Source organism: Maritalea mobilis (genome assembly GCF_004363175.1).
GTDB lineage: Bacteria > Pseudomonadota > Alphaproteobacteria > Rhizobiales > Devosiaceae > Maritalea > Maritalea mobilis.
On the sequence record NZ_SNYR01000001.1, the window covers coordinates 346,029 to 1,268,774 of the forward strand.

Here is a 922,746-nt window from a genome sequence, read left to right on the forward strand (position 1 = left end):
TTTGTCTAGTCGCACAGCAGATGTGCTCGACTTTAAAAATCAGGGCACCGCAAAAGTACGCGTTCAATATGTTGGTCGCGCACCAATCCAAGGCGATGATACACGCTTCTTGATGGCGAGCATCAACACGCCAACTGAAATGGAACGGAACAGCGGCACACGTTTGGCCTTTGCAAATTCAGACAATTTGCAATCCATCCAAACCGCAGCGCTTGCGCCACAAGCTGTGCCTACGCCACCGTCACGCACCAACCTAGGTGCCTTGCAGAGTGGGGCAAACGGCTTGGCTAACGATAATGCATATGACTCCTTGTTCTCATCCTACGCTGATACATCTGGCGTGGTGAATGGCGCACATGCAGCGGCTAACGCGATGGCAGGCCAAAATAATGGTTTGAAGCAATGGCAGCAAAGCATGGATTTGGATGCCCGCACGATCAACAAAACCCTTGGGTTTGAAACTGATCCAAACGCGGCCCATGAACTGGCAGTTGAATTCGCACAAATCGCAGCCGTGCGTACCGTGCCAGGCACCCAAAATGGTCGCCAAGGCTATGGTGTGCTGGTGGAAACATTGCGTCCCGGCGTCACAAAACAAGATTTGCTAGAATTGACCCGTAGTCTTGGCCTAGACGAATTCCTCCTATATGAATAAGGCAATGGCGCCAATCAGTTGGCGCCAATTCATTGCCGATTAGGGGAGGTGAGCAGCATGTTATTCAAGAAGACCCTCACGCATATAAGTGTCATTGGGGCGATCTTAGCATGTCTAATCAGTTCGGCACTTGCTCAAGTTGAATTTGAAAGCCGCGCCAAGTTCGCCATTTTGATGGACTATGAATCTGGCACGGTTCTCTATCAAAAAAATGCTGATGAACCCATGGAGCCTGCCTCCATGGCAAAGCTTATGACCATCGCAGTGGTGTTTGAGCGGCTGAAGTCTGGCCAACTCGAACTCAGCGATGAGTTCTTCATTTCAGAAAAAGCATGGCGCGAAGGCGGGGCGAGTTCCGGCGGGTCAACCATGTTTGCAGAGCTGAACTCAAAAGTTAGCGTCGAAAATCTGGTGAAATCCGTCATCATCCAATCAGGAAATGACGCCAGCATTGCGCTGGCTGAAGGCATTGGCGGCACGGAAGACAGTTTCGTACGTGTGATGAACGAACTTGCTGCAGATATCGGCTTGGAGAATTCCAATTTCGAAAACTCGACAGGTTTGCCAGATGAGAACATGCTGGTGACCGCCAGAGATCTGGCCAATCTAGGCCGTTACATCATCAAGAATTTCCCCGAATATTACGACATTTTCGCGCAAGAGGCTTTCGAGTGGAACGGCATCAACCAGCGCAATCGCAACACATTGCTGGACGACGGTATTGGCGTTGATGGCCTGAAAACCGGCCACACAGAAGCCTCAGGCTATGGCATCGTTGCCTCCACCACCGAAGGCGGTCGCCGCTTGGTTGCTGTGTTGCACGGCATGGAAAGCATGAGCGAACGGCGCGAAGAAGCTCGTAAATTGATCACATGGGGCACCCGCACATTTGAAAAGCTGGAAACCTTTAAAGATGGTGAGATTGTCGGCGAAGTCGGCGTATACGGCGGGGAAATCCCTAAAGTTGGCCTGATCGGCGATGGCGCAATTGATCTTTACGTACCTAAAGGTTCTCGCCGCTGCTTGAATGCGCGCATTGTGTATCAAGGTCCGATCATGCCGCCTGTGGATCGCGGTCAATATTTGGCTGATCTACATGTATATTGTGACGAGAATCTGATTCAAAAAACACCACTCTATGCAGTAGAGACGGTTGAACAGGGCGATTTGGTGCGCCAGGCAACTGATGCGTTGAAGGAGCTGACCTTAGGCTGGCTCAACTAGAAAGACATTATGCAAGCGCGATTTATTACATTTGAAGGCGGTGAGGGGGTTGGGAAATCAACCCAAATTCAACGCCTTGTGGCCAACCTCAACAAACGTGGGGTGGAAGCAGTGCGTACGCGCGAACCCGGCGGCACGCCACGGGCAGAGGCCATTCGATCATTCCTGCTGCAAGGCAAATCAGAAGAATGGGGACCGAGCGCAGAGGCCATTCTGTTTGCCGCCGCACGTCTTGATCATGTCAATTCAATGATCCGCCCAAATCTGGAAAGCGACAAATGGGTGCTTTCGGATCGATTTCACGATTCAACCCGCGCTTATCAAGGCTTGAATGGTGGCGTGCCCACCAAATTGATCAGCGCGCTTGAGCAATTGGCACTGGATGGCACCACGCCAGATATGACCATTCTGATCGATATGGACCCGGAACTGGCTTTTGAACGCGTGCGCAAACGCGCCGCTGAAGATGGCTTAGACCTGCCGCCAGACCGCTATGAAAAAGAAAATTTGGACTGGCACCGCCAATTGCGCCAAAACTTTCTCGATATTGCAAAGCGCGAGCATGAGCGCTTTGTGGTGATCGATGGCGACAAATCGGCCAATGATTTGGAAACCGCAATTTGGGAAGCGGTTGAAAACCGCTATGCCAGCGAGTTAGATCAATAAATGGCAGAGCAGGAGCTAGAGCTACAAGCGGATCAATTGTCCAATGCGCCATTGCCAGAACAATCGGCGCAGCTATTGGGGCATAAATCTCAATTTGACCAGCTCTTGCGTGCTTATGACGATCACAAACTGCATCATGCATTTCTGATTGCAGGCCCAAAAGGCATCGGCAAATCCACATTTGCATATCATGTAGCGCGAAATCTTTTTGCAAAGTCAGGCGATGAGCCACTGGCCCGCATAGAAGAACAAATGCGCCAAGGCTCTTATCCAAACCTGAAAGTTATTCGCCGCCAAAAGAACGCCAAAACTGGCAAGTTCGCTGCACAAATTTCGGTGAACGACATTCGGGAAGCTGTGAAATTCTTCCAAACCAGCGCAGCACGTTCTGGCGTACGGGTTTGTATCGTCGATTGTGTCGATGATCTAAATGCCAACGCGGCGAACGCTTTACTTAAAACGCTGGAAGAACCGCCGCAAAACGCGATCTTCTTGTTGGTGACCCACAGGGTCGGTGGCGTGCTGCCCACCATTCGCTCGCGCTGCAATTTGCTGCCGCTTAAGCCAATCGACAATAGCGAGGTGCAGGCGGTGATTGAGCAATCCGGCATCTTGCTGGATGGGGAAGAGCTGTCGCAAATTCTAGCGATCGCAAAAGGACGCCCCCGCAAGGCATTTGAAGCGCTTGAGGTGGCGGACAATCCCGCCTTGCGCGCGCTATTTGCTTGGCTTGAAGCACCTGATCAACATGGTGATAGCGCCATGCTGGAATTGGCGGCCGCATTGGCTGATCCAAAAGCGGAACAAGCTTGGCAATTGGGCATGGAAATGATCGACAATCATGTCGCCGCAATCGCCAAATATTTAAGCGCGCAAAAAGCGCCGCGTTCGCTGCTTGCCAAAGCCTTGAGTGTGTGGGAAAAGACGCAGGAATTGGTGGCTGAACAAGCCATTTTCAATCTCGACAAGAAACAAACCATCACAATGGTGCTCGAACATATTCGCATGTTAAATCAAGCGGCCATGATCAACGAGCATCAAACAGTTTAGACCAAAAAGACCAAGAGCTTATGAGCGACAAATCCTATTATGTGACCACCGCAATCCATTATCCAAACGGCGTGCCGCACATTGGCCATGCCTATGAGATGGCGGGCGCTGATGCAATGGCACGGTTTAAACGCCTTGATGGGTATGATGTGAAATTCTTGACCGGCACAGATGAGCACGGCATCAAAATGGCACAAACAGCCGCGGCAAAGGGCATTACGCCCAAGCAACTTGCAGATGAAAACTCTGCGCAGTTCCTCCGCTTGGCTGACGCGCTAAACTTGTCAAATGATGACTTTATCCGCACCACCGAAGAGCGCCACAAAAAGGCATCGCAAGCCATTTGGCAACGCATGCAGGAAAAGGGCGACATCTATGAAGATGTTTATGCTGGTTGGTACTCCGTACGCGACGAAGCCTATTATGACGAGAGCGAACTGACCGTAGCCGAAGACGGCAGCAAAATCTCACCGCAGGGCACACCAGTGGAATGGGTGGAAGAAAAAAGCTTCTTCTTCCGTCTGTCTGCCTATGGTGACAAGCTGCTTGAATTTTATGAGGCGCATCCAGAATTTATCGGCCCCAAAGCCCGCCGCAACGAAATCACAGCTTTCGTCAAATCTGGCCTGCGGGATCTTTCCATTTCACGGACCACATTTGATTGGGGCATTCCGGTGCCCAACGCGCCAGAACATGTGATGTATGTTTGGGTCGACGCGCTCACAAACTATATCACCGCGCTTGGCTATCCCGATGTGGATAGCGAAGACTTCAAAAAGTTCTGGCCTGCAGATGTGCACGTGATCGGCAAAGACATTACCCGCTTCCACGCCATCTACTGGCCTGCATTCCTGATGAGTGCCGATATTGACGTGCCGAAAAAAGTCTATGCTCATGGCTTTTTGACCGTGGATGGTCAAAAAATGTCGAAGAGCTTGGGCAATGTGATCGACCCGTTTGAACTGATCGAAGAATTTGGTTCGGATGCCACACGGTTCTATTTCTTGCGCGAAGTGAATTTCGGCAATGATGGCGATTATAGCCACGAAAAATGCGTAAACCGCTGCAACGCAGACTTGGCCAATGATTTCGGCAACTTGGCACAGCGTTCCTTGTCCATGATTGCTAAAAACTGTGAAGGCAAAGTGCCAACACCTGGCGAGTTGACCGCTGACGATAAAGCCTTGCTGGACAGCATCGCGCCAGCTTTGGAGAAAGCGCGGGCAGCAATAGACGAATGTCTGCTGCATGACGCTGTTGACGCGATTTGGTCAAAAGTGGGCGAGGCGAACCGTTACTTTGCCAATCAAGAGCCTTGGGCGCTAAAGAAAACCGATCCTGAACGTATGGAAACCGTACTTTATGTAACGGCTGAAGCCATTCGTCAGCTAGCGATTGTAGCCCAACCGTTCACCCCAATTGGTGCAGGTAAGTTCTTGGATGTGCTAAACATTCCGGCTGATAAACGTCAGTTTGCCAACATTTCTGAGGCAGATAAGTTGCAACCCGGCGCTGAATTGCCAGCTCCAAGCCCAGTTTTCAAACGGTTCGAACATCAGGCGAAAGAAGACTAAATGCTTGTCGATAGCCATTGCCATTTAGACTTTGACGCGCTTCAGGCCGACATTGATGGCGTGATGGCGCGCGCAAAAGAAGCGGGCGTGGAGCGGATGGTTACCATTTCCACCCGCGTCAAAAAGTTTGATCAAATCAAAGCCATAGCGGAAAAATATCCGCACGTATTTTGTTCGGTCGGCACCCATCCGCACAATGCAGATGAAGAGCTGGATATTACTGTTGAGCAATTGGTTGAGCTATCCGCATATGAAAAATGCGTAGCGATCGGCGAAGCTGGTCTCGATTATTTCTATGATAATGCGCCGCGCGAAGCGCAGGAAATCGGCTTTCGCCGCCATATCGAAGCAGCACGCATCACGCAATTGCCACTGGTGATTCACACCCGTGATGCGGAAGAAGACACCGCCCGCATCTTGTCGGAAGAAACAGAGAAGGGGGCCTTCCCCTTTGTTTTGCATTGCTTTTCTTCCGGTGAAGAATTGGCACTGCATGGCATCGAGTTGGGCGGCTATGTCTCTTTCTCAGGCATTGCCACGTTCAAATCTGCCGCATCAATCGTTGAAACTGCAAAAAAACTGCCACTTGATCGTATCTTGGTGGAAACAGACGCTCCTTATTTGGCGCCTGTACCGCATCGGGGCAAATCAAATGAACCCGCTTTTGTGCGGCACACAGCCGAATTTCTGGCACAAGCATTAGAGCAAGACTTTGATGCGTTTGCCAAACAAACCACTGAAAACTTTGATCTCCTCTTCAATAAGGCGGTAAAGTGACCCAACAAAATAAGCCAAAAATTGTCGCAACAATTCTCGGCTGTGGGTCTTCCGGCGGCGTACCACGCGTGGGCGGCAATTGGGGCGATTGTGATCCAAACAATCCCAAAAACCGCCGTCGTCGCTGCTCCTTATTGTTGCAAGGCTATTATGAAGAAGGTGGTCCATCCACCAATGTGTTGATCGACACAGGATGCGACATGCGCGAGCAATTGCTGGACACTGGCATTTCCAGCCTTGACGCTGTGTTTTACACCCACGAACATGCAGACCATTGCCACGGCATTGATGATTTGCGCGTGCTCGCGCTGAATGACCGCAAGCGGGTCGAAGTCTATTCTTCAAAATCTGCATTTGCACGCATCAAATCAGCCTTCGGCTACTGCTTCACCGCACCGCCAGGCAGCCCATATCCGCCAATTTTGAATGCAAATGAGCTGGAAGCTGGCAGCAGCGTCACCATCACAGGCGAGGGCGCACCCATCCGCCTCACCGCATTTGATCAGGTGCATGGCAATATCCATTCACTCGGTTTCCGCATAGGCAACCTGGCCTATTCCTGCGACGTGTCAGACATTCCAAAATCTTCATATAAAGCGCTAGAAGGCTTGGATTGCTGGATTATCGATGCGCTGAGATATTCAACACACCCAAGCCACTTCAATCTGGAAGAAGCGCTTTCATGGGTGGATTATATGAAGCCAAAACGTGCTGTTTTGACAAATATGCATATCGATTTGGACTATCAAACTGTTCTAAACGAGACACCGTCACACGTCGAACCGGCCTATGATGGCATGAAAATTGAGATCAAAACTGACTAATATCCGCGTGAAAAGCAGCTAAAAGCCGTTCTTGTTTTTGAAACCCGAAACGCTGGTAAATCATTGCCGCGTCGCTATTTTCTTCGGCCTCAATCCAAATTTGATATGACGATGACTGCGTCATCACCCAATTCATGGCCGCACAGATCAACGCCCGGCAATAACCGTGACCGCGATGATTATCGCGCGTTTCAACATGCTGAAACCGCGCAACGTCACCACATAAGAAAATGCCCAGATCAGCAACCAGCTTGCCTGATTTAAAAACACCAAACCATTTCCCATGGTCCTGCATGCAAAGGCTTTGCAAATGGATTAAACGACGTTTGATGACTGAAATATCATTGCTGGAAACATCCGAACCCAACATCTCGATCTGCAACTCAAGCACTTTCTGCCAATCTGAGTGATTGACTATAGCGCGAATTTCACCGTCAACTTGTCGAGCATCCAAGTTTGATTGATCGCGCAACAAAAATCCGTTGCTGAAATCAAACTCAACACCGGTGCGCTGCCAGCGCTGATAATCTTCAGCATCCAAATCAACGTCGCAATCCCAGATCAAAGCGAGGTGACGAATTTCATCTGCCATGAATGCGCAATAGTGCTCGAGAATGGAATCCAACGACAAAAAATTGTCCGAACAGACAATGCCAAAATTTCCCCAATGGAAATCAGGATCATCAGGACTCCGCACAAACCCACCAAAAGGAGCAACACAGCGCACCATGTTATCAGGCAGCAAGTGTAGGTCGCTAGAAAGGATATTAGAGTGAATGTAAGCCATGGGAGATGCTAAAATCATATATCACGCAACCACAAGACCCACCTTATATATCAATAAATGTTCCATAATATATATTATATGAATTTTGTATATTTGTAGGCTTGTGTATATGTCTTACGATTGCACGGCAATTTCAGACAATCAAAGGCATCGCTTGTTCTCTTCCAACCGATATGATCAATATACCCAAAAACTTGGTGACCCAATATGTCTTTCCTGAGCGACACAGCGCATCTGTTTGTCATTGAATTGAGCTACAAAGTTGAGCTGGATAACATCGAGCCTCATTTAGCTGCACATCGCAACTTTCTGGATCAATTTTATGCTGATGGAAGTTTTCTCGCATCTGGTGCGAAAGTTCCACGCGATGGCGGTATTATTCTCGCGACTGCTTCATCAAAGGAAGCCGTACAAACGATCATTGAACAAGACCCGTTCTACACGCACCAACTCGCTGACTATAAAATAACCGAATTTGTCCCATCCAAAACAGCAGATTGCCTCAAATGAAACCTTCCCGCGACATTCAAACGCTCATCGATATTATGGCTCGCTTGCGTGATCCTGATGGCGGCTGCCCTTGGGATTTGGAGCAGAATTTCGACACGATCAAGCCACACACAATCGAAGAAGCATATGAAGTTGCTGAAGCTATCGAAAATAAAGATTTTGATGAGCTGCGCGATGAACTCGGCGATTTGCTGTTCCAGCCAATCTACTATGCGCAAATGGCGCAGGAAGAAAACAAATTCGATTTCGGCGACGTTGTTTATGGCATTTCTGCCAAACTGATCCGCCGGCACCCCCATGTGTTTGGCGATATAGACACATCTGACCCCGTTGAGGTGAAACGCGTCTGGGATGGCATTAAAGCGCAAGAACGGGCTGAAAAAGCAGCACGGCAAGGTGCAAATGAAGCCCCAAAAGGTTATTTAGACGACATTCCGCGGGGGCAACCTGCCCTTATGCGGGCCGATAAGCTGGCCAAACGCGCAGCACGCATCGGATTTGATTTTACAGGGCCAGAGCAAGCCGCAGAAAAACTGCATGAGGAGCTGGCCGAACTTCAGGACGAGATGGCTACAGACGCCCCAAAAGAGCGCCTACATGAAGAGTTAGGCGACCTATTGTTTGCCGTGGCCTCCCTCGCCCGCAAGCTGAACATCGATCCCGAAACAGCCTTGCAAGATGCAAACGCGAAATTTGTCCGCAGGTTCAAACACATAGAAAAAGGCGTGGCGGAACAAGGCCAGAAGCTGGATGAAACGGACTTCGAAACCCTGCAAAACCTTTGGGACGAAGCAAGATTGGCCGATAAACGGAAGTAGAGAACTGCGCCTAGTGCATCAGCACATAGGCGCCAAATTCTTCTAAAAAGCCAGACATTTTGTTCTTTGGAATCCGGACTTCATATACTGTCGACAACTCATCTTCGCTCGGAAACTGATTTGTCACTTCACCGTTTTCAAACAGCCAATGCGCCTTCCCGGCAGCTTCATGCGGCAGGATAACCCGTTGAATTCGGCTGGTTTTTGCCAGTGTATCTTCAATCAACGCAATCAAATCATCGATATTTTGCCCGGTAACGGCCGAGACTTCGACAACTGGCACCTCGCTGCGGTGTTGCGCCCGTGCTTGTACCAATTGTTCTTCGCTGGCTTGGTCAATCTTGTTCCAAACTTCGATAAACGGCACATCCTTTGGCGTCACGCCCAATTCCTTCAGCACATCTTCAACATCTTGCGCTTGTGCCAAATGATCGGGGTTGGAAATGTCGCGAACATGCAGCACCAGATGGGCATCAGTCACTTCTTCCAGCGTAGACCGGAACGCAGCCACAAGATCCGTTGGCAAATCCGCGATAAAACCAACAGTGTCTGAAAACACGACTTCACGCTTATGCGGCAAAATCCGACGGCGTACTGTTGTGTCCAATGTGGCAAACAACATGTCTGCCTCTTTCGCACTTGCGCCAGTCAAACAATTGAACAGGGTCGATTTGCCAGCATTGGTGTAGCCTACCAAAGAGATAATTGGATGCGGCACCACTTTGCGGGCTTTGCGCTGCTCAGTGCGGGTTTTCTTCACCTTATCCAGCCGTTGGGTCAAAAGCGTAATGCGCTCTTGCAATTGCCGGCGGTCAGCCTCGATCTGTGTTTCCCCTGGGCCACCAACAAAGCCCAAACCACCACGCTGCCGTTCCAAGTGGGTCCATGAACGCACCAAACGGCCTTTTTGATAGTTGAGGTGGGCAAGTTCCACTTGCAGCACCCCTTCCCGCGTTGCAGCGCGCTCGCCAAAAATTTCAAGGATAAGTGCCGTCCGGTCCAACACTTTTGCGCCGGTTTGTTTTTCCAAATTGCGCTGTTGAATGGGCGAAAGTTGGCAATCAAGCAGTAAAAGCTTGATTTTGTCTTCCTTCACCGTCGCGGCAATATTTTCGACATGCCCACCACCAATAAAGGTTGCTGGCTTAATCTCCCGCACGGAAACAACGCTCGAATGCACAATCTCAAGATTGATCGCAGCCGCAAGACCTTCAAATTCGGCCTGCCGCGCATCTATTGTCCGTCGATTGGGTTGTCGTGTGATATCTGGCGTAACCAGCATTGCACGTGTTGCTGCAGCGCGCCGATCAATGAATGATTTCGGGCCGCGCGCAAACTCAACACCTTCCTGCTGATCAGTCAGGTGTTCGTCTTTTGATTTACTCAACTCTTTACCTGTTGATCTTAGTTTTTGTCCGTATTTTCTGGATCAAAAAGCTGAACAGGCGCACCAGGCATGATGGTCGAGATTGCATGTTTGTAAACGAGCTGCGATTGCGCTTCACGTCTTAGCAACAAGCAAAAATTGTCAAACCAGGTGATGACACCTTGCAGCTTCACCCCGTTCACCAGAAACACTGTTACGGGGATTTTGTTCTTACGCACATTGTTGAGAAAAGAATCTTGCAGATTTTGGCTTTTATCGTTGGGCATTTGGGCCTCTTTTTTAAACGGTGCTAACGCGCAACTCAAAGTCAGTACCGTGATTGATGCCACTTTTTAAGGATGATACGCACCTTTAAAATGGTCTATATGTTCTAATGCCACGCATTACTACTCGTTGCGGCACGTGCTTTTATTACGGGCTACTGCCGCAGCAAATTTGCGATTGCTGCAAAGATGATCAAAATTTCAACTCGCCCTGCAAATGCAAATATAGTCATAAGTATAAGGGCTTGTCTACTGTGTTCCACATCGTTGGCCAGGCCAAACTCCACCAAAGAGGCAATTGAATTCAAGCTGCCCACCGCCAAAGAGAAGGCTGCCGCAAAATCATAGCCCATGGCAGAAAACGCCATCAGCGCTATGCTGAGCGACAAAATGAACAGGAAGAAATAGCTCCAAACTGCTTTCACATTTTTCGCATCAAGGCTTTTGCCACCAATTTTAATATTGGCCAAAACAGCGTGTGGAAAAACCAATTGCCGGGCCTGATTGATGGATTGCTCCAACATTGTGCCCAGCCGGTGCAACGAGATACCACCCGCCGTCGAATAGGTCGTTGCACCACCAATGGCCAGCATCCATGCAAGGGTAAGCGGCACCCCGCTCCCCAAATTTTCATTGTGCAAAATGCCAGTCGTGGTCATCAAAGCCGCAACGTCAAAAAAGTTCGCCAGCAATGTTGGATGATTTCCCGCACCAAACAGCACAGACTGGAAGGCAAAAAGCAAAATGGCGGTGATGCACACCAAGGCCACAAGTGCCATGCTCTCACGATGTTCTTTCAACAAATCAAACCGCCGATTCACAACCGTTTTATGCCAAATGATTGACGTGCCCCCAATCAACATAAAAATGATCAACGTGATCTCAGCGCTGTAATTGTTGAAAATCGAACCGCCAGAGAGCGTTGGCAAAAATCCGTTGGTCGACATGCTCGCCAGCGACGCCAGCATGGCAGTGAGCGGCCGCACCCCTTGCATCAAAAGCAGCAAGAAACAGGTGAAGGTTAGCGTTGCGTATGGCACAGCGATTTCAGCAAATGTGCGCAACAATTTAGGGCTTCCACTGGTGTTGCCGTGCAGCACAAACCGCAAATCGCGGTTCGGCAATCCACCAACCTGAAACGGCGCAAGGATGTAAATAATCATCACGAGGGTCAAAAAACCGCCATACCAGCCCAGAATGCCCCGATAAGCCGCCATCGCGCTGCTGATGCTATTCTCCGGCCTGTGAGTGACACCTAGTGTGGTGGCCGCCGAAACAGAATCTGCGACCGCCAAATCCAACATCTGCCCTTCAATGATCAGGAACGGCAACGTCCCCACAAAGCAAAGGGCCAGCCACACAATCACGGACAGCAAAAACATCTCGCCACGACGCAATCTTTGCACTTTCTGATAAAGCGCCAAAATCAGGCCGCCAGACAGCAGGAACAAGGCAACAGCGATCAATGCAAAACCTTCAACGGCCACCCAATCGCCGCCAAGCGCCGCCACAATAAGCGGCACCATCAGGCAAAGCGATAGGCCCAGAACGATAATGGCGGCAAATACGATGATGGTTTGCATGGGCTGCTTACTGGCGCGAGGTCAGCTCCCTAGAAGAAGTCGATGCTGACGCGGAACATTTGTTCCACTTTGCGCACCGATTTCGCTAGAGCGAACACAATCACCAAATCACCCGCTTCAATGCGTGTGTCCCCATTGGGCATATGCACTTCGCCGCCACGGATAATCGCGCCAATGCGCACCCCTTCCCCAAACTTAAATTCTTTAAGGGGGTTGCCTACAAGCGGTGAGGTTTCTAGCGCTTCGGCCTCAAGCAATTCTGCCGCGCCATTGTAAAGCGAATAAACGCCGCGAATGCGCCCCCGCCGCACATGGCGCAGAATTTTTGACACGGTGGCCGCACGCGGGTTCAAAAACGCATCAACGTTCAACCGACGGGCAAAGCGCGGATATTGAGCCTGATTGACCAAAGCAATGGTGGTGGCCCCACCCATCTCGCTGGCCAAGACACACGACAAGATATTCGTTTCATCATCATTGGTAAGGCCAAGGAACATTTGGCACTGCTCAATGCCCACTTCCCGCATGATCTCGTCATTCAGCGTAGAGCCATAAACAACAATGGATTTCTCAAGATTTTCTGCGGCTTGCTGCGCTTTTTCCCGGTTGGTTTCAATCAACCGCACAGAAATGCCATCCCGGCTCTCTTCCAATCGACGCGCAACATATTGACCCACATTGCCCGCCCCAGCGATCACCACCTTGTCAGGCAATTCTTCCTTACGGCCAAACATGGACAAAACGCGGTTCACTTGATCTTTCGCCACGCTCACAATGGCCTCATCGCCAGCCATCATAAAATCATTGGATTTCAGCGCCAGCATTTCGCCATCTCGAATCACGCCCATCACCATAGCCTGAAGGTTTGGGAACAATTCAGTCAGTTGATGCAATGGCGTATCGATAATCGCGCAATCTTCGGCCACCGGCACGCTGAGCACCAAAACCTGATCATCATCAAACGACACAATGTCGCTCGCACCGGGATAAGCCATGCGCTGCAAAATCAACTCACCGACCTCGACTTCGGGTGAAATAATCACATCAATCGGCAGATGGTCACGGGCAAATAGATTAGAAAATTCGGAACGGAGATAGTTCTGCGCCCGAATCCGTGCAATGCGGATCGGCACATCAAAAATAGAGTGTGCCACTTGGCAGGCGGTCATATTGACCTCGTCCACCTGCGTCACCGCAATCAGCATATCGGCTTCGCGCGCGCCCGCTTGCGCCAAAATTTCAGGGTGTGACCCGTGGCCGTGAATGCCACGCGCGTCAAGCGTATCCCGCACCCGCTGCACCAACTCCGCATTGCTGTCGATAACAGTGACTTCAATGCCTTCTTGCGACAAACGCTCGGCAATGCCGTAGCCAACTTGCCCTGCACCGGAAATGATCACGCGCATAGAATAGCCCTTTTGCTCATTCAGCTTGCCTATGTGTGCCGCGATGCGCGGCAAAATACAAGCCCCAGCGAAAAAGCATATAGATTAGGCGATCACAATCCCAATGATTTTAGTTTGCGGTGCAGCGCACTTCGCTCCATGCCCACAAATTCTGCGGTTTTTGAGATGTTACCACCAAAGCGTTCAATCTGTGCGGTCAAATATTGCCGTTCAAAAACCTCACGCGCTTCACGCAAAGGCAACGACATTAGGTGCGCGCTCGATTCGTCATCACCAACGGTTGGCAGCACTTCGCCAATATCATTCGGCAACATGGTGGCGGTAATCTCACCATTCTCAGGCAAATTATCCCGATGCAAAATAATCAACCGTTCCAGTGAGTTACGCAATTGCCGCGCATTACCAGGCCATTCCTGCGCCTGCAGCACGGCCATCGCATCATCTGCCACAGTCAAGCTTTTCATATTGTGACTTTGGGCAATAATATGCAGCAATTGCTTCACAAGCGGCGGAATATCTTCACGCCTCTCTTTCAAAGCAGGCACATTCAGCGGAATAACAGCTAAACGGTGGAACAAATCACTGCGGAACCGCTGCGCTTCAACCATCTGCTTGATGTTTGACGAGCAAGATGAAATCACCCGCACATCCACCTTCACATCATGTTCGCCATTCACCCGTTGAAACTTGTTTTCAACCAGAGCACGCAACAAATTGGTTTGAATGTCTGATGGCAAGAATTCAATTTCGGACAAGAATAGTGTGCCGCCATGAGCGCGTTCAAAAGCGCCACTCACAATGGTTTTGCCACCATCGCTCAGCACCTCTTTGCCAAACAAGGTTTCTGCCATCTCTTCCACATTGAGCATGGCGAGTTTTACCTCGATAAACGGCCCTTCCCCACGGTGTGACTGATCATGCAACTGACGCGCACAAAGCCCTTTGCCTGTGCCTGCTGGCCCAGCAAAAAATACACGCGAGTTAGTCGGCGCGCAGCGTTCAATTTGGGTGCGAATGTTCGCCAAGGCGGAAGATTGCCCCACAAGCTGCGTATGCGCCACGCCAGAACGCTGGCGCAAATCTTCCACTTCAGATTTAAGTCGATCCGTCTCCATGGCCCGTTTGGCCACCAGCAACAACCGATCCATCTTGAAGGGCTTTTCAATATAGTCATACGCGCCGCGACGAATGGCCGAAACGGCTGTTTCCACATTGCCGTGACCAGAAATCATCACCACAGGCAAATCGCTGTGCCGCTCCATCAGCGCATCGAGCAATTGCAACCCGTCCAAACGCGAACCTTGCATCCAAATATCTAGAAACACCAAATTCGGCCGACGGCCTTCAATCGCCTGCAATGCCGAGTCAGCATCGTGCGCTACGCGTGTTTCATATCCTTCATCTTCCAAAATACCCGCAATAAGCTCGCGAATATCCTCCTCATCATCCACGATGAGCACATCCAGTGCCATTAGGCTGTTCCCTTCAGTTTTTGATCAGTTGGTTCGGTTTGACCAATGACAAGCGGTTTGTTCGTTTTTTCAGGCGAGTTTGTGGCAAGAGCGTTGCTTTGATCACCTTTTTGCATTTTTGGCAGCGTAAAGGCAAAAACAGCTCCCACGCGCCCATGTTCATCAGGGGCCGCATCAAACAGTTCAACGCGCCCATTATGCTGTTCTACAATCTTGGAGACGATGGCGAGGCCAAGTCCAGTGCCCTTTTCACGCGTCGTGTTATAGGGCTCCAGCAGGCGCATGCGGTTTTCTTTTGGCCACCCTTTGCCATTGTCGCTAACCGTGACCTGATATTCGTCGCCCAAATCCTTCACCCCGACATAGATCGTCGGGTCTTGAATATCGCCGATTTCACCTTCGATGGATTCGGCAGCATTTTTGATCAAATTGGTCAAAACCTGAGACATCAATCGATCATCAAACTGCGCCAGCAGGTCACCATCTGGAATTTTGGTGTGTAACGCGATTTCAGGATGCCGCACCCCTTCGCTAAACACTGCCTGTCGCACCGTTTCGCCCAAATCTGCCTGCGCAAAGCTGGCAGACGGCATGCGGGCAAATGTGGAGAATTCATCCACCATCCGACCAATGTCGCCCACTTGCCGAACGATTGTGTTGGTGCATTTGTCAAACACCTCATAATCATCGGCAAGTTTGTCTTTATACCGCCGCCGCAAACGCTCGGCTGACAGCTGAATAGGTGTAAGCGGGTTCTTGATCTCGTGTGCAATCCGCCGCGCCACATCGGCCCAAACACTGGTTCGCTGCGCCGCAATCAAGTCCGAAATATCATCCAGCGTAATCACATAGCCTTTTGAACTATCAATCGTGCCCTCACGCGTAATCCGCACCTGATATGTCCGCTCTTCACCCTGACGGTTTTTCAAAACAATCTGTTCTTGAATTTGTCCCGTCTTATTGCTCTGCGCCTGATCAAAAATTTCGCCCAGCTCAAGCGCAATATCCCGCAAAGACGCGCCAATCAGCTCTTTCTCATCGGATTCAAAGATCGACGATGCGCGCCCGTTCACAATGGACACATGCCCTTCCGGGTCGAGGCCAATAATACCTGCAGAAACCCCTTCAAGCACTGCCTCGGTAAACTGACGGCGCTGGTCGATGGTTTCGTTGGCCGAAATCAGCGCCCCATGCTGCTCGGACAATTGCGATGTCATGCGGTTAAAACGTGCAGAGAGATCGCGCATATCCCCTGTTGTGCCTTTGGTCGGCACCCGCACATTCAAGTCGCCTGTTGAAATGCGGTTGGACGCAATCATCAAATTCCGGATAGGCGCAACTAGGCGGTTAGCCAAATAGATGCCGACCCAAACCGCGGCCAAAAGCACAACAATCGCCAAGCCAATATACATGATGGCAAAAGTGATCTGGAACACGACTCGGTTCGATTCATATTCCCGATATTCATTCACATTCTGCTCGGACAAGCGCATATATTCCAGCACTTCAGGGTCAACGCCCCGCGCCACAAACAAATAATGATTGGGATAATTGTCCAGCTTGATCACGCCGCCCACAAAAGAGAATTTCTGCCCCGGGCGGATCAATTCAATCGTCTGCTCATCAACGCCGACCAACAGATTTTCCGGTAGTTGCGGCGGTGTTGTCACCACACTGATTTGAGCACGTTCCACAATTTCCTGATTACCATCAAGAATGTAGACATATGGCAGCGAGCGGATTTGCGCCAAAGTGGTCAAAATCCGCCGATAATTCTCACGGTTTTCATCAAATACATCTGAAACACGCTCTAGCTCGCCAGAAATGCCGATAATATCGTTGCGCAACACATTGGCATGTTCCTGCAAATAGGATTGAGCAACCTGCTGCGAACTCTCCACCATTGCGCGTGAACGTTCGGAAAACCAATGGTCCAACCCCTGATTCAGCGCAAAGGTCGCAATCATCGCAACGATAAATGCCGGCACGGCCGCGGCCAATGCAAACATGCCAACCAGGCGCACATGCAAGCCGGAACCCGCTTGCTTTGAAACACGGGCGCGGATCAGCAAAAAGCCTTCGGTGATCAGCAATGCAATCACCAAAACAACCAACACCGCATTGACCAACCAGATGATCGCCCAAACATTTGGCTCTGGCTCAATAGAAGTGGCGCCTGTGAGAATCATGAAGGAGGCCACGGCACTCACAACAGAGGCCAACACCAAAACCACACCAAAAATGCGCAGCGCACTATTCTGCCGCAGCGACAATTGCTTGATTTTTGGGTGGGTAGTTTCGTTCACAACCAGCGACCTAAGCGTTACAAATTGATCAATAAGTTCATGCGCATTAGCGCACCAATGCGTTTAAACTGTGACATATTTATCAATAAGTTGGCGCAAAAGCCCCGGCGAGGCAATAGGCTTGTGGCAAAAATGTTACAGCGACTTAGCGCCCATTGCCATGTTTTGTGACCTGAATGTCATGCGCTTGAATCTTTTTGCGCAAGGTGTTTCGATTTAAACCGAGCAAATCAGAAGCGCGAATTTGATTTCCATTACAATTGTTTAAAGCAATTTCTAAAAGTGGAACTTCAATTTCGTCAATGATGCGCTGGTAAAGGCCATTTGCAGGCAGCTCTGGCTGGGCTTTGCTGAACAATTGCAACAAATACCGCTCCACCATACCACTCAAATCATCGGCTGCAACCGCCTGCGCCTTGATCGGAGTGGATATTTCACCCACACTCAATTCTTGTCGCACACTCTCAGCAGAGATGATTTCATCGGGATAAAGCGCAACAAATCGCTGCACCAGATTCTCCAGCTCCCGCACATTGCCCGGCCAACTATGTTGCCGCAGCACATCAAGCGCTTCTTTCTCAAAAGCTTTAACCGGCTCGCCATTTGAAGCGAATTTCTGCGCAAAATGTTGGGCAAGGTCAGCCACATCATCGCGACGCTCGCGCAATGCAGGCATATGCAATTGCACCACATTCAAACGATAATACAGATCTTCGCGGAACAAGCCTTGCCGGATCATCTGCTGCAAATCGCGGTGCGTCGCCGCCACAATGCGCACATCTGTTTCAATCGTATCGCGCCCGCCCACACGGGTAAACTCACCCTCTTGCAACACACGCAGCAAGCGTGTCTGCGCTGCCATGGGCATATCGCCAATCTCATCCAGAAACAGCGTGCCACCCGCGGCCCGCTCAAAATGGCCAATAGACCGCCCATGCGCCCCGGTGAACGCACCTTTTTCGTGACCAAACAGTTCAGATTCAATCAAATCTTGCGGAATAGCCGCCATATTGATCGCGTTAAATGGTCCGCCTTTGCGCTTGCCAAAATCATGCAACGCCCGCGCCACAACTTCTTTACCCGTGCCGCTTTCGCCAGAAATCATCACCGTCAAATCGGTCTGAATCAGCCGGGCCATGGTCCGATACACCTCTTGCATCGGTGCAGAGCGCCCCACCAACGGCATTTCTTCGTCTTTCGGCGCCGCCTCAGCCAAATCCTTCTTCCGTTGACTGTCTCGCTCCGCCAGAGCTTTGGCGACAGTGGCAGTCAATTCAGAGAGATCAAAAGGTTTTGGCAAATATTCAAATGCACCTGCTTCACTGGCGCGTACAGCGGTCATAAAGGTATTTTGCGCACTCATGACAATGATCGGCAAATCTGGCCGCGCTTTTTTGATCCTCGGCAACAAATCAAATGCACTGCCATCAGGCATCATCACATCCGTGATCAGCAAATCTCCCTCACCGCGCGAAATATGGTTCCACATGGTCGATAAATTGCTCATGGGAAACACTTCATAATCAGCGCGGGTGAGCGCCTGGCTCAGCACCATCCGGATCGAGGCATCATCATCTGCCACCAAAATTGTGCGCTCACTCATGTGTCGCTCCTTTTTTCGCCCGTTTCGGCTTCGCAATTGGCAGCAAGGTGCGCATTATCGTGCGCCCGCCATGGCTATCCGCATCCACAATGCCACCATGCACGCCGACCAGTTTGGCGACCAGCGCAAGCCCCAAGCCACCGCCGGTCTGCTTGGAGGTGACAAAGGGATCAAAAATATGCGGCAGAATGTCTTCAGCAATCCCACCGCCATTATCTTCAACGCAAATCTCCAACGGCAGAGACATGCGATTGCCTGATCCCGGAATGCCGATAGAAATGCCAGGGCGATACGCAGTGCGCACCACAATCTCGCCCTTGTCGCGCCCAGCAATGGCTTCTGCTGCGTTCTTGAAAAGGTTGAGATAAATCTGCACCAACTGGTCCCAATTGCCCAAAACTGGCGGCAACGATGGGTCAAAATGCTTGGAGATGGTCATGCCCTTGGCAAAGCCATTTTGGGCAATCATCTCCACATGGTTTAGCACTTCGTGGATATTGACCGAACTGAACTCTGGCTGACGCTCATCGCCAAATTCTTCCATGCGGTCGACAAGCTTAACGATGCGCCCCACTTCTTCCTGCACCAAGCGCGCCAAGGGACGATCCTTTTCATCCGCCGATTGCTCCAGCAACTGCGCCGCACCTTTAATACCGGACAGCGGGTTCTTAATTTCATGTGCCAGCATGGCCGCCAAACCGATGACAGATCGTGCAGCCCCCCGGGCAGTCAGTTGCTTATCGATCTTATCGGCCATGGTGCGCTCAATAAGCGTCAACACCGTCAGGCTCGCATCATTCGCCATGGGCGTTGCGTGCGCATCCACCAAACGCTCTTCAGGCATATTGATGTTGGAAATAGGAATCCTATGTTCGCGCGACCCAGCATCGCGACCGCGCACACGATCAAGCAAATTAAGTAAGGGCGAAGACGGCGCAACCAGATCATCCACCAATTGCCGCCGCAAACGGCTTTCGGAGGTCGAGAAAAAATCCTGCGCCGCATAATTGGCCATAATGATTTTATTGTTCGCATCACAAATCAAAATCGGGTGCGCAATGGCTTGAAATGCCGCGTGGGCTAACTCGATGGATGTGGGGCTCATGCCGCCCTCGCCTCAAGTTGATTGAAAATGTCTGTCAAGATTTTCGGCACTTCAGCGCTCTCGCCAGCCGTCAGCAACCGTTTGCGCAATGGCCCATCAATCACAGCGCCATCCTCAATCAACGCATCAAGATACCACCCCAAATGCTTGCGCGCGCAGCGCACACCAAGATGTTCGCCATATTCGTCGATCATCATCTCATAATGCTCTAAAATCAGGCTCAACAGCGCATCGCCTTCCGGCGCCGCCTTTGGTTCACGTCCGGCTAACGCATCGCCAATTTGACCCACAAGCCATGGTTTGCCTTGCGCGCCACGTCCAATCATCACCGCATTAGCACCAGATTCGGCCAATGCCTGCTCCGCAGCTTGCAAATCCACAATGTCACCATTCACCACAACGGGCAGGTCCACTGCATCCACAACCTCACGCACAGGTGTCCAACGCGCCTTACCTTTATAAAATTGCTGCCGTGTACGCCCATGAATGGTGACCATTTGCACGCCGCACTCTTCCGCAGCTTTGGCCAATTGTGGCGCATTCAAACATTCATCATTCCAGCCAAGGCGCATCTTTAGGGTGACCGGCTGGCTTGTCGCGCCAACAACGGCCTCGATAATTTCAACGGCTTTATCGGGCGCACGCATCAACGCAGATCCTGCATATCCATTGGTCACACGCTTGCTGGGGCAGCCCATATTGATATCAATAATGTCTGCGCCGGCATCCTCTGCCACCTTGGCTCCCTCGGCCAGCCAATGCGGTTCACAGCCTGCAAGCTGCACAATATGCGGCAATTTTTCAGGCCGCCCAAGCCGCCGCGCCATATCTTTATGACCATTGGCCAGCGCAGCACTGGCAATCATTTCCGAAACAACCATGCCCGCGCCAAAACGCGCCGCAATTGTACGAAAGCTTTTATCTGTTATGCCAGACAAAGGCGCCAAAAACGCATTGTTGGGCATCAAATGGTCGCCAATTTGAATAGGTTTTAGCATTTTCGCACAATTTTTAAGCATTTTATCTTTCTGCTTATTTTATGAACAGTTTTCGATGAAATTGCAACTATTTTGCTGTTTTTCCGGGCATAAGCGACAAATAGGCTGAAAGAAGAACGGCAAACCGTTCGCCCCTTGCCTATCAAATCAATGCCAGCTAAACCCAAATTCATCGAATAATGGGATCAAATATGACACGCCAAAACCAAAAGGTTGCCGTTATCATTGTTGCTGCAGGTGCAGGTCGCCGCATGGGCGAGACCAGCGTGCCGAAGCAATATCATATGTTGGGCGGTGTGCCTGTTTTGTCGCGCACAATCAAGACATTTCTGGACGCGCCTACAATTGACCAGGTTTTGCCCATTATCAGCGCCGAACATCAGCACTTGTTTGACGCCCTAAATTTGCAAAGCGCCAAATTATTGTCACCCACCTATGGTGGTGCCGAACGGCAAGCTTCCGTGCTCAATGGGTTGCAGACATTGGCAAACTCAAATCATGCGCCGGATATTGTACTGATCCACGATGCGGCACGTCCCTTTGTCTCAGCAAACCTGATCGCTGCAACAATAGATGCCGCTGCTCAATTTGGCGGTGCGCTGCCCGCTCTGCAGGTAACAGACACGCTGAAACAGGCAAGTGCAGAACAGATGGTGACCCACACCCCAGATCGCACCACCCATTATTTGGCGCAAACACCGCAGGCTTTCCGATTTAAAGATATTTTGGACGCGCATCAGAAAGCGGCAACCGCCGACAATTTGTTCACCGATGATGCATCTATTGCAGAATGGGCCGATCTTCCCGTCAAAATCGTACCGGGCGAGCCAAACAATTTCAAAATCACCATAGCTGAGGATTTCAAGCGTGCGGAAATGGCATTAACAACCCCAATGGAAACGCGCGTTGGTACTGGCTTTGACGTGCACGCCTTTGAACCCGGCGACCATGTAACACTGGGCGGCATCCAAATCCCCCACAGCGCCAAGTTGAAAGGCCATTCCGATGCAGATGTGGCCTTGCACACGATCACTGACGCGCTTTATGGCGCCATGGCCGATGGCGATATTGGCCAACATTTCCCGCCAAGTGAAATGGAATGGCATCAGGCAGATTCAGCCATTTTCTTGGAACATGCAGTCTCCCGTTTACAGCAGCGTGGTGGCCGTTTGGTACATTTAGATTTGACACTGATCTGCGAAGCCCCCAAAATTGGGCCGCACTGCCAACCAATGCGAGAACGCATTGCGCAGATTGCTGATGTTTCAATATCCCGAGTTTCTGTGAAGGCCACAACAACAGAACAGCTTGGGTTTACAGGTCGCAAGGAAGGTATTGCGGCGCAAGCGGCGGTCACTATTGAGGTGCCAGTAAAGGATTAGCTTATGCTTGAAGATGATGTGCTTCATTTGGCGCAAATCACCATTGAGCAATTGATTTCAAAACAAGCCACCATTGCAACGGCAGAAAGCTGCACCGGCGGTCTTATCGCAGGCGCACTCACATCCGTGCCCGGCTCTTCAGCGGCCGTGTTCGGCGGCTATGTCACCTATTCAAATGAGGCGAAAACCCAAATGTTGGGCGTGCCTGTACATTTGATCGAAGAAGTCGGTGCCGTTTCAAAAGAAGTTGCCTGCGCCATGGCTGAAGGCGCCCAACGCATTTCAGGCGCTACGTTGTCAGTTGCGGTGACTGGCATTGCAGGGCCCGGCGGCGGCACAGCTGAAAAGCCAGTAGGATTGGTGCATTTTGCCTGCGCCGACGAAGATGGCTCTTGCCACATCGTGCGCAATTTCAAAGAAATGGAACGGGATGAAGTGCGCGAAGAAACTGTTCGCGTTGCGCTCACGCTGGTCTTAGCGCGACTAGACCAACGTCAATTGCCGTAAAGCTCGCCCGCGCGCTTGACAAAAGCATCCATGATTTCTTCCTGCTTGGTGGCGAACAATGGCTCCGCCACCGCAGCAATCAAGCGGTTTGATAGCTTAAAATCCACATTGAACTGAATGTGGGTGCCCTCGCCCTCTGGCAAAAACGCCCACACAGAATTCAAATGCGAAAATGGCCCGTCAACGGCAGTCGCCGTGATCCGCATATTCGCACGATCAAGCTCCACCCGGCTTTCATAATCTTGCGAAATTGGCCCAAAGCTGATGCCCATACGCGCATAGCAATCATATTCGGAACTGCCGGGCCGCACCTGCATGTTAGAACAATTGGGTACAAAGCTCGGATACCGGCGCAAATCAGCCACTAGGTCAAACATTTGCTCTGGCGTATAAGGCACATGTCGATCGAATGCGATCTTAGTCATAAATCAGCTTACTTTTTGGCTTCACGCGCCTTGCGCAGCTTTTCAAAATCATCGCCCGCATGGTGTGATGACCGTGTCAGTGGTGAGGACGACACCATCAAAAAGCCCTTCGTATAAGCAATACGCTCAAACGCCTTAAATTCATCAGGTGTAACAAAGCGGTGCACTTTGTGGTGCTTGCGGGTCGGCTGTAAATATTGGCCAATGGTCAAAAAGTCCACATCAGCAACGCGCAAATCATCCATCAATTGAAGCACTTCATTCCGCTCTTCACCCAAACCAACCATAATGCCGGATTTGGTGAACATTTGCGGGTCAATTTCTTTGACCTTTTGCAACAAACGAATGGAGTGGAAATAACGTGCACCAGGACGCACCGTTAGATAGTTCGATGGCACCGTTTCCAAATTGTGGTTGAACACGTCCGGCTTCGCCGCCACCACTTTTTCCAACGCGCCCTCTTTGCGCAAAAAGTCAGGCGTTAGAATTTCAATCGTGGTTTTGGGTGAGGCTTCGCGCACCGCTTGGATCACATCCACAAAATGCTGCGCACCGCCATCAATCAAATCATCGCGGTCAACCGAGGTGATCACCACATGGTTCAATCCAAGGGTTTTCACCGTGTTGGCCACATTTTCAGGTTCGCGCGGGTCAAGTTGGGTGGGCAAGCCTGTGCGCACATTGCAGAAGGCACAAGCGCGCGTACAAATTTCGCCCATAATCATCATAGTGGCGTGCTTCTTGTCCCAACATTCGCCAATGTTTGGGCAACCAGCCTCTTCGCAAACCGTGACGATCGAATTGTCTTTTACGATTTTACGGGTTTCATTATAGCCCTTGGACCCCGGCGCTTTCACCCGGATCCATTCTGGCTTTCGCAACACCTCATTGTCTGGCTTATGCGCTTTTTCCGGGTGCCGCACATCCGCTTTTGCCCGTTTTGTCGTATCCAGCAATGTAACCATGATAATTCCTTAAACCCGTTTGGCTCTTATTTTTTGAGCCGTTGTTCATGCCCTATATATTGAGGGCGCGATCATAGGCGTCAAGTACGCTCTCTTTCATCATTTCGGACAATGTGGGGTGTGGGAAGATTGTATGCATCAATTCTTCCTCTGTGGTCTCCAAATTCATCGCCACCACAAAACCTTGAATGAGTTCAGTCACTTCCGCGCCAACCATATGCGCGCCCAGCAATTCACCGGTCTTCGCGTCAAAAATGGTTTTCACCAAACCGTCAGGTTCACCCAAAGCGATCGCCTTGCCATTGCCCACAAATGGGAACCGACCAACACGAATCTCGCGGCCAGTTTTCTTCGCGGCATCTTCAGTCAAACCAACTGAGGCAACTTGCGGCTCACAATATGTACAGCCCGGAATTTGGTTCTTTTCCATTGGGTGCACATCCATGCCTGCAATTTTCTCAACGCAAAGCACACCTTCGTGCTCCGCTTTGTGCGCCAACATGGGCGGGCCTGCCACATCGCCAATGGCGTAAACGCCATTCACATTGGTTTTGCAATAACCGTCGGTGACGATAAAGCCCTTGTCGGTTTTCACGCCAAGTTCTTCCAAGCCGATATTTTCAACATTGGCCTGCACACCGACAGCAGAAATCAGCTTTTCAGCTTCAATGGTTTCTTTCCGCCCATCTTTCAGCTCAATATGCGCTTTCACGCCATCTTTGCCATTTTCAACTTTCGCCACCTTGGCTTCAGTCAAAATCTTGATGCCACGCTTTTCAAAGCGTTTGCGGGCGTGCGCTGAAATCTCTTTGTCTTCAACGGGCATAATCTGTGGCATCAATTCAACCACAGTCACTTCTGCCCCCATTGAGGCGTAAAAGCTCGCAAATTCGATACCGATAGCACCAGACCCCATAACCAAAAGCGATTTTGGCATCTCTTCAGGCACAAGCGCTTCAAAATAAGTCCAGATATTTTTGCCATCCGGCTCAATGCCCGGCAAAATACGCGGGCGCGCGCCAGTGGCCACAATAATGTGCTTGGCTTTGTAAGTCCCATGCGGCAAAACGCCTTTTGGCGCCGGAACGCTTGGCTCCATCACCTTCTTGCTGGAAGGGCCAACTTCAACTTCGCCGCCCTTTTTCAGCTTGGCTTCGCCCCAAATAATGTCGATCTTGTTTTTCTTCATCAAGAAAGACACACCATTGTTCATCCGCGCCGCAATTTGGCGTGAGCGTTTCACAACATCTGAAATTTCAAAGCCAAATTCGGTGGCCTTCAAGCCATAATCTTTTGCATGGCCCATGTGAGAATAAATCTCAGCACTGCGCAACAATGCCTTGGTGGGGATACACCCCCAGTTCGAACAGATCCCGGCCATATGCTCACGTTCAACAACGCCAACCTTCATGCCAAGTTGCGCCGCACGAATAGCGGCCACATAACCACCAGGCCCACCGCCAATAACGATCAGATCATATTGATTTGCCGATTGAGTTGCCATGCATATTGCCTTTCATCAAAGCTTTTTAAGAGGCCAAGATTTCGCTCACCACAGGGATAAGCGCCTCGCCCAGTTTTTTTGTATTTTCTTGATCTAGGTGAAACCCATCCATCGGATCTGGGCTCACATGTTTCGCCGCATCAAAAAACGGGACATCGTTTTCATCTGCCACCAACCGGTATGCATCAGCATATTGCCGGGATAGACTCGAAGCGCCTTGCATCACATGGTTCGCAAACCGATCGCCGCCACGTTCAGCAAGCGGCGGGGATACGACCAAAATCTCTGGCACCTTGTGATTGGCTTTGTATGGAAATGTTTTGACGATCGAAATCAAGCGCCCAATACCAGCTGCCGATCCCGCAGCATTTCCGCAAATGTGCGGGCGCATATCGTTGGTGCCCAACATCATAATTACCAGATCTAGCGGTTCGTGAGTGGCCAGAATGCTCGGCAGCAACTTAGCACCATTTCGTTCAGACGCAGCCGAATAATCATCAAAAACCGTCGTACGACCATTCAAGCCTTCAGCAATCATTTGCACAGGCATATTGAGGCCGTTAGCCAAAACACTTGGCCATCGTGTCTCCAACGGATGCCGCGTCTGCGTCGCCGCATCATATCCCCATGTCAATGAATCGCCGAAGGCGAGAATGTTTTTCATTATTTTCCTAACTTGGCCTTAAGCCAACATCATCACCGGATTTTCAATCAGTGATTTGAACACACCGAGCACTTCCGCGCCCAATGCGCCATCCACTGAACGGTGATCGCAAGACAAGGTCACTGTCATAAAGTTGCCAACTGTGATCTCACCATTTTCAACAACAACACGCTCTTCACCTGCGCCGATGGCCAAGATCGTGCCATGTGGTGGATTGATCACGGCTGAGAAGTGGCTGATGCCATACATGCCTAGGTTCGAAACTGCAGTTGAACCGCCTTGATACTCATGCGGCGCAAGCTTTTTCGTTTTGGCCCGCTTGGCGAAATCTTTCACTTCTTCTGAAATTTGGCGCAGGCTCTTCTGCTCGGCTTTCTTCACAACTGGTGTGAACAAGCCGCCCGGCACAGCCACGGCAACAGCAACGTCAGAATGGTGATGCAACAAGGTGCTTTCACCCGCCCAAGTGGCGTTGGCTGTCGGGATTTGCTGCAAGGCAATCGCCCAGGCTTTAACAATGAAATCATTCACTGAAAGCTTGAACTCAGGCTTGCCGTTCTCATCTTTTTTCGCCTGCGCATTAATGTTGGCGCGTGCTTCCAAAAGATTGTCGAGCTTGCAGTCCATAGACAGATAGAAATGCGGCACTGTTTGCTTGGCTTCCGTCAAGCGCGCTGCAATGGTTTTGCGCATGCCATCGTTCGGCACAGCATCATATGTGCCTTCTTCATAAAGAGCAGTCACTTGTGCGTCAGACATGCCAGTCGCCAATTGAGCGCCCTTCTGTGCGGCAGCAGGTGCTGCTTGCGGAATGCCCTCACGCAATACTTTTTCAATGTCGCGCTTCACAACGCGGCCTTTAGGGCCAGAGCCAACCACAACACCAAGATCGATGCTGTTTTCCTTCGCCAAACGGCGGGCCAAAGGTGAGGCAAATTGGCGCTCGCCTTCTTTTTTCGACGCAGCTTGTGGCGCAGGTGCAGCCTCAGCCTTTGGTTCAGGCTTAGCTTCTTCCTTCGCAGCAGGCTTTTCCTCTGCTTTGGCTTCTGGCTTGTCCTCTTTTGGTGCAGCAGAAGCTGAGCCAGCATCTGACGGAATATCGTCAGCGCTTTCGCCTTCTTCCAGCAAAACCGCAATCACGCTATTGACCTTCACCCCTTGGCTGCCTTCTTCAACAAGAATTTTGCCAACGGTGCCTTCGTCAATGCTTTCCACTTCCATAGTGGCCTTGTCGGTTTCGATTTCCGCAATCACATCGCCCGCGGAAACCGTATCACCCTCTTTCACCAACCATTTCGCCAAATTGCCTTCTTCCATGGTGGGCGAAAGCGCGGGCATCGTAATATTGATTGTCATCCCAATTACTCCCTAAACTTGGCGATATGTTACAGCGTTCACAGCTTCGATCACTTCTTTCGCAGAAGGCAAAGCCAATTTCTCAAGATTTGCCGCATATGGCATCGGCACATCTTTACCTGTCACGCGCATCACTGGCGCATCCAGATAATCAAATGCCTCATCCATCAAGCGTGCCGCAATTTCAGAACCGATTGAACCTTGCGGCCAACCTTCTTCAACGGTGACGCAACGGCCCGTTTTCTTCACAGATTCAACAACTGTGGGCATGTCGAGCGGACGCAATGTGCGCAAATCAATCAATTCAACATCAATGCCAGATTCAACCAGTTTCTCAGTTGCTTCCGTTGCATAGCGCATACCCATGGAGTGCGACACGATGGTGACATCTGCACCTTCACGCACCACTTTGGCTTTGCCCAAAGGCACAGTCCAATCGGCAAGCTTCGGCACGTCAAATGATTGACCATACAAAAGCTCATTCTCAAGGAACACAACTGGGTTTGGATTGCGGATTGCCGACTTCAGCAAGCCTTTGGCGTCCGCTGCTGAATATGGCGACACCACAATCAAACCAGGAATGTGGGCATACCATGCTGAAAAATCTTGGCTGTGCTGCGCACCAACCCGTGCTGCTGGCCCGTTCGGCCCGCGGAACACGATTGGCGACGTCACCTGACCACCAGACATATAATGTGTTTTTGCTGCAGAGTTGATGATCTGGTCAATCGCCTGCATCGCGAAGTTGAAGGTCATAAATTCAACAATCGGCTTCAAGCCTGCAAATGCGGCACCAACACCAAGACCGGCGAAACCATGCTCGGTGATCGGCGTATCGATAACACGCTTAGCGCCAAACTCTTGCAACAAACCTTGGGTCACTTTGTAAGCACCCTGATATTCAGCAACTTCTTCGCCCATCACGAACACGTCGCCATCGGCACGCATTTCTTCAGCCATTGCGTCGCGCAAGGCTTCACGAACGGTGGTGGACACCATTTCAGTGCCTTCAGGAATTTCTGAATCTGCTTTTGCTTCAAAAACAGGCGCAGCCGGAACTGACGGTTGCTCTTGCTCACTTGGGCCAGATTCTTCAGGATTTTCCTGCTTAGGCTCTTCGCTGGCGGCTGGTGCAGAAGTGTCGACTTTAATATCGTCTGCGCTTTCGCCTTCTTCGATCAACACAGCAATCACTGTGTTCACTTTGACGTTTTGCGCGCCCTCTTCCACGACAATTTTGCCCACAACGCCTTCATCTACGGCTTCAACTTCCATGGTGGCTTTGTCGGTTTCAATCTCGGCGATCACATCACCGGCAGAAACGGTGTCGCCTTCTTTCACGAGCCATTTGGCCAAATTGCCTTCTTCCATCGTCGGCGACAATGCAGGCATCAAAATTTCTACTGACATCTTATCTCTCCTGATTTCGCTGACTTATACGGTGATCTCTGTGTAGAGCTCATCTGCATCGGGCTCCGGATCATTGGTGGCAAAATCGGCTGCTTCAGAAACAATTGCCCGAACATCTTTATCCATGTCCTTAAGCTCTTCTTCTGTGGCCCACTCATTTTCAAGCAAGCGTGCTTTCACCTGCTCAATCGGGTCACGCTCAGACCGCATGGACTGCACTTCGTCCTTAGAGCGATATTTCGCTGGGTCAGACATTGAGTGACCGCGATAGCGATAAGTGAGCATTTCAAGAATGTAAGGCCCATTGCCTTCGCGTGCATGCTGAATGGCGCGCTCTGCTGCATCACGCACCATGCGCACATCCATGCCGTCTACCTGCTCACCGGGAATGCCGAAGGATTCGCCGCGCTTCGACAAATCAGTTGTCGATGCCGCGCGCTCAAGGCTGGTGCCCATCGCATATTTATTGTTCTCGATAATGTAGACAACAGGCAAGTTCCAAAGCTTCGCCATGTTGAAGCTCTCATAAACTTGGCCCTGGTTCGCAGCGCCATCGCCGAAATAAGTCAGGCTCACTGTATCTTCTTCGCGGTATTTCGCCGCGAATGCCAAACCTGTGCCCAAACTCACCTGCGCACCCACAATGCCGTTGCCGCCATAAAAGCGCTCTTCATTGGAGAACATGTGCATGGAGCCGCCCTTGCCTTTTGACAAGCCGCCCTTGCGGCCAGTCAATTCAGCCATCACCGCTTTTGGATCCAAGCCAACAATCAACATGTGGCCGTGGTCACGATAACCAGTGATTGAGGCATCGCCTTTTTTAGACGCCATGTGAACACCAGTCACAACAGCCTCTTGCCCAATATAAAGGTGACAGAAGCCACCAATCAGGCCCATGCCGTACATTTGACCCGCTTTTTCCTCGAAACGTCGGATCAACAACATCTCTTTATAAGCGTAAAGCTCTTCTTCTTTGGTGAAAGCGGGCATATTGCCCTTTGTGCTGGCTTTGGCCGCCGCATCGGTCTTTTTAGGCATAGAAATCTCCATCTGGACCCGATTGTTCCGTCTTTGAACAGCATTCTAGTTTGGGTGAAACGCAAAACAAAGCATTCATAAACAGGCCAAAAACAACCTTAAGCTTTGTTTTTACTAGCAAATTTTAGATAACCAAATTCAGGTTAATAGTGTAATTTAACTTGATTTCAGTTATTCTTACTCAACTGGGATCAAAATATCATTGGGATTGCTCCACCCAAGCAATCCGCGCGCACGCTCGCTTAGCATATCAGGATCGAGCCGATCAGCAACCAACAATGAGTTGCGATTCTTGGCGGTCTCAATACGAGCATCCAACAATTGGCTTTGGGTGGTCAGCAAAGCTTTGCGCTCAACAAGCTCTTTTTGAGATTCAACACCATATTGGCCAATCAATGCATGGTGGGCCAAATAGCCCTGAAAGGCCAGCAAAGCGGCGGTGATGAGCAATTTATTAGCGATGGAAGGCTTTTTAAGGCGGGTGGGCATAACAACCTATAAATACGCAAAACTACACTGCGTTGGACTATACCAAACAAGCCGTTAACACCTTCTTTCAAAAACAAAAAAGGGGCACCACATTGGCACCCCTTCAAAATACTCTATTTGAAACGCTGATTAGCCTTTCAAAATGCCCTTCCCGGCATAAGCAGCAGAATAGCCTAGCTGCTCTTCAATGCGGATAAGCTGGTTATATTTCGCCAACCGATCTGACCGCGCCAAAGAACCAGTTTTGATCTGGCCACAACCAAGCGCAACCGCCAAATCAGCAATGGTGGCATCCTCAGTTTCGCCTGAACGGTGCGACATAACTGAGGTATAGTTAGCTTTGTGTGCCATTTCCACAGCATTGATGGTTTCGGTCAATGTACCGATTTGGTTGACCTTCACCAAGATAGAGTTGCCAACGCCCATTTTAATGCCAGACGCCAAACGCTCAGAATTGGTCACGAACAAATCATCGCCCACCAACTGGCACTTGCTGCCAATCTTGTCAGTCAATGCTTTCCAGCCGTCCCAATCATCTTCAGCCATGCCATCTTCGATGGAGATGATTGGATAATTGCCAACCAAGTTGGCCAAATAATCAACCATTTCGCCAGCGTCGAGCACTCTGCCCTCGCCTTTCAACTGATATTTGTCGTCCTTGAAATATTCGGTCGATGCACAATCAAGCGCCAGATATACATCTTCGCCTGGCTTGTAGCCTGCCTTTTCAATCGACTGCATGATGAAATCAAGCGCAGCGGTGGTTGAAGAAAGGTTTGGCGCAAAGCCACCCTCGTCACCCACATTGGTGTTGTGGCCTTCGTCGCTCAAACCTTTTTTAAGCGTATGGAACACCTCAGTACCAATGCGCACAGCATCTGCGATGCTTTCAGCGCCAACTGGCATAATCATAAATTCTTGCACATCGATTGGGTTATCCGCGTGCTCGCCACCATTGATAATGTTCATCATGGGCACAGGCAGCAAATGCGCGTTTGATCCGCCAACATAGCGATAAAGAGGCAGTGCAGAAGATTCCGCAGCCGCCTTGGCCACAGCCAATGAAACGCCCAAAATCGCGTTTGCACCCAATTTGGATTTATTGCTGGTGCCATCCAAATCGATCATCACTTGGTCGATTGAACGTTGATCCAACGCATCCATGCCCTGAATTTCATTGAAGATGTGTGTGTTAACAGCATCAACAGCCTTCATCACACCCTTGCCTTTATAGGCGTCACCGCCATCGCGCAATTCAACTGCCTCATGCGCACCAGTAGACGCGCCAGACGGCACAGCAGCACGGCCGAAGCTGCCATCATCCAAAATCACATCAACTTCAACAGTTGGGTTGCCGCGGCTATCAAAAATCTGACGGCCCGTTACATCAATAATGGCAGACATGAATTACTCCTCAAAAGTGGTGATTTGGCCGCTTTCTTACCGCTTATTCATGACGATGCAAAGTCTGTTTCAATTAAGTTTGGTCTTAAAAAGCAAAAGGCGGCGCTTCATGCGCCGCCAAATCAATACATTTCAGAATTTATTTGCCGCCCTCAACTGGCCCGCCAGCGTCTTTCCAATCGTTGAAGCCGCCAATATTGGTCACAGATTTAAACCCCATATCTTTGAGGGTTTTGCCAGCAAGTGCAGCCTGGCCGCCAGCACCGCATAGCAAATAAAGGTCAGTCTCTTTGGTTAGCCGATCATCGTAGAAGGGTGAATTTTCATCGGCAGCGAACTCGATAAAGCCGCGTGGGATCCGCAGTGCACCCTCAACAGTGCCACTTTTTTCGATCTCTCCGCTGTCGCGCACATCCACAAACACAGCATCGGGATGCGCATGGCAAATCTTTGCCTGCGACGCATCAATCCGTTCAACCACTGCATTTGCCTCATCTAGATAATTTTGAGCCGTTTTCATATGTACCTCTCCTGTCAATTGACCTTGCTTTTGCAAATTCTCTTGAAGCTGAAACGCAATTAAGGGTGGTTTTGTTTCACCACAGCCAAAATAAAAGGCCGCATAAAGCGGCCTAGTCTTCTTTATCTAGCTTTTGCTGATCGAGCTTTTTCTGCGAAAGCTTTTCTTGTGCTTCGTGCAGCTTTTTCACGCTCTTGGTTTGCCCATGTTTATGGCGATTGGCAGAGGCGAGCTTTTCTTTTTCTTCTCGCTGTTTGTTTTTGCGGGCCTGCCGCAAATTTACAATCTCTGCCATCTTTCACCTAAACCAAGCGGCTCTGCTCAAGTGCAGCATGCACAAATGAACGGAACAAAGGATGCGGCTCAAACGGACGTGATTTCAATTCCGGGTGGAATTGTACGCCGATGAACCATGGGTGATCCGTGCGCTCCACAATCTCAGGCAACTCACCATCTGGTGAAAGACCGGAGAACAGAAGCCCATTAGATTCAAGCACCTTGCGATAGTCCATATTGACTTCCCAACGGTGACGGTGGCGCTCAGAAATACGAGTTGAACCGTAAATATCTGCCACGCGAGACCCACGCACCAATTGAGCATCAAACGCACCGAGACGCATCGTGCCGCCCAAATCGCCTTCTTGGGTGCGCTTTTCAAGGGCATTGCCCTTCATCCATTCGGTCATCAAGCCAACAACCGGCTCTTTTGCCGGGCCAAACTCAGTTGACGACGCATTTTTGATACCCGCTGTGTTTCGCGCGGCTTCAACACAAGCCATTTGCATGCCGAAACAAATGCCGAAATAGGGAACGTCACGAATGCGGGCAAACTTCGCTGCGGCAATCTTACCTTCCGCACCGCGCTCACCAAACGCACCCGGCACCAAAATGCCATGCACACCTTCAAGGTAAGGCGACGGATCATCCTGCTCAAACAGTTCCGCATTCACCCATTGCACATTCACTTTGACCTGGTTGGCAATGCCACCATGCACCAAAGCTTCGTTCAATGATTTATAGGCATCGAGCAATTCTGTATATTTGCCCACCACCGCAATGGTCACTTCCCCATCTGGGTTGTGAATACGGTTGGAAATTTCACGCCAATTGCTCATGTCAGGCGCTGGCGCATCTTCAATGCCGAACGCAGCCAAAACTTCAGTGTCCAAGCCCTCATCATGATAGGCGATCGGCACGTCATAAATGCTCTTCACGTCAAGCGCCTGAATAACAGCACTTTCACGCACATTACAGAACAAGGAAAGCTTGCGCCGTTCACTCTGCGGAATCTCACGATCACACCGCACCAGCAAAATATCTGGCTGGATACCAATCGAGCGCAACTCTTTCACAGAGTGCTGCGTTGGTTTGGTTTTCAACTCACCAGCACTTGGAATATACGGCATCAATGTCAGATGCATATAAACCGCATCGCCACGCGGCAATTCATTGCCCAATTGGCGAATGCTTTCGAAAAATGGCAGCGCTTCAATATCGCCCACCGTGCCGCCAATTTCGCACAGCACAAAATCGAAATCATCATTATCTGCCAAAACGAAATTCTTAATCTCGTCTGTCACATGCGGGATCACTTGGACCGTGGCGCCCAAATAGTCGCCGCGACGTTCCCGTGCGATAATGTTTTGATAAATCCGACCTGTGGTGATGTTATCCTGCTGGTTTGCCGACCGTCCGGTAAACCGCTCATAGTGCCCAAGATCGAGGTCCGTTTCTGCCCCATCATCGGTGACGAAAACTTCACCATGCTGATAAGGGGACATGGTGCCCGGGTCCACGTTGAGATAGGGGTCTAGCTTTTTCAAACGCACCTTATAGCCGCGCGCCTGAAGCGCTGCGCCAAGTGCGGCCGATGCCAACCCTTTACCCAAAGAGGAAACCACGCCACCAGTGATGAATATATACCGTGCCATGGGCCTTTACCTTACATCTGAACGGCTTTGATTCGAAGCCGAAAATTGCACATATCCAAAAAAAGACGGGGGATAAAACCCCCCGTCTAATTCATTCCAAATTTTTCAACAGCTTACTGAGAAGGTGTCTCAGCTGGCTCCTCTGGTGCCGGCTCATCTGCGGTCGGCACTGGCAGGTCGAGATCGTTCTCTTGCGCTGGCGTGTCGCCCTGCAAATTGTTCAATGCGTCAAGCACTGTCACGTCGCCTTCAGTTTGGTCGGTTGCCCGGTCCAAAATGCTGTCTGCACGGTTGTCCAACTGTCCCAAAACAGTCAGGCCAATTGACGTGGCGAAAAATAGCGCCGCCAAAATGCCTGTTGTCCGGGTCAAAAGGTTGGCTGATGAACGTGCGGACATAAAGCCCCCGCCGCCACCGCCGCCGCCCATGCCGAGCGCGCCGCCTTCAGAGCGTTGCATCAAAATTACTGCAATTAGCGCCACCACAATAAAGAGGTGAGCTACGATCAAAACTGTTTCCATGGTGAAAACACTTATCTGTTGAATGTCAAATCAGCGTGCGTTCTACACATTATGACACCAATTGGCTAGACAAAATTGGCGTTTTTTTGACCCGACTTAGATTAAAGCGCGGCAACAATACCCAAAAAGCTATCTGCTTTAAGGCTTGCGCCCCCAACCAAAGCCCCGTCCACATCTTGTGTATGCAGCAATGCATTGGCGTTTTCTGGCTTCACTGAGCCACCATAAAGAATTTCAACTGTGTTGCCGCGCTCGCCATATTTATCCACCAGCGTCTTGCGCAACGCCACATGCATTTCCGCAACATCATCAACAGAAGCAGTTTTTCCGGTGCCAATCGCCCAGATTGGTTCGTAGGCGATGGCAATCTCACCATCTTTGCTCAAGCTGTCCGGGGTCGAATCGGCAATTTGCTGCGTCACAAAACCAATGGCTTCACCCTTTTCACGCTGCTGGAGTGTTTCACCACAACACACAATGGGCTTTAACCCCTGCCCCAACGCCGCTTCCGCTTTCGCCTTCACCGCTTCATTGCTTTCATGATGGCCTTCACGGCGTTCCGAGTGGCCCACAATCACAAAGCTGCCGCCAATTTCTGCAATCATCTCTGCGCTAATGTCGCCGGTGTAGGCGCCATTCTTTTCGCTATGGCAGTCCTGCGCGCCGATGTTCAGATCATCGCCAGCCAGCGCCTTGGCACCTGGCAGCAATGTGGCTGGTGGGCAAATCAAAAATGTGCCTTTATCCGCATAATGGCCAACTTTGGCGGCGATCAGTTCAATTTCCTTAAGCGACGCCTGCAAACCGTTCATTTTCCAATTGCCAGCGATCAATTTTTTGTTTTTTTGTGTCATGACGACCTTTCCAAGAACCAAAATTAAGTTTAACCCCAGATTCAACTCATTCAACGTCTTGCGATTTTTGGTACACCCTGTCTATTATGCGCCGCTCGTGACCGGGGTTCTGAAACAGCAAACAAATAAACGGATAGACTATGCTTGATACCTTTAAACGCTACTCGAACACATGGGTGGCTAAGATTCTGATGGCCCTTCTTATTTTGAGCTTTGGCTTGTTCGGTATCGCAAATGTCTTCACAAATCTAGGCTCCAGCTCGGTTGCCCGTGTAGGCAATCAGTCTATATCGGCTGTGGAATTTGATCGCGCTTACCGCCAGCAATTGAACAACATCACCCGCCAAACCGGCCGCCAGCCTTCACCTGAAGAAGCAATGGCGTTCGGCATTCCGGGTTCTGTGCTCAATCAATTGGCGTCAAATGCAGCGCTGGATCAAATGGTTGCCGACTATGGCATTGGCGCATCAGATGAAATGGTGTCTGAAATGATCGCGCAAGATCCAAACTTTGCGACCACGCTGGGCGTGTTCGACCGTGCGCAGTTCACTCAAATGCTGCGCCAGAACGGCTTCACCGAAAGCGAATATATCGATGCGCAGGCTGAATCAGTGCAGCGCTCGCAAGTTATTCGTGGTCTGTTTGGCGGCGCAATGGCCCCTGCCACCATCTTGCAAATTTCAAATCGCGTTCAAAACGATACCCGCACAATCGATTATTTCACCATTTCGACCAATGTGCTGGACACAATTGAAGCGCCGACAGAAGAGCAGCTCACAACCTATCTTGAGCAAAACCAAGCTCAATATCGCGCTGAAGCAAAAAAGAAGATTGATGTTTTGGTGCTGACCCCAGAAAGCTTGGCCCGCTCATTGGAAGCAAGCGAAGAAGAATTGCGCGCCGAATATGAAGCCGCAGGCGATCAACTCACAACGGCGGAAACACGCAACGTGACGCTATGGCGCCTGAATGACGATGCGCAAGCTGCAACACTTGTGCAGGGCATCGCACAAGGTCAGTCACTTGATCAAATCCTCGCGGTCAATAATTTCGGCATTTCCGCCACCCCATTGGGTCAAATCACGCGCGACCAAATTGAAGATGAAGCAATCGCAATTGCCGCGTTTGATGGTGACAAAGGCTTGACCATTGCTGACGCCGCAACAGGCAAAGTTGCGGTGATGGTGCGCAATATCGTGCCTGAAACACAATTGTCTTTCGAGGAAGCTCAGGAACAATTGCTGGCCCGCGTTAATGCTAAAAAGGCGCGTGATCAAATTCTCGATAAGATTGACGAGATTGAAGAGCAACGCGCCACATTGCGCCCCATCAGTGAAATTGCTGCCGAAGTGGGCCTTGAAACGCAAACAATCGAAATCACCCAGTCTGGCGTTGGCTTGAATGAAGTGAATGACCTGCCAGCAGAAGGCCAAGAACGTTTACTCACCGCCATCAACAATGCCGAGCAAGATGCCTTGTTGCCAGCGGTGACCATCGGTGCAAATGCCATGGCCTGGTTCGATTTGTTGGAAGAAACAACCGCACGCGACCTCACTTTGGAAGAAGTGCGTGAAGAGCTTGAAACCGCATGGCTAGAAACCCAACGCGCTCAAGCGCTGGCAGAAAAAGCGGATGCTTTGGTGGCACAAATCAATGATGGCACAGCCATCTTTGATGTTGCCTCTGAAGTTGGCCAGATCGCGCAACCTTCTCTGCCCCTCACCCGTCGCGGTGACGGCTCATTCATCACCGCAAATGTAGCGTCTGCTGCATTCTCTGGCGGTGAAGGCCATGCAGACGCGGTGCGCTTGTCAGACGGCACATATTTGGTGTTCCAGGTGACTGGCATCACCGCCGCTGAACCAAGCGACATTGAGCAAGATAATCTTATCGCACTGTCTGACAGTGTTGCCGATGATCTTTACCAGCAATTCATCACCGCACGTCGGGATGATTTGGGCGTAAGCATCAACCAAGGCACACTCAACCAGATCCTGTCTCTCGACCAATAAAGTAGGGCAAAAAAATGCAAAATACTGACTATGCCGCCTTCGCTTCAATCTATGAAAAAGGCGGCAGTCAGATTATGTGGCGTCGCATCGTTGCGGATTTGGAAACCCCAATCGGCACCTACCTAAAGCTGGCGGCGGGACGTAAAAACACATTTTTGCTTGAATCTGTGCATGGTGGCGCCACCCGTGGGCGCTATTCCATGATCGGCATGGAACCTGATTTGCTGTTCCGCATTGATCGCGGCCAAGCCACAATCAACCGCAATCCCAAATTCGCACCAGACGACTTTGAACCCATGTCTGGCAAACCGTTGGATGCCTTGCGTGAGATTCTGGCTGAATCCGCGCTGGAAATCCCCATGGATTTGCCGCCAATGTCAGCCGGTATCTTCGGCTATCTCGGCTATGACATGGTACGCGAGATGGAAGATATTCCCGACACAAAAGACGATACAATCGGCGCGCCCGACGCGCTCCTGATGCGTCCGTCTATTCTCGCTGTCTTCGACACCATTAAAGACGAGCTTTATTTCGCCACCCCCGTGCGGCCACAAGATGATGTGAGCGCAAAAATGGCGTTTGAGGCGGCCAACACTCGGCTAGACGATGCAACACAGCGTCTAAACGAGCCTGTACAGCGCGGCGGCACCGAAGATCAAAGCGCGGAATTGGATTTCCAATCCAACACGTCACCAGAACAATTCAAAGAAATGGTGGCACAGGCGAAAGAATATATCGTTGCAGGCGATATTTTTCAGGTTGTGCTGTCCCAGCGGTTCACCGCAGACTTCACATTGCCACCTGTCGCCTTCTATCGCGCCTTGCGCCGCACCAATCCGTCACCCTACATGTATTTCCTCGACTTTGAAGGCTTCGCCATTGCTGGCTCTAGCCCGGAAATTCTTGTGCGTGTACAAGACGAAAAAGTCTCCATTCGCCCCATCGCAGGCACCCGCAAACGCGGTGCAACGCAAGAACGAGACCGCGAATTGGCGGATGAGTTGTTGAACGACCCAAAAGAGCTGGCAGAACATTTGATGCTGCTCGATTTGGGCCGTAATGATGTGGGCCGCGTGGCTGAAATCGGAACTGTAGAAGTCACCGACAGCTTCTTCCTCGAATATTATTCCCACGTCATGCACATTGTCTCGAACGTTGAAGGCAAGCTGAAAAAAGGCTTGGACAATATCGATGCCCTATGCGGCGGCTTTCCAGCAGGCACCGTTTCCGGCGCGCCGAAAGTCCGCGCCATGGAAATTATCGACGAGCTGGAAAAACACCGCCGCGGCATCTATGCAGGCTGTGTTGGCTATTTCAGCGCCGATGGCTGGATGGACACCTGCATCGTCTTGCGTACCGCCGTCATCAAAGACGGCAAAATCCACGTACAGGCTGGCGCAGGCATTGTGGCAGACAGCGATCCAAAACTTGAACAGCTTGAATGTGAAAACAAAGCGCGTGCGCTGGTCAGCGCGGCTCACGAAGCCCTGCGCTATGCAGATGAAGCGGAGATCGGCCAATGAGCAAGATTCTTGTGATCGATAACTATGACAGCTTCACCTACAATCTGGTGCATCTGATCGGCTCGGTTGACCCCAATATTGAAGTTTTCCGCAACGACAAAATCACTACCGACGAGATCGCGGAGAAGGCGCCAAAAGCCATCATTCTCTCACCAGGTCCCAAAACACCGAATGAGGCAGGCATCTGCCTTGAAGTTGTTGAACGGTTTGGTGGCGAAATTCCAATTTTCGGTGTTTGCCTTGGTCACCAGTCCATCGGCCAAGTTTTCGGCGCAGATGTGGTGCGTGCACCAAAACTGATGCACGGCAAGACCAGCAAGGTGCGTCACAATGGCGAAGGCCTGTTCAAGGGATTAAACCAAGATGGCGTGGTGGCGACCAGATATCACTCCCTCACCCTTGACCCGGAAACCATTGGCGATAATCTTGAAGTCACCGCAAAATCAGACGATGGCATGATAATGGCTGTAGCCCACAAAATCCTGCCCATTCATTCGGTGCAATTCCACCCGGAAAGCATCGCATCAGAAAGCGGTGCGCAAATGATCAGCAATTTCTTGGAAATTGCAGATGCGTTCAACAAGAGTGCCGAGCGAGGTTAAAATGACGATTAAACCCATTTTGAACAAACTTGCTGATGCTCAAGATTTGACCATGGATGAAATGCGCCAAGCGATGAATGTCATCATGTCCGGCGATGCAACCCCGTCCCAAATCGGCGCCTTTCTGATGGGCCTCCGGGTCAAAGGCGAAACCGTGGAAGAAATCGCGGGTGCTGTGTCGATCCTCAGGGAAAAAATGACCCGCGTGGACGCGCCCGAAAACGCCATTGATATCGTCGGCACTGGCGGCGATGGCGTGGGCACCTACAATATTTCGACCGCCGCCTCAATCATCGTGGCCGCCAGCGGCACGCCTGTGGCAAAACACGGCAACAAGGCCCTCTCCTCACGCTCTGGCAGCTCAGAGGCGCTGCAAATGCTTGGTGTGGAGCTTGATCTTAAAGCCAACCAGATTGGCGATTGCATCAAGCAAGCGGGCATTGGCTTTATGTTCGCCCCAAACCACCATGCCGCCATGCGTTTTGTTGGCCCATCACGCCAAGAAATGGGCGTGCGCACGCTGTTCAACATTTTGGGTCCGCAATCTAACCCCGCTGGCGTAAAGCAATATCTGCTTGGCGTTTATGACAAACAATGGGTGCGTCCGGTTGCCGATGCATTGCTGAAAAACGGCGCCACTTCTGCTTGGGTCGTGCATGGCAGCGATGGCCTAGACGAACTCACCACAACGGGCCACTCCTACGTGGCCGAAATCAAAGATGGCAAGGTGCGTGAATTTGAGGTCAGCCCAGAAGATGGCGGCCTGCCTGTCGCTGATCTCAATGATTTGTTGGGTGGCACACCAGAAGAAAATGCCGAAGCCATGCGCAAATTGTTCGATGGTGAAAAATCCGCCTATCGCGACATTGCCCTATTCAACGCCGCCGCCGCCTTTATTGTGACCGGACAAGCTTCTGATCTGAAAGCTGGCGTGGCACTTGCTGCAGAATTAGTCGATAGCGGTAAGGTCAAAGAAAAATTGGCCGAGCTGGTCAAAGTGTCAAACGGAGTGGCGCAATCGTGAGCGTAGATATTCTTAAAAAAATCGAACTCTATAAGCGCGAAGAAATTGCCGCCGCTGAAGCACAAACATCGCTTGCCGACATCGAGGCCATCGCGAAGATGCAATCTGCGCCTCGCGGCTTTCTTTCTGCGCTCAAAGCCAAAAAACAAGCCAATGAAATCGGCCTGATTGCAGAAATCAAAAAAGCTAGCCCTTCCAAGGGCTTGATCCGAGAAGATTTCAACCCACCAGCGCACGCCGAAGCCTATAAAGCTGGCGGTGCCGCGTGCCTGTCGATCTTGACTGACACGCCTTCATTTCAAGGCTCACCAGACTTCATGATTGAAGCCCGCGCAGCGGTTGATCTACCCGTATTGCGCAAAGACTTTATGTTTGAGCCCTATCAGATTGCCGAAGCCCGCGCATGGGGCGCCGACTGCATCCTGATCATCATGGCCGCACTCAATGACGATGATGCGTTGCGCCTAACTGAAGAAGCCCTCGATTGGGGCATGGACGCGCTAATTGAAGTGCACGACGCTGAAGAGCTGGACCGCGCGCTCAAGCTGCCTTCCAAATTTATCGGCATCAACAACCGCAATTTGCGCACCTTCGAAACCACTTTGGACACCACCATCGAACTGGCCAAAAATGTGCCGGACGATTGCTTGCTGGTCAGCGAAAGTGGCATCTTCACCCACGCAGATGTGCAAATGTTGGGCGAGAAAGCCAATGTCAGCACTTTCTTGGTGGGCGAAAGCCTGATGCGCCACGATGATGTGGAAGCAGCCACGCGCGCCCTGCTGACCGGAGCACAATAATGGCCAAAGATCGCCTCACGCACTTAAATGAGCAAGGCGAGGCCAATATGGTCGATGTGAGCGGCAAAGCCCCCACCAAGCGGATCGCAACCGCCCAATCTTCTATCACCATGGCACAAGCTGCATTTGATGCAGTCAATCAAGGCGATCTGAAAAAAGGCGATGCCCTCGGCACTGCCCGTTTGGCGGGCATAATGGCCGCGAAGAAAACATCAGACCTGATCCCGCTCTGCCATCCGCTTATGCTCAATAAGGTCGAGGTGGAGATCACCCCCGCTGAAAACGCACCACGGTTCGACATCAAAGCCACCGTGTCGGTTGAAGGCAAAACTGGGGTAGAAATGGAAGCGCTCACGGCAGCCAGCATTGCCGCCCTCACTCTTTACGATATGGCTAAAGCACTCGACAAATCCATGGTGATCGGCCCAACCGAATTGGTGGCCAAAAGTGGCGGCAAATCCGGCGACTATCAACGGAGCTGACATGCAAAATCTCAAGCCTGTGGATGAGGCCCTCGCTGATATCCTGAAGCGCGTTTCCCCAACAACATCTGAAAAGATCAATCTGAGCGATGCACTAGATCGTACGCTTGCCGAACCAGTGATCGCCCTCACCAGCCAGCCGCCGTTTAATGGCTCCGCCATGGACGGCTATGCCCTCAAATCGACTGACGGACAAAGCGGTACAAAGCTCAAAAATATCGGCATCGCCGCCGCAGGCACGCCATTCACGCGTCCGCTGCAGTCCGGAGAATGCGCCCGCATCTATACTGGTGGCGAATTGCCCAAAGGCACAGACAGCGTCATCATGCAGGAAAAAGTGACCGTCGACGGTGATATGATCACCCTGAATGATGATGTGCAGGAAGGGCAAAATGTCCGCTGGAAAGGCAATGATTTTGCAAAAGACCAAACCATCGTTTTTCCCGGCAAGTGCCTCAATCCATTCGATCTGTCACTGATTGCCGCCGCGGGTCATCCGCACGTGCATGTCTATCAAAAGCCACGCGTCCACCTGCTCGCGACAGGCGACGAGTTGGTGCAGCCAGGTCAACCGCTTGAACCAGGCCAAATCTATGCTTCCAACGGCTTCGGCCTCACGCCGCTGTTCGAACAAGCTGGCGCAACGGTAAAAGATTTCGGCGTCGCCATTGATGAACAAGACAAGCTCGAAACCAAATTGCGCGAAGCCTTAAAAGATGAGCCGGAAATTCTAGTCACTACTGGCGGTGCAAGCGTTGGCGACAAAGACTATATGCTGCCCGCGCTCAAAGCCATCGGCGCAGAACTCGATTTCTGGCGCATCGCTGTGCGCCCGGGCAAACCGCTCATGTTTGGCAAATTAGGGAAAACCCTAATTTTTGGCCTTCCCGGCAATCCAGTCTCTGCTTTGGTCACCGCCACCGTTTTTGTGCAACCTGCACTTCGCGCATTTCTAGGCCAAAACCCGGAAGCGCCACTGATCACATTGCCGTTAAGTGCTGAACTGCCAAAGAATGGCCCACGCCAATTCTACCGACGTGCACGCCTCGTCAAAGATGAAGGCCAATTGTCAGTCGACCCGATTGCGCAAACGGATAGTGCCCATCTCTCCTCGATGAGCCAATGCGACGGATTTATTGTGCAAGCAGCATTCGCTGACACTCAGGAAAGCGGAAGTCTTGTGCAGTTTCTACCCATGCCATGGGCAATGCGTTCGCTTGCTTAGCTTTGCTTCACCAAACCCAGCTTGACTGAAGGTTTCACTTCATCTGCTCTAATCGCTCGACCACGCCCAAGCTCTTTGGCGCGATAAAGGGCTTGGTCTGCACTACGGATCACCATGTCCGCAGTTTTCCCATCATCTGGCCACCACGCCACACCAACACTTGCGCCGACATAAAGCTCATGATCTTCAAATGAAATTTCCTGACAAATCTGCTCAATGATATTGTCGCACAACAGCATGATTTGGTCTTTTTCAACCACACCGCACAGCAGCGCAATAAATTCGTCACCACCAAGTCTTGCCACAAGGCCACGATCACCAATCGCAGTCTCAATGCGCTGGGCCACAATCCGCAAAACTTCATCGCCAGCCTGGTGTCCATACGTGTCATTCACCGGTTTAAAGCGATCCAAATCGATACAGAGCACCGCACATTTACCCATGCGATCCTCGCCAATTTCAGCCTGCAACCGCCGGTCAAACAGCGCCCGGTTCGACAATCCGGTCAAACTATCATGCTCCGCCAAAAAGCGATTGCGCGCTTCCGCTTGGCGCGTGCGATAGACAAGCCGTGCATAAGCAATGGTAATGCCCAACATCACCAGCGAAATCGTCGCCAGCATCGCACCAAGAGCCGGCATAGAATTTTTCCAAATGCCATCTGAAGGCAGGCTAGAAATCCAGCTCACATAAATGGCAGGGCCAACCCGGCTAGAACTATAGGCAATCGCCTTTTCCATATTCGCTGGCGCGTTAGACGAAATTGCCAAGCCATTTAGTTCAATCTCTGTCGAATATTCAGCGATACGTTCTGGCGTAAATTTACGAAATGCTACCAGCACTTGTGGCGATCCATCGGGCAAGGTGAGCTCCCCGTCCGGCACCACCGCCTGCGCAACGGCAATGCCATAGATCCCATCGATTTTGCGCAAGTCAGATACAAAAAGCGGGGTTTCACCATTTACAGGATTGCCGTCGAACCAAAACTCGCCGCCCTCACCTGAACGCAATTCGAAATAGCTCATTTGCGCTTTCGCCACCAAATCTCTGGTCTGCGATAAAAACGATTCCGCCCGCACACTGGTCACAAACTTTTTGCCATCCGCGTGTAAACGCAAGGAAAAATCAGTTGCGACCAAAGCCGACCGATCAATGCCATATTCATTCGGAAACCAGCCCAACAAAGCATCTTCGAAAAACGACATGTCTAGTTCTTCGCCTGTAGCGGCCACGGTTTCATCCCACCACGCCACTTCTGAAAGGCGCTGTGCAACATCGTGCACCTCTCGGTCGATAAGGTTCGTCACCGCCCGCTTGTCTGCGGCAAGTTTTAACTCATTGGCCGCTTTGCTCGACACATTCAGCACGAACAGGCTGGAAATAACAAACGCGATCACCAAAATGATAAAGGCAGAAAAAATTGCACCTACGGAAAAAACAATGCGGCTTGGGCGTCTCGGTGTCACGCGAACCTCTGAGAAAAATTGAATATGTCCCCATATTCGCCTCAGCTCTTTGCATTTGCATTAACGCGACCAACTGAATGATTGCAGGGTTAACAGAGCGCAAAAACACTCATTCCTGTTTTCAATACCCCAACAATTTCAGATAATTTTATAATTTACAAAATTGCTAGTTGCGAACGCTTCTCAATTGCATTATAGCTTGATTAAAGACCAAATATCCAAATGAGAGTCGCACAAAATGCATTCCTTGCTAAAAGTTTTGACCACCCTCGCCGTCACTGCCAGCATGACGTTGGGCGCGCACGCCCAAGACAAATTCAAAGCTGTGACCACATTTACCGTTATCGCCGACATGGCAAAAAACGTGGCTGGCGACACAGCAGAAGTTGTGTCCATCACCAAGCCGGGCGCGGAAATCCATAACTATCAGCCTACACCGAAAGACATCATCAAAGCGCAAGATGCGGATCTGGTCATTTGGAACGGCCTGAACTTGGAACTTTGGTTCGAGCAATTTTTCGAAAACCTACGCGATGTTCCAAGCGTGGTGGTGACTGACGGCATTGAGCCGATGGGCATTGCCTCCGGCCCCTATTCCGGCAAGCCAAACCCACATGCGTGGATGTCGCCAACGGACGCGAAAATCTATGTCGACAATATCGCCAAAGCTTTTGCGGAACATGACCCGGATAATGCAGCCATTTACCTTGAAAACGCTGAGAATTACAAAGCGGAAATCGACAGTGTCATTGCCCCCATCCGTGAAAAGCTGAACGCAATTCCGGAGAATGAGCGCTGGTTGGTCACATCCGAAGGTGCCTTTAGCTATCTCGCGCGCGACTTTGGCATGAAAGAACTGTATCTATGGCCAATCAATGCTGACCAGCAAGGCACACCACAGCAGGTGCGCGCCGTGATTGACAATGTACGCGAAAACAATATCCGCGCTGTCTTTTCCGAAAGCACCGTGTCAGATGCCCCTGCCAAACAAGTAGAGCGCGAAACTGACGCAAAATATGGCGGCATCCTTTACGTAGATTCATTGACTGATCAGGGCGGCGAAGTCCCAACCTATCTGGATTTGCTGCGCGTCACCACCAGCACTATTGCTGAAGGTCTTTCCCAATGAATGATATGACCGCACTTGCCGATGGTGGCATTAAAGTCAGCAATGTCACCGTCACCTATCGCAATGGCCACACGGCCCTGAAGGATGCTAGCTTCCAAATTCCGCGTGGCACAATCACCGCGCTTGTGGGCGTCAACGGTTCAGGCAAATCCACCTTGTTTAAAGCCATTATGGGCTTTGTGCCGGTGGCCGAAGGCAGCGTGAAACTCCTTGGCATAAGCGTTGAAGAAGCCCTGCGCAAAAATCTCGTAGCCTATGTGCCGCAAAGCGAAGATGTCGACTGGGATTTCCCCGTGCTGGTTGAAGATGTGGTCATGATGGGCCGCTACGGCAAAATGGGCTTTTTCCGCATCCCCTCAAAACGCGACAAAGAGCTGGTGGACCAAGCCCTTGATCGCGTTAATATGGCGAAATATCGAAAACGTCAGATTGGCGAACTATCTGGCGGCCAGAAAAAGCGGGTCTTTTTGGCTCGCGCTTTGGCGCAAGAAGGCGAAGTGATCTTGCTGGACGAACCCTTTACCGGCGTCGACGTAAAAACGGAAGACACCATCATCCAGCTCATGCGCGACCTGCGCGATGAAGGCAAAGTCATGCTGGTCTCCACTCACAATTTGGGCTCTGTGCCCGAATTTTGTGATCGCACTGTGCTCATCAAAGGCACAGTGCTTGATTTTGGCTTGACCGAAGAGACCTTTACCCAAGCAAATTTGGAAAAAACCTTCGGCGGCGTCCTGCGCCACTTTGTACTGGGCGGCTCTGATTTGCATGATGATGAAGACACCCGCCAATTCGCGGTCATCACTGATGACGAGCGCCCATTGGTGCTTTATGGCGAACATGACAGCATGGAAACCCAAACCAAGTCGGACAAATCCAATGATTGACCTATTGTTGGAACCCTTTTCTTACGGCTATATGCGCAACGCCATCTGGGTCACCGGATTGGTTGGCGCCGTATGCGCTTTCCTGAGCGCCTATTTGATGCTCAAAGGCTGGTCGCTGATTGGTGACGCCTTGTCCCACTCCATCGTGCCCGGTGTGGCAGGCGCATACATGTTGGGCCTGCCCTTTTCCATCGGCGCTTTTTTCTCTGGCGGTTTGGCCGCCGCAGCAATGCTGTTTCTAAATCAGCGCACCAAATTGCGCGAAGATGCAATTATTGGCCTGATTTTCACATCGTTCTTCGGCCTTGGCCTCTTTATGGTTTCGCTATCGCCGACATCTGTGAACATTCAGACCATCGTGCTCGGCAATGTGCTGGCCATCACCCCGACGGATACACTGCAATTGGTGATCATTTCCGCGATCACACTCATTGTTCTCGGGGCGAAATGGAAAGATTTTCTCGCTGTTTTCTTTGATGAAGACCATGCCCGCTCCATCGGTCTACGCCCAAATCTGCTCAAAGTGATCTTCTTCACCCTGTTGAGCGCTGCCACTGTGGCGGCGCTGCAAACCGTTGGCGCGTTTTTGGTGATCGCCATGGTGGTCACCCCCGGCGCAACTGCCTATTTGCTGACAGATCGTTTCCCCGTGCTGATTTGGCTTAGCATCGCCATTGGTGCACTCACCTCAATCATTGGGGCCTACTCAAGCTATTTCTTGGACGGCGCAACAGGCGGCATCATCGTTGTGTTGCAAACCCTGTGCTTTCTCACAGCCTTTGTGTTTGCCCCCAAACACGGCCTTCGCGCCCAACGTGCGCGGCGCATGGCGGAGGTAAGCTAAGATGGAATGGATTGAAACTAGCCTTCTGGCCTTCCAATTTCCCTTTATGCAACGCGCCTTTGTGATTGCCATATTGGTGGCCATTCCCGCCGCATTATTGTCCTGCTTCCTTGTCCTTAAAGGCTGGTCCCTGATGGGCGATGCCATTGCCCATGGCGTTCTTCCGGGCATCGTTATCGCCTATATCTTGGCGATTCCGCTCGCCATCGGCGCTTTTGTCGCTGGCATGGTGTGCGCATTAGGCACTGGCTATCTCAAAGAAAATAGCCGCGTGAAGGAAGACACGATTATGGGCGTTGTCTTTTCCGGCATGTTTGCGCTTGGCTTGGTGCTGTACACCAAAATCGAAACGGATGTGCACCTTGATCACATTCTGTTCGGCAACATGCTCGGCACCAGCAATTCGGATATCTTGGAAACCGGCATCATCGCCCTGATCTTGACTGTATTGGTTATTGCCCGCTGGAGAGACCTGAAGCTTTATGTGTTTGATCCGCAACATGCCGCCGCCATCGGCCTTCCCGTGCGTTGGCTGCATTATGGATTGCTCGCCGCAATTTCCCTAATCGTGGTCGCAGCACTCAAAGCCGTAGGCATTATTCTGGCCATTGCTATTCTCATCGCACCAGGCGCCATCGCCTATCTGCTTACGCGGAAGTTGGGGCCAATGCTGATCATTGCAACCATCGTGGCAGTGTTCAGCGCCTTCACTGGTGTTTTGATCAGTTTCCATTTGGACAGTGCACCAGCCCCCACAATTGTGCTGATTATGACCATCTTGTTCATTCTGGCTTTCTTTTTCTCACCAGCCGCACAAAAGGCCAAGCAGGTCACCAGTTGAAAAAATAAGGGGGCAAATGCCCCCTTCAGTTTATAGCCCAATATCCCGACGGATATGTGCGCTCAAATCTTCAACATTTCGACGAGCTATGCGACGTTTAATTGCCGCATTGTTGGCTTGACGCCGGTTGAAGATTTGGCGCCAAGCCAAACCTAATCGTTCGAAATAAGTCAGTGTTAAAGCGTATTGTTTTTTCATTTTTTCCAGACAAACGCGCAGCCGCGTTCGCTCCCCAAAATTGGAGTTGACAAAATGCACGCGGACACGCGGAAACCCGCGCAAAAGCGCACGATTAAAGCTGAGTCCTTGGGCGCAAAGGCACCTAAGAAGGGTTGGAGTTTATAAAGTTGACAGCGAGGACGCGGTCATGACGTCCTCGAAAGAACGTCGGTTATTTAGAAACCGGCGTGAAACGCGCCGGGGAGGTTCGAAGGATATGATTAAGGTTCATATTAGTCCCCTTTGCTGGTTGCGGCGTCGTGGTTCCCGAAAAGGGTGACACCTCAGTTAAACTTACACTATCGCCTATAAGTGGTTCGCATTCATCTGTCCATACAGGGTGCGACAATTTGTACATATAGGCAAATGGAGTTGCAATAATGCAACAATAGACACACTCACCGTCAAAACATAAGCCACGGATATAAATAAGTAATTTTGAATTCATCCAATGACACTTGCGGAACATAAAAAGAACAGCTATGGTTGTTCAACATTTGTTCCGATTCTAAAAAAGGAAGTCCAATGCTGACCCGCAAGCAACATGAGCTGTTGATGTTTATTCATGAACGGATGAAAGAAAGCGGCGTTCCCCCATCATTTGATGAGATGAAAGACGCGTTGGACCTCAAATCAAAATCCGGCATTCACCGCCTTATTACCGCACTGGAAGAACGCGGTTTCATCCGCCGTTTGCCAAATCGGGCACGGGCGATGGAAGTTGTTCGTTTGCCAGACAGCATGAACCCTTCACTAGGCGGCAAAAAAGCCAAGTTTGAGCCGAGCGTAATCGAAGGCAATTTGGGCAAATCGCCCGAACCCAAGCCCAGCGCCTCAAGCGCACATGATGATGGACAGATGCCTGTTCATATCCCGGTTATGGGCCGCATTGCCGCTGGTGTGCCGATTGAGGCCATTCAGACACAATCCCACACCATTGCCGTACCGCCGGAAATGCTTGCAGGTGGCGAGCACTATGCGCTGGAAGTGCGCGGCGACTCGATGATCGATGCCGGCATTTTTGATGGCGACACGGTATTGATCAAAAAGCAGCAAACCGCCACCAATGGCGAAATTGTTGTTGCTTTGGTTGATGGTGAAGAAGCAACCCTGAAGCGCCTGCGCAAAAAAGGCAACTCTGTCGCGTTGGAAGCTGCCAACCCCGCCTATGAAACCCGCATTTTCGGGCCAGACCAAGTGTCTGTTCAAGGGCGACTTGTGGGTCTGTTCCGCAAATATTAAATTTCAACCGTTGGTGCAGATCAGTCGTTGCGAATACGCCATGTGCGTTTCGCATCCTTGATCACATGCTCAATTCGAATATTGGGCGCATCGGCGGCTGATCTGCTGTCATGTATATAAATAGCTGCGGCACCCCATCGGCGCACATCCCAGTGGCGGACAAACGACACACTTCGCTTACAACTTTGATAAAGCGAATCCTGCTCAACTATCAAATCCACGAGCCCGCAATCTTCTAACACTGCAGCCTTATCGCGGGCAAACAACACTTTGATGCCCCTCACCTCTGCGATACACCCGCGATCATCGCAATTGCCCGCAATCTCCTGTGCTTCCAAATCCACGCCCAGCCACTCCGCCCAAACACGCGTCGTGAAATTATTGCCAATCCGGTCAATCTGTGCCCATTCGCCCCTATCCTGTTTTACAAAAGCAGATCGGGTTTGATCCGAAATAAGAATGTCTGGCGTTACCGCTTGTCCAAAAATGCTAATCATCAAAGCTGCCAAAATGGGCGGCACAAAACGCCAGACATTCGGTACAATTAAAAACAACATCAAAGCCACACCACAAAGCGGCAAAACCCATCCCGCAACTGGAGGCACATAAGTCCACTCACCGCCAAGTTCGGTGAAAAAGATCGCTATCGCCACCACCTGTTCAATGCCCCACCCGGCAACCCACAAAAACGGTAGCTCCAGCCCCAATGGCATCAACAAACAGGCCGCGATTAGTGTCGGCAACACCAGAAAACCAACCAAGGGCACGGCAACTAGATTGGCAAACAAACCAAAAGGTGCGAATTGACTGAAATGCACAGCCGCAATCGGTGCAGTAGCCAAGCCAGCAATCAGGCTTGTCAGGCTTAATCCACTCAAAAATTTTGCCCATCTCGGCCAAATTCGATCATTACGTCTAAAGCTCTTGCTCCATTCATATGCCCCGACCAATGCCGCCACGGCAGCAAAAGAAAGCTGGAAACCCGGCTTAAACAATTCGTTGGGATACACAAAGATAATCAGCAAACATACAAGCGCGACATTGCGCAAAGTAATGGCCCGACGCCCGACCAGCACGGCAATAAAAGCCACGATAAGCATGATCGTCGCCCGCTGTGTGGCAATGTTCGCACCAGAAATGCCGAGATAAAACAGCGCCGCGGCCATCGCAGCAACAGCCGCAATCGCCTTGGCTGGCACATTGTGCGGCACAAATGGCAAGGCAAGCACAAATCGCAAGGCAAAAAATGCACCGCCCGCCACCAAGCTCAAATGCAAACCCGAGATCGCCAACAAATGCGCCAAGCCACTCACGGCAATTTCATCGCGTAAAACCGGATCAAGCGCCGACTGGTCGCCTATGATCAATGCCCGCGCAATCGCGGCATCCTGCGCATTCATTCCTGCGGAAAATCGCTCCCCGATCCGCGCCCTTAAATCAAAGATGGCGGTTTGGAGGTCATCCCACAATGTCGGATCACCAGGCCGAACGCTAACCGGATCAAGCGTGCTGCCATAAGCACCGATACCACCAAAATAAGCATGAAATTGCGCATCATAGGCGCCGGGATAGGATGGCTTGGGCACCGGAATAAAGCGCGCGCGCACTGAAACCACATCCCCCATAGCTAAGACCACATCGCCTAAATGCTTTTCCGAAATTGTTAGTCGAACAAACCGGACATTATCCAAAGCGCGTGGACGCAAATCATTTAGTCGCAAAACAATACGCCGACCTCCATCAGGACGCATTTCCAATTCGGTGATGTGCCCTTCAATTTGCCCAGCAGTTGGAAAAGCCAGCATCTCAGTGCCGCGCATCAATGCAGTCGCGCTCATCAAACTGATGCCCATCAGCACAAAGGCAGAAACATAGGCGATATTTCGCCCAATCCAGTTTCTCATCATCAGTGACAGCGTAAAAAGCACAATAGTTAGAATGCCATACAGCCAAAATGGCGGCTCTAGCGGCAGCAAGCTATAAATGCAAATGCCCAATATCATCGCAAATGGCAGCAAAACGACCCGCCGACGCATAAAAATGGCGGCGTCGACAACGGGCCGAGCGACGGCAATGTCACCCGATTGAAATCTAACTTGGCTATCCTTAGCGCTTAACCCAAAATATGGCGGCTGCTTCCGGATAAAAAATGGCTTTAACTCAGTATCTTTAAGTGTCACGCAACATCCCGATCTTGCGCAAATCGTCACCTATGGTACACAGGCAAGCAAAATTCTCCAACTTTTCCAAAATGAGTGTTTCATGAGCGAACAGATCATCACCCGCTTTGCCCCGTCTCCAACTGGCTTCTTGCACATTGGCAATGCCCGCACGGCCCTTTTCAACTGGGCTTTGGCGAAATCCATGGGCGGTCAAATGCTGTTGCGCATTGAAGATACGGACAAGGAACGCTCAACCGAACCAGCCATCCGCGCCATTATCGATGGCTTGGATTGGATGGGATTGGATTATGATGGCGAACCTATCATGCAATCTGAAAATCTGGAGCGGCACAAAGAAATCGCCCAGCAATTGCTGGATAGCGGCCACGCCTATAAATGCTATTGCACCCCAGAAGAGCTGGAAGAAATGCGCGAGAAAGCCCGCGCCGAAGGCCGCAATGCATTTTATGACCGTCGTTGGCGCGACAAAACTGACGCAGACGCTCCTGCTGGCCAGCCATTTGTGGTGCGCATAAAAGCACCGCTTGAAGGCGAAATCGTCATCGATGATAAAGTGCAAGGCAAAGTCACCTTCAAAGCTGAAAACCTAGATGATTTCATCATCTTGCGGTCAGACGGTTCGCCAATCTATCAATTGGCTGTGGTCGTCGACGACCATGATATGGGCGTCACCCACATTTTGCGCGGTGACGATCACCTCACCAACTCTGCCCGCCAAACCATCATTTATAATGCATTGGGCTGGAACGTACCGGTGATGGCACATACACCGCTTATTCATGGCCCTGATGGTGCAAAACTGTCCAAACGCCACGGCGCGTTGGGCGTAAGTGAATATCGCAAAATGGGGTATCTGCCAGAAACAATCCGTAACTATTTCGCGCGCTTGGGCTGGTCACATGGCGACGAAGAAATCTTCAGCTCAGAACAGTTTATTGAGTGGTTCTCATTTGAAGGCCTCAACAAAGCTGGCGCCCGCATGGATTTTGCCAAACTGGAAAATCTCAATGCGCACTATATCAAAGAGGCAGACGATCAGCGCCTGTTCGATTTGATGGTAGGTTTGGCAGAAGAGCTTGGTTTCGAAGTGCAAAAAGCTGGCCTTCTTGCGCACGAGCAAACTGTGCTTCAGGCCTTACCCCTTTTGAAACCTCGCGCCAAAACTGTGTTAGACTTGATCACAGGCGCCGAGTTCATTTTCGCGCAACGGCCACTGCAATTTGAAGAGAAGGCAGAAAAGGCCCTCGATCCAGAGTCAGTAGAAATGCTACGTGCCTTGCAGCCCGCTCTTGAAGCCATTGAAAGCTGGGACCACGACACGATCAATGAAGTGATGCGCAATTTCGCGGAAGAAAAAGAACTGAAATTTGGCAAGGTAGCGCAACCTCTGCGTGCAGCGCTAACAGCCAAAGCCGCATCACCCGGGTGCTTTGATGTGCTGGAATTGTTCGGCAAAGACGAAAGCATTTCACGCTTAAAAGAGACGACTAAGGTATAAATACCTAGGGTATCGGAACTTTCCCTATCGGTAACTTGCTAAACGGGAACAAATCCGATACCTCAATCCCAACCCAACTCTTGGGTAGACGGGTTTGACGTTAGTGGGGACGTACAACTTTAGTCATTTTTGAATCTTGAAGGAGGCCTATTCATGACCGATCGGATTGCAAAATTAGAGCTAAATGGCGAAAGCTATGAGTTCCCAGTATTGTCAGGATCTGTTGGACCCGACGTAATCGATATCCGCACTTTGTATGCCAAAACCGGGCATTTCACATTTGACCCTGGCTACACATCAACTGGCTCAACTGAGTCAGCCATCACCTACATTGATGGTGGCCAAGGCACATTGCTTTATCGCGGCTATCCAATTGAACAATTGGCAGAAAAATCAAGCTTCTTGGAAGTGTCCTATCTTCTGCTGAATGGTGACTTGCCGAGCAAAGCAGAATTTGCGGAATTTGAAGAAAAGATCACACGCCACACAATGCTTCATGAGCAGATGGTGAAATTCTTCGAAGGCTTCCGTCGCGACGCTCACCCAATGGCCATCATTTGTGGTGCCGTTGGTGCAATGTCTGCGTTCTACCATGACTCAACTGATATCACAGACCCACAGCAGCGCGTTATCGCATCACACCGTTTGATCGCGAAAATGCCTACAATCGCGGCTTGGGCCTATAAATATTCAGTTGGTCAGCCATTCATCTACCCACGTAATGATTTGGGTTTCGCCGCCAACTTCTTGCGCATGTGCTTTGCTGTGCCGGCAGAAGAATATGTGGTGTCCCCAACCATGGCACGCGCGATGGATCGTATCTTCACGCTCCACGCCGATCACGAGCAAAACGCGTCAACATCAACTGTGCGTTTGGCTGGTTCTTCACATGCAAATCCATTTGCATGTATCGCAGCTGGTGTTGCTTCGCTTTGGGGCCCTGCACACGGCGGCGCCAACGAAGCATGCTTGAACATGTTGCGTGAAATTGGCTCTGTGGATCGCATTCCTGAATTTATTGAACGCGCCAAAGACAAGAACGATCCGTTCCGTCTAATGGGCTTCGGTCACCGCGTTTATAAAAACTTCGATCCACGCGCGAAAGTGATGCAGCAAACTGCACACGAAGTGCTTTCTGAGCTTGGTGTTGAAAACAACCCAACATTGCAAGTTGCCCAAGAGCTTGAGCGGATTGCGTTGGAAGATGAATATTTCATCGAGAAGAAGCTCTATCCAAACGTAGACTTCTATTCAGGCATCATCTTGGATGCGATCGGCTTCCCGACATCTATGTTCACTGCAATCTTCGCATTGGCTCGGACCGTTGGCTGGATTTCACAGTGGAAAGAAATGATCGACGATCCAAAACAGAAAATCGGTCGTCCTCGCCAGCTTTACACTGGCGCGACATCTCGCGATTACACGGATATTTCAGAGCGCTAAGCGCCTTAAATATAAGAAAGTATCCGTTCTACCGGATTTTGACGGGGCGCTTCTGGCGCCCCTTCTTTCATTAGAGCCCGAATTTCTTCAAATCCCGCACGCTGTGCTGCCCGGGCATCTTCTCGATCAGCCAAATTTTTAGCGGCCTGCAGCAAATCATCGGTCCGCGCTTCAGTGCCTACAATTTCAGGCACAATTTCTCGCTGCAACAAAATGTTCGGCAACCCAACCAATGGACGACCTACCTGTTCATAATGGGCACCAAGTTTCTTATCTGCCACGTAAAAAAGAATGTGCGGCACGTCAGCGAATGCCAGTTCCAATGTCACGGTGCCGCTCACCGCTAAAGCCACCTGCGCATGCGTTAAGGCTTGTTCGAAAGCACTTCGCCCACTGGAAATCGAAATCTTATGATTGCGCACCTGCCGCTCAAGTCGCTTGCGCAAATGCTCGACGGTGATCAGGTCAGCATTTTCGAACTGCTGCAGTTTGGAGTGTGCCGTCAACAAAGCATCCAAATTACGGTCAATCTCACCCGCACGAGAACCAGGCAACAGCAACAGGTTTTCTCTATTCGTTGATCCAGCAAGTTCAGCCAAATGTTCTGCACTATGACCGACATAGCTGCATTTTGGCCCTTCTAAATCTGCAAAAACCTTCGGTTCGAATGGCAGAACAGACAAAATCTCATTATATAGGGGCTTGATCTTCTGCGCCCGCTCCGGCCGCCAAGCCCAAACTGACGGCGCGACATACAACACAATCGGCATATCCGGCAGCGCCTTGCGCACTCCAGCTGCAACACGTTGGGAGAATTCTTGAGAATCGACCAGCAACACCAAATCTGGTTTCTGCCTCACAATGGCATCCACGGTCTGCTTCAAGCGCCACAGCAAGAGCGGTAGTCGCAAATAAACATCGCGCCAGCCCATAACCGCCAAGTCCGACATGGCGAACAAAGACTTCAGGCCTGCCGCTTCAAGCGCAGGTCCCGCCACACCAGATAAGTCGAGCGATTTATGGGCCTTTAACCCCTGTACTAGGCCCGCTGCTAACTTGTCGCCGGAGCTTTCCCCTGCCACCACAAACAGCCGCATCACTGAGCTCCTATGATACGGACACCAGTTTTATGACAAAGTGCATCCAACTCGTCTTGGTCGAGCACCAAAGTTGCACCAGCCTCCACCAGAATGGTAGAAATGCCAACCTCGGCAGCAAGTTCAACGGTTCGACGTCCAATAGTCGGCAAATCACCAACACCAGTCTGCTGCGGTTTCTTCGCCTTCACCAAAGTCAGTTCACCCACAAATGGCGTATGCGTCGCAAGTGCCTTCACGCGATGCAACAACGCATCCGTACCCGCAATATCTTCGCCCACAACAGGCTGAACGCCAGCAAAGACGAGCGATTGGCCTAAATCGGTTTCACCAAACTTTCGTGTCGCTGTAAGCAACTTACTGTAAATTTCGGAGTTCACATCCGCTTCTTGGCCGAACAAATGGCCCTCAGCGGCAAGCAAACGTGCCGCAAATTCATGCACACCGATTGGACGCGCACCAATCAATTGCGCAACAACACCAAACAAGATTTCTAAGCCAAGATCACTTGTATCTCGCGCCACTTCCGGCAGTGCGGAATGTAAGCTGGCCACCATCTTGTCGCGACGCTCAGGCGAAAGATCAACACGCCCGGCCACGCTAATAAGCTCTGGCGCGGCCTGTTTTGTCATCGAAATGGCAGCTCCAAGATCATCAAGATCAAACAAAGGCAGTTCAGGCCAAGCTTTCCGACAAAGGGCAAAGCCAGCAACGCTGTCAGAACCAAACTCTTGCTGCGCCGCCTCATAGGCGGCACGCGCCAAGGCGCCCTCGCCCAAAAGCAACGCCAGCTTAATCATGATCCTAAATCGACGCCATTTTTCGGCATACAGATCGCACGCTCGGAAGGTTTGCGCACAAACGCAACCACATCTTCAACCAGCTTATGCCCTTCAAAAAGCTCCGCCGCGTCTTCAACGCGCTCACGCAATGTGCCTTCATTGGAGAAGATCATGCGATAAGCCGCACGCAGCGTGTGGATTTCTTCGCGGTCAAAATTGCGTCGCTTCAACCCAACAAGGTTCAATCCCCCCAGATAAGCGCGGTTTCCAAGAACTGAGCCATAAGGAATAACATCATTCTCGACCATGCTCATCGCGCCAACAAAGGCGTGCGCCCCAATGCGCACAAATTGGTGCACTCCACTCAAGCCACCAACGATTGCATATTCATCAACCAGGCAGTGTCCGGCCAACGTAGATTGGTTGACCATAATAACGTGATCTCCCAAATGACAATCATGCGCCACATGGGCACCAGCCATCAGTAACACATGGTCGCCAATGCGGGTTTCAAGTCCACCGCCCGAAGTTCCAGGGTTGATCGTCACATGCTCACGAATGGTGCAATAATCACCAATAACAAGGCAGCTTTCTTCACCTGAATATTTCAGATCCTGCGGCCGATGCCCAATTGAAGCAAATGGGAAAATCTCTGCATTGCAGCCGATAGTCGTACGGCCTTTAACAACAACATGCGAATGCAAAATCGAATCTGCACCAATCTTTATGTCGCCTTCAAGCACACAAAATGGGCCGATAACGACATTCTCGCCAAGTTCAACATCGGCCGAAACCAACGCTGTGGGATGTATTTGGGTCATTTTACTCGTCACGTACGATCATTGCGCCAACTTCGGCTTCTGCGACAACAACGCCATTCACCATAGCGCGCGCCTCATAACGGCCAACTGTGCGGCGGCGATGCGCTTTTTTGATGTGATATTCCAAAACATCACCAGGCCCGGCTGGTTTGCGGAACTTAGCTTTATCGATTGTCAGCAAAAAGACTGAGTGTTTTTGGCCAGATTTTTGTTCTTCGGCGATCACAATCGCACCGGCTGTCTGCGCCATGCCCTCAATGATCAAAACGCCAGGAAACACTGGCGCCCCGGGAAAGTGCCCTTGAAACATCGGCTCGTTAAACGTGATGTTTTTGATGCCAATGGCCGAATTGTCTCCATCAATTTCAACAATCTTATCAACCATCAAAAAGGGATAGCGGTGCGGCAAGCACTCCAAAACCCGATTAATATCCAATGATGACAATTCTTTATCAGACATGCCCAACCTCAAACTCAACGCGTCACTCGCGCCCCATCATTTTCAGCTTCGCCTGCATGCGACGCCATTGCTTAACGTCCACCGCAGGATTCCCAGCCAACACAGTATCCGCCTTTTGCGATTTAGATACAATCGAACAGGCCATAACCACGCATCTATCCCCCAGTTTTGCCTTATTGACAATAGATGCACGGCCCCCAAACAATACATTGTCACCAATTTCTGATGAACCTGCAAATCCTGACTTTGCCGCAATCTGACAATTTCGTCCAATTTTTGTGTTGTGCCCCACCTGCACCAAATTATCGATCTTGGTGTTCTCACCGATAATCGTATCGTCCAACGTGCCACGATCTACGCAAGTGTTAGCGCCGATCTCCACACCATTTTGAAGGATCACACGCCCCAATTGTGGAATTTTTTGTGGACCTGCAGCACGCGGAAGAAATCCAAAGCCTTCGGTGCCAATTCGTGCGCCAGAATGGATAACCGCACCATCACCGATATGTGCCGCTTGGATCGACACATTGTCACCAATGATCACATTGTGCCCAATCGTCACCCCGCGCCCGATCATTGTATTAGGGCCAATAACAACATTGTCGCCGATCTCTACATCAGCGCCAAAATATACATTCGGACTCAGATGGGCGCCATTGCCCAAAATGTCTGGCGAAATCGCTGCGCAATAGCCGAGCAACCGAATACCATCTGCATAGAGAAAATCAAGAATTTTAGTAAAAACCTGATACGGATCAGAACACTCAATGAAGGTACAAACCTTCTCAGCTGATGGCTTAGGACGTTCGAAATCGGACGAAACAAAGACAACGCCATCCTCGCATTGTGTCGCAAGCTTGCCGTAACGTGCATCAGAGATAAAACCAATCTCATTGGGCTTTAGATACGGCACCGTGCCCGCGCCAGCAATAATGGTATCTGCCACCTCTTTCCCAAGCTGGTCAGCCAAAGCCTCTTCGCCAACGTGCCTCAACGCATCGGCTAAGCTCATACCATCACGCTTAGAATAAAACCGCGGATCGACCATTAGCTACCCCTTAAACAAAAAGGACCGCAGACTTTCGCCGCGATCCTTTAAATTTCGCTCGTCCAGTTTTAATTAAAACAGGGTCGAGATGGTCAATGCAAATACTTGCGTCTGGTCAGCTGTGTCTTTGTCGATCACATGTGCAAAGTCACCACGCAACGGACCGAATGGGCTATCCCAAATCACACTTGCACCAACAGAAGTACGTGTCTGAACTCCAATACCATCAACGATCAAACCTGGATCAATGCTGTTGTGTCCAAGATAGGCGGCGTCAGCCCAAACTGCGCCTTTCAAGCCATAGCTTTCAGGAAGAACTGGAATTGGGAATTCCACTTCAGCTGAGAGTGCCAAATATTCTGTGACGCCAAGTGCGTTACCACCACCTTGAGGTCCAAGCCCGCGAGAAGAGAAGCCGCGAATTAGATTTGGCCCAGCCACGAACGTTTCAGTTGGGTTCACATAACCACCACCAAGTTCGTTGATAATACCAGCTTGACCTTTAAGGCTGCCAATCACGCCTGCATCAGGCAAAATCGGCATATAATAGCTGCCCTTAATCTCTGATTTTAGCAGATTGAAATCAACACCAACATATTGCTGGCTCACATTGATCGCAAAGCCTTCAGTTGGCGAGCGCACATTGTCAACATCTGTATAGGTAAGGTTGTAACCAATAAATGCTTTTGTAGCAGCACCACCTAGAGAGGTAATGTAAGTCGGAGCATCTACAGGGTTTGTACCGGTACCATCCTGATAGGTCGTATGGTCGATACCAATAAACGCATTAGCCTGAAGCTTATCAACTACTGGCGCACCTACACGCAACTGGAAGCCTGTGCTTTGTGTGCCGTAGTTGTAGTACTTACCTTCGTCCACCTGACGCTGATAGGCATCAACACCTGCTGAGATCTTCAGCCCCATAAAGCGTGGTTCGGTAAATGAGAAATCATATGTCCGAGTACCTTGAGTAGCACCCAATGAAATCCGCAAATCCTGACCACGACCCAAGAAGTTACGTTCAGTCAAAGACAATTCACCACCAACACCTGCACCTGGTGAGTAGTTTGCACCTAGAGCGTAGTTACCAGTTGATTTCTCTTCAACGACCACGTTCACGATTACTTTGTCCGAAGCGCTGCCTTGCTCAACGGAAACATTCACGACGGAGAAGAACCCAAGGCCCATCAACGCTTCGCGGCCAGATGCCAAGAAGGTACGGTTGAACGGATCGCCTTCAGCAAATTCAAACTCACGACGGATCACAAAATCACGTGTACGGGTGTTACCGAAAATATTGATACGTTCAACGTAAAGGCGTGCACCCTCGTCAACCAAATAGGTCACGTTGAATGTGTTATTTTCAATGTTACGGTCAATGCGTGGGCGAACCTCAGCGAAGCTATAGCCCATATTTGCCGCATCCTTAGCCATCTCTGATGCACTCTGCTGCAAGTGACGCAACGAATAGCGACGACCTTCTTGCGTACGCACAGCACCAGTCAAGCTATCTGGGTTCAAGCCAGAAATACTTGTTTCAACATTGATTTGACCGAATTCATAACGCTGACCTTCATCAATTGTGAAATTGATGAAATATGCGTTCCGCTCTGCGTCGAACTCAGCAACAGCAGAAAGCACCTGCGCATCAGGATAACCACGGTTCGCGTAATAAAGACGGATAAGCTCACGGTCGACGTTCAATTTATCTTCGTCATAAACATCATCGCGGAACAAGAAGCTCAACAAATGAGATTCGCGTGTCTTAATCGCAGCCTTCAATTGACTATCACCAATTGAGTTGTTGCCAGTAAAGCGGATCGCAGCAATGCCTGCGCGGTCACCTTCATTAATGGCAAAAGTCACTTTAACGCGTGAATTGTCTTGAACTTCTGAGCGCGCAGTTACAGTCGCATTGTCGAAACCGGCCTGATCGTATGCCAACTCGATGCTGCGAATATCCTGCTCAAGCGCTGCTTCAGTATAAACGCCACGTGAAGACAAGTTCACCATGTCCGAAAGCTGCGCATCAGAGAACTTTTGGTTCCCTTCAAACAAAACGCTAGAAATGATCGGGTTTTCAGAAACCTGAACATTCAAGGTGTTGCCCGACATGAACACTTTAACAGATGAGAACAAGCCACTTTGATAAAGAGAATCAATAGATTCATCAATCAAACGGCTAGATGCCACCTGTCCTTGGCGCACAGCCAAGAACGAAATAACAGTGCTGTCATCAACCCGTTGGTTGCCCGTCACTGAAATACGAGAAACTGTTTGTGCTTGTGCGGCTTGAACGCCCACCACTTCATTGAATGCACTTGGCATCAATGGTGCGCCAAATATCAAGAAAAGTCCCAGAATGAAACTCGGCAAAAGCTTTGCACGTACGATCATGTTTCTTGCAGCCTTTCTGCATTTGCGCAACAGACACGGCAAAACACCCGCCCCTCGCGACACTAACTCCATCATCCGTTTTACTATTTATTATCCCAAACGCAAGCCCAAATCATACTTTGAGTTACCAAAAGATTGTTGGAAGTGTCCATTTGCAACACTTTGTAATCTTTTGATTTCAAATATGCTTTGACGGATATGACCGCGTTTGCATGCCCTTTTAGAAGATATCGTTGACCAGTGTAAACACCATCAATGACATAACGACAAAGAGCCCAATGCGAAATCCAATTTCCTGTATTTCCCGACTCAAAGGCCGTCCGCGCACCGCTTCAATCGCGTAATATACAAGATGCCCGCCATCCAGCAAAGGAATGGGGAAAAGGTTGAAAATCCCGATATTTAGGGACAATAGCGCGGTTAAGCTGATCAAGGAAAATATCCCGAGCGTTGCCGCCTCACCGCTGATCTTGGCAATCTTTACTGGGCCACCCAGCTGCTCCACATCGCCACGGCCAACCAACAATTCGCCTAAAAACCGGAATGATCGGTCAATAATAAAGACGATTTCTTCAAATGTGATTCCAATCGCCTCAATCGGCCCAGGCCGCACAAAGCGGACATCCTGCCGCGTTGCATCTCGGGAAATCCCTAAAAAGCCGATCTCTGCCATATTGCCGAGTCGATCTTCCTGCATGCGGCTGCCTGTGGTCACAGGCACTTCAACCTGACGACCATTACGCTCAACCAAAAACGGCAATTCACGATTCGGACTGGTGGAGATGATCTTTTGCGCATCAGCAAAGCTCCGCACCTGATAACCATCGACCGCCAAAATCACATCATCGACCATCAATTCAGACTGTGCGGCAGGAGTATCCGGCGAAATGCCATCAATACGCGCTTCAATCGTGTAGCGTCCGAGGCCAAGCAACATGCCGTAAAGGATAACGAAAGTGAAAAGAATGTTCGCCGCTGGCCCGGCGGCAACAATCGCAATGCGCTGCCAAACATTCTTATAATAAAACAGCCGACTGCGTTCTTCAGGCGGAATATGCTCTAACGATTCACTGTCCGGCGCGCTGGCGGCATTCATATCGCCAACAAATTTCACATATCCACCCAAGGGAACTGCCGAAATCTTCCAGCGTGTGCCGTGCTTGTCATTCCAACCCACCAATTCCGGGCCAAAGCCGATAGAGAAACTCTCAATCGCGACATCGTTCCACCGGGCAACGAGGTAGTGGCCCATTTCGTGAACGAAAACGATCACAACAAGAACAATCAAAAACGGAATCAGAATACCGAGCAAACCAGCCATGATGACCTTTTCTAAAGTTGCGCTACCAGATCAACACGCCTTGAGCGACTTGGTCTGATGCAGCATGTATGACGCCGATGAGGAAAAGCAAGATCCCGCCAAAGGTGAAACTATCAATACGGTCCAAAATACCGCCATGGCCGGGAATAATGTCGCCACTATCCTTGATCATAAAGCGTCGTTTCAATGCGCTTTCAACCAGATCGCCAAGCTGTGCGACGACGCTCAAAACGGCAGCAATCAAAATGCCAATCCAAAATGGGCTATCTGTCGCCATCAACCAAACGATCAAACCACCGATGGTGCCGAAAGCTAAGCCGCCAAATGCACCGGACCAGGTCTTAGAGGGCGAAATTTCTGGCGAAAGCTTCACACCGCCTAAGATGCGGCCAACAAAGAACGCGCCGCTATCGGTTAGCCAGATGACAGAAGCCAAAAACACGGTGGCCCAAATACCATTCACAGTGTCGCCACGAAGCGCCAAAATGCAAATGGCCGCCACACCGAAAAAGATTGCGCCAGCAGCATAGTAAGGCAAACGCCACTGCCGCCAATCCACAGAAAGGATAGCCAACAAGGCGCCAAGGAAAAAGAAAATCAAACTCGCCGTGAAACCTGCAATCGGATAGGTCACCGCACCAACGGCCAAAAGCCCCATGATCAGATAGGTGAAACGGTTCATCTTGCCCTGCCCCACCATGCGCGCCCATTCGTGATAGGCAAGAGCAACAGCAACCGCCACCAATACTGCGACAGCAATTTGTCCGTAAATAATTGCCGCAGCCACAATCGGGATCAGCAAAAAGGCAGACATCAAACGCTGGCGCAAATCACTCCAGTTTGGCCCGGATTTTTGTGTGTTCTCGTCACTCATCCGTCCACGCCCCCGAACCGACGCTTACGACCAGAAAATTCTTCCATGATCCGAACAAAAATATCACGATTAAACTCTGGCCAAAATTCGTCGAAAAATACGAACTCGGCGTAGGCCGCCTGCCAAAGTAAAAAGTTAGACAAGCGAACTTCACCGCTAGATCGGAAAATCAAATCAGGATCAGGCATTTGCGCGGTATAAAGCTTTTCAGCAATCGCAGCTTCGTCAATGTCCTCAGGCGAAATTTTACCGCTCTGAACATCTTGCGCCAGCGCACGCACCGCATCGGTGATCTCTTGCCGTCCGCCATAATTGAACGCCACATTAAGCTGCAATCCGGTGCAATGCGCTGTGCGGCTTTCTGCTTGCTCAATCATTTGCAGAATGGGTTTAGACAGGCCTTCGCGCCGCCCTAAAATCCGAACCCGAACATTATGTGCGACAAATTTGGAAATGTCCGAAGCCACAAAGCGCTTCATCAGCCCCAAAATCGCATTGATCTCGTCAGCAGGCCGGGCCCAATTTTCAGAAGAGAAGCTGAAAATAGTGAGATACTCGATCTCAAATTCAACCGCGCAGGCCACAAGGCGCCGCAACGCCTCAACACCAGCCCTGTGCCCTTCATTGCGAGGCTTACCTTGGCTGGTTGCCCACCGGCCATTGCCATCCATAATCACGCCGAGATGCTGCGGCAAAACCGCAAACTCAGGCGCTACAGATGAAACGATGGCCGGTTCGTTGGACATATTGATGCAATCTAAACTTGCATGATGTCGGCTTCTTTAGTCGCCAACATTTTATCTACTTCAGCCACTGCATTATCAGTCAGCTTTTGAACTTCATCAGACTGTTGGTGCATCTCGTCTTTGCCGATATCGCCATCTTTTTCTGCCTTCTTCAGCGCATCCATGCCATCACGACGAATATGACGGATCGCCACTTTCGCGTTCTCTGCATATTGGTGTGCCACTTTAGTCAATTCGCGGCGGCGCTCTTCATTCAATTCAGGCAGTGCCACGCGGATAATTGTGCCTTCCGCCATTGGGTTAAGACCCAATGATGATTCACGGATTGCTTTTTCCACCGCCTGGGTCATGCCTTTGTCCCAAACTTGAACTGAAAGCATGCGCGCCTCAGGCACAGAAACGGTCGCCACTTGGTTCATTGGCATTTTTGAACCATAGGCATCCACCATGATCGGATCCAAAAGGCTGGTTGTGGCGCGCCCTGTGCGCAAGCCAGCAAACTCGTCTTTCAGCGCAGCAAGCGACTTTTTCATCCGCTCGTCGAGATTTTGCAAAGAAAATTCACTCATGTCCTAATCCTTTGATTTTGGCGATTATCCAACCCGAGTGGATAACCCCTTCCCCTCAATAATGGCCTGAACGCCGCCCGCGACATCCAAAGCATACACAAAAATTGGCAATTTGTTGTCACGCGCCAAAGCAAATGCAGCCATATCCATAACTTTTAAGTCGCGTGAGATCACTTCGTCATAAGAAATCTCATCAAAACGCTTGGCATCAGGGTTGGTTGCTGGGTCGGCATCATAAACGCCATCCACCTTTGTGCCTTTAAACAAAGCGTCACATTCCAGCTCAACCGCTTTCAATGCGGCTGCTGTATCTGTCGTGAAAAATGGATTGCCGGTACCGCCTGAACAAATGGCGATTCCGCCTTCTTCAAGGGTTTTGCGGGCTTCACGAGCTGTAAAATGATCTGCGACATCAGGCATGACCAAGTTTGAGAACACGCGTGCGTTGCCGCCCAAACGGCGAATCGCATCGCCTAGAGCCAGACAGTTGATCACCGTGGCCAACATGCCCATATGGTCGCCCACCACCCGGTCAGCACCACCAGCAGCCACAGACATGCCGCGGAAAATATTTCCGCCGCCCACCACAATGGCTACTTCATATCCATTTTGAGAGAGATCGACGAGTTGGCCAGCAACTTCGTCAAGAAAGCGGGATTCAATCCCAAAAGATTCGTCTCCGGCGAGCGCTTCGCCGGAGACTTTAATCAAGATGCGTTTAAGCGATTGAGAGGCCATTGCCACCCTAACCTAGTCTAGAGTTGGGAACTTTTAAAAAAGATTCTTGTTCCAGAACAGGTTATTAGTTACCAGCCGCGGCTGCAACCTCGGCGGCGAAATCGCTCTCTTCTTTTTCAATGCCTTCGCCAATTGCGAAACGCACAAAATCAACCAACTCAACAGGAGCGCCAGCTTCTTTTTCAGCGTTTTTCACAACGTCAGCAATTTTGGTTTCGCCATCGATAACGAATGTTTGTGACAACAAGCAAACTTCTTCGAAGTATTTGCGCATGCGGCCATCAACCATTTTCTCAACGATTTCAGCAGGCTTACCAGAACCAGCAGCTTGTTCAGCAAAAACAGCACGCTCACGGTCAACAACTTCTTGGTCCAAACCTTCTGGCGCAATTGCCAAAGGATTTGTAGCAGCAATGTGCATCGCGATTTGACGGCCAACGCTTTCAAGTGCGGCTGCATTGCCTGAAGTTTTGAAACCAACCAAAATGCCAATGCCGCCAAGACCGTCAACAACTGCGTTGTGCACGTAGCTGCAAACAATGCCTTCTTCTACAGAAACTGTAGCTGAACGACGCAAAGTCATGTTTTCACCGATTTTGGCAACAGCATTTGTTACTTCATCAGCGATTGAGTGTGATTTGCCAGGGTAAGTCGCAGCAGCCAATGTTTCAACATTTTCGCCTTGGTCCAAAGCAACCTTAGCAATTTCGCTTACCAAGTTTTGGAATTCTGCGTTGCGTGCAACAAAGTCAGTTTCTGAGTTCACTTCAACAACAGCACCTTTAGTGCCTGAAGTTACAACGCCAACCAAACCTTCAGCCGCTACGCGACCAGCTTTTTTTGCAGCTTTTGCCAAGCCTTTTGTGCGCAACCAATCAACGGCGGCTTCCAAGTCACCATTGGTTTCGTTCAACGCTTTTTTGCAGTCCATCATGCCCACGCCGGTCTGCTCGCGCAATTCTTTCACAAGTGCAGCTGTGATCGCCATTTTAAATCTCCTATGTTGCCAGCCCTATTTCGGGCTGGCCCAATCGAAAGTGTCGTGTTTAACCTGTAAACACGCAGATTTTATGAAGCTAATTAAGCGCCCAATTCTTTGGCTTGGTCGATCCAGCCATCGCGCTCAATGCGGCCTTTAAAGTTCAAACGCTCGTCAACATTTGCAATGTCTTCAGCGCTGAAGTTTGCGATCTGTGCGAAAGTGTAAATGCCCAAGTCATTCAACTTTTGCTCCAAAACCGGACCAACACCTGAGATTTTTTTCAAATCGTCAGCGTCTGCTTCTGGCTTGTCGAACAATGGTGTTGTGTCGCCAGCTTCTTCAGCAGGTGCTTCCGCGGCAGATTCTTCAGCAGCAGGTGCTTCTTCCAAAGCAGGCTCTTTAACGTCAACCGCAGCGCCCAAATCTTCGCCGAAAGCAACTGAAGAACGTGAAATACCGTCCAAAGCAGCTTTTGAAACCAATGAGCAGTAAAGCTCAATCGCGCGTGCCGCATCATCGTTACCAGGAATTGGCAAATCAACAGCTTCTGGATCACAGTTCGTATCTGCAATCGCGATCACTGGAATGCCCAAACGACGAGCTTCATTCAACGCCAAAGATTCTTTGTTGGTGTCGATCACGAACAACAAGTTAGGCACGTTGCCCATGTCTTTGATGCCGCCCAAATCACGCTCAAGACGCTCACGCTCGCGAGAACGCTGCAACCGCTCTTTCTTGGTCAAGCCCTGCATGCCTTCAGATTCTTGATCTTCAAGTTCACGCAAACGAGCAATTGACTTAGAAATGGTCTGCCAGTTGGTCAGCATGCCGCCCAACCAACGTGAGTTCACATAATATTGTGCTGATTGACGCGCAGCCTCTGCAACAACTGGTGCAGCTTGGCGCTTCGTGCCAACAAACAATACGCGACCGCCTTCAGCCACAGTGTCAGACACCATTTGCAATGCTTTATACAAAGCAGGCACAGTTTGTGCCAAATCGATGATGTGAATGTCGTTCCGCACACCAAAAATGTATTGTTCCATTTTTGGATTCCAGCGGTGTTTTTGGTGTCCGAAGTGTACGCCAGCTTCGAGTAATTGGCGCATAGAAAAATCAGGAAGTGCCATCGGCCTTCTCTCCTTTTAACCGGTTGTAACCTCCGCAAAGAGCTGCAACATATTTTGTCACCGGATGGCGGCCTCAACGGGCAGCCGTCTTTGCGTGCGAATTAATGAGCGCGGACTTACAGCAATCCCGCCCCATTGGCAATAGCTAATTGGCTATATGCGGCCAAACCGGCCCATTTCCCTGAAATACGCGTAATTGCCACCATAATTAGTTGTTCGGCCCAGCACTCACCCGCGCATCGGCCACCCCAGGCAGCACTTTAAGCGAACTGGCCAGTTCTGGCGTTAAGCGATAACCGCCGGGCAACTCGATCTCAAATTCATAATTGTGATCTTGATCCATCACCACAATCGCCACCTGCCCCTCACCGCCGCGCTGCAATTGCTTGGTCAAGTGCGGAATGCATTCCTTGTTGGTGAGGTGCAGCACCAACTTATTGGCCATTTTGGCAATCGCCCGTTCAATCGGGTGAAGATTGATCAGCCGCAACCGCACCCCATCCGGCTGCGCGTCGGCTTCAACTTCCACCACGATGGAGTTGCCCACCGTCAACACATCGTCAAACCGATCAAGCTGCTCGGAAAACACGAGACACTCATATGTGCCAGTAGGATCAGATAAAGTCATGATCGACATATTGGAACCCTTGCGGGTCTTTCTGTCATTCCGCGACGCGATCGTGCCCGCCATGCGCCCAGCACTCGCTCCATTGCGCGCCGCTTTTTCAAATGCGAGCCAGGTTTGTGCATAGCCTTCTGTGTAGATCGATTGATACTCATCCAGCGGGTGTGCCGAGAGATAGAAGCCGATTGCAGAAAATTCACGCTGCAATCGCTCAGAGTGACTCCAGCTTTTCACATTCTTCGCAGGCTTAATCGGCTCCGGCGCAGATGCAGTAAACATATCCACAATGCCTTCATTGCGGTTGCTGGTGGCCCGTTGCGCCGTGCTCAACACTGTTTCAGTAAGTGACGCCACTTCCTCACGGGTAAAACCAAGATCATCAAACGCCCCCGCATGGGTCAGCGTTTCAAATGCCCGACGGTTCACAATTTTCGGATCAATCCGCTCAGCAAAGTCCGCAAGATCTGTAAAAGGCTGATTGCCACGCACAGCAACAATATGCTCGGCCACATTTCGGCCAACGCCCTTCACCGCACAAAGGCTATAATGAATATTATTGCCTTCCACAGTGAAAATCACTTCAGATTTATTCACACATGGCGGCTTCACTTCGATCTTCAAACGCTGGGCTTCGCGTTTGAAATCGTTCAGCTTATCCGTGTTGCCCATATCGAGCGTCATCGACGCGGCCAAAAACTCTTTCGGATAATGCGCTTTCAAATAGCCCGTTTGATAGGACACTAAGGCATAAGCAGCCGCGTGCGATTTGTTAAAACCGTAGTTCGCAAACTTCGCCACAAGTTCAAAGATATTGTCGGCCTGGGCTTTAATCAGCCCATTCTTCACAGCACCTTCGATAAAGCGGACCTTTTGCTTGTCCATCTCCGCTTTAATCTTTTTACCCATCGCCCGGCGCAGCAAATCCGCTTCACCAAGTGAGTAGCCAGAAAGCACCTGCGCAATCTGCATCACCTGTTCCTGGTAAACGATAATCCCATAAGTTTCTTTTAGAATATCGGTCAGGCTGTCATGCAGATAATCGGGCGTTTCACGACCGTGTTTACGGGCACAGAAGGTGGGAATATTGTCCATCGGACCCGGACGATATAGCGCCACAATCGCGATAATATCTTCAAACCGGTCAGGCTTTAGGTCCAGCAGCGCCCGGCGCATACCTGGACTTTCCACCTGGAACACACCAACTGTTTCGCCCTTGGCATAAAGATCATAAGTCTTTTCATCTTCAATCGAGATGTTCTCGATGGAAAAATCGCCGCCCTCCCGGTTGATCAGTCGCTCGGCATATTCAATAACCGTCAGTGTTTTCAAACCAAGAAAGTCAAATTTGACCAGCCCTGCTTCTTCCACCACCTTCATATTATATTGCGACACCGGCATATCAGACCGAGGATCGCGATAAAGCGGCACCAATTGCTGTAGCGGCCTGTCGCCGATAACGATACCCGCCGCGTGTGTAGAAGCGTGTCGGTAAAGCCCTTCAAGCTTTTTGCCCATCTCCAGCAACTGCGCCACAGTTTCATCTTCGTCGCGCATGGCCTGCAAACGAGGTTCACCATCAATCGCTTCGGTCAATGTCACCGGATTGGCTGGGTTTGAAGGCACCAGCTTAGAGATACGATCCACCTGCGGATAAGGCATCTGCAACACACGGCCCACATCGCGCAACACAGCGCGCGCTTGCAGCGTACCGAAGGTAATGATCTGCGCCACCTGCTCAGCACCATATTTGCGCTGAACATATTGAATCACTTCTTCGCGGCGCTCCTGACAAAAGTCGATATCAAAGTCGGGCATGGATACCCGCTCTGGGTTCAAGAACCGTTCGAAAAGCAAAGCATAGCGCAACGGATCAAGGTTGGTGATGGTCAGCGCATACGCCACCAGCGAGCCCGCACCAGAACCCCGGCCCGGCCCCACTGAAATGCCATGTTCTTTCGCCCATTTGATAAAGTCCGCAACGATCAGGAAGTAACCGGGGAACTTCATGTTCTTAATCACGTTCAGCTCAAATTCAAGCCGTTCGCGATATTCTTCGGCGGTCATACCCGGCGCAGGTCCGTCTCGCTCCATAATGCGATCAAGACCTTCATGCGCCTGCCGGGAAAGCTCCTGCGCTTCAGCTTCCACCGCTTCGTCAGAGCTCATGCCTTCCGGCGCCGCAAAATTCGGCAGAATTGGCGCTCGCTTTGTCGGGCGGAATGTGACCCGCTGCGCGATCTCCAATGTATTGGCAATCGCTTCTGGCAAATCCGCAAACAACGCGCACATCTCTTGGCGAGATTTGAAATAATGCTGATCTGACAATTTGCGGCGCTCGGTTTGCGCCACCACACTGCCCTCAGCAATCGCCATCAAGGCGTCATGTGATTCAAAATCGTCGCTCTTTGGAAAAAATGGCTCATTGGTCGCCACAATCGGCACGTCATTGGCATACGCATAGTCGAGCAATTGCGGCTCACTAAGCGCCTGTTGTTCCATGCCATGCCGTTGCAACTCGATATATAGCCGATCGCCAAAAATGCGTCGCAAATTATCAAGGCGCGCAATCGCTTGCTGATCATATCCTTGTGCCAACAGCGGATCGATCCCGCCTTCCAAGCCACCTGTCAGGCAAATCAAGCCTTCATGCAAACCCTCGTCAAACCATGCAATCGGCGCTTTCAAAGCTGTCGCATCGCCAACCAGATAAGCGCGAGACACGATTTCGGAGAGGTTTTGAAACCCCTCTTCGCTCTGTGCAATCAGCACCACAGATTCCTTGGCGAATTTCTTGCGCTCTTTGCCCGGCATATCTGAAGGCGGTTCAAACTCAAGCGGCAGTTCGCAGCCTACGATCGGCTGCAACCCCTTTTCCCGCGCCAGTTCGGAGAATTGCAATGCCCCGAACAAATTTCCCGTGTCCGCAACACCCAACCCAACTTGACCATCATTTACGGCCAAATCGATCAGCTTCTTTAGCTGAATAGCCCCTTCCAGCAAGGAGTAGGAAGAATGGGCATGTAAGTGGATGAAGTCTGGTGTCGCGCTCATAGCCATATCTTATGCATAAAGCGCCCATGAAGGCCAAGCGGCCATATAAGATGTTCACAGGCGCGTGCATCAAAGCTTAAAGACCACCCAATTTGGTCAACACATCCATCCACATCAAAGTTGCGGCACTGAAGCCAGCCAAAGCGAAAAGAGCCATCACATCTTTAATCAGAACAAACATTGCAACCTCCTATGTTTCTTATTTGTTCTTATATATTCTCTTTTTGTTCTCGTCTAGTGTGCATATGCCTGTGCAGAACCTGTTGATGGTTTTATGGTTAATGTGCACAGGCTGTGAATTGCCTGTGCAAAGCTGTGGATGAATGTGGATAAGTTTGGCGCAGCGGTAAAAAACGCCTGCCGAATTCAGACCAACTTAGAGCGTGGTCGGCACCACCGCACCACCATCAAGGGTCACCACGCGATCTGCACGCCGTGCAATATCGTGGTTGTGCGTAGCAATAAGCCCCGCCGCTCCATGGTCCTTAATCGAACGTGCCAGCAGTTCAAAAACGTGTCCGCTCGTATCAGGGTCCAAATTGCCTGTAGGCTCATCTGCAAGAATAAGGCCCGGATTGTTAGCCATCGCCCTCGCAATCGCCACACGTTGTTGCTCACCACCAGAAAGCTGCGCTGGGCGATGATCGCCCCGCTCCTTCAAACCCATATGGTTCAGCAAATCTTCAGCACGCGTCTTTGCCGCCGCTTGATCTACCCCAGCAATCAATTGCGGGATCATAATATTTTCATTGGCCGAAAATTCAGGCAGCAGATGGTGGAACTGGTAGATATAGCCAACATTTTGCCGCCGCAACAATGTGCGCGCCCGATCATTCAAGCTATGAGCTTCCGTGCCACAAATGGTCACTTCACCTTGCTGCGGGCGCTCCAACAGGCCACACACATGCAACAATGTTGATTTACCGGCACCAGAAGGCGCCACCAGCGCCACGATCTCGCCTGCAGCAATATCAAGCGCCACATCAACCAAAATATCCAGCCGTGCTTCGCGCTCTAAATAGTGCCGATGCACATTTTTCAGCGATAATTTCAAATCAGCCATACCGCAATGCCTCAACTGGATCATATTGTGCCGCACGCCATGCCGGATAAAGTGACGCCGCAAAGCTCAGCAACAAAGCCAATGTCACCACAAAGGCCACTTCAAATGGGTCGGTTTTTGACGGCAGTGACGAAAGGAAAAACACCTCGGGCGGAAACAACGTCACGCCGATGGTTTCTGAAATCCACGCCCGAATTGCTTCCGCATTCGCCGCCAAAACCAAACCGGCGATCAAACCAATAAAGGTGCCCGCAAAGCCGATGGCTGTGCCCGTCATGCAGAAAATCCGCATGATAGATGCCCGGGTGGCCCCCATCGTGCGCAAAATCGCAATATCTGTGTTCTTTTCCTTCACCAGCATCACCAGCGAGGAAATAATATTGAACACCGCCACCAAAATAATCATGGAAAGGATCACGAACATCACAACCCGCTCCACCTGCAACGCCGAGAAGAACGTTTCATTCCGCCGTTGCCAATCAGAGAGGATCATTGGCCGCTCCGCCGCCGCCTGCACGGGCTCGCGCATAGTGTGAATATCGTCCGGATCATCAAGGAAAATCTCAAGGCCAGTCACCGAATAAATCCGCTCATAGGATTCATCGATCTGCTCGTCCGTGGCATCAAGCGGCAATGGTTCCAAACCATCTTTCAGCTCATCGCGAAACAGTTTGAAATAATTCTGCGCTAGCTGCAGCGGCATATAAACGAAATAACTGTCAAACTCGACCATGCCCAATTCAAACACCACATCCACCGGATAGGTGCGAATTTGCGGCGCGGTGCCAAAGGGCGTCACGGTCCCTTCCGGCGTGATGATGGTCACGCTATCGCCAACCGAAACGCCTAGATTTTGCGCCAACCGCATGCCAATGGCCACGCCTTTACCTTCATCCCAGCCATTAAAGCCGCCCAAAACGGCAGATTCAGCGAATAGAGGCATCTTTTTCAAGTCGCGCTCATTGATCCCGCGCACGGCAACACCAGTTGATCGGCCAATGCCGGAGGCAAGCGCCTGCCCTTCAGCAAAGGCAATCACCGCTTCAACGCCGTCTACACCCTCAATTTTAGGGATGATGCTCTCATAATCCTCGAACTGCTCTTCCAGTGGAAACGCAGTGAAGTGACCATTTAAGCCAAGGATTTTGTCTAAAAGTTCTGCGCGAAACCCGTTCATCACAGACATAACCACAATCAATGTGGCCACGCCGATGGCGATACCCGTAAGCGTCAACGCCGCAATCACCGAGATAAAGGCCTCTTGGCGGCGCGCGCGGAGATAACGCCACGCCACCATAAATTCAAACCGCGAAAATGGGCGGTTTTGCAGGTTCTGCGTGGCGTCACTCATAAATTAAACGTCCTGTCTACGTTCCGGCACAATGCGCTCGAGAAGAAAATCAACTGCTTGTTCAAGCGAAACATTTGTCCGTTCGCCAGTTTTGCGATTCTTGATCTCAACTTCGTTATTTTTAAGGCCGCGCGGTCCAACAATCATCTGATACGGCAAGCCAATCAAATCTGCAGTCGCAAATTTGCCGCCAGCGCCCATGTCACGATCATCATACAGCACTTCAATGCCAGCATTCTCAAGCTGCTTGTAAAGCCCATCGCATGTGGACGCACACTCTTCGTCGCCCGCCTTCAAATTGATAAGCGCCAATTCAAACGGCGCAACGGAAACAGGCCAGATAATGCCATCATCATCATGGCTCGCTTCAATAATTGCAGGCACAAGCCGGGTCAGACCAATGCCGTATGACCCCATATGCACAGGAACTTCCTGCCCATTTGCGTCCGCAACAGTTGCGCCCATCGGCTCAGAATATTTTGTGCCAAAATAAAAGACCTGGCCAACTTCAATTCCACGCGCCTCGATACGGCGATCTTCCGGCACTTCCGATTGGAACTTGTCCATATCGATCATATCTTCTGTCGCGGCATACATGGTGGTCCAGTCCCTCACATAAGAAGTCAGGTCACCATCAAAATCGACATCTTTTGGTGGAATCGGTTGATCCAACAACGCTTTATCGCAGAACACGCCGCTTTCGCCTGTATCCGCCAACACGATAAATTCATGGCTCAAATCACCGCCAATTGGCCCTGTTTCAGCCTGCATCGGCACAGCCGTCAGCCCCATGCGGTAATAAGTGCGCAAATAGGCCACAAACATCCGATGATAAGATTTCACCGCTTCTTCCTTCGTCAAATCGAACGAATAAGCGTCTTTCATCAAAAATTCCCGGCTCCGCATCGTGCCAAAGCGCGGACGAATTTCGTCACGGAACTTCCATTGAATGTGATAAAGATTCAATGGCAAGTCTTTGTAGGACTTCACATTTGACCGGAAGATTGAAGTGATCATCTCTTCATTGGTCGGGCCATAAAGCATGTCGCGCTCGTGCCGATCCTGAATGCGCAGCATTTCCTTGCCATATGCATCATAACGGCCGCTCTCGCGCCACAAATCAGCAGGCTGCAAAGTAGGCATCAACAACTCAATCGCACCCGCACGATCTTGTTCTTGTTCAATGATGTTTTGCACCTTGCGCAACACGCGATAGCCCAACGGCAACCATGCATAAAGGCCACTCGCCTCCTGTTTCAGCATTGCGGCCCGCAGCATAAGGCGGTGCGACACAATTTCAGCTTCCTTAGGTGTTTCTTTCAAAACAGGCAGAAAATATTTTGACAGGCGCATGATCTATTCTTGCTTTCGTTCGACTCGTCAAATGGGATTGTTGCGGGCAACAAAACGCCATAAGTGGCGCAGATGCAAGGGTTTTCAGTTCAATTTTTCCCAATCCAACCGCTGCGTAAACCAAAATTCCAATTTTTCAGAGTTTGACGCTAAAAACCGGGTGACAGGACCATTTTAAGTTGTTAGGGTCCATTCCCAATAAGAGGGCCTGCGACAATATGGCGGCCCCGTATACGCTGACAAGGTCTAGGGAGGAACGTTGGCCTCGCTTTAATTAGCTTGAGTAAGTCCAACGATTTGTCGCGAAACTAATAAACAGGGCTCCGGCCCTGTTTTTTATTGATTTCAAAGCCTTACAACAATTACTTCCAGTAATACTGCAAGCCAGGCTGCGCCAAAATCCATTGGGTCAGCATCAACAAGCCAAACGCGATCACGGTGGACGCCAGCATCTTTTTCAACAGATGCGGCTTAACCGGCGCTGCCGCTTCAGAGCCTTTATCAACGGCCAGGTCCTGCTCCACATGCGAATGATTGCCGATGGGCAGCGCCACAAAAAAGCACAGCCACCACAAAACGAAGTAAAGCGCGATAGAAGAAACAAGACCCATTTGACCTACACCTTATGGACAAAAACTTTGACGATGGGCTTCTTACCCCAAAATTGATTGACTTCCGAGCGGACAGCACGTCGCACCGCCTCACCCAGCACCTCAATGGCACCGCGCTTCTTCGCAGGCATGGAACGGATCACCCCATCAATGGCCTTTTCCACCACAATGTTGAAATCTTCGTCCTCATCCTCAAGCTGCGGCAAGCCATAAAGCTCAACCATCGGCGCATCTCGCAATTGGCCTTTGCCATCAATCACCATTGAAATGGCAATAACGCCACCAAAGCTAAGTTTGCGCCGCTCACGCACGCCGCTTTCCTCCGGCATGCACAAAATATCACCATCCAAATATAAGCGACCAGACGGCACTTCATCCTTCAAGCGCTGTGGCGCTGGGTAAAGTACGGCCATATCGCCATTGCGGATCGATAAAATATCTTGAATGCCAGCTTCGCGTCCCAATTCAGCCTGCGCCTCCAAGTGCGCCGCTTCACCGTGCACAGGCACCAAAACATTCGGCTTCAGCCAATCATACAGCTGCCGCAACTCATCGCGCCGCGGGTGGCCAGACACATGCACCAAAGCATCCTTGTCGCTGATTACTTTCACACCCTGATTGATCAGCATGTTTTGAATGTCCAAAACATCCTTCTCATTGCCAGGAATAGCCTTGGAAGAGAAAATAACCTGATCACCCTTATTCAAGGTCAACACCGGGTGATCATCTCGCGCGATCCGTGCAATTGCAGCGCGAGATTCCCCTTGCGAGCCAGTACAAATCAAACAAACCTTCTCGCGCGGCAAATAGCCAAATGCATCTTGATCCAAAAAGGGTTCAATCCCGTCAAATAGGCCAAGATCACGCGCAATCTCTGACGTGCGGTGAATGGCACGACCAGAAGCCACCACATGGCGGCCCGCCTTTTGCGCAGCACGGGCGATTGAAATCATTCGACCAACATTCGAGGCAAAAATCGTCACCGCCACACGGTTCGGCGCATCAGCGATTAGCTTTTCCAAGCTCTCTGCCACATCGCCCTCACCCGGGCTTACACCGTCACGCACTGCATTGGTGCTATCGCACACCAACGCCAATGGCGCATCCATTTCACCGATCTCACGCAGCCGTTTTTCATCTGTTGGCGCATTGCCAACAGGCGACGGATCTAACTTCCAGTCCCCCGTATGCAACACACGGCCTGCTGGCGTTTCAATATAAAGCGCAGAGCTTTCAGGAATAGAGTGCGCCACATTGATCAGTTCAACCTTAAATGGCCCCAGCTGAAGCGTTGCGCCCTGTTGAACCACATTCACTGGCACCTGATAGCCAAAATTATTGGCTTTGCCTTTTGCCTTCAGCATTTCAGCCGCGAAAGGCGATGCATAAACATCGCACTCAAGCATCGGCCAAAGGTCCATCACCCCGCCATAATGGTCTTCATGGGCGTGGGTCAGCACCATGCCGACAATATTTTCAACTTCATCTTCTAAAAACCGCACATCAGGCATCACCAGCTCAATGCCCGGCAGGTCTGGCCCACCAAAGGTCAAGCCACAATCAACGATCAACCATTTGCGGTTTTCAGGCGCGCCAAAGCCATAAAGACCGAAATTCATGCCGATCTCGCCAACGCCGCCTAAAGGTACAAAAACCAACTGGTCCTGCATAAAACTAAACTTCCGTTATAAATTGAATATTTCGCCTGCGGTGACGATGCGCTGCCGACCCATATGGTCAACAATCAACCCGCCTGTCGGGTCCACCCCTTCAAGCCGCGCTTCGTAACTCTCCGCATTGGCATTAATCCGCATGACTTCGCCCATCTTATATGCATGGGCCAGCCAGTCGGCTCGAATTTGTGCAAAATTGCGCCCGCCTTCCCATTGGGAAATCCGCTGCGCCACTGCATCTGATAAAAAAGCGAAAAAATGCGCAGTGGAGGTGTTCAGCCCCAATGCTGCAAAATCACTTGCCGGATGGTTAGATTGATCTGGGTGAAAGCTCAAATTCACCCCCATGCCAATCACCACAAAACGGCTTTGCCCTTTCATGCCACCTTCCAGCAACAATCCGGCACATTTCTTCCCATTGATCATAAGATCATTGGGCCATTTGACTTCAATTTGAAGTCCGGTCACGCCCTGAGCCTCAGCAATTTGGCTCACCGCGTCACGCAAGGCCAAAGCCAACACAAAGGAAAGCTGCGCCACATGCTCTGCTGGTGCCGGATCAATCAGCAATAAAGACGCGTATAGATTGCCTTTGGGCGAATGCCAAAAGCGGCCTCGCCGCCCTTTGCCGTCCACCTGCTCATCGGCCACAAGCCAAACGGGGCCAGCGGCCCCGTTTAAAGCATCTTGCATCAATGTCGCGCTGGTGGAGCCTATGCTCGGCACATGCCGCAATGCATAGCCATCCAAGCGCGCGCGTTCACCTAACGAAACCACTAAAAGAGACTACCCGCCGCAGTTTGAGCCCATTGGGTCAATGGCACACCAAGTGTCAAATAGTAGGTCACGATCAAGAACCCGGCCAAAGCGATAATCACGCGCAAAGCCAAGGCTGAATCGTCAAATTGATGCACAACTTCGTCGAAATACATCACCTTGATCACACGCAGATAATAGAACGCACTCACCGCACTGGCCAAAACGCCAATCACCGCAAGAATGAACAATTGCGCTTCAATCGCTGCTAGGAACACTTGCCACTTCGCAAAGAAGCCAGCCAATGGTGGCAACCCGATCAAAGAGAACATGATAATAGCAATGCCTGCCGCCACGAATGGACGCGACTGCGCCAAGCCAGCCAAATCATCAATCTGCTCCACATATCCTTCGTCATTCTTCAAGGCGAGGATACAGGCGAATAAACCAAGGGTCATGGTGAGGTAAATCGCCATATAAACGGCAACGCCTTCCACCCCGATTTGCGAACCTGCTGAAAGGCCGACCAAAGCAAAGCCCACATGGCCGATTGAAGAATAAGCGATCAGTCGCTTAATGTTCTTCTGGCCAATGGCTGCAAACGCCGCCAACACCATGGAAGCAATCGAGATGAAGATCACGATTTGCTGCCAATCGCGCGCAATTGGTTCGAATGTGTCGAACACAACGCGGACAAACAAGGCCATCGCCGCCACTTTCGGCGCAGATGCGAAAAACGCCGTCACAGGTGTCGGTACACCTTGATAAACGTCCGGTGTCCACATGTGAAATGGCACAGCAGAAATCTTAAAGGCCAAGCCTGCCATCACAAACACCAAGCCAACGATCAAGCCAAGTGACGGTTCACCTAATGAAATGGCGCGGGCGATCTCATCCAACTGCGTATGGCCAGTAAAGCCGTAAACCATGGAAGAGCCGTAAAGCAACATGCCGGAAGACAAGGCGCCAAGTACGAAATATTTCAAGCCAGCTTCTGTCGCTTTGCTTGAATCGCGCTTGAAGGCAGCGATCACGTAAAGTGACAAAGATTGCAATTCAAGGCCGACATACAATGAGATCAAATCATTGGCTGAAATCATCATCAACATGCCGAGCGTCGCCAGCACCACCAGCACTGGATATTCGAACTTGTTGAGCTTGTGCTCATCCGCGCTGGACACTGAAATCGCCAATGCAAACGCTGAGCCGATCAGCACTAGAACCTTCATGAACCGGGCAAATGAGTCCTGTACAAACGCACCGTTGAACAATACGCCATCCGCAGGGTGCGCCACTTCAAGCAATGCGGTTAGCGCCAAAAGCGCCATTGCAATGCCAAGCACAACTTGGTTGGCGTTTTTGGATGAGGTGAACACCCCAACCATCAGCAGCACGATCGCCCCGATCGCCAGCATCAATTCAGGAAAGGCTGGCGCAAGATCTGCAAAAGAAGTCAAATCAGAATTCATTATATCCCCCTAGTGCGCAACTTCGGCAAGGGCGCCGATTTGCCCCAGGCTCATTTGATATTGGTTGACCAACTGCTCAACAGACGCGGCGGTCGCATCCAGAATTGGCGCTGGATAGAAACCGAAAAAGATAGTGAGGATGATCAAAGGTACAATCACCGCCATTTCGCGCGGGCTCATATCCAAGATCGCCTTCAAATTCTCTTTTTCCAACACGCCGAAAATCACCCGACGATAGAGCCACAACGCGTAACCTGCGGAGAAGATCACCCCAAAGGCTGCGCCAAACGCCACCCAAGTGTTCACTTGGAAAATGCCCATCAAGGTCAAGAATTCGCCCACAAAGCCACTTGTGCCCGGCAAACCAACATTGGCCATGGTGAACACCATAAAGGCAAAGGCATATTTCGGCATGCGCTCCACAAGGCCGCCATAAGCATCAATCTGACGGGTGTGCATACGGTCGTAAATCACACCGACACAAAGGAACAAAGCGCCTGAAACAATACCGTGCGAGATCATTTGGAAGATCGCGCCCTGAATGCCCAGCATATTGCCGGCGAAAATACCCATGGTCACATAGCCCATGTGCGCAACAGAAGAATAAGCAATCAGCTTCTTAATATCTTCCTGCACCAAGGCCACCAACGAAGTGATGATGATCGCCGCGACAGAAAGGAAGAACACGAAGTTCGAGAAATAAGCAGATGCTTCTGGGAACATCGGCAATGAGAACCGCAAGAAGCCGTAGCCGCCCATTTTCAGCAAGATCGCAGCCAAGATCACGGAACCAGCAGTTGGCGCTTCCACGTGCGCTTCTGGCAACCAACGGTGGAATGGCCACATTGGCATTTTCACTGCCAGCGATGCGAAGAAGGCCAGCCATAACCAATATTGCGACTCTGAGGAGAACTTGAACTGCAGCAGTTTCGCAATGTCCAACGTGCCCGCTTGCCAATACATGGCCATAACAGCCAACAACATCAGCACAGAACCAATAAAGGTATAGAAGAAGAACTTATAGCTCGCCTGAATACGCTTCTTGCCGCCCCAAATCCCGATAATCAGGAACATTGGGATCAAGCCGCCTTCAAAGAACACATAGAACATCGCCAAATCAAGCGTGGCAAACACACCGATCATCAAAAATTCGAGGATAAGGAAGGCAACGAAATATTCGCGTACCCGGTTTTGCACTGACTCCCAACTGGCCAACACACACATTGGCATCAATAGGCCGGTCAAAACGATGAACAGGATGGAAATCCCGTCAACGCCCATGCGGTAGCCGATCACGTCATCGCCAATCCAGCTATAGTTTTGTACAAACTGGAAGCCAGGATTTGATGAATCAAACATCGCCCACATCACCAAGGAGAACACAAAGGTCACCAATGTGGTCGCCAAGGCAATCCGACGCATATTGTTTTTGGCCAGATCATCATTGCCCGGCACGATCAGTAGGAAAAAGACACCAACCAACGGCAGGAAGGTCAGAATCGTAAGGATGTTGTTATTTATAATATTCATCCGAGTAGGCCCCCTGCAGCAATCGCCCAGGTAATCAGTGCAGCCACGCCAATCAGCATGGCCAATGCATAGTGGTAAAGATAGCCAGATTGCAGTTTCACAACCTGATTGGTCACGTCTTTAACGCGTCGCGCCAAACCGCCAACAATGATGCCATCCACAAACCAGTCATCGAACCCGCGCCACAACACACGACCAAGCCATTTGGCCGGACGAACAAAGATGAAGTCATAGAGTTCATCAAAGTACCATTTGTTGAGCAGGAAGGCATAAAGACCGGAATGCTCTTTTGCCAATGCCTTCGGCAATTCTGGCTTGGCGATATAGAACCACCACGCCATGATAAAGCCCAAGATCATCGCAAAGGTTGCAGATAGTTTCACCCAAGTTGGAACATGGTGCGCTGCATCAATGATTTCCGCATCCACAACAACTGAGCCTTGGAAGAAGGCTTGAACATGCTCAGCATGGCCAAAGAAGCTATCATAGAACACGATACCTGAAAGCACTGCGCCAACCGCCAAAACATAGAGCGGGATCAGCATCACATTCGGGCTTTCATGTGCATGGTCAAACACTTCTTTTGACGCACGTGTTTTGCCGTGGAAGGTCAAATGCACCAAGCGCCATGAATAGAAGCTTGTGAACAAGGCTGCGATCACTAGAAGATAGAACGCGAAGTTCCCTGCTTCAGTATGCGCGCCATAAGCGGCTTCGATAATGGCGTCTTTAGAGAAGAAGCCAGCGAAACCAAGGTTCGGCAACGCATCAGACACAAGATGGAATGGCAAGCCAACGCCGGTCAGCGCCAAGGTACCGATCATCATCATCCAATAGGTCACAGGCACTTTGTTCTTAATGCCGCCCATTTTGCGCATATCTTGCTCGTGATGCATGGCATGGATCACAGAACCAGCACCTAAGAACAACAAGGCTTTAAAGAAAGCGTGCGTGAACAAGTGGAACACACCAGCTGAATAAGCCCCTACCCCAAGCGCCACAAACATATAGCCAAGCTGAGAACAGGTTGAATAAGCAATCACGCGCTTAATGTCGTTCTGCACCAAACCAACTGTCGCTGCGAAGAATGCGGTGATTGCGCCGATCACAGTCACAACTGTCAGTGCCGTTGGCGAAGCTTCGAACATAGGTGACAAACGTGCCACCATGAATACACCAGCAGTCACCATTGTCGCCGCGTGGATCAAGGCAGACACAGGTGTCGGGCCTTCCATCGCATCTGGCAACCAAGTGTGCAGCAAGAACTGAGCTGATTTACCCATCGCGCCGAGGAACAACAGCAAGCAAATCACAGTCATCGCATCCCATTGTCCCCAAAGGAAATTGATGGTCTGCCCGTCCATGTCAGCCACATGCGCAAATGCAGTGTCAAAATCAATTGAGCCAAGCATCATCACCGCAGCAAAAATGCCGAGGATGAAACCAAAGTCACCCACGCGGTTGACGATAAAGGCTTTCATCGCCGCCGCATTGGCGCTTGGCTTTTTGTACCAGAAGCCAATCAACAAGTAAGACGCCAAGCCAACGCCTTCCCAGCCAAAGAACATTTGCAGGAAGTTGTCAGCAGTCACCAGCATCAACATGGCGAACGTAAACAAAGACAAATAAGCAAAGAAGCGTGCGCGGTGCGGATCTTCATGCATATAGCCGATTGAATAAAGGTGTACCAAAGAAGATACCGTGGTCACCACCACCAACATAACAGCAGTCAATGTGTCGACACGGATCATCCAGTAAAGGTCAAGCCCAGCAGTGTCGATCCAGCGGAACAAGGTCACCTTAACCGCTTCCGCCGCCATGAACCCATGGTCAGCAGCAGCTTCAGCACCATGCGCCGCTTCGGCACCGTGCTCACCGCCGCCGCCGGTCATGATGCCAACAAACACCACCCAAGACAGCAAAGCCGCCGTCATCAACAACCCGGTTGTGATGATTTCTGCAGCTTTATGCCCGATGGAGCGGCCAAACAGCCCAGCAACCAATGCCCCAATCAACGGGAGAAAGAGAATGGCAGAATAAATCATCCGATTAGCCCTTCATCACGTTGACATCGTCCACCGCGATAGAGCCGCGGTTACGATAGAACACCACAAGGATCGCCAAGCCAATCGCCGCTTCCGCCGCCGCAACGGTCAGGATCATCAGCGCGAACACTTGGCCAGCCAAGTCTTGCAGGTGGGCACTAAAGGCCACAAAATTGATATTAACTGCCAAAAGGATCAATTCCACTGACATGAGAATGATGATCACATTCTTCCGATTCAGAAATATGCCAAATACGCCAAGCGTAAATAAAATGGCCGCCACGGTCAGAAAATGACCAAGTCCGATATCCGGTATCATTTAGGCCCCCAATTAAATCCCTTTGCCGCTTTCGACGCTGACCACTTCGACAGCATCTTCGCGTTTGCGCGCAACCTGCGCATTAATATCCTGCCGCTTCACATTCGGCTTGTGCTTCAATGTCAAAACGATCGCCCCGATCATCGCCACCAACAAAATCAAGCCAGCAGCTTCGAACAGATAGACATATCGTGTGTAAAGAAGATTGCCCAAAGCTTCGGTGTTCGACATGCCTTCGACAAATGGCACCGCGCTTGACGTTGCCACTTCGGGCGAAATCACAAACGATCCGGCCACCATGATCAGCTCGATCAGCAAAATGCCGCCAATCAATGCCCCGATGGGCGCATATTGCAAAATGCCCTGCCGTAATTCGGCAAAGTCAATATCGAGCATCATCACCACGAACAGGAACAACACCATCACCGCGCCCACATAAACAACGATCAGCAATAGCGCCAGGAACTCAGCCCCAGCCAGCATAAAAATGCCTGCGCCATTCACAAAAGCGAGGATCAAAAACAAAACTGAGTGCACCGGGTTCCGCGATGAAATCACCATCACTGCGGAGATGATCGCCACCGTTGCAAACAAATAGAAAAATGCAAGTTGAAGGGTCATATCATCCAGCTCCTAGCGATATGGCGCGTCAGCAGCGAGATTGGCAGCAATCTCACGTTCCCAACGGTCACCATTTTCCAAAAGCTTCTCCTTGTCGAAATAAAGCTCTTCGCGGGTTTCAGTCGCAAATTCAAAGTTTGGCCCTTCCACAATCGCATCCACGGGACACGCCTCTTGGCAAAAGCCACAATAAATACATTTCACCATATCGATGTCATAACGCACCGTGCGACGTGTGCCATCATTCTGGCGTGGGCCAGCTTCAATGGTGATCGCTTGTGCCGGGCAAATCGCTTCACACAATTTGCAGGCAATGCAACGCTCTTCCCCATTGGGATAGCGGCGCAACGCGTGCTCGCCACGAAAACGTGGGCTAACCGGGCCTTTTTCAAACGGATAGTTGATGGTCGGCTTTGGTTTGAAGAAATAGCGCATTGCCAAAAAGAATGTCGAAACAAACTCTCTCAGCAACAGCGAGTTGAGAAACTGAATTGCTCGCATTGGTCGTTTCTCCTTAAGCCATACCGCCGTGCCAACCCCAGCCAGTCAGCTGGAGCACAAAAGCAACGGCAAAAATCATTACGATGGAAATCGGCAAGAACACTTTCCAGCCCAAACGCATCAATTGGTCATAGCGGTAGCGCGGCACAAAAGCCTTCACCATCGCGAACATGAAGAACACCAAGCAGGTTTTCAACACGAACCAAACTGCACCAGGAATCCAGTTCAGCGGCGCCACATCAATTGGAGGTAACCAGCCGCCCATAAATAGGATCGTGGTCAACGCACACATCAACACAATGGCCACATACTCGCCCAACATGAACATCATGTAAGGGGTTGAGCCATATTCCACCATGAAACCCGCCACCAATTCAGATTCAGCTTCCGGCAAATCGAATGGAGGACGGTTTGTTTCGGCCAGGGCCGAGATGAAAAAGATGATGAACATTGGGAACAAAGGCAGCCAGAACCAGTTGAGGAAAGACAACCAAGGCACGCCCAACATGTGCGCCAAGCCCATCTCTTTTTGTGCAATCACAATGTCAGTCAGGTTCAAAGATCCAACACAAAGCAACACGGTGATGATCACAAAACCGATGGATACTTCGTAAGACACCATTTGCGCAGCAGAGCGCAAAGCACCCAAGAACGGATATTTGGAGTTGGATGCCCAACCACCCATGATTACGCCGTAAACGCCAAGTGATGAGATCGCCAATATGTACAAAATGCCCACATTGATGTCGGCCATTGCCCATCCTTCATCAATTGGCACAACGGCCCATGCCGCCAGCGACACCAAAACGGTCACGAACGGCGCCAGCAAAAATACAACTTTGTCAGAGCCAGCAGGAATAAGCGGCTCTTTAAAAACGAATTTCAAAAGGTCAGCAAAGCTTTGCAGCAAACCGAATGCACCAACCACGTTGGGGCCACGCCGGATTTGCACTGCTGCCCAAACTTTACGGTCAGCCAGCAGCACATAGGCCACAAACACCAGCAAAGTTACCAGCAGCAAGAGCGCTTTCCAAATAAACCCGATCTGTTCGCCCAACCCCAAAAAGGGTACGCCGAGCAAATAATCAAGTGATGGGAGTAACCAATCCATAATCTAGCCCCTACTCCGCAGCTTCTTTAACTTGCCCAAGCGCCAATTGCGAACATTCAGCCATCACTTTAGAGGCCCGTGCAATCGGGTTGGTCAAATAGAAATCGTCAATCGGTGATACCAAAGCACCAGCTTTGATTTTCGCTGGCACCTTCGCCAGTTTCGCCACATCAGCAGCCTTTGTTTCCACTGGGCCTTCAACAACGGCCAAATGCGGAACTTCTGCAAACATTGCGGCGCGCAACTGGTTGAGATTGTCGAATGGCAATGTGGCACCCAAATGTGCGCTCAATGCCCTCAAAATCGCCCAATCTTCCTTGGCTTCGCCCGGCCCAAACACAGCGCGGTTGGTGCGCTGCACTGTGCCTGCTGTGTTCACATAGGTCACGCTTTTCTCTGTGTAAGCAGAGCCCGGCAAAATCACGTCTGCCGCATGGGCACCGCGATCACCGTGTGAACCGATATAAACAACAAAGCTGTTCTCAAAGGCGCTCAAATCGTAATTGTCAGCGCCCAACAAGAACACAACGTCCAATTCGCCTTTTTTGCCTGCTGCCTGCATCTTGGCCGCATCCATGCCGCCACGCTCAGGCACAAAGCCAACGTCCAAACCGCCAACACGGCCCGCTGCATTGTGCAACACCGCAAAGCCGTTCCAATCGTCGCTCAACGCGCCATTGTCAGATGCGATTTGTGCGCTCAAGGCCAAAACATCTTTCGCAGTTGTGCCGCTCAATGCGCCTTCACCCACAATGATCATTGGGCGTTTGGCTTTGCTCAACACTTTTGCAAATTTGTCATCACCCGCTGCCAAAGCCGCCAAGGCTTCAGTACCAGTGCCCAGATAGGCATAATCATATTTCAAATCAGCATTTTCGCCGATCACCGCGATTGGCGTGCCGTTTTGGCGCCAAGCTTTGCGGATACGCGCATTCAAAACAGAAGCTTCTTTGCGTGGGTCGCTGCCCACGATCAAAATCGCATCTGCTTCTTCAATGCCGGTAATGCCCGCATTCATGATGTAGCTTGCGCGACCTTTAGAAGGTTCGATTGCCGAACCAACTGGACGACAGTCGAAGCTTTTTGACCCAACAGCGCTCAACAGCGCCTTAAGCGCATACATCTCTTCAGCACCAGCAAGATCACCGGCCAAAGCGCCGATCTTCGCTGGATCAGCTTTTTTCACCGCACGCGCAATAGTCGCAAACGCATCATTCCAATCAGAAGCCTGCAATTTGCGGTTCTTTTTCACGTAAACCTTGTCGAGGCGTTGTGATTTCAAACCGTCCCAAATGAAGCGTGTTTTGTCTGAAATCCACTCTTCATTGATCGCTTCGTTTACACGTGGCATCACGCGCATCACTTCGCGACCACGGCTATCAACACGAATGTTGGAGCCAACCGCGTCCATCACATCAACGCTTTCGGTCTTGTTCAATTCCCATGGCCGCGCCTGGAAGGCATAAGGCTTAGAGGTCAACGCGCCAACTGGGCAAAGGTCAATCACATTACCTTGCAACTCAGATGTCATTGCCTGCTCAAGATAAGTGGTGATTTCTGCATCTTCACCACGACCGATCAAACCAAGCTCAGAAATGCCAGCCACTTCGGTGGTGAACCGCACACAACGTGTACAGTGGATACAGCGGGTCATAATGGTTTTCACCAATGGCCCGATATATTTGTCTTCCACCGCGCGCTTATTTTCTTGATAGCGCGAGCTGTCCATGCCGTAAGCCATGGCTTGGTCTTGCAAATCACACTCGCCGCCCTGGTCACAAATCGGACAATCAAGCGGGTGGTTGATCAGCAAAAATTCCATCACGCCTTCGCGTGCCTTTTTCACCATTGGTGTATTGGTGAACACTTCCGGCGCTTCCCCATTTGGGCCGGGGCGCAAATCGCGCACACTCATGGCGCAAGAAGCCGCAGGCTTTGGCGGGCCGCCCTTCACTTCAACAAGGCACATGCGGCAGTTGCCTGCCACTGAAAGCCGTTCGTGATAACAAAAACGTGGAATTTCGGCACCAGCTTCCTCACACGCTTGCATCAGCGTGTAGTGATCTGGAACCTCAATTTCATTACCGTCTACTTTAATATTGGCCATGCTCTTGCCGCCTTATTCCGCTGCAACAGAAGGCACAGCACCTTCTGCTTTCGCATTGTGCGTATATTGATCAATCCGCGCTTCAATTACCGGACGGAAATTGCGGATCAAACCTTGAATTGGCCATGCAGCCGCATCGCCCAACGCACAGATTGTGTGTCCTTCAACCTGCTTGGTCACTTCAAACAGCATGTCGATTTCACGTTTTTGCGCTTCACCGCGCACCATGCGTTCCATCACACGATACATCCAGCCTGTGCCTTCCCGACAAGGTGTGCACTGGCCACAGCTCTCATGTTTGTAGAAGTAAGAAAGCCGCGCAATCGCTGCGATAATGTCGGTGCTCTTATCCATCACGATCACCGCTGCGGTGCCCAATGAAGAGCCAACTTCGCGCAAACCGTCAAAATCCATCACCGCGTCGCGCATTTTTTCACCCGGCACACAAGGCACAGATGAACCGCCAGGAATAACCGCCAGCAAATTATCCCAACCACCGCGGATACCGCCGCAATGCTTGTCGATCAACTCACCGAAAGTGATGCCCATTTCTTCTTCAAATGTCGCTGGCGTGTTCACATGGCCAGATACACAGAAAAGCTTAGAGCCTGTGTTGTTCTCGCGGCCCAAACCAGCGAACCAAGATCCGCCGCGCCGCAAAATTTCCGGCACAACAGCGATAGATTCAACATTGTTCACCGTGGTTGGACAGCCATAAAGGCCCATACCCGCTGGGAATGGAGGCTTCAAACGGGGCTGGCCTTTTTTGCCTTCAAGGCTTTCCAGCAAAGCAGTTTCTTCACCGCAAATATAGGCCCCTGCACCGTGGTGCACCACAATGTCAAAGTCCCAACCATGTACGTTATTTTTGCCGATCAATTTGGCTTCATATGCCTGATCAACAGCAGCCTGCAAACGCTCGCGCTCGCGAATAAATTCACCACGCACATAAATAAAGGCGTGATGTGCATCCATGGCGCGGCCAGCCAACAAACACCCTTCAACAAGGTGATGCGGGTCATGGCGCATAATTTCGCGGTCTTTACAGGTGCCCGGCTCAGATTCGTCAGCATTCACCACCAAATAGTGAGGGCGACCATCATTTTGCTTGGGCATAAAGCTCCATTTAAGGCCAGTCGGGAAGCCAGCGCCCCCACGACCGCGCAAACCAGAACCCTTCACTTCATCAGTGATCCAGTCGCGTCCCTTATCAATAAAGCTTTTGGTTTGTGACCAAGAGCCGCGCTTTTTCGCGCCTTCAAGGCTCCAATCACCTAAACCATAGAGGTTGGTAAAAATGCGGTCTTTATCTGTAAGCATTATCGACGCCCCCGCATGAATGCATAAAACAACACCAATCCGATTGCCGCGCTAACAACAATTCCGAAAAAGCCACTTGTGAGAAAGGCAGCAAAAAACGCAATCAAGCGGATCGCGATATAAGTGCCCACCATGAAGGCAATCGCCAACATGATGTTATTCGCATTTAACTCTATGCCCATGAAACGTTCAGCCATTAGCGTGGATCCTTACCAAAGACTTTGCGATATTCTTCCGCGCCGCCTTTTGCCAATGCTTTGGCTTGCGCTTTCCAATCATCGCGTTCAATCCGGCCTTTAAAGCTCAGGCGATCATCCACTTCGGCAATTTGCTTTTTAGTCAGCTTTGCCACTTGTGCATAAGTTGTGATGCCCAAATCATTCAATTTGCCTTCAAGCACAGGGCCAACACCAGAGATCAGTTTCAGATCATCTTTTTGGCCTTCAGGTGCATCAAACAATGGTGCCTTCATCCGCGCGTCATCAGCCTTGGCAGCAGCTTTCTTCGCTGTCTTGCTTGGCTTTTTCACATCTGCGCCCGGCTCTTCTGCTTTTTCTTTCGCAGTTGGTTTAGGTGCAGATGCCTTCGTCGCGCTCTTTGTGGCTGGCTTACGTGCCGCAGGCTTTTTCGCCGGCACATCAGTCAACGTCACATGGCCACCTTCCGGTGCCGCAAATTGACGATCAATCTGCGGGCCGGTTTTAACCTCTTTGCCCGCTTCAAACTCGTCAATCATTTCTTCGAAACGTTCAGGGGTCAAATCTTCATAAGTGTCTTTAAACACCATGACCATTGGCGCATTCACACATGCGCCCAAACACTCAACCTCTTCCCATGAAAGCGTGCCCGCTTCATTGGTTTCAAACGGCTGCGCATTGATCTTGCTTTTGCAAACTTTGATCAAATCGCCAGAACCGCGCAACATACAAGGTGTGGTGCCACACACTTGGATATGCGCTTTGGTGCCAACAGGCTTCAACTGAAATTGAGTATAGAAGGTCGCAACTTCCAAAACGCGGATATAAGGCATCTCAAGCATGTCAGCGACATGCTCAATCGCAGCCTTAGTCACCCAACCATCTTGCTCCTGCGCCCGCATCAACAGCGGAATAACAGCAGATTGCTGGCGGCCTTTTGGATATTTCGCAATGGTTTGCTTAGCCCACTTTTTATTGTCGGCATTAAACGCAAATTCTTGCGGTTGAATGTGATCTTCTGCGAGACGACGAACAGACATTAGCGATCCACCTCGCCAAAAACGATATCAAGAGTACCAATAATGGCTGACACGTCAGCCAACATGTGACCACGGCTCAAAAAGTCCATGGCCGACATATGCGCAAATCCGGGCGCACGAATTTTACAGCGATATGGCTTATTGCTGCCGTCAGACACCAGATAAACGCCAAACTCGCCTTTGGGTGCTTCCACTGCCGCATAAACTTCGCCTTCAGGCACTTTGTAGCCCTCAGTGTAAAGTTTAAAGTGGTGGATCAACCCTTCCATTGATTGCTTCATCTCACCGCGCTTCGGTGGCACAATCTTGCCATCAACCGAAGAAATTGGGCCTTGCCCATCCGGTGAACGCAACAAATCAATACATTGCTTCATGATCTTTACGGACTGGCGCATTTCTTCCATGCGTACCAAATAACGGTCATAGCAGTCGCCATTCTTACCAATCGCAATGTCGAACTCCAGCTCGTCATAGCACTCGTAAGGTTGGCTCTTGCGCAAATCCCATTTCGCACCGGAACCGCGCACCATCACGCCAGAAAAGCCCCATGCCCACGCATCTTCAAGCTTCACGGTGGCGATATCCACGTTCCGCTGTTTGAAAATACGGTTATCAGTCAACAGGCCTTCAATATCGTCCAGCACGTCCAAAAATGGGTCGCACCATGCTTCAATATCGTCGATCAGTTCAGGCGCTAGATCTTGGTGCACACCACCGGGACGCACATAAGCTGCGTGCATGCGTGCGCCACAGGCACGCTCATAAAAAATCATCAGCTTTTCGCGCTCTTCAAAGCCCCACAATGGCGGCGTCAGCGCACCAACGTCCATCGCTTGGGTGGTCACGTTCAGCAAATGGTTCAAAATCCGGCCAATTTCCGAATAAAGCACGCGGATCAATTGGCCACGCTTTGGCACTGTAATGCCCAGCAAGCGTTCAACAGCCAAGGCAAAAGCATGCTCTTGGTTCATCGGCGCCACATAGTCCAAGCGATCGAAATATGGCACAGCCTGCAAATAGGTTTTGTGCTCAATCAGCTTTTCAGTGCCGCGGTGCAACAAGCCCACATGCGGGTCAACCCGCTCAACAACTTCGCCGTCCAACTCAAGCACCAAACGCAGAACGCCATGTGCTGCCGGGTGCTGAGGACCAAAGTTGATGTTAAAATTTCTAAGTTGCGCTTCGCTCATAATACGATCCTCAACCTTGTGCCTTTTCATCACCAGGCAGCACATAATCTGTGCCTTCCCAAGGTGACAAATAGTCAAATGAGCGGAATTCTTGCGTCAGCTTCACTGGCTCATACACAACGCGCTGCAACTCTTCATTGTAACGCACTTCAACAAAGCCGGTCAGCGGGAAGTCTTTGCGCAAAGGGAACCCTTCAAAACCGTAATCGGTCAACAACCGACGAAGATCAGGGTGATTGACGAACAAAATGCCATACATGTCGTAGGCTTCACGCTCGAACCAATCAGCACCCGGATACACTTCACAAATTGAAGGTACAGGGGTGTCCTCATCTGTTTTTAGCTTCACACGAATACGCAAATTCTGTGTTGGGCTCAAAAAGTGATAAACCACATCAAAACGATCAACACGCTGTGGGTAATCCACACCGCAAATATCGATGATGCAGCTAAATTGACACTGATTGTCGTCACGCAGCAAACGCGCCACTTCAACAATTGAATCGGTGGTCACATTCAGGGTCAGTTCCCCAAAGCTGCTCTCAACCGATTGCACTGCTTCTGGCAGCTTCGCGCTGATATATTCGCCAAGTTCTGAAAGGGAAGAATCCATTTGCCCCCTACCCCTTATCGCTCAATTGTGCCGGTACGACGCAGCTTCTTTTGCAAAAGCAATACGCCATAAAGCAACGCTTCTGCTGTTGGAGGGCAACCAGGCACATAAATATCTACCGGCACCACGCGGTCACAACCGCGCACAACAGAATATGAATAGTGATAATAACCGCCGCCATTGGCGCAAGAGCCCATGGAAATCACATAGCGCGGTTCTGGCATTTGGTCATAAACCTTGCGCAAAGCTGGCGCCATTTTGTTCGTCAGCGTACCCGCAACGATCATCACGTCAGATTGACGTGGGGATGCCCGCGGCGCAAAACCAAACCGTTCCGCATCATAGCGCGGCATAGACATCTGCATCATTTCAACAGCGCAGCATGCCAAACCAAATGTCATCCACATTAACGAGCCAGTCCGCGCCCAATTGATCAAATCATCGGTCGCGGTTACCAAAAAGCCCTTATCAGCCAACTGGTCGTTCACATCTAGGAAAAACGGATCATCTGCCCCAATCGGCTTGCCGGTCTTGGGGTCGATAATACCTTTTGGCTGCGGCGCAACCAAAGTTGAATTATTTTCTAATCCCATTCCAACGCCCCTTTGCGCCATTCATAGATAAAGCCAATGGTCAAAACGCCCAAGAAAATCATCATGGCCCAGAAGCCGAACCAACCCACATCCTTAAACGCAACCGCCCAAGGGAAGAGGAAGGCGACCTCAAGGTCAAAAATGATGAACAAGATGGCGACAAGATAGAAGCGAATGTCGAACTTCATCCGCGCATCATCAAATGCTTCAAAACCACATTCATAGGCAGATACCTTTTCAGGATCTGGCCGCTTAATGGCAATAATGAATGGGGCAACCAAAAGCGCCAAACCGATCACTGCGGACAATCCAACAAAAATGATCACTGGCAGATACTGAGAGAGCAATTCGGTCATAATTGCTTTGCCTTTTTTGACAGCTGAAACTCAGCCAAAGAATTTGTTCCAAGTCAGACTCACCGAAATGAGCCGAAACTTTGATTTGGTACGGCTTACGCCAACGCCCTAACGGTTTCAAGGGCTTTAGCTTGAAATTTTTAAATTATCTCCCCAATCAAACCAAATTAGGCAGACAGCGTAAATAGTTTAAAAAACTTGATTTTTTAACTCATAAAAAAAAGAGCGCTCCTTTCGGAACGCTCCTTCAAACACTTTGTTGTGTGCATTCAACCTAGTTGAAGTACCAACGTGCTTTCGCATCAATTGCGTGGCTTGAAGTGCCCATGTCTGTGAATGACCAATTGTATTCAGAACCAATGGTCACGTCGTCAGATACGGCAAACTCGATACCAGCACCAGCGATACCAACAGCATCGCCGAAGTGATGGCCGATACCACCAACACCGTAAAGCAACACATCGTCAGATACCAAGTAACCCGCACGACCGGTTAGGTCATACTGAGCGCCATAATATGTGCCGCCATCATAGTTAGCTTGCGCTGAAACTTCGAAACCAAACACCATCTGGTCGAACTGTGTGTTCATACCAGCAAGAGCACCAATGCCCCAAACGTCTGATGCTGCATTTACATAAGCGCCGTTCACACCAGCATAAAAACGATTCCAGTCAAAACCAGGATCAGAATATGCAGGCTGTGCAGGTGCTGGTGTATAATCAATCACAGGGTCCGCAGCGGACGCGCCTGCCGTCATTGCTGCAGTTGCAAGTGCAGCAAGGGAAATTTTCTTCAAAATGCTCATAATTGCCTCCATGGCTCTCTTAAGCGTTACTCTCGGCATATGGGTTCCAATTTCCAAAACGCAACAGCAGAACATAAAGTTCCATCGCATTTTTAAAAATTTGCGCGCAAATTTAAGCGCAAAGGTTCCCTGATCACCTACGACTCAAACTTATAGGCAAAAGATGACCGTATTTAGTCTGAAATGTGGCAAAAGAGATTCATGGATAACAAAGTGTAAAAATGCCACACCGCTAAAAACGGTGTGACAAAACTGCGTAATGAAAAACGAGCGGGATTAGTTAAAGTACCATCTCATTTTGGCGTCAAACACGTGGCCTGTGGTGCCACCACCATCAGTAATATACGTATATTCACCGCCGAATGTCACATTGTCATGTACGGCAAATTCAATACCGCCACCAATGCCTGCAAACGTGCTACCGCTGTCATTGAATACAACGCCACCAGAAGCATAAATAAGAGCCTCAGGCGCTACAAGGTAACCCGCACGGCCAAATACGTCATACAACGCACCAGAATATGCTCCGCCGTTGTAATAGGCGGTACCCTGCACTTCCAAACCAAATACCCAATCACCAGACTGCATGTTCAGGCCGGCAAGCCCGCCAACACCTACATATTGAGTGCCATCGTTCATACCGCCTGCGCTTAGACCGATATAAAAACGATCCCAGTCAAATGTTGAAGAAGTCACAACCGGTGCAGGTTGTGTGTAGATAATTGGATCGGCTGCACTGGCAGCAGCAACCCCGGTGGCAATCATGGTCGTTGCCAGCAAAACAGATTTATACATTTTAGCCTCACCCTTTTATTAACTAAACGTAAAATTACGCTTGAGTTTAAAAAGAGTCAAATGACGAACGGGCTAATCCAACCAAAGCATCTGCTGCGGAAGTTATGTAAACCGACATTTTAAGGAAAAATGGCGGGAGTGACGGGACTCGAACCCGCGACCTCTGGCGTGACAGGCCAGCGCTCTAACCAACTGAGCTACACCCCCTTTAAAGAGAAAGTTCTCGTCAAAGAGTGCGCGTGGTTTAAAACTGATTAGCACCTTCTGTCAAGCGCCATTTTCAATCTTTATGACATTGTTTTCAAAGAGAAATAATTTCTTTTATCCAACTTTGTCGAACCACGACTTGGTACCAAAATGGTGGGCGGTGAGAGACTCGAACTCCCGACATCTTCGGTGTAAACGAAGCGCTCTACCAACTGAGCTAACCGCCCCCCGTTTGGTGATGCATCGTTTAGTGTGTTCTTTCGCGCTCGTCAACAAAAAAGGTCTCGATTTTCACCGAGACCTTCAAAAAAATGCAAAAAAATTTGCTTAGACTAGTTCACAGCGTCTTTGAGCTGCTTACCAGGCTTGAATTTTGGTACATTTGTCGCTGGGATATCAATTTCAGCGCCAGTAGCTGGGTTACGGCCTTTTGTGGCTTTACGGTGAGAAACCGCAAATGTGCCAAAGCCAACCAAGCGAACTTCGTTGCCATCTTTCAATGTGCCTGTAATCGCCTCAAAAACAGCGTCTACTGCGCTTGCGGCGTCTGCTTTAGTCAAACCAGCTTTTTCCGCTGTTGCAGCGACCAAATCATTTTTGTTCATTAGTCCATCCTCATTTTTTGGCCCGACTTACTTTTGTCAGGCAATACGCATGAACCTTTTGACGATTCTTTGGCAAACGCAAGGAAATCCGGCGATTTCCGAGGGTTTTTAGGCAAAAAAAGAGCGGAAAAGTCGCCTTTCCCGCTCCAAATCACTGAAATTGTGGAAAACCCTAGTGTGCAACCACTGAAGAGCCCTCGCCTTTTTCGGCTTCTTTGCTGGCCGCATAGGCCTCAAAGTCCCACTCAATCGGCTCTGGCACTTCAACCAGAGCGTGTTTGAGAACCTCTTCCATTTGCTTCACAGGAACAATTTCAAGCCCCTCTTTCACAATGTCAGGCACCTCTGTCAGGTCGCGCACATTTTCTTCGGGAATCAGTACTTTTTTGATTCCCCCGCGCAACGCAGCCAAAAGCTTCTCTTTAAGCCCACCAATTGGCAGCACACGGCCTCGCAAGGTGATTTCACCCGTCATCGCCACATCGTGACGCACCGGAATGCCTGTCATTACGGAAACGATGGCTGTTGCCATGCCAATACCGGCTGAAGGGCCGTCTTTTGGCGTTGCCCCTTCTGGCACGTGCACGTGAATGTCACGCGAATCAAATTTCGGCGGTTCAATGCCGAAATCAACAGCACGAGACCGCACATAGGTGGCCGCAGCTGAAATTGATTCTTTCATCACGTCCTTCAAGTTGCCAGTCACGGTCATTTTGCCTTTACCGTGGGTCATTACCCCCTCAATGGTTAGCATTTCGCCGCCAACTTGGGTCCAGGCAAGGCCTGTCACCACGCCAACTTGAGGATCAAGCTCAATTTCACCATAGCGATGCTTTGGTGGGCCCAAATATTCTTCGATCTTTTCCACATCGAGCATGATGGACTTCTTTTTCTCATCCATCATCAATTCGGTCACCGCTTTACGCATCAGATTCGCAACTTCGCGCTTCAAATTACGCACACCAGCTTCTCGTGTGTACCGACGAATCAAAAATTCGAGGCCTTTATCTGGCAATGCGATCTCTGACGTTTCCAAACCGTGCTCTTTAATGGCTTCAGGAATCAAATGCTGACGGGCAATTTCCATCTTTTCGATTTCTGTGTAGCCAGACAGACGGATAATCTCCATCCGGTCGAGCAATGGGCCCGGAATGTTCAGCGTGTTGGCTGTGGTGATGAACATCACATCAGACAAATCAAAATCCACTTCCAGATAATGATCTGAGAAGCTGTTATTTTGTTCTGGGTCCAACACTTCCAGCAAAGCGGAACTTGGGTCACCGCGGAAATCCATCCCCATCTTGTCGATCTCATCGAGCAAGAACATTGGGTTAGATTTGCCAACCTTCTTCATAGACTGAATCACTTTGCCCGGCATCGAACCAATATAGGTCCGACGGTGGCCACGAATCTCAGCTTCGTCGCGCACACCACCCAAAGACATGCGGGCAAATTCCCGCCCGGTGGCCTTCGCAATGGATTTACCAAGTGAGGTTTTACCCACACCTGGAGGGCCAACAAGACAAAGAATCGGACCTTTCAGCTTGCCCGTGCGGCTTTGCACAGCAAGATATTCAATGATCCGCTCTTTAACTTTCTCAAGACCATAGTGATCGTGATCCAACACCTCTTGTGAGAAGTTCAGATCGCGCTTGATCTTTGATTTTTTGCCCCAAGGCAAACCAAGCAACCAATCAAGATAGTTGCGCACAACCGTCGCTTCGGCAGACATCGGGCTCATGGCTTTAAGCTTTTTCAGCTCTGCCTTGGCCTTGTCCTTCGCCTCTTTCGACAATTTGGTCTTTTTGATCCGCTCTTCAAGCTCTGTCAGCTCGTCCGCGCCATCTTCAGAATCACCCAGCTCTTTCTGAATGGCCTTCATTTGCTCATTCAAATAATATTCACGCTGAGTTTTCTCCATCTGCCGCTTCACGCGGGTGCGGATACGTTTTTCAACTTGCAGAACACCAATTTCGCCTTCCATCAGTTCCAAAACGCGCTCTAAGCGCCCCGGCACTGATGTAATCGACAAAATATCCTGCTTGTCTTGGATCTTCACAGCCAAATGTGAGGCGATTGTATCGGCAAGTTTCGAATGTTCCTCAATCTGCGATACCGCGCCCACCACTTCTGGCGACACTTTTTTGTTCAGCTTGACGTAATTTTCAAACTCATTCACCGCAGAGCGTGCCAAGGCTTCCGCCTCAACTTCGTCATGCTCTTCGGTTTCCATCGCTGTCGCTTTGGCTTCGTAATATTCGTCAGTACGTACAAATTCTTCGATGCTGGCGCGTGACAAGCCTTCAATCAAAACCTTCACAGTGCCATCCGGCAATTTCAGCAATTGCAGCACAGAGGCAATGGTGCCCACGTCAAACACGTCTTCTGGTGAAGGGTCGTCTTCTTGCGCATTCTTTTGGGTCACAACAAGAATGTTCTTGTCGTCACGCATCACTTCTTCAAGTGCTTTTACAGATTTTTCGCGTCCCACAAATAGCGGCACAATCATGCCTGGGAAGGCCACGATGTCGCGCAAAGGCAAAACGGGATAAACCCGGCTTTCGCCTGGAGCCAAATCAAGTTCAGTTGTCTTGGATTCGGACATAAAAATTCCTTTCATCAACCAGAATTGATTTCCCAAATAAAGCGGCGAAACCAACCCTGTTCTGGACCGACAATGGGTCACGCAAATGGCCACGCCCATGCACGGACGCACCAAGACTCATTGAAACTATTAGATAGGAAGTTTTGGCGGCCCTACAAGTGCTTTGCAGGGCCAAATCACAAAACTTTACGCGCCGGCTTCCAGCTCTTCTTCTTTGCGGTCAGCATAGATATAGAGGGGACGTGCGTCCTTATCCTCAACCACATCTTCGCTGATCACAACTTCTTCCACGCCTTCTAGCGATGGAAGGTCATACATAGTGTCGAGCAAAATGCCTTCCATGATGGAACGCAAACCACGAGCACCTGTTTTCCGCTCAATCGCTTGGCGAGCAATCGCTGCAAGCGCATCGTCATGGAAGGTCAGTTCAACATCTTCCATCTGGAACAAGCGCTGATATTGGCGAACGAGCGCGTTCTTCGGCTCTGTCAAAATCTGAACAAGGGCACCCTCGTCCAAATCTTCCAATGTTGCGATCACAGGCAAACGGCCAATAAATTCTGGGATCAAACCGAACTTCACCAAATCTTCTGGCTCAACTTCAGCAAACACTTCACCCAAACGACGATCTTTCGGATCGCTCACTTCGGCATCAAAACCAATTGAGCTGTGCTCACCACGCTCAGCAATAACTTTTTCAAGCCCCGCAAAAGCACCACCCACAATGAACAGGATGTTCGTTGTGTCCACTTGCAGGAACTCCTGCTGCGGGTGCTTACGTCCACCTTGCGGCGGCACACTTGCCACGGTGCCTTCCATGATTTTCAACAAAGCCTGTTGAACACCCTCGCCTGAAACGTCACGAGTGATGGATGGGTTGTCAGACTTCCGAGAAATCTTGTCCACCTCATCGATATAAACGATACCGCGCTGCGCTTTCTCAACATTGTAGTCAGAAGCCTGCAACAGCTTGAGGATGATGTTTTCTACGTCTTCACCCACATAACCGGCTTCAGTCAAAGTGGTGGCGTCAGCCATGGTGAACGGTACATCAATGATGCGCGCCAATGTTTGCGCCAAATAGGTTTTACCGCAACCAGTTGGACCAATCAGCAAAATGTTGGACTTGGCCAACTCAATGTCCTGATTTTTCGTCGCATGGTTCAAGCGCTTATAATGGTTGTGCACCGCCACTGACAAAACGCGTTTTGCCCGGGCTTGCCCAATCACATAATCGTCAAGCACTTCGCAGATTTCTGCCGGTGCCATCACGCCATCTGAGGACTTCACCGTAGAAGATTTATTCTCTTCACGGATGATATCCATGCAAAGCTCAACACACTCATCGCAGATGAAAACGGTAGGTCCGGCAATTAGCTTGCGCACTTCATGCTGGGATTTACCGCAGAATGAGCAGTAAAGCGTATTTTTTGAGCTGTCGCCGTTACCGTTATCTTTTGTCATTAAAGCACTCCTGAATGTGCATTTTTAGCAGCATATTTTTAAAACGCTATCACTTGCAAATAAACAAACCGTAAGCGTTTTTGATACCTTAGCTTTTCTCATCTTAACGCGCAAATTGCGGAAATAGGCACCAAATGTGTCATTTTTCCGCCATTTGCAGCAAAGCGCGCGCCCTATTCGCCGGGCACCGCGCGCTTTTCGTAAACTTTATCAACAAGGCCGAAATCTTTCGCGTCTTGGGCAGACATGAAATTGTCACGCTCCAAAGCCCGCTCAATTGTTTCGTAATCTTGGCCTGTGTGCTTCACATAGATCTCATTCAAGCGCCGCTTGAGGTTCTCTGTGTGCTTGGCATGGATCAAAATGTCCGTCGCTGTGCCCTGATAACCGCCAGAAGGCTGGTGCACCATCACAGAAGCATTCGGCAACACGCCGCGCATGCCCTCGTCGCCAGCTGCCAACAACAATGACCCCATTGAAGCCGCCTGACCTACACACAAGGTAGAGATTTTCGGGCGGATAAACTGCATGGTGTCATAAATTGACAATCCAGCTGTCACAACACCGCCAGGCGAGTTGATATACATTGCAATCTCTTTCTTGGGGTTTTCACTCTCCAAGAACAAAAGCTGCGCCACAATCAAAGACGCCATATTGTCTTCAACCGGTCCGGTCACAAAGATAATGCGCTCACGCAACAAGCGTGAGAAAATATCAAAAGAACGCTCCCCACGGTTGCTTTGCTCTACAACCATTGGCACCAGCGTGTTGGTCAACATATCCATCGGATCTTTCATACGTTCCACCTTCTTTGCAATCGAATCGGTTATTTCGATCAGATATGATCCTGTCTTAACTTAGCGTAAAGCCGGGAGATAGGCCCAAAAACCAAGTCATTCAAGTCACGGTTAATTTATTCGCTCACCGCCATCAGCGCATTTGGCAGCTGCGCCACAATGTCTGAAGCAATTAAACCTTCTTTTCCAAATTGTTGCGCACACATCCCATGTATATAGGTGCCCGCACATGCCGCTTCAAATCCGCCCATGCCGCGTGCCAGCATGCCGCCAATTATCCCCGATAAAACATCGCCTGAACCCGCCGTTGCCAGAATGGCCGGCGCATTTGCATTGATCACTGCACGTCCATCGGGCGAACCGATTACCGTGTCAGCCCCTTTTAAAAGAACTTGCGCACCGCTCAACTCAGCAGCCATGCGCACTTTTTGCACCTTGTTCGCGCCCGCAGCAACTGTACCAAACAGACGCTCAAACTCACCACCATGCGGTGTCAGCACAACATTGTTGCCACCATATTTATGAATATGGTCGAACAATGACTTTGGATCACTTGAAAATGCGGTCAGGGCGTCAGCATCTAACACACATGCGCGCTTGGCCGCAATGGTCGTCAAAACCTGATCGCGCAATTGTGCACTGGCGCCAGCCCCCGGCCCCAAGATCACGCAATTATACCGCTCATCAGCCAACAACTCGTCAATGGGCGCGGGCTTTAGCATAATTTCGGTCACATGCGCCGCTTGCGCTGTAAGGCCTGCCTGCTCCCCAAATAAGGACACAAGGCCCGCACCCGCTCTCAACGCCGCCATTGCACTCAACCGAGCAGCGCCGCCCCTCAGTTCATCACCTGAGAGCACCAAACAGTGGCCACGACTATATTTATGGCCTCCTGCTTCATATGGCGGCACAGTCCAAAGGTCGGGACCATTGCGCCAAATTGAGGGTTTGATTTTGGCCAACACATTTTCGGCAATCCCGATTTGCCCCAAATGCACATCGCCACAATTGCTCATACCGGGCAGCAAAAAATGTCCGGGTTTCAACCGAAAGAAGCTCACACTCGCCAGCGCCCGCACCGCAGTGCCGCGCACTTCACCCGTTTCACCGTCAATGCCACTCGGTACATCCACCGCTACAATAGGCTTGTTAGTGCGGTTCAGTCGTTTAATTAGTTCGGCGTACGTACCAATAATATCTCGATCTAATCCCGCGCCGAATAACGCATCAACAAGCAAATCACTTTCGCCCAACACATCATTCACGGGGCTGTCGTCTTTGCCCCACAAATCCAAATGCTTTTGCGCCGCTTCGCCCAGCTTATCGCGCGCGCCTAAAAATGTTAGTTTGACAGACCAACCTGCATCACGCAGCAAGCGACCAACCACAAACCCGTCACCGCCATTATTGCCCGGCCCGCAAACAATGCCCACGCTACATTTTTGAAAATGTGTGGTGATGTAATCCGCAACAACTTGCCCGGCATTTTGCATCAGCTCAAATTCGGGCACACCCTGCTGAATGGTCAAGCGATCCGCTTCACTCATCTGTTTTGGCGTCAGCAATATTGAATGTGATTCTCGTGTCATGACCTCAGTCTGACACAGCACATGGATAAATTTCTATCCCAAACAACAAGTAAGGGTTTCGCGGTATTCGCCCCACAAAACCCAAAGTCAATTAGGCCGCAGCGTGCACGCCACCAGATTTCCGAGACCAGGCCAGCGCAATCGCAGTTACGCCATTGCTCAACAGCTCAACGGCCAACATCACGCCCAGCGCAACGACGGCTGAACCTGGGAAATTGCTGAGAATCATCAGCCCCAGCAAAATTGAAATAATGCCAGAGACGATGACAGCCCATTTCAACGCACTGTCATGCACACGAAAACCCACAATGAGTTTAAAGATTCCCGAAACGAGAAACATCAAACCCAAAACAACGGTCAATGTGATGATGCCAGCCAGCGGATTCATCACCAAACTGATTCCGGCTAGCAGAGCGACAACACCCAATAGGATTGTCCAAAGGCGCCCGCCCCATTCTTCTTCGCGAAATGCATTGATAATCTGCGCAACGCCAATCACCAAAAACGACCATCCGGCCAAAAGCTCTGCAGCCAACGTCGCGCCAAATGGATTAAGCAACGCCAAAATACCTGCCAATACAGATAGGCAGCCCAAAACAAACAAAATCATCCAATTTTTTGATAGATCTGACATGATTACCTCCCCTGAATTATGCCAAACACCTATCACAACATAAGATATGCTGAATTTTGCACACTTTTAATAAAATCATCGAGAAACAAAAAAAGGCCGCCCGAAGGCGACCTTAATTCAATCAACTAAATCTCGAAGGAGATTTTAGTCGTGGTTGTGTGGCTCGAGGTCTTCCTCTTCGCTCTCTTCAACCAACTTGATCAATTCGTCTTTGGTGACTTTCTTGTCAGTCACTTCAGCCAATTCAATCACGTAATCAACAACTTTATCTTCGAAGATCGGTGCGCGAAGACCAGCCAAAGCTTGCTGGTTGTTGCGGAAATAGTCATATACCTGCTGCTCTTGGCCAGGATATTTCTGAACTTCCGCGATCAAAGCACGTTGGTGCTCTTCTTCGGTCACTTCGATTTCGTTTTTGTTGCCGATTTCAGCAATCACAAGGCCCAAACGCACCCGACGGTCAGCAATGCCGCGATATTCTTCGCGTGCTTTCTCTTCGGTTGTGCCCTCATCTTCAAAGCTGCGACCATGATGCTCAATATCGTGCATCACGCGATCCCAAATGCCTTTGAACTCAAGGTCAACCAACTGCTCAGGCACATCAAATTTGTGCGCATCGTCCAAAGCGTCCAAAACTTCACGCTTTACACGACGACGGGTCAAACCGTCCAACTGGCCTTTAAGCTGATCTGTGATCATCTCACGAAGCTGCGCGATTGATTCAAGACCCAATGTTTTGGCGAACTCGTCATCAATCTCAACTTTAGCAGGTGTTTCCACCTCAAAAACTTCCACATCAAATGTAGCGTCTTTGCCAGCCAAGTTTTCAGCGCGATAGTCCTCAGGGAACTTCACTTCAACAACTTTTTTGTCGCCTTTTTTCAAGCCAACAAGTTGCTCTTCAAAGCCTGGGATAAACTGGCCAGAACCAATCACCAATGGTGTTGAATCTGATTGACCACCGTCAAATGGCTCGCCGTCAACTTTGCCCAAGAAAGACATTGTTACACGGTCGCCATTTTCCACTTTGCCGTCTTTGGCTTCAAATGGACGATTTTGGTCGATAACTGCATTGAATTGCTCGTCGACTTCTTTTTCGTCAACTTCAACAACTGGACGTTCAATTTTGATTTTCTTGAAGTCCATCAATTCAACATTTGGCAAAATTTCATATGCCACAGTGAAGTCCAAATCAGACTCACCTTCGAAAACTTTGTTCAAAACAGCTTCGTCTTCGCCAAAGTCAATTTCTGGCTGCGCAGCTGCTTTTTCGTCGCGTTCGTTCAAGGTAGACTGAACAGAGCTGTTCACGCTCTCTTGAATCACGTCACCCATTACAGAACGGCCATAAACTTTTTTCAAATGCGCAAAAGGAACTTTGCCAGGACGGAACCCTTTAATGTTCACTTGGCCTTTAAGTTCATTCAATTTGGCATCGAGCTTTTCGTTGAGCTCAGAAGCCGGAATGCTCATTTCAAGCTTACGCTTCAGCCCTTCATTGAGGGTTTCAGAAACCTGCATGCGGAAAATCCCGTTCTTTAATTCGATCGATCAGTGCTCGCTGGGGATGATGGTGCGGGTGGAGGGACTTGAACCCCCACGCCTGCGGCACCAGAACCTAAATCTGGCGTGTCTACCAATTTCACCACACCCGCTAAAATTATTCCCTCAGCGATGAAGTCGGCGCTGGGTCTAACCCAATTGCAAACAACAGTCAAAGCACTTTCGTGATTTTTTTGCCCTAAATATGGAAAAACTGTCATTTTTTCCAATTTACCCCCAAATTCTGGGCCGAATGGCAGCGTAAATTTATTCGATGAGCAAAAAACCCCTCACGCACGCGCTGCCTAAAAAAGCGGCAATTTGCCTAAAAATTAGGCATTTCATAAAAATTACCCCTGCCCCATTTTTGCGCAAATCAACTTAAACTGCTGATTTTGTTGCTCTTTGCCATGCGCGCCAAAACTGGCACGCCTCATGCATTGTATATCGCAAACGAACCAGCCTTATGGAGAATAGGTCTCGTGAAAAAAATTGAAGCTATTGTGAAGCCATTTAAGCTCGATGAGGTCAAAGAGGCCCTTCAGGACGCTGGCTTTCAGGGGATTACAGTTACCGAGGTAAAGGGCTTTGGCCGTCAAAAGGGCCATACAGAGCTTTATCGCGGCGCAGAATATGTGGTGGATTTTCTGCCTAAAGTGAAAATCGAGATCGTGGTTGCGGACCATATGGCTGAAGAAGCTGTCGAAGCCATTCGCAACGCGGCGCAAACCGGCCGCATCGGCGACGGTAAGATTTTCGTTTCCACCATCGACCAAGCCATTCGGATTCGTACCGGTGAAACCGGCGACGACGCCATCTAAATAAACAAACCTGTCAAACAACAAACCCAGTCAAGGGAAATTAGGATAGATCAAATGACTTCTGCTAATGACATTTTGAAAAGAATTAAAGACGAAGACGTTCAGTTCGTTGATTTGCGCTTCACCGATCCACGGGGCAAGCTGCAACACGTGACAATGGACGTGTCCGCTGTTGATGAAGACATGTTTGAAGATGGCGTAATGTTTGACGGCTCATCAATCGGTGGCTGGAAAGCCATCAACGAGTCAGACATGGTTTTGATGCCAGACAATGAAACTGTGCACATTGACCCATTCTTTGGCCAATCAACACTCGCGATCAATTGCGACATTCTTGAGCCTGCCTCATACGAAGCATACAACCGCGACCCACGCACAACAGCCAAAAAAGCCGAAGCATATGTAAAATCTTCCGGCATTGGTGACACTGTTGTTGTTGGTCCAGAGCCTGAATTCTTCATCTTTGACGATGTTCGCTTTAAAGCTGATCCATACAACACAAGCTTCCAGCTTGATAACATTGAGTTGCCAACCAACACTGACACTCAATATGAAGCTGGCAACATGGGTCACCATATCGGCCAGAAAAAAGGCTACTTCCCTGTTCCTCCTTTGGACAGCGCGCAAGACATGCGTTCAGAAATGCTGACCGTTTTGAAAGAAATGGGCGTAACTGTTGAAAAGCACCACCACGAAGTGGCGTCTGCTCAGCACGAATTGGGGATCAAGTTTGACACATTGACCCGCATTGCTGACCAAGTGCAAATCTACAAATATGGCGTGCACCAAGTTGCTCAAGCTTACGGCAAAACTGCAACCTTTATGCCAAAGCCAGTTTATGGCGATAACGGCACAGGCATGCACTGCCACTTGTCAATCTGGAAAGATGGCAAACCAAACTTTGCTGGCGATGGCTATGCAGGCTTGTCAGAGCAGTGCTTGCACTTCATTGGCGGCATCATCAAGCACGCTAAAGCAACAAATGCCTTCACAAACCCATCAACCAACTCTTACAAGCGTTTGGTTCCAGGTTTTGAAGCACCAGTATTGTTGGCTTACTCAGCGCGTAACCGTTCAGCCTCTTGCCGTATTCCGTTTGGTTCCTCACCAAAAGCCAAGCGTGTTGAAGTGCGTTACCCAGATCCAATGGCCAACCCATACTTGGCATTCTCAGCCTTGTTGATGGCTGGCCTTGACGGCATCAAAAACAAAATCAATCCAGGCGATCCAATGGATAAAGATTTGTATGAATTGCCAGCTGAAGAGTTGAAAGAAATCCCAACTGTAGCGTCTTCATTGCGTGAAGCTTTGGAAGCGTTGGACGCAGACCGCGACTTCTTGAAAGCCGGTGGCGTGTTTGATGACGATCAGATCGATTCCTACATCGCATTGAAGATGGAAGAAGTGATCCGCTTCGAACATACACCTCACCCAGTTGAGTTTGATATGTATTATTCCGCTTAGGAATTCACTCCTATCCCCTAGGTAGCAATACCTAAAACTTAGGGCGCCATTTCGGCGCCCTCTTTTTTTGTGCTCAAATCAGAAGCAGCGTGAAGCCTATTCAACGGTGCGCGGCGCAATCTTGCTGCCATCCTCAATCGCAGCTGAAGGATAAAGCACCACGTCATCACCTGCACTCAGCCCGCTTTCCACTTGCGTTAGAACGCCATCGCTCTGACCAACTTCAATCGCTGTCAATCGTGCAACGCCTTCATTGGCCACAAATACTGACCATTGCCCATTCTCCTTGAACAAGGCGCTTGCAGGCACCAACAAAACATCGTTCGCCTGCCAAACAATAATGCCCACTTCCAAGCGGTATCCATGGCCAAGCGCCAAACGTTCCTCAGCAGGCGTCAACAGCTCAATCTCAACCTGAACCCGCTGCTCTTCCACACCCAGCGCAGAATATTTGGTTGCCCCAAACGGATGCACCCGCTTCACTTTGCCCTGCAAATCATTGGGTCCGCCCCAATCCCGCAACACAACCGGGTCACCTTCATCCACTTGCACAGCATCCGATGAAATCAATTCAGCGATCACTTCCAGATCAGCCGAAACATCTCCGATCTCCATAATCGGCGCGCCCGCAGGTAATGTCGTGGCGCTCTCCTGCAACACCTGCAAAATGCGCCCATTGATGGGGGAAAAAAGCGGAATATCATCTGCTTGCGCTAAATCATCCGGACCATTTAGCCCCAAATCATCACGCCCATTTATGCTCGCCTGCGCATTAGCCAATTCAGCTTCGCGCATCGCAATCGCCGCCTCTGCGGTTTCTCGGTTGGCACGGCTCGCGCGTAGATTACCCTCCGCACGCTCCAAAGCAGCTTCGCTTTCCACACCACGTTCTGAAAGGGAACGGGTTCGGCTATAGGCTGCTTCGGCCAGCTCTTCACTCGCCATAGCCGCATTCAAATTCGCTTCCGCAACACGCACCGCTGCTCGTGCCACATCAACCGCTGCCAAAGCCTGTTCGCGCGTACGGCTGTCTAACACAGCCGGGTTGGTGGGCCGCATTTTGGCGACTATGGTTTTGCCCTTGGTCACCTCATCACCAGCATGCATTTCAACCCGCAGCAGTCGGCCAGCCACTGGCGTGGAAACAATATAAGTTTCGCTCACCAGCGTGCGCCCTTCCTCGTCAATGGTCACTGCAAGGTCACCCCGATGCACCTGCCCCAAATCCACTTCGGTTGGCTTTGGCATCAAAGTCAGCGCAATCGTGGCGGAAACCGCAGCAAGCCCGACAATGATAAATAGATTTCGAGAAATTTTTGCACGTTTTGGCATGGTCGTTACTCTCTTGTCTTAAGGGCTAAAGTGATGTCAGCGCGCCCTAAATCGCGCCACACCAGCCAGCCGGAAGCGAAGGCAGCGGCCACCACAACGGCAACCGCCACGCCATAAGCTTTCGGCGCATAAACAACTGGAATTTGATAAAGGTCTGTAGAAAAACCGGCGGCGATCAATGCGGTCAAACTATTGCCCAGCAAAATGCCAACGGGCAACGCCACCAAAGTGACCACGCCCAATTCGCCCAACAGCACAAAGGCTGTCTCCCCGCGATAAAAGCCCATGACCCGCAAGCTGGCGAGATCTCTCGCCCGTTCGTCCTGCGCCACCCGCGCCACATTGTAAATAATGCCGAAGGTGATCGCGAAGGCCATGAACCCCATAATAAAGCGGGAAAACCCCGCCCCTTGGTTCATAATTTCCTGAAACGCCTGCTCTGCTTCTCGGCGCAAGCTCACACCTGCAACCATGGGCATGCCCTTAAGCGCGGCATAAACCGAATCTTGCGCCCCATCTTCGATGGCAATATAGGCACCCGAAACCCGGTTCGGTTCATTCATCAGCCGATTCAGCGCCGCAATATTCATATAAGCGGGCGAACCGATCAGACTTTCGGCAATGCCAGCAACCTGCGTGGTCACCACCATTTGGCTGCCCTCTCTTATATCGATGGTCAGCGCATCGCCAATCCCCACTTGCAACATGTCCGCAAGCGGTTTCGATAGCACAATACCTTTGTCCGGCAGCCGAATTGGCCTCACTTGAGAATCAAGCGCACGAAACAACTGCCCGTCGGGCGACAGCCCAGTGATTGCGCCAGAATGCTCATGGCGCCCATTGCGCAGCACCACCGCAACATTGCGCACCGGCTTTGCTAAGGTCACCCCACGCAATCGATCCAGCTCAAATAGCGTCTTCACGGGCGCATTGGTCACAAAGCTCACCGTCGCATCCGAACGGTCGATCACATTGAATGTCCGGTCCAATACTGTGTCAAAACCTTCATAAATGATCAGCATAGAGAGGCTCAGCGCCATCCCTGCCGCAATGCCAGCAACCGCGCCCAGCATCCGCCAGGGCTGCCGTACCAACCGCCGCACCACCATGCGTGAGGGTTGATCAAGAAATGCCATCAGCCAAGCACCAAATTGCCCAGCCTTGGAAAAATCAGGCGGCGCAGCCGGACGCATAGCCGCCGCAGGCGTCAGTTTAAACACCCGCCGTAGGGCAAACGCTCCTCCCAATGTCGCAACGCCTACGCTAGTCAAAATGCCCGAGGCAAAAGACGCTGGCTCCAACCGGAAAAGCAAAAATGGCAATTTATAGTAAGTAGTGTAAACCGGAACCGTCACCCGCCCGAGCACCACGCCAAGCAAACAGCCAAACAGAGCCCCAGCCAACGCGATAATCGCCACCAATTGCAAATAGTGAATGCTCACTTCAGTGTCGGTATAGCCAAACGCCTTCATCAAGCCAATTTCTTCACGCTCCGACTGGATCGTCCGGCTGGTGACAATATAAAGCAAAAACGCCGCCACCAGCATAAAGACGGGCGGCACATTCTTTGCGGAAATCTCCAACCCTGCAATTTCTTCTGATAGGAACCGATCAGAGGGATGATCTTTCAGGCCATAAGCGCCCGGTGAACCATATGGTTCCAAAACACGATCCACCTCGTCCAAAACAGCCTCAACAACCGCCCCACGCAGCAAAGTCATCAACACCTGATTGAACGCCCCCTCCAAATCCAATGCCGCTGCCAGCGCTGGACGGCCTATCCAAATCACACCAAACCGTTCATCATCGGGAATCATTTCGCCCGGCGCGGCGTAATAAATAAATTCTGGCGATTGCGCCGTGCCCACCACATCAAATGTGCGCCGCGTCCCGTTTAGCGTCACGCTGATCTGATCGCCGGGCAAAATATTGTGCGCGGTGGCAAAACTGTCCAACAATACAATTTCTTCGGCCTTGTTCGCGTCTGGCTTCCGTCCCGCCGTCAGTCGAATTTCATTGAGATGCCGCAACTCATGTGTAGGCAGAGAGAGTATCTGCGCCGAAACCGGAATGTCCCGACTTTCAACATCGATAAGCCCCATGCCCGTCAGTCGGGTCTGCACATTCGCGACACCGGGAATATCCTGCAATTGATGCGCAATATGCTCCGGCGCGCGCGCCACCGGCGCAAAGATTTGCGCAAATTGGTGCCGCTCATAATAAGCGTCGCGCGTCTGCGTCAGCGATGCAACAAATCCAGTCATCATCACCTGCAGCGCCACGCCAATGCCGATCACCAGCATGATCGCCAGCGCCTGCCCCTTAATCCGCCAAAGATCGCGGGTTAATTTGGCATGCAGCGGCCTCACCACTCAATCTCCTCGGCAGCCAGGCGTTTTTCATTCATCACCACTTCGCGAATGGCACCATCAGCAAAATGGATCACCCGATCCGCCATGGCCGCTGTCGCCGCCGCGTGGGTGATGATCAAAACGGTTGTCCCCAAACGCTCATTCACATCCTGCAACACCCGCAACACCGCCCGGCCAGTCGCGCTGTCCAACGCCCCGGTGGGTTCATCACAAAACAAAACGTCCGGTTGTTTGGCCACAGCACGGGCAATTGCCACTCGCTGCTGCTCACCGCCAGAAAGTTGCGCTGGAAAGTGGTCAAGCCGCTTGCCCAATCCCACCAGATGCAGCGCTTCATCCGGGTCCATTGGATTGTCGGCAATCTCCGTCACCAGTTCCACATTTTCGCGCGCAGTCAGGCTGGGCATTAAATTGTAGAACTGAAACACAAATCCAACATGGTTTCGGCGATATCGGGTCAATTGCCGATCATTCATTTCGGTCAAACATTGCTGGCCAAACCATGCTTCACCGCTGCTCGCAGTGTCTAAACCGCCTAGAATGTTCAAAAAGGTAGATTTGCCGCTGCCAGATGGTCCCAGCAGCACATCAATTTCGCTACGGCCAATCTCAAGGTCGACGCCACGCAACGCATGCACAGCCGTGCGGCCCTCACCATATGTTTTGGTGAGCCCTTTCATCAGATAAGCTCGGTCTATATCGGGTTGCGTAAAATCTGCCATGCCCCACCATAGAATCTTTTTGCATGGGCGAATTGACCGATATCAACTCGCCAATCATGGCAACAGCAGATCACAATCCTGTCATCGCGCCAAGTCACCTGAAACCATATTGTTGCACAACTCGTTTCATATACACTCGACACAATCAAAGGAGCTCGCCTGATGAAAAACGCCCTCACCCTTGCCCTGCTTGCCAGCGCACTTTCCGCGCCCGCATTGGCCCAAAATGATGCGGCATATGGCGGCCCTAAAAATGTGCCAGAGTTTCAACCCGCCTTTGAAAACCAAACCCGCGCGCCCATTCTGCAAAGCGATGTAGCCTTGCAAGTGGAAAATGTAGCGCAAGGCCTCAGCAACCCATGGGGCATCGCCGTGCTTCCTGATGGGGGCTATTTGGTCACCGAACGCGAAGGCCGCTTGCGCCTGATCACACCAGAAGGCGAACTCGTCAAAGCCCCCATTGAAGGCGTGCCCGCGGTCCATAATGTGCGCCAAGGCGGCTTGCTTGATGTGGCTTTGGCGGAAGATTTTTCTGAAAGTCGGGTGATTTTCGTCACCTATTCAAAACCAATGGAGGGCAACAAATCCGTCACCGCAGCCGCCCGCGCTGTTTTGTCGGAGGATATGACCAGCCTCACTGAGGTGCAGGATATCTTTGTGCAAAATCCGCCTTCCCCAACACCAATGCATTATGGCAGCCGCATTATCCCGCATAATGGCTATGCCTACATCACCACCGGGGAACATTCATCCCAGCAAGAACGTGTGTTTGCGCAGGATTTAGACAAAACCTACGGCAAGATCATCCGCGTAACATTGGACGGCAAAGCGCCAGAGGATAACCCTTTCTTCGGCCAGAAAGACGCCATCGACACGATTTACGCCCTTGGCGTGCGCAATGTCCAAGGCGCAGCCCTGCGGCCTGATAGCGATGAAATCTGGCTGTTAAGCCACGGTCCAAAAGGCGGCGACGAACTCAATAAATTGGAAGCTGGTGCCAATTATGGCTGGCCAGTGGTCAGTTATGGCGAAACCTATGGCGGTCGGCCCATTGGCAGCGGTGGACCACGCGCGCAAGGCTTCGTCGAACCCCGCTATTATTGGGACCCGGTGATCGCCCCCGGCGGCTTCGCCTTTAAAACTGGCGAAGAACTGTCTAATTGGAACGGCAACATCATCGCCTCGTCGCTCAATCCCGGCGGCATCGTCCGCCTCACTATGGATGGCGACAACGTAACAGGTGAAGAACGACTCCTGCCCGAACTCGGCCGCGTCCGCGACATTGAGATCGATAAGGATGGCTCCATCCTCGCCCTCACAGATTCAGGCAATGGCCGCGTGGTCAGGATTACCGCGCAGGATTAAACCAAGAAAAAAGGCCGGGGAAATCCCCGGCCTTCGCAATTCTTCAATGCGCCAAATTTAGTGCGCAACATTCACATTCGCAGCTTGCAATTGGCTCAATGCAGCAGACGACCGAAGCGCCGTATCGCGATCAATTTCAGCAAAATTCAGCACTTCATTGGTTAGGTAACCGAACCGTGCCATTTGCTGCGCATGTACTTCCAAAACTGAACGCGCATAAGCTGGCGTAAGCCCTTGTTTCCAAGGATCGCTTGAAGCTTTCTTGCCTTCAATGCCGAGTGTTTTGATCGCTTCGTCAGCCGCTTTTTTCAGTTCTTTCTCGTCAACACCAAGCCGCATATGGTCCGCAATGCGTTTAAATTGTCCATGTGGGTCAGCCAGCAAATCTTCAAACCGCACAGTCATATCCTGCGGCAATCCAGCCTCAGTCCAGCTCTTCACATTTTCAGACCAAGATCCCCAAGGCTCCATCGCATTTTGCTTGGTGGTTGGTTGGCGATATTCACTGGTTGCCAGCAATTTAATCGCATCCAACGGCTTGCGTTTGCCTGCATAAGCAAATGCCATCACCAAATTAAGCGGATTGCGCATCAAATAGATCGATCCGCCAGACACTTTAGTGTTGATGCTTGGCTCACCATAAAACTCCGCGCGCACCGCGTGGGTTTTGATAAAAGGCAAACCGGGATATTTCTTTGACAAATAGTCGTGAATTTTTGGCCGCGCCGCCGCAATTTCGGTTTCGCTCAGCTCTGTTGGCTCTTTGCCAATCACCTCACGGTAAAACCAAACATCTGTGTCCCACGGCACATCGCGATTGAGATATTCAAGGCTCGCCGGATCATTCGGACGATAGCCTTTGATTTTCGCAACCTGCTGCAAAAACGAACGGACCGCCAAATCGCCACTATGGGGATAAGACGCAATCCAGAATAATGGCCGAGCCTTGCGTTCACTCATATTCACTCACTCTAAATCAAATTATTGCAGCGCGTTTTACGCGCCTTTCACCATGCGGACAACCCTGCCCGCATGGGTTCGGTTAAAAATAATGGTTTACCCAACCATCTCATCCAAATCTTTTTCACGCAATCGGTCGAAAAATGGCTCCGGGCTATCCACTTCAAAAAGCCGCAACCGTGCGTCAATTTCAAAAAAGCGCGTGCCAATGGCGCGTACAAAATGGCGGTCGTGGGAAATCACCAAAGCGCTCGGCTCCCGCTCCACTATTTCCCGCTCCAATTGCTCACGACCATGAATATCAAGATGGTTCGTTGGTTCGTCTAACAAATAGAAGTTCGGCTCCGTCAATCGCAGCGCCAACAGCAGCAATCGCGTACGTTGCCCAAACGAAAGTTGCCCTATCGGCTGACTTTGCTGCTCATAAATATACCCAATATTGGCCAACATCCCTTTGGCTCGCTGATCCCCCACATCAAAGTGCTCCGTGATGTAGCTCAATGGCGATTGCTTGGCAGGCAGCATATCTAAATTCTGATCAGCATAGGCCACCACATTGGAGGGCGTGGTCCATATGCCCGGCACCTCTTCACCATCAAGCGCCCGCTTCACCGCTTTAATAAACTGCGTTTTCCCGCGGCCATTTTCTGCCAAAACAACAATGCGATCACCTTGATAGTGAAACAGCTTTTCAATCGAAAACAATCTGCGATCATCTGGCGTGGCCACCACGAAATTTTCAAAGCTCATCGCCACCTTGGCATGCGATCCGCGATTGGCCAGTGTCACATCACCATGCCGATCCTTATGCAAATCAGCGATACTGCCTTCAATTTTGGCCGCACGTTCTTTGAGTTGCTTGGCCTTGGTTTGCAGCAGATCTGACCCGCTATTGGTGCCGATGTTAAACAGTTTGGCCGCATTTGCGCGCAGGCGGTTGATTTCTTTTTGGTCTCGCTCCGCCTTGTCGCGCGCAGCTTGGTCCAATTCTTCAAGTGCAATCCGCGCATGAGAATAGGATACATCAAATTCCTGACATTCCCCCGGGCGCAAAAACAAAGTCTTATTGGTCACACTGTCCAAAAACGCACGGTCGTGACTGGTGAGTACTGTCACCACTTTGCCGCTCATCGCTTTCAGCACCCGTTCCACCAGATAGATTTTTTCCAAATCCAAATGGTTCGTTGGTTCATCCAACACCAAAATATCTGGCTCGCCCGCAAACAGTTTGGCCAACATCACCAATCGACGCCAACCACCGGAAAGCGACGAAAGAACCATTTCGCCATATTCATAAGGCACGCCCATATCATTCAGCGCCACATCGGCCCGCCACGCCTCAAAATCCTGCTCCTCGGGCGCAATGGCACTCAACACATAGTCACGCGCTGTCATGGGCAGACAGTCTTCCGGCAATTCTTGCGGCATATAGCCAATCTTTGCCCCACGAGAGGTGATGATTTGGCCGCTATGTGGCTCCAGCTCGCCCACAATTTGCCGCAGCAATGTGGTTTTGCCCTGGCCATTGCCAGCCACAAGCCCAAGGCAGTCGCCTTTATTGAGGGTCAAATCTAGATTTTGAAAAAGCGTTTCGCGCGCAACTGCAGAGATCGATTGAAATTGTAAAACAGTCATAATCTTCGTCACTTAATTGGCCAACGGCCATAAAATTCTGCGCCCCATGAAGAAGCGCGATCAAAGCGAGTCACAAAGATTGTTCGACCAATGCGCCCGCCCTACCCCAAATATTGAAGCAGGGCCCAACGTGGTCCGTGTGTTAAACGAAAATGGCGTGCCAAGCCAACGTCCTCCAAAAGCGATATTGCTTTTGTGAGCCTAATCAGATGTCAAAGCCTTGGCAAGATCACACAAAAAAGAAAATAAGCGCCAGCGCGACGGAAACAAAATGGCGCGGCATTTGGATATGGGCAAGTCGGTACGCAAAACTATTAAATCCGACTTGCGCCATCCAATTGGATATCGTCTCGGCAAAAGGTCCGGTTACGCTGGTTTTTGCTTTGACAATCATACGGGTACTCCAAACTCATCGACCGTATGTGGAGATTTTTATCAGCACGTTGTTAAAAAAGTGCTGACGCGCCAGAAAGATTTTATCAATAATTTCCGCACTTTAGCGCCGCATAAAGTTAAACAAACCTTTACCAATCAACCTCAATTCAATGGCTTCAAGCACTTACCAGTTTCATTCTGAAACGTCGCGCTGCAATCCATGCAATTTTCAGCATGTAAAAGATTCTTCGATAAATTTATTTTTCACGTAATTTCTAAAAATCGTCGATAAGTCGCGCAATCCGGTTATTTTCCGGGCCAAGTGATTGACCGCCCCCTAATCCCCGCAAATATGGTAATCAGAGCACTAGAGATGATTCGAGGCGGTAGCAAATGAACGATAGCGACGATCTGTTTTCAGCATTTGGCGGCGGCGAAGAGCCCAAAAAGACGACCAGCGCCAGCACTGAGAGCACATCTGCGCCTAAAAGCAGTGCGCCACTCCCCAGTGCCTCTAAAGAAGACAAATCTTATGGCGCCCAAGACATTGAAGTCTTGGAAGGCTTGGAGCCTGTGCGCCGCCGTCCCGGCATGTATATTGGCGGCACAGACATTAATGCCCTGCACCATCTGTTTGCTGAAATCATCGACAACTCGATGGACGAAGCCATTGCCGGCCACGCATCCCGCATTGAAGTGCATTTGGATGCCGAAGGCTATTTGGCCATTACCGACAATGGTCGCGGTATTCCGGTTGAGGAACACCCGAAGTTCCCCGGTCGCTCTACGCTAGAAATCATTATGACCACGCTGCACGCGGGCGGTAAGTTTGACTCAAAGGCTTACGAAACCTCCGGCGGTTTGCACGGTGTGGGTGTATCTGTGGTGAACGCCCTTTCTGACGATCTGATCGTAGAAGTCGCCCGCGACCAAACACTTTATGTGCAAAAGTTCTCGCGCGGCCATGCGGTCACTGGCATTGAGAATATGGGCCAAGTGCGCAATCGGCGCGGCACCACCATCAAATTCCACCCTGATGCCCAAATCTTTGGCGACAAAGCGAGGTTCGCGCCCAAGCGCATCTTTGAAATGTCACAAGCCAAGGCCTATCTGTTTGCTGGCGTTGAAATTCGCTGGTCTTGCGATCCTGAATTGGTTGAAGGCACAGACGTGCCGCCCAAAAAGTCATTGCACTTCCCCAATGGTCTTAAAGACTATGTGGAACACCGCATTGATGGCCGCACGCGCATTGTAGAAGAAATTTTTGCCGGACGCGCAGGCACACCGGGCAAACATGGCGCCGTTGAATGGGCAATCGCCTTCACTATCGGCGACAACTTTGTTGCATCTTACTGTAACACCGTGCCAACCCAAGATGGCGGCACTCACGAAGCAGGCTTGCGCGCAGCCATGTTGCGCGGCTTGAAAGCTTATGCCGAACTAACAGGCAACAAACGCGCGTCAATTCTGACAGCCGAAGACGTGCTGTCAAACTGTTGCGCCGTTCTCTCTGCCTTTATTCGAGAGCCAGAGTTTGTTGGCCAAACAAAAGACAAACTCTCAACCACTGAAGCGACAAAGATCGTTGAAAACGCCGTGCGCGACTCGTTCGACCATTGGTTGGCGGCCTCGCCAAACCAATCCAGCAAATTGCTGGAATGGAGCATTGAACGCGCCGAAGAACGTTTGCGCCGCCGTAAAGAAAAAGAAATCGACCGCAAAAGCGCGACCCGCCGTTTGCGTTTGCCCGGCAAACTTGCCGACTGTTCGCAAGGCGCAGCGCAAGGCGCCGAAATCTTTATCGTTGAGGGTGACTCAGCGGGCGGCAGCGCCAAGCAAGCACGCAATCGGTCTAACCAGGCCGTGCTGCCCCTTCGCGGCAAAATCCTCAATGTTGCGGGCGCAACCCGCGACAAGGTCACCGCTAACCAGCAAATCGCAGACATTGCACAGGCGCTAGGTTGCGGCACCCGCGAAAAATATCGCAGCGAAGATTTGCGCTACGACAAAATCATTATCATGACCGATGCGGACGTGGACGGCGCCCACATTGCTGCTTTGTTGATGACCTTCTTCTTCCAAGAAATGCCGGATCTGGTGCGCGAAGGCCATTTGTTCCTCGCCGTGCCGCCACTTTATCGCATCACCCAAGGCGCAAAAACTTTGTATGCCAAAGATGATGCCCACAAAGATAAATTGATGGCGGAAGAGTTTACTGGACGTGGCAAAGTTGAAATCACCCGATTTAAAGGCTTGGGCGAAATGCCGTTCCAGCATCTTAAAGAAACCACAATGAAACCGGGGTCTCGCACCCTCTTGCGCATTGATGTTGCAAGCCAATTTGATGAGACTAAAGACAGTATCGAACGTCTTATGGGCAACAAACCTGAGCTTCGTTTTCAGTTCATCCAAGAAAACGCAGCCTTTGTTGACGACCTCGATATTTAGGCTTTCCCCTCAATTCATCTTCAGTTCAGCCGGGGTTCGTTAAGAAAGATTCCCAATAACCCATTGACTTAACGGTTATTGTCGTTATGGTCTCGTGCGCGGGGCCACTAAACAAAACATGACCAACACAACTGGCTAAGTGGACGTATTTACTTGAGCGAACATTTTTCAAAACTTGGATTGAGCCAATCCGTTGTTAATGCTGTGTCTGATGCAGGCTACAGCCAACCAACGGATATTCAGCAAAAAGCAATTCCGCATATCTTGGAAAAACGAGATATTGTCGGCATTGCACAAACAGGTACAGGCAAAACAGCTTCGTTTGTATTGCCCATGTTGACCCTGCTGGAAAAAGGCCGGGCACGCGCCCGCATGCCGCGCACATTGATTTTAGAACCAACGCGCGAGCTCGCAGCTCAAGTTCATGAAAACTTTGAGAAATACGGCAAGAACCACAAACTGACCGTGGCCTTGTTGATTGGTGGCGTTTCCTTTGAAGAGCAGAATAAAAAGCTGGACCGTGGCGCAGACGTTTTGATCGCGACACCGGGCCGCTTGCTTGACCATTTTGAACGTGGTCGCCTGTTGATGACAGGTGTGGACATTTTCGTGATCGACGAAGCTGACCGCATGCTAGACATGGGCTTTGTGCCAGACATTGAGCGCATCAGCGCCCTGTTGCCAAAGCGTCGTCAAACCCTGCTATTCTCCGCAACCATGCCGGATGAAATTGCAAAATTGACCCATAAATTCTTGACCAATCCTGAGCGCGTGGAAGTGGCACGGCAAAATTCAACTGCCGAAACCATCACCCAAAAAGCGATCAAAGTTGGCTCAAAGCCGTTTGAAAAACGCGCAGCATTGCGCGCGCAAATCAATGCGGCAAAAGAACTGAACAACGCCATCATCTTCTGCAATCGCAAACGCGACATCGCCACCCTCACCCGTTCGCTCGAACGGCACGGGTTTAACGCTGGCGCATTGCATGGGGATATGGACCAGAAAAGCCGCATGGCCACATTGGATGGCTTTAAAGCTGGCACCATCAAAATTTTGGTGGCCAGTGATGTGGCTGCACGTGGTTTGGACATTCCTGAAGTGAGCCATGTTTATAACTTCGACGTACCAACACATGCCGAAGATTATGTGCACAGAATCGGTCGTACCGGTCGCGCTGGCCGTACGGGTGAAGCCGTTAGCCTTGTAACAAAGGCTGATGAGAAATATCTCAGCGCAATCGAAAAGCTGATCGAAAAAACGATTCCAATCGAAAATTTCGAACAAGAAGAATCAGCACAATCTAATTCTGATAAGTCGAAAAGCGAAAAGCCTCGGCGCAATCGCGGCCAAAAGAAGCAAGCCGCTGAAAACGCCGAAAAAAATCAGAAAAGCGCCTCGACAGAATCAGAAAAACCATCAAAGAATAACCGCAAAAAGCGTTCTGGAAATGACAACCAGGACCGGGTGCCATTTGGTCAATCAGATCAGGTGCCTGCCTTCTTGCTAAGGCCTGTTCGACGCGCAAGTTAACGGCGTTTTTAACGCAAAATTTATAGATCGCGCATTACAAACAGGGTGTGGGTAAATAAGCTTTGGGGAAATTGCATCAAATTGCAATTAACGCAAAGTCTGGTTCGGAATTAGATATGCTTGTATCTGAACATGATTATCAGCGTACTCTTGAGTACTCTTTTGCCGCTTTGGGCATGCTCAAGCGCGCGAAGATTCCGCCCTACCCGCACTTCTACGAACTTTGTTACACTTACGCATCCGGCATTAACGAGCAGCTCAACGAGCGGCTAAACATGCTGTTGGGCGAAGACAACACGCTTTCCATGGAAAATGTGTTGCAAGTCTATCGCGAGTTCTTTGACAATCCGTCAGATCTTGAATCACGTTTGACCAGCGTGTCGCAAGAAATGTCATCTAAAATTGACGCGGTTAATCGCGCCATGGATGACGCAATCGACACTGCCGAAGGTTATTCTGGTTCTTTGGATCAAGCTGAGCAGCAATTGCTTGGTGCGATTGACCAAGAAGCCCTGCGCATCTTGGCAAATAAGCTTTTAGCCGAAACCCACAAAATGCAGGAAGCCAACAAAAACCTCGAAGAAAAGCTCAAAGTGTCTAAGCAAGACATTTCCAGCTTGAAACGAGATTTGGACACGGCCCGCCGTGAAACCATGTTGGATCCGCTGACCAAAATTGCGAACCGCAAAAGCTTTGACCAACGCCTTAAGCAAGTCCTTGAAATCAGCAAGAAAACAGGCACAACCTTCTGCTTGTTGATGATGGATATCGACCATTTCAAAGCCTTCAACGACAATTATGGCCACCAAACTGGTGACCAAGTTTTGCGTCTTGTGGCCATGACATTGAAGTCAAATCTGAAAGGTCGCGATCATGCTTCTCGCTTTGGCGGTGAAGAGTTTGCTGCGATTTTGCCAGATACAGATATTCGTGGCGCTCGCTTGATTGCAGAAAAAATTCGTAAGGCTGTGCACGCCAAAGAATTGCTGAAGCGCTCAACAAACGAAAAGCTGGGCCGCATCACCGTTTCCATCGGTGCCGCGCAATATCGTCACGAAGAATCAATTCCAGAATTGATCGAACGCGCAGACGGTTGCTTGTACACAGCAAAACGCACTGGCCGTAACCGTGTAGTTTGCGAAACTGATGATGAGTTCCGCAAACCAAAAGTGGCGTAAGCCCTTAAAATTTCAAGAAAATTCTAGCGCTATTCCGCAGAAGCACGCGCTTCTGCCAAGGCTTTCAAATCTGCTGGCTCCAGCATAACGCTTTCGCCACACCCGCATGAACCTGTTTGGTTCGGGTTTTTAAAGGTGAATTCGGACCCAAGAAGCTCTTCCTTAAAGTCCATTTCCGTGCCCAGCAAAAACATGGTGGCTTTTGGGTCGACAAAAACTTCGACCCCATGCTCGCTCACATGGTCATCGCCAGGCGTTTTTTCTTTCACATAATCAAGGGTGTAGGCCATGCCAGCACAGCCAGCATTTTTCACACCCACGCGCACACCAATCACATCATCATCGCCCGATTGCGCAATAATGCTCTTCACCTCGTCGGCGGCGCGCTCTGTGATGCTCATGATTTTTAATGCCATTCTTACCACCAATTCAGGGCGACCATCGCCTCTTCTGACATGCGAGATTGATCCCAAGGCGGATCAAACACCATGTTGACCTTAACATCCTGCACACCTTCAACTGAGGCGACAGCATTTTCAACCCAGATGGGCATTTCGCCAGCAACGGGGCATCCTGGTGCGGTCAACGTCATATCGATCGTAATGTTCCGATTGTCGTCCAGATCTACTTTATAGATCAATCCGAGCTCATAAATATCGACCGGAATTTCCGGATCGTAAACTGTTTTCAGCGCACCAACAATATTTTCGGTCAGCTTCTCTAACTCTTCAGGAGAGAGATTCGAGCTCTCAGCAGAAATTGTTGCCGCGTTTGGGCTGAGCTGTTCTGCTTGTGCCATTTCAGTTTCACTCATGATCTTCTCCTAACCAAAGAATGTTTGCGCCTTGCCAATCGCGGCAACAAGCGCATCAACATCATCTTTCCCATTATATAGGGCGAATGAGGCACGACATGTAGAGGTCACGCCAAATCTTTTCAGCAAAGGCTGCGCACAATGGCTGCCGGCCCGCACCGCAACGCCATAGCGATCTAAAATGGTCGATAAATCATGCGCATGCACATTTTCGATAGCAAAGGAGAAAATCGCCCCTTTGCCCGGCGCATCGCCAATCAACCGCAAAGCGTTGATTTTCAATAGCTCTTGCCGCGCGTAGTCGCCAATTTCATCTTCATACGCTTTGATCTTATCGCGGCCAATGCTTTCAATATAATCGATTGCGGCGCCCAAACCAATGGCTTGCACAATCGGCGGCGTCCCCGCTTCAAACCGATGTGGCGGCTCAGCATAGGTCACATTGTCTTCAAACACGTCAGCAATCATTTCGCCGCCGCCCTGAAATGGCCGAGTGTCCAGCAAACGATCATATTTACCGTAAAGCACGCCAATGCCAGTTGGGCCATAAAGCTTGTGCCCGGTGGCCACATAGAAATCTACGTCCAAATCCTGCACATCAACAGGCAGGTGCACCGCCCCCTGCGAGCCATCCACCATCACCGGAATGTTGCGTGCGTGGGCAATTTCGGTCACTTTTTTGATGGGCACGATGGTCCCCATCACATTGGACATATGAGTTATGGCCACCATTTTGGTGCGATCGCTGATCGCGGCCTCAAAATCATCTAGGTCAAAGCTGCCATCTTCAGCCACATCAACCCATTTGATCACCGCACCTTGTCGCTCACGCAGAAAATGCCATGGCACGATATTGGAATGGTGCTCCATCTTTGTGATGATGATCTCATCACCTTCACCAATCTTTGGCCCCGCAAAGCTTTGTGCCACTAAATTGATCGCTTCAGTGGCAGACCGGGTGAACACAATTTCTTCCACCCGCTCAGCATTGAAAAACTTCTGCACCTTTGCCCGCGCATCCTCAAATGCTTCAGTCGCGCGGTTGGACAATGTGTGTAACCCACGGTGAACATTGGCATATTCGTGCGCATAGGCATGCTGAATGCGCTCAAGCACCTGATTAGGCTTTTGCGCAGATGCACCACTATCCAGATAAACAAGCCGATGCCCATTCACCTCTTCCTTTAAAATCGGAAAGTCTTCACGAATTTTGCCAAGGTCCAGCATAATTACTCCGCTGCCGCCAACCACGCATCAACGCGGTTTTCCAATTTGGCGTGCACTTGCTCATTTTCAATTTCGTCGAACAATTCGGCCAAGAAGGCTTTGATCAACATTGATTCAGCGTCCGCACGCGAAATGCCGCGGCTCATCAAATAGAACAAATGGTTCTCATCCAATTCGCCACAGGTCGCCCCGTGCGCGCACAGCACATCATCAGCAAAAATCTCAAGCTCTGGCTTCACCAAAACTTCGGCACGCTCTGACAACAGCAAACCTTGGCACATCATCTGCGCATCAGTTTTCTGTGCATCCGGCGCCACAATAATTTTGCCTTGGAAGATCGCCTTCGCACGATCCCGCACGATAGATTTAAAGCTCTCAGTGCTGGTGGTGTTTGGCACGCCATGGTTCACATTCAATGTGATGTCGCCATGCTGTTGGCCAACCAATAGATTCAGCCCGCCAAAGTCCGCATGCGCACCCTCGCCTTTAAAATCGGCTTTAATGTCTGTGCGGCCCAGCTGGAAATTAGAGTGCGTCACCAATGTCCGCAAATTGGCATCTTCATGCAAATCATAGCGGTTTTGCACGAACTGGCGCGCATATTTTGCATTTTGGTCAAGCTGAATGTGCAGCAAGTTGCTTTCCGCCGCCACGTCCATCGCAAAGTCAGCAAAGCGCAATCCGCTTTCATTGCTGCCTTCAAATGTCTCGATGATTGCCGCTTCAACGCCCTTGGCTGTGCGTACATTCACCTTGCTTGCCGCAACACTGTTGGCGCCATCATGCACTTGTGCAATGTGGATTGGTGTTTCAATTGATTTTGAAATCACAATCTCAATTTGGCTCTGCGCAAAACCATCCATCAAATTGATGATTTGATCGTGCCCAACAGTTCTGGCCACGTCAGCAGATTTAATCTCTACACCATCAATCGTGTCGGCATGCACCAAAGCACCATTCACCAGCACAATGCGCGAGAAGTCTTCAAACTGTTCGCTTGGCAAACCATCATTTGCTTTTGCCAAATTTGCTGGCACCTCACGCAACAAAGTGCGCAAGTCGGTATAGTGATATTCTTCAATGCGACGTGTCGGCAAACCATTCGCCGTCAGCGCCGCTTTTGCGTCTGCAGCACCAGCTGCTTGCAACAAATCCGCAAGCTGGTTTTCTGCATCCGTCAATTTCACAACATGTTGTTCCATGAATTTTGCTCCAGCGTTGGATTAAGCAGCAGTGCCGTCAAATTCGGCATAGCCTTTTTTCTCAAGCTCAAGCGCCAATTCGCGGTCACCGCTTTCCACAACACGACCATCAGAGAACACGTGCACACGATCAGGCACGATATAGTTCAACAAACGCTGATAGTGGGTGATCACAAGCATGGAGCGGTTTGCGTCACGCAAATGGTTCACGCCTTCAGAAACGATCTTCAACGCATCAATGTCGAGGCCTGAGTCTGTTTCGTCCAACACGCAAAGCGAAGGCTGCATCAATGCCATTTGCAGGATTTCCGCACGCTTCTTCTCACCGCCAGAAAAGCCAACATTCAATGGACGCTTCAGCATATCTTGGTTGATTTCCAACTGCGCAGACGCATCTTTAACAAGCTTCATGAATTCAGGAATTTTCAGTTCATCTTCGCCGCGTGTTTTCCGCTGCGCATTCAAAGCCGCTTTCAAGAATGTCATTGTGGCCACGCCAGGAATTTCAATCGGATATTGGAACGCCAGGAACAAGCCAGCAGCAGCACGCTCGTCTGCTTCCATTTCCAGCAAGTCTTTGCCCATGAACAAAATTTCGCCTTCGGTGACTTCGTAGCCATCTTTGCCCGCCAACACATATGAAAGTGTTGATTTGCCAGAGCCGTTACGGCCCATAATCGCGTGCACTTCGCCAGCCGGCAGGGTCAAATCAACCCCTTTCAGGATTTGCTTGTCTTCCTCTTCCACTTTCACATGGAGATTTTTGATTTCCAGAATTGGCGTTGTCATTTCAGTTCCTCAGTTCTCGCCCCGCAAGTTGGGCGCTTATGCGTCAATTTCAAAAGGCTTCGCTCACCACATATAGGTGATCACCAGCCAAACACTCAGAGCGGCAATTACACCTGCAATCCCGCCAATAATTTTATAGCCTTCGGGTTCTTCCGCTTTCACGCGGCCCGCCACCACATAGCCCATGCCAAGCCCGGCAATAATGGCGATGATGATCGTGCTCCAGCCCATTAGCCCACACTGCCTTCAAGGCTGATGCCAATCAGCTTTTGGCTTTCCGCCATAAATTCCATCGGCAAATGTTGCAGCACTTCGCGCACAAACCCGTTCACGATCAGCGCCACTGCCTCTTCTTCATTCAGGCCGCGTTGCTGACAATAAAACATCTGATCATCTGAGATTTTCGATGTGGTCGCTTCGTGTTCAAACACAGCGCTTGAATTACGGCTCTCAATGTACGGCACTGTGTGTGCACCACATTTATCGCCAATCAACAGGCTGTCACACTGGGTAAAGTTCCGTGCGCCAGTTGCTTTCGCATGGGCAGAAACTTGGCCACGATATGTGTTTTGTGAAACACCTGCCGAAATGCCTTTAGAAATAATCCGAGAAGATGTGTTCTTGCCCAAATGGATCATTTTGGTGCCGCTATCCACTTGCTGGTGGCCATTCGAAATCGCAATCGAATAGAATTCACCAACTGAATTGTCTCCACGCAAAATGCAGCTTGGATATTTCCAAGTGATGGCAGAACCGGTTTCAACCTGTGTCCAAGAAATCTTAGAATTCTTGCCGCGACAATCGCCGCGCTTGGTCACAAAGTTATAAATGCCGCCCTTGCCGTCTTTATCGCCTGGGTACCAGTTTTGAACGGTCGAATATTTGATCTCAGCATCATCCAACGCCACCAGTTCAACCACAGCAGCGTGCAACTGGTTCTCATCGCGCATTGGGGCCGTACAGCCTTCCAAATAGCTCACATAAGAGCCTTCATCAGCAATGATCAATGTGCGTTCAAACTGACCCGTTTTTTCTTCGTTGATGCGGAAGTAAGTTGATAGTTCCATCGGGCAACGCACGCCTTTTGGAATATAAACAAATGACCCGTCAGAGAACACGGCCGCATTCAATGTTGCGTAGAAATTGTCAGAGGTCGGAACAACCGAGCCAAGATATTTCTTCACCAATTCTGGGTGTTCTTTCACCGCTTCTGAGATCGAGCAGAAGATCACGCCAGCTTTGGCCAACTCTTCTTTAAAGGTCGTCACAACAGATACGCTGTCAAACACCGCATCAACAGCCACTTTCGCGCCTTCAACACCAGCCAACACAGCTTGTTCAGAAAGCGGGATGCCCAGCTTCTCATATGTGGCCAACAATTCAGGATCAACTTCATCAAGGCTTTTCGGCCCCGGTGTCGATTTTGGTGCGGCATAATAATAAAGGTCTTGGAAGTCGATTTCAGGATAATCGACACGCGCCCAGCTTGGCTCTTCCATTTGCTGCCAACGGCGGAAAGCTTCTAAACGCCATTCCAACATCCATTCTGGCTCATCCTTTTTGGCCGAAATGAAGCGTACAATATCTTCATTCAAACCCTTAGGGGCCAATTCCATTTCGATATCGGTCTTAAAGCCATACTTATATTTATCAACGTCAATTTCCTTGACCTGATCAATAGTTTCCTTAACCGCAGCCATTTCGAGACCTCTCTTTCATCATCCCATCAAACAGCGCGCGCGTTTGGATGCGCACTGTCTTTAAACTTCTCCGCAATCTGCGCACTGGCAGATAGAAATGCTTCAATATCATCTGGCGTGCTGTTCCAACCTACGCTCAGGCGTAACGCACAATCCGCCAAGTCTGGATCAACATGCATGGCACTCAACACATGTGAGCGCGACACTTTGCCTGATGAACAGGCAGACCCAGCTGAAAGCGCAATCCGCGCCAGATCATATTGAATCATTGAAATATTGTTCTTGATGCCCGGCAGCGCAAACGCGCTGGCCATGCCAGAACGGGGCGCATCTGCGCCAAAAAACACAACTTGCGGAAACAGCGCCTTCAAGCCCTCTTCCGCCTTCGCCACCAAATCCTGTGGCATTTGGGCAAAATTCTCTTTTGCCTGTGCAGCGGCAACGCCAAATGCAGCAATCAGCGCAGCAGATTCGGTGCCGCCGCGGCGCCCCTGCTCTTGTCCACCACCGGGGATCAGGCGCACATCATCAACGCGCGGCTTCAAAATCAATGCGCCAACACCAGCCGGACCACCAATTTTGTGCGCTGATACACTATAAAAATCTGCGCGAGATGGATCGAAATAAAACTCGACCTTGCCCGCCCCTTGGGCACCATCCACCAGCAGATAATGTTCCTTGTCGAACAGCAGCTCGCCAATCTCTTCAATGGGCTGCACCACGCTGGTTTCATTGTTCACTTGCTGCACAGCCACCAAAACGCGCTCATCTGCCGCATCAGCAGCAGCCAATTGCGCCTCAAGTGCAGCAAGGTCCAAAAGTCCATTTTCAAGCATTGGAATAAAGTCAAACGGCACTCCGGCGCTTTCAACTGCGCGGATCACCGCCATATGCTCGCCTGCGCCAACCAAAATCCGTTGGACTTTCTGGCTGCGGGCCAAGCCCCAAATCGCATGGGTCAGGCTTTCCGTAGCGGACCCTGTAAACACCACCCGTCCCCGCGCTGTGCCGCACAACAGCGCCACTTGGTCGCGGGCTTCTTCAATGATCGCACGCAGCTTGCGTCCATTCTCATGCACGGAAGAAGGATTGCCCGGAATCGCTAAAACATCCACCAACGCATCGCGCGCCGCAGGCAACAAAGGTGCCGAAGCGCTATGGTCTAGATATGTCACCGCGTTCCGCGTCATTGAAAAATTCACTCTTTTTCAGGGCCACAGGCCGATTCAGCCAAACAGTTCTTGAATTTTGCGCGCGACAATAGGTAAAAGAAGCGCACAATTATTGACTGTTGGGCGAAAAACTAGTTTTGAATAATTCTAAACTGGTTTTTCGCACTCACGTTTTAGGTAGCGTGCTGACATTCGTCAACCCTTTTCGCCGAACAATCCCTGCATTCGGCAAAAGCTTTTGGTTTTGAGTGGGGAAAGAAGGTCTCGTGTATGCCTGAAGTATTCTTTAATGGTCCCGCTGGTCGCCTTGAAGGGCGCTACCAACCCGCAAAAGACCCAAATGCGCCGATCGCAGTTGTGCTGCATCCGCATCCGGAATTTGGCGGCACCATGAACAACCAAATTGTTTATAATCTTTTTTACATGTTCGCCAAACGCGGCTTTTCTGTGCTGCGCTTCAATTCTCGCGGCGTTGGTCGGTCTCAAGGCTCGTTTGACCATGGTGTTGGCGAATTGTCTGATGCCGCTGCTGCGCTTGATTGGTTGCAAACCTTGAATAAGGAAAGCCCTGGCGTTTGGATCGCTGGCTTTTCGTTCGGTGCATGGATTGGCATGCAGCTTTTGATGCGCCGTCCAGAAGTGGAAGGCTTTATCTCTGTTGCGCCACCAGAAAATCTTTATGACTTTGCTTTCTTGGCTCCTTGCCCATCTTCTGGCCTGATCATTCATGGCGAAAAAGACCGCGTGGCACCACCAGAAGCAGTTCAAAAGCTTGTTGATAAGTTGCAACAGCAAAAAGGCATCACAGTGGAACAAAAGATCGTTGAAGGAGCTAACCACTTCTTCGAAGATCGCATTGATCCATTGATCGAAGAATGCGCCGAATACCTCGATCGTCGGCGTGAAGAAATCGCCCAAGGCGGTGGCCGTTAGCAAACCTGCGCGGCAAAATATAAAAAAAATAAAAGGAAAAGCTTATGACCTACAAATCCGACTTTTTGCGCACGCTAGAAGAGCGCGGATTTTTGTATCAGCTTTCTGATGCAGAAGGCCTAGACAAGAAACTGTGTGAAGGTCCGGTAACAGGTTATATTGGCTTTGACGCAACCGCAAAGAGCCTGCACGTGGGTAACCTCGTGCAGATCATGCTGCTCTATTGGCTGCAAAAAACAGGCAACAAGCCTCTTGTTTTGATGGGCGGCGGCACCTCCATGGTGGGCGACCCGACAGGCAAAGACGAAATGCGCCAAATGATGACGCCTGAAATCATTGAAGGCAATAAATCAAGCATTCGCGAGATCTTTGCCAATGTGCTGGACTTTGGTGATGGCCCGACAGATGCGACTATGCTCGACAATGCTGAGTGGCTTCTAAAGCTCAACTACATTGATTTTCTGCGTGATGTAGGTGCCAAAATCTCCATCAACCAAATGCTGACACGCGAAGCCGTGAAGCAACGTTTGGATCGCGAACAATCTTTGAGCTTCTTGGAGTTCAACTACATGATTTTGCAAGGCTACGACTTTGCTGAAATCAACAAGCGTTATGGCTGCACCCTGCAAATGGGCGGCTCAGACCAGTGGGGCAACATCCTTTCTGGTGTGGATTTGGCACGTCGATTGAACGGTGCAGAATGTTTTGCGGTCACCACACCACTCATCACCAAATCTGATGGCTCAAAAATGGGTAAATCGGTTGCAGGTGCTGTGTGGCTCCGGGCGGACATGCTGTCGGTTTATGACTACTGGCAGTTCTGGCGCAACACAGGCGACGCGGATGTTGGCAAATTCGCCAGATTGTTCACAACCCTCCCCTTGGATGAAATCGCCCGCTGGGAAGGCTTGGAAGGCAATGAGCTGAACGAAGTCAAAAAGCAATTGGCCATCGCCGCCACCGCCATGATCCACGGTCAAGAAGCCGCAGAAGAAGCCGCTGAAACAGCGCGCCGTACGTTCGAAGAAGGCGCAATTGATCTAACGCTACCCACTGTGGAAGTGACCAAAGCTGAGTTCAACGAAGGCTTGGGCATCTTAAATGCCTTCGTCACTGCTGGCCTCGCCGGATCAAACGGCGAAGCACGCCGCCTGATCAAATCAGGCGCCCTCAAGGTGAATGACGAAAAGGTCGATGATGAACGCGCCACACTGGGCGAAGGTCAACTTCTGCCTGAAGGCGTCATCAAACTATCAGCCGGCAAAAAGCGGCATATCCTGCTTAAGCCTGCCGAATAGGCACATCGCAATAACTAAAGAAAAGCCCGGCCATCGCGCCGGGCTTTTTTGGAGCTAATTCTGCACCTGTTCCAACGCACGCTCAGCTTCAGGATCGCCCTTCGCTTTAAATTCGAAGATCTGGCGGAAAACACCCGGGGCCAGAATTGAAGCTGGATTGATCGAGAATTGCGGATCATCCAGCGGTCCACGCACCGCAAATGTAACCCCAATAAGCCCTTCGCCATCACGGCCACCCAAAATCGCCCCAAGCAGCGGCAGCTTCTGGAAGATATTGTTCAAACCGAACAGCGGGATGTAGGTGCCCACCAAATCATATTGGCGACTGCCTGTATAAATATTGCCCCGCAATGTGCCACCAATTGTGCCGCCATCAAGCGCCCCCTTGGTCACGGTAATCACGCCATCACCGCCGGTGAACTCAATTTCAGCCTTGCGGAAACGCAATTGGTTTTGCCGCTCAATCAGCTTTCGGCTGTCCCGGTGGTTACCCAAAACCAGCGCAACCTTTTCCTCGTCCGCAATCGCAAACTCATTAAGCGTAAAGCCGCCAGAGATTCGCCCAGCCTTATCGTTGATGTTCAGCACAAGGCTGCCCACACCATTCAACAAACGCGGATAAATACCGATAAAGCGCAACAACGTTCCCAAATCATTGGATGCCGCCACCATAGACCGACCGGATTGCAGCGGATTGGTCGTAATCGACACTGATTTATCATTGCCGAACGAAGATTGCATATTCACCGTGCGGAAATCTGCCCCGCGGAACACAAACCGCCCTTTGGTGTTAAACGCAGTCGTTTTGTAAAAGCCCAAGGCCCGATCCAGCGAAATATCAATATCGATGATTTGATCTTCCGCATTCGAAGTGGCCGCAGAAGTGCCTTGATCCAACCCGAGGAAGCGCCGCAGCATGGGCTTCAAATCAAGCTGTTCGCCCGAAAGATTGACCTTAAAGCCCCCCTTGACCGGCGACAAAGACACTCTTGCCTTATCGCCTGGGTTCAGTTGGAAGGTAGACATTTCAGCATTGGTCAGTCCGTCCTCAAAATCATATTCAAGGCCACCTGCAATCCGCACATTGCCGAAGCGTAAATCAATTTGCGGCACATCTACATGATCTTCAGCCAACCGCAATTCAGCGTTCAATTGGCCAGCAACGCCCGCCTTTTTAGAAACACCAAGTTCCGAGAATTTCAGCGCCGCATTGGTCAAATCCACAGCGACCTGAATGTCGTCACCCACCGGGCGGCCAACAACGCGGATTGGCCCAGTCACAAATTGTGACACATCAAAGCCAAGCTTCTTCCGTTCTTTCTCGGTCAAAGTGGCGGACGCAGTGATCACCGGATCGCTTTCATCCTCAGCCTCAATCCGCAAATCGGCCAGCACATCATCAACGCGTACGCGGCCTGATGCCTGATAACCTTCTTGCGAGGCTGTAAACTGCAGATCCCCCTCGCTAACCGCATAGCCTTCAATCGGCACATCGCTCGCAAAGTCCTGCACGCTGCCATTCAACGTATAATCAAGGCCCTCCGGCTTGCCGTCACCAAACTGCGAAATCGTCGCAATCACATTGATGTCGGCCGCGCCAGTCAAATCCTCTGGCTTATATTCAAGATCAAAATCTTCCAGCAAATTCAGCGGCTCTTTGGAAGCAATGGCAATCAAAGTGCTCACATCACCTTCAAGGTCACCTGAAATCTCGAACACCTGATCCTTAGGGAAAGTATTGCGGTTCAAATAGGCCGCATTGGTGATCTCCACCTGCCCCGCCGCATCGCTTACCAGTCCACGGTCAAAGCCCATTTCTATAAAATGGTCTTTCACTTTAATGGTCGTGGTGCCCACAATATCAATCGTTGGAAAACCCGGCAGCGGCAGCAAAGAAACATCTTGCGCCGTCCCCAAAATGGTCAGACCGTCTTTTGGGATGGGCTTATCTTCACCCTTTTCACCAATGGTCCCCACCGGAAAATCAAACCGCATCTTCGCGGTGTTCAGCCGACCATCGGAAACATTTTCCACAAACCATTCTCGCGCTTCCCGCGCCAGAAAATACGGCCATAGCCGCTTCAAACTGTCCGCATCCATGCCGCGGGCCACCATGGCCAAGTCAAGCCCAATGCCCGCCTGCAAGACATCAACCCGGCCATCCGCCTGCAAACTATATTCGCCAGTATTGATCGTCACCTTATCAATGCCAATCGCGCCATAAACAGGCGCAGACCAGCCATTGAATAGAATGTTCGGAATCACCTTCTCAGGCGCATCCATATCGTTCGGATGCAAATAGACATTGGCCAGTTGCATGCCGATGCCAACCGTTGGTCCGTAAAGCTCGTCCAAACCGAGCGCAAATTCGCCTGAAATATCAGCGTAGCTTTGCCCCACTTCAATGCGTGTCGGCGACAGGAAATAACGGCTCTCGCGCGGCTTCCATTCCACTTGCGCCACTTCGGATTGCACGGGAAAAACATCACTCTCAACCGCCGCCAATGTGCCGCTCACATCCACATCAAACTGGCCGAGATAAACGCCCTTATCGTCAAAATTCACGTCAAAATCGAGCTTTGATCCGCCTTTCAGCGCAAACACGCCATCTTGATCATCCAAAAATGGCATCAGCAATGCCAAATCTAAATTCTCAAAGCTGCCACTCACGCGACGTTCTTGCCCGGCTTCCATGGTCCAGAAAAAACTGCCCGACGTGCGGCGACCTGCTGCGCTGAAGCGCGAGAACATGGAAACGCCATTGTCATAGGCCAGCAACTCAAGCTCAACATAATCAAGCGAGCGATATAGCTGATAAATCCGGTCAAGCACATCAATGCGCCCACCGCTGACAGTCAGCTTGCGATAGGCCCCATCTGCTGTGTTTTCCGCAAACAGCGCAAGCAATCCTTCCAACCCATTCACGGCCTCAATGGCCCATGCATTGTCAGACTTGACCTTGAGCGCCTCATCGCCCGAGCGCAGGCTAAGCCCTTCATCACCCACGGTAACGTTCAGGCCAGATTGGCTGCCCACCTGCAGGCGAACCGTTGGCGTGTCACCCACGCTTTCTTCATCAAATTCAAGGTTGGCTAGGTTGACCCCGTTAAAGTCCTGCACCAATTGCACATGCGGCTCACGCACCTCCACCTCAATAGCAGGACGACCGGAAAGCCACGCAGGCATAAACCAGCGTAAATCCACATTTTCAGCCACAAATTGCGCACCAGATTGCTCGTGCCAAACCCGCAATTTATTGAGGTTAAGTGCCGGTATCCAACCTTCACGCAGGGTCAGGCCAGCCTTCTGGAAATCTGCCGCATAGCCCTCAGGCAATTGCTCTTCAATTTTTTGGGCAACCAAACCATGTACACCGGGAAAAGACACAACGTTCAACGCGAGAACGATCACAGTCACCGCAATAAGCGCCACAAATGCCCCGGAGAAATGCACCCGCTTGCGCTTGTGTAAGGGCCTTGTGTCTTTGGGTGGTTTCGCGCGTTTTTTAGTTTGTCTCATTAATGGCTTTTATGCTGCGGGTTGAATTGTCTCAGCTACAATGGCAAATGATTGAGCAGGCTAGTTTTTGGCTCATAAGTCTCAAAATGGGCTGATCTGTGGCCAAACTGAATCTTCTTGTCCTTTCACAAAGGAATTATCTTATGGCTGAACTCCAAATTGGCGATAAAGCGCCCGATTTTACCAATGCCACCGAATCGCAAGATTTTACCCTGTCAGAGCATAAGGGTAAAAACATAGTGCTATTTTTCTACCCAAAAGATGATACGCCGGGCTGCACGGTGGAAAACATCGACTTTACAGCACTTTTGCCAGAGTTCGAAAAACACAACACCGTGCTTGTGGGCTGTTCAGCTGATCCTGTCGCCAAACATGCAAAATTCCGCGCGAAGCATGATTTGAAAATCATTCTTTTGTCCGATGAAGAGCACCAAACCATGGAAGCCTATGGCGCATGGGGCGAAAAGAAAATGTACGGCAAAACCTTTATGGGCATTAAGCGCACCACATTTCTGATCGATGAGAATGGGAACATTGCCCATATCTGGCGCAACGTCCGCGCCAAGGGCCACGCCGAAAAAGTGCTGGAAAAAGTGGTCGAACTCAAAAATGACTAACGGCCTATTCGAAAGCGCAGTCGCCATTGTTGCCGAACCAGATTTGGAACGTAAAACCGATCTGGCCATGGAAACAGCGCGCAAATGGCTAAAACGGCAAATGGGCAAGGGCCGCTTTGATGAAGCGTCTCTGCCTGAAGTTCCGGGCCGGCCAGATAAGCCTGAGCTGCTGCCTCCCGGCAAAATGCCCAAACGTAATTTGCGCACGCCAGAAGGCCGCAAAGCTCATGTGCACGCCCTTGCCCATATCGAGCTTGGCGCGGTTGATCTCACCTGGGACCTCGTGGCACGCGGCTGCGGCCATAATTTGCCCCGTTCATTCTTGGACAATTGGGTTCAGGTCGGTTTGGAAGAGGCCAAGCATTTCCGCATGCTGTCTACACGCTTGCAAGAGCTGGACAGTTTTTACGGCGCCTTCCCCGCCCATGATGGGCTTTGGCAATCTTGCGCTGAAACCGCCCATGATTTACTGGCACGTCTAGCCATCATCCCTTTGGTGCTTGAAGCACGCGGGTTGGACATTACCCCGGTAATGATCGAGCGCACGCAAGCGATTGGCGATGAGGCCACCGCGAAAATCTTGCAAACTATCTATAATGATGAAAAGCGACATGTGGCGTTTGGTGCGAAATGGTTTCGCTATCAATGCGACATTGAACATAAGCAGCCCATCCCGACATTTCAAAATCTGGTGCGGCAGCATTTCCGCGGTGCGCTCAAGCCACCATTTAATGATAAGGCTCGGGCCGCCGCGGGCCTAACTCCAAGTTTTTACAAGCCAATTGCCCCCATTATCGGATAGTTAACCATAATCGCCCATTCTGAAGCTCAGAAGAGAATCGAGCGCTAAAGAATGGGCGGAACAAGTGAGTGCAACGCGTACCTTTTCGGGCAGAGTAAATGGTCCTTCAGGCCAGGTCCGGGCAAAATCAGACTTTGATCGCTGGTGGGTTTATGCCCTTATCGGCATTTTGTTTTCCGGCAATATCGCCTTTGCGATCACGCTTTATTTGTCGCCTGAATTTGCGGCCACGCGTGACGCACAATCTGCACAAACCATCTCCGCCTATGAAACACGCATCGCCACGTTGCGAGCGGAGCTAGACCGATTGCATTCGCGCCAATATGCAAAAGCGGGCGACATCAATCTCCAATTGCAAGATTTGCTGGCCCAGCAAGAACAAATTCTCGAGCAGCATGATTTTGTGCGCTCAATTGCCAAAAAGGCAAAAGCCGCAGGCATCGCCGTGCCCGTTCCCGCAGCAGCGGAACCAATTAAAAGCAGCGCCTTGGGCTATGCGCCGTCAAATAGCAGCAGCACAGATATTCACGCCATCATTGAAGATCTTCAAATGATGAAAGAGGACACAATTTCAGCCCTCACCGCCTTAGGCAACGAAGCTGAAAAATCCACTTCGAAAATCGTTAGCGAACTGTCTCGTGTGGGTCTAAACCCGCGCTTTGAAGATGACGCAGTGGGCGGTCCGCTCTTGCCACCGACCATGGGTGAAAACCTGTCAGATCAAATGCAAGCTGCAAACTTTGCTTTGGATGCCTTGTCACGGTTTGAGCAAGCTCGTGAACAAATTCACAGCGCGCCCATCTTCCGCCCGCTGCCCAATTCATACGGCTACAGCTCGCGTTATGGCAACCGCCGCGACCCGTTCACAGGGCGTTCTGCCTTCCATTCCGGCTTGGATTTCCGCGCACCAACAGGTGCCAAAGTGTCTGCACTTGGTGTCGGCAAAGTCACCTTTGCAGGGCGCAAAGGCGGTTATGGCAATGCAGTGGAGGTCACCCATGTAAATGGCTTGGTGTCCCGCTATGCGCATCTATCCAAGATCAAAGTGAAAAAGGGTCAGCGGGTCACCCGCGCCACCATCATTGGGTTGGTTGGCAGCACAGGCCGCAGCACAGGTCCGCATCTACATCTGGAAGTACGCAAAAATGATCGGCCGATTGATCCGTCGAACTTCATCAATGTGGGTAATAAATTAAAGGGCCTCATTTGAGGCCCTCTTCTTTTCGTCTATAGCGCTTATTCTTCGTCAGACTTGCCAACCCGTTGGGCCAGCGCCGCTTCCATAAACGCGTCCAGATTGCCGTCCAGCACATCGCTTGGCGCTGTGCTTTCAACACTGGTGCGCAAATCCTTCACCATCTGATAGGGCTGCAACACATAAGAGCGAATTTGATGCCCCCATCCAATCTCTGACTTTTGCGCAGATTCGGCATTTGCCTCTTCTTCACGGCGCTGCAGTTCGGCCTCATAAAGGCGCGCGCGCAACATGTCCCAAGCGGTAGCCCGGTTCTTATGTTGCGAACGGTCATTTTGACATTGCACCACAATCCCCGTTGCAATGTGGGTAATCCGCACCGCGCTGTCTGTGGTGTTCACGTGCTGACCACCTGCGCCTGACGCGCGATATGTGTCAATCCGCACATCAGATTCGGCCACTTCAATATCGATAGAATCGTCAATAACCGGATAAACCCAAATCGAAGAAAAGCTGGTGTGGCGACGCGCCTGGCTGTCAAACGGTGAAATCCGCACCAAACGGTGCACGCCACTTTCAGTTTTCAACCAGCCATAGGCATTGTGGCCTTTGATCAAAATCGTAGCGGATTTGATGCCGGCTTCTTCGCCGTCATGCACTTCCATCACTTCAACTTTGTGGCCTTGCCGTTCAGCCCAGCGGGTATACATGCGCAAAAGCATGTTGGCCCAGTCTTGGCTTTCAGTGCCGCCCGCGCCGGCATGCACTTCCAAATAGCAATCATTGGCATCCGCCTCGCCAGAGAGCAAGGTTTCAACCTGCATGCGATCAGTTTGGGTTTTAAGACCAATCAAGGCTTTTTCAGCCTCTTCCACAACCTCATTGTCGCCTTCCATTTCCCCCAACTCGATCAAATCGATATTGTCGGTCAATGTGGCTTGCAATTCGGTAATGGATTTAATTTGCCCTTCGAGATATTGGCGATCGCGCATCACTTCTTGCGCTTTTTGCGGATCATTCCAAAATTCAGGGTCTTCTGCTCGTTGATTGAGCTCATCTAAGCGGGATTGTGCAGTATCCCAGTCAAAGATGCCTCCTCAGCAGGCTCATCGCCTGCTCAATTTCATCAACAACACTTTGTATTTCTGCGCGCATAATCACTCACACTTTTTGCTCTGGCCTGTGATCTAGCTGATCCGCCAGTTTGCATCAAGTCTCCATGCTGCTATTCGATTAGAACAGGCCGCCGCGTCCAGCGTTAAAGTCTTGCGAGCCGCCTTCAAGATCGGTGAACACATCTGAGTCCACGCCAATCACAGAAGTGATCAGGTTTGGCCCTGTCCCCGGCTTAAACGCTTCCACAATCGCACCATCGCCACCACCTGCAATTTTCACCCCGGTTTTCGGATCGATCCAAATCGGTGTCATCCCTGCAGGAATGTTGAATGGGGTTGGCGGTTTGCCCTTCATCGCTTCAGCCATAAAGTCGCGGAAAATCGGCGCAGCCAGTTCACCACCAGTCGCATTCCGGCCCATATCGCGCGGCGTGTCGTACCCAACATAAATGCCAACGGCCATTTCTGGTGTAAAGCCAACAAACCAAGCATCTTTATAGTCGTCAGTCGTGCCAGTCTTGCCAGCCACTGGGCGACCCAACGCACGGATACGCGTCCCCGTACCGCGCTGCACCACACCTTCCATCATGGAGGTGATTTGATAGGCGGTCATTGGGTCCAAAACCTGCTCACGATTGTCGATCACCAATGGCTCAGCTTGGTTCTGCCAGTCTTCAACTTCACACCCGTCACATATCCGCTCATCATGTTTGAACACAGTATTGCCGTAACGGTCTTGCACCCGGTCAATCAATGTCGGGTTAATCTTGCGGCCACCATTCGCAATCGTCGCGTAAGCCGCAGTCATGCGCAGCACGGTGGTTTCACCCGCCCCGAGTGACATCGCCAAATAAGGTGGCAAATTGTCGTGAATGCCAAACAGGCGCGAATATTCTGACACCAAGGGCATGCCAATGTCCTGCGCCAAACGCACGGTCATAACGTTCCGCGAGCGCTCAATACCGCGCCGAAGAGTCTGCGGCCCATAAAATTCGCGCGAATAGTTATCCGGCTGATAGCTTGTGCCGTCCGCATTCTTAATGGAAAGCGGCGCATCCAAAACCACCGAAGCCGGTGTATAGCCATTGTCCAACGCGGCCGCATATACGATCGGCTTAAAAGAAGAACCCGGTTGCCGCTGCGCCTGTGTCGCGCGGTTAAATTCGCTATCGTCAAATGAGAAGCCACCAACCAGCGCCAGCACACGGCCAGTACGTGGATCCATCGCCACCAAGCCGCCTTGCACTTCTGGCGGCTGACGCATTTGATAAACGCCTTCCTTGTCAGGCACTTGCTCCACATAGATCACGTCGCCAATGTTCAACACTTGTGAAAGTGGTTTCGCGATCCATTTCTGTTCAGGCCCCGGCAATTGGCCAGTTTCACGCTCGGTAACAACATTGCCTTGCAAGTCACGCCCAGGCTGCAAACCAACAACAGCGGAATTTTGCTCAAGCTCAATCACAACACCAAGCCGCCATTCAGGCACATCGCTCAGCGCATCGATATCGGCCAAGTCATCGCCCCAATCATCGTCCAATTCGATGGTCGCAACTGGCCCGCGATAACCTTTTGTTTGGTCAAATTGTACCAAGCCATTCATTAGCGCATTCCGCGCATAGGCCTGCAATTTCGGGTCCATCGTGGTGCGCACAGAAAGGCCACCACCATAAAGCTGGTCTTCCCCGTAAATCCGCGCCAAACGCCGCCGCACTTCTTCCGCAAAATATTCAGCAGAATATACCTGCGCACCAGAAGTTCGTGGGAACACGTTCAACGGCTCCTGCTTAGAACTCGCAGCTTCTTCAGCGGTGATATAGCCCTCGGCTTCCATTCGGTCGATCACATAGTTACGGCGCTCAATCGCCGCTTTTGGATAGCGAATGGGATGATAGTTTGCCGGGCCTTTCGGCAAAGCGGCAATATAAGCAGCTTCAGCGATGGTCAGCTCATAAAGCGCTTTATCGAAATAGTTCAGCGCTGCAGCTGAAACCCCATATGAATTGAGCCCCAAGAAAATCTCATTGAGATAAAGCTCCATGATCTTATCTTTGGAGAACGTTTGCTCAATTCGAATGGCCAGCAAAGCTTCTTTGATCTTACGGTCCCAAGTTTGGTCAAGCGTCAGCAAGAAGTTCCGCGCCACCTGTTGGGTAATGGTCGACGCACCAACCAGAGGACCGCCAGAACCATCAATCTTTTTCTGAATGTTATCGCGCGCTGCACGCAAAATACCGTCAAACGCTAAACCGCCGTGAGAATAGAAGTCTTTATCTTCAACCGCCACAAACGCATTCACCACCAAAGGTGGAATGGTTTCAATCGGTTGGAACAAACGCCGCTCACGCGCATATTCGCCCAACAAAGAGCCATCTGCTGCGTGCACACGTGTTGTCACCGGGGGCTGATAGTCTTTCAGCACCGTATAGTCAGGCAAGTCCTGCGAGATCATCCAAAGGAAATAGCCAACGCCGGCCAACGCAACCAGCCCGGTGAAAAAACCGAACGCAAAAAGCCAGCTTAAAATTCTCAGCATCTATTCAAACCCAGTCTGTTAACCCCACAGACCACATGGCCTGTAAACCTTGTCACTCACTTGCCGCTATCGCCTGAAACAACGGCAAAACTGTGATCGCAAGGGCTTTAATCAGTTTTGCGCTTCCGCGTCAAAATATTTAACAATTCCTTGCGCCAGTGATTTTGCCGCCCTGCTCTGCCAATCTGCCTTGGCCAGATTTTCCATGTCCAATCCGTTAGACAAAAAGCCTAGCTCAAGCAGAATTGATGGGACTTCAGGTGACTGCAGCACAAAAAAGTCAGCTCGCCGCAGCGGATAAGGCCGCATGGGCAACTGCCCTTCAATGTCATTCACAATAGAGCGCGCCGCCAAAAAGCTCTGGCGTCTGGTTTCGCGGCGCATCAAATCAACAAGAATATTGACCACTTGATCATCATCCTTCGGCGCGTCAAAACCAGCGATCAAATCAACCTTGTTTTCGCCTTCAGCCAACACCTTGTCCAAAACGTCTGTAGCGTCTTCGTCCCGAGTATAAACGCTAGCGCCGCGCACATTTGGGTCATCAAAACTATCAGCATGCAGCGAGATCATCAGGCTCGCTTTGTTCTCGCGGGCCAAATCAACCCGTTCATTCAGGCTCAAAAACTCGTCTCCGGTGCGTGTCATCGCCACGTCAAACCGACCGGTGGCCAACAGTTCTTCTTGCACACGCTTGGCAAATTCAAGCACCACATGCTTTTCTTCCAAGCCATTCGCTGCCCGCGCGCCACCATCAATGCCGCCATGCCCCGGATCAAGCAAAATTAGCGGGCGGACTTCCACAGCACTCGGTAAAGGTCCTGTCTCAGCAGGTGTTTCAGGTTCCGCCACGTCAACTTCGCCGCCTTCCGCCTGATTGGCTTGTCCAGTCAAAAGCGCCTTAGATTGCGCCACCGCCTGGTCAAAAACGGCGCGTTCACCCTCAGAGATTTCAACGACTAAACGCGCTGGCTGTTCGCCCACAGCTTCCAACATTTGAATGTCAGACACTTGAACAGGCTTGTTCAAAAACAAAACCAAACGCGCCCGGCCATCATCTACCATGCCAATGGCAGTTTCGCTCACAAGTCCGTCGGTTTTCAACTCGGTTGGCGCCCCATCGGCCAACCCTTCCACGCCCAGCTCGACCACAAGGCGATCAGGCTGATCAATTGGAAAAGTCGCATAGCCAGCAGCGGCACTCAGATCAACAACCAAACGGGTTTTATCCGGGCCAACGGCCAACCTTGCATCTAAGATTTCTATGCCTTCTTGCGCATTGGCAACGCTGGTCGCGCCAAGGTGCAAAATCACGAGCAACATTAATGTGGCGATATTTCGTGCAAGTTGCATTCTAAATGTCATGACTTCTTTAATGGGCCTTACAACAGCTAATAGTTGATTCGTGGCAGCTTGGGGTCATTTGCGGCGACACATGCATAAATAATTGTCATCCGTTGCTTGATTTCAACGCATTTGCGCCAACATAAATTAGGCGCAAATAAACATATTTGTTGCTAAAATTGACGTTCGAGATTAAACACTAACAATCAGCAGGAATAATGTCCTCGATTCTTGCCCTATAAAATGACCCTCAAACTGGTCAAAATTTTGTCAGTTCAATCAATTGAATGACAATTAAGGGCAATAGAACCGACAGCATTTGCTGACAACGAGATTTCGGCCGAAGCGGCCATATAGGCGAACCGCCAACAACTGCGATTTGCCACTCAAATGAAAGTAGACGTGATGAGGTTAAATCAGTTGCATTGCATAAAGGGCCCAATTGCCCCGCACGCAATCGCACAAACCCCAGCGTCTTCAAATGCCAATCTCTTGCGTGAGCATACATCCGCAAGAAAATCTTACATTTTCGCATCGCAACGGCTCACTCTGTTCAGAACAGACAAGCAGCGCTTATCCGCGCCCGGCCTGCGTATGCGTGGAGCTTTAATATATGCCAACGAAAAGAATGCTGGTGGATGCAATCCACCCGGAAGAAACACGAGTAGTCGTCACTAACGGGAACCGTTTAGAAGAATTTGATTTTGAATCGGCAACACGCCGGCAATTAAGAGGCAATATCTATCTCGCCAAAGTTACGCGGGTAGAACCATCATTGCAGGCTGCCTTTGTTGATTATGGCGGCAATCGCCACGGTTTCTTGGCTTTTTCTGAAATCCACCCTGATTATTATCAGATCCCATTGGCGGATCGTGAAGCCCTTTTGGCTGAGGAAGAAGAAGAGGTCAGAGAAGATCTTTCTGAATCTGATCAGCCAGCCATGCTGAAGGCCAAGCCTGAAGAAAGCGTGTCAGAGGAAGCCGAAAGCAACGGTGAAGGCGAAGATGAAGCCACAGCCAGCGCTGAAGATGAGAATGGCGAAGGCGAACAGTTCGACGAAGTCGGCAGCGAAGATGCTCTTGAAGAAGTGCCTGAGCGTAAACGCAAAAAGCCGCGCACCTATAAAATTCAAGAAGTGATCAAACGCCGCCAAGTGCTTTTGGTGCAAGTGGTGAAAGAAGAGCGCGGCAATAAAGGCGCAGCCCTCACCACTTATTTGTCACTTGCAGGCCGTTATTCTGTGTTGATGCCAAACACTGCGCGTGGCGGCGGCATTTCCCGCAAAATCACCAACGCAGCTGACCGCAAGCGTCTAAAGCAAATCGCTGGCGAATTGGACGTGCAAAAAGGCATGGGCGTTATTTTGCGCACTGCTGGTGCAAGCCGCACCAAAGCCGAAATCAAACGCGACTTTGAATATCTGCTTCGCCTTTGGGAAAATGTGCGTAGCCTCACTTTGGAATCCACGGCCCCCTGCCTCGTTTATGAGGAGGGCAGCCTGATCAAGCGCTCAATTCGTGACCTTTACAATAAAGAGATCACTGAAGTGCTGGTGTCTGGCGACGATGCTTATCGTGAAGCCAAAGACTTTATGCGCATGATCATGCCGTCGCATGCCAAAAATGTGCAGCCTTTTAAGGATGAACAGCCGATCTTCTCCAAATTCAATGTGGAAGAACAGCTCGATTCCATGTTCTCACCAAAGGTCAATCTGCCATCTGGCGGTTATTTGGTGATCAATCCAACTGAGGCGCTTGTTTCGGTGGATGTGAACTCAGGTAAAGCCACAAAAGAACACAATATCGAAGATACCGCATTGCAAACCAACCTTGAGGCTGCTGCCGAACTGGCGCGCCAACTGCGCTTGCGCGACATGGCTGGTCTTGTGGTGATCGATTTCATCGATATGGAAGAAAAGCGCAACATCCGCAATGTGGAGCGCAAGCTGAAAGACAGCTTGAAAAACGATCGCGCCCGCATTCAGGTTGGCCGCATCTCCCATTTCGGCCTGCTCGAAATGTCACGTCAGCGCATTCGCTTTGGTGTGCTTGAAAGCTCCACCAATGCCTGCCCAACATGTAACGGCACAGGCCTTGTGCGTTCCGTTGAAAGCCTTGCCTTGATGGTCATGCGCGCCATTGAAGATCAGGTGATGCGCCGCCCAGGCCAAGCCATCAATGTTAAAGTGGCTTCTGAGGTTGCCCTTTACATTTTGAATGCAAAGCGCCCTGCTCTGTCCATTTTGGAACAGCGCTACAATCTTGCGATTTCCATCACGGCAGAACCGCATATGCATGGTGACCAGTTCACCATCGAAAAAGGCGATCCATACGACAATGGCGAACCACGCATCACCAATCATGTGAAAGTGGATTCAGCCCCAGTTATTGACCTTGATGAGGAAGACGAAGAAGAGAGCAAGGAAGAAAAGCCATCTCGTCGTCGTAAGCGTCGCCGGGGCAAAGGCCGTGATCGTGACGAAAACAACGCGTCAAACGATCAGCAGTCTAAAGATCAAGACACAGCTGAAGCTGCAGAAGAAGGCAGCAACGACAATGCACCAGCAGGTGATGGCGATGGTGACGAGCAGCCGAAAAAGCGCCGTCGTCGTGGTCGCCGCGGTGGTCGTCGCAACCGTCGCAACCAAGATAATGAAAATGGCTCAACTGAAAATGAGCAGGTTGCGAAGGACGAAAATGCAGCGGATCAAGCTGACAAGTCTGAAGCACCAGCAAGTTTCGACCAGGAAGCCGTTGAAGCGGTTGAAGAAACCGTCACACGCGTGAAAGATCCTGCCGACGCAAAGCCAGGCGAAACCAAAGAAGCCGCATTGGCTGATGCTAAGGTTGAAAGCACTGCGGAAGCTTTGGATGATGAAGATGCCAAAGCAGCGCCAAAACCAAAGCGCCGCCCGCGTCGCAAAAAGGCTGATGCAGAGGACACCGCAACTGAAGCTAAATCAGACGATTCTGCCGCTGATAAAGACGCTGCAGAAGCTGAAGAAAAGCCAAAACGTCGCCGTGCCCCACGCAAGCGCGTGAAAAAGGACGAAGACGTCGCCACCAAGCCAGAAGCTGAAGCCGTAACGCCGCCGGAAGTTCGCGAAGAGCCTAAGCAGGAACCAGCTGAAAAGCCGAAGAAAGAAAAGCCTCAAGAAGATGGCATTATCGTCACTTCAACTTCCAGCAAGGAAGATGAGGACAAAAGCAAAGATAAAGCGAAAAAAGGCTGGTGGCAGCGCGGCTTCTTCTAAACCGCGCCACACAAAAGAATAATCAAACAGACAATGGTCGGCTCAAAAAGCCGGCCATTTTTTCTATCGCTTGCACCAAAACATCATGGTCTCCAGCATAAGAAAACCGAACAAATTTTTGGCCATTCACCCGATCAAAGTCCACGCCCGGCGTTGCCGCAACTCCAGCTTCTTGCAACAAAGCCTTGCAAAACGCCACGCTATCTTCTGCCAGTCCTTCAATGCCCACATAGGCATAAAATGCACCATCCGACATGCGCGCATCTTTAAAGCCCATCTCACTCAACGCCTCCACCAACAGCATGCCATTGCGCACATATTTCGATTTCTGAGAATCGTAATAGTCACGACAATCAAGTGCGACAGTGCCTGCCACCTGCGACAGACTAGGAGCAGAAATAAACATATTTTGCGCCAACATCTCCGTTTGGCGCACCATATCATCGGGCAAAACCAGCCATCCCAAGCGCCATCCGGTCATGCAATAATATTTGGAAAAGCTATTTATGATCAGCGCATTATCACTCAATTCTAATGCACTGGTCTCCGGCAATCCGTGGCTCAGGCTATGATAAATTTCATCTGAGATAAACCGCACGCCTAAATCATCACACGCATTGAGAATGCGCGCCAAATCTTCCCGTTCAATCATCGCCCCTGTTGGGTTTGCAGGCGATGCCAACAACAAGCCATCAAACGGATTAGCTTTATTCGCGGCGCGAATATCATCCGCATCCAATCGCCAACCATTCGCTGCATGAATTTCAATCTCCACCGGCTCAAATCCCAAGCTGGAGATAATATTGAGGTATGCCGGATAACCCGGCCGCGTCACCGCAATTTTGCTACCCTTCTCAAATCCAGATAAAAACGCCAACACAAATCCAGCACTTGAGCCGTTGGTGATCAAAATATTGTCAGGATTCACTTTGGCATTGTGCTGTGCATTATAATATTCGCTCAGCTTCTGCCGCAGGCTCAATTCGCCCTTTGCTGGCGTGTAGCGTTGCGGGTCTGTCGCCGCACTTTGCTGCACGGCAGCAATCACCTCTGGCGCAGGTGCCGCGCCCGGTTCGCCCACTTCCAAATGGCAAATTTCTCGCCCTTCCGCTTCCAAAGATTTGGCCATCGCCAAGATCTCCATGGCAAAAAATGGCTGTAAATGCTTGAGCTGCGCGATCTCTGTCATCAAATTGTCCAACTGTTCGCGTTTTTGTGAGGTGAACGGCCCGTGTCAACTGACAGAAATGCCGTTATAGTTGCGCTAACAATGTCAGTGATTCATGGTTTCAGTAAAGGCTTAAACATGCCAAAGCACGTCCAGTTGCTCGCAGTTCTCACAGCACTCCTGCTGGCACTTGCGCCCATCAGCGCCCATGCCCAGCAAATTCGGCTGATCACAGACGCTGAAACCCAAACCATGATCGAAGATTTCGCGCGCCCGCTGCTGAAGGCCGCGGGCATCAATCCACGCAACGTATCCGTCAACATCGTCAACGACCGTCGCTTCAATGCCTTCGTGGTTGAAAGCGGCGATATGTATATTAATTACGGCACCATCCTTGATTCAGCGACCCCAAACGAGCTGAAAGCCGTTTTGGCCCACGAAATAGGCCACCTGGCTGGCGGCCATCTGCGCCGTTTGCGTGAGCAGGCTCAGGTTGCCGGGCAATTACAAGCCATTTCCATGGTGCTCGGCATCGGCGTCCTCGCCGCCGCATCGGGCAATGATCAATCTGGTGAAGTCGGCAAAATGGTTTCTGCCTTCATCATGGGCTCCAGCTCTGCCGCGCGCAACAATTTCATGGCCTATCGTCAGTCTGAGGAAAGCGCAGCCGACGCTGCCGCCCTCAAATTCTTGGAACGCACAAAGCAAAGTGCAACTGGCCTCACCGAAGTACTCAACCGCTTGCAACGCAATCAATCCAGCAGCGCTGGTGCCGCAGGCTATTTGCGCACCCATCCGCTGGCCGAAGACCGCTTGAACCAAACGCAAAACCGCGCCGCAGGCAGTCCCTTCCGCAACAAACGCGATTCCGCAGCCGACATTCAGCGCCTTGAAATGGTGAAAGCCAAACTTACTGGTTATTTGGAACGCACCCAAACCGTATTAAACCGCTATCCCAACAGCGATAAATCACTCCCTGCCCGCTATGCCCGCGCCATCGCTGGCTATCGTGCTGGCGCCGGCCCTGCTGCGGTGAAACAAATGGCAGCGCTCGCTTCCGCCAATCCAAGCAATCCCAATTTGCAGGAATTGCTGGGCCAAATGCTGTTTGAAACTGGCCAGGCTACGGCGGCATTGCAGCCCCTCGCCCGTGCGGTGAAGCTCGCCCCTAACGAAATTGAATATCGCTTGATTTACGGAGCTGCCTTATCAGACACTGGCCGCGCGAAAGATTTGAATGAAGCCATCATTCAATTGTCCCGCGCCACCCAAATGGATAGCGGCTCTGCCCGCGCATTTTCGCTGCTGTCTCGCGCCTATGGTCGCGCTGGCCGCACTGGCGAGGCCGATCTGGCCGCAGCCGAAGCCGCATTTTTGCGCCGCGACATGCGCCTCGCTCGCGGGTTGGCGAAAAAAGCACAACAAAATTTGCCGCAAGGCAGCCCCGCTTGGTTACGCGCTGATGACATTTTGGCGCTAAGCTAATCTCAATTCCTATCAAACTGGACCTAGTATTTATGAATCTCTTTTCCTCTATCGCAAAATTGCCGCTCGTTGCTTTGGGCTTTGTGGCATTTATGCTGCCCGCTCAAGCCCAAAATCTGGGTGACATGACCAAAGACGATCTAAGCGCTTTGATCGAGCAGATTGTTGATGAAAAAATCGAAAATCTGTTGGCAGACACGCCAAAAGCATCCGCTGCACAAGGCCGTTTTGGCAATGCAGTTGAAGATTATTTGATGTCCAACCCGCAATTGCTCGAGCGTATGTCCGTTGCCTTGCAGACACAGGCGCAAGAAGCCGAAATCGCCCAAACCCGCGACACATTGATGGCCCTTGGCGATCGCGTTCATAATGATGCCGACCAAGTTGTGCTCGGCAATCCAGACGGCGATGTCACCATCGTTGAATTTTTCGACTACAATTGTGGCTATTGCCGCCAAGCTGTTGCCAACATGATGCAATTGCTTGAGGAAGACAAAAATGTACGCTTCATCTTGCGTGAGTTCCCAATTTTGAGCCAAGGCTCAGCCGACGCGGCACGCGTGGCTACCATTGTGAACCGCAATAAAGATGTGAGCTATATGGAGTTCCACACCAAGCTTTTCCAATCTCGTGGTCAGGTAGACAAGGCTCGCGCTTTGGAAGTGGCCGCTGAATTGGGCATGAACCCAGTTGAGGTGGAACTGCAGATGCAAGACCAGTCGGTTACCCAAGCCATTGGCCGCACTTACCAATTGGCAGATGCGCTGTCTATCAGCTCCACGCCAAACTACATTATCGGCAATGAAGTCGTGCGCGGCGCTGAAAGTTTTGAGGGTCTAAAACGTCGTGTTGATAATATGCGCGAATGTGGTGAAACCACCTGCCCATAGTAAATTGAAGAAATTTTGATGGCGCCATTTGGCGCCATCTTTTTATCTAGTTATGGGCCCATTGTCGGAAATTGCAGGCGAGCGACACAAAAACGCAACAAATTCAGGCGTGATCGGTGTAAAACTGAGAGTAATCTTTGCCTTTTCATTTGTTTTCATATAGTGCAAGCTCCTGCACGGGAGATAAAAAGGTATAACCCGCAAAATGACGAAACAAATTCATATACTCAACGGCCCAAATCTTAATTTGTTGGGCGAGCGTGAAGGCAGCATTTATGGCCATGTCACATTGGCTGACATTGAGCAAAATTGCCGCGAAGAATGTGCGCGTTTGGGGTATGAACTTGTATTTGCACAAACAAATCACGAAGGCGAACTGGTTGAATTGATCCAGAAGGCAGGTAAATCTGCAGCTGGTATCATCATCAATCCTGCTGCCTACACCCACACATCAGTGGCTATTCATGACGCGATCCGCGCCATCAATATCCCTGTAGTTGAGGTGCATTTGTCCAACATTTTTGCGCGGGAAAGCTTCCGTCATCATTCATATGTGTCCCCGGTTGCCCTGGGCACTATTTGCGGTTTTGGCCCGGCGGGTTACATTTTGGCCCTCGGTGCTTTAACATCACCCATTCCAGAATAACAAAATTGGAGAGCCCCTTAAATGAGTAAAGGTTCACAAGTTGATCGCGATCTGATCCGTACGATTGCTGAATTGCTGAACGAACAGAACTTGGCTGAAGTTGAACTTGAGCATGATGATTTTCGTGTTCGTGTCACCCGCAGCCACGCTCAAGAGGTGGTTCACATGCCAAGCTATGCTGGTGCGCCTATGGCCGCTCCGGTTGCTGCTGCGCCTGCGGCCCCTGCTGCTGCAACGCCTGCGCCTGCCGCAGCTGATGCATCTGCTGCTGACGATATTGGTTCGAACCCAGGCACATTGACCTCACCAATGGTTGGCACAGCCTATATGGCGCCTGAGCCAGGTGCAGCCAAATTTGTTGAAGTGGGCACCAAGGTCACTGAAGGCCAAACCATTTTGATCATCGAAGCGATGAAAACAATGAACCAAATTCCGGCACACCGCGCAGGCACAGTCACCAAAATCTTGGTGGAAGATGCGCAGCCAGTTGAATTTGGTGAACCTCTTGTGGTGATCGAGTAACCCAGATGCCCATGTTTAAAAAAGTTCTCATTGCTAACCGAGGCGAAATCGCCCTGCGTATTTTGCGGGCGTGTAAAGAGCTCGGCATTTCAACTGTGGCAGTTCACTCCACAGCAGATGCTGATGCGATGCATGTGCGCCTGGCCGATGAAAGCGTTTGTATTGGCCCGGCTTCTGCCACTCATTCATATTTGAACATCCCGTCCATCTTGGCGGCATGTGAAATCACCGGCGCGGATGCAGTGCATCCCGGTTATGGCTTCTTGTCTGAAAATGCGCGCTTTGCACGCATTTTGGAAGAGCACAACATCACCTTTATTGGCCCTTCTGCGCACCATATTGAAATTATGGGCGACAAAATTCAGGCCAAACAAACCGCTAAAGATTTGGGCATTCCAGTGGTGCCTGGTTCTGATGGCGGCGTCACAAGTGATGTGGAAGCACGTCGCATTGCCGCTGAAATCGGCTATCCAGTGATCATCAAGGCTGCCTCAGGCGGCGGTGGTCGCGGCATGAAAGTGGCCAAGTCTGAAGCCGATATTGGCACAGCTTTGTCAACTGCACGTTCTGAAGCCAAAGCTGCTTTTGGTGATGATGCGGTTTATATCGAAAAATATCTCGGCAAGCCACGTCACATCGAAATTCAAGTATTGGGCGATGGCCAAGGCGGCGCCATCCACTTGGGTGACCGGGATTGCTCTTTGCAGCGCCGGCACCAAAAAGTGTGGGAAGAAGCCACCTCACCTGCGGTTACGCCTGAGCAACGCGCTGAAATTGGCGGCATTGTTGCCGATGCGATTGCCAAGATGAAATATTCTGGCGCGGGCACCATTGAGTTTCTCTATGAAGATGGCGAGTTCTATTTCATTGAAATGAACACCCGCTTGCAAGTGGAACACCCGGTGACCGAGCGGATCACCAACATGGATTTGGTTTATGAGCAAATCCGCATTGCCGCTGGCCACCCAATTTCTGTTAAGCAAGAAGACGTGACCTTTTGGGGCCACGCCATCGAGGTGCGGATCAACGCAGAAGATCCTGAAACATTTGCACCATCTCCGGGCACAATTTCATTCTACCACCCTGCAGGTGGCGTGGGTGTGCGTGTTGATTCTGGTGTTTATCAGGGCTACAAAATCCCGCCTTATTACGATAGCTTGATCGGCAAGCTCATCGTACATGGCCGCACGCGCGAAGAATGCTTGCAGCGTTTGCGCCGTGCATTGGGCGAGTTTGTGGTGGATGGGGTTAAAACAACCCTGCCGCTCTTCCGTCGCTTGATCGAAGAAGAAGATGTGATCACGGGCAATTACGATATTCATTGGCTCGAAAAATATCTCGGCATGAAATAATTTAAGGGCCCTTCGGGGCCCTTTCTTTTGAGACTTATGCAAAACGATTCTGAACCATATGACATCACGCTGACGCCGGATATGCTGCTGGGGGCCTATGCCCACGGCATTTTCCCTATGGCTGAAAGCGCGGAAAGCCCGGACCTATTTTGGGTCGACCCAGAATTGCGGGGCATTATTCCGCTTGATGGCCTGCATATTTCAAAGTCTTTACGCAAAACATTGAAAAAACAGGATTATGAGGTCCGGCTTGATCATGATTTTGATTTGGTGATCTCTCATTGTGCCGCCCCCATGCGTGGCCGCGAAGAAACCTGGATCAACCCTGAAATCAAAAAGCTCTATGGCGCACTGTTCAAACGCGGCTTTTGCCACACAGTAGAAATTTGGCGCGACGACCAGATTATTGGCGGTCTCTACGGAATTGCCCTTGGCGGCGCGTTCTTCGGTGAAAGCATGTTTCACCGCGCCACCAATGGGTCAAAAATTGCACTAGTTGAACTGGTCAATCATCTCAATGCCAAGGGCTTTGTGCTGCTGGATACGCAATTCACCACGCCGCACCTCGAAACCTTGGGCGCAATCGAAATTACGCGCGAGCAATATCACGCGCGCTTAGCAGAAGCCCTGCAAACACGCGCAGAGTTCTAGCGCCACCCATTCTCGTGCGGCGCATAGAATTTCCGAACATGTTGGAGAAGATGTGTTTAGCGCTCGCTTGGCGGCGGTACGTCAGAGCTTTGTTTGCAATCCACCAACCAAATGTCATAAACCGAATGGTCCACGGCATTAAGCGCTGGGCTATCTGCAAACATCCACCCTGTGAAAATGCGGGTCACGCTCTGTTTTAGTGAAACTTGGTCAACTTCCAAAAACACAGATGTGCGTTGTGTTTCATTTGGTGGCCGAGAATAGCAAGCGCGTGGTGTGATTTGCAAAGCACCAAACTGCACCGTCTCGTCAATATATACATCAAAGGTGATGATCCGGCCTGTCACCTTATCAAGGCCAGCCAAAGCAACCACAGGGTTTGCAACAGGGGCAGCAAAGGCCGCATTGGCCCCTGCCCAACCGAGCATGACAAAACACAATGAAAGAAGAATGCGCCGCATCATATTTGCCCAATAAACCCCAAATGTGGCTTATTCTGGAGACCAAGCATCATAATCGCCAGTCACATCCGGACGGCTCTGATCATTCAGCATGCTGCCTTTTGGACGATAGGCATGTGCTGTGCCAGTCATGTTGGGCTTATGTGGCAATTCCCAAGAGCGGGCATCATATTTTTTATCAACTGGCGTGATGTCGGTGCGGTGATGCATCCAACCGTGCCAACCAGATGGAATGCGAGAAGCTTCGGCCGGACCATTATAAAGAACCCAGCGACGGTCGCCTTTTTTGGATTTGAAATAACGGTTGCCCGCTTCATCTTCACCAACAAATTGGCCATGCAAAGCTGTGTGAAGCCGTGTGCCCAATGTTTGGCCGTGCCACCAAATAAACAATTCCGCCAAAAACTGTTTCATGTCCGTTCCAATCGCCACAATCTGTGATGTTTCGTTGCCAAGCATTTAGCACCTAACATTGGCCAAGCCTAGTGCGCAAAACCCTTTTGGCGCAAAAAATCAGCATATTGTGGCGATTTAAGCGCAAATTCCAATGCCGCGCAAAAAGAACAGCCAATCAATAAAAAGCAGAATTCAAAATCCGGTCCACATCAGACTGAATGGAGTTAATCTGCGCCATATGTTGTGCCTCAGCCATCGAATCGGCGCCAAATTTGGAACTATTGGCAAATTCAGCATCCACCCGTTGCAACAGATTGGGCACCACATATCGACTTCCGTTCAATTCCATAGGGAATTCGGACGCCAATATCCAAGTGATGTAATCAAACAGCTTGGCACTAGATATAGGTTTACCCAACACAGCATGGGCCCCTAGCCTAATGGCTTTGTTGAACCGGCCTTTCCGCACCACACTCATCATCACGATAATAGGGATCAGACACACAGGATATAGGCGCTGATCGCGAAACTGATCGAGAAAATATTCGCCAACCGGGCGTTCATCGCCCCAATCCACCAACACTATATCTGGTGGTGTCGCCAGAATCGATTCGGCTGCCCGTTCCGCACTCGCAAAAACACGTAAACTGCGCACGCCAGAGGCGCTAAGCATTGATCGATAAAGGATTTGCATGTGTCGCGCAGGCTCTACGACAACAATGTTGGCTTCTTTGGCGTGAAATGACTTTTGATCGAATTGAAATGACATGAAAAAAAATCCAAAAAAACGCAAATACACTCCAAAATTATGCCCTTGACAGCATTTGCGTAAAAGTTGGGTGGCTTCCTAATCGGATCAATCCGCAAGCAGTTTTGCGTGTGAACTTCTTCACATTTCATTCATCATATGCAGAGTTTTGCTGATTTTTTCGTAAGATAGGCCCGTCTTTTCAGCTTGTTCGCTAGCCGAACCATATGGGCAAAATTTGCCGAATCTAGTCAAAAAGCCCGAATCGCACCTGCCACAACTTATCCCCATTGTTCACATAATATATACCAGATATGGGCCATATTTAGCTCACCAACCACTAGTGGTGGTAATTTTTGAAAAAATTTGCCTTGAACAAATTTGGGAAAAATGTAGGTTCAAAAATGCAAATTGAGTATCCGTATGATGACCAATCGCCCACCCCGTGTCGCCCCAATAATGCTTGGCGCGACGCCGAAAAAGGTGGCCACCATTTAGGAATGACCTTCGCGCCTCACCAAGCGCAACCAAGGTTTAAATGGCACCAGATTGGCTCCACATTCGAAAACTTTATTGCATCCAAAGCCCGGTTTCACACTGGCAAGAAAGCCAGGCGGGCAGCGGATAAAAAAAGGCGAACAAGCCTAGTGAGAACGGCTCGTATCTCACACCTAACAGGAACGCGAACAACAGAAACTGAAAACCAACATTGGTTTGATCGGACACTATTTGTGTCCATAATTTTGGGGGCATACTCGAATGCGCATTAAGCGGCACTACACCAAAAAAGGCCAATCGGCCTATGCTGGCATTGAATTTCGCAAGGCCACGAGCGAAATCAAAAATCCCGATGGGTCCATCGTGTTCCGCCTGGAAAATATTGATGTTCCAGCGTCTTGGTCACAGGTAGCAGCTGATATTATTGCGCAGAAATATTTCCGCAAAGCGGGCGTGGCTAAAGTCCTCAAAAAAGTAGAAGAAAACAGCGTTCCATCTTGGTTGTGGCGCTCAGTGCCGGATGAAAAGGCACTTGAAAAGCTGCCTGAAGAAGAACGGTTCGGTTCAGAAATTGATAGCCGCCAAGTTTTCGACCGTTTGGCAGGCACATGGACATATTGGGGCTGGAAAGGCGGCTACTTCGATGATGAAGAAGATGCCCGCGCCTTCTTTGATGAGCTTTGCTACATGCTCGCCACCCAAAAATGCGCGCCAAACTCTCCACAATGGTTCAACACTGGTCTGCATTGGGCCTATGGCATCGATGGTCCGGGCCAAGGCCACCATTATGTAGATCCATTCACAGGCAAATTGGTTCGCTCTGAATCAGCATATGAGCACCCCCAGCCTCATGCGTGCTTCATTCAGTCTGTTGAAGATGATTTGGTGAATGACAACGGCATTATGGACCTTTGGGTGCGTGAAGCCCGCTTGTTCAAATATGGCTCAGGCACAGGCTCAAACTTCTCTTCTTTGCGCGGCTCAGGCGAAGGCCTTTCTGGCGGCGGCAAATCTTCTGGCCTGATGTCTTTCTTGAAAATTGGTGACCGCGCAGCGGGCGCCATCAAGTCTGGTGGCACCACACGCCGTGCGGCGAAAATGGTGGTTGTCGATATCGACCACCCAGATATTGAAGAATATATCAATTGGAAGGTGAAAGAGGAGCAAAAGGTTGCCGCCCTCGTCACCGGGTCAAAAACCGTTTCCAAGCATATGAAAGCCATCATGAAGGCCTGCGTGAATTGCGAAGGCGCTGGCAATGATTGCTTTGATGTGCAGAAAAACCCTGCCCTTAAGCGCGAAGTGCGCGCGGCAAAAAAAGCACTCGTGCCTGAAAACTACATTCAGCGCGTGATCCAGTTCGCCCAGCAAGGCTACACTGATCTTGAATTCCCTGTATATGACACAGACTGGGATTCAGAGGCTTACTTGACCGTTGCAGGACAAAACTCAAACAACTCAATCCGCGTGACAGATGGTTTCTTGAACGCAGTTGAGGAAGATAAAGATTGGGATCTTGTTGGCCGCATCACCAAAAAGCCAACGAAAACCCTGAAAGCCCGCGATTTGTGGGATAGCGTTGGCTATGCCGCTTGGGCTTGTGCCGACCCCGGCATTCAATACCACACCACCATTAACGACTGGCACACATGCCCAGCATCTGGTGACATTCGCGCGTCGAACCCATGTTCAGAATATATGTTCCTGGACGACACTGCCTGTAACTTGGCCTCATTGAACCTGCTTCAATACCGCGCCAAAGACGGTCAGTTCATGATCGAAGCGTTCGAACATTCTGTGCGCTTGTGGACCATTGTGCTCGAAGTCTCTGTGATGATGGCGCAGTTCCCATCTAAAGCCATTGCTGAGCGTTCTTACGAGTTCCGCACCTTGGGTCTTGGCTATGCCAATATTGGTGGCCTGTTGATGACATCTGGCATTGGCTATGACTCAGATGAAGGCCGCGCCATCGGCGGTGCCATCACAGCGATCTTGACTGGTGTGTCTTACGCAACATCAGCGGAAATGGCGAAAGAATTGGGCCCATTCCCAAGCTACAAGCCAAACGCAAAGCACATGCTGCGCGTTATCCGCAACCACCGCAATGCGGCCCACGGCAATGATAATGGCTATGAAAAGCTGTCTATCAACCCTGTTCCATTGGATCATGCCAACTGCCCAGATTCACGCTTGGTCGACCATGCGAAAAAAGCATGGGACGATGCGTTGAAACTCGGCGAAAAGCACGGCTACCGCAACGCACAGGTTTCTGTGATTGCCCCAACCGGCACCATCGGTTTGGTGATGGATTGTGACACAACCGGCATTGAGCCAGACTTTGCCTTGGTTAAGTTCAAAAAGCTCGCTGGCGGTGGTTACTTCAAAATCATCAACCGCGCTGTGCCTGAAGCCTTGCGCACACTTGGCTACTCAGAAGATCAGATCGCTGAGATCGAAGTGTATGCAGTGGGCCACGGCAATTTGAACCAAGCCCCAGGCATCAACCCAACCACATTGAAAGCCAAAGGCTTCACTGATGAGAAGGTTGAAGCGATCAATGCGGGCCTTGGCAGCGCGTTCGACGTGAAATTTGCCTTCAATAAATGGAGCTTGGGCGAAGAGTTCTGCAAAAATGAGCTTGGCTTCACTGATGAGCAGCTCAATGACATGAACTTTGACATGCTCGCAGCGCTTGGCTTCTCCAAGAAAGAAATTGATGCCGCCAACATCCACGTTTGTGGCGCCATGACCCTTGAAGGTGCACCGCACTTGAAAGAAGAACATTACAATGTGTTCGATTGTGCCAACCCATGTGGCCGGATCGGCAAACGCTTCTTGAGCGTTGAAAGCCATATCCGCATGATGGCAGCCGCACAGCCTTTCATCTCTGGCGCGATTTCAAAAACCATCAACATGCCAAACTCGGCAACGGTGGAAGAGTGTAAAGAAAGCTACATGCTCTCTTGGAAACTCGCTTTGAAAGCCAATGCCTTGTACCGCGATGGTTCGAAACTCAGCCAGCCTTTGAACGCGCAATTGCTTGCCGATGATGAGGATGATGAAGATGGTTTGGACGCAACAGAAGAATTGATCGCAAAATCACCTGTAGAGCGCACTGCTGCCATTGCTGAAAAAGTGGCCGAACGCGTTGTAGAGCGTGTGGTTGAGCGGGTTCGCGAGCAAGAGAAATTGCCAACACGCCGCAAGGGCTACACCCAAAAGGCCAAAGTTGGCGGTCACACCCTCTTCTTGCGCACTGGCGAATATGAAGATGGCCGCTTGGGCGAAATCTTCCTTGATATGAACAAGGAAGGCTCAACCCTGCGCGCATTGATCAACAACTTCGCGATCTCTGTGTCTCTTGGCCTGCAATATGGCGTGCCGCTTGAAGAATATGTTGAAGCCTTTGTCTTCACCAAATTCGAACCAGCAGGCTTTGTGCAAGGCAACGACTCGATCAAGAGCTCAACTTCAATTCTCGACTATGTGTTCCGTGAATTGGCGATCTCTTACCTCGACCGTAGCGATTTGGCCCATGTCACCCCAGACAATGGCGGCAGCAGCGCAGCCAGCCAAGACGGCGGTGAAAATGTGGCGGCAGATCAATATGTGTCCAAAGGCCTCACCCGTGGCCGCGTGAAGGATAAAACCTTGATGCTCGTCACCACCGAAACCGCGGTCAGCACCAACAAAGTGCAAGCCATGCAAACCAGCGCCGCCACCATGATGAAGGCCACAACAGCCCTCAAGCAAGAGGTGGAACAGGAGTTGGGCAAAGTTGAAGAGGCAGCCCCTGCCCCAACAGCCGACACCAACACCCAACGCGCTCAGGCCCGCATGAAAGGCTACGAAGGCGAAGCCTGCCCCGAATGCGCAAACTTCACCCTGGTCCGCAACGGCACCTGCCTAAAGTGTGACACTTGCGGAAGCACTACAGGTTGTAGCTAAGAAACAACGAAGCCCGGGCAGAAATGCTCGGGCTTTTCTATTCTGATTGCCAATTATAAAATCGAGGAATCCTTTGGAGGCTACGTTCATCTGTGGACTATGAATTAGAACTCCCAACAGACAAGCGAGAGCAACTCGAAATGCTTGAAGGCATTCTTATTGAGCGAGCGACCGGTTCATATCCAGACAACAAGGTTTATCAGGCGCTAAGGCGCCCTTTTTTAGGCGACCAAGCTTTTAAGGAAAGACTACCGCAATTCGTTAGAACGCACCGAACGCTTGATGCATTCTGGGGATGGATTAAGCTTCAAGCGGACACTTATGCAGAACGACGCACTTTGATTTCTAACGGTTTCAACAAAATAGTTGAATACATCGAGAACGGTCACACAGAGCCATCGGATTCACCAATTAATCTTGCACTATCTGCACTGTCTATCCAAGAAGTAAAATCTCTATGGGACAAAGCAATCCAAAGACGGGAAAGCGATCCGGAAGGCGCAATCACAATAGCAAGGACTTTGGTTGAAAGCGTATGCAAACAGATTCTAGAACAATATGAGGTAAGTTATTCAGACAAGGATGAACTACCAAAGCTTTATCGCAAAACCGCACATCAGCTTAATCTTTCGCCGGAACAACACACAGAAGAGATATTCAAATCAATTCTAAGTGGAGCCTTCACGATGGTAAACGGTCTCGGCACATTACGGAACAAACTTTCGGATTCCCATGGCAGAGCAGGTTTTAAAGCATCCGTAAAGCCTTCAAAGCGACATGCCACGCTAGCCGTAAACCTAGCAGGAACAATAAGATCATTCTTAGTAGAAACCTATTTGAACAATAAAGATCAATAACCACTCATTGAACGCGGCAATGATTGAATCAAAACACCAAAAGCCCACGCGACAAAGATAAGCACATTGCGTGATAGCCGTCCTGCCTATGATAGGTTACCCTAGGGATCCAATTAAGCACAAATCAAGGCATGAACGCTTCTATGTGAGGAAACGTGAATTGGACCACCGGATCAAGTCCGGTGGCGACGGAAGTGGCTGGATTAAGTCTTATAAAACAGACGTTTAAATAGAGAAAGAGTTTCTACTTACCCGATGCTTCGCCTCCTCCGCCGTCATTGCAAGACTTGATCTTGCAATCCATTTGAGGGCAACCACAAAGCACCTAACCCAAGAAAACTGGCGCTCTATACCGCAATCTCATCAAACAAGTCGCGCCACTCGGCATTAAACGCTTCGATCAGTTCCACTTTCCACCGACGAGACCACCCTTTGATGGCCTTTTCACGCTGAATTGCAGCTGAAATATTGTCATGCCCTTCGAAATAAACAAGGCGTTTGAGACGATAAGAGCGGGTAAAGCCCGCAACATCCCCCTGACGATGCTCCCAAACCCGCCGCACCAAATTATTGGTCACGCCCACATAAAGCGTGCCATTCAATTTGTTCGTCATGATGTAAACCCAGCCACCCATAGCGCTAGATTTGAGCTCAAATGGACCACCGGATCAAGTCCGGTGGTGACGATGGAGGATAGCGCTGCCGTGGAAGAAACCACGCCCAGCCTCAAATCCCGTCAAAACTTTATTGTTCGCCAATAACGTCTCCTCCGCCACCGTCATTGCAAGGCTCGACCTTGCAATCCATTTGAGGACAACCACAAAGCACTTAGACAGTAGCCACGAGCAACCTCATCAAAAGCAGTTTTTCGCTACCAAAGCACAATCATAAATTGAAACTTCACCTCACAGCATTTCAATTCTCGCGAAAATTACATCACGTAACACACTGAATTATCGATAAAATTAGGACAAAAACCCAATTAGCCACTCAAAATCCAACCAATTACCTTGAGCAAACTTATCCCCGCCCCCGCAACCCATGATAAAATGGCGCCATCTTCTGCCCCATGCGGTTATTGACGGATAACGGGGTATATCTGTTTTCGCGGAATATTCTGCGGCCATTAAACAGATGAAAGAAGAAGTGGTTGATGGGCCGGACGCGGCGCATCGCGCACCTGTTTGGTTGTGCCCAACACCGAGGGCAATCCATTTATTGGATGGGAATAAAGGGTCAGCAGCCCAAGCCAATCAGGAAAGCGACAAACGCCACTGGCGCGAGGCAGTTTTGGTCTCATTCATTGCGCTACATAGCGAGCCTGAATCTGCCTCGTGCCCCGCAAACCATCGTTCCCTGAGTGCGCAAGTTCGTCAGGCACATCCGCGCGCTTGCATGAACTCAAGAATGGAGTACCAACAACCGGCGGGGGTAGTAAGCGCAGCGAGCGACGGCGGCAAGAAAAAATTCCGGGGGCACCGGGGACGGACACGCAATGTCCGGTGGCGGCAAAAACAATCTTCGCGGGTGCCGAGCCAGACCGTCGAAAGCACAGCGGGCGATAGCGAAAAGCACCGCCCACCCACAAATTCAACCCGCAGAAGCCAAAGCCTATTTCTTTTTCTTCTTCGCCTTTTTAGGCTTCTCGGCAGTCCCATCTTCGTCGTCAAAGCCATCATCAGCGGCGTCAGGGTCCACATCCCGCACAACTTCGATTTTGACCTTGGCCAAAACGCCAGCCAAACCGCCCAACAACGCCAACCAAGGCGCGGCGAGCACAACAACACCGCCCACAACCACGCTGCCAGTCAGCGGCACTTCGATCATCACATCATCATTGGAGGAACGAACCCGCAATTTGCGCACATTGCCATCGGAAATCAGCCGCGTGATCTCTTCCACCAGCTTGTGGCCAGCCACTTCAACTTCCTCGGTGAAGGTTTCCCAACTGCCTTTTTGCTCGTTGGACTTTTTGCCGTTTTCATCAACCATCATCTGGTCTCCTAGAATGTCTAACACCCTAGATGTGGGCACAAATCCCACCTAAACAAGCACTGACAAGGCAATAAAATGCAAAAAGCCGCCTTGAAACAAGACGGCTTCGCACTAACCAGATCGGCTTAAACAAGCATTATTGCTTATCTTCAGGCCGAATATCTTTGTAATCTTTGGTGGCTGGCTTGCCGCGGAACGTGACCCAGAAGAAGTTCAGCACATAGGTGCCAGCGGTTTGGAAAACGCCCTCTTCCGCCAAGCGACGACCAGAAGTGCGCATCGGCAATTTAAAGGTCCACTTAACCGGACCAATTTTAGAAAGCCGCACCGCAATGTCGGTGTCTTCGCCATAAAATGAGATCGACGTATCATAACCGCCAGCCTTCAACCAGGCGCTGCGGCGGATCACAAAGTTGCCGCCCTGGATCATGGAGCCGACTTTAAGCACAAAGCGGTTCAGCAGATAAACGAGATAGGAAATGCCATAGAACATACGCACAAGGAACTGGTTCCAAAGCGACAAATCATAATAGATATAAGGGCCGCTCAACCCGACCAACTCTGGCTTTTTTTCAAAGGTAGAGATCACCGTCTCGATCCAACCTTCAGGCAACTCAGTGTCCGCATCAATATTGGCCACCAATTCGGCAGTTGAGGCATTGAAGCCAGCACGGCGGGCATAAACGAGGCCCTTTTCAAACTCATCGACCACGGTCACACCTTCAAAGCTTTCCGCAATCTCTTTTGTGCGGTCGGTCGAGGCGTTATTGACCACGATAATTTCGCACGCCACGCCAGAGTCCTTCACGCGCTTCACCACGGATTCAACGCAGCGCCCGATCAGCCGCTCTTCATTATAAGCGGGAATAACAAAAGCCAGTTGCATGTGTGCTCCTTTGTGGGCGCCAATTTTGCGCCATGCAGCAAATTAAATCTGTGTTGCGCGGTTGCATTACACCATTTTGCGCTCAGGTCAAACAACCATGCAGTGGAAATCGCTATATGCCCTGAAAATCCGATGCAAACACGTCACACGATCCCAAAAATCTTGTGTCATTTTATCTGCCAATATTTTCGCCAATTCTGGCCAACGGCAAAAGATCATGGAATACTCAATTAATCGGAGGGGAATATGGCGAAAAACGAAAACAAGACCCAAGCCACCTCACAAGATGTGGTTGAATATCTGAACACCATTGAGGACGACCAAAAGCGTGCAGATGCGTTCAAGGTCAAAGATTTGATGACGCGCCTTTCTAGCCATCCGGCGAAAATGTGGGGCAGCTCCATCATCGGTTTCGGCACCTATCATTATAAATATGACAGTGGCCGCGAAGGTGATTTTTTGCGTGTTGGCTTTGCGCCGCGCAAGGCGAACCTGGTGCTTTATATCATGAGCGGCTTCAGCACATATGAATCTTTACTTGAAGAACTCGGCAAACATAAAACTGGCAAAAGTTGTCTTTACATCAAACGCTTGAGCGATATTGATGACTCAATTTTAGAAGAAATCATCACCCAGTCACTCGCCTATATGGCAGAAAAATATCCGGAATAATTATGCCCACAATCACCGTTTCAGAACAATTTGACTGCGCGCCAGAATTGGCTTTTACCACCCTGGCAGACTTCCCAAATTATCCCGATTTTATCGAGGCGATCATCAGCACGAAATTACTGTCAGAACAAACAACTGGGCTCAGCACAAGATTCAGCGAAACACGGATTATGATGGGCCGTGAAGCGACGGAAGAAATGGAAGTGATCGAGTTCACTGCCCCGTCAAAATTTGTGCTTTATAGCTTCGCCCATGGCACCGAATATCACAGCACCCACACTTTTGAGCCAAATGAAAATGGCACAAAAGTCACGCTCGAGTTTCGAGCCAAGCCTAAAACATTGATGGCCAAAATTTTGAGTGGATTATTTTCCCGTATGATCGGGCAAGTGGCAGATATGCTGCAAAAGGATTTACGCGATGCCAAAATTGAAGCGGAAAAACGCGCTGCTACGTAGCGTGGAAATTTTTTGGCCGTCACAAACCAACACATGAGGGCTGCAAAGGGGGAGGTGTTGGAAAGCGACGGCCATTTTGCAATCATGGGCTGAATGACTGCTCTCCAACATATGGGCATCAGATTAGACCAATTAAAGGCCGTCACACTTTTGTGATCAAAAAATATTCAAAAGCTGTACATGCCCCCAAATGGTGCTAGTTTTAATAATGAATAGAAGAACATAGAGGTCCCACATGAAAATCATTCAACCGCCTAGCCTCCCCTTCAAAAAGTTCGATAAGGCAGATCTGGCCGTTGAATATGTGAAGACCATCTATAAACGCAACACGCAGTTTATTCGCGATGCCGTGAAAAGACTTAATGACGGGCATTTGCCGGAAGGTCATGTGCGGGCCACATACCCATTGGCAAGAGTGCGCAACACCAGCTTTCAAAAGGTTGATTCTCACCTGCCGTTTGGCTTTTTGCATTCTCCCGGCATATATGAGACCACCCTTTCTGACCCGGAATTGTTCACCCATTATCTGACCGATCAGTTTTCACTGCTGCTGAAAAATCATAGCTGCGAAATTGAGGTGGGCGAATCTGAAACGCCCATCCCCGTGCATTTCGCCTTGGAACCAGCCGACACGCTAGATGGTGATACATTCAACGCGCTCAATATCCCGCTGCGCGATTTGTTTGACGTGCCTGATTTGACACATACCGATGATGAGATCGCCAATGGCACCTTCATTCCACCGCAAGGTGGCCCATACCCTCTGGCAGCGTTCACAGCGCCGCGCGTAGATTATTCGCTGCACCGCCTTGCGCATTACACGGCGACACGGCCCGAGCATTTCCAAAATTTCGTGCTGTTCACCAATTACGGCTTCTACATTGAAGAATTTTGCCGCACCGCCCATCAATGGATGGAAGAAGGTCACCCGGACTATGACGCATTCGTTGAGCCCGGCAATGTGATCACCACAAACTCGCGCCTAGACGGACAAACAGTAGGTGTAACGCCCCCGCGCGAACCACAAATGCCCGCCTATCACCTGAAAGCGAAAAATGGCAGCGGCATCACCATGGTCAATATCGGCGTTGGGCCATCTAACGCGAAAACCATCACTGATCATATTGCCGTTCTGCGGCCCCACGCATGGTTGATGCTGGGCCATTGCGCCGGCCTACGCAATTCGCAGGCCTTAGGCGACTATGTGCTGGCCCACGCTTATGTGCGCGAAGATCACGTGCTGGACGCGGATTTGCCGCTATCGGTGCCAATCCCGGCGCTGGCGGAAGTGCAAGTGGCTTTAGAAGAAGCTGTGGCGGAAATCACCAACCTGTCCGGGCAAGATCGCAAGCGCATCATGCGGACAGGCACAGTAGCAACATTCGACAACCGAAATTGGGAACTACGCGACCAAACCGAAATTGCCCAACGGCTATCCCAATCTCGCGCCATTGCATTGGATATGGAAAGCGCAACCATCGCCGCCAACGGCTTCCGCTTCCGCGTGCCATACGGCACCTTGCTTTGCGTGTCAGACAAACCGCTGCATGGCGAATTGAAGCTGCCGGGCATGGCCAGCGATTTCTATCGCAAGCAGGTGTCGAAACACCTTCAAATCGGCATTCGGGCGATGGAAATATTAAAAAAGCAGCCTGCGCATGCCATCCATTCGCGCAAGCTGCGGTCTTTTGCGGAAACAGCTTTTCAATAAGCCGTCACAAGACGGGGATTATTCCCCGTCTTGCTGCAATCCAATGGCTTCTGAAACAGCAACTGCGGTCATGTTCACGATGCCGCGGCTGGTGACAGATGGAGCCAAAATATGCGCTGGTTGCGCTGTGCCCATCAGGATCGGCCCAACTGCAAGTGCTTCATTAAATTCCTTGATTAAGGTCATTGAAATATTGGCACTTTCAAGGTTTGGGAAAATCAGCAAATTCGCCTCACCTTGCAGCTCACTGTTTGGAATATAGCGCTCGCGGAGCAGTGAATTCAAAGCCACATCGCCCTGCATTTCACCTTCAACCACAAGGTCCGGCGCCTTCTGCTTCAGCAGGCGATAAACTTCGCGCATTTTCTCTGAGCTCTCGCCATCGCGCGACCCAAAGTTGGAATAAGACATCAAGGCTGTCTTTGGCTCCAAATTAAACCGCTTCAAATGGTCTTGCGCCTGCATAGCGATTTCAACCAACTCTTCAGCACATGGGTTCATGGACACATAGGTGTCAGCAAAGAAGAACACACCCTGCTGCAAAATCAGCATGGACAATGCAGAAACGTCAGAAGATGCCGAATCTAGGCCAATGATGGATTTGATGTCGCGCACATGTTTAATGTAGCGCCCTTGCAAACCGCAAATCAGCGCGTCGGCGTCGCCACGCTTAACCGCCAAAGCGCCAATTACCGTGGTGTTGGTCCGCACAATGGTCCGCGCTGTGTCAGGCGTCACGCCTGAGCGCCCTACCAGTGAATGGAACTCGTCAACATAGTCACGATAGCGAGGATCATCTTCTGGGTTGATAACTTCAAAATCCTGTCCCGGACGCAGGTGCAAACCGAACTTTTCAATTCGGTTTTCAATTACAGATGGGCGGCCAATCAAAATTGGCTTGGCAATACCATCTTCCAAGATCACCTGGGTGGCCCGCAACACGCGCTCATCTTCACCATCGGCAAACACAACACGTTTCGGATCGGACTTAGCGCGCTCGATAATCGGCTTCATCACCATGCCAGAACGGAACACAAAGCGTGTCAGGCGGAACTTATAAGCCTCAAAATCTTCGATTGGACGTGTCGCGACGCCGCTTTCCATCGCTGCTTTGGCAACTGCAGGCGCAATGCGCAAAATAAGCCGCTGATCAAATGGGTTCGGGATCAAATAATCCGGACCAAATGTAGCGTCAGTGCCCGAGGTGCTGGCTTCCAAAGCAGGCTCATGCGCCAGTTTGGCGATGGCATGCACCGCGGCCATTTTCATTTCTTCATTGATCGCTGTGGCACCAACATCAAGTGCACCGCGGAAAATAAACGGGAAGCAGAGAACGTTATTCACTTGGTTCGGATAGTCAGACCGCCCTGTGCAGATCATCGCGTCTGGACGTGCTTCACGCGCCAATTCAGGCATGATTTCTGGCGTTGGGTTGGCTAAAGCCATGATCAATGGATTAGGCGCCATCTTGGCAAGCATTTCAGGCTTCAACACACCCGCAGCGGAAAGCCCAATAAAGATGTCAGCATCTTCCATCACTTCGGCTGTTTTGGTGAGATCGGTCTCCTGCGCAAAAGATGCACGCCAACGGTCAACATCATCCTTGCGCTTGTTGGTCACCAAACCATCACGGTCCGCCACCCAGATATTCTCGCGCTTAGCGCCGAGGCTTATCAGAAGATTCAAGCAGGCAATGGCCGCAGCCCCTGCCCCTGACGTGACAATTTTCACGTCCTCAATCTTCTTTTTCGCCAGACGCAGCCCATTGATGACCGCCGCCGCAACAATGATTGCAGTGCCGTGCTGATCATCATGGAACACAGGGATCTGCATGCGTTCACGCAGCTTCTCCTCAACCTCAAAGCAATCTGGGGCTTTGATGTCTTCCAAATTGATGCCGCCAAATGTTGGCTCAAGCGGCGCAATCACATCGACCAGTTTCGCCGGGTCGTTCTCATTCACCTCAATATCGAACACATCGATACCAGCGAATTTTTTGAACAGAACCGCTTTACCTTCCATCACTGGCTTTGACGCAAGCGCGCCAATTGAGCCAAGGCCAAGCACCGCAGTACCGTTTGAAATTACGGCCACCAAGTTACCTTTGGAGGTATAATCTGCCGCAAGGTTTGGATCTTTTTCAATCTCCTCACAAGGCGCCGCAACACCAGGCGAATAGGCTAGCGCCAAATCGCGTTGGTTCCCCAACGGTTTTGTCGCTGTAATCTCCAGCTTGCCGGGCTTTGGCCATTTGTGGAAGTGAAGCGCTGCATCGCGCAAAGATTGTTGGGTTTCGTCAGAATCCTGAGCCATCTAAGTCCCTTTCGTTCACCGGTTCTGGTGTGCCACCAAATGCAGCAAAAGAAAAGTGCAACTTATTCAGATTCTGCCAAGAAGTGGAAATTCAAACCAAATTTAAGCAACGTTTGTATCGCGCGCGGCATCCACATCGTCATCTGCGTCATCATCGAACACAACAAGGTCATCATCGAAATCATCGATTAGCTTGACCTCTTCATTGTTCATGCGTTCAGCAAGCGCGAGATAGGACTCAATTGGAAGCGCTGGCGCAAACAAGAAGCCTTGAGCTTGGCGGATGCCTTTTGCCCGCAAATAGAGCGCCTGCTCTTCGGTTTCAACGCCTTCCGCAATGATCTCAGTTTGCAGCTCATTGGCCATGCCAATCAACGCGTCGACAACTGGCACCGGCACATTGCGGTGACGGATCAACTCCACGAACACCCGGTCAATCTTGACGATATCAATACCAAGCTTCTGAATATAAGCGAGGTTTGAGTGCCCTGTGCCCGCATCGTCCAACGCCACTTTGGCACCAAGCTCGTGCAGGTCGTCGATAATCGAATTCACGCCTTCCATGTTGGAAAGCGGCTGACGTTCGGTAATCTCAAACACCAATTGAGAATAACGCACTTCCGTGCCGCCAAAAATGGCCTGCACATCCTCAACAATTGAGCCATCACGGAAATGACGTTCAAACAAGTTGATGCCGATTTTCAAATGTGAGTGGCGGGCACACAAATCTTCCAAATCGTCGCGCACTTGCTCCATCAAAGACAAAGTCATTGGAATGGCAAGGCCAGACAATTCCGCATATTCAATGAAAGCCCCCGGTGAAATGATTTCACCATTTGGCTTTTCCCAACGGATCAACACCTCACAACCCGCAATTTGACCTGTCTGCAAGTCAATAACCGGCTGATAGCGCGGGCGCAATTCGCCCGCTTGAATGGCACGTTCCAAATCGAATGTTGGCGCTTGAGACCGCCGCACATATTGGATGCACAACCACAAGAACACACAGCTTGTGAGACAAGCCACAATCGTGAAGCCAATCTTCAAATCCGCATAATCAGCACGCACCACATCCATAGGCACCGCAGCGCTAAGCTTAATCGGCACATTTTGGGCCACCTGCTCCACATACAAAAAGTCACTCGTGCGCCGTGGATGATTGTAATAGGCCTCTGGGTCACCAAACTCGACAATCGCGAGCCCCGTGGTGAGCGCATAACGAGTCATGAGCGCACCGCGAATGGAGTTATTCTCCTCCACCAGCAAATGCACATTGATCGGCACGAAAGCCGACACTTCGCGCCCCGGCCGCACCTTAATGCTTACCTTGATCAAAGGCTGTTCGCTGTCTTCAATCCGCACAATGGTCATTTCCTGCGGACCGCTGGGCATGGTCATAGTGGGCGTGATAGACGAATATTTGAAATCGTCACCATAAGCAGAGCAGAGCACATTGCCGTCAGGCGAATTCACCACCAATTGACGCAACAAATAGTTCGCACGCATTTGCTGCGCTGCGCCTTGCAAAAAGGTTGGCGTGCAAAGGGATGGACTGCGTGTAACGATGGCATTGAGCGAAGCAAGCGCTTTGTTCACACTGCCTTGAGTTTCATTAATGATGGAACTGACCTGCGCGCGCAGCGATTTGCTTTCACGCATGCGCACATATTCATCCAACATGAAATCAACGGTCAATATCGGGGCGAACGCCAACAAGGCGCACAAAATCATCAGAAAGTTTGAGAACTTGGCTTTCACTGTCGCCTGCCCCGCAAATTAAGCCACTCCGCCAACATAGCCCACCGCCCTTAACACAGGATTAACCACATTAACAGCAAAACGGCGCCCCAAGGAGCGCCGTTTAATTAGCTAATATACTGAAAGAATTACTCTTTCGGAAGATTTAGGCGAATGTGCAACTCGCGCAATTGGCGGGCAGATACGGAAGATGGAGCATCCATCAACAAATCTTCTGCTTGCTGATTCATCGGGAACGCTGTCACTTCACGCAGATTCTCTTCGCCGCACAACAACATCACAATCCGGTCGATACCTGGCGCAATGCCACCGTGTGGGGGTGCGCCATATTCCATCGCCCGCAACATGCCGCCGAACTTTTCATAAAGAATGCTCTCATCATAACCAGCGATATCGAACGCTTTCTTCATGATTTCTGGACGGTGGTTCCGGATCGCGCCAGAGCTCAACTCGAAGCCGTTACACACAATGTCATACTGATAAGCATTGATGGTCAGTGGATCTTGGTTTTCCAACGCTTCAAGGCCACCTTGCGGCATGGAGAATGGGTTGTGAGAGAAATCAACTTTCTTCTCATCTTCGTTCCACTCGAACATTGGGAAATCAACAATCCAGCACAGCTCAAAACGATCTTTATCGATCAAATCGAGCTCTTGGCCAGCACGAGTACGGGCAGCGCCTGCAAAGCTAACGAATTTCGACGGTACACCGCATACAAAGAAGACGGAATCGCCATCTTTCAAACCAAGCTGATCGCGAATGGCAGCAGTGCGCTCTTCACCGATATTTTTGGCAATTGGGCCCGCGCCCTCACCATCACGGAAGAAGATATAGCCAAGGCCCGGCTGACCTTCGCCCTGTGCCCACTTGTTCATGCGGTCACAGAATGCGCGCGAACCACCAGTTGGTGCCGGGATTGCCCAAACTTCAACCTTCGGATCATTTGCAATTTGGTTGGCGAAAATGCCAAAGCCTGAACCAGCAAAATGCTCAGTTACGCTTTGCATTTCAATCGGGTTCCGCAAGTCTGGCTTGTCGTTACCATATTTGCGCATAGATTCCGCATATGGAATGCGGGGGAATTCTTGAGTGACTGGCTTGCCTTCACCAAATTCCTCAAACACACCGCGCAACACCGGCTCGATGGCTTGGAACACATCTTCCTGCTCCACAAAGCTCATCTCGATATCAAGCTGATAGAACTCGCCCGGTGAACGGTCAGCGCGCGCATCTTCATCGCGGAAACATGCCGCAATTTGGAAATAACGGTCAAAACCAGAAATCATCAGCAATTGCTTGAACTGCTGTGGCGCTTGCGGCAGAGCGTAGAACTTGCCTGGGTGCAAACGTGAAGGCACCAAGAAGTCCCGCGCACCTTCAGGGCTAGACGCAGTCAAAATTGGAGTTTGATATTCGGTGAAGCCTTGGCCAACCATCGTGTTGCGCAAATAAGAAATGATCTTAGACCGCATCACAATATTGTTGTGCAACCGCTCACGGCGCAAATCCAAGAAGCGATATTTCAAACGGATATCTTCCGGATATTCCTGATCGCCAAACACCGGCATTGGCAATTCTTTAGATGCGCCAAGCACTTCCATATCGCGGATATAGATTTCAACTTCACCAGTAGAGAGGTCTTTATTCACGGCTTCTGGCGCACGAGCTTTCACATCGCCATCAACGCGGATCACGAACTCAGAACGCACTTTTTCAGCCAGCCCAAACGCATCAGAATCAGGGTCGACCACACATTGGGTGATCCCGTAATGGTCGCGCAAATCGATGAACAACAAGCCGCCATGGTCGCGGATGCGGTGCACCCAACCTGACAGACGAACTTTCTCGTCCACATGATCTTTATTTAATTCAGCACAAGTGTGGCTACGATATAGATGCATCTATTCCAATCCCGCAAAATTCTAGGGCTTTTTGGGGGCGAAAAGCGCATGCCACGCCCGATTTGTCAAGCATCTGATACGTTTTTCATTCTGCTCTTGCAAGTCTGACCCATTTCCAGCCATTATTGGGCCAACACTTCGCATCGCAAAACAGCGCAAAAACAGCAGATTCAATAACAGAAAGCATTTATGCACATTATTACGACCACCTCTGAACTGGCCAAATTTTGTCAGGCCGCCGCTGCACACCCTTTCGTTACCGTTGATACAGAGTTTTTGCGCGAAACAACCTATTGGCCCAAACTTTGCCTTGTGCAAATGGCAACGCCCGACGAAGCCGTTATTGTTGATCCAATTGACACCGACATTGATTTGACACCTATGTTTGAACTGTTCGCCAATGAAGAAGTGGTGAAAGTTTTTCACGCGGCAAAGCAAGATGTCGAGATTTTTGTCAATCTCTCCGGTGAAGCACCAAAATCATTGTTTGATACGCAAGTCGCCGCCGCTGTATGTGGCTTCGGCGATAGCATTTCTTACGACAATATGGTCCGCCAGATTACAGGCGCACAAGTGGACAAAAGCTCCCGCTTCACAAACTGGTCTCACCGCCCACTTACCGACAAACAATTGCATTATGCCTTGGGGGATGTCACTCATTTGCGCGACTGCTATTTGCATATTGTGGCGGAGCTGGACAAGCGCGACCGCTGGGACTGGATCAATGACGAAATGAAAGCATTGATGCAGCCAGAAAACTACATCGTGCTGCCAGAAAATGCGTGGAAGCGCATGAAAATGAAGGTCAATCGCCCACGCGACTTTGCCCTTTTGAAAATGCTGGCTGAATGGCGTGAGGAAAAAGCGCAAAAGCAGAATGTGCCGCGCGGCCGCGTGCTAAAAGATGAAGCTCTGTTTGAACTGTCGCAGCAGCAGCCTACAAATCCCAAAGCATTTGACCGCCTGCGCGCCTTTTCAAAAGGCTTTGGCCGCTCCAGCACAGCAAATGAGTTGATCAAGCTGGTAGAAGTGGCACAAAAACTCGACAAAGCCGACCTGCCAAAAATTCCACGCAAGCCGAACGGCCCCTCACCCAAAGGCGCAATTGGCGATTTACTGCGGGTATTGCTTAAGGCGGTCAGCGAGCAGGAAGGCGTGGCCCCACGCATCATCGCCACAAGTGACGATATTGATTCAATCGTGTTGGATGATGATGCAGACGTGCCAGCGCTGAAGGGCTGGCGCGCCAACGTGTTTGGCGAAAAAGCCTTGGCCATCAAACATGGCAAAATGGCCCTTGGCGCCACCAAAGCTGGCATTGTGCCTGTGAAAGTGACGTTAGAAGACGACGAATAAAACCGTCAAATAATGCGAATGTCAGCTTGCCGATTCAACAAGTCGGCCAGCTGATCAAACCGCCGCATCATTTTCTCAGCCGCCAAAAATTCCATTCCCTTTGGAATGCACAAATATAGCTTGTCATCGTCAATGTCCCAATCAAGCTGATTGAGAACACCAGGCATTGCGGCTGAAAGCAAATAGGCTACGCGATAAGTGGCGGCGACCAAAATCGCATGGTCCTGATCTTCATCACGGCATAAGTTGAGAATTTCCTCATGCCCCAATTTCTTGGGCTTCAATCCATTATAACGCGCCGCTAAGACTGTGGCGATGTAAGCGCGATCGGCATGATCTAGCCCCACGAAGGAACCAAGGGTCACCAAATCCACCGCTTGCGCACCACGATAGTCAGGATGCCCCCGCCACGACACATCAGACAATAAGCAAGACGCTTCACGCAACCGCACTAAGCTGGTGGTTTCTTTAATTTGTGCAGTTTCAATAAGCTTGGTGGTGAAGGCGGATAAATCAGCACTGTGGGCAGGCGCACGCGATCGCAACAATGCATATTCACGGCATGCCAAAAGCAGCGGATCAGCGCGCTGGTCGTCATCGCTGAGCTGACCAAACAAATAGCCCTCGCGCAAACCAAGCGCGGAAAACTTTACCGAGGAAAATGCACCAATTTCCAACACCGCTTTGAGCGCTGCAGCGCCAAAAGGCAGCAAGGTGCGGCGGTTGGAAGACAGCACTTGGGCTTCGTCTGGAATTTCACCCTTCTTAGCCTGCTTCAACACATAATCGCAAAGCGCCAACATATCGTCAGCTTCTACACGGTAGCCCTGCACCATTGACAGCGGATAGCTATTGGTGACCTGATGCAAACGCGCCAAGGCCCGCCATGTGCCACCAATCGCCACAAATTCTGGCAAGTGCTGCGCCTTGATCAATTCAGAAGCGGCGAGCTTTTCGCAAGCAATCTCATAGGCTTTTGACGCGTTGTTATCGCTATCATCCTGCAACCGGATGGCGCCTAACTTGTAAGTTTCACCGCCAAATACGCGATCTAGATCAATGCCAGCCAATTCTAAGCTGCCGCCGCCAAAGTCGCCGAGAAGGCCACGCTGATTGGGCATGCCAGCCAAAGTCCCAAGGGCCGCATAGTGCGCTTCTTCTTCACCAGAAAGAATCTGCACCTCAACGCCCATAATCTCCTGCACCGCAGTGATAAACTCGCCACCATTATCTGCATCTCGCGTGGCGGCAGTGGCCAACACATAAAGCGTTTCGACCTTGGTGAGTGAACACACCATTGCAAAACGACGCATGCCGTTTAATGCGCGTTCCACCCCTTCAGGGTTTAACTCGCCGCTTTGCGCCATGCCGCGCCCAAGACCGCAGGCAACTTTTTCGTTGTAAAGTGGCGTTAAAGCCCGCACATGGCGCTCATAGATCACCAAACGCACCGAGTTGGACCCAATGTCCAACACGGCTATGGGATCGTCGCTGCCAATTCGCCCCTGTGCAGCGGGACGACGCAGTGCATTAACAAAGCTTTTGATCAATCATCTTCCTCATCATGACGACCATCTTGAGACAGCGCGCTACCCCGACCTGAAAGCGAAGGATTATTCATGAAATATTCTTGCGCGTTAAAGATCGGTTCGCCCTCTTGCGGCTCAATCCGCCGTGAGGTGCCATCTGGCAACACCTCCCAGCTTTGCTGATTGTCATTGATGTTGGCAACCATAATCCGGTCTAGCACCTGCTTATGAACGGTTTTATTGAATAATGGCACCATGGTTTCCACACGACCATCCAAATTACGCGGCATAAGATCGGCAGAAGAAATGAATACGGCGGCCTTGCGCGAAGGCATTTCGTGCCCCTGCCCAAAGCAATAAATGCGTGAATGTTCGAGGAAACGCCCAACGATGGACTTCACCCGAATATTGTCTGAGAAGCCCGGAATACCAGGACGTAAGCAACAAATGCCACGCACAACAAGCTCAACTTCAACCCCTGCCTGTGAGGCCGCGTAAAGCGCATCAATAATGCGTGGATCGACCAGCGAGTTCATTTTGAACCAAATGGTTGCTGGCTTACCTTCCTTAGCAAACTCGATTTCCGCATCAATATGCTTCAACAATGTGTCGCGCAGTGACATGGGCGATACAGAGATACACTCAAGCCCAGACGGACGAGCATAACCCGTGACGAAGTTGAACACCCGCGCTACATCGCGCGTGATGGCCGCATTGGAAGTGAAATAGGATAGATCGGTATAAATTTTCGCGGTGATTGGGTGATAGTTACCCGTACCGATATGGCAGTAAGAAACCAGCTTACCCTTCTTCTCGCGCCGCACAACCTGACTCAGCTTCGCGTGCGTTTTCCAATCGATAAAGCCGAACACCACCTGCACGCCTGCGCGTTCCAAATCTCGCGCCCAGCGAATATTGGCTTCTTCATCAAACCGCGCTTTCAACTCGACCAAAGCGGTAACGGATTTGCCTGCCTCAGCAGCTTGAATAAGCGCCTTGACGATTGGACTGTCATTTGACGTGCGGTAAAGCGTTTGCTTGATGGCCACCACATCCGGATCAGACGCGGCCTGCTTCAAAAATTGCGCAACAATATCAAAGCTTTCATAGGGGTGATGCACCACAATATCTTTTTGCTTAATCGCAGCAAAACAATCACCATTATGGTCGCGCACCCGCTCTGGGAAACGCGCATTGAAAGGCTGAAATTTCAGTTTTGGCCGCTCAATATCACAAAGCTTGGACGCATCCGAAAGCGCCAAGAAACCTTCAACTTCAAACGTATCTTCAATGCCCACATGCAGCTCATCCGCAATGCGGCGGCGCAAGGCGCGTGGCATAGAACGTTCAATTTCAAGACGGATCACCTGCCCGCGCCGACGTTGTTTCAACGCAGACTCAAACTCCACCACCAAATCGGCGGCTTCATCGTCAATCTCCATCTCGCTATCCCGAATAACGCGAAACGCACCTGCACCAACTACGTCATAGCCCGGGAACATGCGCTCAAAGAACAAATTGATCAGCGTTTCAATCGTCACCATTTCGATGCGAGAACCAGTGGTCAAATCCTGCGGTAAAAAGACAAACCGCTCCATATTTTGCGGCACACGCACCAAGGCAGTTAGCGTGTGATCCGCCCCCGGCTGCTGCAATTCAAATGCAAGCGAGAAACCAAGGTTAGGAATGAAGGGGAATGGATGCGCAGGGTCAACCGCCATCGGCGTCAGCACCGGGAAGATTTCTTCTTGAAACAACTCTTCCAAATACGCCAATTGCTGCGGCCCGAGATCATTTACATCAAGCAAGATGATCTCCTGCTCGGCCAACTCATTTCGAATCGCGCGCCAGCTATCTTGCTGCTCAAGATGCAAATGCTGGGCAAGCGCAGCAATTTCTTCCAACTGCTCAGAAGCCGTCATGCCATCATCGCTCAATCGGGTCACGCCCGCCCGCAGCTGGCCTTTAAGACCCGCCACACGAACCATGAAAAATTCATCTAAGTTGCTGGCCGAAATGGACACAAAGCGCAGACGTTCCAAAAGCGGATGATTCTTGTTTCCCGCCTCTTCCAACACGCGCATGTTGAACTGCAACCACGAAACCTCTCGGTTCACAAAGCGCGCTGGGCTTTGTGACAAAATCTCAATATCGGGGGCTTCGCTGTTTGGCGTTTCCGCCAAATCCATGATCTCGTCCATACTTCACTTCCAAACTGTGCCACGCAACATGTGGCTTGCTCAAACGCACATGCGCAGCAAGCACTCACAAGGGCTTAAAGTGATTATATGGCAATTGTGTAACAGATTTATTGATTGTAAAGCTGCGCCAATGCTTCAGCCGCCAATCGCTTCGAAATTGGCTTATGCCGCTCTAGCGACATTTGGTCCATCAATTCAACCAATGCCACCACATGCGCCGGCGACCGCTCCATTCGCGACAGAAGATATGGAATAAGGCCCGGATCAATCTGGATCTGCCGATCATCAAACAATTTGACAAAAAGCTGCGCCAAATGGGCATCGTCCAACGGGGAAATCTCAAGATTGAGCGCCAATCGCAAGCGCGAGCGCACATCTTGCGTTTCTAAATCCCACTGATCTAGGGGGCGATCCGCTGTCATCAACAAGGGGAGTTGCGACCGCATAGCCTGATTGAGCAAGTTAAATAAAGGCGTCTCACCCATCCAAAGGCTGTGACAATCCTCAACCAGCAAAGGCCCATGCATCATTTGCGGCCAGTCCTCATCCATATCTGGCTTGAGCACCTGCGCGCCGCTTTGCCCCACCCAAATGCTGGCTAAATGGGTCTTACCAGACTTTTCTGGCCCGATCAGCAATGTGGTCGCACCCGGCCATTCGCGCATGCCCATCAAATATTCATAGGCCTGCAAATTGCCAGCACTCACCACAAAATCATCTTCACCCAGTGCCGTTTCAAACGGCAAATCAAGCACCAATTGCTGGGTGGAAGCCTTATCTGCACTCATTCATGCAACCCTTACGCCTGCTTCTCAGCGGTTTCGGCTTCGCCAGTCAAATCCTGCTTAGCCTGCTGCATTTCAGCTTCTGTTTTGGCTTGGTAAAGCGAGCTTTCCAAATATTTGCGCACGGCATAGCGCACCAAAACGCCTGTCACCGCCGCCAACGGCACTGCCAGCAACACACCAACTGCACCGAACAGCAAAGCAAAGGCAAACAATGCGAACATCAACCACACCGCGTGAACACCAATCGAGCGCCCCACCAGTTTTGGATATAGAATATTGCCCTCAATAAACTGGCCAAACATGAAAATGCCGAACACGAGTGCAATCATGGTCCAATCCGGCCAAAACTGCACAATGGCAACGCCGATCGACAGCACAAAGCCAATCAAAAAGCCCACATAAGGTACAAAAGAAAACAAGCCAGCGGCCAACCCAATAGCCAGACCAAAGTTCAACCCAACAAGCGTCAAACCAGTGGCATAAAACGCTGCAAGAATAAGCACCACGCTGGATTGCCCGCGCACAAAACCGGCCATTGCTTGGTTGATCTCAACAAACACATCGCGGATTTCATCGCGATAAGCGCGTGGCAACAATTCGTCGCCGCGCTTGATCATATTGTCCCAATCCAACAGCAAATAGAAGGCCACGACAGGCGTCACGATCAGCAAGCCCACAACGTTCAAAATCGCCAAACCGCTTTGCATCACGCGGTTGAGCACACCAATGGCAAAGCCAACGCCTTGGCCCAAGAAATTAGAGATATTGTTTTCAATCTCAGCCAACTGCTCATCACCAATCCACTCGCGTAGGGATGGCGCATATTCTGATGCCAATTGTTGCAAGCTTTGCACATAACCCGGCAAACGCTCGGCCAAGCCGACCAACTGCCCCAAAATGCTCGGCACAAGGAACAGGAATGCACCAACAAACAGCAAAACGCAGAGCAGCATGATGACAAAAGTCGCCCATAGCCGCGAAAATTTCATCCGTTCGAGAAAGTCTGCCGCTGGGTCGAGCATATAGGCCAAAACCATGCCCGCAATGAACGGCAGCAATATGCCGCGAAACACCCACAAAAACAAAATTGTCACCGCCAAGATGACAAGCCAAGTTTTTATTTGGTTTTGTAGTGTCATTCCCCACTCCTACACTTGCGCGAACGCCCGCAATTCTTTATCAGCGCTGTTAAAGCGTTTGCGGCCCCGTTGCAAGAAGCTGCACCCAATGCCCCAACGCAAAATTCGCATCACTTATGTGCGACGTCACGTTGCCACACATATGGGGAATGGACCAGCCCAATGCCAGATGACACCAAGAAAAACACAAATTCACTCTCTTATGCAGATGCAGGTGTGGATATCGATGCGGGCAACGCCCTTGTTGATCGCATCAAGCCGGTTGTAAAATCAACCGCCCGCCCCGGCTCTGACACAGAAATTGGCGGGTTTGGTGGCCTGTTCGATTTGAAAGCCGCAGGCTTTAAAGACCCCATTTTGGTGGCAGCAAATGATGGCGTGGGCACCAAGCTCAAAATCGCCATCGATAGCGGCATCCACAACACAGTAGGCATCGATCTGGTGGCCATGTGCGTCAATGATTTGATCGTGCAAGGCGCGGAGCCGCTCTTCTTCCTCGACTATTACGCCACCGGCCAATTGGACAATGATGTCGCCGCCGCTGTGATTGAAGGCATCGCCGCAGGCTGTCGCGACGCGAACTGCGCGCTTATCGGCGGCGAAACCGCTGAAATGCCGGGCATGTACGCCAAAGGCGACTACGATCTGGCAGGCTTTTGCGTGGGCGCTGCAGAGCGCGGCAACATGTTGCCCACCAACGATATTGCAGCAGGCGATTTGTTGATCGGATTGCGCTCTTCCGGCGTTCACTCCAACGGCTATTCGCTGGTGCGCAAAATCGTTGAACTGAGCGGCCTTAATTGGGACAGCCCTGCACCATTTGAAGATGGCGTGACACTTGGCGAAGCGCTGCTGCGGCCAACACGCATTTATGTGCGCCAGGTTTTGGCAGCGCTAAAAGCAGGCCATAAAATCAAAGCCCTCGCCCACATTACAGGCGGCGGGTTCACCGAAAACATTCCGCGCGTATTGCCAGAAACGTTGGCGGCGAACATTGATCGCTCGTCCATCGAAGCACCAGCCGTGTTTGGCTGGCTCGCCAACACAGGCGGCGTTAAAACCAACGAAATGATGCGCACATTCAACTGTGGCGTTGGCATGGTGCTGGTAGCCAGCAAAGATGAGGCTGACGCCTTGATCGAAGCCCTACAGCAGGAAGGCGAAGACCCAATCATCTTGGGTGACCTGATTGAGCGCAAAAGCGATGCCGTTGAATATCATGGTGAGCTGGCCCTATGAGCGGGAAAACCAAAGTCGCCATTTTGATTTCTGGTCGCGGCTCGAATATGAAAAGCTTGATTCAAGCTGCAAAAGATAGCGACTATCCCGCTGAAATTATTGGCGTATTCTCAAACCGCGCAGACGCGGCGGGTCTTGACTACGCCAAAGAACATGGAATCCAAACTGCTGTCATTTCCCATAAAGATTTTGATAGCCGCGAGGCTTTCTGTGATGCACTTGATGCACAACTTGAAGCATGGGGCACGGAGTTTATCTGCCTTGCAGGCTATATGCGCATCCATTCAAATGCATTTGCGGAAAAATGGTTGGGCAAGATGCTAAACATTCACCCGTCCCTTCTTCCTTTATTCAAAGGCTTGAAGCCACAGCAACAAGCGCTTGATGCTGGCGTGAAAGTTTCCGGTGCGACAGTGCACGAAGTGACCCCGGAACTCGACGCGGGCCCATCCGTTATGCAAGGCGTGGTGCCGGTGCTTGAGGATGATGATGCGGACAGCTTGGCCGCGCGCATTCTGACGGTGGAACATGAAATCTACCCCAAGGCGCTAAAATATTTCTTAGAAAAACGCCGCAACACTGACCAAAACCTTGCAGCGCAACAAACGCTGATCTGGCCGCAATAGGAGCAAAGCATATGACCAAAACCGTCCTTATCACTGGCGCAAATCGCGGTATCGGATTGGAACTGGTCAAACGCTATCTGCAAGAAGCGGATTGGCAGGTGATCGCCACCTGCCGCCAACCTGAAAATGCTGTTGAACTGAAACAGCTTGTTGCAAGCTCCTCAAATCGCTTGAAAATTCTGCCTCTTGAAGTCACGGACAGTGCATCTGTGCTGCGCCTAAGCAATGAGTTGAAAGATGCAACCATCGACGTACTGATCAACAATGCGGGCATTTATAATGATAAAGGCCAAAAGTTCGGCGCAATCAATTTTGATAATTGGGCAGAAGCTTTCAACGTCAATACCTTAGGCCCCATGCGGGTGACTGAAGCATTGTTCGACACGTTGAAGCGTGCAAAGCTTGCAAAAATCATCACCATATCCAGCCAAATGGGCGCCCTTGGCCGCAAAGCCACAGGCAGCTTCGCCTATCGCAGTTCAAAAGCTGCAGTGAACAAGGCGATGCAGACCTTGGCTTACGAATTAGAGCAGGAAGATATGATGGTCGCCCTGTTCCACCCCGGCTGGGTGCAAACCGACATGGGCGGCAGCGAAGCTGAGATCACACCAGAAGAAAGCGCTGCTGGCATTTTCAACACAATTGACCAGCTTTCAAAAGCGGACAATGGCAAATTCTTCAAATGGAATGGCGAAATTCACCCTTGGTAATGATCACTCAAATTGATCTGATCATTGTGAAAAACGGTTCGACCGTTCGAATTTGCTGGGCTAGATTGGGCGCCTGTTAAATTTCAAGAAAGCAGAAATTATGCGCCTCACGGATTGGCTGATCGTTATTGCCCTTGGCACTGTTTGGGGCGGCTCATTTCTGTTCAACGCGATTATGGTGCAAGAAATCAATCCGATCACCATTTCATTTGGCCGCGTGTTCTTTGCCGCCTTGCTATGTTGGGCCGTGTTTTTTGCACTGGGCAAACGGATCAAGCTAGATGGCAAAACACTTTTGGGCCTGATCACCCTCGGCATTGTAAACTTCGCCATTCCTTTCGCTCTGTTCCCACTAGCCCAAAAAAGCGTATCCGTCGGCGTTTCCGGCATCACCAATGCGCTCACCCCCATTATGGTGGTGATTGTTTCTCAATTCTGGCCCGGCGGCGAAAAGGCAACATTTAGCAAGTCGCTTGGCGTTTTGGCAGGCTTTTCAGGCGTCACCATTCTTGCCATCCCCGCGCTTCAACAAGGTGGCCACAGCGAACTATGGGCAATTGGACTAATCATTCTGGCCACGCTTTGCTACGGTATTTCAATGAATATTGTGCGCTCTTATCACCATATCGATTCGACGCTCACCACCTGCATTGCCCTCACCGGCGCATCATTGGCGCTACTGCCCTTCATGTTGACCATTGAAGGCATCCCGCACATCACCAAAGCACAAACATGGTGGTCGATCGGCTATATCTCGATCATCGCAACGGCGATACCGTTTTTGATTGTTTACAAGCTGGTGGAACGTGTGGGCGCGACCAACTTTTCCACCGCCACCTTTGTGGCGCCAGTTTCCGCACTGATCTTAGGATTTTTGGTGCTGGGCGAGCCGATTCTACCCGTACATTTGTTCGGCATGCTTGCGATCTTTATCGGCATTTTGATGATTGATGGACGGCTTTTTCTGCTGCTTAAGCGACCAAAACCGACGCTCTAAAGCTTCATCTCCATCAAGATCTCAAACACGCCGTCGGGCGCATATTCCGATTGCTGTCTGGCAGTTTCAACAAATCCCAGTGATTGATAGAAACCGATCGCCCGTCTATTCGGCTCATAAACTTCCAAGTGAACCAGCTCAGCATTAGGAAATGCCTCAAGCCCTTCGCCAAAAAGAGATTTTCCTACACCTATGCCGTGAAATGCAGGCTGGACGTAAAGTCTAGCTAAACGAACAGTGCCCGGCGCGATCTCTCGCAGCAGCGCTTGGCCGACAATGGCGTCACCGCTCCACGCCAATAAGGAAACGATTTCAGGGCTTTCCGCTTCCTTTTGCAATTGCGCATCGGTGAGCCAAAGTTCAACAAACTCCTCAACACGCGCAACGCCAACAAAACTGTCATAAGTCGCGTGCCAAACCTCGCGCAAACACACGCGAAGTGCGTCAGAATCTTCAACTCTGCATGGCCGAATGGTAATTTCTTGTCCCATATGCTCAGTTTAGATCAAACAAGCATTTTGCCAAGCTACAAGGTACGCACCATGCGAAACTCATACAGCTCGTCATCGGCAAACTCATCGCGTAACCGCTCCGATATAGAGAAATCATGCTTTTGGTAAAAGGCCACGGCGCGCGCATTCACTTCATATACCTCCAAACTGGCTTGAAGACCGTGGGGAAATGAAGACAAAGCAGCCGTAAGCAACTGATCTCCCAGCCCTTTGCCATAATAGGCAGCGCGCAAATATAGCCGTTTGAGATGCACATGCCCTTCACCTTCATCAGTAGCCAAAGCATGTCCAACGATCCGATCACCATCAACCACCACAAACGACGCGTCTGCAGCAGAGTTTACTTCACTCTCTAGCTTCTCCGGCGTGTGCCACATTTTGGTGAGCTGATCGACACGTTGGGCGCCCAAAAATCACGCATAGGTCTCATGCCATGCATCATACAACATTGACTTGAGCGCTGGCACATCGTCGTAATTTGTTGATCGAACAATAATCATCTTCACCTCAAATCGTGTGACGCACCAGATTAGGTTGGCGGACGCTTTCGACCTCCCACCATTCCTTTTTCAACTGGGCACGGCTTTTAGGGATATTCTGATCCAACAACGTGATGGATTGGATTCGGTCAGAGCGAAAAGCACGAAAATCCTGCCGCATTTCACACCAACATAAAAGCAGCCGCTTAAAATCGAAATAACCGAGTGAAATCGGCCAAACCCTTCGGGACGTGCGCGTGCCATCCTCTTTCACATAGTCTAGATCAACGATCTTGCCGCTACGCAAAGCCTGTCTCAACTCACCAGAACTCACAGCGCCTTCATATTTGTTTGTGGTGCCCACGGGCGCATAAAGCGAAACGTCATAAAATTCGTCGCGCAAATGGTCTGGCAATACAGCGGCCACCTTCGCAACAATATCGCGTGCGGCCATCTGCTGATCTTTATCGCCATGAGATTCCACCCATCGCGCACCTAAGATCAGCGTTTCCAACTCTAACGAGTTAAAAATAAGTGGCGGCAGATCGAGGCCATCTTCGAGCACATAGCCAACGCCTGCCTCCCCCTTTATCGGCACACCAACCGATTCAAGTGAAACCATATCTCGGTAGATAGTGCGTGCTGTGACCTCTAATTCTTCCGCAATCTGCCGCGCAGAAATTGGTTGGCCTTTGGCACGACGCAATATTTGAACAATTTGCAGCAAACGGTCAGCGCGACGCATTTTATCTCTCCATGCTGACATAACGCTGTCAGTAGCGTGTCAGTATTTTGCCCTTCATTCAAGCCAAATGAAGGAATGTCAAATGACCATTAAATTTTTCCAACCTCCGGTTGCTCCCGGCACCGCATTCTTAAGCCCTTTCTGCGCGAAGCTCGATATGTTGCTGCAAATCTCCGGACTGCCGTTTGAACGGCACGTTGAAGGCGACCCACGCCAAGGACCGAAGCAAAAAGTCCCCTTTATCGAAGATAATGGCAGCCGCATCGGCGACACCTTCTTTATCGAGCGGCATTTGCGGGAAACACAAGGCTTTGATTCTCTTCAGCATCTGAGTGCCACTGAACGCGCCATCGGCAATATGATCATGGCCACAGTGGAAGAGAAACTATATTGGGTGCTTGTTTATGGCCGCTGGCAAAGCCCCGCAAACGCGCAAGTGATGAAGGATATTTTCTTCGGTGAAATTCCAGACAAAGCGATGCGCGATGAAATGGCAAATGGTGCGGAAACAATGATGCGGCAAACACTTTATGGCCAAGGCATGGGCCGCCATTCAGAAGCAGAGGTGCTCGAAATCGGCATGCAGATCATTGACGATCTAAGCACAATTTTGGCGGAAAGCGATTACTTCTTTGGGACAACGCCAACATCTATTGATGCAAGTGTTTTCGGTGCGTTGGTGAATTTTGTGCATGGACCGATCCAAACGCCAATCGCAAACCATATTGGCAACAAGCCAAATCTTGTCAGCTATATGGACCGTATTTCACACCAATATTTCCCGAACATTCAGAAGCAAGCCGCCTAAAGTGCTGGGGCGGGCAGACCGCCCCAGACCAACTAGCCCTGCATCGGCACGGTAGGCGAAGACACATCGATCATCTGGCCGTTTGGGTCTTCAATCAACATGCGCTCCTGCCCGTAAGGCATGGCAGTTGGTGGTGAAATCACTTTCGCGCCAATTTTTTGCGCGGCGTCATGTGCAATATGCACATCCTCAACAACGAAATTCAAAATGCCGCCAGTCCCTCGCGCTGACATCCCCTCCGGCACGATTGGATTGTTTGCGTCCAATATGGCCAACTCAATCACTGGACCGTCTTGCGGGGTAAGAATGATAAACCAATCGCTGTCGAAATGGCGCTTCAAGCTCAGAATATCAGTATAGAATTTGGCAGTCGCCTCAACGTTTTGCGCCAGCATTGTGTAAAAAACACGGTTCACAGCATTCATAAAAACACCTCAATTATAAAACTTTGGTCATTTTAATGCTGGGCGGCTCATCGTTTGGCATTGGATCCGGCCCAGCTTCAAAAAAGCCTATAGCTTTATAAAACTGAATGGCAGTGACATTTTTTTGAAGAACGTTGAGCTCGACATGCACCGTGTCGGGAAAAGCCTCAATGGCCGCGTCAAGCAAAGTCGTGCCGATACCGTGACGCTGAGCATCTTCGAGCACATAGAGGTAACCGATCAAAACTGACCGATTTTCGCGCGGCAATGCATAGCAATGCCCCACAATTTCATTTTCTATCAATGCGAGAATATTGGCCGCGTTCTTATCGGCGATGCGCTCTTTAAAATTGCGCGGTGCCAACCACATCGCGCAAATCTCATTGAGTTTGTCTTGCGGCATCAAACCTTTATAGCTTTCACGCCAAGACCGACGCATCATGTTGCTCAAAGCTTGTGCGTCTGCAAGTCGGGCGTCGCGGATCGAAAATGGAATTAGATCCGCGACCACTGATTAAAGCCCTAATTTCGACTTCAAAATCTCGTTCACCGCTTGCGGGTTGGCTTTGCCTTGTGAAGCTTTCATCACCTGACCAACAAACCAGCCCATCAATTTTGGATTTTGCTGCGCCTTGGCAACCTGATCTGGGTTTGCGGCGATGATCTCATCGACGATCTTCTCAATCGCACCAGTGTCGGTCACCTGCTTCATGCCGCGCTCTTCAACCAATGTGGCTGGATCACCACCTTCGGTCCACACGATCTCAAACAGATCTTTTGCGATCTTGCCGGAAATATCGCCCTTAGCGATCAAATCAACAATGCCGCCCAACTGATCGGCACTCACAGGGCTGGTGGAAATGTCGAGACCTTCTTTGTTCAAACGGCCAAACAACTCGTTGATCACCCAGTTCGCTGCCAATTTGCCATCACGCCCGTCAGCCACTTTCTCGTAGAAATCTGCCGATGTGCGATCAGCCACCAAAACGCTTGCGTCATATGGCGTTAGGCCAAGCTCTTCTACAAAACGATGGCGTTTCTCGTCTGGCAATTCAGGCAAAGTTGCTTTGATTTCTTCAACAAAGGCATCGTCAAATTCAAGTGGCAACAAATCTGGTTCTGGGAAATAGCGATAATCCTGCGCATCTTCCTTAGAGCGCATGGAGCGAGTTTCCCCGGTTTTCGGATCGAACAAGCGTGTTTCTTGGTCAACAACGCCGCCATCTTCCAAAATATCAATTTGACGGCGGGCTTCATATTCAATTGCCTGACCAGCAAAGCGAACAGAGTTCACATTTTTGATCTCGCAACGTGTGCCAAACTCTCCGCCGGGACGACGCACAGAAACGTTGATGTCTGCCCGCAAGGAGCCCTGCTCCATATTGCCGTCACATGTGCCCAAATAACGCATAATGGTGCGCAGCTTATTGATGTAAGCCTTGGCTTCGTCAGATGAGCGTAAATCAGGTTTAGACACAATCTCCATCAGCGCCACACCAGCACGATTGAGGTCAACAAAGCTCATGCTTGGGTGCTGGTCGTGCATCAACTTGCCCGCATCAGTTTCCAAATGCAGTCGCTCAATACCGATTTCAACTTCACCATCTTCGCCCATATCGAGCAGAACTTTGCCCTCGCCCACAATTGGGTCGAGATATTGCGAAATCTGATAGCCAGGAGGCTGATCAGGATAGAAATAGTTTTTACGGTCAAAAATAGAGCGTTTGTTGATTTGCGCTTTAAGGCCAAGACCTGTGCGCACAGCCTGCCGCACACATTCTTCGTTGATCACTGGCAACATGCCCGGCATCCCTGCATCAACAAAGCTCACATTTTGGTTGGGAGGCTGGCCAAATTCAGTTGAAGAGCCTGAAAATAGCTTTGATTCAGAAGTCACTTGTGCGTGTACTTCCAAGCCCAAAACCATTTCCCAATCACCTGTAGCACCGCTGATAAATTTCTTCGGATCGGGCGTGCGTGTATCAACAATTGTCATTTTTCTTCTCTTGGCTTGATGTCGCGATCGGGTCTTCGCGCTGTCGCTTGCTTTATTCTTGGCTGCGGCGGGCGGCAATGACGCCCTTTTCAAAGTTCACATTCCAATCAATGAGGGTCCGCCAAATCAATTCAGCCTGGTCCTCATCCAAATTCTTCTCCAAAGCGCGGTTACGCACTTTTTCAATCACCGCTTCAATTCGCTTAGGATCAAAAGCTTCGTGCGGGTCCGTTTTGATCGCAGCCATGCGCGTCACATATCCATGACGTTCGGCAAAAAGCGCAATCAATTGCTGGTCCAGCCGATCAATCTCGGCGCGCACATCTTCCTTGGTCTGACATTCTTTAGGCGTCTTCATCAATTCGCTCAATCTGATCCATTTTCGCTTTAAAGATGAGGCGCGCCAGATTAAGGCACGCCAACGATTTGGATTAAAGCAAATAACCCCAATTGTCTATTGCTGTGACTGGCTTTTTCAGCCCAATTTTATGGGTTTTCCGCTGGGGTCACCACGCGAAAACCAATATGCGCATCATTATAAGAAGGCCCATCCTCATAATGCTTATAGGCAGATCGCGCCACAAAGGGATTTGATCCCCACCAACCGCCTTTTTCGGCTTTCTTGCTGCCGGTTTCCGGGCCTGTTGGGTCGTTTGTTGGGCTGCTGGCATAATAGCCTTCACCCAACCAATCCTGCACCCATTCCATCACATTGCCCGACATGTTCAACGCGCCAATCCAGCTTGCACCTTCAACATATTGCCCAACAGGCGCAGTTCCGGTTTGGCCAACAATGTGCGCATTTTCTTCAATCCACTCATTGCCCCATGGGAAAACGCGGCTTTGCGGTCCGCGGGCGGCATATTCCCACTCAGCCTCGGTTGGCAATCGACCACCCCGCCAAGTGGCATAGGCCTCTGCCTCATAAAAAGTGATGCAAGCGCGCGGATGATCCGGCGCGTCAGATGAGTCGCACGGCAATGGCAAAATGCCGATATATTGTCCCGAAAGCCATTGCTTGCCCGCTTCACTCCAATAGTCTGGCTGCTCATAGCCGCCAGCTGCCACAAATGCCGCAAAATCTGCATTGCTGACTTCTGTTCGATCAATCCAATAATCATTGGTCAAGCAAACATGATGCGCTGGCACTTCAAACTTTTGCGCGGCATCCGCAGCCCAATCAGGCGCTTCTAAGGTTTCAGCTTGTGCTTTCAACACATCAACATCTGTGCCCATTTGAAAGCATCCTGCCGGCACAAATAGTTGCGTCACCCCGGCTTCGTCACGCCGCTCGGAACCAGCTTCTATTGCCCATGCGCCTGGTGCCATCGCCAGAGCATATAGGAAAATTATCCCACTTAATTTGAAGCACTCATTCATGTCCCTCTCCCCACTTTTTCTTCAATTTTAGGCTGCTAAATGCGCGTTGGAAAGCACAATTGGATGTGGCCGAATTGCCGCACAAGGCAGTCAATTGATCTGAAGGCAGAATTTCAACTGGACCAATTCAACCAAATCATTGTTTTATCTAGCTTCATTCCGAACCTACGGAGTTTTGATGCAACAACTGTCGGAAACCCGCTAAGGACCTGCCAACAGCGCAGGTCTAAAACGAACAAAAAGACATCATGCGCATTGGCTGATGGCTTTACGGGTGAGTTGTGTCCTGCATTGCGGGGCCAAGACCGACAGAACATCAATGGATATTTCAAAAGAAGAACAACGTATTCTGCACCATTTGGCGCAAGGCGGCGTGCTGCGGGTTAAAAAGAACGAACATAAAAAAGTGACCAAGGTTGAATGCTTTACCCGTGAAGGGTGGAAATATGAGGCCATCAACATTCCGCTATTTCAAAAAATGAAGCGGCGAAAATGCATCGCCTCCTCAAGCGGCAAACCCTATCGCATAACCCGGCGCGGACTGGAACTGGTGCGCAGCCAATATGATAATCGATAAACAAAAAAGGGCGGCCCTGTGCCGCCCTATTCATTGATAAAGCTTTTAGCCGTTGGTTTTGGGCGACGGCCGAAGAGCCGCCTCATCAACCAACTCAAACGGCTCAGCGCTAAACATGGCATCCAGCCCAACGCCCAGCGCTTTTGACAAATTGAGTGCCAATTCAATGGTCGGGTTAAACTGCTGACGTTCAATATAACCAATGGTTTGCGGATGAACATTGATCAGCTCGGCCAATTGTTGTCGCGAAAGCCCCCGCTCCACCCGCAGCATCTTCACGCGGTTGTAAAAATTGACCTGCTTGCTGCTCATAGATCATCCTCAACTGACAAATCGGTAGATGCACCCAGCGTCCAGCTCAAGACAATATGCTGCGCCGTTGCGACCACCACCCAAACGGGCAAAGCCACCGCCACATAGATGGCAAACGCTAAATCAACATCGCCGATAGAAATAAAGATTGCAGGCGCGAATGCCAGCGCAAAAGCCATAATGATCACGGACAGACCATGCGAACGTGCCTTTGCCTCTTGGTAGACTTGCTCCATCCGCTCATCAAAGTGCTTAAACACCGCGCGATTAACCTGAATAACCATTGCGACTTCTGACAGCCAAGCGCATAAGGCGGCCACAGGCAACATCAGCATATAAGGCAACATCGGCCAACCTTTGTCAGACGCAAAGGCAATGAAGCCTGTTGCAACACCTATGCTGACCGCACCGAGAATAAATGCGATGGACGTGATCCGCCGCGCCCACGGATTTTGAAGCCCTTCAGCCAGATGAGAATCTGCCAAGCGCTCAATAAAGCCGACATAGCCTACCGCGGAAAGAAATTTAAAGTCGCGAGACCGTTTTTCATATTTCGGATAATTATACATTGCGCAGCTCCAGTAGCGTGTAATTTCAGCAATACATAGCATATATGCTACATTTTGCAAATTACAAGCTACAAAGCTAAAATTTTATCCCGGTACAACGTGAATACCGAACTTAGAAATGATCGCGGCCAACTGACTTTCGGAGACCTTCATGTTCCGAATGCCCGAAAGCGCCGTAATATCGATAGAATCGAGGTTTGCACCCTGGAGGTTGGCATTTTCAAAATTGGTCCGATCATGCAACACATTGGCCAAATCGCTCTCGCTTAGATCGGCACTATAAAAACTGCTGTTTGACAGGTCTGCCCCCATCAAACGAGATCTCACGATTTTGCAATCATCGAAATTTAGCTCATTGAGCTTGGCGTAATCCAACTGACAATCTTCAAACCGCACATCGCGCAACATCTTGTTGTTGCCCACCTCGCGGCCCAAAATGGCGCGACGCAAATCAATGCCCATCATTTTGCAATCGGCAAACCGCACTTCAAAAAGCTTAGTGCCCATAAAACTGGCATTGGACAAATTGCACTGTTCAAATTGAACATCTCGCATTTCCACCCGCTCAAAACTAATGCCCTTGTGCGACGTGCTGTTGAAGAAGCGGCAGTTCTCAAAGGTCACATTGTCGAACTTGGCAGACTTAAGCTGCGCCGTTGAGAGATCACAATTGATAAAGCTGGCATCAACAAACTCAGCTTCGCTGACGTCCGTTTCATCGAAGATGCAATCTTCAAACTTGGCGCCAGTAAAATCTTCATCCACAAGATTGAGCTGAAAAAGAAGGCACGCCTGAATGGGCGTGCCTGCATCAATTCGATCCAACAGATCGGACTTGGATATTTGTTCGTGTGCCAAACTTACCACCACTGAGCTGGTGTAAAGTCCTCACCGTGAGACTTTTCGATCACCCGACCTGCCGCAAACAAGGTCTCTTCGTCGAAGGGTTTGCCGATCAACTGCAAGCCCAAGGGCAGGCCCTGGCCGTCTTTACCCGCAGGCACAGCAATACCCGGCAATCCAGCCATGTTCACGGTCACTGTAAAAATGTCGTTGAGGTACATTTTGATCGGATCTTTGGCCATTTCCTGATCAGCAACGCCGAAGGCCGCAGAAGGTGTGGCAGGTGTCAAAATCGCATCAACACCCTCATTAAAGACATCTTCAAAGTCTTTCTTGATCAAGGTGCGTACCTTTTGCGCCCGCAAATAATAGGCATCATAATAGCCAGCGGAAAGCGCATAAGTGCCGATCATCACACGACGTTGCACTTCGCGACCAAAGCCTTCTGCCCGAGTTTGCTCATACATGTCGGTGATGTCTTTGCCAGCAACACGTAGGCCATATTTCACGCCATCAAAGCGCGCCAAGTTGGAAGAAGCTTCCGCAGGAGCGACGATATAATAGGCTGGCAGCGCATAATTTGTATGCGGCAAGGAGATGTCTTTGATGGTCGCGCCTTCGGCTTTCAACCACTCAAGACCCTGATGCCAAAGCTTTTCGATCTCTTCTGGCATGCCATCAACGCGATATTCTTTAGGCACACCAATCGTGAGCCCCTTCACACCGCGCTCAACAGCCGCTGCAAAGTCTGGCACTGCCAAATCAACAGATGTGCTGTCTTTCGGGTCAAAGCCCGCCATTGAGGTCATCAAATGCGCGCAATCTTCAACAGTGCGGGCAATTGGACCTGCCTGGTCAAGCGACGATGCAAATGCCACAACGCCCCAACGTGAGCAACGGCCATAAGTTGGCTTGATGCCCACAGTACCAGTGAAAGCTGCTGGCTGACGGATAGAACCACCAGTATCAGTAGCCGTTGCGCCGGCGCATAGCCAACCTGCAACCGCAGCTGCAGAACCACCTGACGAACCACCTGGCACCAAATCCTTATTGTCGCCTTCGGCGCGCCAAGGATTGATTACCGGACCGTAATATGAGGTTTCGTTCGACGACCCCATGGCAAACTCATCCATATTGAGTTTGCCCAACATCACCGCCCCATCATTCCAAAGATTTTGCGTCACGGTGCTTTCATATTCAGGCTTGAACCCATCCAAAATATGGCTGGCCGCTTGGCTGTGTACGCCTTTGGTGCAGAACAAATCTTTAATGCCCAACGGCACACCTTCAAGCGCACCGCCCTCGCCTTTGGCCAAACGCGCATCGCTTTGCTCTGCCATATCCAGCGCTTGTTCGCTGGTGACCGCCACATAGGCGTTTAAAGCCTCAGCTTTTTCAATCGCATATAGATAAGATGCGGTGACTTCTTTTGAAGTGAAGTCTTTGTTTTTCAAGCCCTTCGCAGTTTCAGCAAGGCTCAATTTTGTCAGTTCAGTCGTCATGAAACTATTCCATTATCAGCGCACTTGGTGCGCATTTGGCATCTGCACGGGAGGATGTTGCCCAAAAGGCCTATTCAACAACCTTCGGCACCATGAAGAAATCGTCTTCACTCAATGGTGCATTTGCCACAATTTTTTCCGGATACCCGCCATCTGTCACCTTATCTTCGCGGCGACGCAACGCCATTGGTGCAACAGACGTCATAGGCTCAACGCCTTCAACATCAACTTCAGACAATTGATCGACAAAGCCCAAAATCACATTGAGCTCTTCTTGCAGCTTCTCAACGTCATTTTCTTCAATCTTAATGCGGGCAAGACGACCGATGCGTCTTACAGTATCGGCATCAACCGACATGGCATTCTCCTGAGATAGAAATTAGATCGTCCGCTTTTAGCAACGAGATGACATTCCCGCAACCGAAGAACGCTGAAAAATCACATGTTGCGCACCTATGCGCCATAAAGAAAGGGCCGCAACGCAATTTGCGCTACGGCCCAACCGTTTTCGCGGTGAGGAAAACCCATATTTTATTGCTCTACACGCACGGCAAAGGTGGCCGTGCCGATAATGTTTCCTTTGTCGTCACGCACAGGCACGCTGACTTGGCTCTGAACGGCACCTGTTGAGTCGTCCAGCTCGATTTCGCCAATATCCACGCCGCCGCTGTTAAATGGTATTTGCCATTTCTCTTCATCCCCCTGCCAATAGTCAGAGGTCACAGCACTTTGGCCCACATTCAGACCCTTGGCATCAACAACAAAAATCTCAGTCAGAACGCCTTGGCTGTTATCTTGCACAGACTTCAGATAGTTCGACAGTGGGCGTGACATCAGATCATCGATCAAGGGCTTTGCATCTGCATCGACCTCTGCCCGCCACTGCGCATCCAGCGCATCGATCTGATCTTGGCTATAATCACCGGTCACTTCATTTTGCTGCAAAACAGAAGCCCAAACAGCTTCACTGTTCACAACCTCAGCAACAGGACCGGCCACAACTTCATTCAATAAATTCTCATAATCATTCGCCAGTGCCCCCGGCACAGAAGTAAGTGCAATTAGGCTGAATGATAAAATTAAACCACGCATCATTTTCCTCCTGTTAAATGATGCAAACAGCCTGAACTTTGCCCATTAATAAAACTCAAAAAGCCCATAAAATCCGGCAATTTTCATACTTACTGGTTATCAGTTAGTTACAAAATGTGTTCGAGTTTTTACGGGTAAGATCAGGGCTTGAAATGCACGCCAAAGGTGGCAACGCCGACGATATTGTTTTGATCATTCCGAACCGGCACACTGATTTGTGTTTGTATCATATTGGTCGACTCATCAAACTCGAGAGCGCTGATGTGAATACGCTCTCGTTCAAATGGCACCTGCCACTTGTCTTCATCCCCCTGCCAATAGTCAGAGCTTAGGGCACTCTGCGCCACATTAAGCCCATAGGCATCCATGACGATGATCTCAGTGATGACACCACCGCTATTTTCCTGAATTTGCTTGAGGTAAGTGGAAAGCTCACGGTTCAGCATTTCACGAATGAGTGGTTGTTCTTTCGCTTTCAGCTCAACACGCCACTGCGCATCCAACGCGTCTATCTCTTGTTGCGACAAATCAGCGTTCCGCTCGTTCTGGCTTACGATGGCGGACAATAGCGGTTTCTGGCTAACCACAACAGCAATCGGTCCGGCAACAATTTCATTGAGAAGCTGCTCATAAGCCTCTCCTTCGGCAAGGCTGATCTGCACGGCGCCGAGCAAAAACAACATCGCCGCGAAAAATGCCCTAAGCTTTGCAAGATTCGCCCTGATCATACATCCAGTCTATAATTTTTAGATCTCTACCGCATAGCCCGGTTCTAAAATTTGTGCTGGACTTTCCCCAACAGCGCAAACAAACCGTTCAAACAGTTCTTCATCCGGCGTGGGAATGGCCAACAGATAATGTCGCGGCTGAACCGTCAGTGACTTTTTAGATTTTACTTCCTTAAAACTCTTGATGATTTCATCCCGCGTGTCCGCAGCAATGATGATGATTGCATCTACAACCCATTCAGCAGGCAGAACGCCCACCTCAAACCCATCAATGACCACAATGATCCGTTCGGCCCCAGCCCGGTCAATCAGCAGGAAGTTCTCTCCCTGCACAAACGTATCTGTGGCAAATTCATCCTGGTCCAGTTTTCGCTTTGGTTTTGGCGCAGGCAATTGCCCTGTGAATCGCTCAAACGGCGCTTGCACATCCAACTCCAAAGCCAAGCACTTCGCCGTATCGGCTTTGCCAATATCAACCTGTTTGAAATTTTCGGTGTTTTTTGCGATCAAAAAATGCTCTAAGCCCGTTTCGAGACGCAGAACCTTTTCACCAAGCCAAGTTAAACGCATACTATAAAAACCCTTTTAGTATATGAAAATGCTAATACAGATTTGCGGCTGGTGCAATCCAACTTAAGAGTGAAATAATGAGCGACGACCTGCAACCCGACCTGCCAAAGCGTGGCCGCCTTATGGGGCTTGACCTTGGCACCAAAACAATTGGCGTCGCCATTTCCGACGGTGTGCAATATACGGCGACGCCCCATTCTACCATTAAGCGAAAGAAATTCACGCAGGACGCTGAACAGCTTCTCGCGATTATCGCAGATAATGAAGTGGTGGGCATCGTGCTTGGCCTTCCGCTCAATATGGATGGCAGCGAAGGGCCGCGGGCACAATCTACCCGTGCCTTCCAGCGCAATCTTTCACAAAAGACTGATCTGCAAATCGCCTATTGGGACGAACGCCTGTCCACCAGCGCGGTAACCCGCACCATGCTAGAAGCAGACATCTCACGAGCTAAACAGGCTGAAGTTGTGGATAAATTGGCCGCCAGCTATATCCTTCAGGGCTATCTGGACAGCAAACGCAACGGATAAACTCTGCGTTGGATTATACAATTTCCAATTGCCATCTCACTTGTGTGTTGCCGCGCATTGGGTTATGCCCGGTAAACCGATTTGGAATGGCAGGCAAATGACTCCCAACTCGCGCACCGCAAAGAACAACGCGTCGGGCACCAACGCGCCCACTCAACACCATTTTTCTCAAAAACATCTCTTGGGCATATCCCACCTCAATCCAGTGGAAATCACTGAACTGCTCGACCGGGCAGAAGCCATGGTGGATATTTCTCGACAACCCAAAAAGGCGAAACACAGCCTGAAGGGCCGCACCCAAATCAATTTGTTTTTCGAAAATTCCACCCGCACCCAGTCTAGCTTCGAGATCGCTGGCAAGCGGTTGGGCGCAGATGTGCTCAACATGGCGGTGCAAACCTCTTCAGTGAAAAAGGGCGAAACCCTTATTGATACGGCCGCGACGCTAAACGCGATGCAGCCAGATGTGATCGTGGTGCGCCACGCAGCCTCCGGTGCGGTGGAACTCTTGTCGCAAAAAGTGGCCTGCTCCGTGGTCAATGCCGGTGATGGCACCCATGAGCACCCGACCCAAGCCCTATTGGATGCGCTGACCATTCGCCGCAATAAAGGACGCCTGAACGGCCTGACCGTTGCAATCTGCGGTGATGTTGCTAACTCCCGTGTCGCACGCTCTAACCTGCTGCTTCTGGGCGCAATGAACGCCCGCACCCGTGTGGTTGGCCCCAAGAACATGTTGCCCCGTGGCGTGGAGCATATGGCGGCAGAAGTCTTCACCGATATGGAGGAAGGCTTAAAGGATGCTGACGTGGTGATGATGCTGCGGCTGCAGCATGAACGTGCTTCGGGCAAGATGATCCCGTCAGTTCGTGAGTTCTATCACTTCTATGGCCTGGATGAGCGCAAATTGGCTTTTGCCAAAGAGGATGCAATTGTGATGCATCCCGGCCCGATGAACCGTGGCGTTGAAATTGCCCCCACAATTGCTGATGGTCCCCGCTCAGTGATTACCGAACAGGTTGAAATGGGCGTCGCCGTGAGGATGGCCGTTTTAGAGGCGCTTTTGACCAATGGCGAGGCTGTATGATGAAGAATGAACTGATCATCACCAATGCCCGCTTGGTCGACCCTGCAACGGGCAAAGATGAACTGGGCGCGATTTGGCTGAAAAACGGCAAAATCAAAGACGTGCATTGGGGCAACGCACCAGAAGCGCCGGAAGGTGTGGAAACACGCGATGCGCAAGGCAATATTATCGCACCTGGCTTGGTCGATACGCGCGTATTTACCGGTGAGCCCGGCCATGAATATCGCGAAACGCTGGAAAGCGCTTCAAATGCCGCCGCTGCAGGTGGTGTGACCTCTTTCCTTTTGATGCCAGACACAAGCCCTGTGATTGATGATGGCGCGTTGGTTGACTTCATCATTCGGCGTGCAGATGCCACCTCAAAGGTGAAGATTTTGCCATCTGCGGCCATATCAAAAGGTCTTGAAGGCAAAGATTTGACGGAGTTTGGGCTGTTGAAGGCAGCAGGCGCAAAGGCCTTTACCGATGGCAATAGCTCCATCCAAAGCACATCCATGCTGAAAAACGCCTTCACCTACGCCAAAAATTTCGAAATGCCGATCATCCATCATGTGGCCGACAGCGAGCTAATTGGCGATGGCGTGATGAATGCGGGCATTCTTTCAACGGGGCTTGGCCTTAAAGGCATTCCCCATGAGGCAGAAACCATTCCGCTCGCGCGTGACCTGCAATTGGCGGACATGACGGGCGTGCGTTATCACGCCGCGCAAATCTCATGTGGCAAAGCGGCAGAGATGATCGCCTATGCCAAGCAGCGCAACCAGCACATCAGCGCAGGCATTTCGATCAACCATCTGTGCTTAAATGAAAATGATATCGGCTCCTACCGTACCTATTTTAAGCTCACCCCACCGCTGCGGGCTGAAGATGAGCGGCAAAAAATGGTTGAAGGCTTGCGAGACGGTACAATCGACATTTTGCACTCCGCCCACGATCCACAGGACACGGAAGGCAAACGCCGCCCCTTCGCGGAAGCGACAGACGGTGCGATTGGCCTTGAAACGTTACTCGCTGCATCCCTGCGGTTGGTACATGAGGAGCAAATCAGCCTGACTGCTTTGCTGAAAACCATGACCTACAATCCAGCGCAGCTACTGGGCATTGACGCTGGACGACTGAGCAAAGGCGCCCCTGCGGATTTGATTGAGATTGACCTCAACTATCCTTGGGTCGTGTCTGAAAAAGACTTCAAATCCCGCGCACAAAATACAGCCTTTGAACATGCGCGCCTGTTCGGTAAGGTGATGACCACTTGGGTCAATGGCCAAATCGTATTTGAGCAATCCTGATCGCGACAACAAATAGAGTGAAACCAATATGGACTATGTAAATCTGATCTTGGCCGCAGTGGCGGGCTATCTGCTTGGGTCAATTCCATTTGGTTTGGTGCTGACCAAAATTGCCGGGCTTGGCGACATTCGCAATATTGGCTCCGGCAATATTGGCGCGACCAATGTGTTGCGCACTGGCCGCAAAGACTTGGCTGTCCTCACTCTTATTGGTGATGCTGGCAAAGGCGGATTGGCCGTACTCCTGGCCAGCTATTTCCTTGGCGAACAAGCAGCCTTGGTTGCTGGTGTCGCGGCATTTGCTGGCCATGTGTGGCCCGTTTGGCTTGGCTTCAAAGGCGGCAAAGGCGTTGCCACCTATATTGGCACCTTGCTGGCGCTCAACTGGATCGTTTGCCTTTTGTTTTGCGCCACTTGGCTGATTGTTGCCTTGCTGCGTCGCTACTCATCCTTAGCAGCCCTAACTGCTGCGGCTGCAAGCCCGGTTTTTGCCTATATTTGGTCTGGCGTTGCCTTAAGCGCCACTTGTGCCATACTCTCGCTTATTCTTTACTACCGACATAAAGACAATATTTTAAGATTACTCGATGGCACAGAAACCAAAATTGGTGGCGAAAAGGCCGCCAAAAGCGAAGGCTAGTCCTCACCTCATCTGGTGGCGTTGATGGATAGAAACGCCACCACCAATGATCAGCAATTATTTGACTGGCTGCGCCTAATCCGGTCCGACAATGTCGGCCCTGCCATGTTTAAGCGGCTTATCAACCGGTTTGGCTCCGCCGGTAACGCACTGGATGCACTTCCTGACCTGATAAAAGGCGCAAACACTAAACGCGCCATAAGGCTAGCGCCCCCCGATCAAATTGAAGATGAAATTGAACGCACCCATAAATTCGGTGCGAAATTCATCACCCTTATTGATCCTGCCTACCCCGAACCACTTAAGCAAATCAGTGACGCACCGCCGCTATTGACCATTTTGGGCAATCCAGCGCATTTCACCGCACCAACCATCGGCGTGGTGGGTGCGCGCAATGCCAGCGCTGCAGGCACACGAATGACCCAGCAGATTGCCCAACAGTTGGGCGAAGCAGGCTATGTGATCGCCTCCGGCCTTGCAAAAGGAATTGATGCCGCTGCGCATCACGCCGCGCTTAAAACGGGCACAATAGCGGTTTTCGCAGGTGGCATCGATCATATCTACCCGGAGAGCAATATTGAGTTGGCCCGAGATATTTTGCGGCATAAAGGCATTTTAGTGTCTGAACGCGCATTTGGCAGTGTGCCAAGAGCGCAAGACTTTCCACGGCGCAATCGAATTGTGTCGGGCCTATCCTTGGGCATTGTGGTGATTGAAGCAGCCATTCGCTCAGGCTCGTTGATTACGGCACGTATGGCATTGGAGCAAAACCGGGAAGTGATGGCCCTGCCCGGGTTTCCACTGGACCCACGCGCCGAAGGCGGCAACAAGCTGATCCGAGAGGGAGCCGTTCTGGTGCGTCATGCCGACGATATTTTGCAAGAAATGCAGCAAATGCCCAAGCTGAGCCAGCAAAGCTTTTTGCAAGAAGATGAGTTTGACCAAACATTCACCCCCAACCCACAACCCGCCAATGCAACCGAAACAGTGCTCAATGCGTTGAGCACAACACCAACACCAATTGATGATATAGTGCGACATACGGACCTACCCGTCGCCATCGTCTCGACTGTGTTATTGGATTTAGAAATTGCCGGGCGCTTAGAACGATCAGCAGGACAATTGGTGGCATTGCGCCCTTAAAAACTGATCCAAAGCGCCCAATATTGCGAATAAACAAAGCGGCACTTTTTGTTTGGTCATTGACAATTGGACCAAAGCAAGACCATGTTGCCGCCGATTTGACGTTAGGATCTTAAGGACCAATTGAATGAAGCTGGTGATCGTCGAAAGCCCTGCAAAAGCAAAAACCATCAATAAATATCTGGGCAAAGACTATGAGGTTTTGGCCTCGTTCGGCCACGTGCGCGACCTGCCATCTAAAGATGGGTCAGTTGATCCTGACGACGATTTTGCCATGAAATGGGAAGTCGACGCGGCGTCAAAAAAACGTCTCACCGAAATCACCAAGGCCACTAAGGCCGCAGATGAACTGATTCTCGCAACTGACCCTGACCGCGAAGGTGAAGCCATTTCGTGGCACGTTTTGGAAGTGCTGAAACAGAAAAAAGCGTTGAAAGACAAAAAGGTCAGCCGCGTTGTATTCAACGCCATCACCAAAAAAGCGATTTTGGACGCGATGCAAAAGCCGCGCGAATTGGACACGCCGTTGGTGGATGCCTATTTGGCACGCCGTGCACTTGACTATTTGGTGGGCTTCACCCTGTCGCCCGTTTTGTGGCGTAAGCTGCCCGGCTCTCGCTCGGCTGGCCGTGTGCAATCGGTTGCCCTGCGCTTGGTTTGCGAGCGTGAGGAAGAAATCGAAAAGTTCAAACCGCAAGAATATTGGAGTGTGATCAGCACCCTCAATCAAGGCGGCAAAGATTTCGAAACACGCCTTTATGCTCTGAATGGCAAAAAGACAGACAAGCTGGACATTGCGACCGAAGAGCAAGCGGCCTCTATCCGCGATGCAATCAATGCGGGCAGCCTGACGGTTAAATCTGTCGAGAAAAAGCCGACAAAGCGCAATCCATATGCGCCGTTCACCACCTCAACCATGCAGCAAGATGCGTCAAGCCGCTTGGGCTTTTCACCATCGCGCACCATGCAGGTGGCGCAGCGTCTATATGAAGCAGGCTTGATCACCTATATGCGTACAGACGGCGTGCAGATCGCCCCTGAAGCGATCAATGCGACCCGCGCCCAAATCGAAAAAGATTTCGGGGCTAATTATGTGCCAGAAAAGCCGCGCATTTATCAGTCTAAAGCCAAAAATGCGCAAGAAGCGCACGAAGCGATCCGCCCAACTGATCTTTCGCGCACGCCCAAAGATGCAAAGAATTTGGAAGCCGATCAGGCCAAGCTTTACGATCTGGTGTGGAAGCGCACCATGGCCAGCCAAATGCGCGCCGCTGAGATGGAACGCACAACAGCAGATATTGAGCTGAACGGCGCAAAAGACCAAATCACATTGCGGGCGGTTGGCTCTGTCACCACATTCCCAGGCTTTATGTCGCTTTATGGAGTGTCCACCACAGATAAAGACGATGAAAACAGCCGCGAATTGCCGCCTTTGGCCGAAGGTGACAATCCTGCGCTGAAAAAGTGTGACATTGAACAACATTTCACTCAGCCCCCAGCGCGCTTTACCGAAGCGAGCTTGATCAAAAAGATGGAAGAGCTGGGCATTGGCCGCCCATCAACTTACGCGGCGACCTTGGGTGTTTTGCAAGACCGTGACTATATCCGGCTGGAAAAGCGTGCCTTGATCCCAGAAGATCGCGGCCGCTTGGTTACGGCCTTCCTGCAAAGCTTCTTCGAACGCTATGTCGAATATGGCTTCACCGCCAATTTGGAAGAACAGCTCGATGGGATTTCAGCGGGCGAAATCAACTACAAAACCGTGCTCAATGATTTCTGGCGCGACTTTAATGCCCATGTGACTGAGATTAAAGATCTGCGCGTCTCAGAAGTTCTTGATGCGCTGAACGCTTTGTTGGGTGACCACATCTTCCCACCAAAAGAAGATGGCAGCGATCCGCGCAAATGCCCGGATTGCGAAACAGGTCAGTTGTCGCTCAAAGTGGGCCGCTATGGCGCCTTTATCGGCTGTTCCAACTATCCAGAGTGTAACCACACCCGCCAACTCGGCGAAAGCGCAACCGGCGAAGCTGGCGGCGCGGATGGCACTGGCGTTATTGGCCAGCACCCAGACTATGGCGTGGACATCGAATTGAAAAAAGGCCGCTTTGGCCCCTATCTCGAGATGGAACTGGATGGCGAGAAAAAACGTTCTGGCCTTCCAAAGGGCTGGTCGCCTGAAAGCATTGATTTGGACAAGGCAGTCAAATTGATTTCCTTGCCACGCGATGTGGGTGAACATCCCGAAACAGGCAAAATGATCACAGCAGGCCTTGGCCGCTATGGCCCGTTTGTGCTGCATGATGGCACCTATGCGAACCTCTCCGATATTGAAGAAGTGTTCAGCGTGGGACTTAACCGAGCTGTTTCCGTTTTGGCTGAAAAAGCCAGCAAAGGCGGACGGCGCGGCGCGGCGCAAACATTGAAAGAGTTGGGCGACCATCCGGATGGTGGCGCAGTGACCGTGAAAGATGGCCGCTATGGCCCCTATGTCAATCATGGCAAGGTGAACGCGACGCTGCCGAAAGACACTGATCCACAATCAGTGACCATGGAACAAGCGCTAGAGCTGATTGCAGCCAAAGCTGCCAAAGGACCGGCAAAGAAACGCAAGGCACCCGCCAAAAAGAAAGCACCAGCAAAGAAAAAGGCTGCTGCGAAATCGTAAAGGACTAAAATGGCTCGGAAAGATAAAACGTCACGCCTAAAACAATCTCCCGAGGCGCGGCAAAAAACCAATTTCCGCGCTAAACAAAACCGCGATGGCACCATGCCAACGCGCGAAGAGGTTGTGGACTACATTGTTCGCTTTCCAAACCATGCGAGCAAGCGTGACCTAGCAAAAGCCTTTGGAATTCGCGGTGAAGACCGCATCATCTTCAAAGCTCTACTCAAAGAGATGGAAGAAGATGGCCTGCTGACACGGGACAAGAAGAAATATCACCCCGTGGCGGAACTGCCTTCTGTCACCGTGATTGAAATTCCACTAGATGCCGATCCTGAGCATATGATCGGCTATCCCGCCAAATGGGACGGCGACCAGGAAAGCCGCCCAAAGGTTTTGATCTCACTCGATAAGAAAAATCGCGCGGTGCCCGCACCGGGTGACCGTGTGCTGGCGCGTATTGACCGCGACGAGAACAAAGACCCGATTTACACCGCCCGCCCCATGAAGGTGCTGGACAAGCCGAAGAAGGCCTTGATCGGCATTGTTCGGAAAACAGACAAAGGCGCACGCCTTGTGCCTGTGGACCGCAAAGGCAAGGAAATGCAAATCCATGCCGGCGATTTGGGCGATGCCAAAGAAGGCGACTTGGTTGAGGTCGAACAATTTGTTTCGGGCCGCCTTATGGTGCCCCGCGCTCGTGTGAGCAGCATTATTGGTAACCCCAAAAGCGAAAAAGCCATCAGCCTGATCGCGCTGCACAATCACGATATCCCCTACCGCTTTCCAAAGTCGGTTTTGGACGAAGCCGAAGCGCAGCAAGCTGCTGGACTTGAAGGTCGCGAGGATTGGCGCCAGCTGCCGATTGTGACAATCGACCCTGCAGATGCAAAAGACCATGATGATGCGGTTTACGCCGAAGCTGATGACGACCCTGCCAATGAAGGCGGCTTTTTGATTTATATCGCCATCGCCGATGTCGCCAACTATGTGCGGCCAGAATCGGCCATGGACAAAGAAGCGCTTATTCGCGGCAATTCGGTCTATTTCCCCGACCAAGTTGTGCCAATGCTGCCGGAGCGGATTTCCAACAATCTGTGCTCACTGGTCGAAGGTGAAAACCGCGCAGCAATGGGCCTGATCATTAAGATCGACAAGGATGGCGAAAAGCTCAACCACAGCTTCCACCGCGTGTTGATGCGCTCGGCGGCCAAGCTCAGCTACCAGCAAGCGCAAACCGCCATCGATGGCCATCCAGACGAAAAAACTGAGCCTTTGTTGGAGCCAATCCTCAAACCGCTTTTCGCGGCCTATGCCGCATTGGAAAAAGCGCAAAAGGTGCGCTCGCCCCTCGCCCTTGATTTGCCAGAACGTCGCATTCGGCTAAATGATGAAGGCTTGGTGCAGGACGTATATGTGCCAGAACGGCTGACAGCCCACCGCCTGATTGAAGAAATGATGATTCAGGCCAACGTGGCAGCGGCTGAAACGCTGGAAGCAAAAAAATCTGCATTGCTTTATCGTGTGCACGATGCGCCTTCACAGCAGAAACTGATTGGCCTGAAAGAATCGCTGGCCAGCCTCAACATTAATTTGTCCGTTGGGGAAAATGTGAAACCCATGCACTTCAATAAAGTGCTGGCGCAAGCGGCAGACACCGAAAACCCACATATGGTCAATGAGTTGGTGCTACGCTCGCAAGCTCAGGCAGAATATACCCATGAGAATTATGGGCATTTTGGTCTGAACTTGCGCCGCTACGCCCACTTCACCTCGCCGATTCGACGCTATGCCGATCTGATCGTGCACCGCGCCCTGATCACCGCCCTTGGCTTTGGTGATGACGGGCTGAAGCCTGGCATGGAAAGCAAGCTGGCGGGCATTGGCGAGCAAATCTCCATGACCGAGCGCCGCGCCATGTTGGCCGAGCGCGAAACAAGTGATCGCTTGCTGGCATACTTCCTCGCAGATCAACTCGGCGCACGCTTCAATGGTCGAATTTCAGGCGTTATTGGGGCGGGACTATTTGTCCGATTGGATAAAACCGGCGCAGATGGTTTTATACCTGCTTCAACGCTTGGCACCGACTATTTCGTTCATGATGAGTCGCAACAAGCACTGATAGGGGAACGCACAGGAGAACGGTTCCGCATTGGCGATCAAGTTGAGGTTCGGTTGATGGAAGCTGAGCCTTTGGCTGGGTCTTTGCGCTTTGAAATGCTTTCAAAGGGCGAAAAGACCAAGCCAATCGGTCGTGGCCGTCCCAAACGTTCTTTTGGTAAAAAATCCAAAGGCTTTGCCCGCAGACGCGGCAGAGGGAGTGCAAAATGAGTTTAGAGATGACCACCGCCGCCAAACCAAAACGATCGATTTGGTCGGCCATGAAAAACGGCATGAAGTGCAAATGCCCCAAATGCGGCGAAGGCAAATTGTTTCGGTCCTATTTGAAAGTGAACGATACGTGCCCGAATTGCGGTGAAGATTTGCACCATCACCGCGCAGATGATGCCCCGCCATATATCACCATGGCGATTGTCGGCCACATCATTGTGGGTGCCATCCTGCACATCGAAATGGCGTATGAATGGGAACCGATGATGTATCTCTACGTCTTCGTACCCATGGCATTGCTCTCATCACTTGCGATGTTGCCTTCCATCAAAGGCGGCGTGGTAGCCATTCAATGGGCAACCTATTTGCATGGGTTTGATCCAAACCACACTGACGAGATTGACGGCCGCTAGGCCTAAATTGAATTCCACACCAGCGCTTATTTTATGAGCGCTGGCGTCTCCCATTTCACATTGCCCTCAATTCCCCATTTGCAAGCACACCTTGCACTGTTATTGCTAGTGTAACGGCTGGAATGTGTCACACACGCCAAGCCTGAACAGAGCCAACATTTCATTGGGCACCCATGAGCGAGCAAAACCTAACCTTCCGCCTCCCCGGTTCTACCGATGCTGCCGATATTATGCGCATTCATAAAATGGGTTTGGATACTGGCCATGCCTCTTTCCGCGATACGCCGATTGGCTGGACAGAATTTGAACGTGCCTATTTAGACGAGCGCAGCGCCGCACTCGTTGTGACTGACGGCGACAATGTGTTGGGCTGGGCAACAGTGGTGCCAAGCTCTCAGCGCGCTGTTTATGCAGGTGTAGGCGAAATCTCGATCTATCTAGACAGCGGGGCCCAAGGCCAAGGCGTGGGCAGCGCGTTGATGCAGGCAATTATCGACGCGGCAGAGCAAAAGGGATTTTGGACACTTTTTGCCCATATATTCCCACAAAACCAAGCCAGCATTGCCCTGCACAGCAAGTTTGGCTTTGACACGATAGGTCGGCGCAAAGCCATTGGCAAAATGACCTACGGACCAATGGCAGGCAAATGGCGCGATGTAATGCTGATGGAAAGACGAAGCCGCACCGTGGGGCTGGATTGAGCGGCCACACAAATAATTGTGCTTTGAACTTGACTTTTTAGCGGAAATGCATAGTTTGCGGCCAACGGAACGATGACAGATCGCCGCGCATGTTTGCGTGGCCTTTTAATTTGGGAATGTAGGCATGGCCAAGTCCAACACTGTAAAAATCAAGCTGGTTTCAACAGCTGATACAGGTTACTTCTATGTAGCCAAGAAAAATTCACGCACAATGACTGAGAAACTGACTTTGAAAAAGTACGATCCGGTTGTGCGCAAGCACGTTGAATTCAAGGAATCAAAAATCAAGTAAATTGATTTGAAGTTCTGAAAAACAAAAACCCGCCTGAAAAGGCGGGTTTTTTGTTGGGCGATCCAGCTCGGCCAGAAGAGGCCACTCTTAAACCGAGCCGGAACTGCCCCCTCGCAGGATCCCAGGAAGTTGCGGCGGACCTGAGCAATTATCTGCGAGGCAAACCACTCATCAGATGAATGGTGCCCTTCGCAAATACGATGCACAGCCCGGTTTTCCAAGCAAATTTTACAAAAATGGAATATAAAGACTAGATTAACTTAAAGACTTAACCTTAACGCCCCTAATTAAGGTTAAGTCTTTGTCTTAACGCATAAAATTTAAATCAAATGCGTCAAGAATTTTAGCCTATGCCGCGTCGTAAACAGTGCGGTTGCGTCCTTCCCGCTTGGCGCGGTAAAGCGAAATATCAGCGCGCTTCATCAGCGCTTCTGGCGTGTCATGCTCATTTTCATAAATCGACAAGCCAATGCTCACCGTGATGGTGAGTGGCGCAACAAGCTCGGTTTCAAACTCTTCATTGCTAATGGATTGGCGCACGCGTTCGGCCACGATTTGCGCTTGGTTCAAATCCGTATCCGGCATCATCACGACAAACTCTTCGCCGCCATAACGAGACGCCAAATCGACACCACGAATGCTGCGCTGCAACCGCAAGGCAAACTCTTTCAACACTGCGTCGCCCACCGCGTGGCCGTGTGTATCGTTCACAGCTTTGAAATAGTCGATATCGAGCATCATAAGCGACAAATTGCGTTCATGCTCTTTGGATTTCTCCAATTGCACAGCCAAATGCCGATCAAAATAACGTCGATTATAGAGCCCTGTTAGCTCGTCAATCACCGCCATCGCCACAGTGGACGACAAGTTCTTGCGCAATTCAGCAGAATAGCGATGACGACGAATTTGCGTACGTACGCGCGCCGCCAATTCGTTGCGCTCAACTGGGCGCAAAATGAAGTCGTTCACCCCAAGTTCCAGCCCGCGCACAACCCGCGGCTTATCCGGCCCGTCAGCTACCAAGATAATCGGCATATTGCGGGTTTTCTCAAGCGTGCGGATTTGCGAGCAAACGCGTAATGGATCAATATCCGGCAGGGACATGGAAACGATCACCAACTCAAAATTATGCTCGGCAAGCACCATCGGCGCATCTTCCGGACGAGTTAGGATCATTACATCATGTTCGCGATCAAGCACGTCATGCAGCCGCTCTGCCGCGCGCGCATCGCTTTCAACCAACAGCAATTTGCCGCCAGTTGCGTCAATCCGCTGGGTCATGCCCACAATATCTTCAATCGCGATAGATTGGCCGGTCAGCGCCCGCGAATGAAGCTCATCAGTGAGGTTTTTCAGCCGCGCCAAGCTTTTCACCCGCGCCATCAACTGCACATCATCTACAGGTTTGGTGAGAAAATCATCAGCGCCCGATTCCAAACCTTTTACGCGATCAGAAGGTTGATCAAGCGCCGTAACCATCACAATCGGAATATGCTGGGTTTTTGGATTTGCCTTGAGTCGGCGACAGGTTTCAAACCCGTCCATTTCTGGCATCATCACATCGAGCAGAACGATATCAACCTCGCCCTGGTTGCAAATCTCAATGGCGTCACGCCCACTTGTTGCTTCCAGCACATCAAAATATTCAGCCGTTAAACGTGCGGCCAACAATTTGATGTTTGTTGGAATGTCATCTACCACCAATACACGTGCGGTCATAATACTCGTCCCGTACTCACCTACTCACATTGGGTGCGCAACTATTTGCCTGGCCCAATAAAACTCTCAATCGTCTCCAGAAAATGGGGTAATGAAATTGGTTTGGAAATGTAGCCTTCACATCCCCCTTCCAAAATACGCTCTTCATCACCTTTCATCGCAAATGCGGTCACCGCGATCACAGGAATTGAGCGCAAAGCCTCGTCTTCCTTGATCCACTTGGTCACCACAAGGCCTGAAACCTCCGGTAATTGGATGTCCATCAAAATCAAATCTGGATGGTGCGCCTTGGCTAAATCCAACGCTTCCATCCCGTTGCGGGTCTGGATCGTGCGATAGCCACGCGACTCCAACAAATCGTTGAAAAGCTTCATATTCAGCTCGTTATCCTCAACGATCATTACCGTCTTTGCCATAAAGTCCCCAAATCTTTGCGAAACGCTTTTGCCCTTCCTTGATAAAAGCGTATAACAAGAAAACCTTACGAAAGACGTAATGAAAGCCGCATCATGATGAAATCTAGCCCCGAAAAAATCCAATATATCGCCGATGCGTGCTTGAACCATCTTATTGCAGAACCTGAACTTTTAGCGCATTTCATGACAGAAACAGGCACCTCGCCAGACGATATGCGCAGCGCCGATCCAACCACCCTCGCCGCTGGCTTGGTGGACTTCTTTGCACAAAATGAATCTGCCCTTTTATCCATGTGCGCCAATGCGCGACTAACACCTGAAGAGGTGATGCGCGCCTTTTACACATTGAATGGCCATGAAGGATAAGGTGACCCCAACAATATGCCGCGATTGCGGATATTTGGAGCAAGAGCGCAATATCTCACGATGCCCCAAATGCCGATCCGTGCGCATCATCAGCCATCCCGAACTGTTGGAGCTGGACATCGCCCATGTGGATTGTGACAGCTTTTACGCGGCGGTGGAAAAACGCGATAATCCTGAGCTTTTAGACAAACCACTTATCGTCGGCGGGCGAGAACGTGGCGTAGTATCAACCTGTTGCTATATCGCACGCATGAGCGGCGTGCGCTCAGCAATGCCCATTTTCCAAGCCAAACGCCTGTGCCCCAACGCTGTTTTCATGCCGCCAAACATGGCCAAATATGTCGCGGTGAGCAAGGAGATCAAAGCTAAGTTTCAAGCGCTTACGCCCCTTGTGGAACCGCTGAGCATTGACGAAGCTTTTCTGGACCTCTCCGGCACCCAATTGCTGCACAAGGCGGCACCAATTGAAGTGCTCACTCAATTGGCCAACGATGTTGAACGCGATATTGGCGTGACCATTTCAATCGGGCTGTCGCACAATAAGTTTCTCGCAAAAATTGCGTCAGAAATCGATAAACCACGCGGCTTGGCGCTTATTGGCAAAGAGGAAACCCGGGATTTCCTCGCTAAGCAAAAAGTTACGGTGATTTACGGTATTGGCAAAAAATTCGGCCAACGGCTTGAGAGTGACGGCATCACCCATATTGGACAGTTACAAGAAATGGGCCTAAAAGATCTGGCAGGCCGATATGGCGAAATCGGTGCCCGACTCTTTTATCTGTCGCAAGGCGAAGATAAGCGGAAAATCAAATCCACGCGCGGCGTTAAATCTGTTTCAAATGAAACAACTTTTTTCAAAGATATCACAGACTTTGACGAACTTTCTAACATATTGCTTAAACTAAGCGAGAAAGTTTCAGCTCGGCTGAAAAAGAGCAATTTGGCAGGTGACACGGTGACGTTGAAACTAAAAACCGCAGGCTTTGCCACCCGCACCCGCTCTCGCCAATTGATTGAACCAACTCAGCTTGCTCATGTTATTTTCGAAATGGGCATGTCGCTCTTGAAAAAAGAAGTTGGCATGACTGCATTTCGTCTGCTGGGTATTGGCGTTTCCGGGCTGGCAGCGCCCACCAGCACAGAAGACCCGCACGATCTTTTAGACCCCAATGTGGCCCGCAAAGCCAAGGCTGAACGGGCCATGGATAAGATACGAGAAAAATTTGGCGACGACGCCCTATTGCGTGGGCGCATGATGCGCGCCAAATATGAAAAAGAACAACGCAAACAAGATTCGCAAAAGGACAAGTCCGATGAGCGCCATTGAACAAAAATTGCAGGAAATGGGTCATAGCCTACCCGCGCCGAAAGCACCATTGGCCAGCTATTTGCCCGTTAAACGCAGTGGCAACACGCTTTATATTTCAGGGCAACTGCCCCTGAATGAAGAAGGGTTGATAACGGGCCGCCTTGGCGACGATATCAGCGTAGAACAAGGTCAAAACGCCGCTCAGATTTGCGCCTTGAACATTCTGGGCCAAATCAAATCTGCCGCGAATGTGCCGCTGGAAGATATTGCACAGTTTGTAAAATTGTCGATTTTTGTGGCCAGCACGCCAGAATTCACAGATCAACATTTGGTGGCCAACGGCGCTTCCAATTTGATTGGTGATCTGTTCGGCGAAAAAGGCCGCCATGCACGCGCAGCAGTTGGCGTACCTTCGCTACCATTGGGAGCGTGCGTAGAAATCGAAGCCATTATCGAAATCGCGTCCTAATCAAATGCTCAAACAAATTTTCGCACAGCCGATTGCACATCGGGGCCTTCATGATGTCAAAAATGGCATCATTGAAAACTCTAAAGCCGCCTTTACGTCGGCCATTGCCAATCGTTATGCAATCGAATGTGATCTTCAACTCACTGGCGACGAACAAGCAATTGTTTTTCATGATGAAAAGCTGAGCCGCTTGACCGAGCAAAAGGGAATGGTTGCGGACATCAGCATGGGCCAAGCTTGCCATATTCCGCTAAAAAACAGTGCTGATGAGGACCGCATTATGTCCTTCACACAAATGCTGGATTATGTGGATGGACGCGTGCCGCTGGTGGTTGAATTAAAAAGCCAAGGCCAACGCAACGCAGCACTGGCACGTGCGGCCCATGAAGCGGCGAAAGATTATCTGGGCGTGCTGTGCTTTAAGAGCTTTGACCCTGATCTGATCCACCAATTGCACCGTTTAAGAGATAAATGGCCAAAGGGAATTGTTTTGGAGCGGGAAACACCACATGGTGGAACGGCTTGGACCGGCTTTGTGCTGCGGCATTTGTTGCATTTGCCTTTATCACGCCCGGACTTTCTCTCCTGCGATGCCAACAGCTTGGACTTGCCAGCTGTTCGCGCCTATCGCGCCACAGGCCGAAAGGTGATGAGCTGGACAATCAACAGCGCCGAGCGCTTAGAAAAAGCAAAAGCTGGTGCTGATCAAATTGTGTTTGAAAGCATCAACCCGGTAACCGGCGCACCAGCGAAAGCAGCCGCATAAGGAGCAAAGCGTCAATTGAGTTCAATTGTGCTGAAAACCAATGCACGCATCGCCGAAATAGGCGCTGAGGCGTGGGACCAATTGGCAGGGCCAGACAACCCTTTCAATTCCTACGCCTTTTTGTCTGCTTTGGAGGAAAGCGGCTGCGTGGCTGCACATACGGGTTGGCAGCCTCAGCACCTTAGCGTCGAAACAGAAACTGGCGAAATTCTGGGCGTGACGCCTGCCTATCTCAAAGGCCATTCGCAAGGCGAATATGTATTCGATCACGCCTGGGCCGACGCCTTTGAACGTGCTGGCGGCAGTTACTATCCGAAATTACAAATTTCGATTCCCTTCACCCCAGCCAGCGCGCCCAAACTACTCACGAAGCCCGAGGCAGAATTAGACGTAAAATCCATCCTGATCGACGGGCTGGAACGCGCCTGCGAACAACTCAATCTTTCTTCTGCCCATGCCACTTTTCTTGGCGATGATGAGGTGGAATTATTTCAATCCCACCAATGGCTTGAACGCCATGATCGGCAATATCATTGGCACAATCAGGGCTATGAACACTTTGATGATTTCTTGGCGCAATTGGCGTCACGTAAGCGCAAAGCCATCAAAAAAGAACGGCGCACCGTTGCCGATCATAATCTGCGCATTGAATGGCTGAGCGGCAGCGACATTCAAGAACATCATTGGGACGCGTTTTTTGCCTTTTATATGGATACAGGCAGCCGCAAATGGGGTCGCCCCTATCTCAATCGCAATTTCTTCTCGCTGATTGGTGAAAGCATGGGCGATAGAATCGTGTTGATGCTCGCCCATAATGGCACCGAATATGTAGCGGGCACCCTTAACCTAGTTGGGCAAGACACTTTGTTTGGTCGCTACTGGGGCTGCAACCAGCACATTCCAAATTTGCACTTTGAGCTTTGTTATTATCAAGCCATTGATTTCGCCATCGAAAACAAGCTGGCCACGGTTGAGGCTGGCGCCCAAGGCGAACATAAAATTGCCCGCGGTTATGAACCGGTGACCACAAGATCTGCCCACTTTATCGCCAATCCGAATTTCCGCGAGGCGGTGAAGGATTATCTGGATGAAGAGCGCCGCTATGTGGCTAAGGACCAAGAGCTGTTGAAAGAAGTGACGCCGTTCAAGAAAGGCTAAGCGCAAAGCTTCACTTGTGATATAACCTAAGTTTGCCACATTCTTCGGCATGATAACATTTTTGTGACAAGCAGCTCGGGGCACAAAATGAATTTAGTTTATTTTCTTGGACTTATTTTTCAGGCAGCGCTGGTTTTCACAGCCTCCACCCTTTTATTCGATATTTTGCACTTCTTTCTGCACAAATGGGAAAATTCTCGCTTCGCCCTGCTCCGCGAGTTTTCGCGCTGGCACGATGTGCACCATAAATTTCTCGACAAAGAAATGAAGGTGAACCCAAGCTGGGCCAAAGCCAATTTGTGGTGCCATTTGGTGCCCGAGTTTATCGTCTCAATTCTCGGCACAATGGTTTTTGTGATGTGGTTCGATTGGATTGCGGTGCTCTTTGTGGCCTTGATTCACACAGGCCTGTTTGCGCTGCGCGTTAAAGACAATGGCCGCGACATCAACCACACAGATATGGACCGCTTGAACGGTCAGCGCGGATTTGTTTTTGTCACCCCAACTTATCACGCCCTGCACCATGTGCATCCACACCAGTTCTTCTCTTCATTCCTCAGTCTTTTTGACGTGTTGTTTGGCACCAACTGCCCAATTAAGGGGCGCCGCTTTTTGGTCACAGGGGCTTCTGGCGCCTATGGTCAAGCCCTCACCCAGCGGCTGGAAAAGCTAGGCGCGATTATAGAAACGGCAAAGTTTGGTGAAGATTACGAGATCGATCACTATGATCGCCTTGGCGAAAAGCTGCAAAAGGCAGATGTGCTGGTGTTGGCGCACGGCGCAAAAACCGACGAATGCTGGACGGCGAATTACACCAGCTTTGTTGATCTGATCGAAAAATTCCGAGTGATCGGCAAAGACCGCCTCACCCCACCAGAAATTTGGGCAGTTGGCTCAGAAATCGAATTACATGGCGACATGGGCATTGAAGCGCTTAAACCATATGCAGCATCAAAACGTGCATTTGCGGCACGTGCCCGCGAATTTTACACCAGCCCAGACCTCACCTATCGCCATATTGTGCCTGCCGCGTTCACTTCACGCATGGGCAAAGGCCTTATGTCAGCCGATGTAGCGGCCGCTCTTTCACTCTTCCTGATCAAGCGCGGCTTCACTTATGTTCCTGTCACTTACACAACGTTGGCGGTGTGGAATTATATCCGTTTTCGGTTTATACCTTGGCCAAAATCCGTGCGCAAAGCACCCATCATCAGCAATAAGAGTGCCTGATTTATGAGCTACGATCCCGAAAACATTTTCACCAAAATCATCGCTGGCGACATTCCAAGCCACAAGGTCTATGAAGACGATGTGTGCATTTCCATCATGGACATTATGCCAGAAGCGCCAGGCCATGTGTTGGTGGTGCCGAAAAACGGATCACGCAACCTGCTTGATGCAGACCCGGCGGCATTGGCTGAGGTGATTAAACGGGTGCAAAAAATTGGCAATGCTGTGAAAACAGCAATGAACGCTGACGGCATTTTGTTGCGTCAATCAAGCGAAGAAGCTGCAGGACAAACGGTGTTTCACCTGCATTTCCACCTGATCCCCTGCCACAGTGATGTGGCGCGACGTGATCATGTGAGCGGCACAACAGCCAACGAAGAGTTGGCAGCCAATTGCGAGAAAATCAAAGCTGCACTTTAAGTGAGTTTGCCACCTAGAATGAAGAAGGCCGGGCATTTGCCCGGCCTTTATTTTATTCGCTTTCCAGCGTCGATTTAGGACCACGCTTTGTGGCCTTCGGCACCCGCGTGCTCGACGCTTTCTTGGTGCCGCTGGACTTAGCGGTTGTCTTTTTCGCCGCAGTTTTACGTGGTGCCTTTTTACCTGACTTTGGGCCAGTAATGGCTTTTGGCCGCGCGGGTTGTGGGGGCAAGAAGGTCAGCTTCAGCATGTCCTCTTTCCTATCTACGCCCACTTGCACAGTGCCGCCATTCTGCAACTTGCCGAACAAGACTTCGTCCGCCAATGGCTTCTTGATGTGCTCTTGGATAACGCGTCCCAATGGCCGTGCACCCATCAACTCATCATAACCGCGTGTGGCAATCCATTCATTGGCCTCTGGGGTCAATTCAATGGTCACGCCGCGTTCGCCCAATTGCGCTTCAAGCTGCAGCACAAATTTGTCAACCACCAAAGACACAACATTCGTTTGCAGTGGTGCAAAGGAAATGGTCGCATCCAAACGGTTGCGGAATTCTGGCGTGAACAAGCGCTTAAGCGCCTCTTCGTCATCACCCGTGCGCCGCTCCTGCGTGAAGCCCATTGGGGCTTTTGACATTTCAGAAGCACCCGCATTTGAAGTCATGATCAAAATCACATTGCGGAAATTGACCTGCTTACCATTATGGTCGGTCAATTGGCCGTGATCCATCACCTGCAACAAAATGTTGAACAGGTCTGGATGAGCCTTCTCGATCTCGTCAAGCAACACCACACAATGCGGGTTCTGATCGACGCCATCAGTGAGCAAACCGCCTTGGTCAAAGCCAACATATCCCGGAGGCGCACCAATCAAACGGGAAACGGTGTGCCGCTCCATATATTCGGACATATCAAAGCGCAGCAGCTCAAGCCCAAGCGTATCTGCCAATTGCTTGGCCACTTCGGTTTTGCCGACACCCGTTGGCCCGGTGAACAGATAAGACCCGATGGGCTTTTCTGGCTCACGCAAGCCGGCCCGCGCCAACTTAATGGCAGACGACAGTGCCGTGATCGCAGCGTCCTGACCAAACACAACCCGCTTGAGGTTATCTTCAAGATTGGAGAGCACTTCCGCATCTGATTTGGAGACAGATTTCGGCGGAATCCGCGCCATCGTCGCGATGGTGGCTTCCACATCTTCCGTGTCGATCACGCTTTTGCGCTCCGCCAATGGCTTCAAGCGTTGCGCCGCGCCACTTTCGTCAATCACGTCAATCGCCTTATCCGGCAATTTCCGGTCATTGATATAACGGGCAGAAAGCTCAACCGCCGTCTGAATGGCGTCGCTGGTATATTCCACCTCGTGATATTTTTCGAAATAAGGCTTTAGCCCTTTCATAATATCAATGGCCTCAGAAACGCTTGGCTCCACAACATCAATCTTTTGGAAACGACGCACCAAAGCACGGTCTTTCTCAAAGAATTGGCGGAACTCTTTATAAGTTGTGGACCCAATGCACCGCACTGCCCCAGATGCCAAAGCAGGCTTCAGCAAGTTCGACGCATCAAGCGCACCACTGGATGTGGCCCCAGCACCGATAATGGTGTGGATTTCGTCGATAAACAGCACCGAATTCTCTTCAGCTTCCAATGCTTTCATCACCGCTTTCAAGCGCTCTTCAAAATCGCCACGATAGCGTGTGCCCGCCAACAATGCGCCCATATCTAGAGCGTAAATGGTGGCGTCTTTCAATACTTCTGGCACTTCTTTATCAACGATCCGCTTGGCCAAACCTTCGGCAATCGCTGTTTTACCAACGCCAGGATCCCCCACATAAATGGGGTTGTTTTTCGAACGGCGACAAAGCACCTGAATGGTCCGGTCCAGCTCAGCTTTCCGGCCAATCAGCACATCGATTTTGCCATCCTGCGCCTTCTTATTCAGATTAACGCAGAATTCGTCCAATGGCGACGAGCCTGCTTGTGCAGCGCCCTCTTCTTCAGCTTCTGCGCCACGCACAGGCCGGGTTTCGGTGATGCCTGATTTGGTGATGCCGTGAGAGATATAATTCACCGCGTCCAAACGGGTCATATCTTGCTGCTCAAGGAAATAGGCGGCATGGCTTTCACGCTCCGCGAAAATGGCCACCAGCACATTGGCACCAGTCACCTCATCACGACCAGATGATTGCACATGGATCACTGCGCGCTGCACCACACGCTGAAAAGCGGCGGTGGGCGTCGGGTCCAGATCCGTATCGGTGATCAAGCCGTTCAGCTCTTCATCCAAAAATTCTTCCAAATCGCGGCGCAATATCTCGCGATCCACATCGCATGCGTCCAGCACAGCAATGGCGTCGCTATCATCGATCAATGACAGCAGCAAATGCTCCAAAGTTGCCATTTCGTGGGTGCGATCCCGTGCAAAGGTCATGGCATTGTGCAGTGCACGTTCTAATCCGCGGGAAAATGAGGGCATAAGTGCCTCCTATTGCTTTTCCATTACACATTGTAATGGATGCTGGTGTTTACGCGCGGCATCCATAACGCGCGTTACCTTGGTTTCAGCCACTTCATATGGAAAAACGCCACACTCCCCCACACCATTATTATGCACATGCATGGTAATGGTCACCGCTTCTTCTTGGCTTTTGTGAAACACCTGTTGCAGCACAGCAATCACAAACTCCATCGGCGTGTAATCATCATTCAACAAAAGCACGCGATAAAGGCTGGGCCGCTGGGTCTTGGTGCGGGTTTTTGTGGCCACCCCAATCCCTGAATCCTCGTCGCCTTCATCTTTTTTCGCCATGGCAAATACCTTTGCTGAGCCGGCGCTCAATTTGGGCATCTGTTCATTGGTCATATTCAAGTGCTTCTCCGTTTTCGTTTGTCGGGTTCAAACCAAATCACCGACACTCCATTATGTAGACAATTTTGTCCCAATGTTAAGGGCAAAACGCGTCAAATCGGTGATCAGTTTAGTCTCATTTTTGTGAACACAACGCCCTTGAAAAATTTTCTTTCAAATTTTTCGACAATTTTACTCATTCGTAAGGGTGCCCCTCCTATATTCGGATCTTGAGTTGAGTTTTTAGTTTCGCGTACAGCCCGATTGTATTCAGGGCTGAATGAGTTGGAGTACAGAGTGGTTTTCCAGTCTGATCAGCACTTGTCATTTTTGACCTTAAAGCGCCTCCTATTTGTGGTGGCGCTTTTTGCTGTTTCACTTTTTTCCGTAATCGACGGTCATTCCGCAAACCTGCGCAAATATGCCGGGATCGTTGTGGACGCCAAAACCGGCAAGACCCTTTATTCTTATGCCGCAGATTCAAAGCGCTATCCCGCTTCTGTGGCAAAGGTCATGACACTTTATATTGTGTTTGAAGAGCTTGAGGCTGGTCGCCTTACGCTTAATTCAAAACTCAAAGTGTCTAAATATGCCGCAAGCGCCGTACCATCCAAGCTATATTTGAAGCCCGGCACATCAATCACCGTGTCTGATGCGATCCAAGCTTTGGTGACCAAGTCAGCCAACGATGTGGCCCGTGTGGTCGCCGAAAATATTTCTGGCTCTGTGCCAAAATTTGCTGACCGGATGACCAAAACAGCGCGCGCTTTGGGCATGAGCAGCACAACCTATAAAAATCCGTCGGGTTTGCCAGATTCACGTCAGGTTACCACCGTGCGCGACCAAGCGCGCTTGGGCATGGCGATTTTCCAGCATTATCCGCAATATTTCAAATATTTCAAAACTTCTGCGTTCCGCTATCGCGGCAACACATATGGTAACCACAACCGTTTGCTGCGCTCTGTTAAAGGCGTAGACGGCATTAAAACTGGCTATATTAACGCAGCAGGCTTCAACCTGTTGACCTCTGCCCGCTTGAACAATCGTCACGTGATTGTGGCTGGCTTTGGCTTCAACACAGGTGGCGAGCGCAATGCCAAAGTGGCATCACTCGTGAACAAATATCTGCCAAAAGCACATCGCGGCGACTATTGGCGCCAGGCAAGCATTGCCCGGCCAACAGGCGCTGGCGGCATTATTCGCATGGCATCAAACCCTGTTTCTGTGGCCATTAAAGGCACTCCGCCTTCACGCCCTGCAGCATTGGGCGGCGGTGAATTGCTCACCCCACCAGCGGTGATGGCTTTGGCCGACACCAACACCAGCAAACCGGCCGTGCCAACACCACCAACATTGAGCACGCCACAAGCTGAAACAGTGCAAGTGGCCAGCATCGAACCTGTAAATGTGGCTGCCCCTGCACCAGCCCCACCAAATCGTCCAATTGACCTTTTGATGGGTGACGGCGCTCAACCGCTTGGCGTGATTAAAGTAGCAGCACCGATTGAACTGCGCAGCCCGCAGGCACCTGCGCCTGCACCTCAGCCAGTGGCACAGCAACAGCCACAGCGTAAGTCTTTGTCATCACTGACACCGCTTGATCTGTTCGGCAATTTGATCAATGGCGGTCCATCTACCCAGCAGCCTGTGAGGCTTGTGCCACCTGCTTCTGTGGGCAATGACATCACAAGCTCGGTGACCAAAACAGCCGCAATTGATAGCTGGAGCCTGCAACTCGGCGCCGCATCAAGCGCAAATGAGGCCAATGAAATTTTGGCCAATGCAACCCAACAAGTTGATGGCTTGAAAGATCTGCGGTCTGCAGTTCAGCCCATCACCACAAATGGCCAAGCCTATTTCCGGGCACGTGTTATGGGGTTCACCAATCAAGAAGAGGCGATTCAAACCTGCCAAGCGCTTAAATCAAAAGACATAAAATGCTTGGCCCTACCGGGGTAAAAAACGACACCGCTTGAGTAAGTAGTATGGAGTAACTCAATGCAAAATGATGATAGCTTGAAGAATTTGGCAGCGTTCACGCCAAAATCGCCACTGGCATCAGACGACTACAAATTGCGGCGCGCCACCCTGTTGGGCCTTGCGCAGCAAATGGTCGAAAAAAATGCGCGTAAATCTGTCGGGGAATTGTTGAACTCTGTGCTGGCCTTATCGTCACGCACACGCCGCATTCTAAAACCAACAGTTACTATTGAATTGGATGTCTTCTCGCCAAATGGCAATCGCGCGATTTTGTGGGACTATAAAGCCAAAGAGCTAAACGACTAAACGCCCCAACTCAACTGTTGGCAATATGCTCAAAAACGGGTTGCTCCAACACCCGTTTTTGCCACTCTTCTCTCCGCGCCCTGCGCTCTTCCAGCCGCTCCCGAACGGGCAAATTAAGCGCATCAACCAAATGCCGATATTCCTGCCGCGCGCTCACCTGCGCCACGCCACCGCCAGGCAGCAGATCATCGCCCAAAGCGTCAAATACCGTTAGCCCAGACGAAAACAATGAGCGAAATGCCACGCGCTCTGCGATGCCATCGGCCATACGACACCCCAAACGCCGCGCAATATGTTCAATTGCCATCTGCACATTCCGCATATTGCGCGAAGCCAGTGTCGCAATGCGGTTGCGCACAATCACCCAATCAATGGTGCGGCCATCAATCGCCAAGCGCTCCTTACGCGCCTGCTGCACCAAGCGGGCATAATGATTGACCTTGCGGATTTCCAACGAAACTGGGTTGATGTCCGCCAATACGTCCAAATCAATCAAACTGTCGTTCACCGGGGTGATCAACGTATCCGCCAAAGCATGGCTCAGCCGCGTCAAATGTGTATCAAAGCCCGGCGTATCGATAATCAGAAAGTCAACTCGTCCCTCAACTTCGCCCACCGCTTGCCGAAACAGCGCAAACTCAATCCGCTCGCGCTCAGCCTTGCTGTCATTCTTCGCGTTTGGCAGATGATAATGGGTTGAATGAGGAATTGTGAGCTGATGCACACGCGCCCAATGGCGGCGGTTCTTCACATAATGGGTCAAGGTTTGCTGCCGACTATCCGTGTCGATTGTCGCCACCTTATAGCCTTGATAAAGCAAATAAACGGCCAGATGAAAAGCGGTGGTGGTCTTTCCAGATCCCCCCTTTTCATTCCCCAACACAATCACATGTGCGCCAGAGCGTTCGGCCATAAACGAGTCACCTCTTCCCTTTTCGGAGACAAGAGTGCGTCAGAACAAAAACTGGCGCAAGCCACCAGATTTGTTAAATCAATTTTTACCTTAACATAAAGGGTAAACCAAGGGGTTAAAGAAGCCCCAGCGCATCTAACTCTGCAGCCAACTCCGGCGGCAAATCTTCACCATCACTTTGCGAAACATCCTGCGGCGCATCTTCTGGCTTTAAGTAACGCCAGCCCTGAAACGGCCGTTTAGGCCGTGGCACGGTGCGATAAATCTCAGGATCCATCACAATATCACAGCAGGATTTGCCTTCATGGTCAGTCGCTTCAACCAAATCGACAATGCGCTGCCGAGCAGAAATCTTGCCACTCATCACCCAATAGATTGAGCCGCCATCCAACAATTCTTCCTTGCGCTTGGGTGACATACGCGTGCGATGCACATGCAACCCATCACGGCGGCCACGCCCCGTTTCACGCAAAAAATCACGATGGGCAATCAGCTCATCGACTGTTTTAACACCAACACAAAGCTTAATCAGATGAATCATAGAAATTAGTTTGTCGCCCTGCTGCGCAAAAGGCAATCGCTTAGGCAGCATTATACCAGACATAAATAAGGGTGCGCCGATCTGCCGGTACGCACCCTAGAAGAATTCCAAATTCAGCGCTTTGCTATGCGCTGACCAGTACGGATACAAGGAGCCCAACTGACAACAGACTAACAAAAGTCCAGCTAGCGGCCCGCCAACATACAGCCTTTGATTGGCTACGCATGTCGCCTCCTATAATTGTTAACCCTCACCCGCTGATAGCGATCAGCGAGACCTTTAGAGTTAATCAAATCTTACCAAACTGGCAAGTGCAAAATATGCATAGCACCTTTGTGTGGATGAAATAGTGGACAATTCGGTTAATTGCCCCTGCTTGCAAGGGTTAGAACAAATTGAAGGCCAGCGCAGCAATGTAAAGAAATGCCATAAAGCCCACAACATCGGTGACCGTTGTTACAAAAGCACTTGAGGCGATGGCCGGGTCGATCTTCAATTTATCCAGCGCCAACGGGATCAAAATGCCCGAAAGCCCAGCTGCAATCATATTAATCACCATCGCTGCACCGATCACCAGCCCAAGCAATGGACTTGCAAACCAAATCGAAGCCACCAGACCAATCACAATGGCAAACACAACACCGTTGACCACGCCCACCAAAAACTCACGCGTGATCAGCCGCCGCACATTATAACTGTCCAATTCACGCGTGGAGAGCGCACGCACAGCAACCGTCATGGTTTGTGTGCCGGCATTGCCCCCCATTGACGCCACGATCGGCATCAGCACCGCCAAGGCCACCATTTGCTGAATAGTTGCATCGAACATGCCAATAACAAGCGAAGCGAGAATGGCGGTCACCAGATTAACGCCCAGCCAAGTGAGACGCGACCGCACCGCATTCCACACATTGCCGGAAATTTCTTCATTACCCACACCAGCAAGGCGCTTAATGTCTTCGCCCGCCTCTTCCTGAATCACGTCAACAATGTCGTCAACGGTCAACACACCCACCAAACGGCGGGTTTCGTCGACAACCGCAACTTCAACCAAGTCATAACGCTCAAACACGCGTGCAGCTTCTTCTTGGTCTTCTTCTGCTTCCACCTCAATGATGGTGGAATTCATAATGTCTTTGATGACCGCAGGCCGTTTCGCCCGCAACATCCGATCCAGCGCTAGTGTGCCAAGCAGATTGTAACTCGGGTCCACCACATAGATCTGGTGGAAATCGTCAGGCAAATCATCAGCCTCACGCATATAGTCAATGGTCTGCCCCACCGTCCAAAAAGGCGGAATGGCAATAAACTCGGTCTGCATGCGCCGACCGGCAGTTTCTTCCGGGAAATCAAGCGAACGCTTTAGCGCCAACCGCTCAAATGTGGGCAAGGCGTCAAGAATTTCTTCGCGGTCTTCCCCCTGAATATCTTCAAGAATATAAACAGCATCATCGCTATCAAGCTCTTGCACACCGCGCGCAATGTCGGTGTTGGGCAAAAGCTCCATCAGCTCCAAGCGAACCGCGTCGTCAACTTCAGTCAGCGCCGAATAATCAAACAACTCGCCCAAAAGGCTGATCAGTTCAAATCGATCTGCTGGGGAAATGGCTTCCAGCACATCGCCGACGTCAGACGCGTGCAACGGCGCCATATAACGCGCAACTTCGTTTTCGTCTTTCATGGCGATCAGATCAACGATCTGATCAATCCAATCCCGATTCAGCCGATCATCTTCATCCCGTAAAGGTGGAATCGCATCCAATTCTGCATCGTCTGTCCAATGTGCTTGTTCTGCATTCGACATATGTGCCTCCTAAGATGTGATACGGGGTGCGCTTGCAACTGTGTTAGCGAATTCGCAGCCAAAAGGCCACCGAATTGTGGCAATTTGAGGCATAACTACCGCCCCTATATGACAAATTTATCGTCAGCCAAGAGCTTCATCCTCCTCTGTCGCTCACAAACGTCTCACACCAAAGTGATAAATTTGCCCGTAAGCGTTATTTCTCTTTTCTCCACCAATTCGACACAAAGGGGACAGCAGATTTTCTGCGGAACAACTTTGTTTAAAATCTCATTGGAGGAAAACATGTCTAAAGCAAAAACCGCCACAAGCCTTATCGTAGCAAGCGCTGTAACCGCTGCTGTTGCTTCAGCTGCTTCTGTTGCCCCTGCACACGCAGAAGGTGACATGGAAAAATGCTTCGGCGTTTCACTTGCAGGCAAAAACGACTGTGCAGCAGGCCCAGGCACTTCTTGCGCCGGCACATCTAAAGTAGACTACCAAGGCAATGCTTGGACTTTGGTGCCAGCTGGTCTTTGCGAAAACACAGAGTTCTGGGCGAAAGTTCTTCCTGGCGATCGCGCAGGTTCATTGGAAGCGCTTGAGCGCGACATGTCTTAATTGAAGACAACACTACTCTTCCATTCTCGCGCGGGGGCATGCCCCCGCGCAATTAAAGGAGAAGCACCGTGACAAAAGCGCAAACACCCGAAATCGGCGTTGGTTTTAAACCAGAACATTTCGCCAATATCGCCAACGACAAACCAAATCTCAGTTTTTTTGAAGTGCACGCAGAAAATTATATGGGCGATGGTGGCCCTCCCCATGCCATGCTGCGCGCACTTGATGAAAATTACGATCTCTCCATCCATGGCGTTGGCCTTTCCATCGGCAGCGACGGCCCCCTAGACCGCCCGCACCTGATGCGCCTCAAAAAGCTAGTTGACCGTTATCAGCCAAAGCTGGTTTCAGAGCATTTGGCATGGTCCAGCCATGATACTGAGCGCAACATGTTGTTTCTCAACGATTTGCTGCCCATCCCCTATACCCAACGCACACTTAATCGCGTGGTGGAGCATGTTGATCAAATTCAGGAAACGCTTGGCCGCACACTATTGATGGAGAACCCGTCTACTTATGTTGCGTTCAGCGAAACAGAGATGGATGAAATCAGCTTCATCACTGAAATGCAAAAGCGCACGGACTGTCGGCTGATTCTGGATGTGAACAATGTTCATATCTCGGCCAACAATCAAAAGCTTGATGCATACCAATATCTAGATCGCTTCCCGTTGCATGCGGTGGGAGAAATTCACCTCGCCGGGCACGCCACCGACACTGACGATGATGACGCGCCATTGCTGATCGATAGCCACGACCGCCCGGTTGCGCCGCCAGTGTGGGATCTCTATCGCTATGTAGTGAAAAAGGTGGGCATACGCCCCACCTTGATCGAGTGGGACAATGATGTGCCGGATTGGCCAACACTTTACGCCGAAGCTGTTGCAGCGCGAGAAACCATGCTAACGCAAACTGGGGAGACATCTGCCCATGCGCTCGCCTAATTTCCGCAACGACCAGACAAGCTTTGCTAGGGCCTTATTCCACCCGGATGAGGAAAGTCCTGCAAACCTTGTTGACCCCAGCGGTGCACATGCACCCAAGCGGTTCGGCGTTTATCGCAATAATGTGGTGGTGAGCTTGATCGACAATCTCGCCAGCACGTTCCCTGCATGCCATTCGCTTGTGGGCGAAGAATTCTTCCGAGCACTGGCCCGGGAATATGCGCTCAATTTTCCGCCGAGCTCACCGCTTATGATCTATTATGGCGACGAATTTTCCCAATTTCTGAACCAGTTCAAACCCGCGCAACAAGTGCCCTTTTTGGCCGACATTGCGGATATAGAATATAAACGCGTCAAATCTTATCACGCTGCGGACGGGCAACGCTTTAACCCCGCCTCAATCGCCGATGCACCCCAAGATACTCTGGATAGCGCCAAACTTAAGCTGCATCCGAGCTTTTATTGGTCTTTATCTCGTTTTCCAGCATATCAAATCTATGCACGTGCCCAAGCGGGCAAAACCTTAGAGGGCATAAGTTTTGATGAAGCGGAGATCACATTAATTTGCCGACCAGAATGGGACGTACAAACGCAATCTATTTCCCCCAACAATAAGACAGCTTTGACGGCACTTGCCGCCGGTTTTTCACTGTCCACCAGCGTTGAGATTGCGCAGAAATCTGATCCCGAATTTGATTTGCAAGCCCTTTTAACCCAACTATTGGCCATCGGCGCCATTGAACGATTTAAGTTTAAATCAGGAGCAACAAAATGATTGCCACCATCTTTGGAGAATTTAAGCCCTTACGCCGTTTCGGCATCCCCATTTATGTCGTCCTGTCCGCCGTTTTGCTGGCCATACGTTTCTTCGTGGCCACACCCTACTGGAACTCTGGCTGGACCAAATGGGCGTCCTTCCCCACCCAAATCAATTCTGGTGCCAAATATTTGTTCAGTCAGGAATATAAACTACATATTTTAGGCACTGCATATGACATGCCATTCCCCGAATTATTGGCTTATTTCGCTGCACTTGGCGAAGTTGTGTTGCCCGTCCTGCTGGTCATCGGCCTCTTCTCACGCTTTGCCGGCCTTGGGCTCTTGGCCATGACCTGCGTGATCCAGCTCGTTTACCCTGGCGCATGGGCACTGCATGCCCAATGGGGCCTCGCCGCCCTAACCATCTTCATTTGCGGCCCTGGCATCTTCTCACTCGATGCAGGCATTCGCAAACTGATCAAAGCTTAGCCACTGGCGCATAGGGAACTTTCTCAACCTCGTCATCAATCGGGGTTGAGTTTTCCCCAAGGTAAATTTCGTACCAAAGAACATCAAACCCCATCAAATTAATATTGATACGCTCTAACAAGGTAAGCTTGCCAAATCGCCTCTTTGCGGTTTCCAGATCACCAAACGGATCATGCACAATTATGGCGTTTTGTCCCACAGGCACATTCTTCTGATCCCAATAATTAAATTGAGATTCTTTAGCCGCGAAATCGTAAATATCGGGCCGGTCTAGATAGTAAGACAATTGTCCGGCACTCACATAAAGAGTGCCACCAACTGACTCTACATTGAACTCGTTCTGATAATGCTCAACTTTGGGCGCAACCTGTTCCCACCCATACATACGGCCAACTTCCAGCCCATTAGCTCCGAAATAATATTCAACTGGCACCAACGCATATGTCACCAATCCATAAGCAATAAACGTAAAACTCGTCAGCACATGTGCCCAGATCAACCAACCCCATCGCAAATAAAGCAGCATAAATATGATCATCAACGCGTATGCCAAATCGCTCCAATACCAGTGGACGGTGCCACGCGCCGCAAAGATCACAAATATACTAAGAGAAATGAGAATTGTTATTTGAGCAAGGCGTACTCCCAAAGCTGCAAAGGTGCTGTCGTAGCGCCGTGGCCAAAAAATTCCAATGAGTGGAATTAAAAGGAATACGCCAAAATAAAGCGCGGTTGAAAAAAGATAACGTGCAAATGTGCCCGCATTTATGCCCTCAAACGCTTTCAACTCATACCGATCGCTTAAATGCAGTTGGAAAGACGCCCAATCATTTTGCAAATTCCAGATCAACACAGGTGCCATACATGCAAATGTAAGCACGCCCGCAAAATAGATATGTTTTTGCTTCAGCATGGGGCGCAATTGACTGCTCAGCAACACCACCAAAGCAACGGAAACACCCAAAAACGCGGCAGCATATTTGGTTAGCCCCGCCAATCCAAGCAGTAGCGCCGCTAAATACAGCCCTTTTACGTCTGTGCCGTTATCTTCTGCGAAGCGAGCAAAATAATCCGTGAAACAGTAAGCAGCGGCGATGCAAAGAAACAGCATCAGATGGTCGTGATAAACAATTGTCGTCCACACAAACAATGTGGGAGACGCAAGAAACACGACCAGCATAATCAGGAAGCTTTGCTTTGAATTTTGCGGAAAAAGACGTTGCGCAAAGAGCCACATAACATAAGTCGTGCCTGCAAAGCTGAGCAGAGCAGGAAGGCGAAGGCCAAACACATTTGTGCCAAATATGCGGTCACTAACGCCCAAAATCCACGCATTCAATGGTGGATGGTCAAAATATGACCAATCAAAATGCTGTCCCCAAAGCCAATAATAGGCCTCATCCGCTGCCACTTTGGTGAAGAATGTAAAGCCAAGCTTTAAAACGAGCAAAAGCCCCACAAAAAAGATCAGCGCCTTTACCGGTAAAAACCGATAGTCGCGATTCTGAATAGATGCCCCTGCCACAACTGCCCCCACATACAAAAAAACCTGCCCGAAGGCAGGTTCTTTTAAAACAATTTGGTGCGGTCGAGAAGACTCGAACTTCCACGGGTGTTACCCCACAGCGACCTCAACGCTGCGCGTCTACCAATTCCGCCACGACCGCATAAATGTCTTTAGCGCGCCACCATTTATCAAATGGCCTTAACACGCACAAGCTCTATTTGTCGTTTTTTTTGACTAAGGCTGTTTTGTGACTTTTTCCAACACTTCAATCGAGAGCTGGCCCTCATCAATCTTGATTTCGCCAATCGCCACAAGCGTTTTGTTGGCGTAGATTTTTAAGGGATCATATTCTGTTGCGTCCAATTCAATCACCGCACCACGGCCCATGCGCAGCAAATGGTGGATAGGCATTTTGGTTGCCCCCAACTCCACAGTGATATCAACATCAATGGATTTTAACGCGTCCATGTCATTTGGCCTCAAGCGACAGAATCAAGTCATTGCACGCGCCATGTTTATGGCATAAACCAAGTGCAACGCAATTCACCATGCATCGGGCATGGTTATCGAAGTCTTAACAAAATTTAAATTTGCCGCACTTTATGTCTCAAAATTCAACAGTTTTTCGCCAGGATGGGCACCCAACCCAATGGGAAATTTCCGATCAATTGATTGAATATCCCGAAGCTTTGGCACGGATGAAAGCCCATGTTGACCAATTGGCGCGCGGCGAAGCGGAAGAATTGGTGTGGCTGCTGGAGCACCCCCCGCTTTACACCGCAGGGACATCTGCAAAACCAGAAGATTTAACCGATCCGGACATGCTGCCGGTGTTCGATGCGGGACGCGGCGGGCAATATACCTATCACGGTCCTGGCCAACGGGTCGTGTATCTCATGCTCGACCTGAAACAGCGTGGTCGCGATGTGCGCGCCTTTGTGCGGGCAATGGAGCAATTGGTGATCGATACGCTAGCGGACTTCAACATTGAAGGCAAACAGGTCGACGGACGTGTGGGCGTTTGGGTAAAACGCCCCGAAAAGGGCTTTAACAAAGAAGACAAAATTGCCGCCATTGGCGTGCGCGTCTCCCGCTGGACCAGCTTTCACGGCATTTCTATCAATTTAAACCCTGACTTGAATGATTATAGCGGCATTGTGCCGTGTGGCATTTCTGATCAGGGTGTCACCAGTTTTGAAGATTTGGGCCAGCTTGTTTCGATGCCGGAACTCGACAGTGCCCTTAAGAAGAATTTTGAGCGTATTTTTGGCCCAACCGTGCGGGTTTAGCCCCCGCTTATACTGGCCAGATTTCAACCAATTGTGCTAAAGCTGAACAAAGACAGCCCAACCACCAGCCAAAGGTGACCAAATGAACACCGAAGATATGAAAAAGCTCGCCACAAGCGGCACCATTTTTAATCTCGATCGGATGATTGCACCAAAAATCATCAAATTGCTTTATTTGCTTGGCCTAGGCACCATCGTCCTTTGGTCAATCAACCATCTGTTCGCCACTTTTGCCGATTCCTTTGGGTCAGGCCTTTGGGGCATTCTGGAAGTAGGCATCTTTGGCCTTGGCGCCTTTGTGGCCTTGCGTGTGTTGTGCGAAACTTTGCTCGTTTTCTTCAAGAAAAACGAAAAGCTGATCGAAATTCAGCAACCTGCGCGTCCAGCTCTCTCTATCTTCGATGACGTAAAAGACGCTTTGGAAGAGCTTGCAGAAGATGATGTGAATGAAGCTTATGAGGCATTGCCCAAAAGCGAGCCTGCTGCGCCGAAAGCCAAAACCAGCACCCGCGCCGCACGCAGCACCACAACAAGCCGCAGCTCTGCAACAAAATCATCAACACGCAAAGCGCCAGCAAAACGCAAAACAACAGCCAAACGCCCAGCAACGGCGAAGAAGGCAACTGATACGCCAAAAAGCTAAGCGCTTTACAATTTCGAAAATGATGATGGGTTCATGCTAAATCAGCATGAACCCATTTTTATTTATCGCAATATCTCCCTGTCCTTTGGGGTCCAATCGACTGCAAATTTGGATAAGATAGCCAAAACAATCCAACTAAGGGTCCAAGCACATATGTCTGCCTTTGAGTTCGCCCCACCTCAGTTCACCGAAAAAGACGTAACAGAGATGCTGAAAGCCAAATATGGCATCAGCGGCACATTGCGCGCACTTGAAAGCGAGCGCGATCAAAACTTTGCAGTGAGCACGGACCAAGGCAATTATGTGTTCAAAATTGCCAATGCGGGCGAAGATTTGGACTTCTTGGACCTACAGAACGACAGCTTGACCTTCTTGAAAAATGCTGGATTTGAGGGTTGTCCAGAATTGGTGCTTACCAATGAGAACGAGCAAATGTTCGTGGCGCAAAAGGATGGACAAGATTACCACATCCGCCTGCTGACTTTCTTGGATGGCGATCTCTATTCGCAAAAGCCAGTTTCGTTAGACCGCCTTGCAGACCTCGGCCGTTTTATGGGCAAATTCTCAAAGGCCTTTAGCGGTTTTTATCGCCCTGCCGCGCACCGACCGGACTTTATTTGGAATTTGGACAATGCCTTGGCAGCGGAGGAATATTTCCCCTCCATCGCCAATCCAGCGCATCGTGAGCGTGCCGAGCAACTCTTCGCCCATTATCGCGCGGAAACTGCACCGAAGTTGCAACATTTGCGCATGGCAGTGATCCACCAAGACGCCAATGACAATAATCTAGTGATCGACCCTACGGATGAAAGCAAAGTCACCGGCCTCATCGATTTTGGCGATATGTGCCACGGACGGCAAATCAATGAACTAGCCGTAACAATGGCCTATGCGCTGATGGATCAAGTTGATCTTTTTGCCGCATCAAAAGCGCTAGTTAGCAATTATTGCGCTGAATTTCCGCTGTTCGCAGAAGAGCTGGATGTGCTGTTTGACCTGATCCGCATGCGCCTCACCGTCAGCGTAGCTATGTCCTCTCACCAGATCAAGGCTCATCCAGAAAATGAATATTTGCTGGTGTCGCAAAAGCCCGCCTTGGAGCTGCTTGATCGTCTGGACGATATTGACCCCCGCTTTATGACTGCCCTGTTCCGCCATTCAGCGGGACTGGACGCTGTGGATCATGCAAGTCACATCATCGCGTTTCTCGAGCAAAATCAATCCAACAGTGCTTCGCTGTTCAAGCCAGACTTCAAATATGAAGCGCGATTTATCATCCCGGCTGATGGCAGCGACACGACGATCCCACCTTTCAGCGATAAGGCTTTTAACACTTGGTTCGACGACAAGTGCGCCAAAGAAGAGGCCCGGTTTGGCATTGGCCGCTATGGCGAAGACCGCACTGTTTATCAAACCGATGCCTTCGCCTCCAAACTGTCAAAAGAACGCCGCACCATTCATATGGGCGTCGACGTGTTTGTGCATGCGGACGAACCGCTGCACGCGCCAATGGCGGGCGAAGTCTTTGCCGTGCATGACAATGCGTTTGAGCTGGATTATGGCCCGACACTCATTCTGAAGCATGAAACCGATAAAGGTGTGCCATTCTATTCGCTTTACGGCCACCTCTCCCGCTCTATCTTTGATCTGCACCATGTGGGCGACAAGATCGAGAAAGGCCAATTGATCGGCCATATTGGCGATTGGGACGTGAATGGCGGTTGGTATCCGCATTTGCATTTCCAGATCATGACCTCAATGTTGAGCCAATCCACCAATTTCAACGGCGTAGCACACAAAAGCATGTGGGATGTGTGGCAGCAAATCTGCCCCAACCCGAATCTTTTAATGAACCAGGCTCCACAAACCTTTGAAATTGACGAGCAAACACCAGACAAGCTGATGCAGCGCCGCGCTGATTTACTCGGCCCCTCATTGAGCGTTTCTTACAAGAAAAAGCTCAAAATGGTGTCCGGTAAAGGCGTTCATTTATACGACCACACGGGCCGCGCGTTCCTCGATTGCGTCAACAACATCACCCATATCGGCCATTGTCACCCGCATCTGGTAGAGGCAATTTCGCGGCAAGCGGCAATTCTCAACACCAATACACGCTATCTGAGCGAGTTGGTGCTTGATTTTGCGGAACGCATCACTTCAAAAATGCCAGACCATCTTTCGGTCGCCTATTTCGTCAATTCCGGCACCGAAGCCAACGAATTGGCGCTGCGGATTGCGCGACAAGCCACCGGCCAGAAAGATACGATTGTTTTGGATTGGGCTTATCACGGCAACTCGCAAGGTGCTGTTGATGTCAGCCCTTATAAATTCAAGCGCAAAGGTGGCTTCCCACAGCCAGATTTCACCCATATTGCCGAATTCCCCGATCCCTTCCGCGGCCCCTATCGCTATGGCGACAATGATGCGGGCGCTAAATATGCGGAAGATGTGAAACGACGCATCGCGGAAATTAAAGCCAAAACGGGCAATGGCGCGGCAGCATTCATCGCTGAAAGCATTTCAGGCGTTGGCGGCCAAGTCGCCTACCCTGAAGGCTACTTCAAAACAGTTTATGAGGCTGTACGGGCCGAAGGCGGCGTGTGCATTGCTGATGAAGTGCAATGTGGCTTTGGCCGTGTGGGCGAGCATTTTTGGGCATATGAGTTGCAAGACGTGGTGCCCGACATTGTGGTGATGGGCAAACCCATCGGCAACGGCCATCCCCTCGCGGCTGTGGTGACCACGAAAGAATTGGCCAACAAGTTCAACACGGGCATGGAGTATTTCAATAGCTTTGGCGGTAACCCCGTATCTATGGCTGTGGGCATGGCGGTGATGGATGTGATTGAAAATGAAGGCCTTCAGGCACATGCCAAAGAGCTTGGTAATTACATTTTGGGCCGCTGGCATGAAATCAAAGACAAATATGATCTGGTCGGCGACGTACGCGGACACGGCCTGTTTCTGGGCATGGAGCTGATTGAAGATGAGCAATTGACCCCGGCCACAGAAAAAGCTGGCGCCATTGTCAACGCCTTGCGCGACCGCTCCATTTTGTTCTCAACCGATGGCCCACTGGACAATGTGCTGAAATTCAAGCCCCCTATGGTGTTTAGCCGCGAAAATGCCGATTTTATGTGCGATCAGCTTGATGAAGTGATTGGCGCATTCTCCTAATGCTTGACGTAGGATTTGAGTGCGGTAGAAAGCCCATTCAAATCCTATTAAAGGCCGAACGGATGAACCAGAACCCAACCATTGGACTTGTGAGCCTTGGCTGCCCAAAGGCGCTCGTCGATTCAGAACGCATTTTGACCACCCTGCGGGCGCAGGGGTACAATTTCTCGCACTCCTATGAGGGTGCGGATTTGGTGATCGTCAACACATGCGGCTTTTTGGACAGCGCCAAAGCCGAAAGCCTTGAGGCCATCGGCGAAGCTATCAATGAAAATGGCAAAGTGGTCGTTACTGGCTGCTTAGGCACCGAAGAGCAATTGATCCGCGACACACACCCAAAAGTGCTCGCCGTCTCCGGCCCACATCAATATGAAGCGGTGGTGGAAGCGGTGCATGAAAATCTGCCGCCCGTGCACAAGCCATTCGAAGACCTTGTGCCAGCAGATGGATTGCGCCTAACGCCGCGCCATTATGCCTATCTGAAGATTTCGGAAGGCTGTTCCAACCGCTGCACCTTCTGCATCATTCCGTCTATCCGCGGCGATTTGCAGTCGCGTCCGGTAGCCAGCGTGCTTTATGAAGCCGAACGGCTGGTGAAAGCGGGCGTGAAAGAAATCATGGTGATTTCACAAGACACAAGCGCTTACGGCCAAGACATTAAATATGCCACCTCCCGCTTTCATAAGCGAGATGTGGAAGCGCGGTTCCACAATCTCTGCGAAGAGCTGGGCGAATTGGATGCATGGGTGCGCTTGCACTATGTTTACCCCTATCCGCATGTGGACAAGACCATCCCGCTGATGGCCGAAGGCAAAATCTTGCCGTACCTCGACATTCCATTCCAGCACGCAGCGCCAAATGTGCTTAAAGCCATGCGCCGCCCGGCCAATCAGGTCAAAACCGCAGATCGTATCAAACACTGGCGCGACATCTGCCCTGATCTCGCGATCCGGTCCACCTTCATCGTGGGCTTCCCGGGTGAAACGGAAGACGACTTCGAGCAATTGCTGGATTGGCTGGACGAAACCCAAATTGATCGCTTGGGGGCATTCCAATATGAGCCTGTGACTGGCGCCGTGGCCAATGAGATTGAAGGCGCTGTGCCCGACGAAATCAAGCAAGATCGCTATGATCGCTTGATGGTGAAAGCACAAGCCATTTCCGCAGAGCGGTTGCGCCAGAAAGTTGGCCGCGAGATTGACGTGCTGATCGACGATGTCGCACCGGAAGATAACCGCGCCCTCGGCCGAAGCCAATGGGATGCACCAGATATTGATGGCCAAGTGTTTATCGACGATGTTCAAGGCGTAAAGCCCGGCGACATGGTGAAGGTCAAACTGGTCGATAGCGACGAGTATGATTTGTTCGGCGAGCCTACACAGCCTGAATTTGTGGCGAAACCTGCAGCCGAATAATGCATCAGGAATTCAAATGGCAGCTCAAGTCGGGTGAAATCACACTGGGGCGCGATCCCCTTGTGATGGGCATTCTCAACGTCACGCCCGACAGCTTTTCTGACGGGGGTGACTTCACCGACCGTGAGAAGATTATCGCACAAGCCCAAAAGATGGTCGCCGAAGGCGCACATATTCTGGACATTGGCGGCGAGAGCACCCGCCCCGGCTCAGAAGCTGTGGCCGCACAAGAAGAGCTCGACCGCGTATTGCCAGCCATTGATGCTCTCAAAGAATCAGGCATCACAGCCCCCATCTCTATCGACAGCTATAAAGCCATTGTGGGCCAGCAAGCCATGGAAGCCGGAGCTGAGACCATCAATGATGTATGGGGCTTTCAGCGCGATCCAGAACTGGCCGACGTCGCTGCCCACTATGGTTGCCCAGCCATTTTGATGCACTGGGACCCTGACCGAGATCGCGAAAAAGACCTGATCGGCGAGATGAATCGTTTCTTTGAGAAGAGCCTGCAAATCGCTGAAAAAGCTGGCATTTCCAAGTCGCAAATCGCTTTGGACCCCGGCTTCGGCTTTGCCAAAAACTTTGACGAAAATTACGAGTTGCTGCGCCGGGTAGATGAGCTACATGCTCTTGGCTATCCGCTGCTGATTGGTACGTCTCGCAAATCCATGTTCGGCAAATTGCTGGGCAATACCCCAAAAGAACGGGTTGCGGCCACCACCGCCTCTACGGTACTTGCATATGAAAAAGGCGCGCATATATTCCGCGTGCACGATGTGCGCGAGAATCTCGACGCACTGCAAGTCGCCAAGGCCATGCTCTATGGCCCGCCACCGCCAAAGGACGTTTAATATGGTTCGCACTGACCGTATCGAAGATAAGATCATCCTCTCCGACCTCGCCTTTTATGGCTATCACGGGGTGATGATGGAAGAAAACACATTGGGCCAGCGCTTTCGCATTGACCTTGAATGTGGCGTGGACTTGCGCGAACCAGGCAAAAGCGATGATGTGGAAACAACCATCTCCTATGCCGACATTTTTGAATTGCTGCATGAAGCCATCACCGAAACCCGCTTCAAACTGATTGAAGCGCTGGGCCAACATATTGTTGATCGGCTGTTTGAGGCCTTCCCGACAATCGAATGGATCAAAGTGCGCGTGCGCAAGCCAGAGGCACCGATTCCCGTTGTATCTGGCGAATTCGCCATCGAAATCGTTCGAGACCGGGAGACAGCATAATGGCACGTGCTTGGCTGGCCCTTGGGGCAAATATTGGCCGTCCGCGCGCCCAATTGAAGGAAGCGCTACGCCGACTGGATGCGCACCCGGACATTCACATCATCAAGAAATCGACCATCATCGAGACCGACCCTTGGGGCAAAACCGATCAAAATCCATTTCTGAACATGGCGATTGAGATTGAAACATCGCTCGGCCCCGAAGGGTTGTTGGATGCTGGCTTGATGATTGAAGAAGCCATGGGCCGCAAACGCGACGAAAAATGGGGCCCTCGCCTCATCGACATCGATGTGATCGCCTATGGCCGGAAAGTTATCCAAACGGAACGCTTGTCCATTCCGCATCCCTATGCCCACGAACGCAGCTTCGTGACTGATCCACTGGAAGAAATCGAGCCTGCTATTGTGGAATGGCTGCGCGAGCATGCAGCTAAATCACAAAGCTAGATCAGATGGTTAGCTGATTTTTCGGAATCAGAATTTTAGATTCAACACTAATCTCTCCGCCGTCACCCCAAGACTTGATCTTGGGGGCCAATTCACATATCCGCTCGAAGAAGCGCTGAGGTTTTCCTCACATACCTTTCGATAAGCGGAAGGCTCAAATGGATTGCAAGATCAAGTCTTGCAATGACGTGGTGGTTAGTGGCGATGTGGTGCTTCTAAAATTTGGGTATTGGTCCCGGCTCAAGGCCGGGACGGCCACAAGGGGTTTGGCCTACTTATGAGTTCGGCTGCCCCGGACTTGATCCGGGCCAATCTTCAAAATAAAATTTAAATCAAAGACTTAGTTAAACATCCAGACTCAAAAGTTCAAACAAGCGGACAGCGGCATCATAGTCTTGCCGCTTAAAGGCGCGCATGGCCATGGCTTGATCATCTTCGCCCCATTGGCTGGCCTGATAATCTTCATCCACATAGGCAGCGGCCCACACTTGCTCAGTCTCAAAGTGCCCTTCGCGCAGGCCAATCGCCAACAAGGCAGAGCCTGTGATCGCGGTGATTGACATGGCGGCAAAGGCCGAGAACAAGCCGTAGCGCTGCACGAGCTTGTCAATTTTCTGCAGACTTTCTGCGGGCTGCGCCACATGCATCACGCCGCCAGCCAGTTCAAACTTGGCACCATGTTCACTCTCAAACACATCCAGTGGCGCATCCCAATGCTCGCGCTGTAGATCGACCAAGCTTTCCGGCCCTTCAGCGCGGTAAAACAGCAAGTCGTTGCCAGCATATTTCAGCAGTTCAGCGCGCACGGCATCCAAATGCTCGTCCCCACTCTCAACAATGGTGTTGCACAGCCGAGTTAGCGGCATTTTTGCGGGGTCGATCTTCTCTTCCGACGCAGCCCACTCATCAGCCACTTGCTGAGCCAGTGTCGCATCAGGAAATCCTACAGTCTTCTTGCCGGGCGTTTTGATCGGCTTGCCATCGAGCAACACCCGATGCTGCCCATCCTGCTCGTCTGTTGAGACGTTTTTATAGAAACGCTTGGGCAATGGCTGCTTCGCATGTTCCTGCGCGCGCCCATAGCCATCTTTGATATGTGCTTCCGCTTCTTCTAAAATTTCCCGCATTAGCCAATCAGTCCATCAATCGCTTCGTCAATATGCTCATATTTATCGATCACAATATCGGCGCCATGCTCCAGCAAATCCGCTTTATCGTGATAGCCCCACGCCACGCCAATCGCCTTCACATTTGCAGCCTTGGCCATTTGCATGTCAAAGCGCGTGTCCCCCACCATCACGGTGCGGTTAACTTCAACACCCGTTTCATTGATCGCATTGTGCAACATGCCCGGATGCGGCTTTGACGGGTTATTGTCCGCCGCCTGCAGCGTCACAAAATGATGGCCGAAATCATGATTGTCGAACAGGCGATGCACGCCGCGCAAATGTTTGCCGGTGGCGATTCCCAACAAGGTCGTATCCTGCGCGCCCAATCGGTGGATCGCGTCATAAGCACCGTCATAAATATGCTCAATATGCGGCTCGTCGGTCACCTTGCCAAAGAAATAGTCGCGATAATGCCCGGCAAGTTGATCGACCATCGCGTCATCAGGCTCTTCCAACAAATGACCGATGGCGGTTTCCAGCTTCAAACCAATGCCATGGCGCACCGCTTCTGGTGTCGGCAAAGCCAGCTTTTCCTTGTCGAAGGCATATAGCGCCGCATCAATAATAATATGGGCACTGTCAACAATGGTGCCATCTACGTCAAAAACAACAAGCCTCATAATTTCTCCGCCTTCGCCCGCAATCCTTCGTCTGGCAATGTTTCATCATACGCAATAGCTGCCTGAATCAACTCGTTCAGCCCCGGCTGATCTAGATCAGACAGTTTGCGTATCTTCACATGCCGCATGCTTTTGCCTGTACCTTCCAACAGCTTGTGCTGGTCGGCCAACTTGCTGCCCATGTAAAACTGAATATTGACGTGCTGCTTCTGCCCGCAAACTGAAATCAACGTAGAATTGCCAACGAAGGATGGGAACCCCCAACGTCTCATCTTGCCAAGGTTTGGTACCTGTTCCAACACCCAGTCATAGCTGGCTTGCGCCAACAATTTGACCTCATCTTCCAGTTTTTCAAAATGCGAGAGATCAGCCATCAATCTTCATCCAGTTCCTCATCATTCGGGTCATATTGTGCCGCATTGAAACCGAACAAATCAAATGTCTGCTGCATATGCGCAGGCAATGGTGCGGTAATGTCCAACCGATGGCCATTTGGCAGAGGAAGTGCCAACCGACGGGCATGCAAATGCAAACCTTCGCCAATTCCTTCTGGCTTTTCCCAGTTTTCAATGGAGAAATAGCGCGGATCATTGATGATCGGCGTTTTCATTTGCGCCATATGCACCCGCAATTGGTGCGTACGGCCAGTGACAGGCTTCAAGGTGACCCAAGCCACGCGCGTGGCGGCATCATCGGTTACAGAATAATGGGTGATGGAGTGCTGCGCGCCCTCTTCGCCCTGCTGCACCACATGCATTTGCTCGCCATCTTCAGTGGCACGACGTGCCAAGAAGCAAGAGATTTTGCCTTGCTTTGGCGTCGGCATATGCGCCGTAACCGCCCAATAAATTTTACGCGCTGACCGCGAACGGAAAATCTTGCCGAAATGCGATGCGGCAGATCGGGTTTTCGCCACGAGCAAGCAGCCAGATGTATCCCGGTCCAACCGGTGCACCAAGCGCGGCTTTTCGCCCTTTTTGTTGGGGATGCTTTCGAGCATTTTGTCCAAATGCCTTTTGGTGCCCGTACCGCCTTGCACCGCAAGGCCGTGTGGCTTATTCAACACCAAAATCTGATCATCTTCATAAAGCGTAATGTCGCGTAAGAACTGCACGTCTTTTTCATTGATCGGCTTTGGCTTGCTCGGCTTCACCCCAGCATCGGCAATCGGCGGCACCCGCACAGTCTGGCCCGTTTCCAAACGCTGATTGGCCTTCACACGGCCTTTATCCACCCGCACTTCGCCTTTGCGAATAATCCGGTTGAGGCGCGAAAACGGCAATTCAGGGAAATGGATGGAAAACCAGCGGTCCAGCCGCATGCCATCTTCTTCCTGCGTCACTTTTCGATGTTGAACACCACTCATATTGCACTCCCGCGCACCAACGCCATCGCCGCAAACAAAGCCGCGATGGACAAAATAACTGACAAGCCCACATAAAGCAGCGCAGACATGGTCTGCCCCCGCTCATAAAGGCTGATAAAATCTAGCGAAAAGGCCGAAAAGGTGGTGAACCCGCCACAAAAGCCCGTAGCCACCAGCAAACGCGCTGAGTGTGACCAGTCCGGCGTATGCCGCGCCAACAACGCGATCACCAGCCCCATGATAAAGGAGCCAACAATGTTCACCGCCAAGGTTGCAAATGGCCACCCAGTTAGCCCTAAGCGCATGATCAACTGACCAATGCCAAATCGCCCCATGGCCCCAAAAGCGCCACCTAAACCAACCAAAATGTAGGACATGACTGTCCTTCCCGCTTCAAAAAAGATTTAGAGCTAGCTTTTGCCCGTTTGTCGCTTCAAACGCAAGCGTTTGAAATAGTCTATGCGCTTTTGCAAATCTCGCTCAAATCCACGCTCAACTGGCTCATAGAATGTCTGCCGCCCCAATTTCTCCGGGAAATATTCCTGCCCTGAAAATGCGTCCGGCGCATCATGGTCATATTGATAGCCGTCGCCATAGCCTTCTGACTTCATCAATTTGGTCGGCGCATTCAAAATCACTTTGGGTGGCGTGGGTGATCCGGTGGTCTTCGCCACGCGCATCGCATTGTTATAGGCATTATAAACCGCATTGGATTTCGGCGCGAGTGCGAGGTAAACAGCAGCCTGCGCCAACGCCAGTTCGCCTTCCGGCGTGCCCAACATGTGAAACGCATCCCGCGCCGCCACACATTGTGGCAAGGCTTGAGGGTCGGCCAAGCCAATATCCTCAACCGCCATGCGAATAAGCCGCCGCGCGATAAACATCGGGTCTTCCCCCGCCACCAGCATCCGCGACAAATAATAAAGCGCCGCGTCAGGATCTGACCCGCGAATGGTCTTATGCAACGCCGAAATCAAATTGTAATGACCGTCTTGTCCTTTGTCATAAACAGGCGCACGCCGCTGCACCAAAGCCTCAAGTGCCTTCTGGTCCAGCACTTCATCTTCGCCAGTAGCCGCATAAACCTCTTCTAACAGGCCCAACAGCGCTCTGCCGTCGCCATCCGCCATCTCGTACAATGCGCGCCGCGCTTCGGCGTCTAGCGGCGCTTTACGGGCTTCCAGCTCTTCAGCGCGAGCAATCAGCTGCTCCGCCGCTTCATGCGTGTGCGATTTAAAACTCAATACCTGCGCACGAGACAAAAGCGCCGCATTGAGTTCAAAAGAAGGGTTTTCCGTTGTAGCGCCAACGAGCACAATGGTGCCATCTTCCATCACCGGCAAAAAACTATCCTGCTGCGCCCGGTTAAACCGATGGATTTCATCCACGAACAGCAAAGTCTTTTTGCCATTGGCCCGCATCTGTTTGGCAAGCTCAAATGTTTTTTTGAGATCGGCTACGCCAGAAAAAATCGCCGAAATTTGATGGAAATGATAATCTACCTGATCAGCCAAGAGCCGCGCAACGGTGGTTTTGCCAGACCCTGGCGGTCCCCAAAAAATCAACGAACCCAAGCGGCCCGCTTTGATCATGCGCGTCAAAACGCCGTCATCGCCCAGCAAATGGTCTTGCCCCACAACTTCTTCCAAAGTTTTGGGGCGCAACCGATCCGCTAAAGGTCGATCTTCAAATTGTTCATTGGGCGTCGAAGGTACATCTCCGCCAAACAAATCCGACATAGACTATCCGCTGACAAACGAGTTTATAACCCGATTACCACGCTGAATGGTCAAACGCCAGCCGCGCGCGCCCTCGCCCACAAGCTCTTGGAAACGATCTAGTGAGAGATTCTGCTCGCCATTAAGCGAACGGATCACATCCCCCGGCCGCAAGCCAATGCGTTGGGCTGGAGAACCACGCTGCACCTGCAACACCAAAACACCTTCAAGATTTGCTGGCAGATCAAGTTCATCACGATAATAGCCATTCAATTGCACCAGCACCGCGCCGGTGAAGCGTGAGTTACCTTTTACCGTGATCTGACGAATCTCCGCGTCACGATCAACCTCTTGCAACGGCAAACGGAGCTCCATTTCCTGCCCACGGCGCAACACCAACAAATTGGCTTCGCCACCAACCGGTTTTGTCGACAAGCGGAAGTCAAATGCTTCGGGATCTTCAACCATGCGATCATCAAGCATCAAAATCACGTCGCCCGAGCGCAAGCCAGCCGCATCCGCAGGCCCATTTGGATAGACCTCAGTCACCAACGCCCCACGATTGCGCGGCAGACCAACTGAGCGGGCAATATCACCCGTAACTTCTTGCAAACGCGCACCCAACCAAGGCCGCACCAGTTCGCCACCATTTTGCGCCGCATTCAGAATGAACTGCGCCATGCTGGACGGGATGGCAAAGCCAATGCCGTTCGACCCGCCGGAGCGGGAGAAAATGGCTGTGTTGATACCGACCAACTTGCCATCCATATCAACCAAAGCGCCGCCTGAATTGCCCGGATTAATGGCCGCATCAGTTTGAATAAAGAATTGGAAATCACTCACACCAACGCCTGTACGGGCCAAAGCGGAAACAATGCCGCTCGTTACCGTTTGCCCAACGCCAAAGGGGTTGCCAATAGCCAGCACCAAATCACCGACCAGTAAGTTTTCCGAATCTGCAAACTCAAGCGCCTGGAACCGCTCACCATTCGCATCTTTGATCTGCAGCACCGCCAAATCAGTCTTTTTATCCGCAAGCATCAATTCCGTATGATATTCGCGACCGTCAGCAAAACTCACACGAATATCGTCAGCGCCATCTACCACATGGAAGTTGGTAAGGATTGTGCCATCAGCCTGCACCACAACACCAGAGCCAAGCGATTGGCTTTTGCGCGGGCGTCGCTCAAAAAAAGGACTGTCATCGCCAAAGAACCGCTGGAAAAACGGATCATCAAACATTGAGTCGCGCTGAACCGTCATTTTCGTTGCATAGACATTCACCACTGACGGCGAAGCCTTTTGCACCACAGGCGCATAGCTCAATTGCACCTGCGCCCTATTTTGCGGCACTTCACGCGCTTCTTGTGCCGCTACAGGCACACTCAGAGCAAAAAGGCTGAGCAAAATAATGAAAATGCGACGGTGCAACATGGAATAAACTCCTCGAGCTTTGGCGTGTCGGTCCTGATCTTAAAACGCAATAAGGCAGATATAAGATCAAATTTGCATCAGACAAAACAAAAGCGCCCCCAAAAAGGGAGCGCTTTAAAACTTTCGCAATTGAAAGCTGAAACTTACGCTGCGTCTGCGTCTTCAGCTTCAACACGCTCAGCAGTTGGGCCAGAATCGGCACCTTTTGCTGATGGATCACGATCTACCAATTCGATCACAGCAACTGGCGCGTTGTCGCCGTGGCGGAAACCGGCTTTCAACACGCGGGTGTAACCACCCTGACGCTCTTGATAACGTGGACCCAATACGTCGAACAATTTCTTAGCCATTGCTTCATCACCAAGGCGAGAAGCGGCAAGACGACGTGAATTCAAATCACCTTTTTTGGCCAATGTGATGAGTTTCTCAACAATTGGACGAAGGTCTTTGGCTTTAGGCAAAGTTGTAACGATCTGCTCGTGCTTGATCAAAGCAGCGGCCATGTTCGCAAACATCGCTTTACGATGGCTTGCTGTCCGGTTCAACTTGCGACCAGCTTTACGGTGGCGCATTCTATTCTCCTGTCAACTCAATGCGGGACGTTAAAGATCAATAATGATCTTCAAAACGCTTCGCGAGATCTTCAATGTTTTCAGGCGGCCAGTTGGCTACATCCATACCAAGATGCAAGCCCATTTGCGCCAGAACTTCTTTGATTTCATTTAGTGATTTACGGCCAAAGTTCGGCGTGCGCAACATCTCCGCTTCCGACTTCTGGATCAAATCACCAATGTAAACGATATTGTCGTTCTTCAAGCAGTTTGCTGAACGAACAGACAATTCAAGCTCGTCAACTTTCTTGAGCAAGGCTGGGTTGAACGCCAATTCAGGGATGGCATCCTCAACAACCTCTTTTTCAGGCTCTTCAAAGTTCACGAACACATTCAATTGATCCTGCAAGATACGCGCAGCAAAAGCCACTGCATCTTCAGGTGAAACCGCACCATTGGTTTCCACTGTCAGGTTCAGCTTGTCATAGTCAAGCACCTGACCTTCACGTGTGTTCTCAACTTTGTAAGAAACACGCTTAATTGGCGAAAACAGCGAATCCACTGCAACATGACCAATTGGCGCATCTTCAGGACGATTGCGATCAGCCGGCACATAGCCTTTGCCTGTACCAACGGTGAACTCCATGTTGATTTCCGCACCATCATCAAGGTGGCACAAAACCAATTCTGGGTTCAAAATCTCGATATCGCCTGTTGTTTCAATGTCGCCAGCGAGAACCGCACCCGGACCTTTTTTGGTCAACGAAAGACGCTTTGGTCCCTCTTCTTCCATCCGAATAGCGATGTCTTTAACATTGAGCACCATATCGGTCACATCTTCGCGCACACCTGCAACGGATGAGAACTCGTGCAACACACCATCAATTTGAATGGCAGTCACAGCAGCACCCTGCAGCGAAGACAGCAAAACACGACGCAAAGCATTGCCCAAAGTCAAGCCAAAGCCTCTTTCCAAAGGCTCGGCCACAATGGTGGCAACGCGCGCCGGGTCATTTCCCGGTACAATGTCCAGCTTTGTCGGCTTAATCAATTCCTGCCAGTTTTTCTGGATCATTATAGTTTAACCCTTTCCCATATGCGACACATCCGCCAATGGTCGCATTGAAATGTAAGAACCTATTGAGTTGCCCAATCGATTAATTGGCCAAAACGGGCAATTCCCAATAAACTACACGCGACGCCGTTTGCGTGGACGACAGCCGTTGTGTGGAATGGAGGTTACGTCACGAATGCTTGTGACTGTAAAACCAGCGGCCTGCAACGCACGCAGAGCTGATTCACGACCAGAACCTGGGCCACAAACTTCAACTTCCAAAGTTTTCATGCCGTGCTCTTGGGCTTTCTTTGCAGCGTCTTCTGCAGCGACCTGAGCAGCATATGGAGTTGATTTACGTGAGCCTTTAAAGCCCATGGTACCAGCAGACGACCAAGCAATGGCGTTGCCTTGTACATCTGTGATGGTAATCATGGTGTTGTTAAAAGTAGAATTTACGTGAGCAACACCGGAAGTAATATTTTTTCGTTCGCGACGGCGAACACGAGCTTCTTTAGCCATTCTTTTTCCTTAAAGCGATCTCAACGCCACTGCACTGTTAAGCGGTGGCTCCACCGAACAAAAGGCACTTCAAACTGAAGCGCCTTTCAAACTTACTTTTTCTTACCTGCGATAGGCTTCGCAGGGCCTTTACGTGTACGCGCATTATTGTGCGTATTTTGACCACGTACAGGAAGACCACGACGATGACGCAAACCGCGATAGTTGCCCAAATCCATCAAGCGCTTGATGTTCATAGCAACAGAGCGACGCAAGTCACCTTCTACAATGTAGTCACCGTCAATTGTTTCACGAATCTGAATTACTTCTGCATCAGAAAGTTCGTTCACACGACGCTCACGCGCAATGCCAACCTTCTCACAGATTTCAGACGCTTTTTTTGCACCAATCCCATGGATATACTGAAGCGCGATTTCTACACGCTTGTTTGTTGGGATATTGACGCCAGCAATACGAGCCACGTCCCTGATCTCCTTAGTTAATGCAAATCTTTGTTGATCTGCGCCCAAACAACAACAAACGACCGGACCCCGATCCCTTGCTTTTTTCAAGAAACCGAACCCAGTCTTTCGCATTGCGTATGACTAAGCGCGGTTCATAACCGAGTTTTGGGCTATAAGTCAACACGCTTATAAGCCCAAAAGCTCCAATTTTTATTCAGCGTTAAGTGCTGACATAATTGAGGCTGTGACTTCATCGATTCCAGCCATGCCGTCAACACTTTTCAGCAGACCTTTGGCGGAATAATACTCAACCAGCGGTGCGGTCAATTCTTCATAGACCTTCAAGCGGTTGCGCAATACTTCTTCATTGTCATCAGCACGTGCGCCGCCATTTTCTTGGGCACGCTTAAGAATGCGACCCACCAAAATATCGGCAGCAGCGCGAATCTCAACAACCGCGTCCAACGCGATGCCCTTCTCGTCCAACAATTCATCAAGCGCTTCGGCTTGACCTGTTGTGCGTGGAAAACCATCCAAAATGAAGCCGTTGGCACAGTCTGCCTGATCAATGCGATCTGAAATGATGCCAACAACAATCTCGTCTGGCACCAAGTCACCGCGTGCGATCATATCTTTGACCTGCAAGCCAAGCTCAGTTTCTGCTGCGATAGCGGCACGCAACATGTCACCAGTAGACAATTGCGGAATACCAAACTTCTCGATCAAGAACTGTGCTTGTGTCCCCTTACCCGCACCTGGCGGGCCCAACAAAATCAGCCTCATTTTTTCCGACGTCCTCCCAAACGAGATTTCTTCACCAAACCTTCATATTGCTGGGCAATCAAATGGCTTTGTACTTGTGAAATCGTATCCAGTGTAACGGTCACCATAATGAGGAGCGATGTGCCGCCTAAGAAGGCAGAAACGCCAAGGCTAGACACCAACACCTCTGGGATCAATGCGACCGCAGTCAAATAGATTGCGCCCACCAATGTGATCCGCGTCAACACATAGTCGATGTGCTGAGCAGTCCGCTCACCCGGACGGATCCCCGGAATAAAGCCGCCTGACTTTTTCAAATTGTCAGCCGTTTCGGTCGGGTTAAATACGATCGAGGTATAATAGAACGCAAAGAAGAAAATCAAAAACGCGAACAGCGCCAAATAGAGCGGCTGGCCACGGCCAAGCACAGCTGACACCGTGGTCAACCAAACTGGCGCGTTACCCTGCGCTGCAAACCCAGCCATAGTGGCAGGCAACAACAGCAATGATGACGCAAAAATAACTGGAATAACGCCGGCTGTGTTCAGCTTCAATGGAAGGTGAGATGTGTCCCCCTGGAACATCTTATTGCCCACTTGGCGCTTAGGATATTGCACCAATAGCCGTCGCTGTGCCCGTTCAAAGAACACAATCACCGCAATCACGACGATAGCCAGAACCAACAAGCCCACAACACCAAGTGTTGGCAGCGCACCTGTACGGCTCAATTCGAGCGTTTGCGCAATCGCTGTTGGCAATGTTGCCACAATACCGGCGAAAATGATCAGGGAGATACCATTACCAACGCCACGCGCGGTCACTTGCTCACCCAACCACATCAAGAACATTGTGCCACCCACAAGGGTGATCACAGTTGAAAGACGGAAGAACCAACCTGGATTGGTCACAACGCCTTCACTGGCCTCAAGCCCGACAGCAATGCCGTAAGCCTGCAACGCACAGAACACCACAGCCAAATAGCGGGTGTACTGGTTGATCTTACGACGCCCCTGCTCGCCTTCTTTCTTGAGTTGCTCAAGACGTGTGCTTGCAGTTGTCAAAACCTGAATAACGATCGATGCCGTAATGTAAGGAATAAGGTTCAGTGCAAAAATCGCCATCCGCTCAACCGCACCACCGGCAAACATGTTAAACATGCCGAAAATGCCGTTTTGCGCCCGATCGAAAGTGGCCGCAAACGCGTCACCATCAATACCAGGAATGGGAATAAAAGTACCGAACCGATAGACCAAAAGCGCACCCAGGGTAAACAGGATGCGCTGTTGAAGGTCTTTTGCCTTGGCAAAGGTCGAAAAATTCAAATTTCGGGCAAGTTGTTCTGCTGCCGAAGCCATAAACCTTAATCCTCAATAAATGAGAAGAAGCGGCGAATTACTCCGCCGCCGCTGGAAGATCGATTTTGCCGCCAGCAGCTTCAACAGCTGCTTGGGCACCTTTTGACGCGTGGTCAACTTTAAAGGTCACTTTAGACGCTTTAAATTCGCCGCCAGCGATCAAACGTACACCGTCTTTCGCACGACGAATAACGCCGGCTTCAACAAGTGCTTTCGCATCGATCACGCCTTTAGCGTCAAGTTTGCCTGAATCAATCGCTGTTTGAATGCGATCAAGACGAACGGCATTGAACTTCTTCGCAAACGGATTGTTAAACCCGCGCTTAGGCATTTGCTGGATCAAGTTAGTCTGCTCACCACGGAACCCATTCACGGATACACCTGAGCGTGACTTTTGACCCTTTACACCGCGGCCACCGGTTTTGCCTTTACCAGAAGCAATACCACGACCAATGCGTGTGCGATTCTTTGTGGCACCTTTATTGTCGGCCAACTCATTCAGTCGCATGACAAAACCCTTTTATTACTTCTCGTCGACAACGCGTACGAGATGCGAGACTTTTTTGATCATCCCACGCACAGCTGGAGTATCTTCCAATGTGCGACGACGATGCATTTTGTTCAAACCAAGACCAACAAGCGTTGCGCGCTGGTCTTGTGTCCGGCGGATCGGGCTACCAATCTGCTCAACTGTTACTGTTTTTTCAGCCATTTCTCAACTCCGTAAACGTCAGTGGCGCAAATTATGCGCTCACCTGTTCGCCAACGTCAGATTCACGGCGACGACCTTGAATTTCAGAAACCTTCAAACCACGACGCGCAGCTACTGAGCGTGGGCTATCCAGATTTTTCAAGGCATCAAATGTTGCCCGAACCATGTTATATGGGTTTGCTGAACCTTGTGATTTAGCCACAATATCCGCAATGCCAAGTGTTTCAAATACCGCACGCATCGGACCACCAGCAATAATACCAGTACCCGCAGGTGCTGCACGCAAGAACACTTTACCCGCACCGTGGCGACCTGCCACATCGTGGTGCAATGTACGTGCTTCGCGCAAAGGCACACGGATCATTTGACGTTTGGCTTGCTCAGTTGCCTTACGGATCGCTTCAGGCACTTCACGCGCCTTACCATGACCGAAACCAACACGGCCTTTTTGATCACCAACCACAACAAGTGCAGCAAAGCCGAAACGACGGCCGCCTTTCACCACTTTCGCCACGCGATTGATGTGGACCAGGCGATCAACAAATTCGCTATCGCGCTCTTGATTGTCTCTCATCGTCTCAACCAGTTCTCTTTAAATTCAATTTCGTTTTGGCCATCGCGTTCATTTAGAAGCGAAGCCCGCCCTCACGTGCAGCATCAGCCAATGCTTTCACGCGGCCGTGATACAGATATTCACCACGATCGAAGATAACTTCGCCAACGCCAGCTTTCACAGCACGCGCGGCAACAAGTTTGCCCACTTCCTGTGCAGCTTCTTGGTTGCTGCCATTTTCAATCTTCAGCTCTTTGTCCAATGTTGACGCAGCAGCCAATGTGTGGCCGGTCGTGTCATCAATAACTTGAGCATAGATGTTCTTGCCAGAACGGAAAACCGACAAACGCGGACGACCATTTGCGCGCAAACGAATTGCACGACGTACTCTCGCCTTGCGGCGGTCTTTGCTAGAGATATTCGCCATCTTATTGCGCCCTTACTTCTTCTTACCTTCTTTGCGGAAGATATATTCGTCCTCGTAACGGATACCTTTGCCTTTGTAGGGCTCTGGTGGCCGGTACTCACGGATATTGGCAGCAACCTGCCCAACCGCTTGCTTATCAATGCCTGAAACAATAATTTCAGTCGGCTGTGGCGCTTCAAGCTTAATGCCTTCTGGAGCCTTGAAAATCACATCATGTGAAAAGCCAAGGGCCAATTTAAGGTCATTACCTTGCATTTGCGCACGATAACCAACACCGTTAATTGCCAGCTTCTTTGAAAAACCTTCTTTCACACCGGTGACAATGTTATCCACCAATGTGCGTGACATTCCCCATGCAGAACGCGCTTGTTTGCTATCGTTCACAGGATCGACCTTGACACCCTCGTCGGTCATTTCAACTGTCACCAAGTCGACCAAATCAACAGACAATTCGCCCTTAGGGCCCTTTGCCTTAACAGTCTGGCCGTCGATTGTGACCGTCACACCATCTAAAAGGGCGACTGGTTTCTTGCCAATACGCGACATGTTCTTTTGCCTTTTCGGTTCAAACCGTAGCTTATAGTGAGTTCAGTGTGTTTAACGCCTTAGAAGACGCGGCACAACACTTCACCACCAACGTTATTTTGACGTGCTTCATGGTCAGCCATCACACCTTTAGGTGTTGAAACGATGGAAACCCCGAGGCCGTTCGCAACTTGTGGAATGTTCTTCACAGAAGCGTACACACGACGACCTGGCTTCGAAACACGTTGGATTTCGCGGATCACAGGCTGATTGTCGAGATATTTCAACTCAACATTATACTCAGCAGAGCCGTTTTCAAATTCGGTCACGCTATAGCCACGAATAAAGCCCTCAGACTTCAATACGTCCAAAACACGTGCCCGCAATTTAGATGCAGGTGTTGTAACAGTAGTCCGGTTACGCATTTGGGCATTCCGGATACGTGTCAACATATCACCAAGCGGATCAGTAAAACTCATCGCTTATGTCTCCTTACCAGCTCGACTTAACGAGGCCAGGAATCTTACCTTGGTTGCCCAGTTCACGTAGCGAAATACGTGACATTTTGAGCTTACGGTAAAAGCCACGTGGCCGACCTGTAACTTCACAACGATTGCGTACACGAACAGCTGCACTGTTGCGTGGCAATTCAGCCAACTTCAATGTTGCAGCGAAACGTTCTTCAATAGGAAGAGAACGATCGTCAACAATCGCCTTGAGAGCAGCACGCTTGGCAGCATATTTGTCTGCCAAACGACGCTTTTTCTCATTATTTTCTACGGCGCTTTTCTTTGCCATCTTCTTTGATCCTTATTCGATCGTCTCGTTCGTCACTACTGACGGAACGGGAAGTTAAAGCCTTTAAGAAGCGCCAGGGCTTCTTCATCGGTGTTTGCAGTGGTGCACACAATGATGTCCATACCCCACATTTGATCAACTTGGTCATAATTGATCTCTGGGAATACGATGTGCTCTTTAATGCCCATTGCAAAGTTGCCGCGGCCGTCAAAGCTCTTCGGGTTCAAGCCACGAAAGTCCCGAACGCGAGGCAAAGCAATGTTCACCAAACGATCAACAAATTCGTACATACGTGTTTTGCGCAAAGTCACTTTAACGCCCAATGGCATTTCTTCACGAACTTTAAAGCCCGCAATTGACTTCTTGGCATACGTAATAACAGGCTTTTGACCAGCGATTGCTTCCATGTCAGCCAAGGCGGATTTAACCTTCTTGGTGTCATTTACAGCTTCGCCAACACCCATGTTCAAAACCACTTTATCCAACTTAGGGATTTCCATGTGGTTTTGGTAATTGAACTGGTCAGTCAAGCCAGCGCGCACTACATCTTTATAGTGTGTGCGTAGACGTGGGACGTAATTCTCAGCCATCGATCACATCTCCTGAGCGCTTAGCAACGCGCTTCTTTTCGCCATCCTTGATCACAAAACCAACGCGAGTTGCTTTGTTTTCTTTAGGATCAACCAATGCAATGTTTGACAAGTGAATTGGCGCTTCTTTGTTAAAGATGCCGCCTTCGCTTGTTTGTGTTGCACGCTGATGGCGTTTAACCAAATTAACACCCTGAACAACGGCGCGGTTGTCAGCTGGCGCAACGCTCAAAACTTCACCAGTTTTGCCCTTATCGCGGCCAGTCAAAACGATAACCTTGTCGCCCTTTTTAATTTTGGCAGCCATGGTTACAGCACCTCCGGCGCAAGTGAGACAATCTTCATGTGGTTCTTTGAGCGCAATTCACGAGGAACTGGTCCAAAGATACGTGTGCCGATTGGCTCTTTATTGTTGTTCACCAAAACCGCTGCGTTGCGGTCAAAACGGATCACGGTACCATCAGGGCGGCGAATATCTTTCGCTGTACGCACAACAACTGCACGCATCACTTGACCCTTCTTAACGCGGCCACGCGGAATAGCTTCTTTAACGGACACAACAATGATGTCACCAACAGAAGCGTACTTACGCTTAGAACCGCCCAGCACCTTGATGCACATAACACGACGTGCACCGGAATTATCCGCGACATCGAGATTCGTCTGCATCTGAATCATGACTGGCTGCCTTCTATACTTTGGTTGATTCTACACAACCGATTTTCAACATTCATTCCGATATTCGAAAGCTCTTTACGAAGCTTGAATAACGGCCCATCTTTTATTTTTAGAAATTGGAGCACATTCTTGAATTTGAACGATATCACCAATTTTGGCCGCATTCGCTTCGTCATGCGCCTGATATTTTTTTGAACGACGAACTGTCTTTTTCAAAAGTGGGTGCGTGAAACGACGTTCAACACGTACCACAACAGTTTTCTCGTTCTTGTCAGAGACCACAGTCCCTTGCAATATACGCTTTGGCATCAAAACGCTCCTACTGGCCTGCTACGCTTTTTTCGCGCAGGATGGTCTTAATCCGAGCAATGTCGCGGCGAACTTGCCGAACACGCGCGGTATTTTCAAGCTGCTGGGTTGCGCGCTGAAAACGCAGATTGAACTGCTCTTTTTTCAAATCAACCAACTCTTGCTTTAGCTCGTCTGCGGTTTTAGCCCGCACTTCACTCGCATTCATGAGACGTGCCCCTTAGTCCGCAATACGGGTAACAACCCGTGTTTTGATCGGCAATTTCATCGCAGCCAAGCGCAAAGCTTCGCGTGCAACTTCGTCCGACACACCATCAATTTCAAACATGACCCGACCTGGCTTAACCCGTGCGGCCCAATAATCTGGTGAACCCTTACCTTTACCCATCCGAACTTCTGTAGGCTTAGAGCTTACAGGTACGTCTGGGAATACGCGGATCCAAACACGACCGGCACGTTTCATGTGACGGGTCATTGCACGACGTGCAGCTTCGATCTGGCGTGATGTAATACGCTCAGGCTCTTGAGCTTTAAGGCCATGTGACCCAAAGTTCAATGTAAAACCACCTTTGGCTGCACCGTGGATGCGGCCTTTGTGCATTTTACGGAATTTTGTACGTTTAGGTTGCAGCATGATAAGTTAACTCCTTAGCCTGCAGCCTGCTGACGACGCGGACGCTGAGGCTTCTTGTCGCCACCACCGCTCGCTTCAATCGCACGACGCTCGTGTGCCATTGGGTCATGTTCCAAGATTTCGCCTTTGGAAATCCAAACTTTGATCCCGATGATCCCGAATGTTGTTTCAGCTTCCGCAGTACCGTAATCAATGTCAGCACGCAAAGTGTGCAAAGAAACACGGCCTTCACGGTACCATTCAGTCCGCGCAATATCCGCGCCGCCCAAACGACCAGCAACGTTAACCCGGATACCTTCAGCGCCCATACGCATTGCAGTTTGCACTGCACGCTTCATGGCACGACGGAAAGAAACACGACGCTCAAGCTGCTGTGCAATGCCTTGGGCTACAAGGTTTGCATCTGTCTCAGGCTTGCGAACTTCAACAATGTTGATGTGCACTTCTGAGTCAGTGAACTTGCGGATCTTGTTACGGATTTTTTCAATGTCCGCACCTTTTTTACCGATCACAATGCCAGGACGTGCTGTGTGAATAGACACGCGACATTTACGGTGTGGGCGTTCAATGACGATTTTAGAAACCGCAGCTTGCTTAAGTTCTTTCTCAAGCATTTTGCGGATTTTCAAATCTTCCTGCAACAAGCTGCCATATTCGCCTTTATTGGCAAACCAGCGGCTGTCCCATGTCCGGTTAACACCAAGACGGAAACCGATTGGATTAATCTTGTGACCCATTATGCGGCCTCCTCGACTTCACGAACTACGATGGTCAAATGTGAGAAAGGCTTCAAAATCTTACCCACACGGCCACGAGCCCGCGGACGGAAACGCTTCATAACCAATGACTTGCCGACATATGCTTCAGCAACGATCAACGCGTCTGTATCCAGACCGTGATTGTTCTCAGCATTGGCAATGGCGCTTTCCAATGTCTTTTTCACATCTTTAGCAATGCGCTTTTGAGAAAAGGTCAACTCGGCCAAAGCCTTCTCAACCTTTTTACCCCGGATAGCGCTTGCAACGAGGTTCAGCTTCTGAGGGCTCGTGCGCAACATGCGCAAAACGGCCCGCGCCTCATTGTCTTTAAGCGTACGCTCACGCTTTGGCTTACCCATTGTTATTTCCTCTTCGCCTTTTTGTCGGCGCCGTGGCCATAATAGGTACGAGTTGGTGCAAATTCACCGAACTTGTGACCAATCATTTCCTCAGTTACGAGAACTGGTACGTGCTTCTGGCCGTTGTAAACACCAAAGTTGAGGCCCACAAATTGTGGCAAAATCGTTGAGCGACGGCTCCAGATTTTGATCACTTCGTGACGGCCGGACTCACGGACTTTTTCCGCTTTTTTGATCAGATATCCGTCAACAAACGGACCTTTCCAAACAGAACGTGCCATAGTGACCTACCTGCCCTTTTTCTGATGACGAGAACGAACAATAAATTTGTCCGTCGATTTATTAGAGCGAGTACGCTTGCCCTTAGTTGGCTTACCCCAAGGTGTCACTGGGTGACGACCACCAGAAGTACGCCCTTCACCACCACCGTGTGGGTGATCGATCGGGTTCATGGCAACACCACGAACTTGAGGACGTTTGCCCAACCAACGCTTACGACCAGCTTTACCCAAATTGGTGTTTGAGTGGTCTGCGTTAGACACCGCACCAACAGTTGCCATGCAAGAGCCTGGTACCAAGCGAGTTTCACCTGAGTTCAACCGCAAGATTGCCATGCCTTGGTCACGTCCAACATATTGAACATAAGTACCAGCAGAACGTGCAATCTGACCGCCTTTAAGAGGCTTCATCTCAACGTTGTGCACAATGGTACCCACTGGCATTTTTTCCAATGGCATCGCGTTACCTGGCTTCACGTCAACATTGTTGCGTGAGGCAACCACTTTGTCACCCGCAGCCAAACGCTGTGGCGCCAAAATGTAGGCTTGCTCGCCATCTTCATAATTTACAAGCGCGATGAAAGCTGTGCGGTTTGGATCATATTCCAAACGCTCAACCGTGCCGACTACGTCATATTTACGACGCTTAAAGTCAACAATACGGTAAGCACGCTTAACACCACCGCCCTGACGACGCATAGTGATACGGCCAGAGTTGTTGCGACCGCCCTTGCTTGTCAGACCTTCAGTCAACTTCTTGACTGGACCGCCCTTCCAAAGTTCTGAACGGTCAATACCGATCAGCGCACGTTGGCCTGGCGAGGTTGGATTATATTGCTTCAAAGCCATTTTCTAATCTTTCCTGCCTATAGTCCGGTCGCAATGTCAATTGACTGACCTTCAGCCAATGTCACAATTGCCTTTTTCACGTCTTTGCGCTGACCGATACGGCCGCGGAAACGCTTTTCCTTGCCTTTGCGGACCAATGTGTTGACGGCTTTCACTTTAACAGAGAACAAACCTTCAACCGCTGCCTTGATTTCAGGCTTGGTCGCATCAATCGCAACGTCAAACACAACTTGGTTATGCTCAGACGCATAGGTGGACTTTTCAGTCACAACCGGATTGCGAATAATATCGTATGCTTTCACCATGCTCATGAGAAACGAGCCTCCAAGCTTTCCAAAGCATCTTTGGTCAACACCAATTTGGTGCGACGCAAAATGTCATAAACATTAATGCCTTGTGATGGCAGCACGTCGATGTGACCAATGTTCCGCGCAGCAAGCGCAAAGTTTTGATCCAACTCAGAACCACCAATGATCAATGCATTGTCCCAGCCCAATTCACCAAACGTCTTCTTCAACTGAGCCGTTTTAGCTTCTTTGGCTTCGGCTTTATCCAAAATCACCAAATCGCCTGATTTAGCTTTTGAAGACAAAGCATGCTTAAGGGCCAAGGCGCGTACTTTTTTCGGCAACTCAATCGCGTGTGAGCGAGGAGTAGGACCGAATGCACGACCACCACCACGGAAAATTGGAACCTTACGGTTACCGTGGCGAGCGCCGCCAGAACCTTTTTGGCGAACAAATTTCTTTGTTGTGCCACGGATTTCTGCGCGGTTTTTCACATCGTGCGTACCAGCCATCTTTTTCAGCTGCTGATAACGAACCATGCGGTGCAAAATATCTGCACGAGGCTCAAGACCGAATACGTCTTCTGACAAAGTCACTTTACCAGCAGATTTGCCATCAAGAGAAATAACTGAAAGTTCCATTATTCAGCACTCCCTTCCGCTTGAGCTGCTTCAGCTACTTTGAAAGAACCTGGTGTTGGAGCGTCAGCTGATGCTGGCTTCTTCACCGCATCGCGAACCATAATCCAGCCACCTTTTGAACCTGGTACAGAACCTTGAACCATGATCAAGCCACGCTCTACGTCAACTTTAACCACTTTCAAGTTCTGGGTTGTTGTGCGAACGGCACCAAGATGACCAGCCATCTTTTTGCCTTTAAACACTTTACCAGGATCTTGACACTGACCTGTCGAACCATGCGCACGGTGAGAGATAGAAACACCGTGAGTTGCACGCATACCGCCAAAGTTGTGACGCTTCATGGCACCGGCAAAACCTTTACCGATAGATGTGCCTGATACATCCACAAATTGGCCAACATGGAAGTGATCAGCCAACATTTCGGCGCCAACTTCAATCATGTTGTCTTCGGAAACGCGGAATTCCGCAACTTTCCGTTTTGGTTCAACTTTTGCTACCGCAAAGTGCCCACGGGCTGCTTTGCTCACATTTTTAACTTTGGCTGTACCAGCACCCAATTGTAGGGCTGTATAACCATTTTTGTCCGCCGTCCGCTGAGCGACAACTTGGCAGTTCTGAAGACCAAGAACCGTTACAGGGACATCTCTGCCCTCTTCTGTAAAGATCCGGGTCATGCCCAGCTTCTGTGCGATCACACCTGAACGCATCGGTTTACACCTTTTCTAAAGTTCTAAAGTTTGATCTCGACGTCCACACCGGCCGCCAAGTCCAACTTCATAAGCGCATCCACTGTCTGTGGAGTTGGCTCCACAATGTCCAAAAGACGCTTGTGAGTCCGAATTTCAAATTGCTCGCGGCTCTTCTTATCGATGTGCGGCGAACGGTTGACAGTGTATTTCTCAATTCGTGTAGGCAAAGGGATTGGGCCACGAACCTGAGCGCCTGTGCGCTTGGCTGTGTTCACAATCTCATGCGTTGAGCTATCGAGTACTCGATGATCGAACGCTTTCAGCCGAATACGAATGTTTTGACCATTCATGTCGATGTTTCCCGAAAAAGACGCTGCGGCGCTCTATAAGAACGCCGCAAAGCGCTTGTAAAATTTACTACTCGATGATTTTGGCAACCACGCCGGCGCCCACTGTGCGGCCACCTTCGCGGATAGCGAAGCGCAACTGCTCTTCCATAGCGATCGGCACGATCAACTCAACATTGACCTCAACACGGTCACCAGGCATCACCATTTCTGTACCTTCTGGCAAAGTCACAACGCCAGTCACGTCAGTTGTACGGAAGTAGAACTGTGGACGGTAGTTGGTGAAGAATGGTGTGTGACGACCACCTTCGTCTTTGGTCAAAATGTACGCCTCACCAACAAATTTGGTGTGAGGTGTTACTGAACCTGGCTTACACAAAACCTGACCACGCTCAACTTGCTCACGGTCAACACCACGGATCAACGCACCAATGTTGTCACCTGCTTCACCGCTATCAAGCAGCTTGCGGAACATTTCAACACCAGTAACAGTGGTTTTTTGTGTGTCTTTAATGCCAACGATCTCAACTTCTTCGCCAACATTGATCACGCCACGCTCAACACGACCGGTAACAACTGTACCACGGCCTGAGATTGAGAATACGTCTTCAATTGGCATCAAGAATGGCTGATCTTTTGGACGTGCTGGTGTTGGAACATATTCGTCAACAGCAGCCATCAACTCAAGAATCTTGTTCTTGCCGATTTCGTCGTCACGACCTTCCAAAGCAGCCAAAGCAGAGCCCGCTACAATCGGAATATCGTCGCCTGGGAATTCGTAAGAAGAAAGAAGTTCACGAACTTCCATTTCAACCAATTCCAAAAGCTCTTCGTCGTCAACTTGGTCAACTTTGTTCAAGAAAACAACCAACGCTGGAACACCAACCTGACGGGCCAACAAAATGTGCTCACGTGTCTGTGGCATTGGGCCATCAGCTGCGTTCACAACCAAGATGCCGCCATCCATTTGAGCCGCACCAGTGATCATGTTTTTCACATAGTCAGCGTGGCCTGGGCAATCAACGTGTGCGTAGTGACGGTTTTCTGTCTCATACTCAACGTGTGCTGTTGAAATGGTGATACCACGGGCTTTTTCTTCAGGTGCCTTATCGATCTCATCAAAGGCTGTGCCTTTACCACCAGTCGCCTCTGACAATACTTTCGTAATCGCCGCGGTCAATGTGGTCTTACCATGGTCAACGTGACCAATAGTCCCAATGTTTACGTGCGGTTTCGTCCGCTCAAACTTTTCCTTCGCCATGCGTATAATCTCCGTTCGCTTAGCATCCGGCTAATTATTTAAACACGGGACAGGCCCCTGCCGGAATTCGTTGCGTCTATTAACCCAAATTTTGCAAAGACAAAAGCCCTAATTTACAACTTATTCATTGCTAAGTGGCATTCCGCCAACTTTGCTTGATTTTAAAGAGTTTTTTACTTGTAACGACCAATCCGCTCGATCAAAAAGTCGAAGAATTGATCGCGGTCCACATCATAGGCCCATTGGGCGTTCGCGTCCTTGCCGGTTACCCCCCAAAAGTCAACGGCCGTATGGCCTCGCGTCAACTCGCTTTGGGTTTCAATTGCGATGTGACACGCCTTCAATTTAAACAGTTCTGGCTTCAGCATCCAAGCAACGGTGCACGGGTCATGTAATGGCCCGCCCTCCGCGCTATACTTTGCTGCATCATATTGGCCGAAAAATTCGAGCATGCCGGCACAAGATTTTGCAACTTCGCTGCCCAAAGCATTAAGCCGATCAACAATTTCAGGGCTGGTCATCACTTTATGGGTCACATCCAAACCGAACATGACGATGGGCCGACCGCATTTCATCACAATATCAGCCGCATGGGGATCAACATAAATGTTAAACTCTGCCGATGGCGTAACATTACCCGCCTCAAAGGACGCGCCACCCATAATAGCAATCTGCTTGATTTTGGCTGCAATATCAGGCGCCTTCTTCAACGCCATGGCCAAGTTGGTCATCGGCCCGGTGATCACCATCTCCACGCTGTCGTCTTGGGCATCCCGCAGTGTATCAATGATAAAATCGACACCATGTTTGCTCCGTTCAGGCAGGCTCGGCTCGAAAAACGCAATGCCATCAATGCCTGTCTCACCGTGTACATATTCGGCTGTAAACAAAGGCTCAACCATTGGCCCCAAACAACCAGCAAACACCGGCACATCTTTGCGGCCAGCCATTTCAACCAAGATGCGGCAGTTAACTTCCGTGCGTGCCAATGGCACGTTGCCGCCAACAGCGACAACTCCGAGCACATTAAGTTCCGGCGCATTCAGCGCCAGAAACAGCATCAAAGCATCGTCTTGGCCGGGATCACAATCGATAATTACAGGGCGTTTATTTGTCATAATTCATTCTCCATTGCCCCGGAACATGCGCGGCGATGAATGTATGGTCAAGCCACATTTTCACTCTCCCCCAGCAAAGACAAACAGCAAATGGGCGATCAACCTAATGAAGCTGACCGCCTACTTTTTTAGCCACTTAGCTATTTACTCAGCCATCTTCTCCACGGCTGCGCCAAGCTCGTTCAACACATAGGCAAGCCACCGCTCGGCCCCATCTGCTGTATCAAACCGACGGTTAGCCCAATCGGCAATCAACTTCGGATCTCGCTTGGGATCTGCCAAAAAGGCGGTGCCCTGTGCCAAAACAAGCTGATGCGCATCGATGGTGACGTGGGACAATGCAGATTTCGCCGCAACATCATCCGCCGCGCCTGCAACATCGCTGTCAGCAAATTGGCCTGCCAAATATCCTGCCAAAGCAGCATATTTTTCAGTTGCTTCTGCAGTCATTTCAACCTCGTTTGCAGTCAACTTTGTTGAACCCAGTGCGGGCATTGTTGGAAATGAGGTTAGAAGAAAACAACCACCATGACCATCAGCTTCAATCACTGTGCGAAAACGATCTGAATTGACAATGTTGTTTAAACTGGCAGGCCGATAGGCAACACGCCCAACAATGGCTGCCGCAACAAAATTATCAACACGTCGCTCACCGTGATTTGCATTGTTGGCCCAATTATTGACGGCAACACGCACTCCGGCCAACCCAGTAGTAATGGCCAATTCCGCAGTTTGCTGATCAGTGTAGGTACTCGCATTTTGGATATTGGGCGAGTTGTTCAACCGATTAACCAATTGCGCGTCAGCGAGACCAACGTGCCGGGCAATCGTATGCCCGCCCGCTAGCTCTTGTGCATTCAACCAACCCACGCCAAATGGGTTTGGCAAACATTGCGCCTGCGCCATGGGCACAAGCAGAGCGAGCATCAAAATGCTCAATTTCAATCGCATGAAATATTTCATATTTCTTTCCTTTATGTTTGGGGAGAAAGCGGGGTGTGCGCCACGCGCACCCCGCCCTGCACAGCAATCGCATCGCGTTAGATCAGGGGAGGAATCTAACTTTCAGATGCCGATCTGCCGTTGCGTCTCGTGCTATGCTTGTTGGAACAAATTCTGCTCAGTGAAATTCAACGTGATGTCAGTAACGCCATCAAATTCCACCTTGTAAGCGTGCGATGTTTCCTCAATATCGATCACATCGCCTTCGCTATATTTGGCGGACATGATGTAATATTCAGGATGCGGCGTGAACACATAATCAATGTTCGGCAGCAACTGCACCGACACAGCAGGCTTACGGTTCATTGCAATGCCCAATGCCAAATCCATTTGGGCAGAACTTGCTGCCGCATTTGTTGGAATTTTGTCATCAGAATTGGCTGCAATGATGCCCGAAGTGGTGTTGCCCGGCACACCATCAAAATAAGGCGCACCATTGGGGAATGTCCCGTCATAGCTCACATTCACGAGGTTGGTGTCATCCACCTTCACCGGAATTTGCGTTGCCGTTTGGAACTTGCGCGGGCTGGCGCTTGAACCTTCTTGCTGCAAATAACCAGCATTGATCGAATAATCGATAAACCAGGTAAAACGTGATTTGCTCGGGTTGCTCGCGCTACCACCAGCAGCTGAACCCACAATCCAAGCAAGGGAAATCGGATCAGTTGATGGCTTAGACGTCACCGGCATTTTTTGAAACAACACAAATGTTTGCAAAAGCGAATTTTGGTTGTTCACATTCAACGTATATTGAGTGCCGAGAGAGGTAGGATCATTAGACATAATAGTCTCCTAAAAGGTTGCCGCTTCAGTGTGGGCCGACCATCGACTCACTGTTCTAAAGCGTTCCTTTTCGCGACATTTCCAACAGCCCGGAGATCCTAGGGAAAGCATCAAATTCGTCCATATCTCTCCCTCAATCTCCCCGAAAATTAGATAAAATTGATAGGAAAATATTCTTATTCGCCGCTTGACTTTAATTTGCGCTCATGGTTTAAAAGGGAACCTTTTTAGAACAAAACAAGAACATATTTCTTCAAAAATTTTATACTTAACGGGAGGGCACTATGCTGCTTGGCTATGCACGCGTTTCAACCGGAGAGCAAAATGTGGAGCTGCAAATTTCAGCACTTAAAAACATTGGTTGTGATCGTATTTTTCTAGATCAAGGCATCTCTGGCGCTAAGATTTCTCGCCCTTCCCTCGACCAAATGTTGAATGGATTACATCGCGGCGACAAAGTTGTTGTCTGGCGTCTAGATCGCCTTTCCCGCTCACTTTCAGACCTGTTGCGCATTGTCAAAGAGTTGGACGAAATGGGCGCCGGATTTCAATCGTTATCAGAACAAATTGATACATCAACACCAGCAGGCACACTGATGTTTCACATGCTGGGGGCGCTGGCAGAGTTTGAGCGCGCCCTGATATCAGAACGCACAAAGGCGGGCATGCGTGTTGCCCATATGCGGGGAAAAACACTTGGCCGCCCCCCTTCTCTAACGCCTACTCAAATCGCACTGATGCAACAATTGGTTAGCGAGGGACAACCTATGCATAAAATTGCTCAGCAATTCGGGGTGAGCCGTTCAACAATTTACCGCGCGATTGCAAAGCATCACGCGGCAAATGAGAATTACGCCAACAAAACTGGCGGTATTTTTGATCGTTAGTGACTTACATGCAGTTTTTGCATTTTGTGGCGTAAGGAATAACGCTTAGGCGTTCATCCGAAATATCATCACCACATTCAACGCAAACGCCAAAAGTACCATTTTCAATGCGGGTCAAGGCATGCTCGATTTGCTCCAACTCGGCTTTGCCCGCATTGCCTAAGCCTTCCAGCATCTCATCATCTTCGCGTTCAACAGCACGCTCACTTGTGTCTGGATTAGGCTCATCGTCCAATTGGTCTTCAATATTGTGCAACCGGACATCCAATTCTTTTTGCCGGTCCAACAAACGTTGTTTGTAGATCTCAATATCTCGCATAGATCACCTCTTATTTGGTTCACTATTATATTGCATCAAACGACTTGCGCCAAATTGATCTGGCGCAAGTCAAACATTTATCGGGCGGCAATCGGCAAAAACATGCCAAACCGGTATCCGCGATTGCGTTGCACAGAGTACAGCACGGCCAAAGTGAGTATGAACATCAAAACATCACCCACTGGAGATGCAACCCAAACGCCCCATTCGCCCATAAAACGCGGCATAATCAGCAACAACGGCAAGCCAAACAAATAATTGCGTGAAAGGCTCAATATCGCCGCGCGTTTCGCATCACCAATCGCTTGGAAATAGCCGGATAACACATTGATTGGTGCGCCGATGAAATAGAACATCACCAAAATCGGCAAAATCCGCGCCACTTGGGCAATCATCGCCGCATCATCAACAAACACATCAGCAATGGCAGAGGCCTGTGTGATGAAAATGATTTCGAGCACCAGCGCATAGAAAAAGGCAACTGATAGCGCCACGCGAATGCTTGTGTTCACCCGCAACGGCAATTGCCCACCATAATTATTGCCAACGATAGACTGAAAAGCCATGGACACGCCCAATAAAGGCATGAAGGAGAAGGTCATCAACCGAGTGATAATCCCGTACGCACCAACCATTTCCTCATAATTATTGGCGTCCACCACTTTCAGCATAGCAACCACTGCCCCAGCAACCAACGAGATGGATAGATAATTCAGGCTGAGCGGTGCGCCCAACGCCAAATTTTCTTTAGCCAAATCCATAAAGGTTGCGCGTGGCGGAATGTTAAAGCCGAGCTTTGAGTTGCCGCGCATGCGATACCCCATCAACAAGGCCAAGGCCAACAATTGCGCTGCAACAGTGCCCCAGGCAGAGCCAGCAACACCCCAGTCCAAAATACCGATAAAGACATAGTTGAACCCGATATTGAACAGCGTAACGCCAGTGGACATGATCGCCATTGCCGCCATTTTACCCTCACTGCGAAGGGCATCAAATTGCACCGATAGAATAAACATCAAAGGCGATGTGAACATGAGAATGGACATATAGGTCCACGCCATGCGAGCAAGTTCATCATTGCCTTCGGTGACCCATGCCACAAGCTGCGCGCCACCGAAAATGAAGAACACCATTAAAATGGCGGCAAGGCCAACACCGAGCAGATTTGCCACGGCAAAGCTTTGCGCGGCACCATGCAAATCATGGGCACCAAATCGGCGCGCCACGATCGACGCGAAACCATTGGAGATCATATTGCTCAACGCAATGATCAACATTTGCACCGGGAACATCATGGTCACAGCGGTGAGCGCCGCCGCGCCCACATAGACGCCAAGAAAATAGGCATCCACAAGATTGAACAGGCCATTCACCGCCATAATCATTACAATCGGCGCGGCAGTTGAGAGAAACAACTTGCCCATCGGCTCAGTCAAATATTTATTATCTTCAACAGCTTGCGCAGTCATTTGGAATCACTTTCTTCTGTAGAAGGCGCCAAAGACGGGTCGAACACCACCGCAGAAATCTGCATAATGTGTTCACGCAAGCCTTTGGGCCAATCAGCAATAATATTGACAAATTCATCTTCTTCCGCGGCGAACAGCGCGCGAATTGCATCTTCATAATTGGGCATGTCACCAGCGACAGCGGTCATCAAACGATAGGTGGATTGCTGCGCACTACGCTGTGCTGCCATCGGGTCAGCAGCCTTCATCGCTTCACCAACAAGTCGGCGCAACGTCACAGACGCCCCGCCGCGTTGCTGCGTCAGCCATTCCCAATGTTTCGGCAATAAGGTCACTTCCTTGCTCACCACGCCAAGCTTAGGCCGCCCCGGCTTTTTCACCTTGGCTTTTGGTGGCAATGGCTTTTTCTGTTGCTCCAAGCGCGCATACACATCTTCCATGCTACCGCGAAGATCCACCTCAATTGGACGAGACTCCTTATGATCAAAGATCAAGATCATATCGTTGGGGTTCTCGTCATGATGACGCTTCACCTCGTGCACCACTTCTGCAAACGGCCCACTGGCAACCAAGTGCGATCCAACAAAGGCCGCACATGGCAGATCAGGCGAATAATACATTTCAAATTCCTTTCGTTGGCGCAGTTTTTACCCGGGTAATTTTAAAGAGTCAATATTACCCGGGTAAAATTTTAAAATGCAAAAAAGAAGGCCGCAAATGCGGCCTTCAATTCAAAAACATACGTAATTTTAGCTATTTAGCGCTTTGACCAGTTTGGGCAATGAATGATCATAACGATAATCCAGCGAAAAATGATCATCCGGAAATTCTTCATATCCATGTTCAATGCCGCGTGCTTCAAGCTGCTTATGCATCTGCCGTGCCGTATAAACCATATTGAACCGATCCCGGTCTCCAGACTCAATCCAAAGCATTTTGAGCTTCTTCAGATTGTCTCCATATTGATCGAGCATCACCAGCGGATCATAAGCCTTCCACGCCGCCCACTTGGCCTCATCTAGTTCGCATGTGTGCAAATCAACCGGCAAGCTCACCCCGCAATAAGCGGCTGGGTCAGGATTATAGCTTGCGCCCATCGCCAACAGCATCAGCGCGTGAATATCATCCGATTTGTAATGCGGACCTTTCTCAAAATTCTTCAGAAACGTCTCAAAGTTCATATCATGCGGTGCCAGCGCCCGCAGTGCTTTCGGCATATCGGGCAAATAAACCCAATCAAACCCCATATCTGCGGAATAGACACCTGCAGCAGACCAGACATCGGGATATTTCATGGCATGATACATCGCGCCATAGCCACCTGATGAACGACCAAACAGGCCGCGGCGGCCCTCACCGCCACAACCAAATTTTCCCTCAATGGCCGGCAACATATCTTCGATCAAAAAATCTTCCCAGCGGCCCAAAGCTTTGGAATTGACATATTGATTGCCACCCAGCCCAGTAAAGCCATCAGGCATAGCCACAACGACGGGTGGCAATATGCCCTCTGCAATCAACCGATCCAATCGATGGGGCAAACTTTCACCAAAATTGCGCCAATTGGCATGGGCCAAGCCACTGCCAGTAAAACCGGCTAAATCCACCAAGAGCGGCAAGTCTTTTCCATCATGTCCATATGGCACATACACCAGCACATCCCGATGATCTGCATCACCAATCATATTCTCCGCCAAAGCAGCAGACTGGATGTTCAGGCGAAAAAATTGACCGTCAGGTGTTGTTTTATTGTAGGGCATAAAAAAACCTTGGATTAGAGGATCATTGCGACGATCCTACCGATCCAAGGTCAAACTTCAACCAAGCGCTGGCTGTTAGCTCACAATTTTCAAAGTTTGCTTTGATCGCTCCATAGCTGAGATGCTGGTTACCACGCGGTTCCGGCCTTTGGCCTTAGCATAAAACAACCTATTATCTGCCTTCGCAAACACTTCTGCTGGCGTTAGACCCGCTGTGGCATGGGCGACGCCAATGCTGGCCGTCATTTCCAACCCCTGCGCCAGGCTAGACCATTCAAACTGTTCAATCGAACCGCGCAACCGCTCGCAAACATTGTAGATCTGCGCCGGAGTGGATCCGTTGAGGATCAAGGCAAATTCCTCGCCACCAATCCGGCAAATCAAATCTGTCGCCCGGCAACCATTGACCAAACACTTTGCCACCTGCCGCAACACATCATCGCCAAGCACATGAGAAAACGCGTCATTGACCGCTTTGAAGTGGTCCAAATCAACCACAGCAATCGCATATTTCGTATTGGGTTGATTTTTCAGCATTTCCATATGCTGATCAAATGCGCGGCGGTTGGCCAAACCAGTCAGCGGATCAGTCAACGCTTCTTCTTTGAGCCGTTCCATATTGCTCGAAGCATCTTGCAGCAGATTCTTCACCCGCTCCATTTCGCGGTTCAATTCGTCAACTTTGCCCTGCCAATGGCCTTTTTCAACCGAACGTTTACGGAATTCATTGTGGAATTTCTTTTGCATCTCAAGCGCAGATTTATAATCACCCGCTGCTTCATAGGCATTGCCCAACCGCCGAACAGCGTTGGCATAATTGTCTGCTGATGAAATATCCTTAGCCACCTCGATGGCCCGTTTGCCAGCCTCTAGCGCCGCCTCAACATTGCCGCGCTTCAACTCAAAATCACTTACAGTGTAATGCAAATGCACCCAGTTGCCCGGCGTTGCGATTTCTTCAAGGCTATACCAGTGTTCAATCCACTTTTCGCCTTCTTCAAACCGACCAAACTCAGCCATAAACTCTGCAAGGTTGGCCGCACCAACCATTTCAACCCGTTTATTGCCAAACTGCTTTGCCAGCTCAATCGCGTGCTCAGTCTGCTCTGAACCCTTTTGCATATAAGCGCGGTGGGCCTCTTTATCACCCTGCTCCAGTTTTGCTTCACCAATACGGGTGTTCAACAGCCCCAAATGCATCATCAATGTGGCATAGACGCGCTTTAGATCGTATCGATCAGCAATCATCATTGCTTCGTCCAGCATCTTCGCTGCGGCATCAAAATTGTCGGCAAAGATCATCGCAATGGCTTGAAGGTCCATTGCCTTGAGCAAAACGTCAGCTTGATCTGGGCTGGTCGCCATGGAAATGGCGCGAGAAGCTTCTTGATAGCTCTCAGAATCCAACCCCATTTCAATCAGCACATTGGCATAAACCGCCCGCGCGCGCGCTTCGCGCACCTGGTCGCCGCGTTTTACAACGCGCTGCAAAATGCGCTGCACATATTCGATTGCTTCCTCAGAACGGCCAAGCCAGCCTAGCGCCATCGAACATTGAATGCCCGCATCACAAAATGCATCCTCATGCGCACCGTCGGCTGCCATAGCAAAAGCCTGCTGCGCCAAACGCAACGCATTCTTAAAATCGCCAGTTTGGCCATACTCGAGCGCTTCCTCGAGTATTTTTTCGATTTCAGCTTGAGTTGTGGTTTCTGCACTCATGCGACACTACTCCAAATTCACTCCCACAAGTGTATCGCATGTCAATAAACAACTGCTTAAAATACACCCATTGGCCCGGTTGCTTATCCGCGCTTGTTTATTTTTGCCTCGGAGAAGTAAGCCAAGTTTGTCCATGATTAGTGAAGCCAATTGTTAAAAATAGAGATACTGCAAAGACGCGCCGATTTATTTCATATAAAACAATTACTTGCCAGTTATGCACAGACGCAGCTAAAAGCCGCGTTGAGCAAATTCAGCAACACCAAAAATTAACCCAAAGCTAAATCAGTTTGTGTCGGCTAAGCCGTAGCCGCATCTTCCGCAGGTTTTGCAGCGGCCTGACAAGCCTGTCCTCGCCCGCTGGTTTTAGCGCGATAAAGCGCTTCATCTGCGCTGCGGATCACGGTCTTAGCCGTCATCGCATCATCAGGCCACCATGCGACACCAATGCTGGCGCCCACTGCGGCCCGGCCATTGTCGAAAATCACATCTTCACAAACACTATCGATCAGCGTGTCGCACAACATCATCACGCTCGCCTCATCCAGGCCATCGCGCAACAATATGATAAATTCATCGCCGCCCACGCGCGCGGCCATGCCTTTATCGCCAATGGTATCGGCAATGCGTTGCGCCACTGTGCGGATAACCGCGTCACCAGCTTGGTGGCCATAGGTATCGTTCACCGCTTTGAACTTATCCAAGTCCATGCACAAAATAGCGCAGCGATCCAAAGCGCCCTCTGCAATGATCTCATCCAAAGCGTTGTCGAACTGCAATCGGTTTGGCAAACCCGTCAGCGCATCATGCTGGGCGAGAAAGCGGTTCTTCTCCTCACTCTTTTGCACCTGATGCGCCACCCGGCCATATAGCAAGGCAATCAAACCAAAACCCAAAGCAATCGCCCCAAAGATCGTCAGCAGAACAGGCAAAACCTGTGTCCAAATGGTTTGCGAAGGCTGCGCAACTGACCATGTTGCCGACATTGGCACATCCGCTGTGCCGCCAACATGCAACATGGTGGCACCCGCCGGAGCTTGGCCTGTGGGCTGAATTTTAAAGTCTTTCAGCCCCAACTGTTCAGAAATTGCCGCAAACAACTCCTCATCTAATGAGTGGAATGTAAGCAACATCTTCGGGTTGCCATCAGGAATCGACAATTCAAAATCGGGCACAATAGCTTGCACCACAACAATGCCAACCTCCCCTTCAACAATACGGAAGTCTGCAGAATAGAGCGGGGTTTGATCGTAAACAGGATCACCAAATGTCGCAAAGCCATTGCCACGCACTTTGCGCGCAGCGAAATATTTCGCCTTTGCGATTTCAACAAGATCTCGTTGCGTCGCCACAAAGGTTTGCGCATCCCGTGCATCAAACTGCTCGCCTTCAAAAAGCGAAATCTCTGGCTCGCCATTTTCGTCAATCACTGCGGCATGGGGAACATAATTGTCTTCCCAAAACCACTCACCCATTTCAAATTCGACAAATTCAGGGTCAGGATTGTCGCTATAAAGCTCTGCAACCGCCTCGTCCCAATAAGAAACCTCCGACTGAATGGAGGCACTTTGTTGAATTTGCAGCACAACCTCATTGCGCACCAAATGGCTCTCGCCTTCCCACTGCACATTGTTGGCCACATTCCCGGCAACCTGCAAAATATAGAAGTTGGAAAAAGCAAACGCCAAGATGATCAAAGCACTGATGACATAAATGCCAACCGCTAGATTAAATTTCTGCATCAATTTACTGAACATAGCTCGCCCCACCCCCAATTTCGCGAACTATAAACGCTCATTATTGAAGGTTTGGCTAAACAGCTTGGTTGTTAAAGGCTTAATATTAGCTGGACCAGCAAGCCTTCAATTTCTAGCGTGCGTCTGTCTGAGCTGCTGTCGGCTGCCCCAAATTCACATATACTGCCAGCAAGCAATTCACCGCATATCCAACCAGCAATAGCCGGCCAATATTGGCAATAAACAAGGCCAGGGCCAACGTGCGTAACATTTCTCCATTGGCCGCATTTTCGAATGCAAAAAACCGTTCGTGAATTTGCGTTACAATAAGAGCCGTTAAAACCAGCGCCGCACCCATGCTGATGGCGCCTCGCGCAAGCACTGCCTTCAAATCCGCTTCCTGCATGCCATACCACGCCAACAAAAGCGCTAAGAACCCGAACTGGGTCAGCGGCACAAAGTAAAATGTCGGCCCGCTGAAAATAAAGTAAGATTTATATCCTGCAACTGCAGTTACGGGGTCAAATATATGGTTTGGGATCATGGCTATGGCTTCATAAAGGTTTCCAAAGAACCAATAAGCCCCCAACAACAAAGCGATCAGCACCAGCTTCTTCACATTTCTCGTAATCATCTAAATTTCCTCTTTTCAATAGCTTCAATAGATAGTAAATTTATCTTATGAATCAAGATAATCAAAAATCAAGACAAATTGCAGTATTGAATTTATTGCGCCAGGGGCAGGATTCCGCTGCTAAATTGGACGCAGAATTCATTCAATTGCTCAATGTGAATGAAACAGATGGGCGCTTACTCAACTTGCTCCAGCTTAACGGCAGGCAAACTGCTGGTGAATTGGCAACCAAATCCGGATTAACAACCGGCGCCATCACAACAGCATTGGATCGCCTTGAAAAAGCAAACTATGTGCAACGCGAACGGGACGTAAAAGATCGCAGAAAAGTTTTCGTGGAACTGACCCCGCTCGCCCTTAACATTGGCGGACAAATTTATGGCCCTATAGGCAGCGCCACACTGGCCCATTTGGAAAGCTTTTCAGAAGATCAACTGCAAACAATTGAAAAGTTTCTACACCTGTTTGATGCGGTCAACGCGAAAGGCGCAGAAATCTTGAAAGACGCACGTTGGAACGACCCAAATGACAAAATAAAGGCAACTGAACAATTCAACCAAAAGTTCAACGAAAGCTGACGCGTTCAAAAGACAATTTGTAAGGGAAAACAAGATTTGGAGCGGGTAGCGGGAATCGAACCCGCATATTCAGCTTGGAAGGCTGCTGCACTACCATTGTGCTATACCCGCACTCAAGCTGAATGGTGGAGGGGACTGGATTCGAACCAGTGTAGCCTAAGGCGCCAGATTTACAGTCTGGTGGTATTAACCACTCACCCACCCCTCCAAGCATTTCAGCACTCTTGAAGAAGAGTCTTGTCAATTTCGTGACGAAACCAACGGCGCGAGTTATGGTCACCAAGCCCGCTTCTGTCAACACCCAATATGTTGTTTTTTTGTGCTTCTTTGCACTTATATGATTTTTTCTCACTTCGCGACATTGCCAAAGCGCATTTGTTGCTAGACCGAGCCCCACAAAATCGCTAGGCAATGTGCATGACACAGAAAAAACGATTTGCGCCAAAGCACCCTGTAAGACGAGCCAAAAAACGCCTGCCCGTTGATGACGGTCAGCTATATATTTATGGCTTGCACCCCGTAATGGCTGCCCTCGCCAATGAGGAACGGGTCAAACACACGCTGTTTGCAACCCCAAATGCTATTTCAAAGCTTGAAGAAGCTGGTGCGCAAATCAATGTCAAAGTGAAAGACGTTACGCCGAAAAAGCTCGACGAAATGCTGGGCAGCGATGCCGTGCACCAAGGCATGGCATTGCATGTGAAGCCGGTCGAACGCGGCGCGCTGAATGATTTGAGCGAAAAATCCCTAGTGGTGGTACTCGATCAAATCACCGACCCGCACAATGTGGGCGCCATTTTGCGCACCGCATGCGCCTTTGGGGCCGATGCGGTGATCACCACCATGCGATTCGCACCGCAGGAAACGGGCGTTTTGGCGAAATCAGCATCTGGCGCACTTGATTATACCTCACTGATCGAAGTGAAAAATTTGGGCAACGCCATCGAAGCGTTGAAAAACCACGGCTTCACCTGTTTGGGCTTCGATTCGGAGGCTGAAGTCGCCCTCACCCCAAGCATGAAGTCGGATAAACTCGCCATCGTGCTGGGTGCAGAGCATAAAGGCCTGCGGCAACGTACCCGTGAATTGTGCACGCAGATGGTGAAATTGGACATGCCAGGGCCAATCAAATCACTGAACGTGTCTAACGCAGCGGCGATTGCCTTGTTTGCAGCAACGCAAGGCAAATAAGCACCACGCGCCAAAGCAAAAAAGTCACACAGAAATATTGTATTACACAATTTTCTTCAGGCTTTGATTCAAGAAAGCTACTCACCACCGCTCAAATTGAGCCGTGTGGGAATTTTATTCGCAATCGCCCAGAAACCAAATTTCTTTTTGATCAGGAACAGCAGCCAAATAATCGACACCAAAGTCGATAGCATTGTGGCTGTGGCAGCGCCGACAATCCCGAATGAAGGCACCAGCAATATGTTCAGCGCCAAGTTCAATATCACAGTGATGACCAACACGAGAGACATTTCCTTCTGTCCGCCCGTCATCGCCAAGCAAAACTTGGCTGCAGCCGTATAGCTTTGCAGTAGCACGCCAAAGGCCAGAATGATCATCGGCACATATGCGCCTTGATAAACTGGCCCAAAAATACCGAGCAGCAAGGTGCCACCAAGCAGCAGCACAAGGAATCCAGCCAAGGTTGGCCAGAAGGCAAGGCTGGCAAAATGATGGGTCAAACGCTTCACCTTGTCTAAATCATCCCGCCCAAAGGCTGCCGCAATCGGCTTGCCCGCGCTTGCACTGATTGCAAAGGTCACAAAGCTCAACAACGCGGCAATTTTGGTGCCGACAAAATAAATTGCGAGTTCATCAGGCGTTGAGTAAAACTTCAAAACCAGAATGTCAGTGTTGGCCAACAATAGATTATAGGCTTCGACAGCCGTCAGCGGCAAAGCGGTCAGCAACCAAACCCGGCGCATATCGGACGCTTCAACGTCCTGCTTAGCAGCATCCACCGGCTTCGTCCGCAAAAAGCTCCATTGCCACACAAGTGGCAGCAGCAGCGCAGCGATCGAGATATAAACCAAATGAACCGCATTTAGCGTCCAACCGCTTAAAATCAGCGCCGCAACGCCAATCAGGATAAGAATCGGACGAAACAGGAATGCAGGGGCATAAGCCACCACATTCCGCCCAAACCCGCGCGCAATGCCCTTCCCCACTTCGGTGAGCGTAAACAAGGGAATACAAAATGCACCAATCAACAGTGCTGGACGGTAAATCGGTTCAACAAGAGTGTCTGGCGCAACAAAACTCGCCACAAACATCAGTACCGCTGCGCCAAAGGCAACCAAAAGACCAACAATGGCCGCATAGCGGGTGAAGCCCCGCAACTGGTTATTTTGTTGCTTGTCCTGATAGGTCGAAACAAATTTGGTGGCGGCAACCGGCAAACCAATGCCTGAGAACGTGCCCAGCAGCACAATTACCGTCCAAACGAAAACATAAACACCATATTGGGCAGGCTCGACCAGGCGCGCCAACGCCACATGAGACAGAAAGCCAATGCCTGCGCCGCCCAACCGCACGCCCAAAGTCGCAATGGATGCAAATCCGGAGGTTCCCCGGAGTTTAGAATAGGCCTGCGCGAGTGCCAATAAACTGCCCTTTAACTGACCTTCCGGTCTTTTTCTTTTTCATCATGGTCAAATTGAGAATCAAGCTCACCCTCTTTGCCCATGCTGATATAATGCTGGTCATCGCGCCGCGATGGCAAGACACGACGCTCCGGGCGCCCTTGCTTGAACCACTTGGTGCGGCGCAGAAAACGCCCTCCCAGCGCAAAATACTCTAAAAATGCGGGACGCAAATCATCCCAAACAAAGCTATCCGACACTTCACGCCCACGCAAACAACGCAGCAAATGTTTGAAAGATTGCGACAATGCGAACAACGGGAAATAGCGGTTAGGACGCTCATCATCTTCCATATAATGGATAAGTGACAACATCAGATTGCGGCCAACAATTTGCGGCGCATATTCCGCGTTAAAGATACGCCCCTCTTCGGGCACATGCACATCCAAAAGCATAGCAGGGAAATCTACCCCAAGCGCCAAAGGCAATGGCATTGAGCCCCAAGGCCGCGCATTCACCTCAAGCAGCACCCATTCGCCGCTTTCAGCAGAACGCCGGAATTCATACATGGCCACGCCGTTTAGAGCCACAGCATCCGTTAGACGCGTCACAGCATCCAACATGCCCGGATCAAGCGGCTCGCTGATCCGCACGGAACTTGACCCACCGCCAGGCTTTTCAGTCAAACGACGATGCTGGAAAGCAGCGATAATTTGCCCTTTACGTGCCGCAACGGAAACGCCCAAGCCTTCGGCAGCGCCAGCGGCGGGGAAAATTTGCTCTACAAAATAACTATTGTCGTCCTCGATGGCCGTCAAAGCTTCAACCAAAGTCTCGCGATCTTTAACAGCGATCACATCGCCACGCATTTCCAAATTATGCGCAGAGTATGAACGACGCGCTTTCAGCATCATCGGCAAACCATATTGTGCAATCAATTGGTCAGCATCAGAATACCCACCAATCGCCTCACCCTTTGCCACAGGCACATCAAGCTTCTCAGCGAGTTCACGCGTTTCGATCTTGTCGAAAAATTGTGCCATGGCCAAATCGCCAGGATGCGCAATGCGCACACCGCTCAAGCTGTCCCGTTGCGCATAGAGCGGCAACAGCGAGCGTTCGCAACACGGCACAACCAAATCATAATGATGCGTTTCTTGCAGGCCCTGAATGGAGCTGAGCCAGCTTTTGGTCCAGCTGCCTACACGCGGCAGATAATGCACCTTCTTGATGTAACGAGACGCAAGCGCAGGCGCGTGCCAATCAAACGGCGCAGCATGCACTTCAACGCCCAAACGTCCAAGTGAACGGGCACTAGCCAAAAAAGAGCGCATATCATCGCCAATCAGCAAAACGCGGAGATTGCTTTTGATCTGATTTTTATTTGTCTCTACCCGCGACACAATGCACTCCTTCAGCTGCGCGGAACTCATTCCCGCACAGACAAATTAAATAAACAATAAGAACAGTGGCTTGCTCTTTATGCTGCCATTTTGGTCAGAACGCCAAAACAGTTACAATTTACATATTCGAATTATCGAACGCACCAATTATTGATAAATAAGGTTAAGACGCCAAAGCCTTGTGCATAAGCTTGAATGCACTGCTCACACAAATGTGAAGTGCACACAAAACAGCACTATAGCCGCGTGGAAGGTCGAATAATCAATGTAGGGAGAAAATGGTGCCGGTTGAGAGACTTGAACTCCCGACCCACTGATTACAAATCAGTTGCTCTACCAACTGAGCTAAACCGGCTCCGGGGCGCTTGCTAGCACCCAATTTTGATTTGCGCAAGACTGATTTTTCAAAAAATATTCGAAATTTACGAAGTCACAGAGAAACAATGTCTTTTTCGCGCAATCAGGCTTCCACATTCTATAGGTTATATGCAATCAATAGTGCAAACAGCATCGGCAAGGGTTGCGGGCGTGACGAGAGAGAAATTCGAAAAAATCTGCTTTATTTCTAATGGCTCTGACCAGTCAAAAGCAGCACTGCAAGAACTTGTGGTTCTTTACGGCAATTGCGATTTCAAAGATGCAGACATTATTGTTGCCCTAGGCGGCGACGGCTTGATGCTCGAAACACTGCATAAAGTGATGGACCGAGACATTCCAGTTTATGGCATGAATTTTGGCTCAATCGGCTTTTTGATGAATGAGTTTCGCGCCGAGGATCTGCGCGATCGCTTACACGCTGCTGAACAGACTGACATTCACCCTCTGCGCATGCGCGTCACCACCAAAGACGGTGAAACCCACGAGGCTTTGGCTCTCAATGAGGTCTCGCTGCTGCGGGCCTCTTATCAGGCTGCAAAGTTGCAAATCCTGATTGATGGCAAGTCCCGCTTAGATGAATTGGTGTGCGATGGCATTTTGGTGGCCACACCGGCAGGCTCTACCGCCTACAACCTTTCCGCACACGGCCCAATCTTGCCCATCGATTCGCCATTGCTTGCCCTCACCCCGATTTCCCCATTCCGCCCGCGCCGTTGGCGGGGTGCCATTTTGCCAAATCGGGCAGAAGTGACGCTGATTCCACGCGAAGTCGAAAAACGTCCTGTGAATGCAGTGGCCGACAGCAAGCCCTTTAAGCGGATCACCAAAGTATCGATCAAGGAAGACCGTACCCACAAAGTGACACTATTGTTCGATCCAGGGCATAGCCTGGATGAACGGGTGCTCAACGAACAATTTGGATATTAGGCTCTAGGCGGCAGGCAGCGCCAAAGCTTCGCCCCGTAAGCGCGTGATGGAAAGGCGCGCCTCATTTGGCGCTCGGTCACAGAATGTTGCCATGACACCACGCGCCGCATTGCGGGCCAGCGTTACATTCATCTCATTGAGATAGGCAAAGATTGGCTCTAAGCTCTCCGGCAGGTCGCCCTCATGCTCGTCAATCAAGGCAGTGATCAATTGCGACACCACAAAATGCCGTGCGGCTTGGTCATGGGCTAAATCATGGCTACGCGAAACGGTCACCAACCGACAAATCAAATTGCTCAGCGGCGCATCAAATCCGCACTTGATAAACAGGGCATACATGCCGCGTCGTGACCCTTTGACCAACAAGGCAACAGCCTTGTGCGCAGGCATCCGCGCCAATTGACCCAAGCAAGACGCGAAGAACTGATTCCGCCCAAACAGATAGGACTGGATGAGCAAGCGCGGCGTCAAACGTCCGCTTTCAATCAAAGCCTCCACATAAGCATGTGCACTTTGATCAGCAATATCATCACCAATATGTGTGGTGGCATCATCCACAAGATCACGCATGAGGCGCTTCAACCGCGCAGGTTGAATGGCGCCTTTTACATAACGTGCCGCAGACAAGTCCGCCGCAATCTGTTCGGTCAGCAAATAGCGGCCGGCTGCTGGTAAATCTGCATTGTCCAACAAAGCCCCGCGCAACTCCGCATCATCTGCCCAACGGTCGCAAAGCTCTAACAGGCTCGCTTCTGACAGTTGATCAGCATTTTCACAAATCAGCTTTAGATCAACGGCGCGATTCTTCTTGGCCAAAAGCGTTGCAACAAGTTTCGGCGACAAGTTTTGCCGCCCTGCAATGGACAATAAAACCGGCTCATCACCAGATTTCACCAAAATATGGAGATCAGCCTCTTTCAGCACAGGCGAATATTGCACCACTGCCGTGGCAATAATCGGATCGTCTTGCGCCAGCGCAAACATAACCGGACGTGGTGCATAAGAGGAGCGCAGCAACTCATAAGCAAGCGCGGCCCGCACCTTCACACTTGTATCATCAAGAAAGCTCAGCACCGCTGCATAAAGGGCCGCATGTTCATCTGCGGGCCCGTCATGCTCCAAATAAGCACGCGCCGCAATGCGCGCCGCCTGCCCGCGATCATCCGCGTGAGGAGACTGAGAAAGATCAAGATAATCTTGATAACCAAGCACGCAACTTACCCTTAATTACTCACAAACTGGGCCTAGCCTAGCGTGCAAGAATTAAAGAAGCGTTCACCATAAATATGGCGGCAAATTTCCGGAGTTATTTTTTGTAAATCGAGCTGAAAAAGCTTTGATTGCTGGTGCTTTGCTCTGGTCCGCCAGTTTGGTAACTGTTGGAAGGCACGCCCGTTGGTCGATATAACGATTCGAACGGATTGACCAAACTCGCGGGCTGGCGCACCGAAAATGGCCCGCGACTTTCAAGCGCCATTTGCTGCGCGGCAAATTGTGTTGCAGCAGCCTGATCACCATTTTCCGGCGCATGATGCCGCACCAAAACCTGATAAACCTCTTTAATGGTTCGCGCCTGATCGCCTCGATAAAAAATCGGTTTGTTGGCCTTCGCTTGCGGGCCAAAATGATCAGCTGCGATTGCATTTGGCTGCTCAAGCCCCAAACGGAAAAGCTTCTCAGCGCCACCTGCCCCCAAAAAGTGAGCAATGTAAAGCTCGCCCGGGCTGGGCATACGACCAAATTTCTCTTTGAGATAATCCCCATTACGCCGGGTGAACGCCGCGGCTAAGTCTGCCGCCATTTCGGGGTCTTCCCGCAGCGCCAAAATCCCGGCCTTTTCGCCAGGGTTGATCACCTCATAACCACGATCCGTGCGAGCAATCTTAGAGGATAAATGACCATAACCAAGCTTTGGCCCCTCTTCCTTGATCACCTCAAGCCACGTGCCTTCTAAAAATTGGAACAGGCCAACAGCGGACGATGTGGCCGCTTTTGCTTCAGGATCAAGCGAGCTTTCGCGCATTGCCGTTTGCAGCAAATAGCCAAAATCCACACCATTCTTGTCCCCGGCACGCGTTAGCGCACGGGTCAATTCTGGTGGCAGGCTATTTGGATCAATTTTGGGCAAAGCACGCTCCATTGCCAATGTTTTACAGCAATTTAACTATAGCAAACTTTGCCCGAATTGCCCAATTATTCGTGCCAATAGCTCATTACATCACGTAAATTTGGCCGATCCCGCTCCTGAGGAGCAACTTCGGCGGTGCCCATATGCACAAAGCCAACAAATTGCTCGCCCTCTTGCGCACCCAACATGGTTGCCGCGTCTTGATCGAAGCTGAACCAACGCGTCACCCAATGGGCCGCATAGCCATGGGCATGCGCCGCGTGCACCAGATTAAAGCAAACGCACCCTGCGGATAGGATTTGCTCAAGCTCCGGCACCTTAGGATGCGCTTGTGGCTTGGCCAGCACGCCAATGGTCACAGGCGCTGGCAAAAAGCGCTTGCGCTCCACATCAAGCACCTCATCGTCCGCTTCAGGGTGCTTGGCTTTCCAAATCTCGGCAAGCTTCTCCCCAACCACTTCGCGCATATCACCTTGATAAACGACCAACCGCCAAGGCGCGATCTTGCCATGGTCAGGCACGCGAATGCCAATTTCCATAATCTGATCAAGCTCAGCAACGGTTGGGCCTGGTGTGGTGAGAAAGGGCGCAGTCACAGAACGACGTGTTTTCAAATAGTCGATAAGCGCGTCTTGATGCGGCATGGGCAAATCCTTCAAATCTGGACATTTTATAAACCAATTGCACTTATGTCATAGCTATTGCACATTCAAAATATGCATTGCCAAAATTTGAACCAAATCTAAGCTAAAGTGCACTTATGGTCACCTTGAAACGCCCTCACCTTGCCTTGGCTGCATCAATTTTGATGGCCGCAAGCCTTTTTGCCCCTCATCACGCAGCGTTCGCGCAGGAGGTTGCCCCCGTGCCACCACCGCGCCCAGCGGAGCTGACAGATGGTGAACCAGAAACACCAACGGCAGAACCAAGCGATTCGACACCAGACCAACCCGTGGTGCAGCCAACGCCCAAACCGGGCAAACCGCAACCGGTGACCATTTCAGCAAAAGTGGCTGAAGAAGGTGACATTATCCCCCAAGGCATTGTTTGGCGCGTGTTCAGCACCACGCCGAATGACCAAGGCGAATTGGATTTGCTCGACAAGAGCGAAGAAACACCCGCCGTGTTCAGCCTTTCCCCCGGCCAATATGTGGTACACGCTGCCTATGGCCTTGCCCAAGCATCTGACACGGTGACTGTTGAACCCGGCCCAAATCAGATTGACATCATTCTTGATGTGGGCGGCCTCAAACTCAACGCCTCGATTTCTGGTGATATCAACATTCCAGATCGCTTCCTGCGCTTTAATGTGCACACGCGTGATGCTGAAGGCCAATCTGTTCTGGTGGCCCGTGCAGTCCAGCCAGACCAAACATTGCATTTGAACTCCGGCACTTATTCGGTCACCTCCTATTTCGGTAATGTAAACGCCACCGCCAAAGCAGATTTACAAGTGAAGCCCGGTCAACTGACCGAAGCAACGCTTTACCACAAGGCGGCACAGGTAACGTTTAAGCTGGTTTCTGAGCCCGGCGGCGAAGCCATCGCCGACACGAGCTGGATTGTAAAAACCCAATCAGGCGAAACAGTCTATGAAGAAGCAACAGCCTTCCCCGCCACTGTGTTGGCGCAAGGCGAGTATATCCTGCTGGCCCGCTTGGGTGATCGCGTATTCAACCGGGAGTTCGAAGTTTTGCCCGGCCTACCGCGCGAAATTGAAATCATCACCCAGTAATCTAATTGCATAAAGCGCGCGTAGATATTCCAAACATCGGAGATATCTATGCGCAAGCTTTTGCTGATCATCACAACATTTCTGTCCTTTGCTGCGACCAGCGTTTCTGCCTCGGCGCAACAATTCCCCAATATCGACACCAAGGATTTGAACGGGCGCAGCCTTAGCCTGCCTGCTGATTTTAACGCTGAACGCTCTTTATTGCTCATCGCGTTTGAGCAAGAGCAACAACTCCAAATCAACACATGGCTACCTTTTGCAGAGCAGTTGGAAAATGCAGGGCAAGCTAAGTTTTATGAGTTGCCCGTCCTGCCGTCAGCCTTGCGCCTGATGGGCGGCATGATTGAAAATGGCATGCGCTCAGGCATTCCATCACAAGCAACACGCGCGAAAACCCTAACGCTTTACACCAATGTAACGCGCTTTCGCAAAAATCTCGGACTGGGTGGAAAAAATGAAATTTATGCCGTGGTGATTGATCGGCAAGGCCGCATTCTAGCGGTGCAAAGCGGCGCATATTCTTCAGCCAAAGCCAAGCAAATACGCGCCGCTCTATAATCTATTTCAAGTCAGGAGGTGTGGCTTCCGCCGCCAAAGCAGCAACCGCTTCTTCAACGCTCACCACCTTCTGGCCTTTTTCACCAAGACGGCGAACAGAAACGGTGCCTTCTTCTGCTTCGCGTTCGCCCAGCACCAAAATTGCAGGCACTTTTTGGGTTGAATGCTCACGCACCTTATAGTTGATTTTTTCATTGCGGAAATCGGTCTCAACCCGAAGGCCAGCCGCTTTCAGCTTCTCAACAACCTTCATGGCCGCAGGATCAACATCAGAAATAATGGTCGCAACAACAACTTGTGTCGGTGCCAACCACATGGGCATACGGCCCGCATGGTTCTCGATCAAAATGCCGATAAAGCGTTCCAAAGTGCCCAACACAGCGCGGTGCAACATGACCGGGCGTTGGCGCGAACCATCTTCTGCGATGTAAGACGCGTCCAACCGTTCCGGCAACACAAAGTCGAGCTGCAAGGTGCCACACTGCCAAGAACGGCCAATGGCATCTTTCAAATGGAACTCAAGCTTCGGCCCATAAAATGCGCCCTCGCCTTCGGCAACTTCAAACTCGCGGCCAGTTGCCCGCAAGGCATCGCCCAAGCCTTTTTCAGCCTGATCCCAAGTCTCGTCGCTACCTGCCCGCATGTCAGGACGTGTCGCCAACAAGATTTTGACCTCGGTAAAGCCCAAATCCTGATAAACGGAATCAAGCAACGCGCAGAAAGCCTCAGTTTCAGAGGTGATCTGATCTTCACGACAGAACACATGGCCATCATCCTGGGTCATTTGCCGCACGCGCATCAAACCATGCAATGCACCATGCGCTTCGTTCCGGTGGCAACAGCCAAACTCAGCAAAGCGCAATGGCAAATCGCGATAAGATTTAATACCCTGATTGAAAACCTGAATATGCGCTGGGCAGTTCATCGGCTTCAACGCCATCAATTTGGAATCAGGCGCCACATCCAACTGTTCAGCATCAGAGGCAAATTCCAAATCTGGCACCACAAACATGTCCTCGCGGAACTTGCTCCAGTGGCCAGACTTTTCCCACAATTTGCTGTCCATCAGCTGCGGGGTTTTGATCTCTTTATAGCCAGCAGCATTCACCTTGCGGCGAATATAGCTTTCCATCTGATTATAGATATTGAAGCCTTTTGGATGCCAGAAAACTGACCCCTGCGCCTCTTCCTGCAAATGGAACAGGTCAAGCTCTTTACCCAATTTGCGGTGATCGCGCTTTTCAGCTTCTTCGATCATGTGCAAATAGGCTTTAAGCTGCTTTGGGTTGGCCCAAGCAGTGCCATAAATGCGCGATAGCATCTTATTGTTGCTATCACCGCGCCAATAGGCACCCGCCACCTTGGTCAGTTTAAACGCCACGCCAATATCTTTGGTGCTGCGCATGTGAGGACCACGGCACAAGTCAAACCATTGACCCTGCTTATAAATTTTCAGGTCTTCATCACCGGGAATGGCGTCGATCAACTCAACTTTATAATCTTCGCCCTTCGCCGCAAAAACGCGTTTGGCTTCCTCGCGGTCCCAAACTTCCTTGGTGAACTCCGCACCGCGCTCGATAATTTGAGCCATTTTCTTCTCAATGGCTTCAAAATCTTGCTCGGTAAAATGCTGATCACGTGCAAAGTCGTAATAAAAGCCATTTTCAATCACTGGGCCGATGGTCACTTGAGTGTCCGGCCACAGCTCTTGCACGGCCTCAGCCAACACGTGAGCACAATCGTGGCGGATCAATTCCAGCGCAGCTTCATCGTCACGTTGCACAAATTCAATTGCGCAGTCCTCGTTCAATGGATCAGACAAATCAGCCAATTCGCCATTGATCCGCATCGCAACGGTTTTCTTCGCCAATGACTTAGAAATGGAGTCTACGATGGTGGTGCCGGTGGTACCCCGAGTATACTCTCGAACTGCACCATCAGGAAACGACACATTGACCATGATCTTTTCTCCACTTCATCTAGTCAAATTGCCACCCCACACAATTGTGGCGTGATCCGTCAAAGAGGTTGCTTTAGCATGTTTTGAAATTATTTCCAGCGCCCAAACCGCCAAGGGGCATACCATTTTGCCTTTTTTGGCAAAGTTTCTGGCACTGGATCAAAACCATCCGTGCCCCCGGGGCGACAGCGGTAGATCCGCGCTGCCCCCATCCAACCCCCAGGCCAAAAGCCATATTGCTTGATCGCCAACAGCGTAAATTCGGAGCAAGATGGGGCATGGCGGCACGTTCGGCCCATAAAAGCCGACAGCGTATAGCGATAAAGAGTGATCAACCCGATCGCCAGCCAGCGAAAGGGAAAATCAATGATCCGACCAATTAGCCGTAAAATGCTCATGCGCTTTTCGCTTGCAACTCAATCTGGTCGAGCGCATCACAAATCGCCTCAAACACCAACATCACAGACGCATGGCGTTGCGGGAAGTCTTTGACTGGCTCCAGATATTTCAAATCTTCGAACCGTCCAGTCGGCGGCGGGCCGTCCGCTTTTAGCATGGCTTGCATTTGCGTGCGCACAAGCCGCAACCCATCCGCCGTCGCGCCCACAATATTGTGCGCCACGATAGAAGCCGATGTCTGCCCCAACGCACATGTCGCCACCTCATGGCCATATGCCGACACAGTTCCATCTTCCATCTTCAAATCAATCTCGATGGTGGAGCCGCAAACCCGCGAATGCCGGCGTGCGCTGGCATCTGGCGTGTCTAATCGCGGCAAATCAGGCAAATTGCCTGCATATTCGAGAATTTTTTGATTGTAGATATCGCCAAACGACATTGTGAACTCATCTGGTACGGGAGAAGACTTGTTTCTTTTTAGATAAGCATCATATAGTGCAGGTCAATCAAAACCAAGCCAGTGCCCGGAATTTCACTTTGGCGTGTGAAATGGCAATCCGTTCAGTCTCTGGCTCCGTATAATAGGTCGACGCCATCAGGAGATGATCATGGATGCGACCGTTAAACCCATAAAAAATGACATAAGAGAAGCAAAGCCTGTTGTTCGCCCTACCCGCGAAGAAGCAGAGCAAGCCGTGCGCACCTTGCTGGCGTGGGCTGGTGAAGATGTAACCCGCGAAGGCTTGTTGGAAACCCCTAAGCGGGTAGCCAAAGCCTATGAAGAATTCTTCGAGGGCTACAATCTAGACGCAAAAGAAGTGCTCAACAAAACCTTCCGTGATGTGGGCGGCTATGACGATATGGTGCTGGTGAAGGACATTCCGTTCTTTTCACACTGCGAACACCATATGGTGCCGTTCGTGGGCAAAGCACACATTGCTTATCTACCAACAGACAGCGTTGTCGGCCTATCCAAACTGGGTCGTGTGACCGATGTATTTGCCAAGCGTTTTCAAACACAAGAAAACCTAACCCAGCAAATCATTGACGCCATCAATGATAATCTAAATCCGCGCGGCGCCGCCGTGATGCTGGAAGCAGAACATATGTGCATGTCGCTCCGCGGCGTGAAAAAACATGGCGCGACCACCCTCACCCAACGCTTTACGGGTGTATTTGCAGAAGAACCAAAAGAGCAAGATCGCTTTTTCCATCTGCTCGCCCTGCAAAAATAACCACATTCGATATAGAAATCCTCATAGGCGCATTCTATAAAGCGCCTATGAGCAATTTGATCGATCCCAAATCCATTTCAAAAACTGAACTCGAAGTTGGCGAAATTTTCGCCCCGCGCTTTGATGAGCATGGTCTGATTCTCGCCGTCGTCACCGATGCGGAGAGTGACGCCATATTGATGGCGGCCTATATGAATGAGGAAGCTCTGCGCCTCACCTTCGACACAGGTTACGTTCACTTTTTCTCTCGCTCTCGCAATAGCTTATGGAAAAAAGGCGAATCATCAGGCGAACTGCTGAACTTCGTTGAAATGCGGGTAGATTGCGATCAAGATATTTTGCAGGTCCGCGCCACCCAGTCAGGTTCAGGCGCCGCGTGCCACACAGGCCGTAAAACCTGTTTCTATCGCGCTGTCGAAAAATCAGGTGATGGATTTGCCGTAAAAGATCTTGGCATCAATCCGCTATTCGACCCGAAAGAGCGTTACAGCAAAAGCTAAAACAGCCGCCGCTCCAACCACGCCACAGCAAAGAACCCAGTGATGAAGCCTGCTATATGTGCTTCCCAAGCCACTGATGCGCCATCCATACCCATCAATTGGGGAAACAGCCCAAAGAGCAAATTGACGCCCATCCATACCACGGTGAATCCAACCGCCCGCTGATCTTTCAGCAATTCCGCAGGCGTCGCCAAGCGGCGCCCCAAAATACGGACCTCGCCTGTTTCCTCGTCCACGGCTTTCAATAGCGGTTGATACATAAAGCGTAGCGCGCCGCCCATAAGTGCCGAAACCGCACCAGAGGCGCCGATAAGAATCGCAACAGAATTGAAGTGCACGATCAAATAGCCGATTACCCCGCCAATCAGCCCCAAGCCAAAGACAACACCAAAGCCATATGGCCCATAACGCCGCGCAATCGGTGTGCCAAAAACAGCAAGCCAGAGCATGTTAAATGTCAGGTGCATCCAGTCCGCATGCAGAAAGCCATGTGTGAACGGAGTCCAGAACAAAGCACCAATTCCCCCGGGCATTTCAGGGGCATATTGAAGCCGGATCGGCGCAAAGCCAAAAGTTAAGAAAAAGCGGTAAAGTGACTCATCGGTCAGAATAACCTGCGCGCAAAAATGAATCAGCACCATCAAAACAATGAGGGCCGTAACGATCGGCGGCAAATTCACAATTGGTGCATTTTTGCCTGTTTCCTGCGGGTTTTGCTGATTCTCAGGATTATTCATGTCGACTCCAAATGGTGTAACTCCCCGTTTATGCCCGCAATTTTCGAATTTTTCCACACCTTGCCCACCGCGTTAACCTTAATAAAGGTTTAAGGGCGATTTTTCTGATTGATTGAGGCACATTGAGCCCAACTTGCAAATCAATAAATCGGGCGTCGAATTTCTCACCGAAATAACGGCGAACCAGTGGGGCGAAAACAAGACCATGCAGAAGCTAAGCACGCGCACACTATATAATTACTGGAACAATCTCCGGGGTACCCGCAGCGCACCCGAGCGTCGCGATGTGGACCCTACTAAGATTCGTCATGCGCTGGCCAACACCTTTATCCTCGAAGCTGATAAATTGGGCACTGGTTTTAACTTCCGTTTGGCTGGTTCTCACATTTGTTCTGCATATAATCGTGAGCTGAAAACCCGTCCCTTCCTTGATTTGTGGCGCCGCAAAGATCGCGACGCGATTGAAACTTTGATTAAGGCTGTGACAGATGATCACGCCGCTGCCTTGGTCACCTTCACAGGCACCAGCCAGCACAATCATCCGCTGACCTTTGAAAGCATCTTGCTGCCGTTGCGTCACAATGGCGCCACCAACACCCGCATCATCGGGGCAATCACTGCCATTGATGAGCCCTATTGGTTCGGCACTCACCCGATCATGGATCAAAAGATCACTGGCCTACGTTTGATCTGGCCTGACGATCACCCAACTGATCTGTCTGGTCGTGACATGCAGGCAGAAGTTGCGCCAGAAAACGATCTGGTGGATCTAAAAGAGAATTATGGCGGTTCTGTATCCGTGTTCGGTCGCTCAGCCCGGCGTTATGCCCATTTGGCGGTGATTGACGGGGGCAAACAATAAGGCCTGCGTTCTATTTTTTGAACAATTTCAACTTACTTACATTCGGTTAACTTAAAAACGATAAGGTTTACACACAGTCATCTGTTTGTGGATAATCTTGTGAGTATGTTGAACGCGACCGCACAAAAATTTGAGCCTCATGCAGCACCCAGCTTCGATGCCACACGCTTTCAAAGCGTGAAGGTCTCATTGCTTGGTCGCTATATGCTTGAAGATCGTCGCGAATTTCCATGCCAGATTATTGAGATGTCCCCGGGCGATGCCCATGTCATCGCCCCAGCCAGTGGCAAAGTTGGCGAAAAAATCATCGCTTACCTCGATCATGTGGGTCGCGTAGAAGGCACAATCATCGATTTGATCGATGGCGGCTTTCATATGGAAGTGAATGTGTCCCCTCGCAAACGCGACAGCATTGCCGCGCAGCTGACCTGGTTCGCCAATAAGGACATTCTCAACCTGCCCGAAGATCGTCGTCACGATCGTCAGGTGCCCGACATTCGTCACTCCAGCATTATTCTTGATGATGGCCGCAAATATAATTGCAAGATCATCGATATTTCATTGTCTGGTGCTGCAATTGAAATTGACGTGCGCCCACAAATGGGCACACCCGTAACGCTTGGCCGCATGCGCGCACGCGTTGTCCGCCATTTCGACAATGGCATCGCGGTTGAATTCTCTTCTGTTCAGGAAGTTTTCTCAGTGGTGCAACGGAATTTGCACACAAACTAAAGTTGTCTTTTACATTTTCAGATCGACACAAGCCCCGCAGCGCCCGCTGACCGGGGCTTTTTCATGCTTAACAGCAGCTGAATCCATTGTATCAATCTTGATTTAAAACCCGACATTTTTTTTCGCTAGGGCGAAAAGTCTCTTCTTCATTCTGGTCTCTGTCAGGGAGATTTGAAATGAAGAACTTTTACGCCACCGCGCGAAAACTATTGTTGGCCATCAGCACATTGCCTGCCTTTTTGGCAGCACCTGCTTTGGCCGTTAGCACCAACGAAGCCTTTGTGTTGGATGTCAAAGAAACCTCAATCCCAATGGGTCATGCCCAATTTTGCGAAACACGTCCTGCAGAATGCGGACAGAACGCAAATTTGGTGTCTTATGAAAATCTGACCCAAGCCAAGTGGGATGAGCTTTTGCAGATTAACGCCCATTGGAACAATGCTATTCGCCCCATCAACGATATTGATTTGTATCAGACTGAAGAGTTCTGGACCTATCCGCGCGAATATGGCGATTGTGAAGATTATGTTTTGGCCAAACGCCGCAGCCTAATTGAGCGCGGCTGGGCGCCAAGCACCCTTTTGATCACTGTGGTGAAGCAAGCAAATGGCGAAGGCCATGCAGTGCTCACCGTGCGCACAGACCGTGGCGACCTGATTTTAGACAATCAGGAAGGCCTTATCAAAGTCTGGAGCGAAACAAACTACACCTACATTAAGCGTCAATCTCAGCAGCACCAAGGCCGCTGGATGGAGCTTGCAGACAATCGCGGGATCATCCTCGCGTCACGCTAATTCGGCCACCCTTCCAACCCCTGACACTCTCGGCCGAATAGAAGGGTCAGCTTCCCCGAGCTGGCCCTTCGCCTATTCCGACCTAATGCGCGCGCAATTCACGCGCGAAGTGCTGGGCCCGTTCAATATAGCGTTCAGCTTGATCAATCCGCTCCGCCATTGAGCTTGGCGCTAACGTCTTTTTCACACGACCAGGCTGTCCCAATACAACAGAAAAGGGAGGCACTTTCGTGCCTTCAGTAACAATAGCGCCGGCCCCGATTATGCTACCTTCGCCAATAATGGCCCCATTCATCACAATTGCGCCCATACCCACCAAAACACCCTTTTCCAGTGTGCAACCGTGAACAATTGCGGAGTGACCAACCGTACAATAATCACCGATGATAGCAGGAAAGCCAGGGTCACAGTGTACGACAGCATTGTCCTGCACATTGCTGCCCTCACCTATTGTGATTGCGTCGGCATCCCCGCGCAAAACAGCACCAAACCAAATGCTGGATTGTTTGTCCGCAGTAACATTGCCAATGACTGCAGCATTAGGCGCAACAAAAATGGACTGCAATTTGGCCGCCACGTCCCCTAAATCGTAGAGCGGCCCCATTTCTTTAAGCTCCGATAACGCTCAAAAACACGCTGAGTGCCAACAGACCGGTGATAAAACTCCAGCCAAAGGCAATAAATGCCGAAAGCAAAACGCCGCTCATTGAAATTGAGCTTTGGCCTTCGCTGCGCCACCCCAATTGCAACATAATCATCGGGCCACACAAAAAGCTCATCGCCAAATGGCCAAGCGCACCAAGATAGTTTGCACCATCAAAGCGCAACATTGCGGCTTGCTTAAAAATCATTTGGTAGAGATAGGTGCCAACCCCGGCAACGGCCAACCCCACAGCAACGATGTAAAGTGCAATCAAAAACTCAATGGCCATAGCTTCCCCGCTTGCATTTCGGCTTTGCATTAACGTTTTATTAAACATATTTCCCCCTACATCGAAAGTCACGTCCCAACATTGCGAATGGTTAATGCCGAAGGCAGGAAGTTGACCCAGAAAAAAGCCCGAAAAAGATCGAAGAAACAAAACGTTATCATGAACACCCTGTTCCTGATGGCCCTATTGTCGATAATTGGGTTGGGGATAATTTACGCCATCGAGGCGCTAAAACCCGAAAAGGCGACCATTGACCCAAATTATGTGGCCGAAAAACGAGCCCTCACTTTGGGATTTGGCGAAATTTTTGTGCCGCAAAATTGGATTGCATCCAGCATCGATGATGAACAGCGCGCGCTTGAAAATTTAAGCCTGCTCATTCCGGTGCAATTGCAAGACCAGGTGGCAGAAGTGCCCGTGGATTTGGTGCCCGCCAGTCGCACCACGCCAAGTGCCTATTTGCTTGATGCGCTTTACATTCACCGCTTTTCATCCGATCCAGCACAATATGCGCATGGCCTTGTGGGCCGCACATTGAAAGATGGTGAAGGCTATGAAAATGAATCTGTTTGGTACGATCCGCTAAGGCCACAACCCTTTGTCGCCAAGTGCGTTGCGCCACTTGATGAAACGGTTCAAACCCCAAACTGTCTGGAAACAAAATTAGTGACCAAGCGTGTTGCCGCCGTCATCAAATTTCCGGAGCAATATTTGCCCCAATGGAAGGCATTTGACGCACAAATGCGCGCCAAATTAGAGCTTATGACAAAGGCTGATTAGCCAGTCACTTCTTCCAAATCAATGTCCAAAATGGCCATTTGGAAGTTGAAAGAGCGTTCGCCCTCATCTTCATCAAGATAAAGCACGCCAATAAATTCTTCGCCGAGATAAACCTCTGCAGAATCATCCTTTTTCGGGCGCGCGCGCACCTGCAATTGCGGATTGCCAAATTTGGCCTGCAGATATTTTTGCAGGTTCATCAATTCATCTTTTGTCATTATGCACTCCGCATCTGTTTAAATTTTTTCGCAAGATAGCCAGATTTGCCTTGGTCTCAAGTGATGGACTGGCTTTTTTCCAAACTATCCTCACCTTCCACAAAAATGTGGAATTGCTTGCGCCATTCTTTATCGATCATACGCCATAATGACAAATGAGTGGTCATTTGCCCATTGGTTTCTGGCACGCGAAAGGCAATGCAATAGCTGTCTTGTAGCCCCTGCTCACACCACATGAGCCGCGCTTTTTTCACCAATAAGCCAGTAGAATGCATCTGACTTGCAAATTGTTCCCCAGTCAGCTGATTGCCTTCTGGATCAAAGCTCACAAAATCCGCCGCAAACGCTGCATCATCATAGGCTTTGGCCGTGGCCAAAACTTCTTGCTCACGCGACCAAACCAAATTTGCCGCGTCCATATGTTCGCCTAAATCCATGATAAACTTAATTCGGTTCGTCGATCAGCATTTGGTCCATGCGCAAGGCCGGCTCAGCGCAACCTGCTTCGCCTACCACTTTGGCGGGCACGCCAGCCACAGTCATGCAGGTAGGCACATCTTTCAGCACCACTGAACCTGCGGCCACCCGGGCGCAATTGCCAATTTTGATATTGCCCAAAATCTTCGCCCCGGCACCAATCATCACACCAGAACCAATTTTCGGATGGCGGTCGCCATCTTCCTTGCCTGTACCACCCAGCGTCACCGCATGGAGAATAGAGACATTATCGCCCACAACCGCCGTTTCACCAATCACAAGACCCGTAGCATGGTCCACCATAATGCCTGCGCCAATCCGAGCGGCAGGGTGAATATCAACTTGAAACACTTGCGACACACGGCTTTGCAGATATTTCGCAAAATCTTTGCGCCCTGCGTTCCATAGCTCATGGAAAAAGCGATAGGTTTGAATGGCCTGAAAGCCCTTGAAATAAAGCAAAGGCTCAATCGCCCTATTGGTGGCAGGATCACGTTCTAACGTTGCTGCCAAATCAGTACGGAAATAGTTCGCCAATTCAGGTTTCGCCTGCAACATATCGTCAAACGCACGACGAATAATCGCCGCTGACATGTCCGCATGCTCCAACAACTCAGAAAGGCGATAGGCCATCGCCTCTTCCAAACTATTGTGGTTCAACACATTGGAAATCACGAAATTCGAGAATGCAGGCTCATCGGCCATAATTTGCCGCGCTTCAGCACAAACGTCATGCCAAACCGGATCGACAATTCTTGGTTTCTGATCACGCTTGATGTTGCCAGCCATAGCTTAATCCAATTCTATGTATAAACCTGATTTTTTACCCTGCTGGGTAAACGCGTTTGAAGAAGTCTAGCACACCTTCTTTAAACTGTTTATCCCCAGTCGCGCGCATGTGATCACGCCCTTCAATCACAAGGCTTTCGCCCTGCTCCATAAGTGCGGCCAAAGGCTCTGGCCGACCGCCAACTTCATCGTCGCTGCCCACAGCCACCAAAACCGGCACTTCGATTTTAGAAACATCTTCTTCAGAAATTTTCTGCCGCGAGCTGCCCATGCAGGCTGCAAGTGCCTTTAGGTCGCTCTTAGTATGTTCAGCAAAAATGCGGAAGGTGCGCCCAGTGCGGTCTTTCACCTCTTCCAGAGTTGGCGTCAACAGCGCATCAACAATGGTTGTGGAATTGCTCATGCCAACAGTCATTCGTTCGCCCAATCCGCCAAAAACGGCGCATGCAATCTTGTCCGGCGCCGTCATCGACACATAGGCGGAAATCCGCGCGCCCATGGAATAGCCCATAATCGCGACTTGTTTCACGCCGAGATAATCAATCAGATTGATTGAGTCTTTTGCCATTTCGCTGGAAGGATAAGCGGCAGTGTCATAAATTTTTTCTGATTTGCCGTGACCGCGATTGTCGATGGTCACAACGCGATAGCCCGCTTCAACCAGCGCATCCACCCAACCAGTGTCCACCCAGTTCACTTTGCCATTGGAGGCAAAACCGTGCACCAGCAGCACAGTTGGGCCTTCGCCATAAATCGAAAAGGCAATTTCATAGCCTTCAGAGTTAAAAGTTGGCATCCCGCATCTATCCCTGTTCAACAAACCAAAACTTTGCACTTTCTAATGGTGTTTGCTCTGGTTTTTTCCATTTGTCTCGGTTAATGTCCGCCACACTTAACCTCTCGCATTCAATTGGGCAATGAGTCGATAAGACAATGGCAAATCAAATCACACCACATTTTCAAAACAGCATGGGCGTCGCTAAAATCGAAATCGGCACCAAAGAGTTTAAATGCATTGGTGCGCTCCCGCCTTATGATCACCCACATGTTTATCTCGACATGGGTGACGAGAATGAAATTGTATGCCCTTACTGCTCAACACATTATGTATTTAATGCTGAGTTGGATAAAGCAGCCGCCTCTCCTGCAGAAGCTGCATACAACAAAAAGTCTGCCTAACTTTTAAACATCAGAGCTGGAGTGCCACATGGCCAACAGCCAAAAAACCATCGCCGTTGCCGGGGCTGGCATTGCTGGCCTCACGCTGGCTATTGCGCTGGCCAAATTTGGCTTTCGCGTTGTGGTGGCTGAAAAACAAGCCTCACCAAGTGAATTTGGCGCAGGCTTGCAAATCAGCCCAAATGCACGCCGAGTCATCAATGCACTCGGCCTTGATGAGGATTTCGCAGCAAACAGCTTCGCGCCCGAAGCCATCGACATTTATCCGCACAAGTTCGATGCGCCAATCAATTCAGTCCAATTGGGCGAATTTGCCACCAAACGCTATGATGGCTTTTCTTATGCCGTGGCGCACCGCGCCGACCTTTTAAACTGCCTTTATCGCGCTGCGAAGAAGTTCGCCAATATCGACATGCATTTCGGCATTGAAGATATTGACGCCACCCAGACCGCTGACAGTGTTTCGATCTTGCTGAAAGACCAACGCGGCACCCCGTTTCCGGTAACCGCCCGCGCCCTCATCGGCGCTGATGGTGTTCGGTCTCAAACCCGGATTGACCATATCAACGGCAAAAAACCAAAATTTACCGGTTATGTCGCCTGGCGTGCTTTGGCCTCGATTGATCATGTCGCAAAATTCTTGCCGACCAATCATACCTCCCTGTTCTGGGGACCTGATTATCATGTTGTGCTCTATCCGCTGCCACATCAGCAAAGTGTCAACATTGCGCTTTTCTCAACGCATAAGCACAAATCCATCACACACGAGGAAGAATTAAAGCTCAATCCAAACAAGCTTTCCATCAAAGAAAACAGTACATTATCGCCCATTCTAGACTCACTTTATGATGAGTTCACCCCGTGGCCTCTGTTCGGGATCACCTGCGATCAATGGTACAAAGGCAATGTTGCGCTGATTGGCGATGCAGCACACGCCATGCTGCCCTTTCAAGCGCAAGGCGCAGCCATGGGCATGGAAGATGCCGGTTTGCTTGCTGTGTTGTTGGCTGCAGAGCCAGACAACGCAAAGGCCTTTGCGCAATATCAACAACTGCGCAAACCGCGCGTCGATAAAGTGCAAAGCCAATCAGCCAAAAACGGAAAGATATTCCATATGCGCCCACCTCAGGCATGGGCGCGGAACTTTGTCGTTGCGCGCCAGTCCCCTGACGCGCAACTCAAACGGTTGGATTGGATCTATAGTCACGACCCATTTGAGGGCATGCTATAAGGCTGGGCCAAACTTGCCTGCTGAATAATCCTGAAAAGCGTGATAAATCTCGTTCTTTGTATTCATCACAAAGGGTCCGCCCTTCGCAATCGGCTCATCCAGCGCTTGGCCTGTGGCCAGCACAAAGCGTCCGCCAGTATCGCTGTGCACTTCCACTGCGTCACCTGCTTTGCTCAGCTCAATCAAGCTGCCTTCCCCATAAAGCGCTGTGGTCCCATCTGCATCCAAAATGCTGACGGTGCCTTCCACCACCAAAATGAAGCCCTGACGTCCATTAAGTGGCTCTGCAAATGTGCCGCCGGAAAGCAATTCCACATCAAGGATAAACGGCCGCGTTTCCCGATCCAGAAAATGCCCCTTTGTGCCTTGGCTGGTTTCGCCAGCAATCACACGCAGGCTAGTTTTCTCACGTTTCTCCACTTCCAGCTTGGAAATGTCGAGATTGGTATATTCGGGCTGATCCGATTTTTGGGAGGCCGGCAAATTCAACCAAAATTGCAAGCCAGACAAATCTTCATCGCCTTCCACGCGTGGCATTTCCGAGTGGATAATACCCCCAGCAGCCTTCATCCATTGCACACCACCCGGCCCCACTTCCGCGGTGTTGCCGATATTGTCGCGGTGGCCCATAAAGCCACTTAGCATCAAGGTGATGGTTTCAAACCCACGGTGTGGATGCGGCGGAAAACCGGGAATTGGCCCTTTAGGGCTTTCCACTTTAAACCAGTCCAGCATCAAGAAAGGGTTGATCACATCAATATCGGGCGTGCCGATATAGCGGTGCACCATAATCCCTTCACCTTCTTGTACATAATGGCCACGACTCGTTTTTACTGCATGTTTTAAATTGGACGTCATATTCGCCTCCATTTTCTGTACCAGCGAAAATAGGCGCATTTTGATTTACAAAAATAGCGGTAATGGCAAAGGATTGTTCACGCTCTTGAACCTAATAGGGAGATTTCTACCCTCGGGTGGTTCAATATTGACTTGCGTTCCCTATATCCAACATGTCTATTGACGCAAAATACCCGCCTAAAGGAACATCATGACAGCAGCAAAGAATTCAAAGCTGGCACTGGCCTTCATTCTGATCACTGTTCTCATCGATATTATCGGGCTGGGCATCATCATTCCTGTGCTCCCGCATCTTATTGAAGAACTGACTGGTGGTACAGTGGCAGAAGCTGCCGTTTATGGCGGCTTTTTGCTGTTTGTTTATGCGTTGATGCAATTTATCTTTTCACCCATTCTCGGCAATCTGAGCGATCGCTTTGGTCGTCGGCCTGTATTGCTCTTGTCGCTATTGGGTCTAACGCTAGATTATATGTTGATGGGCTTCGCCCCCACCATTATCTGGCTGTTTGTCGGACGCGTTCTATCCGGCATTATGGGCGCGGCTGTCTCCACCGCCACTGCCTATATTGCCGACATTTCCACCCGCGAAAAACGCGCACAGAATTTCGGCCTTATCGGCGCGGCCTTTGGCGCAGGCTTTATCATTGGCCCTGTAGTGGGCGGGCAACTGGGCGAATTCGGCCCCCGCGTGCCCTTCTTCGCGGCAGCGGGTCTTGCCTTCGTCAATTTGATTTTCGGCTATTTCGTTCTGCCCGAAAGCCTCAATATGCGGAAGCGTCGGCGCTTTGAGATCAAACGCGCCAACCCGCTTGGCACGCTCATGTCCCTGCGCAAATTTCCGTTTGTGCTGTCCTTTATCGCTGTGCTGTTCTTCTTCTCGCTGGCCGCACAAACCTACCCCAGCATCTGGAACTTCTTCACCATCGAACGGTTCGACTGGTCGCCATCGCAAGTAGGTTATTCTTTGGGTGCATTTGGCATCATGTTTGCGATTGTGCAGGCCATCATCATCCGCCCCTCCATGAAATGGTTTGGCGAAGTCAAAACCGTCATGATCGGCATGAGCTTTGCAGTCTTCGCCTTCTTTGGCATGGCCTTTATCGACACGCCATTGGGGCTTTACACATTCCTTGCCATGGGCGCCATGGGTGGCTTGGTCGTGCCTGGCCTTACCGGTCTTATGGCCAACCGTGTGGATGATAACGCGCAAGGCGAGCTGCAAGGTGGCATTAACGCGGTCAATTCGATCACATCGATCATTGGCCCCTTAGCCGCCACACAGCTCTTTTCGTTTTTCACCACCTCGCCCAAAGCCTTCACCTATTTCCCAGGTGTGCCCTTCTTCGCGGCTGGCATCGCGGTGACGCTGGGTGCAGCATGGTTTGTGGTAACATCAATTCGCGCGGGGTTGCTGCTGCGGCGTAAAGCCCATTATGGCCAATCCGCCGCCACAAACGAACCCGACGAATAACCTTATTTCCCAGCCCAAATGTCGTAAATGGCGTTGGCCACCATCAAATCGAGATGAGCGCCGCCGCCATTTTTAAACAGCGTGATATCATCATCACCTGCCCGTAAAGTGCAGTCGGGCTGTACCATGTCGTAATAGTCAGCCAGCACATCCGCCGCGCTGATCACGCCACGGGCAATAGGATCTTTCAACTCACCAATATGATCGATTGTCGTCTCACGACTATCGACAAACAGTTTCGCTTTTTGCATCAAAGCATCGTCTGCTTCGCGCATCCCATCCTTGAAAGCACCGATCAAATCGAAATGCGTGCCCGGCTTGGCCCACTCGCCCTTGATAAAGGGCTCCCGCGCCATTGTCGCGCTAGTCACAATATCAGCTTTACCAACCGCAACGGCCAAATCTTCCACCGCTTCACACTGCTTTTTCTCTGCCAGTTCCTGCGCATTTGCATGGGTCCGGCTCCAAATTTGAATGCGCTCAAGATCGGGGAAAATCTCGCGATAAGCATCAACAAGTGATTCCGCCACCACGCCAGAGCCAACCACCAACAAGTTGCGCGATGTCTTACGTGCCAACAAGCGTGCGCCCAACACAGAATCAGCCGCCGTTTTCCATTTGGTCACCAGAGCTCCATCAATCAACGCTTTGACTTGACCAGCTTCATCGTCGAACAAGATCACCACACCATGAATGGTTGGGATTGCAGGTTCGCGCTGTGCATTTTTCGGATAAACCGTCACCGCTTTCATCGCCAATCCCAGATCATCAATCCAGGCTGCACGGTTCAGCATGGTGGAATTATCTTCCTCACGATTCAAAAACAAATCGCCCAGTCGCGCCTTGCTGCGCTTGTGCCCATCAAAAATTGCATCCGCAATGCTGGTCCAGCGCAACTGATCTTCAACTTCATTCCGGTCGACAAATGGAATTGACATATTGATCCCCTTTTTTGCCCATAGTGCAAAATTGCTGGATCAAATTCAAAGCGGATGCGTCGATTTTCGACCATTTGCACGATAATGTCGTAGAAATTACATAAAGAAGCGGCTAAGTCCGAGCCAGTGAATGGAGTAAATCTATGAAAATCGCAGTTATTGGCGTGGGTTATGTGGGCTTGGTGTCTGGTGTGTGTTTGGCCGAAGTAGGCCATGATGTGACCTGTGTTGATCTGGACGCGCAAAAGATCGACAAGCTAAACCAAAATATCGTGCCGATCTTCGAGCCGGGCCTAAGCGAGATGGTCGCCACCAACCGCGAAACGGGCCGACTGCACTTCACGACAGACTTGGAAGACGCGTTGAAAGGTGCTGAAGCTGCCTTTATCGCCGTGGGCACTCCATCACGCGAAAGAGATGGCCATGCTGATTTAAGCTATATCTACGCCGCCGCGAAAAGCATCGCGGAGAAAGCAGCGAAGCCTCTCGTGATCATCAACAAGTCCACTGTACCCGTCGGCACTGGCGATGAGGTTGAAGAGATCGTCAAATCAACACGGCCCGACTTACAATTCGATATTGTGTCTAACCCCGAATTTCTGCGCGAGGGCGCGGCCATCAAAGACTTTATGGCACCTGATCGAATCGTGGTCGGCGTGGAAAGCGAGCATGCGCAAAAGGTGTTGGCTGAGATTTACGCGCCCTTTGCGCAAAAGAACTATCCCATTCTTTATGTGAACCGCCGCACCAGCGAACTCACCAAATATGCCGCCAACTCCTTTTTGGCGCTCAAACTAGCTTACATCAATGAAGTGGCTGAACTGTGCGAAGTGGTTGGTGCGGATATTAAAGGCGTGTCCAAAGGCATTGGCCTTGATCCGCGTATCGGCGAAAAGTTCCTTAATGCTGGTCCCGGCTATGGCGGCTCCTGCTTCCCAAAGGACACGCTGGCACTTGTGCGCACTGCTCAAGATCATGAACGCCCGCTGCGCCTTATAGAGATGATCGTGTCGATCAACGAATATCGCAAACGCGCCATGTCCCGCAAAATCGCGCAGATGTGCGAGAATGAGGTCAAAGGCAAGAAGATCGCCATTTTGGGCCTTACCTTTAAACCCAACACCGACGATATGCGCGAGGCCCCCTCCATTTCCATCATTCAGGGCCTGCAAGATATGGGGGCCGAGATTTATGCCTATGATCCTGAAGGCATGGAAAATGCAAAGCATATCCTTAAAGACGTGACCTTTTGCGACAGCGCCCTCGCTTGCATTGACCAAGCAGATGCAATGGTGATCGTGACGGAATGGGACGAGTTCCGCGACTTGCCTTTTGCCGAGATCAAAAAGAAAATGCGCAAACCCGTTCTCGTGGATCTGCGCAATCTTTATGATGGTCAACCCCTCAAAGCTGAGGGCTTTGATTATCAATGTGTCGGCCGTCCGCTCGAAACAGTGATGTCCTAGGACCGTCCAAACTCATCTTCGAGGCGGATAATATCGTCTTCACCGAAATATGAGCCGGTTTGCACCTCAATCAGCTCGAGCATAATCTTACCCGGATTGGCCAAACGGTGCACTTCACCTTGTGGAATGTAGACCGACTGGTTCTCACCCAGCATCTGCACCTTATCGCCAACGGTCACTTCTGCAGTGCCCGTCACCACAACCCAGTGCTCTGCCCGGTGATGGTGTTTTTGCAAGCTCAGTTGCTTACCCGGTTTCACAAACAAACGCTTCACCTGAAAACGCTCGCCCATCACAAGCGAAGAATATCCGCCCCACGGGCGATAGCTGGTTTTGTGGGTTTCCGTCAGCGCTTGGGTCTCTTCACGCCCTTTAAGGCGCTTCACAATATCCCCGACACGCTGTGCTTCATTCAGATTGCCGACAAAAACGGCATCTTCACTCACCACAACAGCAACATTTTCCAACCCATGTACGGCCACATGCCCAGCATCAGAATAAACAAGGCTGTTTTTGGTGTCAGACAAGGTCACCTCACCGCGCGCAACATTGCCGCCCGCATCGCCCTCGCCCACTTTCCACACGGCATCCCAACTGCCGAGGTCAGACCAAGAAAATGCGCTCGGCACCACAACAGCACGATCCGTCTTCTCAAAAATCGCATAATCGACCGAAATGTCCGGCGCTTGCTCGAAGCAATCTTTATCAAGCCGCACAAAGTCCAGATCACTTGCCGCCTTTGCAACTGCATCACTCACCGCCGCATGGGTCTCTGGTGCCAACTGTTCACATTCCGCAACAAACCCATCCCGCGGCATCATAAAGGTACCGGAGTTCCAATAGTAACCGCCAGCGTGCAGCATCTCCTGCGCCCGCTCAAGCTGCGGCTTTTCCACAAACTCGGCAACCTTATGCCCACCATTGGCCAAACCATCGCCCTGTTTGATATAACCATAGCCCGTTGCTGGTTCTGTTGGCGTGATGCCAAAAGTTACCAGCGCACCATCCTGCGCACAGTTTGCGGCCAACTTCACCGCTTCTTGATAGCCTGCATCGGCTTTCACCTTATGGTCAGATGCCAGCACATAGATCAGCTGATCTTCTTCATCTTGCTGCTTCAAATAAAGCGCAGCGGCCAAAATGGCGGCCGTGGTGTTCCGTGCCGCTGGTTCCAGCAAAATTGCACCAAGCTCAATACCCATTTCTTGCGCTTGTTCCGCCACCAGAAACCGATATTCGTCATTGGTCACAATAATCGGCGCTGCGAACTGATCAGAATCAGCCACCCGCTGCAATGTTTCTTGAAACAGACTGTCCTGCCCCGCCAGCGCCAAAAATTGCTTGGGCCGAGACGACCGCGAAATCGGCCATAACCGCGTGCCGCGCCCGCCAGCCATAATCACTGGAACAATTTTTGAAAGCTGATCAACCATAAGGATTTCCCGTTGGTAGGGGTAAACATTGTCGAATAAAGTCAAGACACTATACGGAAGCAACATGACGATCAATCGCCACACCAGCCCATTTCCCCAATGGCGGCGATTCCCATTTGCAATGTGATTTTTTTTCGACTATGAAAATGCCACTCTCGGGGTCACCCGACGCTGCGGACGTGGTGAAATTGGTAAACACAAGGGACTTAAAATCCCTCGCCCTAACCGGCTTACGGGTTCAAGTCCCGTCGTCCGCACCAAAACTTTCTCCCCCCTCCCCGAATTAGATTAAACCCCAATCAAAGCCCCGCCCAATAGGCGTAAAAAGTCGACTCAACGATTTTTCCCGTTTTACGCCGTCTATTCTCATTGAGCGATGTGTGGCGGCCATTCAAAAAGTAGGAATTTTTCACTTCGGGCAATAGTTCATTTACAAAGCTATAAAGGCTGTCCTCGAGCCGAAATGCAGCAAAATAATCGCGCAACTTATCCTGCCACGCACGGATGTTCGGATGGTCAAATGCTGCGAAAAGCAGCATTCTGAAAACCAGCCCTTTTTTGAAATAGTCAACAGACAAAGCCTCATTGAATAAAGGCATATGGGCACTCCATCCCATAAAATGGAATTTGTTCTGCCCATATTTCACAAGCCCATAGCCATAGTCGAAATCCTGATATTTTGGGTCAGCGATGTAATCGACGATCAAATTTATCTTCGCCTGATATGCCTTCGGCAATTTGCCGAACAAATGCGCAAAAATAAAAATGTCATGAACCAGCGGCAGGTCGAACGCCCCATTTTCATAAAGAGCCGGATTAACAAGCCGCTTCGAACGATAGGACTTGGGTATGGAAAAGCCTTCTGGCTCTACATAAATATCGAATTTGAGCGGCGAATTGGCGACAAAATCATGAAGCGTATCGATCCGATCCAACACTATTTGACAGATGGTCTCATCTTCATCGCCGCCTATTAGAAGATAACCGGCCACAATGTAGCGCGCCAAAGCGCCATAGACTTCAGTGTCCCCACTATCGCGAACAAAATCGAGATAGCGCATCCGCAATTCCGTTGAGAGAATATCCTTGCTCTTCACGCCGAAGGACAGAAGTTTGCCAAAACAATTCTCAAAGCACGCATCACTGCTGCCGAGGATGGTTGCCATATCCACTGTTTTGGGAATTTTGCTCTTCCAATAGGAGATTTCTGGCAGCGCGAGAAGGTTTGCATAGTTTTCTTCAAATTCTGCGCTGGTCTCGTCGCCCTCAAGTTTGAACAGCAAATTTCGGATGGTGACACCACAATTGCGTTTCAAGAACGCAAGCTGCTGCTCGCGCTCTATTTCATTGTGAATGTGGGTGTCACTTGGTGCCAACTCGCTTTATAGCCTTTAACTTGATCAATGCCCGCTCCCGCGCGACAGTTAACTGCATCAAAAACAGCACAAGCGCGACAGTCAAGAGCGCCATCGCGGCGATAAAGCTAAATGAGATATAGGCCGTAAGGTCTGGCTCTACATGGTCGCCGAGGAAAATCAGAATAACCACGATGCACACCAATATTGCGGTCATCACGCAAAGGCGGCTCGACCACATAATATAATGAATGCGGCGCACATCGCGGGCGCAACCGGCATCCCAATCTTCATCAGACTTGAGCTGATCGACCGCCCGCGAAAGATGGGTGCCCAGAACGTTCAGCAAGCCGCCAATAGCAGCCAACAAAAAGACAGGCGCGAAAGAAAGTTGAATTTCTTCCGCGATTGACGACGTTGAAACAAGCGTTTCCATAGATAAAGCTGTGTCCACTCAGAAAATTGATTAGTCGCCCACACCATCGCGGATAGGCGGCGCGTATGACACATCCATATCCCATGGGAAGTAAATCCAAGTGTCCTGTGAAACTTCGGTGACAAAGCTGTTCACCAAATCCCGCGCCAATGGCTTGGCATATACGGTGGAGAAATGCGCATTTGGCAACATGGCCTGCACAGCGCGGCCAGTTTTACCTGTGTCCACCAGATCATCAATGATCAGCACGCGACCTGTTTTATCGAGATCGATAATCTCTTGGCAGATCGGCTTTACCACCTGCAAATCGCCCTGATCTTTATAATCATATGATTTAACAGACACGCTTTCGATCACGCGGATGCCTAGCTCACGCGCGATAATCGCTGCAGGCACAAGGCCGCCACGGGTGATGCAAACGATGGCGTCAAACGGCTCTTCATTCATCAAGCGCCAAGCCAAAGCGCGGCTGTCGCGGTGAAATTGATCCCAAGAAACCGGAAATGATTTATTCTGCGGTTCGGTCATATTGTGGGTCCCTGTCCCTTTTTTGCTTTCTCAAACAGATCGTCCACAATCGCCTGAGCCTCGTGGCGCACCTGCTCCAATATTTTTTCATCGCTAGAGCGCATAACAATCTGGGTCATATAATCTTTAGACCCCAATTGCGGATAAGAGCCAATTTTTACCGTTTGGTATGAAGATTGCAATGCTGCAAGCGGTGCAGAAAGCACACCTTCCCCAACTTGTGAGTTCACAAACACCGAATATTGCGGCACGCCGGTCTTCAATGTTGGCGCAATGCTCTCCAACATGGCCTGCAAAATCTTCGGCACACCCGCCATCACAAACACATTCTCGATCTGAATGCCCGGCGCACCCGACACCGGATTGTCGATCAACTCACCACCTTCAGGTATCCGCGCCATGCGTAAACGACCTTCGGTCATCTCGTAATCCACAAACCGCGCCTGCATCGCATCAATTGCGCGTTGGTCGACGTTCAACTCAACACCAAACGCTTTCGCCACTGCATCGGCGGTAATGTCGTCATGTGTTGGCCCAATGCCACCGCTGGTGAACACATAATCATATTTGGCCCGCAATGCGTTGATGGCCGCAACGATCTCGTCAATCTCGTCCGCCACAATGCGAGCTTCGCAAAGATCAATGCTCAGATCGGCGCAAAAATCAGCCACCGTGCCAATATTTTTATCTTTGGTGCGGCCAGAAAGAATTTCATCGCCCACCACAAGCATGGCGGCGGTTACAGCTTTGGGTTGGTCTTGTTTTGTCATCATGTCTTTGAAATAAAGGATCGAACTTGAATTGCAACTTATTTCAACGTTTGGACCACTCAATTGGATTTCCCTTCCCCGCTACTGCACGGCACGCTGATCAAACGCTACAAACGGTTCTTGGCCGATATTCGCTTGGATGATGGTGAGATCATCACAGCCCACTGCGCCAATCCCGGTGCCATGTTGGGGTTGAAAGAGTCGGGCCTGCCTGTTTGGCTGTCTAAATCCAACAATCCAAAACGCAAGCTGCAATATTCTTGGGAACTCACCGAAGTGAACGGCCATCTGGTGGGCATCAACACGGCACTGCCGAACCGCATCGTGGCCGAAGCTCTGCTCAACAAGCAGATCAAAGAGCTTGCTGCATATGATCACATTCGCCCTGAGGTCAAATATGGCGAAAAATCCCGCATCGATTTTCTGCTCACAGGCGAAGGCCTGCCTGACTGCTATGTGGAAGTGAAAAACGTACACTTGCTGCGCGAAGGTTCGCTTGCAGAATTTCCAGACAGCAAAACCGCGCGCGGCGTTAAACATCTGGGTGAACTTGGCAATATGGTTGCCGCGGGCCACCGCGCAATAAACCTTTATCTGGTCCAGCGCACAGATTGCACCCAGTTCAGTTTCGCAGCTGATTTAGATCCGGCCTATGCCCAAGCGGCTGAAAATGCCTTGAATGCGGGCGTTGAATTTCTATGTTATGATTGCACGATCGATCAGAACCAAATATGCCTCCACCAACCTCTTCCAATTTTACCTGTGAAGCGGTAGGTTCAGCGCAAATACGAGGATTAAAAAGAGCATTCCATGGTCACCTATACCCAAGCAAAACCCGATCAAAAACGCACACCCGGCATCATTCCGCTGCATGGTGAAGAAGGTTTTGAGGGCATGCGCAAAGCAGGCAATCTGGCCGCCCAAGCGTTGGATATGCTTTATGAATATGCCCAACCTGGCATCACCACCGCTGAGCTCGACCGTCGCGCATTTGAATTTGCGATGGACAACAATGCTGTGCCCGCCACGCTAAATTATCGCGGCTACCGCCATTCCATCTGCACCAGCATCAACCATGTGGTGTGCCACGGCATTCCAAACGAAAAACCACTGAAAAATGGCGACATCGTCAATATCGACATCACATTGATCGTTGATGGTTGGCATGGCGACACCTCCCGCATGTATCCAATTGGCGATGTATCTCGCAAAGCAGAGCGCTTGATCGAAGTGACTTACGAAAGCCTTTTCCGTGCGTTGGACGTCGCCAAGCCCGGCAAAACAACAGGCGACATTGGCCACGCCATTCAAAGCTTTGCCGAAGCAGAACGTTGTGGCGTGGTGCGCGACTTTGTGGGTCACGGCCTTGGCCGCTTGTTCCATGACGAACCAAACATCTTGCATTTTGGCGACCCCGGCACTGGCCCTGAGCTGAAAGCTGGCATGATTTTCACCATCGAGCCGATGATCAATTTGGGCCGTCCAGACGTAAAAATCTTGGGCGATGGCTGGACTGCAGTCACCAGAGACCGCACCCTATCTGCCCAGTGCGAACATTCAATCGGCATCACAGAACATGGCTGCGAAATCTTCACCCAGTCGCCCAATGGTTTGTTCAACCCACTCGAAGCGCAGCGGTAAATGAGCGACGCAGACGAGTCTCAAGCCGATCAGCCAGCCCAAGGCAAAAAGCCCAAGCTGCATTATCACGGCCACCGCGACCGTCTGCGCCAACGTTTCGAACGTGATCTCGGCTCATCCTTCGAAGATTATGAATTGCTGGAACTCTTGCTTTTCCGCATTCTGCCGCGCCGCGACACCAAACCCATCGCCAAGCAATTAATCACCCGCTTTGGCAGCTTTTCCCAAGTCCTCGCCGCTCCAGCCAATTTGCTGCAAGAAATTGATGGCATTGGCCCCACAGCGGCCATGGACATTAAAATCATGCTCGCCGCCGCAAAACGTTATTCAAAAGATGCTTTGCCCGAACGGCCAATCCTCAATTCGTGGGATGCGCTGCTCGACTATTGCAAATCAGAAATGGCCTTTGAGGATAAAGAACAGTTCCGCCTGCTCTTTTTAGACAAGCGCAACAAACTGATCGCCGACGAAGTGCAACAAATCGGCACGGTGGACCACACACCGGTCTATCCACGCGAAGTCATCAAACGCTGTCTGGAACTCTCCGCGACCGCAATGATCCTCGTGCACAATCACCCCTCCGGTGATCCAACCCCGTCCAACGCCGACATCCAAATGACCCGCGCCATCGCCGACATCGCCAAGCCCCTCGGCATCACCCTGCACGATCACATCATCATCGCCAAAGATGGCCATAGTTCATTACGCGCGCTGAAACTATTTTAGCCCCACTCCCCGCCATCCCGGCCCTGAGCCGGGATAAAACCGACCCCGGATCAAGTCCGGGGCGGCCAAGTCGCAGCAAACAACCAACCCCACCCGTCATTGCAAGACTTGATCTTGCAATCCATTTGCGACGTCAAAATCCACAAGTACTAGATGTAAAATCACGTCCGCTTCCACAAGCGGACAAATCAAATGGATTCCCGGATCAAGTCCGGGAATGACGCTGTGCGTTTACGCCAAATTCTTTGCAGGAAAATCACGAGCGCTAGTCAACACTGCGCAAAGCAATGCTAGGCGGTGCACCATCCACCCACTCTGTGCTCAGTGCGCACGGAGATTGTAGGAGGCGTGCCGCAGCCCCTATTCAACATAGGGGCAAGGCGCGCCGACGCCAAAGCTCGACGCGCAATGGGCACAGACCTAGCCGAAGTTTTGGAGGACGGGGAATGTCTCCAACAACCAAAAACTAATCCGCGTAAAATCACCCGTCAGGAACAACACACCAGTAATGATCAAAAACACGCCCATCACCTTCTCAACGGTGCCAAGGTGCTTCTTGAAATTCTGGAAGAAACTCATAAACGGCCGAATGGCCAATGCGGCAGCAAAAAACGGCAAGCCTAGCCCAGCGGAGTAAACTGCCAATAGCCCAGCACCTTGCCACGCGGTTTCAGATGTGCCCGCTATTGGCAAAATCGCGGCCAGGATCGGCCCGATACATGGTGTCCAACCAAGGGCGAAGGCCAAACCAAGCCCATAGCCCCCAAGGGGACCAGTGGCCGTTGTCGGCCCGCTCATCCGCGCTTGCCTATAAAGCAGGCCGATACGCAGCAAGCCGAGGAAATGCAAACCCATCACAATGATCACGATGCCCGCCAGCGGCACCAGCCAATCCAGCGCGGAACGCAAGGCGCTGCCCAGGAAGGTGGCCGACGCGCCCATAAGAATAAAGACGGTTGAAAAGCCCAAGATGAAGAACAGCGATGTGGTCACTGTTTTCCACCAGACTTTGCTGCCCGTGTTGCTTTCATCTTGCAGCTGCTCGAATGTCGTGCCCGCCATATAAGAGAGATAAGGCGGCACCAGCGGCAGCACGCAGGGTGACAAAAAGCTCAAAACACCTGCGCCAAATACAACTGGTAAACTGATGGAAAGCATCACAACATCCTTGCTTGTTTTGCAACGCGCCTCTTTTGAACCCGTCAAAAGCCAAAAGCAAGCGACCAGATGTCGCTCTAACGCAATTGTGAGAACAGGTGAAGATTCATCCTTTGGGCAATTGGCATTTGATAACCATTGTGCTAACCCCGCTTACATATCCCAAAATATAGCTGGCTAAAGATCAGGGGAGCCCCCAAATGAGCCAATTGCCAATCAAAATTGCACCTTCAATTCTTTCTGCTGATTTTGCCCGTCTGGGCGACGAAGTCCGCGCCATTGATGAAGGCGGCGCCGAATGGGTGCATGTGGATGTGATGGACGGTCACTTTGTGCCCAACATCACCATTGGTCCAATGATTGTGGAGGCCATTCGCCCTGTCACCAAGAAAATCTTGGACGTGCATTTGATGATCGCGCCAGCTGATCCTTATCTTGAAGCTTTTGCCAAGGCTGGGTCTGACATTATCACGGTGCATGCCGAAGCTGGCCCGCACCTTGATCGTTCCCTTCAGGCCATCAAGTCTATGGGCAAAAAAGCCGGTGTTTCTCTCAATCCTTCTACCCCTGTCTCTGCGATTGAGAATGTAATTGACCGGTTGGATTTGATCCTTATTATGAGTGTCAATCCGGGCTTTGGTGGCCAATCATTCATTCCTCAAGCGATCGAAAAAATCAAACAAGCCAAAGCTCTGATCGGCGATCGCCCCATTGATCTTGAGGTTGATGGCGGTGTTACCGCAAACAATGCGGAAGAAATCGCCCGTGCAGGCGCCAATGCCCTCGTCGCTGGCTCTGCAATCTACAAAGGAAATGACCCTGCCACTTATGCGCCGCGTATCAACGAAATCCGTCGCGCTGCCGAATTAGGTTTGCGACGCCACACATAACCGCAAACCATAAAGGTCCCAATTTATGTCTATGCGAAACTGGCTCTTCTTTGTTTTCTTCTCCCAACCTGTCGCACTAGGCGCTTGGCTTCCCCGCATTCCTGAGGTGCAAGAAAAACTTGCCCTCAGCCCTGCTGAACTTGCAATCGCCCTTATCGGCGCCCCCATCGGTACTTTGTCGTCCCTGCTGGTGGCTGGTCGCATTGGCGATTGGCTCGGCGCCCAAAAAACAATGCTGATTTTCTACCCATTGTTCTTTTTGGCGATGACCCTCCCCTTCCTCGCCAACTCCCAGCTCACTTTGATGCTCTCATTGGCCGTCATGGGGTCCACACTGTCTATTCTCGAACTCGGCATGAATGTGTCTGCTGACCTTTATGAAAAGCAACGCAAAAAGCTGGTGATGAGCCGCGCCCACGGCCTTTGGAGCTTTGGCTTGATGACGGGCACAATCGTTGGCTCAGCATCAGCAGCTTTGCGCCTCGATCCATTTTTGATGGAAGTGGCAATTTTCGCTGTTCTTATCCTGCCAAGCCTCTATGCGGTGAAACAGGTTAATCTGGATCAGCCAGCCCCAGCTGCCGCAGGAAACACCGGAAAAATGGGCTTCACCATGCCCCACATCCTGCTGCTGGGCATCTGCTTGTTCACCTTCGGCACCACATTGACCGAAGGCGCGGTGGCCGATTGGGCGGCGATCTTTATGCGCGACATTCATGGCGCTTCCCATGGCTTTGCGGGCTTGTCCCTCACCTTCTTCACCATGTCCGTGGCATTGACACGCCTGACTGGTGATAAGCTGCGCGAGCATTTCTCCACCACAGATCTGGCCCGCACATTGGCCATTATCGGCGTGTTGGGTCTTGGGGTGATTTACATTGCCCCCAATGCCATCATCGCCATGTTGGGCTTTGCCATGCTGGGCAGCGGTGTTGCCCTCGGCTTCCCGCTGGCGGTCACAGCAGCGGCCAACGCGCCAGGCAAAAGCTCTGCATCCAACGTGGCCGTGCTCTCTTTCTTGGCGCTTACCGGCTTTTTGGTCGGCCCAATTTCCATTGGTTTTGTCGCTGAAGTCACCAACATTAAGATCGGCTTGATGGTCATCACGCCAATGTTGGCGGTCAGCGCCGTGCTTGCCAGCACGCTAAAACCTTCTTCCTCCCACACTGAAACGAGTGAAAGTCAAACCACATGATCCCCCGTTATTCACGCGATGAAATGGTGTCCATCTGGTCACCAGAATCCAAATTCCGCATTTGGTTCGAAATCGAAGCCCATGCCGCATCTGCGCAAGCCAAACTCGGCATCGTGCCAGAAGAAGCAGCCAAAATCGTTTGGGAAAAAGGCGAAAACGCCCAGTTCGACGTTGAGCGGATTGATGAAATCGAGCGCGAAGTTAAACATGACGTGATCGCATTTCTCACCCACTTGGCAGAGATTGTTGGCCCCGAAGCCCGCTTTGTGCACCAGGGTATGACCTCTTCTGACGTGTTGGACACTTGCCTTTCCGTGCAATTGACCCGCGCTGCAGACTTGCTGCTGGCCGATATGGACAAGCTGCTCGCCGCCCTTAAAAAGCGCGCCTATGAGCAAAAAGACACCATCACCATCGGCCGCTCACACGGCATCCACGCTGAGCCAACCACCTTCGGTGTAAAATTGGCGCAAGCCTATGCTGAATTTGACCGCTGCAAAAAGCGCCTCGAAATCGCCCGTGAAGAAATCGCAACTTGTGCCATTTCTGGCGCAGTCGGCACCTTCGCCAACATCGACCCTTCCGTTGAGCAATATGTGGCGGAAAAGCTGGGCTTGGCCATCGAGCCGGTTTCCACACAGGTCATCCCACGCGACCGTCACGCTATGTTCTTCGCCGTTTTGGGCGTGGTGGCGTCATCTATCGAGCGTTTGGCCACCGAAGTGCGTCATTTGCAGCGCACCGAAGTGTTGGAAGCAGAAGAATTCTTCTCCAAAGGCCAAAAAGGCTCGTCTGCGATGCCGCACAAGCGTAACCCAGTATTGACTGAAAACCTCACAGGTTTGGCCCGCATCGTGCGCGGCATGGTCACCCCGGCACTGGAAAACGTTGCCCTTTGGCACGAACGTGACATCTCGCACTCTTCAGTTGAACGCATGATCGGCCCAGACGCGACCGTCACTCTGGACTTCGCGTTGGCACGTTTGACCAATGTGGTGGAAAATCTGGTGGTCTACCCAGAAAACATGAAAGCCAATATGGACAAGCTGGGCGGCTTGCACAATTCTCAACGCGTTTTGTTGGCTCTCACCCAAGCTGGCCTGTCTCGCGAAGATAGCTACCGCGCCGTTCAACGCAACGCCATGAAAGTATGGCGCGGCGAAGGCGAATTTGCTGCTTTCTTGAAGGCAGACGAAGAAGTGTCCAAAGCCCTGAGTGATGCCCAAATCGACGATATGTTTGATGATGGCTACCACCTCAAACATGTTGATACGATTTTCGCCCGAGTCTTCGGCGAATAAACAGTCAAAAGCCCGGCATTTTTGCCGGGCTTTTCTTTGATCAGCACTTTTGATCTTTCCATCTCAAAATATGATAAGCAGGCGAGACCTGCATATAAGTTATTGCAAAATAACGTCTTTTAAAATCAAAATACATTCAATAAATTGATTTTGATTTATTTTTCGCTCCGTATGAAAAATGTGCCTGCTTGACCAAAGTCAGCGGCGCTGTCCTAATCGCGCCAGTTTTTGATATGATGCGCGGAACACCTCTATGCCCGTAAAAGATTTCTTCCTTGCCTTGCTCGTTGTGGCCATTTGGGGCTTCAATTTTGTCGCCATCAAGGTGGGCGTAAATGACATTCCGCCGCTCATGCTCAATGCTATGCGATTTTCACTAGTTGTGATCCCATGGGTCTTTTTCATCAAAAAGCCCAATATTGGCTGGAGCTACATTATCGGCTTCGGCATGTTTTTAGGCGTCATCCAATTCGGTTTGCTGTTCACCGCCATGAAATGGGGCATGAGCGCCTCTCTGTCCTCCATCGTTTTGCAATTGCAGGCTTTCTTCACCATTCTATTTGCGTTTTTGCTGTTGGGAGAAAAACCCAAAAGCTGGCAGATCATGGGCGCCTTTGTCGCCTTTTCCGGCATCGGCATCATCGCAGCAGAGCGCTATACCGGCGGTGCGCTTGTGCCGTTCCTCATGTGCGTTGCCGCTGCCTCCTCTTGGGGCGTGGCCAACATCATCACCAAAAAGGCCGGGCAAGTTGATATGCTCAATTTTGTAGTTTGGGGCAGCTTAATCCCGCCCATTCCGCTTCTGATCTTGTCGCTAATGCTTGAAGATCATGCCGCCATCTGGGCCGTGTTTACCAACCCGCAGCCGCTGTCCATCGCCGCCGCCTTCTATTTGGCCTATCCAACCACCATTTTGGGCTTCGGCATTTGGAACCAGTTGCTCAAAAAGCACCCCGCCAGCCTCGTCGCCCCATTTTCGCTTATGGTGCCTGTGTTCGGCGTCCTGTCCGGCACAATATTCTTGGGCGAGAGCATGAGCAGCGCCGCCATCCTTGGCGGCACCATCATCTTGTTGGGGCTGATGCTGAATGTTTTTGGCGGTCGCCTGTTTATCAAACGCGCGTCAGCTTAGGCTGCCAACGCGTCAAACCGATCAGCAAACCCGCGCATCATATCGGCCCATGCATTTGGAGATTCGAACTTCTCTTTCATCTCTGCTGCCCGCGCGCCATAATTTTCAAGCAAGCGGTGGGTCAAAGTCACCTCAGTCATGTCGCCTTTGCTTTCGAAGGTCACATAGACCTCCGTGTCCAGCGCCTCATCACGCGCCCAATCGGCAGTGAGCTGCCAACACAACAGCAGATGATCACCCCGCTCAAAGCTTTTCACAAAGCCCCAATCGGCTTCATTGCCTAGCCCATCATGCTCATACCAGCGTCCCTGCGGTGTCAGCTCCACAACCACATCCTGCACTTCATTTTGCAGAATAGAATGGCTTTTCGGCCACCAACTGCCCATCCGCGTCACAAACACATCAAATGCTTTTCCTGCATCTGCAGGCACCATCACTTTTTTCGAAACGCTCATAGTCTCAGTCATTTTCATCCTCCCTGAATTCCTGCTGATAATTGGCCAAAGCCTCATCCCAAAATTCATTCATCCAGCGCCGAAGCCCAGCCAGCCCACGCTGATCCGCAAAATAGATCTGCCGAGTGCCTTCTCTTTTGGCGCCCACCAATCCCGCCTGCAGCAACACTTTTAGATGTTGTGACACGGCGGGCCGGCTCACCGGCAACTGATCAGCCAACGGCTGGACATGGCTGGGGTGCTTCGCCACCAGTTCAAATATTTGCCGCCGCGTCGGATCGGCCAACGCATCCCATGCTTGCTGTTCCATCACCACACCTTAAGTTAGTCATTACTTACGGTAAGTAAATACTTACAGAGAGTCAAGAATTGAAATTTTGATCGACTTTTCCCTTGCACCACCCAGCAAAAATCGGCATCACACTCATATGAAGATCGCAGAAGCAGATATATTGATTGTGCCCGGTTTGGGCGGCGCCAGCGCTGACCACTGGCAAACAAATTGGGTCAAAAAAATGCCCACAGCTCGGCTTGTGGAGCAGGAAAACTGGACCAATCCAGACCCTGAAAAATGGTCAGATAAGCTGCATCATGCCATTGTGATGAGCACTCGCCCTGTTGTGCTGGTTGGCCATTCGCTGGGCGTGCACACCATTTCCCGCACCGCGCAAAAGCTAACCGACACCAAAGTGGCAGGCGCCTTTTTGGTGACGCCGCCGGATGTTGAAAACAACAAGAATGTGTCGAAGAAATCAAAGCGCTTCGCGCCCATCGTGCAAGACCCTATGCCCTTCCCCTCGCTGCTGATCGGATCAAGCAATGATCCATTTTGCGAAGTGGAAGCCGCAGCACAAATGGCCGCAGCTTGGGGTTCTGTTTTCAACGACGCAGGCGAAATTGGTCACGTCAATCCAAAGTCCGGCTTTGGCCCCTGGCCAGAAGGTCTCATGGCCTTCGCCAATTTGATGCGCCGCATCTAAAACCTGCTATCCAGCACTGTGCGACGGCCACACCGGGTGGTGACGGTCAATCTTAAAGCTATGGCTGTGCACAATCTCGTCATGCTTGTGCGGATGGGTATGCGGCTCCGGCCCCTCCCAACCTTCATGATCGTGCTGATGATGGTCTCCATGAAAATGCACGTGGTCGTGATAAACTTCATCATGCCTATGCGTCATAGGCGCATAGCTCTCTTTCGGCCAAAACAGCTTTGCCACAATCAAGGCTAGAAGGCTCAGCCCCGCAAAGGCATAAAGCGTTGCGCCCATGCCCAAAGCGCTGGGCAAAAAGCCCGCCATCGGATAGGCCAGCAACCAACATGCGTGCGACAATGCAAATTGCGCCGCAAGCAATTTGGGCAAATCTTCTTCATTGGCAGAGCGTTTAAACACCCGGCCAGCAGGTGTTTGCACCAGACTATAGCCGAGCCCAAGAAAAGGCCAAACCAACAACAGCAACATATAGCTGAGCCCACTAAACATCAGCGCTGTGATCAGCACGCCAGCCAGCAAAACAAACGCCCCGGCAAACATCACCCGGCGGTCGCCAAATCTTTGCGCCAGTTTTGGCACCAAAAACGCGGCGATAAGCGAGCCACTGCCAAATGCCGCCATGGCAAATGCAAGCTCGCTTTCGCCCAATCCCAATTGTTCACGCACCAGCATCACACTATTGACGATCACCATCGCCCCGGCAAAGGCCACCAGAAAATAAAGCGCAAACACGCCCCGCAATCTCGGGGTCTTGATGTAAATCTGAAAGCCCTGTGTCAGTTTGCGTTTCAGTGAATCTTTCACATTGTCCAGCGCCAATGGTGGCACAGTCGCCCTGGCGACCAACACAGCGGAAATCAAAAACGCCACACCATTGGCCACAAAGAAACTCTCAAAACTCACAAACACCAGCAGCAGCGCCGCTATGGTCGGGCTGAGCAAATTCTCCAAATCATACGCCATGCGCGACAGGCTGAGTGCCTTGGTATAATCCTCGTCTTTTTCAAACAGTTGCGGAATGACCGACTGGAATGTGGGCGTAAAACCCGCCGACGCGGCATTAAGCACAAACATCAGCAGATAAATCTGCCAAATCTCAGTCACAAAGGGCAGTGCCAGCACGCAGAGCGCCCGCACCACATCCAGCGCAATCAGCACCTGCTTGCGCAATTGTCCGGGGATAATCGCGCTAATTACCGGCGCGATGAAAATGTAAGCGATCATTTTAAGGGTCAGCGCCGTGCCCAACACTTGGCCTGCCGCTTCGCCTGCCAATTCATAGGCCAATAGCGCCAGCGCAATGGTGGTCAGCCCTGTTCCCGCAAGCGCGATCACCTGCGCCGCATAAAGTTTGCGGTAATCTGAATGTTTCAACACGCCAAGTGAAAATTGCATACGCTCTCCCCTTATGGCGCACAGATTTTCATGTTCGCAGCCAAAAGAAAAGGCCCGAACCAAAGGTTCGAGCCTTTTAAAAAAATCGACAGTGAAAAAGCTTAGATCGCTTCTTTCACTTGCGCATCAGCTTTAACGTATAGCTCGCGCATTTTCTCGCGCAATTCTTCTTCAGAAACATTCACGCCAGCCGCTTTAAAATCACCGCTCACTTTGCGGTAAACATCTTCGTCGCCCGCTTCTTCGAAATCTGAAGCCACAACTTCGCCCACATAGGCGTTCACGTCCGCATCGTCGGTTTTACCCAAAAGGCCAGCCGCCCAAAGCCCCAACAATTTGTTGCGACGCGCTTCAATTCTAAACTTCAGCGCTTCGTCGTGAGCATATTTGGCTTCTTCTGCCTTTTCGCGATCGTCAAATCCGGCCATCTTGGTCTCCGTGAAATAAACGGGGTTGCCCCCTAACAAAATCTCTTCCCCCGAGATAATGGCAAAAGGGGCGAAAATCAACGATTCTGCACAGCCAACCCGCCGGAAAGTGCAATTTCGCGGCATTTGGCCGCCCAAATGGCCCAATTATCTTGTCCACAGCTTCCAAATCCCACAAAGAATGCGGTAATAATTCATTAAAGGCTTGCATTTTACCCCCAAAAAGGGACATGAAGCAGCCATACATTACATTTCAGGAATCGTGGGTATTAACATGAGCCGTCGGCGTCGCCTCTACGAAGGCAAAGCGAAAGTTCTCTATGAAGGTCCAGAACCTGGCACTTTGATCCAGCATTTCAAAGATGATGCTACCGCTGGCAACGGCGCGAAGCATGAAGTGATTGATGGCAAAGGCGTGTTGAACAACCGCATTTCCGAATTCATCTTTACCCACCTGAACGATTTGGGCATCCCAACTCACTTTATTAAGCGCCTCAATATGCGCGAGCAATTGATCCGCGAAGTTGAGATTATTCCGCTTGAAGTGGTTGTGCGCAATGTAGCCGCTGGCTCAATCTGCACACGCTTGGGGCTGGAAAGCGGCACCCGCCTGCCCCGTTCGATCATCGAGTTTTACTATAAAGAAGATAAGCTCAACGACCCGATCGTGGCAGAAGAACACATCACAGCTTTTGGCTGGGCCAACCCGCAAGAGCTTGATGACATTATGTCCATGGCCGTCCGCATCAACGACTTTTTGTGCGGCATGTTCATGGCAGCAGGCATCCAGTTGGTTGATTTCAAAATCGAAATGGGCCGACTTTATGAAGAAGACACAATGCGCATTGTTTTGGCCGATGAAATTTCACCAGACAGCTGCCGCTTGTGGGATGTGAAAACCCAGAACAAACTGGATAAAGACCGTTTCCGCCAAGATTTGGGTGGCCTGGTAGACGCTTATCGCGAAGTCGCGCAGCGCTTGGGCATCCTTTCTGAGGCCGATAATGCGTTGGCCACCGGCCCGCGCCTTGTTCAATAATCAAAGATTGAGACGAAGATAAATGCACGCACGCATATTTGTAACACTGAAAAATGGCGTACTAGACCCACAGGGCCAAGCAATTGAGGGCTCCTTGTCCAGCTTGGGCTTTGAAGGCGTAGACGCAGTTCGCCAAGGCAAAATCTTTGACGTGAAGTTGGACGAAACTGATCACGAAGCCGCAAAAGAAAAACTTGCGCAAATGTGCGAAAAGCTTCTGGCCAATACCGTGATTGAGAATTATTCCATCGAGATCGTGGACTAATTAACCACCAATTTTTTACCAATTGCGGCCACATTGTGGGAACAATGTGGCATCTGGTGCGTTGGATAATCAAATAAAAACGTCACAACAATATGATAGGGACGGCACATACCTTTTATGGCCGAGCGAGTAAATTATTATGATTAAACGACTTTCGCTAACAGCAGCCTTTTTCCTTGCGTTGGCCATCATGGCGGGAGCCTACGGCACTGTGCCGGTTGCCTAAGTAAAAATCTGGCGATATTTTGCCACAAATATGAATTTCTTAAGGGGGCCTCGTGCCCCCTTTATAGTTAATAAAATAAATAAAATTTTACGCTTTGAGCAGAATAATTAACCTCACCAATCAATAACCTACCGCTAACAAGCTGTATCCGTTCCTTTATTTACCTATTCGCGCTATAAACCCGCAACTATACTTTGCGAGGGTGGACAAATATGGCAAACGCGAAACGAATGGACTGGGTAGACGCGGCCAAGGGGATTTCAATCCTTTTGGTGGTCATGATGCATTCAACTTTGGGCGTGGGGCAGGATGCAGGCCAAATCGGCTTTATGCATTATGCAGTGACCTACTCTGCCCCCTTCCGTATGCCTGAGTTCTTTTTGATCTCTGGCCTATTTCTCTCATATGTGATTGGCCGTAGCTGGGGCAAATATGCGGACCGCCGTGTGGTCCACTATCTCTATTTCTACGCGCTATGGGCCGTTATCCAGCTCTTCTTCAAAACAATCATCGCATCTGGTGATGTTGCAGGCTTCATCTCAGGCCTGTTCTTTGCGATTTTTGAGCCCTATTCCATCTTGTGGTTCATTTACATGCTGGCCTTCTTCTCAGCGGCCACAAAATGGCTCTACAACAACAGCGTACCGCATTGGCTGGTTTTGACGGTCACAGCAATCCTACAAATGCTGCCTTCTCAAGAAGGTACAATCATCGGCTATTTTGCGGATTATTTCGTCTTCTTCTATGCGGGCTATGCTTTCGCACCACAAATCTTCAAGCTAGCAAGCTGGGCGCAGAAAAACGCAATGCTTGCCATTCTCGGCCTCGTGGTTTGGGCAGGTGTCAATTTCGGTCTTGTGTTCTGGCCAAGTGCAGACATGCAGCCAGACCATGTAACCGCGGGTTACGCATCATTGCCCGGCATTCATTTGATCTTGGCCTTCGCTGGTGCCACTGCGATCTGTGTGTTCTCTGCCCTATTGGCAAAGTTCAACATGGCAAAGCCTCTGGCATGGATTGGCGAACGGTCTTTGGCGGTCTATGTGGCCTTCGTTATCCCGATGGCAATCTTCCGCACCATCCTGTTTAAGCTTGGCATCATTTCGGATGTTGGCGTGATGAGCCTGTTGGTGATTATCGTTGCCGCCACGTCCTCATTGATCGCCTACGAGATCGTGCAAAAAATCGGCTTTGGCAAATTTTTGTACGAACGACCAGAATGGGCAAAACTCGAGGCAGGCCGGGAAAAACCTGACCAAGCGATCAAAAACAGTGCTCCGGCTGAATAGTTTTTGAAAAAATCGAATATTTCTTTGAAAAAAGCGGCGCGAGACCTCTCGCGCCTCTTGCTTTTTGGGGGCTTTTTGAACCATTAAGAGCCAAACCCAACCGCATCTTTTAAGCGCCCGTAGCGCAGATGCAAATTGTGCCTTTGCACACCGAAAAGGAATCACGCTCATGAAGTCTGCAGTGATTGTCTTCCCCGGCCTCAACCGCGACAGAGACATGATCGCCGCACTTGAAAAAGTGACGGGAGAAAAACCACATCTAGCTTGGCACGGCGATAGCGACTTGCCAGACGTTGATTTGGTTGTGGTCCCCGGCGGTTTCTCATATGGCGACTATCTGCGTGCTGGCGCCATCGCAGCCCGCTCACCCATGCTTCAGCGGGTGAAAGAACATGCGGATCGTGGCGGGTTGACTTTGGGCGTATGCAACGGCTTCCAAATCCTCACCGAAACTGGTCTCCTGCCCGGCGCATTGATGCGGAATCGGGATTTGAAGTTTTTGTGCAAAGTGATTCATTTAAAAGCAGAAAACACAACTTCGCCTTTCACCACTGCCTATAAGGGCCACGAGGCATTCCCATGCCCCATCGCGCACCATGATGGCAATTACTTCATCGATCAGGATGGGTTGAAAGCGCTTGAAGATAACGGCCAGATCGCCTTCCGCTATTGCGATGAAAACGGCAATGTCACCCTTGAAGCCAACCCGAACGGCTCGATTGAAAACATTGCGGGCATCACCAACAAGCAAGGCAATGTGTTGGGCATGATGCCTCACCCAGAAAACCTTATCGAAGCAGCCCATGGCGGCATTGAAGGCCGCTACATCTTTGACAGCTTAGTGGCAGCGGTGGCGTAAATGTTGAAAAATCAAAATATCGAAATCACCCCCGAATTGATCGCCAGCCATGGCCTCAATGAAGAAGAATACGCCAAAATCCTTGAGCTGATTGGCCGCGAACCAACTTACACTGAGTTGGGCATTTTCTCTGCCATGTGGAACGAGCACTGCTCTTACAAATCCTCTAAGAAATGGCTGAAAACCCTGCCAACAACTGGCGACCGCGTTATCCACGGGCCAGGCGAAAATGCGGGCGTTGTAGATATTGATGATGGCCAGGCCGTGGTCTTCAAAATGGAAAGCCACAACCATCCATCATACATCGAGCCATACCAAGGCGCAGCCACAGGGGTTGGCGGCATTTTGCGTGACGTTTTCACCATGGGCGCACGTCCCATCGCTGCGATGAACGCCCTACGCTTTGGCGCACCTGATCACGAAAAAACCCGCCACCTTGTGTCCGGCGTTGTGGCCGGCGTTGGCGGCTATGGCAACTCTTTCGGCGTGCCCACCGTTGGCGGCGAAGTTGAGTTTGACCCACGTTACAATGGCAACATCTTGGTCAATGCCTTTGCTGCGGGCCTTGCGGATGCAGACAAAATCTTCCTTTGTGCGGCCAAAGGCGTTGGCTTGCCCATCGTTTATCTTGGCGCCAAAACCGGCCGCGATGGCGTGGGCGGTGCAACAATGGCTTCTGCCGAATTTGGCGACGACATTGATGAAAAACGCCCCACCGTGCAGGTGGGTGACCCGTTCACCGAAAAATGCCTGCTCGAAGCCTGCTTGGAGCTGATGCAAACTGGGGCGGTGATCGCCATTCAGGACATGGGGGCCGCTGGCCTCACCTGCTCTGCCGTGGAAATGGGCGCGCAAGGCAATCTCGGCGTTGAGCTTTATCTTGATGATGTCCCAACCCGCGAAGAAGCGATGACAGCTTACGAAATGATGCTGTCTGAAAGCCAAGAACGCATGTTGATGGTGCTTGATCCTGAAAAAGAAGATGTGGCCAAAGCCATCTTCCACAAATGGGATCTCGACTTCGCCATCGTTGGCAAGACAACTGACGATCTGCGCTTCCGCGTGATCCATGAAGGCACCGAAGTGGCCAACTTGCCGATTAAAGACCTAGGCGACGAAGCCCCTGAATATGACCGTCCGCGGTCCGCTTATCCGGCCCCGTCAGCTCTCGGCGAAATCGACGGCAATATCGATGTTGCGCAAGCCCTGTTGACCCTGGTGGGCAACGCCAACGGCGCATCACGCCGCTGGGTTTGGGAGCAATATGACCATCTTATCCAAGGCAATTCAGTGCAAGTGCCCGGCGGCGACGCTGGCGTGGTGCGTGTGGAAGGTGCCGACGGCAAAAAAGCCCTCGCTTTTTCCGTCGACGTGACCCCCCGCTATTGCGAAGCAAACCCGCGCGAAGGCGGCAAACAGGCCGTGGCTGAATGCTGGCGCAACCTCTCTGCCGTTGGCGCACTGCCCTTGGCCGCAACCGACAATCTGAATTTCGGCAATCCTGAAAAGCCAGAAATTATGGAGCAGTTCTCACAAGCTATTCTCGGCATTGGCGATGCCTGCCGCGCGCTTGAGTTCCCAATCGTGTCGGGCAACGTCTCGCTCTACAACGAAACAAACGGCATTGGCATTTTGCCAACCCCGGCCATTGGCGGTGTTGGCCTGCTGAAAGACTGGGCAAAAATGATGACTCTTTCCTTCAAAGAAGAAGGCGAAGTGATTCTTTTGATTGGCGAAAAAGGCACCCACCTTGGCCAATCCGCCCTGCTGCGCGATTGCTTCAACCGCATCGAAGGCGATGCCCCTGCTGTCGATCTTGAGAAAGAAGCCAAGCATGGTGCGTTGATCCGTAATCTCATTGATCAGCAACAGCTTACCGCCTGCCACGATTTGTCAGATGGTGGCCTTGTGGTTGCACTGGCGGAGATGGCCATGAAGGGCAAAATCGGCGCGCAGCTTGAGCTTTCAAATGATCTGGGTGAATTGTTCGGCGAAGATCAAGCCCGCTATATCGTGACGGTAAAATCTGATAATCTTGAGTCGGTTCTGGCCGCTGCCAAGGCGCAAAATGTGCCGGTGACCCAATTGGGCACCGTAGGTGGCGATAAGCTGGAAGCAAAAGATATATTTGCCGTATCTGTTGCGGAACTCAGCGATTTCCATGAAAGCTGGTTCCCAGACTATATGGCAGCAGAAGCGGCGCAATAGCCGCCTGATTGGAGATTGTTGTTTATGTCTATTGGTACCGCTGAAATCGAACGTTTGATCACTGAGGCCATTCCTGGCGCAGAAGTGAATGCGGATACAGATGACGGCCATCACTATACCGCTGTTGTTGTGGCAGAAGCCTTCCGCGGCAAATCCCGCGTGCAACAGCACCAAATGGTCAATGCAGCGCTGAAACAAGTGCTGGATAGCGGCGAACTTCACGCCCTTGCCTTGAAAACAAACGCACCGGAATAAGTCCGGTGCGGTCCATTCTCTTTGATGTGGATGGCGTTGTCATCCACTCCCTTTTTCACCAAGATCCTGCGCGCATCCGTAGCTGGAAGCAGCACCTGCATATGGATTTCGGAATTGAAGTCGAAACCTTCAAATCCTTTTTCCGTAACCATTATAGTGGGGTCGTGACAGGCGAACGCTCAATCGTTTCGGCACTTGATGAGTTTTTGCCAAGCATCGGCGCGGACCATGTCAACAGCCTCGACCTGCTTGAATATTGGTTCAAAAACGACATGGCTATAAACCGCCAATTGCTCAACGGCATCAAGCAGCTCAAGCAAAAAGCAGACGTCAAAATCTACCTCGCCACCAACCAAGAGCACCTCCGCGCCTTTTATATGTGGCATGATTTAAAACTGAGCCATATCTTCGATGATATGTTCTACGCCGCACGCCTCGGCGCCGCCAAACCTGATCCAGCCTTTTTCCAAAAAGTAGATCACTTGCTTGGCCCACAAAGCGAGGCGCCACTATTTTTTGACGATGGCCAGAAAAACGTGGATGCTGGCCTTACACAGGGCTGGGATTCGGTTCTGTTCGAAACTGAAGCAGATTTTTTCAATCACCCTTGGGTGAATAAATTTTTGAAATGAAACGGGATCGCTCTTCACGCCACTTCTCCTGCGCAAGATTTCCCATGTTAAGCTAAAAGCCCCCTGGTTGAACTAACCAAAAGAAATACCCGAGAGCGGTTTTTCCAATTACACCGCCGGATAGGCGAACTACTCGATTATCCGCAAGATGCAATCGATTTCTATATCGAACAACGACAGCAACGCCTCGCCAAAAAGCAAGGGTAACCTTCTGCTGCAAAATAGAAATTTCGATTATTCTTTGACGATAGGCAAAAAAACGTAGATGCTGTTAGCCATGAGGGGATGAATCGCCCCAATTCAATACTGAAAATTCTTTTTAAACACCTTTTGGTGAAAACACATTTGGAGCGATGACGGTAAGAATTGTCCCAATTGCCGACAGTCACTGGCCCTTACTGCCCGACATTCATCGGGCAGCCATTCTCGCTGTTTCTGACGAATATTACGATCAGACCGCCCGTGAAAGCTGGGCATTTGGCCTCATTCCCGAGGGGTATAAACATTCTGCCGATGATGGCGAAGTGTTTCATGTTGCCCTAGATGAGCAAGATCAACCCATCGGCTTTTGTGGCTATCGTGGCTATGAAATGACTGCACTTTTTGTGCATCCCAAGCATCAGCACAAGGGAGTTGCCACCGCGCTTTATAACAAAGCCATCGATGAAATGCTCAAAGGTCGACCTGAAAAGATTGTGCTAACCTCAAGCTACCCTGCAGTTGGCTTTTATGAGAAACAGGGTTTCATCTTGCTGCAAGAGCGCGAGGAAATTACCCGTGGCGGCGAGTTCATTCCTGTTTTTGACATGGAAGCCCCAATTGATCGCCCCCCGCATGAAGGGCGCGAGTTGGATTTGATGCTCGCGGGCAGCAAGAAAATCGCCTATTTTGGCGATAAAGACCCAGAGCTTAAGTTCCAGCCGTTCGTGCTCTCTGGCCGCATCCATCGCTATGTGTGGCAGGAGCGCGCCGAAGATTTGGCGCAACTCATCAAGGAAACAGGGCAAGTCGACATCAACCCGGTGGCGCCCGTCATTTATTATTTGCCTCAATATGAAGCCGAGAAAAATCGGCTTGTCGCGCTGCTACACAAACATATGATCGACGGCGAATATGACGAACAAGATGAGCGCGAAATGGGCGATCTTCTCGGCTATCCAACCTATGCGGTGAAAGCCTTTTTAGAGCGCATGCGCGCCATGCGACAAAATTGATGAGACTGATCCTCGACATTTAATCACGACTGTCCTATTTAGGCAGCAGGTTCACCTTGTCGGGCCTTAACCCCGAATATAAAGGAAAGCATTATGAGCGACATCAACGCATTTATCGACGAACAAGTAAAAAACAATGACGTGTTCCTGTTCATGAAGGGCACTCCAGATTTCCCACAATGTGGTTTTTCCGGCCAAGTGGCACAAATCTTGAATTATTTGGAAGTCGAATATGCCAGCGCCAACGTGCTTGAAAGCGACGAGTTGCGCGAAGGCATCAAGCAATATTCAAACTGGCCAACCATTCCACAGCTCTATGTGAAGGGCGAATTTGTGGGCGGCTGCGACATTATCCGTGAAATGGCGCAAGAAGGCGAGTTGCAACAGCTTTTCGCTGACAATGGCATCAAAGCCAAACAGGCCAGCTAATGTCTCGCATTTGGAACGTCTATCTTTCAGGCGAAATCCATACTGATTGGCGCGAAGAGATTGAGAAGGGCTGCGAAGCGGCGGACCTTCCAGTGGAATTCTCTTCGCCGGTCACCGATCATGGCGCGTCAGACGATTGCGGCGTTGCCATTATGGGCGGCGAGCCAAACAAATTTTGGCACGACCATAAGGGCGCCAAGCTCAACGCCATCCGCACCCGCACGCTATTGGGCGAAGCGGACATTGTGGTGGTGCGTTTCGGCGATAAATATAAGCAATGGAACGCTGCGTTCGACGCGGGGTTCGCCGCGGCACTCGGCCTCCCCTTAATTGTGATGCATGGGGATGACCATCAACACGCACTCAAAGAGGTCGATGCGGCAGCACTTGCTGTGATTGAAACACCTGATCAAGTGGTTCAAATCCTTGATTATGTGATCAACGGCAAACTACCTGCCTAACAAATCGCACCCTGACGGAAATCCACCGTCAGGGCTTGCCAATTGGTCAAACCTCCCGCATCAATATCGCATTATCATTTTTTGTGATTTATCCGATGCGTTTAAAACTTAATCCCAACACCAATTATATCGAATTTGTGCTACTGGCTGCCACTTTGATGGCGCTGAATGCGGTCGCCATTGACATTATGCTGCCCGCCCTCCCCGAAATTGCGATATCACTGGGCGCAATCGGCGACAATCAGCAGCAATTGGTGATCACCTATTATTTGATTGGTTTTGGCCTCAGCCAACTCTTTTACGGCCCCCTGTCCGATGCGATTGGCCGCCGCAACACTGCCTTTATCGGCATTTTGATCTTCTTCGTGCCCGTCGCGCTCGCTTCCTTCGTCACCGATTTCAATTCGTTGCTTGCCCTGCGCCTGGTGCAAGGGCTCGGCGCAGGCGCATCTCGCGTTATCGCCTTTGCCGTGGTGCGCGATGTGTTTGAGGGCAAAAAGCTGGCCAAAACCATGTCGCTTATCGTCATGGTGTTTATGGCCATGCCCATCATTGCCCCCAGCTTAGGCCAAGTGCTCATTCTGTTTCTGCCGTGGCAAAGTGTATTTGCCTTTATGGCCATCATGGCCGTCATCGCTTTGGTGTGGGTGTTTCTCCGCTTGCCCGAAACATTGTCGATTGAAAACACCCGTGCGTTCCGCCCCAAAATCATTTTGGAAGGCTTTCGCATTGTGTTCACCACACCATCATCGCTACTGTTCGGTTGGGCACAGGCACTGCTTCTTGGCGCAATTATCGGCTTTCTCGGCACCTCACCACAAATCTATCTCGAGATTTATGATCTCGGCCCCATTTATCCGCTGATGATCGCCCTCACCGCCTCCAACCTTGCAGTTGCCTCTTTTGTCAATTCACGCTTGGTGGATCGATATTCGGTTGAAAAGGTTGCATTTGCCGCCAGCGCGACTTTCGCCATCTTGGGAGCCGTGTGGCTCACATTTTCCCTCACCATGGGCGTATTGCCCCTTTGGCTCTTGGTGCTGCTGCACCAACCGCTCAATTTCTGCTTCGGCCTCGCTGGCGTAAATCAAAACAGCCTCGCTATGATGCCCATGAAGCGCGTTGCTGGCACCGCAGCCTCAGTGCTCGGCTTCATCTCCAGCGCGGGCGGTGCCGTTATAGGTGCAATCATTGGCAGTTTCTACAACGACACAGTCGCGCCCATCGCAGCCGGCTTCATGATTGTCGGCATCTTGTCATGCTTGGCCAGCCTTTGGGGCGCAAAGCTGAAACCTGCTATGCCCCAACCCACCAGCGTGCCAGTAAAATAATCAAAGGCAGCGTGAAAAACGAAATGGCAGTCTGCACCGTGGCGATGGACGCATAAAGCTCTGCATCACCGCCCATCTTTTTCGCCAGCACATAGCCGTTCATGGCCGTCGGCACGCCTGCGCTTATCATCAAAATGATCAATGCGTCACCTGTCACGCCAAACAGCACGGCAAAGCCAAACATAATCAACGGCACCAAAATCAGCTTACCCACCACAGCAACGCCAACAACTGGGCTTGGCTTCAGCGCAGCCCGCAAGCTAAGCCCTGCCCCAAGCGCCAATAGTGAAATACCCAATGCCGCCCGGCCCAATAGGTCCAGAAAAGTCAGCACCGGATCCCAAACAGGAATATTCGCGAAATTGACGACCATGCCGACAACGCAGCCCCATAGAATCGGATTACGAGAAATCTGCTTCAACACATTGAAATAGCTAAATTTATACTCTTCTGAGAAGACCGATAAAACTGTCACATTCACCAATTGAAGCGCGGGCACCAACGCCACAAACGCCACAGCGATAACGGCCAAGCCCGGCTCGCCGAAAAACTTAAGCACCAGCGCCATAGCAATAAAGCCATGCCAACGGGTCACCGTTTGAAACAACGTCGTATATTGCGGCCGCCGCAAATTCATCACATTGCGGAAAAACGGATAGAGCGCCAACATAAAGGCAGATATCGTCACGATCATGCCCAGCAGCACCATCAAAATTTTATCAAATTCAATGGTGCTCAAATCCGTATTGATAAGGGTGCTGGCCAGCAGCGAGGGAAACAATATCCAAAAGCAAAGCTCATCCACCACCTGCCATTTGCTCGCCTCAACAAAGTTGAACCGTCGCAGCAAAAAGCCAAGCACGATAATGGCAAAAACAGGCAAGATACTTTCAAAAACAGCTAGCATGGGCACTCCTATTGCCCAAACAAGGGCTCCATCTGTGCCTAAGCCGCTTTCCCGCGCCGGTCAACCAATTGGTCAAACCTATTGCGCTTTTTTCCATCAACTGGCATGATTAAGCTCTAGTTTTTCAAAAATCTGCTGTTTCGCGATTCCTCCCAAATCTTCGCACGGCCCAAACCTAATTCAGGTGCCCAATGAAAATTGCAAAATTGAACCCATCCGTAAACCGGATCGAGTTTATCGGTCTGGCAGCGCTCATCATGGCGTTGAACGCGTTGGCGATTGACGTGATGTTGCCCGCTTTGCCCATGATTGGCGACGCCATGAATGTGGAAGCGGAAAATCACAGGCAATTCATTGTCACCTTCTTTTTGATTGGGTTTGGCTTTTCGCAGCTCTTTTTTGGCCCCCTTTGCGATGCCATTGGCCGCCGCGCGACTTTCCTTGTCGGTGTCGCCATCTATATCGCCGCCGCAATTGGCGGCGCGATGACGACTGAGCTGAACGCCATGTTGGCCATGCGCGTTATTCAAGGCTTGGGCGCTGGCGCTTCTCGGGTTGTAGCCCTTTCTATGGTGCGCGATTGTTTTGGCGGCCGCGCCATGGCTGAAGTCATGTCATTGATCATGATGGTCTTTATGATCATGCCTGTGCTGGCGCCAACGTTCGGCCAGCTGATTATTATGTTTGGCCCTTGGCAATATATCTATTTCGCCATGGCCCTCATCGCCATTGCTGCGGCAGCGTGGACCATTCTGCGCCTACCAGAAACACTGGCCGAAGAAAACCGGCGCGCCTTCCGCCCCAAAATCATTATTGAGGGTTTTGCGATTGTGTTTTCAAACCGCCCTGCTTTGGCATACGGCTTGGCCAACATGGTTGCACTTGGTGCTTTGTTTGGCTTTTTGGCCCCCTCACAGCAAATCTATGGCGAGCTATATGGTCTTGGCCCGTGGTTCCCCGCCGCATTTGCTGCAATCGCCACGGTGATGTCCCTTGCCTCATTCATCAACTCTCGGTTGGTGGGCCGTTTTGGCATGCGAAAATTGTCTCACAGCGCACTCATTGGCTTCATCTCACTAAGTCTGCTTTGGTCAATCCTTGCCTATCTTAATGCCCTGCCCCTTTGGGCATTTATGGCAATTCAAGCGCCGGTGATGTTCCTATTCGGCCTGATGGGCACCAACTTCAACTCCTTATCTATGGAGCCGTTGGGCCGCGTGGCAGGCACAGCAGCGTCTGTGTTCGGCTTTTTGCAGACCGTGGGCGGCGCATTGTTAGGCACCTTTATTGGTCAAGCCTACAATGGTTCCGTGCTTCCAATTGCGCTGGGCTACGTCATCTTAGGCAGCGTCAGCCTATGCTTTGTGTTAATTGCCGAACGTGGAAAATTGTTCAAAGCGCAATTTGATCCAATAAGCTGATCGCTATCAGGTTTATGTTGCGGTGCTCTGGGCAATCAAAATTTTTGATTTGCCCATTTTCAAACATACGCGCACATTGTGTGCTCAAATTTCTTGCGAGAGACCTATGACCAGCAATGCCGCTTCACACAATGCCACCCCAATGCGCACACCGCTCGCAATCATCATTGTAGCGGGTTGTCTTATCGCCATGATGTCATTTGGCGTGCGCTCTACGGCTGGCTTGTTCACCCTGCCGCTCACGTCAGAGTTTGGCTGGTCGCGCGAAACTTGGGGCCTTGCCTTTGCGGTGCAAAACTTGGTCTGGGGTTTGATCCAGCCTGTCGCTGGCGGCTTTGCTGATCGGCACGGCACGGCCAAAACATTGTGTATCGGCACGGTGATCTACGCCGCAGGCGTGCTGCTGCTGGCCTATGGTGGCACAGAGCTCACCTTGTTTCTCGGCGCAGGCCTCTTGATGGGTCTAGGCATCGGCATTGCGTCATTTGCCGTAGTGATGGCTGCCTTCGGTCGCGCCGTTCCGGCAGAAAAGCGCAGCTTTGTCTTCGGCATCGCCACCGCGGCCTCCTCCGCTGGTCAGTTTGTATTTGCCCCCATTGGCCAACAATTGATCAATGGCTTTGGCTGGCAAAATGCACTGCTGATTTTCGCGATCACCCTGTTGGCCATTATCCCGCTCTCTTTCTTCCTGCGTGGTAAAACCGAACATCAGGACGATGATGGACGCGATATGCCGCTGTTTGAAACACTGCGTGAAGCGTTCAAATATCGCTCATATGTGTTGCTGGTGGCCGGTTTCTTCGTTTGCGGCTTCCATTTGGCGTTCGTCACGGTGCACATGCCTGCCTATCTCGTGCAATGCGGTCTCAGCCCCACCGTAGGCAGTTGGGCATTGGCTTTGATCGGCCTGTTCAACATTATTGGTTCATTGGCCGCTGGCTATCTGGCTGGCCGCTTGCCCAAACAATTCCTGCTGGCCAGCATTTATCTCAGCCGCGTGGTGATCACAGGCCTGTTCCTCCTGTTGCCCATTTCAGAATGGACCACCTATATTTTCGCCGCGATCACAGGCCTCTTGTGGTTGGCCACAGTGCCACCTACCGCTGCTTTGGTCACCAACTTCTTCGGCCCGAAATATATGGGCATGCTGTACGGCTTTGCCTTCTTGTCCCACCAAATTGGCTCATTCTTCGGCGTGTGGCTGGGCGGCGTTAGCTTCGACCTGACAGGCAATTATGATCTGGTTTGGTATTTGGGCATGATGATCGGCTTGCTGTCAGCCGCATTGCACTTGCCGATTAGAGAAAAGCGCGCTGCACATTTCGCCGTTATTGCACCCGGCCAATAAGCTGCGCGTTCGCGTTAGGAAAAATCGAAAAGCTTTGGATCCAGCAAATGGCTGGCATTCACATTCTGTAGGGCCGCAAACATGCGGTCCTTCCGCCCGGGTGACTTGCGCTCCATATCCGCAAGCATCTGCTTCATCATTTGCCGCTGCAACCCATCCTGCGAACCGCACAGATCGCAAGGAATAATGGGAAATAGCATGCCATCAGCAAATTTTTGCAAGTCCTGCTCTTCGCAAAGCGATAATGGCCGCAGCACCGCCAAATCCCCCTCATCATTGATGAGTTTCGGCGGCATGGTCGCCATTTTCCCGCCAAAGAACATATTGAGCAGAAAAGTCTCCAGCACATCATCACGATGATGTCCCAACACCACGGCTGAACACCCCTCTTCCCGCGCAATGCGATAAAGGTGCCCACGGCGTAAACGCGAGCAAAGCGCACAATAGGTGTTGCCCTCTGGCACCTTGTCCGTCACCACTGAATAGGTGTCGCGATATTCAATACGGTGCGCCACACCGAGGCTTTCCAGATAGTTTGGCAAGATCTCTTTCGGAAAGTTCGGCTGCCCTTGGTCCAAGTTGCAGGCCAAAATGTCCTGCTTCAGCACCCCACGCGCTTGCAATTCCAGCAAAATCGCCAACAATCCATAGGAATCTTTACCGCCCGAAAGTGCCACCAACCAACGACCACTCACCTCATGCATATGATAGGTGTTGAGCGCCGTCTCCACCTGCCGCAACAAACGCTTGCGCAATTTGCCAAACTCAACAGATTTCGGCATATCCGCAAATAAATTTTGAATGGGTGTGGTGGCTTGATCCATCGGTGCGCTCACTGGTTCGCGTTGCCCCGACATAGCTTTTTTCACCGCAACAATAAAGTGATTTACGCGTTTTCCTGCGCTTTGCGCTGCGCTTCCGCCTTCAGCTTTTCACGCTCTTTAATCTGCGCCATTGAACGCCAAAACACCACATACACTGCAAAATCGCTGGTGAAGCTCACAAACTCATGCGGCACATCGGCTTCAATTGGCACAATATCGCCAATTTGCACCTCATGGCGCTGCCCGGCGATGGAAATATCTGCCCGGCCACGTATGCCCATATAGATGATGTTCACGCCCGGTGGAGCGGGATAAGTACCTGTTTTTGGGGTATAAAGCTGCACTGAAAGTGTGTCAGCCGAAAATGCGGGCGCAAACCAAACACCGTTCGGCCACTTGCGCGTGGCCGGCCCGGGAAGTCTTTCCAGCAAGTCATCAAATTTGACACGCATCGTGTTGCACCCATCGCTAGGCTAAATATTTTAACATCGCCATAGTGGCAAAAAACAAAAAATAAGCGGTTAATTATACACCAATCGGTCAAATCTATCATAAATGCAGTTAATAAATTCGTGATATCGCACAAAATCAATTGCAGCACTTCACATGTTTGAATCTAATTATATGCAAACATTGGGAGGTGTTTTATGTTTCGATCTTTCTTTCCCGCACCAAAATTGTTCTTCGGCAGCGCCGCAGTGTGGGCTGCACTGTGCTTTTTGATTTGGTTCACCATCGGCCCCGCACTCCAAAGCGTCATCAGCTTAGACCCCATCCTCACCCCAAATCAGGGCGATGATCCCACACCATTTCTGACCAATCAGAAGGTTTGGCTTTATCAATATGTCATTATGGGTACATATCTATTCTGTGTGCCTTGGTACTTCATTGATCGACATAGATATTACTGGTGGTCGGTTTTGGGTTCAGCAACCATAGTTCTAATGCTATTTGCCAATGTGCAAGTGCAAGCATGGTTGAATGATTGGTATGGCGACTTCTTCAATTTATTGCAAACAGCTCTCACCAATCCTGGCAGCATCGCACCAGAAGACTATTGGGGAAATCTAATCTTCGTTGCCTACGTAGCCGCACCAAACGTTTTGCTAATTGTTTCAATCAACTTCTTCACCAGCCACTACGTCTTCCGTTGGCGCACAGCAATGAACTTCTATTACATGAGTTTCTGGCCACATCTACGCCACGTAGAAGGCGCTTCGCAGCGTATCCAAGAAGACGCCATGCGATTTGCCGATGGGGTAGAATCGCTAGGAGTTAACTTCGTTTATGCATTGATGACACTGGCGGTCTTTTTGCCAATTCTTTGGGGGCTTTCAGAGCAAATTACTGCACTTCCTTTAGTTGGTGAAATACCGGGCTCTTTGGTTTGGGTCGCGCTATTGTCAGCTTCATTCGGCACGGTGGTGCTCGCCGCGGTTGGCATTAAGCTACCGGGTTTGGAGTTTAACAACCAGAAAGTGGAAGCTGCGTATCGTAAGGAGTTAGTTTACGCAGAAGACCATGAAGACCGCGCTCAACCACAAACGGTCAAAGAATTGTACTTAGATGTGCAGAAGAACTATTTCAGGCTGTTTTTCCACTATCTCTACTTCAATCTGGTGCGCTCAACATATAATCAAGCGTCAAACTTCATTACATTGATTGCACTAGGCCCGTCCATTTTAGCGGGTGCCATCACGCTTGGCATATATCAACAAGTAGCAAACGCCTTTGGGCGCGTGGAAAGCTCACTTCAATATCTCGTGGACTCATGGCCAGCAATCATCAAACTGATGTCTGTTTACAAACGTCTACGCAAATTTGAAGCGGAAATTCCTAAAGGTTCACCGCTGCCGGAATCTCCAGTTTGATGGAGCGTAAAACCCAAACAAAAAAGGCCGCCCAAATGGGCGGCCTTTTCTTTGATTTTCGTCTCGACTTAACGAGAGTAAAATTCAACAACCAAGTTTGGTTCCATTTGAACCGGATATGGCACGTCTGACAATGTTGGTACACGTGTCAAAGATGCAGTCATCTTTGAGTGGTCAGCGTCCACATAGTCTGGCACATCGCGCTCAGCCAATTGTGTTGCTTCCAAAACAATAGCCAACTGCTTTGATTTTTCGCGGATTTCAACCACATCGCCAACTTTCAAGCGGTATGATGGAATGTTCACGCGCTGGCCGTTCACCAACACATGGCCGTGGTTTACGAACTGACGTGCCGCAAAAACGGTTGGCACGAACTTGGCGCGGTAAACAACAGCGTCCAAACGTTGCTCAAGCAAACCGATCAACAATTCACCGGTGTCACCTTTCAAACGTGTCGCTTCGTTATATACGCGCTTAAATGATTTCTCAGTCAGGTTACCGTAGTAGCCTTTAAGCTTCTGTTTGGCGCGCAACTGCAAACCAAAGTCAGAAAGCTTGCCGCGACGACGCTGACCGTGCTGGCCTGGGCCATATTCACGACGGTTTACAGGGCTTTTTGGACGGCCCCAGATATTTTCGCCCAAGCGGCGGTCAATTTTATATTTCTCAGAATGGCGTTTAGACATCGCTCGTCCTTCTATAATCGTTTTGAATGACTGCGCCCTCCTCTGCTCCGCCTCTATAAATAGAGTCAAAACCGACAGACCTTGCGAAAAACACGCTTGCTGCGGATAAACCGCGCATGAAAACCGAAGATCCCGGGTGCACAATTGATTGAAACAACCAATTGATCGCGCTGAAGTAGATCAGAGCTTGAAAAAAGTCAACCGCAAAACCCGCCGAATTCTGGGCTTTTGGCGATAATTTCAATCTTTTTTCGCCTGCCCCCTTCAAAAAGCGCTTGCATTACCCATTTAGTGTGTTACAAATCTAATACACTAGATGAGTGAGACACGATGAACAATTGGAATGAAACACAGCCGATATTTGTTCAAATCAGAGAACGACTAACCGACATGATTTTAACGGCGTCGGTTAAAGAAGGCGAAGCACTACCCTCTGTGCGGCAGATTGCGACAGACTTGTCGGTCAACCCGCTCACGGTCACCAAAGCCTACCAATCTCTTGTTGATTTGGGCGTTATCGAAAAAAGAAGAGGCTTGGGCATGTTTGTTGCTGAAGGCGCGCGCAAGGAGCTTTTGGCGCATGAACGCGAGGCATTTTTGAAAAATGAATGGCCGCGCATTGTGAAACAAATCAAAGCATTGGACCTCGATTTCGAGGAACTGATGCGCCACGCTGATCAATAGAGGCAAGTTATGAACGAGATTGCTAAGCCCCTCATTGAAGCCCGCAATTTGCGCAAGAGCTTCAACAAAAAAGAAATATTGCACGGACTGAACTTCACCATTCCAAAGGGCCGGATTGTGGGCCTAGTGGGGCACAATGGTGCCGGCAAAACAACAACACTTAACGCGATTTTGGGCCTGACCGATTGTGAAGGCGATATCAGCGTTTTGGGCAAAAACCCATATCAACACCGCGCAGAATTGATGAACGACATTGCGTTTATCTCAGATGTGGCCAGCTTGCCACGTTTTTTAAAAGTGCGCGAACTGTTTGATTTGATTGAAGATATTCACCCCAACTTTTCCAGGGAGAAGGCAAATGGATTTCTTGAGGGCACAGACATCCGCGCTAATGCAAAGATCAAGGCTTTATCAAAAGGTATGGTCGCTCAGCTGCACCTTGCTGTCGTCATGGCGATCGATGCTTCGCTTTTAGTTTTGGACGAGCCAACACTTGGCTTGGACATCACCTACCGCAAGCGTTTCTATAAACGCTTGTTGGAAGATTACATGCATGAAGAGCGCACATTGTTGATCACCACCCACCAGGTGGACGAAATCGAATTTATGCTCTCCGACATCATGTTCATCAAAGATGGTCAGATTGTTCTTGATTGTCCGATGGAAGACATGAGCGAGCGTTACCGCCAATTGGTGACCGACGAGAAAGACGTAGAGGCGCTCAACGCGCTGAAGCCGATTTATGTCGAGCAGAAATTCGGCCAAACCATCATGGTGTTTGACGGCGTTGCCGCCGATCAGTTGGCGCCATATGGCAAGGTCAGCACCCCAACCATTTCAGATTTATTTGTTGCGCTGATGCAGCGTGAAGATACCCGTCATGGAGAAATCATATGAGACCCTATATTGCGCTCGTTAAACGGGAATTTTTAGAACATCGCGGGGCATTTCTCATCGCACCAGCGGTTATTACGCTATTGGTCATCTTTGTTTTCGCGTCTGCCATTGTTTTGGGCCGTAGCGATATTCAAGCCGAATTCACAATCATGGATTCTAAGGCCACCCTGTTCACCGCATTTTATGCTGTGTCTATCGTGCTTTGGACCATCTATTTGATGATCGCTCTGTTCTTCTATTACGCAGATTCATTCAGCGCTGACCGGAAGAATAATGGCCTGCTATTTTGGAAAAGCATGCCACAATCAGACCTGAAGATTCTCGGTTCGAAGGTTCTGGCTGGCGGCACCATCTTCCCTATGGCCATTGGCGCATGGATTTTGATTGCTGGTGTCATGGCATATCTGTTCTCAATCTGGATTGCGGGCTTTGTGCCGGGCGTCAACACAGCTGATCCGCTCAGCTTTTTGAACAGCTATTTCCAGATGAGCATTTCAGCAGCGATTTTCATCTTCCTATCCCTTTTGTGGTATGCCCCATTCTTTGCTTGGGTGGCCATGCTCTCAACAGTGTTCAAGCGTTGGAGCATTCCATTAGCTTTCGTGGTGCCTGGCTTGTTGATCTTGGCTGAACGCATCTTCCGCATCGGCGAAGAAAACTTCCAAAGCCACATCGGCAATTTCATTGCCTATCGCATTGAAAATATGTTCGCCAACGAAGCATTGTTGGAAGACATCGCGACCCAAGAAAGCTTCAATGGTGCAAGCTTCGTGTTCGCCATGCTGAACCAATTGAACTGGCCACACCTGTTCCTTGGTTTGGTGATCACAGCAGGCTTTGTTTACGCTGCAAGTGAATATCGTCGCCGCTTGATTGAAGCCTAATCGAGCCACCGACATCTAAAAGAAAAGGACGCCTATTCGGCGTCCTTTTTTTGTTGTTTTTGCTGTTCGCGATGTAAATTGGGACGTTCATGTCGCCGATCCAGCGCCGCGATAATTCCCCGGAATGTGCGCACTTCCTGCACATTAAATTTCGCCCGGCCCAACATGGAACGAATATTGTTCACCATTGAGGGCCGCTTGTCGGCCACCTTAAAATAGTTGGACCGATCCAACGCCTCTTCCAAATGTTCGTAAAGCCCAACCAACTGTTCGCGCGGTGCAGCTTCGCCCACATCGCCAGTGAATGGCAAATCCTCTGCCCCGTTCAATGCGCGCCGCCACTCATAGGCCAACACCAGCACAGCTTGGGCAATGTTGAGCGAGGCAAAAGCGGGTTCAACGGGCAGAGTCACAATCGAGTCACACAGAGCAACTTCTTCATTGTTAAGACCCCAACGTTCGCGGCCAAACAAAATGCCAGCTTTCTGGCCAGATGCGATATGCGGCACCATATGGTTCGCCGCCTCATCCGGGCCAATAACTGGCTTAAACATGTCTCGAGAGCGCGCCGTGGTGGCATAAACAAGGCTGAGGTCAGAAATGGCATCTTCCACCCGGTCAAACACTTGCACCCGGTCAATCACATGGTCTGCCTTTGAAGCGGCGCCACGAGCCCGTTCGCTTGGCCAGCCATCGCGCGGGTTCACAATGCGCAAATCCCACAAGCCGAAATTGGCCATAGCGCGGGCCGCCGTGCCAATATTCTCGCCCAATTGCGGTTCACACAAAATCACTGCCGGGGTGGGCTTCAGCTCGATTTGTTTCGAACTATCCGTACCTGCCATGGTCCATTCCTTTAAATAAGTCGCAGACACATAGGGCAGACCAGAACGAAAAATCAAGACCTATGCGCGCGCCATTCATCCTCTAAAATGGCATAGATATACATGTGGTCCCATTCGCCCTTGAAAATCTCATGCTCACGGAAATCGCCTTCCCGGCGCATTTTCAGCTTTTCCATCAACCGCCAAGAGGCAATGTTGGCGGCAGAACAGCGGGCGCTAATCCGATGCAGATTGAACTGATCAAACGCCGCATCCATAAAGGCGCGGGTCGCTTCATAAGCATATCCCTTGCCGTGGAACTTTGGCGAAAACACATAGCCAAGCTCGCCCTGCCGCCATTCCTCATGATGATAGAACAGCAAAACCTCGCCGATCACCTCGCCGGTTTCTTTCAACTCAACCGCCAAAAACAAAGGCTCACCACCCGGTGTCATTTCCACCAAGGCAACACGTTTTTCAATCGCCTCTTTCATCGCAGCTTCATCGCGCGGCTCATAGGGCAAATAGCGGCAAACTTCAGGATCGGAATGAATGGGAAACAAATCATCAAAATCATCATGGCGCACCCGGCGCAAAATCAAGCGATCTGTTTCCAAGGGTAAATCAAAAATTTTCATATCAGATTGAGTTGTTTCGCAATTTCGTGAATTGATTCAACCCTGAAACTGGGCCAAACTATTTAAATGGAAGCAAAAGACATTCGCGCGGAATGTGCGTGCGGTCAAGCAAAATTGGTTTTATCAGGCCCGCCGAAAACGGTGATGTTGTGCGCCTGCCGTGATTGCCAAAAATCTACAGGCAGCGACCATTCAACCTTGGGCATGTGGGCCGATGCGCAAATCACCTTTATTGGTGACAGCGTGTTTTACGCAAAGGAAGCAGAGAGCGGCGCCACCATCGCCCGCCATCGCTGCCCCAATTGCGGCACACCATTGTTCGGCATTTCATCGCGCCTTGCTGGCCACCAGCTCATCCCGTTAGGGCTGCTGGGAGAGCAGGCCAATCAGTTCGCGCCTAAATCCATGATTTTCGCGCGCTCCAAATATGAGTGGGACCACACAAGCGATGGGCTGGCGCAATATACCACCTATCGAGACAGCTAAATTCATTCAGGGGGGAATGAACATGGAACAGACCGGACAGTGCCATTGCGGCCAAGTCACCTTCAAAGTCACCGGCGAGCCGCTGCGCATGGCATCTTGCCACTGCAATGCCTGCCGCCGCATTTCTGGCACCGGCCACCTGTCACAAGCTTTTTACAAAAAAGCACAAGTTGAAATTCACGGTGAAACCAAAACCCACCAATCCCTGTCAGATGCTGGCACCACCCGCACCCGCCATTTCTGCCCAGAATGTGGCTCCCGCCTCTTTTCAGAAAACTCAAAACTGCCAGACAATCTGGGGGTTGCCGTGGGCGCGTTCGACAATTCAGATTGGTTCAAACCGCAAATCGCGCTTTACACAGCCGAACGCCCCGCTTGGGACTATATGGACCCAGAGCTAAAAACCGCGGATCACATGACATGAGCGAAGAACGCGAAGCCCTCGCCAACCGCATCCGCGACATTATTGGCGATGATCCAAACGTGACCGAGAAAAAAATGTTTGGCGGCATCGCCTTCATGCTCAATGGCAACATGCTGGTCGGCCCGCATAAGGATGGCACTTTGATGGTGCGCGTGGGGCCAGATCTTTATGACGAAGCCCTCGCCCGCCCCGGCGCAGGTTTGATGGATTTTACAGGCAAACCCATGAAAGGCTTCGTCAACGTGTCCGGCGAAGCCATTGCCTCAGATCAAAATCTGGCCGAATGGATCGCCCTCGCCACACGCTTTGTTGGAGCTTTGCCTGCGAAATAGCAGCCTAAACTTCGCCTTGATATTCGCCACGGGCCGGATAGTTCTTTTCGACGACGAAATCGATTGCCCCCAGCAACTCTTTGAAGTTCGGGCGCACAAAGGGCATGGTTTGGATCGAGCTGAAATAAAGGCTCATATCCGGCGAAATCAAAAACAATCCAGGCTCTGAAAATAGCTCTGGTTCTTCCACGCCAATTGACGTCATCCCGCGCGATTGAGAGATGAACAATCCCCACTTTTTCGCCTCCGCAAGTGAAAGGCCATAGCCAATGCGCAAGTTCTTGGCATCAATTTTATCCGCCATTTGCCGCGCACGATCCTCTTCATCCGAACTGATCGCCACAACAGAAATGCCGCGCTTGTCAAACTCTGGTACCAGCCGCTCAAGCTCCTTCAAATAGGTCGCACAAATCGGGCAATGAAACCCGCGGTAAAAGCAAATCAACGTGCCGCGCTCTGATTGTTCGGCCGAAAGCTGAAAGGCATCATAATCCAATGTGGCAACAGTCAAATCATGCGTTTTTTGTCGAGGAAATAGCATTTTGTGCTCCTAAAATTGACTTGAACACATCAATATCAGGACGTAAAGTTGCTTTGGTCTGATTTTTCCAACCAAAAAGCCAGTATGTCAAAAATTGATCGCCTAACAACACTCATTGAGACATTCCGCATTTCCGCCAGCCTATCTGCGCCAGCGCAAGCCAATCTTTTTGCATTGGAAGATAAACAATCAGGTCGGGTGATGCTTTACCTCCACCCACAAGGTACCGACCATCTTATTAAAAACGGCAATCCATTGTTTGCGCTCTATATTGAGTTTAACCAACTCGCTCCCGCCCTTGCCGCCGCGTTGCCGCAAGGCATGTCGCTGGAAGTCGACAATAATCAAGACATGGCCCATCTGGTGCATCTCATCACCAACGAAGTAAAAAGCGATAGATGTGGGGCAAAAGCGGTGATTGCCCGATATGGCGAAATTCTGCTGGTGCGTTTGTTGAGGCATCAGTTGGAAAATGGCCAGGCCAAACCCAGCTTTTTAGCTGGTCTGGCCGACGATCGTATCAGCCGTGCCCTGGTGGCGATACACGAAAAACCTGAAAAGCTCTGGAACAATGACGCGCTTGCGCAGGAAGCTGGACTATCGCCGAGCCGATTCAAGCAACTTTTCGCACAACTGGTCTGCGAAACACCCGGCAGTTATTTGCGCAGATGGCGCCTGATGCTGGCCAAAACAGAAATTGAACGCGGCGAGCGCATAGACAAAGTCGCCCGCAAATACGGCTATCGCGCGCCGGACGCTTTTTCACGCGCCTATTTAAAAGAATATGGTTTGCGCCCCAAGCGCACGGCAAAGCCTACGATTCAATAAACCGCACTTTGCCAATATAAGGCAGATTGCGGTTGCGCTGGGCATAATCAATGCCATAGCCCACCACAAATTCATCCGGAATTTCAAAACCGGTCCAGCTTGCGCTAATATCCACTTCACGGCGCGAGGGCTTATCCAGCAAGGCACAAACATCCAGCCGTTTTGGCTGGCGCGATTCCAGCATGTGCAACACATGGTTGAGCGTGTGGCCGGTGTCGACAATATCTTCCACCACCAACACATCGCGGCCTTCAATTTCGCCACGCAAATCTTTCAAAATCCGCACTTCCCGTGAAGATTCGGTGCTGTTGCCATAGGAGGAGGTTTCCAAAAAATCCACCTCGACGGGTAAATCCAGCTCACGCACTAAATCGGAAATAAAAACAAACGAACCGCGCAACAATCCCACAACAACCAACTTGTCCGTATCCGCATATTTCGCGGAGATTTCCTCGGCCAATTCTTCCACCCGTGCCGCGATGGATTTTGCCGAAATCATTTGGTCGATAACGTAGTTTGAATGGTCCATATGCCCTCACCTTCGCACGCAATTTAAACAGACCAATCGCCGCTGTCATCATCCCATTGCGCCGATCCACAAGCGGAACGCAATTTGCCGCACAGTTAAATGATTGCACATATTGCCCAAATCGCTAATCTGGCCGGATACTTAGCGTGAGAAAGACCATGACAGATCAAAAAGTTAAATCCGGAAAATGCGCGTGTGGCGCGGTCACTTTCAAGGTGAAAGCGCCAGACACTTATGGCGCCTGCCATTGCGAAATGTGTCGCCGTTGGTGCGGCGGGCTCTGGATGGGTGTTGTGTGCGACGAGATTGTGGAAATCGATGGCCCGGTGGAAGAATGGAAATCATCAAACATCGCCAGCCGTGGCTTCTGCAGTTCCTGCGGATCATCCGTTTGGCACAAGCCAAAACAATCGCAAAATTTCACCTTCGGCCAAGGCCTATTTGACGATCAAAAGGGCTGGACCCTCAGCCGCGAAATTTGCACAGATGATCAACCCGATCACTATGCCTTGGCAGATAAAGGCCAAAAAGCCTTCACTGGATGGGGCACCCTAATGGCCGTACTCACCGGCCGCCTACCCAAATAACCAAAATAGCGCGCGGCATTCCTGCCGCGCCATTCTCTCGCCCTCACACCCACCGTGCCCAGCACCCAACTGTTACCTGGCACTAAACAATCTCAAAAACCACCATCACACCCTTTAAAATAACTTTCTGGTCAGTTATATTTTACCCTACTGACCCTCATGGTGTGACTTTGATGAGCAACATTTTCTATCAACAATATGGCGATCCGCATGGAGCACCGCTTATTTATTGCCACGGCAGCCCCGGCAGTCATCTGGAAGCCATGCGCATTGATAAAATTGCCTGCGAAAAGCAGATTTCGATTATCGCGTTTGATCGCCCTGGATTGGGCAAAAGCAAATTTCGAAAACTCAATCAATTGACTGAAGAGGCTAACCTTGTTGAACAATTGGCAGACCATCTCCGCCTCAAGAAATTTGGCGTCGTTGGCCTATCCGGTGGTGCATCAACAGCTTTGGCCACTGCCCATCACATGCCCACTCGCCTCACCTTCTGTGCCAGCATGGTCGGCTGGGCACCGATTCATGATCAGCCTGCGTTGCAACAACAACTCGCCCCCGCGGATCGCTTTTTCCTGCGCCTCTCCGCCCATATGCCGTGGGCATTTAATTTGGGTTTCGCCTTTCTTGGCCATCGCCTGAAGGGCAAAAAAGAATCCCTGATCAATATGATAGGCAGCTCTCTTAGCGAAATAGATAAGGCCGCGCTGCAGCAGGATCAGTTTGCAGATTTCTTTTTGCAAGATTTACGCCTCGCCTTTGCGCAAGGCTCTAAAGGCCCCGCACAAGATGCCTATCTACGCTACAAACCGTGGGGATTTGACCTCACAGGCATTGCCTGCCCCGTGCACATTTACGCCGCGGCAGAGGATAAATTCGTGCCGCTAGCCTTTGCCCATGCAGTGCATGAATCAATTCCACAGAGCGATCTCACCATTTGGGAAAATACCGGCCACCTCACCGCCTTCGAAAAATTCAATCAGGTGGCCGATCATTTTTTGCAGTCGATCAACGACCAAAGATAAGCGTGGCGTTGACCCCGCCAAACCCAAATCCATTCGACAAAACATAGTCGATTTTGCGCAAAACTGGCCCATCATTGGCCAACTCATATTGCGCGGCGGGATCAATCGGCTGATCAATATTAAGCCCCGGCGGCACAGTTTGTGTGGCAAGCGCCATCAGAGAATAAACCGCTTCAATCGCCCCAGCAGCCCCCAGCAAATGGCCAATCGATGCCTTGGTGGAATTCACCGCCAGGCTTTTGCCACGGTCACCAAACACACTATGGATCGCCGCGATTTCGGCTTCATCGCCCACTGGCGTTGAGGTGCTGTGCGCGTTCACATAATCGATCTGATCCGGCACCAAATCTGCATCCTTAAACGCCAGTTTCATTGAACGCACGCCACCTTCGCCACCTGGGGCCAGCGCCGTTAAATGATAGGCATCGGCACAAGTGCCATAACCATGCACTTTGCCGATAATGGTTGCACCGCGTGCTTTGGCGTGGCTTTCCCGTTCCAACACCAGCGTCGCTGCGCCTTCGGAAAGCACAAAACCTGCATGATTTTCATCAAAAGGTCGGGATGCCTGCTCCGGCTCATCATTATATTTGGTGCACAAGGCCCGCGCGGCGGCAAAACCACCAATCGCCACAGGGTCAACACAAGCATCTGCACCACCGCAAACCACAACATCTGCATCACCAGCACGCAACAGCCGCACACCATCACCTATGGCTTGGGCGGAAGCGGCACACGCCGTGATCGGCGAACCGATGGTCCCCTTAAATCCATAACGTATGGAAATATGCCCTGCCGCCATGTTGCCGAGGAAAGATGGTACCGTGAAGGGTGAAAGCCGCCTCGGCCCTTTTTCCGCAATCACGCTAGACGCATTGGTCATCGCTGGAAAACCACCCACGCCCGTGGCAATAATCGTGGCGGTGCGCTCCTTCGCAGTTTCACTGTCTGGCGCCCAACCTGATTGAAGCAACGCCTCTTCTGTCGCGGCCATTGAATATTGGATAAACAAATCCATCTTTTTCAAATCTTTGCTGTCCACATAATCGAGCGGATCAAAGCCCTGCGGGTCATCTTCTTTACGCGGCACCAGCCCAGCCACTTTGGCGGCATAATCTGTCACGTCAAACCGGTCATTGCGCACAATGCCGCTTCTGCCAGCTAATAAACGCTCCCAATTGGTTTGCACGCCAACGCCCAGCGGCGTCACCGCCCCCATACCCGTCACCACAATCGGATCATCATTCTTCGCTTGCATATAGCTCTCCATCTTTGTGTATATACACAAATGCACATCCAATTATGCGCACTTTTCCCGTTGCTGACCGAAGTCAGCCATTTGTTCCGTTCAGCGAGCGTCCAACTCTTTCAGCAGACCAACCCACAATTTCTCATTAGCCACTTACATGTGTATATACACATTCAGACTTAAAAAATATGGCTACAATTTGGCCACCCGCTTCAACACATTCAGCGCAGCATCCAGTTCCTCACGGCTCACCACGTCCAAAATCGCATCTTGCGCCGCCTGCCAATGCGGCACCATTTCTTCGAACAAGGCCTGCCCTTTTGCGGTGAGGCTATAGATAACGCCATTGCCTTTATCTGCTGCCCGCTTTTGCACCACGCCCTTCTTTTCCAAAAGCGAAAGGTTGCGCGACAAGGTAGAGCGCTCAATAGCCAGATAGTCAGCCAGCGCCGAAACGGAATCATGCTCCGCTCCAGCCAGAGATGCGATCAGTGAGAATTGCTCGGTGGTGATCTCAAATCGCCCCAAGCGGCGCGAAAAGTTGCGCGTCATCATGCGCGAGGCTGCACGTGTATTGCGCAGCACACATCTTTCCATTTCCAAGATCGCTTTTTCATTCATATTCACTTCATGCCGTGTATTTACACATCAGTCAAGCGCATTTGATCATGCCATTTGTGCACCAATCAGTCTTTGCCTTTTCCCCCACAAATGCTATAGGGGCGCTGAACACCCGTCTTAAGCAAGGCGGGCCTCCCAACTTTTAGCTTTGCGGAGTTCTCATGAGCAAAATTAAGGTAACCAATCCTGTCGTCGAACTCGACGGCGACGAGATGACACGGATCATCTGGCAATTCATTAAAGACAAATTGATCCACCCCTATCTCGACATTGATCTCGAATATTACGATTTGGGCATTGAGGCGCGGGACGCGACCGATGACCAAATCACTGTAGACGCTGCAAACGCCATCAAAAAGCACGGCGTTGGCGTTAAATGTGCCACCATTACGCCTGATGAAGACCGGGTTGAAGAGTTCGGCTTGAAGCGTATGTACCGCTCGCCAAACGGCACCATCCGTAACATTTTGGGTGGCGTTATCTTCCGCGAGCCAATCATCTGCCGCAACGTGCCACGCTTGGTTCCAGGCTGGACACAGCCAATCATCGTTGGCCGCCACGCATTTGGTGACCAATATCGCGCGACAGACTTCAAATTCCCAGGCAAAGGCAAATTGTCTGTGAAATTTGTGGGTGAAGACGGCACAGAAATCGAACATGAAGTGTTTGACGCACCAAGCTCAGGCGTGGCCATGGCCATGTACAACTTGGACGATTCAATCCGCGATTTCGCCCGTGCCAGCATGAACTATGCGCTTAACCGCAAAGTGCCTTGCTACTTGTCCACCAAAAACACCATTTTGAAAGCCTATGATGGCCGCTTTAAAGACCTCTTCCAAGAAGTCTATGAAGCCGAATTTAAAGAAAAATTCGAAGAAGCCAAAATCTGGTACGAGCACCGCTTGATCGACGACATGGTTGCATCTGCGCTTAAATGGTCTGGCGGCTATGTTTGGGCCTGTAAAAACTATGATGGCGACGTACAGTCAGACACAGTGGCACAAGGCTTTGGTTCACTTGGCTTGATGACTTCTGTTTTGATGTCACCAGATGGCAAAACCGTTGAAGCTGAAGCGGCCCACGGCACAGTGACACGTCACTACCGTCAGCACCAAAAAGGTGAAGCCACTTCAACCAACTCAACAGCGTCTATCTTCGCGTGGACACGTGGCCTCGCCCACCGTGCGAAATTGGATGACAATGAAGCTTTGGCAAACTTTGCTGCAACTTTGGAAAAAACCGTTGTGGACACCATCGAAGGTGGCCAAATGACCAAAGATTTGGCTTTGTTGGTTGGCCCAGATCAAGAATGGCTCTCAACAATTGGTTTCTTGGAAGCCATCGACGAGAACCTGCAAAAAGCCATGAGCAAATAGAGCAATCTAGCTCATATATTGATTCAAGAAAGGCCGCGAAGCATTTGTCTTCGCGGTCTTTTCCATTTCTGAGATTTTGTCACAAAAATTTCTTATCAAATCTCGCCACATTCCCTTGTATGAACGATTATCTGCCCAATATGTGGAGGGCATTCGAACACAAGGTGAATTTATGTTTCGTCCCTCCCATACAACCATTGCCAAAAAATCCAATATTACCCAAACCACGCACTTAGCCGCACTCGGCTTGGCCATTGGCGCTTTCATTGTTGCCAGCCAGCCCGCATTCGCGCAAGAAACGCGCAAATATGACTTTAAAGATTTTTCGATGGTCACCGTTTCTGAATCTGTTGACGCCTACATTACATATGGCGACAGCTTCACCGTCACCGCTGAAGCGAAAGACGCAAAAACCCTCGAAACACTTGTTGTCGAGCAAGATGGCAATGCCCTCAAAATCGACCGCAAAGAAGAAGGCATTTTCAAAAGCCTGACTGACTGGTTCAGCGGCCCTTCCCCCAAAGTCCGCATCCAAATGCCAACCATCACCGATGCACATGTTTCCGCAGGCTCTGATCTTTATATTGAAGGTTTCGAGTTGGACCGTTTGAGCCTGCACAGCAGCGCTGGTGCTGATTTCCACGGCAAGGATTTGGCCGTAAAATCAATCAAAGCCCGCGCGTCCGCTGGCGGCGATGTTGAACTGTCTGGCACATGCGAAAATGCCGACCTTCAAGCCAGCGCTGGCTCTGATCTCGATGCGCGCAACATGGAATGCGCAACCGTTGAAATCTCCGCGTCGTCGGGCAGCGACATAAGCGCTTTCGCCAGCACCAAAGTGACTGCAGATGCCAGCTCAGGCGCAGATGTGACCATTTACGGCTCACCGGCAGAGACACGCAACAACACCTCAAGTGGCGGTGAAGTCACCGTCCATTAGAATAATCAGGGCGCTGCATCTCAGCGCCCTTTTCTTTTTCCTCTTCGCCCTATTTTGCCCGCAAAGCACGCCGATGTTGCAGCAAAAAAATATTGGAGGTTCCATGCGCAAAAGATATTGGGTCGTTTTAGGGTTTATTGGTGCGGTCACTGGCCTGTGGGCATGGAATAGCTCGCTGATTGCAGGCCCATCCTCAAATGGGAAACTTGAATTTATCGCCCATCGCGGCCTGCACCAAACCTTCCATCGTGAAGGCCTCACCAACCAAACCTGCACAGCCGAGCGCATATTACCGCCCAGCCATGATTATCTAGAGAACACACCAGAATCTACCAATGCAGCCATCGAGATGGGCGCAGATATTGTCGAGATCGACATCGCCCCAACGATGGACAATAAACTGGCCGTTTTCCACGACTGGACATTAGATTGCCGCACCAATGGCACTGGTCCGATCCGAGACAAAATGATGGCAGATCTGCGCCAACTCGATGTGGGCTATGGCTACACCGCAGACGACGGAAAAACCTTCCCCTTCCGCGGCAAATTTGTTGGCCAACTCTATGAGCTAAGTGAGTTTATCGAGCGCGTTCAGCCATCAGACGCCAAATTGCTGATCAATTTCAAAAGTGACGATCCTGAAGAAGCAAAATTGCTGCTCGACTATTTTGAAAATGATCCGAAGCTCAATCAAATGACCATTGCTGTTTATGGCGGCGCACGCCCCGTTGCCGAAACAATTGCCAAAAGGCCAGACCTCGGCGGCTATAGCAAACAAGACACCAAGGCCTGCCTCTTGAAATATATTGCTCTCGGTTGGTCAGGCCATGTGCCGGAAGAGTGCCACAACAAATGGGTCTCAGTTCCAGCCAACATCGCCCCCGCCATGTGGGGTTGGCCCCATCGCCTCACCCAAAGGCTTGCCGAGCATAATTCACGGCTGGTCTTGCTTGGTCCCATGGACCTAACCGACATTAAATCAGGCACCAGCGGCATCGATCAGCTTGAACAGTTGGGCTATATTCCCGAAAATTTCGACGGATATATTTGGACCAATCGGCTTGAGGTAATCAAACCAGCCCTGGACGCGCGGTAAAGCGCTGCAATCTATAACAGAATAGTTTGCACTCGCCCATTTGCAGGTTGGCGTAAGCCAGCTACACTGGTCAAATCTAAGCCGCCAACCTGCTGAAAGTGCTCTTTATGTTTGCGTCCAAATTCTTCTTTTTGTTCAAGCAATTGCTTTCTGAAATTTGGATCAGGCTCACCGCATTTTCCCTTCTGGCAATCATCACCGCATTGGCAGCCATTCTGCTGCGCCCCATTTTGCCAGAGGCTTGGATTTGGGAGCTTGGCGCAAAATCTGTTGAGCCCATTCTCAACATCATCGCCTCATCCATGCTGGCGGTCTCCACCTTTTCTTTGGGCATCATGGCCAATGCGATGAACGGCGCCGCCCAGTCCACCACGCCCCGTGCCACCCAATTACTGCTGCGCGATAAAACCTCTCAAAATGTGCTCACCACATTTCTGGGGTCTTTCATCTTCGCCCTAGTCGGCATCATCGCACTCCATATGGGCGTTTATGACCAAGGTGGTCGCATTGTACTATTGGCCATGACCCTGCTGATCTTGGTGATCATCTTCACCTCGTTCATTCGGTGGATCGACTTACTTCGCGTGTTTGGCCGCATCCCTGACACGCTAAACCGGGTTGAAAAGGCCACACTTTCCACCCTCGAAAATTGGCAAATTGATCCCCATTTAGGCTGCAATCCATTTCGGGAGGACGAACTAAAGACAGCTGATTGGATGCCCATCTATGCGTCCCAACCGCAATTTGTGCAGCATGTCGATTTGAACGCCCTGAATGAGCTCGCTGAAGAGCACGAAGCACGCATCTTTCTCACGGCTCAGCCCGGCGCATTCGCCTGCCCCACCTTGCCTTTGGCTTGGAGTTCCGCCCAATTGGAGGAAGAAGACATAGAGAAAGTGCAGCGCACATTCCATTTAGCCAATGAGCGCACATTCGCCCAAGACCCAGAGTTCGGATTTGTCGTATTGGCAGAAACAGCCACGCGCGCCCTATCTAAAGCCATCAATGACCCCGGCACCGCAATGGATTGCCTCAATCGCGGCCTGCGCATTCTGCTGCACATCACGCCCGCAGAAATCGATACGCCCAAATATGAGCATCTATGGATTGCACCTGTCCCGCTCAGTCAAATCCTGCACACATTGCTCGTCCCAGTGATGCGCGATGGCGGCGAAATATTCGATGTTCAACAGACAATCTTGCAATGCATGGAAAATCTTATTGCCGCGAACAAAGATTTATTTGCTGAACCGCTACAGCCCATCATCGAAAAGCATCTGAGCTATATCGAAACGGGTCCGTTGCTCGCTGATGACAAAGGCGCGCTTAAAGACAGGCTAAGCAATTTGCTGATCAGCTAATCGCAAAAAGGCCGCCCTGGCGGCCCTTTCAAATTGCTTCACCAACAAATTTTAATTGGCCAGTTTAGCGCGAACAGCATCAATAGCATCTTGCGCTTTATCTGCGTTCGGTCCGCCACCTTGCGCCATGTCAGGGCGACCACCGCCCCCTTTGCCGCCAAGTGTCTCCACAGCGATTTTCACAAAATCAACCGCGCTCAGCTTGTCTTTCAAATCATCAGTCACGCCCACAGCAACGCCAACTTTGCCATCGTCACCGATGCCAACAATGGCCACAACGCCTGATTTGATCTGATCTTTGCCCTGGTCCACCAGTCCGCGCAATTCTTTGCTTGGCAAGCCTTCAGCAACCCGACCCATAAAGTTGATATCACCAACTTTTTCGATCTCACTGCCGCCACCTGCGCCGCCGCCCATGGCCAATTTCTGCCGTGCATCTGCCAATTGCTTTTCAAGCTGTTTGCGCTCTTCAATCAACGCATCAACGCGGGTCACAACATCCTTTGGCGCAACTTTCAGGCGATCCGCGATTTGGCGCACCCGTGCTTCTTGCTCTGCAAAATATGCCCGTGCTGCATCACCAGTCAGCGCCTCAATCCGGCGCACGCCAGAAGCCACCGCGCTTTCACCCACAACAGCCACCACGCCAATCTCGCCAGTGGCCCGCACATGGGTGCCGCCGCAAAGCTCCATTGAATAGGCTTTGTTTGATTTATTGTCATTGAGCGGCTTGCCCATGGAAACAACGCGCACTTCGTCGCCATATTTCTCGCCAAACAGCGCCATCGCGCCCGCCTCAATGGCATCATCAACGGCCATCAAACGGGTCTCAACAGGGCTATTTTGCAAAATAACCGCATTGGCCATTTGCTCAATTTTCTGCATTTCTTCAGCGCCCACCGCTTTGGTGTGCGAAAAGTCAAAACGCAAGCGATCTGGCGAAACCATCGAGCCCTTTTGCGCCACATGGTCACCCAATGTTTCGCGCAAAGCCTCGTGCAACAAGTGAGTTGCTGAGTGATTGGCCCGGATAGACTGACGGCGCGTATCATTGACACTCAGATGCAACGCATCACCCACCTTCACAGTGCCCTCGTCAACTTTGGCATGGTGCGCAAATACGCCCGCACTTTTCGTGGTGTTAGAAATTGTAGCAGCAACGCCTTCTTCAAAAGCGCGGCCCGTGTCACCAACCTGACCACCACTCTCGCCATAAAACGGGGTCTGGTTAAACACCAAAATGCCGCTCTCACCAGCTGCCAATTGTTCAACCTGCTCGCCATCTTTCACAATGGCCACAACTTCACCATCAGCTTGCTCAGTTTCATAGCCGAGAAACTCTGTGGTGCCTTTCTGGTCAGCAATCGCAAACCAAACGGCCTCAGATGCAGCATCGCCAGAACCTGACCAGTTTTTCCGTGCTTCGGCCTTTTGTGCAGCCATCGCATCGTCAAAGCCCTTTTGGTCCACACCAATGCCGCGTTGACGCAACGCATCTTGGGTCAAATCCAGGGGGAAACCATAAGTGTCATAAAGCTTAAATGCAGTCGCCCCATCAAGGGTTGCGCCCTCACTCAACTCATTGGTTTCATCTTCAAGAATTTGCAGGCCGCGGCTCAAGGTTTTGAGGAAGCGTTCTTCTTCAAGTTTGATCGTTTCTTTGATCATCGCCTCGCCGCGCGACAGTTCAGGATAAGCCTGCGCCATCTCACGCACCAAGCTACCTACAAGCTTGTTGATCACTGGCTCATTGGCACCCAACAAAGTCGCGTGGCGCATGGCACGGCGCATGATCCGCCGCAACACATAGCCGCGTCCTTCATTAGACGGCAAAACACCTTCAGAAATCAAAAATGACATGGACCGCAAATGGTCAGCAATCACGCGGCGGCTTTGATCGCCCTTGTCACCAATATCCGTATTTGTCACATCCGCGACGCTGGCCAACAAGGCTTTAAACATATCGGTTTGATAATTGTCATGTGTGCCTTGCAACACGGCCGCAATCCGCTCAAGGCCCATGCCGGTATCAATCGAAGGGCGTGGCAAATCTGTGCGGTCGCCATTGGCGTGCTGTTCATATTGCATGAACACCAAATTCCAGATCTCAATAAAGCGGTCGCCATCTTCTTCAGGGCTTCCCGGCGGGCCACCCCAGATGTGATCGCCATGATCATAAAAGATTTCAGAAGATGGACCACAAGGCCCCGTGTCACCCATCATCCAGAAATTGTCATTTGTGGAGATGCGAATAATCCGATCATCAGTGAGACCAGCAATCTTCTTCCAAAGATCAAATGCTTCATCGTCTTCATGATAAACTGTGACCAGCAATTTATCCTTCGGCAAAGCAAATTCCTTGTGCACCATCTGCCAAGCATGTTCGATAGCTTGTTCTTTGAAATAATCGCCGAATGAAAAGTTGCCCAACATTTCAAAGAAGGTGTGGTGACGTGCGGTAAAACCTACATTGTCCAAATCATTGTGCTTGCCACCCGCGCGCACACATTTCTGCGCGCTCGTTGCGCGTTTATAATCGCGCTTCTCTACCCCAGTGAACACGTTTTTAAACGGCACCATACCGGAATTCACAAACATCAAGGTTGGATCATTGCGCGGCACCAATGGCGCGCTTTCGACCAACTCATGATCATGTGAACTGAAGTAATCAAGAAATTTGGATCGAATGTCGTTTACGCTGGTCATAAATCTATGTCGGCCTTGCACAAATAGTCAGAACTTCAGGCGGTTTTACACGCCACAACTCCACCTGTCCAGCAATTGAATAGCCCATGGAATTAAGAGGCATAGAAAAGAAAAAGGCGCCGAAAATATTCGGCGCCTATAAGGTCAGCAAGGATTATTTATTCCAACAATTATTTGTCGGAATCTTCGACAATCTCAACGCTATCATCAGCCTCAATTTTGTCTGGTTGCGGTGGGGCAATCATATTCTCAGTCAAAAGCCCGGCGCTCTCACGCACACCACTTTCAATCTCAAATGCAATCTGCGGATTGTCTTTTAGGAACTGGCGCGCATTTTCACGTCCCTGCCCCAAGCGTTGGCTATCATAAGAGAACCAAGAGCCAGATTTCTCAACCAAGCCAGCTTTTACACCCAAATCGAGCAGCTCACCGGTTTTGGAAATGCCTTCGCCATAAATAATATCAAACTCAACCTGACGGAATGGAGGGGCAAGCTTGTTCTTCACCACTTTCACGCGAGTTTGGTTGCCCACCACTTCGTCACGATCCTTAATCGCGCCAATGCGGCGAATGTCCAAACGAACAGATGAGTAAAACTTCAGCGCATTACCGCCAGTAGTGGTTTCTGGCGAACCAAACATCACACCAATCTTCATCCGGATTTGGTTGATGAAAATCACCATAGTTTTTGAGCGAGAAATAGACGCGGTCAATTTGCGCATCGCTTGGCTCATCAAGCGCGCTTGCAAACCAGGCAAGCTGTCGCCCATTTCGCCTTCCAATTCGGCCTTAGGTGTCAATGCGGCAACCGAGTCAACAACCAACAAATCGATCGCACCTGAACGCACCAATGTGTCGGCAATCTCTAGCGCTTGCTCACCAGCATCCGGCTGAGAGATGAGTAAATCATCAATATTCACGCCAAGCTTACGGGCATAAACCGGGTCCAATGCATGTTCCGCATCCACAAAGGCACAAATGCCACCAGCCTTTTGCGCTTCCGCAATGGCGTGCAAGGTCAATGTGGTTTTACCAGAACTTTCAGGACCAAAAACTTCAACAATACGGCCACGGGGCAAACCGCCGATACCCAACGCAATATCCAAACCAAGCGACCCAGTAGAGATTGATTCCACTTCAACAGCAGAATTTTCTCCAAGGCGCATAATTGAGCCTTTACCGAAATTTCGCTCAATTTGAGAGAGCGCGGCTTCAAGTGCCTTATTCTTATCCATAGATCCCCCTTCGACCACGCGAAGTTGTGAATTAGCCATTTGCCTTCTCCTTATTCCAAAGTCCGCTGGCCCATGCAAATTTATTCGGGTCCGGGGAAAAATATAATTTGTACTATATTTGTTCTCATATTTTGCGAATTTTGTCAATAAGGATAAGTCGCTGTATTATATGCATTTTTGAGATTTGTTCTTTTTTTGATCTAAAAACACATGCAAATTAACCATGTGCGTTAGTTACAATCAGTCGCAACTTTAAATTGTCAGCCTGCCCTGAAAAAGGAATCACCCACTAAGTGGTGCGGATCATTCCCCTTCTTCCGGGTCATCGCTTTCGCCTTCCAGCACCGCCCGCACCTTCGCGGCCAGTTGTTTTAGAGAGAATGGCTTCGGCAAGAAGTCGACGCTCACATCGTCCTCAAGCCCCTTGCGCACATTTTCTTCGGCATAGCCGGAAACAAAGATCACCTTAATGTCCGGATAGCGCTGACGCATTTCGCCCAATAATGTCGGGCCGTCCATTTCCGGCATCACCACATCAGAAATCAACAGTTCGATCTCGCCGTCAATTTCTTCCAGCACTTCCAGTGCTTCCACGCCACTATCGGCCTCATGCACAACATAGCCCGCAGAAGCCAAAGCTCGCGCAGAGAAGGCCCGCACGCTGTCTTCATCTTCAACGATCAAAATGCGCTCTTTGCCTGTCAAATCACGCGCTTTTTGCACTGAAGCGCGCTCTGCCGCTTCGCCCGCCACATGGGCATATTTCGGCAGGAAGATGCGGAATGTTGTGCCTTTGCCCAACTCACTATCCGCATAAATAAAGCCGCCTGTTTGCTTCACAATGCCATAAACGGTGGAAAGCCCAAGCCCTGTGCCCTTGCCAATATCTTTGGTGGTGAAGAATGGCTCGAATATCTTCGCCATCACCTCTTGGGTCATGCCCGTGCCAGTGTCTTCCACTTCGATCAACACATAGTCTGCCGCGGGCATACCGCGATAATTAAAGGTCGCCGCTTCCGCCTCAGCCACATTGCGGGTGCGAATTTTAACAGACCCACCATCTGGCATAGCGTCACGCGCATTCACCACCAGATTGATCACCACCTGCTCAAGCTGCACATGGTCTGCCCGCACAGCCCAAAGCTCTGCCGCATGGTCAACACTCAGGCTGATGCTGTCGCCAATCAAGCGTTTAAACAGCACGGTCAGATCGTCCACCAAAAGCGAGACTTCCAACACCTCAAGCCGCAAGGTTTGACGACGTGAGAAGGCCAGCAACTGCCGCACCAAGCCAGCAGCCCGGTTGGCGTTTTGCTTGATTTCCATCGTATCCTTAAAGGACGGATCGTTAGGCCGCAGATTAAGCAACAACAGGTCAGAGAAGCCAATAATGGCCGTCAGAATATTGTTCAAATCGTGAGCAATACCACCGGCCAGCTGGCCCACGGCTTGCATTTTTTGGCTTTGCGCAAATTGCTGCTCAAGCACCCGTTGTTGCGTGGTGTCCAGCGCATAAACAATGGCACTTTCGCCCTGCTCATCAGGATCTTCAATACCAGAAATATAAAGCCGAACGCTGCGCTCATTATCGCTTTTCAGCACCGCATCCACCGGCTCAATGGTCGAATGGTTGGCATTGGCCTGTTGCAATGCGGTCACCAAATTGGCCTTGGCATCATCCGCAACAAAGTCAAACAATGGCAAATGATCCGTTGCCCGTTCGCCGCGCTCATTGTCGAAAGTGCGCATAAATGGCGCGTTGGTGCGCAAAATGCGACCTTCTGAATCCAAAGCGGCAATCGCAAATGGCGTATCATTGAAGAAGCGCGAGAATTTGACCTCCGCCGTGCGCAATTCTTCAGAGAGGTCCGCGCCTTTAGATCGATCCAACACCAAAGTGCGGGTTTCACCTAAATCGCCTTCGGCCAACCGAGCCGCACGGTGCAACAAACGCACAGGCAAGTTGGTGCCGTCACGCTTGACGAAATCAATATCGATAATTTCGGTTTTGATCTGTCCGTCGGCCGAGCCGCCAAGCAACAAGCCAGACCCGTCGCCGCGCACAATTTCGGAAAGATGGATTGACCCCGTATCAAATTCGGCAAGGTCATAGCCAAGCCAATTGGCCAATGTGGCGTTCAAATATTGAATCTGCCCACTGCCATTAGTGGAAAAGAAACCGGCAGGCGCATGGTCGAGATAATCAATCGCCCGTTGCAATTCCAAAAAGATGTTTTCCTGCTTGGCCCGGTCGCGAGAAATATCTTCTACGCTCCACATCACCAACGCTTTGCCGCCCGCCTGATCGATGGCTGGCAAAGACTGCACGCGCACGCGATACCAGATCGGCATATCCGGGTTTTCACCGGTCAGTGTGGTGGTGAGGCGAATATCTTCAACACTGCGCCGCCCCTCTTGAGCGGCACGGGACAAGCGATAAATCGGCTCTGCCGCCTCTGGCGCACTGGCAAACAGACGTGGCACACTGGCCAACGCCGTGCGGTCCAACCCAGCCACCAATTCGCCATAGGCCGCATTGGCATAAACAATGCGCCCATCGCGATCAGAAACCACCGCGCCATAATCAAGGCTGTCCACAATCGCATTTTGCAGCGCAGGGCCATCATCATGATGAGACAGCCGAAACAGGCCTGCGGCCAAACCGAACAGGCTGAACACGCCCAGAACGGCCAAAAGCCCGAGCACCAGCATCAAAATGTCAGCTGAAATTTGATCTCCGTAAAAAGCATAGACAACTGCAAGACCGATGAAAAACAGCGTCAACACAACAACGCGCCAAAGGCCAGGGTTGCCCATGGACCGTTTAACGGCTGGTTGCGGATATGTGTCCTCTTGAAGCGGGGTCACCGCCATAGTCTATGCCCTCTCACACTACTCTAAATTTGGCGTTGAGAATCACCAAAATTAACCCTTCATAAATCTTTGCGCCAATTGCGTCCAACCACAAGTGAATGAGGGGAATTATTTGGCTTTTTGCCCGGTGAGATGCAAATTTATGACGTTTTTGCGCTCCAAGAGCGTACGCGGCGCAAACGCATCACATATCCGATCACTTCCGCCACCGCTTTAAAGTGCTCCGAGGGGATGGGGTCTTCAATTTCAACACTGGCATGCAGCGCCCGCGCCAATGGCGGGTTTTCAACAATCGGCACGTCGTTTTCGGTGGCAATTTCACGAATTTTCAGCGCCACCTTGTCCACGCCTTTGGCAAGGCAAATAGGCGCAGGCATGCCCTTCTCATACTTCAGTGCCACCGCATAGTGAGTCGGGTTGGTGATGATCACGCTGGCATCGGGAATATTCTGCATCATGCGTTGACGCCCGCGCTCAGCCCGAATTTGCCGCAACTTGGCTTTGACCTTCGGGTCACCTTCCATTTGCTTATATTCGTCGCGCACTTCCTTGATGGTCATCTTTTGTTTTTCAAACCATTTGTTGCGCTGATACATAAAATCGAGCCCCGCCACCACGGTCACAACCGCCAGCGTTGCCAATATGATTTTGATGCCCAATTCTTGAAAAGTCAGCATCAGCGTTGCCGGGTCTGCCGTCACCAAGGTATCCAGCCGATCACGCTCCGGCCAAATCACCAAAAACATGATGATCGACACGATCGAAAGTTTCGCGAGGCCTTTCGCAAAATTCACCAAAGCATCTTTAGAAAAGAGCCGTTTTGCCCCGCTCAGCGGCGACACTTTCGACCATTTTGGCTTTAACGGATCAAGCGACCATACGGGTCGGTGTTGCACCAGATTTGCTGCCAAGGCAAAGCCCGCCAAAATCAACAATGGCACCAGCGCCACCAACAGCACAGTACCCGCCAGCTCATACCAAAAGCCTGCAAAGCCAGATTCGCCAATCTCATATTGGTCGGCATTGGCCATCACATTTTTCAGCATACGCGTCAGCGTGCCGGCGGTGATTGGGGCCATCAGTGAGAAGATCAGGGCTGTGCCCAGCATCATAAACCAAGTGGTAAGCTCTTGGCTTTTCGCCACATCCCCTCGTTTGTGCGCGTCCTGCAGCTTTTTCTCGGAGGGGTCCTCGGTTTTCTCGGACTTATCCGGTTCGTCAGCCATTATCTCACTCCAACAAGCGCTGCAAAATAGGTTTCAAGATGCTCGATATAGAGCGCCATCATCACACTCAGCAGCAGCGCAAACATCAACAAGCCAAGGCCAATATTGGCCGGCATGGCGATAAAGAACACCTGCAATTGCGGCATCAAACGGGCCAAAAGCCCCAAGCCGAAATAGAACACCAAGCCAAAAACGATAAAGGGCGCGGCCATCTGCACCCCAACCACAAAGCTGGACGAAATAATTTTCAGCGCCATGGTGCCTGCATCTTCCAACAAAATCGGTGCGCCGGGCGCAAATATCTCATAGCTGCGATAAATCGCGGCCAACACCAAATGGTGCAAATCCATCGAAAAGATCAGCGTTACGCCAAGCACCGCGATGAAGTTACCAAAAATCGCCCCCTGCAAACCGCCCTGCGTTGGGTCAGATGTTTGCGCGAAGGACAAACCGGTTTGAAACGCAATGGTCGACCCGGCCACCTGCGCTGCGGAGGTCAACAATCTTGCTGTGCCCCCCAGCACAAACCCCACCGCCAATTCAGAGGCCAAAAGGGCGATAATCGGGTAGAACGCCAAGTTGCCCTGCGGATAAGTCGGCGAGATCAGCGGGTACATGATAAATGTAAAAGTCAGCGCCAGCGCCAATCGCATCCGAACCGAAAGTCGGCTGGAGGAAAAGCCCGGCATCAGCATGATCAATGTGCCCAGCCGCGCAAATATCAAGAAATAAAGTAAAACCGTTTGGGGCAGCCAGTTGACGCTAAAGCTCATGGCGCTAACCGCCAGTGATGATCAAATCAACCACCCGATCCATATAGCCCGCCATTTGCGCGCCCATAAACGGCAGCAGCAGCAGCATGGTGATAAAGATCGCCAAGATTTTTGGCACAAACACCAAAGTCATCTCTTGGATTTGCGTCAAAGCCTGAAACAGCGCAATCACAACGCCCACCACAAGGCCAACAATCATCAGCGGCGCCGATACATAGATCAACGTCCAAATGCCGTCTTGTGCAACGTCTAGAACTTGCGCGCCGGTCAACAACGCCTCCTAAATCATGCCACCTAAGCAAGCTTAGATTGGCATTTGCATGATTGATTCATAAGCAGTGATCACCCGATCACGAATCGTCACCACTGTTTCCATAGCAATTTCAGTTTCGGAGATCGCGGTCACCACATCAACCACGTTTGACTCGCCATTCACAAGATCCATGGCCTTTTGGTCGGCCACACGCCCTGTTTCCACCACATCGGTCAGGCTTTGCGTCAGCATTTCGCCAAAGTTTGGCCCCTCATGTGTTTTTGCTGCCAGTTGGGCACTTTGCTGGCCCGTGTTGCCCAATTGGGCTGCACTGGCATAAGCGTTAGACGCTGCTGCAAATGGTACGCTCATAAAAATTCCCCAATTTTAGTTGGCTTTTGCGGCGCGCCATTCCCCAATTTTGCACCGCTCAGCCCTTCCCCTATCCGCGAAGAATGTCCAATGTGCCGCCCAGCATTTGCCGGGTCACGGTCACCACATTCAAATTCGCTTCATATGTGCGCTGGGCTTCCCGCATATCCATGGTTTCCACCAGGCTATTCACGTTTGGATACAGCACATAGCCACGATCATCCGCTGCCGGGTGCCCCGGCTCATAGCGTGATTGAAAATCACTTTGGTCATAAGCCACGCGGCCAATCTTCACTTCATTGGCCATCAGTTCATTATTATAAACCGCCTCAAAGGTCGGCACTTTGCGCCGATATGGGTCTGCCCCCGGCTCTTTCGCTGCTGAGCTGGAGTTGGCCATGTTTTCAGCGATAATCCGCATCCGTGCAGACTGCGCATGCAGCCCTGTTGCGGCAATTTTCAGCGAATTCATAAAATCAGAAGACATCACTCACCTCGTCAAATTACTGCTTGCCCAATGCGGTTCTGATCAACCGCAAAGAGCGTTTGTAGACGGCGGTTGCCGCTTGATAGTCCATCTGGTTGCTGGAGACTTTCATCATCTCATCTTCCAACACCACACCATTGCCTTCTGGCGTAATTTCAAAATTGTTCATTTGCCGCGCGCCGAATCCGTCTGCGCCTTGCCCCACCACTGAAAAGTGATTCACATTCGTCACCCGCGTCGACACGCTGGTCATCTTCAAATCAGCCTGATGCTGCGCAAAATCGAACTTTTTCAGGTCACGCCCGCGATAATCTGGTGTATCAGCGTTGGCGATGTTCTCTGCTAACAATGTTTGCCGCGTTTGGTGCCACTTCATTTTCTGCGTCAACGCATCAAATAAAGGCAACTTTGCAATCGACATACTAACCTCATCTTAGTGCTAGGCAGATATTGCCGGGCAAATAGTTAACGTCGCGTTAATAATCTTTGCAATTTTCAATAAATGCCATCAATCAGCGTGCCAAAATGTGTCATTCGCCGAATGTAGGCTTGCACTAGGCAGTTTTTGCCATATCATTTTTTTGAGTGTTTAAATTCGATCACCACATTTTGACCAGATAGGTCGCATATGCCACACAGCAATAAAGACGAACATAGAGGCTATAATGGGTTTTTTAACTGAACTTTTGGGTGAAGATTTGGGCAATATTGCCATTGTTATTGGCGGTCTTTTCATCACAATTCTGGCCATCATTTTGGTGGTGTGGCTGATCAAAATTGGCTTCCGCGCCAGCCGCGATGGCACCCGCAGCAAATTGCGCCGCTTGGCCGTGCTGCAATCTGCGCCGGTAGACAATAAGCGCCAATTGGTGATCGTGCGCCGTGACGATGTTGAGCATCTGGTGATGATCGGCGGCCCAAATGATGTGGTGATTGAAAGCGGCTTTCAAAATCCGAATGAAGTTGATCAACGCCCAGCTGCCGCCAAAACCGAAATGCCTGAAAGTGAATCCATGAAGGCGCAATTGGAACCAAATGAGGGCCTGAAACCAGCCGCCCCTATTGTTGCTAAACCACGCGCCAGTGGCCCGTCGCGCACCACACCCGTTTCCCCGCTGGAAGACCGGATGGAACCGCAGGTTAATCCGCCGAGCGAAACCAAAGGCGGCAACGTGACGCCAATGCCAAACCTCGCCCCGATTGAAAAGCTGCAAGAGCTGGCCAAATCTAACCCGAGTGCGGGCACAAACACGTTGAAATATCCCGGCCTTTTGCGCAGCGGCAACAAGCAAAAAGACGTGGATAGCCCGGTTTCAGACAACAAAAACCAAGACGCAAATGCCGACTCAGTTAAATTGGCGAATGAAGATGCTCCGAAAAGCGAGCATGAAGGAGCCGATTCAGCGTCTGAACATGGAAAAGACAAAGCCAAGCAAGACTAAATTGCGCCCTGCGCTGGCTGGCACACCGCCAGCGCAATTATTTACGGCTGAACGTCTTAAATCCTTCGCTTGGTTTAGCGCAAAATCGTTCAGCTTCTGCTTTGTTATTTTGATGCTGGGGGCGCTGTTTGTGTTCCCCAGTTTCGCCCAAGACATTTCAATCGACTTTCAAGACCAAACAACGCTCACTGAGCGCGCGGTACAACTGATCGGGATCATCACGATCCTGTCCTTGGCCCCGTCTATTCTGGTGATGGTCACCTCATTCACCCGCATTGTCGTCGTTTTGTCTTTGTTGCGTACCGCAATCGGCCTGCAAACCGCACCACCAAACTCAGTGATGATTTCACTGGCCTTGTTCCTCACGGCCTTTGTGATGGCCCCCACCCTGCAACAATCCTATGACCAAGGCATCGCGCCTTTGGTTGCTGGCGATTTGTTGCTGGAAGAGGCGCTACCAGAGGCCATGGCGCCGTTGCACGAATTTATGCGCGCGCATGTGCGGGATAAAGATGTACAGCTGTTTCTGGACCTAACGGAAACGCCGATCCCAGAAAATCCCGAGGAACTGGACATCACTATTTTGGTGCCTGCATTTATGATTTCTGAATTGCGGCGGGCGTTTGAGATTGGTTTTTTGCTGTTTGTGCCCTTCATCGTCATCGACATGGTGGTCGCCTCGGTGCTCATGTCCATGGGTATGATGATGCTGCCGCCTATCGTGATCTCATTGCCGTTTAAGCTGATTTTCTTTGTGCTCGTCGATGGCTGGAACTTGGTCGCAGGCTCACTGATCCGAAGTTATCTCGGTTAAAGCACATCCTGATCCGGCGCCAACGCGCCTTCTGTGCCGTATCGCTCTTTATATGCCGCAAGGAATGAGTTCAGCGAATCCACATCCGCAATCTCTTTCGCCAGTGCTTTAAACTCCTTCGTGCCAAACGCGGTTTTGCTGGTCACAAATTCAAACACTGGCCACTCAGGCGTGGACGACATGCGACCAGAGAATTTCGCCCGCAACCGTGTCAGTCCAATCTCATCATTGCCCAGCGTATAGGCAACAGCTGCCTTCACCAAATCATTGCGCACACTTGTTGGCAACGATCCCGCATCTGTGTACTGATCAGCATAAATACGCTCAATCAACTCACCAGCCTCGCGATAGCGGCGCCCCGCCCAATGGGCATCAACCTCAAGCAACCGGGCGTCAAATCCTTCAATATTGCGCAAAATATCAACCGCCAGCTCATCACGGCCCGCATCGATCAAAGCCTTAGCTTCCAAAATCCGACGCTGCCGTTCTAACTGTGGCACCAAATTGGCCAAACGGGTTTTATAAAGCGCTTTAAGCGCCAAGTCTGCCCGCCGATTAGCAATATGGATCACCGCAAGGTCCGCCGCAATCTTCGCGCGTGCTACACCTTCCAAGCGATTATCAATCTGATAATCCAGCAACTCCGCCGCCTGATCCAACAAATCAACCCGCACCAAACGCCGCGCCAAATTACGGATCATTTCGTCGCCCTTAGCGCCCGCAGGCGTCAATTTACGGAAATCATAATAAAGGCCAAGCGCCCGCACAGGCTCAAGCCGATCAGCTTCGCCGTTCAAAAACAGATCTTCAAAAATCTGCTTTGACAGCTCAAAATGCCGCGTCTCCTGTGGCGTATCTTGGTGCACCACCTGCATCCGCTCAAGCGTTTCAAACCCACCACGATAATCATGGTTTTTGAACTGCAAGCGCCCATAAAGCTCTTGAATATTCGCGCCAAGCTCGCCGCCACGCCATGTCAGCGATTGAATGGACAGCGTCTGCACCGCTTTGTCCAAATCAATATTACCCTGCTTTTCCAGCACCAATAATGTGCGATAAACCGCCTCGGCATAGGTGGGCCGAATATCCATATTCAGCACTGAACCATAGGTCTCCAACGCATCAGCATAACGTTGGTCCACCTCGTCCACACGCCCGGCCAGCAGGTCATAGCGGCTTAGATTTTCTTTATCGAGCGAACTGAAATCAATACCGCCCAAATAGCGGATCGCCGCTGCGGAATCACCCATTTCAACGGCAGACCGCGCTGCCGCAAAGTAAAACTCATTGGCAATCCAAGTCGGATAAGCTTCCACCGCCTGCTCGGCCAGCAACGCATCATTGCGGGCAATGTCATATTCGCCCCGGTTGGCCCGCGCAATCGTCCGCCACATCACCGCATCCGGCTCGTCGACAAACTCGTCTTCCAATAAAATTTCCAGCGCATCATCATGGCGCCCTGCCAACACATTTGCGGCCGCCTGCACCATCTTGCCTTCTTCCACCAATTGCGGTCGCTTGGTGTCTTTTTCCCAAACCCGCAGCACGCCCAAGGCTTCATGGGTCAAACGATTGGCCAGATAATATCGGGCCAATTCAACCCGCGCACTCTCTTTCGCATTGCCCTCTGCTTCCGCAGCCCGCACCTGAATTTCTTCGCGCTTTTCAATGAAGTTGTCCGGGCGAACAGTCTCGATCGCGCTCAGGTCGATATAGCCAATGCGGTCACGAGCATCCACCAGCACTTCGCGGTTCACATCTGTGGCGGAAGACAACATCAGTTTCTCCTCCGCATCGATCACCACTTCCGAGCCTTCAATCTGCAAAATCACTTCAGAGTGATATGGCTTGATTACCAAACCATGCACCGCACGCAGCGCTTTGAAATCAACATATTCCAAGTCGCGAACAATCGCCCGTGAAGGTGGATAGGCCGTCACAACTTGCAACAAATCGCCAACATTCGGATCACGCAATTGGTGCACCCGCCCAGGTCGCAGCAGGTCAGCCACCAACACGGTGCGCCCATCACTTTGGCGTTGTTGGGTAAGCGACATTGGCTCGGTCGGCGCAATCAAAATATCGCCCAGCGACAAAACCCATGAGCGCCCTTCTGACCCCAAAGTCGCCAGCCGATCCGCATTCATGGTCATTTGAACAATTTGGGTTTCCCCGGCCGTATCTACTTTAATGTCTTGCGTGATGCCACCCAGCAAATCCGTGTCCGCTGGTGGATCAATCGCCACATGGGTGTCGAACACCATCCAAACCGTGTCACCGCGCTTGAATACGGCAGCAGGCGTATCCTGTTCAAATGGGAAAATGAGCCGAACCGTGCCACCAATTTTGTTCACAAAAGGCGTGATGCGAGTTTGGCGTGACAAGGTTGGCGTTTTCCGCAACAGTGGGTCAATCTCATCCTGTGTCGTCGTCACACGTTCATTGTCAGCAATCTCTTCTGCAACTTGTTCCGGCGCGATGTCGGTAATGGGCACGCCCACATCTTCACGGGTCGAAAAGTCCAAATCCAACGTATAGTTGCGGCTATTTTCTTTAAAAAAGCGCGGCTCAACCTTGTCGGTCAGCTTAAAGCTCACCCGCAACCCGTCACGGGTGATCTCTTTTTCAACGCTTTCAATTTCTTCCGGCAATTCCGATTGAATGGGATAAAGATCAACGTCCACAGGCCATTCAAATTTCAACACCCCGCCTTCAGCGGTGCGCTCCCAGCTACCCTCTGTGTCGATGGTCCACTCAAATTTCACGCGTGTAAATGTCGGATGCCGACCAACACGCAAAATGGCGCTTGGCTTGGTTTCCCGCGCAATCCGCTCCTTGCGCCGCTGCTCTGCCAGCTTTGCCGCTTGCTCTGCCCGCAGCGCCAGTTCCGCCACCACATCTTCGGGCAATGAGGGGTCTAACCCCTGCCAATCACGAGGAATAAAATCGATAAACAGCCGCTCACCCGCTTCAATACGGTTGATGCGATAATCCTGCTTCAAGCCGAAGCGAATGCCTTTAAAGTCCGGGTCCACCCGCGCCACGGCAACATAGTCGCCCAACTGCTCGGTCACGTCCGGCAATTGCACATTGATAGGTTGAGAGAACTCAATGCTCATCACCCCGCCATTGGTGGAAATGGAGTAAGAGGGCAAATTAAGACGATCGACAAATTTCAAGATAATCCGGCCATAGCCTGGCTGGCCTTGCGCAACCACTTCTAAACGCTGGGATTCTTGCTGATTTTGCGCCATCGCCGCTGGCGGCAAAATAGACGCAGCAATCCCGCCTGCAAGCGTGGACGCAACCAACGCTTGGCACAACGCTTTTTGCATGGCTTTAAACAACACCATTTGCGGGATGGGCCTCTTTACGATCAATCGTTCAGATCAATCTAGCGTCTAGCGATTAACACTTTACTTACCACATGCCGGAAAGCGGGCTATTGGCCTACAATTTGAGGCAGAGCATCGTCCTGTGCAGGCACAGTTTCCATCTGCTGCAAATTCGGGTTGGCGAGGTTGATGGTCAGGGCCTCTGCCTTTTCTGCATCCATCGCCGCCAAAATTGACGCCATTTTGCGTGGGTTCATGCGCTCTACCATGCGCACCAGCACAAGCATATCCAATCGGTCGAAAATCCGCGCCGCATCATTGGGCTTCATGTTTTCATACATGGAGACGAGCGAGCCAAATTGCTCATCCTCCAGCCCTTCTTTGCGGTCAACAAGTTGCTGAATACGGGCTTCGATCTCTTTCAGCTCCGCTGCCCGTGTTTCCAGCCGCTTTTCCGCTGCCCGCACAATATCTTCTTGCACTTTCAATTGCGCTTCCAGCGCATCAAGCTCTTTGCGCCGTTCACTCAGTCTGGCCAAAATGGCGCGTTCCGTGTCGGCCAAACCATCGGCATCTTCCCAAGAAACAATGTCACCATCTTTCTTGATCATGATCGGCGCTGCGTCTTGCGGCTTCTCTTCCTGTGCGGCCAATTCTTCCGGGCTCATCTGGGCATCATCCGCCAAGCTGTTCCCCGTGGAATCTTGGGTCATATCCTCTTGCACTTGCGCATCTTGTGGCTGTTCAGGCGCTTCTTGCGCGCTCACCATTTGCGCCCCGCTCAGGCTGTAGCCTTCGCCAGAAACAATGCCGAGAAATTTGAACAGAAACAACGCACCAGCAGCAACCATAACCACTGGCAACAAGCGGATTGAATTCATGCCGCTTCCCCTTTAGAGCGGGTGTATTTATCTAATTGTGACAAAGCATTACGCGCTTTTGGCACAGGGCGCTCGCCAACTGGAACATGTGGTGCAGGCGCCGCCTGTGGTGGCAACGTCACACCGCCACGCTGCGCTTCTGCATCACGTGCAGTTTTCGCAATCTGGCTGATTTTGAACAGCAAATCTTGTCCGTCTTGCACTTGCTGACCCATCTGAGTGGAAAAGCCTTCCGCTTCTTGCATACGGCTGCGCAATTGGGCGTCAGTTTCTGCAGCAGTGAGCTTCAAGCCCTGAATAGCCCCATTGGCCATATCGGTGGCGCGCACCAAATCGGTGATCATAGCCCGCAAAGCGTCGCGGTCGGCATGTAGCCGCTTCAAACGCACATTCAGCACATAGCAATAGCCAATGGTCAGCACCAACAAAATGGCAACCGCACCTTCAACAATCAAACCAAAAGCCATTTTAGTCTCTCCCCTGCTCGTCCATTGCTTCAAACACCGACATTGTCACTTTTGGCGGGTTCAGCGGACGGGTTACGCGTACCGATACATTTTTGCCAATATGGCCCATTTGCGCTTCGGTTAAGGTCACATTGCCACAACGCAGCGAAACCGGATCATTTGGTGTGCGTTCAAACATCAGCGTGTCACCCGCTGAAATGTTCATGGCGTGGGACAATGGAATTTCCCACTCATGCAACACCGCTTCCAACTCAGTTTCCGCGGCAAAAATCTCAGATGCCAAATGACCTTCCCAAATCGGGTCACGGCCAAATTTTTCACCCATGAACATTTGCAGCAATTGTTCACGGATCGGCTCGATAGTTGCATAAGGCAGCAAAATCTCAACTTTGCCGCCGCGATCATCCATATCGATGCGCAACTCAATCAAAATGGCGGCATTGGCAGGCCGGGCAATCGCAGCAAAGCGCGGATTGGTCTCCATACGCTCAACTTTAAAGGTCACTGGCGTCAGCGGCTCAAATGCCTTCATCATATCATCGAGGATCAACTCGATCATGCGCTGGGTCAGCCCCATCTCAATGGTGGTATAGGGGCGCCCCTCAACCCGAATGGTGTTGTTGCCACGGCGGCCGCCCAACAGCACATCAATCATGGAATAGATGAGGTTACTTTCAACCGTCATCAAGCCAAAGTTGTCCCACTCTTCCGCCTTCAGCACAGTCAAAATCGCTGGCAATGGCACAGAGTTCAAATAGTCGCCAAAGCGCACGGAAGTGATGCTATCCAGCGAGACTTCTACGTTGTCAGACGTGAAGTTGCGCAGTGAAGTTGTGGTCAACCGCACTAAGCGGTCGAACACAATCTCCAACATAGGCAAACGTTCATAAGATACGAGCGCCGAATTGATCAGCGCTTGCACCCCAGACATATCGCCTTCGCTCAGATCCGCCTGATCAAAGCCTAAAAGATTGTCGATTTCGTCCTGATTGAGGATACGGTCAGCGTGGGAATCCCCATCACCGTCGCCGCCCCCTTCGATCATCGCAGCCCATTCTGATGCCATATCGTCATCATTTTTGGACTGCTCTTCGTCCAGGGCGCTCATCAGATCGTCGTTTTCATCTGCCATGACGTAACCTTATTGAACCAGAATTTCTTTAAACAAAATGCTGTCCACTTGCGCGGGGAACACCGCCAAATTCACCCGACGGCGCAATTCTTCCTTCAACCGATAAATCCCTTCAGACCCCTCAAGGTCTGAGCGGCGCAATTCGCGCAAATAAACCTGAAATGTGTCCAACACCCGCGGCATACGCGGTTCCACAATTTCAATCAGCGCTTCATCAGAAAGCTCAAGCGCAATGGCGAGCTTTAAAAACACTTCATCATTGTCAGCATCATCACTCAAATTCACAGTGATTGTGGGCAAATCGTAAAACACCGCTTCACGTACATCTTGAAGTTCGGGCTTCTCGCTATCGCCACCTGCAAATAGAAAGAAATAGGCTGCACCACCTGCCGCCGCCAGCAAAACAACAGCAGCGCCAATAATCACCATTAAGGGCAGTTTCTTTTTGCCTTCGCCTTCTTCCCCGGCTTCGGGGTCGACATTTGCGTCTTCGTTGGCCATGCCAAACCTCAATTATCCAAGAATCATAGGCGATGCGCCCACATTGCCTATATATACAGAGGTAAGGGCGAGAAGGTTAACGAAGAGTTACTTTTTGCATTTTGCGGCAATTTTTGCCCGGTAAATTTTGCCACCCAGCAAACACTCACTTACCCATTTGATGAAAATTTTAATCAAAATCCATATAAATCAATAAGTTAGAAAACTGGCACGATCTTCGCATTGTATTTGGCAGGCCCGCTAGCTTGGGGAAGTTAAACGGCCAAATGTTAAATTGGGGAGACAGGTGCCATGGAAAACGCACAGCTCATCGGCTTATCAAGGCAAATTGCCCTGCAACGTCAAATGGACGTTGTGGCCAACAATATGGCCAATATGAATACAGCCGGTTACAAAAATATGGACATTCTTTTCGAAGAATATGTCATGCCGGTCGCCCGTCATAAAGATTTTGAGATGATGGACCAGCCGCTTTCTTACACGCAGGATTGGGCCACCATTCACGATTTTGCCTCCGGCAGCATCACGCAAACAGGCAACCCATTGGATGTGGCCATTCAAGGCGACGGGTTCTTTGTTATCGATACGCCAGGCGGCGAGCGCTACACCCGCAACGGTTCATTTCAGCTTAATGAGCTTGGTCAGCTGGTCACCTCAGAAGGCTACAATGTGCTGGCTGACGGTGGCTTCGTAACCTTCGGCCCGGAAGAAACAGGCATCGCCATCACCGAAGATGGCCGGGTCACCTCTTCCGCTGGCGACAAAGGTATTTTGCGGATCGCAGAATTTGATGATCCACAAAGCCTGCGCCGCGAAGGCGACACCATGTTTTCTGGCGAAAATCCAATTTTCGACAACCCATCCCGGTTGGTCCATATGGCCATTGAGCGGTCTAACGTTTCTGGCGTTTCTGAAATGACCGAAATGATCCGCGTAACCAAAGCATATGAATCCATCGCCAGTCTCCAACAGCGTCAAGATGAATTGCGCCGCAGTGCCATTCAAAAACTTGGCGACACAAGAGCTTAAGTGAAAGCGAAAGGAACAGAATAATGAAGGCACTCTATATCGCTTCCACAGGCATGTCAGCGCAAGAGCGGAACGTTGAAGTTATCTCCAACAACATCGCCAACATGCGCACCACTGGCTATAAGCGCCAGCGGGCTGACTTCCAGGATTTGCTATATCAGGTTTATCGCCGCGCAGGTTCGCAAACCTCTGCCGCTGGCACCCAATTGCCAACAGGCGTTGAAATCGGTTCTGGTGTTAAAACCGGCGCCACACCGCGGATCATGAGCCAAGGTAACATTCAGCCAACTGAAAAAGAGTTGGACATCGCCATCCGTGGTGAAGGCTTCTTCTCCGTAACCCTGCCAGATGGCCGCACAGGTTACACCCGTGACGGTTCATTCGAACGGGACTCAAACGGCCAGATGGTCACCATCGAAGGTTATTTGGTTCAGCCAGGCATCAACATTCCGGCCAACTCCCGCGCCGTTTCAATCTCAGCTGACGGCACAGTTCAAGCCTTTTTGGACAATGAGTCAGCCCCAACTACCCTGGGTCAAATCCAATTGAGCCGCTTTGCCAACAAAGCGGGTTTGGAAAGCATCGGGGACAACACCTATGTTGAAACCGCCGCCTCTGGCCCAGCACAAAACGGCGTCGCCAACCAAGATGGTTTCGGCAACATGCTGCAAAAGCACTTGGAACTGGCCAACGTAAACGCTGTGACTGAAATTGCTGATTTGATCGCCGCCCAGCGCGCATATGAAATGAATGCGCGTGTGATTTCGGGTGCCGACCAAATGCTGCAAGCCACATCGCAGATCCGCTAGGGGTAGGTTGAGATCATGTTCAAATCTCTTAGCAAATCTGTTCTGGCCCTCACCGCCGCACTTATGGCGCAAAGCGCATTGGCCATGCCAGTGCTTAAACCTTCTGTGTTGGTGGATACAAAAGTGGTCACCGTGGGCGACATGTTCAACAATGCTGGTGTGCATGCTGAAACACCTTTGTTCCGCAGCCCCGCGCCCGGCACGGTTGGCGCTGTGCCCCTCACCTCCATTCACTTGGCCGCGCAGCGGGCAGGCTTTGCCAATTACGACACTGCAGGTCTTTCCCAAGTTCGGGTTGAACGCGCAGGCGTTAAAGTTGACGCGGGCTACATCAACCAGCTCGTCAATGAAGAATTGATGGCGCGTGAATTACTTCTGGAAGGTGAAACAGCTCAAGTTCGGTTGAATGCAGCGCTCAACACCATCTTTGCAGACAGCGCATCCGACAATCCTGTGATGGTGCTGGACTTTGAAGTTGGTCCAAACACCCGCACATTCGCCGCCCGCTTGGCCTTGGCTGGTCACAGCCAGCCGCTGCAATTGAATGGCCGGATCGACATCATGGTCGAAGCACCCTTCTTGACCCAAACCAAGGGCAAAGGCGAAATCTTGCAGTTGAGCGACATTGAAATGCGCCCAGCTTCTGAACAATTGGTGCGCTCACAAGGCGTTCTGCACATTGAAGAACTGGTGGGCAAAAGCCTAACCCGCGCCCTGCGCGGCGGCAGCCCGCTTCGTGTCGCTGATGTGACCGAGCCAGATCTAATTAGCCGCAACGAACTTGTGACCCTTTATTTCCAAAAAGGCGCACTCACCCTCACTGTGAAGGCAAAGGCCATGCAATCTGCAGCCCTTAACGAGCCTGTCACCGTTCTCAATCTGATGTCCAATAAGCCAATTCAGGGCATCGTCACTGGCGCCGGCGCTGTGACCATTTCAAATGGTCCCGCCAAAGTCGCGACAGTTAACTAGGAGCAACCAAAATGAAACTGCTTCAAATCATCACTTTGATCGCACTTGGCGCATCACTCACCGCATGTACAACGGCCAATCGAATTGCAAATATCGGCAAGGCACCATCATTGACTGCCATTGAAAACCCGCAGGCAAAAGCAGGCTATAAGCCAGTGTCTATGCCTATGCCAGAACCTGAAAAAGTGGCCTACCAGCCAAACTCATTGTTCATCTCTGGCAAGCGCGGCTTTTTCAAAGATCAACGCGCCAGCAAAGTGGGCGATATCCTTACTGTGGACGTTACCATCGCGGACAAAGCCCAAATCGCCAACAAAACATCTCGCTCACGCACCAGCACAAATGATGCAGGCGCAGGCGGAGTGGTTGGCTCCATCTTCAACTCAGTGGTGCCAGACGTTTCTGCCAATGGCGCAATCGAGTTGAGCTCTGGCTCTGCTGACACAGGCGACGGCTCTGTAAACCGTTCTGAAACTTTGGACACATCTGTGGCCGCGGTGGTGGTGCAGGTTTTGCCAAACGGCAACTTGGTCATCGAAGGTCGGCAGGAAGTTCGGGTGAATTTCGAAGTCCGCGACTTGATCATCGCTGGCGTGGTTCGCCCAGAAGATATCGGTGCCAACAACACCATTCCTTCCGAGAAAATTGCACAGGCCCGCATCTCATATGGCGGCCGCGGACAAATCACCGATGTGCAGCAGCCACGCTATGGCCAGCAATTTATGGACGCCATTCTCCCCTTCTAAGGCACCATAAAATCGGCTGATCGCTTCCCCAATTTGCGGTCAGCCCTTCCCCAAAGGGCGCGACTTTCCCCAATTTGGTCGCGCCCTTTTTGTTTTTAACGCTTGGCTTATTTCTTGCCAAAATTGGCGGCATTGAAAATCACCACACCTGCGATCACTGCCGCGCCCCCAAGCAAAACCAAAAGCGTCAGTTGCTCTTGCAGGAAAGTCGCTGCCAACAGCGCACCAACCAGGGCAATCACCGGACCAATTTGACTCAGATAAACCGGACCGCCGCGTTTTTGCAGCACAAAGTAAAAGCCAAAGCCCGCCGCAAAGCACAAAATCTGCGCCCCCATCACCAAATATCCAGCGCTGGACACATCCGCCGCCGACCATGAACCCGTCACAAAAGCAAACCCATAGCTATAAAGTCCGGCCGTGATCAGCATCCATGGCGCCAACAATAAGGGCGCAACGCCAGTTGGCCAAAAGCGCGACCGGAAAATATTGCCGAATGCCAAGAACACGGGGCCAAACAGGCTTATCGCGATCCACAATGGCGCAATACTCGTGTCGGTCAATTTGCCCAAAGCCAGCAAAATTCCGCCAGTCAGGGCCATGCCGACACCTAAAATCTTGCCAAGCGAAAAGCGATCATCCCCAATCGCAACCGCAATGAAGAAGGTGAGTACTGGCGCAAAAGCTGTGGCAAAGGCGATAAAGCCCGCGCCCACATGCCGGACAGCAAAGAAAAACATCAGGTTTGGCACCACAAAAAACAGGCCAGAGATAAAATTATAACGCCAATCCGACAGGTCAAATTGCGCCCATTGCCCCAAAGATCTTGTAATAATCAACAACAGCAAACCACCACCCAGCGCGGTATGTGCGAGATAAATTGATGGTGTCCATCCCGTATTGATTGCCACTTTGCCCAACACAGCAGTAAGCCCCATAAAAAAGCCAACAATCAGCAAAAGCACCAGCATGCCGAGGTCGAACTGCTGCCAAAACGTCACCTTTGGGGACGAGTTAAGATTGGCGGTTGGATTTTGCGACAGGTTAGCCATACTCATATTCCGTTTGAATTCAAATTTATCTTACCATAAAGTATCTTGATATTAAGATAAAGGCTTAAATATGGATCGCGCTGCTCACGCTGCTAAACAATGGCAAAAAGAACGCCCAGAACTTGACACCATTCCCATGGAAACCCTTGGGCGCATTGCCGAATTGGCGCTGCGCGCGCAACGTGATCACATTGATCCCCTGTTCGCAAAATTTGGATTGCAACCTGGCGAATTTGACGTTTTGGCCACACTAAGACGCGCCGGCGCCCCACACGCCCTCTCGCCCACCGCCCTTTATGAGGCCACAATGGTCTCCTCCGGCGGCATGACCAATCGTATCGATAAGTTAGAAAAAGCGGAACTTATCGAACGTCGCCCCAATCCCAATGACCGGCGCTCAAATCTTGTAGCCCTCACGGCCAAAGGCAAATCCTTGATTGATGAGATTGTCCCCAAACATATCGACAATGAAGCCCGCCTGCTGGCAAGCCTCTCCTCTGAAGAAGTCTCCCAACTCAATGCCCTGACCCAAAAAATGCTCGGCCATATCGTAAATCTTGAAAAATCATAGAAACACAGACTACGAAACCGTGGATACGGCGAAGCAAACAAACGCAAATATGCCATAACAAAAATGGCGTGCACATTGTGCACGCCGTGTTCAAATGGATAGTTCAAGCAATCTTATTTTAGTTAAATCGCGCTTTCGCCCGTTCAAATGCGTTGGAAATATTATCCCACGCTTGGTCGAAACCGCCTTTCATATCTTGCCAAGCATCGTCGCTCGCATCGCGCAACTCATCCAATTTGGACTGAGCGTCATCGCGCTTGGCGCACATTTGGTCCAATTCTTTTTCCTGCTCGATCTTGCGATCTGCATCTGCTTCATCCAGCTCAGCCTTCTTTTTGCGGATTTCCGCATCCCATTGATCAAGCTTCGCTTTTGCTTTCTGGATATAATGATCTTTTTCAGACATGTGAGCCTCTGTTCGTTGCGCGCTTCAACTTGGCACAGCGCCAAACTGCAAACGCGATTTCACAACAGATCAACGCAAAAGGGCGTCATTCAGTTCCGCACATCGTTTCGAGAAATGGAATTTTGGCTATTTCAAAAAATGCCGTTTTTGCGACAGCTCAGCCAACAAAGGATCAATATGATCGCCAAAATCATCCGCCCGCATTGATCGAATTTGCTTGAGCACGCCCATGGCATGATCCGCGGTAAACCGCTCCAAAAAGCTTTTAGCTTCCGGGTCATGGTGCCACAAATTAGAAAGGCGGCGGTTGATATATTCTTCCACCATATATTGCTGGCGCTGGATCGATTGACCGAAAGTGCCGAGGTTCCACGCCATCTTCAAAGCGAAAATATCCACCCCTGCCCGATTGGCGCCAGACAGGCCAAAACGCTGCATATATTGCCGCGATTTAATCTCAAATCGCTCGGGCGCATAATCAGCAGTTACATCCTGCCAGCCCCGCATTTTCAATTGCGCCACAAGGCCAGATGGTGTCGTCCGCTCCCGGAACTTCATGCCGAACCGGCCAGAATCGGCCAAAATCTTCAACACGAGATCAGAGCAGGAAAGCCACTCTTTGATCTGCTTAGCATTTTGATTGTCTTTTGGCCCACGGCCAAAGCCAACAAAACGGCGCAAGCTATATTTAGATTCAATATAGCGCCAAGCACTCATCATGCTTTCCGCACCAAAAAATGTATCTGGCGAGCGCAAATCCGGACAGCGCAACACCATAAAGTCGCGATAACGCTTTTTGCTGTCGTAGCAAAGGTCAATCACCGGCACAAAGCGTACGCCACCAGGGTGGAGCATATCGGTGTAATAGCCCTTCACCGCGCGGGGATAGGCTTCAACTGCCGTCAGCTCTGAACCAACCAGCGCACAATGGGTGAATTTCCGGGAAGATTTGAACGCATCAAAATCAAATGCATGCTGAAAAGTAACGTTCACGCGACTTTTCGGGCCGCGTGAGCGATAAAAAACCACATCATATGGTTGAGAAATGGGCCAGCTTTCTGGCGATATGGCTTGAGGTTGCGTCACAGCCGCCATCGGCTGCTGCCCCTCCACCTTTCGCCCAGCATGTGCTGTCATAGCGCCAACCCTCAATTACCACGCTCAACTCAATATCTTTGTGCCAACTCAAAACTGCCGTCAACACGTCAGATAAGACACTTATCTAGTTTGTCCTATCTTTTATATATAAGTCAAATCAAGCGATTAAAAGACACGCTTAATCGTCGCGGTAAACTTTTTCGCGCCGTTCATGCTTTTCTTGCGCTTCAAGCGACAAGGTTGCAATTGGCCGTGCGTCCAACCGGGCCAAGCCAATCGGCTCCCCAGTCTCTTCGCAATAGCCATAAGAACCATCATCAACCCGCTTCAGCGCAGCATCAATTTTAGAGATCAATTTGCGCTGACGGTCCCGCGTCCGCAATTCAAGCGCCCGATCGCTTTCTGAAGATGCACGGTCAGCAATATCAGGATGGTTTTGGCTTTCTTCCTGCAAGGCGTCCAATGTTTCCTTGCTCTCGCGCAAAATATCATTTTTCCACGCCAACAGCTTGCGGCGAAAATAGGCCAACTGTTTTGGATTCATGAACTCTTCGTCCTCGCTCGGACGATAGTTGTCAAATTCCTGCGCTTCCATATCTGGTGCAGTAATTTCGCGTTCCAAGTCCATAGACATTGAGTCTTACTCCCTCAACTAATGTGGGCCATATATAGTCGCCAATGGCCTAGGCGGCAAGCCGCTAATTGCATAGCCCTCTAGTCAATTATGATGACGGTAAGATGACGCGGACTTATCCACAAATTTGAAGGAATTTCGGCATTAGAGCCGATCAAGTTTGGCCAGTTCTACTTGAACACGCAGTTCAATGTCGTCGATCACCTCTTGCAAGGCAGGATCATCAACATTGGGCGCATTTTTCAGCATCTTGAGCATATTGTTGAGCCGCGCCTCACTTACACGCCCCACCAACAGGTCAGTTTTAAGGCGCTCCAACCCGTCTAAAAGCTGGTGCCCGCGCTTAATGCTCTTCTTTTTGGCCAGCACTGGATCTTCAACACTTTGCAATGCCAGCAGCGCATCAACACTGCCCACATCTTCAACAGTCGCATGGTGACGCACTTGCTGCGTGGTGTTGTCATCACTCACGGCAAATTTTTGCCCAGCAGGTTGCCCTTTAGCGGCCTTTTTCGGCGCAGTGCGGCTGGTTCTGTTGGTGTCTGTAATGCGCATTTAAAAACCTAAAACAATCCAGTCGGCAATTTCTGCCCAACCTTTACCATCCAAATCAGATGATGGGCACTATTTACCTACAAAATCTATCATTTTCCAGCACAAAACAAAAGAACCCACACGCCCGATCTAATTTTATTCAATTAAATCATAAATTTAGCCCAACACATCCGAAGTTGGCACAGATTTCGCATTTATGTTGGCAGACCGTGCCCGATTGGGGAATGGGGCCGGACAGAAATGGGGAAAATGATGAAAGCAATTTTTGCAATCGCGACAAAATGGGGAACAATCGGGCTAGCGCTACTTTTGCTCTGCGCGCCAACCCAAGCCGCTCGCATTAAAGATATTGTCAATATTGAAGGCGTGCGCGAAAACCAATTGGTTGGCTATGGCCTAGTTGTTGGCCTCAATGGCACGGGCGATGGGCTCAACAATGCGCCCTTCACCCGCCAAAGCCTGACTGCCATGCTGGAGCGCATGGGTGTCAACACCCGCGGCACCAATATGCGCACGGCGAACGTTGCCGCCGTTATGGTCACCGCCAACCTACCAGCCTTCTCCACCCAAGGTTCACGCCTAGACGTTTCGGTTTCCGCCTTGGGCGATGCCAAAAGCCTACAAGGCGGCACATTGCTGGTCACCCCATTGATGGGCGCTGATGGCGAAGTTTACGCCATTGCACAAGGCCCCATCGCGATCAACGGCTTCCAAGCCGAAGGCGATGGCGCAACTGTTATTTCCGGTGTCCCCACTACCGGACGGATTTCTGATGGCGCATTGATCGAACGTGAAGTTGATTTTGATCTTGGCGCCCGCCGCGCAGTGCGCCTAGCTTTGCGCAATCCAGATTTCACAACGGCTCGTCGTATTGCCCTCGCCATCAACAATTTGATTGGCATGCCAACAGCCGTACCGCTAGACAACGCCACAGTAAACCTCACACTGCCCCGTGGCTTTAATGGCAATATTGTCGATCTGATCACTGATATTGAGCAATTGGTCATTACCCCGGACCTGCCTGCCAAAATTGTGATTGATGAAAATTCCGGCATTGTGGTGATGGGGCGCAATGTACGCGTTTCAACTGTGGCCATCGCGCAATCAAACCTCACCGTCACCATCACCGAAGACCCACAAGTAGATCAGCCAAACCCACTCACCAACGGCCAAACCGTAGTGGTGCCGCGCACTGAAATTCAGGTCGATCAAGTAGACAGCAGTCTCGCCACATTGAATGAAACGGTCACCTTGCAAGAACTCGTTGATGGTCTGAATGCGCTGGGCATTTCACCACGGGATTTGATCTCGATCTTGCAAGCCATCAAAGCCGCTGGCGCTCTGCAAGCTGAAATTGAGGTGATCTAATGTCGAACGTTTATTACCCAGTTCAAAAACCACACAACATGACCGACGCCCAATTCGCGTCTTTGAAAGAAAAGTCTGTTGAACTAGAAGGCGTGTTTCTCAACACGCTGATGAGTGAAATGACCAAAGCCTCCGACACAGAAGACATGTTTGGCGGCGGCTATGCCGAAGAAACATGGCGCGGCATGCTTGGCGAAGAATATGCGAAAAACATGGCCGGCAATGGCGGCATTGGTCTCGCAGACGATATTTTGCGCGATCTTATTCTCTCACAACAATCAATCAACTTGCCGCAACCAGCGGCCCAGCCGAACCCGGCCTTAGTAGCAGGAGCGTATCAACAATGACCCCACATCAGTTAAGAGCACAAACATTGGCCAAAAATCCTGCAATGCCTTTGCCCGGCACGCCGGAAGAAGTTTGTGCGGATGCGCATGAAACGCTGACAAAGCTCGTGGACATCATGAATAATGAGACCACATTGCTGCGTGCAGGCCGTCTATTGGAGGCCAGCGAGCTGGCTGCTCCTAAGGCTGAGCTTGCACAAAAATATGTCGGCCTTGCCCGCGCCATTCAACACAATGCCAAATTGTTGAAAGAAACCGCGCCGCATTTGCTGATGGAATTGCAAAAGCACCAAACAGCCCTCGCCACCCAGATGGCAGAAAATATGCGCGTGCTGGCCACGGCAAAAACTTTGTCTGAAGAGATCATCGGCGATGTCGCTGCACAACTCGGCCAAGCGCAAAAGCCAAAAACCTATGGCGGCAATGGTGCGCACGGGCAGAAGGCGCAGAGTTTACAAGGCGTCTCTATTAACAAGACAAGTTAGTTCAAATTATATTTAAATAACATCATTCCAAATTACTTATACGCAATCTCTCTTCTCCATGATGCAATGAGGCAAGAAATGCCGAGAATTTTCATGGAGAAGAGCCGTGACCGTCAGAATAGAATCTGCCGCCGGTTTTCAAGGCGGCGCAGCCCTTAGTGGCAACGCACGCCCTCAACAGGATTATAAGTCGCAGGATGCGGCGAGTACTAAAGCGCAGGTTGGCAGCGAACAAGCAGCGCCACCTTCGAACCCGCAACGCGTTAATCCAGTTGCCGACGACGGGCTGCCAGACATCCCAAAACTAGTGGGACCAGCAGCACCAGCAAGTTTATTATTTGAAGCCTCTCTCGCTGCGAACGCGGAAGAGGGTGAGCCAGGACATATTGATTTTCCACGGATGATCAATCGCCGTTGGGTCCCCTCACCTGATCTGCTGCGCGCATTGGAGACGATTAAAGGCTAAGTGTTTGTAAAATCGCTGTTAACCATGCCAATTAAACAGCGGTTTACCATAGGAATTCCTCAGGCTGCCCGATTAAGGTTTAGTTCACTTGATCGGTGGTTTATGGGGATATCGCGGGAAGTGGCGGTCAAAGAAATGACTTAAACTTTTCATTTGAAACGCGGGCCAGGAAGGCCCGTTTGTAAGCCAGAATGGAGTATTTAGTATCATGGCTATTCAACTATCAGCTGCAGTACGTCAGAACCTCACCGCCCTTCAAGGCACTGCTGATCTTCTCAGCAAAACACAGAACCGCCTTTCAACTGGTTTGAAAGTTAACTCTGCGTTGGACAATCCAGGTTCTTTCTTCACAGCACAATCTTTGAACTCACGCGCTTCTGACCTTTCATCTTTGTTGGATGACCAAGGCCAGGCTGTTCAAACTTTGAAAGCTGCTGACGAAGGTATTCAAGCGATCACCAAGCTCGCAGAAGCGGCAAAGGCGAAAGCAAACCAAGCATTGCAGTCATCTTCAACAGCTGACCGTCGTAAGTTTGCTGGCGAATATAACGAACTTCTCAACCAGATCGAAACACTTGCTAAAGACTCTGGCTACTCAGGCAAAAACCTGTTGGCAGGTACAGGCAACGACGTTTCAGTGGTCTTCAACGAAGATGGCACATCTAAGTTGGACATCTCTGCGGTTGATTACACAGACACATCAGCAGCTCTTGGCCTTTCTGACTTGACCGTTGGCACAAGCGGCACTTTGAGCATTGCAGAATCTGACCTAGAAGGTGGCGACGAAGCAGGCGACACACTCACAGTAACTGTTGGTGGTTCATCTGTTGGTTCAATCGACTATGGTGCAGGCACCACTTCTGAAGAAGTTATCACTGCTTTGAATGCTATCGACGGCATCACAGCATCAACAGATGGTACAACCATCTCGATCACTTCTGAAAACGGTGACATCGTTATCGACGACACTGACACAACTGCTGACCTTGCAACACAAACAGGTTCAGGATTTGTTGCTGGCTCATTCGATAGTGACACTTCAATCAATGCCACTTTGGATTCATTGACATCTGCTTTGGGCACATTGCGGTCACAAGCTTCAACATTCGGTACAAACTTGACAGTTGTTGAAAACCGTCAAGACTTTACCAAGTCAATGATCAACACACTTTCTGAAGGTGCGGGCAAACTGACTTTGGCCGATACCAACGAAGAAGGCGCGAACTTGTTGGCGTTGCAAACACGTCAAACATTGGCATCTACTTCATTGTCTTTCGCTTCACAAGCAGACCAAAACGTATTGCGTTTGCTGTAAGAAGATCAGACAAATCCTTTTCGGAAAGACGGGCTTCGGCCCGTCTTTTTTTATGCTTTTTTTCTCATTAATCGTTCATTAGGCATATTCGTTCATTTTCGAGGTGTTCCAGGAAGGAACTTGAGTACCTAGAAAAGGAAGTAATATGAGTATCCAACTCTCTTCAGCTGTTCGGCAAAACCTTTTGTCGTTGCAAAACACAGCTGACCTTATGTCAAAAACCCAAAACCGTCTTGCAACTGGCCTTAAAGTCAACTCTGCGCTCGACAATCCGGGTTCATTCTTCACTGCTTCTTCGTTGAACAACCGTGCTGGCGATTTGACCAATCTTTTGGACGATATGGGCCAGTCCGTTCAAACACTTAAAGCAGCTGATGAAGGCATTCAATCGATCACGAAACTTGTGGAAGCTGCGAAAGGTAAAGCCAACCAAGCTTTGCAATCCTCTTCAACTGCCGATCGTCGCAAATTTGCTACTGAGTACAATGAGCTTTTGACCCAGATCGAAGACTTGGCGAAAGATGCCGGCTATTCTGGCAAAAACCTTTTGGCAGGCACCGGCAACGACTTGTCGGTAATCTTCAATGAAGACGGCACCTCATCTTTGAGTGTTTCTGCTGTTGACTACACTGACACTTCAGGCGCACTAGGGCTTTCAGACCTTACTATCGGCACAAGCGGCACATTGAGCATTGCTGAATCCGACCTTGAAGGTGGTGACGAAGCAGGCGACACACTCACAGTAACTGTTGGTGGTTCATCTGTTGGTTCAATCGACTATGGCGCTGGCACAACTTCTGAAGACGTGATCACAGCTTTGAACGCAATTGATGGTGTTACCGCCTCCACCGACGGGACCACAATTTCGATCACATCCGAAAATGGTGACATTGTCATTGACGACACCGACACAACAGCTGACCTAGCCACCCAAACTGGTTCGGGCTATGTTGCCGGTTCATTCGACAGCGACACCTCAATCAACGACTCTTTGACAGCGTTGAATACTGCCTTGAACACATTGCGGTCTCAGGCGTCTACATTCGGTACAAACCTGACTGTGGTCGAAAACCGTCAAAACTTCACAACTCGTTTGGTCAACACTTTGGAAGAAGGTGCAGGCAAATTAACATTGGCTGACACCAACGAAGAAGGCGCGAACTTGCTGGCGTTGCAAACACGTCAACAGCTCTCCTCTACGTCACTTTCTTTCGCCTCTCAGGCAGATCAGAACGTGTTGCGTTTGTTCTAAGGATAAAGAATTTAGTATTGCGTACTTTATCGCAATGGGCGGTGTGCGGATCATGCACCGCCCATTTTTTATTATTATATAGTCACTTACCCTTTTCATTAACCGCTCATTAACCGCCTGAAACATAATGTAACCGCGTCCAGAATGGACATTTCGGGGGATAATCAGAAGATTATATGAGTAACATCCAGCTTTCCTCGGCGGTTCGGCAAAATCTATTGTCGCTACAATCTACCGCTGACATGATGTCAAAAACGCAAAATCGCCTCGCCACCGGCTTGAAGGTGAATTCGGCGTTGGACAATCCAAGCTCTTTTTTCACCGCATCGGCGCTTAACAATAGATCCAATGACCTTGGTGGCCTTTTGGATGATATGGGTCAATCCATCCAGACCCTAAAAGCAGCAGATGAAGGCATTAAGTCTATCACCAAGCTTGTGGAGGCGGCTAAAGGCAAAGCCAATCAGGCCTTACAATCGTCAAGCACAGCTGATCGCTCAAAATTTGCCACAGAATATAACGAACTGCTCGGCCAGATTGAACAACTCGCCAAAGACGCGGGCTACAATGGCAAGAATTTGCTCGCAGGCACCGGCAACGATTTGGACGTTGTGTTCAATGAGGACGGCAGGAGCAAGCTTGATATTAGCGCTGTGAACTATACAGATGTAGCATCAAGTCTCGGGCTTGTTGAGCAAGTTGACGGTCCAACGACACCAAGCGTGCCGGGATCTGTCACAATTTCGGCCGCAGATCTTCACGCAGCAGCAACTGGATTCACTGGCAACGACATATATATAACTGACGACGCATACACAACTGACGTCACCCCTTATCCTGGGCTGGATCTCAATGCCGGTGCAAGTGCGAATGATACCGCCAGCAATGTCGAAACAGAAATCAATTCCGCTGGTATCGCAGGGCTCTCAGCGTCCTTCGATTCTGGAAGTGGCCAGCTGACAATCTCATTTGAAGACCACGACATTCGCGTGCTTTCGAGAGTTAGTGGTGGCCCACCCTCGCCATATGGATTTGACGAGACGTCCTCAAACTACGCACCAAGCGTTGCTGGCTCGACCATGTTTGAGACAGACGAGATCATTAATGCTGAACTGGACAAGCTCAATACCGCACTGAACACATTGCGCTCACAAGCATCGACTTTCGGCACAAATTTGACCGTTGTTGAAAACCGTCAGAATTTCACAAAGTCCTTGATCAACACTTTGCAAGAAGGTGCGGGCAAACTCACACTTGCGGACACCAATGAAGAGGGTGCGAACTTACTCGCATTGCAAACGCGCCAACAATTGTCTTCAACATCCCTCTCCTTCGCCTCTCAGGCAGACCAGAACGTGCTTCGACTATTCTAATAAGTTGAAAAATATAGAAGATTTATTAGGCGAGCCTCGGCTCGCCTTTTTTATTGCCTGAACTATTTTTCGCATTTTGCAACAAAATCCGCATTTTGCACGGCCAGTTAAACTTCGATTAACCATGTTCCGGCATGATCATAAGTGCCCCAGAATCGGGCCTTAGAAACCATGAAGGAATAGAACTTTGACTATGATCCACTTGTCCGCTGCAGTGCGGCAAAACCTACTTTCACTGCAAGGCACAGCAGACTTGATGTCGAAAACGCAAAACCGTTTGGCAACAGGTCTTAAAGTTAACTCTGCGCTGGATAACCCAAACTCATTCTTTACCGCATCTGCATTGAACAACCGCGCTTCTGATCTAAGTGGGCTGTTGGATGATATGGGCCAGGGCGTTCAAACCCTTAAGGCAGCTGATGATGGCATTCAAGCCATCACAAAACTTGTTGAAGCAGCTAAAGGTAAAGCCAACCAAGCGCTGCAATCCAACAAGATTGAAGATCGCCGCCGCTTCGCCCAAGAATATAACGACCTTCTGACCCAGATCGAAGACTTGGCGAAAGATGCTGGTTATAAGGGCAAAAACTTGCTTGCGGGTGCCGGCAACGATTTGTCTGTTATCTTCAACGAAGACGGCACTTCCTCCATCACCATTGATGCTGTTGATTACACAGATACTTCAGGCGCACTTGGCCTTGCGGACCTCACCGTAGGTACCAGCGGCACGTTGAGCATTGCCGAATCAGATCTTGAAGGTGGCGACGAAGCAGGTGATACATTGACTGTAACAGTTGGTGGTTCAAATGTTGCAACAATCGATTATGGTGCTGGCACAACTGCTGAAGATGTCATCACTGCTCTTAATGCGATTGACGGCGTGGAAGCATCCACGGACGGCACAACAATTTCAATTACATCCGCAGCCGGCGACATCGTAATTGACGATACCGATACAACAGCTGACCTAGCTACACAAACTGGCTCTGGTTACGTTGAAGGCACCTTCGACACCGACACGTCAATCAGTGCATCACTAGACACATTGAGCACTGCATTATCAACATTGCGCTCACAAGCATCCACATTCGGTACCAACCTCACCGTGGTTGAAAACCGTCAGAACTTCACAAAGCGTTTGATCAACACTTTGGAAGAAGGTGCAGGCAAGCTCACCCTTGCTGACACCAATGAGGAAGGCGCGAACTTGCTGGCGTTGCAGACACGTCAACAATTGGCATCAACCTCGCTCTCCTTCGCCTCGCAGGCGGACCAAGCGGTGCTGCGTCTGTTCGGTTAAGACGCAACATAAATCAGCTCATCGAGCTATTTCTTCAAAGAAGGCGTCGAATTTTTCGGCGCCTTTTTTATTTATCCATCACGAATAGGCAATTTTTGCCGCGCAAACTGTGGAAAATCGCACCAACCGACCCAATTTGAACCATTCTGTTAATATGCGTTAACCTTTCGGTAAGGTTAACAATTCATTGTCATCAAGAATCGTGGCAAGACTCTATTAACAACTCCAGGAAGGATGGTTCGCGATGAAAGATATCACCCTATCACAGTCCGTACGGCAGAACCTTTTGTCGCTACAGCGCACAGCGGATCTAATGGGCCGCACCCAGAATCGCTTGGCTACTGGCCTTAAGGTCAATTCAGCGCTCGATAATCCGAACTCATTCTTTACATCTCAGGGTCTAAACAGCCGCGCTACAGATTTGGGTAGCCTGCTCGATTCCATGGGCCAAGGCGTACAAACCTTGAAGGCTGCTGATACGGGTATCACCAACATCGTGAATTTGGTTGAAGCTGCAAAGGCAAAAGCCAACCAAGCCAACCAAACCAATAAAATTGAAGACCGTCGCGTTTTCGCCAATGAATATAATAGCTTGCTGCAACAAATCGAAGATTTGGCACGCGATGCTGGCTATAATGGCAAAAACCTTCTTGCAGGCCCTGGCAATGATTTGGCCGTTGTCTTTAATGAAGACAGCACCTCAAAGCTGATCATCGAAGCTATCGATCTGACAGACACAACAACCTTTTTGGGCCTAAGCGATCTCACCACCGGCACCTCCTCCACCGGCACGGTCACAGAGGCAAACCTTATCGCTGGCCGCGAGGCGGGTGACACTTTGACCCTGACCATTGGTTCAGAAACCTACACCATTGAATATGAAGCCACCACCACGGCGGCAGACATCATCAATGCCTTGGACGCTATTCCCGATGTGACAGCCTCTTCCGATGGCACAACAGTCACCATCACCACAGCAGGCGGCAACTTCACGCTGGACGATACGAACACAACAAGTGACATGGCCACCGTAACCGGCACAGGCTATGTGCAAGGCTCTTTTGATACTGAATCTTTGGTCAATGCCGTGTTGAACGACATCACGGAGTCTCTGAATTTGCTGCGTGATCAGGCGTCAACCTTCGGCACCAATTTGACCGTAGTGGAAAACCGCACCAATTTTACCAAACAAATGATTTCCACTTTGGCCACTGGTGCGGATATGCTGACTTTGGCCGATACCAATGAAGAAGGCGCGAACCTATTGGCGTTGCAGACCCGTCAGCAATTGTCCTCCACCGCCCTTTCAATGGCATCGCAGGCAGATCAGAACGTTTTAAGACTCTTCCAGTAAGATCAAACTTAAAGCGTTCCGCGTAACCTTTAAGAGGACGAGATGGCCCTAAAAGTTGAATTGAAGCCGAAAGAGCGGCTTATTGTCGGCGATTGTGTGATCACCAATTCGGATCAGCGCACACGGCTATATGTCTCAGGCAGATCCCCGATTCTGCGCGAAAAGGACATTATGAGGGTGGAGGAAGCCTCCTCCCCGGCAAAACGCGTCTATTTTGCTGTGCAATTAATGTATCTTGATGATGACGTTGATAAAGTTCAGGACGAATATTTCATTCTTGTCAATGACTTAGTAAAAGCAGCTCCATCAATGACTGCAATTGTTGATGAGATTAATAATGAGATATTAACTGGTTCGCTTTATAAAGCCTTGAAGAAAGCCAAAAAACTGATCGAATACGAACGGGAGCTGATCGGCGATGCAACAACAGGCGGCTTTGGCGTACCAACAGACAGCCAAGAAAACAGCTAGTCCACGCGAACTGGAAGCCTCATTGCTTTCCAAGTCGGCTGCACAATTGCAGCGTATTCGTGATGATTGGGACAATAAAAAGCCAGAGTTAGACGGTGCGCTGACCTATAACCGCAAATTGTGGACAGTGTTCATGACTTCGGTGACCAGCGATGAGAACCCTTTGCCAACATTGATCAAGCAAAATGTTGCCAATTTGGGCATCTTCGTGATGAACCACACCATGTCGACTTTGGCTAATCCCGAGGCGCGCAAACTTGATGTGCTGATCAACATCAACAAAGAATTGGCTGCTGGCCTGCGCACTCAACAAAATCAGGATGAAGCCCCTAAAGGCACTCATCCCGCTCTGTAATTCACTTCACTTATTCTTTTGTGCGCCGCCACATCATCAAATAGGCGGCGCCAAAGCCAATTTCCGCTAAATTGGCAAACCAAATCCCAATTCCAGCATATCCACGGGCAAATTCATAAATGCCCATACCGGCCATCAACAACATCATGCTGCCAAAGCTGATGGAAATGATGCCCTGTACAGGCTTATCCTCAATATTCCGCGTCAAAAATGACACGAGGCCTAATCCAAAAAACAACACGCCTGCACGTTTCGCCAAGAAATCCCCAATTGCGTGAGGTTCCAAGGCAAAAAGCCAATAAATCAATGGGGGATAAAAGATCATCAGGGCGCTTAAGGTGAAAAACAACAGCGCCGCTGCAATGGAAATCTTTTTAAACATAGGTCAAACTCAACTTTGCTCAATTTTTTGAAGCAAAGCCGAGTTTGGCCACCCTTGCAAATCCAATTTAACTTTGCGGTCACAATGCCGCAGCGGTCAAAATTATGCCGCTAGCTCATATAGTTGACCATGCTCAACCGATTGAGAATGGAAGCTGTTTGATAGCTGGCTTCCATCCGCGTTTTCAGTTGCATGATTTGCATGGCAACTTCTTCCATGGAAACAGTTTCAATTTCTGCCAGCATATTTTCCAATGCAGCCTTTTGCTGCCCATGCCGCTCTGAAATGCGATGCGCTGTGGTCTTGGCCAAACCAAGCTCCATTTGCACCACTTCGATAGACCCTTGCTCTGAATTGTGGGTTTCCGCCAAACGCTCGCGCACCGCGCCATTCATGGCTTCATAGCGCTCGGTTGCCTTCGGATCAGATGGTGAAAAGCCTTCAGCAGCAAACACAGCGAGAGACTGCATCAATTTGGCAAAGCCATTCTCATTGGCCTGCACCCCATAATTGACGCGAGTATTCTCATCCACGCGCGCCTGAGAAGTTAAGCGCGGATTTGTTGCGCTTTCACCTTGATACCAGATCACGGTGTCCGCATCGGTGGCGGGCACCAGTGCTGTGGCGCTGTCATATGGTGGGCCATCAACGCGCATCGGTGCATCGCCATTGGCGTTGAAAAAGCTGTCTGCTGCTGCAAAAGAAGATGCCGCAGTCAGTTTGGTTTCAGCAAAATGCCCCAACCGCTCATTCAAAGCCGCCTGCATATTTGCGGCCGTATCCGCAATGCTACCGCCAATCTGAAACTCATCCGGGCTTTGCGGCGTGCCTGCAACAGCTTTCAGTTCAAGCGTAAAACTGGTGCCATCGGGCAAGTCCAAGCCAATCATAATGCGTTCATTATCAGCAGGTTGGCTTGTGAACTCGATTGTAGCACTTGGCGGCGCACCTGTCGGTCCAGTCAGTGTTGTTGAACCACCATCGGAAGAAAGACTATCTAGCTTAAAGCCAAAGGGATGCGTGCCATCTTCAGCGATGGTAACAGTTGTGCCAACAACCCCATTGGTCAACCGACCTAGACCGGAAGCGCCCAAATCAGCCTCACGACGTTGCGCCATGATCGTGCGGAAACCATCCTTGCCATCCGCGCCATTCATCAAAGCGTCAAAGCTTGCAACCGGATCATTCTCAGTTGCGTTGCCCGCCAATAGATGCCGGCCATTCAAGTCAGAATTTAGTAGGTCGATCACCTCTTTCATCCTGTTTTCTGCCAAATATTGCGCGGCAGTCATGTTCACACCATTGATCTCAAACGATCCTTGCTGTGCGGATGAACGGGTTTCGTCCTCAATCTGATCAATACGTGAAATCACATCGTCCAAAAAGTTGAGCCGAATATCTACATTGTCCAAATTGTGCTGATAAGTTTGCAACGCACTTGTGCGGGCCCGGAGGGTCATGTCCACAACCCGGTCAGCGCCCAGGTCAGACAATGTTTGCGCCCGTTCGCCAGTGGCCAATTGCTGGTTCAGCACATCCAACTGATTGCGCATATCAGAGATGGCGCGATAGCTGAATTTTGCGGGAAATAGCGAGTTATTTACGATCATATCTCAATCCCCTTAAAACGCCTGCATCAGACGGTCGAGCAGTTCTTGCGCAATGGTCATCACCCGAGCATTGGCCGCATAAGCATTTTGCAGTTCCAAAAGCTTGCCCATTTCTTTGTCAATATCCACGCCATAGGCATCTTCCGCCCGCATTTCCAAAGTCTGGATAAGCTTGCCCTGATGGTTGTGCGCCTGCTTTGTGGTGGCAATGTCATTGCCCTGATAATTGAGCGCTTGCCGCACAATCTCTTCCACATTGCCATTCAAGCGGAATGCACCCTGCCCTTGCGCCGCACTTTCAGCGCGGAAGGTCATGGAGTTAAGCCGATCAACCAAATAGTTGGGCCTATCAGCATCGCCAATTGGCGTCAGTGGAGATGTGGAATGTTGCACCAACAGGCTATTATCAGCCACCACATCTTGGTTGACCATCATGCGCAGCGCAAAGCCGCGTTTCTGAGGCGAGCCATCCAAAGAATTGGTGAAAGCACCTGTGTTGTCCATAAATAGCGACATGCCCAAGCCGCCATCTTGCGTGCCTGTGGCCGTGGTTTGCACCACCATGGAATGAATGTCTGAATTGTTTGGCGCGCCATCATCCATAATGCGCAACACATCGCCGGACGGGTTGGACACGGTTACATCAGGCCCCAGCGCCGCGTTCAAAGCGGTTGCCACCGCGCCAATACCACCCGAGAAATCAAGACCAATGGTGCGCACGCCGCTCTCGTCCGTGCTGTCCATCGGCAGTTTGCTCGGGTCGTCCACACGCACCACGCGCACAGTTTCGGGCGTGCCACCAACTTCATATTTCACAGTGAAGCTGTTGCCCGGCAACATCGCGCCAAGATCAGCCTCAAAACCATCTGCACCACCGGCTGCAACCGCCGTGCCATCTGTGTCGATTGTGGACATGGCTTGCGCCAAGCCAGCAGCAATCTCATCCAATTGATCTTGCGCCGTCACCAAGCGGTTATCGCGCAAATCCAACAAAGACGAAATGCGACCAGAGGTCAGCAAATCATGGGCAACAACATCAATTTCCAAATTGGCAGGCGTCACCAATTTCAACGAACCTACGCCATTCAAAGCGGGGTCCGGGTCATATAGCGAGGTCGGTGATAGGCTACCGGCATTCTCGAATTTGAAAGTGGAGTGCTTCTCGCCATCCAACAATCCGACGCCAGTTTTGGTCATCACATTGATGGTGCCATTGTCATTATATTGCACATTAATGTCGATCAGCTCGCTCACCTGCGCCAACAGGCGATCACGATCATCCATAATGCTCAAACGTGTGTCGTCAATTTTGGTCGTGTCCATCAACTCTTGGTTGATCTTAGACAACAATTCCAAATTCTGGTTGAGGTCCGACACATGTGTGAAAATCTGGCTTTCTGCCTCCTGCCGCATGCCCTGCACAGATCGAGAAAGAAAATTCAGAGATTCCGCCATGGTTTGCGCCCGGTCCACCACATCGGCGCGGGTCACAAAATCTTCCGGGCTGGTCGCTAATTCCTGCAGCGCGCCCTTAAAATTCGCAAGTTGGGTATCAAGGGAATTGATATCGCCGGGCTTGCCCAAAAGCAGCTCAAGCCGCCCCAAAAACTCGGCACGCACATCCAGCGCGCCCATGCGGCTGGTCTCGCGCTGGGTTTGCGTTTCAAGCGCCTGCACATAGGCCCGTTGAATTTGCGCCACCCGCACATTGGAGCTGGTGCCGCGGAAATTATCAATCAGCGCAACGCTTTGTCGGTGATAGCCAGGCGTTCCCGAATTGGCAACGTTTCGCGACACAATGTCCAGACTACGCTGGTTTACATTCAATCCCGATAAAGCATTACTCAATGTTACAGAAAGGCCCATAGGTCACCCTTTAGCGCATCAATTTAAAATGGGCGGCGGTTAAACCGCCCCAGCTCAATTATCTCACCATGTTCAATGCTTCTTGCAGCATCTCATCCGAGCTGGTCACAATCCGTGTACCCGCCGAATAGGCTTGCTGCGTCACAATCAATTTGGTGAATTCTTCAGAAATATCGGTGTTCGACTGTTCCAGCGCAGCGCCGGTCACATTGCCATCAATATCCAAGATTGGCGTACCGGATTCTGAGGTCGCTGAATAAAGCCCGCCATCATAGCGCTTCAACTCGTTCGGCGCGTTAAAGCTGGCTGTCACCACTTGGGCTAATTCCACCTTTTTACCGTTGGAATAGTTGGCAACAATCCGGCCTTCCCGGTTCACTTCAACCGACACAAATTCACCAGCCGGATAACCATTTTGCGACAGCTTGGTCACTTCGGTCGTGCCGTTTGGATCAGCAAATTGTGTCACGCCGTTGCTGCCATGCTGCAAAGTCACGTCACCAATATTGATGCCATCAATGGTAAGACCTGTCAGGTTCACAGATGAAATTGTTGGTGACAACGAACCGTTGGTGCCGAACACATAATCTGTGCCCACATTCTGCCATTGCGGGTCGGTGCCAGTGGCATCCGCGTCAGACTGATAGAACAAGTTCCAAGTGTCTTGGCCACCATTGGCAAATGAATCTGTTTTCGCCCAGCGCAACTGCACGTTCGCTGGCGCACCGTTTTCCGCATAAACGGTGATCGCACCACCCGCAATCGAGTCTGCTAGGAATTTGTCGCTTTCGTTGGCCGTTACAAAGCCACCGCCGCCCGTGGTCGGATCATCGGTATAATCAGCAGAGTCCAAAAGTTCAGAGTTCGCGTTTACAGGGTCATAACCCGCATTCTTAGGCAATTGCGGCAGGTTCAACTGATAATTAAACACCGCAGTCCGCTGCGCAGGCAAAAAGGCGTTATCGAGCTGAATAACTTCTGGCACAGACCCGGCCACGTTCCCCGTCACGCTGTCAATCGGCAGCCCCTTAAGGAAGGCGTTTGAACCATTGACCAGATACCCCTCTTTATCTACGTCAAAGTCGCCACGGCGCGTGTAAAAATCTGTGCCGCCAAACACCGCATTGCCGTCATTGGTGCCGATTTTTTGCTCAACCACAAAAAAGCCATCGCCATTGATCGCCATATAGGTGTTCCGGCCCGCAGTGGTCACATCACCCTGCAAATCGTTTGTTGCCCGCGACAGCGCCATCACCGCGCCAGCAACCTGGCGGCTAACTGGTGCATCGGGGATCAAATCAACAAAGTCGGTTTCAATCCGTTTATAAGCCGTGGTTTGCGAGTTGGCGATATTGCCCGAGATATGCTCCAACGCAAAAGACTGAGCTTGTAGCCCGGTTACTGCAGTGGATAGCGCCCCATAGATACCCATTTATTTCTCCTTACTGTCGATGCGGACATCGAAATCCACCTGAAGCAATGCAAAAGGGATGCCAATTTTTAAACCATTGATTTTATTGATATTTACAATTCACTAACCATAAATATGGCGACCAAACCGGAATCTTTTACCAGCTTAGGGGCAATTTTTGCCCAGCCGCATCAAAATTGCCGAACCGCCATGCGCATCAGTGACTTGAGCACAATTACGAAACCCGCTAAGACCGGATGAACAACAGTGGAAACCAAAAGATGATTTTCAATTCGCCAGATGAGTTTTTGAATGCGCCGCGCAAATGCATCACTGCATTTGGCATGTCTGGCGTGGGCAAAACCCATTTCGCCAACAAGTTGCGCGATCAGAACTGGTTCCACTATTCCGTCGATTACCGCATTGGCACCCGCTATATGGGCGAGCACATTGTTGATAATTTCAAACAATGCGCCATGAAGGACCCGTTTTTGGCCAATCTGCTGCGCACCGACAGCATTTTTATTGGCTCAAACATCACCTTCAACAATTTGTCGCCCCTCTCCACCTATCTTGGAAAGCCGGGCAACCCAGAATTGGGCGGCATCCCGTTTGACGAATATAAGCGCCGCCAAGCACAGCATCGCCAGGCTGAAATCTCTGCCATGCTGGATACCCCATACTTCATAGACCGCGCCAAGCGCCTCTATGGCTATGATCATTTCATTGCCGATAGCTCAGGCTCATTCTGTGAAGTGATCGACCTTGATGACCCGCAAGATCCCGTCTTAGAAGCTGTAACAGGTTCGTCCGCGCTGCTCTATATTCGCGGCACAGAAGAAGACGAAGAAAAACTGATTGCGCGTTTCAAAAAAGCGCCAAAGCCGATGTATTACGCGCCGAAATTGCTCGACCAGAAATGGCAGCAATACAAGCAAGAGAATAAAATCGTCCATGATCAGGATGTCGATCCAGACGCCTTTATGATCTGGGTGTTCTCCACTGCTCTGCGCCACCGCTTGCCCCTTTATCAGCAAATCGCTGACCAGCATGGCTACGTCATCGAAGCCGCTGATTTGGCCACTATGCGAGATATGGAAGATTTTGATGCGATGATGGCGGCCGCCATCACAAATCGCAACAAAGCTTGATCAATCTCTCATTACCGCCTAAACCAAAAACCCTCTTAAATCTCTAATCGGAGTACTCCAATGCCCATCAAGATTCCTAATCATTTGCCCGCGCGTCAAATTTTGGAAGAAGAGGGCATTATGGTGATGGACGAGTCCCGCGCCACCACGCAGGACATTCGCCCGCTGCAAATCGGCTTACTCAATCTGATGCCCAATAAAGAGCGCACAGAAACCCAGTTTGCCCGCCTTATCGGCGCAACGCCCTTGCAGGTTGATTTGACCCTTGTGCGCATTTCAAACCACCAATCCAAAAATGTAGCGCAGGATCACCTTGAAGCCTTCTATAAGACTTGGGACGAAGTGAAAGATCGCAAGTTTGACGGCTTTATCGTCACTGGCGCGCCGATCGCCCATCTCGAATTCAAAGATGTTGGCTATTGGGATGAAATGGTTGACATTATGAACTGGACGCGCACCAATGTGCACACCACCATGTTTGTATGCTGGGGCGCTCAAGCAGCGCTGCACCATTTCCACAATGTCCAGCGCTTCCGTCGTCCGAAAAAGGCCTTCGGCGTTTACCGCCATCAAGCGGCAACCCACGCCTCGCCTTATCTCTTGGGCTTCTCAGACGATTTCGCGATCCCTGTGTCTCGCATCAACGATATTGACCATGCCTCTGTGCCGAATAATTTGGAAGTGCTGATCAATTCAAAAGAAGTTGGCCTTTGCCTCCTTAACGATCCTGATCACCGTCAGCTCTTCATGCTGAACCATTTGGAATATGACCATAAATCACTGGTGGAAGAATATTTACGAGACAAAGAAGCCGGCCTCGACACGCCACCACCCGTCAACACGTTCCCAAATGATGACATTACCCAAGAGCCCCTAAACCGCTGGCGCTCTCACGCCTATTTGCTGTTCGGCAATTGGATCAATCAAATGTATCAAACCACCGAATACGACCTAAACAAAATCGGCACCAAATAAGCTGAATCAAATCTCGAAACATGAGAGCCAAGCATTTGTTTTAACAGCATTTGCTTGGCTCTTTTCTTGCCGCCACCGGTCGCTATCGCTCCCGTCCCCGGCACCCCCGGCTCTTTTCTTGCCGCCACCGGTCGCTATCGCTCCCGTTCCCGGCACCCCGGCTCTTTTTCGCCGCCACCGCTCGCTGCGCTCCCGTCCCCGGCACCCCCGCCATTGGCAGCCCGAGTTAAAGTTGGAACATCCCGCCCCCAACGTCATTACCGGGCTTGACCCGGTAATCCATACAGCGCCAGCCATCTGTGCCCCACGTCCCGCCACCCTCGCGTCATTGCAAGACTTGATCTTGCAATCCATTTCACGACAACACACAGCACGAAGCCAACTCTTTTCCCGTTTGCCATCCCACCCCGCCGCCCCGGACTTGATCCGGGGCCACACAACCTCAGGCACGAAACACTCATCACGCACACCGCCACCAAAAACCAAATCCACCCACCCCCTTGCAAATATATCTACTAGATATATATAAGACCCAGTTTTGCTTTTGGAGAAACCTTATGAAACGGCTTTGGTTTATCGCCATCCCCCTCATTTTGATGATAGGCGGCGCCCTTCTCATCCTGATTATGCTGCAACCCGCACTGCCTGCCCCATCAGGCCCACACCTCGTCGGCTATCAACGCACCAACATTGAACAGGGCGACCGCTGGGTGGATGTACAAATCTTCTACCCTGCGACAGAAAAGAGCGACCAGCAGCCACCTGCAATGCCCAAAACCCTCGCCGCCCAAATGGCGAAAAGCTTTGGTGCGCCAGAGGCTGCGATGCAAGATGATCGACCGCTCCCCGCCTATATCGGCGCCAAAGCCGTTGCCGGGTCGCATCCCGTGATCATCTTCAACCATGGCCATGGCATGTACGCAGGGCAAAACAGTCATCAAGTGATGGAATTGGCCAGCCAAGGCTATGTCGTCATGGCCATCAGCCATCCGGGGCACAGCCTTGTTGCCTTTAAAGGCGATGAGCCAACCCTCAAGTCTGAAGATGTCGCCAACTACCCACCGGAAGTGGCGAAAGCTCTGCTCACCCGCCAAGCCGAAGGCTATGACGCTTTGCGCCAAACCAATTCGATGGACGAGTGGACAACCACCATGCACGCGCTCGAAACCGAAGCCTTTGGTGAGATTAGCGGCCAGTTCCAAGATTGGATCGACAATAACAAACTTGTGCTGGACCAACTCCCAGCACTGCAATCTGGCGCCATCTCCACCACCGTCGCAGGCACGCTAGACCTCGACAATATTGGCTATTTCGGCCACTCATTCGGTGGTGCGGTGGCTACCCACATGAATATGCAAGATGATCGCGTCAGCGCTTCTTACAGCATGGACGGCCCGGCCTTCACTTGGTCAATTGCGGAAAATCCCGCTGGCGCATTCTGCTTCGCTTATGGCAATGCCAATGATCAAGCGGGCGTAAAGTCAGATATGTCATGGGTGAACCAACAAATCGCCAAATCCACCAACGGGTGCGAACTGGTATTTGATGGCGCAGCCCACATGAATTTCAGCGATTTGAATGAAATCTCATTCCTGAAATTCTTCGGTATGTTGGGGCCAGTTGACCATCAGGTGATGCGCAACAGCCTCAATCAATCCCTTGTTGAGTTCTTCAATTCCACCTTGCGCAATCAAGGCGAATTGACCCAAGTTGAGGGCACCGAACTCATGCAACATAAAAGCTGATGCAAGATAAGATCATTCTTGGCCTGTTGGCCTTCCAAGACGCCACATTATACGATCTGAAAAAGACGATGGAGCAGTCCACTGCGATGTTTTACAACACATCCTTCGGCTCCATCCACCCGGCCCTGCAAAAGCTGGAGCGGGCAAATCTGGTCACGGTGCACGAGGAGGCCAACGGCAAACGCGTGCGCAAAGTCTATTCACGCACGGCAAAAGGTGCAAAAGCCTTTCAAGATTGGATCAGCGAACCCGTCGCCGTCTTCAAAACCAAAGACGAAAGCATGCTGCGCCTCTTCTATTTCGGCCACATAGAAGGCGATGTCGCCCCGCACGTCCAGCTCTATATCGACGAAGCCGATCAATGGATCGCCGCACTGGAAACCATGCTCCATGCCCAAGACCTCTCAAAAGTCCCCGCCCAGTTCCAAAAAATGGCCTTCTTCCAACTCGCCACCATGCGCTACGGCCTCGATGTGATCAAATTCAGCAAAAGCTGGTACCAGCAATTGCTGAAAGACTACAAAGCCCAGGGGTTCGAGTAAACGCGCCTCTCCAGATTATGCTTGTGACCGCCCCAGACCTGATCCGGGGCCAACCTCAGTGTTCCTTGGCAACTTGATCCCGGCTCAAGGCCGGGATGGCCGAGCGGCAACGGCAGTTATGGCAGTGTTGCCCCGGAGCTTCCTCATGCGGCAGTTTTGCAGGAAGGCATCTCCCACCGTCATTGCAAGACTTGATCTTGCAATCCATTTCACGACAACCCACGGCACGAAAGAGCCTATTCAACGCCAACGCCGCCTCCCCCAACGTCACCCTCGGGCTTGACCCGAGGGTCCATGAAGAGTTGCAACATTGGGAGCACGCGCCAAGTGCACGCTAACAGCGACAAGCGAAGCAGCGGCATGGATTAGCCCGACAATGAAGCTGAGAATAACAGAACGCTAGCCCTCAATGGGGATCTAGAACGGAACAACAAACGCCCACCCCCATGGCCGCCCCGGACCTGATCCGGGACCAATTCTCCACCAACGCCGGAACTCTAAGCCCCTCGCCGCACCTTCACCTGCCGGATCAATTCCACCGCTTCAGCAGGCGGCTTCTGCTCCACCCGCAAATAATCCGACCCATCGCGATTGCGGGTCAGCAAGCCCAATCCAACCATCATCCGCCGCAACAGTGCAGCATCACCAAAGCTGTGCACCTGATCCAGCCTCGCATTCACCTCGCGCTCATGCAAATGCTTACCTTTGGGCAGCACCGCCCAAAACAACCAAATGCAAGTCTCCTGCACTCGTCGGCGCGAGGGCCAGCGGTGCATCACCCCATCCGCATCAATATGCTGCAAACAGCGCGACACCAGCGCATGATCAATCTGCGCAGTATCCACCCCATCAGCCAATTGCTGCCCAGACTTATGCGCCGCCCGCATATGTTGGAAATTGCGAAATCCCGCCGCCCGCGCCAGCATATTCATCAAGCTGAGATGGCTCGGCACCGCCTGATCCTCACTCAATTGCTTGGCTAAACTGCGAGAAAATTGAGAAATATCCGCTGCATAAAGCGGAATAGATTGCTTTGACATTTTACATTCCTAGCTGCCGCATCGAATGTCGTTGGTCGCTGACTTAACGACGCGGCATTGAATATAAAACCCAAATGCATTGCGTGAATTAAAGCAGATTTAGCACTCCAAACCCGGAGCAGCGACGCCTTGGTGTTCTGCCAACCATGATTTCTTCATATTCAATTACCGACGAAAACTCAATAACCATTAGGATTGAAATTGGAATGTTAATAATTGCCGCATGACGCTCGCCCACCAGTCAACATTTTATTGACTGAATTTCAACGAGGACATATTTCTTGCAAGAACTACAACAATTACTCCGGATATTTGATGACTTTTGATTTTAGTCTAAAGCGATTTTTATTAGTTTATTTCTTGGTGTTTTCGGCGCTTTGTTTTGCATCATATTTAATGACATTTTCCGCACTAAAGACGATTGCCGCAGTAAACTACCTTCTCTTAATCGCCGCAGCAGCTGCTGCATTTGACACTGGCTACCGCTGGATTAATTCAAAAAGTTCGCCAATAGATAGTGACAGCTGGACGCAGGCGAAAAAGATGACTTTAGTCGAGATTTTTGCATCCCTTCCTATCTTGGCCATACAGTTATTATTGTTTCTAATCCTAACTGGTCCGCACGAAATCAGCGGCTTTCCACCTATTTACGCCATTGTTGGCATTATACTCGCGGCACTTAGCCTAGCTTTTTTCTATCTGATCAGCATGGCCGCGAAACGTTTTAGCTTTAATCAAGGTGCTAAGTTTACACACTCTCGCCGCACAGGCCAAAACAAGTGAATCAAATCACGAAGCTTTACGCCCAACCCCTTGCCCCATAAAATAAAATCCCTACCTTAAGGGGAGCATTTGAGTTGAGGAATCCTGCCTGATGGCAAATTGGACCGATGAGACCCGCATCGCCCTGGATAATATGCGCGACAGCGTCACTGGCCTGTTTGTGCCCACAATTCGGCTGGGGGTCACGGGCCTATCCCGCGCGGGCAAAACCGTGTTCATCACCTCCATGATTCAAAATCTGATCGAGGGCGACAATCTTTCGCTGTTCGCGCCGCTGGCCGAAGGGCGGCTTATTGGCGCGCAGCTCAGCCCGCATCCTAATGCCGCCATGCCGCGCTTTGCTTATGAGGAGCATTTGAAAGCCCTCAAGGGAGAAGATCGCCATTGGCCACAATCTACCCGGCAGATTTCACAGGTGCGGCTCACCCTCAAATTCCAGCCAGACCATTGGGCCACCGCGTGGGCGGGACCGCGCGAAGTGCATCTGGATATTGTCGATTACCCCGGCGAATGGCTGCTCGATCTGCCGCTGCTCGACAAAAGCTATCGCGAATGGTCGGACGATGCGTTGCAAAAGGCCCACGCCCCCGCCCGCGCCAATATCGCCGAGGAATGGCTGAACCTCACCTTGAAGGCCGATGCCGCCGCCCCGCTGGATGAAGAGCTGGCCACGCGCCTCTCCAACGCCTTTAAAGCCTATTTGCAGGCCTGCCGCGCTGATGAGCATGCCTTGAGCGCTCTGCCGCCCGGCCGCTTCCTCATGCCCGGCGATATGGATGGCTCTCCCGCGCTCACCTTTGCGCCGCTGCCTGCGCCAGAGGCCACGCCGAAAAGCGACAGTCTTTATGCGCAAATGGAGCGCCGCTATGAGGCGTACAAAAACATCGTGGTGCGCCCCTTCTTCCGCGATCATTTCGCCCGGCTTGATCGTCAGATCATTCTGGTCGATGCGCTCACCGCGCTCAATGCCGGCAGTGATGCGGTGACGGACTTGGAAAAGGCCCTCAGCGAAATTTTGACCTGTTTTAAAACCGGCAACAATCCGCTCTGGACCCGCTTTTTCTCCACCCATATCGACAAGATCCTGTTCGCCGCCACCAAGGCCGACCATATGCCCCACACCAACCACGATCGGTTGGGCGAGGTGCTGGGCCTGCTGGTCAAAGGCGCGCGCCAACGTGCCCATTATCAGGGCGCAGAAACCCAGTCCATGGCCCTCGCCGCCATCCGCGCCACCCATGAGGGGGAAGTGGAACATGAAGGCAAAATGCTCAAAACCATCATCGGCACGCCGCAAAAAGACGAAAGCCTGGGCGACAAAACCTACGACGGCAAAAGCGAAATCGCTCTATATCCCGGCAACTTACCGGAAAACCCGGATTCAATTTTTGAGGATGAGCAAAGCTATAAGGGCAAGCTGAAATTCCTCCGCTTCCGCCCACCCGTGCTCGACAATGCCGCGCGGCAAAAATCCGGCCTGCCGCACATTCGGCTAGACCGCGCCCTCGATTTCCTCTTGGGAGATAAATTGCAATGACCGATCCATTCGCCGTCGACCTATCCCCTAAGGACGAGAAGAAAAAGCCCGAAAAAGACGAGCTGGGCCCGCTCGCCTTTGAGGTCGATCAGGCCATCAATGTCAGCACTGAGATTGATCCGGAGGCAGACCTCGCCATCGCGCCAAAGCGCTCCTTTTGGCCGCGCCTGTTCTGGGGCAGCCTCAGCCTGCTGGTCTCCCTCGGCATCAGCCTGACGCTCGAGCGGCTGGTGCGTGATCTGTTCAACGCCTATCCCGCCCTTGGCTATGTCGGCCTTGGCCTTGTGGCGCTGATGGTTCTGGCCCTGTTGGGCCTGATCATCCGTGAGTTTCTCGGCCTCCGCCGCCTCAAAACCCTCGCCAAACTGAAGCACGAAGCCAGCGCCGCCCACACCGGCAAAAACCTGCCCGAAGCGCAAAAGGCGGTGCAGCAACTTCGCGCCATTTATGAGGGCAACCCAGCCATGGCCCGGCAATTGGCCGAGTTTGACCGCCACGCCAAAGACATTCTGGATGGCGATCAATTGCTTGAATTTGCCGAGCGCACCCTGCTCGTCCCGCTCGACGAAAAGGCCAAAGCCATCATTGCCAATTCGGCCCAGCGCATTTCGTTGGTCACCGCGGTCAGTCCACGCGCCTTTTTCGACATCATGTTCGTGCTCTATGAAGCTGCACGACTCACCCGCCGCATTGCCCAGCTTTATGGCGCCCGCCCGTCCTTTTTCGGCTTTATTGAAATGTCGAAATCGGTTATGGCCCATCTGGCGCTCACTGGCGGCATTGCCTTGGGCGATAGCGTGGTGCAGCAATTGCTGGGACACGGCCTCGCGGCACGCCTCTCCGCCAAGCTGGGCGAAGGGGTGATCAATGGCTTGATGACCGTACGCGTCGGCATCGCCGCCATCGCCGTGATCCGCCCGCTGCCCTATATGCTGAAAAAAGGCCCCGCGGTCAGCGATTTCCTCCCCGCCCTCACCAAGCTGGCGAAAGATCAGGATCAGACCAAAGGCCAATAGGCACAGTACCCTTTTGCCGCTTTTGCGCTTGACTGGTTGGACCAGTGCGCCTACTCAAAATCAATGAGCATCTTTGTCAAACATCGCGCTTTTTTGCGCTCGCCCTATTTCATGCTGATCCTCATGGCCATCGCCATGCAGCTCAGCTTTGCCTCTTGGCAAAATTTCCTCAACAATTTTGCCCACGACAAGGCCGCCTTCACTGGCGCCGATATGGGCCTGTTGCAATCCATTCGGGAAATTCCGGGCTTCCTCGCCTTCACCGCGGTGTTTGTGTTGCTTCTGCTACGTGAGCAAACCTTTGCCCTGATTTCGCTGGCCCTTCTGGGCTTGGGCGTTGCCGTCACAGGCTATTTCCCCACGCTGACGGGCCTTTTGATCACCACCTTCATCATGTCCGTGGGCTTCCATTATTATGAGACGATGAACCAGTCTTTGCAGCTGCAATGGCTGCCAAAAGAAACCGCCCCGCGCCAATTGGGCGTCATTCTCGCGGTCGGTTCTTTCGGACAATTGATCGTGTTCGGCCTGATCATCTGGCTCTATCAATGGGCCAAGCTGCCATATACGGCCTTGTTCGCCATTTTCGGCGGCCTCACGCTGGCGCTGGTGGCCTTTATGGTGTTTTGGTTCCCGCAATTTAAGGAAGAAGTGCCGCAGATCAAAAAGATCGTGCTGCGCAAACGCTATTGGCTTTATTACGCGCTCACCTTCATGTCCGGCGCCCGCCGCCAAATCTTTGTGGTGTTCGCTGCCTGGATGATGGTGGAAAAATTCGGCTTTGAGGTGCACGAGGTCTCTATCCTCTTCCTCATCAATGTGGCGTTCAACATGTATTTCGCGCCCAAAATCGGCGCGGCCATCATCCGCTTTGGCGAACGTACCGCCCTCACCATTGAATATATCGGCCTGATTTTGGTGTTCACCGCCTATGCGTTCGTGAATGACCCGATCCTCGGCGCCAGCCTTTATGTGATCGACCATTTCTTCTTCGCGCTGGCGATTGCGCTGAAAACATATTTCCAAAAAATCGCCGACCCCCGCGACATGGCCCCCACCGCCTCCGTCGCCTTCACCATCAACCACATCGCCGCCGTGGTCATCCCGGTGGTGTTTGGGCTGATTTGGATCACCAACCCTGCGGCAGTGTTCCTTGCTGGGGCGGGCTTTGCGTTTATTTCGCTGGTGTTGGCCCGGTTGATCCCACGTCATCCGATGGAAGGGCATGAGACGGTGTTGGGGAAGAAGGCGGTTGCTGTTGGGGAGTGATAGGTTAGTCGCCTAAATGCGCTTTACCAATCATATATGTAACAAACGATGCACAAGCGCCAAGCATAAACAATGCGTCAGATTCATCAACTTTTGCAGCGGCATCTTCTATGAGCGCGTGACGGATACCTCTTTCGTCACAAGTGAACCCATAGATCTTGTCAAAGCCTATTTTTAAGGACGGATGAAGATGGCCACGCTTATCCAGTTCAGCTAGCGCAGGACCAAGGGTTTTAGCGTTTGGCACCAATTTTCGAGCAACGGACTCTACTGCAGAAATTGACTCTCTAATTGAATCTGACCATTTGCCTTTGGTAAGGTTTTCGCCAGCAGAACTTAGATGCCGTTTGGCACCATGGAATCCCCCTTCCGAAAGCTTGGTATGCGCTGCCAATATAACCTTACCCTCTTCCACAGAGGCGACTGGCACAATCGCTAGACCGCTATCGTCAACACGATAAGCGGCAAACGATTCTCGAAGTTCTTTGTCAATTGCTGGCGGCACCCACTTAGGGCAATTGGGGGCTTTTAACAGAGCTTCGCAAAACCCTAGGCAGTCGGAATATGATTCACCATAAATCTTAGACTTAATAAACTCATGAACTTCGTGACGTTGGGTTGGGCATTCATCAGCAGGAAGTTCATAATATATCGACCAAATATAGCTCAAAATATTGTTCCATTCGTAGGTCAAACTCGACGTAGAAATGTGCCCTGTGAACTCAATGTTCTCATAAAATCTTTTCCACAACCTGCTCTGCAAGCCTCGTGACACCTCCCTCAATTTTAGTTGTGAGGGCAATGGTGCGATGCCCTCAGCCTGCTCAAATGCAAGGCTTGTGCGATCAGTTTTAATGTCCGCGTTCATAAGCATTCCCAGTATTATTTATGGAGGCACAATTTGCAAAGGTAACTACATCAATGCGCAAAGGCAATTGCAACGGTTGGCTAGACGCGATGTTGCTCACGCCTGGATACCCGCCTTCCTGGATTCCCGCCTTCGCGGGAATGACGGTGGTGGGGGCGTGGGGGCTGAGGAAAGCAACTGGTGCGCAGGGGCGTTGCGACCATTGTGCCATACGGGCAGCGTTGGTGGTTGCGAGCACCCTTCCCCCTCCCGTCATCCTCGGGCCAGCCTGCGCGGCGCGAGCGCACAAATAAGCCCCCGGGGATCCAGTTAAGCGCAAATCAAGGCATGAGCGCTTTTGTGTACATCATGGCCAGCCAGAGAAACGGCACATTATATGTAGGCGTGACCAATGATCTGGTGCGGCGCGTGTGGGAGCATCGCGAAGGTCAGGTGGATGGTTTCACCAAGCAACACGATGTGAAAATACTCGTCCATTTCGAGCAGCACGACAATTTCGAAAGTGCCATCACGCGCGAGAAGGCGCTGAAAAAGTGGAACCGCAAATGGAAGCTGAAACTCATTGAAAAGGGCAATCCTAATTGGAATGACCTTTATGATGAGGTGAGCCGATAGTCCCATCTGGATTCCCGACATTTTCTCCTCACGCCGGAGGGCTTGGCAGGAATGACGGCGGTGGATGCGGGCAGCCTTTCCCCTTCCCGACGTCACCCTCGGGCTTGACCCGAGGGTCCATGATGAGCTGGCCACACAGGAAATGGGCGTGTCCCCCCCCAAAAAAACTGTTGAATACTGCTTGTGTAGAGATGCGGAACTGAAAGCGAAGCAGATGTTAGCGCACCTTGCGGCAAGTGGAACGGCATCATGGATACTCGGGTCAAGCCCGAATATGACGACTGATGTGTGGTCGCAAAATTTGCAATAAAAACAACTTTAGATTGATACAGGATATCACGCGCAAACATTCAGTTCCGCAACCTATTACAATCAACCCACTGAAAAAAGTAATAATTCCACTCACCAAAACCACCCCATCCACCAAAAGCCGCAATCACAACTGACAAACTTATCCGCACCCCCAAAACCCGTGGTAAAATGGCGCCATCTTCTGCCCCATGCGGTTGTTGACGGACAACGGGGTATATCTGTTTCCCTGTCGAGCAATCGGCAGGATGTCGCGCATCGACGCAAGCAAAGCGATCGCATTCATCCCTGTGCCGGGCCAGCCTGTCCGGTGAGAGGAAAATGCGAGCGAAGCGACCGCTATCGGCCCTCCCATTATGGCGGGGGTGCCGGGGACGGGAGCGTAGCGACCGGTGGCGGTAATAAACAGACGTATGAAGAAGCGGTTGGTGGGCCGGACGCGGCGCACCGCGCCTTTGATTTGATTGCGTCCGACACCGAGGGCGGGCCCGTCCGGTGCAACGCATCGGGATGGCCGGGACTATTGGGTAAGCACCCCGCATAATCAGATCAAAACGCGAAAAACACCGCTGGCGCGAGACGTGAACGGTCTCAATTCTCTGCGCAACCACGAGCCCCGAAACGTCTCGTGCCCCGCAAACCTTGTCTCCTGAATGCCCGCCGCATGTCAGGCGCTTTGGTGTGTCTGCGCGAATGTGGGCGGGAAGTGGAAAATTGATCCCGGCTCAAGGCCGGGATGGCCACGAGAGGAAGTGTAGACGATCAAGAAAAGATGCTTGAGCAAAGCACCAACCACCCTCACCGCGTCATTGCAAGACCAGCCCGTCCGGCGTGAGGACCAATAATGCCTTGCAATCCATTTGAGTTGTCGGCTTGTAGAAGCATGTGTGAGTCAATCGCCACCGCTTCAGCAAGTCGACAAGTGAAATGGACCCCAAGATCAAGTCTTGGGGTGACGGCGTCGGGTGTGGCCGATGTCGAGGAAAGCGCTGGTGCGGGGCACCAATCGGCGGGGGTGCCGGGGACGGGAGCGCAGCGACCGGTGGCGGCGAGAAAAAAGCCGGGTGCACCGGGGACAGGAGCCAGCCTGCGCGGCGTAAGCACTGCAAAAAGCGCACGACAGCGTCGCGCATAAAAAATGCCCCCAACAAGCGCAAACGCAGGGGGCACCTAAACAAGGCTTGGGCGGCCAGCCCGGCGCACTTTTGCGCCGCGCCCGCGCAAGTTAGCTGATCGGTGCTAAGCACCGATCAGCGCTCAACCGTGAGCGAAAACTATGCCACCTCTGCGTCAGGCTTCGCGCTCGGCGCCAGAGAAACCTTCAACCCGTCGAGCTCTTCGCTCATCAGGATTTGACAAGAAAGGCGAGAATTGTCCTCAACATCGGGAACCGTGTCGAGCATATCTTCTTCCTCGTCCGTGGCGGGGTGCAGCTTGCTTTGCCATTCGGGATCAACGAACACATGGCAAGTTGCACACGCACAGGCGCCACCGCATTCGGCTTTGATGGGCAAGCCCCAATCCCGGATCACTTCCATGACGCGCCAGCCTTCCAGCGCTTCCAGCTCATGTTCCTTGCCATTATGGTCGGTGACGTAAATATGCATTATTTCACCCCAAGCTTCTTCTGCAATTTGGTGGATGATGTGGTGTATTGGAACACAACTTTTTCATCCGGGGAAATGATCTTCTTGGCCGCCTGCGCCATCAGCGCCGCTTCGTGGAAGCCAGAAAGGATCAGTTTCAATTTGCCAGGATAATAGTTGATGTCGCCAATTGCAAAAATGCCCTCTTCCGATGTGGCGAACTTTTCAGTGTCCACATTGATCAGGTTTTCATGCAAATTGAGGCCCCAATTGGCCACAGGGCCAAGCTTCATGGTCAGGCCAAAGAACGGCATCAAACGGGTAGCTGGCAGGCTTTTTTCGCCGTCAGCATTTTTGATGTTCACGGCGCTGATCTGGCCATTTTCGCCTTCAAGCGAAGCGATTTGGCCCAGCTCAAAGTTGATTTTGCCTTCGTCCACCAAGGCGCGCATTTTGTTCACACTGTCGGTGTGGGCGCGGAAGCTATCGCGACGGTGCACAAGCGTCAGGCTTTTGGCCAAGGGCGCAAGGTTCAAGGTCCAATCCAGCGCGCTGTCGCCACCGCCAACAATCACGATGTCATGATCGCGGAAATCATCCATTTTGCGCACAGCATAGAAAACAGACTGGTTTTCATATTCTTCAATATTCGGCACAGGAGGACGCTTCGGCTGGAACGAACCACCACCCGCAGCAATCACCACAACCTTACAACGGAAGGTTTCACCCGCATCAGTTTTCACGAGGAAGTCGCCATTATCCTGCCGCTCAATCTCATTGACCATGCGGTTATAATGGTAGGTCGGGCCAAATGGCTCCGCCTGCTTCAACAAATTATCAGTCAGCTCTTGCCCGGAAATTTCGGGAAAGGCTGGAATGTCATAGATCGGCTTTTCAGGATAAAGCTCAGCGCATTGGCCGCCCGGCTTGTCCAGAATGTCAATCAAATGGCATTTGATGTCCAGAAGGCCCAGTTCAAACACCGCAAAAAGTCCAACAGGACCCGCACCGACAATCACCACATCGGTGACGATCTCTTGTTCGCTCATTTATTCACTCACTTCGTGTCTTATTCCAGGCGCTGGACCGCCTGCGGTTTAAAGGGTGCTGGACCACCCCAAAAAGATTATTTCACCCGCCGCAAGAAAGGGCGTGTGCCCGCGGGCACCTCAATGTCGCGGCCTGTGGGCTGCATAAACACTGAAACACCAGCAATCGCATCGTTTTCTAGTGCGTTTCGCGTTGGTCCGTCAACAACCACAAGGCTGTCAAAGCCGCAACGGCGCAAAAACTGCACTTGGTCTGTCAAAATATCGCCACGTGCACGCAACTCGCCCTCAAAGCCATATCGCTCACGCAACAGGCGGGCAGATGAATATCCGCGACCATCGCCGAACTTTGGAAACTCAACCGAAATCGCAGAAAAACGGCTCGCTTCGTCACCGATCAAATGCACATCGTCGCCCGGCTCAACAATCAAGCCAATGGCGCCATTGCTGGCCAAAACCCGCTCCTTATGCTCAAGATAGAGCGCAAACGGCACAAAAACATGATCGAGATCAATCAAGGCCTCATCTTCTGCAAGATCACGCCATTGATCTTCAACAAATTGACCGTCTTTAAAAAGCGTATTCATGCCCTGTCCCTTGGCCTGCGGCTTTGCGATTTTGCCGCTTACATCAAAATGAATTCCACATTCGGTTTTGTCGCGCCCGCGCCAGCGACCAGAGCGAGGGTCTTCCCCCTCCTTCACCATCGAGGTACACGGCGCACAACCGATAGACAAATAGCCGACATTAAACAAGGGATGCGGTGGCAAATCATGTTCGGCGCGATAGGCCTTCACATCCTCAAAATCCCAATAGGCCAACGGGTTGACCTTGATGCGTTCATCGCTGGTCAATTCAAAGTGCGGCAACACCCCGCGATCGCTGGTTTGGAAGCGCTTGCGCCCGGTCACCCAGCCGCCATAGGCTTTCAACGCTGCGTCGAGCGGTTCAGTTTTACGGATATGGCAGCAGCTATCAGGATCGGTTTGCCAAAGGTCGCCCTTCGGGTCAAAACGTGCCAAATCGCTGGTGTCTGGCTCCAAAAAGCGCACATTGGTCAGGCCCAAATGCTGCTTCATGGTTTCCACATATTCAAGCGTTTCAGGGAAATGCTTGCCCGTTTCCAAAAACAGCACTTCCTGATGCGGATTGATCTGCGCCACCATGTGCAGCAACACAGAAGAATCTGCGCCGAAAGAAGAGACCATCGCGATGGGGTGCGAGGTCAATTCTTCCAGCGCATGGCGCAACACGCTCAGCGCGTCACGCTCATCAAACATGCCGTTCAAGGCAACCAATTGCAGATCGCTCAGGCGCTCCTTCGGGGTAAACGCTGCAGCGGCGTTGGAACTAGCCATAAAGCGCCTCCTTAAAGGGGGCCTCACCCAAACGACGGAACGCGTCAATAAAGGGCTCATCCGCATTTTCGCGTTTGGCCATATACACATCGAGCAGCTTTTCAAGCGCATCCGGCACTTGATCACCCGTCACACCACGGCCCAAAATATTGCCAACAGAGGCGTGTTCAGTGGCGTCACCGCCCACTGTGATCTGATAAAGCTCCGTGCCTTTTTTCTCCACGCCCAGCACACCAATATGGCCCACATGGTGGTGACCACAGGCGTTGATGCAGCCGGAGATTTTGACTTTCAGTTCGCCAAATTCGTTTTCACGATCCGCAAAGCGCTTGGCAATATCCTGCGCAATCGGAATTGAACGGGCGTTGGCCAAGGCGCAATAATCAAGACCCGGGCAAGCGATAATGTCAGAAATCAAACCCGCATTGCCTTCGGCCAAGCCGATCTCAACCAAACGGTCATAGATGGCCCGTACATCAGACTTTTTCACATGCGGCAGCACCAGATTTTGCTCGTGACTCACACGCAGCTCATCAAAGCTATAGTCACGCGCCAACTCAGCAATCGCGTCCATCTGCTCATCGGTCGCGTCACCAGGCACCTCGCCCACCGATTTCAAGGAAATGGTAATGGACGTGTAGCCAGGCTGGCGATGCTTAAACAGGTTGCGCTTCAAAAACTTCGCATATTGCGGATTCTCCAACGCATGACGCTCGGCATCCAAAACATCCTCTGCATCCGCGGCGAATGGCGGTGCGGCGAAATAAGTTGAAATCCGGTCCAGCTCTTCCTGTGGCAGGGTCAATACCCCGTCCTTCAGTTGCGCAAACTCGGCTTCAACTTCTTCGCGGATTTGCTCAATGCCGGTTTCGTGCACCAAAATCTTGATCCGCGCTTTATATTTGTTGTCGCGACGACCATGCAGATTATAGACCCGCAAAATTGCTTCCAAATAGGCCAGCAAATCTTCGTGCGGCACAAAATCATTGATTTCCTTGGCAACCATCGGCGTACGGCCCAAACCGCCGCCCACAAACACGCGCCAGCCAACCTGACCGCCCTGCTCATTGGCCATCAAACCAATATCGTGAAACTTCACGGCAGCACGATCCTGCGGCGCGCCAGTGATGGCGATTTTGAATTTGCGCGGCAAGAATGAAAATTCAGGATGTAGGCTCGACCATTGACGAATGATCTCAGCTACTGGGCGCGGATCGATGATTTCATCGTGGGCGGCGCCAGCAAACTGGTCCGTCGTCACATTGCGAATGCAGTTGCCCGAAGTTTGAATGGCGTGCATTTCAACTTCTGCCAATTCCTCAAGAATTTTTGGCACATCCTGCAATTTCGGCCAATTATATTGAATATTCTGCCGCGTGGTGAAGTGGCCATAGCCACGGTCATAGGTGCGGGCAATGTGCGCCAATTTATGCATCTGGCGGGAGTTCAGCGTGCCATATGGCACTGCAACCCGCAGCATATAGGCGTGCAATTGCAGATAAAGTCCATTCATCAAACGCAGCGGGCGAAACTGATCTTCGGTCAATTCCCCAGCAACACGGCGCTTTACCTGATCTGAAAACTGGGCGGTACGCTCGCGCACAAAGGCGGCGTCAAATTCATCATAGCGATACATAATCAGCCTCACTCAAATGCTGGCGGCCATAGGTGCCGACCGTTGGGCCATTGGCGCGAATTTGCTCGCGCAAGCGGTTGGTCTGCACCAACTGATTGTCGTGCTTTTCAACCGGAATGGCTTCAAGGCTCACCACCTTGTCCTTCTTGGTTGCCGCCGCCAAAATCTCATCAACTTCTGGCGCTTTATCGTCAAAAATTTGCGCTTGCTGCAAATCCATGCCCCAGCGGTCTTCGCCGTAAAAATATACGACGGCGCCGGACAAAAGCTCGTTGCCTGTAATTACTTTCATTGCCCCACCTATGCCACTTGCAATGTTTGAGGCAGTTGCGCCTCAAATTGTTGCCAATTGCCACTGGCAATCGCTTCACCGATGAAAACGATCGCTGGCCCTTCGGCCAATTGTTCTTTCAATTGTTCAGCGTCCGCCAATGTGCCCAAATGACGAGTGCTGTTTTCACGGCCCGCATTCACCACAACACCCACTGGCGTTGAACCTGCCAACCCGTGGGCGATCAAATCATTGGCCACATCTGCCAAGATCGACTTGCCCATATAAATGCCTAATGAAATGCCGGACTTCGCCAAGCTGGCCCAATGGGTCACCACTTGATTGTCTGCGCCATGCGCTGTTGCGAACACGATGCCTGAAGAAACATTGCGCAATGTAACAGCGGTTTCGCTGTCTGCCGCCGCAGCCAAAGCCGAGGTGATGCCTGGCACAATGTCAAAATCCACATTGTTTGCCCGCAAATGCGCGATTTCCTCGCCTGCGCGACCAAAAATCATCGGATCGCCAGACTTCAACCGCACCACGCGCTTGCCCTGCTTGGCCAAATCGACAAGCATCTGATTGATGCGCTTTTGCGTGAAGGAGTGACGGCCCTTGGCCTTACCAACTGCAAAACGTTCCGCATCGCGGCGGCCCATCTCCACAATGGCGTCTGGCACCAATTGGTCATGCACAATCACGTCTGCGCTTTGCAACACGCGCTGCGCGCGAAGCGTTAGCAAATCTTCCGCACCCGGACCTGCGCCAACCAAGTGCACAAAGCCCTGCCCTTCGGCACGCGCTTGCATCAACCAGTCCGCAAACAAGTGCGCGTCCTGATCCTGATCACCAGCCACCAGCCGCTCATATTTCGGCGAGGCCAGCAAATCTTGATAGAACTTGCGGCGCTGATCACCCGAATGAATCGTTTGCTCAACTTTCTCGCGTAAGCCACCAGTAAATTTCACGATTTTCCCCAAAGACAGCGGCAACAAGGCCTCAATTTTAGCCCGCACCAACCGCGCCATCACAGGCGCTTCGCCCTCAGATGAAATCGCAACGGACAAAGGAGCACGATCCACAATGGCCGGGGTGTAAAAATCGCACTCGTCTGGCTTGTCCACCACATTCAACGGAATGCCGTGCGCCCGCGCTGCCTCTTTGGCCAAATCCGCATCTGGCCCTTCATCACCGGAAAACACCATGGCTGCGCCTTCAAGCAAATCCTCGGTGAAAGGTTGCTCCAGCACAGTGATATCCAAGCCGCCGAAATCAGCAAAAATTTTACGGGCCACCACAATGGTGTGGGCATCAGTTTTGGCCGCCAACCGAGCTTTCGCCAAGGCTTCTGGGCCGCCACCTGCAATCACAATTTTTTTGCCCCGTACCTTCATAGATACTGGGAAAATGCCGAGTTTGGTCATCATCGCGCCTCGTCTAAGTTGTTACACAAAATAATCGAGGGGCGAACCATTGCCAAGCTACTGAAATAAAATAGCTTTTTTATTTCCCCATTCACAGGGAAAAAGAGAAAACCGAACCCAAAAAGAAAGGGGCGGTGAGTAAATTAAACTCACAACCCGCCCCTTTGATAGAATTTTTGCGCCAAATGGCGAATTCTGGAATGAAATTCTAAGGCTAAACTAAGCCTGATTTTCTGGTACGTGCACGACCAAACCGTCCATTTCGTCGCTCACCTTAATCTGGCAAGACAGGCGCGAACGGTCATTCACGTCAAAAGCAAAATCGAGCATATCTTCTTCCATCATGGAAGGTCCGCCCGTTACACTCACCCATTCTGGATCCACATAAACGTGGCATGTGGCACAGGTGCATGCGCCGCCACATTCAGCAACAATACCCGGCACCGCATTGCGGATCGCATTTTCCATGACGGTTGAGCCATTTTCAGCTTCAACTTCATGTTTGGTGCCATTGGCTTCAACATAGGTGATTTTTGCCATGAAATTATCCCTTATCTCTGATCAGTGGCCATATAGCGCCCCTAAGCGCCCATGACAACCACAACAAAGAGAGAAGATGTGCGGCTATTCGCCCAAAATTTGGTCGATAAACTCAAGAGCAACGCGAACAGCATCACCCAATTGAGCGTAAATTTCGCCCATTTGCGTTCCATTTTGCCGAAGTTCTTGCTCAGCAGAACGGCTTAACTCGGCAATGGAAGTAGCCCCAACTCCAAGGGCGGCAGACCGCATGCCATGAATGGTGATTTCAAGATTCGGCAAGCTTTTCGCTTTCGCCCAGTCTGGTTCAAATTTGCGCAATTGTTTGCGGTAGAGCTGCAATATATCGTTTTCGAGATTTTTGTTGCCCATTGTCTGGCGCGCCAAAAACGCCAAATCGATGGCACGTGGACGCCCTTCATCAACAGAAAAGCCAACTCCATCACGATCAATTGCAAGCCCGGCCATCGGCCTATACTCCTTGTGAACTCAAACTATCCACAACATATCAAACAAGGTTGAATCAAGCTTTAAAGCCCGTAAGAAGCCGAAAAATTGATACAAATTGAAATTGAAGGCCGCTTGCACGTTAACTAATTTTTAATAAAAATGTCTCGATCACCTTCAATTGGTGTATAAAGGCATGATACCAACGTTCGGCGGCGTTGGGTACTGTGGCCCGAAATGCATTATATTTTAATGCTTTATTAAGTTCTGGAGGACGCTCCAGTTGTGTTCATTATGCACAAAACTTGCCTCAGCTCACCCTAAGTTCGCCGGGCATTGTGCGGACGCAAAAGGTAGTATTGAGTATGGCAAAGAATAAAAACTCCTCTAATGATCCAGCCACGCTGGCTTTCTCAGCAGTGGAAAGTGCATTGGAATCTTCATCTGATTCAGATGTAAAATCCAGTAAAGCACCAAGCTTGGATAAAGCCACCTCATCGTCAGAAGAAAAGCGCGGGCGCTCAAAACGCGCCAGTGAAAGCCGCTCTCGTTCAGCCGAGCGGATCGCTAGTCGCGCAGCTTCTGTGGCCAATGATGACCGATCCACTGCCGCAGGCATTCTATATTCCATGCAGTCCAAGCCTTCGACAACGCCATACTGGTTGGCGGCTTTGGCCTCTATTTGCTGGATGGTGATCATCGGTACACTTGGCTATATGCGTTTTGGCGCAGATTTGGCCAACACCGAATTCACAGCACTTGTCCAAACACCCGACTTTGCGGGCTTTTCTGCCCTGTTCTTGATCCCAGTGCTGGCCTTTTTTGCCATCGCGTTGATTGTGCGCCGCGCTCAAGATTTGCGCTTGGCCGCCTCTTCCATGACCCAAGCCGCCTTGCGCCTTGCGGAACCTGAATCAACAGCGACAGCGCAAATCACAACCGTGGGCCAAGCTGTGCGCCGCGAAGTGAACGCCATTGGCGACGGGCTGGAACGTGCGCTTTCTCGCGCAGGTGAGCTGGAAGTGATGGTCCACAATGAAGTGAACTCACTTGAACGCACCTATGCGGACAATGAGTTGCGCATGCGTGCCCTGATCGAAGAACTGGCCAACCAACGCAATGCCGTGGTGACCAACTCTGAGCGCGTACGCGAAGCTATTTCTGACGCCCATTCTGGCTTTGCCCAGCAATTGGACGAAGTTGGCTCATCATTTGTGGACAAAATGCGCACAACTGGCGGCGACATCACTCAATCTATCGCAGGCCAAGGCGACCAGATCACTGGCGCGCTTAAAGAACAATCAGACCGCTTTGCCAACACCATCGACAATCGCCGCACGGACCTTGTGGCAGCGTTGGACGACAGCACAGACAAGCTGAACATTGTGGTGGACGAACGCACCGCCGCCATGGCCTCTGCCCTGGCTGAGCAAAGCGCACAGTTTGACGAAACATTGGCGCAGCGTGCAGACGAATTGGCCAACAAAGTTGCCTCGCGCACTGAGCAGTTGGACAGCACCTTGTCTGCTCACAGCGACAGCTTTGACCAAACGCTGGCTAATCGCACAGACCAACTGAATAGCACTCTTTCTGCGCACAGCGAGAGCTTCGATCAGACTTTGGCCATGCGGTCAGACGAATTGTCTGAAAAAGTTGCGATGCGCACAGAAGAATTGGGCTCGACCCTTTCTGAACAAAATGCGCGCTTCGACAAAACTTTGGTGGAACGCACCGAGCAACTTTCAAGCGAAGTGGCAGACCGCACCGCTCGCCTCAACCAAGTGTTGAGCGCCCGTGCAACCAATTTCAGCGAAACGCTAGACACCAAGCGTGACGAGTTGGACAATCTGCTTAATGAACGCACCACCTATATGCTGGATGCCTTTGGCGAGCGCCACACGAATCTGGCCGCAACCATTGAAGAGCGTACAAACGCCCTTAATGACGTGTTGGCCCGTGGTTCCAGCAGCTTTAGCGAAAATGTGGACGAGCGCATTGCCCGCCTCACCCGTTCGCTTGAAGATGGCACATCTGAATTCTCCAGCATTATTGAAGAACGCACCAACCAGCTTTCTGGCGTTTTGCGTGCGTCTAGCGAATCTGTGCTCGTTGATCTCAACTTGCGCGGCGAAGAGATCGCCTCAAACATGGAAAATGTTGGCTCCAACCTCGCCTCCAAGATTTTGCAAAACGCAGAATATGCGCAGCGCACTTTGGCTGACTTTGGCTCAGGCGTGGATGAAAGCATCTCCATTCAAACCAACAATTTGGAAAGCGCAGTGCAATCTGCCCTGCTCCAATTGGGTGGCACGCTGGACGAACGCGCTGCCGAAGCCCGCGAGTTGTTGGCCAATGCTGGACAAGACACCATTTCGCAGCTCACCAGCCGTGTAGATGAAGTGGCCGTTATTTTGGACAGCCGCCTCCACTCCATGGATGAAATCATGAGTGAAAAAGGCGAACGTTTGATCAAAACGCTCAATGAAAATGAGCAAGGGTTCAAACAACACGCCCAGTCACTGGAAAGCACCATCAATCAGCGCACTTCTGAGTTCAACACTGTGCTGCAAACCAGCGCCGCTGACCTTGATGCGACCATGAAAAACCGCACCAAAGAGTTGGGCACAACCTTTGAAAAATCCGGTCAATTGTTCCGCGACAGCATTGATGAAAGCTTGCGCGATGTGAACGAAACCATGGAAACACGCACCAACCACGTTTCTCAAATGATTGAGGAACAAGTGGCCCGCGTGAACGACAATTTGGGCAACCAAATTGATGCGGCGATTGCACGTTTGTCTGACGCCGAAACTGGCGTTGCGGGCAAAGTGACCGACGCTGTATCCAATATAGAGGCCAGCACCGAGACCTTGGCTGGTCGCGTGGAAAGCGCTGTGAGCAGCTCTGCAGGCCTGTTTGAAAAAGCAACCAGCGAGCTAGATCAAACCATCGGCAGCCGCCTTTCTGCGACAGAGCAACGTTTGTCTGCAGCGGCAAACAATATCTCAACCTCGATGCAAGAGCGTGCACTGGAAGCCGAAGAACGCATTACAGCGGCAACACAAAGCTTGTCCGATGCGATGGAAGCCCGCGCCCGTGGCAGCGAAGAGCGGATCGCAGCAGCAACGCAAAACCTCTCCTCTTCTGTGGAAGAACGTACACGCGCTGCCGAAGAGCGGATCACCGGCGCAACCGAAGGTCTTTCAAGCTCTATCGAAGCCCGTGTGGCCGAGAGCGAAGAGCGCATGGCACTTTCAACCGAGCACTTGTCTCGCACCATCGAAGACAAATTGGGCACATTGCCTGATGCAATTGCACAACGTGCAAATGAAACTGCTACCCGCTTGAGCGAAATGAACTCTGCCTTCTCTGAAAGCTTCAACAAAGCACTTGGCAATATTGATAGTGGCGCAAACCAGATCACCGCTGCATTGGATGAAAAACTCACTGGCTTGACCAGCGACATTTCATCTGACGTGGAACGCACTGCCTCACGCATGGATCTGGTGATCCGCGGCGCGATGGAGCAATTGCGTGGCGCCTCTACTGCGATGGAAGAATTGGTGTCCGTACGTGCGGTAAACACCGCTGAAGAGCTAAGCGACAAAGCACGCGCCATGAACCAAGTTGTGGCCGTACAGTCTGACACCCTCGCGAAACTGATCGACAAGAAAACTGCTGACATTGAAGAGCGCATGCAAAAGCAGCAAAATCTGTTGCGCAACGCATTGGAGCAAAATGCACGCGGTGCCGAAGAGATCATGGCGCACTCAACTTCACGTATAGAAGAAGATGTGACCCGCGCCTTGGCCAAGCTGAACGATTCCAACATGCTGTTGCAGCAAGTTTTGGAAACCTCAACCAGCAACTTGGCAACGCTAGAAGATGGCGTGGCAAAACACACTGCCCGCTATTCAGACGCCGTGCGCGATGCCCTTGCAGGCACCGACGACGCTGGTCGCTTGATGGGCGAGCATGTGAATGCGTTGCAAGGCACCATTCATGGCCTGTTGCAAGAGGTTGGCGAAATCAAGCATGTGCTTGATGGTCAAGCCGCAGGCTTCACCAATGCAGCCAAAGAACTCACCGACGCGTCAGTTGTTACTGTGGACACAATTGAAGGCGGCCGCACCGCAATGGATGCCTTGGTGGCTGGCTTTACCAAGCGTGCCGAAGAAATTGATGCCCGCTTGCGCACCTTCGCTAAATCCTTGTCTGACACAGTGAGTGAAACTGAATCTCGGATCGCTGAGACCCAAGATAATCTGACACAAACTGTGAGCAGCGCGTCCAACACTGTTTCAACAAATCTACGCGATTTGACTGAGACTGCCGGCGTGGAAAGCCAGCGTGCAACAACAGCATTGCAACAAGCACAGAAGTCACTCATCGACGAAATGCAGCAATCAATCCAATCTGCTGTTGAACGGTTCAACGAAACATCAACTGCGATGCGCCTGACTGCAAAAGAATTGAGCGAAGAGCTGAGCTCAACCCGTTCAGAATTGCAACGCGGCGTGATGGAATTGCCGGAGGAAACAAAGGCAAGTGCAGCAGCAATGCGCCAAGTGGTAGCAGAGCAAATTGAAGCCTTGGAAGAGTTGAACAAAATTGTGAACGCGCAACCTGTTGCGCCACGCCCTGCCCCGAAAGCGGCAGCCGCGGCCCCAACAATTGAACAACGCCCAACGCCAAAACCTGAAGCACCACGCACAGCAAGCACCTTGCAAAGCCAAGAAGCGCCACGGCGTGCAGAACAGCCTTTGAGCCCTGCCCGCACCGAAGCGCCACGGCCAGCAGCAACAAGCCAGCCTGTGCAGCAGCAAGATGACCGCTTTGACGATGATATCTCATCAGAGCAATTGGCCGCGCTTTTGGAAAAGCAGATTGAAGAGCAAGATGCCCGCGCAGCAGAAGCTGAGCGCAAACGTGCGGCACAAACACCTGCCCCTGCACAAACGGCTGCAAAAACAGCCCAGCAGGACGAAGAAGGCAGCTGGGTTCGCAGCTTGTTGCGCAACGCTTCAGCCAACCAGCAGGCCAGCAGCGCCCGCCGCGGTGGCAACTTGAAAAACCTCACATCAGAGATGATTGAGGCTGTGGATCACAAAACATTGGTTGATGCTTGGCGGCGTTACCAGAATGGCGAAAGCGGCGTGTTCTCTCGTCGTCTTTACACCCTGGCAGGCCAAAGCATTTTTGACGATGTACGCAAAGCATTGAAGCAAGACCAAGAGTTTGCTGGCACCGCCAAAGACTTTATGGGCGAGTTTGAACAGCTCTTGCGTGATGCAGCTAGCGGCGTTGACCCTGTGCGGGACACACAAGCCTTGCTGACATCTGATCGCGGCAAGATCTACACAATGTTGGCACATGCCCAAGGTCGCTTGAACTAGCCGCCACAACATAACGAACAAATAAAAAAGGCGCTCCAAATTCTGGGGCGCCTTTTTTGATTGTTAGTTTCTGGTGCGAGAAGCATTAAGCCTCGCTGCGAGGATTGACCAGCACAAGCGAAACAAAGATCAACGCGCCGCCAAGCCCCGCCAAAATGGCTGACAACATAAATGTCGGCGCCCCGAAGTTGGAAAAGACAAAGCCGAACAATACAATGAATGTGGCCAGCGTAGCCTGTGATACCACTTGAACGAGGCTTTGCGCCTCAGCAGCGAACTTCTCCGCCGTCCAGTTGGCAACAAAATTCAGCGTACCCAAATAGGTGATGCCGAAGCTGACCGCATGCAGCATTTGCAGCAAGAAGAAGCCCCAAACCGGCACATCAAAGCTCATGCCGACCCAGCGCAACACGGTGATACCAGCGGCGAAAATCAGCAAATGACGTGCAGAGAACCGCTTGGCAATGCGGGCAAACACAAAGAAGGTTAGAATTTCAGCAGCAGAGCCAATGGCCCATAGCGGCCCAATGATGGTTGAAGGCAGACCTGCCCGGTCCCACAAAATAGAACCAAACGCGTAAAGCGGCCCGTGCGATGCAACGATAAAGGCCGAGCCGAGAATGGCCAAAGCAAACCAAGGACGGAATGCATCCTTAATCTCCTGCGCCTGCAAAGGATGTGGCGGGGCAACAACAACTTCTGGCCCAAGCTTCTCATCTTCTGGCGCTTCTGAGCGGAATTTGGGCAATTGCAGCGACATCAGCCCGCGAATAAGACAGAAGCTGACAAATAGCGGCAAGAAGATACCCACACCTGAAAGATTGAGCATCCAGCCCGAAAATAGGTTGGCTGCCACATAACCCACAGTGCCCCACACTCGGATCATGGCAAAATCCAAATTACGCCGCCGCGCCATCCGCACAGTGGCTGCATCAGTTACCGGCGCGCCAACCATGAAGGGCAGCACCGTCAGGGTCCAACAAAACAGGATGGCCCAAAACCCTTGCGCGAAAAACAAGGTGATCGACGCAAATCCAGACAGCAAGCTGGCCGCAATGATCACTTGCCGCCAATCACTTGCTTTGTCAGCAATACGCCCCACAAAGATATTGATCAACACCATCATCCAAATGGGGGCGGAATTGACAAAGCCCACATCGGAATCTGACAAACCTTGCGATTTCAACCACAAAGGTAGAAACGGCACGGCAATACCGACCGCTAGAAATTTAAAGGCATAAAAGCTAGATGCACGCCCTCGATGGGATAAGAGCGCCTCGCGCATAGAATATAGCATAGGGAACAACCTTTTGGATTTGACCCAATTAGGGTGCGCTGATTTGCAGCAACTGACAAGTCCAAAGGTATGTTTTTGGTTTTAGGACGGAAAATGCCGAATTATGCCGCCTGCTCATGGCCGCTAAGCGTTGGCACCAGATAATCACGGAACATGGTGGCGCAAACTTGCCAGCTATATTTTAGCGCATGGGCGCGTGCATCTTCACGTTTCAAAGTCAGTGCTTTTGTCACCGCAATAGCCAAATCGTCTTCCATCACCCCGGCTTTAGGATCAGTCAACACATCAATTGGCCCCATCACCGGATAGGCCGCAACAGGCAAACCGCATGCCATCGCTTCCAGCATCACATTGCCAAATGTGTCGGTTTTAGATGGGAAAACAAAAACATCTGCGCTTTGATAATGAGCGGTAAGCTCTGCCCCCTGCTTGCGGTCCACAAAAACCGCGTCAGGATATTTAGCTTCAAGTTCTGCCTTTTGAGGGCCGTCGCCCACCACAATTTTGGTGCCCGGCACATCTAACTTCAAAAAGGCTTCCACATTCTTTTCAACCGCCACCCGACCAACACAAACCAAATGCGGCCCCGGCAAATCTTGGAAGAGCGTTTTTGGCCCAGGCGCAAATCGCGTTGAATCAACACCTCTGGTCCATTCAACAACATGTTGAAAATCTTTATCTTTTAAATCTTCCACCACAGAGCGCGTGGGCGCCAACGTGTGCGCTGCTGCATCGTGAAACCAACGCAAATAGGCATAGGACCATTCACACGGCACAGGCAATCTGGCCGCGACATATTCTGGAAAACGGGTGTGGTAACTCGTGGTGAATGCCAAATGATGGCTGGTGCAATAATGCCGAGCCAACAGACCAAGCGGGCCTTCAGTGGCGATATGAATATGCTGTGGCGCATAGTTTTCAATGATTTCGCCTATTGCCCCCAATGAGGCCAGAGATAAGCGAATTTCCGGATAGGTAGGCATGGGCATGGTCCAAAACCGTTCCGGCGTCAGGTAATCAACGTCATAACCAATTGTCCGAAGCTCTTGCCCCACCTTATCTAAACAGCGAACAACGCCGTTTACCTGTGGGTGCCAAGCATCAGTGACAATTAGTATGCGTGTCATGCGGCTTCACGCGTCTTTTTTCGACGCGCCTCTTGATTAGGGGTTGTGGCCATATCGGTCCAACGGATCAGCTCAAACTGTCCATCATGATTTTCAACGATCGCGGTGCAGCTTTCCACCCAATCGCCAGTATTGATATAACGCGTGCCATAAGTGTCATGCATGTCAGCATGATGAATGTGGCCGCAAATAACGCCGTCGACGCCAGTTTCTTTTGCTTCGTGGGCCAGCGCTTCTTCATAGCGACCAATAAAGCTCACGGCATTTTTAACCTTGTGCTTGGCCCAGGCAGAAAGCGACCAGTAATTTAGGCCCAATTTGCGGCGCACCCAATTGACCAAAATATTGATCCGCAGCGCCGAATTGTAAGCCCAGTCACCCACATGCGCCAACCATTTGGCGTGGCGCACCACCACGTCAAACTGGTCGCCATGGATCACCAAATATTGCTTGCCATCTGCTGCATGGTGGATCACGCGATCCACAATCTCGATGTCGCCGAAATGCGTGCCCAAATAGTCGCGCAAAAATTCGTCATGATTGCCCGGCAAATAAACAATGCGCGCGCCTTTGCGGGCTTTGCGCAGTAGTTTTTGCGCCAAAAGGTTGTAGCTATCGGGCCAATACCAAGATTTTTGCAAGCGCCATCCATCAATAATGTCGCCGACCAAATAAATCGTCTCAGCATCATAAGCGCGCAAGAAATTTATCAATTGTTCCACCCGGATGGTCCGCATGCCCAAATGGACATCGGAAATAAACAAGGCCTTTACATGCCGGGTTTCTTGTTGTTGCATCATCATTTCTTACGCTCGCATTGTCTTTGCGCCTGACTTTCTAACCCGATTCAGGCGTCACTTTTGTGACACCTTACCGCGTTGAACAGATCTGGGCAAAGTCTGTTATTGGACCAGCATCGCTTTCATGCCCACAATCCGGCCATAACTACGCTTAATCATCTCAGCAAAAGCAGGGTCACGCTCTGCTTCGCTCACCAATAGATTGATAATCTTGTTGGGCAATTCAAGGCTTGGCTCGCGCGTATTGGAAAACAGCAAGATATCATTGCCCGCCCGCACCGCTGCAATCACCGCTTCGTCAAAGCCATAGAGCTTGGTGATGGCGCCCATTTCCATATCATCGGAAACAACCACGCCGTTAAAGCCCAACCCCTGCCGCAGCACGCCATTAATCGCCACAGACGAGAGGCTGGCCGGATAATCATTCTTGCCCGCTTCAGCAAAGCTCTTGTGATAGAGATGCCCCACCATCACCATTTGCGCCAGATTTTGGCTGATCAGCTTTTTGTATGGCACATATTCAGTATCGCGCCAGCTCTGTGTAATGTCTGCAAAGCCCAAATGGCTGTCAGCTTGGCTGGAACCATGCCCCGGGAAATGCTTGAGCGAGGTCAACACACCGGCAGACTTGTGTCCGCGCACAAAGGCAGCGCCATATTCGGCGACCTTCTCAGGATCAGCTGAATAGGAACGGCCAAACTTGGCAATGATCGGATTATTGCGGTTTACATTCACATCAACCACAGGGCCAAAATTGACATTGAACCCAAGCGCCGCAAGCCGACGACCCAAATTTTCATAGAGTGCTTGTGCTGCACTTGCATTCATTGAATTGGCAACATCTTGCGCGCTGGCAATTTCGGCAAAGCCTACAGATTTGGTCAGACGTTCAACCTGCCCGCCCTCTTGGTCGATGCTGATCAGCAACGGCAGATTTGCTGGTGCAACAGATTGCCAGTCCGCATTTTTGCTTTTGACCATATCGGTGGAGGCAACATTATATTTGAGGTAAAGCACCCCGCCGATCTTGCCCTCTTTCACTAGGCTTTTGACGCCATTGTGCCATTTGCCGGAACTTTGGTCGCCCTGAAAGCCGATCATCACCATCTGACCAGCCATATCACGAAGGGATTGAGCCATTGCTGGCACACTAAAATGGGCAACGAACATTGCCGCAATAATCAATAAACGCATGTAAACCGCTCTGAGAATCAAAAACCTATAAATGCCGGAGGAATATGCCTTAAATAGGGCTTCTAAACCGCATCTTTTTGCTGAGGAGCGTTATAGCTTGTCAGCAAGTAACAGAATTCTTTCCGATCAAGCGGACGACCAAACAGATAGCCCTGCCCGATATGGCACCCCGCGCGATGCAGCAATCGCGCCTGCTCTTCAGTTTCAATGCCCTCAGCAACAACTTTCTTGTCCATATGTTTGGACAAAGACACCACAGCATTGATGATCGCCATGGATTGCTGGTCTTCGGGCAAATTGCGCACGAAGGCTTGGTCGATCTTGATCTTATTGACCGGCAACTTGCTCAAATAGCTGAGAGACGAATAGCCTGTGCCGAAATCATCCAGCGCAATGCCAACGCCCCGCTCAATAATACTATCTAGAATACCGATGGTCTTATCTTGTTTCGACACGAAAACACTTTCCGTGATTTCAATATCCAAGCGAGATGGATCAAGCCCAGTTTCCTTGAGCGCATAATCAATATCGCCAAGCACATCGCCATATTCGAACTGCACTGCAGATACGTTCACCGCGATACGACCGCCCGCGCTGGATTTAGCCGCATCCATGCAGGATTGCAACAACACCCAACGGCCAATCTCAATGATCATGCCGCTATCTTCAGCCACAGAGATAAAGCGGTCTGGCCGTACAAAACCCAATTCAGGATGGCGCCAGCGCACCAAGGATTCAGCGCCAATAATCTTGTTGGTCGCCAGATCAACCTGCGGCTGATATTGCAAGAACAACTGACCATTAGCCACTGCATCTAGCAAGGCAACTTCGATCGATTGACGGTCCCGCACCCGCTCGCTCAATTCGCTACGGTAGGCAAAATAGCTATTGCCTGGCATGGACTTAGCTTCGGAGTGCGCCATGTCCACATGGGTCAATAATTGCTCAGCAAAATAACCAGAATTTGCAGTATCCGTCATGCCCAAGCTGGCGCCGATCAAGGCCCGGTGCGCGCCAATCGCATAGGGCGCAACAATCGCGTTCAACACATTGTTTGCAAATGGCGCGAGCTCTTCTTCCTGCAAAATATGCGGATAAACCGCTGCAAAACGGTCGCCACCCAACCGGGTCACACTATAAAGGCCCAACTGCCCCAACCGCTTCACCACTTGCTTGAGCAATTGGTCACCAATGCTGATGCCCAGCGTATCGTTGATGTTTTTAAACCGATCCAAATCAAGCAACAACAGCGTCATATCGCGCGGCTTGTCGGACTTTGGTCGACAATAACGCCCCAACTCTTCCACTAGTTTTTGGCGTGAAAAAGCACCCGTCAAAGTGTCATAGTTCGCCAAATAGGACAGACGCTTTTCATGGTTCAACCGTTCGGTCACATCGCGGAATGTGAGACAAGCCACCTGCTCGCCCGGCCCATCACCCGCATCAATACGTGACACTGTGACCGAATATTCAAGCGCCATGGCCCGACCCGGATAGCCCTTATCCGCATAAATGCCGTTTTCAAACATATGCAGGCTGGACACTTTGGACGGAATACCTTCCATCACCCGATGCCGCAGCAGGCGCACTGTTTCTTTGTAAAGTATGCCCGGCAAAACCTGAGCCTTTTTACCCGCAAGCCCATGACGAGCTTGCAAAAGCTCTTCCGCAGGCGCACTGGCTGACAGAATGCGTTCCTGCCCATCAATGATGATCACGCCGTCAAAATTATCTTCAACAACACGGTCCAAAATCGCCTGCATGCGCACATTGGCTTGGCTGGCCTGCTCCAACTCATTACGCCGCGACGTCAATTCACTCAAAATGTAAGATAAGATAATGGCAAACGTCACCGCATGGGCGGGTGACGTATTCATCAAATAATTCAACTGCCATTGCGCAATAAAGGCCGCCCCCTCAACCAGCACAAAGCCACAGGCGTAAACCATTGCCATCCACATGAGCGAACATGATTTGCGCGGCAACAATGTTGCGAGAAGAAAAAGGATAACCAACACCAATCCGGGCCAGCTGCCGAAATGGGTTAGCCGATTTCCATCCAAACGACTTTCAGCCCCCAACGCCAATAGTGCCACACCCGGTATGTGCCCATATTTAGGCACCAACACAATATCACCCAGCTCAACAGCAGTTGCGCCCACCAACGCTGTTTTGCCAGTCAATCGTAGTGGATCAACGCGCCGTTCAATCAAATCAATCGCGGAAATAACATCTATTTGGGACAGATCCAGACCAAAGTTGACCCAGAAGGTTTCATTCACCTCAGACGCCTCAAATTGAGTGAGCGCCAAAGGCAAGCTCATCAAATTGCGTCCACCAACATTGGCACCACTTTCAATTTTGCGAATTTTGCCGTCGCTATCTGGCCGAACATTCACCACAACAGGGTCGCCATGCTCTAGAAAACTCGGAATGGGCAACGCGGTTGACAGACGGACTTCGTCGTTCCGGTCGCGCACAAGCTGATTGAAGCTCGCAAGATATGTGAAGCCGCCCGCCCGCTCCAACGCTTCCGCCAAGCGATTATCGTCTATGGCATTTGAATTTTGCGACAGGTCGATATCAAGTGCGATTTCATCAACCTGATAATCTACAAGTCGATCAATAATATCTGCGTGCACTCGCCGTGGCCATGGCCACTGCCCTACGGCATCAAGACTTTTTGGATCAATTGCAACAATGACAAATTTCTCAGAAACCGGCTGGGAAATTGCGGAATACCGATATTCACGGAAATAGCGATCAAACGGCGCAAAACCGCCTGACCAGTCAACGAGGACGGCCAAGGCGGTTACGACAGCCAATATAACAATTTTACCCAGCGATCGCTTCATATTGCCCCAAAGCAAGTCCTTCCAGTCGCCCATTGCCAAAATTGGAATGCAATACAGCGACTTAATCTCGCCCTATCACACCATCAATTGGTTGCTATTCACTTTACACGCAATAAAAAGGCCACTTTAGTAAAGTGGCCTTCAACGTGATCAAATGTGTTGGGAAAGGCTAACGCCCTTCCCCCTTTCCATTGCCTCCGGCATTTCCGTTTCCGTTGCCATTTCCGCCAGCGTTGCTGTTACCGCTGCCACCGTTGGAATTTTCACCGCTACCAGAGTTGCTATTGCCACTATTGCCTGAGTTGCCACCAGCGTTACCATTTCCACCGGCATTGCTGTTGCCACTATTGCCCGAGTTGCCGCCAGCGTTACCATTGCCGCCGGCGTTGCTGTTGCCACTATTGCCCGGTGTAACGCCCACAACGTCATTCTTCTTTTGCTGACCAGGTGCTTGAACAGGCTTATTCGCCAAGCCCAGCTTCGCTTTGAGTTCAGCGCTATTCGCGGCGATTGGCTTATTTGTGTTCATGCTAATCATCGGTTCAACTGGGCCACGTCCATCAACTTCAATGACATGCTCAACACCGGCTTGACGTGCGGCCTTCTGGCCCGGCTTCACATCAACTTTGATCTTGCGCTCAACATCTTGCACTTCAACACGACCACGTTGAACCTGTACTTCGGCTGCCGCACCATTTTTCTCCGCCTTCACGGTGAATTTTGTGCCCTTCACGACAGCGGTCAGCAATGGCGCTTTCACCGCAAAATGCTGCACATTCTGCTTTTCAACATCTACAGTAATTTCACCAAAATCCTGCTCAACGACGGTGTTCAGTTGACCCACACGATCTTTAATCCGAATGCGTGTATCACCACGCACATCAATGGATTCTTTGCCGCGTGTGAAAATAACCCGTGCGCGAGGAGAGGTCTGAATAGCATTGGAGCTGTCCACCACATGACCACGGAAAATTTGCTGCCATTCGCCATTTTCATAAACGAACACACCACCACGTAACTTACTCGCCACCCACTCTTCTGCCATGGCGTTGCCGATTGCAAAAAGCGCGGAAAACAAAGTTATCCCGAAAAGAAGTTTGGCCATTTTGGTCATAAATGCTGCCCCTATATCCAATCACGCCAACTTACGTTCAGTGCATTCCAATGCCGTTAAAGCCCTTGTATAAGTTCCAAGCACGGTTAACGGCATGTGAAATTGCATATTGGCTGACTTACTAAAGCCCTAGGCCTCCAGTTACGTCTTTAACTTTATCGGTAACCGAACCGACGACACCTTTGCTGCTGGAGCCGCCACCTGAACCACCGCTACCGCTTGATCCAGATCCACTGCTGCCAGATCCACCGGCGCCAGAGCCACTGCCGCCTGAACCGCTGCTCCCAGCACTGCTTCCGCCGCTGCTACCAGCACCACTTGACGCGCCACTGCTAGAGGAACCGCTGCCAACGTCTGGAATGCTACCACTACCGCCCGTGCCAATATCCGGCACACCACCGACATCACTAGGAGCACCGCCATTGCCCACATTTACCGGCACTTTGCCACCACTTGCGCTCGCACCCGCACTAACAGCGTCTGATCCAGTGTCCCGGCCATCGCTAATGCCCAGCTTCTGTTTCAGCTCAGCGCTATTGTTTGCAACAGGCTGGTTGGAATTCATGCTGATAAAGGGTTCAACCTTGCCACGGCCCTTAACTTCAATCACAGCACTAACGCCAGCTTCACGACCTGCGCGTTGGCCAGATTTCACGTCGACTTTAACTTTGAGTTGGTTGTCTTGCACTTCAACACGGCCACGGCGCACAATCACTTCTGCTGCAGCGCCAGAGCGATCTGACTTCACCGTAAAGCGCGTACCCTTAACCACGGCGGTCAGCAATGGTGCTTTAACCGCAAAGTGCTGAACATTCTTCTTTTCAACGTCAACGTTGATTTCACCGAAATCTTGCTCAATCACAGTGTTGAGCGCGCCTACACGATCTTTGATCCGAATCCGCGTATCACCGCGCACATCAATGGATTCCTTGCCACGGGTAAACACCACGCGCGCGCCCGGCGCGGTTTGAATGGCGTTTGAGCTGTCCACACGATGACCACGGAAAATTTGCTGCCATTCTGCATTTTCATACATGAATACAGCGCCGCGCATTTTGCTGGCCACCCACTCCTCAGCCCACACAACAGAAGTGAATAGTCCCAAAAACACACTCGAGGTCAGGATTAGTAATTTTAGAAGTTTGCCCATTATTGCGCCCCATTTGTCTCACCTCGCCACCTTAGGTAGTGCCCAGCAAACAAGGAGTTAATGCAATTATTTAATGAGACTTGTGGTTAATTTGCGCTGACAAATTAGATAAAATGCAAAATAGCGCTGCACGATATTCTTCGCGCAGCGCTATTTGTAGATTTATGGTGCAAAAACTTAGCGGTTTTCACGATTTTCAATCAAATCATCAACAACTGACGGATCAGCCAATGTTGATGTGTCGCCCAATGAACCGAAATCATTTTCCGCAACTTTGCGCAAAATACGGCGCATAATTTTGCCAGAACGTGTTTTCGGCAAGCCTGGTGCAAATTGAATAAGGTCCGGAGACGCGATTGGGCCAATTTCTTTACGCACCCAATTGCGCAGCTCTTTCTTCAACTCATCGCTTGGCTCTTCACCAGACATCAAGGTCACATAGCAATAAACGCCCTGCCCCTTAACATCGTGTGGATAGCCGACAACAGCGGCTTCAGACACTTTGTCATGCGCAACCAGCGAGCTTTCAATTTCCGCTGTGCCCATGCGGTGGCCAGAAACGTTCAACACGTCGTCCACCCGGCCCGTGATCCAATAATAGCCATCTTCATCGCGGCGACAGCCATCACCTGTGAAATAATAGCCTTTATAGGTCTCAAAATAGGTCGAAACAAAGCGCTTGTGATCGCCATAAACTGTGCGCATTTGGCCCGGCCAGCTGTCTTTAATGCACAACACGCCTTCAGTTTTGGTGTCAGTCTGCACATTGCCTTCCTGATCCAAAATCTCTGGCTGAATGCCGTAAAATGGCTTTGTGGCAGAACCTGGTTTGGTTGGTGTCGCGCCAGGCAATGGCGTGATCATGAAACCACCAGTTTCAGTTTGCCACCACGTATCCACAATCGCGCATTTTCCACGGCCAACATGCTTGTTGTACCATTCCCAAGCTTCCGGGTTAATCGGCTCACCAACTGACCCAAGAATACGCAATGACGAAAGATCAGCACCGTCAACAAAATTGTCACCAGCGCCCATCAAGGCGCGAATGGCTGTTGGTGCTGTGTAGAAAATATTGACTTTGTGCTTGTCGCAAACTTGCCAGAAGCGTGAGGCATCTGGATAGTTTGGCACACCTTCAAACATCAATGTGGTCGCGCCGTTGGCCAATGGACCATAAAGAATGTAGGAGTGACCTGTGACCCAGCCCACATCAGCCGTACACCAATAAATGTCGCCTTGCTTATAATCGAAGGTCACTTCGTGCGTGAATGAGGCGTAAACCAAATAGCCGCCAGTTGTGTGCAACACGCCTTTTGGTGTGCCCGTTGAACCGGACGTGTAAAGAATGAACAGCGGATCTTCAGCATTCATGCGCTCTGGCTTACAGAACTCATCAATGCCTGTAGCAGCTTCGTGCCACCACACATCGCGGCCACCCTTCATTTTGATGTCGTTGCCGGTGTTTTCCACCACCAAAACTTTTTCAACGCCATGCGCGTGCTTCAACGCTTCATCAACATTGTGCTTCAACGGCACAGTACGTCCACCGCGACGACCTTCGTCAGCAGTGATCACGACAGCGCTGTCACAATCGTTGATGCGGCCAGCCAAAGCTTCCGGCGAAAAGCCACCAAACACAACAGAGTGCACAGCACCAATGCGGGTACACGCCAACATGGCATAAGCGGCTTCCGGGATCATGGGCAGATAGATGGTGACGCGGTCACCCTTTTTGACGCCCAAATCTTTCAACACATTGGCGAAACGGCAAACGCGACGGTGCAACTGGGCATAAGTAATATGCTCGTCAGTGCCCGGCTCATCACCTTCCCAGATGATGGCGGTTTCGTCTGCGCGGTCTTTCAAGTGACGGTCGATACAGTTGACCGACACGTTCAGCTCACCGTCTTCAAACCATTTGATCGACACATCTGGATATTCAAATGTCGTGTTTTTGATTTTGGTCGGCTCTGTCATCCAATCGATGCGCTTGGCCTGCTCTTTCCAAAACCCTTCAGGATCGTTCACTGACTGGGCATAAAGCGCGTCATACTGATCCTTTGTTGTCAAAGTGCGAGAGACAATATCTTCAGGTGGTTGGTAAATGTCCGAACTCATTGGACGGTTCCTCCTCGATCAATCCAATCATAAAGAGACCGTTGCCGACCTCCATTTGAATACGGTCAACACACATTCAAATTGAATATGTGAGTTGTCCCCACAACACCGTGATAAAAGGGCTAATGGTTGCAGCGCGTTCGGTCAATATCACCAGTCCAATTTTAGACCTGTTTTTTCTCATTTCTTTGACACAATTCCCCTTCTGTTCAACACTTTTAAAGAAGATTGCCCCAAACTGCCGCCACATATTTTGGGGGATGGAGCTATGAGCGAGGCAAAAACGCCAAATTTTGGGCCCGCACGCAAAGACGAAATTGAATGGGTGCTCAACACTGTGCACCGTGCCATTGATGAGTCTGAATTTTACTGCGACGAATTCAAACAGCACGAGCGCGAGCGGATGAACATCCACTTCCTCACCGCACTTTGGGAATATGACCCGCATCACCTGTTTGTGCTGCGCAAGGGCGATGAGAAAGTCGGCATCATGATCTCCGGCCCCGATAATGGCGTGGTTTTCCTTTATTGGTCCTACATTATCCCAGAGCATCGGGCATCCACCATCGCCATCAAGGGCAACAAAGCCTTTTTGCAAATGTTCGACAATGGCCATTGGCACAAGCTGGTGACCTTCACCCGCACCACCAACGAAAAAGCCAATCTGATCTTGGCCCGCTATGGCTGGACTGAGGTTGCCCAGCTCAACAAACATATTTTCGGCGAAGATTATAAAATCTTTGAAATCCCCATGGAAAAAACAGTGCCCGGATACAAACCGTTCCGCGTGCCAGGACGGCTTGAGCGACTGAAGCGCAAATTGCTGGGGCCATTTGGTAAAGCCGCATGATCAAACAATGGCTTGAAATAGCGGCACTGCCGCGAGTGTGCAAACGCTGTTTGAAAACCGCATTGATTGTGGGCACGCTGTTGATGCTCATCAATTATTTTGATCGGCTTTTTACCGGCAATCTTTCCGGCATGGATATTTTTAAAATCGCGCTCACTTTCTGTGTGCCCTATCTGGTGTGCACCAGTGCTTCAGTTGGTGCAATTTTGGAAAGCCGCGGCAAATCCGAACATCGCGCCAAATAAATCACAAAACCCCATTGTGTTAAGCGCCTAATCGTCCCATCTTATCCCAAAATATGCACGCGATTGGAACAATAAGCCGCGCTGCCAATTGGGAATAATATGGACATTATCAGCAGCTTATCCCTGGCCACAGCCATCTATCTGAGCATCGTTTTCGGTGTGACCTTGCGGATTCTCGCGCGCAAACATATTTCCAGCTCTGCCCGCTTGGCGTGGTTCATCGTGGTGGTCACCCTGCCCCTTGCTGGCATCGTGCTCTATACGCTGTTGGGCGAAGTGCATATCTCCCAACGGCTGCGCGAGAAAAAGGCACGCATGCTGAAGCAGCTTAAGCAGATTGATCAATCCAAACTGCAAGGGAATCCAGAACCCTATAAAAATGTACCGCAGCGCTATCACGCTATTTTTGAATATGCCCAGACCATCAATAATTTCCCACTTTCTGGCGGCAACAAGGCCGAGTTACTGAAAGATGCGGAAGAGACGCGGGCACGCATCATCGAAGATATCGATAATGCCAAACATCATGTGCACCTGCTTTATTATATCTGGCTGACAGACTATACGGGCACCGCAATTGCCGAGGCGGTGATCCGCGCAGCCCAACGCGGCGTGACCTGCCGGGTGATGGCAGATGCTATTGGCTCACGGGTATTGCTCAATTCACCCCTGTGGGTAGAGATGCAACGCGCCGGCGTACAAACCGAAACGGCGATGCCATTTGAAAGCATGATCGCGACCCACTTGCTGAACCGGTTCGACCTGCGCAACCACCGGAAGATCACCATCATCGATGGCAAAATTGCCTATTGCGGCAGCCAAAACTGTGCAGACCCTGAGTTCCGCCCCAAAGCCAAATACGCCCCGTGGATCGACATTATGGCGCGGCTGGAAGGGCCAGTGGTCAATCAAACCCAATTGCTGTTCGCCAGTGACTGGATGAGCCGCCGATCTGAAGCCAACTTAAACGAGTTCGAACTGAATGCAGACCCGGTGCCCGATGGCTTTGTGGCGCAGGTGAACGGCAATGGCCCAACAGAACGCCGTGGCGCAGCGGCCCATTTGTTCGCCACGCTGATTGCCTCTGCCGATGAAGAAATCAACATCACCACCCCCTATTTTGTGCCGGACATAATTGTGCTGAACGCCCTGTGCGCCGCCGCAATACGTGGCGTGAAGATCACTATGATCGTACCCAGAAAAAACGATAGCTGGATCGTGGCCGCCGCCGCCAAATCCTTTTATCCAGAAGTGTTGGCGGCTGGCGTGCGGGTGCATGAGTATGTAGGCGGGTTGTTGCACGCAAAGTGCCTGACAATTGACGGACGGATCACCATGATCGGCTCGTCGAACCTGGATTTGCGCAGCTTTGACTTAAATTACGAAAACAACACCATCATCTATGATGAAACCTTCACCGAAGCGGTGAATGAGCGCCAACAACAATATCTGAAAAGCGCGATTGAGGTGCAATTGGAAGAAGTGCGCGAGTGGCGGTTGCCCGTGCGCATTTGGCACAATGTGATCGGCACCTTAGGGCCAGTGCTCTAGCTTAGTCGCTTGGCCCCTTCTTGCGCAGATTATTGATCATGCGCCCCACATTCGCTTTCACATCGCGGGCCAAGAACAATGTTTCGCCCACCAGGCGCGGGATAAACCAATGGGCATAGTTCATCACTGGCGGCACAGTGGTCACTGCCCCTGCCTTGCCAACCATGCCATTTTTAAACTGGTGCAGCCCCAAAAAGCCGTCCGTACCGCCCAGATCGTACCACTTAATGCGCGGCTGTTTGCTCAACCAACACATAATGTGCCAGTGCATAAAATAGCCTGCCTGCATAGGCAGAGCTTTGTCGTTGGTGGCACCGTAAAGATAAACCGCGGTATCGCCGCCCACAAAAATAATGCCGCCCGCAACAGCCTCTTCCTCATGATAAACCATGAAGATTTCTGGCCGAATTGATGGATCAATATTGTCCATCAAATGATTGAGTGAATCATAGGCCGAATAGTCTGGAAACTGCTTACGCGCTGTCATGGCCTCATAAAGCGCATTGAACTCTGACATGCGATCAGGCCCAACATGCTCAAAGCGCAGCTCATTCTTCTCAGAATTGCGCAAATGCTTACGCCATTTCTGATTAAAGCTCGCGCGCATCTCGTCTTCAGAAATGCCCACATTGACAAAATAGCGATTTGGAAAAGGCAGCCCTGCCCCTTTTTTGAATCCAATCTGCTTCAAATAATCAAAGGCACGATTTTCTTCAAATGGCACTGCGCGCGGCAAAATGGAAAGCATCAAACGCCGCTTTACCGCATATTCCTCAACAAGATAATCAACAATGGCTTGATAGTCGCTCGCAGCACTCGGCAACCCATTGTCGACAAGAATGGGGCCCCATTTGCACACGGCGAGACCACCAAGTCCCATCGGGGCCGTTTTGTGCATGACCAAGCAGCCACCAACTAGGCGATCGCCAGCGAAAAACTGCAACCGGTCCAACGCCATGGCAGGCCACCGCTCAGCGGCAAACACGTCAAGTTGCTCTTGGCAAACATCGTCATATTGGTGCGCCTGCGCATCCCAATCTTTGGCGCTGAGCGCTTCAACGCGCAACGCCTGTCCGTTTGCCTGCTGCATAGCGTCTAAAGTCAATGCAATGTCACCCATCAATCGATCTCACCAAGTCGAAACGTCGCTTTTATATGGATGAAACCAAACAAACGCGACGTTTTTGCTTCAACTTAGTTAAAACACGACAAGTGATAACAATTCGTAAGGCGAGGAAGGGTTTGGCCTTAAGCCCCTTCAAGCTCAATATGGCGTTGCTCTGCCCATTGCGCATATTCTTTCATGCTCAATAGCGAAGCAGCATCCTCATCAACCACCACAACCGCATGCTGATGCAACTGCAGCGCAGAAGCCGGACAAGCCGCAGAAACCGGGCCTTCCACGCATCCACGCACGGCTTCAGCCTTATTGGGGCCAGTGGCCAACAGCATCACTTCTTTTGCATCAAGAATGGTCCCAATACCTGTGGTGATGGCGTCAGTTGGCTGAAACTCATCTGCATCAAAATAACGTGAGTTGGCCTCAATCGTTGATTTGGTGAGCGTTTTCACCCGGGTGCGCGACGCCAAGCTCGACAAAGGTTCATTGAATCCAATATGGCCGTTTACCCCAATGCCCAGCAATTGGAGGTCAATGCCCCCCGCTTCAGCAATAGCCGCCTCATAGCGAGCACATTCGGCATTTGGATCTTCCGCTGCGCCGTTAGGCACATGAGTTTTGGCTTGATCAATGTTGACATGATCAAACAGCTTATCATTCATAAAATAGCGATAGCTTTGCGGGTGATCCCCGGCCAAACCGATATATTCATCCAAGTTAAAGCTGGTGACCTGATCAAAGCTCACTTCGCCCTTTTGATTGGCTTGGATCAAGCGCTGATAAAGCGCCACAGGTGACGAGCCGGTGGCCAAGCCCAAAACAGATTTAGGCTGACGCTTAAGCTGACCTACAAAATATTCACACGCAAAATCAGCAACGGCCTCGGCATTTTCAAGAATGACCAAACGCACCTTATTCTCCACTCATTTGATTTTAATGCGGCGCTACTCCGCCCGCATTTCGGTTGCAAACACATAACGGTCTCCACGATAGTAAGACCGTGTAAATTCCATTGCAGCACCCGCTTGATCAAATGAGCGACGTTCAATATCGAGAACGGCGTCGCCTTCTTTCACACCCAAATATCCAGCCAATTCAGCCGTACAGTTCACCGCCCGCAAGCTTTGTTGCGCTTTAACAGGTCGGTAGCCCCCGGCCTGAAGCAACTCATAAAGTGAGTCCCCTTCAGACACATGGTCTGCATTGATGATGGATGTTGGAAAATAGGCCAACTCATAGGCCATAATCGCACTATCCGCATATCGAATACGCCGGAAGCACGACACCAAAGTATCAAAGGAAACGCCAAGCGCCATCGCCACATCTGGCTGCGGCAACACAACGCCTTTAAAGACCAGCTTTGAACTCGGCTCCATACCGCGATTGCGAATATCTTCAGAAAAGCCGTTCAAAAACGCCAAGGATTTTTCAATTGAACGCGGACGGTTGCGCGGCACATAAGTGCCCAAGCCCCGCTTTTGCACCAATTGGCCATCAGACAATAAAGGCTTAAACGCGCTCCGAATGGTCACGCGGGACAAACCCAATTTGTCAGATAATTCGCGTTCTGCCGGCAAAAAATCACCCGGCCCTAAAACGCCACGCTCAATCGCATCACGCAAACCTTCAGTGAGCACACCATAACGGGCGCCCGGACGCGTTAATGCCGATTTCAGATGATCTATAAGCTGAGTTGGATCATGCTCTTGCGTTGCCACTTCGTCCACTCTATCCCCCCACAATGCACCAGTTGCATCTTGTTCGATTATTTATAATCTGGCGCATGTTCAATTTGTCCATAAACAAAGAAGACTCGGCAACACAGGATGCTGCCCAACAAAGATACCAATAAAATACCTATGCCGTCAATTTGAAACTGCGCCTCAATTGACGAAAGCCAACAAGCGCAAGTTTAGCCATAAATTTGCACATTGAAAGCTGATATTGAAGGGCTTCGCTCAATAAGCTGATGCTTATCCTAAGATTTTGCCGAGCCGCCTGACCAAAAGATTGGTACGGTACCTGTCCACAAAATACGCGCAGCCTTATCCGTCACATTGCGCCAGCTATGTTGGCGTGTGGAGCGGAAATGCAGGCTATCGCCCACCCCAAGCACAACAGATTCCCCCTCAACATCTGTCGTCACTTCGCCTTCTAGAATGTAAATAATCTCTTCGCCCTCATGGCTCACAGTCTCAGACTGATAGCCAGCTGGCACAGTGATAATAAAGGAAGAAAGTGTGTTGCCCGCAAAGTCCGCGCCCAAACGTTCATATTTCAGCGACGAATCATCAACCGAAAAACTCTCGCGCTCACCTGCTTTGGTGGTGCCGCGAATAACGGCGGGTGAGGAAATGAAATATTCCATCTCCACATCAAGGCTGCGCGAAATCAGAGACAAGGCCCCCAAGGATGGTGTTGCCTGATCGCGCTCCACTTGGCTCAAAAAGCCCACCGACAGGTTTGCCGCTTCACCCAAAGCCTTCAATGTCATGTTCAATTTGCGCCGCCGTTCCCGGATAAGCGCGCCAATCAAAGGCTGAGCATTTTGCGACTCTAAAGATTTGGATGAGGCTTTCGTCATATTTTCGGTTACCTATCGAAAAATTTTTGATATAACAAAACTTGTTTTACCAACGTTTGAGACCCGTCTTATTAAAGGCGATTCTCAGTTCTCAAAGGCTTTACATAAAGCCTCGCTTAAAAATCACATTGTGCCACTGAATACTAGGAAAAAATCCGAATATTCAGACGGCAATATCTATAGAGTACCATTTAATCATGCAAGAATTGGCAAGAATCATCTCAGAACCCGCCGCTGAAGACAAATTGTTCGAGCTGCTCGAACAAGAAGTACAAGACAAGGTCGGCGCTAAACTTGTCACCTTGATGTGGCTTGATTTTGAAGCAGGTCGCGCGCGTCGAATCTATACCAATCGTCCAGATCTATACCCAACTGACGACAGTAAACCGATCACCATCAACCCTTGGCATGAACATGTGATCATCAACAAAAATACTTTTGTTGCCAATAGTTTGGATGAAATGGATGAACAGTTTGCAGATAAAGATTTCTTTTCTGCCCATGGCTGCTCTTCTGTTTTGAACATGCCCGTTGTCATCAATGGCAAAACTGTTGGCTCGCTCAACTTGTTGCATGAAGACAATCACTTCACCGAAGAGCGGATCAAGCGCACACAAGAGCTTGTTCTCACCTCAATGCTTTGTATTATGCTTCAACAGTCTAAACTCAACTCATAACGGACCTTTGGCGCAATATGCAGCTGGAAAACATTGTTGAAGCAACCGTAATTTGGGGCACCAATTACGGTTCGGCGTTTATCATCTCCCTGATTGTTGTCATCGCTGGCTGGATTTTATCCGGCTGGCTCTCACGCATGATCGTGACCATGTTGCCCCGCAACAGGGCCTTTGACGACACAATCGCCCCCATGGTCGGTCAGATCGTGCGCTATCTGGTGATTGTGATCGCCATCGTGATTGCGCTCAGCGGGTTAGGCGTGCAAACCGCTTCAATTCTAGCTGTGCTCGGTGCGGCCGGCTTGGCCATCGCCCTCGCCTTGCAAGGCACCCTATCTAACATCGCGGCGGGCGTGATGCTGTTGTGGCTCCGCCCGTTTAGCGTCAATGACTATATTGAAGCTGACGGCATCAATGGCGTTGTGCGCGAAGTGGGCCTGTTCGCGACGCGGTTGCGCACATTGGATGGCAAGTTTCTCTTTGCACCAAACTCGAAAATCTGGGACGCAACCATCGTCAATTACAATCGCGAGCTGACGCGGCGTGTGGAATTCAATGTGGGCATTGCTTACAATGCTGATATTGCAAAAGCCCGCGCGGCCTTGTTGGAAATTGCCAAAGATGATGAGCGCGTGCTGAAAACGCCGGAACCTGTGGTCTATGTGATGAGCCTTGGCGCAAGTTCAGTGGATTTGCAATTGCGCTGCTGGACCAAAACTGAGGACTATTGGGAAACCGCAACATCATTCAATGAGAAGGGCAAAATGGCCCTTGATAAAGTTGGTGTTGAAATTCCATTCCCGCACGTGCAACTTGTGGCAGCAGAGGGCGTCAATGTTGCGGCGCTGGAAGTGCAAAACTCACAAAAATAGGATCGGCTCATGTCCCCCACCATCACCTGGCGCCAAACCCAAACCATTCCGGCACTCGGGTTAGGCTGTTGGGCCATTGGTGGCCCCTATTGGGCAGACGCTATTCCGCTGGGCCTTGGCAAAACGGATGAGGCCACAGCGCTCGACGCGCTCAAAACTGCACTAGACTGCGGCATCGCCTATTTCGATGTGGCTGACGTTTATGGCGCGGGCCATGCGGAAGTGCTGTTGGGCAAAGCCTTGGCCGGGCGCGACGATGTGATCATCGCCACCAAATTTGGCCATAAATTTGATGAGACCAGCAAACAGGTCCAAGGCCGCGCGACGAGCGCCGACGATATTCGCGAAGCCGTGCACAATTCTCTGCACCGCTTAAACCGCGATAAGATCGACCTTTATGAACTGCATTTGGAAGGCCTAAAGGCCGAAGAAGCAGATCAAATCGCTGACACGCTGGATGCACTGGTGGCGGAAGGCACCATCGGCCAATATGGCTGGGTGACGGACCATGTTAGCGATGTGCAAAACTGGTCCGGGCGCGATCATTTCGGGGCAGTGCAGCACGAATTTAACCTGCTGCACCCAGCAAATGGGTTACGCGCAGCCTGCGCCGAACAAAAGCTGCTGTCCGTTTGCCGCGCGCCATTTGCGATGGGCCTGCTGAGCCACCAAATCAACCACGCCAACAGCTTTGGCGATGCGGATGGCCTGCCGGAACATCTGGCCCACTATCTTCAAAGCGAAGACCCGCAGCATAAGCTGGCACAAATTCATGATTTGCTGCGCACAGATGGACGCACAATCGCGCAGGGCGCGCTCGGCTGGATTTGGGCGACAGATAGCAACGCGCTGCCCATTCCCGGGTTCCACACCGCAGATCATGTGAAAGAAAATGCAAAGGCCCTAGAGCTTGGACCTTTGCCCACAGATGTGGTGGACGCGCTGAACGCCCTCACCTAGTTATTTCTCAATGCCCATATAGGCTTGATCGCCCCAAAGGGCTTCCACCCGCTGGTTGCGTCCACAAGTGAAGCGATAGAAATTATAGCGCACCGGATTCTTCTTGTAATAATCCTGATGATAATCCTCCGCCTCATAAAACCGATCATCTGAGAAAATCTGCGTCATAATCGATTGATCCAACGCGCTTTCTGCAGCAGTTCTTGAGGCTAAGGCTGCGGCTTCCTGATCAGCGGTGCGGGTAAAAATCGCGGTGCGGTAGCTGTCGCCACGGTCGCAGAATTGGCCGTCCTCATCCACCGGATCAATGGTGCGCCACAAAATATCGACCAACTCGCGATAGCTCACTTTCTCATTGTCAAAGGTAATTTCCACTGCTTCATAATGGCCCGTGCCGCCTGCGGTCACTTGCTTGTAGGTCGGATTTTCCACTGTGCCGCCAATATAGCCAGACACCGCCTCAATCACGCCATCCACTTTTTCAAAGTCAGCTTCAACGCACCAAAAGCACCCGCCAGCAAACACCGCTTTTTCTTCAGCGGCCTGGGCAGCGCCAACGCTCAACAGGCTGGCCAATGCAATATAAGTCAATGCACGCATCTTCATCTCCTTTAATCTGACAACGAAAATGGTGCAGCTAAAGTTCACTTACAAATCAATTAGGATTGATCAAAATGTCAAAAAGGCGCTGAAACATGTTCAGCGCCTTTACGTATGAGTCAAACAGGCGGTCCCCCCGCACCTTCCCTATGAGTCAATTAGCCAGCCATGGCACCTTGTGCAGATGCGCCCCGCTCAACCAACAAACGGTTATAGGCGTTCAAATATGCACGAGCTGAGGCCACCAATGTGTCCGGCTCAGCGGTACGGCCAGAGGCAATTTTGCCATCCATTTCCAAACGCACATGGGCGTTCGCCTGCGCGTCGGTCCCGCCGGTTACCGCGTCCACGCCGTAAAGCACCAAATGCGGATCTGCGCCAACAGCTTCTTTAATCGCATTGAAAATCGCGTCTACAGAACCGGTGCCTGTTACGCTGACAGACTTTTGATCCCCCTCAATCGACAAGACCAAATCACACTGGTGCGCACCGCCAGTGGAGGTGCTGACACTCATGGAAACAAGCTTGATCTTATCTTCAACTGAGCCCATCTCATCGTCGACCAAGGCAACCAAATCCTCGTCATAGACGTGCTTTTTACGGTCAGCCAATTCTTTGAACCGTTGGAACGCTTCTTGGAACGCGTTGTCGCCCAACTCATAACCCAACTCTTTCAGCTTTTCCTTGAACGCGTGGCGGCCAGAGTGCTTGCCCATCACCAATGACGTGGCTTTGATGCCGACGCTTTCCGGCGTCATGATCTCGTAAGTCTCTGCGTTCTTCAACATGCCATCTTGGTGGATGCCACTTTCGTGCGCAAACGCGTTTTTGCCCACAATTGCCTTATTGAATTGCACATTGAAGTTAGACGCCGCAGCCACAATTTTCGATGCGCGGGCCAAATGAGTCGAGTCGATCTCTGTGTGATAAGGCAATGTATCGCCGCGGGTTTTTATCGCCATCACAATTTCTTCAAGCGCTGCGTTGCCTGCCCGTTCGCCCAAACCATTGATGGTACACTCAACCTGCCGCGCACCCGCTTGCACGCCAGCCAAAGAGTTGGCCACAGCCAAACCCAAATCATTGTGACAATGGGTGGAGAAAATCGCCTTATCCGAATTCGGCACGGTCTCGATCAAGGTTTTGATCATGTTGTAATATTCGTCCGGCACCGCATAGCCCACAGTGTCCGGAATATTGATGGTGGTGGCACCAGCATTGATGGCAGCTTCCACACATTTCGCCAAAAAGTCGATCGGCGTACGGGTCGCGTCCATGCCCGACCATTCCACATCGTCAATCAAATTGCGGGCTTGGGTCACCGTTTTGGTGACAATTTCCAAAACCTCATCTTGCGTCTTGCGCATTTGGTGCGCCAAGTGAATTGGAGAGGTGGAAACAAAGGTGTGAATGCGCCCACGATTGGCAAAGCGAACCGCCTCTGCAGCGCGATCAATATCTGCTGGAATGGCACGCGCCAAACCTGCAATAACTGAGTTCTTCGACCGGCGAGAAATCTCAGCCACTGCTTCAAAGTCGCCATTTGAGGCAATCGGGAAACCAGCCTCAATGATGTCGACGCCCATATCATCCAACAATTCGGCCACCTGAAGTTTTTCCTCAAACGTCATGGTGGCGCCGGGCGACTGCTCACCGTCGCGCAATGTGGTGTCGAAAATAAAGACTTGGTCGGTGTTCGTATTTTGGTTCTGTTCGCTCATTTTTCAAAAACTTCTCTATAGACAGGGCGCATCGCCCAAATTGACCTTTGGTGTGCAAAATTCCCCTAAATACCCGTTCTCCCTGATGAGAACCGTCGGTACTCAGGGGCTAATAAGGAGTAGGTCTAGAGATAGTTTTTGCGCGCGCAGCAAAAGGCCGTCTGCCAAGAGGCGACGGTCAGAATATTCAGTGCTGTGCAACATACGGGTCATAGCCTACCCAAAACTGTCTAACGCAAACAAATTCAAATCAGGTGGAAACCTTAACCAAGCTTGCCAGCGATTTCTAGACATTTTTGCCCAAAATCGACCAGCTGCTTGAAATTAACTCAATAAATCAAGCTCGCCTTGCGCATTGATCACCACATGCCCACCCAATCCAGCATGAACCATTTGACCATTCTCAAACTTCACTTGCGCTTCAATAAAGCTTGGACGCCCCATTTCCTTGCCTTGGCGCACAATAAAATCCGTCTGCCCTTCGCCAAACTTTCCATGATCAGCCAAATGGCCAATCATGCAAGACACGGCTGAACCGGTTGCCGGATCTTCCCCCAGACCGTTCAGATCAACAAAGCAGCGCGCTGCATAATCGTTGCCGTCTTCAGCTGGAGTTGGGCAATACAAAAACACGCCATTTACACCCAGATTGAACATTTCTGCCCAACCCCGCCTTTGAATGCGCACTTCCTTGAGCACAGAAGCATCTTGCACTGGCACAATCAAAAACGGCACACTGACGGAGTAAACGCCCGGCTGCATGCCATCAAAGCCAATATGATGCGGTAGCAATCCCAGATGTGATGCGATTAGATCCGAGCTTGGCGCTTCGGCGACTTTCTCAGGCAAGCGCGGCAGGCCAAATCGGGCATGACCAGATTTTTTGCCTGTAGGCGTCATCACAGATACAACGGTCCCCACCTTTTCGGCCAACCGCACAGCACTTGTATTGTGGCGCAAGCCAAGCGCCACAGAAGCACCGATTGTGGGGTGGCCCGCAAATGGCAACTCGCCGCGCGGCGTGAAAATCCGCACAGCCGCCAAATGGCGCACCGATTGCGGCTTATGGACAAAAATGGTCTCTGACAGATTAAATTCGCGCGTGATTTTCAGCATGGTTTCATCCGGCATGCCATCAGCCTCGAACACGATGGCCAACGGATTGCCCGCAAATCGCTCCTTGGTGAACACATCTGCGATCATAAATGGATATTTCATGCTAACCCCAAAATTGCATAAACAAATCAATCAAATTAGTTGCAGTTTACACCTTCACACCTAATGAAGTTTGAACTTTTGGACAAAAAAAGGGGCGCCGAGGCGCCCCTAAGTTAGCTCTGGGAGAGCTAGGGTTTAACTATTTAAAAGCTTAGTTTTTCGCTTTGTCTACCAAAGCGCCAGCTTTAATCCATGGCATCATATCGCGAAGTTTCTCACCAACTTCTTCGATCTGGTGCGCGTCATTGTTGCGACGTGTTGCTTTAAAGCTAGGCTGACCAGCTTTACATTCCAACATCCAATCGCGCGTAAAGCGGCCAGATTGAATATCTTCAAGCACACGCTTCATCTCGGCTTTTGTTTCAGAAGTCACAATGCGTGGCCCTGTTACATATTCGCCGTACTCAGCTGTATTAGAGATTGAATAGTTCATGTTGGCAATGCCGCCCTGATAAATCAGGTCTACAATCAACTTCACTTCGTGCAAGCACTCGAAATAAGCCATTTCTGGCGCATAACCAGCTTCCACCAATGTTTCAAAGCCCGCGCGGATCAATTCAACCAAACCGCCGCACAAAACAGCCTGCTCACCGAACAAATCGGTTTCACATTCTTCTTTAAAGGTGGTCTCAATGATACCAGAGCGACCGCCGCCAACGCCAGAAGCGTAAGCCAAAGCAACATCTTGCGCATTGCCTGTCGCATCATGGTGGATCGCCACAAGACATGGCACACCGCCACCTTTTTCAAATTCGCCACGCACAGTGTGACCTGGGCCCTTTGGCGCAACCATGATCACATCAACAGTGTCTTTCGGCTCAATCAAACCATAATGCACGTTCAAGCCGTGTGCAAAGGCAATCGCAGCGCCATCACGGATATTTGGTGCAATTTCGTTGTTGTAGATGTCTGCTTGCAACTCATCAGGGGTTGCCATCATCATCACATCGGCCCAAGCGGCGATTTCCGCTACGCTCATGACCTTAAGCCCGTCAGCTTCAACTTTTTTTGCAGTTGAAGAGCCCTCACGCAGGCCAATAGCAATGTCAGTGACGCCAGAATCTTTCAGGTTCAGTGCATGCGCACGGCCCTGGCTACCATAACCAATAATGGCAACTTTTTTGTTCTTGATCAGATTAAGATCAGCGTCTTGATCGTAATAAACACGCATAATTGCGTTTCCCCTTAATTTATCTTTGGTTCTTTACCTGCGTGGGGCAGATTGATTGTCATTAAGCGCCGTACAATTTCAAAAACTGTTCGGTCGCCCGTTTTGCGTCCCGGATAACGTCTTGATCTGAAAGCTCAAACTCGTCACCCAAAAGAAGCCGAATTTGAACATCCCTCAGCACAAGGCCGAAAAATGTACGAAACGCCTCCTCCTCATCGTCAAAGCGAAGCAAGCCTGCGCCCCGCCCTGCCTTTAACAAAGGCTTCAACCGTTTGCCCACCGCAAAGCGGCCATTGGTCAAAACCGTATGTCCCAAGTTGCTTAGCGGCCCAGCATGGGTAATCGCCAAACGGTTCAGCGCCACCGAAATGTCGCCGGAAATAACTTTGAGCCAGTCATAAGCAAACCGTTCCAAATTGGCTTGCAATGCCTCAATGCTCATGCGCTGTGGCCCCAACGGCACCGGACGAACTTTAGCTGCTTGCCATTGCACAATGGCCGTCAACAATCCATCACGGTCGCCAAACCACTTATAAAGCGACTCTTTTGAACAGCGTGCGCGCCGCGCAACACCTGTCATGGTCAATTTGTCACCAACTTCAACCAACAAAGACAGCGCAATATCCAGCACATCCTGCTGGCGTTGCGTCAGTTCTTCATCACCCAATTTAATGGCAGCAGACAATTTCACCTCCATCAATCGGTCGCGAACCACCGCGCCCGAATGCGCTCAAACCTGAAGGCCCAACCTGCCTTTTCTCGCTCGAGTCGCTCAATTTGATAAGGAACCGTACCGTACGGTTCGGTAAATGTCAATAAAAAGTTACACTGCAATTTCAGCACAAAAGACTCTAATGAGCCAATAAACGCTAAGTTGTTTGATAAATTGAATTTTCCTGCTTAACTGCATGCAGAAAATATCGGCCGATACGCCATCACATCAACCCCTTTGCGAGGAAAAACATGGCAACCGACGACAAAGTTAAAGGCCCCGCCTCCTACTTCCCTTCCATCGAAAAGAAGTATGGTCAGCCAATTGACCATTGGTTGGACTTGATTGCTAATCGACCAGACGAAAAACATATGGAAACGGTGAACTGGCTTAAGCAAGAACATGGGTTGGGCCACGGCCATGCCAACGCCTTAGTCGCCTATCACCGAAAAAATTAGGGGCGCCGAAGCGCCCCTAAATTCATCAAGCTCTCATTGAGTTACGCTTTATCCAGCGCCTGCTCAATGTCAGCAATAATGTCGTCAACATGCTCGATGCCAACTGAAATACGTACGAGATCGCGAGAAACACCAGCGGCCTTCAACTCATCATCATTCAACTGACGGTGAGTGGTTGACGCTGGGTGACAGGCCAGTGATTTCGCATCGCCAATATTCACCAAACGCAAGATCATTTGCAGCGCATCGATAAAGCGCGCGCCAGCTTCTTGGCCGCCTTTAATGCCAAAGCTCAAAATGCCGGACGCCTTGCCACCAGAGATTTTGTTGGCCAAATCATTGTAAGGCGAAGATTTCAAGCCCGCATAATTGACCCACTCTACCTTGTCATGTGCTTCAAGATATTCGGCCACTTTCTGAGCATTTTCACAATGGCGCTCCATGCGCAGACCTAGAGTTTCCAAACCTTGCAAAATCTGGAAAGCATTCATTGGCGAAATAGCAGCGCCCATATTGCGCAATGGCACAACCCGGGCACGGCCAATATAGGCTGCAGGCCCAAGCGCCTCAGTGTAGACAACGCCGTGATAAGAAGGATCAGGCTCGTTCAACACAGCAAAACGCTTCTTGTCCGCGGCCCAGTCAAACTTGCCGCTGTCAACAATAATGCCGCCAACTGACGTACCGTGACCGCCAATATATTTGGTCAATGAATGCACAACAATGTCGGCACCATGCTCAATTGGACGACATAGGAATGGCGTACCCACTGTGTTATCAACGATCAATGGCACGCCGTGGTCGTGAGCGATCTTGGCCAGTTTCTCAATGTCGACCACATTGCCCGCTGGGTTGCCGATGCTTTCGCAGAAAACGGCTTTGGTTTTCTCATCAAACAGCTTTTCGATGCCGTCAAAGCTCGCATCCACCATGCGCACATCAATGCCTTGGCGCGGAAAGCTATGCTCAAACAAATTGTAAGTGCCGCCATAAAGCTGGCTAACGGAAACAACATTGTCGCCCGCGCTGGCAATGGTTTGAATGGCATATGTGATCGCAGCCATACCAGAGGCCAAAGCCAAACCAGCAATGCCGCCTTCCATTTCCGCCACACGCTGCTCAAGCACCGCTGTCGTCGGGTTCATGATCCGGGTGTAAATATTACCTTCGACTTTCAAGTCGAACAGATCCGCACCATGTTGCGTATCATCAAAAGTGTAGCTGGTGGTCTGGTAGATCGGCACAGCCGCAGCCTTGGTCGTGGCTTCAGATTCATAGCCATGATGCAGGGCAAGTGATTCAAGTTTCATAATATTTTCCCGATATTCGACAGAGTTCGGCGCATCTTATCATTTGATAAGAATCCGCAAAGATGCAAAAGGGAAAATAGAGTCTAATTCCGAGCGCTTTTGTAAAAAAACTATGCCACGCCCTGAGCAGAAAGCTGCCCATTTTGTGTGTGCAGCAAACTCATCAATTTATGCTGCGGCATAGGACGGGCAAAATGGAAGCCCTGATAATATTGGCAACCCAAGCCATCAAGCACATGCAAATGATCGCTGGAGCTGATGCCTTGCGCCACCACTTTCAAATCCAAGCCTTGCGCCAATTCAACAATTTTTCGCACCAAAATGCGGCTTTGCGTTGAAAAACGCAGATCGCAAATCAATTCAGAATCAAGCTTAACCACATCAACCGGCAATTGATGCAAATGGTTGAAGTTGGAAATGCGGCCGCCAAAATCGTCCAATGTGATGGTGAACCCAAAACCGCTCAGCTGATCCAACATGCGCTCCGCTTGATCCAAATGGTCATGAAGCACATTCTCAGAAATCTCAAACGAAACACGGTTCGGCGAAATCCCCTTCTTATGGGTGATCTCCATCAAGGAATTCACCACATGCGGCTCGATCAAATCCGCTGATGAAAGGTTGAAATTCAACCGCAAATATTTGGGCCAATGAAGCATGCAGTCCGTGGCCTTTTCGAACAGTGCCAAGGTCAACTTGTTCATCAACCCCATGGCCTCAGCCACTGGGATAAAGCGATCCGGCAATATCTCCACGCCATCTGGCCGATGCCAACGTGCCAAGGCTTCAACTGACGTGATGTTAGAATTGGTGGCGCTCACCATCGGCTGGAATACCATCTCCATCTCATCAACAAATTGGCTATCGCGTAAGCCCTGAGCAATCTCGGCAGAATCGCGCGTAATCCGCTCGTGCTTATCTTCAAACAACAGCGCATGGCCGATATGGTAGGTTTTGGCATAATAAAGTGTATGGTCTGCCCGTTCGAACAATTGTTCCGGCGAATCTGCATCCACACGTGCCCGTGCAAAGCCCAGTGACGCCGACAATTTCACCTGAACACCCGTTTTCAGCACAAACGGCACCTTAAGCGCCGCACAAATGGCACGGCCAAGTGCGATAATTTCGTGTTCAGACATTTTTCTCAACGTGATCAGCGCAAATTCGTCACCGCCAACACGGGCAACAAACACTTCATCGCCCAAAAACTCAGATAAACGACGCGACACCTTGCGCAGCAGATCATCGCCGGCCGGATGGCCATAAATATCATTGATCGGCTTAAACCCGTCCAAATCGATAAGGCCCAGAATAAGCGAAGTCTGATCATTACTTGGGAAATTGGAGCGCAGATAATGAAAGAAGCCCCGCCGATTGTCCAAATCAGTCAGCACATCTTTAAAGGCCAGCTTACGCATTTCTTTGGCTTGGCTCTTGGCCTCAGCCTGCGTTTTATAAAGCCGCGTTTGTTGCGAGATAAATGTTTCGAAATCTGAACCAAAGCTTTGCGTGACGACACCAAGAACAGCCACAACAAAGATGAAGTGCAGCGCCAAAACGGAAAACACATCCGCGCTGGAGAACCAGGAGAATACGGCCAAAGGCACACCTACACATAAGGCAAGCATCAACACCGCTTGTCGCAAATAAGCCAAGCAGAACAAGGCGCCCAATAGCGAGATAAATACAAAAAAGCTCACCTCCTGGTGAGCGGTCATTGTGTTCTGGGACATGGCCCATATGGCCCAGCTAGAAAACAATCCGCCTAATATGCCCGCAGAATAAATGATGGATTGCAGGCTTTTGCGCACGTGCTCGAAATCGTATTTTTCTTCGTCATAACGCAGCCAATGCACAATACGCCACAAGCACAATACGCCAAGAATGGCCGCGCCAGACATGACAGACCAATCAAAGCCAACTGAAAGCCGATGTTGTGCAACAACCAAAACAGCAGAAAAACCAAGCAGATAAACAAAAGGCAAGCGATAGCGCAGCATACGCAGTTGCGCGCGCATCAAAGGCTCATTTGACCCATCAATGCTCAATGCACCTCTTAACCCTTTTGCTATGAACCCAAGCAAGCTCTTCCCCACCCATAATCTTTGAAAGCGCCACATTTCGAGATTCGATCAAAGAATAGATTGAATTGTTCGGATCAATTTGAGCTAAAAACGCTCAATTCAGAAAAATGAAAAACCCCAAATTTGATTAAAAAGTTAAACACATAAGTGTAACCAATTAACTAACTGAATTATCAGACAAAATTGAATACAAAAAAACCGGCACATTTGGGTGCCGGTTTCTACTTAGGTAAATTACCCTTTAACTATGCATCGAGATAGCGCGAGCGCAAATGCTGTTTGAACACATCAACATTAAGCACTGAACCTGTGGCATCGTTCACCATTTCATCCATTGAAACTGATGACGCCCGCAAATGCACGTTCTCCCGCAGCCAACCAAAGATTTGAGTGAAGTCACCTGCCCGCACTTCGCTGTCCCAATTTGATAGCTGCCCCTGCAACGCTTGGAACAATTGTGCCGCCGTCATCGCGCCGATTGTGTAGGTCGGGAAATATCCTAATGCACCGCCCGACCAATGAATATCCTGCATGCACCCATTGCCCACACAATCAGGCCGCACGCCGATATTTTTCTCCATCTCATCGTCCCAATATCCGGGCAAATCTGCAACCTGCAAATCACCGCTCAACAAGGCTTTTTCAATGCGATAACGCAGCATCACATGCAGCGGATAGGTCACTTCGTCTGCATCCACCCGGATCAGTCCGCGTTTCACCTGCAATATTGAGCGTTTGAAATTTTCCATTTCCCACGCGTCACCGCTTACCCCAAATGCTTCACGCACTTTAGGCAGAGCAAAAGCCAAGAAAGAATCTGAACGACAAAGCTGCATATCCAAGAAAAGCGACTGGCTCTCATGCATACTCATGCCGCGCGCTTGGCCAACAGGTTGGCCGCGCCAATCTGCTGGCAGGCCGATCTCATACATGGCATGGCCAGTTTCGTGCAAAACGCCATAAAGGCTGGTGGAAAAGGCTTTTTCGTTATAGCGCGTGGTCAAGCGCACATCGCCCGGCACACCACCACAGAACGGGTGCGCCGACACATCAATGCGGCCATGATTAAAGTCAAAGCCCAATGCCTCCATAAAGCGACGCCCCAGCGCTTCCTGTGCGCCAACAGGCGTTTCCCCATCAAGCGGCTTCACCTGCCGATGGGTCGATTGGAACTCGATCACCTCATTCAAGAAATCGGGCAAAAACGCGCCAAGCTCATCAAAATATTGATCAACTTTTGTGGTGCGCATGCCTGGATCAAACGTGTCCAGCTGCGCATCATAGGCGCTAAGGCCCAGTGCCTCAGCCTTTGCATCGGCAGCCTGACGCACCAGCACCAGCAAGGGCTCCAATTTGGCGGCGAAGCTATCAAAATCGTTTTCTGGCCGCGCCTGCTGCCACACATGGGTGGTTTCTGACTGCGCTTTGCTGAGAGCATGTACCAAATCATTCGGCACGGCATTGGCGTGCAAATAAATGCGCTCCATCTCTTTAAGGTTGGCGGCATCCCAACCTTCCAACTTCTCTTCTTTTGCTTGCGCAATTAGATCGCCCAAATCTGGCGCAGTATATTTTTCGTGGGCAACGGCGGCCAATGCAGCCAATTGCTCGCCCCGCACATCTGAAGAGCCTTTTGGCATAAAGGTTTCTGCATCCCAACTCAGCATGGATGATGCGCCTTCAATGGCGGAAATTTGTGCAAAACGTTTCTTTAACTCAGCATAGGCAGCCATGCCCGTCTCCCCAATATATTTGAAAAACATCACGCCGGCAGGACAAGGCGCGATTTGGGCAAAGACTAACGCTATGTTTTGCGCCAAAGCAAGCACCAAACCAAAACAAAAGGGGCCGCACCATGTGCGACCCCTATGCCCGATGCATATTTGATTTGGGTTAGTGCGCCATCAAAACGGGCACTTCAGCCTTGCTCAACACTTCGCGGGTTGCGCCCCCAAGCACCCACTCGCGGAACCGTGAATGGCCATAGCCACCCATGACCAACATATCTGCATCGATCCGGCCAACTTCATTCAACAAAGCTGCCGCTGCGTCTGACCATCCATTGATGTTGCGCACCTCAACATTGACCCCGTGGCGATCCAAATGCCGTGCAATATCTGCACCTGGTTCAATGCCACGCTCTTCAGGCGCTTCATCATCACTGACAATCGCCACAGTAACCTGATCTGCCTTTTGCAAAAATGGCACCGCATCAGCCACCGCACGTGCTGTTTCCTTAGAATTGCGCCACCCGAGAACAATGTTCTTATAAGGGCCATCACTAGCCGGAATAGCAGGCGGCACAAACAAACAACCGCGACCAGAATTAAACAGAACATGTTCAAAAATTTCAGGCTTTTCAGAATAATGTTTGTAAGGACGTGTCGCCACAAACAAATCCGCCAGCCGCGCTTCATTGGCAATGGTTTGCCCCATAAAGGAAGGCGTTGCACTTACACGACGCAAATCAGAGCGGAACTCGTGCTTAGCAAAGCGCATATCCAACTCTTTTTCATATTTATCGCCTTGGGCTTCAGCTTCCTGCTGCAACTCAGCCGCCACTTGCCCTACGGAAAACACACCGTCACCAGCGCTCACAACATCTGGAATTTCAACACACAACAAGCCTGTCAAAAACGCATCATGCCGTTGTGCAATTGGCTCGGCATAGGACAGACGAACCTCATCTTCTTTTGACCCATCTAAATAAACCAATACGTCTTTGATCATGTTGACCTCCTGTGTCTGATCATTCCCATGCGCCTATTGTGCGCCCTTTTCTCCCCCTCTTGCCTTGATCTGCATCAAGATATGCAAGAGGGCGAAAATGATGGGCACCTGAGAAGAAAAATTAGTCCTTCTTATATTTGGGGCCACTCTTCTCACGCGCAGTTTTCAGCGCTTCGCCCCACCATACAAGATCATCAAGCAAGTCATTTGCCTTCGGGGCAATGATGTCATCGATTTCTGACATGTCTTTATCGTCGCCCATCGGGCTGACCTTCATAAACTCGCCGCCGCCAATATGCACAGCTTCACGGATCGATGCCATCTGCAACTCGCCGACAATATTGCGCAAATGCTGCACTGCACGCGATGCGCCAACACCGCCATAGCCAACAAAGGCCGCAGGCTTGCGCACCCATTCAAGGTAAGCTTGATCAAGTGCGTTCTTCAACACGCCAGAGATAGAGTGGTTATATTCGGCAACAACGAAAATAAAGCCATCATATTTGGCCAGCTTTTGCTGCCATTGCACGGCGCGCGCATCCTCAGATGGCACCCAAAGGTTGGTGGCTTTCTCATTGAAAAATGGCAAATCAAAATCGCACAGATCAATCAGATCTGCTTCAATGCCCTCATGCGCTTTGGCCTTGTCCAAAATCCAGTTCGCGGGCTTTTCCGCAAACCGACTGTCGCGCGTGGTGGACATGATGATCCCAATCTTGAGCATAAATTTCTCCTTTGTTTGAAAAATGCAGGGCCGACAAAGCGGCTCACTGCATCAACGGCGTCAAAGGAGAAACGGTTGCCCGCAAATTGGGTTCCGTGATCAAAAAACTGTTATTTGCCCAAGGCCTGATTGTACTGCCGCACAGCTTCAGCAAAGCCCATCAACAGGGCATCAGCGGTGATGCCATGGCCGATGGAAACCTCGTGCAACTCCGGCAACATTTCTTTAAAGGCTGGCAAATTCTCAAGAGTCAAATCGTGCCCAGCATTGATGCCCAACCCAGCAGCTTGGGCGGCCTGCGCGGTGACACGCATGCGATGCAAATGATGGTCACCTTCTGGCGTGCCATAGCTTGCACCATAAGGGCCGGTATAAATTTCAATGCGATCCGCACCAATCTCCGCTGCATCTGGCGGCACGCTCGGATCTTCATCCACAAACAAGGAGACACGAATGCCCGCATCTTTCATCCGCTTGATGGCGGGCACCAAAAGATTATGCGCACCGCGTACATCCCAGCCATGGTCAGATGTAGCTTGATCCGGCGCATCAGGCACAAAGGTCACCTGATCCGGCATATTGGCCAACACCAAATCCAAAAACTCATCGTCCGGATAGCCTTCAATATTGAACTCTTTATCCGGATATTCGTTCTTTACCAAAGCCGCCAATTCGGGCACGTCCGAACGGCGAATATGCCGCTCATCTGGCCGTGGGTGCACAGTTATGCCATCCGCACCTGCGTCCAAAACCACGCGCCCCATGCCCACAACGCTGGGCCAAGGCAAATCACGTTGGTTGCGCAACAAGGCAACCTTGTTCAAATTCACAGAAAGCGCGGTCATAGCAGCTCCAAAATCCGGCAAGGACTCAAATTGTTCCAACCAATCGGTAAGGCAATTTGCAAAAACTGGCAACCTCACTAAAGGCCAATTGCAACAGTGAAGTGACGATAAAACTTATTGTTCCCGCTCATCATATTTTCGGCGGGCCACATTCACCTCTGGCTCATTCGCAATCGCCCAATCCGCCAGCGACATGAGCGGGATAAATAAGGATTTGCCCAAATCGGTCAGCTCATATTCAACAGTGGGTGGTCGCGTATCAAACACGGTGCGGGTGACCAACCCGTCACGCTCCAACCCGCGCAAAGTGACCGTCAGCATACGCTGGGAAATCACCTCAATATTGCGCAAAATCTCTCGGAAACGCTGTGGCCCCTGCCCCAAACAAAGCACCACCAAAACGGTCCATTTATCGCCAATCCGATCCAGAGTTTGTCGCACCGGACAAGTGCCCAGATAATCGGTTTGTTTCCACGCCGCATTCAACGCTCTAATGGCTTCTTGCTGCGCTTCAAATTCTTGTTCGTCCAACATGGTGGTTACCTCAAGGTGCCTTCTGGCGAAAAAAGTGCCTTCTTTCGCCCGCTACTAATCTGGTTATATATAGCAGTTCCTTTTCGTAACCAAGGAACGATAAATGACCACGACCATCACAATATTGAACGCCCTAAGCGCCCAAGCCAGCCCGCTGGTAGGCCAAGCGCTGAACAAAAACTACAAAGTTCGCGCCTTCGCGCGAAAAACGGAAAAGCTAAACAATAGATTTGGCGAAAACCCAAACCTGACCAAAGGTCACGCGGACCTAAATGACCTTAACAGCCTGATTACTGCCTTTGACGGGGCAGACGGTGCATTTGTACATTTGCCCATACCGCAAAGCCCAGAGCAACCTGGCCTGTGGCTGCAAAACATCATCGCCGCCACACGGCAAAGCAAACTGCCGCACCTCGTGTTCAGCACCTCCGGCCCCACCGGATCGCGATATGCATCGACACCAATGATCGACGGCACAAGCGCCGCAAAATCAGCAATAGAGGCCGCAAATTTGCCTGTGACCATTCTGATGCCCACCATCTATTTGGAAAATATGCAGGTGCCGCCCTTCGTGCCGCAACTGCACAGCGACGGTATTCTCACCTACCCGCCACTGCCCGCGGATATGAAGATTGCCTTCACATCACATGTGGACCAAGCACGCTATGCCCTCGCTGCATTTGAAAAGCCAAATCTGATTGGCGAAACCATTGAAATTGCCTCTAAACCAATGCTGAACGGAGCAGAACTCGCACAGATTTTCTCAACTGCGCTGGGCCAACCCGTCAAGTTCGAGCCGCTGACACCCGAACAATTCGGCACCCAGATCGGCGAACTGTTCCAAAGCCCTGAGGTAGGCCAAGGGCTGACCGGCTTATATCAATCCATCAGTGCCCTCGGCAAAAACGGCATGGCGATTGATGTAGCAGCGCTGGAAGAAAAATTCGGCATTGAGCTTCCCAGCATCGCTGATCAAATCGCCAACTGGTAAGATTTTGGAGGGCGGCCTTGCGCTGCCCCCTCCATTTTATTCAAATTAACGGACCGATTAAGCCCGATCTGATTTGCATGCCCTACGATGGCTTTTTATAAACAGGGCTCTATCCCTGTCGAAGAAGCTAAAATATCTATGTCCTATCCCCGCATTATTTTCATGCGCCATGGCGAGACCGAATGGAATCTCGCTGGCCGCGCTCAAGGTCACCTCAATTCACCCCTCACAGAAAAAGGCCGAGCCCAAGCGCAAAAGCTGGGTGAAATTCTCAAACGTGAGTTGGGCACACCGAATGGCTTCACACAAATGGTCAGCCCGATTGGCCGCACTTTAGAGACCGCAGAAAACATCAAAAAGCATTTCGCTTTTGATCCGACGCCTGTTGATTTGCTCAAGGAAATTGATCTTGGCAAGCTGAGCGGTCTGAACCGCCCCGAAATGGAAGAACAATTCCCCGAGCATATGGATGGCAAGCCGGATTATGACTGGTATTTCGGCGCACCGGGTGGCGAGACCATGGATGATATGCGCAAGCGCGCAACCCAATGGCTCGATAGCTTGACCGGACCCACCATCGCCGTGGCCCACGGCCAAATCGGCAAAGTGATGCGCGGCATTTATCTTGGCCTGACCGATGAACAGATATTGCGCCTGAAAGAGCCGCAAGGCGTTGTGCATGTGCTGGAGAATGGCACAGAGACCATCTGGACATAAAAAAGGCGGCTCTAAGCCGCCTTTTCTTTGACTATATCGAAGAACCTACATACCTTCTTTGCCGCGCGAAATCGCGGTGAGGCCAGTGCGCACCACTTCCACAAGACCCAAAGGCTGCATCAGTGAGATAAACTGCTCAACCTTTGATGGGCGGCCTGTGATCTCAAAGACAAAACTGTCGATCGATGCATCTACAACATTCGCGCGGAATGCTTCAGCCAAACGCAATGTTTCCACTCGGTTTTCGCCTTTGCCCGCCACTTTGATCAGCGCCAATTCGCGCTCCAGCGACTCGCCCTCAGCGGTCAAATCATGCACGCGATGCACAGGCACCAAACGCTCTAATTGCAGCTTGATCTGCGCCAAAACCTTTGGCGTCGCCACAGTAACGATGGTGATGCGTGACCGATGCCGATCATGCTCCGTTTCTGAAACCGTCAAACTATCAATGTTAAACCCGCGGGCAGAGAAAAGCCCAACAACACGGGCCAGAACGCCCGGCTCGTTATCAACAAGAACGGTCAGTGTGTGACGCTCAACGCTTTGGCTGCGTTCCAAATCCCAACTTGGCTTAAACAAGGACCTTCCCCTTCTCATCAATAATGTTGCCGATATCTGCCGTATCCGGCAAAATCATCTCGTGGTGCGCCTTGCCCGATGGGATCATCGGCAAGCAGTTCTCTTCTTTCGTCACCCGGCAATCAAACAAAACAGGCTTATCGATCTCGATCATCTCCATGATCTTGTCGTCCAGCTCTTTGGGGTCATCGCACATGATGCCATAGGCCCCGAACGCTTCCGCCATCTTCACAAAGTCTGGCAAGCTGTCTGAATAAGAGTTGGAATATCGACCACCATGCAGCAATTCCTGCCACTGGCGCACCATGCCCATATACTCATTGTTCAAAATGAAAATCTTGATCGGCAATCCATATTGAACCGCAGTCGACATTTCCTGCATGGTCATTTGAACGCTGGCCTCGCCCGCAATATCAATCACCAACGCATCGCGGTGCGCCACCTGCACGCCAACAGCCGCAGGCAAGCCATAGCCCATGGTGCCCAAACCACCTGATGTCATCCAACGATTTGGTTGATTAAAGTGGAAATGCTGTGCCGCCCACATCTGGTGCTGACCAACCTCGGTGGTGATGTAAACATCACGTTCCTTGGTCAATTCATAAAGGCGCTCAATTGCATATTGCGGCTTGATCACATCATCAGATTTTTCATAGCGCAATGACTTAACTTCGCGCCATTTATCAATCTGCTGCAACCAAGGCTGAATATCGTCAGTGCGCGGCGCATTGGTCTTTGACCGCCACAACCGCACCATCTCTTCCAACACATGGCTACAATCGCCAACGATTGGCAAATCAACAACGATGTTTTTGTTGATCGATGATGGATCAATATCGATGTGAATTTTGCGCGAGTTTGGCGAGAACGCATCAATACGCCCCGTAATCCGGTCATCAAAACGTGCGCCAACACAAATCATCAAATCGCAATCATGCATCGCCATATTGGCTTCATAAGTGCCGTGCATGCCCAACATGCCGAGCCATTGCTCGCCATCTGCCGGATAGGCGCCAAGGCCCATCAAGGTGGATGTCACTGGAAAACCAGTCAGCTCTGCAATTTCGCGCAGTGATTTCGTGGCTTCGTCACCTGAGTTGATCACGCCGCCGCCTGTGTAAAATACGGGGCGTTCCGCCTTCAACATCATATCCACGGCGATTTTAATCGCGTCCAATTCACCTTCCATCTGCGGCTTGTAAGTTGGGTGGCTGGTGATGTTTGGATTGGCGTAGCTGCCAAGGGCAAACTGCACATCCTTTGGAATGTCGATCACCACAGGACCGGGCCGTCCTGAAGTCGCCACATAAAAGGCTTCGTGCAAAATGCGCGGCAAATCTTCAACCGACTTCACCAAATAATTGTGCTTGGTGCAGTTACGGGTGATGCCAACCGTGTCACACTCTTGAAACGCATCAGAGCCAATCAAAGGCGTGGGCACCTGCCCGGTGATGCAGACCATAGGGATAGAATCGAGAAGCGCGTCGGTGAGGCCAGTCACCGCATTGGTTGCGCCGGGACCAGAAGTCACCAGCACCACGCCGCATTTACCGGTTGAACGGGCATAGCCTTCTGCAGCGTGGGTTGCCCCTTGCTCGTGCCGCACAAGAATATGCTCGACTTTGTCGTTTTGGAAAATTGCGTCATATATTGGCAGCACTGCGCCACCAGGGTAGCCGAAAATATGCTCAACCCCCTGATCAACAAGTGCCTGAATGACCATTTCTGCCCCGGTCATTTGCTCAGCCATAGCTCTTCTTTCTCCTCAAGCCCTATGCAATTCTTTCAAATCGCGCTTTGCCAGCTAACTTCATCACAAAGTTGTTTGGCCATAAAAAAAGGCCCCTTTTGGGACCTTGACATGCACCGACACTCACGAACCTCACTTAGATGTTCGCGCCGCCGGTGCCAATAATCACGAGTACGAGTGCCTGATGCATCTTCTGCTCAATTTAATTAGTGTTGGCGTTATTGGTAGAATGACAAGATTCATTGGTCAAGTACCAATTTGCCCACAACCGTCCACTTCGCTTTGATTGAAATTCATTCCATCCCCACTTGACCGTACGATCTAAATTGAAAAGACTGCGCCAAAACATTCCTTCCTTGATCTCAAAATCAGAAAGATCGGCCATGAGCAATTTCAATTTGGACAATGTCACCTCTCACATTGAACAGGATTTCGACAACAGCGTTAACCGCTTGATCGAATGGCTGAAAATCCCATCAGTCTCCACTGACCCTGCCTATAATGACGATGTGCGCAAAGCGGCAGATTGGATGATGAACGAGCTTGATGGCATGGGCTTTGAGATCAAACTGATCGAAACCGATGGCCACCCTGTTGTGTTCGCTGAGCGCAAAGCCTCTAACAAAGATGCAAAGACCATTCTTTATTACGGCCACTATGACGTGCAGCCGGGCGATCCGTTCGAACTGTGGGACACAGCTCCATTTGAACCCACCATCGTCGACAGTATGCACGGCAAAAAGCTCGTCGCCCGTGGCGCTGAGGACGATAAGGGCCAAGTGATGACCTTCATTGAGGCGTTCCGCGCCTTTATCGCCACCCATGATGATTTGCCCTGCAACATCAAAATCATGCTGGAAGGTGAAGAAGAAACCGGCAGCCCAAGCCTTGATAAGTTTTTGAAACAAAATAAAGACATTTTGGCCGCTGATGTGTGCGTTGTGTGCGACACCGCCATGTGGGACATCAACACCCCGGCCATCACCTATTCTTTGCGCGGCTTGATCGATGCAGAAATCAGCATCAAAGGCCCAAGCCGTGATTTGCATTCAGGCATGTATGGCGGCGCGGTGATCAACCCCTTGCACGCCCTTTCAAACATTGTGGCGCAGCTTCACGATGAAAATGGTAAAATCCAAATTCCACACTTCTATGAAGGTGCACCGGAATTGGAAGAAGCCGAACGCGCCGCACTATCTGCGCTCAACTTTGATGATGCAGAGTTTTTGGGCGAGATTGGCTTGAAAAACACCGCAGGTGAAGACGGCTATTCAACCATCGAACGCATCTATGCGCGCCCAAGCTGCGACGTGAACGGCATGTGGGGCGGCTACATTGGCGAGGGCCATAAAACGGTTATCGCGTCTGAAGCGCATGTTAAACTGTCCTGCCGCTTGGTGGGCGACCAAGACCCAGCCAAAATTTTGCCCAATATCGAGAAGTTCTTCGCTGATCGTTTGCCAGCAGATTTCACCATGACCTTCAAAAATCACGGCGCGGCCTATGCCTTGAAACTGCCAATCGACAGCCCTTACCTCAAAGCAGCGCAAAAAGGCTTGGAAGTTGAATATCAGCGCGAGGCCAAAATGATTGGCATGGGCGGCTCCATTCCTGCCGTGGGTGCCATTAAAAACATGCTCGGCCTTGAAAGCGTAATGGTTGGCTTTGGCTTGTCTGACGACAATATCCACAGCCCGAACGAGAAATATGAACTCACTTGCCTGCGCCGTGGCATCCGCTCACACGCTGCAATTTTGTTGGAACTGGCAAAGGTATAAAGTGAACGCATCTGAACAAATATATGCGGTGCCCGCCGACCATCCCCCCATGGCAAAAGTGGGTGACTTTATGGATCATATCGGCACCGCAGCCTTTGAGGGCAAGACACTATTGGTCTTGCCCAAATCGGCAATAGACCCCACCTTTTTTGACCTACGGTCTGGGCTGGCGGGCGAAGTCACGCAGAAGCTGGTGAATTACCAACTTAAATGCGCGATCATCGGCGACTTTCAGGCGGAAATAGAACAGTCCAACGCCCTGCGTGATTATATTTACGAATGTAATCAGGGCCATGATATTCAATTTGTTGGGCACCAAGACGAGATCAAGTTTTAATGACCGAATTGAGCAAATCAGAACAGCGCGTGGACGCGGTGCTCCGCGCCCACAATCTGGCGACCGAAATTGTGCGGCTGGACGACAATGCCCACACGGCGCAGCAAGCGGCAGATGCCTTGGGCATCGAAGTGGCGCAAATTGTGAAATCTTTGGTGTTTCGTGGCGCGGAAAGCGACAAGGCCTATTTGCTGTTGGTCTCCGGTGCCAACCGTGTACATGAAAAGCGCACTGGTCGCCTGATTGGCGAAAAGCTAGGCCGCGCCGACGCAGACTTTGTGCGCGAACACACAGGTTTTGCCATTGGTGGCGTGTCACCATTGGGCGCAACAGGGCAAGTCGATATTTATATTGATGAAACCCTGTTCCAGTTCGATGAGGTTTGGGCCGCCGCTGGTCACCCAAAATCAGTATTTCCCACCAGCGCAGCGGAACTGACCACCCTCACCGCCGCTCAAAAAATCAATGTGCTTTGATATGAAAAAACTGTCCCTAACCATCGCCGCGCTCGCAATATCTGCAAACCCAGCGGCGGCGCAAAGCCTCTCTGCCAATTATTTGTCGAACTTCTTCGCGCCAATCCAAGAAAGATCTATCGCGGAAAACCGCGAATATTGCGGCTATTTCGGCCTGAATGCGGCAGGCAAATTGATCGCCACAAAGCCAAAGCGCGGCCGTGCGGACAGTTGCAGCGCCGACCCCAGCGACGAGATGGTAGAAGTGATTGCCTCGTACCACACTCATGGCAGCTTCCACATTGATGCGGATTCCGAAACGCCATCCTCTGACGATTTGGAAGCCGATATGTATGAAGAGATCGATGGCTATGTGGCAACACCAGGCGGCCGCATTTGGAAAAATGATTGGGACCGTGGCCGCGCCATTCTTCTGTGTGACCGCAACTGCACCGTGTCTGACCCAGATTATGACAGCCAAGCCTTCCCACCCGTCAACAATAGCTACACGCTAGACGGCCTCTATAACCGGGACAATATGGACTATTAATCCGGCTGACGCTGACGCAACAAATAAAGACCAAGAGCACTGATCAGCGCCAACGCGCCTGCGCTCGGCCATAGCGCCGCCAAGCCAAACTGGTCAATATACCAACCGCTCAACGCCGGGGCCGCGCCAAAACCGAAGCCAATTGCCAACCCCACCGATCCTGCCAACCGCCCCCGCATATTGCGCGGGCTTTCATTGGCAATGTGGGCGTTAGTGTTGGTGACTGATAGCACTTCACCTGCCGTATAGATCGTGGCGCAAATCAACAGCAGCATAAAATGGTTGGAAATGCCAATAAGGCCAAAACCGACAGCATAAAGCATACCGGCTAGTATCAGATTGCTGAGGGTCCGGTTATTGTTGGTCAGCCGCGCCAAAATCGGCGTAAACACCAGCACAGCAATGCCGTTGGCCATCAACAACCAACCGTAAAGTTTGGCGCCATCTTCACCGAAAAATGCATCCATTTGCAGCGGCAGCGCAACAGTGATTTGGCCATAAACAAGGTTTATGCCGATCATGCAAAGTGTGAAGAGCAGCAAGCTGGGCCGTGTTAGCAAATAACGCCACACCGAACCTTCCACTGACTTTTCTTTTTCTATTTCATCATCGCCTGACCGATCAAACCGTGCAGGCAAAAACAGCGCAACAATGATGATCGCGATGAGCGTCGTTGTGGCATCACCCCAAAACATAAAGCGGAAATAGTCCGCGAAAAGCAGCCCACCAATGGCGGGGCCGAAGGCATAGCCGACATTCCAGCCATAATAGCTGACCGCGTAAACCAGCTTGCGATTTTTGGGCGTAGAAAAATCCGCCTGCCACGCTTGCATGGCGGGCACCATGGTGCCGTGGGCCAAGCTGATGAAAAACAGAAAGCCGATCAGGGCGACGCTTTCCGCAAAGAATCCTGTCGTGAAGGTAATGATCGCTTCAATAGAAAGTGCGGTGATATAAACAGGCTTTGGGCCAAATTTATCCGTCAGCCAACCGCCCAACATTTGCCCGGGAAACTGTGCGGAGAACACGCCATAAACAATCAATCCTGTCGCCGTGGCGGAAAAACCGAGCTTTTGCGACAGCATCAGCGCCATGAACGGGAACACAAATGCGCCCGTGGCAATGACAAAATTGGCAAAGCCAAAAATATAGGCTGGGCGCGGGATCGCCCGCAATTTGTGAACCAACATATGCTTGCGCTAATCCCTAAAGCCGCACGGGCGGGCTTGAATTATCTAACTTTCCCACCATCAAACACGGTGCCGGCTGGCACGCTGTGATAGGTAATAAAAATATTGTCGCCCAACCCAAGCGCCTCACCCAAAGTTGTCGCAGCGACACTTAACAGCTTATCGATCTCGTCTGGCGTGCTGTGACCATAGCAAAACAATTGGCCGATGGGCGGATGCGTTTGATCTGGCTGGGCAGTTGCTGCCAGATCCCCTTCGACATAAAGGTCCGGCGCAATATCCTGCCACGTGGCCCACACATGTTTGGGGTCACAGCCACAAACATCGGCAAGCGCAAGGCACACTTTTTTCAACGCAGCGGAGATTTTGGCCGGGTCTTTTTGCGGCAATCCGCTCATTCTTAAAACGGGCATAACTCATCCTCCCTCAAGCAAATGGATCAACCCAACGCCAATCTGCCATGCGATTGCGGAACCAGGTCCGCTGACGCTTGGCATATTGCCGGGTCGCAGTGATGGCCTTTTCGGTCGCCTCCTCAAGGCTCATTTCCCCCACCATAACAGCCATCAATTCAGGCACGCCAATGGCGCGCATTGCGGGCAAGCTTGGGTCGAGATCAAGCGCTTTAATCGCTCTCACTTCATCCATGGCCGCGCCCTCCATCATCAGTTCAAACCGCTTGGCAATGCGGCCGCGCAACAATTCGCGTTCTGGATTGAGCACGATTTTTTCCACGTCCCAACCTTCAATCAAGCTAGGGGCATTGTCATCATCTTGCCAATCAGCTAAAGAGCGATTTGTGGCCTCCATCACAGAAATGGCACGGGCCACACGCTGCGGATCCGGCGCTTGCAATCGCGCCGCCATTTTCGGGTCTTTGTCCGCAATATAAGCAGCCCGCTCACCCTCATCCATGGGTTGAATCACTGCTTCAACTTCTTGAATCACTTCTTGAGGAATTTCAGGTATCTGGGCGAATCCATTTATCAAGGCATCAAAATAAAGCCCTGTGCCGCCAACAAAAATCAGGTTCTGGCCAGATTGTGCTGCATCGACCACAAGGGGCGCCACATCATCAAGCCACGCGCCCGTTGAATAGCGAACCGCCGGGGGCACGTGTCCGAACAATTTATGCTCAGCTTGGGCCAATTCCTCAGCAGACGGCCTTGCGGTAAGCACATTTAAAACATCATATACCTGCATTGAATCTGTGTTCACGATCAACGCGTCATCAGCCTGTGCACGCTGGATGGCATATGCCGTCTTGCCGCTGGCCGTTGGACCCGCTATCAACAATGCACGTTGCATATTCACCCTCGTCAACCAAATGCAGGAACGTAAATGTCCGTTTTAGTGCTTTCCACCAATCCCGCCAACCCCGAACTCGATGGCAATCTGATCGAGCAGGTAAAAAACGACATTGGCGGCCAAATGAATTGGCTGCAAAAAGACGTGGGGTGCGAACTGATCGGCTTCAAAGCGAAGGACGGTTTTGAAACTGCCCAAGCCGCATTTGCTGATGCCGCAGTGGACGTGAATGTGGTGAGCGATGAAAAGCGCCGCAAACAGCTTTTGATCGCCGATATGGACAGCACCATGATCAATGAGGAATGCATTGACGAATTGGGCGACGCGCTGGGCATTAAAGCCGAAATCGCGGAAATCACCGCCCGCGCCATGCGCGGCGAGCTGGATTTCGAAGCCGCACTGGATGAGCGGGTTAAACTGCTGAAAGGCTTGCCTCTAGATCGGATTAAAGAAGTGCGGCGCGAACAAATCAGCTATGCCCCTGGCGGTCGCGCACTGGTGCAAACCATGCGCGCTTACGGCGCCTATACGGCATTGGTCTCCGGCGGCTTCACTTTGTTCGCCGACTATTTCGCGAAACGCATCGGCTTTGATGAAGCCACAGCCAATGTGCTTGAGTTTGAAAATGACACGCTGACCGGCACCGTGGCTCGCCCTATTGTGGGGCAAGACACCAAATTGGAAAAATTGCAAAGCCTCGCCAAAACCCATGAGTTGGAATTGAGCCAAACCATGGCCGTCGGCGATGGGGCGAATGACCTTAAAATGATCAAAGCGGCAGGCATGGGCGTGGCTATCCACGCCAAGCCTGTGGTGGCGGCTGAAGCACAATATCGCTTCAACCATTCCGACCTTACGGGCCTATTGTTCTTGCAGGGTTTCGCCGAAGAAGATTTCGTCCGCTAAGCCTATTTATTCAAACGAATAGCCACAAAACGGCGATTGCCAATCGGGTCTGCGATTTTAAAGAGCACCACTTCGCGCCCGGTTTCGATTGCCGTGCCCAACAAGCCACGCAATTCTGCCGCGGTGAAGATGGGTTGCTGATTTACCTCAACAATGCGATGGCCCGCGCGAATACCCTTTTCCTCGGCATCGCTTTGCGGTAGGGCTTTGACAATCAGCACCCCATCCGCATCATCGGGCAAACCGAACGTTTCGCGATTGTCTGGGCTTAAATCTTCAAACTCAAAGCCAAGCATGTCGCTCAACCCTTCCGGGCGAGGATCAAGCGGAATATCTTCTAAACCAGAAAGTGGATTTTCCTGTTCCAGCAAACCAAGCTCAATCTCAAATGTTTGCACTTTTCCGCGCCGTTCAACTTCAACTTTAACACGTTTGCCAACATCCGTTTCGGCCACAAAACGGGGTAAATCGCGCATACGTTCAATCATGCGCCCGTCAAATTTCAGGATCAAATCGCCTTCTTTCAACACGTCGATGGAAGGGCCAGCGGGATCAACTGAAAGCACCAAAGCGCCAAACGTGTTGGGGCGACCAAGGCTCAAAGCAATATCTTCTGACACATCTTGAATGCCGATCCCGAGCCAGCCGCGGCGGGTTTCACCAAATTCAATCAATTGACGGATAACGGGTTTTGCCAAATTGATCGGAATTGAAAAGCCAATGCCCAAAGACCCACCCGTGCGGGAAATAATGGCGGTGTTGATGCCAATCACCTCGCCATCCACATTGAACAGTGGACCACCAGAATTACCTTGATTGATCGCCGCATCGGTTTGAATGAAATTGTCATAAGGGCCAGAATTAATGTCACGGTTGCGTGCGGAAACAATGCCCGCGCTGATCGAGCCACCAAGGCCAAACGGGTTGCCAATAGCCATCACCCAATCGCCAATCTCAGCTCGCTCAGAATCCCCAAACCGCACATAAGGCAGCTGGCGGTTTGTCTCAACTTTGAGCACAGCAATATCCGTTTTCTGGTCCACCCCAAGTATGCGAGCCCGCAAGCGCGACCCGTCAACAAAAGAGGCCCAAATCTCGGTTGCGCCTTCAATCACGTGATAGTTGGTGACAATGGTGCCTGCGGCATCGATCACAAAGCCGGAGCCAAGTGATCGGCTCTCTTGCTGCTCATCATGCTCAAAATCAGGCTCTTGAAAGCGATCGAACAAATCTTGCAAAGGCGAGTTGTCCGGCAGTTCCGGAAATTCAAAGCCCAAATCGCGCCGCGCCATGCGCGTGGTTGAAATATTCACCACAGCGGGCTGCAACTCTTTCACCAGTGGTGCGAAAGAAACGGGGCCTTTGGCAGAAGCAAATAGCGTGGACACAGCCATAAAAAAAACAGCAAACGCGAACAGCGTTGCCGTTTTCAATGTGAGATTTGATTCACGCATATGGCCCTCCCTGCCAATCATTTGGCGCTTGCGGAAGCCAATGGGGCCAATCCCCTATCCCGCTCGCAACCAGAACACCACAATAAAGCCTATGATCGCGGTTGTAAGCCCAATCACGCGAATTTGTGCTTCAGGAGTGGCTAACATCAGCGCGATTGCGCGCTTCATTTGCTGTGGAAAGGCTGCATAAAGCAGCCCTTCCAAGCACACGGCCAAAGCCAGAGCAATGAAAAGATCTTTCATTATTGCCCCGTTGGCGCACTTTCAGTTGGTGCATCTGCGGCAGTTTCCGCAGGTGCAGTTTGTTGCGGTGCAGCAGCTGGCGCATTGCCAGAAGGCGCAATGCTGTCAGAGCTGAAATAGCGGAAGAATTCTGAATCCGGGCTCAACACCATTGTTGTGCCTTCAGATTGCAGCGCATTCCGATAAGACTGCATAGAACGATAGAATTCAAAGAATTCAGGATCGCGGCTAAATGCCTCCGCAAAAATATTGTTCCGCTGCGCATCACCTTCACCGCGAAGAATGTCAGCATCCCGCTGGGCGGTCGCCACAATCTCAACAGCTTGACGGTCAGCTTGCGCCCGTAAGGTTTGCGCCAACTCTTGACCACGTGCACGCAAGCGCGCCGCTTCAGCCAAACGTTCGGCCTTCATCCGGTCAAAGGTTTGTTGCGAAACTTCTGCGGTCAAGTCAGTCCGGATAATCCGCACGTCAACAACATCAAGGCCAATGGCTTCAAGGTCAGTTGACACTTGAGACTGCACTTCACGCATCATAGACGCACGTTCTTCAGACAGCGCATCTTCAAACTGGCGCAAACCATAAACGTCACGCAATGCGTTTTCCAAACGTGTGTCGATCCGCTGTTCAGCAGTTGAGATCGAACCAAACACAGTTTCACGAAAACGGCGAGGATCAACAATGCGGTAAGTGATGAAAGCATCAACCACATAGAATTTACCGCCCGAAACCTGAACCCGCAGATCTTCCTTCTCATACCGCAAAATACGATCATCAATGATCTGCACTGTTTCGATGAAATCTGTTGGCAGTTTGAAGTTCAAACCTGGATCAGTTTCCACCCGCACAATCTCACCAAAGCGCAGAACGATGGCCTGTTGACGCTCGTTCAACACAAAGATTGAGGAGAAAAACAAATAGATCGCCACGATCGCGACGACGATCGAAATAATTGCACGATTACCCATGATTATCTCCCCGCGTTCGCGTTGTTACGGCTTTGCACTTCAGGCAATGGCAGGTAAGGCACAACGCCAGAGCCACCTTCAAGGATGACTTTTTCTGAACGGCCCAACACATTTTCCATTGTCTCAAGGAACAAGCGTTTACGTGTTACTTCTGGTGCTTTGGCATATTCGTCATAAACAGAGATAAAGCGTGCTGCCTCACCCTCTGCCTGCTTGACGACGCGGTCTTTATAAGCCGCGGCTTCTTCGCGCAACTGCGCAGCTTCACCACGGGCTTGGCCCAAGCGTGTGTTGGCATATTGACGCGCTTCTTCTTGGAAACGGTCTTCATCCTGCTCGGCCCGCTGCACTTCATCAAAAGCATCAGACACTTCATTAGGTGGCGCCGCATCCTCGATGGAAATACCGGCAATATTGATGCCCGCACCATACTCATCCAAAATGCTTTGCGTGATCTGCTCAACTTCAACAGCAATTTCTGTACGTCTGTCGCGGAACACGTCTTGCGCAGGACGACGGCCCACAACTTCACGCATCGCGCTTTCAGCCACACGACGGATCACGCCATCTGGGTCACGCACATTAAACAAATAGGCTGAAGGATCAGAAATCCGCCACAAAACAGAAAAGCCAACATCAACAATGTTCTGGTCGCCTGTTAGCATCAAACCTTCACTGAACTGGCCAGAGCGCGCAGAGCGAATGGAGCCAATCCGAGTTTGGTTTTGCGTGGTGGTGACTTTTTCAACTGTTTCAATTGGCCAGAAGTGGAAGTGCAAACCAGGCTGCGAAAACTCTTGCTTGGGTTGACCAAACAAAAGCTCAACGCCCACTTCCTGCGCTTGGATGGTATAAATGCTTTGGTAAAGCCAGAAGGCCAACAAAAGCGCAATAACACCCAAAATGCCCCAACGACCACCAGGCATACCGCCTTTAAATTGGTCACGGCTTTGCTTAAATAGATCTTCAATGTTCGGACCGCTTGGTCGACGTGGCCCACCGCCACCGCCGGAACCGCCGCCACCGCTAGGGCCCTGCCCCCACGGTCCGCCACTATTGTTTTCATTCCAAGGCATCTCTTACCCTTCAGTTTGCATAGATATGTTTCAACTATATAGGAAACCTATAGCTTTCAATCAATCGCCGCCCAAAATTAGTTTTGGCGCTCATATGTCGCGATATAGTAGCTTTCGGTATCTCGTTCATGTGGTTCAAAGGCCGGACGGTCTACTTCAACCCAGCTTTGGTCGATCTTTGGGAAAACTGTATCCCCTTCCGGCGCTGCGTCAATGTGGGTGATGTAAAGCCGATCCGCTTTATCAATGGTGGCCGCATAAATTTCGCCGCCGCCAATAATCATCACTTCATCCACCTTATCAGCCACCGCAATCTGCTTGGCGTGATCTATTGCCGCATCAAGATCATTGATCACCAAAACGCCATCTGGCTGATACCCCTCGCGCCGTGTCACCAAAATATTGGTGCGCCCGGGCAAAGGTCGCCCCACTGTTTCAAATTGCTTGCGCCCCATCACCATCGGCTTGCCCATGGTCGTGGCTTTGAAAAATTTGAAATCAGACGGCAAATACCAAGGCATGTCCCCATCTGCGCCAATAATGTGATTGCGCGGCACAGCGGCAATCAAGGCAACTTTTACATCGTCAATCTGGGTCATGCTTGCTCATCCTGGGGTAAATATTTGAACCATTTGCGCGCCAACGCATCCTCAATTTGAATATCATGATGCCGGGCAAACAATAAAAGTTAAGCAAACACATCTGCCAGCTCATCCTCCATTGCCTCACGCACATTTTCCATGCTGCGCGACGCATCCAACCGACCACGTTGAGTTATACGCAAATATTCTGCATTTAGCTCACCTAGTTCCTCACCAATTTTAATCAAATACCAATCATCATCCCGCTTGATGTTACATCTTTGCGCGTAAGTATCTGAAACTTTAGCAATCTTGCGGGTTAATTCGGCGAGACCAATCTCACTCATACGGCGATGGGTGCTTTAATGCTGGGGTGTGGGTCATATCCCTCGAACGCAAAATCCTCATAGGCAAAATCAAAGATAGAGGTGCGTTCTTCATTCATGACCAGCTTGGGCAATGGCCGCGGCGCACGAGTCAATTGCAACCGCACCTGATCAAAATGGTTGTGATAGATATGCGCATCGCCAAAGGAATGAACAAATTCACCCACCTTCAGCCCGGTCACCTGCGCCACCATGTGGGTCAGCAAGGAATAGGACGCGATGTTAAACGGCACGCCCAAAAATATATCCGCAGACCGCTGATAAAGCTGGCAAGACAATTTGCCATCCGCCACGAAAAACTGGAACAGGCAGTGACAAGGCGGCAAAGCCATATTGTCCACTTCCGCTGGGTTCCACGCGGTCACAATATGTCGCCGAGAATTGGGATTGTTTTTAATGCCTTCAATCAGATTGCTGATCTGATCAATGCTTTCGCCATTTGGCGCCGGCCAAGATCGCCATTGCGACCCATAAACCGGACCAAGATCACCATTTTCGTCAGCCCATTCATCCCAGATGCGGACTTTATTGTCCTGTAAATATTTGATGTTGGTCTCGCCCATCAAAAACCACAAAAGCTCATGAATGATTGAGCGCAAATGAAGTTTCTTCGTGGTGATCAGCGGAAAGCCTTTTTCAAGGTCAAACCGCATTTGATAACCAAACACACCGCGTGTACCGGTCCCCGTACGGTCGCCCCGGTCCACGCCATTTTCCATCACATGGGACAATAGGTCTAAATAAGCTTGCATAGCGCCGATAATAAGCGATTCTCTTTGCCCTGTATGGCAAAATCGGCGCTTTTGCCCACCTTCGCTATTGGCTCAATTTCGGCCAGTTTGCATCCGCCTGCTTAATATAGCCGGGAATATCCTCAAACCACATTTTTTGCACTTGCTTATTGAAGTTCAAATAGAGCTTGCCGTTCTCAATGTGCCATGCCTCCGGGTCACCCTTAGCCAAATAGCCTTTGGCCGCTGCAAACGCGCAATGGCCGCCATATTGCGGTGCATATTTTTCAGGGTTGGCAGCAAAGGCTGCGCGATTATCTTCGCTGGCAAAGCGCCAAACCGCACCGGCATGTTCCAACGTGATGTCCGCACTGCCGGGCACAGCCTGCCCTTCGGTGAAATAGGCAACACAGTCATACCCACCCACAGCCGTGCCGGGCACAAGTCCGGTAAAGATTTTTGCTGTAGATGACTGGGCCATTGCCGGACAAATCGCGAAAAAACTCGCCCCAGCCAATGCCAAACCTAAAACTTGCCGACGATCCATCTGTCCTATTCCCTTCACCGAATAAAAATCTGATGACCCGACATTAGAAGCAGTCCATTTCACGTACCAATCACAAAAAGGCGAGAGAGAGTGATCACATGCACTCAATTGTGTGTGCAATCTGGCTTTGCTATGCTTGATGTTTGAAAATGGAGTGTCTCATGCCGCGTTTGCCGACAATCGTCGCACTTTTTGCTGTGGTTACCATTTCTGAGGTTACCGCAAATGAGCGGCCGAGCGTCGTTTCCATGCTCGACACCGAAAACGTGCTGGGGCTTGTTGCCGAAAAAGCACCCTCACCGCCGACACTCATTCTTGCACAAAATAATACTGAGGCTGAACCGAACAAAGCCACGCCCAAAAAATCGGACAACAGAAACCTCCCCCCGCCTGTCCTCAAAAAAAGCGATGAAGACTTAGGCGAGCCGGTTCATGATGTCCGAAAAGATGTTTCCTACCTTCCAATTGAACAATTGGAAGCCCTGCACAAAAGGCGGAAAAACCCCGACATGCAGTCCATGGACCCAGCGGCAGTGGAAAAAGAATATGACAAGCTTTACCGAAAACTTCAGTCCGAACGAAAAGCACTCACCAAAACGGCATTAGAATTAAAACCAGGTCGAGCAAGAACCGAAACGTTGGAGCAAGCTTACAGATTGTCGGATCGCTTGAACAAGCTCAATCGGCCAACCTCAGCAAAACCCGGCGAATTCCCGGGCTGGCGGCCAGTCTCTGACCCGTTAGATAATTTGTACGACTATTCAGGTTCCGTTGATTTTGAAATTCGAAGGGCGGGAAAGACCATCAATTCTGCGGATAAGCATGCCGCCATTCGTGAACTCAAAAAGCTTCATGATCACGTCAAATACGCAAAAGAAAAACTATTAGATGTTGATCAAATGACTCGTGACTTCATTGACACCGGTATATTTGAACGTGTCTACGGCCAGCAAAATGCCAAAGCATTCTTGACATGATCGAAAGGCAAAAGGCCCAGGAGCGCAAACTCGAAAGCTACATTCGCGACTATGAAAAAGCCTTAGAAAGAAAATGGCCAACACCGCAAGAACCAGTCGAAAAACCACAATCTCTCGTCCCAGAGATTGAAGCGCTGCCAAACGTAATTGATATGACGCCAGAAATCTTGGTGGTACCCTGCAACGACGCAAATAGTTGTTAAGCAAAGTCGTTAGCCCGCAGATCGTATCGCCAAAACGGATTAAACTCCCATAATCAAAAACGGCGCCCTTATGAGGCGCCGTCTTAAAAATAAATGCTGTGTCGAATAGCTTATGAGAAGACGGAAAGCTTGCCCGCTTTTTTCGCGCACAAATAATAGAATGTCAGGCGTTCTTTCATCCGGTCTGCCTTCATTTCTGTCGCAACTTCGGCGATGATCGCATCAAGCTTGTCGTCGCTGTCTGAAAGGCCAAGCTTCTTTTTCAAGAAGTTTTCACGCACTGTTTTCAACTCTTCTGGATCAGAGGTCGACACATAAGCGCTGTCCCGCTTAGACAAAACCAAACGATAGGTTTTTGCCATATTCTCAACGATGGCAGCATCTGCGCCCGCGTCATATTTTTGGATTTCTTCTAAATGTTTGCTCATTGGTCGTTCCTCTCTTGAACCAGTTGCCGCAAATCCAAGCCCCCCGCCTGAATAATCGGAATCTGCATGCAAAACATTTCCACAGCTTAACAGAAGTGTAAAGTCTGTTTACCGCTTTGCACCCCTTTGCAATCACAAAAAAAGCACCTATATAGAGGGTGCTGGCAACAGCTATGGCGATAAATGGAAATCGTAATAAACCATTCGGACCCGGGGGCGGTACCCGGCGCCTCCACCAAATATTTCAGCAAGGCTTATGTGGCCGTTAGAACGCTGAAACATGGGGGCGAAATAGGATCGACGAGGGTGTAAAGGGTTGTCTTTCGCTCGGCATGGTACCACCGTATCGGACCATTATGATAGTTGCAAATGACAACTTCGCTGAGGCACGTCTAGCTGCGTAATGCGGTTCGACACCTCGAATTAAAGCCCTTTTCCTCTAGCAAGGACTAGGCGGGGTCCGCAGGCACCTGGCAACAGAAGCCTGCATTTATTCCCTCAAATATTTATATCATCAAGGTTCCATCCCCTTGCATTTCATGGCAAATTAAGTCTGTTATGCAGCACTAGAGATTCTAGACAACAAAAAGGTGCGCCCAAATGGCAGAAGACCTCATTCGGTACGATATTTTGGCACAAGAAGCATTGCGCGGCGTTGTGCGCAAAGTGCTCAGCGAAGTGGCCAAAACGGGGTTGCCAGGTGAACATCACTTCTTCATTTCATTTGTGACAACTGCACCGGGCGTGCGCATTTCGCAGCGTTTGCTGGACCAGTATAAAAATGAAATGACCATTGTGCTGCAAAACCAATATTGGGATTTAAAAACCACTGATACGGGTTTTGAAGTTGGCCTTTCCTTTGATGGTCAGCCCGAAATTCTTGTGGTGCCTTATTCAGCCATTAAAGGCTTTTTCGACCCATCTGTGCAGTTTGGCCTGCAATTTGATGTGGTTGACGAAAATGGCGAAAGCCAAGAAGACCTTGAAGATTTGCCAACAACCGAGTTGGCCGCAGACAATGGCGCCCCAGCTGAAGCAGACGCCAAAGCGGAAGATGAAGCGCCCCTTGAAGATAAGGGCGATGAGGAAGGCGAAAATGTCGTCAGCCTCGATTCATTCCGCAAGAAAACCTAACTTTATCCACCCATGAAAAAACGCTCCATCACCATTGCAGGGCACCGCACCAGCGTTGCCCTTGAGCCGGAGTTTTGGACGTTTATTGAAAAAATGGCCGCTGAGCAGCAATTGTCGCTGGCCGATTTTATTGCACAAATTGATGAAACCCGCGCGCAAACCAACTTGGCTTCCGCACTGCGCCTTGCTGTGCTGAACTGGCTGGAACAGCAAGTGCCCCAACTTTCAGATCAAAGCTAGTTCAAGCCCTCAGTAAGATCCAGCGGCGCTTGCTGCTGCAAATCCTGCAAATAAAGCGCATTCGGGTCGAAATAAATCGGCTCACCCGTGTCCGGATCATAGGCGATTGGCTCATCAGCATTTAAATCAAGCGGCGGTGTTTCCGTGCTGTTTTGTGGCTGCTGTTGCTGACGCGCAGCTTCTTCCGCAGCGCGACGTTCAGCCTCTGCTTGTGCTTTGGCAGCCTCTTCGCGCGCCAACCGCGCAGCTTGTTCAGCCATACGACGCTGCTGTTCCTCCGCTTGCGCCCTTGCGCGTGCTTCCTGCTCAGCTCTTAGCCGTTCTAACTCTTCCACTTCCAACTCAAAAGCGCGCATTTGAATGGCGTCAGCCATGGGGCCAACATCAACGCTCACTTCAGGTTCGAACAATTTGCCTTCAATACGATAGGCAATTTGCGCCGCGTTTTCACTCAACACATTGCCATCACCAAAGGCTTGCGTGGGGGTCAACACCCAGTCTCCATCCAAGCCGAACTGCGCCAAATCTAAGGTCATGTCCCCAAACAGACGGGCCTGCGCATCCTCCACCGAGAAATTGCGCAACAACATCTTGCCGCCCGCAATGGAAAAGACACCTTCCGCCTCTGGCGCTCGCATTTGCCCTTCATCCAGCAAATCATCAATTTGCGCCTTAAAGGCTGCAGGCTCCAATTCGGTCAAATTGTCCATGGCACCAATCTGTGTAAACGCATCGCTGTTCACACCATTGATGGACAAATCTGACACGGAGAAGCTGCCCTCGCCGCCCAATGACGCAGCCATCTCAGCGAAATCGGCACCACGTGTGGAATAACGACCAGCCCCATCAACAAAGCCAGAGATTGTGGTGGCCGCAGGGCCGACCAAAAGTTCGCTCAACGCAACACCATCCAACCGGAAACGCCCATTAAGCTGCTTTTGACTCTCGCTTCCATAGCAACAAAGGGTCGCATCAAGGCCAATTTCACCTTCGCCTCGCGCACCCAACAGATTACGGATACGATTTTCATTGGCCGTCCAGCTCAAATCAAAACTCACTCCAGTGAGGAATGGACGCTCATTTGCCATGATCATCGGCGTTTCAATGCCAATACGCCCCCGATGCTTGCGCGCACGGTCAGCAATATTGAATGGACCATCCGGCCACACCTGCGCATCACTATTGAGCAGTGAGGTTGGCCCGCCAAGATATTGCGCCAAACCATCAATGCTCAAACGCGATACCCGAAGATCACCGCTAAACACAGCGTTCTCGCTCAAGCGGCTCATGGCAATTTGCCCGGTGACATCCTCATCTTCAGCGCGGACTTTGATTTCAGACAGCTCAAACTTTTCTGTGCCGGTAAACTTAAGCGCAGCATTGCCTGTAAGCGCGGGCAAAAATAGGCCGTTGAGCCCGACTAGGCTCGACACGCCCTCAATGTCCGTCACATCCCCCTCCAGCGTGCCACGGCCGCGCAAATTGGATAGGTCAGAGACAATCAAAGAGCCTTTATAGCTCAAATCCGTTGCCCCAGCTTCATAGCCAATTTCCGCTTCAATTGAATTGGACAATGTGCCCTGATATTCAAAGGATAATTGCGCGGGTGTGTTCTCAGAGAACCCATCGCCATCAAGCAATAGGCTGTTAAATAGCGCTGGGCCATGCCGAGCTGAAATAAACACGGCACCCACCGATGGCGCGGTTGTGGCGTTGAAAATGCCTTCGCCCAGATCAAACGCCGCTTCTAGTTTCAGATCAGCATTCACCGCTTCCATGGAGATTTTTTGTGTGCCGCTCTCGGGCGCCATCAACTCCACATCATATCGCGCAGGTCGGTTCGCCCGCAAAATATCGGTCAGTTTGGGGTGCATGCCCCCCGGCCAAACCGCTGCCCAGCGGTCAATATTCGCGCGCGGCAGCACATCAAATCGTGCCGTGCCCCAAAGCTGTGGCGCAGCCAAGGTGCCGGCTAGTGTGCCGGAGGATTGCACTGAAATGCCCGCCATATCATTGGCGGTGAAATCATCAACTTCGATACCAGAATTCGACCATTTGCCACTTAGCGTTGCGTCGCGCACAGGCATATCAGACACAACAAGCTGATCAGCTTTGAACTTAAACCGCCCCAGCGGAAAGGTTTGGCTGAACTTCTGATCGCGCCCAAATTCTGGCAAAAAGGCCAAAAGACGCTCGGTGCTTTGCGCACCAAATTGTCCCAACTCGGCATTGACCACCAAGCGGCGCGCTTTTTCTTCGCGCCAATCAATCACAAAATCGAGCGTGTCATCGTCTAAACGGAAATCTTCTGCGGCAATGTTCACCCCACTCGAGGACAACCGCAAACGCCCCTCACCTTGCGCTGTGGCGCCAAACAGCGGGTTGTCATCCGTAAAGCTGCGCCATCCACGCGCCAACGCGTCCAACCGATCAGAGGCGAATTTGTAGGTGCCTTCAAATGAGGCATTGCCCTGGGCCTCAATCAACTCACCAGTCAATGTCAGCGAGCTATCGCCTGCCAAACGGGTGGAGAAAGTTTCCACATACCATTTATCATTGGAGACGCTGAGATCAGCAGACACATTGCGCAGAGCGAAATCACCTAGCCCTAACTCGCCAATATCTACCTGCACTTCGCCCGTTGCCACATCCAGATTTGGCGGCGGCGGCAAATCAATCAGCAAATCAACCAATGCATAAGGATCAGCAGTGCGATCCCGCAACGCATCTTGCGGCACCAATGGCACCACACCGCCGGAGATTAACGCCTTCAAATGGCGCTCTGTCCCCAATTGCAAGCTCGCATTGCCCACAAGTCGCGTGCCCGCTCGGTTCTCGTCTGGCACCAAGTTGAATTCTTCAACACTCAACTCGTCGGCGGTCAGACTAAGCTTTGCTTTTAAGGTCAAATCACCGCGCACATCATTTTCATCACGACGCTGCGGCACCACACGCAAATTGGCGTCACCCGCAAATTGCGCCTGCCCATCACCAGTAGAGAGCAAACCTTCACTTGTTAGGGAAAACCGACGGTCCGCTGGCGCAACATAACTGTTCAAGCGCATCTGCCCGCCAGCATTCAGTTCAGAACTGGTCATGCGCAGCGTATAATTTTGCCCATCAAAATTGCCGCTCGCATCCAGCGCAAATGGCCCGCGCAGCCCCGCAGCGCTTAAATTGCCATTGATCTGCTGCATGCGCCAAGTTTCGCCAGAGCGTTGATCCGCCAAAACAACTTCAGCATTGCTTAACACCGCATCCTCAATAGACACATTGCCCTGAGGCACATCTTGCGGCAGCTGGATGGGCATGCGCCACTGCCCCTGCTCATCAATGGTGAGGTGCAGTTTTAAGCCATCAAGATTGAGCTGTTGCACCGCATAGATGTCGCGCAAAAACTCCATAAGGTTGAGATGCGCATCGGCCCGATCCACCTCGAGCAATGGGGTCTCAGCATCGCCAACAACAATGTCAGAGATTACCATCTGCGGCTGCGGCAAAAGCGTGAACGACAAGTCACCACGAATCGCCACATCGGTGCCCAATGCTTCAGCAGCAATGGCCTCAACCCGATCTCGATACACATTCCAATCATAAAAGCGCGGCACAACAAATGCCGCTGCCATCACCAGAATGAGCAATATGCCAATAGCAATGTAAACGCGATTTAACACGAGAAATTCAAACCCATCTCAATAGTTGTCAAAAGGTTAAATCTTTCGGCGCGCCACGTCACGCCCTCAATTAAAGATTTCCGCGCAAAAATTTGGTCTCATTCAGTTATTTCATGTCTCAAGCCTTGCCCTTACCCAGAGTTAAGGCTTATCAACTAAAATCATATTCGAATTGCGTTGGGAGAGAGTACACCACAAAAATGGCCAAAAATGCCCGCCTGATTTATCGTGTCGTTCAAAAATGGGTGCAGCCGCACCTGGCAGCATTTCAGGCCGCGCAACAGCCAAAATTGTGGTTGCTGGCATTGGCCGCAGGCGTCGCCGGCGGTGCTGTCGCCATTCTCTTCCGTTCCGCCATCGGCTTTTTCCAATATTTGTGGATTCAAAACGCGTCCGAACTCTATATGGAGCGGCTGGCGGCACTGCCTTGGTATTATGTGATCCTCGGCCCCGTCACCGGGGGCGTGATTGTTGGCATCATCATGTTTTTCTGGCGGCGGGAAGCGCGACCCGGCGGCGTTGCTGACGTGATCGAAGCTCGCGCCCATGATGGCAAAAAGCTTTCCTTCCGCAACTCACTTGTGGCGAGCACCATTTCCGCCATTTCACTAGGCTTCGGCGCCAGCGCTGGCCGTGAAGGTCCGGTGGTTTATTTCGCCGCGTCTGCGTCTAAATCCCTATTCCGCTTCTTTGAACTGCCGCCCTCATCCCGTCGCATTATGCTGGGCTGTGGCGTGGCAGCGGCGATCTCAGCGTCCTTTAACGCCCCAATCGCTGGCGTGCTGTTCGCCCATGAAGTGATTTTGGGCCATTTTGCTATGTCCGCCTTTGTGCCCATCGTGATTGCCGCAGTGATCGCCTCTGTCATGTCCCGCGCATGGTTTGGCGACAACCCAGCATTTCTGGTGCCAGACTTTCAAATCACCTCTTATTGGGAAATTCCCGCTTTTGCCCTACTCGGCCTTACTTGCGCGGCAGTGGCCATTGCGTTTCAAACCTCACTGATCGGCACAGACTGGGTGGCCCGCCATTTCCGCATTCGCGATTATTTCCGCCCGGCCATTGGCGGATTTCTGATCGGGATTATCGCTCTAGCCTTCCCGCAAGTGCTTGGCGTTGGCTATGAAGCAACAAACGCGGCGCTGACCAATCAGATGGGCCTTTGGACCATGCTGTCACTGATCATCGCCAAAACGGCGGCAACGGCCATCACCTTGGCATCGCGCTTCGGCGGCGGTATCTTCTCGCCCGCGCTCTATCTTGGCGCGATGACAGGCGGTGCATTCGGCCTAATAGCGGCGAATGTATTCCCGGAACTCGCCTCATCCGAAGCGCTTTATTCGATTATCGGCATGGGCGCCGTAGCCGCTGCGGTGTTGGGCGCGCCAATTTCCACCACCGTGATGATTTTTGAACTAACCGGCGGCTTCGCCTTCTCCATTGCGCTTTTGTTTGCTGTGTCGATTGCTACCGGCCTTACTCAAGCGGTGATGGGGCGTTCGTTCTTCTATTGGCAACTCTATACGCGCGGCATCATGTTAGAAGAAGGGCCGCACGCCCACCTCGTCAAATATTATCGCGTGCGCGATTTCATGTCCGCCTATGTCAAAACGGATGACGAACCACCATTTGATATTCTTTCTGGCAAGCCATGGTTGAAAACGGGCGACACGCTGGAAACCGCACTCCGCGCATTTGATGCAACGGATGAGTCACGCCTGCCCGTCATGGATGGATCGGGCAAGCGCATGAAGCAAGTGGGTTGGGTAACCCATGTGAAAGCTCTGTCGAGCTTCAACAAAGCATTGGTGGAACAAAGCCGCGAAGAACACCTTTAAAGGGCGGATTGCTCACCTTGTGGCAAAGCAGCTTCATCATATTGCGCCGCAAATTCCGCACTCGGAGGAATGGGCTGGATCACATCAATCATAATCCCATTTGGGGTTGCGGTGATAAAGTGGCGTTGGCCAAAATCTTCGCTTTTAATGTCCAACAACAATGGCAGCTTCGCTTCCTTCAGTCGCTCATATTGCGCATCCACATCTTCCACCTCAAAATTGAGGATAAGACCACGGGTTTTCGCCTGTGCAGGCCGTGGCACGGTGGGGTGATTATATTGTAGCACAGCCAAATTGGTGCTCGGCACCAGCTCTGATTGCAAATGCACATACCAATCGCTTTCAAAGCGCGGCACAAAACCAAAATGCTGCGTGAAAAACGCCACTGTTTGCGCCACATCTTCTACCATGATCACCGGATAATATGAAGTTGTTTTCATCTCTTTTCTCCCAATCAAAAATAACATACACTGTGTATGTATATTTCAATTAACATACAGGCTGTATGCATGCAAACAAATAATCGCAGATCGAATAAAGAACGGTCCGAGACCACCCGTGCGCAATTGATTGCAGCGGCTCGAAAACTATTTATTTCAGAGGGTTACGCAGAAACAGGCACCCCAGCTATTGTGAAAAAAGCTGAGGTGACGCGGGGCGCGCTTTACCACCATTTCAAGGATAAAGCCGACCTATTGCGCGCCATATTGGTGATGGAATCAGAAGAAATTGCCAAAGAGATCGCCAAGGCAGACCTCGACATCAATGATCCTCTTGCCTCACTGATCAATGGCACCGAAGCCTATTTCCGCGCCATGAAGGTGCCGGGCCGCACCAAACTATTGCTCGACATTGGCCCGGCCTTTTTGGGCACAGAGGAAATGGCACAAATTGATGGGGAGAATGCGCAGCAAGAACTGATTGCTGGCCTTAAAGCAGCCTTTGATCAAAAAGGCACGCCAACAACGCACTTAAATGCAACGGCGGATTTGTTGTCGGCTGCATTTGATCAGGCTGCCCGCGCCATTGCCGATGGCGCGGATGAACAGCACTATAATGCCGCCATGCGGCAATTGGTGATCGGGGTGGTGAATGGGGCTGGCGCCGTTTAGGACGCCACCCGCACCACCACGGCACCAACTTTATGGCCACCATCAACAAGACGGTGCGCATCGGCAATTTTTTCAAAGGGGAAGCTGGTATCGATTACCGGTTTCAACACGCCCTGCTCTGCCAAGCTCATCAGATGGGCATACATTTCGTCGCCCATCACTTCTTTCTCAGAATCCGAGGTGAGCATAACCGCGCGTTTATTGGTCATCACTTTGATCATTTCAATCGCGCTCGAAAAGATCACCACCAAAGTTTTGCCGCCAGCCTTGAGCAAATGCGAAACTTTGGCAAATGGGGCGTTGCCCACATTGTCCATCACAAAATCAAACTTTTGGGCGGTGGCTTTGAAATCTTCTTTGGTGTAATCAATCACATGATCCGCACCTAGAGATTTGACCAGCTCAACATTTTTGCCGGAACAGACACCCGTCACCGTTGCGCCCATATGTTTGGCAATTTGCACCGCCGCCACACCAACAGCGCCAGACGCACCATTGACCAGCACATTATCACCGGCCTTCAAGCCACCTTCTTTGAAATAGCCCATCGCTGTGCTGCCACCAAAGAGCACGGAAACAGCTTCTTCATGGCTAAGGCTTGATGGCTTGGCAACCAACGCGCCCTCCTTGCCCGCCAGAATATATTCCGCGTGGGCACCAAGGCGAAAACCGTTGGAACCAACAACTTCCTGCCCGACTTCAAAGCCAGAAACATTGGCGCCAACTTCTTCAACGATGCCGGAAAATTGTAATCCGAAAATCGGGTATTTCGGCTTAAACAGCCCCATCGCCATCCGCGTCATCAGACCCAGCCCTTTTGGTACCCGCAGCGCACGGATGCGCACATCAGCAATGTCCACCGTGCTTGCCATCACCTTGACCAACACTTCGTCAACGCCTGGCGTCGGTTTGTCCACTTCTTCGATTTTCAAATTCTCGGCTGGCCCATAGGCATGGCAAACTGCGGCTTTCATCATTTCCCCCAATGGCAATAATATAACTTACAAATTCAAGTGGGCACGCGATTCAAATATTCAAGTCAATCCAAAGCTTTAAATTCATCTTTTAACTGCCGCACCCTCGCTTTGAGCGACGCTGGCCCTGCCTCAAGCGCCATATTGAGCTTTTGCCTTAAGCGATTCAATTGACTCTCATTTTCGATATGAAGCCGCACATCAGCATCCAGCGCCCAAACCTGCACCAATGTCTTCTTATCGTCCGAAAGCACAGGCAATGCAGCCGCAACTTTTTTGCGATTGATTTGCTCAACATCCAAATATTGAACGGACTGAAGCGCGTGTAACTTCGGTTCCCAATGAGCATAGTGATCCGCAGCATCAAACATGGCTTCAACCACATTAGCCGGAATCTCTTTGCTACATTCCAGCGCGCCCTTCACCAGCCACGTCGCTCCGGTTTGAAACATTACATTGTCATGGGCAAAATAATCAGTAAGCGACAAAAAGTCACCCGCCTCAGCCGCGGCCAATCCCTGTTTCAATGGCGCAATTTGCTTGCCATCAAACGCCAACAAAGCTTGAATCAATGGATTCATCACACTCTCCAACCGATTCAAACTTAACCGCTTTTCCCACAAAGAAAAGCCCGAGCGTTTCCGCCCGGGCCCACTGTGCAAATTTTGGTAAAATTTACATCTTGCCGATGGAGAAGAACAAGGTTTCACCTGAGTGATCGTCAACACCATCATTGTCTGTCATCGCGAACCCTTCGCCTGACGCGTCGATGGCAAAGCTTTCGATCTTGTCGAGCACAAAGCCGTTCAACGCTTTCATCTCAGGCAAGAAATCGTGCACTTCTGTTTTCTCAACCAAGGGCAGTTCACCACCCAAAGGCGCGGCCTGCATTTGGTCCATTGAAATGGCATAAAGCTTCTTGATCTTCGCATTGTCAGCCAACTGATTGTCACGCTCTACAACATAAATCATGTCGCCATGTGCCGTGATTTCAGAAAGGCCAACCCAGCCTTTTTCACCCTGATCCAACGGGTAACGCACGGCACCCCATTCGCCAGTGGCAGGCGTGTAAGAAACGAGCTTCACTTCGCCTTTGGCATCGTCAGCCCATTCCCGCTGAATGGCGATCCAAAGCACCATTTCATCGCCTTCGCCAACCGCAGTTATGCCTTCGGCGCCAAAGCGTTTTTCAACGGCCAACAATTCAGCTGGGAATGCGATCTCTTCCTTGATCTCACCTTCGCTGTTCACGTGGTAAAGCGCATGTGGTGTCAACCGATCCGTACGGCCTTCAGAGGCAAGCCAGAAACCACCATCACCATCAAGGGTGATCCCTTCAAGGTCCAGCTTTTGGGCAGGTGCGCCATCACGCGTCACGCCGATACGACGCACAATTTTGGCAGGCGATTGGGTTGCATCAATCTCATAGATTGAAGGCTGCGACCGCAAGAAGCTGTCATTCACGGCATAAAGCTTGCCGGCAACCTCTGCATCGGCCACAAGGCCAGAAAGCGCTGTCCAACCTATTGGGCGGTCGCCATCCATTTCTGAGATGATTTGTGGGTAAGCTGGTGTTTCAGCATTGCGCGCATAAATCATGACGTGCGAACCTGCGCCACCATCTTCGCGCAGATCAACTTCGTTGGCCGTTGCCAACAAGTTTTTAGATGGAATGGCTACTGCACCTTCAGGGCCAATGCCGGAGGGCAAGGCTTGGATAAACTCAGGCTCAGCGCCAGTGTCTTTATAAACCAACACCAAAGAAGCACGTTCCAACAACACGAAGATCAATGTGTCATCGCCAAACTTAGCCACTTCCAAACCTTCCGGTTCAGAACCTTTGTTGCCTGAGCGTTTTTCTGGGTAGTGGCCCAAACGTGCCACCAGATGGTCCACGCTCATGCCTGAATCCCAAACGATTGAGCCGTCTTTATTCCAAATGGTGAAGCCGCGTGAGCCACCTTCATAATCGCCTTCATTGGCGGTGACAAAGCGGTCATTATCCAACCATTTCACAGTGTCAGGCTCGCGCACAACAGCGTCCAAGCTGCCGTCAAACGTAAAGGCACGTTCTTCTTCCGTGTCCACATTGGCCAAATCAACGGCACCTGCGGAGAAGTGGTTTTTCACCTCGCCAGTCGCGCCATCAAGAACAACAAGATGGTTATTTTCCTGCATGGTCACAACCAGTTCGCCTGCCATGTTGAAATCAACAAATTCAGGCTCAGGGTCAGAACCGCCAACTTCAGCCAAACCTGTCAAATCCACTTTGATCTGGCTGTCGCAATCCAGTACACCGTCTGCCACTTTAAACAAGGACACAAAGCCTGCAGGCTCTTGCGGGAGCACGCCATCATTCAAATCTTCATCACGCTCATTCTCAATGGCCACCGCAAGCATCGACCCGTCTTTTGACGCCGCGATTGAATCTGGCTGGCCGCCAAGATCACAAGTGGCCACAATTTCCTGGCTCATAGCATTGATCACAGCCACATGGCCTGAAGGCGCGGTGTAGCTCTCAGATGTATTCACACCAGCAAAAACATGCTCACCAATTACAGTGACGGAGGTTGGTTCGCCATCCAGCGCCAAAAAGCCTTTGGCTTCGGTGCTGCCATCTTCAGCAAGGCCAATAAAGCCAATGCCGCCGGCTGGGCTGTCAGAATAGACAAGCCATGAACCATCTTCGCTGGCGGCGATGATTTCTGATGATGTTTCTTCAGCTTCAGGTGCATTTTGCGCCACTGGAAAGCTGTTTACCCGATCGAAATATGGGCTGGCCATTGCAGCCATGGGCCCGAAGCTCACACTTGAAAGCGCAGCTAGGCTGATTGTTTTGAAAAGCGACATAAGTCTCCCCTTGCGTTTAAGTCGTCCGCTTTTCGCTTAGGGAGTTGCCACGACAGTCGCGTGACAAATTTGTTGCACAAATTTGACATTGCACAGCTCAAGCGTCACAAGGCTTTTTGGTTCTCGACATATACAAGAAAGTATGTCTCCCCTATAAAGAACAAAAAGAGATTCGAAACGGACCGAATGACCGATAGACCAGCAAAACCTCAAGGTTTAGGCGCTGGCCCGATCACTTCTCAATTGGGCGCGCGAACACCGCAATATTTAGATGGCTTAAACCCCGAGCAGCACGATGCCATTGTGTCTGTGGATGGGCCATTGCTGGTGTTGGCTGGCGCGGGCACAGGCAAAACGCGGGTGTTGACCACACGCATTGCCCACATCTTGCACACGCGCCGTGCCCGGGCGCATGAAATTTTGGCCGTAACTTTCACCAACAAAGCCGCCCGCGAGATGAAAGAGCGGATTGGCAAATTTGTGGGGGGCGCCATTGAAGGCATGCCCTGGCTCGGCACGTTCCACTCCATCGGCGCCCGTATCTTGCGCCGCCATGCCGAGCTGGTGGGCCTCAAGTCCGATTTCACTATTCTCGACACAGACGATCAGATCCGCCTGCTCAAGCAATTGCTGCAAGCCGAAAATGTGGATGAGAAACGCTGGCCAGCCCGGCAGCTGGCACACGTGATCGACGGGTGGAAAAACAAAGGTCTCCAACCCAGCCAACTTTCCGAAGCCGATGCGGGTGTTTTTGCCGATGGCAAAGCGGTGAAAATCTATCAGCAATATCAAGCGCGCCTTAAGGTGCTGAACGCAGCAGACTTTGGCGATTTGCTGCTGGAAGGCATTCGCCTGTTTAAAGAGAACCCCACCGTTCTGGCCGAATATCATCAGCGCTTCAAATATATGCTGGTGGACGAATATCAGGATACCAACGTAGCGCAATATTTGTGGTTGCGCCTGTTGGCCCAAACCAATGAACACCGCGACACCGCCAATGTGTGCGTGGTGGGCGACGACGACCAATCTATTTATGGCTGGCGTGGCGCCGAAGTAGACAATATTTTGCGCTTCGAAAAAGACTTTCCCGGCGCAAAAGTGATCCGGCTGGAGCGCAATTATCGCTCCACCTCAAAAATCCTGAAAGCCGCCTCGCACTTGATTGCCCACAATGAAGATCGCTTGGGCAAAACATTGCAAACCGATGTCGGCGAAGAAGGCGAACCAATCGCAGTCACGTCCGTATGGGATTCGGAAGAAGAAGCGCGCAATATCGGCGAAGATATTGAACAGTTGCAGCGCCAAGGCCACAAGCTCAATTCAATGGCAATCTTGGTGCGCGCCTCGTTCCAAATGCGCGAATTTGAAGATCGCTTCATCACACTGGGCTTGAACTATCGCGTCATCGGTGGCCCACGCTTCTACGAGCGCAAGGAAATCCGCGATGCCCTCGCTTATTTGCGCATTGTGACTCAGCCCGCAGATGATTTAGCGTTTGAACGGATCGTCAATGTGCCCAAGCGCGGTTTGGGCGATGCCACCATCCGCTTGCTGCATGATGCCGCCCGCGCAGCCAATGTGCCGCTGGTGCAGGCCACCCGCGAGCTGATCGAAACCGACGAGCTGAAGCCAAAACAGCGCTCCACCCTGCGCGGGCTATTGAGCCAATTTGATGAATGGGCCATGCGGTTGCAAACCCTGCCCCATTCTGAAGTGGCGGAAGCGATTTTGGATGAAAGCGGCTACACCCAGATGTGGCAGAACGACAAATCTGCCGATGCGCCGGGGCGGCTGGAAAACCTCAAAGAACTCATCCGCTCTATGGAAGAGTTCGAAACGCTGGGCGGCTTTTTGGAACATATCGCCTTGGTGATGGATCGAGACAGCGCCGATGCGGACGATGCCGTTTCCATCATGACCCTGCACGCTGCCAAAGGCTTGGAGTTCGACACCGTGTTCCTGCCCGGTTGGGAAGAAGGCTTGTTCCCGCACCAGCGGGCATTGGATGAAGCCGGAAAATCTGGCCTTGAGGAAGAACGTCGCCTCGCCTATGTGGGCATCACCCGCGCACGCAAACGCGCCAAACTGAGCCTAGCGCAAAACAGACGTATTCACGGCCTGTGGCAATCGGCTATTCCGTCACGGTTCCTCGATGAATTGCCTGCCGACGTGGTGGAGGTGAAAGACACCGGCTCCTCTTATGGCGGCATCAATTATGGTGGCCGCGACCAAGCCACTAAATTTGATCGGCGCGATCCGTTTGAAAGCGTTTATGAAACACCGGGTTGGCAACGCGCCCAGCGGCAACATAAATCGCGCAGCTTTGACCGCGGCCCAACCATTGAGGGCGAATTGGTGGCCCGTTCAACCAACACCGCCTCTTCATCTCGCTATAAGGTGGGCGACAAGGTGCTGCACCTTAAATTCGGCGAAGGCACCGTGGCCGCCGTCGATGGCAACAAACTCAGCATTGACTTTGCTTCCGTTGGCCGCAAGAAAGTGCTGGAAAGCTTTATTCAAAAACCGTGAGACCTTAATCCATGTCACTGAACCAGATCAGCGTGCCCCTAACCAAAGAAGAAGCCTATAAGCTGGTCGATGCGGTCAGTGAGCTGGAAGATATGGCACTTTCTGCCGTTGCCTATGAAGGTCCAGACGGCGAGCATTGGGTGTTTGAGGCCACATGTGATGAAAAGCCGGACATTGAAAAGTTCAACGCGCTGGCCAAGCAGGTGTTGGGCGATGATGTTGAATTTGAAGTCGCCCCAGTACCCGAAAAAGATTGGGTCGCCCATTCGCTGGAAGGCCTAAAGCCCGTTGAGGCTGGCGGTTTTTTTGTGCATGGCTCACATGATGATGCGCCAAGCGATCAGAACGTGATCCCGATCAAAATTGATGCAGGCCAAGCCTTTGGCACTGGACATCACGAAACCACATCCGGCTGCCTCGCGGCGCTTGATCTCTATTTGCAAGAAAATAAGCCGGCAGCCATTTTGGATTTGGGCACAGGTACGGGCATTCTGGCCATCGCTGCGGCCAAACGCACCGAATTGAATATTCTGGCCACTGACATTGACCCAAAGGCGGTTGAAGTCACCATCGAAAATGCTGAGATCAATGGCGTGTTGGATCAAATCATCGCCGAAACGGCGGACGGGTTTGATCACCCCATCTTTGCCGAGCATGGCCCCTTTGATCTGATCATGGCCAATATTTTGGCTGGGCCGCTGATTGAGTTGGCACCGCAATTGGTGGAACAGGCCAAACCGGGCGCCACCATCATTTTGGCAGGTCTACTAACGCGACAAGCAGAAGATGTGATTGCAGCCTATACCGCACAAAAAACAACCCTCCTCGCGCAGAGCGAGAAGGGTGATTGGTCTATTCTAACACTGAAAGCCAGCTAAGCTGGCTTTTAGGCTTCTTAGAAGCCGTTTGTGTGGTCGTATGAACCAAGAAGGTTGCGGTAAGATTGTGTCGCCACAAACTTCTGCTCTTCGCGGTGGTCATAAAAACCACGTGTGTTGGATACTGCGCTCACAATATTACGGAAAAAGCTTTTTTTCTCAGACATTTTAAACACCTAGCTCTATTTGGGCCTGTGCCCAGTTATTATTTATAGTCGCGACCGTTTGCGTTAAGGAACTGTGCGATTTGGCGCTCGGCTTGCTTTGAACGTGCAGCCACCATCGCGTCAAACATATTACGGAAAAGACCTGCTTTATGTGTCATCGTATTTCTCCTTTGCAAATCGGATGCACCCACTTGCATCTCGCGATCTGTTGACACAATGTAGCGCAGCAAAAAAATTTTAGTAGACCCTGCTTTCGCACTACAGCCATGCAAAAAAAGCATGGCTGCGCCCATTTCAGCAGCCTCCTATGCACGCTTTATCAAAGGACAGTGGTGACCATGTCAGCCAATGCAAAAACAAACAGATTTCAAACGTTCGAAGAGCGCACCAACCCCGACCTTGTTGCGCCGCGCGTAAATGCCCTTCGGGATCAGCTTAAAGCAAACAATATTGATGCCTTTTTAGTGCCGCGCGCCGATGCCCATCGCGGTGAGAATGTGCCGGCAGGCGATGAGCGCTTGGCCTATATCTCTAGCTTCACCGGCTCAGCGGGCACCGCAATTGTTGGGACTGAAAAAGCCGCACTTGTCGTGGATGGACGCTACACATTGCAGGCCCCAAAGCAGACTGACACCAATATCTTCGAAATAGTTGATCTATCCCCAACGGCAACGGCAGACTGGCTGATCGCCAATCTGAAAAAGGGCAACAAAGTCGGCTATGATGGCTGGCTGCATACCCCGAAAGAAATCGAAACACTTGATGCCAAGCTGGCAAAAGCAGGCATTGAATTGGTGGAGGTCAGCAACATGGTTGATGCGATCTGGGAAGATCGCCCCGCCCCGCCGACCAACGATATTTATACATTGGACGATGCCCAAACCGGCAAATCTGCTGCGGACAAACTCACCGAGTTGCAAAAGCAAATGGCAGAAAAAAATGCCGACTATTTGGTGCTGACCCTGCCCGAATCCACAAACTGGTTGCTGAACATTCGCGGCAGCGATATTTCCAACACGCCAGTCAGCCTTGGCTTTGCCATCGTGCCACAACAAGGCGTCACCCGCTGCTTTGTCCAGCCAGAAAAGATCAATCCAGTCATCCAAGCTGAATTGAGTGACGTGACGGTGCTGGAACCCATTGAAGAGCTTGAAGAAGCCCTCACCTCCACCACAACAGATGCTGTTTGGTTTGACGATGCAACAGCACCGATCAAGTTGGTGAATATTGCCAAATCTGTTGGTGCGACCATCATCAACGACAAAGATCCAATCGTGATTGCTAAAGCGCGTAAAAACCCTGCCGAAGTAGAGGGCATGAAAGCCGCTCAAACTTCAGACGCAGTCGCCATGGTGCGCTTCCTGTCCTGGTTGGATGCAGAAGCGCCGAAAGGCAAGCTCACCGAAACAGAGATTGTGGAGAAGCTGGAAGATTGTCGCCGCCAATCCAACGAGCTGCTCGACATCAGCTTTGAAACCATTTCCGGCTCCGGGCCAAATGGCGCGATCGTGCACTACCGGGTCACCGAAAACACAAATCGCACCCTCAACCCCGGAGAACTGATGCTGGTAGATAGCGGTGGCCAATATCGCAATGGCACCACAGACATCACCCGCACCATGACCACTGGCGACACAACGCCAGATCAGCGCAAGCATTTCACATTGGTGCTTAAAGGCATGATCGCCCTCAGCCGCGTCCATTTCCACAAAGGCGCAACTGGCGCACATTTGGATGTTCTAGCACGCCAATTCCTTTGGAATGAAGGATTGAATTACGCGCATGGCACGGGTCACGGCGTAGGCGCGCTATTGGGCGTGCATGAGGGGCCATGCGGCATCTCCGGCATCAATCACAATGTGCTGGAAGAAGGCAATATTCTCTCAAACGAGCCAGGCTTCTACCTTGAAGGTGAATATGGCATCCGCATTGAAAATCTGATCATGGTCGTGCCGAGCGAAAAGAACGACAAGTTCTTGAAGTTTGAAACCCTCACCTACACGCCAATCGATCTGCGCCTCATCGATAAGGACCTGATGACACCAGAAGAAATTGAATGGCTCAATGATTATCACCAGCAATGCTATGACTTGATTGCTGACCGTCTTGAAGATGACAAGAAAGAATGGTTGAAGCAGGCAACGCGCGCCATTTAACACCAATATCAAGGCACGCATAATTCTCCGCAACGGACCTTTCTATGCGTGCCTTATTCGAAATTTTCAGCATCTTCCTCAAACTGGGCCTCACCTCCTTCGGCGGCCCAGTTGCCCACTTGGGCTATTTCCGCACTGAATTTGTGGGCAAACGCAAATGGCTAGATGATGCGCAATATGCGGACTTGGTGGCGCTGTGTCAGTTTCTGCCCGGCCCTGCCAGCTCGCAAGTCGGCTTCGCCATCGGAATACAGCGCGGTGGCATCATGGGCGGCATTGCAGCATTCCTTGGATTCACGCTACCGTCTATCCTCCTCCTGTTAGGCTTTGCAGCCATTATCCCGGTGCTTCAGGGCGACATGGGACAAGGTCTTATTCGCGGACTGAAACTGATCGCCGTGGCGATTGTCGCCCACGCGGTGCTGGGTATGGCCCAAAGCCTCGCCAACACCACACGCAAGGCAGCGATTGCTGTAGGCGCGTTGATCCTTTGCGTATTGCTCACTGGCTTTGTGGGACAAATCTTTGCCATCATACTCGGCGCAATCATCGGCTATCTGATTTTGAAAGCACCTGTGCCTACGACAGAAAGCAATAAAGTCGAAACGCGCTTCGCGTCACGTCACGCAATCGCAATCGCCAGCTTTTTCATCTTGCTTATTGCCTTGCCGCTTCTCGCCGCGAGCACGAACCAAACCTCATTCGCACTGGCCGATATTTTCTACCGTGCTGGGGCCTTAGTGTTTGGCGGCGGCCATGTGGTGTTGCCGCTGCTGCAAGCTGAAATGGTTCCAAACCTGATGGATCAAAATCTGTTTTTGGCCGGCTATGGCGCTACACAAGCGCTGCCCGGCCCGATCTTCTCATTTGCCAGCTATTTGGGGGCAATGGCCAGCGACACACCACTACTTGGTGTATTGATTGGCGCCACAGCAATCTTCGTCCCGGGCTTTTTGCTCACCTATGGCACCCTGCCGATCTGGCAAGGACTACGGACCAACCAAATCGCCCGCAAAGCATTGCTCGGCACCAATGCGGCGGTGGTCGGCCTGCTCGCCGCAGCGCTTATCAATCCCATTGCGACACAAGCCCTTACTCAACCAATAGATTGGGCTATTGCCGTGATCGGATTTGCAATCCTATGGCAGCTAAAATGGCCAGCATGGATGCTGGTGTTAGCTGGCGGCGCGACTGGTGTATTGCTCGCCCTTATTGGGCTTTATTAAGCTGCGTTTCGCGCAAATAGAGATAAAGCGGCAACCCTAGCGACAGGCCGACAAACGAACAGGCTGGCAAAATCAGCCACCAGATTCGAACGCCTTGCTCTCGCGAATCCCAAAATGACCAAACCCAAAACAGCGCAATGCACAGCAATACATCCGTGCTGAACCCAGCAGCAAGCCCGTTGGCCATAAACAGGCTCTGGAAATATTGGCCGACATCAAAACCGGTTTGGGCAAAATAGGGTCCGAAAAACAGCCACGGCAAAACAGTGCCCAGCACCATCATCACGATATAGAAATTTGCTTTGCTCATAAGGACTTATCCCAAGGAGTAGAATCAATCCTAGAATAGACCAAATACGCTCCGCAGTGCCACGACGGAGATAACGCCCACAACCACGACGGCCCAAAGCGGGAGGCGAAACGCCACCAAAAGCGTAATCAGTGCAGCCAAGCTTTCAGCCGGACCAGTGGCCAAGATGGTCGGTGCGATTACCGCCATTAACACGGCAGCGGGCACTGCCTCCAAGGCAGCGCGCGCACGCCCTTCAATGGTGAAAAACCGTACAATCACCAAACCCGCCACACGGGTGAAATAAGTCACGATCCCCATGCCAAGAATGGTGGCCAGAACCATTGGGTCAACGCTAAACACTTCAGCCACGGTCCAACGCTCCCTTATATTCTTCAGGGTCAGCTGTGAATGCACCCACCAACATGCCGGCCACCGCGCCTGCCGCGATATACCACGCACCGTCCACATAAGTTTTGGTGAGGATCGCAGCAGCCCCGCTGGCCGCTAGCACCATGGCAGTGCTCTTACCTTTCCAGAACCCCACAATCAGGCCGATAAAAATCGCCGGAAAGGCAAAATCCAACCCATATTGCGCCGGATCGAGATCGACAAACATTTTGCCCAGCAACGCGCCGAAGGCCGTCATCAATACCCAATTGAGATAGAATGGCGTCACCAGCCCCATATAGAACGCAAAGCTGAGATGCTGCTTGCGCCCACGATGTTCAGACAAGGCCCAAATCTCATCCGCCAAAAACATATAGGCGATCATCTGCTTGCCCCACCCCATATGCCGGGTTTTGAGACCCAATGAGGCGCTCATCAAAATATGACGCACATTCACCAGCAACGCCGAAAAGATGATCGCGGCCCAAGGCACCGGGCTGGCCCAAAAATCAATGGCCACAAATTGCGACCCGCCCGCAAACACCACAGCGCTCATTAAACCGACTTCCAAAGGGCTCAGGCCCTTTTGCGCGGCCAAGCCGCCAAACACCAATGAGATTGGCACCATGGCCACCAAGAGCGGCGCAATATGCTTGATTCCGGCAATATAATCGCTTTCGCGCAGAGGCATTTCGCCACTGATCTCACTCATTCATCTATCCATTCTAAGCGATATTGCGGTAGGCCCCGGGGGCAACACCAATGCGTTTTTTAAAGTGGCGATTAAGATGGCTTTGATCGTAAAAGCCGCAATCTATGGCCACATCAGCTGGCTCGTGGCCCAGCGCCAATTGCGCCCGCGCCTGCCGCACACGCACATCGGTCAAAAATGAATGCGGCGTTTGCCCCATATGTTTGGCGAAAACCCGAACCAGATAGCTTTTGGACATGCCAGACAAGGCGCACAATTGATCCAGATCCACATCTTGATCGAAATGCGCTTGCATATAATCGCACATATCCCGCACCGCTTTGGGCGCGCGCCCCACAATTGGCTCTTTGCGCCAACTGCCATAGCGACCAATCACCTCGCCCAACGCCAGATAGATCGCTTCATCCTTTTCCAACGGATCAAGGCTTTGTTCCAACTGTTGATGCAAGCGCACAAGATGCCCGGCCAATGCCGTATCTTGCACCATCAAATCTTGGAAAAACAAACTGCCGCTCGGCGCCGCGCCGGGCAAATCCCGCGCGATTTCATGCATCAATTCCACCGAAGGATAAAGCATGCGATAGCTGTACCCGCCTTCCAGCGGCCGACCATCATGCACTTCTTCAGGGTTGATCATAAAAACCGACCCAGCACCGCCAATAGATTCACTGCCCTTCAGCTTATGTTGCTGCTGGCCAGAAACGATGGCCCCAATCACAAATGTATCGTGGGTGTGCGGCGCATAACGGTGAGTGCGGAAGGTGGCGGTGAGGCATTCCAAATCGCAATGTCGCGCCTCGCGCCAAAATTTGGCGCGCTCACCTCGGGATAAATCCACCGATGTTGCGTGTTCTTGCGATTGTAAATCCATAGCCACAGCCTAAATGATCAAGGCCGCAAGTCTTGGACAAAATTGACACTCTGTCTAATGAAAATTCTTTATGACAGGATAAATCGGTTGCGTTCCAAATCCGCCAATTTGAAATTCTTCTTGCCTTTTGGCAGCAATTTATGGCCTTCAGCCTCAAGCAATTTCTTCTGGTTTTCCGGCCCACCCGGCGCTTTTTCATTCAGCGCGCCAGCTTTTTTGACAGTGCGCCACCAAGCCATCCCAACTTCGCCCGTTTGCTCACGCAACTCTTCGGCGGCTTTGCTGGCAATATTCATAAAAATGCCAGTGGTGAGCGGACAGGTCACAAATCCATTATGCTTTTTCGCCAAATAATCGCGCAGATCATCGGCCAGCATAAATTGGCCCTCTGGCACGCGCGCCATCAAATCATAAATTTCGCGCGGCGTCGAAATCACCATTGGCGCGCCTTCCGGTCCCCAATGGGTGCCTGCGGGCAGCGGATTCACTTGCACGACATATTTCGGATCGTTCAAATAGTCCAATGCCGCCCGCGCCATGGTCTAGAGCCCTTCAATCAGTTCAAACCAACCATCTTCATCCATGGTGGTCACGCCTAAATCTTGCGCTTTTTTCAGCTTGGAGCCTGCCCCCGGCCCGGCCACCAGAATATCCGTTTTGCCCGACACAGAACCAGACACTTTCGCGCCCAACCGCTCGGCCATCGCCTTGGCTTCTGAACGGGACATTTTTTCCAAACTGCCGGTGAACACAATCGTTTTGCCCGCAACGGGACTTTCATCAGCGCTTGCCACCTCATAAGTCTTAGGATTGACCTGTTCGAGCAATTTATCAAGCGCTTGCACATTCTGTTCATTGGCGAAGAAATCAACCAGTGAATTCACCACGGTTTCGCCAATGCCATCGATGGCAATAAAACTTTCCCGCGCGGCGTGGTCGCCAGCGGCAGCGTCGCGTGCTGCTTTTTCAAAATCTACAAAATTGCCAAAATTGCGGGCAAACATGGCCGCTGTGGTTTCGCCCACATGGCGAATGCCCAACGCGAAGATAAACCGATCCAACTCTGGCGTGCGTGTCTCGTCGATGGCTTCGAAGAGCTTACGCACTGAGGTGCTGCCCCAGCCTTCCTGATCTTTCAGCTTTTGCAACGCCGCTTCGTCGCGTTCCTGCAGCGTAAAAATATCAGCTGGGGTTTTTACTCGGCCTTCTTCAAAAAAGGCAGCAACCTGCTTGGCCCCAAGCCCATCAATATCCATCGCATTGCGCGACACAAAGTGCTTGAGATGCTCCACCGCCTGTGCCGAACAGATCAGACCACCCGTGCAGCGCCGCACCGCGTCGAGCTTGCCTGTCTTTTCGTTCACTTCACGTACCGCAGGCGATCCACAAACCGGACAGGTTTCCGGCATTTCAAACTTATGCGCATCATCCGGGCGATGATCGAGCACAGGCCCCAGCACTTGCGGGATCACGTCTCCCGCCCGCTGAATGGTCACCATATCGCCGATCAAAACGCCCTTGCGCTCAATCTCATCTTCATTGTGCAAGGTGGCATTGGACACGACCACGCCGCCTACAGTCACCGGCTCCAACTTCGCCACCGGCGTAAGTGCCCCCGTGCGACCCACCTGAATTTCAATATCATTGAGGCGCGTCACCGCTTTTTCTGCCGGAAACTTAAACGCAATGGCCCAGCGCGGCGCACGGGCCACAAAGCCCCACCGCTGCTGCAAATCCAAGCGATTGAGCTTATAAACCACACCATCAATGTCATATCCGAGCAAAGCCCGCTCTTCGCCGATCATGGTGTGATGCGCAATCATTTCTTCAACGCTGGTCACCAGCTTCATCATTGGATTGATCTTGAAGCCCCATGCGCCCAGTTTTTGCACCACATCAAACTGTGTTTCTGCGGGCAAGGCGGACACATCGCCCCAAGCATAGGCAAAGAAATTCAAATTACGCGATGCGGTGACCCGAGAATCCAGTTGGCGCAGTGAGCCAGCGGCTGTATTGCGCGGATTGACGTATGTGTCTTTCCCCTGCGCTTCGAGCTCTTTATTCAAGCGCTCAAACTCAGCGTGAGACATATAAACTTCGCCACGCACCTCAAACACATCCGGCACATCGTCGCCTTCAAGCTTATTGGGAATGTCAGCGATAGTTTTCAAATTCTCGGTGATGTCCTCACCTTCGGTGCCGTCGCCCCGCGTCGCGCCCTGCACAAACACACCATTTTCATAGCGTAGCGAGGCGGAAAGCCCGTCGATTTTTGGCTCCGCCGTAAAGCCCAACTCCAACCCCGCATCGCGGGCAAAATAGCGTTTGGCCCGATCAACGAATTCGGCCAAATCTTCGTCCGAAAATGCATTACCCAGCGAAAGCATCGGCACGCGGTGGGTTACTTTTTTAAAGCCATCGGCGACTTGAAAGCCAACGCGGTTGGTCGGGCTGTCCTGCCGTATCAGGTTGGGAAAACGTTCCTCAATCTCATCATTGCGGCGGCGCAGCGCATCATATTCTGCATCAGAGACTTCCGGCGCATCCTGCTGGTGATAGCGTTCATCATGATAGGCAATGGCTTCCGCCAAATGCGCCAACTCTTCCATGGCTTCTTGCCGGGTTAGCTCCTCAACGGGCTTTTTGTCGCTCACGCCACCACCTCATCACGCAATCTATTGGCCGCAGCGCGGGCCTCATCTGTAATTTCTGACCCCGCCAACATACGGGCAATTTCTTCGCGGCGTGCCGCTTCATCCAAAGGCCGCACATGAGTACGGGTCAGGCTGCCCTCGTCCACCACCTGCTTTTCAATCAGCAAATGCTGGCTGGCCCGCGCCGCCACCTGCGGCGCATGGGTCACGCACAAAACCTGTACCTTTTCGGAAAGTCGCGCCAAGCGCTTGCCAATGGCATCTGCCACCGCACCACCAACGCCTGTGTCAATTTCATCGAAAATCAAAACTGGCGCCGAGCCCTTATCCGCCAACACGACCTTCAGAGCGAGCAAGAAGCGTGAGAGTTCACCACCAGATGCAACTTTCATCATCGGCCCGGGATTGGTCCCTGGGTTGGTCTGCACATGAAACTCGACAATATCGAAGCCATTTGCGCTAACCCGGCTTTCATCCACCTTCTGATCCACCAAAAACCGCGCTTGCCCCAACTTCAAATCCGGCAGCTCAGCCTCAACCGCTATAATCAAATCTTGCGCCGTAGCGGTGCGCGCTTCGCTTAACGCAATGGCTGCACCACGATAATCCGCTTCGGCCTTCGCAAGCGCCTCACGCAGCTGGGTCAAATCTTCGTCGCCGCGTTCTAAATCCTGAATGGCTTTTTGAAATTTAGACAAAACATCGGGCAGCTCATCAACGGTGCATTGGTGCTTACGCGCCGCCGCACGCAACGCAAACAAACGTTCTTCAGCCCGTTCAAGTTCAAGCGGATCAAACTCCATTTGACGCTTAATATCTTCAAGCGCTTCAGATGTGCGATCAAGCGACACCAATGCTGCATCAATATTCTCAATAACACCGGCGAAAAGATTGTGCTCACCATCGCCCTTGCGCATCAATTGCCGCATCAATCCGGCCAATGCTGTCGATGGTGCAGATGGCCCGTTGATCACTTCATCCGCATCGCGCACTTCGTCGGCCGCCTTTTCAAGCTCCATCAATCGTTGACGCTGAACTGCGAGCTCTTCCTCCTCGCCCTTCTCCGTGTTCAACTCTTCAAGCTCAGCCACAACGTGGCGTGCATAATCTTCGTCCGCCCGCGCCTTCTCCACCGCCGCTTCCTGGCGGTTTAAGGCATCCTGAGCCGCTGTTAGCGCTTTATAGGTAGCATGTGTAGCCTCAAGCAGCTTCCGGTGCCCACCGAATGCGTCTAGCAAATGTCTGTGGGTGGTTGGATCGACCAAGGCCCGATCGTCATGCTGACCATGAATTTCAATCAGCAATTGCCCAATCTTTTGCATCAGCTTGGCAGAAATCGGTTGATCATTCACAAAGCCACGGGTGCGACCGTCACCATATTGAACGCGGCGCAAAATAATTTCACCATCGCTCATCAGCTCATTTTCTTTGAGCATTTCCATCACGGGGTGGTCCAATGGCAATTCAACACTGGCCACAACTTGGCCGCGCTCAGTGCCTTTGCGGACCAAACCATTATCTCCACGCCCGCCAAGGGCCAAAGAAAGCGAATCAAGAAGAATGGATTTACCAGCGCCCGTTTCACCAGTAAGGGCGGTCATACCGCCCTCTAATGGCAAATCAAGCTGATCGATCAGAACAATATTTTGTATCGAAATGGCTGATAGCATGCCCAATTAACCCATATTTAGGCCGCAAAGGCAGATATGGATTAGCCGTTCAGCGACCCTGCCAACCAGCTACCCTCATTCACCTCAGGGGCCAAACCCTGCTTTTGCAGCAGTTTATACGCATCCTGATACCATTCGCTAGAGGGATAGTTATGTCCCAGAACAGCAGCAGCGGTTTGCGCCTCTTGCACCAGTCCTAACGCCATATAGGCTTCGGTCAAGCGCAGCAGAGCTTCTTCCACATGTGTTGAGGTCTGATGATCTTCCACAACGGTCCGGAAACGGTTGATCGCACCAGTATATTGCTTATTGCCAAGATAATAACGACCAACAGACATTTCCTTGCCGGCCAACTGGTCTTGAGCGATCAAGATACGCTCTTTCGCATCTTTGGCGTAACGGCTGTCCGGATAATTGTTGATGATAGACTGGAACGTCGCAATCGCATCCTGCGCAGTTTGCTGATCACGGGTCAAATCTTTAATCTGGTTATATTGAGACGCACCTTTCAGATACATCGCATAAGGCGCTTCTGACGACGAAGGATAAAGCGCCAAGAAACGATCCGCAGCCAAAATTGTGCGGTCATAATCACCCAGCCGGAAGTGAATAAATGTGGTCATCATCCGCGAGCGTTCGGTGAACTCAGAATATGGATGCTGACGCTCAAGCTTCTCAAAAGTCGTCAAAGCAGATTTGAAGCGATCACGCTCCACAAAATCAATGCCTTCATCATAAAGCGTTTCCGCTGGAATGATTTCTTCTTCGGTGATTTTGGGTTTACCGAAAAGGCTCATGCCCCCACAGCCAGCAAGAGTTGTCGCCAAAACGCCAACCAACGCTGCGCGCATCAATGTTTTTGCAACGCCATTTTGAAGGTTTGCAATACCCATAGTTAAAAGCCTTTATCAACCGAAACCCACACTCATCAGCACGATGTAGGGGCAAAAATGAACGAAACTAAGGCAAGATACAAGTTGAATGTACCAAATCAACCCACGGAACGAATATAGCCGCGCAATTCTAAGCCTTCTGGCAATTCTTCCAATGCATCAAATTCAAGCGGTAAGTCACTCGCGGACACGATGTCATAATTTTGCTCACTGGCAAAAAGAGAGTTCAACACCAAGGCGTTCAACCCATGACCACCTTTGTACGAGCGAAACTTGCCATAAATGGGCATACCTGCCAGCGCAAGATCACCAACGGCATCCAGCAATTTGTGGCGAACAAACTCATCCTCGAAGCGCAAACCGTCTTGATTGAGGATTTTCCCCTCATCCACCGCAATCGAGTTTTCTAAAGAGGAACCCAAGGCATAGCCAGCCTGACGCAACACTTTTGCATCTTTAATAAATCCAAATGTGCGCGCATTAGATACATCGTTGACATAACGCTTAGGTGACCAATCAAAAATCATCCGTTGGCGACCGATAACGTCACTCTCAAAATCAATCTCAACGTCAAATGCGCGTCCGTTATAAGGCTCGAGTGCAGCAAATGCATCATTTGAGCGAACAGTTACACTGCGTTTGATTTTGATGAACTTCTTCTCAGCAGGTTGCGTTTCAATCCCTGCATTGATGATTGCCTCAACATATTTGCGGGCACTACCATCTAACACCGGACATTCGCTACTTTCGACGGTGATCAACACATTGTCGATTCCCATACCGGAAAGCGCAGAAACCATATGCTCAATCATGGAGACCGTGCCAGCATCGCCTAAATCGACTGCGGTGCACAAATAAGTGCGGGACACGCGATTATGCTGCAAAGGAATGACTTCGGAGAACCGATCATCATCGAACTTACGACGAATTCTATATCCGCTATCCACAGCAGCGGGCTCAATTGTCAAACTAGCCGGCTTACCATTGTGAACACCAATACCCGCAAAGCTCAATACGCGCCCTACGGTGCACTGCTTGGTTGCAAATCTATTCATCTACTACTCCGGCTTATTGGGTCTAATATCCCAGCCTTTTTTTAAAACTTGATAAACAAAAAAAACCCGAGACGAAAGTCGCCTCGGGTGCTTTTTTATTATTATGCCCTTAAAACTATCCGTGGCGTTTTAAGAAACTTGGAATTTCCAACTGCTCTTTTTGCGCTGTAGGCTGAGCTGTTGGACGTCCAGTTTGGTCCAGCTGACCCTGCGCACCCATTGGCTTAGAAGGCCGTTGTGGGCTGGCTTCCACGGCATTGCGGGCCATGGCATCATCAGCTTTTTTCTCGTCAAACTCTTCTTTGCCTTGCAAGCCAACATTGCTGGCCAAGCGACGGAACAAAGCCCGTGCGTTGCGCGGTTCTTTTTGCTCGTCTTGTTGCGCATGGGCAACGCTTTCTTGCGCCACACGAGGCAACTCGTCAGTGCGTGGCATGCGACGCGGGGCGACTCGCTCAGCGCTTTGCGGCACATATGTTGGGCGAGGCTCAACGTCACGTGGCTTCGGCTCATCGTCCAACTGCGCAAGAGGTTCTGCGCTTGGACGGTAAGGTTCAACCATCACATCTTCTTTTTGCGGTGCTTGGTGATTTGGCTTTGCACCCAAAGCTTCATTCACCGCCTTTTGCATGGCCATATCCAACTCATCGGCTGGGGCAGCTTCTGCTTTTGGCGCTTCTTGTTGCGGCGCAGCAGACTTAACTTCATGCTGAGGCTTTGGCGCAGCAGTCGGTGCTTCACGGTTTACGCGAATGGCACGCTCTGCATTTGGCTCAACTGGATCCATGGCTTGCACCATCGCTGCATCGGTACCTGTGGCCACAACTGACACGCGGATTTGACCGTCAAGGCTGTCATCAAATGTAGCACCAAGGATGATGTTCGCGTCTGAATCCACTTCTTCACGAATGCGGCTTGCGGCCTCATCCACTTCATAAAGGGTCAGGTCAGAACCACCGGTGATCGAAATCAACAGGCCACGTGCACCTTGCATGGAGATATCGTCCAGCAATGGGTTTGCAATCGCAGCTTCAGCGGCGTGACGCGCACGATCTTCACCTTCAGCTTCGCCTGTGCCCATCATGGCTTTACCCATGCCGCGCATCACTGCACGAACGTCAGCAAAGTCGAGGTTGATCAAGCCCTCTTTCACCATCAAATCGGTGATACAGGCCACACCTGAGAACAACACTTCGTCAGCCATTGAGAAGGCATCAGCGAAGGTGGTTTTCTCATTGGCCACACGGAAAAGATTTTGGTTCGGGATCACGATGAGCGTATCGACATGGCGGTGCAACTCATCAATGCCATCCTCGGCCAAACGCATACGGCGTGCGCCTTCAAATTGGAATGGCTTGGTCACAACACCAACAGTCAAAATGCCCTGTTCGCGGGCCGCGCGGGCCACGACAGGCGCCGCGCCAGTGCCAGTGCCACCGCCCATACCGGCAGTGATGAAGCACATGTGCGAACCGTTTAAGTGATCTGTAATTTCGTCAATTGTCTCTTCAGCGGCCGCACGCCCCACTTCGGGGTGTGAGCCAGCGCCGAGACCTTCGGTGACGCCGACACCAAGCTGCACAACGCGCTCTGCCTTAGACAGGGCGAGGGCTTGGGCGTCTGTGTTGGCCACAACGAATTCGACCCCTTCTAGGCCCGAATCGATCATGTTGTTCACCGCATTGCCGCCGGCACCGCCAACGCCAAACACAGTGATGCGTGGCTTAAGTTCTTGAATATCTGGAATTTGAAGTTTGATGCTCATTTCTGGCCCCATTGTGCTCCGTTGGGTATAAAATTACTGCCAGAACGTTAAGCACTCCCTAACAATTGCATCATTTTTGTTAACTTTGATGCATTTTGCGTCAATGCGTGACCGGGTGAGCAAGAAATTGTTTAGCATAACAAAGCGTTAAAGCGCAGTTTTAAGCTCCACACGATCAAAACTTTTTTGAAATGAGAATTTCGCGGTGAATCAGAAGCTGGATTTCAGCCAATGACCAATATGTTTGAACCAGCCAAATTTACCGCCCTCACCCGCGCTCGCTTTTTGCTCAACAAATTCAAGCTCACAAACTTGCGGATAAATCAGCATGCCCACCACAGTGGAAAATGCAGGCCCTTTCGCCACCGTTGGCAATTTGGAAACACCCAATGGCCGACCCTGGCGCACATTGCGGGCCAAAACCCGGCGGGCAATCTCGGGCAAACCAGTCAACTCGCTGCCGCCGCCCGTTAACACAAATCGACGTCCACACACATCCATCATGCCCGTGGCCACCATGCGGTCACGCAAAATCGTCAAAATGTCTTCCACTTGTGGACGCACGATGCGGGTTAATGTGGTGCGCGGAATTTGCGTTGGCGCTTCATCTTGGGTCGCCCCAACGGGTTGGATCGGCACCAAATCGCGCTCATCAGTTTGGCCAGGCAATACAGAGGTGAATAATGTTTTCAACCGTTCTGCATCTTCAAAGCTCACTGAAAGCTGACGCGCAATCTCATGTGTGATGGACTGACCACCAACTGAAATTGAATCGGCGTAAACCAGATATCCGTCCTTAAACACGCTCAAAGTGGTCGTGGCACCGCCAAAATCAACAATCGCAACACCAAGCTGCGCTTCATCGTCCACCAAACAAGCCAAACCGCTGGCATAAGGCGTCGCCATAAAAGCTTCCACTTGCAAATGGCAGCGGTTTAAAACCAACTCAATATTGCGCATGGAAAGCGTTTCGGCGCTCACCACCGCAACATCAACACCGAGCATATCGCCCACCATGCCGCGCGGGTCTTGGATGCCTTTATGACCATCCAGCGAATAGCCGATGGGCAGCGCGTGCAGCACAGACCGCTCGTCACGGATCGACCGTTCATTCACCGTTTGCAAAACCTTGGCCAAATCGCGCGGCTCAACTTCGTGCCCATCAAGTGACACAGTTGCGGCGAATGTTTCTGAACTCAATCGTCCCGCAGAAACATTGACGATGAGCGATTGAACCGTCACCCCGGCATTGCGCTCAGCCATGCCGACAACAGAACGTACAGCATGCTCCGCTGCGTCCAAATCTGTGATGATGCCTTTATTGACGCCCTGTGACGGACCGAAGGCGAAGCCCAATACTTCCGCCTGATGTGTACGGCCGCGCAGTGCTTTACCTTCAGGTTGTGGCGTTAAACGCGCAATAATGCAGCAAATCTTGGTGGAGCCAATATCCAAAACGGTCACCAAGCTGGCCTTGCCCGGTTGAACCGGTTTCAGCCGTGCCGTCATTGCCTCTGAGATCATTGCGCGTTGGCCTCATCCTGATCGGTTGCAGTGCGGTCAACGGGCCGCACGGCGATAAAATCTTTTAAACGAAAATCTAAAATCTCAATGTCACGCGCCAACAATTGCTTTTCTGCATCCAGCTTCACAATCTGGGCCAGCGCTTGGTCAACATCATGCTCAGGCAGCATGATGCGCAAGCCGGTGTCATAGATCAGATCCCAGCGACGATCGCCAATGCGGCTGGCGGCCAGCAAATCCTGCTGCAAAAGCGCATAAGGCTGCAGCGCTGCAATCAAATTAGCAGCATCGTCAGCGGCACCATCGCCAATAAAGAGTGGCAGGCCATCAATTCCCCCCTGCTCAAGGCTGACCAATTTGTCGCCTTTCGCGTCGATTGCAAAGCTAACCCCATCAATGCGCCACACAGCGATAGGTGTTTTTTCCACCAACTCGATGTTCAGCGAATTTGGATAGATCTTGCGGATGGTGGCACTTTCGATGGACGGCAAAGCCTCAATGCGCTGGCGTGCTGCCTCCGCATCAAAATTCACCAGCGAAATATTGCCTTGCAGGCCAATTGCCTCAAACAAATCCGATTCTTTGGTTAGGCCATAGCCAGAAAGCGAGACTTCCGACACTGCCAACCCTGCTTGTGCAAACAAGCCAGAAGCGCGCTCAGTCAAAACGGTGACGCCATTGGCGATGTGGCTGCGGTTGATCATGCCAACGCCCAGCAACAAAACAACAAGAATAAGAGCAACCAGCTGCACGCCCAAACGCTTATGCAGCACCCATGCCCGTTGCCCCCGCGCAACCAACTGATTGGTTTTGCGCAATGCAGGCAAATTATGCATCGGAGCGGGCAAAGCAAGGGTGCGCGCTTGAGGCTTTCTTATCTGTCGCAAGAGGCGTCCTCCAAAATCCAGCGGACCAGTTCTTCAAAATCATGCCCGGCATGGGCAGCCATTTCAGGCACAAGCGATGTTGGTGTCATGCCCGGCTGCGTGTTGATTTCAAGGCAAATCAAATCGCCTTCTTCGCCGCCATGCATGGATAAACGGAAGTCTGTGCGGGTTACCCCTTTGCACCCCAAACTCTCATGTGCCTTTAGGGCCAGTTTCTGCGCAGTTTGGTAAATATTCGGTGAAACCTCGGCCGGGAAAATATGCTTTGACCCACCCTGTGCATATTTTGCTTCGTAATTATAAAAATTGAGGTCAGTCACAACTTCAGTAACCGCAAGCGCCACACCGCCCATCACCGCGCATGTCAGCTCGCGGCCAGCGATATAACGCTCCACCATCAATTCTTCACCGCTCTTCCAATCGGTGCGCAAAATTTCTTGCGGTGGATGCTCGGTGCCCTGCTTAACGATAAACACGCCAACACTGGACCCATCCGCCACGGGCTTAATAACATACGGTGGTTCCATTTGGTGCTTGCGCGCCACCTCATCTCGCGAGGCCACAAAATGGTCTGTAACGGGAATGCCATTGGCTTTGAAAAACACTTTCGACAAATGCTTATTCATGGCGATAGACGAGGCAGATACCCCTGAATGGGTGTAAGGAATGCCCATAATTTCGAGCAAACCCTGCACCGTTCCATCTTCACCAAAACGGCCATGCAGCGCGTTAAAGGCCACATCAGGCTTCAATTCTTCCAACACATGGCCAAGATCGCGATCAACATCGACACGGGAGACTTGGTAACCACAGCGCTCAAGCGCGTCTGCACACGCCTTGCCGGAGGAAAGCGAAACTTCACGCTCGCTTGCCCAACCGCCCATCAACACAGCTACATGTTTGGTCATGCTTACACCTGCCCGGTGAACACATCACCATCTAGAAATTCTTTGACCTCATTGCCCGGCACAAAATGTCCCATACGGCGAATTTCCCAGCGCAATTCAATGCCAGAATTTTCCCGCACACGATTGCGCACCGTCTCACCCAATGTTTCGATGTCATGCGCGGTCGCTTCGCCCAAATTCAGCAAGAAATTGCAGTGCTTTTCAGACACTTGCGCATCACCAACCTTAAGGCCACGACAACCAGCTGCATCCACCAATTTCCAAGATGAATGCCCATCAGGATTTTTAAAGGTCGAACCGCCAGTGCGTGCCCGTGTAGGTTGAGAACCTTCACGCGTTTCCGTGATTTCCTTCATCCGCGCTTTAATGTCTTCTGGGTCGCCCGCAAAGCCTTGGTAAACAGCTTCGGTGAACACCACACCGCGTGGGCCATTATTCTTGCGATATTTATAGGCCATATCCGCATTTGTCAGCGTCACAATCTCGCCGTCACGGTCAACGCCGCGTAGCTCAACCATACGATCTTTGGTTTCCGTGCCATAGCAGCCTGCATTCATGTAAAGCGCACCCCCAATGCCACCCGGAATGCCGCGATAAAAGGTCAAGCCATCAATGCCATTGTCCGCGGCAGCGGTTGCCACTTTCACATCGGGCAATGCCGCGCCGACGCGCAATTTATGGTCGCCCAATGCTTCAACCTTGCCGAACCCCTTGGCCGACAAGCGCAACACGACCCCATCAAGTCCACCATCGCGCACCAAAAGGTTAGAGCCCAAACCAATCACGGTCAGCTTGATGTCTTTCGGCAGATTTTTTAAAAACAGCTGCAAATCGGCTTCGTCCGCAGGCTGAAAATAAAGCTGCGCCGGGCCACCCACGCGAAACCAGGTAATCTCGCTCAAAGGCTGGTTGGGAATAAGTTTGCCACGAATGTCATTTGTCCATTCGCCAAGTTGGGGCAATAGATCTGGAAAGCTCATAATTACTTCTCACCAATATAAGTGTTGAGTTCATCGGGCAGGTTTGCTGCCCATTGTGTGATGTTGCCTGCCCCCAGACACACCACATAATCATCTGGCTTCACGCGCTCAGAAAGCACTTTTGCCAAATGTTCGGGCCCTTCCAAAATGCGGGCATCGCGATGGCCTTTCGCCCGCATACGCTCAACAAGCGTTTCATTGGAAACCCCTTCTCGCGGCTGCTCACCCGCTGCAAACACTGGCGCGACAAGCACTGTGTTTGCATCGTTAAAACAACCCGCAAATTCTTCAAACAAATCATCTAACCGCGAATAGCGGTGCGGCTGCATCACCGCGATCACATCGCCCTTGGCGGCGCTGCGCGCAGCCGTCAACACGGACGAAATTTCCACCGGGTGGTGGGCATAATCATCAATGATCCGCACATCATTCACCACGCCTGTGGTGGTGAACCGACGCTTCACGCCGGAAAAGCCCATCAGACCCTTGCGAATATCTTCGGGCGACACGCCCAACCGATTGGCCACTGCAATGGCAGCCGTTGCATTCAACGCGTTGTAAATGCCCGGCATTGGCAGCTCCAGCCCATCAATCTGGGTTTCACCACCTTGAATGCGGTGACGGATCACCACATCAAAAACATTGTGCCCATTTTCAACGCGCACATTTTTCAGCAACACGTCAGACTGTGGATTTTGCCCATAAGTGATCACACGCCGATCTGTAATCTCACCCACCAGCGCCTGCACCACCGGGTGGTCCAAACACATCACGGCGAAACCATAAAACGGCACATTTTCCACAAAATGGATGAATGCCTTTTTCACTTCTTCAAACGAGCCATAATGGTCCAGATGTTCGGGGTCCACATTGGTCACCACCGCCACATCCGCGGGCAATTTCACAAAGGTGCCGTCACTCTCATCAGCCTCAACCACCATCCATTCGCCATCGCCCAAACGCGCATTGGTGCCATAGGCATTGATGATCCCGCCATTGATCACTGTCGGGTCCATATTGCCCGCTTCCAAAAGCGTTGAAACAAGCGATGTTGTGGTTGTTTTGCCGTGGGTACCCCCAATGGCGATCGCGTTTTTAAACCGCATAATCTCGGCCAGCATTTCGGCGCGCCGCACAATCGGCAGCGCCCGCGCACGGGCTTCCATCAATTCGGGATTGTCCTTCTTGATCGCCGATGAGATCACCACAACAGCGGCATCTTTCAGGTTCTCGGCCCGCTGGCCAATCTCAACCTCAATGCCTTTTTCTTGCAAGCGCATCACGTTTGGATTTTGGTTCAAATCCGAACCGCGCACTTTATAGCCTTGGTTGTGCAACACTTCGGCAATGCCGCTCATCCCGATCCCGCCAATGCCCACAAAGTGCACTGGACCAATATTTTGTGGCATCTTCATCAATGCTCTCCCTTATCCGGCTTTTGCCGTTTGTTCTGTGAGATCGGCCAAACGCTGAACCGCGTCAGGCATGCCGATTTTCTTGGCGTTTGATGCCATTTCTTGCAATCGCTCAGGATAGGCCAAAAGCTCGGTGATCTTTGTGGCAAGTGAATGCGGTGAAAGTGCGGCTTGCTCCATCACCACCCCGCCGCCAGAAGCTTCCATGCGCTTGGCGTTATTGAGCTGGTCCTGATCGATGGAACCCGGCAATGGCACATAAATGCCCGGGCGGCCAATGGCGCCCATTTCTGAAACGGTCAACGCCCCAGCACGGCAAATCACCAAATGCGATTTTGAAAGCAAGCGCGGCAAATCTTTAAAGAACGGCGCCGCCTCAACGCTCACCCGACCCTGCGCATAAACTTCCGCCATGCGCTGCAAATCCTCTTCGCGACATTGCTGCACCAACTTTAGGCGGGAGCGCAATTCTTCTGGCAAGGCGGTGATGGCACCGGGCAGCATCTGTGAAAACACTTGCGCCCCTTGCGACCCGCCAAAAACAGTGATGCGCACATCATGATCTGCACCCAAAGGCGGAAACGGCTCATCCGCCACATTAAGCACCATGTCGCGAACCGGATTGCCCGTCAGTACAATCTTGCTGGCATAAGGTTCCGCATATTTGGTGTCATCAAAGCCCAAAGCCAGCTTTTCAGCAAAGCGCACCAGCGCGCGGTTGGCGCGACCCAGCACTGAATTGGCTTCATGCAAAACGCCGGGAATGCCCAACATAGATGCAGCTAAAAACGGAGGGAAAGTGGGATAACCGCCAAAGCCAACGATGGCATCCGGGTCAATCCGCTTCAGTTCCTTATGCGCCTTGCGCACACCGCCCAAAATTTTAAGACCCGCTTTGAATGCTTTAACTGGATGGCGCAAATTTGGCGTGGCCGCCGGCACAATAATGGTTTCCACAGCAGGAAAATCGCCGCCATAGTTTTTGGCCCGCGCATCGGTCATCAAATAAACCGTGTGCCCGCGCCTTAAAAGTTCTTCAGCTAGGGCTTGAGCGGGAAACAAATGCCCGCCTGTGCCACCAGCCACCATCACAAATTTGCTCATAATGCTTCTTGCCGAACCGTCAGCCGAGAGATCGGCAAACCTGACGGAATGGTCTCCTGTGGTTTTCTGCGGGTTAGGCCTATCAAAAGCCCCATACCAAAAGCAACGGCAATCATCGATGTGCCACCATAAGATACGAAAGGCAATGTCATGCCTTTAGGTGGAATAAGGTTCAAATTCACCGCCAAATTAATCGCTGACTGCACACCAAACTGAATGGCCAACGCACTCACCGCCAACCGCGCAAACAAATTACTTTGTTGCTGCGCCAGCAAAAGCGAGCGCACCACGATAAAAGCAATCAAGCTCACCAAGACCAAGCAGAACAAAATGCCAAATTCACCCGCCGCGGCTGAAAACACAAAGTCAGCATGCGCATCCGGCAACGAACGATTGGCCACGCCCTCACCCGGGCCCAAGCCAAACCAGCCGCCTTCGAGCAACGACTGCAAAGCCTTCTCGACCTGATAGTTGTCGCCAGTTTCTGGATTGAAGAAGGCATCGAAACGCCGTGTCACGTGCGGGAAGAAAAAGTATGCCCCAGTGATCGCCGCCATGGCCAAGCCACCCAGCATAAAGATCAACCACCAGCTAATGCCGGAAATGAACAACAGGCCAGCCCACGTAAACACCACCAAAGCCGTTTGCCCAATATCGGGCTGCAACAGCAAAATGCCGACAATGATCACCAGCAACATAATGGTCATGGAATGACCGGGCACATCTTGCAATCGCATTTTTTCTGAGATCAGCCACGCTGCGATCACCGCAAAGGCAGGTTTTACGAATTCAATTGGCTGAAACGAAAAGCCGCCAACAGCAATCCAGCGTTGCGAACCCTTGGCTTCATAGCCGACCAACAATGTGCCCGCCAACGCAACCAACCCAAACGCCAACACCAGCAAGGCAGCCTGTCGTGCCATGCGGGGCGTTAAAAAACTGCCCATCACCATCACAATGGTTGCGGGCAGCAAAAAGAAGATGTGTCGCACAATAAAGTGCCATTCGCTCAGCCCAAGCCGGGACGCCACTGCCGGGCTGGCAGCGAAGGACATGATCACCCCTGCCCCCATCAACGCAAAAAACGCAGCAAGTAGCGGACGATCAACCGTCCACCACCACTCTGCCAAGGGGGTTTTACGCTCTCGTGAAAACTCGCGGGAAAACATCAAATGCCATCACCAAATCAGTTCAAATTCTTTAGGTGAATAAAATTACACCAAAAGTGGTTACCAACTCGCAACCATTTGCCGTTTGGTAAAGAAAATGATGACGTTTTTGCTTAACGAAGCTTTAATGAGCTCAAGCCGATCATCGCCAACACAAAGGCAATAATCCAAAAACGGATCACAATCTGGCTTTCGGTCCATCCCAAATGTTCAAAATGGTGATGGATCGGTGCCATCTTAAAGATGCGTTTGCCCGTGGTTTTGAAGGAAATCACCTGCACAATCACAGACACGGTTTCCAAAACAAACAGACCACCAATAATCGCCAGCACAATCTCGTGCTTGGTGGCCACTGCAATGGCGCCCAACATACCGCCCAAAGCCAATGAGCCTGTGTCGCCCATAAAGATGGAGGCCGGCGGCGCGTTAAACCATAAGAAGCCCAAACCTGCCCCAATCAATGCCCCGCACAACACGGCCAATTCACCGGTGCCAGGCACAAAATTGATCAAAAGATAATTGGAGAAAATCTCGTTACCCACGAGATAAGCGATAAGGCCGAAGGAACCAGCCGCAATCATCACCGGCACGATGGCCAAGCCATCCAATCCGTCGGTCAAGTTTACCGAATTGCCCGCAGCCACAATCACAAATGCCCCAAAGATCACAAAGAACCAGCCAAGATCGAGCATAAAGTCTTTTATGAAGGGGAAAGCCAATGAGGTTGAGAAAGGAGACTCGCCCAATTGCGCCACAAAGAAGCAGGCAATCCCGGAGATTGCGGCTTCAAGCGCAAGGCGCTGTCTGCCCCCAAAGCCATTATTGGTGGCCTTAGACACTTTCAAATAATCATCATAAAAACCGATGGCACCGAAGCCAACGGTAACGCCTAGAACAATCCAAACATATGGGTTGGTCAAGTTGGCCCAGAGCAATGTAGATGCAGTGAGCGCCAGCAAAATCATCAAGCCGCCCATGGTTGGCGTGCCTTTTTTGGTGATCAAATGACTGGCTGGCCCATCTTCACGGATTGGCTGACCATGCCCTTGCCGCGTCCGCAACATATTGATCAATTGCGGGCCAAACAAAAACACAAAAAACATCGCTGTGATGGTGGCGCCGCCTGTGCGGAATGTCAGATAGCGAAACACATTAAGTGGCGCGAACACATCGCCAAACTGCTGCAAGAAATAAAACATGTTTCGGCTTTTACCCTTCTTTTGCGCTTACTCTTTGGTCGGCGGCCACTTCTCGCGGCACGCCTGAACCAGCGCCCCCAATCCAATCCCGTTCGACCCTTTGACCATAACTAAGTCGCCCGGCGCAAGCCAATTTGCCAGTTTTGGTAAAAGCGTGTCGCGGTTTTCCAACCATTCCACAACCAGATCATCGCGCACATCTTCAAACAAGTGCGCCATCATCGGCCCAACAAAATAGCATTGCTCTGGCGCCAGTTGCTTCAATGGTTCGGCCAATGACCGATGCAAATCCGGCGCTTGCGCGCCCAATTCCAACATGTCACCCAAAATCACGCATGTGCGTCCCTGGTGCTGATTTCGCGACAATGTATCTAGTGCAGCCAGCATGGACGTGGGGTTGGCATTATAGCTTTCATCCACCAATGTTGCCGTGCCTTCTTCCAGCTCCAGCGTGATGATTTCACCCCGTCCCGGTGGCGCAACATAGTGCTGAATGGCGGCCAACAATGCATCTGCGTCTAACTCAAGCGCGCGACCAATCAGATAAGCCGATGCTGCATTTGGCAATGCATGCGCGCCCAATTGCGGCACCAGCAATTGCCCATTTTCAGCGTCAAATTCAAAATCACAGCCAATCTGCCCGTCTGCCAGAACAGGGGCGGACAAATGCATATCAGCCATTTCTGCAAAACCATAAGTGGTGACATTTTCATGTCCCAACCCGGCGGCGCGGCCTTTCAGATAGGCCACATAATCATGGTCCGCCCCCAAAAACACATGTCCGCCCGGCAACAGGCCTTCAAATATCTCTGCCTTGGCATCGGCAATGCCATAAAGATCTTTGAAATTTTCCAGATGCGCTGGGGCGATACGCGTGATCACCGCCATATGCGGGCTCACCATGTTCACAAGCGGCCGAATTTCATCGGCATGGCTCATGCCCAATTCAAACACGGCAAATTCCGTGTCAGCCGGCATACGCGCCAGCATAAGCGGCACGCCCCAATGGTTGTTGAAGGATTTGATGGAAAAGTGGGTTTTGCCAAATTGCTGCAATGTAATGCGGATCGCCTCTTTGGTGGAGGTTTTGCCCACACTTCCCGTTACAGCAATCACTTTGCCCTGCATGCGTTGGCGCGCCGCCACGCCCAAACGTTCTAGACCTAACAGCGCATCATCAACCACGATTAGCCGGGACAAATCGGGATGCGCATCAGCAAACGCGTCGCTAACCAATGCCGCGCCAGCACCTTGCTCCAGTGCTTTCGCCACAAAATCATGGCCATCAAAGCGATCTCCTTTGATAGCGACAAACAAATCATTTTCGCTGATGGTGCGGCTATCGATAGATATGCCGTTTATCGCCGCGTCGGCATCGAGTCCCACCGCACGACCATCGGTCGCGCGGCAAATCTCGTCAATGGTCCACAATGCGGTCACTTTGATCCAATGGCCTTTAGAATGACATCATGGTCTGAGAAATCATGTTTCTCGGTGCCAATGATCTGATAGTCCTCATGGCCTTTACCAGCCACCAAGAGCACATCGCCCTCGCCCATCATTTCAAGCCCCATTTCTATGGCTTTTTTGCGATCCGGCACATCTTTACATTCCGGTGCGGCTTTCAACACCTCATCGCGGATCGCCTGCGGATCTTCTGTGCGGGGGTTATCATCGGTCAAAATCGCAACGTCTGCATGCTCAACTGCAATCTTGCCCATGGGACCACGTTTGCCTTTGTCGCGATCGCCACCACAACCAAACACCACAATCAATTTGCCCTTCACGAATGGGCGCAAACTTTCAAGCGCTGTTTGCAGCGCGTCAGGTGTATGCGAATAATCCACATAGGCCGCGCCGCCATTATGTTCTGCAACTTTTTCCAAGCGGCCTTTTGCACCTTCAAGCTTTTCAAGGCTTAACAAAGCATCATGCTTATCCACGCCCGTGGCCACCGCCATGGCGAACGCAACCAAAGCATTGCTCACTTGGAATTTGCCTGCCAATGGCAGCAAAAATTCAACATCTTCGCCCACCAAGCGGCCTTTAACCCGCTGGCCATAACCTTCTGGCTCAATGGAGAACACTTCAAAATAAGCGCCATTTTCACCAACGGTAAGAATGGTGCCATTGCGCTCCAACCCGGCCATCATAAATGGCATGGCTTCATCATCATCCATATTGATGACGCAGGTGCACCCGTCAGTCAAAAGATCGCGGAACAAACGCAATTTCGCGTCATGATAGGCTTCCATAGTCTCATGGTAATCTAAGTGATCGCGGGTCAAATTGGTGAACCCGGCAACACGAAACTTCATGCCATCTAGCCGACGCTGATCCAACCCATGGCTGGACGCCTCAAGAGCAATATGGTCGATGCCCTCTTTTTTGAGCTGGTGCAGCTCCTTGTGCAATTGCATCGGCCCCGGTGTGGTCAACTCACCAACAATATGCTTGTCGCGGGTCACAATACCCAACGTGCCGACTGACGCAGCATTTAGATGATTGTCGATCCAGATTTGGCGCAGGAAGGACACAACTGAGGTTTTGCCATTAGTGCCCGTCACGGCCACAGGATAGGCTGGCTGCGGCTCGTTCACCCGCCGCGCTGCCCGCGCAAATGCGGCCCGCACATCATTGACCAGATAGATCGGCACGCCCGGATTATATTCAAGGCCCCGGTCTGTCACGATGGCGATGGCACCTAAGCGCACCACATCTTTCACAAATTCATTGCCGTGAAACTTTTCACCCGGCAGGGCAAAAAAGGCATCGCCTTTTTTCACGTCGCGGGAATCTGAGGTAATCCCTTCAACATCAAGATCCATAAACTCTTGAGAGCTTTCTGCTCCAACCAAAAGCTTCTTAATGGAAAAACTCATATTTCCCCCAACTTACGCAACTCAGCCGGTACCAGCTGAGCGTCTAATTCTGGATCGTTGTTTGGCATAACACCCAGCATAGGCGCAACCTTTTCCACAATCCTATGTGTCACATCGCCCGCATTCCATGCTGCGGTGCGGCCGCTACGTTCATTTTCCCGCTTCGGCTCATCCACCATGATCACCATCGCATAGCGCGGCGCGTCCATTGGAAACGCTGAAGCAAATATAGCAAGGCTTTTTTCCTTGGAATAGCGGCCATCAACCACCTTTTCCGCCGTACCGGTTTTGCCGCCTAGGCGGAAACCATCAGGATCAGCACGACGGCCAGAACCATATAGAGCATTATGACGCATCAAATAACGCATATAATCGCTGGTGCGCTCGCTCACCACTTGGTTAGAACTGGAAAGCGCGGTGATCTGATCTCGCGGAAACAATGTAGGTTCCACCAAATGCCCGCCATTTACCAACGCAGAAAAGGCAGTCGCCAATTGCAATGGCGTGGCCGAAAAACCATGGCCAAAGGACGCCGTGGCCGCCGCGACTTCAGAAAATTGCGGGGCAATTTGCGAGGCAGTCCGCTCAGGCAATTCAATTGGTGGCGCGCCCTCAAAACCCATTCTGGTCAAAAAGGCACGGTAATTATCCTTGCCCATCGCCTGCATCATTTTGATGGTACCGATGTTGGAGGAATATTGATAAACCTCCGGCACGCTCAACACGCGCTTTTGCCCGTGAAAGTCGCCAATAGAATAGCGGCCAAACCGCACCGGCTTTGTGGCGTCAAATTTGTCCGTAATTTGCACCCGGCCGCTATCCAGCGCACCAGCTGCAGTGATGGTTTTGATGGTAGAACCCAACTCAAACTTACCCGCGGTGATGCGGTTAATCCGCCCCTCTTCCAGCGCCGTGGCTGGTTCGTTCGGGTCAAAGTCTGGCAGTGACACTAAGGCGACAATCTCGCCCGTGCGCACATCCATCATCACGCCTGCTGCCGCAATCGCCTGATAACGCTCCAACGCATCTTCAAGCTGATTGTGCATGATGTGCTGCACCCGCAAGTCAATCGAAAGATTTACCGGCTGCAAATTGCGTGCACGGGCCAAGCCCAACTCTTGCAGCAACGCCACATCGCGCCCATCCAAATAGCGCTCAATGCCAGCAATGCCCACATTGTCGACATTCACCGCGCCCAAAATGTGCGAGGCAACATTGCCGCCCGGATAAAAGCGACGGCTTTCAGTCACAAAATCCACGCCGGGAATGCCAAGGCGTAAGATGCGCTCTTTTTGCTGTGGGGTCAGCTCACGCTGCAACCACACGAAACCTTCGTCGCCATCCAACCGCTCGCGCAAAAGCTTTTTGTCCATGTAGGGCAGTTCTGCGCTCAGCGCATCCACCGCCTCATCCACATCCACAATCCGGCGCGGCTCAGCAAAAAGACTAGGCACCTGAATATCAACTGCGAGTTGTTGGCCATTCCGGTCCAAAATTTCTGGGCGGGTTGCTGTCAGCGCTGGGCGCTCGTGACCCGCATTATTTTCCGCCACTTCGGTGTTGGCAATATTGATCAATCGCGCACCCACGACACCAAACAACAAAAGGGCCACAATCAGCGAAAGCCGAATGCGGCTTTGCGTCATATGTCCACGCGCTTTGCGTGCCCCTTCAAGGGTGATGGTAGAGCTATGTGTGGTGGCATAATCGCTCATGGACGGCGCTCCGGTGGGGTAATGCTTGGCAATTCAGACATTTCATTTGGGTCAACACCTGCCTCAAGCGACAGCAGCAAAGCTTCCAACCCGTCAGTGTCCGGCCCAGAAGGCCGCATTGGAATATCTTCAATGCGCTGATATTGCTCGGTCTTGATCGGCTCCAAACCCAATACAGCGGCATGGCGCTCAACAATCGGCTGCAAGCGCCCCGGCTGGTTCAAATAAGCCCAATCCGCCTTCAATGTGCTCAGCTCCTGCGTTTTACGCGCAATTTCATCTTCCAAAGCAGAAACCTGCACGCTCAAATCTTCCGCGTGATATTTCTGGCCATACACAAAAATCAGCGCGCAAAAGCTGGTAACCAGCAAGCCGAGATTGATCCAACGCATCACGTCTTCGCCCCCACTTCCTGTTTTTTTGCCATGCCGGGCACACCTAAACCATCCATGCTGAAAGCGCGTGCAGGCACTTCATTGCGCGTTGCATAACGCAATGTGGCCGAACGGGCGCGCGGATTGCGATTCAACTCTTCTTTCGACGGTCGGATGGGCTTGGAAATATCATCCCAACATTGCGGCGCCTCTTCTGACATGGGCAAATGCCGCGACTGTTGCGCCTGCGGCTTGAAGAACCGCTTCACAATCCGATCTTCCATCGAATGGAATGTCACAACCGCAAGCTTGCCCCCCGCAGGCAAAATCGCCTCTGCATCGTAAAGCCCGTGCACAAGTTGATTATATTCGGCATTCACCGCAATGCGCAGTGCTTGAAAAGTCTTGGTCGCCGGATGAGCTTTGCCTGGCTTGCCCTTACCCAAGGTTTTCTCGATCAAATTCGCCAACTGCAAAGTGGTCGTCAGCGGCGCTTCTTCACGTGCAGCCAAAATGGCTTTAGCCACCGCTCGCGCCCGCTTTTCTTCGCCAAATCCGAAAATCAAATCGGAAAGTTCGCGCTCTTCCAGCCCATTGACCATATCTGCCGCGGTCGCGCCAGCTTGCTCCATGCGCATATCCAAAGGCCCGTCACGCATAAAAGAAAAGCCGCGCTCGCCTTGGTCGAGCTGCATGGAACTCACACCAATATCGAGCACAATTGCATCAACATCACTAATGTCCGCTTCAGCAAGCAAAGTCGCCATTTGGCCAAATTGACCCGGCAAAAATTGAAATTTATCGTCAAAGTCCGCCTTCAACGCATCAACAAATGGCGCAACGCTTGGGTCACGATCAATGCCAATCACCCGTGCACCAGCCTCAAGAAAACAACGCGAATATCCGCCAGCACCAAATGTGCCGTCAACAATCTGCCTCCCTTCAACGGGCGCAAGACCTTCGATAACTTCTTGAATAAGAACAGGAATATGCGACTGATCTGACGACATATTTTGTGCGTCCTGATGTTGAACCATCAGTTGTGATACTCCTGTTGAACCAAATACGCGGCGCAGCACCACCCAAGGCGCTTTCGACTTTATCCGCAAAATATAGCTAACCGAGCCTTAAGATTAGGTTTCAAATTCGCGCATATTTCGTTTTTTGGAGAGTAATTGTCAGTTGGTCTATAAGCCGGATTCTGTAAGGCAGAAAAATCTGCGTGGCAGCCATTCATCTGAGCCATCTGTTGCCAGAGGGCTTATGCAACCAACCCGGATGACTGATCTGGAAACCGATCCGCACAAGCAAGCTTGTACTATGCCATCCCTATTTGGTTTTGCTCCCGGTGGGGTTTACCATGCCGAACCTGTTGCCAGCTCCGCGGTGCGCTCTTACCGCACCCTTTCACCCTTACCGCGCTAAACGCGGCGGTTTGCTTTCTGTGGCACTTTCCCTAAGGTCGCCCTCGCCGGACGTTATCCGGCACCGTGTCTCCATGGAGTCCGGACTTTCCTCTCCTAAAAGGAGCGACTGCCCGACCAACTGACCCGCCTTCAATAGGCACGCAATGTCCAACGGTCAAGCACAATGCCGAAAGAAACGCCCCCTAGGCGGAATTGGCCTGCCGACTTTCCAAAATCTGATCATAGGCATGGTTGATAGCCGCCATTTTTTTAGACGTAAGCTGCACCAATTCAGCAGGCACACCCTTGGCCAAAAGCCGATCCGGATGATGTTCCGACACCAATTTGCGGTAAGCTTTGCGCAACTCATCATCGTCAATATCGCGATCTACGCCGAGCACAAAATATGGGTCACTATCCCCGGCCACCATGTGCCGAGCGCTCAAGCGATCAAACTCGTCCTCGGTAAAGCCGAATATGACGCCCACTGTTTCCAGATAAGCCAGCTCATCCTCATGGATCAGCCCATCCGCCTCAGCAATGTGGAACAATCCGTCTAGCACGTGCTCCAGCGTTTCAGGACTATCCTGAAACAGCCGCGCCACACGCCGCGCATAGGTTTCAAATCCCGCCACATCTTGCTGGGCAAGGTCAAACACACGTGCCACCTGCTTTTCAGCACCCGCAGGGATTTCTACATTTTCTCGAAAAGCGCGGATTTCATCAGCGGTCACCACGCCATCGGCGGCCGCCATTTTGGCAGAGAGTGCCACTAAGGAAAGAGTAAAAGCAGCTTCCTTGCCGCCCAACAGCCACGTCTCAGGGTCCAGCAACGAGGCAAGCGAACCCGCCAACCCCGTGCGTTCTGAAAAGGAACCAATTTTTTGCGCTATCACTGTCCAAACAGACATTTTACCCTCCCGCAGCCAACTGGTTGCCAGATATAGGCGACATTATGTCCGATTCCAGACATTAAAACGAGAATTAGCCTCTTGAAATTTCCGGCCGCCGCCCCAATAGACGCGCCAAAGCATAGACCAAAGGCGACCTATTCATGGTATAAAAGTGAAATTCAGTGACCCCACGGTCCACCAATTCTGTCACTTGCTCTGCCGCAACTGCCGCGGCAACCAGCGCATGGGTCTCTGGATCATCCTCCAAACCCGCAAACCGCTCGGCAATCCAATTGGGGATGGTGGCACCGCAGCGACCTGCAAAATTGGCAATCTGCGTGAAATTATGAATGGGCTGAATGCCCGCCACAATCGGCGCTTCAATACCTGCATTGCGCGCCCGATCCACAAAGCGCAGATAAAGCTCATTATCAAAGAACATCTGGGTGATGGCGCGGCTGGCACCCGCATCAATTTTGCGCTTCAAATTTTCAAATTCGGCATACCAGTCCGGGCTTTGCGGATGCTTTTCTGGATAGCAGGCCACTGAAATATCAAAATTGCCAATGGTGCGAATGCCTGCCACCAAATCAGCAGCATTGCGATAGCCCTCAGGATGCGGCTGAAACGGTTGCCCCACCCCTTCTGGCGGATCACCACGCAAAGCTACAATGCGCGATACGCCCGCATCTTTATAACCGCGCACCACATCATTCACTTCTTCTTTACTTGCGCCCACGCAAGTCAAATGCGCTGCAGCCTTCACGCCGCTTTCTTTCTCAATGCGCGAGACCATTTTGGTCGTGCGGTCCCGCGTGGTGCCGCCTGCACCATAGGTCACGGAAACAAAGCGCGGCGACAAGGGCGCCAGGCGCTCAAGTGTTTCCCAAAACCGCGCTTCCATCTTGTCGGTTTTTGGCGGGAAAAATTCAAAGGAAAGATCAAGTTTCGCCAAATCCTTATCGGATTGGCGAGACAAACGGTCTGGAGTAGAGAAAATAGGTGTATCGCTCATAATCAAATCAATTCTTATGTGTGTCTGTTAGGTGCCAAATGCACACTGTTAGTCCGTCGTCTGGGCCAGGATGCGGGATCTCCCGCGCCTGCATCACATCCAATCGCGCGCTGCGCGCCCAGGCCTGCATTTGAACATGGGAAAGGCCCAGGCGACGATGCGCCTGCTCTTCCCGCAAAAACTCCAATTTATGGGGCATAAAGTCGACCACCATGATCGCCCCGCCGGGCTTCAGCGCCATGCGCGCATTGTGCAGCGCAATGCCCGGATCATCAAAATGGTGCAGCACTTGATGCAGCATCACAAAATCCGCACTGTCGCGATATTCTGACAAATCGCCAATATCGGCCAAACGCACCTGCACATTCTTCTGACCAGATTTTTCAAACTTGGTGCGGGCAACCGAAATCATCTCGCGGCTGGCATCAAGCCCAATCCCTTTGCTGAATTGATCGGCCAACAATTCAAGCATACGCCCGGTGCCCGTGCCCAAATCCAAGAAGGTTTCAAAATGCTGACCAGCGAGCAATTGCGCAATGCTTGCCTCAACCGCCTCATCCGGCGCGTGCAAAGTGCGCAAACGGTCCCAATCCTTCGCCACTTTGGCGAAAAAGGTTGCCGCTCTGGCCTGGTGATCACGCCGCACAGCGGCCAAACGCTCCCGGTCTGCCACCAACATTTCATCTGATGGATCAAGACGGCCCAAAATGTGCTGCACCAAAGCAGCAGAGCCCAATTCATCCGAAAGCCTGAAAAAGGCCCACGCGCCTTCTGCATGTCGCGTAATGAGGCCCGATTCGGTCAATAATCGCAGATGTCGAGACACGCGCGGCTGGCTTTGGTCTAAAATCTCAGTTAAATCTTTTACAGAAAGTTCACCCTCTGACAAAAGGGCAAGAAGCCTCAGCCGCGTAAACTCGCCCGCAGACCTCAAGATTTCCACCATTTCGCGCAGATTCGCCACAGCCACCTCACATGATATAAAGGTTTCTTTATATCCTAAATACAGAATTTGGCAATGAAATAGGTTAAAGCGGTGAAGGTAATTTTATTGCCGCCTAAATGAAGCAAAGCCTTCAATTAAAACAACAATTAAATAAGAGTCGTTAAAAAGATGACAAACGAACGTCACAGTACGGCAAATAACTCGTCAAATGATCGCGATAAAATGTGCGTGATTCTTAGTGCCCTTGCGGATCCGGTAAGATTGTCAATTGTGGAACAATTGGCAGAAAAAGGTGAATTGCCTGTAGGCGCGATCTCTTCGCCCCACAGCATTACGGCACCAGCCATCTCACGTCACTTGCGTGTTTTGGAATCTGCAGGTGTAATCGAACGCCGAATTGATCGGCAATGGCGGATTTGCTCTCTACAAAAACCCACCATCCAAAAAGTTATTGATTGGGCTCAAAACCTGATCAACTAACTGCAATCAGCTTTACGCCGCAGCTTTAGGCAACTCGCCTATTTTGCTGTGGGCGGCGAAAGCTGTGTGCCCGCCACATCTCAAAAATCTCACGCGCATCATGAAACGAAAGTGTTTCATAGCGTGCTGAGGCGAGTTGCAAATCATCGGTACCCAGCTTGTCACGCCATGGCACAACGGCGATGGCCTTGGCGAAGCTTTCTGGCGTCATATCCAATGCCCGTGCGGCAACGGTGAAGGCGCCAATATCCTGTGCGGCAAACCATTTCACCATTACTTCAGGCTGAATACGCAGCATAAAGGCGATGGCAGCGGCAGTATGGTGGCCATAGGAGAAGCGACAAAAGCGCTCCAAGGCCTTCATATCAAGCTTGCGCCGATCGCTAAGCGCTTTCACTTGGCCCCAGGCAACGGTCCACTCTGTTGCGTTAAAGCCCACGCGCTCTTTAATTTTATTCACCACCACATTTTTCGCATCATCCACATTGGCACGATCAACACGCATATGGGTGCGCGCCAAGTTGGTGAACACACGCTTGCTGGCATCATCCAGCGTGGCGTAAATTGAACGCCAATCCACATCTTTGCGGTAAGCCAACTGCCCGGCAATAGACTCATCTTTTTCCGCACGACGGATCAACACCGGACCTGTTTCAGGCCCAATCTCAGCATTGTGGTTTTCCATCAATTTAACGATGGTTTCTTTTTCTGCATGATCGCAGATCGAGCTGCTCACACGGTCAGCAACAGCAACACGCCCCGCAATCGCAGATCGATGCCCCTCTGATTGCGATTCAATAATCTCAATCAAATCATCGTCCGAAAGCACGCTTGAAAACTCAAGCAATGGCGTGGCCACTTCAACCTCGTCATGGGCGAGTTTGATCACAACTGTTCCCGGCGCACGTGACAGTGGAGCCAAAATTTGGGCCACCTCGGCGCGGGCTTCAGATTCAACCATTTCCGCTAATTGGCACAGCACTTCGTCATATTGCGCGATCTGCTCATCATCGCAACGGTCCACCACATGGCTAAACAGCTTAGCCATATTCCGGATCAATTGCTCGCACTCGGCCTTATTCGGCTCGCTGGTGAGCGCCCGAAAATTCGAAAATGCAGTCCCCTTGGAATGATCAAGTTCCATTGCTACCTCCTTCAGCGCTTTTGCGCCATTCAACGCAATCTACATGAGGCTAGTTAAAGTAAATGCTGGCGTTTCACATAAAGTTTGCGGCAAATTTTATGCTTTGACGTAAGGTCTGATTAACCAAAAAAGCGCCACCTACGGTTGAGGCGACGCTTCAAAAACTCAATTATGAGTTGTGTAAAACGAGGTTTATTAGCCTTTCAAAGCGTTACGAACCCCATTGCCATAATCAGGATGGACCTGATCAAAAAGCGCCAATTGGCGATCAATGATCTCTTGCGGCACCCCGCCCATTGCATCAGCAATGTTTGAAAATAGGCGTTGCTTTTGCCCTTCATCAAACAATTCAAACAGTGCACGTGGCTGTGAAAAATCATCATTGCCATCGCGGTGATTGTGCCGATCGGCATCACCACTCAGTGGCAAAGCTGGCTCTTTATATTCCGGCGCTTCTTTCGCAGACTCATCAATTGAGTTCGGCTCATAATAAGCATCCACATGCCCGGTTTTCTGGCCCATAAAGTTCATCTGCCCATCTTTATGGTAGTGATGAACACCATTTTTCGGCTGGTTCACTGGCAATGCTTCATAATGCGTACCCAAGCGATAGCGGTGCGCATCTGCATAAGAGAAGATACGTGCTTGCAGCATTTTGTCTGGTGAGAAGCCAATACCCGGCACCACATTTGATGGTGAGAAAGCAGCTTGCTCAATCTCAGCAAAATAGTTTTCCGCGTTGCGGTTCAGCTCCATCACGCCAATATCAATTGGTGGGAAGTCCGCATGTGGCCACACCTTCGTCAAGTCAAACGGATTATGCTCAAAGCTCGCCGCTTGATCTTCGGTCATGATCTGCACTTGAACTTTCCAGCGTGGATAATGGCCAGCTTCAATGGTGCCAAACAATGCCTCTTGATAGGTTTCACGGCTTTCGCCAACAACCTGTTTCGCCTCTTCATTGGTGAAGTGCGCATGGCCTTGCTCGGTTTTGAAGTGGAACTTCACCCAAACGCGTTCACCCTTCTCATTCCACAAAGAATAAGTGTGCGACCCATAGCCATTCATGTACATAGGTGCAGTCGGCAACCCACGATCAGACATCAAAATGGTGACCTGGTGCAAGCTTTCAGGTGAAAGTGACCAAAAATCCCACATCGCTTTAGGCGACCGCAAATTGGTTTTCGGGTGACGCTTTTGCGTGTGAATAAAGTCAGGGAATTTATAGGGGTCACGCACAAAGAACACAGGCGTGTTGTTGCCCACCAAATCCCAGTTGCCTTCTTCCGTATAGAATTTCAGCGCAAAGCCACGTACGTCACGTTCAGCATCCGCTGCACCCAACTCGCCAGCCACTGTCGAAAAGCGCGCCAGCATTTGTGTTTCTGTTCCAGGCTGCAACACTTTGGCAGAGGTGTATTTTGAAATGTCGCCGGTGATTTTTAGTGTACCAAAAGCACCCCACCCTTTCGCGTGCACAACCCGCTCTGGGATACGCTCGCGGTTCTGGTGAGCCAGCTTTTCAATCAATTGATAATCTTGCAACAGCAGCGGGCCGCGAGGACCAGCGCTCAATGAGTTTTGGTTATCCGAAATCGGCGCACCCGCCGTAGTGGTCAATGTTTTCTTGCTCATATCGCTCCCTTTCGTTCACTAAATTAAAGCTAATTGCGCAATGGCTAGAATTCAAATTGATTAAATTTTCAATTATGATAAGTTTTTCTTATGAGCGGAATGACCCTTAAACAAATGCGCTACGCACTGGCGGTGCAAAAATATGGCCATTTCGGCAGCGCAGCCGAAAAGTGTCATGTGACCCAGCCTGCATTGTCTCAGCAAATTCAGACATTGGAAACGCAATGCGGCAAAAAAATATTTGAACGGCTGGGCAAACGGGTGATCCCTACCCGCTTTGGCGAAGTGTTTTTGCTTGAGGCGGGCCGCATTGTGGCGCAGGTGGATGCATTGGAAGAAGCAGCGCACGAAGCCCGCTTTGGTCTCAGCGCACCGATCCGGGGTGCCCTCATCCCCACCATTGCGCCATATTTCCTGCCACACCTGCTGACAACATTGGCAGAGAACTTCCCAACACAGCTCTTCAATCTGGGTGAAATGCAAACCGAAATGCTGTTGGCGCAACTGGCCGATGGTGAGCTGGATTTCGGCATTATCGGCACCAAACCGCCGCTAGAACGGTTCGAAGCGCAACCGCTGTTCGACGACCCATTTGTTTTGGCCGCCGCGCGCCACAAAAACCTACAAGATCCGGTCGATCTCAACTTGATGCAAAATGAGGAGTTGTTGCTGCTGTCAGAAGGTCATTGCTTCCGCGATCAGGCGATTGAAGCGTGCAGCCTGGATCCAAATCCTCGCAATAAAGACCAAAGCTTTGCAGCGACCTCGCTCGCAACCATCGTTGAGTTGGTGGCCAAAGGGTTTGGCGTCACCTTGCTGCCAGCCATGTGCCTCGCCCGCGAAATCCGCAGCGATGCTATTGCCCTGCACGAGCTAAAGTCACCCGGCGCCCATCGCACCATCTCCATGGTGTGGCGACGCACCTCGGCGCAAAAACAGCAATTGCGTCAAATCGCAACCCTCGCGGCAGCACTGGCCGGACCGTGCCTGACTATGCCTTCGCGGGTTGATAAAGTTGCTGCGGCCACACCCGCACCTTAATCTCATCGCCCTTGCGCACAAGGCCCGGGCGCTCGACCCAAGCCACAAGGCCACGCAACTCTGCCGCGGCTTTCACAAAGCCAAGCTCAATATCGTCACGACCATCATAATCAGCCTGTAACGCGGCCCCGGCAATTTTGCACGGCGCATTATAGCCATCAATCCGCAACACTGCGCCGGATGGGAAAAAGAACTGCGTCCGCGATGGAATTTGTGAGAATTGTGGCAAACCGCTGATCAACATGTTCGCGCCAATCCGCCCTGCATCAAAATGATCGACATCCAGCCGTTCAGCAATAATCGCGACTTCTTCAACGGACAAAAGCGACACCTGTCGCTCATTGCGCATATCAGTGCCGCGCTTATACCAAGGCTCACGCCCGCCAGATTTACGCGTCAGTCCCGCATGGTGATCGCCGACAATCCCCTCATAAGTCAGCTCCAACTCAGGCACTGACTTTGAGATGAAATCATCCCCCGCCGCCAAAAACAAATCTGCAAGTTCTGCGGTGAATTTTTGGGCGGGGATCTGTGTCATGCAGGGACCTTTTTGCGTGCCCGCGCAGCCTCACGCTGTCGGGTGAATGAATCATAGGTGAAGACCGCCAAGGATATCCAAATAAGCACAAAACTAAAGAGGCGCGCTTCATTTAGCGGCTCGCCCAACAGCCAAACCGCAAACACAAAATGCATGGATGGCGCGATATATTGGAAAATACCAATCGTGGTCATCCGCAGGCGTTTCGCACCAAAGGAAAACAAGATCAATGGCCCAGCGGTCAAAGGCCCGCTCATAAACAGCAAGAACCAGATGAAAAGACCAGCATCCGCAGTCGCCATTGGATAAGCAGGGCCCATATAGGCCAGCAAAATGATGGCGAAAGGCATGATCATTAGCGTTTCAATCAACAAGCCCGGCGCTGCGCCCACATCAACGGTTTTGCGGAAATAGCCATAAAAGGCAAAACTGGCAGCCAAAGCCAAGGAAATCCACGGCACACCGCCAAGGCCAATGGCCTGCACACCCACGGCAACGGCAGCAATGGCAATTGCGACGGTTTGAAACTTATTCTGGCGCTCACCCAACAGCACCATGCCAATCGCCACATTTGCCAATGGCGTGATGAAATAGCCAAAGCTAACGGAAAGCACATTCTCCGTACCTGTGGCGCCAACAAAAATGGCCCAGTTGATGGAAATGGCAACAGTAGATGCTGCCAGCCACACCATTGTTTTGCGTGATTTAAATACGGTTTTGATCTCATCAAGCCGCTTCACCACCAGCAAGAAAATGGCCACCATCAGGGCAGACCACAACACCCGATGCGCCACCACAATATAAGGGCTCACATCTCCCAATAGTCGGAAAAACAGCGGAAACACGCCCCATGACGTGTATGCCGATAAGGCAGCAAGTGCGCCGAGTTGGGTTTGGCGAACGGAATCATCAGTGCTCATTATCGGGCCTTTCATCTTGATGAAGGCACCGATTACACCTTTTTGACTGGTTTGACCAATCAAACTGATAAATGAGGTCGATCACATAAAGCGATGGATTCATCAAAGCGTGGCGAGATACGCACTCAGCAAATCATTGAACTGTTCAGGCTCTTCCAGATTTGGCAGATGGCCCGTTTGCTCAATCAATTTCGCCTCTGCCAGCGGCACCTCTTGCGCAATCATAGCATTGAGCTTTTCATGATAGGCTGAATCGCAAGTGCCCGCGATCAACAGGAAGGGCATCTTGATTTCATGCAACCGAGAATATGTCTCTGGCCGCGCCACTTTTTGATTCAAGGGTGGATGTTTCAGCCGCAAACTATTCATATCTAAAAACAAATCACGCAACGCACCCTGCACCCGCCCTTCTTCTGCGCGTGCACCATCCAGCCAAACGCGCGCTTCAAACTGGTTGAGCGCATCAAGATCATCGCCCGCTTCCAACTTTTGATAATGCGCGTCAATTTCATTTTCCTGCGCATCAAGCCCAATCATCGGCATCCCCGTAAAAGCAGAAGCAACAAGCACTAGGCCCGCCACCCGGTCTGGATGCGTAAGCGCAAAAGCAGAGGCAAGTCCGCCCCCCATCGAGCATCCCACCAGCACCGCGCGTTCAATGCGAAAATGATCAAGCACCGCCAGCAGATCATCAATGTCCGAGCAAGGCACATCCTCAGATATACTCTGGCCATATCCGCGCTGATCATAGGCGATGGCGTGGATACCCAAATCCATCGCTTCAATCTGCGGCAGCCACATGCGGTGATCCGCCACCCCGGCATGTAAAAACACAACTGGCGCGCCATGGCCTTGCTCAACACCAACGATTTGCGTGCCATTCAATTCGATCTTGAACTCTGCCATCTGAAGGCCCCTATCTGCATCCAAATTTGCGATTTTAAGATGAAACACAAAAGGTGTATCATGCGTTCTACCTTGCGCACCTTAACGCTAAAAGGAAAGGGCAAAAGGATGAAACCGACAATCACTTGGTTATTGGTTGCCAACGGCACCGAAGCGAAAATCTTCGAAAACACCGGCCCGAACAAGGGGCTGACGGCGCTTTCAGATCACGGCAAACAACGTGAAGCGCTGAAAACCAGCGACATTGTCGCCAATGATCGCGGGCGGACATTTTCTTCCGCAGGCGATGGGCGCAGCGCCATGGAGCAGCAAACTGATCCAGACGACGTGGAACATCAGCGCTTTTCAAAAGAAGTGGCTGAACATCTCAATAAGGCCGCTCAAGAAAAAAAGTTCGACCGCTTGATCATCGCAGCGCCGCCGCAAAGCCTTGGTGAAATGCGACAGCACTTCAACAAGCATTTGCAGGAAAAACTGGAAGATGATGTGCCGAAAGATTTGACCAACATCCCAACGGCTGACCTGCCCGACTATTTCAAAAATATGGTCGTGTTTTAAGGGCAGCCCAAACAAAAACGCCCCGCACATGCGGGGCGTCTTCATTGACTCCACTTATCCGGTTTATCGGGTAAGCGGCTTATAAGTCACGCGTTTTGGGTTCACAGCGTCTGGACCCAAACGGCGGATTTTGTCTGCTTCATAATCAGCAAAGTTGCCCTCAAACCATTCCACATGGCTGTCGCCTTCAAATGCGAGCATGTGTGTAGCCAACCGGTCAAGGAACATCCGGTCGTGAGAGATGATCACGGCGCAACCTGCAAACTCCTCCAACGCTTCTTCAAGCGCGGCCAAAGTTTCTGTGTCCAAATCGTTGGTCGGTTCGTCGAGCAGCAACACGTTCGCACCAGATTTCAGCATTTTGGCCAAGTGCACGCGGTTGCGTTGACCGCCTGACAAATTGCCAACCTTCTGCTGCTGGTCACCACCGCGGAAGTTAAAGGCTGAGGTGTAAGCCCGGCTGTTCATCTCACGCTTGCCGAGTGTGATGATGTCGTTGCCTTCTGAAATCTCTTCCCAAACGGTCTTGTTGGCATCCAAAGCATCGCGGCTCTGATCCACATAACCCAGTTTAACAGTGTCACCAATGGTCACGCTGCCTTCATCCGGCTGCTCTTGCCCTGTCAACATTTTAAACAATGTCGATTTACCCGCGCCGTTCGGCCCGATCACGCCCACAATACCACCAGCCGGCAGGTTGAAGCTCAAATCATCAATCAACAAGCGATCTTCAAAGCCCTTTTTCAAGCCTTCAACATTAATCACCAAGTCACCCAAACGTGGGCCAGGTGGCACAATGATTTGCGCTTTGTTGGACTGAGTCCGCGCTTCGTTGGCCTTCACCAACTCATCATAAGCTTTAATACGCGCTTTCGACTTGGCCTGACGCGCCTTAGGAGACGCGGCAATCCACTCTTGCTCGCTTTGCAACACGCGTTGACGCGCTGCATCTTCTGCAGCCTCTTGCTTAAAGCGCTTCGCTTTTTGGCCAAGGTAAGCAGAATAATTGCCCTCATAAGGAATGCCACGACCACGGTCGAGTTCCAAAATCCAGCCCGTTACATTGTCCAGGAAATAACGGTCGTGGGTGATGATCAACACAGCACCCGGAAACTCACGCAAATGCTTTTCAAGCCATGCCGTGGTTTCCGCATCCAAATGGTTGGTCGGTTCGTCGAGCAGCAACAAGTCAGGCGCAGAAAGCAGCAATTGGCAAAGCGCCACACGACGCTTTTCACCACCAGACAAGTTCTCAACATTGGCGTCACCCGGCGGGCAGCGCAGCGCTTCCATCGCCATTTCAACTTTTGAATCAAGATCCCAAAGATTTTCCGCATCTATTTGATCTTGCAGGCGAGCGCCCTCTTCGGCGGTCTCGTCAGAATAGTTCATCATCAATTCGTTATAACGCTCGATAATGTCCTGCTTCTCTTTCACGCCAAGCATCACATTGCCGCGCACATCCAAGTTTGGATCAAGCTGCGGCTCCTGTGGCAAATAGCCGACTTTGGCCCCCTCAGCCACCCAAGCTTCGCCCTGAAACTCAGTGTCGATACCAGCCATGATTTTAAGAAGGGTAGATTTACCCGCCCCGTTTGGCCCCAAAACACCAATTTTGGCGTCGGGATAAAAGCTCAGATGAATGTTGTCCAACACCTTCTTGCCACCGGCATAAGTTTTGGACATGCCATGCATGTGATAGATAAATTGACGCGCCATATTGCGAACCTCAAATAATAAATGTCTTGCCCATGCGTTTAAGAGATTGGGGCCAAAGACGCAACCACAGAAGCAGGATTTTCGCGTGTTCTGCCCGGAAAGCCGCTATACAGGCAAACCAGTCAGCGGCTTCACCACGCGGATTGCAAGGTTAGATTGAATTTTGGCCACATGTGGCAAGCGTGACAAGCGCGTGCGGTGCAACCGCTCAAAATGCTCCGCATCTTCACACACAAGCCGCAACAAATAGTCTGACGCGCCAGCCACCAGCGACGCTTCCAAAATCTCTGGCGCGGAACGCACGGCCTCTTCAAATTCAACCAATGTGGCTTCACTTTGATTGGTCAGGCTCACCTCCACATAGAACAACATGCCAAATCCCAAAATATCGGGATCAAGATGGGCATGATAACCAGAGATCAGCCCCCGCTCCTCCAGAAGCTTCACCCGACGATGACACGCAGAGGTTGAAAGCCCCACAAGGTCACCCAATTCCTGCATCGATATCCGACAATCTGCCTGCAACGACCGAATAATTCGCTTATCCAACTGATCAAGGGAAAAAATACGAATACCTCCCGATTAATTCGTAAAATTTTTAACTAAGCTAATAGTTCAGACACAAAATTGCAATTTTTTCCGGCAGCATCTGAATTATACTTTCAGCGAATTTTCGAATGCGGAGGGAGTCTTCAATGAAAATCGGTGTACCCAAAGAAATCAAAAACCATGAATATCGCGTTGGTTTGACACCAGAGAGCGTGGCAGAATTGATCGCAAATGGCCATGAACTCTATGTCGAGACCAACGCGGGCGCTGGCATTGGCGCAGCCAATGATGTTTACGAACAAGCAGGCGCGAAAATCCTGAACACGGCCAAAGAAGTGTTCGATATTGCCGACATGATCGTCAAAGTCAAAGAGCCCCAAGCCAATGAGCGCGCTATGCTCAAGCCGGGCCAAATTCTCTACACATATTTGCACCTGGCACCCGATCCAGAGCAAACCAAAGATTTGGTTGAAAGCGGCGCAGTGTGCATCGCTTATGAAACCGTAACAGACAATGCTGGTGGCTTGCCCTTGCTTAAGCCTATGAGCCAAGTTGCTGGTCGTATGTCGATCCAAGCTGGCGCTGCCGCATTGGAGAAGGCCCACGGCGGCCGCGGCGTTTTGATGGGCGGCGTGCCCGGCGTTGCACCTGCTAAAGTGGTTGTTGTTGGCGGCGGCGTTGTTGGTTTCAACGCAGCACAAATGGCCGTTGGCATGCACGCAGACGTGACAATTTTGGACCGCAACCCAGCGCAACTTGAACGCTTGTCCAACCATTTCGAAGCCAGCGCCAAAGTGGTTTACTCCACAAAGGCAGCGCTTGAAGATTTGGTGAAAGAAGCTGATTTGGTGATCGGCGCTGTTTTGGTGCCCGGTGCTGCTGCGCCTAAATTGGTGAACCGCGAAATGCTGAAAACCATGCAGCCCGGCGCTGTGTTGGTTGACGTGGCGATTGACCAAGGCGGCTGCTTTGAAACATCAAAAGCAACCACCCACGCAGACCCAACCTACATCATTGACGATGTAGTGCATTATTGCGTGGCCAACATGCCAGGCGCTGTTGCCCGCACATCAACTTACGCGTTGAACAATGCCACATTGCACCACGCTGTGCAGATCGCCAACAAAGGTTGGAAGCAAGCGTTGAAAGATGATGCGCACCTGAAAAACGGCCTCAATGTATGTGATGGCAAAGTGACCTGTGCCCCAGTGGCCCGCGATCTTGGCTATGACTATGTGAGCGCTGACACATTCTTGAACTAAGAATTTGCACATTGAGAAGTTTCAAAGCCGCGCGGATTATTCTGTGCGGCTTTTTATTTGATTGATCCAGCAAAGGCATTGTTTCGTAATTCTGAACAAAGCCGCTAAATTTGGCTAATTGGACACAAGGTCAATTTTACGACCCTGTAAATTAGACCAATAGGTCAATTGACACTGTTCAACTTTTTTAGCTTAATTTAGCCATACTGAGGCAATTTGTTTGAAAGGGTAATATAATGGATATGCTCAACGCTATGCAGACTTTTGTCGCCGTTGCTGAAAATCACGGGATTACCGCTGCCTCAGAAAAGCTGGGCTGTTCTAAAGCCATCGTATCACGCACCCTAAGCCTTTTGGAAGAACGGCTGGACGTGCGCCTCCTCAACCGCACCACGCGCCGCGTGTCACTCACCGAAGCAGGCAATGAATATTTGGAACATTGCCGCAATATTCTTGAGCAAAATGCTGAGATTGAAAGCCGCTTCGCCGAAAAAAGTCTCGAGCCACAGGGCCGCTTGCGCATCGCCGTGCCCGTAACCTTCGGGTCGCAATATGTCGCCCCACTGCTGCCTAAATTTTTGGAGCGGCACAAAAAAGTGCAGGTCGATTTGCACATGTCAGACCGCTATGTGGACATTATCGAAGAAGGCATGGACTTGGCCATCCGCATTGGTGCCACCGGGTCTGACTCCCTGATTGTCCGCAAATTTGCCGAGACCCATCACCAATTGGCCGCCTCGCCGGAGCTGATTGAGCGGATGGGCGGCAAGCCCAAAGATGTGTCAGACCTAAAAAACTGGCCGTCGATCACTTATTCGCTTCGGCAAAATGCGCCGGCATGGCAAAACTTCCGCGTGGCGCCAGATAGCATCCGCACCAGCACCAACAATGGCGACACCATCGTCACCTTAGCTGAACAAGGCGTGGGCTATTGCTATCTGCCAACCTTTATTCTGACGCCCGCTTTGGAGCTTGGCAGCTTGGTGCCGATGCTTGAAAATGAAGCCAACGACACGACACCGCTTTACGTGCTTTATCCGCACCGACGTCGGCTGCCGCTCAAAACTCGAGTCTTTATCGACTTTATGGTCGAGAATTTTTCAGACCTCTAACATACAAAAAAGGTCAGCCGTCCAGAGCTGACCTTTCTTCGCTTAATGGCTGATCAAGCCAAACCTTTATTCAAAAAAGGTCGCGATCTCTTCCAATGGCTTTTTCTCGGTCGCATGACGCGGAATTTTTGCATCTTCATCCGGATACCCCACCACAAGCAAAATATAAGGCTTGTCCGCTTTTGGCCGCTCACAAATCTCATTGAGAAAGCTCATAGGGTTTGGCGTATGCGTCAGCGTCGCTAGCCCCGCCTTATGCAGCGCCACCAGCAAAAAGCCCGTGGCAATCGACACAGATTCAGGCACATAATAATTCTTATATTTATTGCCATCCGCGCCAATGCTGCGGCGTTCGCCAAAAATAGCGATCAACCAAGGTGCTTTTTCCAAGAAGGGTTTGGAGGCGTCAGTGCCAATAGGTTTCAGCGCTTTCAGCCATTCCTCCCCGGCCCGCCCTTCGTAAAAGGTCTTTTCTTCAATCTCTGCTTCTTCGCGAATGCGCCGCTTCATCTCTGCATCGCCAATCACAGCAAAATGCCATGGCTGATGGTTCGCGCCATTTGGGGCGGTGCCCGCGGCCTTCAAACAAGTTTCGATAATATCGCGTGGCACTGGACGATCCGAAAACTCACGCACCGTATGCCGCTTTTTTATGTCCTCATAAAAGGCCTGCGCCGCCGCGCACATTTCTGCCTCTGGCAGTTCCTTATAATCCGGCAAATCAATGGGTTCAAAATCTTGCCCAAACTGCTGATCGACCATATTCCCTCCCACAGAATTTTGTATTGTCTATCATTATTGTCAGACAATATAAAAGAACGAGCCAAATTGTCAAGCGATACACCCTGCACCGCCTAGTTTTGTGTCGCCAACTCGCGCTTAAAGTGACTACTGGGCAGCGCCTGCACCATTTCGCCCGCGTTCAGAATGTGCTGTTGCATCGCGGCCCCTGCTTCCTGAGCTTGGCCAGACACCATATATTTAACAATGTCACGATGGTCTTGATTGGTGCGGAACACAGATTGCTGATCCACCAACACACGAAATTGCAGCCAATAGATGGACGTTTCAAACTGCAAAATCACGCTTTTCAAATATTCATTATCAGCCAAATCCGCCAGATAATGGTGAAACTCCGTGTTGAGTTGTGAAAACAAAGTGAGGTCGCGATCAGTCTCCGCCGCATCCATGCGACGCTGCAGATCAAGCACTTCTGTTGGCGAGGTATGCACATGCGGCGTAGCCAAGGCCACCCCCAACGCTTCCAACGTTGCCCGCAACACATAAAGATCATGCACCTGCTTGCGGGTAAATTGGCGCACACTCACGCCACGGTGCCGTTCTGAAATCAAAAGGCCAGCTGCAATGAGGCGTTGAAATCCTTCGCGCACTGTCGATCGGCTCACCCCAAGATTTTGGGTAAACTCGGCTTCGACCAACCGCATGCCCGGCGCCAAGCGCCCAGTACGTACGGCATCCGTAATCATGTCCACAACAGATTCAACGCTGGATTCTGACACACATCCCCCAATTTTTGGCTCCCACCCTTTCACGCTAAAAAGAAAGGGTTCTCTTTGCAACCAAATTGCATTGCAATTCCTGCATTTTCAAAAGAATTTTTCAGTATAAATGCGGAATTTATGCGCTATATTGTCAGACAATATAGTCTAGCAAGCACAATGCCAAGGGGGGGAGAAAAATGGCGTGGATCAAAACGATTCCATTTGAGGAAGCAACGGGACGGCTAAAGCAGCTCTATCAAAGGGTCACTGGGCCTAACAATAATGTCGACAACATCATGATGATGCATTCGCTGCGCCCCCATTCCATGGAAGGCCATATGGCGATCTACAAATATGTGCTGCACCATGCCAACAACACCATTCCCAAATGGTTTTTGGAGTGTATCGGCACCTATGTCAGCTATCTGAACAAGTGCAACTATTGCTTTGAACATCACTTTGTTGGCCTCAAGCGCAATCTAAAAGACGACGAACGAGCGGACGCGATTAAAGCCGCCATCGAGCGTCACGACATCTCAAGTGCCCCGCTGTCCCATCAGGAACTCGCCGCACTCGCCTACGCGCAGAAGCTCAATAATCAACCCGGCGAAATGGTAGAAGCCGACGTCGCCGCTTTGCGCGACGCTGGATATGATGATGGCGAAATATTAGAAATCAATCAGGTCACTGCCTATTTCGGCTATGCCAACCGCACAGTCCTCGGCCTAGGCTGCTCCACCGATGGCGACATTATCGGCCTGTCACCCAACAATTCCGCCGACCCGGATGATTGGAACCATAGTTAGAGCAAAGCCCAGTACACTCGCTTACGTCATCCTCGGGCTTGACCCGAGGATCCAAGCAGCAATTATTCAAGACGTATATAGCTGGCCATTTTTCCGCAGATAGCCCCACCTAGATTCCCCCCCACGCGGGAATGACAGGACGCAGAGTCGCAAGTCAAACAAAGCCTAAAACCGCGCAATCCCATTCGGTGCCCGCGCATAAAGCTGCAATCCGGCCTCTTCCGCCTTATCTAGCGCCAACGCCGTCGGCGCCGAAATGGACAGTAAAGCCCCCACACCATGCCGCGCCGCCTTCTCAACAATTTCAAAAGAACAGCGACTGGAAACCATCAAAAACCCGTCAGGAAACGCCTCACCGACCAACGCCGCGCGTGCCCGCGCGCCCAAGAGCTTATCCACTGCATTGTGACGCCCCACATCCTCACGGACAGCAACGATGTCGCATTCCAGCGACACCCAAGCTGCCCCATGCACGGAATGGGTTTGCTGATTAAGCTCCTGATGCGACGAAAAAGCAGCCATTGCCTTCTCCATCACCTCCTTAGCGGGCGTCACTGCACCCACTTTGGGCAATTTCGCCAAAAACTGATCCGCATTGTCCAGCCCGCAAAGCCCGCACCCAGATGCACCAACCAGATGCCGTCGCCGTTGGGTTAAGTCCAACCGCTCCAGCCGCGCCTGATCGATCTCCATATGCAAATCAATGCCCAGCACGTTTGGCTCGGCCCGCACCGATTTGATCTCGGACGCATCTGACACAACCCGTTCGCTGACGGAAAACCCATAGGCAAAGTCGGTTAAATCCTGTGGGCTGGCCAGCATCACCGCATAATTGCGCTGGCGATAGACCAAGGCCAGCGGGCATTCATTCGCCAATTGCCATTGATCACGCGTGCCATCAATGTCGATATCGACGGCCCGCGCCACCTCTTGCTCTTTGTCCGCCACTATTCCGCAGGCTCTTTCGGCGCATCCATCAATTGGCGCAAGCTTGGCGTTTCCAACTCATATTGCTCCTGCCAATCGGACTTATGGTTGGCCGGGTTCACCTCAACCGCGGTCACCTTATATTCCGGGCAATTGGTCGCCCAGTCGGAATTCTCCGTGGTGATCACATTCGCACCCGTCTCCGGATGGTGGAACGTGGTATAAACCACACCCGGTGCCATCCGCTCCGACACAACCGCCCGCAAGCTGGTTTCGCCCTTACGCGACCGCAAAGACACCCAATGGCCATCACGAATGCCGCGCGCTTCCGCATCGCTAGGGTGGATTTCCAACACATCCTCGCCCCACCAATCAATATTGGAGGTGCGGCGCGTTTGCGCGCCCACATTATACTGGCTCAAAATTCGCCCTGTGGTGAGGATCAGTGGGAATTTGCGGTTGGTTTTCTCCGTCGTCGGCACATATTCGGTGACCACAAAGGCCCCTTTGCCGCGCACAAAGCCATCCACATGCATGATCGATGTACCATCCGGCGCATCATCATTCACCGGCCATTGCAACGAGCCGTCGCGGTCCAGCCGTTCAAAGCTCACTCCGGCGAACGTCGGCGTCAACGCTGCGATCTCGTCCATGATTTCACTGGCACTGGCATAGTTCATTTCCGCATAGCCCATTTCATTGGCCAGCCGCTGCGTCACTTCCCATTCTTCCAATCCGGTGGCCGATTTCATCACGGGGCGCACCCGGTTGATCCGCCGCTCGGCATTGATGAACGTCCCGTCCTTTTCCAAAAAGCTGGTACCCGGCAAAAACACATGCGCGAAACGCGCTGTCTCATTCAAAAACAAATCCTGCACGATCAGCATATCCAGCGAGCGCAACGCTTCCTCCACATGCTGGGTATTTGGATCAGACTGGGCGATGTCCTCGCCCTGCACATACATGCCTTTATAATGGCCCGCGATAGCTTCATCGAACATATTGGGAATGCGATAGCCAGGCACACCATCCAGCTCACGCTGCCATGCCTGCTCAAAGCTGCCGCGCACCTCTTCATTGTCCACGCCGCGATAGCCGGAAAATTCATGCGGGAACGAGCCCATATCGCAAGAGCCCTGCACATTGTTCTGGCCGCGCAGCGGGTTCACGCCCACGCCGCGCACGCCAATATTGCCAGTGGCCATCGCCAAATTCGCCATGCCCATCACCATGGTCGAGCCTTGGCTGTGTTCGGTGACGCCCAAGCCATAATAGATGGCCGCCTTGCCGCCCGTGGCATAAAGCCGAGCCGCAGCACGAATAGCTTCCGCGTCAACGCCGCACTCCGCCGCAACGCTTTCTGGCGAGTTGATCTCATCCGTGATGAAGTCAAACCATTCCTTGTAGCTCTGCAAATCGCAGCGCTCATCCACAAAGCTTTGATCCATCAAGCCCTCAGTGGCCACCACATGCGCGATTGCATTCACCACGGCAACATTGGTGCCTGGCTTCAACGGCAAATGATAGTCCGCTTCAATATGAGCAGACCGGACCAAATCAATCTTGCGCGGATCAATCACAATCAGCTTTGCGCCTTGGCGCAACCGACGCTTCATTTGCGAGGCAAAAACCGGATGGGCATCGGTCGGGTTGGCCCCGATCACCATGATCACATCGGCCTCTTTCACCGAGTCAAAATCCTGCGTCCCGGCAGACGTACCAAAGGTCTGCTTCAGGCCATAGCCGGTGGGCGAATGACAAACGCGCGCGCATGTATCCACATTATTGTTGCCAAAGGCGGTGCGGATCATTTTTTGCACCACCCACACTTCTTCCGCAGTGCAGCGCGATGACGTGATACCGCCAATGGACTTTCGCCCGTATTTCTCTTGCGCCTTCTTCAAGCCATCGGCTGCAAATTTAATCGCCTCATCCCAGCTCACTTCGCGCCACGGATCAGTGATCTTGTCGCGAATCATAGGTTGCGTGATGCGATCCTTATGGGTGGCATAGCCCCAGGCAAAACGCCCCTTCACGCAGGAATGGCCATGATTGGCCTTGCCATCTTTGTAAGGCACCATGCGGATCACCTGATCGCCGCGCATCTCCGCCTTGAACGAACAGCCCACACCGCAATAGGCGCAGGTGGTCAACACAGTGCGGTTCGGCACCCCATGGTCGATCACAGCCTTTTCTTCCAACGTTGCTGTCGGACAAGCCTGCACACAAGCGCCGCAAGACACACATTCAGAGGAAAAGAAATCTTCCGTGCCCAACGCCACCTTGCTGTCGAACGCCCGTCCGGAAATGGTCAATGCCAAAGTGCCCTGCACCTCGTCACACGCCCGCACGCAGCGCGAACACACAATGCATTTGCTTGGGTCAAAAGTGAAATAAGGATTGCTCTCATCCTTCGGCGCATCAAAATGATTTGCGCCCTCATAGCCATAGCGCACATCGCGCAGTCCAACCTCGCCCGCCATATCCTGCAATTCGCAATCGCCATTGGCGGCGCAGGTCAAGCAGTCCAACGGATGGTCAGAGATATAAAGCTCCATCACCCCGCGACGCAGCTTTTCCAAGCGCGGCGTTTGGGTGGAAATGCTCATGCCTTCAGCCACAGGCGTGGTGCAACTGGCTGGGGTGCCTTTGCGCCCCTCAATCTCCACCAAACATAGGCGACACGAGCCAAACGAATTCATGCTGTCTGTGGCGCAGAGTTTGGGAATATCCAACCCCACCGTCGCCGCCGCGCGCATCACGCTGGTGCCTTCAGGCACACTCACCTCAAACCCGTCAATGGTCACCAACACGTGCTTGTCGGATTTAGAAGCTGGGGTGCCGAAATCTTTCTCTTTCAGGATCGCCATTTGATCCTCCTATTCTGCTGCACGGACAGCATGGTCCGGCTCAAAATCGTCTGGGAAATGCTTTTTCGCGCTCATCACGGGGATCGGGGTCATCCCTCCCATGGCGCACAAAGAGCCATCCACCATCAGTTCGCAAAGGTCATCGAGCAGCACCATATTTTGCGCCCAATCCTCGCCTTTGGCAATGCGCTCCATAACTTCGGTGCCACGCACCGCGCCCACCCGACATGGCGTGCACTTGCCACAGCTTTCCTCAGCGCAAAATTCAAAGGCGTAATGTGCCTGCTCGCGCAGATTGACCTGGTCATCAAAAACCACCAGTCCACCATGGCCAACACCGGCCCCATGTTCGGCCAGCGTCTCATAATCCATTGGCAGGTCCAACAGATCTTCCGGCAAATATGCGCCCAACGGCCCACCGATCTGCACAGCGCGGAACGGGCGCCCGCTGCGGGTGCCGCCGCCAAAATCTTCGATCAATGTGCGGAGGGAAAGGCCAAAGGCTTTCTCCACCAAACCACCATGGGCAATATTGCCCGCCAGTTGAAACGCCAAAGTGCCTTTAGATTTGCCCATGCCATAATCAGCATAGAACTGACCGCCCTTCGCCAAAATAATTGGCACGCTGCAGAGGGAAATCACATTGTGCACAAGGGTCGGCTTGCCGAACAAGCCTTCCAATGCTGGCAGCGGTGGCTTGGCCCGCACCTGTCCACGCTTGCCTTCCAAACTCTCGAGCAGCGAGGTCTCTTCCCCGCAAATATAAGCACCCGCACCAACAAAGACTTCGAGGTCAAACGCATGATTCGACCCCAGAACATTCTCGCCCAACAGATTGTTTTCACGGGCAATTTCGATGGCTTGATTCAATACTTTAAGTGCCACCGGATATTCCGAGCGCAGATAGATATAGCCTTTGGTGGCACCCACGCCCAACCCAGCGATCGCCATCCCTTCGATCAGGCAAAACGGGTCGCCTTCCATAATCATCCGGTCAGCAAAAGTGCCGCTATCGCCTTCGTCGGCATTGCAGACGATATATTTCTGGTCGGCTTCAGCTTCGCTCACGGTCTTCCATTTGATGCCCGCCGGAAAGCCTGCGCCGCCGCGCCCACGTAGGCCGGATAGCATCACTTCGCCGACAATTTCCTCGCGGCTCAATTCGATTGCCCGCTTCAACCCAGCCAAGCCACCTTGCGCCGCATAGGCATCCAAATCCAACGGATCAATGATGCCGCAACGCGCAAAGGTTAGTCGCTCTTGCTTCGCCAGAAATGAATGTGCATCGACCTCGCCAATGCAGCTTTGATGATCCGCTTTGGTCAAAAAGTCCGCCTCAAACAGAGAAGATACATCGCTCTCATCTACATTGGCAAAGCCAATCCGCTTGCCGCCCTGCTCAACTTCAACCAGCGGCTCCAACCAGTGCATCCCGCGCGAGCCATTGCGCACCATTTGCACTGAGGCATCGCGCTTTTGCGCTTCGGCCAAAATCGCCTCGGCCACCTCGTCGGCGCCAAGGGCAACAGCCGCGCTATCTAAAGGCACATAAATCTTGATCATGCTATGCCTCCACCCGCTTGGCGATTTTATCTGCGTCAGCTTTGCCCACCAATTTGCCATTCACCTCTGCCGCGGGCGACACCGAGCAAAGCCCCAAGCAATAAACCGGCTCAATCGTCAGTTCTCGCGCCAAATCCGTCTCGCCCAGCTTCAGGGCAAAGCGTTCTTCCAGCGCGGCAACCAATTCACGCGACCCCATCGACTGGCAACTCTCCGCCACGCACACGCGCACATGGTTGGCGCCCGCCCGCTGGTCGCGGAAATCAGCATAAAAGCTGATCACGCCTTTCACTTCTGCTTTGGTGATGTTGAAAAGCTCTGCCGCCACGGGCACCACATCTTCAGGCAAGTAGCCCATTTCAGCCTGCACTGCGTGCATCGCCGAAATCAGCCCACCTGTTTCGCCCACAAAAGGCGCAATAATTTTATGCAACTTGTCTGTCATGGCGCTAGCTTCCCCCTCCCGCGTGCAACCGTCAAGCGGTCCGCGCGTCAAACTTTTGTTCAGGGCAGCTAAATTGCTGTGCCTCATGTGCCCCAAATCATTTTAAACTTAAAATAACATGAGACACATGACAATTATACATCTGAATGAGATCTCATCCAAATAACGGATGATTGACTGCACCTATCCATAGCGCACAAGGCCAAGCCGATCCCGTTGCGAGAACCGAATAGTCAGCAAAACCGCCACAACGGCCAAGCCCAATGCCATGCCGGCCCAAACACCAATGCCGCGCCATTCAAACACGAAGCCAAGCAGATAACCGACAGGAATGCCCACGACCCAATAGCCAAATAGAGCAATCGCCATTGGCACCTTTGTATCAGAGAGCCCACGCAAGGAAGCGGCGGCCATCACCTGCCCGCCATCCACCAATTGGAAGACGCCTGCAATCATGATGTAGGTCACCGCAAAATTGAACGCGGCCACATTCTCCGGATCAGCCGGATTCAAGAAGAACTGAACAAAAAAGCCCGGGAACAAGATATACAACATGCAAGTGAACACCATAAAGCCAACGCCCATGGCAATGCTGGTCCAGCCGGAAATCATCACCCCGATGGGTGAACGCCGCCCGTGGCAAATGCCAACGCGAACTGTCGTTGCTTGGCTAATGCCAAGCGGCACCATGAATGAAATCGCCGTGATTTGCAGCGCAATCGCATGTGCGGCCAGTTCAGGCTTGCTCAACCAGCCCATCATAAAGGCTGCAACAGAGAACATGCCAACTTCTGCCATCAACATAAAGCCGATGGGCACACCCACACGAATGACTTCAAAGAAACGCTGCCAATCTGGCTTCCAAAACCGTTGCAACAAATTGTAATCTTTGAACCGTTTGAGCGCGAGCGCATAGATCAGCGCAAACAAGAAAGTTGCACTATGCACAATCACTGTCGAGATGCCCGCCCCCAAAAGCTCTAAACGCGGCAAGCCAAAATTACCGAACATCAAGCCATAATTGCCAATGATGTTGAGTACGATGCCCACCAATGTCGCAAGCAGAACAACCAAGGTAATATTGTGGGCCGCCAAGAACGAACGCATCACTGCAAACAGCAGGAAGGGATAAAACTGGAATGCCCCGACACGCGCATAGGTCTCAGCCAAGGCTGCAATATCCGGCTCTTGTCCTAGCAACAAAAAGATATGATCAATTTGCAGCATCAAGGGAATAACGAGGGTGCTGAATGCAATACACACCCAAAAACCCTGCCTCACAGTGCGGCGCACAGAGACTTCATCGCCCTCGCCAATGGCTTTCGCCATCATAGGAGAAACCGCCGTCACCAGCCCCATGCCAAAAATCAAAAAGAAGAACATGAAAGAGTGCGCCAACGCGCCCGCACCCAAAAATTCTGGCCCCAACCAGCCCATCATAATCACATCTGATGTGCTCAACCCAATTTGCGCCAATTGTGCCAACACCAATGGCCACGCCAACTTAAACGTCGCGCGCGCCTCTTCTAACCACATATTGCCCGTGCCCTGGGCATTTTCCATTTGTGCCACAGCTAAATCCTTCGATCATTTAGTTCTGGATCGCCTGAGAGGCGCAAATCGCGCGTGAGGCCAGAAATCAGTATGCCTGAAAATCTGTCAGCCGGATTTAGATTTGGCAAGATATATGATGGAAAATTTTGACCAATTGGCCATTTCCAAGGCTCAGAAATAAAAATGGTGACCTTTTAGCCACCATTTCGAGCCTTACCGCAGCGACCGCGATCACCCAACGCCGACGCGCCCCACTCTCCTTCGTCACCACCGGGCTTGACCCGGTGGTCCATGTAGCATTCGCTTTTTGGCGAACAAGGCTGTGGCTTTGACCAATGCCCGTTTCCGCGTGCCAAAACTTCGCCACTCGGCCAGCCACAAATAGATTACCGGATCAAGTCCGGTAATGACGTGGGTGTGTTTTGGCAGGCAATGCCATTTTTAAGTTACACGACACAGCAAGAATTCATTGGGCAGAACGCTCAACCTGCATATCCAATTCAATCAGCCCTCACTCCTTGCGGTGCGCCGTCCGGCACTCTTTAAAATAGCCTCTGCTACTTTTTGGACAACCGAACAAAACTTTCCTATCGTGTTCGTACACCGCTAACCAATGATCTATCGCCATCAGGAAATTTACAGATATGAGGCTACCTTCACCGCATAGGGCCCAAAGAATGTTTCTATTAGCTCTGTTTTCTATAAATATATTTCTTTTACCCCAATGGGCAAAAAGCGAAGAAGCAAACAATCAAGTGGCAAACATTTTCTTGGAGAAGTATCTAGAATACGCTCTTAACCCGGCAGACGATAACAAGAAGCGGATTGTCAAATTCAAAGCAGATTTATTGCCCCCAAAGCTAGTCCCAATTCCACAAAAATCAATTACACCAAATATAGAGGACGTTTTAGGTTATGTAGCGGGCTTGAGCGTTCTAAGTCGTCATTTTCAGCCTCGATCACCACTCAAGGATCGACAAATCAAAGTATTTAGCGCCGAAGAATTTATCGAATTCCTACTAGATAAAAACAAACCGCATTCCAGCGCCAACGGAATAATAGTTGTTAATGTAGGCAACATTGAAGAATTAAGGGTGATAATATATCGCAACGTTCAGTCCCTAAGCAAACCTGCGCTCATGAACCAAATTAAAGAATTCGAAGATTCGATAACCAAGGGCACGCCATATTGCAAAACAGTTAGAAAAATGACGCCAAAAGGCACAGAAATTGTCAATGTGTTTATATACATTCAGACTGAAGCAAACTTTGGAAAGTGTTTTAACTCCAGCATATTTGAAGCCTTTGGGCTCAATAAACGCAACAAAAAACACAACTCCATCCTTGACCATTCAAATCAGCGCAGGCGCCCTAGTGAATTTGATTGGATGCTATGGAGTTTTCATAACAACCCGCTAATAAAACACGGCATGACAAGAGCTGAGGTCTTTGCTGTTGCTGATCAAATTCTCAGCCACTCCGAATAGAATTTGAGAGGCAGAAATCCTACATATTCGGATAATTCGGCCCCTCACCGCCTTGCGGGGTGGTCCACACAATATTGCGGGCTGGGTCTTTGATGTCACAGGTTTTGCAGTGAACGCAGTTTTGCGCGTTGATTACAAATTTCGAGCCAGACCCGTCATTTTGCTCAACCACTTCATAAACCCCAGCCGGGCAATAGCGTTGTGATGGCTCATCATATTCCGGCAGTGTTTTTTCAATTGGCACTGACGGGTCTTTAAGCTTCAAATGGCAAGGCTGCTCTTCCGCGTGGTTGGTGAACGAAAAGCTCACATTGGTCAGCCGATCAAAGCTCAATTCTCCATCCGGTTTCGGATAGGTCAATTTAGGATAATCCGCTGCTTTGCCCGTGGCTTCTGCATCAGAAACACCATGACATTGCGTACCCAAAAGCGGCTTGCCGAACAAAGACGCCCACCACATATCCATGCCAGAAAGCATCACACCCAAAGGCCCTTTTTTGGCCAGCGGTTTCACATTGCGCACTTTGTCGATGTCTTTGAAAATCGGGCCGGTCCGCACTTCGGTTTCGTAGGCAGTCAACTCGTCGCCCGCGCGCCCAGCCGCCAAAGCCTCAACCACCGCGTCAGCAGCCGCAATGCCAGAAAGCATCGCATTATGATTGCCCTTAAGCCGTGCAAAATTGAGCGTGCCCGCAGCGCATCCCAAAAGCGCCCCACCCGGGAACACCATTTTCGGCAAAGATTGAACGCCACCGCCAGAAATAACCCGCGCGCCATAAGCGGTACGGCGACCACCTTTCAGCAGCTCAGCCACATGCGGATGATGCTTGAATTTTTGGAATTCACCATAAGGGAACAGGTGCGGATTTTTGTAATCCAGATGCACCACAAACCCGACATAAACCTGATTATCTTCCAAATGATAGATAAAGGAGCCACCGCCCGCGTCCTTGTCCAGCGGCCAACCCATAGAGTGTTCCACATGCCCAAGCTTGTGCTTGGCGGGATCAATCTCCCAAATTTCTTTCATGCCCAGACCATATTTTTGATGGTCGGCATCTTTCGCCAAATCAAATTTCTCAATCAATTGCTGCGACAGAGACCCGCGCGCACCTTCTGAGAAAAAGACATATTTGCCGCGCAATTCCATGCCCGGCTCATAGTTCGGCCCCGGCGTACCATCCGGATTCAGGCCAAATTCGCCGGCCACAACGCCAGCCACTTCGCCATTTTCACCATAAACAAGTTCAGACGCGGCAAAGCCCGGGAACACCTCAACGCCAATCGCTTCAGCCTGCTCTGCCAACCAACGGCATACATTGCCCATAGAAACGATATAGCAGCCCTTATTGCTCAAAAGCGGCGGCATAAAAGCGTGAGGGATGGTGTTTTTGCCTGTCTCAGAAAACACATGAAACTCGTCTGTGCCGACCGCCGTTTTGATCGGCGCGTCTTTTTCCTGCCAATCAGGGATTAATTCATTTAGGCCGGACACATCCAAAATCGCGCCAGACAGAATGTGCGCGCCAACTTCAGAGCCTTTTTCCAGCACCACAACAGAAACATCGTCGCCCGCTTTTTGCTTGATGCGAATGGCCGCCGAAAGCCCTGCGGGCCCTGCGCCAATAATCACCACATCATATTCCATCGCTTCGCGTTCGATCTCTGCCATGCTGTTCCCCTAAAACCTTATGCCTGAAGGTTGTGCGCAACGCGCATTATTTAAAACTTAAAGCAAGTCATACCGCAAACAAACCGGGCTGCCAATTGACCCTTTTGCATAAACAAATGCGTAAAACGCATTGGCAGCCCTATTTTTGCTAAACTTTAGCAGCGGTGATCATGATCTCTACATCAAAATCAGGTGTCGCCAACTTGCTTTCCCCGCAAGCGCGCGCAGGTGGGTTGGCCGGATCAATCCACGCATCCCAAACCGCATTCATTTCATTGAAATGCTTCATGTCTGAAAGCCAGATTTCAGCCTTCAACACATTTGATTTTGACGTCCCAGATTCCGCCAACAAACGGTCAATCTTATCCAAGATGCTTTTGGTTTGCTCTTCAATGCTTGCAGCAGGCGTGCCCACTTGGCCAGCCAGATAGACCATATTTTCAAAGATAACAGCTTGGCTCATGCGTGAACCGGGTTCAATGCGTTTAATGCTCATTTTTTCTTCCTTTTAGTGTTCAAATCGTGCTGGGGACAAACTGTCCACCAGCCATTGCTCTGCAAATTCAGGCAAATCAATTTCCATCAATTGGCAAGCCGCCAATTCCGACAGGGCAGCCGACGTTTGAATGCCATATCCACCTTGCCCTGCAAGCCAGAAAAAGCCGTTTTGGTCCGCTGAATAGCCAGAAATGGGCGTGCCATCAGGCGGAAACACGCGCAGCCCGGCCCAGCTATGCTCCAGCCGTGTCACTTCAAAATTCATCATCTCTTCAAAGCGAAACAGCCCCTCAGCCAACACCATATCGTCCACAAAGACATCATGTGGCTCGACCAGATCTTCATCCGCTGGCGACACCAAAAACTGCCCCGCGTCAGGCTTCATATACCAGGTTTCCCCAGCATCAATCAGCATTGGCCAATGCATGGATTGCCCTGGCATGGGTGACGCCAACACACCGATGGAACGGCGTTTAGGCTGCAACCCTACCGGGCGCACGCCGCAGCGTTCCGCCACCACATCGCCCCATGCACCAGCGGCATTGACGATTTTATCGGCCTCCACAGAGCCGGATTTTGTTTCCAACACCCAATGGCCAGATTGGTTTGAGCCAGACAGCACCTCGCTATCCGTTCGCACCTCACCGCCATGTTTCTTGATCTGTTTCAGCCAGCCTTGGTGCAACGCTGCAACGTCTAAATCTTTCGCATTTGGCTCATGTGCCGCAGCCACCAACTGATCTTTATCGAGCAGCGGCACCATTTCAATTGCCTGCTCCACGCTGATGGGCACCAGCCCCTCACCCGCATCCAGCAATTCATCCAAATGCGGCTTATGCGCCTCATTGGCCACAAACAAAATGCCGCGATCACCCAAAACGGAATAATCAAAAATATCCTTAGGCGGATTTTGGAAATAGCGGAACGACGCCCGGCTCAACGCTCGGATGGTGTCATTGCCATAATTTTGCACGAAAATCGCAGCTGAACGGCCCGTGCTGTGCACCCCTGGCCGATCTTCTGATTCGAGCAGAACAATTTTCAACCCACGCAGCGCCAATTGCGCACCGATGCCTGCCGCCGCAATGCCTGCGCCAACAATGGCTACATCATACTTTTCTGCCAATTTTAAAACTGTCCCTTGATTGGATTTGCACTAAATCCCACCGATGGCCGCACCATGGCATCAAAAAGCCGCAAAGGCCACCGTGAATTTGCGTCTTTTCACCCTGTGATCAACGCCCAACGGCATAGCCTTGCATTTGCCGCGGGTTGGCCGCCGCCCGCAAAAAGCCACCGCTGGTTTGTGCCGCAGTCATCCGGCCAATTGACCAGTCACTTTCAGCAATAACTTGGTGACCTTTCGCCCGCAAAAACTCAATGGTTTTTTGCCCGAAGCGCGTTTCCACTTCCAAATGCCCCGCATCCGCCTCACGTGGATAAAAACTCGAGGTGAAATGGTTTGTGAAGAATCCCGGCGCATCAATATTTTCCTGCAAATTCAGGCCAAAATGCACATGGCGTAGGAAGAAATGCAGCGACCATTGGTCCTGCTGGTCCCCACCCGGCGTGCCGAAAATCAGCTCCGGCTTGCCATCCTTCAAAGCCATATTGACTGAGAGCGTTGTCCGCGGCCGCCGCTTTGGCGCCAAGGCACTCGGCGCTTTTTCATCCAGCCAATACATTTGCGCCCGATTGGTCAGGCAAAAGCCCAAGCCCTCCACAACAGGCGAACTTTGCAGCCAGCCACCACTTGGCGTGGCGGTCACCATATTGCCCCAACGATCGATAATATCCAGATGGCAGGTATCGCCCTTTACGCTACCTTTCTCGCCCAACTCCTGATGGTCAAACTTGGCCACCGTCGGCTCGCCCATGTTGGTATTGTTGCGCCCTTCTTGGGTTTGCCCTTTTGGCCGATCAATCGTGAAGGGCTCACTGTCGCCAATTTGCCCTGCCGTTGCGCGCATGGCGGCCATATCCCCAATCAATTGCCGCCGCGCATCATTGTAGCTGTCGCTCAGCAACACATCCATGGGCACATCAACAAAGTCCGGATCGCCATAATATGCCTCGCGGTCAGCAAAGGCCAACTTGCTGGCTTCGGTCACCAAATGCACAAATTGCGGATCGCGCTCATCCAACGCATCCAGATCAAACCCCTTGAGCAAAGCCAATTGCTGCAACAGCGCTGGTCCCTGCGTCCACGGCTCCGCCTTCAGCACTTCATAGCCACCATAATCATAGCTAAGTGGTGCCTCATAGCTGGCCTGCCAATTGGCCATATCATCAGCAGTCAACACACCCTTGTGTGGACTGCCAGAAGTATCCATCAATTCATTATTGGCAAAGAAATCGCCAATGGTTTCAGCCACAAAACCGCGATACCAAGCGTCCCGCGCCTTATCAATTTGCGCCTCACGCCCGCTCACCGCCTTCGATTCCTCAACTATCCGCCGATAGGTCGCCGCCAATTGCGGGTTGGCAAATTTGCCGCTCAAACCCGGCATCTTGCCGTTTGGCAAATAGATGGCGGCAGAGCTTTTCCAATGCTCCGTGAATAGATCTTTCACCTTACCAATCGTGCCCACAATATTGGGCACCAGCGGAATCCCCGCCTCCGCATAATGAATGGCATAGCTCAACACATCTTCCACGCTCATGGTGCCATAATCGCGCAGCACCATCATCCACGCGTCAAACGCCCCCGGCACAACCGCAGACAAAAGGCCCGAGCCGGGCATAATTTCAAAGCCTTCATTGCGATAATGGGCAATGGTCGCCTTTTCCGGCGCCACACCTTGCCCGCACACCACCTGCGGCGCTTCACCTGCCTTGGCGATAATCATCGGCACTTCACCGCCCGGCCCGTTTAGATGCGGCTCCACCACTTGCAAGGTAAATCCAGTGGCCACGGCGGCATCAAATGCATTGCCGCCACGTTCCAGCACAGCCATGCCAACGGCACTGGCAATCCAGTGGGTGCTGGCCACAACGCCAAAATCACCCCGAATTTCCGGTCGAGTTGTAAATGCTTGCACGCCTAGCCTCCCTGCCGCCGCAATTATGCTTGATTCAATCAATTGGTTGCACCAATATTGACAGCAATACAGGCTGCGTCAACACGGCAAATATATGATTTTGGGGGGCTAATTGCGGTTTCGCTCTTTCCGATTGTGAATTAAGCACATGCAAACATTGCATTTCATCCCATTTGCGCTAAAAATCATAAAAACCAATTGAAAGCGGGGAATAATTTGGCAAGCTCACCAAAGCCCGACATGCAGGAAACCGCCCAAAAACCAGCGCCAGAACGCGCTTATGAAGCGGTGATCGCAAAAATTCGCGTCATGATTGAAGAGAAAAATCTCGGCCCGGGAGATACCCTACCGCCGGAACGGCAATTGGCCGAAATCTTCAATGTTTCCCGCCATTCCCTGCGTGAAGCGATCCGTGTTTTACAGGAAAAAGGCGTGCTCGCCGCCCGCCAAGGCAGCGGCAACTACATCCAATCCGCCACCCGCGGCGATTTGATGCGCACCCTCGCCGTTTCCACCAACACCGGTTCCCGCCGCGCTCTGGAAATCTTCCAACTGCGCGAAATCATGGAGCCGCAACTCGCCGCCCTCGCCGCTGAAATGGGTGAAGCACGGCATATTGAAATGCTGGAATCGATCTTGGAAAAGCAAGGGCAAACGACAGACGGTATTGAGCTTCGAAAGCTCGACCACGAGTTCCACGAAACCCTAGCCGCCGCAACCGGCAATGCCACCCTTTACGAACTGGCCCAAAACATCAACCGCTCGCTTCTCCCCCCAAAAACCAAAATCTACGACAACCGCGAACGCCAAGTGATTTCACTCGAAGGCCACCGCAAGATTTTGGACGCCATCAAAAACAAAGATGTCGAAGGCGCCAAAGCCGAAATGCGCGCCCATATCGCACGGGTAAAATCGACGGTTTTTTAGTGTCCCGCTATAGCCGCCTCATGGCCGTCCCGGACCTGATCCGGGACCACCTTTGATCCCGGCTCAAGGCCGGGAATGTGCAAGAGAGTTTATCAAATTCCGAACAAACGACTGGTAATCGGCACCACTTTCACAAAACCCACCCACGTCATTGCAAGACTTGATCTTGCAATCCATTTGAGGGCAACGGCCCGACACCTAAAGCATTTGTACTGAGAACTGTCCGTCCAATCCCATCGCCCCTGCGCCGCAGCCGACGTGAAATGGACCCCAAGATCAAGTCTTGGGGTGACGGCGGGAGTCGCAGGTGCCTCACCACAAAGCACCCGGTCATTCCCGCGCAGGCGGGAATCCAGACCGGTTTCTCCACATGGCAAATCATCGGCGTTATGCGTTTTGAGTTACCCCAAATAACCCCGATAATCACTCACGAGCAAATGCGTTGGCGCTTCATCTTCTTCAATCTCAGCAAACCGCCCAATCGACTCGCGGAAAATATTGTCCGTCTCATCATCATTAACGGTCGACACTTCGCCAATCAGCACATCGCCGCCCTCGCCCCAAAAGGCATGCCAATCGCCCGGCATCAGGGTAACGCTTTCGCCCGGTGCAAATTTCAGCTTTTCGCCCGGCTCAAAAGGCCGTTCAATGCCATCACACAACACCACACCGCCGCGATCTTCGGCAAAATTGCCCTCGTCGTCGGAGCCGAACAGTTCGATCACCATGGTCGCGCCGCCGCGATTGATGATATCTTCGGCTTTGATCACATGGGTGTGCATGGGCGAAAGCTGGTCCTGCCGGGAAATCAGCAGCTTTTCCGCATAACACATGCCGCCACCGCGCTGCAGGTCCGCCAAGCGGCCATTGCGCAGGGTGAACAAAAACAGGCCCATTTCATCAAAACGGCCCGCACCATAATCGGTAATATCCCAACCACACCGCGCATCGATCAATGCCCGCGCCTTGCCAGCATTGGCCTTAAATTCTTCTGGTGTCCAATAAGCGAACGGCGGTAACACAAAGCCAAAAGACCGGATCATCTCATCGGCTTCAGCCATAATTTCATTAATGCGAGAACGTTTCATCATGCACTCTTTGGGACAAATAGAGACAAAAAAGGTGAGGCTTTAGTCATAAAGCCCCACCTCAAATTTTCCAAGTCCCGAATGTGCTTAAACGACTTCTCGCAAATGCCGTACCGGACGCCCCCGCACAATATTTTGCGCCACGCTCACAATCGCATCGGCATTGATGCCATAATGAGCATAGAGATCAGCAATCGTCCCCGTTTGCCCAAAATGCTCCACACCTAGCGGCACGGTGCGATGGCCAGCCACAGCGCCCAGCCAGCCCAACGTGGCCGGATGCCCGTCTGTCACGGTGATGATTGTGCAATGAGGTGGCAATTGCGCCAACAGCCGATCTATATGCGATTGCGCATTGGCCTGCCCGCGCCGCCGTGCCCGTTGCGCTGCGGTCCAACCCGCGTTCAGCCGGTCGGCTGAGGTGCAAGCCAGCACGCCAATGTCGCGGCGATCTTCGCCGATACGGCCGGCGGCTTCGATCACTTCTGGCGCCACCACGCCTTGATAGGCAATCACAATCTCTGCATTTGACCCAGGCTCACGCATCCAATAAGCCCCGTCGATCACGCCCTGCTTGAACGCGTCATCCTTGCGCCATTGCGGTTGCTCAATCGGGTTGGTCGACAGGCGCAGATAGACCGAGCCGCCCGTTTCATCGCGCAGCCATGTGCGCTCGTCCGGATCGCCCTCGCCATCGCGCTGCATATAGTCGAAGGCCCAATGCATAATGGCCGATAATTCATCCACATAGGCAGGCTCAAACGCGGCCAGCCCATCTTGGCTCATGCCGATCAATTGCGTGCCGATGGATTGGTGTGCACCACCTTCCGGGGCCAGCGTCACGCCCGAGGGCGTGCCCACAATCATAAAGCGGCTATCCTGATAACAGGCATAATTGAGCGCATCCAACCCCCGCGCCACAAACGGATCATAAACCGCACCAATGGGCAGCAAGCGCTCGCCAAACACAGAGTGAGACAGCCCCGCCGCGCCCAGCAGCAAGAACAAATTCATCTCGGCAATGCCCAGCTCAATATGTTGGCCATCAGGCGAAAACGCCCATTTCTGCGCTGACGGAATTCGTTGATCCTTAAACTCGTCATTGAGTTCATTGCGGGCAAACAGGCCCTTGCGGTTCACCCACCCGCTCAAATTGGTCGTCACCGTCACATCGGGCGATGTGGTCACAATCCGCTCCGACAAGGTTGGGTTATTCTTGGCAATCTCATCCAAAATCTTGCCAAATCCGGCTTGACTGGCAATCTCCCGATCAGCCAATTCAACGGGCGCCCCCACCTCAACCGAAGGCGCAGAAAAGCGGCGCGTGCCTTTAGCAAAAAACGGCACCTGATCCAAGAATTTCTGGGCTGCCGCCGCGTCCTTCACAAGTGAGAATTTTTCCCATTCTTCGCCATCGGCCACACCCATCTGGCGCTTAAATTCATCCATCTGGGTTGGCGTCATCAACCCACCATGATTGTCCTTATGCCCCGCCAAAGGCGTGCTCCAACCCTTAATGGTGTAGGAGATGAATACGGTTGGCCGATCATGATCAATGCTCTCAAAAGCTTCCACCAAGCTTTCCACGCACTGGCCGCCCAGATTGTTCATCAGCTCGGCCAATTCGTCGTCGGAATAGCTTTCAATCAGCTTGGTCACATCGCCTTGGTCGCCAATCTCATCCAGCAAACGGGCACGCCACGCTTTACCGCCCTGATAGGTCAGCGCCGAATAAAGCTGGTTCGGGCAGTTATCGATCCACTCTTTCAGCTTGTCGCCGCCGGGTTGCTCAAACGCAGCGCGCTGCTTCACGCCATATTTCAGGCGCACAACCTCCCAGCCAAACGCTTCAAAAATCGGCTCCAGCCGCTTCCACAAGCCTTCGCGGATCACCCCATCCAGGCTTTGGCGGTTATAATCGATGATCCACCACACATTGCGCAGATCATGTTTCCAGCCTTCTTGAAGGCATTCAAAAATATTGCCTTCATCCATTTCCGCATCGCCCACCAGCGCCAACATTTTGCCCATTGGCTTTTCAGCGGCCCATTTTTTGTGCTGGATATAATCCTGAATCATCGAGGCAAAGGCCGTGATGCCGACGCCCAACCCAACGGACCCAGTGGAGAAATCCACATCATCAATATCCTTGGTGCGGCTGGGGTAAGATTGCACCCCGCCAAAGCCACGGAAATTCTTCATCCGGTCCAACTCTTGATTGCCCATCAAATATTGGATCGCATGGAATATGGGCGAGGCATGCGGCTTCACCGCCACCCGATCTTCGGGCTTAAGCACACTAAAATAGAGCGCAGTCATGATCGACACGATCGAGGCAGACGACGCCTGATGTCCGCCAATCTTGATCTGCTGGTCACCTTTCGGGCGGATATGGTTGGCATGATGCACCATCCAGCACGCCAACCACAAAATCTGCCCTTCCAGCTCTTTCAGCTGCTCTATTTTCTTGCTCATCGCCCCACTCCCTCTGATCTTGCTTACGCAACCTGCGCTTTTGCTGCTGGCAAAGCCTGCTCCAAATCGGCCCAGATGTCTTCAACCTCTTCAAGGCCGACAGACAAGCGCACCAACCCTTCAGAAATGCCATGCTCTGCACGCTCTTCTGGCGTGTAGGTTGAATGGGTCATGGACGCCGGGTGCTGGATCAAGGTTTCCGCATCCCCAAGGCTCACCGCCCGCTGGATCATATCCAAACGATTCATGGTAGAAATACCGGCGTGCATACCGCCAATCAGCTCAAAAGCAATCATACCCCCAAAATCGGCCATTTGCTTTTTCGCCAGCTCATGCTGCTCAAAGCTCGGCAAGCCGGGGAAATAAACTTTGGAAATCATCGGGTGCTGTTCCAAACGCTGGGCAATTTCCATCGCGCTCGCACAATGGCGGTCCATGCGCAATTGCAAGGTTTTCAACCCACGCATAATCAGCATCGCGTTGAACGGCGCCATTACCGCTCCGGTCATATCCTTCATGCCCACCAGACGAATTTGATCAATATCTTCTTTACGGCCCGCAATCAGCCCGGCGATCACATCTCCATGGCCGCCCAAATATTTGGTGGCCGAATGCAGCACCAAATCCGCACCATGTTCAATCGGGCGGGTCAGGTAAGGCGTTGAATAAGTGTTGTCGACAATCACCTTGGCATCAAATTCATGCGCGATGGCGCTCACCGCTTCAATATCCACTAGGCGCATATTCGGATTGGCCGGAGTTTCGAAATAAACCACTTTGGTTTTGCCGCTGATCGCCTTGGCCACATTTTGCGGGTCGGTCATATCCACATGGGTGATCTCGACGCCAAACTTCTGCAGCCCGTGGCGCATATAGGCGAAGGTGCAGCCATAAAGCGTCGTGTCGACAATGATCTCATCGCCCGGCGCCACAAAGGTCCAAAGCGCGGAGGTCACTGAGCCCATGCCTGACGCATTGGCCAGCGCGGCTTCCGCACCTTCCAGCACCGCCATGCGCTGTTCCAGCAAATCATTGGTGGGGTTGGAGATGCGCGAATAAACATGGCCCTCACGATCACCAGCAAAAATTTCCCCGCCATGCTCCGCTGTTGGAAAGGCGAAGGTCGAGGTCAAGTGCAGAGGAGGTGTAAGCGCACCACCCTCATCTTGCGGGTCATAGGCATGGTGAATGGCTTTAGTAGCAAAACCTTGATTTTTATTATTGTGGGTCATGTCGCGCACCTCCAATTGCTGTGGCGGACCGAAAGGTCCTCTCTTACCCAAAAGAATAAAAGAAATGCCGCGCAATGTTCTGGCAAACTTGACCCCGAAATGATATATTTTAGCAATATTATGCCAATGAATAGCGATTTTATGGACAAAATTGATCAAAGAATCATTCGCGAACTGCAGCGCGACGGTCGACTGACCAATCAGGAACTGGCCGAACGGGTCAACCTTTCCCCCTCGCCCTGCCTGCGTCGTCTGCGCAATCTAGAGCAGCAGGGCATCATTCGCGGCTACAGCGCCATCGTCGATCAAAAACGCTACGGCCTCCCCGTCACCGTGTTCGTCCGCATCAAATTGCAGCACCACACAGAACAAGGCGTCAGCGCATTCGAAACCGCCATCAAAAACATCGATGAAATCTTAGAAGCCCACTTGATGACAGGCGATTGGGACTACCTCTTGCGTGTGATCGTCGCCAGCCTGGAAGACTATGAACGCTTCACCCGCCAATCCATCCACCGCATTCCCGGTGTTGCTGGCATTGAAACCAGCTTTGCCTACGGCGAAGTAAAACGCACCAATCTGTTCCCGGCAATTTAGTCTCTGTACGTCACCTATCGACCATGCTGCAATCGCAGCAAACGGAGGTGGATTTTGGACAAGGCCTTAAACATCGCCGCATAAATCGGCTCGCGGGTTGGCGTGCAACAAGTCGCATAAAGCGTCCCCAATTTTGCACCCACCGCTTCAAGCTGCACAATAAAAGCCGCGGCATCGTCGGGCGCCATAGTTTCCAGCGCCAATTGATCACGCCCCAGTCGCTCCACTTCTTCGATCAAGCCCGTCATCTTTTCACCGCGCTTGTTCAAGCAACATGTTTTTTGCAGCTCCACCAATTCAATTTTGCAAACCTGAATTTGCTCTTCAATCAGTTGTTTCTGCTTGTCCGAGTCACTCATAAATCCGCCTCGCCATTCCGCGCAAAATCATATTGATGCGGCTTACAGCTGCTGTAAGGTCAACATGGAAGATTTAAAAAACTACTGCTTGACCTTCCAGTAAATGGAAGGGTTATTGAGCAAGAATAAACATGAAAGGACGATCCTCAATGACAAAGTTTAACGTACCAGACATGACTTGCGGACATTGCGAAGCCACCGTGCGGAAAGCAATTGGAGAAATTGACGGCACCGCAGACGTGAAGGTTGATTTAAGCGCCAACAAAATTGACGTGACATCAACAGCGGCTAATGATGACATTCTGGCGGCCTTGGACAAGGCGGGCTATCCGTCTAGCATCGCGTCTTAAGTCCAAATCCGTATATGCAACTACCCATCGGCTACAATGAACAATTGGTCACGCCAAAGTCGCGTCGACAAACGGCGGCGCATTGGTCTTTTATTGCAAATCAAAAAGGCGAAGCCATCATTTTACCCGATGGGTGCTGCGACATTATTTTGCGCTTCACCTTAGATCAGCAAAATCAACCGACAAACCTTACGCCCATCATCACCGGGCCAGCCACATCGCCATATCATGTAGAATATATGCCCGGCGATGGCTGGGCAGGATTGCGGATCTATCCCGCGAACGCCCGCACCCTTTGGGGTGCAAAATTGGGCACTGCGCAAGATCGTATTTTACAAGGCGAAGCGGCAATCGCCCATTTGCCTTACCTTGCAAAGTTGCTGCAAAACTTGCAGCCCAACAGCGATATCCATACCGCCCTTTTGGCTCTGCCACCACTGCAAAATACCGATAATGATCGGCATCTGGTCCACAATCTGATCGATTTAATCCATGTTAGCGGCGGCCAAATCAGCATCAATCAATTGGCACAGAATACGGATCATTCACCCCGCCACATCTTGCGCACCTTCCGCAATATGGTGGGCCTTTCCGCAAAGCTTTATGCCCGCATTGTCCAATTTCATCGCGCACTCAATCTCGTGCAAAAAACAGATCTTTCAAACGCCGAAATCGCGGCAGAATGCGGTTATGCAGATCAAGCCCATATGATCCGCGCGTTCCAAAAGTTCGGCGGCTTTTCACCAAGCCGCATCCCAGTGAACCTATCTTTGCCGGGCCTACCCGTTATCTAAATTATTCACCTCAGCAGGTCCGATTTGTTCAATCCGAACACCAAGCAGCACGCTAATGTCTGCCGGCAAATCGGAGAACAAAATGAAATTTGGCTACACCATCATCTATGTGAAAAACGTGCTAGAAACGGTCGCATTTTACGAACAAGCATTTGGCCTCTCTAGGCGCTTCATTCACGAGAGCAATCTCTATGCTGAAATGGAAACTGGCGATACAGCCCTCACCTTTGCGGGCGAAGAAGCTGCTGAATTATCCGGCCTAGCCGTCGCGCCAAACCGGAAAGACAATCTCAGCGCAGGCTGGGAAATTTGCTTGGTGTGCGAGAATGTGGCAACCGCCTACAGCCACGCCATCAACAATGGCGCAACACCACTTTTGCCGCCGGAAGAAAAGCCCTGGAACCAAACTGTGTCTTACGTAAAAGACCTGAACGGTTGCCTTGTTGAAATTGCCTCACCAGTGAGAAAATAAAATGACCCCAGACATCAAAACTGCCATCACCGAAAAAGTGAATGAGCTGATTTTAGACATTTGCCCTGATGCTGGCTTCACCAGCAAATATGGCGGCACGCTGATCGAGGCCGTGGCGGGCGATCCAAAAACTGCCGTGGGCGGTCTATTTTTTTATGAAGACCATGCCTCTTTTGAATTTTCAAAAGGCGCAGACCTTGTTGACCCGAACGGACATTTGGAAGGCAAAGGCAAATTTCGACGCCATCTGAAGTTGAAAACTGCAGAAGATATTAAGGAAAAACAACTGCGCAACTTTTTACAGCAAGTTTTTTAACACCATTTGCAGACCATTTTAAATACTGATATTAGAAGAACACCTGTTCCTCTAGCACCAGTATTTCTATGTCCCTTATATCGCTGTCACCGGCGCGGAGATCTGCTGCGCCGCTTTTTCTCTATCTGTTCTTGACCGCCGCAATCGGGGTGCTTTCCTTCCCCATTCGCGCGCTATTTGTCACCCAAACCTTGGGCGGCTCTACCTTTGAAAACGGGCTATCCTTCGCCGTCCCAGCCGTCATCTCGCTGTTCGTATTACCCATAATCGGCGACTTTTCCGACCGTATGGGCGAACGGCGCATCATCATCACGGTTGGCTTCATGGTGTTGGCGATCAGCTATGTGCTCACCGCTGTTGCCACCACCGCTTGGTTCGTGCTCATTCTGGTCTGCATCGCAATTCCCTTTATGTCAGCCGCCAACGCCCAGTTTTTCGCTTGGGCACAGGAGCGTGAAACCCAGAGATTTGGAGACAAAGCAACGGAAAGCGGCGAGCTGCGCATCGGCTTTATCGCAGGCTGGGTGGTCGGCCCGGCCATCGCTGGCCTGTTGCTTACCTACGGCCTAACTTATCGCGATATCTTCCTCATTCAGGCTGTTGGCTATGTGATCATGGGGGTCGCCATTTGGCTCTTTGCCCGCGTTGTAATCACCAAACCTAAGGAAAAAGGTGACCGTTTTAGCTGGTTGCGTTGGCGCGATGTGCCACGCAATTTGCTCTATATCGCTCTGTTTGTCGCGCTGGTCTTGTCTGGCGATATTGTGCGCCTCGCAAATTTGGCACTTTTCATTGACGCGAACATCTCAAAAGACCCGGTGGACCTAACCATTGCCTTCGCCGCAACGCCAGTTGTTGAAGTCCCCGCAACCGCGCTTTGCATCTATTTGGCAAAACGTTGGAACCGCAAATCCGTGTTGGGCATTGGCTTTGCCGCCGCTATGTTGCATTTCGGCTTGTTCCCGTTCGTGCAAACATTGGAGCAAGTGGTCGCCCTGCAAGCGCTTTATGCGTTCATCCCGGCATCAGCCCTTGGCGTAGGCATTGCCTATGCCCAAAAATGCGCGCCTGAGCGCATGGGCTTCGCCACCTCAGTCATTTTCTCCGGCCAATCCCTTGCCATCCTGCTGGGCGGTTCCATCGCCACATTTGGAGGATTGTTTTTGTCGATTGAAATGACCTATTTTGTTCCTCTTTTCTTCATCCTGATTTCAGGATTAGTCTGGTGGAAAATGGAGGAACTTTAATGTCGATTGAAATCAGAAATGCGCGAGATATTGACCCGCAGGCGCTACATGCTGCCATGCTGGACGCTTTTTCTGATTATGACATTCCGTTGCAGCCAACGCTGGATCAATTCATGGGCATGCTGACCCAACGGCAATTTGATCCGGCACTCTCCTCCATCGCTTTTGATGGCAAACAAGTGCTCGCCTTTTGGTTTATCGGCACCCATGATCACCGCGCCCATCTGATCGCCAGCGGCACCCGCATCGCAGATCGCGGCAAAGGTTTGGCCAAGCAAATCGCCGCCCGCTCTGAGGCAGAAATCATCAAGGCTGGTTTTAAACTCCTCCAGTTTGAATGCCTCACCAGCAACCAACGCGCCTTGGGGCTATATCAAAAACAGGGCCATGAGATTCATCGCGAATTTGACTGCTTTGTCATGGAGATAGGCGATTGGGCGGAATCAGAGTGTGAAATCAAAAAAGTGGACTGGGCAACCATTGCCCCGCACACTGAAGCGCTGCGTGATGTGATGCCTTCTTGGCAGAATGAGGATTTTGCGGTCGCCGCAGCGCCGGATGCAACCTGCATCGCCGCATTTCAAGCAGAGCAACTGATTGGCTACATCGCCGTTGCCCCAAGCGGCGCGATCTATCAATTGGCGGTTACTAAAAACCATCGACGCAAACATGTTGGCCGGGCACTTCTGCACAATGCAGCAACTGCCATCAACAAACCCAAACTCGCCTTCATCAACATCGACACATCGGATGCAGAAACCATCAGCTTTCTCACCCATTTGGGCGCGCAAAAAACCGTCAGCCAATATGAGTTGATCAAACGCTTTTAGCGTTCCATCGCGCCTTTGCCCGCAATGATGTGATCGCGAAATTTCGCGATCCGATTGATCCGCGTTTCAGATTTTTTCGCGCCGTTCAAATTGATCGCATAACTCTTCTGCCGCCCCGGCGTCAGATTATGAAAAGCCTCCGCCAATTCCGGATCGCTATCCAGCGCATCAATCATCTCTTCCGGCAAATCAATTTCACGCTCAACCTTTGGCGGTTTCAACCCTTTTTCAGCCGCATCCATCAGTTCTGAAATATAGGCCCGAATGGTCGGCTCCAGCTCAGCCACCTGTTCATTTGCCGTGAATTTAATCACACTCGGCGTTTGTGAATTGGGCCCATTTGGCACCAACACACCCTCAGGGTCCTTCAACAGCCCGGCATTAAAAAAAGATAGGCGAAAATCGTTTCGCAGCGCTCCGAACAACACAATGTTTCGATCATTGTGCATGTAACAAGGGTGCGCCCATTTCACATGCTCTTCCAGCGCCATATCTTGGCAAATCCGGCGCAGATGGTTCAACCCATCAATCCATGTCCGCGTCACGCAATTGGGGGTATTGAACTTGTCGCAACGGCCACACCCTTTGGTGAAGAAGTCTTCAACATCTGTGATCATCATTGGCCGGTCCTCCACTTTCAACGTTGGCAATATTATGCCGCCGCCTGCATTATTGCAGCCTCAATCCGCATATGCCAGAGATGGCGTTTGCATTTCCCTAATTTCTCAAATTTATTGCCCAAACCTTCGGCCTACAGATAACATCTCATCCAAATTTGTTGGACAACATCATGTGCAAAATCAAGATCATCGAACATATCAGCCTAGATGGCGTTATCCAGTCTCCCGGCAGCGCAGATGAAGATCGTTCGGGCGACTTCCAATTTGGCGGCTGGTCCACCCGGTTCAGCGATCCCTCCCTCGGGGACGTCATCTTTAAAGCCCATCGAGAACCGTTCGAACTGCTTTTAGGGCGCGGCGTATATGACATTTGGGCCGCCTATTGGCCAAAGCAGCAAAATGACTTTGCCGCGACTTTCAACAAGGTCACCAAACATGTGGTCACCCATCGCCCGGAAAGTTTGACATGGGGGCCAGCAAAAGCCATCAGCGCTGATGTGGTGAATGCAGTGCAGGCGCTCAAAACGAGCAATGGTCCGGACCTTATTTGTTGGGGCAGTTCTTCACTCACACCCACATTACTAGCCAATGAACTTGCCGATGAAATCACCTTGATCACCTACCCAATTTTGCTGGGCACCGGCAAAAAATTCTTCGCCGAAGGCACCCCACCATGCCAGTTAGAACTGGTCACAAGCCTGCAACTTCCATCAGGTATCATGGTGAAAACATTCAAGGCAGCCGGCCCTATTCAATTCGAACAATAGGCAAATGGCTGGCTACAAAAGTGGCGCAGAAATGCAAAATTTGGAGGAAATGGTGGGCCCGGTAGGACTCGAACCTACGACCAGACCGTTATGAGCGGTCGGCTCTAACCAACTGAGCTACAGGCCCAACCCGAAATGCTCATAGCAAGCAGTGTAAGCAATTGAAAGAGATTTTTGCGCTGCCAACAGTATTTGTCAGTTTTGGTTTTAGGGAATACCCTAAGATTAGCCAATTACCAGTTGATCATATAGGTAAGTACGCATATCGTTAAACTCAAATTGTTGCACGATTCCATATCTATGGAACTAGGCAGCAGCATCTGCTGTCATAAATGATCCTGCGCAACAATCAAGCTAGTACTTAAAAAAATAAGAGCAAAAAGCTCAGTTGAGGGAACAATGACGTTACAAGCGTTCGATTTGGAGGGAAAATCCCCCAATAAGTCTGATTTGGACACTGATCAAACTTCCGTCTTTCTTAAAGCCATTGCCCATGAGGGGCGCTTGTCGATTCTTTGCCGTTTGGCACAAGGCGAAGCCTCAGTTTCTGACTTGGAAGATCTTCTGAATGCGCGGCAAGCTGCCGTTTCGCAACAATTGGCACGGCTTCGGCAAGAAGGTTTGGTCAACACCCGCCGTCAAGGCAAAGCCATCTACTATTCGCTGGAAAAACAGCCTATTCGCGACAATATCGAAAGTTTGTTCAGAACTTTTTGCACTGAGTAAACCTTCCCCTGTGACAATGCGGCCAATTGTGGCGGTCCTTTCATAGCTGTTATGAAGGGGCATATTTTGTTGCGGAGGTATGCAGATGAAAAAACTTACTCTTGCCCTTGCGGGTCTCTTGGCACTCAGCGCACCTGCGTTCGCTGATGGCGATGCGGATAAAGGCGAAAACGTATTTAAAAAGTGCAAGGCCTGCCACATGGTTGGCGAAGACGCCAAGAACCGCGTTGGCCCTGCGCTGAACAATATCTTTGGTGCTGTCGCTGGCTCTCACGACTTTAAATATTCAGACGCGATGATCGCTAAAGGCGAAGAAGGTCTCGTGTGGACCGCTGAAACGTTGGACGCATATTTGGAAAATCCACGCGCGTACATCAAAGGCACAAAGATGTCGTTTGCGGGTCTGAAAAAAGAAAAAGACCGTGAAAATGTGATCGCATATTTGATGCAGTTCTCACCAGATTACGATCCAGAAGCGGGTGAAGAAGCAGAAGAAGCTGAATCACAATAGCACCCAATTGATGCCGCAAAAGCGTCGCAAATTGTTGGCAGGGTCGGTCCATCTTTAATTGGAGATGGAAAATGTATAAAGCGATCCTGCCAATCACAGCTGCACTCACACTTGCAGCCCTTGCCACCCCTGCCGCATTCGCGGACGATAAAAAATATACTTCAACCATCAATATTTCTGGCGTTGGCGAAGTCACGGCTGCGCCTGATATGGCGATTGTCACGTCGGGTGTTGTCACCGATGGTGAAACGGCCCGCGATGCCCTCACCGCAAACACAGAAGCCATGACCGCGTTGGTGAATGTGCTGAAAGAGGCTGGCGTTGAAGATAAAGATATTCAAACATCAGGCTTTTCCGTCCATCCCAATTATGTCCACACCGACAAGCGCGACGAAAATGGCTATCAATTACCACCCAAAATCTCTGGCTACCGTGTGTCAAACAATGTCACCGTGCGCATCAAAGATTTGGATAATGTAGGCGCTGTTTTGGATTCAGCCGTCACAGTTGGCGCCAATACCATCAATGGCATCAGCTTTGCGGTGTCTGACACCAAAGAGCTGCTGCAAGAAGCCCGCAAGCGCGCCATGGAAAACGCAATGGCGACAGCAAAAATCTACACAGATACCGCTGGCGTTGAATTGGGCAATGTGATGAACATTTCTGAAAATCAGCATTATTCACCTGCCCCGATGATGAAAAGCCGCGGCGCGATGATGGCCATGGCTGAATCAGATATGGCCGTACCTGTTGAAGCTGGTGAAATGAATTATTCTGTCACCGTTAATGTTCAGTGGGAAATTGAACAAGCTGACGACAGCGAATAGCTAATTTTAGGCGCGCGTCAAACTCTGGCGCGCGCTTTTATTTATCCGCTGATGGCCTTCAAAATCATTCTAGTTCCAACAATCAGCAAATAAACGGTCAACACCCGTTTCAGCCAAACGTCAGAAAGCCGATGCGCAATCGCGGCCCCCACAGGCGCAAATAAAATGGCACCTAATGCCAAGGCCAAAAAGGCGGGCAGATAAACATAGCCAAGCGCAAAATCAGGCACACCTGCCTGCCCCCATCCCGACAGCACAAAGCCTAAAGCACCCGGCAACGCGATGAACACGCCAAGGGCAGAACTTGTGCCCACCGCCTGATGCACCTTGCGCCCAAGCGCCGCCATGGTCGGCACACTAAGCGAGCCGCCACCAATGCCCATCAATGAAGAAATATAACCGATAACTGCCGCACTTACGCGGTGGGTCATGGCTGAATCCGACAAATGCTCCATCAGCTTTTTCTGAATCGGCACCACCGAGTTGATGGCAATCAGAATAGCCATAATTCCAAAAATCAGCCGCATCACGAGCGACGAATAAAACCCAGCGCTAATGCCGCCGATGAAAGAGGCAGCAACCATAAATGGCGCCCACAACTTCAACAGCTCAAACGACACTGCACCCTTGCGGTGGTGTGCCAATGCGCTTGATGTGCCAGTGGGGATAATCACTGCTAGAGACGTGGCCACAGCGACATGCAAAATCACCGTTTCGCTCATGCCGCTGGCAGCGAAGATGGTGGTCATCACTGGCACCATCACAATGCCACCACCAACACCAAGCAAACCTGCAATAAGCCCCGCAGCTACACCAGCCAGCGCCAGTGCACCATATTCGAAAATCAAAGATGTCAGAAATTCCATAAAGGTCTCGGCCCTATTTGCTCATCGCCGTGCGCAGCATATCTACAATAATTTCGCGCTCTCTTTGCGGGCGTGAGCAGGTATCGTCAAGCGCGGTCTTGTCGCCCTTACCTTTTTTGTGGGGGTTAGCCCCTGCTTCCAGCAAAAGCGATACGATATTGACGCTGCACCAGCTTGCTGCATTTTGCAGCGGCAATCGCCCATCACTATTTGCTGCATTGGGGTCAGCCCCGGCTTTCAGCAGCACAAGTGTGACCTCCGCGCCGCCCTTGGGCCCTGCCGCGATATAAATCAACGGGCCTGCCGTCTCAGAAACAAAGTTGGGGTCAGCCCCTTCCTCGATCATCCGCTTAACCTTCAGCGCATCATTATCGCGCACGGCTTGCACAAGTTCAGGAGGCTTGCCAGGGCGTTCAGCGCAAGCTGAGATCAGGGCCAAAAATGGCAAAAACATCAGCAGCTTCAATAGGCCCATTCGGCTTTTCATGGCATCACTCTGTTTGTGTCGCACCCACATGCACTGGTGGCGATGGGCGCGCATATTCAACAACATAGTCGATAACTCTTGACGCAAGGTCAAGTCCCGTCGCGCTTTCAATCCCCTCAAGCCCCGGCGATGCATTCACTTCCATCACCACAGGGCCACTTTCCGTGCGCATCAAATCCACCGCGGCAAAACGCAACCCAAGCGTTTTCGCCGCCCGCGCCGCCATCTGCCGCTCTAGTTTGGTGATCTTCACTTTTTTTGCAGAGCCGCCTTGATGATAGTTGGCGCGGAAGTCCCCCTTCTTTGCCGTGCGGCGCACCGCAGCGATCACCTTTTTGCCCAGCACCATGATCCGCAAGTCAGATTGATCTTGCGTGTCCAAAAACGGCTGAATAAGCAGCTTCTCATCAAGATCGTCAAACGCGTCCAAAAGGCTTTTGGCCATGGTGCGATCTGGTGCCAACAGCACCCCGCGTCCGCCTTCGCTTTTGCGGCTTTTGAGCACGTAAGGGCCTTCCCCCGCTTTGCTCACCATGGCGCGGCCATCACGGCCGTTAAACGCGCTCAACGTCAACGGCACCTCAATGCCGGCCTTCGCCATATATTGATAGCTCCACAGCTTATCCCGCGCCGCAGCGATGGAAGACGCACCATTGAGCACATAGCTGCCCAACAATTCAAACTGCCGCACCACAGCCAACCCATGCTGGGTGATCGGCGCACCAATACGTGGGATCACCGCGTCATAGCGTGGCAATGGCTCATCACGCTGATAAATGGTCGGGCTAAGCGCATCCACATGCACAGTACACCGCGCAATATCCACCAGATCGACCTGATGCCCCTTTTTCTCAATCGCCTCAACCAGGCGCTGCGTAGAATAAGCGTTGGGCGCGCAGGTCAATATGCCGATATTTAGGGTTTTGCTGGCGCTTTCTTCTAGATGGTGACCATAAAAGTCACCCTCTGGCACGCCATTGATACATGCCCCAAAAGGGTCCACCACAATCCGCCCTTCCATGGCAGTGCGGCCCAGCAACATGCGATAATTCATGGTTTCGCGGTTGGTCAGGCTCAATTCAATTGGCCAACTCTGCCCCGCCAGATGCAAATCCACCTGCACAAATGGGCGCATTTCTGCCATCCCGTTTGAGGAAATCACTTCGCGATAATCAATCAGCGGTGCATTGCACCATACATGCAGTTTGGGATCGTCAGCCAAAGGCTGAACGCCAAAATGAATGTGGGTTACCCCATCAATTTCGATTTCTTCAAATGCAAAGCTGTGCAGGGCCGATGTGCGGGCACCTGTGTCAACTTTGGCCAATATAGCCGGCAAGCCAATATCGGGCATGCCAATCCACTCTTCCCAACCAACAGAAATTTTGGGCTTCGCGGTTTCTGCCATATACGCGCCTCATAAGTGGGTTTCGCAAGGTGAAGCGAGTCGCAATTTGACGCGCTTTCAAACCCACTTAAACAAAATCACCGCGCTTCTACAATGCGATAAGTGCATCGGCGCGCGCCACTCACAATATGGCTCTCGCGCACGACATCCACCTCATCGCCCAAAACTTGACGAAACAGGTTCAATTCTGACCGACAAAAGCCTTGGCACTTCGTCGCCGCCACACAAATTGGGCAATGATTTTCGTGCAGAAAAAACCCGCCATCGCAAGGCTCAACCTCGGTCATATAGCCTTCGCGCTCGCGCAATTCTGCCAGCGCTTTCACCTTGCCGTGCAAGGTTGGCTCTGCTTGGATCTGCTTATGATATTGTTGAAAAGCGCGCTGCTCACGCGCAGAAATCAGCTTTTCAATGCCTTCTTCGCCATAAAGATCTTCAATTGATCCCAGCAATTCCATGGTCAGGTCCGAGTGGCGATCTGGAAAGCGGCTATGGCCTATGGCGGTCAGTTTCCAATATTTCTTGGGCCGCCCTACCGATTCGCGACGGTCTTCACCCACAACCAAGCCCTGCTCCAGCAATTTTTCCATGTGCTGACGCACAGCAACAGGCGTGGTGCCCACGGCTTCAGCCAAATGCACAGCAGTTTGTCCACCGCGCGATTTTAACAAATAGAGCAAGCGCTCTATGGTTTTTTCATCAGATTGTTTCATGCGTTTTCCATCCGTCTTGCGGATTTAATAAAAAAAGGTTTGACTTGTCAAATCACCTTTCTAATATAAAGAAAGTTTTTTCTTATCAAATAATGCAGCGCAAATTATGACCGACCAAACCACGCCCCCAATAGAGGATAAAGTACGCTTTAGAGACGTGCTGACTGAGGGCCGTGCTCTGCTCACACTCACCTTGGTGGTGGCCATTGGTTCCCATGCGGTCAATATGTTTGCAGTGCGCACCGTGTTGCCCACAATTGTGGAAGATATTGGCGGCGCAAAAATCTTGTTTTGGTCTGCAGCGCTGTTTTCGCTCATGGCGATTTTAGGTGGCATGCTCACCATCAACCTCAAATCACGTATTGGCGCGCGCCTAAGCTTTTATCTGGCCGCTGCGCTCCTGATCATAGGGTCGGCCTTTGGCGGCTTCGCACCCACTTTTGAAATCGTGATTTTAGGCCGCGGCATTCAGGGCTTTGCCGAAGGCATTCTGGTGTCGCTCTCCTATATGGTGCTGGCCGAAACATATAAGGGTAATTTGATGACCCGCATGATCGGCATTTTGGCGATTGTGTGGGCCGTTGCCGCTGCCATTGGCCCAATGGCTGCGGGGATATTGGAACATTTCTTCACGTGGCGCGGCACATTTCTCGTCAATTTTGTCGTCGGCCTAGCCATCGCCATCCAAGCTTATTTCGCGGTGTCCAACACCGCTAAAGCGCAAAAATCCGCCAAGCCGGATTTCCGCGTCCTGCTCCCGCTCATCACAGCCGTCACCATATTGTGCTTTATCGGGCAACTCACGCACCCGCTTGCGATTGCAGGCTTGCTGGTCGCTGCCGCATTTCTGATCTTCATCGGCTTGCGGGCTGAACGGCACAGCAAAAGCCGCATGTTGCCCGTGCGCTTGTTCGATCCGCGCAGTCCCGTCGCCATCGCCTATATGGTCACCATCATGATCAGCACCTTCGTCACGGCACACACGCTTTATAACGTGGCCTACGTGCAGACCCTTTGGCAGATAGATTTGACCCTTGCAGGTTATATGACAGCCCTGCCCGCTGCATTTTGGTCCGTCGGCTCTTGGTCTGTCGCCAGCGTTTCGACTTACGCCGCCCAGCGCCGATGGATTATGGCAGGGTTATACGCCATTTGGCTCAGCGTGGCTCTTTCCGCTGTGGCCCTCAATTTTGCCAGCCTGCCCCTATTCCTGCTTTCCCTGACCCTTTTGGGTCTGGGGTTAGGCTGGCAGAACATCTTCATTGAAAAAATCTCCGTGCAATTTGTGCGCGGGCGAGAGCGCGACCGGGCCGCCGCCATGCTGCCCCCTATGGATAATGCGGCGTCTGCCTTTGGCGCTGCATTGGCTGGCTTGGTCGCTCTCAATCTTTCATTGATCAATCCTGATGCCCCCAATGGCTTGTTCTCCGCAAATGAGGTACAATCCTATGCACCATTAATGTCGGCGTTGTTCTTTGTGTTGCTCACGCCAATTTTGGTCCTGCCGCATATCCTGCCGAAAACGCCACCGCGCAAAATCACTTAGGTTTAGTCTTATGCTCACCACTGCTGATACAGATTCAAAAGCTGGCATTTTCTCAGCCGCATTTTTGCCCATCACATTGATGAACATTCTGGTGGTCACCTCCCACGCGGTAAATGGCTTCATCACCTCTGTCATCGCCCCCTCCATCGTGGTGGATTTAGGCGGCCGCGAACTGATGTTTTGGCTGTTCGCCCTGTTTCAGGTCGGGTCCATTTGCGCGGGCGTTATGGCGGGAAATTTCAAAATTAGATTTGGCGCAAAACCCATCTTTCTCAGCTCCGCGCTGCTTCTGGCGTTTGGCTCAGTGCTCGGCGGCATCGCCAACAATCTCGCCTTGGTCATCCTTGCCCGCGGCCTGCAAGGCATTGCCGAAGGCATGCTGATCTCGCTGGTCTATGTGGTGATTGCCGACCATTTACCCTCACGCCTGCTGCCCCGCATCTTTGCGCTTTCCTCCACATTGTGGGCGCTCGCCGCGGCTGCCACCCCGCTCTTTGCTGGGCTGCTGACAGAGTTCGTGTCGTGGCGCATTGCGTTTCTGTTCAATCTGCCACTCGTGGTGATTTTGATTTTCTTGTCTTATTTCGCCTTGCCCAAAACCGAACCACAAAGTGATGCGAAGCCCTTTCCGCTCAAGCGCCTATTGCTGCTGGTCACCGCCTTGCTGATCACGGGCTTTGCCGGGCAAATCACCAACATTGCATGGTTGGGCCTGATCATCCTCACCTCAACCATCTTGCTGGTGGGCTTTGGTGCGCTCGATCAAAAAGCGGTTGAACGGTTTATGCCGCCAAACCTATTTTCGTTGAAATCCAATATGGGCCGCAGCTTTGCTATGCTCGGCCTGTTCACCATCGGCGCATCTGGCCGCACCGTCTATATGGTGGCATTGCTCCAATCGATCTGGCTGATGTCGCCCATGATGGCAGGCTATGCCACCGCCACATTGGCCATGACATGGACACTCGCCGCATGGGTGGCCAACCGCATTGAAGACGTGAAGCGCCGCATTGCCTTCATCCGCGCAGGCGCAAGCTTTATCTTTGTCGGCGGCGTTATCTCCGCCTATGGCATTTGGATCATGGATTTGTGGTTGGTGATTGGCGGCATGATGCTCACTGGTATGGGCTATGGATCTTCAAGTCCGCTGATCCGGCAAACCATCATCACCCAAGCACCAACAGAACATAAAACCATCGCCTCCGGCGCCATGGCACCGGTTCAATTCACGGGCGCTGTGTTCGGCGCGGCCATTGCGGGCTTCTGCGCGCTGGCATTTGGTCTGTTCGATGGCGCACAAGGGGATATGGTGCTCACCTCAAGCGCAGCGCAACAAGCTGGCGCTGCCTTATTGTTGGCGTTCACCATCTTCCCCGCCCTTTGCATTTTGATCAGTTTGGGCCTGTCAAAAGTTCCTGACCATGCCGAACATGAACAGGCAAATTCAGAAGCGCTTGCCTAGATAATCTGCAATTGAAGTCGCGGCGAAAAAGATCACCATAAAAGAGAAAATGGCATATGGGTTGAAACGCCCATCAATGAAAAACACCAAACCGCCAAAAATTGCCGCTGCGATCACTGCATATAAAAGACGGTTCAACAAATGATGTTTGAAAGTCCGTTTGTCTGGTCCGCGATGTGAAGGATCAGACATTTTCGCCGCCATCAAAAAGCGACTTGCCGCGCTCGCGAATGATCTGCTCACCTTTAGCCAAGGTGGCTTTCTCCGCCATTTCGGCACTGGTCAATTTGTCTGCACGGATAAATTGCACGGCGTCCAAGTCGCCATTTTCGTGAGTGCGTTCAATCCGACCGCACAATTGATATTCTTGCCCAGCACGCATCTCAATCGCCACAATGCGCAAGCCATCAACAGTGGTTTCACCCAAAATCTTCGGGCCAGTTTCACCCTTGCTGCCGCCACCAAATAGCTTTTTAAAAAAGGACATGTCGCACTCCAAAACCTGATTTGGTTCGCTTATAGCACGGCTTTTCCTTTGGCCAAACCGTCACATGCGCAACATTAACCCGGTGCTAACCTTCACCCTTTAGGACAGGGCCCACAGTCATTCGGCTGTGGTTCACAATCTGATTCAAGAAATCTAGCCAACTTATTGAAGTTAGATTCTTATTGGCTTTCGAAGCGGAATTTCCGCCTGATTTGCAAATCGTCTAGATCAGACATTCATTTGCAAATTCCTGCCGACCAATTCAATTAACACTTGGATTCAATAAACCCAAATAAGCAATTATTTCTGAATCGCTTTTGCCATTTCACCTGCCATCAATTGCCAGATAATGAGAACTGATTCCGTTCAAACCACAGCACAGAATTTTCGCGAGTCATTTCAGAATCTTAGCCGAAAACAACCGCATCTTGATCCGCGCTGTGTTGATTATTGTCGCAAATAACGGGGCATTTTACAGCGCGCGCAACCTGTGAATATGTCTTTCCACTGCTTTGGCACTCAGCTTAAACCCGTGCCCCACATGAAAATGTGTGCTGCCCATCGCCAACAATTGCTCCAGCGCGTTGGCCACTTCAAGCGGCTCTTCTTCAAAGGGGGGACGTTGTGGTCGATCCACTGGCAACAATCCACCAAGTGCATAACCACTCGCCAACAGATCACTCACAAAGGCTTGCCCATCATCCAGCAAAACGGAAATTGATCCGGGCGTATGCCCCGGTGTAAAGATCACCTTTCCATCCAAACCATAGGGCCGCAAGTCTAGCTCGTCATGGTCATGCATCACAATGTCAGGCGTGAAATATGTGTAAGGCTCAAGCGGCAGTCCACGACGATAGAGATAGCGCCCCACCCATCCGGTCGGACACAATTTCATCTTCGCCTCACCCGCACAATATTTCGCTTCTGCTTGGTGGATCACCACAGGTGCACCACTCAGCTCACGCAGCTTGGCGGCATTGCCCGCATGGTCCACATGCCCGTGGGTCACCACAATCAATTTGAGGTCATCCCACCCCAATCCCAATTTCTTGAGTTGGGTGCCAACTTTCTCTTCCGTGCCCATCAGGCCCGTATCCACCAGCACCGCACCCTTCGCAGTTTGCAGCAGAAAAGCGTTGATCATGCCGAGCGGCAAAATGGGCACACGTTGCAATTTATATGTCATATCCATCTCCATTTGCTGCCATTTAAGCAGGCGAAAATGGGCTGACAATCCGTTACAAAATTGTACCCTATGGCCTTTGCAGGCCACAGCTATTAAGCTAACGCACAATGATAAATGGCAAGGTGAGACCATGAAAATCGATCCCCCGGAATTATATGCGGATGATGTGCTCAGCTGTCCCGTTGCGGCAGCCGTGCAAACATTCTCCGGCAAATGGAAGCCAATTTTGCTGCACATGTTGGCAGAACGCAAAATGCACTTTGCGCAGATTTCCCGCGCCCTGCCCAAAGCCAGCAAAAAAGTTCTCACCGAGCAATTGCGTGAGTTGGAAGCTGACGGGCTGATCACTCGCACACCAACAGATGAGCGCCGCGTGCGCGTGATTTACGCCATGTCCGAAAATGGCAAGCAGCTCGCCCCCATCCTGTTGCAACTTTACCGCTGGGAAAAGTTGCGTCGCGTGGAAGAGTTGAACGAAGCCGCTTAGGCTTTCACCTCACAAAGGCTGGCCAACGCAACCTCTTTCAAATGCGCCACATATTCGTCCTGCGTCCAGCCGCATTCATGGCGCAATTGCGCCCAGTTGCGCACGGACAGCAAGGTCCACAATAAATCAGTTGCCTTCGCTTCATCCAACCGCGTGCTAAGCTGCCCATCACGCGCTAAGTCGCGCACCGCCGCGGCACAACCATGGCGCACCGCCTGCATGCGGTCTTCCCATGCAGCGCGCGCCTCTTCATCGCTGTCCATCATCGCCATCAGCGCTTTGCCAATGCCATAAATCTCCGGGATGTAGTTCCCCCAAACTTCAACCCAGGCATCCAGCCGCTCCAAACCTGTTTCCGCCGTCCGGCTTTTTTGCAACCGCGCATCCACATCGTTCTTTTCATCCAAATAACGCGTGGCCGCGATCAACAAATCTACGCGCTTGGGAAAATGAAGATACACCGCTTGCCGGCTGATCCCTGCCGCCTTGGCAATATCAGATATACGCACCGCCCCGCCTGCGCCGCTTTCAAGCAACTCAATGGCAGACTGTAAAATGCGCGCACGCGTGCCGCGCCCGTCACTTGACATAATGTCAATCTCCTATTAATTGACACGATGTAAAGTTTACATCGTGTAAAGTCACTCTTATCTAAAGCATAGGAACACAAAATGAAAGTCATTATCTTCGGTGCCACAGGCACCATAGGTCGATTAGTGGTTGAACAGGCACTCGCAGCAGGCCATCAAGTCACGGCCTTTGCCCGCAATCCGCAAAATCTTGATCTTCAGCATCAATCCCTCACCCGCTATGCAGGCGATGCCTCAAACGCTGCAGACGTCGCCGATGCCATAAAAGGCCATGAAACAGTGATCATCACTTTGGGTTCCGGCATGTCGCGCAAAAGCCGCATCCGATCTCTCGGCACAGCCAACATCATTGCAGCCATGAAGCAACATGGCATTGACCGCTTGATCTGCCAATCCACCCTTGGTGCACATGAAAGCTGGGAGAACCTCAATTTCTTCTGGAAACGCATCATGTTTGGCGCCTTGCTCGCCCCTGTCTTTAAAGACCATGAGCGGCAAGAAGCCTTGGTGCGCGATAGCGGTTTAGATTGGACCATCATACGCCCAAGCGCATTTACACAAGACCCAGCCACCGGAAAGTTCAAAACCGCTTTCGGCCCGGAAGAACGCAGACTTACCCTAAAAATCAGCCGCGCAGACGTCGCCGCCTTTATCAAAGATCAAATTGTCGGCTCAGATTTTAATCGCCGCGCCGTTGCCATCTCCAATTAAGGAACAAATTAGCGGCAGCAAATATCGCACGTAACTTGCCAAATCGCCGACCACGCTATACCACTTAACAAACTGCTAATTTCGATTATTGGGGGAATCTGAAATGCGAAGCATCCTCAGACTGTGCACACTCATCATGTTGCTGTTGGTTCCAGCAACGTCTTTCGCGGGCGTACTTGCGCCAACCTATGTGCCAGTTGATGAAACTAAATTTTCAATCGGCCTGCGTTTTGAATTTGGTGATGTGGTCAAGCCAAGCGTTGTGGGTGCTGTGCGCAAAACCCATACAGATGTGGATAATCAAGTCACTGGTGCCCAATTCGACGTTGCCGTGCCATTTGGCCCAGACCAAAACTTTGCCCCCACCCTGCGGCTCTTGGGCATTTATGGCAATACAGACATTCAGGGCCTAGCTGGTGTTGGATTTGATTTCAGCGAAAACCAAGGCATTCTTGCCGTTGGCGCGCAAATCAAACATCTTGAAGGCGGCGTGCATGTCGATTTTGGCGGCGGTTTCGCCCCTTATGTTGGCTTGTCCACCTATGGCGGCCCACCAGAACGCGGAGTCACGCCATAACAATTGGCGACTTCATTTCAGCTTAATTTGCAATCGGGCGAACCAAGCATTCGCCCGGTTCATTTTCAAGGGGTGAAGATTTGAGCGAATTTGGCCAACAAATTCTATATTATCTTTCGCTAGATCAAACGCATTGGATTCTCATAATCGCGTTGGTCCTTTTCTTTCTTCCCCTTGAACGTATATTCCCAAAAGTTACCCGAAATGTAGCCCTGTCGCGCCTGCTGGTTGTGCTGGGGTTGGCCATTTGCACCCAAGCCACAATATGGCTCATCAAGACATATTTTTATGTCGATCTCATCAGCCTGTTTCTAAATCTGCAAATCTTCAGCATCGCAAAGACAGATATGCCAACTGCAGCAATCTATGTGATCTGCTTTTTGCTGCTCGACCTCACCGTCTATATTTATCACGTCCTGTCGCACAAAATCTTGCCACTTTGGAAACTACATTCCATCCACCATGCCGATGAAACTGTAGATGCCTCCACAGGCGTGCTGCATCATCCGTTTGAAACGATTGGCAGTTTTCTGCTCACGCTGCTTGTTGCGATTATTTTTGGGTTTCCGGTACTCTCGCTCATCGTCTATGCAGCCTTCGGTACCCTGCATAATATGTTCGCCCATGCCAACATCACCTTGCCCACCGCAATTGATCGCGTGCTGCGACTGGTGATTGTCACACCCGATATGCATCGCACACATCATTCCATTGATATGCGTGAAGGCAACTCCAATTTCGGCCAGGTCTTTTCTTTTTGGGATCGCCTATTCGGCACTTATATCGCTGCGCCCCAAACAGGCGAGGCAAACCTGGTCATGGGCCTGCCAGAGCGCGAAAAACCAAAGTCCTTTACCTTGCACGGTTTGCTGCTACATCCCTTTGCAGGTCTATATGCGCAACGAAGCAAGAAATCACCAAAAGGCAGCAAACGCGCTTAATCTATTCGCGGCCACGCTTAAAACATGTCGTGTTAGGAAACGCGGGCAACCAATCCTCTCGCCGTTCTGTCCATAATTCATATTCAGGCACAAACTGGCTTGGCGCATCCAACGCCCCCAAATGCACCTCAATTTCATCACCGGTTTTCGCAAACACAGACGACCCACATTTGGGGCAAAAATGCCGACCCTCAAATTGATTGCTTTCGCCCATCACCGTGACTGAACTCGCCGGATAGACCGCCGCCGCGTAAAACAAGGCCCCATGATGTTTGCGACAATCCATGCAATGGCAAATGCCCACCCGATCAGGCTGTCCCTGCGCAACAAACCGCACATTGCCACACGCACATCCGCCTTCATATTGGTTCACTGCAATCTCCCTTTGCCTGCTTGACCCTCACGCAACGTGATAGTGCATCAACACCATCTCAAACTGAATAGGAGATGTAAAATGCACCCCACTTTACCAGATGTACCGCAAGAATTTATGGGCGAGCCGCAGCAACTCGGCCAGTTCAATCAATTCGATTTATACCCCATGCCATCATACATTCAGTTGACCACGCCTAACCCCGAGGAAACAGCCAATTGGTTCGTCAAAACCCTAGGCTTCGGCATCATGTTCGCCAACCAGCCAGATCCCGAAGCGCCCCCAATGTTGGTCCATCTGCGCCGAAGAAAATATCAAGATGTGTTGTTGGTCCCCGGCGATCCACAGCCCACCGCAATCACCTACGATGCCTCAGGCGAACTCAACGCCCTAGCGCAGCGCATCGAAGAAAACTGGCAACATAGCGGCATCACCACCGAAGGACTGGCACCACCAATGCTCAGTGTTACTGATCCCGACGGCAACAAATTCACCTTTTTCGACAAACCAAGCGAAGAAGCACAGCAACGTTTCCACAATCTGTTCGACCAAACTTAGGCCAAACCAAACAAAGCCAAGGCGCACCCCGCGCCTTGGCTTCATCTAGTCACAACAGACGAACAGCAAATCTAAACTTTTGACAATTGCACCGGCTTGCTTGGCGCCCTCACGATGATCTTTTTGGCTTCCAGATCAAGCTGAACTGCTTTCAGCCACCAACCTGCGGTCTTTCCCTCGGGAAATAATGTATCCGGCAGCAATGGCAGCAAAGCTTGCTTTGCATCGGGCACTTTCATGCCGGGCATTTCCGCGGGCAAAACAGCCAACAAAGCCTCACGCATGGCCATATATTTATCCCGACTAACCCGCTCCGTGTAACCGGGCTTGTTCACGTTCTCAATTTCAATTTTATCATCAGACATCAAGTGTTCCCCCGGTTTCAAACTTGGGCGTTTTGAACCCCATCGCCACCCAAGCGGCCAGCAACTTGCCGTAAAACTTCACGGAATGGGTTTTAAGATTGGGCACATCATTTGGAACGGCGGACGCATCGTCTAAATCGCCAACCATGGTGCGCAACTCCACTTTTGGACGTTCATTTTCAGGCCACAGATCAAGATAGATGCTCAACCAGTGCCCGCCTTTCATTTCCATAAAGATTGGCGTATTGCAGCAGCTTGCCACCACCCGGCGGGTGCCCGCTTCGGCGCTCAGCCGAAAGTCTTTCAACTGATCCGCTCCCGCTAAGATGCACACGCGATCTTTCCGAAAATCGGCACAGCCAGTTGCACCATAGCTGGTCAGCATATCGGTGAGACCAGGCAAACTCTGCAAGCGCTGCGCCGCTGCCCGACAACTGGTGCATAAACATTCAGACACGAGAAATGGCTCACCCTGCACTTCCAACTTCACCTGCCCACATTTGCAATTCAATTGCGTCGAATTGGACATATTGCCTCCCATTATCCCTGATTAAAAAGTCGTTTGATGTAACGTGAAAGATGGTCGAGCGCTTCACGCGCCAGCGCGGGGTCATTGCCCGCTTTCGCCAAAACAAAACCACCTTGAATAACCGTCTGCGTGTGCCGCGCCAAACTTGCAGCAGTCCAATCATCGGCAGTGCCATATTGCTCTATGGCTGCCTCAATATCCGCTTCCAGTGTCGCCGCATGGCCGAAAATACTTTTGCCACAGGCATTGCGAATATCGGGACAAACATCGTGCACCTCCTGCGCCATGGTCCCCACAAGGCAGGTGAAAGCCCAGAGCTCTCCCTCAATAATCGATTTGCGAAAGTCGACATAAGCCAACACCCGGTCCAACGGGTCTTCATGCTGGTGATAAGGCGCAGTTTCAAAAAAGGCAGAGGTGGTTTCCGCCCAAAACTCCGCTGCCGCAACACCCAACGCATCCTTATTCTCAAAGTGATGAAAAAACGCGCCCTTGGTCACGTCCGCCGCTTTGCACACATCCGCCACCGTGGTCGCCGCAAATCCCTTTGCGCGGATCACATCCCGCGCCGCTTCTAACAATCGAGTGCGCGCTTCCCCGCGCTCAGGTGCAAACTTGGTTGGTCGTGGCATTCAAAATACATACCACGCGGTATGTATTTGTCAAATCATAAGGCAAGACACAAAAAAGGCGCCCATTAGGAGCGCCTTTTAAAATCTTTTCTCTAAAGCAAGATGCCTTAGCTATCCAAGAAGCTACGCAATTTGCGGCTGCGGCTTGGGTGTTTCAGCTTGCGCAAAGCCTTCGCCTCGATCTGACGAATACGTTCACGCGTCACGCTGAACTGCTGGCCAACTTCTTCAAGCGTGTGGTCAGTGTTCATGCCGATGCCGAAACGCATCCGCAACACACGCTCTTCACGCGGTGTAAGTGAGGCCAAAACCCGTGTTGTGGTTTCACGCAGGTTAGATTGGATCGCAGAGTCGATCGGCTGCACCGCGTTTGAATCCGGAATGAAATCACCCAAATTGCTGTCTTCTTCGTCGCCAATTGGCGTTTCCAAAGAAATCGGCTCTTTCGCGATTTTCAGCACTTTGCGCACCTTATCCAAAGGCATTTGCAGCTTTTCGCTCAATTCCTCTGGTGTCGGCTCCCGGCCAATCTCGTGCAACATCTGGCGTGATGTCCGAACGATCTTGTTGATCGTCTCGATCATATGCACCGGAATACGGATCGTGCGCGCTTGGTCAGCAATTGACCGTGTAATCGCCTGACGAATCCACCATGTGGCATAAGTCGAGAATTTATAGCCCCGGCGATATTCAAACTTATCAACCGCCTTCATCAAGCCGATATTGCCCTCTTGAATAAGATCCAAGAATTGCAAACCACGGTTGGTATATTTCTTCGCAATCGAAATCACGAGGCGCAAGTTCGCTTCAACCATTTCTTTCTTCGCAATGGCGGCTTCGCGCTCACCCTTTTGCACCTTATGTACAATCTTACGATATTCAGAAATGTCCATGCCGGTTTCAGTGGCAAGGTTTTTAATTTCTTCACGCAACTCTTCAATCATGTCGCGCTCAGCAACGGCAAAGTTTGTCCAGCCTGGCTTTGGCAATGTTGAAATGGTGTCCACCCAATCAGGTGCCAATTCATTGCCATGATATTCCGTCAAAAAGTCTTCACGCGCGATGCCATAGCTTTCCGCCAAACGCAGCAAGCGGCCCTCAATGCGCACCAAGCCTTTATTGATGTCATAAAGCTGTTCAACCAATGCCTCGATACGACCATTGTGCAAGGAAAGTGATTTCACTTCCGTGATCACTTCTGCCTTCAGTTCGTTCAACTTTTTCAACTGCTTGTCTGAAAGGGTGCTCGAGGCAAGTTTTTGCTCAACTTGCTCATCATGCAACTTGCGCAATTTTGCGTAAGTGCTGGCGATCAAGTCAAATGTTTCAACAACTTGCGGCTTCAGCTCAGCTTCCATGGCTGACAATGAGAGATTGTTCTCAAACTCATCATCATCGTCATCGTCGCCGCCTTCGCCCTCTTCATCAGACTCGCCTTCAGCTTTCGCTTCGTCGGCAGGCTTGTTGTTTTCGCCCTCACCCGGAATGGTCGGCTCTTCTTTTGCGTCTGGGCCAGCATATGTGGCTTCCAAATCGATAATGTCGCGCAGCAAAATTTCGCCTTCGGCCAGCTGCTCGCGCCAAATAATAATCGCTTGGAAGGTCAACGGGCTTTCGCAAAGCCCCTCAATCATGGTCTCACGACCAGCCTCGATACGCTTTGCAATCGCAATCTCGCCTTCACGAGACAGCAATTCCACGGTGCCCATTTCGCGCAGATACATGCGCACAGGGTCATCTGTGCGGTCAGAGCCTTCGCGGGCATTTGATTTAGAGGCAACAGCCGTACCAGTGGCAACGGTCAATTCCGTGCTGCTGCTGGATTCTTTTTCAGCTTCGCGCTCTTCGGCTTCATCTTCTTCGATCACGGAGATGCCCATCTCGGAAAGCATCGCCATTACATCTTCAATCTGCTCTGAAGAAACCTGATCCGAAGGCAAAACCTCATTCAGTTCTTCATATGTCACATAGCCGCGCTTTTTCGCAGCGCGAATCATTTTCTTGACTGATGATGCGGAAAGATCGAGGAGCGGCCCATCTTGAGATTCTGAGCTTGTTTCCTGCTTCTCGTTTTCCTTAGCCTTAGTCGCCATTCAATGTTCTCCTGAACGCGGGGACGGCAAAATTGCCTGCAATTTTCTCGCTCCGAACAAGGTACGGATATTTGCTTCACCCTAGCGAATATCCAAATCTCATTTCACATTCGTTACCATGGGGAGCATTTGAACGCCAAATACGCGAAAACCGCCGAGCGAACCCCCACCTTTTCGAAAAAAGCTTAGAGACCTCGCATCGAGCGCCCAGATAACGAACCAAATCCCTCAATCAGAGCTTCCGTGCCATCAACACTGGAAATCTGGTTCTGTATGTCGCGTAGCCGTTCATAAGATTCTTCACTTGGGTCATTTCCAAGTGCCAATTCGGCCGCTTTCAGTTCTTTATTTAATCGAACTGATTTATAATGCAAGGCCAAAGCGTGATTTAAGCCGATTTCGGCATCACTTTTGTCCGCTTTTTGGTCCACTTGCCAAATGCCTTGGCGGCGTACTTGTTCCGTAATGGTATTGAGCGCATCAATCATGCCGCGTTGCTCAATCTGTTCTTGCAATGCTTTCGCGCTAATACTTGGATCCCTCGCCACAGCATTCACCAACATATCCAGCAACTGCCCTGCCACTTGGCTGGTCAGCTCCAAATTGGCCAAATCTTCCAAATGCTGCTCCGCCAATTCAGGATGATTGATCAACCCGAGCAAAATCACCGCCTCACGCGGATGTATGGCCCCAACGCTGGTGCTTTTCAGCCGCTGCATCAGGCTCGAGCTAGGGGCATAACTCTTGCGACCATTGGTTTTGATAGAACCATAATCAGAGCGCCCACCCCCGCCGCCACGACGGAATTGCGGTTTGCCCTGTGGCCGGAAAAAGCGATAAAGCATGTCGTTAAACGCTTGGCCATAATGCTTTTTCACGGATTGATCGACAATCTCGTTCGCCAAGCCGCGCAACCGTGATTCAAGTTCAGCGCGAGCCTCTGGTGTTTCCACATTGGCGTTTTGGGTTTCTCGGTTCCAAATCGCTTGCGACAAAGGCACCGCACTCGAAAGCAATGCCTCAAATCCCTTGCGCCCTTCCGCCTTGATCAAATCATCAGGGTCCACGCCCTCCGGCAGCGTCACAATCTTGGCACTTTGCCCCGGCTTCAACATCGGTAGCATCACATCCATAGAGCGCCCGGCAGCACGCTGGCCCGCCCCATCACCGTCAAAACACAAGATCGGCGTGGGCGCCATCTTCCACAATAGCCCCAAATGCTCATCCGTCAGCGCTGTACCCAAAGGCGCCACGGCGCCGTTGAACCCCGCCTGCACACAGGCGATCACATCCATATAGCCTTCAACCACAACAAGCGGTTTGCCATCATGCGCGGCCTGTCGCGCCATTTGGCCGTTATAAAGCGTGCGCCGTTTGTGAAAGAGCTCTGTTTCTGGCGAGTTGAGATATTTCGCCCGCGCTTCTGGCGACATGGCACGTCCGCCAAACGCTACCACACGTCCACGAAAATCCTGAATTGGAAACATGAGCCGGTTGCGAAAACGATCGAACGGCACGGCGATATCATCACCAGCCACCAGCAAGCCACAGGCAATCATTTGCTGTGCGGTCACTTGGTTCTGTGCCAAAAATTCCTTCAACCCGTTCCGGCTGTCCGGCGCAAAACCCAATCGAAATTGTTCTTGAATTTTCGGCGCCACACCACGCTCATTTAGATAGCCACGCGCCCGCGCGCCAACATTGGCCGCCAGCGCCTGCTCAAAATATTGCGTGGCCAATTCCATCACATCATAAAGGCTATTGCGTTTTTTCTGCTGCGCTTCTTGCTGCGGGTCACGCGCAGGCATTTGCACGCCCGCCTGCCCTGCTAAACGCTCCACCGCTTCAGGAAAGCTTAAGCCGCCTTTTTCCACCAGAAATCGGAAATGGTCGCCCGTTACCCCGCAACCAAAACAGTGATAAATGCCTTTGCGATCATCCGCGTGGAAGCTGGGTGTCTTTTCCCCATGGAAGGGACAGCAGGCCCAAAAATCCCCCCGCCCCGGCTGAGACTTGCGCTTGTCCCAGGTCACAAATTCGCCCACCACCTGAGAAATATTCAGGCGGTCGCGAATTTCATCCAAAAATTGATCGTTAAAGCGCATATTGTCCCATCAATTAAACCACAGGGCAAACATGCCCCCTTGGCCACCCGTCAATTCTGAAAAGCGTTCCAGCACATCTATATCAACCACGCGCCCCCGTTCCATATATGGGGCAAAGGCAGCGCCATGCACCATCAAAAACAGATCAAGATCACCCGGCGCGGTCAAAAATTTGTTGATATTGATTCCCACTGGCTCCCCGCCATGGCCTTCGACCCGCCAAAATGGCACCAGCGCATCGCCTGCCAAAACCGCCTCAAGTTCGTTCAGCACATCCTGCCAACCGGCGGCCACTTCCGCCGTCACCGGAATGCCAAATGCTGATTGCTGGTCTGGGTTGGGCAACCATTCCGCCTGATCATCCTCTTCCAGCGCCACCAAGCGCCAAAACTCCTTATTAGCCGCAATCATCCCTTGAAAATGCCCAAGTGCCTTTTGCGTTCGCGCCTGATCAGCAGGGCCATGCAGCGCATTGATGATGACGGCGATGGTATCAATAATATTGTCATCGCCGAAAATCGGGTCACGATGCACCATGCCCAATTCGCGCATTCGCGCCACGCCTTCAGTCACTTTTGTCATGGCCGGCGTCGGATCGACAGATAGCACCATCTCCGCCATGCCTTGCAACACATGGGTGTAGGCCAGTAACCAGCGACCATCCGCCCGATCAAATTGCACAATCGGCATTTGCCCTTCTTCCGGCTCAGGCACGTTTAACGCCGCTCCTAAAAAGGCACGAAGTCCCTCATCCGGAGCGCGTTTTCCGTCCGCATCCACATCAAACCAGATGTCATCCAGATTGATCACCAGAGCAAACTCATCTTCACCCAGATTTTCCAAATGCCCCTGCGCGGTCGCCAATTTATCTGCAGCGCCAACCAACGCATTTTCAATGAAAGCAGGGTCAAATTTGGCATTCGGGTTTAACCGCAATTGCGTTGTACCACCCGGCACCAAGGGCAAACGCCCAGAATAATTATTGTAGCGCACCTGCAAAATATGCTCGACCGCCTGCAATGTATTCAACGCGCCAAGCACAAATTTTTTCCGGTCACTCTCTGGTTGCTGCGCCGCAAATTCCAGTCCTGCAGCCAGCCCGTCAGTTTTAATCACTTCGCTCAATGGCGAGGGTGAAAGCTCCTGCGCGGACAAAGGTGAGCTCATCAGCCCCAAGCCCAAAACCATACCGAAAAACAAATGTCGCATTATCGTCTCCCTGCGGAATAAGCCGCCCGCGCAATGAATATAAATATTGAGAAAGCCATCTAAAAGCCAAAGGCGCAGAAAAGCAATTGCGTCCACCGCTTTTGCGGTCAGATATGCTCCGCCAAAAGCACTTGTTCAAAATGGACAACGTCACCGTCAAAACCAAAAGCCTCGCCGCCATTTTGGTCGACGCGGCTCACGCCAAAGCCACACTTTTCCAGCACCCGCACGGAACCAGCATTGGAGGATAAAGCATGAGCGGTTGCCACATCAAATCCATCCTCTTTTAGCTTGTCCAGCGCCTGTTGCACCATCTGCGTGGCTAAGCCTTTGCCCGCGTGGCCCTCGCCCACGCGATAACCAATATCGGCCCGCTCGCCATCATAGATCAAATTGATCCGCCCGATCACTTCATCCTGCTCCAGCACCACAAAATAGGCGCCTTGCCCGGTTTCAGCTTCATGGCAAAGAACGTTCACCGCATCCAACATGCCTTGATCCGTCAGCATTTTCAGCGGACGCGGCGGCACATATTGCGCAAAATAATCAGCATTGCCGCGCTCAAAGCGCAGCAATGCCGGCACATGATCAACATGAATTGGGGTCAGCTTAAACGTGGCAGCCGTCATTTACCCGTTCAACTTCGCCTTCACAGTTTTTGAGGCTTGGCCAAAGTCGATACGACCCGGATATTTTGCTTTCAAAACACCCACCACTTTGCCCATATCTTTCAGGCTTTCAGCGCCCGTTTCCGCAATCGCAGAATCGATCGCTTTTTCCACTTCTTCGTCGCTCAAAGGCTTAGGCAAAAAGTCTTGAATCACTTCAATCTCAGCCCGCTCTTGTGCGGCCAATTCTTCACGGTCATTTTCCGCATAAACAGCCGCAGATTCTTCGCGCTGCTTCACCATTTTTTGCAAAATCTGCAAAATTTCAGCGTCGTCGACGGCCTCTTTGCCTTTGCCCCGCGCTTCGATATCCCGGTCTTTAATTGCCGCGTTGATCAGGCGCAATGTGCCCATCCGGCGGCTGTCACGGTTTTTCAAGGCTTGCTTAAGGGCTTGGTTGATTTGGTCTCGCATGAAGCATCATCTTTAGCTGTTAAAACAAGGCTTGAGTTATACCTAAGGCTAACCCGTCTGCCAATGCCTGTTTATAAAAACATCTAAGTCATTGAATTTGTGTGATTAAATCTTTCACGGAATCAGTTGATTTTCTGCGCTTGCTCCCTTAGTGTCCATCCGATCCAGACCAAAAAGGTGCCCATGCGTGCAGCCACGTCTCAGCTGCCCTAAAGTCGCACCCAAAAGGTGGATCGGTTACATTCATAGATCAAAGGGAATGGCCGAAATGTCGGGTTGGCAAGAAACCAAAGCAACAGCGCTGCTTATCTTTCAAGATGGAACAATTGTCGAAGGCCATGGCCTTGGCGCAACGGGTCACGCCGTGGGCGAAGTGTGTTTTAACACCGCCATCACAGGCTATCAGGAAATTCTGACAGATCTGTCCTATGCTGGGCAAATCATCACCTTCACCTTCCCGCACATCGGCAATATCGGTGCCAATGCGGAAGATGTGGAAACAGTGAAAATGGCGTCCGCTCCCGGCGCACGCGGTTGTGTGCTAAAAGCCGACATCACCAACCCATCAAACTACCGTTCTGCCGAACATTTGAACGACTGGCTGAAAGCCAACAACATTATCGGCATTTCTGGGGTCGACACCCGCGCCCTCACCGCCATGATCCGCGATAAAGGTTTTGCCAACGCCATCATCGCGCATAATCCAGAAGGCAATTTCGACATTGATGTGCTTAAGGCTGAAGCGGCAAAGTTCGCTGGCCTGGAAAATCTCGATTTGGCCAAAACCGTATCCACAGCTCAGACCTATAAATGGAATGAAAAAACGTGGCAGTGGGACGAAGGCGTATCTGCTTTGGAAAATGCAGAACATCACATCGTCGCCATCGATTATGGTGCCAAATCAAACATTTTGCGCTGCTTGGTGGATGAAAATGCAGCGGTGACCGTGGTCAACGCGCAAACACCTGCCAAAGACATTCTGGCGCTCAACCCTGATGGCATTTTCCTCTCCAACGGCCCGGGTGATCCGGCAGCCACTGGTGAATATGCGGTGCCCATCATCCAAGAACTGATCGAAAGCGGCTTGCCAATTTTCGGTATCTGCCTCGGCCACCAATTGCTGGGTCTCGCTTTGGGCGCAAAAACCAAAAAAATGCACCAAGGCCACCACGGCGCCAACCACCCAGTTCAGGATTTGACCACCACCAAAGTGGAAATCACTTCCATGAACCATGGCTTCGCGGTTGATGCAGATACCTTGCCAGCAAATGTCACAGAAACCCACAAATCATTGTTTGACGGGTCAAACTGCGGCTTGATGGTCAATGATAAGCCGATCTTCTCTGTGCAATATCACCCAGAAGCATCGCCGGGCCCACACGATAGCCACTATCTGTTCGGCCGTTTTATGGACAATGTGAAATCACACAAACAAGCCGCTTAACGGCAGCTTTTTGGTCGCCACAGCGACAAGACATGTTTGGGCGAGCGGGATCTAAGCCATCCCCTCGCCCAATTTTTTAGGCAATAGCGCCGCGATACGCGCCAGAATAACATCTGCCACCCACTCAGCGCCTTTGCGGAACCGCCATTCAAATGCCCATGAAAAGATAAAGGCTGCGACACCCGTTGCCGCGATGGCGATTGCCAAACTCGTTGCAAAACCCAGTTCAGGCGTTAAAGCATTCAGCAGCAAATATCCCAGATTTTCGTGCAGCAAATACCATGAATAGCTCACCAACCCAATTTGCGTGAGGCTTGGCGTCACCAATGGAATATGCGGCAATCGCCATCTTTAGCTTTTGTTAAGCTTAATCCTTAAACTTTTATCAACCAATCGTGTCGCAAGCCTGCACATTCCCGGTTTCATATCCCCGCGAAAACCATTCCATCCGTTGGGCAGACGTGCCGTGGCTAAATGTTTTGGGCACCGCAAAGCCTTGTGTGCGTATTTGCAGCGTATCGTCGCCAATTTGCTCAGCCGCGTTCAGCGCCTCGCGAATATCGCCCCGCTCCAGCAAATTCTGTTCGCCCACATATTTGGCCCAAATCCCCGCATAGCAATCAGCTTGCAGCTCAATCCGCACGGAATAGGCATTTTCCTCTTCTTGTGCCAAAGCTCCCCGCAGGCGGTTAAACTCCGGCAAGGTGCCAATTAATTGCTGCACATGGTGGCCAACTTCGTGCGCCAAAACATAGGCTTGGGCAAAATCGCCCCCCGCACCATATTGGTCACGCAACTGCCGATAAAAATCTGGATCGAGATAAATCTTCTGGTCTGCCGGACAATAAAACGGCCCGGTGCGAGCGCTGGCAACGCCACAAGGCGAGCTGGTTTGGCCATCAAACAACACCAGCTTTGGCGGCACATAAGTCAGATTGCTTTGCTCAAAAACCATCGTCCACAGATCTTCGGTTTCCGCCAAATTTACAGCCACAAAATCGAGCAATTCGTCCTGCCCCGCATTGGGCATTGGCAAATTGTCGCTTGGTCGCTGGCTATAGGTGCTGCCGCCTGAAACATCGCCACTCAACAAGCTGAGCGGGTTGATGCCCATCATCCACGCGATGCCAAGCACCACCAGCAGCATCACAAGGCCACCGCCGCCGCCCTTCGCCGCACGACCACGTGGCATGGGAATGCGCATACGCGGGCCAGAAGCTCCACGGCTTCTGCCAGAACGCCCACGCCGATCTTCAACATTGCTGCTCCGCCGCCGACCACGCCATTTCATAATTTTTATCCCCTGATTAACCGGTTCATTTAATTGCCACTTTTTCTTTGCCCTGTCCACTTATCCACCGGGCCAGATTTAATTTTTGACCAAATTGTCAAAAATCATACATCATTCCGTCATCGAAACGTCAAAGGCACCCGGCAAGAAGGCTCCAGTTTCGATGTGTTTACTTCGCTATTCCATGGAGGGAATAATGTCACACTTTAACTCAATTTCTCGCCGCGCGTTCCTTGCAGGCGCGGCGGGTGCCGGCACCTTGATTGCCATGCATCCATTCTCTGCAATGGCCAACAATGCGCAAGCCCATTTGCGCTTGATGGAAACGACAGATATTCACGTCGCCATTCATCCTTACGATTATTATGCTGACCGCCCCAACGACTCGATGGGTTTGGCCCGCACAGCAAAATTGATTGAAGACATCCGCGCCGAAGCCACCAACTCCATGTTGGTTGACAATGGTGATTTAATCCAAGGCAACCCGATGGGCGACTATGTGGCCTATGAGCGGGGCTTTAAAGAGGGTGATTTGCACCCAATGATCGCCGCCATGAACACCTTGGGCTATGATGTGGCCACCGTCGGCAACCACGAATTTAACTATGGCCTGCCGTTCCTTGAAAAAGCTTTGGCCGGGTCAAACTTCCCATTCGTCTGTGCCAACGTTGTGATGGGCACCGTGTTGGGCGAAGACCCAACCAAAGACAAAACATTGCTGCCGCCATTCAAAATTCTTGAAAAAGAAGTGATGGACGGCACGGGTGAAAAGCACACCATCAAAGTCGGCTTTATCGGCTTTTTGCCGCCGCAAATCATGGTCTGGGACTTCCAGCACCTGAACGGCAAAGTGATGACCCGCGACATCGTGAAAACCGCCGAAGCCTATGTGCCTTTGATGAAAGAACAAGGCGCTGACTTGATCGTTGCTTTGTCTCACTCGGGCATTAGCGGCGAAACCCAAACCGACATGATGGGCAACGCCTCGCTTTATCTTGCTGGCGTTGAAGGCATCGATGTTGTGTTCACAGGTCACCACCATAATGTGTTCCCAAGTTCACAATATGATGGCATCGAAGGCGTAGACACTGCCAAAGGCACTCTGCAAGGCAAGCCTTCTGTTATGCCTGGTTTCTGGGGCTCACATATGGGCTTGATCGATCTGTTGATTGAGAAGAGCGGCAATGAGTGGAAGATCATCTCGCACACGTCAGAAGCCCGTCCGATCTATGAGCGTGTTGAGCGCGAAGTGAAGCCATTGGTCGAATCTGTGCCAGCCGTTCTGGCATCTGTGCAAAAAACCCACGATGAAACGCTTGAATATGTGCGGACAGCTGTAGGCGAAACCGAAGCAAAATTGCATTCATATTTTGCCCTAGTTGCCGATGATCCATCTGTGCAAATCGTTTCTCAAGCCCAGCTTTGGTACACCGAGCAAATGATGCGCGGCACCGAGTGGGAGGGCTTGCCGATCCTCTCCGCAGCCGCACCATTTAAAGCTGGCGGTCGTGGCGGCCCGGATTATTACACTGACGTGCCAGTTGGCCCAGTCGCCATCAAAAACGTGGCCGACCTTTACCTTTATCCAAACACTGTGCGTGCGGTGTTGATTGATGGCCGTGGCGTTAAAGAATGGCTTGAGCGTTCAGCTGGCATCTTCAATCAGGTGGAAAAGGGCTCTGCGGATCAGCAGCTCATCAATTTGGATTTCCCATCCTACAACTTTGATGTGATTGATGGCGTAACCTACAAAATCGATATTTCACAGCCATCGAAATATCCACCACGTGGCGGCGACGCGATCAATCCTGATGCCTCACGCATCGTCGATCTACGCTATAATGGCGAACCGATCGACATGGACCAAAAGTTCGTTGTGGCCACCAACAATTACCGCGCATCAGGCGGCGGCAGCTTCCCGGGCCTAGGCGACGATGTGATCATCTTTGTTGGTCCAGATACCAACCGCGACGTGATCGTGCGTTATATTGTTGAAAAAGGCACCATCAATCCAAAGGCCGACAATAACTGGTCTTTGGCACCTTTGGAAAACACCACCGTGCTGTTCGAAACAGGGCCTAAAGCCAAAGAACATGTGGCTGATGTTACCGAGGTGAAAGTGGAATATGTGGGCGAAGCTGAAAGCGGCTTCGGCACCTACCGCATCACACTTTAAGCAAACTCCCTGACCTTGCTTATGGGCGGCGCTTTTCGGGCGCCGCCTTTTATTCACAAAATGTTGAACTGCGCCACCCTCCCCGCGCCCATCCAATCGCCATAATTCTGCGTAACAATGGCATCATTGCTAGGGAGGCAAACATGACATTTTCTAGACGAGACTTTTTACGCACCGGTGCAATTGTGGCGGGCGGCATTACATTTATTCCATTCAAAGCATTCGCCGATGGACACAGCATGCACGAATTTAAAACGGACAATGGCATGATCAAAGTGCATCCAATCAACCACGCATCCGTGATTTTGGAAACGCCTGAAGGCGTAATCTACGTGGATACAGTGGGCGATCCGGCACAATATGCAGACTTGCCAAAGCCTGATCTTATCCTCATCACCCACGAACATGGTGACCACTATAACGCCGACACTTTGGCAGCGCTGAAAAGCGATGAAACACCGCTGATCACCAATCCGGCTGTGTTCGACATGCTGCCAGACAACCTTAAAACCAATGCCACACAAATCGGCAATGGCGGCACCACAAGCTTTAAGGCTGTGAATATTGAAGCCATCCCGGCTTACAACACCACGGAAGAACGCAAAAACTTCCATCCAAAAGGCCGCGACAATGGCTATGTGCTCACCCTGGATGGCTTCCGCCTCTATATTTCCGGTGACACAGAAGACATCCCAGAAATGCGAGCTTTGGAAGATATTGATCTTGCCTTTGTGTGCATGAACCTGCCCTTCACCATGGACGCAAATGCCGCTGCTTCTGCTGTGGCAGAGTTCAAACCCAAAGTGGTTTATCCCTACCATTATCGCGGCCGCGACGGTGGCACCCAAGACCCAGCCGAATTTGCCAAACTGGTTGGCGAAGCCGCTGAAGTTAAAATGGGTGATTGGTACTAAATCCAATTTTCTTCAACTCGCTCCAAACCGTGCACAGCCCTTGCTGTGCGCGGTTTTTTGTTTAATCCACAAATCAAAACCAACAACTTCCCAAACTTGACGCTTTATTTTTGTTCACGTATTGTTCTTATTGAGCTGATTTGATTTTTCAAAAAAACAGAAAGAACATCTTATGATCGAAGGAAGCTGCTGTTGCGGCGCGGTGAAGTTTGAGCTGAAAAACAAACCGTCCATGCTGGGCACCTGCCATTGCTCTCGCTGCCGCAAGGTTGGGGCCAGTGCCATCATCTTTGTCAAAAAAGAAGATTTGGTATGGGTGCAAGGCAAAGACCAAGTGGCAACCTACAAGCCAGAAGCGCCTTATAAATATGAGCGCAATTTCTGCAAATATTGCGGCACGTCACTGGGCGAAATTCTTTCAAATGACGATAGCTTCCCCATTGCTGCCAATGCAATCGACAGCGAGCTTGATCTGAAAAACCAAATGCACGAATTCGTCGCCGAAAAACCATCATGGTATGAAATATGCGATGAAGCCGCGCAAAATATGGAGCACCCTGCTTAAGCAGCGTGCCCCAACATCTAAAGGCTGATTTGCGCCACCACCGGATAATGGTCCGATATTTGATAATATTTCGGACCATCATCACCAATCTGGCGCAAAATATTCGCATCTTTCACCCATTGGCCATGGCCGTTTCGGCTATAAAGAATGTGGTCAATCCACACCCGATGATAGGTGTGATTGAAAATCGGATCAGCAAAAGAAGTCGTTGAATTGTCCTCAAAGTTCAACCGCTTCTTGTCTTTATCGCTCAACCGATCAAACAAGGCATTGCCCAACGCCAAATCCGGGTGCCACACAGAACCCATCAGCGTTTCAATCCCGCTGGCTTTCAGCTTCATTTCGCTTGTGTCAAATCCCGGCCCATCATTGATGTCGCCACACACAATCAGCGGAATATCTTTGGTTACATCGTCCCGCAGATAACCATCCAAAAATTCCATGCGAAATTGTCGACATTGCGCCAACAGCCGCTCGCGATTGGCATCTGCCATCGCCCACCAACGCGACCATTCATGCGCCGAGAATATCCCCTTGCTTTTAAGGTGCAGCCCCACCACACGGAAAATTTCACCATCCGCCAGCTTAAATTCAGCATAGGCAGGCCGCCGTTCAAACCGAAACCATTCAGGGATTTTGTCGGTGCCAATATCCATCCAAAAGGGTTCGCTTGCCTCAAAGATCGCCCCATTATTTTCATCCATGCTGTCAAAAATCCGCATGGGCGTTTGAGCGTCAAATTTATTGCCGTCTACGCGCACGGCAATGCCAACACATTGTGATGAACTCCACATATCCGTGCGGCCCGGTCCATTGATCGATTTTGAGCTTTGGATAAAACATTGCCACTCGCCCAGTGCCAATTCATCAAACAAAAGCTGCAATTCTTCCGTCTTGTTAGGCCCTTCAACAATCACCATCAAATCCGCATCAATATGCGCAAGCCCTAAGGCGATATCGGCCTTGCGTTTGGCGATGGTCACTTTCTTGTCGCGGTCAGCAAAGTCATCATCATCTTTAAAAACGCTCGGGGCACCATTACTGCCACCGGTAAAAAGATTATTCAGCCATTCCATATTCCATACGGCAAATTTAATCTCAGCCATGAGATCCCTCCCTGCCAAAGTAAAAATAAAAAACGCACACTAAAATAAAGGCGCATGTTACCAGAAAAATGACGGGGTTAAATAAGGTCCGATGCGGAGGGCGCACCGGACCTTTACGCTCAAACTCTAGGAAGGAGAGTGAAATCTAAAGTGAGCAAATCTCAGAACGGGTGAGAAACCGCTTTTCGCGGCCATTATCAAGCGAGAACATGCCGCCACGGCCCGGCACCACATCGATGATCAAATTTGTGTGCTTCCACGCCTCATATTGATCGCCACCAATATAAAATGGTGCACCACCAATCTCGCCCAACAGCACATCATTATCGCTGATCATCAGATCACCTTGCGCATAGCACATGGGCGATGATCCATCGCAACACCCGCCCGATTGATGAAACATAATCGGGCCGTGATCGCGTTTAATCTCTTCAATCAGCTCCAGCGCTTCAGCGGTTGCCGTCACTTTCTGCTCTGCCATCTTGCACCTCGCAAAAAGGGGGCTGATCGCTCAGCCCCACTTTGTTCGATCAAAAGAAGCCAAGCTTTTGTGGCGCGTAGCTCACCAGCATATTTTTGGTCTGCTGATAATGATCAAGCATTTTGAGATGGTTCTCTCGACCAATGCCAGATTGCTTATAGCCACCAAACGCCGCATGAGCTGGGTAAGCGTGGTAACAATTGGTCCACACGCGACCCGCCTGAATGGCGCGGCCAAAGCGATAGCAAGTGTTCGCATCGCGGCTCCACACGCCAGCACCAAGGCCATAAAGCGTGTCATTGGCAATGGAAAGCGCCTCATCATTGTCCTTAAAGGTGGTCACAGATACAACAGGCCCAAAAATCTCTTCTTGGAAAATGCGCATCTTATTGTCGCCTTTAAACACCGTCGGCTGAACGTAATACCCGTTTTCCAAGTCACCGCCCAAATGCGCCTGCGCGCCACCGGCAAGCACTTCCGCGCCTTCTTGGCGACCAATATCGAGATATGACAAGATTTTCTCGAGCTGTTCAGAAGACGCCTGCGCGCCAATCATGGTGGCCGAATCCAGCGGATTGCCCTGCACAATCGCGTTCACCCGCTTCAGCGCCCGCTCCATAAATTCATCATAAATGTCTTCATGGATCAGCGCGCGGCTTGGGCAAGTGCACACTTCGCCTTGGTTCAGCGCAAACATCACAAAGCCTTCAATCGCCTTGTCGAAATAATCATCATCTTCGCGCGTTACGTCTTTAAAGAAGATGTTCGGTGATTTGCCGCCCAATTCCAGGGTCACGGGAATAAGGTTCTGGCTGGCATATTGCATGATCAAGCGGCCAGTTGTGGTTTCACCCGTAAAGGCAATCTTCGCAATGCGCTTGCTGGTGGCCAATGGTTTGCCGGCTTCAAGGCCAAACCCGTTCACCACATTCACCACCCCTTTCGGCAACACATCCGCAATCAATTCCATCAGGATCAAAATGGACGCTGGTGTTTGCTCGGCCGGTTTCAGCACCACGCAGTTACCCGCCGCCAAAGCTGGCGCCAATTTCCATGTCGCCATCAAAATCGGGAAGTTCCACGGAATGATCTGGCCCACAACGCCCAATGGCTCGTGGAAGTGATAGGCAATCGTGTCATTGTCGATTTCAGCAATCGAGCCTTCTTGCGCCCGGATCACGCCGCCAAAATAGCGGAAATGGTCAATCGCCAAAGGCAAATCCGCTGCTGTTGTTTCGCGGATCGGCTTGCCATTGTCCCAAGTTTCAGCTTCGGCCAACAGATCAAGATTTGCTTCCATAATGTCAGCAATCTTGTTCAACATCACAGCGCGCTCAGCTTGGCTTGTGCGGCCCCAGGCATCCTTTGCCGCATGGGCAGCATCCAGCGCGGCTTCAACATCTGCCTCGTTAGACCGGGCAACTTCGCACAGCACTTGGCCATTCACTGGCGATGTGTTCTCAAAATATTTGCCAGATTTCGGCTCAACAAACTCACCATTGATGAAGTTGCCATATTTCGCCTTGTAAATACGCGATGCAGACTTGGAAATATCAATCTTGTTCATTCTATCCTCCTCTATGCCCTTTCTCCCAAAAGGGGTGAAGGCCAGCATGTATCGCCCGCAAATAAAGGTCAGCCCATCCGCAACAATGCACACCCACAATCTGTCTCACTTTCGCGACAGATCGGGCCACAAATCGCCCTGAACGGCACGACACGGCATTTACCCCCCTATTGCGGGTCACACTCTTCTGCTAATCTTCCCTTGGGAGGACTTTGATAATGGCAACATCGCGTTCGCATGCGGAATATGTCCGTTCAATTGTCGAAAAAGATCATAACGCCACACAATCCAGCTTGGCTGCGTCTTGGCGTCGGTCCATGCTGCATTATGGCCTAACGCCAGAACAAAGATTGCGTGCCGAGCAAGTCTCCAGCACCCAATTGGGCGAAGCCCTTGGTCAGCTCGATTTTCTGATGCATGTGGCCCGTCCCACCCTTGAAAAGCTGTTTCAAACCGTCAGCCAATCAGGCTGCTGCGTTGTCTTGTCCGATATGGATGGGGTCATCCTCAACGCCCACTCCCAAGCTGGCGACGATATGATGTTCAACCAATGGGGTCTCACCAAAGGCGCTATTTGGAGCGAAGCCAACCAAGGCACCAACGGCATCGGCACCTGCGCGGCTGAGCAACGCCCGGTGGTCATCCACCGCGACCAGCATTTCAAAAGCCAAAACACCATGATGAGCTGCATGGGTGCACCTGTCTTCGATAATGAAGGCAAAATGATCGCGGTGCTCGACATTTCAAGCTGCCGCAACGACATGACCAGCGGCATCGCACATGTGTTTGGCAAAGTGGTGGCCGACACGGCTCAACGCATCGAGCAAGACTATTTCCGCGCTACCTATAAGGACGCCCGCGTCATCATCGCCCCAACCGAAGATTTGTCTGCCACAGCGCTGTTTGCGGTCGATCAGGATGATCTCGTTATCGGCGCAAACCGCCACGCCCGCCGCGCCTTCGGCGTTGATCAGGCCATGCTGGCCGACCCAACACCCATCAGCGACATTGTGCACACCAGCGACGCCCGCACCAATCTGCAAAGCGCCGAAAAGTCAGAATTCCGCCGCGCCCTCGCCCGCACCAAAGGCAATGTCTCCCTCGCCGCCAAAGACCTAGGCATCAGCCGCGCCACCATGTACCGCCGCATGCAGAAGCTTGGGCTGACGAGTAATTAGGTGGCACTCGGATGTTCGCCAGTGAGCCAATACTTCCAGCATTGTTAAATGTGTCATGTGTCCAATTCGGCTGAAAGGTCAAAATTGCGCAACATGTAAAGATAGAACTAACCGCCACCCCCAACTTGCATTTCGGCCACACTGAAAGCGGATTGATTAGAGAATACATATTCAATGGAAATAGATCATTTGGTAGGAGCCCCGTGAAAAATTTGATAACGTTTTTGGATACCCCTGCGAACTCTCACGCAAAAGAATCTATCTTAATGCACAGGCTATTCTTGGACGTCAAAACGAGCGCGGCGAGACACGGTTACTACCTAAACACGTACTTTGATACAGTGGATCATGACGGCTTTGATGTCATATTCGACGATCAGGATAACCTGATAAAAACGCAGCTAAAGTCCGTCCGCTCAGATGCCAAAACGCGACAATGGAAAATCAGAAAGAGTGTGATGAGACCGGCACTAGAGGTTGCCGAGGACCTAGGTTTTGAGTTTTCTCCCGAAGGAGTTGGTGTAGGTGGCGGCGCATTGCTCATGAGATATGGAGAAGAGAACAATGAAATTGTGGCGCAATACTATTATACCGATGCCTATATAATGTCAGCCTTCCAATGCAATTTAATCCAATACAATCACAGCGCTAGCAAAAAGGCTATACAATCATGTCTCACGAAATTGCATCAAGACTCTGGATCGGGAATGCTAACGGTTCCAAAGCCAGCCTTTTTGAAGGTCAAGGATACGGACAGTCTCCTAGCACTCATGCAATTGCATGGGCCAATCAGTTCTTCTTGGTCGGAAAATCTCGTTGCACTCAGTTCTTATATAAATGGTCACAGAAAGCTGGATGACCTACCTTCTCCTCCGACGAAATTGAGAGAGCACATTTGGAATGAAATCGTAATGTTAATCGATCAACGAAAATTGACCCACGGTGCGTTTGATCAGGATTAGAAATTGGAAACGCTAACAGTCTTTGTTGAGAATGTAGTCCTTGATTTGAGCGATTGAAATGGACGCTTTTGTCTGGCAGCAGCATTAGATCGCATATCAATCAACCTCTATCCAACTGCAACGACAGTCCCATTTGAAGGAACATTCACAAACCACATCAACGCCCTTTCTGATGCAATATGTCTCAACTCTGCACCAAAAACTGCTTTTCCACACACCGAGTCTCAAATCTGAGACAGTTTGAGACATAAATCTCACTCCACGCCAATCTGCAGTTCAATATCGTTTGTGTCAGCTTCCGGCCCATCCCAACGATGATAAACTTCGCGGCAATCATCGATCATGGTGAGGCCATTTTGTTTGATATAGCCCATCATCGGGTCATACCCCTTCGCGGCCAAATCTTTAATCGGCCCCGCATAATGGCTGGTCACTGCCGAAATCTGTTCATAGGCATGAATGGTCAGATCACCTTCATAGGCTTCCGCATTGGCAATCGGCAATGCAATGGTCAGGGTAAAAGGTATGCTCATATCTTGAGACATATTTGTATATTGAAACACGGTCGGCCCAACCACTTGCAGTCCAAACCGTGCCACCGCATCCGCGATCAACGCATTTGCCTGTTCCGCTTTTTCCGGAATGGTTGAAATGGTCGCCTCATTCACCACGCAAATGGCTTTAAACGCCTCAATCTTTTGCACCTTCATGCCGCCGCTCCTGTTCAATGCAAAATGGCCATATCCATTGCGATTGCCCGCAACTTCGATTACCACTTTATTGAACTCAACCCTGCCCACAAGCCAATTCAGGTCTTTCCATGCCGCAGCTCTCCATTCGCCCCGCCATTCGTGACGATATTGCAACAATTTTGGCCCTCTCCATCGGCGGCAACGCCCCCGGCCGAGCCATTATTGATGATGCGGATGACGCACAGAATGATGAATATCAGCGCGCTTTCGACCTGATAGAGCAAGACCCGAACAATCTGTTTTTCATCGCAGAATTGGCGGGTGAAAAAGTGGGCTGCATGCAAATCAATTTGTTGCAAGGCTTGGCCGGCCGCGGTCGCAAACGTGCCCAATTGGAAGGCGTGCACATTCGCGCAGATCATCGCGGCAAAGGCTTGGGCGGTGAAATGATTGAGTGGGCCATTGCCTTCGCCAAATCAAAAGGCGCTGGCATGGTGCAACTCACCTCGTCAAAAAATCGACCAGATGCCCACCGTTTTTATGAACGCTTGGGCTTTGATCGCTCGCATGAAGGTTTTAAATTGTCGCTCTGATTGCGCTTTATTTTAAAGGATTGTGTTGATGAAACTTTTGGTCTCCCACGCTTCACCCTATGCCCGCAAATGCCGCGTCACCGCGCTTGAAAAGGGCATCACGAACCTTGAAGAAGTGCATGTTAGCCCGCTAGATGAGCCGGAAAAATTGAACCATCTCAATCCACTAGGCAAAATTCCCTGCTTGATCTATGGCGAAAACAAAACCTTGTTCGACAGCCCGGTGATCTGCGCTTATTTCGATGAAATGGGCGAAGGCCCACGCCTCATGCCTAAAGAAGGCGAAGCCCATTGGGCCATGCGCCGCCATGAAGCATTGTTCGATGGGCTGCTGGACAGTGCGTTGGGCATCGTTGTGGATTTGCGCAAACCTGAACAGCAACAATCAGAACAATGGCAGCAACGCTGGGGATGCGCTATTGATCGGGCCTTGTCCCAAGGCCAAAACGAGCTGGACAAAATCGAAGGTGACATCTCCGCTGCGCAAATCGCGTTGGGCTGTGCCATCGGCTATCTAGAGTTTCGCCTCGGCAAACATGATTGGCTCGCCCCTTACCCCTATTTGCGCGAATGGTATGAGACGTTTAACCAGCGCCCCTCCATGCAAGCCACCTTGCCGAAGTAAATATAGATGACCCGCGGCCAAGCCACCCTGATTGGGGCGAGCACCATCATCAATTTCGCGTTTCTCACGCTGTTCACCGCAGCAAGCGGTGCTGTGCCGCCATTTCAATTGTCGGCAATGGCCTTCACCGTGGGCGCATTGGTTGGCGCGGTCAACTGGGTTAAAAACCCCAGCGCCATCAAACAACTCCGGCAACCGGCACTGGTTTGGTTGATCGGGGTCACAGGCCTATTTGGCTATCACTTCTTTTATTTCACCGCCTTGCGCAATGCACCGCCAGTGGAAGCAGCATTGATCAATTATCTCTGGCCGTTGCTGATCGTTGTCTTTTCTGCCCTGCTGCCGGGCGAAAAGTTGAAGCCGCATCACATTGTTGGCGCCCTGCTTGGGCTTGGCGGCGCCATTCTGATCGTCACCAAAGCCAAAGGCATCACTGTCGCGCCAGAACATGCCTTTGGGTATTTGATGGGCCTTTGCGCGGCCTTGGCCTGGTCCAGCTATTCTGTGCTGTCGCGCCGCGTTGCCCACGTGCCCACCAACGCCGTCACCGGTTTTTGCGCCGCCACTGCCCTTTTATCTTTGATCTGCCATTTGGTTTGGGAACAAACGGTGTGGCCGGAAGATCTTGGCCAATGGCTTGCCATTTTGGGCATGGGCCTCGGCCCGCTGGGCTCTGCCTTTTACACATGGGACATCGGCATGAAAAAAGGCGACATCCAATTGCTTGGCGCTGGCGCTTATATGGTGCCCCTTTTGGCCACGTTGATTATGATCGCCTTTGGCTTCAGCCAACTCACCTGGGTGGTGGGCGTAGCTTGTTTGCTGATCACCTTTGGCGCGCTCATCGCGGCCAAAGATTTAATCCGTCGCAAAAAGCCGATGCCGCAGCCCCCGGCAACCGATCCAACAGTGGACTAATTTGCTTCAATCTGGCCAAAAGTTAAATTATTTAAATTTTCTTGGCCAATGGGGTTTCCCTTTTGGATTTTTCGGCCTAAAACGCCCGCTTAGCCACATATTTATGAATCGCAACCCGGCGCTTTGGACCCTTGCAAGCCAAAGCGCTGCATGATGCCGAGTGATGCTATGCCAAAACGTGAAGATATCTCCTCCATTCTTATTGTCGGTGCCGGACCTATTATTATTGGTCAGGCCTGCGAATTTGACTATTCAGGCACACAAGCCTGTAAGGCCCTAAAGGCGGAGGGATACCGCATTATTTTGGTCAACTCCAACCCGGCCACCATCATGACCGATCCGGACATGGCGGACGCCACTTACATGGAGCCAATCACCCCCGAAGTGGTAGCCAAAATCATCGAGAAGGAACGCCCCGATGCGATTCTGCCAACGATGGGTGGCCAAACCGCACTGAACTGCGCTTTGTCTTTGCGCAAAATGGGCGTGCTGGAAAAATATAATGTGGAAATGATCGGCGCGACGGCGGAAGCCATCGACAAAGCGGAAGACCGCGAATTGTTCCGCGCCGCTATGGATAAGATCGGGTTGGAAACAGCCAAATCCATGTTGGCCCACAACATTACTGAAGCGATGGAAGCACTCGAATTTGTTGGCTTGCCAGCCATCATTCGCCCGTCCTTCACCATGGGTGGCACAGGCGGTGGTGTGGCGTATAACCGCGAAGAATATCTCTCCATTGTTGAAGCTGGCATTGACGCCTCCCCAACCAACGAAGTGTTGGTGGAAGAAAGCATCATCGGCTGGAAAGAATATGAGATGGAAGTTGTCCGCGATAAAAAGGACAATTGCATCATCATCTGTTCAATCGAAAACATCGATCCAATGGGCGTGCATACGGGCGACAGCATCACCGTGGCCCCGGCCCTCACATTGACCGATAAAGAATATCAAATCATGCGCGACGCCTCATTGGCCGTTCTGCGCGAAATTGGCGTGGAAACAGGCGGCTCAAACGTACAGTTCGCGGTGAACCCTGCTGACGGCCGTTTGATCGTGATCGAAATGAACCCGCGTGTATCGCGTTCATCTGCATTGGCCTCCAAGGCAACAGGCTTCCCAATCGCTAAAGTGGCTGCGCGTCTAGCGGTTGGCTACACGTTGGACGAGCTTGAAAACGACATCACAGGCGGCGCAACACCAGCCAGCTTCGAACCAAGCATCGATTATGTGGTCACCAAAATCCCACGCTTTGCGTTCGAAAAATTCCCTGGCTCAGACCGTCGCCTCACCACAGCCATGAAATCTGTGGGTGAAGCCATGGCCATTGGCCGCACCTTCCAGGAAAGCTTCCAAAAAGCATTACGTTCATTGGAAACAGGCCTATCTGGCTTCAACGAAATCGACATTAAAGGCCTTGGCTCTGGCGACGACAAAAACGCCGTGCGCGCGGCCTTGGGCACCCCAACGCCAGATCGTATTTTGGTGGTGGCACAAGCCATGCGTTTGGGCTTTGACGACGAGTTTATTTTCCGCGCCTGCGCCATTGACCCTTGGGTGCTGGAGCAAATTCGCGGCATCGTTGAGATGGAAGAAAAGGTCAAAGCTTACGGCTTGCCTGAAACCGCATCGCAAATGCGCAAGCTGAAAAGCATGGGCTTCTCTGATGCGCGCTTGGCTGATCTTTCTGGCAAAAAGCCACGCGAGATCAAAGCCATCCGCGACCAATTGGATGTGCACCCAGTCTATAAGCGCATCGACACTTGCGCCGCCGAATTCGCCTCACCAACTGCTTATATGTACTCAACATATGAGACACCTTTTGCAGGCGAATTGGTGAACGAAGCCGAGCCAAGCGATCGCAAAAAGATCGTGATTTTGGGCGGTGGTCCAAACCGGATCGGTCAAGGTATTGAGTTTGACTATTGCTGCTGTCACGCCTCATTCGCTTGCGCAGATGCAGGCTATGAAACCATCATGGTCAACTGTAATCCGGAAACGGTTTCCACCGACTATGACACATCTGACCGCCTCTATTTCGAGCCATTGACGAAAGAAGATGTGCTGGAAATTTTGCGCACCGAACAGTCTAAAGGCACTTTGGCTGGCGTGATCGTTCAGTTCGGTGGTCAAACACCACTTGGCCTTGCCAACGACATTAAACGCGCTGGCTTCCCAATTTTGGGCACACAGCCTGAGCAAATTGATTTGGCGGAAGACCGGGATCACTTCAAAAAACTATTGAATGATCTTGAGTTGACCCAGCCATCAAACGGCATTGCCCACTCGCTTGAACAAGCACGGATTGTTGCGGAAAATATTTCGTATCCATTGGTTATTCGCCCATCCAACGTACTGGGTGGCCGCGCCATGGTGATTGCGCACAATTCAGATGAGTTTGAAGATTATGTGCAAGGCACCCTCACCGAGTTGGTGCCACCCCACATCCGTCAAAAATATCCAAACGACAAAACAGGCCAAATCAACTCCGTGTTGGCAGAAGGCCCCTTGTTGTTCGATAGCTATTTGGGCGGCGCAATTGAAATTGACGTGGATGCATTGTGCGATGGCAAGGATGTGTTCGTGGCAGGCATTATGGAGCACATTGAAGAAGCTGGTGTTCACTCAGGGGACAGTGCTTGCTCCTTACCGCCACGCTCGCTGAGCCCAGAGGTGATTGAAGAGATCAAGCGCCAAACCCGCGAATTGGCCTTGGCCTTGAATGTGGGCGGCTTGATGAACGTGCAGTTCGCACTCAAAGATGATCAGCTCTATGTGTTGGAAGTGAACCCACGTGCTTCACGTACAGTGCCATTTGTGGCCAAAGTGATTGGCATGCCCGTTGCGGCCATCGCGTCTCGCATCATGGCAGGCGAAAGCTTGGCCAGCTTTGATTTGAAAGAGCGTGAGCTGAAGCATATTGCGGTTAAAGAAGCGGTATTCCCCTTTGCACGCTTCCCTGGCGTCGACACCGTGTTGGGCCCAGAAATGCGCTCAACAGGTGAAGTGATCGGCATGGATAAAGACTATGCGATTGCCTTCGCGAAAAGCCAGCTTGGCGGCGGCACCAAAGTGCCTAAAGAAGGCACTGTGTTCGTATCTGTCCGCGATCAGGACAAAGCAGCCATTTTGTCGTCTATTCAGAAGCTGCAAGAAGTGGGCTTCAAAGTCATCGCCACCAGTGGCACTAAGCGCTTCCTCACTGAGAATGGCGTGGAATGCGAAAAGGTGAATAAGGTGCTTGAAGGTCGCCCACATATTGTGGACGCCATGAAAAACGGCCAAGTGCAATTGGTGATCAACACAACTGAAGGGGCACAAGCCCTGCGCGACAGCCGCGATTTGCGCCGCACAGCATTGTTGAACAAGATCCCATATTACACAACCATCGCAGGGGCGATCGCAGCAGTTGAAGGCATTGTCGCCTACTCAACTGACAATTTGCAGGTCACATCTGTGCAGGATTATTTCGCGGCCTAATCTGCGAAAGACCGACTAAAATGGACAGTGGGCAGCCCGACCAATAGGCTGCCCACTTTTTTTGCGCGCACAAACCAACGGCGTGAGATCTTTAAAGGGCGCCTGTTAGTGCAAACCATGCCCATATATATAAGGGCATGGGCGCAAATCCCCAGAGCAGCATCCAGGGAGCGAGAAGGAGAAATCGACGAAAAAGAGTGGGCCTCATCATCCAATCTCCCCTAAAATATAGAGCATGGTCACAACCACCAGCACGGCTTTCCAAAACCAAAATCCGGTTTTGGCTGCAAGGATGAATTGACGCCCAACAGGGTCATTACTCAGCGCAATCTGCGGCTCGGCAAAATGCTTTCGTTCAGAAAACACAACCACCACAAATATACCCATCATCAAAACCGTCAGGCCCATAAAGGCGTAAACCACAAACATCATGGTCTTGCTCCTAAATCTTCATCCGGGTCATAAAACATGCCCATCATCAAACTCCGGGCAATATTTCGCGCCCGGTCTTTAAAAAAGGCTTTGGCTTCGGGGCTGGGGGCAACCTCGTCTAGATTTTCATCAAATAGCCGCAGCCAAATCGTAAAATGCTCTTTCGTTACGTTCTTCAGTTTCAAATGTGCTGGCATTGGCCGACCATGATATTCACCGGTCTTGAGCGCAATTGCTCGCCAAAATTGCTTCATCTTCACCAGGTGAACCGCCCATTGATCTTGAATCACTTGATCAAAAATCGGCCCCAACTCCGGGTCATTGCGCACCTTGGTGTAAAATCCATCCACCATTTCCGAGACAAAATCAGCATCAATGCCATAAGCATTGGCTTGCCGCCGATAATTCTCCCGATGCACTTCTGCAAAACTCATTTGAAACAATCTCCAAAAGATGTATATTAAATGCATCTTTACAACATCAAGCCAAAAACGCAACCTTGAATTTGGCCAAATCGACAAAGTGAGACAATTTGTGCATCTGACGTCACAAACAGACTATTCCCTTCGCCTTTTGATGTTGTTGGGCATGGTTGCCCCTAAAAAAATGACCATCTCTCAGGTCGCCAATATTTTGCAGTTGAAGAAAAACCATCTGACCAAGATCGTGCATCATCTCTCAAAGCACGAAATTTTGAACACCAGCAGAGGTAAAACTGGCGGCATCAGCTTAAGTGAAGTGGCACACGACAAAACAATCGCAGAGTTGATCAGAATATCCGAGCCTAATTTTTCCCTTGTTGAATGCCTTGACCGTCAACAATGTAGCTGCGAATTTTCCGGATATTGCGAGCTGACGGGGCTTTTTACTTCTGCACGCTCCGCTTTTTTTGATGTGCTAAGCGATAAAACGCTCGGGGATATTTTAAACAATAAAAAGAAAACATCACCGTTACTAAGTAAAAGAATTATTTCCGAAAACTTGTAAAATTTTATTCGCATGCCCCTTCCGTTTTGACTTGAAAATGTCACAAATAAATCTTAACGTTCTCAAATCGACTATTGGCCGAACGACCTGGCCGGAGCTACCTCCGCGAACGACACCGTTTCTACCAACATCGATTACAGCCCTGGTGCAATCGATGCATTGGGGAAACTGGCACTAAATTCGCGAAAGGAATACAAAATGCCTCAAGGTACCGTTAAATGGTTCAACACCCAAAAAGGCTATGGCTTCATTCAACCTGACGATGGCGGCAACGATGTGTTTGTGCACATTTCAGCTGTTCAAAAAGCAGGCATGGCGCAGTTGGACGAAGGTCAAAAATTGTCTTACGAAATCTTGCAAGACAAGCGCTCAGGCAAATCATCAGCTGGTGAGCTTGTAGCTGCTGACTAATTTGGCAATCTGCCAGATTTATGCCACCATTGATTGATTAGGGTGGCAACACCACATTTGATCGCGGCTTGCCAAACGGCCAGTCGCGATTATAAATTAAACAAATAGATATATGCGGCTCCACATGAAGGGGCCGATTTTTCGTTTAGCGACCGTTTGCAACAGACCATTTTGGTAGGGCTTGCCCGGCCAGAACTAGATTTGTGTAAGCGCAACTAAAAGGATGTGAGCTTTATGGACAAAATCCCTATGACCGTTTCCGGTCACCAGGCCTTGCGCGATGAATTGACCAATCGCTTGTCGGTTGAACGCCCGCGCATCATCCAAGATATTTCTGAAGCGCGCGCCCATGGCGACCTGTCAGAAAACGCCGAATATCATGCGGCTAAGGAACAGCAAAGCCTCAATGAAGGGCGCATTCAAGAACTAGAGAGCATTCTAGCGCTTGCAGATGTCATTGATGTGTCAAAACTTGGCGGCGAAACCATTAAGTTTGGTGCCACTGTTTTGTTGATTGACGAAGATACAGAGCAGGAAAAAACCTACCAAATCGTAGGTGACCCTGAGGCAGATGCCAGCGCAGGCCGAATCTCTATCTCCTCTCCAATTTCCCGCGCCCTGATCGGCAAGGAAGTTGGCGACAGCGTTGAAGTGTCTGCCCCTGGCGGCGCACGCTCTTATGAAATTTTGGAAGTGAAATACATCTAATCTTTCACAAATCGTGAGACAAATTGCCCCGGCTTTACCAAAAGCCGGGGTTTTCTTTTCTCTTTTTGTGAAAGCTGTCCCACGCCTTCTTGCAACTGCCCCGCGCCTTACCTAATCTATAGCCAACATTAATATTCTAAGAGAAGGTTGCGCATATGCACGCTCCTGTCATGATCATTGGCTCCGGCCCTGCTGGCTACTCAGCCGCAATTTACGCCGCTCGCGCCATGCTCGAACCTGTGGTCATTCAAGGCATCCAGCCTGGTGGCCAGCTCACCATCACCACAGAAGTTGAAAACTATCCCGGCTTTGCTGAAATGATTCAGGGTCCGTGGTTGATGGAACAGATGAAAGCCCAAGCCGAAGCAATGGGCACCAAAACGGTGACCGATACCATTGTGAATGTGGATTTGGACAAACGTCCCTTCACCCTTACTGGCGATAGCGGCACCATCTACACCTGCGACAGCTTGATCATTGCCACTGGCGCGCAAGCCAAATGGCTTGGCATCCCGTCAGAACAAGCCTTCCAAGGCTTTGGCGTGTCAGCCTGCGCCACATGTGACGGTTTTTTCTATCGCGACAAACACGTCATTGTAGTTGGCGGCGGCAACACCGCTGTTGAAGAAGCCCTCTTCCTCACCAACTTCGCTTCAAAAGTGACTGTTGTGCACCGTCGCGATTCTTTCCGCGCGGAAAAAATCTTGCAGCAACGTCTGTTCAAAAATGAAAAGATCGAAGTCATTTGGGATAGCGAGTTGGAAGAAGTCACAGGCACTGACGGTATTCCTAAATCAGTTACTGGCGCTAAGATCAAAAATCGCAATACTGGCGAGGTCACTGAAATGGATGTGGATGGCGTCTTCATCGCCATCGGCCACGCACCAGCCACAAGCTTGTTTGAAGGCAAGTTGGAAATGAAGCATGGCGGCTATTTGGTCACCGCACCAGACAGCACAGCCACAAACGTACCCGGCGTTTATGCCGCTGGCGACGTCACCGACGACATTTACCGTCAGGCCGTCACTGCTGCGGGCATGGGCTGCATGGCCGCATTGGAAGCCGAAAAGTTCTTGGCTGCGCAAGAAGTTGCCGAGGCTGCTGAATAATGGCCATTGATTGGGACCGCCTGCGCATTTTTCATGTCGTAGCCGAAGCCGGCAGCTTCACCCATGCGGGTGAACGCTTGGGCATGAGCCAGTCGGCGGTCTCCCGTCAAATCTCCTCTTTGGAAGATAGTTTGGGCCTCAAGCTTTTCATCCGCCATGCCCGCGGCTTGGTGATGACAGAGGTGGGCGAGCAATTGTTCCGCACCGCCCACCGCATGGCATGGGAGCTGCAATCGGTTGAAGCACAAATGACCGAAAGTCAGGACATGCCGTCCGGCCCGCTTCTGGTCACCACCACAGTGGGTTTTGGTTCCACATGGCTCACCTCGCGTATTGATGAGTTCTTGGACCGCTATCCAACCATTCAGCTTGAAATCAAATTGAACGATTCTGAGTTGGACCTAGCTATGCGTGAAGCGGATGTCGCCATCCGTTTGCACCGTCCAAATCAATCTGAACTGATTCAACGCAAATTGTTCACGGTGCATTTCCACCTATATGCTGCCACTTCCTATTTGGAAAAGTTCGGCATCCCCAAATGTGTCGACGATTTGGACAATCACCGCATTGTTACATTCGGGAATCCAAGCCCCGAATATCTTGGTGACGTGAATTATTTGGAGCGTTTGGGCCGCCCAGAAAACAATCCACGCCAGCCAATCTTGCGCGTTAATGCGATTTACGGCATGATGCAGGCCGCGCGTGAAGGCATTGGCATCGCGATGTTGCCAGATTATATCACTGAGGGCGAACCAAGCCTTGTTCAGGTACTCGATGATGTGGAAACCCCTGAATTTGAAACATATTTTGTTTACCCTCCTGCGTTAAAAGCATCAAAACGAGTCGGCGTTTTCCGCGACTTTTTGGTGTCCAAAGCACGCGATTGGGCCTTCTAAAATCACCCCAAAAACCTTCCATGCACATGGCGCATAGCTGATATGCGCAATTAACAATTGCTAAACCAAGCAGCCATGTGCATAACGCGCCTCAAGAAAAGCGACACACACAGTTGTTCCTCCTCCCTCAACTGCGTCGCTATTCCCTCCTTGTAAGAGGTTTCCTCTTGAATTCTTTAGCCCCATCTTCGGATGGGGCTTTTTTTTTATTTTCGCACCCAAATTTCAGCCATGCATTTAGCGCATACCCCATATGCGCCGAACCCTATTGGCAAAATCAGTCCTATGCGCCATATAGGGGTCATAACGTGATGACAACGTCCTCCTCCTCCCAAGTTGTCAGATCGTTTTTTAGGCAGACACCGTCCCTCCTCCCTCGATGTCTGCCCAACTTATTCAAAGACCTCGCCACCTCCTCCCGGCGAGGTCTTTTTTTTGCGCTTAAACATTGCGTAAAATTCAAAGCGGCATTAAGCCAAATATATCGGATGGGAGAATGCGATATGGCTTGGTCAGAAATCATCACCTTTACCTTTGTTGCCACATTATTGGTGATCTCACCTGGCCCCAATGGCGTACTGATCGCTAAAACCGTGCCCACATCAGGCCGCGCCGCCGGCTTTGCCAATGTGCTTGGCTTCATCACCGCCTTTTATTTGCACGGCGCACTGTCCATCCTCGGCATTTCCCTGCTGCTGGTGCAATCAGCCTTCGCCTTCACCTTGATCAAATATATCGGCGCCGCATATTTGTGCTGGTTGGGCATCAAATCCCTGATCGCGGCATTTAAAGGCATCGCGCCTGCAACCAACATAGCACCTGCTCGTCACAAGCGCACCCTGTTCAAGGCCTATTTGGAGGGCCTGTTCACCAACGCGCTTAATCCCAAAGTGTCGATGTTTTACCTTGCGGCCTTCCCGCAATTCATCACGCCGGGCGAAACCGCGTTGAGCACATCATTTTTGCTGATCTTTATTCACTCAACCCTGAATGCCATCTGGTTCGGCCTGATGGTCATTCTATTCTCAGGGCTCACCAAGTTCGCCCGCAATGGCAATTTCCAGCGCTGGCTTAAAGGTGTCACAGGAACTGTGTTTATTGCTTTTGGTATAAAGCTGGCCAGCTTCCGGCCATAGGCGCAAAACCATCGCCCACCTACAAGCACCCATGCAAAAGGCGCACGGCTCTTATGCGCAGCCAACGCTTGTAATATAGAGCGCCATATCCCATATCACCGATATAAGAGTTGAGCGCGTACTTCTCCTCCCAACGGGCAACACTCTTCAGAGCAAAGCAGACAACGTCCCTCCTCCCTCGTGGTCTGCAAAAACTTTTAAGACCTCGCCTCCCTCCCGGCGAGGTCTTTTTTTTATGCCCTCAAACAATCTGACGCTGCCGAAAGTCCGCCATCGCATCCAAAATCGGTTTTGGTCCAAAGCTGATCCGCCGCACCCCAAGCGCTGCCATTTTGGCAATATCCATATTGGGGTCGAGGCTCATAATATTAAGCGGCATATCCACTTCTTGGCAGAGGGTGGCGATCATCGCTTCATTGTCCAAATTGGGCACAAAGAATCCATCCGCACCCGCGCGTTGATATATCTTCGCCCGCGCGACCGCCTGTTCACCCAAATGCTCCAAATCATCAGTCGGTTTGGCTTGCATAAATATGTCGGTGCGCGCATTGATAAAGAGAGCAATGCCTAAATCATCCGCCACATGCCGCACAGTTTGAATGCGGTTTACTTGATCCTCCAAGCTATAAAGCCCGTCACCACCCACAATCTGATCTTCAAAATTGACGCCAACAATGCCAGTGCGCAGAAACTGCTCCGCGCTGGCCCGCAATTGACGCAAGTCAGATGCATATCCAGCCTCAAAATCTGCCGTTACCGGCACATCCACATGCGTCGCAATGCAGTGCACAATCTGCGCCGCAAATGCCAAGGGCATCTCTTCCCCATCCTCAAAGCCATGCGCTTTTGCAATGGCCCAACTGCTGGTGCCCACCGCCGGCGCACCCGCCTCAGCCAAGCTGCCCGCGCCCATTGCATCCCAAACATTATAAAGCACCAGTGGCGCTTCAGCATGATGCAAGTCCCTAAATTGTTCTGCTTTATGTTTCTGGCTCATTTTCTGCTCCCGCAAATTAAATCTAATGGCCAAATCACTAGGGCAGAACAAACCTGCGCGCCGCCTCATTTCGGGCGTCTATTCTAAAAACAACCACCCATGCAAAAACTGCATCCCTCCTATGCGCATTAAGGTCTTGTAAATCATAGGGGTCGGGGGCATATACACAGACATAAGAGTTGAGAACGTTACCTCCTCCCAACGAACTCAGCTCTCATAAGAACAGCAAACACGTCCCTCCTCCCTCGATGTTTGCTGTACCGATTAAGGCTTCGCATCGCGGGGCCTTTTTTGGTTTTAGGGGAAGTTTTTGTCTGCATTGCACAAAAAAAGGGCCTGCATTTATGCAAGCCCCTTCCCCGTTATCTTTTGCTTTCCATCAGCGATAAAGCGCATCGCCTAAATCTTCCATGCCCGTATAAAGGCTAGCCACCTGCTCGCCATAGCCATTGAACAATTGTGTCGGCACCCGCTCGCCCGTGTGCAACACCCGCTCTGTCGCTTGGCTCCAACGTGGGTGCGGCACTTCCGGGTTCACATTGGCCCAAAAGCCATATTCACGCGCCTGCAGTTGCTCCCAAAAGCTCACAGGCCGCTCATCGGTGAAGGTAAATTTGACGATCGATTTGATGGATTTAAAGCCATATTTCCACGGCAGCGCCAAGCGCAACGGCGCGCCCATTTGGTCAGCCACCACTTTGCCATAAGCACCCACCACCAAAAACGCCAAATCATTATTGGCTTCTTCCATGGTCACGCCTTCAACATAAGGCCACGGATACCATGGTTGGGTCTTAATTCCCCGCGCAACGCCTGGGTCGTTGAACGTTTCCATCCGCACATATTTCGCATCAGATGTGGGCGCAGCCATTTCCACCAGCTTGCGCAACGGAAAGCCGATCCATGGCACAGTCATCGACCAAGCCTCCACGCAGCGGTGGCGATAGAGCCGCTCTTCCAGCGTCATCTTGGCCATCAGCTCATCAATATCAATCTTGATCGGTTTTTCCACCATGCCATCAATGGTGATTTCCCATGGCCTTGGCTCCAACGCTTGCGCAGCGCTGGCAATTTCTTTGTGCGAGCCAAATTCATAGAAATTATTGTAATTGAGATTCACATCTTCTGGCGTCAGGTCGCGGTCCAGTGTAAAGGCCTCATTCTTCGCCGCCTCCAACGCAGCGCGACCTTCCTGCGCAAAGGCCTTAGAAATGTTTAAGCCACCGCTTGCCGCAATCGCGCCAGCAGCCAAGCCACCAGCCATGATTTGCCGCCGATTGAGAAACACCGCCTCCGGGGTGGCATCAGCTTCCTTGAGTTGCCAGCTTGGCGTTTTGCGAATATGCATAATTCAGTCTCCCATTTGCGCTTTTGCCAGTTAAAACTGGTTTGCGCTCACGGGCAAATGATCAAATGTAAAATCCCCGTGAGGTTGATTGAAATAATTTTTGACCATTTGGTTAAATTATATATGATCGGCCAAAAAGATAAGGTTGGATATGAGCATCATCAATTTCGGGTCAATCAATATTGACTATGTGCACCGCGTGCCCCACTTCCCCCAACCGGGCGAAACATTGGCGGCCACCTCATTTGAAAAAGGCTTGGGCGGCAAAGGTGCCAACCAATCCATCGCCATCGCCCGCGCAAATGGCAGCGTCAAACATTTCGGCGCCATCGGTCAGGATGATGGTTGGGTGCTTGAACTGTTAAAAGATGCTGGTGTCGACATTGAAAAAGTCGCCGTCACCGAAACCCCAACCGGCCATGCCATCATCTATGTAGATGATAGCGGCGAAAACAATATCGTCCTGAACGGCGGAGCCAACCAAAACTTCTCAGACGCGGCAATCGACGATGCTCTAGCCGATGCCACCTCGAGCGATTGGCTGCTCTTTCAAAATGAAACCAACAATGTTGATCACGCCCTGAAAGTCGCGCAGCAGCACGGCATGAAAATCGCTTACGCCGCCGCCCCATTTGACGCCCAACGCGCCGCCAGCATCATCCCGCATGTGGATTTGATCGCGGTCAATGAAATTGAGGCCCAACAATTGGCGCAAGCGTCCGGCAAGCCCATCGATCAGCTCGAGTGCGACTATATTCTGGTCACCAAAGGCGAAAAAGGCGCAGAACTGCGCACGCCATCCGGCACCTTCACCAGCACCAGCTTTAAGGTGGACGCCATCGACACAACCGGCGCGGGCGACACTTTCCTCGGCTTTTTCTTGGCTGAGTTGGATAAAGGCACAGACCCAGAAAAAGCTCTTAAAATCGCAAGCGCTGCCAGCGCCATCCAAGTCACCCGCTTGGGCGCCGCCAGCGCCATTCCCACCTATGACGAAGTTCAAAACTTTTTGGAGACCCATTCATGAGCCAACATAAAATCATTCTTGATACGGACCCGGGCATCGACGATGCGATGGCCATCCACCACATCTATGCCGACCCACGCATCGAATTGCTGGGCATGACCACCATTTTCGGCAACGTGCCGGTCACCACTGCCACCCGCAACGCCTTGCATTTGGCTGAAATGGTGGGCGCAAAAACCCCTGTGGCTGAGGGCGCAAAAGTGCCGTTGGTGCAAACACCAAACCCACATGCGGATTTTGTGCACGGCGTTGAAGGATTCGGCGATTATCCGCGCACCAATCCAAAAACAGAAAAAGACCCGCGCAGCGCCGCAGAGTTTCTATGTGAAATGACCGCCGCACAGCCAGGTGAAATCACCATTTGCGCCGTTGGCCCGCTCACCAATTTGGCCCTTGCGTTGGAGCATGATCCAGCCATCGCCAAAAACGTGAAAAATGTAGTGATCATGGGCGGCGCCGTTGATGCCCCCGGCAATGTGACCGAATTTGCTGAAGCCAACATTTGGAACGATCCACACGCTGCTCAAAAAGTGTTTGATGCTGAATGGGACGTCACCCTTGTTGGCCTTGATGTGACGCAAAAAATCGTCTGCACCTTGGACGACTTTGCAAAAGTCAGCGAAAGCTCGCCAGAAATCGGCAAATTCTTGAGCCAGATTTCCACCTACTACATCAATTTCTATGTGAACAATGTTGGCCTTCAAGGCTGTGCCCTGCACGATCCGGCCGCCATCATCGCGTTGACGGATCCTGAATTGTTCACCACCAAACATGTGCCGCTCAACACCATCCCCGATGGCAATGAAGTGGGCAACACGGTAGAATTGGCCGACGGCAACCGCCGCGTACATGTGTGCTCGGCTGCTGACAGCGAAGGCGTGCGCAAAGTGTTCCTCGACACCCTCGCCAACGCCGACGCCCGCAAAGCGGCACGCCAATAACCAAACAAAAACCCCTCCCCAAACTGGGGAGGGGTTTAAAGATCAATCCACTTGATCGACCAACCTTATTTCAAACCCTTGCAATAGGCTTCAATCCGGTTGCAGGCTTGCTCAAGCTCCGGCAACGACAAAGCATAAGACACGCGGAAGTGCGGCGACAGGCCATAAGCCCCGCCATGCACACTGGCCACATTCTGCTCCGCCAATAGCCCCATCACAAAGTCCTCATCATTTTCGATCACTTTGCCATCCGCGCGGGTTTTGCCAATAAATGCCCCGCATGACGGGTAAACGTAAAACGCACCGTCCGGTGTCAGGCAGTCAATGCCGTCGATCTGGTTCAAACGCTCAACAACAAAGTCGCGCCGCGCATTAAACGCATCGCGCCATTCAGCCAAAAAGCTCTGATCCCCTTCCAGCGCTTCCACGCTGGCCCATTGGGCAATCGAACACGCGTTAGACGTAGATTGCCCCTGCAGCTTGTTCATCGCTTTGATCAACCAGCTCGGTCCGGTGCAATAACCAATCCGCCAGCCAGTCATGGCATAGGCTTTGGACACGCCATTCATGGTCACCACTCGGTCCTGCAAATCCGGCGCAACTTCCGCCATGGTCACAAATTTGGTGTCGCCATAAACTAGGTGCTCATAAATATCGTCCATCAGCACCAGCACATGCGGATATTTCCGCAACACGTCAGCCAGCGCTTTCATTTCATCCGCGCTATAAACCGCACCTGTCGGGTTGGACGGGCTGTTCAGCAAAAGCCAAACCGTTTTGTCAGTGATCGCATCTTCCAATTGCTGCGGCGTGATTTTAAAGCCCTGTGACGCATCCGCCTGCACAATAATCGGCGTTGCCCCGGCCAGGCTGATGATCTCCGGGTAAGACACCCAGAATGGAGCAGGCACAATCGCCTCATCGCCCTCGTCCAATGTCGCCATCAGTGCATTATAAATGATCTGCTTGCCGCCTGTGGCCACAAAGCAATCAGCCGGATCGGTCTTGATATTATTGTCGCGCTCAAATTTGCGGGCAATCGCCGCCTTCAATTCTGGAATACCACTTGCTGCGGTGTAACGGGTCTTGCCCTCATCCATCGCGCGGGCAGCTGCATCACGAATCGGCTTGGGCGTATCAAAATCGGGCTCACCAGCGCTCAAAGCGATCACATCATCGCCGGCTGCTTTCTTTTCCAGCGCCAATTGCGAAATCGCCATAGAGGCGGAAGGTTTGATACGACGCAATGCAGCAGAGATTTTTTCCATCTTTTGTGGGCCTTTTATAGATCTTATTTGTTTAAGTTACGCCAGAATAAAGCTTTTTAGCTTCGGCGTGCAGTGAGGAGAACTCGCGTTCCGTTCGGGATTGAACCAATTTCGTTGCAGTTTGGCAACGCATATTTTGTTAAGCTTTGTGGCGGTCACAAATTAGCCTAAATTTCTGCCGGAATTTTTCTTATTTCACTCAAAATTTTCCCGCACTTGGACCGCATATTCGTTTCTGTTCAAAGGAGCGATGACATGAAAAAGCAATCTAAAATCCTAACAGCCCTCACCATAGGATTTGGCCTATTCTTAAGCGCAGGGGCTGTAGCCAGTCCGGCTCTCGCGGCAACTGACCATCCTGCAGATCAAGTTGCCCTTGGTATCATCATTCCCGCGCTTGTCATCTGTCTGGCCATAATCGTTGAACTCTGGCGGACAACAGCAGCTCCCAAGCGGCGCACCTCCCCCGTGCGTACGCAGGAAAACAAAAACCGGTCCAGCAAATAACTCCCCCTCCAAAGCGGTTTTTGTTTTGGCCAGCCCTTTCGTAAAAGGGCTGGTTTTTTAATGCCTTATCGCAATTTTCAGTCCCTATATTACCAAACTTACCAAATTGTCATCTAATGGAAAACTTCCCGCAAGCTGCAGTTTCTTATCTTCAATCTCGATCAGACGGACACCCCGATCGAAAGGAAGATCACCATGAAAAAGTTCTCAACTCTCGCCCTCGCTACAGCGTTGGTTGGCACCCTCTCTGTTTCTGCTTTGGCTCCGGTTGCCGCCTATGCCGACAATCACGGCGACGGCAAACGCGCTGAACAAAAGCATAAAGGCAAAAAAGGCGGCCAACATCGCATGGTTCGCGGCGGCCACGGCTTCTTGGACATGGTGTGCGCACCTGAAGGCACCGAAAAAGCTGGCGAACGCTTGGATAAAATGGCCGAACGTTTGCAACTCACTGCTGATCAAACCGAAGCGTTCAACGCGCTGAAAGCAGCAGTGACGGAAGCCCAAACTGACGCGGCTGATGCCTGTGCGCCATTAAAAGAAACCAAGCCAGCCACTCCGGTGGAAGGCATGGAAAAACGCCAGGCCATGATGCAGTTGCAACTTGATGCCATGAGCCAAATCACCCCGGCCTTCGCTGACTTTTATGACAGCTTGAGCGACGAGCAAAAAGCTGAGCTCAACAAAAAAGGCCCAAAAGGCGAGCGTGGCGAACATGGCCCGAAGCATCGTGGTGATCAGGACAATGATGATGACGAGGATGACAGCGACGCATAATTACCCGTAAGTGGCGCTGTCGCTGGCGGCCCAAACGTGCCCCTGGGCTGCCAGCACCTCTCCCGCATAATCTCACCCCGGCAGCGCACTTTCTCTCCCATGGGTCGACCACATAAATATTTGTGGGCGACCCATCAATATTTTCAATGGCCCACAGGGCATGTTTCCGGCTTGCCAATCATCCAATCCCCCGATACCAATTTGGTACAACCAAAAGGGGGACGATCATGAATCTGCCAATCAATCCAGCAACATTTCGAGCACACTTTCCTGCATTTGAAGAGGAAAGCCTCAATGGCTGGGCATTTTTCGAAAATGCCGGTGGCTCCTATATGTGCCAGCAGGTGATTGATCGCTACAATCATTATTACACAGCCCATAAATTGCAGCCCTATGGCCAATATCCAGCCTCAAAAGAAGCAGGCAACGAAATGGATGAAGGCCATGATGCCTTGGCCCGTTTGCTCAATGTCGATGTAAGCTGGATTCACTTCGGCCCCTCCACAACGGCGAACACCTACACATTGGCCCATGCTTTTGGCCAAATGCTCAAGGCTGGCGATGCGATCATTGTCACCAATCAGGACCATGAAGCCAACACAGGCGCGGTCCGCCGCATGGCTGCCGAAAAAGGGTTGGAAGTGCGCGAGTGGAAGGTCAACCCATCCACAGGGTCGCTTGAGTTTGCGACCTTCGAAAATCTGCTCGACGACAAAGTGAAACTCATCACGTTCCCACACGCCTCCAACATTGTGGGCGAAATCAATCCAGTCGCAGAAGTGTGCGCCGCCGCCAAAAAAGTTGGGGCCAAAACCATTGTGGATGGTGTCGCCTATGCGCCGCACTCCATGCCCGACCTCTCGGCGTTGGGCGCAGATATTTATCTGTTCTCTACCTACAAAACATTCGGCCCGCACCAAGGCTTGATGGCCATTGATCCTGCCTTGGCGGAGCAATTGCCCAACCAAGGCCATTTCTTCAACGATGGTTTGCCGCGCAAACGCTTGGTGCCTGCCGGGCCAGACCACGCGCAAATCGCCGCCAGCGCCGGCATTGCCGCCTATTTCGACGACATTGCTGAAGAACTAAATATCGCAGCGCCCAACAAAAATGAGCGCAAATTGTTCAGCGCCCTGCGCGAGCAAGAAACAGCCTTGCTGGCTCCTTTGATGGATTATCTGAAATCCTCCAATAAAGTGCGCCTTGTCGGCACCGATGATTTGGATGCACGGGTGCCCACCATTTCTATGATTTGCGAAAAGCAGGGCTTGGAACTGGCCCGCGATTTGGCGGAACATAAAATCATGGCCGCTGGCGGTCATTTCTATGTATATCGCTTGATGGAAGGCATGGATATCGACCCGAACCATGGCGTCTTGCGCACATCGTTCGTTCATTATACCAATGAGGCCGAAATCCAACAATTGATCAGCGCCCTCGATCAGGTGCTCTGACGAACCTTTCCAAAAAGTAGGACCTTGCTATGCCCCGCTCCTTGGCGACTGTCATTATGCTTATTGCCACCATGGTGTGGGGCTTTGCGTTCATCGCGCAAAAGTCCGCAATGGATTCCATGGGGCCACTCACCTTTTTGGCCTCACGCTATCTGCTGGGCGGCATCGTTATTCTGCCTTTGGCGTGGTTCGAGCATAAGCGCCAAGCTGAGCCCATTTCCAAACGCGCTTGGGGGTTGATTTTCATCCTCAGCGCCGCCTTCTTCTTGGGCTCTTGGTTGCAGCAAGCGGGCTTGCTCACCGCCACGGTCACCAATGCAGGCTTCCTCACTGGCCTATATGTGTTCTTTGTGCCGTTCATTCTGACGCTCTTTTTCCGTCAAAAACTACACTATATCGTGTGGGTTTGCGCCCCGCTGGCCCTCCTCGGCCTGTATTTATTGAATGGCGCTCGCCTCGACAATTTTGTGGTCGGTGATTTCCTTGTGATGAGCAGTGCCATTTTCTGGGCTGTGCATGTGATGCTGCTGGGTTACACCGCGGCCCTCACCAAGCGCCCAATCACCGTGTCCGCAGTCGTCTTTATCCTTGCAGGTCTCTATAGCCTTGGCGGCGGCTTCGCGCTCGAAACCGTTAGCCTTGAAGTGCTACAATTGGGTTGGAAAGAGATCGTTTATGCGGGTCTACTCTCAACCGCAGTGGGCTTCACCTTGCAAGCCATCGGCCAGCAACATGTGCCTGCGGCCAATGCCGCCATCATCTTGTCAGGTGAAAGTCTTTTCGCCGCCATTGGCGCCGCCCTTGTGTTGGGCGAACGCCTGAGCATGGTCGGCTATATGGGCGCATTCTTGATTTTCTTGGCCATCGTGTTGGTTGAAACTGTGCCCATCATACAGGCCAAACGGGAAAAGAAGCACCCGATCGACCCGGTCACCAATCTCGAATTATAAATCGGAAAACTTGTCGAGGGTCACTTCCTCGCACCAGATCAGCATGCAGGCATCCACTTTCAACTTATCAGGCGAAAGCTGGGTCACATTGCCACGAATAGTGTGCCCACGCAGAGTGATTTTGCCGCGCCATTTATTCTCTGACCGCTTAGGCAATTCTGAAAACAAATAAGTGCCAATCAATTGCTTATTTTCAGCATTTTGGTGTTCAGGTTGAATCCAGTCCACAATGCCGCAAAGCTTGGTATTGTCATCACCGCAATAGGTGATTTTATAGCGAGATTCTTTGTTCGCTGGCTGCCAAATGCCTTCGGGGGACATATCCTGCGCCGAAGCAGCACCGGCTGAAAATAGACCCAAAAGGCCTGCAAAAATAACTGTTTTTAAATTGCGCATTGAATGCTCCTTGTTCATGCGCCGCCCGCACATAGCTCATTACATAGGGATCATGGCGCGAATGTGAATAGCCAACGCGATTTTAAAACACTTGTTCCATCAAATATTGGTTTACCGGTGCCATCTGCTGGCAAATCTCAACAAAATGCGCCTTTAATTTCTGCTGATCATTAAAGATTGATGCCTCATAAGGTTTCCGCTCATTGCGCACCACAAGCCCTTTGAGTTTCAGCCATTCAGCATAAGGCGCGGCCGCATCAAATCCACTTGGCACTCTTTTCAACTGCGGCGCATTTAACGGTACGCCATGGGCTTCAGCCGCCCCAACAGCCTCAGCAATCTTGGTTCCCTCATCGCTCACAATTTGCGCCCGCATCTGCGCCAATTGGTCCTTATCCAGCGCCCAAAAGCCCGCGCCATATCCATAGCCATCTTGATGCAAGGCAATATGCGTACCGGGAGATTTGGTGGCATGATCGCCTGCCCAAAACACCAAATGCACATGCACATTATAGGGCGTTTTATCCTTGGAAAATCGCGTATCCCGATAAATGCGCCGCAAAGAACCATTGATCTTCGGCACAGCATTAAGCGGCGGGTTTAGCGCGACCAGCTCGTCCTGCATTGCCTCGACCACGTCCAAAAGCGGCGCAACAATCAGCGCCTGATATTCTTCCTTATGTGCGCCGAACCAAGCCTTTTCATTATTCTTGTCCAGATTGCGCAAAAATGCCTGAACCTTTTCAATTTCCATCACACCGCTCCTCCCGGCTGCCCGTTTAAATTATGCTCTATGATTTGTCGTTCGGGAATGGCTGAATTCGACAGGCATTGATATTTTGGCGCATTAAATGCGGTTAAAGCTTATCCACAGCCCTGTGGATGGTCACAAAAGCGTCACAATAATTACGCCAAATTGTAAAATGCGGTCCATAGATTGACCGTTGTTGGAGGTATCATTCCTGCTTTCAACAAAACTGTTGCAATAGCCCCGAAAATTGCAACCGGCGTGCGCCCCCAACAAGCATGCCATTGGCCGCTCCGCCAGCGGCCTTCTTTTTGTCTGGTCGCAGAACAGCTAAAATCTGTGGCGAACCGGCAAATAGTCGCCGCCCCACCCTTCATTTTTGGTCAATCTGGTTCATAATTAAGCCATCGAATCTGACATGGGCGCCATTAAAGGACCAAGGGCATGGCCAAACTATATTTTTCATACGCTGCCATGAATGCGGGCAAATCCACCATCTTGCTGCAGGCCGCCCATAATTATCAGGAACGGGGCATGAATGCCCTTCTATACACCTCCGCGCTTTATGCCGAAGGTGGCGTTGGCAAAATCTCATCGCGCATTGGTCTGGACGTGGAGGCAAATCTCTATCGGCAGGAAGATAATTTGCTGGAGCAAATTGTTGCCGCCAACAAGCAGGAAAAGGTCGACTGTATCTTTGTTGATGAAGCCCAGTTCCTCACCTCCAAGCAAGTTTGGCAATTGGCACGCGTCTCTGATCATATGAACATTCCGGTCATGTGCTATGGCCTGCGCACCGATTTTCAGGGCAAATTGTTTGAAGGTTCTGCCGAGCTTTTGGCCATCGCCGATATTTTGCGCGAGATCCGCACCATTTGTGAATGTGGACGCAAAGCGACCATGGTGGTGCGTTTTGATGAGCATGGCCAGCCCATGCGCGAAGGCGATCAGGTTTCCATCGGCAAAGAGATCTATGTCTCCATGTGCCGCAAACATTGGGAAGAAAAAATGCGCGATCCAGCCGTGATCACCGCTTTTCGGCTTGAGTCAAACCCGGCAACGCCACTAACCTTAGATGAAGATGACGACGATTCATTGGCTCAATTAGGATAGCAAACCCAATGCCCCATCAAACCGATCCCAAAGGCGAATTGACCCTGCGCACAGTGGCCATGCCTGCTGACACCAATCCCGCTGGCGACATTTTCGGCGGCTGGGTACTCAGCCAAATGGATATTGCAGGCGGCATTGCCGCATCTGAGCGCGCCAATAGCCGTGTGGTCACTGTGGCCATTGAAGCCATGACCTTTATTGCGCCCGTTAAAATCGGTGACGTTTTGTGCGTTTACACAACCATTGAGAAAACCGGCACCACCTCCATCACCGTTTATATGGAAGCATGGGCTCGCCGCAATCGCGCAACAGATCGGGTGAAAGTAACTGACGGCACATTCGTTTATGTGGCATTGGATGCCTCAGGCAAACCAAGCTCGTTCAACCAATAAAACGGCTACCTTGAAGGGGCGGTTCGACCGCCCCAAAACACCAAAATTAATCTTTTTTTAATTTTTTCAGAGCGCTTTTTCGCGATTTCAGTTCAAATTCGCCAACTACCCATCACGCGTAAAAGCCAATTAATTACATAATCTTACGCCAGCGAAACATACTGAAACCTCGCCCCTAAAAGCCTCCAATTCGGCGCATTTTCCAAATATGAACCGAATATTAACAAGCCCGTTCAGCAACCATTCAGGCGCAATATCGTTTTATCTCCCACATGAACAGCAAACGGATCATTTACGGGAGAGAAAAAATGAGCCTTAGTAAATTTGTTAAAACAACAAGTCTGGCCCTTGCAGGTGTCACAGTATTTACTGGCGCAGCAATGGCTTTCCCAGCAACATCAAAAACGGCCCTTAATGTGCGCTCTGGCCCTGGCACCAATTACCGTGTGGTAGACGCACTATATTCTGGCGAGCGCGTAAATGTTGAGCGCTGCACAAATTCTCGCACATGGTGTTATGTCACCCACAGTGGCCCTGACGGTTGGGTTTCTGCCAAATATCTGCAACGTCGCAGCGGCGGCGGCAACAATGGTGGCAGCCATAACGACAATCCAGGCTTCTCAATTGAGTTTGGTAGCGATGGCACCTTCAGCTTTAACTTTGGCAACCGTCCAAACCGTCCACACCGTCCTCCGCAAGCAAAAGCCTGTTTTTATGAGCACGCAAACTATCGCGGCCGCAGCTTCTGCCTAGACGAAGGTGAAAGTGTTCGTCGTCTACGCCACAATTGGAACGATACGATCAGTTCAATGCGCGTCTTTGGTGGCGCTGAGGTAACCGTGTGTAAACATGCTGGCTACCGTGGCTTGTGCCGCACAGTTGACCGCAACTTCCCACGCATCGGTCGGCGCTTGAATGACGAAATCTCATCTATCAAAGTCCAATAAGGATTTTGAAAGATAGCGTGAGCGCTAAGGCACCCCCGGTCCGCAAACCGGGGGTGTTTTTTGTCCAAATTCCGCCCCTTTTTCGGCGTGAGATAGTGAAAATCCTTGGAGGGGATCATTATGCGTATTTCAATTTTACTAGGAGCGTTGCTTTTGGCGCTCGGTGTTTCCGGCGCGGGTTGGCTAGCTGGCCAGTCACTTGAACGGTCGCGCGAGCCTATTCGCACGGTCACGGTCAAAGGCCTCGCCGAACAAAATGTTAAAGCTGATTTGGGCTTCTGGCCCATTAAATTTGTTGCCTCCGGCCCCACGCTAGAAGCGGCACGCGCCGATTTGGAGCAAGCTGAAAAGTCCGTGCGCGATTTTCTGGCAGACAATGGCTTCACGGATGAACAGATCGAAGTGCAAAACATCAAGGTTGAAGATCGGTTCACCGGCTATAATGGCGGCAATTATCCTGCCGAAGCCCGTTTCACCCTCACTGAAGATTTGCTGGTCACCACCAGTGAAGTGGAAAAACTGTCCGAAGCGGCACGCAACATCACTGAGCTGTTGCGCGCTGGCGTCGTGTTTTCGTCAGACGCTTGGTCCGGCGGCCCCTCATTCGTCTTCACAGGCATAAATGATTTGAAGGGAGATATGTTGACCGAAGCCACGGAGCGCGCCCGCGAAGCAGCGCAACAATTTGCGGTGCAGTCAGATTCAAAAGTTGGCAACATCCAAACGGCCAATCAAGGCGTGTTCCAGATTTTGCCAGCGGTAGACATCCCGAATGATCGGCCTGATCGACAAATTGAGAAAAAGGTACGCGTGGTCACCACCATCACCTATTTCCTTGTCGACTAAGTAAAATAAAAGGGCCCTCGCGGGCCCTTTTTTCTTTAGTGTGCTGCCGCTTCTGCAGCCTGTTTTGCATCAGCTGGTCGCCGCACAAACAAGGCGCCGACAACTGCGAACAGATAAATGATCGCGCCGCACAAAAATGCCCAACGGATACCATTGGTCAAGGCGGGCACAACATCCATCCCCGCTTCAGCTGCCGCACGTTGTTGAATGGACATAACAGCCACAAACAACGCCACACCCGCTGCGCCTGATACTTGCTGAATGCTGCCCAACATCGCACTACCATGCGAATAAAGTTTAGGCGGCACCGCACCAAGACCCGAGGTAAAGAGCGGTGTAAACACCAGCGCCAAACCAATGCTCAGCACCATATGGCCAATCAAAATGTTCCACGTGCTGGTGGTTTCGCCAACAAGTGTAAGCGCCCACAACACAGCTGAAACCAAAATCGTGCCGGGAATAACCAGCGGACGCGGGCCATAGCGGTCATAAAGCCGGCCAACAGTTGGCGCCAAAAGACCCATTAGCAATCCACCCGGCATCAACAGCAAACCAGTTTGTAAGGCATCAATGCCCAACACGCTTTGTGTATAGATCGGCAGCAAAATCACGGTGCCCAACAGCGCCGCCATGCTGATCGCCAACATGCCCACGCAAATTGAATAAAGTTTGGATTTGAAAGTCCGCAAATCCAACAGCGCCGCATCATTCTTTTGCAGCGACAATTGTCGCAAAATAAAGATCACCATCACCACTGCACCAATTGCCAATGGTGCCCAGCTTGGCAAACCAGCAATCTGTGCAGTGCCTTCACCGCCAAAGCCAGATAGGCCATACACAATGCCGCCAAACGCAACCGCTGAAAGCACAACGGAAAGCACGTCCAATGGCGCGTAACGAGGTTCAGTCACATTTTTCATAAAGCGCGAACCAACTGCCAAAGCCAACAATGCAATCGGCAACACCAGAATAAACAGCCAGCGCCATTCTAAATATTCCAGCACAAAGCCAGAAATTGTCGGCCCGATGGCCGGAGCAACCGAAATCACAATCGAAATATTGCCCATGGTTTTGCCGCGCCCTTCCGGCGGCACCAATGTCATCACAGTGGTCATCAGCAACGGCATCATAATCGCCGTGCCCACCGCTTGGATCACGCGGCCAACAATCAGCAATTCTAAGCCAGGCGACACCGCACAGATAAAAGTACCCACGGTAAAAATGCTCATCGCCATCATGAAGATAGGACGTGTATTCATCCGCTGGATCAAAAAGCCAGTCACAGGAATAACAACAGCCATGGTCAGCAAGAAAGCCGTGGTCAACCACTGCGCCGCACCTGCGGTCACATCAAGTGCAGCCATCAAACGCGGAATTGCCACGCTCATAATGGTCTCGTTCAAAAACACCACAAAGGTGGAAGCGAGCAACAGCGCGATCACCAGCCGATTTCGGCCGGAATGGTCAGGTGCAGCATCGTCTGCAGGCGCTGAATCAGCGGCAGTTTGATTAATATCTGTCATGATAGCCTTCTTCGCAAAATATGCGGATTGAGGAAAAAGAGTCGAACGGGGCGCTATACATGCACCCAGCTGCGACATTCTGTCAACCTTTGATATGACGAACCAGCATATAGGCCGCAGCGATTAATCTCTTGTCAGTTGCGCAATTGCGCTCCACTCTGCACCCATCAACTTTTGTGGAGGGGAATAAATGGTTGATCTTTATAATGTTAGCTGGCTTGCCATCATCATCGGCACCGTTCTGGGCTTTGTTTTGGGATGGCTGTGGTATTCGCCTGTCCTGTTTGTCAAAAAATGGGCAGAAGGCATTGGCGCCAATATGGAAGAAACGGGCCAACCGCCCATTGACGCCATGATCACCCAATTTTTGGGCATGTTTTTGCTGGCGTGGGTTGTGGCTCTTTTCGCCGACAGTGGCCAATATGTGGTGATCTTGCTGATCGTGCTCACCTTCTTGTCCCTGCAATATGCCAACAACACATTTGTGGGCAAAAGCATGTATGCCAAAATGACTGAGGCAGGCTATATCGCCGCCAGCACTGTGATCATGATCATTGTGCAAATGGTGCTCTAACAGCCGCGAATTCGCGAAGGGCAAGCCAAATTTTTACAATTCTTGCCCTTCTGCTCGGATTACCCCTTGTTCTCTTTACGTTCCAACTTACATTCCCTATACTGATCCCAACAGACTCGCGGTCCGTATCATCAGCACATCCGCACCAAGGTAGTTTTCATGAGCGACGATAAAAAATCTCAACGGCCCGCCAAGGCCGACTTTTCCATCGACGATTTCATTTCAGAAATTGAAAAAGCGGAAGACATCGAAGCCTCAAAGCCCCTGCCCCAGCATCGTTTGAGAAACAAGCGCGCGCTCGACCGTGCGGACGCGGAAGAGGCAAAACGCAAAACCACCAAAACCTCAAATCCGGAAACCAAAACCGGCATGTCCAAACGCTCGCCAAAGTCCAAGGCGAACGCGGTGGAACGCCCCACAAACCTCGATGGGTTTTCAGAGGCACCGCAAGCTGGTTTCAATCACATTCCGGAAGCGAAAGCCAAAAGCAAAGAAAACGCAAAGTCGCTCACCGGCTCCACTGGCGGCGTCACCGCCACCGTGCAAGCGTTGCAGGATTTGATTGAACATGGCCGGAAAGAAGTTGAAGGCACCGAGGCGTGGCGACCGCACCGCCCGGCCCGTCCAGCCAAATTGGAAGGTGGCCATCGCTTCGAACTGGATACCGAATTTGAACCGCGCGGCGACCAGCCAACCGCCATCGCCGAACTTGGCGAAGGCATCAATAATGGCGAAACCGACCAAGTGCTGTTGGGCGTCACAGGTTCTGGTAAAACCTTCACCGTCGCCTCTTTGATCGCCGAAACGCAGCGCCCAGCGCTCATTCTTGCGCCCAACAAAACACTGGCAGCCCAGCTTTACGGCGAATTCAAAAGCTTCTTCCCCAACAATGCGGTGGAATATTTCGTTTCCTATTACGATTATTACCAGCCCGAAGCCTATGTGCCGCGCACCGACACGTACATTGAAAAAGAATCCACCATCAACGAACAGATTGACCGGATGCGCCACTCAGCCACCCGGGCTGTGCTTGAACGGGATGATGTGATTATCGTCGCCTCCGTATCCTGTATCTACGGTATCGGCTCGGTGGAAGGCTATACGGCCATGATCGTCGATCTGTCTGAAGGGCAAAAGATTGATCAACGTGAACTGCTCGCCGAACTGGTGGCATTACAATATAAGCGCAACGAAGCCGCCTTCACCCGCGGCACCTTCCGCGTGCGCGGCGACACCATTGAAATCTTCCCCGCCCACTACGACACCGCCGCGTGGCGCGTCACCCTATGGGGCGATGAGATTGAAGAGATTGTCGAGTTTGACCCGCTCACTGGCAAAAAAGCCGCCAAGCTTAAGCACATTCGACTATATGCGAACTCACACTATGTGACCCCGCGGCCAACTTTGACCCAAGCGATCAAGCACATCAAAACCGAACTGCAAGGCCGCTTGCAGGAACTTAATGGCGCGGGCCGTTTCCTTGAAGCCCAACGCTTGGAACAGCGCACCCTCTTCGATCTGGAGATGATGGAAGCCACTGGCTCCTGCGCTGGCATTGAAAACTATTCGCGCTATCTCACCGGACGTAAACCCGGCGAGCCGCCCCCAACCCTGTTCGAATATCTGCCTGACAATGCCATGCTGTTCGTGGACGAGAGCCACGTCACCATCGGCCAATTGGGCGCCATGTATCGCGGCGACTTCCGACGTAAGGCCACCCTTGCTGAATATGGTTTCCGCCTGCCTTCTGCCATGGACAACCGTCCATTGCGCTTTGAGGAATGGAACGCCATGCGGCCGCAATCGGTCTATGTTTCGGCAACCCCCGGCAATTGGGAAATGGACCAAACAGGCGGTGTGTTCGCCGAGCAAGTCATTCGCCCCACAGGCCTCACCGATCCAATCGTCGAAATCCGCCCCGCCACCAATCAGGTGGACGATGTGATCGACGAGGTGAAAAAGGTCGCCAAGCAGGGTTACCGCACTTTGCTCACCACGCTGACCAAAAAGATGGCCGAAGACCTCACTGAATATATGCATGAGCAAGGCATCAAAGTCCGCTACATGCACTCGGATGTAGACACGGTAGAGCGGATCGAAATCATCCGTGACCTGCGCCTTGGCGCCTTTGACGTGTTGGTGGGCATCAACCTGCTGCGTGAGGGCTTGGACATCCCCGAATGTGCGCTCGTCGCCATTCTTGATGCGGATAAGGAGGGTTTCCTCCGGTCCGAAACCTCATTGATCCAGACCATCGGCCGCGCCGCGCGGAACGCTGAGGGTCGTGTCGTGCTCTATGCCGACAATATGACGGGCTCTATGGAGCGCGCGATTGCTGAAACCAATCGCCGCCGCGAAAAGCAGTTGGCCTACAATGAAGAGCATGGCATCACGCCGCAAACGGTCAAATCGAACATCAAAAACATCATGCAATCTGTCTATGAAGGCGACCGCGTCACCGTGGCCACTGGCAAAGACAAATTCTCCAAAGGTGATGTGCATGTGGGCGACAATCTCGCCGCGACGATTAAAGACCTTGAAGCCAAAATGCGCGACGCCGCCACCAACCTTGAGTTCGAAGAAGCCGCCCGCCTCCGCGACGAGGTCAAGCGCCTAAAAGAAATGGAACTCGACGTCATGGACGACGCGCTAGGCGATTAGCCTTTTAGGCACGACCGTCACCACACACCTAGCCGCCCCGGACCTGATCCGGGGCCAACAACAACGCCCGCAAGATAAATATCGGTCCCGCATCAAGTGCAGGACTGCACCGGGGATATAGCCAAGGCACACCCGCACAAACTCCCCCACCGTCATTGCAAGACTTGATCTTGCAATCCATTTGCGGCCAGCCTCACAGCAATAATTCAACACGAATAACACAGCACACCGCATATCAATTCACCGTCATCTCAACTAAACTAGGCCCGATTCTACACAAAAACGCCCACGACCATTTGAGCCTATGACAAATACCCCCATCTCCATCCTGCGCGACTATTACGGCTATGACGCGTTTCGAGGGCAGCAGGAAGCTGTCATCAATCATGTGGTGAATGGGGGCAACGCCTTTGTGCTCATGCCGACAGGCGCGGGCAAATCGCTGTGTTATCAAATTCCAGCCCTTTGCCGCGACGGCGTGGCAATTGTCGTGTCGCCCTTGATCGCTTTGATGCAAGATCAGATCAACGCTCTTGAGCAGATGAACATCAAGGCCGCCGCGATCAACTCCACCATGAGTTTTGAAGAAGTCAGCGCTGTCCGCCAACAGGTACGGCAGGGCGAAATCGATCTGCTCTATGTTGCCCCCGAACGGCTGATGATGCCCGACTTCTTATCATTTTTGGATAAGTGCAACATCGCCCTGTTCGCCATTGACGAAGCCCACTGCGTCTCCGAATGGGGCCACGATTTCCGCCCTGACTATGCCGCCCTGTCCATGTTGGCCGAACGTTTCCCCAATGTCCCCCGCGTCGCCCTCACCGCAACCGCAGATACTCAAACCCGCGCCGACATTGTAAATCGCATGTCGCTAGATGACGGGCGCAGTTTTATCGGTGGCTTTGATCGACCGAACATCAATTATGCGATTGCCCTGCGCAATTCCCCCCGCAATCAAGTGCTGCGGTTCATTCAAGAAAAGCACCCTGAAGATAGCGGCATTATATATTGCCTTTCCCGCAAAAATGTTGAGGAAATGGCCACCTGGCTTTGCGATCAAGGCATAGAGGCATTGCCCTATCATGCCGGGTTGCCCACCGAAGTCCGCGCGCAAAATCAGCAAGCCTTTTTGCAGGGCGAACGGATCATCATGGTCGCCACCATCGCCTTCGGCATGGGCATCGACAAACCCGATGTGCGCTTTGTCGTGCATATGAACACCCCGAAAAATATCGAGGCCTATTATCAAGAAACGGGCCGTGCCGGGCGCGATGGCCAGCCCTCCAATGCACTGATGCTTTATGGCATGGAAGATGCAGCGCAACAGCGGCAATGGATCGAAGCCTCAACGGCGCCCATGGAGCAAAAACACATTCAGCACCAAAAGCTTGGCGCCTTATTCGGCCTGTGCGAAACCGCCAAATGCCGCCGCCAAGTGCTGCTCAATTATTTTGACGATCATTGCGACCCCTGTGGCAATTGCGACACCTGCGAACAGCCTCCCGAAACCTTCGATGCGTCCATTCCCGCACAAAAAGCCATCTCCTGCGTTTATCGCACAGGCGAACGGTTTGGCATTGGCTATTTGATCGATGTGCTTCTCGGCACCGAAAATGAACGCATCACCCAATTTGGGCACGACCAAATCCCCACCTTCGGCATCGGTCAGGATTTGACCAAACCCGAATGGCAAAACGTCTTCCGGCAATTGATCGCCAGCAACCTGCTGTGCCTCAACCCCGAAGGCCATGGCGGCTTTATGATCACCCGCGCCGGACGCGCCTTCATCAAAGAAAAACCCGCCCTGCCCATGCGGCATTACGCAAAACCACTCCGCGCCAAACGCACCGCACGCGCCAACGCCGCGGCAAACACGCCCCTAAACACAGAAGATCAATCCCTGCTCAAAACACTAAGGTCCGTGCGCAGCGAATTGGCCAAAACCAACAAGGTCCCCGCCTACGTCATCTTCCACGACCGCACTCTTGTTGAACTGGCCCAAGCCAAACCCACCAACCTAAACGCCATGCTCGAAATCAACGGCATCGGCAAATCCAAACTCGACCGCTATGGGCAAGTGTTTCTGGATGTGATCGCAAATGAGGGCAGCTCAGCCTAATCATCAAGGCACAGCACGGTTTCCCTCCCTTAGATGGGGAGGGATTAAGGGTGGGGTGCTACCACTAGCGAGTTGCAAAGCCGAAAACTCAAATGGATTACCGGATCAAGTCCGGTAATGACGTGAGAGTGTTGAGCATACAGCGGAACATGCCAAAGCCGAACTATTTCCCCAAGCTTCCTATTTCCCCCGAAGCTCTATGCCCTCCATAGGGCAGCCCCGGACCTGATCCGGGGCCAACTGCGCCCTTCGCGGTGGCTATTTTGGTCCCGCATCATGTACGGGACGGCCCCAAGGAAACATCCACCGCCCCACGTCATTGCAAGACTTGATCTTGCAATCCATTTGCGCCCCGCCAAACGGCAATTCAGCTAAATCTAAGACCAGAGCTGGCGGCACCCCACAGCCGTCATCCCCGTGAAAACGGGGATCCAGACAAGCACAAACCAAGGAGCACAAAGCCAGCGACTTGTCCGCGGAAACTCATAAATAGCTTCCCACCTATGCAGGAATAACGGTCGCGAGTTATGGCAAACGCCTACCACAATCTACGTCACCCTCGGGCCCGACCCGAGGGTCCATGCAGCACTAGCGACTAAACACGCCGCCCAATCACTTCAACCGCCCGCGCAATATCTGCGTCAGTCGTGCGCCAAGACGAAACCGACAAGCGAAACACGCTTTCGCCCTGCCATTTAGACGGGCCAAACCAAACTTCGCCCTCTTCGGTAACGCGTTTCAACAACGCCTCATTTTTTGCCGCGTCGCCCAGAGTGCACAGCACTTGGTTCAGCACAACGCGATTAATCACCGTCACGCCTTTTGCCCGCAGCCCGTCAGCCAGTTTTTGCGCCTGGTTACAATGACGGGTCACCATCTCGTCCACACCTTCGCGGCCCAAGCTGCGCAAGGCGGCCCAAATGGGCATACCCCGGCCCCGGCGGGAAAACTCGAGCACAAGGTTCTTTTGCGCATAAGGCTCTGCGGTGGAGTAAACGGCATCAGCGTTCAAGGTCGCGGCCAAATCGTCGGCGTGGCGGCAAATGGCCATAGCACCGTCATATGGCGTGTTCAGCCATTTATGGCCGTCTGTGGTCCAGCTATCGGCCAGGTCAATGCCTTCGGTCAGCGCCTTTTTGGATGCGCTGGCCCGCGCCCAAAGCCCAAAGGCCCCGTCCACATGCACCCAGGCACCTGCCTTCTGCGCCATGGGAATAATCTCAGCAAAGCGGTCAAACTCGCCCATATTCACTTCGCCTGCTTGCAGCACGAGGATGGTTTTGTCGTCCAGCGCAGGCAATTGTTCCGGGATCACCCGGCCAAACTCATCGCAAGGGACCTCGATCAAACGGTTCAAGCCGAAGCCGAGCAAGCGCGCCGCTTTTTTGACGGTGATATGCACGGTTTGCGGCACCACCAATCTGATCTCAGGCGCGCCCATAAGCCCGTCTTCATCCACGTTCCAACCTTGCCGCGCCAAAAGCGTGCGCCGTGCGGCAGCCAAAACGGACAGGCCGCAAGCGGTAGCGCTGGTGCCAAAACCGATCTGGCTTTCCCGTGGCAGGTCTAAAATGTCCAAAACCCATTTGGTCGCCACTTGCTCAATTTTCGCCATCACCGGCGAGTTCACGTAGGAAGAAGCACATTGGTCCCATGCCAGCGCCAACCGCTCCGCCGCAGCTGCTTCGGGCAGGCTTGCACCGATCACAAAGCCAAAATAGCGCCCGCCATTGCTGGTGACACTGGCCGGATCACCATAGCGTTGCAGCATATTCAGCGTATCGCCATGCGCACTTGGCGCGGTGGGCAGCTCTTCATCAAATGCCGCCAAATCATCCAGCGCCTGCTGGGTCGGAAATACCCGCCGTTCTGCAACTGAACGCAAATAATCTGCCGCAAGCCGATCCGCCTCGGCCAAAAGTGCCAATTCGTCTGACATAACTCTTCCCTGATGTATGCTTTTAAAGTTCGTTTTTAATGCGCTTGGCAACGGCAGCAATTGCCGCTTCCTCACGCCGATAAAAAGTAAATTTCTTAATCCGCGTGGCTTTGATCAGCCCAGCATCTCGCAACAGCGCCAAGTGCTGCGATGCGGTGGGTGGGCTCACCCCCAATTTGTCCGCAATATACATGGAGCAAACCCCGTCTTTGATCAGGTCGCCATCAACCTGAGGTGGAAAATTACCCACCGGGTCTTTCAACCATTCCAAAATTCTCAATCGCTTCTCATGGGCTAAAGCGTTCGCCACAAACACAAAATCTTCTTCCATAATTCATCAATTAGCAAAATGACTAACTGAGTCAATAAAAAACTTATCCCCGGTCCCTAACCCTTTGGTATAATGGACCCACTTTTCGCACCAATGCTTTCCGGCGGCTTGTTGACGGGCAAGGGGGAAGATGGGCTTGCCTCATGTGGGAAAAGAGCAAGGCACGTTTTCGGACGCGAAAGGGTGGCCAACTCAATGTGATTTGCCTGCCACCAAGGGCAGCGTTGAACCAACGCGGGAGCTATTCGGGTCAGCACTCCGAAATCTATTGAGACAAGGAAAAATCCTTGCTGTACGGGGTGATATTTGCCTCACAAATAACCATTGATGACGAGTTGAATATCACCTCGTACACCGCAAATAGTGATCAACCGACAGCACAAGCTGATCGGGCGCTTCGTCCTGCCCGGTATTTTCCCTAAACATCTGGCCAATAATAATCCCCACCACTTGATTTATATCAAATAGCGGCAAGTTAGATTCAGTTAGATTTGGTTTAAGAGGAAAGAAAGATGCTGACGAAACCATCTTTATTACTGCGGGCTGCCATTGGCAAAACCATCGGTTTGATTTTTGGGTTCATTGCATTTTTCATTTTGCCACAGATCGTGCCGGATCTTTCGTTACTTTTCCGGTGGGGTTTGGTGTTTTACCTCACAATGATGGGCGGCTTCATCGGAATAATGGGAGTTATGACTTACCATCCGGTGCTGCATATGCCGATGCCATGGTGGGTGCGCGGTCCGTTAATCGGCGGCTTTATGATGCTGGTTTTATGGATGTTGGCACAAACCGAATTTGACGCGGTGGCCACCGCGATCTTTGGGGAAGGTTCTCTCTTCTCCTCCGGCGCGTGGTCAATCGTGGATGGCATGGTCATCGGCGCCATAATGAGTTTCCTTGCCACCCGGTTTGGAGGGGAAGGCAAAGAAACTGTCGGTCGATAACGGAGTAGATATTGGTCGACAGAACAGACGCAATCCCGGCATAGGCTGGGCGGCATTCATCTCATGCCTCGCAAGGGCTCAGAATATCCGGGTTGCGTCTTTATAAATCGGACAGGTGCTGGGCATGACCTCGCGATCATCCCCTATCTGATCTCTCCGCGAATGTCCTCGCCTGTCCGTATTTTTTTCTGCCGCTCTCGCCACCAAACTGTCAGCCCTGCCCCAACGGTGATGGACGCGCCAATAAGGCTAATGCTGTCGATCAAATCACCAAAGGCAATAAAGCTGAACACAATCGCCACCGGCAGCATTAAAAAGTTGAATGGCTGCAAAATGCTCGCAGGCGCTTCCCGCAACGCCATGGTGAAAAGGGTGTGAGCAATATTGGCGGTGATGATGATCAGCCCCATCAGCATCAATGCTTGTGGCGTCATGATCTCAAAGCTGCGGAACCCGACAGCGGTTGAAAGCACAATCCCCACCAGCGCCATATAGGCCAATGAGGTGGAGGTCCGGTCTTTTGAAGACACCATGCGCGTCAAAATCGTATAGCCCGCAAAGCTGAACACAGCACCAAGTTGGAAAAACACACCGAGATTGAGATCTTGAAAGCCGGGGCGGATCACAATCATGGTGCCAATAAAGCCCACAATAATCGCCATCCAGCGCACCAGCCCAACCTGCTCACCCAACATAGGAATCGCCAACAAAGTCGTCACAATCGGAAACAACATGAAAATCGCCTGCAAATCCGCCAACGGCATCAGGCTCAATGCGGCAGAAAAGCACCAGATATCCACAACCAAAAGTGTGGCGCGGGTAAGTTGCAAATAAGGGGCTTTGCTTTTCAGCGCTGTGCGCAGTGTGCCCTCACGCCAAAGCCAAGCAAGAATAAACAGCCCAACGCCCCAAAAGCGGATCATCACCACCTGCGTAAAAGGATAGTCTGTCACCAGAAATTTAACCGCAACATCTTGCACACCAAACACAAGGATCGCGATCAAAGTGAGGCTAATACCCTTCGCCACATTGGCGTCATCCGGCACCTGAAACACAGACATATTGAAATTCCTATTTACGGAGAGCTGTTCCGCGATATAGTCGCCAAGCTCATAAAGGCAGGACGATCACGCTATCAGCGAATTCTAAAATTGCCTATGCCAAATCATGCCCCGGGGATGACATTTGCAAATGACCCCATCACAAAAGGAAATCTTTTATGCCGCACATCATTGTTGAACATTCGCAAAATCTAGCCGGTGATCAGCACATACAATCTTTGTGCCAAGAGATTTTTGACACCATGGCCACCCACCCCACTTTCCCTGATCCAAGCGCGATCAAGGTGCGCGCAGTTGGCTATGCGCGGCGGGTGCAAGCGCTTGAGAATGATCATTTTGTGCACGCAACCATCAAGTTGCTGCCGGGTCGTGATGAGGAAACTAAAAAGCAGCTGACGCAGAAATTGCTTGATTTACTGATGGAAAGCCTACCGGAAGCATCCAGCTTTTCAGTAGATATTGAAGATCTATCCAGCGCCTATGTGAAGGCCGCGCGATAGCCGCCGCACCTTATGCGACGGCAAAGTTTGAAGGGCTGAACTTAGCTGGCCATTTTGTTTTTTACAAAGCCAGCAATAGCGGTCAAAACACCACCGCCAACAAGCCCGGCAATGCCGTCGCCTGCAAGGCCCATGCCCGCAAGGGCATCCAAGCCAGGCACTGCGCCGGCAAGTGCAGTGCCGCCAACGCCACCAATTGCCCCAGCAATTGTGTTGCCAATCGGCCCTAAGTTAACTTGCTTAAGCGCTTGGGCAATGCCGTTGCCGCCAACGCCGCCAGCAACGAGTTGAATAATAATTGGTAATAATGCTTCCATTTTCCCCTCCCTCAAATAGAGTTACGGGAAAAGCTTATCGCTTTTTGAAATTAATTAACAGACTGTTAATTGAAAGAAGAAGGAACCTTGCACATGCGTCCATTCAAACCCCTCTTGATTGCCTGTATGTGCATGCTCACCTTCACCAATTTGGCGTCAGCCCAGCCCTTTGGCGAAAAGCGCGTTTACTTTAAAGATTGGCTGGCCGCCTGCCGTCCTGCAACGGGTTATTGCTCGGCCACAAGTTACATCAATCCCAACCCGCCCAGCGGCGCAGTAGCGGATTATATTTTGCGCGTGGGCCGGGAAAAATCGGCAGACAGTTGGGAAATTTCATTGTCCACCGTGGCCACCATGCCCACCGACACAAGCTTTATTGTGATTGAGGATGAGCCGAACACGCTTTACTTCAACCGCCCCAACAGCTTCGCCGCATTTGGCGCCATCAATGATTTCTATTTTCTGGGCAATGAAGCGCGGCGGTTGCTCGAAAAGATGCTGGCAAACAACGAGTTGATCATGACCTACGATGCTGAATCCGGCCGCGAAACCTTAAACTTTTCACTCCGTGGTCTAACTGCATCAATGCTCTGGATTGACGAGCAACAAGAGAAAGTGGGCGAGCCGCGCGATGCAGGTTATGGTCCGCGCGCGGAACGCTTGGCTACGGCGCTGGAACAACCATCGCGAGATATTCCGCAACCGATTCTGGACATGCACTTCGATGGCGACAATTGCGATTTTGGCGCGGAAAGCGACATGTTCTCATCTTGGGAAAGCATGGCACTCGACCCGAACCGCGATCTCTATATGCTTCCGTGCTCGTCGGGCGCATATAATCTGCTTTCCCGTGGATATATTTGGAACAAAGAGCAGCAAAACGCCACAACGCAACATTTTGTCGAATATAGCGACACCGCTGGATGGACATCTGTAGATTATCTCGTCAATGCCTTTCTAGATCCGCATTCGCGCACTGTATCCTCATTTGCCAAAGCGCGAGGGCTTGGTGATTGTGGCTCGTCAGGCACGTGGCAATGGGCAGGATATGGCATGCAATTGCGCAAATTCTTCTATCAGCCCGTTTGTGGCCTCGACTATGATGAAAATGCCGATCTGACCTTCCCGCAAATCTTCCCGGAAAGCCAATAATGCGTCTTTTTCTGCTCACCGGTTTGGCCATGCTGGCCTTTGCCGCCAACTCTTTGCTCAATCGCGCCGCGCTGGCGGAACAGGCCATCGATCCACACAATTTCACGCTGATGCGCTTGGGGTCAGGTGCGATCACGCTGGTGCTCATCGCCATGCTGGTCAATCGTAAATCCATGCAGGACATTGCATCCGCTGGCACATGGCGAAGCGCTTTCGCCCTGTTCATATATGCGATCGGCTTCTCCATCGCCTATCTGTGGCTGGGCGCAGGCATGGGCGCACTGATCCTATTTGCCATGGTGCAATTCACCATGCTCGGCGTGGCAATCATTAAGGGAGACCGCCCATCACCATTAGAACTGATTGGGCTTTTGTTGGCGTTGGTTGGTTTTGTTGCCTTGGTTAGCCCCGGTTTTGACCAGGCACCAAACTTGCAGGCTGTTGGCCTTATGGCGAGCGCAGGCATTGCATGGGGTGCCTATTCTCTTTGGGGACGCGGTTCCACCACGCCGACCTTGGATACGGCAGGCAATTTCTGGCGTGCCTTTTTGATGGGCTCAATTGTGATCGTGCCAATTTTGCTGATGCAACTCAGCCCCAGCTTGATCACCGTGAAAGGCATGCTGCTTGCAATTGCGTCTGGTGCCTTAGCCTCTGGTGTGGGCTATGCCATTTGGTACACGGCACTGCCGGGCCTCACCCGTACCCGCGCAGGCATTGTGCAGCTCAGCGTGCCTGCCCTCGCGGCAATTGCAGGTGTGGTGTTTTTGGGTGAGCCGCTCACTGTTAAATTTGCCGCTCTAACGGTGATGATTTTAGCCGGCGTTGGCTTGGCCACATTGGCAAAGCCAAAAGCTAGTGCACAAAATTCCGGAAAATAAAGCCAAGGGAAATGAAATAGGGCGCAAGCAGCGCGACAATGAAAATGCGCGCCCACAAATTCTTAAACCGCCACAACAATAAGCCCGCCAGCGCCACGCCAACCACCAGCTCCACCGCGCCGACAATATCTCCATAATTGGCGCTTTGATAGTAAGACACTGGTGAATGAAAGCGCCAATCGGTCAGCGGCCAAAAATGCACATGCGCATCGTCGGTATGCACGGGAAAATCGGCCACCACATGCAACAATGCCCCGGCCCCAAATATGCCGATCATCCGCCAATAATAACGATAGAGCGGCACATACATCGCCAACATCCATCCGAGGATGATCAAAAACGCATAAAGCGGCATGGAGTTAGAAATCGCAGAAAAGCTTTGCCACGGCTCCTGCCAATAAAGCCCGTCCGGACTGCGCCACATATTGCCCCGCCCAACCCCTGTGATGGCTGAAAAAGCCACCATAAGGAACACAGATAGGTCAGGGAAAAAGCCCGCAAAAAAGGCCAGGATATTTTGCTTTTTGGGGGCGTCGCGCCGGGACAAAACTGCACCGGCAATTAACACATGTGTGGTCGTGATCATTTCGGCTCAGTTCCGCGATTGGTCATAAAATTACAATATGCGGAAAACCAAACCGGGGGCCAGTGCGTTAACATAATTGTGAGAAACAACGACGGAAACATGCCTTATCAAATTAATTTCGATGAAAAGGTTGGAAACACAGTTCAATACCTTTAAATCTCTTCCACAGCTTACCATATCAAGTGCTCTTGTGTTTTGCGGCAGTTCTAGTATCTAGCGGTCGCGGATAATCGTTTTAAAAGGTTGCAATGCCCTATTTTCTGCTCATCTTAGGATTGGCCACGCTGGTTGTTACCGGTGATCTTCTTGTTCGCGGCGCGGTTGGCGTGTCGAACCGAATGGGCATCCCCCCGCTCGTCATTGGCTTAACTGTCGTTGCCTTTGGCACATCTGCACCTGAATTGGTGGTCTCTATTTCCGCTGCGCTTGATGGCGCGTCGGGCCTTGCCATCGGTAATGTGGTTGGATCGAACATCACCAACATCCTTTTGGTGTTGGGTTTCCCCGCCTTGTTTTTTGCACTCGACTGCAAGCAAACAGGTTTGCGACGCTCCACCAGCTTTATGATCATGGTTTCCGTGTTGCTCATTATCTTGAGCATCGACGGCGTGATCGACGCAGGCGACGGCATGATCTTCCTTGGCCTCCTGGCTGGCTATTTGATTTACAATGGCTTTGAAGCCAACAAAATGCGTAAGCGTGGCCAGAACATCGAAGAATTGATGGAAGAGATTGATGATGCGCCTGAAGATCCGAAAAAGATCGCGCTTTATCTGATCATCGGGGTGATCGGCTTGCCTTTGGGCGGCAAATTGACCACCGACAGCGCTTTGGACATTGCGGCGATTATGGGCATTGCTGACAGTGCTGTTGGCCTGACCATTGTTGCCTTGGGCACATCTCTGCCAGAATTTGCGGCAGGCATGGCCGCTGCGCTTCGCCGCCAATCAGCAGTTGCCATTGGTAACGCGGTGGGCTCCAACATCTTCAATATCTTGTCGATCTTGGGCATCACATCTTTGATCGTGCCGTTGAAAGTGGCACCGAACTTTATGGCCTTCGATTATTGGGTCATGCTGTTCATCGCCATCGGTTTGGCCCCGATTGTGTTTATGCATCGGTCTATCGGCAAAATCGAAGGCGGCGTGATGAGTGTTGCATATATTGTTTATCTTGTGGTTGTTTTTCAAATTGGACACCAACTGGCTGAAGGGCTACCCATTGGATAATGCAAAAACAAACTTTTCTGATCACAGGTGCAGCTAACCGCATTGGCGCGGCTATAGCTGAAGGCTTGGCCGAAGACGGGCACAATGTGGTGATCCACTATAATAGCTCGCAAGATGAGGCGGCCGCTTTGGCCGCCAAACTTTCAGAACGCGGTTTGAACACAGCAATCGAAGGCGCGGACCTCACAGATCCCGCGCAATATGACACGCTGATTGAACGGGCCAGCAAACATTTTGGGCCGCTGACTGGGCTGATCAACAATGCAAGCCTGTTCAAACCAGACAGCATTGACGATCTAACCCACGAGCTTTGGCAAAAGCATTTTAGCGTGCATGCAGAAGCCGCTATGTTTTTGGCCAAAGATTTCGCGGCGCAACTGCCCCAAAACCAAAACGGATTGATCATCAATATGATCGACCAACGCGTTTGGTCGCTCAAGCCAAGTTTTTTCAGCTACACCCTGTCAAAAACAGTTTTGTGGACCGCAACGCGCACCTTGGCGCAAGCACTCGCCCCGCGCATCCGCGTGAATGCAATTGGCCCCGGCCCCACTTTGCAGAATGAGCATCAATCTGAAGCAGAGTTCAAAGACGAGCTGCAAAGCGTGCCGCTGAAAACGGGTCCTTCACTCGACGAGATTGTTGATACAATCCGCTATTTTCTGATGTCAAAATCAGTGACCGGGCAAATGATTGCCATGGATGGTGGACAACATCTAATGTGGACTGAGATTGGTGAAACAAATTAGTTTTTGCGCTATGTTTGAGTCGCAATGAACGAAGCAACCGCATCTCCCGGCCCCGACATCATTAAACGCTTTGTGAAAACCCTGCCCTCCGGGCCAGGGGTTTATCGCATGCTGGATGAACAGCAAAATGTGATTTATGTCGGCAAGGCCCGCAACCTGAAAGCACGCGTGACCAATTACACGCGCTATGAAGGCAATTCGGTGCGCATCGGGCGCATGATCGCCGCCACGCGCTCCATGGAGTTTGTCACCACAAACACCGAGAGTGAGGCGCTGCTGCTCGAAGCAAATATGATCAAGCGCCTGCGGCCGCGTTACAATGTGTTGTTACGCGACGACAAAAGCTTCCCCTATATTTTGCTGGCCACGGAACATGAAGCAGCTGAGCTGACCAAACACCGCGGCGTGCGGCGCAAAAAGGGCCATTATTTCGGCCCCTTCGCTTCGGTAACGGCAGTAAACCGCACCATCACCGCATTGCAGAAAGCCTTTTTGCTGCGCAACTGCTCAGACAGCTATTATCAAGGCCGCACCCGGCCTTGCTTGCAGCACCAAATCAAGCGCTGCGCAGCGCCTTGCACTGGCGAAATTTCAATCGCAGATTATCAGCAATTAGTGCAAGATGCGGTAGACTTCCTTTCTGGCAAATCCAAAAGCGTACAGGCGCAATTGTCTAAAGAGATGCAAGAAGCATCGGAAAATTTGGACTTTGAACGCGCCGCGCTGATCCGCGATCGGATTTCGGCTCTTGCCCTTATCCAATCGCAGGGCGACATGAGCGCGCAAAGCTTTGCCGAAGGTGATATTTTCGCAATCCATCAGGAAGCTGGACGGTTCTGCATTCAAGTCTTCTTCTTCCGTGCTCACCAAAACTGGGGCAACCGCGCTTATTATCCGCGGGCGGATAAGAGCCTTGAGGAAGCCGAAGTGCTGGAAGCTTTTGTTGCGCAGTTTTATGAGAACCGAACGCCACCTAAAGCTGTGCTGCTTTCCCACCCGGTAGAAAACCCTAAACTTCTGCAGGAAGCGCTAAGCATTCGGGCGGACCGCAAGATAGAGGTACAAACCCCACAGCGCGGCGAAAAGCGACAGCTGGTGGAGCACGCGCTCGACAATGCCCGCCAGGCTTTGGGCCGGCAATTGGCGGAAAGCGCATCACAAACCAGCCTGCTGGAAGGCATGGCAAAAACGTTCAATTTGGACGAACCGCCCAAGCGGATTGAGATTTACGATAACTCCCACATTCAAGGCACCAATGCTGTTGGCGCCATGGTGGTGGCAGGCCGTGAAGGGCTTTCCAAAAAGCACTACCGCACCTTCAACATCAAATCCGAAGAACTGACGCCCGGCGACGACTTTGGCATGATGAATGAGGTGCTGACCCGCCGCTTCAAACGGCTGGTGAATGAATATGAAAAGCCCGATGAAGAATTACTGAAAGACCCAAGCAACATGCCGGACTGGCCAGATGTGCTGCTAATCGATGGTGGCAAGGGCCAACTAAGCGCAGTGCGCAAAGTGTTAGAGCAATTCGACCTGCCACAAAAATTGACGCTGATCGGCATTGCCAAAGGCGAAGAGCGGAATGCTGGGCGCGAGACATTTTTCATTGATGGGCGCGAGCCCTTTATGCTGCCGGCGCGCGACCCGGTGCTTTATTATGTACAGCGCCTGCGCGATGAAGCGCACCGCTTTGCCATCGGCACACACCGCGCAAAACGCTCCAAAGCCATCGTCAAAAATCCGCTGGATGAAATTGAAGGCATTGGCCCGAGCCGCAAGCGCAATCTGCTCAATCACTTCGGGTCAGCCAAATCAGTTGGCCGCGCGGCCCTTTCCGATTTGCAGTCCGTTCCGGGCATTTCAAAACAAATGGCGCAAACCATTTACGATCATTTCAATAGGTCATAAACTCGGCCCAAATTTCGGCACAAAGGCGATAAAATGAACTTGCCCAATCTCTTGACCATTTCCCGTATTATCGCGATTCCAGTGATCATTTGGCTGGTCTTTATCGACCATTATGTGGCCCGGCAAGTGGCCTTTATCCTTTATGTTATCGCTTGCCTCACCGACTATCTAGATGGCTATCTGGCCCGTAAAATGAACATCGTGTCGGACTTAGGGCGCATGCTTGACCCGATTGCCGACAAGCTGCTGGTTGGCACCTTGTTGATCGCCTTCGCCTATACGGGCGAGTTCAGCCAACAACAAACATGGTTAGCCATCGCCATCATGTTCCGCGAGATCGCCGTGGCAGGTCTGCGCGAATATCTAGGCAACGCGCAGATCACCGTGCACGTGTCTAAATTGGCCAAATATAAAACCACCGTGCAACTCGTCGCACTGGCGACTTTCATGGTGGTGCCGTTGGTGCCCAATGTTGAATCCGCTGCAAATGGCCTAATGTGGCTGGCAGCGTTGCTGACGGTTTATACGGGCTATGAATATTTCGCAGGCGCATGGCCAAAACTGACCGACAAAACGGTGGCGAAATGATTATCCGCTATTTCGCTTGGATTCGCGAACGGCTGAACCGAGACACGCAAGAGCTCGATTTGCCGAACGAGGTAAAAACTGTCGAGGATTTGCTGCACCATTTGCGCGAAACTGACGAAGATTTTGCCGCAGTCGTGCCCCCTGAAACAACCATCCGCCTTGCGCTTGACGACGAGCTTGTGGAGCTGGATACGGCAATAGGTGCCGCCAAAGAAGTCTCGATTTTCCCACCCATGACAGGTGGCTAATGTCAGTCAAAGTCACCATTCAAGCGGAAATGTTTGATGCAGGCGCGCTGGTCAATCAGTTCACCCACGATCTGCCCGAAGCAGGCGCGGTGACGACCTTTACGGGCTTGGTGCGCTCCACACCCGACAAGCCGATTGAGGCGCTGATTTTGGAACACCATCCCACCATGGCGCAAAAGCAGATCGAGCGCTTTGCGCAGGACGCGATAGAGCGTTTCAACTTGCTGGCCATTCAGGTGGTGCACCGCTTTGGCGAAATGAAAGTGGGCGAACCTATCGTGCAAGTGATGGCGGCAAGCCACCATCGCCAAGCCGCCTTTGACGGGGCAAACTATGTGATGGATTGGCTAAAAACCGACGCGCCTTTTTGGAAAAAGGAAGTAGGACCACAGGGCACCGACTGGGTGGACGCCCGTGAGACGGACGAAACAGCCAAAGAAAAATGGACAAAATAAAACGCCGCCTCAAATGAAGCGGCGTTTTTCAATTCGCTATGCGCGGCGCTTATTCAGCAGCAGCCTTTTTCGGCTGAACGGCATTGGCATAAGCTTCGATCATTTTTTGACAAATGTCGCGCTTTTCAAACACGGTGCCTTCAATCTCAGCAACAGGTGTCACTTCCGCCGCAGAACCAGTGAGGAAGCACTCTTCAAAATCACCAATTTCTTCTGGCTTGATGATGCGCTCAATCACATTGATGCCCTGCTCTTTCGCAAGCGCGATCACGGTACGGCGGGTAATGCCGTCCAAGAAGCAATCTGGAATTGGCGTATGAATTTCACCATCTTTGATGAAAAACACGTTGGCGCCTGTCGCCTCAGCCACATAGCCACGATAGTCGCGCATCAACGCATCTGAATAGCCTTTGGCTTCCGCCGCGTGCTTTGACAGAGTGCAGATCATATAAAGACCCGCTGCCTTTGACGCGAATGGGGCGGAATCTGGTGCCGGGCGCTGCCAATCTGACCACGCCAGACGAACGCCTTTCAACTTCTCTTCCATTGAGAACAGGCTCGGCCATTCCCAAGCAGCGATTGCCAAGTGAACTGGGTTGCTGTGCGCGCCAAGACCAAGCTCGTGCGAACCGCGCCATGCCACCGGACGCATATAAGCGTTGGTGAGATTGTTCTTTTCCAACACCTCGCGGCAAGCCGCATCAATTTCGTCAGCAGAATATGGAATTTCAAAATCCAAAATATTGGCTGACTTGCGCAAACGCTCGGAGTGCTCATGCAATTTGAACACTTCACCATTATACGCCCGCTGCCCTTCAAAAACGCTCGAGGCATAATGCAACGCATGGGTCAACACATGCACTTTGCACTCTTTCCATTCGCGCATTTCCCCATCAAACCAAATCCAACCATCGCGTTGGTCTAAAGGTACACCGGCCATTTTCTTCTCCCTAACATCGGCTTTTGGCCCGAAATTTCTCTGATTATCGCATTGCCTAGACATAAAACTGCAAAATTTGGATTTGGCAAGCTGCCGATCTTGGCAAATGCCCTAGGCTTTGGGATAAGTGTAAATCAAACTGTGAACAGGGTGAAGCATGACAGCCAACAAAATAAATGTCAACAAGGCTGACATAAATTCCGATCAAGAAAGTGCGTCAAAAGACATTATGGACGCCATGCCCCTTGATTTAATGGGACTTTTATTCTTCGCCTATCGCGATTTTGTGCATGAAGCAGACGAGCTTTTGTCGCGCCAAGGCTTTGGTCGTGCCCACCACCGCGTGCTTTATTTCGTCAATCTGCGCCCCGGCATGACCGTGGCAGACCTGCTCGACTTGCTCAAAATCACCAAACAAAGCCTCGCGCGGGTGCTGCGGCAACTGATCGACAATGGCTATATTGAACAGCGTACTGGGCAAAAGGATCGACGAAAGCGCTTGCTGTATCCCACAAACAAAGGCGCTGAATTCTTCACCACCCTATCCGCCAACCAGTCGCACCGCATGCGCGAAGCACTGGATAAACTGCCCCCAGAAACCAAAGACACTGTCGCACGCTTTTTCGTGGAAATGATCGATCCTGAAGATCATGGCAAACTGAAAAATCTGAATATCATTCAGAACTAGCTACGCCACTTTGCCCTTTGCGCGGTAAACTTGGTGCTGGCCCCGCCCTGCTCGCTTTGCTCCATATAGGGCAACATCGGCTTCAGCTCTAAGGCGCTCCACGTCAATATTTGTGCCTTGGCCCATGGTAATGCCGATGCTCACATCGCAACACACTTGCTGGCCGTTAAAATAAAACGGCGCGCGCAATTCTGCGTTCAAGCGCTCGGCCATATTCCCTGCTTTTTCAGCATTTTCAAACCGCGTTGAAATGATGGCAAACTCATCGCCGCCCAGCCGAGCTACAAAATCTGCCTCATCAATATTTTCACGAATGGCCCGGCCAATATGCTGCAATGCAGCGTCGCCCGCATTGTGCCCCACATTATCATTGATCTGTTTAAAGTGGTCGAGATCCACAAAGAACAGGGTGATGGGGCTGCATTCGTCTGTTTTTGCGTCAATACGCCGCTGCATTTCCTGATCGAAATAGCGGCGGTTGGGTAGCCCGGTTAGCGGATCATGCAATGATTCATAGGCCAACCGCCGCTCCATCGTGCGCATTTCTGTAATGTCATCATGAGTTGCAATCCACCCACCTAAAGGTGTTGGCGAATGCACAGATTTAATCACACGCCCATTGCTCAACTCAGTTTCAGCCACAAATTCCTTGCCGACCCGAACGCAAGATAAAATATCATCCAGTAATTTTTGCGGCGTACCCGAAAAATTGCCATTGGATTTTTGCAGTTTGAGCAAATCTTCGAACTGGCGAATTTGCTCAACATCCCGAGACGTCATATCAAACATCTGAACATATTTTTCGTTCCAAACGGTCAATTTGAACTGATCATCAAAGCAGGACACGCCCTGGTTCATGTTCGCCAATGTCACTGACAATCGCATATTGCTTTGGGTCATTTCCTCTTTGGAACGTGCAAGATCATAAATGGCGACCGCAATGGCATAAGATGGCAGAACGGCGAACAGCGTGAAGATTTGAACTTCGAACACCTGATCGCGCAAAGCTTCGCTCAATCCGTTTGAGGGCCAGACACCAGCAATAACGGCCGCGGAGACACCCAGGATAAAAAGCCCGCACGCCACGGCGACCTTGAACGGCTTGCCATCTAGCGCCATCCAAAAGCTTGGCGCCATTATGGCCAATACAACAGGCATGCCCAAAGCGTTTAGCACCGCCATATTGAGCGTGAGAAAGGCCAAAAAGATTGCGGTTTCACGCACCACTTTCTTCAAACGCTCACGATTAAGCGACAAACGCCATTTGTGTGGCCACCCTGTTGAAACCAAAGGCAACAACACAATAATGGCGCTGACAATATCGCCCACCCACCAGAAAATGAAATTGCTATAATAAGGCCCAGCAAACACAAGGCTGACAATGGCCGCGCCCAACAATGCGCTGGGCATCAGCGCAGCGCAAAGAGCGAGCGTGAAAAACATCACTTCTTTCGCAGAGGAAATCGGCCTTTCGTCCAATTTTAGCCAGCGCAGGGCGATACTGACGAAAAATATCTCCATGCAGTTGGCTACAGGAAAACCCATTACGGACGTGATGGGATCACCAAACAATATTTGGGCAGAAATATTTGCAAGAAAGGCGCCGAAAAGTGCCAATGGCAGCCAGCGCAGGCCAGAAATCAAGCATAAAGCCACAATTGCAGCATTTGCCGGCCAGAAAATAGCCACGTCACCAGACAGGCGTGCCAATAGGATGCTTGAAACGGCCAATGCAAAAAAGAGCACAAATGCACTAGCGAAAATCTTTACACCCGCTAATGCACGCATTGACAACAACATATGCGCTCTCCTGTCTAAATTGCCCGCAACGTTAATTGCGAAATACAATTCAGAGTAGTGCACATATTGTTGACCACTCGTTACCAAAACCCGGGGAAATTCAGTATTTTATTAGAATTTTCTTATATATTGTCAGACAAATTGGTCTGATGCCTAAAGCGTTTTGGTATTAGTGGCATTCCGTAAAGGTATTTTACATCAAGCGCTGGCCGTTTGGTACTTTCTTATCGACCGCTGCCAAAACGATATCACCATTCTCATCAGCATATCCCAAAGTGAGAACTTCTGATTTAAGCGGCCCAATTTGACGTGGTGGGAAATTGACCACAGCCATCACTTGCCGCCCGACCAAATCATCAGCTTCATAATGCACTGTAATTTGAGCAGATGACTTTTTGATGCCGATCTCATCACCAAAATCAATCAACATAATATGCGCAGGCTTGCGCGCTTCAGGAAATGGTCGCACTTCGACAATCGTGCCCGTGCGAATATCCACCTTCATAAAATCATCAAAGCCAATCTCAGCTGCAATATCACTCATCTTCACCCAACTCCCTCGCCCGCTCGGTAGCGGCACGTACTGTTTTTTCCATCAAAGGCACCAACCCATTGTCCGCCATAAGCACCTGCAACCCCGCATAGGTGGTGCCATTAGGTGAAGTCACATTTTCACGGAGTTGGGCAGCGCTAGACTGCGTATCATATTCAAGCAAGGCGGCAGCCCCAACAATGGTTTGCCGCGCAAACCGCATAGCCATATCTGGCGTCAAGCCGTTCGCTTCCGCTGCCTCTGCCAAGGCTTCCACCATATGAAACACATAGGCAGGGCCAGAGCCGGCAACGCCTGTCACCTTGTTGATGTCATCTTCTTCATTTAGCCAAACCACATCGCCCGACGCTTCCAGCAAATTGTCAGCGATCATCCGATCTTGCGGATCAACTGCTTTGTTTGAGAAAACGCCTGTGATGCCCTTGCCGATCTGTGCCGGCGTGTTGGGCATGGCGCGAATAATCTTTGCACAGCCGGAAAGCTGTTCCATCTTCGCAATGGAAATACCCGCCATAACCGAAATCAGCACAGTATCCGGCCCAACAGAAGGTTTGACTGAGGATAGAACGGCGTCAGCCACTTGGGGCTTCACGGCAAGCACAATCACTTGCGCATGCTTGTCCGGCACGGCCTGATAAATGGTGAGGCCCACAGTGGAAGCTTTGTTGCGAACTGCGGATGATGGATTGGGATCAACAAGGATCAAACGATCTGGTGAAAGGCCCGCTTCGAGCCAGCCATCAGCCATGGCCATGCCCATTTTACCTGCACCAACAAGAACAACCGGTCCAACATCCGCCAACATTTACGCTTCGCCTATCGTTTCAAAAATCACATGTGAAAGCGCTTCTGAAGCGGGCTTGCCTGCCCAGACCACAAATTGAAATGCCTGATAATATTGATCACAGCTTTCAATTGCAGAATTGAGCAAAGCTTCGCATTGCGACGGAGAGACTTCCGCCCCGCCACTCAACAGGTGCGCATTTCTGAACAGCACCATATTTTCTTTGCTCCAAATGTCAAAATGACCAATCCACAATTGCTCATTAATTTGGGTGATAAGCTGTTTAACTTCTGCGCGGCGCGCCTCTGGCACCTTCAAATCAAAGGCACAAGCAATATGGAGCGATTCTAGATTTTCCATCCAAGAAAAGGACACGTGATAATCGGTCCAGCTTCCTTTGACGGAAATTGAAATTTCATCAGCATCTTGCCGTTCAAACACCCAATCATGAATGCCTGCAATATGCTCAATAATATCCACCGGATGCACAACCCGGTCATGTTCCATCTCTAATAGCGACATAATGCGCCTCGCAATAAGCTCGTGTTGCAGGGGGCAAACCAAAGGGTTCGCCCAATTTAGATACGCAAAAGATACTCAAGATTCTGGTCCTGATTCTGGACCTACGCGCTGGTGAAGTGCGTCGCTTTTGCGAATCTACCGCGTTGCAACAAAGCGTAACACCGACCATCAAATGGAAAACCCAGCAATTAGAGAATCCCACACTATTCTGTTTTGATGATCGGCCCGAGATGGTTAACGAGGCGTTAAGAAAGCCAACTTATCCACGGGAAATCCGGTTCAAATTGGCACATTTTGACCGACAAAACGGCTACTTTTTGAGCGCGTCCAAATCCTTACGCAATTGCTCAATCTCTTCATTTTGCGCTGCCAGCTGGGCTTTCACCGCCTCAAACTCTTCGCGCTTAACCAAATCAAGGTCATTCACCACGCGTTCCATTTGCGATTTCACTGCGGTTTCAATTTCGCGCCGAACGCCGTCGGCCACGCCTGCTGCATCATTCATAAGCTTGCTCAAATCGTCGAAAAACTTGCTACCTTCACGCATGATTGTACCTGCCTTTCAAAAAGGGTACGTGAGTTCTATATATGCACTATGTAAGCACGCAATCCTTGCTTGACCAGCCCCAAAAGGGGCGGCAAGCTGTCGCCGATGTTTATGTGCCACACCAATTGAACAAAAATAGGAACGTGAACCAACGTGCCCTTCCCAAACATTGACCCCATTGCTTTTTCCATAGGCCCCTTGGCCATCCGCTGGTATGCCCTTGCTTATCTTGCTGGCATTGCCTTCGCCTTTTTCTATGGCCGCTTGTTGATCAAGCAAAAGCCGCTCTGGCACAAATCAACACCGCCCATGACGGCAACCCAACTCACTGACTTTGTGTTTTGGGCCATCATCGGCGTGATCGTCGGCGGGCGACTGGCCTATGTGGTGTTCTATTCCATGCTGGTGGGCGGCGATTATTATTTCACCAACCCGCTGGCCATTTTCGCTGTGTGGGAAGGCGGCATGTCGTTCCATGGTGGTTTGATCGGCGTGGCTCTCGCCGCGGTGTTCTTCGCGCGCCACATCAAACAAAACCCGCTTTCCGCTTTGGACCTGATGGCGGCTATCGCGCCAATCGGGCTGTTGCTGGGCCGCGTCGCCAACTTTATCAATGGCGAACTTTATGGCCGCGTGACAACCATGCCGTGGGGCGTGGTGTTTCCTGAAGGTGGCCCGGACCCGCGCCACCCCAGCCAGCTTTATGAAGGGCTGTTGGAGGGTTTGATCTGCTTCATCATTTTGCGCATCGCCACCCACAATCTCACCGCCCTGCGCAAGCCTGGCCTCGTGGCTGGACTGTTCGCCGTAATTTATGCGGCGTCTCGCATTCTGGTGGAATTTGTGCGTGAGCCTGATGCGCATATCGGCCTGCTGCCCTATGGCCTAACCATGGGCATGGCACTCTCCATCCCAGTAGGGTTGATCGGCATCGCCCTTATGATAAATGCGGCGCGGACCAAAAAGGGAGGCCGCGCCATATGAATGATCAACTCAGCCTTTCTGAGCTTATCAATGTGCAAATCAAAGCACAGGGACCCATGTCGCTGTCGACCTATATGAATTTGTGCCTCACCCACCCGACCATGGGCTATTACCGCAAAAGCGACCCGTTGGGCCGCACGGGCGACTTCATCACCGCCCCGGAAATTAGCCAAATGTTTGGCGAAATGCTGGGCGTGTGGGTCGCGCAAATCTGGCAACAGCTCGACAAGCCCGAGCGCTTTACACTGGCCGAACTCGGCCCTGGCCGCGGCACATTGATGGCCGATATGGTCCGCATTTTCCAAAGCGTACCCGGCCTTATTGACGCGCTTAATGTGCAATTGCTGGAGACAAATCCTGTGCTCAAACAGCAGCAAGCCAACAATATTAAGGGCGCCAGCCTCAATTGGGTGGAAGAAATCCATCAATTGAAGGCAAGCGAAGGTCCGCTCATCGTGGTGGCGAATGAGTTTTTTGATGCGCTACCGATCAAGCAATTCCAATATGTGAATGGCAATTGGTATGAACGGCTGGTGGGCTTGAAAGAGGACAAGCGCAGCTGGGGCCTCTCCCCCACGCCCATGCCTGCGGATGCATTTCCCCCGCAATTGGGCAAACCCGCAGAAAATGCCATTTGGGAAATGGCCTATCCGGCTCAAAAAAACATGGAAGAATTAGGCGCAATTGTTGCGGAGAAAACAGGCGCTATTCTCGCCATTGATTATGGCTATGCCGAAACCCAAACGGGCGAAACGCTGCAGGCGCTGGAAAAACATCAAATGGTAGACCCGCTCGCCAATCCGGGCGATGCTGACCTGACAACCCATGTGGATTTTCAAGCGCTGACGGAAAAGCTGGACCGTGAAAAGCTGAATATTTGCCCGCTGATCACCCAAGGTGAATTCCTAAAGGCGATGGGCATCGAACTTCGCGCCAAAGCGATTATGGATCACATTCCCGACGCCAAAGAAAAGGTGGAGAACGACCTCAACCGTCTTATTGGTGCCAAACAAATGGGCGAACTTTTTAAAGTGCAGGCCATTGGGTCTAAAAATATGGTACCCTATCCATTTGAGGCAGGCTGATGACAAAAATTGCGCTAGAAGCAGATCATTTAAGTTTTGACGGGATTGCCCACGGCTTTTTTGGCCGGGCTGGCGGGGTGTCGCCCGCACCTTTTGACAGCTTGAACATCTCAACCAGCCAAGGCGACAGCCCAGAAAATGTAACGCAGAACCTGCGCATTATCGCAAAAGAACTGGGCACCGATCCCACCCGTTTTGGCCTGCTTAAACAGGTCCACTCCATTGATGTGGTGACGTTTGATGGCAAGGCCGATTGGAGCAATCGCCCCAATGCGGATGGCATGGTGAGCAATGTGCCGGGCACCGCCATTGGCATTCAAACGGCAGACTGCGGCCCCGTGCTTTTTTGTGACCCGGACAATAAAGTGATCGGCGCATGCCACGCGGGCTGGAAAGGTGCTGTGGGCGGCATTGTGCACCGCACATTGGATGCCATGGAAGCCATTGGCGCCAACCGCCACAAAATCCACGCAGTGCTTGGCCCTTGCATCCACCCGGAAAATTACGAGGTTGGCGACGAGTTCAAGCAAAATGTGCTGCACGATTGGCCGGAGCTTGAAGGGCACTTCCCTTACCCGCCCGGCGCCACAAAACCGCACTTTGATCTGCCCGGCACCATTATGCATCAGCTCGAATCGGCCCACCTGCATACAGCGGTTAATCTCAATATTTGCACATATGCGAACAATGAGACCTATTTCTCCCACCGTAAGGCAACCCATTTGGGGGCAAAAACAGGCAGACAACTCTCCGCCATTGCAATTTTGTGACAAAAATTAAGCAAAACGCACGATTCAACTTTTGACCGTGTTGAACCCAACGCCAAAGGGCGATAAGCAAGGCTTAGCTGGGCAACAGCTATGGGCGTGGATCAGAAAATATCTCAAAGGGCATGGGCAAATGAAACTGGTGACAGGGAACTCCAACCTTCCGCTGGCCAAGGCAGTCTCCGAATATTTGGAGACACCTTTAACCGATTGTGTGGTGACCAAATTCGCCGACAAAGAAATCTTTGTTGAAGTGAATGAAAATGTGCGGGGGGAAGATGTTTTTGTTATCCAATCAACCTCCTACCCCGCAAACGACAATTTGATGGAATTGCTGATTTTGGTCGACGCCCTGCGCCGGTCATCTGCACGGCGCATCACCGCCGTAATGCCGTATTTCGGCTATGCGCGGCAAGACCGCAAGTCCGCACCGCGGACACCAATTTCGGCCAAGCTGGTCGCAAACCTCATCACAGAAGCTGGCGCAAATCGTGTTTTGACCTTGGACCTGCATGCAAACCAGATCCAAGGCTTTTTTGACTTGCCAACCGACAACCTCACCTCCGCACCAGTTATGGTGCGCGACATCAAAAAACACTATGACACCGAAAATGTTATGGTTGTGTCGCCTGACGTAGGTGGCGTGGTGCGGGCACGTAACGTGGCCCGTCGCATCGGCGCACCTTTGGCCATCGTTGATAAGCGCCGCCCAAAAGCTGGCGTGTCAGAAGTGATGAACGTGATCGGCGACGTATCCGGCTATTCCTGCATCATGATCGACGACATTGTGGATAGCGGCGGCACCTTGTGCAACGCGGCGGAAGCCTTGTTGAACCAAGGCGCGAAAGAAGTTTCGGCCTATATCACACACGGCGTATTGTCCGGCAAAGCATGCGAACGTGTTGGCGGCTCTAAGCTGAAAGAGCTGGTAATCTCTGATTCCATTTTGGAAACAGATGATGAAAAAGCCACCGCAAATATTCGCCGTTTCTCAATTGCAGAACTGATTGGCGAAGCCATTGCGCGCACCGCATCTGAGCAATCAGTTTCATCGCTTTTCGACTAGAAAAAGCGACACATTGACCATTGTTTTGGGGCGCAATCTCTGCGCCCCTTATTTTTTGCCCAAATGGGCGAAGAATCTTCACCTGACCCATTGCCCAAACGCCATAAAACCAGTATACACCGGGCCTTGAAACGCCGCGTGCACCCCTGGAGGACGTCGGCGTGCATTCAGAACATGGGGTTCTGATGCATCAAATTATTGGAGAATATCCATGAGCGCTGAGCTTAAGGCTAAAGCGCGGGACCGGGTTGGCAAGGGGGCCTCTCGTGCACTGCGTCGTGAAGGCCAAGTTCCCGCCGTTATTTACGGTGACAACAAATCCCCGCTTTCAATTACAGTTACTTATAAAGATGCGATGAAACGCATCCAACAAGGTGGCTTTCTTTCTCAAGTGATTACAGTTGACGTGGACGGCGAAAACCACCGCGTAATTCCACGTGATTATCAGCTTGAGCCAGTACGTGACTTCCTCGTGCATATCGACTTCTTGCGCGTGTCTAAGTCTTCTGTGATTTCTGTTGAAGTGCCAGTTCACTTCTTGAATGAAGAGAAATGCCCTGGTTTGAAGCGCGGCGGCGTGTTGAACGTTGTGCGCCACACTGTTGAATTGAACTGCCCAGCTGACAGCATTCCAGAAGCGTTGGAAATCGACCTTTCTGCTGCTGAAGTTGGTGACAGCTTGCACATTTCAGCAGTAACGTTGCCAAAAGGTGTTACCCCGGTCATCACAGACCGTGACTTCACCGTTGCAACCATTGCTGCACCTTCTGCCCTCAAGTCTGAGGAAAATGAAGAAACAGTTGCTGCTGACGAAGTGCCAGCCACTGAAGTTAAAAGCGACGACGAATAAGACTTTTGATGTGAGGCGGCCTCGCGTCGCCTCATCTCTTTAGTGGACGTTTTATGCGATTAATTGTCGGTCTAGGAAATCCCGGAAGTAAGTACGCCAAGAACCGCCACAATGTCGGTTTTATGGCTGTGGAAGAGATCGCAAACCGCCACAACGCACCTCCCTTCAAGAAAAAGTTCAATGGCCTATTCACCGAAGCGGTGATTGATGGGCAAAAGGTTGGGCTGTTGCTGCCTCAAACCTTCATGAACAAATCTGGCGACAGCGTGATCGCCGCCATGAGCTTTTTCAAGCTGAAGCCTGAAGACATTTATGTGCTCTATGACGAGCTGGATTTGGCACCAGGCAAAGTGCGGGTGAAAAAGGGCGGCGGCAATGGCGGCCATAATGGCATTCGCTCCATGGAAAGCCATTTGGGCAAAGAATTTTACCGCGTACGCATCGGCATTGGCCATCCGGGCCATAAGGACCGCGTGCACGCATATGTGTTGGGTGATTTCGCCAAGGCAGACCAAAGCTGGCTAGACCCGCTGTTGGACGAGATTGGCCGCAATGCCAATTGCTTGGCCAATGGCGACGGCCCCAATTTTATGAATCGTTTGGCGCTGGCCACCCAAGCCAACCAAACCACTGAACAGCCCAGCGCACCAAAGGCGGCACCAGCCAAGCCAAAAGGGCAAAGCCATATTCGCCAAGCGCGGCAGAGCAAAAAACCAAATGTGCCCGAAAAGGGCCCGATGGCCGACATGCTGAAAAAGCTGTTCGGCAAAGGAGAGAATTGAGATGGGTTTCAAATGCGGCATTGTGGGCCTACCCAACGTAGGTAAATCCACACTTTTCAACGCCCTCACCCGCACAGCAGCGGCACAAGCGGCCAACTTCCCGTTCTGCACCATTGAACCCAATGTGGGTGAAGTGAGCGTGCCGGATGAGCGGTTGGACAAAATCGCCACCATCGGCAAATCAGCCGAAATCATCCCCACGCGATTGAGCTTTGTGGACATTGCCGGCCTCGTGAAAGGCGCAGCGCAAGGGGAAGGTTTGGGCAACCAATTCTTGGCCAATATCCGCGAAGTGGACGCCATCGCCTATGTGCTGCGTTGCTTTGAGAACGACGATATTGTGCACGTTGCTGGCAAGGTGGACCCGCTGACCGACGCAGAAGTGGTAGAAACTGAATTGATGCTCGCCGACATGGAGAGCCTTGAAAAGCGCATTCCAAACTTGGAGAAAAAGCTACGTGGCCAAGACAAGGATGCCAAGGCAACCCTTGATCTGGTGAACCGTGCGCTTGAGGTGTTGAGAGACGGCAAGCCGGCCCGCTATGTTGAAGTGAGCAAAGACGAACAGAAACTGTTTGATCAGTTGCAATTGCTGACCTCAAAGCCAGCACTTTACATCTGCAATGTGGACGAAGATTCAGCGGCAGAAGGCAATGAACTCACCAAAAAGGTTGAGGAATATGCCAAAGCGCAAAATGCCCGCATGGTGATTATTTCCGCTGAGATCGAATCCGAACTCAGCCAATTGGAAGATGCAGAACAGGCCGAATATTTGGAAAGCCTTGGTTTGGAAGAACCTGGCCTAAACCGGATCATCCGCGAAGGCTATAAGCTGTTGAACCTGCAAACCTACTTCACCGTAGGCCCGAAAGAAGCCCGCGCATGGACCATCACTGAAGGCACCAAAGCTCCACAGGCAGCTGGCGTGATCCACACTGATTTCGAACGTGGCTTCATCCGTGCTCAAACCATTGCCTATGAAGATTTTGTGGCGCTAGGCGGCGAAGCTGCCGCCAAAGAAGCAGGCAAGGCCCGCGACGAAGGCAAAGAATATGTGGTGAAAGACGGCGACATCATGCTGTTCAAGTTCAACACATAAGGCTTGCCAAACAGATGCGACGAATTGCGCCTCGGGTGATTTGATCACTCGGGGCATTTTGTTATTTTCGGGTTGCCGTTATCGTAAATTGATGTACCATCACGTCAACTTGAAACCCCACAAATGTGATCATGATGACGCAAAAAGACCGCCTCCATTTTGAAGACCTTGAAGAAGGCACCAAAATTCAGCTCGGCAGCCATACCATCACCAAGGACGAAATCATCGAATTCGCCAAGGAGTTTGACCCCCTCCCTTTTCACCTTGATGAAGAAGTGGCGAAAAAATCGCTGTTGGGCGGCTTGGCGTCTTCCGGTTGGCAAACGGCAGGGCTAACCCTGCGCATGCTGGTGAATGAGTTTCTTGGCAAGATCGCTTCCATGGGCGGGCTAGGCTTTGAAAATCTCAAATGGAAAAAGCCCTTGATGAAGGGCGACACGTTGACGGGCACCGTAACCATCGCATCGCTCCGCCGTTCGCAATCACACCCCGAGAAAGCCGTGATGGTTTTGGACTTTGATATGCGCAATCAAAAAAACCAGCAAATCATGACCATGAGCTTGGCCAATTTGGTGGCAGTGCGGCACCCTGAGCAAACTAAGGGAGAAGGCGCATGACCCTTTGGTTTGAAGATATTGAACCCGGCACAAGCTGGGAACTGGGCACACACACATTCACCGAAGAAGAGATCATCAGCTTCGCCAAAAAATATGATCCGCAATATTTCCACATTGACCCTGTAGCCGCAAAAGATGGCCCCTTTGGCGGCCTTGTAGCTTCTGGCTGGCACACCGTTTCAATGGGCCACAAGGTCATGGTGGATTACCTTTACGATCACGACGACATGATGCGCGCCAATGGCGAGGAACCCGGCGTTTCCGGCCCCTCTCCCGGCGTCAACAAGATGCAATTTAAAGCCCCGGTGCGCCCCGGCGATGAAATCCGCTTTCGGGTGACCGTGGAGTCAAAGCGAAAATCAGCTTCCCTGCCCGGCTGGGGCGTGTTGCTGAATGTGATTGAGGCGTTCAATCAAGAGGATGAACTGGTTTATCGCTCTGAAATCGCCAGCTTTTCCAAACTGCGCGATTTTAAACCTGGCTTGCGATTGCGCATGGGCATGGCGCTTGCGGCTATGCCGACCATCGGCAAGATGATCCGCCGTAAATAGATTTAAACAGGCCTTAGAGGCGCACACTTGACGGAAAGGCAAAGAATATGCATCTTTGCCTTCTCCAACCATGAGGTGACGCCTAAAATGATCAGCTAAGATTTTCCGACGCGACCAATGTTCTAGCGCCTGAGTGCTTTTCAAAGCACGATGCGGACATATGGGTACGACGAAAATCTGGACGATCAATTGACGACTTTCGTCGTCTCCACGCGTCGATATTTCCCAAATTGTATTTACGTCCCGTGCCGCCAAGGCACGCCTATATCTATTCCTCAATCTCTCATGGAGAGCGACATGATTTTAATTCCGACAATTCATCAGCAACCCCAAATTTTACTGAATGGCGCAGGCCATGGGCCGCGCCGCCTGATGAAAGGAATAACGCATGAAAGCGCCCTTTACACACGCCAACCCCAAAGGGGGCAAGGCACCTAAACACGCACAAAATTTCTCCAATAATCAACCGCCGTTCGGCGGCAAAGGTTTAAAGGGGCAATTGCCTAAGCCAAAGCCGAATAAGCCACCGAAGAGCTTGAATGATCTGTTGAAGAAATAGCCGAAAAGCCCCGCGCAACATTTGCGTGGGGCACCCAACTAAGGGGATGTGATCAACTTTATGCCCGCCGCGCCAAACACAACGGTCATCACCCCATCTATTCCCCGTTTAGCACTTCGATAAAGCTGAACGGCATGGGCAGTAGAAAACAAATAAGCGTAGCTATAGTTGAGGGTCATGGAGCAAGTGCCCGCCAGAGCAAAGATGAAAAAGCTCATCCACCAAGGCGCGCCCGGACACATGCCCATGGTGATCACCGCACCCCAGGCAAACACAGCTTTCGGGTTGGTCAAATGCAAGGCAATACCGCCGAAAAACAAACTCACCAGAGAAGTATCCGCAGGCGCAGCCAACTCAGCAGAGGCAGGCGAGCGGAAGCTCACAAAGCTCTTATAGGCCAAATATAATAGATAAAGACCGCCGACAATTTTCAGCACAATCAGCAATTGCGCAAATTGTTGCAGTGCCGCGACCAGACCGGCAGCAGCAAGAATGCCCCAAAAGAGTGAGCCGACAATGATGCCGCTTGCACGCACAAAGCCCGCCTTGCGGCCCAAAGAAGCCGATGTTTGGCACACCGACAAAGTTGCTGGCCCCGGACTGCCGCTGGCCAGCACGAACACGCCAAGCGCAAACAGAAGTTGCGGCAAGTGGGCGATGATCTCGTGCAAGATCAGTCGCCTTCAAACTCAATCAAGAAGTGCGTATTGATGTTCTGCGCGCGGATTTTGTCTGCCCCACCAAGATCAGGCAAATCAATCACGAAGGCTGCATCTTCCAGCACAGCGCCAGACCGACGGATCAGCGAAATCGCGGCGATGGCCGTGCCACCAGTGGCCACCAAATCGTCGACCAGCAAAACCTTGTCGCCTTCTTTCACAGCGCCAGCATGCATCTCAATGGTGTCCACACCATATTCCAATGCGTAATTCTGCCCGATAGTTTCGCCCGGCAATTTGCCTGCCTTACGGATGGGCACAAACCCAACACCCAACTCAATGGCCAAGCCTGCGCCAAAAATAAAACCCCGCGCTTCAATGCCAGCCACATGGGTAATCCCCTTATCCCGAAATGGCGCGGCAAGCTGGGTGATGCTTTCGCGAAAGCCTTCAGGATGTTCAATCAGTGACGTGATGTCACGAAATTGCACCCCGGCTTTTGGATAATCAGGAATGGTGCGGATAAGGGTTTTCAGGTCCATAATGCTAGCGCCTTTTTCGGTTTAGCTCGTTGAATTCACAAGTGACCGATAGCGTTTTTAACAGGCGCGTCGCACCAATACCACCATGAAACCCAATTTTTGAACAAAGAATAAAAAAAGCCCGACCAAAAGGCCGGGCTTTTAAATCTTATATCAACAGCAGATCTTAGTGATCCACGCTGCTCCAAAGCTTACGCTTCACCATGTACATCATGCCAGCGAACAGGAACAAGAACATCAAAACGTTGAAGCCAAGGGCTTTGCGTGATGTCATGTCTGGCTCCGCCAACCACATCATGAAGGCAGCAATATCTTTGGCATATTGATCAACTGTTTCAGGTGCTTCACCTTCATAGTCAACCATTTCGTCAAATAGTGGAGGCGCCATTGCCAAAGTACCACCAGTACCGTGGAAATGATCGTTCCAATATTGACCAGCGCCAACTTCCACACCTTCTGGGGCATCATTATAGCCAGTCAAAAGGTTGTAGATGTAGTCCGCGCCACCTTCTTGATAGGCAGTGAAATAATTGCCAATCCAGTTCGGGAACTTCTGCGGCACGTTGCGGGCTTTTGCCAACACTGAGAAATCAGGAGGCATTACACCGCCGTTGGCATCTTTCGCATCTTGCACAGTTTCAAATGGGCTTGGCCATTTGTCAGCTGGTACACCAGAACGCTCGCCATCAATGTGCTCAGGGTCCTGAATAGTGTAGCTGGCTGCAAGGGCTTTAACTTGAGCCTCTGAATATTCAGGGCCGCCCTCTTTTTCCAACATGCGGAAGCTAAACAGCTCCGCACCGTGACAGGCAGAACAAACTTCCTGAAACACTTGGAAACCGCGCTGCAATTGCGCTTTGTCGTAAGTGCCGAAAACGCCGCCAAATGTCCAATCGATCAATTTGGCTTCAGGGCCACTATGTTCACCGCCACCAGCAGCATAAGCGCTGCCAGCGAGCATTCCAGAAGCAGCGATAAGAGCTGCGCCGATGAGTGAATTCAGTTTTTTCATCATCTCAACTCCTATTCTGCAGCTTCTGTTTTGTGTTTAGCCAACACGCTTTCAGAAATGCTTGCAGGCAATGGCAAAGTGGTCTCAATCCGCGGCAAGAATGGCAGAATGATCAAGAAGTAAGCGAAATAATAGAATGTCGCTGTTTTAGACAAGATCACATATACGCCTTCAGCTGGCTGCGCACCGAGATAGGTCAAGCCAATAAAGTTCACAATCCAGATCCAGTAGAACCACTTAAACATCGGACGGAAGGCACCTGAGCGCACTTTCGAACGGTCCAACCAAGGCACGATGAACCAAATTGCAATCGAACCAAACATAGCGATAACACCGCCAAGTTTACTGTCGATCGGACCGATATTGAAATCGATCGCACGCAAGATGGCGTAGAATGGCAAGAAGTACCATTCAGGCACAATGTGCGGAGGTGTAACTTGTGGATCAGCCGGGATGTAGTTGTCTGGGTGGCCCAAAATGTCTGGTGCGAAGAAGACGAACCAAGCAAATGGGATCATGAACACTACGATCGCGAACAGATCTTTCATAGTCAAATATGGGTGGAACGGCACGGTGTCCGCTTTTGTTTTCACTTCCACGCCAGTCGGGTTGTTGTTGCCCGGCACATGCAATGCCCAGATGTGCAAGCCAACAACGCCAGCAATCATAAATGGCAGCAAATAGTGAAGTGAGAAGAAGCGGTTCAATGTGGCGTTGTCTACCGCAAAGGCACCACGCAAGAACACCATCAAGCCTTCACCAACCAACGGAATGGCTGAGAAGAAGTTGGTGATCACGGTCGCCGCCCAGAAGCTCATTTGGCCCCATGGTAGAACGTAACCCATAAAGGCTGTTGCCATCATCAACAAGAAAATCACAACGCCCAAAATCCATAGCACTTCGCGCGGCGCTTTATATGAACCATAATAAAGGCCACGGAAAATGTGGATATAAACTGCCAGGAAGAAGAAAGACGCGCCGTTTGCGTGCGCTGCCTGAATAATCCGACCCCAGTTCACATCACGACGGATATGCTCAACAGAGTTAAAAGCAAGATCAGCGTGCGGTGTATAGTGCATCGCCAAGATCACGCCAGTCACAATCTGGATCACCAAGAAGATGGCCAAGATGCCACCAAAGGTCCAGAAATAGTTCAAATTCTTTGGTGATGGAAAATCAACAAATGAATCATAGCCCAAACGGATGATGGGCAAACGCTCATCCATCCATTTTTCAAAACCGGTTTTCGGTTCGTATGTACTTTTATGCGACATAAATGCCCCCCTTAACCGATCTTCACAACTGTGTCGGACAAGAATTCATAGTCTGGCACAACCAAGTTTTTCGGTGCTGGACCCTTACGGATACGACCAGCCGTATCATAGTGCGAACCGTGACATGGACAGAACCAGCCATCATATTCGCCGCTCTCACCCACAGGCACACAACCAAGGTGCGTGCAGTTCGCGATCATGATCAACCATTCTTCATGGCCTTCTTTCACGCGCTGAGCGTCTGTTTCAGGATCCTTCAACGCGTCCAAAGGAACGGCGCGTGCTTCTTCGATCTCAGCTTCAGTCCGGTGGCGCACAAATACCGGGAAACCCCGCCATTTAATGGTCACTGACTGCCCAACCCCAACTGAGGAAAGGTCAAACTCGATCGACGCCAACGCCAAAACGGAAGCATCTGGATTCATTTGGTCAATGAGGGGCCATGCCACTGCGGCCGCGCCTACAGCGCCCACGGCACCCGTTGCAACATAGAGAAAATCTCTTCTGTTTGGTTCTTTTTCGCTTTGTGTAGCCAAGGTCTTTGATCCCTACCTAAGATCGTTGGTCCGCCCTAAAAACTCCAATATCTGCCATTAAAGCATAACAAATACCAGAATCGCCCCCACTTGAACCTCAAGTGAAGCGGAAATCGAGTTCTTTTTGCACTCATTGCGCCGCTTGTCCAGCCTTTGAGCACATTGATTGGGGAAAGTGCGACACTATACCGTAAAAAATGCACTTTTTCCGCCAATTGGGCTATGGATAGCATGAATGCAAAGCACAAAGGCAGCCAAATGAGTTTTAATTATCCAATCGTCGCAATGGCCCACTATAACCAATGGCAAAACAACAATCTGATCAACGCCGCTGATCAGGTGAGCGATGAGGATCGACAACGCGATCTTGGCGCATTTTTCAACTCAATTGAAAAAACCTTCAACCACATCCTGTGGGGCGATAAAATTTGGCTGTCCCGTTTTGGTGACTTCTCACCACCCAGAACCACAAGCTTAGAGGCCAGCTTATCCGAAGGCGGCACTTGGGAGGAATTTAAAGCCGAACGCCGTACCCTTGATCAAAAAATGATTGAGTGGACAAGCCAGTTCGACATCAACACGCTGCCAAGCGAAATCAAATGGTTTTCCAAAGCGATTAATCAGGAAATCTCTCGCCCGACCGCCATTTTGCTGCCGCACCTATTTAATCACCAAACCCACCATCGCGGGCAAATCCACGCCATGCTCACCCGTTTGGGCCAAAAGCCCGGCGCAACTGACCTTCCCTTCATGCCAGACGTAGACACTTATTTATGACGCTTTCCCTTGCCCTTTATCAGCCAGACATTCCGCAAAATGCGGGCACCTTGATGCGCCTTGGCGCTTGCTTGAATATTGATGTGCACCTGATCCACCCCACAGGTTTTTTGTTTTCACAAAAAGCCTTTCGCCGCGCGGGCATGGATTATTTGGATCAGGTCAATTTGAAAGAACATAATAGCTTTGAAGCATTTAACGCCTGGCGGCAGGAGCAGCAAAAGCGCCTTGTACTGTTAACCACCAAATCTTCCATCCGTCACGCTGATGCCCAATTCTCCTCAAATGATATATTGATGGTGGGGCGCGAAAGCGCTGGCGTGCCAGATCAGGTGGCCGATGCCAGCGACCTCAATGTGCGCATCCCCATGCGGCAAGATACCCGCTCGCTTAATGTTGCTATTGCGGGGGCAATCGTATTAAGCGAGGCGGCAAGACAAACAAACTTATGGGCGGATTTAGTATGACCAGCATTGATCTTGATGAAAAAAAAGAAAAAGCAAGCGCCTGGTTTAAAAAGCTGCGCGATGAAATTTGCTTTGAATTTGAAAATTTAGAAGACGAGCTGGCCGCGCCGTTGCGCAAAGCCCCAGCCGGGCGCTTTGAACGCAAAAAGTGGGAACGGATCGACCAAACCACCAACCAGCCCGGTGGTGGCGGCGAAATGTCGATGATGCATGGCCGCGTGTTCGAAAAAGTCGGCGTACATATTTCAACTGTGCATGGCGAATTCAGCGAAGATTTCGCCAAAGGCATGCCCGGCACCGAGAATAGCCGGAAATTCTGGGCCAGCGGCATTTCATTGATCGCACATTTGCAAAATCCCCACGTGCCCGCCGTGCATATGAACACCCGCATGGTGGCCACTGAAGAATGGTGGTTTGGCGGCGGCGCAGATTTGACGCCGGTCTTGCTGGATCGTCGAAATCAAGAAGACCCTGATTCAAAAGACTTCCACGCTGCGATGAAAGCGGCATGCGACGCCCACGCCTGTGCGGACTATGACAAATATAAGCAATGGTGCGACGATTATTTCTTCCTGCCCCACCGCAACGAACCACGCGGCATCGGCGGCATTTTCTATGACCGCCATAACTCTGGCAGCTGGGATGATGACTTTGCCTTCACCCAAGATGTGGGCAAGGCCTTCAAAAAGATCTATCCCGAATTGGTGCGCCGCAATTTCAACATGCCATGGACTGATGAAGAGCGGGAAGAACAATTGGTGCGCCGTGGCCGCTATGTTGAGTTCAACCTGCTCTATGACCGCGGCACCACATTCGGCCTAAAGACAGGCGGCAACGTGGAATCTATCCTGTCTTCCATGCCCCCTGCGGTGAAGTGGCCATAAATTTTTAAAAGTTTTTTTCCTCCGCTGTCGAAATAGCGAACGCTCAGTCGACATGATAATGTAAGCGCAATGGAGCGCAGGATGAGGAAGGAAACAAAATGCAATTTATGGCTTTGATTTACGCCGCTGAAGGATCAGCTGAACATTATCCCGGTGGTCCTGATAAAATGATGGCTGATTATTATGCCTATACCGAAGAGGCAAAGTCGGCAGGTGTGATGGTGGCAGGTGATGCGCTGCAACCCATCAGCACCGCCACATCAATCCGCGAACGCGATGGCAAAACCAGCCTGACTGATGGCCCTTTTGCTGAAACCAAAGAGCAGTTGGGCGGCTATTATCTGCTTGAATGCAAAGATTTGGATGAAGCCATAAAATGGGCGGGCAAAATTCCAACCGCGAAAAACGGCACCATTGAAGTGCGTCCGGTTATGATTTGGGATCAGTGAGCCCAATAGAAGCTGAGTTGACCCGAATTGTGCGCGCCAATTCGGGTCAAATTCTTTCAGCGCTGATCAAAACAACACAGGATTTCTCGCTGGCGCAAGATGCGTTGCAGGACGCGATTGCCCAAGCGCTAACCCAATGGGCGGATGACGGTGTGCCGAAAAATGGCGGCGCATGGCTTTACACCAGCGCACGGCGACGGGCGATCGACCGCATCCGCAAAGAGCAGCGCCACCATGCTGATACAACCCAACAGATTTTGACCGATTTGCTCGACGACCAACCCGACATTGCAGAATGGGAACAAGACATTCCCGATGAACGCTTGCGGCTTATCTTCACCTGTTGCCACCCCGCGCTCAATATGGATGCGCAAGTGGCGCTGACCCTACGCACCCTTGGCGGGCTAAGCGTACGCGAGATCGCCCGCGCTTTTCTGGCCAGCGAAACCACAATCGGCCAGCGCATCACCCGCGCCAAGCAAAAGATAAAATCCGCCAAAATCCCCTATGAAATTCCGGAGCAAGAGGACATTCAAGCGCGGCGCGATGGGGTGTTGAAAACCATCTATCTGATCTTCAATGAAAGCTACACCGCCTATGAGGGGCAAAGCCTTACCCGCGAAGATCTGGCCAACGAAGCCATTCGGCTAGGTGCGATATTGCAAAAGCTGGACCCCAACCCGGAAACATCTGGCCTGCTGTGCCTGATGCGGCTGACCCATGCACGGCGCGCGGCGCGGCAGGATGCGGACGGCAATTTCGTGCCGCTTGAAAAGCAAGACCGCACATTGTGGGACCATGACGAAATCAGTGATGCACATGCCCAATTGCTGACAACCTTCACCAAAGGGCAATTTGGTCCGTTCCAAATACAAGCGGCCATCAGCGCCCTACATTGCCTAGCAGAAAGCTGGCAAGAAACCGACTGGCAGCAGATCTATGCCCTTTACGGCGCGCTGGCGGCATACGACCCCTCGCCTATTATCCAACTCAATCAAGCTGTGGCGCTCGCCAACATGGGCGGGTTGAATAAAGCATTGGAACAGCTCAATACTTTGGCAGCGGAATTGGCCCATTATCAGCCGTTTTACGCGGCACGCGCTGACATTTTGTCGCGCACGGGCCAAGAAAAACTGGCCCAAAACGACTATGACAAGGCAATCGAACTCAGTCAAAACCAAGTAGAAAAGCGGTTTTTATTTCAGATGAAAAGTGCCCTTGCCGCTTCACTTAAAAAAAATAAGTAGAAATCTCCACTTTAACCTGATTTTAACAGGTTCAGGCGGATAATCGGGGCATGAAAATAAAGCCCTACGGTTCGCGCATATCGCTGTATAAATATAACCAGATGTGGCGCGAAGCCCGCGCCAAGCAAATCCGGCGTGACTCTGAGATACATGAGACCATGAACCGGGCGATTTTCACCAGCATGGCCAACTTCAACTACAACAAAAATTCGCAAATTATGAAGCAAGCTGTGGTGCGTGTGCTTAAATCTATTTAGGCGAACTGCTGCGTAAACTGGTCGTTAACACTTCATTCACCATAGTATAGGGGCTGATATTCGATTTGGACATGCCCCATGAAAGCTCAACTCTATGGCACGCGGGTGCCGCTGTATAAAGCCAACCAGATGTGGCGACAGGCGCGCGCAAAACATATCCAGCGCGATCTAGAGGCAAATCAGCTGCTGACCAGCCAGATTTTCAACAATATGTTCAACTTCACCTACGGGCAAAATTCGATGATCATCAGGCAAGCGGCGCAACGCACGCTGAAGTCTGTTTAAACCAACCCGTCAGACTTGGCTTTTGCCAACAGGGCAGCTTGATCAGGCTGAAAATCTTCATCCACCCAAAACTGCTCCAACTCGTTCAAAATCTTGCCCATCTCTGCACCGGGCTCTACCCCCTGCGCAATAAGGTCTTTGCCGCCTAGGGGAAAGACAGGGGATGGCCAAGCCTGCGCCCGCTCCATATGCTGATGCAGTGCACCAATTTTGGCCATCAACTCCATATTTTGATCCTGCTTCAGCTTTTGCCGCAACCCGGCCAAGTCCAAGCAAATTCGATCCAAAATGGCCGTTTGATCACCCCAATAGAGCGATTTGTCGACATCCTTCGCAGTTGTCTCCGGCGCAATAGGCGGTTGCATGGCCCACTTTTGCAAACGCGCTGCTTCGTCATTGGAAAGCTTTAAACGTTCCGCGAGCTGATTCACCTTATCTGCTTGCGGCGGGATGATGGAAATAAGCCGAAACAGCGGGTCAATCTTCCACTTCAACTCCTGTTCTGCCGCAACGATGCCGTGAATGGCATCCATGCCCCACTTCTCGCCTTCAGGCAGCACCAGCGCCAAAATGCCAGTGGTGCGCATCCACAACAGCGCTCGCGATGGATCAGGGGCGGCAAGAATTTTCTTAAACTCCGCCCAAACCCGTTCCGCCGAAAGGCGCTTCACGCCATCCTTCAACTTGGCAGCAGCTTTCAACCCGCCAGCTTCTGGCCGACCTGATCCGTAATAAGCGAAGAAGCGGAAAAACCGCAAAATGCGCAAATAATCTTCTTCAATCCGCGCGGCGGCGTCGCCAATAAAATGCACATTGCGATCTAGGCAATCCTGCACACCGTGCAGCGGATCATAAAGCGAGCCATCAGCCAGCACATAAAGTGCGTTCATGGTGAAATCGCGCCGCTTCGCATCCTCTTCCCAATCTGTGCCAAAAGCCACTTCCGCATGGCGACCATTGGTGGCCACATCCTGCCGCAATGTGGTGACCTCGATGGTTTCATCGCCAAACACCAAGGTAATTGTGCCATGCTCAATGCCCGTAGGAATGGCTTTAATGCCAGCTTTGGCCGCACGGTCCAACACCTCGTCAGGCGTAAAAATACTGGCCATATCCACGTCACTTGCCGGATCACCCAGAATGGTGTTGCGCACAATGCCGCCCACGGCGCGTACATGACCTTGACCGCCGTCGAGCAATTCAAATGCCGCGCGCACAGCTGGACGCTTGAGCCAGCTTGCTTGCTTCACGCGCTCAAGTGCCTCATTTAATTCAGTCATTCATCTTCCTTTGACGTCAACACGAGATCGCGGAACATGCGTGTCATCGAAGCGGTGATGCCCCAAATGGCACGATCCTGATAATCAATGCGCCATGTTTCCCGCTGCGCTTCATCCCCACGAACAAAGCGGATTTTCGAATAATGATTGGCGGGAATTAGATGCGGCAACGGCACTTCAAAAAAGCTGGCCACTTCATCCGGATTGGCCACAAAAGGCTTGCGCGGCTTGATGGTGGCGACCACCGGCGTGATCAGATAGTTGGTGCCAGACAAATAGTTGGGCAAAAACCCCAACACATCAACATCGTCCTGATTGAGGTCGACCTCTTCTTCAGCCTCGCGCAGCGCGGTCATCACGGGGTCCGTATCCCCCTCTTCCACGCGACCACCGGGGAAAGCAATTTGGCCTGCATGGGCCCGCAAATGGGAAGAACGCTCAATATAAAGCACATGGCTCAACGGCCCACGCTCCACCAATCCAATCAAAACCGCCGACGGTTTTGGATCGCGCTTGGCATGAAGCGGTGGCACACCGTCAACCTTGTGGCAGCCAATATCCTTGCTGCCATCTGGCTGATCCAACAGCCGATGCTTGATTTGCGCCAACAATGTCTCGTCTTGCATAAAGACTATTCCGCAATCGAATTCCTACTTGTCACCGCTCCAAAATGAAATTGGACCAGTGAGTCCTTTCTTCACTTTAGCACTTTTGACAACCGCCAACACCCGCATTGGGTCTACTGGCGCAGGAAAATCGATTTTTTGCGGTGAGATAGGTTCAAACCCCAACGGCTCATAATAAGCCCGATCACCCACCAACAGCACAAATTTACATCCGGGCTGCTCAAGCGCCTTTTGAGTCACATGCAATGTAAGCAAACGCCCTGCCCCCATGCGCCGCCGATGTGGGTCTGTGACCAAGGGGCCAAGCAAATAGCCATTCATCCCAGACAGATTGATGGGCGACATCTTTACATTGGCAACAGAAACACCTTCATGCTCCGCCACAAAGCTCAAATTCTCATCCACACCGAACCGCTCGCGAATGCGAAACGCTGCACGTGCAAACCGACCAGGGCCAAAACAAATTTGATGCAAATGCTCAACCCAATCCGCATCGGCCGCGGTTTCGTGACGAATATCCAACTGATGCATATTTTGAGCAAGCTGAGGGGAAAGCTGAGACGCAGATAACGTGTGGGTCATGATTTTTGATCTTTTCGAAAATTAAGGCAGCACAAAGGGTAACGGGGCTTTACAGCACTCGTCGCTCTCGTCGCAGCAATAGAAAAGTCAAAATCTGTTTCATGATTTTCATAAACACCGATTTGGCGATATTGTCGAGACATATTTTACAAAAAATGCATCAAACTAATCATTATGAATCATAATTATGTACATTTTGCGCAAATATTGCACATTTTGTCAGCTCGCCAAATTGTTCCAAAACTGATTGTTCACCAAAAAAGGGTTTGTTGCGGAAATTTTATACCTATTTTACCGCTCAGACGAACAAACAATAGGGGTTTAAAATGGGTCTCTTGATCGATGGCGAATGGTCTACCCAATGGTATGACACCAAAAGCAATGGCGGCAAATTTAAGCGTAGCGCAGCCGCGTTCCGCAATTGGGTAACCAAGGATGGCAGCGCCGGGCCAAGCGGCGAAGGCGGCTTCGAAGCTGAGAGCGGCCGTTACCATCTTTATGTGTCTCTCGCCTGCCCGTGGGCGCACCGCACCCTGATTTTCCGCAAGCTGAAAGACCTAACCGATCATATCGATGTGACAGTTGTGGATGCCAAGATGCCTGATGAACATGGCTGGACCATCCCCGAAGGCGCAGACCCGGTCAACAATGCCCAAACCATGTGGCAGGTCTATGTGGCGGCCAAAAGCGATTATACGGGCCGCGTGACCGTGCCTGTGCTTTGGGACAAAAAACGCAACACCATTGTTTCCAATGAAAGCGCGGAAATCATCCGCATGTTCAACAGCGCGTTTAATGAAATCACCGGCAACAATGACGATTACTATCCAGAAGCGCTGCACAACGAAATTGATGAGGTGAATGAGCGCGTTTATCACACCGTGAATAACGGCGTGTACAAATCAGGCTTCGCCACCACGCAAGAAGCTTATGATGAAGCGGTGACTGAATTGTTTGATAGCCTTGAATGGCTGGAAGACAAATTGGGCAAGCAGAAATATTTGGCAGGTGACCAAATCACCGAAGCCGATTGGAGGCTGTTCACGACCTTAGTGCGGTTTGACCCGGTGTATCATGGTCACTTTAAGTGCAACATCAAGCGGATCGCGGATTACCCGAACATTACACGCTTGGTGCATGAGTTGATTGAGGTTCCAGAGGTGAAAGACACTATCAATATGGATCACATCAAAACCCATTATTATTGGAGCCACACCAGCATCAATCCACATCGGATCGTGCCAAAAGGGCCCGAAATCAACTTCTAGCCTACCATTTGTCTGATGGTGTTGTGGCGGTGAAAAACTCCCCAACCCGCCGCCGCGCGCCATCATTCATTTCCTGTGGCAATTCCTGATGATGAAACCAGCCCATCTCCACAATCTCTGCATTGGGGGTGAAGGCATGAGCTTCATGAAATTCAGTGGCAACAAAAAAACAAACATGGTCGCGAATGGTGAGGCCACCATTGTCATTGTGAAAAACACCCTGCAATTTGGGGGCACCTTTAACTTGAAAGCCTGTCTCTTCGAAACATTCGCGCATGGCAGCTTCCAACGCAGTTTCGCCCGGTTCAACGCCGCCGCCCGGAAATTGCCAGCCCCGCACATAGGATTGACGCACAAGCAGAACCATGTCGCCATCGACCAGCATGATGCGCGCACCAATGGTCATTCGCCGCCACATGCCAACCAAGGCCAAATAGATGCGCATTCGCCAACGCGGTAGTAATTTTTGTTGCATTCAAGCCTCCTTCACGCCGTGACCTTTAAACATCATTGGATGAAATTTGTGCAAACGCCCCCTTTTTTTACCCCGCAACTTTCGCCATAGTGCCCGCAACCGCAGGGAGCCGAACTAATTTATGACGACCATCGCCCACATTTCTGATGTGCATTTGCCCTATCATGAAAAAATCACCCTGCCGCAACTACTCAATAAGCGCATAACTGGCTATTTAAACTGGAAGCTCAATCGCGGCCACGCCATTGAAAACACCGCGCTTAAATCCCTCATGGCGCACCTTAAAACCCAACAATATGACCATCTGGCGATTACCGGCGACCTGATCAATTTGTCGCTGGAGCAAGAATTTGCGCTGGGGCAACAATGGCTAAAAACCATTGAGCCGCCAAACCGCGCCATGCTGATCCCAGGCAACCACGATATTTATGTGCCGTCCGGCAAAAGCTACATGTCGCACTATTGGCATGAATATATGGAAGGCGAGCGCGCCGACGAACGTCACCCCTTCCCCTTTTGGCGGCAGGTGAATGATGTGGCACTGATCGGCTGCAACAGCGCCATCGCCACCCCGCCTTTTTTCGCCAATGGCACTTTTTCACGCCAGCAAGAAAAGCTGCTTGAAAAGCTGTTGATCAAAACCAAGGAAATGGGGCTATTCCGCATTGTGATGATCCACCACCCGCCGCATGATGATGTGATGAACATCTGGCGGCGCGGCCTGACCAACCGCCATCGCTTTAAGCGTGTGATCAAGAAACACGGCGCTGACCTTATTTTGCATGGTCATTTGCATAAATCTGAAATCAAATCATTGCCCGGACCTGAAGGTGAAATTCCGCTGATTGGCATCGCCTCTGCTTCAATGGGCCCCAATGCCGGCCAGCCGCCAGCGCGCTATAATTTATATAAAATTGAAAAATTGAACGAAAAGTTTTCCTGCACGTTACATGAATATGGCTATCACCGCTTTGGCGATCAGATCGAAAAACGGTCTGAACTGGTGCTGGTCTAACGTCCTGAACTTGTTTTTAACATAATTTTGGTGATCACTCTTCACATGGAAAAATTCATCATTGATTCCGCCGAGTTTAATGCTGAAACGGGCGAAGCGCGTTTTCATTATCGGCTAAGCGATCACACATTTACAGAGCGGTTAGAGCTTGGCGTAGGCTTTGATCTTGAGCGGGCACAAAGCAATGATTTTGCCCATTTGCTCGATCTGGCCGCAGCTATTTTGGGCGTATCCTATTTCAAGCTGAAAGCGCCAAAACAAATTGATCTGACCGCACTTAGCCTGACCGCAGATGATCAAGTGCTGATCAAAGATGTTTATGAAAATGGCCTAGGCGAATTTTACACGCGCAATGATTTAAAGCGCTTCGGGCAAATCCAATATGATTTTGCTCCAGCATATGAAGTGCAACACGATTTAGACTGGCCCGCAAAATCGCTGGTGCTGATCGGTGGCGGTAAGGATAGCTTGGTGTCGGTTGATTTGCTCACCCGTGCCAATATCCCGTTCACCCCCTTTGCGGTGAACCCGAAAGGGCCGATCATCACCTCCACTGATCAAATTGAGCAAAATCCGATCTTCGTGCGCCGCTACCTGTCGCCAAATTTGTTTGAGCTAAACGGACAGCCCGGTTTCTACAATGGGCATGTGCCCTCCACCGCGATCAATTCAGCCATCGCCGCAATGATAGCTGCGCTTTATGGCTATAATGAAATCATCCTGTCGAATGAACGTTCAGCCAGCGAAGGCAATGTGGAATTTGATGGCCGCGAGGTGAACCACCAACATTCGAAAAGCTTTGATTTTGAGCAACTAATCGCCAAAAGCTTTGCCACAGCCAGCCACAATAATCTGGGCTACTTTTCCATGCTGCGCCCCTTCTCAGAGGTGCGCATTGGCCAGCTGTTCGCGCGGACCGAGAAGTTTGATCAGCATTTTTCAAGCTGCAACGAAAACTTCAAGCAAAACCAAGATGGCCCCAAACGTTGGTGCACCAATTGTCCAAAATGTCATTTTGTGTCGCTGATCTTGGCGCCCTTCATGTCACCGGAACGGTTGACCAATATTGTCGGCAAAAATGTGCTTGATGATGACGCAAAGCTCGATGCTTTTCGTGAACTGTCTGGCCTTTCCGGCCACAAACCTTGGGAATGTGTTGGCGAGATATTGGAAGCTGCGGCATCTCTCTGGCATTTGGCGCATCAAGACGCATGGCAAGGTGCGGCAATTGTGAAGATATTGAAGCCTGAACTGGAAGCTTTTTACGGCGCACCTGCGCTAGAAAGCGCGTGGCATGAATTGCTTCAAGATGCGAACACGCATAATGTGCCAGAAAAATATCAATTGAACGAGATTGCCCGTGCAAGCTGATCAATATTTCGACCGCGCCGTTTTGCTCTATGGCGCTGGCATTGAAGCCAAATCCACCCGCGACTTTCTTTCAGAATTTGCCCCTAATGTTAAAGTCTATGTCACCGCTGATCAGGGTGACATTTTCTTGCCAGATAGCACCATCATCGCACCAAGTGAAATCGAAGCGCTGTGCGAAAAAGGCGAAATTGGCACCATTATCCGCTCCGCTGGTGTGTCGATTTACAAGCCAGAAATTCAGGCCGCAAAAGAGCATGGGGTGGAAATCACCACCAACATCAATTTGTGGGACAAGTTTAAGCGCAATGGCGCAAAGCTGGTGGCGGTAACCGGCACCAAAGGCAAAAGCACCACGGTGAAACTGACCGAAACCATGCTCGCTTGCGCCGGGATCGATGCGCGGCTGGGCGGCAATTTTGGCATTGCGCCACTTGATCTGGATGATCACGATATCATCGTGATGGAGCTTTCATCTTACCAAGTGGCAGACCTAACGGCGCAACCAGATTTTGTAGGCTTCACCAACCTGTTCCCCGAGCATGTGCATTGGCACAATCATTCGCTGCAGCAATATTTCCATGACAAATTGAACCTATTGCGCCGCGAAGGACCCTATGCCTATGCGCTGGGCGCACAAGCTGCGGTGAACCAAAAGGTGCAAGATGCGCTGCCGAAATATGCCCATGAGCTGGCCGCGCCAAGCGCCGAGCTGGTGGCCGCACTGCACGCCACCATGCGCAAATCTCGCCTCAAAGGCCCGCACAATGCCGACAACATGATCATCGCGGCCAAACTGGCTTTAGGTCTAGGTGCCAGCGAAGAAGGCATTTTGAAAGGGTTGGAAACCTTTGCGCCTCCGGCCCATCGGCTGGAAGAGCATAAAATCGGGGACTATTTGTTTGTAGACGACTCCATCGCCACCACACCAGAAGCGACCATGGCGGCCATTGCCTCCTACCCCGACGAAAAGATTGCCTTGCTGGTTGGTGGTTATGACCGCGATCAGAATTATGAAGAATTGGCCCGCACTGTCGCCAACAGCAATGTGACCACCCTATGCTGTTTGCCCACCACGGGCGAGCGTATGCAAGCAGCGATGGACGAGGTTGATCACCAAATTGACGTATTTGCTGCCGAGGGCTTGGCCGATGCGATGGAAGGGCTGAAGCGCCGCGACGGATTCGGCACCATCATCCTTTCGCCTGCCGCCCCCTCCTTCAATCAATATGAAAATTACATCGCCCGCGGCGACCATTTCATCCAGCTTGCAAATGAGATTTTTGCCTAATGTTCGGCATTGGCATTTATCGTCGTGGCGAAATGCCCGGCACGTTGACGGCCGAATGGCTAGATGATCGCATGGTGCAAGCGGGCACCACCGCAGGCACAGGCTTTGCGCAAAACGGGCCGCAAACAGGCTTTACTGGCGATTATGACATCACCTATCAAAGCGGCGACCAGCAAGTAGACCTCAAACTGACCATTCGCGAGACTGGCCCCAATTTTCAATTGGCTTGGTATAAGGATGGCAGCTTGATTGATGAAGGCATTGCCTTTCAATCTGGCAATTGCCTGATCCTTGGCTACCAATCAACGTAAAGAAGCAACAATGCCCCAAGGCTATATTTATCTCGCGCTGGCAATCTTAGGGGAAGTGATCGCCACCTCTGCCCTCAAAGCCGCGAATGGCTTTTCGGAAACAATTCCGTCCATCTTGGTTGTTATCGGTTATGGCGTTGCCTTTTATTATTTAAGCCTATCGCTCAAAACCATTCCGCTTGGCATTTCCTATGCCATATGGTCTGGCGTTGGTGTTGTGGCCGTGTCAATCATCGGCTGGGTCTATTACAAACAAGCACTCGACATTGCCGCACTCATCGGCATGGCGATGATTTTGGGCGGCGTGCTTGTCATCCACCTTTTTTCAAACTCCGCAGCACACTAAACTGCCGCAAAAGAATCTGAGTTTTTTGAAACAATTGGAAATGGCCATTCGTACCTACCTTATCCACCGAGGGAAAAAGGAGACGACAATGACATTTTCAAAAACACTACTCACTGCCGCAGCAGCACTTACGCTAACCGCTTCAACTGCCTTTGCCGACGGGCATGGCAAAATTGGCGTGATGGCCGAAGATCAGGACGTATCTGGCGGCACTGTTAGTGCATCTGAAATTGTTGCAGGCGAGAACGGCTATCTTGTTGTGCACCGCACAGGCGACGACATGAAGCCAGGCCCAGTTGTGGGCTATTCACCGATCAAAAAAGGCAAGAACATGGATGTGACAGCCATTTTGACCGAAGAAGTGATGTCCGGCGACAAGCTGATGCTGATGATCCACTCAGAAGCTGGGGGCATGGAAACGGGCGTATTTGAATATACACTTGGCGCCAAAGAAGACGGCCCAATCCGCATGGATGGCAATTTGGTGATGACCGTTATTTCAGCGAAGTAACACCAACCAGATAAATTCGAGAAGGCCGCCAACACATTTGGCGGCCTTTTTATTGGTGGTTGCCAGCCCCTATTCGAAATTCAAATCGACATAGCCTTCGGCCCAATGATTTTGGTTGGCAGCACCTTCCATACTGATAAAGGTCGGCATCATCTCATCCGCGTGCGTGACGTGGTAGCAAAATTCACCCCAGCCTTCTGCGGACCAATCTTCGCAATATTTGCCAACCCCACCATCATCCGACACGGACCATGGGATGTTGCGGATTTTATCGTCTTTCACCACCACAACCGCAATCCCGTCAGGATGGTTGTTTTGCTTATACTCGGTCACCCCATCCGGAAATGTGCCCCAAATAGAATTGCCCGACATTAAGTCTTCTAACTCTGGCGCGGTGAGTTTGGCAGCATCGGCCTGCGCCGCCCCAACGGCAGCAGCCAACGCCAAAAGTGAAGCCGCGGCCAGTTTGATGCGATGAATAGTCATATGTCCTCCCAGACTTTTTGATTGGTGCACCTCAAATGCACCTGCCCTTTGTGGCCCATTTCTCGCTGGTCAGTTGTGAATATTCATGCCAAAATTTTTTATGGGAGATCGCGACAGCACTCAAAATGTAAACCAGCCCATGGGCGAAGCCTACAGTGCCTATTGGAACAAATGGCTGCAAAAAGGCGCCAGCATTGCGCGCCAAAAACTTGCTATGCCTGCGGCAGAACTCAATTCGCCACTAGAGGTTTTCGACCAACTATATGAGCAAGCTGGCGGCCAAGCTGTGTTTGACCTCGCGCGCGCCAACGGCCAAATGCCCGGCTTTGATGTACAATCCTTATTGTTTTCAACCGCACCCGACCCCGCCACTTTGGTACAGCGCTGGCAAAAAGTTGCCCAAGCACAAGCCAATATCCGCTTTGGCGGCTGCAGTTCCTTACCGGACTTTGTTCAATATCTGCCGGAGGGAGACATTGTGTTGAGCCCAAGCCGCATACGCCCGGCCAATCTTTCAAAATTTGGCACAGCAATGCTGACCGGCGTGGCCGCCCATGCCATAGGCCAACTGACAAATGCAGAACTGGAAGTTTGGGAATGTAGCAAAGCTGGCAGAACGCAAAAGGCAAACACACTGGATTTCGACCCAACAAGCGACATTATCTTACGCCCCTCCATCACCCCTGACATGCGCAACAAGAAAACGTCCCCAAGCCCATATCTGCATCTCAATCATTTGTTTGATCATCAATCACACCCGTACTTTCGGCGAATGATTGAATTGCTCGAACACCAAGGTGAAGGCCATTTGAACATTGAAGAGTGCGCGCATGCGCTGGGCACATCTGTGCGTACACTCTCGCGCCGACTTAAAATGCATAACCTGAGTTACGGCCAAGTGACACGATTTGTGCGGCTGCGCAAAGCCGTGCGATTGATCCATTCAGGCCAGGTGCATATGGAGGATGTGGCTTTCCACGCAAATTATGCTGACCGCCATCATATGGCGCGCGATTTTAGACAAATGATCCAAATTCCCCCAGCCTTATTGCGTGATCTTTTTGCGGATTCAACCGCAAAACCGCGGATGTAAACTCAAATTTTACCAAGCTATTCTTTCTCAAATCAGCTAATCCACTGAAATTAAAAGCATTTAATCAGTTAGCTAAATATTTATCTAGTTTATTGGCGATTGAACAATGCCCGCTTCCTAAACTCTTATTGTTCGCAATAGTGCTGAACGCATTGGGAGTGAGAAATATGGAAGCAATTGCTTTGGCATTCACATCAGCAATGATTTCTTGGGGCTTGTTCACATTGGCTCCAGAGCAAGAAGCGCGCGCAAAAGCCAAGCGTCGTCGCTAACACACATTTAGTTCAGGGGGAAAAAATGAAAACTCTTATCGCCGCAACTGTCGCGTTTTTGTTGGTATCAGCAGGTTTCGCGTTGGACATTACAGTTTCAACATCTGAAGCACAGGCAGCTTATCCAACAAGCGTGAACAGCCAAATTACGGATTAAGGCCATGCAACCGCACCATAGATTGCTGGCAACTCAATTGTTCGCTGCAGCGATTTTAATCGGTGTGATCACAATGGCTTCAACACCGCTCGCGCTGTTTGAACGCCAGTCTGAACCACAATATGCCATGATACGCTAGGGGAGCTTCCCCACAGGATCAGATGAGGAATTTATGTCCGTGAGTGCACAAGGACTTCGGTCCTAAAACGGCAGTTCTTTCAAAGGACTGCCGTTATTTTTTGACCTCTTCCAACTCAATCAACGTGCCATCAAAATCCTTCGGATGTAAAAACAACACCGGTAGGCCGTGTGCCCCGATCTTAGGTTCACCATCCCCCAAAACCCGCGCGCCTTCATCTGACAGCTTCTGCGCCGCAGCGCGGATATCCTCCACCTCAAAACACATATGATGCATGCCGCCGGATGGGTTCTTTTTCAGGAAGGCCGCAATTGGTGAATTCTCACCCAAGGGATGCAGCAATTCCACTTTGGTGTTGGGCAGTTTCACAAAAACCACCGTCACGCCATGCTCAGGCAATTCTTGCGGCTCGGACACAGCCGCGCCCAACTGATCCCGATATTTCGCCGTTGCAGCCGCCAAATCTGGCACCGCGATGGCGATGTGATTGAGATTACCGATCATGGCTCGTTCCTCAGTTTGCCCTCAATCCGGCTCATCACCGCATTCGCCGCATCCAGCACATTGGTGCCGGGGCCAAAAATATCGGATACACCTGCATCGCGCAGCGCCTGATAATCCTGCTCTGGGATCACCCCACCCGCGAAAACGGAAATATGCTCTGCACCTTTTTCACGCAGCAGATCAACCAATTCTGGGATTAGGGTTTTATGGCCAGCCGCCAATGAAGAAGCGCCGATGGCGTCTACCTTCAAATCAATGGCTTTCTCGGCCACCTCAGCAGGTGTTTCAAACAGTTCGCCAATATGCACGTCAAAGCCCATATCAGCGAACGCCGTCGCGATGACTTTGGCGCCACGATCATGTCCGTCCTGCCCCATTTTGCCGATATAGATGGCAGGTTTGCGCGATTGATCAGTCTCAAACTCAGCAATGCGCTTGGTGATGGCTTGATATTCCGGATCGCCCGCATATTGCTCACTATAAACGCCCGAAATCACCTTAGTGGTGGGGCGATGGCGGCCGAAGACCTCTTCCATCGCATCCGAAATCTCGCCCAAAGTGGCGCGGGCACGGGCCGCGTCGATTGCGGCCGCAAGCAAATTACCCTCGCGCGTTTCCGCCACCTGACGCAGGGTCGCCAACGCTTTGTCGCAAGCATCTTGATTGCGGTTGGCACGAATACGCTGCAAAGCGTCGACCTGCTCGGCCCGCACTTTCTTATTGTCGATGTCGAGAATGTCGAGATCATCTTCTTTATCTAAGCGGTAGCGGTTGACGCCAACAATCACGTCTTCGCCCTTATCCACGCGAGTTTGGCGAATGGCAGCAGCGCGTTCAATCTCAAGCTTGGGCAAACCTTCCTGCACCGCTTTGGTCATGCCGCCTTTCTCTTCGATCTCAGCGATCATCTCACCCGCTTTTGCCACCATGTCAGCGGTAAGGCGCTCGACATAATAGGAGCCGCCGAGTGGGTCCACCACGTCAGTGACACGCGTTTCATGGTCCAAAATCAACTGGGTGTTGCGGGCAATGCGCGAGGAAAACTCGGTCGGCAACGCAATCGCCTCGTCAAACGAATTGGTGTGCAGGCTTTGCGTACCGCCCAAAATCGCCGCCATCGCTTCATAGGCGGTGCGCACAATATTGTTGTAAGGGTCCTGCTCGGTCAGCGACACACCAGAGGTTTGACAGTGGGTGCGCAACATCATGGAACGCGGATTCTTCGCGCCCAAATCTTTCATAATATCGGCCCAAAGGGTCCGCGCCGCGCGCAGCTTCGCCACTTCTGAGAAGAAGTTCATGCCGATGCCGAAAAAGAACGACAGGCGCCCGGCAAAGGCGTCAATATCCAACCCCCGCGCCTGCGCCGCGCGGACATATTCCATGCCATCGGCCAGCGTATAAGCCAGCTCCTGCACGGCGGTTGCCCCCGCTTCATGCATATGATAGCCGGAGATGGAAATGGAGTTGAATTTCGGCATAAATTCAGCCGTGTGCGCAATAATATCCGCGATGATCCGCATGCTCGGTTCAGGCGGATAGATAAAGGTGTTGCGCACCATAAATTCTTTCAAAATGTCATTTTGAATGGTGCCGGAAAGTTTTTCCTGGCTCACGCCCTGCTCTTCCGCCGCCACCACAAACATGGCCAGCACCGGGATCACCGCGCCATTCATGGTCATCGACACCGACATTTCATCCAGCGGAATACCGTCAAACAGCACCTTCATATCTTCTACGCTGTCAATGGCCACCCCAGCCTTGCCCACATCGCCCACCACGCGCTCATGATCGCTGTCATACCCCCGGTGGGTGGCCAAATCGAACGCCACCGAAAGGCCTTTTTGGCCCTTTTCCAGCGCTTGCCGATAAAAGCGGTTACTCTCTTTCGCCGTGGAAAAACCCGCATATTGCCGAATGGTCCAAGGGCGGTTGGCATACATAGTGGTCCGCACACCGCGGGTAAACGGCGCTTCGCCCGGCATCGCCTCATGCGCCTGCTCAGGCAAATCTTCGGCAAAATATGCAGGCCTGATTGGCACCCCACCATAATCTGTTTCCAGATCAGCAGGTTTCCGATCACGCAGCTCTTTTTCGGCGAGCGCCTGCCACTTTTTGTAGGTGTCGTTGGAGAGGGTCATTGGTCTTCAAACTCCATGATCACATCATCCACCGCCAACACCGCGCCGACATCTGCGGCGATTTTGGACACCACGGCCTTCTTCTCCGCCCGCAGCACATTTTCCATTTTCATGGCTTCGACAATGGCCAGTGGCTGACCTTCCTGCACCTCGTCGCCCTCAGCAACTTCAAGGCGCACCACCTGCCCCGGCATCGGACACAGCAGGAATTTGGACATGTCCGGCGGCATTTTCACTGGCATGTGCACCATCAAATCGGCCACATGCGGTTCAAACACCTGCACATTCATATCTGCGCCGCGATAACGCACCCGGAAGCCCGTGGCTTTGCGCGTGACTTGTGCAACGATGTAATCGTCACCCACCCGCGCGCGGATCAGGCTTTCGCCCGGCCCCCAATCGGTCTCGATACGCATCAGCGTTTCAAAATCATCCTCACGGTCGCGCCAGATGACGGCTTCTTCCAACACGTCAAAATCAAACCGCTCGTCACCGATCATCACCGACCGGGCCACATCCTTGATCGACAAGTCCAGCGTATCCGCTTCAGCAAAACCGCGATGTTGGCTGTGAAAGCCGATATAGGCCGCCAAACCAGCGATATTTTTCTTGGCCGCATTGCCCAACTCAACGCCGTTGAACCCCTCAGGAAATTCTTCAGCGATATAGCCCGTGGTAAGGCGGCCTTCTTTGAAACGGTCCTGCTCCATCACAGCGGAGAGGAACGGGATATTGTGGCCAATGCCTTCCACCTCAAACGCATCCAGCGCGTCAGACATCGCGGAAATGGCGGCAGCCCGATCTGGTGCCCAGGTGCATAATTTGGCGATCATCGGGTCGTAGAAGGTGGAGATTTCGCCCCCATCAAACACCCCAGTATCGTTGCGCACCACAAGGTCTTCAGATTCAAATTCTGACGGCGGGCGATAGGTCGTCAATCGTCCAATGGAAGGCAGGAAATTGCGATAGGGGTCTTCGGCATATAGTCGAGACTCAATTGCCCACCCATTGAGCGTGACCTCATCCTGAGCGATCGACAATTTCTCGCCCGCCGCAACGCGGAGCATTTGCTCCACTAGGTCAATCCCTGTGATCAATTCAGTGACAGGATGTTCCACCTGCAACCGCGTATTCATCTCAAGGAAATAAAAATTCTTGTCGCCATCCACGATGAACTCCACCGTGCCCGCGCTGGCATAGCCAACCGCCTTGGCCAAGGCCACAGACTGGTCGCCCATTTTTTTGCGGGTTTCTTCGTCCAAAAATGGTGATGGCGCTTCTTCAATCACTTTCTGGTTGCGGCGCTGAATGGAACATTCGCGCTCGCCCAGATAAATGCAATTACCATGCTTGTCGGCCAACACCTGAATTTCAATATGACGCGGATCGGTGACGAATTTTTCGATAAAAATCCGATCATCGCCAAAGCTTGACGCGGCTTCTGATTTGGACCGCTCAAAACCTTCGCGGGCTTCCGCATCATTCCACGCGATCCGCATGCCCTTGCCGCCACCGCCAGCGGAGGCCTTGATCATCACCGGATAACCAATCTCATTAGAGATTTTCACCGCTTCATCCGTGTCTTCAATCAGGCCCATATAGCCCGGCACGGTGGACACATCGGCTTCCTTGGCGATCTTTTTGGAGGTGATCTTATCCCCCATCGCCTCAATGGCTTTCGGCGGCGGCCCAATAAAGACAATGCCCGCCTTTTCAAGGCTCTCGCAAAACTTTGCGTTCTCACTCAAAAAGCCATAACCCGGATGCACCGCTTCCGCGCCAGTTTCTTTACAGGCCGCGATAATCTTATCGCCCAGCAAATAGCTTTCCGACGCCGGGGAGCCACCAATATGCACCGCCTCATCGGCCATGCTCACATGCAACGCTTCCCGATCCGCATCCGAATAAACCGCAACAGTTTTGATGCCCATTTTCTTGGCCGTTTTAATCACCCGACAGGCAATCTCGCCCCGGTTGGCAATAAGAATTTTTGAGAACATTATTTTTGTTTCTCCATTTTCGCGCCGTGCGCAATCTTTCACTTGGCCGTCCCGGACTTGATCCGGGACCAACCCGCAAACCGATCCCGGCTCAAGTCCGGGAATGCCCCTAGGGCTCTCCCTTGGTAAGGGAGTGGCCGAAAGCTACTCCGGCCGCTTACAGATAAAATCAATTTCCACCAGCGCATGCAGCGCCAGGCCGGTGACGCCAATCGTCGTGCGCGCCGGGCGGCGATCCTTGGGGAAAAAGCTCTGATAGGTTTCGTTAAACTGGGCATAGTCCCGATAAAAATCGGTGAGATAGCACCGCGCCATCATCACATGCTCCAGCCCCATATCGATGCCCCCCAACACAATCTTGAGGTTCTCCATCACCCGCACAGTCTGCGCTTCAATCCCCTCCGGCAAAGGCGCATCCGGCGCATCAGGAAAGGTCGGCATCTGCCCCGTAACAAACACCCACCCATTCGCTTCGGTCGCGTGGGAGAATGGCGCCACTGGTCGTGGGCCATCAGAAATCATATGGAATAGTGGATCAGTCAAAATATTACTCCTAATGAAGGTCGTGTAATCATAAGCCAAAAGATAATCAGCACCGAAAAGAACGCTGGAAAGCCGAACAAAAACCAAGTGCGAAAAAGCACATGGTATCGCTTCGAGAGCAGCAGACCGTTCGCATGCGCCGCCCTGGCCAAATCGCGCATTTCTTTTTGCATCCAGATAACCGGCAACCAAAACAGCCCTGTGATCACATAGAGTGCCAACGCCGCGACGACCCACCCCTCCCCTATTGACCAACCAATTTCAGCGGCCAATAAATATCCCGTTATTGGCTGCAACACGACAGCTGACGCCGTAAATACCCAATCTGCAATCACCACCACAGATGCGGTATGTGCAATTATCTCGGCATTACCAGTTCTGTGCGCCATCAGCATAAAAAACGCGATACCCGCCCCCGTGCCAAACAAAACCGTAGCGCCAAGAATGTGCAACCACCGAAGTACATCCAGATACTCAATCATCGTGCCGGCCTCGCTGCTAGAAGGAACATCGCTGTAAGCATGACCGGGATGATTTTCACCAACGGCCCAAGTGGGTCCATCCACAACTCTGGCGTAAAAAACGTTCCAGCCGCCAGATAGCCTGACGACAGAACTAAAGATGCAAGTAAGGCGAAAACGTGGGTTTTGCGAAACCAGATAGCGAGACCGATAAGCAAATCTAACAAACTGCCGCAGATAACAAACACATAAGACACGTCTTCATTAAATCTGTGCGAAATTTTCGCGACAGCCGCATCAAGATTCCAAACTCCAATTGCGCCGGAAAACACCCAAAACGCGCCAAACAAGAAAATAGCAGGCACAGCAACCAATTGAATTCGACCAAATAACAAATCTTGTGCGCCCAACCCCATTTCAGCTACATTTTGCGGCGCATCTTTCAAACGTTTTCCTGTAATCCCCGTAAAAACACTGGCATCGCCGGTTACGCCATTTTCCAAAACTTTGAACGCCGTGCTCCGTATCCCGGTTTGCCAGCCTAGATTCGAAATTAAATCGCCAACGACGCCGATGGAATTCTTTATAAATCGGGGCAATGTAAATGAAATCTTAGGCGGGCGATTACCGATTTTCTGACGCAAATTGAGCGTCAGATCGCTAAGAGAAATTGAATTTTCTTCCACAAGATCAAAGCATTTCCGGGTCAAACTATCATCCACCAATGACTGCGCAACCACCTCTGCAACATCGTCAACATGAACAGTTTGAACTTTTGATTCAGGAAAAATGCGAACATCAAAAACAGGCATCGCAGCCGCTATGCGCAGAATAGTCGAGCCACCAAAAGTATCTGTCGACAATACAAGTCCAGGGCGGATAATTGTCCAATCTAGATCGGAATTTGCGACATATGCATCTGCTTTGGCTTTAGTGCGCAAGAAACGGGTCGTCGCGTTCGGAGTGGCACCCAAAGCGGAAATCTGCACGAACTTCGCCACGTTTGTTGAAATCATTGCATCGACTAATGACATTATTGCTTTCACTTGCAGTGCTTCAAGTGAAACATTGGCTTGATCCTGCAATGCGCCCGAACAATTGACGACAGCATCTATACCATCCAAGAACGGAAGCCAGCTTGCTTCATCTACCATGTCTTGGAGATTTGCCGCTTGCCAAATTGCAGATGGAAACTTGTTCTTTCCGACCGTCGGGTTTCGTCCGACCCCTATCACGGAATGGCCGCCTGCCAGCAGGTCACGCGTTACAGCGCTCCCAATCAAACCATATCCACCAAGAACAAGAACGTTCACCTAACCTACCCCTACAACGGAATATTGTCGTGCTTCTTTATCGGCATCGACTGTTGCTTGTTCTTCAACGTCTCAAACGCCCGCGCCACGCGGCGTCTTGTGTTGTGGGGCATGATCACATCGTCGATAAAGCCCCGCTCGGCTGCCACGAACGGGTTGGCGAAGCGGTCTTCGTAATCTTTGGTGCGCTTGGCGATTTTTTCTTGGTCGCCCAACTCTGAACGATAAAGAATTTCCGTCGCGCCCTTCGCGCCCATCACCGCGATTTCCGCGCTTGGCCAAGCATAGTTCACGTCGGCACGAATATGCTTTGAAGCCATCACGTCATAAGCACCGCCATAGGCTTTGCGGGTGATGACGGTGACTTTGGGCACGGTCGCCTCCGCATAAGCGAACAGCAATTTCGCGCCATGCTTGATGATGCCGCCATATTCCTGCGCGGTGCCGGGCAAAAAGCCGGGCACATCAACAAGAGTGAGGATCGGAATATTGAAGCTATCGCAAAAACGCACGAAACGTGCTGCTTTTTTGGAGGAGTTGATGTCGAGACACCCGGCCAACACCAATGGCTGGTTGGCCACCACGCCGACGGACTGGCCGTTCAGCCGCATAAAGCCCGTAACAATGTTGCCCGCATGATCTTTTTGCAGCTCCAAAAACTCGCCTTCATCAGCGATTTTGTGGATCACTTCTTTCATATCATAAGGCTTGTTGGGACTATCTGGAATAATGGTATCAAGGCTCATCTCTGGCCGATCCACCACATCATTCACATCCACCTTCGGCGCCTTTTCCTGCGCATTCAGGGGGAGATAATCAAATAGGCGACGGACCTCCAACAATGTTTCCACATCATTGTCGAAGGCCGCGTCGGCCACGGAGGAAATCTTGGTATGCGTGCTCGCACCGCCCAGCTCTTCCTGGGTCACCGTTTCGTTGGTCACGGTTTTAACCACATCCGGCCCTGTCACAAACATATAGCTTGTGTCCTTCACCATATAGATGAAGTCGGTCATCGCCGGAGAATAAACCGCGCCGCCCGCGCAGGGCCCCATAATCACCGAGATTTGCGGCACCGCGCCCGAGGCCATCACATTGCGCAAGAACACATCAGCATAACCACCAAGGGAGGCCACACCTTCCTGAATCCGCGCGCCGCCACTATCGTTCAGCCCGATCACTGGTGCACCATTTTGCACCGCCAGTTCCATGATTTTGCAGATTTTCTGGGCATGGGTTTCCGACAAGGAACCGCCAAAAACGGTAAAATCTTGTGAAAACACATAGGTGAGCCGCCCATTAATGGTGCCCCACCCCGTCACCACCCCATCGCCGGGAATGATGTTTTCTTCCATGCCAAAATCGGTGCAACGATGGGTGACAAACATGTCATATTCTTCAAAGCTGCCCGGATCGAGCAACACAGAAAGCCGCTCCCGCGCGGTGAGCTTGCCCTTGCCATGTTGTGTATCAATCCGGCGCTGCCCGCCCCCAAGCCGTGCCCCAGCCCGCTTTTGTTCAAGCTGCTCGATAATGTCCTGCATGTATCAGCCCCTACGAAAAAATTAAAATCGCGATCTTTTGCACAGCCTGCCAAAAGCAAACGCGACTTTAAAGGGCTGAAAGTGTAAACAAGAACACCTTTTTAACATTGAAAATTGTAAATTTGTGAATTTTGTGTAATTCTGATGGGAAGGTAGTTACGGCAGTGCCATTCGCCTCCGCCGTCATTCCCGCGTAAGCGGGAATCTAGGGGTGAATGTCGACGATGTAATCGCTAGCGTTTTGCGCATCGGCTTGCTCCTGCCTGGATTACCGGATCAAGCCCGGTAATGACGAAGAGGATGTGGCATCGCGAAACAAGCCAATGTGATTTCGTGAGGACATGTGAATTGGATTGCAAGATCAAGTCTTGCAATGACGGGAGAGTGGTAGGTTGGCGGCCTACAAAAAAGCCACTGTATGGCACCAATCGGCGGGGGTGCCGGGGTAGTGAGCGCAGCGAACGACGGCGGCGCGTAAAAAAATGCCCGGTGGCGGCAAGAAAGGAACACGATGGCACAACGTAAAATCTTCGCAGGCGTCAAACTCCGCGCCCTTCGGGAACAGCAAAAGCTGACCCAGGCCGAGTTCGCCACGCGGCTGGACATATCCACCTCCTACATCAACCAGCTCGAAAACAATCAACGCCCTGTCACGGCGGCGATTATGTTGTCGCTGGCGGAGAATTTTAATGTCGATGTAACCAGCCTGCTGGCCGATAAATCGGACCGGCTGATCATCGACCTGAAAGAGATTTTTGCCGACCCGCTTTTCGCCGATAACCCGCCCGGCTTGCAGGAGCTGAAATCCCTCGCCACCAACACCCCGCAAACCGCCCACGCTTTTATGCGGCTTTATGAGGCCTATCGGAAATCCAATGAACGGATGGCCGGGGTGGACGATGTGTTGATGCGCGAACAAGCGGGCAATTTGCAAACTTCTTATGAAGAGGTGCGCGACTTTTTTCATTATGCCGATAATTATATCGACCCGTTGGACCGCGCGGCCGAGGATTTGGCTGGGGAGCAAGCCCTTGATGGCCACGACAAAATGGAGCGGCTCGTCAAATATTGCGAGCGGGTGCACGATTTGACGGTTGAATTTGTGATGCCCAATAAGCGCGACATGATCCGGCAATTTGACCGAACGCGGCGCGTGATCCGGCTCAACACCACCTTGGATAAATCGACACAGTTTTTCCAACTCGCCAACCAATTGGCCCTGCTTGAGCAAACCTCCCTGATCAACCAGATATTGTCCGATGCCAATTTCAAGCGCGACGAAGCCCGCGCCATCTGCCGCATCGGGCTGGCCAATTATTATGCGGGCGCACTGCTGATGCCCTATAACCAGTTTCTGAAAGAGGCGCAGGCCGTGCGCTACGACATTGAAATCATGGCCCAGCGCTTTGGTGCCAGCCTAGAGCAGGTCGCCCATCGCCTCTCCACCCTACAACGCCCGCAACTGCGGGGCATCCCCTTTTTCTTTGCGCGGGTGGACCAAGCGGGCACCATCACCAAGCGCCACTCAGCCACCGCCCTGCAATTCGCCCGGTTCGGCGGGGCCTGCCCCCTATGGAATGTGCACCGTGCGTTTGAATCCCCGCAGCGGATCATCCGCCAGCGCGCCGAAACGCCGGATGGCAAACGCTATTTATGCCTTGCCTGGGCCAGCGAAAAACGCGCAGGCGGCTTTCGCCAACCCACGCGCCGCTATGCCTATGCGCTGGGCTGCGAAATCGAGCATGCCAGCGAGCTGATCTATTCCGACGATTTGGATATTGGCGCAGATGCCGCGTTCGACCCCATCGGCGTTTCCTGCCGCACCTGCGAACGGCGCAACTGCACCCAACGGTCCGTACCGCCCATCGCCGCCGAAATTTCCATCACCCCAGACGAGCGCAGCGTGGTGCCCTACGAAATTAACTAGCACCCAGATGATTACCTGCCCCACACAACCTAAAATGGCAAAAATCGAACTGAAAATTGCAAATCTTGTTGCAAACCCAACAAATTTCTGGCAGCATAATCAAACGGAATATGGTTCTTGGAAACGCGAGAACTACCAGATGAATCAATGGGTTAAAACCTTTTCGCACTTGCCAAAAGCATAGCCTCGCGTTCAAAGATTAAACCACGCCCGCCAACAAACTGTTCTTTATGCAGAATGTCGACTTCTGGATGGTTTGGTGCGTCCGTGCTCGGCTGATTTGCGAGCTAAATTTGTATGGAAAAGTACGATTCATAAGCATCCAACGCCGCGCGCAAAGTCGTTTTCCCACAAGCCTTCTGATTTAAATGGGAATCTGATATCTCACAGTTATCTTGGTTGGAGATCGTGAACTATGTCAGAAAAGCTGTGTTTCATCGTTGGCGCCGGCGCAAGTAAACTCGCCGGATTTCCGACCGGTGATATACTTGTAGAACAGATTGCAGACCTACTTAATCTTAAATGGAACAATCGGCACCCTGCCAATCCCTCTGCAAACGACGAGTTTCGCGCAGCACTAAATCCCATCTTTAAGGAATACGGTGATCAAAAAGTTCATGTCGCTATAAGCCAACTCCGAAACTCACTTGAACAAGGAGCTTCAATCGATCGCATTCTAGACATCAACAGCGAAAACGAGCTAATGGTTGCGATCGGCAAGCTAGCAATTGTTTATAGTATTCTGAAATGTGAACAATTTAGCACACTCAATATTCCTTCTGACAATATATACAACAGGATTTATTTTTCGCATGAGAATAATCGTTGGTATAAGACTCTTTGGCAAAACATCTTTTTCAAATATGACAAAGCCCAACTGATTGAAAAAGCAACAAACATTAAATTTATCGTTTTCAACTACGACAGATGTATTGAACACTACCTTTACAATTCGTTTAAAAACTGCTTTCCAGATGACAACCAAGCGGCATATTCTTTTGTCGCCAACCTAGAAATTATTCACCCATACGGCGCAATTTCAGAACTGCCCTATGATGGTCAAAATCACACAAGCAAATCGCCGCTCGTGAATTTTGGTGAAAGAACCGCCAACGGAATGTTTGCAAGATTGTCTCAAAACATAAGACTGTTCACGGAGGGGCTAGAAGACGATGGCAAGATCGCCGAAAGGATTCAAACCATTGTTGAAGAGTCCAACAAAATCATTTTTCTAGGTTTTGGTTTTGCAGACATGAATATGAAAATACTTAAGCCGACTTGCGCACCCGAAAGTCGCCAAGCTAGAAGAATTTTTGCAACCGCATACGGTATTAGTGAATACAACCGACAAGCAATTATCCAAGAAATAAAGCCACTGATGCGAGACGGATTTGACAGCTTTATCGAAGTCGACAACACCGCGGACTGCAAAAAGCTACTCGAGGATTATTCCGCAGGAATTGCTGGGCTTTAAAAAGCGCGGGAACTTGCCCGCGCTGTCTTTTCTGATGTTTCAGAATTTAAACCTGAATATCAACCAATCGCCCGGTGCCATCGGCAGGTGGCGCTTTGGTTTCGTCAGTCTTCTTTTCAGCAAACTCCTCAACCGCCGTTTTCTTGGCTTCGAGTTGCTCCACTTCGCCCTTTTCCTTTGCAGGCGGCGCTGGTGGCTCGGAACGTACATATTGTACGGGCTGACTCACCGGTGAAATTGAACTCATATTGCGTCTCCTTCGATCAGCATGGGTTGATTGCCTTCGTGAAAAGACAATGCTCCACCGCGAAGCCTACGCGTTGGCTGATAAGGAGCTATTAGGAGTTTGGGTAAAATTAGCTGAAAACTTTATTGAACGATTTCCCCGCCCCGCTCCAGCGTTCCCCTTCGGAGAGAAGGACCATCTTTTCTTCCAAGAAGCTGCGGAACGCCCGCACACGGGTGGGCATAAGGCGGCGATCGGCATAGACCATGAAAACGTGCCGCATTTCAGTTTCATATTCCGGCAAGAGCTGCACCAAACGGCCATCGCGCATGGGTTGCCGCATGTAAAAGAGCGGGCCATACATGATGCCCATACCCTGAATTGCCGCCTGCACAACCGTGCGGATGGAATTGATGCTATAACGTGGCGCGGGGAAAAACTCGAACCGTTCCCCATCGACCCGAAAGCCCCAGCCCTTTTGCGGATCAGAGGTGAGTAGGTCAAAATTTGGCAAATCCTGCGGCACAGTCGGCTTGCCCTTTGCTTCGATATAGCTCGGCGCAGCGCCGACGCACATTTGCGTGTCCAACAGTTTCCGCTGCACCAAACTGGGCTGGGTGGGCGGCACCACCACCAAAGATAAATCCAACTGATCTTCAACAAAATGCTGATCGGAAATGGCAAACTTGATCTGTATGTCCACCTGCGGGTGCTGCGCCAGAAACTCAAGCGACCAATCATGCAAATAATCAATCGCCATACTCTCCGGGCAGGAAATGCGGATTGAACCTGACAGAACATCCGCCCGATCATTTAATGCGGAAAGTTGTTCCTGAAGCTGCGAAAAATCATCGCTGAGCGAATTGTAATAACGCTCCCCATCAATTGTGAGCTTGAACTGCTTGGCATGGCGATGCACCAGCTTGTGCCCCACCTGCTCTTCCAATTGTGCCAAATGGCGCGACAAGGTGGGGGCGGAGATATTCAGCTTCTGCGCCGCTTTGGTGAGGCTGCCTTCGCGCACAATTTCACAAAAATGGTGCAGCGCATTCAAATCTAATGATTTCATTTTTGAAATTTAAACTTCCAAAATTCGATATTTATCCATCAATAATGAAAGCATATATTTTCCTCATCACCAAGAAAAAAGGTTTTGAGATGAACAAACTTCCCGCAAAATTTCGCCAGCCAATTGTCGGCCTTGGCATTATGATTGTTATGCTATCAAGCTTGCCCGCCATTCTGGTTTCGCAAAATTTGCCGCCGCAGGCAGACTTTGGCAGCGCCTATTTTAACGCCATTGGCCAAATTGCACCTTATGCCATTCCGTTGGGCATCGGCTCAGCCATCCTGTTCAATTTGCTAGCAAATTTCTTTATCGAGAAAGTGCGATGAGCATTTAAGGCAAGAGTGACAAAGCGTCACCCTTGCCTTTGGGCCCGATAAGCGATAGCGCTAAAGCATAGATTGTCTGACAAAGGCGAACCCATGGCGAAGGCGCAAGAAACCGACACACAGCACAAATGGCATGAAGATATTCAAGCCCTTGTTTTAGGCACACTTTTGGTGGCCCTTGGCGTAAGCATGTATAAAGCCGCCATGCTGGGCACCGGCGGCATTAACGGCCTTGCCCTTTTGCTGTCTTATACTTCGCCATTTGAATTCGGCATGCTGTTCTTTGTGTTAAACCTACCTTTTTACTGGCTGGCCTATAAACGGCTCGGCGTGGCTTTCACCATCAAAACATTCGCGGCTGTGGGCCTTGTGTCACTGTTCGCACAACTCACCCCGCAATGGATCAGCTTTGATATGCTGCACCCGGTTTATGCCAGCCTTGTGGGCGGTGGCATAATTGGCGTTGGCTTGCTGATCCTGTTTCGCCATAAATCCGGCTTGGGCGGGGTGAACATTTTGGCCGTTTATCTGCAAGATCGCTATGGCATCCGCGCTGGCTATTTGCAAATGGGCGTGGACGCGGCCATTTTGTGCGGCTCATTCTTTGTGCTGAGTTGGCAACAGGTTGCCCTGTCTATCATGGGCGCTGTGGTGCTGAATCTGGTGATCGCCACCAACTTCCGCCCCGGCCGCTATGTTGGGTTTTCCGGTGCCTTTTTTGCACAAAGCAAAGACGACAAAACGGATTAAACCTCGCCCTCATAAAGCGGCAGGCTGACCCGGAAACAGGCACCATCATCTGCCCCTTTAACAAGGTCAATCTTACCCTTCATACGCGCAATAATTTGCGAGGAGATGGCAAGGCCAAGGCCAGACCCGGTTTGCCCACTGATGGCGCCACGTTGGCCCCGTGCAAATTTCTCAAACACGCGTCGCCGATCCTTTGCGGCAATGCCTGGCCCATTATCCTGAAATTCAATCAACAGCCGTTTGCCGCTGGTGCTGAACCGCACCTCAACAAATGGATGGTCCGCATGATTATATTTAATCGCGTTGGTAATGAGATTGATAAACACTTGTGCCAGACGGTCAGCATGCCCCAGCACCAGCGCTTCGGCAGGCACATTATGGCGCTTTATCTGCATCTTTTTCTGCCGCGCCAGGCTTTCGCACACGGAAACGGCACGATCCAGCGCACTCACCACATCAACCGGCACATTGGTCCAAACCTTTTCGCCACGTTCTAGCGCGCTGAGATCCAAAATCTCGTCCAACAATTGGGTTAGCCGCAAACTCTCTGTATGGATGGTCGACAGAAAACGCTGACGATCATGCGCATCCAATTCATCAGGCTCTAGCAGAATTTCTGAGAAGGATCGAATGGAAGTCATCGGGGTGCGCACCTCGTGGCTCACTTGCGACAAAAACTCATCCTTTTGCTGATCTAGTTCGCGCAGCTTGGCATTGGCATCTTGCAATTTCTCTGCCGTCAGCCGCAGTTCTTCAGACTTCTGCTCCAACTGTTGCGAATATTCGATCACTTGTTGGGTTTCGTCGGCAATCTTCATCACCTCCTGCAAGGAGATATTGTCGCCAGAAACCACTTGCGAAATCATAACGTGCGCCGACGCAGCGCCGATAGAACCTGCCAATTCCTTTTCCAGCAAGGCGATAAATTCAGGCGTGGGTTCCAAGTTGGAGCGGCTGCGCCCCTGCTCACGCGCAAAACTGTCGAAAACCGATCCAGCCCGCTCTGCTCCCAGCACGCGCTGCGCCACAAAGAACAAATCATTGGTGGCGGCAGATGTGCGCATGAACCGCGTTTCAATGCCCGGCATCCGCCTAAACGCATCCACAAACAACGCGCTTTGAATGCGCTCAAGCACTGATTGAGAGGTGGAAAGCGACACAACGATCAACGCAATCGTGTTGGCAAACAGGCTCCAAAAAACGGAGTGTACCAATGGGTCCAAACCAGTGAGGCCAAACAAGGCCTGCGGCTTCAAAAACTCAATGCCATAAGGGCCATTTTGCACCCAATGGGCAACGCTGATGCTCGACTCCTCAAAACTGGGAACGAACATGGAATATGCCCAAACCACAAAGCCAATGGAAAGCCCGGCCCCTGCCCCCTTTGCCGTGGCATCGCGCCAAAACAAAGCAGCAATGATGGCGGGCAAGGTTTGCGCAACCCCTGCAAAGGAGATCAAACCAATGCGCGCCAAGGCACCAGAACCGTTGGTGAGCCAGAAATAAAGAAAGCCAAGCCCCAAAATCACACAGATTGAGATGCGGCGGCTGGTAAGCAGCAAATCAGTTACCCCACCACTTTCCTCATCATCTCGCCGCCCGGGCAACCGCAACGCAATGGGCACCACAATATGGTTGGACACCATGATCGACAGCGCGATGGACGCAATAATAATCATGGAGGTCGCGGACGAGAAACCACCAATAAAGGCAAACAGGGCCAATCCCTCTTGCCCAAAACTCAATGGCAAGGTCAATACAAACATGTCCGGATCGCTACCCGGCGGCAACATGGCGGTGCCCACTATGGCAATCGGCAATGTGAAGATGCTGATCGCAAACAGATAAAGCGGAAATGCCCAACTTGCCGTGCGCAAATGGTTTTCGTTGGAATTTTCAACAACAGTGATCTGAAACTGCCGTGGCAAACAAATGATGGCGGCGGCGGAAAGTACCGTCATCGCTACCCAGCGCGAATTGAACCCACCATATTCAAACGCATTGATCTGCGCCGCATCCGCGCGGGCAAACACCTCAGAAAAGCCGTCGCCCAGCCCAAACACCACAAATATGCCGACCGCCAACAAGGCAATCAGTTTGATGATCGCCTCGAACGCAATCGCAGCCACCACCCCATGATGCTGCTCTTTTGCATCCACATTTCGCGTGCCAAACAAAATGGTGAAGATGGCCATGGCCACCGCAACGCCTAGTGCCAACCGCACATCATCCACATTCAAGCCCGGCTGATCGACATTATCGCCCAATGTCATAACGTTGAGGCTGGAGGTGATCGCTTTAAGCTGAAGCGCGATGTAAGGCGTGGTGCCGATCACAGCAATCAAAGTCACCAACACAGCCAAGCTGGAGCTTTTGCCAAAGCGCGACGAAATCAAATCGGCAAGCGATGTGATCCGCTGGGTACGCCCCACCCGCACCAGCTTACGCAACCCGAACCACCAGCCCACAAACACCAAGGTGGGACCAAGATAAATGGTGAAAATCTCATAGCCCGTGCGGGCTGCCGAGCCCACTGCACCATAAAAGGTCCAACTGGTGCAATAAACAGAAATGGCGAGTGTATAAATAAGAGGCGAACGCAAAAACTTGCCTGCTGACCCTTTGGCCCAGCGCTCGCTGAAATAAGCTAGCGCAAACAACAGCACCACATAACCAAGCGCAATCAGAATGATGAGATTGGTGGCGATCATTGATCACGATCCCGCTCTGATCGCCCGGCACGCGGTTCAGGCTCATCGCGCGGCAACAAGCGCGCCAATGCAAATGAAGATGCAATCAAAAAGAACCAAACGCCAAACAGATAGGCAAATATAGTTGGCAGGCCAAATATGGTGCCCCCACGATCAAACAAATGCACAATTGGCGGCATAATCAAAATCGCACCAAAGATTGGCAAAAAGAAACCAAACCCTTCGCTGCGCCGCCTGTTCGCCATCAATCCACCCTTTGCTCGTCACCGATCAGGGCTTTAACAGCGCCCACCACATCGCTATTGGCATAGGGCTTGGTGACAAAACTATTAGCCCCCAACTCCTCGGCAATTTTCCGATCTTGCGCTTGCCCCTTTGCGGTGAGCATCAGCACCGGCAATTTTGCCGTGGCCTCGTCTTGCCGCAATTGTTTAAGCACCTCAAAGCCAGACTTTTTGGGCAACATCACATCCAAGACAACAATGCGCGGCTTGATTTCGCGCACTGCCCGCAACGCGGCTTCCCCATCTTGAGCGGATCGCGTCGACCACCCCGCACGACGCAAAATAAAGTCGAGAGAGTCCAGAATACTGGGCTCGTCCTCAACGATTAGGACATCTATGGTCACAAATTCCTCCTCCTCGCAATCGAACCTCCCAATTCGATTACCCGCGAAACATAGGGCGAAAATTACGTCTCGCCAATATCGAAATTTATTTCTGTCAGGGGCAGCCGCACTGTGTGGGCACCACCTGCCCCTGTAAACATCTCTTCCTGCCGGCTTTCGCACGAGCGACGAATACACATACGGCAGGTAGGACCAACCGGCACATCCACTTGTGGATTATCAAGGCTCATGCCTTTGCCATAAACCGTTTGATCCGCATAAAGCACATCGCAAACCAACATCACCGATGTATAAAGCGGGCGCGATTGAAACCGATCTGCGCGCTTGGCGAATGATTTTGCCAACATCAAATATCGCCCTCCATCGGGATAGCTTACCGTTTGCCGCACAACTTCATTTGGATGACGAAACGCGTCAAACAATGTCCAAAGCGGACACCCATGCCCCGCATTTGGCCATGCCATACCGGGCAGCGGAAAATGCTTCGACAAGCGACCAGAAGGATCGGCACGAAGAAAACCAAACGGAATACCTTCTTCCCCGGGCCGCCGTAACGTGACCAATCTATGAGCAACCTGCTCATAGCTGGCCGCATATCGCTGGCTCAGATAATCAATGTCATAAGAGCTTTGCTCAGCTTCACGCAAAAAATCTTCATATGGAAAAATCAGCGCCCCTGCCAAATAAGAGCCAAGCGCCCGAATGGCCAACCGCCTTGACGCGGGCGTGCTCAACCGATCATCTTTGACCAATGCGGTGAGTTCTTCCCGCGCTTTCAACTCACCATAGAGCCGCGCCATTTGAAACTGTCGAGTGGCCAAGGTGGCGCTGCCTTGAAACCAAAGCACCTTATCTTTCGCGTCAAACCGATATTGCATCGGAAAGCCTGTTTCTGATCGCGCCAACTGCGCAACCCGCTTGATCTCAATGCCAAATTCATCGCGCAACTGTGCCACCAAATCCGCCTCAACCACGCTGCCGCGCTGTGCAAACCCTTCGCGCAATTGCGCCGCCCTGTCTTCAAGCGAGGGAAAATAATTCTTCTGCTCAACGATCAAATCATCCAACTCACGCGCAGGCGTGAGCGAACGGTTGCGACCTGCTTCGCCCTCAAATTGATCAATCAAGGTCTGCGCCACATCAGAAAGGGCACGACTTTCCCGTGAGACCATGGAATGAAAGCGCTGCTGCTCCTCAGCTTCCAAATCCGGCACATCTGTCAAAATCTCTGCCGAAGACCGCACCGCCGTAATCTGAGACAACATTTGATGCAAAAGGTCCGCTAAAAGCGGATCAGATTTAAGCCGATTTGAATAGGCTTCTGCCTCCGCCACTGCGTCAGCATATGCCTGGTAAGTTTGGTGAAGCGCACGCGCTGCCCGCGGATTGGTCGCCACCAACTCCCGAGCTTCAGCCGCCCCCATTTTGAGCGATTCTAATGCTGGATCGGAGAAGATTTCTTCGAGCGCACTGAGCAATCTTTGCTCATTTTCTCCTGTCAATTCATCCAGCGCCACATTCAATTTTTGTGCAATCGCCTGCAAAAGCGAGCCACCAACATCCCGTTTATTGGCTTCAATCAGATTGAGATAGCTTGGCGAAATGCCCACCAATTTCGCAAAATTACTCTGCGAGTATCCCAAGGATTTCCGCTGGTTACGGATTTTCAGACCGATTGGCGCCCGCATTTTTCATGCCCTCAAACCACACGGCTTGTAAAATAATTTACAAGCATTTGTAAAAATATGTACACGATTTTACAAAATTTTCCTTATATTACAAGCGTCTATTGAAAAGTTTTCAAAACTACCTCTTAATTTAGCACGATGCAGCGCATGGGAGTTCATTTTATGGAAGCGCGCATCAATTCAAAGGAGGAGAATAATGACTGAACGCAATGATGGCCCTTCACGCCGTCGAGTTCTTAAGGGCGCAGCAGCTGGTCTTGTGACAGCTGGTATTGCCCCGACAATCATCACCAGCCGCGCCTATGGCCAGGAATATCGCAACAAACCAAGCGGTGACACAGTTACGCTTGGCTTCAACGTGCCTCAAACCGGCCCATATGCCGATGAAGGTGCGGACGAGTTGCGCGCTTACGAACTCGCTGTTGAACATTTGAATGGCGAAGGCGACGGCGGCATGCTGAACACAATGCAGCCATCTAACCTTAAAGGGAACGGCATTTTGGGCAAGAAAGTTGCCTATGTGACCGGTGACACCCAAACCAAATCTGATGCTGCGCGTGCTTCTGCCAAGCGGATGATTGAAAAAGATGGCGCACTGATGATCACTGGCGGTTCATCATCTGGCGTTGCGGTTGCGGTGCAAGGCCTTTGCCAAGAGATGGGCACCATCTTTATGGCCGGCTTGACCCACTCAAACGACACCACAGGTAAAGATAAGCGGCGCTATGGCTTCCGCCATTTCTTTAACGCTTACATGTCTGGCGCTGCTTTGGGTCCGGTTCTGGCTGACGAATACGGTACAGAGCGCCGCGCATATCACCTAACAGCCGACTATAACTGGGGCTGGACGCAAGAAGAATCCATGAAAAACGCCACTGAGGCATTGGGTTGGGAAACGGTGAACACTGTTAAAACCCCAGTGGGCGCTGGTGACTTCTCGCAATATATCACCCCTGTGTTGAACTCAGGCGCTGATGTATTGATCCTGAACCACTATGGCCGTGACATGGTGAACTCTTTGACCCAGGCTGTTCAGTTCGGCCTGCGCGATAAGCAAGTGAACGGCAAAGATTTCCAAATTGTTGTGCCGCTCTTCTCACGCTTGATGGCGCAAGGTGCGGGCGACAACATTAAAGGCATTTTGGGTTCAACCAACTGGAACTGGTCTTTGCAAGATGCTGGTTCACAAGCCTTTGTGAAATCATTTGGTGCAAAATACGGCTTCCCACCATCAATGGCGGCGCACACTTGCTATGTGCAAGCGCTTCTTTACGCCGATGCATGTGAGCGGGCTGGAACATTCTATCCACCAGATGTGATCCGTGCGCTTGAAGGCCACAAATTTGATGGCATGGGCAATGGCCCAACTGAATATCGTGCAGAAGATCACCAATGCTTCAAAGACGTGTTGGTTGTGCGCGGTAACGAAAACCCAACATCTCAATTCGACTTGCTCAATGTGGTGCAACAAGTGCCGCGTTCACAGGTTGAATATGATGCCTCCATCTTCGGTGGCGAGTTGGGACCATACGAAGTCTCCATGTAATCTTGGACTTTTGGTTTGTCGGGGCGGCAGCGCTGCCCCGGCCTTTAGATTTTGCCGGTGGGGGGAGTTAACCACATGGATGCGATATTGCTGCAATTGTTAAACGGGCTGGATAAGGGCGGCGCCTATGCGCTGATCGCCTTGGGCCTGACACTGGTTTTCGGCACTTTGGGCGTGGTCAACTTTGCCCATGGTGCTTTGTTTATGCTCGGCGCTTTTTGTGCAGTCACCCTGCGCAAATTGCTGACCTTGGAGCAAGTTGTTCTGGACACAGAAAATTTGACCGCCTGGGGCACCCCCACTGAAATTCGCACCCCCTATGTGGAAGCATGGTTTGGCGATTTTGGCGCCGTTTTGGTCAATTATTCTGTGCCGCTCGCCATTCTCTTGGCCATCCCCGTTATGCTTGCCGTTGGCGTGGCCATGGAACGCGGCTTGATCAAACATTTTTATCGCCGTCCCCACGCAGAACAGATTTTGGTAACCTTCGGTCTGGCCATTGTTTTGCAGGAAATCATCAAACATTTCTTTGGCGCGAACCCTATTCCGCAGCCAATGCCTGAAAACTTCTCTGGCGCGGCTGACATTGGCGTCATGCTCGGCATGGACCCGAATGTGATCGTTTATCCATGGTGGCGCCTTGTTTACTTCGCCTTCTCCGTAATCGTGATCGGCGCAGTATTTGCCTTCTTGCAATTCACCACCTTCGGCATGGTTGTGCGCGCTGGCATGGCAGACCGGGAAACCGTTGGCCTGATCGGCATCGATATCGACAAGCGCTTCACCGCAATGTTCGGCCTTGCCGCCGTGGTCGCTGGCGTTGCAGGCGTCATGTATACGCCGCTGTTGCCGCCTGATTATCACCTTGGCATGGACTTCCTTGTGCTCACCTTCGTCGTGGTTGTTGTGGGCGGCATGGGCTCTTTGCCCGGCGCGGTTGCAGCAGGCTTCCTGCTCGGTATTTTGCAAAGCTTCGCCTCAATGACTGAAGTGAAAGCCATTATTCCAGGCATCGACCAAATCATCATCTATCTTGTTGCCGTGATCATTTTGCTGGTGCGTCCTCGCGGGCTTATGGGCCGCAAAGGCGTGATGGAAAGCTAAGGGAGAACAACAATGAACCTTCAAGGCATCTTTTCCATGTCACGCAAAGATTTGACCACACTGGTGATCTTTTCAATCGTTGTGTTGGCGCTACCCATCTGGCTGCAACCGTTCGGTGCAGCCTATCCCGACCTGATGCAGCGCTTTGCCATCTTCGGCATTCTGGCCATCGGCTTCAACATTCTGTTCGGCCTCACAGGCTATCTCAGCTTTGGCCACGCAGCATTTCTGGGCGTTGGCTCTTATACCGCGGTTTGGACATTTAAACTGTTTTCGATGAACCCAATCCCGGCGCTGTTTTTCGCTGTAATCATGTCTGGCCTCTTCGCCTTCATCATCGGCTTTGTGAGCTTGCGCCGTTCAGGCATCTACTTCTCGATCCTGACGCTCGCCTTCGCGCAGATGTCGTACAATCTGGCTTATTCTGTGCTGACCCCAATCACCAATGGTGAGACCGGCTTGCAACTGGAATCCAGCGATCCACGTATCATCGACAGTATGTTTGTGGGTGAACAAGCTGGCCTGCCCGTTTCCAACTTCTTCGGTTTGGAAATGTCTGGCATCCCCGGCTTTTACTTCTGCGCGATCTTCTTGATCATCGGGTTCTTCATTACCCAACGCATCTTTGCATCACCATTCGGCATGATGCTGCGTGGCATCAAATCCAACCAAACCCGGATGAACTATACCGGTTTCAACACACGGCCCTATACGCTCACCGCCTTTGTGATCTCTGGCATGTATGCTGGCTTAGCTGGTGGTTTGATGGCTGTAACCGACCCATTGGCAGGCGCAGAGCGCATGCAATGGACCGCTTCAGGTGAAATCGTATTGATGACCATCCTTGGCGGTGTAGGCACCCTATTGGGCCCGATTGTTGGCGCTTGGCTGATCAAATATTTCGAGAACATCTTCTCAAGCTTCAACGAGAACGTTTTGCACAATCTGTTCGGCTTCCTGCCTGATGGCGTTGAAAGCGTTGTGGTGGAAATCACGTCAATGTTTGTTGGCGAAGGCTGGCACCTCACCCTTGGCTTGGTGTTCGTGCTTGTTGTGACCTTCCTGCCCGGCGGCATCATGGAAGGCTATCGCCGGATCACCGCTATGTTCACAGGCGGCGGAGGTGATGGCAAAAAAGCCAATGCCGACGACAAGCAAACACAACCAGCCGAATAGCTAAAGGAGCACATATTATGACGACCGCTAACGAAAATGTCGTTCTTCACGTTGCCGATGTGCACAAAACCTTTGGCGGGTTGCACGCATTGAGTGACATTGACCTTCAAATCGAAGAAGGCAAAACCCACGCCATTATCGGCCCCAACGGCGCCGGCAAATCCACTCTCCTAAACGTTGTGGTGGGCCGCTTGGCCCCCACACGTGGCGCGGTGGTGTTTGATGGCCAGGTGCTGACAGGAAAGCAGCCACACGAAATCAACCAAGTTGGCGTGGCCCGTGTGTTCCAAACACCGGAAATTTTCCCCGAACTTTCCGTGCTGCAAAATGTGATGGCACCTGCTTTCGCGAAGCGTGATGGGGCGTTCAAGCTGAACTTCTTGTCATCATTGGCAGACGAAAAGCAAATCCGCGAAGAAGCGGAGCATATGCTGGAAGATATTGGCCTGATCCATCAAAAAGACATGCATGCTGGCTCCCTTTCCCGCGGCGACAAGCGCCGGATGGAACTGGCCATGTGCTTGATGCAGCATCCAAAGCTTTTACTGCTGGATGAGCCAACCGCTGGCATGTCTCGCCACGACACGAACACCACCATTGAACTTTTGAAAAAGATCAAAGAACGCGGCATGACCAAAGTGATCATTGAGCACGACATGCATGTGGTGTTCTCGCTGGCCGATAAAATCTCGGTGCTTGCAGGTGGGCGCATTATCGCCGAAGGTACGCCTGAGGAAGTGCGCAACAATCCAAAAGTGCAAGAAGCATATTTGGGAGGAGCACACTAATGAATGCAATGACAACGGAAAGCAATATGATGAGCGATGCACAACCAAAACAAAAAGAGGCACAGCCTTTTCTGTCGGTAAAGGATGTGCACGCCTATTACGGTGAAAGCTATATCGTGCAAGGCGTGAGCCTTGAATTGCCCCATGGTGAAATTCTGGCTTTGCTGGGCCGCAACGGCGCGGGTAAAACCTCTACCCTGCGCACGTTGGCTCGAGTGGACGACCCACAATTGACCCAAGGTGAAATTTGGCTGGATGGCCAACCTCTGCACAAAATGCGCGCCCACGAGGCAGCGCAAGCAGGCTTGCAATTGGTGCCGGAAGATCGACGCATCATTCAAGGCCTAACCGTGGAAGAAAACCTGACCCTTGCCCAAGTGGCACCGGGCCATGGATGGACCATCGAACAAGTTTATGAGCGTTTCCCACGCCTCGCTGAACGCCGCAACCAGGAAGGCGTGACCCTTTCTGGCGGTGAACAGCAAATGCTGGCCATTGGCCGCGCATTGGTGCGGGATGTCAAACTCTTGCTACTGGACGAGCCTTATGAAGGCTTGGCCCCTGTTATTGTGCAAGAGATTGAAAAGATCCTGTTGGAAATTAAAAAACTCGGGATCACCACCATTATCGTTGAGCAGAACGCAGTTGCTGCGCTCAAGCTTGCCGATAAGGCTGTTATTTTCGACACGGGCGAAGTTGTGTTTAGCGGCTCTGCCAAAGAAGTGTTGGAAAACGAGCAATTGCGTCACGAATATCTGGCCATCTAACCAGATAGTCTAAGCGCAAATTGGCGACCGGGAGCGATAGGGTCCGGCCACCATTTTGAAGATGTGTAACTTTTGAAATGGGCATTGCTGAGCATAGCTTGGCAATGAGAGGGAAGAATATGTCCGGCAAAACCTATCCGGTGTTTGAAGCATGGGCGCAAAACGCGCTGATCACCAAAGACAAATATGACGAAATGTATGCCCAATCCATCAATGACCCTGATGGGTTTTGGGCGGAACAAGCAAAGCGGCTTGATTGGATCAAGCCGCCCACCCGCATCAAAAACACCAGCTTTGATCCGGTAGAGATCAAATGGTTTGAAGACGGCGTGCTGAATGTGGCGCACAATTGCATTGATCGCCATTTAGAACAGCGCGGCGATCAAGTTGCCTTTTATTGGGAGCCAGACCATCCGGATCAACCTGCCCAAGTGATCACCTACAATCAATTGCATGAGCGCGTATGCCGCTTTGCCAATGTGCTGAAAGAGCTAGGCGTGAAAAAGGGCGATCGGGTAACACTTTACCTGCCGATGATCCCTGAGATCGCCTATGCCATGCTGGCCTGTGCCCGCATTGGGGCGGTGCACTCGGTGGTATTTGCAGGCTTCTCACCTGAAGCCCTTGCGGGGCGGATCAATGACTGCGACAGCACCATTGTCATCACCGCCGACGAAGGTAGCCGCGGTGGCCGCGCCATTCCGCTGAAAAAGAATGTGGACGATGCCCTGCCCCACGCATTGGGCGTGGAAAAAGTGTTGGTAGTGGAACATACCGGCGCCAACATCACCATGAAGGGCGGTCGCGATGTGTGGTGGCATGAAGCCGCAGCGGGCGTTGACGAATTCTGCGACGTGGAACCTATGGGCGCAGAAGACCCGCTTTTCATTCTTTACACATCCGGCTCCACCGGAAAACCCAAAGGCGTGGTGCACACGAGCGGGGGATACCTCACCTATATCTCCCTCGCTCACCGCGCCGTATTCAACTATGAAGATGGCGATATTTTCTGGTGCGGTGCAGATTTGGGCTGGATCACCGGACACAGCTTCACCCTTTATGCACCGCTATCAAACGGCGCTACATCGGTGATGTATGAAGGCGTGCCAAACTTCCCAGACGCGTCGCGCTTCTGGCAGATCATCGACAAATATCAAGTCAATCAATTCTACACAGCGCCCACAGCCATCCGAGCTTTGATGGGAGCTGGCGATGATTTTGTGACCAAAACCAGCCGCAAATCGCTCAAACTTCTGGGCACGGCAGGCGAACCGATCAACCCAGAAGCGTGGGAATGGTATTTCCATGTGGTGGGCGAAGGGCGCTGCCCAATTGTTGACACTTGGTGGCAAACCGAAACCGGCGGCTGCATGATCACCCCGTTCCCCGGCGCGACGGAAATGAAGCCAGGTGCGGCCACCACCCCATTTTTCGGCATCAAGCCCCAACTGGTGGATAATGATGGCAATGTGCTGGACGGCGAAGCCGAAGGCAATTTGTGCATTCTCGACAGCTGGCCCGCCCAAGCCCGTACCATTTATGGCGACCATCAACGCTTCGTGGACACCTATTTCACGACCTATAAGGGGAAATATTTCACCTCCGACGGCTGCAAATGCGATGCGGACGGCGATTATTGGATCACCGGGCGCGTGGACGACGTGTTGAACGTTTCCGGCCACCGCATGGGCACAGCGGAGGTGGAAAGCGCCTTGGTGTCGCACGATATGGTGTCAGAAGCCGCGGTGGTGGGTTACCCCCATGATGTGAAAGGCCAAGGCATCTATGTCTATGTGACGTTGATGGCAGGCGTGGAGCAAAGCGATGATCTGGCGAAAGACTTGCGCCAATGGGTGCGCAAGGAAATTGGCCCCATCGCCACACCAGACCTGCTGCAATTCGCACCAGACCTGCCTAAAACACGGTCTGGCAAAATCATGCGGCGCATTTTGCGCAAAATCGCAGAAGACGACTTCTCAAATCTCGGCGACATTTCAACACTGGCTGACCCGTCTGTGGTCGATAAGCTGATTGAAAATCGCCAAAACAGATAGGCCTAAAGCAACTGTCCCCACTTTGTTTGGGCCGTATACGGGGCGCTTCCGAATGATCGGAGCGCCCCTCAATTTTGCCCTAAGCATGTTGTCGCCTTTCAGCAACGGCTGCGCACCAAAGTTGGGCAACACTCTGTTTTGAATTGATTATCTGCCGTTCGCCTGCTCTTGATTGCGCAACTTTTGGGGAAATTGCACGCATATGGCGAACTCACTTCTAAAACATCCAGATTTTATGCGCCTCTGGTCGGCGCAAATCGGGTCAGCCTTTGGCTCGCGGATCACACGCACGGTTCTGCCCATTATCGCAATTTTGCTGATCGATGCTGATCCCAATGAAATTGCCATTCTTTCCGCCCTAAGCTTTGCCCCTGGCCTGATCGTCGCATTTTTTGCTGGCGGATTTATTGATCGAAACCAAAAGCGCCCGCTTTTGATCGTCACCGATTTGGTCCGTGCGGCCCTCATCTTCAGCATTCCCCTTGCTGCCTTCTTTGGATCAATCACGATGATGCAACTCTATATTGTTGCAGCTTTGGTGGGCGCCGCGACCGCGCTGTTTCAAATCGCAGACAATGCCTATTTGCCGCGCTTGGTTGAAAAAGACCAATTGGTGGAAGCAAACTCTAAACTGGAATCCACTGACGCGGTGGCAGAGGCTGCGGGACCGGGCATCGCCGGGTTGCTGGTTTCTCTAGTCACAGCCCCTGTTGCCATGATGGTCGACGGGTTCACCTATCTTTGGTCTGCCCTGATGCTCACACGCATCAAAAAGCAAGAACCTGAAAAACAAGCACGCGATGAAAATGATAATTTGCTGAGTGATGCCATTGCAGGGCTAAAAGCCTGCACCAATCACCCAGTTGTCGGCCCAATTCTGGCAGCGGAAACCTTACTTGCCTTTTTCGGCGGGACTTACCTCACGCTCTATATGATTGTGGGCCTGCGCACCATTGGGCTAGATCCCTTCACGCTGGGCGTCATCATCAGCCTTGGGGGTGTTGGTGGTTTTCTTGGTGCCATGGCCGCAGCGCCGATGGCCCAAAAGCTAGGACTGCGCACAACATTGCTGATCACCCTAGCCTTGGGGCAATTGTCGAACTTCTTCATTCCACTGGCCGCGGCAATGCCTGAATTCGGCGCAGCCTTTTTGGCACTGCAACAAATTGCTGGCGACATCTTCATGACCATCTTTGTCATTCAGGCACTCAGCCTGCGTCAGCGGGTAATGGACGAAAATCTATTGGCCCGTGCCAATGCCACATTCCAATTGACCACAGGGATTGCGGTGACCATCAGCGCGCTATTGGCTGGCCCATTGACCATTATATTTGGCATTGCCCCAGTGCTTTGGGGCGCGGCAATCGGCAGCATGTTGGCGCTGCCGATCATGTGGTTGGCCAAAGAGGAAAAGGCCGCCTAAACCGCTTTGGAATGGCGGGCGGTGCCTTGACCGAAATAGATGTCAAACTTGGCCGCAATGGCACGCACAAACGGCTTGCCTTGGCCAATTACAGCAAAATGGCGCTCATCATTTTCAATGAAACCGTCACGATCTTGCGCCGCAATCATATTTGCTTCGCGCAAAACCTGACGCGCAGGCTCCCCAAAACGCGCCACCAGCTCAGCTTTATCAAAGGAGAACTGACACATAAGCTGCTCAATCACATGACCGCGCATACGGTCGTCTTCATTTAACACATAGCCTTTACCGACAGCCAATTCGCCCTTATCGATCATGGCCTGATATTGGCCCGTGGGCACCACATTTTGAATATAGCCATTCCGGTTTTGGCCGATGGCTGATCCGCCAAAGCCAATCATCGCATCAGCTGGATCGACCGTGTATCCTTGGAAATTACGACGCAAAGTGCCATCGCGGGCGGCAATTGCCATCTTATCATGCGGCAAGGCAAAATGGTCAAAACCAACCCGATCATATCCGGCATCCACAAGTGCATCAGCGGCTTTCATCGCATGTTCAAACCGCTCAACCGTACCCGGCAATGCAGCTTCATCGATCATTTTCTGATGGGTCTTCATCCATGGGACGTGGGCATAGCCAAACAGGGCAATCCGATCTGGCTGCAAAAACGCTGTTTTGGCCACTGTGTCCATCAACCGTTCTGTCGTTTGGTGTGGCAAACCATACAAAACATCGAGATTGATGGATTGAATGCCATGGGCCCGCAGCGCATTGACCACATCGCGCGTCACTTCAAAGCTTTGCGGACGATTGATCGCTTTTTGCACAACGTCAGAAAAGTCCTGCACGCCAATGCTGGCACGTGTCAGACCGAAATCAACCATGCCTTTAATTTGATCTGGCGTTACATCACTCGGGTCAATTTCAATGGAAATTTCAGCGTCATCCGCGAAATCAAAATGAGTGCACAGTACATCTTTCAGGCGCGCAAAATCATCTGATTGCAACAGGGTTGGCGAGCCGCCACCAAGGTGCAAAGACACAACATTCAACCGATGCGGCAACTTTGCAGCCACCATCTCAATCTCTTTAAACAAACGCTGCAAATAGGCCTGCACCGGCGCATATTTCAACGTTTGTTTGGTGTTACAGCCGCAGAACCAGCACAACCGATCACAAAAAGGAATATGAATATAAAGCGAAAGCTTATCATCTGCCCGAAAGCTGGAAAGCCATTCCGCATAAACCGCATTATTCACCTCGTCAGTGAAGTGCGGCGCAGTAGGATATGAAGTATAACGCGGCACAGGCGCCGCATATTTTTCAATAAGTGAGTGGTCCATGTTCGTCCCCTATTCTGTAGCGCTAAACTAGCGACAGGAAAATTTCCCGCCTTGATCGAGGTCAAAAAGGGTGCAACAAACAGTCTCAAAATGCGCCGTTCGGTTCGCAATCAAGAAATTTCGATTAGGGGATATATATGACTGATCAGCCGCAAAAGATTTTTGATGGCCATAATGATATTTTGCTCAAATTGCTGGACGAGTGCAAAGCTGACCCGGTGAAAGGCTTTTTCACCCCACGTGACGGCCAGCACATCGATCTGCAATCTGCACAGCAAGGTGGCTTTGCGGGCGGGCTGTTCGCCATGTTCATTCCACCAGAAGATGGCAAAACATACGAAAAGGCCCCAAGCCAAACTTATGCCATTGGCGAAACCAACAAGATGATCCGCTTGCTGCGCGACATTCAAGAAGCGTCTGACGGGCAGGTGAAAATCTGCAAAAGCGTAGACGAGATTGAGGATGCATTCGCCAGCAACCAAATGGCACCCGTGCTGCACATTGAAGGTGCAGAAGCGGTGATGCCCGATCTGTCTAATTTGGAAAATCTATATAAAGAAGGCTTGCGCTCACTTGGCCCAGTGTGGAGCCGCGAGAACGACTTCGCTTATGGCGTGCCATTCAAGTTTCCAGCTTCACCAGATACGGGTCCAGGCTTAAAAGAAGCAGGCGTTGAACTGGTGAAGGCCTGTAATAAACTCGGCATCGCGATTGATCTGAGCCACATCAATGAAAAAGGCTTTTGGGACGTGGCCAAGCACAGCGACAAGCCATTGATCGCCAGCCATTCAAACGCCCACGCCTTGTGCCAATCTACCCGCAACTTGCTGGACACGCAGCTTGATGCGATTAAGGAAAGCGGCGGCATCGCCGGCCTGAACTTCGGCACGATTTTCCTCAACCCAAAAGGCGTGGCCGACAGCGGCGTCCCTCTATCCACCATGGTGGACCAAGTGCGCTATATGGTCGACAAGATGGGCATTGATCATGTGGGCCTTGGGTCAGACTATGATGGCACCGGCGTGCCAACAGAAGTGGACAGCACCGCCAAATTGCCAAATCTTGTCAACGCGCTAAGCGCGAGCGGATTTAGCCAAGAGGAAATGGACAAGATTACCCATAAAAACTGGTTCCGCGTGTTGCGCGAAACTTGGGGCGAATAATCGCCCCTTCATCGCTTTTCGAAGGCGCACCCCTTAAATGGGCGTGCGCCTTTTTTGTGCGCCTTGAATGTGAATGGGCTTAGGCTCCACTGGTCCACCCACGCGCACCGGCCGGGGCGCAAAGCGACCAAGCGTTGCAATGCGGTCATACATAACAATGGCCCCCGCCGTAGCCACATTCAGGCAAAAACTGGTGGGGATTTTGATGATATGATCGCACATATCCATAATCTCAGGCGACAAGGATGCCCGCTCTGGCCCTAAAATATAGGCCGCCTGGGTCGGATGGCGAAAACTGGGCAATTCAATTGCATCATCAGTCAACTCAATGCCGACCAATTGGCACCTATCCGGCAAGGTGATGTCTTGCGGCTTGTCCCATGCATAATAGGGCATATTGGTGAGCGAATTTGACGTGTCCGACACCATATCATCGTGCTGCAAACGCGACGCAACAGTGAAACAAAAGCTCGCCCCGAACCCATGCCCGGTGCGCGCCAAATTGCCAAAATTTTTGACCTTGGAGATCTTCTCCGCGCCTATCGCAAAATATCCACGCATAATGCCCCTTTCAATTTGAAAAGGGGTTTAAACGCTTTCTTCCGCGTTGGGAAGATCAGCCGTTTCCTCTTCCACTTCCGTTGGTGAACTAAATTTCACAAACCGGATAAGGATCAGCGCAATAATGCCAATGACAAATGCCAAGGCGCCGCCAGCAATAAATGGCACGCCCAATTCATAAATGGCGGCCAAAGTTGCCCCTATAAAAGGCGCGCCGAGCATGGCAACAATGCTGGTCATTTCATTGACAGCAGTCACCCGGCCCATCTTATCAGGTGGGGTTTCAAGCTGAAGCACGGTGCGCAATGGCACAAAAGTGCCCGCCCCAATAACACCCACGGTAAAGAACGCGGCAACAAAGGCATAATATGGGATAGACCAGCCATTGATGGCGATCAGCCCCAAGCCTGCGGTGAACAACGCCACGATCATCATGGCAGGGCCAATGATCAAATAAGGGTGAATTTGCTTTTTGATGCTGCCAATGGTGAGCGCGCCCGCAACACCACCTGCGCCCACTGCGGCAATAGATAAACCAAGAATATTCTCACCAAACCCAAGCTCGCGCGTCATCGGGCCGATCAGAGTGTCGTGCAAGAAAATCGCAAAAAAGCCCATCGCGCCCAAGCCAATTGTGACCCAAAGCGCTGGCTTAGCCAGCACCACTTTGAAGCCCTCTCCCGCCTCAGCAAACATGGATTTTTTCGCCTCTCCATCTTCCAGCTTTTTCACTTCGCGAATGTTGCGTGGCAACGTCATCAAAATCAAAACCGCACACAAGGAAATGACCCCATTGACCACGAACACCATTTGCGGACTGATGATCAGCAAAAGCGCACCGCCAACCGCTGGTCCCGCCACTTTCGACATCTGATTTATGATGTGGCTGAAACCATTGGTGGACATCAGCTCGTCACGTTCGGACAGTGCTTGAATGGCCACCTGTTTCGCTGGAGAAAAGAAGCTATCCACCACGCCCCGGAAGGCGACCAGCGCCAGCATGATTTCCGGCTGACCAGCAAAGGCCAGCGCAAATGTGGTGATCGCCCGCCCCAAATTGGACAGCACCATCACCGTGCGAATATCCAGCCGATCCACCAATGCGCCGGAAAATGGACCAATGAAAACATAGGGCAATGTGAGGGCAACGATAAACCAAGCGAAATAAACTGGATCAACCTGCCACGCATAGGTGAACAGAGATATGATCGCCACATAATCCAGCCAATCGGCAAAGTCCGCTGGTAATTGCGCGGCCAGTATACGCCGCATGTGCTTATTCTTAGGTAATTTCATTAAGCCCTCTCCCATCAATATTCTTATAGATAGAGAAAACCAAATTCGGTTCAACCCGAAATTCAAAGATAATTACCGTTTAGTACAAAAGTATGATCTTGACGGTTAGCAAATCTCTGCCCCAACGGAACGGACCAATCGGGGCAGAGAAAGATTAGGCAAGTTGCTCAATATGCTGCAAAGTTGCAAGTGAACCAAGACATGCGGCCACCGCTTCCCGCCCCTTATTTTCCGCATCATCAGAGCTACGCACCACGGCTTGCTCTTGGGTGTAAGTGGTCAAAATACCGAAACAAATCGGCACTTCAGTTTCCAAACTCGCCTCCATAATGCCCATCGTGGCACCCAACGAGATAAACTCGAAATGCGCAGTGTCACCTTTGATCACACAGCCCAAGCAAACCACGCCATCATAGCGACCAGACTTGGCAAGCTTCTTCGCGATCAGCGGCATTTCAAACGCGCCGGGCGCTTCAAAAACATCTTCAGTCGCGAGTTGCAGGCCTGCTTCCTGCAATTCTAGGCGTGCCCCATCCAACAAACCATGCGTGACTTTGGGGTTAAACTGGCTCACCACAATCGCCACACGTGCATTGTCAATAATAGTGGTTTTGCCACGGCTTTTAATTTGATCATTCATATTAGAACTGTTCCGGTAGATTGTGATTTAGTTTTTCGCGCTTGGTGGAAAGATAGGCCGCATTTTGCGCGGTTTCGCCAACTTGCAAGGGGCGCACCTCATTCAATCCAATACCCATATTTTCTAGCGCTTTTGCTTTGGCTGGATTGTTCGACAACAGGCTGATCTTGTTGAGACCCAAATCTTTCAAAATGGCCGCTGCAATATCAAATTGACGCGCATCAACGGGCAAACCAAGCGCCCGGTTGGCGTCGACCGTGTCCATGCCTTTATCTTGCAACTGATAGGCGCGGACCTTGTTGCCAAGACCAATGCCTCGCCCCTCATGGCCGCGGAGATAGACCACCACACCACCATCGGGATGGGCATCAATTTCTGCCATTGCCGCTTGCAATTGTGGTCCGCAATCGCATCGTTTGGAGCCGAAAGCATCGCCCGTCAAACATTCCGAATGCACCCGCACCAAGGGGTTATCACCCAAAGGCTGGCTAAGCAGCGCCACATGTTCCTCGCCACTGCTGACCTCACGATAGGCGACGATTTCAAAATCATTTGCTGCATGGTGGGTGGGCAACTGGCTTTCGGCTACACGCGACACCAATCGCTTTTCGCTGCGCGCGGGGCCACCCAAATGGGCAACAAGTTCAGCGATGGAAAGCATTGGCAACTCATGGCGTTGCGCAAAATTCTCAAGCTCTTCGCCCTTTGCCATATGCCCATCATCACCCATCACTTCGCAGATGACAGCTGCAGGGGTAAGGCCCGCCAATTGCATCAAATCCACTGACGCTTCGGTGTGGCCGTTGCGCACACGACACCCGCCATCAGCCGCCCGCAGTGGGAACACATGGCCCGGCGAAACGATCTCGCCAGGCAGCACGCCCGGCTTAATCGCCGTCAAAATAGTTTGCGACCGATCATAAGCGGAAATGCCCGTGGTGATACCTTCACGCGCTTCGATCGACACGGTGAAAGCCGTGGAGCGATTAGCGCGGTTTTGCTTGACCATCGGCGGCAAGCCCAACTTGTCGATTTGCTCCCCAAGCATGGGCAGGCAGATTAGGCCACAACCTTCTTTGGCCATAAATCGAATGGTTTCCGGCGTGGCAAACTCTGCAGCCACCACCAAATCGCCTTCATTTTCGCGGTCTTCATCGTCAGTTAAAACGATCATGCCGCCATTTTTCAAATGCTCTACTGCGCGTTGTAACCGTGACATAGCCGCTCCACATATTTTGCAATAACATCATTTTCCACATGGATTTGATCACCCACCTGCCGAGATTGCAGGTTGGTGTGGGTCCATGTGTGGGGAATAATGGTCAACCCGATCCGTGTGCCATCCGCATGATCTTCAAGCGTATTGATGGTGAGGCTGATCCCGTCCAGCGAGATGGAGCCCTTCTCAACACAATATCGACCCAAGGATTGCGGCAACTCTAGCTCAATAAGATGCGCACCTGCCTTCTCTTCAACAGACGACAGAGTGGCGATGCCATCCACATGACCTTGCACCAAATGGCCAGAAAGCTTTGTTTCCAGCGCAACCGCGCGCTCCAAATTGATCAAGTCGCCATCTTGCAACGCGCCTAGTGACGTGCGGGCCAAACTTTCAGGGCTGACGTAAAACTCAGCCAAGCCAGCTGCATCAAACGTGACCACGGTGAGGCACACGCCGTTTACGGCAACGCTTTCGCCCAAGGCCAAATCGTCATAACTCGTATCGATATCGAATATACGCGCACCATCCTCATCGCGCACGGCTTTGACCTTGCCGAGCCGATCAATGATTCCCGAAAACATCCGCGTCTCCATTATGTGTTTCGCCATTCAATGCGGCATCGGCATAGGTGGCGCAGATCACGTCCGCGTCTGGTTGCCGCTGAATGGTGATGTCCAAATGAACAAGATTCTGATCGCGGCAAGCTGCGGCCAAACTCGGCCCGGCTTCCACCAACACTTCCATGCATCCACGCTTGCCCAGCTCCGCGAGGGCTGTCTTCAAGTCTGTCGAAATCATAGGCAAAAAACCTCGACTGCGTGCAGCGGCCAGATAGGCTTGGTCAACACGCCCGCGCCGATCAAGAATGACCAATGGGCGGCGCTTACCTTCAAAATCTTCAACACGCCGAACAGTGAAATGCGGATCGTCAGCCAGCACGGTGCCCGAGCCTGTAATGACTGCATCCGCACGGCGGCGCAGCTTGTGGGCAAATTTAAGGGAAGATGGCCGCGTGAACGTTTTCTCGCCAGCAGGTGGGATCATACTGCCTTGAGCATCCTCCGCCACTTTCAAGGTAACAAAGGGCATTTGCGTACGCGCGTAATGCAAGAACGGCGCGATCAAACGCTGGCAATCCAAGTGAAACTCCTGCGCCCAACTCTCGTGAATGTCTGAGAGAAAGTACACCTCGATGCCTGCCTCGCGCAGTTTGCCGGCACCGCCGCCAACAACGCGTGGATTTGAATCTTTCGCGCCGATCCAAACCTCTTGCACACCAGCGTCAATCAACCCATCAACACAAGGCGGTGTACGACCAAAATGAGCGCACGGCTCTAACGTGACGACAGCGGTGTGGGGTTTCACCCCCGGCGGCAACTCCGCAAGCGCGGCACGCTCTGCATGTGGACCACCCGCTGCCTGATGCGCACCGATAGACAAGATGCCCCCATCCGCATCCAGCAAAGCGCAGCCCACTGGCGGATTGGGCGCAGTTGCACCCTCAAAAAGCCGCGCAGCATTCAGAGCATAGCGAAACGCCTGCCCAATAGGCGTAAGTTCTGATGTCGATTTAACGATTGGTTCTAAATCCATTCGCCCACCTCAAATTCATAGAAGGGCGAAACACGTGCCAGACGACACGAACGGCATGCGCCAAGGCGCACGTCCGCTAAGACAATAGGCGCAATCACCCATTACGGGCGTTGCCTGTCTTTGTTCTCTCACATCCGGACTTTAACCGTCGGCTCCGGAATTACACCGGATCTGCTAGACCCTTCTGGCAGGAGCCAAAAGGCGCTCGCGGGCTGATGGATTTCTCCAATTACCGCCGGTGGGGAATTTCACCCCGCCCCGAGAACAGCCGCACTGCGGCCAATGGCGAAGAACCTACGCCATTTCTTAACAAACGTAAAGACAACAGATTTAGCGCTTTAGTCGAACAATCTAAGCGGAGGTAACAGGCTGGCGCAAAACGGTTTTTAGCTTCTCTGGCGCCACACGCCGGGGATCATTCAGATAAATCTCGTGATGTTTCAAATGCATCTTCAACCCGTGTTCGGGAATAAATTCATGATGCATTTTGTGCAAAATTGGGCCCTCATCATCATAAGAACCCACATGCAAAACCTGCACACAATCGCCCTCATGATAGGTTTCAAGCCGCACCTTGCGCAGCAATGTTTCGCTGGTTGGTGGCTCTTTCTTTTTGGCATTTTTCGCAATGGTTTGCGCCCGCACCTGCTCCAAATGATCTTCGGTCAGCCAATCGGGTTGGCGGATCATCATGGTCCATAACCATTGATCTTTTTGGCGGGTGATAAAGGTATCCATATCTTCTGCCCACCAAAGCCCTTGCAATGGCCCCACCACAAAGTCTTTTTCAAACTCGGTTTTGGACAGAAATTTGAGGCCATAGCTCAACCCATAAAGCGCAGCCAGGGAGGGCGGATAGCTCTCCCCCACCGGGCCACCTTCCCCATCAATCATCAAATATTTCATGGGCGGCACATCCAGCCGATCAATACGTCCAGCCTTGCCGGAATAAAAGGCCTTGTCGCTTTTCTTAAAGTCGAGTTTTTCCACGATCAATCCTCCGCCAACGGCATGTAAATATCCGTCAGCAAATCGGCAGGGGCCACTTCGCGCGGATTGTTGAGATAATCCTCCACGCAAGGCGCATCGCGCAGCTCAACCCCTTGATTGTTCAGCCATGTGCCATAAAGCCACCGATAAGCATCCGGCATCTCCGCATAGGCACCGCGATAATGCAGCACCGCATAGCGCCCACCTTCAATGGTGCGTTTCTCAAAATGATCCGGCATTTCAACATCGCCATCAAAAACTGCCCCTGCGAACGAGCGCAGCTCCGGCTCCGGCACACTATCCGGATCATCATAATATGTTGCCATGGAGTGGTTGAGACGCGGCAGCAAGCCTGCCTGCCCCACCCAGCCAAACACAAGATCAAACGCGCGCCCAATGTGCATATAGCTGCCCTGATGCGGCAGGCCAATCATAGTCATTGGCTCAATCGTTTTGATTTCTACTGGGTACAAATGCCCTTCTCCCTGTTCAATAGCCGCTTGCAATTTCACATGCGCACCTGCACGGCGATATTGCGCTGGCGGCTGGCCATAAGTTTGCGTGAAAGCCCGAGAAAAGGCAGCCAAGCTGGAATAGCCCGACCGTTCAGAAATCTCCTCAATTGAGATTTTGCTTTGTGCCAATTGCCCCGCAGCGCGATGCAATCGCAACCGCTTCACCGTGGCCGCGATGGTTTCGCCCTGAATCGCGCGATAAACCCGATGCCAATGATATGGCGACATACACGCCACATCGGCCAGAAGCTGCAAATCAATCGGCTCGTCCAAATGATCATAAATATAATTGACCACCCGATCGATCCGCTTACGATAGCTTAGCTGCTGTTGGCTCATTTGCATTCTGATCTTTTCCTTTTGACTGGCTCGGGTTACAAGCAAGCACAAACGCACTTGATAAATCTTGCGCACTTTGAAATTTGGCTCAACGCGCGGCACTTTCGACCAGAGGGAATACACATGTCGACTTATTTCTATTTTGCATATGGCTCAAACCTTCTAAATGAGCGGCTGCAAAATAGGTGCCCCACCGCCCAGCCCGTAGCAACCGCTTTTGCACCCGGCTATAATGTCAACTTCGGCAAGATTGGTCACGATGATCATGGTGGTTCAGGAAAAGGTACCATTTTCAAAACCAACAATGAAAGTGATCGGGTTTACGGTGTGGTTTATGAAATGCACATGGAAGAAGCCACAATCCTAGATCGGATTGAAGGCATTCACCTCACCTTGCCAACCACCTATATTCGCGATGCAAATTTCATGGTGCAAACGGATCAGGGCCAACAATTTCAAACGGTAACCTATATTGCTGATCCAGATCCAACTCCCCCAAAACCCTACACATGGTATTGGGCGCTTTGCATTTCTGGCGCAATTCAGAATGATCTACCAAAATCCCATCAGGACCATTTGGCCAGCTTCGACCATATGCCCGATCCGGACCCACAGCGCCCCGGCAAGCTGGAAGCAGAAATGCTGCTTAAAAAGAGTGGTTTTGATCACTTGCTGACGGCTGAAAGTGCCTAAGGCACAGCATCCATGCGTCCACCTCTCGATTATCAACCGCCGAAAGACCCTTTGAAGATCATATTCGAGGACGATGATTTGCTGGTGGTTGATAAGCCTTCTGGCCTGCTCACCGTGCCAGGCAAAGCGGAACATCTGTGGGACTGCCTAGAATATCGTGCGAAGCAATATTGCGATGAGGCGCGGATAATCCATCGGCTGGATATGGACACCTCGGGCATTGTGATTTTGGCGAAAAATGCCAATGCCCACCGCCATATCGGGCTGCAATTTGAACGCCGACACACCAGCAAAATTTATCAAGCGCTGGCTTGGGGCAACGCGGAAAAAGATGAAGGATTAATCGACCTTCCCCTACGTTGCGATTGGCCGAACCGCCCGCTTCAATTGATTGACTTTGATAAGGGCAAATCCGCGCAAACGCGTTATGAAGTTTTAGAACGCAACGAGCGCACCAGTAGATTTGACCTATTTCCAATCACCGGCCGCTCTCACCAATTGCGGGTGCATCTGCTCGCACTCGGCCATCCCATTTTGGGCGATAATTTTTATGCACCGCTTTTCGTACAAGCAGCCCATGACCGCCTTTGCTTACATGCCCGCTTTTTGGAAGTGCATCACCCAAACGGCGGCGAACGCATTAGCTTTGAAAGCGGAGTGCCGTTTTAGGCAACTCGATCGGCCCGCATTTCAGCGGCCACAATCTTCTCTTCTGTTAGCCTTGTGAGGGCATAAAACAAAAGCAAGAGGCAGATGATTGCTGCAACCAGAAATGCACTGCGCAAAGCCCATTCGCGGCCCAACACTGGTTCAAACCATTGCACAACAAAGCCACCCAGCAGCGTGCCGATAGGCATCATGCCCCAACCAAAGAATCGATAGACGGCATTCACACGACCCAACAAGGCATCAGGGATAACACGTTGCCTGAACGAAACTGTGTGAATGTTCCAACCGACAGTACCAATGCCGCCAACAAAGATAACCAGCCACGCAAACCAAAAGCTGCTGGCAAAACCAACTGCCAAATTCTCGAGCATCATCAAGGCCATGGCCACAAGCAACATATGACGCATGCGCAGCCATTTGCCCAACCAAGGCACGGCAAAACTGCCAACTACGCCGCCCAACGCGCCCGCAGTGAGCAACAAACCATATCCGGCAGCGTCGAGCATCAACACTTCCTGCGCAAACAGCACATAAATGGCAAAGCCCATCATAAAAGCAGCGTTTACCCCGCCAAGAATAAACGCCAGATCGCGCAGCAACGGGAATCGCCAAAGCCAGCCAATCCCCTCTTTCAATTCAGTCATAAAGTGAGTTGACGCACCGTTTGTTTTGGGCTGACGCACCGGCACAGAAATCCAAAGCATCATGAAAGCAGCAAAGAGGAACGCCAAAGCATTGGTGGCCAGCGGCATGAAAATCGCAACGGCGATAAGAAAGCCTGCCAATGGCGGGCCAGCCAGCCCGTTAAGCACCATCTCCACGGCCGAAAATCGCCCATTTGCCGCCTCCAACTGTTCACGCACGACAATGCTGGGCAAAATGGTCTGGCCTGCATTATCGCGCAGTACTTCGCAAATGCCCAAAACCAATGAAGCGATGTATAGCGACAGCAACAGAAACCAGTTTGTGCTGTCCTCGCCAATCGCTTGCATCGGGCCATATTGCACAAAGATGGCCGCGAGTAGCCCGGTGACAAGAAACCGAACCAAATCCATGCCGATCATTATTTTGCGACGATCAAACCGATCTGTGATCACCCCAGCGGGCAGTGAAAAGAAAAACCAAGGGCTACGCAAGAACACGGCAACCAAAGCAATAAGCAACGGGTCCCTTGTCAATAAAGATGCGATCCACGGGAAGGCAACAAGCGCAACGCCGTCAGCCAGATTAGAGGCACCCGCGGCGAACCAAAGTTTTGCAAAATTTCGATTTATCAGCACTAGGCGGAAAATTCTTTGAGTAATTTATTCATTTCACTTGGATGAGACAGTATGCGCACAGATTTATCAAGGTGAAAAAGCTTGTCCTTAATTTTCGGCGCGCGTTTGCGACGAAAGGTCAGCACATAGTTTAGAAATTGGAGGTCAAGCTTTTCAGAGCACCCCGGCGCCAGATCTGGCCGCGTCTGCCCTTTATATGTCCAATACCGTTTGAGCACGCGTCAAGCGCAAAGCCATGTGGGAAAATCAAGAAAGATGATCAGATCGGCACGAGGCAAACGAATATCATGGGTTTTGCTGTAATTCCCATCCATCACCCATTTATCTTCAGCACAAAGGGTGGCAACGGTGGTACGCCAATCATCATGATCTGGCTCCACCCAACCGGGTGAGAAATAATGCTGATCCATATGAACCACTGGCAGATCAAGCGCGGCACCAAGCTTGCGCGCCAAGGTGGATTTACCTGAACCGGAACACCCTAAAATCGCGATACGTTGCATCAACCCCTCCCCCAGAAAAGGAGGCGGGTTTAAACCATCGCCTATTTGTTGGCAAGTTGAACCACGGATTTAAAGCGTGGCTGATCCTGCGGCACCAGATTGACCACTTTATAGCCCCGCGCTTCCATATCTTTGAGCAATTGCGGCAGCATTTTCACGGTGCGATGATGAATATCGTGGAAAAGCACGATGCCTCGCCCCGCTTTGGCCATGCGCGCCAATGTACGCTCGCGCACCTGGTCAGCGCTATCGCTAAAATAATCTTTGGAATCCACGCCCACATCCATGATCACATAACCTGAATTGGTGACCGCTGTGCGGAGCTGGGCATTTTGCGCCAGATAAGGAAACCGGAAAAACGGCGCAGGCGCCTTATGAATTGGCGACAAGGCTGCCACAACTGGCCGCTGGCCGCGTTCAATCTCTGCCAACGCTGCAGCAACGTTCAGTTTGGTTAGATCGCCATGCGAGTGCGTGTGCAAGCCAACAGTGTGTCCGCGCTTGGCCACTTCACGCACCAAACCCGGGTGAGACTGCGCTGAACGGCCTAACATCAAAAACATGGCTTTGACGTCATGCTCATCAAGAATATCGAGGATTTTCTCGGTTTTGCCTGGGCGCGGACCATCATCAAAAGTCAACACAAACTCGCCTTTGGCCAGTTGGATATCCTTTTGCATTGAAACAGAAAGGGTGCGCCCCTCAAGGGCTTGACCGCTCCTCCGCAATTCAAGGTGCGGCGCTATAGACGCCGTTCTTACGGGATCCACTTTCGGATCAGAATTGCCGGTCAACAGTGCGCGCGCAACTTGCTCTTTTTCGTCGGCTTTTGCGGGCATTTCTTGAGTATAAGCGGAGCGACTTGTTGTCGGTCCATTTTTTGGTGGCTTTGCACATCCACCCAGCATGGCAAGCACTGCCAAACCAATCACTACACCACGCAACTGAACCATCACTCGAACCCAAAATCATGAAATCACATAATTTTTAGTTGGGTTATGGTTAATTTTGCGTTGCGTTTAATTTAGATTTGAACGGTTTCGCTCATCACAACTACGTCGTTCGATTCAATGGCTGCCATGAGTTTTTCAAAGGCACGCCGCTCAATCACATACATTTGGTCGCCAGAAGGCGTGTATATGATTTGCTTCTCAACGCGCGCTAACGCGTCAAGCAGACTATTATGTTCCATTTCGATGGCCTCGTCGTCGAATTTCAAAAAAATAGGTCTAGGGAAAAATGTCGTCAACTTCGATCAACATGGGCTGATATAACAAAGTAAAAAAATTTTACTAGCAGAATAATTTATATTCTACCATTCAAATCCAATATGTGACAAAAATGTAACGAACCTACGGTTACGGTTACATATCAGCCTCTAGATATTGCACAGGTGAAGTTTTACTACATCTTTCATACTTCTACGCAGCTTTGCTTTTTGCTACATAAAACACTCTCATTGCATGCGCGATTAAGCCCATGCTCCCGAAATTGGAGGAAATTATGACGCGTCGCCAACGCTTGGAAACTCTTTTTGCGCAAGCCGCTGGCTATATCGACCAGCAAACAGGCGGCGTGGTGCCTGCAATTCAACCCTCCACAACATTTGTGCGGGATGAGCAATATGACCTACTGCGCGACAACAACATCTATGCCCGCGACGATAATGACATTGTGCGGCTGGCAGAGAAGATTTTGGCCACAGCTGAAAATGCGCAGGATGCGTTGGTGTTTCCAACTGGCATGGCCTCCATTGCCGCCCTGTTCCGCACCATTCGCGCAGGCCAAACCATCATCATGCAATCGCAAATTTATTGGGGCACGACCAAATGGGCGCGAGAGTTTTGCGAACGCCGCGACGTCAAATTGATTGAGCAAGACACCAGCAAAACAGACGAAACCATTGCATTGATCGCGGCTGAAAAGCCTGCACTGGTCTTCATCGAAACACCATCAAACCCGTGGCTGCACATCACTGACATAAGCGCACTCGCTGATGCGACGAAACAAGTGGACGCCATCTTGGCAGTCGATTCCACAGCGGCGGGCCCTGCCACTTCCAACCCGCTGGATCTTGGCGCAAATATTGTGATGCATTCCGGCACCAAAAGCATCAATGGCCATTCTGACGTGCTGGCCGGTGTGTTGGCCGTGGACGATGAAACGCGAACAATCTGGCAAGACATCAAAGTGGACCGCCACGATGCAGGCGCGGTGATCGGCAGCTTTGAAGCCTATTTGCTGATCCGTGGCATGCGGACCTTGCCATTGCGCATGGAGCGCATGAGCGAAAATGCGATGGCTGTGGCAAGCTATTTGAGCAATCATGATCAAGTGGATCATGTGTTCTACCCCGGGCTCGAAAGCCATGAAGCGCACGCGCTTGCCAAATCACAAATGCAAAACGGCTTTGGACCGCTTCTCTCCTTCACGGTGAAAGGTGATAAGCAACGCGCACTTGATGTTGTGGGCAAAATGAAGCTGTTCAAACGCGCCACATCTTTGGGCGGCGTAGAAAGCTTGGTGGAGCATCGCTATACAATTGAAAGCACCACGGGCATTCCGGAAACGCTGCTGCGCCTTTCTGTCGGCATTGAGCATATCGACGATCTGATTGCCGACCTCGAGGCCGCCCTCAGCTAAGCCGATTGCGCCAATAGCTGCTGCGGCGTGCGGCCGACCAGCGCCGAAAAGGCTTTGGTGAAGTGCGCCTGATCAAAATAGCCAAGGCGATGGGCCAGCTCTGTCAAAGAGCGCTCTTCGCCTTGATTGATGGCGTCCACCGCCTCGATCATCCGATAGCGATCAATCACCCACTTGGGCGACACGCCAATATATTGCGCAAACAGGCGTTGCAGTTGCCGCGCATTTAAGCCGGATTGCGCAGCCAATTCCGACATGCGCGTCAAATCCGCATCGGCCTCAACCAATTGCACCAAATCGTGGGCCTGTTTGGCTTTGGCATCTTCATCAGCCTCAATGGCTGCAAAATGCTGATCCAAACGTTCTGCCATCTCTGCAGGCTTACTCAAGGCAACAAACTCCGCCTCCAGGGCGCGCAAATCTACGCCCAATGGCGAAAGATTGACCTCATGCCGATCTGTCAGCGTTGCGATGGGCTGCTGCCAAAGCTCATATAAATAGCCAGGCCGGAATTTGAGACCGATTACGCGCCCCTTTCCCGACAGTTCATAAAAGAAGCGGTTTGTTTGAACCCCAAATAAGCCAGATCCTGCTTGCGGGTCTAAAACCAAATGTGCACTCGGGTGTGGCAAATTCTCTTGCCGGTAAACAGGCCGATCCCCGCGATCCCATTCAATCACCCAATAATTTTCAACCCAACGCCCAGCTTCAGCCGAAGGCGCAATGCGCGTCAGATCAAATTCAGCCATCGAAACATGTTTGGCAATCAAGCCACGGGCTGGGCCAAGATTGGGATCAGATTTTTCCATCAGCTTGTCGCGAAATTACAATTCATCATCAACAGATTTTGCCAAGCTAGGGCCAGATCAACAAGGAAAAACAGCATGAAACTTACGGGCACCTATAGCCATCTATCTTGGGATGAAACCGTGGTCGAGCAAATCAACGACCAACAAAAATTCAGCGAAGCACTGGTGAAAGAAGAGTTTGACGGCGATCTGCAAGGCAAAGCCAGCATCAAAATGCAGCTCTTTTATTGCGATGAAAGCACCGCAACCTATCACGGATTTCGCCTGTTCAACGGCAGCCTAAATGGCGAACCGGGCACATTGACCATTTTGGAAACCGGCACTTGGGCGACGGACAAAGCCACAACACATTGGCAAATTGTTGAAGGCTCCGGCACGGGCGCATTTGAAGGCGCAACTGGCCAAGGCGGTTATGAAGCGGGACACACCAATAAGGTCAATTGGCACTTGGATATATCGCTTTAAGCCTCATCTTTCGGCGTCAGATAGATCGACAGAAAATAGCAGCTGGCGAAAATCAGCGCAGCCCCAACCCATTGCAACGGCGTGGGCACATGTGAAAACAACACTAGCCCCAACAAGGCTGCCCACACTACGCTGGTATTGTCGGTGATCGCAAAAACGCCCACCGGCAATTGCTTCAGCGCAATCACAGACCAGTACCCCGCAAAGGCACCAACAACGCAAGTTGCAGCCAAAATGCCCCACTGGCCAACGCTCAACGGCACATATTGAGCGAGCCCCGGCGACAGAATAAGCGCGGCCAAGGAAAGCTGAATAAATGACATCAATATTGGGCCTTCCTTTTGCGTATGAAGCTTTAGAAAAGCCAATAAAGTTGCTTCCAAAATTGGCACAGCAATAAGCGCCAAAAGAGGCAAAAGCGACAGGCTGATCTGCGCGGAGAACAAGCCTTCGCTGATTAAAAACAGCAAAGCGCCGAGCAGCCCCACCAACAAGGCCACCGCAATTTTGCCATCGAATTTTTCGTTAAAAAACACCACACCATAAAGTGTGCTGATCAATTGCCCGGTCAGCGCGAAGGCGGCCACAGTGACAAGGGCGAAGTTGGCGAGTGCAAAATACATGCAAAGCGTCACCAGCGCAGCCCCCGCCGCCCGCAACACATGCAAGCGCCATTGCACACCAGCAAAATGAAGATGCTGCCCCCAAAGGGCGACGCCGAAAAAGATCAACGCACTGCCCAGCGTGCGTAGAAACGCCACCTGCCCCACAGGCAGGCTAACCACCAGCACTTTCACCAGCGCATCCATCACGGCAAAGGCAAACATGGCCAAAAGCGCCAACCCCAAAGCGGAAGGTTTTATGCGGTGGAGCAGCCTGCTCATCGTTTCGGCGTGCGGCGCACCTGCTTGCGTGCAGCAAGCAGGCAGGCAACAATGATCATAAAGGCACCAATCCACGTGGTAAGCGCGGGCACCTCAGCAAAAAAGATAAAGCCAAACAGTGCCGCCCAGAGCAAGGCAGTGTTTTCAGTGAGCACAAACACAGAGGCGGGCAAATGTTTGAGCGCCGACACGAACATCAAAAAGCCAAACGCCCCCAAAACACCAACGCCGACCAAGCGGGCACCCACTTCAACATTGGGCATTTCAAACTGGAAAAACACAAACGGCAAAACACAAATCCCGACGAAAGCTGCCTGCAGAAACGTAATCGCAATCGCATCCGCTTGCTTGGTTTGATTTTTCATCACCACCACACCAAGCGCATAGGCAGCAGGCGCAAAGATCGTCGCAAGCCAAGCAAATGTATCATCACTCAATGCAATATCGTCACTGCCGCCGCCCAACACGATCACCATGGCACCAGCAAAGCCCAAAATGGTGCCGAAAATGAGCGTTTTGCTAACTTCTTCCTTGAGGAAGATCACGCCCATTAAGCTAACCATCAAAGGCGCAGACATGAAAACCGATGTCACCAACACCAGCGGCAATTTACCGATCGCATAAAAGAAAGAATAGGCTGTGGCCCCAACCAACATGGCGCGCAGAAAATGCCCGGGCAATTGCGCTTTTGTGGGAAAACGTGATCGCTTCGCCAGCACCAAACCACCAAGAATGAGCGCCGCCACGGCCTGACGGAAAAACAGGATTTGGATGGTTGTCACATCAGCGGACAAGGCCTTGATGTTCACATCCATAAAGCTCAAAACAGCGATTGCAGCCACTGCCAAAAGCAGTGCGCGAGGGGTCGATAATTCCATGTTGGCCAACTATAAAAAGAACTGCAGCCCTAATGGTTAGACCAATTTCTAAAAAGCGGCAAGGGAGACTATCCCTCAATTTCCTCGCGCATCATTTCAATCTCAAGCCACTCTTCTTCTGCCGCATCCAATTTTTGCTGAGTTGCACCCAGCTCTTCGGTTAGCTTTTGAAACTTTTCAGGCGACTTTGCATAAAGTTCCGGATCGGCCAGTTCGCCATTCAATTTGGCAACTTTGGCTTCCAGCTCTTCCATCAATTTCGGCAAATTTTCCAGCGCGTGCTTGTGCTTGAAGCTTAGCTTTTTCTGCGGTTTCGGTGCAGCGGGTGCCGTAGTGGATTTTGGCTTGTCCTTTTTGGGCTTATCTTCGCGCTTGCGTTGCCCAACCCCGTGGCCACGCAAAGCCACCATGTCAGAATAACCGCCCGCATATTCATGCCAATGGCCGCCACCTTCATGCACCAAAATGGACGTAGCCACACGGTCCAAAAAGTCACGGTCGTGGCTGACGACGATCACCGTACCATGATAATCGGCCAGCATTTCTTGCAACAAATCCAGCGTTTCCAAATCCAGATCATTGGTCGGTTCGTCAAGGATCAACAGGTTAGACGGTTGCGCCATAGCTTTGGCCAGCAAGACACGCGCGCGCTCACCGCCAGACAATTTGCCCACAGCAGTGCCTGCTTGCTCGGGTGAGAACAGGAAATCCTTCATATAGCCGACCACATGCTTGGTCTGATCGCCAATGATAATATTGTCGCTACCGCCGCCCGTTAGGCTATCTTTGAGGCTGGTTTCAGGATCAAGCTGCGCTCGCTTCTGGTCCAGCACCGCAATTTCGAGCTTGGTGCCCAATTGCACCTCGCCTTCATCTGGCGTCAGCTCACCTGTGATCAGCTTGATCAATGTGGATTTGCCTGCGCCATTTGGCCCGACAATACCCAACCGATCCCCGCGCATCACCCGCAGCGTGAAGTCTTTCACGATGGTCAAATCACCGAAGCTCTTCGACACATTTTTCACATCGGCAACAATGGCACCGGACTGTTGGCCTTCCGTGGCCTGCATTTTCACATTGCCTGTCGGCCCGCGATGGTCGGCACGTTTCTGGCGCAGATCGGCCAGCTCTGACATACGGCGCACATTGCGTTTGCGCCGCGCGGTGACACCATAGCGCACCCAATGCTCCTCGCGCACGATCTGCCGATCCAGCTTGTGCTGTTCCAACTCTTCTTGCGCTAAAAGCTCATCACGCCATTGCTCAAAATGGGCGAAGCCTTGGCTGGTTTGGCGCGTGCGTCCACGGTCCAGCCAAACGGTAGATTGGGTCAAATCTGAAAGGAAACGTCTATCGTGCGAGATGATCACCATCGCCGATTTCATACTTTTCAACTCATCCTGCAGCCACTCAATGGCCGGCAAGTCCAAATGGTTGGTCGGCTCGTCCAGCAACAACACATCTGGCTCCGGTGCCAATGTACGGGCTAGCGCCGCGCGGCGTGCCTCGCCACCTGATAGACCTTTTGGCGATGCCTCAGGATCAAGCCCCAACTCGCCGAGCAAATAGGGTGCGCGAAATTGATCATCGCCATCAACCAAGCCGTCTTGCACATAATCCAACACAGTGTCGTAAGCACTCAAATCCGGCTCTTGCTGCAAATAGCGCCATGTCACCCCCGGCTGCACAAAGCGCGTGCCGCTATCCGCCTCAACATCGCCTGCCAATATCTTGAGCAAGGTCGACTTGCCAGACCCGTTGCGGCCCACCAACGCAATGCGCTCGCCCGGCGCCACAAACAGTTCGGCCCCTTCCAAAAGCGGGGTACCGCCAAAGGTGAGAAAAATATCTTGAAGTGAAAGAACTGCGCTGGCCATATTGTGTCTACATTCCTGTTTAGGCTCTACTACCATTGATTGACACAATTACAATGGCCAATTGATGCCACATCAAACGCAAAGGCAGATTTATGAGTGAAAATTTGGATCAATATCTGATTGAGGCCGACGAACTAGCGAACAAGCTGGGACAAGATAATTTAGTGATCTTTGATGCCTCAATGCATCTGCCCAACGCCAACCGCGATGCAGCCAAAGAATATGATGAGAAACACATTCCCGGTGCCCTATTCTTCTCCATCAAAGACCTATCCGATCCCAATTCAAGCTTGTCGCACACGATGCCCAGCGCCCACTTCTTCGAAGATCAAATGCGGCAAATGGGCGTGAACAATGATGATGAAATTGTTGTTTATGACACCCAAGGACTGTTTTCTGCTGCCCGCGCGTGGTGGATGCTGAGCCAGATGGGCGCACAAAATGTGCGCATTCTCAATGGCGGTTTCCCCTATTGGGAAAAGCAAGGCCATCCAACTGAGGCTGGCAAAGTCTCACCTAAAGAAACGGGCAACTTCGCCGCCAAGTTTGATGCACAGAAACTGGTGCCTTTTGAGGAACTTCTAAAGCTGGTGAACAAAGGCGATCAAAGCTGCAATATTCTCGATGCGCGTGGGCCTGGCCGATTTAACGGTGAAACAGATGAGCCCCGCGAAGGCATGCGGGCGGGCCATATGCCCGGCGCGGAAAATCTGCACTATGCCGGGTTTCTTGATGATGATGGCCGGTTGCTGCCAAAGGCCGAACTGGCCCGCATCGTGAATGAAAAATTCGACAGCACCAAACCCACCATCGCCACATGCGGTTCCGGCGTAACCGCCTGCGTGATCCTGCTTGTGCTCGATATTTTGGGCCACAAAAACACCCGGCTTTATGATGGCTCTTGGTCCGAATGGGGCGCACGCCCGGAAACACCAATCGTGAAGGGCTAGAACGCACGTTCATTTAGCCCCGGCACCGTCCTGGCCCTGTGCCGGGATCTACTGCTGCATGACACGGCACCAAATGCGGAGTGGTGGCGTCGAGGCCAGCGCCCATAAGTTTCACCGCGCCAAGCCACTTACTCCCACGTCATTACCGGGCTTGACCCGGTAATCCATAGAGCCTTTCGGTTTACCGAGATGCCCCGCATAACCAGGATGCTACTTGGACCCCGGATCAAGTCCGGGGTGACGCCGGGTGTCAGGCGACTTAGTGCAAAGCATCAGCGCGGTAATCCAATAGGGTTAAGGGTGAGGTACTTCAGCATCGCCACATGCAATCGCACCCTCGGCGGATATTTGAGGTGGACATCATTCGTCAGAATCTATATTGCAAATGTTTATAAAACAAACTTTTGCAATATAGGCGCATGTCACTCACCGATTTAGAACAAAGATTATTGGCCGCAATCACCGCGCACCCCTATGCCAGCCAGAAGGAACTGGGCGAGCAATTGGGCGTGGCACGCGCAACTGTGGCCAATTATATTGAGCGCTTGCAGGCTAAAGGCTTTATCCTTGGCCGTGCCTATATCGTTGCGCAACAGCAAAGCATTTTGTGCATTGGTGGCGCGGTGATGGATCGGGTGCTCAAGCTGAAAGAGCCTGGCATTTTGGAAACCTCCAACCCGGCCAGCGCAGAGGAAACGCGCGGCGGCGTCGCCCGCAATGTGGCGGAAAATCTGGCACGATTGGGCGATGCCACCAAACTATTGTCCATTGTTGGCGATGATGGCGCGGCAGATGCATTGATCGGCGCCACTGCGGAAAGCGGCGTTGATTTGAGCCATATGGTGCGTAGTACCAATGGCACCACCGGCACCTACACCGCAATCATGCAGCCCAATGGCAGCCTTTATCTTGGCGTGGCTGATATGGACATTTTCAACCAGATGGATGCCCAATTTGTGCAATCCAATATCGGGTTGGTAAGCGGTGCAGCGCTGGTATTTGCCGACACAAACCTACCCGCAGACGGGTTGGCGAAATTGATCACCCATTGCCGTGACCAGCAAATTCAACTGGCCATCGACAGTGTATCCATACCCAAGTTCAAACGCTTGCCGCAGGATTTATCTGGCGTCAGCTATCTCTTCTGCAACAAAGATGAAGCAGCAGCGACCACTGGTGAACAAGAGCCGCAAGCCATATTGGATGCATTGCTCGCCCGCGGCGCGGCACACGCCATTATGACCGATGGCGCAAATGGCGTTTATCTGGCCGCGCAAAACGATCAACCCACCACCATGCAGCACCTTGCAGTACCCGCCGCCGAAATTGTGGACGTTTCTGGCGCGGGCGATGCCTTTGTGGCGGGCACGCTGCATGGCCTTAATCAACAACGCCCGCTCAGCCAAGCGGCCCAGTTTGGCATTGGCGCGGCGCAACACACCCTAAAATCCACCCTGCGCAACAGCCCCGACCTCTCCCATGCGGCGGTTGAAACATTCGCGCAGCAGCATTTTCAATAAGGATTCCTCCCATGAATTTTGATCTTCAATTTGGCGCACATGTTGCCGAAGCCCTTCGCAACGACACCCCAATCGTGGCACTTGAAACCACCGTGGTGACCCATGGCATGGCCTATCCCAGCAATCTGGAAACAGCCTTGGCTATGGAAAATGCCGTGAAGGAAGCTGGCGCCTGCCCAGCCACTTTGGGCATTGTAAACGGACAAGTCACAGTTGGCTTGTCTGAAGAGCAACTCAAGGATTTCGCCACGAGTGAACGCGGCTCAATCGCCAAATGCTCGCGCCGCGACTTCGCACCCCTGTTGGGCAAAAAACACTCCGGCTCACTCACCGTCGCGGGCACCATGATCGTGGCCGCAGCGGCAAAGATCGATATCTTTGCCACTGGCGGCATTGGCGGTGTGCATCGTGGCCATCCATTTGACGTATCTGCTGACCTGACCGAACTGGGCAAAACCCCTGTTGCCGTGGTGTGCGCAGGCGCAAAATCAATTCTCGACTTGCCGCTGACATTGGAAGTGTTGGAAACCCAAGGCGTGCCAATCGTCGGCTATCAAACCCCGAACCTACCCGCCTTCTATACCCGCGATAGCGGCATGGCCCTGCCCCACAGTGTGGACAATGTGAACGAGGCTGCGGCCACCTTTAATGCTTGGCGCGACTTGGGCGCGGATAGCGGCTTGCTGTTCACCAACCCAGTGCCGGAAGCAGATGCTTTGAGCAATGATGAGATGGAAACCATCATCGACAAAGCCATCGCGGAAGCCGACGCCAATGGTGTGAAAGGCGCGGCTGTGACGCCATTTGTTTTGGGTAAAGTGGTGGAATTGAGCGGCGGCCGTTCACTCAAAGCCAACATTGCGCTATTGATCAACAATGCGAAGTTGGCTGGGGAGATCGCCATCGCCGCAAAAGGATAGAAAAATGGGGCCAAATGCTTGTGAATGATCAGCAAAATCTAAAAGCTATCGGCCCTATTTTAAAATATTCATTGATCACAGGCGTTGCCCTTTTGCTGGGGCTGCGCCTTTTCTTTTGGCTCAGCGGCAACATGGTGGCCGACGAAGCCTATTATTGGATGTGGTCGCAACATCCAGCCATTTCCTATTATGACCACCCGCCGCTCAATGCATGGATGCTATGGCTCGCCTCAAAACTGTTCGGCTGGAACGTGCTGGCCCTGCGTATTGGCCCCATCCTGACCTTTTTGGCAGACATTTGGATATTGTGGGCCATTTCCAAACAGATCAGCGACCAGCCAAAACAGCATTTTGTGCTCACGCTGATCCTGTTTTTGGCCACGCCAATTTTCCTCACCATGACCATGCTAGCGCTGCCCGACCATTTGATGGTGATGCTGCTGCTTTTGGCCCTGCTCTGCTTCATCAAATTCTTCAATGCAATGGAATTGGGCGCGCGCCCTTGGCCGTGGCTTTACGCCGCTTGCATTTGCGTGGGCTTAGCCACATTGGCAAAATATAACGCAGTGCTGCTGGGTGCCGGAGCGTTTCTTTATGCCCTCGCCAACAAGCAAGCGCGCATCATATTAAAACACTGGCAAAGTTATGCCGCCTTCGCGCTTTTCTTGTTGGTGGTTGGCCCGGAAATCTATTGGAACATCAACACCAACGCTTCATCCATCACATTTATTCTACGCGACCGCCATGCGGGCCTGCCCACGGAGAACAATTTTAGCGGCCTCATCGGCTATTTGGGCGGGATGATTGGGTTCCTCTCCCCCTTCTTGCTGTGGCCGCTGGCCAAATGCCTTTGGCCAACCAGCAAAAACGTCCCGCAGCTTGGGTTGGCACGGTGTATCTTTTGGGCCTCAACCCTCTTGTTTCTGGCGCTATCGCTCACCACTGACATCATGTTCCATTGGAACTTGGTGGCCTATATCGCCATCCTGCCGTTCCTCGCCCACTTTATCCGTTGGGGCTGGCTGCTGTTTGCCCATATCGCCTATGGCGTGCTGCTGGCCGCAATCATCGCGTATAATTTCGGAGCACTTCCGATCCGCACCTATTTCAGCACCGCAGATTATTTCTCGGCACGCTCTTTCGGTTGGGAAGATACAGCAGAATGGGTTGAGAAGCTCAGCTTAGAACATAAGCCAGATTTTATTGCAGGAACGCACTATACGATCAGCGCCCCGCTTGGCTTTGCCTTGAAAAATCCAGATGTAACGGACCTTGGTTCCGCGCATTCGCAATTCCGCTATTGGTTTGCTCCATCGGAACATCTGGGTGACAACGCCTTGATCGTCACCCATTCCGGCAACGGGTTGGGCGCAGAGCTTGAAGCGCGGTTTGAGCAGGTGGAGCTGCTCGATACAATCGAGATCTACCGCCAAGGATATCTGGTGGAAAAGCGACATGCCTACTTAGCGACAGGCTTTAAAAATTAGGCAAAGAAAATGGGTGCCCAACTCAGTTGAAGGCACCCATTAAAGTTGAAAGCACGGCTACTCCTAGCGTGCTTTGATCGGGTCACGCCATGCAATGGCTTTGCTGGCGGGGTAACATCCCACCGCGACCTTCTTAGAATAATTGCCAGAGATAATTTTCACTTGGCCGTTTGAGCATTTGCCCATCACCACGCCCACATGGTTGCGCATCACCATGATCGAGCCAACTTTGGCAACTTTTGTGTTTTTGCCATATGAAGCAAAATCTCGGGCCCGGAAAGAGCCGCGCACGTCAAATCCGGCGCGTTTTAGAATTTGGTCCATATAGCACGCACACCATTTTGATGGGCATCCGTTGGGGCGACGCTGCCCCAAATCTTTTTCCATTAATTTGATCAAAGGCGTAGCCTGAGCTGGCGCTGCCGCAAAAACAGGCAACGCAAGCGCAATCGCGGCGATAGCCGCGCGAATAGTCTTGTTCATCATGTAGTTTATTCACCAAGCGGGCCAGTGGGCCCCATTTATCCAATCGTTAGTCCAAAGCGCCAACCAGCAGGCGCACACGAGATAAAAGCGCGTCCGAAACGCGAAAGCCCGCCATGTGCCGCCCGAATGTGTCAAAAATGAGGACCCCTTGACGATGCGCCGCAAAACAGATCGAATGGCTAAAAATACCTTCCTTTCGCGCAGCAACCGAGGCGTAAATGCAACAATATGATGTGATCGTGGTGGGCCTTGGCGCTATGGGTAGCGCTGCCGCCTATCAATTGGCCAAATCTGGCGTCAAAGTTTTGGGCTTAGACCGGCATACCCCACCCCATATTCATGGGTCTACCCACGGTGAAAGCCGCCTGACGCGCCAGGCCATTGGCGAAGGGTTCGCCTATGTGCCCTTTGCCCTGCGGGCGCATGAAATTTGGCGTGAAATCGAGGCAGAAACTGGCGACGAGCTGTTGCACCAAATTGGCGCGGTGATGATCTCAAGCGACAAAGCTGCCGAAACCAATGCCAAAAAGGGCTTTCTGGACACAACAGAAGCAGCAGCGCAAAAATTCAATATTGACCATGAAATGCTGTCGCCCGAAGAGGTGCGCCACCGCTTTCCAAACTATCTGATTGCCGACAGCGAACGCGCCTATTTTGAACCCGGTGCTGGCTATTTGCGGGTCGAACAATGTGTCGACAACCAATTGAAACTGGCGCAAAAACATGGAGCCGCATTGCACTATGGCACGTTGGTAGAGCAAATTCTGCCCCAGCGTGACGGTACCGTAAAAGTGCGCACCTCGACTGACGAATATGACGCGGCCAAAGTGATCCTGAGTGCGGGCCCATGGGTCAGATCATTTCTTTCAGAGAAATGGCACAACATTTTTCAGCCCACCCGCCAAGTGCTGCATTGGCTGGACATTGAGCCCGAACATCAAGCGGCGTGGGAAAACAGCCCTGCATTCGCTTGGCCACATGGCGAAAAACCGGATGATTTCTTTTATGGCATGCCCTCTCTGGCGGCAAAGCACCAGTTTAAAATGGCGTCAGAATTTTATGGCGCGCCAACCGCGCCTGAAGAAACCAACCGCGACGTGTCCAAAGCGGAGCAAGATGCATTCTATGCACGGCATGTTCAAAATCGACTGCTGGGCTTAAACCCAAATGTCGTACGATCCGCCACTTGCCTTTACACAGCTGCACCCGATGGGCAATTCATCATGGATGATCATCCAGAAATGGAAAATGTTTTCCTTGTTTCTCCCTGCTCCGGCCACGGGTTTAAACATAGCGCTGCCATCGGCGAAATGCTGGCGCAACTCATGACAAAGGGCGAAACATCTTACGACATTTCGCCCTTCAAATTGTCCCGCTTCGACGTGGCTTAGCTGGTAAACATGCGGGTCAGATAGAACCCGGCGGCGGCTGAGGTTGCCGTTAGGGTTGCGCCCCAAATCATATCTACGATGGACACGGTCAAAGACCAGTTTTTGAGGGTCGCATAGTTGGTCATGTCATACGTGCCGTAAGCGACAAGGCCAAGCAGCGCGCCGGACACAATCGCGGTCATCATCGATCCGGATTTAAGCGCCGGCAACACGGCAAAATAAACAATGCCGACCACATAAAATAAGTAGAACAGGCCAGCGGCCGTGAAATTCGGGCTTTCAGCCATCAGATGGCTCATGCGCTCGAAATAAAAATTGCGCGCAACATAGCTGAGCCAGACAAAATCTATGCCCAGAAACACAATCAATGTGGCGACATAAGCGATGATATTGGTCATATTGATGCTCCTATTGCTAGCACTACGCCGCAAGCGCCAATCTTGGATCACCAAAACAGGATGAATAAGCAAAATATTCACGCAATCTACAGTGATCCATTCACGACAGGTCCGCGTTTCTTCTACAACAGATTTATCAATCGGAACCGGACTTTATGAGTAAGTTGAACATCGCCATTGTTGGCTCAGGAATTTCAGGGCTTAGTGCGGCTTGGCTTTTATCAAAAAACCACAATGTGACGCTTTACGAAGCCAATGATTATCTTGGTGGCCACTCAAACACAGTGGATGCACCAGTGCCTGAAGGCAATATTCCGGTTGATACAGGTTTCATCGTTTATAACGAGCCGAATTATCCGAACCTTTCAGCGCTGTTTGATCATTTAAACATTCAGACCAAACACACGGATATGAGTTTTTCCTTCACCATGAATGGTGGAAAATACGAATATTCCGGTTCTGGCCTCAACGGCTTTTTCGGGCAACGCCGCAATGTGGCAAACCCAACCCATTGGAGCCAATTGAGCGACATTTTGCGCTTTTTCAAAACGGCGCGAGATCGCGTAACCGCCTATGCCAGTGAAATCTCACTTGGCGATTTTTTGGCACGTGAAGGCTATGACCGTCCGTTTATCGACAACCACATCATCCCCATGGGCGCTGCCATTTGGTCCACAAAAGCCAAGGCGATGATGGACTATCCAGCGCAGACTTTTATCAATTTCTACCGCAACCACGCTTTGATGAAGGCGATCCAAAAACCAGATTGGCGCACTGTGATCGGCGGCAGCCGCGTTTATGTGCAACGCTTGATGGAAGAAGCCAATATTGAAGTGCATCTTTCCACCCCGATCAAAAAGATCATGCGGCACCCAAACTATGTGCATATTGAAGATGCCAACGGCGTGCTGCGCCCCTTTGATCATGTGGTGATGGCCAGCCATGCAGACCAAAGCCTGACCATGCTCGATGATGCGTCATTTGAAGAACAAAATCTGCTGAGCAAATTCCCCTATCAGGCGAACACAGCTGTGCTGCACACAGATGATGCATGGATGCCCAAGCGCAAGCGCTTATGGTCGTGCTGGAACTATCTCAAACAAACCATCAATGGTGAAGATGAACTGTGCGTCACCTATTGGATGAACGAGTTGCAGCATCTTGAAACCAAAACCAATTTGTTTGTGACCCTTAACCCAACAAAAGAAATTCACCCCAAAGCCGTGATCAAAAGCTTTGATTACATGCATCCGGTGTTTGATAGCGATTCAATCGAAGCGCAAAAGCAATTGTGGGACATTCAGGGCAAAAACCGCACCTGGTTCTGCGGCGCCTATTTCGGATATGGCTTCCATGAAGATGGCATCCAATCCGGCCTGGCGGTAGCCGAGCAATTGGGCGGCGAGCAACGCCCATGGAGCGTGGCCAACCCTTCTGGGCGCATTCATGTGCAGCCCATCCACACCCGCGAGGCCGCCGAATGATGGAAAGCGCAATCTATGATGGCGTGGTGACCCACAAACGGCTGCGGCCAGTTAAGCACAAGCTGCGATATGGCGTGTTCAACATGTTTGTGAATGTGGACGATTTAGATCGGACCGCTAGCCATCTCAGATTGTTCAGCCATAACCGACTGAATTTGGTATCGCTGCATGACAAAGATTTTGGCGATGGCACAGGCAAAGATTTGCCCGGCTATCTGCACAATCTGGCGGCACAAGCGGGCGTGACTGGTGATCGGCTGCGCTTTTTCATGCTGGCCTATCCCCGCATTCTAAACTTTGCCTTCAATCCGCTCACCACCTATTACGGGGTGGAGCGCGGCGAAATCAAAGTGATGATTTATGAAGTGCGCAATACATTTAAGCAGCGCCATACCTATGTGATCCCAGCAGGGGAGCAAAAAGATGGCGTGGTTTGGCAGGATTGCGACAAGCAATTTTACGTGTCGCCCTTCAACAAGGTTGAAGGCACCTACCGCTTTCATGTCACCAAACCTGGCGCTGAACTTACTCTAGGCGTGGCGCTGAAGGATAAAGAGGGTGCCCTGCTCAACGCCTTTTTGCGCGGCGAGCAAAAGCCACTTACAGACTTTCAACTGCTCAAATCCCTCGCCCGCACAGGCTGGATGACCATGAAAGTCGTGTTCGGCATCAATTATGAGGCGTTCAAACTGTGGGTGAAAGGGTTACGGCCGAAGCCTAAACCTAACGCGCCCAAACGCGCCATCGCGATTTTCAAAAAACCACACAATGTAGACAAAGCTTAGACTAAATCGACGCTTTGATCCGGCGCATAATGAACAGGTAAAGCCAGTTTGGCGCAACCCGCAAAACCTTCATCAGCAAGGTGAAGCCAAACGGGAACGAAATCTCGAACTTGCCCTTGCTTAGCCCTTTATAAATGGCATCAGCCGCCTCGTCTGCGGTGATGATACCGGGCATAGGGAACGGATTGTCCTGCGTGAGTGGTGTATCCACAAAACCTGGATTGATGATGCTCACGCCAATATTGTGTGGCTCAAGCTCCACCTTCAAAATCTCAGCAAGATTGATCAATGCCGCCTTGGTGGGGCTGTAAGCAATAGAGCGCGGCAAACCACGATAACCCGCAACGGATGCGATGATGGATATATGACCCGCTTTACGTGCAATCATCATAGGGATCAGCTTATCAATCGCATTGATGGTGCCGAAATAATTGACTTCCATGCCCGTGCGGATTGGCCCCATTTCCATTTGGTCGCTGTCCATAATGCTCCACGCACCGGCGCCCAAAACCACATGGTCAATTGGCGCGCGGTCCGCCACCATATCAATGGCAGCACCCATCAGCGATTGGTCGGTCACGTCCAACGGGAATGCACGTATATTTTCGCCTTCGGCCTCCAGCTCGTGCAGCTTATCTTCTGACCGGGCAGATACGGAAACCAAAGCGCCTTCTGCATCCAGCTTCTTAGCCAAAGCACGGCCAATTCCCGTGCTCGCGCCCGTGATCCAGAAATGTTTGCCTTTAAAGGACATAAATCACCTAAATGCGCACAAAGGGTTGCATCAAGCGAGAGATCAGATCCTTGAACCGCGTTGGGGTCTCAGTCGCCACCAAACAGATGCAAGCTTCGCCAGGTTCAACAATCGGCTGGTGCTCGATATGCTCATCCAAATCCGCAACATCACCCGGGCCAAACACACCCAGCTTGTCGCGATATGCGCCTGACAAAATCAAGGTCATTTCCGCGCCGCCATGCCCATGTTCTGGCACAGCCATGCCCGGCGAAATATTCAGCATATAGAGGAAGGATTCACCCTTTTTGCCCATGCGAATTTCATGCTTACGCACACCGGGTGCAACAAGCCGCCAGCTCACATCATCCAGATGCTCGCCAATCAGCTCTCGCAATGGCAAAGGCACATCGCTGTCAGACTGCGCATTCTTGCGCAGATCAACTTCAATCTGCTCATTTTCGCCTGTGTCCAACCGCGCCATCAATTTCTCAAATGCGTCCGACGCCACGGGGGCCTCATCCACATGATCCATCATATGGCCACCAATTTCTTCCGCATCACGCACAGCTTGGCGACATTCGTCACACATAGCCAAGTGCGCAGCGACCACAATGGTGAACGCGCTATCTAAATCGCCACTCGCATAACGCAACAAGGTGGCTTCATCGAGATGGTGTGTCGTTTTCATCGCACCGCCTCCAACTTAGATTTCATTTTACCGTAAGCAAGACGCATCCGGGATTTCACGGTGCCCAATGGCAAATCAAGCTTTTCCGCAATTTCGCTTTGCGACATGTCTTCAATAAATCCCAATTCTATGATCTGCCGCTGTTCTTCAGGCAATTCGGCAAGCGCTTCGCTTACACGTTCTGCTCGCTCGGTTTCGAACATTTCGTCCTCGCCCGAGGCGACATCACTTTCCAGTTCAATTTCATAAACATCATCATAGGGTCTTGAAGAGGCGCGCCGCAGCAAATCAATTCTTGCATTCCGTGCGACGGTGAACACCCAAGCGTTCACAGAACCGCGCTCTGGCGCATAAAGCTTTGCTTTGCGCCACACGGTCATCATCACATCCTGCATCAGGTCTTCTGCCTGACTTTCGCTGCTACCGGCCTTTAAAAGCACTGCCTTCACCCGAGGGGCAAAGTAAGAAAACAAAAAGTGAAAGGCGTCTCGATCCTGTTCTTTCGCCACACGCACCATGGCTTGCTTCAAAAGCGTTGGATCATCCACCCTATCAGTGTCTTCGTCATTCTGTGCCAAATTCAACGCCGATCGCATATTTGGACCCTTTGTGACTGTTCTTTGCCTATGAAACGGGGCATTTTGAACTTCGGTTCACTCGCGGGTCAAAAAAATTTAAAGTCTATTGCGGGTGCTATCCCATCGGAAAGCTTAACCGATTAGCGCTGCTTGTACATCCTTTTGCCAACCAAGATATTTTTTCTCCCCATCAATAATAACAGGGCGCTTCATCAAGCTGGCATTCGCCACCAGCAAATCAAGCGGGTCACCTGCTTTTTCCGCCTCGCTCAAGCCCCGCCAAGTGGTGGACTTTTTATTGACCAACTTGTCTGCACCAAATGTTTCCAGAAAATCCGCCAACTGCCCGCGCGACAATGGCTCCTTCTTCACATCATGAAACGCGACCTCACGCCCTTCCGCCTCCAACGCTTTTTGCGCCTTGCGGCAGGTGTCACAATTCTTCAATCCATAAAGCTTGGTCATCTTCATCCCTTTTCAAACATATCGCGCCAACGTGGCAAAACTGAACCGTCATACCCTTTATGGGGTTCGCCATGCCAAAGCGCGTTTAAAATTGCATTTTCTGTAGCCTCAACACCGGCCATAAAAATCTTATCCATATAACGATCCGCAACCCGCTGCTGGGTCACAAGCGCATCACATTCTAAGCTACGGGGATTTTGGGTAGAAAAGGCCAAGGCAATATCGCCGCTTTGATGGCCGAAATGGCTGCCCAACCGTCCAAGCGCCGCGCCAGCGCGGCGTGACAGGCGGGTTAGCTGCAAACTATCCATCGGCAAATCTGTTGCCATCAGAATGATGATTGAACCCTTATCCGCGCTGTCTTCGCCGCGATAATGAGCCGGACTTTGCCCGAACACGCGCAAGCTGGACCGTTGGCCAAAGTTGGACAGCACAAAAGCGCCCAGTGTGAAATTTTGCCCGTCAAGATCAACCAATCGCGATGCGCTGCCAATGCCTCCCGCAAAGCCAAACGTGCACATGCCCGTACCTGCACCTACTGTGCCTTGCGCAAAGTCAGTATCGGCCTGCCCCATTGCCGTTTCCACCAACGCCTCATCAATGCCCACCCCCTGAATATCATTGACGCGGCCATCATTACATTCGAACACCACCGGGTTCACCGTTGGTCCCTGTCGTCCAATTTGCGGATTGTGAGCGATAGCATGTTTGATCAAAGCCTGCGCGCCGGTGCCAACCCCGAAAGTGTTGGTGAACAATATTGGCGTTTCAATCTCGCCCAGTTCCGCCACCTGCACCAGCCCGGCCGATTTGCCAAACCCATTGATCACTGCACAACCAGCAGGCAATTTATGAGCGTAAATATTGTCTTCCATCGGCAAAAGCGCCGTTACCCCGGTGCGTGCAGTTCCGCGCATATTCTGGGCATTACCGACCTTAACTCCAGCCACATCACAAATGGTATTTTTAGGCCCGGTGGGCAATTGCCAATAATCTTGTCCATGCTGTTCAAAAGGGCCGTACATTCTTCAAATCTTTCGACATATTGGTTGCACCAAAATTAGTGACATGCCACTCTCCGGCTGACTAGCCCCTCATCTTCTTTTCCAAAATAGATTGCACCAAGATGTACGAGAATCTCAAAACCCAAAATATCGACAATATCGCTGATTTTATTGATCTTCGGTCCGACACTGTGACCAAACCTGACGCGCAATTGCGCGAGGTGATGGCCGCTGCGGATGTTGGGGATGATGTTTATGGTGACGATCCAAATGTGAACGCATTGCAACAGGAAATGGCGGACAAACTAGGCAAAGAAGCCGGGCTGTTTCTCCCTTCCTCCACCCAGTCAAATCTGGTCGCGATGCTCACGCATAATGCGCGTGGCGATGAAATTCTAGTGGGGCGCAAATATCATATTTTCAAATATGAGGCTGGCGGCGCGGCAGTGCTGGGCGGCCTAACTTATGATCCCCTGCCCGTGCAGGAAGATGGCGGCCTGAACCCCGACGATATTCATGCGGCTATCAAGCCGGACGACACCCACTTTCCAAACAGCAAAACGCTGGTTTTGGAAAACACCAATTCGGGCCAAGCCATCAGCATGGAGCGCACAAAGGCGGCAATTGACGCTGGTCGCGCCCATAATTTGAATGTGCACCTTGATGGCGCCCGCATGTTCAATGCCTGCGTGAAACTGGGCGTAGACGCCACCACCATGGCCGACCCGTTCGACAGCATCAATATCTGCCTATCCAAAGGCTTGGGCGCACCTGTTGGTGCCGTTTTGGTGGGCAGCAATGACTTTATCAAGCAAGCACAACGCTGGCGCAAAATGCTGGGCGGCGGCATGCGCCAGGCCGGCATCATCGCTGCAGCGGGCCGCTTTGCGCTGCACAATTATGTTGATGATTTGGCTGAAGATCACCGCCGCACAAAAGCACTTGCCGACGCGCTGAATGAAACCGGGCGCTATGATGTGACTTATCAGGACAACCAAACCAACATGCTGTTTGTACACTTCGATAAGGAACGCGCCAAAAAGCTCGGCGCACATATGCGCGACCATAAAATCATTGTCTCAGCGGGCACAGAAAGCCGGATCGTTTTGCACCGCAATATTGACGACAATCAGCTCGATCAAATCATTTCTGCCTTCAAAAGCTTCAACGGGTAAATATGACGACTGCGCCACTCACCAACCTTTGGCAAGCCACCGCAAACGCCCCAACATTTGCGCGAATGCATGAGACACAAAGCGTTGACCTCGCCATTATAGGCGGTGGTTTTTCCGGTTGCACCGCGGCCCTTGAGGCGGCGAAAGCTGGGCTGAACGTCATCTTGTTGGAAGCCGAAACCATTGGCTTTGGCGGCTCAGGCCGCAATGTCGGACTGGTAAATGCCGGGCTGTGGACCCCACCGCAGGAAGTGGAAGACACGCTTGGCAAAGCGGCAGGCGAAAAGCTGAACAAAGCCCTTGCTGGCGCGCCAGCTCTCGTGTTCAACTTGATCGATCAACACCAGATAGAGTGCGACGCAGTCCGCAACGGCACGCTGCATTGCGCCCAAAGCTATTATCACAAGAAGGATTTGGACAAGCGGCTTGCCCAGCTTTCAGTGCGCGGCGCGCCCGTGCAAATGCTGGACGAAGCAGAAACCCAGACGCGGCTTGGCTCAACCCATTTTGTGGCCAGCCTGTTTGATCCCCGCGCAGGCACCATCCATCCGCTCAAATTTGCCCAAGGATTGGCCAAGGCGGCACAAGATGCGGGCGCAAAAATTGTGGAGCATTGCCCTGCCACCGCAGTGCAGCAAAATGGCGCGTGGCGCGTGGCGACCGCACAAGGCGAGTTTACGGCCAAATATGTGATCATCGCCACCAATGCGTATGATCATAAACATGTGCGTCACCCGAAAAATCAATTTTCGACAGTGCAGTTTTTCCAATCTGCAACCGCACCACTGAGTGAGGAACAAGCGGCCAAAATACTGCCGAACCGTGAAGGCACGTGGGATTGCGCAACAGTGATGACCAGCCTGCGGCTCGATGCAGAAAATCGCCTGATCCTCGGGGCAATTGGCAGTTTGGACCATGCCACGGCGCCGTTCCACAAAATGTGGGGCCGACAAAAACTGCGCGACCTCTATCCAGATTTGCTGGACATGCCATTCACGCACCAATGGTGCGGCAAGATCGCGATGACGTCAGACCATCTTCCTAAAATTATGAATTTTGACGGCAAGGGATACGCCCCATTCGGCTATTCGGGCCGCGGCATCGGCCCCGGCACTTTGTTTGGCACTCAAATGGTCAAAGCGCTGATAAATCAGGATGAAAGCCTGCTGCCGCTCGCGCCGGTGGAGCAATATGATGAACAAATGACAGCGACAAAGTCCGCCTATTATGAATGTGGCGCAGCGGCCATGCATGCGGGCTATCCAATTCTAAAATATGCGAAAATTGGCTAAAAATCAAATTATACACAAGCAAATAGGAATAGTTTCCGCTTTCTTAGAACCATTCTAACTTATTGATTTTTCTCTTGTTTTTATAAATATGATCAGATAACTCATATTAAATCCACACCAGACAAACTGGCGTGGCACGAGATTTATCCGACCAAAGGAGGCCGGGATTTGGCCCCGGCAAACATGATGAAAAGACTTGCGATCATTTCCGCTGCTGCCCTGATGACAGCCGCTCCAACACTCGCCTTGGCCCATGATGAAGACCAAGGCGTTGTTGAAACATATGCCAATATTGCCCATGCAACATTTGAAGATAGCCTGATCACGGCAAAAGCCCTTCAAGACGCGATTGACGCCTTTTTGGCCGTGCCGACAGAAGAAAATCTGCAAGCCGCGAAAGACGCTTGGTTGGCGGCCCGTGTGCCTTACCAACAAACAGAAGCCTATCGCTTCGGCAATGCCATCGTGGACGATTGGGAAGGCCGCGTGAACGCTTGGCCCTTGGATGAAGGCTTGATCGATTATGTCGACGCCAGCGCCTATGGCTGGGAAAGCGACACCAATCCATTGTTCAACGCCAATATCATCGCCAACAAGACCATCAATATTAATGGCGAAACGCTGACTGTTGATGAGATCACACCTGAATTTTTGGGCGAAAAACTGCACGAAGCTGGCGGCGTTGAAGCCAATGTGGCGACAGGCTACCACGCCATCGAATTTTTGCTGTGGGGCCAAGATTTGAACGGCACCGATGCTGGCGCAGGCAACCGTGCAGCAACTGACTTCTCATTGGACAATTGCACCAACGACAATTGCGACCGTCGTCGCCAATATCTTGATGCCGCATCTGACCTGTTGGTGACCGATCTTGAAGAGATGGTGGCCAATTGGGAACAAAGTGGCGCAGCCCGCGCAGCACTGGAAGAAAAGTCCGAAGCCGAAGTGTTGAACACAATTCTGACCGGCCTTGGCTCCCTCTCTTATGGTGAATTGGCGGGCGAACGCATGAAGCTTGGCCTTTTGCTCAATGATCCAGAAGAAGAGCATGATTGCTTCTCAGACAACACCCACAATTCTCATTATTATGACGCCAAAGGCATTCAAAATGTCTATCTCGGTCGCTATGAACGCCTTGATGGCACTGTGGTTGAAGGCACTTCAGTTGCGCATTATGTGAGCCACGCTGATGAAGCGGTAGCAGAAGAATTACGCGCGGATATTGCAGCCACAATGGATGCCTTCACCGCCATGGTGGAACGTGCCGACACCGAAGCCTATGACCAGATGATTGGCGAAGGCAATGAAGAAGGCAACAAAGTGGTGCAAGACGCCATTGATGCCTTGGTGAAACAAACCCGCTCAATTGAACGTGCGGTTGCGGCCTTGAAGCTGGAAGGCGTTGAACTGGAAGGTTCAGACAGCTTGGACAATCCAGACGCTGTTTTTGAATAAAGATAAACTGCCGATGCGGGATCGCCCGCATCGGCCCACAATGGATTAGCTCCATGAAGCCCTTTCTGGCATTCACCCTGCTCTCATTGATGTTCGTGCCACATGCGAATGCACAGTCTATTCCGAAATATGATTGGGCAAAGGATGATGTCGAACGCGCAAAACTCTTGCGCGTAACCACACCTACCGACGATTTCACCAAAGCCGAACCTTTTGAAGCCAATCCCGGTGGCGCAACGTCAACTGACAAGATTGATGGGCGCGAACGGTTAAGCCAGCCCAGCGCCAATTTACCCGTTGAAAAACGCATGGACTTCACCCTAGGTGAAACACTGTTCGACAAATTCTGGGTCGCCGCCCCCAGCTCCACCAAAGCATCTGACGGGCTTGGCCCCTTGTTCAATGCCCGCGCCTGCCAATCCTGCCACATCCGCAATGGCCGCGGCCGCTTGCCCGAGAGTGACGCCGAACAACCTGTTGGCCTGACCATCAAATTGATCGACGCGGCCCGACAAATGGGTGACCCCACCTATGGCAACCAACTGCAGCTCTTCGCCTCCGGCAACGTCAAACCAGAAGCCAAAATCGCCATTTCTTATCGCGCAGAGACCATCGAGTTGGATGATGGTGAGCAGATCACTCTGCACCACCCCGAATATATCATTAGTGACCTAAGCCATGGCCCCATCGCCGAACAATCAGAGATTTCGCCGCGTATCGCACCACCCTTGATCGGCATGGGCCTGATCGACCAAATCGCCGCCAACGATATTCTAGCGCAAGCTGACCCGGACGATAAAAACCAAGACGGGATCTCTGGCAAAGCCAAATTGAAGAGCAACGGTTTGGGTCGTTTTGGCCACCGCGCCGATGCCGCAACATTGGTGGAACAAGTCGCCAGTGCCTTCTTTGTAGATATGGGCCTTTCCAACCCTTGGCATCAACAAGATTGGGGGGATTGCACCTCCGCACAAACCATTTGCCGCGAGGCACCCGGCGGCACCCAGCCCAATCTCGGCGCGCATGAGATTCCGCAAAATGTGCTGGACCTGACCGCTTTTTATACGGGCAATCTGGCCGTACCAAAGCGCCCCGCAACCGAAGATCCATCGATTTTGAAAGGGAAACAAGCCTTCTATGAGGCTGGGTGCGTAAGCTGCCACACGCCCAAATATGTGACCAAGCGCAGCGCCCTAGACGACAGCAACAGCTTCCAACTGATCTGGCCCTATTCAGATTTTCTGCTCCACGATATGGGCGACATGCTCGCTGATCGCACCCAGAAAGGCGATTTGGGCAACAGCGAATGGCGCACGCCGCCACTTTGGGGCATTGGCCACACAAAAGCAGTTGCTGACCAAGAACGATATCTGCATGATGGCCGTGCCCGCAGCTTGAAAGAAGCGATTTTGTTTCATGGCGGCGAGGCAGAAACAGCAAAGCAAAACTTTATGGCGCTCAACCGCACCACACGCGACAATCTCATCCAATTTCTAAAGTCACTATGATGAAAAATGCCATCAAATTCGCCACCCTGTCCCTGACACTTCTATTTGCGCAAAGCGCCGCAGCCGAAGAGTCGAGCGCTCTGCTCACCGATTATCTGGTGCCGGCTTATCAACAGTTGGCTGCCAAGGCTGACGCGCAGATCGATGTGATGGAAGCTTTGTGCCAATCCCCTTTGGAGACCAATCTTCAAGCTGCCCGCGACGGTTTTTCGGCGCTGGTGACCGCCTATGCCTATGCAGAACCTGTGCGGTTCGGCCCGATTACCCAGAATGATCGGCTGGAACGGCTTTATTTCTGGCCAGACCGGAAATCGACCGGGCTAAAGCAAGTGCAAAAGGCGCTGGTGGGTGAAGATGAAAGCGTGCTGAGCGTTGAAAGTTTGAAAGACAAAAGCGTGGCCCTGCAAGGCTTGAATGCCTTGGAATATGTGCTGCATGGCGCACTGGCTGACAAGCTGACATCTGATACCAACAGCCACGCCTGCCGTTATGGCGAAACCATCGCCCAAAATATGTGGGCCATGGCCGACCAAATGGTGATTGAACTGGTGGCAGACGATGGGCTGATTGCGCAATTTGAAAATCCGCAAGAAGGCTCCGCGCTGTTTCGAACAGAAGAAGATGTGCTGCGCATTAGCTTTGAAACATTCTCGCACTTCCCCGAAATCATCAGCGCAACCCGCTTGAATGAGTGGGCCGAAGAAAGCCCAAACCTCAACGTGCTGCCCCTCCGCCGCGCTGCCCTTAGCATGAATTTGGTGCTGGCCGATATTGAAGGCCTTTCCGATGCGTTCGATGCATTTTCCGGGCATTATAACGAAGATGATGTGCTGGCCATCGCGCTCAATGCCTATCGCTTTGAACTCAGCAATGCCCTGCGCACCGCGAAAGAATTAGCCGAACACAGCAATCAAGGGATTTTGGCCGATGAAGCCCTGCGGAAAAAGATCGACTATTTGCGCCTTGTGCTGCACTCGTTGCGCGATATCGCCAACGATCAAATCGCACCGGAACTTGGCCTAGTCGTGGGCTTTTCCTCTTTGGATGGCGACTGATGCTACGGCGTGATTTTTTGAAAATCTCCGGGGCAACTTTTCTCAGCAGCCTCGCATTGCCCGCACAGGAAGTTTTAGCGCAATCCGAGCAAATCTTTGCCTCATGTGTCGCCTTTCCCAACGGTCAATTTGGCGCTGTTTTGCTGAATGAACAGGGCAAGCTGATCTCAAAAATTGACCTGCCCGCCCGTGGCCACGACATTGCCCTCTCCGCGCAGAAAGACAAGCTGATCGTGTTCGCCCGCCGCCCCGGCACCTTTGCAATCCTGTTCGAAGTAAACGGTAAAATTTTGGGCGAAATCTCCAGCATTGAAGGCCGACATTTTTACGGCCATGGCGCGTTCAGCGCTGATGGTCGCCTGTTCTATGCCACCGAAAATGACTTTGAAGCCGCCCGCGGCGTGATCGGCATTTATGATTTGACGGCCAACCCAATCAAACGCATTGGCGAATTTGACGCTGGTGGCGTCGGCCCGCATGATCTGCTGCTCGATCCAAAGTCCGGCCATTTGATCATCGCCAATGGCGGCATTGAAACCCACCCGGATTTTGCGCGCGCAAAACTCAATCTGGCGACCATGCGCGCGAATATCGCATGGCTCAATCCAAACACTGGCGAACTGGTGGCGCGCTATTTCGCGCCCGACCAATTGCAAAAACTGTCGCTGCGCCACATGGCACTGGGCCAGAAGGGTGATGTTTGGATTGCGGGACAATATCAGCGCGACGGCGAATTGGCCGAAAGCCTGCTCGCAAAGGCAAGCCCTGAAGACGGACTTCAATTCATCATGATGCCAGAAGGCGAGCTTGCCGCACTGCGCAATTATATCGGCTCTGTTGCCGCCAGCGCCGATGGCGAATATGTTGCCATCACCTCCCCAAAAGGCGGCCGCGCCTACATTCTGGATGGAAATGGCAACATCATTGACCACCGGAAAGAAGCCGATATTTGTGGCGTCGACTATGGCCGCAATGCATTTCAATTCTCGTCAGGCTTAGGCAAATTTGGCGCTCAAAAACTGGATGATCTGCGCTTCGACAATCATTTGGTTGCGCTTTAGCTGGTGCTGGATTGACCCCGGATCAAGTCCGGGGAGGCCAAGAGGGACTCGACAAAGGCAATCCCGGCCGTGAGCCGGGATCAAACTGCTTTCGCCAGAAGCCGATCCAAAGCTTGCAAAAAGTTTGATCGATCTTTGGCATCGAACGGCCTGCTATAGCCTTTGCTTTCGCCGGTTTCGCGCAAATGCTGGTTGAGCTCACGCATACTCAACGCCATGCCGATATTGTGCGCATCAAATTCTTTGCCCGTCGGCCCTAATGCCCGCGCCTGTTTCTCCAAACAGCGGCTGGCTAATGGAATATCTGCGGTGATCACAATCTCGCCCGCGCCAATATGCTCGGCAATCCAATCATCCGCGGCGTCTGCGCCATGAGGCACAATCACATTCTGGATCATCGGGTCGCGCGACGGGCGCAGCCCACCGTTGGATACGATTGTGACAGGCACTTGAAATCGCTCGGCAACTTTCAGCACTTCGGCTTTCACCGGGCAGGCATCGCCATCAACATAGATTCTCAATGGTCTGCAAACGCCTGATCATAGGCATCCACCAAGGCCACCGCGCGTGTATGGACGATTTTGGCGCCCTCGCCCGGCTTATAAAGCCCGCCGCCAATGCCAGCACCATCAACGCCAGCTTGCACCCAAACGTCAAAGTTTTCAGCATCAACACCGCCAACGGCATAGACAGGCATTTTCGGCGGCAACACCGCCTTCATGGCCTTCACGCCGCTCGGGCCAATCACTGAAGCGGGGAAGATCTTCAACCCGTCGGCGCCCGCTTGAATGGCCGCGAAACATTCACTTGGCGTCAACACGCCGGGGAATGATTGCAAACCAGCCCGCTTGGTTGCACGGATCACCTCGACATCGCAGTTTGGCGACACCACAAATTGGCCCTCAAACGAAACCAGATCATCAACATCTTGCTCGGTCAGAACAGTGCCTGCCCCAATCAATGCTTTGCCATCAAATGCTTTGCGCATATTGGAAATGCTTTGCCAAGGGCGCGGCGAATTGAGCGGCACCTCAATCATGGTGATGCCCGCGTCCACCAAAGCCGCAGTCACTTCCACAGCTTCTTCCGGCGTAATGCCCCTCAAAATCGCAATCAATTGGCGATGGTTCATGACGCCACTCCTTCTTTCTGTGCTTTCGCAACCAAATTCAGTCCGCGTACGGTGAAATTTTCGTCCACATCGCACAGCGGATCAATGCCAAATTCTTTAAATGCAGCTTGATAAATACCCATCAATTTCACGCCGCCAACAATCGCCACTTGTCCCGTGGCGAAACTGTCCATGCCCGATTTGATCTCCATGCCCATCAGCAAACCAGACAACATGGCTCGAGCTTCAAGGGGCGTCAGCCCGGTCAACAAGCTCTTGGCCCGCAAGCCAAACACCATATTGGTGAAATCCTGCGGCGCGGCCATTGCATCTTTGACGCCTTTGAGGAAGGCATCATCATCCCATCCCTCTTCAGCAACGCTTAGTCGCACCACGGATTGCTGTGACAACAGATTAAACATCTCACCCGTCATATAGGTTTTAAACCCAGTGACTTGTGCAGACTTAATTTCCGCCCACTTTGAATGGGTGCCGGGCAAGATAATCGTGCCCTCAAAATCCGGATATTTTTCCAGCAAGCCGAAAATCTGGGTTTCTTCCCCGCGCATCACATCTGCCGGAGTGCTTTGGCAAAGACCGGGCACAATCTGCACCTCAATGCGCGGGTCGCTGGTTGCTACCTTGGTGAGCTTTAACGCCCGATGCACATCAAATGGCACCTGCCCATAGGTTGCTTCTTGCCAGCCACCACGCGCGCCAACCATACCGCATGCATAGATCGGCAACACCCGCTCCGCCGAGAGCCAGCGCGCAATCAACTCCAATAATGTTGGTTCAAACTCTTCAGGCTTTAGCTTGCCCATACCTTTGTCGCTGGCCAATTCACCCACAATACGCCCCTCTGCATCAATGGCGTAAGCGCGGACATTAGAAGTGCCCCAATCCAAGGCGATAAAATCAATTGCAGCGGTCATAAATAACTCCCCTGCACGTTATGCATCACTGAAAAAAATTTTCAAAGTCAAAAACAGAATATTCCGTTCCCCAAAAATTTAGGCCGCCCGCCTTCCCGAAGGAAAACGAGCGGCCCGCTCACGACAAATCCAGGGAGGGATTAGTCTTTTTCTACGAGACGGTAGAACACAAAGTCAGATGTGGCACCGTTCACATACCCGCTTACATTTTCGCCCATCGCAACTTGATAAGAAGCTTGGAACATAATGATGATTGGGGATTTCTCTTGAACGCGTTTCTGCAATTCAACGTACATTTCTTCACGTTTCGCAGGATCGCTTTCAGTCAAAGCCGCTTTGGTCATTTCGTTCAACTCAGCAGGTACGGCCCATGCGTTACGCCATGTTGTGGTCGCAGCATATGAATCGTCTGAGTTGTCAGAGTTATAAGCAAAGGCTTTTGCGTTTGAGTGTGGGTCCATAAAGTCTGGGCCCCAATAAAGCAGCATGGCTTCGTGGCTACGCTCACGATATTTCGTGATCACTTGTGAGCCAGTGCCCGGAATGATCTCGAAATTGATGCCAGCGTCCGCAAAGCTTGCTTGCAAAGACTGAGCCATATCTGTGAAAGGCGCTGCGTTGATCACGTCCAAATCAACAGTGATTGGTGTTTCAATGCCAGCTTCTTCCAAGATTTGCTTAGCTTTTGCAGGGTCATAGCTATATGGCGTTTCGTCATATGAGCCAGGGAAGCCTTTAGGCCAGAACGCCTGGTGAACTTCCATTTGACCTTTAATGATTGAGTTGGTCATGCCTTCATAGTCAACCAAGTAGCGTGCAGCTTCCCACACCGCTTCAGGTGTCAGGCTGTCTGTTTTTTGGTTGAATGACAAGAAGTGCACGGCAGCTTGTGGGAAAGTTTCAACTTTCACATCGCCGTCCAAACCGTCAACCTGATCAGGTGTCAAATTGCGGGCCATGTCCACATCGCCAGACTGAAGCAACAATTGCTGTGTCGCGCTTTCAGCAACGTGACGCAACAACACTGATTTCATCTTAGGCGCACCTTTGAAGTAATCTTCATTGGCTTCCAAACGCACCAATTCTGCAGGACGGTATAGGCCCAATTTGAACGGACCAGAGCCAGCTGAATTTGCATTCAACCAAGCATTGCCCATGTCGCCATCAACTTCATTGGCCATAACCAATTCTTTGTCGACAACAGAAGCAGGACGCGCTGCCAAAACGTTCATTACGAACGCAGGTGAGAAATCGCCTGAATATTTAACAGTAACTGTGCCGTCGCCTGCAGTGATCATCTCGTCCACATTCTCAGCAGTCCAGCCAAGTTGCGCCAAGATAAAGGCAGGTGTCAGGTTCAATTTGATCACGCGGCCCAATGAAAACGCAACGTCTTCAGCGCGAACTGGGTTGCCAGAATGGAACACAGCACCATCACGCAAATTGAAAACGATTGTTTTATTGTCAGCGTCGATTTCCCAGCTTTCCGCAAGGCCAGCAGCCAAAACAGTTGGGTCTTCGGCATCATATTGCACCAAACGATCATAGATGTTGGTGACCAATTCACCTGAGGTGAATTCGTAGGCCTGCGCAGGGTCAATCGCAACGATATCATCGATATTTTGCGCCACAACCAAAGCGTTGCCAGGCGTAGCAGCTTGGGCTGCACCCGCTGCCATAGGCAGGGTAAAGGCCGCTGCCAGCATTAAGGACTTGAGTAGTTTCACTTCCGTTTCCTCCTTTTGGTCTTTGCACCGTTGGGTGCAAATCCGGTTTACTTTTTCGCCATGCTCAGTTCACGAAAAAGGGTCAATGTGCCAGTCCAGATGATTTTTGCAGGTTCATCAAAGGGGTTGGACCAGCTATGTGGAAGCCCGCCGCGAAAATGCAAACTATCCCCCACGCCCAGCACATAGCGGGCATCAGCAAGTGTCTGCTCAATCTGGCCTTCCAGCATATAGATGATTTCTTCCCCTTCGTGGGACGCCACCTCAGACTGATAGCCCGGTGGTATCGTCAAAATCAGGGAAGACAATTCATTGGCGGGATGCTCAACAGCCAGTTTTTCATAAACAACTGATGAGTCTCCGAATTGAAATTTGGCGCGGCTATTTCTGCGGGTAATGGCGTTTGTCGCCTTCGGCATGGAGACAAAATGTTCAATCTCCAACCCCAGCGCCAAAGCAATTTGGCCAAGCGTAGCAAGGCTTGGCACCGCATTTTCACGCTCAACTTGGCTCAGATAGCCTGCTGAAACCCCAGCGCGCTCGCCCAATTGCGTCAATGTGAGCTTCATGCGACGACGTTGTTCGCGAATCAAGCCCCCCACGGCAAATGTCTGTGACGCTGCGATATTCAAACTCGGCCTCCCGTTCCAAGCGTTTCTCATTAATAAAGTTATATACTATCAAAATAATTTTTGTATAGATAAAAAATGTTTGATTTTGGACTTTCTTCTATGCAAGTTTAGAAAAATTCCGAAAATTCTGGGGGAGTATATCCGTGTCTCAAACCGACACTGTCGATATTTCAGCACAAAGCTGGACCAATAATGTCTGGTTCAAAAGGTTGCTCACCATTGCACAATTTATATTTGTGCTGGTGCTGACCTTTCTTGGCCTCTTAGCCATTACCTTTTTCATCGGCAGGGTGATCCCGATTGATCCCGTGCTCGCTATCGTCGGCGACCGCGCCACCCAAGAACTCTATGATGCCACACGCGAAGCCATGGGGCTAGACCAACCCTTGGTGGTTCAGTTCTTCTCCTATGTGTTTGACGTGTTCCGTGGCGATCTGGGCAACTCCGCATCCACAGGCCGTTTGGTGATTGAAGATTTGAAACGCGTATTCCCCGCAACTTTGGAAATGGCCACCATCGGCATTTTCATCGGTGTATTGCTGGGCGTACCAATGGGCGTTTTGTCTGCGGCAAATGAAGGCAAATGGGTGGACCAAGTGTTCCGCGTGCTCGGCCTTGTGGGCTATTCGGTGCCCGCCTTCTGGCTCGGTCTTGTAGGCCTTGCCTTGTTTTACGGCAATCTTGGCTGGGTTGCTGGACCCGGCCGTATCGGCATTTTCTATGAGGGCATTGTGACCCCAGTCACAGGCCTCATTCTCGTGGACAGTGTACTCCAAGGGGAATGGGAAATTTTCTATGACGCCATCCATCACTTGGTGCTACCGGCCTCGATCTTGGGCTTTTTCTCCCTCGCCTATATTGCCCGGATGACCCGCTCTTTCATGCTGGACCAGCTCAGCCAAGAATTTGTGACCACTGCCCGCGTCAAAGGCGTGCCAGAATATAAAGTGATCTGGAAACATGCGTTCTTGCCGATCCGCGTGCCGCTGATCACGGTGATCGGCCTGTCTTACGCCGGCCTACTGGAAGGCTCGGTGATGATCGAAACCGTGTTCTCCTGGCCCGGCATTGGTAACTACCTCACCGTGGCGCTGCTCAATGCGGATATGAATGCCGTGCTTGGCGCAACATTGGTGATTGGTGCCGTGTTTATTTTCATCAACAAAATCTCTGACGTGCTGTACCGCGTCCTAGACCCAAGAAGCCGGTAAGGAGCCATAAAATGAGCAATATGACTGAATGGCTTTTATCCGACAGCCCTACCTCCAAAGGCCAAGCTTTTGCGGGCCGTGCATGGCGCATGTGGCTATCGCTTTTGGGCAACCCGTTGGCCATCACCGGCTTAATTATCGTGGTGGTTTTGGTGCTGATGGCTGCGTTTGCGCCCATCATCGCACCTTATTCACCAGTTGGCCAAGATCTGCAAAACCGCCTTTTGCCGCCAAGCTGGCAGCACTGGATGGGCACCGATGAACTAGGCCGCGATATTTTCTCACGCGTGGTGCATGGCTCTCGCCTCACCCTGATGATCGTGCTGCTCGTTGCAGCAATTTCAGCACCGTTGGGCCTGTTGATCGGCGCCATCTCCGGCTATTTCGGCGGCTGGGTGGATAAGGTGATGATGGGCATCACCGACATCTTCTTGTCTATGCCAAAATTGATTATGGCGCTGGCCTTTGTGGCGGCGCTTGGGCCGGGCATTGAAAATGCGATTATCGCCATTGCCATCACCGCATGGCCCGCCTATGCGCGGATTGCACGGGCAGAAACGCTAACCTTCCGCAATGCCGAATTTATCGATGCAATCAAATTGCAGGGCGCCTCACCTGCCCGCATCATCATCAATCACGTGCTACCACTCTGTACCTCATCTATGATCGTTCGGGTGACCTTAGACATGGCAGGCATTATTCTGACGGCGGCAGGCTTGGGCTTTTTGGGCCTTGGCGCACAACCCCCATTGCCAGAATGGGGTGCCATGATCTCTCGTGGTCGTGCCTTTATTCTGGACCAATGGTGGGTGGCCACAATGCCCGGTTTTGCCATCATTGTCGTATCTTTGGGTTTCTGCTTCTTGGGCGATGGCCTGCGCGACATTCTTGACCCGAAAAATGAGGGTAAATCATGAGCCAGAAACTTCTCGAAATCGAAGATTTGCGCGTCACTTTCCCCACGCACCAAGGCGATGTGGAAGTGGTCAAAGGCATCAGTTTTGATCTCGGCCGCGAGCGGCTGGCGATTGTGGGCGAAAGCGGTTCCGGCAAATCCATGACGGGCCGCTCAATCCTCAAACTGATCCGTTCACCGGGCCGAGTGACCGCAAAAAAGTTCATGTTTGATGGCATTGATCTGAACAAGCAAAGCGAACGGCAAATGCGCCAATTGCGCGGCGCCCGCATCTCCATGGTGATGCAGGATCCCAAATTCTCGCTCAATCCGGTCCTGACCATTCAAGACCAGATTGCTGAAGCGCTGCGCACGCACCAAAAGCTCACCAAAAAGGAGCTGGATGAAAAGGTGCTGCATATGCTTGACCAAGTGCGCATCAATGATCCGGCACGCGTGGCCAAGCTTTATCCGCACGAAGTGTCGGGCGGCATGGGCCAGCGCATCATGATCGCCATGATGCTGATCCCCGAACCCGACTTGCTGATTGCGGATGAGCCAACATCTGCGTTGGACGTTTCAGTGCAGGCGCAAGTGCTCGATTTGATCGACAATCTGATTCAAGAAAAGGGCATGGGCCTTATTCTGATCAGCCACGATTTGAACCTCGTCGCCAACTATGCGGACCGGGTGCTGGTGATGAATTCAGGTGAGATTGTGGAACAATGCAACGCCAGTGAATTGCAAAATGCCACCCACCCTTACACCCAAGGTTTGCTGGCCGCGATGCCGCGCATCGACGAAACGCGCGAAGAGCTACCTACCCTTGATCGAACACAATGGGCTGCAACATGAGTGCTATTGAATTAAACAATCTCAACATCGCTTATTCGTCCGTGCAGGTGGTGCATGGCGCCAGCTTGACGGTCAATGAAGGCGAAAGCTTTGCCCTTGTGGGCGAAAGTGGCTCTGGCAAGTCCACCATTTTGAAGGCCATCTGCGGCTTGAATGATGAATGGACCGGCGAGATCAAACTCTATGGCGAAAAAGTTGACCCGCGCAATCGTGCCGATATTTCCCGCATCTCGCAGATGGTATTTCAAGACCCCTATGGGTCATTGCATCCGCGTAAGACTGTGGACACCACATTGAGTGAACCCTTGGCCATTCATGGCATTAAAGACAATGGTGACCGCGTGGTGGAAATGCTCAATGCGGTGGGGCTGGACCAGCGCTATCGCTTCCGCTTCCCGCACCAAATGTCTGGCGGTCAACGCCAGCGGGTTGCCATTGCACGCGCCTTGATGCTGAAGCCAAAATTGATGCTGCTGGACGAACCAACGTCAGCGCTCGACGTATCCGTGCAAGCGGAGATTTTGAACCTGCTCAAACAATTGCGCAAAGATCAAAATCTAACCTATTTGCTGGTTACCCACGATTTGCCTGTCGTTTCGTTCCTATGCGATCGGCTGGCCGTGATGAAAAAGGGCAAGATCGTTGAAATCGCTACACGCGACCAATTGGCCAAAGGCGAATTTAACGACGCCTATTCGCAAGAGCTTTATCACGCCAGCAAGCACGAATATGTAGCGTAATGCACATAAAAAAGGCGGCCAACTGGCCGCCTTTTTCTTGGATTTATAAACGTATTTTGACCTAGAACTCTTTCCAGTCCGGATCAATATCCATTGCCGCATTCCCATCATAGGCAGGAGCTGGCGCAGCTTTTGGCGCGGGCGCTTTCGCTTCTTGACGCGGGGCCTGCTTTTTCGGCGCTACATCAACAGCCTTCACACTCATATTCTCGTCAATCTTGAACACGGCCACGATGCGATCTAGCTCTTCAGCCTGACCTTCGGTCTGTTCAATTGCCGCATTGGTTTCTTCAACCAGCGCCGCATTGTGCTGGGTGGTTTCATCCATATCGCGTACGGCTTGATTGATCTCGCCAATCGAATTGGCCTGTGCCCGGCTCTTATCCGCAATCGACACCATCAACTCATTGTTGGAGCGTGCGGCTTCAAGCATCGACTCTAGGTTAGAGGCAGCTTCTGCCACCAGTTTGGTGCCATCGCCAACTTCGGCTACAGACTGTTCAATTAACTTCTTCACATCAGCAGATGCATTGGCAGCACTTTGCGCCAAGCGCCGCACTTCGACGGCCACAACCGCAAAGCCTTTACCCGCTTCACCAGCGCGCGCAGCTTCAACCGAAGCGTTCAAGGCCAGCAAGTTGGTTTGGAAGGCAATGTCATCAATCATGCCAATGATTTTCGAAATCTCATTAGATGAGGTGGTGATCCGCTCCATCGCCTTATTGGCCTGACGCATCACTTCGCCGCCCTCTTCCGCTGTTTGGCGAACTTTTTCGGCATTGGTGCTGGCGTCAGAAGCTTCCTGTGCATTTTCCAACACGGTGTTGGACAATTGCTCCATCGCAGCAGATGTTTCCTCAATGGTTGCCGCCTGGCGGGTTGTCCGGTCTGACAAATCATTGGCGCCAGACAAAATCTCGCTGGTGGCCACTTTCAGTTGACGCGACGTGCTGCGCAGGCGCGAAATGACGTCGGCCAACTTGTCGCCCACTTCATTCGTGTCGTTTTTCAACTGCAAAAATGCACCGTGATATTCACCCTGCACTCGCTGGGTCAAATCGGTGTTGGCCAAAGACGCCAAGACGCGACCAACTTCTGTGATGCCCTGATCCACAGTCTCCACAAGGCTGTTCACACCGTGAGCCAAATTGTTCAATTCAGCGTCTGGGAATTCTTTATCCACGCGCAATGAGAAATCGCCCATCACCGCCGCATCAACCACATCACCAAACGAAGCCCCCAATTCCCGCATCATTTCCGCACGCTCACGAATGCGATTATCAGCAGCAATTTTCTCTTCTTCGGTCATTTCGGTAATGCGATGACCATTGGCGCGGAACACCTCAACAGCACGCGCCATATCGCCGATTTCGTCCTCACGTTCGCCAAAGCCCACTTCCACATCATAATCACCGCCAGCAATTTCCTTCATGCCTTTGGTCATGGATTTCAATGGGCCGGTGATGACTTTTTGGAACACAAGAAAGATCACGCCAACAGCAACCAAAGCCGCAAAGATTGTCGCAATCACCGCGTCGCGGCGGCTCTCATTCAATGGTGCAAACACAACGCCTTTATCCACCACAACGCCCACATACCAATCAACGGCTGGCAAATCAGAGATCTTGTTGAAGCCAATAAAGCTTGGGGTGCCCGCATCATCAACATCTTGAATGCTACCATCAAATGCCAACCCTTCAGTGCCGAACACGTCGTTCACGGGCTGGCCAATCGCGTCTGCATTTGAATGGATAATCACATTGCCATCGCCGGAAGCCAAGAATGCATAAGTGCCGTTATGATTCACGTCCGCCAGCATGTCAGCAATGGTGTTGATGGTGAAATCGCCGCCGATCACACCTTTGATCTTGTTGCCCGCCAATACGGGCGAAGCAACCGTTACGGTGAGATTGCCAGTCGATGCATCTTGATAAGGCTCGGTCAATGCCGTGGCTTGATTGCTCGCAACATCTTGATACCAAGGCCGCCGCCGTGGATCATAATCCGCTGGCAAATCTTGCGGTGGGTGGATCATAAAGTTGCCCGTGGCGTCTTCACCAAAATAAACCGCGTTAAACTTTTCCTCCAAGATCTTATATTTAAGCTCATTGGTGGCATCAGCTTCAGCATCGAGCCCCGCAATTTTCTCGGCTTGCAGCTCAACCAATAAGGTCCGCTCTTCAAACCAAGCTGACACGCGATCACTCATGCTTGCGCCGACGGAAGCAATTTCCTCGCGCATCGTGGCCTCAGCCTGCGCGCTGCGATTCACATCCAAAAAAACGGCAAATGCAGTAAAACATACGACAACTACGCCTACGGTTGCGAGCATCGCCTTTGTTGCAACACCTAATTTCATGCTGGCACTCTCCAAATCAAGATAACCCTCAAGCTATTGTGCTAAAAGGGCATTGAATCTGCAGAATTACACAGGTTTGTTAAGATAAGATTTCCTTAAATAAAGTCGTTCACGCCATATATTGGTTGAACCAAGTCTATCTTACTCCCGTTGCTTGGATAGAAACGATTGCGAAATCAAACAGTTTCAACCGCAAGTTATAAGTTGCAAAATATTGAATGAAACATGCTGTTTATAAGTTCATCTCTTCGTTCTCACACAAGAATTTATCATCATTATTTTAGTCGATTTTCGCTCCATATCCGCTGAAATTTCTTATTCAAAATCTCAATAATTTTACTTTGCACACACTAAATCTGTTCTTTTAATCCACTGATTATACAGATTGAATGCAACTTCAAACCCATCTAAATTATTGAATATAATGACAAATTTTTGATGCAATTTTATGAAAATGGTTACATCAGCCATTGACAAAATTTTCCTGATCATTTGGTATATTCTACAGGCATCACCGAAAAAGGGTTCTGGCGTGGCCTTGGACCAACTGGCACATCTACACAATACTCCCCTGCAAAAGTTTCATTCGCTGGATGACGCAAAAAAGTGTTTGGAATATTGGGCTGAGTGTTTTGATGTGCGCCATATGGCCTATCTTGCAACAGACCTAAATGACCTGAATCCGAAAACAGCCTGTTTGGTCACCACCTATCCAGAAAAATGGATAGATCGCTATCTGAACCAGAATTACATTCACACTGACCCAGTGATTAAATTGGCTAATGAGCATACGCGACCTTTTTTCTGGGCGGAGTGCGATAATGATAATGAAGACACCAAAGCGTTTTTCATCGATGCTGAACAACACGGACTTGGCGGGCAAGGGCTGACCATTCCCATTCACGGCGCGAAAGCCGACAAAGCCATCTTTTCTGTCGCCTCTGACCTACCAGCTAAAGATTGGCAATTTTTCTGTGCCAAGCAGATGGGCAACCTCATTCTGTTTTCGCTACAATTCCATATGGCCACCATTGATGTCCGTGGCGCCTTGCTCAACCGGCCAGAATTGAAATATCGCGAAGTTGAAATTCTCTACTGGATTGCAGAGGGCAAAACAGCTTGGGAAACCAGTCGTATTCTCGACATCTCCGAGAAAACAGTTGAGCACGGCTTAAAACAAATTCGCTCAAAGTTTAACGCGACCAACACCACCCATGCGGTGAGCCTTGCCTTTCGCTTCGGCATTTTGCAATAATTTCTCACCGACGGACTTTTGCCGGAACATCCACATGCGCAGCGCGTTATGGCGATGGTCATCGCATTAAAAGAAAAGCAAAATCATGCATATCTGCACAGTGTTGAATAAGGATGGTGGTACGCTACGCACAATGGATGTGGAGCAATTCGCCACGCAAATTCGCCAGCGTTTCGAAGCGGCGGGACACACCATAAACATCCAAATCATCAGCGGCCCAGAACTGATTGAAACGCTGGATCAGCTCACAAATGATGCGGAATGCGAAGCGGTGTTGGCCGGCGGTGGCGACGGAACAATTTCCGCCGCAGCTCAACATTGCTGGCAGCATGGAAAGACACTTGGCGTAATCCCTGCAGGCACGATGAATCTGTTTGCCCGATCTTTAGGCATTCCGCTCAATCTTGACGATGCAATTGATGCCTTGGTGGAAGCTAAGCCAGAGCGCGTGGATATTGCCACAGCCAACGATCAACTGTTTTTGCACCAAATCTCCGTGGGCATGCACCCCAAAATTGTGAAGCTACGCGATCAACAGCAACACCAATCACGATTTCAAAAGATTTTCGGCGGGATCAAAGCTGCGCTCAGCACATTTAGCCGCCCGCCGCGCTATATGATCGACCTTGAGTTAGATGGCGAAAATCATCAAGAGAATCTGAGCCTTATTGCGATTGCCAACAATAAATATGGCCGTGGACATATGCCATACGCAGACTTTCCACAACAAGGTGAACTCGGCATCTATTCGGCACGTCCACTGCCCACACAGGCTAATCTGAAATTAGCATCTGACCTTCTGCTTGGCACCTGGGATACCAACCCCGACCTGATAGAGCGCGGCGCCAAATCCGCTGTGCTGTCATTCGAACACAGCAAGAAAAAGCCAGATGTTACGATTGATGGAGAGTTGGTCACGGGGCAAAATCGCTTTGAGGTGAAAATTCACCCCAAAGCACTCAGCGTATTGGCTCCCGTGGCACAAGAACCAGGCGGACTGTTTGGCTAGGCCGTCCAATCCAGCATATTTGCCATCAAGCGGTAGGCACCCGGCACCAACCTATCAAGCTGGTGATGCAGGATAAGGCTGGTGTGAATATGCCGCCCCTTGCCAAATTCACCCACAAGCAAGCTGCCCTCAAGCGGCTTCTCACCTGCATCATTCATGGATAAAAGCGGGGTATATGCACTGTCCCAACTGGATGCGAAGTAAAGTCCGCGTTCTTTGTGCCAATCGACCCAATCTTGATCGCCGATTTTGTTTGGTCCCGCAAACAACAAATGATCTGGCTGCAAATAGCGAACCTCTGCATTTTGATCTGTCACCCGCCAGCGCAAAGATGGCTTGCCAATCTCAATGGGCGCGAGTGGCACAGTGTCCTTATCCCAATTGTCCCATGGGCGATGATAAAGCGTAACCAGATTACCGCCATTGCGCACCCAAGCATGCAACGCCGAAACATTGTCCAACAAGGCAGGCCGCGTGCGAAATGCGAACACGCCGACAATAATGCTGTCAAATTGATCAAGCCGCCCCGCCGCCAACGCGTCATCATCAATTGCAGTGACGTCCAAGCCAAACTGGGTAAGCCAATAATCCACCCGATCACTACCACCAGCCACATAGCCGATGCGCCCTGTGGGCAATTTTGCATCTAAAACCCTGACGGATAATGCCGCATCCTCTGCACGAACCAATGGCCCCGTGTGTGGATAATGCATCCGACGGACAAACTGCGCGGCCGCACCATTTTGCTGCACTGGCAAATCATATAGCCCTTCGGCAATATCGCTTTGCGCAGTCACTGTGAGACCTGCCTCATTTGAAACAATGTCAAAATCTCCGGCCTTAGCAATCGATATATCGCCTTGGCGGGAACCTGTGCGCTCTACAATTTTGGTCGCCATATTCTGCTTATTGAACAGCAGCGCTCGTGGCTCTAAGCCAACTTCATTGGCAGGCAAAATGTTCAATCGCTCAATCGGGTCGAGTGATACTTCAACATTGACCCCATGCAACGCCCAAACAAGGCGCAAATGCACGCTTTCATTGCCTTGAACGGGTGACCAAATATCTGGCAAAGGGTCACTTGGCTCAGCATCTGATGGCACCTTCACCTGAAAATGCTTGGCGTCAGTCTCTTCAACAAGCCACCCATCCGGCGCAGCAATGGAAGCCCAAACAGCCAAGGGACTATCGAGCTCAATGTCAAACTTCACCACCTCGCCCGGACGCGCATAAATCTTTTGCGGCTTTAGAGAAGCACGAATGGGGCTTGCCAGATAAAGCGCACGCTGCAATTGCAGCTCCTTCGCATCAAGCCGATGCACAACTTCCGCTTTCGCTGCATCCGGACAGCTTGCCCGCGCTTCGCGCACAGCTTCCAATGCGGCCAGCAAGGAAGTGACCATTTGCTCCGTTTTCGGCAACGCCTCAATCGCCTGATCAATGGCATGCTGCGCAATGTAAAGCGACGATCCTATGGCTGGCGCTTGCGCATAATCAGCCAAATCATTCAGCGTTTGAGGTAAGCCATCAAAGATCGATTGCTCGTCATGCGGTTCACCATTGGCCGTCCACGCCAAATGAAGTGGCCATTTCTTTTCAACACCCGGCGATACCCAAGTACCCATGCCTTGTGTTTGGTGATATGCCCGCGAAACCTGACCCAACTGCGCATAATCCATGCCGATGATCGGGTCTTGCCCCGATCCATCCATCACAACGCTTGTGGGCGGCGGTGGCAAATCATCATCATAGGCATCGCCAGCGCCAGACCACGCAGGCAAATAGAGCTTTTTCACCTGCCACACTGGCAAATTCTGTTCTGGAAACGCGTTCGGGTCAGCCGCAAGTTTCACGGCTTTATAGGCACTTTGTGTCATCGCACGGTGGTGCCCATGCTGCCCCGGCACATCCAAGAATGTGGTGCAAATCATATCAGGTCGTTCTGTGCGCAAAATCCACACAAAGCGCTCCAATGTGCGCTCTTCACCCCAATAACCAAGGGTTTCTTCCCCGGTTTTGGAAAAACCGAAATCGGCCAACGGATCACCCGGATATTGGCAAAGCCAATATTGCGTCATGTCTAAAATCTCAGCGGCCCGTTCCATTTCGCGGGTGCGCACCACACCAAGATCCACACCTGTTTCAGTGCCAATAGCATTTTGGCCGCCTTCCCCGCGGGTGGAACAGGCGTGAGATAAATTGATCCCATCGCGATAGATCAAAGCGGCCAACATGGTGGAAATTTCATCATCCGGATGCGCGCCAGTGTTCATAAAACTTGTACAGGACTTAAGCGGCAGCAATGCCCGCCACAACTGCACGGAACGCGGTTGCGCAAACGCATTTATCAATCGGTCAGCTTCTGGCTTAGACATAGTTTTCCTCGCGTTCAGTAAGAATGTTTATTGGGGGTGATGGTTTGGTGAATCACCATAGCTCCAGCGCCAAGCGCCGCGGTTAGCCGACCCGAGAAGCCACGCATAACGCGGGGACACGCCCGCTCATCTCTGTTGGCGACAGAGCCTTTGGGCAGGTCGAGGCGAGCAATCAACGCATCAATCACCGCGTCAGGCATGGCACCGCCCAAAATGATGCTTTGGGGATCAAACAGATTTTCCAAGGTACCAATAACCGGCGATAAATGTTTTGCTGCCTGATCAATCCACGCCAGAAAGTGCGGGTTTCGCTGATCAACCAGGTCGGCAAAATCGGCGCCGCTTTGCGGATCAATGCCGAAAGGTTGCAAATAATTACGCGCCGCAATCCGGCTGGCATAGGTCTCAAGACAACCACGATTGCCGCAGGGGCATTGATGCCCATCAATCTGGGTCACGATGTGCCCGATCTCACCCGCATTGCCAAACGCACCGCGCAGCACATGCCCTTTGGTCACGACACCTAGGCCGATACCTGAACCGAAATAGACGAAACAAAAATCATCCAAATCAGACGCTACTCCTGCCACCCGCTCAGAAACGGCAGCGGCCGTGGCGTCATTTTCAATCAATACCGGATAGCCAATTTCCTGCTCAAATGCAGATTGCGGCTCAACCTCTTCCCAATCCGGCAAAACCGCATCCCCTGCCCGCGAAATGGCTGTATCGCCAAACGGACCGGGCATCACAACGCCCACACCAAGCAAGCTTTTCGGATCAAAGCCGCTCGCCTCAATCGCTTTGCGCACCTCATCACCCACCGCTTTAATGGCTGGCGTGGGCCGCGCATCGTCCAGCGGCACCCGTGCATTGTAGATCTTTTTTCCTGACAAATTGAGCGCAGTTGTCACCACGGCATCGGGCCGCAATTCAACGCCAATGGCGAACGCCCCTTCGGGATTAAACCGATATTGCAGCGCGGGTTTGCCGCGCTTCCCTTCCGTCCGATGACCATCTGGCATCAGTAATTTTTGCTGCTCAAGATCAGCCGTAATATTGGACACAGCTTGAATGCTGAGCCCACAGCTACGCGCAATCTCCGCCCGCCCCGCAGGTTCATTTGCCCGCACATAATCGAGCACCACTTTTTGATTGTGGTCTCGATTGCGCAGCGCGTTGCCGCCAATAATGCCTGTTGTGCCTTTAGTCGCCATCTATCGAAATTTATTTACTCAATTAACTTGAGTTAAGTATTGATTTGTTTTCGCAAATGGTCAACACTAAAGGCCGACCCGGTGAAGAAAAAAGCAAAAATGGCCGAAATTTAGAGTTTCAAGCCATTGAAAAACAATAAGAATTCTAAAATTCGGGCACAACTTATAGTGGAGGGATCCGAAAATGAAATCTTGGAAGAACAAGCTACTTGGTTTCGCATCAGGTGCTATTTTTGCCCTCAGCGCAGGTTCATCTTGGGCTGTGGAAATCGAATATTGGCAATATTTTTTCGAAGCGCGCGTAAAAGCAATTGATACGCTGATCGAAAAGTTTGAAGCCGAAAATCCAGACATCACAGTGAAGCACACAACCTTCCCTTATGCGGATTACCGCACAAAGGTTGCAGCAGCGATTCCTGCTGGCGAAGGTCCGGATGTGGTTCAATTGTTCTATGGCTGGTTGAATGATTATGTGGAAGCTGAGCTGATCACACCATTGCCGACAGATATGTTCCCACCGGAGCAAATCGAGGCTGAATTTTTCCCAATGGTTAGCGCCATGAAGCGCGATGGCCAATATATGGCATTGCCAACCGCTGTGCGCTCATTGGCTCTGTTCTACAATGAACGTTTGTTTGAAGAAGCAGGCATTGAAAACCCACCGGCCACATTGGACGAGTTGGTTGAAGTGGCGAAAAAGCTGACCAAAAAAGATGGTTCAGGCAACATCACCCAAGTGGGCATCACCACCGGCATGAACGCGCAGGATCACCATTGGTGGCGCGAAGTGCTAACCCGTCAGTTTGGCGGCGAGCCTTACACCGACAATTATCGCAACGTGAACTATGACGATGATGGCAGCGGTGCTGCAGCGTTGAAATGGTACACCGATTTGCAAAATGTGCACGGCGTAACCCAAGCAGGCTTTATGGATGAGCCACAAGCAGCCTTTAAAGCTGGTCGCGCGGGCATGCATATTGACGGTTCATTCCGCATTGGTGCCCTTGAAAGCACACGCGGTTTGAAGTGGGGCGTTGCCGAATTGCCTGCTGGCCCTGACGGCACAAAATCCAACTATTCAAGCTATTGGGTGAATGCCGTAACGTCTAAAGCAGACGGTGAAAAAGAAGAAGCTGCGAAGAAATTCTTGGCCTTCATCACCTCTGACGAAGCGATGCAAATCTGGTTGGACACAGTTGGCGAATTGCCAGCCAAACCATCAGCTGCGTTGACTGACGCCAACAAGGCTGACCCAGTGTTCGGTCCGTTCATTGAAGGTTTGGGCTATGCCAAAACCACAATCTTTGCGGAAGAATCTGGCCAACGCCAAGTGTTGATGGATGCGACCCAACGCATCTTCCTTGAGGGACAAACTGCTGAACAGGCCATCGCCATTGCAGCAGAAGAAGAACAAAAAATCCTCGACGAATATTACGAAGAATAAGATCTTGAAGGGGCGGCCACGCTGCCCCTTCACTTTCCTGGGGGGAATATTATGGGCTGGTATGCCAATCTGACCATTAAGCAAAAACAGGTGGTGTGGGCGTGGACCTTCTTGTCACTGCCAATCCTGTTTTATTGCGTCATCCGCTTTTATCCAACGCTGAACGCCATCACCCTTTCTTTTCAAGATTGGAACCTATTGGGCGATCGCACTTGGAATGGGCTGGACAATTACGGCAAGCTATTTGCTGATCCCGTTTTCTGGAAAGTGTTCAAAAACACCTTTGTTTATTTGCTGCTGGGCACTCCAGTAAGCTTGGTGTTCTCGTTTATCGTGGCCTACCACCTAGACAAAGTGCGCTTTATGCACGGCACAATCCGCGCGCTCTATTTCTTACCCTTTATGACATCTACTGTTGCTATGGCCTGGCTATGGCGCTGGTTCTATCAGCCCGTACCCATTGGCTTGTTCAACAATGCGCTAGCCAGTGTGGGCATTCCACAATTTCCCTTCCTCTCCTCAACCACATGGGCATTGCCATCAATTTTGGCGCCAGCGGTGTGGGCAGGATTGGGCTTTCAAATCATCATCTTCATGGCGGGCCTCCGCGCCATTCCGCAAACCTATTATGAAGCCGCGCGCATTGACGGTGTGGGACCGTGGACCATTTTGTGGCGCATCACTCTGCCACTCTTGAAGCCCACCATCGTTTTCCTCGTGGTGCTGTCTTCAATCGGCTTTTTGCGGATTTTCGACCAGGTATTCAACATGACCTCAAACAATCCGGGCGGGCCGCTTAACTCAACTAAACCGCTCGTTTTGATGATTTACGAAACCGCTTTTGACTCGTTCGATATGGGCTATGCCGCTGCGCAAACTGTGGTGCTCTTTATCATTCTCTTAGCCGTCAGCTTGGCGCAACTTTATATCATGAGGGACAAATAAAATGGCCAACACTGCAGATATTAAAGTCACCGCTGACGCGTTGGACAAAGCCACCCCAAAACGCCATGCCCGCAAACAAGACCCCATCGCGATTTTGCGTTGGATACTACTCATGGCCGGCGGCATTTTGATGGTAATGCCGATTGTTTATATGATTTCCACGTCGCTAAAATGGCCGCATGAAATCTATAATCTATCGATCATTCCTGAAGAACCCACCCTCGACAACTACGCCTATGTGCTTGAGGATGGCCGCTTCTATATGTGGTTCCTTAACTCACTGATCATCGCCACAGTCACCACAGTTTCTGCCGTACTGTTCGATGCCTTGGTGGGATATACCTTGTGTAAATTCCAGTTCCGTGGCCGCATGATTGTTTTTGTTGCCATCCTTTCTACCTTGATGATCCCAACCGAAATGCTGGTGATCCCATGGTATTTGATGGCGAAAAACTTCGGCTGGCTCGACACCTATTGGGGCATCATGTTCCCCGGAATCATGACTGCCTTCGGCACATTTTTGATGAAGCAATTCTTTGAATCAGTGCCAGACGACTTTTTGGAAGCCGCGCGGATCGACGGGTTGAACGAATTCCAAATCTGGTGGCGCGTGGCAATGCCAATGGTGAAACCTGCGCTTGCTGCGCTTGCCATTTTCATCTTCTTGGGCAACTGGACAGCCTTTATCTGGCCGCTAATCGTGACCAACTCGCCAGAGCTTTACACCCTGCCCGTTGGCCTCACCACCTTTAGTGTTGAGCAATCGGTACAGTGGGAGCTGATCATGACGGGGGCTGCTTTGGCGACCATTCCAACACTGATCGTGTTCCTGATCTTCCAGCGCTTTATTATTCGCGGCGTGGTTATGGCGGGGCTAAAAGGATGAGTGATAACTCTGTTTTTCCCCATCCAGTCTACAAAGATACGGTGCTGGCACCTCTTTTTGAAGGTGCCAAGGCCCACCATGTGGACGCGTTCCGTCGCATCAACCAAGCCCATTTGGTGATGCTGGTGGAAGAAGGCATTTTGCCTCAAAGCACAGGCCACAAACTGGCCACTGCTTTGCGTGCCATCGATGAAGAAGTGGACGTGCAATCCCTCACTTATACCGGCGAAGTGGAAGACTATTTCTTCTTGGTTGAAGCCGAATTGAAGAAACGGCTTGGCCCCGATTTGGCTGGCGCACTGCACACAGCACGCAGCCGCAATGATATGGACCACACGGTGTTCAAGCTGGGGCTGCAAAAACGTGCAGATGAGCTGATCCGCTCGCTCTATAGCCTTGTGCAGGCCATGCACGAGACAGCGGCGAGAGAAAAAGAAACACTGATTGTTGCCTATACCCATGGCCAACCAGCGCAACCAAGCACATTCGGCCATTATCTCTTGGCCGCATCTGAAGTGCTGCTGCGCGACCTCGATCGGCTAATGTTGGCACGACACCAAATTGAAAAATGCCCCATGGGCGCAGCCGCCATCACCACGTCTGGCTTTCCAATAAGCCGCACCTATATTGCTGAATTGCTGGGCTTTGAAGCGCCGCTGGAAAATGCATATGGATGCATTGCCAGCGTGGATTACATCACGGGCCTTTATAGCGCGATCAAATTGATCTTTGTGCATCTGGGCCGTGTGATCCAAGACTTCCAGTTTTGGAGCGCGTTTGAAGTGGGTCAGCTTTATGTGCCGAACGCCCTAGTGCAGATCAGCTCGATCATGCCGCAAAAGCGCAATCCCGTACCCATCGAGCATATGCGCCATCTCTGCTCTGTCACTGCAGGGCGTTGCGACATGATGGTCAACACCATGCACAACACGCCTTTCACCGACATGAATGACAGCGAAGGCGAAGTGCAACAAGCGGGCTATGCAACATTTGAAAGCGGCGGCCGCGCCATCGATCTGTTGGCGGCGTTTATACCCGCCCTTTCCATCAACGAGGAACGCGTGGCCAAAACCAGCGATGCAGCCTGCATCACCATTACAGAGCTGGCGGACACATTGGTGCGCGAGGAAAGCATCTCTTTCCGTCAAGCACATGAAATTGCGGCAGCGACCGCCAAAAAGGTGATCGCGGATGGCAAATCCTTGGCCGAGGCCTATGAGGATTTCCACGCTGCATTTGAAAAAATGACAGAGCGCGATACGCATCTGAACGAAGCGGCCTATCGCAAAGCGGTTTCAGCCCGGCATTTCGTAAATGTGCGCAAGCGGTTTGGTGGCCCAGCACCTGTGGCTATTGAAGATTCATTAGAGCGGCAAATCGCTCATTTCGATCAGCTCAAAACGGAATTTGAGCACATCCAAACAAGAAAAAACAACGCGAACCAAATGCGCGAAAAAGCATTTGACGCCCTACTCAACAATCGGGGGGAATGATTGTGGCAACGGTAACTTTATCAGACTTGACCAAAGCCTATGGCAAAGCCGAAGTGCTACACGGCATCAATTTGGATGTGAAAGACGGCGAATTTGTCGTGTTGGTTGGCCCTTCCGGTTGCGGCAAATCCACCACGTTGCGCATGCTGGCTGGGCTGGAAGAAATCACCTCTGGCGAAATCTCCATCGGCGACCGTGTGGTGAACAATTTGGAGCCTAAAGAGCGCAACATCGCCATGGTGTTCCAAAATTATGCCATCTATCCTCATATGAGCGTGCGCAAAAATATCGGCTTTGGCCTGCACACCTCTAAAATGAGCAAGCCTGAAAAAGAAAAACGGATCGACGAAGTCGCCGCCATTTTGGGCATGACAGAACTACTTGAGCGCAAACCCTCGCAACTTTCCGGTGGGCAACGCCAACGGGTGGCCATTGGCCGCGCGATGGTGCGTGACCCATCGGTTTTCCTTTTCGATGAACCGCTCTCAAACCTTGATGCACAGTTGCGGACGCAAATGCGCCTAGAAATTAAAAAGCTTCACCAACGGGTTGGCACCACCATCATTTTCGTGACCCACGACCAAGTGGAAGCCATGACATTGGCCGACCGCATTGTGATCATGAAAGACGGATACATCCAGCAAGTGGGCACACCGTCAGAAGTGTTCCTGAAGCCCAAAAACATGTTTGTGGCCCAATTTATTGGCGCCCCTTCCATGAATATGCTCAAAGGCACAGTTGAAGGCGACAGCGTGAAGCTGGAAGCCGGACCAACGATCAAAATGCCACATAAAGCAGATGTGAAAGACATCACAATTGGCATCCGCCCAAGTGCCCTGACCACTGCGAAAGAAGGCCAAACGCCATTGATGGAAGGCACCGTTTCACTCGTGGAACCACTGGGCACAGAAACCCTGCTCTATCTTGATGTGGGCGGCCATGAGGTCATCGCGTCTGCACCGGGCCGTGTGCATCCACAACCTGGCGAAAAGATCGCCCTTTATGCTGACGCGGAAGAAATCCACATGTTCGACACCAACACGCAAGAGGCCCTTGCGTGACAGATGGAAACCGAAAAGGCGTTTTATGCGTAGGTCGCATCTATTGCGACCTCGTATTCGCTGGCCTGCCGCACATGCCAAGGCTGGGTGAAGAAGTTTACGCTGATAGCTTTAGCGCCCATGCTGGCGGCGGCGCCTATATAACTGCCGCTTATTTGGCCGCAGCGGGACAACCAACTGAGATTTGTGCCTATCTGCCCCACGGGCCAATTGGCAGCTTTGTGCAAAACGATCTTGCCCAATCTGGCATTGGTGACCGCTATGCCGTAACCGCGGATGAAAAGTGGGGCACACAGCTCACTGTGGCTATGGCATTAAATGATGACCGTGCGTTCCTGACACGCCGTGGCGGAGAACCGATCCCCAATAATTTCGATCAAGCCATTGCGGACCCAAGCATCAAACATTTGCATATCGCTGAATTGGCAACACTGCTCGAAGCGCCCTTTATTCTGGACAAGGCAAAGGCAGCAGGGCTGAGCATTTCGCTGGATTGCGCTTGGGACGAAGCCGCAATGGATGCCGGAGAAGTGCGCGACCTGATCCAACAAGTCGATCTGTTTTTGCCTAATCTGTCAGAGTTCAAACGGGTATTTGACGTGACCGGTGAGATTGAATTTTTTGCATCAGAGCTAAGCGATTGGACCACCAAAATTATCGTGAAGCGCGGCGCAGATGGCGCGACTTTGTTTCACAAAGGCCAATATTCATCCGCGCCCGCGCTTCCCTGCACCATCGTGGACCCAACAGGGGCTGGCGATGCTTTTAATGCCGGATTTCTCACGGCATGGCTAAATGCTCAACCCGACCAGCAAGCCTTGGAAGAAGGCAATCGCTTCGCGGCGTCTTCCATCGGGTCAATTGGCGGTGCAACTGGCGCAGCACTGATCAAGCAAACGGGCAGCTAGACACGATCAGCAACTCCCGGTATGGCTAGCGAAATGGAGGCATTACTATGGCACATTTCAACCGTTTCTTGATCACATTTGGCTTTTTGCTTTTCGGCCTATTTATGTGGGTCATCTTGCCCAACACCATCGGCCTGATTGTCTTCATTCTACTTGGCTTTGTTGCGGCAGTGCTCGGAGCAATTGTGTTCAAAAAACAAGCGACTGAAAAGCAAATCAAAGAAGATTTGCAAAACCGCCTAAACAATGACTAAGCCGCAAAGACTTACCTTCAAAGGTATTAATTTGGACTGTATACAGCCCTAAAAAATCCGCCAAATACTTTGGCAAAATTAGACTAAAATTTATCTTATTTACTTCGCTTGATCGCCCCAACGAACAGCGATAAGCTGCCTGTGCACAATCAAATTTATGAATTATTTCTTTAATTATCAAAGCCTTATAACAAGACGGACAGATTGATGATTATTAATAATGAGTTAATGATCATTTTTTCTTTTACATTGCATCCAGCTTGTATGCATACTGGATAATGGTCTCTTTGTCATAGAGACCAATTGCCAATTTCAAGAGGCAATAGGGAGGAAATCATGACACTTAAAAAGAGCGTACTTCTTGCCGCCGCCATGCTTAGCGTGAGCAGTGTTGCGGCGCATGCAGCAGGCACATTGGAAGCCACGAAAGAGCGTGGTCACGTTTTGTGCGGTGTTTCACCTTCATCAGCGGGCTTTGCCTATGCCGATGACCAAGGCAAGGTTCAAGGCTTGGATGCAGATATCTGCCGTGCCGTTTCCGCCGCGGTTTTTGCAGACGGTGACAAAGTTGAATTTATTCCAACCAACACCAACACCCGCTTTCAGGCGCTGCAATCTGGCGAAATCGACATTCTGTCTCGCCAAACCACACACACATTCTCACGCGACAACTCATTGGGCCTGAACTTCGGCCCCATCGTTTTCTATGATGGCCAAGGCGTGATGGTGCCAAAAGATCTGGGCGTTGAAAGCGCATATGATTTGGATGGCGCAGCCGTATGTATTTTGCCGGGCACCACAACCCAGCAAAATCTGTCGGACTTTTTCCGCACCAACAATATCAGCTTTGAATCTGTCGTGTTTGAAAACACAGATGAATGGCGCAACGCCTTCTTCTCTGGCCGTTGTGATGTGTTGACCTCAGACCGGTCAGACCTAGCTTCAACAAAAGCTGTGGCCAACGATCCAAGCGCTTATGTTGTGTTGCCAGAAACCATTTCAAAAGAACCATTGGGCCCTGTGGTGCGCCACGATGATGACCAATGGCTCGACATTTTGACATGGTCTGTCTACGCGCTGATTTTTGCTGAAGAAAACGGCATCACTCAAGCCAATGTGGATGAAATGCTCAACAGTGAAAACCCAGAGATCCAGCGCTTCTTGGGCACAACTGGTGAATTGGGCAAGCAGCTCGGCTTGAACGATGATTGGGCCTACCAAATCATCAAAAGCGTGGGCAATTATGGTGAAATCTTCAATCGTCACCTGGGTCCAGACACCCCACTTGGCTTGAGCCGTGCTCAAAACAAACTACATACGGATGGCGGCCTACTTTATTCACCTCCATTCCGTTGATCCTGAAGCTCTTTTCATAAGAGCATGATCAAAAGCTTGGCATTCGCGCTGCGGCGCGGGTGCCCGAACCTTGGGGATGGGAGGGCCAATAATGTCAATAAATCGGCAAACAAAATCCGCGCAGGCCACAAGCTGGTCGAGCTTATTTTATGATGAGCGCGTGCGTGCAATCCTCTATCAGGTGCTGGCCGTAGTAGGCGTTGCGCTTGTCGCCTATTTCCTTTGGTTCAACGCCGCCACAAATTTGCGGCAACAAAATATCGCCTCTGGCTTTGACTATCTTGGGCTAGAAGCAGGTTTTGAAATCAGTGATCGACTGATTGAGTTTTCCCCGGCAGACAGCTATGCACGCGCCCTTTTGGTTGGGCTATTGAACACCATCTATGTGTCGCTGCTGGCCTGTGTGCTGTGCACTTTTTTGGGCACCTTTATCGGCGTTTTGCGCCTATCACCCAACCCGCTTTTGTCGAAGCTGATGCTGATCTATGTCGAGATCATGCGCAACATCCCATTATTGTTGCACCTCTTCTTCTGGTACACGATCATCGTGTTCATTTTCCCGCCAGTGCGTGAAGCATTGCAGCTGGCCCCCGGCGTTTACATCTCCAATGGTGGTTTCTATGTGCCGGTTTTAGAATGGTCTTTTGACCACACCATGCTGCTGATCACTTTGATCGCGTCGATGGTTGTGGCCTATTTCACCAACAAATGGGCCATTCAAAAACGCATCAAAACCGGTGAAAAAGTGCGCATTTGGCCAGTCCATCTGGCCATCATCACGCTGCCGCTTGCATTAGCCTATTTTCTCTTCACGCCAGAATTTAACTGGAACTTCCCCGAATTAGGGCGCTTCCGCTTTAGCGGAGGTGGCCGGATCACCGCCGAATTTGCAGCGCTGCTGATCGGCCTGACCTTGACGGCAACCGCCAACGTTGCCGAAATCGTGCGGTCCGGCATCCAATCGGTCAATAAGGGTCAGTGGGAGGCGGCACGGTCGCTGGGGCTAAAAGGCAATCGCGTGATGAAGTCCGTGATTTTGCCTCAAGCATTGCGCGTAATTATTCCGCCGCTGACCTCGAACTATCTCAATGTCACCAAAAACAGCACTCTGGCGATTGCCATCGGCTATCCAGATTTGGTGATGGTGTCCAACACAACCATGAACCAGACCGGGCAGGCCATCGAGGGCATCGCCATTTTTATGGCGGTCTATCTCGGCCTCAGCTTGCTCACATCTGTCGCGATGAATTGGTACAATGGCCGCGTGGCCTTGAAAGGACGCTAAGATGTCAAATGTTGCAAAAGTTCTGATTTCATCGCGCCGCCCACCAGAGGACACCACAAGCGTTGCGGGCCATATCCGCAAAAACTATTTCGGCACGCCTTTTAACGCCATTGTCTCCAGCATTTGCATTATCGCCTTTGTTTGGGTGAGCTGGTTGCTCATCAAATGGGCTTTCATTGATGCGCTGTGGACGGGCACACCAGAAGATTGCCGCATCAATAATGGCGCTTGCTGGCCGTTCGTCGCCACGAAAATCCGGTTCTTCCTGTTCGGCTACTTTCCGTTTGAAGATCATTGGCGGCCTGCATCTGCGGTCGGCCTCATGCTGGGCATGACGGCCCTTTCCATGCTGCCCTTTATGTGGCGCAAAGAACTCTTTTATGGCTGGATCGTCGCTTTGATTGCGATGTTCATTCTAATGAGCGGCGGCGTATTTGGCTTGGAGCCTGTCAGCACCAGCAAGTGGGGTGGCTTGCCGCTCACCATCATGCTCTCATTCGTGGGCATTGCTGCTGGCTTCCCTTTTGGTGTGTTGTTGGCCTTGGGCCGCCGCTCCAAATTGCCTGCCATTCGCACCATTTCCATCACCTATATTGAATTAATCCGCGGCGTACCGCTGATCAGCCTGCTGTTCATGGCCTCGGTGATGTTTCCATTATTCCTGCCTGATGGCATGACCATCAATCAGGTGTTGCGCGCGCAAGTGGCCGTGATCATGTTTGCAGCAGCCTATATCGCCGAAGTGGTGCGCGGCGGCTTGCAGGCCATCGACGACGGTCAATATGAAGCGGCCAAAGCGCTTGGCCTTTCCTACTGGCAATCCATGCGGCTGATCATTCTGCCGCAAAGCTTGAAGATCGTTATCCCCCCACTCGTGATGGTTTTCATTGGCTTTTTCCAAGACACCACTTTGGTGACCATCATCGGCCTGTTTGACTTTTTGAACACCATCCGCGGTGCCATGCGCGACCCAAATTGGCAAGGCATCGCTGTGTTGGAAGGCTACGCCTTCGCGGCCGTGGTCTATCTCGTCTTTAGTTACATTATGGGCGCCTATTCGCGCTATCTCGAAAGAAGGTTGAAAACATCTCATGACTGATAAAAACAACAATAAAATAAGCGTCATTAGAAATATCGACTGGCTTGTTGCGTGGGACGAAGCTGCCCAAAAACACTATTATCTGCGCAATGGCGACTTGGCCTACAAAGGCAATGAAATCTGCTATATCGGCAAAAGCTATGATGGCCATGCGGATAGCGAAATAGATGGCCGCAACTTCATGGTGATGCCGGGCTTTGTGGACATTCATGCCCATTCGGGCGATGAGCCAATGGCCAAAGGCGTGTTCGATGATATCGGCACCCCAGCCCTTTATGGCCAGGCCCTTTATGAATATTCCGGGGTTTTGGATTTTGATGATAATCCAGAGGCGCTTGAGGCTGGGTTGAACGTGATGCTGGCGGACCTGATGAAAAGTGGCGTGACCACTTTGATGGACCTCACCCGCCCGCATGATCGCTGGATCGACACCATGTATAAATCCGGCATTCGTGGCTATGTCGCCCCCGGATTCCGCGAAGCTTCCTGGCATGTACACAATAGCCATCGGCTCGATTTTATCTGGGATGAAGCCAAAGGCCGAGATGCCTTTGAACGCGCGAAAGCCTGCGTGAAAGAAGCCGAAGATTACCCATCAGACCGCATTCGCGGCGCACTGGCCCCCTCGCAAATTGAAACCTGCAGCGAAAAATTGCTGGCCGACGGGGCAGCCGCAGCCAAATCCATGGGCGTACCACTGACCATTCATGCGGCCCAAACCATGGCCGAGCATGAAGAATTGCTGCAGCGACATGGTATGACCGCACCGCAATATCTGAACAGCTTAGGCGTGCTGGGGCCTAATCTGGTGTTGGGCCATTGCATCTTTTTGGACCATCACAGCTGGACACGGCAGCGCACGGAAAATGATCTCGCCCTTTTGGCTGAAACAGGCACTTCCGTCGCTCATTGTCCCGTGGCCTTCGCCCGTTCGGGCATGACGCTGCAAACCATTGGTCGATATCAACGCGCCGGGGTAAATCTGGGCATCGGCACAGACACCTACCCCAACAATTATACCGAAGAAATGCGCATCGGCATGCTGGCGGCGCGGATTTCGGCCAAGTCGGTTTTTGATGTGTCCACTGCTGACATTTTCAACGCTGCCACCATCGGTGGGGCAAAGGCATTGCAACGCGACGATATTGGACGGCTGAAGGTCGGCGCCAAGGCCGACATGGTTCTGGTGAACACCAATCACCCCAGCATGTTGCCTGTGTATGATCCCATCCGCTCCTTCCTGCACAATGCGGCAGACCGGGCCATCTCACATGTAATTGTGGATGGTGATTTTGCGGTGCGCGATGGTGAACATTGCCATATCGACCATCAGGCCAATGCCGAGATTTTGACCGATGCGCAAAACAAAGCCGTGGCGAAGGCCCCACAAAACGATCCGCAGCATCGCAGCATGGACGTGCTGGCCCCGCTAACATTTGAAAGCAGATAGATGAGCACCACACTTATTCGCAATGCTGATTGGATCATCGCGTGGGACGATCAGCTCAAATCACACACCTATCTCACCAACCAAGATGTTGTGTTTAAGGACAATAAATTTGTCCAGATCGGCGGCACTTGGGACGGCGAAGCGGACCAGGAAATTGACGGCCGCGGCAAAATGATTATGCCGGGGCTGGTGGACATCCACTCGCACCCCACCTCCGAACCCGGCAATAAAGGTTTGTTGGAAGAATTGGGGTCAAAACGCCTCGGCCAAAGCTCGCTTTATGAATTTATGCCCGTGTTTCGCGTGCCACAAGAAGCCGCGCCAGTGGCCACCAAAGTCGCCATGGGCGAAATGCTGCAAAGCGGCGTCACCACCATTGTCGACATGTCTGGCAGCCGGGAGAACTGGGCCAACGAAGTCGCCGAAACAGGCATTCGTGGCGTGTTGTGCCCCATGTACCGTTCCGCCCGCTGGTTCACCAAGGATGGCCACTCCGTTGAATATGAATGGGACGAAAAAGCGGGCGAAGCGGCCTTTGAACAGGCGCTTAAAACCGTTGATGATGCCCGCAAGCACCCTTCTGGCCGCATGGACGGGATGTTGGGGCCATCGCAATTGGACACCTGCACCGAAGGGCTGATCAAAGACAGTTTGGCTGAAGCCAGAAAGCGCAACATGCGCATGCAAATTCACGCGGCACAGAGCGTAATTGAATTTGAAGTGATCATGCGGCGCTTTGGCTATACGCCAATTGAATATCTGGCTCATTTAGATGCGTTGGGGCCAGACACAATTATCGGCCATGGCATTTTCCTCAATGACCATCCGATGCTGCATTGGCCTGCGGCAAACGACTTTGAAACATTGGCAAAGTCTGGTGCCCACGTGGCCCACTGCCCCACCATTTTCTCGCGTCGCGGGATCGCCCTGAACACGCTTGATCGATATGCAAAAGCGAGCATTCGCGTGGGGATAGGCACAGACTCCTTCCCGCACAATCAGATTGAAGAAATGCGCCATGCCTGCCTGATGTCGCGGGTCAACACCCGCAACTATCTGGCCGGATCGACCGATCAAGCCTTTAACGCCGCCACCGTGTGGGGCGCAGAAGCGATTGGGCGTGATGATATTGGCAAATTGGCGGTGGGCATGAAGGCAGACTTCTCAATCGTCGACACCAAACACCCATTAATGCGCCCCTGCCGCGAACCCTTGCGCAGCTTGATTTACACAGCCGCCGAACGTGCGGTGAAAGATGTCTATGTAGACGGGCAGCAAGTGGTACGTGATGGCAAGGCCCTCTATGTGGACATGGATAGCGCCTTAGACCAACTCGAAGAATTCCAGCGCGAAACAGTCGCCACTGTTTCAGAACGCGATTGGGCGGGCCGACAAATCGAAGAGATGTCGCCCATGGTGTTTCCTCAAAAATAAGGCAAGTTAGATGGGGTTCTCACTTTACGCAGATATGTTGCTCACCAATGGGCCTGTTTATGTGGCCTATGGTCAAGCCTATGCCCAAGCGGTGGCCATTAAAGATGGCAAAGTGCTGGCCACAGGCAGCGCTGAGGAACTGGCCCCGCTGAAAGGGCCGGACACAAAACTGATCGACCTTGAAGGCCGCATGGCTGTGCCTGCCTTTAATGATTGCCACTTGCATATGATCTCGCTCGGCCGGTCGCTGGGCGAAGTAAACCTCAGCCCGCAAAAGGTGAAATCCATTCCCGAAGCGCTGACCGAGATTAAAAAACAGGCAGATGCCGCCAATCAAGGCGAGTGGATTTATGGCGGGCGCTATGATCATTTTGAATTTGCCGAAAAGCGCCACCCCACCATCGCCGAGCTGGACAGTGTTGCGCCGAATAATCCTGTCTATCTGAAACGCCGTTGCGGCCATGTGGGCGTAGGCAACAGCCTCGCCTTCCGCGCAGCGGGCATTGATGCCAACACGCCAGACCCAGAAGGTGGGCATATTCAAAAATTGGATGGCGAGCTAACGGGCCAGTTGCAGGAAACGGCTCAGCGTTTGGTGATGGACCAAATCCCACCCCTGACGCTCGATGAAGTGGTGACCGCCATTGAAGACGCAGCAAAGCACATGCTGAGCTTCGGCGTCGCGTCCATCATGGATGCGGGCGTGGGCATGAATGAAGGCATGATGGATATGGCCGGCTTTCAAATGGCCCGTCGCGACAAGCGCCTTCATGTCCGCTCTTATCTCACCATTTTGGCTGGCCCTTCCGGCATTATGGAGCAATGCAGCCCTCTCGGCCTGATCACAGGCACGGGCGATGATATGTTGCGCATTGGCCCCGCCAAACTCTTTGCCGATGGTTCAACAGGCGGCCACACCGCCGCAATGACCACGCCATATCTGAACGACGGGGACAATAAGGGCCTGTTCATTTATTCTGATCGGGAAATGAACGACATGGTGGCTGATTATGTGGCTCGTGGCTATCAGATCGCGACCCACACCATTGGCGATGCCGCGATTGAGCAAGTACTGACCGCCTATGAACGCGCCATCACAAATGACGAAATCCGTGCCCGCCGCCATCGGCTGGAGCATTGCGGATTCGTCACCGAAGATCAGCTTCAACGGATGCAGAAAGCCAATATTCTGCCGATCCCGCAACCCTGCTTCTTCAACCATTTCAGTGATCTTTATGCTGACGCGGTGGGCGAAGAGCTCACCTCAAAATCCTACCCCATGCGCACATGGGTGGAGCGCAGCATGTATCCCGGCGCCAGTACGGACACGCCTGTCTGCCCGCCAGATACCTTGCCGAACATCGCCGCCATGATGACCCGCAAGGGTCCAAGCGGCAAAATCTATGGCGCAGACCAAACCATCGATTTGGATCGTGCCATTGAAGCCATGACCTTTAATGGGGCCTATGCGGCGCATGAGGAAAACATCAAAGGGCGGTTGTTGCCCGGTCAATTGGCAGATATTGCCGTTATCGATCGGGACATCAGCCAATGCGATGCGGAAACCATTCGCCAGTCGCATGTGGATATGACCATTGTGGGCGGCGAGATCGCCTTTGATCGCAACGCCTAGGCGAGCGCTTTGACGGCGGCATCAAGGCCGCTCTCAAAGGGCAGATCAAATTTGTGCATGGCAACCTCTGTTGCCGCCAGGCAGCCTAAAATCATCGCTTCGTTCAAATCGCCCATATGGCCAATGCGAATAGCTTTGTTGGACAGCGGACCTAAGCCCCCGGCCAAAACCAAATTCAATTCCGACCGCGCATAATTGCGCAACTGTTCCGAGGCGAATCCTTCCGGCGTCAATATGGTGGTCACCGAATTGGCACGATCCTGTGGCGCATTCACGTTGAAGGCCATCGCGCCCGGCGCAGCCCAACAGGCAACTGCCGCATGCACTGCTGCGGCCAGCCGATCATGCCGCTGTTGCGCCACCGCCAACCCTTCCTGATTGAGCCGCTCCAAAGCGGCTTCCAGCCCGAAAATGCCATGCTGCGGTGCAGTGCCGCCAAATTGCGTGTAATTATCAGCGCCATGGCGCATGACCCAATTCCAATAAACAGATTTTACTGGATTTGCGGCAGCGACATCCATCGCCTTTTGGCTAACCGCAACCATCGCCAGCCCTGCAGGCCCCATCATCGCTTTTTGCGAAGCAGAAAATGCCACATCAACGCCCCATGCATCCATTTCAAAGGGCATAGTGCCGAGCGACGCAACCACGTCAGCCAGCAACAAGGCGTTATGATCTAACGCATCCATAACGCGGCGGATGGCAGGCACATCAGCCTTGATGGAAGATGCAGTATCGATCTGCGCAACCAAAACAGCTTTGATCTTCTTCGATTTATCATCTGCCAAGGCGCGTTGAATGGCATCAATGCCCGCAGCAGCGTGCGTGCCTTGGCCAACCGAGTGCACCTTCACCCCAAGCGTGCTGAGATGCTCGCCCCACCAATAGGAAAAGCCACCATTATTGACCAGCAACACCTGATCACCCTCAGTGAAGAGATTTTGCGCCACCGCATCCCACGCGCCATGGCCATTTGCGGCGTAGATAAACACATTGTGCCGGGTGCCAAAAATGGGCTTCAACGCCTCAACGCAGCGATTGCAAATATCGAAGAAAGTTTGGTCCGCCAAATCATATGACTGGCGCTGCATGGCGTTGCGCACAGATTGGGGAATGTAAGTGGGGCCTGGCGTATGCAAAAATGTACGCCCAATCTTAAGAGAAGCGGACTGGCTCATCAATTGTCGAACAGGTTACCCAGTTCCTCCAAAATTGACCGCCGCACTTGTTCAATATGGGCGGCCATTTTCTGTCGAGCCATCTCACTGTCACCATTGTGAATGGCATCTAGAATGTCCACATGTTCCTGCCCGCTCGGCACCAACCGTTTGGTCACGCCACCCAGATCAAAAATTCTGGTTTTAAGGCGCAAATCTTTGATATTTTGCGCAAGCAATCGGCTGCCAGAAAGCTCTGCAATGGTGAGATGTAACTCCTCATCAAGGGCAACATATTCATCAGTACCCAGCTCCCCCGCCTCAATCATTTGTTGATTGCGTACTGCGATTGGCTCCAAACGTGACTTATCAGAAGATTTGGCAGCCAAAGCCGCAGCTTCACCCTCTAAAAGGCGGCGCATGTGCAAAATTTCAATATAATCGGTAAGTGAAACGGTTTGCACCGTCGGCGTTTGCCCCGCATATCGCGTGATCAGACCTTCAGTAATCAGGCGACCAATCGCTTCGCGCACCGGCGTTCGAGACACGTTGAGTTTCTTCGCCAATCCATTTTCCTGAATGGCCAATCCCGCTTTCAACTCGCCCGCTAAAATCATGTTACGGATACGGTCGTAAGTCTCGTCAGCTAAGGTTGCCATTGGCGGCCTCTCAATCGCAAAAATCAGCGGTAATACATACTGTATACACATTTGTACTAGCGCTTAGAGCAGTGTGATGCAAGCCAAAACGCGCAGGATCACAGCCTATCCGCAATTTGTCCGCGCACGTAGAAAATGCCCCTCACTGCATGCGAGCATGCGTGTAGCTAGGTGAAAATGCTGATTTCGATTGACGCCCAAGCGAGCCGCTAAATTTTTGGTTCTGCTTTGGAAAATGGCGTCAGCTCTGCCGCATCAAAGATTGGCGCAACATCCTCTTGCCCACCATCCAGCATTGCTGCAATGCGCTCCAGCGAAGCAAGCAACATGGATTGCTCCCAATCAGAAAGCTCTTCAAACTCTTGTTCAAACTGCTCATGAATACCATCTGGCGATTGACTCAAAGCGGCATGCCCCGCTTCTGTCAGCGATAACCACACCTGACGCTTGTCGGTTTCTCCGCGCTTGCGCTCAATCAAGCCCCGCGCCTCAAGCTTATGCACCAAACCCGTGGTGGTGGCCTGGGTAATGCCCATGGACTGCGCAATTTGGCCCGCACTGCGTTCGCCGCCTTCATCCAAAAGACGCAACAAAACCAACTGCGAAGGCGTGATACCAGACGCACGCATCAAAGCTTTTGAGTTTGTATCCGCAGCCCGCAAGATTCGCCGAATTGAACTCAAAACCGATTTTGTTTTCTCTTCCACACCGCCCTCATCACCATATTCAGACGAGAAAGTTTAGCCCAATCTTTACCATCGACCAAGACATAAAATAAGTTTGTAAAAACAAATTATATGTCGGTTGACATTCTATTTTCTTTAATACGATCAAAGGGTTTCAGCCTCATATTTTTGACATAAATCCCCAAAAACGCACGATTTCAGCATTTTCCACGAAACTTTTCGACCCGTTAAGAGTTGACATTTAGTTAGTTGAAGCTAAATAAAAAGCGAATTTGAATTTTCACAACACATGGATTGTTGAAAAATGAAAACAAATAGCACCAAAGCACGCCCCACATTCCGCAAACCAACTGCAAATGATGGGTCCGTCGTTTGGGACATTGTAAAGAACTCTGGGAAGCTGGACGAAAACTCAATCTATTGTAATTTGCTGCAATGCACGCACTTTGCAGATACCTGCGTGATCGCAGAGCTGGACGGCAAACCAGTGGGTTGGATTTCCGCTTACATTCCACCACAAAAGCCCGACACTCTATTTGTTTGGCAAGTTTGTGTTGCTGAAGAAGCCCGCGGTTTGGGCATCGCTAAGCAATTGATCCACACCATCCTCAAGCGGGATGTGTGTGAAGACGTGCGCAAAATCGAAAGCACCATCACCAAAGACAATGAAGCGAGCTGGGCCCTTTTTGGCGCCATCGCTGACGCTTTCGGCGCGGACCTAGACAAAAAAGTGATGTTTGACGAAGAGAAGCATTTGGATGGCCAAGGTGACACCGAGCACTTGGTTTCAATTGCGCCCGTGAAACAAAATCACCCTGTATTGCGTTCAGTAGCGTAGCGCCGACAATCATCAAAATTTCAAGGACACACAATGACCAATAGTGAACAAAAAGACCTTCTCGTATTTGAACGTCGCGAAAGTGCCGTGCGCAGCTATTGCCGTGCCTTTCCAAAGATGTTTGATCGCGCGGTCAACGCCACTATCTATGGCGCTGACGACAAAGAATATATCGACTTTCTGGCCGGTTGCGCCTCGCTAAACTATGGGCACAACGACCCAGACATGAAGCAAGCGCTGATCGATTTCATCAGCCGCGACGGCATTGCGCATGGCTTGGACATGCACACCAATGCAAAGCGCGATTTTCTGGAAACATTCCATAGCCGCATTTTGGCCCCACGCAACATGGACTATCGCACCATGTTCACCGGCCCGACAGGTGCAAACGCAGTTGAAGCTGCATTGAAGCTTGCGCGGAAAGTGACAGGCCGCACCAATGTGATCTCATTCACCAATGGCTTCCACGGCATGACCTTGGGCGCATTGGCCACAACGGGCAACGCCGGAAAACGTGGCGGCGCAGGCACCGAACTGTCTGGCGTACACCGAGCCCCATTTGATGGCTATTTTGGTGACAATGTAGATACAGCAGAACAGCTCGATATTTTGTTGAGCGACAGCTCAGCTGGCATTGATGCCCCGGCAGCCATTTTAGTGGAAGCTGTGCAAGGCGAAGGCGGCTTGAACGTTGCCTCAAAAGAATGGATGCAGAAAATGCAAGCCATCGCCAAAAAGCACGGCGCGCTGTTCATCGTTGATGACATTCAAGCGGGTTGCGGCCGCACCGGCACCTTCTTCTCATTTGAAGAAATGGACATTGAACCGGACATCATCACCATGGCCAAGTCACTTTCAGGCATGGGCCTGCCATTTGCAGTGACCCTGTTTAAACCTGAATTGGACATCTGGAAGCCGGGTGAGCACAACGGCACATTCCGTGGCAACAACCATGCGTTCATCACAGCAAAAGTGGCGATTGAGAAATTCTGGTCAGACGACACTTTCCAAGCGGAAATTAAAGAGAAGTCTGAGTTTTTGGAGCAACGCCTTCAGTCAATCGCCGACAAATATGGCTTCAGCCTTAAAGGCCGCGGCATGATGAAGGGCATCGATTGCGGCAGCGGCGAAGCTGCTGCGGACATTTGCGAGCACGCATTTGAAAATGGCGTGATCGTTGAAACTTCAGGCAGTGACGACGAGATCGTGAAAATTCTCGCGCCATTGACCATTGAAAAAGAAACCTTCGCCAAGGGTCTCGACATCATCGAGACCGCATTTGATTGCACCCTTGTCGACAAGAACCAACGCTCAGCAGCGGAGTAAAAAATGATTGTACGCGATTTAAACAAAGCACGTGAAACTGACCGACTAATCTCCACCGACGGGTGGGACAGCACCCGCCTGCTGCTAGCGGATGACAATATGGGCTTCTCGTTCCATATCACCCGCATCAAAGCAGGCACCTCACACGTGTTCCATTATAAGCATCACCTTGAAGCAGTGTTCTGCATTGAGGGCGAAGGCCAGATCAAAGATTTGGCAACAGGCGAAGTGCATGAAATCAAGCCAGGCGTGATTTATGCCTTGGATAAAAATGACAAGCACGAATTGTCAGCCAAAAGCCAAATCACCTTTGCTTGTACCTTCAACCCGCCAGTAACGGGCAACGAAGTGCACCGGGAAGACGGTTCATACGCACCTGCACCGGAGGTCGCGGCAGAATAGAGAGTGAGTTTTTGTTTTCTAACGAAAAGGAGCGAGCTATGAGCAGCGCTGCAATTAAGCCGATAGAACAAGAAGATCATTACGTAACACGTTTGACAGATGGCGAAAGCTGGGTTGAGCGGAAGGATCCTGTTGTCTGGTCCGAATGGCGCCCCGGTGCGCCACTGGCTACAGATCAGGTTGAAAAGTTCCAGCGTGATGGCTTTCTCATCCTCGAGAAAATCTTTTTGCCTGGTGAAATTGATGCCTTGGTCGAAGAAAGCGCGCGCCTGCGTTCAGATAGCACAAAACTCTCTCAAGAAAGCTTGGTGACCGAGCCGGACACCAACGATGTGCGCACAATCTTCGATCTGGACTTGCAAAGCGAAGTCTTTTCTCGTTTGGCCGAAGATGTGCGCATTGCAGAACCAGTGCGGTTTCTGCTGGATGACGAAATCTATGTGCACCAATCTCGCTTAAACTATAAGCCGGGCCTAACGGGCAAAGAGTTCTACTGGCATTCAGATTTTGAAACCTGGCACGCCGAAGATGGTATGCCGCGCATGCGCGCCATCTCAGCTTCCGTTTTGCTCACAGACAATGATGCGCTGAACGGGCCACTGATGTTGATGCCGGGCTCGCAGAACACTTTTGTGTCCTGCGCGGGCAAAACGCCGGAGGACAACCATAAAAGCTCATTGAAAAAACAAGAAGTGGGCGTACCTTCAGCCGAAACGCTATCCAAGATGGCGCAAAAGCATGGCATTGAATATGCGGCAGGCAAAAAAGGCACCGTAATCCTTTTTGACTGCAACACCATGCACGGCTCAAATGGCAACATCACCCCCTTCCCACGCTCAAATGCTTTCTTTGTTTACAATGCGTGGTCGAACCAACTTGAAGCCCCATTCGGCGCAGAAAAACCGCGCCCGAATTTCTTGGCGCGCCGTCAGCCAAAACAACCGCTGACCCTGCGCGAAGGGCATATTGAATAGGCCACATTGAAATTCGCCAATCCGTGCATCAGCCACACGCTGATGCACATTTTAAGCGTCCAAATAAGGAGTAACCATGCCGAACCACACAGTTGAGAAAATCGGCGGGACATCTATGTCACGTACCCACGAACTTTTAGAAAATGTTCTGATCGGGGACCGTAAAGGTGACGCGCTATACAATCGCATCTTTGTTGTGTCTGCCTATGGCGGCATCACCAATGATCTGCTTGAGCACAAAAAATCCGGCGCCCCTGGCGTGTACGCTCTTTTTGCCAGCGCTGAAAGCGATTGGGCTTGGGGCGATGCCTTGGACAAATTGGCCAAGCGCATGCAGGAAATCAACGCCGAAATCTTCAGCGACCAGCAGGCACTTAGCACAGCCAACGCTTTCGTGCGTGAACGGATTGAAGGCGTACGCTCTTGCCTGATCGATTTGCACCGTCTGTGCTCATATGGCCATTTCCGCCTAGACAATCACCTGCTGACTGTACGCGAAATGCTATCCGCATTGGGCGAAGTTCATTCTGCGCACAATACCGCATTGCTGCTGCAGTTGAATGGCGTGAATGCGCGCATGGTTGACCTTTCAGGCTGGCGCAATGAAGAGCAATATAGCCTTGATGAGAACATCAAAAACGCGTTCAAAGACATCGATGTGAGCAAAGAACTGCCAATTGTCACAGGTTACGCCCAATCCAAAGAAGCGTTGATGAAAACCTATGACCGCGGCTATAGCGAGGTAACACTGTCACGCATCGCCGTGATCACCGAAGCAAAAGAAGCGATCATCCATAAAGAATTCCACTTGTCCTCTGCTGACCCGAAAGTGGTGGGTGAAGACGCAGTGCAAGTGATCGGCGACACCAATTATGATGTGGCTGACCAATTGTCGAATATGGGCATGGAAGCCATTCACCCTTCTGCGGCGAAGGGCTTGCGCCAAGCAAATATTCCATTGCGGATCAAAAACTCATTTGAGCCGGAACACCCAGGCACCACAATCAACGCCACCGACCAAGGCGAAAAAGCCGGGGTGGAAATCATTACCGGCCTCGACAATGTGATTGCCTTTGAGTTTTTCGAACAAGATATGGTGGGCGTTAAAGGGTATGACACCCGCATTTTGGACGCGTTGACACGCCACAAGGTGCAGATCATCTCCAAAACATCTAACGCCAACACCATCACCCATTTTTTGAAAGGGTCACTGAAAAACATTAAGCGGGTTGAATCGGATCTTTCAAAAGAATTTCCGGCTGCAGAAATCAGCTCGCGCAAAGTGGCGTTCATTTCTGCCATTGGGCGCAATTTGAAAGGCTGTGATGTGGCGGCACAAGCCATTTTGGCCCTCGCCAAAGCCGGCATCACCCCGCTTAGCATGCAAGACCTGCTGCGCAAGGTGGATGTGCAAATCATCGTCGATCGATCAGATTATGATGCATCAATCAAAATTCTGCACGAAGCGCTGGTTGAAAAAAACGAGGCGCTCGAGAAAAAGATCGCTGCATAATCTGCAATATATAATTGTGAAAAAGCCGCCCCAACCGGGCGGCTTTTTTTGTGTCTGAATAATTTTTCCGCCCACACGCAAAAAACTTTTAAATTTTGCAGGAACCAAGTTGAGCGTCGCACGTTGTTCAGGCAGCACGAAAGGAGCGACGAGATGTCAGATAATAATGAAAGAGAAACAGTTGTCGTTTCAAACTCATCATCGAACCCGCTAGGCGTATTTGTTGCCATCGTCCTAGCAGCCGCGGTGATTTTTGTAGGCTACTTGGCTTACAGCGGCTATTTCAGCGGCAGCGAAAGCGTATCAGTTGAACTGAAAGTTCCCGAAGAACTGACACCAAGCGAATAAAATAGACGACCTCCAGAATTGGGCCAATTGCGAAGCACCTCCCCTCCCCCCCCCCAACCAGCCCTTGCTTCACAATTGGCCCATTTTTTTGCCTAAATAAAACCACAATATAGTTTGGAACAAACCCAGTAATATATCGTTCTGTTAGTGATCAACAAATAGTGATCCAAAACATAACAGAGGACATCATGGGTATAACCACACTTATACTACTACTTCTCATCATTTCTGTAGTTGGCGCCGCACCGGCATGGCCATATTCACGCGGCTGGGGCTATCGCCCAGTTGGCGGCATCGGCCTTATTCTGGTCGTATTCCTACTTATTTGGATGCTCGGCTACATCTAAGCAAAATAAAATAAAAATTTTTAGGAACTAAATATTAAATATTACGTTCCTCACCCAACTCCAAAACAAAACAAATATAAATGGAGTGAATACAAAAGGAGAGAAACATGTCAAAGAAACTTTTCGCAACAACAGCAATTATTACTTTGCTATCTGCACCAGCATTTGCCGACAGCCTTAATGTAGGCGTTGACACAAATCTTGATGCAGGCGTTGAAACCAGCTCTGACGAAAACAATGACGGCCTCAATGTTGATTTGGGTGCAGGCGTTGGCGTGGACGCTGGTGTTGACACGGACGAAAACAACACTGACGGCAGCGTGGATGCCGGGGTAGACGCCACTGTTGACACAAGCGTTGATACCGACACCAGCGAAAATGGCGACACAAGCGCTGATGCTTCTGTAGACGGCACTGTGGACCTGAACAATGGTGAAGAAACATCATTGTCTGCCGACCTATCTGCCGGCGCAATTTTGGCAACTGACCTGTTGGGTCAAGAAGTGCACACAAGCGCTGATGCCGATGTTCAAGTTGTTGGCGATGTGAACGACGTTGTGATGGACGATGAAGGCAATGCTGACTGGGTAATCGTTGGCGTAGGTGGCTTCCTCGGCCTTGGCGAAAAAGAAGTTGCCATCGCAGCAGAACAAGTTGCTTGGGCAAACATCGACAATGAGCAAATTGTTGTAACCCAAATGACCCAGGCTGAACTTGAAGCGGCAGAGGAGTTTGATCGCGCAGCAATTGAAGCCAGCGGCGAATACACAGTCGATGACTTTTCATGGACCGCTGAAGGCGAAGCACGCCTGAGCGCAGAACAACAATAATTTCCTCCCCCTAGAAAGCGTCAAAGAGTTATCAAGGAGAATAAAAATGAAAAAGATGACATCAAAACTGCTTACAACAACCGCTTTGTTGGCCCTGATGGCCCCAGCTGGTTTTGCTGACAACCACACACTTTCAACTGACACCCAAACTGGTGTTGAAGCTGATGTAAGCGTGGACACACAAGATGGTGTTCAAGTTGACGGTGAAGTGAACACAGATGTAAACGCCGATGCAGCCACAATGGGCAAAGACGGCGCAATGGGCACCAATGCAGGTGTTGACGCCAATGCCTTGTTGGCCACCAACCTTCTCGACAAGCAAGTGTTTGTTGAAGGTGAATCTGGCGCAGAATCTGTTGGCAACATCCACGATGTTGTGATGGACGAAAAAGGCAACGCTGAATGGATCATCATTGGTGTTGGTGGCTTCCTCGGCTTGGGCGAAAAAGAAGTTGCCCTGTCAGTTGAAGACATCACTTGGGTTGAGCGCGATGGCGAACGCGTTATCGTGACCAGCATGACCAAAGCTGACCTGGAAGCAGCACCGGCATTTGACCGTGCAAAGCTTGAATCAGAAGGTGAATACACATCTGAGCGTTTGTCTTGGACTGAGGAAGGTCAGCAATGGCTGAATGAAACTCAGCAGAATGTTGAAAACACTATGGACAACGCCACCAACAATGATGGTGAGCAAGCGCCAACACCACCACAAGATGGTGAAAACACAGAAATGTCTGCCGAAGGTGACATGAACGCCGACACTGAAATGTCAGCTGAAGGTGAAATGAACACTGACGGTTCTACCCAAATGAACACCGACATGGGTTGGAACTGGGAAGATGAAGGCATGGAAACTGTGGCCACTGGTGAATTGAGCGCCGAAGAATTGATGGGCACTCGTGTTTACGGTCCAGACCGTGAAGATGTTGGCGAAATCTCAGACGTGTTGATGACACAAGATGGCCAAGTGACAGCTTATATCGTTGATGTAGGTGGCTTCTTGGGCCTTGGCGAAAAGCCAGTAGCTTTGGCTGCTAGTGAATTGAAGATCTACACTGATGCCAATGGTGGCTTGCGTGTACGCTCTGACTTCACAAAAGCAACACTTGAATCAGGCCCAACATATTCTGAAGAAGAATATACAAACAATCCTGATGGCATCATCATCAAATAGATATTTCAAAATATCTGCACAAGAGGCGCTGTTTTCAGCGCCTCTTTTTTTGTGGAACCAAAGTAAAAGCGTGGCGTTTAACTGTTAGTAACCTGAAGAGGAGATCACCATGGCTACAAAAACAACAACACGCAAAACAAGTACGACCAACCAAACCGATCTCGTTAAAGCGCTAGAATCCCAAATCGAAGGCTTGCAAAGCGATGTGCACGCTTTGATGAAAGCCGTAAGCGATAAGGGCGAAAGCAAAATGGATCAGGCCGCAGAAGCAGTGAGCGAAACAACGCAAAAAACTGCCGATCTGGCCAATGAAGAAATGGAGCAAATCCGCACTTACATTAAGAAGCAGCCGTTGAAATCCGTTGGCTTGGCACTAGGTGCCGGCATTGCCATCGCGCTTCTTTCTTCACGCGGATAAGCCAATGTCAAACAACGCGATCAGCATTTTGACCACACATCTCACCAGCATCATGATGAATAGGGTGCAAACCAATTCCATCATGGTGCTGGTGTGCGCTGCAACTGGCATCGTGGCCTACATTGCGCTTATTGCGGCGGCCTGGTTCGCCCTCGAACGCGCATTAGATCCGATCTATGCCTCCTTGATCGTCGCCGCGTCCATGCTGGTGCTCACAGCACTTGTTTGGCTATTTAAAAGCGCGCGCGATCGACGCGCCCGCGAGCGCCAAACTGCGGCGCAAACACAATTGTTGGCCACCTTGGCACACGAAACGGTGGACCGTGCTTTGGAAAAGAACAAGCTGCTTGCCCCCGCTGTGGCCTTGATTGGCTGGTCATTGCTGAGCAATGAACAAGACAAAAAAGCCGATCTAAAACAACTCCCCCGATAGCGCCGCCCCCGCTGCGCTGTCGGCTTTATTTTTTGCCCCTTTGTCATCATTAGAGCTGTGAGACGATCACCTATGTCCAATCATTTTGAAAATTTGCAGCCCGCCCCATGGGTGATCAGCCTGTTGCAATTGGGTGCCTTGACCTTGGTCATTGTGCTAGGTGGCTCAGCGCTTCTGATTTGGGGGCAAGTGATTTTGGCCCCCCTCGTCTCGTCAATCGTGATTGGCCTTATGTTCGGCCCGCTCGCCGACCGCATTGAAAAGTTTGGCGTTTCGCCCGCCGTCTCAGGCGGCGCGGTGGTGGTTGCCTTCTTTTTGATCTTGAGCACCATGCTCACCGCAGTCATCTTGCCGCTTTCCGGCTGGATCTCGCGCCTGCCTGAATTGTGGCGCAAACTGCAAGGCATCCTTGCCGATTGGCAAGGTATGATGTCGGCCGTGGAAGGCGCGCGCGAACAGTTAAACAAGTTCACCAGCCAATCGGCAGATATGGTGGTGCAGGTGGAGGACGGCTCACCAATTGAAACCGTAGCCTTCTCTGCGCCCACTTTCTTTGCACAAATTCTGATTTTTCTGGTCAGCCTTTATTTTTTCATCGCAACACGCGAGCAAATCAAAACCTTCGTGATCGGCCTGTTCTCTGTCGAAAGAACACGGCGGGCTGTGTCCCACATTTTTGATGATGTGGAGCAGTTTATCTCGCGCTATTTGCTGTCCATCACCTTCATCAATATTGGCCTGGGCCTCACCATCTCATTTGCGCTGTGGGCCGCAGGCATTCCTGCACCTTTCTTGTGGGGCATGTTGGCCGGCGTGTTGAATTACATCACATACATCGGCCCCGTGATCATGATCGCCAGCCTTTTCGGCGTTGGCCTTGTGACATTTGACACGCTAAATGCGGCGCTGATCCCCGTGATCATCTACACAATCATCAATGGCATCGAAGCACAATTTGTCACCCCAACCATCATCGGCCGCGCCATGATGCTGAACCCATTTCTAGTGTTCGTCACCTTGACCTATTGGATTTGGGCATGGGGACCACTGGGCGGCTTTATTGCAGTGCCGATGCTGTTGATCGTGAACACCATTGTGCAAAATCTCAATGAAACTGTAGCGGTGCCAAACAGCAAATCCGCCGCAAAAAACGCTGACGAAATCGCTGAATAATTCGGAACCAAAGCCCGCCCAATCCGTTTTTATAAAGAGAGCGGGGCTGAGCCCATTAGCCCTGCAATAACAAAGTAAAAGCCTTCAACGAAAGGATAAAACTATGTCCAATGTTTCATCAATTATGAATGCCAAATCAACGTCAGAAGACATTAATACTGGCCTCGATGAGGGCTTGCGCAAAGACATTTCCAAAACATTGTCTGATGTTTTGGGCGCCAGCTATCGCTTGATGATCAAAAGCCACGTTTATCATTGGAATGTGGTTGGCCCATTGTTCAAGCCGCTGCACGAATTGACCGAAGAGCACTATGAAGATTTGTTCGCTGCAATTGACGTGATCGCCGAACGCGTGCGCGCTTTGGGGAATGTTGCACCATATACAATCGGCAATGCATCAGAATTTGCGCCAGACGGCAAAGAAGTTGAACACCTAACCGCCATCGACATGGTGGACGATTTGATCGCCGAACACGAAGCGATTTGTCGCAAAATGCGCGAAGCAGCCGAGAAAGCTGGCGACAACAAAGATATGGTGACTGAAGATCTGATGACAGAACGCTTGGCCTTCCACGAAAAGGCAATCTGGATGCTCCGCGCAACAGCAAGCGAATAACATCATCTCGGCATAGATGTGATCAGGGTCGGTTTCCACCGACCCTTTTTTGTGCGTCGAAATTATGGATATAAAAAAGCAGGGCTCGCGCCCTGCTTCTTGGTGAGGATATTGCACTTATCTAAAGTGCAATCGGTGCTTTTGTCACCGCGGAAGTTCCAGCGTCTGGACCATAATCCTGGTGCCCAGAGACGTCCAAAATCTCTTTCAACTTCTCACGCGCACGATTGACGCGACTTTTGATGGTGCCAATCGCGCAACCACAAATCTCAGCCGCTTCTTCATAAGACAAACCAGATGCACCCACCAAAACAATGGCTTCGCGTTGATCGTCCGGCAATTGGCTGAGCGCTTTTTTGAAGTCCTGCAAGTCCATGGACCCTTGTTGAGCTGCGTGGGTAGATAATGAATCGGTGAAGGCACCATCCGTATCTTGAACCTCACGACCCTTCTTGCGCATTTGCGAATAAAATTCGTTGCGCAAAATGGTGAACAGCCACGCCTTCATATTGGTGCCAGGCTCAAACTTTGTTTTGTTGGCCCAGGCCTTCACAATCGTGTCTTGCACCAAATCATCAGCACGGTCGTGACGACCAATCAATGAAATGGCAAAACCGCGCAAGCCCGGCAAGCAACTTAAAAGCTCGCGCTTAAAAGGATCAGTCTGTTTAGACTCACTCATGAGGATTGCTCCTCATCAGAAGAATTTTTCTCCGCAGCGTCCAGCTTTTCCAACAAATCCAAAAACCGGTCAGAAATACCTTCATCACATACGGAATCGTATAATTGCTTCAGTTTTTCTGAAATCATTTCACTTCCATCTGCCGACCCTGCGGCATTTCCATTTAGGTGTACGCCATTTTTGTTGGCATTCTTTGTCATTACACGGCCTATTTCTCGAAAACTACGTAGTGCTGTACAATAAACGCCGATCTAAAAAAAAAGTTCCCACCCCTTGGAACTTTTTTTTGAAGCGCGCGTTTGGTGTAGAAGTATACCTGTTCTGGGGAATGGAGAAATTTATGTCACTATCCACACGTATCGCGGCTCACCTACCTTATTTGAGACGCTTCGCCCGGGCCACAACTGGCTCTCAATCTTCTGGCGACGCCTATGTTGCGCTGCTGTTGGAAACACTTATTGAAGATGTAAGCAGCTTCCCAAAAGCATCAAGCGACAAAGTTGCCATCTATAAATTATTCTGCATTCTGCATAATTCTGCAAAAGTAGATTTGCAGGCGATGGACAGCCCCTTCAGCTGGGAAAAACGCGCCACTGCAAACCTTTCCGCCATGCCATCAAATGCACGCCATGCATTTTTGCTGCACAGCGTTGAAGAATTTTCACATGACGAAATTGCTGAAATTCTCGATACAGATCGCTCAAATGTGTTGCAGCTGTTGGATCAGGCACACCAAGATATTGCACGTCAGGTCACAACCCGCGTCATGATCATTGAAGATGAGCCGCTTATTGCTATGGATATTGAGCAATTGGTGGATGATCTTGGCCATTCCGTCACCGGCATTGCCCGCACCCACGACGAAGCCCGCGAACTTTACGCAAAGGAACGCCCAGGCTTGGTGTTAGCTGACATCCAATTGGCGGATGGCAGCTCTGGTATCGATGCGGTGAATGAAATTTTGACCCAAGATGCGCTACCTGTGATTTTTATCACAGCGTATCCTGAACGCTTGCTCACGGGTGAACGGCCAGAGCCAACTTTCTTGGTGACCAAGCCATTCCGCGAAGAAACAGTGAAAGCATTAATCAGCCAAGCACTGTTTTTTGATGGTCACAGCGCCGAGGAGGGAACCAAATCGGCCTAGCGGCGTTTATTAGACAGTAACAAAAGGAGAAAAAACAATGCTTTATTATGCACTGATCTTTTTGGCTGTCGCCGTAATTGCAGGTATATTTGGTTTCTCCGGAATTGCCGGCGCATCAGCAGGTATCGCACAGATCTTGTTCTATCTGTTCCTGATCTTCTTGGTCGTTTCAGTGATCACAGGGTTTGTTCGGCGGAAACCATAGAAATGGTATAAATCTTACAGGTGGTGCCTTGGGCACCGCCTGTAATTCAATTTAAGAACCCTCTATGCACACTCATTCACTCACTTGGGAAAAACAGCAAACAGACCCAAACCGACAGCGCGACTATCTTACCTTCGCCTTGGTTCGCTCAGGCGTTTGCGCGATGTTGCAAGATGAACAACTGCAATATCTTTATATTGCAAACCTCCCACCTGATTGGAACTCGCCTAGCACCCAAGATAAACCATCAGATTTGAGCATCTTTGGTCATAAACTTGGCGAAAAACTCACCAGCGAAAAACAAAAAATCCTCGAAGTTGGCCAAAAACGTGAGTTTGAATGGCTGGATGATCGCGGACGGACCTACCATTTTTTGGTGGAACTGGTGTTCGATCGCGAGGACGGCAAACAGATTTTCACGACGGTCAACGATTTGACTGACGAACGGCGGCGCGAAAAAACCTTGCGCACATTGCTCAAAGAAGTCAGCCACCGGTCCAAAAATCTGATGGCCATCATCCAAAGCGTTGCCTCACAAACAGCAAGACATGCCCCAACATTGGAACGATTTGTGGAAAGCTTTCATGGCCGTCTGCAAAGCCTTTCGCTGTCTCAAGATTCAATCATGGAAACAGACTGGCAAGGCTCAAGCTTGAAAGACATGTTGGAGCGTCAACTCAGCTATTTCCCTCTACAGATTAAAAAGCTTGTGGTTTTTGAAGGCGAGGATGTGGTGATCAGCCCCAATGCCGCGGTGCATATTGGTTTGGCAATTCATGAATTACTGTCCAATGCTGTAAATTACGGGTGCTTTGTACAAGAGCAAAAGCAAATTTTTGTCTCCACAAAATTGCAGCAACTGCACAGCACCACCCCTACCCTAACGTTGAACTGGGTGGAGCCAACCAAAGACGAACAAGAAGAACAAACTGAAAAACGTTTCGGAAGCACGATCTTAGAGAGAGTTGTGCCAAACGCCGTTGGTGGCAAGGCGGACTACACGCGCAGCGAGGATACCCTGAGATATGCCATATCTTTCCCCTCTAACGCATAAAAAAGGCGACCAGAATGGCCGCCATTTTGGTTCTGAGTTTCACTGGATTATCAGTGCTCATCCAGACGTGAATTTACGATCCAAAGATCGACTTCTTCTTCAACGTCTTCCTGGGCTTTCCCGTATTTCTCTTGCAATTTGCCCACAAGCTTTTTGCGGTTCCCGTCAATAACATCGAGATCATCATCCGTGAGTTTACCCCACTGCACTTGCGCTTCGCCTTTAAATTGCTCCCATTTGCCAGAGATTTGCTCCCATTTGGCTGAGCTGTTTTGCCAAGTCATGATATTCTCCTTTCTTAGCTGTGAAAGAAGAACGTTAATTAAAGGCAATTGTTCCTCTAAGACCAAACCGTACATGGACCATCTTGCGGCCAATTCTGTTTGGTCATATAAAATCTGACGCGGAGATTTAAGCCCTATATGAAGCGCTTTTTACCATTTATCGTTTTCTTGCTGGTTACCAGCCTAGGCATTGGCATGACCACCGTCGTCTATCGTGCGGAGCTTAATGCTGAGCAGAAACGGTTTGAAATTATGGCCGAAGAAGCCGTGAACCAACTGCGTGAACGGTTACGCCAACATATTGCGCTTCTTTCTGCCACGCGTGCGCTTTTCGCTGCGACTGACGGTGAAGTCGATGGCACCGCGTTCAAACAATTTGTTGCTGGACTTGGCATTGACGACCAGTATGCGGGCATTCAAGGCATTGGTTATGCTCGTTTCATCAAAACGGGCGAGGAAATTAAAGCGCAGCTTGATATTTCAACCAATTACGCACTCGGCCGTGCCGTTTGGCCGGAAACTGAACAAGAATATCGCACCCCAATTGTGCTGCTTGAACCGCAGGACGAGCGCAACAAAGCCGCTTTGGGATACGATATGTTTGAAGAGCCCTCACGCCGCGCCGCAATTATGCGCGCGTTGCAAAGTGGTCAGGCCGCCGCGAGCGCCCCGGTAGAATTGGTGCAGGAAATCACAAGCCACAAACAGGCGGGCTTTTTGGTCTATTTCCCCTTTGGCCGCTCAGATGCCTCTACCATTGTTGAGGACGAAGTGCGCGGCTTTATCTATGCCCCATTCCGCGCTGGCGATCTTCATCTGGCGGCGCTCACACCGCAGGAAACGCGAGGCGTTGCCTTGCGCTCATCCGATGGCGACCAGTTTTTGTTTCAAACAGCAAAGTTCGCGCCAGAGAATGCCACATATAATGTGGTGCGTGAGTTGGAGTTTGCCGGGCGCATTTGGAACATTGAACTGCACGAAACTTCTATCTTTTATGACGCACCCTTCCCGCATCTAAGCTCACTCATCTTGGGCACTTTGTCAGCCATTTTAGCCTTTGCATTGGCCATCGCCATTGTGGCGCAGCAAAATGCCGTGCGCCAGGCGCATGAAGTGAAGCGGCTTGTGGAAGAGACACTAAAAGAGAAAGAAATGCTGCTGCAAGAAATGCGGCATCGGATCAAAAACTCTATTGCCCGCGTGCTGGCCATTGCAAGGCAAACAGCCAACAGCGCCGAGACGATTGAAGACTTTTCAGAAAGCTTCACGGCCCGCTTGCACGCCATGTCCAAATCCCAAGATTTGCTGACACGCTCCAAATGGCAACGCGCCGACTTGCGCACCCTGCTCAGCGCCGAGCTGGAACAAGTATTTGGCGACGGCTCCGACCATGTGGTGTTGGAAGGCCCTAAAACCGAACTGAACGAACAAGCCACGCAAGCCATCGGCCTTGTATGCCACGAACTGGCAACCAACGCGCTTAAATATGGCGGGGTGACGGAACCGGGCGGCAGGTTAAAGGTTGAATGGAGCCTATCAGGCAAAAAAGCCAAACGCAGACTAAAACTGCATTGGCGTGAGTTTGCGGAAAATGCAAATCCACCTTCGGACAAGAAGGGGTTCGGCACTAAATTGATCGACGCAAATATTCGCGGAGAATTAAGCGGCAGCATTGAACGTGAATTCGATAAAGACGGCCTGAGCGTTATTATCGATATTCCACTGAGCCGTTGATTTTATTGTGTCATTTGAACAATAGACTGGATTAATTCGGAACCAAATCCGGCGTTACCCGTTATTTCCTACCAAGCGCACAATTGTGTATTTGGGGAGAAATAATATGGAACCGCTTGTCGAGCAGGCAAACACCTCTATCGACACTGTATCTGAAATGATCCAAGGCTTCTTTGCCATGGTCCCGCAGATCTTAATCGCGTTGTTTGTGTTCATCGTGATTTTGGTCATTGCGGGTTTTGTCAAACAAATCACCACAAAAATCGTCGCGAGCCGCGCCAACAGAAGTGTTGGCCTGGCCCTTGGCCGCATCGCGCATATGGCGATTATTTTTGCCGGCCTGCTTGTGGCTGTCGCGATCATCGCGCCAAGCGTCGGCGCCGCAGAATTGATCCAAATATTGGGCGTTGGCTCTGTCGCCATCGGCTTTGCCTTTCGCGATATTTTGCAAAACTTTTTGGCTGGCCTCATCATTTTGCTGCGCCAACCCTTCCGCGCAGGCGATTGGATTAAGGCCGAAGGTTATGAAGGCATAGTGCGTGAAATCTCCACGCGATCCACTTGGATACGCACCTTTGACGGGCAAGATGTGTCCATTCCCAATGGTGAAGTGTTCACCAATGCGTTCACCATTGTCACCCGCGACCCAATCATGCGGACCGACTATCAATTTGGCATCAGTTATGACGCGGATATCGACCACGCCAAAGCGACAATCCTAGAGGCGATCAAATCAATTGAAGCCGTATCGACAGATCCAGAACCAGACATTGGCGTGTGGGATTTTGCTGATAGCTCGGTCAATCTGCGTGCCCGCTGGTGGACCACAACTGACGATTTTTACGCTGCCCGCATGGCTGTGCTGGAAGCGGTGAAAAAAGCCATGGATAAGGCAGAGATTGAAATTCCATACCCTCATCGCCAAATCATGGTGCAAGACGAACTAATCGAAAGCCTAAACGACAATCAAAAAAGTGCCGCAAACGCTTAAAGCCACGCCGCACATCATGAAAGGACAATAAAATGGGTTTTGAAGTTGGTGGCCTTTTAGGGCTGATTATTCTCATTCTCGACATCTGGGCAATTATCAAAATCGCCCAATCATCTAGTTCAACAATGTCAAAAATCCTCTGGATTTTGATTATCTTATTCCTGCCATTGGTCGGCTTGATCATTTGGTACCTTTTGGGACCAAAAAGCTAACCTAAATCGCAGCATAATGTTCGGCCGCAATGTGTTTTAAATCGACATATTGCGGCTGATAATTCAGCCCATGCACCGGGCTAGGAATCTCACCGCCGCTCATCAAAATCCGCTCGCGCTTAATGGTCGGGTCTGGAATTGGCACAGCCTCCAGCAAAGCTTTGGTATAATCATGAGCCGGATTTTCAAACACGGCTTCACGCGCACCAATCTCCACAATTTGCCCCATATACATCACAGCGACGCGATGGCTAACCTGTTCAACCACTGCCATATCGTGCGAGATAAAGATGTAAGACAGACCCAATTCTTCCTGTAACTCCTGCAGCAAATCCAAAACTTGCGCTTGCACCGTCACGTCCAGTGCAGACACGCTTTCATCAGCCACAATGATTTTCGGGTTCAAAGCTAACGCCCGTGCAATGCAAATGCGCTGCCGCTGGCCACCGGAAAACTCATGCGGATACCGCTCCATCTGATCTGGTGACAGCCCCACGCGCTTGAACAAATTCGCCACACGCTCTTTGCGCTCAGCCGATGTGCCGATTTGGTGGATGACGAGGGGTTCACCCACCAAATCACCTACACTCATGCGTGGGTTAAGGGACGCATAAGGGTCCTGAAAAATCATTTGAATTTGCCGCCGCGCGGCCATTGGGTCTTGCTTGAACAATGTGCGGGTGCTTTGCCCTTCCAGTTCAATTTCGCCCTGCCAATCCACCAAATTAAGCAGCGCCCTGCCCGTTGTTGATTTGCCGCAGCCACTTTCGCCCACCAGCGACAAGGTTTCGCCTGCCCGCAGATCAAACGACACTTTTTCAACCGCATGCACGCGCTTAACTGGTCGCCGCAACACGCCACCAATTATGTCAAAGCGCACAGTCAAATCTTTGACCTTCAATAAGGGACGATCTTTCGCCATTTGAAGATCGGCTGGCGGCACTGCCAGTTCTTTCACCGTGCCCTGCATAGAACCGAGCTTAGGCAAGTCTGCCAATAATTCTTGCGTATAAGGCTGCTTCGGTGCGGAGAAGATAGCGTTCACATCCCCCTCTTCCACCATTTCACCCCGATTGACCACAAGCACGCGGTCAGCCATTTCGGCCACCACGCCCATATCGTGAGTGATCAAAATCAGCCCCGTGTTAAATTCGCGCTGCAATTCTTTCATCAAAGACAGCATTTGTGCTTGGATGGTCACATCCAGCGCGGTGGTGGGTTCGTCCGCGATCAGCACCTTTGGGCTGCACAAAAGCGACATGGCAATCATCACCCGCTGGCGCATCCCACCTGACAATTCATGGGGATATTGCTCCAACCGCTTTTTCGCTTCTGACATGCGCACAGCTTCGAGCATCTCCAGCGCCCGCGCGTCTGCCGCGCCGCCATCCATGCTTTTGTGAAACCGCAGTACTTCTCGCAATTGATCGCCAATGGTCATCACCGGATTCAGCGACGTCATCGGCTCTTGGAAGATCATGGCAATATCATTGCCGCGCACATGTTCCAGCCGCTTTTCCGGCATCTGCAACAAATCTTCGCCATCCAGAATGGCTTTACCGCCTGTCACCATGGCCGAGCTTTTGGGCAAAAGCCCCATAATCGCCAGCGATGTGATGGATTTGCCGGAGCCAGATTCACCCGCGATGCAAAGGGTCTCCCCCGCATCCACATGATAGGTGAATTGATTGACCACCTGCTTCAAACCGTCATCCGTTTTCACGGAAATGGAAACGCCTTGAACATCCAAAATAGGGTGCGATTTTTGTTGCATATTTTTTGCCCAAAATGTGGATGGCCCCAAAGGGGACCACCCTATTCAAATACAATGCGTGGGAAATAGAAGGAGACGACCCAATTGGGCTGGTCCACAATCTCAGAGATACGCAAATCACCACACACTGAGCACAGCATGTAAGCATCCACCGGGTTCATATTGTGCTGAGCGCACAACAAATCGATCATGCCAGACAGCGCATTGCGCGCGCCCTCCATCAGATCAGAACCAATGCCGGTGGTGACTTCATAACCCTTTTGATCCAAATGATTGGTCACAGGTCCGGGCGTGGTGAACCGCGGCATGTTGAGATTGGCATTTTTCACCAGATCAAGGGTAACAATGGCATTCATGCGGCTTTCAATTGCTGTGCCACACACTTCGCCATCCCCTTGGGCCGCATGGGTATCTCCCATGGAAAACAGTCCACCTGCCACTTCCACTGGGAGATAAAGTTCGGTCCCCGCCGCAAGGTCTCGAATATCTAGGTTACCGCCCATGCGCCTTGGCGGCACAACCGAATGTTCGCCTGGTTCTGCCGGTGCAAGCCCAATGGTGCCCGCAAATGGTTTCAGCGGAACACGTCCACCCGGCCCATAGGCCGAAGTGCCTAATTTATCTTTATCATAATGCCATAGCTGCAAGGAAGGTTCTTCAAACTGATCTGCCAAAAGGCCAAAGCCTGGAATGTTGGCTGTCCAGCCAAATCCCGACGGGCCAAAGCCCTCAATTTTCACCTTAACAGCATCGCCCGGCTCTGCCCCCTCAATAAAAATTGGGCCGGAAACCGGATTAATTTTCGCAAAGTCCAGCTTGGCAATATCTGCCGTTGTGCTTTCTGGCGTAATTTGCCCGCCAGATGAATCAATACACTCAAATTCAAGCGTTGTGCCCGGCGCAACCGTTTGAACTGGGACAATTGAATTGTCCCAGCCAAAGTGATGGTGATGCCGGTGGATGGTATAATCCGGCGCGTTACACATAGAGTTTTTCCTTAGTTGCCTTCAGAAATATAGACATGGTCATAGTGAACCGGAATGTGCACGGGATCCACAAAGATACCTTCAGGCCCGGCCAACCGCTTCGACCGGATGGTGAAACGCTGTTCGTTGAACACAGGCACCCATGGCGCTTCGTCTTGGATTTCAGTGAAGATTTTCTTCCACTCTTCAATCCGCGCTTCCGCTTGTGATGGGTCAGCCATTGCATCAGCTGCAATCGCACGCTTGTCCAACTCAGGGTTACAATACCAAGCCCAGTTCCAGCCGCCCGGCACCGCGCCGCCACAGCCCAAAATCGGACCATAGAAGTTAGATGGATCGGGGAAGTCAGCAATCCAGGCCATACCGCCAGACCAGATCATCGGTGCTTGGTCTTTCTCGCCACCAGCGGCGATCACGTTCGCTTGGGCCAATGATTTGATTTCAGCTTTAATGCCGATGTTGGACAAATCCTGCTGAATGGCTTGCGCGATACGCGGCTGCGGATCGGTGTTGGCCACATAAAGCTCAGTGGTGAAGCCATCTGCAAACCCAGCTTCAGCCAACAAGGCTTTGGCTGCATCTGGGTCAAACTTGAAGCCTTCATAGTTTTCATCATAGCCCGGCATCAAAGGCGGCAATGGCTGGTTGGCAGGCACTGCACGACCATTGATGATCCGCACGATCCGGTCCTTATTGATCGCCATATTCACGGCCTGACGCACTTTCAAATTATCGAAAGGTGCCATTTGCGTGTTCATGGTGATGTAGCCCGTGTGCAACTGGCTGCCTTCAACGATTGAACCGTCATATTCAGGATTGCCTGTCACTTCCAAAAACTTCGCAGGCGGTACGCCGTCGCCAGCAATGTCGATTTCACCACGCTCCAAGCGCAACAGGGCCACAATCGGCTCCTGCCCCACTTCAAAAGTGATTTGATCAAGCTTTGGCAAACCTTCAACGTGATAATCGTCAAAGCGCGAGAAGATCACATGCTGCCCCAAGGTCCAGTCAGTCATCTCATATGCGCCAGTGCCTACAGGGTGCTTGCCGAAATCCTGACCATGCTCTTCAACAACTTCTTTAGGCACAACATGCGCAAAGTTAAGCGCCATCACATGCAGGAAAGTCGCATCAGGACGAGACAAGGTGATTTCAACCGTTTGGTCATCCACAGCATTAACACCAGACAAGCCTTCAGCTTCGCCTGCTGAAGCGGCATCGAAACCGTCAATCGCTGCAAAAAAGCCAGCGCCAGGGCTTTGCGTTTCCGGGTTTACCACGCGATCCAAAGTGTATTTCACATCAGCAGCCACCAATTCGCGGCCATTGTGGAACTTCACACCCGGCTTCAGCTTGAAGGTATAAACAAGACCATCATCAGAAATGGTGTAGCTTTCTGCCAAGTCAGGCACCAGCTCGGTTGTGCCGGGCTTATAATCCATCAAGCCATCAAATAGGCTTTTGATCATCGACCAGTTTTGCCAGTCATAACCGATAGCTGGGTCCAAAGTGGACACGTCATCCTTATAGGTGACAATGATGTTGCCGCCCATATTGTCGGCCAGGGCTGTGCCTGCGCCAAGGGTCATCGCCGTTGCAGCGACACCTGCCAATAGTTTGTTTCTCAAGTTCATTTTAGGTTCCTCCCTCCTCTTGGAAGCTTTTGTTATTTCAGTTTAATTCTCTATTTCAGTTTGATTCTTGGATCGACAAAGGGTGCAATCAGGTCAGCGACCAAATTGCCCAACACAATCGCGCAGGCCGAAACCAGCGTGACGCCCATAATTATTGGGATATCGACCCGTTGAATGGCTTGCCATGCCAGTTGCCCAATGCCCGGCCAGCCAAAAACAGATTCCACCACCACAATGCCACTCATGAAAAAGCCGATATCGATGCCGATCATCGCGATAATGGGCAAAAAGGCGTTGGGCAAAGCGTGGCGGAAAATGACGCGCATGCGCGGCATGCCTTTGGCACGCGCCGTGCGGATATAATCTTGCGTCATCACATCAATCAGCGATGAGCGCATCATGCGGGAATACCAGCCTGTCCCCAGAACCCCTAGGGTGAGCGCAGGCAAAACAATATGGGCAAAGGTGCCATAGCCACCGATGGGGAACCATTCCAACTGGACCGCGAATACATAGAGCAGCAGGATACCGACCACAAATTGTGGGGCGGACACGCCAACGAAAGAAAAGATCATCAGACCTTTATCCAATGGCGTATCGCGTTTGATAGCAGCGATCACACCGATCAACACGCCCATCACCAATTCGGTGCAGATGGCCGCGACCATCAGCAACAGGCTGGCAGGCAACCGCGCGGCGATCAACTCGCCCACTTCTGATTTTTGCAAATAGGATCGGCCAAAGTCGCCCTGCAACAAATTGACGAGATAGCGCCAATATTGCTCATAAAAGGGCAGATTAAGGCCCAATTGCTCGCGTATATTTTCAACGGTTTGCGCGGTGGCGCTGCGCCCCGCAATCTGCCGCGCCGGGTCGGCAGGCACCAGATAGAGCAGAATGAAAGTGATGAAACTGACACCCAATAGGATCAGAAAAGCTTCGATCAGGCGACGGATAACATAAGCGTACATCTTAGTTTTTCCCCTTTAATGTGGGGTCTAGAATGTCGCGCAAGGCGTCACCGACCAGATTGAACCCGAGCGCCAACATGACAATGGCAATGCCCGGCACAAACACCAGCCATGGGGCTGAGGTAAAATAAGTTTGATTTTCAAAGATGATATTGCCCCAGCTCGGAATTGGGGGCTGCACGCCAACGCCGAGATAGCTCAGCGTCGCTTCCAACAACACGGTGGTGGCAATGCCCAAAGTGGACCACACCAACAATGTGGGCACCATATGCGGCAGAATATGATGGAACAGAATGCGGCTCGAACTCGCACCAAGACTGCGTTCGGCGGTGATAAAATCACGCTCCGACAACGACACCGCTTGGGTGTAGATCACCCGCGCCACCTGCACCCAGTTCACCATGGCAATCACCAGCGCCACGATCCACAGGCTAGGCTTAAAAATTGCGGCCAATACGATGGCCAAAAGCAAGGCGGGAAACGCCATCATCAAATCCGTAAAACGCATCAGAATCGCGCCAATCCAGCCACGGAAAAAACCTGCCGTAATGCCAACCAAAGCACCTATCGTCACTGCCGCACCATTCGCGACAATGCCGATGATCAAAGATGTCTGCGCGCCATATACCAAGCGGGAAAACAGGTCGCGTCCCAGCAAATCTGTGCCCAACCAAAACTTACTGCTCGGGGGCAAAGGCGCCCCTTCTAATGTAAGACCATCAAACATTTGCGCGTCTGGCTCATAGGGGGTGAGCCATGGCGCAAACACCGCGAAAATCACGGTAATAAGCACAATGAGAAGGCCAAAAACCGCAAGGGGTCTGGCTAAAATCTGGCGCAGGACCGACATAAATTACCTTGAACCTGTCTGTTTTCTTTTGTTTTTGGGCGGCGAGTGATGGCCATTTCCAGGGTCAAAAAAACCCGATTCACACAAGGCCTCGACACTTTGCCGCCGCTTCATCGCTTCATCGCGGATCAGCTTATAGGCGGCATCTTCATCCACCCCATATTGCTGCATCACAGAGATCACCGTGCGCACCACCACCGGGCGCAAACGGGCTTTGCTCTTCATTTCCGCAATTTCAGCAGCCATTTTCTGCTGCTGATTGAAGTTAGCCACGGCGAACACCAAAGTGGAAAACACACCACCCGACCCAATCGGCTTGAGCAGATGCGCAGAAACGCCTTGACGCAATGCCCATTCTAACCGTCCCGGCGCTTCTGACCCCATCAAGGCGATCATGGGCACCGGTGCGTGACCTTCTGGCCAGGGGAACACGCCGTCATAAGCATTGTCCCCGTCGAAAAACACAATGTCCGCGCTTTCGACACCTTCAAGCGAGGGCCACACCAACTCAGCCTCAATGCCCAACCGCGCAAGCTGACGCACCAGCCGATCCATATTTTCGCTGTGGCGATGCACAATCACCGCGCGCCAGCCTCTAAAATTTGGGGTGTTGAAATTGCTCATTTCACCACCCTCAAATGTGGAGTTGATTTTTGACTATCCGCAATCTTGCGGGCGAAATCTCTCGCTTCGAAATGCACAAAATACGGATCAGCTTCCACCAACTCATCTGCCGCCGCAACAATTTCAAACCCAAGTCCATCAAACTTGCCAACGCCAGGACGCAAGGCGGCATGGTTGGTCCATTGATCAATCTTCAGCGGCCCAAGGGCCGTATCAAATTTGCGGGCATGTAGGTTTGAGCGCACTTCATTGATGCGGTCGCTATCCGTATCTTTGATCGCAGATGCAAGCATTTTGATCGCAGTGTAGTTGGAGACCATATAGGTGGAGCCGCGCCGCGCTTCGCCATAGCGCTTATGCACCGCGTCCAGCATGATCTGGTTTTCAGCATTAGGCTGTGTTTCGAAATAAACTGCCGTGGTGAAATGCCCCATCAACTGTTTAACACCGATGGAGTCGATCTCCGCTTCGGTGATGTTGCAGCTGACAATTGGGCAGTTTTCCGGCAGGAAATACGGATCACGCTCACCAAGCTTCCTATATGCCTCGAAGAAGGCATAGCTTGAATTGCCGATCAGATTATTGAGCACGAAGTCCGGGCGCTTTTGCTCAATCTCGTCAATCAGCCGCCCAATATCTTCCGAACCGATGGGGATATAGCGCTCACCATGCACCTGGCCTTTGCAGGCGGTCAGCAGCTCACGCGCTACCCTGCCCGTTTCCCAACCCCAAATATAATTGGACCCCGCGATATAGGCATTCGCCCCAAAGCGCGGCACCACATATTCAAACAGCGGCACCATGTGCAGGCTAGGCGTGGAGCCAATATAGATCACATTCTCGCAGCTCTCGAACCCTTCATATGGGCAACAATACCACAGCAGGGCGTCGTGTTTTTCCACCACGGGGATCACTTCTTTGCGCGATGATGAGGTGACCGTGCCGATAATATTGCGGCAATTATGCTCGGTCAGCAATTCATCTGCATAGCGACGAAACAGCGACAGGCTGTCGCCAGGATCGCGCACTTGGGGAACGAACTCAAAGTCAAAATTGGGATCAGCATTCACTTCTTCAAGCGCCATCATCGCGCCGTCCAAAGCGTCAATGCCGATGTTCTTATCGGTGCCGGTCACCGAGAACAAAAGCCCAATTGGAATTTGCTTTGACATCGTTCCTCCCCAAAACAAAAAACCCCACCATTGAGCGCAGCTTAAAGTACGATCAATGGTGGGGCTTCATTGCCAAAATATGTAATTTAAAAACGGTAGAGCGAGTTCAAAAAAGAGTCAATAAGATTTTAGAAAAACTTGTCCAACCAATTTTAATAAAATAAATCAGTCACTTAAATGAAAATTGAGCAAGCTAAAGCCAGCGTGGAAAGACCATCGTCACGCACATTCCATCGGGCAATTGTTCAAATTGCAGCTCACCCCCATGGCCCCGCACCACTGAATTTGTGATGGTCAAACCAAGGCCTGTGCCCTTGGTCAATTTGGCATTTTCACCCCGCACAAATGGCTCCACCAATCGCTCCGGCACGTCAAAACTGGCATGTGAACCATAGTCGATAACTTGAATAGTCACCTGATCTGATGTGGCGCTGAGATGTACCTCAGCCTTGTCACCATATTTGATAGCATTGTCGATCAGATTGGTCAGCGCCCTGCGCAGCGCATTCGGCTTGCACCGACACAGCACACGCTGGTGATCGCGCAACAGCAATTTGGTGCCTTCACTCGTTTGCGAGAATACGCTGCCCGCCCGATCCATATTGACCATATCCGCTGCAACGAATTGCACCGGCTCGCCAATATCCTGATAATCATCCACCAGCGCCTCAACCAAAGAGCGCAGAGAAATTTTCTTCGGCTTTTCCTGATCCATCTCATGCCGCGTATAGCTGAGTACGCCATCGATCATATCGGTCATTTGATCGATATCACGGTCGAGCTTCTCGCGTAAAACATCGTCCTCAATCAGTGCCGTGCGCAGTTTTAACCGCGTGGCAGGTGTGCCCAAATCATGGGAAATACCGGACATTAGAAGCGCGCGTTGCTCCAGCCGTTCATGCTCATTTTTGAAAAACTCGTTCACAGCTGCCGTGAGCCGCCTCACCTCCGAAACGCCGCGCTCCGGTATTTGCTCAATCAAACCACTGCGGGCGGCTTTTGAAATTTGCTGCGCCAACCGATCCAGCATCAACGAAAATCCATTGGCCACGCTGAACAAAATACCGATCACCAAAGTGCCCAACAGCAGGGCCAACAACCGATAGTCTGGCGGTCGCGCGGTGCAGGCCCAAATGTGCGGCGCTTGCGCTTTCAACCATCGCTGATCATCCAGCGCCACAAACAAGGTAGCATCAGAACACAGCCGGGCAATTTCGCGCGAAATTTCACCAAACTGATAAGCCAATCCCCGCCCCTCGGGGTTTTGCACCGCTGAGATCGCATATCTTATCTCTGGTGAAAAAATGCGAACGCTCAACCGCTCGCTGCTGGTCGGTGCACGCTCGCCCGATTGCCGCAGCGAGAAGCTGGTTTCGTAAACAGCGCGACTGGGCAGATCAAAAGTCAACTGCTCAACGCCATTACGCATCTGACGCTTGGGGATCACCACATCTGCATCAAAATCTGTTTGCGGCAATGCCTTTTCTGGACTCGCACGCAATTCCGACACCAAACCATAAAGCGCAACGCCCGCGTTAAACCCATTGTCTAAATGGGCACGCCACGCACTGTTTGAGCTTTCCCACAAAATGGCGGCGGCCAGCCCGGCGACAAAGGCAAAAACCATCATCACAAACGAAATGGATGTCGCCGACAATGCGCGCAAAGAGCCAGATTGCGGCGACTTATCATTCATGACGCTCAACCGCGCAACAAAGTTGATACCCCGTGCCCCGCATGGTTTTGATCAGCTTAGGGGCCTTGGCATTTTGCTCAATTTTTTGCCGCAAACGCCCCACCAAAACATCAATCGCGCGGCTCTGCTGCGCATCCAATTTATCCTGCGGTGCGTCCTCGCCCGTGAGCACACTCGAAATCTCCTCACGAGTCAGCGGGATCTGCGGATTGGCCAAAAACGCCTTGAGCAAAGCGGTCTCCCGTTTCGACAAAATGGTTTCCACGCCTTCTTGATCAACAAGTTCTTCCCGGTCGCCATGAAAGGTCCATTTGCCGAAATGATAAGTGCCAATATCACGCCGATAACTCAATGAGCTAGCCCGCTGGGTACGCCGAAACACGGCTTTCACCCGCGCCAGCAAAAGACCTGGGTTGAAGGGCTTAGCAATATAGTCGTCACCGCCAACTTGATAACCGGTGAGCCGATGATGGTCAGCCGAAAGGGCGGACAAGAAGATAATCGGCACCGCATTTTCAGCCCGCAACTTTTGGCAAACATCAAAGCCGGATTCCTCCCCCAACATCACGTCGAGAAAGATCAGATCCACGCGCTGCTGCCCCACCTTTATCAAGGCGGTGGCCGTATCATGCGCGATCTCCACCGCATAACCTTCACGGGTCAAATATTGCTTGAGCATGACGCCCACATCCGGGTCATCATCCACAACCAATATACGCCGAATTGTCATACATCCCCCCAAATGACAAAATGCATTTATCCACATTGAACACATGCGTGGCACATTGTGGGTAACAAATTGTAACAAGCAAAGCCGCCATGTAACAACATGTAACAAAGGGCACAAAAAACTTCGCCTCAAATGGAACAGCATGCGGGATTCATCTTGTGAATCGACGCAATCCATTTGCAACTGGTTCAGCCCGAACCGCAAAGGGGCGGTCTCGGGTTCAGCAAATTTTTGCGGGAGGAATATGACAATGAAAAAGATGCTTATGGTCTCAAGCGCATTGGCGCTTGGCTTGGCAACAACAGCTGCCAAAGCCGAACCTCAAGCTGAAGTGTTGCACTGGTGGACTTCTGGCGGTGAAGCCGCAGCGGTTAAAGTGCTAATGGAAGAATTTAACGCCAATGGCGGCACATGGACAGACATGCCAGTTGCTGGCGGCGGCGGTGACGCAGCCATGACCGCATTGCGTGCACGCGTGCTTTCTGGCAACGCGCCAACAGCAGTGCAGCTTAAAGGCCCATCCATTCAAGAATGGTATGAAGAAGGCGCATTGGGCAACATTCAAGATGTTGCTGACGCTGAAAACTGGGACGAATTGTTGCCTGAAGCCATTCAATATCACCTAAAGTGTGATGGCGATTATTGCGCAGCTCCAGTGAACATCCACCGGATTGACTGGATTTGGGCAAACGCAAGCATTTTGGAAGATGCAGGCATTGAGCCACCAAAATCTTGGGACGAGTTCAACGCTGCTGCGGAAAAACTGCAAGGCATGGGCATTTTGCCATTGGCACATGGTGGCCAAGCTTGGCAGGACGCAACTTTGTTTGAAGCCGTTGTAGCTGGCCTTGGCGGCACAGAGTTCTACAAAAAAGCTTTGATTGATCTCGACATGGATACACTCAAGTCCGACAAAATGGTTGAAGTGTTCGATCAGATGCGCGTTTTGCGTGGCTATGTAGACGACAATTTCTCAGGTCGCGACTGGAACTTGGCAACGGCCATGGTGATCAATGGCGAAGCCGCATTCCAAATCATGGGTGACTGGGCCAAAGGCGAATTCATCGCGGCTGGCAAAGAGCCAGGCAAAGACTTCTATTGCTCTTCACCAACAGGCGGTGGCTACCTTTACAACGTAGATAGCTTTGCATTCTTCAACGTCGATGGCGATGACCGTCAAGCTGGTCAAAAACTATTGGCCAAACTCACCATGGGTAAGAACTTCCAAAAAGTGTTCAACTTGAACAAGGGCTCAATCCCTGCCCGTTTGGACGTTTCAATGGACGAGTTTGACAGCTGTGGCGTTCAGTCCAACAAAGATTTGGGCACAGCCATCGAGCAAAATGCTCTATTGCCAAGCTATGCCCACGGCATGGCGTTGCGCGGTGCACAAGCAGGTGCCGTGACCGATGTGGTGACAGCTCACTTCAACTCAGACATGAGCTCTCAAGAAGCTGTTGAGCAATTGGCACAAGCCGTTGCCGCTTCTCAATAATCTTCCACTAAACCGCATCCACGCCTTTATTGGCGTGGGTGCCTTGGAGCACCCCAATGACCGATTGGCTTGAAAAACATGTCCCAAAGCTGGTGCTTGCCCCCAGCTTGGTTGCCATATTCGTGTTCGTCTATGGCTTTATCGGGTGGACAGCTTATGTCTCATTCACCAAATCGCGCCTTTTGCCGAAATACGATCTTGTTGGCACCATTCAATATGAAAAATTAGCCGCAAGCCCGCGTTGGGAAGTGGCACTTACCAACCTTGCTATTTTTGGCATCCTATTCATTCTGTTCGCCACGGTGATTGGCCTGATCCTCGCCATTATGCTGGATCAAAAAATCCGCACAGAAGGCCCATTGCGCACAATTTATCTTTACCCAATGGCCCTGAGCTTCATCGTAACCGGCACCGCCTGGAAATGGATTTTGAACCCGGGCTTGGGCATTGAATCCGTATTCCGCGACCTAGGTTTTGAGAACTTTAGCTTCGATTGGCTGGTCAACCCAGATTTAGCGATTTACACCGTTGTGATCGCCGGGGTTTGGCAATCATCAGGCTTTGTGATGGCTCTATTTTTGGCTGGCTTGCGCTCCGTAGACGGCGAAATAATTCGCGCTGCAATGGTGGATGGCATTTCAACGCCACGCATCTATATGAGCATCATCATTCCATCCATGGCGCCGATCTTTTTGTCGTCCTTTATCGTCTTGTCTCACCTGGCCATCAAAAGCTTCGACCTTGTGATCGCGCTAACGGGGGGCGGTCCGGGCTATTCGACTGACCTGCCAGCAACCTTTATGTACGCCATGGCATTCTCGCGCGGCGACATTGGCCAAGCGGCCTCAAGCGCCACCGTGATGATGATGATCGTTACCGCGATTATCGTGCCTTACCTCTATTCAGAACTGAGGCCACGCCATGACTGATTTGCACATGAACGACACCCATATGGACGATCGGGCAAATCGCAATCGCCTTATGAAACGCATTGCTTTGCGCTTCGGGCTTTACACCTTGCTCATCCTGTTCGCGCTTTATTATTTGATGCCGCTTTTTGTGATGGTGGTGACCTCACTTAAAAGCTTGGACGAAATCCGCACCGGTTCCTTGTTGTCGCTGCCACGCGAAATTGATTTCTCATCGTGGGGCAAAGCATGGTCCAGCGCTTGTACTGGCATTCAATGTGAAGGCTTGCGCCCTTACTTCTGGAACTCCGTTTTGTTGTCCATTCCGGCAGTTGCCATTTCGACCCTACTGGGCGCGATCAATGGCTATGTGTTGGCCCAATGGCGCTTTAAAGGCTCTAACATTCTGTTCGCCTTGATGCTGTTTGGCTGCTTTATCCCGTTCCAAGTTGTGCTGTTGCCGATGGCGCTTACTCTTGGTGCGCTGAAAATTGCAGGCAGCATTCCCGGTTTGATGTTGGTGCATATTGTCTATGGCATTGGGTTCACCACGCTGTTTTTCCGCAACTTCTATGTCACCATTCCCACCGAATTGGTGAAAGCGGCAAAAGTGGATGGCGCTGGATTCTTCCGCATTTTCTTTGCGATCTTCTTGCCCGTATCACCGCCAATTATCGTGGTGACCATTATCTGGCAATTCACCCAAATCTGGAATGACTTCCTGTTTGGCGTGTCTTTCAGCCAGGCCGGCACACAACCCATCACCGTTGCATTGAACAACATCGTCAACGCCACCACAGGGGTGAAGGAATATAATGTGGACATGGCTGCCGCCATCATCGCCGCATTGCCAACCCTTCTCGTCTATGTGGTTGCAGGTAAATATTTTATTCGCGGCCTAACCGCCGGCTCTGTGAAGGGATAATCCCATGTCCAACGCTATGAGAAAAGAAATGACATCCCCCCAAAAGGCAGAGCACATTCTGTCGGTTGAAAATTTGGACAAAAGCTTCGGCGCTGTCAAAATCCTCAAAGACATCAATGTGGCCATCGAGCCGGGTGATTTTTTGGTTCTGGTTGGCCCATCAGGTTGCGGCAAATCCACATTGCTTAACTGCATTGCCGGGTTGGAAAAATCCACTGGCGGCGAAATCAAGATCGGTGGCCGCTCCATGAATGGCGTGTCACCTAAAGATCGCGACATCGCCATGGTGTTCCAATCTTACGCGCTTTACCCAACCATGACCGTGGGCAAAAATATCACCTTCGGCATGAAGGTGCGCGGCGTGCCAGAAGCTGAGCAGCAACGCAAACTCAATGAAGTGGCCAAGCTGTTGCAGATTGACCATTTGCTGGACCGCAAACCCTCTCAGCTTTCCGGCGGTCAACGCCAACGCGTGGCCATGGGCCGGGCCTTGGTGCGCGATCCGCAACTGTTCTTGTTCGACGAACCATTGTCGAACCTAGACGCGAAATTGCGGGTTGAAATGCGCACTGAGATCAAGCGTTTGCACCAAACTCTTGGCGCATCCATCGTTTATGTAACCCACGACCAGATTGAAGCCATGACTTTGGCCACCAAAATTGTGGTGATGAAAGATGGCATTATTCAACAGGCAGGCACACCGAACGAAATCTACAACCAGCCAGCCAATATGTTTGTTGCTGACTTTATGGGCTCGCCATCAATGAACTTGATCCCCGCTCAACTAGAAGCGGTGGATGAGAAAACCAAAATCTCGATCAACCGTACTGACATGGCCGGTATTGAGCTAATGATGGATCGCAAAATTGAAGGTCTTGCAGGTGGCAGCAAATCGGTGATTTTGGGCCTGCGTCCCGAAAACATCTCTGATGCTTCTGGCCAGAATGCCAAAGATGGCCAAGTGGCTGAATGTCGTGTGGATGTGGTGGAACCTGCCGGGTCTGACACATTCGTGGTGACCAATCTCGGCGGCAAGCAAGTCACCGCCCGTATGAATGCCGATGTGCAAATCATGGCAGGCGACATGGCCAATTTCGCCTTTGACCTTTCAAAAGCATCAATCTTTGAACCTGAATCCGGTGCCCGCATCGCATAATTTGCGTGCACCACCCACTTCCTTCCTCGCCGGGTGCTATTTGTTTAGCCCCGGCATTTTTTTATCCACGCGCAGCGGCGAGATTGACAAAAATGGGCAGGATCAAAATCAACAGTGAAATACGGAAAAGGTGATGCAACGCCACAAAGGCTGGATCAAACCCTAGCGCCAAACCAATCGCCGCCATCGCTTCAACACCGCCGGGCGCATAGGCCACCCAGATTTGCGCGATGGGCAAGCCCAGTAAAGCACTGGCTAAAATCGCGAACATAGCCGACACCAGCGCAGCAACGGCCACACTGGCAAAGGCAGCGCCGAGATTTTTGACCAAATCCACCCGAGCAATATTGGCAAACCGAGCGCCACTTGCGGCGCCCACCAAAGCGAAGCCGACAAATATGATTGCAAAGGGTGGCAAACCGTGGGCCCACTCGCCGATATGCGCAATGGCACTGACAGCCATACCACCCAATAAGAACGGCGCAGGCAAATTCAATCGACCAAATACAAATGCCAGCAAGACTCCAAGCACGGTGAGTATGGCCAAAACATCCCAACCAAATACCTGCCCGCCAGCAGCACCTGCACCACCCTCAGCCCCCATAAAGCTAACCAAAAGCGGCAAAAACGCCGCCAGCATCAATAGCCGCATGGACTGGAGGCAAATCACCGTGGTGCTGTCCCCCTTCCCCTCTGCCGCCATAGCCAACGCCAAAGAAAGCGTGCCCGGCGCGCTGGACAAAAGTGCGGTAGATGAAGATTGCTTCCAAAACCGCGCCAATATCCAAGAGCTCGCCAACATGGACAGGACAATAGAAATGCTCAGCAAGCCCAAGCTCACCGCGAACTGCTGCGCATCATTGATCATATCTGCGGTAAAGCCCGAACCAAGCGAAAGGCCGATCACCAAAAGCCCAACATTGCGCAACTGCTCTGGCACAGACATTTTTTGACCTGCCCAGCTAATAATCGCTGTGGCCAGCATGGCCCCCAGCAAGGGAGCAGCGGGCAAATTCAGCGCATAAGCAATGGCCGATCCGGCCAAGCCGATAAGCAGCGATTTAGCGATCAAAATGGCTTTTGAAAATCGGGTAGATTGCGACAAGGCGGCCCCCAAAATATAGAAATGGTGCACAACTCATATCAGATTTGTTTGCCATGAAACTGACCTGTAGCTGACACTAAGCTGACTCAGCACAAAAACACTTGGTCTATCGCAAGAGCCGCGTATGATAATTGCATGCGTATATTGGTGGTTGAAGACAATCAAGATTTAGCAGAAACAATTGTAGAGCGACTGCAAGATGAAGGTCATGTTGTCGATCTGGAAACCAATGGCGAAGTGGCCGATTTACTGCTGAAACACGCCCAGTTTGACCTCGTTATTCTTGACGTGAACCTGCCTGACAAGTCCGGTTTTGAGATTTTGAAATCCATGCGCGCTGGCAAAGTCAACATCCCCGTATTGGTGCTCACGGCCCGTTCCCAGATCGAAGATCGTGTGCTTGGCTTGGATGCTGGCGCTGACGATTTTATGGTCAAGCCCTTTGATTTTCGCGAACTAGGCGCCCGCGTGCGCGTGCTTGGCCGACGCAGCGCAGGCACCGCTGTGAACGAATTCGTCGCTGATAATTTTACCTTCGACCGGTTGGGTCGCCGTGGCTACGTAAATGGCAAAGATATGGACCTCAAAAATAAAGAGGTTCAACTCATGGAAATCTTCCTCAGCCATTTGGGCAGTGTGCTCAGCAAAGAAGATGTGGCCGACAAGCTATACACCTATGATGAAGCACCGAGCTTGAATGCTGTGGAACAACATGTAACCCGCCTGAGAAAAAAGCTTGAAGGCACGCCGCTCATCATCAAAACTGTGCGTGGGCTTGGCTATATGGTTTATATTGATGAAAACTAAGAACCGCGGGCATTATTCTCTACGCCGCCGCTTGATGACGGCCATGGGCGTCGGCTTTGCGCTTTTGTTGGTAATCATCTCTATCTTTCTGATCGGCTTCACCCGCAATGCAGCCAATAAAAGCTATGACCTGTTGTTGGCAGGTGCGGCCCTTTCCATCTTAGAAAAAGTGTCTTACGCCGACGATGAAATCACCATCGATCTGCCACACTCTGCGCTAGATATCCTCAGCCTCGCACCGCAAGATCGGGTGTTTTACAGCCTGACCACTCAAGATGGCGACCTGCTGACTGGCGACAAAAACCTGGCCAGGCTTCATTTGGAAGAGCAAGGCAATGCCCCAGCTTTTGGCGATGAAATGTTTATGGATGCCCGCGTGCGCGTTGTGCAGCAAAGCCGAAACATTATCACACCAGACGCCCGCCGCTGGGTGACCATTACCATCGCCCAAACCACCATCGCGCGCGATGCCCATGCCTTTTCACTATTCATTGCGGGTCTGACCGGCGTTGCCATTATCTCGCTGATTGGCCTCGGTTTTGTGTGGCTCGCCATTGGCAAGGCCTTGCAACCTTTGGCCAAAATTGAAAGTAACCTTTCCAAACGCGAGCCCACAGACCTCACCGAGCTGAGCCTACAACCGCCGCGCGAAGTGGTGGGGCTGATCAATGCCATCAACGGCTTTATGGCAAGGTTGGAACAAGCGCGCCAACAAAGCGAAGCCTTTATGGCCGATGTGGCCCACCAAACCCGCACTTCGCTTTCCGCCTTGCAAGGGCATCTCACCTTGGCGGCGGATGCGAAAGACCAAACGCAAATGCGCCGCCGTCTGAACCGCGCCGCAGATCAAGCTGGCCGCGCCACGCGGCTCACCAATCAATTGCTGTCCCACGCCATGGTGATCCACCGGGCAGAAAACCAAGCCATGACCGCGTTTGATATTAAAAAGCTGGTGCGCGATTTGATCAGCGACATGTTGCGCGACACCAGCCTGCGCAAGATCAATCTCACCTTAGACGATGAGGCCATCAGCGCTGACAAGGCGCTGATTGTGGGCGATCAAATTTCAATCAATGAAGCCCTGAAAAATTTGATTGAGAATGCAATTCGCCACGGGCCAGAAAAGAATTCAATCACCTTGCGGCTCACTCGCCCAAACCAAGATCAAATTGCCATCGAGGTGGAAGATGAAGGGCCAGGCATTCCGATTGAGCATAGGGAGGCCGTGTTGGAACGTTTCAAATCACTCGACATGTCGGGCAATGGCTCTGGTCTCGGCCTCGCCATCGTGAAAGAAGTCGCTGACGCGCATAAAGCTAAGCTGCAATTGCGCAATGGCGCCAAAGGCGGTTTATTGGCGCGGCTAACCTTTGAGGCGCAAAAAATCGCCACTGTGCTTCTGTTCGCCCTATTCGGCTTGTTTGGCCTTGCCCAACCAGATTCAGCTTATGCCGATCCGCGCACATTGGAAATTTGGGGGGCGACAGACAAATCCGCTTTCCAACCCGTTGTCGACGCCTTCATGGCAGCCAATCCCGGCGTGCAAGTGGAATATACCGAAATTCTGACGGTCGATCTTTATCAACGCGTGCTCAACAAAGACCCTGCAACACCGGATATTGTGATGAGCTCCGCCATGGATTTGCAGGTCGATCTCGTCAATAAGGGCTTTGCACAAGCCATGCCCGCACACGTGCTGCCCAATCTGCAATCATGGGCAGCTTGGCGTTCCGAATTGTTCGGCTACACGTTCGAGCCTGCGGCCGTGATCTATCACAAGCCAACATTTAACGGCATCGATCTGCCGGAAACCCACGCAGAAATGGCCAACTTCATTCGCGACAATGAAGATCAGCTGCGTGGCAAAATTGGTTATTATGACATCAGAACATCTGGTGCGGGCTATTTGCTCGCCACGCAAGAGGCGCGGCTATCCCAACAATTCTTCCGTATCGCGGAAAGTCTCGGTCGTGCAGGCGTGCGCGTTTTTTGCTGCACCGGCACCATGATAGACGCCACAGCGAGCGGCGAGTTGAAGATGAGCATCAATGTTATCGGCTCTTATGCCCTGAACGCTGTTAGCGACAAACCGAATTTGGGCGTGCACTTTTTCGATGATTTCAACCCCGTCATGTCCCGCACAGTGTTCGTGACAAAGGCCGCGGATAACCGCGAATGGGCGCGGAATTTTGTGCAATTTTTGCTTTCAGACGCCGGGCAATCGGTGATCTCGGAAAAATCAGGCTTGTTGCCGATTTCGGAAACCTATTTGCGCACCAACGAGGCCAGCGCTGAAAATGTCTTGTCCATCGATTCCGGGCGTTTTGTGCCAATACGATTGTCTATCGGGCTGTTGACCTATCTCGACCAGATGAAGCGCGAAAAGTTCTTGGAAAGCTGGCAGGAAGCCGTGCAAGACATCAATTAGCGGCAAGCATCTACAAATGCGGAGAAAACAGCATTTCCCGGATGGTCCTGCGTGCAAAACTTCTCTTGATGCCATTGCAAACCAACGGCAAATTTTTGGCCCGGCAATTCAATTGCTTCAATGATGCCATCAGTTGCACGTGCACTGATCGACACATTGTCAGGACATGACACCAACGCCTCGCGGTGCAAACTATTCACGTTGAACGTGGATGCACCTGTAATCTGGGCCAGTTTTGTGCCGGGCTCAATATTGACTGCATGTGCCAAATCCGGCCCATCATGACGATCAACTTTTTCAGTTTTTACAAGATCGGGCGTCATCTTGGCCCCACGAATACACGCCAGCAACTGCATCCCCGCGCAAATGCCAAACACAGGCTTATCCGCAGCGAGAAAATCTTCCACCAATTGACGTTCCGTTTCCAGCCGATCGCTGGCAGGCGAATTTGAGGTCCAATCTTGCGCATAAAAATCATCAGGATAGACAAACCGCCCGCCGGGGCAAAGCAAGCCGTCAAATTCATTCACCGCCCCTGCCAGCAGCGCCGGTGTGAAAAACAGGCCAAATGGCTGCCCGCCCGCACGTACAATTGCCTCGACATAGTTTTTGCCCAACTCATAACGCGAACCACCATCGCTGGTATTTTCATCTAACAAGATCGCAATTTTCGGTGTCATTATTAGCCCCTACCCATATCAACACATGTGCAATTTTCTTGCGCAAAGTCAGCCCCTGTGGCACCAGATGAGCCTATGAAAAAATCAGATTTTGCAATCATTGGCGGTGGTCCTGCAGGTTTGGCAGCAGCAGAACTTTTAGGCCAACATGGCCATAAAGTCACCATTTATGAAGCCATGCCCACCCCTGCCCGCAAATTTTTGATGGCTGGCAAATCTGGTCTAAACCTCACCCACAATGAGGATTTTGAGAGGTTCAAAACCCGATACGGCCATGCACGACCTCACCTTGAGCACGCGCTTGACGACTTGATGCCGCTCGATATTCGCCGCTGGGCCAACGAGTTGGGCGCGGACACATTTGTCGGCTCGTCGGGGCGTGTGTTCCCAAAAGTGATGAAAGCATCGCCGCTGTTGCGCAATTGGCTAAAGCGATTGGAACAACTTGCTGTCACGCTGAAAACCCGGCATCGCTGGCAGGGCTTTGACGGCGAACAATTGCTGTTTCAAACACCCGAAGGCCCTGTCACCGCAAAGCACGATGCCACCATCCTCGCGCTCGGCGGCATCTCTTGGCCACGCCTGGGCGGCAATGGAGATTGGATCGAACACCTCAAGTCCCTAAGCGTCGAGATCACCCCTTTCCAACCTGCCAATTGCGGGTTTGAAGTCAATTGGAGTGACTATTTCAAAGAAAAATTTGCGGGAGAGCCGATCAAATCCGTCAGCGCCACCAGCGACTTAGGCACCAACAAGGGCGAGTTCGTTATCTCAAAACACGGTGTTGAAGGCAGCTTGATTTATCATCACAGCGCCGCGCTGCGTGACGAGATAAACAATAAGGGGCAAGCCACATTGGCGTTAGATTTGGTGCCAGACCAATCTATCGACAAACTCTCCGCAAAGCTGGAAAAGCAAAACCGCAAGCAGAGTTTTTCCAATCTGCTGCGTAAAGGCGCTAAACTAACAGGGGCTAAAGCTGCTCTCTTACGCGAAGTGACCCCCGAGGCGAACAAATTGGATAGCATCGAGTTGGCCAAACTGATCAAGGCGCTCCCACTGAAGCTGGCCGCCACTCGCCCCATTAAAGATGCCATCTCCAGCGCGGGCGGCGTAAAATGGTCGGAAGTTGATCAGAATTATATGCTGAAAAAACGTTCGGGCCTGTTTGTGGCGGGTGAAATGTTGGATTGGGAAGCGCCAACGGGTGGCTATCTGCTCACCGCATGTTTCGCCACCGGGCGCGCAGCGGCATATGGCGTCTTAAAATGGTCTATTCAGACATAAACCGCTTTTGCATCTCTGCTTCTTGCAAAGACATCAAGGTTTGCGCTGTGGCCATATGATCGCCCATAATTTGGTGCGCGGCCTTCGCATCGCCATCGCGCAATGCCTGCACCAAATGCACTTGATAATCCCGACCTTTTTGCCAAAGCTCCACATTGGGCGGGTTGTACAATTTGCGGTAAACCGTCAAATCGGCAAGCATGTTGGTCATAAAATCGATAAGAAAAGCCAAGAGCTTATTCTTGGACTGCGTCGCCAATAATGCGTGGAACCGCAAGGACGCAATATGCTGTTCTCGCTCTTCATCAGCGGTTTGCGCAGGTTCTGGATATGAAGCGATGTTCTCTTCCAATTGATCCAAAAACTCATCGGACAATTTGCCAGCAAGCGAAGCGGCAAGCTGCGGTTCCAGCGTGCAACGCAACTCATAAATGTCAGCAATGGTGAGGTCTTTGAAATAGAAATAATTGCCCAAAAGCGCCCGCGCCCGCTGTTTGGACACTTCGTGTACAAAGCTGCCGCCGCCCGGTCCGGTGCGCGTACGCACCAACCCTTGCGCCTCCAAAATGCGCATCGCCTCGCGAATGGTGCCCTTGGCCATGCCAAACTGCTCGATCATCTCTGGCTCGCTGGGCAAGCGGTCTCCCGCCTTCAATCCCTTTTCAACCACCCAATCTTTGATGGCCTCGGCAACACGAACCGGACGGCTCAGCCGTGGTTCATCCTTTGATCGGGTTGTGACAAGCGGCAAAGTGGTCGTCTCCCATTTCAATTAGCGCCGGGTCAGTTGTTTCGCAAATGTCAGTAGCATATATACACCGCTTGGCAAACGGGCAGCCTGTTGGTGGGTTCAACGGATCGGGCAATTCATCCGCTTTTTGCTTCGGTGCTTCCAGCGCTCGGCCAACCACTGGTGCACTATCCGCCAGCAATTTGGTGTAGGGATGTTTGGCGTTTTTGAAGATCGCGTCCGCCGGGCCAACTTCCACAATAGCACCAAAGTAGAGCACCATCACCCGATCACTCACCGCTTCCACAACAGCCAAATCATGGCTGATGAACAAATAGGTGAGGCCAAACTCTTTCTTCAAATCCGCCAGCAAATTGAGCACCTGCGCTTGCACCGACACGTCCAACGCCGAAACGGGTTCATCCAAAATTAAAATTCGCGCAGCGGCAGCCAACGCCCGAGCAATGCCAATACGTTGTGCCTGTCCGCCTGAAAATTCATGCGGATAACGCGACAGAAATTCTTCCCGCAAATTCACCGACGCAAAAATCTCGCTGATGCGCTTATTGCGTTCAGCTTTGCTCATGCCATGCAGGCGTTTGAGCGGCGTTTCCATGATCTCACGAATGGTCTTGCGCGGATTGAGGCTCGAAATCGGGTCTTGAAACACATATTGGATCATCTGGCCAAATTCGCGTGGGCTGGCTTTGTCCTGCACCTTCCCCTCAATCTGAATTTCACCTTCACTGGGCGGCAACAGCCCCACCAGCATCCGCGCCAAGGTAGACTTGCCACACCCGCTTTCACCAACAATGCCCAAGGTTTCTCCATCGCGCACATCAAAGCTCATGCCGCGCACGGCTTTCACGCCTTGCCCTTTGGTGAAAAGGGATTTGCCAACCTCAAATGTCTTGGTGAGGTTTTTCACTTCGAGTGCGTTCATGATGTCACCTCGGTTTGGCTGACCTTATCGGGAAATAAGCACCGCACAGCTCGATCACCATTGGCATCCAGTGTGATCTCACCCTGCTTACACACCTCCTGCGCAAATTCGCAACGCGGCGCAAAGGCACAACCTTGCGGCAATCGATCCACAGCAGGTGGCAAACCGGGAATGGCATGCAATTCACGCTTACCGCCACCCAACTCCGGCACACAGGCCATCAGCTTTTTGGTGTAAGGATGTTGCGGATCATCAAGAATTGGAGCCGTTGGCCCCTCTTCCACAATACGCCCCGCATACATAACCGCCACCCGGTCACACAATTGCGCCACCACGCCAAAATCGTGGGTGATAAACACAATCGCCAAATCTCGCTCACGCCGCAATTCATCCAACAAGGTGAGAATTTGCGCCTGCACGGTCACATCCAGCGCTGTGGTCGGCTCATCGGCGATGATCACATCTGGCTCATTGGCCAAAGCCATTGCGATCGACACACGCTGGCGCATGCCGCCCGACATCTCATGCGGATAATTATCCACCCGCCGTGCCGCATTGGGAATGCGCACCGCTTCGAGCAATTCAACCGCCCGCGCCCGCGCTTCTTTCTCCGGCATTTTGCGATGCGCCTGCATCGCTTCAATCAATTGATCGCCCACTTTATAGAGCGGGTGCAATGTTGAGAGCGGATCTTGGAAAATGTAAGCCACACGATCACCGCGAAGTTCCCGCAATTGGTCATATGACGCACCAACCAGATCATTGCCCTGAAAGCTCACCGCACCGCCAACAATCTTGCCCGGTGGTGAGGCCACCAACCCCATCACCGACAAAGCCGTTACCGATTTGCCTGACCCGGATTCACCAATAATGCCGAGGCATTCGCCCTTGTTGACCTTCAGCGACACACCGCCGACCGCTTTATAGGTCCGATCCCCCACATGAAATTCAGTGCGCAAATCTTGCAGCGCCAGCAAATCATCACTAGGCGCAGGCGGTGTTGTGTCTCGCTCCACAATGGTCGCAGGCAATGGCCGGGACAATGCACCAGATTTCAATCGCGGATCAATCGCGTCGCGCACGCCATCACCCAGCAGATTGATCGACATCACAATCAAGAAGATCATGATGCCGGGCACAATCGAAGTATGTGGCGAGGTGATTAGTGCAGCACGTGCTTCGCCCAACATTGAGCCCAAATCAGCTTGTGGAGGCTGTGAGCCTAAGCCCAAGAAAGACAGGCCCGCCGTTTCCAAAATCATCCACCCAACCGTGGTGGACATGGCAATCACGATAACGGGCAGCACGTTGGGCAAAATTTCAAACAGAATAATCTGCAGATTGCTCATGCCGCTCAATCGCGCCGCATCCACAAATTCTTTATTAGCCAACCCCACCGTTACCCCGCGTATGTTCCGCGCAAAAAACGGGATATTGACCGCCGCGACAGCGAAAAGCGCATTGACCAGCCCCGGCCCCAATGCCGCAACGATGGCCAGCGCCAAAAGGATGTATGGGAACGCCATCAGCATATCAACAAGGCGCATGATGATATTGTCGGTGCGCCCACCCATAAAGCCCGCCACAATGCCAATCGTGGAACCGATAAACGCTGCGATCAGCGCCGCTGCGGCACCCACCGCAAGCGACAAGCGTGTGCCCCACATCAAGCGGGAAAACAAGTCACGCCCCAAATGATCGGTGCCCAACAAATGTCCGTCGGAAAAAGGCGGCAAAAACCGATCCGCTGTCGCTGTGATATTTGGATTTGGCAACGGCAAGATTGGCGTGAGCACGGCCAACAGCAGAGTAAAGCTAAGCGTAACAGCACCTAGTGCAGCCAGACGATTTCGAAATAAAAGTTTGAGAAACTGGATCATGATTTGATCCTCGGATCGAGAAGAGACTGGGCCACATCAACAATAATGTTGAACAGCACATAACAGGCGGCAACGAACACAACGCCACCTTGCACCAGCAAAATGTCGCGTTTCAAAATCGCGTCCACCAACATGCGGCCAATGCCCGGCCATTGGAAAACCATTTCAATGTAAACCGCGCCAGACAACACAAAACCTGCCTGAATGCCCAGCACGGGAATGATGGTGACCATCGCCGATTTTAACGCATGGCCAAGCACCACCTTGCGTTCATTAACGCCCTTAGCGCGTGCCGTGCGGATATAGTCCTGCCGCAATACTTCAAGCATGGCTGAGCGCGACATACGCGCCACCACACCTGTGGCCACAGCTGCCAATGCGATTGCTGGCATAACGAGGTGATTGAGCAAATCTGGTAAGTCGCCGCCGCCATAAATGGCATACATGCCCGACACGGGGAACCAGCGTAGTCTCACTGCAAAAACTAAAATCATCACCATGCCTAAAAAGAAGGATGGAATGGAAATACCGATCAACACGGTGAAGGTGATGGCTTTGTCGGCCCAACCATATTGGCGCGCAGCAGAAATAACGCCTGCCAAAATGCCGAATAAGGCGCAAAGCACAAAGCTGGTGCCTGCCAAAATCAAGGTCGCGTTAAACCGCTCTAGAATTTCATCCAAAACAGGACGATTGAGAGAATAGGAGCGCCCAAAATCACCAGTGAGCATATTGCCCAGCCAAATAAAATAGCGCTGAAACAGGGGAGCATCTAAGCCAAGGTCTTTGTTGATCTTCGCTACATTTTCAGGCGTTGCATAAGCGCCCAAAATAGCCGTTGCCGGATCGCCTGGGATCATCGCCATGATCAGAAAAACAATCAGCGTGATGCCAAACAAAACCGGAATGGCGGAGATCAGCCTTTTCAGAATATAGGCAGCCATTTTCCTCCCCTTTGGAATAAATTGGCGGGCACGATGCCCGCCAATTCAATGCTTAGTTTTTGGTCACGTCCTGCAAGTGAAGCAAGAAGGATGGTTCAAGATCGAAATTATCCACCCGATCATTGGTCACCGCATTTTGCTTCCAGTTGGCCACGAAAACCCAAGGCGCATCTTCTTGAACGATGGTCTGCATCTCACGATAAAGTGCGGCCCGCTCGTCTTGGCTTGTCGCCGTACGCGCTTTTTCCAACAACTCGTCTACTTTCTCATTGGAGTAATAGCCAGAGTTGAAACCGCCATTTTCAGGCCATGCATCCGTGCGCAAAGCAAGGTAAGGCAATGTGTCTGGATCATTTGTCATCCAAGCCATTTCTGCCATATCCGCTTTGCCTTCAAGGCCAGGGTTCACTTCACCAAGGAATGTGTTCCACTCATATGTCTCGATTTTCACATTAAGACCAACAGCAGCCAAATCCGCTTGGATCGCTGTGCCCATGGCAACTGGATCAAGCATGCCTGAACCACCTTCAGTCACATAAAAGGTCAGCTCTGCACCTTCTGCCCCTGCTTCAGCCAGCAGTTCTTTTGCTTTCTCAGGGTTATAAGGATATGGGTCCAACTCTTCATTATATGCCCAAGCAAAAGCTGGTGGCGTTGGGCCAGCGGCCACATCGGCAGTGCCTTCCAACACGTCGTTCACGATCGCTTCTTTGTTGATGGCATAGTTGGCAGCCTGACGCACAAGCTTATTGGCAAATGGACCTTCTTTCGCATTCAAAATCAGGAACCACACATGCGGGCCAGCTTGCTCAACAATGGTGAAATCATCACCCTGGAACTGAGACAATGCGGTTGGTGGCACTTCCACCATCATGTCGATACCACCCGCCAACATTTCAGCAACACGTGTGTTTGCATCGGTGATCGGACGGAACACAACAGCTTGTACACCAGCCGGATCGCCCCAATAATCGGCATAGCGATCCACCACAACACGCTCATTTGACTTCCACTCAACAAACTTGAATGGACCTGTGCCAGTTGGGTTACGGCCAATATCTTCACCATGTTGTTTCACCGCTTCTGGTGAAACCAGCAGGCCAGTCGGATATGCCAAGTTAGACAAGAATGGCGCATAAGGCTCATTCAGTGTGAACTTCACAGTCAAATCATCAATAGCAGTGGTTTCTTGCACCGCTGAGAAGAAGAACGCCAAGGGGAACGGCCCTGTATTGTGATACGGGTGATCCTCATTGAGCATCCGGTCAAAATTGAACTTCACTGCTTCTGCGTTAAACGGTGTGCCATCATGGAATGTCACCCCTTCGCGCAGATTAAATGTGTATTCAGTGCCGTCTTCACTAATATCCCAGCTTTCAGCCAAAGCCGGTGCCACTTCCAACGTACCTGATTTATAGCGCACCAAACCCTCATAGAGATTCACCAGAATACGGAAATCATTCACCGCAGTGACAGCTGCCGGGTCCAATGATTTAGGTTCTGCAATTTGGCCCACCACCAACACATCGGCTGGCGTTTGCGCATGGGCACTTGTGAGCGCGGGGAACATCCCCAACGCCGCAATGGAGACCGCGACAAAGGCGCGGCGCGTTAATTTCAAAATTTGCATGTTGACCTCCCTTTCGGATCAAACCGTATTTATCATGATAAATTGCAAGCGTCAATTTTTCATGATAAATAGGACGCAAGGAGCTATTATGACATATTCAATTCTTGTGTTCGATCCAGAGACCAAACAGCTTGGCGCCGCCGCGGCAACAGGCTCATTATGTGTTGGCGGCTGGGTGCTGCGCGGACGCGTCAATGTAGGGCTAGCCGCCAGTCAAGGCGCTGCCCCAAGCACATTTTGGCGCGACGATATTTTAAATTTATTGCAACAGGGCAAAGCGATAGAAGCCGCCCTCAAAGAGGTAACTGAACCAGATTCAGGTCGCGAATCTCGCCAACTTGCCGCGCTTGATTCGCAAGGGAATGGCGCCGCATTTACAGGCAGCAAAAACACGCCAATCGCGCATGCAGAAACATTTCAAAATGGCATAATCTCCGGCAACCTACTTGCGGATGAAGCGGTGCTATCCGCAGGAAAATGGGGCTACCAAAATACCAACGGCGTAATGGGCGAACGTTTGCTCGCTGCGTTGCACGCGGCACAAGATGCTGGCGGCGACTCGCGCGGGCTTCTCTCCGCTGCCATGTTGATTTTATCGCCTGACGAAGCGCCTATCGATTTGCGCATCGACTATAGCGAAAAACCTTTGGATGATCTTTCAGCCCTTTACCATCGTGCAATGAGTGACGACTATCGCGCATGGCACCTGACGGTTCCAACCACTAATGATAAGGAGCGCGGCCTTGACTGATTGGGGACAATTGGCGGCAGATCGACTGATCGAAATTGCAAAATGTTCTGAGTCCGGCCCAGGTGTAACCCGCCTGCCCTTCACCCGAGAACACGCGGATGCGGTGAAGTTGATCGAGGGCTGGATGCAAGATGCTGGCTTGGAAACCCATTTAGATGCCGCGGGCACCTTGGTCGGCCGCACCAAATTCACCGGCGCCAGCCAGACCCTTTATATGGGGTCACACCAAGACAGCGTGCGCCATGGCGGCGCATATGACGGGATTATGGGCGTCGCTCTGCCCGTTCTCGCTTTAAAACTGCTGAAAGATGAATGCATCACGCTGACGTTTAATGTCGAGATTTTAGCCTTCGCTGATGAAGAAGGCGTACGCTTTCCAACCGCGCTTATTGGTTCCCGCGCCTTGGCAGGTACCTATGATCCGCGTGTACTAGAGATACAGGATCGCGATGGCATTTCAATCGACAAAGCCATGCGCGCATTCGGCCTCTCACCTGAAAACATCCCCAAACTAAAGCGCAACAACAATCAAACACTGGGCTTTGTTGAAGTGCACATTGAACAAGGGCCAATGTTACAGGATGAAGATTTATCATTGGGGGTCGTGACCGCCATTTGCGGCATTGAACGCCACAGCGTGACATTCCACGGCGTTTCTGGCCATGCCGGCACTTTGCCCATGCGCAACCGGCAAGATGCGCTGGTGGGCGCAAGCCAACTGATCAGCTTCGTCAATGAACTGGCTCTAAAAACTGAACATTTACGCGCAACTGTGGGTGCTCTCGACATTTCCCCCAATGTGGTGAATGCGGTGCCAAATGAAGCACGATTGACGGTCGAAATGCGCTCCGCCGATGATTCCATACGCGCTGAGGCCGCACAGAAAATCGAAGATCAAGCCAAGGCAATCGCAGAAGCACAGGGCCTGACCATCAGCTACAACAAGACTTACGCACAACCCGCACAGCAATGCGCAGACAGTTTAAGAACGCCATTGTCCGATGCAGTTAAGTCAAAACTGGGTCGCGCTCTAGCGTTGCCATCAGGCGCCACACATGATGCTTCGGCCATGGCCGACCTTGGCCCCATGGCCATGCTGTTTGTGCGCTGCAAAGACGGCATCAGCCACAATCCAGACGAATATGCCTCTCCAGAAGATATGGGCGATGCCGTGCAAGTTTTGGCTCAATTTATCAAAAACATGGCGGCGAAGATTTAATCAAACGCCCAAAAATCCATTTATGAATGAAGTGAGATTGTCACCCAACTCATCGCATAAATAGCCGCCTTCTTGCACCAGCACACAAGGCAATTCGGTTTGCGCAAACCGTTTCCCGATTTCGGCAAAGCCAGATTGACTAACCGAAAGACCGCCAAATGGATCGCCTTCAAACGCATCAAGCCCCAAGGCGACCACAATAATGTCAGTGCCAAACTGATGTACGCGCTCCAGGCCTTGGTCCAAGGCAGCCAAAAAGCCTTCGTCGCCTGTGCCCATTTTCAAAGGTAAGTTGAGATTAGCGCCAAGGGCATCGCCCTCTCCGCGCTCATGTGCATGGCCCCAGAAAAACGGATAATAGCGGATCGGGTCTGCATGCACCGATACGGTTAGCACGTCCCGGTCACCATAAAAAATGCCTTGGGTACCATTGCCATGATGCAAATCCACATCAACCACAGCGGCCCGCAACCCGCTTTGCTTGAGATGTGCCGCGACAATGGCCGAATTATTGAAGAAACAAAAGCCTCCAGCCAAATCGGCAAATGCGTGGTGCCCTGGCGGACGGCACAGTGCATAGGTTGCCTTGGCTCCTGCCAAAACATCATTGGTGGCACTGACCGCCGTCTGCGCACTCCAATATGCCGAATGGAACGTATGTTCCGAAATCGGGCATGCTGTATCCGCCATATGAAAGCCCGCCTGCCCCACAGCAGATTTCGGATAACTCACCGTGCGTCGATCTGGATGAATGTTCGGAATGACCTCTGGTGAGGCCCCTTCAATGCGCTGCCAGCGTTTGTAAATATGCTGCAAAAAATGCACATATTCTGCGCTGTGCACACGTGCAATTGGCCCCATGCCGTAATCTTCAGTCGCGGTTTGAATTAAGCCTGCGGCCTTAGCCCCATCCAACAAAGCTTGCACCCGCCCCGGCTGTTCCGGATTGGGTTGCGGAGCACCTGAGGACAGAAAATTTACCGGATTATGCAGCCGCTGGGCTTCATCAAAAAAGAACTTCATTACACATACACTTGTTCAAGATTTTCATTTTCCGCGCTGCTGGGAATACCCAAAATCTCACGCGCTTCTGACGGTGTCGCCACCTGCTTCCCATTGGCTTCAATCAGGGCTTTCACCTTTTCCACCTGTTGCGCGTTGGAGGTCGCCAATTGCCCTTTGGCAATGTAAAGATTATCTTCCAAACCCACGCGCACATGGCCACCCATGGCAATCGACAGGCCCGCCATCTGCATTTGTGCCCGTCCGGCGCCAATCACCGAAAACTGATAATCTTCGCCGAACAATTTGTCGGCTGTACTTTTCAAGAAATACAGTACTTCCGGCAGCGGCGGTGCGCCGCCCAAAACACCCAAAACAAACTGAATGAAGAATGGTGGTTTCAACACATCACGTTGCGCCAGATGATCCAGCATATAGAGATGTGCAATGTCATAACATTCCAGCTCAAAAACGGTTGGACGCTTGTCCAAGCGCTCGGCGATCACGCCAATATCGCGTGGTGTATTTTTAAACACAAGATCATCAGAATTGCGCAAAAAGGGTTCTTCCCAATCATGCTTCCAGTCTTTGATCCGATCCGCCAAAGGATAGAGCGCAAAGTTCATTGAGCCCAAATTGAGCGAAGCCATTTCCGGCTGCAACGCACTGGCAGCAGCAAGCCGATCATCAAGGCTCATCACAGCTGACCCGCCCGTGGACATATTCAGAATAGCGTCAGTCTGATTGCCCAATTGAGGGTAAAAGCCATTCCAATGATCAAGCAACGCGCTGGGTTGGCCCGTTTCGGGATGCCGGGCATGCAGGTGCAAAATCGACGCACCGGCCTCAACCGCACCAACCCCTTCGCGCACCATATCCTCGCCAGTTATCGGCAGATAAGGGGACATGGAAGGTGTGTGGATCGACCCCGTGAGCGCACAACTAATTATGACCTTTTCTGCCATTTAAGCCACCTCTTTCAAGTAAAGGTCGGCAAACTGGCCCAGCGATTTGTCGAGCAAACCAACCAACTCGTCCACCTGCGCAGTAGAGGTGATCAGTGGCGGGCACACCATAAAATGGTCACCCTCAGCCCCATTTCGGGTGCGGCGCGAATAGATGATCAAGCCGTTTTGATAGGCGATATCCACCAGCTTACTATGAGCATGCAACTCCTTTGGCAACACCTGTTTGGTCTGTGCGTCAGCCATCAATTCAAACGCCAACAAAAGCCCTTTGCCGCGCACATCGCCGATAAAGGGATAACGCGCCTGCAGCTCTTTCAAGCGGGCGAACAAAGTGTCTCCAAGGCGCGTGGCCCGAGCGCATAATTGCTCATCTTCGATCACATCTAACACACCCATGCCAGCCGCTGCCGCCAGTGGCATGGCCGCATTGGTGAAGCCGTGTAGAAAGCCGCCATGGTCCAACACGTCCTCAACCAGATCATTGCGAGATATGACCGCGCCAAGCGGCATATATCCACCACCAAGCCCTTTGGCACTCACAATCATATCGGGCACAGCATCAAAATGTTCTGCCGCAAAATAGGTGCCTGTGCGTCCGCCGCCAGTCATCACCTCATCATAAATCAGCAAAAGCCCATATTGATCGCAAAGCGCCCGCAAGCCTTCCATGTACCCCGCGGGTGGCACCAATGCCCCTGTTGAAGCGCCACCAATAGGTTCCACCAAAAAGGCCAACAAAGTCTCCGGCCCTTCCGCTAAAATCTGATCTTCAATATCCTTGAGATAGTGCGCCGCTGTCGCAGGGTCATTTGGGTCCAACCCGTCAAGATAGTGCAAGGGCGCCCGCACTTTAGGCATTGCCTTCATCATCGGTGCAAACGGATCGGCAAATGGTGGCGTGCCTGTCACCGCCACGGCGCCCAAAGTTGAGCCATGATATGACGGAAGCCGCGACATCATTTTAAAGCGCTTATCGTCGCCACGCGCCAATGCGGCCTGCCGCGCCAGCTTGATCGCTGTTTCCACCGCTTCTGAACCGCCTGAAACAAAGAAAACTTTGTCTAGGCCTAGCGGCGCTTTCTTTGCCAAACGCGCCGCAAATTGCTCAACAATCTCACTCTGAAAATGCAAGCGATAGGCAAAGGTGGCTTTCTGCATCTGCGATTGCATGGCAGCCAAAACATGCGGGTGTGAATGCCCAATATTCGACACCATAGCCCCTGACGAACCGTCGATATAACGATTGCGATCCGCATCCCACAAATAGATACCTTCGGATCGCTCGATAAAAGGACGTGTTTGTCGCGTTTGGTAAAACAGATGCTCAGACATATTGCGGGCCTCTAATCGCCAAGAAGAGTGCAATTTTGCGGATCAAAATGAACCTGAACTTGTGCGCCTTGATCAAACAGAGCCTGACCAACCGTATTGATCGCCTGCAACTTCTCATCGCCCACATGCACAAAATAGCGCACTGACTGCCCAAGATAATCCACAGCCTCAACGGTGCCATTTGCCGTTACATGACCAGTAGGTGCCTTTGCTGCTGTGTCGCTCAGTTGCAACTTTTCTGCCCGCAACACCAATTTGCCCTTGGCTGAGGCATTGCCCTTCGGCACTTGTGTCGTGTCCACTTCAAACTTGCCAAATTGCGGCAGTTCAACGGCCACTTTTTCTGCGCCAGCCCCTTCGGCGCGTACATCCATTAAATTTGATGCGCCAAGAAACTGCGCCACAAATTCCGAAGCAGGACGATTATAAACATCCCATGGGCTGCCCACTTGCTCAATGCGGCCATCGCGCATCACCACAATATTGTCAGACATCGCCAGCGCTTCACCCTGATCGTGGGTCACAAACACCGTGGTCACACCCAGTTTTTCCTGAATGTTTTTCAACTCAACCCGCATATCTTCGCGCAAATTCGCATCAAGTGCGGAGAGCGGCTCATCCAGCAGCAATACGTCTGGTTCGATCACAATGGCCCGTGCCAAAGCAATACGTTGCTGCTGACCGCCAGAAAGCTGTGAGGGATAGCGATCACCCACATTGGGCAATTGCACCAGCTCCATCGCAGCCTTCACCTTTTCTTCCACCTGCGCCTTCGGCACATTGCGATATTTCAACCCAAACGCTACATTTTCGAAAATAGTCTTATGCGGAAACAGCGCGTAGCTTTGAAACACAATGCCCAAATTCCGCTTGTGAATAGGTACGGTGTTGACCCGTTGCCCTTTCACCAAAATGTCCCCTTCCGTTGGGTCCAATAGCCCGGCAATCATGCGCAGCGTGGTGGTTTTGCCGCAGCCAGACGGCCCCAAAAGGGTTAGAAAACTTCCCTGCTCAATCTCCAGATCAAGCGGATGCACGGCAGTGAACGTGCCAAATCTTTTCACGATATTGTTTAAGGTTACGGCGGTGCTCATGATGATTTCATCCCGTGCATAATTGGTGGGCGATGGCGTTCACCGCCCACCAAATTGATAGATTAATAGCCCTTTTGAACGCGGCCAAACATCTTGGACCACTCGGCCTCATTGCCGTTCCAATAATCAGGATTGGCGAAGGTGAGACCGTCCAAAGTGCCGGTTGGATCAAAGGCAGGCAGCGTTGGGATTTTTGAGCCCAAATCCACTTTTGAAGGATCAAGCGCAGGTGGATAATTTTGCGCTTCAGCCACTGCGATTGAGGTTTCAGGCGCCAACATAAAGTTGAGCAACTCTTCAACCGCCGCCATCGGCGAGCCTTTCATCACGAACATGCATTCCTGCCAGCCAAAGCCATTTGGCGGATCGTAATAGCCAATATCATGACCCTGCTCTTGCAAGGCATAAATGCGGCCTGACCAACCTTCGGTAACGTAGATCTCTTCTTCCGCCAAAAGGCTCATGAGCTCTGCGCCAGAACCCCAATATTTCAGTGCCAAATCACGGTGCGTGCGGATCGCATCCCAAACTGCATCCATATCTTGGATATTGTTCGGGTCTTGGTCCGTTTGCAGCGCGCCATACCAAATACGCGTACGCCAATCGCTCCAACCGCCAATTTTGCCTTTGTATTTTTCATTCAGCAAGATGCGCGCGCCCTGCTCTTTCATCTCTTCATCAGAAATGTATTTGCGGTTGTAGGCCAAACCTGTTGTGCCATAATCGTAAGGCACGCAAGAAAGCTGATCGCCAGAAACAGCGCGGAACACATCAACCAATTTTGGAATTACCAAATCAAGGTTCGGGATATTCGCTGTGTTCAGTGAAGATGAAAAGCCAAGATTGTGATAGCGGGCATAATCAAAAACGCCAGACAAGTGAGCGATATTATATTCGCCTTCCTGCGCTGTTTTCACTCGTGCGAGATATTCGTCGCCACTGCCAAACGTGCCATCAACCACTTTGATGCCAGTTTTCGCAGTGTATGGATCAAAGGCCTTTTCGCGGAACGCTTCTGAAACAACACCGCCCCAGCCATCAAACCGCACTTCACTAACATCCTGCGCGAATGCCATATTGCCAAACGGCATTTGCACGCCATAGGCGGCACCAGCGGCGCCCAAAAGACCAAGAAATTTCCGGCGGCCAATATCGCCATTGCCAAACTTTTCTCTTAGTCGTTCATATCTTTTTGTATCGTCCATTCTTTCCTCCCTAGGTGATATTCGATGCAAATCTTAGGCGCTATCTGCCGCGCCGCGCGGCGTGCCACCTGGCCGCCGCAATGCCAATCAATGGCAAACCTGTTGTGAGCATAATCATCACGGCCCCCAGCGCGTTAATCTCCGGTGAAATGGAGTTGCGCAGCATGGCAAAAATCTGAGTGGGCACGGTTTCAACCCCGCCCGGCTTCCAGAACAAGGTGCCTGTAATGTCGTCAAATGAAATGGTGAATGCGAATAGTCCACCCGCCATCACCGCTGGCATAATCAACGGCAAAGTGATTTGGAAAAAGGCTTGAATTGGCGACGCGCCCAAGCTACGTGCAGCTTCCTCATAATCTTTTTTCACCGCAACCAATCGCGCTTGCACAACCAGCACCACAAAGGGCAGCGTGAAAATAACGTGCCCCATCAGCAGCAAAAAGAAACTCTTGGGGATGTTGAGCATTTGTAGGAACAAAAGCAACGAAACGGCCAACACCACTTCGGGCACCAAAATCGGTGCGATCAACAATGTGCTGATGCTATTTTTGCCAGGAAAATCATATCGAACGAGCGCAAGCGAAGCCAAAACACCCAATGTTGTTGAAATAATTGCCGTCAACAAACCCAAGGTCAGCGAGGTTTGGAAAGCCCGCACAATGGCTTCATTTTCCCACAGCGCAACAAACCAACGCAACGACAAACCTGTCATCGGAAATGCGCCGAACTGGTTGGCGTTAAAGGCGAGAATAATCACCACCGCCACGGGCAAAAACATGAAGGTGTAAACCAAAATGGTCCATGCTCGAATAAGGGGCCAACCGCGCATTATCCAATCCCCTTTGCAATCTGCCCCAACCCCATAAAGCGGTTATAGGTGAGCACCACCGCGCCCAATACCACCAGCAGCATCAGCGAGAGCACAGCGCCCAAAGGCCAGTCCAGCTGCGTGATGATCGCTTCAAAGACCAGGTTGGCAAACATGGCATCGGTGGGACCGCCAAGTATAACCGGGGTGATATATGTGCCTGCGCCAAGCACAAAGCACAGCACGGCCCCGGCTGCCAAACCTGGAACTGATAGGGGAAGCGTGACTTCCCAAAATGTTTGCATTGGATTGGCGCCAAGGGAGTTCGCCGCATCTTCCAATGCGCGATCAATCCCATCAAGGCTGACATAAGTATTGAGGATCATGAAGGGCAGCAAAAAGTGCACCAGACCCAAAATCACGGTCACTTCATTATAGAGCATTTGGATCGGCTCATCGATGACGCCGATGGCAAGCAGCAGCGAATTGAGCGCACCAGAAACACCCAAAATATTGATCCAACTCATGGTGCGAATAATGTAGCTCACCCAAAATGGCAACATCAGCAACAGCAGTAAAAAGCCGCGATTAACGCCCCGCGCTCGCGCCACAAAATAGGCAACGGGATAGCCAATAATCGCACACAGAATTGTGGTGATCGCCGCAATGCGAACGGTGCTGATCAAAATGTCTCGGTAAAAACGGTCGGTCAGCGCTTCTTGCCAATTGGCTAAGGAAAAGGCCGCTTCCACGCCGCCAACAGAGGTCCGCAGCCAGAACGAATAGACCACGATAAACATCAGCGGGACGACAAGCAAAAGTGCAATCGTCACCAAAGCTGGCGAGAGCAGCACCCAAGGCGCCCTCTTTTCACTCTGCTCAATCGTTGCCATTAACTTCCTCCCGTGCCCATAGGTTTGGCGATCCACAATCATAAATCAAATAGATATTTACAATCTTGAATATTGATTTAATCTATATCCATGGATCGTGACGCTGAAAACCTATCAAGACAGCTAGATTGGAATCTGCTGCGCATGTTTGTGGTGCTGGTGGATGCCCGCTCCATCACACTTGCAGCGTCCAAACTAGGACTGCAACAGCCCAGCGTGTCGTCAGCGCTCAAGCGCTTAGAAGAAACATTAGGCCGGCAATTGATTGAACGCGGTCCAGGAAAATTTCGTGTCACCGATGCCGGCCAGCAGCTTTATCGCGAGGCCGTTGAAATCAACGGATCGATTCTACGCCTCTCCACGCTTATGCGGGACATTGAAGAAACGGTGCAAGGCCACGTGAAGATAGCTATGGCCAGCCATGTGCTATGCCCCTTCTTCGATGACGTGCTCGGCGACTTTCATATCCAGCACCCCAAAGCTACGGTCGAAATCGTTGTGGGGCCCAGCCATGCGGTCATTGAAAATGTGGTGTCACGTCAGGCAAGTTTTGGAGTTTGCTTGGTGTACAACAAGCATCCAAAATTGACCTATCAACATATGTTCCGCGAACATTTTGGCCTTTATTGCGGGCCCAAACACCCGCTTTTTGGCAAGCCAAACCTCACCACCAAAGATCTCGCAGGTAACAATTGGGTATCGTTCACCACTGACCAATTGTCGGATGTGTTGCGCCCCGTAACCCTGTTGCGGGCAAAGGCCGCGCCGCAAGATGCAATTGTTGGTTCATCTGCCAATTTGGAAGAAGTGCGCCGAATGATTCTATCTGGCCTTGGCATCGGGCCTCTGCCCGTGCATGTGGCTAAGCGTGATGTGGAGCAAGGCTTTTTGCACCGTTTGCCGCCTTATAAAGACCCACCTGAAATTGATGTTTACGTGGTCACCAACCCTGCCACAAAGCTCAACCGCGCAGAACAATTGCTGCTGGAAGATTTAACCGCGCGCATCAACTCCATTCCGCTGGAAGACCGAATTTTCGGCGGATAAAGCCCGTTTTCCGCACACGACAAATTGCGCACCCACAGCGGATTGACAAATTGCATTGTCTGCTTCTTATTAAAGGGGCGAAGGTTTCAGCGCGTTCGAACAACAAGCTGAATGAAAAGGGAATATGGTGCGATCGACCCAAACAGGGGATCAAGGCCATAGCTGCCCCCGCAACTGTAAGCGGATAGCGAACTGAGTGTACCACTGGCAATAGCCGGGAAGGATCAGTGTTCGCCACGACCCGCAAGTCAGGAGACCTGCCATCGCATATTTTCAACCACCATCGGGCGGGGTGTCCCGGTAAGGAGTAGCGATGAATAAATTTAAGGCCAAATGTGCCCTTCAAAATTGCTGTGCCGTACCCACCCTAGGGAGCGGACAATGCAATTTGAAATCTTCCTAGTTAGTGCCAGCTATGTATCAAACCGCAAATTTGCGGCACTAAAAGAAAATCTGATTGCGACCAATAAAGCGCCATGCACCGTTGTGCGCCTTGAACACCAAGGCGACAATATGTTTGACGCGTTGGATTTTGCCTTGGCCAACGGGGCCAAACGCATCGTGTTGCGTCCAATCGGCATTCCATTCTCACAAAGCCTGCGCAATTGGGTGCCAAATGCGGCGGCAGATTGGCTCACCCGCCAACCTGTAGGCAGCATCGATCTTGCCATGGCAGCTGATCTTGATGAGGATACGGAACTGCTTAAACTCATTTCCAACCGCCCTTATCGGGCAGATCCCATCATGCCGAAGATTGACGGCATGAGCGGCAAAGGTTGGGATGAACCACCAACATTTCAACATCATTTGCTGGTGTGCACTGGCCCCCGCTGTCACATGCGTGGCAGCTTTGGATTGCTGGAACCGCTCAAGGCAGCAATTGCCAAGGCAGGCATCAGCTCAAAATGTCTAATCGCCAGCACGGGCTGCCTGTTCCCCTGCAACAATGGGCCTGTGGTGGTTCACTACCCCAAGGGCGATTGGTATCAGCTCAATTCAAGCCAACATGTAGATGAGTTTGTCTGTGATGTGCTGGTCAACAACCAGCCTTCCCCATTGCGGCTTCCCTTTCAACCGCATCGCGAAGAGCAAGTTGTTGATGGCGCCGCTTTAGGCGAAGCCAGACGCGAGCCAAGCAATGTCATTTAACGCTGTGCAAATGCCGCTACAAAAATTTTCTTGCTAACTTAGCAATACGTAATGTAATAACATTACAAAAAATGAAACGATGATCGAAATGAACTTGAAAACAATAATCACATCCACACTCGTTGCTACATTTTTGGTGACACCTGCTTTCGCACACGAAATTCAATATGAAAGCTGTGGTGTACCAATCGACATTAAAGAAGTGCCTAGCCGCGCCATCACGCTGAACCAACAGGCTACGGAGGTGATGCTAGCGCTTGGTTTGGAAGACCTTATGGGCGCCACCGCCTATCTCGAAGATGAGATTTTGCCGCAGTGGCAAGAGGCCTATAACAAGGTGCCTGTGATCGCAGAAAAATACCCTGCTAAAGAAGTGGTGCTAATCGAAGAGCCCGACTTCCTTTTCGCAGGTTTCGCCTCTGCCTTTGCCGAAAAGAATGTCGGCACCCAACAAGAATGGAACGAGCGCGGTGTTGCCACCTATCTGGTTGACGCCTCTTGCGATCAATATAATCCAAAAAATGTACCCGTCACGACCGCACCAATCCTGAAAGACATTGAAGTTATCGGCAAGATTTTTGATGTCGAAGATCGGGCAGCAAGCCTAATTGAAGAAACAAAGGCACGCATTGAAAAGGTGCAAACGCTCAATCCGGGCGCTGGGCGCACCGCCTTCTTTTATGACAGCGATGATGATCCCGTTTACACCGCGGGCTGTTGTGGTGGCCCCGCATTGCTTATGCGTATTTTGGGCTTAAACAGCATCACTGAAGACATTGAAGGCCGCTGGGTAAATGTGGGCTGGGAACATGTGGTGCAACATGATCCAGAACTCATTGTGATCAATGATGCCGTATGGTCCACCGCTGCCGAAAAAATCGAGAAGTTGAAAAACGATCCGGTGCTTTCAGATTTGGATGCTGTGAAGAATGAGCGCTTCCTGATCATTCCATTTTCACAAACAGTGCTGGGCATGCGCTTCACTGATGGCGTGGAAAATCTAGCACAACAAATCGCAGGTCTGGACCAGTAAAATGTTTGCGGCGCGTTACCCTCTGCTGACCATCGGCGCCAGCATCGCTTTAATCGTGATGCTGATCGCCGGTGTATTTTGGGGCACCGCGCCCATCCCGTGGCAGGAAAAATTAGCCGTTCTGCTGCGGGCACCAGATGCAAAATCAAGCCTCACCGCCATCATTTGGGAATGGCGCATGCCGCGCGTGCTGGCTTGCGGCTTGGTCGGGGCCGCACTGGCGCTAAGCGGCACATTGATCCAAACTGCATTGCGCAACCCACTGGCTGATCCTTATTTGCTCGGCCTGTCCTCTGGCGCATCAGCCGCGGCAGTGGCTGCAATCATATGGCTGCCCGCGGGCATCGTCGCCGCGTTCGGGCTGCCCCTAATCGCCTTCTTCGGGGCTGCACTTGCGTTCGGCATCACCTTACTGATGGCCTATAACCGTGAACGTCCAATGGACCGGCTGCTGGTGATTTTGGCTGGTGTGGCCGTGTCACTCTTGTTTCAGTCCTTCACGGCTTTCTTACTGCACATCTCCGATCCCAACGCCACCAAGACAGCGCTAAACTGGCTCATGGGTTCAGCTGCAGGCACCAATTGGCAAGAGCTTCCTATCATGGCCATTGCAACAATAATTGTGACACTATTGGCATTGAGCCAACACAAGCAGCTTGATGCGTTACTAATGGGCGATGCACGCGCCACATCTCTTGGCGTCGCCACCGCACCACTAAAACTTGCTATCTTTTTGGCCACCGCATTGCTCACAGGGCTAAGCGTATCCATCATGGGGATCGTTGGCTTTGTAGGTCTGATTGTGCCACATTTGGCGCGACAGCTTTGTGGGTCAGCCCACAAAAAGCTCATTCCTCTTGCCATGTTGTTAGGCGCCAGCATCTTGGTCTTCACTGACCTGCTGTGCCGCACATTGCTTGCCCCGAGTGAACTTCCACTGGCCGTGTTGCTGGCCTTATTCGCCACGCCACCCTTTATTCTGATTTTGAGGCAAACCCGCCATGTTGCATAAAGCCAGCCCGAAATCGTCAAACACCATCTTCAAGCTCGAACAAGTCGGCTTTGAAATCGGCGACAAACATTTGGTGAAAAGCTGCTCGTTCGAGGTACATCAAGGCCACTTTGTTGGCCTATTGGGACCAAACGGTGCGGGCAAATCATCGCTGCTTAAATTGCTATATCGGGAAAAGAAACCAACGACTGGAACCATCACGGCGTTCGACCGCTCAATCGACAGTTGGAACCGCAGAGCATTTGCCGCAAAAGTTGGCACGGTGTTGCAAGAAAAAGCACAACTTGCGGGCCTGACCATTGAGCAAGTGGCAAGCCTCGGCCTCTTCCCCCTTGCTTGCTCAAAAAAGGAAGAGCACCAACGCGTGCAACATGCGCTTGAGCTTGTTGAATTGTGGGATCGGCGGAGTGAGAATGCTGGCTATTTGTCCGGCGGCGAACAGCAGCGGCTATTCTTCGCGCAAATTCTGGCGCTTGATCCAGAAGTTTATCTGCTTGATGAGCCCAACAATCATTTGGACATCTATTTTCAGATCAGACTGCTCGATCATATCAAAGCCAAGGGCAAGACGGTGATTGCTTCATTTCATGATATCAACCTTGCCGCGCGCTATTGCGACCAGGCCGTGCTGATGCATCAATCGGAGATGGTGAGCCAAGGGCCGCTTGAAGAGGTTTTGTCTCCTGAACGGCTAAAAGAAATTTATCGAGTGAACGCGCAATTCAACAACAGCGCGATCACCATTCATACGCCAGTGGGCATTGATGCAGTACGCTAAACCCTAGCGCACCACATAAACTGAACATGTGGAGTGCCGCACCACGCGGGCCGCATTTGGCCCCAACAAGAAGTCGCGGAAGTCTGGCTTATGCGCGCCAATCACAATAAGATCGCTGCCAGCCTTTTCGGCCGTGCGCAAAATCTCTTCATAGGCGTTGCCCACTGAAACGATATGGCGCACATTTTTGTTGGCCTCGGCCCCCACAACACTCTCGGTAACTTCAATCAAATGATGGTGCGCAGCCTCTTTGACCTTTTTGGTGTGGTCTGCATCAAAATAGCTGCCCACAACGCTCATGCCATAATCCGGCACCACAGTGATCACATCCAAGCGCGCATCGTCTAGCTTTGCTAAACGATAGGCTTCTTCCAAAATGTGTTTCTCATCTTTCGGCCGATTAATATCGACCGCACAAAGTACTGACTTGCTCATTACGCATGCACCTCCTTCACGCGTTTAGCCCGGCGAGATTGTAAGAACGCCACAAGGCCCAACAGCAAAAATGTCGGAATAAACATCAATTCCTGCGGCATTTGCTGCACCCGAACCTTCGCTTCTCGCAGGGTCACAGGCTGCTCCCCATAGAAGTCAAAATCGCTCATCTTGTCAAAATATGGTGTGCCGGGGAACGGCTCTTCCATTACAAGCTGATCGCCATCTTCCATAAAGGCCAAGCCCAACGCATCTAAACGCTCATCTGCTGTTGCGCCTTCATTGAAGGTCAACACGAGCGTACGTTCTTTCGGCTCGCCTGTATCGAAATCAGGCCCACTCACCACAATCCGCATTTCCTTATCTGCATCAACCGAACCGACAGTTTCGGAGAAGGCAGCCGGTGCCACATCACGATATGGCGGCTGGATTTGATCCATCAAAAAGTCCGGACGGAACAATGCAAAGGCGATCAAAATAAGCGCCAAGCTTTCCCAGATACGGCTCTTAGTGAGGAACCACCCCATTGTGCCTGCCGTAAAGACCAATATGGCTATTGTCGCGACCACAAAGACGATAATGCCCTGCCACCACGTCACATCAATCAACAGCAAATCTGTGTTGAAGATGAAGAAAAACGGCAATGCCACAGTCCGCAACGAATAGAAGAAGGCGATAAAGCCCGTTCGGATGGCATCACCACCCGACACAGCGGCAGCGGCAAAACTGGCCAGCCCCACCGGGGGCGTAACGTCCGCCATGATCCCGAAATAAAACACGAACAAATGGACGGCAATCAACGGCACAATCAAGCCATTCTGCGCACCTAATTCAACAACAACACCGGCCATCAAACTGGACACCACAATATAGTTCGCGGTGGTCGGCAAGCCCATGCCAAGGATCAGCGATAGCAGACCAACAAAGACCAGCATCAAGATCAGATTGCCGCCAGAGATCAGTTCAACCAAATCCGCCATCACTTGGCCAATGCCTGTCAATGTCACTGTACCCACAATGATACCGGCGGTAGCTGTCGCCAAACCGATGCCGATCATATTGCGCGCGCCTTCAATCAAACCGGCGATCAAATCCATCACGCCCAATTTGACCTTTTCGCCATAGTCACCCGCATTGCGGAACATGGCCTTAAGCGGACGCTGGGTCAGCAGAATAACGAACAGCAAAGAGGTCGCCCAGAAGGCAGAAAGCCCGGGTGATTTTTGCTCGATCATCAAGAAATAAACCAGCACCACAATCGGCAGCAGATAATAAAGACCAGCTTTATAGATCTCGGCGATTTCAGGCAGCTCTACAACTTCTGCATTTGGATCATCTGGTTCCAAATCATCTGTTTTTGAAGCCAACCACACCAACGCCACATAGGCGAGGAACAGCATCAAAGCCAAAATCCAACCCGCATTTTCTGGCACCAGCGCAGTCACCCAGCGCACAGGATATTGAATGCCGTAACAAAGCGCTGCAAAACCTGCAAAGAAGGCGGCCATGCCACCAACGGTGCGGCCAACGGAAACAACCTTATTGCCCAATGTCGGCATGTTACGCTTCACCGCTTCAAGGTGAACGATGTAGACCAAGGCAATGTAAGAAATCGCTGCGGGCAAGAAGGCATGGGTGATCACTTCCACATAGGAAATACCCACATATTCAACCATCAAAAAGGCGGCCGCCCCCATCACGGGCGGCATGATTTGCCCGTTAACAGATGAAGCAACTTCAACTGACCCAGCTTGCTCGCTGGAGAAACCAACCCGCTTCATCAATGGAATGGTGAATGTGCCCGTGGTCACAACGTTCGCAATCGAAGAGCCTGAAATCAGGCCAGTCGCTGCGGAACCCACAACGGCCGCTTTAGCGGGACCACCTTTAAGGTGCCCCAACGCGCCAAATGCCATTTTGATGAAATAATTGCCCGCGCCCGCCTTATCTAAAAGTGCGCCGAACAACACAAAGAGAAACACAAATTTGGTGGAAACGCCCAAGGCAATGCCAAACACACCTTCAGACGTGATCCACATATGGCTCATGGCTTTCTTCAATGATGCCCCTTTCCAGCGCATCACTTCTGGCACCCAATCAGATGAACCGAAGAACACATAGAGCATGAAGATCGAGGCGATAATCGCCATAGCAGGGCCAAGCGCCCGGCGCGTACCCTCAAACAAAATCAGAATACCGACAAGGGCGACCCACTTATCCGTATCGTCAGCCAACCCACCGGCGGCGACAATTTTCTCGTAAAAGAAGAACCCGTAAAGCGCGATAAAGGCGCCTAACAGTGCCAAGATCCAGTCCTGCACCGGAATTTTATGTCGGGGGCTCGATTTAAGCGCCGGATAAGCCATAAAGGCCAAAAATAGCGCAAAAGCCAAATGCAATTGCCGCGAATTATTGATCAAATCGCTGGGCAAAATATAGTTGGAAAGCGGTGAGGCAAGGATGACCTGAAATACTGACCACACCAACGCCACCGCCGCGAGAAACAGGCCAACCGCACCCTCGGGATTACGCGACCCAGCGTCACTCGACGCCACCAAATCCTGCAGCTCGGCTTCGCTCAGCCCGCTGCCATTTGTTGAATTTTTGACCATTTTCTCCCCCTTCGAAAACAAAGGCCAAGCTCAATAGAGCGTGGCGAACAACGCTATGTCCCCAATCGCGACACTTAACTATGCCGCAAAAAAGGACAGAGGCGCAAATTGGCCCCTGTCCCGCTGTTGATAAGTCTGGACTTATTCAATCCAGCCTTGTTCGCGATAATATTTCGCAGCGCCATCATGCAATGGAGCGGAAAGACCGGCTGTTGCCATTTCTTTCGGGTCAAGGTTTGCAAATGCTGGGTGCAATTGTTTGAAGTCTTCAAAGTTTTCGAAAACTGATTTCACAACTGCATAAACAGCATCTTCAGACACGGCTGTTGATGTTACGAAAGTCGCACCAACACCAAAGGTTGAAGTGTCTTCATCATTGCCGCGATACATGCCACCAGGAATGGTTGCTGTACGGTAGAATGAGTTGTCAGCGATCAGTTTTTCAACTGCTTCACCGTCAACATTCACCAATACTGAATCACAAGCTGTTGTTGCTTCTTGGATAGAACCAGATGGGTGACCAACAGTGTAAACCATCGCGTCAATCTGGTTGTCACAAAGCGCAGCAGACTGCTCAGCAGCTTTCAACTCTGTTGCCAAAGCGAAATCTTCATTGGTCCAGCCTTTGGCTTCCATCAACACTTCCATAGTGCCGCGTTGGCCAGAACCTGGGTTACCAATGTTCACGCGCTTGCCTTTAAGATCGTCAAAATTGGCTACGCCTGAATCTGCACGGGCCACAACGGTGAATGGCTCTGGATGCACAGAAAATACAGCACGAAGACCTTCAAACGGACCAGCTTCTTCAAAGCGTGATGTGCCGTTATAGGCGTGATATTGCCAGTCAGACTGTGCAACACCAAATTCCAATTCGCCTTCGCGAATGGTGTTGATGTTGTAAACAGAACCACCAGTAGATTCTACAGAGCAACGAATGCCGTGATCTTTGCGGCCTTTATTCACCAAGCGACAAATCGCACCACCTGTTGGGTAGTAAACGCCGGTAACACCGCCGGTGCCGATGGTCACAAACTCTTCAGCTTGTGCAGTAGGCACAATCATTGCGCCAGCAATTGCCGCAACGGCAAAAGATTTAAGGTACTTATTCATGTAAGACCTCCCTTGAAGGTTAGACTAGTTTTACGCATTCCAGGTTTCCCCGAACTGTTGATTTAGGCACTCGACTTCGAAAATACGTTGTTTCGCCGCCTTGCCAGATCCCGCCACAAGCATGCCAATTAACGTTTCAATCAGCACTATGGTTGCAGCGTAGGATGAGAAAAATTGTGGGCTATCAGTTGCCACAATAAACCCAGCATCGGCTTCCACCAGAACTGGGCATGAATGGGTGTCGGTAATCACAATCACTTTCACGCCTTTGCGCGAAGCTGCGCGCACGCCTTCAATAGTGCGGCGCGCAAATGGAGGTTTTGTGACAACCAACAAAACATCGTTTTTGTTTAAAGAGGCAATTTCAGCACCAAGAGACGCCCCGGCCCGGCCAGCAATGCGCCAATTGGAGGTGAAATAATTCGCCAGATAGGCCATATATTCCACAATGCCAGTTGAGCTGAGCGAACCCAGCAACAGCACATTGCGTGCATTGTTCAAATAGCGCACTGCAGCGTGCAATCTTTCTTGCGGAATATTTTGCACCAACTGGCCAATATTCGCCGCACAAGCTGCGGTCTGCTTGTTTAGAAATGGCGTTTGATCACCCAGTGCTGCATCTTGCTGCAGTCGTGATGCTTTATCAGACATGTTGCTGACGCTGCGGCCCAAAGCCCCGCGCAGCATTTCGCGCAATTCTTCATAATTGGAAAAACCCAGCGCCCGCGCCAAACGTGAGTAAGTCGCAGGGGAAATATCGCTGGCTTCTGAAATGGAGCGCAAAGAACGGGTAGCCGTGTCCACTTGGTTTTTGACGATATAATCAGCCGCTGCCTTGAGCTGCCTGCTCAAGCCACCATATTCCGCCGCCAGTCGTTCTTCAAATTGAACCACTTGCTCATCGTCCTCGCTGATCCCTCTTTGCAACAAAAATTTTTCATTTGTTTCAAACATTGTCAAGTCTCAAAACATATGTTTCAATTTGATCGTCCCTGGTAACTTAACCAAACAATCTCAGAAAATCGACCAATGAGTAAAATTTTCCACCGCTCTTCTACCCAAATACCCCTACAAGCTGTAGCAGGTGATGGGGCCTATCTTATTGATCAAAATGGCAAACGCTATTTGGATGGATGCGGCGGTGCTGCCGTTTCCTGCCTCGGCCATTCTGACGAGTTCGTCAAACAAGCCATGCACGAACAGCTGGATCAGCTCGCCTATGCGCACACAGGTTTCTTCACATCAGAGCCTGCCGAAACACTGGCCTCAAACCTTATTGCTCACGCCCCGGGTGATCTAGACAGGGTCTATTTGGTTTCTGGCGGCTCAGAAGCCATGGAGTCAGCGCTGAAGCTCGCACGGCAATATTTCATCGATAAGGGCGAGCCACATCGGCACAAGGTAATCGCGCGACATCAAAGCTATCACGGCAATACACTTGGGGCATTGGCAACAGGCGGCAACAAATGGCGCCGTGCACCTTATGCACCAATGCTATTTGAAACCTTCCATATCTCACCCTGCTATGAATATCGCCACCGTGCCCCCAATGAGAGCAGCGAACATTATGGCAAGCGCGTTGCCAACGAGTTGGAAGCAGAAATTCTAAAGCTTGGCCCTGAAAGCGTTATGGCATTTGTGGCCGAACCAGTGGTAGGCGCCACCGCGGGCGCTGTGCCAGCGGTTGAAGGCTATTTTAAGCGCATTCGCGAAATCTGCGACCAATATGGCATCCTGCTCATCCTTGACGAAGTGATGTGCGGCATGGGCCGCACCGGCACCCTGTTCGCATGTGAACAAGATGGCGTCGCCCCAGATATTATGGGCATCGCCAAAGGCTTGGGAGCTGGCTATCAACCCATCGGGGCCATGCTCTGCACCCGCGAAATCGCCAACACCATTCGTGATGGCGCGGGCTATTTCAAAAACGGCCACACCTATTTGGGTCACCCCATGGCCGCCGCTGCGGCAAACGCCGTTTTACACCGCCTTAAACAAGACGGGCTGGTGGATCGATCCAAGCAAATGGGCGAAAAATTCAAATCAGCATTGCAAGACCGTTTCGGCGACCATCCGTTTGTCGGCGACATTCGCGGACGCGGCCTATTCATCGGCATTGAAATTGTTGAAGACCGTGAAACCAAAGAGCCATTTGATCCGGCCCACAAAGTTCACGCGCATCTAAAGCAAAAGGCAATGGAAAACGGCCTAATGATTTATCCGGGCAATGGCACAAAAGATGGCATTTCCGGCGATCATATCCTACTGGCACCGCCCTTTATCATCACCGACGACCAAATCGGCGAACTGATCGATAAGCTGGGCCAGACCTTCGACGAGGTGTTTGCCGCATGACCCCGTTGCCCCAGCTGATGGTGGCGCCCAATGGCGCCCGCAAAACCAAGCAAGCTCACCCCGCCTTGCCCGTGACCATTGAGGAAACGGTGCAAACAGCTAAAGCCTGTTTTGATGCTGGGGCCGATGGGCTGCACGCCCATCTGCGCGATGCGGATCAAAAGCACATTCTGGATGCGGGTCTCTATAAGGAACTGCTGGCAGAACTGCGAATCGCTGCGCCGAAAATGCAGATTCAGATCACCACCGAGGCGGTTGGCATCTACCAACCACCCGAGCAAATCGAGCTGGTGAAACAAGTCCAGCCAAAATCTGTTTCAATTTCGACCCGCGAACTACTTTCCACCGGCGATCAAAAAGCTGCCGCAGAGCTTTATCTGTGGGCGCAGGAAAATGGCGTTGCGGTGCAACATATTCTTTATGACACCAATGATCTGGCCGCGCTTTATCATGTATGCATTGATCACAATATCAGCCGTGACAACATCCAATTGCTTTTCGTTTTAGGTCGTTATACCAGCGATCAGCAAAGCGATCCGTCTATGCTGACGCCATTCCTACACCGCCTGGCTGAAATTGAAATGATCGCTGATTGGGCAGTTTGCGCCTTTGGTCAAGGCGAAACCGATTGCCTTATCCGCGCACACCAATTGGGCGGCAAAATGCGAGTCGGCTTTGAGAATAACGAACTTAATCCAGATGGCAGCGTGGCCAAGGACAATGCCGAGCGTGTGGCCCTGCTCAATCGCTTGCTTGCAGCCGACTGATCCAGTTCTGCACAAATTGATGCGCCTGCCACACCGCTGCATCCAGCGCCAGCCCCTCCGCCAAACCGCAGGAAATCGCGGCCGACAGTGTGCACCCGGTGCCGCGCGGGGTAAATGCCTGCTTTTGTGCCGTAAACACAACCTCGCGCGGGCCATCCCTCAGCACGTCCCGCAGCACATTGCCGTCCCCATGTCCCCCTTTCAGCAACACGGCACCACATAAATCATGCAGCGACTGTGGTTCCAAAATCTTAGCCTCAGGCAAATTCGGCGTCACCAACGCCACCAACGGCAACAGGCGTTCTTTCATTGCTGTAATGCCTTTATCCGACAAAAGCCGTGCCCCGGAACTGGCGGCAATCACCGGATCAAGCACGATCGGCACATCGCACCCGTTGAAGGCATCCGCAACCGCCTCCACCACGGCTGAATCGCCCAGCATCCCAATTTTGACAGCCGCAGGCGCATCATCCGCAAACGCTGCTTCAATCTGTGCCTTCACCAAGTCAGCATCCATAAGCTCAACGCGCCGCACCACGTTATTGCTTTGCGCCGTCACCGCCGTCACCACAGGTTTCACCGCAAACCCCAGTTCAGTCGCCACCGCAATATCCCGCGACAAGCCAGCCCCGCCGCTGCTGTCTGTCCCGGCAATCACCAATATGCTGCGAGACTTCAACATGCGCAGGCTGCCATTAGCGCCAGATTTTCGTGACCCTGCGCCCGCAATTGCTTGGCCCCGCGCCACGCCCGCAACCCGGTTTGGCAAGCCAACACCACACGTTGATCGTCAGGAAAGGCAGCCCTCGCCAGTTCATCAATCTGTCTCCGCTGCGCCTGCGACACAATCATCTCCGGCGCTTCAGTTTCACCGCGCAGGTCGAGCACCAGATCATCACGCCGCACCCCATCACGCCCCAAGAATGGCCAAGTGTCAGACGGTTCCGCTGCCCCCAAAAAGCTAAAGCTGGAAAAGTTGAGGTTTCGCGCATCCATGCGCACCATCTGCCCCAAGGGCGACGGGCTTTGCCCCAGCAGCACCGCCAACACTATTTGCGCCTGCATTGCCCCAATCATGCCCACCACCGGACTCAGCACCCCGGCTGTGGCGCAATTGGCTGCTTGTGTTGGCAAGTCAGGGAACACCGCCCGCAAACTCGGCGCACCGCCGCAAAAGCCGCCGACATATCCCGCCTGCCCCAACACAGAAGCAGAAATCAAAGGCTTGCCCTGCGCCAAACATTGATCCGACAAGATGTAAGACACGGCGAAACTATCCGCCGCATCCACCACAATATCTGCATCCGCCACCAGCGGCCCCGCATTGCCCGGCGTTAAGGCCACAGTGATGGGCTGCACTACAATATGCGGGTTGCGAGCCAAAAGCTGATCCCGCGCCCGCTTCGCTTTGGACGCGCCAATATCCTTGGTTTCAAACAGGGGCTGCCGATGCAGATTGCTTTCCTCAACGCAATCTGGATCAACAATCGTCAAACTGCCGACCCCCGCCCCAGCCAGATAGTGCAGTACAGGCGACCCAAGGCCACCTGCCCCCACCACCAGCACATGCGCTTGCGACAGCTTTGCTTGCCCCTCGCGACCCACTTCAGGCAATTGCATTTGCCGTTGATAACGCGTCATGAACATATCTCAATCCATTCCCGCGTCCGCGCCTCCGGGTTGTCAGCAAACTGAATATCGGTGACCACCGCCACGCTATCAGCACCCGCCGCCAACACGCCCGGCGCCCGTTCCACACTCAGCCCACCAATGCCCACCAGCGGCACATCGCCCACCATCTGCTTCCAACGCGTGACCCGTTCCAGCCCCTGTGGCGCCCACTTCATTTTCTTCAATATGGTCGGATAAACAGGCCCCAGCGCCACATAGGCAGGATTAAACGACAACGCCCGCTCCAATTCGGCTTCATCATGGGTGGAAAGCCCAAAGCGGATATTTGCGGCACGAATGGCCGCAAAATCCGCCGCGTCCATATCCTCCTGCCCCAAATGCACAAAATCGCAATGTTCTTCGATGGCGATCTGCCAATAATCATTCACAATCAACTGGCAGTCATGAGCACCACAGATTTGCTTGGCACGGCGGACTTGCGCCCGCACCTCATCTATCGGCGTATCTTTAATCCGCAACTGCACCAGCTTCACGCCCAAGGGCACCAGACGGGCGATCCAATCCACATGGCCGACGATCAAATAGAATTTTTCCATCAGTCAAATACCGCCATGCCGAGAATGGGGGTCGAAGGCACCGCCATATCGCGTCGTTCCATCATTTGCGCAGCAAAACCTTGTCGCCCCGCGTCAATCGCCTGCGCCATAGCCGCGCCCATCCACCCAGGATCACCCGCCTTCGCCACCGCCGTGTTCAACAACACCGCGTCCATACCAAGTTCCATCGCCATGCACGCATCAGACGGCCGGCCAATCCCTGCATCCACAATCAAAGGCACATTTGGAAAATGCGCCCGCATCGCCCGCAACGCATCCGGATTGCGCAAACCCTGACCGGAGCCAATGGGCGCCCCCCACGGCATCAGAACCTCACAGCCTGCCTCAAGCAATTTCTCGCCCACCACCAGATCGTCAGTGGTGTACGGAAACACCTGAAAACCTTCGTCGCTCAAAATCCGCGCCGCCTCAACCAAGCCAAACACATCCGGTTGCAGATTATCGCTATGGCCGATCACCTCCAGCTTGATCCAGTTGCTGCCAAAGACCTCACGCGCCATCTGCGCCGTGGTCACGGCCTCTTTCGCGGTGTGGCACCCTGCTGTATTCGGCAGCACCTTGACGCCAAGCTCTTTGATCAATTGCCAAAATCCAGTGCCCGCCCCATCCGCACCTTCCCGGCGCAGGGACACGGTGATAATCTCAGTGCCCGAAGCCTCTACCGCCTCCGCCAAAATTTGCGGCGACGGATATTGCGCCGTGCCCAGCAAAAGCCGCGAACCGATCTCTTCGCCATAAAGCTGCATGATCAGCCTCCCTGCATCGGGGCGAGAATTTCAAGCTGATCCCCCGCCTGCAACGCGGTCTCCTGTCGCTGCTCCCGCGCCACAAATTGACCATTTAACGCCGTGGCCAGCGCCTCGCCTTCATACAACAATTCGTCCAGCACCGCCGCAATATTGGACGCCTGGATCTCTGTCGCTTCGCCATTGACTAGGATGCGCATTGCAATTGCTCCTGCTCAAACTGATCGGCCAATTGCTGCGCCATTGCGGGCGCAAGCAAATAGCCATGTCGGTAAAATCCATTCAGATGATAGGTGTCGTCCCGCTTGATGATGCGCGGCAGATTGTCAGGAAAGGCCGGACGCAAACCAACGCCGGTTTCAATCACGCTCGCTTCCCCAAAGCCGGGATGTAGCGCAAAGGCCGCGCCCAACAATTCCAGAGCGGATCGTAGGCTGATCGCCCGCCATGAATCGCTTTCCACCATTGTCGCCCCAAGCATGTAAATGCCCTTGCCGCGCGGCACCAGATAGATAGGAATACGCGGATGCAACAGCCGCACCGTGCGGGTGATCGTAACGTCTGGGCACTCCAGCATCACCATTTCACCGCGCACCATGCGCAGTTCCGGCAAATCGACAGCACCACCGCGGCAATCAATATCCACGCGTTCGGGTGCAGGCTCGCCAAACCGCACCTCGCTGCCCAGTTCTTCAATTTGCTGCACCAAATCCTGCCGCGCCTGCCGCGGGTCCAAATGACACTCCTGATCAAAAAACAACGCCTTGGAAAACCGTCCCGCAAGGTCCGGTTCCAGATCCGCGATCCGATTGTCCCCCAGCTGCTCATATTGGTCGGTACGACTGGCAAACTGGCGTAGCTCGGCTCGATCCCGCGGCGGCGCCACCACCAATGTGCCGGTGCGCTGCACCTCGGTCACCTTGGCCCACCAATCGGCTGCCCCCGCGCCAAGTTGCACCACATCCTCCGGCGCACTTACCCGTTCGCACCAGGGGGCCAACATGCCCCCGGCCAAATGCGAGCTTTGATTGAGTTCAAGGCTTTCGCCCTGTTCAAAAACGGTCACCTGATGCCCGCGCCGCACCAATTCCAGCGCGACGCAAAGGCCGGCAACCCCGGCCCCGGCAATCGTGATCATTCGCCCGGCTCCTTGATCGGCATATAAAGATCGCCGCCTTCACGGAATTTCTCCGCCATGGCCTCCATACCCTCTTTCTGCGCCTCGGCGCGAATATCATGGCTGATCCGCATAGAGCAGAATTTCGGCCCGCACATGGAGCAGAAATGCGCCACCTTATGCGCCTCTTTCGGCAAGGTCTGATCGTGGAAGTCTCGCGCCGTGTCCGGGTCGAGCGACAGGTTGAACTGATCCTCCCAGCGGAACTCAAACCGCGCCCGGCTCAGCGCATCATCGCGCCGCTGCGCCCCGGGCAAGCCCTTGGCCAAATCCGCCGCATGCGCCGCGATCTTATAGGTGATCACCCCGGTTTTCACATCGTCCCGATTGGGCAGACCCAAATGTTCTTTCGGCGTCACATAGCAAAGCATGGCGCATCCAAACCAGCCGATCATCGCCGCTCCAATGCCAGAGGTGATATGATCATAGCCCGGCGCAATATCAGTGGTCAGTGGCCCAAGCGTATAGAACGGCGCCTCATGGCAACATTCCAACTGCTTGTCCATATTTTCCTTGATCTTGTGCATGGCCACATGGCCCGGCCCCTCAATCATCACCTGACAATCTTTCGCCCAGGCGATTTTGGTCAATTCGCCCAGCGTTTCCAGCTCAGCAAATTGCGCTTCGTCATTGGCGTCGGCAATCGAGCCGGGGCGAAGGCCATCACCCAATGAAAAGCTCACATCATAAGCGCGGCAAATGTCGCAAATTTCATCAAAATGCTCGTAAAGGAAGCTCTCTTTGTGATGATGCAGGCACCATTTTGCCATGATCGAGCCCCCGCGCGAGACGATGCCAGTAACCCTGTTCACCGTCATCGGCACCATATGCAAGCGCACGCCCGCATGGATGGTGAAATAATCCACGCCCTGCTCGGCCTGCTCGATCAAGGTGTCGCGGAACACTTCCCATGTCAGGTCTTCGGCAATGCCATTCACCTTCTCCAGCGCCTGATAAATGGGCACCGTACCGATCGGCACCGGCGAATTGCGGATAATCCATTCCCGCGTATTGTGAATATTGCGACCTGTGGAGAGGTCCATCACCGTATCCGCGCCCCAGCGGATCGCCCAGACCATCTTGTCGACTTCCTCTTCCATCGACGAGGTAACGGCAGAGGTGCCCATATTGGCGTTGATTTTCACCAGAAAATTGCGGCCAATAATCATCGGCTCACATTCCGGGTGGTTGATATTGGCCGGGATGATGGCGCGGCCCGCGGCCACTTCATCGCGCACAAATTCGGCCGTGACATAATCGGGAACATTGGCGCCCCAATCTTCGCCATCGCGCTCCTCTTTGATCGCTTCGCGCAACTGATTTTCACGTATAGCGATAAATTCCATTTCCGGCGTCACAATGCCCTGCCGTGCATAGGCAAGCTGGGTCACTGCCTTGCCATCCTTCGCCCGCAAAGGTTGCGGCTTCACGGGAAATTCAGGCGTTAGCCGATCCCCTTCCACAAAGCCATTGTCAGCCGGTTGAATGTCGCGGCCGTGATAGGTCTCCACATCGCCCCGCGCTTCAATCCATTTACGTCGCAATTGCGGCAGCCCGGCTTGAATATCAGCGGTGAAATTCGGATCAGTGTACGGCCCGGAACTGTCATAAACTGGTAAAGGCGGCTCCCCCGCTGTCGGGTGCACAGAGATTTCCCGCATGGGCACACGCACATCATCAAAATGCGCGCTTTCAACATATATTTTGCGAGACGCGGGTAGTTGGTCTTCGGTAATTTTGGGATTAGGCAAATCCATTTTGGCGCTCCTTAAGTTCTAAACTCAAAAAGACACCAGAAGAATTATGGCTGGAAACGAAGGGACTTATCCCCTCAACAAAAGAAAGACGACCCCTGTTCGGTGCCGCAAATTTTCGCTTCCTACGCCAGTATCAACTGGGTCAGGTTCAAAGGGTCGCGTCACCGAATATTGCTATTCTGTCAGCCTCTCAGTCCCCTAGGCGGGACCCCCCTGCAGTTCTTTTGGGGTAGCGCTGTTCTTAATTTCTGTCAAGCAGGTGCATTTTCTGCAGCGGATTCAAAACGCAAAATCGCACAGGCATCCACATTGCCAGTTGCCCGTTTCAACACTGGATAAACGCGCCCACATGCAGCGGCAAAACTGGCAGCAACGGCCGCCTCTTCGCCATAGCGTTGCACGATTTCATCCCGCAAATCCAAAATATCTGGTCCGCCAACAATAGCATTTTGGGCAAACAAAAACCCAAGGCCACAATCCGTATCGGTGCGGGCATTGCCCATGGCACACGCTTCCAGTTCCTTTGGGTTCACCCCCAATTCAATCGCCTGATCGACAATCAATTGCGCGCAGGAGCCGCAATCGCCATCCATGGTGGAGGCAAGCGCCGCCCCGGCCCAAATATCTTTTGCTTCTTTTGGGCCGCGATATTGGCTGAGCAATGGCAACAAACCCAGGCGCAGCCCGGCGCCATTTGATACGTCGATAATCTGGTGCATATAGCCGCCATCATAACCATATTGATCTTCAAATTTGCTGGTGCTGCCATGTAAAATGGATTTAAGCATGTTGAACTCTCCGAGTTGGATGTTTGAAAGCGAGAAACAGCGCGGCCCAGGCGGGTAGTTGAATGCCAAACAGATTGCTGAACGCAATCAGGTCGAACGGCACGCCGCGTTGAAACCAAATGAAAATATGAAAAATCGCATGTAAAACGGGCCAGAACGCCCCGCACACAATCGCGGTTTTATCTTGGCGATACAGGCCATACGCCATGGCCGCAGCGCTGGCGAAAAACACCAAGCCGAGATCCATTACAAAATGCATATTGAACGGCCCCATTTCTTTCACGCCGGGGGTGATTTGATACCAAGTCATTGGGCTTAAAAACATCCAGACCGCGAGCATCAAAAACCAGCCCACCAGCACCCATTGGATAATACGTGTCATCTTTATCTCCTGCATTTTGAAGACCAGACGAAACAGCACTTGGAAATGTGACCAAGATCGGTCACATTTTTTAAAGCCCAACTGTCTAGTCAGTAGCAAAGGAGGGCCAAATGCAGGACCGAGACAGAACGACAATTTTTGAACAAGAGCGCAAACGCTTGTTTGCTTTGGCCTATCGTATGCTTGGTTCCGTAGCTGATGCGGAAGATATGGTGCAGGATAGTTTTGTGCGTTGGTCCAATGCCGATCTCAAAACAATCGACAATCCGCAGGCTTTCCTCACGACAATTGTCACGCGCCTATCGCTAGACCATCTCCGGTCGGCCAAAACCAAACGCACCAGCTATGTCGGCTCATGGTTGCCTGAACCGCTACTTACCGAAAGTGTCGAGTCGCCCGATGATATTGCGCAAAAAGCTGACGATATTTCGTTCGCCCTGATGGCCACATTAGAAAAACTCACTGCTTCCGAACGCGCAGCTTTTCTGTTGCATGATGTGTTTGATTTGCCATTTGATCAAATTGCCAAAACGTTGGACCGTACAGAAGCCTCATGTCGCAAATTGGCGTCACGTGCCCGTCAAAAAGTGCGCACGGATGGCAGCGAAACCCTGCCCATGCCCACAAATGAGCCTCTGGTCACGTCATTCCTGAACACGTTGCAAACGGGCGACTTGGACAGCTTTGTCAATTTCATCGCTGAAGATGCGATTTTGGTCACCGATGGCGGCGGCATCAAATCAGCAACCCTGCGCCCTATTTATGGCCGCGAAAAAATCTCTCGCTTTTTTATCGGCGTGGCCAACAAATTCGGCCGCCCCGGCCCGGATGACATTAAGCTGATCCAGCTAAATGGCGCACCCAGCCTCCTGATCCGCGATGAAGATGGAGCCTTGCAGGCCTGGTCATTCACTTGGACATCAGACGGTAAAATCGCAGAATTTTACATGCTGCGAAATCCTGAAAAGCTTAGCCATCTGGCTTTTGACTAAACGTCAATTGCGACCTTTCCCCGCTGCGTCAGAACGCGCTGCGGCAACATAGCGGCTTGCGGCATGTCGCTTATCCACCTACGCTGATGCCATCCTTGCAAAACATAGAGGTGCACCATGTTTGGCGGCTTCTCGGCAGAAATCTTGGCGCGTATACAATTCGCGTTCACCGTTTCTTTTCACATCATCTTTCCAGCCTTTTCCATTGGCCTCGCTTCCTATTTGGCGGTGCTCAACGCCATCTGGCTAAAAACCGGACAAAAGGAATATTTGCAGCTTTTCGACTATTGGAAAAAAATCTTCGCTGTGGCGTTTGGCATGGGCGTGGTGTCCGGCATTGTGATGTCCTATCAATTCGGCACCAATTGGTCGGTATTTTCTGATCGCGCTGGCCCGGTGATCGGGCCGCTTATGGCTTATGAAGTGCTCTCTGCCTTCTTCTTAGAAGCTGGCTTTTTGGGCATCATGCTGTTTGGCCGCGAACGGGTGGGCAATGGCTTGCATATGTTTGCCACGGCCATGGTCGCCTTCGGCACGCTCATGTCCGCCACGTGGATTTTATCAGTCAATTCTTGGATGCAAACGCCTGCTGGATATTCCGTCAACGAGGTGGGCCAATTTGTGCCAGAAAATTGGTGGGAGATTGTGTTCAACCCTTCCTTCCCATACCGCTTGGTTCATATGGTGCTGGCTGCCTATCTCACCACCGCTTTGGTGGTTGGTGCTGCGGGCGCATGGCATCTGCTGCGCAAAAAGGAAAATCTAGCGACACGCCGCATGTTCTCCATGGCCATGTGGATGCTGGTGGCCGTCACCCCATTGCAAATTTTGGCTGGCGACGAACATGGCCTGAACACGCTTGAGCATCAGCCACAAAAGGTGATGGCTATGGAAGGCCATTATGACAGCCACGAACATGGCGCACCCTTGATCTTGTTTGGCATTCCCAACCCAGATGAAAAGCGCATCGATTACGCCATAGAAATCCCGAAACTTTCCAGCTTGATCCTCAAACGCGATCTTAATGCGCCACTGCCCGGGCTGGACACCATTCCCGATGAAGATGAGCCGCCTGTTGCCATCGTTTTCTGGAGCTTTAGGGTGATGGTGGGGCTAGGCTTTGCCATGTTGGGTTTGGGCTTTTGGGCCTTGCTGCAACGCAAGCGCCGCAAACTTTACACAGATCCATGGCTGCACCGCGCGGCCCTGCTGATGGGCCCAATGGGTTTTATGGCGGTGCTTGCGGGGTGGATTACCACCGAAGTTGGCCGCCAACCCTTCACCGTCTATGGCCTGATGCGCACGTCGGAAAGCCTCGCACCCGTTTCAGCACCTGCTGTTGGCACATCCTTACTGATTTTCATTGTGGTCTATTTCTTTGTGTTCGGCGCAGGCACATTCTATTTGCTGCGGCTGATGGGCAAACGCCCCGGTGAAGAGCCACATGAACTTGAAAAAGGCCCACTGCGCGCCGCGGGCACCACGCCCGGGCCAGAGCAGAAAGACAATTTCAAAGCCCCGATAGAGGAGGCATAACATGTTTGATCTTGCATTTATCTGGGCAGGCATCATCGCTTTTGCCGTGCTGGTTTATGTGGTGCTAGATGGCTTTGACCTCGGCATCGGCATCCTTTTTCCGTTCGGCAAATCAGAAAAAGACCAAGATGTGATGATGAATTCCATCGCCCCCGTGTGGGATGGCAATGAAACATGGTTGGTGCTTGGCGGTGGCGGCCTGTTCGCCGTGTTCCCCCTCGCCTATGCGGTGGTTATGCCCGCACTATATGTGCCCATCATCCTTATGCTTATCGCCTTGATTTTCCGTGGCGTTGCATTTGAATATCGCTGGCGCACCAAACGCTGGAAAAAGGTTTGGGACGCAGCCTTCTTTGGTGGCTCCCTCATTGCCACCTTTATGCAAGGCATTGCGCTCGGCGCATTGGTGCAAGGCATTGAAATAGAAAACCGCGCCTATGCTGGCGGCTGGTGGGATTGGCTGACACCATTCTCAATCCTCACTGGCTTTGCTTTGATCGCCGGCTATGCCTTGTTGGGAGCAACCTTTCTCATCCTGAAAACCGAGCATGAGTTGCAGGCACAAATGCGCAATTATGCGTGGAAATTGGGCATCGCCACACTGGGCTTTATTGGCGTGGTAAGCTTGCTCACCCCGCTCCAAGACAGTGTTTACTTCGAGCGCTGGTTCAACTTCCCGGGCAGCCTCTACACTATATTTGTGCCCGCGCTGGTGGCACTTGCTGCCTTTATGCTGTTCAGCGGCCTCAAAGCGAAAAAGGACGCGACGCCATTCCTGTCATCGCTTGCCCTGTTCGTGCTCAGCTTTGTCGGCCTTGGCATATCCTTTTATCCACACATGGTGCCGCCCAGCCTCACCATTTGGCAAGCCGCCGCACCTGAAAGCAGCCTGTGGTTTACGCTGGTTGGCACCATTGTGCTGATCCCACTGATCTTAGGATACACCGCCTATGCCTATTGGGTTTTCCGCGGCAAAACTGATCCTGATGCGGGCTATCACTAATGGCAGAAAAATCACTGATCAAACGCTTGGGTTGGTTTGCGCTGCTTTGGTTCGCCAGCGTCCTCGCGCTCGGCCTTGTGGCGTACATCATTCGCCTGTTCATCACCTAAACAAAAAGGCCGTGCCAACATATCGTCGGCACGGCCTTTGATTTTTATCGTTCGAAGCTACCTAGGCAGCAAAGCCTGCATCCAACTCGCGCTCAGAAACGGTGCGGTCTGTTTTGAATACGTCAACAATGCGGTCCAACTCGCTCGCTTGCGCTTCGGTCTGCTCAATCGCTGCGTTTGTTTCTTCCACCAAAGCCGCGTTGTGCTGGGTCATGGTATCCATGTCACGCACTGCGATATTCACTTCTTCAATGGCAGAGGCTTGTTCTTTGCTGTCTTGGGCAATCCCCTCAATCAGCACATCATTTTCCTTCACCGCGTCCAACATATGCTGCAACCGTTCAGAGGCAGAAGCGACCAAAGCAGAACCATTCTCAACTTCCGTTGCGCTTTGCTCAATCAGCATTTTCACTTCGTTTGAAGCTTCTGCAGCACTTTGTGCCAAACGCCGCACTTCAATCGCCACAACAGCAAAGCCTTTGCCCGCTTCACCCGCACGCGCGGCTTCAACAGAGGCATTCAACGCCAGCAGATTGGTTTGGAAGGCGATATCGTCAATCATGCCGATAATGTTAGAAATCTTGCCAGAGGACGCTTTGATCTGTTCCATAGCGCCATTGGCTTGGGTCATCACATCACCGCCCGCTTGCGCTTCTTCCCGCACGTGACGAGACTTGGCAGAGGCTTCGCTCGCGCGGCGTGAATTGTCCACCACAGTACTGGCCAATTGTTCAATCGCGGCTGACGTCTCTTCAATGGTTGCGGCCTGCTTTGTGGTGCGCTCGCTCAAATCGTTCGCACCCGCCAAAATCTCACCAGTTGCTTGCTTCACACCGCGTGAAGTGGTGCGCAAGCGATCAACAATTTCGCTCAACTTGTCAGCCACCGCGTTGGTATCTGTTTTCAACTTGTCGAATGCGCCCTGATAGTGGCCATTCACCCGCTTGGACAAATCGGTTTGTGCCAATGCAGCCAGCACTTCGCCAGTCTCATCCAAACCACGATCTACAGTTTCCACCAGTGAATTCACCGCATCGCCCAATTGCTGCAAATCTTCTTGGTCGTAATGCCCTTCGATCCGCTGCGAAAAGTCACCCGCAACCGCGGCTGATACAACACGACGAACTTCCCCCTGCAACGCATTGCGCACTTCTTGCTCACTACGCTCGCGCGCGCGTGTTTTCTCTTTTTCCTCGTCCAAATGGCGCATTTCCAACCCGTTAGACCGGAATGTCTCCAACGCACGGGCCATCAAGCCCAATTCGTTAGACTGTGGCGCGTCACTCAAATCCACATCAAATTCGCCTTTAGCCAAACGCTCCATGTTCAACGACATGTTTGAAATGGTCCGGGTAAGCCAATTGCCGGTTGCAAACGCCAAAAGCGCACCAAGGAGTGTGGCAAGCCCGCCCACTGCCAAAACAATAGTTGTCGCATTCTGCGCAGTTGCCTGCGCAACAGGGCCAAGTGCATCTTGGTTTTCGCGCACAACGCCGGTCAATTGATCATAGCTTGTGGCCAGCGTATCGGCATAAGCCTGCATATCTTGTGTCGCCAACTCATTGATGGACATCGCAAAGTCACGGCTTTGCGCCATCAACTCACGATATTCAGCAAGGCTTTTTGAAACCGCAGTCAACTCAGCTTCCAACCGACCAGAACGATCTGTTTTGATCAATTTATCAAACAATTGAGAAGTTGCAGTGGCTTGCGTTTCAAACGCTGTAAAAGTTGTCTCATCAAAAGTTTGGAAATATTGATAGCCCAACATTTGTAACTGGCTAGACTGGTTTGCCGCTTGCCCAACAGATGCTGCAGTGGCTGGCGTAAACACCAAATTTGTCTTTTCCAGCAACGCGGCTGTTGTGTTCGACAGATTGTCTTTTGCTGCCGCTAGCTGCGCCATAATCTCGGCACGCTGCTCTTCCAAAATGATGATAGTGTCAAACGTATCGCGCAGATTTGCCCCAGCTTCCTCAATGGTTCTGATTTCTTCCATCGCGGCCGGAAAATCCGCAAATTTAACCACACCATCTGGGTCATTCGTGGCCACATCATCAATCCAAACGCGCGCCTCTTGTGCTTGCGCAGTGGTTGGTGCAGCGGAATATTTTTGGATGGAAAGCACCATCTGATGATAGTCAGCAACATAGTCGCTAATTTCACCTGCTTGCGAAATAGTATGTTGATAGCGTTCAGAAACACTCGAGAGCGTTTGCAGCCCGAGATAAGCGGCCACACTCACCACCACCAGAAACACCACCATGGCGCCAAAGCCACCGATGATGCGGGCTCTAATTCCCAAATTCGCAAACATGTTATGATACCTTTAGAGACAAAAATAATGTAACCAATATCGTGCCAACTGGTTAAGGATGCTTAAAAAATAGGCAGCCCCATCAAAATAATTTTACTAACTTCTTGAGTTTGAATTTCGTTAAATAACAAATTGAAATAATTAGCATTTTTTCGAAAAGAGCAAAGCGCTTTATTTGCCAAAATCCTTCAAAATCAAGCCTTTGGCCTACTTCTCCGCCTCAGCGATCAAGCCCCGCACCCATTTGTTGCAAAGCCAGGTGGCAGGCACCGCAAATGGAACGGCGAACAACATGGCTTGATAAGGCGATAGCACCGACAAGCCGACAATTTGCCACCCTAAACTCAGCATAAACAAATTGATCGCAACGGCGCCCCAAACGAATGGGTAAAGCACAAATGCAAGCGGATCGATTTTTGAAATTTGGCCATCCATAGAGATCTCCTTTTCCCCAACATAGCGAACGCCAATTGCTGGTTCTTTGCGCAGACGCAAAGAAGAGATCGAGTGAATCGCTAATTTGCCTCCATCTGCACGTTTCTAAAAGGAGGTAAGCATGCGGGAAGTTCTCACGAAGAACGCAGCACGCAATATTTTTTATGGCGGATCGCTGTTCTTCATCCTGATATTTGTGGGTCTTTCTGCCCACTCTCATTGGTATATCCAAAATGTTTCAACTGACCATGCAGGGCTGAACGAAAGCGTGGCCAAAGGTAAACGCATTTGGGAAGTTAAAGCCTGCATCAACTGCCACTCGATTTTGGGCGAAGGCGCTTACTTTGCGCCAGAGCTTGGCAATGTGATGCGGCGCTGGGGTGTACAGGAAGATCCTGAAACCGCCTTTGAAGTGTTCAAAGGTTGGATGGAAGCTCAACCCACAGGCATCGAAGGCCGTCGCCAAATGCCGCAATTCAATTTGACCGATGAAGAATTAAAGCACCTGACAGACTTTCTACTCTGGACAGGCACAATCGACACCCAGGGCTGGCCGCCCAACGATGCCGGTTAGAAAGGGCTGAACAATGAAATTTGAAACTCAAAAAATCGCATTTGCGTATTTCACCTTCGCGCTGATCCTATTCGCCGTGCAGGTGACGGGCGGTCTGCTGGCGGGTTTGGTTTATGTCATTCCCAATTTCCTGTCGGACATTTTGCCCTTCAACATCATCCGCATGCTGCACACCAACAGTTTGATTGTGTGGCTCATCACCAGCTTCTTCGGCGCCGCCTATTTCCTCGTGCCGGAAGAAGCTGAACGTGAAATCCATTCGCCGCTTCTGGCCTATATTCAATTGGCCATTTTGGTGCTGGGCACTGTCGGCGTGGTCATCACCTATGTGTTCAATATTTTTGAAGGCAACTGGCTGCTCGGCAAAGATGGCCGCGAATTCCTAGAGCAACCCGGCTGGGTGAAACTGGGCATCGTCGCTGCCGCGCTGATCTTTTTGTACAACATCTCAATGACCGTACTGAAGGGCCGCAAAACAGCCATCTCAAACATCTTGATCGTGGGCCTCTGGGGCTTGGCATTGCTGTTCCTCTTCGCCTTCGTCAATCCAGAAAACTTGGCGTTGGATAAGCAATATTGGTGGTATGTCGTGCACCTTTGGGTAGAAGGCGTTTGGGAATTGATCATGGCGTCAATCCTCGCCTATCTGATGCTGAAGCTCACCGGCGTTGACCGGGAGATCGTGGAAAAATGGCTTTATGTCATTGTCGCCACAGCTTTGTTCTCCGGCATTTTGGGCACTGGTCACCACTATTATTGGATCGGCACCCCCGGCTATTGGCAGTGGATCGGCTCTATCTTCTCTTCACTCGAAGTGGTTCCTTTCTTCGGCATGATGGCTTTTGCCTTTGTCATGGTATGGAAAGGTCGTCGTGACCACCCAAACAAGGCCGCATTGCTCTGGTCATTGGGTTGTGCCACCCTCGCCTTCTTCGGCGCGGGCGTGTGGGGCTTCCTGCACACTCTGCACGGGGTGAACTATTACACCCACGGCACCCAAATCACCGCGGCGCACGGTCACTTGGCCTTCTTCGGCGCATATGTAGCGCTCAGCTTGGCGATCATGACCTACGCAATGCCAATCCTGCGCAACCGTGATCCTTACAATCAGGTGCTCAACATGGCCTCTTTCTGGCTCATGTCTGGCGGCATGGTGTTCATGACTTTCGTGCTTACTTTTGCTGGCACTGTGCAAACCCACCTTCAACGGGTGCGCGGTGAAGACTATATGAGCGTGCAGGACGATCTGACCCTGTTCATGTGGATGCGTTTCGGCGCTGGCGTTGCTGTGGTGCTTGGCGTGTTGCTGTTCCTCTACGCGATCTTTGTTCCGAAAAAGGAAATCATCCAACCGGGCAAGCAAGTCGCTGATGCAACAGCACCTGCGGAGTAATCGCCATGGATAGAACATTCGAAAACACAAATGGAAAGGACGGGGTGCAAACCCCGTTCTACCTGCCACAAGCAGACGAATGCGCTCTGTTTGAAGCCGCCTATGCCAACAACCTGCCCTTACTTTTAAAGGGACCAACAGGCTGCGGCAAAACCCGTTTCGTGTCCCACATGGCCGCAAAGCTAGGCAAAAAGCTCTACACCGTCGCCTGCCATGACGATCTGTCGGCAGCCGATCTGATCGGACGCTATTTGCTCAAAGGCGGCGAAACTGTGTGGGTGGACGGTCCTCTCACCCGCGCCGTGCGGGAAGGTGCAATCTGCTATCTCGACGAGGTGGTAGAAGCCCGTAAAGACGTGACCGTGGTGCTACACCCGCTCACCGATGATCGGCGCATTCTGCCCATCGATCGCACGGGCGAGGAATTGGAAGCAACGCCCGGCTTTATGCTCGTGGCGTCGTACAACCCGGGCTATCAGAACATTCTGAAAACCCTCAAGCCCTCCACCCGACAGCGCTTTCTCGCGATGGAATTTGGCTTCCCTGCCTTTGACCAAGAAGTGCAGATCGTGATGCGCGAAAGTGGCTTAAGCCAATCACGCACCGAACTGCTGGTGCGGCTGGCAGGCAAATTGCGGGCGTTGAAAGGTCAGGATTTGGAAGAAGGCATTTCCACCCGCCTGATCGTTTATGCCGCCACCATGATCGAAAAAGGCATGCCTGTGGAACGGGCCGTGCAATCAGCCATGATTGAGCCTTTGACCGACGATGATGACGTGAAACTAGGCCTTAATGACCTCGTGACCGCCGTGATTGGATAAGATGATGAACAAGACCTTTGATCCCCGCCATATTGAACCTTGGGAACCAGAAGAAACCATCGGTAAAATCTGGCATGATTTCGCCGCACAAGCCGCCGCGCCTGTTCAATTTGAAGAGGCTACGGTGGAGTTGGGCGAACTGTCCAAACGCTTGGCTGTGTTCTTTCGGGGTTTGGGCGGGCATCATAGTGTCGACATCCGTCCGGTTGCTGCCGAAATAAGCCATCAACGCTTGTCCTTTCGGCAAAAACTTGGGCACGAGCAATTAGCCGTTGCCCGTGCCTCCTTTGATGGGGAAGTGCTGCGTCTGCCTGAAAAACTGGCGCTCTTCCCCGATCAAAATGCAAATGCCGCGCTCTATGTCTGGTTGACCGCAAGCGCGGCCTTTGCCGAAGCTTTTGAACCACAAGATGACCCACTGATTGCCGACCTGATGGCGATCAAACGTGCAGGCGAAATCACCCAGCAAGTTATAGAAGAGTGCCCGGGTTTAACTGGGCTAAAAACAGAACTTGCAACCATGAGCCTCTATCTTCGCCCCAACCACAAATTGCCGCGCTTTGAAGCAGCGGTGGAAGAACTAATCCAACAAGCGCTAGGCGATAAATCGCCTCTTGGTGTGCAAGCCCAGTTACTGCAAAACCATATCCAATCTGGCGACTTTGATGGGCTTATTGCCCCCAATAATTATTGCCCTTTTGCGCCAGTACCCATGTGGTGCGAAAACCGCGACCTGCTGTTCAGCGCCCCATCTGACGTTGCCACCATGGACGCAGAGCGCACCAAAGAAGTGAACAAGAAAGGCCTGTTCCGCGCCCGGCGGCGCAAATCAGATCAAGCCGAGCGTAAGGACAGCCTGATCCTGCATAAGTTTGAGGCCATTCTGTCTTGGGCAGAATTTATGAACCTCAATCGCCGCATTGACGATGACGACAATGACGACGCGAAAAAGGCAGCTGACGATCAGGAGGAAATAGGCCTCGGCCAGATTTCCAAAGCCCCCGCCACAAGGCTGAAACTGCATTTGGATTTGGCCCCCGAGGATGTGGACCGCGAACGCCTTGCAGGCAAAGTGCTGTATCCCGAGTGGGACACCCGCACCAACGCCTATTTGCCAGACCATTGTCAGGTTTTCGAATGCAAAGGCGAGATCAAAGACGACATTCCCTCTTTCCGCGCCGATGCCCAATCCGCCCGCCGCATTAATGCGGTAAAGCGCCAGTTTGAAGCCCTGCGCCCCGGGCGGGTGATCATCCCCGCTCAACGCGATGGCGAAGAGTTGGATATGGACGCCGCCGTGCGTGCCCAAGCCGACCTGCGTGCCTGTGGCGAAAGCAACGACAATATCTGGCGTCAATCGCGTCCTGAAGCGCGCGATCTTGCTGTCTCCATCTTGTTGGACGTGTCTCGCTCCACTGAGAGTGCCGTGGGAAACCGCTCGGTAATCGAAGTCGAGCGCGAAGCACTCGCTGCACTCGCATGGGGGTTAGACGCCTGTGGCGATAATTTCGCGATCAACGCCTTTTCATCGCTTAAGCGAGATCGGGTCTACATCACCAAGTGCAAAGATTTTCATGAGAAAATGTCCACTCAGGTCGAGCAAAAAATCGGTTCCCTCAATCCCGGTTTTTATACGCGCTTAGGTGCCGCCATTCGCCACACATCGCAGGATTTGGCCAATCAAGCCAGCAACAAGCGCCTGCTGCTGGTGATCACCGATGGCAAGCCTAACGATCTTGACCATTATGAAGGCCGACACGGCATTGAAGATACGCGTATGGCCATCAATGAAGCCCGCCGTTTGGGCCACGCCGTTTATGGCATCACCATCGATGCAAAAGGCCAAAGTTGGTTTGCCCGTATGTTCGGACCCGGTCGTTTTTCAATTATTCCACAGCCTGAAAAACTCACCCAAGCACTACCGCAAATCTATCGGCAATTGGTGATTGGCTAAGTATTTACGGGGCTTTTTGCCCCCTTCAATTGAGTACGATCTAAAACGATTTCAATTTTTTCCATCCAGTCAAATGTGACAAAATTGATAATTTCTTGACAGCATGCAACAAACTGAATGAATATCTTCAAACTGTCACAAAAGTGCTAAGGTAGTTGAATAGGTGTCACACCATCGCTCAACCTCGGCGCGATAATAATAAGGGCGCACGCAATTGGGGGAACCGGTCCGCGTTGTGCTTAATTCAAGTGGAGAGAAATCATGAAAAAGATTCTGACATCAGGCATCGCACTGCTCGCTGCAGGCGTTATGGGCGCAACTTCTGCCCAAGCGGAAACATTGCGCTTGTTGACATGGGGCGGCTACGCACCTGAAAACGTAATCGAAATGTTTGAAAAAGAAACCGGCCACACCGTTGAAGTGACCAAATCAAACAACGAAGAAATGGTTGCTAAACTGCGCGCCACAAATGGCGGCGGCTTCGATTTGGCACAGCCAAGCCAAGACCGTATTGCAGGCGCACAGGCAGAATTTGACATCTATAAGCCAATCGATTTGTCAAAAATCGACGAGAGCTTGTTTATCCCTTCAATGCTGGAAGCCACCAAAGGCAACACAACTTACAACGGCGAAGTTTACGGCGTGCCACACGTTTGGGGCACATCTGGCTTGGTGGTAAACACTGCTGAAGCTGGCGACGTGAAAGACTATCTTGACCTTTGCGACGCATCCGTTGCAGGCAAAGTGTCTTACCGCTTGAAGCGCCCAACATTGATCGGCTTTGCCTTCTCAATGGGCCTTGATCCATTCGCAGCTTACAATGACGAAGAAGCCTACAAAGACATCTTGTCTAAAGTTGAAGCCAAGCTCATCGAATGTAAGCCAAATGTGAAAACATATTGGGATGGCGGCGACGAAATCAAAAACTTGCTCCGCTCAGGCGAAGTTGTTGCGTCAATGGCTTGGGATACAGGCGGCTGGTCTTTGAATGAAGACAATGCAGACATCACATTCGTGGCGCCAGAAGCCGGTGCTTTGGGCTGGATCGATACATTCGTATTGCCTAAGCGTGGCCGCGCTGATGAAGCTGCCTATGCTTGGATCAACTTCGTGATGCAGCCTGAAATCGCAGCGATGATCACAACATCTGCGGGTAACTTCACAGCGTCTCAAGGCGGCGACGCTGGCGTAGACGAAGCTTTGAAAGCACGTTACCAAGCCAGCTTCCCACAAGAAGCAATCGACAACATCAAGTGGTACCCAACAGTACCAGCGAACCTCGAAACACTCGAAGGCGCTGTACTTGATCGCGTAAAAGCAGCAAACTAAGCTTTGCTTGCACTTCAATTGTAAAGAGAGAGGCGCGTTATTCGCGCCTCTTTTGCATATCGCCGGAGCCTTTAATGAGCCAGCCAACTGCCTCAGCAGCAACCCCATCTTCAGCCGCCGCGTTCGATTTGGAATGTCGCGACATCACCAAAAATTTCGACCAATTTACCGCCGTCAATAATGTCAGTTTTAATGTGCCCACCGGCACATTCTTCTCCATTTTGGGGCCATCAGGTTGCGGCAAAACCACCCTTTTGCGCATGATTGCCGGGTTTCAAACCCCAACCAGCGGCGACTTGTTGATCAAAGGCAAATCCATGATCGGCGTACCACCAAACAAGCGCCCCGTGTCCATGGTGTTCCAACATCTGGCGCTGTTCCCCATGATGGACATTGCAGCCAATGTCGGCTTCGGCTTGCGCCAACGCGGCGTGCCGCGTGAAGATATTGCCAAGCGGGTAGAAACCGTTTTGGAACGTGTGGGCCTTCCCGGTGTTGGCTCACGTCACATCAACCAGCTTTCCGGCGGCCAGAAACAGCGCGTGGCGATTGCCCGCTGTATGGTGTTAGAACCTGATGTACTGCTGCTCGACGAACCGCTCGGCGCGCTAGATCTCAAGCTACGCGAGCACATGAAAATTGAGCTGAAAAAGCTCCAGTCAGAATTTGGCACCACCTTTGTGTACATCACCCACGACCAATCAGAAGCACTGGTGATGAGTGATCAAATCGCGGTAATGAACCATGGTCAGTTCGAGCAAGTGGGTGCCGCGCGTGAACTTTATCACGAACCTAAAACCGCCTTTGTGGCGGGATTTGTTGGCGAGGCAAACAGCTTCACCGCAAAGGTCGAAGCCATCAATGGCGACGCTGCCACGCTTGTCAGCCCAGAAGGCCTACAGATCAAAGGCCAAGACGCCTCAGGCAATTTGAAACAAGGCGATCAAGCCAAAGTATTTGTGCGTCCTGAATCGATCCGCTTGGCAACACAAGCCAACGAGCTCGACAACGTTGAAAACCTCAATCAGGGCATCATTGAAAATATCCTGTTCAACGGCGCCAACAGCCACATTTTGCTGCGGGAGGAAAAATCTGGCGGCGAGTTAAATGTCGCCATTCCACAAACGGGCCAGTTCCGCGACCTCGCAAAAGGCGACAAGGTCTATATTGGCTGGGAAGCGGCGCAAACACGCTGCTACCAGACGGAGGGTTAAGCGATGAACAGCGCCCAATCTCGTCTTAGCTTGTTGCTGCTGTTCACCCCCTTTGTGCTGTGGTTGGCCCTGCTGATTATCATTCCGCACATTTTCATGTTGCTGGTTTCCATCAGCGTCAAAACAGGCGTGCGCGAATATGTGACCGGACTTGGCAACTATATGGTATTCTTCACCGAGCCACTCTATTGGAACACCTTCACCCGCACCGCCTTCATGTCCATTTCAGCAACATTGCTGACGCTACTCATCGGCTTTCCCGTTGCCTATTACATCGCCAAACTCACCCGTGGCCGCACCAAAACAACTTTGTTTCTAATGTGCTTGATCCCGTTCTGGGTAAGCGAGCTGGTGCGTACCTTTGGGTGGATGATCTTGCTGCGCGAAACAGGCGTCTTTTCCTCTGCTCTGCAATATTTCGGCATCGTTTCTGAACCGATTGAGTTTTTGTATAATGATGCTGCGATCATGATCGGCCTGGTCTACACCTCCATGTTGTTCATGGTAGTGCCACTGGTCACCACGTTGGACAGCTTAGACGACAGCCTGATTGAAGCCGGATATGACCTAGGCGGCAACGGCATCACTGTGTTGCGCGAGATCATTATCCCCCATGCAATGCCCGGCATCGTTTCCGGCTGTATCGTGGTATTTATGCTTTCGCTCGGCAACTATCTCACCCCAATCCTTTTAGGCGGCAAAGATAGTTTGTGGTTCACGGGCCTAATTTATGATCAATTCATCACGCGGTTTAACTGGGAATTGGGCTCAGCCTTTGGCTTCTTGCTCTTGATCCTATCATCAACAATCGTGTGGGCGGGCCTAAAGCTTTCTGGCCAATCCCTCACCAACACAGTGGGGCGGTAAAATGATCAGAACGCTTCCCCAATCAAACACCTTCAAATGGACCTACCGTGCCTATGTAACGCTATTTTTCGTCTATCTCGCCCTGCCCCTCACGGTGGTGTGCCTGATGGCGTTCAACGATAGCGTTTTCCCTTCCCTTCCCTGGGAAGGGTTCACTTGGGACTGGTTCTTTGGTGATGAGGCACCCTATATCGGCGTTTTCAACGACCGCTCGATTTTGCGCTCAATCGGCACCTCAATGTTTGTAGCCTTCTGGGTCTCTCTGCTCTCCATTGCGGTGGGCACCACGAACGCCTTTTTGTTTGTGCGGCACGATTTCAAATTCAAAGAATTCTTCTATATTTTGATGCTGCTGCCCTTGATCATTCCGGGCATAATCTTGGGCATTTCGATTTTGGTGTTCTCCAACGCGGTGGCCAACAATTTGGAAAATGCCACAGGCATGTGGTTCGACGGGCTGCGTCCCGGCTTACCACTCGTGATCCTCGGCCAATTCAGCTTTATCGCAACTTTTGCGACGCTGGTGATTTCGGCAAGGCTCGAAAAATTCGACCGTTCATTGGAAGAAGCAGCCCTTAATCTGGGCGCAACGCGCATGGGCGCGATCCGCCAGATTACACTGCCCTTCTTGTTCCCCGCCATCGCAGGCGCAGCAGTCGTGGCCATTCTGATGAGCTTCGAAAACTTCAACACCACTTTGATGCTGGTCGGCTCAGACGCACCACTCACCATCAACATGTTCGACCGCCTCAAGCTGGGTTCAACCCCAGTACTCAACGCGGTTTCCTTGCTATTGATTGTGGTTTCTGCGCTGCTCGGCCTCGCAAGCCTACTCTTTCAAGGGCGCGAGAAGTCAAACTAGCCAAACATAAAAAGGCTGGCCCATCGGCCAGCCTTTTTTGTTCTATTTGATTTTTTCGACATCCTTTTCAGCATTCGCAATTTCCGCTTCATGCCCTGCGATAGCCTTGTTGAGTTCAGCACGTTTCGCTTTGTCTTTATCTGTATCGCCAGTTACGCCTTTCAGTTCGCGGCGTAATTTTCTCAGCTTGGCCTTGATGTTCGCTTTCACGATTTTCCACGCCTTGGTGTGATCACCCTTCGCCATAGCTCCATTCAGCTGATCAACTTCTCGCTCAATTGCCTTCTTGCGTTCTTTCGCTGCCTCAACGGCATAGCTCGCATCAGTTACATCTCTATGGTCTGGATCGTTTGGATGATTTTTCTTTGCCTCTTTCAAATGCAATTCCGCATTTTTAACTTCGCGCTCAGCGCGATCAAGCCGACCTTGCAATTCCCTTTGCTTGAAAAACACTTCTATCGCGAAATGAGAGCGCACATCGCCCCAATTTTCTGGCCATTTCGCCCATTTGATTTCAAAGAAAACGCCAAATGTGATCGCAGATGGCATGCCCTGCACCACTGAAAGCGCCGACGAAATATCCATGATGAATGGATGGCGCGCTTCGTCAAATGCAACGCTGAAGAATTTAGGATGCGCGGCGCGCACCTCTTCAATTTGCGTCATCGACCAAATCGCACCATCTTCTTCTCGCACGGCAAGAAGTTTCTCAGCTGTCGCCATTGCATTTTTCTTTTCCTGCAAGCCAAGCTGGCAAACTAAGTCATGTGCGCTATCCACATCATTGATGAGTGCCAACAAGTAATCAACCTGCCGTTCCGAGTATGATTTTTGCATTTTATCCTCCCTAAAAACGGGGGAATGATGCCACGTGCCGGAGAATTTGCCAAAGATCACAAAAAAGGCCGACCACAAAGTGGCCGGCCAAGTCGTCGTCTACAGGGAACGACTGAGGGTCAGAAGCAAGATTTCAACAAATCCAGCGTATTCTCATAAGTCATCTCAATTGGGTTGCCGCCCGTGCTCGGATCTTGCAAAGCCGACTTGGTCAGCTTGTCCAAATCAGGATTTTCAACACCCAATTCAGTGAGATTTTTCGGGATACCCAACTCGGCGTTCAGTTCACCAACATAGGCATAAAACCCGTCAAACCCGCCTGAAATACCTAGGTAATTTGCGGCCATTTCCAAACGATCTTCCACCGCTGGGCGGTTAAATTGCAGCACAGGCTGCATCACAACCGCATTGGTGGTGCCGTGGTGAGTGTTGTGCACCGCGCCAATCGGGTGCGACAGCGCATGGATAGCGCCCAAGCCTTTCTGGAACGCCGTTGAGCCCATCGCCGCAGCAGACATCATGTGCGCCCGCGCTTCAATGTCAGACCCGTCCTTATAGGCTTTGGGCAAATTCTCTTTCACCAACCGCATACCTTCAAGCGCAATGCCTTGGCTCATCGGATGATAATGCGGCGAACAGAATGCCTCCAAACAATGCGCAAACGCATCCATGCCCGTGCCCGCCGTGATAAATGGCGGCATCCCAACGCTGAGTTCAGGATCGCAAATCACCACACTCGGTAGAATTTTCGGGTGGAAGATGATCTTTTTTTCGTGCGTCACCGAATTGGTGATGATCGACGCGCGACCAACTTCAGACCCTGTGCCCGCTGTTGTTGGTACCGCCACAATCGGCGCAATCGCATCGGCATCGGCGCGTGTCCACCAGTCGCCAATATCTTCAAAATCCCAGATCGGGCGCGTTTGGCCCGCCATAAAGGCAATTACTTTGCCCAAATCCAGCGCAGAACCGCCACCAAAGGCAATCACGCCATCATGTCCGCCCTCCCGATATTGCTTGATGCCTGCCTCGGCATTCAGCTCATTCGGGTTCGGATCAACCTCTGAAAACATAGCGCGGCCCAGACCTGCCTGTTCCAACAGGTCGAGGGTTTTGGTGGTGATGTCCAAATTGGCCAAACCCTTATCACTCACCAGCAAAGGCTTTTTGATCCCTGCCGCTGCACATGCATCGGCGATTTCAACAATACGTCCAGCACCAAACCGGATAGGTGTTGGATAATTCCAATTGCCAACTAGTTTCATTCTTTAGGCTTTCTTCAAATGATAAGATTTCGGACGGGTTAGATTGTGATAGCCAATCTCAGAAAGGCCACCGCCGCGTCCCGTATTTTTGCAACCTGTCCAGCACAAAGCCGGGTCCAGATAGTCGGCTCGGTTCATAAACACAGTGCCTGTTTCAATCTGATCGCCAATGCGTTTGGCGCGATCAATATCTTTGGTCCACAACGAGGCCGTAAGACCAAACTCGCTGTCATTCATCAGCTTGATGGCTTCGTCATCATTCTTGACCTTCATGATGCCCACAACAGGCCCAAAGCTCTCATCGCGCATCACGCGCATAGAATGGTCCACATTCACCAGAATTTGTGGCATCAAATATGCACCGCCATCGTCCTCAGGGAACAGGGCCGGATCAATCAGTGGCTTCGCACCAGCTGCAATGGCTTCACTGGTTTGCGCCCGCACTTCATCCGCAAAGCGAACATTGGCCATTGGCCCAATGGTTGTTTCGCTATCTAGCGGATTGCCCAATTTGTAGCTGGACACCAACTTCACAGACTTTTCGACAAACTCGTCAAACAAGCTTTCAGCCACATAAATCCGTTCAATGCCGCAACAGCACTGGCCAGAATTGAACATGGCGCCATCGATCAACGTGGCAACAGCTGCGTCCACATCCGCGTCTTCCATCACATAGCCAGGGTCTTTGCCGCCCAGCTCAGTGCCCACGCCCGTGAACGTGCCTGCCGCCGCTTTTTCCATCGCTTGGCCGCCGCCAACGGAACCTGTGAAATTCACAAAGCCGAAGGAGCCCGCCGCAATCAATGCAGAAGTGGTGTCATGGTCCAAAAAGACATTCTGGAACACCTCTTCCGGCACGCCAGCTGCATGGAACGCTTCAGCCAAACGCTCGCCCACCAGCAGGGTTTGAGAGGCGTGTTTCAGCATCACGCTGTTACCTGCGATTAAAGCAGGTGCCACCGTGTTGATGGCTGTCATATAGGGATAGTTCCACGGCGCCACGACCAGCACCACCCCGTGCGGGATGCGCTCAATATAGCGCACAAACTGATCGCTCTCTTCAATCTCAATCGGTGCCAATGCTTTTTCGGCGATATTCGCCATATGCAGGCCACGCTCTTCAAAGCCACCAAATTCACCGCCAAAGCGCACCGGACGGCCCATTTGCCACGCCAGTTCTTCTACGATCTGGTCATTCATCTCGCCTACTTTGGCAATGCCCGCGCGCACCAGTGCAATGCGCTCGTCCAATGGGCGCTTGGCCCAAGCCTTTTGCGCCGCTGCCGCCTTGGCCACAGCCGCTTTCGCATCACTTTCGCTCAGCACCGGACGTTCGGCATAAACCGACCCGTCAATCGGGGAGATACATGTCACTTTATTGGTCATATATTACGCTCTTTCAAACCCACGGGCGATTTCATAATCCGTCACCACCCGATCAAACTCTTCCTGTTCCCATTCTGCGGCACGCACATAATGGTCAACCACCGCATCACCAAACGCCGCGCGCAACATGTCAGACTTGTCCAACGTCACCATTGCCGCCCGCAAGGTCTGCGGAATTTCATCAGCCTTTTGCGCCTCATACACATCACCAGATGTCTGCGACGCCAGCTCCATTTTCTCTTCAATGCCCTTAATGCCGGCAGCCAACTGTGCCGCCACGGCCAGATAAGGGTTCAAATCCGATCCGCCGATGCGACATTCTACCCGGATGGCCTTGGTGCCATCGCCGCACAAGCGGAAACCCGCCGTGCGATTATCGACAGACCACACAGTTTTGGTCGGGGCAAAGGTGCCCTTCTGGAACCGCTTATAGCTGTTGATATAGGGCGCTAGAAAATAGGTATACTCGGGCGCATATTTGATCAGCCCTGCCATATAATTGCGCATCAGCTCAGACATGCTCAAATCCGCGTCTGGATCATAAAAGGCATTGCTGCCATCTTTCCAAAGCGATTGGTGCACGTGAGACGAGCTGCCTACTCGGTCATGATGCCATTTGGGCAAAAAGCTCACAGCCCGCCCCTGCTGCCAGCCAATCTCCTTGGCCGCATGTTTGGCGACGGTATGATCATCGGCACAATCCAGCGCCGCGCCATAGCGAATGTTCAATTCCTCCTGCCCCGCTTCAGCCTCCCCTTTTGAGTTTTCAATTGGGATTCCCGCCGCATAGAGATGGTTGCGCAAGGGGCGCATCACCGACTCTTCTTTGGTGGTTTGCAGGATATGATAATCTTCATTATAGCCGCTGATCGGCTCTAGATCACTGAAGCCAGATTTGCGCACCTCATCAAAGCTCTTTTCAAAAATAAAGAACTCCAACTCGGTCGCGGTCATGGCTTCAAAGCCCAATTCTTTTAACCGGGCGATCTGCTTTTTCAGAACCGCACGCGGCGAATGGGGAATTTCTTCATGGGTGTGATGGTCCAGCACATCGCACAACACCATCGCTGTGCCCTCTAGCCAAGGCACGAGGCGCAAGGTGGTCATATCCGGCTGCATCACATAATCGCCATAACCAGATTGCCAGCTGGTGGCGGCATAGCCTTCCACCGTGTGCATTTCTAAATCGGTTGCCAAAAGATAGTTGCAGCAATGGGTTTCTTCCCATGCGCTTTCCACAAAATGAACCGCATGAAATCGCTTACCCATCAGCCGCCCCTGCATGTCGGGCAGCGCTGCGATAACGGTGTCCACCTCACCGTTTTTGACCAGTTCTTTCAGTCTTTCAAATGATAAATTACCCGGCATATTTCTGGTCCGTCATCCCTCAAATTGGCAATATGTCCCGGAGCAGCAAGATGCACACCCCGGGACCAGTTGTATTAGCTGTTGTAGCGATACGGACGACCAGCTTTTTGCATGTCCGCATTGTACTTTTTGAAGATTTCAACCACGCGTGCTTTGGTCTCAGATTCAGCAGCAATCTCATCCCAGAACGTTAGCGCGGCCTTTTCAACCTGATCCCATTCCTGATCAGGAATAGAGGTTAGTTGCATCTTCGTGCCATTTACCCGAAGTGAGGCTTCGCCACCCCAATACCACCATTGACGATAATAGTGAGAGCTGTCCATGGTAATTTTAAGCAGCTCTTTCAGGTGATCAGGAAGCTCTTGATAACGATCCATATTGGCAAAGAATGACCCCGCCCAAGCACCAGAAATATTGTTGGTGAGGAAGTAGTTGGTCACATCGGCCCAGCCCACAGTGTAGTCTTCTGTGATGCCTGACCAGGCAACACCATCCAACTCACCCGTCTGCACAGCAACCTCAATATCTTCCCAAGGCAATGTCACCGGCACCACACCGAACTGGCTCAAGAAACGGCCCGCTGTTGGGAAGGTAAAGACGCGTTTGCCTTTCAAATCTTCCAAGCTGCGGATCGGGTCTTTCGTGGCGAAGTGGCATGGGTCCCATGCGCCTGCTGAAAGGTGCTTCACGCCAACTTTTGAATATTCTTCATCCCAAATTTCGTTCAAACCATATTGGTTGAACAGCACGGGCACATCCAAAGAATAGCGGCTGGCAAACGGGAAGTAGCCGCCGAACACAGTCACTTCTGTTGGTGAAGCCATGGAGTCATCGTCAGACTGCACCGCATCAATTGTGCCTTTTTGCATAGCGCGGAACAATTCGCCTGTGGGCACCAGCTGGTCAGCGAAGAACAATTCGATTTCCATCTCGTCGCCAGCAATTTTGTTAAAGCTGTCGATGGCAGGTTTAATCACATGCTCAGCCAAAGCCGGGCCAGCATATGTTTGCATCCGCCAGCGGATCTTGTTTTGCGCAATGGCCGGGGTGGCCAATGCAGCCGCTGGTGCCATGGCGGCACCGGCAAGAAACTTACGTCTGTTGGTCATTTCCTTCTCCTTGTTTGAAGCGTTTAGCGCCCATTTTCTGGGTCTTATTATTGAGTTATTTTCCGTAGACTGTTTCTGGCAGCCAAAGCGCCAATTGCGGGAATGCCATGATCAACCCAAGCGCCAGCAGCATCACCAACACAAACGGCAAGATCGAGCCATAAATGTCTTTCAGCGTGATCTCTGGCGGCGCCATTGCCCGCATCAGAAAGAGGTTGTAGCCAAAGGGCGGCGTCATATAAGCGATCTGCGTGGTGATGGTGTACAAGACGCCATACCAAACCAGATCGAAGCCAAGCGCAGCCACCAGCGGCACATAAAGCGGCGCCACAATCACCAGCATCGCCGTGTCATCCAAAAATGTGCCCATCAACAAAAATGAAAGCTGCATGATGATCAGGATCACCCAGGGGTTGAGCCCCAATTGCTCGGTGAACAGATTTTCAATAGCGCGCACTGCGCCCAACCCGTCAAACACCGCACCAAAGCCCAAAGCCGCCAAAATGATCCACATAAACATGCACGAAATCAGCAAGGTCTGACGCACTGATGTTTCAAAAACTTCTCGCGTCATGCGGCGTTTCACCACCGCCGCCAAGAATGCTGTCATCGCACCGATAGCGGAGCTTTCCACGAGGCTGGTCCAGCCATTGATAAAGGGCACCATCATCGCCGCGAAGATCACAATCGGCAGCACGCCTGCGCCCAACAACCGATATTTTTCGGCCGTGGTCACATCGCGATCCTCTTCCTTCAGCGCAGGGCCAAGCTCTGGCTGAATACGACAGCGAATATAGATATAGAGGATGAACAGGGCCGCCATAATCAAACCCGGCACCACGCCCGCCAACCACAATTGGCCAACAGGTGCCCGCGCAATCATGGCATAAAGTACCAACACCACAGAAGGCGGCACCAAAATGCCCAGCGACGATCCAGCTTGAATAACGCCTGTCACCATCTTCTTGTCATAGCCGCGACGCAGCAATTCAGGCAGCGCAATGGTCGCGCCAATTGCCATGCCGGCAACGGACAGGCCGTTCATGGCTGAAACCAGCACCATCAAGCCGATGGTGCCGATAGCCAACCCGCCATTGATCGGCCCCATCCACACATGGAACATGCGGTAAAGATCGTCAGCAATTTTGGATTCAGAGAGCACATAGCCCATAAAGATGAACATGGGCAGGGTCAAAAGCGGATACCATTTCATCAGCTTCATGGCCGATGCAAACGGAATATCTGACCCGCCTGTTCCCCAAAGGAAAAGCGCTGCAACTGCCGCCACCGCGCCAATCGCCCCAAAAACGCGTTGCCCGGTCATCAGCATCAGCATCATCGAGGCAAACATAAAGATGGCAATCAACTCATAAGGCATTAGAGCTTCACTCCTTTAAGGGTGGCAATGTCTTTGAACAGTTCCGAAATGGACTGCAGCAACATCATGAAAATGCCAAAACACATCACAACTTTGATTGGCCAAAGATAAGGGCGCCAAGCGGTTGGGCTTCGTTCGCCATATTGGAAGGAATAGCTGGTGCTGTCATAAGCGCCATAGAGCATGACACCGAGATAGAAGATCAAAAACAAAACGGTAATCGCGTCCACCTGCGCTTTCCGCTTGTCTGACCAGGTGCCATAGAACAAATCCATGCGCACATTCGCCCCTTTTTGCAGGGCATAAGGCCCACCCAAAATATAATAGGCAACCATCGCAAACTGGGCCATTTCCAAGGTCCAAAGCGAAGGCAAAAAGAAAGTTTTTGAGATAGAAGACCACAACAAAATGGCCACCATCACAAAGATAAAGTACATCATGATGCGACCCATTCGATAATTGATCGCATCAACAATGCGGACATATTTGCCCATAAATGACATCATTAGCTCGCCTCCCCCGCGCTAATTTCATCAAGGGTATTCAAAGCCCGTTGCACCATATCCGAGAGCAGTTGCGCCATTTCATCTTGCTGCGCTTCAGTTTTAATCAAATCATTGCGCACTTCGATCATCACGTTCAAAAGCTTATGCTCAATGCCGTGGCGCTGCAGTGTATAGGTCACCCCATCTTCGGGGCCGTAAGGCTCATTCCGCTCAATCTTCATCGCTGACATTTGCTCAGCATGGGCCAACATCGCATCTGCTAGGCGGGAATCTTCATCGTGCAAAATGCCAATTTCCGTGGCCCGTTTCTCGCCAAAATACACCGGAGTGAAGCTGTGAATGGTCACTAGCACAGGCGGCACTTTTGCCCAGCTAATGGCTTGAGCAACTTGTTTATGAAACGGCGTGTAGCATTGCGATACCCGCGCCATATAGGCATCAACACTTAGCTCGCGATTGCCCGGCACATCATAAATCTCGCTCTTCACCGGCACGGCATCCACGGCCTCTGGCGGGCGATTACAATCGTAGATTAAACGGGAAACGCCGCCAGAAATCATTTTGGCATCAAGAATTTCGCCCATCCGCTGCATTACAGCGTAAGCGCCCGGGTCCCATGCCACGTGGCTTTGCTGCACCTCTTGGCTCAGGCCCAGCCCGTTAAACTGAGGTGGGAAATGGTTTGACGCATGTTCACAAATTAAAAGCACAGGCGATGTGCCGTCTGGGTTCTCCAGCCGTACAGCCTCAAAATCAGTATTCATGTTTTTCGATTTTTCTGAAGAAATATTCACATCCACCCCTCTTCTGTACATTTTTCTTCAAAACCCAATCGCCTGTCAATATCTTTTCTGAAATCTTTTCTTCATATTCATTTCGATTGTTGATAAACCAAGAGAAACGGAGAAATTGTCGTGTCAAAAAGCACCAGCACAGTCGCCGAATTGTTGCAAAACAATGCCGACAATCTGACGCGCGCAGAGCGCCAGCTTTCCCAATCTATTTTGGTGAACTATCCCGTTTCGGGCCTTGGCTCGATCACGGCGGTCGCGAAAAATGCAGGGGTCTCCACCCCAACAGTCGCCCGCTTGGTGAAGAAAATTGGTTTCTCAGGTTTCCCGGAATTTCAAGCAGCCTTGCGCAACGAGGTGGAAGCAACCATCTCCGACCCGATTGCCAAGCACGACACATGGGCAGGCCAAGCGCCCAACGAGCACATCGTCAACAAATTCACCGATGCGGTGATTGAAAATATCCGCCATTCCCTTGGCCAATTGGATATTGAAACGTTCGACCAAACCTGCGCTCTACTGGCGGACACAAAGCGATCCCTGTTTATCGTTGGCGGGCGCATCACCCGGTCTTTGGCTGACTATTTCTTCCTGCACATGCAAGTGCTGCGCGAGGATGTGACTCACATCCAAGCCATTTCAAATGCGTGGCCGCACTATCTTCTCGATATGAAGAAGGATGATGTGATCGTCATTTTTGACGTGCGCCGCTACGAAACCAGCACCTTGCGCCTCGCCGAAATGGCCGCCGAAGCCGGCGCAAAAATCATCCTGTTCACGGATCAATGGCATTCCCCCATCGCCAAATTGGCGGATCACACTTTCAGCGTGAAAATCGTTGTGCCTTCGGCTTGGGACAGTTCGGTGACCACAATGCTGGTGGTGGAAACCATCATTGCCGACGTGCAAACCCGCACCTGGCCTAAAACCCGCCAGCGGATGGAAGAGTTAGAGGTCATGTTCGACCGTACTAAATTTTTCCGGAAATTTACCTAGAGTTTTCTAAAACTCTAAAGCTCATCCAAATAGAACCGAACCGCATCTTTCACATGGCGAAACCGATCGCCACCCAAATGTTTGCCGCCATACCAGCGCGTCACCACAATGATGTGATTGTGTAACTCTTCCCGCGCCAGCATTTGCAGAATGATCATGCCCGCGCCGCTCTCGCCATCATCATTTTTAATCTCTTCCTCACCGCAGATGACCGCCCAAGTGTTGTGCGTAGCCTTGGCGAATTTCTTCTTGCGTTTCAGTTCTTTGATGAAAGCTTTTGCCTCATCTGCAGAATGGCAAGGGCCACCCGAAACCGCATATTTTGATCCGCGATCTGAAATGATGTTGTCGAGAATTATCATGGCACAACTGGTACGCAGATCAGCGGCAATAATCAACTCCGGCGAGGTCTAATAATCTCTCTCGAAAAAGATACCCGCTTCAGTGTTGCCATCACCCGAAGTCTCACCACGCGCTTTCAAACTGTCGGTGATCTCCAAATCAATTGTCACCTTATCGTCGGCAGCCTTGGTACCTTTTTCAACATTTACATAGGTGCGATCATTCAAATAACCGCCAATGCCAACTGTGGTTTCGCCCTGCTCATTGCTCTTAATGTCGATATTGTCGACACCCGCCAAAGAGCGCAGGCGATCCAACAATCCGGGACCAGAATTAGAGCCATTCAACGTGGCAACAGCATTCGCCAATTGCGCCAATTGCAGCGGAGAAAGCTCGCCCAAGCTTTTGCCAAAGAACAGATTGGCCACCACTTCATCCTGCGGCAGGCTTGGCGAGGATTGGAATGAAAATTCAGGCGAAGACGCATAACCCTGCACAATGATCGAATAAATATAGCCATCGCTGCGGGTGCTGGCGCTGAAGTTCAATGAAGGGTCCATGGTACCGCGGAAAATGACTTGCCCGGTGTCAAAGTCGAAGCGCTTGGTCAGCAAATCCACGCGGCCACGCATCAGGCTGATTTGCCCGGATGGCGATGGATTGCCTGTGGTGCCCAAAATACGCAATTGCCCGCCCAACTCAGCATCCACACCACGACCGCGCACATAGATACGTCGCGGCGCGTTTACCTGAATGTCCAAATTCATGCCGCCACCGCTGCCACCACTCGCGGCAGGCTTCGGCGCCAACTCAGCCGCCTGTTGCTGCACCGCGCCGGAAGCGCCTTTATGTTGAATATCAACTGGCGACACGCCGCCACCCAACTGCTCTGGAATGATGATGCTGGCTTGATCAATATTGGCAACGCCGCCAATTGAACCGCCCGTGGCCAGCGGTCCTGTCAGCCGCAAATCCGCATTAAACTGCGTCGACAATGTACCATCTTCATATGAGCCATTGCGCACACGAATATCATAATTGCTTTGCAGATTCTCTGCGGGCCTTAGGGAGGTTTCCCCTGTCACGGACAATTGGCCTCCACCGCCGATTGTGCCGTTCAACTGCACCACCTGTGCCCGATCATTGTTAAGCGCAATATTGGCTTCAATATTCGAAACCGAAACTTTAGACGCAACATCCAACAACCGGGCACCGCTGGTGCTCACTTGCCCCTGATATCGCGGCACAGCAGTGCTGCCCGTAATCTTTGCATTGATGGAGGCGGCACCCGTCAACCGCAGACCTGCCCGCGACAAGGGTTGCGCCAAATATTCAAAGGGCAATTGCCCGGCTACATCAATGTTCAAGGCATTGGATGCCAGATTGATATTACCGTTGGCACGAGCCGATGCGCCGCCGCCTTGAATATCATTTTGCATCGACAATTGATTGTTGGCGAATGTGCCAGAACCCGAAAGGCTGAGCGATGACAATTGATTACTGCGGCTCAGCGCAACAGAAAACCCATTGGCCTGATAGCGATAATCTACTTTGGGTGCCGAGGCACTGCCAGTGATTGTCGCGCGACCCGTCAAATTGCCTTCAATCGCCTGCCCGGTGCTGGCAAAATTCTCGATCAAATTGAGCGGAAAATCATCCAATTGTGCCTCAAGATTAAGCTGATCGCCAATCTGGCCATTCGCTGAAACACGCCCTGAACCAACGGTTAAACCCGGCAACGCCAGATCAAAGCCATTATCTGCAGGTGTAAGTGTCGCGGCCTGTGTCAGCTCCAGCGGCACATTCTGATACCGACCCGAAAACTCTGCCAAATTGAGGGCAAATCCATCGTCGCCCAAGGCGCCATTGCCCGCTGCACGCAACTGATCACCTTCATATTCGGCTTGCCAAACAAACGGGTAATTTTGCCCTTCGCTACGCAGATCAAACCGCACATCCGATAGCCGTTCATTGGCGGCACGCACTGTTTCAACCCGAACCGTACCGTCGAGAATTGGCGTACCAAATAGGTCATTTGCCCGCGCGCCGATTTGCACATTCTGCGCCTTCGCTGTCGCCATAGACAATTCATCTGCCGAAGCTTCAAACTGCACATTCTGCTGACCATCGGTAGCATCCAGCACCAATTTGCCATTGAGATTGCCTGCCAACCCTTCTTGTAACAGCAGCGGCGCCAACTCTTTCAAATCAGCAACAGCTAGCGCAAAGCTACCTTCCAACAAGCCATCGCCTGAAATGACCAGCGCCCCCTCGGCACGACCACCGGGCACATTGGCCTTCACATTTCGCAGCAATTGCCGACCGTCTTCTTGCTGAATATATTCGGCCTGAACCTCAACAGGCGACTGCCGATAAGTGGCGTTTAGCGCCAGTTTGATCCCATCAGTTAAGCCACCTTCAATTGTGCCGCTCAAATCTTCCAGCGGCTCACCTTCAAGTCGCACACCCTGGCTGGCCAATTGCAACTTGACCTGCGGATTGTTCAGCGCACCGCTTGCTTCAAGATCAAACTTGGCTTGTCCTTCAAGGCGCGGATCAAACGCAGATAGCTTAGCAAAGCCAATATTGCCCTGTGCGCCAAGGCCTCCAGCCGTCAGTTCTGCAGCCAATTCAGCATTCAAATTACCACTGCTCACAACCAACCGCTCAGCAGCAAGCTTTTGCCCATCGCGCACCAAACGCACTTCAATTTGCCCGGTGCCATTGGCGAACAACTGACCGTAAATCCCATCCTGCTGTGGCGCGATGTCGGCATTGAGTTCCGCGATTAGATTTTGTGTTTCAGGCTCAAAACTGCCCTTACCTCGAGCCGTCAGGGCCGCGCTTTCGAGCTTTAAGTCCTCGAACTGATATTGATCCGGCGAAACCTTTAAGGTCGTTGCCAAACCGATTGGCCCCACCAGCAGCGGATCAATCTGTGGGTTCTGCAATTGGGCAAATGCCATTTTGGCACTCACATCTAAATTGCCCTGCCGCTCATTCAGATCGAAGGCAGAAGCGCGAACGTTGAATTGTGCATCCTCAAAGCTTGCATCGGCGCTATTCAATTGCGCCACACGCCCGCTCAACACCAAATCGGCTGCGGACAACGCACCGCTTAATTGGCCATTCAACTTGACAGCACCCAAGCGCATTTCAGTCTTGCCATCGGGCGAGAATGCAACCTCGGTTTCCTCATCACCAAATTGTCCAGTCAGCGACAAATCAACTGCATCCGCCGCATAGGTGCCGCGCGCTTCAATTTGCGTCAGGGCGGAGCGGAACCGAGCGCTGCGCACATCAAATTCATTGTCACCGCGACGCACCGCATCAATATTGAGCTGCGATTGCCCTGCCACAAATGGCACCAACATATCCGGCATAAACGGTGCCAATTGCCCCACCAACTCAGCTTGAAGCCCCTGTTGTTCGCCAGTTAGGGACACAACAAGCGCACCTTTAACCGCTTCGCGCCCATCCAATGCTGCGCTCAAATCTGCCTTGAGGTTGGACAACGGCCCGCTGGTCGCAATTCGCGCTTCAAATGCAGGACGACCGGGAATATCAATCAGATCAGCAAACAAGCCTTCGCCCGGCTCATCAATGGCCAGCGTAAGGCCAAAACCATCTTCATTTGGCGCGATGGTCCAGTCGGCATCCAAAATCGGCGCATTACGATCAAGCGAAATCAACCGCAATTCACCATGTGTGTTCAGCGGCACATTTTGCGCATCCACATTGCCGCTTAGCGCCAAGCGTCGCGCTGTGCCCAGCACGGGTTCGTCCAAAACAATTTCATCAATCGAAATTTGATCAATATCCGCAGCCCGCAAGGGATCAGGCAAAAACTGCTCAGGAAATGCGAGGGGAGAGGCAGGCGCATCTTGGCTTTCTGGTGCTTTGGGCAGTCGATAAAGCTGCACTTTGGCTACCGCCAATCGATCCAGCATCAGCCGACGCGAAAAGAGCTGGCCCAGTTGATAATCCAACTGCACGTCATTGAGCTCTGCCCATACGCCGTCCACATCGCTCAGCCGAACTTGATCGATCCGCAATTTATCGCCCAGCACTTGCTTCAGGCCGGTGATTTCCACCTGCTGCGATTCATTGCTCACAGTGTTTGCAATGTAATTTCCGGTAAAATCGCGGCCAGGCGATGTGAGCAACAAAAACGAAATGGCACCCAGCGCCAAAACCACCGCCACCAAAAGGGGCAGCGTGATCCGCCAAATCCATTTTTTTGCTGCATTCATACGGAGGGCCTTCGGCTAAATCCTGCGATCAGACGGCTTTAGGTTAAAAAGCCTGTCCTATACCAAGATATAGGCCATAATTTGGTTCCCCAGAAATATTTTTAAGTGGGATCGCCAAATCTGCACGGATCGGCCCAAGCGGTGTCAAATAACGCACGCCAACGCCAACACCGGTATAAATATCGCCGCCCTGCCCCGGTATATTCGACGTGAAGGCGCCGCCCATATCCACAAAGCCAACCACGCCAATTTGCTCGGTTGCTTTGTAACGCACTTCTGCTGATGTTTCGAAGTAGGACAACCCACCAGTGGGCACGCCTGCGCCCGTTCTCGGCCCAGCCGCTTGGAAGGCATAGCCACGAATAGAGCCGGCACCGCCAGCAAAGAACCGACGGTCCACCGGAACGTCAGCCAAATCCGCACCGATGATCGAACCAGCCGCCGCACGACCTGCCAAAACCAATTTGGCTTCATCATCAAATGCATAATAGGTGCTGGCTTTCACCGAAGTTTTTACAAATTGCGCACCACTGTCAAAAGCGTAAGTTGGCTCTGCATAGGCAACAGCAAAAATACCTTCGGTGGGATTAAGCGCGTCATCGCGCGTGTCATATGTCAACTCAAAGGGGGCCGAAACTATAGACTGATTGGTGGTCACGCCATCCACAGTCAACACCGCATATTCGCCCGTCAAACCGCCACGCACACTCAATTCGTCCGTAATATCATGCGTCAAATTGGCTTCAATTTTACCGCCGCGCTTGGTGAAGGCCTTCGGGTTCTCAATGTCAAATGAGATTTTGCCTTCAAAACTTGTTTTTGGGCCAAATGCATTGGGCTTGAAATAAACCAGCGCTGTATGGAAATCGAGCTGATCCAGCCCGCCTTGACCGATGCGATTGACCGAACCTTCAACCCGCACTTTTTCTGCACTGCCAAACAAATTGCGGTGCACCCAGAAACCTTCAACGCCCAGCCCATCTGTATTGCCGATTGTGGCGCCTACACCAATGGTGCGCGGCTTGCGCTCACTCACCTCAATATTCAAATCAACCAAATCGGGTCGATCCGCGCGGCGCTCGCGCTTGATCACCACGCTGTTGAACACACCCAATTCCTGCAAATTACGCGTTGCACGCTTGGTGATTTGCGGACGATAAATCTCACCACGCGGCAGATCAGCAATTTCAATAATGGTCTGCTCGCGCACATCTTTTGCGCCAGAAACCCGCACATTGCCGATATGGGCCAACTGCCCCGTTTCAATGCGCAAAGTGACATCAAGTTGGTTTGTCCGGTGGTCTGCCTCAATGGTCCGATCCACCACTTCAGCAAAGGCATAGCCCTTGTCCCGCCATTCAGACAGGATTGCGTTTTGCGCCTCCAAAATCACATCTGATTTGGCCACATCGCCCGCGCGCAGACCATAATCCGCCACCACCAGCGGCTGCCCATTGGTGCGCACATCTGGTGTCGCAAACACAAATTGCGGCCCCGCTTCCACCTGAATGGTGACTTGAGTGGCTTTACCTTCAAGGTTCACATCCAGCGGCACCTGATCCAACGGGGTGCCATTGATCAAAATTTTCAGCACCGCGCCATAATAAGCTTCGCCATACATGGCGGCCACAATGCGCTTTTGATCCACTCTGGCGCGGGTTAAAAGGCTCACACTATCTTCAGGCGCTTCAGCTTGATCACTCACCAAAAGCGAGGCATTGGCGATCACTTGTTCAAGATCGGCATTATCCACTTGGATTTGCGTTGCATAGCGCACCTCGCCCGCCACAGGCTCCAGATTGGCAGCGCTGGTGATCCGCGCTTCACCTCCGCCAAACGGCCACAATTGAGATAAACTGAACGCACTTGCAGGCGCCGCGGCCATACTCAGCAGCGCGACGACAGAAATTCCCGCAAAACCCTTACGCACCAAATTAGACAATTTGCTGCTACTCCAAACACTTAACTTAAGACCGATCTTAACCGCCAAACCCTACCATAGTGCTAAGCCCGTTTCAAAACCCGTTTTATGCAAACGCACAAATTCAGTTTCGCCGCAGCTCATGGCAGCAATTTGTCACCGAAGTGACACCTAACCCGCCTAAAACCAAAACAAAAATCAAATAGCGGTGATCACCATCATGGAAAATCGAATTGGCTTTAGCGTCGGCAATTATGGCCAGCAAGGGGATTTGGACGCATTGGGCAAGCGCATTGCTCAACAAGTCGATATGGGCGCCAATTTTTGCGAGCTAAATGCCTCCAATCTTGATGCTGTTTCTGCCTGCCGATTGATGCCCGAACGCCTCGCCAAATTGAAAAATATTCTGGCGCGTCAAAAGATTGCCTATTCTCTTCATGCGCCAATTGCCATCAATTTAATGGACCGCCCCCATATTGAGCATCATTTGCGCGCAGCTATGGCCAGCCTTGAATTGGCCGCCGAATGCGACGCCGAAATCATGGTCCTGCATCCAGGCCGTGTGCATCCCGGCCATTGGGCCGACAATGCCAGCAACTTACTGGCGCTCGAGGCTGAAGATTTGCATGTTTTGGCCGACCGGGCCCAAAATCTAGGCGTCACAATTGCCTATGAAAACCTCAATCCCAATCGCCACAATATTGCAGGCACCGAGACATCTTATGCCTTGGATTTGAGCGCTCTGGCCAACCAGCTTTCCCGCATCAATCATCCGCACCTTGTGGCTTGTTTTGATGTGAGCCATGCCCAACAAGGTGCAACGCTGCAGGGCTATGATGTTTTAGACAAACTGCCCGATTTGGAACCGCATATCGGGCATATCCATTTCTCCGATTCCACAGGCGCCCCCGCCACCATCAAATGGGATAATGATGGCGAACGGTTATTTTTCGGCATTGGCGACATGCATGCCGCCCCCGGCTTTGGCACCATCGATTTTGAAGCCATTGCAAATGCACTCAAGCTAGAAAAACCTCCTGGCATCATCATCGAGCTAAAAGGCAATCACTATGCCCATTCCGGCCGCCAAACCTTGGCTGCCGCGCAAAACTTTGCCGCGCAGCTAAGCGAGGAAATAGACAATCCCACCCACCAATAGCGGTATCGGCCATGTTACAGCAAAGCGCAGCATAAAGTTGCGTCCGCCCAACAAAGGCAATTCATAAGCGAGGATCTTACTGGTGGAGAACAGCGCCCACGCTGTGGTGTAGGCCATAACGGGTGCAATGGCTGCGCCAGCTTTCAGCGCGCCCGCGCTAATTGCAAAGCAAACAAAGGCCCCGCCTGGCGTGATCGGGCCAAGAAAACTGGCCAGCACGATAGCGCCAAAGCCCGCCTCTTTACCCAATACCGATCGCACCTGATCCTGCGGTAACAGCTCTGCAAACAGGCCTGCGCCCAGCAATGCGATGCCAATGCGTGGCAAGGTGAACTTTAACAATTCAACCGCTGCCGTCAGCGCTTCGCCTCGCTGACCAGTGCGCCCGAGCCGCTGCCACGCATAAAAAACGCCTACCCAAATCACAATCGTGCCGATCAAAATATTCATGCTCGCGCCTCCGCAAACATCTTCCGTGCGGCGAGGCCGCATATAATGGGCAAGATAACTGATATGGATAAGCGCAGCAAAACAAAGTCTGCATGCAAGAAAGACATTTCCCAGATCAATGTGCGATTAAGATTCAGCAGGCTCCACCCGGTCACAAAAGCAACAAGCGCACCAGCATCAACGCCAGCCACAACAAAGCCCGCCGCCAACGGATAAACCATCATGGGACCACCCGGCATCAGCGCGCCGAGAAAAGCCGCCAGTCCGAGCCCCCAAATGCCGCGTTCCCCGCCAACCATATTGGCAATTTTATCATTGGACACCAGCAATGGGATGGCCGCTGCGATAAACACACCGCCGAGAATTTTCGGTGACAGGGTGACCGCAAACACGATGGTTTCGCCGAATATTTCAACCACCCGCCAAAGGCCCTTTTGGGCGATAACACCGATCGCTGCAAACAGCGTCATCGCCACAAGAACCAGAAATCCACCATCGAAGATTTTGCGCTTTTTGGGTTTAGGCGCAGCCGTAGCGGCTTGGTCTTCAGCGGTATTTTTCAATGAATGCGTCAATATCTAATGCTCTAATATCCGGAATAGCGGCCTTATATTTGTCGCGTGGCCAGTCCCAAACTGCGATTTGCTCAAGCGCTTCCGCCTGCGCTTCGGTGAAGCGGCGCTTGATCAGTTTGGCAGGCACGCCACCAACAACACTATAGGGTGCAACATCTTTCGTCACCACCGCCCCGGCACCAACAACTGCGCCATTGCCAATCGTCACCCCTGCGGTCACGGTTACCCCGTGACCAATCCACACATCATGGCCGATATGTACCCAATGGTCTTTGCGCCAGTCAAAAAACTCTTGGTCGTCGTCCCCCAGATCATATTGCTCGGCGCGATAGACTGAATGATGCTGCAAGGCCCGCCAGGTTGGATGGTTGCCCGGGTTAATCCGCACCGAATTTGCAATGGAGCAAAACTTGCCAATGCTGGTCCACACCACGTGGCAATCTTGGGTAATATAGGAATAATCACCCATTTCACTTTCGCGCATCATGGTGCCTTTGCCCACATCGGTCCATGCACCCAGAGTGCAGTCCTTCAGATCAGCTTCCGGGTGTATTGTTGGCGCTTCACTCAATTGCTTCATTTTTCATCCCTTAATTGAAAGTGGGGCGCAGATCGCGCCCCAGTTAGAACAGTGTCGCATGGCATTTTGCGTTATTTTGTGTCGCCAAACTCGCCAATAATCTTCTTACGAATTTTCGCGCTCAACCAGTCAATGATGTAAACCATGATGATGATCAAAAAGATGATCGACCATGCTTCATCCCATTTGTATGCCGAAATCCGATCCGACAGCAAAAAGCCAATACCGCCTGCGCCCACAATGCCCAAAATCGTGCCGGACCGTACGTTAGACTCAAAATTGTAAAGCAGTATGGAAATGATCACCGGGCTCACTTGTGGCATCACCCCGAACCGCACCGTTTGGAACCGCGAGCCGCCGGAGGCTTTCACCCCATCAACGGGCTTCTCAGAGGTATTCTCAATCGCCTCAGAAAACAGTTTGGCGAATGTGCCAATTTCGGAAACAGCCATCGCCAAAATTCCCGGCAGCGGCCCCAGGCCAAACGCACGGATAAAGATCAGTGCCAAGATCAAGGTTTCAAACGCCCGGATCACATCATAACCCCGACGCGTTGTATGCCGTAAAAACGGAATGCGGTTGATGTTTTTCGCGCCCAAAAATGACAGCGGGAACGCGATGACCGCACCAAGCACAGTGCCCAAAAAGGCGATGGCCAATGTTTCCAAAAGACCTTCTAAGATCGGCGCAAACTCAAACCAGCTTGTCCAAATATAAGGCGGGAACATAAAGCTCAGCACCCGGCCAAAACGCTCCACACCGGTCATAATCCGTGCAGGCGAAAAATCGAACACAATCAGGCAGTAAATAAATAGGCCGACAATGCCAACCCAAACCGCGGCCCGCTGTAAACGCACCTGCAATGGTTCGCTGTATAAATGCGGAACCTGCGCGCGATAATGGGCGATTTCTTTTTCAGTCACATTCATGTGCGCTCTCCCATGCCGATAATGCGGTGACGCAGTTTTTCCGATAGAAAATCAATCACCATCACGGTGACGAAAATGATGATAAAGAGGGCCGATAAATCGGTATATTCTTGAAAGCTCATCGCCGTGCGGAATTCTTGGCCCAAGCCACCTGCGCCCACATAGCCAATGATTGAGGAGGCCCGCACATTGATCTCAAAGCGCAGCAATGTGTAGCTGATGATATTCGGCATCACCTGCGGCACAGCGCCATAGCGGATTTGATCGAACCAACTGCCCCCGGCAGCTTTCACGCCCTCCAGCGGACGCATATCGATATTCTCATTGACTTCAGAATAGAGCTTACCCAGCGATCCTGTGGCATGTAGCGCAATCGCCAACACGCCAGCCATTGGCCCAACAGAAAAGCAAAACACAAAGATCAGCGCCCAAACCAGTTCAGGCACCGTACGTGCAATTTCCAAATAGCGACGACACACCCAAAGCACATATTTATTGGGCGTCAAATTTCGGGCCGCCGGAAACGACAGAACGAAACCGCCAATCACCCCAAGCACCGTCGCCATAAACGCGATCAAAATCGTCTCGAGCAAAAGCTGCATCCACACGGGCCAGCGCCAAAACCAATTGGCCAAATCTGCACCCAGATTTTCCCACGTTAAAGTGGGGATGGTCTGCACAATAAATTCGCCCAATCGGGGCAATCCGGCTGAAATAATCCATTGCCACTCGCGGGCACCATCAATGGTGGTCACTTGGGTCACTTTGAAAAAGTCACCAATCCAAGCCGTCACCACAAACAGGACAAAAAAGACCAAACTGCCAATTGCCCAATTGACGCGCATGCTGCGTCTGTGGGCATTAAAATCGTGCTCAAACTGGTCCATCGCCGAGCTGCTGGGCGGCAAATCATGTATGCTGGTCGCCTGCAAGGTCATATGCTCTTCCTTCAATAAAAGAACGGACTATGCCCAAAAGACATAGTCCGCCCCATCTTGTCAGTTCTTAGCCGCCACGACGCTGTTGGCGCAGCCATTCACGCATATCAACGATCCACTGATAACGCTCATGGTCAACTTCCACATAGCCATTATCTGGGTTTGGATCTTCAGGGTCGAATGAAGAGTAAACTTTGTAATCTTCAGGACGCGCTGTTGGAAACGCCTTCATGGCTTCAGCAAAATCAGCAATCATTTCTTCAGGCAAGCTGGCGCGAGCAGTCCAAGGGCCAGATGTAATTTCTGGGCTTTCCCAAATTTTACAAACAACGCCTTCGTCAATCATGCCTTTGTTTTCCATGCGTTGATAAACGCCATCTTCGTCATTGTTCTGATATGTTGACGCAGTGTTGAATGTGCCGTTTACAACGCCTTGCACACCAGCTTCATGCGAACCAGAGAATGGCACAGCAGAGAAATATTCCTCTGGCTTAAAGCCTTCTTTTTCGATGAAGTTGAAGTAAGGCACCGCATAGCCAGAAGTTGAGTCTGGGTCAGCAAAAGCGTGTACTTTGCCTTTGGCGTCAGCAAGGCTCTTAATGCCGCTGTCACAACGTGTGACCACAATTGAGCGGTAGCCTGTGTTGCCATTCAATTTTTGTGAAGTCAAAAACGGGATCACACCGCCATTTGTGGCATTGTAAACCGCTGCATATGAAGAAGAACCAAAGCTCGCAAATTCGATTTGGTCAGCGGCCATGGCCTGCACAACACCATCATAATTTCCAGCGGTGAAGAACTCAACTTTAACGCCAAGTGTTTCTTCAAGATAAGAACGCAAAGGCTCGTTACGCTCCAAACGGTCTTGCTCGTTTTCGCCAGAAAGAATACCAAATTTCACAACTTGATAATCGTCTTTCCAACCTTCTGCCGCAGCTGGTGCAACAAAGGCAGGGGTCATCATCAACGCCAAAAGCGCAGTACTTGTCAGCAACTTCATGGGGGTTCTCCTGATAGATATGCTGGTTAGGTGTTGGGAATTATGCTGCAACGCGTGGCCGATTGCCGACCGAAGTTGAGGTTACAGCTTCGTTGAAATCGTCCAGGCCATCTGCGCCATAAATATCGCGCACAACCGCATCGGTGAGCTCGTGGGCTGGGCCGTCAAACATCACTTGGCCTTGGCGCATGGCGATGATCCGCCCGCAATATTCGCGCGCTGTATCCAGCGTATGCAAATTGACCAAAACTGTGAGTTTATCTTCTTCATTGATGGTGCGCAGTGCATCCATCACGCGGGTTGCGTTGCCCGGATCGAGCGAGGCTATTGGCTCATCCGCCAACATAATGCGTGGGTTTTGAACCAGCGCGCGAGCAATGGCGACGCGTTGCTGTTGTCCGCCAGATAAGGTGCCAGCACGTTGCAAGGCAAACGGCACCATATCCAACCGATCAAGCGCCTTTGCCGCCATGGTGCGCTCTTCATCAGAAAAACGCATTGCAGTGGACGACAGAACGCCGTGCTCGGCCACCCGGCCAATCAACACATTAGTGATCACATCCAACCGGTCCACCAGGTTGAATTGTTGAAAGATCATCGCGCAATCGCGCCGCCACTGGCGCAGGGCCTTGCCTTTTAGCTTGGTGATGTCGACGCCATCGAACGAAACAGAACCTTCTGTCGGTTCGATCAAGCGGTTGATCAACCGCAGCAAAGTGGATTTGCCAGCACCGGAGCGGCCAATCACGCCCACAAACTGCCCAGCTTCAATGTCGAGCGTGGCGCTATCCACCGCTTTGGTGGTGCCAAAATGCTTTGAAAGTCCAGAAATATTAAGAGCGGTCATTTCACCCTCCCCTTTTCATTCGGATGATTTAGGGAAGTGATACCGCGCCTAAATGACGCTCTATGTGCAGAAATATAAAACTTGTGTCACAAGTCCGGATGAATTGGTTGAAACCCAATTCATCCGGTATTTATTCAGCCTTTCAGGCCGCTTTGTTGAGGCCAACAACCCCATCAGAATAGATCACACGGCCATTGCGCATGCTGGTCACAATATGCCCCATGCCATCCGTTTCCGCGATCACCAGATCGGCCTTTTGACCAACTTCAATACGGCCACGATCTGTCAGACCCAGCGCTTTGGCCGGGTTGGCTGTCGCCAAGCGCACCGCACCTGGCAATCCGTTCGGATCAGTTTGCGCCAAAATCAAAATCGCAGGCAAAATTGAACTTGGGTGATAGTCAGATGCCAAAATATCCAACACGCCAGCTTCATGTGCCTGACGCGCCGACAAATTGCCGGAATAAGACTGGCCACGCAAAGCATTCGGCGCACCCATCGCATTGGCCAAGCCACAGGCATGGGCTTCTTTCGCCGCGATCATGTCTACTGGAAATTCGGAAATCGCCACACCAAACGCGTTCATCAGTGCGACTTTTTCAACCGTGTCGTCATCATGGCTGGCCATGATCACTTTGTGCGCTTTGCACAAATCTGAAATTTCGCGCAATGTCGCAGTTAACACATCTTCCGGGCGCGTGCGATCTGCAATCTTCCGTTCCACCAGCGCTTGCGCTTCGGTGCGGGAAATGCCGCGCATATGCGCCACATGTTCAATATGCCGCTCAATATCTCGATATTGGCCCTGGCCCGGCGTATGATCCATCAGCGAGACCAAATCCAACGTGTCATCTTCAATCAATCCGCGAATAACACTCAACGCATTGTCCAGCGTGATGTCAAAACGCGCATGAATACGGTGGTCCACATTCAACTTGTCGCGCACAGCACATAAGTCGCGGATCACTTGGCCCGTATGTTCAAACGACCGCATTTCACCGGCGGCAGCACCTGTGGTGAAGGAAACAGCGGCATAAGCGGTGACAACGCCAGCACCTGCCAAGCGGCGATCCAATTCGCGGAAAGCGATTTCCGCTGGCATATTAACCCGTGGGCGCGGCTCCAGTTCGCGCTCAATCATGTCCCCGTGCATATCAATAAAGCCCGGCATAAGCGCCAGGCCATCGCCAGCAATACCGCCGGCTACAGGTTCTTCGCGGATTTCGGCAATTAGGCCATTATCAATCCGCACTGCACCGCGCTCAATCACACGGTCATGTTGCACAATTCTCAGATCAGACAGCCACATCAGCCGGTCTCCGTTCTTCGCTTACAATTGTCAGTTCAATGGTGCGATCCACCAAATCAGCCACATCACCAGGGTGGTGAAAAACGCCGATCATGGCCACACCTTCTTTTTTCAATTCGTCCAAGCGCTGGGTCAACGCTGCGCGGGCCCCCGCATCAAGCGAGGCTGTAGGTTCGTCAAGCAGAAGCAATCGCCGCGGCAAAATTAAGGCGCGGGCCAAATTCACTTTTTGCTGCTCGCCACCAGAAAAGGTGGTTGGATATGCTTTCCAAAGCTTCTCCTTCACGCCAAACACATTTAGCCAATGGCGCGCTTGATCCAGCGCATCTTCAGGCGCCACCCCAGCCAACCGCAGCGGTTCAGCCACAATCTCTTCTGCCGCCACACGCGGACGCGCCACCAAAAACTGGGTCACAAACCCAATCTCTTCTGCCCGCAACAGGGCCACATCAATATCCGCCGCATTCGCCAGATCAATATCACCTCGTGCAGAATGGAACATCACTTGGCCATCAACTGGCAAATAGGTGCGATAAATGGTGCGCAACAAGGTAGATTTACCCACCCCGTTTGGCCCTTTAAGCAGCACAAATTCACCCTGCTTCAGGCTGAAATTCACATCACGAAATGCGTGCAACGTGTTGTCCAAATGATGCATTTGGAAGCTTTTGGTTAGCCCGCTTACATTCAAAACAGCTTCAGTCATGTTGTGCCTCACAATTTCGCATGGACAAGTTGTTGGGTATAGGCGTGTTGCGGGTCTTGGAACACTTGGTCCACCAAGCCCTGCTCAACCACCTGCCCGCGCCGCATCACCATAACCCGGTCTGCCATCGTGCGTATGACACCCAAATCATGGCTCACAATTACCATGGTGATCTTCCGATCCTGCTGCAAACGCTTGAGCGTATCGAGCACCAGGGCCTGCACCGACACATCCAGACCTGTGGTGGGTTCATCAAGCAGCAACAAGGCCGGCTCTAGCGCAATCGCCTTGGCCAATTGCACCCGCTGTTGCATCCCGCCAGAAAGTTCAATCGGCGGTGCGTCCATCCGCTCCAGCGGAAACTCACTAGCATCCAGCGCATCGCTGGCCTTTGCCCGCAAATTCGCAAAGCTGCGTTCCCCAGCGATCAGCAACCGTTCTGCCACATTGCCCGAACTTGTGTGCTTCATCAAAAGCCCTTGGTGCGGGTTTTGATACACAATGCCAATGTGCCGCGACCGCAATTGCAAGCGCGCATAGCGATCCATGTCAAAAAGGTTCGGCTTTTCGGTTTCAATATCGAGATGATAGGTGCCTTGATCTGGCAATTCCTGCAAATTCATCATCCGCAGCAAGGTAGACTTGCCCGAACCACTTTCACCGACAATGCCCAAAACTTCACCTGGATAAACCTTGGCCCCCACATGATCCAGCGCCACCACATCGCCATAGCGTTTGGAAATGTTGGTCATGTGCAACAACGGCTCATGGGTGATAAACTGCGGTGCGCTGCGCTCTAATTTCATGTCGACACTCATTGCGCCCACTCCCCGTCTTGATACCACGTCTCGCCAATCTTTTGCGATGCATCCTCTGGCGCATTCAGCGCCTTAATGCCCAAATTACTGTCCGACACTTCATAGCTTGAAGTGCCATCATCATTCGGAATTTCATTCATAAAGAAGCCTTTGAGCGCAGAGCGTGTGCAGGTGATGTTACCATGCTCTTCCACCTTGTATGGCACATCAGAGAACACCAATGGCTCCACCCGCGTATGCGGCGGCACGGCAAAAATGCGCTTTTCACGCCCAGCGGAAAGAATTGTCAAATGCTCAGCCATATGCAGTTTCGGCACGTCCCAACGCGGGATCGGCGACGGCGTCATCACATGACGACCATTCACCATGGACGGATATGACGCACCCTGCATCACCCGACCAGAGCGCACAATCTGCTCATAAAGTTGCAGCCACATGCGGCTATAATCTGCATCCGCATGCATTTGCCGCGCGATGGACATGTTCGGCTCCACAGATCGCAAAGGCTCCGGGTTTGGCACTTGCAGCACCAATATCTGATCCTTGGTCAGTTTCTCCTCTGGCACCCGGTGGCGCGACTGGATCAACGTGGCATCCAACGTATCCCATGTGGCTTTGGCCCCAGTCACCCGCGTCAAAAACTTGCGGATCGATGCCGCATTCACGCTGTCATCTGCCCCCTGATCGATGACCTTCACAATTGTTTGCGGGTTCATCAGGGTTAGCGACACTTGCAACCCACCCGTGCCCCAGCCCCGCGCCATCGGCACTTCGCGGCTGGCGTAAGGCATTTGACACCCCGGCACCGCCACAGCCTTCAGCATTTTGCGGCGCAATTCGCGTTTGGCGGAAGCATCCAAAAAGCCGTAGCTCACCGCTTCCCAATCTTTGCTCAGCGATTTTAAATTCATTCTGCCGCCTCCATTTGCGGGGTTTGCTTTTTCGCCTTCGCATCGCGCATGGCATCTAGGCTGGATTGGAACGTCACATAGTGCGGCAGTTTGAAGTGGATGCAGAAGCCTGAGCTTTCCACACCCTCTGTGTGGTAGAGGAAGAACTCTTCCTCAACCGCAGAATTCTTCTCCGCGCCATCCGCATTCAAATCCAGCGTGGCAGCCGAGATGCATTTCACCTCGTTCCACCCAAACGTTGCCGCGAACCCGCGATCCAAACGCTCGCCCTTGGCTTTTGAAATCACTTCCGCCTGGCTGACCTTCACGCGCCCCGCACTAAAGCTGGTGCCGCATGGGTGCTGCACTTCAATATCCACTTCAGCCAGCCGCAATTCGCTGACCGTTGGGTGCGCTTGGCCATAGCCGCGCATGGCGGAATAACCGAGTGCCAACACGCCGCCGGAATCTGCTCGCGCCAAGCTTTGCAGCCGATGGGCACGCTTTGCGGGAAACAGCAAGGGTTCCCGCGTCAAATCCGGAATGTCGTCTGGCGCTGTATCATCATGTTCCGCATCATCTACCAAGCCTTGGCTCGACAACCATGCGCTCACGCTTGGCTGATGCGAAGGTGCCGCTTTTTCCGCTGCCTCAACAGGCTTTGGCGTGTGATCTTCGCCAGCCAACACTTCGGTCGCCAGCAAACGGTGGGCATAATCCAAAGATGGACCCAATAGCTGGCCGCCCGGAATATCCTTAAATGCCGCCGAAATACGCCGAAACACATGCTGCTTATCTTGCTCAAGCGGCTTTGCCACCGTGATACGCGGTTGCGTTGTGCGCCATGCGCGCAACAACAGCACTGCCTCGCTCAACTCGCCACCGGTTTGCGCCAGCGCCAGTGCTGCAACATCTTGATCATAAAGCGATGCTTCGCCCATCACCCGGTCCACAAGATAAGGCATGGTTTCGCGCACTTGCTTCACCTTCTCAGGCGTAATGGTGCCCAACTCTTGCTTGAACAAGCGCTCAGATTGCTCGATGGCCCGTTCGCCACCCCGTGTTGCAACATAGGCCATTTACAAAACCTCCACCTTGGTGGACCGCGGCAACGCCATCAGCTGCGCACCATCCACAATCAACATGTCAAAACCTGTCGGATATCGAATTTGCCGTGCGCGATGGTCCCACACCGCACGTTCAATTCCAGCAATGGCCACATCTTTATGGCGTTTAATGCCTGGCCCGCTCAGCCGCAGCTTGTCGCCCTTGGCCAACCGCGCCGAAACAATCAATGTCGCGCCGTCGTCCGGGTATAGATCAGAGCCAATTTTCACCTTCGGCAAAAGCGCCGACAATTCGCTTGCGCGGCAAAACACAAAGTCAGCCTCACCAATTGAGGTAAAACGCGCGCCGGTTTCGCTCAATTGCTGAATAAGAACTTCATCACTGGCGAAGAAGGTGCATTCGCGATCGATTAGCGCGGCAACAACAGGACCAAAATCGCTGTCTGGCAGCGTTTCAATTTGGCCCGGCCGTGCGGTTGCACTCAACATCGCGTCAAACGCGGCATTGGCAAATGCTTCTTCATGATTACGTTGGGGAGCCGCCATAATTAAAATGTCTCCATATTGACGCGCGTGGCTTCCACCGCCCGCATGCGTTCATTGTCATTTGCCGCAATGGCATCAGCTTGCGCCGCCACAAAAGCATCAATGGTTGAAAGTTCATGGCCTGCCTGCCACGCGGCATCGATCACCGCGATGGCCATTGCCGCTTCCAAATCACGTCCTGTTTTCATGCCATAGCCTTCTTGGCCCAGCGCCCTGATATGCGCTTCAGCAACCAGCACTTCGCCCAGATGGAAGGCCGTGCCTTCCACCGTGTCGCGCATGGGCAGCATCACCAGCCCGGTACGGTTTTTAATCACTTCAACTTCATCAATGTCTGCCAGCAATTGCTCAGCAAATTGTTTGATTTCGGCATCATTGCCGCGGGCCAATGTTGCAAGCACAAAGGCATGGCGGCTTTGTTGGTCAGCCATTTTGGCGCTCCATTTCTAACGGGATCGGAAAATCTTCTGGTTCAGCTTCAAGTGAAAAGCGCACGCGCGCGCCAGCCCATGCCACCTGCGAATAGCTGATGGGCGTGCCATCAAGCAGTGCATCGATGGAGCTCACCACCATCACTGGCATTTGCGGATGCTGCGCTAGGGCATGTGCTTCCGCTGTGCGCGGCTGGCGGGTGTAGACAGTCGTGTCGGCCCGCACATAATCTTCAATGCCATAGCTTTTGTAAGTATCGGTCACAGACTTATGCTGCGCACGGCGATGTATATAATCGGGGAAGCGATCATAAGGCTTGTAGGCCGTGCCATAAGCGATAGGCACATTGTCTGCCGTGGTCAGCCGTTCAATCCGGATCACCTGATCGCCCGGCTTAATGCCAAGCGCCTGCGCAACCTTTTCATCGGCCTTGCCCACACTATGACCCAACATTTTGCCGCCCGGCGCCAAACCTTGCTCTCGTAGGTTCTGCCGAAAGCGTGTGCGCCGACCGATCACATATTTGATCAGTTCAGGCGTTTCCACATATGTGCCACTGCCTTGCTGTGTGCGCACCTTGCCTTCAATCGACAAAGCCGCAATGGCGCGCCGCACAGAATGGCGGCCCGCGTCAAACTTGGCGCAAAGGTCGGGCTCCGTTGGCAAACGCGCACCCGGCTTCAACTGCCCAGCTTTGATCTCGGAATCAATGGCATTGCGCACCAATATCCATTTTGAATCGGCCATAGCTCACCAAAATTCGTTCGAATGAATCGAAATCTATTGTGGCCGCACTACATTATTGTGACGCTTCTTCGACGTCTAAATGACAATGGCAGATGAATTTGATTTGGGAGCGTTAGGTGGCTTTTTGCCCTTTGCCTTTAATGGGTATCACCTTTTCTTCTGGCACTTCCGACCCGTCATAAAGCCCCAGAAAAATGCCCTTCTCCAGCGCTTTGCCCCGCATCATTTTGATGCGGTCATCAGATATGGCTGTCCGCTGAGACATGCGCCGCGCCCATGCACCCAAATGGCGATACATTTGCTCACGCACAGGATAATGCGCCGCGCTATCTCCAAGATCGTAATATTCTTCCGGGTCGTCGTTCAGATTGAACAACATCGGGCGCATATCCCCTTCGGCGTGCACCAATTTCCAATCCTTATCCGCTACCATAAATAGGCGACAATCCGCAGGCTCCAACCCTAGTTTTTCCGCCGCCAATGTGGTGGAGTAATCATATTCGGAGATCACAAAGTCGCGCCAATCGTCTACCTGTTCGCCGCGTAAAAACGGCATCAAAGATCGTCCTTCGACGATATGGTTTGGAATGTCCTGCCCGAACCATTCCAAAAATGTTGGGACCAAATCGATAGCTTCAACCAGCTCATCACACACCGTCCCGCGTGTCCCATCAGTGTCGGCGCTCGGATCATAAATGATCAACGGCACCTTGACCGAACATTCGTGGAAAAGGTCTTTCTCGCCCAGCCAATGATCGCCCAAATAATCCCCGTGATCAGATGTGATCACGATCATGGTATTGTCCATCTGCCCGGTTTCTTCCAGATAGGTAAACAACCGCCCCATCTGATCATCGCATTGCTTGATCAGGCCCATATAAGCGGGGATCACCTTCTCCCGCACTTCATCCTTAGAAAAGCTCTGCGCCACCAAATTTTCCATATAAGCGCCATAAACCGGATGCGGATGCGCCTTTTCTTGGTTACTGCGTTGCACAGGCAAAATATGCTCTGGCCCATACATGTCATGATAAGGCGCAGGCACAATATAGGGCCAATGCGGCTTGATGTAAGAGAGGTGGCACAACCAAGATTTATCAGCCTCGCGCCGCTCTTCCATAAACTGGATCGCTTGGCTGGTCAGCCAAGGGGTCTCGGAATCCTCTTCCTTGATATTGGCAGGCTGATCCGCATTTTGCATCAACCAACCGGAGGCAATATCCCCCTCTTCATTCAGCGCCGAATTGGCATTTTCATGCCACGGATTATGCGCCTCATAGCCCTTATCTTTCAGATATTCATTGTAGGGCGAGCGCTTGCTGTCATAAAGACCACCAACGCCCTCAGCCCAGAGGCCATCATCACGAATATAGGCATCAAACCCACATTCTGATTGCCGCGCGCCGATCACGCTATCGGGCATAATGCCCAGCCGCTTCAACCCAGCCTCATCAGCCTGCATGTGGGTCTTGCCAATCAAATAGCAATCAATGTCCCCATTGCGCAGATGATCCCCCAGCGTAAACTCGCCCACTTTCAGTGGAAAATTGTTCCGCTGCGCCCCATGGCTATGCACATAACGCCCTGTGTAATAACTCATGCGCGATGAACCGCAAATCGGCGACTGCACATAGGCGCGGGTAAAGCGCACACCCTTTTCCGCCAAACGATCCATATGGGGCGTATGCAAGTGCGGATGGCCCTGACAGCTCAAATAATCAAACCGGAGCTGATCAAACATGATGAACAGAACGTTTTTCTTCTGGGTCATAAAAACCTCTATAATTCTTTTTGGCGATCAGCCCAGATCATCCAAACCATGGTGATCAGCGCGATCGCAAATAAGGCCAAAGCAATTGGGTAATTGATCAAGGCCAAAACATTGCCATCCAACAAAACAAGACTTTGCGACAAGGCAATTTCAAACCGTCCGCCAAGGAAGAAGGCGATGATGAAAATCACAGGTGAGAAGCCAAAGCTCGTCATCACATAGCCGAGCGCCGCTGCCATCAACATGATGATCACACCGAACAGGCCGCCCGTAGCCAAATAGACCCCGGCGATGCACAACAGAATGGCGGTGGAAAAGATAACGGATTCCGGCGCACGGATCACAAAGGACCACAAGCGCAAGCCCAATTGCCCCACAAACAGATTAGCGAAATTCGCCATAATCATCGCGCCAAACAGGCCATAGACCAGCCGCCCCTGTTCTTCAAACAGCAACGGCCCCGGCTGAATACCGTGGATCACAAAAGCAGATATAATCAGCGCCGCACCCACACTTCCAGGAATGCCAAGTGTCAAAAGCGGAATCAGATTGGCGCCCATTACTGCCGAGTTCGCGCTCTCCGCCGCCGCGATCCCCTGCAAATTGCCTTTGCCAAAGCTCTCAGGATCTTTGGACGATTTTTTGGTCGCCGCGTAAGACATAAAAGCAGCCGCAGTAGAGCCAACGCCGGGCAAGGCCCCCAATATCGTGCCAATAAACGCACCGCGCACCATGGTGAAGCGACAGGCCCAATATTCGGCAAAGCTCACGCGACGATCTTCTGGCATCATATCTTTTTGCTGCGCAATCGCCGCAGAGAAACCTTTTTTGCTGCTGGCCAGCCGCCGCAAAATCTCAGCAACAGCCAACATACCGATGGCCACTGCCGCCAACGGCAAGCCGTCAAACAGCTCAAAATAGCCGAAATAATAGCGCGGTGTGGCATGTTCCGGGTCCAGCCCCACAGTCGCCGCCAGCATGCCCAAAGCCGCTGCGATAATCCCTTTTGAAATGCTCTTGCCCACCAAACCTGCGATCACGGAGAATGCAAAGACCATCAGCGCCAGAATTTCCACCGGTCCCATTTTCAACGCAACCAGCGCGAGCGGCGCGGATATGGTCACCAACACAATGTCGGAAAATGTGTCGCCTGTGACGGAGGAGTAAAGCGCCATCTTGGTCGCCTTTTCCGGCTTACCTTGCTGCGCCAGCGGATGCCCATCCATTGCTGTCGCTGCCGCATCTGGCGTACCGGGCGTGTTGATCAAAATCGCAGGCACCGCCCCGCCAACCAGACCACCCTTATTGATACCAACCAGAAAAGCAATTGCCGGGAGCGGATCAATCACAAAGGTGAAGGGAATGGCGATAGCCATCGCCATCACCGGGCCAATGCCGGGCATGGCTCCCACAAATTGCCCCAGCATCACGCCAAACACCACAAACATCAAATTGATGGGCGTAAAAGCGTCAGCAAATCCAGCCAAGATAACGGAAAAATCGACCATAAATTATCCAATTAGATCAGGGGACGGGAAAGCACATATTCAATAAGAAACGAGATGCTGAACGGTAAAACCAATGCTCCTATGAGCAGCCAGTGCCATCGGCGCTCGCCCACCAGCAGCATCAGCACAAGCGCCAAACCCGGCGCCACAAAATGATATCGCCATTGCACCATCGCCCACAGCCCGGCCACTATCACCAGCAGAAAGCCTGCCGCCCGCGCCATTTTCGGGAAATCAATAAACTGATCCTGCGGCGCGGTAAGCGCTAGGATTACACCCGCAAGCATCATGATCACGGCCATCACATTGGGCACCGTGTTGGGCCGCAACCAACCATAGCCAACTGTTTCAGTCGCCATTGGCGTGATGAGGAAGAATAGCGCTGCACCAAACGCGGCAACAGCCACGCCCGTTAATCGTTCAATCATGGTCGATCACCTGAGAAGAGCGAAAAGCTGCCCCGGTGCGGGGCAGCCAAATTGCTTAGTTGAACAGATCGCCAACGCTGTTCAAGCCATCTTTCATCATTTTCTCTGTGCCGTCCGGGCCAAGATTATTGACGCTATTCTGCATCACATTCTTCACCAGATCCTGCACTTTCTCTGAGCCAATGGCATTGTCCAAAGCAGCTGCTAAGGCAGACTTTGCTTCGTCAGACATGCCACCCGGTGCCGCAAAATAAAAATACGGGTCGGTGTAAAGATCATACCCCTGCTCTTGCAGCGTCGGTACATCTTCAGCATAGGCATGACGGTCCGCATTTGCACTGGCCAACATTTTCACGTCGCCCTTTTCTAAATATTGAATGTGCGTGCCCGCATTGAACGACGCAACAACCTGCCCACCCAAAACAAACTGCACCATTTCGGCTGAGCTTTTTGTGGACACAAGCTTAAAGCCAGCACCTGTTTGCTCATTCAGCGCCATCAACATCAATTCTTGCGGCTTGGCATCAAAAGCAACCGGAACTCCGCCCTGCTCTTTTGAATATTCAATCAGCCCCGCCATATCATCAAATGGCGCATCGCTTTTGGCGATCAGCGCCAATTGCGCCCGAGTCACGGTGCCGAGATAGTCAAAGCTATCCAGATCAAATGGCAATTGATCGCCGCGTAAGGTGAGGTTGATCAACACAGGCATAGATACACCCATCGCGATCACTGACCCGTCATTCTTGGCGTTCAGCAAACCAGTGAACATGGCAATGCCGCCACCGCCAGGCTTATTTTGTGGCACCACATTCCAGCCTGTCTGCTCTTCCATTGTGGCGGCAATCACCCGACCCAAAGTGTCGGTTTCACCGCCAGCACCAAAGCCAATTTGCAACTCAATCGGACCAGATGGCGCCCAATCTTCAGCCAATGCTGGCGCAGCCATGCCCAACATTGCTGCACATGCTAGTGCGATAATTTTCTTCATTATATATCCTCCCAATCGGCCCTCTTCTCTCCAAGGGCGTTGCTCAGCGTGCTCCGAAATTTCGGTTAGCCCGCTTGTTGCGCTTCATCATTGCAGGCCAATTGCGCCGCTTTCGCCACGCGTTCAGCCATATCGAGGAATTGTGTTTTTTCCGCTTCGCTTAAAACCGCATCAATCTGCTGGTGATAGGCAGCAATCACAGGCTGCACCCGATCAAAATAGGCCTGGCCTGTTTCACTCAGGCCAAAAATCCGAACCCGACGATCCTCTTCCGATTGCCGAGATTGAATAATACCCTTTTGCTCAAGCTTCATCAGCGCACGGCTGACCTGTGCCTGCTCAATACCCGCAAAATCTACAAGGTCTTTTTGCGATGGGTTTTCACTTTGTGAAATGCAAAGACATATCCGCCATTCAACCAGCCCCAATTCACCATTAGCAGCCAGCAACATGGAAATTTGCCCGCGCAATAGCCGCGACAAACGCTGCGTGGCAACAGACAGTTCACTTGCTGTGCTTGGAATATGGTCCAACCGTAAAACGGAATTTGTCGTTTTGTTCATTTCACTCATCCCCCACACATTAAATTATATGACACATCATTTAATGACAAGTCATATTTATTTGCCGAAGAATATCTTCAGCTCAAAATACGAGAGGAAATGAAAAATCTAATGTGAAATCAAAGTCGTTTGATCAAATCATTTTGGCGCTTTTGCCAATCAAAATAATATTCAAAGTCCCGCGCGATGTGCAGCAAAATATCCTCACACCCAGTGCCCGCAACACATTGCACACCAATTGGCAAATCATCCTGATTCCAATGAATGGGCAAACTGATCGCTGGCTGGCCCGTCACATTAAAAAGCGACGTAAAGGGTGCAAATCCGAAGATTTTTTGGAAAAATACGTCAAGATTAAGCGTACTTGCATCTAACTCACCTAAAGGCAGAGGCGCTTTCGCCAGTGTTGGCGTAAGCAGCAGATCAAAACGGCTGGTGGTTTGCATTATGTCTCGTGCCATAAGATGCAATTGAGCCGTCGCGCGATTAAGCTCGCCCCCATCGATGCCTCGACCCAACCGCAGCATCTGCCAAACAACTGGCTCAAAATCATCTTCACGCGCCTGCCGCTTCAACACCTTTTCATGCGCATTGATGGTGGCCGCAACGCTGCTCGCGATCACTTTGCGAAAACAATTCGCCATCTCCGGCCCATTGATCGAAATGTGCATATCGATCAGCTCATGTCCCATTTCGGAAAATGCCGCTTCAGCTCTGTTTAGTGCCAATTCACATTCTGGGTCTATCGGGACCTCATTCGGCGGCAACCGCATCACGCCCACCTTGTATTTCGGGCAAGGCTGCCGCAAAAGCTCCTTATAAGTGCCTGACATAGTAGGCGCCAAATAAGGCACCGCGCCGTCCTGATTGGCAAGGCAATCTAACAGCCCCGCCACATCACGCACTGAGCGCGTAAGGAAAAAGGCGTGAAACATGTCATGCCAACCTTCCCCTTCGTCCAACCCAGCAAAGATGCGGCCTCGAGTTGGCTTCAAGCCAACCAAACCACAGCACGATGCGGGAATACGGATTGAGCCACCGCTATCCGTTGCATGCGCAATGGGCACCATCCCGCTGGCCACAGCCGCGGCAGCACCGCCGCTTGAACCGCCAGTGCTCCGCGCAATATTCCATGGGTTCAAGGCAGGGCCATGAAAGGCACCTTCAGTGCTCGTATTGATGCCAAACTCAGGCGTATTGCTACGGCCGATAATAGACATGCCCGCGCGGCGCATCCGCGCCACCAAGTCGCTATCATGGGAAGAAATATGCCCTTTAAAGAACCGGGAGCCGTGGGTTAAAGCAGACCCTTTCACCAAAGTGTGCAAATCTTTCACCAAGGTTGGCACACCAAAAAAGGGCGGCAAGTGCTCGTGCCAACTCTCCATTTCCAATGCAGGCACAATAGATGTGACCGCTGCATTGAAGGTGGGGTTGAGACGAGCAATTCTTTGTTGGGCAGCCCGCGAAGGGGAATAGGGGTCCACCTCCCCGCGCGCCACCAAACCTGCCAAACCCGTGGCATCTAAAAGGGCATATTCCTCTTCCTTCACCTTATGCGCGCCCCGCTTTAATCAGCGCATCAGCTAACGCATCAGGGTTGGAATACATCAATTCATGGCTGCCCTGCACATTTACCAGACGGCATGGCGCAATTTGCTCATACATGCGAGGGAAAAGGCCGAACTCACCCACCGGAAACACCACATCTTCCATGCAGCGAATGTAACTCTTGGCGATCGGCAGTTGCGCAAATTTGCTTAAATCCACGGCCTCGGTCAGCGGCCCAAATGGCTCAGGGCATAATTCATCAAACGCCGCCCGTGCCACTTCTTCACTGGCGTCACCGATAAAACTATCGCGCCAAACCTCCCAGGGCACCATAATTTGATTATTGTCATTTGCGGCAGCCATTTGCGCAAATAAATCGGCATAGGCAGGCGGCACCGCCTGCGTCAGCGCTTCACCATCTTTTGCCAACAGAGGCGATATCAATACCAATCGCGCAATCGTGTCGCCCAATTTTTCCGCGGCTTTGCACACGATAGTGCCACCAGCGCTGTGCCCAACCAAAACAAACTTGTCCAGCGCCGCGGCATCAACATAGTCCACAATCGCTTGCACATATTTTTCAAGCGAAACATCTGTTGCGCCATCCCCATGACCTGGCAGCGTGATCGCATGTGTTTTATGGCCATTGGCCTGCAACACCGCCTCCACATGCCGCCAGCAAGCACCTGTGTGCCAAGACCCATGTATCAATAAAAATTCATGATGTTGTTGCATTTCTGCTCCTCCTCAAGAAATCAACTCAAGAAGATTAGCAGCCATGGTGCGGGCTGTTTTTGGCGCTTATCACAAAGATTTAGGAAATCAGCACAATTTGAAAGTTTTGGCCTAGCGGGGCAGCGCCACCAACTTAGGCGATAGGCCAAAATGAGCTTTAAATGCCGCCGAGAAACTGGCCACATGTTCGTAGCCAACCAACGCCGCAACCTCAGATACGCTGCACCGATCTCGCTCCAACATATACCACGCCAATTCCATCCGTTTTGTGACAATATATTGGCCAATACTCATATTGAACTTATGTTTGAACCCATAAGAAAGCTTATTGCGGTTCAACCCGACCAGTCGTGCCAGTTCGGGCACCGCGGGCACTTGCACCAAATCATCTTCAATATGCTTGCGTGCTTGATCAATTCGATCCCAATCGCCATCGCGCATGCGCAAAGGCATTGGCGTACGATCCGTCAAAATCATAGTGTGGAACGCAGCAATAAGCAGCTCTTCGCATTTTGCCCGCACATAATTGTATCGCAATGCCCCTTGATAAGGCACATACAAAAGTTCACGCACGATGCGTAGAGTTTGAGGCGTTTGCCAAAACCGTTCAAAAAAGAAAGGATTATCGCCAAAGCTAAGCTGCCCCAAGCAACTCCCACTCAATTCTGGCATGTCTTGCAACCGTTGGCGCAAATAGCTTTCATGCACGGAAAGCGTCACACATTCTGAACTGGCATTTCCATGGATAAAATGCTCGCAGGCCACACCTTCTGGTTGATGGAAAACGCGCAATTCGGAACCTTTAAGGTCAAACGCTCCTGCATCATCAAAAACAAATGTGGCATCTGAGGCTAGGCTAAAATTGAATCGCACCCAACCTTCGCCTTGATAACGCAAATAGCCTTTGTCTTTCCAAAAGCACTTGCTCAAAATCACATTGAATTCAGGGCAAAATTCAATGAACTCAACCGCGCCTTCTCCCCGATCATTAGCAAAGCGCAACAGCACATCTTGTGCGCTGAATTGCTCGCAATGCGAGTCACAAAAAACGCTATCGCGAACTTGCAAAGCGTTTTTATTCAATGAAACTGAAGTGACAGGGGAAAGATCAACTGTGTCCATTACAACATGACACACCAATTTATAGGCCTTGGCAAGTCATATTGAATTTTGTGCAGTTTAGCTGATCTTTTTCTTGTCGGGCTCAACAAAGGTTACTTTACCCGGTGCGGAAAAAGGCTCTGGCTTGCCATAATAATAGCCTTGAACCAACTGACATCCATGCTCCAGCAGGAAGGCCAGCTGTTCCTTATTCTCAACCCCTTCGGCCAAAATCGGCACTGAAAGCGCATCTCCTAGGGACAGGACGGCTCTGAACACGCCTTTGGATTTATAATTATTATCAATGTCATCGATCAAAGATTTATCGAGCTTGATTTTGTCAAATGGGAACGCCCGCAACATGGCGAGTGACGAATAGCCGGTGCCAAAATCATCCACTGAAATAGAGATACCAAGCGCCTTTAACCGCTCAAGCACAGAAATGGCTTTTTTCTGATCGGCAATAAAAGTGGTTTCAGTCACTTCAAGTTCCAACCGCTGAGGGGCCAAACCGCTTTCCAGCAAAATATCCTGCACTTGCTCAACAAAATTAGGTGTGGTGAGCTGAGCTGGCGACAAATTCACGGAAACCGGAAGACCGCTGCTCCAGCTCGCCGCTTCGTGGCAAGCGGTGCGCAAAACCCATTCGCCCAACATCACAATCAGGCCAGTTTGCTCTGCCAATGGAATAAACACATTTGGCGGCAACATGCCTTTGGTCGGGTGGTTCCAGCGCACAAGTGCTTCATAACCCGCTACGGTTTCATTCGGCACATTCATCTGCACTTGATAATGCAATTCAAGCTGATCACCTTGGATTGCCAACCGCAACTCATCTACCAATTGGCGCCGCTTGCGAATGGTGTCGTCCATGCCTTTATCATAAAGGCAAATCTGCTGGTCATCAGATGATTTCGCCCGATACATGGCCATATCAGCATTGTTCAAAAGCGTGTTAATTTGCCGTCCATCTTCTGGATAAAGCGCGATGCCGAAGCTCGCTTCACATCGCAACACCACACCATCATGCTCAATATCTTGGTTCAACTCGCGTTCAAGCAGCTCAGCCAGTTGGATTGCATCATCCTTTGACTCGATTTTCGAGAAAACAACAAATTCGTCGCCGCCGATACGCGCCGCAAACTGATGGGCCGCCAAAGCCTTTTTCAATCGTTTGCCCGTTTTGCCCAAAACGCTGTCACCGGCAGCATGGCCATACATATCGTTGATTTCTTTGAAGCGATCCAAGTCGATGGCAATCACCGCGTAATCACCATCCTCGCCGCCCCAATCTAGAATGCTTTGGCTATTCTCCAAAAAGGTGGGACGGTTCCGTAATCCGGTCAGGCTGTCATATTGCGCCAAGAAGGTGATTTTTTCTTCCTGCGCCAAACGCTGGCTAATGTCGCGCAACGCCAAAATGGTCAAAGGCTGACCATCCTCGCTCACTTGTTCCGTTTGCACCGCCAGTTCAACCGGCAGGCTCGATCCATCGGCACGCTTAAGCTCTGTCGCGCTCAAAACACCTTCTTGATATTGCTCAACTTGATCCAAAAATTTGGCCACAGGCTGCCCTGTGATTTCCTTTTTGGACATCTTCACCATACGGGCAAATTCGCTGTTGGCCTCAACCATTAAGTCACCGCGTACCACCGCCATGCCATCCACAGCACTTTCAGCCAAATGGCGCAAACGGATCGACGCAAAGGCGCGTGCCTGGTTATCAAGGAAATAGGTTACGGCCCCGGTGCCCAACACCAGAAAACATACGCCAGCCACCGCAGCTGCAATCAAATCACGCGCTTCAACCGCGGTTACGTCGCCACTGGTAGGTGCCAATGGTGTAATCTCAAGCGCGGCCATGCCGGTGAAATGCAGGCTCACGATGGCCAACACCATTGTGCCCGTGCCCGCAGCAATGCTGCGCGCGCCACGCATATTCTGCATCAACCAAAATGTCAGCGCCCCTAAAAGGACTGCAAGGAAAACGGATGCAGCAACATAACTCATGTCCCATGCGGTTAGCGCGCGCGCTGAAAAAGCGGTCATGCCCATATAGTGCATGGCGGAAATTGCTAGCCCGAAAGTTGCGCCACCAATTGGTGCGGCAAACGCAAAACGTTCACCCGCCAAGCCATATGCAGCGATACAGCCAAGAATGGCAACAATGAGCGAGATTAATGTCGGCCCAAAGTCATAGGCAACCGGAACACCCGGTTCAAAAGCGAGCATGGCAACATAATGGGTGCACCAAATAGTTGACCCTGCTGCAATCGCACCAATAAATCCCCACGCAAATCGCGCCCGCGATTTGGTGGCAAATACCTTTTTGAGCAAATGTACAGACACGAAAGCACCCGATGCGCAAATCAATGCAGCAAGGGCCACCAAAATCAGGTCGTGTGCATACGCAATACAATTAATCACACGCAACATGTTATCTCTCCTACCCCCTATATAGGCCTAATTCCCTTACAAATTATTGAATGTGTTGTTGATCTAACGAAACCGCGAAATAGGGGTAAGCACCGATGATCTGAAACCAAAAGTTGATGCAGATCATGGAAAGTTCCGCCCAATGAAGCAGCATAGGGGGCAAAGGAGAGAGCTATGCCTGCTGCCACATCAAAAGAGGACCTGATTGCGGTCACCGATAAAGAATATGCAAAACTGCAAAAACTACTGTCGGACATACAAGATGATTTTGCCCTTCAAAAGGATGATGAAGACACATCGATCAAAGATGTAATTGGACACCGCGCCCATTGGATTGAGCTTTTCCTTGGGTGGTATAATGATGGCATGGCGGGCAAAGAAGTGCACTTCCCCGCCAAAGGCTATAAATGGTCCGAACTCAAGCGGTACAATGGCAATCTGCGCCAGCAGCAAGCCAATCTGTCTTGGGACGACGCGGTGGCCCTTATGCGCACCAATCACAAAAAGATACATCAATTCATGGAGAACCATAGCGACAAAGAGCTTTATGGCGGTCCCATGAAAGGCGCCAACAATGAATGGACACCTGGCCGTTGGGCGGAAGCCGCAGGCCCCAGCCATTATAGATCTGCTGCAAAATATGTGCGTGCCCGCATTCGTAACGCCAAAAAGTGAGTTTTTCCAAAGCGGCTGGCATCATGTGCCACCCGCGCTTCTGCTCGCAAAAAGGACTTTGTTAACCATTTGCTTACCATAGTGGTCATCTCACCTGATCACCCCACAACTCCGCGCCCTGCTCTATATTATGTCCACCCGTTCCACATTGCTGCTGTTGGCCAACAATATTCTACCCCTATTGGGGGTTTTGCTATTGGGATGGAGTGTTTTTGAACTGCTGCTCGCCTTCTTATTGGAAAGTGTGGCGATTGCATTTTGGACCCTGCTGATTTTGCTTTTCAGCAAGAAACGCCGCCAACATGAACTTGAATATTCGCCTCGGCATTTTTGGCCCAAGCGGATTTTCGACCTGTTTACAGTGTTAGGCGTGTGCGCGATCTTTTTCCCCAGCACCTTTTATCTATATGGGCGGGTATATGGCGGCATACCGCTCGCGCGTTTTGGCAATCCGGCCGATCTATTTCAAGAGATCATCATAGCCAAGCAACTCTATTGGCCGCCGCTCACGACCTTCGTGATGGGTGCTTACGCGTTCTTGTTCGAACGAAACTGGCTGGACCTCGACCAGCTCTATGCAAACCTATTCATCCGAATAGCCATGCTGCAAATCGTGCTCGTCATTGGGGCAATGCTGTCTGTGAAGTTTGGCGCAATGGCTGGCTATATCATTTTTTGGACGATGCAAATTTTGCTGGATTTCATCTATTTACAAAATCCAAAAGCAGTAGAAACCGAATAGCATTACAGCCGACTAAATTGCGCGCGCAAAAATCGGCGCGCCGTTGTCGGCCACCTGCTCAAATCCCATCGCTTTGTAAAAGCCGATCGCGCGGTGGTTTTCACGATTGACCCCCAAATGAATACCGCTCACGCCATCTGCCCGCAACTTGTCTAATGCGGCACGCATCAATTTACCGCCAAACCCATCGCCTTGCGCTGGTGGCAACAAATTGATGTGCAAATGCGCCGGATAATCGTCGGCATAATCTGGGGCAGGTTGTTGGTTTTGCGCCAGCGATGTCAAAAAGTTGCGATCACCCTCGGTTTGTGGCTCAAACTCTTGCAAAAATGATGCAACCCTTGGCCACCAATTGTCTTTTTGCCAAGCTTCATATGCTCTCGTATTCGCAGCCGTCACAATGTATCCCACAGCCTCGCCTGCGCCATTATCCACCACAAAACAATGTTCAGGATTAAAAAGCACATAGGGCACCGCCCAAATCATGCCGGGCAAATCCAAGCGGGAGTAGCGATCACGAGCATCCTCACCGCTTGCAGCAGTGCGCACGCAAATATCACTGATGGCAACTTCGTCTTCAAGGCGCGCAGCACGCACAAAAAATTTAGACAAATCCACCATCAATGACCTCCTTCAATATATTAGGCTGCCCGCACAAACCGGCCAGTCGAAATCTCTTCCAACGCCCCAGTGCTGGCCGCCGTTTCAGCCCGCACCTTATCGGCAAATTTGGAAAAGTCACGTGCATGTTCAAAATCAGCATTGATCCGCGTATGCGCATTCGGCACAGAGGACAAAAGCAGCTTTGAATAGGCATGTTGCGGGTCACGAACGATCAAGTCCGATGGTCCGAACTCAACAATGCGTCCACCAAACATAACCGCAGTATTCTCGGTCAAATAATGCGCCGTCGCCAAATCGTGCGTGATGTATAAAAATGTAATGCCACGCTCTTTTTTAAGACGGTTCATCAAGTTCAAAATAGACCGACGGATCGACACATCAAGCATTGACGTAGGTTCATCAGCGATAATCAATTCTGCCCCGACAGCCAAAGCACGGGCCAAATTGATCCGCTGACGTTGTCCGCCAGAAAGCTCATGCGGGTACTTGTCCAACATCACAGAAGGGTCCAACTCCACATCTTCAAGCGTGCGGATCACCTCTTGCTCAAGGGTAGAACCGTCAGGCACCCGACTGTGCAGACTGAGTGGACGTGCCAGATGATGGCGTACAGTGTGCGTAGGGTTTAGCGAGGCAAACGGGTCTTGAAACACCATTTGCACCTTGCGTGCATTTTCGCGCTTTTCTTTTGAGTTGCGAGCGCTGGTGATGCTTTTGCCATTCACCAAAATATCGCCTGCATCAATATCAAACATGCCTGCAATCGCACGGCCACAAGTGGATTTGCCTGAGCCACTTTCCCCCACCAAAGCCAAGGCTTCACCCCGGCCAAGTTTAAAGGAAATATCCTGCAGTGCTTTGACCTGTTTTGAGCCACTAAAGATGGTTTTGAGCGTATAGGTTTTCGAAACGCCCTTCACTTCCAAATAGGGTTGGTCAGTCATTTACGCCACTCCCTCAGCATCTTCAAAGCTGGGCATCGCATCCCACAATTGCTTGGTGTAATCATGTTGCGGATTGTGCAAAATTTCATGCGCACTGTTCACTTCCACAATCTCGCCTTTCAGCATGATTGCAATGCGATCTGCAAATTGAGACATCAGCGCCAAATCGTGGGTGATGAACAAAATTGAAAAGCCAAACTTCTTCTGCAGGCCCGCAATTTCTTGCAAAATTTCCCGCTGCACCACCACGTCCAACGCGGTGGTTGGCTCATCCATAATGATCATTTGCGGTTCAAGAATAAGCGCATTGGCCAACACCACACGCTGCCGCATGCCGCCGGACAGTTGGTGCGGATAATCATCAAGCCGCACCGGATCAATGCCCACCAATTCCATCAATTCAACAGCGCGAGCGCGCGCTTCTTCAGTGCTTTTGCCAGTATGGCGATGATAAACATCACGGAATTGCTCAAAAATGGTCAATACCGGATTGAGCGCATTCATGGCGCTTTGGAACACCAAAGACACTTTGCTCCAGCGCCATTGCGCCAATGTTTCCTCATCAAATGCCAACACATCTTCACCATCCACGGTGATGTCACCGCCAGCAATAAAAGCTGGTGGCCGGTGCAAACGCATCAATGCGTATGCAATGGTGGATTTACCACATCCGCTTTCCCCGGCAAGGCCAAGCACTTCACCGCGATTGATGTGCAAATCAACGCCTTTCACCGCCCGAAACGGACCATCTAGGGTCATATAATCGACCTTGAGGTCTTTAACGTCTAGGAACCGTTCTGATTGTGTCATGATGCAGCTCCCTTCGCGCTTTTATAGCTCCGGTCAAATTTCTTCTGCGCCTTCACGGCTTTATTGATGGCACCCAATGTCCGCAAACGAGGGTTTGAGATTTCATCAACGCCGAAGTTGAGCAAACTCAAGCCAATACCGATGGTCACGATGGCGAAACATGGCGCAAACATTTCCCACCAAGCACCAACGGTGATCGCTGACGAGGTTTGGGCGTTATAAAGCATGTTGCCCCATGACACAGCGAGCGGATCGCCAAGCCCCAAAAACTCAAGTGTCGCTTGGGTGATGATGGTGTAAACCACAGACCCGATAAAGTTGAAGCCGATGATGGACAACAGGTTGGGCATCAATTCGATGCAAATGATCCGCCAGCTCGGCTCACCAATTTGCTCTGATGCTTCAACAAACTCGCGCCGTCGCAGGGTCAATGTCTGGGCACGGGTGACCCGTGCCCCCCACGCCCAGGACGTTAAGCCAATAATCAGCGCGATCATAAAGGGGTCGGATTTACCGATAAAGGCCGCGAGCACCAATAATAGGGGCAATTGGGGTATGACCAATGCAATATTGGTGATGAAGTTCAAACTCTCATCAATAACCCCGCCAAAATAGCCTGCGGTCACGCCGATCAATGTGCCGATCACGGTCACGATCAACCCGGCGGAAAAACCAACCATCAAAGAAGTGCGCGTGCCCCAAACAAATTGAGTGTAAACATCGCGGCCCATCCGGGTGGACCCCATCACATGCTCCACACTCGGCGCTTGGTGTGGCCGCGCCACCCGTTTGGCCGGGTCGTGGCTGGTGATCAAAGGAGCTGCCAGCGCCAGAGCTATGTAAGCCAACACAATCAACATGCCTGCGGTGGCTTTTTTGTTACGCATAACAATCGAGAAAAATTTCAACATGATTTATGCCTTCCGCAGACGGGGATCGAGGAAAATATAGATGAAGTCGATCAAAAGGTTCGCTGTCAGCATGGCCAAAGTCATGATGATCAACTGACCTTGGATCAGCGGATAGTCGCGGGCGATGATGCCTTGGAACAAAATATTGCCAAGCCCGGGATAGTTAAACACGATCTCAATGATCAAAGAGCCGCCCATAACAGAGCCCAAGCTCAACGCAAATGCGGTCATTGATGGTAACAAGGCATTCCGCGCCGCATAATTATAACGCACACGCTTGTCCGACAGGCCTTTGGCGTGCCCCATCACCACATGTTCTTCACCCAATTGCCCAATCATATTGTTGCGCATGGTGATCAAATAGCCGCCGATGGACACAAAGGCCAAAGTGCCGATTGGCATCAAGGCATGATAGAAAACAGAGCTGAGATATTCCCAAGTAAAGCCGGGATCGATTGAAGGATCATAGGCATAGCTGGTGGGCAAAACCTCAAGCACCAAGCCAAAGATATAAAGCGTGGTGATGCCGATCACCAAGGCGGGCACAGATTGCACCGCAAGGGCCGAAGGTGAAATCACGCTGTCAAAACTGCCGCCGCGCTTCCATGCAGCATAGATGCCCAACAGAGAACCAATGCAGAAAGCAAGGATAACTGAGGTCCCTGCCAAAAACAGAGTCCAAGGCAGAGCCTGCATCAAAACATCCATCACAGTCAGTGGATATTTTTTAATCGAAACACCAAAATCCCAAGAGAATACGGATTTCAGATAGATAAAATATTCTTCAATAAGAGGCCGCTCCACAAAGCCGAATGTTTCGGCCAAAGCCTTTTTGGCTTCTGGTGGCAAGCTGTTGCCCGCATTGGCGAACATAATATCAATGGGGTTACCCGGCATCAGGCGCGGCAGCAAAAAGTTGATGGTGGCCGCCACCAAAAATGCGACGAGATAAAACATAATTCGTCTAATGATGAATGACATTTTGGTCTTCCGATCTTTTACAAAGAGGGCGGTGCCTAAGCACCGCCCACCATCTCAAGCTTTCAAAAGGGAGGGACTAGCTCTTTGGCTTGATTGAAAGCAAGTGAAGGATACGCTCTGGGTTACCGTCATGTACGGTTGGAACCGCATAATCATTCTCAGCAGAGAAGAAGCCTTCAAAGCGTGCTGTGTTGTACTGGTACCAATATGGGTTGTTGAACACAGGGATGTGCGGCATGTCTTTAGACAAGATCATCTGAATTTCATTCATGATCTCGCGCTGTTCAGACTCTTCCGCAGTTTTGAAGAAGCTATCAAGCAACTTGTCCAACTCGTCGTTGGTGTAACCGGTTACAGAGAAACGGCTCGCCATCGCTTTTGAAGAGTGGAATGTGTCAAACGCCATATGTGGTGTTACACCAACAACCAACGCGTTGATTGCACCTTGGTAAGACCCATCCAGCAATTGCTGGGTCCAAGCAGCAGCTTCTGGTGTTGAAACGCTGGCATTAACGCCGGCTTCGTTCAAACCTTCAACAGCCAATTGAACTGTGTTTACCCAGTCAGTCCAGCCGTTAGGTACAATCAAGTCAAACTTGATCGGCTTGCCTGATGGTGTGTCGATGAAGCCATCGCCATCTGCATCTTTATAGCCAGCTTCTTCCAACAGAGCCATTGCACCTTCAATATTGTATTCGGTGTATTGACCATATTGTGCGTCAGCTTCTGGGTTGTTCCATGCGTGGTAACCACGGCCCAAGCCTGATGGATATTGGTTGATGGTTGGGTAGCCATAACCCGCAATGTCAACCATAGCCTGACGGTCCATCGCCATAGAGAAGGCACGACGGAAGTTCACATCACTAAAGGCTTCTTTGTTGCCTTCTTCTGATGCATTCATGTTCAGGTTAAAGATAACCAATGAACCACCTGGGAACCAATATTTGTGGTTTTCAGGGTCTTTCGCCACATAGGTTTTTTCGATGTCTGGCAAAAATGAACCAAACCAATCCAACTCGCCTTTTGCCGCAGCAGTCAAAGTTTGGTCGTTGGTTGCGATTTGCGGGAAGCGCATGCAATCAATGTCCAAATCATCAGCTTGGAAATAGTGTGGGTTGCGGCACTGCACATATTCTTGTGGTGTGAAGCGACGGATTTCAGTCAATGGACCAGAGCCAACTGGATTTGGGTTGGTGAAGCTTACAGGATCTTCAATCTCCGCCCAAACATGCTCAGGCACAGTGTGAATGCGTGCAACGTCAAAGATCAAACCAGTGCTGGCCTCTTTGTAGTTCACTTTCACATGGCTATCATCGATCAACTCAACGCTGTCGATTTTTTCCCAAAGCGCACGTGTATCCAGCGCTGGGTGCTCTTTAATCAAATTGAATGTGAAATAAACGTCATTTGCGTCAAGTGTTTCACCATCTGACCATTTTACGCCATCACGAATTTTGAACGTGACAGAAGTCAAATCATCTGAATATTCGAAGCTCTCAGCCAAGCGATATTCAGGCTTACCGCCTTGCAAACGGTTGAACACAACAAGCTGCTCAAACATGAAGTCGCGAACTGAGCGCACATCTGATGTTTGGTTGAATGGGTTATAAACTTCAGCAAATGCTGTTGTTTGGTGGGGGACGGCTGTCAAAATGACATCTTCGGCCTGGGCAACTGATGTGCCAGCCATAAGCGCAGCGGTAACCGCTGACAAAATCATGCTACGACGCATGGGAGTTCCTCCTAAAAATTTATCCTCTCACTTGCGATCTTTATAATGTCGCAAGTCCCTCAGCCCTGCCCCTGTCGCCTCTTGACAAACGCGATGCTGCAGGTGAGCTTATACCAAACCAATTGAATACCAAAAGTCACGCAGCGCATTCTGAAAAATCTGCTGAAAAATCGTAAAAATCGATTTTTGGCCAAATGGTATCAAACACTTAGACTATATATGAGATGCCACTGCTGTGGATAAATTGGTCTATAAAGTGACCGGGGGAGGCACAAATTGGACTATATGCGGCCAAATAAAATGGCACCAAGAGGTCTACATGCGAGATTGTTGCTGGCCTTCACTGGCATCTCATTGATTCCACTCCTCATTGTCAGCGCCACCTTCTTTTATGTGCTTATTGCCAATCTTGAAGATGAGAACTTCGCCAAACTCGAATTCGTCAATGAGGCGAAACAGGCTGAAATCCGGCAATATTTGCAATTTGCCTCCCGCCAGGCAGACTCTTTAAGCCAAACAAATATCGTAAGGTATTCAATTGGTGAGTTTTACGGTTTTAGCTATGGCTTCCGCGAAATCTCCCCAGAACCGGAAGAAGCCGCCCGAATTTTGCGCGCAGCCTTTGGCGTCGGCGGCACTGCCAGCCGCGCTGACCGCGATAAGCTGATCAGCACCGCCCTGATTTACGACAATATGCACGCCCAGTTCCATGGCGAATATCAGGCCTTCATCGATTCTGCTGAATATGACAATCTCTATTTGGTCAACAATCAGGGACGCATTGTCTATTCGGTTGAGAAGGACAATTATCTCGCCACTTCAATTTATGGCCCGCTGGCCAATGCGCCTGTCGCGCAAATATCGCAAAAGCTCCTCTCCACGGAAGAAGATTTAGGCATCGTTTTTCATGATTTTGATGAAGACGCAGTCACCGGGCACTTTGCTGCCTATTTGGCCGTAAAGGTCAAATTCTATTCGCGCCCCAGCGGTGTTGTCGTGTTCCGATTGCCCACCAATGGCGTGGAGCGCTTGGTGCAATCTGAAACCCGCGAAGCCGGACGCGTGTTCCTCCTGTCATCAAATCGGCAGGTACTCAGCCACCCGTCAGAAAGCGACTACACCATTGGCGACAAGCCGGGTGCCGCCCGCACCTTGCGTCCAACTTCTGATCGCGAAACAGCCAAGGTGTCCAACGGTCTCACCAATGGCCCCGCCCTCGCCGCTTTTGGCGGCGTGCGTGTGTTTGACCGCGATTGGCTTTTGGTCAGCGAAGTGCCAACGTCACAAGCTTATGCCAGCGTGAATACACTGATCGCCACGGTTTCAGCCCTTGCTTTGTTGGCAATTCCCATTCTGTTTTTCATCGCGACGCGCTTGGCCAGCAGCGCCACACGCCCCATTTTACGGATCACCAACACGGCGGAGGCCATTGCCGCTGGCGACTTAAACCGCACCATGCCGGATATTGAAAAGCCAATCGAGTTAAAGCGTTTGGCCGATAGTTTCGGCCGCATGCGCGATGCGGTGCGCGACCAGCTTTCGCAAATCAACGCCAACGTCGCCGCCATTGAAGAAAAGAACGCCCAGCTGGAAGAAGCGGACCGGATGAAGGACACCTTTCTGGCCAACACGTCTCACGAACTGCGCACGCCCCTCAATGGCATTGTCGGGATTTCAGAAACACTCACCGCAGGCGCGGCAGGCGATCTATCCGAACGTCAGCGCAGCCAACTGCAGCTAATCACCTTCAGTGCCCGCAAGCTGTCGCGCTTGGTGGATGATCTGCTCGATCTCTATCGCATTCGCCAAGGCCGAATGCGGTTGGACATGCACCCGGTTGATGTCGCCACCAGCGTGCGCAACGTCCTGCTGCTATCAGAACCCCTACTGCGCGGCGAACCGGTGACGCTAGAAGTCGATATCGCCAAAGACACCCCGTTGGTCATGGCCGACCCGGTGCGGCTTGAGCAAATCCTGCACAACCTGGTGGGCAATGCCATCAAATATACCGAAGCAGGCACCATCCGCATCACTGCCGAAGCGCAGGATGGCACAGTGCAAATCTCCATCGCCGACACCGGCATGGGCATTTCCGAAGCGGATTTGGGACGCATGTTTAAGCCACTTGAACAAGCTGATGGCGTCGACACTGCGCGGAAAACTGGCGGCACAGGTTTGGGCCTCACCATCGCCCGCCACCTCGCCACCATTTTGGGCGGCGAACTTTGGGCCAACAGCACCTTGGGTGAAGGCTCGGTTTTCACCCTAAAACTAAAATCCGCCACCGCAAAGGATTTCGAACTCGAAGGCGCACCAGCCATCGCCCGTCAATCTGAAGGGTATCAAGAAAAACTGAACAGTTCCGACGAAAGCTGGCTGCAGGAAGATCAACCGATCAAAGATGGCGTGCCAGAGATTCTGGTCGTCGATGACGAGCCGATCAATCTGCAAGTGCTGCGCAACGTTCTTCTGCCGCAAGGCTTCGGCGTGCGCACGGCTGACAACGGCGCCACTGCCCTTGAACTGATAGACAAGCACCGTCCAAATCTGATCATCCTCGACGTAATGATGCCCGATCTGAGCGGCCTTGAAGTGGCCCGCCGTCTGCGCGAGCGGTTCGACAGATTGGAACTTCCCATCATCATGGTCACCGCCCGCTCCCGCACCCGCGACATCATTGCAGGGCTGGAAGCTGGAGCGAATGACTATGTGGTCAAGCCATTCGTGAAGGACGAACTACTCGCCCGCGTCGACACGCTACTTGAAGCTCAACGCGCCCGCATGGCCAGCGCTGAAAACGCCCAGTTACACGCCGAAATGAAGCGCCGCATTCAAGTCGAAGACGCATTGCGCCTGTCTCAAACCCGCATGGCTGGCTTGTTAGATAGCCTCAATGTTGGCCTTTGGTGTGTGGAAGAAACGGGAGATCTATTCTACACCAACCGCTTCGCGCAAGATTGGCTGGGCATTCAGGCCGGAACACGTGCCAACATCAAGCAATTGGTCAGCGAACAGGAGTTTGGTGAATTGCTCGCAAACTGCCGTGAAGATGGTGCAGCACGATTGGAAAATGTGCACCTTAAAAACAAAGATGAAAAAGTGAGCTTGCACGCATTTGAAATGGACCAAGAAGTAGGCGGCGGCTTAAACATCATCATCCTGCCAAGCAGCAATGGCGATTGGGCCAACGCACCAGACCCGGCCATCCTGCGCCGCGCACTCGATACCATTGAAGTGCCCAGCATCGCGTCTACTGCGGTTAGCACAGAGAGCAATGAACGAACTGACGACAATAATGACGCCTATCGACAAACCACTGTTGAATTGATGTGCCAGGCGCTAAACATCTGGCAAAAATGCAGCAAAAAATCGAAATTTGATTTTGCGGAGCAAAGCGGAATTTGGCGCGTGCATTTAGATCGCTCGTCGCTGCAAACCCGGACGCTGGACAAATATTTCTCTATCGACACCCTGCCGCAAAACCCGCGCTGGCGCGATGTTTTGGCCACGGCAGATTATGTGTTGAACCATTGCGCAGAGGGCGACATGCAAACGGAGCTAAAAGCCCTTAAATCCTTGCGTGATCAGGTCAAACAGATGGTCTTAGATGGCGCGGCAAAAATCGGGTAATGCCGCGCCTTCTAGCTTTATGCTTTCGGATTTTTCACCGTGCCATCAGCCAACCACTGATCAAACAGTTGCAGCACAAAGTCGCTAAACGCTTGATCATTGATGTGGCAATCCAGTTCCGTGAAGCCGACCTGCCCCTGCACTGATTTAGCCAGTTCCGCCACAAAGGCCGCGTGATTTTCCGGCTCATACGCAGGCTCACCCGGCTTGTCCCACTCTTCAATGCCTTGAAGCGGCGAAATGATATGGGTTGGCGCTTTATTTTCCGCAGCACGCCCCGCTAATTCTCGCGCCAACAAACGCCGCTCATCTGCATTCAATGTGGCAGACGACAAAAGCCGATTATGAGCATGGAATGAGCGGTCATTAAACTGCTCAGGAAAAGGCTGCCAGCCCGGAAAATCCACCAGATCAATACAGCCCGGCGCAATCATCGCAGGCGTGCCAGAAACGGCCGCACCGCGCAACCGATCCGGCCCGGAGCTGACCACCGACCCCATCAATTCATTGCCCATCTCCTGTGGTGCAAAATCCATCACGCACGCAAATTTGCCTTCACGCGCCAGATTTTCAAACGCCATGCCGCCCATGCCAGTCGCGTGGAAAATGGCCACTTCAAAGCCCCGCTCTTCCAGTGCAGGCTTTAGTGCTTTCATATAGCGCAAGCAGGTAGACCCCATGCTGGTCATGCCAATCATTGGGCGACCTTCAGCAGGCAGCTGAACCGCCTGCGTTGCGCCCAACACCGCACCAGCCGCTTGGCTCAACGATGCTTTGCACACCGAATTCAAGCCATAAAGCCCCCCAGCCCACAGGATCATCTGAATATCTGTCGCCAAACGATCCGCTGGAATAAGCGGTGAAAATGCGATGGTGGAAATGATATATTTCGGCACCCCAAGTGGCAGTGCTCGTGCGCAATCCAGCGCCAGATCGGTGCCCATAGAGCCACCCATAGCGATCATCCCATCAATGCGACCCTCAGCCTGCAATTGCTGACACAGGGCAGATGCACCCCGCGCCATAATCTGCATCGCCACATTCTCATCACCGGAGTCGATGGCTTCCTGAATGCTCGACCCAGCCGCCTCCGCCACGTCATGCTTCGACACATCCGTCGGCGTTGGTGGGTCGCCCAAAACGCTCACATCCATGGTGAGCACATTGCCGCCCTGCCCTTTGATGGCATTGGTCAAATAATCCAGCTCATCGGATTTGGTGTCATAAGTGCCGATCACCAAAATGGTTTTCTTCTCTGCCATGGTGCCTCCCTAAAGCTGGATCCAAGCCGTTTTCAGATTTTCATATTTCTCAATCGCGTGGAGCGACTTGTCTGCCCCATTGCCAGACTGCTTCATGCCTGCCAGCGGCACATTATTGCCCGCGCCGCCATAAGTGTTCACATGCACCACGCCAGATTTGATGTTGCGGACCATGCGGTGCGCCCGCGACAAGTTCGATGTCCACACGCCCGCCGCTAAGCCAAAGTCCGTGCCATTGGCCAATGCCACGGCTTCTTCTTCCGTATCGAAAGGCGTGACAGACACCACTGGCCCAAACACCTCATTTTGGAACAAATCCATATTCGGCTTGATGTCGGTGAAAATAGTTGGCTCCATATAATAGCCCTGCCCGGCATTAAGTTGCTTGCCGCCCGTCACCAAGGTGCCACCTTCTTTTTGCGCCCGCTCTACAAAGGCCAAATCGCCCTCAAGTTGCTGCGCCGTGGTGATCGCGCCAATATTGTTGCCCAAATCCAACGGGTCACCGACTTTATATTTCGCGGTTTCGGCGCGCAGTTTTTCAACAAAGGCATCATGAATGGTCCGCTCGACCAATATGCGCGATCCCGCCACGCACACTTCCCCCGAATTTCGGAAAATACCAGCCGCAGAAACCTTCGCCGCATGGTCCAAATCCGCCGCATCGGCAAAAATAATGTTGGGGGACTTGCCGCCCAATTCGAGATAGAGCCGCTTCATATTGGAGCGGGCAGCATAATCCATCAACCGTCGCCCCACACCGCCAGACCCGGTAAAGCCGATAATATCAATATCATGGTGCAGGCCCATGGCCTCGCCCGCCATAGAACCGCTGCCTGTGATCACGTTCAACACCCCATCCGGCAAACCCGCTTCTTGGCAAATTTCGGCCAAGCGCAACAAGTTGAGCGATGCAGCCTCTGATGGTTTCAACACCACGCTGTTGCCCGCTGCCAGTGCAGGCGCAATTTTCCATGCCCCGATCATCATCGGGAAGTTCCAAGGCACAATCGCCCCCACCACACCAACTGGCTCACGGTGGATGAGTGCCAATTGATTGTCTGCAGTGGGCGCAATTTCACCGTAAACCTTGTCGATGGCTTCTGCATAAAAGCGGAATGTGCCCGCTGCTGATCCCGGCTCGGCTTTGATTGCCATGCCGATTTCCGTGCCATTATCCCGTGCGCCCAGCACTGCCATTTCTTTTGCATTGTCCGCGATCAGATCGGCAATTTTGTGCATTATTTTCATGCGGCCCTGCGGCGCCATGCGCGACCAGTCTCCGCGCTCAAAAACCTTGCGCGCCGCAAGCACCGCCCGGTCCACATCTTCAACAGTTGCCGCCGCCAATGTTGTCAGCTTTTTGCCGTCAATCGGGCTCACCACATCAACAGTGCCACCATCGCTGGCATCGACCCATTGGCCATCAATCAGCATTTTTTGCGGCGCAATCACCTTGTGGCGTAGCGCATTGATCTCTTCTTGCGTGATCATTCTTAAGTCCTTGGATTTTTAGCGCGAAATAGCGAATAGAAATGAGCCACCAGCACAATCACGATGATGCCGAAAAGCACCTGCGCCACGGGCCGCTCAATAAAGTCGAAAACCGTCTCAACCCGTGCCATGCTGGTGCGGAATTTCACTTCCATAATGCCGCCGAGCACCATGCCGAGAATGATCGGCACAATCGGCAAATTCAACCGCTTGAGCATCAAACCAAACATGCCAAAGGCCGCCGCAATGGCACAATCAATGATTGAGTTACGTAGTGAAAAGACGCCGACAAAGCTCAGCACCAAAATCACCATCCCCAAAAAACGATTGGGAATGCGCACCACTTGGGTGAGCCATTTGGTGGTGCCCAGCAAGAAGGCAAAGGCCAACACATTCAGCACAATCAATGCCAGATAAAGGCTGAGAATGAAGTCAAAATCGTTGGCGAACAATTGCGGACCAGGAATCACATTGTGCACATAAAACACCGCCAGCATCATCGCGGTCAGCGCCTCGCCCGGAATGCCCAATGCCAAAAGCGGGATCATGGCCGCAGCAGGCACGGCATTATTCGCCGCCTCAGATGCCACCAAGCCCTCTGGTGCCCCTTTGCCGAAATTCTCACCATTGCCAGATGTTTTGCGCGCCAGCGAATAGGAAAAGAACTGGGCCAGAAACTCGCCCACACCGGGGATCATGCCCATCACCACACCGAAACCGGCAGAAGGCACAAAGATTTTCGGCATCCGCAGCACTTCCCGCAGCCCGTCAAAAAGCTTACCCACTAAAGCAGGCGGTTCATTATGCTCATCTTCGCCCACCAGCAGCAAAAACGCCTGTGACAGCGCGAAAAGGCCAAGCACCACAACAATCAAATCGATACCAGAAGCCAACCAAGGCTGATCAAAAGTGTATCGCTGGGTGTAGCGTATGGATTCCAATCCAATGGTGTTGATGAAAATACCCAAACAGAGCAACGCGCCTGCCGCCAAGGCTTGCCCACGATGGGTCACCACCACCAGCACCATGCCCAACAGGGCCGCGAGGAAAATTTCGCGCGAACCAAACATTGGCGCCACCGCAGCCAACACGGGCGACAGCAACATCAAGGCGATGATCGAAATGATCCCGCCGCAAAAGCTGGCACCAAACGCCAATGACAAGGCCCGTGCGGCCTCGCCCCGCTTGGTCATGGGGAAACCATCATAAGTGGTAAGTGCGTTCACCGCTGTACCCGGTGCGTTGACCAAAATGGCCGGGATCGCCCCGCCATACATGGACGAACCATAAATGCCCAACAAAAGGGTCAACCCCACAATCGGCTCCAGCGCAAAGGTCGCCGGCAGCAAAATCGCGATGGCGATGGCTGGCCCCACCCCCGGAATAGCGCCAATAATCACGCCGCCGACCGAGCCAACAAACAGCGCAATCGCCACATCAATCCGCGCCAGCGCGCTTAAACTTGTCAATAAGAGTTCCACAAATCGCCCCTAAAACCCGAACTCATAAATATAGAATGGCAAAGCCGCGCACCGCCGCAGGCAGATATTCATAAAGCGCCCCACCAGGTATTTTCACCTGCAAGAAGCTCTTAAACACCACCACGATCAAAAGCCCGGTCAGCGCCGCAAGCAGATAATATTGGCCCGCGCGATAGCCCAGCCGCCAAGTCATCAGCAGCAGAAAGCCGATGGTGGTGGGCAAATAACCCGTCAGCGGCACCAAGCTCACATAGGCCATAAACCACAGCACATATTCCGCGGCTTTCAGCCACACCAAGGCTTCGGCAACAAAGCCCGGCGCTTGCAACCCATTGCGGTGAAACCAAAATTGCAGCATTTGGAAAAAACCAAAGAACAACATGCCGACAATGCCGATGGCAGACCAAAGACCCGGCTGTTTTTCCAATGGCAGATTGTCAAAAAACTTGGCCTGCGCCCCCAATTGGCTGGCCAAAAAAATCGCCACCAAAAAGGTGCAAACGCCAAACCAAACCAGTGCCGAGCTGTAAGGCGAAACAAAATAATCCTCGACCCTCTCGGCCCGATTAGATTTGCCGCCAATCTCATTTTCTTGAATCATGGTTAGATCAAACTCACCAATATGATTTGGCCGGAGCAAATTGCCCCGGCCAAATTCAACCTATTCTTCTGCAAAGCGAGCAACCGTGTCTGCCACCGCTCGATCTGCTTCAATCCGCGCAGCGGCCTCTTCAGCGCCTTGCCAATAAACACCGGCACCAGTTTCTTCAGCCAGCTTTTTCGCGGCATCGCTGGCCAATGCCTTTTGGGCTGCGGCGGCAATTTTCTCGCGCACATCTGCTGGCGTGTCCTTATGCACAAACAAGCCATTCCAAAGCGCGATATTGAGCGAAGGCTCAAGCTCACCAACGGTTGGGCTATCTGGCACCAACGGAATGCGATCCGTGGTAACTGTCGCCAACACATTCACCTTGTCGAGACATGGCAAAATCAACTGCAAGGTGGTGTTGATCACATCCGCATCGCCGGAAGCCAAAGTGTTGCAATCCAACGCATCAAACGCAGCATTTGAATAGAATTGCACGCCACGCTCTTCACCAAGCGCCATCGTCACCTGGGTTGGGATCAGGAACGAACCGAAATGACCAAGCAGCAATTTATTATCTTTAGAAAAGGCGGCCAGCTCATCAACATTTTGATATGGCGCGGCTTTTGAAGACGCAATCACGAACGGATAGGTCAAAAAAATGCCAACGGGCTCAAATGGATCTGGCTCCAACGCTGGAATGCCCACATAGGGGCCAACCAGCGGAATATCCACCACGAATGATCCGATCGTATATCCATCAGCAGGCGCTTGCGCCACTTCTGCTGCGCCAGGGAAAGGTCCACCGCCGCCACCGGGCTTGTTCACCACAGCTGCGGGCACGCCATACATAGTTTGAAACTCTTCTGCGATCATGCGGGTCAGCACATCTTCCAAATCCCCAGGTGGGAATGGCACCACAAATGAAACAGGTTTTTCCGGATATTCAGCCATGGCTGGCGTAAGTGCAGCCATAATGGTCGCCAGTCCCAACAGGACCACCGAGATAAGTGAACGGATCGCACGCATGATTTCCTCCCTACAGCGTTCGAAATTCTACCCATGGTTCATTATTATCACCATCGGCACATTTAATGGTTGCATTGTGAACCGATCTGAGTCAAGATTTTTATGAACATGTGAAGCAATTGATTTTTCGCCTTATGAAAACTGTAGATAAAGCCATGGGCCTTTTGAGCCATTTTACGCCCACACAGCCAGAAATTGGCTTGTCGGAATTGGCGCGCCTTGCCGATTTGGACAAGGCGACCACGCGGCGTATTCTCAAATCCCTGATCAAGCATCACTTCATTGAGCAAAACCAAATCACCAAGGCCTACAGGCTAGGCAGCGGCTTCCTACATTTGGCGCGGGTGCGCGAAGCCACCACGCCGATCACCGCTATTGCCACCCAAACAGTAGATTGGCTGTGCGAAATCACCCATGAAACAGCACACGCAAGCGTGGCCGGGCCGAGCGCACTGATCACCATCGCACATAAGGAGCCGCACCGCGGCACCGTGGTGATGATTGACCCGACCGAGCCGTTGCCCTTCCACGCAACGGCGTCCGGCATTGCCTTTTTGGCCTTTAATGAACCTGATCTGATGGAAGCTGCACTGCGCCAGCAATTGGGCAAATACACCAAATTCACCGAAACCGACCCAGACGCGATTCGCCAGCGGGTACTTAAAGCCAAAGAAGATGGGTTTTACCTCAACGAGCATGGCTTTGAATCAGACGTTGCTGGCCTTGCCATGCCCTATTTTAATGCCGATGGCTCCGCCGCAGGCGCCATTGCTGTGGCCATGCCCATCACCCGCAAAAGCGATGAGTTGGTGACCAAGGTCAAACGCAACGTGGCCGCCGCCTCCGCCCGCATCACCACTGCGATTGGCGGCGTGCTGCATCCCAATGTTCAAAAACTCATTCGATAGGTGACTATGACTGATCGTGCACTGGTTTTGGATTTTGGCGGCGTCATTTCCCGCACCATGTTTGAAACCCACCCCCTCACCGAAAAAGCCCTCGGCCTCGCGCCGGGCACGCTCACTTGGCAAGGCCCGTTCGCGCCGGAAACGGATGAGTTGTGGCAACGCATGCAGCGCGACGAAATCACCGAGCGTGATTATTGGACCATCCGCGCCAAAGAAACCGGCCAATTGGTGGGCAAAGACTGGTCGAAAATGTCAGACTTTGTTGTCGCCGCCCGCGCTGCGCACCCGATGGAAATCATCCGCCCGGAATTTTTGCACACAATTGAAACCGCCAAAGCAAATGGCGTGCGCCTGGCCATCCTCAGCAATGAGCTGGACTTGTTTTACGGCGCTGATTTTAAAGACAAACTGTCCTTCATGGCAGATTTCGAATGCATCGTGGATGCCACCTATACGGGCATTTTGAAGCCCGATCCGCGCGCATATCAACTCATCTTCGATCAAATGAACATTGCCCCCGCCCATTGCGTGTTTGTGGACGATCAGCGCCGCAACATTGAAGGCGCGCGCAAGGCGGGCATGAACATTGTTCATTTCGACGTGCAACACCCCAATAAAAGTTACGCCGAAGCGCTTACAAAGCTTGGCATATCAGCCGTTCAGGAGGCCTAGATGCTCGATTCCAACTTTTTGAAAGAAAACAACGCCAAACATATGTGGCACCCTATGGCCCACCCGGCCGATATGCGCAACAATCCGCCGAAAATGATCCGCGGCGCCAAGGGTGTGGAAATCACCGACATTGATGGCCACACCACGCTGGATGCGGTGGGCGGCCTGTGGAACGCCAATTTGGGCTATTCGGTCGACAGCATCAAACAGGCCATGACAGAGCAATTGGCCGAACTGCCTTATTATTCCGCCTTCCGCGGCACCACCAATGATAAGGCGGTGGAACTGTCCTTTGAGCTGAATGAATGGTTCAAACCAGAAGGCCTTACCCGCGCTTTTTACACCTCCGGCGGTTCTGATTCCGTTGAAACCTGCCTGCGCCTGGCACGGCAATATCATAAAGTGCGCGGCGAAGGCGAACGCACCAAATTTATCAGCCTCAAAAAAGGCTATCACGGCACCCATTTTGGCGGCGCGTCCGTGAATGGCAACGCCAATTTCCGCCGCAATTATGAGCCGATGCTGGCGGGCTGCTTCCAAATCGCTGCCCCATGGACCTACCGAAATCCATTCGGCACCGACAATGCAGAAGAAATCGCCAATCGCTGCATCGCCATGCTGGAAGATGAAATCGCCTTCCAAGGCGCAGATACCATCGCCGCCATGATCATGGAGCCGGTGCTCGGCGCTGGCGGGGTGATCGTGCCGCACAAAAGCTTTATGCCCATGGTGCGCGACGTGTGCGACAAGCACGGCATTTTACTGATCGCCGATGAAGTGATCACCGCCTTTGGCCGCACAGGCGATGTGCACGGCTCGCGCCTCTGGGGCGTGGCACCAGATATGATGTGCACCGCCAAAGCCATCACCAATTCATACTTCCCGTTCGGCGCGGCCATGATGGGCGAAAAAGTGGTCGAAGCCTTCGAAAGCAATAAAGACGCTGTGGGCAATATCGGCCATGGTTACACCTATTCGGCCCACCCGGTCGGCTGCGCGGCGGCCCTCGCCACCTTGGCCGAAATCAAAAAAGCCAAAGTGTGGGAAAACGCAGAAGCGCGGGGCATAGAGCTGCAAAACGGCCTCGAGCAACTGAAAGAAAAACACCAGATCGTCGGCGACACCCGCGGCATCGGCCTCATGGCCGCCATCGAACTGGTTGACGACCGCCCCACCAAAACCCCCGCCTCAAAACCAGCCATAGCCGCCGCCTTCGACGCGGCTTACGAGGCAGGCGTAACCATCCGCGTCTCCGGCAACAATATCATCCTGTCACCGCCACTGGTGATCACGGCAGATGATGTAACCCGGATGATTGGGGCGTTGGATAAGGGGCTGGCCGCTGCGGCGAGTGTATAGGGGTGTTGTTTATGCATTTGGGAGATTGGCGCTGCCACTAATTTCAGAATAGAACTCAATGGAAGTACGGAACGTTCAGCATTCGAATTACAACAACGCCTTTACTATTATTTGTTTTTTTGTGATACCGTGCCATAGGGGTAATCTCTTTCAGAGAACAGCAAATTTTCACAAGGAAGTATTTCTAATGGACTGGGATAATATCGCACCAGTGCGGCAATCCACAAAAGTCGACGTAAATCTATTGGATTTCGACTGTGACAATCCACGCTTTACGCCTGACAAACAGCCTAATGGAAAAAGCGATGAAGCAATTATCTCAAAGCTTGCAAGCAGCGCAGATTTAGCGGAACTAGTGCAGTCGATTTCAACTAGCGGCTACATAAACATTGAGCCCCTGATCGTCGTTCTAAGGGACGAGAAATTAGTTGTACTAGAGGGGAACAGACGTCTCGCCGCGCTGAAAAGCCTATTAAACCCTGATCTCGCATCAAAAGCCAAATTGTCGGTCCCTAATTTCAGTAATGAAATTAGATCAACTCTGCTTAATATTTTGGTTTATAGAGTTGAGAGAGAAGAAGATGCACGCGAGTTAATTGGGTTTAAGCACATCAACGGCCCCAGGCTTGGGATGCTTATGCAAAAGCAACATTTGCCGCACGCTGGCTCGATTCACAACGAGGCTTGACAAACCCGCTTTCACTTCAAGACATCGCAAATCGCATGGGAGACAAACACGCAACTATACTTCGTATGGTTACTGCATACTATGTTCTACAGCAAGCAGAAACAAATGAAGTTTACAGCGTAGATGACCGTTTCAAAAGATCTTTCAGTTTTTCGCATTTATATACTGGCATCTCTTACTCTGAAGTAACCGACTTTCTCGAGATGCGCAGGCCTTCACGTGATCGCGACCCTGAACGAGAACCTGTTCACAAGAATAATTTTGAAAAACTCCGAAAATTACTTGTGTGGTTGTATGGGTCAAAAAGCGAAGATGTGTCGCCGGTTGTCAAAAGCCAAAATCCAGACTTAGGTAAGTTGAAAGAGGTACTCAGCGATAAGCAAGCCACCAAACAATTGGAAGCAAGTGGCGATCTTAATGCAGCGACAATTACCGCGACACCAATTGACGTTAGATTCTCCAGACACTTGTTTGTTGCAACCGAGGAATTACAAAAAGCGCTCCAGTCATTAGACGGTTTCGATCCAGAGACTCAGTCTGAACTTCAGTCCGTCGCAGAATCAGCCGTTAAAAGAGCTAACTTGATTCTAAATACTATCAATTCAGTAATTGATTCACTTGAAAAAAGCAGCACCGAGAAATGAACGTTGAACCGACTGCGACTCCAAGTTTAAGTGATGACGAAGTTACGCTGACAGATTGGCTTGAGCTAAATGCTTTCTTCAATGAATTTCACGTGGCACGATTGGACACAATTGACGCAATTTTGGGTGAGCAAGCTGAAGAACATAATGACGATTTTGGCGAATCTGATCGGGATAAGGAACGCATCCGCGAAAGCATTGAAAACGAGATAGATGAACGTATTAAGGGATGCGAAGGTGCGTATCCATTTGAGTTAAGCAATGATGGCGAGGAACTTACGCTCAAAGAAAACTGGCGTGAAGATACTTACGGTTTCTACATAGCTTGTCTTTTGACGACACATTTATCGAAAAAAAGTCTGCTCGATTACGACGTGCAAAGTCAATTAATACAAATACTCCGAAATAGAATATTTCAAGTGATCTCAGTATTTGCTATGGCAGGATGGAACAATGGTTCAGCAGCCAGCATAGGTTGGCCAAGAAAAAATGGTAATACGATTCTCGAAACGCTCAATCGCGCCGCACATAGAGGCGCTGGAATTGATCCGCGTAAGGCGCCTGGAAAATATACAGCCCCTTTAGAGAAAGACGGGGGCATTGATGTTATTTCTTGGAGTGTAGAGGATCGCCCTCCTCCCACTAGGTTTAGCTATGGTCAAGTTGCAAGTGGAAGAAACTGGAGAGGCAAACCTGTCAGCGTGCATGTAAGGACATTTGAACAGAATTATATCGATATGAGACATTGTGGCGATGTAACTTCTGCAACGCTTATCCCCTTTCGAATTATTGATGTTAAAACTTGGATGAGCGAACATACATCACACGGGACCATACTTGATCGCACCCGCATACCTAAATATGCAACTAAGGCGATACAGATTCTTCAAAACGGCATTGAGTTTGACGAAGCAAATGGCCTTCCAGAGATAGCTGATTGGATTCAAGCGATGCGAGCGGATGGGTTAAACCCGGGAGGCAGGTAGAACTAATATTTCGCTCTCTTTTCTTTTAGCTTGCAAACTGTAATTTACAACGATCTCTGACAAATCCTCACTCGCATATAATGCTCTGATAAGTGGGTGGTTATCATAAGTAAGAACCCAATTAGGCAACGTTCTATTGATTAGAAGATCAGATAAAGCAATATGCTTAGCTTCATTCATGCCATTGAGGTAAAGCCTACCGCCTACTTTGACATACGGTGGATCAATAAAAAACAGAGTACTTTCTAAATCGCATTTTTTTGAAAATGAGTTCAATAAGCTTAATGCATCATTATTACTTATCTCAATGCGCCCCCGTTGAGATGAAAGCCACTTAATTTTATTACATAAGCCTGCTTTATTAAAACGTGCATCAAGTTTCCACTTGCCATTTTGCGCATAGCCCCCAATTGGGCCTGCTCTTTCAATAATCCCTGAACGAGTAGTCCGATTCATATAAAATGACGCGAATCCTAATTCGAAACTATAGCCAGTTTCATCTAAATTATTGACCGTTTCCCTTTTTAAATGCCACTCTTCTAGATCCAAACGCGCGCTCTGGATGGCATCTAAAAAACGGTCACTCTCAGTAATCATCGCCTTCCAAGCTGAGTATATACGTATATCCGCATCATTTAGGTGAAGCTGATCAACCGCGCCAGTCTTTAACAAATTTATTGCTGCTCCTGCCCCACCACAAAATGGCTCAACAAATAGTTTTTCACCATTCGAATTCATCGCTTCTAAATGGCGCTTCAGATAATTCGTCATGAATCCTTTACCGCCGGGATACCTAAAAGGTGACGCAGCTGTCTGCGTGCTCCAAGCGTCACCTTTGGTTATATCTACAACGGGCAATTCAGGCAAAGTCACGTCCTTTTTGGCTCAGCCTTACACACTTTTTTTAAAAAATGCTATTCAATACTCAGCCAAACTCAAGATTTCAAAACAAAAATGCTGAGTTTCACCGCGATGTGAAACTAGGTTTTTGTCCAGTTTTGATCTCTGCAAAATATATCCCACTAAATCTAACACATCACCACAATCACCGCCAATAATCATTAGCCGCAGCAACGGTCTGAAAGTTCGTTGCAACCACTTGTGAGGCCAGCGTCAAACTGTCAGCACTGTTCGCATAATCGTCGCGCAGTTTAGTGCGGGTGGCGTCGTCTGGCTGGGTTTTCTTCACCGCCATCCGCGACAGTTTAATCGCCAGCTCAAAACCTTCTTCTGCAGTTTCTGTTTTCAAATTCGGCAACCAGCTCATCTTCCTTCTCCATTTGTATCGTGCACGATATAATTTGACAGTGTTGATGAAATGTCATGCCCATGTCAATAATAATATCGTGTGCGACCAAATTTAAGGACATCAGGATGACAATGGAGCAATTGCCCACCCGCGCTGAGGATATGTTCTGTTATGGGGTGTACACCGCGTCCCACGTCATCAACCAAAGCTACGCGCCGCATCTGGCGCGGCTTGGGCTCACCTATCCGCAATATATAACCCTCACCCTGCTGTGGGAGCGCGATGGGCAAAAGGTCACCGAACTGGCCAAAATTTTGCGGATGAACACAAACACCCTCACCCCGCTGCTCAAGCGGCTGGAGGCGCTGGGGCACATCAAGCGCACCCAAGGCGATAAGGATAAACGCCAAATCATTGTGCGCCTCACCCCTGCCGGGCGCGCACTGCAAGATAAAGCGCCAGACATCACCGCCTGCATGGTCAACAACACATCGTTAGACCATGCGGAACTCAATGAGCTGCAACGCCTTTTGAAAAAATTGACCAACGGGCTGGAAACAGCCCGTCAGAAGTAATCTGGATTTAAGCCGATTTGGTGATCCACGCCGCGGCACTGTCATGCATCGGCATTTCAGCTTCGCCCTGCACCGCCCGGCTTTGCATCATGTCATCAAGCCGGAAAATTTCGACAATTTTATCCAACCCAATCGCCTGATTTTCCGTTTGCTCAATGGCCGCATTGGTTTGCTCAACCAGTGCCGCATTATGCTGGGTCATCTCATCCATTTGCCGCACGGCCAAATCCACCTCCTCAATGGAAGAGGCTTGCGATTTGCTCTCCGCCGCAATCTCATCCATCAGCACAGAATTTTCGCGTACCGCATCCAGCATCGCCGTCAATTGCTTGGCCGCATCAAACACCAATTGCGAGCCGCTGCCCACTTCACTGGCCGATTGCTCAATCAATTGCTTCACCTCGCTCGAGGCTTCTGCCGCAGATTGGGCCAAGCGGCGCACTTCCACCGCCACCACGGCAAAGCCTTTGCCCGCCTCCCCGGCCCGCGCCGCCTCAACCGAAGCATTCAACGCCAGCAAATTGGTTTGAAACGCAATATCGTCAATCATGCCAATAATGTTGGAAATTTTCTGGCTAGACGCAGTGATCCGCTCCATAGCCTGGTTGGCCTTGGTCATCACCTCGCCGCCCTCTTCCGCGCTTTGGCTCACCGCCCGCGATTTCGCGCTGGCATCGCCCGCCTTTTTCGCGTTCGCCATCACCGTGTTGGCCAATTGCTCCATCGCCGCCGACGTTTCTTCAATTGTTGCCGCTTGCTTGGTGGTCCGCTCGCTCAAATCATTCGCCCCAGACAAAATTTCACCAGTGGCATTTTTCAACCCGCGCGATGTGCTGCGCAATTTGTGGATCACCGCCGAGAACCGATCCAACGAGTCATTATAAGCCTCGCGCAGCGCCTCATAATCACCAGTGAATTTAGTGGTGATCTTGCCCGTCAAATCTCCATTGGCCAGCGCCGCCAAACTATCGCGCAACTGCACAATAATGCCTTCGGAGACCTTGCGCTCGGTAATGTCAGTGGCAATTTTCACCACTTTGATCACCCGGCCATTCATATCAAAAATTGGGTTATAGGTGGCTTGAATCCAAACCTCCTTTTTGTTTTTGCCATAGCGGCAAAACTCAGCGGATTGAAAAGTGCCATCTTTCAGCAATTGCCAAAATTCTTGATATTCAGCACTCTGCGCAAAAGCCACATCCACAAACATGCGGTGATGCTTTCCCAAAATCTCAGCTTCGCTATATCCCATCACACTGCAAAAATTCTCATTCGCCGCCAAAATCTCACCATTGGGCGTAAACTCAATCACTGCCTGAGATTTTGAAATCGCCGCCAGCTTGCCCTTCGCCTCCGCATCCTTCAGCTTCCGCTCCGTCACATCCGTGGCAATCTTCACAATTTTATACGGCACCCCGTCCGATTTACACACCGGGTTATAGGACGCCTGAATCCAGATTTCCTTCCCGTTCTTGCCCAGTCGCTTATATTCAGCCGCATCAAACTCGCACCGCGCCAACCGCTCCCAAAACTCATGATATTCCGCACTCGCAGCATATTCGGGTTCAACAAACATGCGGTGGTGCTGCCCAACAATCTCGCTAAGCTCATACCCGACCGTATCGAGGAAGTTCTGGTTGGCTGTTAAAATGGTGCCATCTGGCGAAAACTCGATAATGGCTTGAGATTTTGAAAAGGCTGCAAGGGTTTGCTGTGCATCATTCACTTTTTTAGGGAATGGAAGTAGAGACATTTCGCGCTCCAGTGGCGGCAAAATGTTTGGAGAAGTGCCGCCTAATTTTTAAAAATGACATTAATTAACACCCTTCTTTATACGCGAGCTGCTTTAACAAGCGCTTAAGTCTCCACACGTAGATCCGCATATCGATCACTTTTCGAAAACACACCCTTTGTTCGATTTTGGCCAAAGATGCAAAAAACACAGTTTAAAATTGTGAAAAAATCGCGACAAAAATGCAATTTTCAAAACTTCAAATAATCTACATATTTTTACAGTAAAAACATGTAACTTCGCTAAAATTACCTAAGAATTATAGCAGAATTTTCTAAAATTTATACTTTCTCTAAAATCTGAAATTTGACCAAATGATTCAGATTTTTCGCTATAATATCAGCATCATATGCAATCAATTCTGCAAAACGGTTGCATATTACTCAGTTTCCGTATATTCCACTGTCTTATTGATTATGAAAAAAATGCGCGAAACAAAATTTCGACCTGCAAGCCCGTGGCACACGTGCATCCTGCACCAAGCCAAATCGGGCACCTTCAATAATCTCCAAAATTTCATCGCTAACCGATTGAGTTTGCAGCGCATTTCGCGTCTGCAGCTCCTCGCATCCATGCGATTTTCACCATCATCGAACAGAACGATCTAGGGACGGGCCAAGTGAACAACACTTTGTCCGCACAGGACAATTTTGTCGAACAGAACCGATTGATGGGCTGGCCCAGCCAAATTGGCCCGGCACCAACGCAAAGCCAGAAGCACATCAACAACATCAAAAATGCTTGGAATATCAGGGGGAAACACAGTGGCTGACACTGCATCAAATGACGCATTCGTCGAGTTTGAACGGGTGCAAAAAAGCTATGATGGGGAAACCTTGGTCGTAAAAGACCTGAACCTCACCATGCCAAAAGGCGAGTTTTTGACCATGCTCGGGCCATCAGGTTCTGGCAAAACCACTTGCTTGATGATGCTCGCAGGTTTTGAAACCGCGACCCACGGCGATATCCGGTTGGGCGGTGAATCCATCAATGGCATTCCCCCGCACAAACGCGGCATTGGCATGGTGTTCCAAAACTATGCGCTGTTCCCACATATGACGATTGCAGAAAACCTCGCCTTCCCCCTTGAAGTACGCAAGCTTGGCAAAGCTGAACGGGAAGAAAAGGTAAAACGCGCCCTCGACATGGTGGAAATGGGCGATTTTGGCGGACGCCGCCCGGCCCAACTATCTGGCGGGCAACAACAGCGGATCGCGCTGGCTCGGGCGTTGGTGTTTGAACCTGAATTGGTGTTGATGGACGAACCACTCGGCGCGCTTGATAAGCAGCTGCGCGAGAAAATGCAGTTCGAAATCACCCACCTCGCCCACCGCTTGGGCATCACCACCGTGTATGTGACCCACGACCAAACTGAAGCCTTGACCATGTCTGACCGTGTGGCGGTGTTTGACGATGGCCGCATTCAGCAGCTTGCTCCACCAGACAAATTGTATGAGTCACCGGAAAACAGCTTCGTGGCGCAATTTATCGGTGAAAACAACACGCTTGAAGGCGTGATCAAAGAGATCAAAGGCAACACATGCGTGGTGGAACTCGATGATGGCGAAATCATCGATGCGGTGCCCGTAAATGTGAGCAATGTAGGCGATCGTACCCGCGTGTCCATCCGCCCGGAGCGGGTTGAATATAATGCGGACCGCTTGGACCCAGAAGCCCACACGCTGAAAGCTGAAGTGCTTGAATTTATTTATATGGGCGACATTTTCCGCACACGTTTGCGCGTGGCGGGCAATGACGAATTCATCATCAAAACCAGAAACGCGCCAGACCAAGTTCGCCTGAAACCAGGTGAGCACATCAAAATCGGATGGTTGCCTGAAGATTGCCGCGCTCTAGACGCGTAGCGAACCAGGTTTGGCAGGAACAGAACTGGCCATGCCCGGGGTCAGTTCTCACGGTAAGGACCGGGCATATAAAAGGGAGATTTCAATGAAACTCGTAACGAAACTCATGACTCCACTGGCTGCG

General features: G+C 51.3%; 912 protein-coding genes, 9 tRNA genes, 2 other RNA genes, 1 pseudogene and 3 riboswitches (2 of these 927 running past the window's edge). Of the genes and pseudogenes, 391 read left to right on the top strand and 533 right to left on the bottom strand.

Annotated features, from left to right (window positions below; genetic code table 11):
• The 7 genes in view from ATL17_RS01500 to ATL17_RS01530 are tightly spaced (at most 57 nt apart) and all read left to right on the top strand, a layout consistent with a single transcriptional unit that may run on beyond the window.
• Positions 1–655, top strand: the 3' portion of a protein-coding gene (locus ATL17_RS01500) for a septal ring lytic transglycosylase RlpA family protein (RefSeq protein ID WP_208111098.1). 473 nt of this gene lie to the left of the window's left edge; only the last 655 of its 1,128 coding nucleotides appear in the window; the start codon falls outside the window, past its left edge; it ends in the stop codon at positions 653–655.
• A gap of 57 nt (positions 656–712) precedes the next feature.
• Positions 713–1,879 (top strand): D-alanyl-D-alanine carboxypeptidase family protein, encoded by a 1,167-nt coding sequence (locus tag ATL17_RS01505; RefSeq protein ID WP_133571010.1) that lies wholly within the window; start codon positions 713–715, stop codon positions 1,877–1,879.
• A 9-nt stretch (positions 1,880–1,888) separates the two neighbouring features.
• Positions 1,889–2,545: a dTMP kinase gene (gene tmk, locus ATL17_RS01510; RefSeq protein WP_133571011.1), complete on the top strand. Its 657-nt coding sequence runs from the start codon at positions 1,889–1,891 to the stop codon at positions 2,543–2,545.
• Positions 2,546–3,595: an AAA family ATPase gene (locus ATL17_RS01515; protein WP_133571012.1), complete on the top strand. Its 1,050-nt coding sequence runs from the start codon at positions 2,546–2,548 to the stop codon at positions 3,593–3,595.
• A 20-nt stretch (positions 3,596–3,615) separates the two neighbouring features.
• The gene (metG, locus tag ATL17_RS01520; protein ID WP_133571013.1) at positions 3,616–5,169 is read left to right on the top strand and encodes a methionine--tRNA ligase; all 1,554 of its coding nucleotides are present in this window, start codon (positions 3,616–3,618) and stop codon (positions 5,167–5,169) included.
• Positions 5,170–5,946 carry a TatD family hydrolase gene (locus ATL17_RS01525; protein WP_133571014.1) on the top strand — a complete coding sequence of 259 codons (777 nt, stop codon included), beginning with the start codon at positions 5,170–5,172 and terminating at the stop codon, positions 5,944–5,946.
• On the top strand, positions 5,943–6,770 hold the full coding sequence (locus ATL17_RS01530; RefSeq protein ID WP_246028613.1) for an MBL fold metallo-hydrolase: 828 nt from the start codon (positions 5,943–5,945) through the stop codon (positions 6,768–6,770). Before ATL17_RS01525 ends, ATL17_RS01530 begins: the two co-directional genes overlap by 4 nt.
• Here the strand turns inward: ATL17_RS01530 and ATL17_RS01535 are convergent.
• Complete coding sequence (locus tag ATL17_RS01535; RefSeq protein ID WP_166638859.1) at positions 6,757–7,362, bottom strand: GNAT family N-acetyltransferase; 606 nt, start codon at positions 7,360–7,362, stop codon at positions 6,757–6,759. The two genes, ATL17_RS01530 and ATL17_RS01535, sit on opposite strands and share 14 nt — an antisense overlap.
• A 402-nt stretch (positions 7,363–7,764) precedes the next feature.
• Here ATL17_RS01535 and ATL17_RS01540 point away from each other — a divergent pair, with 402 nt between their 5' ends.
• Positions 7,765–8,067: a YciI family protein gene (locus ATL17_RS01540; protein ID WP_133571016.1), complete on the top strand. Its 303-nt coding sequence runs from the start codon at positions 7,765–7,767 to the stop codon at positions 8,065–8,067.
• The gene (mazG, locus tag ATL17_RS01545; RefSeq protein WP_133571017.1) at positions 8,064–8,885 is read left to right on the top strand and encodes a nucleoside triphosphate pyrophosphohydrolase; all 822 of its coding nucleotides are present in this window, start codon (positions 8,064–8,066) and stop codon (positions 8,883–8,885) included. Before ATL17_RS01540 ends, mazG begins: the two co-directional genes overlap by 4 nt.
• 10 nt (positions 8,886–8,895) lie before the next feature.
• On the opposite strand, the gene hflX is transcribed toward mazG, so the two are convergent.
• From hflX to dusB, 9 genes are all read right to left on the bottom strand, one after another.
• On the bottom strand, positions 8,896–10,272 hold the full coding sequence (gene hflX, locus ATL17_RS01550; RefSeq protein ID WP_246028614.1) for a GTPase HflX: 1,377 nt from the start codon (positions 10,270–10,272) through the stop codon (positions 8,896–8,898).
• A gap of 17 nt (positions 10,273–10,289) precedes the next feature.
• A complete protein-coding gene (hfq, locus tag ATL17_RS01555) occupies positions 10,290–10,538 on the bottom strand; it encodes an RNA chaperone Hfq (RefSeq protein WP_133571018.1) in 249 nt (82 codons plus the stop codon).
• Positions 10,539–10,690: 152 nt separating this feature from the next.
• A complete protein-coding gene (locus ATL17_RS01560) occupies positions 10,691–12,118 on the bottom strand; it encodes a TrkH family potassium uptake protein (RefSeq protein WP_133571019.1) in 1,428 nt (475 codons plus the stop codon).
• 29 nt (positions 12,119–12,147) lie between these two features.
• Positions 12,148–13,524 (bottom strand): Trk system potassium transporter TrkA, encoded by a 1,377-nt coding sequence (gene trkA, locus ATL17_RS01565; protein WP_133571020.1) that lies wholly within the window; start codon positions 13,522–13,524, stop codon positions 12,148–12,150.
• Positions 13,525–13,616: 92 nt separating this feature from the next.
• A complete protein-coding gene (gene ntrX, locus ATL17_RS01570) occupies positions 13,617–14,996 on the bottom strand; it encodes a nitrogen assimilation response regulator NtrX (protein ID WP_133571021.1) in 1,380 nt (459 codons plus the stop codon).
• Entirely contained in the window at positions 14,996–17,302 is a 2,307-nt protein-coding gene (locus tag ATL17_RS01575; RefSeq protein ID WP_133571022.1) for a sensor histidine kinase NtrY-like, read from the bottom strand. Before ATL17_RS01575 ends, ntrX begins: the two co-directional genes overlap by 1 nt.
• Before the next feature lie 145 nt (positions 17,303–17,447).
• Positions 17,448–18,905 carry a nitrogen regulation protein NR(I) gene (gene ntrC, locus ATL17_RS01580; protein WP_133571023.1) on the bottom strand — a complete coding sequence of 486 codons (1,458 nt, stop codon included), beginning with the start codon at positions 18,903–18,905 and terminating at the stop codon, positions 17,448–17,450.
• Positions 18,898–20,010, bottom strand: a complete 1,113-nt coding sequence (locus ATL17_RS01585) for a two-component system sensor histidine kinase NtrB (RefSeq protein WP_133571024.1) — start codon at positions 20,008–20,010, stop codon at positions 18,898–18,900. Before ATL17_RS01585 ends, ntrC begins: the two co-directional genes overlap by 8 nt.
• A complete protein-coding gene (gene dusB, locus ATL17_RS01590; protein WP_246028615.1) occupies positions 20,007–21,008 on the bottom strand; it encodes a tRNA dihydrouridine synthase DusB in 1,002 nt (333 codons plus the stop codon). Before dusB ends, ATL17_RS01585 begins: the two co-directional genes overlap by 4 nt.
• A 191-nt stretch (positions 21,009–21,199) precedes the next feature.
• Between dusB and ATL17_RS01595 the strand changes: the two genes are divergently transcribed.
• Both ATL17_RS01595 and ATL17_RS01600 read left to right on the top strand, forming a co-directional pair.
• Complete coding sequence (locus ATL17_RS01595; protein WP_133571026.1) at positions 21,200–22,390, top strand: bifunctional 2-C-methyl-D-erythritol 4-phosphate cytidylyltransferase/2-C-methyl-D-erythritol 2,4-cyclodiphosphate synthase; 1,191 nt, start codon at positions 21,200–21,202, stop codon at positions 22,388–22,390.
• 3 nt (positions 22,391–22,393) lie between these two features.
• On the top strand, positions 22,394–22,897 hold the full coding sequence (locus ATL17_RS01600; protein ID WP_133571027.1) for a CinA family protein: 504 nt from the start codon (positions 22,394–22,396) through the stop codon (positions 22,895–22,897).
• Here the strand turns inward: ATL17_RS01600 and ATL17_RS01605 are convergent.
• From ATL17_RS01605 to tpiA, 14 genes are all read right to left on the bottom strand, one after another.
• On the bottom strand, positions 22,885–23,322 hold the full coding sequence (locus ATL17_RS01605) for a type II toxin-antitoxin system RatA family toxin (protein WP_133571028.1): 438 nt from the start codon (positions 23,320–23,322) through the stop codon (positions 22,885–22,887). The two genes, ATL17_RS01600 and ATL17_RS01605, sit on opposite strands and share 13 nt — an antisense overlap.
• A gap of 8 nt (positions 23,323–23,330) precedes the next feature.
• Positions 23,331–24,287: a lipoyl synthase gene (gene lipA, locus ATL17_RS01610; protein WP_133571029.1), complete on the bottom strand. Its 957-nt coding sequence runs from the start codon at positions 24,285–24,287 to the stop codon at positions 23,331–23,333.
• Positions 24,288–24,339: 52 nt separating this feature from the next.
• Positions 24,340–25,791 carry a dihydrolipoyl dehydrogenase gene (lpdA, locus tag ATL17_RS01615; protein WP_133571030.1) on the bottom strand — a complete coding sequence of 484 codons (1,452 nt, stop codon included), beginning with the start codon at positions 25,789–25,791 and terminating at the stop codon, positions 24,340–24,342.
• 25 nt (positions 25,792–25,816) lie between these two features.
• On the bottom strand, positions 25,817–26,455 hold the full coding sequence (locus ATL17_RS01620; RefSeq protein WP_133571031.1) for an SGNH/GDSL hydrolase family protein: 639 nt from the start codon (positions 26,453–26,455) through the stop codon (positions 25,817–25,819).
• An 18-nt stretch (positions 26,456–26,473) separates the two neighbouring features.
• Positions 26,474–27,811, bottom strand: a complete 1,338-nt coding sequence (locus ATL17_RS01625; RefSeq protein ID WP_133571032.1) for a pyruvate dehydrogenase complex dihydrolipoamide acetyltransferase — start codon at positions 27,809–27,811, stop codon at positions 26,474–26,476.
• 12 nt (positions 27,812–27,823) lie between these two features.
• The gene (locus ATL17_RS01630) at positions 27,824–29,221 is read right to left on the bottom strand and encodes a pyruvate dehydrogenase complex E1 component subunit beta (protein ID WP_133571033.1); all 1,398 of its coding nucleotides are present in this window, start codon (positions 29,219–29,221) and stop codon (positions 27,824–27,826) included.
• A 24-nt stretch (positions 29,222–29,245) separates the two neighbouring features.
• The gene (pdhA, locus tag ATL17_RS01635; RefSeq protein WP_208111099.1) at positions 29,246–30,259 is read right to left on the bottom strand and encodes a pyruvate dehydrogenase (acetyl-transferring) E1 component subunit alpha; all 1,014 of its coding nucleotides are present in this window, start codon (positions 30,257–30,259) and stop codon (positions 29,246–29,248) included.
• A gap of 177 nt (positions 30,260–30,436) precedes the next feature.
• Positions 30,437–30,748, bottom strand: a complete 312-nt coding sequence (locus ATL17_RS01640) for an FtsB family cell division protein (RefSeq protein ID WP_133571035.1) — start codon at positions 30,746–30,748, stop codon at positions 30,437–30,439.
• A gap of 129 nt (positions 30,749–30,877) precedes the next feature.
• Positions 30,878–32,152 carry a phosphopyruvate hydratase gene (gene eno / locus ATL17_RS01645; RefSeq protein ID WP_133571036.1) on the bottom strand — a complete coding sequence of 425 codons (1,275 nt, stop codon included), beginning with the start codon at positions 32,150–32,152 and terminating at the stop codon, positions 30,878–30,880.
• Between the two features lie 139 nt (positions 32,153–32,291).
• The gene (locus ATL17_RS01650) at positions 32,292–32,672 is read right to left on the bottom strand and encodes a rhodanese-like domain-containing protein (RefSeq protein ID WP_133571037.1); all 381 of its coding nucleotides are present in this window, start codon (positions 32,670–32,672) and stop codon (positions 32,292–32,294) included.
• A 112-nt stretch (positions 32,673–32,784) separates the two neighbouring features.
• The gene (locus ATL17_RS01655) at positions 32,785–32,967 is read right to left on the bottom strand and encodes a DUF4169 family protein (RefSeq protein WP_133571038.1); all 183 of its coding nucleotides are present in this window, start codon (positions 32,965–32,967) and stop codon (positions 32,785–32,787) included.
• Positions 32,968–32,974: 7 nt separating this feature from the next.
• A complete protein-coding gene (locus tag ATL17_RS01660) occupies positions 32,975–34,603 on the bottom strand; it encodes a CTP synthase (RefSeq protein ID WP_133571039.1) in 1,629 nt (542 codons plus the stop codon).
• A gap of 113 nt (positions 34,604–34,716) precedes the next feature.
• Positions 34,717–35,124 carry a preprotein translocase subunit SecG gene (secG, locus tag ATL17_RS01665; protein ID WP_133571040.1) on the bottom strand — a complete coding sequence of 136 codons (408 nt, stop codon included), beginning with the start codon at positions 35,122–35,124 and terminating at the stop codon, positions 34,717–34,719.
• A gap of 101 nt (positions 35,125–35,225) precedes the next feature.
• On the bottom strand, positions 35,226–35,978 hold the full coding sequence (tpiA, locus tag ATL17_RS01670) for a triose-phosphate isomerase (protein ID WP_133571041.1): 753 nt from the start codon (positions 35,976–35,978) through the stop codon (positions 35,226–35,228).
• A gap of 140 nt (positions 35,979–36,118) precedes the next feature.
• On the opposite strand from tpiA, the gene ATL17_RS01675 reads away from it, so the two are divergent.
• Genes ATL17_RS01675 through ATL17_RS01705 form a run of 7 tightly spaced genes read left to right on the top strand, consistent with a single transcriptional unit; the run spans position 36,119 to position 43,646 of the window.
• Entirely contained in the window at positions 36,119–37,990 is a 1,872-nt protein-coding gene (locus tag ATL17_RS01675; protein ID WP_133571042.1) for a peptidylprolyl isomerase, read from the top strand.
• A 14-nt stretch (positions 37,991–38,004) separates the two neighbouring features.
• A complete protein-coding gene (gene trpE / locus ATL17_RS01680) occupies positions 38,005–39,513 on the top strand; it encodes an anthranilate synthase component I (protein WP_133571043.1) in 1,509 nt (502 codons plus the stop codon).
• Complete coding sequence (locus ATL17_RS01685) at positions 39,510–40,115, top strand: anthranilate synthase component II (protein ID WP_133571044.1); 606 nt, start codon at positions 39,510–39,512, stop codon at positions 40,113–40,115. Before trpE ends, ATL17_RS01685 begins: the two co-directional genes overlap by 4 nt.
• A 1-nt stretch (position 40,116) precedes the next feature.
• Complete coding sequence (gene trpD / locus ATL17_RS01690; protein ID WP_133571045.1) at positions 40,117–41,139, top strand: anthranilate phosphoribosyltransferase; 1,023 nt, start codon at positions 40,117–40,119, stop codon at positions 41,137–41,139.
• Positions 41,136–41,939, top strand: coding sequence for an indole-3-glycerol phosphate synthase TrpC (gene trpC, locus ATL17_RS01695; RefSeq protein ID WP_133571046.1), 804 nt, complete (start codon positions 41,136–41,138; stop codon positions 41,937–41,939). The genes trpD and trpC overlap by 4 nt, the downstream gene beginning before the upstream one ends.
• Positions 41,939–42,421, top strand: coding sequence for a cyclic pyranopterin monophosphate synthase MoaC (gene moaC / locus ATL17_RS01700; protein ID WP_133571047.1), 483 nt, complete (start codon positions 41,939–41,941; stop codon positions 42,419–42,421). The genes trpC and moaC overlap by 1 nt, the downstream gene beginning before the upstream one ends.
• 1 nt (position 42,422) lies before the next feature.
• Entirely contained in the window at positions 42,423–43,646 is a 1,224-nt protein-coding gene (locus ATL17_RS01705; RefSeq protein ID WP_133571048.1) for a molybdopterin molybdotransferase MoeA, read from the top strand.
• Here the strand turns inward: ATL17_RS01705 and ATL17_RS01710 are convergent.
• Positions 43,643–45,112: a diguanylate cyclase domain-containing protein gene (locus tag ATL17_RS01710; RefSeq protein WP_133571049.1), complete on the bottom strand. Its 1,470-nt coding sequence runs from the start codon at positions 45,110–45,112 to the stop codon at positions 43,643–43,645. The two genes, ATL17_RS01705 and ATL17_RS01710, sit on opposite strands and share 4 nt — an antisense overlap.
• Before the next feature lie 286 nt (positions 45,113–45,398).
• Between ATL17_RS01710 and ATL17_RS01715 the strand changes: the two genes are divergently transcribed.
• From ATL17_RS01715 to lexA, 5 genes are all read left to right on the top strand, one after another.
• Entirely contained in the window at positions 45,399–46,241 is an 843-nt protein-coding gene (locus tag ATL17_RS01715) for a metal ABC transporter substrate-binding protein (RefSeq protein ID WP_281275875.1), read from the top strand.
• Positions 46,238–47,128, top strand: a complete 891-nt coding sequence (locus tag ATL17_RS01720; protein WP_281275847.1) for a manganese/iron ABC transporter ATP-binding protein — start codon at positions 46,238–46,240, stop codon at positions 47,126–47,128. Before ATL17_RS01715 ends, ATL17_RS01720 begins: the two co-directional genes overlap by 4 nt.
• On the top strand, positions 47,121–47,972 hold the full coding sequence (locus ATL17_RS01725; RefSeq protein ID WP_133571051.1) for a metal ABC transporter permease: 852 nt from the start codon (positions 47,121–47,123) through the stop codon (positions 47,970–47,972). The genes ATL17_RS01720 and ATL17_RS01725 overlap by 8 nt, the downstream gene beginning before the upstream one ends.
• A 1-nt stretch (position 47,973) precedes the next feature.
• The gene (locus ATL17_RS01730; RefSeq protein WP_133571052.1) at positions 47,974–48,813 is read left to right on the top strand and encodes a metal ABC transporter permease; all 840 of its coding nucleotides are present in this window, start codon (positions 47,974–47,976) and stop codon (positions 48,811–48,813) included.
• A 744-nt stretch (positions 48,814–49,557) separates the two neighbouring features.
• Positions 49,558–50,274 carry a transcriptional repressor LexA gene (lexA, locus tag ATL17_RS01735; RefSeq protein ID WP_133571053.1) on the top strand — a complete coding sequence of 239 codons (717 nt, stop codon included), beginning with the start codon at positions 49,558–49,560 and terminating at the stop codon, positions 50,272–50,274.
• Positions 50,275–50,294: 20 nt separating this feature from the next.
• Here the strand turns inward: lexA and ATL17_RS01740 are convergent, their stop codons facing one another.
• Positions 50,295–52,454: a ComEC/Rec2 family competence protein gene (locus ATL17_RS01740; RefSeq protein ID WP_133571054.1), complete on the bottom strand. Its 2,160-nt coding sequence runs from the start codon at positions 52,452–52,454 to the stop codon at positions 50,295–50,297.
• 82 nt (positions 52,455–52,536) lie between these two features.
• Between ATL17_RS01740 and gltX the strand changes: the two genes are divergently transcribed.
• Both gltX and gltA read left to right on the top strand, forming a co-directional pair.
• Positions 52,537–53,955 carry a glutamate--tRNA ligase gene (gene gltX / locus ATL17_RS01745; protein ID WP_133571055.1) on the top strand — a complete coding sequence of 473 codons (1,419 nt, stop codon included), beginning with the start codon at positions 52,537–52,539 and terminating at the stop codon, positions 53,953–53,955.
• Between the two features lie 153 nt (positions 53,956–54,108).
• Positions 54,109–55,398 carry a citrate synthase gene (gltA, locus tag ATL17_RS01750; protein ID WP_133571056.1) on the top strand — a complete coding sequence of 430 codons (1,290 nt, stop codon included), beginning with the start codon at positions 54,109–54,111 and terminating at the stop codon, positions 55,396–55,398.
• Positions 55,399–55,403: 5 nt separating this feature from the next.
• Here the strand turns inward: gltA and ATL17_RS01755 are convergent, their stop codons facing one another.
• The 47 genes from ATL17_RS01755 to ATL17_RS01985 all read right to left on the bottom strand — a co-directional run bounded on the left by ATL17_RS01755 (position 55,404) and on the right by ATL17_RS01985 (position 105,014).
• On the bottom strand, positions 55,404–56,495 hold the full coding sequence (locus tag ATL17_RS01755; RefSeq protein WP_133571057.1) for a lipid-A-disaccharide synthase: 1,092 nt from the start codon (positions 56,493–56,495) through the stop codon (positions 55,404–55,406).
• Positions 56,495–57,295, bottom strand: a complete 801-nt coding sequence (lpxI, locus tag ATL17_RS01760) for a UDP-2,3-diacylglucosamine diphosphatase LpxI domain-containing protein (RefSeq protein ID WP_133571058.1) — start codon at positions 57,293–57,295, stop codon at positions 56,495–56,497. Before lpxI ends, ATL17_RS01755 begins: the two co-directional genes overlap by 1 nt.
• On the bottom strand, positions 57,292–58,098 hold the full coding sequence (gene lpxA / locus ATL17_RS01765; RefSeq protein WP_133571059.1) for an acyl-ACP--UDP-N-acetylglucosamine O-acyltransferase: 807 nt from the start codon (positions 58,096–58,098) through the stop codon (positions 57,292–57,294). Before lpxA ends, lpxI begins: the two co-directional genes overlap by 4 nt.
• Position 58,099: 1 nt before the next feature.
• On the bottom strand, positions 58,100–58,558 hold the full coding sequence (fabZ, locus tag ATL17_RS01770; protein ID WP_133571060.1) for a 3-hydroxyacyl-ACP dehydratase FabZ: 459 nt from the start codon (positions 58,556–58,558) through the stop codon (positions 58,100–58,102).
• Between the two features lie 22 nt (positions 58,559–58,580).
• A complete protein-coding gene (gene lpxD / locus ATL17_RS01775) occupies positions 58,581–59,606 on the bottom strand; it encodes a UDP-3-O-(3-hydroxymyristoyl)glucosamine N-acyltransferase (RefSeq protein ID WP_133571061.1) in 1,026 nt (341 codons plus the stop codon).
• Between the two features lie 72 nt (positions 59,607–59,678).
• Positions 59,679–62,003 (bottom strand): outer membrane protein assembly factor BamA, encoded by a 2,325-nt coding sequence (bamA, locus tag ATL17_RS01780; RefSeq protein ID WP_166638860.1) that lies wholly within the window; start codon positions 62,001–62,003, stop codon positions 59,679–59,681.
• A 220-nt stretch (positions 62,004–62,223) separates the two neighbouring features.
• Complete coding sequence (gene rseP, locus ATL17_RS01785; RefSeq protein ID WP_133571063.1) at positions 62,224–63,324, bottom strand: RIP metalloprotease RseP; 1,101 nt, start codon at positions 63,322–63,324, stop codon at positions 62,224–62,226.
• Positions 63,325–63,346: 22 nt separating this feature from the next.
• Positions 63,347–64,198 (bottom strand): phosphatidate cytidylyltransferase, encoded by an 852-nt coding sequence (locus ATL17_RS01790; protein ID WP_133571064.1) that lies wholly within the window; start codon positions 64,196–64,198, stop codon positions 63,347–63,349.
• Positions 64,195–64,944 (bottom strand): undecaprenyl pyrophosphate synthase, encoded by a 750-nt coding sequence (locus ATL17_RS01795; protein WP_133571065.1) that lies wholly within the window; start codon positions 64,942–64,944, stop codon positions 64,195–64,197. The genes ATL17_RS01790 and ATL17_RS01795 overlap by 4 nt, the downstream gene beginning before the upstream one ends.
• Before the next feature lie 11 nt (positions 64,945–64,955).
• On the bottom strand, positions 64,956–65,513 hold the full coding sequence (gene frr / locus ATL17_RS01800) for a ribosome recycling factor (protein WP_133571066.1): 558 nt from the start codon (positions 65,511–65,513) through the stop codon (positions 64,956–64,958).
• 24 nt (positions 65,514–65,537) lie between these two features.
• Entirely contained in the window at positions 65,538–66,251 is a 714-nt protein-coding gene (gene pyrH / locus ATL17_RS01805) for a UMP kinase (RefSeq protein WP_133571067.1), read from the bottom strand.
• Between the two features lie 64 nt (positions 66,252–66,315).
• The gene (tsf, locus tag ATL17_RS01810) at positions 66,316–67,239 is read right to left on the bottom strand and encodes a translation elongation factor Ts (RefSeq protein ID WP_133571068.1); all 924 of its coding nucleotides are present in this window, start codon (positions 67,237–67,239) and stop codon (positions 66,316–66,318) included.
• A 92-nt stretch (positions 67,240–67,331) separates the two neighbouring features.
• Entirely contained in the window at positions 67,332–68,363 is a 1,032-nt protein-coding gene (gene rpsB / locus ATL17_RS01815) for a 30S ribosomal protein S2 (protein WP_133571069.1), read from the bottom strand.
• A gap of 208 nt (positions 68,364–68,571) precedes the next feature.
• Positions 68,572–72,039 carry a DNA polymerase III subunit alpha gene (dnaE, locus tag ATL17_RS01820; RefSeq protein ID WP_133571070.1) on the bottom strand — a complete coding sequence of 1,156 codons (3,468 nt, stop codon included), beginning with the start codon at positions 72,037–72,039 and terminating at the stop codon, positions 68,572–68,574.
• A gap of 376 nt (positions 72,040–72,415) precedes the next feature.
• On the bottom strand, positions 72,416–73,102 hold the full coding sequence (locus tag ATL17_RS01825; RefSeq protein ID WP_133571071.1) for an ABC transporter ATP-binding protein: 687 nt from the start codon (positions 73,100–73,102) through the stop codon (positions 72,416–72,418).
• Complete coding sequence (locus ATL17_RS01830; protein ID WP_133571072.1) at positions 73,095–74,453, bottom strand: ABC transporter permease; 1,359 nt, start codon at positions 74,451–74,453, stop codon at positions 73,095–73,097. Before ATL17_RS01830 ends, ATL17_RS01825 begins: the two co-directional genes overlap by 8 nt.
• Positions 74,454–74,456: 3 nt before the next feature.
• A complete protein-coding gene (gene proS, locus ATL17_RS01835; protein WP_133571073.1) occupies positions 74,457–75,806 on the bottom strand; it encodes a proline--tRNA ligase in 1,350 nt (449 codons plus the stop codon).
• Positions 75,807–76,168: 362 nt separating this feature from the next.
• Complete coding sequence (locus tag ATL17_RS01840) at positions 76,169–76,417, bottom strand: DUF1467 family protein (protein WP_133571074.1); 249 nt, start codon at positions 76,415–76,417, stop codon at positions 76,169–76,171.
• A gap of 5 nt (positions 76,418–76,422) precedes the next feature.
• Positions 76,423–78,087, bottom strand: coding sequence for a ribonuclease J (locus ATL17_RS01845; protein WP_133571075.1), 1,665 nt, complete (start codon positions 78,085–78,087; stop codon positions 76,423–76,425).
• 15 nt (positions 78,088–78,102) lie between these two features.
• Complete coding sequence (locus ATL17_RS01850) at positions 78,103–78,840, bottom strand: biotin--[acetyl-CoA-carboxylase] ligase (RefSeq protein WP_133571076.1); 738 nt, start codon at positions 78,838–78,840, stop codon at positions 78,103–78,105.
• A 26-nt stretch (positions 78,841–78,866) separates the two neighbouring features.
• Positions 78,867–80,315 carry an NADH-quinone oxidoreductase subunit NuoN gene (gene nuoN, locus ATL17_RS01855; protein ID WP_133571077.1) on the bottom strand — a complete coding sequence of 483 codons (1,449 nt, stop codon included), beginning with the start codon at positions 80,313–80,315 and terminating at the stop codon, positions 78,867–78,869.
• Positions 80,316–80,324: 9 nt separating this feature from the next.
• Positions 80,325–81,845 carry an NADH-quinone oxidoreductase subunit M gene (locus ATL17_RS01860; RefSeq protein WP_133571078.1) on the bottom strand — a complete coding sequence of 507 codons (1,521 nt, stop codon included), beginning with the start codon at positions 81,843–81,845 and terminating at the stop codon, positions 80,325–80,327.
• Complete coding sequence (nuoL, locus tag ATL17_RS01865; RefSeq protein WP_133571079.1) at positions 81,842–83,890, bottom strand: NADH-quinone oxidoreductase subunit L; 2,049 nt, start codon at positions 83,888–83,890, stop codon at positions 81,842–81,844. The genes ATL17_RS01860 and nuoL overlap by 4 nt, the downstream gene beginning before the upstream one ends.
• 4 nt (positions 83,891–83,894) lie before the next feature.
• Positions 83,895–84,209, bottom strand: a complete 315-nt coding sequence (gene nuoK, locus ATL17_RS01870) for an NADH-quinone oxidoreductase subunit NuoK (RefSeq protein WP_133571080.1) — start codon at positions 84,207–84,209, stop codon at positions 83,895–83,897.
• A 12-nt stretch (positions 84,210–84,221) separates the two neighbouring features.
• Positions 84,222–84,830: an NADH-quinone oxidoreductase subunit J gene (locus tag ATL17_RS01875; RefSeq protein WP_133571081.1), complete on the bottom strand. Its 609-nt coding sequence runs from the start codon at positions 84,828–84,830 to the stop codon at positions 84,222–84,224.
• A gap of 12 nt (positions 84,831–84,842) precedes the next feature.
• Positions 84,843–85,331, bottom strand: a complete 489-nt coding sequence (gene nuoI / locus ATL17_RS01880; protein ID WP_027835261.1) for an NADH-quinone oxidoreductase subunit NuoI — start codon at positions 85,329–85,331, stop codon at positions 84,843–84,845.
• Positions 85,332–85,344: 13 nt separating this feature from the next.
• Positions 85,345–86,442, bottom strand: coding sequence for an NADH-quinone oxidoreductase subunit NuoH (gene nuoH / locus ATL17_RS01885; RefSeq protein WP_133571082.1), 1,098 nt, complete (start codon positions 86,440–86,442; stop codon positions 85,345–85,347).
• Positions 86,443–86,452: 10 nt separating this feature from the next.
• A complete protein-coding gene (gene nuoG / locus ATL17_RS01890; protein WP_133571083.1) occupies positions 86,453–88,549 on the bottom strand; it encodes an NADH-quinone oxidoreductase subunit NuoG in 2,097 nt (698 codons plus the stop codon).
• Between the two features lie 12 nt (positions 88,550–88,561).
• The gene (gene nuoF, locus ATL17_RS01895; protein ID WP_133571084.1) at positions 88,562–89,869 is read right to left on the bottom strand and encodes an NADH-quinone oxidoreductase subunit NuoF; all 1,308 of its coding nucleotides are present in this window, start codon (positions 89,867–89,869) and stop codon (positions 88,562–88,564) included.
• Entirely contained in the window at positions 89,869–90,066 is a 198-nt protein-coding gene (locus tag ATL17_RS01900) for a hypothetical protein (protein ID WP_133571085.1), read from the bottom strand. Before ATL17_RS01900 ends, nuoF begins: the two co-directional genes overlap by 1 nt.
• Positions 90,066–91,106 (bottom strand): NADH-quinone oxidoreductase subunit NuoE, encoded by a 1,041-nt coding sequence (gene nuoE / locus ATL17_RS01905; protein ID WP_133571086.1) that lies wholly within the window; start codon positions 91,104–91,106, stop codon positions 90,066–90,068. The genes ATL17_RS01900 and nuoE overlap by 1 nt, the downstream gene beginning before the upstream one ends.
• Positions 91,106–92,296, bottom strand: a complete 1,191-nt coding sequence (locus ATL17_RS01910; protein ID WP_133571087.1) for an NADH-quinone oxidoreductase subunit D — start codon at positions 92,294–92,296, stop codon at positions 91,106–91,108. Before ATL17_RS01910 ends, nuoE begins: the two co-directional genes overlap by 1 nt.
• 10 nt (positions 92,297–92,306) lie before the next feature.
• Positions 92,307–92,909, bottom strand: a complete 603-nt coding sequence (locus tag ATL17_RS01915; protein ID WP_133571088.1) for an NADH-quinone oxidoreductase subunit C — start codon at positions 92,907–92,909, stop codon at positions 92,307–92,309.
• 14 nt (positions 92,910–92,923) lie between these two features.
• Positions 92,924–93,502, bottom strand: coding sequence for a NuoB/complex I 20 kDa subunit family protein (locus ATL17_RS01920; protein WP_133571089.1), 579 nt, complete (start codon positions 93,500–93,502; stop codon positions 92,924–92,926).
• A complete protein-coding gene (locus tag ATL17_RS01925) occupies positions 93,493–93,858 on the bottom strand; it encodes an NADH-quinone oxidoreductase subunit A (RefSeq protein WP_133571090.1) in 366 nt (121 codons plus the stop codon). The genes ATL17_RS01920 and ATL17_RS01925 overlap by 10 nt, the downstream gene beginning before the upstream one ends.
• Before the next feature lie 274 nt (positions 93,859–94,132).
• A complete protein-coding gene (locus ATL17_RS01930; protein WP_133571091.1) occupies positions 94,133–94,663 on the bottom strand; it encodes an outer membrane protein in 531 nt (176 codons plus the stop codon).
• A gap of 276 nt (positions 94,664–94,939) precedes the next feature.
• Entirely contained in the window at positions 94,940–95,458 is a 519-nt protein-coding gene (locus tag ATL17_RS01935; protein ID WP_133571092.1) for an outer membrane protein, read from the bottom strand.
• 130 nt (positions 95,459–95,588) lie between these two features.
• A tRNA-Asp gene (locus tag ATL17_RS01940) sits at positions 95,589–95,665 on the bottom strand.
• A gap of 151 nt (positions 95,666–95,816) precedes the next feature.
• Positions 95,817–95,892, bottom strand: a tRNA-Val gene (locus ATL17_RS01945).
• Positions 95,893–95,997: 105 nt separating this feature from the next.
• Positions 95,998–96,270 (bottom strand): HU family DNA-binding protein, encoded by a 273-nt coding sequence (locus tag ATL17_RS01950; protein WP_133571093.1) that lies wholly within the window; start codon positions 96,268–96,270, stop codon positions 95,998–96,000.
• A gap of 172 nt (positions 96,271–96,442) precedes the next feature.
• Positions 96,443–98,875 (bottom strand): endopeptidase La, encoded by a 2,433-nt coding sequence (gene lon / locus ATL17_RS01955; protein WP_133571094.1) that lies wholly within the window; start codon positions 98,873–98,875, stop codon positions 96,443–96,445.
• 186 nt (positions 98,876–99,061) lie between these two features.
• On the bottom strand, positions 99,062–100,339 hold the full coding sequence (gene clpX, locus ATL17_RS01960) for an ATP-dependent Clp protease ATP-binding subunit ClpX (RefSeq protein WP_133571095.1): 1,278 nt from the start codon (positions 100,337–100,339) through the stop codon (positions 99,062–99,064).
• 173 nt (positions 100,340–100,512) lie between these two features.
• Positions 100,513–101,136 (bottom strand): ATP-dependent Clp protease proteolytic subunit, encoded by a 624-nt coding sequence (locus ATL17_RS01965; RefSeq protein ID WP_133571096.1) that lies wholly within the window; start codon positions 101,134–101,136, stop codon positions 100,513–100,515.
• 116 nt (positions 101,137–101,252) lie between these two features.
• Positions 101,253–102,725 carry an NAD(P)H-hydrate dehydratase gene (locus ATL17_RS01970; protein WP_133571097.1) on the bottom strand — a complete coding sequence of 491 codons (1,473 nt, stop codon included), beginning with the start codon at positions 102,723–102,725 and terminating at the stop codon, positions 101,253–101,255.
• A 91-nt stretch (positions 102,726–102,816) separates the two neighbouring features.
• Positions 102,817–103,359, bottom strand: coding sequence for an HdeD family acid-resistance protein (locus ATL17_RS01975; protein WP_133571098.1), 543 nt, complete (start codon positions 103,357–103,359; stop codon positions 102,817–102,819).
• 144 nt (positions 103,360–103,503) lie between these two features.
• On the bottom strand, positions 103,504–104,880 hold the full coding sequence (gene tig / locus ATL17_RS01980; protein ID WP_133571099.1) for a trigger factor: 1,377 nt from the start codon (positions 104,878–104,880) through the stop codon (positions 103,504–103,506).
• Between the two features lie 50 nt (positions 104,881–104,930).
• Positions 104,931–105,014: transfer RNA gene (locus ATL17_RS01985), tRNA-Leu, on the bottom strand.
• Positions 105,015–105,383: 369 nt separating this feature from the next.
• On the opposite strand from ATL17_RS01985, the gene ATL17_RS01990 reads away from it, so the two are divergent.
• Complete coding sequence (locus ATL17_RS01990; protein ID WP_133571100.1) at positions 105,384–105,722, top strand: P-II family nitrogen regulator; 339 nt, start codon at positions 105,384–105,386, stop codon at positions 105,720–105,722.
• Between the two features lie 54 nt (positions 105,723–105,776).
• Positions 105,777–107,186: a type I glutamate--ammonia ligase gene (gene glnA / locus ATL17_RS01995; protein ID WP_133571101.1), complete on the top strand. Its 1,410-nt coding sequence runs from the start codon at positions 105,777–105,779 to the stop codon at positions 107,184–107,186.
• Positions 107,187–107,282: 96 nt separating this feature from the next.
• Here glnA and ATL17_RS02000 read toward each other — a convergent pair whose 3' ends face one another.
• Genes ATL17_RS02000 through ATL17_RS02010 form a run of 3 tightly spaced genes read right to left on the bottom strand, consistent with a single transcriptional unit; the run spans position 107,283 to position 111,612 of the window.
• Positions 107,283–108,518 carry an efflux RND transporter periplasmic adaptor subunit gene (locus ATL17_RS02000; RefSeq protein ID WP_133571102.1) on the bottom strand — a complete coding sequence of 412 codons (1,236 nt, stop codon included), beginning with the start codon at positions 108,516–108,518 and terminating at the stop codon, positions 107,283–107,285.
• A gap of 5 nt (positions 108,519–108,523) precedes the next feature.
• Positions 108,524–110,890, bottom strand: coding sequence for an ABC transporter permease (locus ATL17_RS02005; RefSeq protein ID WP_166638861.1), 2,367 nt, complete (start codon positions 110,888–110,890; stop codon positions 108,524–108,526).
• Positions 110,884–111,612: an ABC transporter ATP-binding protein gene (locus ATL17_RS02010; RefSeq protein ID WP_133571103.1), complete on the bottom strand. Its 729-nt coding sequence runs from the start codon at positions 111,610–111,612 to the stop codon at positions 110,884–110,886. The genes ATL17_RS02005 and ATL17_RS02010 overlap by 7 nt, the downstream gene beginning before the upstream one ends.
• A 162-nt stretch (positions 111,613–111,774) precedes the next feature.
• Between ATL17_RS02010 and ATL17_RS02015 the strand changes: the two genes are divergently transcribed.
• Positions 111,775–112,977 (top strand): PQQ-dependent sugar dehydrogenase, encoded by a 1,203-nt coding sequence (locus tag ATL17_RS02015; protein ID WP_133571104.1) that lies wholly within the window; start codon positions 111,775–111,777, stop codon positions 112,975–112,977.
• A 57-nt stretch (positions 112,978–113,034) separates the two neighbouring features.
• Here ATL17_RS02015 and ATL17_RS02020 read toward each other — a convergent pair whose 3' ends face one another.
• Positions 113,035–113,937 carry a sulfotransferase domain-containing protein gene (locus tag ATL17_RS02020; protein ID WP_133571105.1) on the bottom strand — a complete coding sequence of 301 codons (903 nt, stop codon included), beginning with the start codon at positions 113,935–113,937 and terminating at the stop codon, positions 113,035–113,037.
• Positions 113,938–114,033: 96 nt separating this feature from the next.
• Positions 114,034–115,572, bottom strand: a complete 1,539-nt coding sequence (locus ATL17_RS02025) for an ATP-binding cassette domain-containing protein (RefSeq protein ID WP_133571106.1) — start codon at positions 115,570–115,572, stop codon at positions 114,034–114,036.
• 220 nt (positions 115,573–115,792) lie between these two features.
• On the opposite strand from ATL17_RS02025, the gene ATL17_RS02030 reads away from it, so the two are divergent.
• The 4 genes from ATL17_RS02030 to ATL17_RS02045 all read left to right on the top strand — a co-directional run bounded on the left by ATL17_RS02030 (position 115,793) and on the right by ATL17_RS02045 (position 121,103).
• Complete coding sequence (locus tag ATL17_RS02030; protein WP_166638862.1) at positions 115,793–116,149, top strand: hypothetical protein; 357 nt, start codon at positions 115,793–115,795, stop codon at positions 116,147–116,149.
• A 191-nt stretch (positions 116,150–116,340) separates the two neighbouring features.
• Complete coding sequence (gene parE / locus ATL17_RS02035; RefSeq protein ID WP_133571108.1) at positions 116,341–118,395, top strand: DNA topoisomerase IV subunit B; 2,055 nt, start codon at positions 116,341–116,343, stop codon at positions 118,393–118,395.
• Positions 118,396–118,548: 153 nt separating this feature from the next.
• A complete protein-coding gene (locus ATL17_RS02040; protein ID WP_133571109.1) occupies positions 118,549–119,925 on the top strand; it encodes a DEAD/DEAH box helicase in 1,377 nt (458 codons plus the stop codon).
• Positions 119,926–120,041: 116 nt separating this feature from the next.
• Positions 120,042–121,103: a GGDEF domain-containing protein gene (locus ATL17_RS02045; RefSeq protein WP_133571110.1), complete on the top strand. Its 1,062-nt coding sequence runs from the start codon at positions 120,042–120,044 to the stop codon at positions 121,101–121,103.
• Between the two features lie 29 nt (positions 121,104–121,132).
• Here ATL17_RS02045 and ATL17_RS02050 read toward each other — a convergent pair whose 3' ends face one another.
• The 8 genes from ATL17_RS02050 to ATL17_RS02080 form a co-directional block, all read right to left on the bottom strand.
• Positions 121,133–121,519 (bottom strand): HesB/IscA family protein, encoded by a 387-nt coding sequence (locus ATL17_RS02050; protein WP_246028616.1) that lies wholly within the window; start codon positions 121,517–121,519, stop codon positions 121,133–121,135.
• A 2-nt stretch (positions 121,520–121,521) separates the two neighbouring features.
• Complete coding sequence (locus tag ATL17_RS02055; RefSeq protein WP_133571111.1) at positions 121,522–121,917, bottom strand: SUF system Fe-S cluster assembly protein; 396 nt, start codon at positions 121,915–121,917, stop codon at positions 121,522–121,524.
• A 9-nt stretch (positions 121,918–121,926) separates the two neighbouring features.
• Positions 121,927–123,144 (bottom strand): cysteine desulfurase, encoded by a 1,218-nt coding sequence (locus tag ATL17_RS02060; RefSeq protein WP_133571112.1) that lies wholly within the window; start codon positions 123,142–123,144, stop codon positions 121,927–121,929.
• 2 nt (positions 123,145–123,146) lie between these two features.
• A complete protein-coding gene (gene sufD, locus ATL17_RS02065; RefSeq protein ID WP_133571113.1) occupies positions 123,147–124,346 on the bottom strand; it encodes a Fe-S cluster assembly protein SufD in 1,200 nt (399 codons plus the stop codon).
• 21 nt (positions 124,347–124,367) lie between these two features.
• Positions 124,368–125,123: a Fe-S cluster assembly ATPase SufC gene (gene sufC, locus ATL17_RS02070; RefSeq protein WP_133572168.1), complete on the bottom strand. Its 756-nt coding sequence runs from the start codon at positions 125,121–125,123 to the stop codon at positions 124,368–124,370.
• A gap of 75 nt (positions 125,124–125,198) precedes the next feature.
• Positions 125,199–125,366 (bottom strand): hypothetical protein, encoded by a 168-nt coding sequence (locus ATL17_RS16860; protein ID WP_166638863.1) that lies wholly within the window; start codon positions 125,364–125,366, stop codon positions 125,199–125,201.
• Positions 125,366–126,835, bottom strand: coding sequence for a Fe-S cluster assembly protein SufB (gene sufB, locus ATL17_RS02075; RefSeq protein WP_133571114.1), 1,470 nt, complete (start codon positions 126,833–126,835; stop codon positions 125,366–125,368). The genes ATL17_RS16860 and sufB overlap by 1 nt, the downstream gene beginning before the upstream one ends.
• A gap of 26 nt (positions 126,836–126,861) precedes the next feature.
• Positions 126,862–128,025 carry a cysteine desulfurase family protein gene (locus ATL17_RS02080; RefSeq protein ID WP_133571115.1) on the bottom strand — a complete coding sequence of 388 codons (1,164 nt, stop codon included), beginning with the start codon at positions 128,023–128,025 and terminating at the stop codon, positions 126,862–126,864.
• Positions 128,026–128,277: 252 nt separating this feature from the next.
• On the opposite strand from ATL17_RS02080, the gene ATL17_RS02085 reads away from it, so the two are divergent.
• Both ATL17_RS02085 and tyrS read left to right on the top strand, forming a co-directional pair.
• Positions 128,278–128,940, top strand: a complete 663-nt coding sequence (locus ATL17_RS02085) for an alpha/beta hydrolase (protein WP_133571116.1) — start codon at positions 128,278–128,280, stop codon at positions 128,938–128,940.
• Positions 128,941–128,984: 44 nt separating this feature from the next.
• Positions 128,985–130,238: a tyrosine--tRNA ligase gene (gene tyrS / locus ATL17_RS02090; RefSeq protein WP_133571117.1), complete on the top strand. Its 1,254-nt coding sequence runs from the start codon at positions 128,985–128,987 to the stop codon at positions 130,236–130,238.
• Between the two features lie 54 nt (positions 130,239–130,292).
• Here tyrS and ATL17_RS02095 read toward each other — a convergent pair whose 3' ends face one another.
• Positions 130,293–133,757, bottom strand: coding sequence for an AsmA-like C-terminal domain-containing protein (locus tag ATL17_RS02095; protein ID WP_133571118.1), 3,465 nt, complete (start codon positions 133,755–133,757; stop codon positions 130,293–130,295).
• A gap of 143 nt (positions 133,758–133,900) precedes the next feature.
• Between ATL17_RS02095 and bcp the strand changes: the two genes are divergently transcribed.
• From bcp to ATL17_RS02110, 3 genes are all read left to right on the top strand, one after another.
• Positions 133,901–134,374 carry a thioredoxin-dependent thiol peroxidase gene (gene bcp / locus ATL17_RS02100; protein ID WP_133571119.1) on the top strand — a complete coding sequence of 158 codons (474 nt, stop codon included), beginning with the start codon at positions 133,901–133,903 and terminating at the stop codon, positions 134,372–134,374.
• Complete coding sequence (locus ATL17_RS02105; RefSeq protein WP_133571120.1) at positions 134,367–135,176, top strand: ferritin-like domain-containing protein; 810 nt, start codon at positions 134,367–134,369, stop codon at positions 135,174–135,176. The genes bcp and ATL17_RS02105 overlap by 8 nt, the downstream gene beginning before the upstream one ends.
• A 64-nt stretch (positions 135,177–135,240) precedes the next feature.
• Positions 135,241–136,386, top strand: coding sequence for a M23 family metallopeptidase (locus ATL17_RS02110; protein ID WP_133571121.1), 1,146 nt, complete (start codon positions 135,241–135,243; stop codon positions 136,384–136,386).
• A gap of 26 nt (positions 136,387–136,412) precedes the next feature.
• On the opposite strand, the gene prfB is transcribed toward ATL17_RS02110, so the two are convergent.
• From prfB to ATL17_RS02125, 3 genes are all read right to left on the bottom strand, one after another.
• Positions 136,413–137,526 (bottom strand): peptide chain release factor 2 gene (gene prfB / locus ATL17_RS02115; RefSeq protein ID WP_133571122.1). Its coding sequence is split into 2 segments (ribosomal slippage): positions 136,413–137,456 and positions 137,458–137,526, totalling 1,113 coding nucleotides; the frame shifts between segments, so codons are not numbered across the junction.
• 78 nt (positions 137,527–137,604) lie between these two features.
• Positions 137,605–140,022 (bottom strand): penicillin-binding protein 1A, encoded by a 2,418-nt coding sequence (locus tag ATL17_RS02120; RefSeq protein WP_133571123.1) that lies wholly within the window; start codon positions 140,020–140,022, stop codon positions 137,605–137,607.
• 111 nt (positions 140,023–140,133) lie between these two features.
• Positions 140,134–141,375, bottom strand: a complete 1,242-nt coding sequence (locus ATL17_RS02125; RefSeq protein ID WP_166638864.1) for an N-acetylmuramoyl-L-alanine amidase — start codon at positions 141,373–141,375, stop codon at positions 140,134–140,136.
• A gap of 604 nt (positions 141,376–141,979) precedes the next feature.
• Between ATL17_RS02125 and ATL17_RS02130 the strand changes: the two genes are divergently transcribed.
• Entirely contained in the window at positions 141,980–144,619 is a 2,640-nt protein-coding gene (locus tag ATL17_RS02130) for an Rne/Rng family ribonuclease (protein ID WP_133571125.1), read from the top strand.
• 22 nt (positions 144,620–144,641) lie between these two features.
• Here the strand turns inward: ATL17_RS02130 and ATL17_RS02135 are convergent, their stop codons facing one another.
• Positions 144,642–145,808: a pyridoxal phosphate-dependent aminotransferase gene (locus ATL17_RS02135; protein ID WP_133571126.1), complete on the bottom strand. Its 1,167-nt coding sequence runs from the start codon at positions 145,806–145,808 to the stop codon at positions 144,642–144,644.
• A 117-nt stretch (positions 145,809–145,925) separates the two neighbouring features.
• Between ATL17_RS02135 and ATL17_RS02140 the strand changes: the two genes are divergently transcribed.
• The 6 genes from ATL17_RS02140 to aat all read left to right on the top strand — a co-directional run bounded on the left by ATL17_RS02140 (position 145,926) and on the right by aat (position 151,333).
• The gene (locus tag ATL17_RS02140; protein WP_166638865.1) at positions 145,926–147,272 is read left to right on the top strand and encodes a M48 family metalloprotease; all 1,347 of its coding nucleotides are present in this window, start codon (positions 145,926–145,928) and stop codon (positions 147,270–147,272) included.
• Between the two features lie 32 nt (positions 147,273–147,304).
• The gene (locus ATL17_RS02145) at positions 147,305–148,162 is read left to right on the top strand and encodes a DsbA family protein (protein ID WP_133571128.1); all 858 of its coding nucleotides are present in this window, start codon (positions 147,305–147,307) and stop codon (positions 148,160–148,162) included.
• A gap of 205 nt (positions 148,163–148,367) precedes the next feature.
• Complete coding sequence (gene aroQ / locus ATL17_RS02150) at positions 148,368–148,808, top strand: type II 3-dehydroquinate dehydratase (protein ID WP_133571129.1); 441 nt, start codon at positions 148,368–148,370, stop codon at positions 148,806–148,808.
• A gap of 21 nt (positions 148,809–148,829) precedes the next feature.
• Positions 148,830–149,330 carry an acetyl-CoA carboxylase biotin carboxyl carrier protein gene (gene accB, locus ATL17_RS02155; protein WP_133571130.1) on the top strand — a complete coding sequence of 167 codons (501 nt, stop codon included), beginning with the start codon at positions 148,830–148,832 and terminating at the stop codon, positions 149,328–149,330.
• 11 nt (positions 149,331–149,341) lie between these two features.
• Positions 149,342–150,682: an acetyl-CoA carboxylase biotin carboxylase subunit gene (gene accC, locus ATL17_RS02160; RefSeq protein WP_133571131.1), complete on the top strand. Its 1,341-nt coding sequence runs from the start codon at positions 149,342–149,344 to the stop codon at positions 150,680–150,682.
• 36 nt (positions 150,683–150,718) lie between these two features.
• Positions 150,719–151,333: a leucyl/phenylalanyl-tRNA--protein transferase gene (aat, locus tag ATL17_RS02165; protein WP_133571132.1), complete on the top strand. Its 615-nt coding sequence runs from the start codon at positions 150,719–150,721 to the stop codon at positions 151,331–151,333.
• A 56-nt stretch (positions 151,334–151,389) separates the two neighbouring features.
• On the opposite strand, the gene ATL17_RS02170 is transcribed toward aat, so the two are convergent.
• From ATL17_RS02170 to ATL17_RS02180, 3 genes are all read right to left on the bottom strand, one after another.
• Positions 151,390–151,797: a DUF2155 domain-containing protein gene (locus ATL17_RS02170; protein WP_133571133.1), complete on the bottom strand. Its 408-nt coding sequence runs from the start codon at positions 151,795–151,797 to the stop codon at positions 151,390–151,392.
• A 27-nt stretch (positions 151,798–151,824) separates the two neighbouring features.
• Positions 151,825–152,208 (bottom strand): NADH:ubiquinone oxidoreductase subunit NDUFA12, encoded by a 384-nt coding sequence (locus ATL17_RS02175; protein WP_133572169.1) that lies wholly within the window; start codon positions 152,206–152,208, stop codon positions 151,825–151,827.
• Between the two features lie 157 nt (positions 152,209–152,365).
• Entirely contained in the window at positions 152,366–152,959 is a 594-nt protein-coding gene (locus tag ATL17_RS02180) for a response regulator (RefSeq protein ID WP_133571134.1), read from the bottom strand.
• A 738-nt stretch (positions 152,960–153,697) separates the two neighbouring features.
• Here ATL17_RS02180 and ATL17_RS02185 point away from each other — a divergent pair.
• Together ATL17_RS02185 and ATL17_RS02190 are read left to right on the top strand one after the other, a co-directional pair.
• Positions 153,698–157,384 (top strand): vitamin B12-dependent ribonucleotide reductase, encoded by a 3,687-nt coding sequence (locus ATL17_RS02185; protein WP_133571135.1) that lies wholly within the window; start codon positions 153,698–153,700, stop codon positions 157,382–157,384.
• Between the two features lie 92 nt (positions 157,385–157,476).
• Positions 157,477–158,241: an abortive infection family protein gene (locus ATL17_RS02190; protein WP_246028617.1), complete on the top strand. Its 765-nt coding sequence runs from the start codon at positions 157,477–157,479 to the stop codon at positions 158,239–158,241.
• Between the two features lie 347 nt (positions 158,242–158,588).
• Here ATL17_RS02190 and ATL17_RS02195 read toward each other — a convergent pair whose 3' ends face one another.
• The 3 genes from ATL17_RS02195 to ATL17_RS02205 all read right to left on the bottom strand — a co-directional run bounded on the left by ATL17_RS02195 (position 158,589) and on the right by ATL17_RS02205 (position 161,122).
• Entirely contained in the window at positions 158,589–158,876 is a 288-nt protein-coding gene (locus ATL17_RS02195; RefSeq protein ID WP_133571136.1) for a GIY-YIG nuclease family protein, read from the bottom strand.
• A gap of 976 nt (positions 158,877–159,852) precedes the next feature.
• The gene (locus ATL17_RS02200) at positions 159,853–160,236 is read right to left on the bottom strand and encodes a DUF4342 domain-containing protein (protein ID WP_133571137.1); all 384 of its coding nucleotides are present in this window, start codon (positions 160,234–160,236) and stop codon (positions 159,853–159,855) included.
• 136 nt (positions 160,237–160,372) lie between these two features.
• Positions 160,373–161,122: a glycosyltransferase family 2 protein gene (locus ATL17_RS02205; RefSeq protein ID WP_133571138.1), complete on the bottom strand. Its 750-nt coding sequence runs from the start codon at positions 161,120–161,122 to the stop codon at positions 160,373–160,375.
• A gap of 246 nt (positions 161,123–161,368) precedes the next feature.
• Between ATL17_RS02205 and ATL17_RS02210 the strand changes: the two genes are divergently transcribed.
• The 3 genes from ATL17_RS02210 to ATL17_RS02220 all read left to right on the top strand — a co-directional run bounded on the left by ATL17_RS02210 (position 161,369) and on the right by ATL17_RS02220 (position 163,963).
• Entirely contained in the window at positions 161,369–161,794 is a 426-nt protein-coding gene (locus tag ATL17_RS02210; protein ID WP_133571139.1) for a DUF1801 domain-containing protein, read from the top strand.
• Between the two features lie 2 nt (positions 161,795–161,796).
• Complete coding sequence (locus ATL17_RS02215; RefSeq protein ID WP_133571140.1) at positions 161,797–162,252, top strand: SRPBCC family protein; 456 nt, start codon at positions 161,797–161,799, stop codon at positions 162,250–162,252.
• A gap of 235 nt (positions 162,253–162,487) precedes the next feature.
• Complete coding sequence (locus tag ATL17_RS02220; RefSeq protein WP_133571141.1) at positions 162,488–163,963, top strand: AMP nucleosidase; 1,476 nt, start codon at positions 162,488–162,490, stop codon at positions 163,961–163,963.
• An 18-nt stretch (positions 163,964–163,981) separates the two neighbouring features.
• Here the strand turns inward: ATL17_RS02220 and ATL17_RS02225 are convergent, their stop codons facing one another.
• From ATL17_RS02225 to aspS, 3 genes are all read right to left on the bottom strand, one after another.
• Positions 163,982–166,276 (bottom strand): NADP-dependent malic enzyme, encoded by a 2,295-nt coding sequence (locus ATL17_RS02225; RefSeq protein WP_133571142.1) that lies wholly within the window; start codon positions 166,274–166,276, stop codon positions 163,982–163,984.
• Positions 166,277–166,378: 102 nt separating this feature from the next.
• The gene (locus ATL17_RS02230) at positions 166,379–168,034 is read right to left on the bottom strand and encodes an EAL domain-containing protein (protein WP_133571143.1); all 1,656 of its coding nucleotides are present in this window, start codon (positions 168,032–168,034) and stop codon (positions 166,379–166,381) included.
• Positions 168,035–168,162: 128 nt separating this feature from the next.
• Positions 168,163–169,935, bottom strand: a complete 1,773-nt coding sequence (aspS, locus tag ATL17_RS02235; RefSeq protein WP_133571144.1) for an aspartate--tRNA ligase — start codon at positions 169,933–169,935, stop codon at positions 168,163–168,165.
• A gap of 189 nt (positions 169,936–170,124) precedes the next feature.
• On the opposite strand from aspS, the gene rnd reads away from it, so the two are divergent.
• Positions 170,125–171,291 carry a ribonuclease D gene (gene rnd / locus ATL17_RS02240; RefSeq protein ID WP_133571145.1) on the top strand — a complete coding sequence of 389 codons (1,167 nt, stop codon included), beginning with the start codon at positions 170,125–170,127 and terminating at the stop codon, positions 171,289–171,291.
• 5 nt (positions 171,292–171,296) lie between these two features.
• Here the strand turns inward: rnd and ATL17_RS02245 are convergent, their stop codons facing one another.
• From ATL17_RS02245 to ATL17_RS02260, 4 genes are all read right to left on the bottom strand, one after another.
• Positions 171,297–172,841: a Ppx/GppA phosphatase family protein gene (locus tag ATL17_RS02245; RefSeq protein ID WP_133571146.1), complete on the bottom strand. Its 1,545-nt coding sequence runs from the start codon at positions 172,839–172,841 to the stop codon at positions 171,297–171,299.
• Complete coding sequence (locus ATL17_RS02250; protein WP_133571147.1) at positions 172,838–175,021, bottom strand: RNA degradosome polyphosphate kinase; 2,184 nt, start codon at positions 175,019–175,021, stop codon at positions 172,838–172,840. The genes ATL17_RS02245 and ATL17_RS02250 overlap by 4 nt, the downstream gene beginning before the upstream one ends.
• A gap of 107 nt (positions 175,022–175,128) precedes the next feature.
• A complete protein-coding gene (locus ATL17_RS02255) occupies positions 175,129–175,809 on the bottom strand; it encodes a P-loop NTPase family protein (RefSeq protein WP_133571148.1) in 681 nt (226 codons plus the stop codon).
• 11 nt (positions 175,810–175,820) lie between these two features.
• Positions 175,821–176,948 (bottom strand): AI-2E family transporter, encoded by a 1,128-nt coding sequence (locus tag ATL17_RS02260; protein WP_133571149.1) that lies wholly within the window; start codon positions 176,946–176,948, stop codon positions 175,821–175,823.
• A 162-nt stretch (positions 176,949–177,110) separates the two neighbouring features.
• On the opposite strand from ATL17_RS02260, the gene purM reads away from it, so the two are divergent.
• The 4 genes from purM (at position 177,111) to ATL17_RS02280 (ending at position 180,520) form a co-directional block, all read left to right on the top strand.
• Positions 177,111–178,187, top strand: coding sequence for a phosphoribosylformylglycinamidine cyclo-ligase (gene purM, locus ATL17_RS02265; RefSeq protein ID WP_133571150.1), 1,077 nt, complete (start codon positions 177,111–177,113; stop codon positions 178,185–178,187).
• Positions 178,184–178,813, top strand: coding sequence for a phosphoribosylglycinamide formyltransferase (gene purN / locus ATL17_RS02270; RefSeq protein WP_133571151.1), 630 nt, complete (start codon positions 178,184–178,186; stop codon positions 178,811–178,813). The genes purM and purN overlap by 4 nt, the downstream gene beginning before the upstream one ends.
• Before the next feature lie 11 nt (positions 178,814–178,824).
• On the top strand, positions 178,825–179,523 hold the full coding sequence (locus ATL17_RS02275; RefSeq protein ID WP_133571152.1) for an SDR family oxidoreductase: 699 nt from the start codon (positions 178,825–178,827) through the stop codon (positions 179,521–179,523).
• Positions 179,524–179,623: 100 nt separating this feature from the next.
• Positions 179,624–180,520: a DMT family transporter gene (locus tag ATL17_RS02280; protein WP_133571153.1), complete on the top strand. Its 897-nt coding sequence runs from the start codon at positions 179,624–179,626 to the stop codon at positions 180,518–180,520.
• Here the strand turns inward: ATL17_RS02280 and ATL17_RS02285 are convergent.
• The 3 genes from ATL17_RS02285 to ATL17_RS02295 all read right to left on the bottom strand — a co-directional run bounded on the left by ATL17_RS02285 (position 180,517) and on the right by ATL17_RS02295 (position 182,256).
• Entirely contained in the window at positions 180,517–181,011 is a 495-nt protein-coding gene (locus ATL17_RS02285) for a GNAT family N-acetyltransferase (protein WP_133571154.1), read from the bottom strand. The genes ATL17_RS02280 and ATL17_RS02285 overlap by 4 nt on opposite strands.
• Before the next feature lie 35 nt (positions 181,012–181,046).
• The gene (locus ATL17_RS02290; protein WP_133571155.1) at positions 181,047–181,442 is read right to left on the bottom strand and encodes a GNAT family N-acetyltransferase; all 396 of its coding nucleotides are present in this window, start codon (positions 181,440–181,442) and stop codon (positions 181,047–181,049) included.
• 97 nt (positions 181,443–181,539) lie between these two features.
• Complete coding sequence (locus tag ATL17_RS02295; RefSeq protein ID WP_166638866.1) at positions 181,540–182,256, bottom strand: helix-turn-helix transcriptional regulator; 717 nt, start codon at positions 182,254–182,256, stop codon at positions 181,540–181,542.
• Between the two features lie 82 nt (positions 182,257–182,338).
• Between ATL17_RS02295 and ATL17_RS02300 the strand changes: the two genes are divergently transcribed.
• The gene (locus ATL17_RS02300) at positions 182,339–183,064 is read left to right on the top strand and encodes a glutathione S-transferase family protein (RefSeq protein ID WP_166638867.1); all 726 of its coding nucleotides are present in this window, start codon (positions 182,339–182,341) and stop codon (positions 183,062–183,064) included.
• Positions 183,065–183,096: 32 nt separating this feature from the next.
• Here the strand turns inward: ATL17_RS02300 and ATL17_RS02305 are convergent, their stop codons facing one another.
• The 5 genes from ATL17_RS02305 to ATL17_RS02325 all read right to left on the bottom strand — a co-directional run bounded on the left by ATL17_RS02305 (position 183,097) and on the right by ATL17_RS02325 (position 186,865).
• Positions 183,097–183,489, bottom strand: a complete 393-nt coding sequence (locus ATL17_RS02305; RefSeq protein WP_133571158.1) for a VOC family protein — start codon at positions 183,487–183,489, stop codon at positions 183,097–183,099.
• Between the two features lie 13 nt (positions 183,490–183,502).
• The gene (locus tag ATL17_RS02310; protein ID WP_133571159.1) at positions 183,503–184,000 is read right to left on the bottom strand and encodes a GNAT family N-acetyltransferase; all 498 of its coding nucleotides are present in this window, start codon (positions 183,998–184,000) and stop codon (positions 183,503–183,505) included.
• Between the two features lie 3 nt (positions 184,001–184,003).
• A complete protein-coding gene (gatB, locus tag ATL17_RS02315) occupies positions 184,004–185,485 on the bottom strand; it encodes an Asp-tRNA(Asn)/Glu-tRNA(Gln) amidotransferase subunit GatB (RefSeq protein ID WP_133571160.1) in 1,482 nt (493 codons plus the stop codon).
• 52 nt (positions 185,486–185,537) lie between these two features.
• Positions 185,538–185,843 (bottom strand): chorismate mutase, encoded by a 306-nt coding sequence (locus ATL17_RS02320; RefSeq protein WP_133571161.1) that lies wholly within the window; start codon positions 185,841–185,843, stop codon positions 185,538–185,540.
• A 128-nt stretch (positions 185,844–185,971) separates the two neighbouring features.
• Positions 185,972–186,865, bottom strand: a complete 894-nt coding sequence (locus ATL17_RS02325) for a formylglycine-generating enzyme family protein (RefSeq protein WP_133571162.1) — start codon at positions 186,863–186,865, stop codon at positions 185,972–185,974.
• 319 nt (positions 186,866–187,184) lie between these two features.
• Here ATL17_RS02325 and ATL17_RS02330 point away from each other — a divergent pair, with 319 nt between their 5' ends.
• Entirely contained in the window at positions 187,185–187,442 is a 258-nt protein-coding gene (locus ATL17_RS02330) for a YjhX family toxin (RefSeq protein ID WP_133571163.1), read from the top strand.
• 45 nt (positions 187,443–187,487) lie between these two features.
• Here ATL17_RS02330 and ATL17_RS02335 read toward each other — a convergent pair whose 3' ends face one another.
• The 8 genes from ATL17_RS02335 to ATL17_RS02370 form a co-directional block, all read right to left on the bottom strand.
• Positions 187,488–187,754 (bottom strand): helix-turn-helix transcriptional regulator, encoded by a 267-nt coding sequence (locus ATL17_RS02335; RefSeq protein WP_133571164.1) that lies wholly within the window; start codon positions 187,752–187,754, stop codon positions 187,488–187,490.
• Positions 187,751–188,323, bottom strand: a complete 573-nt coding sequence (locus tag ATL17_RS02340) for a hypothetical protein (protein ID WP_133571165.1) — start codon at positions 188,321–188,323, stop codon at positions 187,751–187,753. Before ATL17_RS02340 ends, ATL17_RS02335 begins: the two co-directional genes overlap by 4 nt.
• Before the next feature lie 84 nt (positions 188,324–188,407).
• Entirely contained in the window at positions 188,408–189,181 is a 774-nt protein-coding gene (locus ATL17_RS02345; protein WP_166638868.1) for a pentapeptide repeat-containing protein, read from the bottom strand.
• Positions 189,182–189,183: 2 nt separating this feature from the next.
• Entirely contained in the window at positions 189,184–190,668 is a 1,485-nt protein-coding gene (gene gatA / locus ATL17_RS02350) for an Asp-tRNA(Asn)/Glu-tRNA(Gln) amidotransferase subunit GatA (RefSeq protein ID WP_133571167.1), read from the bottom strand.
• Positions 190,669–190,738: 70 nt separating this feature from the next.
• Positions 190,739–191,026 (bottom strand): Asp-tRNA(Asn)/Glu-tRNA(Gln) amidotransferase subunit GatC, encoded by a 288-nt coding sequence (gene gatC, locus ATL17_RS02355; protein ID WP_133571168.1) that lies wholly within the window; start codon positions 191,024–191,026, stop codon positions 190,739–190,741.
• A gap of 173 nt (positions 191,027–191,199) precedes the next feature.
• Complete coding sequence (locus tag ATL17_RS02360; RefSeq protein WP_133571169.1) at positions 191,200–191,763, bottom strand: PDC sensor domain-containing protein; 564 nt, start codon at positions 191,761–191,763, stop codon at positions 191,200–191,202.
• 137 nt (positions 191,764–191,900) lie between these two features.
• On the bottom strand, positions 191,901–192,443 hold the full coding sequence (locus ATL17_RS02365) for a PDC sensor domain-containing protein (protein WP_133571170.1): 543 nt from the start codon (positions 192,441–192,443) through the stop codon (positions 191,901–191,903).
• Positions 192,444–192,506: 63 nt separating this feature from the next.
• Complete coding sequence (locus ATL17_RS02370) at positions 192,507–193,058, bottom strand: hypothetical protein (RefSeq protein WP_133571171.1); 552 nt, start codon at positions 193,056–193,058, stop codon at positions 192,507–192,509.
• A gap of 77 nt (positions 193,059–193,135) precedes the next feature.
• On the opposite strand from ATL17_RS02370, the gene ruvX reads away from it, so the two are divergent.
• From ruvX to rpmG, 10 genes are all read left to right on the top strand, one after another.
• Positions 193,136–193,588, top strand: coding sequence for a Holliday junction resolvase RuvX (gene ruvX / locus ATL17_RS02375; RefSeq protein ID WP_133571172.1), 453 nt, complete (start codon positions 193,136–193,138; stop codon positions 193,586–193,588).
• Positions 193,589–193,685: 97 nt separating this feature from the next.
• The gene (locus ATL17_RS02380) at positions 193,686–194,675 is read left to right on the top strand and encodes an aspartate carbamoyltransferase catalytic subunit (RefSeq protein ID WP_133571173.1); all 990 of its coding nucleotides are present in this window, start codon (positions 193,686–193,688) and stop codon (positions 194,673–194,675) included.
• Positions 194,675–195,964: a dihydroorotase gene (gene pyrC / locus ATL17_RS02385; protein WP_133572171.1), complete on the top strand. Its 1,290-nt coding sequence runs from the start codon at positions 194,675–194,677 to the stop codon at positions 195,962–195,964. The genes ATL17_RS02380 and pyrC overlap by 1 nt, the downstream gene beginning before the upstream one ends.
• A 28-nt stretch (positions 195,965–195,992) precedes the next feature.
• Entirely contained in the window at positions 195,993–196,604 is a 612-nt protein-coding gene (gene plsY / locus ATL17_RS02390) for a glycerol-3-phosphate 1-O-acyltransferase PlsY (RefSeq protein WP_133571174.1), read from the top strand.
• A 24-nt stretch (positions 196,605–196,628) separates the two neighbouring features.
• A complete protein-coding gene (gene dprA, locus ATL17_RS02395) occupies positions 196,629–197,747 on the top strand; it encodes a DNA-processing protein DprA (RefSeq protein WP_133571175.1) in 1,119 nt (372 codons plus the stop codon).
• A gap of 127 nt (positions 197,748–197,874) precedes the next feature.
• Entirely contained in the window at positions 197,875–200,415 is a 2,541-nt protein-coding gene (gene topA, locus ATL17_RS02400) for a type I DNA topoisomerase (protein ID WP_133571176.1), read from the top strand.
• A gap of 9 nt (positions 200,416–200,424) precedes the next feature.
• A complete protein-coding gene (gene rnr / locus ATL17_RS02405; RefSeq protein ID WP_133571177.1) occupies positions 200,425–202,743 on the top strand; it encodes a ribonuclease R in 2,319 nt (772 codons plus the stop codon).
• The gene (locus ATL17_RS02410; protein WP_208111101.1) at positions 202,740–203,156 is read left to right on the top strand and encodes a DUF983 domain-containing protein; all 417 of its coding nucleotides are present in this window, start codon (positions 202,740–202,742) and stop codon (positions 203,154–203,156) included. The genes rnr and ATL17_RS02410 overlap by 4 nt, the downstream gene beginning before the upstream one ends.
• Before the next feature lie 173 nt (positions 203,157–203,329).
• Complete coding sequence (locus ATL17_RS02415) at positions 203,330–203,857, top strand: GNAT family N-acetyltransferase (RefSeq protein WP_208111102.1); 528 nt, start codon at positions 203,330–203,332, stop codon at positions 203,855–203,857.
• Between the two features lie 124 nt (positions 203,858–203,981).
• The gene (rpmG, locus tag ATL17_RS02420) at positions 203,982–204,149 is read left to right on the top strand and encodes a 50S ribosomal protein L33 (RefSeq protein ID WP_133571178.1); all 168 of its coding nucleotides are present in this window, start codon (positions 203,982–203,984) and stop codon (positions 204,147–204,149) included.
• A 348-nt stretch (positions 204,150–204,497) separates the two neighbouring features.
• Here the strand turns inward: rpmG and ATL17_RS02425 are convergent, their stop codons facing one another.
• On the bottom strand, positions 204,498–205,868 hold the full coding sequence (locus ATL17_RS02425; protein ID WP_133571179.1) for a PleD family two-component system response regulator: 1,371 nt from the start codon (positions 205,866–205,868) through the stop codon (positions 204,498–204,500).
• A 41-nt stretch (positions 205,869–205,909) separates the two neighbouring features.
• On the bottom strand, positions 205,910–206,284 hold the full coding sequence (locus tag ATL17_RS02430; protein WP_133571180.1) for a response regulator: 375 nt from the start codon (positions 206,282–206,284) through the stop codon (positions 205,910–205,912).
• 93 nt (positions 206,285–206,377) lie between these two features.
• On the opposite strand from ATL17_RS02430, the gene ATL17_RS02435 reads away from it, so the two are divergent.
• The 7 genes from ATL17_RS02435 (at position 206,378) to ATL17_RS02465 (ending at position 212,002) form a co-directional block, all read left to right on the top strand.
• On the top strand, positions 206,378–206,650 hold the full coding sequence (locus tag ATL17_RS02435; RefSeq protein ID WP_133571181.1) for a DUF3572 family protein: 273 nt from the start codon (positions 206,378–206,380) through the stop codon (positions 206,648–206,650).
• On the top strand, positions 206,634–207,977 hold the full coding sequence (locus ATL17_RS02440; protein WP_133571182.1) for a DNA polymerase IV: 1,344 nt from the start codon (positions 206,634–206,636) through the stop codon (positions 207,975–207,977). Before ATL17_RS02435 ends, ATL17_RS02440 begins: the two co-directional genes overlap by 17 nt.
• Positions 207,964–208,428: a RidA family protein gene (locus ATL17_RS02445; protein WP_133571183.1), complete on the top strand. Its 465-nt coding sequence runs from the start codon at positions 207,964–207,966 to the stop codon at positions 208,426–208,428. Before ATL17_RS02440 ends, ATL17_RS02445 begins: the two co-directional genes overlap by 14 nt.
• A 4-nt stretch (positions 208,429–208,432) precedes the next feature.
• Positions 208,433–209,194 (top strand): glycerophosphodiester phosphodiesterase family protein, encoded by a 762-nt coding sequence (locus ATL17_RS02450; protein ID WP_133571184.1) that lies wholly within the window; start codon positions 208,433–208,435, stop codon positions 209,192–209,194.
• A 15-nt stretch (positions 209,195–209,209) separates the two neighbouring features.
• Positions 209,210–210,352, top strand: a complete 1,143-nt coding sequence (locus tag ATL17_RS02455) for a GNAT family N-acetyltransferase (RefSeq protein ID WP_133571185.1) — start codon at positions 209,210–209,212, stop codon at positions 210,350–210,352.
• Between the two features lie 87 nt (positions 210,353–210,439).
• A complete protein-coding gene (locus ATL17_RS02460) occupies positions 210,440–211,582 on the top strand; it encodes a sterol desaturase family protein (RefSeq protein ID WP_133571186.1) in 1,143 nt (380 codons plus the stop codon).
• A 3-nt stretch (positions 211,583–211,585) separates the two neighbouring features.
• Positions 211,586–212,002 (top strand): HIT family protein, encoded by a 417-nt coding sequence (locus ATL17_RS02465; RefSeq protein ID WP_133571187.1) that lies wholly within the window; start codon positions 211,586–211,588, stop codon positions 212,000–212,002.
• A gap of 52 nt (positions 212,003–212,054) precedes the next feature.
• On the opposite strand, the gene clpA is transcribed toward ATL17_RS02465, so the two are convergent.
• On the bottom strand, positions 212,055–214,481 hold the full coding sequence (clpA, locus tag ATL17_RS02470) for an ATP-dependent Clp protease ATP-binding subunit ClpA (RefSeq protein WP_133571188.1): 2,427 nt from the start codon (positions 214,479–214,481) through the stop codon (positions 212,055–212,057).
• A 9-nt stretch (positions 214,482–214,490) separates the two neighbouring features.
• Positions 214,491–214,868: an ATP-dependent Clp protease adapter ClpS gene (clpS, locus tag ATL17_RS02475; protein WP_425462413.1), complete on the bottom strand. Its 378-nt coding sequence runs from the start codon at positions 214,866–214,868 to the stop codon at positions 214,491–214,493.
• 282 nt (positions 214,869–215,150) lie between these two features.
• Between clpS and ATL17_RS02480 the strand changes: the two genes are divergently transcribed.
• Both ATL17_RS02480 and ATL17_RS02485 read left to right on the top strand, forming a co-directional pair.
• On the top strand, positions 215,151–216,812 hold the full coding sequence (locus tag ATL17_RS02480) for a D-alanyl-D-alanine carboxypeptidase (protein ID WP_133571189.1): 1,662 nt from the start codon (positions 215,151–215,153) through the stop codon (positions 216,810–216,812).
• Between the two features lie 39 nt (positions 216,813–216,851).
• On the top strand, positions 216,852–217,139 hold the full coding sequence (locus ATL17_RS02485; RefSeq protein WP_133571190.1) for a hypothetical protein: 288 nt from the start codon (positions 216,852–216,854) through the stop codon (positions 217,137–217,139).
• A 10-nt stretch (positions 217,140–217,149) separates the two neighbouring features.
• On the opposite strand, the gene ATL17_RS02490 is transcribed toward ATL17_RS02485, so the two are convergent.
• The 3 genes from ATL17_RS02490 to mgtE all read right to left on the bottom strand — a co-directional run bounded on the left by ATL17_RS02490 (position 217,150) and on the right by mgtE (position 220,397).
• Positions 217,150–218,052, bottom strand: a complete 903-nt coding sequence (locus ATL17_RS02490) for a division plane positioning ATPase MipZ (RefSeq protein WP_133571191.1) — start codon at positions 218,050–218,052, stop codon at positions 217,150–217,152.
• A gap of 115 nt (positions 218,053–218,167) precedes the next feature.
• Complete coding sequence (locus tag ATL17_RS02495; RefSeq protein WP_133571192.1) at positions 218,168–218,593, bottom strand: DUF1489 family protein; 426 nt, start codon at positions 218,591–218,593, stop codon at positions 218,168–218,170.
• A 385-nt stretch (positions 218,594–218,978) separates the two neighbouring features.
• On the bottom strand, positions 218,979–220,397 hold the full coding sequence (gene mgtE / locus ATL17_RS02500) for a magnesium transporter (RefSeq protein WP_133571193.1): 1,419 nt from the start codon (positions 220,395–220,397) through the stop codon (positions 218,979–218,981).
• Between the two features lie 285 nt (positions 220,398–220,682).
• On the opposite strand from mgtE, the gene ATL17_RS02505 reads away from it, so the two are divergent.
• The 4 genes and pseudogenes from ATL17_RS02505 (at position 220,683) to ATL17_RS02520 (ending at position 223,189) form a co-directional block, all read left to right on the top strand.
• Positions 220,683–220,997 carry a BufA1 family periplasmic bufferin-type metallophore gene (locus tag ATL17_RS02505; protein WP_133571194.1) on the top strand — a complete coding sequence of 105 codons (315 nt, stop codon included), beginning with the start codon at positions 220,683–220,685 and terminating at the stop codon, positions 220,995–220,997.
• A 68-nt stretch (positions 220,998–221,065) separates the two neighbouring features.
• Positions 221,066–221,941 (top strand): MNIO family bufferin maturase, encoded by an 876-nt coding sequence (gene bufB / locus ATL17_RS02510; RefSeq protein ID WP_133571195.1) that lies wholly within the window; start codon positions 221,066–221,068, stop codon positions 221,939–221,941.
• Positions 221,928–222,215: pseudogene (locus ATL17_RS17200) on the top strand (HvfC/BufC N-terminal domain-containing protein); the annotation flags it as partial. The gene bufB and the pseudogene ATL17_RS17200, both read left to right, overlap by 14 nt.
• Positions 222,216–222,712: 497 nt before the next feature.
• A complete protein-coding gene (locus ATL17_RS02520; RefSeq protein WP_133571197.1) occupies positions 222,713–223,189 on the top strand; it encodes a DoxX family protein in 477 nt (158 codons plus the stop codon).
• On the opposite strand, the gene ATL17_RS02525 is transcribed toward ATL17_RS02520, so the two are convergent.
• From ATL17_RS02525 to ATL17_RS02535, 3 genes are all read right to left on the bottom strand, one after another.
• Positions 223,179–224,714, bottom strand: coding sequence for an ArnT family glycosyltransferase (locus tag ATL17_RS02525; RefSeq protein WP_166638869.1), 1,536 nt, complete (start codon positions 224,712–224,714; stop codon positions 223,179–223,181). The genes ATL17_RS02520 and ATL17_RS02525 overlap by 11 nt on opposite strands.
• A 55-nt stretch (positions 224,715–224,769) precedes the next feature.
• A tRNA-Leu gene (locus tag ATL17_RS02530) sits at positions 224,770–224,856 on the bottom strand.
• A 74-nt stretch (positions 224,857–224,930) separates the two neighbouring features.
• Positions 224,931–225,164 (bottom strand): FliM/FliN family flagellar motor switch protein, encoded by a 234-nt coding sequence (locus ATL17_RS02535; protein WP_133571199.1) that lies wholly within the window; start codon positions 225,162–225,164, stop codon positions 224,931–224,933.
• Between the two features lie 134 nt (positions 225,165–225,298).
• Between ATL17_RS02535 and lipB the strand changes: the two genes are divergently transcribed.
• From lipB to folK, 7 genes are all read left to right on the top strand, one after another.
• A complete protein-coding gene (gene lipB, locus ATL17_RS02540; protein ID WP_133571200.1) occupies positions 225,299–225,985 on the top strand; it encodes a lipoyl(octanoyl) transferase LipB in 687 nt (228 codons plus the stop codon).
• An 82-nt stretch (positions 225,986–226,067) separates the two neighbouring features.
• The gene (locus tag ATL17_RS02545) at positions 226,068–226,628 is read left to right on the top strand and encodes a DUF4282 domain-containing protein (protein WP_133571201.1); all 561 of its coding nucleotides are present in this window, start codon (positions 226,068–226,070) and stop codon (positions 226,626–226,628) included.
• Between the two features lie 153 nt (positions 226,629–226,781).
• The gene (locus ATL17_RS02550; RefSeq protein WP_166638870.1) at positions 226,782–229,805 is read left to right on the top strand and encodes an aminotransferase class III-fold pyridoxal phosphate-dependent enzyme; all 3,024 of its coding nucleotides are present in this window, start codon (positions 226,782–226,784) and stop codon (positions 229,803–229,805) included.
• Between the two features lie 62 nt (positions 229,806–229,867).
• Complete coding sequence (rimO, locus tag ATL17_RS02555) at positions 229,868–231,220, top strand: 30S ribosomal protein S12 methylthiotransferase RimO (RefSeq protein WP_133571203.1); 1,353 nt, start codon at positions 229,868–229,870, stop codon at positions 231,218–231,220.
• The gene (gene folP, locus ATL17_RS02560; protein WP_133571204.1) at positions 231,220–232,071 is read left to right on the top strand and encodes a dihydropteroate synthase; all 852 of its coding nucleotides are present in this window, start codon (positions 231,220–231,222) and stop codon (positions 232,069–232,071) included. Before rimO ends, folP begins: the two co-directional genes overlap by 1 nt.
• Before the next feature lies 1 nt (position 232,072).
• Positions 232,073–232,462 (top strand): dihydroneopterin aldolase, encoded by a 390-nt coding sequence (gene folB, locus ATL17_RS02565; protein ID WP_133571205.1) that lies wholly within the window; start codon positions 232,073–232,075, stop codon positions 232,460–232,462.
• Positions 232,462–232,908: a 2-amino-4-hydroxy-6-hydroxymethyldihydropteridine diphosphokinase gene (gene folK, locus ATL17_RS02570; protein WP_133571206.1), complete on the top strand. Its 447-nt coding sequence runs from the start codon at positions 232,462–232,464 to the stop codon at positions 232,906–232,908. Before folB ends, folK begins: the two co-directional genes overlap by 1 nt.
• A 344-nt stretch (positions 232,909–233,252) precedes the next feature.
• On the opposite strand, the gene ATL17_RS02575 is transcribed toward folK, so the two are convergent.
• From ATL17_RS02575 to ATL17_RS02760, 38 genes are all read right to left on the bottom strand, one after another.
• A complete protein-coding gene (locus ATL17_RS02575; RefSeq protein ID WP_133571207.1) occupies positions 233,253–234,035 on the bottom strand; it encodes an ATP12 family chaperone protein in 783 nt (260 codons plus the stop codon).
• Positions 234,035–234,697, bottom strand: a complete 663-nt coding sequence (locus ATL17_RS02580) for an HAD-IA family hydrolase (protein WP_133571208.1) — start codon at positions 234,695–234,697, stop codon at positions 234,035–234,037. Before ATL17_RS02580 ends, ATL17_RS02575 begins: the two co-directional genes overlap by 1 nt.
• Positions 234,694–235,071 (bottom strand): DUF1801 domain-containing protein, encoded by a 378-nt coding sequence (locus ATL17_RS02585; protein WP_133571209.1) that lies wholly within the window; start codon positions 235,069–235,071, stop codon positions 234,694–234,696. The genes ATL17_RS02580 and ATL17_RS02585 overlap by 4 nt, the downstream gene beginning before the upstream one ends.
• Positions 235,071–236,063, bottom strand: a complete 993-nt coding sequence (locus ATL17_RS02590; RefSeq protein ID WP_133571210.1) for an RluA family pseudouridine synthase — start codon at positions 236,061–236,063, stop codon at positions 235,071–235,073. The genes ATL17_RS02585 and ATL17_RS02590 overlap by 1 nt, the downstream gene beginning before the upstream one ends.
• Positions 236,060–236,440, bottom strand: coding sequence for a fluoride efflux transporter CrcB (crcB, locus tag ATL17_RS02595; protein WP_133571211.1), 381 nt, complete (start codon positions 236,438–236,440; stop codon positions 236,060–236,062). Before crcB ends, ATL17_RS02590 begins: the two co-directional genes overlap by 4 nt.
• 33 nt (positions 236,441–236,473) lie before the next feature.
• Positions 236,474–237,802, bottom strand: a complete 1,329-nt coding sequence (locus tag ATL17_RS02600) for a replication-associated recombination protein A (RefSeq protein WP_133571212.1) — start codon at positions 237,800–237,802, stop codon at positions 236,474–236,476.
• Positions 237,803–237,805: 3 nt separating this feature from the next.
• The gene (locus tag ATL17_RS02605) at positions 237,806–239,215 is read right to left on the bottom strand and encodes a DegQ family serine endoprotease (RefSeq protein ID WP_133571213.1); all 1,410 of its coding nucleotides are present in this window, start codon (positions 239,213–239,215) and stop codon (positions 237,806–237,808) included.
• A 143-nt stretch (positions 239,216–239,358) separates the two neighbouring features.
• Positions 239,359–239,787 (bottom strand): 50S ribosomal protein L17, encoded by a 429-nt coding sequence (gene rplQ, locus ATL17_RS02610; RefSeq protein WP_133571214.1) that lies wholly within the window; start codon positions 239,785–239,787, stop codon positions 239,359–239,361.
• Between the two features lie 37 nt (positions 239,788–239,824).
• A complete protein-coding gene (locus ATL17_RS02615) occupies positions 239,825–240,841 on the bottom strand; it encodes a DNA-directed RNA polymerase subunit alpha (protein ID WP_133571215.1) in 1,017 nt (338 codons plus the stop codon).
• Between the two features lie 114 nt (positions 240,842–240,955).
• Positions 240,956–241,342 (bottom strand): 30S ribosomal protein S11, encoded by a 387-nt coding sequence (gene rpsK / locus ATL17_RS02620; protein WP_133571216.1) that lies wholly within the window; start codon positions 241,340–241,342, stop codon positions 240,956–240,958.
• A gap of 92 nt (positions 241,343–241,434) precedes the next feature.
• The gene (gene rpsM / locus ATL17_RS02625) at positions 241,435–241,803 is read right to left on the bottom strand and encodes a 30S ribosomal protein S13 (protein WP_133571217.1); all 369 of its coding nucleotides are present in this window, start codon (positions 241,801–241,803) and stop codon (positions 241,435–241,437) included.
• Between the two features lie 192 nt (positions 241,804–241,995).
• On the bottom strand, positions 241,996–242,568 hold the full coding sequence (locus tag ATL17_RS02630) for an adenylate kinase (RefSeq protein ID WP_133571218.1): 573 nt from the start codon (positions 242,566–242,568) through the stop codon (positions 241,996–241,998).
• A complete protein-coding gene (gene secY, locus ATL17_RS02635) occupies positions 242,565–243,902 on the bottom strand; it encodes a preprotein translocase subunit SecY (protein ID WP_133571219.1) in 1,338 nt (445 codons plus the stop codon). The genes ATL17_RS02630 and secY overlap by 4 nt, the downstream gene beginning before the upstream one ends.
• 37 nt (positions 243,903–243,939) lie before the next feature.
• On the bottom strand, positions 243,940–244,410 hold the full coding sequence (gene rplO, locus ATL17_RS02640) for a 50S ribosomal protein L15 (protein WP_133571220.1): 471 nt from the start codon (positions 244,408–244,410) through the stop codon (positions 243,940–243,942).
• Between the two features lie 15 nt (positions 244,411–244,425).
• On the bottom strand, positions 244,426–244,614 hold the full coding sequence (gene rpmD, locus ATL17_RS02645; RefSeq protein WP_027835123.1) for a 50S ribosomal protein L30: 189 nt from the start codon (positions 244,612–244,614) through the stop codon (positions 244,426–244,428).
• A gap of 31 nt (positions 244,615–244,645) precedes the next feature.
• The gene (gene rpsE / locus ATL17_RS02650) at positions 244,646–245,188 is read right to left on the bottom strand and encodes a 30S ribosomal protein S5 (RefSeq protein ID WP_133571221.1); all 543 of its coding nucleotides are present in this window, start codon (positions 245,186–245,188) and stop codon (positions 244,646–244,648) included.
• A gap of 52 nt (positions 245,189–245,240) precedes the next feature.
• Positions 245,241–245,594, bottom strand: coding sequence for a 50S ribosomal protein L18 (gene rplR / locus ATL17_RS02655; protein ID WP_133571222.1), 354 nt, complete (start codon positions 245,592–245,594; stop codon positions 245,241–245,243).
• Positions 245,595–245,606: 12 nt separating this feature from the next.
• Positions 245,607–246,140 carry a 50S ribosomal protein L6 gene (rplF, locus tag ATL17_RS02660; RefSeq protein ID WP_133571223.1) on the bottom strand — a complete coding sequence of 178 codons (534 nt, stop codon included), beginning with the start codon at positions 246,138–246,140 and terminating at the stop codon, positions 245,607–245,609.
• Positions 246,141–246,199: 59 nt separating this feature from the next.
• Positions 246,200–246,598, bottom strand: a complete 399-nt coding sequence (gene rpsH / locus ATL17_RS02665) for a 30S ribosomal protein S8 (RefSeq protein ID WP_133571224.1) — start codon at positions 246,596–246,598, stop codon at positions 246,200–246,202.
• 13 nt (positions 246,599–246,611) lie between these two features.
• Positions 246,612–246,917 carry a 30S ribosomal protein S14 gene (gene rpsN / locus ATL17_RS02670; RefSeq protein WP_133571225.1) on the bottom strand — a complete coding sequence of 102 codons (306 nt, stop codon included), beginning with the start codon at positions 246,915–246,917 and terminating at the stop codon, positions 246,612–246,614.
• A gap of 35 nt (positions 246,918–246,952) precedes the next feature.
• A complete protein-coding gene (gene rplE, locus ATL17_RS02675) occupies positions 246,953–247,507 on the bottom strand; it encodes a 50S ribosomal protein L5 (RefSeq protein ID WP_133571226.1) in 555 nt (184 codons plus the stop codon).
• Positions 247,500–247,814 carry a 50S ribosomal protein L24 gene (rplX, locus tag ATL17_RS02680; RefSeq protein ID WP_133571227.1) on the bottom strand — a complete coding sequence of 105 codons (315 nt, stop codon included), beginning with the start codon at positions 247,812–247,814 and terminating at the stop codon, positions 247,500–247,502. Before rplX ends, rplE begins: the two co-directional genes overlap by 8 nt.
• A gap of 2 nt (positions 247,815–247,816) precedes the next feature.
• Complete coding sequence (gene rplN, locus ATL17_RS02685; RefSeq protein WP_133571228.1) at positions 247,817–248,185, bottom strand: 50S ribosomal protein L14; 369 nt, start codon at positions 248,183–248,185, stop codon at positions 247,817–247,819.
• A 75-nt stretch (positions 248,186–248,260) separates the two neighbouring features.
• On the bottom strand, positions 248,261–248,494 hold the full coding sequence (gene rpsQ, locus ATL17_RS02690) for a 30S ribosomal protein S17 (RefSeq protein WP_133571229.1): 234 nt from the start codon (positions 248,492–248,494) through the stop codon (positions 248,261–248,263).
• A 10-nt stretch (positions 248,495–248,504) separates the two neighbouring features.
• Positions 248,505–248,702 carry a 50S ribosomal protein L29 gene (gene rpmC, locus ATL17_RS02695; RefSeq protein ID WP_133571230.1) on the bottom strand — a complete coding sequence of 66 codons (198 nt, stop codon included), beginning with the start codon at positions 248,700–248,702 and terminating at the stop codon, positions 248,505–248,507.
• 12 nt (positions 248,703–248,714) lie between these two features.
• Positions 248,715–249,128: a 50S ribosomal protein L16 gene (gene rplP, locus ATL17_RS02700; protein ID WP_133571231.1), complete on the bottom strand. Its 414-nt coding sequence runs from the start codon at positions 249,126–249,128 to the stop codon at positions 248,715–248,717.
• Between the two features lie 14 nt (positions 249,129–249,142).
• Positions 249,143–249,865, bottom strand: a complete 723-nt coding sequence (gene rpsC, locus ATL17_RS02705) for a 30S ribosomal protein S3 (RefSeq protein ID WP_133571232.1) — start codon at positions 249,863–249,865, stop codon at positions 249,143–249,145.
• Positions 249,865–250,245, bottom strand: a complete 381-nt coding sequence (gene rplV, locus ATL17_RS02710) for a 50S ribosomal protein L22 (RefSeq protein ID WP_133571233.1) — start codon at positions 250,243–250,245, stop codon at positions 249,865–249,867. The genes rpsC and rplV overlap by 1 nt, the downstream gene beginning before the upstream one ends.
• Before the next feature lie 2 nt (positions 250,246–250,247).
• The gene (gene rpsS, locus ATL17_RS02715) at positions 250,248–250,526 is read right to left on the bottom strand and encodes a 30S ribosomal protein S19 (RefSeq protein WP_133571234.1); all 279 of its coding nucleotides are present in this window, start codon (positions 250,524–250,526) and stop codon (positions 250,248–250,250) included.
• 6 nt (positions 250,527–250,532) lie between these two features.
• A complete protein-coding gene (gene rplB, locus ATL17_RS02720; protein ID WP_133571235.1) occupies positions 250,533–251,372 on the bottom strand; it encodes a 50S ribosomal protein L2 in 840 nt (279 codons plus the stop codon).
• Positions 251,373–251,389: 17 nt separating this feature from the next.
• On the bottom strand, positions 251,390–251,683 hold the full coding sequence (locus ATL17_RS02725; RefSeq protein ID WP_133571236.1) for a 50S ribosomal protein L23: 294 nt from the start codon (positions 251,681–251,683) through the stop codon (positions 251,390–251,392).
• Positions 251,680–252,300: a 50S ribosomal protein L4 gene (gene rplD, locus ATL17_RS02730; RefSeq protein WP_133571237.1), complete on the bottom strand. Its 621-nt coding sequence runs from the start codon at positions 252,298–252,300 to the stop codon at positions 251,680–251,682. Before rplD ends, ATL17_RS02725 begins: the two co-directional genes overlap by 4 nt.
• A complete protein-coding gene (gene rplC / locus ATL17_RS02735; protein ID WP_133571238.1) occupies positions 252,300–253,007 on the bottom strand; it encodes a 50S ribosomal protein L3 in 708 nt (235 codons plus the stop codon). The genes rplD and rplC overlap by 1 nt, the downstream gene beginning before the upstream one ends.
• Positions 253,008–253,030: 23 nt before the next feature.
• Complete coding sequence (gene rpsJ / locus ATL17_RS02740; RefSeq protein ID WP_133571239.1) at positions 253,031–253,339, bottom strand: 30S ribosomal protein S10; 309 nt, start codon at positions 253,337–253,339, stop codon at positions 253,031–253,033.
• Between the two features lie 67 nt (positions 253,340–253,406).
• The gene (gene tuf, locus ATL17_RS02745) at positions 253,407–254,597 is read right to left on the bottom strand and encodes an elongation factor Tu (protein WP_133571240.1); all 1,191 of its coding nucleotides are present in this window, start codon (positions 254,595–254,597) and stop codon (positions 253,407–253,409) included.
• Positions 254,598–254,770: 173 nt separating this feature from the next.
• The gene (locus tag ATL17_RS02750) at positions 254,771–255,715 is read right to left on the bottom strand and encodes a nucleoside hydrolase (protein ID WP_133571241.1); all 945 of its coding nucleotides are present in this window, start codon (positions 255,713–255,715) and stop codon (positions 254,771–254,773) included.
• 144 nt (positions 255,716–255,859) lie between these two features.
• Positions 255,860–256,678 carry an RNase A-like domain-containing protein gene (locus ATL17_RS02755; RefSeq protein WP_133571242.1) on the bottom strand — a complete coding sequence of 273 codons (819 nt, stop codon included), beginning with the start codon at positions 256,676–256,678 and terminating at the stop codon, positions 255,860–255,862.
• A 132-nt stretch (positions 256,679–256,810) separates the two neighbouring features.
• Complete coding sequence (locus tag ATL17_RS02760) at positions 256,811–257,500, bottom strand: hypothetical protein (RefSeq protein ID WP_133571243.1); 690 nt, start codon at positions 257,498–257,500, stop codon at positions 256,811–256,813.
• A 284-nt stretch (positions 257,501–257,784) separates the two neighbouring features.
• Here ATL17_RS02760 and ATL17_RS02765 point away from each other — a divergent pair, with 284 nt between their 5' ends.
• On the top strand, positions 257,785–258,387 hold the full coding sequence (locus ATL17_RS02765; RefSeq protein WP_133571244.1) for a recombinase family protein: 603 nt from the start codon (positions 257,785–257,787) through the stop codon (positions 258,385–258,387).
• A gap of 4 nt (positions 258,388–258,391) precedes the next feature.
• Here the strand turns inward: ATL17_RS02765 and ATL17_RS02770 are convergent, their stop codons facing one another.
• The 7 genes from ATL17_RS02770 to ATL17_RS02800 all read right to left on the bottom strand — a co-directional run bounded on the left by ATL17_RS02770 (position 258,392) and on the right by ATL17_RS02800 (position 266,027).
• The gene (locus tag ATL17_RS02770) at positions 258,392–258,706 is read right to left on the bottom strand and encodes a TraR/DksA family transcriptional regulator (protein ID WP_133571245.1); all 315 of its coding nucleotides are present in this window, start codon (positions 258,704–258,706) and stop codon (positions 258,392–258,394) included.
• Positions 258,707–258,783: 77 nt separating this feature from the next.
• Positions 258,784–260,175: an MATE family efflux transporter gene (locus tag ATL17_RS02775; protein ID WP_133571246.1), complete on the bottom strand. Its 1,392-nt coding sequence runs from the start codon at positions 260,173–260,175 to the stop codon at positions 258,784–258,786.
• Positions 260,172–260,795: a DUF2239 family protein gene (locus tag ATL17_RS02780; RefSeq protein ID WP_133571247.1), complete on the bottom strand. Its 624-nt coding sequence runs from the start codon at positions 260,793–260,795 to the stop codon at positions 260,172–260,174. Before ATL17_RS02780 ends, ATL17_RS02775 begins: the two co-directional genes overlap by 4 nt.
• A gap of 129 nt (positions 260,796–260,924) precedes the next feature.
• The gene (locus tag ATL17_RS02785) at positions 260,925–261,935 is read right to left on the bottom strand and encodes an alpha/beta hydrolase (RefSeq protein WP_133571248.1); all 1,011 of its coding nucleotides are present in this window, start codon (positions 261,933–261,935) and stop codon (positions 260,925–260,927) included.
• A 75-nt stretch (positions 261,936–262,010) separates the two neighbouring features.
• Positions 262,011–263,657, bottom strand: coding sequence for a GGDEF domain-containing protein (locus ATL17_RS02790; protein ID WP_133571249.1), 1,647 nt, complete (start codon positions 263,655–263,657; stop codon positions 262,011–262,013).
• A 299-nt stretch (positions 263,658–263,956) separates the two neighbouring features.
• Positions 263,957–265,414: a diguanylate cyclase domain-containing protein gene (locus ATL17_RS02795; protein ID WP_133571250.1), complete on the bottom strand. Its 1,458-nt coding sequence runs from the start codon at positions 265,412–265,414 to the stop codon at positions 263,957–263,959.
• A 112-nt stretch (positions 265,415–265,526) separates the two neighbouring features.
• The gene (locus tag ATL17_RS02800; RefSeq protein WP_133571251.1) at positions 265,527–266,027 is read right to left on the bottom strand and encodes a hypothetical protein; all 501 of its coding nucleotides are present in this window, start codon (positions 266,025–266,027) and stop codon (positions 265,527–265,529) included.
• Positions 266,028–266,167: 140 nt separating this feature from the next.
• On the opposite strand from ATL17_RS02800, the gene ATL17_RS02805 reads away from it, so the two are divergent.
• Positions 266,168–266,605: a MarR family winged helix-turn-helix transcriptional regulator gene (locus tag ATL17_RS02805; RefSeq protein WP_425462419.1), complete on the top strand. Its 438-nt coding sequence runs from the start codon at positions 266,168–266,170 to the stop codon at positions 266,603–266,605.
• A 37-nt stretch (positions 266,606–266,642) separates the two neighbouring features.
• Here ATL17_RS02805 and ATL17_RS02810 read toward each other — a convergent pair.
• Positions 266,643–266,716 (bottom strand) — tRNA-Gly (locus ATL17_RS02810).
• Positions 266,717–266,728: 12 nt separating this feature from the next.
• Positions 266,729–266,813, bottom strand: a tRNA-Tyr gene (locus ATL17_RS02815).
• Positions 266,814–267,022: 209 nt separating this feature from the next.
• Between ATL17_RS02815 and rlmB the strand changes: the two genes are divergently transcribed.
• A complete protein-coding gene (gene rlmB, locus ATL17_RS02820) occupies positions 267,023–267,796 on the top strand; it encodes a 23S rRNA (guanosine(2251)-2'-O)-methyltransferase RlmB (protein ID WP_246028620.1) in 774 nt (257 codons plus the stop codon).
• A 77-nt stretch (positions 267,797–267,873) separates the two neighbouring features.
• Here rlmB and ATL17_RS02825 read toward each other — a convergent pair whose 3' ends face one another.
• The 3 genes from ATL17_RS02825 to ATL17_RS02835 form a co-directional block, all read right to left on the bottom strand.
• On the bottom strand, positions 267,874–269,217 hold the full coding sequence (locus tag ATL17_RS02825; RefSeq protein WP_133571254.1) for a lipopolysaccharide biosynthesis protein: 1,344 nt from the start codon (positions 269,215–269,217) through the stop codon (positions 267,874–267,876).
• An 11-nt stretch (positions 269,218–269,228) separates the two neighbouring features.
• Entirely contained in the window at positions 269,229–270,599 is a 1,371-nt protein-coding gene (locus tag ATL17_RS02830; protein ID WP_133571255.1) for a carboxylate--amine ligase, read from the bottom strand.
• 279 nt (positions 270,600–270,878) lie between these two features.
• Positions 270,879–270,954: transfer RNA gene (locus tag ATL17_RS02835), tRNA-Thr, on the bottom strand.
• 173 nt (positions 270,955–271,127) lie between these two features.
• Between ATL17_RS02835 and ATL17_RS02840 the strand changes: the two genes are divergently transcribed.
• Positions 271,128–271,904 carry an NAD kinase gene (locus ATL17_RS02840; RefSeq protein ID WP_246028621.1) on the top strand — a complete coding sequence of 259 codons (777 nt, stop codon included), beginning with the start codon at positions 271,128–271,130 and terminating at the stop codon, positions 271,902–271,904.
• 3 nt (positions 271,905–271,907) lie between these two features.
• Here the strand turns inward: ATL17_RS02840 and ATL17_RS02845 are convergent, their stop codons facing one another.
• The 3 genes from ATL17_RS02845 to ATL17_RS02855 all read right to left on the bottom strand — a co-directional run bounded on the left by ATL17_RS02845 (position 271,908) and on the right by ATL17_RS02855 (position 274,676).
• The gene (locus tag ATL17_RS02845; RefSeq protein WP_133571257.1) at positions 271,908–273,116 is read right to left on the bottom strand and encodes a DUF2336 domain-containing protein; all 1,209 of its coding nucleotides are present in this window, start codon (positions 273,114–273,116) and stop codon (positions 271,908–271,910) included.
• 94 nt (positions 273,117–273,210) lie between these two features.
• On the bottom strand, positions 273,211–274,032 hold the full coding sequence (locus tag ATL17_RS02850) for a lytic transglycosylase domain-containing protein (RefSeq protein ID WP_133571258.1): 822 nt from the start codon (positions 274,030–274,032) through the stop codon (positions 273,211–273,213).
• A 65-nt stretch (positions 274,033–274,097) separates the two neighbouring features.
• A complete protein-coding gene (locus ATL17_RS02855) occupies positions 274,098–274,676 on the bottom strand; it encodes a nitroreductase family protein (protein WP_133571259.1) in 579 nt (192 codons plus the stop codon).
• Between the two features lie 116 nt (positions 274,677–274,792).
• On the opposite strand from ATL17_RS02855, the gene ATL17_RS02860 reads away from it, so the two are divergent.
• Together ATL17_RS02860 and ATL17_RS02865 are read left to right on the top strand one after the other, a co-directional pair.
• A complete protein-coding gene (locus ATL17_RS02860; RefSeq protein ID WP_133571260.1) occupies positions 274,793–275,767 on the top strand; it encodes a hypothetical protein in 975 nt (324 codons plus the stop codon).
• 48 nt (positions 275,768–275,815) lie between these two features.
• Positions 275,816–276,325, top strand: a complete 510-nt coding sequence (locus tag ATL17_RS02865) for a hypothetical protein (RefSeq protein ID WP_133571261.1) — start codon at positions 275,816–275,818, stop codon at positions 276,323–276,325.
• A 1-nt stretch (position 276,326) separates the two neighbouring features.
• Here the strand turns inward: ATL17_RS02865 and thrS are convergent, their stop codons facing one another.
• From thrS to ATL17_RS02880, 3 genes are all read right to left on the bottom strand, one after another.
• Entirely contained in the window at positions 276,327–278,285 is a 1,959-nt protein-coding gene (gene thrS / locus ATL17_RS02870; protein ID WP_133571262.1) for a threonine--tRNA ligase, read from the bottom strand.
• Between the two features lie 89 nt (positions 278,286–278,374).
• Positions 278,375–278,683 (bottom strand): membrane protein insertion efficiency factor YidD, encoded by a 309-nt coding sequence (yidD, locus tag ATL17_RS02875; RefSeq protein WP_133571263.1) that lies wholly within the window; start codon positions 278,681–278,683, stop codon positions 278,375–278,377.
• Complete coding sequence (locus ATL17_RS02880; RefSeq protein WP_133571264.1) at positions 278,680–279,123, bottom strand: iron-sulfur cluster assembly scaffold protein; 444 nt, start codon at positions 279,121–279,123, stop codon at positions 278,680–278,682. The genes yidD and ATL17_RS02880 overlap by 4 nt, the downstream gene beginning before the upstream one ends.
• Positions 279,124–279,292: 169 nt before the next feature.
• On the opposite strand from ATL17_RS02880, the gene folE reads away from it, so the two are divergent.
• Both folE and hisI read left to right on the top strand, forming a co-directional pair.
• Complete coding sequence (gene folE, locus ATL17_RS02885; protein WP_133571265.1) at positions 279,293–279,919, top strand: GTP cyclohydrolase I FolE; 627 nt, start codon at positions 279,293–279,295, stop codon at positions 279,917–279,919.
• Between the two features lie 47 nt (positions 279,920–279,966).
• A complete protein-coding gene (gene hisI, locus ATL17_RS02890) occupies positions 279,967–280,419 on the top strand; it encodes a phosphoribosyl-AMP cyclohydrolase (protein ID WP_133571266.1) in 453 nt (150 codons plus the stop codon).
• Here hisI and ATL17_RS02895 read toward each other — a convergent pair.
• A complete protein-coding gene (locus ATL17_RS02895) occupies positions 280,416–281,156 on the bottom strand; it encodes a rhomboid family intramembrane serine protease (RefSeq protein ID WP_133571267.1) in 741 nt (246 codons plus the stop codon). The genes hisI and ATL17_RS02895 overlap by 4 nt on opposite strands.
• 133 nt (positions 281,157–281,289) lie before the next feature.
• Between ATL17_RS02895 and ATL17_RS02900 the strand changes: the two genes are divergently transcribed.
• The 3 genes from ATL17_RS02900 (at position 281,290) to ATL17_RS02910 (ending at position 283,544) form a co-directional block, all read left to right on the top strand.
• Positions 281,290–282,018: a PAS domain-containing protein gene (locus ATL17_RS02900; protein WP_133571268.1), complete on the top strand. Its 729-nt coding sequence runs from the start codon at positions 281,290–281,292 to the stop codon at positions 282,016–282,018.
• A 105-nt stretch (positions 282,019–282,123) separates the two neighbouring features.
• Positions 282,124–282,750: a PilZ domain-containing protein gene (locus ATL17_RS02905; RefSeq protein WP_133572175.1), complete on the top strand. Its 627-nt coding sequence runs from the start codon at positions 282,124–282,126 to the stop codon at positions 282,748–282,750.
• A gap of 176 nt (positions 282,751–282,926) precedes the next feature.
• Positions 282,927–283,544, top strand: coding sequence for a transglutaminase-like cysteine peptidase (locus tag ATL17_RS02910; protein WP_133571269.1), 618 nt, complete (start codon positions 282,927–282,929; stop codon positions 283,542–283,544).
• 82 nt (positions 283,545–283,626) lie between these two features.
• On the opposite strand, the gene ATL17_RS02915 is transcribed toward ATL17_RS02910, so the two are convergent.
• Entirely contained in the window at positions 283,627–284,148 is a 522-nt protein-coding gene (locus tag ATL17_RS02915; RefSeq protein WP_133571270.1) for a gamma carbonic anhydrase family protein, read from the bottom strand.
• Positions 284,149–284,152: 4 nt separating this feature from the next.
• Positions 284,153–284,524 (bottom strand): DUF6949 family protein, encoded by a 372-nt coding sequence (locus tag ATL17_RS02920; RefSeq protein WP_133571271.1) that lies wholly within the window; start codon positions 284,522–284,524, stop codon positions 284,153–284,155.
• A gap of 111 nt (positions 284,525–284,635) precedes the next feature.
• Here ATL17_RS02920 and ATL17_RS02925 point away from each other — a divergent pair, with 111 nt between their 5' ends.
• Positions 284,636–285,256, top strand: a complete 621-nt coding sequence (locus ATL17_RS02925; RefSeq protein WP_133571272.1) for a hypothetical protein — start codon at positions 284,636–284,638, stop codon at positions 285,254–285,256.
• On the opposite strand, the gene ATL17_RS02930 is transcribed toward ATL17_RS02925, so the two are convergent.
• From ATL17_RS02930 to ATL17_RS02945, 4 genes are read right to left on the bottom strand one after another with little or no spacing between them, the layout of a single operon-like run.
• A complete protein-coding gene (locus ATL17_RS02930; protein ID WP_133571273.1) occupies positions 285,253–285,474 on the bottom strand; it encodes a DUF3126 family protein in 222 nt (73 codons plus the stop codon). The two genes, ATL17_RS02925 and ATL17_RS02930, sit on opposite strands and share 4 nt — an antisense overlap.
• Positions 285,475–285,530: 56 nt before the next feature.
• Positions 285,531–285,893: a hypothetical protein gene (locus ATL17_RS02935; RefSeq protein ID WP_166638871.1), complete on the bottom strand. Its 363-nt coding sequence runs from the start codon at positions 285,891–285,893 to the stop codon at positions 285,531–285,533.
• Positions 285,894–285,918: 25 nt separating this feature from the next.
• On the bottom strand, positions 285,919–286,740 hold the full coding sequence (cysE, locus tag ATL17_RS02940) for a serine O-acetyltransferase (RefSeq protein ID WP_133571275.1): 822 nt from the start codon (positions 286,738–286,740) through the stop codon (positions 285,919–285,921).
• A 34-nt stretch (positions 286,741–286,774) separates the two neighbouring features.
• Positions 286,775–287,536 carry an alpha/beta fold hydrolase gene (locus ATL17_RS02945; RefSeq protein ID WP_133571276.1) on the bottom strand — a complete coding sequence of 254 codons (762 nt, stop codon included), beginning with the start codon at positions 287,534–287,536 and terminating at the stop codon, positions 286,775–286,777.
• Positions 287,537–287,673: 137 nt separating this feature from the next.
• Between ATL17_RS02945 and ATL17_RS02950 the strand changes: the two genes are divergently transcribed.
• Together ATL17_RS02950 and ATL17_RS02955 are read left to right on the top strand one after the other, a co-directional pair.
• Positions 287,674–287,919: a zinc-finger domain-containing protein gene (locus tag ATL17_RS02950; protein WP_133571277.1), complete on the top strand. Its 246-nt coding sequence runs from the start codon at positions 287,674–287,676 to the stop codon at positions 287,917–287,919.
• A gap of 28 nt (positions 287,920–287,947) precedes the next feature.
• The gene (locus ATL17_RS02955) at positions 287,948–289,150 is read left to right on the top strand and encodes an FAD-dependent monooxygenase (protein ID WP_133571278.1); all 1,203 of its coding nucleotides are present in this window, start codon (positions 287,948–287,950) and stop codon (positions 289,148–289,150) included.
• On the opposite strand, the gene ATL17_RS02960 is transcribed toward ATL17_RS02955, so the two are convergent.
• Entirely contained in the window at positions 289,145–290,008 is an 864-nt protein-coding gene (locus ATL17_RS02960) for a pirin family protein (RefSeq protein WP_166638872.1), read from the bottom strand. The two genes, ATL17_RS02955 and ATL17_RS02960, sit on opposite strands and share 6 nt — an antisense overlap.
• 190 nt (positions 290,009–290,198) lie before the next feature.
• Between ATL17_RS02960 and ATL17_RS02965 the strand changes: the two genes are divergently transcribed.
• On the top strand, positions 290,199–291,479 hold the full coding sequence (locus ATL17_RS02965) for a TCR/Tet family MFS transporter (protein ID WP_133571280.1): 1,281 nt from the start codon (positions 290,199–290,201) through the stop codon (positions 291,477–291,479).
• A gap of 2 nt (positions 291,480–291,481) precedes the next feature.
• On the opposite strand, the gene ATL17_RS02970 is transcribed toward ATL17_RS02965, so the two are convergent.
• On the bottom strand, positions 291,482–292,417 hold the full coding sequence (locus ATL17_RS02970; protein ID WP_133571281.1) for an ornithine cyclodeaminase family protein: 936 nt from the start codon (positions 292,415–292,417) through the stop codon (positions 291,482–291,484).
• A 143-nt stretch (positions 292,418–292,560) separates the two neighbouring features.
• Here ATL17_RS02970 and ATL17_RS02975 point away from each other — a divergent pair, with 143 nt between their 5' ends.
• The gene (locus tag ATL17_RS02975) at positions 292,561–293,883 is read left to right on the top strand and encodes a UDP-glucose dehydrogenase family protein (RefSeq protein ID WP_133571282.1); all 1,323 of its coding nucleotides are present in this window, start codon (positions 292,561–292,563) and stop codon (positions 293,881–293,883) included.
• On the opposite strand, the gene ATL17_RS02980 is transcribed toward ATL17_RS02975, so the two are convergent.
• Positions 293,880–295,316: a mannose-1-phosphate guanylyltransferase/mannose-6-phosphate isomerase gene (locus ATL17_RS02980; RefSeq protein WP_133571283.1), complete on the bottom strand. Its 1,437-nt coding sequence runs from the start codon at positions 295,314–295,316 to the stop codon at positions 293,880–293,882. The genes ATL17_RS02975 and ATL17_RS02980 overlap by 4 nt on opposite strands.
• A gap of 173 nt (positions 295,317–295,489) precedes the next feature.
• On the opposite strand from ATL17_RS02980, the gene ATL17_RS02985 reads away from it, so the two are divergent.
• Positions 295,490–295,576: transfer RNA gene (locus tag ATL17_RS02985), tRNA-Leu, on the top strand.
• A gap of 39 nt (positions 295,577–295,615) precedes the next feature.
• On the opposite strand, the gene ATL17_RS02990 is transcribed toward ATL17_RS02985, so the two are convergent.
• Genes ATL17_RS02990 through ATL17_RS03005 form a run of 4 tightly spaced genes read right to left on the bottom strand, consistent with a single transcriptional unit; the run spans position 295,616 to position 298,468 of the window.
• Positions 295,616–296,692, bottom strand: coding sequence for a hypothetical protein (locus tag ATL17_RS02990; RefSeq protein ID WP_133571284.1), 1,077 nt, complete (start codon positions 296,690–296,692; stop codon positions 295,616–295,618).
• The gene (locus ATL17_RS02995) at positions 296,679–297,107 is read right to left on the bottom strand and encodes a DUF2721 domain-containing protein (RefSeq protein ID WP_133571285.1); all 429 of its coding nucleotides are present in this window, start codon (positions 297,105–297,107) and stop codon (positions 296,679–296,681) included. The genes ATL17_RS02990 and ATL17_RS02995 overlap by 14 nt, the downstream gene beginning before the upstream one ends.
• A 30-nt stretch (positions 297,108–297,137) precedes the next feature.
• Positions 297,138–297,635, bottom strand: coding sequence for a xanthine phosphoribosyltransferase (gene gpt / locus ATL17_RS03000; protein WP_133571286.1), 498 nt, complete (start codon positions 297,633–297,635; stop codon positions 297,138–297,140).
• The gene (locus tag ATL17_RS03005) at positions 297,632–298,468 is read right to left on the bottom strand and encodes a competence/damage-inducible protein A (protein WP_342775917.1); all 837 of its coding nucleotides are present in this window, start codon (positions 298,466–298,468) and stop codon (positions 297,632–297,634) included. Before ATL17_RS03005 ends, gpt begins: the two co-directional genes overlap by 4 nt.
• Here ATL17_RS03005 and sfsA point away from each other — a divergent pair, their 5' ends adjacent.
• The 3 genes from sfsA to radC are packed head-to-tail and all read left to right on the top strand — an operon-like array spanning position 298,469 to position 300,772.
• Positions 298,469–299,179, top strand: a complete 711-nt coding sequence (sfsA, locus tag ATL17_RS03010) for a DNA/RNA nuclease SfsA (protein WP_133571287.1) — start codon at positions 298,469–298,471, stop codon at positions 299,177–299,179.
• 36 nt (positions 299,180–299,215) lie between these two features.
• On the top strand, positions 299,216–300,046 hold the full coding sequence (gene map / locus ATL17_RS03015) for a type I methionyl aminopeptidase (protein WP_133571288.1): 831 nt from the start codon (positions 299,216–299,218) through the stop codon (positions 300,044–300,046).
• On the top strand, positions 300,047–300,772 hold the full coding sequence (radC, locus tag ATL17_RS03020) for a RadC family protein (protein ID WP_133571289.1): 726 nt from the start codon (positions 300,047–300,049) through the stop codon (positions 300,770–300,772).
• 420 nt (positions 300,773–301,192) lie between these two features.
• Here the strand turns inward: radC and ATL17_RS03025 are convergent, their stop codons facing one another.
• On the bottom strand, positions 301,193–301,930 hold the full coding sequence (locus ATL17_RS03025) for a cytochrome c biogenesis CcdA family protein (protein ID WP_208111103.1): 738 nt from the start codon (positions 301,928–301,930) through the stop codon (positions 301,193–301,195).
• A gap of 200 nt (positions 301,931–302,130) precedes the next feature.
• Between ATL17_RS03025 and rpe the strand changes: the two genes are divergently transcribed.
• From rpe to ATL17_RS03045, 4 genes are all read left to right on the top strand, one after another.
• Positions 302,131–302,820, top strand: coding sequence for a ribulose-phosphate 3-epimerase (gene rpe, locus ATL17_RS03030; RefSeq protein WP_133571291.1), 690 nt, complete (start codon positions 302,131–302,133; stop codon positions 302,818–302,820).
• A 25-nt stretch (positions 302,821–302,845) separates the two neighbouring features.
• On the top strand, positions 302,846–304,015 hold the full coding sequence (locus tag ATL17_RS03035; RefSeq protein ID WP_133571292.1) for an MFS transporter: 1,170 nt from the start codon (positions 302,846–302,848) through the stop codon (positions 304,013–304,015).
• Entirely contained in the window at positions 304,012–305,316 is a 1,305-nt protein-coding gene (gene purB / locus ATL17_RS03040; protein WP_133571293.1) for an adenylosuccinate lyase, read from the top strand. The genes ATL17_RS03035 and purB overlap by 4 nt, the downstream gene beginning before the upstream one ends.
• Before the next feature lie 253 nt (positions 305,317–305,569).
• On the top strand, positions 305,570–306,448 hold the full coding sequence (locus tag ATL17_RS03045) for an EamA family transporter (protein WP_133571294.1): 879 nt from the start codon (positions 305,570–305,572) through the stop codon (positions 306,446–306,448).
• Here the strand turns inward: ATL17_RS03045 and ATL17_RS03050 are convergent.
• Positions 306,445–306,915 carry an SRPBCC domain-containing protein gene (locus ATL17_RS03050; RefSeq protein ID WP_166638873.1) on the bottom strand — a complete coding sequence of 157 codons (471 nt, stop codon included), beginning with the start codon at positions 306,913–306,915 and terminating at the stop codon, positions 306,445–306,447. The two genes, ATL17_RS03045 and ATL17_RS03050, sit on opposite strands and share 4 nt — an antisense overlap.
• On the bottom strand, positions 306,908–307,213 hold the full coding sequence (locus ATL17_RS03055) for an ArsR/SmtB family transcription factor (RefSeq protein ID WP_133571296.1): 306 nt from the start codon (positions 307,211–307,213) through the stop codon (positions 306,908–306,910). The genes ATL17_RS03050 and ATL17_RS03055 overlap by 8 nt, the downstream gene beginning before the upstream one ends.
• A gap of 118 nt (positions 307,214–307,331) precedes the next feature.
• Here ATL17_RS03055 and ATL17_RS03060 point away from each other — a divergent pair, with 118 nt between their 5' ends.
• Complete coding sequence (locus tag ATL17_RS03060) at positions 307,332–307,883, top strand: RBBP9/YdeN family alpha/beta hydrolase (protein WP_133571297.1); 552 nt, start codon at positions 307,332–307,334, stop codon at positions 307,881–307,883.
• Between the two features lie 6 nt (positions 307,884–307,889).
• On the opposite strand, the gene ATL17_RS03065 is transcribed toward ATL17_RS03060, so the two are convergent.
• Together ATL17_RS03065 and ATL17_RS03070 are read right to left on the bottom strand one after the other, a co-directional pair.
• The gene (locus ATL17_RS03065; protein WP_133571298.1) at positions 307,890–309,290 is read right to left on the bottom strand and encodes an MFS transporter; all 1,401 of its coding nucleotides are present in this window, start codon (positions 309,288–309,290) and stop codon (positions 307,890–307,892) included.
• 101 nt (positions 309,291–309,391) lie between these two features.
• Positions 309,392–309,718, bottom strand: coding sequence for a DUF1476 domain-containing protein (locus ATL17_RS03070; RefSeq protein ID WP_133571299.1), 327 nt, complete (start codon positions 309,716–309,718; stop codon positions 309,392–309,394).
• Positions 309,719–309,992: 274 nt separating this feature from the next.
• Between ATL17_RS03070 and purC the strand changes: the two genes are divergently transcribed.
• The 11 genes from purC to ATL17_RS03125 all read left to right on the top strand — a co-directional run bounded on the left by purC (position 309,993) and on the right by ATL17_RS03125 (position 319,926).
• A complete protein-coding gene (gene purC, locus ATL17_RS03075; RefSeq protein ID WP_133571300.1) occupies positions 309,993–310,757 on the top strand; it encodes a phosphoribosylaminoimidazolesuccinocarboxamide synthase in 765 nt (254 codons plus the stop codon).
• A gap of 22 nt (positions 310,758–310,779) precedes the next feature.
• A complete protein-coding gene (gene purS, locus ATL17_RS03080; RefSeq protein ID WP_133571301.1) occupies positions 310,780–311,022 on the top strand; it encodes a phosphoribosylformylglycinamidine synthase subunit PurS in 243 nt (80 codons plus the stop codon).
• Between the two features lie 438 nt (positions 311,023–311,460).
• Positions 311,461–312,537: an acyltransferase family protein gene (locus tag ATL17_RS03085; RefSeq protein ID WP_133571302.1), complete on the top strand. Its 1,077-nt coding sequence runs from the start codon at positions 311,461–311,463 to the stop codon at positions 312,535–312,537.
• 169 nt (positions 312,538–312,706) lie between these two features.
• Complete coding sequence (gene purQ, locus ATL17_RS03090; protein ID WP_133571303.1) at positions 312,707–313,396, top strand: phosphoribosylformylglycinamidine synthase subunit PurQ; 690 nt, start codon at positions 312,707–312,709, stop codon at positions 313,394–313,396.
• Positions 313,397–315,604, top strand: a complete 2,208-nt coding sequence (gene purL / locus ATL17_RS03095) for a phosphoribosylformylglycinamidine synthase subunit PurL (protein WP_133571304.1) — start codon at positions 313,397–313,399, stop codon at positions 315,602–315,604. It abuts the gene before it with no gap.
• 24 nt (positions 315,605–315,628) lie between these two features.
• Positions 315,629–315,859 (top strand): BolA family protein, encoded by a 231-nt coding sequence (locus tag ATL17_RS03100; RefSeq protein WP_117395507.1) that lies wholly within the window; start codon positions 315,629–315,631, stop codon positions 315,857–315,859.
• Between the two features lie 5 nt (positions 315,860–315,864).
• A complete protein-coding gene (locus ATL17_RS03105; RefSeq protein WP_166638874.1) occupies positions 315,865–316,491 on the top strand; it encodes an HAD-IA family hydrolase in 627 nt (208 codons plus the stop codon).
• Between the two features lie 353 nt (positions 316,492–316,844).
• Positions 316,845–317,705, top strand: a complete 861-nt coding sequence (locus ATL17_RS03110) for a GNAT family N-acetyltransferase (RefSeq protein WP_133571306.1) — start codon at positions 316,845–316,847, stop codon at positions 317,703–317,705.
• Between the two features lie 93 nt (positions 317,706–317,798).
• A complete protein-coding gene (grxD, locus tag ATL17_RS03115) occupies positions 317,799–318,134 on the top strand; it encodes a Grx4 family monothiol glutaredoxin (RefSeq protein WP_133571307.1) in 336 nt (111 codons plus the stop codon).
• Positions 318,134–318,595, top strand: coding sequence for a YtoQ family protein (locus ATL17_RS03120; protein ID WP_133571308.1), 462 nt, complete (start codon positions 318,134–318,136; stop codon positions 318,593–318,595). The genes grxD and ATL17_RS03120 overlap by 1 nt, the downstream gene beginning before the upstream one ends.
• Positions 318,596–318,690: 95 nt before the next feature.
• A complete protein-coding gene (locus ATL17_RS03125; protein WP_133571309.1) occupies positions 318,691–319,926 on the top strand; it encodes a multidrug effflux MFS transporter in 1,236 nt (411 codons plus the stop codon).
• Here ATL17_RS03125 and ATL17_RS03130 read toward each other — a convergent pair.
• Positions 319,892–320,833: an AEC family transporter gene (locus ATL17_RS03130; protein WP_133571310.1), complete on the bottom strand. Its 942-nt coding sequence runs from the start codon at positions 320,831–320,833 to the stop codon at positions 319,892–319,894. The two genes, ATL17_RS03125 and ATL17_RS03130, sit on opposite strands and share 35 nt — an antisense overlap.
• Before the next feature lie 191 nt (positions 320,834–321,024).
• Here ATL17_RS03130 and ATL17_RS03135 point away from each other — a divergent pair, with 191 nt between their 5' ends.
• Complete coding sequence (locus tag ATL17_RS03135) at positions 321,025–322,254, top strand: multidrug effflux MFS transporter (protein ID WP_133571311.1); 1,230 nt, start codon at positions 321,025–321,027, stop codon at positions 322,252–322,254.
• A gap of 106 nt (positions 322,255–322,360) precedes the next feature.
• Positions 322,361–323,602: an MFS transporter gene (locus ATL17_RS03140; RefSeq protein ID WP_133571312.1), complete on the top strand. Its 1,242-nt coding sequence runs from the start codon at positions 322,361–322,363 to the stop codon at positions 323,600–323,602.
• A gap of 14 nt (positions 323,603–323,616) precedes the next feature.
• Here ATL17_RS03140 and ttcA read toward each other — a convergent pair whose 3' ends face one another.
• Together ttcA and ATL17_RS03150 are read right to left on the bottom strand one after the other, a co-directional pair.
• Positions 323,617–324,426, bottom strand: coding sequence for a tRNA 2-thiocytidine(32) synthetase TtcA (gene ttcA, locus ATL17_RS03145; protein ID WP_208111148.1), 810 nt, complete (start codon positions 324,424–324,426; stop codon positions 323,617–323,619).
• Positions 324,427–324,488: 62 nt separating this feature from the next.
• Positions 324,489–324,878, bottom strand: coding sequence for a cupin domain-containing protein (locus tag ATL17_RS03150; protein ID WP_133571314.1), 390 nt, complete (start codon positions 324,876–324,878; stop codon positions 324,489–324,491).
• A 195-nt stretch (positions 324,879–325,073) separates the two neighbouring features.
• On the opposite strand from ATL17_RS03150, the gene sbmA reads away from it, so the two are divergent.
• A complete protein-coding gene (gene sbmA / locus ATL17_RS03155; RefSeq protein WP_133571315.1) occupies positions 325,074–326,297 on the top strand; it encodes a peptide antibiotic transporter SbmA in 1,224 nt (407 codons plus the stop codon).
• 68 nt (positions 326,298–326,365) lie between these two features.
• Here the strand turns inward: sbmA and rpsD are convergent, their stop codons facing one another.
• Positions 326,366–326,983: a 30S ribosomal protein S4 gene (gene rpsD, locus ATL17_RS03160; protein ID WP_133571316.1), complete on the bottom strand. Its 618-nt coding sequence runs from the start codon at positions 326,981–326,983 to the stop codon at positions 326,366–326,368.
• Between the two features lie 330 nt (positions 326,984–327,313).
• On the opposite strand from rpsD, the gene ATL17_RS03165 reads away from it, so the two are divergent.
• The 3 genes from ATL17_RS03165 to ATL17_RS03175 are packed head-to-tail and all read left to right on the top strand — an operon-like array spanning position 327,314 to position 329,448.
• Positions 327,314–327,667 (top strand): GntR family transcriptional regulator, encoded by a 354-nt coding sequence (locus ATL17_RS03165; protein ID WP_133571317.1) that lies wholly within the window; start codon positions 327,314–327,316, stop codon positions 327,665–327,667.
• 9 nt (positions 327,668–327,676) lie between these two features.
• Positions 327,677–328,564, top strand: a complete 888-nt coding sequence (locus ATL17_RS03170) for an ABC transporter ATP-binding protein (protein WP_133571318.1) — start codon at positions 327,677–327,679, stop codon at positions 328,562–328,564.
• Positions 328,561–329,448, top strand: coding sequence for a hypothetical protein (locus ATL17_RS03175; protein ID WP_133571319.1), 888 nt, complete (start codon positions 328,561–328,563; stop codon positions 329,446–329,448). Before ATL17_RS03170 ends, ATL17_RS03175 begins: the two co-directional genes overlap by 4 nt.
• Before the next feature lie 32 nt (positions 329,449–329,480).
• On the opposite strand, the gene ATL17_RS03180 is transcribed toward ATL17_RS03175, so the two are convergent.
• A complete protein-coding gene (locus tag ATL17_RS03180; RefSeq protein ID WP_133571320.1) occupies positions 329,481–330,293 on the bottom strand; it encodes an RNA methyltransferase in 813 nt (270 codons plus the stop codon).
• Positions 330,294–330,346: 53 nt separating this feature from the next.
• The gene (locus tag ATL17_RS03185; protein WP_133571321.1) at positions 330,347–330,910 is read right to left on the bottom strand and encodes a GNAT family N-acetyltransferase; all 564 of its coding nucleotides are present in this window, start codon (positions 330,908–330,910) and stop codon (positions 330,347–330,349) included.
• Positions 330,911–330,976: 66 nt separating this feature from the next.
• Between ATL17_RS03185 and ATL17_RS03190 the strand changes: the two genes are divergently transcribed.
• Genes ATL17_RS03190 through ATL17_RS03200 form a run of 3 tightly spaced genes read left to right on the top strand, consistent with a single transcriptional unit; the run spans position 330,977 to position 332,152 of the window.
• The gene (locus ATL17_RS03190) at positions 330,977–331,396 is read left to right on the top strand and encodes a GFA family protein (protein WP_133571322.1); all 420 of its coding nucleotides are present in this window, start codon (positions 330,977–330,979) and stop codon (positions 331,394–331,396) included.
• Between the two features lie 22 nt (positions 331,397–331,418).
• A complete protein-coding gene (locus ATL17_RS03195) occupies positions 331,419–331,820 on the top strand; it encodes a GFA family protein (protein WP_133571323.1) in 402 nt (133 codons plus the stop codon).
• Positions 331,817–332,152, top strand: coding sequence for a TfoX/Sxy family protein (locus ATL17_RS03200; RefSeq protein ID WP_133571324.1), 336 nt, complete (start codon positions 331,817–331,819; stop codon positions 332,150–332,152). The genes ATL17_RS03195 and ATL17_RS03200 overlap by 4 nt, the downstream gene beginning before the upstream one ends.
• Before the next feature lie 4 nt (positions 332,153–332,156).
• Here ATL17_RS03200 and ATL17_RS03205 read toward each other — a convergent pair whose 3' ends face one another.
• On the bottom strand, positions 332,157–332,693 hold the full coding sequence (locus ATL17_RS03205; RefSeq protein WP_133571325.1) for a peroxiredoxin-like family protein: 537 nt from the start codon (positions 332,691–332,693) through the stop codon (positions 332,157–332,159).
• 174 nt (positions 332,694–332,867) lie between these two features.
• On the opposite strand from ATL17_RS03205, the gene ATL17_RS03210 reads away from it, so the two are divergent.
• Positions 332,868–333,521: an AraC family transcriptional regulator gene (locus ATL17_RS03210; RefSeq protein ID WP_166638875.1), complete on the top strand. Its 654-nt coding sequence runs from the start codon at positions 332,868–332,870 to the stop codon at positions 333,519–333,521.
• On the opposite strand, the gene hpt is transcribed toward ATL17_RS03210, so the two are convergent.
• Positions 333,508–334,050 (bottom strand): hypoxanthine phosphoribosyltransferase, encoded by a 543-nt coding sequence (hpt, locus tag ATL17_RS03215; RefSeq protein WP_133571327.1) that lies wholly within the window; start codon positions 334,048–334,050, stop codon positions 333,508–333,510. The two genes, ATL17_RS03210 and hpt, sit on opposite strands and share 14 nt — an antisense overlap.
• A gap of 158 nt (positions 334,051–334,208) precedes the next feature.
• Between hpt and ATL17_RS03220 the strand changes: the two genes are divergently transcribed.
• Both ATL17_RS03220 and ATL17_RS03225 read left to right on the top strand, forming a co-directional pair.
• Entirely contained in the window at positions 334,209–334,637 is a 429-nt protein-coding gene (locus tag ATL17_RS03220) for a GFA family protein (protein ID WP_133571328.1), read from the top strand.
• Between the two features lie 173 nt (positions 334,638–334,810).
• Positions 334,811–335,662 carry an alpha/beta fold hydrolase gene (locus tag ATL17_RS03225; RefSeq protein ID WP_133571329.1) on the top strand — a complete coding sequence of 284 codons (852 nt, stop codon included), beginning with the start codon at positions 334,811–334,813 and terminating at the stop codon, positions 335,660–335,662.
• Here ATL17_RS03225 and fabF read toward each other — a convergent pair.
• Together fabF and ATL17_RS03235 are read right to left on the bottom strand one after the other, a co-directional pair.
• Positions 335,646–336,920 carry a beta-ketoacyl-ACP synthase II gene (fabF, locus tag ATL17_RS03230; RefSeq protein WP_133571330.1) on the bottom strand — a complete coding sequence of 425 codons (1,275 nt, stop codon included), beginning with the start codon at positions 336,918–336,920 and terminating at the stop codon, positions 335,646–335,648. The two genes, ATL17_RS03225 and fabF, sit on opposite strands and share 17 nt — an antisense overlap.
• A gap of 183 nt (positions 336,921–337,103) precedes the next feature.
• Positions 337,104–337,532: a MarR family winged helix-turn-helix transcriptional regulator gene (locus ATL17_RS03235; RefSeq protein WP_133571331.1), complete on the bottom strand. Its 429-nt coding sequence runs from the start codon at positions 337,530–337,532 to the stop codon at positions 337,104–337,106.
• Between the two features lie 161 nt (positions 337,533–337,693).
• On the opposite strand from ATL17_RS03235, the gene ATL17_RS03240 reads away from it, so the two are divergent.
• From ATL17_RS03240 to ATL17_RS03255, 4 genes are all read left to right on the top strand, one after another.
• A complete protein-coding gene (locus tag ATL17_RS03240) occupies positions 337,694–338,908 on the top strand; it encodes an NADP-dependent isocitrate dehydrogenase (protein WP_133571332.1) in 1,215 nt (404 codons plus the stop codon).
• 172 nt (positions 338,909–339,080) lie between these two features.
• On the top strand, positions 339,081–339,848 hold the full coding sequence (locus ATL17_RS03245) for a head GIN domain-containing protein (protein WP_133571333.1): 768 nt from the start codon (positions 339,081–339,083) through the stop codon (positions 339,846–339,848).
• Between the two features lie 103 nt (positions 339,849–339,951).
• A complete protein-coding gene (locus ATL17_RS03250; RefSeq protein ID WP_133571334.1) occupies positions 339,952–340,944 on the top strand; it encodes a glycerophosphodiester phosphodiesterase family protein in 993 nt (330 codons plus the stop codon).
• Between the two features lie 107 nt (positions 340,945–341,051).
• Entirely contained in the window at positions 341,052–342,305 is a 1,254-nt protein-coding gene (locus tag ATL17_RS03255; protein WP_133571335.1) for a DUF2254 domain-containing protein, read from the top strand.
• Between the two features lie 51 nt (positions 342,306–342,356).
• Here ATL17_RS03255 and alaS read toward each other — a convergent pair whose 3' ends face one another.
• The 9 genes from alaS to flgB all read right to left on the bottom strand — a co-directional run bounded on the left by alaS (position 342,357) and on the right by flgB (position 352,652).
• Complete coding sequence (gene alaS / locus ATL17_RS03260; RefSeq protein WP_133571336.1) at positions 342,357–345,011, bottom strand: alanine--tRNA ligase; 2,655 nt, start codon at positions 345,009–345,011, stop codon at positions 342,357–342,359.
• Positions 345,012–345,181: 170 nt separating this feature from the next.
• The gene (gene recA / locus ATL17_RS03265) at positions 345,182–346,285 is read right to left on the bottom strand and encodes a recombinase RecA (protein WP_133571337.1); all 1,104 of its coding nucleotides are present in this window, start codon (positions 346,283–346,285) and stop codon (positions 345,182–345,184) included.
• 264 nt (positions 346,286–346,549) lie between these two features.
• On the bottom strand, positions 346,550–349,114 hold the full coding sequence (gene cckA / locus ATL17_RS03270) for a cell cycle histidine kinase CckA (protein ID WP_425462420.1): 2,565 nt from the start codon (positions 349,112–349,114) through the stop codon (positions 346,550–346,552).
• A gap of 146 nt (positions 349,115–349,260) precedes the next feature.
• Entirely contained in the window at positions 349,261–350,346 is a 1,086-nt protein-coding gene (gene flhB / locus ATL17_RS03275; RefSeq protein WP_133571339.1) for a flagellar biosynthesis protein FlhB, read from the bottom strand.
• The gene (gene fliR / locus ATL17_RS03280; RefSeq protein WP_133571340.1) at positions 350,346–351,119 is read right to left on the bottom strand and encodes a flagellar biosynthetic protein FliR; all 774 of its coding nucleotides are present in this window, start codon (positions 351,117–351,119) and stop codon (positions 350,346–350,348) included. Before fliR ends, flhB begins: the two co-directional genes overlap by 1 nt.
• Before the next feature lie 4 nt (positions 351,120–351,123).
• A complete protein-coding gene (fliQ, locus tag ATL17_RS03285) occupies positions 351,124–351,390 on the bottom strand; it encodes a flagellar biosynthesis protein FliQ (protein ID WP_133571341.1) in 267 nt (88 codons plus the stop codon).
• A gap of 33 nt (positions 351,391–351,423) precedes the next feature.
• The gene (gene fliE / locus ATL17_RS03290; RefSeq protein WP_133571342.1) at positions 351,424–351,744 is read right to left on the bottom strand and encodes a flagellar hook-basal body complex protein FliE; all 321 of its coding nucleotides are present in this window, start codon (positions 351,742–351,744) and stop codon (positions 351,424–351,426) included.
• A gap of 70 nt (positions 351,745–351,814) precedes the next feature.
• Positions 351,815–352,231, bottom strand: a complete 417-nt coding sequence (gene flgC / locus ATL17_RS03295; protein WP_133571343.1) for a flagellar basal body rod protein FlgC — start codon at positions 352,229–352,231, stop codon at positions 351,815–351,817.
• Positions 352,232–352,247: 16 nt separating this feature from the next.
• Positions 352,248–352,652: a flagellar basal body rod protein FlgB gene (gene flgB / locus ATL17_RS03300; protein WP_133571344.1), complete on the bottom strand. Its 405-nt coding sequence runs from the start codon at positions 352,650–352,652 to the stop codon at positions 352,248–352,250.
• A gap of 244 nt (positions 352,653–352,896) precedes the next feature.
• On the opposite strand from flgB, the gene ATL17_RS03305 reads away from it, so the two are divergent.
• Positions 352,897–353,673, top strand: a complete 777-nt coding sequence (locus ATL17_RS03305; RefSeq protein WP_133571345.1) for a flagellar biosynthetic protein FliO — start codon at positions 352,897–352,899, stop codon at positions 353,671–353,673.
• Between the two features lie 112 nt (positions 353,674–353,785).
• On the top strand, positions 353,786–354,487 hold the full coding sequence (gene fliP / locus ATL17_RS03310) for a flagellar type III secretion system pore protein FliP (protein ID WP_133572177.1): 702 nt from the start codon (positions 353,786–353,788) through the stop codon (positions 354,485–354,487).
• On the opposite strand, the gene ATL17_RS03315 is transcribed toward fliP, so the two are convergent.
• The 5 genes from ATL17_RS03315 to ATL17_RS03335 form a co-directional block, all read right to left on the bottom strand.
• Complete coding sequence (locus tag ATL17_RS03315) at positions 354,484–357,840, bottom strand: ATP-binding protein (protein ID WP_133571346.1); 3,357 nt, start codon at positions 357,838–357,840, stop codon at positions 354,484–354,486. The genes fliP and ATL17_RS03315 overlap by 4 nt on opposite strands.
• Positions 357,841–357,929: 89 nt before the next feature.
• Positions 357,930–358,703 carry a MotE family protein gene (locus ATL17_RS03320; protein ID WP_133571347.1) on the bottom strand — a complete coding sequence of 258 codons (774 nt, stop codon included), beginning with the start codon at positions 358,701–358,703 and terminating at the stop codon, positions 357,930–357,932.
• The gene (locus ATL17_RS03325; protein WP_133571348.1) at positions 358,700–359,170 is read right to left on the bottom strand and encodes a DUF6468 domain-containing protein; all 471 of its coding nucleotides are present in this window, start codon (positions 359,168–359,170) and stop codon (positions 358,700–358,702) included. The genes ATL17_RS03320 and ATL17_RS03325 overlap by 4 nt, the downstream gene beginning before the upstream one ends.
• A 1-nt stretch (position 359,171) precedes the next feature.
• Entirely contained in the window at positions 359,172–360,302 is a 1,131-nt protein-coding gene (gene fliM, locus ATL17_RS03330; protein ID WP_133571349.1) for a flagellar motor switch protein FliM, read from the bottom strand.
• 9 nt (positions 360,303–360,311) lie between these two features.
• Positions 360,312–360,803, bottom strand: coding sequence for a flagellar basal body-associated FliL family protein (locus ATL17_RS03335; RefSeq protein ID WP_133571350.1), 492 nt, complete (start codon positions 360,801–360,803; stop codon positions 360,312–360,314).
• A gap of 291 nt (positions 360,804–361,094) precedes the next feature.
• Between ATL17_RS03335 and flgF the strand changes: the two genes are divergently transcribed.
• The 4 genes from flgF to flgH are packed head-to-tail and all read left to right on the top strand — an operon-like array spanning position 361,095 to position 364,359.
• On the top strand, positions 361,095–361,832 hold the full coding sequence (flgF, locus tag ATL17_RS03340) for a flagellar basal-body rod protein FlgF (RefSeq protein ID WP_133571351.1): 738 nt from the start codon (positions 361,095–361,097) through the stop codon (positions 361,830–361,832).
• A 23-nt stretch (positions 361,833–361,855) separates the two neighbouring features.
• A complete protein-coding gene (gene flgG / locus ATL17_RS03345; RefSeq protein WP_133571352.1) occupies positions 361,856–362,641 on the top strand; it encodes a flagellar basal-body rod protein FlgG in 786 nt (261 codons plus the stop codon).
• Positions 362,642–362,656: 15 nt separating this feature from the next.
• A complete protein-coding gene (gene flgA, locus ATL17_RS03350; RefSeq protein WP_133571353.1) occupies positions 362,657–363,613 on the top strand; it encodes a flagellar basal body P-ring formation chaperone FlgA in 957 nt (318 codons plus the stop codon).
• 11 nt (positions 363,614–363,624) lie between these two features.
• The gene (flgH, locus tag ATL17_RS03355; RefSeq protein WP_133571354.1) at positions 363,625–364,359 is read left to right on the top strand and encodes a flagellar basal body L-ring protein FlgH; all 735 of its coding nucleotides are present in this window, start codon (positions 363,625–363,627) and stop codon (positions 364,357–364,359) included.
• 107 nt (positions 364,360–364,466) lie between these two features.
• Here the strand turns inward: flgH and ATL17_RS03360 are convergent, their stop codons facing one another.
• A complete protein-coding gene (locus ATL17_RS03360; protein ID WP_166638876.1) occupies positions 364,467–365,411 on the bottom strand; it encodes a DMT family transporter in 945 nt (314 codons plus the stop codon).
• A gap of 70 nt (positions 365,412–365,481) precedes the next feature.
• Here ATL17_RS03360 and ATL17_RS03365 point away from each other — a divergent pair, with 70 nt between their 5' ends.
• Positions 365,482–365,982 (top strand): MarR family winged helix-turn-helix transcriptional regulator, encoded by a 501-nt coding sequence (locus ATL17_RS03365; protein WP_133571356.1) that lies wholly within the window; start codon positions 365,482–365,484, stop codon positions 365,980–365,982.
• A gap of 118 nt (positions 365,983–366,100) precedes the next feature.
• On the opposite strand, the gene ATL17_RS03370 is transcribed toward ATL17_RS03365, so the two are convergent.
• The 4 genes from ATL17_RS03370 to ATL17_RS03385 form a co-directional block, all read right to left on the bottom strand.
• A complete protein-coding gene (locus ATL17_RS03370; protein WP_133571357.1) occupies positions 366,101–366,388 on the bottom strand; it encodes a sll1863 family stress response protein in 288 nt (95 codons plus the stop codon).
• A gap of 126 nt (positions 366,389–366,514) precedes the next feature.
• Positions 366,515–367,525: a hypothetical protein gene (locus tag ATL17_RS03375; protein ID WP_133571358.1), complete on the bottom strand. Its 1,011-nt coding sequence runs from the start codon at positions 367,523–367,525 to the stop codon at positions 366,515–366,517.
• Between the two features lie 139 nt (positions 367,526–367,664).
• On the bottom strand, positions 367,665–368,081 hold the full coding sequence (dksA, locus tag ATL17_RS03380) for an RNA polymerase-binding protein DksA (protein ID WP_133572178.1): 417 nt from the start codon (positions 368,079–368,081) through the stop codon (positions 367,665–367,667).
• A gap of 183 nt (positions 368,082–368,264) precedes the next feature.
• Complete coding sequence (locus tag ATL17_RS03385; protein ID WP_133571359.1) at positions 368,265–368,675, bottom strand: flagellar assembly protein FliX; 411 nt, start codon at positions 368,673–368,675, stop codon at positions 368,265–368,267.
• Positions 368,676–368,924: 249 nt separating this feature from the next.
• Between ATL17_RS03385 and ATL17_RS03390 the strand changes: the two genes are divergently transcribed.
• From ATL17_RS03390 to flaF, 11 genes are all read left to right on the top strand, one after another.
• Complete coding sequence (locus tag ATL17_RS03390; protein ID WP_208111104.1) at positions 368,925–370,043, top strand: flagellar basal body P-ring protein FlgI; 1,119 nt, start codon at positions 368,925–368,927, stop codon at positions 370,041–370,043.
• The gene (locus tag ATL17_RS03395; protein WP_133571360.1) at positions 370,043–370,390 is read left to right on the top strand and encodes a rod-binding protein; all 348 of its coding nucleotides are present in this window, start codon (positions 370,043–370,045) and stop codon (positions 370,388–370,390) included. Before ATL17_RS03390 ends, ATL17_RS03395 begins: the two co-directional genes overlap by 1 nt.
• Complete coding sequence (locus ATL17_RS03400) at positions 370,387–370,875, top strand: hypothetical protein (RefSeq protein ID WP_133571361.1); 489 nt, start codon at positions 370,387–370,389, stop codon at positions 370,873–370,875. Before ATL17_RS03395 ends, ATL17_RS03400 begins: the two co-directional genes overlap by 4 nt.
• A gap of 106 nt (positions 370,876–370,981) precedes the next feature.
• Positions 370,982–371,341 carry a hypothetical protein gene (locus ATL17_RS03405; protein WP_133571362.1) on the top strand — a complete coding sequence of 120 codons (360 nt, stop codon included), beginning with the start codon at positions 370,982–370,984 and terminating at the stop codon, positions 371,339–371,341.
• Between the two features lie 208 nt (positions 371,342–371,549).
• Complete coding sequence (locus ATL17_RS03410; RefSeq protein WP_208111105.1) at positions 371,550–372,656, top strand: flagellin N-terminal helical domain-containing protein; 1,107 nt, start codon at positions 371,550–371,552, stop codon at positions 372,654–372,656.
• Between the two features lie 145 nt (positions 372,657–372,801).
• On the top strand, positions 372,802–373,908 hold the full coding sequence (locus ATL17_RS03415) for a flagellin N-terminal helical domain-containing protein (protein WP_133571364.1): 1,107 nt from the start codon (positions 372,802–372,804) through the stop codon (positions 373,906–373,908).
• A 176-nt stretch (positions 373,909–374,084) separates the two neighbouring features.
• Positions 374,085–375,281, top strand: coding sequence for a flagellin N-terminal helical domain-containing protein (locus ATL17_RS03420; RefSeq protein ID WP_133571365.1), 1,197 nt, complete (start codon positions 374,085–374,087; stop codon positions 375,279–375,281).
• A gap of 187 nt (positions 375,282–375,468) precedes the next feature.
• Positions 375,469–376,581 (top strand): flagellin N-terminal helical domain-containing protein, encoded by a 1,113-nt coding sequence (locus ATL17_RS03425; protein WP_133571366.1) that lies wholly within the window; start codon positions 375,469–375,471, stop codon positions 376,579–376,581.
• Positions 376,582–376,825: 244 nt separating this feature from the next.
• Positions 376,826–377,935, top strand: coding sequence for a flagellin (locus ATL17_RS03430; protein WP_133571367.1), 1,110 nt, complete (start codon positions 376,826–376,828; stop codon positions 377,933–377,935).
• Between the two features lie 42 nt (positions 377,936–377,977).
• Complete coding sequence (flbT, locus tag ATL17_RS03435) at positions 377,978–378,406, top strand: flagellar biosynthesis repressor FlbT (protein ID WP_133571368.1); 429 nt, start codon at positions 377,978–377,980, stop codon at positions 378,404–378,406.
• Positions 378,354–378,761, top strand: a complete 408-nt coding sequence (gene flaF, locus ATL17_RS03440; RefSeq protein WP_133571369.1) for a flagellar biosynthesis regulator FlaF — start codon at positions 378,354–378,356, stop codon at positions 378,759–378,761. The genes flbT and flaF overlap by 53 nt, the downstream gene beginning before the upstream one ends.
• Positions 378,762–378,771: 10 nt before the next feature.
• Here the strand turns inward: flaF and ATL17_RS03445 are convergent, their stop codons facing one another.
• The 4 genes from ATL17_RS03445 to ATL17_RS03460 form a co-directional block, all read right to left on the bottom strand.
• The gene (locus ATL17_RS03445; protein WP_133571370.1) at positions 378,772–379,143 is read right to left on the bottom strand and encodes a hypothetical protein; all 372 of its coding nucleotides are present in this window, start codon (positions 379,141–379,143) and stop codon (positions 378,772–378,774) included.
• Between the two features lie 110 nt (positions 379,144–379,253).
• A complete protein-coding gene (locus tag ATL17_RS03450) occupies positions 379,254–380,753 on the bottom strand; it encodes a flagellin N-terminal helical domain-containing protein (RefSeq protein ID WP_133571371.1) in 1,500 nt (499 codons plus the stop codon).
• Positions 380,754–380,765: 12 nt separating this feature from the next.
• On the bottom strand, positions 380,766–382,619 hold the full coding sequence (gene flgK, locus ATL17_RS03455; protein WP_133571372.1) for a flagellar hook-associated protein FlgK: 1,854 nt from the start codon (positions 382,617–382,619) through the stop codon (positions 380,766–380,768).
• Between the two features lie 58 nt (positions 382,620–382,677).
• Positions 382,678–384,051 (bottom strand): flagellar hook protein FlgE, encoded by a 1,374-nt coding sequence (locus tag ATL17_RS03460; protein ID WP_133571373.1) that lies wholly within the window; start codon positions 384,049–384,051, stop codon positions 382,678–382,680.
• 260 nt (positions 384,052–384,311) lie between these two features.
• Between ATL17_RS03460 and ATL17_RS03465 the strand changes: the two genes are divergently transcribed.
• The 4 genes from ATL17_RS03465 (at position 384,312) to ATL17_RS03480 (ending at position 388,443) form a co-directional block, all read left to right on the top strand.
• Complete coding sequence (locus ATL17_RS03465; RefSeq protein ID WP_133571374.1) at positions 384,312–385,181, top strand: ATPase; 870 nt, start codon at positions 384,312–384,314, stop codon at positions 385,179–385,181.
• A gap of 60 nt (positions 385,182–385,241) precedes the next feature.
• Positions 385,242–386,156 (top strand): homoserine O-succinyltransferase, encoded by a 915-nt coding sequence (locus ATL17_RS03470; RefSeq protein ID WP_133571375.1) that lies wholly within the window; start codon positions 385,242–385,244, stop codon positions 386,154–386,156.
• Between the two features lie 557 nt (positions 386,157–386,713).
• Positions 386,714–387,901 carry an alpha/beta hydrolase gene (locus tag ATL17_RS03475; protein WP_133571376.1) on the top strand — a complete coding sequence of 396 codons (1,188 nt, stop codon included), beginning with the start codon at positions 386,714–386,716 and terminating at the stop codon, positions 387,899–387,901.
• Positions 387,901–388,443: a PadR family transcriptional regulator gene (locus ATL17_RS03480; protein ID WP_133571377.1), complete on the top strand. Its 543-nt coding sequence runs from the start codon at positions 387,901–387,903 to the stop codon at positions 388,441–388,443. The genes ATL17_RS03475 and ATL17_RS03480 overlap by 1 nt, the downstream gene beginning before the upstream one ends.
• A gap of 497 nt (positions 388,444–388,940) precedes the next feature.
• Here the strand turns inward: ATL17_RS03480 and ATL17_RS03485 are convergent, their stop codons facing one another.
• Positions 388,941–389,483: a DUF2087 domain-containing protein gene (locus ATL17_RS03485; protein WP_133571378.1), complete on the bottom strand. Its 543-nt coding sequence runs from the start codon at positions 389,481–389,483 to the stop codon at positions 388,941–388,943.
• A gap of 315 nt (positions 389,484–389,798) precedes the next feature.
• Here ATL17_RS03485 and ATL17_RS03490 point away from each other — a divergent pair, with 315 nt between their 5' ends.
• The 4 genes from ATL17_RS03490 (at position 389,799) to ATL17_RS03505 (ending at position 394,088) form a co-directional block, all read left to right on the top strand.
• Positions 389,799–390,266: a hypothetical protein gene (locus ATL17_RS03490; protein ID WP_133571379.1), complete on the top strand. Its 468-nt coding sequence runs from the start codon at positions 389,799–389,801 to the stop codon at positions 390,264–390,266.
• Positions 390,267–390,357: 91 nt separating this feature from the next.
• On the top strand, positions 390,358–391,803 hold the full coding sequence (locus ATL17_RS03495; RefSeq protein ID WP_133571380.1) for a YcjX family GTP-binding protein: 1,446 nt from the start codon (positions 390,358–390,360) through the stop codon (positions 391,801–391,803).
• Positions 391,800–392,819 carry a YcjF family protein gene (locus tag ATL17_RS03500; RefSeq protein WP_133571381.1) on the top strand — a complete coding sequence of 340 codons (1,020 nt, stop codon included), beginning with the start codon at positions 391,800–391,802 and terminating at the stop codon, positions 392,817–392,819. The genes ATL17_RS03495 and ATL17_RS03500 overlap by 4 nt, the downstream gene beginning before the upstream one ends.
• 63 nt (positions 392,820–392,882) lie before the next feature.
• Entirely contained in the window at positions 392,883–394,088 is a 1,206-nt protein-coding gene (locus ATL17_RS03505; protein ID WP_133571382.1) for an MFS transporter, read from the top strand.
• A gap of 4 nt (positions 394,089–394,092) precedes the next feature.
• Here ATL17_RS03505 and ATL17_RS03510 read toward each other — a convergent pair whose 3' ends face one another.
• The gene (locus tag ATL17_RS03510) at positions 394,093–394,956 is read right to left on the bottom strand and encodes a hypothetical protein (protein WP_133571383.1); all 864 of its coding nucleotides are present in this window, start codon (positions 394,954–394,956) and stop codon (positions 394,093–394,095) included.
• A gap of 327 nt (positions 394,957–395,283) precedes the next feature.
• Here ATL17_RS03510 and ATL17_RS03515 point away from each other — a divergent pair, with 327 nt between their 5' ends.
• Positions 395,284–395,571: a GIY-YIG nuclease family protein gene (locus ATL17_RS03515; protein ID WP_133571384.1), complete on the top strand. Its 288-nt coding sequence runs from the start codon at positions 395,284–395,286 to the stop codon at positions 395,569–395,571.
• A 1,583-nt stretch (positions 395,572–397,154) separates the two neighbouring features.
• Here ATL17_RS03515 and ATL17_RS03520 read toward each other — a convergent pair.
• From ATL17_RS03520 to ATL17_RS03555, 8 genes are all read right to left on the bottom strand, one after another.
• A complete protein-coding gene (locus ATL17_RS03520; protein WP_133571385.1) occupies positions 397,155–397,487 on the bottom strand; it encodes a 2Fe-2S iron-sulfur cluster-binding protein in 333 nt (110 codons plus the stop codon).
• Positions 397,487–398,515 (bottom strand): NAD(P)/FAD-dependent oxidoreductase, encoded by a 1,029-nt coding sequence (locus ATL17_RS03525; protein WP_133571386.1) that lies wholly within the window; start codon positions 398,513–398,515, stop codon positions 397,487–397,489. The genes ATL17_RS03520 and ATL17_RS03525 overlap by 1 nt, the downstream gene beginning before the upstream one ends.
• A 77-nt stretch (positions 398,516–398,592) precedes the next feature.
• Positions 398,593–399,873, bottom strand: a complete 1,281-nt coding sequence (locus ATL17_RS03530; protein WP_133571387.1) for a phosphoadenylyl-sulfate reductase — start codon at positions 399,871–399,873, stop codon at positions 398,593–398,595.
• A complete protein-coding gene (locus ATL17_RS03535) occupies positions 399,866–401,509 on the bottom strand; it encodes a nitrite/sulfite reductase (protein WP_133571388.1) in 1,644 nt (547 codons plus the stop codon). The genes ATL17_RS03530 and ATL17_RS03535 overlap by 8 nt, the downstream gene beginning before the upstream one ends.
• Positions 401,496–401,801, bottom strand: a complete 306-nt coding sequence (locus tag ATL17_RS03540) for a DUF2849 domain-containing protein (protein WP_133571389.1) — start codon at positions 401,799–401,801, stop codon at positions 401,496–401,498. The genes ATL17_RS03535 and ATL17_RS03540 overlap by 14 nt, the downstream gene beginning before the upstream one ends.
• A gap of 8 nt (positions 401,802–401,809) precedes the next feature.
• Positions 401,810–403,204 (bottom strand): siroheme synthase CysG, encoded by a 1,395-nt coding sequence (cysG, locus tag ATL17_RS03545; protein WP_133572180.1) that lies wholly within the window; start codon positions 403,202–403,204, stop codon positions 401,810–401,812.
• 219 nt (positions 403,205–403,423) lie between these two features.
• Positions 403,424–403,744, bottom strand: coding sequence for a 2Fe-2S iron-sulfur cluster-binding protein (locus ATL17_RS03550; RefSeq protein ID WP_027834381.1), 321 nt, complete (start codon positions 403,742–403,744; stop codon positions 403,424–403,426).
• Positions 403,745–403,828: 84 nt separating this feature from the next.
• Positions 403,829–404,212, bottom strand: coding sequence for a hypothetical protein (locus ATL17_RS03555; RefSeq protein ID WP_133571390.1), 384 nt, complete (start codon positions 404,210–404,212; stop codon positions 403,829–403,831).
• Positions 404,213–404,556: 344 nt separating this feature from the next.
• Between ATL17_RS03555 and ATL17_RS03560 the strand changes: the two genes are divergently transcribed.
• Positions 404,557–409,587 carry an apolipoprotein A-IV repeat region-like domain-containing protein gene (locus tag ATL17_RS03560; RefSeq protein ID WP_133571391.1) on the top strand — a complete coding sequence of 1,677 codons (5,031 nt, stop codon included), beginning with the start codon at positions 404,557–404,559 and terminating at the stop codon, positions 409,585–409,587.
• Between the two features lie 85 nt (positions 409,588–409,672).
• Here the strand turns inward: ATL17_RS03560 and ATL17_RS03565 are convergent, their stop codons facing one another.
• From ATL17_RS03565 to acs (ATL17_RS03600), 8 genes are all read right to left on the bottom strand, one after another.
• Positions 409,673–410,884: an MFS transporter gene (locus ATL17_RS03565; protein WP_133571392.1), complete on the bottom strand. Its 1,212-nt coding sequence runs from the start codon at positions 410,882–410,884 to the stop codon at positions 409,673–409,675.
• A gap of 101 nt (positions 410,885–410,985) precedes the next feature.
• Positions 410,986–412,011 carry a glycosyltransferase family 4 protein gene (locus ATL17_RS03570; protein WP_133571393.1) on the bottom strand — a complete coding sequence of 342 codons (1,026 nt, stop codon included), beginning with the start codon at positions 412,009–412,011 and terminating at the stop codon, positions 410,986–410,988.
• The gene (locus ATL17_RS03575; RefSeq protein WP_133572181.1) at positions 412,008–412,811 is read right to left on the bottom strand and encodes a UDP-2,3-diacylglucosamine diphosphatase; all 804 of its coding nucleotides are present in this window, start codon (positions 412,809–412,811) and stop codon (positions 412,008–412,010) included. Before ATL17_RS03575 ends, ATL17_RS03570 begins: the two co-directional genes overlap by 4 nt.
• A 102-nt stretch (positions 412,812–412,913) precedes the next feature.
• On the bottom strand, positions 412,914–414,005 hold the full coding sequence (locus tag ATL17_RS03580; protein WP_133571394.1) for a glycoside hydrolase family 3 protein: 1,092 nt from the start codon (positions 414,003–414,005) through the stop codon (positions 412,914–412,916).
• A gap of 62 nt (positions 414,006–414,067) precedes the next feature.
• Positions 414,068–416,860 carry an EAL domain-containing protein gene (locus ATL17_RS03585; RefSeq protein ID WP_166638877.1) on the bottom strand — a complete coding sequence of 931 codons (2,793 nt, stop codon included), beginning with the start codon at positions 416,858–416,860 and terminating at the stop codon, positions 414,068–414,070.
• Positions 416,861–417,029: 169 nt separating this feature from the next.
• Positions 417,030–417,974 (bottom strand): FecR domain-containing protein, encoded by a 945-nt coding sequence (locus tag ATL17_RS03590; RefSeq protein ID WP_133571396.1) that lies wholly within the window; start codon positions 417,972–417,974, stop codon positions 417,030–417,032.
• A gap of 121 nt (positions 417,975–418,095) precedes the next feature.
• Positions 418,096–419,124, bottom strand: coding sequence for a FecR family protein (locus tag ATL17_RS03595; RefSeq protein WP_133571397.1), 1,029 nt, complete (start codon positions 419,122–419,124; stop codon positions 418,096–418,098).
• A 177-nt stretch (positions 419,125–419,301) separates the two neighbouring features.
• Positions 419,302–421,242: an acetate--CoA ligase gene (acs, locus tag ATL17_RS03600; RefSeq protein ID WP_133571398.1), complete on the bottom strand. Its 1,941-nt coding sequence runs from the start codon at positions 421,240–421,242 to the stop codon at positions 419,302–419,304.
• 268 nt (positions 421,243–421,510) lie between these two features.
• On the opposite strand from acs (ATL17_RS03600), the gene ATL17_RS03605 reads away from it, so the two are divergent.
• The 3 genes from ATL17_RS03605 (at position 421,511) to cls (ending at position 423,888) form a co-directional block, all read left to right on the top strand.
• Positions 421,511–422,092, top strand: coding sequence for a hypothetical protein (locus tag ATL17_RS03605; RefSeq protein ID WP_133571399.1), 582 nt, complete (start codon positions 421,511–421,513; stop codon positions 422,090–422,092).
• Entirely contained in the window at positions 422,089–422,337 is a 249-nt protein-coding gene (gene nrtS / locus ATL17_RS03610; protein WP_133571400.1) for a nitrate/nitrite transporter NrtS, read from the top strand. The genes ATL17_RS03605 and nrtS overlap by 4 nt, the downstream gene beginning before the upstream one ends.
• A 99-nt stretch (positions 422,338–422,436) precedes the next feature.
• Entirely contained in the window at positions 422,437–423,888 is a 1,452-nt protein-coding gene (cls, locus tag ATL17_RS03615; protein ID WP_133571401.1) for a cardiolipin synthase, read from the top strand.
• Position 423,889: 1 nt separating this feature from the next.
• Here the strand turns inward: cls and ATL17_RS03620 are convergent, their stop codons facing one another.
• The 4 genes from ATL17_RS03620 to ATL17_RS03635 form a co-directional block, all read right to left on the bottom strand.
• On the bottom strand, positions 423,890–425,008 hold the full coding sequence (locus ATL17_RS03620; protein ID WP_133571402.1) for a lipid II:glycine glycyltransferase FemX: 1,119 nt from the start codon (positions 425,006–425,008) through the stop codon (positions 423,890–423,892).
• A gap of 128 nt (positions 425,009–425,136) precedes the next feature.
• Positions 425,137–425,919, bottom strand: coding sequence for a glucosamine-6-phosphate deaminase (gene nagB, locus ATL17_RS03625; RefSeq protein WP_133571403.1), 783 nt, complete (start codon positions 425,917–425,919; stop codon positions 425,137–425,139).
• 33 nt (positions 425,920–425,952) lie between these two features.
• Positions 425,953–426,735 (bottom strand): GntR family transcriptional regulator, encoded by a 783-nt coding sequence (locus ATL17_RS03630; protein WP_133571404.1) that lies wholly within the window; start codon positions 426,733–426,735, stop codon positions 425,953–425,955.
• Between the two features lie 251 nt (positions 426,736–426,986).
• Positions 426,987–427,592, bottom strand: coding sequence for a helix-turn-helix domain-containing protein (locus ATL17_RS03635; RefSeq protein ID WP_133571405.1), 606 nt, complete (start codon positions 427,590–427,592; stop codon positions 426,987–426,989).
• 197 nt (positions 427,593–427,789) lie between these two features.
• On the opposite strand from ATL17_RS03635, the gene ATL17_RS03640 reads away from it, so the two are divergent.
• From ATL17_RS03640 to ATL17_RS03650, 3 genes are read left to right on the top strand one after another with little or no spacing between them, the layout of a single operon-like run.
• Positions 427,790–428,269: a GAF domain-containing protein gene (locus ATL17_RS03640; RefSeq protein ID WP_133571406.1), complete on the top strand. Its 480-nt coding sequence runs from the start codon at positions 427,790–427,792 to the stop codon at positions 428,267–428,269.
• A 17-nt stretch (positions 428,270–428,286) separates the two neighbouring features.
• A complete protein-coding gene (locus tag ATL17_RS03645) occupies positions 428,287–429,141 on the top strand; it encodes a mechanosensitive ion channel family protein (protein ID WP_133571407.1) in 855 nt (284 codons plus the stop codon).
• 9 nt (positions 429,142–429,150) lie between these two features.
• Entirely contained in the window at positions 429,151–430,101 is a 951-nt protein-coding gene (locus tag ATL17_RS03650; protein ID WP_133571408.1) for an aldo/keto reductase, read from the top strand.
• Here the strand turns inward: ATL17_RS03650 and msrA are convergent, their stop codons facing one another.
• The 5 genes from msrA to ATL17_RS03675 all read right to left on the bottom strand — a co-directional run bounded on the left by msrA (position 430,102) and on the right by ATL17_RS03675 (position 435,508).
• Positions 430,102–430,701: a peptide-methionine (S)-S-oxide reductase MsrA gene (msrA, locus tag ATL17_RS03655; protein ID WP_208111106.1), complete on the bottom strand. Its 600-nt coding sequence runs from the start codon at positions 430,699–430,701 to the stop codon at positions 430,102–430,104.
• 158 nt (positions 430,702–430,859) lie between these two features.
• Positions 430,860–432,422 (bottom strand): 2-isopropylmalate synthase, encoded by a 1,563-nt coding sequence (locus tag ATL17_RS03660; protein WP_133571410.1) that lies wholly within the window; start codon positions 432,420–432,422, stop codon positions 430,860–430,862.
• 324 nt (positions 432,423–432,746) lie between these two features.
• A complete protein-coding gene (locus ATL17_RS03665) occupies positions 432,747–433,640 on the bottom strand; it encodes a PhzF family phenazine biosynthesis protein (RefSeq protein WP_133571411.1) in 894 nt (297 codons plus the stop codon).
• A 151-nt stretch (positions 433,641–433,791) separates the two neighbouring features.
• The gene (gene ilvC, locus ATL17_RS03670; RefSeq protein WP_133571412.1) at positions 433,792–434,811 is read right to left on the bottom strand and encodes a ketol-acid reductoisomerase; all 1,020 of its coding nucleotides are present in this window, start codon (positions 434,809–434,811) and stop codon (positions 433,792–433,794) included.
• A gap of 61 nt (positions 434,812–434,872) precedes the next feature.
• Complete coding sequence (locus ATL17_RS03675) at positions 434,873–435,508, bottom strand: TetR/AcrR family transcriptional regulator C-terminal domain-containing protein (protein WP_133571413.1); 636 nt, start codon at positions 435,506–435,508, stop codon at positions 434,873–434,875.
• 266 nt (positions 435,509–435,774) lie between these two features.
• Here ATL17_RS03675 and ATL17_RS03680 point away from each other — a divergent pair, with 266 nt between their 5' ends.
• Entirely contained in the window at positions 435,775–435,981 is a 207-nt protein-coding gene (locus ATL17_RS03680; RefSeq protein ID WP_133571414.1) for a DUF4287 domain-containing protein, read from the top strand.
• Between the two features lie 41 nt (positions 435,982–436,022).
• Here ATL17_RS03680 and ATL17_RS03685 read toward each other — a convergent pair whose 3' ends face one another.
• The 7 genes from ATL17_RS03685 to ATL17_RS03715 all read right to left on the bottom strand — a co-directional run bounded on the left by ATL17_RS03685 (position 436,023) and on the right by ATL17_RS03715 (position 444,208).
• Positions 436,023–437,291: an O-acetylhomoserine aminocarboxypropyltransferase/cysteine synthase family protein gene (locus ATL17_RS03685; protein WP_133571415.1), complete on the bottom strand. Its 1,269-nt coding sequence runs from the start codon at positions 437,289–437,291 to the stop codon at positions 436,023–436,025.
• 110 nt (positions 437,292–437,401) lie between these two features.
• A complete protein-coding gene (locus tag ATL17_RS03690) occupies positions 437,402–439,309 on the bottom strand; it encodes a putative bifunctional diguanylate cyclase/phosphodiesterase (RefSeq protein WP_166638878.1) in 1,908 nt (635 codons plus the stop codon).
• A gap of 311 nt (positions 439,310–439,620) precedes the next feature.
• Positions 439,621–441,108, bottom strand: a complete 1,488-nt coding sequence (locus ATL17_RS03695) for a carboxypeptidase M32 (RefSeq protein WP_133571417.1) — start codon at positions 441,106–441,108, stop codon at positions 439,621–439,623.
• A 160-nt stretch (positions 441,109–441,268) separates the two neighbouring features.
• Positions 441,269–442,105, bottom strand: a complete 837-nt coding sequence (locus tag ATL17_RS03700; protein ID WP_133571418.1) for a universal stress protein — start codon at positions 442,103–442,105, stop codon at positions 441,269–441,271.
• Between the two features lie 121 nt (positions 442,106–442,226).
• Positions 442,227–442,829: an NADPH-dependent FMN reductase gene (locus ATL17_RS03705; protein ID WP_133571419.1), complete on the bottom strand. Its 603-nt coding sequence runs from the start codon at positions 442,827–442,829 to the stop codon at positions 442,227–442,229.
• A 110-nt stretch (positions 442,830–442,939) separates the two neighbouring features.
• Complete coding sequence (locus ATL17_RS03710; protein WP_133571420.1) at positions 442,940–443,674, bottom strand: pyridoxine 5'-phosphate synthase; 735 nt, start codon at positions 443,672–443,674, stop codon at positions 442,940–442,942.
• A gap of 114 nt (positions 443,675–443,788) precedes the next feature.
• Positions 443,789–444,208: a winged helix-turn-helix transcriptional regulator gene (locus tag ATL17_RS03715; protein WP_133571421.1), complete on the bottom strand. Its 420-nt coding sequence runs from the start codon at positions 444,206–444,208 to the stop codon at positions 443,789–443,791.
• A 103-nt stretch (positions 444,209–444,311) separates the two neighbouring features.
• Here ATL17_RS03715 and ATL17_RS03720 point away from each other — a divergent pair, with 103 nt between their 5' ends.
• Positions 444,312–445,199 (top strand): NmrA family NAD(P)-binding protein, encoded by an 888-nt coding sequence (locus ATL17_RS03720; protein ID WP_133571422.1) that lies wholly within the window; start codon positions 444,312–444,314, stop codon positions 445,197–445,199.
• 87 nt (positions 445,200–445,286) lie between these two features.
• Positions 445,287–445,916 carry a histidine phosphatase family protein gene (locus tag ATL17_RS03725; RefSeq protein WP_133571423.1) on the top strand — a complete coding sequence of 210 codons (630 nt, stop codon included), beginning with the start codon at positions 445,287–445,289 and terminating at the stop codon, positions 445,914–445,916.
• Positions 445,917–445,961: 45 nt separating this feature from the next.
• Here ATL17_RS03725 and ilvN read toward each other — a convergent pair whose 3' ends face one another.
• Positions 445,962–446,495, bottom strand: coding sequence for an acetolactate synthase small subunit (gene ilvN, locus ATL17_RS03730; RefSeq protein WP_246028624.1), 534 nt, complete (start codon positions 446,493–446,495; stop codon positions 445,962–445,964).
• A complete protein-coding gene (locus tag ATL17_RS03735; protein ID WP_133571425.1) occupies positions 446,488–448,245 on the bottom strand; it encodes an acetolactate synthase 3 large subunit in 1,758 nt (585 codons plus the stop codon). The genes ilvN and ATL17_RS03735 overlap by 8 nt, the downstream gene beginning before the upstream one ends.
• Before the next feature lie 383 nt (positions 448,246–448,628).
• Here ATL17_RS03735 and ATL17_RS03740 point away from each other — a divergent pair, with 383 nt between their 5' ends.
• From ATL17_RS03740 to ATL17_RS03755, 4 genes are read left to right on the top strand one after another with little or no spacing between them, the layout of a single operon-like run.
• Entirely contained in the window at positions 448,629–450,023 is a 1,395-nt protein-coding gene (locus ATL17_RS03740) for a dipeptidase (RefSeq protein WP_133571426.1), read from the top strand.
• 1 nt (position 450,024) lies between these two features.
• Positions 450,025–450,360: a DUF4180 domain-containing protein gene (locus ATL17_RS03745; protein WP_166638879.1), complete on the top strand. Its 336-nt coding sequence runs from the start codon at positions 450,025–450,027 to the stop codon at positions 450,358–450,360.
• Positions 450,360–450,836, top strand: coding sequence for a YbaK/EbsC family protein (locus ATL17_RS03750; protein ID WP_133571428.1), 477 nt, complete (start codon positions 450,360–450,362; stop codon positions 450,834–450,836). The genes ATL17_RS03745 and ATL17_RS03750 overlap by 1 nt, the downstream gene beginning before the upstream one ends.
• A 1-nt stretch (position 450,837) precedes the next feature.
• Positions 450,838–451,365, top strand: coding sequence for a DUF4329 domain-containing protein (locus ATL17_RS03755; RefSeq protein ID WP_166638880.1), 528 nt, complete (start codon positions 450,838–450,840; stop codon positions 451,363–451,365).
• Here ATL17_RS03755 and ATL17_RS03760 read toward each other — a convergent pair.
• The 3 genes from ATL17_RS03760 to miaA are packed head-to-tail and all read right to left on the bottom strand — an operon-like array spanning position 451,362 to position 453,878.
• Positions 451,362–452,555, bottom strand: coding sequence for an MDR family MFS transporter (locus tag ATL17_RS03760; RefSeq protein WP_133571430.1), 1,194 nt, complete (start codon positions 452,553–452,555; stop codon positions 451,362–451,364). The two genes, ATL17_RS03755 and ATL17_RS03760, sit on opposite strands and share 4 nt — an antisense overlap.
• Positions 452,556–452,596: 41 nt before the next feature.
• Positions 452,597–452,968 (bottom strand): hypothetical protein, encoded by a 372-nt coding sequence (locus ATL17_RS03765; RefSeq protein ID WP_133571431.1) that lies wholly within the window; start codon positions 452,966–452,968, stop codon positions 452,597–452,599.
• A 13-nt stretch (positions 452,969–452,981) separates the two neighbouring features.
• A complete protein-coding gene (gene miaA, locus ATL17_RS03770; protein ID WP_133571432.1) occupies positions 452,982–453,878 on the bottom strand; it encodes a tRNA (adenosine(37)-N6)-dimethylallyltransferase MiaA in 897 nt (298 codons plus the stop codon).
• A gap of 18 nt (positions 453,879–453,896) precedes the next feature.
• Here miaA and serB point away from each other — a divergent pair, with 18 nt between their 5' ends.
• On the top strand, positions 453,897–454,769 hold the full coding sequence (gene serB, locus ATL17_RS03775; RefSeq protein WP_133571433.1) for a phosphoserine phosphatase SerB: 873 nt from the start codon (positions 453,897–453,899) through the stop codon (positions 454,767–454,769).
• Positions 454,770–454,771: 2 nt separating this feature from the next.
• On the opposite strand, the gene ATL17_RS03780 is transcribed toward serB, so the two are convergent.
• From ATL17_RS03780 to ATL17_RS03815, 8 genes are all read right to left on the bottom strand, one after another.
• Positions 454,772–456,223: a Do family serine endopeptidase gene (locus ATL17_RS03780; protein ID WP_133571434.1), complete on the bottom strand. Its 1,452-nt coding sequence runs from the start codon at positions 456,221–456,223 to the stop codon at positions 454,772–454,774.
• Between the two features lie 54 nt (positions 456,224–456,277).
• The gene (locus ATL17_RS03785) at positions 456,278–456,466 is read right to left on the bottom strand and encodes a DUF2065 domain-containing protein (protein ID WP_133571435.1); all 189 of its coding nucleotides are present in this window, start codon (positions 456,464–456,466) and stop codon (positions 456,278–456,280) included.
• Positions 456,466–457,434: a protease modulator HflC gene (gene hflC, locus ATL17_RS03790; protein WP_133571436.1), complete on the bottom strand. Its 969-nt coding sequence runs from the start codon at positions 457,432–457,434 to the stop codon at positions 456,466–456,468. The genes ATL17_RS03785 and hflC overlap by 1 nt, the downstream gene beginning before the upstream one ends.
• Before the next feature lie 2 nt (positions 457,435–457,436).
• On the bottom strand, positions 457,437–458,510 hold the full coding sequence (gene hflK, locus ATL17_RS03795; protein ID WP_133571437.1) for an FtsH protease activity modulator HflK: 1,074 nt from the start codon (positions 458,508–458,510) through the stop codon (positions 457,437–457,439).
• Between the two features lie 77 nt (positions 458,511–458,587).
• A complete protein-coding gene (locus ATL17_RS03800) occupies positions 458,588–459,109 on the bottom strand; it encodes a dihydrofolate reductase (RefSeq protein ID WP_133571438.1) in 522 nt (173 codons plus the stop codon).
• Between the two features lie 89 nt (positions 459,110–459,198).
• Positions 459,199–459,438, bottom strand: coding sequence for a nucleoside triphosphate pyrophosphohydrolase family protein (locus ATL17_RS03805; RefSeq protein ID WP_133571439.1), 240 nt, complete (start codon positions 459,436–459,438; stop codon positions 459,199–459,201).
• Entirely contained in the window at positions 459,435–460,229 is a 795-nt protein-coding gene (locus ATL17_RS03810) for a thymidylate synthase (RefSeq protein WP_133571440.1), read from the bottom strand. The genes ATL17_RS03805 and ATL17_RS03810 overlap by 4 nt, the downstream gene beginning before the upstream one ends.
• Before the next feature lie 64 nt (positions 460,230–460,293).
• On the bottom strand, positions 460,294–460,755 hold the full coding sequence (locus tag ATL17_RS03815) for a YHS domain-containing (seleno)protein (RefSeq protein ID WP_133571441.1): 462 nt from the start codon (positions 460,753–460,755) through the stop codon (positions 460,294–460,296).
• 161 nt (positions 460,756–460,916) lie between these two features.
• Here ATL17_RS03815 and ATL17_RS03820 point away from each other — a divergent pair, with 161 nt between their 5' ends.
• Positions 460,917–461,732: a hypothetical protein gene (locus ATL17_RS03820; protein WP_133571442.1), complete on the top strand. Its 816-nt coding sequence runs from the start codon at positions 460,917–460,919 to the stop codon at positions 461,730–461,732.
• A 313-nt stretch (positions 461,733–462,045) separates the two neighbouring features.
• On the opposite strand, the gene ATL17_RS03830 is transcribed toward ATL17_RS03820, so the two are convergent.
• Positions 462,046–462,363, bottom strand: a complete 318-nt coding sequence (locus ATL17_RS03830; protein ID WP_133571444.1) for a DUF2853 family protein — start codon at positions 462,361–462,363, stop codon at positions 462,046–462,048.
• Positions 462,364–462,484: 121 nt separating this feature from the next.
• Here ATL17_RS03830 and ssrA point away from each other — a divergent pair.
• From ssrA to ATL17_RS03845, 3 genes are all read left to right on the top strand, one after another.
• Positions 462,485–462,854: a transfer-messenger RNA gene (ssrA, locus tag ATL17_RS03835) on the top strand.
• Between the two features lie 109 nt (positions 462,855–462,963).
• A complete protein-coding gene (locus ATL17_RS03840; protein WP_133571445.1) occupies positions 462,964–463,497 on the top strand; it encodes an SspB family protein in 534 nt (177 codons plus the stop codon).
• Positions 463,498–463,509: 12 nt separating this feature from the next.
• The gene (locus ATL17_RS03845) at positions 463,510–463,737 is read left to right on the top strand and encodes a ribbon-helix-helix domain-containing protein (RefSeq protein ID WP_133571446.1); all 228 of its coding nucleotides are present in this window, start codon (positions 463,510–463,512) and stop codon (positions 463,735–463,737) included.
• Here the strand turns inward: ATL17_RS03845 and ATL17_RS03850 are convergent.
• Entirely contained in the window at positions 463,734–467,411 is a 3,678-nt protein-coding gene (locus ATL17_RS03850; RefSeq protein ID WP_133571447.1) for an AsmA family protein, read from the bottom strand. The genes ATL17_RS03845 and ATL17_RS03850 overlap by 4 nt on opposite strands.
• Positions 467,412–467,611: 200 nt before the next feature.
• On the opposite strand from ATL17_RS03850, the gene ATL17_RS03855 reads away from it, so the two are divergent.
• Positions 467,612–469,249, top strand: coding sequence for a chloride channel protein (locus ATL17_RS03855; RefSeq protein WP_133571448.1), 1,638 nt, complete (start codon positions 467,612–467,614; stop codon positions 469,247–469,249).
• Here the strand turns inward: ATL17_RS03855 and ATL17_RS03860 are convergent.
• Positions 469,246–469,689: a VOC family protein gene (locus tag ATL17_RS03860; RefSeq protein ID WP_133571449.1), complete on the bottom strand. Its 444-nt coding sequence runs from the start codon at positions 469,687–469,689 to the stop codon at positions 469,246–469,248. The two genes, ATL17_RS03855 and ATL17_RS03860, sit on opposite strands and share 4 nt — an antisense overlap.
• A 69-nt stretch (positions 469,690–469,758) precedes the next feature.
• Between ATL17_RS03860 and ATL17_RS03865 the strand changes: the two genes are divergently transcribed.
• Positions 469,759–470,361 carry a TetR/AcrR family transcriptional regulator gene (locus ATL17_RS03865; RefSeq protein ID WP_208111108.1) on the top strand — a complete coding sequence of 201 codons (603 nt, stop codon included), beginning with the start codon at positions 469,759–469,761 and terminating at the stop codon, positions 470,359–470,361.
• Here the strand turns inward: ATL17_RS03865 and ATL17_RS03870 are convergent.
• From ATL17_RS03870 to ATL17_RS03880, 3 genes are all read right to left on the bottom strand, one after another.
• A complete protein-coding gene (locus ATL17_RS03870) occupies positions 470,358–471,338 on the bottom strand; it encodes an NAD(P)-dependent alcohol dehydrogenase (protein WP_133571451.1) in 981 nt (326 codons plus the stop codon). The genes ATL17_RS03865 and ATL17_RS03870 overlap by 4 nt on opposite strands.
• 62 nt (positions 471,339–471,400) lie before the next feature.
• Positions 471,401–471,916, bottom strand: coding sequence for a hypothetical protein (locus tag ATL17_RS03875; protein ID WP_133571452.1), 516 nt, complete (start codon positions 471,914–471,916; stop codon positions 471,401–471,403).
• Between the two features lie 94 nt (positions 471,917–472,010).
• Complete coding sequence (locus tag ATL17_RS03880) at positions 472,011–474,185, bottom strand: esterase-like activity of phytase family protein (protein ID WP_133571453.1); 2,175 nt, start codon at positions 474,183–474,185, stop codon at positions 472,011–472,013.
• Positions 474,186–474,371: 186 nt separating this feature from the next.
• Here ATL17_RS03880 and ATL17_RS03885 point away from each other — a divergent pair, with 186 nt between their 5' ends.
• Together ATL17_RS03885 and ATL17_RS03890 are read left to right on the top strand one after the other, a co-directional pair.
• Positions 474,372–476,714, top strand: a complete 2,343-nt coding sequence (locus ATL17_RS03885; protein ID WP_133571454.1) for an ATP-dependent helicase — start codon at positions 474,372–474,374, stop codon at positions 476,712–476,714.
• Positions 476,715–476,725: 11 nt separating this feature from the next.
• On the top strand, positions 476,726–477,592 hold the full coding sequence (locus tag ATL17_RS03890) for a 50S ribosomal protein L11 methyltransferase (protein WP_133571455.1): 867 nt from the start codon (positions 476,726–476,728) through the stop codon (positions 477,590–477,592).
• A 17-nt stretch (positions 477,593–477,609) separates the two neighbouring features.
• Here the strand turns inward: ATL17_RS03890 and ATL17_RS16865 are convergent, their stop codons facing one another.
• Positions 477,610–477,759, bottom strand: coding sequence for a hypothetical protein (locus ATL17_RS16865; protein ID WP_166638881.1), 150 nt, complete (start codon positions 477,757–477,759; stop codon positions 477,610–477,612).
• A gap of 338 nt (positions 477,760–478,097) precedes the next feature.
• Between ATL17_RS16865 and ATL17_RS03895 the strand changes: the two genes are divergently transcribed.
• Positions 478,098–479,915: an aminopeptidase P family protein gene (locus ATL17_RS03895; protein WP_133571456.1), complete on the top strand. Its 1,818-nt coding sequence runs from the start codon at positions 478,098–478,100 to the stop codon at positions 479,913–479,915.
• 44 nt (positions 479,916–479,959) lie between these two features.
• Positions 479,960–481,141, top strand: a complete 1,182-nt coding sequence (gene chrA, locus ATL17_RS03900; protein WP_133571457.1) for a chromate efflux transporter — start codon at positions 479,960–479,962, stop codon at positions 481,139–481,141.
• Here the strand turns inward: chrA and ATL17_RS03905 are convergent.
• The 27 genes from ATL17_RS03905 to ATL17_RS04035 form a co-directional block, all read right to left on the bottom strand.
• Positions 481,125–481,451: a DUF2834 domain-containing protein gene (locus tag ATL17_RS03905; protein WP_133571458.1), complete on the bottom strand. Its 327-nt coding sequence runs from the start codon at positions 481,449–481,451 to the stop codon at positions 481,125–481,127. The genes chrA and ATL17_RS03905 overlap by 17 nt on opposite strands.
• Before the next feature lie 30 nt (positions 481,452–481,481).
• Complete coding sequence (locus ATL17_RS03910; RefSeq protein WP_133572182.1) at positions 481,482–481,775, bottom strand: AzlD family protein; 294 nt, start codon at positions 481,773–481,775, stop codon at positions 481,482–481,484.
• 19 nt (positions 481,776–481,794) lie between these two features.
• On the bottom strand, positions 481,795–482,532 hold the full coding sequence (locus ATL17_RS03915; RefSeq protein ID WP_205468095.1) for an AzlC family ABC transporter permease: 738 nt from the start codon (positions 482,530–482,532) through the stop codon (positions 481,795–481,797).
• 13 nt (positions 482,533–482,545) lie between these two features.
• Complete coding sequence (locus tag ATL17_RS03920) at positions 482,546–483,403, bottom strand: AraC family transcriptional regulator (protein ID WP_133571459.1); 858 nt, start codon at positions 483,401–483,403, stop codon at positions 482,546–482,548.
• Positions 483,404–483,471: 68 nt separating this feature from the next.
• Positions 483,472–483,942 carry an MGMT family protein gene (locus ATL17_RS03925; RefSeq protein WP_027834441.1) on the bottom strand — a complete coding sequence of 157 codons (471 nt, stop codon included), beginning with the start codon at positions 483,940–483,942 and terminating at the stop codon, positions 483,472–483,474.
• Between the two features lie 3 nt (positions 483,943–483,945).
• Positions 483,946–486,012 carry an NAD-dependent DNA ligase LigA gene (gene ligA, locus ATL17_RS03930; RefSeq protein ID WP_133572183.1) on the bottom strand — a complete coding sequence of 689 codons (2,067 nt, stop codon included), beginning with the start codon at positions 486,010–486,012 and terminating at the stop codon, positions 483,946–483,948.
• Between the two features lie 41 nt (positions 486,013–486,053).
• A complete protein-coding gene (recN, locus tag ATL17_RS03935) occupies positions 486,054–487,727 on the bottom strand; it encodes a DNA repair protein RecN (RefSeq protein ID WP_133571460.1) in 1,674 nt (557 codons plus the stop codon).
• A gap of 41 nt (positions 487,728–487,768) precedes the next feature.
• Complete coding sequence (locus ATL17_RS03940) at positions 487,769–488,620, bottom strand: outer membrane protein assembly factor BamD (RefSeq protein WP_133571461.1); 852 nt, start codon at positions 488,618–488,620, stop codon at positions 487,769–487,771.
• Between the two features lie 98 nt (positions 488,621–488,718).
• Positions 488,719–489,675, bottom strand: a complete 957-nt coding sequence (gene lpxC, locus ATL17_RS03945; protein WP_133571462.1) for a UDP-3-O-acyl-N-acetylglucosamine deacetylase — start codon at positions 489,673–489,675, stop codon at positions 488,719–488,721.
• Positions 489,676–489,790: 115 nt separating this feature from the next.
• The gene (ftsZ, locus tag ATL17_RS03950; RefSeq protein ID WP_133571463.1) at positions 489,791–491,440 is read right to left on the bottom strand and encodes a cell division protein FtsZ; all 1,650 of its coding nucleotides are present in this window, start codon (positions 491,438–491,440) and stop codon (positions 489,791–489,793) included.
• Positions 491,441–491,650: 210 nt separating this feature from the next.
• Positions 491,651–492,964 carry a cell division protein FtsA gene (ftsA, locus tag ATL17_RS03955; RefSeq protein ID WP_133571464.1) on the bottom strand — a complete coding sequence of 438 codons (1,314 nt, stop codon included), beginning with the start codon at positions 492,962–492,964 and terminating at the stop codon, positions 491,651–491,653.
• Complete coding sequence (locus ATL17_RS03960; protein WP_133571465.1) at positions 492,961–493,851, bottom strand: cell division protein FtsQ/DivIB; 891 nt, start codon at positions 493,849–493,851, stop codon at positions 492,961–492,963. The genes ftsA and ATL17_RS03960 overlap by 4 nt, the downstream gene beginning before the upstream one ends.
• Complete coding sequence (locus ATL17_RS03965) at positions 493,839–494,759, bottom strand: D-alanine--D-alanine ligase (RefSeq protein WP_133571466.1); 921 nt, start codon at positions 494,757–494,759, stop codon at positions 493,839–493,841. The genes ATL17_RS03960 and ATL17_RS03965 overlap by 13 nt, the downstream gene beginning before the upstream one ends.
• A 2-nt stretch (positions 494,760–494,761) precedes the next feature.
• Positions 494,762–495,739 (bottom strand): UDP-N-acetylmuramate dehydrogenase, encoded by a 978-nt coding sequence (gene murB, locus ATL17_RS03970; protein ID WP_133571467.1) that lies wholly within the window; start codon positions 495,737–495,739, stop codon positions 494,762–494,764.
• A gap of 2 nt (positions 495,740–495,741) precedes the next feature.
• Positions 495,742–497,154, bottom strand: coding sequence for a UDP-N-acetylmuramate--L-alanine ligase (murC, locus tag ATL17_RS03975; protein WP_133571468.1), 1,413 nt, complete (start codon positions 497,152–497,154; stop codon positions 495,742–495,744).
• A gap of 12 nt (positions 497,155–497,166) precedes the next feature.
• Positions 497,167–498,258, bottom strand: a complete 1,092-nt coding sequence (gene murG, locus ATL17_RS03980) for an undecaprenyldiphospho-muramoylpentapeptide beta-N-acetylglucosaminyltransferase (protein ID WP_133571469.1) — start codon at positions 498,256–498,258, stop codon at positions 497,167–497,169.
• Positions 498,255–499,427: an FtsW/RodA/SpoVE family cell cycle protein gene (locus ATL17_RS03985; RefSeq protein WP_133572184.1), complete on the bottom strand. Its 1,173-nt coding sequence runs from the start codon at positions 499,425–499,427 to the stop codon at positions 498,255–498,257. The genes murG and ATL17_RS03985 overlap by 4 nt, the downstream gene beginning before the upstream one ends.
• A gap of 113 nt (positions 499,428–499,540) precedes the next feature.
• Positions 499,541–500,626, bottom strand: coding sequence for a phospho-N-acetylmuramoyl-pentapeptide-transferase (mraY, locus tag ATL17_RS03990; RefSeq protein ID WP_133571470.1), 1,086 nt, complete (start codon positions 500,624–500,626; stop codon positions 499,541–499,543).
• A gap of 27 nt (positions 500,627–500,653) precedes the next feature.
• The gene (locus ATL17_RS03995) at positions 500,654–502,066 is read right to left on the bottom strand and encodes a UDP-N-acetylmuramoyl-tripeptide--D-alanyl-D-alanine ligase (RefSeq protein WP_166638882.1); all 1,413 of its coding nucleotides are present in this window, start codon (positions 502,064–502,066) and stop codon (positions 500,654–500,656) included.
• Positions 502,063–503,508, bottom strand: a complete 1,446-nt coding sequence (locus ATL17_RS04000) for a UDP-N-acetylmuramoyl-L-alanyl-D-glutamate--2,6-diaminopimelate ligase (RefSeq protein ID WP_133571472.1) — start codon at positions 503,506–503,508, stop codon at positions 502,063–502,065. Before ATL17_RS04000 ends, ATL17_RS03995 begins: the two co-directional genes overlap by 4 nt.
• The gene (locus ATL17_RS04005; protein ID WP_133571473.1) at positions 503,505–505,223 is read right to left on the bottom strand and encodes a peptidoglycan D,D-transpeptidase FtsI family protein; all 1,719 of its coding nucleotides are present in this window, start codon (positions 505,221–505,223) and stop codon (positions 503,505–503,507) included. Before ATL17_RS04005 ends, ATL17_RS04000 begins: the two co-directional genes overlap by 4 nt.
• Positions 505,220–505,615 carry a cell division protein FtsL gene (gene ftsL, locus ATL17_RS04010; RefSeq protein ID WP_133571474.1) on the bottom strand — a complete coding sequence of 132 codons (396 nt, stop codon included), beginning with the start codon at positions 505,613–505,615 and terminating at the stop codon, positions 505,220–505,222. Before ftsL ends, ATL17_RS04005 begins: the two co-directional genes overlap by 4 nt.
• Positions 505,615–506,634: a 16S rRNA (cytosine(1402)-N(4))-methyltransferase RsmH gene (gene rsmH, locus ATL17_RS04015; RefSeq protein WP_211197760.1), complete on the bottom strand. Its 1,020-nt coding sequence runs from the start codon at positions 506,632–506,634 to the stop codon at positions 505,615–505,617. The genes ftsL and rsmH overlap by 1 nt, the downstream gene beginning before the upstream one ends.
• A gap of 137 nt (positions 506,635–506,771) precedes the next feature.
• Positions 506,772–507,146: RNase P RNA component class A (rnpB, locus tag ATL17_RS04020), an RNA gene on the bottom strand.
• A 60-nt stretch (positions 507,147–507,206) separates the two neighbouring features.
• Entirely contained in the window at positions 507,207–507,914 is a 708-nt protein-coding gene (locus ATL17_RS04025) for a J domain-containing protein (RefSeq protein ID WP_133571475.1), read from the bottom strand.
• Positions 507,915–507,987: 73 nt separating this feature from the next.
• Entirely contained in the window at positions 507,988–508,911 is a 924-nt protein-coding gene (metF, locus tag ATL17_RS04030; protein ID WP_133571476.1) for a methylenetetrahydrofolate reductase [NAD(P)H], read from the bottom strand.
• Between the two features lie 7 nt (positions 508,912–508,918).
• A complete protein-coding gene (locus tag ATL17_RS04035; protein ID WP_133571477.1) occupies positions 508,919–509,875 on the bottom strand; it encodes an ArsR/SmtB family transcription factor in 957 nt (318 codons plus the stop codon).
• A 150-nt stretch (positions 509,876–510,025) separates the two neighbouring features.
• Here ATL17_RS04035 and ATL17_RS04040 point away from each other — a divergent pair, with 150 nt between their 5' ends.
• Complete coding sequence (locus ATL17_RS04040) at positions 510,026–510,337, top strand: ArsR/SmtB family transcription factor (RefSeq protein WP_208111109.1); 312 nt, start codon at positions 510,026–510,028, stop codon at positions 510,335–510,337.
• A gap of 25 nt (positions 510,338–510,362) precedes the next feature.
• Here ATL17_RS04040 and ATL17_RS04045 read toward each other — a convergent pair whose 3' ends face one another.
• The gene (locus tag ATL17_RS04045; RefSeq protein WP_133571478.1) at positions 510,363–511,481 is read right to left on the bottom strand and encodes a DUF2336 domain-containing protein; all 1,119 of its coding nucleotides are present in this window, start codon (positions 511,479–511,481) and stop codon (positions 510,363–510,365) included.
• A gap of 195 nt (positions 511,482–511,676) precedes the next feature.
• Positions 511,677–513,116 carry a catalase gene (locus ATL17_RS04050; protein ID WP_133571479.1) on the bottom strand — a complete coding sequence of 480 codons (1,440 nt, stop codon included), beginning with the start codon at positions 513,114–513,116 and terminating at the stop codon, positions 511,677–511,679.
• Between the two features lie 99 nt (positions 513,117–513,215).
• Between ATL17_RS04050 and ATL17_RS04055 the strand changes: the two genes are divergently transcribed.
• Positions 513,216–514,157: a hydrogen peroxide-inducible genes activator gene (locus tag ATL17_RS04055; protein WP_166638883.1), complete on the top strand. Its 942-nt coding sequence runs from the start codon at positions 513,216–513,218 to the stop codon at positions 514,155–514,157.
• Here ATL17_RS04055 and ATL17_RS04060 read toward each other — a convergent pair.
• From ATL17_RS04060 to ATL17_RS04070, 3 genes are all read right to left on the bottom strand, one after another.
• Positions 514,108–514,695 (bottom strand): MOSC domain-containing protein, encoded by a 588-nt coding sequence (locus tag ATL17_RS04060; RefSeq protein ID WP_133571481.1) that lies wholly within the window; start codon positions 514,693–514,695, stop codon positions 514,108–514,110. The two genes, ATL17_RS04055 and ATL17_RS04060, sit on opposite strands and share 50 nt — an antisense overlap.
• Entirely contained in the window at positions 514,692–515,615 is a 924-nt protein-coding gene (rarD, locus tag ATL17_RS04065) for an EamA family transporter RarD (RefSeq protein WP_166638884.1), read from the bottom strand. Before rarD ends, ATL17_RS04060 begins: the two co-directional genes overlap by 4 nt.
• A 102-nt stretch (positions 515,616–515,717) precedes the next feature.
• Positions 515,718–516,521, bottom strand: coding sequence for an alpha/beta fold hydrolase (locus ATL17_RS04070; RefSeq protein ID WP_133571483.1), 804 nt, complete (start codon positions 516,519–516,521; stop codon positions 515,718–515,720).
• Between the two features lie 108 nt (positions 516,522–516,629).
• On the opposite strand from ATL17_RS04070, the gene ATL17_RS04075 reads away from it, so the two are divergent.
• Positions 516,630–517,079: a host attachment protein gene (locus tag ATL17_RS04075; protein ID WP_166638885.1), complete on the top strand. Its 450-nt coding sequence runs from the start codon at positions 516,630–516,632 to the stop codon at positions 517,077–517,079.
• 63 nt (positions 517,080–517,142) lie between these two features.
• On the opposite strand, the gene ettA is transcribed toward ATL17_RS04075, so the two are convergent.
• Positions 517,143–518,798 (bottom strand): energy-dependent translational throttle protein EttA, encoded by a 1,656-nt coding sequence (gene ettA, locus ATL17_RS04080; protein WP_133571485.1) that lies wholly within the window; start codon positions 518,796–518,798, stop codon positions 517,143–517,145.
• 105 nt (positions 518,799–518,903) lie between these two features.
• Positions 518,904–519,347, bottom strand: coding sequence for an Lrp/AsnC family transcriptional regulator (locus ATL17_RS04085; protein ID WP_281275856.1), 444 nt, complete (start codon positions 519,345–519,347; stop codon positions 518,904–518,906).
• 146 nt (positions 519,348–519,493) lie between these two features.
• Here ATL17_RS04085 and ald point away from each other — a divergent pair, with 146 nt between their 5' ends.
• Positions 519,494–520,609, top strand: coding sequence for an alanine dehydrogenase (gene ald / locus ATL17_RS04090; RefSeq protein WP_133571487.1), 1,116 nt, complete (start codon positions 519,494–519,496; stop codon positions 520,607–520,609).
• Positions 520,610–520,845: 236 nt separating this feature from the next.
• Entirely contained in the window at positions 520,846–521,721 is an 876-nt protein-coding gene (locus tag ATL17_RS04095) for a LysR family transcriptional regulator (RefSeq protein WP_133571488.1), read from the top strand.
• A 66-nt stretch (positions 521,722–521,787) separates the two neighbouring features.
• Here ATL17_RS04095 and ATL17_RS04100 read toward each other — a convergent pair whose 3' ends face one another.
• Both ATL17_RS04100 and ATL17_RS04105 read right to left on the bottom strand, forming a co-directional pair.
• Positions 521,788–522,483 (bottom strand): nitroreductase family protein, encoded by a 696-nt coding sequence (locus ATL17_RS04100; protein ID WP_133571489.1) that lies wholly within the window; start codon positions 522,481–522,483, stop codon positions 521,788–521,790.
• A gap of 92 nt (positions 522,484–522,575) precedes the next feature.
• Complete coding sequence (locus ATL17_RS04105) at positions 522,576–523,241, bottom strand: GntR family transcriptional regulator (RefSeq protein ID WP_133571490.1); 666 nt, start codon at positions 523,239–523,241, stop codon at positions 522,576–522,578.
• Positions 523,242–523,420: 179 nt separating this feature from the next.
• Between ATL17_RS04105 and ATL17_RS04110 the strand changes: the two genes are divergently transcribed.
• Positions 523,421–524,029, top strand: a complete 609-nt coding sequence (locus ATL17_RS04110) for a carboxymuconolactone decarboxylase family protein (RefSeq protein ID WP_133571491.1) — start codon at positions 523,421–523,423, stop codon at positions 524,027–524,029.
• Positions 524,030–524,194: 165 nt separating this feature from the next.
• On the opposite strand, the gene fdhD is transcribed toward ATL17_RS04110, so the two are convergent.
• From fdhD to ATL17_RS04135, 5 genes are all read right to left on the bottom strand, one after another.
• The gene (gene fdhD / locus ATL17_RS04115; RefSeq protein WP_166638886.1) at positions 524,195–524,977 is read right to left on the bottom strand and encodes a formate dehydrogenase accessory sulfurtransferase FdhD; all 783 of its coding nucleotides are present in this window, start codon (positions 524,975–524,977) and stop codon (positions 524,195–524,197) included.
• Positions 524,977–527,826, bottom strand: a complete 2,850-nt coding sequence (fdhF, locus tag ATL17_RS04120; protein ID WP_133571493.1) for a formate dehydrogenase subunit alpha — start codon at positions 527,824–527,826, stop codon at positions 524,977–524,979. Before fdhF ends, fdhD begins: the two co-directional genes overlap by 1 nt.
• A 9-nt stretch (positions 527,827–527,835) precedes the next feature.
• Positions 527,836–529,389, bottom strand: coding sequence for a formate dehydrogenase beta subunit (locus ATL17_RS04125; RefSeq protein ID WP_133571494.1), 1,554 nt, complete (start codon positions 529,387–529,389; stop codon positions 527,836–527,838).
• A gap of 1 nt (position 529,390) precedes the next feature.
• A complete protein-coding gene (locus tag ATL17_RS04130; protein WP_166638887.1) occupies positions 529,391–529,834 on the bottom strand; it encodes an NADH-quinone oxidoreductase subunit NuoE family protein in 444 nt (147 codons plus the stop codon).
• 183 nt (positions 529,835–530,017) lie between these two features.
• Complete coding sequence (locus tag ATL17_RS04135) at positions 530,018–531,397, bottom strand: MATE family efflux transporter (protein ID WP_133572187.1); 1,380 nt, start codon at positions 531,395–531,397, stop codon at positions 530,018–530,020.
• A gap of 668 nt (positions 531,398–532,065) precedes the next feature.
• On the opposite strand from ATL17_RS04135, the gene ATL17_RS04140 reads away from it, so the two are divergent.
• Positions 532,066–532,875 (top strand): hypothetical protein, encoded by an 810-nt coding sequence (locus tag ATL17_RS04140; protein WP_133571496.1) that lies wholly within the window; start codon positions 532,066–532,068, stop codon positions 532,873–532,875.
• Between the two features lie 19 nt (positions 532,876–532,894).
• On the opposite strand, the gene ATL17_RS04145 is transcribed toward ATL17_RS04140, so the two are convergent.
• The 4 genes from ATL17_RS04145 to ATL17_RS04160 all read right to left on the bottom strand — a co-directional run bounded on the left by ATL17_RS04145 (position 532,895) and on the right by ATL17_RS04160 (position 538,086).
• Positions 532,895–534,547 (bottom strand): electron transfer flavoprotein-ubiquinone oxidoreductase, encoded by a 1,653-nt coding sequence (locus ATL17_RS04145; RefSeq protein ID WP_133571497.1) that lies wholly within the window; start codon positions 534,545–534,547, stop codon positions 532,895–532,897.
• Between the two features lie 148 nt (positions 534,548–534,695).
• Positions 534,696–535,043, bottom strand: coding sequence for a RidA family protein (locus ATL17_RS04150; protein ID WP_027834478.1), 348 nt, complete (start codon positions 535,041–535,043; stop codon positions 534,696–534,698).
• Positions 535,044–535,055: 12 nt separating this feature from the next.
• Positions 535,056–536,171 (bottom strand): NAD(P)/FAD-dependent oxidoreductase, encoded by a 1,116-nt coding sequence (locus ATL17_RS04155; RefSeq protein WP_133571498.1) that lies wholly within the window; start codon positions 536,169–536,171, stop codon positions 535,056–535,058.
• A gap of 109 nt (positions 536,172–536,280) precedes the next feature.
• Positions 536,281–538,086: a gamma-glutamyltransferase family protein gene (locus tag ATL17_RS04160; protein WP_246028626.1), complete on the bottom strand. Its 1,806-nt coding sequence runs from the start codon at positions 538,084–538,086 to the stop codon at positions 536,281–536,283.
• Positions 538,087–538,302: 216 nt separating this feature from the next.
• Between ATL17_RS04160 and ATL17_RS04165 the strand changes: the two genes are divergently transcribed.
• Positions 538,303–539,013: a FadR/GntR family transcriptional regulator gene (locus tag ATL17_RS04165; RefSeq protein ID WP_133571499.1), complete on the top strand. Its 711-nt coding sequence runs from the start codon at positions 538,303–538,305 to the stop codon at positions 539,011–539,013.
• A 401-nt stretch (positions 539,014–539,414) separates the two neighbouring features.
• Here the strand turns inward: ATL17_RS04165 and ATL17_RS04170 are convergent, their stop codons facing one another.
• From ATL17_RS04170 to ATL17_RS04180, 3 genes are all read right to left on the bottom strand, one after another.
• Positions 539,415–540,101, bottom strand: coding sequence for a D-lyxose/D-mannose family sugar isomerase (locus ATL17_RS04170; RefSeq protein WP_133572189.1), 687 nt, complete (start codon positions 540,099–540,101; stop codon positions 539,415–539,417).
• A gap of 87 nt (positions 540,102–540,188) precedes the next feature.
• Positions 540,189–542,576: a 1-deoxy-D-xylulose-5-phosphate synthase N-terminal domain-containing protein gene (locus ATL17_RS04175; protein ID WP_133571500.1), complete on the bottom strand. Its 2,388-nt coding sequence runs from the start codon at positions 542,574–542,576 to the stop codon at positions 540,189–540,191.
• A 23-nt stretch (positions 542,577–542,599) separates the two neighbouring features.
• A complete protein-coding gene (locus ATL17_RS04180; RefSeq protein WP_133571501.1) occupies positions 542,600–543,808 on the bottom strand; it encodes a methionine gamma-lyase in 1,209 nt (402 codons plus the stop codon).
• Between the two features lie 141 nt (positions 543,809–543,949).
• On the opposite strand from ATL17_RS04180, the gene ATL17_RS04185 reads away from it, so the two are divergent.
• Positions 543,950–544,405, top strand: coding sequence for an Lrp/AsnC family transcriptional regulator (locus tag ATL17_RS04185; protein WP_133571502.1), 456 nt, complete (start codon positions 543,950–543,952; stop codon positions 544,403–544,405).
• A gap of 14 nt (positions 544,406–544,419) precedes the next feature.
• On the opposite strand, the gene ATL17_RS04190 is transcribed toward ATL17_RS04185, so the two are convergent.
• Positions 544,420–544,764, bottom strand: a complete 345-nt coding sequence (locus ATL17_RS04190) for a hypothetical protein (RefSeq protein WP_133571503.1) — start codon at positions 544,762–544,764, stop codon at positions 544,420–544,422.
• Between the two features lie 149 nt (positions 544,765–544,913).
• Between ATL17_RS04190 and ATL17_RS04195 the strand changes: the two genes are divergently transcribed.
• From ATL17_RS04195 to ATL17_RS04220, 6 genes are all read left to right on the top strand, one after another.
• Positions 544,914–545,114: a heavy-metal-associated domain-containing protein gene (locus tag ATL17_RS04195; RefSeq protein WP_133571504.1), complete on the top strand. Its 201-nt coding sequence runs from the start codon at positions 544,914–544,916 to the stop codon at positions 545,112–545,114.
• Between the two features lie 14 nt (positions 545,115–545,128).
• Positions 545,129–545,908 (top strand): helix-turn-helix transcriptional regulator, encoded by a 780-nt coding sequence (locus tag ATL17_RS04200; RefSeq protein ID WP_133571505.1) that lies wholly within the window; start codon positions 545,129–545,131, stop codon positions 545,906–545,908.
• Positions 545,909–545,990: 82 nt separating this feature from the next.
• A complete protein-coding gene (locus ATL17_RS04205; protein ID WP_133572190.1) occupies positions 545,991–546,380 on the top strand; it encodes a VOC family protein in 390 nt (129 codons plus the stop codon).
• A 1-nt stretch (position 546,381) separates the two neighbouring features.
• Entirely contained in the window at positions 546,382–546,696 is a 315-nt protein-coding gene (locus ATL17_RS04210; protein WP_133571506.1) for a DUF1801 domain-containing protein, read from the top strand.
• A gap of 68 nt (positions 546,697–546,764) precedes the next feature.
• Positions 546,765–547,943, top strand: coding sequence for an MFS transporter (locus ATL17_RS04215; protein ID WP_133571507.1), 1,179 nt, complete (start codon positions 546,765–546,767; stop codon positions 547,941–547,943).
• Positions 547,943–548,773 (top strand): GNAT family N-acetyltransferase, encoded by an 831-nt coding sequence (locus ATL17_RS04220; protein ID WP_133571508.1) that lies wholly within the window; start codon positions 547,943–547,945, stop codon positions 548,771–548,773. Before ATL17_RS04215 ends, ATL17_RS04220 begins: the two co-directional genes overlap by 1 nt.
• On the opposite strand, the gene ATL17_RS04225 is transcribed toward ATL17_RS04220, so the two are convergent.
• Positions 548,770–549,393, bottom strand: a complete 624-nt coding sequence (locus ATL17_RS04225) for a YdeI/OmpD-associated family protein (protein ID WP_342775920.1) — start codon at positions 549,391–549,393, stop codon at positions 548,770–548,772. The two genes, ATL17_RS04220 and ATL17_RS04225, sit on opposite strands and share 4 nt — an antisense overlap.
• A 170-nt stretch (positions 549,394–549,563) precedes the next feature.
• Here ATL17_RS04225 and ATL17_RS04230 point away from each other — a divergent pair, with 170 nt between their 5' ends.
• Positions 549,564–550,160 carry a dihydrofolate reductase family protein gene (locus ATL17_RS04230; protein WP_133571509.1) on the top strand — a complete coding sequence of 199 codons (597 nt, stop codon included), beginning with the start codon at positions 549,564–549,566 and terminating at the stop codon, positions 550,158–550,160.
• 50 nt (positions 550,161–550,210) lie between these two features.
• On the opposite strand, the gene ATL17_RS04235 is transcribed toward ATL17_RS04230, so the two are convergent.
• Positions 550,211–550,287, bottom strand: a tRNA-Ile gene (locus ATL17_RS04235).
• A gap of 272 nt (positions 550,288–550,559) precedes the next feature.
• Between ATL17_RS04235 and ATL17_RS04240 the strand changes: the two genes are divergently transcribed.
• The 3 genes from ATL17_RS04240 (at position 550,560) to ATL17_RS04250 (ending at position 552,224) form a co-directional block, all read left to right on the top strand.
• A complete protein-coding gene (locus tag ATL17_RS04240; RefSeq protein WP_133571510.1) occupies positions 550,560–550,886 on the top strand; it encodes an ArsR/SmtB family transcription factor in 327 nt (108 codons plus the stop codon).
• Between the two features lie 85 nt (positions 550,887–550,971).
• Positions 550,972–551,397, top strand: a complete 426-nt coding sequence (locus ATL17_RS04245) for a c-type cytochrome (protein WP_133571511.1) — start codon at positions 550,972–550,974, stop codon at positions 551,395–551,397.
• A 71-nt stretch (positions 551,398–551,468) separates the two neighbouring features.
• Complete coding sequence (locus tag ATL17_RS04250; protein ID WP_133571512.1) at positions 551,469–552,224, top strand: SIMPL domain-containing protein; 756 nt, start codon at positions 551,469–551,471, stop codon at positions 552,222–552,224.
• 41 nt (positions 552,225–552,265) lie between these two features.
• Here ATL17_RS04250 and ATL17_RS04255 read toward each other — a convergent pair whose 3' ends face one another.
• The 4 genes from ATL17_RS04255 to ATL17_RS04270 form a co-directional block, all read right to left on the bottom strand.
• Complete coding sequence (locus ATL17_RS04255) at positions 552,266–553,090, bottom strand: sulfite exporter TauE/SafE family protein (RefSeq protein ID WP_133571513.1); 825 nt, start codon at positions 553,088–553,090, stop codon at positions 552,266–552,268.
• A gap of 13 nt (positions 553,091–553,103) precedes the next feature.
• Positions 553,104–553,565: an ankyrin repeat domain-containing protein gene (locus tag ATL17_RS04260; RefSeq protein ID WP_208111110.1), complete on the bottom strand. Its 462-nt coding sequence runs from the start codon at positions 553,563–553,565 to the stop codon at positions 553,104–553,106.
• A 16-nt stretch (positions 553,566–553,581) separates the two neighbouring features.
• Positions 553,582–554,985, bottom strand: coding sequence for a RimK family alpha-L-glutamate ligase (locus ATL17_RS04265; RefSeq protein WP_133571514.1), 1,404 nt, complete (start codon positions 554,983–554,985; stop codon positions 553,582–553,584).
• Positions 554,986–555,062: 77 nt separating this feature from the next.
• Positions 555,063–555,698 carry a helix-turn-helix transcriptional regulator gene (locus tag ATL17_RS04270; RefSeq protein WP_133571515.1) on the bottom strand — a complete coding sequence of 212 codons (636 nt, stop codon included), beginning with the start codon at positions 555,696–555,698 and terminating at the stop codon, positions 555,063–555,065.
• 106 nt (positions 555,699–555,804) lie between these two features.
• Between ATL17_RS04270 and ATL17_RS04275 the strand changes: the two genes are divergently transcribed.
• Both ATL17_RS04275 and ATL17_RS04280 read left to right on the top strand, forming a co-directional pair.
• Positions 555,805–557,244 (top strand): MFS transporter, encoded by a 1,440-nt coding sequence (locus ATL17_RS04275; RefSeq protein ID WP_133571516.1) that lies wholly within the window; start codon positions 555,805–555,807, stop codon positions 557,242–557,244.
• 10 nt (positions 557,245–557,254) lie between these two features.
• On the top strand, positions 557,255–558,706 hold the full coding sequence (locus ATL17_RS04280) for an MFS transporter (protein WP_133571517.1): 1,452 nt from the start codon (positions 557,255–557,257) through the stop codon (positions 558,704–558,706).
• Here the strand turns inward: ATL17_RS04280 and ATL17_RS04285 are convergent.
• The 3 genes from ATL17_RS04285 to ATL17_RS04295 form a co-directional block, all read right to left on the bottom strand.
• Complete coding sequence (locus tag ATL17_RS04285) at positions 558,689–558,898, bottom strand: hypothetical protein (RefSeq protein ID WP_133571518.1); 210 nt, start codon at positions 558,896–558,898, stop codon at positions 558,689–558,691. The two genes, ATL17_RS04280 and ATL17_RS04285, sit on opposite strands and share 18 nt — an antisense overlap.
• Positions 558,891–559,193, bottom strand: coding sequence for an HlyU family transcriptional regulator (locus tag ATL17_RS04290; RefSeq protein ID WP_133571519.1), 303 nt, complete (start codon positions 559,191–559,193; stop codon positions 558,891–558,893). The genes ATL17_RS04285 and ATL17_RS04290 overlap by 8 nt, the downstream gene beginning before the upstream one ends.
• A gap of 472 nt (positions 559,194–559,665) precedes the next feature.
• A complete protein-coding gene (locus tag ATL17_RS04295) occupies positions 559,666–560,379 on the bottom strand; it encodes an MBL fold metallo-hydrolase (RefSeq protein WP_133571520.1) in 714 nt (237 codons plus the stop codon).
• 130 nt (positions 560,380–560,509) lie between these two features.
• Here ATL17_RS04295 and ATL17_RS04300 point away from each other — a divergent pair, with 130 nt between their 5' ends.
• The gene (locus tag ATL17_RS04300; RefSeq protein ID WP_133571521.1) at positions 560,510–560,866 is read left to right on the top strand and encodes a winged helix-turn-helix transcriptional regulator; all 357 of its coding nucleotides are present in this window, start codon (positions 560,510–560,512) and stop codon (positions 560,864–560,866) included.
• Here the strand turns inward: ATL17_RS04300 and ATL17_RS04305 are convergent.
• The gene (locus tag ATL17_RS04305; RefSeq protein WP_133571522.1) at positions 560,863–561,456 is read right to left on the bottom strand and encodes a TetR/AcrR family transcriptional regulator; all 594 of its coding nucleotides are present in this window, start codon (positions 561,454–561,456) and stop codon (positions 560,863–560,865) included. The two genes, ATL17_RS04300 and ATL17_RS04305, sit on opposite strands and share 4 nt — an antisense overlap.
• Before the next feature lie 81 nt (positions 561,457–561,537).
• Between ATL17_RS04305 and ATL17_RS04310 the strand changes: the two genes are divergently transcribed.
• The 3 genes from ATL17_RS04310 (at position 561,538) to ATL17_RS04320 (ending at position 563,685) form a co-directional block, all read left to right on the top strand.
• Entirely contained in the window at positions 561,538–562,167 is a 630-nt protein-coding gene (locus ATL17_RS04310; protein ID WP_133571523.1) for an NAD(P)-dependent oxidoreductase, read from the top strand.
• A 136-nt stretch (positions 562,168–562,303) separates the two neighbouring features.
• The gene (locus ATL17_RS04315) at positions 562,304–562,744 is read left to right on the top strand and encodes a hypothetical protein (protein ID WP_133571524.1); all 441 of its coding nucleotides are present in this window, start codon (positions 562,304–562,306) and stop codon (positions 562,742–562,744) included.
• Positions 562,745–562,824: 80 nt separating this feature from the next.
• On the top strand, positions 562,825–563,685 hold the full coding sequence (locus tag ATL17_RS04320; protein WP_133571525.1) for a sterol desaturase family protein: 861 nt from the start codon (positions 562,825–562,827) through the stop codon (positions 563,683–563,685).
• Position 563,686: 1 nt separating this feature from the next.
• On the opposite strand, the gene ATL17_RS04325 is transcribed toward ATL17_RS04320, so the two are convergent.
• Positions 563,687–564,058 carry a GFA family protein gene (locus tag ATL17_RS04325; RefSeq protein WP_133571526.1) on the bottom strand — a complete coding sequence of 124 codons (372 nt, stop codon included), beginning with the start codon at positions 564,056–564,058 and terminating at the stop codon, positions 563,687–563,689.
• Positions 564,059–564,139: 81 nt separating this feature from the next.
• Here ATL17_RS04325 and ATL17_RS04330 point away from each other — a divergent pair, with 81 nt between their 5' ends.
• Positions 564,140–564,616: a VOC family protein gene (locus ATL17_RS04330; RefSeq protein WP_133571527.1), complete on the top strand. Its 477-nt coding sequence runs from the start codon at positions 564,140–564,142 to the stop codon at positions 564,614–564,616.
• A 71-nt stretch (positions 564,617–564,687) separates the two neighbouring features.
• Here ATL17_RS04330 and ATL17_RS04335 read toward each other — a convergent pair whose 3' ends face one another.
• The 8 genes from ATL17_RS04335 to ATL17_RS04370 all read right to left on the bottom strand — a co-directional run bounded on the left by ATL17_RS04335 (position 564,688) and on the right by ATL17_RS04370 (position 572,631).
• A complete protein-coding gene (locus tag ATL17_RS04335) occupies positions 564,688–564,981 on the bottom strand; it encodes a DUF6958 family protein (RefSeq protein WP_246028627.1) in 294 nt (97 codons plus the stop codon).
• Complete coding sequence (locus ATL17_RS04340; protein ID WP_133571529.1) at positions 564,974–565,510, bottom strand: GFA family protein; 537 nt, start codon at positions 565,508–565,510, stop codon at positions 564,974–564,976. The genes ATL17_RS04335 and ATL17_RS04340 overlap by 8 nt, the downstream gene beginning before the upstream one ends.
• 11 nt (positions 565,511–565,521) lie before the next feature.
• A complete protein-coding gene (locus ATL17_RS04345) occupies positions 565,522–566,142 on the bottom strand; it encodes a TetR/AcrR family transcriptional regulator (RefSeq protein WP_133571530.1) in 621 nt (206 codons plus the stop codon).
• A 107-nt stretch (positions 566,143–566,249) separates the two neighbouring features.
• Positions 566,250–568,235, bottom strand: coding sequence for an RNA polymerase sigma factor RpoD (gene rpoD / locus ATL17_RS04350; protein WP_133571531.1), 1,986 nt, complete (start codon positions 568,233–568,235; stop codon positions 566,250–566,252).
• A gap of 185 nt (positions 568,236–568,420) precedes the next feature.
• Positions 568,421–570,340, bottom strand: a complete 1,920-nt coding sequence (gene dnaG, locus ATL17_RS04355; protein ID WP_133571532.1) for a DNA primase — start codon at positions 570,338–570,340, stop codon at positions 568,421–568,423.
• A gap of 9 nt (positions 570,341–570,349) precedes the next feature.
• The gene (locus ATL17_RS04360) at positions 570,350–571,549 is read right to left on the bottom strand and encodes a hypothetical protein (protein ID WP_133571533.1); all 1,200 of its coding nucleotides are present in this window, start codon (positions 571,547–571,549) and stop codon (positions 570,350–570,352) included.
• Between the two features lie 107 nt (positions 571,550–571,656).
• Positions 571,657–572,178, bottom strand: a complete 522-nt coding sequence (locus ATL17_RS04365) for a GNAT family N-acetyltransferase (RefSeq protein ID WP_133571534.1) — start codon at positions 572,176–572,178, stop codon at positions 571,657–571,659.
• Entirely contained in the window at positions 572,179–572,631 is a 453-nt protein-coding gene (locus ATL17_RS04370) for a GatB/YqeY domain-containing protein (RefSeq protein WP_133571535.1), read from the bottom strand. It lies immediately after the preceding gene.
• 259 nt (positions 572,632–572,890) lie between these two features.
• On the opposite strand from ATL17_RS04370, the gene carA reads away from it, so the two are divergent.
• A complete protein-coding gene (carA, locus tag ATL17_RS04375; RefSeq protein ID WP_425462415.1) occupies positions 572,891–574,075 on the top strand; it encodes a glutamine-hydrolyzing carbamoyl-phosphate synthase small subunit in 1,185 nt (394 codons plus the stop codon).
• A gap of 51 nt (positions 574,076–574,126) precedes the next feature.
• Here the strand turns inward: carA and ATL17_RS04380 are convergent, their stop codons facing one another.
• On the bottom strand, positions 574,127–574,417 hold the full coding sequence (locus ATL17_RS04380; RefSeq protein ID WP_133571537.1) for a hypothetical protein: 291 nt from the start codon (positions 574,415–574,417) through the stop codon (positions 574,127–574,129).
• 43 nt (positions 574,418–574,460) lie between these two features.
• On the bottom strand, positions 574,461–575,366 hold the full coding sequence (gene ypfJ, locus ATL17_RS04385) for a KPN_02809 family neutral zinc metallopeptidase (RefSeq protein WP_133571538.1): 906 nt from the start codon (positions 575,364–575,366) through the stop codon (positions 574,461–574,463).
• A 196-nt stretch (positions 575,367–575,562) separates the two neighbouring features.
• Here ypfJ and ATL17_RS04390 point away from each other — a divergent pair, with 196 nt between their 5' ends.
• The 3 genes from ATL17_RS04390 to ATL17_RS04400 all read left to right on the top strand — a co-directional run bounded on the left by ATL17_RS04390 (position 575,563) and on the right by ATL17_RS04400 (position 579,021).
• A complete protein-coding gene (locus ATL17_RS04390; protein WP_133571539.1) occupies positions 575,563–577,542 on the top strand; it encodes a bifunctional 2',3'-cyclic-nucleotide 2'-phosphodiesterase/3'-nucleotidase in 1,980 nt (659 codons plus the stop codon).
• A gap of 143 nt (positions 577,543–577,685) precedes the next feature.
• The gene (locus ATL17_RS04395; protein WP_133571540.1) at positions 577,686–578,456 is read left to right on the top strand and encodes an MBL fold metallo-hydrolase; all 771 of its coding nucleotides are present in this window, start codon (positions 577,686–577,688) and stop codon (positions 578,454–578,456) included.
• Between the two features lie 172 nt (positions 578,457–578,628).
• Positions 578,629–579,021: a GFA family protein gene (locus tag ATL17_RS04400; RefSeq protein ID WP_133571541.1), complete on the top strand. Its 393-nt coding sequence runs from the start codon at positions 578,629–578,631 to the stop codon at positions 579,019–579,021.
• A gap of 17 nt (positions 579,022–579,038) precedes the next feature.
• On the opposite strand, the gene ATL17_RS04405 is transcribed toward ATL17_RS04400, so the two are convergent.
• The 3 genes from ATL17_RS04405 to adh all read right to left on the bottom strand — a co-directional run bounded on the left by ATL17_RS04405 (position 579,039) and on the right by adh (position 582,175).
• Positions 579,039–580,127, bottom strand: coding sequence for an endonuclease/exonuclease/phosphatase family protein (locus ATL17_RS04405; RefSeq protein ID WP_133571542.1), 1,089 nt, complete (start codon positions 580,125–580,127; stop codon positions 579,039–579,041).
• 145 nt (positions 580,128–580,272) lie between these two features.
• A complete protein-coding gene (locus ATL17_RS04410) occupies positions 580,273–580,608 on the bottom strand; it encodes a DUF779 domain-containing protein (RefSeq protein ID WP_133571543.1) in 336 nt (111 codons plus the stop codon).
• 49 nt (positions 580,609–580,657) lie between these two features.
• Positions 580,658–582,175 carry an aldehyde dehydrogenase gene (gene adh / locus ATL17_RS04415; RefSeq protein WP_133571544.1) on the bottom strand — a complete coding sequence of 506 codons (1,518 nt, stop codon included), beginning with the start codon at positions 582,173–582,175 and terminating at the stop codon, positions 580,658–580,660.
• A 218-nt stretch (positions 582,176–582,393) separates the two neighbouring features.
• Between adh and ATL17_RS04420 the strand changes: the two genes are divergently transcribed.
• A complete protein-coding gene (locus ATL17_RS04420; RefSeq protein WP_133571545.1) occupies positions 582,394–583,353 on the top strand; it encodes a GAF domain-containing protein in 960 nt (319 codons plus the stop codon).
• A 203-nt stretch (positions 583,354–583,556) separates the two neighbouring features.
• On the top strand, positions 583,557–584,315 hold the full coding sequence (locus ATL17_RS04425; RefSeq protein ID WP_133571546.1) for a hypothetical protein: 759 nt from the start codon (positions 583,557–583,559) through the stop codon (positions 584,313–584,315).
• Between the two features lie 254 nt (positions 584,316–584,569).
• Here the strand turns inward: ATL17_RS04425 and ATL17_RS04430 are convergent, their stop codons facing one another.
• Positions 584,570–585,025: a GyrI-like domain-containing protein gene (locus ATL17_RS04430; RefSeq protein ID WP_133571547.1), complete on the bottom strand. Its 456-nt coding sequence runs from the start codon at positions 585,023–585,025 to the stop codon at positions 584,570–584,572.
• A gap of 110 nt (positions 585,026–585,135) precedes the next feature.
• Between ATL17_RS04430 and ATL17_RS04435 the strand changes: the two genes are divergently transcribed.
• The 4 genes from ATL17_RS04435 to carB all read left to right on the top strand — a co-directional run bounded on the left by ATL17_RS04435 (position 585,136) and on the right by carB (position 590,623).
• Positions 585,136–585,600 (top strand): GNAT family N-acetyltransferase, encoded by a 465-nt coding sequence (locus ATL17_RS04435; RefSeq protein WP_133571548.1) that lies wholly within the window; start codon positions 585,136–585,138, stop codon positions 585,598–585,600.
• Between the two features lie 28 nt (positions 585,601–585,628).
• Positions 585,629–586,225: a glutathione S-transferase N-terminal domain-containing protein gene (locus ATL17_RS04440; protein ID WP_133571549.1), complete on the top strand. Its 597-nt coding sequence runs from the start codon at positions 585,629–585,631 to the stop codon at positions 586,223–586,225.
• A gap of 6 nt (positions 586,226–586,231) precedes the next feature.
• Positions 586,232–587,143, top strand: a complete 912-nt coding sequence (yddG, locus tag ATL17_RS04445) for an aromatic amino acid exporter YddG (protein WP_133571550.1) — start codon at positions 586,232–586,234, stop codon at positions 587,141–587,143.
• Between the two features lie 168 nt (positions 587,144–587,311).
• Positions 587,312–590,623, top strand: a complete 3,312-nt coding sequence (gene carB / locus ATL17_RS04450; protein WP_133571551.1) for a carbamoyl-phosphate synthase large subunit — start codon at positions 587,312–587,314, stop codon at positions 590,621–590,623.
• A 207-nt stretch (positions 590,624–590,830) separates the two neighbouring features.
• Here the strand turns inward: carB and ATL17_RS04455 are convergent, their stop codons facing one another.
• Positions 590,831–591,055 carry a hypothetical protein gene (locus tag ATL17_RS04455; RefSeq protein ID WP_133571552.1) on the bottom strand — a complete coding sequence of 75 codons (225 nt, stop codon included), beginning with the start codon at positions 591,053–591,055 and terminating at the stop codon, positions 590,831–590,833.
• The gene (locus ATL17_RS04460; RefSeq protein WP_133571553.1) at positions 591,052–591,489 is read right to left on the bottom strand and encodes a group III truncated hemoglobin; all 438 of its coding nucleotides are present in this window, start codon (positions 591,487–591,489) and stop codon (positions 591,052–591,054) included. The genes ATL17_RS04455 and ATL17_RS04460 overlap by 4 nt, the downstream gene beginning before the upstream one ends.
• Before the next feature lie 100 nt (positions 591,490–591,589).
• On the opposite strand from ATL17_RS04460, the gene ATL17_RS04465 reads away from it, so the two are divergent.
• The 6 genes from ATL17_RS04465 to ATL17_RS04490 all read left to right on the top strand — a co-directional run bounded on the left by ATL17_RS04465 (position 591,590) and on the right by ATL17_RS04490 (position 596,302).
• Entirely contained in the window at positions 591,590–592,042 is a 453-nt protein-coding gene (locus ATL17_RS04465; RefSeq protein WP_166638888.1) for an RrF2 family transcriptional regulator, read from the top strand.
• A 198-nt stretch (positions 592,043–592,240) separates the two neighbouring features.
• On the top strand, positions 592,241–592,453 hold the full coding sequence (locus ATL17_RS04470) for a cold-shock protein (RefSeq protein ID WP_133571555.1): 213 nt from the start codon (positions 592,241–592,243) through the stop codon (positions 592,451–592,453).
• Between the two features lie 234 nt (positions 592,454–592,687).
• On the top strand, positions 592,688–593,161 hold the full coding sequence (greA, locus tag ATL17_RS04475; protein ID WP_133571556.1) for a transcription elongation factor GreA: 474 nt from the start codon (positions 592,688–592,690) through the stop codon (positions 593,159–593,161).
• A gap of 155 nt (positions 593,162–593,316) precedes the next feature.
• Positions 593,317–594,270, top strand: a complete 954-nt coding sequence (gene trxB / locus ATL17_RS04480; RefSeq protein ID WP_133571557.1) for a thioredoxin-disulfide reductase — start codon at positions 593,317–593,319, stop codon at positions 594,268–594,270.
• Complete coding sequence (locus tag ATL17_RS04485) at positions 594,270–595,166, top strand: LysR family transcriptional regulator (protein ID WP_166638889.1); 897 nt, start codon at positions 594,270–594,272, stop codon at positions 595,164–595,166. Before trxB ends, ATL17_RS04485 begins: the two co-directional genes overlap by 1 nt.
• Before the next feature lie 503 nt (positions 595,167–595,669).
• Entirely contained in the window at positions 595,670–596,302 is a 633-nt protein-coding gene (locus tag ATL17_RS04490) for a LysE family translocator (RefSeq protein ID WP_133571559.1), read from the top strand.
• Positions 596,303–596,543: 241 nt separating this feature from the next.
• Here the strand turns inward: ATL17_RS04490 and ATL17_RS04495 are convergent, their stop codons facing one another.
• Together ATL17_RS04495 and msrP are read right to left on the bottom strand one after the other, a co-directional pair.
• Positions 596,544–597,299, bottom strand: coding sequence for an isocitrate lyase/PEP mutase family protein (locus tag ATL17_RS04495; protein ID WP_166638890.1), 756 nt, complete (start codon positions 597,297–597,299; stop codon positions 596,544–596,546).
• A gap of 379 nt (positions 597,300–597,678) precedes the next feature.
• Positions 597,679–598,647 carry a protein-methionine-sulfoxide reductase catalytic subunit MsrP gene (msrP, locus tag ATL17_RS04500; protein ID WP_133571561.1) on the bottom strand — a complete coding sequence of 323 codons (969 nt, stop codon included), beginning with the start codon at positions 598,645–598,647 and terminating at the stop codon, positions 597,679–597,681.
• 151 nt (positions 598,648–598,798) lie between these two features.
• Between msrP and ATL17_RS04505 the strand changes: the two genes are divergently transcribed.
• Positions 598,799–599,674, top strand: a complete 876-nt coding sequence (locus tag ATL17_RS04505) for a ribokinase (protein WP_133571562.1) — start codon at positions 598,799–598,801, stop codon at positions 599,672–599,674.
• Positions 599,671–600,615 (top strand): nucleoside hydrolase, encoded by a 945-nt coding sequence (locus ATL17_RS04510; protein WP_133571563.1) that lies wholly within the window; start codon positions 599,671–599,673, stop codon positions 600,613–600,615. Before ATL17_RS04505 ends, ATL17_RS04510 begins: the two co-directional genes overlap by 4 nt.
• A gap of 65 nt (positions 600,616–600,680) precedes the next feature.
• Here ATL17_RS04510 and ATL17_RS04515 read toward each other — a convergent pair whose 3' ends face one another.
• A complete protein-coding gene (locus ATL17_RS04515) occupies positions 600,681–601,883 on the bottom strand; it encodes a pyridoxal phosphate-dependent aminotransferase (protein ID WP_133571564.1) in 1,203 nt (400 codons plus the stop codon).
• Positions 601,884–602,138: 255 nt separating this feature from the next.
• Between ATL17_RS04515 and ATL17_RS04520 the strand changes: the two genes are divergently transcribed.
• The 4 genes from ATL17_RS04520 (at position 602,139) to ATL17_RS04535 (ending at position 605,571) form a co-directional block, all read left to right on the top strand.
• A complete protein-coding gene (locus tag ATL17_RS04520; RefSeq protein ID WP_133571565.1) occupies positions 602,139–602,390 on the top strand; it encodes a hypothetical protein in 252 nt (83 codons plus the stop codon).
• A 195-nt stretch (positions 602,391–602,585) separates the two neighbouring features.
• Positions 602,586–603,167 (top strand): Spy/CpxP family protein refolding chaperone, encoded by a 582-nt coding sequence (locus ATL17_RS04525; protein ID WP_133571566.1) that lies wholly within the window; start codon positions 602,586–602,588, stop codon positions 603,165–603,167.
• 227 nt (positions 603,168–603,394) lie between these two features.
• Positions 603,395–604,621, top strand: a complete 1,227-nt coding sequence (locus ATL17_RS04530; protein WP_133571567.1) for an aminotransferase class V-fold PLP-dependent enzyme — start codon at positions 603,395–603,397, stop codon at positions 604,619–604,621.
• A 29-nt stretch (positions 604,622–604,650) separates the two neighbouring features.
• The gene (locus tag ATL17_RS04535; RefSeq protein WP_133571568.1) at positions 604,651–605,571 is read left to right on the top strand and encodes a DMT family transporter; all 921 of its coding nucleotides are present in this window, start codon (positions 604,651–604,653) and stop codon (positions 605,569–605,571) included.
• Here the strand turns inward: ATL17_RS04535 and ATL17_RS04540 are convergent.
• Together ATL17_RS04540 and ATL17_RS04545 are read right to left on the bottom strand one after the other, a co-directional pair.
• On the bottom strand, positions 605,566–605,967 hold the full coding sequence (locus ATL17_RS04540; protein WP_166638891.1) for a DUF2147 domain-containing protein: 402 nt from the start codon (positions 605,965–605,967) through the stop codon (positions 605,566–605,568). The two genes, ATL17_RS04535 and ATL17_RS04540, sit on opposite strands and share 6 nt — an antisense overlap.
• Positions 605,968–606,049: 82 nt before the next feature.
• A complete protein-coding gene (locus ATL17_RS04545; RefSeq protein ID WP_133571570.1) occupies positions 606,050–606,721 on the bottom strand; it encodes a DUF2461 domain-containing protein in 672 nt (223 codons plus the stop codon).
• A gap of 438 nt (positions 606,722–607,159) precedes the next feature.
• Here ATL17_RS04545 and ATL17_RS04550 point away from each other — a divergent pair, with 438 nt between their 5' ends.
• The 4 genes from ATL17_RS04550 to ATL17_RS04565 all read left to right on the top strand — a co-directional run bounded on the left by ATL17_RS04550 (position 607,160) and on the right by ATL17_RS04565 (position 610,013).
• Complete coding sequence (locus ATL17_RS04550; RefSeq protein WP_133571571.1) at positions 607,160–607,828, top strand: thymidine kinase; 669 nt, start codon at positions 607,160–607,162, stop codon at positions 607,826–607,828.
• A gap of 8 nt (positions 607,829–607,836) precedes the next feature.
• A complete protein-coding gene (locus ATL17_RS04555; RefSeq protein ID WP_133571572.1) occupies positions 607,837–608,220 on the top strand; it encodes an acyl-CoA thioesterase in 384 nt (127 codons plus the stop codon).
• A gap of 308 nt (positions 608,221–608,528) precedes the next feature.
• On the top strand, positions 608,529–609,167 hold the full coding sequence (locus tag ATL17_RS04560) for an SH3 domain-containing protein (RefSeq protein ID WP_166638892.1): 639 nt from the start codon (positions 608,529–608,531) through the stop codon (positions 609,165–609,167).
• 120 nt (positions 609,168–609,287) lie between these two features.
• Positions 609,288–610,013 (top strand): SIMPL domain-containing protein, encoded by a 726-nt coding sequence (locus tag ATL17_RS04565; RefSeq protein WP_133571574.1) that lies wholly within the window; start codon positions 609,288–609,290, stop codon positions 610,011–610,013.
• Between the two features lie 35 nt (positions 610,014–610,048).
• Here the strand turns inward: ATL17_RS04565 and ATL17_RS04570 are convergent, their stop codons facing one another.
• Complete coding sequence (locus ATL17_RS04570; RefSeq protein WP_133571575.1) at positions 610,049–611,536, bottom strand: MDR family MFS transporter; 1,488 nt, start codon at positions 611,534–611,536, stop codon at positions 610,049–610,051.
• Between the two features lie 190 nt (positions 611,537–611,726).
• Here ATL17_RS04570 and ATL17_RS04575 point away from each other — a divergent pair, with 190 nt between their 5' ends.
• The 3 genes from ATL17_RS04575 (at position 611,727) to recQ (ending at position 616,890) form a co-directional block, all read left to right on the top strand.
• Positions 611,727–612,110, top strand: coding sequence for a DUF1761 domain-containing protein (locus tag ATL17_RS04575; protein ID WP_133571576.1), 384 nt, complete (start codon positions 611,727–611,729; stop codon positions 612,108–612,110).
• Positions 612,111–612,269: 159 nt separating this feature from the next.
• On the top strand, positions 612,270–614,771 hold the full coding sequence (gene uvrB, locus ATL17_RS04580) for an excinuclease ABC subunit UvrB (RefSeq protein ID WP_133571577.1): 2,502 nt from the start codon (positions 612,270–612,272) through the stop codon (positions 614,769–614,771).
• Between the two features lie 304 nt (positions 614,772–615,075).
• Positions 615,076–616,890 (top strand): DNA helicase RecQ, encoded by a 1,815-nt coding sequence (recQ, locus tag ATL17_RS04585; protein ID WP_133571578.1) that lies wholly within the window; start codon positions 615,076–615,078, stop codon positions 616,888–616,890.
• A gap of 595 nt (positions 616,891–617,485) precedes the next feature.
• Here the strand turns inward: recQ and ATL17_RS04590 are convergent.
• Both ATL17_RS04590 and ATL17_RS04595 read right to left on the bottom strand, forming a co-directional pair.
• Positions 617,486–618,829: a pyridoxal phosphate-dependent decarboxylase family protein gene (locus ATL17_RS04590; RefSeq protein ID WP_133571579.1), complete on the bottom strand. Its 1,344-nt coding sequence runs from the start codon at positions 618,827–618,829 to the stop codon at positions 617,486–617,488.
• Positions 618,830–618,851: 22 nt separating this feature from the next.
• Positions 618,852–619,160, bottom strand: a complete 309-nt coding sequence (locus ATL17_RS04595) for an ArsR/SmtB family transcription factor (RefSeq protein WP_133571580.1) — start codon at positions 619,158–619,160, stop codon at positions 618,852–618,854.
• 512 nt (positions 619,161–619,672) lie between these two features.
• Between ATL17_RS04595 and ATL17_RS04600 the strand changes: the two genes are divergently transcribed.
• Complete coding sequence (locus tag ATL17_RS04600) at positions 619,673–620,107, top strand: hypothetical protein (protein ID WP_133571581.1); 435 nt, start codon at positions 619,673–619,675, stop codon at positions 620,105–620,107.
• A gap of 143 nt (positions 620,108–620,250) precedes the next feature.
• Here the strand turns inward: ATL17_RS04600 and ATL17_RS04605 are convergent, their stop codons facing one another.
• The gene (locus ATL17_RS04605) at positions 620,251–621,168 is read right to left on the bottom strand and encodes a DMT family transporter (RefSeq protein WP_133571582.1); all 918 of its coding nucleotides are present in this window, start codon (positions 621,166–621,168) and stop codon (positions 620,251–620,253) included.
• A 158-nt stretch (positions 621,169–621,326) separates the two neighbouring features.
• On the opposite strand from ATL17_RS04605, the gene ATL17_RS04610 reads away from it, so the two are divergent.
• Positions 621,327–621,668 carry a 5-carboxymethyl-2-hydroxymuconate Delta-isomerase gene (locus tag ATL17_RS04610; protein WP_133571583.1) on the top strand — a complete coding sequence of 114 codons (342 nt, stop codon included), beginning with the start codon at positions 621,327–621,329 and terminating at the stop codon, positions 621,666–621,668.
• Between the two features lie 41 nt (positions 621,669–621,709).
• Here the strand turns inward: ATL17_RS04610 and ATL17_RS04615 are convergent, their stop codons facing one another.
• Positions 621,710–621,985 carry a hypothetical protein gene (locus tag ATL17_RS04615; RefSeq protein WP_133571584.1) on the bottom strand — a complete coding sequence of 92 codons (276 nt, stop codon included), beginning with the start codon at positions 621,983–621,985 and terminating at the stop codon, positions 621,710–621,712.
• A gap of 93 nt (positions 621,986–622,078) precedes the next feature.
• On the opposite strand from ATL17_RS04615, the gene ATL17_RS04620 reads away from it, so the two are divergent.
• Both ATL17_RS04620 and ATL17_RS04625 read left to right on the top strand, forming a co-directional pair.
• Positions 622,079–623,137 carry a DUF1176 domain-containing protein gene (locus tag ATL17_RS04620; protein ID WP_133571585.1) on the top strand — a complete coding sequence of 353 codons (1,059 nt, stop codon included), beginning with the start codon at positions 622,079–622,081 and terminating at the stop codon, positions 623,135–623,137.
• Positions 623,137–624,018: a DMT family transporter gene (locus ATL17_RS04625; protein ID WP_133571586.1), complete on the top strand. Its 882-nt coding sequence runs from the start codon at positions 623,137–623,139 to the stop codon at positions 624,016–624,018. The genes ATL17_RS04620 and ATL17_RS04625 overlap by 1 nt, the downstream gene beginning before the upstream one ends.
• Here the strand turns inward: ATL17_RS04625 and ATL17_RS04630 are convergent.
• Positions 623,993–624,604 carry a hypothetical protein gene (locus tag ATL17_RS04630; RefSeq protein ID WP_133571587.1) on the bottom strand — a complete coding sequence of 204 codons (612 nt, stop codon included), beginning with the start codon at positions 624,602–624,604 and terminating at the stop codon, positions 623,993–623,995. The genes ATL17_RS04625 and ATL17_RS04630 overlap by 26 nt on opposite strands.
• A gap of 248 nt (positions 624,605–624,852) precedes the next feature.
• Between ATL17_RS04630 and ATL17_RS04635 the strand changes: the two genes are divergently transcribed.
• Genes ATL17_RS04635 through ATL17_RS04660 form a run of 6 tightly spaced genes read left to right on the top strand, consistent with a single transcriptional unit; the run spans position 624,853 to position 629,784 of the window.
• Positions 624,853–625,833, top strand: coding sequence for a calcium/sodium antiporter (locus ATL17_RS04635; protein ID WP_133571588.1), 981 nt, complete (start codon positions 624,853–624,855; stop codon positions 625,831–625,833).
• Positions 625,833–626,582, top strand: a complete 750-nt coding sequence (locus ATL17_RS04640; protein ID WP_133571589.1) for an SDR family oxidoreductase — start codon at positions 625,833–625,835, stop codon at positions 626,580–626,582. The genes ATL17_RS04635 and ATL17_RS04640 overlap by 1 nt, the downstream gene beginning before the upstream one ends.
• 24 nt (positions 626,583–626,606) lie before the next feature.
• The gene (gene uvrC, locus ATL17_RS04645; RefSeq protein WP_133571590.1) at positions 626,607–628,493 is read left to right on the top strand and encodes an excinuclease ABC subunit UvrC; all 1,887 of its coding nucleotides are present in this window, start codon (positions 626,607–626,609) and stop codon (positions 628,491–628,493) included.
• A 33-nt stretch (positions 628,494–628,526) separates the two neighbouring features.
• Positions 628,527–629,081, top strand: coding sequence for a CDP-diacylglycerol--glycerol-3-phosphate 3-phosphatidyltransferase (gene pgsA / locus ATL17_RS04650; protein ID WP_133571591.1), 555 nt, complete (start codon positions 628,527–628,529; stop codon positions 629,079–629,081).
• Positions 629,078–629,329, top strand: coding sequence for a molybdopterin converting factor subunit 1 (moaD, locus tag ATL17_RS04655; RefSeq protein WP_133571592.1), 252 nt, complete (start codon positions 629,078–629,080; stop codon positions 629,327–629,329). The genes pgsA and moaD overlap by 4 nt, the downstream gene beginning before the upstream one ends.
• Complete coding sequence (locus ATL17_RS04660; RefSeq protein ID WP_133571593.1) at positions 629,329–629,784, top strand: molybdenum cofactor biosynthesis protein MoaE; 456 nt, start codon at positions 629,329–629,331, stop codon at positions 629,782–629,784. The genes moaD and ATL17_RS04660 overlap by 1 nt, the downstream gene beginning before the upstream one ends.
• A 49-nt stretch (positions 629,785–629,833) precedes the next feature.
• Here the strand turns inward: ATL17_RS04660 and ATL17_RS04665 are convergent, their stop codons facing one another.
• Positions 629,834–630,724 (bottom strand): branched-chain amino acid aminotransferase, encoded by an 891-nt coding sequence (locus ATL17_RS04665; RefSeq protein WP_133571594.1) that lies wholly within the window; start codon positions 630,722–630,724, stop codon positions 629,834–629,836.
• Between the two features lie 157 nt (positions 630,725–630,881).
• On the opposite strand from ATL17_RS04665, the gene ATL17_RS04670 reads away from it, so the two are divergent.
• The gene (locus tag ATL17_RS04670; protein WP_166638893.1) at positions 630,882–631,412 is read left to right on the top strand and encodes a MarR family winged helix-turn-helix transcriptional regulator; all 531 of its coding nucleotides are present in this window, start codon (positions 630,882–630,884) and stop codon (positions 631,410–631,412) included.
• Here the strand turns inward: ATL17_RS04670 and ATL17_RS04675 are convergent, their stop codons facing one another.
• From ATL17_RS04675 to ATL17_RS04695, 5 genes are all read right to left on the bottom strand, one after another.
• A complete protein-coding gene (locus tag ATL17_RS04675; protein WP_133571595.1) occupies positions 631,413–633,212 on the bottom strand; it encodes a diguanylate cyclase domain-containing protein in 1,800 nt (599 codons plus the stop codon). It abuts the gene before it with no gap.
• Positions 633,213–633,405: 193 nt separating this feature from the next.
• The gene (locus tag ATL17_RS04680; protein WP_425462416.1) at positions 633,406–633,756 is read right to left on the bottom strand and encodes a tRNA-binding protein; all 351 of its coding nucleotides are present in this window, start codon (positions 633,754–633,756) and stop codon (positions 633,406–633,408) included.
• On the bottom strand, positions 633,749–634,570 hold the full coding sequence (gene proC / locus ATL17_RS04685; RefSeq protein WP_133571596.1) for a pyrroline-5-carboxylate reductase: 822 nt from the start codon (positions 634,568–634,570) through the stop codon (positions 633,749–633,751). The genes ATL17_RS04680 and proC overlap by 8 nt, the downstream gene beginning before the upstream one ends.
• Entirely contained in the window at positions 634,571–635,071 is a 501-nt protein-coding gene (locus ATL17_RS04690; RefSeq protein ID WP_133571597.1) for a type III secretion system chaperone family protein, read from the bottom strand.
• Between the two features lie 310 nt (positions 635,072–635,381).
• The gene (locus ATL17_RS04695; RefSeq protein ID WP_246028628.1) at positions 635,382–635,618 is read right to left on the bottom strand and encodes an accessory factor UbiK family protein; all 237 of its coding nucleotides are present in this window, start codon (positions 635,616–635,618) and stop codon (positions 635,382–635,384) included.
• Positions 635,619–635,771: 153 nt separating this feature from the next.
• Here ATL17_RS04695 and lgt point away from each other — a divergent pair, with 153 nt between their 5' ends.
• The 9 genes from lgt (at position 635,772) to ATL17_RS04740 (ending at position 643,419) form a co-directional block, all read left to right on the top strand.
• Positions 635,772–636,602 carry a prolipoprotein diacylglyceryl transferase gene (gene lgt, locus ATL17_RS04700; protein ID WP_133571599.1) on the top strand — a complete coding sequence of 277 codons (831 nt, stop codon included), beginning with the start codon at positions 635,772–635,774 and terminating at the stop codon, positions 636,600–636,602.
• Complete coding sequence (locus ATL17_RS04705) at positions 636,599–637,687, top strand: class I SAM-dependent methyltransferase (RefSeq protein WP_133571600.1); 1,089 nt, start codon at positions 636,599–636,601, stop codon at positions 637,685–637,687. The genes lgt and ATL17_RS04705 overlap by 4 nt, the downstream gene beginning before the upstream one ends.
• Complete coding sequence (gene pgeF, locus ATL17_RS04710; RefSeq protein ID WP_133571601.1) at positions 637,687–638,457, top strand: peptidoglycan editing factor PgeF; 771 nt, start codon at positions 637,687–637,689, stop codon at positions 638,455–638,457. Before ATL17_RS04705 ends, pgeF begins: the two co-directional genes overlap by 1 nt.
• A gap of 130 nt (positions 638,458–638,587) precedes the next feature.
• Entirely contained in the window at positions 638,588–639,520 is a 933-nt protein-coding gene (locus tag ATL17_RS04715) for a ribose-phosphate pyrophosphokinase (protein WP_133571602.1), read from the top strand.
• A gap of 211 nt (positions 639,521–639,731) precedes the next feature.
• Entirely contained in the window at positions 639,732–640,370 is a 639-nt protein-coding gene (locus ATL17_RS04720) for a 50S ribosomal protein L25/general stress protein Ctc (RefSeq protein WP_166638894.1), read from the top strand.
• A 53-nt stretch (positions 640,371–640,423) separates the two neighbouring features.
• Positions 640,424–641,152, top strand: coding sequence for an aminoacyl-tRNA hydrolase (gene pth, locus ATL17_RS04725; RefSeq protein WP_133571604.1), 729 nt, complete (start codon positions 640,424–640,426; stop codon positions 641,150–641,152).
• Position 641,153: 1 nt separating this feature from the next.
• Positions 641,154–642,251, top strand: a complete 1,098-nt coding sequence (ychF, locus tag ATL17_RS04730; protein ID WP_133571605.1) for a redox-regulated ATPase YchF — start codon at positions 641,154–641,156, stop codon at positions 642,249–642,251.
• Between the two features lie 131 nt (positions 642,252–642,382).
• Positions 642,383–642,868, top strand: a complete 486-nt coding sequence (locus ATL17_RS04735) for a MaoC family dehydratase (RefSeq protein WP_133571606.1) — start codon at positions 642,383–642,385, stop codon at positions 642,866–642,868.
• Positions 642,865–643,419, top strand: coding sequence for a MaoC family dehydratase (locus ATL17_RS04740; protein ID WP_133571607.1), 555 nt, complete (start codon positions 642,865–642,867; stop codon positions 643,417–643,419). Before ATL17_RS04735 ends, ATL17_RS04740 begins: the two co-directional genes overlap by 4 nt.
• Positions 643,420–644,016: 597 nt before the next feature.
• On the opposite strand, the gene ATL17_RS04745 is transcribed toward ATL17_RS04740, so the two are convergent.
• The 5 genes from ATL17_RS04745 to petA all read right to left on the bottom strand — a co-directional run bounded on the left by ATL17_RS04745 (position 644,017) and on the right by petA (position 648,001).
• Positions 644,017–644,649, bottom strand: a complete 633-nt coding sequence (locus ATL17_RS04745; RefSeq protein ID WP_166638895.1) for a LysE family translocator — start codon at positions 644,647–644,649, stop codon at positions 644,017–644,019.
• 2 nt (positions 644,650–644,651) lie between these two features.
• Positions 644,652–645,179: an adenine phosphoribosyltransferase gene (locus ATL17_RS04750; RefSeq protein WP_133571609.1), complete on the bottom strand. Its 528-nt coding sequence runs from the start codon at positions 645,177–645,179 to the stop codon at positions 644,652–644,654.
• 166 nt (positions 645,180–645,345) lie between these two features.
• Complete coding sequence (locus ATL17_RS04755) at positions 645,346–646,194, bottom strand: cytochrome c1 (protein ID WP_133571610.1); 849 nt, start codon at positions 646,192–646,194, stop codon at positions 645,346–645,348.
• An 8-nt stretch (positions 646,195–646,202) separates the two neighbouring features.
• Positions 646,203–647,465, bottom strand: a complete 1,263-nt coding sequence (locus tag ATL17_RS04760; RefSeq protein WP_133571611.1) for a cytochrome b — start codon at positions 647,463–647,465, stop codon at positions 646,203–646,205.
• Between the two features lie 11 nt (positions 647,466–647,476).
• Positions 647,477–648,001 carry a ubiquinol-cytochrome c reductase iron-sulfur subunit gene (gene petA, locus ATL17_RS04765; RefSeq protein WP_133571612.1) on the bottom strand — a complete coding sequence of 175 codons (525 nt, stop codon included), beginning with the start codon at positions 647,999–648,001 and terminating at the stop codon, positions 647,477–647,479.
• Positions 648,002–648,259: 258 nt separating this feature from the next.
• Between petA and ATL17_RS04770 the strand changes: the two genes are divergently transcribed.
• The 7 genes from ATL17_RS04770 (at position 648,260) to ATL17_RS04800 (ending at position 652,367) form a co-directional block, all read left to right on the top strand.
• Positions 648,260–648,778 carry a DinB family protein gene (locus tag ATL17_RS04770; protein WP_133571613.1) on the top strand — a complete coding sequence of 173 codons (519 nt, stop codon included), beginning with the start codon at positions 648,260–648,262 and terminating at the stop codon, positions 648,776–648,778.
• Positions 648,775–649,245 carry a tRNA (cytidine(34)-2'-O)-methyltransferase gene (locus ATL17_RS04775; protein ID WP_133571614.1) on the top strand — a complete coding sequence of 157 codons (471 nt, stop codon included), beginning with the start codon at positions 648,775–648,777 and terminating at the stop codon, positions 649,243–649,245. Before ATL17_RS04770 ends, ATL17_RS04775 begins: the two co-directional genes overlap by 4 nt.
• On the top strand, positions 649,242–650,129 hold the full coding sequence (hemF, locus tag ATL17_RS04780) for an oxygen-dependent coproporphyrinogen oxidase (RefSeq protein WP_133571615.1): 888 nt from the start codon (positions 649,242–649,244) through the stop codon (positions 650,127–650,129). The genes ATL17_RS04775 and hemF overlap by 4 nt, the downstream gene beginning before the upstream one ends.
• Positions 650,130–650,227: 98 nt before the next feature.
• The gene (locus tag ATL17_RS04785; protein WP_133571616.1) at positions 650,228–650,578 is read left to right on the top strand and encodes a YciI family protein; all 351 of its coding nucleotides are present in this window, start codon (positions 650,228–650,230) and stop codon (positions 650,576–650,578) included.
• Positions 650,575–651,825: an RNA polymerase sigma factor gene (locus tag ATL17_RS04790; RefSeq protein WP_208111111.1), complete on the top strand. Its 1,251-nt coding sequence runs from the start codon at positions 650,575–650,577 to the stop codon at positions 651,823–651,825. Before ATL17_RS04785 ends, ATL17_RS04790 begins: the two co-directional genes overlap by 4 nt.
• Positions 651,826–651,875: 50 nt before the next feature.
• Positions 651,876–652,082, top strand: a complete 207-nt coding sequence (locus ATL17_RS04795) for a hypothetical protein (protein ID WP_133571617.1) — start codon at positions 651,876–651,878, stop codon at positions 652,080–652,082.
• 78 nt (positions 652,083–652,160) lie between these two features.
• Complete coding sequence (locus ATL17_RS04800) at positions 652,161–652,367, top strand: hypothetical protein (RefSeq protein WP_133571618.1); 207 nt, start codon at positions 652,161–652,163, stop codon at positions 652,365–652,367.
• Here the strand turns inward: ATL17_RS04800 and ATL17_RS04805 are convergent.
• The 3 genes from ATL17_RS04805 to ATL17_RS04815 are packed head-to-tail and all read right to left on the bottom strand — an operon-like array spanning position 652,364 to position 654,855.
• Positions 652,364–653,647, bottom strand: a complete 1,284-nt coding sequence (locus ATL17_RS04805) for a CCA tRNA nucleotidyltransferase (protein ID WP_133571619.1) — start codon at positions 653,645–653,647, stop codon at positions 652,364–652,366. The genes ATL17_RS04800 and ATL17_RS04805 overlap by 4 nt on opposite strands.
• On the bottom strand, positions 653,644–654,273 hold the full coding sequence (locus ATL17_RS04810) for a CoA pyrophosphatase (RefSeq protein WP_133571620.1): 630 nt from the start codon (positions 654,271–654,273) through the stop codon (positions 653,644–653,646). Before ATL17_RS04810 ends, ATL17_RS04805 begins: the two co-directional genes overlap by 4 nt.
• 24 nt (positions 654,274–654,297) lie before the next feature.
• A complete protein-coding gene (locus ATL17_RS04815) occupies positions 654,298–654,855 on the bottom strand; it encodes a GNAT family N-acetyltransferase (RefSeq protein WP_133571621.1) in 558 nt (185 codons plus the stop codon).
• Positions 654,856–655,181: 326 nt separating this feature from the next.
• Here ATL17_RS04815 and ATL17_RS04820 point away from each other — a divergent pair, with 326 nt between their 5' ends.
• Positions 655,182–656,123, top strand: coding sequence for a glutathione S-transferase family protein (locus ATL17_RS04820; RefSeq protein WP_133571622.1), 942 nt, complete (start codon positions 655,182–655,184; stop codon positions 656,121–656,123).
• 1 nt (position 656,124) lies between these two features.
• Here ATL17_RS04820 and ATL17_RS04825 read toward each other — a convergent pair whose 3' ends face one another.
• Positions 656,125–656,598, bottom strand: coding sequence for an NUDIX domain-containing protein (locus ATL17_RS04825; RefSeq protein WP_133571623.1), 474 nt, complete (start codon positions 656,596–656,598; stop codon positions 656,125–656,127).
• Positions 656,599–656,719: 121 nt separating this feature from the next.
• Between ATL17_RS04825 and ATL17_RS04830 the strand changes: the two genes are divergently transcribed.
• From ATL17_RS04830 to ATL17_RS04855, 6 genes are all read left to right on the top strand, one after another.
• Complete coding sequence (locus ATL17_RS04830) at positions 656,720–657,613, top strand: metallophosphoesterase family protein (protein WP_133571624.1); 894 nt, start codon at positions 656,720–656,722, stop codon at positions 657,611–657,613.
• A 45-nt stretch (positions 657,614–657,658) separates the two neighbouring features.
• Positions 657,659–658,984, top strand: coding sequence for a MurL-like N-terminal domain-containing (locus tag ATL17_RS04835; protein ID WP_133571625.1), 1,326 nt, complete (start codon positions 657,659–657,661; stop codon positions 658,982–658,984).
• Positions 658,974–660,272 (top strand): UDP-N-acetylmuramoyl-L-alanine--D-glutamate ligase, encoded by a 1,299-nt coding sequence (murD, locus tag ATL17_RS04840; RefSeq protein ID WP_166638896.1) that lies wholly within the window; start codon positions 658,974–658,976, stop codon positions 660,270–660,272. Before ATL17_RS04835 ends, murD begins: the two co-directional genes overlap by 11 nt.
• Entirely contained in the window at positions 660,272–660,583 is a 312-nt protein-coding gene (locus ATL17_RS04845; protein ID WP_133571627.1) for a hypothetical protein, read from the top strand. Before murD ends, ATL17_RS04845 begins: the two co-directional genes overlap by 1 nt.
• Positions 660,584–660,593: 10 nt before the next feature.
• Positions 660,594–660,929 carry a DMT family transporter gene (locus ATL17_RS04850; protein WP_133571628.1) on the top strand — a complete coding sequence of 112 codons (336 nt, stop codon included), beginning with the start codon at positions 660,594–660,596 and terminating at the stop codon, positions 660,927–660,929.
• A gap of 88 nt (positions 660,930–661,017) precedes the next feature.
• Positions 661,018–661,440, top strand: coding sequence for a DUF7282 domain-containing protein (locus ATL17_RS04855; protein WP_133571629.1), 423 nt, complete (start codon positions 661,018–661,020; stop codon positions 661,438–661,440).
• A 69-nt stretch (positions 661,441–661,509) separates the two neighbouring features.
• Here ATL17_RS04855 and ATL17_RS04860 read toward each other — a convergent pair whose 3' ends face one another.
• Positions 661,510–661,926 carry a hypothetical protein gene (locus ATL17_RS04860; protein WP_133571630.1) on the bottom strand — a complete coding sequence of 139 codons (417 nt, stop codon included), beginning with the start codon at positions 661,924–661,926 and terminating at the stop codon, positions 661,510–661,512.
• 85 nt (positions 661,927–662,011) lie between these two features.
• On the opposite strand from ATL17_RS04860, the gene ATL17_RS04865 reads away from it, so the two are divergent.
• The 3 genes from ATL17_RS04865 to ATL17_RS17150 all read left to right on the top strand — a co-directional run bounded on the left by ATL17_RS04865 (position 662,012) and on the right by ATL17_RS17150 (position 663,587).
• Positions 662,012–663,019, top strand: coding sequence for a helix-turn-helix domain-containing protein (locus ATL17_RS04865; protein WP_133571631.1), 1,008 nt, complete (start codon positions 662,012–662,014; stop codon positions 663,017–663,019).
• 297 nt (positions 663,020–663,316) lie between these two features.
• Entirely contained in the window at positions 663,317–663,448 is a 132-nt protein-coding gene (locus tag ATL17_RS17145; protein WP_281275860.1) for a hypothetical protein, read from the top strand.
• 4 nt (positions 663,449–663,452) lie between these two features.
• Positions 663,453–663,587, top strand: a complete 135-nt coding sequence (locus ATL17_RS17150) for a hypothetical protein (protein ID WP_281275861.1) — start codon at positions 663,453–663,455, stop codon at positions 663,585–663,587.
• Positions 663,588–663,680: 93 nt separating this feature from the next.
• Here ATL17_RS17150 and mce read toward each other — a convergent pair whose 3' ends face one another.
• The 7 genes from mce to ATL17_RS04900 form a co-directional block, all read right to left on the bottom strand.
• On the bottom strand, positions 663,681–664,091 hold the full coding sequence (mce, locus tag ATL17_RS04870) for a methylmalonyl-CoA epimerase (RefSeq protein ID WP_133571632.1): 411 nt from the start codon (positions 664,089–664,091) through the stop codon (positions 663,681–663,683).
• Positions 664,088–666,232 carry a methylmalonyl-CoA mutase gene (scpA, locus tag ATL17_RS04875; protein WP_133571633.1) on the bottom strand — a complete coding sequence of 715 codons (2,145 nt, stop codon included), beginning with the start codon at positions 666,230–666,232 and terminating at the stop codon, positions 664,088–664,090. Before scpA ends, mce begins: the two co-directional genes overlap by 4 nt.
• Positions 666,229–668,232, bottom strand: a complete 2,004-nt coding sequence (locus ATL17_RS04880; protein ID WP_133571634.1) for an acetyl-CoA carboxylase biotin carboxylase subunit — start codon at positions 668,230–668,232, stop codon at positions 666,229–666,231. The genes scpA and ATL17_RS04880 overlap by 4 nt, the downstream gene beginning before the upstream one ends.
• Before the next feature lie 144 nt (positions 668,233–668,376).
• Positions 668,377–668,754 (bottom strand): RidA family protein, encoded by a 378-nt coding sequence (locus ATL17_RS04885; protein ID WP_208111152.1) that lies wholly within the window; start codon positions 668,752–668,754, stop codon positions 668,377–668,379.
• Positions 668,755–668,771: 17 nt separating this feature from the next.
• Positions 668,772–669,257, bottom strand: coding sequence for a DUF2269 family protein (locus tag ATL17_RS04890; protein WP_133571636.1), 486 nt, complete (start codon positions 669,255–669,257; stop codon positions 668,772–668,774).
• Positions 669,254–670,549 carry an SDR family oxidoreductase gene (locus ATL17_RS04895; RefSeq protein ID WP_133571637.1) on the bottom strand — a complete coding sequence of 432 codons (1,296 nt, stop codon included), beginning with the start codon at positions 670,547–670,549 and terminating at the stop codon, positions 669,254–669,256. Before ATL17_RS04895 ends, ATL17_RS04890 begins: the two co-directional genes overlap by 4 nt.
• A gap of 11 nt (positions 670,550–670,560) precedes the next feature.
• Positions 670,561–672,093, bottom strand: a complete 1,533-nt coding sequence (locus ATL17_RS04900) for an acyl-CoA carboxylase subunit beta (RefSeq protein WP_133571638.1) — start codon at positions 672,091–672,093, stop codon at positions 670,561–670,563.
• A 511-nt stretch (positions 672,094–672,604) separates the two neighbouring features.
• On the opposite strand from ATL17_RS04900, the gene ATL17_RS04905 reads away from it, so the two are divergent.
• A complete protein-coding gene (locus ATL17_RS04905) occupies positions 672,605–674,020 on the top strand; it encodes a helix-turn-helix domain-containing protein (protein WP_133571639.1) in 1,416 nt (471 codons plus the stop codon).
• A gap of 415 nt (positions 674,021–674,435) precedes the next feature.
• Positions 674,436–675,494 (top strand): SIR2 family protein, encoded by a 1,059-nt coding sequence (locus ATL17_RS04910; RefSeq protein ID WP_133571640.1) that lies wholly within the window; start codon positions 674,436–674,438, stop codon positions 675,492–675,494.
• Between the two features lie 46 nt (positions 675,495–675,540).
• On the opposite strand, the gene ATL17_RS04915 is transcribed toward ATL17_RS04910, so the two are convergent.
• Together ATL17_RS04915 and ATL17_RS04920 are read right to left on the bottom strand one after the other, a co-directional pair.
• The gene (locus tag ATL17_RS04915; RefSeq protein WP_133571641.1) at positions 675,541–675,741 is read right to left on the bottom strand and encodes a hypothetical protein; all 201 of its coding nucleotides are present in this window, start codon (positions 675,739–675,741) and stop codon (positions 675,541–675,543) included.
• Between the two features lie 109 nt (positions 675,742–675,850).
• Complete coding sequence (locus ATL17_RS04920) at positions 675,851–676,789, bottom strand: LysR family transcriptional regulator (RefSeq protein WP_133571642.1); 939 nt, start codon at positions 676,787–676,789, stop codon at positions 675,851–675,853.
• Between the two features lie 89 nt (positions 676,790–676,878).
• Here ATL17_RS04920 and ATL17_RS04925 point away from each other — a divergent pair, with 89 nt between their 5' ends.
• Positions 676,879–677,115 carry a hypothetical protein gene (locus ATL17_RS04925; protein WP_133571643.1) on the top strand — a complete coding sequence of 79 codons (237 nt, stop codon included), beginning with the start codon at positions 676,879–676,881 and terminating at the stop codon, positions 677,113–677,115.
• A gap of 93 nt (positions 677,116–677,208) precedes the next feature.
• Entirely contained in the window at positions 677,209–677,865 is a 657-nt protein-coding gene (locus ATL17_RS04930; protein ID WP_133571644.1) for a YitT family protein, read from the top strand.
• Here the strand turns inward: ATL17_RS04930 and ATL17_RS04935 are convergent.
• The 4 genes from ATL17_RS04935 to ATL17_RS04950 all read right to left on the bottom strand — a co-directional run bounded on the left by ATL17_RS04935 (position 677,862) and on the right by ATL17_RS04950 (position 682,892).
• Positions 677,862–680,576 (bottom strand): ATP-binding protein, encoded by a 2,715-nt coding sequence (locus tag ATL17_RS04935; RefSeq protein WP_133571645.1) that lies wholly within the window; start codon positions 680,574–680,576, stop codon positions 677,862–677,864. The genes ATL17_RS04930 and ATL17_RS04935 overlap by 4 nt on opposite strands.
• The gene (locus ATL17_RS04940) at positions 680,573–680,821 is read right to left on the bottom strand and encodes a hypothetical protein (RefSeq protein WP_133571646.1); all 249 of its coding nucleotides are present in this window, start codon (positions 680,819–680,821) and stop codon (positions 680,573–680,575) included. The genes ATL17_RS04935 and ATL17_RS04940 overlap by 4 nt, the downstream gene beginning before the upstream one ends.
• Positions 680,821–681,204, bottom strand: coding sequence for a response regulator transcription factor (locus ATL17_RS04945; RefSeq protein WP_133571647.1), 384 nt, complete (start codon positions 681,202–681,204; stop codon positions 680,821–680,823). The genes ATL17_RS04940 and ATL17_RS04945 overlap by 1 nt, the downstream gene beginning before the upstream one ends.
• 62 nt (positions 681,205–681,266) lie before the next feature.
• Entirely contained in the window at positions 681,267–682,892 is a 1,626-nt protein-coding gene (locus ATL17_RS04950) for a helix-turn-helix domain-containing protein (protein WP_133571648.1), read from the bottom strand.
• Between the two features lie 196 nt (positions 682,893–683,088).
• Between ATL17_RS04950 and ATL17_RS04955 the strand changes: the two genes are divergently transcribed.
• From ATL17_RS04955 to ATL17_RS04985, 7 genes are all read left to right on the top strand, one after another.
• On the top strand, positions 683,089–684,438 hold the full coding sequence (locus ATL17_RS04955; RefSeq protein ID WP_133571649.1) for a substrate-binding protein: 1,350 nt from the start codon (positions 683,089–683,091) through the stop codon (positions 684,436–684,438).
• 75 nt (positions 684,439–684,513) lie between these two features.
• The gene (locus tag ATL17_RS04960) at positions 684,514–685,542 is read left to right on the top strand and encodes a branched-chain amino acid ABC transporter permease (protein ID WP_133571650.1); all 1,029 of its coding nucleotides are present in this window, start codon (positions 684,514–684,516) and stop codon (positions 685,540–685,542) included.
• Between the two features lie 12 nt (positions 685,543–685,554).
• The gene (locus ATL17_RS04965; protein ID WP_208111112.1) at positions 685,555–686,718 is read left to right on the top strand and encodes a branched-chain amino acid ABC transporter permease; all 1,164 of its coding nucleotides are present in this window, start codon (positions 685,555–685,557) and stop codon (positions 686,716–686,718) included.
• A gap of 17 nt (positions 686,719–686,735) precedes the next feature.
• Positions 686,736–687,506: an ABC transporter ATP-binding protein gene (locus ATL17_RS04970; RefSeq protein WP_133571651.1), complete on the top strand. Its 771-nt coding sequence runs from the start codon at positions 686,736–686,738 to the stop codon at positions 687,504–687,506.
• Positions 687,506–688,273 (top strand): ABC transporter ATP-binding protein, encoded by a 768-nt coding sequence (locus tag ATL17_RS04975; protein WP_133571652.1) that lies wholly within the window; start codon positions 687,506–687,508, stop codon positions 688,271–688,273. The genes ATL17_RS04970 and ATL17_RS04975 overlap by 1 nt, the downstream gene beginning before the upstream one ends.
• A gap of 119 nt (positions 688,274–688,392) precedes the next feature.
• Positions 688,393–690,327, top strand: coding sequence for an acetate--CoA ligase (gene acs / locus ATL17_RS04980; protein WP_133571653.1), 1,935 nt, complete (start codon positions 688,393–688,395; stop codon positions 690,325–690,327).
• A gap of 202 nt (positions 690,328–690,529) precedes the next feature.
• On the top strand, positions 690,530–691,750 hold the full coding sequence (locus ATL17_RS04985) for an MFS transporter (protein ID WP_133571654.1): 1,221 nt from the start codon (positions 690,530–690,532) through the stop codon (positions 691,748–691,750).
• Here the strand turns inward: ATL17_RS04985 and hemN are convergent.
• Positions 691,747–693,096: an oxygen-independent coproporphyrinogen III oxidase gene (hemN, locus tag ATL17_RS04990; RefSeq protein ID WP_133571655.1), complete on the bottom strand. Its 1,350-nt coding sequence runs from the start codon at positions 693,094–693,096 to the stop codon at positions 691,747–691,749. The genes ATL17_RS04985 and hemN overlap by 4 nt on opposite strands.
• A 137-nt stretch (positions 693,097–693,233) precedes the next feature.
• On the opposite strand from hemN, the gene ATL17_RS04995 reads away from it, so the two are divergent.
• Entirely contained in the window at positions 693,234–694,259 is a 1,026-nt protein-coding gene (locus ATL17_RS04995) for a dipeptidase (RefSeq protein WP_133571656.1), read from the top strand.
• A gap of 33 nt (positions 694,260–694,292) precedes the next feature.
• On the opposite strand, the gene ATL17_RS05000 is transcribed toward ATL17_RS04995, so the two are convergent.
• The 8 genes from ATL17_RS05000 to ATL17_RS05035 form a co-directional block, all read right to left on the bottom strand.
• The gene (locus ATL17_RS05000) at positions 694,293–694,820 is read right to left on the bottom strand and encodes an RNA methyltransferase (RefSeq protein WP_133571657.1); all 528 of its coding nucleotides are present in this window, start codon (positions 694,818–694,820) and stop codon (positions 694,293–694,295) included.
• A gap of 27 nt (positions 694,821–694,847) precedes the next feature.
• Positions 694,848–696,116, bottom strand: coding sequence for an MFS transporter (locus tag ATL17_RS05005; protein ID WP_166638897.1), 1,269 nt, complete (start codon positions 696,114–696,116; stop codon positions 694,848–694,850).
• Positions 696,117–696,270: 154 nt separating this feature from the next.
• Positions 696,271–696,756 carry a 6,7-dimethyl-8-ribityllumazine synthase gene (ribH, locus tag ATL17_RS05010; RefSeq protein ID WP_133571659.1) on the bottom strand — a complete coding sequence of 162 codons (486 nt, stop codon included), beginning with the start codon at positions 696,754–696,756 and terminating at the stop codon, positions 696,271–696,273.
• 1 nt (position 696,757) lies between these two features.
• Positions 696,758–697,975 carry a 3,4-dihydroxy-2-butanone-4-phosphate synthase gene (ribB, locus tag ATL17_RS05015; RefSeq protein ID WP_133571660.1) on the bottom strand — a complete coding sequence of 406 codons (1,218 nt, stop codon included), beginning with the start codon at positions 697,973–697,975 and terminating at the stop codon, positions 696,758–696,760.
• Positions 697,951–698,559 carry a riboflavin synthase gene (locus tag ATL17_RS05020; protein WP_133571661.1) on the bottom strand — a complete coding sequence of 203 codons (609 nt, stop codon included), beginning with the start codon at positions 698,557–698,559 and terminating at the stop codon, positions 697,951–697,953. The genes ribB and ATL17_RS05020 overlap by 25 nt, the downstream gene beginning before the upstream one ends.
• A complete protein-coding gene (gene ribD, locus ATL17_RS05025) occupies positions 698,540–699,571 on the bottom strand; it encodes a bifunctional diaminohydroxyphosphoribosylaminopyrimidine deaminase/5-amino-6-(5-phosphoribosylamino)uracil reductase RibD (RefSeq protein ID WP_133571662.1) in 1,032 nt (343 codons plus the stop codon). Before ribD ends, ATL17_RS05020 begins: the two co-directional genes overlap by 20 nt.
• Positions 699,572–699,689: 118 nt before the next feature.
• A riboswitch (FMN riboswitch) is annotated at positions 699,690–699,841 on the bottom strand.
• 81 nt (positions 699,842–699,922) lie between these two features.
• Complete coding sequence (locus ATL17_RS05030; protein ID WP_208111113.1) at positions 699,923–700,561, bottom strand: GyrI-like domain-containing protein; 639 nt, start codon at positions 700,559–700,561, stop codon at positions 699,923–699,925.
• Between the two features lie 2 nt (positions 700,562–700,563).
• Entirely contained in the window at positions 700,564–701,421 is an 858-nt protein-coding gene (locus ATL17_RS05035) for an AraC family transcriptional regulator (protein ID WP_133571663.1), read from the bottom strand.
• 117 nt (positions 701,422–701,538) lie between these two features.
• Between ATL17_RS05035 and ATL17_RS05040 the strand changes: the two genes are divergently transcribed.
• Together ATL17_RS05040 and ATL17_RS05045 are read left to right on the top strand one after the other, a co-directional pair.
• Entirely contained in the window at positions 701,539–702,108 is a 570-nt protein-coding gene (locus ATL17_RS05040) for a gamma-glutamylcyclotransferase family protein (protein ID WP_133571664.1), read from the top strand.
• Between the two features lie 12 nt (positions 702,109–702,120).
• A complete protein-coding gene (locus ATL17_RS05045; protein ID WP_133571665.1) occupies positions 702,121–702,777 on the top strand; it encodes an RluA family pseudouridine synthase in 657 nt (218 codons plus the stop codon).
• Here ATL17_RS05045 and ATL17_RS05050 read toward each other — a convergent pair.
• The 4 genes from ATL17_RS05050 to ATL17_RS16870 all read right to left on the bottom strand — a co-directional run bounded on the left by ATL17_RS05050 (position 702,774) and on the right by ATL17_RS16870 (position 705,752).
• Positions 702,774–704,057 carry an MFS transporter gene (locus ATL17_RS05050; RefSeq protein ID WP_166638898.1) on the bottom strand — a complete coding sequence of 428 codons (1,284 nt, stop codon included), beginning with the start codon at positions 704,055–704,057 and terminating at the stop codon, positions 702,774–702,776. The genes ATL17_RS05045 and ATL17_RS05050 overlap by 4 nt on opposite strands.
• A gap of 221 nt (positions 704,058–704,278) precedes the next feature.
• Positions 704,279–704,560, bottom strand: a complete 282-nt coding sequence (locus tag ATL17_RS05055; protein ID WP_133571667.1) for a P-loop NTPase family protein — start codon at positions 704,558–704,560, stop codon at positions 704,279–704,281.
• A gap of 41 nt (positions 704,561–704,601) precedes the next feature.
• On the bottom strand, positions 704,602–705,513 hold the full coding sequence (locus tag ATL17_RS05060; RefSeq protein ID WP_133571668.1) for a polysaccharide deacetylase family protein: 912 nt from the start codon (positions 705,511–705,513) through the stop codon (positions 704,602–704,604).
• A 71-nt stretch (positions 705,514–705,584) separates the two neighbouring features.
• Positions 705,585–705,752: a hypothetical protein gene (locus ATL17_RS16870; protein WP_166638899.1), complete on the bottom strand. Its 168-nt coding sequence runs from the start codon at positions 705,750–705,752 to the stop codon at positions 705,585–705,587.
• Between the two features lie 311 nt (positions 705,753–706,063).
• On the opposite strand from ATL17_RS16870, the gene ATL17_RS05065 reads away from it, so the two are divergent.
• A complete protein-coding gene (locus ATL17_RS05065) occupies positions 706,064–707,203 on the top strand; it encodes a trans-sulfuration enzyme family protein (RefSeq protein WP_133571669.1) in 1,140 nt (379 codons plus the stop codon).
• Here the strand turns inward: ATL17_RS05065 and ATL17_RS05070 are convergent.
• A complete protein-coding gene (locus ATL17_RS05070) occupies positions 707,200–708,012 on the bottom strand; it encodes a helix-turn-helix domain-containing protein (protein WP_133571670.1) in 813 nt (270 codons plus the stop codon). The two genes, ATL17_RS05065 and ATL17_RS05070, sit on opposite strands and share 4 nt — an antisense overlap.
• Before the next feature lie 75 nt (positions 708,013–708,087).
• On the opposite strand from ATL17_RS05070, the gene ATL17_RS16875 reads away from it, so the two are divergent.
• Complete coding sequence (locus ATL17_RS16875) at positions 708,088–708,477, top strand: DUF3224 domain-containing protein (RefSeq protein ID WP_166638900.1); 390 nt, start codon at positions 708,088–708,090, stop codon at positions 708,475–708,477.
• Here the strand turns inward: ATL17_RS16875 and ATL17_RS05080 are convergent.
• From ATL17_RS05080 to ATL17_RS05090, 3 genes are all read right to left on the bottom strand, one after another.
• Complete coding sequence (locus ATL17_RS05080; RefSeq protein WP_133571672.1) at positions 708,474–709,361, bottom strand: DMT family transporter; 888 nt, start codon at positions 709,359–709,361, stop codon at positions 708,474–708,476. The two genes, ATL17_RS16875 and ATL17_RS05080, sit on opposite strands and share 4 nt — an antisense overlap.
• Positions 709,358–710,239 (bottom strand): DMT family transporter, encoded by an 882-nt coding sequence (locus ATL17_RS05085; protein WP_133571673.1) that lies wholly within the window; start codon positions 710,237–710,239, stop codon positions 709,358–709,360. Before ATL17_RS05085 ends, ATL17_RS05080 begins: the two co-directional genes overlap by 4 nt.
• A gap of 68 nt (positions 710,240–710,307) precedes the next feature.
• Complete coding sequence (locus ATL17_RS05090) at positions 710,308–712,116, bottom strand: ABC-F family ATP-binding cassette domain-containing protein (protein ID WP_133571674.1); 1,809 nt, start codon at positions 712,114–712,116, stop codon at positions 710,308–710,310.
• A 92-nt stretch (positions 712,117–712,208) separates the two neighbouring features.
• Here ATL17_RS05090 and sseA point away from each other — a divergent pair, with 92 nt between their 5' ends.
• The 4 genes from sseA to ATL17_RS05110 all read left to right on the top strand — a co-directional run bounded on the left by sseA (position 712,209) and on the right by ATL17_RS05110 (position 716,993).
• The gene (gene sseA / locus ATL17_RS05095) at positions 712,209–713,066 is read left to right on the top strand and encodes a 3-mercaptopyruvate sulfurtransferase (RefSeq protein WP_133571675.1); all 858 of its coding nucleotides are present in this window, start codon (positions 712,209–712,211) and stop codon (positions 713,064–713,066) included.
• Between the two features lie 419 nt (positions 713,067–713,485).
• Positions 713,486–714,586 (top strand): carbohydrate kinase, encoded by a 1,101-nt coding sequence (locus tag ATL17_RS05100; protein WP_133571676.1) that lies wholly within the window; start codon positions 713,486–713,488, stop codon positions 714,584–714,586.
• Between the two features lie 11 nt (positions 714,587–714,597).
• Positions 714,598–715,506 (top strand): pseudouridine-5'-phosphate glycosidase, encoded by a 909-nt coding sequence (locus tag ATL17_RS05105; RefSeq protein WP_133571677.1) that lies wholly within the window; start codon positions 714,598–714,600, stop codon positions 715,504–715,506.
• A 14-nt stretch (positions 715,507–715,520) separates the two neighbouring features.
• Positions 715,521–716,993 (top strand): ArnT family glycosyltransferase, encoded by a 1,473-nt coding sequence (locus tag ATL17_RS05110; RefSeq protein ID WP_133571678.1) that lies wholly within the window; start codon positions 715,521–715,523, stop codon positions 716,991–716,993.
• A 63-nt stretch (positions 716,994–717,056) separates the two neighbouring features.
• Here the strand turns inward: ATL17_RS05110 and ATL17_RS05115 are convergent, their stop codons facing one another.
• The gene (locus ATL17_RS05115) at positions 717,057–717,479 is read right to left on the bottom strand and encodes a CHAP domain-containing protein (RefSeq protein ID WP_133571679.1); all 423 of its coding nucleotides are present in this window, start codon (positions 717,477–717,479) and stop codon (positions 717,057–717,059) included.
• A gap of 218 nt (positions 717,480–717,697) precedes the next feature.
• Between ATL17_RS05115 and solA the strand changes: the two genes are divergently transcribed.
• Positions 717,698–718,870 (top strand): N-methyl-L-tryptophan oxidase, encoded by a 1,173-nt coding sequence (gene solA / locus ATL17_RS05120; protein WP_133571680.1) that lies wholly within the window; start codon positions 717,698–717,700, stop codon positions 718,868–718,870.
• Here solA and ATL17_RS05125 read toward each other — a convergent pair.
• Entirely contained in the window at positions 718,867–719,268 is a 402-nt protein-coding gene (locus tag ATL17_RS05125) for a DUF2177 family protein (RefSeq protein ID WP_133571681.1), read from the bottom strand. The two genes, solA and ATL17_RS05125, sit on opposite strands and share 4 nt — an antisense overlap.
• Before the next feature lie 155 nt (positions 719,269–719,423).
• Here ATL17_RS05125 and ATL17_RS05130 point away from each other — a divergent pair, with 155 nt between their 5' ends.
• Both ATL17_RS05130 and ATL17_RS05135 read left to right on the top strand, forming a co-directional pair.
• Complete coding sequence (locus ATL17_RS05130) at positions 719,424–720,752, top strand: NAD(P)/FAD-dependent oxidoreductase (protein WP_133571682.1); 1,329 nt, start codon at positions 719,424–719,426, stop codon at positions 720,750–720,752.
• On the top strand, positions 720,749–721,537 hold the full coding sequence (locus ATL17_RS05135) for a DUF1365 domain-containing protein (RefSeq protein ID WP_166638901.1): 789 nt from the start codon (positions 720,749–720,751) through the stop codon (positions 721,535–721,537). Before ATL17_RS05130 ends, ATL17_RS05135 begins: the two co-directional genes overlap by 4 nt.
• Position 721,538: 1 nt before the next feature.
• On the opposite strand, the gene ATL17_RS05140 is transcribed toward ATL17_RS05135, so the two are convergent.
• The 5 genes from ATL17_RS05140 to ATL17_RS05160 form a co-directional block, all read right to left on the bottom strand.
• Entirely contained in the window at positions 721,539–722,291 is a 753-nt protein-coding gene (locus ATL17_RS05140; protein WP_133571684.1) for an SDR family NAD(P)-dependent oxidoreductase, read from the bottom strand.
• A 7-nt stretch (positions 722,292–722,298) separates the two neighbouring features.
• Complete coding sequence (locus tag ATL17_RS05145; RefSeq protein ID WP_133571685.1) at positions 722,299–722,961, bottom strand: ChrR family anti-sigma-E factor; 663 nt, start codon at positions 722,959–722,961, stop codon at positions 722,299–722,301.
• Complete coding sequence (locus tag ATL17_RS05150) at positions 722,958–723,557, bottom strand: sigma-70 family RNA polymerase sigma factor (RefSeq protein ID WP_208111114.1); 600 nt, start codon at positions 723,555–723,557, stop codon at positions 722,958–722,960. Before ATL17_RS05150 ends, ATL17_RS05145 begins: the two co-directional genes overlap by 4 nt.
• 114 nt (positions 723,558–723,671) lie before the next feature.
• Positions 723,672–724,004: an arsenate reductase family protein gene (locus ATL17_RS05155; protein WP_133571686.1), complete on the bottom strand. Its 333-nt coding sequence runs from the start codon at positions 724,002–724,004 to the stop codon at positions 723,672–723,674.
• 2 nt (positions 724,005–724,006) lie between these two features.
• Positions 724,007–725,029: a P1 family peptidase gene (locus ATL17_RS05160; RefSeq protein WP_133571687.1), complete on the bottom strand. Its 1,023-nt coding sequence runs from the start codon at positions 725,027–725,029 to the stop codon at positions 724,007–724,009.
• A 101-nt stretch (positions 725,030–725,130) separates the two neighbouring features.
• Here ATL17_RS05160 and ltaE point away from each other — a divergent pair, with 101 nt between their 5' ends.
• The 6 genes from ltaE (at position 725,131) to ATL17_RS05190 (ending at position 732,554) form a co-directional block, all read left to right on the top strand.
• Positions 725,131–726,183, top strand: a complete 1,053-nt coding sequence (gene ltaE, locus ATL17_RS05165) for a low-specificity L-threonine aldolase (protein WP_133571688.1) — start codon at positions 725,131–725,133, stop codon at positions 726,181–726,183.
• A gap of 2 nt (positions 726,184–726,185) precedes the next feature.
• Positions 726,186–727,475 (top strand): NAD(P)/FAD-dependent oxidoreductase, encoded by a 1,290-nt coding sequence (locus tag ATL17_RS05170; RefSeq protein WP_133571689.1) that lies wholly within the window; start codon positions 726,186–726,188, stop codon positions 727,473–727,475.
• Between the two features lie 186 nt (positions 727,476–727,661).
• A complete protein-coding gene (locus tag ATL17_RS05175; RefSeq protein ID WP_133572199.1) occupies positions 727,662–728,930 on the top strand; it encodes an imelysin family protein in 1,269 nt (422 codons plus the stop codon).
• Between the two features lie 53 nt (positions 728,931–728,983).
• Positions 728,984–730,438, top strand: coding sequence for a di-heme oxidoreductase family protein (locus ATL17_RS05180; protein WP_133571690.1), 1,455 nt, complete (start codon positions 728,984–728,986; stop codon positions 730,436–730,438).
• Positions 730,435–731,493, top strand: coding sequence for an imelysin family protein (locus ATL17_RS05185; protein ID WP_133571691.1), 1,059 nt, complete (start codon positions 730,435–730,437; stop codon positions 731,491–731,493). The genes ATL17_RS05180 and ATL17_RS05185 overlap by 4 nt, the downstream gene beginning before the upstream one ends.
• Complete coding sequence (locus ATL17_RS05190) at positions 731,493–732,554, top strand: DUF1513 domain-containing protein (RefSeq protein ID WP_133571692.1); 1,062 nt, start codon at positions 731,493–731,495, stop codon at positions 732,552–732,554. Before ATL17_RS05185 ends, ATL17_RS05190 begins: the two co-directional genes overlap by 1 nt.
• An 80-nt stretch (positions 732,555–732,634) precedes the next feature.
• Here ATL17_RS05190 and ATL17_RS05195 read toward each other — a convergent pair whose 3' ends face one another.
• From ATL17_RS05195 to ATL17_RS05215, 5 genes are all read right to left on the bottom strand, one after another.
• Positions 732,635–733,075, bottom strand: coding sequence for a YaiI/YqxD family protein (locus ATL17_RS05195; RefSeq protein ID WP_133571693.1), 441 nt, complete (start codon positions 733,073–733,075; stop codon positions 732,635–732,637).
• The gene (locus ATL17_RS05200; RefSeq protein WP_133571694.1) at positions 733,072–733,686 is read right to left on the bottom strand and encodes a 2-dehydro-3-deoxy-6-phosphogalactonate aldolase; all 615 of its coding nucleotides are present in this window, start codon (positions 733,684–733,686) and stop codon (positions 733,072–733,074) included. The genes ATL17_RS05195 and ATL17_RS05200 overlap by 4 nt, the downstream gene beginning before the upstream one ends.
• On the bottom strand, positions 733,683–734,600 hold the full coding sequence (locus tag ATL17_RS05205) for a 2-dehydro-3-deoxygalactonokinase (protein ID WP_133571695.1): 918 nt from the start codon (positions 734,598–734,600) through the stop codon (positions 733,683–733,685). The genes ATL17_RS05200 and ATL17_RS05205 overlap by 4 nt, the downstream gene beginning before the upstream one ends.
• Before the next feature lie 140 nt (positions 734,601–734,740).
• Complete coding sequence (locus ATL17_RS05210; RefSeq protein ID WP_133571696.1) at positions 734,741–736,327, bottom strand: ABC transporter substrate-binding protein; 1,587 nt, start codon at positions 736,325–736,327, stop codon at positions 734,741–734,743.
• Positions 736,328–736,374: 47 nt separating this feature from the next.
• Positions 736,375–736,959 carry a cupin domain-containing protein gene (locus tag ATL17_RS05215; protein WP_246028629.1) on the bottom strand — a complete coding sequence of 195 codons (585 nt, stop codon included), beginning with the start codon at positions 736,957–736,959 and terminating at the stop codon, positions 736,375–736,377.
• 209 nt (positions 736,960–737,168) lie between these two features.
• Here ATL17_RS05215 and ATL17_RS05220 point away from each other — a divergent pair, with 209 nt between their 5' ends.
• The 4 genes from ATL17_RS05220 to ATL17_RS05235 are packed head-to-tail and all read left to right on the top strand — an operon-like array spanning position 737,169 to position 740,660.
• Positions 737,169–738,170, top strand: coding sequence for an ABC transporter permease (locus ATL17_RS05220; protein ID WP_246028651.1), 1,002 nt, complete (start codon positions 737,169–737,171; stop codon positions 738,168–738,170).
• 11 nt (positions 738,171–738,181) lie between these two features.
• The gene (locus ATL17_RS05225) at positions 738,182–739,087 is read left to right on the top strand and encodes an ABC transporter permease (protein WP_133571699.1); all 906 of its coding nucleotides are present in this window, start codon (positions 738,182–738,184) and stop codon (positions 739,085–739,087) included.
• Positions 739,084–739,920 (top strand): ABC transporter ATP-binding protein, encoded by an 837-nt coding sequence (locus ATL17_RS05230; protein ID WP_133571700.1) that lies wholly within the window; start codon positions 739,084–739,086, stop codon positions 739,918–739,920. The genes ATL17_RS05225 and ATL17_RS05230 overlap by 4 nt, the downstream gene beginning before the upstream one ends.
• Positions 739,917–740,660 carry an ABC transporter ATP-binding protein gene (locus tag ATL17_RS05235; RefSeq protein WP_133571701.1) on the top strand — a complete coding sequence of 248 codons (744 nt, stop codon included), beginning with the start codon at positions 739,917–739,919 and terminating at the stop codon, positions 740,658–740,660. Before ATL17_RS05230 ends, ATL17_RS05235 begins: the two co-directional genes overlap by 4 nt.
• Positions 740,661–740,721: 61 nt before the next feature.
• On the opposite strand, the gene ATL17_RS05240 is transcribed toward ATL17_RS05235, so the two are convergent.
• The gene (locus tag ATL17_RS05240) at positions 740,722–743,019 is read right to left on the bottom strand and encodes a methyl-accepting chemotaxis protein (protein ID WP_133571702.1); all 2,298 of its coding nucleotides are present in this window, start codon (positions 743,017–743,019) and stop codon (positions 740,722–740,724) included.
• A 448-nt stretch (positions 743,020–743,467) separates the two neighbouring features.
• Between ATL17_RS05240 and ATL17_RS05245 the strand changes: the two genes are divergently transcribed.
• Both ATL17_RS05245 and ATL17_RS05250 read left to right on the top strand, forming a co-directional pair.
• The gene (locus ATL17_RS05245) at positions 743,468–744,274 is read left to right on the top strand and encodes a helix-turn-helix transcriptional regulator (protein ID WP_133571703.1); all 807 of its coding nucleotides are present in this window, start codon (positions 743,468–743,470) and stop codon (positions 744,272–744,274) included.
• An 85-nt stretch (positions 744,275–744,359) separates the two neighbouring features.
• Entirely contained in the window at positions 744,360–745,283 is a 924-nt protein-coding gene (locus ATL17_RS05250) for a diacylglycerol/lipid kinase family protein (RefSeq protein WP_133571704.1), read from the top strand.
• Here ATL17_RS05250 and ATL17_RS05255 read toward each other — a convergent pair.
• Both ATL17_RS05255 and ATL17_RS05260 read right to left on the bottom strand, forming a co-directional pair.
• On the bottom strand, positions 745,280–747,658 hold the full coding sequence (locus tag ATL17_RS05255) for a PIG-L family deacetylase (RefSeq protein ID WP_133571705.1): 2,379 nt from the start codon (positions 747,656–747,658) through the stop codon (positions 745,280–745,282). The two genes, ATL17_RS05250 and ATL17_RS05255, sit on opposite strands and share 4 nt — an antisense overlap.
• Positions 747,659–747,672: 14 nt before the next feature.
• The gene (locus ATL17_RS05260) at positions 747,673–748,872 is read right to left on the bottom strand and encodes an ROK family transcriptional regulator (protein ID WP_133571706.1); all 1,200 of its coding nucleotides are present in this window, start codon (positions 748,870–748,872) and stop codon (positions 747,673–747,675) included.
• A gap of 184 nt (positions 748,873–749,056) precedes the next feature.
• Here ATL17_RS05260 and ATL17_RS05265 point away from each other — a divergent pair, with 184 nt between their 5' ends.
• The 13 genes from ATL17_RS05265 (at position 749,057) to ATL17_RS05325 (ending at position 764,120) form a co-directional block, all read left to right on the top strand.
• Entirely contained in the window at positions 749,057–750,316 is a 1,260-nt protein-coding gene (locus ATL17_RS05265) for a sugar ABC transporter substrate-binding protein (protein ID WP_133571707.1), read from the top strand.
• 51 nt (positions 750,317–750,367) lie between these two features.
• Positions 750,368–751,261, top strand: coding sequence for a carbohydrate ABC transporter permease (locus ATL17_RS05270; RefSeq protein WP_133571708.1), 894 nt, complete (start codon positions 750,368–750,370; stop codon positions 751,259–751,261).
• Position 751,262: 1 nt separating this feature from the next.
• On the top strand, positions 751,263–752,147 hold the full coding sequence (locus ATL17_RS05275) for a carbohydrate ABC transporter permease (protein ID WP_133571709.1): 885 nt from the start codon (positions 751,263–751,265) through the stop codon (positions 752,145–752,147).
• On the top strand, positions 752,144–753,640 hold the full coding sequence (gene argH, locus ATL17_RS05280; protein WP_133571710.1) for an argininosuccinate lyase: 1,497 nt from the start codon (positions 752,144–752,146) through the stop codon (positions 753,638–753,640). Before ATL17_RS05275 ends, argH begins: the two co-directional genes overlap by 4 nt.
• 2 nt (positions 753,641–753,642) lie before the next feature.
• Positions 753,643–754,701, top strand: coding sequence for an ABC transporter ATP-binding protein (locus ATL17_RS05285; RefSeq protein WP_133571711.1), 1,059 nt, complete (start codon positions 753,643–753,645; stop codon positions 754,699–754,701).
• On the top strand, positions 754,698–755,609 hold the full coding sequence (locus ATL17_RS05290) for a carbohydrate kinase family protein (RefSeq protein WP_133571712.1): 912 nt from the start codon (positions 754,698–754,700) through the stop codon (positions 755,607–755,609). Before ATL17_RS05285 ends, ATL17_RS05290 begins: the two co-directional genes overlap by 4 nt.
• Positions 755,610–755,656: 47 nt before the next feature.
• A complete protein-coding gene (locus tag ATL17_RS05295; RefSeq protein ID WP_133571713.1) occupies positions 755,657–755,863 on the top strand; it encodes a hypothetical protein in 207 nt (68 codons plus the stop codon).
• Between the two features lie 336 nt (positions 755,864–756,199).
• Complete coding sequence (locus tag ATL17_RS05300) at positions 756,200–757,219, top strand: amino acid ABC transporter substrate-binding protein (protein ID WP_133571714.1); 1,020 nt, start codon at positions 756,200–756,202, stop codon at positions 757,217–757,219.
• A gap of 91 nt (positions 757,220–757,310) precedes the next feature.
• Positions 757,311–758,504, top strand: coding sequence for an amino acid ABC transporter permease (locus tag ATL17_RS05305; RefSeq protein WP_133571715.1), 1,194 nt, complete (start codon positions 757,311–757,313; stop codon positions 758,502–758,504).
• A gap of 1 nt (position 758,505) precedes the next feature.
• Complete coding sequence (locus tag ATL17_RS05310) at positions 758,506–759,603, top strand: amino acid ABC transporter permease (RefSeq protein WP_133571716.1); 1,098 nt, start codon at positions 758,506–758,508, stop codon at positions 759,601–759,603.
• Entirely contained in the window at positions 759,596–761,053 is a 1,458-nt protein-coding gene (locus ATL17_RS05315) for an amidohydrolase family protein (protein ID WP_133571717.1), read from the top strand. Before ATL17_RS05310 ends, ATL17_RS05315 begins: the two co-directional genes overlap by 8 nt.
• Positions 761,054–762,487 (top strand): amidohydrolase family protein, encoded by a 1,434-nt coding sequence (locus tag ATL17_RS05320; protein ID WP_133571718.1) that lies wholly within the window; start codon positions 761,054–761,056, stop codon positions 762,485–762,487.
• Positions 762,488–762,497: 10 nt separating this feature from the next.
• Positions 762,498–764,120 (top strand): amidohydrolase, encoded by a 1,623-nt coding sequence (locus ATL17_RS05325; RefSeq protein ID WP_133571719.1) that lies wholly within the window; start codon positions 762,498–762,500, stop codon positions 764,118–764,120.
• Here the strand turns inward: ATL17_RS05325 and ATL17_RS05330 are convergent.
• From ATL17_RS05330 to ATL17_RS05340, 3 genes are all read right to left on the bottom strand, one after another.
• The gene (locus ATL17_RS05330) at positions 764,117–765,259 is read right to left on the bottom strand and encodes a pyridoxal-phosphate-dependent aminotransferase family protein (RefSeq protein WP_166638903.1); all 1,143 of its coding nucleotides are present in this window, start codon (positions 765,257–765,259) and stop codon (positions 764,117–764,119) included. The two genes, ATL17_RS05325 and ATL17_RS05330, sit on opposite strands and share 4 nt — an antisense overlap.
• 38 nt (positions 765,260–765,297) lie before the next feature.
• On the bottom strand, positions 765,298–765,936 hold the full coding sequence (locus tag ATL17_RS05335) for a GntR family transcriptional regulator (RefSeq protein WP_166638904.1): 639 nt from the start codon (positions 765,934–765,936) through the stop codon (positions 765,298–765,300).
• A gap of 209 nt (positions 765,937–766,145) precedes the next feature.
• Positions 766,146–766,643, bottom strand: coding sequence for a MarR family winged helix-turn-helix transcriptional regulator (locus tag ATL17_RS05340; protein WP_133571722.1), 498 nt, complete (start codon positions 766,641–766,643; stop codon positions 766,146–766,148).
• Between the two features lie 283 nt (positions 766,644–766,926).
• Between ATL17_RS05340 and ectA the strand changes: the two genes are divergently transcribed.
• The 13 genes from ectA to ATL17_RS05405 all read left to right on the top strand — a co-directional run bounded on the left by ectA (position 766,927) and on the right by ATL17_RS05405 (position 777,014).
• Positions 766,927–767,460 carry a diaminobutyrate acetyltransferase gene (gene ectA / locus ATL17_RS05345; RefSeq protein ID WP_133571723.1) on the top strand — a complete coding sequence of 178 codons (534 nt, stop codon included), beginning with the start codon at positions 766,927–766,929 and terminating at the stop codon, positions 767,458–767,460.
• A 33-nt stretch (positions 767,461–767,493) separates the two neighbouring features.
• Positions 767,494–768,786, top strand: coding sequence for a diaminobutyrate--2-oxoglutarate transaminase (ectB, locus tag ATL17_RS05350; RefSeq protein WP_133571724.1), 1,293 nt, complete (start codon positions 767,494–767,496; stop codon positions 768,784–768,786).
• Between the two features lie 3 nt (positions 768,787–768,789).
• Entirely contained in the window at positions 768,790–769,188 is a 399-nt protein-coding gene (locus ATL17_RS05355) for an ectoine synthase (protein ID WP_133571725.1), read from the top strand.
• 38 nt (positions 769,189–769,226) lie between these two features.
• A complete protein-coding gene (gene thpD, locus ATL17_RS05360; protein WP_133571726.1) occupies positions 769,227–770,162 on the top strand; it encodes an ectoine hydroxylase in 936 nt (311 codons plus the stop codon).
• A gap of 76 nt (positions 770,163–770,238) precedes the next feature.
• Complete coding sequence (locus ATL17_RS05365; protein WP_133571727.1) at positions 770,239–771,675, top strand: aspartate kinase; 1,437 nt, start codon at positions 770,239–770,241, stop codon at positions 771,673–771,675.
• Positions 771,676–771,828: 153 nt separating this feature from the next.
• On the top strand, positions 771,829–772,023 hold the full coding sequence (locus tag ATL17_RS05370) for a hypothetical protein (protein WP_133571728.1): 195 nt from the start codon (positions 771,829–771,831) through the stop codon (positions 772,021–772,023).
• A 188-nt stretch (positions 772,024–772,211) separates the two neighbouring features.
• Positions 772,212–772,370, top strand: a complete 159-nt coding sequence (locus ATL17_RS05375; protein ID WP_133571729.1) for a DUF3309 family protein — start codon at positions 772,212–772,214, stop codon at positions 772,368–772,370.
• A 107-nt stretch (positions 772,371–772,477) separates the two neighbouring features.
• The gene (locus ATL17_RS05380) at positions 772,478–773,200 is read left to right on the top strand and encodes a PRC-barrel domain-containing protein (RefSeq protein ID WP_133571730.1); all 723 of its coding nucleotides are present in this window, start codon (positions 772,478–772,480) and stop codon (positions 773,198–773,200) included.
• Between the two features lie 46 nt (positions 773,201–773,246).
• Positions 773,247–774,374 (top strand): PRC-barrel domain-containing protein, encoded by a 1,128-nt coding sequence (locus ATL17_RS05385; RefSeq protein ID WP_133571731.1) that lies wholly within the window; start codon positions 773,247–773,249, stop codon positions 774,372–774,374.
• 109 nt (positions 774,375–774,483) lie between these two features.
• Entirely contained in the window at positions 774,484–774,792 is a 309-nt protein-coding gene (locus ATL17_RS05390) for an ElaB/YgaM/YqjD family protein (RefSeq protein ID WP_133571732.1), read from the top strand.
• Between the two features lie 4 nt (positions 774,793–774,796).
• Entirely contained in the window at positions 774,797–775,225 is a 429-nt protein-coding gene (locus tag ATL17_RS05395) for a hypothetical protein (protein ID WP_133571733.1), read from the top strand.
• Positions 775,226–775,297: 72 nt separating this feature from the next.
• The gene (locus tag ATL17_RS05400) at positions 775,298–776,398 is read left to right on the top strand and encodes an AI-2E family transporter (RefSeq protein ID WP_133571734.1); all 1,101 of its coding nucleotides are present in this window, start codon (positions 775,298–775,300) and stop codon (positions 776,396–776,398) included.
• 103 nt (positions 776,399–776,501) lie between these two features.
• Positions 776,502–777,014, top strand: coding sequence for a Dps family protein (locus tag ATL17_RS05405; protein ID WP_133571735.1), 513 nt, complete (start codon positions 776,502–776,504; stop codon positions 777,012–777,014).
• A gap of 121 nt (positions 777,015–777,135) precedes the next feature.
• On the opposite strand, the gene ATL17_RS05410 is transcribed toward ATL17_RS05405, so the two are convergent.
• Both ATL17_RS05410 and ATL17_RS05415 read right to left on the bottom strand, forming a co-directional pair.
• Positions 777,136–777,696, bottom strand: a complete 561-nt coding sequence (locus ATL17_RS05410; RefSeq protein ID WP_133571736.1) for an RNA polymerase sigma factor — start codon at positions 777,694–777,696, stop codon at positions 777,136–777,138.
• Positions 777,693–777,896, bottom strand: coding sequence for a NepR family anti-sigma factor (locus tag ATL17_RS05415; RefSeq protein ID WP_133571737.1), 204 nt, complete (start codon positions 777,894–777,896; stop codon positions 777,693–777,695). The genes ATL17_RS05410 and ATL17_RS05415 overlap by 4 nt, the downstream gene beginning before the upstream one ends.
• Positions 777,897–778,036: 140 nt before the next feature.
• Between ATL17_RS05415 and ATL17_RS05420 the strand changes: the two genes are divergently transcribed.
• The 3 genes from ATL17_RS05420 to ATL17_RS05430 all read left to right on the top strand — a co-directional run bounded on the left by ATL17_RS05420 (position 778,037) and on the right by ATL17_RS05430 (position 780,102).
• Positions 778,037–778,843: a response regulator gene (locus ATL17_RS05420; protein ID WP_133571738.1), complete on the top strand. Its 807-nt coding sequence runs from the start codon at positions 778,037–778,039 to the stop codon at positions 778,841–778,843.
• Positions 778,844–778,880: 37 nt separating this feature from the next.
• Positions 778,881–779,048 (top strand): DUF1328 domain-containing protein, encoded by a 168-nt coding sequence (locus ATL17_RS05425; RefSeq protein WP_133571739.1) that lies wholly within the window; start codon positions 778,881–778,883, stop codon positions 779,046–779,048.
• 64 nt (positions 779,049–779,112) lie between these two features.
• Complete coding sequence (locus ATL17_RS05430; protein ID WP_133571740.1) at positions 779,113–780,102, top strand: sensor histidine kinase; 990 nt, start codon at positions 779,113–779,115, stop codon at positions 780,100–780,102.
• A gap of 50 nt (positions 780,103–780,152) precedes the next feature.
• Here ATL17_RS05430 and ATL17_RS05435 read toward each other — a convergent pair whose 3' ends face one another.
• Positions 780,153–780,386: a CsbD family protein gene (locus ATL17_RS05435; protein ID WP_133571741.1), complete on the bottom strand. Its 234-nt coding sequence runs from the start codon at positions 780,384–780,386 to the stop codon at positions 780,153–780,155.
• Between the two features lie 138 nt (positions 780,387–780,524).
• Here ATL17_RS05435 and ATL17_RS05440 point away from each other — a divergent pair, with 138 nt between their 5' ends.
• The 3 genes from ATL17_RS05440 to ATL17_RS17155 all read left to right on the top strand — a co-directional run bounded on the left by ATL17_RS05440 (position 780,525) and on the right by ATL17_RS17155 (position 783,323).
• Positions 780,525–782,120, top strand: coding sequence for a CHASE domain-containing protein (locus tag ATL17_RS05440; protein WP_133571742.1), 1,596 nt, complete (start codon positions 780,525–780,527; stop codon positions 782,118–782,120).
• A gap of 106 nt (positions 782,121–782,226) precedes the next feature.
• Positions 782,227–783,111, top strand: coding sequence for a mechanosensitive ion channel family protein (locus ATL17_RS05445; RefSeq protein WP_133571743.1), 885 nt, complete (start codon positions 782,227–782,229; stop codon positions 783,109–783,111).
• Positions 783,112–783,143: 32 nt separating this feature from the next.
• Positions 783,144–783,323 (top strand): PLDc N-terminal domain-containing protein, encoded by a 180-nt coding sequence (locus tag ATL17_RS17155; protein WP_133571744.1) that lies wholly within the window; start codon positions 783,144–783,146, stop codon positions 783,321–783,323.
• 1 nt (position 783,324) lies between these two features.
• Here the strand turns inward: ATL17_RS17155 and ATL17_RS05455 are convergent, their stop codons facing one another.
• The 9 genes from ATL17_RS05455 to ATL17_RS05495 all read right to left on the bottom strand — a co-directional run bounded on the left by ATL17_RS05455 (position 783,325) and on the right by ATL17_RS05495 (position 793,760).
• Positions 783,325–785,097, bottom strand: a complete 1,773-nt coding sequence (locus ATL17_RS05455) for an ABC transporter ATP-binding protein (RefSeq protein ID WP_133571745.1) — start codon at positions 785,095–785,097, stop codon at positions 783,325–783,327.
• A gap of 41 nt (positions 785,098–785,138) precedes the next feature.
• Positions 785,139–786,083: an acetamidase/formamidase family protein gene (locus tag ATL17_RS05460; protein ID WP_133571746.1), complete on the bottom strand. Its 945-nt coding sequence runs from the start codon at positions 786,081–786,083 to the stop codon at positions 785,139–785,141.
• An 11-nt stretch (positions 786,084–786,094) separates the two neighbouring features.
• Complete coding sequence (locus ATL17_RS05465; RefSeq protein WP_133572200.1) at positions 786,095–787,711, bottom strand: ABC transporter substrate-binding protein; 1,617 nt, start codon at positions 787,709–787,711, stop codon at positions 786,095–786,097.
• A gap of 56 nt (positions 787,712–787,767) precedes the next feature.
• Positions 787,768–788,688 (bottom strand): ABC transporter permease, encoded by a 921-nt coding sequence (locus ATL17_RS05470; protein WP_133571747.1) that lies wholly within the window; start codon positions 788,686–788,688, stop codon positions 787,768–787,770.
• 1 nt (position 788,689) lies between these two features.
• On the bottom strand, positions 788,690–789,538 hold the full coding sequence (locus ATL17_RS05475; RefSeq protein WP_133571748.1) for an ABC transporter permease: 849 nt from the start codon (positions 789,536–789,538) through the stop codon (positions 788,690–788,692).
• A 3-nt stretch (positions 789,539–789,541) separates the two neighbouring features.
• Complete coding sequence (locus ATL17_RS05480; RefSeq protein WP_133571749.1) at positions 789,542–790,162, bottom strand: ANTAR domain-containing response regulator; 621 nt, start codon at positions 790,160–790,162, stop codon at positions 789,542–789,544.
• Complete coding sequence (locus ATL17_RS05485; protein ID WP_133571750.1) at positions 790,159–791,334, bottom strand: transporter substrate-binding protein; 1,176 nt, start codon at positions 791,332–791,334, stop codon at positions 790,159–790,161. The genes ATL17_RS05480 and ATL17_RS05485 overlap by 4 nt, the downstream gene beginning before the upstream one ends.
• Before the next feature lie 193 nt (positions 791,335–791,527).
• Complete coding sequence (locus ATL17_RS05490) at positions 791,528–793,030, bottom strand: ATP-binding protein (RefSeq protein ID WP_133571751.1); 1,503 nt, start codon at positions 793,028–793,030, stop codon at positions 791,528–791,530.
• Positions 793,023–793,760, bottom strand: coding sequence for a response regulator transcription factor (locus ATL17_RS05495; RefSeq protein ID WP_133571752.1), 738 nt, complete (start codon positions 793,758–793,760; stop codon positions 793,023–793,025). Before ATL17_RS05495 ends, ATL17_RS05490 begins: the two co-directional genes overlap by 8 nt.
• 250 nt (positions 793,761–794,010) lie before the next feature.
• Between ATL17_RS05495 and ATL17_RS05500 the strand changes: the two genes are divergently transcribed.
• From ATL17_RS05500 to ATL17_RS05515, 4 genes are read left to right on the top strand one after another with little or no spacing between them, the layout of a single operon-like run.
• Entirely contained in the window at positions 794,011–795,255 is a 1,245-nt protein-coding gene (locus ATL17_RS05500; RefSeq protein ID WP_133571753.1) for an ABC transporter substrate-binding protein, read from the top strand.
• 56 nt (positions 795,256–795,311) lie between these two features.
• Complete coding sequence (locus tag ATL17_RS05505; protein ID WP_133571754.1) at positions 795,312–796,184, top strand: carbohydrate ABC transporter permease; 873 nt, start codon at positions 795,312–795,314, stop codon at positions 796,182–796,184.
• A 52-nt stretch (positions 796,185–796,236) separates the two neighbouring features.
• Entirely contained in the window at positions 796,237–797,088 is an 852-nt protein-coding gene (locus ATL17_RS05510; protein ID WP_246028654.1) for a carbohydrate ABC transporter permease, read from the top strand.
• A gap of 28 nt (positions 797,089–797,116) precedes the next feature.
• Positions 797,117–798,244 (top strand): ABC transporter ATP-binding protein, encoded by a 1,128-nt coding sequence (locus ATL17_RS05515; RefSeq protein WP_133571755.1) that lies wholly within the window; start codon positions 797,117–797,119, stop codon positions 798,242–798,244.
• A 61-nt stretch (positions 798,245–798,305) separates the two neighbouring features.
• On the opposite strand, the gene ATL17_RS05520 is transcribed toward ATL17_RS05515, so the two are convergent.
• Positions 798,306–799,349, bottom strand: a complete 1,044-nt coding sequence (locus tag ATL17_RS05520; protein ID WP_166638905.1) for an AbrB family transcriptional regulator — start codon at positions 799,347–799,349, stop codon at positions 798,306–798,308.
• Positions 799,350–799,484: 135 nt separating this feature from the next.
• Between ATL17_RS05520 and ATL17_RS05525 the strand changes: the two genes are divergently transcribed.
• Positions 799,485–800,156 carry a response regulator transcription factor gene (locus ATL17_RS05525; protein ID WP_133571757.1) on the top strand — a complete coding sequence of 224 codons (672 nt, stop codon included), beginning with the start codon at positions 799,485–799,487 and terminating at the stop codon, positions 800,154–800,156.
• Positions 800,146–802,584, top strand: a complete 2,439-nt coding sequence (locus tag ATL17_RS05530) for a sensor histidine kinase (protein ID WP_133571758.1) — start codon at positions 800,146–800,148, stop codon at positions 802,582–802,584. Before ATL17_RS05525 ends, ATL17_RS05530 begins: the two co-directional genes overlap by 11 nt.
• Here ATL17_RS05530 and ATL17_RS05535 read toward each other — a convergent pair.
• Positions 802,581–803,264 (bottom strand): gamma-glutamyl-gamma-aminobutyrate hydrolase family protein, encoded by a 684-nt coding sequence (locus ATL17_RS05535; RefSeq protein ID WP_246028630.1) that lies wholly within the window; start codon positions 803,262–803,264, stop codon positions 802,581–802,583. The genes ATL17_RS05530 and ATL17_RS05535 overlap by 4 nt on opposite strands.
• 75 nt (positions 803,265–803,339) lie before the next feature.
• Between ATL17_RS05535 and ATL17_RS05540 the strand changes: the two genes are divergently transcribed.
• Complete coding sequence (locus ATL17_RS05540) at positions 803,340–804,551, top strand: TIGR03862 family flavoprotein (protein WP_133571760.1); 1,212 nt, start codon at positions 803,340–803,342, stop codon at positions 804,549–804,551.
• On the opposite strand, the gene ATL17_RS05545 is transcribed toward ATL17_RS05540, so the two are convergent.
• Genes ATL17_RS05545 through ATL17_RS05565 form a run of 5 tightly spaced genes read right to left on the bottom strand, consistent with a single transcriptional unit; the run spans position 804,538 to position 810,678 of the window.
• The gene (locus ATL17_RS05545) at positions 804,538–805,302 is read right to left on the bottom strand and encodes a FadR/GntR family transcriptional regulator (RefSeq protein WP_133571761.1); all 765 of its coding nucleotides are present in this window, start codon (positions 805,300–805,302) and stop codon (positions 804,538–804,540) included. The genes ATL17_RS05540 and ATL17_RS05545 overlap by 14 nt on opposite strands.
• Positions 805,271–806,224 (bottom strand): ABC transporter ATP-binding protein, encoded by a 954-nt coding sequence (locus ATL17_RS05550; RefSeq protein ID WP_208111115.1) that lies wholly within the window; start codon positions 806,222–806,224, stop codon positions 805,271–805,273. Before ATL17_RS05550 ends, ATL17_RS05545 begins: the two co-directional genes overlap by 32 nt.
• Entirely contained in the window at positions 806,221–808,104 is a 1,884-nt protein-coding gene (locus ATL17_RS05555) for a dipeptide/oligopeptide/nickel ABC transporter permease/ATP-binding protein (protein WP_208111116.1), read from the bottom strand. Before ATL17_RS05555 ends, ATL17_RS05550 begins: the two co-directional genes overlap by 4 nt.
• Complete coding sequence (locus ATL17_RS05560) at positions 808,101–809,048, bottom strand: ABC transporter permease (protein WP_133571763.1); 948 nt, start codon at positions 809,046–809,048, stop codon at positions 808,101–808,103. The genes ATL17_RS05555 and ATL17_RS05560 overlap by 4 nt, the downstream gene beginning before the upstream one ends.
• Positions 809,049–809,100: 52 nt before the next feature.
• The gene (locus ATL17_RS05565; RefSeq protein ID WP_133571764.1) at positions 809,101–810,678 is read right to left on the bottom strand and encodes an ABC transporter substrate-binding protein; all 1,578 of its coding nucleotides are present in this window, start codon (positions 810,676–810,678) and stop codon (positions 809,101–809,103) included.
• Positions 810,679–810,766: 88 nt separating this feature from the next.
• On the opposite strand from ATL17_RS05565, the gene ATL17_RS05570 reads away from it, so the two are divergent.
• Positions 810,767–811,429, top strand: a complete 663-nt coding sequence (locus tag ATL17_RS05570; protein WP_133571765.1) for a DUF1028 domain-containing protein — start codon at positions 810,767–810,769, stop codon at positions 811,427–811,429.
• Entirely contained in the window at positions 811,422–812,648 is a 1,227-nt protein-coding gene (locus tag ATL17_RS05575; RefSeq protein WP_133571766.1) for a M20 family metallo-hydrolase, read from the top strand. The genes ATL17_RS05570 and ATL17_RS05575 overlap by 8 nt, the downstream gene beginning before the upstream one ends.
• On the opposite strand, the gene ATL17_RS05580 is transcribed toward ATL17_RS05575, so the two are convergent.
• The 7 genes from ATL17_RS05580 to ATL17_RS05610 form a co-directional block, all read right to left on the bottom strand.
• The gene (locus ATL17_RS05580) at positions 812,649–813,671 is read right to left on the bottom strand and encodes a histone deacetylase family protein (protein WP_133571767.1); all 1,023 of its coding nucleotides are present in this window, start codon (positions 813,669–813,671) and stop codon (positions 812,649–812,651) included.
• Complete coding sequence (gene kce, locus ATL17_RS05585) at positions 813,671–814,615, bottom strand: 3,5-dioxohexanoate:acetyl-CoA acetone transferase (protein ID WP_133571768.1); 945 nt, start codon at positions 814,613–814,615, stop codon at positions 813,671–813,673. The genes ATL17_RS05580 and kce overlap by 1 nt, the downstream gene beginning before the upstream one ends.
• Entirely contained in the window at positions 814,616–815,950 is a 1,335-nt protein-coding gene (locus tag ATL17_RS05590; protein WP_133571769.1) for an aminotransferase family protein, read from the bottom strand.
• 11 nt (positions 815,951–815,961) lie between these two features.
• Positions 815,962–817,044, bottom strand: a complete 1,083-nt coding sequence (locus tag ATL17_RS05595; protein WP_133571770.1) for an ABC transporter ATP-binding protein — start codon at positions 817,042–817,044, stop codon at positions 815,962–815,964.
• A 62-nt stretch (positions 817,045–817,106) separates the two neighbouring features.
• A complete protein-coding gene (locus tag ATL17_RS05600; protein WP_133571771.1) occupies positions 817,107–818,249 on the bottom strand; it encodes an extracellular solute-binding protein in 1,143 nt (380 codons plus the stop codon).
• Between the two features lie 40 nt (positions 818,250–818,289).
• Positions 818,290–819,078, bottom strand: coding sequence for an ABC transporter permease (locus tag ATL17_RS05605; RefSeq protein WP_133571772.1), 789 nt, complete (start codon positions 819,076–819,078; stop codon positions 818,290–818,292).
• Positions 819,078–819,950: an ABC transporter permease gene (locus ATL17_RS05610; RefSeq protein WP_133571773.1), complete on the bottom strand. Its 873-nt coding sequence runs from the start codon at positions 819,948–819,950 to the stop codon at positions 819,078–819,080. The genes ATL17_RS05605 and ATL17_RS05610 overlap by 1 nt, the downstream gene beginning before the upstream one ends.
• A gap of 90 nt (positions 819,951–820,040) precedes the next feature.
• On the opposite strand from ATL17_RS05610, the gene ATL17_RS05615 reads away from it, so the two are divergent.
• From ATL17_RS05615 to ATL17_RS05635, 5 genes are all read left to right on the top strand, one after another.
• Complete coding sequence (locus tag ATL17_RS05615) at positions 820,041–820,997, top strand: LysR family transcriptional regulator (RefSeq protein ID WP_133571774.1); 957 nt, start codon at positions 820,041–820,043, stop codon at positions 820,995–820,997.
• A gap of 64 nt (positions 820,998–821,061) precedes the next feature.
• A riboswitch (cobalamin riboswitch) is annotated at positions 821,062–821,276 on the top strand.
• A 102-nt stretch (positions 821,277–821,378) separates the two neighbouring features.
• Positions 821,379–822,146 (top strand): (2Fe-2S) ferredoxin domain-containing protein, encoded by a 768-nt coding sequence (locus ATL17_RS05620; protein ID WP_133571775.1) that lies wholly within the window; start codon positions 821,379–821,381, stop codon positions 822,144–822,146.
• 79 nt (positions 822,147–822,225) lie between these two features.
• A complete protein-coding gene (locus ATL17_RS05625; protein ID WP_208111117.1) occupies positions 822,226–823,179 on the top strand; it encodes an ABC transporter substrate-binding protein in 954 nt (317 codons plus the stop codon).
• Position 823,180: 1 nt separating this feature from the next.
• On the top strand, positions 823,181–824,191 hold the full coding sequence (locus tag ATL17_RS05630; protein WP_208111118.1) for a FecCD family ABC transporter permease: 1,011 nt from the start codon (positions 823,181–823,183) through the stop codon (positions 824,189–824,191).
• The gene (locus ATL17_RS05635) at positions 824,181–824,969 is read left to right on the top strand and encodes an ABC transporter ATP-binding protein (protein ID WP_133571777.1); all 789 of its coding nucleotides are present in this window, start codon (positions 824,181–824,183) and stop codon (positions 824,967–824,969) included. The genes ATL17_RS05630 and ATL17_RS05635 overlap by 11 nt, the downstream gene beginning before the upstream one ends.
• 3 nt (positions 824,970–824,972) lie before the next feature.
• Here the strand turns inward: ATL17_RS05635 and ATL17_RS05640 are convergent, their stop codons facing one another.
• The 4 genes from ATL17_RS05640 to ATL17_RS05655 all read right to left on the bottom strand — a co-directional run bounded on the left by ATL17_RS05640 (position 824,973) and on the right by ATL17_RS05655 (position 830,080).
• The gene (locus ATL17_RS05640; protein ID WP_133571778.1) at positions 824,973–825,404 is read right to left on the bottom strand and encodes a universal stress protein; all 432 of its coding nucleotides are present in this window, start codon (positions 825,402–825,404) and stop codon (positions 824,973–824,975) included.
• Complete coding sequence (locus ATL17_RS05645; RefSeq protein WP_133571779.1) at positions 825,404–828,016, bottom strand: TRAP transporter permease; 2,613 nt, start codon at positions 828,014–828,016, stop codon at positions 825,404–825,406. Before ATL17_RS05645 ends, ATL17_RS05640 begins: the two co-directional genes overlap by 1 nt.
• Positions 828,017–828,157: 141 nt before the next feature.
• Positions 828,158–829,126: a TAXI family TRAP transporter solute-binding subunit gene (locus ATL17_RS05650; protein WP_133571780.1), complete on the bottom strand. Its 969-nt coding sequence runs from the start codon at positions 829,124–829,126 to the stop codon at positions 828,158–828,160.
• A gap of 30 nt (positions 829,127–829,156) precedes the next feature.
• Positions 829,157–830,080: a MurR/RpiR family transcriptional regulator gene (locus ATL17_RS05655; RefSeq protein ID WP_133571781.1), complete on the bottom strand. Its 924-nt coding sequence runs from the start codon at positions 830,078–830,080 to the stop codon at positions 829,157–829,159.
• A gap of 75 nt (positions 830,081–830,155) precedes the next feature.
• Here ATL17_RS05655 and ATL17_RS05660 point away from each other — a divergent pair, with 75 nt between their 5' ends.
• Together ATL17_RS05660 and ATL17_RS05665 are read left to right on the top strand one after the other, a co-directional pair.
• Entirely contained in the window at positions 830,156–831,481 is a 1,326-nt protein-coding gene (locus ATL17_RS05660; protein WP_133571782.1) for an aspartate aminotransferase family protein, read from the top strand.
• Positions 831,478–832,248 carry a beta-keto acid cleavage family enzyme gene (locus tag ATL17_RS05665; RefSeq protein ID WP_133571783.1) on the top strand — a complete coding sequence of 257 codons (771 nt, stop codon included), beginning with the start codon at positions 831,478–831,480 and terminating at the stop codon, positions 832,246–832,248. Before ATL17_RS05660 ends, ATL17_RS05665 begins: the two co-directional genes overlap by 4 nt.
• Here the strand turns inward: ATL17_RS05665 and thiD are convergent.
• From thiD to ATL17_RS05710, 9 genes are all read right to left on the bottom strand, one after another.
• Entirely contained in the window at positions 832,223–832,930 is a 708-nt protein-coding gene (thiD, locus tag ATL17_RS05670) for a bifunctional hydroxymethylpyrimidine kinase/phosphomethylpyrimidine kinase (protein ID WP_133571784.1), read from the bottom strand. The two genes, ATL17_RS05665 and thiD, sit on opposite strands and share 26 nt — an antisense overlap.
• Positions 832,924–833,889 (bottom strand): HesA/MoeB/ThiF family protein, encoded by a 966-nt coding sequence (locus tag ATL17_RS05675; protein WP_133571785.1) that lies wholly within the window; start codon positions 833,887–833,889, stop codon positions 832,924–832,926. Before ATL17_RS05675 ends, thiD begins: the two co-directional genes overlap by 7 nt.
• The gene (locus tag ATL17_RS05680; RefSeq protein WP_133571786.1) at positions 833,886–834,476 is read right to left on the bottom strand and encodes a thiamine phosphate synthase; all 591 of its coding nucleotides are present in this window, start codon (positions 834,474–834,476) and stop codon (positions 833,886–833,888) included. The genes ATL17_RS05675 and ATL17_RS05680 overlap by 4 nt, the downstream gene beginning before the upstream one ends.
• The gene (locus ATL17_RS05685; RefSeq protein ID WP_133571787.1) at positions 834,476–835,243 is read right to left on the bottom strand and encodes a thiazole synthase; all 768 of its coding nucleotides are present in this window, start codon (positions 835,241–835,243) and stop codon (positions 834,476–834,478) included. The genes ATL17_RS05680 and ATL17_RS05685 overlap by 1 nt, the downstream gene beginning before the upstream one ends.
• A 2-nt stretch (positions 835,244–835,245) precedes the next feature.
• Positions 835,246–835,443, bottom strand: a complete 198-nt coding sequence (gene thiS, locus ATL17_RS05690; RefSeq protein ID WP_133571788.1) for a sulfur carrier protein ThiS — start codon at positions 835,441–835,443, stop codon at positions 835,246–835,248.
• Positions 835,431–836,381 (bottom strand): FAD-dependent oxidoreductase, encoded by a 951-nt coding sequence (locus ATL17_RS05695; RefSeq protein WP_133571789.1) that lies wholly within the window; start codon positions 836,379–836,381, stop codon positions 835,431–835,433. Before ATL17_RS05695 ends, thiS begins: the two co-directional genes overlap by 13 nt.
• Positions 836,378–838,177 carry a phosphomethylpyrimidine synthase ThiC gene (gene thiC, locus ATL17_RS05700; RefSeq protein ID WP_133571790.1) on the bottom strand — a complete coding sequence of 600 codons (1,800 nt, stop codon included), beginning with the start codon at positions 838,175–838,177 and terminating at the stop codon, positions 836,378–836,380. Before thiC ends, ATL17_RS05695 begins: the two co-directional genes overlap by 4 nt.
• 102 nt (positions 838,178–838,279) lie before the next feature.
• Positions 838,280–838,402: riboswitch (TPP riboswitch) on the bottom strand.
• Positions 838,403–838,428: 26 nt separating this feature from the next.
• Entirely contained in the window at positions 838,429–838,965 is a 537-nt protein-coding gene (locus ATL17_RS05705; protein WP_208111119.1) for a hypothetical protein, read from the bottom strand.
• Positions 838,958–839,347, bottom strand: coding sequence for a hypothetical protein (locus tag ATL17_RS05710; protein WP_133571791.1), 390 nt, complete (start codon positions 839,345–839,347; stop codon positions 838,958–838,960). Before ATL17_RS05710 ends, ATL17_RS05705 begins: the two co-directional genes overlap by 8 nt.
• 110 nt (positions 839,348–839,457) lie before the next feature.
• On the opposite strand from ATL17_RS05710, the gene ATL17_RS05715 reads away from it, so the two are divergent.
• The 4 genes from ATL17_RS05715 to ATL17_RS05730 all read left to right on the top strand — a co-directional run bounded on the left by ATL17_RS05715 (position 839,458) and on the right by ATL17_RS05730 (position 842,988).
• Complete coding sequence (locus ATL17_RS05715) at positions 839,458–840,339, top strand: sigma-70 family RNA polymerase sigma factor (RefSeq protein ID WP_133571792.1); 882 nt, start codon at positions 839,458–839,460, stop codon at positions 840,337–840,339.
• A 117-nt stretch (positions 840,340–840,456) separates the two neighbouring features.
• The gene (locus tag ATL17_RS05720; RefSeq protein ID WP_133571793.1) at positions 840,457–841,875 is read left to right on the top strand and encodes a cytochrome ubiquinol oxidase subunit I; all 1,419 of its coding nucleotides are present in this window, start codon (positions 840,457–840,459) and stop codon (positions 841,873–841,875) included.
• A gap of 1 nt (position 841,876) precedes the next feature.
• Complete coding sequence (gene cydB / locus ATL17_RS05725; RefSeq protein WP_133571794.1) at positions 841,877–842,878, top strand: cytochrome d ubiquinol oxidase subunit II; 1,002 nt, start codon at positions 841,877–841,879, stop codon at positions 842,876–842,878.
• Positions 842,878–842,988 (top strand): DUF2474 domain-containing protein, encoded by a 111-nt coding sequence (locus ATL17_RS05730; protein WP_133571795.1) that lies wholly within the window; start codon positions 842,878–842,880, stop codon positions 842,986–842,988. The genes cydB and ATL17_RS05730 overlap by 1 nt, the downstream gene beginning before the upstream one ends.
• A 61-nt stretch (positions 842,989–843,049) precedes the next feature.
• Here the strand turns inward: ATL17_RS05730 and ATL17_RS05735 are convergent, their stop codons facing one another.
• Positions 843,050–845,305, bottom strand: a complete 2,256-nt coding sequence (locus ATL17_RS05735; RefSeq protein ID WP_246028631.1) for a methyl-accepting chemotaxis protein — start codon at positions 845,303–845,305, stop codon at positions 843,050–843,052.
• 207 nt (positions 845,306–845,512) lie between these two features.
• Entirely contained in the window at positions 845,513–845,740 is a 228-nt protein-coding gene (locus ATL17_RS05740; RefSeq protein ID WP_133571796.1) for a hypothetical protein, read from the bottom strand.
• 121 nt (positions 845,741–845,861) lie between these two features.
• On the opposite strand from ATL17_RS05740, the gene ATL17_RS05745 reads away from it, so the two are divergent.
• The 8 genes from ATL17_RS05745 (at position 845,862) to ATL17_RS05780 (ending at position 854,754) form a co-directional block, all read left to right on the top strand.
• Positions 845,862–846,314, top strand: a complete 453-nt coding sequence (locus ATL17_RS05745) for a c-type cytochrome (RefSeq protein WP_133571797.1) — start codon at positions 845,862–845,864, stop codon at positions 846,312–846,314.
• Positions 846,315–846,327: 13 nt separating this feature from the next.
• Entirely contained in the window at positions 846,328–847,707 is a 1,380-nt protein-coding gene (locus ATL17_RS05750) for a cbb3-type cytochrome c oxidase subunit I (RefSeq protein WP_133571798.1), read from the top strand.
• 5 nt (positions 847,708–847,712) lie between these two features.
• Complete coding sequence (locus ATL17_RS05755) at positions 847,713–848,528, top strand: CbbQ/NirQ/NorQ/GpvN family protein (RefSeq protein WP_133571799.1); 816 nt, start codon at positions 847,713–847,715, stop codon at positions 848,526–848,528.
• A 1-nt stretch (position 848,529) separates the two neighbouring features.
• The gene (locus tag ATL17_RS05760; RefSeq protein WP_246028632.1) at positions 848,530–850,482 is read left to right on the top strand and encodes a nitric oxide reductase activation protein NorD; all 1,953 of its coding nucleotides are present in this window, start codon (positions 848,530–848,532) and stop codon (positions 850,480–850,482) included.
• A gap of 261 nt (positions 850,483–850,743) precedes the next feature.
• A complete protein-coding gene (locus tag ATL17_RS05765) occupies positions 850,744–851,811 on the top strand; it encodes an extracellular solute-binding protein (RefSeq protein WP_133571800.1) in 1,068 nt (355 codons plus the stop codon).
• 74 nt (positions 851,812–851,885) lie between these two features.
• On the top strand, positions 851,886–853,025 hold the full coding sequence (locus tag ATL17_RS05770) for an ABC transporter ATP-binding protein (protein WP_133571801.1): 1,140 nt from the start codon (positions 851,886–851,888) through the stop codon (positions 853,023–853,025).
• A 3-nt stretch (positions 853,026–853,028) separates the two neighbouring features.
• Positions 853,029–853,892, top strand: coding sequence for an ABC transporter permease (locus ATL17_RS05775; RefSeq protein WP_133571802.1), 864 nt, complete (start codon positions 853,029–853,031; stop codon positions 853,890–853,892).
• Position 853,893: 1 nt separating this feature from the next.
• A complete protein-coding gene (locus ATL17_RS05780; protein ID WP_133571803.1) occupies positions 853,894–854,754 on the top strand; it encodes an ABC transporter permease in 861 nt (286 codons plus the stop codon).
• A 42-nt stretch (positions 854,755–854,796) separates the two neighbouring features.
• On the opposite strand, the gene ATL17_RS05785 is transcribed toward ATL17_RS05780, so the two are convergent.
• The 8 genes from ATL17_RS05785 to ATL17_RS05820 form a co-directional block, all read right to left on the bottom strand.
• Positions 854,797–855,591, bottom strand: coding sequence for a hypothetical protein (locus ATL17_RS05785; protein ID WP_133571804.1), 795 nt, complete (start codon positions 855,589–855,591; stop codon positions 854,797–854,799).
• A 119-nt stretch (positions 855,592–855,710) separates the two neighbouring features.
• The gene (locus ATL17_RS05790; protein WP_133571805.1) at positions 855,711–856,856 is read right to left on the bottom strand and encodes an iron-containing alcohol dehydrogenase; all 1,146 of its coding nucleotides are present in this window, start codon (positions 856,854–856,856) and stop codon (positions 855,711–855,713) included.
• A gap of 3 nt (positions 856,857–856,859) precedes the next feature.
• Positions 856,860–858,242 (bottom strand): aldehyde dehydrogenase family protein, encoded by a 1,383-nt coding sequence (locus tag ATL17_RS05795; RefSeq protein ID WP_133571806.1) that lies wholly within the window; start codon positions 858,240–858,242, stop codon positions 856,860–856,862.
• Between the two features lie 3 nt (positions 858,243–858,245).
• Complete coding sequence (locus ATL17_RS05800; protein WP_133571807.1) at positions 858,246–859,610, bottom strand: glutamine synthetase family protein; 1,365 nt, start codon at positions 859,608–859,610, stop codon at positions 858,246–858,248.
• A 74-nt stretch (positions 859,611–859,684) separates the two neighbouring features.
• Positions 859,685–860,719, bottom strand: a complete 1,035-nt coding sequence (locus ATL17_RS05805) for a TRAP transporter substrate-binding protein (protein ID WP_133571808.1) — start codon at positions 860,717–860,719, stop codon at positions 859,685–859,687.
• Positions 860,720–860,774: 55 nt separating this feature from the next.
• Positions 860,775–862,097 (bottom strand): TRAP transporter large permease, encoded by a 1,323-nt coding sequence (locus ATL17_RS05810; protein WP_133571809.1) that lies wholly within the window; start codon positions 862,095–862,097, stop codon positions 860,775–860,777.
• A complete protein-coding gene (locus ATL17_RS05815; protein ID WP_208111120.1) occupies positions 862,097–862,603 on the bottom strand; it encodes a TRAP transporter small permease subunit in 507 nt (168 codons plus the stop codon). Before ATL17_RS05815 ends, ATL17_RS05810 begins: the two co-directional genes overlap by 1 nt.
• Positions 862,603–863,367: an N-formylglutamate amidohydrolase gene (locus tag ATL17_RS05820; protein WP_133572208.1), complete on the bottom strand. Its 765-nt coding sequence runs from the start codon at positions 863,365–863,367 to the stop codon at positions 862,603–862,605. The genes ATL17_RS05815 and ATL17_RS05820 overlap by 1 nt, the downstream gene beginning before the upstream one ends.
• A 150-nt stretch (positions 863,368–863,517) precedes the next feature.
• Between ATL17_RS05820 and ATL17_RS05825 the strand changes: the two genes are divergently transcribed.
• Positions 863,518–864,390, top strand: a complete 873-nt coding sequence (locus ATL17_RS05825) for a MurR/RpiR family transcriptional regulator (RefSeq protein WP_133571810.1) — start codon at positions 863,518–863,520, stop codon at positions 864,388–864,390.
• Positions 864,391–864,404: 14 nt separating this feature from the next.
• On the opposite strand, the gene ATL17_RS05830 is transcribed toward ATL17_RS05825, so the two are convergent.
• Genes ATL17_RS05830 through ATL17_RS05840 form a run of 3 tightly spaced genes read right to left on the bottom strand, consistent with a single transcriptional unit; the run spans position 864,405 to position 870,927 of the window.
• The gene (locus ATL17_RS05830; RefSeq protein WP_133571811.1) at positions 864,405–864,752 is read right to left on the bottom strand and encodes a YigZ family protein; all 348 of its coding nucleotides are present in this window, start codon (positions 864,750–864,752) and stop codon (positions 864,405–864,407) included.
• Positions 864,753–864,800: 48 nt separating this feature from the next.
• Positions 864,801–868,985 carry a translocation/assembly module TamB domain-containing protein gene (locus tag ATL17_RS05835; RefSeq protein ID WP_133571812.1) on the bottom strand — a complete coding sequence of 1,395 codons (4,185 nt, stop codon included), beginning with the start codon at positions 868,983–868,985 and terminating at the stop codon, positions 864,801–864,803.
• A gap of 43 nt (positions 868,986–869,028) precedes the next feature.
• The gene (locus ATL17_RS05840; protein WP_133571813.1) at positions 869,029–870,927 is read right to left on the bottom strand and encodes an autotransporter assembly complex protein TamA; all 1,899 of its coding nucleotides are present in this window, start codon (positions 870,925–870,927) and stop codon (positions 869,029–869,031) included.
• A 199-nt stretch (positions 870,928–871,126) separates the two neighbouring features.
• On the opposite strand from ATL17_RS05840, the gene ATL17_RS05845 reads away from it, so the two are divergent.
• On the top strand, positions 871,127–872,065 hold the full coding sequence (locus ATL17_RS05845; protein WP_133571814.1) for a sugar phosphate isomerase/epimerase family protein: 939 nt from the start codon (positions 871,127–871,129) through the stop codon (positions 872,063–872,065).
• Here ATL17_RS05845 and ATL17_RS05850 read toward each other — a convergent pair.
• The 24 genes from ATL17_RS05850 to ATL17_RS05965 form a co-directional block, all read right to left on the bottom strand.
• Positions 872,030–872,515 (bottom strand): hypothetical protein, encoded by a 486-nt coding sequence (locus tag ATL17_RS05850; RefSeq protein WP_133571815.1) that lies wholly within the window; start codon positions 872,513–872,515, stop codon positions 872,030–872,032. The genes ATL17_RS05845 and ATL17_RS05850 overlap by 36 nt on opposite strands.
• Positions 872,512–873,078 (bottom strand): permease, encoded by a 567-nt coding sequence (locus ATL17_RS05855; RefSeq protein WP_133571816.1) that lies wholly within the window; start codon positions 873,076–873,078, stop codon positions 872,512–872,514. Before ATL17_RS05855 ends, ATL17_RS05850 begins: the two co-directional genes overlap by 4 nt.
• Complete coding sequence (locus ATL17_RS05860; protein WP_133571817.1) at positions 873,062–873,670, bottom strand: DapH/DapD/GlmU-related protein; 609 nt, start codon at positions 873,668–873,670, stop codon at positions 873,062–873,064. The genes ATL17_RS05855 and ATL17_RS05860 overlap by 17 nt, the downstream gene beginning before the upstream one ends.
• Before the next feature lie 71 nt (positions 873,671–873,741).
• Complete coding sequence (gene phnE, locus ATL17_RS05865; RefSeq protein ID WP_133571818.1) at positions 873,742–874,599, bottom strand: phosphonate ABC transporter, permease protein PhnE; 858 nt, start codon at positions 874,597–874,599, stop codon at positions 873,742–873,744.
• On the bottom strand, positions 874,596–875,537 hold the full coding sequence (gene phnE / locus ATL17_RS05870) for a phosphonate ABC transporter, permease protein PhnE (protein WP_133571819.1): 942 nt from the start codon (positions 875,535–875,537) through the stop codon (positions 874,596–874,598). Before phnE (ATL17_RS05870) ends, phnE (ATL17_RS05865) begins: the two co-directional genes overlap by 4 nt.
• 67 nt (positions 875,538–875,604) lie before the next feature.
• The gene (gene phnD / locus ATL17_RS05875) at positions 875,605–876,537 is read right to left on the bottom strand and encodes a phosphate/phosphite/phosphonate ABC transporter substrate-binding protein (RefSeq protein ID WP_133571820.1); all 933 of its coding nucleotides are present in this window, start codon (positions 876,535–876,537) and stop codon (positions 875,605–875,607) included.
• Positions 876,538–876,577: 40 nt separating this feature from the next.
• Positions 876,578–877,384: a phosphonate ABC transporter ATP-binding protein gene (gene phnC / locus ATL17_RS05880; RefSeq protein WP_133571821.1), complete on the bottom strand. Its 807-nt coding sequence runs from the start codon at positions 877,382–877,384 to the stop codon at positions 876,578–876,580.
• Between the two features lie 142 nt (positions 877,385–877,526).
• Positions 877,527–878,693, bottom strand: a complete 1,167-nt coding sequence (locus ATL17_RS05885) for an alpha-D-ribose 1-methylphosphonate 5-triphosphate diphosphatase (protein WP_133571822.1) — start codon at positions 878,691–878,693, stop codon at positions 877,527–877,529.
• A complete protein-coding gene (locus tag ATL17_RS05890; RefSeq protein ID WP_133571823.1) occupies positions 878,680–879,399 on the bottom strand; it encodes a phosphonate C-P lyase system protein PhnL in 720 nt (239 codons plus the stop codon). Before ATL17_RS05890 ends, ATL17_RS05885 begins: the two co-directional genes overlap by 14 nt.
• 8 nt (positions 879,400–879,407) lie before the next feature.
• On the bottom strand, positions 879,408–880,217 hold the full coding sequence (locus ATL17_RS05895; RefSeq protein ID WP_133571824.1) for an ATP-binding cassette domain-containing protein: 810 nt from the start codon (positions 880,215–880,217) through the stop codon (positions 879,408–879,410).
• The gene (locus ATL17_RS05900) at positions 880,214–881,128 is read right to left on the bottom strand and encodes an alpha-D-ribose 1-methylphosphonate 5-phosphate C-P-lyase PhnJ (RefSeq protein ID WP_133571825.1); all 915 of its coding nucleotides are present in this window, start codon (positions 881,126–881,128) and stop codon (positions 880,214–880,216) included. The genes ATL17_RS05895 and ATL17_RS05900 overlap by 4 nt, the downstream gene beginning before the upstream one ends.
• Positions 881,125–882,186: a carbon-phosphorus lyase complex subunit PhnI gene (locus tag ATL17_RS05905; RefSeq protein WP_133571826.1), complete on the bottom strand. Its 1,062-nt coding sequence runs from the start codon at positions 882,184–882,186 to the stop codon at positions 881,125–881,127. The genes ATL17_RS05900 and ATL17_RS05905 overlap by 4 nt, the downstream gene beginning before the upstream one ends.
• Entirely contained in the window at positions 882,187–882,720 is a 534-nt protein-coding gene (phnH, locus tag ATL17_RS05910) for a phosphonate C-P lyase system protein PhnH (RefSeq protein ID WP_133571827.1), read from the bottom strand.
• Positions 882,721–882,722: 2 nt separating this feature from the next.
• On the bottom strand, positions 882,723–883,151 hold the full coding sequence (locus ATL17_RS05915; RefSeq protein WP_133571828.1) for a phosphonate C-P lyase system protein PhnG: 429 nt from the start codon (positions 883,149–883,151) through the stop codon (positions 882,723–882,725).
• Positions 883,144–883,899 carry a phosphonate metabolism transcriptional regulator PhnF gene (phnF, locus tag ATL17_RS05920; protein WP_133571829.1) on the bottom strand — a complete coding sequence of 252 codons (756 nt, stop codon included), beginning with the start codon at positions 883,897–883,899 and terminating at the stop codon, positions 883,144–883,146. The genes ATL17_RS05915 and phnF overlap by 8 nt, the downstream gene beginning before the upstream one ends.
• Before the next feature lie 112 nt (positions 883,900–884,011).
• Entirely contained in the window at positions 884,012–885,670 is a 1,659-nt protein-coding gene (locus tag ATL17_RS05925) for an alkaline phosphatase family protein (RefSeq protein WP_133571830.1), read from the bottom strand.
• Between the two features lie 8 nt (positions 885,671–885,678).
• Positions 885,679–887,178, bottom strand: a complete 1,500-nt coding sequence (locus ATL17_RS05930) for a tripartite tricarboxylate transporter permease (RefSeq protein ID WP_133571831.1) — start codon at positions 887,176–887,178, stop codon at positions 885,679–885,681.
• Between the two features lie 11 nt (positions 887,179–887,189).
• Entirely contained in the window at positions 887,190–887,606 is a 417-nt protein-coding gene (locus ATL17_RS05935) for a tripartite tricarboxylate transporter TctB family protein (RefSeq protein WP_133571832.1), read from the bottom strand.
• 55 nt (positions 887,607–887,661) lie between these two features.
• The gene (locus ATL17_RS05940; protein ID WP_133571833.1) at positions 887,662–888,597 is read right to left on the bottom strand and encodes a tripartite tricarboxylate transporter substrate binding protein; all 936 of its coding nucleotides are present in this window, start codon (positions 888,595–888,597) and stop codon (positions 887,662–887,664) included.
• A gap of 65 nt (positions 888,598–888,662) precedes the next feature.
• The gene (locus ATL17_RS05945; RefSeq protein WP_166638906.1) at positions 888,663–889,160 is read right to left on the bottom strand and encodes a MarR family winged helix-turn-helix transcriptional regulator; all 498 of its coding nucleotides are present in this window, start codon (positions 889,158–889,160) and stop codon (positions 888,663–888,665) included.
• Between the two features lie 119 nt (positions 889,161–889,279).
• Positions 889,280–890,713 (bottom strand): amidase, encoded by a 1,434-nt coding sequence (locus ATL17_RS05950; protein WP_133571835.1) that lies wholly within the window; start codon positions 890,711–890,713, stop codon positions 889,280–889,282.
• A 1-nt stretch (position 890,714) separates the two neighbouring features.
• Positions 890,715–891,446, bottom strand: coding sequence for an alpha/beta fold hydrolase (locus tag ATL17_RS05955; RefSeq protein ID WP_133571836.1), 732 nt, complete (start codon positions 891,444–891,446; stop codon positions 890,715–890,717).
• A 111-nt stretch (positions 891,447–891,557) separates the two neighbouring features.
• Positions 891,558–892,448 (bottom strand): helix-turn-helix domain-containing protein, encoded by an 891-nt coding sequence (locus tag ATL17_RS05960; protein WP_166638907.1) that lies wholly within the window; start codon positions 892,446–892,448, stop codon positions 891,558–891,560.
• Between the two features lie 177 nt (positions 892,449–892,625).
• Positions 892,626–894,983, bottom strand: a complete 2,358-nt coding sequence (locus ATL17_RS05965) for a bifunctional diguanylate cyclase/phosphodiesterase (RefSeq protein WP_133571838.1) — start codon at positions 894,981–894,983, stop codon at positions 892,626–892,628.
• 174 nt (positions 894,984–895,157) lie between these two features.
• On the opposite strand from ATL17_RS05965, the gene ATL17_RS05970 reads away from it, so the two are divergent.
• Entirely contained in the window at positions 895,158–895,658 is a 501-nt protein-coding gene (locus ATL17_RS05970; RefSeq protein ID WP_133571839.1) for a ClbS/DfsB family four-helix bundle protein, read from the top strand.
• A 130-nt stretch (positions 895,659–895,788) separates the two neighbouring features.
• Positions 895,789–896,400 (top strand): DUF6498-containing protein, encoded by a 612-nt coding sequence (locus ATL17_RS05975; protein ID WP_133571840.1) that lies wholly within the window; start codon positions 895,789–895,791, stop codon positions 896,398–896,400.
• A 12-nt stretch (positions 896,401–896,412) separates the two neighbouring features.
• On the opposite strand, the gene ATL17_RS05980 is transcribed toward ATL17_RS05975, so the two are convergent.
• From ATL17_RS05980 to ATL17_RS06005, 6 genes are all read right to left on the bottom strand, one after another.
• Complete coding sequence (locus ATL17_RS05980) at positions 896,413–897,021, bottom strand: GNAT family N-acetyltransferase (protein WP_133571841.1); 609 nt, start codon at positions 897,019–897,021, stop codon at positions 896,413–896,415.
• Between the two features lie 20 nt (positions 897,022–897,041).
• Positions 897,042–897,968: an ABC transporter ATP-binding protein gene (locus ATL17_RS05985; protein WP_133571842.1), complete on the bottom strand. Its 927-nt coding sequence runs from the start codon at positions 897,966–897,968 to the stop codon at positions 897,042–897,044.
• Positions 897,969–898,778 (bottom strand): ABC transporter ATP-binding protein, encoded by an 810-nt coding sequence (locus ATL17_RS05990; protein WP_133571843.1) that lies wholly within the window; start codon positions 898,776–898,778, stop codon positions 897,969–897,971. It lies immediately after the preceding gene.
• On the bottom strand, positions 898,775–899,689 hold the full coding sequence (locus ATL17_RS05995; RefSeq protein WP_133571844.1) for an ABC transporter permease: 915 nt from the start codon (positions 899,687–899,689) through the stop codon (positions 898,775–898,777). Before ATL17_RS05995 ends, ATL17_RS05990 begins: the two co-directional genes overlap by 4 nt.
• A gap of 3 nt (positions 899,690–899,692) precedes the next feature.
• A complete protein-coding gene (locus ATL17_RS06000; RefSeq protein WP_133571845.1) occupies positions 899,693–900,670 on the bottom strand; it encodes an ABC transporter permease in 978 nt (325 codons plus the stop codon).
• 76 nt (positions 900,671–900,746) lie between these two features.
• On the bottom strand, positions 900,747–902,402 hold the full coding sequence (locus ATL17_RS06005; protein WP_133571846.1) for an ABC transporter substrate-binding protein: 1,656 nt from the start codon (positions 902,400–902,402) through the stop codon (positions 900,747–900,749).
• Positions 902,403–902,702: 300 nt separating this feature from the next.
• On the opposite strand from ATL17_RS06005, the gene ATL17_RS06010 reads away from it, so the two are divergent.
• The gene (locus ATL17_RS06010) at positions 902,703–906,032 is read left to right on the top strand and encodes a hybrid sensor histidine kinase/response regulator (RefSeq protein ID WP_166638908.1); all 3,330 of its coding nucleotides are present in this window, start codon (positions 902,703–902,705) and stop codon (positions 906,030–906,032) included.
• A 17-nt stretch (positions 906,033–906,049) separates the two neighbouring features.
• Here the strand turns inward: ATL17_RS06010 and ATL17_RS06015 are convergent, their stop codons facing one another.
• Genes ATL17_RS06015 through ATL17_RS06035 form a run of 5 tightly spaced genes read right to left on the bottom strand, consistent with a single transcriptional unit; the run spans position 906,050 to position 911,884 of the window.
• Complete coding sequence (locus tag ATL17_RS06015) at positions 906,050–907,294, bottom strand: Tm-1-like ATP-binding domain-containing protein (RefSeq protein ID WP_133571848.1); 1,245 nt, start codon at positions 907,292–907,294, stop codon at positions 906,050–906,052.
• Between the two features lie 9 nt (positions 907,295–907,303).
• Positions 907,304–908,788, bottom strand: coding sequence for an aldehyde dehydrogenase family protein (locus tag ATL17_RS06020; protein ID WP_133571849.1), 1,485 nt, complete (start codon positions 908,786–908,788; stop codon positions 907,304–907,306).
• Positions 908,789–908,790: 2 nt separating this feature from the next.
• Positions 908,791–910,269, bottom strand: a complete 1,479-nt coding sequence (locus ATL17_RS06025) for a tripartite tricarboxylate transporter permease (RefSeq protein WP_133571850.1) — start codon at positions 910,267–910,269, stop codon at positions 908,791–908,793.
• 22 nt (positions 910,270–910,291) lie between these two features.
• Entirely contained in the window at positions 910,292–910,870 is a 579-nt protein-coding gene (locus ATL17_RS06030) for a tripartite tricarboxylate transporter TctB family protein (RefSeq protein ID WP_133571851.1), read from the bottom strand.
• 60 nt (positions 910,871–910,930) lie between these two features.
• On the bottom strand, positions 910,931–911,884 hold the full coding sequence (locus ATL17_RS06035) for a tripartite tricarboxylate transporter substrate-binding protein (protein WP_208111121.1): 954 nt from the start codon (positions 911,882–911,884) through the stop codon (positions 910,931–910,933).
• A 134-nt stretch (positions 911,885–912,018) separates the two neighbouring features.
• On the opposite strand from ATL17_RS06035, the gene ATL17_RS06040 reads away from it, so the two are divergent.
• The 6 genes from ATL17_RS06040 (at position 912,019) to ATL17_RS06060 (ending at position 917,141) form a co-directional block, all read left to right on the top strand.
• Positions 912,019–912,792 carry an IclR family transcriptional regulator gene (locus tag ATL17_RS06040; protein ID WP_133571852.1) on the top strand — a complete coding sequence of 258 codons (774 nt, stop codon included), beginning with the start codon at positions 912,019–912,021 and terminating at the stop codon, positions 912,790–912,792.
• A 6-nt stretch (positions 912,793–912,798) separates the two neighbouring features.
• The gene (locus ATL17_RS06045) at positions 912,799–913,464 is read left to right on the top strand and encodes an HAD-IA family hydrolase (RefSeq protein ID WP_133571853.1); all 666 of its coding nucleotides are present in this window, start codon (positions 912,799–912,801) and stop codon (positions 913,462–913,464) included.
• A complete protein-coding gene (locus tag ATL17_RS06050) occupies positions 913,465–914,823 on the top strand; it encodes an aminotransferase class III-fold pyridoxal phosphate-dependent enzyme (protein WP_133571854.1) in 1,359 nt (452 codons plus the stop codon).
• 187 nt (positions 914,824–915,010) lie between these two features.
• A complete protein-coding gene (locus ATL17_RS16985) occupies positions 915,011–915,511 on the top strand; it encodes a ParB/Srx family N-terminal domain-containing protein (protein WP_208111122.1) in 501 nt (166 codons plus the stop codon).
• A gap of 35 nt (positions 915,512–915,546) precedes the next feature.
• A complete protein-coding gene (locus tag ATL17_RS16990) occupies positions 915,547–916,155 on the top strand; it encodes a hypothetical protein (RefSeq protein ID WP_208111123.1) in 609 nt (202 codons plus the stop codon).
• On the top strand, positions 916,152–917,141 hold the full coding sequence (locus tag ATL17_RS06060) for a hypothetical protein (RefSeq protein ID WP_133571855.1): 990 nt from the start codon (positions 916,152–916,154) through the stop codon (positions 917,139–917,141). Before ATL17_RS16990 ends, ATL17_RS06060 begins: the two co-directional genes overlap by 4 nt.
• Here the strand turns inward: ATL17_RS06060 and ATL17_RS06065 are convergent.
• Both ATL17_RS06065 and ATL17_RS06070 read right to left on the bottom strand, forming a co-directional pair.
• The gene (locus ATL17_RS06065) at positions 917,121–918,008 is read right to left on the bottom strand and encodes a DNA adenine methylase (RefSeq protein ID WP_246028634.1); all 888 of its coding nucleotides are present in this window, start codon (positions 918,006–918,008) and stop codon (positions 917,121–917,123) included. The two genes, ATL17_RS06060 and ATL17_RS06065, sit on opposite strands and share 21 nt — an antisense overlap.
• A gap of 178 nt (positions 918,009–918,186) precedes the next feature.
• On the bottom strand, positions 918,187–918,408 hold the full coding sequence (locus ATL17_RS06070; protein ID WP_027834795.1) for a hexameric tyrosine-coordinated heme protein: 222 nt from the start codon (positions 918,406–918,408) through the stop codon (positions 918,187–918,189).
• 107 nt (positions 918,409–918,515) lie between these two features.
• Between ATL17_RS06070 and ATL17_RS06075 the strand changes: the two genes are divergently transcribed.
• Positions 918,516–918,965 (top strand): MarR family winged helix-turn-helix transcriptional regulator, encoded by a 450-nt coding sequence (locus ATL17_RS06075; protein WP_208111124.1) that lies wholly within the window; start codon positions 918,516–918,518, stop codon positions 918,963–918,965.
• A 7-nt stretch (positions 918,966–918,972) separates the two neighbouring features.
• Here the strand turns inward: ATL17_RS06075 and ATL17_RS06080 are convergent, their stop codons facing one another.
• The gene (locus ATL17_RS06080) at positions 918,973–920,718 is read right to left on the bottom strand and encodes a methyl-accepting chemotaxis protein (RefSeq protein WP_133571856.1); all 1,746 of its coding nucleotides are present in this window, start codon (positions 920,716–920,718) and stop codon (positions 918,973–918,975) included.
• A 776-nt stretch (positions 920,719–921,494) separates the two neighbouring features.
• On the opposite strand from ATL17_RS06080, the gene ATL17_RS06085 reads away from it, so the two are divergent.
• Together ATL17_RS06085 and ATL17_RS06090 are read left to right on the top strand one after the other, a co-directional pair.
• Positions 921,495–922,622, top strand: a complete 1,128-nt coding sequence (locus ATL17_RS06085; protein WP_208111125.1) for an ABC transporter ATP-binding protein — start codon at positions 921,495–921,497, stop codon at positions 922,620–922,622.
• A gap of 85 nt (positions 922,623–922,707) precedes the next feature.
• On the top strand, positions 922,708–922,746 hold the beginning of the coding sequence (locus ATL17_RS06090) for an extracellular solute-binding protein (protein ID WP_208111126.1). The gene runs 1,089 nt beyond the window's last position; the window shows 39 of its 1,128 coding nt (coding positions 1–39); it begins with the start codon at positions 922,708–922,710; its stop codon lies off the right edge, out of view.

Bases quoted from the DNA above. Each gene is read 5' to 3' on its own strand.
- ATL17_RS01505 (WP_133571010.1), top strand. From the start codon at position 713: ATGTTATTCAAGAAGACCCTCACGCATATAAGTGTCATTGGGGCGATC.
- tmk (WP_133571011.1), top strand. From the start codon at position 1,889: ATGCAAGCGCGATTTATTACATTTGAAGGCGGTGAGGGGGTTGGGAAA.
- ATL17_RS01515 (WP_133571012.1), top strand. From the start codon at position 2,546: ATGGCAGAGCAGGAGCTAGAGCTACAAGCGGATCAATTGTCCAATGCG.
- metG (WP_133571013.1), top strand. From the start codon at position 3,616: ATGAGCGACAAATCCTATTATGTGACCACCGCAATCCATTATCCAAAC.
- ATL17_RS01525 (WP_133571014.1), top strand. From the start codon at position 5,170: ATGCTTGTCGATAGCCATTGCCATTTAGACTTTGACGCGCTTCAGGCC.
- ATL17_RS01535 (WP_166638859.1), bottom strand. From the start codon at position 7,362: ATGGCAGATGAAATTCGTCACCTCGCTTTGATCTGGGATTGCGACGTT.
- ATL17_RS01540 (WP_133571016.1), top strand. From the start codon at position 7,765: ATGTCTTTCCTGAGCGACACAGCGCATCTGTTTGTCATTGAATTGAGC.
- mazG (WP_133571017.1), top strand. From the start codon at position 8,064: ATGAAACCTTCCCGCGACATTCAAACGCTCATCGATATTATGGCTCGC.
- hfq (WP_133571018.1), bottom strand. From the start codon at position 10,538: ATGCCCAACGATAAAAGCCAAAATCTGCAAGATTCTTTTCTCAACAAT.
- ATL17_RS01560 (WP_133571019.1), bottom strand. From the start codon at position 12,118: ATGCAAACCATCATCGTATTTGCCGCCATTATCGTTCTGGGCCTATCG.
- trkA (WP_133571020.1), bottom strand. From the start codon at position 13,524: ATGCGCGTGATCATTTCCGGTGCAGGGCAAGTTGGCTACGGCATTGCC.
- ntrX (WP_133571021.1), bottom strand. From the start codon at position 14,996: ATGGCACTGGATGTGCTCATCGTGGATGATGAGGAGGATATTCGCGAG.
- ntrC (WP_133571023.1), bottom strand. From the start codon at position 18,905: ATGAGTGAGCGCACAATTTTGGTGGCAGATGATGATGCCTCGATCCGG.
- ATL17_RS01585 (WP_133571024.1), bottom strand. From the start codon at position 20,010: ATGAGCCCCACATCCATCGAGTTAGCCCACGCGGCATTTCAAGCCATT.
- dusB (WP_246028615.1), bottom strand. From the start codon at position 21,008: ATGCTAAAACCTATTCAAATTGGCGACCATTTGATGCCCAACAATGCG.
- ATL17_RS01595 (WP_133571026.1), top strand. From the start codon at position 21,200: ATGACACGCCAAAACCAAAAGGTTGCCGTTATCATTGTTGCTGCAGGT.
- ATL17_RS01600 (WP_133571027.1), top strand. From the start codon at position 22,394: ATGCTTGAAGATGATGTGCTTCATTTGGCGCAAATCACCATTGAGCAA.
- ATL17_RS01605 (WP_133571028.1), bottom strand. From the start codon at position 23,322: ATGACTAAGATCGCATTCGATCGACATGTGCCTTATACGCCAGAGCAA.
- lipA (WP_133571029.1), bottom strand. From the start codon at position 24,287: ATGGTTACATTGCTGGATACGACAAAACGGGCAAAAGCGGATGTGCGG.
- lpdA (WP_133571030.1), bottom strand. From the start codon at position 25,791: ATGGCAACTCAATCGGCAAATCAATATGATCTGATCGTTATTGGCGGT.
- ATL17_RS01620 (WP_133571031.1), bottom strand. From the start codon at position 26,455: ATGAAAAACATTCTCGCCTTCGGCGATTCATTGACATGGGGATATGAT.
- ATL17_RS01625 (WP_133571032.1), bottom strand. From the start codon at position 27,811: ATGACAATCAATATTACGATGCCCGCGCTTTCGCCCACCATGGAAGAA.
- ATL17_RS01630 (WP_133571033.1), bottom strand. From the start codon at position 29,221: ATGTCAGTAGAAATTTTGATGCCTGCATTGTCGCCGACGATGGAAGAA.
- pdhA (WP_208111099.1), bottom strand. From the start codon at position 30,259: ATGCCTAAAAAGACCGATGCGGCGGCCAAAGCCAGCACAAAGGGCAAT.
- ATL17_RS01640 (WP_133571035.1), bottom strand. From the start codon at position 30,748: ATGCCCACCCGCCTTAAAAAGCCTTCCATCGCTAATAAATTGCTCATC.
- eno (WP_133571036.1), bottom strand. From the start codon at position 32,152: ATGTCTGCCATTATTGATGTAACGGGCCGTCAGATTTTTGATAGCCGC.
- ATL17_RS01650 (WP_133571037.1), bottom strand. From the start codon at position 32,672: ATGAAAACGGCTCAAAATTATCTAGATGAGGCAAATGCAGTGGTTGAA.
- ATL17_RS01655 (WP_133571038.1), bottom strand. From the start codon at position 32,967: ATGGCAGAGATTGTAAATTTGCGGCAGGCCCGCAAAAACAAACAGCGA.
- ATL17_RS01660 (WP_133571039.1), bottom strand. From the start codon at position 34,603: ATGGCACGGTATATATTCATCACTGGTGGCGTGGTTTCCTCTTTGGGT.
- secG (WP_133571040.1), bottom strand. From the start codon at position 35,124: ATGGAAACAGTTTTGATCGTAGCTCACCTCTTTATTGTGGTGGCGCTA.
- tpiA (WP_133571041.1), bottom strand. From the start codon at position 35,978: ATGACACAAAAAAACAAAAAATTGATCGCTGGCAATTGGAAAATGAAC.
- ATL17_RS01675 (WP_133571042.1), top strand. From the start codon at position 36,119: ATGCTTGATACCTTTAAACGCTACTCGAACACATGGGTGGCTAAGATT.
- trpE (WP_133571043.1), top strand. From the start codon at position 38,005: ATGCAAAATACTGACTATGCCGCCTTCGCTTCAATCTATGAAAAAGGC.
- ATL17_RS01685 (WP_133571044.1), top strand. From the start codon at position 39,510: ATGAGCAAGATTCTTGTGATCGATAACTATGACAGCTTCACCTACAAT.
- trpD (WP_133571045.1), top strand. From the start codon at position 40,117: ATGACGATTAAACCCATTTTGAACAAACTTGCTGATGCTCAAGATTTG.
- moaC (WP_133571047.1), top strand. From the start codon at position 41,939: ATGGCCAAAGATCGCCTCACGCACTTAAATGAGCAAGGCGAGGCCAAT.
- ATL17_RS01705 (WP_133571048.1), top strand. From the start codon at position 42,423: ATGCAAAATCTCAAGCCTGTGGATGAGGCCCTCGCTGATATCCTGAAG.
- ATL17_RS01715 (WP_281275875.1), top strand. From the start codon at position 45,399: ATGACGTTGGGCGCGCACGCCCAAGACAAATTCAAAGCTGTGACCACA.
- ATL17_RS01720 (WP_281275847.1), top strand. From the start codon at position 46,238: ATGAATGATATGACCGCACTTGCCGATGGTGGCATTAAAGTCAGCAAT.
- ATL17_RS01725 (WP_133571051.1), top strand. From the start codon at position 47,121: ATGATTGACCTATTGTTGGAACCCTTTTCTTACGGCTATATGCGCAAC.
- ATL17_RS01730 (WP_133571052.1), top strand. From the start codon at position 47,974: ATGGAATGGATTGAAACTAGCCTTCTGGCCTTCCAATTTCCCTTTATG.
- lexA (WP_133571053.1), top strand. From the start codon at position 49,558: ATGCTGACCCGCAAGCAACATGAGCTGTTGATGTTTATTCATGAACGG.
- gltX (WP_133571055.1), top strand. From the start codon at position 52,537: ATGAGCGAACAGATCATCACCCGCTTTGCCCCGTCTCCAACTGGCTTC.
- gltA (WP_133571056.1), top strand. From the start codon at position 54,109: ATGACCGATCGGATTGCAAAATTAGAGCTAAATGGCGAAAGCTATGAG.
- ATL17_RS01755 (WP_133571057.1), bottom strand. From the start codon at position 56,495: ATGCGGCTGTTTGTGGTGGCAGGGGAAAGCTCCGGCGACAAGTTAGCA.
- lpxI (WP_133571058.1), bottom strand. From the start codon at position 57,295: ATGATTAAGCTGGCGTTGCTTTTGGGCGAGGGCGCCTTGGCGCGTGCC.
- lpxA (WP_133571059.1), bottom strand. From the start codon at position 58,098: ATGACCCAAATACATCCCACAGCGTTGGTTTCGGCCGATGTTGAACTT.
- fabZ (WP_133571060.1), bottom strand. From the start codon at position 58,558: ATGTCTGATAAAGAATTGTCATCATTGGATATTAATCGGGTTTTGGAG.
- lpxD (WP_133571061.1), bottom strand. From the start codon at position 59,606: ATGGTCGATCCGCGGTTTTATTCTAAGCGTGATGGTATGAGCTTAGCC.
- bamA (WP_166638860.1), bottom strand. From the start codon at position 62,003: ATGATCGTACGTGCAAAGCTTTTGCCGAGTTTCATTCTGGGACTTTTC.
- rseP (WP_133571063.1), bottom strand. From the start codon at position 63,324: ATGGCTGGTTTGCTCGGTATTCTGATTCCGTTTTTGATTGTTCTTGTT.
- ATL17_RS01790 (WP_133571064.1), bottom strand. From the start codon at position 64,198: ATGAGTGACGAGAACACACAAAAATCCGGGCCAAACTGGAGTGATTTG.
- ATL17_RS01795 (WP_133571065.1), bottom strand. From the start codon at position 64,944: ATGTCCAACGAACCGGCCATCGTTTCATCTGTAGCGCCTGAGTTTGCG.
- frr (WP_133571066.1), bottom strand. From the start codon at position 65,513: ATGAGTGAATTTTCTTTGCAAAATCTCGACGAGCGGATGAAAAAGTCG.
- pyrH (WP_133571067.1), bottom strand. From the start codon at position 66,251: ATGGCCTCTCAATCGCTTAAACGCATCTTGATTAAAGTCTCCGGCGAA.
- tsf (WP_133571068.1), bottom strand. From the start codon at position 67,239: ATGGCGATCACAGCTGCACTTGTGAAAGAATTGCGCGAGCAGACCGGC.
- rpsB (WP_133571069.1), bottom strand. From the start codon at position 68,363: ATGGCACTTCCTGATTTTTCTATGCGCCAATTACTCGAAGCTGGCGTA.
- dnaE (WP_133571070.1), bottom strand. From the start codon at position 72,039: ATGAGCGCGACACCAGACTTCATCCACTTACATGCCCATTCTTCCTAC.
- ATL17_RS01825 (WP_133571071.1), bottom strand. From the start codon at position 73,102: ATGGCTGATTTGAAATTATCGCTGAAAAATGTGCATCGGCACTATTTA.
- ATL17_RS01830 (WP_133571072.1), bottom strand. From the start codon at position 74,453: ATGAGTGACGCCACGCAGAACCTGCAAAACCGCCCATTTTCGCGGTTT.
- proS (WP_133571073.1), bottom strand. From the start codon at position 75,806: ATGCGCCTGTCAAAATATTTTCTGCCTGTTTTGAAAGAAACACCTAAG.
- ATL17_RS01840 (WP_133571074.1), bottom strand. From the start codon at position 76,417: ATGGGTCTTGTTTCTTCTATCGCGCTTTACTTCGTTTTGTGGTGGCTG.
- ATL17_RS01845 (WP_133571075.1), bottom strand. From the start codon at position 78,087: ATGCAGGACCAGTTGGTTTTTGTACCTTTAGGCGGCGTTGGCGAGATC.
- nuoN (WP_133571077.1), bottom strand. From the start codon at position 80,315: ATGAATTCTGATTTGACTTCTTTTGCAGATCTTGCGCCAGCCTTTCCT.
- ATL17_RS01860 (WP_133571078.1), bottom strand. From the start codon at position 81,845: ATGAATATTATAAATAACAACATCCTTACGATTCTGACCTTCCTGCCG.
- nuoL (WP_133571079.1), bottom strand. From the start codon at position 83,890: ATGATTTATTCTGCCATTCTCTTTCTCCCGTTGATTGGGGCATTGGTT.
- nuoK (WP_133571080.1), bottom strand. From the start codon at position 84,209: ATGATACCGGATATCGGACTTGGTCATTTTCTGACCGTGGCGGCCATT.
- ATL17_RS01875 (WP_133571081.1), bottom strand. From the start codon at position 84,830: ATGACCCTTCAACTTGCATTTTTCTATTTGTTTGCAACGGTGGCGATC.
- nuoI (WP_027835261.1), bottom strand. From the start codon at position 85,331: ATGCGAGCAATTCAGTTTCTCAACTCGCTGTTGCTGAGAGAGTTTGTT.
- nuoH (WP_133571082.1), bottom strand. From the start codon at position 86,442: ATGGATTGGTTACTCCCATCACTTGATTATTTGCTCGGCGTACCCTTT.
- nuoG (WP_133571083.1), bottom strand. From the start codon at position 88,549: ATGGCCAATATTAAAGTAGACGGTAATGAAATTGAGGTTCCAGATCAC.
- nuoF (WP_133571084.1), bottom strand. From the start codon at position 89,869: ATGCTTACAGATAAAGACCGCATTTTTACCAACCTCTATGGTTTAGGT.
- ATL17_RS01900 (WP_133571085.1), bottom strand. From the start codon at position 90,066: ATGGCTGAACGTTTCATGGGCATAGAGTTAAATGCGAATAACATCATG.
- nuoE (WP_133571086.1), bottom strand. From the start codon at position 91,106: ATGTCTGTTCGTCGTCTCGCAGAAGATCACATTCAACCGCAAGAATTT.
- ATL17_RS01910 (WP_133571087.1), bottom strand. From the start codon at position 92,296: ATGAGCGAAGCGCAACTTAGAAATTTTAACATCAACTTTGGTCCTCAG.
- ATL17_RS01915 (WP_133571088.1), bottom strand. From the start codon at position 92,909: ATGGATTCTTCCCTTTCAGAACTTGGCGAATATATCAGCGCGAAGCTG.
- ATL17_RS01920 (WP_133571089.1), bottom strand. From the start codon at position 93,502: ATGGGATTAGAAAATAATTCAACTTTGGTTGCGCCGCAGCCAAAAGGT.
- ATL17_RS01925 (WP_133571090.1), bottom strand. From the start codon at position 93,858: ATGACCGAATTGCTCTCTCAGTATCTGCCAGTGATCATTTTTGTTGGA.
- ATL17_RS01930 (WP_133571091.1), bottom strand. From the start codon at position 94,663: ATGAGCATTTTGAAGAAAATTTCCCTTGCTGCACTTGCAACTGCAGCA.
- ATL17_RS01935 (WP_133571092.1), bottom strand. From the start codon at position 95,458: ATGTATAAATCTGTTTTGCTGGCAACGACCATGATTGCCACCGGGGTT.
- ATL17_RS01950 (WP_133571093.1), bottom strand. From the start codon at position 96,270: ATGAACAAAAATGATTTGGTCGCTGCAACAGCGGAAAAAGCTGGTTTG.
- lon (WP_133571094.1), bottom strand. From the start codon at position 98,875: ATGTCCGAATCCAAGACAACTGAACTTGATTTGGCTCCAGGCGAAAGC.
- clpX (WP_133571095.1), bottom strand. From the start codon at position 100,339: ATGACAAAAGATAACGGTAACGGCGACAGCTCAAAAAATACGCTTTAC.
- ATL17_RS01965 (WP_133571096.1), bottom strand. From the start codon at position 101,136: ATGAAAGATCCGATGGATATGTTGACCAACACGCTGGTGCCAATGGTT.
- ATL17_RS01970 (WP_133571097.1), bottom strand. From the start codon at position 102,725: ATGACACGAGAATCACATTCAATATTGCTGACGCCAAAACAGATGAGT.
- ATL17_RS01975 (WP_133571098.1), bottom strand. From the start codon at position 103,359: ATGTCAGATCTATCAAAAAATTGGATGATTTTGTTTGTTTTGGGCTGC.
- tig (WP_133571099.1), bottom strand. From the start codon at position 104,880: ATGCAGGTTTCTGAAACCCTCAATGAAGGGCTGAAGCGTAAGCTTGAA.
- glnA (WP_133571101.1), top strand. From the start codon at position 105,777: ATGACTTCTGCTAATGACATTTTGAAAAGAATTAAAGACGAAGACGTT.
- ATL17_RS02000 (WP_133571102.1), bottom strand. From the start codon at position 108,518: ATGCCAAAACGTGCAAAAATTTCTCGAAATCTATTTATCATTGTCGGG.
- ATL17_RS02010 (WP_133571103.1), bottom strand. From the start codon at position 111,612: ATGGCAGATTTTACGCAACCCGATATAGACCGAGCTTATCTGATGAAA.
- ATL17_RS02015 (WP_133571104.1), top strand. From the start codon at position 111,775: ATGAAAAACGCCCTCACCCTTGCCCTGCTTGCCAGCGCACTTTCCGCG.
- ATL17_RS02020 (WP_133571105.1), bottom strand. From the start codon at position 113,937: ATGAGTGAACGCAAGGCTCGGCCATTATTCTGGATTGCGTCTTATCCC.
- ATL17_RS02025 (WP_133571106.1), bottom strand. From the start codon at position 115,572: ATGACTGTTTTACAATTTCAATCGATCTCTGCAGTTGCGCGCGAAACG.
- parE (WP_133571108.1), top strand. From the start codon at position 116,341: ATGAACGATAGCGACGATCTGTTTTCAGCATTTGGCGGCGGCGAAGAG.
- ATL17_RS02045 (WP_133571110.1), top strand. From the start codon at position 120,042: ATGCTTGTATCTGAACATGATTATCAGCGTACTCTTGAGTACTCTTTT.
- ATL17_RS02050 (WP_246028616.1), bottom strand. From the start codon at position 121,519: ATGGCATTAAAAATCATGAGCATCACAGAGCGCGCCGCCGACGAGGTG.
- ATL17_RS02055 (WP_133571111.1), bottom strand. From the start codon at position 121,917: ATGAGTGAAACTGAAATGGCACAAGCAGAACAGCTCAGCCCAAACGCG.
- ATL17_RS02060 (WP_133571112.1), bottom strand. From the start codon at position 123,144: ATGCTGGACCTTGGCAAAATTCGTGAAGACTTTCCGATTTTAAAGGAA.
- sufD (WP_133571113.1), bottom strand. From the start codon at position 124,346: ATGGAACAACATGTTGTGAAATTGACGGATGCAGAAAACCAGCTTGCG.
- ATL17_RS16860 (WP_166638863.1), bottom strand. From the start codon at position 125,366: ATGGGCTGGAGCACGATCATCATCGCCATTATTGCCGGGCTTGGCATG.
- sufB (WP_133571114.1), bottom strand. From the start codon at position 126,835: ATGGCTGCGGTTAAGGAAACTATTGATCAGGTCAAGGAAATTGACGTT.
- ATL17_RS02080 (WP_133571115.1), bottom strand. From the start codon at position 128,025: ATGACGCGGAACGCGGTGACATATCTAGACCATAGCGCTTCGGCACCT.
- ATL17_RS02085 (WP_133571116.1), top strand. From the start codon at position 128,278: ATGCCTGAAGTATTCTTTAATGGTCCCGCTGGTCGCCTTGAAGGGCGC.
- tyrS (WP_133571117.1), top strand. From the start codon at position 128,985: ATGACCTACAAATCCGACTTTTTGCGCACGCTAGAAGAGCGCGGATTT.
- ATL17_RS02095 (WP_133571118.1), bottom strand. From the start codon at position 133,757: ATGAGACAAACTAAAAAACGCGCGAAACCACCCAAAGACACAAGGCCC.
- bcp (WP_133571119.1), top strand. From the start codon at position 133,901: ATGGCTGAACTCCAAATTGGCGATAAAGCGCCCGATTTTACCAATGCC.
- ATL17_RS02105 (WP_133571120.1), top strand. From the start codon at position 134,367: ATGACTAACGGCCTATTCGAAAGCGCAGTCGCCATTGTTGCCGAACCA.
- ATL17_RS02120 (WP_133571123.1), bottom strand. From the start codon at position 140,022: ATGCTGAGAATTTTAAGCTGGCTTTTTGCGTTCGGTTTTTTCACCGGG.
- ATL17_RS02125 (WP_166638864.1), bottom strand. From the start codon at position 141,375: ATGCAACTTGCACGAAATATCGCCACATTAATGTTGCTCGTGATTTTG.
- ATL17_RS02130 (WP_133571125.1), top strand. From the start codon at position 141,980: ATGCCAACGAAAAGAATGCTGGTGGATGCAATCCACCCGGAAGAAACA.
- ATL17_RS02135 (WP_133571126.1), bottom strand. From the start codon at position 145,808: ATGACAGAGATCGCGCAGCTCAAGCATTTACAGCCATTTTTTGCCATG.
- ATL17_RS02140 (WP_166638865.1), top strand. From the start codon at position 145,926: ATGCCAAAGCACGTCCAGTTGCTCGCAGTTCTCACAGCACTCCTGCTG.
- ATL17_RS02145 (WP_133571128.1), top strand. From the start codon at position 147,305: ATGAATCTCTTTTCCTCTATCGCAAAATTGCCGCTCGTTGCTTTGGGC.
- aroQ (WP_133571129.1), top strand. From the start codon at position 148,368: ATGACGAAACAAATTCATATACTCAACGGCCCAAATCTTAATTTGTTG.
- accB (WP_133571130.1), top strand. From the start codon at position 148,830: ATGAGTAAAGGTTCACAAGTTGATCGCGATCTGATCCGTACGATTGCT.
- accC (WP_133571131.1), top strand. From the start codon at position 149,342: ATGTTTAAAAAAGTTCTCATTGCTAACCGAGGCGAAATCGCCCTGCGT.
- aat (WP_133571132.1), top strand. From the start codon at position 150,719: ATGCAAAACGATTCTGAACCATATGACATCACGCTGACGCCGGATATG.
- ATL17_RS02170 (WP_133571133.1), bottom strand. From the start codon at position 151,797: ATGATGCGGCGCATTCTTCTTTCATTGTGTTTTGTCATGCTCGGTTGG.
- ATL17_RS02175 (WP_133572169.1), bottom strand. From the start codon at position 152,208: ATGAAACAGTTTTTGGCGGAATTGTTTATTTGGTGGCACGGCCAAACA.
- ATL17_RS02180 (WP_133571134.1), bottom strand. From the start codon at position 152,959: ATGTCATTTCAATTCGATCAAAAGTCATTTCACGCCAAAGAAGCCAAC.
- ATL17_RS02185 (WP_133571135.1), top strand. From the start codon at position 153,698: ATGCGCATTAAGCGGCACTACACCAAAAAAGGCCAATCGGCCTATGCT.
- ATL17_RS02195 (WP_133571136.1), bottom strand. From the start codon at position 158,876: ATGGGTGGCTGGGTTTACATCATGACGAACAAATTGAATGGCACGCTT.
- ATL17_RS02200 (WP_133571137.1), bottom strand. From the start codon at position 160,236: ATGATGGTTGATGAAAACGGCAAAAAGTCCAACGAGCAAAAAGGCAGT.
- ATL17_RS02205 (WP_133571138.1), bottom strand. From the start codon at position 161,122: ATGCAACTGGCTTTTGTTATTCCCGCTTATAATGAAGAGCGGCTGATC.
- ATL17_RS02210 (WP_133571139.1), top strand. From the start codon at position 161,369: ATGGCGAAAAACGAAAACAAGACCCAAGCCACCTCACAAGATGTGGTT.
- ATL17_RS02215 (WP_133571140.1), top strand. From the start codon at position 161,797: ATGCCCACAATCACCGTTTCAGAACAATTTGACTGCGCGCCAGAATTG.
- ATL17_RS02220 (WP_133571141.1), top strand. From the start codon at position 162,488: ATGAAAATCATTCAACCGCCTAGCCTCCCCTTCAAAAAGTTCGATAAG.
- ATL17_RS02225 (WP_133571142.1), bottom strand. From the start codon at position 166,276: ATGGCTCAGGATTCTGACGAAACCCAACAATCTTTGCGCGATGCAGCG.
- aspS (WP_133571144.1), bottom strand. From the start codon at position 169,935: ATGCATCTATATCGTAGCCACACTTGTGCTGAATTAAATAAAGATCAT.
- rnd (WP_133571145.1), top strand. From the start codon at position 170,125: ATGCACATTATTACGACCACCTCTGAACTGGCCAAATTTTGTCAGGCC.
- ATL17_RS02250 (WP_133571147.1), bottom strand. From the start codon at position 175,021: ATGGACGAGATCATGGATTTGGCGGAAACGCCAAACAGCGAAGCCCCC.
- ATL17_RS02255 (WP_133571148.1), bottom strand. From the start codon at position 175,809: ATGAGTGCAGATAAGGCTTCCACCCAGCAATTGGTGCTTGATTTGCCG.
- ATL17_RS02260 (WP_133571149.1), bottom strand. From the start codon at position 176,948: ATGACACTACAAAACCAAATAAAAACTTGGCTTGTCATCTTGGCGGTG.
- purM (WP_133571150.1), top strand. From the start codon at position 177,111: ATGCCAGATGACACCAAGAAAAACACAAATTCACTCTCTTATGCAGAT.
- purN (WP_133571151.1), top strand. From the start codon at position 178,184: ATGAGCGGGAAAACCAAAGTCGCCATTTTGATTTCTGGTCGCGGCTCG.
- ATL17_RS02275 (WP_133571152.1), top strand. From the start codon at position 178,825: ATGACCAAAACCGTCCTTATCACTGGCGCAAATCGCGGTATCGGATTG.
- ATL17_RS02280 (WP_133571153.1), top strand. From the start codon at position 179,624: ATGCGCCTCACGGATTGGCTGATCGTTATTGCCCTTGGCACTGTTTGG.
- ATL17_RS02285 (WP_133571154.1), bottom strand. From the start codon at position 181,011: ATGGGACAAGAAATTACCATTCGGCCATGCAGAGTTGAAGATTCTGAC.
- ATL17_RS02295 (WP_166638866.1), bottom strand. From the start codon at position 182,256: ATGCGTCGCGCTGACCGTTTGCTGCAAATTGTTCAAATATTGCGTCGT.
- ATL17_RS02300 (WP_166638867.1), top strand. From the start codon at position 182,339: ATGACCATTAAATTTTTCCAACCTCCGGTTGCTCCCGGCACCGCATTC.
- ATL17_RS02305 (WP_133571158.1), bottom strand. From the start codon at position 183,489: ATGAATGCTGTGAACCGTGTTTTTTACACAATGCTGGCGCAAAACGTT.
- gatB (WP_133571160.1), bottom strand. From the start codon at position 185,485: ATGACAATTGTTGATACACGCACGCCCGATCCGAAGAAATTTATCAGC.
- ATL17_RS02320 (WP_133571161.1), bottom strand. From the start codon at position 185,843: ATGAAGACGCCTAAAGAATGTCAGACCAAGGAAGATGTGCGCGCCGAG.
- ATL17_RS02325 (WP_133571162.1), bottom strand. From the start codon at position 186,865: ATGAATGAGTGCTTCAAATTAAGTGGGATAATTTTCCTATATGCTCTG.
- ATL17_RS02330 (WP_133571163.1), top strand. From the start codon at position 187,185: ATGGATATTTCAAAAGAAGAACAACGTATTCTGCACCATTTGGCGCAA.
- ATL17_RS02335 (WP_133571164.1), bottom strand. From the start codon at position 187,754: ATGAGCAGCAAGCAGGTCAATTTTTACAACCGCGTGAAGATGCTGCGG.
- ATL17_RS02340 (WP_133571165.1), bottom strand. From the start codon at position 188,323: ATGTATAATTATCCGAAATATGAAAAACGGTCTCGCGACTTTAAATTT.
- gatA (WP_133571167.1), bottom strand. From the start codon at position 190,668: ATGACGACTGAACTGACAAAATTGAGCCTTGCTGAAACTGCGAAGGGC.
- gatC (WP_133571168.1), bottom strand. From the start codon at position 191,026: ATGTCGGTTGATGCCGATACTGTAAGACGCATCGGTCGTCTTGCCCGC.
- ATL17_RS02360 (WP_133571169.1), bottom strand. From the start codon at position 191,763: ATGATGCGTGGTTTAATTTTATCATTCAGCCTAATTGCACTTACTTCT.
- ATL17_RS02365 (WP_133571170.1), bottom strand. From the start codon at position 192,443: ATGTTGTTTTTGCTCGGCGCCGTGCAGATCAGCCTTGCCGAAGGAGAG.
- ATL17_RS02370 (WP_133571171.1), bottom strand. From the start codon at position 193,058: ATGCGTTTAACTTGGCTTGGTGAAAAGGTTCTGCGTCTCGAAACGGGC.
- ruvX (WP_133571172.1), top strand. From the start codon at position 193,136: ATGAGCGACGACCTGCAACCCGACCTGCCAAAGCGTGGCCGCCTTATG.
- ATL17_RS02380 (WP_133571173.1), top strand. From the start codon at position 193,686: ATGACTCCCAACTCGCGCACCGCAAAGAACAACGCGTCGGGCACCAAC.
- pyrC (WP_133572171.1), top strand. From the start codon at position 194,675: ATGAAGAATGAACTGATCATCACCAATGCCCGCTTGGTCGACCCTGCA.
- plsY (WP_133571174.1), top strand. From the start codon at position 195,993: ATGGACTATGTAAATCTGATCTTGGCCGCAGTGGCGGGCTATCTGCTT.
- dprA (WP_133571175.1), top strand. From the start codon at position 196,629: ATGGATAGAAACGCCACCACCAATGATCAGCAATTATTTGACTGGCTG.
- topA (WP_133571176.1), top strand. From the start codon at position 197,875: ATGAAGCTGGTGATCGTCGAAAGCCCTGCAAAAGCAAAAACCATCAAT.
- rnr (WP_133571177.1), top strand. From the start codon at position 200,425: ATGGCTCGGAAAGATAAAACGTCACGCCTAAAACAATCTCCCGAGGCG.
- ATL17_RS02410 (WP_208111101.1), top strand. From the start codon at position 202,740: ATGAGTTTAGAGATGACCACCGCCGCCAAACCAAAACGATCGATTTGG.
- ATL17_RS02415 (WP_208111102.1), top strand. From the start codon at position 203,330: ATGAGCGAGCAAAACCTAACCTTCCGCCTCCCCGGTTCTACCGATGCT.
- rpmG (WP_133571178.1), top strand. From the start codon at position 203,982: ATGGCCAAGTCCAACACTGTAAAAATCAAGCTGGTTTCAACAGCTGAT.
- ATL17_RS02425 (WP_133571179.1), bottom strand. From the start codon at position 205,868: ATGACCGCACGTGTATTGGTGGTAGATGACATTCCAACAAACATCAAA.
- ATL17_RS02430 (WP_133571180.1), bottom strand. From the start codon at position 206,284: ATGGCAAAGACGGTAATGATCGTTGAGGATAACGAGCTGAATATGAAG.
- ATL17_RS02435 (WP_133571181.1), top strand. From the start codon at position 206,378: ATGATGAAATCTAGCCCCGAAAAAATCCAATATATCGCCGATGCGTGC.
- ATL17_RS02440 (WP_133571182.1), top strand. From the start codon at position 206,634: ATGGCCATGAAGGATAAGGTGACCCCAACAATATGCCGCGATTGCGGA.
- ATL17_RS02445 (WP_133571183.1), top strand. From the start codon at position 207,964: ATGAGCGCCATTGAACAAAAATTGCAGGAAATGGGTCATAGCCTACCC.
- ATL17_RS02450 (WP_133571184.1), top strand. From the start codon at position 208,433: ATGCTCAAACAAATTTTCGCACAGCCGATTGCACATCGGGGCCTTCAT.
- ATL17_RS02460 (WP_133571186.1), top strand. From the start codon at position 210,440: ATGAATTTAGTTTATTTTCTTGGACTTATTTTTCAGGCAGCGCTGGTT.
- ATL17_RS02465 (WP_133571187.1), top strand. From the start codon at position 211,586: ATGAGCTACGATCCCGAAAACATTTTCACCAAAATCATCGCTGGCGAC.
- clpA (WP_133571188.1), bottom strand. From the start codon at position 214,481: ATGCCCTCATTTTCCCGCGGATTAGAACGTGCACTGCACAATGCCATG.
- clpS (WP_425462413.1), bottom strand. From the start codon at position 214,868: ATGACCAATGAACAGATGCCCAAATTGAGCGCCGGCTCAGCAAAGGTA.
- ATL17_RS02485 (WP_133571190.1), top strand. From the start codon at position 216,852: ATGCAAAATGATGATAGCTTGAAGAATTTGGCAGCGTTCACGCCAAAA.
- ATL17_RS02490 (WP_133571191.1), bottom strand. From the start codon at position 218,052: ATGGCCGAACGCTCTGGCGCACATGTGATTGTGTTGGGGAATGAAAAG.
- ATL17_RS02495 (WP_133571192.1), bottom strand. From the start codon at position 218,593: ATGATTCATCTGATTAAGCTTTGTGTTGGTGTTAAAACAGTCGATGAG.
- mgtE (WP_133571193.1), bottom strand. From the start codon at position 220,397: ATGTCGAATGCAGAACAAGCACATTGGACAGACGATGCAGAATTGGAT.
- ATL17_RS02505 (WP_133571194.1), top strand. From the start codon at position 220,683: ATGTCTAAAGCAAAAACCGCCACAAGCCTTATCGTAGCAAGCGCTGTA.
- ATL17_RS02520 (WP_133571197.1), top strand. From the start codon at position 222,713: ATGATTGCCACCATCTTTGGAGAATTTAAGCCCTTACGCCGTTTCGGC.
- ATL17_RS02535 (WP_133571199.1), bottom strand. From the start codon at position 225,164: ATGGACGCGTTAAAATCCATTGATGTTGATATCACTGTGGAGTTGGGG.
- lipB (WP_133571200.1), top strand. From the start codon at position 225,299: ATGTCTCAAAATTCAACAGTTTTTCGCCAGGATGGGCACCCAACCCAA.
- ATL17_RS02545 (WP_133571201.1), top strand. From the start codon at position 226,068: ATGAACACCGAAGATATGAAAAAGCTCGCCACAAGCGGCACCATTTTT.
- ATL17_RS02550 (WP_166638870.1), top strand. From the start codon at position 226,782: ATGTCTGCCTTTGAGTTCGCCCCACCTCAGTTCACCGAAAAAGACGTA.
- rimO (WP_133571203.1), top strand. From the start codon at position 229,868: ATGAACCAGAACCCAACCATTGGACTTGTGAGCCTTGGCTGCCCAAAG.
- folP (WP_133571204.1), top strand. From the start codon at position 231,220: ATGCATCAGGAATTCAAATGGCAGCTCAAGTCGGGTGAAATCACACTG.
- folB (WP_133571205.1), top strand. From the start codon at position 232,073: ATGGTTCGCACTGACCGTATCGAAGATAAGATCATCCTCTCCGACCTC.
- folK (WP_133571206.1), top strand. From the start codon at position 232,462: ATGGCACGTGCTTGGCTGGCCCTTGGGGCAAATATTGGCCGTCCGCGC.
- ATL17_RS02575 (WP_133571207.1), bottom strand. From the start codon at position 234,035: ATGCGGGAAATTTTAGAAGAAGCGGAAGCACATATCAAAGATGGCTAT.
- ATL17_RS02580 (WP_133571208.1), bottom strand. From the start codon at position 234,697: ATGAGGCTTGTTGTTTTTGACGTAGATGGCACCATTGTTGACAGTGCC.
- ATL17_RS02585 (WP_133571209.1), bottom strand. From the start codon at position 235,071: ATGGCTGATCTCTCGCATTTTGAAAAACTGGAAGATGAGGTCAAATTG.
- ATL17_RS02590 (WP_133571210.1), bottom strand. From the start codon at position 236,063: ATGAGTGGTGTTCAACATCGAAAAGTGACGCAGGAAGAAGATGGCATG.
- crcB (WP_133571211.1), bottom strand. From the start codon at position 236,440: ATGTCCTACATTTTGGTTGGTTTAGGTGGCGCTTTTGGGGCCATGGGG.
- ATL17_RS02600 (WP_133571212.1), bottom strand. From the start codon at position 237,802: ATGTCGGATTTGTTTGGCGGAGATGTACCTTCGACGCCCAATGAACAA.
- ATL17_RS02605 (WP_133571213.1), bottom strand. From the start codon at position 239,215: ATGTTGCACCGTCGCATTTTCATTATTTTGCTCAGCCTTTTTGCTCTG.
- rplQ (WP_133571214.1), bottom strand. From the start codon at position 239,787: ATGCGCCACCGTAAAGCTGGTCGCAAGTTGAACCGGACAGCAAGCCAT.
- ATL17_RS02615 (WP_133571215.1), bottom strand. From the start codon at position 240,841: ATGATCCAGAAAAACTGGCAGGAATTGATTAAGCCGACAAAGCTGGAC.
- rpsK (WP_133571216.1), bottom strand. From the start codon at position 241,342: ATGGCTAAAGAAGCTCGTGTTCGCCGTCGCGAACGAAAAAATATTACT.
- ATL17_RS02630 (WP_133571218.1), bottom strand. From the start codon at position 242,568: ATGAGGCTGATTTTGTTGGGCCCGCCAGGTGCGGGTAAGGGGACACAA.
- secY (WP_133571219.1), bottom strand. From the start codon at position 243,902: ATGGCTTCGGCAGCAGAACAACTTGCCCGAAATTTGAATTTTTCGACC.
- rplO (WP_133571220.1), bottom strand. From the start codon at position 244,410: ATGCGACTGAATGAGTTGGCCGACAATAAAGGTGCCACAAAGAATCGC.
- rpmD (WP_027835123.1), bottom strand. From the start codon at position 244,614: ATGGCTGAAAAAACAGTAACAGTTGAGCAGATTGGTAGCCCGATCCGC.
- rpsE (WP_133571221.1), bottom strand. From the start codon at position 245,188: ATGAGAGACAATCAAGAGCGCGATAGCGAATTTGTTGATCGCCTGGTC.
- rplR (WP_133571222.1), bottom strand. From the start codon at position 245,594: ATGGCGAATATCTCTAGCAAAGACCGCCGCAAGGCGAGAGTACGTCGT.
- rplF (WP_133571223.1), bottom strand. From the start codon at position 246,140: ATGTCGCGTATTGGCAAGAAACCAGTCGCCCTTTTAGATGGTGTGACG.
- rpsH (WP_133571224.1), bottom strand. From the start codon at position 246,598: ATGAGTTTTACTGATCCGCTTGGTGATATGTTGACACGTATCCGGAAT.
- rpsN (WP_133571225.1), bottom strand. From the start codon at position 246,917: ATGGCAAAGAAAAGCGCCGTAGAAAATAATGAGAAAAAGCGTCGTTTG.
- rplE (WP_133571226.1), bottom strand. From the start codon at position 247,507: ATGGCTGAGAATTACGTCCCACGTCTACGCACACACTATAAAGATGTA.
- rplX (WP_133571227.1), bottom strand. From the start codon at position 247,814: ATGGCTGCCAAAATTAAAAAGGGCGACAAGGTTATCGTTTTGACTGGC.
- rplN (WP_133571228.1), bottom strand. From the start codon at position 248,185: ATGATTCAGATGCAGACGAATCTCGATGTCGCGGATAATTCCGGTGCA.
- rpsQ (WP_133571229.1), bottom strand. From the start codon at position 248,494: ATGCCAAAGCGTATATTGCAAGGGACTGTGGTCTCTGACAAGAACGAG.
- rpmC (WP_133571230.1), bottom strand. From the start codon at position 248,702: ATGAATGCGAGTGAAGTGCGGGCTAAAACCGCAGACGAGCTAAAGCAA.
- rplP (WP_133571231.1), bottom strand. From the start codon at position 249,128: ATGCTGCAACCTAAACGTACAAAATTCCGTAAAATGCACAAAGGCCGC.
- rpsC (WP_133571232.1), bottom strand. From the start codon at position 249,865: ATGGGTCACAAGATTAATCCAATCGGTTTCCGTCTTGGTGTTAACCGG.
- rplV (WP_133571233.1), bottom strand. From the start codon at position 250,245: ATGGGTAAGCCAAAGCGTGAGCGTACGCTTAAAGACAATGAGGCGCGG.
- rpsS (WP_133571234.1), bottom strand. From the start codon at position 250,526: ATGGCACGTTCTGTTTGGAAAGGTCCGTTTGTTGACGGATATCTGATC.
- rplB (WP_133571235.1), bottom strand. From the start codon at position 251,372: ATGGCTTTGAAGCAATATAATCCAACCTCGCCAGGCCAACGTGCGCTG.
- ATL17_RS02725 (WP_133571236.1), bottom strand. From the start codon at position 251,683: ATGAGCATGGTGAAAGCATACGATATTATTCGCAATCCGGTTGTGACT.
- rplD (WP_133571237.1), bottom strand. From the start codon at position 252,300: ATGGAACTTTCAGTTATTTCTCTTGATGGCAAATCTGCTGGTAAAGTG.
- rplC (WP_133571238.1), bottom strand. From the start codon at position 253,007: ATGCGTTCAGGTGTGATCGCACAGAAGCTGGGCATGACCCGGATCTTT.
- rpsJ (WP_133571239.1), bottom strand. From the start codon at position 253,339: ATGAATGGTCAAAACATTCGTATTCGGCTGAAAGCGTTCGATCATCGA.
- tuf (WP_133571240.1), bottom strand. From the start codon at position 254,597: ATGGCGAAGGAAAAGTTTGAGCGGACGAAACCGCACGTAAACATTGGG.
- ATL17_RS02750 (WP_133571241.1), bottom strand. From the start codon at position 255,715: ATGACAAATAAACGCCCTGTAATTATCGATTGTGATCCCGGCCAAGAC.
- ATL17_RS02755 (WP_133571242.1), bottom strand. From the start codon at position 256,678: ATGAAATATTTCATGCGATTGAAATTGAGCATTTTGATGCTCGCTCTG.
- ATL17_RS02760 (WP_133571243.1), bottom strand. From the start codon at position 257,500: ATGTCTAATGATCCTACCTCTCTCGGCACTCAATATACGTTGAATGTG.
- ATL17_RS02765 (WP_133571244.1), top strand. From the start codon at position 257,785: ATGCTGCTTGGCTATGCACGCGTTTCAACCGGAGAGCAAAATGTGGAG.
- ATL17_RS02770 (WP_133571245.1), bottom strand. From the start codon at position 258,706: ATGCGAGATATTGAGATCTACAAACAACGTTTGTTGGACCGGCAAAAA.
- ATL17_RS02775 (WP_133571246.1), bottom strand. From the start codon at position 260,175: ATGACTGCGCAAGCTGTTGAAGATAATAAATATTTGACTGAGCCGATG.
- ATL17_RS02780 (WP_133571247.1), bottom strand. From the start codon at position 260,795: ATGTATTATTCGCCTGATCTGCCATGTGCGGCCTTTGTTGGATCGCAC.
- ATL17_RS02785 (WP_133571248.1), bottom strand. From the start codon at position 261,935: ATGCCCTACAATAAAACAACACCTGACGGTCAATTTTTTCGCCTGAAC.
- ATL17_RS02790 (WP_133571249.1), bottom strand. From the start codon at position 263,657: ATGAGTGCAGAAACCACAACTCAAGCTGAAATCGAAAAAATACTCGAG.
- ATL17_RS02795 (WP_133571250.1), bottom strand. From the start codon at position 265,414: ATGTTCAGTAAATTGATGCAGAAATTTAATCTAGCGGTTGGCATTTAT.
- ATL17_RS02800 (WP_133571251.1), bottom strand. From the start codon at position 266,027: ATGATTACGAGAAATGTGAAGAAGCTGGTGCTGATCGCTTTGTTGTTG.
- rlmB (WP_246028620.1), top strand. From the start codon at position 267,023: ATGACACAGAAAAAACGATTTGCGCCAAAGCACCCTGTAAGACGAGCC.
- ATL17_RS02855 (WP_133571259.1), bottom strand. From the start codon at position 274,676: ATGCCGCATCAAGACGCGCTTATCGACTATTTGAAAACACGTCGTTCT.
- ATL17_RS02860 (WP_133571260.1), top strand. From the start codon at position 274,793: ATGGTCACCTTGAAACGCCCTCACCTTGCCTTGGCTGCATCAATTTTG.
- ATL17_RS02865 (WP_133571261.1), top strand. From the start codon at position 275,816: ATGCGCAAGCTTTTGCTGATCATCACAACATTTCTGTCCTTTGCTGCG.
- thrS (WP_133571262.1), bottom strand. From the start codon at position 278,285: ATGGTCAATGTGTCGTTTCCTGATGGTGCAGTTCGAGAGTATACTCGG.
- yidD (WP_133571263.1), bottom strand. From the start codon at position 278,683: ATGAGCATTTTACGGCTAATTGGTCGGATCATTGATTTTCCCTTTCGC.
- ATL17_RS02880 (WP_133571264.1), bottom strand. From the start codon at position 279,123: ATGTCGTTTGGCGATATCTACAATCAAAAAATTCTCGAATATGCAGGC.
- folE (WP_133571265.1), top strand. From the start codon at position 279,293: ATGGATGCGACCGTTAAACCCATAAAAAATGACATAAGAGAAGCAAAG.
- hisI (WP_133571266.1), top strand. From the start codon at position 279,967: ATGAGCAATTTGATCGATCCCAAATCCATTTCAAAAACTGAACTCGAA.
- ATL17_RS02895 (WP_133571267.1), bottom strand. From the start codon at position 281,156: ATGAATAATCCTGAGAATCAGCAAAACCCGCAGGAAACAGGCAAAAAT.
- ATL17_RS02905 (WP_133572175.1), top strand. From the start codon at position 282,124: ATGTTGAACGCGACCGCACAAAAATTTGAGCCTCATGCAGCACCCAGC.
- ATL17_RS02910 (WP_133571269.1), top strand. From the start codon at position 282,927: ATGAAGAACTTTTACGCCACCGCGCGAAAACTATTGTTGGCCATCAGC.
- ATL17_RS02915 (WP_133571270.1), bottom strand. From the start codon at position 284,148: ATGGGGCCGCTCTACGATTTAGGGGACGTGGCGGCCAAATTGCAGTCC.
- ATL17_RS02920 (WP_133571271.1), bottom strand. From the start codon at position 284,524: ATGTTTAATAAAACGTTAATGCAAAGCCGAAATGCAAGCGGGGAAGCT.
- ATL17_RS02925 (WP_133571272.1), top strand. From the start codon at position 284,636: ATGAACACCCTGTTCCTGATGGCCCTATTGTCGATAATTGGGTTGGGG.
- ATL17_RS02930 (WP_133571273.1), bottom strand. From the start codon at position 285,474: ATGACAAAAGATGAATTGATGAACCTGCAAAAATATCTGCAGGCCAAA.
- ATL17_RS02935 (WP_166638871.1), bottom strand. From the start codon at position 285,893: ATGGACGCGGCAAATTTGGTTTGGTCGCGTGAGCAAGAAGTTTTGGCC.
- cysE (WP_133571275.1), bottom strand. From the start codon at position 286,740: ATGGCTGGCAACATCAAGCGTGATCAGAAACCAAGAATTGTCGATCCG.
- ATL17_RS02945 (WP_133571276.1), bottom strand. From the start codon at position 287,536: ATGCCAACTTTTAACTCTGAAGGCTATGAAATTGCCTTTTCGATTTAT.
- ATL17_RS02950 (WP_133571277.1), top strand. From the start codon at position 287,674: ATGGCAAATCAAATCACACCACATTTTCAAAACAGCATGGGCGTCGCT.
- ATL17_RS02955 (WP_133571278.1), top strand. From the start codon at position 287,948: ATGGCCAACAGCCAAAAAACCATCGCCGTTGCCGGGGCTGGCATTGCT.
- ATL17_RS02960 (WP_166638872.1), bottom strand. From the start codon at position 290,008: ATGACGTCCAATTTAAAACATGCAGTAAAAACGAGTCGTGGCCATTAT.
- ATL17_RS02965 (WP_133571280.1), top strand. From the start codon at position 290,199: ATGACAGCAGCAAAGAATTCAAAGCTGGCACTGGCCTTCATTCTGATC.
- ATL17_RS02970 (WP_133571281.1), bottom strand. From the start codon at position 292,417: ATGTCAATTCCATTTGTCGACCGGAATGAAGTTGAAGATCAGTTGCGC.
- ATL17_RS02975 (WP_133571282.1), top strand. From the start codon at position 292,561: ATGAAAATCGCAGTTATTGGCGTGGGTTATGTGGGCTTGGTGTCTGGT.
- ATL17_RS02980 (WP_133571283.1), bottom strand. From the start codon at position 295,316: ATGGTTGATCAGCTTTCAAAAATTGTTCCAGTGATTATGGCTGGCGGG.
- ATL17_RS02995 (WP_133571285.1), bottom strand. From the start codon at position 297,107: ATGGAAACGCTTGTTTCAACGTCGTCAATCGCGGAAGAAATTCAACTT.
- gpt (WP_133571286.1), bottom strand. From the start codon at position 297,635: ATGACCGAACCGCAGAATAAATCATTTCCGGTTTCTTGGGATCAATTT.
- map (WP_133571288.1), top strand. From the start codon at position 299,216: ATGGTCACCTATACCCAAGCAAAACCCGATCAAAAACGCACACCCGGC.
- radC (WP_133571289.1), top strand. From the start codon at position 300,047: ATGAGCGACGCAGACGAGTCTCAAGCCGATCAGCCAGCCCAAGGCAAA.
- ATL17_RS03025 (WP_208111103.1), bottom strand. From the start codon at position 301,930: ATGCTTTCCATCAGTTTACCAGTTGTATTTGGCGCAGGTGTTTTGAGC.
- rpe (WP_133571291.1), top strand. From the start codon at position 302,131: ATGAGCCAATTGCCAATCAAAATTGCACCTTCAATTCTTTCTGCTGAT.
- ATL17_RS03035 (WP_133571292.1), top strand. From the start codon at position 302,846: ATGTCTATGCGAAACTGGCTCTTCTTTGTTTTCTTCTCCCAACCTGTC.
- purB (WP_133571293.1), top strand. From the start codon at position 304,012: ATGATCCCCCGTTATTCACGCGATGAAATGGTGTCCATCTGGTCACCA.
- ATL17_RS03045 (WP_133571294.1), top strand. From the start codon at position 305,570: ATGCCCGTAAAAGATTTCTTCCTTGCCTTGCTCGTTGTGGCCATTTGG.
- ATL17_RS03050 (WP_166638873.1), bottom strand. From the start codon at position 306,915: ATGACTGAGACTATGAGCGTTTCGAAAAAAGTGATGGTGCCTGCAGAT.
- ATL17_RS03055 (WP_133571296.1), bottom strand. From the start codon at position 307,213: ATGGAACAGCAAGCATGGGATGCGTTGGCCGATCCGACGCGGCGGCAA.
- ATL17_RS03060 (WP_133571297.1), top strand. From the start codon at position 307,332: ATGAAGATCGCAGAAGCAGATATATTGATTGTGCCCGGTTTGGGCGGC.
- ATL17_RS03065 (WP_133571298.1), bottom strand. From the start codon at position 309,290: ATGCAATTTTCACTTGGCGTGTTGAAACATTCAGATTACCGCAAACTT.
- ATL17_RS03070 (WP_133571299.1), bottom strand. From the start codon at position 309,718: ATGGCCGGATTTGACGATCGCGAAAAGGCAGAAGAAGCCAAATATGCT.
- purC (WP_133571300.1), top strand. From the start codon at position 309,993: ATGAGCCGTCGGCGTCGCCTCTACGAAGGCAAAGCGAAAGTTCTCTAT.
- purS (WP_133571301.1), top strand. From the start codon at position 310,780: ATGCACGCACGCATATTTGTAACACTGAAAAATGGCGTACTAGACCCA.
- ATL17_RS03085 (WP_133571302.1), top strand. From the start codon at position 311,461: ATGGCAAACGCGAAACGAATGGACTGGGTAGACGCGGCCAAGGGGATT.
- purQ (WP_133571303.1), top strand. From the start codon at position 312,707: ATGAAGTCTGCAGTGATTGTCTTCCCCGGCCTCAACCGCGACAGAGAC.
- purL (WP_133571304.1), top strand. From the start codon at position 313,397: ATGTTGAAAAATCAAAATATCGAAATCACCCCCGAATTGATCGCCAGC.
- ATL17_RS03100 (WP_117395507.1), top strand. From the start codon at position 315,629: ATGTCTATTGGTACCGCTGAAATCGAACGTTTGATCACTGAGGCCATT.
- ATL17_RS03110 (WP_133571306.1), top strand. From the start codon at position 316,845: ATGACGGTAAGAATTGTCCCAATTGCCGACAGTCACTGGCCCTTACTG.
- grxD (WP_133571307.1), top strand. From the start codon at position 317,799: ATGAGCGACATCAACGCATTTATCGACGAACAAGTAAAAAACAATGAC.
- ATL17_RS03120 (WP_133571308.1), top strand. From the start codon at position 318,134: ATGTCTCGCATTTGGAACGTCTATCTTTCAGGCGAAATCCATACTGAT.
- ATL17_RS03125 (WP_133571309.1), top strand. From the start codon at position 318,691: ATGCGTTTAAAACTTAATCCCAACACCAATTATATCGAATTTGTGCTA.
- ATL17_RS03130 (WP_133571310.1), bottom strand. From the start codon at position 320,833: ATGCTAGCTGTTTTTGAAAGTATCTTGCCTGTTTTTGCCATTATCGTG.
- ATL17_RS03135 (WP_133571311.1), top strand. From the start codon at position 321,025: ATGAAAATTGCAAAATTGAACCCATCCGTAAACCGGATCGAGTTTATC.
- ATL17_RS03140 (WP_133571312.1), top strand. From the start codon at position 322,361: ATGACCAGCAATGCCGCTTCACACAATGCCACCCCAATGCGCACACCG.
- ttcA (WP_208111148.1), bottom strand. From the start codon at position 324,426: ATGGATCAAGCCACCACACCCATTCAAAATTTATTTGCGGATATGCCG.
- ATL17_RS03150 (WP_133571314.1), bottom strand. From the start codon at position 324,878: ATGCGTGTCAAATTTGATGACTTGCTGGAAAGACTTCCCGGGCCGGCC.
- sbmA (WP_133571315.1), top strand. From the start codon at position 325,074: ATGTTTCGATCTTTCTTTCCCGCACCAAAATTGTTCTTCGGCAGCGCC.
- rpsD (WP_133571316.1), bottom strand. From the start codon at position 326,983: ATGTCTAAACGCCATTCTGAGAAATATAAAATTGACCGCCGCTTGGGC.
- ATL17_RS03165 (WP_133571317.1), top strand. From the start codon at position 327,314: ATGAACAATTGGAATGAAACACAGCCGATATTTGTTCAAATCAGAGAA.
- ATL17_RS03170 (WP_133571318.1), top strand. From the start codon at position 327,677: ATGAACGAGATTGCTAAGCCCCTCATTGAAGCCCGCAATTTGCGCAAG.
- ATL17_RS03175 (WP_133571319.1), top strand. From the start codon at position 328,561: ATGAGACCCTATATTGCGCTCGTTAAACGGGAATTTTTAGAACATCGC.
- ATL17_RS03180 (WP_133571320.1), bottom strand. From the start codon at position 330,293: ATGGCAGGTACGGATAGTTCGAAACAAATCGAGCTGAAGCCCACCCCG.
- ATL17_RS03185 (WP_133571321.1), bottom strand. From the start codon at position 330,910: ATGAAAATTTTTGATTTACCCTTGGAAACAGATCGCTTGATTTTGCGC.
- ATL17_RS03190 (WP_133571322.1), top strand. From the start codon at position 330,977: ATGGAAGCAAAAGACATTCGCGCGGAATGTGCGTGCGGTCAAGCAAAA.
- ATL17_RS03195 (WP_133571323.1), top strand. From the start codon at position 331,419: ATGGAACAGACCGGACAGTGCCATTGCGGCCAAGTCACCTTCAAAGTC.
- ATL17_RS03200 (WP_133571324.1), top strand. From the start codon at position 331,817: ATGAGCGAAGAACGCGAAGCCCTCGCCAACCGCATCCGCGACATTATT.
- ATL17_RS03205 (WP_133571325.1), bottom strand. From the start codon at position 332,693: ATGCTATTTCCTCGACAAAAAACGCATGATTTGACTGTTGCCACATTG.
- hpt (WP_133571327.1), bottom strand. From the start codon at position 334,050: ATGGACCATTCAAACTACGTTATCGACCAAATGATTTCGGCAAAATCC.
- ATL17_RS03220 (WP_133571328.1), top strand. From the start codon at position 334,209: ATGACAGATCAAAAAGTTAAATCCGGAAAATGCGCGTGTGGCGCGGTC.
- ATL17_RS03225 (WP_133571329.1), top strand. From the start codon at position 334,811: ATGAGCAACATTTTCTATCAACAATATGGCGATCCGCATGGAGCACCG.
- fabF (WP_133571330.1), bottom strand. From the start codon at position 336,920: ATGCAAGCGAAGAATGATGATCCGATTGTGGTGACGGGTATGGGGGCG.
- ATL17_RS03235 (WP_133571331.1), bottom strand. From the start codon at position 337,532: ATGAATGAAAAAGCGATCTTGGAAATGGAAAGATGTGTGCTGCGCAAT.
- ATL17_RS03240 (WP_133571332.1), top strand. From the start codon at position 337,694: ATGAGCAAAATTAAGGTAACCAATCCTGTCGTCGAACTCGACGGCGAC.
- ATL17_RS03245 (WP_133571333.1), top strand. From the start codon at position 339,081: ATGTTTCGTCCCTCCCATACAACCATTGCCAAAAAATCCAATATTACC.
- ATL17_RS03250 (WP_133571334.1), top strand. From the start codon at position 339,952: ATGCGCAAAAGATATTGGGTCGTTTTAGGGTTTATTGGTGCGGTCACT.
- ATL17_RS03255 (WP_133571335.1), top strand. From the start codon at position 341,052: ATGTTTGCGTCCAAATTCTTCTTTTTGTTCAAGCAATTGCTTTCTGAA.
- alaS (WP_133571336.1), bottom strand. From the start codon at position 345,011: ATGACCAGCGTAAACGACATTCGATCCAAATTTCTTGATTACTTCAGT.
- recA (WP_133571337.1), bottom strand. From the start codon at position 346,285: ATGGCTAATTCACAACTTCGCGTGGTCGAAGGGGGATCTATGGATAAG.
- flhB (WP_133571339.1), bottom strand. From the start codon at position 350,346: ATGGCTGACGAACCGGATAAGTCCGAGAAAACCGAGGACCCCTCCGAG.
- fliR (WP_133571340.1), bottom strand. From the start codon at position 351,119: ATGAGCTTTAGCGTCAACTGGCTGCCCCAAACGGTTTTACTTTATTTC.
- fliE (WP_133571342.1), bottom strand. From the start codon at position 351,744: ATGAGCGTACCATTTGCAGCAGCGTCTAACGCTTATGCCAGTGCAGCC.
- flgC (WP_133571343.1), bottom strand. From the start codon at position 352,231: ATGTCTTCTGATTTTATGAATTCGCTGAAAATTGCCGCAACAGGGCTG.
- flgB (WP_133571344.1), bottom strand. From the start codon at position 352,652: ATGTCGATTGCAAAGTTGCCTTTATTTGATGCGTTGACGCAGAAAATG.
- ATL17_RS03305 (WP_133571345.1), top strand. From the start codon at position 352,897: ATGGGTTTTTTAACTGAACTTTTGGGTGAAGATTTGGGCAATATTGCC.
- fliP (WP_133572177.1), top strand. From the start codon at position 353,786: ATGCTGGGGGCGCTGTTTGTGTTCCCCAGTTTCGCCCAAGACATTTCA.
- ATL17_RS03315 (WP_133571346.1), bottom strand. From the start codon at position 357,840: ATGGTGTTGTTTAAAGCCATGCAAAAAGCGTTGTGCCAAGCGTTGGTT.
- ATL17_RS03320 (WP_133571347.1), bottom strand. From the start codon at position 358,703: ATGAATTCAATCCGCTTGTTGCCAGTGGTTATGGTTGCTGCTGGTGCG.
- ATL17_RS03325 (WP_133571348.1), bottom strand. From the start codon at position 359,170: ATGGCTTTTGGTTTGATTGTTGAAGGTGCGGTTGCCATTTTGTTGGTG.
- fliM (WP_133571349.1), bottom strand. From the start codon at position 360,302: ATGGCAGATGAAAACGACGATCTGATGAGCGCCCTGGACGAAGAGCAG.
- ATL17_RS03335 (WP_133571350.1), bottom strand. From the start codon at position 360,803: ATGGCCAACGAAGACGCAAATGTCGACCCCGAAGCCGGGGAAGAAGGC.
- flgF (WP_133571351.1), top strand. From the start codon at position 361,095: ATGGAAAACGCACAGCTCATCGGCTTATCAAGGCAAATTGCCCTGCAA.
- flgG (WP_133571352.1), top strand. From the start codon at position 361,856: ATGAAGGCACTCTATATCGCTTCCACAGGCATGTCAGCGCAAGAGCGG.
- flgA (WP_133571353.1), top strand. From the start codon at position 362,657: ATGTTCAAATCTCTTAGCAAATCTGTTCTGGCCCTCACCGCCGCACTT.
- flgH (WP_133571354.1), top strand. From the start codon at position 363,625: ATGAAACTGCTTCAAATCATCACTTTGATCGCACTTGGCGCATCACTC.
- ATL17_RS03360 (WP_166638876.1), bottom strand. From the start codon at position 365,411: ATGGCTAACCTGTCGCAAAATCCAACCGCCAATCTTAACTCGTCCCCA.
- ATL17_RS03365 (WP_133571356.1), top strand. From the start codon at position 365,482: ATGGATCGCGCTGCTCACGCTGCTAAACAATGGCAAAAAGAACGCCCA.
- ATL17_RS03370 (WP_133571357.1), bottom strand. From the start codon at position 366,388: ATGTCTGAAAAAGATCATTATATCCAGAAAGCAAAAGCGAAGCTTGAT.
- ATL17_RS03375 (WP_133571358.1), bottom strand. From the start codon at position 367,525: ATGACAGCACATGCTGGGCGAAAGGTGGAGGGGCAGCAGCCGATGGCG.
- dksA (WP_133572178.1), bottom strand. From the start codon at position 368,081: ATGGAAGCGCAGGAATTTGACAACTATCGTCCGAGCGAGGACGAAGAG.
- ATL17_RS03385 (WP_133571359.1), bottom strand. From the start codon at position 368,675: ATGCGCATTACAGACACCAACAGAACCAGCCGCACTGCGCCGAAAAAG.
- ATL17_RS03390 (WP_208111104.1), top strand. From the start codon at position 368,925: ATGATGAAAGCAATTTTTGCAATCGCGACAAAATGGGGAACAATCGGG.
- ATL17_RS03395 (WP_133571360.1), top strand. From the start codon at position 370,043: ATGTCGAACGTTTATTACCCAGTTCAAAAACCACACAACATGACCGAC.
- ATL17_RS03400 (WP_133571361.1), top strand. From the start codon at position 370,387: ATGACCCCACATCAGTTAAGAGCACAAACATTGGCCAAAAATCCTGCA.
- ATL17_RS03410 (WP_208111105.1), top strand. From the start codon at position 371,550: ATGGCTATTCAACTATCAGCTGCAGTACGTCAGAACCTCACCGCCCTT.
- ATL17_RS03415 (WP_133571364.1), top strand. From the start codon at position 372,802: ATGAGTATCCAACTCTCTTCAGCTGTTCGGCAAAACCTTTTGTCGTTG.
- ATL17_RS03420 (WP_133571365.1), top strand. From the start codon at position 374,085: ATGAGTAACATCCAGCTTTCCTCGGCGGTTCGGCAAAATCTATTGTCG.
- ATL17_RS03430 (WP_133571367.1), top strand. From the start codon at position 376,826: ATGAAAGATATCACCCTATCACAGTCCGTACGGCAGAACCTTTTGTCG.
- flbT (WP_133571368.1), top strand. From the start codon at position 377,978: ATGGCCCTAAAAGTTGAATTGAAGCCGAAAGAGCGGCTTATTGTCGGC.
- flaF (WP_133571369.1), top strand. From the start codon at position 378,354: ATGCAACAACAGGCGGCTTTGGCGTACCAACAGACAGCCAAGAAAACA.
- ATL17_RS03445 (WP_133571370.1), bottom strand. From the start codon at position 379,143: ATGTTTAAAAAGATTTCCATTGCAGCGGCGCTGTTGTTTTTCACCTTA.
- ATL17_RS03450 (WP_133571371.1), bottom strand. From the start codon at position 380,753: ATGATCGTAAATAACTCGCTATTTCCCGCAAAATTCAGCTATCGCGCC.
- flgK (WP_133571372.1), bottom strand. From the start codon at position 382,619: ATGGGCCTTTCTGTAACATTGAGTAATGCTTTATCGGGATTGAATGTA.
- ATL17_RS03460 (WP_133571373.1), bottom strand. From the start codon at position 384,051: ATGGGTATCTATGGGGCGCTATCCACTGCAGTAACCGGGCTACAAGCT.
- ATL17_RS03465 (WP_133571374.1), top strand. From the start codon at position 384,312: ATGATTTTCAATTCGCCAGATGAGTTTTTGAATGCGCCGCGCAAATGC.
- ATL17_RS03470 (WP_133571375.1), top strand. From the start codon at position 385,242: ATGCCCATCAAGATTCCTAATCATTTGCCCGCGCGTCAAATTTTGGAA.
- ATL17_RS03475 (WP_133571376.1), top strand. From the start codon at position 386,714: ATGAAACGGCTTTGGTTTATCGCCATCCCCCTCATTTTGATGATAGGC.
- ATL17_RS03480 (WP_133571377.1), top strand. From the start codon at position 387,901: ATGCAAGATAAGATCATTCTTGGCCTGTTGGCCTTCCAAGACGCCACA.
- ATL17_RS03485 (WP_133571378.1), bottom strand. From the start codon at position 389,483: ATGTCAAAGCAATCTATTCCGCTTTATGCAGCGGATATTTCTCAATTT.
- ATL17_RS03490 (WP_133571379.1), top strand. From the start codon at position 389,799: ATGACTTTTGATTTTAGTCTAAAGCGATTTTTATTAGTTTATTTCTTG.
- ATL17_RS03495 (WP_133571380.1), top strand. From the start codon at position 390,358: ATGGCAAATTGGACCGATGAGACCCGCATCGCCCTGGATAATATGCGC.
- ATL17_RS03500 (WP_133571381.1), top strand. From the start codon at position 391,800: ATGACCGATCCATTCGCCGTCGACCTATCCCCTAAGGACGAGAAGAAA.
- ATL17_RS03505 (WP_133571382.1), top strand. From the start codon at position 392,883: ATGAGCATCTTTGTCAAACATCGCGCTTTTTTGCGCTCGCCCTATTTC.
- ATL17_RS03510 (WP_133571383.1), bottom strand. From the start codon at position 394,956: ATGAACGCGGACATTAAAACTGATCGCACAAGCCTTGCATTTGAGCAG.
- ATL17_RS03515 (WP_133571384.1), top strand. From the start codon at position 395,284: ATGAGCGCTTTTGTGTACATCATGGCCAGCCAGAGAAACGGCACATTA.
- ATL17_RS03520 (WP_133571385.1), bottom strand. From the start codon at position 397,487: ATGCATATTTACGTCACCGACCATAATGGCAAGGAACATGAGCTGGAA.
- ATL17_RS03525 (WP_133571386.1), bottom strand. From the start codon at position 398,515: ATGAGCGAACAAGAGATCGTCACCGATGTGGTGATTGTCGGTGCGGGT.
- ATL17_RS03530 (WP_133571387.1), bottom strand. From the start codon at position 399,873: ATGGCTAGTTCCAACGCCGCTGCAGCGTTTACCCCGAAGGAGCGCCTG.
- ATL17_RS03535 (WP_133571388.1), bottom strand. From the start codon at position 401,509: ATGTATCGCTATGATGAATTTGACGCCGCCTTTGTGCGCGAGCGTACC.
- ATL17_RS03540 (WP_133571389.1), bottom strand. From the start codon at position 401,801: ATGAAAGTAATTACAGGCAACGAGCTTTTGTCCGGCGCCGTCGTATAT.
- cysG (WP_133572180.1), bottom strand. From the start codon at position 403,204: ATGACCAAACTCGGCATTTTCCCAGTATCTATGAAGGTACGGGGCAAA.
- ATL17_RS03550 (WP_027834381.1), bottom strand. From the start codon at position 403,744: ATGGCAAAAATCACCTATGTTGAAGCCAATGGCACCAAACATGAAGTT.
- ATL17_RS03555 (WP_133571390.1), bottom strand. From the start codon at position 404,212: ATGGCCGGGCTTGCAATTGATCGTGATGGAGTTGGCTTTTCTGTTGAT.
- ATL17_RS03560 (WP_133571391.1), top strand. From the start codon at position 404,557: ATGGCAAAGAATAAAAACTCCTCTAATGATCCAGCCACGCTGGCTTTC.
- ATL17_RS03565 (WP_133571392.1), bottom strand. From the start codon at position 410,884: ATGCTATATTCTATGCGCGAGGCGCTCTTATCCCATCGAGGGCGTGCA.
- ATL17_RS03570 (WP_133571393.1), bottom strand. From the start codon at position 412,011: ATGACACGCATACTAATTGTCACTGATGCTTGGCACCCACAGGTAAAC.
- ATL17_RS03575 (WP_133572181.1), bottom strand. From the start codon at position 412,811: ATGATGCAACAACAAGAAACCCGGCATGTAAAGGCCTTGTTTATTTCC.
- ATL17_RS03580 (WP_133571394.1), bottom strand. From the start codon at position 414,005: ATGCGTTTATTGATTATTGCGGCAATGTTCGTTGCCCATTTTAGTGTG.
- ATL17_RS03585 (WP_166638877.1), bottom strand. From the start codon at position 416,860: ATGAAGCGATCGCTGGGTAAAATTGTTATATTGGCTGTCGTAACCGCC.
- ATL17_RS03590 (WP_133571396.1), bottom strand. From the start codon at position 417,974: ATGACCAAAATGGCCAAACTTCTTTTCGGGATAACTTTGTTTTCCGCG.
- ATL17_RS03595 (WP_133571397.1), bottom strand. From the start codon at position 419,124: ATGGGCAAACTTCTAAAATTACTAATCCTGACCTCGAGTGTGTTTTTG.
- acs (WP_133571398.1), bottom strand. From the start codon at position 421,242: ATGAGTTCGGACATTTACCAACCACCTGAAGATATTGTCTCTCGCACT.
- ATL17_RS03605 (WP_133571399.1), top strand. From the start codon at position 421,511: ATGAGCGAGGCAAAAACGCCAAATTTTGGGCCCGCACGCAAAGACGAA.
- nrtS (WP_133571400.1), top strand. From the start codon at position 422,089: ATGATCAAACAATGGCTTGAAATAGCGGCACTGCCGCGAGTGTGCAAA.
- cls (WP_133571401.1), top strand. From the start codon at position 422,437: ATGGACATTATCAGCAGCTTATCCCTGGCCACAGCCATCTATCTGAGC.
- ATL17_RS03620 (WP_133571402.1), bottom strand. From the start codon at position 425,008: ATGGGTGACATTGCATTGACTTTAGACGCTATGCAGCAGGCAAACGGA.
- ATL17_RS03635 (WP_133571405.1), bottom strand. From the start codon at position 427,592: ATGACGAAAGCCTCATCCAAATCTTTAGAGTCGCAAAATGCTCAGCCT.
- ATL17_RS03640 (WP_133571406.1), top strand. From the start codon at position 427,790: ATGCAAGAATTGGCAAGAATCATCTCAGAACCCGCCGCTGAAGACAAA.
- ATL17_RS03645 (WP_133571407.1), top strand. From the start codon at position 428,287: ATGCAGCTGGAAAACATTGTTGAAGCAACCGTAATTTGGGGCACCAAT.
- ATL17_RS03650 (WP_133571408.1), top strand. From the start codon at position 429,151: ATGTCCCCCACCATCACCTGGCGCCAAACCCAAACCATTCCGGCACTC.
- msrA (WP_208111106.1), bottom strand. From the start codon at position 430,701: ATGCGTGCATTGACTTATATTGCATTGGCCAGCCTGTTGAGCGTTGGC.
- ATL17_RS03660 (WP_133571410.1), bottom strand. From the start codon at position 432,422: ATGAGCGAACAGAACCAAAATACGAACACCGACCAAGTCTTTATTTTC.
- ATL17_RS03665 (WP_133571411.1), bottom strand. From the start codon at position 433,640: ATGAAATATCCATTTATGATCGCAGATGTGTTCACCAAGGAGCGATTT.
- ilvC (WP_133571412.1), bottom strand. From the start codon at position 434,811: ATGCGTGTTTATTACGATCAAGACGCTGATCTTAATCTGATCAAGAAC.
- ATL17_RS03675 (WP_133571413.1), bottom strand. From the start codon at position 435,508: ATGGAGGTGAAATTGTCTGCTGCCATTAAATTGGGTGATGAAGAACTG.
- ATL17_RS03680 (WP_133571414.1), top strand. From the start codon at position 435,775: ATGGCAACCGACGACAAAGTTAAAGGCCCCGCCTCCTACTTCCCTTCC.
- ATL17_RS03685 (WP_133571415.1), bottom strand. From the start codon at position 437,291: ATGAAACTTGAATCACTTGCCCTGCATCATGGCTATGAATCTGAAGCC.
- ATL17_RS03690 (WP_166638878.1), bottom strand. From the start codon at position 439,309: ATGCGCGCGCAACTGCGTATGCTGCGCTATCGCTTGCCTTTTGTTTAT.
- ATL17_RS03695 (WP_133571417.1), bottom strand. From the start codon at position 441,108: ATGGCTGCCTATGCTGAGTTAAAGAAACGTTTTGCACAAATTTCCGCC.
- ATL17_RS03700 (WP_133571418.1), bottom strand. From the start codon at position 442,105: ATGATCAAAGACGTATTGGTTTATTTAGATGGGTCAAAAGAAGATGAG.
- ATL17_RS03705 (WP_133571419.1), bottom strand. From the start codon at position 442,829: ATGCTCAAGATTGGGATCATCATGTCCACCACGCGCGACAGTCGGTTT.
- ATL17_RS03710 (WP_133571420.1), bottom strand. From the start codon at position 443,674: ATGACCGCGCTTTCTGTGAATTTGAACAAGGTTGCCTTGTTGCGCAAC.
- ATL17_RS03715 (WP_133571421.1), bottom strand. From the start codon at position 444,208: ATGTTGGACGAACAAGAATTTGAAGCGCAGCAAGAAGCCATTAGAGCG.
- ATL17_RS03720 (WP_133571422.1), top strand. From the start codon at position 444,312: ATGACCACGACCATCACAATATTGAACGCCCTAAGCGCCCAAGCCAGC.
- ATL17_RS03725 (WP_133571423.1), top strand. From the start codon at position 445,287: ATGGCTTTTTATAAACAGGGCTCTATCCCTGTCGAAGAAGCTAAAATA.
- ATL17_RS03735 (WP_133571425.1), bottom strand. From the start codon at position 448,245: ATGGCTGAGCAAATGACCGGGGCAGAAATGGTCATTCAGGCACTTGTT.
- ATL17_RS03740 (WP_133571426.1), top strand. From the start codon at position 448,629: ATGAGCAATTTCAATTTGGACAATGTCACCTCTCACATTGAACAGGAT.
- ATL17_RS03750 (WP_133571428.1), top strand. From the start codon at position 450,360: ATGACCGAATTGAGCAAATCAGAACAGCGCGTGGACGCGGTGCTCCGC.
- ATL17_RS03755 (WP_166638880.1), top strand. From the start codon at position 450,838: ATGAAAAAACTGTCCCTAACCATCGCCGCGCTCGCAATATCTGCAAAC.
- ATL17_RS03760 (WP_133571430.1), bottom strand. From the start codon at position 452,555: ATGTTGGTTCACAAATTGCGGGCGATCCCGCGCCCAGCCTATATTTTT.
- ATL17_RS03765 (WP_133571431.1), bottom strand. From the start codon at position 452,968: ATGCCCGTTTTAAGAATGAGCGGATTGCCGCAAAAAGACCCGGCCAAA.
- serB (WP_133571433.1), top strand. From the start codon at position 453,897: ATGTCCGTTTTAGTGCTTTCCACCAATCCCGCCAACCCCGAACTCGAT.
- ATL17_RS03780 (WP_133571434.1), bottom strand. From the start codon at position 456,223: ATGCGTGAATCAAATCTCACATTGAAAACGGCAACGCTGTTCGCGTTT.
- ATL17_RS03785 (WP_133571435.1), bottom strand. From the start codon at position 456,466: ATGAAAGATCTTTTCATTGCTCTGGCTTTGGCCGTGTGCTTGGAAGGG.
- hflC (WP_133571436.1), bottom strand. From the start codon at position 457,434: ATGGGTAATCGTGCAATTATTTCGATCGTCGTCGCGATCGTGGCGATC.
- hflK (WP_133571437.1), bottom strand. From the start codon at position 458,510: ATGCCTTGGAATGAAAACAATAGTGGCGGACCGTGGGGGCAGGGCCCT.
- ATL17_RS03800 (WP_133571438.1), bottom strand. From the start codon at position 459,109: ATGACCCAGATTGACGATGTAAAAGTTGCCTTGATTGCCGCTGTGCCG.
- ATL17_RS03805 (WP_133571439.1), bottom strand. From the start codon at position 459,438: ATGAGTGAGATTGGTCTCGCCGAATTAACCCGCAAGATTGCTAAAGTT.
- ATL17_RS03810 (WP_133571440.1), bottom strand. From the start codon at position 460,229: ATGCAAGCTTATTTAGACCTATTGTCCCATGTGATGGAAAATGGCGTG.
- ATL17_RS03815 (WP_133571441.1), bottom strand. From the start codon at position 460,755: ATGGATCGTCGGCAAGTTTTAGGTTTGGCATTGGCTGGGGCGAGTTTT.
- ATL17_RS03820 (WP_133571442.1), top strand. From the start codon at position 460,917: ATGCCGCGTTTGCCGACAATCGTCGCACTTTTTGCTGTGGTTACCATT.
- ATL17_RS03830 (WP_133571444.1), bottom strand. From the start codon at position 462,363: ATGAGCAAACATTTAGAAGAAATCCAAAAATATGACGCGGGCGCAGAT.
- ATL17_RS03840 (WP_133571445.1), top strand. From the start codon at position 462,964: ATGGCAGAAGACCTCATTCGGTACGATATTTTGGCACAAGAAGCATTG.
- ATL17_RS03845 (WP_133571446.1), top strand. From the start codon at position 463,510: ATGAAAAAACGCTCCATCACCATTGCAGGGCACCGCACCAGCGTTGCC.
- ATL17_RS03855 (WP_133571448.1), top strand. From the start codon at position 467,612: ATGGCCAAAAATGCCCGCCTGATTTATCGTGTCGTTCAAAAATGGGTG.
- ATL17_RS03860 (WP_133571449.1), bottom strand. From the start codon at position 469,689: ATGAAAACAACTTCATATTATCCGGTGATCATGGTAGAAGATGTGGCG.
- ATL17_RS03865 (WP_208111108.1), top strand. From the start codon at position 469,759: ATGCAAACAAATAATCGCAGATCGAATAAAGAACGGTCCGAGACCACC.
- ATL17_RS03870 (WP_133571451.1), bottom strand. From the start codon at position 471,338: ATGATGAAAGCCGCAGTTTGCCATGCCTATGGGCCAGCCGAGAATTTG.
- ATL17_RS03875 (WP_133571452.1), bottom strand. From the start codon at position 471,916: ATGAATCCATTGATTCAAGCTTTGTTGGCGTTTGATGGCAAGCAAATT.
- ATL17_RS03880 (WP_133571453.1), bottom strand. From the start codon at position 474,185: ATGTCGCTTTTCAAAACAATCAGCCTAGCTGCGCTTTCAAGTGTGAGC.
- ATL17_RS03885 (WP_133571454.1), top strand. From the start codon at position 474,372: ATGACCGATAGACCAGCAAAACCTCAAGGTTTAGGCGCTGGCCCGATC.
- ATL17_RS03890 (WP_133571455.1), top strand. From the start codon at position 476,726: ATGTCACTGAACCAGATCAGCGTGCCCCTAACCAAAGAAGAAGCCTAT.
- ATL17_RS16865 (WP_166638881.1), bottom strand. From the start codon at position 477,759: ATGTCTGAGAAAAAAAGCTTTTTCCGTAATATTGTGAGCGCAGTATCC.
- ATL17_RS03895 (WP_133571456.1), top strand. From the start codon at position 478,098: ATGTCAGCCAATGCAAAAACAAACAGATTTCAAACGTTCGAAGAGCGC.
- chrA (WP_133571457.1), top strand. From the start codon at position 479,960: ATGCGTGCCTTATTCGAAATTTTCAGCATCTTCCTCAAACTGGGCCTC.
- ATL17_RS03905 (WP_133571458.1), bottom strand. From the start codon at position 481,451: ATGAGCAAAGCAAATTTCTATATCGTGATGATGGTGCTGGGCACTGTT.
- ATL17_RS03910 (WP_133572182.1), bottom strand. From the start codon at position 481,775: ATGGTTCTGGCCACCATTCTTGGCATGGGGATCGTGACTTATTTCACC.
- ATL17_RS03915 (WP_205468095.1), bottom strand. From the start codon at position 482,532: ATGAGTGAGATCAGTGGCGAAATGCCTCTGCGCGAAAGCGATTATATT.
- ATL17_RS03920 (WP_133571459.1), bottom strand. From the start codon at position 483,403: ATGGATTTACAATCGCAAGAACACGCAACATCGGTGGATTTATCCCGA.
- ATL17_RS03925 (WP_027834441.1), bottom strand. From the start codon at position 483,942: ATGGCGCGGGCGGCATTGGACTATTTGAACGATCCGAAATATGTCGTG.
- ligA (WP_133572183.1), bottom strand. From the start codon at position 486,012: ATGGAAGAGTTGGCGCATTTGGCGGAAGCCATTGCCTATCATGATGAA.
- recN (WP_133571460.1), bottom strand. From the start codon at position 487,727: ATGCTATCAGCCATTTCGATACAAAATATTGTTCTGATCGATCAGCTT.
- ATL17_RS03940 (WP_133571461.1), bottom strand. From the start codon at position 488,620: ATGGGTATTGCAAACCTTCAAAATGGCGTTGCAAAAACATTGATGCGC.
- lpxC (WP_133571462.1), bottom strand. From the start codon at position 489,675: ATGAATAGATTTGCAACCAAGCAGTGCACCGTAGGGCGCGTATTGAGC.
- ftsZ (WP_133571463.1), bottom strand. From the start codon at position 491,440: ATGAGCATCAAACTTCAAATTCCAGATATTCAAGAACTTAAGCCACGC.
- ftsA (WP_133571464.1), bottom strand. From the start codon at position 492,964: ATGATCTCAGAGGCAATGACGGCACGGCTGAAACCGGTTCAACCGGGC.
- ATL17_RS03965 (WP_133571466.1), bottom strand. From the start codon at position 494,759: ATGACCAAACATGTAGCTGTGTTGATGGGCGGTTGGGCAAGCGAGCGT.
- murB (WP_133571467.1), bottom strand. From the start codon at position 495,739: ATGAGCTTTCCAGATCTATTGCCCCAACTTGGCGAATGGACAAATGAC.
- murC (WP_133571468.1), bottom strand. From the start codon at position 497,154: ATGAAGATGCCACAAAATATTGGTCCAGTGCACTTTGTGGGCATTGGC.
- murG (WP_133571469.1), bottom strand. From the start codon at position 498,258: ATGAGCAAATTTGTGATGGTGGCTGGTGGCACAGGCGGGCATTTGTTT.
- ATL17_RS03985 (WP_133572184.1), bottom strand. From the start codon at position 499,427: ATGTTTTCCCGCGAGTTTTCACGAGAGCGTAAAACCCCCTTGGCAGAG.
- mraY (WP_133571470.1), bottom strand. From the start codon at position 500,626: ATGTTTTATTTCTTGCAGCAGTTTGGCGATGTGTTCGCGCCACTTAAT.
- ATL17_RS04000 (WP_133571472.1), bottom strand. From the start codon at position 503,508: ATGAGTTTTTCCATTAAGAAGCTTTTGGTTGGAGCAGAAAGCTCTCAA.
- ATL17_RS04005 (WP_133571473.1), bottom strand. From the start codon at position 505,223: ATGAGCGATTATGCCACCACACATAGCTCTACCATCACCCTTGAAGGG.
- ftsL (WP_133571474.1), bottom strand. From the start codon at position 505,615: ATGCGTTGGATCAATCTCGGCTTGCTGGTTACCAGCTTTTGCGCGCTG.
- rsmH (WP_211197760.1), bottom strand. From the start codon at position 506,634: ATGGTTCAACATCAGGACGCACAAAATATGTCGTCAGATCAGTCGCAT.
- ATL17_RS04025 (WP_133571475.1), bottom strand. From the start codon at position 507,914: ATGTCTGTTTGGACAGTGATAGCGCAAAAAATTGGTTCCTTTTCAGAA.
- metF (WP_133571476.1), bottom strand. From the start codon at position 508,911: ATGAGCGATACACCTATTTTCTCTACTCCAGACCGTTTGTCTCGCCAA.
- ATL17_RS04040 (WP_208111109.1), top strand. From the start codon at position 510,026: ATGACAAACGAACGTCACAGTACGGCAAATAACTCGTCAAATGATCGC.
- ATL17_RS04045 (WP_133571478.1), bottom strand. From the start codon at position 511,481: ATGGAACTTGATCATTCCAAGGGGACTGCATTTTCGAATTTTCGGGCG.
- ATL17_RS04050 (WP_133571479.1), bottom strand. From the start codon at position 513,116: ATGAGCAAGAAAACATTGACCACTACGGCGGGTGCGCCGATTTCGGAT.
- ATL17_RS04055 (WP_166638883.1), top strand. From the start codon at position 513,216: ATGACCCTTAAACAAATGCGCTACGCACTGGCGGTGCAAAAATATGGC.
- ATL17_RS04060 (WP_133571481.1), bottom strand. From the start codon at position 514,695: ATGACACAGATCCCCGCCCAAAAATTCACCGCAGAACTTGCAGATTTG.
- rarD (WP_166638884.1), bottom strand. From the start codon at position 515,615: ATGAGCACTGATGATTCCGTTCGCCAAACCCAACTCGGCGCACTTGCT.
- ATL17_RS04070 (WP_133571483.1), bottom strand. From the start codon at position 516,521: ATGGCAGAGTTCAAGATCGAATTGAATGGCACGCAAATCGTTGGTGTT.
- ATL17_RS04075 (WP_166638885.1), top strand. From the start codon at position 516,630: ATGAAACCGACAATCACTTGGTTATTGGTTGCCAACGGCACCGAAGCG.
- ettA (WP_133571485.1), bottom strand. From the start codon at position 518,798: ATGGCGCGTCAATTTATCTATCACATGCATGGCATGTCCAAAACTTAT.
- ald (WP_133571487.1), top strand. From the start codon at position 519,494: ATGAAAATCGGTGTACCCAAAGAAATCAAAAACCATGAATATCGCGTT.
- ATL17_RS04095 (WP_133571488.1), top strand. From the start codon at position 520,846: ATGGATATGCTCAACGCTATGCAGACTTTTGTCGCCGTTGCTGAAAAT.
- ATL17_RS04100 (WP_133571489.1), bottom strand. From the start codon at position 522,483: ATGGTCGATCAGCAGTTTGGGCAAGATTTTGAACCCATTGATTTGCCG.
- ATL17_RS04110 (WP_133571491.1), top strand. From the start codon at position 523,421: ATGGCGTGGATCAAAACGATTCCATTTGAGGAAGCAACGGGACGGCTA.
- fdhF (WP_133571493.1), bottom strand. From the start codon at position 527,826: ATGGCGATCCTGAAAGAGAAAGATTTCGGCACCCCAGCTTCTAAATCC.
- ATL17_RS04125 (WP_133571494.1), bottom strand. From the start codon at position 529,389: ATGATCAAGATTTATGTGCCTTTAGATAGCGCGGCTGTTGCCCTTGGC.
- ATL17_RS04130 (WP_166638887.1), bottom strand. From the start codon at position 529,834: ATGACAGACAAGTTGCATAAAATTATTGCGCCTTTTGTGGGCGAAACA.
- ATL17_RS04135 (WP_133572187.1), bottom strand. From the start codon at position 531,397: ATGGAAAATGCCCAGGGCACGGGCAATATGTGGTTAGAAGAGGCGCGC.
- ATL17_RS04140 (WP_133571496.1), top strand. From the start codon at position 532,066: ATGTTTCTATTAGCTCTGTTTTCTATAAATATATTTCTTTTACCCCAA.
- ATL17_RS04145 (WP_133571497.1), bottom strand. From the start codon at position 534,547: ATGGCAGAGATCGAACGCGAAGCGATGGAATATGATGTGGTGATTATT.
- ATL17_RS04150 (WP_027834478.1), bottom strand. From the start codon at position 535,043: ATGAGCATTAAACGCATTGAACCCGGTTCACGCATGAGCCAAGCTGTT.
- ATL17_RS04170 (WP_133572189.1), bottom strand. From the start codon at position 540,101: ATGAAACGTTCTCGCATTAATGAAATTATGGCTGAAGCCGATGAGATG.
- ATL17_RS04175 (WP_133571500.1), bottom strand. From the start codon at position 542,576: ATGAGCAAGAAAATAGAGCAGCTGAAAGAGCTGGAAGGGCAGATTTTG.
- ATL17_RS04180 (WP_133571501.1), bottom strand. From the start codon at position 543,808: ATGACCCACAATAATAAAAATCAAGGTTTTGCTACTAAAGCCATTCAC.
- ATL17_RS04185 (WP_133571502.1), top strand. From the start codon at position 543,950: ATGGACAAAATTGATCAAAGAATCATTCGCGAACTGCAGCGCGACGGT.
- ATL17_RS04190 (WP_133571503.1), bottom strand. From the start codon at position 544,764: ATGAGTGACTCGGACAAGCAGAAACAACTGATTGAAGAGCAAATTCAG.
- ATL17_RS04195 (WP_133571504.1), top strand. From the start codon at position 544,914: ATGACAAAGTTTAACGTACCAGACATGACTTGCGGACATTGCGAAGCC.
- ATL17_RS04200 (WP_133571505.1), top strand. From the start codon at position 545,129: ATGCAACTACCCATCGGCTACAATGAACAATTGGTCACGCCAAAGTCG.
- ATL17_RS04205 (WP_133572190.1), top strand. From the start codon at position 545,991: ATGAAATTTGGCTACACCATCATCTATGTGAAAAACGTGCTAGAAACG.
- ATL17_RS04210 (WP_133571506.1), top strand. From the start codon at position 546,382: ATGACCCCAGACATCAAAACTGCCATCACCGAAAAAGTGAATGAGCTG.
- ATL17_RS04215 (WP_133571507.1), top strand. From the start codon at position 546,765: ATGTCCCTTATATCGCTGTCACCGGCGCGGAGATCTGCTGCGCCGCTT.
- ATL17_RS04220 (WP_133571508.1), top strand. From the start codon at position 547,943: ATGTCGATTGAAATCAGAAATGCGCGAGATATTGACCCGCAGGCGCTA.
- ATL17_RS04225 (WP_342775920.1), bottom strand. From the start codon at position 549,393: ATGATGATCACAGATGTTGAAGACTTCTTCACCAAAGGGTGTGGCCGT.
- ATL17_RS04230 (WP_133571509.1), top strand. From the start codon at position 549,564: ATGTGCAAAATCAAGATCATCGAACATATCAGCCTAGATGGCGTTATC.
- ATL17_RS04240 (WP_133571510.1), top strand. From the start codon at position 550,560: ATGACGTTACAAGCGTTCGATTTGGAGGGAAAATCCCCCAATAAGTCT.
- ATL17_RS04245 (WP_133571511.1), top strand. From the start codon at position 550,972: ATGAAAAAACTTACTCTTGCCCTTGCGGGTCTCTTGGCACTCAGCGCA.
- ATL17_RS04250 (WP_133571512.1), top strand. From the start codon at position 551,469: ATGTATAAAGCGATCCTGCCAATCACAGCTGCACTCACACTTGCAGCC.
- ATL17_RS04255 (WP_133571513.1), bottom strand. From the start codon at position 553,090: ATGGAATTTCTGACATCTTTGATTTTCGAATATGGTGCACTGGCGCTG.
- ATL17_RS04260 (WP_208111110.1), bottom strand. From the start codon at position 553,565: ATGGGCCTATTGAAGCTGCTGATGTTTTTGCCATTTTTGGCCCTGATC.
- ATL17_RS04265 (WP_133571514.1), bottom strand. From the start codon at position 554,985: ATGGCAGAAACCGCGAAGCCCAAAATTTCTGTTGGTTGGGAAGAGTGG.
- ATL17_RS04270 (WP_133571515.1), bottom strand. From the start codon at position 555,698: ATGAAACAATCTGATGAAAAAACCATAGAGCGCTTGCTCTATTTGTTA.
- ATL17_RS04275 (WP_133571516.1), top strand. From the start codon at position 555,805: ATGACCGACCAAACCACGCCCCCAATAGAGGATAAAGTACGCTTTAGA.
- ATL17_RS04280 (WP_133571517.1), top strand. From the start codon at position 557,255: ATGCTCACCACTGCTGATACAGATTCAAAAGCTGGCATTTTCTCAGCC.
- ATL17_RS04285 (WP_133571518.1), bottom strand. From the start codon at position 558,898: ATGTCTGATCCTTCACATCGCGGACCAGACAAACGGACTTTCAAACAT.
- ATL17_RS04290 (WP_133571519.1), bottom strand. From the start codon at position 559,193: ATGTCCTTTTTTAAAAAGCTATTTGGTGGCGGCAGCAAGGGTGAAACT.
- ATL17_RS04295 (WP_133571520.1), bottom strand. From the start codon at position 560,379: ATGACATATAAATTGCAACGTGTGCCCATTTTGCCGCTCGGCATGATC.
- ATL17_RS04300 (WP_133571521.1), top strand. From the start codon at position 560,510: ATGAAAATCGATCCCCCGGAATTATATGCGGATGATGTGCTCAGCTGT.
- ATL17_RS04305 (WP_133571522.1), bottom strand. From the start codon at position 561,456: ATGTCAAGTGACGGGCGCGGCACGCGTGCGCGCATTTTACAGTCTGCC.
- ATL17_RS04310 (WP_133571523.1), top strand. From the start codon at position 561,538: ATGAAAGTCATTATCTTCGGTGCCACAGGCACCATAGGTCGATTAGTG.
- ATL17_RS04315 (WP_133571524.1), top strand. From the start codon at position 562,304: ATGTTGCTGTTGGTTCCAGCAACGTCTTTCGCGGGCGTACTTGCGCCA.
- ATL17_RS04330 (WP_133571527.1), top strand. From the start codon at position 564,140: ATGCACCCCACTTTACCAGATGTACCGCAAGAATTTATGGGCGAGCCG.
- ATL17_RS04335 (WP_246028627.1), bottom strand. From the start codon at position 564,981: ATGTCTGATGATAAAATTGAAATTGAGAACGTGAACAAGCCCGGTTAC.
- ATL17_RS04340 (WP_133571529.1), bottom strand. From the start codon at position 565,510: ATGTCCAATTCGACGCAATTGAATTGCAAATGTGGGCAGGTGAAGTTG.
- ATL17_RS04345 (WP_133571530.1), bottom strand. From the start codon at position 566,142: ATGCCACGACCAACCAAGTTTGCACCTGAGCGCGGGGAAGCGCGCACT.
- rpoD (WP_133571531.1), bottom strand. From the start codon at position 568,235: ATGGCGACTAAGGCTAAGGAAAACGAGAAGCAGGAAACAAGCTCAGAA.
- dnaG (WP_133571532.1), bottom strand. From the start codon at position 570,340: ATGCGCTTTAACGATCAATTTTTGGATGAAATTCGCGACCGCCTGAAT.
- ATL17_RS04360 (WP_133571533.1), bottom strand. From the start codon at position 571,549: ATGCGACATTTGTTTTTCGGTATGGTTTTGGGCTTGGGGCTGATGAGC.
- ATL17_RS04365 (WP_133571534.1), bottom strand. From the start codon at position 572,178: ATGACGGCTGCCACGTTTAAGCTGACCCCAATTCATGTTGATCATGTG.
- ATL17_RS04370 (WP_133571535.1), bottom strand. From the start codon at position 572,631: ATGCGAGACCAAATCAACCAAGCCCTTAAGCAAGCCTTGAAAAACCGT.
- carA (WP_425462415.1), top strand. From the start codon at position 572,891: ATGGCCGAAATGTCGGGTTGGCAAGAAACCAAAGCAACAGCGCTGCTT.
- ypfJ (WP_133571538.1), bottom strand. From the start codon at position 575,366: ATGAAATGGCGTGGTCGGCGGCGGAGCAGCAATGTTGAAGATCGGCGT.
- ATL17_RS04390 (WP_133571539.1), top strand. From the start codon at position 575,563: ATGTCACACTTTAACTCAATTTCTCGCCGCGCGTTCCTTGCAGGCGCG.
- ATL17_RS04395 (WP_133571540.1), top strand. From the start codon at position 577,686: ATGACATTTTCTAGACGAGACTTTTTACGCACCGGTGCAATTGTGGCG.
- ATL17_RS04400 (WP_133571541.1), top strand. From the start codon at position 578,629: ATGATCGAAGGAAGCTGCTGTTGCGGCGCGGTGAAGTTTGAGCTGAAA.
- ATL17_RS04405 (WP_133571542.1), bottom strand. From the start codon at position 580,127: ATGGCTGAGATTAAATTTGCCGTATGGAATATGGAATGGCTGAATAAT.
- ATL17_RS04410 (WP_133571543.1), bottom strand. From the start codon at position 580,608: ATGGCAGAGCAGAAAGTGACGGCAACCGCTGAAGCGCTGGAGCTGATT.
- adh (WP_133571544.1), bottom strand. From the start codon at position 582,175: ATGAACAAGATTGATATTTCCAAGTCTGCATCGCGTATTTACAAGGCG.
- ATL17_RS04420 (WP_133571545.1), top strand. From the start codon at position 582,394: ATGGCAACATCGCGTTCGCATGCGGAATATGTCCGTTCAATTGTCGAA.
- ATL17_RS04430 (WP_133571547.1), bottom strand. From the start codon at position 585,025: ATGAAGGTGCAAAAGATTGAGGCGTTTAAAGCCATTTGCGTGGTGAAT.
- ATL17_RS04435 (WP_133571548.1), top strand. From the start codon at position 585,136: ATGCCGCAGCTCTCCATTCGCCCCGCCATTCGTGACGATATTGCAACA.
- ATL17_RS04440 (WP_133571549.1), top strand. From the start codon at position 585,629: ATGAAACTTTTGGTCTCCCACGCTTCACCCTATGCCCGCAAATGCCGC.
- yddG (WP_133571550.1), top strand. From the start codon at position 586,232: ATGACCCGCGGCCAAGCCACCCTGATTGGGGCGAGCACCATCATCAAT.
- carB (WP_133571551.1), top strand. From the start codon at position 587,312: ATGCCAAAACGTGAAGATATCTCCTCCATTCTTATTGTCGGTGCCGGA.
- ATL17_RS04455 (WP_133571552.1), bottom strand. From the start codon at position 591,055: ATGATGTTTGTGGTTTACGCCTTTATGGGCCTGACGGTTTTGATGATG.
- ATL17_RS04460 (WP_133571553.1), bottom strand. From the start codon at position 591,489: ATGAGTTTTGCAGAAGTGCATCGGGAGAATTATCGGCGGCAAGCCAAT.
- ATL17_RS04470 (WP_133571555.1), top strand. From the start codon at position 592,241: ATGCCTCAAGGTACCGTTAAATGGTTCAACACCCAAAAAGGCTATGGC.
- greA (WP_133571556.1), top strand. From the start codon at position 592,688: ATGGACAAAATCCCTATGACCGTTTCCGGTCACCAGGCCTTGCGCGAT.
- trxB (WP_133571557.1), top strand. From the start codon at position 593,317: ATGCACGCTCCTGTCATGATCATTGGCTCCGGCCCTGCTGGCTACTCA.
- ATL17_RS04485 (WP_166638889.1), top strand. From the start codon at position 594,270: ATGGCCATTGATTGGGACCGCCTGCGCATTTTTCATGTCGTAGCCGAA.
- ATL17_RS04490 (WP_133571559.1), top strand. From the start codon at position 595,670: ATGGCTTGGTCAGAAATCATCACCTTTACCTTTGTTGCCACATTATTG.
- ATL17_RS04495 (WP_166638890.1), bottom strand. From the start codon at position 597,299: ATGAGCCAGAAACATAAAGCAGAACAATTTAGGGACTTGCATCATGCT.
- msrP (WP_133571561.1), bottom strand. From the start codon at position 598,647: ATGCATATTCGCAAAACGCCAAGCTGGCAACTCAAGGAAGCTGATGCC.
- ATL17_RS04505 (WP_133571562.1), top strand. From the start codon at position 598,799: ATGAGCATCATCAATTTCGGGTCAATCAATATTGACTATGTGCACCGC.
- ATL17_RS04510 (WP_133571563.1), top strand. From the start codon at position 599,671: ATGAGCCAACATAAAATCATTCTTGATACGGACCCGGGCATCGACGAT.
- ATL17_RS04515 (WP_133571564.1), bottom strand. From the start codon at position 601,883: ATGGAAAAAATCTCTGCTGCATTGCGTCGTATCAAACCTTCCGCCTCT.
- ATL17_RS04520 (WP_133571565.1), top strand. From the start codon at position 602,139: ATGAAAAAGCAATCTAAAATCCTAACAGCCCTCACCATAGGATTTGGC.
- ATL17_RS04525 (WP_133571566.1), top strand. From the start codon at position 602,586: ATGAAAAAGTTCTCAACTCTCGCCCTCGCTACAGCGTTGGTTGGCACC.
- ATL17_RS04530 (WP_133571567.1), top strand. From the start codon at position 603,395: ATGAATCTGCCAATCAATCCAGCAACATTTCGAGCACACTTTCCTGCA.
- ATL17_RS04535 (WP_133571568.1), top strand. From the start codon at position 604,651: ATGCCCCGCTCCTTGGCGACTGTCATTATGCTTATTGCCACCATGGTG.
- ATL17_RS04540 (WP_166638891.1), bottom strand. From the start codon at position 605,967: ATGCGCAATTTAAAAACAGTTATTTTTGCAGGCCTTTTGGGTCTATTT.
- ATL17_RS04545 (WP_133571570.1), bottom strand. From the start codon at position 606,721: ATGGAAATTGAAAAGGTTCAGGCATTTTTGCGCAATCTGGACAAGAAT.
- ATL17_RS04550 (WP_133571571.1), top strand. From the start codon at position 607,160: ATGGCCAAACTATATTTTTCATACGCTGCCATGAATGCGGGCAAATCC.
- ATL17_RS04555 (WP_133571572.1), top strand. From the start codon at position 607,837: ATGCCCCATCAAACCGATCCCAAAGGCGAATTGACCCTGCGCACAGTG.
- ATL17_RS04560 (WP_166638892.1), top strand. From the start codon at position 608,529: ATGAGCCTTAGTAAATTTGTTAAAACAACAAGTCTGGCCCTTGCAGGT.
- ATL17_RS04565 (WP_133571574.1), top strand. From the start codon at position 609,288: ATGCGTATTTCAATTTTACTAGGAGCGTTGCTTTTGGCGCTCGGTGTT.
- ATL17_RS04570 (WP_133571575.1), bottom strand. From the start codon at position 611,536: ATGACAGATATTAATCAAACTGCCGCTGATTCAGCGCCTGCAGACGAT.
- ATL17_RS04575 (WP_133571576.1), top strand. From the start codon at position 611,727: ATGGTTGATCTTTATAATGTTAGCTGGCTTGCCATCATCATCGGCACC.
- uvrB (WP_133571577.1), top strand. From the start codon at position 612,270: ATGAGCGACGATAAAAAATCTCAACGGCCCGCCAAGGCCGACTTTTCC.
- recQ (WP_133571578.1), top strand. From the start codon at position 615,076: ATGACAAATACCCCCATCTCCATCCTGCGCGACTATTACGGCTATGAC.
- ATL17_RS04590 (WP_133571579.1), bottom strand. From the start codon at position 618,829: ATGTCAGACGAATTGGCACTTTTGGCCGAGGCGGATCGGCTTGCGGCA.
- ATL17_RS04595 (WP_133571580.1), bottom strand. From the start codon at position 619,160: ATGGAAGAAGATTTTGTGTTTGTGGCGAACGCTTTAGCCCATGAGAAG.
- ATL17_RS04600 (WP_133571581.1), top strand. From the start codon at position 619,673: ATGCTGACGAAACCATCTTTATTACTGCGGGCTGCCATTGGCAAAACC.
- ATL17_RS04605 (WP_133571582.1), bottom strand. From the start codon at position 621,168: ATGTCTGTGTTTCAGGTGCCGGATGACGCCAATGTGGCGAAGGGTATT.
- ATL17_RS04610 (WP_133571583.1), top strand. From the start codon at position 621,327: ATGCCGCACATCATTGTTGAACATTCGCAAAATCTAGCCGGTGATCAG.
- ATL17_RS04615 (WP_133571584.1), bottom strand. From the start codon at position 621,985: ATGGAAGCATTATTACCAATTATTATTCAACTCGTTGCTGGCGGCGTT.
- ATL17_RS04620 (WP_133571585.1), top strand. From the start codon at position 622,079: ATGCGTCCATTCAAACCCCTCTTGATTGCCTGTATGTGCATGCTCACC.
- ATL17_RS04625 (WP_133571586.1), top strand. From the start codon at position 623,137: ATGCGTCTTTTTCTGCTCACCGGTTTGGCCATGCTGGCCTTTGCCGCC.
- ATL17_RS04630 (WP_133571587.1), bottom strand. From the start codon at position 624,604: ATGATCACGACCACACATGTGTTAATTGCCGGTGCAGTTTTGTCCCGG.
- ATL17_RS04635 (WP_133571588.1), top strand. From the start codon at position 624,853: ATGCCCTATTTTCTGCTCATCTTAGGATTGGCCACGCTGGTTGTTACC.
- ATL17_RS04640 (WP_133571589.1), top strand. From the start codon at position 625,833: ATGCAAAAACAAACTTTTCTGATCACAGGTGCAGCTAACCGCATTGGC.
- uvrC (WP_133571590.1), top strand. From the start codon at position 626,607: ATGAACGAAGCAACCGCATCTCCCGGCCCCGACATCATTAAACGCTTT.
- pgsA (WP_133571591.1), top strand. From the start codon at position 628,527: ATGAACTTGCCCAATCTCTTGACCATTTCCCGTATTATCGCGATTCCA.
- moaD (WP_133571592.1), top strand. From the start codon at position 629,078: ATGATTATCCGCTATTTCGCTTGGATTCGCGAACGGCTGAACCGAGAC.
- ATL17_RS04660 (WP_133571593.1), top strand. From the start codon at position 629,329: ATGTCAGTCAAAGTCACCATTCAAGCGGAAATGTTTGATGCAGGCGCG.
- ATL17_RS04665 (WP_133571594.1), bottom strand. From the start codon at position 630,724: ATGGCCGGTGTACCTTTAGACCAACGCGATGGTTGGATTTGGTTTGAT.
- ATL17_RS04670 (WP_166638893.1), top strand. From the start codon at position 630,882: ATGACAGCCAACAAAATAAATGTCAACAAGGCTGACATAAATTCCGAT.
- ATL17_RS04675 (WP_133571595.1), bottom strand. From the start codon at position 633,212: ATGTTGTTGTCAATGCGTGCATTAGCGGGTGTAAAGATTTTCGCTAGT.
- ATL17_RS04680 (WP_425462416.1), bottom strand. From the start codon at position 633,756: ATGAGTGATATTGCAGCTGAGATTGGCTTTGATGATTTTATGAAGGTG.
- proC (WP_133571596.1), bottom strand. From the start codon at position 634,570: ATGTTGGCGGATGTTGGACCGGTTGTTCTTGTTGGTGCAGGTAAAATG.
- ATL17_RS04690 (WP_133571597.1), bottom strand. From the start codon at position 635,071: ATGTCGCTATTAGAGATGGAACATGACCGGGTTGTGCATCCGGTGGAT.
- ATL17_RS04695 (WP_246028628.1), bottom strand. From the start codon at position 635,618: ATGCGTGAAGGTAGCAAGTTTTTCGACGATTTGAGCAAGCTTATGAAT.
- ATL17_RS04705 (WP_133571600.1), top strand. From the start codon at position 636,599: ATGAATGATCAACTCAGCCTTTCTGAGCTTATCAATGTGCAAATCAAA.
- pgeF (WP_133571601.1), top strand. From the start codon at position 637,687: ATGACAAAAATTGCGCTAGAAGCAGATCATTTAAGTTTTGACGGGATT.
- ATL17_RS04715 (WP_133571602.1), top strand. From the start codon at position 638,588: ATGAAACTGGTGACAGGGAACTCCAACCTTCCGCTGGCCAAGGCAGTC.
- ATL17_RS04720 (WP_166638894.1), top strand. From the start codon at position 639,732: ATGAGCGCTGAGCTTAAGGCTAAAGCGCGGGACCGGGTTGGCAAGGGG.
- pth (WP_133571604.1), top strand. From the start codon at position 640,424: ATGCGATTAATTGTCGGTCTAGGAAATCCCGGAAGTAAGTACGCCAAG.
- ychF (WP_133571605.1), top strand. From the start codon at position 641,154: ATGGGTTTCAAATGCGGCATTGTGGGCCTACCCAACGTAGGTAAATCC.
- ATL17_RS04735 (WP_133571606.1), top strand. From the start codon at position 642,383: ATGATGACGCAAAAAGACCGCCTCCATTTTGAAGACCTTGAAGAAGGC.
- ATL17_RS04740 (WP_133571607.1), top strand. From the start codon at position 642,865: ATGACCCTTTGGTTTGAAGATATTGAACCCGGCACAAGCTGGGAACTG.
- ATL17_RS04750 (WP_133571609.1), bottom strand. From the start codon at position 645,179: ATGGACCTGAAAACCCTTATCCGCACCATTCCTGATTATCCAAAAGCC.
- ATL17_RS04755 (WP_133571610.1), bottom strand. From the start codon at position 646,194: ATGATGAAAAAACTGAATTCACTCATCGGCGCAGCTCTTATCGCTGCT.
- ATL17_RS04760 (WP_133571611.1), bottom strand. From the start codon at position 647,465: ATGTCGCATAAAAGTACATACGAACCGAAAACCGGTTTTGAAAAATGG.
- ATL17_RS04770 (WP_133571613.1), top strand. From the start codon at position 648,260: ATGAGTTTTAATTATCCAATCGTCGCAATGGCCCACTATAACCAATGG.
- ATL17_RS04775 (WP_133571614.1), top strand. From the start codon at position 648,775: ATGACGCTTTCCCTTGCCCTTTATCAGCCAGACATTCCGCAAAATGCG.
- hemF (WP_133571615.1), top strand. From the start codon at position 649,242: ATGACCAGCATTGATCTTGATGAAAAAAAAGAAAAAGCAAGCGCCTGG.
- ATL17_RS04785 (WP_133571616.1), top strand. From the start codon at position 650,228: ATGCAATTTATGGCTTTGATTTACGCCGCTGAAGGATCAGCTGAACAT.
- ATL17_RS04795 (WP_133571617.1), top strand. From the start codon at position 651,876: ATGAAAATAAAGCCCTACGGTTCGCGCATATCGCTGTATAAATATAAC.
- ATL17_RS04800 (WP_133571618.1), top strand. From the start codon at position 652,161: ATGAAAGCTCAACTCTATGGCACGCGGGTGCCGCTGTATAAAGCCAAC.
- ATL17_RS04805 (WP_133571619.1), bottom strand. From the start codon at position 653,647: ATGACTGAATTAAATGAGGCACTTGAGCGCGTGAAGCAAGCAAGCTGG.
- ATL17_RS04810 (WP_133571620.1), bottom strand. From the start codon at position 654,273: ATGCAAGACGAGACATTGTTGGCGCAAATCAAGCATCGGCTGTTGGAT.
- ATL17_RS04815 (WP_133571621.1), bottom strand. From the start codon at position 654,855: ATGACCCACACGTTATCTGCGTCTCAGCTTTCCCCTCAGCTTGCTCAA.
- ATL17_RS04820 (WP_133571622.1), top strand. From the start codon at position 655,182: ATGGGTCTCTTGATCGATGGCGAATGGTCTACCCAATGGTATGACACC.
- ATL17_RS04825 (WP_133571623.1), bottom strand. From the start codon at position 656,598: ATGCAACAAAAATTACTACCGCGTTGGCGAATGCGCATCTATTTGGCC.
- ATL17_RS04830 (WP_133571624.1), top strand. From the start codon at position 656,720: ATGACGACCATCGCCCACATTTCTGATGTGCATTTGCCCTATCATGAA.
- ATL17_RS04835 (WP_133571625.1), top strand. From the start codon at position 657,659: ATGGAAAAATTCATCATTGATTCCGCCGAGTTTAATGCTGAAACGGGC.
- ATL17_RS04845 (WP_133571627.1), top strand. From the start codon at position 660,272: ATGTTCGGCATTGGCATTTATCGTCGTGGCGAAATGCCCGGCACGTTG.
- ATL17_RS04850 (WP_133571628.1), top strand. From the start codon at position 660,594: ATGCCCCAAGGCTATATTTATCTCGCGCTGGCAATCTTAGGGGAAGTG.
- ATL17_RS04855 (WP_133571629.1), top strand. From the start codon at position 661,018: ATGACATTTTCAAAAACACTACTCACTGCCGCAGCAGCACTTACGCTA.
- ATL17_RS04860 (WP_133571630.1), bottom strand. From the start codon at position 661,926: ATGACTATTCATCGCATCAAACTGGCCGCGGCTTCACTTTTGGCGTTG.
- ATL17_RS04865 (WP_133571631.1), top strand. From the start codon at position 662,012: ATGCCAAAATTTTTTATGGGAGATCGCGACAGCACTCAAAATGTAAAC.
- ATL17_RS17145 (WP_281275860.1), top strand. From the start codon at position 663,317: ATGAAAACTCTTATCGCCGCAACTGTCGCGTTTTTGTTGGTATCAGCA.
- ATL17_RS17150 (WP_281275861.1), top strand. From the start codon at position 663,453: ATGCAACCGCACCATAGATTGCTGGCAACTCAATTGTTCGCTGCAGCG.
- mce (WP_133571632.1), bottom strand. From the start codon at position 664,091: ATGATCGGTAATCTCAATCACATCGCCATCGCGGTGCCAGATTTGGCG.
- scpA (WP_133571633.1), bottom strand. From the start codon at position 666,232: ATGACCCTCTCCAACGACACCTACAAAAAGTGGCAGGCGCTCGCCGAA.
- ATL17_RS04880 (WP_133571634.1), bottom strand. From the start codon at position 668,232: ATGTTCTCAAAAATTCTTATTGCCAACCGGGGCGAGATTGCCTGTCGG.
- ATL17_RS04885 (WP_208111152.1), bottom strand. From the start codon at position 668,754: ATGATTTCTGATGGCCCACGACCAGTGGCGCCATTCTCCCACGCGACC.
- ATL17_RS04890 (WP_133571636.1), bottom strand. From the start codon at position 669,257: ATGATTGAGTATCTGGATGTACTTCGGTGGTTGCACATTCTTGGCGCT.
- ATL17_RS04900 (WP_133571638.1), bottom strand. From the start codon at position 672,093: ATGCAGGACATTATCGAGCAGCTTGAACAAAAGCGGGCTGGGGCACGG.
- ATL17_RS04905 (WP_133571639.1), top strand. From the start codon at position 672,605: ATGGCACAACGTAAAATCTTCGCAGGCGTCAAACTCCGCGCCCTTCGG.
- ATL17_RS04910 (WP_133571640.1), top strand. From the start codon at position 674,436: ATGTCAGAAAAGCTGTGTTTCATCGTTGGCGCCGGCGCAAGTAAACTC.
- ATL17_RS04915 (WP_133571641.1), bottom strand. From the start codon at position 675,741: ATGAGTTCAATTTCACCGGTGAGTCAGCCCGTACAATATGTACGTTCC.
- ATL17_RS04920 (WP_133571642.1), bottom strand. From the start codon at position 676,789: ATGAAATCATTAGATTTGAATGCGCTGCACCATTTTTGTGAAATTGTG.
- ATL17_RS04925 (WP_133571643.1), top strand. From the start codon at position 676,879: ATGAACAAACTTCCCGCAAAATTTCGCCAGCCAATTGTCGGCCTTGGC.
- ATL17_RS04930 (WP_133571644.1), top strand. From the start codon at position 677,209: ATGGCGAAGGCGCAAGAAACCGACACACAGCACAAATGGCATGAAGAT.
- ATL17_RS04935 (WP_133571645.1), bottom strand. From the start codon at position 680,576: ATGATCGCCACCAATCTCATCATTCTGATTGCGCTTGGTTATGTGGTG.
- ATL17_RS04940 (WP_133571646.1), bottom strand. From the start codon at position 680,821: ATGGCGAACAGGCGGCGCAGCGAAGGGTTTGGTTTCTTTTTGCCAATC.
- ATL17_RS04950 (WP_133571648.1), bottom strand. From the start codon at position 682,892: ATGCGGGCGCCAATCGGTCTGAAAATCCGTAACCAGCGGAAATCCTTG.
- ATL17_RS04955 (WP_133571649.1), top strand. From the start codon at position 683,089: ATGACTGAACGCAATGATGGCCCTTCACGCCGTCGAGTTCTTAAGGGC.
- ATL17_RS04960 (WP_133571650.1), top strand. From the start codon at position 684,514: ATGGATGCGATATTGCTGCAATTGTTAAACGGGCTGGATAAGGGCGGC.
- ATL17_RS04965 (WP_208111112.1), top strand. From the start codon at position 685,555: ATGAACCTTCAAGGCATCTTTTCCATGTCACGCAAAGATTTGACCACA.
- ATL17_RS04970 (WP_133571651.1), top strand. From the start codon at position 686,736: ATGACGACCGCTAACGAAAATGTCGTTCTTCACGTTGCCGATGTGCAC.
- ATL17_RS04975 (WP_133571652.1), top strand. From the start codon at position 687,506: ATGAATGCAATGACAACGGAAAGCAATATGATGAGCGATGCACAACCA.
- acs (WP_133571653.1), top strand. From the start codon at position 688,393: ATGTCCGGCAAAACCTATCCGGTGTTTGAAGCATGGGCGCAAAACGCG.
- ATL17_RS04985 (WP_133571654.1), top strand. From the start codon at position 690,530: ATGGCGAACTCACTTCTAAAACATCCAGATTTTATGCGCCTCTGGTCG.
- hemN (WP_133571655.1), bottom strand. From the start codon at position 693,096: ATGGACCACTCACTTATTGAAAAATATGCGGCGCCTGTGCCGCGTTAT.
- ATL17_RS04995 (WP_133571656.1), top strand. From the start codon at position 693,234: ATGACTGATCAGCCGCAAAAGATTTTTGATGGCCATAATGATATTTTG.
- ATL17_RS05000 (WP_133571657.1), bottom strand. From the start codon at position 694,820: ATGCGTGGATATTTTGCGATAGGCGCGGAGAAGATCTCCAAGGTCAAA.
- ATL17_RS05005 (WP_166638897.1), bottom strand. From the start codon at position 696,116: ATGAAATTACCTAAGAATAAGCACATGCGGCGTATACTGGCCGCGCAA.
- ribH (WP_133571659.1), bottom strand. From the start codon at position 696,756: ATGAATGATCAAATTAAAAGCCGTGGCAAAACCACTATTATTGACAAT.
- ribB (WP_133571660.1), bottom strand. From the start codon at position 697,975: ATGTCACGGTTACAACGCGCAGTAGAGCATTTGAAAAATGGCGGCATG.
- ATL17_RS05020 (WP_133571661.1), bottom strand. From the start codon at position 698,559: ATGTTTTCGGGAATCATTGATCGGCTCGGCAAGGTCAAAGCCGTGCGC.
- ribD (WP_133571662.1), bottom strand. From the start codon at position 699,571: ATGGATTTAGAACCAATCGTTAAATCGACATCAGAACTTACGCCTATT.
- ATL17_RS05035 (WP_133571663.1), bottom strand. From the start codon at position 701,421: ATGCAAATGAGCCAACAGCAGCTAAGCTATCGTAAGCGGATCGATCGG.
- ATL17_RS05040 (WP_133571664.1), top strand. From the start codon at position 701,539: ATGTCGACTTATTTCTATTTTGCATATGGCTCAAACCTTCTAAATGAG.
- ATL17_RS05045 (WP_133571665.1), top strand. From the start codon at position 702,121: ATGCGTCCACCTCTCGATTATCAACCGCCGAAAGACCCTTTGAAGATC.
- ATL17_RS05055 (WP_133571667.1), bottom strand. From the start codon at position 704,560: ATGCAACGTATCGCGATTTTAGGGTGTTCCGGTTCAGGTAAATCCACC.
- ATL17_RS05060 (WP_133571668.1), bottom strand. From the start codon at position 705,513: ATGGTTCAGTTGCGTGGTGTAGTGATTGGTTTGGCAGTGCTTGCCATG.
- ATL17_RS16870 (WP_166638899.1), bottom strand. From the start codon at position 705,752: ATGGAACATAATAGTCTGCTTGACGCGTTAGCGCGCGTTGAGAAGCAA.
- ATL17_RS05065 (WP_133571669.1), top strand. From the start codon at position 706,064: ATGACGCGTCGCCAACGCTTGGAAACTCTTTTTGCGCAAGCCGCTGGC.
- ATL17_RS05070 (WP_133571670.1), bottom strand. From the start codon at position 708,012: ATGGAAAAATCTGATCCCAATCTTGGCCCAGCCCGTGGCTTGATTGCC.
- ATL17_RS16875 (WP_166638900.1), top strand. From the start codon at position 708,088: ATGAAACTTACGGGCACCTATAGCCATCTATCTTGGGATGAAACCGTG.
- ATL17_RS05080 (WP_133571672.1), bottom strand. From the start codon at position 709,361: ATGAGCAGGCTGCTCCACCGCATAAAACCTTCCGCTTTGGGGTTGGCG.
- ATL17_RS05085 (WP_133571673.1), bottom strand. From the start codon at position 710,239: ATGGAATTATCGACCCCTCGCGCACTGCTTTTGGCAGTGGCTGCAATC.
- ATL17_RS05090 (WP_133571674.1), bottom strand. From the start codon at position 712,116: ATGGCCAGCGCAGTTCTTTCACTTCAAGATATTTTTCTCACCTTTGGC.
- sseA (WP_133571675.1), top strand. From the start codon at position 712,209: ATGAGTGAAAATTTGGATCAATATCTGATTGAGGCCGACGAACTAGCG.
- ATL17_RS05100 (WP_133571676.1), top strand. From the start codon at position 713,486: ATGTCACTCACCGATTTAGAACAAAGATTATTGGCCGCAATCACCGCG.
- ATL17_RS05105 (WP_133571677.1), top strand. From the start codon at position 714,598: ATGAATTTTGATCTTCAATTTGGCGCACATGTTGCCGAAGCCCTTCGC.
- ATL17_RS05110 (WP_133571678.1), top strand. From the start codon at position 715,521: ATGCTTGTGAATGATCAGCAAAATCTAAAAGCTATCGGCCCTATTTTA.
- ATL17_RS05115 (WP_133571679.1), bottom strand. From the start codon at position 717,479: ATGATGAACAAGACTATTCGCGCGGCTATCGCCGCGATTGCGCTTGCG.
- solA (WP_133571680.1), top strand. From the start codon at position 717,698: ATGCAACAATATGATGTGATCGTGGTGGGCCTTGGCGCTATGGGTAGC.
- ATL17_RS05125 (WP_133571681.1), bottom strand. From the start codon at position 719,268: ATGACCAATATCATCGCTTATGTCGCCACATTGATTGTGTTTCTGGGC.
- ATL17_RS05130 (WP_133571682.1), top strand. From the start codon at position 719,424: ATGAGTAAGTTGAACATCGCCATTGTTGGCTCAGGAATTTCAGGGCTT.
- ATL17_RS05135 (WP_166638901.1), top strand. From the start codon at position 720,749: ATGATGGAAAGCGCAATCTATGATGGCGTGGTGACCCACAAACGGCTG.
- ATL17_RS05140 (WP_133571684.1), bottom strand. From the start codon at position 722,291: ATGTCCTTTAAAGGCAAACATTTCTGGATCACGGGCGCGAGCACGGGA.
- ATL17_RS05145 (WP_133571685.1), bottom strand. From the start codon at position 722,961: ATGAAAACGACACACCATCTCGATGAAGCCACCTTGTTGCGTTATGCG.
- ATL17_RS05150 (WP_208111114.1), bottom strand. From the start codon at position 723,557: ATGCGATCGGCGTTGAATTTGGCACAGAATGACGAAGACACTGATAGG.
- ATL17_RS05155 (WP_133571686.1), bottom strand. From the start codon at position 724,004: ATGACCAAGCTTTATGGATTGAAGAATTGTGACACCTGCCGCAAGGCG.
- ATL17_RS05160 (WP_133571687.1), bottom strand. From the start codon at position 725,029: ATGTACGGCCCTTTTGAACAGCATGGACAAGATTATTGGCAATTGCCC.
- ltaE (WP_133571688.1), top strand. From the start codon at position 725,131: ATGTACGAGAATCTCAAAACCCAAAATATCGACAATATCGCTGATTTT.
- ATL17_RS05170 (WP_133571689.1), top strand. From the start codon at position 726,186: ATGACGACTGCGCCACTCACCAACCTTTGGCAAGCCACCGCAAACGCC.
- ATL17_RS05175 (WP_133572199.1), top strand. From the start codon at position 727,662: ATGAAAAGACTTGCGATCATTTCCGCTGCTGCCCTGATGACAGCCGCT.
- ATL17_RS05180 (WP_133571690.1), top strand. From the start codon at position 728,984: ATGAAGCCCTTTCTGGCATTCACCCTGCTCTCATTGATGTTCGTGCCA.
- ATL17_RS05185 (WP_133571691.1), top strand. From the start codon at position 730,435: ATGATGAAAAATGCCATCAAATTCGCCACCCTGTCCCTGACACTTCTA.
- ATL17_RS05190 (WP_133571692.1), top strand. From the start codon at position 731,493: ATGCTACGGCGTGATTTTTTGAAAATCTCCGGGGCAACTTTTCTCAGC.
- ATL17_RS05200 (WP_133571694.1), bottom strand. From the start codon at position 733,686: ATGAACCATCGCCAATTGATTGCGATTTTGAGGGGCATTACGCCGGAA.
- ATL17_RS05205 (WP_133571695.1), bottom strand. From the start codon at position 734,600: ATGACCGCTGCAATTGATTTTATCGCCTTGGATTGGGGCACTTCTAAT.
- ATL17_RS05225 (WP_133571699.1), top strand. From the start codon at position 738,182: ATGAGCAATATGACTGAATGGCTTTTATCCGACAGCCCTACCTCCAAA.
- ATL17_RS05230 (WP_133571700.1), top strand. From the start codon at position 739,084: ATGAGCCAGAAACTTCTCGAAATCGAAGATTTGCGCGTCACTTTCCCC.
- ATL17_RS05235 (WP_133571701.1), top strand. From the start codon at position 739,917: ATGAGTGCTATTGAATTAAACAATCTCAACATCGCTTATTCGTCCGTG.
- ATL17_RS05240 (WP_133571702.1), bottom strand. From the start codon at position 743,019: ATGAAATTAGGTGTTGCAACAAAGGCGATGCTCGCAACCGTAGGCGTA.
- ATL17_RS05245 (WP_133571703.1), top strand. From the start codon at position 743,468: ATGAAAATGGTTACATCAGCCATTGACAAAATTTTCCTGATCATTTGG.
- ATL17_RS05250 (WP_133571704.1), top strand. From the start codon at position 744,360: ATGCATATCTGCACAGTGTTGAATAAGGATGGTGGTACGCTACGCACA.
- ATL17_RS05255 (WP_133571705.1), bottom strand. From the start codon at position 747,658: ATGTCTAAGCCAGAAGCTGACCGATTGATAAATGCGTTTGCGCAACCG.
- ATL17_RS05260 (WP_133571706.1), bottom strand. From the start codon at position 748,872: ATGGCGACTAAAGGCACAACAGGCATTATTGGCGGCAACGCGCTGCGC.
- ATL17_RS05265 (WP_133571707.1), top strand. From the start codon at position 749,057: ATGAAATCTTGGAAGAACAAGCTACTTGGTTTCGCATCAGGTGCTATT.
- ATL17_RS05270 (WP_133571708.1), top strand. From the start codon at position 750,368: ATGGGCTGGTATGCCAATCTGACCATTAAGCAAAAACAGGTGGTGTGG.
- ATL17_RS05275 (WP_133571709.1), top strand. From the start codon at position 751,263: ATGGCCAACACTGCAGATATTAAAGTCACCGCTGACGCGTTGGACAAA.
- argH (WP_133571710.1), top strand. From the start codon at position 752,144: ATGAGTGATAACTCTGTTTTTCCCCATCCAGTCTACAAAGATACGGTG.
- ATL17_RS05295 (WP_133571713.1), top strand. From the start codon at position 755,657: ATGGCACATTTCAACCGTTTCTTGATCACATTTGGCTTTTTGCTTTTC.
- ATL17_RS05300 (WP_133571714.1), top strand. From the start codon at position 756,200: ATGACACTTAAAAAGAGCGTACTTCTTGCCGCCGCCATGCTTAGCGTG.
- ATL17_RS05305 (WP_133571715.1), top strand. From the start codon at position 757,311: ATGTCAATAAATCGGCAAACAAAATCCGCGCAGGCCACAAGCTGGTCG.
- ATL17_RS05310 (WP_133571716.1), top strand. From the start codon at position 758,506: ATGTCAAATGTTGCAAAAGTTCTGATTTCATCGCGCCGCCCACCAGAG.
- ATL17_RS05315 (WP_133571717.1), top strand. From the start codon at position 759,596: ATGACTGATAAAAACAACAATAAAATAAGCGTCATTAGAAATATCGAC.
- ATL17_RS05320 (WP_133571718.1), top strand. From the start codon at position 761,054: ATGAGCACCACACTTATTCGCAATGCTGATTGGATCATCGCGTGGGAC.
- ATL17_RS05325 (WP_133571719.1), top strand. From the start codon at position 762,498: ATGGGGTTCTCACTTTACGCAGATATGTTGCTCACCAATGGGCCTGTT.
- ATL17_RS05335 (WP_166638904.1), bottom strand. From the start codon at position 765,936: ATGGCAACCTTAGCTGACGAGACTTACGACCGTATCCGTAACATGATT.
- ectA (WP_133571723.1), top strand. From the start codon at position 766,927: ATGAAAACAAATAGCACCAAAGCACGCCCCACATTCCGCAAACCAACT.
- ectB (WP_133571724.1), top strand. From the start codon at position 767,494: ATGACCAATAGTGAACAAAAAGACCTTCTCGTATTTGAACGTCGCGAA.
- ATL17_RS05355 (WP_133571725.1), top strand. From the start codon at position 768,790: ATGATTGTACGCGATTTAAACAAAGCACGTGAAACTGACCGACTAATC.
- thpD (WP_133571726.1), top strand. From the start codon at position 769,227: ATGAGCAGCGCTGCAATTAAGCCGATAGAACAAGAAGATCATTACGTA.
- ATL17_RS05365 (WP_133571727.1), top strand. From the start codon at position 770,239: ATGCCGAACCACACAGTTGAGAAAATCGGCGGGACATCTATGTCACGT.
- ATL17_RS05370 (WP_133571728.1), top strand. From the start codon at position 771,829: ATGTCAGATAATAATGAAAGAGAAACAGTTGTCGTTTCAAACTCATCA.
- ATL17_RS05375 (WP_133571729.1), top strand. From the start codon at position 772,212: ATGGGTATAACCACACTTATACTACTACTTCTCATCATTTCTGTAGTT.
- ATL17_RS05380 (WP_133571730.1), top strand. From the start codon at position 772,478: ATGTCAAAGAAACTTTTCGCAACAACAGCAATTATTACTTTGCTATCT.
- ATL17_RS05385 (WP_133571731.1), top strand. From the start codon at position 773,247: ATGAAAAAGATGACATCAAAACTGCTTACAACAACCGCTTTGTTGGCC.
- ATL17_RS05390 (WP_133571732.1), top strand. From the start codon at position 774,484: ATGGCTACAAAAACAACAACACGCAAAACAAGTACGACCAACCAAACC.
- ATL17_RS05395 (WP_133571733.1), top strand. From the start codon at position 774,797: ATGTCAAACAACGCGATCAGCATTTTGACCACACATCTCACCAGCATC.
- ATL17_RS05400 (WP_133571734.1), top strand. From the start codon at position 775,298: ATGTCCAATCATTTTGAAAATTTGCAGCCCGCCCCATGGGTGATCAGC.
- ATL17_RS05405 (WP_133571735.1), top strand. From the start codon at position 776,502: ATGTCCAATGTTTCATCAATTATGAATGCCAAATCAACGTCAGAAGAC.
- ATL17_RS05410 (WP_133571736.1), bottom strand. From the start codon at position 777,696: ATGAGTGAGTCTAAACAGACTGATCCTTTTAAGCGCGAGCTTTTAAGT.
- ATL17_RS05415 (WP_133571737.1), bottom strand. From the start codon at position 777,896: ATGACAAAGAATGCCAACAAAAATGGCGTACACCTAAATGGAAATGCC.
- ATL17_RS05420 (WP_133571738.1), top strand. From the start codon at position 778,037: ATGTCACTATCCACACGTATCGCGGCTCACCTACCTTATTTGAGACGC.
- ATL17_RS05425 (WP_133571739.1), top strand. From the start codon at position 778,881: ATGCTTTATTATGCACTGATCTTTTTGGCTGTCGCCGTAATTGCAGGT.
- ATL17_RS05430 (WP_133571740.1), top strand. From the start codon at position 779,113: ATGCACACTCATTCACTCACTTGGGAAAAACAGCAAACAGACCCAAAC.
- ATL17_RS05435 (WP_133571741.1), bottom strand. From the start codon at position 780,386: ATGACTTGGCAAAACAGCTCAGCCAAATGGGAGCAAATCTCTGGCAAA.
- ATL17_RS05440 (WP_133571742.1), top strand. From the start codon at position 780,525: ATGAAGCGCTTTTTACCATTTATCGTTTTCTTGCTGGTTACCAGCCTA.
- ATL17_RS05445 (WP_133571743.1), top strand. From the start codon at position 782,227: ATGGAACCGCTTGTCGAGCAGGCAAACACCTCTATCGACACTGTATCT.
- ATL17_RS17155 (WP_133571744.1), top strand. From the start codon at position 783,144: ATGGGTTTTGAAGTTGGTGGCCTTTTAGGGCTGATTATTCTCATTCTC.
- ATL17_RS05455 (WP_133571745.1), bottom strand. From the start codon at position 785,097: ATGCAACAAAAATCGCACCCTATTTTGGATGTTCAAGGCGTTTCCATT.
- ATL17_RS05460 (WP_133571746.1), bottom strand. From the start codon at position 786,083: ATGTGTAACGCGCCGGATTATACCATCCACCGGCATCACCATCACTTT.
- ATL17_RS05470 (WP_133571747.1), bottom strand. From the start codon at position 788,688: ATGTACGCTTATGTTATCCGTCGCCTGATCGAAGCTTTTCTGATCCTA.
- ATL17_RS05475 (WP_133571748.1), bottom strand. From the start codon at position 789,538: ATGTCGGTCCTGCGCCAGATTTTAGCCAGACCCCTTGCGGTTTTTGGC.
- ATL17_RS05480 (WP_133571749.1), bottom strand. From the start codon at position 790,162: ATGAGCAATTTCAACACCCCAAATTTTAGAGGCTGGCGCGCGGTGATT.
- ATL17_RS05485 (WP_133571750.1), bottom strand. From the start codon at position 791,334: ATGTCAAAGCAAATTCCAATTGGGCTTTTGTTCTCGGTGACCGGCACC.
- ATL17_RS05490 (WP_133571751.1), bottom strand. From the start codon at position 793,030: ATGAATGATAAGTCGCCGCAATCTGGCTCTTTGCGCGCATTGTCGGCG.
- ATL17_RS05495 (WP_133571752.1), bottom strand. From the start codon at position 793,760: ATGACAATTCGGCGTATATTGGTTGTGGATGATGACCCGGATGTGGGC.
- ATL17_RS05500 (WP_133571753.1), top strand. From the start codon at position 794,011: ATGAAAAAGATGCTTATGGTCTCAAGCGCATTGGCGCTTGGCTTGGCA.
- ATL17_RS05505 (WP_133571754.1), top strand. From the start codon at position 795,312: ATGACCGATTGGCTTGAAAAACATGTCCCAAAGCTGGTGCTTGCCCCC.
- ATL17_RS05510 (WP_246028654.1), top strand. From the start codon at position 796,237: ATGAAACGCATTGCTTTGCGCTTCGGGCTTTACACCTTGCTCATCCTG.
- ATL17_RS05515 (WP_133571755.1), top strand. From the start codon at position 797,117: ATGACATCCCCCCAAAAGGCAGAGCACATTCTGTCGGTTGAAAATTTG.
- ATL17_RS05525 (WP_133571757.1), top strand. From the start codon at position 799,485: ATGCGTATATTGGTGGTTGAAGACAATCAAGATTTAGCAGAAACAATT.
- ATL17_RS05530 (WP_133571758.1), top strand. From the start codon at position 800,146: ATGAAAACTAAGAACCGCGGGCATTATTCTCTACGCCGCCGCTTGATG.
- ATL17_RS05535 (WP_246028630.1), bottom strand. From the start codon at position 803,264: ATGACACCGAAAATTGCGATCTTGTTAGATGAAAATACCAGCGATGGT.
- ATL17_RS05540 (WP_133571760.1), top strand. From the start codon at position 803,340: ATGAAAAAATCAGATTTTGCAATCATTGGCGGTGGTCCTGCAGGTTTG.
- ATL17_RS05550 (WP_208111115.1), bottom strand. From the start codon at position 806,224: ATGAACGCACTCGAAGTGAAAAACCTCACCAAGACATTTGAGGTTGGC.
- ATL17_RS05555 (WP_208111116.1), bottom strand. From the start codon at position 808,104: ATGATCCAGTTTCTCAAACTTTTATTTCGAAATCGTCTGGCTGCACTA.
- ATL17_RS05560 (WP_133571763.1), bottom strand. From the start codon at position 809,048: ATGGCTGCCTATATTCTGAAAAGGCTGATCTCCGCCATTCCGGTTTTG.
- ATL17_RS05565 (WP_133571764.1), bottom strand. From the start codon at position 810,678: ATGCAAATTTTGAAATTAACGCGCCGCGCCTTTGTCGCGGTCTCCATT.
- ATL17_RS05570 (WP_133571765.1), top strand. From the start codon at position 810,767: ATGACATATTCAATTCTTGTGTTCGATCCAGAGACCAAACAGCTTGGC.
- ATL17_RS05580 (WP_133571767.1), bottom strand. From the start codon at position 813,671: ATGAAGTTCTTTTTTGATGAAGCCCAGCGGCTGCATAATCCGGTAAAT.
- kce (WP_133571768.1), bottom strand. From the start codon at position 814,615: ATGGCAGAAAAGGTCATAATTAGTTGTGCGCTCACGGGGTCGATCCAC.
- ATL17_RS05590 (WP_133571769.1), bottom strand. From the start codon at position 815,950: ATGTCTGAGCATCTGTTTTACCAAACGCGACAAACACGTCCTTTTATC.
- ATL17_RS05595 (WP_133571770.1), bottom strand. From the start codon at position 817,044: ATGAGCACCGCCGTAACCTTAAACAATATCGTGAAAAGATTTGGCACG.
- ATL17_RS05600 (WP_133571771.1), bottom strand. From the start codon at position 818,249: ATGGACGATACAAAAAGATATGAACGACTAAGAGAAAAGTTTGGCAAT.
- ATL17_RS05605 (WP_133571772.1), bottom strand. From the start codon at position 819,078: ATGCGCGGTTGGCCCCTTATTCGAGCATGGACCATTTTGGTTTACACC.
- ATL17_RS05610 (WP_133571773.1), bottom strand. From the start codon at position 819,950: ATGGCAACGATTGAGCAGAGTGAAAAGAGGGCGCCTTGGGTGCTGCTC.
- ATL17_RS05615 (WP_133571774.1), top strand. From the start codon at position 820,041: ATGGATCGTGACGCTGAAAACCTATCAAGACAGCTAGATTGGAATCTG.
- ATL17_RS05620 (WP_133571775.1), top strand. From the start codon at position 821,379: ATGCAATTTGAAATCTTCCTAGTTAGTGCCAGCTATGTATCAAACCGC.
- ATL17_RS05625 (WP_208111117.1), top strand. From the start codon at position 822,226: ATGATCGAAATGAACTTGAAAACAATAATCACATCCACACTCGTTGCT.
- ATL17_RS05630 (WP_208111118.1), top strand. From the start codon at position 823,181: ATGTTTGCGGCGCGTTACCCTCTGCTGACCATCGGCGCCAGCATCGCT.
- ATL17_RS05635 (WP_133571777.1), top strand. From the start codon at position 824,181: ATGTTGCATAAAGCCAGCCCGAAATCGTCAAACACCATCTTCAAGCTC.
- ATL17_RS05640 (WP_133571778.1), bottom strand. From the start codon at position 825,404: ATGAGCAAGTCAGTACTTTGTGCGGTCGATATTAATCGGCCGAAAGAT.
- ATL17_RS05645 (WP_133571779.1), bottom strand. From the start codon at position 828,016: ATGGTCAAAAATTCAACAAATGGCAGCGGGCTGAGCGAAGCCGAGCTG.
- ATL17_RS05650 (WP_133571780.1), bottom strand. From the start codon at position 829,126: ATGAATAAGTACCTTAAATCTTTTGCCGTTGCGGCAATTGCTGGCGCA.
- ATL17_RS05655 (WP_133571781.1), bottom strand. From the start codon at position 830,080: ATGTTTGAAACAAATGAAAAATTTTTGTTGCAAAGAGGGATCAGCGAG.
- ATL17_RS05660 (WP_133571782.1), top strand. From the start codon at position 830,156: ATGAGTAAAATTTTCCACCGCTCTTCTACCCAAATACCCCTACAAGCT.
- ATL17_RS05665 (WP_133571783.1), top strand. From the start codon at position 831,478: ATGACCCCGTTGCCCCAGCTGATGGTGGCGCCCAATGGCGCCCGCAAA.
- thiD (WP_133571784.1), bottom strand. From the start codon at position 832,930: ATGTTGAAGTCTCGCAGCATATTGGTGATTGCCGGGACAGACAGCAGC.
- ATL17_RS05675 (WP_133571785.1), bottom strand. From the start codon at position 833,889: ATGACGCGTTATCAACGGCAAATGCAATTGCCTGAAGTGGGTCGCGAG.
- ATL17_RS05680 (WP_133571786.1), bottom strand. From the start codon at position 834,476: ATGGAAAAATTCTATTTGATCGTCGGCCATGTGGATTGGATCGCCCGT.
- ATL17_RS05685 (WP_133571787.1), bottom strand. From the start codon at position 835,243: ATGCAGCTTTATGGCGAAGAGATCGGTTCGCGGCTTTTGCTGGGCACG.
- thiS (WP_133571788.1), bottom strand. From the start codon at position 835,443: ATGCGCATCCTAGTCAATGGCGAAGCGACAGAGATCCAGGCGTCCAAT.
- ATL17_RS05695 (WP_133571789.1), bottom strand. From the start codon at position 836,381: ATGATCACGATTGCCGGGGCCGGGGTTGCCGGCCTTTGCGTCGCGCTG.
- thiC (WP_133571790.1), bottom strand. From the start codon at position 838,177: ATGGATTTGCCTAATCCCAAAATTACCGAAGACCAACTACCCGCGTCT.
- ATL17_RS05705 (WP_208111119.1), bottom strand. From the start codon at position 838,965: ATGCTTAAATCCATTTTACATGGCAGCACCAGCAAATTTGAAGATCAA.
- ATL17_RS05710 (WP_133571791.1), bottom strand. From the start codon at position 839,347: ATGACACGTATTATCCAATGGGTGCTGGTGGGCTGGTTTTTGATGCTC.
- ATL17_RS05715 (WP_133571792.1), top strand. From the start codon at position 839,458: ATGCAGGACCGAGACAGAACGACAATTTTTGAACAAGAGCGCAAACGC.
- ATL17_RS05720 (WP_133571793.1), top strand. From the start codon at position 840,457: ATGTTTGGCGGCTTCTCGGCAGAAATCTTGGCGCGTATACAATTCGCG.
- cydB (WP_133571794.1), top strand. From the start codon at position 841,877: ATGTTTGATCTTGCATTTATCTGGGCAGGCATCATCGCTTTTGCCGTG.
- ATL17_RS05730 (WP_133571795.1), top strand. From the start codon at position 842,878: ATGGCAGAAAAATCACTGATCAAACGCTTGGGTTGGTTTGCGCTGCTT.
- ATL17_RS05735 (WP_246028631.1), bottom strand. From the start codon at position 845,305: ATGTTTGCGAATTTGGGAATTAGAGCCCGCATCATCGGTGGCTTTGGC.
- ATL17_RS05740 (WP_133571796.1), bottom strand. From the start codon at position 845,740: ATGGATGGCCAAATTTCAAAAATCGATCCGCTTGCATTTGTGCTTTAC.
- ATL17_RS05745 (WP_133571797.1), top strand. From the start codon at position 845,862: ATGCGGGAAGTTCTCACGAAGAACGCAGCACGCAATATTTTTTATGGC.
- ATL17_RS05750 (WP_133571798.1), top strand. From the start codon at position 846,328: ATGAAATTTGAAACTCAAAAAATCGCATTTGCGTATTTCACCTTCGCG.
- ATL17_RS05755 (WP_133571799.1), top strand. From the start codon at position 847,713: ATGGATAGAACATTCGAAAACACAAATGGAAAGGACGGGGTGCAAACC.
- ATL17_RS05760 (WP_246028632.1), top strand. From the start codon at position 848,530: ATGATGAACAAGACCTTTGATCCCCGCCATATTGAACCTTGGGAACCA.
- ATL17_RS05765 (WP_133571800.1), top strand. From the start codon at position 850,744: ATGAAAAAGATTCTGACATCAGGCATCGCACTGCTCGCTGCAGGCGTT.
- ATL17_RS05770 (WP_133571801.1), top strand. From the start codon at position 851,886: ATGAGCCAGCCAACTGCCTCAGCAGCAACCCCATCTTCAGCCGCCGCG.
- ATL17_RS05775 (WP_133571802.1), top strand. From the start codon at position 853,029: ATGAACAGCGCCCAATCTCGTCTTAGCTTGTTGCTGCTGTTCACCCCC.
- ATL17_RS05780 (WP_133571803.1), top strand. From the start codon at position 853,894: ATGATCAGAACGCTTCCCCAATCAAACACCTTCAAATGGACCTACCGT.
- ATL17_RS05785 (WP_133571804.1), bottom strand. From the start codon at position 855,591: ATGCAAAAATCATACTCGGAACGGCAGGTTGATTACTTGTTGGCACTC.
- ATL17_RS05790 (WP_133571805.1), bottom strand. From the start codon at position 856,856: ATGAAACTAGTTGGCAATTGGAATTATCCAACACCTATCCGGTTTGGT.
- ATL17_RS05795 (WP_133571806.1), bottom strand. From the start codon at position 858,242: ATGACCAATAAAGTGACATGTATCTCCCCGATTGACGGGTCGGTTTAT.
- ATL17_RS05800 (WP_133571807.1), bottom strand. From the start codon at position 859,610: ATGCCGGGTAATTTATCATTTGAAAGACTGAAAGAACTGGTCAAAAAC.
- ATL17_RS05805 (WP_133571808.1), bottom strand. From the start codon at position 860,719: ATGACCAACAGACGTAAGTTTCTTGCCGGTGCCGCCATGGCACCAGCG.
- ATL17_RS05810 (WP_133571809.1), bottom strand. From the start codon at position 862,097: ATGCCTTATGAGTTGATTGCCATCTTTATGTTTGCCTCGATGATGCTG.
- ATL17_RS05815 (WP_208111120.1), bottom strand. From the start codon at position 862,603: ATGATGTCATTTATGGGCAAATATGTCCGCATTGTTGATGCGATCAAT.
- ATL17_RS05820 (WP_133572208.1), bottom strand. From the start codon at position 863,367: ATGAATACTGATTTTGAGGCTGTACGGCTGGAGAACCCAGACGGCACA.
- ATL17_RS05830 (WP_133571811.1), bottom strand. From the start codon at position 864,752: ATGATAATTCTCGACAACATCATTTCAGATCGCGGATCAAAATATGCG.
- ATL17_RS05835 (WP_133571812.1), bottom strand. From the start codon at position 868,985: ATGAATGCAGCAAAAAAATGGATTTGGCGGATCACGCTGCCCCTTTTG.
- ATL17_RS05845 (WP_133571814.1), top strand. From the start codon at position 871,127: ATGGAAAATCGAATTGGCTTTAGCGTCGGCAATTATGGCCAGCAAGGG.
- ATL17_RS05850 (WP_133571815.1), bottom strand. From the start codon at position 872,515: ATGAATATTTTGATCGGCACGATTGTGATTTGGGTAGGCGTTTTTTAT.
- ATL17_RS05860 (WP_133571817.1), bottom strand. From the start codon at position 873,670: ATGAAGCAATTGAGTGAAGCGCCAACAATACACCCGGAAGCTGATCTG.
- phnE (WP_133571818.1), bottom strand. From the start codon at position 874,599: ATGAATGTGACTGAAAAAGAAATCGCCCATTATCGCGCGCAGGTTCCG.
- phnE (WP_133571819.1), bottom strand. From the start codon at position 875,537: ATGACCTTGCAGGCGACCAGCATACATGATTTGCCGCCCAGCAGCTCG.
- phnD (WP_133571820.1), bottom strand. From the start codon at position 876,537: ATGAAGTTGCTGACAAGTACTGCGCTTTTGGCGTTGATGATGACCCCT.
- phnC (WP_133571821.1), bottom strand. From the start codon at position 877,384: ATGACCGCTCTTAATATTTCTGGACTTTCAAAGCATTTTGGCACCACC.
- ATL17_RS05885 (WP_133571822.1), bottom strand. From the start codon at position 878,693: ATGTGGCTGTCTGATCTGAGAATTGTGCAACATGACCGTGTGATTGAG.
- ATL17_RS05890 (WP_133571823.1), bottom strand. From the start codon at position 879,399: ATGACTGAAGCTGTTTTGAATGTAAGCGGGCTAACCAAAAGCTTCCAA.
- ATL17_RS05895 (WP_133571824.1), bottom strand. From the start codon at position 880,217: ATGAGTGTCGACATGAAATTAGAGCGCAGCGCACCGCAGTTTATCACC.
- ATL17_RS05900 (WP_133571825.1), bottom strand. From the start codon at position 881,128: ATGAATTTAAAATCGCTGAGCAAAGATTGGGAAGCGGTGAGCTACGGC.
- ATL17_RS05905 (WP_133571826.1), bottom strand. From the start codon at position 882,186: ATGGCCTATGTTGCAACACGGGGTGGCGAACGGGCCATCGAGCAATCT.
- phnH (WP_133571827.1), bottom strand. From the start codon at position 882,720: ATGGCGGCTCCCCAACGTAATCATGAAGAAGCATTTGCCAATGCCGCG.
- ATL17_RS05915 (WP_133571828.1), bottom strand. From the start codon at position 883,151: ATGGCTGACCAACAAAGCCGCCATGCCTTTGTGCTTGCAACATTGGCC.
- phnF (WP_133571829.1), bottom strand. From the start codon at position 883,899: ATGGCCGATTCAAAATGGATATTGGTGCGCAATGCCATTGATTCCGAG.
- ATL17_RS05925 (WP_133571830.1), bottom strand. From the start codon at position 885,670: ATGACCCAGAAGAAAAACGTTCTGTTCATCATGTTTGATCAGCTCCGG.
- ATL17_RS05930 (WP_133571831.1), bottom strand. From the start codon at position 887,178: ATGGTCGATTTTTCCGTTATCTTGGCTGGATTTGCTGACGCTTTTACG.
- ATL17_RS05935 (WP_133571832.1), bottom strand. From the start codon at position 887,606: ATGATTGAACGATTAACGGGCGTGGCTGTTGCCGCGTTTGGTGCAGCG.
- ATL17_RS05940 (WP_133571833.1), bottom strand. From the start codon at position 888,597: ATGAAGAAAATTATCGCACTAGCATGTGCAGCAATGTTGGGCATGGCT.
- ATL17_RS05945 (WP_166638906.1), bottom strand. From the start codon at position 889,160: ATGAACAAAACGACAAATTCCGTTTTACGGTTGGACCATATTCCAAGC.
- ATL17_RS05955 (WP_133571836.1), bottom strand. From the start codon at position 891,446: ATGCAACAACATCATGAATTTTTATTGATACATGGGTCTTGGCACACA.
- ATL17_RS05965 (WP_133571838.1), bottom strand. From the start codon at position 894,983: ATGTTGCGTGTGATTAATTGTATTGCGTATGCACACGACCTGATTTTG.
- ATL17_RS05970 (WP_133571839.1), top strand. From the start codon at position 895,158: ATGCCTGCTGCCACATCAAAAGAGGACCTGATTGCGGTCACCGATAAA.
- ATL17_RS05975 (WP_133571840.1), top strand. From the start codon at position 895,789: ATGTCCACCCGTTCCACATTGCTGCTGTTGGCCAACAATATTCTACCC.
- ATL17_RS05980 (WP_133571841.1), bottom strand. From the start codon at position 897,021: ATGGTGGATTTGTCTAAATTTTTTGTGCGTGCTGCGCGCCTTGAAGAC.
- ATL17_RS05985 (WP_133571842.1), bottom strand. From the start codon at position 897,968: ATGACTGACCAACCCTATTTGGAAGTGAAGGGCGTTTCGAAAACCTAT.
- ATL17_RS05990 (WP_133571843.1), bottom strand. From the start codon at position 898,778: ATGACACAATCAGAACGGTTCCTAGACGTTAAAGACCTCAAGGTCGAT.
- ATL17_RS05995 (WP_133571844.1), bottom strand. From the start codon at position 899,689: ATGTTGAAATTTTTCTCGATTGTTATGCGTAACAAAAAAGCCACCGCA.
- ATL17_RS06000 (WP_133571845.1), bottom strand. From the start codon at position 900,670: ATGTCATTCATCATTAGACGAATTATGTTTTATCTCGTCGCATTTTTG.
- ATL17_RS06005 (WP_133571846.1), bottom strand. From the start codon at position 902,402: ATGCGTCGTAGCATGATTTTGTCAGCGGTTACCGCTGCGCTTATGGCT.
- ATL17_RS06010 (WP_166638908.1), top strand. From the start codon at position 902,703: ATGGCACCAAGAGGTCTACATGCGAGATTGTTGCTGGCCTTCACTGGC.
- ATL17_RS06015 (WP_133571848.1), bottom strand. From the start codon at position 907,294: ATGGCAGAGAAGAAAACCATTTTGGTGATCGGCACTTATGACACCAAA.
- ATL17_RS06020 (WP_133571849.1), bottom strand. From the start codon at position 908,788: ATGATCACGCAAGAAGAGATCAATGCGCTACGCCACAAGGTGATTGCG.
- ATL17_RS06030 (WP_133571851.1), bottom strand. From the start codon at position 910,870: ATGATTCAAGAAAATGAGATTGGCGGCAAATCTAATCGGGCCGAGAGG.
- ATL17_RS06035 (WP_208111121.1), bottom strand. From the start codon at position 911,884: ATGCGTGCGATCCGTTCACTTATCTCGGTGGTCCTGTTGGGACTGGCG.
- ATL17_RS06040 (WP_133571852.1), top strand. From the start codon at position 912,019: ATGAAAACTGTAGATAAAGCCATGGGCCTTTTGAGCCATTTTACGCCC.
- ATL17_RS06045 (WP_133571853.1), top strand. From the start codon at position 912,799: ATGACTGATCGTGCACTGGTTTTGGATTTTGGCGGCGTCATTTCCCGC.
- ATL17_RS06050 (WP_133571854.1), top strand. From the start codon at position 913,465: ATGCTCGATTCCAACTTTTTGAAAGAAAACAACGCCAAACATATGTGG.
- ATL17_RS16985 (WP_208111122.1), top strand. From the start codon at position 915,011: ATGGACTGGGATAATATCGCACCAGTGCGGCAATCCACAAAAGTCGAC.
- ATL17_RS16990 (WP_208111123.1), top strand. From the start codon at position 915,547: ATGGGAGACAAACACGCAACTATACTTCGTATGGTTACTGCATACTAT.
- ATL17_RS06060 (WP_133571855.1), top strand. From the start codon at position 916,152: ATGAACGTTGAACCGACTGCGACTCCAAGTTTAAGTGATGACGAAGTT.
- ATL17_RS06070 (WP_027834795.1), bottom strand. From the start codon at position 918,408: ATGAGCTGGTTGCCGAATTTGAAAACAGAAACTGCAGAAGAAGGTTTT.
- ATL17_RS06075 (WP_208111124.1), top strand. From the start codon at position 918,516: ATGACAATGGAGCAATTGCCCACCCGCGCTGAGGATATGTTCTGTTAT.
- ATL17_RS06080 (WP_133571856.1), bottom strand. From the start codon at position 920,718: ATGTCTCTACTTCCATTCCCTAAAAAAGTGAATGATGCACAGCAAACC.
- ATL17_RS06085 (WP_208111125.1), top strand. From the start codon at position 921,495: ATGCTTGGAATATCAGGGGGAAACACAGTGGCTGACACTGCATCAAAT.